Genomic DNA, 922746 nt, shown 5'->3' with positions numbered 1-922746 from the left:
AAGGTGTCTTTTTGTGCAATTACGGTTTTCGGGCAGAACATGAGGTAATCCTTACTCAAGAAAATCACACAGTTGTTCTTGCTTGCAGCTGTGGGGGAAATGGAAAAAAATTATGCGACCATCAAGCCATTGTGCTTTACCGTGTAATGGAACATGGAGATTTTCGGGTTTTTTATGATGAATCTGATCGCAGGAAACGCATTGCAGATGTGGCATTTTCTTATGGTATTTCAGATGAAAAACAATGGGACGAGTTATTTCAACTCAGTTATGAAAACAGACAGGTAAAGGTTGCTTCCAAGAATCCAGAACTTATTCGATTAAATCAAGAAAAAAAAGACGAACTCACGAAGAAATTAGCACCAGTTGCTTTCTCTCCAGAAAAACTCAATAAACACTTACCAAATCGCTATATTTCTTTCCGTGCTTTGGAGAATGAAAATCATTTTGAATTTCAATTACATGAAAGCGCCTTGACTCAAAATGGAAAAATAAAACCTCCCATCCACTCATTAAATGCACTAGAACTTGCATTGCAGGAAACAAAACCTGAAATCATTCAAGCTTATACGGCACTTGGAATGTTGGGAGCAAAACATCATTTATACCGGAATTTAGCAAATGATGAGGAAACATTTTTGAAAGTTATTAAGTCGATTACGATTGCAAAACCGCTTTTTGAGGAATTAGAAGTTGTAGAAGTTTGGGATACAAAACCGCCAAAAGACATTGATTTCGCACTTCGCATTCACGAAAAACCAATGCTTTTGCACTTGGATGTGAAACAAAACCAAGAGTTTTATGAAATAACAGGTTTCATTGAAGTTGATAATCACAAAATTGATTTTGACCAGGTGAAAATGAAAAGCGAGTTGTTTATTCGTCGCGGACAAGATTTATACCTAATCAAAAATTGGAATTACCTCCGAACATTGAGCTATTTCAGGAAAAATCACCACAAACTCATCATTCATCAATCGCAGTTTGACGAGTTTCATATACGCTTTTTGGTGCCGCTTGAAAATGTGGTTAACATCAATTATTCCTACGTTAAAAAAGCCACTCGTGCAATCATTAAACAAACCCAATTAGCAACGATTCAAGCAAAACGAATTTACCTCACAGACAGTGAAAATTACATTCACATCACTCCCATTATTGAGTATGGAAAAGTGGAAATCCCTATTCTATCGAAACGGAAATTACTAACGATTGACCAAACTGGAAACTCGTTCGAAATTCCTAGAAATGAGGATTTAGAAGTCAATTTTTTAGGCCAAATCATTCGACTTCACAAAGATTTTGAGTATCAATTGGGCGGTGATTTTTTCTACTTACACAAAAATCAATTTTTGGAAAATGATTGGTTCTTAAATGCATTTGAATCTTGGAGCGAAGCCGAATTAGAAATTCATGGATTTCAGGAATTGACAAAATTAAAACTCGTTCCAAAGAGCATGAAAGTTTCCGTTCAAATCATCAGTGGAATTGATTGGTTTGAAACGAAAGCTCATATCAAGGTTGGTGATAATCGCGTTCGGCTGAAAGAAATTCAGCGAAGCATTATTCAAAAATCGCGCTACGTGAAATTAGGAGATGGACAAATGGCATTACTTCCACAACAATGGTTGGAGCGATTCTCAGCATTTTTTCGAGAAGGCGAATTGTTCGACGACGTTATTCGCATTCCAAAAACATCTTATCAATTTATTGATGAATGGTTCGAAGCAGAAGAAATTGACAGTACGGTTCGAGAACAAATAACAGAAATTAAGGAGAAGATTACTCATTTTGAACGCATTCCTGAAATTGATCTTCCACTAAAATTTGAAACAGAATTGAGGCATTACCAGCGCGAAGGTTATCATTGGCTTCATTTCTTGAATGATTTTGGTTTCGGTGGAATTCTTGCAGACGATATGGGATTAGGGAAAACCATTCAGCTTTTGGCTTATCTTTCTAAGAAGCAGGAAGTAGAAAAAGGCACACACTTAATCATTGTTCCAACTTCCTTGGTATTTAATTGGAAAGATGAAACCGCAAAATTCACTCCACATTTGCGAATTTTAGATCTTCATGGAAGTAAACGAGTCAAAGCAACCCATCATTTCGAAGCCTACGATATTGTATTAAGCACCTACGGAACTTTGCTTTCAGATATTCGTTACTTAAAAGATTTTGTGTTTGATACCATTATTTTAGATGAAGGCCAAGCAATCAAAAATCCAGATTCAAAAAGGTACAAAACAGTTCGATTACTTCAATCAAAACAGCGATTTGTTCTTACAGGAACTCCGATTGAAAACAATACATTGGATATTTTCTCAATTCTCTCTTTTTGCAATCCAGGAATGTTTGGTTCTGTGAAACAGTTTAAAGATCATTTTGCCATGCCCATTGATAAATTTCAAGATAGCCAACGAGCGAAAGAATTGCAAAAACGCATCCATCCATTTTTATTGAGACGCACCAAAAAACAAGTTGCAACAGAACTTCCCGAGAAAACAGAAATGATTGTTTACTGTGAAATGGATCACGAACAACAACGCGTTTACGACGTTTATAAAACTGAATTGAAGGAATACTTGATGAGCGAACCAGATTTTACAGACGGTCAAAGCAGCATGCATGTTTTAGCTGGTCTCACAAAATTGCGGCAAATTTGTAATTCTCCTGCATTAATCAATGAAAATGGCGTTTCTTACGGAGAACAATCAGCCAAAATTCAAGAATTAATGGAACAAATTGAGGATAAAAAGAAACACCATAAAATTTTGGTTTTCTCTCAATTTGTGGGGATGTTGAAATTGGTGGAACGAGCGCTGGAGGAACGAAGTATTCCCTATTCATTGCTTACTGGTCAGACCAAAAAACGCAAAGAGGTTGTGAATGCTTTTCAAGAAAATGAGCATATTCGAGTTTTTCTCATTAGTTTGAAGGCTGGTGGCATGGGCTTAAATTTAACACAAGCGGATTATGTCTATTTACTAGATCCATGGTGGAACCCTGCTGTGGAAAATCAAGCTATCGATCGGGCTTATCGCATCGGTCAGGACAAAAAAGTAGTGGCTGTTCGTTTTATAACTCCAAATACTATTGAGGAGAAAATACTGGAATTGCAAAAACGCAAACAGGAACTCGTTGGAGATTTGGTTCACACAGATGTCAGTACATTGAAGCAATTGAGCCGAAAAGAGTTGGTTGACTTATTATAATTCGATATAAGATTCTATTTATCAGCGCCTTAAGTAAAATCTGTAAGTAATTTTACTAATTCACTAACAAATCGAGTGTAAAGCACTGATTTTCATTAAATTGATAAATAACTGTAAATGATTTTGCTAAATTGCTTACTACATGAATCTATAAATCAAAGGTCAATCCTTCGTCAATATGTTAAATCAAGAAAAAACACACTAATTCTATGCGTTTGTTTGTATTTTTGAGCCATGAAAAATCGCGTTTTTTTACTTGCAATTGCACTAATTTTTGTCGATTTTGCTTTTGGTCAAGGTTGTTCGCAGTGCAAACTATTGGCTCAGCAAGGAAGTGAATTAGATGCAAACTCTTTTGGTTCTTCCATCAATTCTGGAATTTTATTCTTGATTGCTATTCCTTATTTAATCTTGATGTTTTTCTTTAGAAAGCAAATTGCACGTTTCTTCAAACGTAAAAAAACAGCTTAACGGTAAAAATTCATTTCGTCGATGTACTTGCGTACAGGGTCTGTTAGTAAATAACGAACATCTTTCCCTTCTTTTATTGCATGTCTAACAAAACTCGATGAAACCTTCATTACAGGAGCATCTTCACACATCACAATATTTGAATGGTTCATAAATCCGTTTTCAGGATGATGGCCAATTTCCTGAACTTCTTCTTCCTCCTGAATTGTTAAAACACGTGGATAAACATAGAATTTATAATTCGCCAGCAAATGTTCGTGATTATACCACTTGTGAAACGTTCTCAAATTATCTTCTCCCATAATTAAAGAGAATTCATAATTCGGATATTTTTCCTTCAAATGTGCTAAAGTGGTTGCCGTATAATTGGGTTGGGGCAATTTAAACTCAACATCTGAAGCTTTCAGATTAAAATTGTCTTGAATTGCTTCATTTACAATCGCCAATCGGTGATAATCTGGCAGTAAAGAAGATTTGAGTTTCAATGGATTTTGTGGCGTTACCACCATCCAAACTTGATCTATATCGGTGTATTCAGCCATGTAATTTGCAATGACTAAATGTCCAACATGAATTGGATTAAATGTTCCGAAATATAGTCCCACTCTCATTATTCGGAAATAAATTTACGAACAACTGCTTCTGCTTCTTTGCAAGCTCGATTCAATTCATCATTCAACAAAATAAAATCAAACTCTGGAGCTCGATCCAATTCGATATGAGCTTTTGCAAGACGCATTGCAATCTTTTCTTCGCTTTCTGTGCTTCGGTGTCTCAACCTGTTTTCCAATGCTTCAAATGAAGGAGGTTGCACAAAAATGGCTAATGCATTTTTCCCAATAATTTTCTTGAGATTCAAGCCACCAACTACATCAACATCAAAAATAACGGTCTTGCCAGCTGCCCAAATTCGTTCCAATTCAGAAGTTAAGGTTCCATAGAAAGTATCCGTATACACCTCTTCCCATTCAGCAAGAGCTCCTTCTTCGATCTTCTTTTTAAATCCTTCAACACCTAAAAAGTAGTAATGTTGTCCATCTACTTCTTCACCACGAGGATCGCGACTACAAGCAGAAATAGAAAAAGCCAATTCAGGGACTTTTCCTAGCAAGTATTGAACAATGGTTGTCTTTCCAGCGCCTGAAGGAGCTGAGAATATGACACATTTACCGCCACTCGAATCAAACGCCATTTTACAGGGTATTTAAAACTTGTTCTTTGATTTTTTCTAAATGATCTTTCATTTCAACGACCAATTTTTGCATTTCCACATGGTAGGATTTGCTTCCAAGGGTATTGATTTCTCGACCAATTTCTTGTGTGATGAATCCCAATTTTTTACCACAAAGAGGAATATTCATTGTCTCAAGAAAATAATTTAAGTGATTTGAGAGTCTCATTTTCTCTTCTGAAACATCCATTTTTTCGATATAGAAAATAATTTCTTGTTCCAAACGATTCAAATCAATCGATATATTGGTGATTTTTTCCAAACCCGTTTTCATGCGCTCACGAACTGCTTCGATACGTGCTGTTTCGTATTTAGGAACATCTTGTAACAATTCACTAATGCGCCCAATGTTTCCTTCAAAATCTTTCCTTAATTGATCTCCTTCTTGTTTGCGGAACTCGTTTAAGTGATTACAAGCTTCACGCACCAAACTTTGAACAAAAGTCGATTCTTCATCAGAAAGTGCTTCTTTATCGTTTGAATAAATTTCAGGCATTCTCAAAACCAATGACAAAATATCGCTGGTAGACTCGCCTAATAACTCAGCTGTTTCCTTGATATCGTTGTAATAAGCCTTTGCTAAATCACGATTGATCGCATAGTTTTTTGTATCTCCAGAATTTTCCAAGTTAATTGACAATTCAACTTTTCCTCTATCTAACAATTCTGCTACAATTGAACGATTCTCCAGTTCTATCTCGCGGTACAAAGGAATTGCACGCATATTTAGATCTAAGCTTTTACTGTTTAAGGAACGGATTTCCACAACGATTTTCTTCCCTTGAAAGGAACCGCTTGCTTTTCCGTAGCCGGTCATTGATAATACCATTTGCTTCAGTTTGAGCAAAAGTAAGGAAATAATAGCTAGAAGGTGCTAATTTGGGGCTTTAAGAATAGTGTGCCTTTCAAAATAGTGGTTTATTCATCCAATATAAGTCCCGCAATTTCTCACGGGACTCATTGGAAACGATATGCAGTTAGTCTTGTGCTACTACCACTGCAGTGGGATTAGCTCCAAGAGCATCTTTGATTTTTGCTTCTAATTCATCCATTAATTCTGGGTTATCAGCAATCATATTTTTTACAGAATCTCTTCCTTGCCCTAAACGTGTTTCCCCATAAGAGAACCAAGATCCACTCTTTTTTAAGATATTCAATTCTACTCCAATGTCAATGATCTCACCTACTTTAGAAATTCCTTCTCCATACATGATATCAAACTCCGCTTTACGGAATGGTGGCGCTACTTTGTTTTTCACCACCTTCACCTTTATTCGGTTACCTATTACATCTTCTCCTTCTTTGATTTGGGCTGATCTGCGAATATCAATACGCATAGAAGCATAGAATTTCAAAGCATTACCACCTGTTGTTGTTTCTGGATTACCGAACATTACTCCAATTTTATCACGTAACTGATTGATAAAAATGCAACAACATTTTGCTTTACTAATCGAACCTGTCAATTTACGAAGTGCTTTCGACATCAAACGAGCTTGTAATCCCATTTGAGAATCTCCCATTTCACCTTCGATTTCCGCTTTGGGAGTCAAAGCCGCAACAGAGTCAATCACTAATAAATCAACTGCACCCGAACGAATCAAGCTATCTGCAATTTCCAATGCTTGCTCACCATTATCAGGTTGAGAGATTAATAAATTTTCAATGTCTACACCTAATTTTTGTGCATAAAACTGATCAAATGCGTGTTCTGCATCAATAAAAGCAGCTATTCCACCATTTTTCTGACATTCCGCAATTGCATGAATTGCCAAAGTTGTTTTACCAGAAGATTCTGGCCCATATATTTCAACAATTCTTCCTTTCGGATAACCGTTTACGCCTAATGCTATATCTAATGTAATTGAACCAGAAGGAATTACTTCTATCTCTTCAATTGCACTATCTCCTAATTTCATTACAGATCCTTTTCCGAAAGTCTTATCTAACTTTTCCATTGTTAGCTGAAGTGCTTTCAATTTTTCCGGGTTAACTTCTTTAACTGCCATATCGTTTAATTTATATCGTTTTGTTATCGTTTCTGCAAATGTATGTCGAGTAGGTCGTAAACTACTTACGATGTATTACTCAGAGTAAATTTAAAATCTCCTCACCGTGATTTTTGGTGTTCGGTTTCTCAATAATATGGGTAATTACGCCATTTTCATTGATTACAAACGTTGTTCGATGAATTCCATCGTATTCACGACCCATAAACTTTTTCAATCCCCAAACTTTAAATGAATCAATCATTTTACGTTCAGTATCAGCTATTAATGGAAAAGGTAAACTAAACTTTTCAATAAACCGAGTGTGCATTTTATCAGTATCCATACTTACTCCCAAAATCGAATAACCTTTCTGTTGAATTGCTTGATACGAATCTCTTAAACTGCATGCTTGATTCGTGCAAGCTGGTGTATTGTCTTTTGGATAGAAATAAATAACCACTTTTTTACCTGAAAAACTGGTATTTGTAAACTCTTTTCCATTTTGATCGATTCCCCGAAAATCAGGCATCTGATCACCTACTTTTAATCCTGTCATTTATTTGTTGGGTATTTAAACATTTAATTGACGAGTAACTAATCAAAAGTACAACAATATTTTAAACAGACAAGTTTTTGTTGTATTTTTTGTTTAGTATTTCGTCATTTTTATTTTTAGGGTTATTTATTTTCTCTGAAAAACCCTAATTATTCTGGGAAATAGACACTATGCCCTGTTTCTTGTTCTAACAAAAATTTATTGCGGATAACTTCTTGAACGGGTCGTTTTTCAATCTTACATTCCAACCAAGAAATAATATCCAAGTATAAAAACGGTCGTTTTTCATAGGGAAGCTTGGAAAGCTTGACCAATTTTCCATGTAAAATTCGGAAGGCACGCATCAAAGAACGATCATCAACAAATGGAAGTTGCCGCAAAAAATTCAATATTTCTTGTTGAACACCATGTAAATCTCCCATGTTTCGAAGGAAACGATAAACCGATTTGATTTGATAGTCCAATAAATGATCTTCTGTCCCCAATTCAAAGTGAGCAATCAGATTTAAAATGCGGGCAAAAGCTTGAATATCTTCTCTCAAAGAAACATCTTTCAATTGAATAATACGATTCAAATATTTGATCGCCATTTTGTTGTCTCCATTTCCGAAATACAAACAGGCAACCTTGTAATACAGAATCATGATTCGGTGATTGTCCAAACGATCCTCATGATCTGAAATAAACTGCTCTACTTTTGGCACAATCTCCAGTCCTACTGAAAAAGTACCACATAAATAATAATAGTTAATCTTTGCAATGAGCCAATACATGCGATGTAACAAGGCGATATTCTCATTCTCCCGGTCACCCAAATCAGCATGTTCGAGTTTCTGAATTGATTCCAACAAACGCTTGTGGTTTCTCAAATTGAATAAAGCATTTTGCAGATTATAAAGTCCTTTCAAATACATTTCGCGGTAATAATCTTTTACGTGCGAATGATCTTCGAATAATTTCACCCACAAACTAGCGTATTTGAAGCACATCTTAAATTCCTGTGTGATATAATGATACCAAACATAAGCATTGTATAAATGCATTTTTTCTTCAAAATTTAGTTCTGAAATTTGATAAGCTGGCAATCGTTTTGCGAAGAACTCTTTCACAAATCGATTATCTTTTTCATCGCGCACAAAACCTCCTTTTACATTCAAAGCATACAATTGCAAAGACAAATTCGAAAATTGGATACTTCCTTGAACATGGCGACTTAAGTTACTGCTTTCTAAAGTAAGCTCATCTGCACGTGAAGAAACACTGCGGGTAATATGCTGTGATTCAATAAATTTTTCGAAATCGAGAACTTCTAAATGCAAAACCGTTGATTGAATTTTAATCGCATGTTGCTTGGCCTTTTCTAGCAATTTCAACGCTTGATTATAGAATCCTTTTTCATACAAAATCAAGGCATGATCTATGGATTCTCGAATTTCAATTGCTGGAAGATGTGGAGCATGTTGCAATCTTAAACTTGTCAGTAATTGCTTGTATAAATGCGCTTTTATATTCGAAAGTTGACTTTTTTTGATTCCACTAATCTTTGAAATAGCCACATCGTCTGAATAATTCTCCGTTTTATCAATAAAATCAAACAATTGCAGGTATTTTATTTCCTCTTGAGAAGAAGAGTTTCTATTTGCATAGAGTTTGAAACTGCGTTTTTCTGCCTTCGATAAGGAAGAAATCAACCGAACTAAACTATCTGTAGACCCTGTGGACATTGTAATTTTTTGTTTAAAAAATTGTTTATATTCTTTTGATTTACAACTAAATAACTAAGTTCAACTACTACTTGGGTATCGTAAATATCGAAAACATTGATTTCAGATATCCCAAGTTATGATTCATCTTTGTTTTGTTCAAATGATTTTATGGTCATTTTAACCCAAAAATGTACTCTTTTGAGTAACAGGAGTAGGGGTGCTCTTGTTTTTTCGATTAATAGCAAAAAAAATCCTTTGTCAGTTGACAAAGGGTTTTTTATTCACCCAAAAATACGTTGAATTGTTGAATTAAGATTGGCATGTTGGAAAGAAAATCCAGCAGAACTAATTTTCGTGTTTGATACTTTATTTCCATAAAGAAGCATCATGGCCATTTTTCCAAATAATAAGCGAACCATAAACGCTGGAATCGCAGGCAACAATCGTTTATTCAATCGTTTGGCGATTAATTTTGTCAATTCTTTATTGGTCGTATTTCCAGCAGAAGCATGAAAGGATCCTTCTAATTGATTGATTAAAACAAATTCAAAAATACGGTACAAATCTTGGGAATAAATCCAGGGAATTGCTTGTTCACCAGAACCCAAAACTCCCCCAAATCCTTTTTTTATCGGATTCGCCAATTTTTCTAATGCTCCCCCCTTTTCACTTAACACAACTGCAATTCGAACTTTGGAAACTTTACAAATGTCTTGAAAAGAATCAGCAGCTTGTTCCCATTTTCGCGTTATTTCGGATATGATGTCTGAACCAAAAGAATCTTCCTCTGTGTATGTTTTTTCAGGGTGATCAAATCCATAAGCTACAGCTCCTGAGGCCGAAATATACTGTTTCAAGGAATTAGAATTTTTAAAACAGTCTCTCAAAAAATGAGTTGTTTGCACCCTTGAATCGAAAAGCTCTGCAATACGCGATTTTGTCCACCGTTTTGCGGCCAATTCAGCACCACATAAATTGATTAGAATGGTTGTTCCTTCAAGAGCTCTTTCATCGATCTGATTGGCCAATGGATTCCAGTTCAAAGAAAAATGAGGTAAGTCTGTTTCCTTTCGAGACAAAATCCAAACTTCGTGTCCGGCATTTCTCAACTGATTAGCTAAACCTGTTCCAATAAATCCTGAGCCTCCAGCAATAACTATCTTTTCCATAATTTCCTTGAATATGCTTCGAATTTAAATGAAAAAAGAATCTCCATTTGTTATAAACCTGTTACTTTTACAAAACTCGACATTCAGAATGAAACAAAAGCCATGAAAAAGTATATTTTCCCCTTACTACTTGTTGGATTAGTGTCATGCGGTTCAGACAATTCCGCAAAAAAAGACACGAAAGAACAAAGCACTATCGTAAAACAGTTCAAAAATGAATCAGAGATGGATGCACAAGTTTTAGCATTGAAAAAAATCACTGAAGCTTCTGGCCTAGTGGGAAATTCGCTGCATTACGACAAAATGGATGGAACATTTATTGAAGTCATTGGGCATTTAGACACGACAAATGTGATTCAAATTTTGGAGGAACAGTTTTCAGAAGGGAATGGAAAAACAAATGGTACACGTTTCTATTATCTGAATAATGGTTTGCCTTTCGTGACACAAGAATTAATTGATCAGGTGGATGGAACAAATCAAGCTTTATTTGTTGACCGCATTTCTTATTACGATGAAAAAGGAAAAGTAATCAAAACAAAAGTACGAAGTGCTTCTTTTGAAGATGATATCTATCAATTAAAATATCAAGCAGCTCCATTACATTCCGTAAGTATTGATCGCGCAATGAAGGCTTTAAATTCTAAGGGAGAATTTGCAACAACATTTCAAGGATTCGTCAATCAAGATGTGTTTAGTTATTTAATCGTTGGACCGAATGATCCTGATGGATTTACAACTGCTTTGAGACTAGATTACAAAGATCAGCTAGTAAATATCTTGTATAGCGATCCTAAAAAGTATTTGGGTGCAAAAATTCAAATCAATTTTGAAGTGCATGAAGACCGTGGATTTGAATTCCAGGTATATGCGGGCGGGAAATTTGTAGACTAACAATAATTCAAAATTATGAATGCAAAATTCAAAAAGAGTTTATTTCCAATTCCTTTTTTGCATACTAAATTTTGCGTTTTTAATTTACTTGATTTTCCCTAATTCTTCTTTCAGATAATCAATGATATCAATCTCAATTGGATCACCGTGTTTCAAATCGGATAAGTAAAGAGAAATCCAATCGATTAAATGAATCAAGTAAATACTTTTCTCAACAGGAGTTGATCCTTTTGCTTGGATTGTTTCAACTTTATCTGTTTTTGATTTCGTGCGTTCAACAGAGATATCGAAACGTATTTGATTGCGCATCGTTAAATCCCCTGTTTGAATAAACAAACATGCATATCGATTGTCTCCACCACCCCATCCAACAAGCTCATTGTGATTCATTTCCGGAATAACATGTTGCCAACACAACTCTTTGGAATTCTCATTCAATTGTTGCTTTGCACGAATGGTAATTGCTTCATATTCTGAACCAGCGTAAACGGCAATCGTTCTTTTTTGAAGTTCTTTTGCCAAGCGCATTGCTTCAGATTTAATGCTGATTTCATTGGAATCAATCAAGTTTTTCCCATTTAAAATTTCATTCAAGATTGTTTCTTGTGCAAAACCTAACTGAAGGAAAATATTGCTTAATTGTACCAAGGAAAAGGCCAAAGCGGTTCTTGGAGGATTGCCTCCAGGAACGATTACATATTGGAAATTATTTGCTTTACAGAACACTTCTAACAAGCCCCCAGAACAAATTCCTATAACTGTTGCGCCTTTTGTCTTAGCATCTTCTACAGCATGTAGCGTCTCCTCTGTGTTTCCAGAATACGAAGATCCAATAACCAAAGAATGCTTGTTTACAAATGCTGGAAGTGAATATTCTTGAACAGAAAGTACTGGAATAGAACAATACTTTTGAATCCATTGAGCAACAATTCTACCACCAATTCCAGATCCACCCATCCCACAAATCACAATATTTCTGATTTCTTGATTGGGTTTAACGAATTTAGCTTTAGCTGCTATATCTAGCGCTTCACTGATGTTGGCCGAAAATTCCTGAATGAGTTTTTCCATAATTCACTTTGAAGTTTGTAAATATAGCAAGGCTTTTCTTAACTGGATAAGTTTTAAAAATCTTCACTTGATATAAATTAACGTACTTTTACCAAAAAATAGAATATGAAGCCTAGAAATGCGTCTGAAACACTTGCTATTACTACAAAAGTTGTTTTGCCAAATGACACCAATACTCTTGGGAATTTATTTGGTGGGCAGCTCTTAGCTTGGATGGACGAGATTGCAAGCGTTTCAGCTCACAGACACTCACGCAGGGTCGTTGTAACAGCAAGTGTCAACAATGTTAGTTTCAACTCTCCCATCAATCATGCATCTATCGTTACCTTGGAATCGAAAGTTTCACGAGCATTTAATTCTTCGATGGAAGTATTTGTGGATGTTTTTGTGGAAGACCACATTACGGGAAAAAGAAGCAAATCCAATGAAGCAATCTACACTTTTGTTGCTGTTGATCAAAATGGAGGACCTATTCAAGTTCCTGAATTAATTCCCGAAACAGAAGAAGAAATTGAGCGCTTTGAAGGTGCTTTGAGAAGAAAGCAATTGGCCTTAATTTTAGCAAAGAAAATGAGTCCGAAGGATGCTACTGAATTGCGGAAGTTGTTTACGGAATAAACAAATTTAATATCTGTCTCGATACTTCCGCCTTGTCAGTTCGAGTATCCCGACATTTTCAATCGGGATGTATCGAGAACACATTGCGGAAACTCGACATGACATGCGTTTTATTTTATCAAATCTGATTTTATTTTCTCTGCATTCTGCAAATTCATACACTTGAAGTGTTTCTTAGGGCATTCTTTGTATCCAATTTTCGAACAGGGTCTGCAACTTAATCCTTCTACTTCGTGGATCGTATAAAGCGATTTATCCTGCGGAGCATAGGTATACATTCCCAAATCAGGAACTGTATTTCCCCAAACACTCACGATTTGCGTTTCAAAGCAACTCGCAATGTGCATCAAACCTGTGTCTCCCGTCAATAATTTTTTGCTGTGCTTTGTCATGAAAGCTGATTGTCTGAGAGTCAATTTTCCGCAAAGGCTGATTACTTGTTGATTGGGAAGTTCTTGTATTAATTGTTCCGAACGATCACTGTCCATTGGTCCTCCCAATAAAACAATTGGTTGCTGAATTCCTTCAAGCACTTTCTTCATTAAATCGAGCGGCATTTGTTTGGTTGCAAACTGAGCTCCCATTGCCACAGCGATGAATTTTTTAGGTTGTAATTGAAGCTCTTCCAAATTCACCGAATCTTCTTCCGTTAGAAAAAAGTCGCACGGTTTCAAATCATTTTTCACTCCCAAATGCTTCACAGCCTCAAAATAACGATCAACAACATGTACTTTTGGCATTCGATTGATCTTGAAAGTCGTCAACAATAGCTTGGAAAAATTCTTCTTGGGGAAAGCAAATGATTTCACCTTCAAGGCTCTTTTTAACCGTAAAGTACGAATGTTGTTATGCAAATCAATCACATAATCATACTGCTCTGATTTGAGTTTTTCTACTACCTCATCCACCGATTTTTCGATGGTAATGATGCGATCAATATTCGGATTATGCTCCAATACAGCTTTGAATCCCTTCTTGGTAATGAAATGAATTTCAACTTGCTCGATTTGCTCTTTCAAGCAACGCACAACTGGTGTGGTTAAAACCACATCTCCTATTGAGCTGAACCGAACAACGAGAATTTTCATGGTGCCAAAGGTATAAAAAGAAAAAGGTTGATTCAATTGAATCAAATAATCTATTTTGGAGCTTATTTTAAACAAAAAATGTGGTTTTCCGCAATGCACTTTCAGTATTTATACTGATGCTTGGTAATTTATTAAGTTGTAGTTTGGCACTCAACAAACTCATTACTACTTATGAAAACTACAAAAATCACCTCATCATTTTTATCAAAAAGCCTGCTATTACTAAGCTTTAGTGCAATTTCAGCAACTTCATTTTCTCAAACAAACACATTTCCAACTTCTGGAAATGTTGGAATTGGAACATCTGGTACACCAACCACCAAACTTCAAGTGAATGGTTCTGCTCGCATCGATTCCATGTTGGTGGTCAAAGATTCAATCATTGTCAATAAAACAGCTCATCTAAAAAGCAATTTAAAAGTTGCTGGAGAAGCCGTTTTTAAAGACAATGTAATCATTCGACAAGATCTAAAAGTAGTTGGACAATCGAATCTAGTTGGAGATGTTGTCATCAAAGAGGGTGATTTAAAAATCAAATCATTGGCCGATTCAACCTTGCCAGATGACGGTATTTTACTCATTAACGCCAACGGGAAAGTGAAAAATGGCGGAGATTTGAAGAGTTTGGTTTATCTGCCTCTTGCAGAGCAAACTCCTGCTTGTTTATCCGATTTAAATGGTGGAACAATCTATTCTGCTCCCTATTGGCAGGCGGCAGGAATGCCAAATCCAATGATGTACTTAATTAACACTCCATGTTCTCCAGACCCGCGTTTGGGTGTAGGTATTAAACCACAAGCGAAATTACATATTAAGTTGTCAAACAATAACAGTATAAATCCAATCTTAGTGCAAGATGCTAATGGATTCAAATTATTACAACTTCAATCTAATGGTACAATTCTAGGAAGGAAAATACGATTAGATATGCAGAATTGGGCAGATTTCGTTTTTGATCCAAATTATCAATTGATGGATTTGGACAGCTTGGCCTTGTACATTTCGAAGAACAAACATTTACCAGATATTCCATCGGAAGAAAACGTTATAAATCAAGGGATTGATCTGGGTGAAATGCATCGATTATTGCTTAAAAAGGTGGAAGAACTTACATTGTACTTGCTTCAAGAGAAAAAGAAAAATGACGAATTGGAAGAACGTTTGAAACGAATTGAAGAACAATTAGCTAAATAGAATAACCATGAAAACAATTACAAGCGTCGCATTGTTTATTCTGTTTTCCAGTTCATTATTTGGCCAACAAGATACCATTGCTGTTACAAAAAGAGAATTAGCAGATTCAATCTACGGATTGATTAATACTACTAATATGCCGTCTGGTAGATTGTTTAATCGCCAGTTTCGACCTACAACTGAGAGTACACTTTTCCATTTTTCGAAGGATAGTATTTCTACTCAAGACACCATTAAACCTGATTATATTTATAGCAGTTTATTGGAACTGAAAGAAATTTCAATAAATCCTGGGTTAGAAACAGATGCTTGGGATTTATTCGATTCTGTTCAAAAGTTCTGTTTAGAGGAAGAATTTGATAATAATAGAGTAATCGTACCAATTACTTTTATTGATAAAATCTACCATTATTACGATGATTCTACTGCTATTTCGAATGAAACAATCGTTTTAAATAGTGAAAATAAATTTGATGAAACAAACAATTCGATTGTTCAGGTTTTTGACGAAAAACGTATTCGTTTAGCAGGCCCTTTATATGATTTCATGAGTGCAGAAGTCTATTATTTCTATGTGAAACGTGACTGGTTAGTGGTTGACTCTATAGATAAAATAGATCACTTCAGTATTGGTCTCGGAGATTTTTGGTATGAACTTCCTTTTGATACCTACCTTCCAATAAAAGCTCCGCGTGAATTGGCCTTTAACTTCAAGATTCGGGTTCATTATAAAAATGAGCTGCAACAAAAAGATGCTATGGATTGGGTAATAGAATTTTTAGCTCAATACTCCAATTTGACTTTAATGGACCTGCCAATAAACAAAAAGATTTGTAATGAGGACAACCAAATTGCACACGGAAACAACAAATTACAATGGTGTTTGGTTCACGGTTGTACAACGGATCAGTTTGAAGCTGAAAAGCCATTCATTTTATTAACAGGATACCGCCCTCCAATTTTATCGCAATCTTTCGACAAAACGTATAGTAATTATAGTACATACCACAATGCATTGTTGGAATTGTTGCGAAATAAACATGCCTTTGATGTTTACTTGGTACGATTCAATATTCACAGTCAAACACAAACCCATGGAATCGTAGAATCAGCGAAATTATTGAAGGATTTTATTCATTATGTGAACGAACGAAAAGCAGGTGTAAGCTCCATGGGGGCCTACAATGAAAATGTGATTATGGCATCATCCATGAGTTGTGATGTGGCACGGCTTGGATTATTGATGATGGAAAAAGAACATGCTCAAGGAGCAAACCACCACCACACGCGGTTATTTATCAGTTATGATGGAAATTTTTACGGCGCAAATATCCCGTTGGCCTCTCAAGCAATGCTTTATAGTAACAAAAGTGTTCCCAAACCAATCACAGTAAATCAGGAGCTACTGATGTATATGTATAGTGCTATGAAACAAAAAACAACCAAGCAACTTTTAGCCTATCATATTGCAACAGCAAATGAGAACCCGTATGACAATCCATTCTTTGATATTTCAAAAGTTGCCAGCCCCAATCAAGAACGCATTAATTTCTTGAGTTTTCTCAACTCGTATGATAACGGTGTGCACTCAACACCCATGCCAAATAAAATAAGACAGGTAGGAATTTCATTGGGCAAAATAAGCGGCACGAATGACGAAAATGTACCAAGTGGGTTGGATTTTAATGGTGAAGGAGAAAATTGGGTAGATTTGAATAACTTACTTGAAAAATACATTCTTCGAAGTGCAAAGTACACCACCTCAGGGGAATATTTTAAGCTGTTTCATCGTGATTTGATCATCTGCCCAACCTGTTTTCTAGGAATACCTATTCCCTATTCCGTGGTGAAAGAACGCTTGCATGTAAGCCAAATGCAGGAAGTAGATAATGCAGGAGGATCTTATTTGCCTGGAGCGGGAAATATTCTGGCCATCAGTAATCTAGTTATGTTCGGTGGGTTTCAGAAAAAAATTCAGTTCTCCCACAAAAGTGTAGCAACTGCACTTGCCATAAACCCCACGCTTTGGCCAGGTGACGGAAGCTTGCGTGTAAATGTGCAGGATTTGGGATTGATGAAAACAAGAAAAAAAATTGATGGAACTTTTATTCAATCAAACTATCATGGCTATCCCCATTTAGGAAGACCTGCGGATTACCGCGATATTACTCCGTTTGATGCCATTTACATAGATAACAAAATCAACCCACATATTAACTTGCAAGATGACGATGCTGCAGATTCTGATAGTTTACGTGATTTTTTATTGAATGAAATCGAACCCGATTACCTCTTCCTTCAAAACTTTGAGTTGGGCAGCCAGGCAAGACCGGATTATACCTACCGTGCCAAACGAAGAGCCAAAGTAGCCATTTACGTGGGTGATTCTATAACACCTTCGACGCCTTATGGACCCTTTCGATTAGCTCCAAATGCAGATTTAGTGCTTGTGGCTGGAGACTATTTGGAAATTGACGGGTACTTTGAAACGGAATTTGGTTCTCAATTTACTGCGTCTACTGAATATGAATATTGTAACCCCAATAAAATGGGATCATCTGATGGATCAGCAGCTGACTATGGTGAAGGAACGATAACCGATTCAACAGATGATGAAAATCAAAGGCAGGAAGCGATGGAAAGGGATGAATTAAGCATGTATCCCAATCCTACGAATGGCCAATTTCAGTTAATTAGTAATCATCTTATAAAAACAGTAACTTGCTATTCCATGACGGGAATTCGCATATTTGAAACGGAACCCAATTCTGAGAATTGGGAGAGTGAGCAACAATTAGCTCCGGGAACTTACATCATTCGGTGTTTGATTAATAACCGTTGGCAACAACAAAAACTGGTGGTATTATGAAACTAGGTGTTTTATTCATTGGAACTTTATTTATTTTCTTGTTAAGCACCTGCACTAAGTTTGGCAAGAATGTCTATGTAGATGGGTATGTTCGTAATGCTATTACAGGAGAGCCCTATGCTAATATCTCACTCAGACTTTATAGAGGCCAAATTAGTTGGGGAGATCCAGTTGGAACGGCTTCAAAAACTCTGAAAGAAGTTACCACCGATGCCAATGGTTACTACAAAGCAGAGCATTTATCCACACCTTTTAATGCAGTCTACATACAGCTTGGTAAGGGAGTTGAAGGGGGTTACATTTTAGTAGAGGGACAAACTCCAACGGTTATCAAAAAAGGCAAAAAGAGACATGTTGATTTTGGGATAGTACCGTATGGAGCAATAAGTATCCACATTAAAAATGTTTCGTGCTTCAACACAAATGATAAAATTAGGCTTTACTTTGATGGCGCTGATTATAATTCGAACGTATTTAGTACAGGTTTAATGACAGAACTTGAAGGATGTATAGATATACAAGATTCTCCAACTAAGATCTCTATGGGAAATCAGTACTTCCATTGGGAAGTAACCAAGAATGGAATAACGACTACTTATTATGAAACCATTTTTGTGGAGGAAAATCAAACTGCTACATTGAATGTGTTTTATTGAGAGAACTTTCTTTTCAATTTTGTGCTTACTCTTATTAAGCACCTGCACTAAGTTTGGCAAGAATGTCTATGTAGACGGTCGGATCTACAATCCTATCACCGGTGAAGGAATACCAAACATTCCCATTCGGTTGTATCGGAGTAAATTAGATTCCAAAGATCCATTGGGAACGGATTCAAAAACTCTTCAAACTACCACAACAGATGCCAACGGATATTACAAAGTGGAGCATTTATCTACACCTTTTAATCAGGTCTCAATCCGACTGAATAGTTTGGATTATTATCCTATTGGTTGGGTTGATTTTGGAAATACCAACGCGGCTGGTGTGAAAAAGGGAAAACGAAATCATTTTGATTATCAAATGGTGCCATATGGGAAGATCATTATTTATATTAAAAATAATTCCTGTGTCGATTCCAATGACAATGTTAAATTATATTTTGATGGAGGGCCATATGATTCGAATGTTTTTCATAAAGGATTAATAATTAACCTAGATGGATGTATTGATTCACCCGATCCTCCAATAAAAATCTCCTCTGGATACAAGTATTTCCATTGGGAAGCAACAAAAAATAATGTAACCACAACCTATTATGACACTGTTTTTGTAAATGAAAATCAAACTACAACACTGAATGTTTTCTATTAGAATATTTAACTTTTCATGGATTCTATTCCTTTTCACTTTATGCACCTGCACCAAATTCGGCAAAAACGTCTATGTAGACGGCTATGTTAGCAATGCCATTACGGGTGAACCTGTTCCAAATGTTTCTTTGAGACTTTACCGAGGTCAAATTAGTTGGGGGGATCCTGTCGGAACTGCATCCAAAACACTGAAAACAGTTACTACCGATGCCAATGGATATTATAAAGCAGAGCATTTATCTACACCTTTTAACGCCGTTTACATACAAATTGGGAATGGAGTGGAAGGAGGTTACGTTTTAATAGACGGACAGGATTCAAAGTTGATCAAAAAGGGAAAACGAAATCATTTTGATTATCAAATGGTTCCTTATGGAAATTATAAATTAATAATAAACAACATAAATTGTCAAGGAGTAAATGATACGATCATAATAAACCAAACAAATCAAGTCGGATCCTTTTTGGGTATCGATTGGATACTAAAAGGGTGTAATGGATACATTACCGCAAATGAAAAAGCACCAATGGGAACTGTATATACTCATTATATCATAATACGGAATGGTATATCCAATGAATATGAAGTGAATTTTGAAATACTTCCTAATCAAGATAACGTTCAAACAATTAATTATTAATGCGGTTTTTTGCACCACTTTTTATTCTATTGATAGTCACTTCCTGCACCAAATTCGGTAAAAACGTCTACGTAGAGGGGCGCGTCTACAATCCTATCACTGGTGAAGGAATACCTAATATTCCCATTCGCTTGTATCGGAGTAAATTAGATTCCAAAGATCCATTGGGAACGGATTCCAAAACTCTCCAAACTACTACCACAGATGCTAACGGATATTATAAAGTGGAGCATTTGTCTACACCATTCAATCAAGTTTGGATCCGATTAAACAGTTTGGATTATTATCCTGTTGGTTGGGTCGACTTTGGAAATACCAACGTGGCTGGTGTTAAAAAGGGAAAACGAAATCATTTTGATTATCAAATGGTACCTTATGGAGAAATCAAAATAAGTATTCATAATGTGAATTGTGGAGGAGCAAATGATACCTTAATTTATAATAGAACCTATACTTCTGTAGATGGTATTTCAGTGTTTCAACCGTTTACTTTAACAGGTTGTTATGATAATGATGGTGCTTTTGCTAAAGTTCCTAGTGGAGATTACCTAGTAGAATGGACAGTTATAAGAAATGGGACCAGTAATTCTTATTCACATGTTGTGACTGTGCCAGGGAATGGGCAAATAGCATATAATATTGACTATTAGTATGCGTTTTGTCTTTAATATCATCGGAATATTTTTGGCCTTAACTTCCTGTACCAAATTAGGCAAAAACGTCTATGTAGATGGGTATGTTCGTAATGCCATTACGGGTGAACCTGTTCCAAATGTTTCTTTGAGACTTTATCGGGGTCAGGTTAGTTGGGGAGATCCAGTTGGAACGGCTTCAAAAACTCTGAAAGAAGTTACCACCGATGCCAATGGCTACTACAAAGCAGAGCATTTATCCACACCTTTTAATACAGTTTACATACAGCTTGGTAAGGGAGTTGAAGGGGGGTACATTTTAGTAGAGGGACAAACTCCAACGGTTATCAAAAAGGGCAAAAAAAAACATGTTGATTTTGGAGTAGTTCCGTATGGATATTTGAAACAAACAATAAAAAACACATCTTGTTTTAATCAATCAGACACACTTTTTTTTAATAGAAAATATCAAATATCAAATATTTCTAATATATCTGATGTTGACGTAATTTATTCGGGATGTGTTGATTTTAATTCTGGATATTACAAATTTCCAATGGGCTGGTACTATATAAGTGGATATTACAAGAAAAATAATGTAGTAACAGCATTTAGTGATAGCATATATATCACTGAAGGTGGATATCATGAATGGGTTTTTGAATATTAAGACCCTGTTTTGTACAATAATGATTCAGATTTTTCAAAGGTTTGTTAATATTGGGAAGAATGCTTGGCAGCAACAAAAACTGGTGGTAATATGAAATTAGGTGTTTTATTCATTGGAACTTTATTTATTTTCTTGTTAAGCACCTGCACTAAGTTTGGCAAGAATGTCTATGTAGACGGGCGGGTCTACAATCCTATCACCGGTGAAGGAATACCAAACATTCCCATTCGGTTGTATCGGAGTAAATTAGATTCCAAAGATCCATTGGGAACTGATTCCAAAACCCTCCAAACTACAACTACAGATGCCAACGGATATTACAAAATGGAGCATTTGTCAACACCATTCAATCATGTTTGGATTCGATTAAACAATTTGGATTATTATCCTATTGGGTGGGTCGGTTTTGGACATACGGGATCAGAATTAGTTAAAAAAGGGAAAAGAAACCATTTGGATTATGAAATGGTTCCTTATGGAAATTATAAGATAGTTGTCAACAATATTAATTGTCAAGGAGCCAATGACACGATAATAATCAGAAGAACAAATCAAGTTGGATCATTCTTGGCGATCGATTGGGTTTTGACAGGTTGTGGTGGATATAATTCTAGTTTTTCACAAGCTCCAATGGGGACTGTTTATACCCATTATACGGTGATTAGAAATGGAGTTTCAAATGAGTATGACGTTAATTTTGAAATTCTTCCAAATCAGGATAACATTCAAACAATCAATTACTGATGAGATTCTTGCTGGCACTTTTCATATTACTAAATACAGTTAATTCCTGCACCAAGTTTGGAAAAACCGACACAGCTAAAGGGCGTGTTCTAAATCCTGTTACCGGAGAGGGTATTTCTGGGATGGAACTGAAATTACTAAAATCAACGGCAGGTTTGCCAGGAGGAAATAAGGCAGTAAAAACGGTTGATATAAACTACTAACCTTCGAGAAATCGCTCAGATATAAAAAAGAAGCGTCGCCAATCTTCTGATTAACGACGCTTTCAAATGTTTGAATTCTTACTTAATTTTCTTGAGCAACCCTTGTGCTTCTTCTAATTTCGTTGCTTGAGCTCCAATTTCGCCCTCTTTCTTGGATGTTGCAGACTCGTTGTCTTTTATTTTTTGCTCCGATTCCGCGATTTTTTTCTTGTAATCTTCGATATCTTTTTTAGATCTTTCAATGTCTTTCAACAAATCTTCTTTCTCGCCATTCAATTTTTTCAATGCTTTGGCTTCAAGGTCTATTTTACCCTCTACACTTGATTTTGCGGCAGCTTGTGCAAATTTTTTCACTCTTTCCTGAATAGCCTTGTGTTGCTCGTGATGTTCGCCATGTGTCATGTATGCTCCACCCAAATCAACTGCAAAAGCAACTTTAAACTCCCCTCCACTTTCGATAATTTTGGCATATCCATCAAAGTACTTGTCTCCCATTGCTTTGATTTTCGATTGTTTGGTGGTGTACTCATCTTTTGAGCTGTTGTATTTTCCACCCCAATCTTTCATCTCAGACTTCAATTCTTTTTCAATAATGTCTTTGTTTCCATAAGGAATATTTACAACAATTGCGTCGAATGATCCGTGCGAAAAACTTATTTTCTCATTAGAAGTTTTTATCTCTTGTCCAACTACCCATGTAGTTAGTAATGTTGCTACGAAAAGTGTTAATTGTTTCATGTATTATGTAGGATTAAATCATTTCAATTTTTTGACCGTCTTTTTGCGATCTGTTATTTGCGCATTTTGTGTCTTTATTTCGGCTTGTTTTGCAGTCAATTCAGTTTGCTTTGTTTGAATCTTTTTTTCAGACTCGACAATTTTTTTCTGGTAATTTTCAACATCTTTTTTAGAACTTGCTATTTCCTTTTCGAGTTTCTTTTCTTCCTTCTCCAGCGACTTTAACGCTTTTTTATCCGTATCAAGATCTACTTGAACACTTGCTGCAGAAGCTTTGTTTCCAAAAAGTCTCACTCGTTCATAAATGTGTTTGTATTCAGTTGGATGATCCATTCTGTTCACAAATTTTCCACCCAAATCAACGGCAAATGCCACTTTAATCTCATTTACCGATTCAATAATCTTTGCATGAGTATCGTGGCGCTTATCTCCCATGGCCTTTAATCTACCTTGGATGACCACATATTCGTCGCCTGTTATACTCAACTTTCCTTTCCAGCTTTTCAACTCCGATTTCAATTGAGCTTCAACAGCTTCCCGTTTTCCAAATGGAATAGTAACTACTACTGCTTCGTGAATTCCGCTGGAAAATTGAATAACCTCATCTGTAACTTTTACTTCCTGTGCCCAAAAATGGGTTGGTAAAAAACATGTAACTGTTAGAACTAAAAAAAAGAGTGACTTCATAAAATCAAATTTGTTCCTCCAAGGTATAAACTTTGAACTGTTCTACAATATTTTTATACATTTTTTACCACTTCTTGTAGCCAGAAACTTTAACTTTATGCCGTGCAATTCAATTCAATACCTGGACAAGAAGAACTAAAATCTCATTTGATCGAAGAAGTCAAAGGAGGTAAAATTAGTCATGCTCAGTTATTTGCTGGGAAATCTGGCCACGCAACTCTTCCACTTGCACTTGCATTTATTCAGTATATTTTCTGTGAAGACAAAGGAGAAAAGGATAGCTGTGGAAAATGTGCTTCGTGTAAAAAAGTAGATGACTTACAACATCCTGATTTGCATTTTTCATTTCCAACGGTTCAAACTCTTTCAAAAATAACCAACCCACTTCTACCGCTTTGGCGAACTCAAATCAAAGAACAACCCATTTTTGACTTATATCATTGGACCAAACGAATAGATGACAAGGAGCGAAAACCTATTATCGGGACGGAAGAAAGTTTGGAGATTGTGAAAAAATTGGCCTTGAAATCTTACGAAGGCGGATACAAAGTGATGTTGATTTGGATGGCGGAAGAAATGAATCCAACTTGTGCCAATAAATTATTAAAGATCTTAGAAGAACCACCAGCAAAAACCTTGTTTTTATTGGTTACTGATGATCCAGATAAGCTATTAATCACCATTCGATCTAGAACACAAATCTTGCGGGTTTCTTCTTATCCAATGGATGTCATTCAACAGGTAGTTGAAAATAGCGGAATTACACGACAATTAGCTGAAAGTATTGCCGCACGAAGCAACGGAAATTTGATTGATGCGCAGCAAATAATGGGCGATCAAAGCGAAGCAAATTTGTTTCGGGAGTTGTTTATTCAACTGATGCGGGTTTGCTTCAAAAAAGATGTCAATGGAATGCTTGATTGGTCGGAACAGGTTTCTGCTCTTTCACGAGAAGGTCAAAAACAGTTTGTTCAATATGCTTTGCACATGGTTCGACAAAGTTTATTGAAAAATTACACGCAAGATATGCTAACTCGTGTTTCTCAGGAAGAAGCTGCTTTTTTAAATAATTTTGCGCGTTTTATTTCCAATAACAACGCACTTGATTTCATGGAAATTTTTAACGACGCTCATTACCATTTAGACAGAAATGCCTACGGAAAATTACTTTTCACTCAGGTTTGTTTTCAAGTGATGCGATTTATTCATCGCGCTTAAAAGCTAGTTTAGTATTAACATATCGTGCTTTGTGGCAAATTTTTTCTGAACCACATTCACCTTTTCACTTTCAATCTCCTGCTCCAAGTTGATTTTGCCTATCGCAGCTTCAATCTCACCAATCAAAGCTTCCTCATCCGTAAAATCAGATTTCAGGTATCGATCCTCCAAATTTAAAAAATGGGTGATTTTAGTATTTCCATTCACTTTCATGTACTGAAAGTACTGTAGTGTTTGCATCGTTAACGAGCTATCCCCATCAAATGGTTGAATATTTTTCAATTCTAAAGTCGACTTCTCGCATAACTGAGTCAATTCATCACAAGCTTTCAATGCTTCCTCAATACTTAAACTCGTATCTAATGCTTGCGTGTAAACCGCATTTACTTTCTCAATATGGTCCACAATGAAATCATTATACTCAACTACATCATTAAATGATTTTCTTTTATCGTTGTTCTGGTTACAAGAAACCATAAACAGTGCTAATGACATACTACAAAAAAGGAATACAAACTTCATAATTGGCAATTTTAAAATTGTGACCGAAAATAAATGAATAAATTGAATTTCACTAGAATCCAGCAATTTTCGTTCAGATTTCGCTATTCACAACTTACTGTTGTGAAGTACTCTTAAAAATACAAATCTCCTATTTTAATTTTCGTATTTTTACATCAAATTAGAAAACTATGGGATGTTCCTCGTGTAGTAGCGGAGGTGGTACGCCACGTGGCTGCAAAAATAACGGGACCTGTAGTTCTGGTGGATGTAATAAACTAGGTGTTTTCGATTGGTTGGCAAATATGCAACTTCCAGCTGGTCAAACGCCCTATGATATACTTGAAATTCGCTTTAAAAATAGTCGCAAGACATTTTACAGAAATGCGAAAAACCTCTCACTTCAAGTAGGTGATGTGGTAGCAGTGGAAGCTAGCCCAGGATTTGATATTGGGGTTGTTTCTGTTATAGGTGAATTAGCCAGAATTCAGGTCAAAAAGAAATCTCCCGGTTTAAAACCGATGGAGACTAAAAAGATTTTGCGTATTGCAACGCAAGAAGATATTGATAAATGGGGTCAAGCCCGTGCGTTGGAATCTGAAGTCATGTTTCAAGCACGAACTTTAGCTGTAAACATTGGCTTGGAGATGAAAATCTCGGACGTTGAATACCAAGGAGATTTATCCAAAGCAACCTTTTATTACACCGCAGAAGGACGCGTTGATTTTCGCCAGTTGATTAAAGACATGGCAGATCAATTCAAGATTCGCGTAGAAATGCGTCAAATTGGATCTAGACAAGAAGCTCAAAGATTGGGTGGAATTGGTTCTTGTGGAAGAGAATTATGTTGCTCAACTTGGTTAACAGATTTCCGTTCCGTTTCAACATCTGCAGCGCGCTATCAACAACTATCACTGAACCCGCAAAAATTAGCTGGTCAATGTGGTAAGTTAAAATGCTGTTTGAACTACGAATTGGATATGTATTTGGAATCGATTAAATCATTCCCAAGTACGGAAGTGAAATTACAAACCGAAAAAGGAACGGCTTTCCACATCAAAACAGATGTTTTTAAACGTCAGCTTTGGTACATGTATGAAGGTGAAGCTTCTCACGGTGTAGGTTTGGTTGCGCTTTCTCCAGAACGCGTTCAAGAAATCATTAAAGTCAACAAAGCTGGTAAAAAAACGGCGGATTTGAAAGATTTTGACACGCATGTAGTTACCCGCAAAGAACCCGATTACGACAATGTTGTAGGACAGGATTCCTTAAATCGTTTCGACAATACATTTGGAAGCAAAAACAAAAAACGCAAGAAGAAAAAACCAGCTGGACCACGCGCGGAAGGTGAAGCAGTAAATACGGCTCCTAGACCAGCTCAGCCGCCAAAACCAAGACCACAACAGCCAAATAAACCACAGAATAGACCCCCACAGCCACAGGCAAATAAACCTGTTGAAGCGAAAGTGGTTAATCCAGGTGAGAATACGGCCGAAGGTCAGGCAAATCCTGCTAAACGCAAAAATAATCGTCGGAGACCACCACGTAAACCAAATGGAGGAAATGAAGGCACTGAAAAATAGTTGGATATTTGTTTTATTGTTGCTTCTCTGCGCTTGTGGGGAAGCACCAGTTTACAATAAATCATATTCTTTCAAGAACAATTCTTGGGAGCAGGATGTGAAACCCGTTTTTAAGGTGAATATCCCTGACACAACTTCGTTTTACAATATTCAAATCACGATTCGTACTACGACTGACTATGCTTTCAACAATTTGTGGTTTTTCATTCGTTCCAAATCACCAAAAGGTCAAATTGGAAGAGAGCCTTTCGAGATAAAGATCGCGCATCCTGATGGTTCTTGGATTGGAGAAACATCAGGAACGATTGTAGAAAATACCGTATATTTCAAGCATCGAAAATTTCCTCAAAAAGGAGATTATATTTTCACTTTCGAGCAAGGAATTACCGAACAAAGTGCCAAAAACATCTTAGATATCAGCTATGCTGTAACCAAAGATTCAAATCAAAAATAACATGGAAATCAAAGTCATCAATCAATCAAACAATGAGTTGCCACACTATGCAACAGTAGATTCTGCTGGTTTAGATATTCGTGCTTTTTTGAGTGAATCAGTAACACTAAAACCATTAGAAAGACGCTTAATTCCAACAGGATTGTATCTGGAAATTCCAAGTGGTTTTGAGGTGCAAATTAGACCTCGAAGTGGGTTTGCATTCAAACAAGGAGTTACTGTTTTGAATTCTCCAGGAACCATTGATGCCGATTACCGCGGTGAAATTGGCGTTTTATTGATCAATCTTTCACAAGAAGATGTCCTTATTGAGACTGGTGATCGAGTAGCCCAAATGGTTGTAGCGCCTTTTATACAGGCAACATTGAATCAAACAAATGAACTTTCAGAAACTAGCCGCGGAGAAGGTGGTTTTGGAAGTACAGGAAAAAATTAAATTCAAACTATGAAAGTTATCGTTCCAATGGCGGGGCGTGGTAGCCGACTAAGACCACATACTTTAACAGTTCCCAAACCGCTTGTTCCAGTTGGTGGAAAACCAATTGTGCACCGTTTGGTAGAAGACATTGCTGCTGTTTGTAACGAACCGATTGAAGAAATTGGGTTCGTTATTGGCGATTTCGGGATTGAAATTGAAAACGAACTGATCAAAGTAGCTGAAAAATTAGGAGCAAAAGGAACCATTTTCTATCAGGATAAACCACTAGGTACTGCTCACGCAGTTTTATGTGCTGAAAAATTATTGGACGGACCTGTTGTTGTTGCTTTTGCAGATACCCTATTTCGTGCAAATTTCACCATTGACCCAAATGCCGATGGAATTCTCTGGGTAAAACAAATTGAAGATCCAAGTAATTTTGGGGTGGTCAAAATGAACGAAAATGGAGATATTATCGATTTCGTAGAAAAACCCAAAGAATTTGTTTCCGATTTAGCAATGATTGGTATATACTACTTCAAAGACGGTTTAGCATTAAGAGACGAATTAAACTATTTGGTAGAAAACGGCATCATAAAGAGTGGTGAATATCAACTTCCTGATGCTTTGCGCAGACTGACTGAAAAAGGAAAACGTTTTAAGCCAGGAGAAGTAGATGAATGGTTAGATTGTGGAAACAAAGAAGTGACTGTTATTACGAATCAACGAGTGCTGGAATATGATTATGAAAAAGGTCTCGACTTGGTAGATGATTCAGCCAAAGTCTTGAATTCAATTATTATTCCCCCTTGTTATATTGGGAAGGATGTCATTCTAGAAAACTCCGTAGTTGGTCCGCATGTGTCTCTTGGAAAAGGGTCTATGGTGACCAATTCTATTATTAAAAACAGTATTTTACAACAAAATTCAATCATTATTGATGCGAACTTGAAAGACTCCATGCTTGGTTCACATTCTAAGTATAAAGGTTTGGCTCGAGATTTGAGCTTAAGCGACTATTCAATTATTAGCTAATGAAACAACTCCTTTACTTCAGCATCCTTGTTTTTCTCCTCCCCGCTTGTGGGACAAAAAAAGTAGTGACTGAAAACACCAATTCACAAAATGACTTGGCTTATATTCAGACCTTTCACAATGCGTTGCGTTACAAGTTAAAAGGACAAACAACCAATGCAATTCAAGCTTTTGATTCTTGTTTGGTTATTCGACCAACAGATGATGCCGCAGCTTTTGGGTTGAGTCAATGCTATTTGCAAATAGACAATAAAACAAAGGCCACTCAATATACAGAGATGGCTTCTAAATTGGATCCCAACAATATTTGGTATACTCAAGAATTGGGATACATGTATTACAATCAAGGGAAGTTTGTGGAGTCGGAAAAATGCTTTGCTAAAATGGTAAAAGCACAACCCGCAAATGTAGATTGGTTATTTGCACATGCCGATTTATTGAAGCGGTTGAATCGTCAAACAGAAGCTATTAATTCGTTGGACAAAATGGAAGATCAATTGGGTGTTCTGCCTGATTTATCCATTCAGAAGTTTGAATTATACCTCTCCTTAAAACAAGATGAGAAAGCAATCGCTGAAATTGAAAAAGCACGAACAGTTTTTCCAGATGAATTGAGCTTAATTGGAACCTTGGTAGATTATTATTTTTCCAAAAGAGAAGTTTCAAAAGCGCAAAATATGTTGGTGGAATTGGTTAAAAATGATCCCAGTAATGTGAGAGCCAATATTGCTTTGGGCGATTTGTTTTACCGTCAATTAAACAAACCAGAAGCTTATAAATATTTCATTGCTGGTTTTCAAGGAACAGGAGTTGATATCGACACTAAAATGTCTATCGTGTTAGAAATGTATGAAAAACAGCCTGTTGTTGACAAAGAACTAATCGAATTAGCGGATTTAATCATTGCCAATTATCCAACTGATGCGAAAGGATATTCAGTAAAAGGTGATTTGTTATTAAAAAACAATGAGAAAGAAGCTGGTTTGGCGGCATATAAAAGTGCACTAACTTTTGAACAAAACAAATTCCCTATTTGGAATCAAGTTTTAATGTTGGAGTATGAATTGTTGAAGTTTGATGATTTATACAAAGATGCTCGAGCTTGTAGTGCTTTGTTTCCAACTATTTCGTCTGTGCAATTACTTTATACAATCGCTTGTGTACAATTAGATCATTTTCAAGAAGCAATTGATGCAGCAGATATGGGCAAAGAATTGGTTGTAAATGATCCTGCGATGGAATCTGAGTTTTTTGCACAAAAAGGAGATGCGCTTTTCGGGTTGAAGAAAAACAAAGAAGGAATTGAATCTTATGAAAAAGCAGTATCCATTGATCCTACCAATTTATTGACGAAGAACAATTATGCGATGCGATTAGCCCTTTCAAATACTGATTTAATAAAAGCAGAAAAATTAATTGACGAAGTATTGATGTCAAGTCCCAAAGTTGCTTCTTTTATTGATACGAAAGGAATAATTTTATTCAAGAAAGGGAACTTTAAAGGAGCATTGGAACAGTTTGTAATTGCAGATGAACTGGATAAAGAAAATAAAAACTACACCGAACACTTAGGCGACGCATTCTTCAAATTAGGAGATATTAGCAAAGCCTTGGAATACTGGAAAAAAGCACTTTCACTAGGATCAAAAAACAAATTACTTACTAAAAAAATACAATCAAAATCGTATGTCGATCCGGAATATTAAATGGCTTGGACTAGCAGTATTAATCGTACTTGGGTCATGTGCGAGAAGACCTGTTGCAGATAAACCCATCAAATTAGAAAAAAGGAAATTAGCAGAGCTTGTTCATGTCATGGATAGTCTTACCGTTTTGCGTCCCAATTCGTTTTATACAAAAATCAAATGTAATTTTTCAGATACAAATCGCAGAATTAGTTTTAAAACATCTGTTCGTTGTATAAAAGATAGTATTATCAACCCATTGATAACCTATCTCGGAATTCCATTCGTAAACTCCATCATTCGGTCAGATTCTCTCATCATTTCAAATCGGAAAGATAAATGTGTCATTCGTTCAAACATGAATTTCATCAAAGAATCATTCGGTGTTGATTTTGATTATAAAAACGTGGAAGAATTATTACTTGGTTTACCCGTAGCCTACGATACAGCTCAGCGTTATTTCCTAATAAACGATCCTTACAACTACATCATTTCTTCTCACCGCAAAAGAGTTATCAAAAAAGAAACGAAAATAAAATATGATAGGGATGGAATTTTACAACTCAAAAAAGATCGCAACGAAAATGACGACGAAGATAACAACGTACTCATCCGTTATTACATCGATCCTTCTTTGAAAAGCATCCAGAAATTAGTAATCGATAGCCCAGATGACACAACCCATATCGTTGTTGATTATTTCAGCCGAGATACGGTGGATACCTACTTATTGCCAAAAGAAGTTGTCATTGATATTGTAACTGCACGAAATCATATCGTTCTAACAATGGATTATGATAAAACAGAAATTAATACACCTCAGGAAATTTACTTTGTAATACCGGAAGAGTATGGTGAATGCAGTACTAAAAAATAGTCTTTTTGTTATTCTACTCTTTGTAGGAAGCACTCTTTGGGCGCAAAAGAAAAGCGATCAGTTACAAGCGGAGCAAAATAAGTTGGAAAAGAAACTTTCCACTACCAAATCGCTATTGGACAAAGTAAAGAAAGGCACTGAATCATCATTGAATGAACTTAAATTGATTGAGAATCAAGTGAAAAACCGCGAATTATTGGTTCGAAATTTTGACAATCAAATACGAAGTGCTGAATTAACTATTTCTTCTAAAGGAGAACAAATAAAGGAATTGGAAAGCAGACTAATTCGTTTAAAAGAGCAATACAAAAAACTCCTAATCTACGCTTATAAACATCGAAACAAATCAGCCAAAATGATGTTTGTTTTTTCCTCTTCGAATTATTTTGAAGCAGTGAAGCGAACTTCTTATTTAAAAAGACTATCCGAAATTCAACAAAAACAGTTTAAAGTTATCCTCCAAAACGAAAAAACGATTCACAAAGAAATTAGTACCATTAAGAAGGAAAAAGAACACAAAAAAGTGTTGTTGGATGAAAAAATTGTAGAAAAGAAAGAGATTGAAAAAGACAAAACCAACAAACAACTTGCCTTGGAGAAATTGCGAAAAGACGAAAATTCGTTATTATCGGATTTAAAAGAACAAGAGCGACAAAAATCGGAGTTGAAGCGTCGAATCAAACTTGCCATCGAAAAAGAAATTGCAGACGCAGAAGCAAAAGCGCGCAAAGAAGCGGAGAAAAAAGCAGCTTTAGCATCAAAAACTACAACCACATCTACAACGCCTTCAAAAACGACAACTACTACAGCTCCTTCAAAAGAAGTAGTATTTACAGATACGAAGGAAAACATTGCTCTGGGTAAAAGTTTCGAGTCAAATAGAGGGAAATTACCTTGGCCAGTAGCCAAAGGATCAATTACTGAGAATTACGGTAAAAATGCACATCCAACTTTGCCCAACGTTTTTACAAACAATAACGGAGTTGATATTGGTGCACCAAAAAATGCACAAGTGCGCGTAGTTTTTGATGGGGAAGTAACCAGTGTGTTAAATATTCCAGGAGCTGGTAAAGTAATTATTGTGAAACACGGAACATATCGCACCGTATATAGTAACCTGCAGGAGGTTTATGTTTCTGTAGGCGAAAAAGTGAGTTCAAAACAATCGATTGGTTCTTTGCTTGCTGATGAAGAAGGAAATTTATCGACATCCCATTTTGAAATTCATCAAGTAGTGGAGGGAAATGTACAGCGAATTAATCCTTCCTTATGGTTGGCACAATAGTCTTTTAGCAAATCGTTTTGTTTTCTCCCTCTTACAAGCTGTTAAATACTCTATCACAATACACGCATACTAACTCAACGATAGATTTAATTCATTTAACGTCTTTTATGAACCTTCAACTCAGTTATTTAATGTAGTTTTGTACCGCGTAAGATAAACCACTATTCCAGTAAGATTTATAATGTTTATTGGTATATGTACAACTTTCTCTCCTTAACTCTCCTCGTTAATTTATTTGTATTTTCTTGTTTCGGTCAAACTGGCCCAGCAGGTGTTGGTACTCCATCAACAAATGTACTCTGGTTAAAAGCTGATGCAGGAACAAGCACCATGACGAATGGCGCTCCTATTTCTAGTTGGAATGATCAATCTGGGAATGGAATCGTATTGAATCAAACTACAACAAACCAACAGCCATTATTTGTCAGTTCTTTGATGAATGGATTTCCATCTGTAGAATTCGATAATAACGGTTCAAGTGGTCAAAACGACTATCTAATCACACCCGATAATTCCATTTTTGACAACACAAGTGCATATAGCTTTTTCACTGTAACTCGAATGAAAGGATTTGGGGATGCCCAATCCATTATCAGTAAACGCAATAATGTAGGAAACGAACAAGCATTTATGCTTTTTTATTACACTGGAAACAGATTATTTGTGGATATTGACAACGATAACAACCGTTTTTCAAATAGCGTCGTCAGTACAATCAACACCAACAAAATATACGATATTTTTTATGACGGAACAGCATTAGCTGCTCAACGTTCCACTATTTTCGAGCAGGAAGTTTTGCAAACAACAAGTACTGAAAACAGTGCAAATGTTCCAGATAAAAACTCCCCCCTATTAATTGGAGCAACACACTCTGGCGATCCAAGAGCATTTAATGGCTACATTTCAGAAATCATCATGTACCGCACAAAAGTAAACGATGCACAACGAATCATCATTAACAATCACCTATCTGCCAAATACGATATTCCTCTAACATCCAATGATTTATATTTTGGAGATAATCCCGGAAATGGAAACTACGATCGTAATGTAGCAGGTATTGGACGAGATGCTACTGGTGCTACAAATTCGCAATTCGCTCCTTCTACATCAGCAGGAATGGGAATTCAATCGATATCTGGTTTAGATAATAATGATTACATCATTGCTGGACACGCCTTTTTAACGAATAGTGAAATCACTACTGACGTTGCTGGAATTAGTGGAACAAATATTTCTCGTTGGCAACGTATCTGGTACATTGATATCACCAACACTGGAGCTGTAAACACAACAAATATGACTTTCGATATGAGTGATGGCGGAATGGCTGGAGTGAATTTAGGAGTTACTTCGAATTACATTTTAATCTACCGACCAAACCAATTTGGACCGTGGACAGAAATTGCTGCTGCAAACTCAATTATCGGTGATCAGATCAATTTTATCAATCAAAGTTTGACTTTAGATGGTTATTACACGCTTGCTACCAAAGACTTTACGGTGAGTCCACTTCCAGTGGAAATCGTTTCTTTCGATGCAACCTTAATGAATCGTCAAGTGGAATTGAATTGGCAAACTGCTAGCGAATTCAATAGCAGCTATTTTGATGTACAAAGATCTGCTGACGGTGAAAATTGGACGACTATTGGAACTGTTACTGCTCAAGGAAATAGCCAAACATTGGTTGATTATAAATTGACAGATAAAATGCCACTCGTTGGGATTTCTTATTACCGATTAAAACAAGTTGATCAGAATGGAGCATTTGATTTCTCAGACATTCGCTCAATCAATAACAGCAGTAAAATGAACCAAGTGAAGATTTATCCAAACCCTACGGATAAAGGAATGGTGACTATTGCTTCAGACGAGCCAATTTCGCGGATTGCCGTTTACAACGCAGTTGGACAAGTCATTTTTGAAAAGACATTGGGGTCAGAAGATATTTACTTATTAGATACCCAATCGTTCGAATCTGGGATGTATTGGATTCACTTGAATGACGAAAATTACAAATTGATTGTTCGCTAAAAGAGTAATTATCAATTATAAGTGATTTAATTATCAAGGAAGATGCTCATTTGAATTTCTTCCTTGATAATTCATAATTGATCATTTATTTAAATTCTGATTCCAACTACACAAATATCATCCACTTGTTCCTGTTTTCCTTTCCAATTATTGTAATGAAAAATCAGCTCTGATTTCTGTTTTTCCAAATCAAAATCCGTGATTGAAGACAACAAATTTCGGAATCGTTGACGGTTAAATTTCTTCACATTTTCACCACCAAACTGATCCGTATATCCATCTGAGAACAAGTAAAATTGATCCCCTTTTTCCAATCCAAAATGAATGGTTTCATATTCTTTCGACTCTTTGGAAGTATGGCCAATAGAGTCCAATCCTTTTTTAAATTCAACCAATTGACCATTTCGAATAAGAATCATTGGTCTTCCTGCACCACAAAAAGAGCCTTTCATTTGAGACAAATTAAACTTACAAAACACCAAATCCATCCCATCTCTGGTGGTTCCTTCCGTTAAATGTTCGTTGAACAAACTCGTTAATTCTTGATCCAATAATTCAACAATTTTTGCCGGATCGGATAAGCCTTCCAATCGGATAATTTGACGCAACAATGCATTTCCAGCAATATTAACCATCGCACCAGGAACACCGTGTCCTGTGCAGTCACCTACCGCAAAATACACCTCATCGTGATGTTGGAAAATCCAATAGAAATCTCCGCTAATGATATCTTTTGGTTGAAAAATAACAAAAGCATCGGAAAATACATTTTGGAAAATGCGTTCGTTTGGCAAAATACTACGTTGCAAACTTCCTGCATAACGCATACTTTCTTGTAACGTTTTTGCTTGTTCTTCCAAATAATTAATTCGATTGGCAAATTCTGCGGATACCAGATTGGGCTCTGCTATCTGAACTACCTCATCCAAAACGAGTGTGTCCATGACTAAAAAATAAAATTGAAAAAGATTGTTTGTTGAAGAATTTTAAGAGGTTCAACAGCCTCTATATGCATTTAGACCCTACAAAAATGGGGCATAAATCGCATTCGCCACATGACGTGACCCGCAAAATTTCGATATGTAGAAGTGAAATTCACAAAACAAAACTAATCAAATTTTCAATTAATCTACTTTTTGAGTAGAATAATTGTTCTTTATATTGATATTGGCGTGGTTCTTTTTCAATTTCCTCAAATTGGCAATTCTCAATAGTACGAATCGCATATTCAAAACTAATACAAAATTTTGTTTTTCAATTAGTTGCGTTAAAATCTGGAAACTTATTTTGCTTCCAGCACCGTTTTAATCGTTTCTTCAAACTGCTCAATTGGCTGAGCTCCTGAAACCGCATATTTTCGGTCGAACACAAAGAAAGGAACACCCCGAACTCCAATTTGTTGTGCTTCTGAAATATCATTATTCACAGCACTTGCAAATAACCTTTCATCTGCCAAAACATCTTTAATATCTAGAGGGTTCAATCCAACTCCAACACACAACTCCATCAATGTATCTGCATCATTCAAATCTCTTCCATCTGTAAAATACGCTTTGAAAAACGTTTCTTCAACGGCATCACCCAAACCTTTTGTTTTAGCCAATTGAATCAATCGATGTGCTTGAAACGAGTTTGAAATAACCGCTTTTTCAAAATGATAATCGAGGCCTACTTCTGCTGCTCGAGCAACTACTCCAGCATGCATTTGTTTGGATTCTTCAACTGACATTCCTTTGCGTTCGGCCAAATATTCGTAAACGTTCTTATTGGGTTGTGGAACAATCGTTGGATCCAGCTGAAAGCTTTTCCACTCAATTTCAAATTGTTCATCTGGAAAATGACTTAATGCAGCTTCCAAATGTCTTTTACCAATATAGCAAAATGGACACATAATGTCCGACCAAACTTCAATTTTCATCCTACAAAAATAAACCAATTTACCCAGGTAAGTACACTCTTAACAATTCTTGTGCAAGCTCATCAACTGAGATTTTATCAATTGGATGCATCCAGTTTTCGATTTCTTGAAACTTTCCATTTGCTAGTAATTCCTGAACATTCTTTGTTTCCGATTTTGAGACCATTGTGTCTTCTGATCCGCGCAACAATTGAACAGGAATTTGAATGTGATGAAAATCATAGGGCCTTAAAGAAGGGTTTTTTCCAAGCCCCATCATCATTTTTGCCGTTCTTTCAAGAACCAGTTTCCAGCCAATTTCTCCATGAAGTGATTTCAAATAGGCCGCAAATTCAGGTACTTTCGCTTCTATTTTCTCGGCATTTAACATTGCTGCTTCTTTTTCAGAAGTTACTGGATTCCAGTCAAATTTTGTACCTAAGGTTACTACTTTTTCAAACGAATTAGCTTCGAAACCTTCTAGTTTTAGAGCCACATATCCACCCATGCTGTACCCGAAAATCAGTGGTTTGTGAATTTCATGGAAAGTCATAAAGTCTTTCAGATTTTGTGCGAAAAGCTCAATAGAAAAATCTCCATCAGCGTTAGATTTCGAACCATGACCGTCAAAGTCAAAAGTGTGAATATTAAAATGCGGAGTCAATTTTTGCACCAACTGTTCAAATTGAATTTTGGCTCCCAACGCTCCGTGAAGAATGATCAAGTTTTTCATACGCGAAGATAACAAGAAATCCGTCTCCCAGTCCCAATCGGGAACAGAAGACGGACTTGGGCATTGGCTTGAGTTACAGCGCCCGATTATAAGTAGAGTTGGTTATTTAATCTCTTATTCTACAGTGACGATAATTTTAGAAATATAATCTCCATCCCATGTCACTTCAATCGTTTCGTACCATTGTTCTGCAGAACAAACATACGTTCCGTCAGCTTTGATATTCGTAATTGATAGCCCAGCTGTTGCAGGATCTCCAAGAATCGCTTCTCCATTTTCAGTTGTAATGTCGTATGGATTTACTCCTTCTTTTACATAGTTTTTAGCAGCTTTCAAAATACCACTACCATCTGTAAACTCATTCAAGAATGATTTCATACGGTCACTCACTTTCACTGTTGCTTCATCTTTCAATGTTCCAACTTCCAATGAAGCAGATGCATCACCGTAAGACTTGATCTTGATTGACAGCTTTGAATTTGCTATATCCACTAAGTATAAGTCACTTTTATCAGGACTTGTTGTGATATCTAGATCTCTCACGAAAGGACCAGATACTAAGAAATCAACTTTCTCCAATTCGGTCTCACCATCCATCAACGAAGCAAAATAGTCTCCATTTGCAGCTTTCACATCTACTAATAAATAGATTTTCCCTTCTGGTGCAACAAGTGTTTGTTGTTCTTCTTCATTTACTAACACTGTGCTTGCTTTAAAATCAACTGTGATTTTTTGACCGTCAAAAGCAGATTCTTGTCCTTTTTTGATGGTTACTGGTGGCTCAGATGAACAAGATCCAACCAAAAATCCTAATGCTACAAGTGATAACGTAATTAATCTCATAATGTATGTTTTGAGACAAAAGTACAGGAAGATCAAGTAGTAATTCGCTGATTTTGGTGTCCGATTGGGACAAATTGGCAAGTGCGTTGATTTTTTAAGTAAGCGTACTTGTTGTTTCTCTATATATGAGAATTTGAGTAGTTTTTGAGCATGCAGCCCTACATTATTTTCATCAGGGAGGTAAAGCTTTAAAGGAAAGATTAGTATAACATACCTCTTTTAAACTAACCGTCTACAAATAATTTGTTGAGCATGTAAGCAATTTAGCAAAATTGCTTACATTTTAATTTTAAAACATTTATTTTCAATAAGTTAACTCGTTTTTGTTAGCAATTTTACTAATTCATTTCAAGAAACTGAATCCTAATCGAAAAGCGTAAGATAAGGAATTGAAAAAAGAACATTTGTTCCTTCATTTGGCGTTGAAACAATTTCGAATTTGAAGGCTCCTTTTCTTCTTTTATTCAGCAAATTGATTCGTTTCTCAGTGATTTGAACCGCCATTGATTCATGTTCTTTTATTTTATTTAAATCATCCGAAGTGAATCCATGACCGTTATCAGCTATTCTAATTTCTACTTCATTTTTGTTTTTTCGATAGGATATGTATAGCTCTCCTGGTTTGTCTAAATCAGAAAATCCGTGTTCAATTGCATTTTCGATGAATGGCTGAATAAGCATTGGAGGTAACAATAGATTGTCTGGCGAAATTGCCTCATCAATATCAATTGTAAAGTTGAACGAATCGCTGAACCGAAGTTGTTGTAAGCGAATGTAATCTTTCAACCAATTAAGTTCTTCCGATAAAGAAATATTATTGATGGAAGAATGCTGTAGAATAGACCGAACCAAACGAGCGAAGGATGTCAATAATTTACCCGATTCTTCCGTATCGTGTTTCAACATAGAGGTATGAATAGCATGAAGCACATTGAAAATAAAATGTGGATTCATTTGAGTTTGCAGTAAACGCTGCTCCATTTCCACGGTTGCTTTTTCTGATTTCAGACGGTTGTTTCTAAGAGCTATGACAGCAATCACACAAATCAATAAGATCAATAAAACAGATCCGTAAATAAAGTAATTGCGCTGATTGATCTGCAAATCCTTGAGTAAATTTTCTTGTTTCAAGCGCTCATTTTCCTTTTGTTTCTTTTCTGTTTCAAACTCTTCGCGTGCGCGGGAAATTGCACGTTGAATCTCTGCATCCTGATTGGCTTCAAAAAGGGCTTTGGATCCTTCCAAATATTTTAGCGCCAAATCAGTATTTCCCATCGCTTTATAAACATGATAAAACTCTCTTTGGACATTGGATTCTAAACCAAGATGTCTTGGATTTCCTTTAATTAAAGGATATCTTAATTTCAAGCCTTCAATTGCCTTATCGTACTGTTTTAAAGATCTATATGCTACAGACTTATACATGGACAACATCACCATTCGAATTGTATCCGAATACATTTCATAAACCGCATCACATTCATTTGCAAGCTGCAAGGCTTTATGAGGTCTGTTTGTTTCACTATAAATGGAAGCCAGATTCATTTTACAGGATAATATGTGTTCCTGGTCATTCAATTTCTTTTGAAACTCAAGTGCTTCCCCAATATAAGCTTCTGCTTCAGCATACTGGTCTTTCCCTGATATCTCAGCACCTAAATTGAGCAACATCCGGGAAAGTTGCATCGTATCCTTTAATTCTCTCAGCATAGCGACGGACTTTCTGAAGTATTTTTCTGCTTCAGCGCTTCGGCTAAGATCACTCAGCAAGATAGCAACTTCGCCCAGTTCTTTAGCCTGATCCTCTTTTAAGTTGTGTTTTTCATAGTACCGGAGAATTTTTAAGCTGTTCTCCAATGCTTTGTCATAATCCCCAATGAACTTGTAATAATTTGTGTAATAGGCTTGGTTTTTTATAATCAGAAAATCATTTCCACCCATTTTTTTATAAATACTATCTGATTTTTTCAGGTGATGGATCGTTTTGCCCCATTCGTTCGTAAGGGTGTAATAGAATCCATAAGCCGCATGTGTCAATGCTATTTGTCGGCTAAATTTAAGCTTTGTAGCCAATTGGAACGAACTGTCCGTATACGCTTTATACAAACGTGTATCCATTCCAAAACTATTTCTAGCAATCTCATAATACAACTTTGCCTTCACGGTATCTTCTTTTTGGTGGTACCGGAGTTTTTTCAACAACTCCTTCGGCTGCGAAAAAGATAAACCAGCGAAAAAGCAGAATACAACAAGAACAATAGAGCGGCTAACTTTCTGCAAACAGCCTAATTTTTCAAATACATTCATTCCTTCAAATTTTATACTAGTGGGAACCTTTAAAATGAGCCAAAACTTCCTCTTTTTTTCGGGTAGAAACCGGAATTTCAATTCCATTGGGCAGGATTAAAAATCCGCCGTTTCGTTTGTCGAACTGTGTTACATGGCGCATATTCACCAAATAACTTTGATGGGTGCGAATAAAATGAGTGCTATTTATGATGCCTTCAAAATGCGCCAATGTTTTGGAAACCAAAATTTCTTTGCGATCAACAAAGAAAAAGTGCGTATACGCTCCATCTGCAAGACAATACGTGATATCATCAATCGCTGCAATATGAAGTACATCAGCGGTATTTAATACAATTCGTTTTGGTTCTTCGGGTGAAAATTGCTGGCGAAAAACATCCAATTGCTCCAATATTTTATCATTCTGAATGCGCTTATGTGCTTTCAACAAAGCAGCAATCAACTCCGATGGATCAAAGGGTTTCAACAAATAATCCAACGCAGAAACCTGAAACGCTTTCAATGCAAAATCATTGTAAGCTGTAATAAAAATCGTAGGTATATAGCGCGGAGCAATTGTTTGAAGAATCTCAAACCCGCTTTTATCGTGTAGTTGAATATCTAGCAACAGCAAATCTGGATCAAAATCTGCGATTTCTTTCAGAGCACTGGCAACACTATCAGCTTCGCGGACAACGAGTTCGTTGATACCACTAAGAGATAATACCATCTGACAGTTTTCCCGGGCTATTTTTTCGTCGTCTACAATTAATATTTTCATCAATGGATGTAAAAATGGAGTACTTCAAAAATACAAAAATCCGCCCTGATTTCTCAAGACGGATTTACAATGTACATTATTAAATTCTTACTGTTTCACCACTCGCTGAACGCTATGCCCTTGCGAATTTTTAAAATCAAATAAATAAACTCCGCGTTCGAAGTTTTGAAGCGAAATGATTCCTTGATTTTGGATTTGATCTTTCAAGACGACTTTTCCTTGTAAATCGTAAACGGTCAATTCTGCATCTGAGCCAGAGAAATTGATGTGGACCTGATCGTTCGTTGGGTTGGGCATGACTGAAAATTCCTGATCTGTATAAGAACCAACACCTAAATCCATGATGGAGACACAGTCCGAGGTATCGGAGCATCCATCAACATTCACAACAATAACCGCATAAGATCCATTCTCAGAAGGGATGAACATATTACTCGATGCCTCTGGAATAAGCGAATTCGTTGTGCAATTTATCCATTGATACGTGCTGCCACCTAATGCCGACATCGTTCCATTATTAAAGAAAGCTTGCGCATTTGGTAGATTTAATACTGTCAGATTCAAATTTACAGAAGAATCACAGCCTGCTGAATTAACCAATGTTTGATCATAAGAGCCTGATGCAAAATAGGTCTGTTCATTTGTCCACGTGTATAAACCGCAAGACGTTATATTTGTAGTGGAAGAATTATTATTGAGTGTCAGGTTTAATCTTAGAATCGAATCGCACCCCATGTTATTTGGAATGATTCGAATATAACTTCCGCTCTGATTATATGTTATCCCATTCGTCCAGGTAAAATGACCACATTCGGTAACACTGGTGTCTGGCCCAAAGGTAGATTGACAAATCTCCAAACGGGATATGCTATTTCGTCCTATATCGTCGACCGCACTAAAACTACCACAAATTATGATCTTTTCATCTGGTTGGATTTCAAATGAATTAACCGTTAAATTTGGACCTGTACCAGTATTGAAGGTGTAATCTAATTCTCCGTTGGCCTGGAATCGTGCCAGATTATTTAGCTGTAGAAATCCATCCGTAGAAAAAGCCCCGCAAACCAAAATTTTTCCACTAGGAAAAACGGAAATTTCTTGAATAAATGTTGAATAAACAGTGTTACCCGTCTGAAATGAATTATCCAATGTTCCATCTTCATTGATCCTAGCAATTCCCTTATGATCCAGATTATTAACCCCATCAAAGTAACCACCTATTATCAATTTTCCATCTGGCTGTAACTTACATGCCGAAACGTATGCATTGCAAGAAATATTGTAAGTATTATCCAAATCTCCGTTGGGTAACAATCTTGCCAAATAGAAACGAAACACAGTATTTATTATTGTAAACGATCCACCTATAATTATTTTACCATCCGATTGAATCTCACTGGTAAGAATTCTTTCATTTAGTACTATTTCACTGTTAAAACTCATATCAAAAGAGCCACTTGGCAATAACCTGGCTATTTTCCTAAACTGAGAAGAGTTTGTATTATTAAAATCACCCGCTACAACTATTTTCCCATCTGACTGCAATGAAAGCGTATAAATGGTCCCAGAATAGTTTTGAAAGGGTGAAATGAATGTCGTATCAATTGCTCCGTTCGGATGAAGTCTGGCGATTTTTGGACATATAACCCCCTGATAATTATGGAAATCTCCAATAATTAGAATTTTTCCATCCGGTAATGATTTCATAATCCGGATCCACGGATAACCTATTCCAGAATCCTGGAAACTGGTATCTACTTCTCCATTTGATTCCAGACGCACTATCCCACGATAATTTTCAGTGTTTACAACCCTGAAATTACCAGCCACTACAATCTTTCCATCTGGTTGCAATATGGAGCAAGTACCTGGTCCACCCAATCCAGTTAATCTATTAAAATCCAAGTCCAATAAGCCATTCGACTCTAGACGAGCAATGTTATTTTTAAAAACACCTGAAATGTATGAAAATGACCCTCCTACAATAATTTTTCCATCTGTTTGAACTGACAAACTATATACTCTAGCTAGATTGGTTGATTCTGTAAATGTATTATCTTCAGCTCCATCCGAATTCAATCTGACAAGAGAATTGATTATATAATTAGGAAACCCCGGCATAGGCACTTCCGATTCTATTACCATCAGTATTTTATCGTCTGACTGAACAGCAACTCTGGATACGCCTACCGATGAGTCTAATAAGGCACTTAAGTCAAAGGAATTATCGACAGTCCCATCAGGCAATAATCGAAACATATTTGCATAATTAGATCCGTTAAAGGATGTAAAACTTCCGGTAACCATTATTTTACCATCACTTTGAACAGCAATATCTTTAACCTGACCTGCGATTCCCAAGTCAGTTGGAAAAGATGAATCTAAACTCCCATCGGAATCCAGTCTAGCCAAACAATATAAGGGGCTTCCATTCACTGTTGAAAAAACACCTCCCAATAGTATTTTACCATCATTCTGCAGAGCTATTGTCAAAGCTTCGTAATCAGTACCAGAAGAGATAAATGTAGTGTCCAATAAACCATTTGGAAGTATGCGAGCTATATGATTTCTCACTTGCGCCCCAGACCACAATTGAAAATTTCCAGCAATAATCATTCTTCCATCTGGTTGGATCAGAACATTACGAATTGAGCCATTCGTAAAGAAATCCAACTGAAAAGTCGAATCAACACTGCCATCCGAATTTAATCTTGAAATATTGCGGTGCCCCAATCCATATTCATCTATCACGAAGTTTCCGACTGCAATTATTTTACCATCGTTCTGTATTTTCAAGTCGTTAATAGCTGAAATACCATAAAATGGTGGGTGAAAACTAGTATCAACAGATCCATTGGTATGCAATCGGGCAATTCTTAACTGAACCAAATTCACCGAGTATAAATCTCCGCCGATAATCACTTTCCCATCTGTTTGAACAGCGGTTGCGTAAACTTCATCATCCGCACCATATCCTTGATTATATCCAATGTCCAATGGATTAAATGTTAGATCGTTCGTTACAGATTGCGAGAAACTCACAATTGAAAGGTGGAGAATAATTAGAATAGTTAGAATACGATTCATAGGGCTAAATTGATTCGACAAACATACAAAAATCGGCCCTGATTTCTCAAAACGGATTTTCAATTACTTATTTATGGCTATTCATTTACTGCTTTACAACTCTTTGAACACTAATTCCTTGCGAATTTTTAAAATCAAATAAATAAACTCCGCGTTCGAAATTCTGAAGGGAAACTATTCCGTTGTTCTGAATTTGGTCTTTCAAAACTACTTTTCCCTGAACATCGTAAACAATTAGTTCAGCATCTGAACCAGAGAAAGAGATATGGACCTGATCGTTCGTTGGGTTGGGGTAAATGGCAAACAGATCTTTTCCAATATGTGGAAACCCTGCTGTTGAAACTGAACCGTTATTAAAATAAATGGCTTCCGTCACCGTGAAGTACTCTCCAACCGATTTGAACGGGCAGAACACACTCAATTGCAACCAGTAAACTCCGTTTCCATTGTTCAGCACGTAAGTGGTGGTATCGAAATTGGAGCCGTTTGAATCCACAATATTCCAGATTACATTCACCGTGTTTCCAGTTGCCCAAATCGAATCGATGTAAGCGGTGTCTATTCCTGCGTAATAAATATCACAGTTCGTCAAAGTCACTCCCAAAGAGTCTTGTGCCAAAGAGTCGATGAACGGGTTGTTGAAGACGTAATTCGAATCGACTGGGATGACGAGGGTTGTGGAGAGTGTATCTCCGCAGTTGTCGGTTACGTGCAAATCGTGAGTTCCGGGACAAAGATTTGTCACCAAACTATATCCGCCAGAAGTGATAACTTGTGAACCATTGTCTAAATCCAGTTCGAAGTCCGGATTCCCTGAAAGATCAATTGCCGCTTCACCTAAACACGAGTTGGCATCGGAAGGCATTGAGAAGGAGTTTTCGATGGTTAATGGAAGAGATGGGATGATAGTCAGATCTAAAGTAATGATTGAATCGCAGCTGGCAGCATTTGGAATGGTATCGGTATATTGACCGGAAGCAGTATACGTTTGATTGTTGATTGGCCAAGTGAAAGAATCGCAAGCTGTTTGGGTTTCTGTACCATTCGAATTTAAAATTGTCAAATCCAATGTAATAATTGAATCACAACCACCTGCATTTGTATAAACGACGTTGTAATTTCCAGTATTGTAGTACGTTTGTCCATTTTCCAGCCATGTATAAGAATAACAAGCTGTCACTATTTGTACCGATTGTGTTTCATAACAGAGGTTAAAAATTGCGAAATTACGCATCGGTTTATTTGCAATTCCCGTAAATTGACCGACTACAAATAATTTCTGCTCAACGTTTTCTATTTCTTTTACTCCACCAACTGGATTTGGAGTCCAATTGGATAATACTCCATTATTCAAATTTACAGAAGCCATTCCGTTTCTTGGTTGTCCATTAATATATGTAAATCCACCACCCATAAAAACCATGTTTCCCTTTTTAGCAATGGTACTAAGTCCCCCATAATTGAAATTCAAATTCAACGACGTTAATAATCCATTTAAGAGGTCTACTTCTCCAAAATATTTTCTGCTAATTCCATTTATAGAATCAAATTGACCCCCTAAAAATAAAGTGCCTTGATTACCTTTGATTAATGAGAAAACCGGTGATGAAACAATTGGATTCCACGCATTTGCTAAACCTGTTGTCCTATTTATAGAAGCAAATCCAACTCTACTTTGTCCACCAATTGAATTGAAAAGACCTGAGGCATAAATTATTGAATCTACTGAGAACAGTTTATGGACTAATAAATTTGCAGAAGGGTTCCAACTTGTTGCCAAACCAGTTAATGTGTCAACAGCTCCCAAATATTGTCGGTTTTGACCACCAAGAACATAAATAGGGCCTGCAATGTATATAGATCCATTATTTGCTTCTATAGAGTAAACATTTGGATTACTTGGAGCAGGGTTCCAACTAGTAAGTTGTCCATTTGATGAAAATGCCATCAATCCATTTCTCATTTGCCCATTTATAGTTGTAAAGGTTCCCCCTACATAGAGTTTATTATGGTAGTATTTCATTGTATTTATTATTCCTCCTGAAATAATCGGATTCCAGGATGTTAACACCCCAGATGAAGCATCAATTGACGCGATGCCATCTCTTAATTGTCCACCAATAGAGTAATATGATCCTCCAACGAATAACTTGCCAAGACTGAATGTCAACGTCATAACTGTTCCCTCAGTTGAAACATCCCATGGAGTTGGTGCACCAGTAATCAAATCTATTTCAGCTAGATAATTCTTTTTTTGTCCACCCAATACTGTGAATAACCCCCCAACATAAACGGATGAATTTGTTGTGGCTAATGAATATATATTATCATTAGCATTTGGATTCCAACTTAGCACAGTTCCATTCGTTTTATTAACCGCTCCAATACGGCTTCTTATTTGAGCTCCAACATAATTAAACGCTCCTCCAACAATAATTGAATTAGCCGTTGCAGCTAAGGCAAAAACTTCATTATCCAAATTAGGATTCCAGTTTGTTATCGCGCCAGTAGATAATTTAAATGCTGCGGCACGATTTCTAGTTTGTCCTGCTATTGTGGTAAAGCGTCCACCAACATATAATATAGAATCGGATATTAGTAAGACACTAACTGTGTTACTCGGATTTGGGCTCCAGTTTGTAAGAGTTTTTGTGTATAAATTAAATGACGCTAGCCCATTTCGCGTTTGACCATTAAACGAAGAAAAATCACCTGAAACATATGCAATCGAGTCTCTTGCAACAATTGATTTCCAACTACCTGTTAAAATAGGATGCCAGGAAGTAGCCAGACCATTATTCACATTAATTTCAACTACACGCTCTCTTTCTTTTCTTCCAATTTCAGTAAATGATCCTCCTACATACATTTTTTCACCATATAAAGCCATTGTCTTAACTGAGCCATCAACATAAGATTGAAATTCTGTCATTTCTCCAGTACTTAATCTAATTCCCGCTATTCGTTTGATTGGTTCTCCATTAACAATAGAAAAGTCTCCTCCTAAAAAAAGCGTGTCTCCAGATTTAATAATTGAATTTACTAAACCATCGGTAGTAATATTTAAATTGGTAATAATCTCACCATTCAATAAACTAACAGCAGTTAAATGATCAAAATAATATTCACTTCCAATATATAAAATTGTGTCTGAAATATACAAACATCTTATTGGAGCATTATAGTTGTAATTCCAAAGTGAAAGATCTCCGGACGCACAATTCAAAGCAGCAATACCTAGCTTAGATTGCCCGTTCACAATGTTAAAATAACCAGCAAAAAAAAGTGAGTCTCCCGAAACGGCTAATTCATTGATTGTTCCATTGAGAATTGGGTTCCATGAAGTAACTAAGCCAGTTGTGATATTTATAGCTGCAATGTAATCTCGATTTACTCCCCCTATCTGATAAAAATCTCCTCCAATATAGATTACAGAGTCAGAAATACATAATGTATTTACGAAACCGCTTACATTTGGATTCCAAGATGTAAGAAAACCATTATTCAAGTTGAATGAAGCAACATTATTTCGGGTAATTCCATTAATTGTGCTAAAATTACCTCCAATATATAATATGGAGTCCTTAATTTTTAACGTCTCAATTGTTCCATTAATTATTGGTTTCCAATCGCTTAACAAGCCTGATGATGTGATGTGAGCTAGCCCGGATCTAACACTATCACCAATCTGCGAAAAATTACCACTAATATACCAGCCGCCATTATTATCGGATAACACACTGTTTACATCTGTGTTGGGGCTAAGAACAGTTAAATCAGGATAAGCGTTTTGGCTATTTAAAACAGCTCCATACTTTCCTCCCGATAACCCAAATTTTGAAAACGGTCCCGATACATATAAACTTGAATCATGCAATAAGAGCGAATTAACATAGCTTCCAGGCCCATTTCTCCCGATTTTATCTGTAACATGACCAGTTGAATCTATGTGTGCTAAATAATTCCTTATGCTATCGCCCACCATCGTAAAATCACCACCAATATACCATCCGCCATTTTCATCTGAAATGGATGTTCTAACTCGTTCATTTGGATTCGCAAAAGAAAAATCAACAATTCCATTTAATCCTATTAGGGCACCGTTTCGTTCATCTGGTCCAACATAATTAAAATTTCCTCCGATATATACAACGTTATTATTCGTGTCAGTTTCCATACAATTAACCCCTCCATTTGGTTGCCATGTACCTTCTTGAAGCACAGGAGTTTGGGCAATAGAAAATTGACTGTGAAAAATCAGAATAGTGAAAAATAGTATTTGCTTCATTTTTAGTTGGTTTTAATAACTCATCCTAATAATCTAATTACAAATGAGTTAATACAAATTCATACAGTTATATTGATGCCACAAAAATACGAAAATCCGCCCATCAATTGACGAACGGATTTTCCTTGTAAATTATTCTGTTTCTTACGCCTCCACGTGCATGTAACTCTCTACACTCGGACAAGAACACACTAAGTTTCTATCTCCATAAGCGTTGTCTACACGGCGAACCGGAACCCAGTATTTCCACTCTTTCAAGTAGGCAACTGGATAAGCTGCTTCTTGCGGAGAATACGGGTAATTCCATTCTTGATTGATGATACAATCTGCTGTGTGCGGAGCATTTTTCAACAAGTTATTTTCTTTGTCTGCTAAGCCGCTTTCAATGTCAGCAATTTCTTGACGAATCTTGATCATTGCTTCAATGAAACGATCCAATTCTTCTTTGTCTTCCGATTCTGTTGGCTCAACCATCAATGTTCCAGCTACCGGGAAAGATACCGTTGGTGCGTGGAAATTAAAGTCGATTAGGCGTTTTGCCATATCTGCAACTTCTACGTCTGCTGTTTTCTTGAATTCACGACAATCCAAGATCATTTCGTGAGCAACTGTACCGTTTTTACCGGTGTACAATACGTCATAATGACCTTTTAATTTCGCTGCAATGTAATTTGCATTCAGGATCGCTGCTTCGGTAGATTCTCTTAAACCTTCAGCTCCCAACATTTTGATGTAACCGTAAGAGATCAATAAGATCAATGCACTTCCGTAAGGTGCTGCTGAAACTGCATGGATCGGTGTGCTTCCTCCTGCTGCAATAACCGGGTTACTTGGCAAGAAAGGAGCTAAATGCGCTGCAACTCCGATTGGTCCCATTCCTGGTCCACCACCTCCGTGAGGAATTGCAAATGTTTTGTGTAAGTTCAAGTGACAAACGTCTGCTCCAATGTTTCCTGGATTTGTTAATCCAACTTGTGCATTCATGTTCGCACCGTCCATATAAACCTGTCCACCATTTTCGTGGATGATAGACGTAATCTCGCGAATTCCTTCTTCGTAAACACCGTGAGTGGATGGATAAGTCACCATCAATCCAGCCAATTCGTTTCCGATTTGGTTTGCCACAGCTTTTAATTCTTCGATATTGATATTTCCGTTTTCGTCACAACCTGTTACAACTACTTCCATTCCTGCCATTACTGCAGAAGCTGGATTTGTTCCGTGTGCCGATGAAGGAATAATCATTTTTTTACGTTGATTGTCTCCTCTACTTTCATGATATGCTTTGATAACCATCAACCCAGCGTATTCACCTTGAGCACCAGAGTTTGGTTGCAAAGACATTGCTGCAAATCCGGTGGATTCACACAAATCTTTTTCCAACTGACGGAACATCGCGTGGTAACCAGCTGCCTGAGCAACCGGAGCAAATGGGTGCATATTTGCAAACTGAGGATTCGTAATCGGAATCAATTCAGAAGCGGCATTTAATTTCATGGTACAAGATCCCAATGGAATCATCGAGTGAACCAATGACAAATCTTTATTCTCCAAACGTTTCAGGTAACGCATCATCTTGGATTCAGAATGATGTTTGTTGAACGTTGCATGAGTAAATACTCCGTCTGTACGCAAAACCGATGAAGCTAATGCAGATGATTCAGCTTTATTAGCTCCAAAGATCGACAAAATCGTTGCAACATCTTCCATCGTGTGTGGTTCACCAAAGCTAATTGTCAATTCAGATGCATTGATGATGCGGAAGTTCATTTCCTTTGCTTCAGCTGCTGCTTTGATTTTAGCTGTGTCTACTCCTTTTACCCAAACGGTATCAAAAAACGAATCGGATCCAACTTGAATTCCTGCCGCTTTCAATCCATTTGCTGTTGCAGAAGCCAACCCATTTACGTGGTTAGCAATCTCCTTCATTCCAATCGGACCGTGATATACTGCATACATAGAAGCCATAACAGCTAATAATGCTTGCGCTGTACAAATATTCGAAGTCGCTTTATCTCTTTTAATATGTTGTTCTCTCGTTTGCAAAGCCATACGCAAAGCCATATTGTCGTCAGCGTCTTTCGATACACCGATAATACGACCTGGCATAGAACGTTTGTATTCGTCTTTTGCTGCGAAGAATGCTGCGTGAGGTCCACCATAACCCATCGGAACTCCGAAACGTTGAGAAGTACCAAAAACCACATCAGCTCCTAAAGAACCTGGTGATTTCAAGACAACCAATGAAAGAATATCAGCCGCTACTGCAACGCGTAATCCTTCATTTCTTCCAATGAATCCTGCCAAATCCGTAATGTTTCCATAAACATCTGGGTATTGAACGATTGCTCCAAAGTAAGTTCCATCGTTTTTGAATGTTGTTTCATCACCTTCAACCAATTCGATTCCTAAATTCAATGCGCGACCCAAAACAACATCTTTTGTTTGAGGGAAAGCATTTTTAGAAATGAAGAACTTATTTACTCCGTCTTTTGTTTCTTGGCGAGAACGTGAATTCCAAAACAAAATCATTGCTTCAGAAGCAGCTGTTCCTTCATCCAATAAAGAAGCATTTGCAATTTCCATTCCTGACAATTCCAACACCATGGTCTGGAAATTCAACAAAGCCTCCAAACGACCTTGAGAAATTTCAGCTTGGTATGGCGTATATGCTGTGTACCATCCTGGATTCTCCAAAACGTTCCGCAAAATCACAGAAGGAACAATGGTTTCATTGTATCCTAAACCGATAAAAGATTTGTAGACTTTATTTTGAGCACCAAGTTCTGTGATGTGCTGCAAATATTCTTGCTCACTCATAGCAGCATCAATCTTCAACTCTCCGGATAATCGAATATGCGAAGGAATTGTTTTATCTACTAATTCTTGAATTGATTGAACACCAATAGCGGCTAACATCTCAGATTTCTCAGCTGAATTAGGTCCAATGTGACGGGATGAAAATGCACTCATAAAAATTTCACTAATTTTTTGACACCTACTTTTACTAGTAAGCTGGTGCAAAGATAGCGAAATTCGCGTTTTATTATTTCGATTTAGCTCGAATATTTGTTAAGTCAAATGGGAAGTTTTCAATAGCGATTCAATAATGGAATTCAAATTCGCGATACTACTGAAATTCAGCTAAAACAGATTGTGGCTTTCTACTTACAATCCGCCTTTCTTTCCATCATTTCCGGGCCACTCATCAGCTCAAATTCTTTGCATTTAGCTTTCTTCGTTTGGATGAGTTCTTTCACTTCTTTTTGACCTTTTTTAGTCAATTTTTTGGTTCGCAACTCATCGTATTTACTCGTCAATTCATCACTTGCACGAATACAATCACAAATAGAATCTTCACTACAAGAAGATATTACAAGCGAAAAAAGAGTTAGAACTGCGAAAATTTGAAGTTTCATGATTATTATTTTATGTGAATTCCTATTAAATATCCTATACTGAAAGTATCAGATAATCAAGGAATGATTTACTTTGCTAGTGCAAACAAATGTAACCCATGCAAACAAAACTTCCAAAAGTAGGAACAACCATCTTTACAACCATGAGTCAGATGGCCAATGAATATCAAGCCATTAATCTTTCTCAAGGATTTCCAAATTTTCCAATTGATCCGTTAATTGAAGAATTATTAGCGAAGAATAGTAAAGAAAATGTACATCAATATACACCCATGGCTGGCTTGCCTGCTTTGCTAGAAGGAATTGCAGCTTTGGTGAGTCGCGTTTATCAACGAAACATACATCCTGCCACTGAAATTTTGGTAACAGCTGGTGCAACACAAGGAATTTTTGCAGCACTTCAAGCATTGGTTCACCCAGGTGAAGAAGTCGTTATTTTAGATCCTGCTTATGATTGTTACGATCCTGCAGTTCATTTAGCTGGTGGAAAGCCCGTTCATATTTCAATGCGAGAAGATTTCACCATTGATTGGAAAGAAGTACGAGAAACAGTGAATCAAAAAACGCGTATTCTGATTATCAATAATCCACACAATCCATCTGGGAAAATGATGGAAGAATCTGATTTCAATTCGTTGGTACAAGTGATGGGAGATCATCCCAATTTAATTTTGATTTCAGATGAAGTGTATGAATTCATTACTTTCGAAAAAAAGCACTTTTCCGCACATAATCATGAAATTTTGCGAAACAGAAGCATCATCGTTTCTTCTTTCGGAAAAACCTTTCATCTAACAGGATGGAAAGTGGGTTATCTTATAGCCCCTGAATACATTCTCAAAGAAATAAAGAAAGTGCATCAATACTTGGTCTTTTCTGTCAATAGCGTCGCTCAAAAAACTTTAGCAGATTATATCTCCACAACAGATGTTACAACCCTTGGAACATTCTACCAAGACAAACGAGATCGCTTCAAAGAATTAATGGCTAAAAGTAAGTTTGAACTTCTTCCAAGTGAGGGAACTTATTTTCAAACAGCAAGATACAAGGCTATTTCTCAACTATCAGATGTTCAATTCTGCGAATGGATGGTCAAAGAAGTTGGTGTTGCTGCCATCCCGCTTTCTGTTTTCTACGAAGACTCAACAGATTATCGTACCATTCGCTTTTGTTTTGCGAAAACAGATGAAACACTTGTTCAAGCTGCTGAACGATTATGTAGGATATAAAAAAAGGAATCACTCTGAAAACACAGAATTGATTCCTTTTCTAAATAACTTGACTTCAGAATAAGAATCTTATTCTTTGATAATCATAACGGTTAAATTTCCTTTAATTAGATCATTCGTTCCAGCAACATTTGCATCCGCTGTTCCTCCTGCATCTCTTGCACGAACCTCAATAGTATGCGAACCAGCTGTGAGGGAGAAAACACCTGATAAAGTCCACTGTGACATGATTTGTCCTATACCCGTTGTATTTGCAGCAACAACTTGACGCTGAATACTACTTGCTGTACCATCCAAATAAATCGCGAAATTAGCAGCAGCATAAGTTGTTCCTGTTCCTGCATTCTGAAATCCACCATTCGTTGAAACATACACTTTTGCGTTTGCAGGAACTGTAATCGTTTGAGTTAACCCTGGAATCAAAGTGTAAGTCGTCACTGCAGCAGTTAAAATTAACTGACCTGTTGAAAAAACAGTATTTGCAGCTTGTCCTGTTGTTCCAGCTGGACCCGTAGCGCCAACGGCTCCTGGAGTTCCTGGAGAACCAGTTGCGCCATTTGCTCCCGCAGGACCCGTTGCACCAATTGGACCTGGAATTCCTTGAGGGCCTTGCGCTCCTGGAGTTCCATTAACTGCTGTCCCTGCTTTTTCAGCATATAGAGCATACGGAACACTCATTAATTGTTGAGTTCCTGTTAACGAATAATTAGTGCCTCCAGCTGGATCAGTTTCTGTTTTAATGAAATAAGGTCCATTTCCCCAATTGATAGAAGAAAAAGTACCGTTTTGAACAGTTCCAGCTCCAATTACCAATGACAGCAAACCATTTGCATTCGTAGAAGCATTGTGCGTTTCTGCATATACAATAGTTCCTGTTGTACTACCTTGAAGTATGGAGATTTTTGTTCCGATTGGAGAACTACTTACTAATTGATTCGAATTGTTTCGAATAACGGATTGATAAGTGAAGACTTGTGGAGCTTGTGCAAAAAGAGATCCGCTTAATAATAAAGCGCTAACGAGAGTAAGTAATTTCATTGTAGTAGAATTAATTAGTTTTTAATGATTTTGATAATTTGGAAAGAGGAATTGTCCGTTATTTTTATAGAATAAACCCCTCTAGCGTAATTTGTTAGATCGATTGTCGACGTAGTAGTATTTTTCCATTGATTGTTCCAAACCAATCGACCACTTTCGTCATAAATCTGAATGATTCCATTAAAGGATTCTGTAGCTTTCAAATAAATAATCCCTTCTGTTGGATTCGGAAACACTTCGAAAGTCATGAGTTCATCTTGTTTTTCAACAGAAAGAACATTAAAAAATTCATACGGCTGTTGAACTCCTTCATTCAGATTCGCCCCAGTTCCTATATAGTTTGTCGAAATTTGACCAACTGAAAATGAAACAGAACCTTGAGAAGATTGCACATTGCCACCTGATGCGTTAACAGACTGCTGCCCAAATGAATAAGAGCTTAATCCTGCTATTGCTAATAAATACAAATGCTTCATAGAGTAATAATAGATTTCGTTAAATATACCTTTTTTTAAATTTTGATGAAAATGATTGCCCCAAAATCCCGTTATTTAATCAACTGATAGAGAATTCTTACTTTTAGAAACAAGAATCAATTCAACAAAGAAAAAACACCATAGAACTAATAAATGAGAGACTTAAGTATTACGTTAGTACAAGCAAATCAAATTTGGGAAGACAAAGCTGCCAATTTACAGCATTATACAGAATTACTAGGATCTATCACTGAAACTGATTTAATATTGCTCCCTGAGATGTTTCAAACTGGTTTTTCAATGAATGCAGAACGTTTAGCGGAGAAGATGGAAGATAGTTTCAGCATTTCGTGGCTAAAACAGCAAGCGAAAGAGAAAAACACAGCTTTCTATACCTCATTGATTATAGAAGAGCATGGAAACTACTATAATAGAGGTGTATTTGTAGAGCCAACTGGCAATATTACTTGTTATGATAAGCGAAAATTATTTGGAATGGCAGAAGAGTCTGTTCATTTCACAGCGGGGTCGAAAGAAGTGATTGTTGAATACTTGGGTTGGAAGATCAATTTACAGATTTGTTACGATTTGCGTTTCCCAGAAAACATCCGAAATGGAGAAATAGAAGGAAAACCTCTTTACGACCTTCTTTTATATGTAGCCAATTGGCCAGAAAGAAGAATTCATCATTGGTCGACACTACTTCCAGCTAGAGCAATTGAAAATCAGTGTTATGTTGCTGGGTTGAATCGGATTGGTAGCGATCAATTGGGACATACTTATACTGGTCAAAGTAAATTAATTAATCTTTTAGGAGAAGAACTTTCCAACCTTTCGAATTCTGAAAGCATCATCACCTGTAGTATTAGTTATTTAAACCAATTTGAAATACGGGATAAATTACCCTTCCTTAGAGATAGTAATTACCGTTCATTTAAAAATTAATACCTTTTAATAAATAAATTAGTCTTTTTGTGACTAATTGATTAAATTTAGAACTTCGTAAATTAAAAAAACATGAAAAAACACATTACACTTTTAGCATCTGCTTTATTTGTTACTGGAATTTCAACAGCTCAAATTGCTAAGAGCGCTGAAATTGGTCGCAAGATGCCGATGAAAATGACAACCTCAAAAGCGGTTGTTGGAAATACTAATACTGATGAAAAAGCAGGAGGAGCTATTATTTGGCAATCTGATTTTTCAAATACTGCTGTTTGGACAACAGGAAATGTTACTCCAGGAGTACAAGGTGCCTTCCAATTTGGTCCATACCCTGTAGATTTCTCTGACTATATGACTGCTACAACTACTGGTTTAACACAACCTATGGCATTCTTTAATGGTATTCAGTACTTAATTGCTCCACCAGTTGGAATTCAGAATGCTTTTATGCAAACAGAAACAATTGATATGTCTGTAACAAATATTATTTCTGTAAGCTTCAATCAAATTTATCGTCGTTTCAACAACGATATCGTTTATGTTGAAGTAAGTACTGATAATGGAGTTACTTGGCCTGCAGCATTGTCTAAAAAAGTCAATACAGAAGCTGTTGGAAATGGTCCTACTTTAAGAAATGTTTCAACAACAGATTTCTTAATTGGTGCAGGAGTAACTCAAGGTAAAGTTCGTGTTCGTTGGGAGTCTTTAGATGCTGATGATGATTACGGAAGTGGTTATGGATGGGCAATTGACAACTTCAAAGTGCTTGAAGGATATCAAAATAACCTTAAATTGGTTAACGCTTATTCTGCATACGGAACTGAGCTTTTATCAGCAACAAAAATGCCTTTATCACAAACGGCTGGTGCAGGAAAAATGTCTTTCGCTGCTGAAATTGAAAATGTAGGAGCAGTAGCTCAACCTACAAGTTTCAGTGTTACAGGTACTGCTTACACTCAAACAAGTGCTGAAGTTAGTTTAGCTCCTTTTGCAATGGATTCACTTGAAATTCCTGCTGTTTCTGGCTATACAATTCCTACAACAGTTGGAACATATAACTTTATGCATAGAGCATTATCTGACAATACACTTGATTTTATTATTGATGATACTATTTCTAGTGGTTTCGCTGTAACAACTACTACATATGCTGTAGATACTTACAACGGACCTTCTACAGTTACAGGAAGCTTTACTGGATGGCAAAATCAAACAGGAAATCCACAAATTGGAACGATGTATCAAGTATTTGCTGCTGATGAAGTTGCAGCTGTTCAAGTAGGTATTGGAACTGTACCTGCAGCTTCTCAAACTCCTTATATTGGTCGTTCTGTTTATGCTTCTATTTACAAATATGATGCTACTACACAAACTTTCGTTTATTTTGACAGATCAGATGATCATGAAATAGTTGCTGCTGATTTCGGAAATTTAATTACATGTACTTTTGCAAATGTTCCTGAATTACCGGTAGGTCTTTATTTAGTAACAGGTGGTACTTATAATAATTTCCCAGTTCCAATCGCATTTTCTGGTAGTATTGCTGCTGGTAATACAAGAGGATTCAACGGGGCAACTGCTACTGGTTTAGCTTCTGATGGTAACAAAGTTGAAGCTCCTGTTGTTCGTTTACAATTCGTACAACCTGCAAGCCTTTCTGAATTAACTTCAGTTAGTGAGGTAAATGTATTCCCGAATCCATTTGTTGGAACAACTGAAATGAAATTTAACTTGAAAGCAGACAATAAAGTTTCTGTAGTTATTACTGATGTTGCTGGTCGTACAGTTGCAACAGTTCCTGCTACTCAAATGAATGCTGGTGAGCAAACAATTTCTATCGACGGAACAAACTTTGTAGCTGGTATTTACAACTACACATTGACTGTTGGTAACGAAACGATCACAAAACGTATCGTTAAAAAATAATCCAAATTCATTTTGGTTAAAAACCCTGACTTCTGAAAAGAACGTCAGGGTTTTTTTATTTCCTAAATTTGGCAGATGGAATACTGGAGTTTAGTAACATGTTTTGCAAGTTGTTTCTTATCCTCAACCATTATTCCTTTTCCTTCGGAAGCCTCTGTAATCTATTGCCTTTCTCAAGGACAAAATTCGCTGTTGGTGCTTTTAATAGCAACTGTTGGAAATAGCCTTGGGGGTGCCACTAATTATTTTATCGGGAAATTTGCTCGGAATCGCCTAATGAAAAAAACGGCTCCAAAGGCACAGCAGTTCGTTCTAAAATATGGAGTTTATTCTGCCTTGCTTTCTTGGTTGCCAATCATTGGTGACCCCATCATGATTGCACTTGGAATCTATGAAACAAAAAAAATCCCAACATTCATTTACATGACATTGGGGAAATTCCTTCGCTACTTAATCTTAGTAATTCTATTTCTTTACTACTGACCTTCTTCTACTTCAAGCTTTTTAGATTCAACTCTTTTGCTTGCAGCATCAATCGGTTATTTTCTGAATGATAATTTAGTGGCCAATTCCCGTGCCAAAAGATCTGTTTCCACATAATCTTCATAACTCGGATTAGAAAGAAAAGGTGTGTCTAATAGTACCCTTTCATTGATTCGAGCGATATCTAAAAACCCTATTTTTTCTTCTAAAAAAAGTTGAACAGCTATCTCATTTGCTGCATTTAATGCGCAAGCTGCTGTTCCTTTTTTATCCAAAGCTTCATAAGCTAGTTGCAAATTGCGAAAAGTTTTCTTGTCTGCTTGTTCGAAAGTCAATTGAGGATAATCCAAGAAGTTAAAGCGGGGTAAATTAGTTTGAAGTCTATCAGGATAAGTCAATGCGAACTGAATGGGAAGTTTCATGTCTGGAAGTCCCATTTGTGCTTTCATACTTCCATCTTGAAACTGAACCAAAGAATGAACAATGGATTGCGGATGAACAATCACATCAATTTGCTCACTTTTCAAGCCAAAAAGCCATTTTGCCTCAATGACCTCCAATCCTTTATTCATCATGGAAGCTGAATCAATCGTAATTTTCGCCCCCATTGACCAATTTGGATGCCTTAATGCTTGACTCAAAGTAACGGATTTCAAAGCATCTATACTCCACCCTCTAAATGGACCTCCAGAAGCCGTGAGGTAAATTTTTTCTATTGGATTGTGAAATTCTCCTACTAAACATTGGAAAATGGCAGAATGCTCTGAATCTACTGGATAGATATTGATTCCTTTTGCGCGAGCTCTTTCCGTAACAATTTCGCCTGCAACAACCAATGTTTCCTTGTTTGCCAAAGCAATGTCTTTTCCAGCTTCGATAGCAGCTAATGTTGGTTTTAATCCCGCATAACCCACTAATGCTGTTAATACAATGTCGACTTCGTTAAATTCTACTACTTGACAAAGTGCTTGAGCTCCGGCATACACATGAATATCTTCTGAAAAAAGAGCGTCTTTTACTTCTTGATATTTCGCTTCGTCTCCAATTACTACCGTATTTGGTTGAAAGAATTTGGCCTGTTCAATTAGTAATTTTGAATTAGACTGAGCGGTAATCACTTGCAAGTCGAATTTATCTGGATACTCTTGAATAACTTCTAGAGCTTGTGTACCGATTGAACCAGTAGAGCCGAGAATTGCAACACCTTTTTTCTGCATCATACAAAGTTAAAAATCATTCGTTACCATTGAATTGTCAATGAAGCATATTCCTACTTTGTTTGGTCGTTTCTTTTTAAATTTGTGCTATGAAATACCGTATCTTATCTGACGAAGAACTTCAACATTTGGAAGGCGATTTAAAAGCTTTCTTGATTATAAATGGCATTCATGGAGAAGAGTGGGGAAAAATGAATAGGGAAGAACCCGAGCAAGCTTTTGCACTTGTGGAGCTCTTTTCAGATCAAGTCTTACAAACAGTTTATGAGAAAGTAAAATTCTTAGAGCACAGAACACCAGAATCTTGCTTGGTATTTTATTTCAAGGAAAAGGAGCAAGAATTGATTGCTATTCAGCGAAAACCAAACTCCGAACTAGACCTTTCAACTATTGATAGCATTCACCAAGCACTCAGTAAACACTTAAAAGAATTGTCTGTTTTTACTAGCAAGAAGGAATATCATTTAGGACGAGAAAAAGAGATTCATCAATTGATTGAACAAGGAGCTGTTTTATCGAGTGACGAATTTTGGAATTCTTTACAAAAAATCATCTAAACGCCCTAAATACTAGGAAGGCATAAGTAATTTGCACAATCAAATTCGACAAATACACACCCAATATTTGAATAAGTACAATCTCTCCAAAAAGCTATTCATACTTTTTGGAGAAAGCTTAGTTTTACTTAAGCACACTGCTTATTTAAATTATGAAGATTCAACTTTTTTATTTGCTTTTGCTGTTTCAATTATTGGTGTTATCCTGTTCCAACTCGAACATAAATCAACGATTAGTAAAAAAATGGGTCTTAACAAAAGTGGGCGAGTTCGGTCCTGAAAAAAATAAAGTGCTTGGCATAAATCATGTCTATTTCGATTTAAAAGAAAATGAAACTTTTAGTGGGAGATGGTATGATAAAAACAACATGACTGAATTCATTGATTTAAAAGGAAAGTGGTTAACCACAGAATATGAAGACAAAATTAGATTATTGCTCTTTTACGGCCCCAACCAAAAGAAGTCTATCATTTTTGATATCGTTAAGATTGAAGAAGAGGAGATGACGATGCGCAATTCAGAAATGGAACATTTCTTTAGAGCGAAATAATATAAACCAATAACCAATGATGAGGGGCTTCGGCCCCTTTTTAGTTTTAAGTCGTTTGATTTCGTAATAAAATCTGGCCAAGGTTAGTTAATTATTGTCAGGTCGACTCTCTATTATTGCTACAAAGCATTTAAGATACACTATATTTGTTACCATGGAATTGATTCAATCATTGGAAGATCGTTTTGGAAATCATCGCGTAAAATCGATAACGAATCCTTTACACCCAGAACAGGAGTTACTTCTCTTATTTTTGGAGTTAGAGGTTCCTGTAACTGTTTTAATGACAGCTTCACTATCGACCTATCAAATGCCTGTTTTAGAACAATGGGTTGGAAGAGAATTTAATGAAATCTATTTCTGTTTACCCACTTATTGGGATTTCGAAAATTACACCAACCCAAATTCTTCGTGGATCTATGAATGGATTTACAAACTAGAGCGCTTTGTTCGTGATAAAAATACCTGGTTTGGACCTGGGCACACTATTCCTACAGCAAATCCAGAAGTTCCAATTTCTCTATTAATGAAACAAGAATACTTCATTTTCCTAGATCCGATTTTACTTCAAAAAGAACTTGCTCCGATTACCATTCAAGAAAAAACCATTCATTTCTTAAGCGTTGTTCCAATTTTTGGAGATGAATTGGATTTCAAAATGGGGAAAGGGACGCAAAAATTCATTCGCAAGTTTATTCAAAGGAAAAACGACGAAAAACTAGATGATTATCGTCACTCCATTTTGGATAGTCGACTAAAATTCTTTTAAGAATTTTATTGAATAATTACATCTGTTAGCAATTTAGTAAAATTGCTAACAGATTTTAAATAAATAATTGTTTATCAGTGTTTTATACTGAAATTATAAATGAGTTAATAAAACTATTAACAACTAGATTCTCACTTACTATTCGCAAAAAATTGCTGTGCTGCCTCCACTTCTTTCTTCGCATTTCCAATCCAAACATTTTCGTCGTAAATAACGAAAGGTCGTTTCAAGAAAGTGTATTCTTCCAACATATACCTACGGTAATCTGCTTCTGTTAAAGTCATTTCGTGAAGTCCTTGAGAGCGAAATTTCATAGCGCGTTTCGAAAACAATCCTTCGTAAGAACCTACTTTTTCCTTCAACCAATCAAGAGCTTTCGCATCAATGTTTGTTTGTTTGATATCAATCAATTCAACATCATTTGGTAAATTCAATGCTTTTAGAATCTTCTGACACGTATCGCATGAACTCAAATAATAAAACCGTTTCATAATGACTGTTTTTTTAATAATACAAAATAGTTGTTTTTACGCACAACCTTCCAATCTGGGTTTTTCAATAATTTCGAAGTCTCCTGTTCAAATTCAATTTGATTCAATGGATATGGATCCTCAACAGGAGAAACAAGAACAAATTCCGCATTTTTGATAGTCGGAAAAGTATAAATTTTATCCCTTACAGCAAGATGTGGGACAAATGTAGACTGTGCGCTAACGATGGCATCTGATGGAATTAAATTCAAAACTTCGTATGCTTCTTTGATTGGAAATTCGCTTTTATAATGCGCCGATTTGTAAATTCGGAGTCGTGCTTTGTCATAATGAGCTATGGTGTTATCCATTAATCGTATGGATGTAACTAAAGCTAAAAAAACAGCAATGTAACTTAGAATCAAGCGCTTTGATTTTGTTTTTTTGTCACCGATAAAGACAAAGGTTCCTATAGTCAAAATTGGTGCAAATTCGATACAATATTGCTGAACGACACCCCAAGTATCTGCATTATCATGAAACATTTTCTGACCGATAATTGGAATCAACATAAATAAATATACTGGGCGGAAAATACAGAAGAAACCAACCATCAAAATCATCATCCAAAATTCAAATTTCACAAAATTATAGACGGATTTTCCTGAATGATTCTGAAATAAAACGCTCAATGAATCGAGCGGATGCTTTACTAATTGTAAAATCCCTTCTGATACATTCGCCCCTAATACAGAGTAGCGAAATTGAGAAAAAACGCCAGTATTCGAGAAAGAAGGCATTACCCAGCCTATGACAACAATAAAGTAAATTAAGGAAAAACAGGCAATCCCTATCGCAATTTTAAGTTTCCACCAATCTTTTCGATTTATATAAGCCAAGCCAATAGCAATAAATAGTAACCACAAGGCCATGTTCTCTTTTCCTATAGCAATGAGTATGGTCCAAATGATAATAGAAATCCCTTTTTTCCGTTCAAAAGCTAAGAACAACCATGGTACAAACATACTAGCAACAACATTGCTATGATAATCATATGAGATTGCTGCAAATACGCCAAAAAACAATAAGAAATAGATCAACGCAAACTTTCGGGTTCCTTGATTTGGGTACAATTGTAAAAAGAAGGTATATATTCCTACTCCTCCGAATAAAATAGAAATCCATTGAACAATCAGAAGTGTGTAGCTACCAAAAACATAAATCAATGGCGAAAACAGTGGCAAATACAAATCAAAATGATCTGCTAATAAATTCTCGGATTCAGATTTAAACGCTAAACTATCATTAAATCTTAAATGAGCATAATCATACATGGCGTTTGTGTATACACCTAAATCAAGTGAATACGTGCGAAAACAATACTGATTTACAAAGGTAATCAGAGCATAAACCACTGAAGCAATAAACAAAGCAACCAACAAAAACCGATGCTCCTTTATCAAAGTCAGTTTACGCATTATCTATTCTGCATGTATTCGTCATTTCGCTTGCGGTCTTCAGGAGTTCCTGTATTACAACCATTTGATTTTTTTGTGAAATGATGAATCCATTTTACTTGTAATTGTACAGGCCAATAATTACTAGAATACCACTGAACAGTTGGTCGGGCAATGTTTGGTTCATAGATTCCAAATGTTGGTATGAAGAATCCAAAAATCAAGTAATCTCCACGGCGAATTGTTTTATCGAAGGCAATGTGTAAATGAAACTGTGCCATAAAATCTTGTTGGAATTTTAGTGGAGCGCCTGAAATTATTTTAGGTGCTTTGGGAGATGGGAGAACATTGTAATTGAAGTTAAATCCAAAACCTGTTTCCAAATGCCATCCTTCACCAATTTGCGTAAAACGGTCAGCAGTAACTCGAGCTGTCAAATACCCATTGTAAAAAGTTTGAGTGCCTTCTGTGAAAATAGTTCCTGCTGGATCTTTGATTTCGTTCTTTACATACTCACTTCCACCAATATAGTTAAACCCAATTCCCCAATCAATACGGTGAATCAAATTCGCACCAATCCATTTTACAGAACCTTTCTCACCTCTACTTTTGTAAATAGCAGCTAAAATGCGAGAAGGTTTCAAGCGGTAATGAGCAGCACCGATATCTATAAAAGCGCCTGGTCTACCAATGGGATCAATCGTTGTAGTTGTAGGTCTATTGTTTGCGTCATTCAATTCATACACCGTGTTTTTCGGATTTGTAAACGTATAATTCAACCCGAATGAAATTTGCAAGCCATCCTTTGTAAGCTGACGGTAATCACGAGCACCACCAAACATGTCTTTTCGACTTTTTCCGTTGAATTTTCGCGATTTCTGCGCAAATCCTTGATTGACAGACAACACCAACACCAACAAACAAACAATAACCTTCATTTCAATAATTTATATAAATATCCAAAGAATTCCGATTGGTTACGAGATAAGTTCCAACATTTTATCCATAACGAATGGTTCGTCCCATTTTTCATGAATGTTTTCCAATTTCAAAATCTGTTGCATCAATGCGTCTTGCTTTCTTCCGTTTTTCAACGCATCGCTGTAACGCGTATTACTAAATGTCACTTGTGAATAAAGTGGAGTCCATTTCTCTGGGTGCAATCTGGAGAATTTTCCTTCGATTTTCTTTTGCAATAAAAATTCAGGATCAGCAGTTTTATCGCGCATTTCAACGTAATTATCCAACGCTAAATCTAAAATGGCATTGGCATCTGGAACTCGCTGGTCTGAAAAACGATTCAACAAACCATTCCAATCTCCTTTACTTTCATCATACATTTCATTGAAAACCGTGCAGTCTTCAAATCCACAATTCATTCCTTGTCCGTAGAAAGGAACAATGGCATGAGCAGCATCCCCCAATAAAACAATCTTGTCTTGGTAATTCCACGGTTCACAACGAACCATAATCAATGAACTAGTGGGATTTTCGAAATAATCTTCCAGTAAAGTCGGCATCATCTCTACTGCATCTGGAAAGGTCAAATCAAAAAAGGCAGCTACTTGTTGCCGCGATTTCAACGTTTCAAAAGATGTTTCTCCTTCCATTGGAAAGAACAAAGTGCACGTAAAACTTCCATCCAAATTCGCTAAAGCAATCATCATGAATTCACCTCTTGGCCAAATATGCAAGCAGTTCTTATCCAATTTATGACTTCCATCAGCATTCGCTGGAATCACCAATTCTTTGTATCCGTGATCCAAATATTTTTGAGAATAATCAAATGTCATTGATTTTTGCATACGCATACGAACTGCAGAATAAGCTCCATCCGTTGCAAAAATTCGGTCTACTTGAACTTCTTCTTTCTGGTTGGTTTGGTCATTCAAAAAAGAAAGGGTATTCGATTTCAAATTAACGTCCAAACATTTTCGGTCGAAGAAGTATTCAATATTCGGATAATTATCCGCCAAATTCATGAGCTTTTGATTCAATCCTCCACGAGAAACAGAATAAATCGCTTCATTATTTACACCATACGGCTGATAGGTCAATGTTCCATCCAAAGCGTGCATACATCGGTTGTACATTGGAATAGCTATTTTGCGAATATCTTCAGCAATGCCAGCAATCTCCAAGGCTTTCCAGCCACGATCCGAAAGCGCCAAATTGATCGATTTTCCACCAACCAATGTTGCTTTTCTTAGGTCTGGTCTTCTTTCAAAAACTGAAACCTGATATCCCTTTTGTGCTAGTAAAATGGCTTGTAAACTTCCAACAAGTCCTGCTCCTACTACTGCTATTTTTTCCATATCCTTTTTTTAAGACTTAAGACCTAAGACAAGAGACTTAAGACTTAAGACTTTGGATTTACTCTTGTCTCGCGTCTTTTGTCTATCATCTTTCTATTGTTCTATAATAGCCTCCTCCAAATACTTCCCAAGGAAATAAACATCCTCAAAGGAATTATATAATGGAACGGGTGCCACGCGAATTACATTTGGTTCTCTCCAATCAGCAACTACTCCTTTTTCAGAAATCGCATCGAATATTTGTTTTCCTTTTCCGTGAACTAAGATTGACAACTGTGCTCCTCTACGTTTTGGTTCTCTTGGCGTAATGATTTCAAAGCGGCATTTAGACGGATGTTTCGCGGATAATCCATCCAAGATGAACTCCAAATAGGCAGTCAAAATATCACTTTTTGCCTTTAGTTGATCCATTCCAACCTCATCAAAAATTTCCAATGATGCCCAATGAGCAGCCATTCCTAAAATAGGCGCATTACTCAACTGCCAGCCTTCAGCACCTTCCATTGGAACAAAACCAGGTTCCATTTGAAAACGTGTGCTTTTATCGTATCCCCACCATCCTGCAAAACGAGGAAGTGAATTATTATTTGCATGTTTTTCGTGAACAAACATCCCTGAAACTCCTCCAGGACTTGAGTTCAAATATTTATACGAACACCAAGCGGCGAAATCAACTCCCCAATCGTGCAGTTTCACCGGAATATTTCCAGCAGCGTGCGCCAAGTCAAATCCAACCATTGCACCAACTCCTTTACCCGCTTTGGTTATTGATTCCATATCCAAAAGTTGGCCCGTATAATAATTCACTCCGCCAAACATAACTAAAGCCAAAGAATCTCCCAGCTCTAAAATTTTGGCCAAAATATCTTCATCGCGCAAAGTATGTTCTCCTGCTCGCGGACTCATTCCTACTAAATCAGTTTCTGGATTTAACCCATGAAAACGCACTTGTGATTCCAATGCATACAAATCACTTGGAAATGCTTTTGCTTCACACAGAATTTTTGTTCGTGTTCCTTTTGGTTGATAAAACGAAACCATTAGTAAGTGCAGATTCGTCGTCAAAGAATGCGTAACTACCACTTCTTTAGGCAATGCTCCTACGATTTTTGCAGAAGATTCGGTTAAGAATTCATGATACTTATACCACGGATTTGTTCCTAAAAAATGGCCCTCTACTCCCCATTTCGCCCAGTCATCCAATTCAAGGTTTACTTTTTCACGCACTGTTTTTGGCTGTAGGCCTAACGAGTTTCCTGTGAAATATCTCACAGGATTCTTAGTGAAAGTTGGAAAATGGAAGCGGTCTCTGTAAGACTTTAACGCGTCTGAAGCATCCATTTGAGCTGCAAACTCGGGAGTAAATTCGTATTTCATCTGATAAATCGATTGTTCTGTTGAGAACGGGTAAAAAATATGTGTCAAATATAACCAATCTTCGAGATTTTTTAACGCTCCACAACAACAAAGAAACCTTCGTAAAACTTCATTTTCCTAAAATTTAACCGCAAAGAATGAAAGAACGCAAAGATTTTAAATCCTCTGCGCCCCCCTTTTCTTTGCGGTTTATAATTATACCAGTATATCATTGGAAATTCTATGTCTTTTCGGTTGAGTCTGCCAATCGAATTCGTAATTTTGCATCAAATAAAATCTTCGGCTCCATGGCAACAAACAAACTCAACAGATCAAACTCAGAAGCACTTTACGAAAAAGCGAAAAATTACTTTCCAGGTGGAGTAAATTCTCCTGTAAGAGCGTTTAAATCGGTTGAGGGTTCTCCCTTATTTATCAAAAAAGGGGATGGTGCTATTATTTGGGACGAAGATGACAATGAATTCATCGATTTTTGTGGAAGTTGGGGGCCGCTGATTTTGGGTCACAACCATCCAAAAGTATACGCAGGAATCGTTGCTGCTTTGCAAAATGGAGCAAGTTTTGGTGCTCCAACTCGTTTAGAAAATGAATTGGCTGAATTGATCCTTTCGAGAAATCCGTTTATTGACAAAATCCGTTTTACAAGTTCAGGAACCGAAGCTGTAATGTCGGCAATTCGCTTAGCGAGAGGTTATACTGGCAGAAACAAAATTGTGAAATTCGAGGGCTGTTATCACGGTCACAGCGATTCCTTATTGGTGAAAGCTGGATCTGGGTTGGTGACTTTCGGAAATACTTCCAGTGCTGGAGTTCCAGAAGCATTTGCAAACGAAACCTTGGTTTTACCATTGAATGATTCAGAAGCTTTAAAGAGTTGTTTCGAGCAATTTGGAAAAGAGATTGCTTGTGTGATTATTGAACCGATTCCTGCAAATAATGGATTGCTTTTGCAAGAATTGAGTTTCTTGAAAGAATTAAGAGAAATCTGTACACAAAATGGCGCTTTGTTATTCTTCGACGAAGTGATTTCAGGATTCCGAGTAGCTTTTTCTGGTGCGGCTGAATATTACGGAATTGCACCAGATTTGGTGACATACGGAAAAATAATCGGCGGCGGTTTGCCCGTTGGCGCTTACGGAGCGAAAAAAGAAATCATGGCGTGCGTTGCACCAGACGGACCAGTTTACCAAGCGGGAACACTATCCGGAAATCCAGTTGCAATGGCCGCCGGCTTGGCTCAATTAACTGAATTAAGTAAACCCAGTTTTTACGAAGATCAGGAACGCAGAACCAAATTATTCACTGATAAAATCAATTCCCATGCGAAAGCAAAAGGGTATGTTTTCGAATTGGTAACAATCGGTTCCATTTTCTGGATTTCATTCGATAATTCAAAACATATTCACGCTGCTGAAGAAATTAATCCAGATATGACAAACTTCAAACATTTGCACCGTGCATTATTGGAAGAAGGACTTTACATGGGTCCAAGTGGCTACGAGGTTGGTTTCATTTCTGCTGTTCATACGGATGAGTTGTTACTGAAAGCTGCTCAATTGTTTATTAATGCTTTGGATCGAATTATGAGCTAACAAACTGTTAATTATTTCGTTATATTTGGTTGAAACTAAATCCTCCACCAACTAATGAAATGGATACTTCTCATCATCTTGATTTATCACAACTCACTTTTCGCGCAACAAAAGGATCCATTAAAAAGATACGAAGAGCAAGAAGAGAACGAACGGCTATCAAATGAAAAACAAACCCTTGGCGCAAGAGGATTAAATCGTCTATTTATTGATGGCGTTATTGGATTTGGTTTTCTAAAACATATTGACGGAAATTATAATTATAAGGAATACACATTTACTTCTGATTTTAGAATAGGGAATAATTTTTACATCGGACAAGGAAAAAGCCCATTCATCATTCGGGTGACCTACTTCCGATTTGGAGCAAATTTTGGTGATTTTGGTATTTTTCCTTACTTCGTCCCCCCACAATTAGGTTTAGGTAAACATTTTCGAATCAAAACCGCCTTTTCTATTGAACCGACCATTCATTTTGGTTATCTCATCACAAGCGGAGATCCATACGGCGGAGATATTACACCTTATGGTTATTTCTTCATGCCCGAGGTAAAACTTAATTTTAGTCGTTTCAGTATCGGATTTGAATTCACGATGCGCAAATTCGTTGACGATAAGTTTCCGCTAACAAAATATGATCGAAATTACTATTTTGGATTTTCGTTGGGAAGGAGAATAGGAAAAGGATTGTAATTCGAATTTATTTCTTCATAAATCCGTATCTTTCCTCTATGAAATCAGCAATAGAAATACTCCCCGTTGGAAGTTACTTTTACTTTCGTCATGATTCTCTTTATTACTTATTTCAACTATTGGAGTTTTCTCCCAATCAAATTTTAGTTCAACGCTTTTGGTCAACCACCAATGTTCCTTCCATCGACAAACTACGCCACTTCGATGTCAAGAGCGCTTGTTCGGAATTTGATGAGCCGTTTGATGAAATCATTTGCATAGGAAAACATGAAATTACAGCCGATCAACACAAAGAAATAGCACAATTTCTCAAAATTAAAGCAGGGAAAATTGCGCGTGAATCTGGATTTTTAACCCTGAAAAGAGAAGCTATTGATGCTTTTGAAAAACAGGAGTACCAAGAAGCAATTCGCTTTTTTTCATTGGCGGCGCCATATTCCAAATACGATATTGATATTTACGAAAAGCGTGGTATCTGTTATTTGAAAATGGGGCAATATATTGACGCGCTAGCCGATTTCGATTATTACCTTATCCACAATCCAGAAAATGAAATTGTTCTAGCTGCTGTTCAATCTGCTCAAAAAGAAATCTCTAAGAAAAGTAATTCGTAATTAATTTAAATCCACTCTTTCTTAACCTTCTTCGCCAATTTCTTTCTCAATTTTCGCAAGACTTTATCTCTCGAATTGATTCCGCCAATTCTCAACAAATCGGTATAAACCAACTTTCCGTCTCTGTAGAAGTGAAACTCAAAAGTTACAGAAGTAATGTCGTCCTTGTAAATTGGAAATAAGTTATCTGCTGCTAAGTCTTCTGCCAACGTGATGTTTCCAGATGAGGGTCTGAAACGGTTGTCAAATCCACGTACCGAAACGAGCATCAAGGTGTTGATTCCTTTTGCTTGTAATATTTGCGTCAAAGAGTCTGTCATTAAAACCTGTGGATCTCCACCAGCCTTCAACACATTTAAGGAAACTGTATTGTTCACCTTTGCTTGAGATAATACAACCGAAACCGCAATTTCCAATGAAAACTGATCTGCTTGCTTATCCAAATGACTCACTACAAGTGCATTATTAAGCTTCAATGGCTGATTTTTAACTTGTGTAAATCCAATGAAACAAAGGATACTAAAAAGAATACTTAAAGGTGCTTTTCTCATGATTAGAATATTTTTTCTGCTATCGTTTTAACGCTTTCAGAGGTAGACATCGTATAATAATGAATAACAGGAACTTTTGCTTTTTTAAGTTCTTGTGATTGATGAATTCCCCATTCAACTCCTACTTCAAAAACGTCTTTATTGCTTTTACATTTTATCAAGTCCTTACTTAATTCTTCTGGAAGATCAATATGAAAGACTTTTGGCAAGAATGAAATGTGATTCAATGTTGTTATCGGTTTGATTCCTGGAATAATTGGAACAGTGATTCCAATAGCTCTACAAGCATCTACAAAATCAAAATATTTTTGATTATTAAAGAACATTTGAGTAACGATGTATTCTGCTCCAGCGTCCACTTTCGATTTCAAGTAGTGTAAATCCGTACTCAAATTCATCGCTTCGAAATGCTTTTCAGGATAACCAGCCGCACCGATACAAAAATTGGTTGGAGCCAATTGAATATCGTCTACTAAATAGCTCCCACGATTCATATCTGTAATCTGATTAATCAAATCTACCGCGTGTTTATGCCCTTCTGGATCTGGCTTAAAGGTCGATTCTGTTTTAATGGAATCTCCACGCAAAGCAAGCACATTATCAATTCCTAAAAATTGTAAATCGATTAATGCATTCTCTGTTTCTTCTCGAGAAAAACCTCCACAAATTAAATGAGGAACAGCATCAATGTTGTACTTATTCATAATCGCCGCACAAATTCCAACTGTTCCTGGTCTTTTTCGGATTGCTATCTTTTCAAGAAGTCCTTTTTCGCGTTCTTTATAGATAAATTCTTCCCGATGATAGGTTACATTGATGTATTTCGGTTTGAATTCCATTAAGGGGTCAATACCATCGTAAATAGATTGAATATTCGCTCCTTTTAGCGGAGGTAGAATTTCAAATGAAAATAGCGTGTCTTTCGCTGCGTTAATGTGATCGATAACTTTCATGCCTTCAGAGAGGATATAATTAAATTCGTCGCCAAAGATACATGAAATCTTATCTTACGTGTCTTTTTGAGCAAAATTCCGGTTCTCCAAATAATGTTAAAACTGAGTTCAATATGAAACAAAATCGAAATACGTCCGTTATCTTTGTATACGCTAAGGCTAGAAACAAGTAAATACTTTGGTACGTTATTTGATTTAGTTTTAGAGGTTAGTTTTCATAAGTAGTAGTAGTTTAGGTTGGAACAAGAGAGGAGCGCCTGCTTCTCTCTTGTTGTTTTTAAGACCTTTTTGTTTTGAAAAAATCACTCTATCACTACTGTTTGTCTCTTTCCAACAGTTCCTTTTTGCCTAAGCTGCACTAAATATATTCCTGGTTTAACTGCTGTAACAACCTTTATTTGCGTAATGGGAGATTCCACCGCTTGGTTCATAACTTCCCGACCAGTATTGTCATAAATAACAAGCTCCGTGGTTTCTTTAATCAGCTGTTGCAGTTGAATGGTAAAAACTCCTTTGTTAGGGTTCGGTGAAACGGTAAAATTGTATTCTTCGGGCTCATCTATTCCCAAATCATCGATCACAAAAACAGTAACCGTATCCGTGGAATAAAACCCGTTGATGGTTTGTGAAACCACATACGTTGTGTTTACTTGCGGTGAAACGTAAACCCCAGCAGTATTCATAGCAACGGCTGTTCCATCCAGCTTCTGCCACACAGAAGGCATATTACTGATTTTTTGACCAATAAATGCAGTGTCATTGATGTAAATCGTTGTATCTGGGCCCGCATCTGCTGGAATACCACCCACTATGCTGTCTAAAGGAATGACGGAAACCATGTCAATGATAAAATAGGTTTGCCACACTATTCCATCTGTGTATTCCATACCTTGGGTGGTTTGCGCATCGGTATTGAAATTACCTAAGGTCAAGTATTTCTCCCCACCATGTGCCTGGTACAAACCACGCACCAAGGTCCAATGAGCTGAATCAGAGATTATTTCGTTGTTGAAATATTTTACCTGAGCTTCCAACAAGGGTGGATTATAGACATTAAACAAATACATATTAGCTGCATGCAAAGCTGTATCACTGAAATGTACTCCTAAATTATTAGAAGCAAAACGAGAATGCCCTTCTTTCACCCGTGCATAAAAAGACACTTCATACCAATGGGAAGCCAACAATGTATCCAGCAAGGCACAGGTGGCATAATCTCTGATATTTGATCCAACAGGATCATAAGTCGAAAGTCCTATAAATGCCTGTCCATCAGGAATTTGATAATTCAACCACGCTGGATAATCCATTGCTGTACAATAATCCGGGGTACAGGTATTGGGGTTGTACCAATCAACAATTGATGCTTCAAAAAATGCTGGTCCAAAAGGCCCTGTTATGCAATTTGTGCACTGTTCAAAACTGGGATTGGGAACCAAATTCACCTGCCCAAACACCGTGTTTGTTATCAGTACAATCCATACCATTCCCTTTTTCATCTGGTTTCTTTTTAATTTCCATTCAAACAACACATTCTTACAGGATCACAACAATGCGGTTTCGGTATTTCACTTGTCCCTCGCTATTTTTCAACACAACCACATAGGTTCCTGAACTCAAATGAGTTGCCAAATCCATTGTTTCTTCATCCTGCATCATCGTTTGCGCAAGCAATAACTTACCATCCAACTGCATGATTTGTAATTGATCACCTGCTAACAAGGATCCTTGCAACTTGAAGATCCCATTATTGGGAACAGGGAACAACTTATACTTCGATTGAAAATCTTCTTCAATACCTAAATCATCGATCACAAAAACGGTGACCGTATCCGTGGAATAAAACCCATTAATGGTTTGTGAAACTACATACGTTGTGTTTACTTGCGGGGAAACGTAAACCCCAGCAGTATTCATAGCAACTGATGTGCCATCCAGCTTCTGCCACACAGAAGGCATATTGCTTATTTTTTGACCTATAAATGCAGTGTCGTTGATGTAGATCGTTTGATCTGGGCCCGCATCTGCTGGAATACCACCCACTATGCTGTCTAAAGGAATCACCGATACCTGATCAATCAGAAAATAGGTTTGCCATACGATACCATCCGTGTATTCCATGCCTTGAGTGGTCTGCGCATCGGTATTGAAATTACCCAAGGTCAGGTATTTCTCCCCGCCATGTGCCTGATACAAACCACACACCAAAGTCCAATGCGCCGAATCAGAGATTATTTCGTTGTTGAAATATTTTACCTGAGCTTCCAACAAGGGTGGATTATAGACATTAAACAAATACATATTAGCTGCATGCAAAGCCGTATCACTGAAATGTACTCCTAAATTATTGGAGGCAAAACGAGAATGCCCTTCTTTCACACGTGCATAAAATGACACCTCATACCACTTCGAAGCCAACAATGTATCCAGCAAGGCACAGGTGGCATATTCCCGACCATTCGAACCTGCTGGATCATAAGTTCCTATCCCTATAAATGCTTGCCCATCTGGAATTTGATAATTCAACCACGCTGGATAATCCATTGCTGTACAATAATCTGGAGTACAGGTATTGGGGTTGAACCAATCAACAATTGAGGCTTGGTATGAAGCTGGGCCAAAATCAGTTGTTATACAATTCACACACTGTTCAAAGCTTGGATTGGGAACCAAATTGACTTGCCCAAACACCTGGTTTGTGATCAAAAAAATCCATATCGTCCATTTTTTCATCCGGTTTCTTTTTAATTTCCATTCAAACAACACATTCTTACTGGAGCACAACAATGCGGTTTCGGTATTTCACTTGTCCCTCGCTATTTTTCAATACAACCACATAGGTTCCTGAACTCAAATGAGTTGCCAAATCCATTGTTTCTTCATCTTGCATGATTGTTTGTGCTAGCAATAACTTACCATCCAACTGCATGATTTGTAATTGATCACCTGCTAACAAGGATCCTTGCAACTTGAAGATCCCATTATTAGGAACAGGATACAACTTATACAACACATTTTCATCATCGGGATGATCTGCACTAGCAGTTTGTTGCATGCTTTTCGCTGAACTAGTTTGACAATCTGGCGTGAAAATAGTAGCTGTGTGGTACACGTGATTATAGAGCGCTTGTGCTTGGAACACAGATCCTCCTTGTTGGGCAGGGCAACCTTGAGCCAAATCAACTAGCACCAAACTGTCCGATGTGTTAAACACCTCGTTGCGGTAATGCAAATCTGCTTCGTAGAGAAGTTGGTAACTTTCTTCCAACCTGTTTTCCGGATTCACGCTATTGTTAATTGCCGCGGCCTCTGCCAAATCGCCAACTGACAAGGATTTTTCCACTTCCCATAACGTGCCAATATTGGTTTGTGACTCTGTTTCAATTAAAGCATCCAACTCTGGTTGAGCTGAACTTAAAGTACCCGATTCCTCTTCCGATAATCGATACAATTGGTTCTTCATCACCACTTGGTGATCTGAATCTATAACCGATTCGACCAATTCTGCAGATTCTTCCAACCAACTAGCCGCAGATTCTTCTGCACTAGCCGTTTCTGATGCGATGCCTTCTTCACTGCCGTTAGTTCCAGCCATCAAGCCTTCTTCTGGTGGAAGGCTGGTCACACATGCTGTTTCAAGTGGTGGATTAGACACGTAAAATAAGGTGATTGGAGAAATGCTCGCGGTATATGACCAACTACCTAATCCTGAAGTAAATGTTGAACCATTCGGATTGCAACTGCTGCTATTCCGCACATACATTTTTGAATTATTTGTATTACTTCCGTTCAAACAGGCATTTTTAAAATTTCCATTTGTGGTTCCAGTGGGAGACCAAGTTGTACCCACCCAGGTATTATCCGTGGGTGTGGTGGTGGTTCCCTGCTGTCCTATAATTGCGCTATTATCCAACACAAAGCCGTAGCGGTGGTTTTGCATGGTTGTTTTGTAGGTTTTGGTTTGGCTGCAAGTTCCATTAAAATACAACCCGGTATGTGTGTCACGTGTTCCATTACAAGAGATATTGTTTCCCATTGATTGCGTAAACTGAATGCCTTTATAGTTTTCATAAGCCTGTGAAAACCCAATTACGTTGTTTCCATAGATCTGATTCATCCCATTTCCAGCTGTACAATTATTATACGCAATACCATAACTGGAAGCACCCACAAAAGCATTGGGGTTAATACCCAAAGTAAGGGTGTTTTCATTGGTCGTAATACTCGTTTTAAGCCAATTATTAACAGTGATTCCTCGCAGAGAACCTGTAATAGTATTGCTAATTGAGTAAATAGATCCTGCAAAAACATCAAGCGCACTATTATTTTCTAAATGAATGGCACTCGTTCCAAAAGAGCCATTATTCGTTCCTAAATTCTTTTGAAATAAATTGTTGGAAACGGCAATGCTTGCTCCAACACATGGATTAATTCCATTGTTAACACTCACAAAAACACCTGTATTGGTATTGTAAATGGTATTGTAAACAACACCCACTGTTTGAAATTGCTCCAAAGAGAGATAAAGCCCCATATTTCCATTGTAATAGCCTTGTACTGGATAATTGTTGGTACGGGTGCTGCGAATCGTATTGTAATTGAACTGAACATTCTGATAATTGACCACATGAAGTACTCTGCTCAATCCATAAAATTTATTAGGAAGCGAGGTAGTTCCTGCAACATCTACTTTACCCAAATAACCAGATGTAGCTGTGGCAAAAATTCCAGTTCCAATATTGGGCAAACTTTGGCTTGAATACATGGCAGAAGTAATGATCTGCGGGAATTGTACCGCAGTATTTTCTACTTTAACATTGGCATTCGAACAATGAAGTGCAACCTTTAAGTTATCAAATACATTGTATTCAGCCGCAACAGTAGATCCAATATTCATTGAATTAAATACTGTACCAACATTTACCAATTGAATTCCTTTATCTGAAAAGGTGCTGTTTTGAGGCACTTTCATAGTCGTTATTGGATAAGTCGTGGTAATGTAAGGATTTACGTATGGGTCTGTACTTCCGTTTAAAGCTTTCACGGTAGTTGTCAAAGGCCAAGTTGAAGCAGAAGTATTGTAGATAGTTCTGCAAGTAAACAAACTGTTCTTCACCGAGAACATGCTTGCAACGTTCGCAAACGGATAACCCTGCACTCTGATTGCTGTTGCGTTTTTGTTAAACGTTGCATTATTTACCTGCAATAAAATAACGCTTTGCTGGGTTGTAACCGGTAAAAAGTCTACCCCAATAACTGCATCTTCAATTAGGGGTGTTTTTGTAACCGTTGAAGACACGATGTATGGCTGCATATTTACCTTTCCACCAGGTTGCACAACAATTCCCTGCCACATGTTTTCACAACCGTAAAAATGTGATCCTGTAATATTTAATGTTGCCGTTGAAGCTACTGTAATTGTAACTCCAGGCTGAATTTTTACATTGTTTCCGGTAAACGTTACATTTCCGGAGATTGTAGTATTGCTTGCAACACGCAAAGTAGTATTCGCTGTTGGTGAAGTAGTTACCGTTCCAGAAATCAGTGTTCCTGTTCCACAATCCGGACATGGACTAACCGTAATTGCAGCAGTTCCGCTTTGGCTTTTAGAACATCCCATAGCACTGTTTACACTTGTTAAAGTATAGGTAAACGTTCCCGTAGCACTTGTTGGTACTAGAACCGTAGCAACATTTCCGCTCCCACTTCCAATTGATTGATTAACCCCATTTGTCGTATAATAAAACGTGTAAGGTGCAGTACCATTTAATCCTGTAAAGGTAATAGTTGGTGAAGGTGCTCCCTGACACACAGTTGGAACAGTTGAAATGGTTGCTGTTGGCAGCGGCTTTATTGTAACGGTAGCTGAACCGCTCAGAATTTGGGAACAGCCTGTTGCGCTTGTTACACTGACTAAATTATATGTGAATGTTCCAGAAGTATTGGTGGGTACAGGAATACCAATCCCATTTCCATAGGTTGTGGTGATCGTTTGGTTTGCTCCGCCGTTGATAGTATAGACAAATGTATATGGTGCAGTTCCAAATGATGCAGTTAAAGCAATACTCGGTGATCCGGAGTTTTGACAGACCGATGTAGTACCTGAAATAGTAGCGGTTGGAGGTGTAATAAAAACATGCACCAATTTCGATGCTGTACATCCTAAAGAATTTGTTCCTGTAATCGTATAGGTAGTACTTGCTGTGGGAGATGCGATGACAACAGGGCCTGTAGTTGTAGATAATCCGGTTGCAGGAGACCAGGTATAAGTATCTGCTCCACTTGCAGTTATTGACACCTGCTGACCTGAACAAATAAAATTATTAATGGCTGAAACGGTAATAATTGGTCCTACCTCAATGATGTCTGAAATCGTTTGAGAGCAACCATTATTATCCGTATAGGTATAAACAATGGTGTGCATCCCAATACCCGCAACAGCTGCATTGAAGCTGTAAACACCTCCACTGTATTGCACCCCGTTTCCGGAAAAAGATCCATTTGGAAGAGGTGCATATGGGGATAAATCAGAAATAGATTGATTGGAACACATTGCATTTGGCAAATCCATCACAATCGTGGGATTTGCTGCAACCAATGAAATATCATCCATGTAAATGTACAAACCGTAAGTATTTCCAGACGTTCCCAATAAGGAGGTATTCGCAATAAAAAAATTGGACAAATTACCAGAACCTGTATAGGTAAATGTTTGCGAATAATAGTCCCAATTATTGTTAGCGGTATTGTTTATTATTATCGGAGTACCCAATTGATATACCGAACCGGGAATAGACGGTAAAACTGAATTAGCACCGGGCCATGCAATAGTTGAAAGTGCAGCACCAAAAGTTATTTGACCATTCGTACCTAGAGGAGGCATCTGATTCATCGCATTATAAGCAACTTTTGCACGGAACGAAAGTGTATACGTTTGGTTTTGAACTAAAGGAATATTCAGTAACGATTGTGCGGCTTCAAATCCATTACTCAAACCTGCAAACCCCATGAAGTGATTGTTAGGAGAACCATTCCAGGATTCAGCTCCCGGGGAATTATAATAAGTAGCAGGAATAGAAAAATTATTATTGAAGGTGCTGGTACAATTCCTTTTAAAAAGATCTGGTGTAAGAACTGCAGGAGACCAACAATTTATCGAAATTCCGTTACTAGCAGGTACTTCCAGCTGACCGCATTGACCAGCACCTTCAAAATTGCCGTTATTCAGCATACTGCAAACTGTTGGTGTGCAATTTCCTGCTGAAACATAAATAAGTACATAGGTAATGTTTCCTCTCACCCCGGTGCCTGAAACAGGAATATACCTTAACAGGACAACTCCCGGAGTAGCTGCTGTATAGGTAAAACTGGTACTGGAAATCGCGGTCAGTGTACCATTTCCATAAATATTCTCCAAACACTCAAAGCTACTCGCATTTACATCATTTTGCAGGATAGTTGAAATGGTCAGTGATCCACCAGGACTTACAACATGTTGGTATAATCCCCCTGATGTAATTCCATCATTAACTCCGGCAATTTGCAGTCCTGGACAAACACCCACATTATAGTTGAAATAATTTAAGTTGGAAGTAATACCATAAGTTGTATTTACCTGATAACCAATATCACACAAAACAGCTCTTTCTTCTGGTTTTAAATACCTTTTCATAGAACCGCCGTTTTGTCCGTTAGACATCACATAATATTCATCATCCAGATAAGGATTCACTGTATGATGACACACGTCTTCCATGTGGCTTAAACTGCTTGGCGGTTGAAAAGTTGATGGAGAATATACCGATTTATTAACCGTTCCTGCAAATTTAATGTGCGTTGCACAATCAAATGAAGCAGGAGTCATAACCGTTGGATTCAATGCAGGATTGAAGCTGTAATTGTATAAAGAACATGCTCCGGTATTTGTTATTAAAGATTGATTTCCGGCGGTTTTCAAAAACAAATCGTAACGCGAATAATATTCATAACCCGTATTAAATTTTGAATCTCCATTCGCATCAATTAACGAAGCAAAGCCCAAAGCATGTGTAATTTCATGAAGTGCTACTGAATATAAATCAAAATAACTTGAAGAGGATGGAGCTTGATTTAACAGGATATTCCAGGGGTTTCCGATATTATCAAAATTAAATCCTACCATTCCATGATAAAACATGGCCCCATTTGGAACTGTTGAAATAAGAGGAGATGCCACTCCGGTATAGGAATCAACACCTGAATTGATTGTTTTCCAAATTTCATTGTCAATTATTCCTTTAGTAGCGGACGCATTTGAAGGGACTACGTAAAAACCCGAGGCTAAACCCAACACATTACTTATAGCTGCTGGAAAAGGATTGGTCAACGGATCATATCCTGGCAGCTCTTGATTAATATTTCGCACCAAAATATTGACATGCACGTTGGAGTTTGCAGGTACAATAAACTGAGATAAATCGGAAAAAACCTGACAAATCACATTTCTGCGGTCAATTTCAGTCTGAGAACTGCCTTCCATGCCACTTCCTTGTTCGAAGTATAAATCGAAGTAACCACTGGAACACAATAATGCGGGCGCGAGCTGTGCATTTTTAGGAATACTGCCAACTTGTAAATCACTTAATTGGTACTGCCTTCCATTCATGTCAAAAACCTTGTCAAATATACCGTTGGGAGACAGATTACTCGAGTCTTGTTGGGCGTTTAATACAAATAAGAAAAGTGAAAATAGAATAGTTAAGGTACGTTTCATAGGTAGTATTCAATTGTTTAGAGTCCAAATTATTAATAAAAAATAAATTCCTATGATTTATTTTAAAAAATAGTGATTTTAGTTTTGAAAGTACACCACTTTATGCTAAATCGATTTTGTAATAATTAAAATCTTTTTTTGAAATAAGGCATTATTTAATAGGCGTTAAAAGAAGTTAATTACAGCCTTCAGATGTACCAAAACAAAAAAACATGCGTTAAAGAATATATAAGTAGTAGTAGTTAGGTTTAGTTTAGGTAGCGTGTGAAGAGAGACTTTATTTCCAGTCTCTCTTCTTTTTTTTATTCTAATTCGGAATAGCTATCGAGAAAAATACAACCTGTTCATTTTGAACTTTTGAACCTTTTTAACAATTCTATCATTCCTTAATCAAGGCATTCGATAAATCCATCAAATACGAATTGTTGTTTCCTAAGTTTTCCCAAATCAACTTTATTTTTTTTCCCTGAAATGCATCTACTCGGTAAGAAATTCCCAAGTTTTCATAGAAATGCTGATCCAACTCTTTGAATGGAAGATTTCCAAACTTCATGTTTGATGGAACTTTATTTCCAGGCAAAACAAACAGGTAATCTCCTTCGTTCATCGTCCACTTTGCCAATGATTTTGAATGAACATACTTGGTGTAAATCAACCCATTTTTCGAATTTTGAAAAACAACCACCAAAGCCATTAAATCAGTTTCATTGTGAAACTCAACTTTGGCATTACCCCCTTTCTTCGATAACGGTTTTGTTTGAGGATAAGTAGAAGAAAATGGCTTGCTCTGAGTGAATAATTTCGTGAAGGGAACAGAATCATTGTGTGCCCAATGATTAATCAAATCTCTAAAAAGTGCGTTCGTCCAAGTGCGTTTTTCGACCAAATCTTCTCCAACAAATGGTAAGTTTGAGTCCAACCGAGCATCATCAACCAGTCGTTTTTCGCTTTTCACTTCAGTAATTAATGAATCCAACTTTTGACGCTCTTCTTTACTAAAAGCCATATAAGCCGTTTGCTCTTGCGCTAAATCATTTTCCGGATCTTCTTTCACATAAAACAAGGCAATAATTCCAACAACACAAATCAAAAGGAGTAAAATTATTCCACTTAATCTGAGCCATGAAATACGGGACGATTCCACCACAATCTTTCCTTTTTTTACATTGCTTCCGAATTCAGTTACTTGCTTGCGATGTTCGTCTGTGAGCTGCAACTGCAAGAGTCTCTGCGAAAGAAAGAGTAAAAATCGACTGGAACTTTTTGGATGAAAAGTCAAGCCCATAAAAAACTCCAATAATTGAGTTTTAATTCGGTAGTGATTCAAGTTCAACGAATCCAAGGTCAGAATCCTGTTTTCACTCAGATAAGCCGCTACCAATTTATGTAGATCGGTATCTTTCTTGGCTTTTTTTAAAGCAATGCTCAACTCCTCCTTTTGACTTAAAACCCACTCCGATATCGAATCCTGCACCAAATTTTGCTGGTATGCTGGCAATAATATCGAATAACTTGCAAAAAAGTGACTGTTTTTCTCTGAAATAGAAGAAATCTTGTTGGTATATATTGAAAATAAAAAGGGTTCTAAAAATAACTTAAACTCTTCATAAAGAGCATGTTCTTTTAGTTTTAGAGAATCTTTAAATAAGTCACTGAATTCTCCTTTTTGAAGTGTGGAAAATAAATTTGAATCCGTTTCTACCCAAGAAGCAAAAATCAACGCTTTACTCGATGAACAAACACCTACAAAATGAGTCAACTCTTTCTCCGTTGCATTTGGAAAAATGCTTTTGCACGTTTCTAAAAACTCCACTTTTTCAGCTTCAGAAAGTGGAAACTGGATGTTTGGATTTTCCTTTTTTACAGCACCTAATTGGAGATACTTCATAGGGGTTGAATTGATGGATGAAATTAGCGCTTCAAAATTTGGAGCGCCTTTTGAACTTCTTTATCCGAAGATGCCGTTACTAAGAAATAACCCTCTTCAATAAACAATTGTCGGGCAATTTCGGCTTTCATCACTTCTTTGATAAGCCCTTCACTTCTTTTGAAATCATCAGATCTATAAGGAATATCAAGATTTTCACCCGTTTTAATTAAATTTTGCAACAGGTTTTTTGGTGTTTCAAAATTGGCGTTAAAATCTTGAATGGTTTTCCAAGAAGATCTGTTTTTAGAGGCGAAATCAAATGCTACTTGTTGGAAAGCACCTGAATATCTAAGTGCCAAATAATAATACGTAGAATTGGTCGTATCAAGCGGAACAAACACATCCGGCATAATTCCCCCACCATCGTAAACGGTTCTTCCTTTTAAAGTCTTAAACTTTTTTGCGTTTTTGAAAACCGATGAATCTGGAGCAAAATATTCTCCGTTATCTCTTCTTTTGTCATTGCTGTGGTAATAATCTTCATAGCTTTCACCAAACGACTTTTGAATTGATCGACCAGAAGGAGTGTAGTACCTAGCAATCGTAAGTCGCAAATCACTTTTGTCTGATAGCGAGAAATCTTTTTGTACCAACCCTTTTCCAAAAGATCTTCTTCCAATAATTGTTCCTCGGTCATTGTCTTGAATTGCTCCAGCTAAAATTTCAGAGGCTGAAGCCGAATTTTCATTGATTAAGATAACCAATTCTGTTTGTTCCAATAAACCTCCTCCTTTTGAGTATTCCGTAGTACTTAGGTATTTTTTTCCTTTAACTGTAACGATTTTTTGCCCTTTTGGCAAGAATTCATCCGCAATTCTAACAGCTCCATCTAGCACGCCTCCTCCATTGTCACGCAAATCAAAAATCAGCTTTTTCATTCCCAATTGCTTCAAGGATTGCGCTGCAAAATAAAATTCGTCAGCACTAGAAATCGAAAAATTATCTAGGCGGATATATCCTACTTGATTGTCGAGCATTTGAGCACAAACAATTGATGGAAGTGGAATAATTCCACGAGTAATGGTTTTACTGTTCTTCTTTCTATCTCTATAAATTTGAACTTGAACCTTCGTTTCAGGATCACCTTTCAATTTACTAAGGACATCTTCGTTTTTAATTTTTTTACCCGTAATCCTTTTACCGTCAATCATTAGAATTTTATCTCCTGCTTTTACACCCGCTAGAAAAGAGGGGGAATTTGGAACCACATTGGTAACGCATAATGTATCTCGAATAATTGCAAATCGAATTCCTACACCACCAAATTTTCCTTGGATTTGTTCATTTACAGCCTTTAAATTTTCGGATGGAATATAATTTGAATGCGGATCTAACTCATGCAACATATCTGAAATGGTTTTTTCAAATAGTTTTTTGCTTTCAATAGAATCTACATATTCGCGATCTAGCAAGCCAATAATTTCTTGCATCTTGGAATAAGAACCAGAAACGATTTGAGGTTCTTTCTGATTCAAACGGGATCCAATCAATAATCCAATGACTAAAAAAATCATCAATAATGTTGGATAAATAAAGGCATATTTTCTATTCATTTAATTCGGATCTGAGATGTGAACCACTTCAACACCAGCGCTTTTTAAAAAGTCAACACCAGTAGTGTCTTTGTATTCCATCATATAAACAACACGTTTGATTCCTGCTTGTAGAACCAATTTACTGCAATCTTTACAAGGTGACAAGGTAATAAAAAGAGTCGCTCCACTGCAATCATTCGTAGACCGAGCAACTTTCAAAATGGCATTTGCCTCAGCATGCAAAACATACCACTGTGTATTTCCGTTTTGATCTTCGCAACAATTTTCAAATCCTGCAGGAGTTCCATTGTAACCATCTGAAATAATTCTTCCATCACGGACAATCAACGCTCCAACTTTTTTGCGCTCACAATGTGATAATTCAGCCCAAGTTTGAGCCATTCTCAAGTAAGCTTTGTCGTATCTTAATTTTTTCTCTTCTGTCACTTCTTTATCTAGTTCTACAAACATGCTGCAAAGATAAGATTTAATCAAGTAACGTGAATTTATATCCTACACCTCGTATTGAATGAAAGAATTGCGGATTCTTTGGGTCATCTTCAAACAACTTGCGAAAACTTAGGATATAATTGTCGATTGTTCGTCCTGTTGGAAATTGATCATTCGTCCAAAGTGTGTTCAGTATTTCATCGCGGGAAACAACCTCATCTTTTCGGGCATAAAACAATTGAATCAATTCCATCTCGCGTTTACTCAATTCTTGTTTTGCACCAGTGTTCATGCTTTCCACTTCAAACGAAGCAGGGAAAACACGGTAATTTCCAATTCTAATTTCTGAAGGAATTGTCAGTTGCTTCTTATTCGGTTGAACCAAGATAGAACAGCGTAAAAGGAACTCTTCTAAATCAAACGGTTTTGGCAAATAATCATTCGCGCCTAATTTTAGTCCAGCAATCCGATCTATCGTGTTCCCTTTGGCAGAAACAAAGATGATTGGAACAGAAGATTCTTCCCGATATGCCCGGCAAATATCCAAACCACTTACTTCTGGCAACATCACATCTAGAATAACCAAATCAAAGTTGTCCAGCTGGGTTTTGTATTTCAAAGCTTCTTTACCATTGGTAATTGTAGTAACAGAATACCCTTCCAACTCCAAATTGAATTGCATCATTTCAAGCAAACTTTGCTCATCTTCAATTACTAATACCTGTTTCATTTGACAAACTTCTTTAAAAAAAGCGTTTTCATATTGGATTCTTGTGTTAAAAGAGTGTAATTTTGAGAAAACTACAATATAAATTTAATTAAATGCTAAAAATCGTTTTCATACTCAGCACAATTCTATGCTTTGTCAATGTCTTAAAAGCCCAGGTTAGCGAAGGCGGTATTCCTATTAGCTTACAAAAAATAAATGCAACAAGCAATTCACCTTTTACATATTCTCAAGCAATTTATACACTTTCAAAACCAAATATCGTTGCTGCAAAAAATGACGATGCACTCAATGATTCAAAAGGTGCATACCGCGTTGGACTAAACCTTCCTGTATCAATCACTATGACAAATTCAGGAACTTGGTCTTTGTTGCCCGATGGAACAAAAGTTTGGAGATTAATTATATCTGGAAAAGATGCAATGGCATTGGGTCTTTATTTTTCAGAAAGCGTTCAAATTCCAGCAGGAGGAAAATTATTTGCCTACAATGAAAACGGAAAACAAATCTTAGGTTCTTATACCTCTTCAACAGACGATTTTCAGGCAATGGAAATGGTTCAAGGAGAAAAAATGTATTTGGAATACAGCGCACCATCTTGGGTACAAGAAACGCCAGTTTTCAACATTAATGAAGTTGTGTATTTTTACAGAGGAGTGGAGGAACATGTTGGAGCATTTTCAAGTAAATCATCAGCCAATCAAGAGAAAGCTGCAAATTGTCAAGTAGATGTTGCCTGTACAGAAGGAAACAACTGGGCAAATCAAATAAAATCTGTCGTTCATTATACCTTTAACGATGGAACGGGAACTTACGTTTGTAGCGCTTCTACGATCAATAATACATCCAATGATTGCAAACCCTATATTCTTACCGCTTGGCATTGTGGCGAAAGAGTTGCTGGACAATCAATTTCTACTTGGGTTTGGTATTGGAAATATCAAAAAACAACTTGTGCAACAGGTAGTCAAAACCAAAACGATCCTTCACAAGGAACAAAAACAATGACTGGCGGAACCGTTCGTGCTTCTTCAGGAAATGGCACTTTAAATAATCCTCCAGGAAATGGTAAAGTGGCTGGATCTGATTTTTATTTGGTCGAATTATCTGCTCAACCACCAGCATCTTATGAAGTCTATTATGCCGGTTGGGATAGAACCAATACGGGATCGGCAAGTGGCGTTGGAATTCATCACCCAGATGGGAGTGCCAAAAAAATATCTACTTATACTCAAGGTTTATCCAGTAGTAATTTCAATGGCGGAGCTGCAAACGCACACTGGGCTGTTTTTTGGGCAACCACTGCGAATGGACATGGTGTAACGGAAGGGGGTTCTTCAGGGTCTCCCCTTTTTAATACAAGTGGAAGAATTGTTGGACAGCTAACTGGAGGTGGTTCAGCTTGTACCGTAAATGGAGCTGGAAATGGAACAGGTCCAAATGAAGCGGATGTCTATGGAAAACTATTTACAGATTGGGATTTAAACGGAACAACTAACAATGCACGCTTAAAACCTTGGTTAGACGCAACGAATACTGGAGCAACCGCTATTAATGGAATTGCCGCTCCTTGTACTGTAACGCCGAATGCTCCCGTTGCTCAATTTGTAGCAAATCCAACTACGGTAACTTCCGGAGGAGTTTCCCAATTTACAGATCAATCTACAGGAAGTCCTACATCATGGGCTTGGATCATCACTCCTGCAACAGGTTGGGCTTATTCTGGAGGAACAAATGCTTCTTCTCAGAATCCACAAGTTACTTTTAACACAACAGGAACTTATACTGTACAATTAACCGCTACAAATACCTCAGGATCTGATGTAGAGTTAAAAACAAATTACATTGTTGTCACAAATTCTACTGGTCCTTGCACTGCTTCATCTACCTTTTGCGATGAATTTATTCAAAACGTAAGTTTAGCTACTATTAATAATCAAAGTACTTGTAACAACTACACGAGTTATAACATCGGAACAACTTTAACCAAGGGTCAACTATATAGCATTACAATTACTCCACAAATTACAGGTCAAGCTCCTGGAAGTGCTTACACGGGGGATGAAATTGCTGCTTGGATTGATTTCAATGGCGATTTTGATTTTGATGATGTGGGGGAACGAATTGCCTTTGTATCTATTACTGCTGGCGCTTCGCTTGTTTTCAACTTCACAGTTCCACAAAATGCCACAAGTGGTTCAGTAAAAATGCGCGTTCGAATTTCTTACAATGCAACACAAGGTGGTGAAGGTCCAATAAACCCATGTGGAAACACAAACTACGGTGAAGTGGAGGATTACAATATAATTCTTTCAAACCCTTTAGGTTTGGAGCAAAATTACTTGGATGTAGTTTCAATTTACCCGAATCCTGCAAATGATGAAGTTACAATTGACCTTGCTGGATTAGAAGCTGAAACAATTTCTGTAGAACTAATGGATATGACTGGCAAAATTCTTCAAACTCAAAAACAACTAACAAGTAATACAGGTGTTTTTGATTTGAGAAACTTGGCTCAAGGAAGTTATCAATTGCGGATTACGGACGGAACTATTCAACGCATCGCTCGAATTGTAAAACTATAAATTGAAAAAACAAACCGTTATTGTTAGCGTAATCAATGATTTGAATACGGATCAACGTGTTCATAAAGTATGTTCCTTTATTCAAAATCAAGGATACGATGTCTTGTTGGTTGGTCGGGCTCTCAAATCGAGTCAGGCAATGGAGTTTCGAACCTATCGTACAAAGCGCTTTCGGATGTTTTTTGAAAAAGGTGTGCTGTTTTATGCCTGGTTCAACTTTCGACTGTTTTGGTTCTTACTTTTTCATCGCTCGTCGATTCTTGTAGCCAATGATTTGGATACCCTTCTTCCAAACTATTTGGTTTCCAAACTAAAAGGAATCAATTTGGTGTACGATTCACACGAATATTTTACGGAAGTTCCTGAGTTAATTAATCGGCCAAAAGTGAAAGCTATTTGGGAACGAATTGAACGGTTTTTCTTTCCAAAGTTGAAATTTGTGAGTACTGTCAATCATTCTATCGCGGAAAAGTACCGCCAAAAATATGGCGTCGATTTGAAGGTTGTTCGCAATGTTTCACCCCGTTGGAATCCACCGAAAATTCAGTCGAAAAAAGAGCTCGGAATTCCAGAAGGAAAGCACATACTAATCATGCAAGGCGCCGGATTGAATGTAGATCGCGGAGTGGAAGAAGCAATTCGCATGATGCCTTTCTTGGAAAACACGGTTCTCCTCATTGTGGGAGATGGAGACATTATTCCCGAAATGAAAAAGCTCGTTGAACGCGAAAAATGGACTGATTTGGTGCTTTTCTTTGGAAAACGTTCGTATCTGGAATTACTCCAGTTCACGCAACAGGCAGACTTGGGTTTAAGCTTCGATCAACCTACGAATCCGAATTATTTGTTTTCGCTTCCAAATAAGATTTTCGACTATATTCAAACGTCTACTCCTATTATTTGTTCCGATTTAGTGGAGGTTTCCAAGCTGGTAAAGAGTTATGAAGTGGGCAAAATCGTAAGTGATTTCAATCCAAAAGAACTTGCCAAACAAATCCAAACGGTTCTAAACAATCCTGAATTGATGGAATCCTGGAAAAACAATTGTAAAATTGCAGCCAGTAAAGAAAATTGGGAAGTAGAAGTTCAACAACTAAACGAATTCTATCCAAAAATTCATGAATAAGCAAATCCACATTGTTTCTTTTGATGTTCCTTTTCCTCCAGATTACGGGGGTGTTTTGGATGTTTATCTAAGAGCAAAAGGATTTAAAAAATTGGGTTATTTCGTCATTCTTCATTGCTACGAATATGGCAGAGGAAGAACACATGATTTTTTGGAGATCGCCGATGAAATTCATTACTACGAGCGAAAAACTGGATTAAAATCGCTCTTGTCAAAACTCCCATACATTGTAAAAAGCAGAAATTCGGAAGCCCTTTTAAAGCGGTTGATGCAGGATGAAAATCCCATTCTATTGGAAGGTCAGCATAGCACTTTTTGGGCAAATGAACTCAGCAAAAATAATCGGAAATTGGCCATTCGGATGCACAATATTGAATGGGAATATTACGGTGATTTAGCAAAAAATGCCAAAACGTATTCGGAACGAATGTACTTTGGTTGGGAAGCTCGAAAACTGAAAAAACAGGAACTTCAACTCAAGAAAATTCCACTATTCTGCATTTCTGAAAACGATTTGGTTTATTATCAGAATTTGGGGTTTCATGCAATTTATCTTCCTGTAACTATTGATGCGGATTTAATTTTAAAACCCACAGAAGCAAAAAATCCATTTGCGCTTTATCACGGAAATTTGTCCGTTTCAGAAAATGAAGAAGCAATTGACAAACTGATAGCAGAAAATCGGCAATCGAAATTGACAATTCCAGTAGTGATTGCTGGTAAAAATCCGAGTCCGATTCTTGTAAAGAAAATCCAAAAGCAAGGATGGGAATGTATCGCAAATCCAAGTGATTCAGAATTAAATAAACTCATGAGCAGCTGTTCTTTACACTTATTAATCGGATTCAAATCTGCAGGTATTAAATTAAAAGTAATCCGCGCTTTGCTGACTGGGAAACCATGTATTGCAACCCAAGAAATGGTGGGAAATGGAACTTTGGAAAAACACTGTGAAATTTGGGATCCAGCTTTGCCATTAGCAGAAAAAATCAATCATGTTCTAGGAAGAAATCAAGAGTCAACGAATCGATTGGAAGAATTGGAGGAAGAATTTGGGATTGAGAAATTAAAGAGTGTTTTGGAGGAAATTGGGTTTTAAAATTCAATCCTAACAAGGAGATATTTTAAAACTCCCCCTTCGGAGGGGGATAAAGGGGGAGGAAATTTTTGTTGAATTTTACTAGTCTTATTGAAACACGTAAATGCTAAGAATGACAAAAAATGAGATTGTAACATCCCTTTTAGCTATAACTGCAATAATTATCTCTATTATTAGTATTTGCTTACAAGACTTAAGGGTATCAAGACTTAGCGCAATTTTAATAGGTGGTCCTAAAGTTAATATCGTTAAAATTGAATTTTCATCAAAAGAGTATTCATCAGCTTCCAATTTCGATCACATTGGGTTGTCTTTCAATTTTTTAGACCCTAAGGGAAATGGTATTTCATACTTTCACGAGATTAAAGGTATTGAGGTCAGTTCAGTTAACTCTGGTAGATAATGGAAAATGGAGTATCTGAATAACTTGAATGAAAAATCGATTCCAAATAAAGTCATTAAAGTATAATCATTTGGAAAATCCTCCCCCTTTATCCCCCTCCGAAGGGGGAGAGCGAAGAAAACCCTCTTTATTAGGTTCACATCCTAATCAAACAACGGTTGGAAAGGATCAAATCGATTCATCAAATCCAGTGATTTCAATTCTCTATTCTCTACTTTGTATACTTTCCCAGGGAATTTCTCAATCAAAGACATATCGTGGGTTGCCATGATTACTGCTGCTTTTTCTTCCTTCGCAACAGCCACAATCAAATGCATAATTTCAGTAGACGTTTCTGGATCTAGATTTCCAGTAGGTTCATCAGCAATGATCACTTTTGGGTGGTTGATTAAAGCCCGGGCAATTGCAACGCGTTGTTGTTCTCCTCCAGAAAGACGGTGTGGCTGAATATGTTCCTTTCCTTCCAAACCAACCATGGACAAAACAGTTAGAATCCGTTGATCCATTTCACGCTTATCTTTCCAGCCTGTAGCTCGCATCACAAAACGTAAATTATCCGTAATCGAACGATCAGATAACAATTGGAAATCCTGAAAAACAACACCTAGTTTTCTCCGGAGATTTGGAATCTGTTTCTTCGTGAGTTTTCGCAAATCATACTCCACCATCGACCCAGAGCCATCACTAAGCTCCAATTCTCCGTAAAGCACTTTCAATAAACTACTTTTACCTGAACCCGTTTTTCCAATTAAAAAAACCAATTCATCCGATTCCACCTCGAAATTGATGTTATCAAGAACCGTTTGACCCAATTGGTCAATTCGTCCATTTTGAATACGAATAACTTTCTCCACCTTTGTGAGTTTTTAATGTGAGATCTATCTAAGAGACAAGCGACCCCAGTTCTTGTTTTAAAATGGAGTTCAATTGTTCCAAAAGTTTAAAAGGTTCAACTTTGAACTCTTTGAACTCTTTGAACTCTTTGAACTGATTAAAACTTCAATCGATTTACAAAATCTAAATGCCGTTTTCTTCAAGACAATCTCTCAATGTAAAATTGACGATTCCGATTCGTAAAATTCCGGTGTAACAAGATTATCTCTTAACACTTATAAGTTTAAAACTTTTACACAAGCTTCCCTTATCTCCATTGGTACTACTTAATTTTAGGTTCTTAAAATAGTTGTAATGCGGATTATTGTTTTCCTTTTTTTACTTGTTGCAAGCTCTTCGGCATGGTCCCAAGTGAGCGAGAAGTACCATTCTCCTCTCAGTGGATTCTACAAAGCAGAAGATTTGTTTGAGAAAGAACAATACAGTGCCGCACGCAAAGAATTTCGGCTGTTTATAACGGATTACAAGGGTTCTAAGAATGACTCATACTATATCAAAGCCTTGTATTACGAAGGTCTTTCCGCATTAGAACTCTTCAACAATGATGCAATCGATTTATTGGAAACATTCAATCGGGAATACCCTGAAAGCATTTACCGAGACAATATTCTTTTCCAAATTGGGCGCTATTATTATCAAAAAAAGGATTACAAAAGATCGATTGTTTACTTTAATCAGCTGAATAGATCTTCTGTTGAGAAAGAAAATCAAGAGGAATATTACTTCAAATTGGGATATGCTTACTTCGATGAGAAGCAATATCCAGAATCTAAATTGGCTTTTTACGAAGTAAAAGATTCAAGCAGTCAATATGGTGCGCCAAGTTTATACTACTATTCACACATTTGTTATTTGGATAGTTCGTTCCAAACAGCATTGGAAGGATTTGAAAAATTGTTGATTGACAACCGATTCAACCGCGTTGTTCCCTATTACATTACGCAGATTTACTATATCCAACACAAATACCAAGAAGTTGTAGATTTTGCACCAAGCAAAGTAGATAGTTTGAAACCAGCGGAACAAGTAGAAATCAGCCACATTATCGGAGACAGTTACTTTCACCTTGAAAAATACGACGAAGCACTTCCTTATTTGGAATTCTACAACGCAAAATCCAACACAACCCGAGACGATGATTATGCCTTAGCATTGACTTACTCCAGAACCTCTAATTGCACAAAAGCAGTAAAATACTTCGACCGCGTTGCCCGTGAAAAGGATGTGCTTGGTCAGATTGCACTTTACCATGCGGGAGAATGTTATACCAACTTGGGAGAACTCGTTTATGCAAGAACGGCCTTTGAAGCAGCGAGTGAGTTGGACATGGACAAAATGATTCAGGAGGATGCGCTTTACAATTATGCTTTGCTTTCCTACAAATTGGACATGAATGCTTATGACGAAGCAGTTGAAGCATTCAAATTATATCTTGATAAATACCCCGATTCGAAGCGCAAACCAGTTATTTATCAGTACTTGGTAAATGTCTATACATCTACTAAAAATTACCAAAAAGCTTTAGAATCTTTGGATCAAATCAGCATCAAAGACATCAAGTTAAAGTCGGCATACCAACTAATTGCCTTTAACAGAGGGGTTGAGTTGTTCCAAAAATCAGAATATCAAAACGCAATCAAAGCATTTGAACTGGTTGATAAATATCCAATTAGCCCAGAAGTAAGCGCAAAGGCCATGTATTGGAGCGCCGATGCGGAATTCTACTTGAAAAAGTACTCAGAAGCGGTGAAAAAATATAGTCAGTTTATGGGAATGTCTGGCTCTCAATCGAGTGGTTTAAGAAGCGATGCAATGTATAATACTGGTTACGCTTATTTAGCTTTAAAAGACCCTATTAAAACCCAAGATGCCTTTAGAAATTACCTGAAAGAGTCAAATCTTACTGATTTAAACAAAAAAGCGGATGCTCACATGCGCGTAGGAGATGAATACTTTAGAAATCCAAAAGCGGATAATGGTATCAATCAATTGGCTATTGACAATTACAAAGCAGCTTATAACTTAAAAGTTGGATACGACGATCAAGCCTTGTATTACATGGCACGTACGTATGGATACATGGGTAAAAGCGATGAAAAAATCCAAAGTTTAACTGATTTAATCAATAATTACCCCAAATCCAGATACATGCAACGTTCTATTGAAGAAATTGCATTGGTGTATTATCAAAGAGAGAACTTGGATAAGGCAGAGCGCTATTACAAACAAATCATTTCCGATTATCCAACTAGTTCCAGAGTTCCAGAAGCTTATCATTATTTGGGAGATATTGCTTTCAAACGAAGTAACTTCAATCAGGCGGAAACCTTTTACTTAAAAGTTCTAAACGAATTCAATCTCAACGATACCATTTGTGAACGCGAGGTAACTTCTTTGGCAGATGTATACCGTGCGCAGCGTTTATTAAATAAAATTGAAAGCTTGGCTGGTAAATACAGTTGTGCAGATTCCATTGCAACTCAAGTGGAAGATGAATACTACCGCCAAGGATTTGATTTGTATGAAAAATCAGAGTGGAATGCTTCCATTGTTGAATTCGACAAGTATTTGAACAAGTATCCGAATGGTAAATTCTACAGAGATGCCATGAATCAAAAAGCAGATGCCTTGTACCGTTTGAAAAAAGAATCGGATGCAATTGCCATTTACAAAATTACACTTGCTGGTCCAAATGACGATTATACAGAATTAGCTTCCGTTCGAACAGCAAAATTCTTGTTCAACGGAACCCAAAAAGAAGCCGCGCTTCCTTACTACAAACGAACGGAAGAGTCTAGCTCCAATCCAGAATATTTGAACAATGCGCGAATTGGTTTAATGCGTTGTCATTTCTTGTTAGAGAACTACGCAAATGCGGTAGAGTATGCTCAAAAGGTGCTGGGTGTTCAGCAAACTACACAACTAAAATTGGAGGCTGAATACATCAAAGGGGTTTCTCTTTCCAAAGAAAAGAGAGTCGCAGAAGCAGAAATTTCGCTGGAATATGTCGTTAAAAATGCAACTACCATTTGGGCAGCAGAATCGAAATATATGCTTGCAGAAAATGCATTCTCTCAAGCAGATTATACGAAAGCAGAAGCGGTTATTCGGGAGTTGCTAAAAATGAAACCGGGTTATGATTACTGGATTGCAAAAGGGTTGATTCTACAAACAAAAGTGTTACTTCAGAAAAAAGACCTGTTCCAAGCCGAAAATACAATCAAGTCTGTTATTGATCATTACCCCATAAAAGATAATGGAATCTTACAGGAAGCTGGTGAGTTATACGATGAGATTATGCAATTGAAAACACAGCCAAAAACAATTACCAATCCAAGTGACCCAACGGTTATTGATGTGGATGTAAAAACAGGGAAATAATGAAAAGAGGTACACACATATTAACGCTTGTAAGTGCAGTATTGATTGGATCTTTTTCGAATCTGTTCGGGCAAGAAGGCAATGAAGTTATTTTAGTAACTGAAGGGAATCGCTCCATTGAAACGGCGTACCGTCAGACTTCACAGCCTAAAATTTTGGACACCGTTTTTCCAACTCCTACAACTTCTTACCCTTTGTTATCTATCAATTACGAACCAACATTTGAGATTCCAAAGATTGAGCCTGCAAAAGTAAACTTGCAGCAAAAATTACCGCAATTGTATAATGGATACGCACGCATTGGAATCGGATCAATCTTGATGCCTCTTGCAGAAGTTTACTACAACAATGGCCGCAGCAGAAAATTAAATTATGGTGGACACTTACATCATATCAGCTCTTTTGGAAAAATGAGAAATGTGGCTCCTGCTAATTTTGATCGCACCAATGTGAGGGGTTTTGTGGGAATCAATGAGAAGAAATACAGTTGGGATGTAGAATCTTATTATAGAAACCAAGGACTTCATTTCTACGGTTTTCCGAATGAAAACGCCAATAAAGACAGCATAGCACAACGTTTCAATACCTTTGGTTTAAAAGGTGGATTTCATTCACATGCCCACGACAGTTTAGGATTAAACTGGAAGCTCGGTTTAGAATATAGACATTTCAACGATAAAAAACCAAAAGCTGATTCATTGAAAGATTGGAATGCACGCGAAAATTTCTTTGCAATCCGTGCTGGTGGAGAATACAAATGGGGTCGTGAAATATTCGCGGTTGACTTAGATATTTTGCACAACTCCTACAAATACGGAGTTTTAAAAGACTCCATTCCTGGCGGGGTAAACGTTGGATTGGAAACAAAAAACACCATTATCAGCTTAAAACCAAGCATTAGTACTTATTCTAAAAACTTGAAGTTAAAAGCAAAAATTGGAGTTGATTTGACTGCTAGTTTGGGTGCAAAAAACAAGGTCTACATCTATCCAATTGCCGAAGTGAAATATTCACTCTTCAATGATATTCTGATTCCGTATGCAGGTGTAACTGGTGGACTAACACAACAGTCATTCAAAAAAATAACGGATGAAAATGAGTTCTCACTTTCAAATGTTTCCTTGCAAAATGAACATAAAGCAGCTGATGGATTTGTAGGAATCAAAGGAACATTGTCTAAACGAATTGGATTCAATGCTTTTATCAGTTTTTCACATGTGAAGAACAAAGCACTTTTCGTAACAGACACTGTTTACTCTGGAAGAAATCGCTTCAACGTGATTTATGACACCATGAATATCACTAAAATTGAGGGGTCGATTTACTATCAATTGAAAGAAAAAGTAAAAATTGATTTAATTGGAAGATACTATTCTTACAGTGCTAAAAACAACATTTTTGCATGGAATTTACCACAAGTGCAATTCATTTTAAGGGGCTCCTACAATCTATACGATAAGTTTATTCTTACAGCAGATGTAAGTTTGGAAGGAGGAAGAAGAGTACAAGTTTTCGCTGCTGGAGATGATGTATTGGAGGAAAACAATCAATATGCATTGAAAATGGGATTTTTGGCGGATGCAAATATTAGCTTGGAATACCGCTACAACAAACGTGTTTCAGCATTTTTGAACTTGAATAATGTTGCAGCACAGCGTTACAAACGTTGGTACAATTACCCAACGCAAGGTTTCCAAGCAATGATTGGAGTTACTTTCCGCTTCTAAAATACACATAGACATGTGTCTATTCAGCCAGTCGTAGCGCTAGTTTTACACTTCAAATGCCGTACCGTATGGTTTTCAAAAACGTCTATGTTCACTAATTTTAATTACTAGTGCTAAACAAATGTTTTCTATGATTTGATCCCCAAACTGCTAATTCAGCAATAATGGGCTCAAGTGTCAGACCATAAGGCGTAATTTTGTACTCTACCGTAATTGGTTTGGTGTCACAAACAGTTCGTGTAATCAATTGATTGATTTCCAATTCCTGCAATTCCTTAGACAGCATTTTTGCTCCAATTCCTGGAATGTTTCGCTTCAATTCCATAAATTTCATCGAGGTCTCGAATACCAAAGTTCCGATGATCTGAATTTTCCATTTCCCAGAAAGCAATTCTACAGTGTCTCTAATTGCCAACATTCTTCCTGCACAAGCGGCCGGTTCATGCACCATTTTCTCTTTTGTTGCCATAATAAATACAAAAATACAGCGATAACCGCCTGATTTAACAATGAGTTTCTTCAAGGAAACTAGTTTCCAAAAGGAAATATAGGCAAAAAAGATACTAATTATCATCTAGTTTTGCTCAATCATTCAATCCCAACAATAAGAGAAAGCAACGCTTTTGATGGGTCAGGATCTAAAAAACAACAAATGAAAAAAAACGCAATTATCTATTGGACAACAACTAGTTTATTCTCAGTCATGATGCTTTTTTCTGCATCTATGTATTTCACATCACCAGAAGTCCAAGCAAATTTCACAAAAATGGGATTCCACGATGCTTTTCGCATTGAATTAGGAATAGCAAAAATCATTGGGTCGCTCGTATTAATCATTCCATTATTCAAAGGCTCAATCAAAGAATGGGTTTATGCTGGTTTTGGTATCACACTGATTTCAGCAAGTATTATGCATGCAACAAGTGACGATCCGGCTTCAATGGTTGTAGCGCCAATTATTTTTCTGGGAGTTTTAGCAACTTCGTATATTTTTTGGAAAAAGCGTTTGCAAGTAGCGATTTAAAAATTGGGCCTTAGCTACGCTTGTACTGAAGCTTTAGCGTAAGCATTCTGTCACAGAATTTTTAGATTTACTAAATGAAAAAGTTGTTGAGAGAGCTGCGCTTGCGCTTCCTTCATATCGAAAGCAATGCTTTCTCTTCTCTTATTTTAGAATCCAAGGAGTAATCCCTAAGCCTTTTAACTTTGGTTCCAATTGAGAAAACTGGGAAGCATTTCCAGCAGTAACCCGAATTTTTCCGTCTTTCTCAACGATTTGAGCAGTTATTCCATTTGTTTCTAACAACTGAATTAAATCTTCTGCATTTTTTTTAGCGGCATAACTTCCCACAATGATAACACCACCTTTTGAATTGTTCGACACTGGAACAATTGCTGGTGTGGGTTTCGGAGTTTCTTTCACTACCACTTCTGGAGTTTCAGGTGTTGATGCAACTTGAACGGTTGCAACTTCTTTCTGCTGCTTATTCAATGAAACAGGAACGTAAGTATCTTCATCCATTTCATACGAAAAGGTTTCTACGTTCTTTGGTAAATTTTCAAGTTGGTTCTTACTCGGCCGCTCTTTGAAACTATACGCGTTTTCTGGAGCTTGATATGTTCCTTGCTTTACTCTATGAAAAGGATTTAAATCAGAAAGTGAAATGACTCCAGATTCCAAAACATCCGTTTTAACAGGAAGCCAGAACGAATAAAATGCAATGGGTAACAAACATGCTGCAGCAACATAACGCCAAGCAGTTGATTTCTTTTTAGCTGCAATTGCAGGATGAAGAATTGACTCTTCTCGAACAACTTCCAATACTGGAACAATTGGTTCGTGATTCAATACGAACGAAGGTTCTGAAATAGGAGCAACTATCTTTTGTTCTATTTCAACCGCTTTAACAACATTCAAAATTGTTTGATGCGATTCTTTTGCTTGCGCATCAGATGCAGAAACAAAATGAACAGCACTCAGTCCAAAAGATTCTAATAGTAAATTGTAGAATCGATCTTGCTCAAAACATAAATTACGTTCTTGGTCATAAAACAGATTCCCAACACGATCGATAGTAATTCTTCCTCCTAGTTGAAGTTTTGCCTCCCATTCTAAAATGTGGGCTTGAACTTCGTGTGAAGCATCTGTATAAGAAATCGAATTTGCTTGAGACAATGCTGCAATCAACAATCCATCGTTGTTAATCAATTGCTTGTTAAACAACACCGATTTTCTAGGAGGAATCATCACTCCTTTCACTGGATCTATCTTTGCAGACATACGCTGTGCAACGAACCCTCCAAACGAAGGAATAATCACACAATTATTCTGCAATAATAAATCTCCTATGAGTTGTTCAACTGTCAGCATTACACAAAGTTACGAAAATCAATTTTTGTATACGTAATAAATGAAAAAGAGTTGCAGGATTAATTCTAATGATTTAGCTTTGAGCAAAATTGAAACTTATGAAACACCTTTACTCGCTTGTATTAGTGATTTTTGCATTAGCAAGTTCTAACCTAATTACAGCACAAATTATTCCGAATGTTACGTATACCAATGATAATACCATGACTTGTTCTGGAACAGCTTCAGCAGCTCCAACTGGTGGCGCAGGTGGATATACTTATACCTGGAGTAATGGTTCCACAAACAGTTCCATTAGTGGATTATGTGCTGGATCTTATTTTGTCATTATTCAAGATGCAAATCAAGATAGTGTCAGCTTCAACTTTACAATTACGAATCCGTGTTCAAATCTAACTGTTAATCTATCCACAACAAATTGCACTCCCGGAAATTGCGACGGAACTATTCAATTGACCGTAACAGGCGGAAGTGCTCCATATAGCTATAACTGGTCAAACGGCGCTGGTGCAACAGTACAGAACCAAACGTTTATTTGTGCCGGAACTTACAGCGTCATTTGTACAGATGTTAATGGCTGTACGACTAGTGCAACAGCAACAATAGCTGATTCTTCCATGCTATCTATCAATGCAAATATGATTTTGGTGGATGACACTAATGGATTCTGTTATGGTTCTGCCTCTGCTTTCCCAACTGGCGGTTCTGGGACTTATTCCTATCTTTGGAGTACTGGAGAAACTACCTATAATATTTCTAATCTTTGCGGGGGGAACTATTCCGTAACAATTTGGGATGGAACTGATTCAGTTACTGTTAACTTTACCATTCAAAGTTCACAGAATCCGTGTGCCAATTTCACAGGAACTACTTCAGCTGTTTTTGCTTCAAACCCTGTTAGCTGTGACGGATCAGCTTCTGTTATACCCGTCAACGGAACTGCTCCCTACAATTATCTTTGGTCAAATGGCTTAACCACTCAATCCATAGCTAACCTTTGTACAGGAACTTACACGGTAGCACTTGAGGATTCAAATGGCTGCGGAGTTACTCTAACTGTCTTCATTTATGATTCAATCGGAACGATCAGTAATCTTTCTGCAAATTTCAACTCAACCGATGATTATTCGGGCAATTGCGATGGTTTTGCTTCTATTACACCAACGGGAGGAATAGCTCCTTATAGTGTATTATGGAGTAATGGCCAGGGCGGAGGTTCCATCTCCAACCTTTGTGCAGGAATTTACTCAGTAACTATTTGGGATTCCGGATCAGATTCCACAACGGTAGATTTCATCATTGCGGATTCTTCTACAACTTATGGTAACAATCCGTTTCCAAACGTGACAATCAACGATACGTTGTATACAGACCTAGTTACCAACTGCATCATCGATTACAGTGTCATTGATTCGGCTTCACTCTACCAGGCAGTTTATGATTCGATCAACCAAAATTTATATGTTACCTGGGCGGTTTATTCTCCAACAGATACCGTTTATATCAGCGATACACTTGGTTTGGCAGGTTTACCTCCAGGATATCACGGTCTTACAATATCTGTTTATTGTCCAAACAAATCCGGAAATGATTTCTTTAAGATTGAAAGCGTGATCTATTTTGACGGATCAACAGTTTGGATGTCCACATTGAATGTCACTGAAAATGCCCTCAATAACATATCGATTTATCCGAATCCATTTACACATTCGATTTCGGTAGATAACAAAGACGGCGTCATCAAATCGATGAAACTGGTAGATTTGAACGGACGTGTTCTTTCAGAAGTGCCTTCTGTGAATTCAGGAATGGTGAAACTGGATCAATTGGATGCCATTTCATCTGGAACCTATTTATTGATCCTTTCCGGAGAAAATTCTTCCGGGACTTATAAGGTAATTAAATAACGATCTCTAGCGAAGCCTCGTCCACAAAAGTGAACGAGGTTTTCCGCAAAAAACCACCTCTCAAAATTAAAACGATGAAGCACCTTTACCTACTAGTACTTATTGTATGGACAAATTCATACCTAAGTACGGCACAAATTTCTCTTCCTATTAACAATTGTTCAAGTCCGGGAGCATGTGACGGATCTGCTACTTTTAACAATTCTGCAAACTTCAGTACCTCCACATGGGTTTGGTATGAAGATGATACAAGCACCATAATTGCATCTGGCGGCCAGCAAATTTCAAACTTATGCGCTGGACATTATTTCTTGGAGGTTGATTCCACTGGATATTCACAACTTGTTTCTTTTACAATAATCGATACTTGTTCGAGTATGAATATGACAATGTCCACCGCTTCAGTCACAGATTGTACTCCGGGAAATTGTGATGGTGAGATTTATATTTACGCATACTTAGGAACCTCTCCTTATACATATTATTTAGAGTCCGTTCTTGCGCCCTCTCCAATCATTTCTAATCTGTGTCCTGGAACTTATAATTTTTCTTGTATCGACGCAATGGGCTGTACTGCAACCTTAGCAGTTACTCTTTCAGATACTTCTCTCAGTGTCATCAGCCCGAATTTCACGGTTGTCGATTCCTCCGCCAATTGTACGGGTTCTGCTTCCTTAGCTCCAACAGGAGGGTCAGGTTCTTACACTTATCTTTGGAGCACAGGGGAAACTACCAGTTTTGTTTATATGCTTTGCGTGGGAAATTATTGGGTAACTATTTATGATGGTACAGACTCCGTTACTTTCAATTTCGAAATCCATGATGCCTGTACTTTTGGAGTTATTGTCTCTCAAACACCTGCATCAGCTCCCGGAGTTTGTGACGGTTCGGCCACAGCTACTGTCTTTGGAACCGGTGCTCCTTTTACATTCAACTGGAATAACGGAGCCAACACACAATCCATTTCTAACTTATGTTCCGGATTTTATACCGTTACTTGCACGAATGTATATGGCTGTATGACATCCGAAGTGGTTGTAGTTAATGCAACTCCGCCGCCGTTCTCAGTGAATCTCACAACTACAGGCGATCTTACTGGTAACTGCATAGGCGAAGCTCAGGTAGCTCCTACTGGTAGTTCAGGTCCATATTCTTACCTGTGGAGTACTGGTGAAACAACCTCTACAATTGGCAATCTTTGTGTTGGAAACTACCATGTAACCGTTTGGGATAACGCGGATACGATTACGACCAATTTTACCATTACGAATCCGTGTGCAAATTTTACCGGGAGTTTCACTACTACAGGAACAATCAACGGAAATTGCACCGGGACGATAACAGTTGCTGTTTCTGGAGGATTGCCAGGTTACCAATATTCATTAGATAATGGAGTTACATTTTCACCCCTTGCCACCTTTAACTCACTTTGTCCTGGAACATATGATTTCATTGGCATGGATGCAAATGGATGCATAATCGATCAACCAATTACGATTAGTGATTCCATCATTCTAATTAATCTTTTGGCGAATCTGACTTCAACAGACGATCTGACGAATAATTGCAGCGGTTCTGCTTCTGTTTCTCCTGGTGGAGGAATTGCTCCTTATACCATTGCATGGAGCAACGGATCTAATGGTGCTTCTGTTTCAAACCTGTGTGCGGGAATTTACTCGGTGACTATCTGGGATGCTGGAACAGATTCTACAACTGTAAATTTTGTCATTACAGATTCTGCTTCCACTTACAGCAACAATTCTTATCCGAACGGAACAATCAGTGATACTTTGTATACGGATTTGGTAATGAACTGTGTTATCGATTACAACACCGTCGATTCGGCAGCTTTGTACCAGGCGGTTTACAGTTCAAGCAGTCAAAGTTTGTATGTGACCTGGGCGATTTATTCCCCAACAGATACGGTTTATATCAATGACACACTTGCCTTCACTGGTAATCCGGGTTATTACAATTTGATGATTGCCATATATTGTCCAAACAAATCCGGAAATGATTTCTTTAAGATTGAAAGCGTGATCTATTTTGACGGATCAACAGTTTGGATGTCCACATTGAATGTCACTGAAAATGCCCTCAATAACATATCGATTTATCCGAATCCATTTACACATTCGATTTCGGTAGATAACAAAGACGGCGTCATCAAATCGATGAAACTGGTAGATTTGAACGGACGTGTTCTTTCAGAAATGCCTTCTGTGAATTCAGGAATGGTGAAACTGGATCAATTGGATGCCATTTCATCTGGAACCTATTTATTGATCCTTTCCGGAGAAAATTCTTCCGGGACTTATAAGGTAATTAAGTAAATTCTTTTGTGCCAAACGAAGGATCCCCACTTGTTTCATAAGTGGGGATTTTTATTGAAGGAAAATCACTAATTTTGGGCAAAATTCAATCTATGAAACACCTTTATTTGCTTGTTTTAACACTTATCGTTCTGACGAGTTCTCACCTAAGTACAGCACAAAACGTTACTACAGCAAACGCAACCAGTCAGTCAACCTGTGATGGAACAGCCAATTTTTCAGATTATTCTAGTTTCAGCTCGAACTGGACATGGACATGGGCATGGAACGATTCAACTGTTATCTCTTCAGGAGACACCATGATCACCGGCTTGTGTAGTTCCGGTTACATGCTGATATTGGATTCAATGGGAGTACAGATTTACGAAAACTTCACCATAACTAATCCTTGTTCACCTTTTACATATACCGCTTCCGTTACAAATTGTACTCCCTCAAATTGTGATGGTGCAATTTCTTTCACGCCAATTAATGGTACTGCTCCATACACTTATCAATGGTCAAACGGGGTCACCACCCAATCTCTATCTAATCTTTGTCCTGCTCTTTACGGTGTTAAATGCACGGATGCAGCCGGCTGTATCCTTTTTTACAACCCAGCAGTAGTAGATTCCACACAATTAACACCTATTGTTCCTCATTTAACCTCAGTAAATGATCTTACCAACAACAATTGCAACGGATCGGCTTCTCTATTACCAACTGGAGGAACAGCACCATATACTTATCAATGGGATATCGGTGTAACTACAAGTTTCGCAAATAATCTTTGTGCAGGAACCCATTCTGTCACTATCTGGGATGCTCTTTATAATGACACTACCATCAATTTTGTTATCCTAGACTGTGCTGGCTTTGTTTGGGGAGTTTCTCTAATAAACTGCACACCATATCCACAAGGTTCGTGTGATGGGGGAATTAATTTTACACCAATTGGTGGGACAGCACCTTACACCTATTTGTGGTCAAACGGTGATACAACCCAGAATTTAACGAATGCATGTCCTGGGCACTATTCAGTTTGGTGTACAGATGCTATCGGCTGTGCCAATGAACTTTCAAGTGGTGTTGGTCAGGATACGCTATATGCTTTATCAGCAAATCTGAATACTGCTGATGACTACATTTCAAATTGCTCAGGTTCTGCTTCCGTTTCACCAAGCGGAGGAAATACACCTTATGCTATACTATGGAGTAATGGTCAAATCAGTAATTCAATCTCAAATCTTTGTGCTGGAATTTACTCTGTAACAGTTTGGGATAATTTAAATGACTCAACAACTGTAGATTTTATCATTGCAGATTCTTCTTCCATTTATGGAAACAATCCCTATCCGAACGGTCTTATCAATGACACTTTGTATTCAAATCTAGTCACAAACTGTATCATCGATTACAACACAATTGACTCAGCTTCATTGTATCAAGCTGTTTATGATTCAATCAACCAGAACTTGTATGTTACTTGGGCCGTTTACACCCCAACGGATACAACATATATTCTTGACACACTTGGTTTGGCTGGAAGTCCAGGATATTATGCACTAACAATCTCTGTTTTCTGCCCGAACAAATCTGGAAATGATTTCTTCAAAATAAATGGTGTTCTTTACTTTAGTGGAACAAGCATTTCAACTCCGCTCCAACTCAAAGAAAATCCATTAGAATCCATTTCTATTTATCCAAATCCATTCAGTAATTCCATTTCTGTGGATAATAAAGATGGTGTGATTCTGTCAATGAAGTTGATTGATTTAAACGGAAGAGTGCTTTCGGAAATGCCTAATTTGAATTCAGGATTGATTGAATTGAACCAATTGGAATCTGTTTCTCATGGAACGTATTTGTTAATCCTTTCGGGAGAACGTATTTCTAAGACTTATAAAGTAATTAAGTAAGAACATCTTGCAACTTTTGAAACCCTTTCAGCTTTCGTTGAAGGGGTTTTTATTTTCTACGAAGCGTTGAAAGCTTGATTCCTTCCACTGAAAAAACAAGATATATGAATACCACGATCAACATGTTATTCATGAAAAACTTAATCAGGGAATGATCTCCATAAGGAATCTTAATCGACACAAAATAGATGAGAATACTCATTCCCAAGTAGAGGAAAAATTTGCGCAGGTTGTATTTAATCGGAAAGTGTTTTTGACCCCACAAATAGGAAACCACCATTTGAAATGCATAAACAATCAGTGTAGCCCAAGCACTTGCTTTATAACCATATTTGGGAATAAACAGGTAATTGATTCCTATCGTCAGAATTGCACCCATAATGGAAATGTACGCACCATATTTGGTTTGATTCGTGAGTTTATACCAGATACTTTGGTTGAAGTAAATTCCCAAAAAGACATTTGCCAACAACAAAATTGGCACAACATCTAGCCCTGCCCTAAAAACTTTGCTGGTAATAAAGTATTGGAAAATATCCAGATTCAGTGAGACGAGTAAAAAGACCAAGCAAACAGCAGCCACAAAATAATTCATCAATTTGACATACAATTTATTGCGGTCCTGATTCTTCATTTGGTTAAAGAAAAAGGGTTCGGCTGCATAACGGTATGCTTGTAATAAAATCGTTACTAGCATGGCTAGTTTGTAGCAAGCACTATAAATACCAATTTCTGCATCCGCCATTTTTGCAGTAAAGCCATTGGCGGGATCGTAAAGCATTTGCTTCAACATGATTCGGTCAATGGTTTCATTGATTATTCCTGCAAATCCTGCAATTACAATCGGAATGGCATAAACACTCATCTTCCTGAATAATACAGCGTCAAATTTGAAGCTTATTGCTGTGAAGTCTTTGTAAAGCATCACGGGTTTGACCAAGCTTGAGAGCAGATTTGCAATCAAAATATAAATCACTCCTGAGCTTGGATCTTGCTTATCGAAGAAGCAGCTCAACAAAACAAGATTCAATAAGATATTTACGCCAATCGCCGAAAATTGGATGAGTGCAAACTTTTTGGCGTTTTCTTCCGCTCTGAGTTTTGCTAGGGGTAAGCTGGATGTTGCGTCAATTACTACAATTGCACACATCATTACGATATACTCCGGGTTTTCATGAAACAGCATCTTATCAGCTATTCCGTTATCGAAAAAACAGATTCCTATGAAAAAGAGCAGATTTAAAAGAATAACCGTCAAAAAACTATTCCGGAAAACCTGTTCCCGATTTTCACTATCCTGAATGAAACGGAAATAAGATGTTTCCATTCCAAAGGTAAGCAACACCATCAAAAAAGCTACGAAGGCATATAACTGAGAAACAACACCATATACATCCGGATTGTCTTCAAAAATCCAAACGTAGAATGGTACCAATAAGTAGTTTAGAGTTCTCCCAAGAATACTTGACAACCCATAAACAGCAGTTTGCCCTAATAGTTTTTTAAGTGGATTCAATTATGCTCTGAAGTTAGGTTTTCTTTTTTCGATAAATGCTCCCGTACCTTCTTTGAAATCAGCAGTTCCGAAACATTTGCCAAATTCCTCTACTTCCGTATCAAATCCTTTTTGTCCACCTTCCGAATACAAAGCATTTACAGCACGAATCGCAGAAGCAATAGCTGTACCTGAGTTTTTCAAAATCTTAGCTGCCAATTCGTTTGCCAAATCCATTATTTCTTCTGGCTCACAAACATGGTTTACCAATCCCCAATTTTTTGCTTCTTCTGCAGAAATCATTCCAGCTGTAAAAATTAGTTCATTCGCTTTTCCACGTCCAACCAATTGAGCCAAACGCTGCGTTCCACCATAACCAGGAATTACTCCTAAGGAAACTTCTGGAAGACCCATTTTTGCATTTGCAGAAGCGATGCGGATGTGTGATGCCATTGCTAATTCCAATCCCCCACCCAATGCAAATCCGTTTACTGCAGCGATAACTGGAGTGGTCATGTTCTCAATAAAGGAAAACAACAACTGCTGTCCTTGAGCAGCCAACTCGCGACCTTTTTCTACTGAAAAATCTGCAAACTCTTTGATGTCAGCACCAGCAACAAACGCTTTTTCACCAGAACCAGTAAGGATTACCACACCTGTTTCAGCATCTTGATTTGCTGCATTTAATGCATCATTCAGCTCGGTAATCGTTTGCTTATTCAATGCGTTTAATTGATTCGGGCGATTGATTGTAATTGTTTGGGTATGTCCGTTTTGGGACACCAAGATATTTTCGTATGTCATTTTAAAGTCTTTTTGTAAAGTTATTCACTTATTTTCGAATTGGTGCTTTTTTGATGTAATTCCGCAATATTACGTCATCGGCTGACAATTACAAAAAATCTGGGCTATTTCGATAAACAGATCTCGAGCTCTTGGATTTAGAAAATAATAGTGATCATTCGACCAATCATCATACCTTTCAAAGACTACTCCAGCATTAATAAGTTCATTCAGATGCTGACTAATTGTAGAACGTGAAAGTTTCGTCAATCGAACAAATTCCCTACATTTTCCTCGTGGATAATGATTTAGATATTCAACGATTGAAATTCGAGCTGGATGTCCTAATGCTTTAGTATAACCTGCGTAATCAAGCTGTATTCTTGTATATTGTTCCTTTTTTGTTGATCCCATGTTTTCCGTTTCTTATTTAATTTAGAAAAAAATGTGATTTATAAAAAGTGGTTTTCAACAAAAATGAAAAATATTTTTTGACGTAATTCCGCAATATTACGTCATTCAATTCTTTCGCAACTTCTTATACAGTTTAATCCCCAACATCAACGCAATCCCAACTCCAAAGAATCCAATCACTCCGCCAAGCCATCCCAAACTCGTTTTCATAATCACCAGAAAAACAATCGCAACCAAGAGCAAAGTTGCCACTTCATTCCAAATACGCAAATGACCCGAAGTCCATTTGGAAGAACCATTTTTCAAGCGATTCATGATTCCTTGAGAAATAAAATGATACACCAACAAAATTGCAACGAAGGTTAGCTTGATATGCATCCAAGGCATTTTTAATAATCCAGGATTAGCAATGAGCATCAATGTTCCAAAAACAACTGTAAGGATCATTGCGGGAGTTGTGATGATCACCCACAACCGATTTTGCATAATATTAAACTGTGCTTGCAAAATTCGCTTTTCTTCATCAGGCTTTGTGTTTGCTTCTGTATGATAAATAAATAATCTAACCATATAAAATAGTCCAGCAAACCAACTCACCACGAAAATGATGTGAAGTGCTTTCCAAACGGCATAATTTTCAAGCAAAAATTCCATTACTACAAAGTTAAAAAAGAAACGGGAACACAAATTGTGTTCCCGTTCTCAAATAAATTTATTCGTTCAAATTAAACTTTCATTCCTTTTACAACGCGGTCTTTTCGTTTTGTTTTTTGAAGTTTCTTGATACGAACTTGCAAAAACGCACTGCTTCCACCTGATGAAATAGTATATGTTTCATTTCCATATTCCATCGTTCCACCATTATTTTTCCAATCAGCTACCAAGTAGTATTTTCCACTTGTTTGAGTAACGCGAGTAGCAAACTTAATGACTTTACCCGATCCGATTTCAAAACGAACAATCACTTCATTGTTTGGTCCAATCTTTTCGAAAATACCTCTAGTATTCGTAGGAATAATAACACGGTTTTGAGTTTTAGATGAATTAACCACCAATTCTCCAGATGTTCCTGTTCCTTGGTTCCCAGAAGATTGATTTTTTTCCAAAATAATATTCGAAGAAGTATAAAACTGAACCTTCGTCATGTTTTCTGGCGTTAAATCAAAATCTTGTTTTACCTGATCCGTGTAAGGTATTTTTTGAGCACAACTTGCAACTAGGAAAGTTAAAACCGCAAAAGCAAAAATTCGTTTCATGTTTTATTATTTTATCAATCTGTGACACCAAAAATAACGCCACTTTTTTTAATTTCTATAACAAATATACTCTTTTTTAATCCTCCGCATTTCTATGTAGAGGAAACAAAAGTGGTCTGCTGGGTGTTGCATCATTGACAAAGGGAGCTGTTTGTAAATTCAACATGTATTCTCCATCCATCACTTCGTCAGCAACAAAAACAAGTTCTGTAATTGTGCGGTCAAAACGCTCTTGATTGGGAACACCCCAAAATCCATGATGAAAACCCAAGATTCCACCATCTTTTTCACGATCAACTGAAGGTGTATCAATCAACAAGTGAAGCACTCCTAATTCATCCAACAAAGGCAAAATATCTACATCACAATACGCTGGATTCGTATCAGAATAATTCAAATTCATTTTCCCCAAATCATTCGGAAGTGTACGAATAATAAGCGCTTCGACCTGAAATCCACTAACTAGTTCCGAGAGTACTTTTGCGGTAATCACTCTATCAATAGATCCATCCTCATTCATGCGAATTTCTGGTGAAACAGTAACTAACAATGATCTATACAACAACTTGTCAATAACGCCATTTACAGAATGTACATCTGGGGTAATATGTCCCAAGCACTCCGTGTGAGTTCCATGACTATGAGGATTAAATTGAATAGAGCGAAAATTCACGCTCCCGCCTTCAGCAACTGCACCCACCCAACCATTCTCGCGAACGGGTTCAATAACTGGAGCTGAAACGTACCAGGCTCGCACATTGTCTTCACTTCCTTCTAATGGAAGAGAACAATCTATTCCTTCATTAACCAATATGTAACTTCCGTCACCAAGAAATAACTGCATAAAATTTTAAGGTAATTTTGCGATAATTCGCTTGTACTCAGAAGTAAAATCATTTACTCCTTGACAAGCCATTTCAATTTTGTAATTTTTGAATGCTTCAATGCGATTTTCTGGATTTGGATGTGTGCTTAAAAATTGGGGTTGACGAGAACCTCCAGCTGCAGCAATTTTTTCAAAGAATCCTGCTCCACCATCCGCTTGATAAACTGTTGGACACAAGTAAGTCACTGAGGCTTTGTCAGCTTCTGATTCATGATTACGAGAAAATTTCAAACCAACCAATCCCGCAGTAATTTGTGCCAATTGTTGCTGATTCCCCGCAATGATTGAAAGTAGTGTCTGAACTCCGTACATCTGCGTCATTTGACGAGTAGAATGACGTAAGTCTGCATGTGCAATTTCATGTCCCAAAACTCCAGCCAATTGAGCTTCATTATCTAAATACTTCATGATTCCTGTATAAACATAGATATATCCACCAGGCGTACAAAAAGCATTCAACGTGCTGTCATCATGAATGATACGCAACCTCCAAGCAAACTCACTCTTATATTTTACCTGACCAGAATTCAAAATCGTATTTCGAATCTTGTACAAGTATTGATAAATCTCTTTATTTGATGCGGAATCTAAAAGTGGGTACTCTTTTGGATTTCCATCGATTTCTGCAGCTACTTGTGCCCCAAGCTGACGATCTTGATCTACTGGAAAAAGATTAATTTTTGAGGCCAGGTTTTTAGATCCATTACAATTTACTAAAGCAGTTGCTGAAGCAATTAAGAATACAGAAAAAACAATTATTCTCTTCATAGATTGACATTTTTACAAAAATAGACTAATTCCCAAAACTTTGGTCCCAAAGAACTTTTTTCCTTTCGATTATTTAAACAAACTAACAACTGGTGATTTTCCACTTCTTGATTAACTTTACATAGTGGATGATAAAAAAATGGATATTGGATTAAAACTGAAAACACTTCCTGAAAAACCAGGCGTGTACCAGTATTTCGATAAAAATGGAACCATTTTGTATGTTGGGAAAGCAAAAAACCTAAAAAAACGGGTTTCCTCCTATTTCAATAAAAATCACGATCACGCAAAAACGCAAATTCTTGTTCGGAAAATTGCTGATATTCAATACATCGTCGTTGATACGGAAATGGATGCTTTGTTGTTGGAAAATAACCTCATCAAGAAATACCTTCCAAAATACAATATTCAATTAAAAGACGACAAAACCTATCCCTGGATTTGTATCAAAAAAGAACCTTTTCCTCGCGTATTCTCAACGCGGTTACTTGTAAAAGACGGCTCTAAATACTTTGGTCCATATCCGAGTGGAAGAATCATGCATGCATTGCTGGATTTGATTCGAGATTTGTTTCCCTTGAGAACTTGCGCACTCGATTTAGCTACAAACAAAATTGAAAAAGGAAATTACAAAGTGTGCTTAGAGTACCACATTGGAAAATGCAAAGGTCCTTGTGAGGAGAAGCAAACGGCACAAGTTTACAATGGAATGATTGACCAAATTGAAGGAATTTTGAAAGGGAATATTTATACTGTTATTCAGAATTTAAAACAATTAATGCTACAAGCTTCCGCTGATTTCAGATTTGAAGAGGCGCACGATATAAAAACCCGGATTGAGTTACTTGAAAAGTATAAAGCGAAATCTACCGTTGTTTCCCCTACTATTCATCAGGTCGACGTTGTCTCAATGGTGGAAGATAACGACACCGTTTTTGTGAATTACTTAGTCATCAATCATGGAGCAATTATTCACGGAATAACGGTTGAAGTAAAGCGAAAATTAGACGAAACACAGCAAGACATTATCACTTTTGTGCTTCCTGAATTGCGGGAGCGATTTCAAAGCAATGCGACTGAAATTTTAGTGGAAGCAGACGTAGATTGGGAGATGGAAGGCGTTCGTTTCTTTGCCCCGCAGCGAGGAGATAAAAAAGCATTGATTGACCTATCCTTGCGAAATGCGAAGTTTTACCGATTGGAAAAAATCAAACAAGAGAAAATAAAAGATCCTGAAAAACACACCAATCGCATTTTGGAAACCATGAAAACTGATCTGCGTTTGAAAGAACTACCCGCTCACATTGAATGTTTCGATAACTCGAATATTCAAGGAACGAATCCGGTTTCTGCCTGTGTCGTTTTCAAAGACGCGAAACCGAGTAAGAAAGATTACCGCCACTTCAATGTTCAAACGGTTGAAGGCCCGGATGATTTTGCAACCATGCGTGAAGCTGTTTACAGAAGATATCGTCGGCTTTTGGAAGAAGAACAGCCTTTGCCACAATTAATCATTATTGATGGTGGCAAAGGACAATTGAGCGCAGCATTAGAAGCTTTGGAGAAATTAGATTTACGTGGGAAAATTGCCATCATCGGCATCGCAAAACGCCTGGAAGAATTATTTTATCCGGGAGATAGTTTGCCTCTGTATCTCGATAAGCGTTCTGAAACATTGAAAGTGATTCAGCATCTACGCAACGAAGCCCACCGTTTTGGAATTACCCATCACCGAAATCGTAGAAGTAAAAGCGCACTGAGCAATGAACTGGAAGAAATTCCAGGAATCGGAGAGAAAACGGTTCAGGATTTAATCAAAGCTTTCAAATCCGTGAAACGTGTGAAAGAACAAAGTGAAGAAAGTTTGGCGGCTATTGTTGGAAAAGCAAAAGCGCAAATCATTCGTTCGTTCTTCAACAGCAATAGCTAATAGAGTAAGTACGCTAGTAAAAAAAACAATCCTAAAACCCCAACAACTATTGATCCAGCAATAATCGTAAACAAGGCAAAGAATTTTGTTAATCTTCGTTTTTTATACTTTTCTGGATGTTTTTTTACTGAAACCAATGCAATAATTCCAAGGATTAATCCAATAAATGCAAACCCTCCAACTCCAAAAATGAAAAAAATATTTACCATCATTAGCCCAATACATGCAACACCAAGTGTTAATACTCCCATTATTGCCCAAGTCAAAGGGTGAATTTTTGGCTCTTCATCCTCCATATCCCATCTATCATCAGGTCTTGGATTTAGTTTATCTGCGATTTTTTCTAATTTTTTTTCAAGGAGTTTTTTTAGGATTCTCGGTTTCTCTTGCTTTTTTACTGGTTCTTGTTGCTCAATTGATTCAATAACAGGTCGGATTTCTTGAGCTGATTCATTCGAAATAACTTGAATGGTGTCTTTTTGAGATCCTGTTTCAGCGGGCGATATTTCTTCTGATGAGACTATTTTTTCTGAAGAATTTGTTTCTGCTGTTCGGTGTTTCTGATTCCATTCTATGTAATACCCTTTTCCAAAATGGCGTTTTGTAACCGTACAAGAACAAAAAACAACTGCAATGGAAAATAATAGAATGAAGAGTTTAGTTAGATCTTTCATAGCTTAAATTTTTGTAAAGGAATAAATACTCCTAAAAAGAGTTGTTGCGATATTCCGTACACGTTATTTAGAATGTATGGGTTTTAACTTTGAGCGAAGAGGAACTATTGGTCATTTTTGGGTGGAATACATGAATTTGGATGGAAAAAAGTAAAATTCGGGCTTGCATTGTAATGCTGTTTTTTCTTATATTCAAGAGTCTAAAGGTCTAAAAATTGAATTTTACAACTATTCATCATCAAATTGCACTTACTTTTTTAAGTGGCATCGGAAGTCGAAGAGCTCGGGTAATCGTCTCTCATTTCAACGATTTAGAAGCATTTTTTTCAGAGAAAAGGTTAAATCTTTCCAAAATTCCAGGGATTCCAGCTGATTTCGTGTCATTAAAATTGAGATTAAATGCTTTAATGGAAGCTGATAAAGTTCTCCACGAACTGGAACGCATTGGAGGAACAACTTTGTTTTTCACCGAAAAGGAATATCCTAGAAGGCTCAAACAATGCAGCGATGCCCCACTTTTGATTTACAGCAAAGGAAACATTGATTGGAATCCTCCAAAAATAATTTCCGTCGTAGGAACCCGCCATGCAACAGATTATGGGAAAGCCCTGACTCAAGAATTAATTGATGGTTTAGCTGCACATCATGTAACAGTTGTAAGCGGAATGGCTTATGGAATTGATGTTTTTGCACATCAAGAAGCGCTAAAAAAGGGTTTGCCAACTTGGGGGGTTTTGGGTCATGGCTTGGCGAAAATGTATCCAAGTGAACACCGGAAAATTGCAGAAAGAATGTTGGAAAACGGAGGGTTAATTAGTGAATTTATTCCCTCACAAAAACCAGAGCCCGCTCATTTTCCAATGCGCAACAGAATAGTCGCTGGATTAAGTGATGCAACAATCGTAATAGAAAGTGGTGAAAAAGGCGGATCATTGATAACAGCCAGTTTGGCTGCCGATTATAACCGAGATGTCTTTGCGTATCCTGGCGACATTCATCGTCCATTTTCTAAAGGTTGTTTGAATCTCATTCGAAAAAACCAAGCTGCATTGACGCGCAACTCGGAAGATATTATAGAAGCCATGAATTGGCACTTGAAAGAAAAAAATCCAGTTCAGCAGCGTTCATTATTCATTGAATTAAATCCAAGAGAAGAAAAAATTGTTTCCGTGATGCAAACCAAAACAGAACTAACATTGGATACCATTGGTTATTTATCATCACTAACGGTCAGCGAGGTTTCAAGCGATTTGTTGAGTTTGGAATTCAAGGGTTTAGTCCGTTCACTTCCAGGTAGACGTTTTCAACTAATAACCTGAGTTCGATTTAAAAGGAATAGCCCAGCCATTCCTTCACTGTTTTTATTAAAGTATAAGAATATACAGACATTCTAAACAAAATTTTAAATCGAACTCAGCTTAATACATTAATAAACAAGTCTAATTGCTGTTAAATTTCTATTTTAGGGCCATAAACTAGAAAAATGAGAAAACATCTTTTATTTGGAGCCTTGGCTTTAAGTACCCAAATTACATTTGCTCAAACAGTAACAAATGCCCCAGAGAGTAAATACGAATTCACGAAAGTCGTACAATTAGATGCTACACCTGTAGAAAGTCAAGGAATGACTGGAACTTGTTGGAGCTTCTCCTCTTTATCTTTCTTTGAAAGTGAATTGATTCGGTTAGGACACAAAAATCCTGCAGAATTATCTGAAATGTATATCGTTCGTAAAGCGTATGAAGCAAAGGCCGATCGTTTCATCCGTATGGATGGAAAAATCAACTTTTCTGAAGGTGGTGCATTTCACGATATTCCTTATGTGATTAAACGTTATGGAATTGTTCCAAGAAGCGTTTACACCGGATTGACGAATGGGAAAACAACTTACAACCACGAAGAATTGTTCGCTGTATTGAATAGTTTTATGCAAACAGTTCTTGCAGAAGTTCAAAAAGGAAAAGGAATTGGAACAGAATGGAAAAAAGCATTTTCTTCTCTTCTAGATGCTTATTTGGGACCAGATATTACCGAATTTACTTTAGACGGTAAAAAGTATACTCCTGTTAGCTATGCAGCATCACTAGGTTTAAAAATGAACGATTATGTATCCATCACTTCATTTAGCAATGATCCATTTTACGAATCTTGTGAAATTGCAATTCCAGACAACTGGGCTTGGGGAGATAGTTACAATGTTCCATTAGAAGATTTAGTTTCGGTAGCCGAGAATGCATTGAAAAATGGATATACTTTGGCTTGGGGAGCAGACGTTTCTGAGAAAGGATTTAACTTCCGTCAAGGAATTGCTATTTACCCAGAAGATGAGTCAACGATTCAAATTCGTGGAAAAGACAATAAATCTTTCAATGATGCTGGAGCAGCAAAAACATCGAATGCGTTTTTAGAACCTGTGAAAGAATTGGTGATTACTCAAGAGAAAAGACAAGAAGAGTACGATGGGAAAACAACAACAGATGATCATGGAATGCACATCGTTGGACTTTACAAAGATCAAAATGGAACACGTTATTTTCTAGTAAAGAACTCATGGGGAACAGACAATTTACCACAAGGATTTTTGTATGTATCTGAGAACTATTTTCGCATGAAAACCATCAATATTTACTTAGATAAAAACGGTTTAGCAAAAGAGCTAAAAAATAAACTAAAAATCTAATTAAACTTTTGGAAGTAAAATCTTTTTTTGTTAGGTTTGCAACTTACCGCAATTTAAAATAACATGGAAAGACTAACACCCGCAGAAGAAAAAGTCATGTTACGCCTTTGGAAACTCGAAAAATCAACAGTTAAAGAAATTGTTGATTTGTATCCAAATCCCAAACCAGCGTACAATACTGTTTCAACAATTGTAAGAATTTTAGAACGTAAAAAATTCATCAAACACAAGCCAATGGGAAGAGGGTACATCTACCTTCCGAAAATTAGCCGTGATCAGTACCGCGATTATTTAGCGGATTACATTTTGAAGGATTACTTTGATGGAAGCAGAAACGAAATCGTTTCATTCTACAACAGTACTGCTTCTTTGAGTGAGATTTTATAAGAATAATTGAATTAAAAAGTAACCTCGGTCCCGTATTTCGGAATCGAGGTTTTTTATTGATTTAGGATTCATGTATGAGAGTATTTTTTATTCCTTGAAGGAATGAATCAGCTACAAAGCTTCTGAATTTGGTTGCATGTTCGCGATATTGCGAACAGCCCTTTAAATTTCTACATTTCAGCGTGTTTTTGAGTTGCCTATTCAAGAATCAATCGAGTCAAAAACTTAGATCCGTTTTGCGTAACCTCTACCAAATAACATCCAGATTTCAAATCCGTGCTCAATTGTACTTCGCTTTCTGAAGAACCATCAGACAATTCTTTTTGGAAAACCAATTTTCCTTGCATGTCGCTAATCAGTAATTGAGAAGTTGAATTTGGCAAGCCAGAAATTGTGATTATTCCACCTTTTTGAGAAGGATTAGGATAAATTCCAATTCCAGACAATTCACTATCAGAAATTCCCAAAACACCATCAATTACAAAATTGTCGACATAGAAATTATTCGAATAGTTGGAAGCCACGAACTCAAACTTGAACCTTGTTTTGTTGTCTGTTGAAATTCCAGTAAAAGGAAAAGAAATCGTTCTCCATTGATTTTGAGCAGGAATAAAATTGGCGTTTTGAGGGACAAAAGCTGTAATTAATGCTGTATCTGCAATTGTTTTTTTCAAAACCCAGGTTTTTCCGCAGTCTCGTGAATAATATACTTTCAATACTTCGGTTGCCGCAGAATCAGGAATAACTGCTGAACCGTATGCATAATCGAATGAAATGGTTATTGACGTTGAATTGGATAAGTCAAAAGCTGGTGAAATAAGATTGTCCTTACTTAATTGTGTTTGAAGGATAGACGTCGAATAACAAAGATTTGTAGTATCTGGTTCATACCGATTCCCCAATAAAAAGCATCCTGAATTTTGAGTTCCATGATTTCCAATTCGTTGGAAATACCCATTGTCTTCATTGAGATTCTGACTCAACCAAAAATCTCCCGAAACATTAAAGTCTTGAACCATTGGTCCAATAAAATCAGGCCAGCTATCACTCGCATAAACTATGGAAGAATGACTCGTGGTACTTGAACCGTTGGCATTAGTTGCAGTTAAAGTTACGTCGTAAAACCCTGGGCTTCCATAATTCACTGTTGGATTTGAAAGTGTTGAACTTGCAGGTACTGCTCCTGAAAATGACCATAAATAAGTAGTTCCTGCAGGCTGCCCATTTTGAATATTAAAGGAAACATTGTTTCCAGAACAAATCAATGCCTGATAAAGTGGGACACCGCCAGAAGTATTAGTTTGAAAAGAAAAATCAGAGCTTGGAGGCACAATTGAACTTATTACAGAGCCAGGACCTGTTCCTGTAGCCACTAAATTTGAAGCCGACCATAAGTGGGCTCTGCCATAAATTGGGCTTTCAGCCACACTGCGCATTAAGGCAACTTGACCTTTCGTGAACATCCGACTGCAATAATTAGCCGCTAAAAAATTTTGCTCCATGTCTGGAACATCATATCCCCAATAGTTGAAACTTTCTGAATATAGTGAATCATTACAAGTGTTTAAATTATTAAAGCAAGAATATGCTTCTGAAGTATGCGGTGTGTCTTCAATTCCATCAGAATAACCACAATCATTGGTGCCAAAAGGAGCATTTGTGTTTTCCATCAAATGATACAACCCAAAAAAATGCCCCATTTCATGAGTCAAAAAATGAATCATTTGACTATTTCCAGTTCCTATTGACCCTAAATAACTATTCAACATCATAATTCCATCTGCGCATGGGTCTGGGCCAAGAGATAACGGATTGTGGGTTAATCCGCTAATTGGCTCTTCAAAACTTCTAACTACCCAAATATTGATGTATTTCGAAGGATCCCACCCATATATTTTAGAGTTTTCCTTTGCTCCAGTTGTTAAAGGAGTTAAAATTCGAGTTATTCCGTTTGTTGGATTTCCATTTGGATCAATCGTTGCAAGCCTAAATTCAAAATTGACTTTGCCAATAAGTGTGTCAAAAGGACTTACAACAGATATCGTATCTGCATTCAACTTTTGAAAATCTGCATTTAAGTATGTCATTGCTTCATAAATCTGTGCTTCACTGATATTCTCGGACCCATTTTGATGAAGCACATGAAACACAACCGGGAAAATTTTCAGATCCGTGGATTTCTGAGAATGTGTTAAAAGTGACTTAATCTGTTTAAGTGATTCGGTAGTTGGATTTGGGTGGTTGCAATTCAAATGGATTTCTTGTCCAAAAGCATTCATTGAAACCAATATTCCCAATGCACAAGTGAAAAGAAGTGATTTCATGTTCGCAGTGTTAAAGTTTTGGCAAGCTAGGTCAAATTTTCGAATCAATTAGTAATTATTGATTTAAGCGGGTAAATTGTTGAGGGAAGGAAATTAGTGATCCTCAATCCATCGCAAATAACAAGTTCATCAACTGAGTGTTTATATAATAGTTTGATTTACCAAGTTTATGTTTGATTAATAAACCATCCTCTGCTAGTTGATTCAAATAGCTTGAAGCCGTAACCCTGCTAATACTCAAATCGGTCATCAAGAATTCAATTTTCGTATACGGTTGTTTGAATAAGTGATTTAGTAATTCTTGACTGTAAAATTTGTAATTATCTCTTAACTGAACTTTCACTTTTTGCATTAATTCTTTAATGCTCACAATTAAGGTGATTGTATTCTTTGCCACTTGTTCTACTGAATCAATCATAAATAAAATCCATTCCTCCCAATTCTCTATTTCTCGTACTTCTTGAAGGAGTCTATAGTAATCATTTTTGTGTTTGATAATATATCTGCTGAGATATAATATCGGTAGATCAAGCAATCCATTTAAAACCAAATACAGAATGTTAATTATACGTCCTGTCCTCCCATTTCCATCATAAAATGGATGAATACTTTCAAATTGAAAATGGATTACTGCCATTTTAATAATCGGATCGATATCGGATTGCTGTTGATCATTGATATAAATCTCTAAGTTGGTCATCAAATTTTTAATAACTTCAGCATGCTGAGGCGGTTCATAAACAATTTCACCTGTTTTTTGATTTTTCAGACTTGTTCCAGGTTGTTTTCTTAAGCCGGCATTGTTTTGTTCAAGCACTTCCTGAATCTCTAGAATCGAATTAACGGTTAATAATTCTGTTTTCTTTACAATGGCAAATCCTTTTTTGAGTGCTGCAATATAGTTTTGAACCTCTTTACTTTGAGCAGAGATTGCTTCCCCAACCTCCAATGAACTTTTATATAACTCATCATGAGTGGTAACGATGTTTTCTATTTCTGAACTGTCTTTGGCTTCTTGTAATGCTAATGTATTGATCAAGATTTCCTGTTGGGGAATACTCTGAGCAATTCCTTTTAATTCAGCAAGTGCACGATGCGCGCCTGTTAACTTTTTTAATATTGCTTTTGTTTCTAAATCAATTGTGTGAGGCAAATTTGTTGGATGCCAATTTGTTATCATAATATTGAGTGTTTTATATAAAGATATCTTCATTTTCTTTACACGAAACAAAAACGTGTAAAGATTTTCCTGTTTTCTTTACATGAAACAAAAACGTGTAAAGATTTTCCTGTTTTCTTTACACGAAACAAAAACGCATATTGTTTTTCAAATTTACTATGCGCAATAGATCAATTTATGATCTCCCCCAATCGCTCAAATGCCTGATCCATATTCATTACATTGCTGTAGAGCATGCGCAAACGATCGTTCTTCTCGCTCATTTTGCAATCTTTAGGGTTTGTCTGAACGTACTTCAATACCCGTGTAAACATGGGTGAATCATAGTACTTGGATTGAGAACTTGCCACAAAATAACCAATCATTGATCCTTGTTTGATGACCAATTTTTCGAAGCCGATTTCCTGTGCCAACCAACGCAATTCAAAGGAACGCAACAATTCTTTCACCACACGCGGTAACGGACCAAAACGATCAATCAACTGTTGTTTGTATCCTTCTATTTCTTCTTTGGTGTTTAAATTGTCTAAATCTTGGTAAATACTCAAACGCTCTGAAACATTGTTGATGTAATCTTCAGTGATGCGTAACTCGAAATCTGTTTCCAAAACACAGTCTTTTACGTAGTGAGCACCCATTGATTCGGTATTTCGGTCGTCATACAAATCTTTGAATTCTTCTTCTTTCAATTCATCCATCGCTTCGTTCAAGATTTTCTGATACATCTCAAACCCAATTTCAGAGATGAATCCGCTTTGCTCACCACCCAATAAATTTCCTGCTCCGCGAATGTCTAAATCTTTCATCGCAATGTTGAATCCAGAACCCAAATCGGAGAACTGAACCAATGCTTCCAAGCGCTTGCGTGCTTCAGAAGTCAATAAACTGATGGGTTGTGAAATGAGGTAACAGAATCCTTTTTTATTGGAGCGACCCACGCGACCGCGCAATTGGTGTAAATCGCTTAAACCGAACATGTGGGAATCGTTGATGATAATCGTATTCGCATTCGAAATATCAATTCCCGATTCAATAATGGTAGTGGCTATCAAAACATCGTATTCCCCTTGAATGAAATCCATCATCACTTTTTCTAACTGCTTTCCGTCCATTTGTCCGTGACCAATTGCCACACGAACTCCTGGACACAACCGTGAAATCATTCCAGCAATCTCTTTGATGTTTGCTAGACGGTTGTTGACAAAATACACTTGTCCACCGCGACTTACCTCATACGAAATTGCATCGCGGATAGCTTCTTCATTGAAGGTGATCACTTCTGTTAGAACTGGCTGACGATTAGGTGGCGGTGTATTGATGATACTCAAATCACGTGCACCCATCAATGAAAATTGAAGTGTCCTTGGAATTGGTGTTGCCGTTAAGGTAAGTGTGTCGACAGTTGTTTTGAGGGTTTTCAATTTGTCTTTTACAGCCACCCCAAATTTTTGTTCTTCGTCGATAATGATTAAACCCAAATCTTTGAATTTCACTTTATCACTGACAATTTTGTGTGTTCCCACCAAAATATCCACCTCACCACTTTCCACTTTTTTCAACGTAGCCGTAATTTCCTTCGCCGATTTAAACCGATTGATGTAATCTACATTCGCGGGAAAATTCTTGAAACGTTCTTTGAAACTCCGCGCATGTTGATGACTTAAAATCGTTGTGGGAACCAGAACTGCAACCTGTTTGCTGTCAGCAACCGCTTTGAAAGCCGCACGCATAGCAATTTCCGTTTTTCCAAAACCAACGTCTCCACAAACCAAGCGATCCATCGGAGTCTCTTTTTCCATGTCTTCCTTTACCGCTTGTGTTGCTTTTAACTGATCTGGAGTGTCCTCGTACATGAAGGATGCTTCCAATTCGTTTTGCAAGTAAGTATCAGGAGAAAACGCAAATCCTGGTTGACTTTTGCGTTTTGCATATAATTGAATCAAATCGAAGGCCAATTCTTTGATGCGCTTTTTGGTTTTTTGCTTCAAAGTAGCCCAAGCCTGAGTTCCCAATTTATTCATCTTCGGCGCAGCGCCGTCTTTTCCTGTAAACTTCGAAATGCGGTGAAGCGAGTGAATACTCACATACAACACATCGCCATCTCGATAAACCAGACGAATAGCTTCCTGCTGTTTCCCACTTACATCAATGGTTTGCAAGCCTGAAAATTGGCCAACCCCATGATCGATATGCGTTACATAATCTCCTTTTTGGAGGTTGTAAATTTCCTTTAATGTCAGTGCTTGTTTCGCTTGGCGGAATCCTTCTTTCAGCTTAAATCGGTGATAGCGCTCAAAAATTTGATGATCTGTGTAACAAACCAACTTCAAACTTGGAATGATGAATCCTTCGTGAAGTGCACTATTCATCGGTTCAAATTCCACTTCCGCGCCAATGTCTTCAAAAATTTGGTACAAGCGTTCGATTTGTTTGGGTTGATTGGAAAAAATCATATTTGTAGCGCCTGCTTTTCTACGGGCTAGCAAATCTTCTTTCAACAAATCGAAATCTTTATTAAATGTCGGCTGATGAAGTGTTTCAAATGTAATTGTTTCGGAAGCTTTGAAAGTGTATTCAGGTCCAATTTCCACAATCGAGTGCACTGGCAATTGTTCCTTCCAATCAGAAGGATGCATATACAATTCGCTTGGCAAACTGTGTTTAATTGTATTCTTCGGCAAAGAGTCATAAACCTTTACAGCCTTTTCATAATCTTTTTCCAAAGCCGCTTTCACCAAATCATTCGAAGCCAACCAAATGGTTGTTTGTTTCCCAATGAATTCCAAAAACGTTCCATTTCCATTCAAAACCAATTGGCGTTGTACGTTCGGAACTACTGAAAAATGTGTATGCGTATTAATCGATAATTGTGAAACGGGATCAAATGTTCGAATCGAATCTACCTCGTCACCAAAAAACTCTACGCGGAAAGGTTGATCGTTAGAAAACGAGAAAATATCTACAATTCCCCCACGAATAGAAAACTGACCTGGCTCATAGACAAAATCTACACGTTCGAATCCATATTCCAACAACAACTCATTGAAAAAGTCAATCGAATAGGTTTTGCCTCGCTCCACACGCATGGTGTTTTCTGAAAGTCGTTTCTGCGTTGGAACGCGCTCAAATAGGGCTTGTGGATAGGTAACCACCCACGTATTTTTTCCAGTATTTATTTTTTCCAATACTTCAGCTCGAGCAACCACATTTGCATTATCGGTTTCCTCTAGCTGGTAAGGCGTTCGGTAAGAAGCTGGGTAAAAATAGATGTGTTTATTGTCTGGAAGCAGTTGTTCTAAATCGTTCAAAAAGTATGCGGCAGATTCCTTGTCCTCCAATACAAATAAATGATTTCCGGGAACTTGTTCACACACCGAAGCCACTGCGATTGACTTAGAAGAACCAATTAATCCTTTCCAGTGAATGCGGATTTCCGCTTGTTGCAATAAGTTTGCAGTTTCATCGAGTCCTTTGAGCTTTTTGAAAAGTTGTAAAAATTGTGTCTGTTCCATGGCATTTTTCGAATAAACAGTTTAGGGGGAACAGCGTACTGTACCCCCTTGTAAATGTTGGTGCAAAGATCGTGATTTTTCTGAAATTTCAAATTGATAAATCCAAATTCATTTTGAAAAAATTTGGGAAAACAAAAGCAAGTTAACTCACACAAAATCAATGGTTTTTGTTTTTGGCATGGCTTTTAGGGAAGGGGTGAAAACGAAATTATGAAGACTTTATTCGCAGCGGTAATCGCTTCAGCATGTTTGTTCGCTTTCTCTACTGGCTGTAAGAAGAAAGTAGGAGAAAGTAGGATGACTGTAAAGATGGTGGATGCACCAGGAGATTTCCAACAAGTCAATGTAGAAGTACTGCAAGTACAAGTTCATCATGATGATCAGGGTTGGATGGATCTTCCAACAAACGCTGGAGTGTATGATTTGTTGACTTTACAAAATGATGTTTCTGCAACCTTGGTTAACATAGGTGTTTTGCCAGCTGGTCATATCAATCAACTTCGCTTAATCCTTGGCGACGAAAACACAGTAATGGTAGATAGCTTGTATTATCCATTAGCAACCCCATCTGCGCAACAATCTGGCTTAAAAATTAATTTAAACACGGACTTCGCTCCGAATAGTGAATACGAATTAGTTCTTGATTTCGATGCAGAGAAAAGTATCGTAACACAAGGAAATGGATCTTATTCGTTAAAACCAGTTATTAAAGTTTTATCGATCAATCCTCTTTAGGTGTGGTATAATAGGTAGTAGTAGTATGTCCACAGAAAAGCCATCAGTTATTGACCGATGGCTTTCTTGTTTTGAACAAAATGCTATATCCGTCAATTATTTTCCTAAATCATTAAGGTATGCTGGCGGAAAATGCGATTGGACGAACTTTATTTTTATTTAAACCCTTCGTAAATAGAGGGGGTTTTTGTTTTTTTGAATTTTTCTATGAAAAAAATCCACTTCTCATTTGAACCTTTTGCTTTCGGCTGAGTAATCCTTTTAGAAACCCAGAAATCAAGCGCGCTGATTTTTTCATAAATTAAGAACATGAAACATTTATTAATCGGATTTACATTTTTGATCGCTTCACACACCTTTTCACAAAAAGACGGTGTCTTAATTCAAAAACTGGAAACTGTTTACAGCATTGCGAAAGAAAAAAAAGAACCTTCTTGGTACGAAACACAGGTTAAACTCTGGAAAGCTGAACTGGATAAAAACAATAAGAACGGAGAGGCCTGGATTAATTACTACAGAGCTAATCGCGCTTTAAGGAACCTAGCACCAACAGAAGAAGAGCGCACTAAATGGTACTCTCAGTGCAAATCCATTCACGAACAGGTTTGGAAAGCAATGCCAAAAAGCTTTGAAGCCTATTTCATTCAATACTCTGAAAACGGTTTCCATGACAGTTCGGAAAACGAAAACCAACTAAGAGCACAAGACCTCCTGAATGCACAAGCTTTGCGTCCGGATGATCCTTTGATTCAGGATTTACTCATGATTCATTATGAATTGCAAAATGACCCCGAAAAACGAAATTTATACGCCAAAAGATTATTCGAAATCAACGAACTGCCTGTTGGAATGCTGAACTGGGGATATAATATCCTTTCGGAACTGGATGAAAACGCCATTCTTTTCACTTATGGAGATAACGACACCTATGCTCCTTGGATTGTACAAGCTGCAAAGAATTTTAGAAAAGACGTTACCATCATAAATCTACATTTGATTAACATAGATGGCTATAGGAATGGTCTATTGAAAAAACTAGGTTATGAACCATTAATCCTCGAAGAAACCAAAACAGAAGAAGAAGCAAAAGCTGTTTCAAAAAAATTTTACGAGCATTTTTTTAAAGGGAAAAGACCTGCCTATGTTTCTGCTAGTGCAATAAATGGTTTTGAAGAGGTGTTTGGAGATAAATTATACCTCACAGGATTGGCATACAAATACAGTGAATCTAGTATTGACAATAACGCCATTATCCGCAGGAATTATGAAAAACGCTATTTACTGGATTACTTGAAAGATGTGTTTTCCTATAATATTGGAAATCTGAAAGCAGAATATTTCAATGGAATGTATCTTCCTTCCATGATTAAATTATACCAGCAATACAACGAAAGTGAGGAAACTGTAAAGAAACAGGAATTAGAAATTCTACTTCTAAAAATCGCTGAGCAAAATAACCAGCAAAAGCAGATTAATGAATTGCTTTCAACGATGAAGAGTAACTCCTCCAATCCTCAATAAGCAGCCATTGAACAAGTTACATCATAAACAACAAAGCGACGAAGAGTTGATGGTTCAGATAATGGGCCATCACTCTCCTTTTTCCGCCAAGCAAGCAGAATCTGCATTGGTGGAATTGCATGCTCGCTATAGTAAAAAATTGTTGGGGTACTTTATTAAAATGTTGAATAAAGATGTGGATTTGGCGCAGGATTTTGTGCAAGAAATTTTCCTGAAACTGTTAGAAAAAAAGCATTTGTTTGATCCAGATAAAAAGTTCTATTCCTGGATTTTTACGATTGCATCCAACATGTGTAAAACCGCTTATCGACATCATGGAAAAACAGTTTCTCTACATACAGAAACCATCCATCATTCAGTATTGGGAGAAAGTGAACTGGAAAAAAACTTGTTCTTGAAAGCTTTACAAACAAGTATTGATAATCTGGAACACCCTCACAAAACGGTTTTCGTACTTCGGTATTTGGAACATTTTTCACTGAACGAAATTGCCGAAATAACCGATTGTTCCTTGGGAACGGTGAAGTCGCGTTTGTTTTATGCGACTAAAAAGATGACCGATCAGCTGAAACCTTACGACCCCAGTTTTGAAACAACCCTCTTTAAAATGATTTAATTATGGAAGAGCTACACGAACGCTTATTTGATTTGATAGAATCCAAATCATTTAACAAACTCACGAAAGAAGAAAAAAGCTTTGTTTTAGAGCATCTTTCGGAAGAAGAATATGAGTTACAGCGAAAAATAATAAGTACTACATCAGACATGGAAGAAGAGCATGTAGAACCACTTCCACTTGTAATTCCTGTTCAGAAGAAAGGATTCTTCACCAAAAGTATTCCTTTGTATCAAGCCATCATTTCTGTCGCTGCTATGCTTGTTGTTTTTATTGCTATCTGGCCAAGGGAAAGTCAATCTTCCTTAAAACTAAATTTCGGTGAAAATCCGGTAAACATTTCAGTTGCAGGGACACCTTCAGTACAAATTATACACGATACTGTTTTTCAAAAAATTCCAATGTTCTCAACTGTTACAAAGATTGTTTACGACACAATTACACTTGTTCAAGAAGTGTTGAAACAACCCGATAATCGCCAACTGGCTGTCGGCAGAATGATTCCTCAACCGGAAATAAGCAAACAATTATTGGAAAGCAAAAGTCAGCCCTACAAAGACGATAAAGTTGCACAGTTTTTACCCAATATCTCAGTTGTAAATACGATGAAGTAATTGGGGTTATATCAAATTGATAAGATTAAAAATCCTAAGAAAAAAATAACACCCATAGCTAAAATACCCAGTGCGATGATTGCCAAAAATGTTCCTTTGTGTTTCTCTGGACGACGCTTTTTTCGAATAAATGCAACGATTGCGAATGCGATGGTTATGAATAGCGCTAGAACACCTATAAAAACAAGAGATTCAGGCAAACTAGCTGTAATTGAAAGCACTAACATCACTCCACAGAACAATGCGAACGCTAACGAATTTGCCGCAAAAAGATCTAGTTTTTGCTCTGAGTTATCTTCTTTTTTAGGTTGCTTTTTTGCTGAGAACACAGATTCTATCTTCAAACCCTTTTTTAAAATCGAAACCACCGAAAGAGTTGACATCTCCATTTTTTCAGGTTCCTTTACAAATAAAGAGTCTGCTCGTTTTTGTGTCTCGGCTAAATCTGAAAAAATTGAATCTGTATGAGACAACTCTGAAAGTTGTTCTTCCACATTCTGAACAGAGTCCTTCCCGCGGATTTCAGAAACGATCGTTTCATCATTTAGCTCTTTGGGTTTCTTTTCTTTAATCGGTTTGTTCCAAGAAACGTAGTAACCGTTTCGGAAGGTTCTTTTTTGAATCGTACAGGAAGAAACAAAGATACTTGAAGTAGCAATAAATAGCATCAGTAATCGCATAAACAGCTGATTTAGTGTTCTGCAAATTAACACTATTTTTTAGTTCAGTTTGTTGCGAAAATCCGTACTTGAAAATAGTTTCCTGAAAAACTGTTTTTTTGACTAAACGCTCTATTATTTCGCTCGTGCTTTCTCCAAGCAATCAATTGCTTTTTCCATCATTTGTTTCGATCCAGTAAAGAACCCACAACGTTGATGCAACTGTCTTGGTTGAATGTCTAAAACACGATCTGTACCATTTGTAGCCATTCCCCCTGCTTGTTCTGCAACGAAAGCCAGTGGATTACATTCATACAATAATCGCAATTTTCCTTGCGGGCTTTGATTCGTAACCGGATAAATGTAAATTCCTCCTTTGATTAAGTTTCTATGGAAATCTGCCACCAATGAACCAATGTATCTTCCTGAATATGGTCTTCCGTCTTCCTGAACTTCTTGACAAAATGCCACGTAATCTCTAATTCCTTGTTCGCATTCGTGAATATTTCCTTCATTCATCGCATAAATTCTCCCAGTTTCTGGCATGCGCATATTGGGGTGAGACAAACAAAATTCACCAATAGAAGGATCCAACGTAAATCCGTTTACTCCGTGTCCAGTTGTGTAAACCAACATGGTAGAAGATCCATACAATACATAACCAGCAGCGACTTGTTGGGTTCCTTTTTGCAACATATCTTCCAAGGTAGCAGGTGTTCCTTTTTCAGAAATTCTGCGATAAATAGAGAAGATTGTCCCGATAGAAACATTGCAATCAATATTCGATGAACCGTCCAATGGATCAAACAACACAATGTATTTTCCACTTTTAGCACGCTCAGAAGTAAAGGCTAAAAAGTCATCGTTTTCTTCCGAAGCAATTCCACAAATTTCACCACTCGATTCAAACACTTTGATGAATTGTGTGTCAGCAACCACATCTAATTTTTGTTGTTCTTCACCTTGAATGTTTACATCACCTTGAGCACCTAAAATGTGATCCACCAATCCAGCACGTCTCACATCTCTTGAAACAATTTTTGACGCAACCGAAATATCGTTCAAAATACGCGACAATTCTCCAGAAGAACCTGGAAATTCCGCTTGACGTTCCATGATAAAATCGCTGAGTGTGATGATGTGTGACATAATTGTTGTTTTTTACAAAGATAGGGTTTTAATGCAGAATTTTGAATTCTTAAATCGGGAACAAAAGGCTGCTCATTCTTTCTATTACTTGTAAGTCTTTATTTTTACTTTTACACCATGTTCCAAAAATACAAGTATCATTTGCTCATGCACCTCATCATTTTCATGTGGGGATTCACTGGGATTTTGGGCAAACTCATTCACATTGAAGCACAATATTTAGTTTGGCATCGTATTCTAATTGCTTTCATTTCCTTGCTAATTGGGTTGTACCTGTTGAAAATGCCGATGAGGATTCACAACCGAAAAGCCATGCTAAAGGTTTTTGGAACTGGAATTATCGTGGCTCTTCATTGGATTACATTTTATACTTCTATCAAACTTTCTACCGCTTCATTGGGAATCTTGTGTTTATCAACCGCAACTCTCCATGTGACTTGGATTGAGCCGCTAGTATTCAAAAAGAAGTTCTCTTGGGTCGAATTTTTATTCGGATCCTTAGTGATTTTCGGAATCTACTTTGTTTCTTCCGATTTCGACGAAAAACAATATTTCGCTTTGGCTTTAGGGTTGATTTCTGCATTATGTGCTGGGTTCTTTTCTGTCTTCAATGCTAAACTAGCTGAAGAAGTTCCTTCCTCCGCAATTACACTGCACGAAATGGGAATTGGATTGGTTTTCCTTTCAGGAATGCTACTATACAATGGAAAATTGGATAGTAATCTGTTTAAAATGTCGGGGAGCGATTTTGCGTGGTTGATTTTCTTGGGTGTTTGTTGTACTTCCTTTGCATTTATTGCGACTATTGAAGTAATGAAACGATTAGGCGCTTTTACGGTTTCACTGAGTATTAATTTGGAACCTGTTTATACGATTCTTCTGGCTATTCCGATTTTGCACGAAGATGAGTTGCTGAATGGGAATTTCTATGCTGGCTCCGCAATGATTATTTTGGTGGTAATTGCCAATGCGATTTATAAATCAAAAATGCGGGAGCGTGAATTGAAAAAAACAAACACTTAACAGGTGGCGCCACGAATTCACGAATTATTGCTCAGTTAACACGCTCGTTCATTCAATTGATAAACCACATTCATTTCTATAATACACCGAGACCAGTAGGATCACTTATAATCTGTGCAACTTGTTCCGATTCTGCGAAATCAGCGGGAAAGTAGCTTTTGAGTTTTTGGACTAAACTCCCAAGAACAATTTCCACTCTTTTGCCTGGTATTCATTCATTACACGGGGGAACTTATTTTGAGAACCTAATCTTCCTTTTTCTTCCAAGAACTTATAGAAATTATCCACATCCGTTTGATAAGCAACTGGAGATTTTAATGTGTCGTATTTTCTCACAGAAGAATAATCATCATTTCCTTCACACAAAAACTCATCAACGGTTTTCATTACTAAATCACAATCCATTGGTTTTTGAGATCCAAAACACCAATAATGTCTTTGTTCTTCCGCATTTGCATACAAACAGAATTCAGGAATGGTGATATTTAACTTCTCGCTCGTTTTTAGAATCGCCATATTGATATTATCCAATGACAAATGTTCTCCCACCAAGCTCAAATATTGTTTAATCCGTCCACTGATGCGAACTTCTCTGCGTTCTACATCAACAAACTGAACCAAATCTCCCACCAAATAACGCCACAACCCAGCATTTGTTGAAATTACTAAAGCATAATCTTCACCACCCACCACTTCATTTACTGTAAGCGCTTTTGCTTCCAGTTTAATGTTTCCGTGTTCATCGAAATTATCACGGTTAAATGGCACAAATTCAAAGAAAATACCAGATTTCAGCAACAACTGCATTCCATTACTTTCGGCTCTTCGTTGATATGCAAAATATCCTTCAGAAGCTAAATACGTATTCAAAAGGTGAACCTTCTTTCCACACACATTTTCAAAACGCTTCAAATATGGTTCGATGTAAACACCACCAAACATGTACAATTCTAGGTTTGGCCAAATATCATGAATCGATTCTACTTGGTATTTTTCAATGATTCGCTCCATGAGCATAATACACCAACTTGGAATTCCAGCAACGGTACTAATGTCCCATTCTGGAGCTTTTTCAACCATTCGGTCTAATTTTTTGTTCCAATCCTTAATTGCTGCCGTTTCTGCATCTGGTTTTGTAAGTGGCATTAACACAACCGATGTGTGTTTCTTCAAGATTCCAGATAAATCACCTTCGTAATGATTTCCTTTCTTCTCTGGCTTGGAAGAACCACCAACCGCGATGAATGATTTTTGATAAAATCCATCTGACAGGTTTAAATCAGCTGTGGCTGTAAATTGTTTAATTGTATTGCGTTGAAACGAGCGAATCATTTGCTTCGTAACAGGAATTCGTTTACTTGGAGAACCTGTCGTTCCAGAGGAAAGAGCGAAATATTTAATTTTTCCTGGCCAAATAACATCTGCTTCATCTTCCAAACAACGGTGCAACCAATCTTTATAAAATTGATCGTAATCTCGGATGGGGATTGCTTTTTGGAAATTCTCTACTCTATTTTCAGAATCTAAAATAGATTGAAAATCATAGTGCTGACCGAATTTTGTTTCTTCAGCGAAATATAGAATTTTCGAGAGTACTTTAATTTGATCTTTAAAATCAAGTCCTTTCAACGCACCTCTTCGTGCGGAAAATTCGGTAGTCTTTTTAAGTAATTTCCCGATTATCGGCATTGTTTCTAAAAATTTTAGTAACCACAAAGGTAGTTTAATCCAAGCAAAATAGAGAAAAAACAATGACTTATTGTTTTATTAACGTCTTATTTTTAATATTAAGCTTAGAAATGGATAATTGCTTTTAATGCTTTGATTACATTTGCACTACTATAAAAACCCACAATTGCTCCTTATGGAAAAAAAGACCATTATTGTTCCCCATGATTTTACGGCTGTTGCTGAAAATGCTCTGAATCATGCAATTAATACTGCCAAGACTACAGGTGCAGAAATTTTATTGCTTCACGTAGTTGCAAAAGAAAAATTGATTGGTGAAGCTGAGGAAAAACTAAACGCAGTCGTTGAACAACATAAAGAACATATAAAAATTACACCGTTCATTCGAGTAGGAAATATTTTTGATGATATTGGTGATTTTGCTTCTGAGAATCATGCAGAATTGATTTTTATGGGTACTCATGGTCAAACAGGATGGCAACATCTTACCGGAAGCTATGCTTTAAAAGTGATTACACATTCTACTGTTCCATTTATTGTAGTTCAAGAAAAAGGAATTAAAGAAAATGGGTATGATGATATTGTAGTTCCATTAGATTTAAACAAAGAGACTAAGCAAAAGTTGGCTTATGTGGCAAATATCGCTACTTACTTTAAGTCTCGTGTTCATGTTATTACACCGGATGAAACAGACGAGTTTTTACGTCATCAAGTAAAAGCAAATATTCAATTTGCGGTGAAATTTTTCCACGAAAGAGGAATTGATGTAACAACCAAAGTGGTTCCAACAGGTGGTTTCGACAAAGAAGTGGTAAAACATGCGGTTTCATTAGACGCCGATTTAATTGCTATCATGAACTTAAATCGCAATAACATGCTTGGAGCTATCACAGCAAATCACGAACAATATATTCTTACCAATGATGCTCAAATCCCTACGTTGATTGTAAATCCAGTAGTTGGAAAATACGGTGGAAGCGTCTTGTTCAGTTAAGAACAAATGCAATGATATTAAAAAACCGCATCTAAAAGTAGATGCGGTTTTTTTGTGTCTTAATCTTTATACTCATCACGGGCTAAGCGCTCTTCAACCTCTTTCAGGTTTTTCATCTTCTTGGCCTGACGACTAGCAATGGCAGTCGGCGTAAAGTACTTGTGCATATTCAAGAAAAACACCTGCATATTATCCCATTGTCGGTCACTATCTATTTTACCATGTTCTCGCAATTCTCTTCTCAGACGATCTGCAATCTCGTGGAAATCGTCTCTTCCTAAATAATCCAAATCGGCATCACAAATAATTTGCTCCAATTTGTTTTTCGGTTGATGCGGAATTTGGGTAACGAAAATAAGCTCTTTAATTTGAGCAATGTGTTGCTCTGAATACCCGTATTTCGGCAAAATTTCTTCAGCCATTCTTGCCCCTACCGGCTCATTCTTTTCATAGATTTCAACAAATCCAGCATCGTGATAGGTTGCCGCAGATTTCAATAGGAACAAGCCCTCATCGGTAACCCCTTCCAAGAGCGCATAACGTTCTACAGCACGAACTACATCTTTGGTGTGCTCAATACTATGATAATGTAGCATTGGCGACAAGCCTTTCTCCAGCACTCTCATAATGTGACGCTCTGCTTTGTAGTAATTAATACTACTGTATAAATGGAGGTTTACGATTTGTTGGAAACGATCATTGGGATATAACCCTTCTCCATTGATAGACAGTTCTGGTTTGATCCGCTCTACAGTAAACATTTCGATCAAGCCTTTGCTTTTTGTCTTTACCTTTCCTCGGTAAGTACATTCAAAATAAGGCTCAATGAGTTTGAATGTGGAACCTGAAATGGTTACTCTTCCTGGTTCTCCCATCATTTCCATTCGTTGAGCCTGATTTACAGTTGCTCCCCAAATATCATATGCCAAGCGTTCAGAACCAATTACTCCTGCTGTTACTTCACCCGTGTTGATTCCCAATCTCAGTTCCCAAAACTCAGAACCTGTTTTCAATCCTTCAGTCTTCAAATTCGTCATGTATTCCTGAATTTGAAGAGCCGCTAAAACAGCATCAATTGGATTGGTATTGTTTCGAACTGGAACACCACCTGCACACATGTATGCATCGCCAATTGTTTTGATTTTCTCTAAGTTGTTTTTTACAATGATTTCATCAAACTTTCTAAAATAAACATCCAATTTATTCACCAAATCGGTTGGTTTCATTCCTTCAGCAATTTTTGTGAAACCCACAAAATCGGTAAACAATACAGAAACTGTTTTATAAGCTCGCGCTGAAGCACGACCTTTCGTTTTCAATTCTTCGGCAGTAGATTCAGGAATCATGTTTCTCAACAAATTCTCCGTTTTATCTTTCTCTATTTGAAGCAAACGACTTTGTTCTTCTACTTTCGTCTTCTCCTTTTCTATGACCTTTTTCTGAGATTCAATCTTCATGTTTTGCGCCCGAATTTCCTTCGTTCTCTCCACAATCTTTATTTCCAAACGTACTTGATCTCTGCGCGCCAAGTTTATTCGGGATTGAATAAAAAGAAGGATTAGCATGGTTAAAACCACTAAAACAATCACCCAAAACCACCATTTCCACCAAAAAGGAGATGCGACTTCGATGTTCATTTCCGAAGTTGCTTGAATCCAATCACCATCTACTCTTCTTACATAAATTTTGAGTACATAAGAACCTGGAGACAGTGATGTGAAGTGAATCTCACTAGAAGAACCCAAAAATACAGAACCTTCATCCAAACCAACTAATTCGTATTTGAATTGCAGTAACTCGCGATTAATGATATCCGTAGGCTTGAAACGAATCGTGAAACTTCGCTCATCGTATCCCAATTTTATATCAGACAAAGACGAGAATGATTCTTTAAAAGGCGCATCAGAATCACCCGGTTTCAACCAACGGTCATCAAATCGAAACTTTAAGAAGTTTACATAGATTTTATCTCTTTGTTCTTGTAGGTTTTTGGGGTTGAAGAAATTATACCCTTCAATACCTCCAAAATACATTTCACCCGTTTTTGAAAGCAGGTAAGCACCCGTGTTGAATTCGTTACTCATTAATCCATTCACCTCTGAATAGTTCGTACAACGTTCTTCATTTGTGTTAAATCGTGCCAAACCCTTATTGGTACTCAACCATAAATTTCCACGTTCATCTGGTAAAATTCCGTACACAAAATTATTGGGCAACCCTTGCTTTCGGGTATAAGCGACAACCTTTCCTGTTTTTAAATTCAGCTTCAATAAACCAGATCCTGAGGATCCCAACCACAAAGTTGTTTCATTTTCTTGATAGATTGTTGAAATAACATCTCTACTTGCTTTTAAAATAGACTTGTTGAATTCATAAGGAACTATCTGTTCTTTTCCTTGAGAATCTAAGGTGAGCAAATTAATTCCTCCAACGCCTGTAGCAAAATAATACGTGTCGTTTAACCCTTTATAAGAAACCCTACAAACTCCTGCTCCAATGGTTGTTTTTGGCTTTTTTGGATTATTGACAAACGGAGTAAATTCGCCTGTTTTTTGATTATACAGCAAAACACCGCCCTTTGTGGCAATGAAAAATTGAGATTCTTTGTAGGGAGTTATCTTGTACAATCTTTGAAAAATCAATGGATTGTCAATTCCTTTGTAAACAACTTTGTGATAAACTCCCGTTCCATTTTTAATTTTTAAATCATATAAACCATCATTGGCTCCGATCAAAAAATGTTCATCTGTGAGATAGTGAATAGACACAATGCTATTGTCGTTAACATCTTGAGCTTTGGAGATATAATAGTGCTTAAACGTTCCTGTTTTTCGATTCAATTCAGAAACAGCAAAGTCTGTGGCAATGTAAACCTTAGATAAATCTTTCGACTCTGCAAATCCCCAAACGCTTTCTGAAGGAAGTCCGAGGCTCAAATTAGACGACGGTCCAACTCCAAAAAACGAATCATTTTTCGGGTTAAATCCACTTAAACCGCGCAGCGTTCCAACCCAAATTGTTCCATTTTCATCACAAAACAACTCATTTATCTCATTGAATAAAATTCCGTTTTTTTGGAAAATGTCTTTCTTGCTGAAAGTGATTCTGTATCCTTCATTGGTGTTATTGACACTAATCAATCCATTATTAACTGTGGCAATATAAAATTCGCTGGTCGATTTTACATAAACATCCGAAAACTCATCAATTCCGTAATCTTTTCCAATGAATTTTAAAAACGGAAATAACTTGTGGGTTTGAGAATCGAACAGCCACAAACCTTGATTGGTAGAAAAAACGTAACTGTTTTCAGAAAAAGGTTCTACATCTGAAACCAACCATGCTTTGTGACCTTTTGAAATGGATAATTGTTTCCAGATTTTCGATTCAATGTTGTAGATATACACACCAGCATCCTCGAAAGAAACAATTAGCTCTTTCTTTGTGACAAACTTGATATAGTGAATTCTTTTTGAAGGGATTGTCGCTGTTAAAAAAGAGACTTTTTTTGTCTTCCGATCGTACTTTGCCAATCCATAAGTGGATGATCCCAACCAAATATTTCCATTCGCTTCCTCCGAAACACTTTCAATGGAGAGGTTTTTATCATCTGAAGAAAGAATCGAGCGAAATGTTTCTTTTTTGGGGTTATACACCGAAACTCCATCAGCAGTTCCAAACCACAACTCGCCAAACTGGTCTTTTAAGCCACAATGAATATAGGAACTAGCAAGCCCTGGAGTATCATCAGAAGTGAAGACTTCAAACTGTTGTCCATCAAACCGATTTAATCCGTCTTGTGTTCCCAGCCAAAGCGTCCCCACATTATCTTGTACAATAGTCGTCACAGAACTCTGTGAGAGTCCATCGTTAATAGAAAAGTTTCTAAAACGATACGAGACTTGACTAATCGCGCTAGTAGTAGTAAACGCAATAACCGCTCCAATTCCTAGTAATCGAACGAGCATAAGTTTCACTTTCAATTCGTTTATTCAACGAATAAATTGCTGAAAAAGTTTCAATATTAGGGTTCTATGCCTTTTGAGCTGTGCTTGCTGCTTTTACAGCATTGGCTGCAGCAGTTTCCATATCACGATCAAACAAATAAAGACCACCTTTATCTCCGCCAATCAACCTCAATTTATCCAAGATACTGCGAGCCAAAGCCTCCTCTTCCAATTGCTCGGAAACATACCATTGCATAAAATTGTGTGTTGAATAATCCTTTTCCTGCAAACAAATATCCACGACGCCATTAATGCTTTCAGAAACACCAACTTCGTGTTCGAGCAGCAATTCAAAAACGCGCTCCAAAGAATCGTATTCTCTCGCTGGTTCAGGAACCGCAGGAACAATAGCAACTCCTCCACGTTCATTGACAAATTTGATCAGCTTCAACATGTGGAAACGCTCTTCATCTGAATGTGTGTACATAAATTTAGCTGTACCATTTAACCCTTTTGTTTCAGCCCAAGAGGCCATTGCTAGGTAATAATGAGAGGAAGATGATTCTTTCTGAATTTGATCATTTAATGCCGCTTCAATTCGCTTATTCATTGTTTTGTGTTTTTTCTGTCTTCTCAAATGTAACAATCGAACTTCGTTATTCCAAGTTCAACTACAAATACTTACCATAAAGTGTTCTTTCGTAGTTTGTAGAATAGAACAGGTGGAAAAGTCCTTTGAAAAAATGTGATGTTTTACATAAAGTCCTTTGAAAAAAGGCAACAATTTACATAAAGTCCTTTGAAAAAATGTATATTTGAAGTTAAATGAAACGAATTATTATAAATCAACTCCTTGAATGGAAGCAAAGTCCAATTCGTAAACCTCTTATATTAAGCGGTGCTCGGCAAGTTGGAAAAACCTGGGTGCTAAAAGCTTTTGGTGAAACTTATTTTGAAGATTGTGTTTACATTAATTTCGAAGCATCAGAAATTGCAAAAAATCTATTTGACCCAAATCTCGATGTTCACCGAATTATTTCAGTCTTGGAAATTATTCATGGGAAAAAAATAATTCCAGAAACAACCTTAATCATTTTTGATGAAATTCAGGTTGCAAAAAACGGAATCACTTCACTAAAATATTTCAAAGAAAACGCACCAGAATATCATGTTGTTGCCGCTGGGTCTTTATTAGGATTAAGCCTTCATTCCGAAGAATCATTTCCTGTTGGAAAAGTTGATTTTTTGGAAATTTACCCCATGAGTTTCTATGAATACTTGATCAATTGTAATCAAGAAATATTAGCTCAAACTCTTCAACAAAACAATTGGGTTTTACTCCAAACCTTTCACGAGCAATTAATTCAGCATTTGCGTACCTACTATTTTCTAGGTGGAATGCCTGAAGTTTTGTCTGTTTATTTTCAACATTCTGATTACCAATTAGCTCGCACCATACAGTTATCCATTTTAAAGGGATATGAACAAGATTTTTCAAAATATGCACCGTACTCTATTGTTCCTAAAATTCGACTAGTATGGGAAAATTTGATTGGTCAATTGTCGAAAGAAAACAAAAAATTCATTTACAATCAAGTTAAAAATGGTGCTCGAGCGAAAGAGTTTGAAGAAGCAATCAATTGGTTAGTGAACGCTGGATTAATAACAAAAGTGACGCGTGTTACAACACCGAACTTTCCGTTAAAATCCTATACCAACTTCGATGTGTTCAAGCTCTTCTTTATTGACCTTGGTTTGTTGGCAGCAATGGGAAATATTCCTGTGAGTATTTTGTTAGAAAAGAACACTATCATGACAGAATTCAAGGGAGCTTTTTCGGAACAATTTATTCTACAATCACTTCAAACAATTTCTGGTTTAGACATTGCTTATTGGACCACTGAAGTGGGAACGGCAGAAATTGATTTTATCGTTCAACGTGATAATGAGATTATTCCGATAGAAGTGAAAGCAGAAGAAAACTTGCAAGCTAAAAGTTTGAAAGAATACATTCTAAAATACAATCCAAAAACAGCTATTAGAACATCCCTGAGTAATTACCGCGAAGAAGAAAAATTCAAAAATATTCCGCTTTATGGATTAGCTTTTGCTCTTTCAGAAACTAAAGAGTGAACGCTTTTAGTAGAGTTTATACCAAAAATGAGTTGAATGATGTAAACTAGAAACAAGACGAAGTGCTTCCTCCTACTTTTGTTTTCATAACAAGTCCAAACCTCTGAAAGTCATTTCGTATTTGTATTTTTACGTAACAACACGAATTATGGGTAAAAAAGGACCAAAAAAAATCAAAGATAAATCGACCAAAAAACTAAAAACGGGTCTGTATCACATCATTCGAAAAATGTTTGAACAACATCCGGATGCACTCTTGAACTATAAACAGGTTTGCACCTTGTTGCATGTGCACGAAAGTGAATCGCGCAAATTAGTGGTTGGTTTATTACGCGAATTAGAAACAGAAGGATTCGTTCGTAAAAGCGGACATGAAACATATATTTACTCCAACCAGATTGAAACAATCGAAGGAGAATTGGAATTAACCATGCGCGGTTCTGGCTTTGTTACCATCAGCAAAAAAGAACCAGATGTATTCATTGCTCCGCATAATTTGGGGCATGCAATTCACGGAGATGTTGTTCGTGTTGCCCTCAATAAAAAAGGCGGAAGTAGACCTGAAGGAAGAGTAATAGAAGTTGTTTCACGAGAAAGAACGCAGTTTGTTGGAACGATTCAGATGTTTGACAAACATGCCTTCTTAATTCCTGATAATACCAAAACAGGAGTAAAAATCTATATTCCGTTCGAAAAATTGAATAAAGCCAAGAACAAGGATAAAGCATTGGTAAAAATCACTGTTTGGCCAAAATCGGCTGAATTTCCTTTTGGGGAAGTGATTCAAACATTGGGAGGAAATTCATTACACGACAATGAAATGATCTCCATTTTGATTGGTCAAGGAATTCCCATTGAATTTGAAGCGGATGTAATGAATGAAGCCGAACAAGTAACACTTGAGCTTGATCCTGTTGAAGTTGCGAAGAGAAGAGATTTTAGAGAGATTTTGACCTTCACGATCGACCCTGCAGATGCAAAAGATTTCGATGATGCTTTGTCGATTCGAAAATTGGAAAACGGACATTTGGAAATCGGTGTTCACATTGCTGATGTGAGTCAGTATGTAAAACCAGATTCTGCCATGGACAAAGAAGCTTTGCGTCGAGGAAATTCTGTTTACTTGGTAGATCGCGTGATTCCAATGTTGCCTGAGCAGCTTTCAAACATGGTTTGTTCCCTTCGTCCGAAAGAAGATAAATTTACTTTTTCAGCAGTTTTCGAATTGGATGAAAATGGAAAAATGTATAACGAATGGTTTGGTAAAACGGTCATCCATTCCGATCATCGTTTTGCGTATGAAGATGCACAAGAAATCTTGGAAGGAGCTGAAGGTCCATACAAAGAAGAACTCCATATTTTAGATAAAATCGCAAAAATCTATCGAAAAGAGCGATTTAAACAGGGTGCTTTGATGATTAACTCAGAAGAGATTCGTTTCAAATTGGATGAAAATAAAGAACCCATAGACGTGGTTGTGAAGGTTTCAAAAGATGCACATCAGCTCATTGAAGAATTTATGCTTTTGGCAAATAAGCGCGTTGCGATGTTTGTTGGAGCGCCTCAAAAAGGGAAAGATCCTGTTCCGTTTGTTTACCGTATTCATGATAAGCCAGATCCGGAGAAAATCGCATTATTCGGTTTATTTTTGGATAAATTCGGGTATTCATTGGAATTTACGAGTCCCGAAAAAGCAGCCCAAAGTATCAACAAATTGTTGAATGATATTCGCTTGAAAAACGAGTACAGCATCATTCAGCAAATGGCAATTCGAAGCATGGCTAAAGCAACTTACGATACAGACAATATTGGTCACTACGGTTTGGCTTTTCAGTATTACGGTCATTTCACTTCACCCATTCGTCGCTATGCCGATTTGATGGTTCACCGCATTTTATTGGAGTGTTTGGAAAACAGACCGCATAAATACAACAACGCCTTAGACGATATTTGCAAACGCATTTCACGCACGGAGCGCAAAGCCACAGAAGCAGAACGCGAATCGAACAAGTATTTCCAAGTGGTATTTGTTCACGATAAAATTGGAGAAGAATTTGATGGAATTGTCTCTGGACTAGCTGAATTCGGATTATTTGTGCGCATGACAGAAAATGCGTGTGAGGGTATGGTTGCGATGCAGGAACTTCCTGGAGATCGTTATTCATTTGATGAGAAAAAAATGACGATTGTTGGACAAAAAACAGGGAAAACCTTCCATTTTGGAGATTCTGTTCGGGTAAAGATTTCAGAGGTTCATCCTAAGAAAAGACAGATTGATTTGGAGTTGGTTTCGGTGGCAAAATAATAAGTCTTTTTTATACCGTTCTATCTTTTTACAAATTATAAAGGGTTAACCCAAAATTGAGCTAACCCTTTATATATGCTTACTAACAAGCTGAATATTATTTTTTAGGTCTTGGTGTCAAGCTTTTTATTAAAGTAACCAAATCCTGAGTTGTTTTGTCTACTTTGTTTTCAGTCAAACTAGTCCATATTAAAATATATGATTGGATTGTTCCTGCATTTTTTCTTATTAATTCGTAGGTTTGGTATCCAGTTCCTCCTTCTGGATAATAAGTTCCAGATTCTTGTAGTTTACCAGCTAAATCGCATAATTTAGCCCAATCCTTTTTCGAGATTTTTTTGCTCTCTTTACTTTTCTCCACACCAGATTCAGTATACTTTTCAGTAACAATTTCAATTGTACTCTGATTTATGGTTACTTCATAGTTGACCGGCAGCTGTATCGAAGATTCTGTAAACTTGAATGAGATTGTTTCAATTCCCCCAACAAGAGGTGTTTTTTGTGCAAATGCCGTATTCAACAGTATCGATGCAAAAAATAAAAGTCCTAATGATTTAAAGTATTTCATACGTAAGTTTTTTTCAAATTTACCAAAAGTGTGCCATTTGTGATAGCTCGTATACTATTATTATTTCTTAGCCGAAAGTTTGTCGTATTGATAACTTGAATAAGAATAATAGAACGTTTCATTGTAGAGACTTCGGGTCTGTGGCAGGATATGTTTAAACCATAAAGGACACTAAGAACACAAAAGTTTTTGTTTCCCACTTAGGAACACAGATGTTCACGGAAGAATTCAGAAGTACATGGGTTTAGGATAATTATTTATCCTAAACCTCAATGTTATTTATCCACAAATATTTATTTCAATTTTTTCGGCTTCAAAATCGGTTGTAGCCCAACACACGTTATCCTCAATTGTCTTTATCCAATAACACATATAGACCCTATCTGTATTATTAAAAATATCCTTTTTAAACAAGTTAGCTAACCATAATAATGAATTGTGATTTATCTCTTCATCTAATATTATTTTGAGATGACCTGTTTTTGAAATCACATCATAATGTTTTTCTTCTATTTTATATTCTACTGGACTCGACAGCGTTAATTTTTGTGGAACTATTTTCAAATATGCCGGATCCTCAACTGCTCTAAAAATAAGTTCTGCTTGGAATCCATAAAGATTTTTGCGCTGAACTATTTGGTAAAAATCAACCCCTCTCTCAAGAAAGCGACTTATTAACTGATCCTTTTTTGAATGTTCCATATTCAAACCAAAATAAATCCCTTTAAGTGCCTTATGATTATATACTTGTTTTCCAGATAGGTTTCTAATTATTCGCACCTCACTTTCATATTTCCATTTTTTTGATTTTGTTCCAGAGATTTTTTTAATTATCGAAAGCAGATTACCATTTATCAATTCATTCAAACCTATTTGTGGGGGAACCCTTGAATATTTTACTGGAAACGGATACAATTCTTCATTCGAAAAATTATCAATTAGTTTATCCATGTCATATTCTATGCAAAAACCCTTATGTGAATTTGCATAATGTGCCCAAAGCAATTCATCGTTAAAAGTCTTAGAAAGCGAATAAATTCCTAGTTCGTCTTTCTTGGAAATTAATTCATTATACGATTTTTTAATCCTTGCTTTCCCATTTTCTGTTTTGAGTCTGAACAATTTGGTAAATATTCCAAGTTGATAATCAAATGTGTCTATTATTAGGGTTTCACTTGGGTCGTTTAATAAATTAAAAGATGGAGCAAAAAAACAGTTTTCCTCTAATGTTTTTACATCTCTCTCAAATGTAGAATCATCTCCTGATCTGTATTTATAAACCCTTTGCGATTTCATTGTATTAATTAATATTGATAACAGTATTATACTATTTGTAATATCCCTTTCCGCTTCTCATTTCTCCACAATTTTATTCTTCACAGGAACCAATTCATGACCAAAGATGCGAAGAACCAAATTCACTTTGTCATAGTTCAAATTAGTCTTTCCTTGCTCTATTTTTCAAACAACCGCTAAAGCAACTCCAACTCTTTCTGCATTCCTTTACAAATTCTGCTAATTGTTTCATTACATTCAATTGCATATATTATTAAATAAACTCACTTCATTAACTCCATCATATTCTCTGGCTTTGACAATTCTGTAAATCCAAATTTTCGATACAATTCATGTGCATCGGCAGTTGCTAGTCGCCAAACTTTGACAGCTTTCAAGGATTCATCTGTAAGAATAAATTGCATCAACTCTTTTGAAAAACCCTTTCCTTGGTGTGCTTCATCTATGAATACATCCATAATATAGGCAAACTGCACATAATCGGTTACAACGCGCGCGTAACCGATTTGCTTTTTATTTAGATAAACTCCGAAATTCAGGGAATGATCAATACAGATTTGCATCATTTGCGATGTTCTATCTTTTGCCCAATAGGTTTTCGATATAAAGGCTGTGATGAATTCGATATCTAGTTGATTTTTATCAGAAGTGATGATTAATTTTTCCATCCACTAAAATTAATGAACTATCTGAACTGGTTTTGTAACAACTGTTCCGTCTTTGTAATAAATTGATAAATAATACATTCCCTCTGAAATAGTGGAATTTGTAACCTCAAATCCTGTAATCGTTTTTACCTTATTCAGTTGGATTTCCTTTCCAGAAACATCTCGCAATTGAATAGAAGAAACAGATTCACTTGGTACATAAATGGTAAAAGAACTTTGAGTTGGATTGGGGTAAACAGTAAACGCATCCTTTTCGAAGGTTTCAATTCCTAGTTCATCCATCATTAAATTTGCTGCAGCAAACACGTTTGGCAATGGTCCTATTTTTTCCGAAAGCGGGAAAAGCGTTCCTTCAACTTGAGGTTTTCCAGTTGTTATCAATAAGTTTCTTACATAATTCACATCAAACGGAAATCCTGCATGTTGTTTGTGTAATGATTGCAACAAAGCAACTGCTCCTGTCACAATTGGCGAAGCTCCGGATGTTCCTCCAAAACTATTGGAATATTCGCGGTTTAGTCCTTCAGCTGAATAAGCAGTTCCGTAGCCAGTAGTTACTACTTCTTCTCCATTTCCTTGAACATCAATTCTACTTCCGTAATTTGAAAACCACAATTTTGCGCGGGGTAAATCATCAACACCAACTGCTCCTGCGCCAACCATTATAGCTTCCGACCAATTTTCTTGCAAGAAAGGATGATGTCCAAAATTATCCGTGGAAAACATTGCATGATCCAAGTTTCTGTTTCCGTTTCCTGCAGCTTCTACAACGATAATTCCATTTCCAGAAATTAATTGAATAGCATCGTAAAATGGTTCATACCACTCCACTGGAGCATACCCTTCATCAGGTGTTCCATCAAAAGCCATTGTTTGTTGTTCAATCAAGACAATATCTCCTTCACCCAATTCAGTTAAGGTACTAATAAGTGCTTCTTCCAAATAATACTCAAAATTGATATATGCCCCTGCAAAATAGAAATCACTTTCGTAAGTAATTCCAGTAGTTCCTATACCATCATTTAAAGATCCTATTTCACCCAAAACGGCAGTTCCGTGATTTGGACCAAAGCCTGGGTCTTCTGGTTCAGGTCCTATTATTGTTACATTAGGTAAGTCCTCATGATCTGCATTAAACATATATTCGACATCACAAATCTTCACATTTGAACCATGATTAGCGTATGTATTCCAAAATTCCTGTACATGAATTCCAGGATCTTGATCAAACAAATAAAGTTGTGATGGCTGTAAATTAGGAGCTGCAGGTGTGCTTAATTTTGGAGGAACACTCACATATTTTAGTGCAGTTAATGTTTCTAATTTCTTTTTGACCAATTCTACATTTTCTCCAGCATTCACATGAAACTCAAAAATAGTATTCGGATCAGAAAGATTCTTTTTAAGCCGCTCTTTTGCTTTTGCATAGTAAGATTGTAATAAATCACTTGAAATGGAATAGAAAGGCTCCCAGTGTCCAAATTGAGACAAGCCAGATGTGTTTGGATAAATCTCATTGGCTAAAAATAAACTACCCGACTGAGCAGATACCTTTGTTCCATCTTTGAATTTAACATGTAAAATTTTTGGTGACTTATCTTGAGCTGAAATAAATCCAAAGGTAAATAGTGCAACAGCAAACAAAATAGTTTTCATAAGCGTATATTTTAACCAATTCTACAAAATAACTCCAACACATTTTTAAAATAAATGTATAAAGACCAAATTATTGATGGAATGGTAATTAAGAGCTTATTATCTGAAAAAATTGTGGTTTTAAAGCAGTTTAATTCTGTTTGTCAGCTCATCTCTATATGAACCTCCAATTGGAATGAGTTTACGGTCATTTTCTAATTGCAAATTCGGAAAATCGATGGATGCAATTTTATCCAAACGTACAATAAAAGAACGGTGAACACGAATAAACTGATCTGTTCCCAATTTTGTTTCAATATCCTTCATCGTAGAATGAATCGTATAGCGTGTTTCATTCGTATTGATAACTACGTAATCCTTTAAAGCTTCAATAAAATAAATGTCATTCATGTTTAATTTCACCAATTTACTATTGGATTTTACAAAAATGAATTCATTCATTGCATCTTTCTCTTTATTTTCCACCAAAGAATAAAGTATATCGCGCTCACGCTCAACTTCCTGTTCTTTTTTGTGTTTATAAAGAGCCATTTCAATAGAAGTATGTAAATCTATTTCTTTGAACGGTTTTAAAATATACCCATAAGGTTCTGTAACTTTTGCTTTTGCAAGAGTCGCTTCATCGGCATAAGCGGTTAAATAAATGACCGGAATGGAATATTGATTTCGAACAATTTCTGCCGTTTCAATTCCATTCATTTCACCTTTTAACATGATATCCATTAAGACAATATCAGGCTGATCTGATTCCAATAATTCAAGTGCTTTTTCACCTGAAGGAACCGCCCCAACTACATTATAGCCAAGCTTCTTCAAACTGGATTGGATATCCTTTGAAACTATGAATTCATTTTCTACAACTAATACATTAGCCTTCGTCATTCTTTACAGCTTTGGAGTCAAAAGTAATTAAAATTGAGATTCAATTACAATGCGTTTTAATAATTTCGTAGACGATTAACTTTCATTCGTCTATTCGAATATAAACTTTAACTATGAATTGTGCAAATAAGGTTAAAAAACAGAAGAAACCTAATAAATAGAATAAAAAGATTTTATAAAAGATATTTACTATATCTATTAGGGGTGTTAATTCGTGTAAAACTTATTAGGTAAAGATTCGTTTTTTAAACTTATGAGTAAAATAGATTGAGTTATTGACAGTGATAAAGCTTCTTTTATAGTTCGTTTACAATAGATTACATAGATATGAACAAATAGAGTGATTTTCTTAATGTGTATAATTAAGTTTATTTATCATCTGATAATATGTGTTTAACATGGGGATAAAAGGCGTATAAATACATCAAACTTTTTAGTGCTTAATTCAATAACTTGTACATATGTTTAAATAGTTTGAATTTCCTAGAAATACTTATTGAATCTTTCTAACAGATATTGACAACTTGAAATGAAATGCTGTGTAAAACTTGTTTTATTAATAGTATGTTAATCAATACTTTGACAAAAACTCTTTTTTCTTATTGTTAATTGATTGTGCCATTTGTTGATAAGGTTGTAACTTTGTCGCAAACAACAAATTATGGCTCAAATTATTCCAATCGGTGCAGATCATGCAGGGTTTCAATTGAAATCAATAATTATAAATCACTTAGAATCAAAAGGTTATGAGTTAAAAGACTTTGGATGTTACAGTGAAGAAAGTATTGATTATGCAGATTATGGTCACCCAGTTGCGGATTATGTGGAAGCAAATGGTGGTTCAAAAGGAATTGTAATTTGTGGAAGTGGAAATGGTATTAATATGACAGTTAATAAACACCAAGGAATTAGAGGAGCACTTTGTTGGAAAAAAGAAATTGCACAATTGGCTCGTGAACACAATGATGCCAATATTTTAACTTTACCTGCTCGATTTATTACGGTTGAAGAAGCAATTGAAATGGTGGATATTTTTTGGAATACTGCATTTGAAGGCGGAAGACATCAAAATAGAATTGATAAAATACCAATGTGTAAATAATTCAAGGTTCAATAGTTTAAAGAGTTCAATGGTTTAAACCTTTTTAATAATTGAACTTTTTGAACCTTTTCACTATTATAATAAGTATGAAAGGAATAATCAGTTTACTATTTTCAAGTGCTTTGTGTGTTTGTTTTTCACAGCAGGTTGATCTTGCGAAAAAATACAGTGCAACTATCAATGAAGCAGATTTAAAGAAAAATCTGTCAGTTATTGCTTCGGATGATTATTTAGGAAGAGAAACTGGAAAGCAGGGTCAGAAAATGACGGCTGATTTTTTAACTGCTTATTTTAAAAGATTAGGTTGCTCATTTGCTCCAGGGATGACAGATTTCGAGCAACATTTTGAGGTTATTGAAAGTACGCCAGGTGGTACCTTGTCTTTGAATGGCTTGTCTTTGAATTTTAAATCCGACTTTATTTATTATGGTTGCAAGTCAAAAACGACATTGGAGAATATTCCTGTATATGCTGTAGAACAATTAAAAGAAGCGGAAGAAAAACCGTGTTATGTTGTTCATGTAATGAAAAGCATGGAGGTTCGGAAAGAAGTTTCAGAATTGAAAAAACAACTTCCTAAACATGTAAAAGGAATTATTCTTGTTTCTGATAAATACGATACCCTGTATGAATATTTGGAACATTATGTAACTACTAAAACCATGTATTTGGCAGATGAAAAGAAGAAAGCGGAGTTTCCAATTTTATTTTTGAAGCAGTCTGCATTAGAAAGTTTAAAGAAAGAATCAAATGGTTTATTCATTGGAAAAGGGAAAGTTCTTAAATTTTCGAAACCAATTTTCACATTAAATGCACAGATCAATACACAGCAGGATAAGTTGAAAAGTTCGAATGTATTGGCTTATATAGAGGGAAGTGATCCTATTCTTTCGAAAGAAGTCGTAATTATCACGGCACATTACGATCACATTGGCGTAGATCATGGGGTTGTTTACAATGGAGCAGATGATGATGGAACAGGAACCGTTGCATTATTAGAATTAGCCGAAGCTTTTATGGAAGCAAAGAAAAATGGAGAAGGACCTAAACGATCCATTTTAATTATGCCTGTTTCAGGAGAGGAAAAGGGATTATTGGGTTCGGATTATTATTCTTCCCATCCGATTATTCCCTTGGAAAATACAGTTGCTGATTTGAACATTGATATGATTGGTCGAAATGATATTGCCCATGAAAAAGACACGAACTACATTTATATTATTGGATCAAATATGTTGAGCGATGATTTACATGAAATTAACGAAGCAGCGAATAAAAAGTATACAGATTTGAAACTGGATTACAAATTCAACAGTTTATCAGACCCCAATCAGTTTTATTACCGCTCGGATCATTACAATTTTGCAAAGCACAATATTCCTGTGATTTTTTATTTCAGCGGAGTTCACGAAGATTATCATCAACCCACAGACGATGTAGAAAAGATCATTTTCTCGAAAGTAGAAAAGGTAGCAAGATTGGTGTATTTCACAGCTTGGGAATTAGCAAATGCTCCAAAGCGAATTACTTTGAACCGCTAATTCCAAGCAAAGATTCTATCAAAGCATTTGTTTTTTCAACGTATTCTATGTAAACATCTCCTGTTCCTGGACCGTTGAATCCAGTGTGAATCCGTTTTACTTCACCATCTCTTCCGATGTAAATAGAAGTTGGAAAGGAAATAACTTCATTCAACATTTTAAATTGATTGGACGCAATTCCTTTAGAAGCTTTTCCACCAACGAGGAAAATAAACTCCAAGCTTTTCCGCTGTTTTAAAGTGAGAATTTTCTTTGCTTGTTCTTCAAAAGAGTCTGCGGCTTCATAGCCAATAGATATTATTTCCAATCCTTTTGAATGGTATTTGTCATACAATTCTTTGTAGTAATTGGTTTCATCCATACAATTTGGACACCAAGTTCCCATGATTTGAACGATGACTACCTTTCCTCTTGTTTCATTATTTGGGAACACATAGGTTGATCCATCAACCTTTTTGAGTTCAAATCCAAATGCCTTATCAGTTGTTTTGATTACAGTAATTGAATCTGGATTTCGTAACTCATAATTTGGATTATAGCTTGCCACGAAATTAGTGGAATAATGTTTTCCGCTATAGAAATTGCCTTGCGCTTTTTGGTCTTTTAAGGTTCCGTTTATTAAAAACGCATGTGATCCATCGAAGGCAGATAAATAGAATTTAGAGCCTTCAATAAACCCCTCTAAGAATCGATAATCACCTGTTTCTGTTCGGAAAGTACCCGTAATGTGATTTTCTTTTTGAGCAATAATACCTAGGGCGCTTTCTTCATCGGCTGTCTTAGGAGAGAAATGCGTTTCCCATTTTCCATTCAAATCACCAGAAGGCGAGGCTTTTTTCGGTGGTTTTTGATTTAAATTTGCGAAAAAAGGAACTTTATAGTTTGTTCCTTTATTGTAATTAAACCAAAATCCTCTAATTTCTTTTTTCTTATCAGTAATAAAACGCAGTTCCGAATCAAAATTTGGAAAAGGAAGAATGGTGGTATCACCTTTTCTAATCCCATTCGTCAATTCAATTCTTTCTTCTGCATTATGCACAACCAATAATAAACGCTTTTGTTTTTTCTCTACCGTTAAATGGACGGGTAATTGCGTTGTTTCATTCAACTGAAGATAAGCGGAATACGTTCCTGGAGTTAATGAAATTTTTTGAGCGTAGAAAGATGTTGCTGTTAAAATAGTTACCAACAAAGAAACAAAATGATTTTTCATGGGGTGTAAAAGTACCACTAAATTAATTTTTTATTTGGAAGAAATTAGCCCGATGCAACCTTTTTTGGTAGTTTAGAGTCTATTGATACAGCAAGTGCTATGGATGATTTAACATTGGTAACTGAATGCGCCAAAGGAAATTCAAAAGCACAGCGAGCGTTGTTTGATAAGTTTGCTCCCAAGATGCTGGCAGTTTGTCAGCGTTATCTCAGAAACTCACAAGAGGCTGAAGATGTATTACAAGATGGTTTTGTAAAGATTTTTCAGAAGATTGTGGATTTCAAAATGGATGGATCTTTGGAAGGATGGGTCAGAAGAATTATGGTAAATACTGCTTTAGACTCCATTCGGAAGAATAAGAAACTATTGGACGATGTTCAAATAGATGATGTTCAATACAAAGTATCTTTTACAGACCATCAGTTTGATGGAATGGATTTGGCACAATTACTAAAAATGATTGATGAGATGCCAGATGGATACCGTGTTGTATTTAACATGTTTGCTATTGAAGGTTATTCACACAAAGAGATAGCAGATACATTGGGAGTGACGGAGAATACCTCCAAATCTCAATACTCGCGTGCACGAGCTTTTCTGCGCACTCAATTAGAACTATTAGAACGTGATTGAAAAAGATAATATACAAGAACTGTTTTCGAAGGCATTTGAAAACCAAACCACTTCGGTAAGACCGGACTTGTGGGCTGGTGTTCAAGCTAAGATGGCTGCTGCAGGTGTTGCTTCAACGGCAACAATTGCAACAAAAGGGCTTTCTGCTTTGACGAAATGGATTATTGGCTCGGCCGCAGTGGGAACTGTGGGTGTGGTCACTACTGTTATTGCTTTGAATTCAGGTGAGGAATCTACAAATAAGATGACAGATGCTCCAAAGGAGATCTCTCAAAATATTTCTGTATCGAGTCCCGAAGAAGAAAGTAAAAAAACAGAATCCGCCACTACGGATAAAAAGCAGGATACATACACTGCTAAACAACTAGAGACGAATTCAACAGGACCGTTTGAAGATATTCCGCAAGAAATGAATCCTTTTAGTAAAGAATATAAGAAGAATGAAGAACGAGTAATTGGTTCGGATCATTCTTCTGAATCTATTATACAAGATAAGGGTAAAACGGCAGAGAAAGTAACTCCAACGGATAAGGAGAAGAATGAATTAGTGGATAAAACAGAATCGAAAAAGGCTCCTGTTGATAAGAAGGTTGTTTCAAAAGAAATAACATCTCTTGTAAAACATCCAGAGGATACGAAAGAACCTGTTTTTGTAAAGTTAGACGAATCTAAGGTTACTAAATTTCCAAACGTGTTTACTCCGAATGGAGATAGAGATAACGACACCTATTTTGTTACCGTTGAAAATATTGACGATTTTCAACTCTTGATTATTGATCAAAACAATCGTGAAATGTTCAAAACGAATAATCCGAGAGATGAATGGAACGGTATGAATATGGCAGGTGAAGTGGCTCCAAGTGGAAGTTACGCTGCAATCGTTACAGGTAAACAACAAAACGGTAAAAGTTTTAGAGAGATTCAATTGTTTGAATTAAGACGCTAATAATTACACGTAAACTGAAATAACAAAAAGAAGCATTCGTCATTTGGCGGATGCTTTTTTGTTTTATACCGTAGATAGCAACTAAAATTTGCGGAATTATGTGCACTAAGTAGCTACGCCGGATTGCAACTTTGATCAAAGTTATCCTCTTCTTTAGTAGAGGTTGCTTTCTTGTGGTTTATTTGCCACATTGAGATATCGTATTATTATTGCGGATAATCATTTTTCTACCAGATAAAAACAAAAAAGTCTCCATCATTAGATGAAGACTTTTGAGAGGTCTCGTCCGGATTCGAACCGGAGTAGACGGTTTTGCAGACCGTTGCCTAACCGCTCGGCCACGAGACCGTATTGTGGACGCAAAAATAGTAAATTTTCTTTAATCCCAATGAAAATGGTTGTTTTTGTTAACCAAATATTCATTGAAATTTCTTCAGTTTTTCGACTTTTCTAAAAGCTTCCAGTTTCAATACTAATTGCTACGTTATCTACATCTCCGTTTATCGGGGGACAAATTTTTGTAACCTTCACCCGTAAACCAATTAACCCCTTGATTTCTTTTTCAATACGTGAAACAATCCGTTGGCCAACATGCTCAATCAGCTTGGAACGAATAGCCATTTCTTGAGTAACAATCAAATTGATGTGAACATAATCAATAGTCTGACTCAATTCATCACTCATTGAAGCTTCTTGAAAGTTGGTTTTCATGTGAACATCTACTATATAGTTTCCACCAATCTTTCCTTCTTCCTCCAAACAGCCATGATACGCGTAGAGTTTTATTCCGTTTACTTCAATGATGTGATTCATCCTAGTTTTGCCAATCCGTCATTCATACGAGTAATGCATTCTTCTTTTCCAAGGTAAGAAGCAATTTCGAACATAGAAGGTCCTGTTCCTGCTCCTGTAATCAACAATCTGAATAAAGGAAGCACAGCTCCAATTCCTAAAGATTTCACTTCTAGAAACGCTTTAAATGCAGTTTCAATTGTTATTGGGTCAAATGTTGGAAGCGCTTCTAATGTGTTTTTCCATTCTGTCATTAATGCCGCAGAATCTTCTTTCCATTTTTTTGAAACGGTTTGCTCATCGTATGAAGTTGGCTTGTTGATCAAGTAAGATCCTTCACTCATCATATCTTTCACAAAAGTTGCACGTTCTTTCATCAATTTACAAAAAGCTTCCAAACGCTCTTCAGAATCTGTTAGATTGAATTCATTCTTTAATAATTGAGCTAATTCTTTTTCAGACGTGTTTTTCAAGTATTGTTGTTGGAACCATTTTGTTTTTTCTGGGTCGAATTTCGCTCCAGCCTTCCCTACTCTTTCTAGCGAAAATGCTTGAATCAATTCATCCATAGAGAAAATTTCTTGTGTGGTTCCAGGATTCCATCCTAAGAATGCTAGCATGTTGATAAATGATCCAGGGAAATATCCGTTTTCACGGTAACCAGAATATTTTTCACCATCAGCTGCAATCCAATTTGCAGGAAATACAGGGAACCCTAAACGGTCTCCATCTCTTTTAGAGAGTTTCCCATTTCCATCTGGGCGCAATAACAAAGGTAAGTGAGCAAATAAAGGTGCATCCCAACCAAATGCTTGATACAATAGTACGTGCATTGGAGCAGATGGCAACCATTCTTCACCACGAATCACATGAGATATTTTCATCAAATGATCGTCAACAATGTTCGCTAAATGGTAAGTTGGCATTCCATCACTTTTGAATAACACTTTGTCATCCAAATTGTTAGTGTTTACAACAACCCATCCTCTAACGATATCTTCAAAACGCACATCGTGATTGCGTGGCATTTTGAATCGAATAACAAATGGTTCGCCCGCATCCAAACGTCGCTTCACTTCATCAGCTGGAAGAGTTAATGAGTTTTTTAAATTGGTGCGTGTAACGCTGTTGTATTGCCAGTTCGGCATTCCCATTAGTTTTGCTTGTTCACGAACCGCTTCTAATTCTTCAGGAGTGTCGAAAGCATAGTATGCTTTGTCGTTATCTACCAAACCTATTGCATAAGGTTTGTAAAGTTCTTGGCGCTCACTTTGAACATAAGGGCCATAATTTCCACCGATTCCTGGACCTTCGTCAGGTATAATTCCACACCACTTCAATGAATCCATGATGTATTCTTGTGCTCCAGGAACGAAACGGGTTTGATCTGTATCTTCTATACGAATAATGAATGTTCCATTATTGTGTTTTGCGAAAAGGTAATTGTAAAGAGCGGTTCTAACACCTCCCATGTGTAAAGGTCCTGTTGGGGATGGTGCGAAGCGCACACGTACGTCTGACGAGCTCATGCTTATTTTTTTCAGCAAAAGTAATCATTTATTAACCTTTTTTATGGCTTAAGTGTACAGAAGACGGAATTTGTAGCAGATGTTCTCTGTGAACTTTTCTACTTTAGTAAGTTATTCCTATAAGAATTGTTTTTATGTCAGCATTTGATCGCTTAATTGAACAAATAGACGGCTTCATCCGAAAGTATTACAAGAGCGAAATACTAAAAGGTGTATTGATCGTTATTGGCTTTTTGTTGGCTTCTTGGCTAACGGTTAGCGTCCTAGAATATTTTGGTCGTTTTCCAAGCTCTGTTCGACTTATTCTCTTGATTTTGTTTTTGGGAATGAATAGTTATTTATTGATTCGTTATTTTGGGCTTCCAATTATGCGCTTGTATTCTTTTGGAAAGAGAATTAATCGCACACAAGCTGCTCGAATTATTGGTTCATTTTTCCCGAATGTTTCTGACCGTTTATTGAACACACTTCAGTTGAATGAAAATATCAATGAAAACGATCGCAGTTTCGAATTGATTCGTGCAAGCGTTTCTCAGAAATCGAATGAATTATTGACCGTTAAGTTTGAAGAAGCTGTTCGGTATGAAGAATCAAAAAAGTATTTGAAGTATGTGATTCCAGTTATTCTTCTTTTTGCAGGTGTTGCCATTTTCACTCCGAATTGGATTACTAAAGGATCTTCGAATGTGGTGAATTTTTCTCAGGCGCAAGAAGCTCCGTTCGATTTTACATTGGTGAATAAAACAGATCGCTTACGTGAGGGAAGTTCATATAATGTGGAAGTGGATATTACTGGTTTGTATGTTCCAGAACATGTGTTTTTGGTTTCTAGCCGTGGAAGGTATAAAATGAATAAAGTTCGTAAGAACCGCATGGAGTTTCCTATTGATAATTTGAAAACTGATTTGGTGTTTCATTTCGAAAGTGAAGGGTTTGAGTCGAAAGAGTTTCAAGTAAAAGTTCTTGGAAATTCTTCTTTGGGGAAAGTTGTTGCGACTTTGCATTATCCTAAATATTTGAATAAAAAGGATGAGCGTATGTTGAACATAGCTGATCTTGATATTCCGGAAGGAACGAAAGTGGATTGGAATGTGGAAGCTAGAAATGTTCGTTGGTTTAAAGTTTTTAGCAACAATTTCACAAAGCAGTTTGATGGATCAAGCGGAAACTTTCAGTCTACTTATAAAGAAGATGGCTCTATCAATTTTATTTTGAAAAATAAAGATTTGAATGTGTTGGATACGGCCAATATTCAAGTTCATGTTATAAAAGACGGATTTCCTTCTATTCTCGTTTCAGAAAGCATCGACTCTGTAAGAACTTCGGTTCGTTTGTTTGAAGGGTTAATATCTGATGACTACGGACTAACCTCTTTGTATTTTGTCTATACAATTCATAAAAAAGGTGGAGGTGAGTTGAAACGTAAAATCCTTGTAGATAAGTATTCTAGTACTAATGATAAATTTTCATTTGCGGTTGATTTTAGCCGAGACAATATTGCTGTTGAAGATAAGATTGGATATCATTTTCAGGTTTTTGATAACGATGGTGTGAATGGATCGAAGAGTACCTCTTCTCAGAATTTTGTGTATGAATTGCCAACTCTTACGAATTTGAATGAGAAACGTGATGAAGTTCAGAAAGAATTAAAGAATGCATTGACAGATGTTTTTAAGAAAACGGAACAGTTTCAAAAAGATGTGAATAAGCTTCAAAAATCCTTGATGAATAAATCAAAAAGTGATTTCAAAAATATGGAGCAAGTTCAAAGTTTGAAACAACAACAACAAACTTTACAAGAAGAATTACAGGCAATTAAAGACAAATTGGATGCGAGTAATGAAGAAAAGAATAAGTTGAGTGAGCAAGATGAAGAGCTTTTAAAGCAACAGGAATTAATTGAAGAGTTGTTGAAAGAAGTAATGGATGATGAGTTGAAAAAACTCCTTGATGACTTGGAGAAACTGATGGAGAAGAATGATCAGCAACAGATGAAAAACGAAACTGAAAAGTTGGATGCATCTAGTGACGAGATGAAGAAACAATTGGATCGTACGATGGAAATGCTGAAACGTTTGCAAGTGAACGAGAAGATTGATGATTTGGAAAAGGAGTTGGATCAACTGGCTGCTGAACAGGAAAAATTAGAGAAGGATATTAAAGACGAAAAAGTGTCGGAGAAAGATGCTTCCAAGAAACAAGAAGAGTTGAATAAAAAGTTCGATGACCTGAAAAAGGATATGCAGGAAATGCAAAAGTTGAACGAAGAATTAGATCGTCCAATGCCAATGGATTCTTTTGAGCAAGAGCAACAAGATATTTCAAATGAAATGAAGGACGCTAAAAGCAAACTGGATCAAGGTAAGAAAAGCAAGGCAGGAGAAAATCAAAAGAAAGCTTCAGAAAAAATGAAAGAGCTTTCAGATCAATTGAATAATCAGCAAGAGTCGGCTAACAAAAAACAGAATGAAGAAGACATGGGCTTGATTCGTTTGCTGCTCGAAAATTTAATGTCTTTGAGTTTTGATCAAGAGTCAGTGATGAACAAATTTGGCAAAGTGAAAGACATGGATCCTTTCTACAATAAGTTAGGAAGAAAACAGCGGAGCATTATCGATGACAATAAATTGATTGAAGATAGCTTGATGGCTCTGGCTAAAAGACAAACGAAAATCGCGCCTTTTATTGATAAAGAAGTAAAGGAGATTCGAACAAACTTTGCATTGATTACGGATGAAATTGGTGAGCATAGCAGAAAACCAATGCAACAACATCAACAGTATGTGATGACGAGTTACAACAATTTGGCGTTGATGTTGAATGAAAGTTTACAAGCAATGCAGCAGCAAGCACAGTCTGAAAAACCAGGTTCTGGTTCTTGTGACAATCCTGGCGGATCTGGAAAAAAACCTTCGGGTGGTGAAATGTCTCCTGGTGATATGAAGGAAATGTTGAAGAAACAATTAGAGCAAATGAAGAAGGGGCCAAATCCAGGAGGAAAACAACCCGGAGATAAACCGGGTCAAATGCCTGGAGAAGGAAATCAAGGAATGCCTGGTTTGGGAAACAAGGAGGTTGCAAAAATGGCGGCTCAACAAACGGCTATTCGTCAGCGATTAGAACAGTTGCGAAATGAGATGAATAATGACGGAAATGGAAAAGGAAATCAATTGAATCCGCTAATCAAAGAATTGGAACAGCAGGAGAAAGATTTGATCAATAAACAGTTTTCTCCAGATATGATCCGTCGCCAACAAGACATTTTAACACGTTTATTGGAAAGTGACAAAGCCTTGAAAGAAAGAGGCTTCGAAGAGAAACGAGAGTCTACTTCAGGAAAAAACACGAATTATGGTAACCTTATTAGATTTGATGAGTATAAGCGTAACAAGCTTGGACAAGTTGAGTTGTTGCGTGCAGTAGATCCTTTGTTAACGAAATATTACAAGGACAAAGCGAGTAAGTACTTCAACCAATTCTAGCATACGTAGAACATTAAATTTAAAGAATGGAAGAAGGGTTTACTTTAATTGATTCGTTAAGCATTCCTTCAGAATTGAATAACTTACCTGTTGTGGAGTCTATGATTGATAAAGCTTGTCAAACAGTTGGAATAGATGAAGACATGTATGGCAATGTGTTGATAGCGGTAACGGAAGCTGTGAACAATGCAATTATTCATGGAAACTTGTTGCACGAAAGTAAAGAAGTCAAATTGGAGTTTTATGAAACCGCTGATGGATTTGGTTTCCGAATTTGTGATGAAGGTAAAGGTTTTGATCATTCTTACCTCCCCGATCCGACCGCTCCTGAGAATATAGAAAAGGAAAACGGAAGAGGAATTTTCTTGATGAGAAACTTGGCAGATGAAGTGCGCTTTAATGACCAAGGAAATGAGGTGAGTGTTTTTTTTAATAAATGATGGTAGAGATTTTTTTTGAAGATATAGATGAAGTTCCGGGTGTAAATCCGGAATTTTTGTTTGCATGGTATTCGAACGTTTGTGAGGCTGAAGGAAAATCTTTGGGTGATATTTCTTTGATTTTTTGTTCAGATGAGCATTTGTTAGAAATGAATAGAGAATATTTGCAACATGATTTTTTCACGGATATTATCACATTCGATTATACTGAAGAAGATTTGGTTTCTGGTGATTTGTTTATTAGTGTTGATCGTGTTCGGGATAACGCAGATGAGTTTGATGTCTTGTTTCAAGATGAATTGCATCGTGTTTGTGTTCATGGTTTATTGCACTTGTGTGGTTATAAAGATAAGTCTGATGAGGATGAGAAGTTGATGCGACAGAAAGAAAACGATATGTTAATGTTACGTAAGTTTCACGTGGAACATTTGAAGGCTTAGTGTGATGGTAGTAATTTTGTTCCACGTGAAACATGAAATAGTATGTTGAAGAATTATGATGTCATTGTAGTGGGTGGTGGACATGCTGGTTGCGAAGCTGCGAATGCAGCTGCGAAATTGGGAAGTTCGGTGTTGTTAGTTACAATGAATATGAATACAATTGCTCAGATGAGTTGCAACCCTGCAATGGGTGGTGTGGCGAAAGGGCAAATAGTGAGAGAAATTGATGCGCTTGGAGGTGGCTCTGGAATTGTTTCAGATTTGTCTGCGATTCAATTTCGGATGTTGAATATTTCGAAAGGACCAGCAATGTGGTCTCCTCGTACTCAGAATGATCGAATGAAGTTCGCTGAAGAATGGCGTTTGTTGCTGGAGCAAAATCCGAACGTGGATTTTTGGCAAGATATGTCAAACGGATTGATTGTGGAAGGTGGAAAGGTTGTTGGGGTTCGAACCTCAATGGGTCTTTCTATTTATGGAAAATCGGTTGTTTTGACTAATGGAACGTTTTTGAATGGACTGATTCATTTGGGTGAAAAACAGTTTGGAGGTGGACGAATTGGTGAGAAAGGTTCAACTGGAATTACCGAAGATTTGATTGCTTTGGGTTTTGAGTCTGGACGAATGAAAACAGGAACTCCACCAAGAATTGATGGTAGATCTTTGGATTATTCCAAGATGGAAATTCAAGAAGGGGATAAAAATCCAAGTAAGTTTTCTTACGGAAATACCGAGGCTTTGAAAATTCAGCGCCCTTGTCACATTACTTATACCTCTACCCTAACTCATGATTTGTTGCGTGAAGGGTTTGACCGTTCGCCCATGTTTAATGGTGCTATTAAAAGTAGTGGTCCAAGATATTGTCCAAGTATTGAGGATAAGATTAACCGTTTTGCAGATAGAGATAGACATCAATTGTTTGTAGAGCCTGAAGGTTGGAAAACAGTTGAGATTTATGTGAATGGTTTCTCTACGAGTTTACCAGAAGATGTTCAGTTGCGTGCGCTTCATTCCATTGAAGGATTCGAAAATGCAAAGATGTTCAGACCGGGTTATGCGATTGAATACGATTACTTCCCTCCTACTCAGTTGAAACACACCTTGGAGACAAAGTTGATAGAGGGATTGTATTTTGCTGGACAAATTAACGGTACAACTGGATATGAAGAAGCAGCTTGTCAAGGTCTGATGGCGGGAATTAATGCGGCATTGAAAGTACAAGAAAGAGAACCGCTTATTTTAGGAAGAAGTGATGCTTATATTGGAGTTTTAATCGATGATTTGATTACTAAAGGAACCCAAGAACCGTATAGAATGTTTACTTCTAGAGCAGAGTATCGTATTTTACTTCGTCAGGATAATGCGGATATTCGTTTGGTTCCTATGGCTGTTGAATTAGGTTTACAGGATCAAGAAGCTTTGGATCGTGTGAATAGAAAAGTGAATGCAGCCAAAGAACTAATAGGTGCTTTGCGTAAGGAAGGTGTTAGCCCAGAAATTGCGAATCCTATTTTGGAAGGTGTTGGAAGCGCCCCTCTTTCACAACAAATCAAATTGTCTTCAGTTATCACTCGCCCACATGTTACCATGGAGCATGTATTAGAAATGAGTGAACATGTTCGTGGTTTGGCCGAAAGGTTACACGTGGAACATGCCGATGCTGTAGAACAAGCTGAAATTTTGTTAAAATATGAAGGTTATATTGCTCGTGAGGAAGAGGTAGCACTAAAGTTATCTCGAATGGAAACATTAGTTATTCCTGCTTCTATTGACTATAATTCTATGAAGTCTTTGTCTTTAGAGGCAAGAGATAAGTTGACGAAAATTAAGCCTGCTACCATTGGTCAGGCGTCAAGAGTTAGTGGTGTTTCCCCTAGCGATATTTCAGTTTTATTAATTCATTTAGGAAGATAGTTTCACGTGGAACATTTAAACCAATCAATTTGCCCCGCTTGTGGAGCATCATCGTTAAGTACATATTTGACTGTAACGGATCATTTTCTTTCTAAGGAAAATTTCAATTTGGATCTTTGTAGCTCATGTCATTTGCTGTTTACAAATCCGCGACCGACTATAGATCACATTAGCGATTATTACAAGTCGGAGGATTATGTTTCGCACAGTTCAACTAAGAAAGGTTTCGTAAATAAAGTTTATGGCTGGGTACGCTCTTATACTTTGAAGAAGAAAATTGCTTTATTAAAGCAATTGACGGATGGAAAACAACTCTTAGATATTGGTGCAGGAACGGGTCACTTTTTAACGAAGGCAAAACAATCAGGGTATTCGGTTTTAGGTTTAGAGCCCGATGAAGATGCTCGAAAAGTTGCTTTGTCGGAAAATGGAATTGAACTAAAAGATTTAAGTTTGCTTCATGAGTTAAATCAATCGTTTGATATTATTTCCATGTGGCACGTGTTGGAACACGTTTACAATTTACAGGCAGATTTGGATAAGATAGTTTCTTTAGTAAACCAAGGTGGTGTTTTAATTATTGCGGTTCCAAATTATACTTCTTTCGACGCACAATATTATAAAGAGTTTTGGGCAGCTTATGATGTTCCACGTCACCTCTATCATTTTTCTCCGAAGTCAATTATTCCTTTAGTTGAATCAAAAGGACTGAAATTTGAAAAAATGCTTCCAATGAAATTTGATAGCTACTATGTTTCGATGCTGAGTGAAAAATACAAAGGTGGTTCCATGTTAAAAGCGATGAGAATTGGATTTTTGTCAAATCAGAAGTCAAAGGAAGGATTGTCGAGCTCTCAAATCTATATTTTCCGCAAGAAATAGTGTTTTTAGCGTTTTTAAGGGTGTTTTTGTCTTTTTGATGTGAAAACACCTTGGGTGGGTGCTGAAACGGCAGGAAATCAAGTGAAATTTTTAACTTTTTTGCTCGTTTTTTCGAAATCTACTGCTTCGCATCATTGTCCAGACAGAAAATGTTTTTTGCTTTTTATTCCTCCTCTTTCAATGCTTCTTCCTGTTTGCGATTTATTTGTTCTAGGTATAATTTCATCAATTCTCTCAAGAGGATGTTTTCTTGTTTTAATGTATCGATGAGAACCTGAGTTTTTTCCGATTCTGATTTGAGAGAATCTAGTTGGAGCTTTAAACTATCAATTCTCAACTGAATTTTTATTAGTTCAGTGGAATCTAGTTCAATCTGTTTGTGAAGTGAATCTATCTGAGCATATCCGCTGGCAGAAGATTGTTTTCATTGCTAATTAATTTTTTATTTATTCGGCTCAATCCAATCTCCGTTGTCACGAATTAATTGAATCAATGCATCAACCGCTTCTTCTTCTGAAACATTTTTCTTTACCACTGTTTTTTCCTTGTACAAATTTATTTTCCCTGGACCAGTTCCAACATATCCGTAATCTGCATCTGCCATTTCTCCAGGACCATTTACGATGCATCCCATGATTCCGATTTTGAGTCCTTTCAAGTGAGATGTGCGTTCACGAATCTTTCCAGTTGTTTCCTGTAGATCAAATAAGGTTCTTCCACACGACGGACAAGAAATGTATTCTGTTTTGGAAATACGAGTTCTTGTGGCCTGCAGAATTCCAAAGGATAAACTATTCAAATCAACTAAAGGTCGCGGAGCTGTAATCCATATTCCGTCTGAAAAACCATCAATAAAATGTATTCCAGCATCTGAACTTGCATACAATTGAAGCATTTCCAATTCTTCTAATTCGTAATTCAGTTTCAAAATAACGGGAACGCGATTATTTAATTCCGCCAATTCATATTGAAATTTGCGGATAACCTGTGTTTTTTGGTGTTTTTTAGTTTCAGCTACATAGATGATTTGTTCGCTTGGCAACTCTGAAACTGCGGTTTCTGCATCCAGATCTACAAGTAAAAAGACAACTCCTTCTGGTTTGTTTTTGGTGTATTCTTGGAGAGTACATAAAGGATAAGCATCTGATCTTTTGTGCGTTTTCCACGCTTCGTAGTTCTGAACAATCCGCAGTGTTCCTGGAATTTCGAAGTCAATCGTCTGATCTCCAAGATAAACAAGGTCTGCTGCTTGGTCAAAAATATTCCATTTATCTAATGGTTCCGAATAAGAATATCCGAATCCGAAAAAATTAGTTGAAACTATTTTGTTTTTCTTTGATAAATCAGAAAAAACAATTGAAGTATTACTTCCACCAATATTTAATAATGAATTAGTAATCCGTTTATTATGGTTAAAATAATCGAAATTTATTTTTGACGAATAATTTAGTTTGTATTCGTTTTTTTCTTGAAATTTTTGTGCTAATTTTTGTGCCACTGGAATTTCAAATTCAGGATCTTCTGTCAATGAAACCCGAATCGTGTCTCCTAAACCATCTTCTAGTAAAGCTCCAATTCCAACTGCTGATTTAATTCTACCATCTTCTCCATCTCCAGCTTCAGTGACTCCAAGGTGCAATGGATAATTCATTCCTTGTTCTTTCATGGTTTTCACAAGTAATCGGTAGGCTTGAACCATTACAAGTGTATTACTCGCTTTCATGGAAATCACCAATTCGTGGTAATCGTTTTTCCGACAAATGTGGATGAACTCCATTGCTGATTGAACCATTCCTTCAGGTGTGTCTCCAAATCTGCTTAAGATCCGATCCGATAATGAACCGTGATTCGTTCCAATTCGCATGGCAGTTTGGTGTTCTTTGCAAAGTAACACCAGTGGTGTAAATTTCTTTTCGATGCGAATTAACTCTGCTTGATAACTTTCTTCGGTGTAATCTATTTCTTCGAATTTCTTTTTGTCAGCATAATTCCCTGGATTCACACGTACTTTTTCGATGTGTTTTGCGGCAATCTCAGCTGCGTTCGGTGTAAAATGTATGTCTGCTACTAATGGAGTGTTGTAACCGCGTTTAACGAGCTCTTTTTTGATAACTCTAAGGTTTTCTGCTTCTTTCTTCGATGGTGCTGTTAAGCGTACCAATTCGCAGCCTGCATCAATCATGCGTATAGATTGATCGATGGAACCTGCCGTATCCATAGAATCCGTTGTGGTCATGGATTGAATCCGAATGGGATTTTTTCCACCAATTGTGGTGATTCCAACTTTTACTTCGCGTGTTTCAAAGCGCTCGCGATGGAATAAATCGGTACAGAAATTGATTTGTTCGGACATCTTTAAAGAAATTGTACCAGACAAAGGTACATAATGAATTTTACTGGTTTATCTCTTGAATGAGCATTTCAATGAGAAGTCCAGCTTCTGGTTTCAAATAGTAGTTTCCCTCAAATTCTCTATAATCGGAATAAACCAAGTTTGCAAGTACTAATTCCTTGATGTGTTTTGAAATGGTTGATTTTGATAGTGTGGTTATTCTTTGAAAACTTTCGTTGGTCGCTTTATGATTTTCAAAAAGATACTTAATGATTGTAATTCTTGCAGGGTGTCCTAAAGATTTTGCAATTTGCGCTAATTGTAGTGTTTGATTAGAATAAGGATAGATTTTACTTGTTCCCATAATTTGTTGTTTCTTATTTAATTTAAGAAAAAGGTTGATTTTGCACAAGATTTTTTGTTAAAAACAATAGCTTAGAATAAGTTGTAAATCAAATTTTTTAAAAGTGCTTGGTCTTTTTATGTGTCTAAAAACCTTTATCATGGCTCGGTTCGCTATTTGGCGAATTAGCGAATTGGAAAAATAACCTTTTGAGAAAAAATGGGAGATTAGAAAGCCGCTCAGTGAGAACAAAACTGTTTTGTTAATTAAATTTCAACTTTCCTCAAATAATTTGATACCTGAAACTATAAACCGAATCAATCGTTTCATCCTTGTATTTACAAGCTTCCCATTTAAAATGATACTTAATGAGATAAGCTAGGATTTCATCATCCAACGTTCTATTTCTCGATTTTATAGCTTTTAATTAACCAATCTCTTTGCCCTCGAAATTGATAATGTTGGGTTTGGTGGATTTGTAAACGAGAAACTAATTTTCAGAACGAATCAAACTAAAATCACCTTCTTCAAACTAGATTGGTTTTTTATAATGAACGGAGCCACAACAATTTTCAAACTTCTCTCCGCTTTCACAAACACACGGATCATTTCTACCAATACTAACTTGTTTTTTAGCGAGTTTTCGGTCTGCCATGTTTTGGTTGAAGATTTTCTCCAGCAGATCATACAGTTCGGGGTGCTTCTCTTGTAGTAATTTCGGACGTTCGAAGAAATATTCGCTCACAACAGAAAAGAATTCTGCGCGATTCGTTCCGCCATAAGGATTGATATCTGACTTCCCTTCATAAATTCGATCCATTTCTTTTGTGATTAGATCTATCCAAGGAATGGCATATTGTTTTTGCATCAACACTTTCGGGATCCCATCAATTTCACCGTCTGATTTATCGATTAAATGAACGAACTCATGAATTGCCGTGTTTTCTTTGTCGGATTCATTTTTAAAACCCAAATTCAAGGCTTGTTTCGATAAAATCATAATTCCTTCCATGCTTTGATTTCCAACCATTCCTAGAATTTGACGGTTCGACTCTCCTTCAAATTGATAGTTTTCATCGAACATTGCAGGATACAATAATACCTCACGAATATTGGTGTATTTCCAAGAATCGAAACCGAAAACAGGAATTACCGCACTCGAAGCAACCAGGATTTTATCCGTTAAATTTACGGTTGTTTTCACTCCAGTAATCCGACAATTCAAGAGAAACTCTTGTACTTTGTATTCGAAACGGATTTTTTCTTCAGAATTCAAAGAGGCGTAAAATACAACTTCGCTATTCAGGATTTCTCTCCACAAAGTAGGAAAAATTTCACGAGGAACAATCCATTTGGGGTGGGCAACTTTGCGGTAGGAAATAATGCCAAAACCAAGAAGTGAGCCAATTAGAATAAAAGCGATAATAACCATGTCAATTGATATTCGTAAAATTTGAAGGGAAATCAACATTAAAAGTAAGCTTTTTACTACCTTTCCACCATGCATTTCGACGAATTAATTCATTTCTGTTTTCAGCTTCCAGGTGCAACGGAAACTTTTCCCTTTGATAAACGAACACTTGTAATCAAGGTTCAAAATAAAATGTTTGCTTTGGTGGATGTGGAAAACCCGACGGGAATTAACCTCAAATGTGATCCAGAAAGAGCAATAGAATTGCGAGAACGTTACGATGGAATTCAACCTGGATATCACATGAGTAAGAAGCATTGGAATACGGTTTCTTTGGAAGGATTAGTAGATGATTCTTTGATCAAAGAGTTAATCGTACATTCTTACGAACTAATTGTTTCCTCCTTACCAAAAAAATTGCGCGATGAGCTTGAGAATTGATAAATACGTGTGGTTTGTGCGTTTGGCGAAAACTAGAACTTTGTCTACAGAATTGGTTCAAAAGAACAGAATAAAATTGAATAATAATCCCGTGAAACCATCCAAAGAGGTGAAAATAGGAGATACGATTTCGATTATTAAAAACAATGCAACCTTCAGTTACAAAATCAAGGATTTATTGGATAGAAGAGTAGGAGCAAAGCTCGTTTCCGATTATTTGATAGATATTACAGATCCTTTGGAACTGGAAAAATTCAAAACATACCAAGAAGCACAAAGTGTGTATCGAGAATATGGAACGGGTAGGCCTTCCAGAAAAGATCGAGACAATTTTGATTCCTTTTTTGAATGGCTCGAAGACGATGATGAAGACTAATTAAAAACATATTTAAGCACTATTCATGTCAAAACCACTTTACGTTCTGGGAACAGGACTTTCACACAACGGTTCCGCAGTTTTATTAAAAGACGGTGTTGTTTGCGTTGGAATTGAAAAGGAACGCATTACCCGAATAAAGCACGATGGAGGAAATGATACCGATGCCATTCAATATTGTTTAGATGCGGAAGGAATTACCCTAGCGGATATAGATTTGGTTGTTCAAACGGCCAATTTTGAAATTCCTGATCGAGAACGATTTCAAGGAAAACGACTTTTTACTGAATCGGAAAATCCACCTTTGGTTAGCATTTCTCATCATTTAGCTCATGCATACAGTGCTGTAGGAACGTGCCACTTTGAAGAGTGTGTTGTGATGGTAATTGATGGATGCGGAAGTCCATATCAGCAATGCACAGATTCTTCCGAAGGATTTTTTTCCCCAGAAAATCTAAATCAACTTTCTCAGGATCAATTGTGGTGCGAAAAAGACAGTTTTTATCAGTTTGATGGACAAAAGCTAACTCCTCTTTTAAAAGATTTTAGTCCAGTTGAAAGAAATTTGGGTAATGGTTTGAAGCTTCCAACAACGACACATTCCATTGGTGGATTTTATGCTGCGATTAGTCATTATGTGTTTGGAAACATGGATGATGTAGGTAAACTGATGGGCTTAGCTCCTTATGGGAAAGCAGGAGTGATTGAACAGGAAGCTTTTGAGTTTACGAAAGGATCTTTATTGGTGCGAACAGATTGGCAGCAATACTTGAAAATGCCTTCTACAGGATATGTGTTTTTTAAAGAACATTTTCAATACTATGCGGATCTGGCTTTTTGGGCTCAAAAACAAGTGGAAAAAGCTGTGCGTTGGTGTTTTGAAGACCGTTTGAAGCGATTTCCTCACAAAAACGTGTGTTATGGTGGTGGAGTTGCATTAAATGCAGTAGCGAATACTTTTTTGCTCGATGAAGGAATCCTCGAGAATTTTTACATCGAACCAGCTGCGGGAGATAATGGGTTGGCTTTGGGTTGTGCCTATTACGGTTGGCTGGAAATCTTGAAGAATCAGAAAGTAAAACACACGGAGAATACCTGTTTTGGCAAAAGCTATTCGAAAGAAGAGATCGCCGCTGCTTTAGCGGGTACTCCTAAGACTTGGAGTATTCAACACATGGAAAAAGACGATTTATTGGCGTTTGTAGCTAAGAAATTAGCGCTAGGAAAAACCATTGGTTGGTTTCAAGATGAGTGTGAATTTGGACCACGTGCATTGGGTCATCGAAGTATTTTGGCGCATCCTGGAATCAGAGGATTAGGAGATCATATCAATGCGAACATCAAGTTTAGGGAAGATTTCCGTCCGTTTGCACCCGCTGTTTTACCTGAATTGGCCGCTACTTATTTTCGCTCAGGAAGAAAAAGTCCGTATATGATTTTGGTCGATCAAACCAAGGAAGAATACATGGAACAACTGCAAAATGTGACGCATGTCAATGGAACCGCTCGTGTTCAAACAGTTGATGCGCATTGGAATGAATTGTTTTACAAACTCATACAGAAATTTCACCAAGAAACGGGAATCGGGGTTTTGCTCAATACCAGCTTCAACAAGAAAGGAATGCCCATTGTGGAAACTCCCCAGCAAGCCATTGAATTATTCGAAGAATCGGCATTGGATATTTTGGTTCTAAATCACACCATGATTCAAAAAGGTTGAAGCGAAATTTACCAGCCTCCGCCACCACCGCCTCCGCCACCACCGCCAGAGAATCCACCACCACCAGAAAACGATCCTCCTGAAGAAGAACTTGGTGGAACAGAAGCAGAAGAAATTGCAGAAGAAAATGCGCCCGAGCTAAAACTGGAAAAGCCATACATTCCCAATCCAGCATACCAATATCCAGTCATTCCATATCCAGTTTGTAGTTCAACAGGATTAAACTGACCTTCCCATTCTTTGGCTAGTCCAAGTACAATTGCAAAGGGTAAAAGGCGTTCGAATGTCTCAAAATTGAGATCTGGGGGATTGTTGAATTGAATACGTTTTTTATCGGCATATTCAATAAATAAGTTCAATCCGAGAATGTGATCCATTACTTTTCTACCTTCAGCAGTTGGCTGCTCGAATAAATAACCGAATAGCAAGTTGATTGCAAATCCTACTCCAGCCATTACTCCAATAACGACATAAGATCCACCAAATAAAAACTTCAAGCCAAATGCAAGAGCAATAAAAAGGAATAAATAAAGGTATTGAACCCCGTTAATGCGTGTGTTCATTGTCCGGTATTTTTCCCCATGTCTTTCTACGATATTTGCCGCCAAATCATCCATCCCTTTTTTGAGTGTTGCATTGTAGGTAGATTCCTGAAAAGTAAAAGAGTCTTTGCCAGAGAAGAAGGCTTGATATACTTCGTTTTCAGCGGAGGTTAAGTCGTGCTTTTTCTCTTCTGAAGTTGAAAAGGTAAATTTCTTGGACTCCTGTTTAATCTTCATCCAACCTTTTGCTCCCAAGGAAGCAATTTGTCCCGTAAAGGCATTTGAACTGATAGCACCGCGATTCATAACGGCGTAAACATCTGCGGGTGAAAATCCTTCTGGAGCATCGTATTGAGGCATGATGGTTCCTGGCTTTGGATCGCGGCCGTATTTCCACCAAAGAATGGTGTTCCGAATGAGTAAGAAAAACACCATGAAGATCAGCAATACCCACAAAGCATGGCTTTTTATCCAATAGATAAAATTTTCCATGTCGGTTGGATAGGTGATTTGATTTTTCTCCCAAGATGTAGCAAATGTCAATCCTTCGTTGGAGCCAAGTGGACGAGTGGTCTTGAAAAACAGTTCATTCGGATTGATTTGTTCCACGGTGTAGTTTTTTCCACCATCACCTTGTCCTCCAGTATAGGCGGTGAATTCCTTGAATTTAATTTCCGAAGGAAGCAATACCCGAGCAGTTAATGTGTCTACTGAAAATTTCCAGCCATTTCCATTGGTATTCCAATACAATTCATCCACATCGTCTAAAAACCGAAGAACATGATTTACTTTGTAAGTGATATCGTAGGTGTATTTTCCAGGCTCAAGACTCGTCTCTTTGTTTCCAAAATAGATACGGATCCCATTAACCACAGCTTCAGTGTGATAATCTTCTTTTTTACCATCTCTTGTAATAGAAATTAGTGAAAAATCGACTACTGTTTGGCCACCTTCATAATTATAAGCCAAAGGAATCTCGCGGTAAATTCCATGATTGATGTCATACCCATCTGCATAAACAGTGATGCGTTCAGTGATCAACATCGAGCAATCTTTGTTGATTTGATAAGTTCCGTCGAAGCGAATGATGTGCGCAAAATCATCTTGAGAAAATGTTCCACAAGAAACAAAAATGAAAAGTGCAACTAAGAATTGTTTAATCATAGTGTTGGAATGCTTTGTTGTTCGTTGGTAGCTTGAACGTATTGTTTGCTGGAATGACCGAAGGTGGATCTGAAAAAACTATACGGAATTTGTGAAATCATACGGTTGTATGCTTCTACTGTTCCATTGTAAAATTGTCGGGAATACAATAAATGATCTTCTGTTTCACGAATTTGTTTCAGCAATTTTTCAAAATTTAAGTCTGCTTTCAAATCGGGATAAGCTTCCTTAATTACGTTGATTTTGCTTAAAATTTGCGGAAATTGATCATCTCCTGACCAAATAGAACTTCTTTTCTCGGCCAATTCTTCCAATAATTTTGCTTCGTGACTGGCATATCCTTGTGCAATTTGAATCAATTTTTGAATCAATTCATAGCGGTTTAAAAGTTGTGCATCAATATCGGCAAAAGATGCTTCTACTAAATTACGTGCTCCTATCATTTTGTTCCGGAGAACAATGACGAAGACAATCAAAAGCAAAACGCAACCAGCGCCTATCGCAAGGAAAATCATGATTTTTTTCTGAAAAGTAATAATTGTAATCGGATAAAGTGCTTAATCTTTCATCCCGCATTTCTCACAACCAGCTTGTTTTTTGCGTTTCGAACTCAAATAGAAACGGCGAATCAAGTAAAAACTTGCTGCTAAAACGGCTGTTATGACTAAAGCAATTTGCATTATTTGAAAATAATATATGTGATATAAGCTCCAAGATACGCTAAAACGCCCATATATCCAACTTGAACTATTGGCCATTTCCAGGATTTTGTTTCACGTTTTACAACAGCTAAAGTTGCCATACATTGCATCGCGAATACATAAAAAACTAAGAGTGAAAGTCCGCTTGCCAAGTTATAAGTCGGAGTTCCATCATCCCGCTTTTGAACTTTTAATTTATCCATCAACTGTTTTGGATCGTCATCTGTGTCGTGAACGGAATAAATGGTTGCCAATGATCCCACAAAAACTTCCCTTGCTGCGAAGGAAGCGATTAAAGAAATTCCCATTTTCCAGTCGTAGCCTAAAGGTGTGATAACAGGTTCTATGAATTTACCCATGTGACCCATGTAGGAATGTTCCAATTTCACGGAAGCAACTTGAGTTTCATAGTCGATTACTGCTTCTTCTGATTGAATGATTGGAGCTTTGACTAGCTTGGAGTATTTTTCCATGTCATTTCCTGGGCCGAAACTTGCCAATACCCACAAAATGATAGAAATGGCTAAGATTATTTTTCCAGCATCAAAGACAAAAATCTTTACTTTTTCGAATACTTCGATGCCTACATTTGCCCAGCGTGGACTCTTGTAATCAGGCATTTCTAATAGAAAAACGCTCAACTCTTTTTTTCTAAAAAATTGTTTGATCACCCAGGCAACCAGCAAGGCAGAGACGACTCCCAATAAATACAAAGCGAACAAAACCAAGCCTTGTAAGTTCAAAACTCCCAAAACGATTTTCGAAGGAATAACGAGCCCGATAAGTAAGGTGTAAACTGGTAAACGAGCGGAACAGCTTATGAGCGGAGCTACTAGAATGGTTGTTAGACGCTCTTGCCAAGAACTAATGGTTCGAGTTGCCATAATTCCAGGAATTGCGCAAGCTGCGCTAGATAGAAGTGGAACAACACTTTTTCCGTTCAATCCAAAAGGCCGCATCAATTTATCGGTAATGAAAACAACGCGAGCCATGTAGCCTGTTTCTTCCAAAATAGCAAGCATAAAGAAGAGTAGAGCAATCTGAGGAATAAAAATCAAAACTCCACCAATTCCAGGAATCACACCGTCTATTACTAAAGATGTAAAGATTCCTTCGGGCATAACGGTTCCTAGCCAAGATGCAAACGATGATGTTCCCATGTCAATCCAATCCATGGGATAAGATGCAAGGGTGAAAACGGTTTGGAAGATGACCAATAGAATGGCCAGAAAGATTAAGTAGCCAAAAAGCGGATGAATGAGCCATTTGTCTAGCTTATTAGAAAAATTTGCCTCCGTTTGTTTTCTACTTACAACTTGACTTACAATTGGTTTTATTCGTTCGAAGCGTTTATTGGTGTCTGCGATCTGACCTTGTATATCTGTCTTTGCTAATAGGCTTGATTGATTTGTTCTACGTGGTTCAGAATCGGTTCCCATCCATTCCTTCAATTCAGAAAGCCCAGTTCCAATCCGAGCATTGGTACGAATAATGGTTGCTGCTGGAAAAGCTTGTTCTAATGCAAGAATATTGATGTCGAATCCATTTCGTGAAGCAACATCTGTCATGTTTAATACAAGCGCAAGTTCTAAGCCTAAATCGTAAATCTGAGTAAATAGTAAAAGATTACGTTCTAAGTTTGTGCTATCTAAAACAACAATTGTTTTTTCAGGAAAATTGGGGTTTTTGGGATCTGAAATGACATTGTAAACTACCTCTTCATCTTTGCTTCTTGGATAAATACTGTAAGTTCCAGGGAAGTCAATGAGTTCCAACTCTTTTCCGTTGATGGTTAAGAATCCAGAATGTTTATCGACAGTTACTCCTGGAAAATTTCCTACATGTTGCCTCAGGCCAGTAAGCCGATTGAACAAGGAACTTTTTCCTGTATTGGGATTTCCAAAAAGAGCTATTTTTTTCATTTATTCGACCTCTATCAATGCTGCTTCCGATAAACGCATCGAAAGTGTGTAACCCGAAATGTCGACCGCAATCGGATCTCCAAATGGGGCTTTAAATATTACTTCAACTTCTTTTCCTGGATAAAGTCCCATTTCCAGAAGCTTTGGTTTTAGCTCACTTTCAACAATGCCAAGCACTTTTGTTTTTTGATGCATGGGAATTTGTGCAAGTGTTTTCATGGAAATGTATCTTTGTTGAAGATTTTGAGCTGTAAAATTAGTGGAAACCGACGAGCTACCCAATACCGAGTTTGTGGTAAATAGCTATTGGTCGGATTTCAGATCGTTTAAGATTTGATGCACATCGTTTTCAGTAGATGTGAGTTTGTTCTTGCAAATCTGAATCAAAGCTGCAGCGCGTTTCACTTTTTCAGAAAGCAAATCCACAGAAATCTCCCCAGATTCAATATCTGCAATGATTTGCTGTAATTCTTCGTACGCCTTTTCGTATGTTAATGCTTCTTCTTTCACTAGACGAATTTACGGAATTATTAGGGAAGTTTGGAATAATTTTATAATCCTCAAAGTTATTTCACCTTCGCATTCAACTCCTGTGCTTCCGTCACAATTTTCAATTCCTCTCCTGCTTTGGCTTGATTCTTTGCTGAAAGAACTCCTTTTTGATTGGTGACAATTGCATATCCGCGTTGCAAAATGGTAATTGGATCTAGCAGATTTAAGTGAAGTTCAGCTTGCTCCAGGTTTTTAGTTTCTGTTTCAAATCTTCTTGGAAAGAACCGAATGAGCTGATTTTGTTGATTGTTGATTGTTTGTAAACTTGAGTTAAGAATAGACTTGGAGTGGATTTGTAATAAATTGATGAGGTTTTCTCTCTTATTTTTTTGTGATTCAAAAAAGTAACCAGAAGAAGAACGTATTTGATTACGAAGTTGTGTTAAGACTTGATTAGAGTAAGTCATTTTATGTTTGACCTGAAATTCAAAATCCTTCACTATTCCATGAAAAGCATTTTTTTCAGAAAGTAAGACAGCCTGTACTTCTTGCTTAAATGTAAGAGTTAGCTGTCCAAACTGATTTTTACTTTCTTGCAATAAGTGTTGAATTTGTTTCGGTAATTTCATCAGTGCTTCATCCAATGGAGCATCTAACTCCTCAAAAATGCTCAACAGAAAATAAGCCATATCAGAAGGGGTGATTCCATTTCTAAATGCAATCATTTCGCAAACCGTGAGATTGGTTGAGTGTCCAATTCCGGTCAAAACGGGAAGAGGAAAGGTCGCAATGGCTTTTGCCAGTTCATAGTTGTTGTAGCAGTGCATTCCCACTTCACCACCGCCACCACGAATGATTACAACCGCATCGAAATGGTGTTTGATTTCTTCAATACGTTTTAATTGTCCTTTAATGGAAGCGATGGCATTGTCTCCCTGAAGAGCTGCTTCAAACAAAAAAGTGTTGAAATGATAGCGTTTTGGATGGCCGTTTAATAAGGTCACGAAGTCAGAATAACCTTTACTATCTGCCTGTGAAATGATTGCTAGTCGTTTTGGAACCAATGCCATTTCAATTTGCTGATTGGCGTTCAAAATCCCTTCTTTGTTTAACCGTTCCAAGGTTTCTTGACGTTCACGTTGTAGTGCTCCCAGTGCATAATTGGGGTCGATGTCAATAATCTCTAAACCAATGTTGTAAATTGGATGATACGTAATTTTAACTTGAAACAATAACTCCATTCCGTCGCGCAGTGGTTCTTTCACGATCTCATAGAACTTTTGTTGGATTCGTTCGAAATTCTGTTTCCAGATTGTTCCGCGCATTTCTACAACAATTAATCCATCTTCTTTCTGAACCAATTCCGGATAGCAATGTCCTTTCTTGGTAGAATTGAGCTTGTGCATTTCCGCAATTACCCAATAAGTGCGCGAATAACGTTCCGCAATGACTTTGCGAATCGAATCTGCGACTTGTTTGAGGGTAAAATATTCGGGAGTTTGCATTACCTAAAGGTACGGAAAAGCAAGAAATATAAAAAGAGGCGCGTTCTCTAAATCGTGGTTTATGGCTTTTTTAAGCGGTATTTTCCTTTCAGATTTAAAAAGTATTGTTCCAGCGTGATCCGAGAAATCCACGAAATAAGAATGGTGAAGAATAGCGCTAAGGAATAAAGCAGGAGGTTGTAAACGATTCCATTCTCGTTTTTTGGAAGATATTTCAAGAGAAGTACCAGAATGATCCAGTGATACATGTAGATACCATAAGATATTTTACCTAAAAAAACGGAAATTTTAGTGTCGATGGAAATAGTTTCATTTTGAACAATTCCTACAAGCATTATTCCGAAAAGAACGGCGAACAATTCCTCTGTAAAGAAGACGAGTTCGAATCGACTAAACCACAAACTAAAAGTCAGAATACTTACACCAATGAATACGCTGTTTTTACAGAAAACAGTTAACCAATTCTTCTTTCGTGCAAAACCATAACCAAAGAAAGCACCTACAGCAATGCAGTTGAATTTCGTGTTGTGGAAGAAATTTCCAACGAAAGAAGTCACGTTTTCATCTTGGGCTGTTCGAACATTGATATATCCAATGATGTGAGGTAATAGAGAATATACAACGAAGAAAAACACTAAAAATAACACTACTCGTTTTTCAGGAAGAAGCATTAGTAATAAGGGCCAAAACAAGTAAAATTGTTCTTCCACTCCGATGGACCAAATTTGCGGACTTGCTGTCCATTCAATGTTTAAGGCATCAGCGATGTTTGGAAAAATACTGAAGCAAAGTAGGATTGTTTTTGAAGAGTATTCCGAATCGATGAGTAGAAATGAAAGAATGAGAATGGTGTAATAAAGCGGTAGAATGCGCAAAACACGCCGCAGGATGAAGTTTTTGTAAGAAATTTTTCCAGCAATTTCTTTTTCTCCAACAAGGATGTAAGTGATTAAAAATCCGCTTAGTACAAAGAATAAAACGACCGCAATGTGACCATCCGGAAAGATTGTGAAATCGCTGTCAATCAAATTTGGAAGTGCTTCCCGCTGTTTCAATAATTCTATATGTCCCCATAAAACAACTAGAGCCGCAAGTGCTCTTAAAGTTTCTAGTCCTTTTAGTTGTTTGGTCATCGAAGCTTTAATTTATTTTCCAAGGTGGGTTTAATCTATTTTCACCTGCAAAAAACAAGATTAATTGATTTCCATCAGGATCTTTCAAATAGGCCTCTCTCCACAACCACGATTTATCATTCGGTAGCTCATCAAATGCAACTCCTTTTTGGATGAGGTCATCCACTTTTTCATCCAATTCCGCACATTCGAAATAAACAGAAATTCCAGTGCCAGTTGGCAGTTTTTCTGTTAAATGAACCGAAAAAGTACTAGTTCCATCTGGACATTCAAAACGGGCATAATGATCTGATTTCACGATTAATTTCAATCCCAATGTTTGATAAAAAGCAATGGATTTTGGAATGTCTAAGGATGGAACTGTTAGTTGGTTTAAGTTCATAATCACAAGTTTTGGATTGGCTCTTTTGTCATTTCCCAAGACCCTTTTATACTCGGAAAGATAGCGAATTTCCCTTGAAATATTCCAATACCAAATTTGAATCTCCACAATCCTTTAACGGTGTCATTTTGTATAATACCAGTATAAAAAATACTTCTGTGGGGTTTTTGTTCTTCAATAATATTTCCATTTTTATCTAGGCTTGTTTGAATAGGCATTTTTTTGATGAATCGTAGTTGATTTCCTTTTATTTTCCCCTCTATGATTCCTGTTCCACGTGTACCACCCGTTTCTAAATCATCTTCGATAGTTCCTGAAAAGTTTTTTCCATCAAATTGAGTGATTTCAATCTTGAATCGAGTTTGTTGATTTCTTCGATTTTCAGGAATTCGTTTGCTTTCATGTTGGTATATGCCAGTCCATTTTCCCGTCATTTCAATCTCTTTTAAAAATCCATTTCACTTTGGAATTATCCGTTGGTTCGCTGTCTGTGCAACTTGTACCTTCACAAAAACCGAGTTTCCATCCCGAAGAAAGCGCGATGTAATAACCCCAACCAGGTTCTTTTACTAGTGTATTTCTAGCCTTTTCTGAAATTTGAGAAAGAGTCATTCCAGCGTGGTATTTTTCAGGAGTTAAAAATAAACTGTCTGCAGTTGACAAATAAGTAGTATCATTCTCCTGAAGAACTAAATCAAATTTGTGACCTTCGATTTTCACTTCTTTACAGGTTCTGAACTGCCCAGCTGAAACCAATATTTGCTTCATCATCAAACCATCTTTGGTCTTGGTAACGTTATTCTCGTTGAGAGCCTCTGTTTTTTTTGAGGTTTCGGTTGAGCAAGCGCCAAGTAGCAGAGAAAGGAATATAATGATTCTACTATTTTTCATGACTCAATTTTTCAATCGAATTTAATGATTTTTGGTATTACCTCTAATAAGTGTTTTTCGCATTTAGATACTTTGACTAAAAATTAACAAGTTGTTGTTTGGGTCAAACAGTGAAAATTCCCGAAATCCCCAGGGTTTGGTCGCTAAATGTCCATTCGGATGAATTGCTATTTTTCGATGGAGTAATTCCTTGTAAATAGCATCGATGTTGTTTGTTCGAATATGCACTTGTTCGTGCTTCTCGCTTGAATCGAGTTCTTTTTGTTCAAAAAAATGAATTTGAAGATCCTCCTTTTCAACCATCAGGTAACCATCAAAATCGGCATGTCCGAACAAGTGAAAACCTAAGGCGTTCAAGTAAAATTGGCGTGTGGCATGTTTGTCACGCATCGGCAGTTTTTTTGGAACAGATATGGCCATATTGCATGTTTTTGGTATGTCCAATTTACAAAACTACTGTTATCAAATCAAGCGTATTTACCACAAATCTGTGTTGCGGTTTACCACATAAAAAATGTTGAATTTTATGAATTAGATCTTGATAAAATGAGTTGGTTGTATCTCACATGAGATTTGAAGGCTTCTTCATTTTTTGTCAAACAGAATCTCTCATTTATTTTCCAGCATTAATCCGTGCTGCCAATTCTTCTGCTTCTTTCACTGAAAAATTTCCGCTTATTTCTGTTGATCCACCTGCAATCGCGCCATTCACAATAGGGCAAGAAAGTACTTGGTGATCCATCGTAATGGCAATGGGACGACCAACATTGTTGCGAGTCATAACCTCCCAATCATGTGCGCCATCTTTAGTCATAGAGATAGTAATTATTGGTGTATTGGTGATTTGAGATCTAGCAAAACTTGCGATTTCAATATCTTTTCCATCAATGGGCGCTTTGTTGCCTTCAGGAACTCTTACTGCATACAAGGCATACATCTTTTTCCCATTTGGCGACTCTTCCAAACCGAATGACCACATAAATTTCAACTCTTTTGGGAAATTGTTTTTCACCTCAGAAAGAGACAAAAGCGAATCTACTCTAAAGATGTCATTTTCAGCTACGAATCCAAATTTGTTCGCGTCTGATAATTGAACAAGCGCTCCTAAACTATTTGGGTTTTCTCCTTGCTCAAGCGAGTCTTGATTATTTACCCAAGCGCAAGCAGCTTTCCACGAATCCAGAATTTCAGTAAGCGGGTAGGTCTCAAAGAACTGAATGTTTCCAGGTTTTACATTTTTCGGGGTTAAATTTTGAGATTCTGCTGAAGGCCCGCAAGAGCAGAGAAATGCTAAAAATACGAACGGAATAAGTTTCATGGTGATAAATTTTAGCGATAAAAATACGGTTTATTAGGTTTCCCACGGACGGGCACGGAGGAACATGGAAGTTTTTGATAGGAAAGCATGAGTGGGATTTAGATGAATCGAACAATTTGCTAGGGCTTGTTTACCTTTGCGTCCTCTGCTTCTTTGCGGTTCATCCATTAAATCTGAGTTATCCTTACCCTTTATGACCTTCCAAAGGGGGAGAGCTAAAAATTTTCCTAATTTTGTACCATGAATAAATCGAAATTTACTGTAACAGCTGCGCTCCCATATGCGAACGGACCCCTTCATTTAGGACACGTTGCCGGTGTTTACCTGCCTGCTGATATTTTTGTGCGCTTCCTGCGTTCGAACGGACACGATGTGGCTTTCATTTGTGGATCGGATGAACACGGTGCTGCAATTACTTTGCGTGCTAAGAAAGAGGGGATTACACCTCGTGAAATCGTAGATAAATACAACCAAATAATTGGTGATTCATTCAAACAATTCGGGATTTCTTTCGATATTTTTCACCGTACTTCTGCTCAGATTCACATTGAAACGGCACAAGATTTCTTCAAAGTATTGGAGGAAAAAGGGAAATTCATCGAGGAAACAACGGAGCAATATTACGACGAAGAATACCAGCAGTTTTTAGCTGACAGATACATAACGGGAGAGTGCCCCAATTGCCAAAACCCGAATGCCTACGGTGATCAGTGTGAAAAATGTGGTTCTGCGCTGAGCCCGACAGATTTGAAGAATCCTGTTTCTACTTTGAGTGGAAAAAGTCCTGTTTTGAGAAGTACTTCACACTGGTTTTTGCCAATGGATCGCCACGAAGAGTGGTTGCGTCCGTGGATTAAGGAAGGAATCTTGGATGGAAAACAACAACATGACCCAAAAGCTTGGAGAAATCAGGTGATTGGTCAGTGTATGTCTTGGATTGATTGTGGTTTACATCCACGTGCGATGACCCGCGATTTGGACTGGGGAGTTCCTGTTCCACTTCCAGGTGCAGACGGAAAAGTCTTGTATGTGTGGTTGGATGCTCCAATCGGATACATTTCCGCAACGAAGCAATGGGCTTTAGACAACGGAAAAGACTGGAAAGATTACTGGTGCAATGAGGATCGAAAACTGGTTCATTTCATAGGGAAAGATAATATTGTATTTCACGCAATTATCTTCCCGATTTTGTTGAAAGATCATGGTGGATTCATTTTGCCTGACAACGTACCCGCTTACGAGTTTCTTAATTTGGAAGGCGATAAATTCTCTACTTCCCGCAATTGGGCAGTTTGGCTACACGAATATTTGGAAAGGTACCCAGAGAAAATAGATGAATTGAAATACACGTTAACATGTATTGCTCCAGAAACGAAAGATGCCGAGTTTACTTGGAAAGAATACCAAGCTCGTGTAAACAATGAATTGGCGGATATCCTAGGAAACTTCATCAATCGTGCTTTGGTTCTGACCCAAAAATATTATGAAGGAAAAGTTCCAGCATGTGGTGAACTAACTGCTGAAGATAAACAAGTGTTGGTCGATATGAAGGCCATTCCTGCGCGCATTGCAGAGTTGGTGTATCAATACAAATTGCGGGATGCTCAGGCTGAAGCGATGATGTTGGCGCGCATTGGAAATAAATATTTGGCAGATAACGAACCGTGGAAATTGGTCAAAACCGATCCGAAACGCGTGGAAACAATTATGAATATCGCTTTGCAAATCACGGCGAACTTAGGCTTGGTGTTGGATCCGTTCTTACCAGAAACAGCTGCAAAAATTCGTGCATTTGTAGGAACGGAAGTACAAACGTGGGACAAGTCGGGAACGATTTTGTTGCAAGCAGGAGATCAAACGAGTACTCCAACGATTTTATTCCAAAAGATTGATGATGAATTTGTGGCAAGAGAAGTGGAGTTCTTACATGCTTCTCAACCAGTTGCTGAAACTACTTTTCCTCCTCAAAAAGAAGAAACATCCTTTGATGATTTCACAAAAATGGACATTCGTTTGGGAACAATCATCGAAGCGATTCGTGTTCCGAAAGCAGATAAATTGTTGCAATTAACTGTAAACACTGGAATTGACACAAGAACGATCGTTTCAGGAATAGCAGAACATTATTCTCCAGAAGAAGTTGTGGGAAAAACGGTTGCTGTTTTGATGAACTTGGCACCTCGTAAAATCCGCGGAGTGGAATCTCAGGGAATGATCCTGATGGCTGAAAACGAAGAAGGAAAACTGAGCTTTATGATTCCTGAAAAAGGATTTGAGGCTGGTGGAGAGATCCGATAATTACAGAAATTATTTCCCGCGGAGGGACGCAGAAGAGCGCAGAATATTTCTGTGCTTTTCTTGTTTCAGGACTATTATAAAATAACGATAATTATCTTAATAATCAATCGTTTATGAGCTTGTGTTTTTAGAATATTCACTTTAGTTTAGAGTATGAGTGAAAATGAAATAAGTTTTATAATCCGCAAAGCTATTTATGAGGTCTATGAAGAATTAGGCCCAGGTTTATTAGAATCGTCTTACGAATTTGCTTTGAAACATGAGCTTGAAAGCGCGGGACTTCGGGTAAGATCTCAGGTGGAACTTTCTTTGAAATACAAGGATTTTATTTTACAAAATGCTTATAGACTTGATTTGCTGGTAGAAGACAAAGTAATTATCGAATTAAAATCAGTAGATATACTTAATAAGGTTCATCACAAGCAATTAATAACTTATTTGAAGCTTTCAGATTTGAAATTGGGAATATTGGTGAACTTCAATACTGATTTTTTGAAAGATAATATCTTCCGAAAAGTAAATGGGTTATAAATTATTATCTGCGGACCTCTGCGCTCCTCCGCGGGAGACCTAAACGGAGATGAAAGTAACCGAAAGGTTGATAAGAGCAATTTTTCCAAGAGTTGCTGTTTTACTACTTTAGTTTAAAAATGAGTATTCAGTAATTTATTCATGTAATGAGAAACGATAAACCAATTTTTTTCACTGTATTCCTTGCTATTTTTCTATGCGCTTGTGATCCTTCAACGAAACACCGCAAAATCATTCAGAATGATTCAGATTACGATGTTGTTTTACTTCTGGAAGGTCAGGCAGCAGCAGGATATAAGTCAGACTCTATTTTGGTTGGTAGTCACAGTCAGATTACTATTTTCGAAATATCGAGTAGAGAGAGGGTTTATGAATATAAGAATTGTGACATATACCTTGATTCGATACGGACAAGAATCGTTGGTAATGACACGTTGAATATCACGATGAACTTGCGTGATGGATCCAATTGGGAGTATTTTTTGTTAAAGGAGACACGCAGAAAAGGTGGGGAATGTGATTGCCGAATCCAGATTAGGAACGAAGATATACAATAACGTCACCAATCAATCTAGTATTCTTGCTTTAATTCCGCAGAAAACGCAAAAATCTAATTAATCCGTATTTTTGCGAACATGACGGAAAGAAAAAGGGTAATTCTATACAACGATGTGAAATTGGCGGCTATTTCGATGTTAACAGCTTTATTTTGTTGTTTTTTGGCTTGGCTTTTAAAATTACTCACAGAGCTTTTTCAGCATACGTTGTTTGGTTTTGCAAGTCGTAATGGCGTTGCTTGGTTTGTTGTTTTACCAACTTGTGGAATTACAGCAATCTATTTTTTGCGCAAATATCTTTTTCAGAATCGTAAGAATAAAGGAATTACCGAAATATATAAAACGCTGGATCAACGCAAAGATCATTTGCCTTTGTTTAAAGTGCCGTCGCACTTTCTGAATGGGTTTTTAACAGTCATTTTTGGTGGTTCAACTGGAATTGAGGTTTCTACCGTTGTTGCAACTGCTACAGTTGGAAATGAAGCTTACAAACGTGATTTTTCTGCTAAAATATTCAAACGCGAATTGATAAGCGCTGGAGTTGTTGCCGGAGTGGGGGTGTTATTCGGAAGTCCGCTGGTTGGTTTGTTGTTTGCTTTAGAGGTCATTGCTCGTAAGGTAAATAAATCGCTTTTGATAAGTGGTGTAACAGCAGGATTAGTTACTTGGGGCTTTATTTTAATTTCCGCGAGTAAGCCCTTGTTTCCTTTTCGAGTAGATGATTGGTCTTGGAAAGCACTGCCGTTTTTTGTTTTATTGAGTTTGTTTGGGGCTTTACTTTCCGTGTATTTTACCATTTTGGTTATTCGCATAAAGGACTTTTTTGCCAAAATCCCCAATAATTTCCTTCGTGTAAACTTAGGCGCTTTATTGGTAGGATCGGCAATCGTTTGTCTGCCTTTTCTTTACGGAGACAGCTATCATGGACTCACAGAACTGATTCATCAGGTATTGGCAAAAGAACCAGTTTCTCTTTTGATCCTGGGCTTGTTAATCCTGCTGAAACCTTTGGTTGCTGCATTAACATTGGGTGCAGGTGGCGATGGCGGCGTTTTTGCTCCAAGTATTGTGGTTGGTGCGGTTTTAGGCTTATTCTTTTCCTTGCTTTGCAATCAGGTATTTCATACGGAACTGGTTCCTCTCAACTTTGCATTGGCTGGAGTTGCTGCTACGCTTTCCTCTGCGATCTCTGCACCTTTTACTGCAATCATTTTAGTCTGCAGCCTGGTTCCGAACGGCTACGCATTGTTCCTCCCAGTGCTGATCAGCAGTTTCCTTGCACAGCACATTGCAAAATTCATTCTTCCGTATAATGTGTATACTTATGGATTTCAGGCTGTAAAGGAATAAAAATTCAGACCTTTAAAGGGTTTTCCTGCGAAATCTCGCCTTTTATTACATATATTAGTATCTGAAAGTGAGTTTACTAACCTTAATTGACCAGACAATCATGCAAAAAATTCTTACTACTCTTTTGCTTACTCAGTTTTATTTTCTGTCTTTCGGGCAGCATGAATTCTGGGGCACTGTTAGTAACGGCGGCGATTATGGCCATGGTTATATTTTTAAAACCGATTCAGTTGGTGGAAATCTGGAGGTAATCCATCATTTTGACTCCATTCATGGAAAGAACCCATCGGAGTTACTTGTTGCGGATAACAATAAGATATATGGGACCACGGCATATGGTGGTCAACTTGCTGGCAATACCATTTATTCGGGAGGGACATTGTATGAGTATGACCTTAGTACAAATACCTTTAAGGTGCTGCAGGATTTTGGTCCGGGAAATCAAACAGTGCCTGGAACCTATCCTTTTGGTGATGGTATGCGAAGCTTAACTTTGGTTTCTAATGCACGAATTTACGGTCAGGTACGCCATGGTATTCTTGCTACCGGGAATATATTCTCTTGTGATCTTTCTACTGGGATGGTTAGCCTAGCTTTGAGCGTGCCTAGTTTTCAGGGTGAAGCAACAAACTCCACGCAGGGCAATCGTTTGAATGACGCGCTTTATAAATCAAGTGACGGGTATCTTTATGGAACCACGTTTGCTAATTCTCAATGTCCGGTTACGCATCCTTATCATGGTACGATTATCCGTATTGATCCAGTGACAAATGCTTTTTCAACCCGTTACCTAAACCCTTGTTCTGCGGTGGATGGTTATAAATACCTGAGTGGTTTTACAGAGTACAACGGCCGGCTTTATAGTGTAAGTCCTACCGGTGGATCAGCCAATATGGGGGTTATTTATGCTTTCCAAACGTCGACTAATACCTATGTGAAAAAGCATGATTTCACAGGTGGAGTTGGGGGTGGATACCCGAAGCCGATGCTTCAAGCAGCGAACGGACAATTTTACGGGCTTGCTGGTGTTGGTGGTATACCAGAGCCTAATCTTCCTTCTGGTGGAGGAATTTTATATGCGTTTGATCCTTTGACCGATCAATTTGTGAAAAAGCTTGATTTTCTTCTGCAAACTGGTTCGTATCTGGAAGTTGGTCCACATCCATTCAGTATAATTAATGGATTTGAAGGTAAACTTTATGGGGTAACCCGAAATGGTGTGTTTTCTTATGACCCGATCTCAAACTTAACACATCCTGAAAGTCGTTTCCCGGTTGGAATAGGATGGGGTGTTCCTGAGTCTCCTTCGCTTACTGCTGTTTGCCGCAAACCGGCTTATATTCCTTTTGAAGCAATGAATGAAACCCGTTGTGCCGGAACGGATTTTTCTTTTGTACTTGAATTAGGTAACAATACAGAGTCTTTTGTCTGGAAGCATAATGGAGTTGTGGATGCTGCACAAATTGGTACAACGCTCAGTTTCGAGAATCTCACTTCAAGTGATGCGGGAAGTTGGGTTGCAGAACTCACCAATTTATGTGGAACCACTGTCACACCGGTGATTACACTTGCGGTTGTTGACCATGCCCCTGCTACAATTGTACAGGAAGATGCTACTTTGTATTCCACGATTGCTGCTACTTATCAATGGATAGATTGCGATCAGGATATGGCTCCTGTTGCAGGCGCAACTTCTTCCACCTTCATACCTGCACACAATGGTCAATTTGCGGTGATTACAACAAATAACGGTTGCCAGGACACTTCTGTTTGTTTCCTGGTAGATAATCTCGGTCTGGAACAAACGGGATCAAAAGGTTCTATTTCTGTTTACCCTAATCCGGTGACAACAACATTACATATTGTATCCGATGTGCCAGTTTTATCACTTCAGGTAATGAATACGTCCGGGCAGACCATTCTGAAAGGAGAATCGGATGTGTTAAATGTATCTGAATTGCAGTCGGGGACTTATTTTCTTCTAATTAAAACAGAGTTCGGTGAATGGTATCAGTGGTTTGTGAAGTAAATATCCGAACCTTTTGAGTGCTATTTTCGAATGATTTTTTATCGTTAGAACCACCTACAGGATTGAGTTTCTCTCATATCACTATTTACTTGGGGTGGATTGGAGAAGTCCATCCTTGAATAAAAACTAAGTCAGCTTATTTAGCGAATATGGGACTGCAGGTGCGTTCTGAATTCGAGAATATCTCACAGGTTTCTTCCGCTTTTTCTTTTTTGGCTTTTGGAAAGGATTCCCCGATTGGCTCTCCAAATCCGGTGCTTTCGTAAGTTTTGCAGTAACAGGTATACGGATATCTTTTGGAGCAGGCAGTTGAAACGATTAGGAGTAATGCTGCTAAAACAAAGGGTAATTTTTTCATAGTGTGTTTTTAAAAAATCTAGTGTAAAGATTTGGAAGTAAAAAAGGGAATCATTTATCAGTGATCGTTTTTCTTCCATGGCTTTTCAAATACGCGTTTACAACTTTTATTTGAGCTTTTCGGTTGCAGAGAATCGAACGATGGTAGCTTTTTCCAGACCAGTGAACAAAAGGTTGTGCTAAACGTACAAAGAATCTCTGAATGTGCGGATATATTTGCCAGGAAGTTTTTGGTAATTGCATCGTTTGACACGAAGTTTTTCCAAGGAAGAACCAATTGTATCCCAAATGTGTTTTGTAAACCAGTTTCTTTTCCCAATTCCGAGATGGAAAAGGTCCGTCAATAGGCTCCAATGTTAGTGCTTTTGCTAATGCAATGGTATCATCATCTGCTGGAGCTTGTGTAATTGTCCAGGCATAAATTGCACGAATGGCATCCGATTCTGTTTCAGGAAAGGTTTCTGCTGGAGTTCCTAATAAAGATCCGACATATTTCCAGAAATGAAATAAGCCTTGAATTTCTTCTTCAGTTGGTTTAATCCCTAATTTTCGCAGACCATCTAAAAAGATGATAGAGAAACCCAGGTTTGTGGCAAGCATGTCCCACTGATTTAAAGGAGCTCCCCAATCTGCTTCTTGCCATTTACCTTCATCCAAAATACTCACTCGTGCATACGCATGCATCAAACGAATCTTCAAGCATTCTTTTAGGCCTATTTGAGGGTTTGTAATAGCGTTTTCACCAACAATGCTAACCCAGAACTCGGTAGTTTCTGTTAAGCGCTTAGCAGCGCCCTTTTTTAGCGCTCCTGTAAAAACAAGCGGTTTGTTGATAGCGGAAGATTCATAACCTCCCATTAAACAGTAATTGCGCAAAACCATGAGCCCGATTGAACCAGATCTTCGACACAAACACGCACCAGATTCGAGTAATTCTGCATTCAACCAAGAAGGAGTTTCTAGTGTTTGATTCACCAACTGGATTAAACTCTCTGGACATTCTGCTTGTTTATTGGCTAATAATGCTTCGATCCAAGAATCTGCTTGTTTGAATCCATGTACTTGATATACTTCTCGAATCACCTGATCTGCCAATGAATCTGTTTCAAACAACCGCGGAATAAAGGCTTCAATTTCTGTCTTTTCGGGAAGTTTTCCGATTAATTTTTCAGCAAGATTCTTCCCATTTCCTGATTTCCAATAAATTGAAAAGCCTGGTGAAGGATAATAAAACCTTGAAGGAATCATTCTTTTTCGCCTTTTGTGTGTTTTAACAATAAATCCTTCATGGTATCCAATTGAATTTTTTGCATTTCGAGTAATTCTTGCTGTTGGTGAATGATGAGGTGATCGATTTTATCGTGGAGCAAACGGATTTCAACTTCGGATTTCAGGTTGACCATGTAATCTTTCTTTGCGCGTTCCCGGTCTTTTTCTTCTTGTCTATTCTGACTCATCATGATTACAGGAGCTTGAAGTGCCGCCAAACAAGATAGAATTAGGTTCAAAAGGATAAAAGGATAGGGATCGAATCCTTTGTTGAGTAATATGAATGCATTGAAAGCTATCCAAATCAACAAAAAGGTCATAAAAGAGATGATAAAAGTCCAACTTCCTCCAAAAGTTGCTACTTTATCTGCAATTCGTTGACCAAAAGTGTCGGTTGAAATATCATCTTCTAACTGATCCGAAATGAGTTTCTTTTCACTCAATGTTGCTAAAACTGTTTTATCCAAATCGGATAATTCACCCATTTGTTCTTGCATCATTTCGGAAAGGTATTTTTCCCGATAGTTATTCAGTTCCCCTATTGATAGATGACAACTTTCATTGAAAGTGGGATTTTCTTTTTGTATGAGATCTAATACTGATCCACGAATTGTTTTTGCTGAAATTCTTTCAGAGACAGGAAACTCACTGTTTGATAGATCGCTACGAAAAGTGCTCATAGTTGAATAAAAATAGTCTTGTGAATTTAAGCAGAAGAATTTGATTTAACTAAAAATGCCTCAATTCATCCGTCAGTTAACGGGCAAATTGAGGCATTTAATTCTTTACAAAGAGTTTTATTTTATGTTTTTCAGGATATATGCTGCAAGCATTTTTGCCCCTTTCGCATAAGATTCAGACAAACGAGATCCAGGATCATAATCATAACCGCTATGCTGTGAACCAGGTACATATGGGTGAGTTAGTTTAGCCAGAGTTTTTGATTCATCATTTGCGTCCACAAATAGATACTCAAAAGTAACCACAGCATCTCTACGAACAATACCAAAGTTAAAACCAGGCTCCATAAAAATTGTTTTTACAATTAAGGTGTATTTTGCTTTCTCATTGTTTTGAGCAGCATGGATTTTTGCTTTTATTCGTTTATTTAACAACTTTTCAAACATATTTGGGAAACGTTCTTTTTTATCGCGTTCCCAAGAATTCTCCCATTGATCTCCTCTTCCAGCTTCCTTTTCATTTAATTCTTTGATTTTCTTTTGTTTATATTCCGCTTCGCTAGAGAAATCACCTATTTGAAATTCAGAAAAATCATATTTGACATTTAGTTCGGTTTGACCATTCATAAAAGAAAGGTCTCCAGATTCTGTGCTGATTTTTTGAGCGATGGACGTTAAACTGAAACCAGCAATAAACAAAAGCCCTAATTGTATTCTTTTCATACTTGTTTTTGAGTCGATTTATGTTTTTCTACAATAAATCATTCGCCAAATTTGCCAATTCAGAGCGTTCTCCTTTTTCTAATCGAACATGAGCAAATAAATTCTGCCCTTTTAATCGGTCGATGAGATAAGCCAAACCATTACTATTTTCATCTAAATAAGGAGTATCAATTTGATGAACATCACCCGTGAATACAATTTTTGTTCCTTCTCCTGCACGCGTAATGATTGTTTTTACTTCGTGTGGAGTTAAGTTCTGGGCTTCATCTACAATGAACAAAATATTGGACAAACTTCTTCCGCGAATGAAAGCCAAAGGAGTAATTAAAATGCGCCCACTTTCTTCCATCTCAACAATGTGTTTGTGGCGTTTTTCGTTTTCTCCAAATTGTGATTTGATAAATTTTAAATTGTCCCAAAGCGGTTCCATGTAAGGTCCAATTTTGTCTTTTGCATCACCAGGAAGGAAACCTATTTCTTTGTTGGAAAGAGGAACCAATGGACGAGCTAAAATGATTTGCTGAAACAATTTGTGTTGTTCCAATGCGGCAGCAAGTGCAAGTAATGTTTTACCTGTTCCAGCAACACCCTGCAAAGCCACCAGTTTTATATCATTATTCATCAACGCATTGATTGCAAAAGCTTGCTCTGCATTTTTTGGTTTAATGCCAGAAGTATATTCTTTTTCGACGCGTTGAAGAGTAGATGTGTGTGGATCAAAATAGGCTAATCCAGAACTTTTTCCGTTTTTTAGAATATAATATCCGTTGGCAATTTTTTGATTTCCAAGAATTCCATCTTCATCAATGGTTCCTTTTAAGAATAGTTGTTTGATGGTTTCCGAATCTATCCCTTCAATGGTTGAACTCGATGTTTGCTCTAGTTCGTTTGAATGTACTTTTCCCGTTTCATAGTCTTCTGCTAAAATTCCCAAAGCCTTTGCCTTGATTCGCAAGTTGATATCCTTGGTAACGAGAATAACTTCTTTTTTAGGTTCTTGCTCTTTTACTGCAAGAGTTGCGTTGATAATTTTGTGGTCATTTTTCCCAACACCATAAACGATCTCCGCATCAACGCCTTTTGGCTGTGAATCGAGTAATACTTTGAATGAACCTAAATTAGGCCCTAAAGTAATCCACTGTTGTAAACCGCCAGTTAAAGAAATACGATCAATAAAACGAATGACTTCACGCGCGGAGAAATTTTTGGTGTCATTTCCGATTTTGAACTTGTCCAATTCCTCCAAAACGGTAATTGGAATGGCAACATCATGTCTTTCAAAGTGCATGATTGCATCGTGGTCGTGTAGTAGTACAGAAGTGTCTAATACAAATAGTTTATTCTTTTTAGCCATGCTGAAGTATTTGTATTAAAGTACTCCTTTCTCCATTCTGATACACGGCTGAATATTCAAACTTATTGACAACCATTTGTGACTAAAAAAGGGAGCTTTTAACTCCCTTTTAATGTTCTCTTTATTTTTCTATCACAAACCGTTTCAGTGTTTTAGCTCCTTGCGATAAGAGTTCTAAACTGTACATTCCTCCAGCAAGTTTTCCACAATCAATTTTGGTTTGACCAGGAACAATCGTTACAATTGAAATGATTCTTCCAGCCTGATCAAGGATTTGAGCGTTAATCAATTGATTGGAAGTATTGTCTACATGTAGAATTGAATTTGTTGGATTTGGATAAATGCTAATCGCTTGGTCTATCAATTCTGAAATGGAGTTTACTTGTCCAGTTGAAAGGCGATTATCGCGATTCGATCTTGTCGTATTGAAATCCTGAGCAGCTTTCGTTGCATTGCAAATACTTGGTGCGTTAACCGTTACTACATAATACAACCCGTCTGTTGAATTTGGTTGATCTGTATAAGTAAATAAGTTGTTTGGCATGGTGGTTAATGTTGTCCAACCATCCGCATTTGTATGTCTTTTCAAAACAAAGTTAGGATAACTGAATCCTTCGTAACCATCCCAGAACAAATTGATGTCGTTTCCTAAACCATGACTGATCACTAGATGAATGGTTTTATGATTCAAGCTCATAGCTGATTCTGTTCCGCAGGCATCTACAGAAGAGATTTTGTATCTCCATGAACGAACATTTGGAGAAGCCACTAGGTCATTGTAAACAGATTCATCTGTATAATTAACAGTTCCTACTAATTGGTATAAACCAGCTTGAGAGGTTTCGCGGTAAATGTTGAAATGATCGATACTAGAAGAGATAGGTTTTTCCCAAACTACTAAGTTGGTATTTGTAACTGAATCTACAGTTACCAAGCAAAGTTCAACAGGATCTGGAAGTGTCGATCCAACTGTTCCTCCCAAAACGGTTATACATCCTGATGCTCCTGCAACTGAAACAGAATAATTACCAGGACTCAAATTTGTAATGTTTTGAGTAATAGCTCCATTTGTCCACAAATAGGCTGTTGGGTTTCCAGAAATTACTGTTAATTGAATTTGCCCATTATTTGAACAAGAAGCATCAATAATCGTATCAATTGCTAAAGTGGGACCAAAATTATTGGAAACTAAAGCAGATGTACTAAAAGTACATCCGTTTACATCCGTTAAAGTACATGTAAAAGTTCCTGCGCCAATGTTTGTAAGTGTTCCACTGTTTCCTCCAATTGCAGTTCCAACCGCATTTGTCCAAGCATATGTAAAAGGAGCTGTTCCACCATTGAATGAAGCTACTGCTTGTCCGTTTGTTGCTGAACAAGCTGGTTGAGTTACTGTCATTTGGTTGAGCATAATTTGTTGTGGTTCTTGTACAACATAAGTTGCCGTAGAAACGCATCCTGAAGCATCTGTAATAGTTAACTCGTATGGTCCACCGACACATCCGGTGATATCTTCAGTTGTTGCGCCACTTGACCAAGCATAAACAAGTGGTGCTACACCTCCAGAAACAGTCACATTAATTGCGCCATTTGTTGATCCGTAGCATGATGCTCCTGTGGTAATGCCCGTTTGAGAAAGACCATTTGATCCAACCATTGCTGTTGAAGTAGAAAGACAGCCATTAGCATCAGTCACCGAAACAAGATATTGCCCAGATGATAAATTTGACACACTTGATAGAGTTGATCCAGTACTCCAATAAATTGCGTAAGGTGAAAGTCCATTGGTTATTGCTACAGAAGCTGTTCCAGTATTTTGATTACAATTAGAAGTGTTTGTTGTGACATTTAAATCTGGTGTTTGATTGATTGTAACCTGCGTATTACCTGAACTTGTACAACCGTATTGATTGGTTTTAGAATAAGTTAATACTACAGTGGAACCAGTTGGATAAGAAGGATAAAATGTGTTATTCACCACTCCATTACCGGACCAACTTCCACCAGTTGGTGAAGCAATTGGATTTAAGTTCACGGGATTTGCATTTTCACAAATGCTTGAAGTAGTATTGTTAAAGGCAATGATAGGTTTCGGATTAACTACGATAGGAATCAATAGTGTATCTACGTTTACTCCGTTTTCAACAAGAATAAATTGTAAATCTACTGTAGTTGGACTTGTAACATCATTAGTGTTTGTTATAAAAACAGAATAGTTTAATCCTGAACCAGAAACGGATACCGCTGAGTTTGGAATCACTGAAACGTTTTGAGAGGTAACTGTCATGCCCAAGTTTGCCTGACTATAGTTGGGATCTAGTAAATAAATACTATTGCTCGCGCTGTTATTAAATGCAGTTCCTTCACACATTGCAAAATAATCATAGTCTTCAATGTTTGCAGCTTGATTATATTCTTTTACATAGAATTTTCCACCGCTAATGTATGCAATCACATGGATACCATTATATGTTTCAGCTGAATGGGATGTTGCGTCTGTAGGTGCTAAAGTTGCCCCTGAGGTTATTGTAGACAATGTTCCAGGTGTCAATCCTGCTGTAAATGAACGGAAGAAATTGGTTGTTCCATTTCTATAAAAAACATATCCGGTTGTACCATCCGTAACCAAATCATAATCTACCAGATTTGGAGAACTAGATACAATATTTAATGGTGTACCTAATGTAGAAACTCCATTGAATGCTCTGTAAGCAAGTGTTCTTTGATTATATTGGTCCGTCATGTGACTACAAGAATAGAGGGAGCTGTTCAAACCCTTTTCGAGTATGATCTTTTTAGCATCCGTACCATATTCATAAGTATCATTTGAATAAGTAGAAGTGGAAATCGTGCTTATATTGATCCCATAGTCCATATCCATATCTGCTTCAAAAAGAGAAAGCACATTGTTTCCTGTGGTTGCAACACAGGAAACAGCACTTAGATACTCACTATTTTCATCAATATTTACAGCTCCAATAATAGTGGGACTTCCAGATTTTAATGTAATTAACCCCTCGTGACTAAAAGTCTGATAATCAGGATTATAGTAGGTTAGAAAGACATCTCCCACACTATTACAACTAATATCAAAATCTTTGCTTATATAAGTAACCGCATTGATTTGAATATAATTATTAAATAATGTTGTCCAAGTAGTTCCATTGAATCGATGGCATTCAATACGATCGTAAGTGTCATCTATTTTTGCGGCAACAATTGGCGTTTCATTATATAAAATAAGCCGTATTGCTGAAGCGTTAGGACTCGAAATTCCGGCAGTACCGACTAATTGCCAGGCACCGTTATTCCATTTGCGAACTGTAATTTTATTGGAATTGCTTCCATCAATATATGCAGCGAAGAGAACTCCGCTAGTGGAAATCTCAATATCAACTTCAGAAGCAGTGGCAATTCCAGTTGAACTTCCAATAAAATTCCAGCTCTGAGAAAAGGAAAAGGTAGAAATAAAAACAACAAATAGTGTAAGTAGTTTTTTCATAAGTACTTTAATATTAGCAATTCACAAGTACCAAAGGTAACTAAATAAAGTTTGGGGGTTTGTAAGTACGCGTATGTTGTAGTTCTCTTTGAGTGTTTTAGGTCTTTCTACAAATAGTTGGTAAAAAAAGAGCCCACCAAGGTGGACTCTTTTTTTACTAAAACTATATAGTTTAGTACTTACTAATTCTTTTTACAATTCTGGAATTAGAAGAGCTAATCTCAACCAAATAAACACCTGATTGAATATCATTCAATTGAATCTCGATTTTTGAATCAGAACTTGTTGTGGTGCTAATAACTTGCCCAGAAAGTGAAGTCACTCGATAAGTGATTGTTTCAGTTCCGTTTTGAACGAAAGTTACAGCACCATAAGTAGGGTTCGGATACATCGCGATTTCATTCAAATAGTTTTCATCGACACCATTGGATGATGCTCCATCAACTCCATCACCCGCTGAGAATTGGCCACGTTCACGATTCGAACGAGTGGTATTAAAATCTTGTGCTTTCTCAGCAGTACAAGGAGAATTGGTAAGCATCTCAATGTAGTAATCTACTCCTGTTGATCCTGGAGGAGGAACATCATTGTATGCAGAGGTTCCAAGTGGAATTGTTGAACTTGCTGGCTGCCAGATTGCTTGATCTGTTTTTCTCCAAACAACATATCCTGCAACGTTTCCAGATCCTTCATAATCATCCCAAAGAACATCAAAAGATCCATTTCCTACGTTCAATATCGTATTTAGATGCAGTGTTTTGTGTTCGGTAGAAATCGGACTTTCAGTACCACACGCATTTACTGCCGACATTTTGTAGCGCCATGAACGATTCATAGGTGAAGCCACAACATCATTAAAGTAAGATAGATTATCAGCGTGTACGGTATCGATTAGCAAGTAGTTTCCAGCTAAATCAGATTCTCTGTAAATATTGTAATGACTAATTCCTGAAGTTTCTGTTTTTTCCCAAACCACCAAATTTGTGGTTGTTGCAGTGTCTACAGTTACTAAACAAATCGGTTGAGCCAATGGTGCTCTTGTTCCAATTATAACCGTTTTTTCAGAGTAACAAGGTTGGCTTATTGAACCACTTGTGGCAGTAATTGTATAACTACCAGAAGCTAAATTGAAATTACTTTGAGTGGTTGTTCCATTTGACCACGACCAAGAGTTAGCTGTAGTTCCACCATTTGGATCCAGAACAAAATTAACGGTAACTCCCCCATTCGTTTGATTACAAGTCGCGTTTAAAATGGATGTGTTGATGTTTACAGCTTGATAGTCATCTAATTGATAGGTAAATTCTTTGACACATCCGTTTCCATCCATTACTTGTAATGTGTAAAATCCGTGTCCAACATTGTTTAACGTTGGTGTTGTTTGTCCCATTCCCACCCAGTTGTAGTTTAGAGTTCCTGCACCATTTATGAATGAACCAATGCTTCCATCCGTTGCACCACAACTTGGTTCGGTTGCAAATAAACTTCCAGTGATTGCTGCTGGTTGGGTAACAATATACGACCCTGAAACCTGACATCCATTGTCATCCCATACGTTTACAGAATAATTCCCGGGTGCTAAATTCGAAATAGTAGATGTTCCATATCCATTTGACCAGACGAAATGGTATGCATTAGGATTCACAATAGCAATTGATATCGAACCATTGTTGAGCCCGTTACAAGAAACGTTGGTAATTGTTGGGGTAATCGTTATTCCCGTTGCATTTACAGATGTTGCTCCAGTAAAGTGACAGTTGTAATCGTCTGTTGCACTGTAATAGTAAGGTCCAGGCGCTAAATTAGAAATGGTAGTTGTTGTTTCACCTGTTGACCATTCTAAATTGTAATTCGCAGAAGATCCAGCGGTAAATGTTACTGTAGCAGTTCCAGTTGTTGCTCCGCAAGTACTTGGTGTTGAAACAATGGTAGCACTTCCCAAAACAGGAAAAGTAAGTGATGTAGAAGTTGTAACAATACATCCATTTATTTCGTCATTTAAGGTAATTCCTCCACTAGTAAAACCTAGAGAAACGACAGTTCCATCGATTGTAGTTCCGACTACTGGCGTTCCATTGATTGAAAAAGTACCGTGATCGTAATAATTGACATAGTTTGTCAAATCAATCAAGTTATCATTGCTACACAAATTTAAAGGGGTAGATGTAAAGTTTACAACGGGAGCAGTTGTTGTACCTACAGTTAATGATGGTAAAGAAATGTTTTTTATACTATACCCATCAAAAAGCTGAAATTGAATCAATGCATTTCCTGCAGAAGCACCAATATTTCCATAAATCGCATATTTTGTTAGGGCAGGAGATGTGGTGTTGTCGAAATAAATTAACTGGGCTGTCATTCCGGTTATTGTTCCACTTTGATCAATTAAATTCAATATTTTAAGCGGACCATCTTTGTTGTCATCGTAAAACTCCAAAGCATGGTAAATCAAATTTTGATGATTTGGACAGGTACCAGTAGTTGGGACAATAGAACTTGGATTTATTTCTGATTTGGTATTGAAAATGCTGTTGTATTCACCTCCATCATTGTGATAATTTGTAACAAGGTGTTGACCACCAGCATCCATTGATATTTTAAAAAATTTATTTGCACCAGCAGTTAGTGGTATTTGAATCCCGAGAGTATCCCAGAGTCCCGTTCCCCAATCTTTTCGAAATACAAAGGCATCTCCAAAGGTGTTATTTCCAGCTGCAGCAAAATTGGAAGTTAAAAAGGAATAACTTGCATTTTGAGTTGTTGCAGAATAGGAGCTATCAATATTGAATAGCAGTGCCTGGTCGGTTCCTGTATCTAGTTGTACGTTATTTGTTCCAGAGAGAGTTTTCTCATAAGTTGTCTGATTCGCATAGTTACGCATATAAATAAGTGGTGGGTTTTGACCGTTTCCAACCAGAAAGTAACTGCCATTTACAAAGTTTGTACCTAAGATGTTTTTTAGTCGCCCGTCATTTGCTCCACTTGGGTTGTAATAACTTAATGCTGTTGGTGTATTTAATGGAGCTACGGCAAGCCTGTTGTTTGCATTTCCAGAAACACCGTAATAAATGGAAGCGTTGGAAAAATGAATTAAATAATTGGAGGCATAAGAATTTCCAGAAGGATCTAAAATTGGGCTAATGTACGTAGATGAGTTCCAGTCTAAGGTATTGGTATTAAACGTACAAATGTTGAGACCACCATTATCATTATACATGACAATTAATTTATCCAAATCACCGTTCGTCTTAAAGATCCAGTTGTCAACTATTGAAGTGGTTCCAATAAGTGAATTATAACCAATAATTTGATTGGTAGAAATGTTGTATTGATGCATCGCTAATCCGGTATAACCCCCGGCAACCAGATACACCTTGTCGTTAATTAATTCTCCTTCAATTCTATTGAAACTAGAAATATAAGTATTTTCAACAGCTAGCCACTTCCAAGAACCAACTTCTGGGTTGTACATCGTAACACGAATGTAACTCATTGAATCACTGAAATGATAGTATTTCCCTTGATACATAATTGACTTCATTATCGAGCTAGAAGAGCCAAATGGGTTTGTCGGAATTTCGGGAGACCAATCATGTGTTTGTCCCTGCGCATTTGCAGCGCTTAGTAGCAGCGCAAATAAGAATAGTATTTTTTTCATGTCTATTTAGTTAAAATAGTGATGGGAAAAAAAATCATTGCACCAAATAGGAACAATGATTTTTTAATTGTTTGAGTAATGTGATTATAGTTTAATTACACGTTTTGTAATTTTTGTGTCGTTCATTTTCAATTCTACCAAGTAAACACCAGCGTTTAATGAACTTAAATCAAGAACAGTGTTTGTTAGGTTACTTTGATTGGTTTGCATCAATTGCCCAGATAATGAAAGGATGTTATAAGTTACTTGTTCGTTTCCTTCTTGTACAAATGTCAATTTATCAGTTGTTGGATTTGGATACAATTGGATTGAATTCAAATAGCTTTTAGTAACACTATTCGATGAGTTTCCAGTTCCTTGTCCAGTTGAAAACTGTCCTCTTTCTCTGTTTGAACGAACGGTGTTAAAATCTTGCGCTTTTTCAGCTGAACAGTAATTTGTCAGCTCAAATTCAATCATGTAATCTAATCCAGGTGTTGAGAATGGTACACCATCATTGAAAGTTAATGTTGTATTAGAAACGGTTCCTGCCTCTTCCCATCCATCTGCATCTGTAAATCTCCAAACGATGTATTCTGCAAATGTTGTTCCTTGATATGCATTCCAATTGACAGTAACATTCGTTCCATTATTGTCAATTAAATCCAAATGAATGGTTCTGTGAGCTAAGCTTAAAGGACCTTCAACATTACATCCATTCACGGCACTCAATTTATAGCTCCAAGAACGTTCAATTGGTGAGGCGATCACATCATTGAAAATAGAAATATTATCCGCATTTACGGTATCGATCAAAATGTATTCACCTTGTGTGGATGTTTCACGATAAATGTTGTAGTATGCAATTCCGACTGGCTGAACTTTTTCCCATACAACCAAATTAGTAGTTGTAATGCTGTCTACTGTTACCACACAAATATCTTGTCTCAATGGCTTTACATTTGGAATGTTCCAGCCTTTAAGCGCTTTACACCCTGTATTTGCAACGATTGCAGTACAAACGTAGTTTGCAGCAGGAACGTTCAATAAGTCTTCTGTTGTTGCTCCGTTTGACCAAGAAATAGATTGTATAGGATCTGGTCCCCATGTCCAAACATCTGTAATGATTTTTCCATCGTTTCCTCCACAACTTGCAGATATTACGTCTCCAGAAATATTAGCACCACCATTTTCACTCAAATAAACTGGTTTTGCCATGATACAATTGTTTGCATCTTTAACTGTAGCTGAATAAACCCCAAATCCTACATTGGAATTGATGTCTCCTGTTGTACCATTTGACCAAGTAGTTGTGTAAGGACTTACTCCGCCAGAAATGTTGTTAACTTCAACCCCTCCATCAGATAAACCACATGTAGGATATGTGATTATCGATGTATTGAAATCAAGTTTAGTTGGTTGTGTAACTGAGATTGTTTTTGAAATTGCACAGTTGTTAGCATCTGTTGCGTACACAGTATATGTTCCAGCAGGTAATCCTGATACTGCTGTGCCAGTGTGACCAGATGACCAAATATAACTTACAGGTGTTGTTAAACCTGTCTGAGTAATCGTAATTGCTCCATTTGCTTGGCTATGACAAACAACGTTTGTGACGGTTTCATTGATGGAAACACCAGTTGGAGTGATAGAAAAAGCCGCAGTAGTAGAACAATGATTTGTATCCACATGATAATACATGTATTGTCCAGATGCTAAATTTGAAATGTTACTGGTTCCAGTGATACCGTTAGACCAACTTTGACTTAGTGTTGGTGCTCCGCCTGAAATATTCGCTACCGCTGTTCCCGTTGCGGCTCCGCAGGATGTAGGAGTGGTTGCAATATTAATTGTTGGTGATTCAAAAATTTTGATGTACAATCCGTCAGAGGCTCCACATCCGTTTTGCTGATAAGAATAGCTTACATAGGCTTCATCACCTGGATCGTAGCCTTCTTGTTCAGGGTTGAAAAATCCGTTTTCATAGGTTATTCCATCATAGCCAAATTCTCCTCCCTGTGGAGAAACAAATTGGTTCAAATCAACAGTTCCTTCAATTGTACAAATTTTTGGATTTGATACAACTGTAATTACGGGTGTTTCATTGACTGTAACAGTTGGAAGAGTAATAAATACGATGTCTGTTCCATCCGTAACTTCAAGCGTAATGACACAAGTTCCTGAGATCGTTGTTCCAGATTGCGAATAAAGATAGCTGTTTAGTAAACCAGAAGGTCCTGACATCCCTGCATATAATGAGGCATCTGGAATAACAGATTGATTAGAAGATGTCATGCTAATGATGGTTATCTCGTCACCGTCTACATCTGTTAGTTCAAAAGGAGTAAAGAGTTGAACTTCACTATCGTCGTTTGAACAAAGAGATTGATTAAGAATTGTGTTAGCAGTATTTAAAACTGGTGGTGTGTTTACAGCCAAAGTGGTGAAACAAAGTGAAATCATGAAGGTAAGTGATAACGCTTTCATATGTAGTGAATTATTTAGAAAGTCAAAATTAACTAATCTATTGCAATAGAAGTCATTGTAATAAGTATTTTCCTAGATAGAGTGTGTGACTAACAGAATATCAGTTGTTTTATGCGAATAAAGCTTTTAAAACTTCATCAATTCGAGCACAAGGAATCAGCTCAATTTTGAAATTGGACTGTTCTATTCCTTTGTTGTACTTTGAAATGATTATTTTTTCGAATCCCAATTTTTCTGCCTCTCGAATACGTTGATCAATGCGATTTACGGGTCTGATTTCTCCAGATAGTCCAACTTCGGCAGAACAGCAAATAGAGCGATTAATAGCAATGTCTGCATTACTGGATAAAACTGCTGCTACAACAGCTAAATCGATTGCTGGATCATCCACTCTAATTCCCCCTGTTATGTTTAAAAACACATCTTTGGCTCCAAGTTTAAATCCACAGCGTTTTTCCATGACTGCTAAAAGCATGTTTAACCTGCGTAAGTCAAATCCAGTGGATGAACGTTGAGGTGTTCCATAAGCCGCAGTGCTTACAAGTGCTTGAACTTCGATTAATAAAGGTCTTAATCCTTCCAATGTAGCTGCAATGGCAACGCCACTTAATCCAGAATCACCCGTAGAAATTAATATTTCTGAAGGGTTTTCAACCATTCGAAGTCCCGTTCCATTCATCTCGTAAATCCCTAATTCATTGGTGCTCCCAAATCTGTTTTTAACTCCGCGTAAAATTCGGTAAACGTGGTGTTGATCTCCTTCAAATTGAAGAACAGCGTCCACCATGTGCTCCAAAACTTTTGGTCCAGCAAGTGAGCCTTCTTTGGTAATGTGACCAATCAGAAAAACAGGAATTTCTGTCATTTTGGAATAGCGCAATAGTTGCGCGGTACATTCCCGAATTTGTGAAATACTTCCTGGGGCGCTTTCAATTTGTGAACTAAACAGCGTTTGAATGGAGTCAACAATTAATAATTCTGGAGTCGTTTCTTCTGCTTGTTTGAAGATGTTTTGAATATTTGTTTCGGTCAGAATAAAACAAGAATCGTTTTTTTGACCAATGCGATCAGCACGCATTTTTATCTGCTGCTCGCTTTCTTCTCCAGAAACGTATAGAACCCTTAATGTAGTTTGAACCGCTAATTGAAGCAGTAAAGTAGATTTTCCAATTCCTGGCTCACCTCCAAATAAAATCAAAGATCCTGGAACCAAGCCACCGCCCAAAACCCGGTTTATTTCGCTGTCTGGGAGGATTATTCTGCGCTGCCCGTTGGAAACAATTTCTTGTAAAACCTGTGCTTTTGCTGTTCTACCAGATGAGGTTGAAAAAGCGATAACTTGAGGTAATTGCTTCTCCACTAATTCTTCAACAAATGTATTCCATTCTCCGCAAGAAGGACATTTCCCGAGCCATTTTGGTGTTTCATAGCCACAATTTTGACAGAAAAACGCAGATTTAATTTTTGCCATTCAAGAATTTTGTTTCGAATTTAAAGTAAAAAACCCTGACATTTATAGTCAGGGTTTCACTATTATTTTCTTATGAACTTTATTTAACGATGAAGCTTTTTTGAGATGTTCCTTCACCACTTGTTAATCGGATGAAGTACATTCCTTTTGCAAGGTTGCTTGCTGGAACTACCATCGTGTTCAAATCAGATTCAAATGTTTGAATAATTTGACCTGTTGCATTTGTGATTTGTACATTTTTAATTCCTTCTGTAGAAATTTCGATAGTTAGATTATCACTGGTTGGATTTGGATACATTTTCCAAGAGTTAGAATAATCTTTTAATCCTGCTGTTGTGCTCACACACACGGTGTCAATGTGTGTTGATCCAAAATTTGCGTTTGAAGCAAGAAGTTGGGTTAGAACAACGTTGTTTTGATCCGTAATCGTATAAAACCCATTCGGACATAAATTTGCGGTCATTCCATCACCAGAAGCATCAGTCATTGTAAATTTATAACACCCATTGCTCAAACAGAAGTTACCAGTTGCATTTGTTGCCACACCAGGATTATACGTATAAGGCCCGCCTGAATAAAGCGTTGTTGAGCCAGACATATTTTGAAGAATCCATGAAATTTCATCTCCGTAACAATCCATTGTTAAATTCAATGTTATTGGTGTTCCGTTTGTAATAGTTGAAAATGAAGAAGTGATGGTATTATTCGATATGTTTTGATCTGTTGATGCATTTGGATTGGATACAATTGCATTGAAAACATAATTTCCACTAGTCAATGTTATAGTAGGAAGTATAATGATACTTGATTGATATTGATTCAATGATCCAGTCCAATTATAAACAAGATTTGTAGTTCCATCAAAACCATAGTTAATCGTTGCAGATGTGAGTGTAGTCGTTCCCGTATTTACAATGGTCACTTTCGGAGATACATCAGCAGAACAAATGCTTCCCGTAACACCTTGTGGATTTGACATAGCGGCATCAAGCGCAAGATTAGGTCCGTTGGGATTATACCCATCAACAACGCTAGCGCCAATATTGTTTGGATCTAGCCACGTTTTTAGATGGTTTGTACTATTACTTCCTGCAGGATTCCAAGAATTAATTAAACGGCCATAAAAGTCAGAACCATTTAAATTAGAACAAGAAGCTCCGCCTCCCCATAATTGACCAATTATTCGGTGGTTTTGATCAAACAATGGAGATCCAGAAGAAGCTGATTCGGTAGTTGTATTTCTATCCCATTTTACGGTCCATGTAGAGTTTGATTCTGTAGAACTCATTCCTTGAGAAATGACTAATGGATTGTCATCAAATGAGATTTTTTTGATGTCTCCTCTTGGGTGATGAATAGAAACGGCAGAAGTTGGAATAGCTCCTGTATTGTCCCATCCTGAGAAATAGGCATTATAACTAGCAGGAACGGTATTGTTTACCAAACCTCCAGTAATTTCTACCAAGCAAAAATCAGAAGGGGTTCTACGAGCTCTTAAAACAGATCCAGATAGGGAATTGAAATTTGTTGGAGAACTCCCTGGATTTGCACATCCTGTAGCTTGCCAATTGAAACGAAAAATCCAGCTTGCTGTGTTGGTATTACTGTTGTAGCAATGATTTGCAGTTAAAACATAAGGCTTTCCATCGTTTAATGTGTTGTTAATCAATGAGCCAGAACAAAAACCATTGCTTCCAGATACGAGCATTACAGCTCCATTGCGTTGATCTACCCAAGCAGCGCCATCTGCGCAGTTTACATTCATGTTACAAGAGCCAGCTTGACCAAAAGCTTTTGCTTGAAATTCGCCCGATGTGCGGTAACCGTGAGTTACTGTATTTACATTCAAAGTAGCCGCTTGTCCTACATTTTTTGCGGGAATGTAGTATTCTAGTATTGCTGTGTTTCCAGGTACTAATTCTGTTCCTAGATTTCCTTCATACAAATGGTAGGCTGTGAACTTACCAAGGATAAAAGACTTGTCCGGATTGAAAACATATAATTCGTTCCCCTCAGGAATAGTAACATTATCTAAAGTTAGATTAACCGTTAGTGCATTTTCGCACGTGATAATTAATTGCCAAATTTTCGCACCATTTGGAAGTGTATTCCAGGTGCCTGAATTCGTCATGTTTAGAGATGTGGAGTTGTTAAATCCAAATCTCCACGGAGCATTTCCTGTTTTGTCTGTTACTTCATCTTCAGCTCTTAATGCGGAAATATCGGGTTCTGAAAAGAATTTTTTATCAACGTATTTCATGGAGTGAGTCGACTTCCCGCCTTTTGGAAGTCCTCCATCACCTTGCTGTGCAACTAACGATAAGGAGAGAGTTAGAAGAGCACACGTGAGTAGTTTTTTGTTCATGTGTTTATTATTTTGGAGAGTTTACTTTTTTACGCGTTTTATACTGCAGCCTCTAGGTGGTGTTGAGTTTAGTTCGATGGGTTTGTTGGCTACTTTGGACTCAATGGCAATTCTCAGATAATTTTCATCCGATTTTCTTTTGCTATCTACCTTGTTATCAATTGCTCCCGTATAGATTAACTCCATTTTTTCATTAATCAGATATACATGTGGAGTTGTTCTAGCTCCAAAAGCATCGGCCAATTCTGAATTTTTATCTAATAAATACGGCATGGTATATCCTTTTTCTTTCGCACGATTTTTCATTGCTTCGAGGGAATCGTCATTGTCTCTTTTACCCTCATTGGAGTTAATCAAAACCATTTTGAATCCATTTTCTTGAGCGAATTTGTTTAGTTCAACGTATTGCTTTTCCCATCCCTCAAAACTATCGCTTCCAACAACGAAAGGACAGGTGTTACAGGAGAAAACGACCAAAACACCATTGGTGGCCGAAACTCCTTTGAGGCTCATCATTTTTCCATCGATATTTACCAATTCTTTTTCTGTTAGCGGTACAGCTTCACCCAAAGGAAGTGATTTAACCTCTTCTTGTTGTGAAAATCCAAGGCTTGAAAATAGGAGAGATAAACCCACTAAAGAGTTTTTAAATACACAAGAGAATGTCATAATTAGCTAAAATAATTTTACATTTATCTTGCAATTTACGCTTTATTCCCAATATGAAAAAATCTTTAAGTATACTTTTTGTGCTTTTTAGCATTTATATTTCTGCACAAGAATTTCAAATTCCACCCATCAAACAGCCTTATTATGAAATCATTGAATGGAAAGGGATTGGCGCTTTAGCTTTAAGTAGAGATTTAACTCTAACTCAAAAACAGGTTGATATTACGATGGTTTCTGGTGAAGCAAAGAGTTCTTGGCAACAAGTCTATAACCCAATGGCTAAGGAAACTTATTTTATCTCAGAGGATGGTGGAAAATACGCCTATTTCTTGGAAAACCTAGAACTAAAAGACAATAAGGTTTTTATTCATCAATTGAGTGCAGCAGGGAATATTAAGGTAATGAACCTTGATTTTTTGTCCACATTAAAACGATTGGGTAGCTATAGCCCGTCTGATTTGTATTTAACGGATATTATTACAACCGAAAAAGCGCTTCTTTGGATGTTTAGACACAGAGATAAAGAGAAATTGACAACAATTGCTGTTTCGATGACACATCATAATTTCAATATGTATGCTTTTATTGTAGCGGAAAATGTCATAAGTTCTTCCAAAGTTGAAGATCAAATAGCTTGGTACATTGCTGGTGAAAAGGCGGAAAATATCTTGTTTGCTGCTCGTTTGCATGCTGGAAAAGAAGCAGGTTGGAAGGTAAAAGAATTTAATCCGAAAGGAATACAGGTATCTGAAACGGTTTTGGAACAGAAAGGAACTAATTTTGTAGCACATTCACGGGTTGGATTTGGTCGTAGAGGAAGCGCATTACTAAAAAGAAGTGAGCCGAATGAAAAAGGAACTCTTTTGTATGCAGATGGTGCTTATTATGTTGGTGGAATAGAGATGAATGGGGCGACAGCAAATTTGGTGAGTTATAAATTGGAGAACAAGGTTTGGACGAAATCCTGTGTTTCTGCTTGTACAATTTACAATGCGAAGAAGGATTTAGAAGTAGGGTGTTTTAGAATGAGTGAGGGAATAGGTTGGTATGTGAATTCTTCAAAATCAGAAGGTCATTTTCATCCTTTTGGCTTTAATCCTACTGGAATTGTTTCAGGAATAATCGATCAAGCAACTTCAAATCCAAGTCGTTTGCTTACCGCAGAATTTCCAAGTAAATTTGTGGTTGAATTAGATGTAAAATGGTTGGTTTGCGATCCCAAACAATTTCCAACCAAAACAGGATTAAACTTCGAATATAAGCAAAAATGATAATTGGTATTTGTGGAGGTAGTGGCTCTGGAAAAACAACACTTTTAAAACGATTAGCCTCTTTTTATGGTGAGCTTCACCCAACGGTGTTTTCCATGGATAATTATTACCGACCAATTGATGAACAGCATTTAGATAGTAATGGTGAAGTTAATTTTGATTTACCTTCAGCTTTAGATAAAGAACGATTAGTTTCAGATTTACAAGAATTGAAGAATGGAAATCCGATTGAAGTCAAAGAATATCATTTCAATGCCCCGCCGAATAAAAATGTCTTAATTACATTGGATCCATCTCCAATTATTATTGTTGAAGGATTGTTTTTGTTTCATTACACAGAAGTAAATCAGTTATTAGACTTTTCTGTTTTTATGGATGTTGATCCCAATGTGCAATTGGATAGAAGACTTTATAGAGATCAGGAAACAAGGGGTTATTCACGAGAAGCCATTATTTATCAATGGAATAATCATGTAACGCCATGTTATCAACAGTATTTAGAACCATATGTGCGGTTGGCAGATTTTGTGTTTAAAAATGATCAGCGATCTGATTTTGAATTTGAACGACTAATTCAATGCCTAAGCCCTAAATTGCTATGTTTAAAAGAGTAATTCAGTTTTTGGCAAGAAGAGGGTATGTGCTTATTTTGAGTGCTTGTTGCTTGCTATTAATTGGCTTGTTTTTTAAAGTTAAAGAGGATCAACCAAGAAATTTGAAGAAATTTCAGACGGTTTTTCTTTCGCAAATTCAGCTTGCTAATAAGCAGCTAAACGACCTTTCATCAGATTGGAAGTCTTTGAATAAATCAGATTTCTCGCGAAAATATACGAATTTAGACAACACCCTTTTTGTTCACGTTTATCAGAGTGATTCACTCATATATTGGAATACTAATAAGTGTCCAATTAACCGTTTTGCAGATTTACATTTTCCAGTAAATGGTGCTGTGCAGCTTCAAAATGGATGGTATTATTCCGTTTTAAGGAAGGTAAACAAAATGACGTATGTGGTTACTTTTGGAATCAAACGGGTGTTTCCTATTCAAAATGATCAATTAAAAAATTATTTTTTTCATCCTTTTCCAGCTATTTCAGGAACAATTTCTCTTGTTTCGACTGAAAATGAGTCCATATATGATGAAAATGGAGATTCTGTTTTTAGTATTACAAATGAGGATTCATTGGAAGATAATCAATCCATTTTGGGGGTTATTTTTTTGGATCTTTTAATCATTTTCTTCTTAATTGGTTACAAGATTGCTTCAGGAGTGAGGAAAAGTAAGTTTCAACTTCTTTTTATTCTGGCGGTCGTTTTTGTGCGTGTCGCTGCCTTAAAATTGGATTGGTTTTATTGGATGGAAGACACCGATTTATTTGATCCAGGTTTAATGGCATTAAATAGTTGGATTCCCAATTTGGGTGAGATGCTTGTTTGGTTTTTCTGTTTACTCCTGATTTTCCCCGTTTTATTAAAGTTTCTTTCAGAAAAATCAAGCAGTTTTTTAACGGTCGTTTTGTTGACGATGATTCCCGTTTGGATCATGATTTATCCGCAATTGATTAAATTAATTATAGTCAATTCAACCATTCCCATTCATTTAAGCGAAGTGCTAAAATTGAATGTGTTTTCAATTGTTTTTATTTTGGTGATTGCGATCAGTTCTTTGTTTCTGATTCAATTATTCCTACTAACCTTTCATAAGTGGAAAATTCAAGCACCATCAAAACTGAAACAAATTGGAATTTTGACAATCCTTTTGTCTGCTGTAATTATTGCCAATGAGTGGATTTTTAGATTGCATGGATTCTGGATAATTTGGATGTTTTTGTTCGTTTTCACGACATTTTTTATTGTTTTTTACCGAGAATCTAAGTGGAATTTTACACTTTACTTATTGGCAATCTTCTTGATTTCTTTTGGAATAACCATGAATTTGGAAATGGAGGCCAAGAAAAAAGAACGGGAAGAACGGCTCCTTTTTGCAAATCAGTTGGCAGATGATCGAGATATCAATGCGGAAGTTGATTTCACGAAAGCAAAAGCAAAATTAATTGCCGAACCCTTTCTAAAACGACTATTTGATCACACTACAAAGCCTAGCTTTTCGGAATTAAAGGAAGCCATGGAATACCAAGTTTTCAATGGATATTGGGATAGATTTGATGTCGATTGTTATTATTATCTGCAAGATAGTTCTGGTTTAAGATTGAATGGTATGTATATGCGTCAATTGAAAGAATTGATTGAAAGGCATGGTGTTCGTTCCGAAATAGATACTAGTTTGTATTACGTAAAGGATTATACGAGTCAGTTTAACTACGTTTTTTACCTGCCAATTGAACGAAATGGGGTAAAGGTGGACTTTTTTGGAACCATGAAATCCAAACGAATTCCAGAGAAAATTGGTTTCCCAAGACTGTTGATCTCAAAACAAACTGCCGTTTTTGAATCCTTGGAGCGTTATTCCATTGCGAAATATTTTAACAATCAGTTGGTTTTGAATTATGGTTCTTATAGTTATCCAACGAGCTTGCGGATTTTTGGTGATGATAAATCGAGTGGAGATCATTGGTATATAAAAAATGGATTTGAGCATTTGATTTTTAAGAAATCTAAAACAGATGCCATTATTCTGAGTAAACCAGTTACTTCTTGGTTGTCTTATCTGACAACAACGTCTATTTTGTTGGTGAGTTTTGGATCTATTTGGGCACTTATTTTGTTTGTAAGACGAATGAATCAGATTCGTGTTGCGAACGGAGTTTCAATGATTACGAAGATTCAATTGGTGCTTATTTCACTCATTGTTGTTTCGTTGGCTGGATTTAGTATTGCAAGTTCTACCATGTTGACGGGTCAATACCGTTCGTATTCTAAAGATTTAATACGTGAAAAGGTAAAATCGGTGATGAACGATATAAATTTGCGGCAACGATTCACGTCTGAAAAGTTTAGCGAAAAGAATCAGGAGGGGTTAGATTATCAATTAAGACGTTGGTCAAAAGTGTTTTTAGCAGACATCAATTTGTATCAATCAGATGGGGTTTTGGCTGGAGCTTCGCGCACAAAAATTTACAAATTGGGTCTATTGAGTGAACAGATGAATCCAGCGGCTTTGCTCGAACTGCAATTTAACAAGAAATCGGAATTTATTCACGAGGAGAATATTGGTTCCTTGGTTTATCTTTCAGGTTATGTGCCTGTTTTTGATCATGAAAATGAACTGCTTGGATACTTGAATATTCTTCATTTTGATCAACGAAATGCCTTTGAAGACCAATTAAAACAGTTTTTCGTAGCAATTTTGAATGTGTTTATGCTTTTATTGGTTTTGTCGATCTTAACGGCATTACTCGTTTCTTCTTGGTTGACAGGGCCATTAATGTTGCTCCGAAAGAGTTTTTCTGAAATTGAGTTTGGTAAAAGCAATGCGCCAATTAATTACAAAGCTCAAGATGAAATTGGTTCTCTTGTGGCTCAATACAACCATAAATTAAATGAATTGGCAGATGCGGCGGCAAGGCTCGCTCAATCTGAAAGAGAAAGTGCATGGCGAGAAATGGCTAAGCAAGTTGCGCATGAAATTAAAAATCCTTTAACACCCATGAAATTGAGTGTTCAACATTTGCAACGTGTTTTTGATCCGAATGACCCGAAAGCAGCAGAACGTATTGAACGTGTTACCAATTCATTGATTGAACAAATCGATGCTTTGACAAGTATTGCAAACGAATTTTCCAATTTCGCAAAACTTCCCCAGCCAATTATGACAGAAGTTGATATTCTTGAGCTTTTGAATGCTGTGGCGGCGTTATTTGATGGAGATGGGAAAATACATGTGCAGGTACAATTAAACACAACAGAACAGCTAATCATCCCTGCTGATAAAGAAATGATTCTTCGTGTACTTAACAATTTGGTGTCAAATGGAATTCAAGCTGCTTCAATAACTTCAGAATCACACATTGGTTTGTCCATTGATGCGAATGAGGATTTTGTTTTTATTCGGGTAAGAGATAATGGAACTGGAATAGCAGAAGATCAAATTCAGACGATATTTGAACCGTATTTTACCACTAAATCAACTGGAACAGGTTTGGGTTTAGCGATGGTGAAGCAAATTGTAGAAACGCACCACGGGTCGATTGAAATAGAGAACACTTCTCCAGAAGGAACGACTGTTCTTGTTACGCTTCCGAGAATGGAGGATTGATTGAGTTTCAGGAAATTATCAATTATCAAGGGTTCAACATGATCTCTTCTTGATAATTTCCTGAAACTTTTGAATGTTTATTTACTGGATCACAAATCGAATCACTTTAGTTTTAGACTGCAAATAATAGATTCCTGCACCTAAATCCTCAAGGTTTATTTGCTTGATTTTCCCCGCTATAATCATTTCTTTGTGAACACGATTTCCAATTGCATCAAGAATTACTAATTCTTGCGTTTCGGAAGATTCAATTGTTAAATTTCCGCTAGTTGGATTGGGATACAAGGAGATGTTTTCAATTTCATCCAATTCTTCTAATCCAACGGTTGTTATTGAAATACAGTTTGAAAGTGTTGAACAAGATCCGATCGTTGTTATTACAGCATAAATGCCATTTTGTGTTGCCTCGTAGAAAGAACTCGTTGCACCTGTGATTGGGGAGTTTCCATTTGTACAATTTACCCATTGGTATCCAGTTCCGCCAACGTCAGCAACCAAGGTTAGTCCAATTTGTTGAATTTCAGAATCAATCTCTTCTTGAAAAGTTAATTCCGTAGTGATAATACTATCACAGTTGGAAATTCCTGAAAGTGTATCAATATAGGTTCCATTTAGAGCATATGTGTGATTTCCGATAGAATAACTTTCTCCAAAACATTTGTGGATTAATTGAGTTCTGTAAACGGGAACGTTGAATATAATTTGAATCGAATCTATACTATGACATCCGTAATTATTTGTGGTTTGAACGTGGTATGTAGTGGTTATTTGCGGAGAAACAACCAACGAATCTTCTGTTGAGTTATCATCCCAAATCACATCGTAAATAGGATTAACTGTTAGTTCTGACCATTCTCCATCGCAAAGAATTGTTGAAGAGGCTTGCAAATTTGAAACAGGTAAACTTCCAACATTGATTGTTATGGAATCTATTCGGGAAAAGCCGCATGCGTCTGTAACAGTAACATGATATTCCAATGTGTCGGAAGTGTAACTAATTGGTTGAAGAATAGTATCATTTGTTAAATCGGTTCCCATCCATTGGACCTCGAATGGTGCTTGTCCTCCAAGGAGCTCTAAGTTCAACGCGGAAGAATCATTCAAACAAATAAGTTGATCGTCAGGCATTCTGGTTTTGAAATGACCGAATTCATAAGTTGGACTTGGGCTTACATTGGTTTTAGAGTAGTACCAAAAATCAGGAACGCCATAATGAATATCGTTCAAATAATTGGTTGGAAACGTATTTTGATCACAGCCGTTGCAATAACGCATATCAAGATATGTCAAGTGTTGACCAATTTGAGAGCTGGTTCCAAAATAGTATCCATCTGTACTTGTTTGGTACATTTCTAATAGGTATTGTGTTCCTTGAATTAACCAAATAGGTGATGGAATGTCTTGATATGAATATTGTCCAGCAGGTCCTGTTATTTGTCTTTGTAAGATAATCGCTTGTGTTGTATTATCAAATAGGGTGATGTAACGAGTTGTTCCAGTTGGCTCTCTTTTGCCAAAAGCAGTTACTAAAATATCTTCATTCGGGTAGAAACGAAAACCACGTTGACTATCTCCAACTCCTCCAGCACCCCCATTAGAAACACTGTCTGTTGAAGAATGAGGTCCAACGAAAGTTCCGTTAATTGCAGATAGTGCAGTTGCAGAAGCATTTCCATAGTTCAAATAAATGGTTTTGCCCCCATTTGCCGGGATGGTGTCTATTTTTACCCAAATTTGAGTAGAAGTGGTATTGATACCTGATTCAATCCAGTAATTCAAAAGATCACCTCCATTGCATTTGCTTGAAAAACGGATGTCATCTCCAGTTGCTAACATTTCTCCATTTAAAATGGGAGTTTGCGTATCGATAGTAAGCTTTAATTGATAGTTAGTGATTGTATTTCCTGAATGTTCCAAAATTGTGATTGGGTCACTGTGGTTCCAACCAGTAATTTGTGATAATCCGGTAAAGCTGATAATGAGTGTAAAAAGAATCAGTGAATATTTCATAAGTGCTATTTTTTGCGAAGTTAGTAATCAAATCGCATAGCTACTTAAAGATAGGGCATAAAAAAACCGAGGGTTAACCCTCGGTTTTCAATCAATTTTAACTTTGATTATTTAGATACAACCACATTGAAGCGGCTAGTAGTACCATTTGAATAATCTAATGTGAATACGTAACTTCCACTATTCATTCCTTCAACTGAAGTTTGGAATTCACCATTTTCAATTGTTACTGCTTGAGTAGAAACGAGACGACCAGCCATATCAACAATTTTCAATGTTGCATCACCAGCAGCTTTTACTTTTACAGTGATGACTTCTTTCGCAGGAACTGGGAATGCAGAAGCATTCACTAATTCGTTTTCATCCACACTAAGAGTAGCACCTGTTCTAATTGCTATGGAAGCCGAGATACTGAAACCTTGTGGTGTCCATGTAGTTGAGTTATTACGGAATGGGAAGCGAATTAAATTATCTGCTTTGATCGCATAATCATAATAATCTTCTGTACTGAAAGCCATATATAATTTTGGTATGTAGCTCGAGATACATAATAAATAATCTTGATTATTCAGAAAACGGTATGGTCCATTGTTAATTGGAATAAATACTGTTGCTTCTTCCAATGCATCTGCAGGCTCTGGATAGTTGTAAGTACCATTAGCCACCTCATTGATTGCACTAAATGTTCCAGATGCAATTGTTTTATTATTGTCATTCCAAGTATACAAAGACCAAGACACTTCAAAACCATCAAGTGTGATTAATGTATCTTCTGATGCAGTACCAGGAACCAATCCACCAAAATAGACACCATCCATTGCAACTCTGCTTGCATTAGGGTCTTTTAAAGTAATACACGTTTCAAATGTACCAGTAGGAGGTGTTGTAGCACGATAGAAACCGTCTTTTGCAACTACTTTACCTGGAGCTGCATCCAAACGAACCAATGACCAAAGCGAATCACTAATGCTGAAATAGTTAGTAGACGTATTGTCACCCAAAAACTCATCTGTTCCAGTTAATGCAAGTGAATACGTTAATTCGTAATTCCCTACAGCATAAGATGCACTTGAAAATGTAGGAGTTGTCATAAATACGGAATCTCCAGATATGATATCTCTGGGAGTAGATACTTCTGTATAAATAGAAGTACCGTTACGTTTAATAGTAGTAGTTAAAAGAACATTTGTTTGGTCGTTACTACCATTATTGTAAACCCATGTTCCAGGATTTAAAGAAAACTCAGAAGCATTTTGTGTTAAAGCAACTGGTTTTGAACCAAAACGAGCTCGAACACAATTGTTGTCAAATGTTGTGACGTCATCACCATAATAACCAGATTTATCGCCAATCAATACAACAACAGGTACATTATTCGTAAGTTGATTTAAAATCCCTTGTCCTGCAGCTAAATTAATCATGATTACAGGAATTGTAACTAATGATCCATCTGTTGTAGGTGTTTGTGATCCAGGGCTCATTGCTAATGTCGTTGCATCGCGATTAACAATGATTACAGCAACTGCACCTGCTTGTTGACATTTCAATGCCTTTGTACCAAATTCACACGCTCCAATTCCTGGAGTACCTCCATCACCACGGAATACTAACGCTACTTTTCCAGCTAAACTATTCGCAGGTAAAGTATTACATCCTGTTGCAGATGCAGGATTTCCTTGAGCGTTAACTCCATTTGTTGTTAAATCATCTGCTAGTTTAACGGTGTCAATGAGTAGATAACCGTTTAGGTTTGGTAGCCCCCAACCGGTTCCGGTTGTGCTAAAATCATAAAATCCTTCGATAGCGACTGGAGCTTCAACTGAGAATATCACTTGTGACATTGCAGATGAACCTACCAACCCTAACGCAAGGGAAAGTAAAAGTTTTTTCATAACATGAGTAAATTAAAGATGTGCTAATATATAGAATTATTAAGAAAAGAAAAAATATATGTTAATTAAGAGCTTGTTTAGGTGGAAATTAGTGTGGTAGTGTTAAAAATAAAACTTTTTATTTTGTGTTTTTCTCTGATTTAGTTACTCTAAATAAAAAAAGGAACTCAAATTCTGAGTTCCTTTTTTGTAAGTTGTATAGATTATTTTACTCTGCCGAAACCATTGCAACCAAATATTCGCGGTTCATGCGTGCAATGTTCTCCAAAGAAATCTCTTTCGGACATTCAACAGCACAAGCACCTGTGTTGGTACAGTTTCCGAATCCTTCTTCGTCCATTTGTTTGACCATGTTTAAAACACGTTGCTGAGCTTCAACCTGCCCTTGCGGCAACAATGCCAATTGGGATACTTTCGCAGAAACGAACAACATCGCAGAAGCGTTCTTACAGCTTGCAACACAAGCTCCACAACCAATACAAGTTGCTGCTTCAAATGCTTTGTCAGCTTCCGCTTTTCCGATTGGAATAGCATTTGCATCCATGGTACGTCCAGAAGTGTTTACAGAAACGAACCCTCCTGCTTGTTGGATACGATCAAATGCTGAACGGTCAACAACCAAATCTTTGATTACTGGGAATGCTTTTGCTCTCCAAGGTTCTACATAAATAGTTTCACCGTCTTTGAATTTACGCATGTGCAACTGACAAGTTGTAACTGCGCGGTCTGGACCATGAGCTTCTCCGTTGATGTACAATGAACACATTCCGCAGATTCCTTCACGGCAATCGTGGTCAAATGCGATTGGTTCTTGACGATCGTTCACTAATTGCTCGTTCAATTGATCCAACATTTCTAAGAATGAACTATCCGTTGAAACGTTGTCCAATTTGTATGTTTCCATACTTCCTTTTGAATTCACGTTCTTTTGACGCCAAATCTTCAGGTTTATATTTATTGTTTTTGATGCCATCTCTCAATATTTATGTTTCGATTGGGATTTGATAGGGACGCAATGCTTTGCGTCCCTATCAAACCCATCTTCAATTATTTATAATTTCTTGCAGCGATTTTGATGTACTCGTAGTTCAATACTTCTTTGTGTAACTCGGATTGATTAATGTCCATTCCGTTGTACTCCCATGCTCCAACGAAGTTGAAGTTTTCGTCGTCACGTAAAGTTTCACCTTCTGCATCTTGATATTCTTCACGGAAGTGTCCACCACAAGATTCGTTACGTTGTAGAGCGTCTCTTGCCATCAATTGACCCAATTCCATGAAGTCAGCTACGCGAAGTGCTTTCTCCAATTCCGGATTCAATTCATTTGCATCACCTGGAACGTAAACTTCTTTGTAAAACTCTTCACGCAATGCTGCAATTTCTGAAATAGCTTCTGTCAATCCTTGTACGTTTCTTCCCATACCTACTTTGTTCCACATAATGTGACCCAAACGTTTGTGGAAATGATCAACAGTTTTTGATCCGTTGTTCGTTAAGAATTTTGAAATCAAATCCTTCACGTGGTTTTCTGCTTCTTCGAATTCAGGTGAATCAGTAGAAATTTTCCCCGTACGGATATCACCAGCCAAATAATCGGAAACAGTGTATGGCAATACGAAATATCCATCTGCCAATCCTTGCATCAAAGCAGAAGCTCCTAAACGGTTTGCACCGTGATCTGAGAAATTTGCTTCACCAGCAACGAAACAACCTGGGATTGTTGATTGTAAGTTGTAATCAACCCAAACACCACCCATCGTGTAGTGAACTGCTGGATAAATTTTCATTGGAGTTTCATACGGGTTCTCATCTGTAATTTTTTCATACATCTGGAACAAGTTTCCGTATTTCTCTTCTACCCATTTTTTACCCAATTTGATAATTTCCTCTTCACTAGGATTGTGGTTTCCTGAAGTAAGAGCAGCTTGTTTTCCTTTTGCTTTAATCTCAGCTGAGAAATCCAAATAAACACCTTCCATGGTGTCGTTTGCTTCAATTCCAAATCCTGCGTCACAACGCTCTTTTGCTGCGCGTGAAGCTACATCACGTGGAACTAAGTTTCCAAATGCTGGGTAACGGCGTTCCAAGTAATAATCTCTATCTTCTTCCGCAATTTCTGTTGGTCTCATTTGTCCAGCGCGAATTGCTTCTGCATCTTCTTTTTTCTTCGGTACCCAAATACGACCAGAATTTCGCAATGACTCTGACATCAAGGTCAATTTCGATTGGTTCGTTCCGTGAACAGGAATACATGTTGGGTGAATTTGTACGTAACATGGATTAGCGAAGTAAGCTCCACGTTTGTGTGCTTTCCAAGCTGCTGTTACGTTAGATCCCATTGCATTGGTAGAAAGGAAGTAAACGTTTCCGTAACCACCCGTACAAAGAATTACAGCGTGAGCTGAATGACGTTCAATTTCACCAGTAATTAAGTTACGAGCAATGATTCCACGTGCTTTTCCGTCTACTTTCACTAAATCCAACATCTCATGGCGGTTGTACATTTGTACATTCCCTAATCCAATTTGACGTGAAATAGCGGAATACGCTCCCAACAATAATTGTTGTCCTGTTTGTCCTGCTGCGTAGAAAGTACGTTGAACTTGTGTACCACCGAATGAACGGTTATCCAACAAACCTCCATATTCGCGTGCAAATGGAACACCTTGAGCAACACATTGGTCAATGATATTTCCAGAAACCTCTGCTAAACGGTGAACGTTTGCTTCACGAGCACGGTAGTCACCACCTTTGATTGTATCGTAGAACAAACGGAAAATAGAATCTCCGTCATTTTGGTAGTTTTTTGCTGCATTGATACCACCTTGAGCTGCAATAGAATGCGCACGACGTGGAGAATCTTGGAAACAAAATGCTTTCACATTGTATCCCATTTCTCCAAGAGAGGCTGCTGCTGCTGCTCCTGCCAAACCTGTTCCAACAACAATTACGTCAATTTTCGGACGATTGTTTGGAGCAACTAAGCGCAAGTGGTCTTTGTAGTCGGTCCATTTTTGTGAAATGTGACCTTCTGGTATTTTTGAATCTAGAATAGACATAGAGTACTTTTTTGAATGTGTTATCTATTTAAATAAATGAGTACTGGAATAATCGCAAAGAGCAAAGGAACAACGATTGCGAAAGCTTTACCAGTAAACGTAATCACCCCATTGTATTTTTGATGGTTGAGCCCCAATGATTGGAAAGAAGAAGCAAATCCGTGCCACAAGTGGAACATCAATACCAACATGGAGATAACATAACCAATAACTGCCCAAAGTGCGTATTCGTTTGTTGGAAGACCTTGTTCAGAATGACCGAAGAAGTTCATCACCACGGTATGTAAATCTTTGTATCCTTGAGCAGCTTTCAAGTTTGTGGAAGTCTCGATTAAATCATCGTGCTCACCAACTTTGAAACGTTTCGCTTCAGCAAGTGTTTTAGTGACATTTGTAAGTTGACCATTTTTGATAGTAACATACGCTTTTTCTGGTTTGAAATACCCGTAATCTGCTTCGTATGTTCCATTCGTTGTCAAATAGTAAGTCACATCAAATGTTCCCATCATTGGCTGACCTGACATTGGGTCTTGGCCAATAGGCATTGTGATTGGTCTTTCAACGGTATGCAAAGCAACTGTTTCAGCTACTTTTTGCTTGTACCAAAAATTTGCCATGTGTGTACAAATAAACACCAAGATAATTGTTCCCAAAACAGCCATGTTACGAGAAGCAGTTCCTGAGTTCGTGTTTGGTTTGTTGTAAGCATAGTTTTGCGGACGCGCTTTTTTGTTTTGTACAGCTAAGTACAATCCAATAATAGCATGTGCTAAAATAGAAGCATAAGTAACATAAGCCAAAATCTTGATAAAGATGTTGTGGCCCATGAAGTAAGCGTACTCATTGAATGCACGTCTACCTTCTTCTCCTGTCTTAGTAATTAGTTGCATGTTTCCAAGCAAGTGTCCAACGAGAAAGGTTATTAGGAAAAGCCCAGTAAGTGCCATCCAATACTTCTTTGCTAATGAGGACGTAAATATTCCAGATTTACTCATAGTATTTTAAAAAATGTTTCAAACGATACAAATTTAATAGCTAGAACAACCCGAATAACCCTTTCAGCTTATTTAGATTCAATTTAGATTATTATTAGGAATTCAATGTTTATGGGTCTTAAGCAGGAAAAGACGACTCAATCGGTCGTCTTTTCAAAATAAAGGGATTTAAATTGTTGCTTTTTTTAGTGTGAAGAAGAAGATTCGTCTAGGGAAATACCTTGTTTTTTGAGCAACTTATTGACGAATATTGCAAAGAAAGTGATGTATGCAAAACAAACGGCACCAACAATAAAAGAAGGCTGAATTCCGATGATATCGGATAATTTTCCTTGAATGGGAGGAATTAATCCCCCTCCTAAGATCATCATGACTAAAAATCCAGAACCTTGAGCTTGATGTTTCCCTAATCCTGCTAGAGAAAGAGAGAAAATACACGACCACATGGTAGAACAGAAAAGCCCAGCACTTAAGAAGGAATAGATGGAAACAATTCCAGTTGTACTTAAACCGATAAGAATACAGATGAATCCGAGACTTCCGAAAAGTGCAAGTGAACGAGCAGGTTTGTCTTGAGTTAAATAGGAAGCTGCGATTTGAATCAAGACACAGATAAAGTACCAATAAAGCGCCTTCACTTCATATCCTGAAACAATAGAAACCGTTAAACTTACTCCTAAAGCGATAAGTGGAACGATAAATTTCAGAATCAATTTGGTTTGTTGAGACAAGTTGAAGGCATTGATTGAGCCAGACCAACGACCAATCATTAAACTTCCCCAATACATGGCAATAAATGGAGTGGTTTCAGAGGATTCGTATCCTCCAAAGGCAGGTTGTTTTAATAATTCACTTAGGTTACTTCCAACAGCAACCTCAACACCGACATAAACGAAAATTGCCAACATTCCCAAACTTAGCTGTGGATATTTCAATGCTCCCCAGCCACTTTCATTCTTTTTTGCAGATCGGTTAGCAAATAAAATACCGCCAAGTACACAAAGTAGTCCTGCTGAGAGCCAAACCATTCTATATTTCTCAAGGGGTTCTTGAATTTTTTTGATTCCTACCTCAATTTCCTTTTTCGTTTCAATTTGAGATGCTGTCAAATTTTTGATTGGTTTGTTGTCTTCGCCAATCGTCAATTGTTCCAAATCACCTTTTAATTCCGTTAATTGTTTTGCTTCATCAGAACGATAGCTACTAAATACGGGTGAAAAACAGGCAATTAGTAAACCAGTCATGACTAACATGGTAATCATTCCTTTCTTTGCTTTTTCGGAGGTTTCATCAATTGCTTGTTCTAATTTTCCACTAGGTAACTTTTTAGAAAAAGCAAATAATGCTGCAATTCCAAGAAATAAACAGCCAACGCAGGCGTACAATACAACTACTTTGCTTAATCCGAGAGCCTGAATTTCTTCATCACGTATTGCAGCGGTGGTGCTGAAAAGTGCGATTGAAACGATAATTGGCCCTATGTTGGTCCCTAAACTGTTGATTGCTCCTCCCAAATTAATTCGGTTGCTTCCTGTTTTTTCGTCTCCCAATGAGATCATGAATGGATTAGCCGAAGTTTGTTGCAGTGAAAAGCCCAATGCGACAATGAATAAACCAAATAACATAGCTGCAAAGACATTCAGGTACACAGAGATGATCATCATCGCAGCACCTAAAGCAGAGAAAAGTAATCCTTGAACAATACTTTTTTTATAGCCCCATGTGGAAACCAAATCTCTTCCGGTAACTGTACTGAAAACAAATAAACCAAGTGCTCCCAAATAATAAGCTCCGTAGAACGCAAAATCGATGAGTTGACTTTGAAATTGGTCTAGATTGAAATAGTGCTTACAAAATGGAATGAAAATATTGTTCCCAGCGGCTATGAATCCCCAAAAGAAGAAAACAGTGGTCAATGTGGAAAGTGCTCCGTAGTTTGTTTTTGTAGTTTGCATGGAATTGCTTTTTCGATATCTGTGACCGAAAATAAGCAGAATTCCGAAACGAATACTTGAAATTCTAAAGTTCCACCTTTGAAGTGGTGATTAATCACAATTAACACCCACTAGTATTTTTTACCGCAAATGCACAAATTATTGGCTCGGCTAATGCTTACGCTGAAGCTTCAGCATAGGCGCACCGCACTCGCTTTTGAAACGAATAAGTATAAATTTATTAATGCTTATGGATATGGAGGCGACTGGTAAGCGCCTCAAACATTTGCGCATTTGTGGTAAAATATGGGTTTTTGCGTCATTAATGTTTGTGAGGATTTGACTATTTTTCTTCCAAAAGCTTCCCGATATCCCCAATCAGTTTATCCACTTCTTTGGAACTTGTTCCATCGTAATATCCGCGAATTTGTTTCTTGGTATCCACTAAGACAAAATAGTTGGTGTGAATGAAATCGGAGCCTACATCACCCTGATTAGCTGCTTCAGCTGGTTTCAGAACAAAGAAGCTTCTGCGTGCGAGTTTATATAAGTCTTTTTTGTCTCCAGTCAGAAAATGCCATTGTTTGGGATCTGCTCCGTGTCCATCTGCATAGATTTTCATTTGTGCCACAGAATCTGTTTCTGGATCAACTGTAAAACTAAGAATTTTGAATTGTTCGTTTCTTTGATATGCTTTTTGAACCCGCATCATTTCTTGATTCATTCTTGGACAGATTGTTCCACAAGTCGTAAAGAAATATTCGGCAACATAGATTTTTCCTTTCAAATCTTTTGATCCGTAAGACTTACCTGTTTGATCTGTAAATGAAAATTCCTGAATGGTATGTCCATACCCTTTGCGAGCCAAATCCTTTTCAACCATTTCTGATTCCACATCTACAGGATTGTAGATTTTCAAGGGTTTCTCACTGGGCTGATTCAAAAAATAAGCAACCGTAATTCCAACAATAAAAATGAGGGCAACAATTAAAACACGCATCTTGTTTTTTTACAAAAATACTGCCTAATTGCTTTCAACAAACATTAATCTCCTCCTAATTTCAAGGTATATTGAAGCATGACCGTTCTTGGCTGTTCAATTTTCAACGGTCTCAAAGAATATGTTTTGTTCAAAATATTGCTTCCAATGATTGCAAAACGATGTTTGTCTTTCAACAGATAGGAAATACGTGCATCAAAGATCCAGTTACCATGACGGTTGGAATTGTAATAATCCATGTATCTAAGATCTTGAAGTTCATCAATATCTTGAGTCAATTTTTCGAAATCTTTAATAATCGCATCCATGTTCACTATTTTGGAATAGTACTTTGCACTAAATCCTATAGAAAGTTTTTTCGCAAATGTATATTCCATATCCACTTTTACATTATGTAAAAAACGGTATTTTAAAATTCTCGAAGTTGTATCTAAAGATGTTGTATTATAAGTGAATTTACGATTTAATGAATCTGTAGCATACAAATAGTCGGGAGTTAGAGTTGTAGGAACAATATACGTATATCCTGCAAGGAAGGTAAGGTCTCCTTTTTTTCCTACTGCAATTGTCCCTGCTAAAGATGCATCAATACCTTTTACTCTTGATTTACCAGTATTTAAAAACATAAATCCGGCAGATGATGAAAGCGGATTTCCTCCTCCGATTGGTTGCCAAATTCCAAACATGTATTCAATCGTGTTTTCGTATTCTTGCCAAAAACCTGCAACATCTACAAAACTCATTACTGGACCAATTTTAAATCCTTGTTTGATCCCAAATTCAGCATTCCAACTTGTTTCTGCTTTTATTTCTGGATTTGGAAAAACTCCGAAATTACCAACTCCTGTTTTAATATATCTTTCAGTAATAGTTGGAAAACGATAACCTTGGCCATAAGATGCTCTTAAAAAAGTGGCCTTATGAATTTTAAAGTTGGATCCTGCTCTAAAAATCGGCTTTAATGCAGTAATAGAATCATTTAATTGGAAATATTCCAAGCGCCCACCGACTGACAATGTTAATCGATTCCAGAATTTTTTCTCTGCTTGAGCATAAGCTGATATATTAACTAATTTATTTGTAGCGTCGTTTCCTGATGCCCTATATATTTGTGCATAGGAATAAGTGTTTTGTGCAGTTATTCCTCCAATAAACTCAACCTTTGAAATTTGTTTAATAATTGTTTTGTATTGATAGTCTGCGTAAAGTACTGTTGCTTGATTATCTTGGTCAGCCGTGATATCATTTGCTGTTCTAAACATTCTTGTTCGAAGGCTATGCTTAGAACCATTTTTTGTAGAATATAAAATATATGGATCAATATTAAATATGAGTTGTTTTTGAAGGAAGACAGCTCCAGGATACGCAGAGAAAATACCACTAGTGTCGTCTAACCAAGCAAATACCATATTAGATTCAGAAACCATGAAATTCCCATTTATACCATAAACTAATCCTTTTATTTTCGGTGCTCTTCTAGATAGATTAAAATTTATGCGTGCTCGTTTACTAACCATTTGACGGTTGGTGAAATTGGTTATTGTATCTGCAAATACCATTGAATCTCTTACCACTGGTGGTCCCATATAACCATGATCGTAGTTAAAGTTTCCTCCTAGAACAATATCCCATTGTTTGTGTTTACGAGAATGCAAAAATGTTGCACCTGCGATTAGTGGAGTGTCATCATACCATTTGGATCCTTGCATTGAAGGGGTACTATATAATCCGGAATACAAAATCACTTTGGTTAAGGGTTTTGCGGTTGGATATGCTGTGCGAATATTAATGGAGCCAGATAAAGCAGAGCTTCCGCTTAAAACAGAAGCAGCACCTTTAATCACTTCAACCTGACTGATATTTTCTACTGGAATAAATCCCCACTCTGGTCTTCCAGCATCACCAGAGAGCATGGGCATGTCGTCTACTAAAACCGCAACTTTAGAGCCTACCCCAAAGGTAAATCCACTCCCTCCACGAATTTGAGGTTCTCCATCCAAAATGTTTAGTCCAGGAGTTTGATCCAATGCAGTTTCTATGCTACGCGTGTTTTTGCTTTCAATTAAACGGGGCTTTAAGATTTCCATAGAAACTGTTTGGTCCTCTAATGGTTTGTCAAACTTTCCTACTTTTACTTCCACAACATCCAATATGGTAGAAATTTCTTCCATAGGAATGTCCAATTCAATTATTCCATTTTCAGTGACATTGATTTGAATGGTGTCTGTATTCATCCCATCCATTCTACAAATCAAATTGTAAACCCCCACAGGAAGCTCTAATACGAATTTCCCATTTTCATCTGAACTTGCTCCATAAAGTTGAGTAGTCTTAACAAAGACTGTAGCTCCTACAACAGCTTCGCCTTGAAGGTCGCGAACCTTGCCAGTAATTCGTCCAGTTTGAGAAAAAATAAACGTAGATGTTGTAAGTAATAGGATGGAAAGCAAGTACTTCATAAATGTAGCTTTAAAAAAGTGCAACCACCATTTCGTTAAAAATGGTGGTTGCACGACAAAGGTATGAAATTATTAGTTCTTAACGATGCGAATTGTTTGAAGAGCTTGTTCTTGAGTCAATTGAAGAACGTAGATTCCATTTTCGAAAGAAGAAAGATCAATAGTATTCGCTGTATTTGAAACAACTCCGTCAAGAACAACCTGTCCTGAAACAGAAACAACTTTGAAAGAAGTATTTCCAGTAACATTGGATAAAGTTAGTTTCCCATCAGTTGGGTTTGGATAAACAGAAATTGTAGCAATTTGGTTATCCTCAACTGCTAAACATGCATCAACCACGATCGTGTTTGTAGCAGTGTTTGAGCAGGTAGTTGTTGCATCTGTGTACAAGTATGTAATTGTTTTAGTACCTAATCCAGCTGTTGCAGGGTTAAATGAACCTGCGCTTACACCTGTTCCAGAATAAGTTCCTCCTGCTGGAGCACCTCCTGTTAAAGTAAAAGAAGGATTGTATTCACAGATTTGTTGGAATGTTCCTAAAGTTACATTCGGCAATGCATTGATAATTACTGTAAAGTCCTCTGTAGATGCAAGACATGATCCAACAGCAGCAATCGTATTTGTTACAATATATGATCCAGCTACACTTGCCGATAAATCAATTGCTCCAGAATTTGAGTTAATAGACATTCCAGCCAAATTTGACGAGAAAACACCACCACTTGCACCAGCACCAAATACTGGATTTGGATTGGTTCCGTTGATACAATAAGCACCTTGAGCATATGTGAATGTAGCATCTGGATTAGCGGTTAAAGTAACATTCACAGTTGAACTAGAAGGACAAGAACCAGAGCCAGGAACAGAGTATGTAATTGTATACGTTCCAGGTGTGCTGTTTGCAACATCAATAACTCCAGTGGTAGCACTTACAAAAACCAATCCTGCAGTAGAAGAGAAAGTTCCAGCTTCAGCCGTTGTTGGGGTTTGATTTCCATCAGTAATACAAATAGTATTTGAAGGATAGTTGAATGCTGAATTTGCGGCGGCATTGATCGTAATAGAAGTTGTTTTGGTATCTGGACAAGCACCTGAAGTAGTATTTGTTACAGTGTATGTTCCAGCAGTACTTGCTGCTAAGTTGATAATACCTGTTGTAGCATTGATAGATAATCCTGCAGTTGAAGAAAAAGTTCCTGCATCAACAACTGTTGGTGTTGGGTTAGCCGCGTTTGAACAATAAGTGGGCTGAGCATAACTGAAAGTTGCATCTTGTGGATTATTAACAGTTATTGTTACTGGTGTTGAATTTGTTGAACCCCATTGATTAGTTACAGTCAGTACGGCAGTATAAGTTCCTGGATTTGTATATTGATGTACTGGGTTTTGTGTTGTTGAAGCAGGTGATCCATCACCAAAATTCCATGAATATCCTGTCGGGTAGTTTGTTGAAGTACTTGTAAAAGTAACATTTCCCCCTGGACAAATAGATGTTGTTGTAGAAGTAAAGGATGCTTTTGGAACGTAAACTAATTCCATATCGTCCATTAATAATGAATCTTTGTCAGATCCTCCTCCTGGAGTTTTATTTGTAGTAAAAGTCACAATGATAAACGCTGAATTAGCTACGTTGCCAACGTAATTAAATGGAATTGAAACTCGTCTCCATCCACCATTTGTATAGTTGATGTTTTTAATTGCAGTAGCAATTGTATTAGCGTTCCCAACATCATTAGGGTCTTTAAAAGCTACATTGGTATGGATAACCGCACTAACTCTTGCTGAGTCATTTTGAGTTGTATTAGTCGGCTTGAATTTTAACCAAACAACCAATGAATCTGGTGTGTCGGTAAAGTTTTCACTAAAATTCGCATCGGATGTAACTGTGTGATTATGATTAGATAGATCGGTCACAGTTGAACTTCCCATATTTATTCTTCCACAAGTCATATTACCATTTGCAATAATGCTTGCAATTGGGTTTTTAGACCAAATTCTTGCCGAATATGTACCTGTTGATCCTGGTCTTTTTTGAGGAGATCTTCCTAAAGTCGTACTACCATAAAACAAAATGAGAGCACCATCTCCAGAAGCTGTTTTAAAACTGTTCCAGTTAGTTGGTTCTTCTGTACTTGAACCAACATTTTGCCATGCTTCAAAATTGCTATTTCCAATCTGTGTTTGGGCAGATGCTTGAAGGGTAAGTGTTAGTAAAGATAAACTAAGTAAAATTTTTCTCATAGTTTGTAAATTTTAAGATTCTTATGAATCAAGGTTTAATCAGCAAATTTACACGTTTTTTAATTACAGAGATGAAATTATAAGACTTATAAAGCTCGTATAAACGTTAAAAACCGTCTAAATGCTACTGATAATGAGCTTTTTAACTAAACATGAAGAGGGGGTGTTTTTTTAAAATGAGTGTTTCGTTGCCTATTTACCTGATTTCAACTACCAAGCGTACATAGCATTTAGAAGCCTTTAGTGTGATTTTTCACGACTATCTCTTTTTGTTAACGCAATTTTAGTTATTCTTTAAAGTGTTTATTTCTCTCATCCACATAGATTTCTATTACTTTTGAGACCAAATTAATGAACATGAATAAAAAGCTCTTAGCAGAAATATGTAAAACGCCTGGTGCTCCTGGACATGAGGATAGAGTTCGAAAATTGGTTTTACGGGAAATTGAATCACTGTGTGATGAGGTAGAGGTGGATAACATGGGAAATGTGTATGCAATTCGTAAAGGAAAATCGAACAAAAGTGTCATGGTTGGAGCCCACATGGATGAAATTGGTTTCATGGTCACTTATATTGATGACAAAGGGTTTATCCGTTTCACTACTTTGGGTGGATTTGATCCGAAAACATTGACTGCTCAGCGCGTAATTATTCATGGAAAAGAAGATGTAATCGGAGTAATGGCTTCAAAACCCATTCACGTCATGACACAAGATGAGCGAAATAAAGTCGCAAAACTCTCAGATTATTTTGTAGATACGGGCTTACCTGCTGAAAAAGTGAAAGAATTGGTTTCTATTGGAGATGTGATTACTCGAGAGAGGGAATTTATCGAGATGGGAGATTGTTTCAATTCGAAATCATTGGATAATCGATTGGCAGTTTTCATCGCTATTGAGGTGTTGAAATTGTTGAAAGGAAAAGAACTTCCCAATGACGTGTACATGGTTTTCACCGTACAAGAAGAAGTTGGAATCCGTGGTGCAAACGTGGCTAGTTTGAATATCAAGCCATTCTTCGGATTTGGATTGGATACAACGATTGCTTTTGATTTACCGGGAGCTGCTGCTCATGAACAAATCACCAAATTGGGTGAAGGAACTGCCATTAAGATTATGGATGCTTCTACGATTTGTGATCCGAGAATGGTGCGTTATATGAAAGAAGTTGCTGATAGAAATAAAATCAAATGGCAACCTGAAATTTTAACTGCTGGTGGAACAGATACGGCTGGAATTCAGCGAATGTCGCCAGGGGGATCAATCGCTGGTGCGGTTTCTATCCCAACCCGACATTTACATCAAGTGATTGAAATGGCGCACAAAGACGATATTCAGGCAAGTATTGATTTACTGGCTTCATGTTTGTTAGAGCTGAATCAATTTAATTTAGAATATTAAAAAACGAGACTTTTCGTATGAAAAAATATACTTTGTTCTTCCTCCTGATTTCTGTTTGTTCAGTTAACGGATTTGCCCAAAAGAACCCGAAAAAAGGAGCGCTTCAGTCGTTTCATCAACGAGCAATCGTTTCGTATAATGTGGAGAATTTGTTTGACACTATTGATGACAAAGGTGTTATTGATGAAGAGTTTTTACCAGACGGGAAACTAAAATGGAATTCTCAAAGATATCAGCTGAAGTTAGATCATTTGGTGGAAGCAATTACGATGAATTTGACGGAGAATCCAGTGATTATCGGATTGGTTGAAATCGAAAATGCTGGAGTCATTAAAGATTTGAAAAATACGGGTCGTTTGGCAAAAACCAAGTATGAAATTGCGCACAAAGATTCCCCAGATGCGCGTGGAATTGATTGTGGCTTGTTGTATGACAAAGAACGATTCAAATTGATCAAGATGGAAACGTTGACGGTTTCTATTGATTCTATTTCCGATTTTAAAACCCGCGATATTTTAGTTGTGAAAGGCGAATTGCAAGGCGGAAAAATTATTTATTTATTTGTCAACCACTGGCCATCTCGCAGAGGAGGAGAAGGGTCTGAAATTCGTAGAATTCAAGCAGCGAAAGTAGCTCGTGCAAAAGTGGATGAAATTTTGAAAGCTGACCCTAAGGCAAACATCATTCTAATGGGAGATTTTAATGATCATCCGAATAATATCTCGATTCAAGATGTGTTAAAAGCAAAAGATGTTTCTGACTCTTCGGCTGATTTGTTGGATTTGTTTGCAGATGACCATAAAGCGGGTAAAGGAACTCACAATTATAAAAATGAATGGGGCGTTTTGGACCATTTTATTGTTTCTAGAGCCATTTATAGTGGAAGTAATGGGGTTGCATTGTTTCCGAATGATGGAATTATCGTCTATGAAGAAAAATTGTTATTCACCCAAAAAGATGGTAGTAAAAAACCGTCAACAACTTATGGTGGACCCAATTATTATGGAGGATATTCCGATCATTTACCCATTCAATTGATATTAAAGTAAGGTAGATTTGTTCTTTATTTGTATTTTTCGATTCTACATCATCAATCGGATATGAAAACAGTATCATTTACAACGTCGCAATTTGTTACCATCGAATATGAATTGGCAAGTCCAGTTTATCGGGCAGTTGCGTCCTTTTTAGATGTTATTTTTCTGTGTATTTATTTCATGATTGCGGGCTATTTTATTAATATGAATCTGTTTGATTTAGATTCTAATAGTATGCAAAATCGGTTGTCAGTAATGACTATTTTCTTGGTGCGTTTGCCTTGGTTTTTGTATTCGCCTATTATTGAGTATTTGACCAATGGCCGCTCTCTTGGAAAACTAATCATGGGAATTCGAGTGGTGAAAAGCAGTGGAGAAACAGCAGGTTTTAGAGAATATTTCACTCGTTGGATCTTTAGAGTAGTAGATATTTGGGTGGGTGGATTTGGATTCTTGGCACTATTGGTTTCAGGTACTACTGAGAAAAGACAGCGGATTGGTGATATCATGGCTGATACGGTTGTTATCAAAGTAAAAGACACCCAAATGTATGGTTTGAAAGATGTTTTGTCTATTAAAAACTCCGACAATCATGTGCCCACTTATCCCAATGCTATTCGTTTTACGGACGAAGATATGTTGTTAATTAAGAATACTATTTTAAGAGTACAACGGTTTCCAAATCAGGTGAATAAGGATTTTGCCATTGAGTTGGCTCATGAAACTGCACATTTAATGGGATTGCCAGAAACACCACCAAAGAAAATGGAGTTTTTGAAAACAGTATTGCAAGATTACGTGGTATTAACGCGCTAAAATCAAAAGAAATAGAATGGGTGTTTTATATGTAGTTCCAACTCCAGTTGGGAATCTAGAAGATATTACTTTACGAGCAATTCGTTTGCTTAAAGAAGCAGAACTCATTTATTCGGAAGATACTCGGGTGACGAAGAAATTACTCAATCACCTTGAAATTACTGGCAAGCAAATTATTCCTTTTCACGCGCATAATGAGCACAAACAATTAGAACGTTCTGTGCAAACCGTGAAAGAAAATGAATGTACGGTTTTGGTTTCAGATGCTGGAACTCCCGCAATTTCTGATCCTGGATTTCTATTAGTTAGAGCATGTGTGGAAGCTGGTTTGGACGTAACTTGTTTACCTGGTCCAACTGCATTTGTTCCCGCTTTGGTAGGAAGTGGATTTCCATGTGATCGATTTGTCTACGAAGGATTTTTGCCACATAAAAAAGGCCGACAAACCAAATGGCTTTCTTACAAAGAAGAAGAACGAACCATTGTTCTTTACGAATCTCCACATCGAATCATCAAAGCTTTGGAAGAGTGTGTCAATTTCTTAGGTGCAGAAAGGGAAGTGTGTGTTGCACGAGAAATCAGTAAGTTTTACGAGCAATATGTGAGAGGGAAAGCCGAAGATGTCTTAAAGCACTTTCAAACTACTCCACCAAAAGGAGAAATCGTATTGCTGATAAAAGGAAACGGATAAGCTTTTGCAAACCTATCCGCTCCTATAATTTATAAGATATTAAGTCCTAAAATCTTAATATCCTGATGTCTTAATATCTTATTGTGTAATAAACCCAAACTGGGATCCCGTAGAAGTGTCTTCTCCATCCAAAGTCATTACTGGAATAGACAATTCGTTTTCGGATAAACTTTGAACCAGATTCGTGGAAAACAATGAGAACCCATCCTGATAACAAGTTGCTGCCAATAAATCTGCCTTGATTTCTTTGCAATAACCGATTAAGTTTTTCTCAAAATTGGTATTTTCCAACAAATGAATATTTGCTTCTAATCCATGGTCTTTCAAGTAACCATTGGCCACTTTTAAGTTTACTTCAATTTTTTGCATTAATCCTTCATCCGAATATTTTTGACCGACCAAGTACATTTTTGAGTTGAATGTTTTAGCAACTCGTGATGCGTATTTTACTACTTGAACACTTTCACGAGACAAGTCTACGGTCATTACAATCGTTTTGATTTTATGGAACGAAGTGTCTTGCTGTGTTAAAACAATTGGAACATTACTATTTGAAACAACGGATAAAGCTGGACTCCCGAAGATTTTTTGCCAAATAGAGGTGTTATGCGTTCCCATGATAATGAGTTGCACTCCCAATGAATCTGCAATAATTCCAATATCGCGTAAAACCTTACCAATAACTACACGCGTTGAAATAGTAACTTCCGAATTTTCATATTTCTTCGCTAAATCGTTCATGTTTCTTTCTGCAACGATTCGTTCCTTTGCATGAGAAATGATATGTAGTAAGATAATCTCACCTTTGTTATATTTCGCAGCATCTAATGCGAAAACTAATGCATTTTCAGTAACCGGAGTGAAATCGATTGGTACAAGATAGTGGAACTTAATTGCCATTTTTTCAGTTTTATGTTTGATTAAAAGTACAAATTTTTACTTATGAACGAGGTAAACGGAGATAATCCCCCGAACTTTTTAAGTTAAATTTGCAGATGAAACAATCCCAAGCATTTCAGTTAGTAAAAAAAGGTTCAGCCAACAACGCTTTTGCATTAAATAATGTCACTTTGCCAGAACTAAAGGGCAAACAAGTTTTGATTAAAGTAGAAGCTTTTGGACTCAACTATGCAGATGTTATGGCTCGCTTAGGTTTGTACCGAGAAGCTCCGCCGATGCCTTGTGTCATTGGATATGAAGTGGTAGGAATTGTTTCAGAAATCGGAAATGACGTAGATCCAGATTTATTGGGAAAACGAGTGGTTGGATTTTGCAGATTTGGAGGATATGCCAAAGATGTAATTACGGAAGAATATGCTGTTTCTGTTATTGATTCGATGGATACGGGTATTGCGTTGTCGCTTGCAACACAATTTGTGACCGCTTACTACATGGTTAATTATTCTGCCAATGTACAATCTGATGAGCGTGTTTTAATTCATGCAGCAGCAGGTGGCGTTGGAACCGCGTTGATTCAATTGTGCAAACATAAAGGAGCTCATGTCATTGCGAAAGTGAGTTCGAAGGAGAAAGAGCAGCTGGTTCTTCGCTTGGGAGCAGATGAGGTAATTAATTACAAAGAAAGTGATTACGCAACGCAAATTTCTGCGCGATTAAAAACCGAACGATTGGATGTTAGTTTTAATCCTGTTGCAGGGACAACCTTTAAAAAAGATTGGTCTTTGTTAGGTACAGGAGGAAGGATGGTGTTATTTGGCGGTTCTGAATTATCAAATGGTAAGTGGGGAATCCTTTCAACGCTTAATTTTGTTAGAAAGATGGGTTTTGTTGTACCAATTGGATTAATGATGCGTTCTAAATCCATTATTGGAATCAATATGCTCAAAGTAGCAGACTTTAAACCAAGTGTGATTACTAAGTGTTTAAATGAAGTGGTACAATTGGTAAAAGACGGGAAAATTCATCCAGTTGTAGGTGGTGTCTACAAGGAAGGAGAATTGGCTTTAGCTCATCAATTATTGGAAGAAGGAAAAACCGTTGGTAAATTAATTATTGAGTGGGATGAACAACCAAATTAAGTTTCTAGGGATTTTAGGAAGTGTTTTGTTTACATTGAATGGATGTATTGAACACCGTGCAGATGAGAAGTTTTCCCGATCAAGGACTAAGAATAATCCAGAAGAAGAGAAGTTTATTCAAGATGCCGATTATAAGACTTTTCATATTTACGAAGGAACAATTCCTTGTGAAGATTGTGATGAAATTGAACAACGTTTGGTCGTTAAAGGAGATACAGCGGGTATTTTCCGTCTAACAGAAACGTATAAAAATGCCACAGAAGATGGAGACGCAACAATTGTTTGCAGCGGGCAATGGAAGAAAATCAAAACAAACTCAAAAGAAATTCTGATTCTTTCGCAGGGAGGAATCAGTGATTCTGTGCGTAGAATGGAATATGAATTCCGCTCCAAAGAAATTGTTCAGTTATCACTGGATGAAAATCGTTTTTCAAATACAGCTGCGTACCGCCTGAAAATGGTTCGAAAATCGAAATGATTGATGTAAATATGTAGGCACGCGACGCATCACGTGCCTACATATTTCATATTTATAATTTTATTCCCAATTCTTTCAATTGCGCTTCATCGATCACAGAAGGTGCGTCAATCATCACATCTCTTCCGCTATTGTTTTTAGGGAATGCAATGTAATCACGAATGGAGTCTGATCCACCCATGGTTGCTACCAAACGGTCTAAACCAAATGCCAATCCACCATGTGGAGGAGCACCGTATTCAAATGCATTCAGTAAGAATCCAAATTGTTCTTGCGCTTGCTCAGGAGTAAATCCTAACAATTCAAACATACGAGATTGTAACGCACGGTCGTGAATTCGAATAGAACCACCACCCAATTCAACACCATTCATGGCTAAATCGTAAGCATTTGCTCTTACCTTTCCTGGCTCTGTATCAATCAAACTGAAATCTTCTGGTTTTGGCGATGTAAATGGATGATGCATTGCATGGTATCTTCCACTGTTTTCATCCCATTCCAATAAGGGGAAATCAAGAACCCATAAAGGTTTGAAATCATCTGGTTTGCGCAAACCAAGTTCTGTCCCCATGCGCAAACGCAATTCATTCATCTGTTTGCGTGTTTTATCTAATTCACCACTCAATACAAAAATTAAGTCACCAGCTTTTGCACCACTTGCTTCTGCCCAGGTTTTTAATGCTGCTTCGTCGTAAAATTTATCTACTGAACTTTTGAAAGTTCCATCAGCATTGCATTTTACGTAGATTAATCCTAAAGCTCCAATTTGAGGTCTTTTCACCCAATCAGTGATTTCATCCAATTGCTTGCGGGTATATTCACTTGCTCCTGGAACAGCGATTCCTATTACAGCTTCTGCATTATCAAAAATGGAGAAGCCTTTTCCTGCTGAAAGTGTTTTCAAATCTGTGAACTCCATTCCAAAGCGAATGTCTGGTTTGTCAGAACCGTATTTTTCCATCGCTTCAGCGTAAGTCATTCTTGGGAAATCTCCTTCAAAAGTGATTCCGCGAACTGTTTGAAATAAGTGTTTAATCAAACCTTCAAACATGTTCAAAATGTCTTCTTGCTCCACAAACGCCATTTCACAGTCAATTTGAGTAAACTCTGGCTGGCGATCCGCACGTAAATCTTCATCACGGAAACATTTCACGATTTGATAGTAACGGTCAAAACCAGAAACCATCAATAATTGCTTGAATGTTTGAGGAGATTGTGGCAATGCATAAAATTCTCCTTGATTCATTCTACTTGGAACCACGAAATCACGTGCACCTTCTGGAGTAGATTTGATCAGATAAGGGGTTTCTACATCTAAGAATCCTTTTGAATCTAAAAATTTACGTGTTTCCAATGCTACATGATTACGCAAACGCAATTTTTGTTGCACTGGATTTCTTCTTAAATCCAAATATCGATACTGAGCGCGCAATTCTTCACCGCCATCCGTATCATCTTCAATGGTAAACGGAGGTGTTTTTGCGGCGTTCAAAACAAGAAGCTCGGAAACTTTGATTTCAATTTCACCCGTTGGGATATTGTCATTTTTACTGCTTCTTTCAATAACAGTTCCTTTTACCTGAATCACAAATTCACGTCCCAATTTGGATGCGCGTGAGATCAGGGAATTTTCAACATCACTTGTTGAGTCATCTGTAAAATTCAACTGAGTGATACCGTATCGATCTCTTAAATCAACAAACAGCAGATTAGCACTAATTTTTCTGTTGGCCTGAACCCAACCTGCTAATGTTACTTCCTGCCCGATATGTGAGGCGCGTAATTCGCCGTTTGTATGTGATCTGTACATGTACTTGAAAATTGATTTGCAAAATTAACGAATGTATGAGAGCTTTCAGGTATCTCTAGTGATTTTTTTATTCTATATAAACATCACATAATCAGTGTTTTGTAATTTTTTTGATTTATTTTTTGATTTTCGTGTAACAAAATGAAGAATGAGAAGGTCATATGTTCGAAAAGCACGAAGTACTTCACAAAACACAACATAAAAAATAGAACAGATGAAAACAGGATTATTTATCACATTTATTTTCTTCTTATTTGGTTACTCATTCAGTCAAGAAGATCCTGATACCACCAGTATCAAAATCAATAAAGGAAAAATTTTAATAGTGCGCGGTGATGGAGAATCAGACACCATTGATGCAGCTCCAACGAAATGGCAATTAAAACACGTGGAGGCTCATTGGGCAGGAATTGAATTTGGACCAACGATGTTAATGAATAGCGGAATGGGTACTAGTTTCCCAGATGACAAACAATGGGAGAACGATCCTGGGAAATCATTCAGTTGGAATTTGAATTTTGCAGAATACAAATTCAAAATTCACAAGAATTATGTAGGAATTACAACAGGTTTGGGATTAAACTGGACCCAAATCGGATTAAAAAATAACTTGTTGTACGCAAATTCTGATTCTTTGTGGACTGTAAAGGATAGTGTGAATGATTACAAAAAGAACAAATTGAGAGCGATTTATTTAACAGTTCCATTACTGCTTGAGTTTTGTACAAATGAAAAATCAAACAAAGGATTCTATTTCGCAGCTGGTGTAATTGGTGCGGTCAGATTAGGGTCAAGTACTAAACAAGTGATTGAAGACGATAAAACAAAAATACGATCTAAAACAAAAGGTGTTTATGGCTTGAATGCCTTTAAAGTAGACGCTGCAGTAAAATTAGGATATAGAAATATTGGAGTGTTCGCAAATTACAACTTATTGCCACTTTTTGATACAGACAAAACAGTTGCAGTTTATCCACTTACATTCGGTTTAACAGTTAACATTTGACGTTTTCGTAACAGGTGTAACAAAGCAGGAGATGGGGGTTTTTTAAACCTCCTTTTCTTTTTTGCCGAAAATCGAGTATAAGTCGTTTTTTGCTAACTTTGAACGAGAACTTTCAGGATGCGGTTTATTATTTGTTTCTTATTTGTTGGTATTGCTGGTTTGCTTCATGCGCAATCTACTTGTTCGTGTGAACCGATGCAAGAATATATCACAAAACGCGACTTTGATAGTACAGTAATGCATAGCCCTATTAACTTATGGAAGTTAGCTAAAAGCTTAGACAGGGATAAAAATGCAAGATGTCAGGCCTTTTCATTTCAGTTAAAAGCTCAAGTACAAATCAAAAACGGGCAATTTGACGATGCTCAGAAGAGTTTGGAAAGGGAGAAATTTATTCTAGACAGTATTCATTGTAAAACGGCAAGTTATATTGAAAATTATCTTCGGATGGGCGAGTTGCTCATGCTTAAAGGGGATTATGAAACTTCGATTGACTCCTATAGAAAGACATTAAGAACGCTTCAGAAAGCGGGGAATAATGCCATGCTTTCTCGAGCTTACATTGGTTTAGCTGGAAATTATGGAAGATTGAAAGACAAAGATAAGATCAAGTATTACACGCATTTGGCTCATCCTTTAGTCATTACCTTATCTGATAATGAGTCCAAAATTGATTTACTCTCTCAACTTTCATCCCGCTACTACAAATTATTTCAACTAGAAAAAAACAAAGACTATCTAGATTCTGCTTTGAATATGGTGACTTTTGCAAATGCCTTAGCGCGAAAAGTAAATTATTCGGAAAGCTATTTGGAAATCTATAATTTATTGGAGGATCATGCTTATTACACGCGTAATTTTCGGCTGGCATTGAATTATTTAGACAGTGCTCTATTACAAACTGATTCAAAATTTCATTGGAAAGAACGTGGTGCAATCTATGGAGATATGTCTGATATTTATTTGGAACTGAAACGATACGATAAAGCATATCAATTTGCAGATTCAAATTTAGTTTATGCTCAAAAAACGGGCGATCCTTATGATGTTACCAATGCATTAGAATTGCTTTACAATTGTGCAAAATTGAGTGGTGAATATGAGCGAGCATTAGTTGTTTACGAGGATTTATCTAAAATGAAGGACAGTGTATTAAAGATTCAAAATGCGCGTGCTTTTAGTCAGTTGGAAGATAAATATCACCGAGTACGAAAGGAAAAATCGGATGCGGAATACGAACAAGACAAACGCTTGTTGCAACAACAACAGCAAATTGGCAACTTGAAATGGCGCTTGATTTTAGTAGGTAGTATCATTTTTGCGCTTTTGACAGCTTATGTGCTGATGGTATTTAGACAGAAAACAATCAAGCAAAAGCAAAAACGATTGGAGATTCAACACCGTTTAAATCGAGCACGAATAAATCCTGATTTTATCTACAACGCTTTGAATCAGCTTCAAAATGAAGGATTGAATCAAACAAGCGATTATAAAAAGCAAATTCAAGCGTTCTCAAAATTGTTGAAGCAAGTGTTGGATAGCACGCATGATGACTTCATGACTCTGGATCGTGAAATTGAGTTTCTGACTTTCTACTTAACTCTTCAAAGAGAGCGATCGAAAAATGCCTTTAATTTTTCCTTTGATATCGATGAGCAACTAGATCCGAGTAATATTTGTTTGCCAACTATGATTTTACAACCTTTTGTTGAAAGCACAGTTTTGGATGGTTTCTCCAATTTGAGCCGTATAGGAGAATTGACTATTCGCTTTAAATTGAAAGGATTAAACGAACTTGCAATCATTATTGATGACAATGGAAAGGGATTAAAGGCCATCGATTCCTCAAGAGCTTCGGAAATTATCAATGACCGCCTGTATTTGTTGAATAAACTCCACAAAAGTAGTTCTTCCTATTTAATCAGAGAGAAAACGGGCGGCGGAGTATCTGTAGAAATTTACATTCCGCTAATTACGAAAGCTTACGCTGAAGAGCTGAAGAAAGAAGGATTCTAGATGAAGTTCAAACAATGTTCAAAAGGTTCCAAATGTTCAAAGGAAATTTGAAATTTCAAATGGATTCAAAATAGATTTTTAATTGAACTATTGAACTATTGAACTATTGAACTATTGAACTATTGAACTATTGAACTATTGAACTATTGAACTATTGAACTATTGAACTATTGAACTATTGAACTATTGAACTATTGAACTATTTTTAGTGTCTAATTCTTCAATTAATTGATGATAATGACTTTGCAGCTCTTCCTGTGATCGAATAATGGCTTCATTTCCAACAGCTTCTTTGTAATTGTTCCGTTGTAATTTATCAATAATTCGCGCTTTTTCACGGTCGCTCCATTGAAGTGCAAAAATGAACTTTATTTTTTCTTGAAGTCTTTTGTCAAGAATGGGCGCACCAACTTCAATACGTTTGTCAAGGTTTCGCTCCATCCAATCTGCTGAACTAATGAAATATTGCGGTTTATTGTTGTTTCCAAAGACAAGATATCTGGTGTGTTCCAAAAAGCGATCAACAACACTTAGAATTTCGATGTTTTCGCTCAATCCTTTTATGCCAGGCACTAAGCAACAGATTCCACGAATCATTAATTTGATTTTCACACCGTATTGAGATGCCTCATACAATTTGTCAATGAGTTGTGAATCAACCAAATTGTTGATTTTTATATGAATGTATGCGGGTAAACCATTTTTCGCATTTTTTGTTTCATTGTTAATTAAATGCAGGTATTTTTTACGTGCATTAATAGGTGAAACAATCAGGTTTTTAAAGTGATAATGGTGAAGCGGATGTTCCATCATGTGAAATACATGAAGTACTTCTTCGGCTATTTTTTTATTGACCGTAATTAAACCTAAATCGGTATAAATTTGCGCAGATTGTTCGTTGAAATTTCCAGTTCCAACATAGGTGATTAACTGTTCTTTTTTATCCGAAATTCGTTTGATTTGAATGAGCTTGGAATGAATTTTTAAATGTTCTGGTCCATATAAAACTTTTGCTCCTTCTTCTTTCATTCGTTCAGACCAAAACAAATTGTTTTCTTCATCAAAACGTGCTTGAAGTTCTAAAACTACAGTTACTTCCTTTCCATTTCGTACCGCATTTACTAAGGCATTCATTACTTGTGAATTTTTAGCTACACGGTAAATGTTGATTTTGATGGAAGCAACTTTGGGATCAATGGCAGCTTCACGTAATAAATCAACTAAGTGATCAAAACGGTGATAGGGATAATGAAGCATAACATCTTTCTCCAAAATTACTTTGATAAGACTCGGTTGTTTGTAAAAATCCGGATGGTCAGCAGGTTTATTACGCCTATAAACAAAGGATGTGTTTCCAAAATCTGGAAATTTCATGAAGTCTTTGAAGTTGTGGTATTTTCCACCAGCTATCGTGTTTATTCCTGAAGTTAGATTCAAACTCTTAATGAGCATTTCCAATAAATCTTGTGGCATTCGATGATCATAAACCATTCGAACGGGTTCACCTTTTTTTCGCTGTTTAATGCTTTTCTCCATTTTTTCAATAAATGACATGGAAACATCATCATCGAGGTTTAATTCGGCATCACGTGTAAACTTAAATGTAAATGCCTCAATGGTATCGAAGGAGAAAATAGGGAAAATATCTGCAAGATTCAGTCGAATAATATCATCGATGAGTATCACTCCTTTTTCTTTTTCCGATTCTAAAATGTAAAATCGAGAAACTAAATTGGGAATTTCAATAAGTGCATAGCGTGCTTTCCGTTTCGAATCCCATTCCATGCGAACAGCTAAATAAATCGCCTTGTCTCTCAATCGGGGAAAAGGCATTTTTTTGTCTAAAAGTACAGGTACAATGTCGTGGATTACAGATGAAAAGAAATAATTTTTCAACTCTTTTTTTTGCAATTCAGTAACTGTATTTTCATTGAAGTGCTTGATTCCTTTCAGTTTCAGTTTATGAAGGATGGAAGCATAAGCGTGTTCAAACTTGCGTTGTTGTTTGATAACCACATTTCTTATTTCTTCATACAGTTCTTCAGCTGTTCCTTTATATCCATCTACTTTATATCCATCTACCTGAATCATTCGTTTGATGTTTGCCACCCGCACGCGGTAGAATTCATCCAAATTATTGGAATAGATACCTAAAAACCGCATACGTTCAACCAAAGGAACTTGATCATCTAAAGCTTCTTGCAACACACGGTCATTAAATGCGAGCCAACTTAATTCACGATTAAAGTATTTCATTGGAATGGGTTTAGAAGAAGTTTTGATTGTTGCTTGCATGTCTCAAAATAGGTTGCAAACATACCCAGCTTCAATTAGAACGAAGTTAAGAAATTTTTGATTTTGTGTTAAGGAATAAAAAAAGGCAATCTGCCTAAGACTGCCTTTACGTTGCAAGTAGTGAAAATTAAAAAATTATTCGGAATCCTTTTGTTCCTTAATAAAGATATTAGAAAAGTCTAAGTTTTCCAAAGAATTTGTTTTGAAATTTCGAATACGGGAATTTATCATCGTGATAAAGTCGTCATTCGTTAATGGAATTACAACAGCATCGTTTACTACTTGTTGATCACATTCCACCATGATATCAGTGCGCTTGTCTTCGTTTTGTTCTTTGTTTAATCTGCTATACAATTCATCAAACTTCGCGCTTCTATATTTGAACGGATTCATGAATTCAGAATCAAGATTGGCATACTTACCATAGAAAATACTTAAAAAACTTTCTCCATCTGGATAATCTGCAATCCACCCTGAAAGCCATAAACTAGCTTTTCCTGTTTTCACATAGCTGTTTCTCTTTTCAAAATCAACGAGTTCAACGCTTATTGAAATCCCTAAGTTCTCTTTTAATTGTTGAGCAACACCCTTTGCAAGAAGATGATTGTATGCATCTTTATTTCCACTAACATACAATACCGTAACTGGAAAATTTTTCCCATTCGGATAACCAGCGGTAGCAAGTAAAGATTGTGCTTTTGCAATGTTGTAATCTGGCCCTTTTACTCGATTTGCTGGAAAAAATTCAGTGTTAGGTATAAAACCATTGGTTACAGGATAACCTTCACCTTGCAGTGTTTGATTCACCAAATATTCTCTATTAATCGCATGATTAATTGCTTGTCTTACACGAAGGTCTTTAAAAACAGGGTTTTGTTGTGAAATCCCCATGAATGTAACAGAAAAAGACTGCTTAGAATCCACTTTGTGCTTTACAGTTTTTCCTTCTTGTGCTTCTTTTAAAGAGCCTAAAATGTTGTCTACTTCGTCTGTAGGAATTTCAAGAACTAAGTCAATTTTTCGCTCTCTGAATGCAATTAATTCGCTGCGCTTGTTTTTAGTATAACTTAATTCAATGCTTTCCAAGAAAGGAAGTTGGTTGCCGAATTGATCTTTTCCCCAATAATTTGGATTGCGCTTTAATTTGATGCCTTTACTTGAATATTCATCCAACATAAAGGGGCCAGTTCCCACAGGATGATTCTTTAAATCATCTTTGTAAAACTCATAAGCTTCTTTCGGAAAAACACCAAAACCACTATAAGTAAGTAATTTGTCGAAACCTGCAAAAGCCTCTACCAAATCAATTTGTACTTTGTATTTGCTTAAAACTTTGACACCTGAAACACCGCCTTCTTTGAATTGTTTTTTTGTAGCCTTGTTGAAAGCCGCTGCTCCAACAACTCGGTCATGCAACATAAAACTAATGTCATTTATCTTTAAACCACTGCACGATAAATCAAGGGTGAATTTGACATCTTCAGCTGTTAATTCTCTTTCAGAACCATCCAAACATTCATCCGGATGAAAATAGATTCCTTTTTTGATTTGTAAGGTATATGATTTTCCATTTGGCGACACTGTAAAATTTTCTGCAATGGAAGGAATTACTTTAGATCCAGATGCATCAAGACGTAAAATAGGGTCAAAAATTTGAGAAGTAATGCGTTGTCTGTAAAGTGTTGTTGCTTGTAATGGATTTAAGGTTTCAATTTTCTCGGAAGACATGAAACGAAACGTTCCGCCATATTTTGCACCGCCAATTGCCTTCAAGTTTTCAATATTTACTGAATCATCAGAGCACCCGACAAAGCCGAAGGAAAGTAAAGTAATAAGTGCAAAATGTTTTAGCATAGTAAGTAAGTTGCAGTGTATTTATACAAAAATAACATTTTAAACAAATTTCCTTCTTTTCAGGAGGAATAACCTTTAACAACCGTCTTTAAAAGGCAAAAGCCCCCAAAATAAGGAGCTTCAGCATGTTGGTTTAATAAGAGTAGTTTATGTTGGTGTAACATAAGTTGATTCAAATATAGTATATTTTGATTAAACGGTATCCTTCAATCAAAAAATAATTAGTAACCAATCTTCGTTCTTACACGTTTTAATGTTTCTTGAGCAATCAATCTTGCCTTGGAAGCCCCAATTTCTAAGGCTTTATCTATCTGATATTTATCTTCCATTAGTGCATTATATTTTTCTCTTTCAGTTGAAAATTTTCTCAAAATCAACTCCAAAAGTGCTGTCTTTGCATGGCCATATCCATAACCTCCAGCTAAATAGTTACTTCTCATCGTTTCAATTTCAGTTGCTGAAGCCAATAATTCATACAAACGGAAAATGTGACACGTTTCTGGATCTTTTGGATCCTCTAATCCTTTACTGTCTGTAAGAATAGACATCACTTGTTTCTTCAATTGCTTTTCTGGAAGAAAAATATTGATAAAGTTGTTGCGCGATTTACTCATTTTCTCCCCGTCTGTTCCAGGAATTATTTTCGTTGTTTCATCAATTCGAGCATCTGGTAAAACAAAGGTTTCTCCCATTTGATGGTTAAATCTGGAAGCAACATCACGTGCAATTTCCAAATGTTGCAACTGATCTTTGCCAACTGGAACAACTTCTGCATCATATAATAAAATATCGGCAGCCATCAGAATCGGATATGTAAATAATCCCGCATTTACATCTGCTAAATAATCCGCTTTATCTTTGAAGCTATGAGCTAAAGTTAAACGCTGAAACGGAAAATAACACAATAAATGCCACATCAATTCGGTCACTTCAGCTACATCGCTTTGTCTGTAGAACGTTGTTTTTTCAGGGTCTAATCCACAAGCTAGCCAAACGGCTGCTGTAGAATAGGTGTTTTCACGCATGGTTTCGGAATCTTTGATTTGAGTCAAAGAATGCAAATTAGCTATGAATAGAAAAGAATCATTTTTTGAATCTTTCGCTAATTCAATAGCAGGTAAAATTGCACCAAGTAAGTTCCCTAAATGAGGAGTTCCCGTGCTTTGTATACCTGTAAGAATTCGTGCCATTGAAATTGTTTTTTGCGAATTTAGGGGTTTCTTTCTGCTAAATCGAAACTATTGGATAGAAATTCGATGGAAGACTTCTTTTTTATAGTTGATTTTTGAAAGGAAGCATTATTTTTGAGATGTGAAGCAGTTCCTGGGAGTTTTAAGTTTGTGTTATAAGTGTTATGTTGGACTGATTTTTGTTGCGACACTCCTTTTCTTTTACCCTTTTATTTGTATAACACTTTCTCGAAATTCTTGGAAAAGATGGAGTTTCCCCATTAATGTCGTTTGGAGCTCAACGATGCGTATCTTCTGTGGAATCTGGATTCACCGATTAAATAGAGTACGTTTACCAAAAGGACCTTATTTAATTGTTTCAAATCATACGTCATACTTTGATATTTTTGTGATGTATTCCATTTTGCCCACACATCGGTTTTTGTTCATGGGGAAGAGTGAAATTCTAAGTTATCCTTTGATGAAGACTTTCTTCAAGCGATTGAATATTCCTGTTTACCGCAATGATCGCATGAAAGCTGCGAAATCATTCATACAGGCGAAAACAGCAATCAAAGAAGGTTGGTCGATTGTTATTTTCCCCGAAGGCGGGATTCCAGATTTTAACTTGCCAGAAATGATTCCGTTTAAGGATGGCGCATTCAAGCTTTCAAAACACGCAAAGATTCCAATTGTGCCAATTACCTTTATTGATCATTATCACATGATGTCTGACCCAGATCAGGTTTTAGGCTATGCGCACCCAGGTATTTCACGTATTTACATGCACGAAGTAATTTCTGTGGAACAACAAAATAGCATGACAGAAACAGAATTGTCAGAATTCGTTTTTAATACAGTTGCAAGTCCTTTGAGAGAAAGAGGCTTGATGAAGAATTGATTGCAGCAATTTTTGTAATTTTGCACCATGGAAAAGATTTCAGAAGAAACAATTGATCACATTGCACATTTATCGCGATTGCGTTTTGAAGGAGATGCGAAAGTAGCAATCCGTCAGGATATGGATAAAATCATCGGGTTTATGGGGAAATTGTCTGAAATTCCTACAGATGATGTAGAACCTTTGATCTTCATGAGTGATGAAGTGAACGTGCTTCGCGACGATGAGCCGGAGGTAACAATTACACAAGCTGAAGCATTAAAAAATGCACCTAAAAAGGATTCGGATTATTTCCGCATCGCAAAGGTGTTGGATAAGTAGTTTTCAATTCCCTCAAAATTAAAGAAACGCCCAACCAACCGTAATTCCTGCGTAAGGTTTAATTTTCATTTCTCCTTCACTGCCTCTGGGGACATAATATATATTTTGATATCTATACTGAACGTAAGGGTTTATAGCACAATATAAGTCTAACCCGGCGAATAGGTTGCGTGTGATCTGTTGTCTGAAATTGTACCGGAAATAAACACCCCAGCGATCAAAGGCATAGTCTTTCGGAGCATGGAACGATGGATACTCTCCGGGAATATTACTAAATGCCGGCAAAAAATAGTCTAATCCGTAAATTACTCCTAAGGAGAGCCTGTGCTGGCGTTGTAAACGAACGTCGGTGGTATCTTTCACCTTGTATTCCCGAATTTGATATTGAAATCCGAGCGTCAATGACAAGGTGTTTTTCCCTTTAATGACTTTTCGCTGACCCAAAGCGGTTGTGTCGTAGGTGTAGTATTCCAGGTTTTTGGTTTCTTGTCTGAAGTACATGATTCCAGCTTCCACTTTGAATGCATGGCACAAATGAGGTGTTTTTCGATTATGGTTTTCAGTATCGTAAAGTGATGCAGAAAAGCCAAGTTGAGCATAACTTGCCGGCGAATAGGGATCTGGTTTTAAATCCGGGGTCAAGAAATCATGCTGGAGCTGAAGTGTTTGGTTGTACCTGCCGGTCAATTGAAACCGGTTTTTAAAGGAATACTCAACACTGCCCTGAATAGAATACATGAAACCACGTGAAAAGAAAATATTGACGGGTGAAACTTCCACAACCAGCTTATCCCTGGTTTGCTGTGCGAATGAACCAGTTGAAAGTAGACTAAGTAAAATTGAAATAGCGATTTTCATCGGTTTGTATGGTGTTATTTAAAAGTATAACCCAAACTTACACCAAACCATGGAAATGCCCGGTAACCCAGGTTCATAAAGTTGTTGAAGAACGAGCTGCCGGTAGTAAGACTTCCGTTGCGAACACTGAAATCCGTATTTACAAGTGACACATGCGGTGTTAAAGTAGCTCTGAAGAAGATACCGGTTTTATATGGTTGAAAACGGTAACCGATCTTGGGAGTAAGATACGTGTAAATACGGGAAAAGCGTCTTTGATCCGATCCGAAAATGTAATCTTCACCGATTTGTGTGGTTAATCCGATTCCGAGTTCCAGGTGGCTTCTTTTGTTACCGAATAACCAATTGTAAGAAACCGGAAGCCCGATATAAGCACCGTCACCAAATCCAAATGATCTTGGAACAGCGATTATTCCAACGGTCAATGAACGTTTCCACTTTTTTTCCGAATTAAAAAGCAGGTCATAATTGAGTGACCCGGAAAATCCCTGGCCAAATACTTCCGCATAAATCGTGTGTTTGTTTTTAAGAGGAGTTGTTGTAATTGGAGTTTCCGTTTCCTGGCTGAACAAAGTTGTAATTAAAGCCAATTGGAGAATGATCAGGATTGCTTTTTTCATAATTCGGGTTTCTTTATGCGGTCTGATACCGTCAATAAATAGATTATTGACAAATCAATATTACACTATCAGATCACGAAGGAATAAATAATAGAAGATTTGGAAACACAAAATGAGCATCAGTAGACAACGACTGAAAATTTTACGCTTCCACATGAACAGGATTCAAAAAAAATCCCCGATCTGTTGAACAAACCAGGGAATTTCTTTTGTATTTTTCTGATTATGAACGAATCGCCTTTATTCCAGGCAATTCAATTCCTTCCAAATATTCTAACATCGCTCCACCACCGGTAGAAACGTAGCTTACTTTATCTGCCAATCCGAATTGATTGATAGCTGCAACAGAATCACCACCACCGATCAGTGAGAAAGCTCCTTTTTCAGTAGCGCGAACAATAGCCTGTGCTACTTCTGCGGTTCCTTTCTGGAAATTGCTCATTTCAAAAACACCCATTGGTCCGTTCCACAAGATCAGTTTCGAATCCTCAATGATTTCCGCACAAGCTTTAATGGATTCCGGACCAACATCCAATCCCATCCAACCAGTAGGAATCTCTCCAATTGGAACGAGTTGTGTACTTGCGTTATTGTCAAATTTATCTGCAACGATTGTATCTGTTGGAATGTAAAGATTCACCCCTTTTGCTTTTGCTTTTTCAAGAATTTCATTGGCAACAGTCAAGAAATCATCTTCCACCAATGAACTTCCAACTGCTCCACCTTGTGCTTTTACAAAAGTATAGGCCATTCCACCTCCAACAATTAGGTTGTCCACTTTTTCTAAAAGGCGTTCTATAATCGTAATCTTGGAAGAAACTTTTGCTCCACCAACTATGGCTGTCAATGGTTTGTCATGGCTGTTCAAAACGCGATCTACACTTTTAATTTCAGCCTCCAAAAGGAAACCGAACATTTTATCGTTTGGAAAATAGTTTGCGACAACTGTGGTTGATGCGTGGGCTCTGTGGGCTGTTCCAAAAGCGTCGTTTACATAGCAATCTCCATGTTTTGCTAGATCTGCTGCGAATGCTTCTGTTCCAGCTGTTTCTTGTTTGTAAAAACGCACGTTTTCAAGCAATAGAACTTCACCTGGTTTCAAATTTGAGCTCATTTCAACAGCACTTGCTCCAATGCAATCGGATGAAAACTTGATCGATTTTCCAAGTAACTCTTCGATTCTGTTTTTGATATGGCGCAAAGAAAATTTGTCTTCTGGTCCTTCTTTTGGTCTTCCCAAATGCGACATTAACACAACACTTCCTCCATTTTCAAGAATGTGCTTTACAGTTGGTAATGCTGCGCGAATGCGTGTATCATCAGTTACTTCAAGCGTTTCTTTGTTCAAAGGAACATTAAAATCTACACGTACTAAAGCACGTTTGTTTTGAAAATCGTAAGTTGCTATTGTTGCCATTAACGGTATCTTAATTTTGAGGCAAAGTTAGGTTAAAGATTGGAAAGAACAAATGGAAATTCACGCTACTACAAACCAAAGTCCCATCAATCCCAAAGGTAATTCCCACATGAATTCTAAGCGCAATTGATAACCTACTTTGAACGAAATAAGATGGCCAACCGCTCCGCAAAAGAGGGTAAATGGAAGCAACCAATGGAAGCCTAAGAGATTTGTTTGGAGGAGTAATGCAATAATCAAAAGACCAAATCCAACATATTTGGCCTTTTGAACCCCTATGATTTGTGGAATGGTGAATAGCAATTTTCGATCATGTGGAATATCCCGACTATCAAAAGGAATGATTTGAGCAAAAACAGCAATGAAAAGCAGCACTGGGATTTCCCAAGGGATCAAATCAAGCTGTTTTATGGAAGCGAAAGGGATGAAAACAATCAGAATCCAACTGAGAGATATTAACCCGTTTTTGGCAAAAGGAATGTTTCGAATTCCGTTTCCGATAAGAGGAACTGGAAGTGCATAAAGAGCAACAATCAACGCATTCAAACCGATTAATACACCAACTTCTTTGTTCAATGGAATGTAAAATAGACAAACCAAACAAATCAGAAAGTTTAAAATAAACCAAGTAATCTGGAAGGAATAGGTGTTTTGCATCCACAATAAACGTCGATTCGAACGCACAGAATGATTTAATTGGCGCAAACGAAACAACCGATGGAGTTGATAAGCACTTACTGTTCCAGTAAAACTCCAAAGGGCGAACAATTCGAGATGATCTAATTGAAAATAACTTCCAATACCGTAAACTAGGCTTGTAACGCACAATGCAACCCAGCTATTGGTATAGATCAATATGCTGAGGGCAGGTCTCATTCTACTTTAAAATTTCGTTCAAAACGGTTTCTACTGAGATGCTAGAAATGCAATCACATTCTTTTTTCGCCATACACTTTTCGCAATTTGAATCAAAAATAAGTGGAGTAGAATGTTTGCCAAGAGGTTTCCATCTTCCTGGGTGAATGGGAATTCTTGGTGAAAACAACCCAATTGCTTTTGTGTTCAGAAACCCAGCGATGTGCAATGGACCTGTACTGCAGGCAACCAATCCAGATGCATTTTTGATGAGCCAAATCAATTGATCAATGTTCAACTTACCAGTGGAATCATAGGAACTCGCATCGGTTGGAATTTCTTTTCGAAACAATTTTCCTTCTTGTTCTGTTCCTGTAAAAACAACTTCGTAATCTTTTACGATTAGCTGTTTTGCCAATTCAATGTATTTCTCAATCGGCCATTCTCTGGCACTTCCTTGAGATTTTGGATGGAGAATAACATATTTTTTGCCGATTAGCGAATCAAATTCGGGAGGTAATTCTTCTTTTTCACTTCCGAAAGAGGATGTGTATTTAGAGACTTCTTCTAAACTTGGGATTTGTGAAAGTCCAAAAGGGCGAATCAATTCAAAGTTCAGTTGCGATTCGTGAAGCGGGGATTTTTTACGCGTAAAATTAGGACGTATGTTACAGGTATTCAAATGAAAAAGGCGGTGAGAAGTTCCAATTCGTGTTGGAACCAATGCCTTTTTGAAGAGTTTGGCAAGTTCTTTTTTAGGAAATACGTGAACAACAGCATCTAAATTCAAACTTTCGATTGCATCAATTTGCTCTTTTTTAGGAAGTGTCAGCAAATCATCGATTTTGACAATGTCATCAACGGATTCGTAATGTTTGACAATTGGAGCCGTATAGTTTCTGCAGAAAAAAGTGATTTTACAAGTAGGGTATTTCTCCTTCAGCCAAGCTGTAATGGGGAGTGTTAAAAGGACATCACCAATACTATCTGTGCGACTAATTGCAATGTGTTTTCCGTTCCAATCTTTAGTTTCTTCCTTCACGATTCAGTCTTCTTAGTTCTTTGTACTTCAAAACGTTGGACTGAGCGCTAATCTGAGCAATTTTGAAACCCTTCCAACCATCTAGAAAGCCTAATTTAATAAAATACATCGCAACAAAACGACCAACAGCACTAATAATTGGTTTGAGAGGTCCTGCTTTTTTACCTTTTGCATTGAATTTTTGTGCTGTCAATATCGAATATTTATCTGCTCGGGCTCGGTGATCTTCGTACGAATAATAGGAATAATGTTCCAGCACACCTTTGAATATTTTGACTTCAGAAGGTGGGTGAACTAATTCTTCGTGTACATATTCGCCCGACCAGTAAGAACCTTCTTTGGGAAATAAACGAGGTTTGATATCTGGAAACCAACCACTGTGATAAATCCATTTTCCCATGTAATTGGTTAGTCGATTGACAGAATACGTTCCTTTAAATCCGTTTCCTTTTTCAGCTTTGATTTCAAGATAAAGTGCTTCACTGATCACTTCGTCAGCATCGAGTGAAAGGATGTATTTGGAAGTTGCTAAACTGTTGAGGTGATTTTTACTTGCGGCATAACCTTCCCAGGCTCTTTGTACAAATTGAACGTTGTATTGTTCACAAATTGTAGCTGTTTTATCTGTTGAAAATGCGTCTAGAACAATGATTTCGTCTGCCAAATCGCGGATAGATTTTAAGCAACGTTGGATATTCCGTTCTTCATTTAACGTAATTATGACAACAGAAAGCGATTTCACAAGCGATATTATTTAACACGTAAACGTTGCCCAGCTCGAATACGACTTGCGGATACTCCTGGATTCAAGCGTTGTAACTGAGACATCGTAAGACCGTGTCTGGATGCGATTTTAGAAAAAGTATCTCCACTTCGAATCGTATAAAATTTCTTCGCTACGTTTGTTTGAACTGGCGGAATTGGGGTTTTGATAGCGTTATCCGCATTTTGAATGCTATCTTCCACTGCTTCTGTATATTCTTCGTTTTCAACAGTGGTGCTAACCTTAGTCTGTATCTTCAGCAATTGTCCAACAGTAATACGTGCGGTTGTTAAATCATTCCAATTCATTAACTCCTGAATAGCAACACTATATTGAGCAGCAATGCTACCCAAACTTTCACCCGATTTCACCTTGTGATAGGTGTAATTAATCGTTGTGATAACTTTTGTTTTAGGAATATCAATTCGTTTGTCGATAGGAGCAGAAACAACTAATTGATCATTTTTTGTATCAATGGCAACATCTGTTGGAAGCGGATTTTTAATGCCTCCAGATCCGTAAATGCGTTGTTCCAAAGCGTAAAGAGAATCTTCTAAACTTACAAGCAATCCAATTTTTTCTAAAGGCCCTGTTACACATTGTTTGGGGAACGTTGGAGGAATATAGGATGTTTTATAAACGGGATTCAATGCTTGAATATCATCAACTGGCCATGCAACCAATTTTTCAATCGTTTGCATGTGAATTCCACGATTTAAGCACAAAGTGTCCAATTGATAGAAGTGCATTTTCGGTTCGGCAGGAAGCAAATTGTGTTCCGCATGGTAGGTCAACAAATAAGTTGCAGCAATAAAATTTGGAACATATCCTTGTGTTTCACGTGGCAAATAAGGTCTTATTTCCCAATAAGTTCTTTTCCCTCCAGAGCGACGAATTGCTTTGTTTACATTTCCTGGTCCGGCATTGTAAGCAGCAAGTGCTAAATTCCAATCTCCATAAATGTTGTATAATTTTTTCAAGTATCTACAAGCAGCATCCGTTGCTTTTAGTGGATCCATGCGTTCATCCATGTATGAGTTTTCTTTCAAGCCATATTGCTTTCCAGTTGCGTACATAAATTGCCATAAACCCAATGCTCCAGCGCGCGATTTTACTTGCGGTCTTAAACCACTTTCAATCACTGATAAGTATTTCAATTCCAAAGGAAGGCCGTATTCAGCTAATTTCTCTTCGTATAGGTCAAAGTACAAACGACCACGTCCCAAAACAACGCGTGTAAAATTTCGACGGTTTTGAGCAAAAAATTTGATAGTTGTAAGGGATACATTATTACAATCGAAGCCAAATGAAGAGGTTTCATTCATTTTTGCCAAACGTTTGCAGTAATCTTGATCGGTAAAAACGGGAATCGTTCCTGCTTCATAATCCAACGCATCTACAATGGAATCGTAATTTAAACCTTTGGCGAAATCTTCGTAATGAAGAGCTAAACTTTGATCAACAATTCGGATAAATACTTCTCCAGTTATGGTATCTTTTACTGGTGGTTTGGGCCTTCGCTGTGCAAATACATGAGATACATTTAGCAAAAGAATTAAAAGAAGTAGTGCGTGTCCGAATCGTTTCATAGGCAAATGGGGTGTTTAATTATGCATAATTTGATTTGCCAATGAGAAAATTGCTTCTTCATTGAAATCATCAGCCATAATTTGTAAACTCAATGGTAAACCATTGCTGTGCATTCCGTGAGGAATAGCAATTGCAGGATTTCCTGTTAAGTTTGCATGAACAGTAAAAATGTCTTGTAAATACATCTGAATTGGGTCATTGATTGATCCAAATTCAAATGCAGTAGATGGTGTTGTTGGTAGAATGAGTAAATCGTATTGCGTAAAAATTTCGTTGGTTTTGTTTTTCAAAACACGTCTTACTTTCATTCCTTTGGTATAATATGCATCGTAAAATCCATGAGACAATACGAATGTACCAGCCATAATGCGTCTTTTTACTTCTGTTCCAAATCCTTCAGAGCGAGAAAGGGTATATGTTTGCTCAACTCCTTTTGCATTGGGAGACTGATAACCGTAGTGAACACCATCAAAACGTGAAAGATTCGACGATGCTTCAGCTGTTGTTAATACGTAATATGTTGGAACTAAATAGTCTAAGTATGGAAAGCTGACTCCTTCAACAGTATGACCTTGAGCACGTAAGTCTGCAATGGTTTTTTCCATCATAGCACGAACTTCTGGGTCAACATTTTCATTTTCAAGGGCTTCGCTCAAATAAGCAATTTTCTTTTTTCCAATTGCTGGAATTTCTGTTGAAAAACCCAATGGTTTAGAAGAGCTTGTTGCATCGTGAGGATCTTTTCCAGCCATTATTTCTAAGACTAAAACAGTGTCTTCCAAATTGTTTGCAAAAGGACCAATTTGATCAAAAGAAGAAGCATAAGCAATTAATCCATATCTGCTTACCCGACCATAAGTTGGTTTGAAACCGATAGTTCCAGTAAATGAAGCTGGTTGACGAATAGAACCTCCCGTATCAGAACCAAGGGCAACGGTGCACATTCCTGCAGAAACTGAAACAGCAGAACCGCCTGATGAACCTCCAGGAACATGGGTTGGACGTAAATTGTTTTTCACTGGACCATAAGCTGAATTTTCATTCGAACTGCCCATTGCAAATTCATCGCAATTTAATCGACCAATGATTACAGCATCTTCGGCTAATAAACGTTCTACAACAGTTGCTGAATACAAGGATTCAAATCCACCTAAGATTTTTGAACTTGCACTAACAGCGTGACCTTTGTAACAAATATTGTCTTTTAGGCCAATTACCATTCCAGCAAGTCGACCAGCTTTTCCCGAAGTGATTTTTTGATCTACCAATCGAGCTTGATCTAATGCGCTTTCAGTAAATACTTCTAAAAAGGCATTTAAGTCTTTGTGCTTTTCGATTTGCTCAAGGTATGAATGCACAATACTCTCCACAGATTTCCCTGCGGAGAGTGCTGACTTCACTTCCGAAAATGTTTTATACATGAAGAATGGATTGACTTATTTAACTTTCTCTTCTGTAGTTGGAGTAGAACTCTCTTCGCCTTTACTAGCGTCTTTGAATTCCTTGATTCCTTTTCCTAATCCTTTCATCAATTCAGGAATTTTCTTTCCACCGAATAATAAAACAACTACAGCAAGTATTAATATAATTTCAAATGCACCAAATTTGCCCATAACACTAATTTTTTGACAAAATTAAGGAAATATCAGTTAAGTTATCTGTTAAAAATACGCGAAGCTTGGTTTTAGCTGAAAAAGTTAGGCTTTTTTAAGGGAGTGAAAACCAATTATTCTTTGGTATAAATCAATTTACGTCCATTAAACAGGGCTTTTTCAAGCTGTTCCCATTGTTCAAAAGTTGGAGCTAAAATAGCAACCGCAGAGCCGTATCGTGTGATTGTCTTTATTTGCAATATGCTTGAAAATAGTGATTGATAAGCCAAATCGCTATGAATAATAGTCATTTTTCCTCCAGTAAATATGACTAAGCTTGGTTCAAAATAAGATCCTTCGTGAAAATTAATGATGTATTTATTGGCAGTAATTTTAGTAAATGTGTTTAGAGAACCTTCACCAGCAATCATCAATTTGGATTCTATTCCATAGTAATAATTTTCACCCTCTAAAACGCAAGGAACCGAATCATTGGTCTTAATTCCGAATAAATAATCTCCACGCACTTGTAATTTCGAGGATTCACGCACTTGTTCTCTGGTTATACTTGCAATGGCTAAGGTAACGATGGATATTCCTTTTTCGTCGATTACATAGGTGACTTCTGAATCACTACTTTTGTATTTTCCAAAATGAATTTTCTCAGTAGTTAATTGAGAATTGCTTCCGAAAGGAAGAGGATCGGAAAATTGAACAGATTTTTGGGAAAAACTCAAAAAATGGTTCAAAAGAATACAAACAAGAAGAACTTTTTTCATAACTTATATTAGAAAACGGAAATTTATGCAAAAACACTGGTTTATCAAACAAGTTCCATCCGATGAAAAAATTCAAGTTGTGATCGACAACTTAAAAGTGAGTCCAATCATGGCTTCTTTGCTTGCTCAAAGGAATCTTACATCTCTTCCACAGATTCGTTCATTTTTCACACCTGAAATTAGCAGTTTGCACGATCCGTTTTTGATGTTAAATATGAATAGAGCAGTTGATCGCTTGGAAAGTGCCGTTCAAAACCAAGAGCGAATACTGATTTTTGGTGATTATGATGTGGATGGAACAACTGCTGTTGCGCTCGTTTATAGTGTTTTGAAAGAATTTACTTCTGTTGATTTTTATATTCCAGATCGCTACGAAGAAGGATATGGTCTGTCTTATCAAGGAATTGATTTGGCATTGAAAAACGGTTGTTCGTTGATGATCGCATTGGATTGTGGAATTAAGGAAATAGAGAAGGTTGCTTATGCGAGAGAAAAAGGATTGGATGTCATTATTTGTGATCACCACAATCCAGGTCCAAAAGTGCCAGATGGAATTATATTGGATCCGAAGCAAGAAGATTGCGCATATCCGTTTAAAGAGCTTTGTGGTTGTGGTGTTGGGTTTAAACTGATGCAAGCTTGGTTTTCAAAAACGGGAAAAGATGCAACAACTCTTTTTCAGTACCTGGATTTAGTGGCTATTGCCATTGGGGCAGATATTGTTCCAGTAACTGGAGAAAATCGGATTTTATGTAAGCAAGGAATTCAAATGTTGAACGAGAATCCGAGAGCTGGAATCTTGGCCTTGGTAGAACAAGCAAAACGTTCTTTTCCGCTCGATTTATCGAATGTGGTATTTACAATTGCTCCTCGAATAAATGCTGCAGGTCGATTAAAAAGTGGTTCAAGAGCAGTTGAATTATTGCTTTCAGAAACTCCGAAAGAAGCACAATTAATTGCATTAGAAATAGATGAGTATAATTCCGAAAGACGTATTTTGGATGCTCAAATAACAGAGGAAGCTTTGGATTTGATTGCGCAAGATGATTTGTTTTTAAGTCGGAAATCAACAGTAGTTTTTCAATCGGATTGGCACAAAGGAGTGGTAGGAATTGTTGCTTCACGCTTAATCGAACATCATTACCGACCTACGATTGTTCTCACAGAAAATAAAGGAGAAGCAACTGGTTCGGCACGCTCAGTTTCTGGCTTCAATGTCTATGATGCGATTACTTCTTGCGAACATTTGTTGACCCAATATGGGGGACATCAGCATGCTGCCGGACTTTCTTTGCCTTTGGAGAATGTGGCTTCTTTCAGAGAGCATTTTGATTCTTACGTTCAAAAGAACATTCAACCATTGGATGAGGTGGAAGAATTGGTCATTGATTTGGAAATTGGTTTGTCTGAATTGTTTTTGGCAGGTGAATCGGCCTTGCAAATACCGCGCTTGTATAAAATGTTGGAACAAATGGAGCCTTTTGGACCTGGAAACGACAAGCCTGTTTTTTGCGCCAAGAACATGTATGCAGATAAAACGCGGATTTTAAAAGAAGCACACTTGAAATTTGATTTAGTTGATCCTATATCTAGAATTCAACTTTCAGCAATTGGGTTCAATATGGCAGATAAAGCCGATTTAATTGCCGCTGGCTGTGCCTTTGATTGTGCCTTTACGTTGGAGAAAAATGTGTGGAACAATCGGGCTACTTTACAGCTACAAATTAGAGATGTGAGAGAAACTTTGTAAAAAGGCTGTTGTTCTTGACTGACTTTTATTGTTGTTTTAATTGTCTAAGTACATCTACTATCCAATTCACAGCAAATTGGTTTCCGTGAGAATTAATCAGTAAAAAACTCAACCCCGTTTTCTCCCAAGTATACCGTTTTTCCGGCTTTGTTTTTGACCAAGAAGATTTCAAATGAACCCAAGGATTCGTGTTCGTAGTTCTGTATGAATGAATACCCTTTTTTTGTAATGATCTTCAGGTCCTCATTCTGGAAAATTTCAACAAATCCTGCTTTCCAAACTCCTACAAACTTGTAATAAATTTCACTGAATCCATCGTATTCGAACGGTAGCAATACAGTGAGGGTTTCAGAATTGTCTTTTCCTCCCAAAACACCCCATTTGCCATTTTTCAAAACGTAAAAGGATCTGTTGTATTCCATCCAATGTTTGTGATATTTACTCAATTTGAAATTGATACTGTCATATTCAACGGGTAAAATCAAACGTTTCTTATCGTCGTAAGCACCCCATTTATCACCTTTTTTTACAGCGATAAAATCTTCATCGAATCCAAAACCCTCTACTTCTTTGTCAATAATTACCGTGTCATAAATTATTGCAACCAACGTATCGTAAGTTACCCTACCATAGTGTTTAGAGCTTTCACGAACTACTCCATACTTTCCATGAGCTGCAACAACTACTGGCAAAGGTGTTTCTTCAAACGAAGCAGCGAAATAGTTTTCAGGCTGTAGAGCATTGATTTGTTTTTCAGTCATTTTCCCACCAGATTTATTGAAGTATTTCATTGTAAGCTCATTCTTACAATGAAACACCTTTTTGGATGGATCATACATGATTGAAATATAATTGAATGGAATTACCACTTTCGGTTTTTCTGCTATGAGACCTAATACTCCAAATTTTTTAGCTTTCGAAACCACATATCGATTGTTTTCAGGGTTTTCAATTTCCATGAAATCGTAATTGCGATTTAAATTTGTAGACGGATTTGTTTCAATTCCTACTGAATATTCACTGTGATAGATTTCGTAAATACGGTGACAATCATCGTACTCAAGGGGTATAACGACTATCCCTTTTTGATTAATATATCCGTATTTCCCATTCTTTTTAACGCGTGCCAGCCGATCATCTGAAAAGAAGTCGACACTTTCATATACACATGGAATAACAACTTTACCTTCTTTCGTTGAAAAACCCCAAGTTGTCTTTTGACAAAAGGGAATTAGTTGACCGAATGCGCAATTTGTTGCAGAAATTAATGCTACAATAGCGCAGGTAATAATTTTTTGAGTTAGGGTCATGATATTAAGCGTGTATTGAAAAGAAATAGGTTCTACGATTATTAGAACCTATTTCACTTTATTATAAAGGTATATTCCCATGCTTCTTCTTCGGCAAAGTCTCCGATTTTTTCTCCAAAGATTTAAACGCCGCAATCAAGGTGCTTCTTGTTTCCTCAGGTAATATTACTGCATCAACGAATCCTCTTTCTGCTGCGCGGTAAGGATTGGCGAACATTTCTGCGTATTCTGCTTCTTTTTCTTTCCATTTTCCTTCTTTATCTTCCGCAGCTGCAATTTCTGCTTTGAAGATAATTTCTGCTGCACCCTTTGCTCCCATTACAGCAATTTCTGCTGTTGGCCAAGCATAATTTAAATCTGCACCAATATTTTTTGAGTTCATCACATCAAATGCACCACCGTAAGCTTTACGTGTAATCACCGTAATTCTTGGAACAGTCGCTTCAGAGAATGCGTACAATAATTTCGCTCCGTGCGTAATAATTCCACGCCATTCTTGATCTGTTCCAGGTAAGAAACCAGGCACATCTTCCAATACCAATAATGGAATATTGAATGAATCACAGAAACGTACAAAACGCGCACCTTTTCTTGAAGAATCGATGTCTAAAACTCCAGCCATTGAAGACGGTTGATTGGCAATAACCCCCAAAGATCTTCCATCTAAACGAGCAAATCCAACTACAATATTCGTTGCAAAATCAGCTTGTACTTCGCGGAATGTGTCGTCGTCAATCAAACAATCAATTACCTCACGAATATCGTACGGCAAATTCGAATTGTCAGGTATAATATTTTGGATGCGATTTAATTTTTCTTTGGCAAAAAGAACAGAATCAAATTGAGGAGCCAATTCCATGGCGTTTTGTGGCATATAAGTGATTAAATCACGCACTTTACGCAAACATTCCACATCATTTCCAGCAGTAAAGTGCGTCACACCTGATTTTTCGGCATGTGCTTTTGCTCCTCCTAAATCTTCCGAACTAACTTCTTCGTGTGTTACCGTTTTTACAACACTTGGTCCTGTTACGAACATGTAAGAAGTGTCTTCCACCATGAAAACGAAATCTGTCAATGCTGGCGAATATACTGCACCACCTGCACAAGGCCCCATGATTACTGAAATTTGAGGAATAGCTCCTGAAGCACGTGTGTTGCGGTAAAAAATATCCGCATAACCAGCCAAGGAAACAACTCCTTCTTGAATTCGCGCACCACCCGAATCATTTAACCCGATAACTGGAGCTCCATTTTTCATGGCTAAATCTAATACTTTGCAAATCTTTTGAGCATGTGTTTCTGAAAGAGATCCTCCAAGGACAGTGAAATCTTGAGAGAACGCGTATACAACTCTTCCGTGAATTGTTCCAAAGCCAGTAATTACTCCATCACCAGGGCTTTTTGTTTTCTCTAATCCAAAGGAAGTAGCGCGATGTTCAACCAACATTCCAATTTCTTGAAAAGAGCCCTCATCCATTAACAAAAGGATACGTTCTCTTGCGCTCAGCTTTCCTTGCGCATGTTGTTTGTCAATTCGAGCTTTTCCACCACCTAATTGAGCGGCTTCTCGTTTTTGAATAAGTTCGGAATTCTTTTCTTTCATGAAAAAAGGTTTGTGGGTCTCAAAGATACACTTTCAAGTGAAAAAAGGAGAAGGGTTCATCAAAAAGTGAGAATTGAAAAAGAAGTAAGGTAAAAGTGAAAAGCAAAAGTGTAATTTTTAATTTTTTTCCTGCTTTAGATTTTCTCGATTTGTTTATAAACATTCTAAATTAACAAACCTGACAGTTTTCTGACAATACTTCGCGATTCTAAAGGCAATTTTGTGGTTGTAGTTAGAGGAAATCAATACAAGTGATAAAAGAGTTACATACAATAGCGTTTACACATCGAAATTTGGAAGTTTCCAAAATTGGAGCTTTGCATATTGAAAAAGCCTTGCTTCAATCACGTTTTCAAGTGCTTAAAGATTCTTTGAAAATCAATGAAATCACATTTTTATCTACTTGTAACCGCGTTGAGTATTTTTTAGTGACAAATGAAGCTCTTACTGATGAGTTTTTGACGAATTTCTTTTCGATACTATATCCCGATTTTTCAGCAGAACAAGTAACTTATTTCTCTAGTAACGCATTTATTTTTTCTAAAATGGATGCTGTAAATCATGTATTACGAGTTGCTTCTTCTATTGATTCGCTAGTAATTGGCGAACGTGAAATCATTACACAGGTACGTCAAGCTTACGAAGAGTCACGCGATTTAGGTCTTTCTGGAGATACTTTGCGCATTTTGTTCCGTCACACTATTGAGACGGCAAAACGTGTTTATACAGAAACAAAAATTTCTCAAAAACCAGTATCAGTTGTTTCCATTGCTTATCATCGTTTGGTTGGAATGGATGCTCCAAGAGATGCCCGAGTTTTAGCAATTGGGGCTGGAGTTACAAATACTGCTATGCTTCGTTTTTTGAAAAAACACGGTATGACTAATTTTGTAATTTTCAATAGAACGATTGAAAAGGCCGAATTATTGGCAGAGGAATTAGGAGGGAAAGCATATTCGCTTAATGAATTAACTAGTTATACAGGTGGATTTGATGTGCTTGTTTCTTGTACAGGTTCTCAAGATGTTATTGTAGATGAAAAACTATATTCATCTTTATTGATGGATGATTTAAGACCTAAATTTACAGTTGATTTAGCGCTTCCAAGTGATATTTCAGCAGATGTTCATGCAAGATTTTCTACTAAAAACATCTCCATTGAGGTTTTACAGAAAATTTCAGAGGGTCATTTGTTAGAACGTTCTCAAGAAGTGATTCATGTGGAGCAAATCCTTGATGAGGCAAATAAGGAGTTTCGCAATATTGCAAAAATGCGTGCTATCGAAGTTGCTATGCGGCCAGTTCCTCAAATGGTTAAAGATATTCGTGCTACGGCTTTCAACGAAATATTTAAGAATGAATTGGATCAATTAGATCAACCTTCACTTGAAATTTTGGAAAAAGTAGTTGGTTACATGGAGAAAAAATACATGAGTATGCCGATGATTATGGCAAAGGAAATCATGTTTAAATCGTAACTTTACTTCATGAGAAATATTCGTATCGGCTCGCGTGGAAGTGATTTAGCACTTTGGCAAGCGAATCATGTCAAAAAACAATTAGAAGCTTTAGGTGCTGAAGTAGGCATTACAATTATCACTACTAAAGGTGATCAAATTCAAGATTTGAGTTTTGATAAACTAGAAGGGAAAGGTTTTTTCACTAAGGAAATCGAACAAGCGTTATTGGACAACAGCATTGATTTGGCCGTTCATTCTCACAAAGATTTAGAAACAAATACACCAGAAGGATTGATTATTGCTGCGGTTTCCGAAAGAGAAAATCCAGCTGATGTTTTATTGATTCATCCGAATGCCTTTGACAAAGATGAATTTTGGTCTTTGAAAAAAGGAGCTGTTGTTGGGACTTCTTCGGCGCGCAGAAAATCACAAGTGATTGCCTTTCGATCTGATATTGAAATAAAAGATTTACGTGGAAATGTTCCCACACGCCTTCAAAAATTGATTGATGGTGGATACGATGCTATTTTACTTGCTAAAGCAGGATTGGATCGTCTGCAATTGGATTTAAAAGGAATGCATGAAGTAGTTTTGGATCCTGAAGAATTCATTCCAGCTCCAGCTCAAGGAGTTTTGGCTTTGCAAATCAGAGAAAACGACAACGAATTATACAATTTCATGCAAGCCATGAATCACGAGGATATTCAATCGCAAATTGCTTTGGAGCGGAATCTTTTAAATCGTTTGCAAGGTGGTTGTCAATTGCCTTTGGGTGCATATTGCCCAGAAGAAGGACGTCTGATTGTTTCGTTTGCTCACGAATGGGAACAAGGGGCTCAATGGTATGAGTTTGAAGGACCACATGATTTGGATATGATCGATGTGGTGCTAGAAGCTTTGTTAGGTGAAGAAGAGGAAGAAGATGACGAGGATATTTCTTAGTTCGGAAAGCAATTCATCCTTACCAGTAGTTCAGTTTTGTACTGAAAACAACATTCAATTAATCCGCCGATCACTTATTTCTTTCAAAGCTATTGATTTTTCACTTCCTTCCGAATGGGATGTTGTTTTCTTCAGTTCACCCCGATCTTTTGATTTTTTTTGTAAACGAGGTCTTCATTTAGAGGAGAATCAGCAAATTGCATGTATAGGCAATGAAACTAAAAATCAAATTGAAAAAGCTGGATTTTCTGTCAGTTTTGTCGGTCAAGAAGCTGGAAAACCAAGTGAAGTAGGAATTGCATTTAAAGAATGGCTTGGAAAGAGAATAGCCTTGTTTCCTCAATCTAATAAATCCAATAAATCGGTTGAAAAATCAATATCGGAATCGTTGCGAATTCCTTTATTGGTCTACGAAACAGTCAATTCTAGTTCAAAAATTGATTGGTGTTCGGTTTATATTTTCACTAGTCCTTCTAATTTAACTAGTTTCTTACTTGAAAACAAAATTCCTAAAAATGCTATAATTATTGCTTGGGGAGAAACTACCAATGAATTGATGTTGAGTCTTGGTTATCAATCGACTTTGGTTTTAAATACCTCGAGCTATCACGAGCTTATTGAGATTCTTCCGACATTAATAGCTTAAAATAATTACATTTTTTTAACTAAAGAATGAGTTTTTGTCGTAATTTGAAATCAAATTATAGAAAAAGTTCATTAACTTTATGTGAGTTCTGCTAGAACGATAAGTGCCAAAAATTGACACATTGTTTCAATTAATAATACTTACTAATTTCTACTCACATGGAATCTGCATCTAATGAAAATTATGAATTCAGAGTTTATCCGGATGAAAAATCGCCTAAACTATTCAAGTCTCCTCTTTTAGAGGTTCTCACAAAAACCAAGCTTTGGATTATTATCTTGTTGTATAGTTCTGTAGCTACATTCTGTTTGTGGGTCTATATGTACTATTTTCATGGAACTGTGTTCAACCTGATTTTATTGTTTGTTCTTGGGTTTTTTACTTGGACTTTTGGTGAATATATATTGCATCGTTTTGTCTATCATAAGTTGAAAGATGCTTCTTATGATTCTGGAATTCAGTATGTTTTTCATGGAATTCACCATCAATATCCAACAGATGAAGACCGAATTATTCTTCCACCTGTTCCTGGATTGGCTATTGCTTGTTTGTTTTTGGGAGTCTATTACCTAATAATGGGAGGCGCAGCATTTACGTTTGGTTCTGGATTTCTAATTGGTTATCTGGTGTACATTAGCATTCACTGGATGGTTCATAGCAAGCCAGCTCCAGCGCGCTTTAATTTTTGGTGGAAACACCATAACATACATCATTATCAACAGCACGATAAGGCATTTGGAGTTTCTACGCCTATCTGGGATATTGTATTTCGAACAATGCCTGTGAAAGGAAGAAAAACAATTACAATTCTGAAGAAGTAAGAACTTTATTTTCAACGCAAAGGGGACTGATTAAGCGAAGGTTTTTGAATAATCTTTGCGGTTGCGTTTAATCAAAACCAGATTGGTAGAGGAAAATTATTTTTGAATGAGGATTAAACTATGGCGAATTGCGTCAAAATGATTGTAAATCAAGATAGTCTTGGGAGTAAATTGTGGTTCATTTTCGAAAACATGCTGAGCTTCTCCATTGAGCAGTCGAACTGCCAAGTAACTTGCAAAGGCACTCACAGTTCGGTATTCGCCAACGGCTTTCTTGTAATATACAGTAGGAATTTTGCCAAAAATTTGCTCCAATTCTACATACCAGTTGTCTGTGCGAATATCTCCACTTTTACCCAACAAAAGGCAATCAATATCACCAATCGCAAGCCTTTGTTCTTCTAAGAACTCCATTAGAAAATGAGGAAGTTCAGAAAGAGATAGGTTAGAGGACTGTTTAAATCCAGTGAATTTTGCTAAGTTGTTTGTTGGATTATTACTCAAAATGAATTGAGTAGAGCCTTCACCACAATAAGATCCGTTTGAATGGCTGGTTAGAAGTTCATTGTTGGATATCAAATCTGTTTTGAATCGATCCCCTAACCGATCAATGTTGTAGTTATAGTCTGATATTTCTTCAATTGCACCCAGTAAAATTGATTTTTCCGAAGCTGTATGTTCTTCAAAGAACAAGGATGCATCTAATAGTGCAGATTCAAAAGCTAAGGACCCATTTACATGGGTCATGTTATAAGCCATGTTCTCTGACAGCAAAGCAACTTGGCCGGCCAAGGCATTTGGTGTACTTTGAACGAAATTTGTAGGTGTTAAAGTTCCTTCATCGTATTCAACAATTTGATTCAAGAATTTAATACAATCTTCCAATCCACCATTTGCGGTTCCAAAAATGATGGCATCTGGTTTTTCATTTCTTCCCATTAAGGGTAATGAAGCACCCATTCCCATGCGGACTGCTTTTCCCATGCGTCGCAATTGTGCGTTCGGAATAAGATTTTGGTAAGATGGTTCAATTGCTCTGTACATGTAATCTGTTAAAACTTGCCAATCTCCTTTTTCGAAAGAAAGATCGTGTGTTTTTTGTGGCGAAATGGCTATCAAATCTTTTATATACATGCTGAGAAGATTAGTGATGTGCAGTTTCCACCAAATCCAAATGAATTGGAAAGTACGTTTTGAATAGTTGTTTCAGGCGTATACTTTAAGGTTGGTGCAAATGGAAAATCAGCAATTGGTTCTTCTACACGTAAACTTGGATATATTTCTTGATTTTGAATTGCAAGAATGCTATAAATAGCTTCTAAAACGCCCGCCGTTGCTAATGTGTGTCCAACGTAAGATTTAGTAGAGCTGAAGGGAGGAACAACCTCAAATAGTTTTGAAAACGCAACTGATTCCGTCAAATCGTTATTGGGAGTTCCAGTTCCATGTGCATTGATGTATTGAATATCTGCTGGTTTTAATGAAGCGCGTTTCAATGCTAATTCCATTGCCATTCTAGGACCTCTCGCGTCGTCTGAAGTAGCGGAAGGGTGGAAGGCATCATTGCAAATTCCAAATCCTGCAAACTTCGCAAGGCTTGTTTTGGAAGGTAAAAGATCTTCTTTTCTTTCTAAAACAACATAAGCCGCCGCTTCTCCTAAACTTAGACCTTCTCGGTTTGTGTCGAATGGTTTGCAAGGAACCTCACTCAAAATGCGTAAAGAGTTGAAGCCATTCACAGTAAACTTTGCCAAACAATCGCTTCCTCCAGCTATTACACGGTCTACTTTTCCCGTTTCCAATAATCTTGCTCCCAGTGCAATCGCATTTGCAGAAGATGAGCAGGCAGTGTTAATGACATCTGTAATCCCCTTCATTTCGTACAGCTTTACAATTTGTAGTGCATGATCTGATCCTTCATAGTTTCTAACATATTCAGAAGGTTCTCCAAGTAAATTTGCATCTTGGTATAAATGATCGGTATAACACATTCCTCCAACAGTGCTGGAACTTATGAAAGCAGTTCTTTTGGAAGAGATTTCTTCCGAACTAAGCCCAGCCTGTGCAATCGCTTCTCGAAATGCCTTTAATGCAATTAAAGTTGTTCGCGTAAAGCCACACTTGGATGCTAAATTTAGCTCATCAAATAATTGCTCGTCACTTCGATCAATTTCTCCAAACACCAATGAATCTGAATAATTGGATTTGAAATGCTTGGATTTTTGAATGCCCGAGATTTCCTGTTGCAAGGAATACAGATTTTCAGCAACGGTTAAACCAATTGAACTGATTGCACCCATTCCTGTTACAACAATTTCACTCATTTTTTTATTTTGTGCGATTTGCAATGATGTAATCCACAATTGTGTTTACGTCAACTAAAATCTGTCTTCCTTCAGTTGGATTCTTGATTTTAATTCCATATTCTCTATCCAATAATACGATTAGTTCCACTGAATCAATAGAATCTAAACCTAATTCATCACCAAATAGCGGAACGTCATTCTTGATTTGTTCTGGAGACAAATCCAACAAATTCAAATATTTAATTAAATGCTCTTTGAATTCAAAAACTAATTCTTCTCTGTTTTCAGTCATAACTATATATAATTTTGAATTCTCAACTTGATGAATATCAAGAGTTGACAAGTCAGGGTAAACAAAAATAAGAAAGAAATGGTACCAATTAATTCACTCCATGCACCATTTTTCAAGAAAAGCGTGTAATAACCTTCTAAACACCATTTTAGTGGAGAAATATTTCCAATTTTTTGCATGTAATCTGGCATTACGAAGTTTGGAATCCAAATACCACCAATTGCTGCGAAAATAATAATTGAAATTGCTCCAAAACCATTGGCTTGTTCCTGTGTTTTCGCATAAGTTCCTACTAATACGGCGTAGGAAATTGCAGATATCGCGGAAAGCAGAGTCACAACTAAAAAGGGTAAAAATGCATTTGGCATGGCCAACTTAGGTAAGCCGATGTGTGGAAAGATGAAGATTCCCATTAAGAAAAGAATCAACAGTTGAGATAGCGCAACAAAAAGGTAAACTAAAAACTTAGAGACCAATGTTAGTACAAATGCTTGTGGAATGGTTTGCAGACGCAAAAAACTTCCAGATAAACGTTCTTTCACAATATTTCCACCCAAAGAAATAACCATGAAGAACATGGCAAAAATGGACCATGCAGGAACATTGTGTTGGCTTGAATTTGGAATCATTTCGGCTCCTTCATTGAGGCTGGCATTTGAAGTTATTAAATTCGTTTCTCGATCAATGATTGCTTGGCGAATGTTTTTTGGTATTGAATCGTAACCCATTTCGGCAAATAGTTTTGAAACCATTTCTTCGTTTTCAATTCCGAAGGTGATAGCTTGAATTCCATTAATTACTGAAATGCGAAAATTTTCTTGTACTACTGGATCAAAATAAATCGTTATTTCCTGTTTTTTAGGGTGAATTTTGGGCGCTTTTTCAATGACACCCATCTGTACCAGCATCAATTTGGAAATGTTGTCAGCATTATCTCCAAGACGCTTGCTGAAATGCGGAGGAATATAAATCCCAAGCATTGCATCTTCGTCAATGGTGTTGCGTTTGATGGCTGATTTTGTTAAGGTGTTTTTTACTTTTATATCAAAACTACCTGAATGAGACAATGCTTTTACCAATGAATCTCCTAATGTGCCTTCATCTTGATTGGAAATCAGAACCGTTAATTGATTCTCATTGACAATTTGAAATGCACTATCTTGAACTATAGTGATAATGAATACCAGCAATAAAGGCATCAAATACATGAGAAGTAAGCCCACTTTATCGTGTACTACCAGTAGTATTTCTTTCCAGATAGATGCTCTAAGTTTTCTCATTAATCGCGGAGTATAGATCCTGTTAACAGAAGGATTAAATCTTCTAAATTTTTGACCTCAAATTTGCTTAATAGATGAGTTAAAGTATTGCAAGCGATGATTTTGCCATGATCGATTAGGATGATTTGGTTACAAAATTCTTCCGCTTCTTTTAAATGATGTGAGGTATAAATAATTGTTGTTCCTTGTTTATTGAGTTCTTGCAATAAATTCATGATAGCGATTTTGCTTTGAACATCAACACCAACTGTTGGTTCATCTAAAAAGAGGATAAGTGGGTTGTGAAGCAGTGAAATAATCAGGTTTAAACGGCGCTTCATCCCACCAGAAAAAGTAGATACTTTTTTGTTTTTTACGTGAAAAAGACCTACTTTTTGCAATAATTCATCAATTTTAGTCGATAATTCGTCTTTTTTGAGATTATAAAGACTTCCAAAATATTCTAAATTTTGGTTGGCAGTTAATTCAGGAAAGAATGAAAAATCTTGTGGTACAAAGCCAAGTTTATCACGTACTTGTCGAGGTGTTTTTTCACCATCCAAAAAATAAGTAACGGAACCAAGGGTTGGATCTAGAATACTACATAAAATGGAAATGAGTGTAGTTTTACCTGCACCATTGGGTCCAAAAATTCCAACAATTTCCCCTTTATCAATGTGAAAGTCAACTCCATCCAAACTAGGAGTTATACTTTTGTTGTAAGATTTGTAAATCTTTGAAACATGCAAAAGGGTATTCTGCATGACAATTAAAGTTTAATATTGTATAAATCTAAGAATGCATCTTTTTCAACAGCGCTAATTTCAAGTAGTAAGTCCGCACAATTGTCAAAATCTTTTTGTTCGGTGATTCGACCTTTGTAGATTCCTGACATTTGCAAAGCACTATCTCTCCATAAATCGCCAGCTTTGGTCATTTTTTCAGAAACACGCATTAATTCATCATTTTGCATAATTGCTGAAGCTTCTTCTAAGAATGCAGCATATAAGAAGCGAAATCCACCACCTCCAGTACCTATTTCTTCCTGCATACGCACAATTTGACCTAAATGTAGTCCTGCTTTTCGAGGTCCATGTTTTTCCCTCCAACCCCTAATTTTTTTAGAAGTGTAGTTAATTCCTTTTACACCAATCATGGGTACGGGAATATTCAACATGTCTTTACTGTTTCTTTTGATTCCACGTACAATAGCACTTCTTATTTGTTCTTGACTAATTTCGCCTACTTGGACAGGATAATAAATATGACCTTTTGGAGCTAAAGCACCTTTAGCAAAGCGAACTTTCTCTAATTCTTCCACACTTAAAGAAGTCGTTACTTCCATTACAGGGTCACTTACTAGATAGCGATCCCCTTCTTTTCCAAAAACAATTAGGTTATGGGCATTGAAGTGAAAACGATATTCTTTTGGAAAGTAGGGTAAATGAAAGACGCCAACCTGACATCCAACATGCATTCCTTGCGCTAGTTTTGAATCTAAGAAATCAGTAGCTTCTTTGGGGTTTTTGAATTTTTTCCGCTCCACGTGCACGTCTAAAGCTTTACACGTACGTTTAAAAATGGAACCAGGCATTGTTCGAAATGAAATTGCAGGACCATTATTAATCTCCATGAATGGAATGTGAATGTAAAACAAACCAGAACCCAACCCAAAAGCCAAAGGCTCCGTGATGAAGTCTACACCATGATGCTTTAAAAGACTCACAGTTACGCCATTTTCACAATGCGCGGTTTGATGATGCTTAAATTCTGACACTAAGCTTTAAAATTTTTGAGTTCGTGAACGGAAATATCAAATGCATTTGCATATTTTTTTAAAACGGTATCATTCAGTTTTTGAAATGAGTTTGGTTTTAAATGTCTTTTGATCCGAAATTTCCAAATGCCAGTATAACCAGCTAAAACGGTGAAGTCCATTAGTTTTTCTTCCATAAAATAGAGAATTGGGCTAGCTTCTCCGTTTTTTATTTTTTCTCGAGCTTCTGAAGTTCTTCGTTCAATTTCCTTCCATGCTTCATCAAGAGCAACTTTTTTGGCTTCCCAGCCAATGCTTAACTCAGTATCGTATTGACCAGATTCGTTCTTTACATAACAAACTTCTCTTGTAAAATTTTCAAGAGCACTTTTATCTTGGGGAACTTCTGACTTTTTCATTTAACAAACGGTTAAATAAGCAAATACGTAAGAGAAACGTGAACTTTCTGGTACAGCAAGTAAAATCGTATCACCAACTTTTAATTTACCACTATTGAACAATTCATCAACCATTAAGTAAATTGATCCTGCACCTACGTTTCCATGAGTTGCTAAATTGGAAAACCAACGGTCTTTTGGAATTTCCATTCCATTATCTGCCAATTGAGCATAAATTTTGTCTTCAAAGAAATAACTTGACATATGAGGGAGGAACCAAGTTACGTCATTATTTGTTAAATTATTCTCTTCAAACTTGGTTTTCAATTTGTTGAATCCTAGTTTGACAATATGTTCATCTAACAACTTAACGTCTTGTTTGATACTCAAAATAGATTTTTCAATCATTTCTTGAGGTTCGTAATCCATGTAACTCTTCAAAGTTCCGTCGCTCATTTTCTCGGCAGCCATGTACATACAAGACTCAATTTCATTGGCAAAGGAAATTCCTTCCACCCAATCAATCCTCAAAGATGGGCCATCCGTACTTTTTTTGTCCTCTAGCATGAAAACAGCAGCACCATCTGAAAGCATCCATCGTAAAAAATCTTTGTCGAATGACAAGTATGGATTTTCTTCTAGTTCGTTTAACTTTTGAATTTCTAATTCAAATTTGTCTGCGCTTAATACACGTGATAATCTTTCTGAACCGGATGAAATAGCTTTTGTACTCATTCCAGATTTAATGGACATGAACGCATATTTCATAGCGTGCATTCCAGAGCAACAAACGCCCGATGGTGAGACTACCTCAATGTTCCCAGATTCTGGCAGCCAACCGTGAACCATAACGCCATGAGAGGGCATCATTTGATCTGGTGAGGAGGTTCCACAACTAATTAAATCAACCGATTTTAATTCTGTTGGATTTTTTTCAAATAATTTACGAATCGCCAATGAAACCATTTCTGCATTCGTATGTGTTGCAGTTCCATCTTTTTGAATAGCATAATATCGGTTTTTAATTCCGTTATTACGCAAAACGATTCTTCTCGATTTAGATGCACGGTCGTTAATTAAACCTAAATAACCCTCCATTTCATCATTTGAAACTGGATTATTAGGTAAAAAAGCTGCCGTGCGTGTAATGTATACTTCTTTCAAACTCATTCTTATCTCAGTTGAGTGCCTCTGTAATATGCTAATTCGCGTTTAATATGTCCTCCTGAAAAGGGTCGTACAAAGATATGATATATCGTTAAAACAATTGGTGAAACGATAAATAAAGCAAAAAGTAAATAGTACTTAAAGAAGTTAATCCAAAAGTTTCGATTACCACCATTTGCTGTTTTCTTCATAATCAGGTTTGCCCATATCAGGAACAATTTTTTTGCCCTAGACTCAATAAACAAAATGGAGATAGGAATGTTCACGCCTCCTTTTGAAATAAGTTCTGTTTGAAAATTTTGAACATCATTTGCTTGGATTTTCTCCTGAAGTAATTTTCCAAAATGGGCCACATTTTCAATGTCTTGATCTGAAACTCCTGGTTTAGGGAAAATTCCCCATTTGCGTGTTTTCTGACCTGTTAGCATCCAGTGTAAAATGGTAATGACACTAATCAAATTACTCGTTTTATCAATCAATGGAACGTTTCCAATCAATTTTCCACCAGCCGAAGCGATTTGTTTTTTAACGGCTTCCTGCGAATTAATCCACATGTTTCTGCATCCCAAAATAGAAACAATATTTGTATCCTTCATCAGTTTGCGAAAACTCTCATCTTGTAGGATAGCTGAAGCAGGTAATGAAGGAGACAAAAACCAAGGTTGATAGCCAAAAATGATCAAATCGTAGTGATCTCTTTCAAATTTCAATGGTTGAATTGGAACTGGTTTTTCCAATACGGTTTCAGGCATCGCATTGAAAAAAGCGGGACCGTTCCATGGAAATGGGAATGGAGTTTCTGGGTAAACGTGAACCCATTCAATAGTGCTGTCAGTGAATGGTTTACAGAAATTTTGAAGAATTTCGGTAAGCTGTCCTGACTGAGAATATGCAATTACTAATATGTTCTGCATGACTGATAATTGGGCTTTAGTAAAAAGCTGTTTGGCTTTCGTTCTTACAAATTTAGTAAGGTTTTGTTTTTAAACTACTTTTTTGTTTCGTTTAAATGTTAGAAACCACCGCATGTGTAATTCAATTCTTGAAAACTTATAACTAATTTTGAGCTATGGAATCAAGTCAGTATTCATTAGACCAAATTGCTGGTTGTATTATTATCCCCACCTATAACAACGAACGAACCTTAAAACGGGTTATCGATGAGGTGTTGGAGTATACGCCTGCTTCTAATTTGATTATCGTAAATGATGGTTCTACTGATTCAACAGCAGAAATTTTAAAAAATTACGAAGATAAGGTCTCTATTTTAGTCAATAGTCCTAATAGAGGAAAAGGGTATTCTCTCCGAAAGGCATTCAAATTTGCGCAAGAGCAAGGATATGAGAATGCGCTAACGATTGATTCTGATGGCCAACATTTTGCGAGTGATATTCCTCTTTTAATCGAGCAGGCGGTAAAAAATCCGGGGGCTGTGGTTATGGGGTCTCGCAATATGAATCAAGAAGGAGTTCCTCAAAAAAGCTCTTTTGGAAATAAATTCTCGAATTTTTGGTTCAAAGTAGAAACCTGGATTACCTTGCCTGATACCCAAACGGGTTTTCGCATTTATCCGCTGAAACCGTTGAAAAAGATTTGGCTTTTTACCACAAAATTTGAATTGGAGATTGAAGTAATCGTAAAATTAGCTTGGCGTTTTGTGCCGTTTGTTGCTGTCCCTATTCAAGTGAAGTATGATCCGAATGAACGTGTCACACATTTCCGTCCAGGAAGAGATTTTACACGAATCAGTATTTTAAATACTTTTTTAGTCCTGATTGCATTGGCTTGGTATTATCCCCGCAAATTTTTCTCGATTCAAACGTGGAATATCATCAAACACGAAGCAGTCAAGCCAGAAGAATCGAATTTCAAAAAAGCCTTATCACTCGGTTTTGGAGTTTTTATGGGTGTTATTCCTCTTTGGGGTTTTCAGCTTTTAATTGGAATCCCATTATCGGTTTTATTCCGAATGAATAAGGTATTGTTTATCGCTGCTGCAAATATTTCCATTCCACCCATGATTCCAGTGATTATTTATTGGAGCTTTTTATTTGGACAACTCTTTCTAACAGGAACAACTGATACAAGTCAATTAACGGAGTTTAGTATGAATACGATTCAAACAAATTTCTATCAATACGTGATTGGCGCCTGCGTATTTGCAGTCCTTGCTTTCGTAAGTGTGTTTTTGGTGAGTTTTGGTTTGTTGAAATTGCTTCGAAAAGAGCCGAAGGCTTAATTTCTTTTCGAAAATTTAAAAAACTTCCTTAAGGATTTTTCAATTAAACCCTTTTTAACCTTTAGTATAAATTCCGCTAAACTTCAAACAAACAACTTCTCCAGTTATCATCTGCCCAGAAACCTTCAAGCTATCGTCTTCTTGCGTCACAACTGTCATTTTTACGTGTACTTCGGGTGTGTTTACTGGATTCAAGACGGCTAAAAATTTACTATTTGACAATGTTTTTAACTGAATTTTTTCACCAAATTGGGTGCTCAGTAATTCTTTTATCAATTCCAATTGAACAACTCCTGGAGTAACTGGGTTTCCTGGGAAATGACCTTCAAAAATGGAATGATTTGCATCAATTGTAATATTTGCTTCTAGCGCTTGCTCTTCCAACTTTAAGGAGTTGATCGTGTAAAAAGTGTCTTTTAAAATCATGATTAGAATGTTGTAAATTTTGTATCAGCAATGGATGTATTTAGTTCAGTATTTGAAAATTTGTAATCCAATTTACTGCTTTCATCTTGCTCCATTGTTAGTTGCTTGATTATTAGCTCTTTTTTGTCAAAAATCAAACTGATTTCAGCAACATACCGCTTCATTTTGTCGTTTTTAGGTGTCAACACCAATTTATAATTGGATTTGTTTTCGAAATAAACAATCTTGAAGTCTTTTTCATTTAAAAACTCACCAGTCATCATTTGTACCATGAGCTGTTGAATTTTCTTTGCAACCATTTTGGCTGAAGCATTGGTTACTTCTTTCCCTTTGTCTTTCATTTTAACGGTTTTTCCGTTGATGAGGATGATGTGACTTTCAGGACTGGTTTTCTCCCAGCGAATTTTGTCTGACTTTTTATACCACATTTTCCCCGTAGCCTTTTGAGCGCTCGTCAATAGAGCAGAAGTTGCTGTTTCAGAGAAATCTGCTTTGATGGATTCCGTTTCTTTGTGTTGCTTTTCAAGTGCTGCTTTGCATGCTTTAGAATCACTCATTTTGGTGAATTCTTGTCCATACAGCTGAGTGAAAAGCGCAAATAAAATAAATAGACTACTTATTAATTTCATGAATGAATTTTTTCAGATGATCTTGTTTTGCAAAAATGATACCATTTGCTGTTGCTCGTTTAATGTACTCTTCCAATATTTCTGCTGTTTGGACTAGGTTATCATGTAATAAAACAATGCTGCTTGGTCTGGTATATTTAACCAAACGATCGAGTAAACCTTGTTTGCTTTTAAAAGAATCGTAGGAACGAACGCTCCAAGCAATAATCTTCATGTTTCTTTTTTTCAATGCACGAGCAATTTTTGGATTGGTATATCCAATTGGTGGTCTAAAAATGGTAATTTTTTCTCCTAATAAAGGAGAGATTGATGCGTCAAATAAATCGATTTCTTCAGCAACTTTTTTGCTGTGTAAAGCGGCAAAGAAAATGGAATGATTCTGTGTATGATTTCCAACGGCATGTCCTTCTGCAATGATTCGCTGAAATATAGCTGGGTTTTCTAGTGCTTTTTGTCCAATTATGAAAAAAATCGCCTTGATGTCGTACTTTTTTAAAATATCTAATACTTTGATTGATAAAACGGGATCAGGACCATCGTCAAATGTCAAAATAACTTCTTTACCCGTATTTCGAAAGATTGTAGGGTAAAAATATTGAAACCGCAGAAATACTATTCCGAAGACAAGAACCAATAAAAAATTAGAGAATACGAAAGCAATCCAAAGCCATAAATAGGGACTATCTCGAAAAATTAGAAGTACGATTAAGAGTGTGCTAATCGCAACTGCAATGTTCAATTTATGCTTCCACTTCATTTCTGTATACGAGCATTAAGCCCCGTTTTTTAGATTCCAAATTGTTTATAATCAATATTTTATTAGCATTCGGGTTTCCTTTAAAATAATCATGTGCCATGTGAACAGCAAAAGAGGAAGCACTTTGATAATAACCAGAATAATCTAAGAAGGAAATGTGTTTCTTAGATTGAGCAGAAAAGTTTGAACGGGCTTCTAGGACTAAATCGATGTCTTTGAAACTAATCTCGTGCTTGGATAAGAATTGAGATACAGTGTCTTTCTCATTTTCAACAGCCATAAACACCTCACAGGTTTTAATAAAAGCAATGGAATTTCCTTTGTTGGGAGAAATAACTGAAAAAGTAGCTCCTGTTGTGAATGGAGAACTTGTTTCAATCAAAGAACCGCGTAGTCTTTCTAAAAATGGAATGGCTTCGTCAGTTGCTCCAACCAATACAGATTTTTTCCCCTCGTCTATGCAAAGTAAACCGTCCATCAATGCTACTTCAAACGAAAGTGCGTTTTGGGTATGCGTCATGTTGTAGGCATGATTCTTCAAATCCAAAGAGATTTGACCCGAAATGGTATTGTGTGTGCTTTGAATAAAAGCTGTTGGGGAAAGAATGTCTCCGCTAACGGTATTGATGGTTGTTAGAAATTTCTCAGTGTCTGTCAAACAACCCAAAGATGTTCCCACTGAAATGGCATCAAATTCGGTCGCTACTTTTTCTTTACAAGCTTTGGATACAGTGATTCCCATTCTTAAAATAGTACTCAATCTGCGCAATGCAGCAATCGGAATAAATGCTTTGTAATCTGGTGAAATAAGTTCACTTTCTTTATTCAAAGGTTTCAATTCATCCCATATATTGGCTTGTTGAAACGAATTTTGGTGTGTAATTGATTCAATATGTTGGATGAAATACTTCATGAAACTTTGCTTAGAATAATCGTGGAATTATTTCCCCCAAACCCAAATGAATTGGATAAAATATGGTTTATCGTATTTCCTTCAGAATAACTTTTTACAGGAATTAACTGGGTTTCTTCGATTGGATTTCTAAAGTTTAAATTGGGTAGAAGAATTCCTTTTTGAAGCGCAAGTATTGCAAAAACAGCTTCAATTCCTCCTGAAGCAGCGAGTGTGTGGCCCGTATAAGCTTTTGTTGAACTAAAAGGAGGAATAGTTGTTCCAAAAACTGCTTTTATGCCTTCAGATTCTGATAAATCATTGTTTGGTGTTGCTGTCCCGTGCGCATTGATGTAATCAATATCACTTGGATGCAAGCCTGCAATTTCCAATGCACCTTTCATGGATAAAGTAGCGCCTAAACCTTCTGGAGAAGATGCTGTTTGATGATAAGCGTCTGAAGCATTGCACCAACCTGATAAAACAGCAAGTGGTGTTTTGCCTGTTTTTTTGATCGTTTCTTCTGTTTCTAATACCAAATATCCTGCACCTTCACCCAAATTCAATCCTTTTCTGCTTTCGTCAAAAGGTCTGCACCATTCATCGTCGAAGATCATCAAAGATCGAAAACCTGATATTGTGAACTGTGAAAGCCCGTCTGTTCCTCCAACAATTACGCGATCCAACTGCCCGCTTCGAAGCATTCGTGCTCCAAGCATGATGGAATTTGCAGCTGAAGAACAAGCAGTAGAAATGGTGTTCACATATCCATTAACTCCTAATTCACCAGCAATTTGTTCGCTGGTTGTTCCACTTGGATGATTGCGATAAATGTTTAAATCGTCTTGCTCACCGTTTAAAAAATCTTTGTAAGCAAGTTCGCTGACATCCATTCCACCTACAGAAGTTCCAGAAATCAATCCAGTTCTCACTTCTGGTGAAAGTTGGTGCCCTTTGAAAGCTTCTTTTGCAGCAATCATTCCGAGGAGCGCAGTTCGTGATGCATCCTGAGTCAATTCAAATCGCTTTACCAATTCGTCATTCGTCCAGCGAATTTCACCTACTTTAAAACGTTCTGTATAGGTCTTTTCACCTTGTTTGATTCCAGTTTTTTCAGAACGCAAAGCAAGCAAAGATTCTTCTACATTTTCACCAATAGAAGAAATGACACCGTATCCAGTAACGTAAATGCGCATTTATTGATTTTTAGCGATGTAATCTGCTAAAGTATTTATTGAGTAAAAAATTTCTTTTCCTTGACTTGGATCTGCAATCTTGATTCCATAGTTCGAATCCAACAATACGATGAATTCCAATGCGTCAATCGAATCCAATCCAAGACCATCGTCTCCAAAAAGTGAAGCGTCGTCTTGAATATCAGCTGGAGTTAAGTCTTCCAGGTTTAGTTGTTCGATGATTTGTGCCTTTAAGGTTTCTTTTAAATCACTCATTTCTATATTGTTTTATTAACGTTGATAGCTCTTTTTCAATTTTATTTATTGGATCCGAAGAATCAGACAACAAAAATAGGAAACATTCTTGTTCACCAGTGGCTTTTGCTTCCACCCAACCACATAAACACAGTGAATTTCCTTTCTTCATTGCAATGTCAGTCCAAGTTGTAAATTTGGCTGGATTGAATGCTGGTTCTATAAAAAAACAGTTCTCTCCATACCATTTGTGTCGTATGCACAATTCGCCTGTAACTATATTCGGTAATGTATATACAAACAAAGAAGGACTCGGATTGTTTAATTTCTCATAACTGTCTACAAAAAATGTGTCGGTTTGCTGACTCGATGAAGTATTTGCAAAAAGCAATTGCAACTCGTTTTCCAAATCTGTATCGGCGGGGAAAAATGGAAGGATTAATTCCGTTCCAATGAAAGCCATTTTCGATAAAGTATCCATTTTATAAAACTTTGGATACTCAACTTTTAAGTGTTGATAGGCCAATTTTAGCCAATTTTCTTCGCCATCGGTCTTTAAAACCAATTTTCCGTTGAGAAAAGTTCCTTTCGGACAAATGTAGCTATGTGCTAAAATCTTCACGCTCTTTTTTGAATGATTAAACTAGCATTTCCACCACCAAAACCAGATGCTGTTTTCAAAACGGTTGTCAAATTGGCTTCGGTATTTTTCGTAATAATATTTAATGGAACAGAAGTTCCCATTTCCGAGAATCCCAAGTTGGCAAACAAGTAATTTTTTTCCATCGATACAATACTCATAATGGTTTCCAAGATTCCAGCTGCACCAAGTGTGTGACCGAAATACCCTTTCATGCTATTGAGTGGCGTTTTATCGAGCATCGTTCTACCAAATGCGATACTTTCCATTTCATCATTAAATATGGTTGCAGTTCCATGTGCCGAAATAAAATCGATATCAGAAGCGTTTAGTTGACTTCGTTTGAATGTTTTTTCGATAGATCGAACCAATCCTTCACCTGTTCGGGAAGGTCCAGAAATGTGATTAGCATCGTTTGATGAAGCCCCACCTTTGTAAACAACGGAATAATTACCTATTGGTTTTTTAGAAACAACAACAACTCCGCAGCCTTCGCCCAATGTTGTCCCATTTCTTGCTTTGTCGAAGGGTTTACACCCTTCATTACTTAGTGCATACAAGCTTTGAAAGCCGTAAGAAACAAAGTCGGAAATGGCGTCAATACCAATAACCACAATTTGATCATATTTATCCGCCAATAATAAATCAGCTGCAGTATTAATAGCAATAACACCAGAAATACATGCGTTTGAGATGATTGTGAGGGTTGTTCCAGGAAAATATTCTGCTACAATTGCTCGTGTACTTGTAAAAGTATCGTTGGGTAATAAATCCATGTTTCCTTTGGTAGAACTAACAATAACAGCTGTTCTTTCCAAGTCTTTTGCGGAAAATTGGATTGTATTTTGTTCCAGTGCTTCGCGTAAGAGGTTATCGTACCGATTTGTTGTGATTTCTTTTCTTTTTGCTAAAGGAAGCGTTGTGTCTTGATAACCGCTTTTTTCGATTAATTCAATGCCAGAACGTCCATTTTGAAAGGCATCCACATGTTGTTCAATCGAATTTCCAAGTGGAGATACGATCGCGGCATATTGTATGTAAATTGGATTATCCATCTATCCAATTTTGAGCTTCTTCCCAAATTGCATAAAATTCGGGTTTGATTAATTCCAATGTGCGATCGCTTACAAACATAAATACTTGCATGGTCATGCCTGTTGCTGCAACTTGTTTGGTTGTATTGTTAATGACTTTGTAGCGAAAAACAATCTTAGCAGATTCGTGTTTTTCGAGAGTTACATGAATCAATGCGTCTTCTCCATAGAAAATAGATGCTTTGTGTGAGATTTCAGATTTCACTATTGGGATAAAATATCCTTTTCCGTACACATCGAGGTATTCCATTCCATGCTCTTTGCCGAAACTTTCGCGAGCATCTTCAAAAAATTTGAGGTAATTGCCATGCCATACAACTCCCATTGCATCAGTTTCACTAAAGCGAACTGGAATAATAAGAGTCGATTTCAAGATTTTCATGCAAGTACAATTTTCATTTGGCAGCTCAATAAAACGGTTCCATTTGATTTTGCCGTTCCTTCAACTAAATGGATGGTGTCAAAAGTACTTAGAATTTGAACAGCCGTTTCAATCACATCGTTCAATTTTGCAGATTCGATCACTTGAACTTGTGTAACTGCCCCGATAAACCCTAGTTTTGGTTCACCACCTTCAATTAAACTATTCAAATAGCCAAATCCTGCAGCGCAAGTTTGAGCAATGTTCTCAATCAAGGAAGATTCGGATAGAATGCCATTATCTAGGAATAAATTATCTGCCGTAATTTTAAATTCGGTGTTGAAACCAGTTTCATTGGCGTCTAACAATGAATCAATCATCACGAAAGGGGCTCTTTGTGGAATGATTGAAGTAATATTTTCTTTACTAATCAACATAATATTCAAAAAAATTAAACCATTGAGTGGGACTCGCTATTACTTGTTTTTCTAAGTGTTTTACGTATTCTTCTGCTATTTTTTCAGGCGATTCAAAGTCATTTTTAGGATTTGTTGCACTTAATTCATAATGTGTGCTACCTTTCTTTACCGCATACACAAAAGTCAAAGGGACTTTAAATTTGTAGGCCATTATGAATGGCCCAGCTGGAAATTCTGCAAATCCATTCAGAAATTTTAGCCGAAAGTTCTTTTGTCCAAAAGTTGTTCTATCCGCATGGAGAGCAATTAATTCATTGCGCTTCAGAGCTTGATGAATTAAGATTAGATGAGACATATCATCCTTTATGGGGATGAGGTTGTATTGTGATTTTCCAGCAGCATCTTCAATAAAAGCTTTGATTTTTTGAACCTCCGCATCCAACATTAAAATGTTGATTTTTAAAGTAATCCGCTCTCCTAATAAATTTCCTGCATTTTCCCAATTTCCTACATGTGCTGAAAACAAAAAACCACCTTTTCCGGCAGCATTCATTTCAATTAATGCTTGTTCATTGTTGAATCTGAAACTAAAAATTCGTTTACGTTTTGTTTTTAAGGCAATCCGATCAATGAGTGTTTGTCCAAAAAGATAAAAATTTCGCACAGTTGCTCGAATGGCCTGAGGAGTGCTGTAACCAAATCCCTTTTTGTAAAAGGAAATCAATGCAAATCGCTGTTTTCTTGCAAAAAGGATGAAATACGCGGATACACCAATACAAAAAACGTAAGCAAATCGAACTCCTAGAAATTTAATAGCAAAGATGAAAAATCGATAGCCCAAAAGCGAACCCTTGGTTTTACCATCCCATTTTTGTTCCATTCACTCTTAAGCGTTCAAACGTTTCTCTACTAAATCGTAGAAATCGTTGAAAGTATTGATAGTTTTGAAATCTTCTGCGGTTGGCTTAATACCTAAATTTTCTTCAATAACCACCACTAAGTCTACGTAATCCAAACTGTCTAAATCTAGTGTTTGTTGTAAGTTGCTCTCAGCTTGAATCAACGTTTCATCAACCTCAAATTCTTCGGATAAAAACTTTTTCGTTGTAAGAATGATGTCTTCTCTTTTCATGTTATTAGTTCGTCTATTTTTTATACTTTTTAATTATTAGCGAGGAGTTTGTACCTCCAAAACCAAAGGAGTTTGACAAGAAACAGTCAATGTTTTTTTCGGTATATTCCGGAATGATGTTTATTTTTTCTGAATGCTCATCTGGGTTTTCGAAATTAATATTCGGAGCAATAAAATCGTTATTCATCATTAAAAGGGAATACACAATCTCACTTGCACCTGCCATCCAACATTCATGACCAGTCATGCTTTTAGTAGAACTTACAGGAACATCTCCGCCTAATACATTGAAAATTGCTTCTGCTTCGGTTGAATCTCCAATTGGAGTAGACGTGGCATGTGCATTTACATAATCTATATCCTTTGGAGTTAAATTCGCTTGTTTCAAAGCCATGTTTAATGATCTAAATTGACCATCAAAGTTTGGGTTTGAGATATGTTCTCCGTTGGATGAGAATCCAAATCCGACGATTTCTCCGTAAATAGGAGCGTTTCTTTTTAAAGCAGACTCCAATGATTCAATTATAACGGTTGCAGCACCTCCAGAAGGTACCAATCCGTCACGATCTCTATCGAAAGGTCTACTTGCCATAGAAGGGTGAGCATCACGCACTGAAAAAGCGCCTAATCCATCAAAACTTGCCATGGCATACACATTAATTTCCTGCGCTCCACCACAAACAACGCGGTCTTGCAATCCTTGTTTAATCAATAAATAGCCCATTCCAATAGAATGAGAACCAGAAGCACATGCTGCAGAAATGGTAATATTCATTCCTTTCAACTTATAAATCGTTGAAAGATTCATGTTTACCGTTGAATTCATGTTTTGAAAAATGTCACCACTACCAATAAGTTCAGTGTTTTTTTTCAATCGTGCTTTATCTACTGTTTCTATCACTGCTCCTGCCGTTGAATCATTTCCAAAAATAATTCCGGTTTCAGTTTTCTCTAAAAAATCAATGTCTAAACCTGAAGCTTCCATGGCTTCTTTGGTCGACATATAGGCAAAACGCGCTGGCTGGTGCATTCCAATTCGCTGTCTGCGAGAAAGGAAAGGGTTTAAATCTGGTTCAGCAACCATTCCAGTATAAGAAGAGCGGTATCCAAATTCTTTTCGCACCAAATCATCGATGATTCCACTACGCCCAAGACGCAATGATTCCAATACCGTATCTAGATTTTCGCCCAAACACGAGTAAGCACCAATTCCAGTTATTACTACACGATGTTCCATTTTACGCGTAAATTCCTCCGTTAATATTGATCACTTCGCCAGTAATATATGCAGCTTTTTCAGACGCTAAAAAACTAGCAAGATAAGCTACTTCTTCGACTTTTCCAAAGCGATTAGCAGGCACCATTCTTTTCAACTCATTCATATCTAGTTCACTAGTCATGTCTGATTCTATAAAGCCTGGTGCAATAGCATTTACCGTAATATTTCGTTTCGCAATTTCTTGCGATAAAGCTTTTGTTGCTGCAATCATTCCACCTTTTGCTGCAGAATAATTGGTTTGTCCTGGAACACCTTTTAATCCGCTTAGTGAAGCGATGTTGATAATCCGTCCTTTTCGTTGTCTTAACATCTTTTGAATAACTGCTTGTGTACAGTTATACATCCCTTTCAAAGAAGTGTTCACTACAGCATCCCAATCATCTTCTGTTACCCAAGGAAATAGATTGTCCTTTGTAATACCAGCATTGTTTACCAATACGTGTATAATTCCCTCAGGATTAGCGGTATACCAATTGTCAACTGCAGTTTTTACTGCAGCTCCGTCTTTGACATCAAAATGAAGAATTTCACCCGATCCGCCAGCATCTTGAATCAATTTTAATGTTTCTTCTGCAGCAGTTTGATTGGATGCATAATTAATGATGATATGCAGGTCTAAGTCTTGAGATAACTGGATGGCAATTGCACGTCCAATTCCTCTAGAAGCACCTGTCACTAAAGCACATTTCATAGGTCAAGAGTTGTTTTCTTAAGGGTGTTTGTTATATTTCGAATGTTTTCAAATTGAGGAACGTCTTCATTAATTGTTGAAGTGACTGCTCTAATTATAGCATAAATTTCTTTTGTTTTAGAAGATAGCTTACTTTTCTTAGTTTCGTCGAGTAAATCAATTGCCTGGCAAACAGACATCATGTGTATCGCCATAACTTGAAAGCCGTTCTCAATGACCTTTTTAGTAATAACCGCACTGTTTGTTCCCATGCTTACAATGTCTTGATTGTCATTGTTGTTGGAAATACTATGAACATACATGGAATTAGAAAGCATTTGATTTTCGGCAGTTGTTGACGTTGCCGTAAATTGCATTCCTTGAATTCCAAAATTTAATCCAAGTGTTTGTGTATTTAAGAATGGAGGAAAAACACCATTGATTTTGCTGTTTAGCAAGAAATTCAATTGTCTTTCTGCTAGCATAGTCAATTTAGTAATGACTAATTTGATTTTATCCATTTCTAAAGAAACGTAATCACCATGGAAGTTTCCACCATGAAATACATTTCCGCGATCTAGACTTACTACTGGATTGTCATTCGTAGAATTGATTTCATTCACAATGATTCCTTTGGCAAAATCCAAGGTGTCTTTTACGGGACCCAATATTTGTGGAATGCAGCGAATGGAATAATATTCTTGAATTTTTTTCTTGAATTCAACGGTGTCGCTTACTGCGGAATCTTGGAAAAGTTCTTCTCTTTTTTTGATTAAAGTGCTGTCATTCAGAAATTCACGCATGGAATTTGCGATAGCTTGTTGCCCAGCATGTAATTTTACTTCGTTTAATCCAACAGAGAAAGAATCATCGTAGGCTTCAACAATTTCATTGATAATGGTAGATGCAGCAATTGCCCAATCCAATAATCGATAAGAGTAAATCAAGTTAATAGAACCGATTCCTGACATACAAGAAGTTCCATTCATCAAACCTAAACCATCGCGCAATTGAATTTTTAATGGACTGATATTCTTTTCAGCTAAAACTTCAGCTGTTTTTCTGCGTTCGCCATTAACATACACATATCCTTCACCAATTAAATTCAAGGCAAGATGTGCTAATTGAACTAAATCTCCACTAGCCCCAACACCACCATGCTCATATATTTCAGGAATAATGTCATGATTCAAAAATTGAACTAATTTTTCAATTACACCATAGCTTACACCTGAATTTCCTTGCATGAAATTGGACAAGCGAGAAAGTACAACTGCTCTTGCAGATTCAGCATCCAATACATTTCCTGTTCCAGAAGAATGACTTCGGATAAGGTTGTATTGCAATTGATTTAATTTGTCATCATCTATTTTGAATTGAGCCATTGGTCCAAAACCAGTGTTAATTCCATAAATGATTTTATCACTTGAAAATTCTTGAAGAAAAGAGAATGATTTTTCTAATTCCTGACGAATAGAGTCAGAGATTATATATTCCTTTTTTTCAAGACTAAATGCTTCTATTTGTTTTAAATCAAGTTTGTTCATGTATTTAAAAGTGGAGAGAGTGTTATTATTTGGGCAATTTGACTTCAAGAATGGTATGAAAACGATCTTCGTGCAATCTGTGTTCTTTGACAGTTTCCAAACCAGCTTTTTCAATAATGTATTTCAACGCAGAAGAAGAATACATTTTACTATTACCGTTAGCGATGGCCGTAAAGTATAAAGATGTTGCTACCAAACTATACTCAGCAGCTTTAAAACGCTGATCATCTATGAAAGTTTCCATGATGAAAATAGTTGCATCTGGTTTCATATTTTTCTTGATCTTCAATAAAATTGCTTCGATTTCGCCTTCGCTGAAACAATCTAAAAATTGACTCATCCAGTAAACATCAGCTCCAGCAGGAATTTCTGATGCAGGATTTAACATGTCACGTTCATTGAAATCTACACGATCTTTAATTTCAGCAATAGCATCAATATTTGCTTTTGCAACCTTTAATTGAACTCCTAAATCGAAAATGCTTACACGAACAGAAGGATCATGTTTTGTGCTTGCAATAGCCCATTTACCTGTGTTTCCACCAATGTCGTAAATATGCTTTGGATTGTGTTGGAAGATGATTTTTAATGCTTCACCAAATGAATTGTCTGAATAATGATGATCAAATTCAAACCAAGATTTTCTTAATTGTTCTGGTAAAATAGATAATCCTTGATAAATGGTTTCCCAAGGGCCAATTTCTTTCAAACCTTCTGGTTTACCATGAACGATTGCATCTTTTAAATGGAATAACCCTTTGTAGCAAATGTCTTGGGTGAACATCAAATTCACTTTCGTCATCTCATCGCGTGTTAGGAAATAACCGATTTTTGACAATGAATATTTGTCGTCATTTAATTCGAGAATATCGGCACATTTTGCCATTTCAACTAAAACACGAACACCATATTCAGTCATGTTTTTGCGGGATGCAATTTCTGTAACAGTTAGCCCATCTCTCTCTTCATACAATTCATCCATTATTCCAAGCTCTAGCATGGTATAAACGGTTTGGAATACAAAAGGACTAAAGGCGATTTTTTGTGCCTCATATAAAGAATCTAAAGCTTTCATCAGTTCAGTTTAATCTATAAGCGTAAATTGGGTTTAGCAATATTTAACGGAATAGGTTCATTAAAATGTGCGCCAAAGTTAGAAAAAAAAATAGTTTTTGGAGGTTTACTTCAATTCTTAATCCTTAAAAACAGAATCCAAGAAATTTTTAACGCTCAAATTCATTAATTTTGAAGGCGAAATGAATGATGAATTTGATGTAACCATAATTGGTTCAGGTGTAAGCGGTTTATTAGCTGCTTCCTTACTATCTAGATCTGGGATGAAAGTTCTTGTATTGGAAAAACACTCCTTAATTGGCGGTTATTTGCAAGGTTTTGAACGTAAAGACTTTGTTTTTGACACCGCTATTCATTGGTTGAATCAGTACAATGAAGTAGGAACTGTAACGCGTGTTTTCAAAATGCTTGGTGAAGATTATCCAAGACCACAATTGATGGAGCGCATTCAACGACATATTGGTGAAGGCCACGATTATCTCTTAACGAATAATCCTGACGAACTGAAAGATCAATTGATTCAGGATTTTCCACATGAGAAGGCTGGAATTGAGCGTTTTTTTAAAGTTGCGCGCAAAATTGCAAAGGTTTCTTTGCGGTTTGATGAGTTTTTTCAATCTGTTGAATCGAAATCGAAATTAGAAATGCCTTTTTTCCGCATGAAACAATTGGCAATCATTTATCCAATGATTCCGTATGCGCTTGCTGGAAGTGGTGATGAAGGAGTGAAAAAAGGATTGAGTAAATTTTTCAAAGACCCCAAATTGCAAGGCTTGTTTTGTACGGAAAGAGATTTGCTTTCGTGTTTATTTCCAATTGCTTGGGCTTATAATTCCGATTATCAAAATCCACCGATTGGAGGGAGTCAAGTGATCCCTGCATGGTTGGAAAAGCAAATGAAACCAGATAATGCAGAAATTCGATTGAGCTCAAAAGTAGTTGGGTTCGATTTTGAAAATGATTTGATAAGTGGCGTTCGATATACGAACAGAGCTAAAGAATATAGCGTTAAAACTAAATATGTTATCGCAGCTTGTGATGTAGACTTTCTTTACCGTCATCTCGTTCCTCCGAAATTTGTTCCTCCGAAATTTTTCGAAACGTTAGAAGATTCAGAAATGTACAGTTCATCGGTTACTATTTCTGTTGCTTTGACTTGCACGGCTGAAAGTTTGGGGTTTGGACACGAATTAACGCTTATTTGTGATGAATCGAATGAGCGAGATGAGCACAGTTCTGGAGACCCACACAAAGGTGCAATTTCTGTTTTGGCGCCAACTGTTAGAGATCATACACTTGCGCCAGAAGGTTTGGGAACAATTACTTTGTATGTTCCGGCGTGGATGAATTACATGGATTATTGGAAAACAGAAAGAAATGCCAAAGGAGAATTTGTAAGAACAGAGGCTTATAAACAATTGAAAGAGGAGTTTGCTCAAATTATTTTTGATCGGGTGGAAGCAAAAATGGGGTTAAATTTAAGAGAGCATATTTTGTTTTATGAGGTTGCTACTCCAATTACTTATTATCGCTACACTGGAAATAAGAATGGTTCTATGATGGGTACTCGACCAGGCAAAAAGAATATGCAAAGTAAAATTGCACATTATCAAACCCCGATTAGTAACTTAGTTATCGGTGGACAATGGGCTGAATTGGGTGGTGGAGTTCCGATTGCTGTGAAAACAGGATTCAATTCTGCACTAATTATTTTGAAGAAGTGGAATAAACCTCAGTTTAAAAAATTGCTTAGTACCTATAAACAAGGAGCAAAACTGAACAAATAAGATAATTTTGGTAGCTTTGTAGCTTTATTCCCCTATTTCTGGAAACTAACATACATGATTGGTCAAATTTGCGCTAGAATCGTTGCATTTTTCCTTAGAAAACGGGTCGTTTTTTGGGGGATATTTCTTCTCGTACTTACTTTTTTAGGCGTTGGTGTTTCGAAATTGAACATCAATGAAGATTTGTATGCTATTTTCCCACAAGGCGAAGAGTTTCGGAAATTCAATGAAATCGTTCAGAAAAACAAACTCAATAAGCAAGTTGTTTTCTCTATTAAAAATCAAGGGGATGAAGAATTAACCTTTGAACAGTTAGAAGGTTTAAAAGTCGATTTGGAAAAACGATTTTCTCAGGAACTGAGTGAAATTGAAATCGTGAAATCGGTTGATCAAGCTGCTTTAATTGGTTTTCTTCAAAAAAGCTCTATCCGAACCTTGGAACCAAAAGATTATGCCCGATTGGAAGAGAAATTAAAAGGAGACTCTATTCGGAAATCGTTGAAGCGCAGTGCTGATTTATTGCATGGCCCCAATGCCTTTTTTTTAAGTAGCGTTGTTGCACAAGATCCTTTGGGATTGTTTTACGAACAGTTGAAACAACTCAATCCAAGTTCGGATTCTGGCAATTATAGCTTGAAGGATGGTGTTGTATATTCCCGCGACGAACAATATGCTTTTTTCTTTGGAACCATTGAGATTAATCAAAAAGACACCAAAAAATTAGCCGAGTTTTCAAAACGAATAGAAGCATTCAAACAAGAAAAAGCGAAGCAAAAAGGCTTGAAATTTGATTATTTTGGAACGTTCCAAGTTGCAGTTGAGAATGCGAAACAAGTGAAATTTGATGCTTTTTTAACTTCGATGATTAGTATATCGGGTATTTTATTACTCTTAATTCTATACTACCGAAGTGTTTTGGCTCCTATTTACTTTCTGTTTCCAGCATTTTTTGGAATTTTAAGTGGTGCAGGATTGGTTGGATATTTGCATCCAGAAATTTCTGCAATTTCATTAGCAACCTCTTCTGTTTTACTTGGAATTGTATTGGATTATTCTTTTCATTTCTTTACCCATCTGAAGCATTTAGGAGATGTAGTGAAAACAGTGAAGGAAATTGGTTCACCCATGTTATTGGGAAGTTTTACGACAATTGCCGCGTTAGCTTCTTTGTTATTTACGAATTCAGTTGTTTTACAAAATTTCGGATTAATTGCTTTGTGTACATTGTCTGGTTCAGTGGTTTTTACGCTCCTATTCCTGCCTGTTTTGGTGAAGCAATTCCGGATGGAAATTCGTGATAAATCAAAGCCAACAAAAGGCTTTAAATTAAGCAAGCCACTTGTTCGAGCTTCATTTCTGTTGATTACCCTACTTTCCTTGGTTTTTCTTTACAAATCTTCGGGTATGACATTTGATTCCGACATGAATCACTTGTCTTTTCACACCAAAGAATTAAAAGAAAAGGAGAAATTCTATACAGGCATTAACCCAAATACCGATAAGAAATTATTCGTCTTTTCATCTGCTCCTACCATGGAAGCTGCACGTATTCAAAACGATGCCGTTTACCAGTCGCTTGTTGCGGATAAAGAACAATACGGAATTTCAGAATTGGTTTCGTTGTCTCCTTACTTGCCCTCCAAAAATTCGTTGGAAAAATCGGAAGCCAATTGGTTGAATTTTTGGAAGAAACATTCCAATATAGAACGAGAAGTCCAGCAAATTTCACCAGAATATGGATTAAATAGCGCTGGATTTAAACCGTTCTTTCAGTGGATTGAAAAACCGAGTGTTGACAAACAGGAAGGAATTGATTTATTGAATCAATTGGGATTAAACAAATTTGTTTCGGAAGAAAAAGACCTTTATTCGTATGCTACGTCAATCACTGTAAAGAAAGACAAACAAGATTTAGTGAAGGAGGAATTATCAAAAATAGAGGGTGTTTTTATTCTTGATATTTCGGAAATGGCCAAATCCATGTTGAATGTGGTGAAAAAGGATTTTGACTATTTGTTTTTATTTTCCTCACTGTTGGTGTTCGTTTCTTTGTTGGTTATTTATGGGCGAATAGAGTTAACGCTTTTTGCGGCATTTCCAATGGTATTGGGTTGGATTTGGATTTTGGGGATTTCATCCATGTTTGATATTCCATTCAATTTCATCAATATCATCGTTGCTACTTTCATCTTTGGTTTGGGGGATGATTTCAGTATTTTTACTACCGATGGATTGATTCAACAATCAAGAACTGGAGTGAATTCGATTAAATCTTCCCAGTCTGGAATTATTTTATCTGGAATCTCAACGATTATTGGAACTGGGGTGCTCATTTTTGCGAAGCATCCTGCCATTCATTCCATTGGAGCAATCAGCGTTGTTGGAATAGGCTCAATCATGCTAATCACGTTGTTTTTGCAACCGCGAATTTTTAATTTCTTCGTTTTGAATCGTGCAAAAGCAGGTAGAGGTCCAATTACCTTCTTTTACTTCATCTATAGCATCCTGTTGTTTTTGTATTTCTTTGTTGGAAGCTTCGTCTTAAACATCTTCCTTATTTTTATTCTAATTCCTTTACCAATTAAGCGAATTAAAAAACAAAACGTGCTTAATTATTTGATTTCAAGATTAGCTAAATCAACCATTTACGCAGGATTTCATGTAAAGAAAATCGGTGTTGACGCCCATAAATTGGATTATAAAAACCCGAGTATTATTATTGCGAATCACAGTTCTTTCTTGGATATTCTGGTGGTGCTTATGCTGCATCCGAAAACCGTAATTATGGTGAAGAAATGGGTTTACAATTCACCTGTTTTCTCTCCATTTATTCGATATGGAGGTTATTTGTTTGCGGAAGAAGGTGCAGATGGTAATTTAGATGATGTTCGAAAACGAATCGATGAAGGATACTCGATTGTTATTTTCCCCGAAGGAACAAGGAGTTCGGATGGAATGATTAAGCGTTTTCACAAAGGAGCATTTTATCTTTCCATGGAAATGGGAATTCCTATTCAGCCTTTGTTGATTCTTGGAACACATGAAGTAAATCCAAAGAATGATTTCATTATTAATCAGGGACAAATACTATACAAACCTTTGGATCGAATCACTGCATTAGAAAATGAGACGTATGGTCAATTTTGCAAACGTGCTACACAACTCATGCGTGATGGAATGCAGAATTTTAGAAAAGAACATGCAACAAGTACCTTTTTCACGCGAAAAGTCATGGAAAATTACTTGTTGAAGGGTCCAATCCTAGAATGGTATATTCGAGTGAAGTGGCGTATGGAGAGAACGAATTTTGATTTTTACAACCAATTAATTGGAACTAAAAAGAGTGTTGTAGATGTTGGTTGTGGATATGGTTACCTGTCTTTGTTTTTAAACTATTATGACCCTTCTAGAAGAATCGTTGGAATGGACTACGATGAAGACAAAATCGCGGTTGCAAATAATTGCATTAAACTTTCCGACAAAATAAATTTTGAGAATGCAGATATTCGGGAATGGGAAATTCCTGCTGCTGATGTTTATTTCTTCAATGATGTGATTCATTATTTGAAACCAGAAGAGCAAATTCAGTTATTGATTGATGTGAATCGCAAAATGGATAATGAAGGAATAATCGTCATTCGTGATGGAATTATTGAATTGCAAGATCGGTTGAAGAATACGAAATTGACAGAAATTTTGTCTACTAAATGGTTTAAATTTAATAAGACGACTAATGATTTGACGTTTTTATCTGCGAAGCAAATCGAACAATTTGCTCATCAGAATGGTTTTAGTTTTGAATTGATTGAACATTCAACCAAAACATCCAATGTTTTAATGATTCTAAAAAAGTAGGAATTTGGAAGAGCCTCAGAAAATAGTTGTTATTGGTAGTGGAATGGGTGGACTCGTTACTGCTTTGATTCTTGCTAAGCATGGCTATCAGGTGAAAGTTTTGGAGAAAAATCACCAGATTGGTGGTTCTTTGCAAGTTTTCAGCAGAGATAAACGCATTTTTGATACGGGTGTGCATTACGTAGGTGGATTGGATAAGGGTGAAAACTTGTATCAAATCTTCAAGTATTTGAATATCATGGATGATTTGGATCTTCATCGAATGGATGAAAATGCGTTTGATGTTATCCGCCTTTCAAATGGTCAAGTAATCAAGCATGGGATGGGCTATGCCAATTTTGAAAAGAAGTTGAAAGAATCCTTTCCAAACAATCACCAAGATATTGAGAATATCTGCCAAGAAATAAGACTTTATTGCAGTTATTTTCCATTGTATAATTTAGAATTGGATTCTGAAATTAATTATATCGAAAATTCCGTTGTTTTGGAAGTAGGCGCTTGGGAGCGTTTAGCTGCTTTGACGGATAATGAAGATTTAATTAAAGCTGTTTTGGGATCAGGACCTTTATATGCTGGAATTAAAGGGATTACTCCTTTCTACGTAATGGCCTTGATTTTGAATAGCTTTATCAAAGGGAGTTACCGTTTTGTGAATGGTGCGTCACAAATTGCGAAGATTCTCATGAAGCGAATTTCTGAACATGGTGGCGAAGTGTTGAGAAGAAAAGAAGTAGTTTCTGTCACTTATGATGAAGCGGGTTGTATTCGCTCGGTCATTTGTGCGGACAAATCCGAGTTTGTATGTGATTCTGTTATTTCGAATTTGCATCCTACTGAAACGATTGCAATTGTGGGAGAAAGTAATTTCAAAAATCCGTTCATTAAGCGCTTGAAATCTTTACCAAATACGGTTTCTTCCTTTATGATGTATATTTCTTTTGAGGAGAATAAATTCCCCTATTTTAATTCCAATTTTTACGATTATTTTACGGATAATATCTGGGATGAAGAATTTCATTTCTCCGAAGAATGGCCCCAAATGACTTTCACTTCGGCACAAGTTTCAAAAAACACGGATGAATTTGCAGAATCTATTTCCATCATGTGTTATTTGGATATAAAAGAGTTAAAAGCTTGGGAAGATTCTGTTAGAACGGTTGTTGTTGAAGGAGAGCGCCATGTTGATTATGAGGAATTCAAAGATGTATGCGTCGAACGAATTTTGAAACGAATAGAAACCCGTTTTCCTGGAATTAGAGCACATATAAAAAATGTATACTCATCTACTCCGATTACTTACCGTGATTACATTGCGACTCCTGGAGGCTCAATGTATGGATTTCAGAAGGATTTTAATCAAATACATAAATCACAAATTAATACAAGAACACATGTTCCGAATTTATATCTAACAGGTCAGAATATTATTTTTCATGGAATTTTAGGTGCAACTATTGGTGCATTGGTAACATCCTTTAACTTTGTAGATAATAAAGAGGTAATAGAAAAAATCAAAAATTATGACTAAAGAAGTAGATGTTGTTGTTATAGGTGCTGGTCCTGCTGGTTCTGTTGCATCCTCCAAATTGATAAAAGAAGGTCTTAGTGTATTGGTTTTGGAAAAAATGGTATTCCCCCGTTTTGTAATCGGAGAAAGTTTATTGCCTCATAGTATGGATTATTTGGATGAGTTAGGTCTTCTTCCAGCGGTTGAAGCCTTGAATTTTCAAGTAAAAACAGGAGCTTGTTTTTATCACAATGGTGAGCGATGTGATTTCTTGTTCGAAAATCAGTTTTCGGAAGGATGGTCGTATACGTTTCAAGTAAAACGTGCTGATTTTGATCATGCTTTAATCAAACAAGCTGAAAAGCAAGGTGCGGTGGTTGAATTTCAAGCGGAAGTAACGGATGTGAAAACCTCTGCAACAAAGCAAATAGTTACTTACAAAGATAAGGATGGCGAACTTCATGAAGTTCATTGTCGGTTTGTAATGGATGCGAGTGGTTATGGACGTGTTTTACCTCAAATGTTTAATTTAGAGGTTCCCGTTTCAACGCCTCCTCGTGGAGCAGTTTTTGCTCACTTGGATGATACAAGAAGAACTCCTGAAGATGGAAGAAATATCTTCGTACACGCTTTCAATGATAATAAATCTTGGATTTGGTCGATTCCTTTTTCAGATGGAACGGCTTCGGTTGGAATCGTTGGAAACAAAGAGTTCATTGAAGCATGTTATGCCGATGGTGGAAAAGAATTTAAAAAACGTGTTGCCGAATTCCCAGGTTTAAATGGTCGTTATGACGGTGTTGAATTTATGTTCGAACCACGTTTGATTGTTAACTACGCGGTTTCTGTGAAACAAGTATATGGTGAAGGATTCGTGTTGTGTGGAAACAGTACGGAGTTTTTGGATCCGATTTTTAGTTCAGGAGTAACTTTGGCTATTTCATCTGGATACAAAGCGGCTACTTTGGTTGCAAAACAACTTCAGGGTGAACAAGTGGATTGGGAAAAAGACTACAGTGTTGTATTGAAGAAAGGAATTGACGTTTTCAGAACTTATGTTCTTGCTTGGTATGAAGGAACATTGGGAGATATTTTCTTCAGCGAGAAAGTAGATGAGACAATCAGACAACAAATTTGCTCTGTGCTTGCTGGATATGTTTGGGATGAAACGAATCCGTTCGTTAAAAAACACAGTACATTGGTCAATGCGGTAGCGCACATCGTAAAAATGTAAGCTATTTTAGTCTTTTAAGATTCTGGTTTCTGGTTTTTTCTTCCATTTTGGATAGAGTTCTTCGGTGATTTTCACAATGACTTCAAAGAAGGTATTTGACCAATAGTTTCTGAAATTTCCGCCCCAGCATTTACCCGCAATTCGGTCGTAAATTAAGATTGCATTGTTATCATTGAGATTGATTGCTACAAAAATGTAAGTTCCTGTTTCTTTTGTTTGATCGAGAGTTTCTGCTATGAGTAAAAATCCGATTCCATCCAATTCAAAGTTGGTTGATTCAAGAAACTCTTCGATAGTACTTTTGTCATAATTAGGACTTTCAGTATCAATCATCTCATCTGTCTTTGCTTCTGCGTTGATTTGTGTGATTTTTTCCACGTTTGTTCCCACATATCGGGATCGGAACATCTTTTGCACATCGTATTTTCGATGTTCGTCACTGATTATCTTATTCCAAGCTACAAAGTACTTTTCTTTGATTTGTTCGGGTGTTAAAGCTAATTTTTGTTTTTCTGAAATGTCTCCAATCAGTTTTACATGCGAATAATCGATCCCTAGCCAAGTGATTTTGAAGCTTGTTGCTTTGAAAAGATCCTCAGAAGTTTGTGCAATGGAGTTAAAGGAAAGAACTAGTATGGCGATTAAGTAGATGGTTTTCATAGCTTTTCGTTTACTTAAAGATAATCTTTTCCGGTTTCCGCATGTGGTTTTTAAAGACTTGACTTCTTAGATAATCGCTCTCTAAGAACACAAAATGAGGAACGACACGCAGCTTTGCCTTGCAATCCTCAATAATTTGAGTCATCACAGGTGAATGTTCTATTCTGTTTTCAAGTAAAATAGTAATCGTATCATGCCCTAAATAATCTTTCGAAACTTCTATTTTATAGCAACTCACTTCTGATCGACTATCAAAAATTTCGTAAATCGATGGAGGGAAAATGGTTGTTCCTTTGAACTTAATCATTTGGTTTTTTCGTCCAATAATTGGCCCAACACGGGGAGAAGTTCTCCCACACGGGCAAGCATCTCTATAAACACGTGCTACATCACCTGTTTTATAGCGAATAAGCGGTGTTCCTTCTGTTCCCAGTGTACTGATAACAATTTCTCCTTTTTCGCCGTTTGGAACGTCTTTTCCATCGTCGTCCAAAACTTCCAAATAAATGAGGCCTTCATTCAAATGTCCACCTTGATGTGCAGTACATTCTGTAAAAGCTGCACCCATTTCAGTAGAAGCGTAGGTGGAGAACAATTCCACATTCCAATCTGCATGAATGCGTTTTGCCAATACATTTTCAGATAAATCATCTTCTCGAATAGGCTCACCAATGCAAATTACGGAACGCACTGAGGTTTGATTGATGTCAATGTTATTTTGCTTTGCATAATCGATGAGGTTCACCAAAAAGCTTGGAACAGCAATGAGAATGGTTGGTTTGTTTTCTAGAATCGAATTCCATTGAAGTGCGGGAACTCCTGGGCCAATGCGAATCATGCCAGCATTTAATTCCTGAACACCTAAATAATAGGCCAATCCAGCCATAAACTGCTTATCTATGGTTGTCATGAGCTGAAAAACATCACCTGCTTTTGCTCCAGTCAATTCAAAAGATTCTTTTTCGTTTTTACCTAAACGAATCAAGTCATTTTTGGTCAAATAAATAGTAACTGGTTTTCCAGATGTCCCGGAAGTGGTTACATATTCAGCGATTTGATTGGTTGGAACACAGAGGAAATCCGTGTTGTTCAATGACAAATCTTCCTTCGAAGTGAAAGGTAGCGTTCGAAAACGTTCAGGTGTTAGTTCCTTAACTGTTTCTTTCGAAAAATGAGTTTGATAGAAAGGAGAATGTTTCGAAACGTATTGAATCGATTCTGCCAATTGCTGAAATACGGCTGTTGTTTTGATTATTTCCGACATTCTTCCATCAATTTTTTAAGTTCTTTCTCAATTTGAGGTGAAGCAACACGTTTCGTTAAAGCGGTTTTAAATGCTGAGTAAGCGCCCTTTTTGTTGCCTTTTTTCTGAAAATATTTTCCTAATTGTTCATATGTAACGTAGGATTCCGAATTGTTTGAAACAAATGTTTGAATGTCTTCTTCTGACAGGTTTAATTCTTTGTTAAACATCAAATAGGCGCTAATGGCTTGTTTTACTTTTTTGAAATCTTTGAATTTCTGGTATGCTGGTGTTTTTACGAATGCATCTTGTGGAATGGAGTCAACCAATTGAATGTGTTTTGTTTGGAAGGTTTTCGTCAAATCGTAACCTAAGAACGTTCCTAACTGAAAGTCATTACTTGAAACAAAATACAACCTGCTTTCTGGCTGCATCACGACGCTGTGCTGAGCTTGAAGTTGATTGATCGCTCTTGGATTCCCCATTCCGAGTGTGTCTCCATTTAAATCCGTTTGTGTTCTCAAGATACTTGCAGCATTTGCAGGATTCATCTTTGGAGTGAGTCCCAATAGTTGATTCATACGGTTGTAGCGGTATTTAGAATCGCTTTGATCAATATTTTTGACGTTTTCAGGATCTTTTTTGAAGGTGCTGGATTGGTAGTGATTTGCACAAACCAATACATCCGACTTGCTTTCATAAATGCCTAGTTTTTTAGGTGACTTTTCAATCAAAACGGCTCTTTTGTCTGCTGCAGATGCAATCATCAAGGTTTCGGAAACAAATGTGCTTCGTTTTTTAGCAATGGCAACTGCTTCGTCAATGTTTTTGGCGTATTGCAAAATTTCACGTGCCAACAAGGAAATAGGCATTTTGGAACTCGTTGGCAAATCAGATTTCGATGCATTGATTGTTACTGTGAGTCCTTTTTCGTTCATTCCAGAAGCAACACCAGTAAATCCAGCCCAAGAGTAGGAAGTAAATTTGTATCCTTTTGTTGGATTGACGAAAATAATCAGCTTGTTTCTCGAGAAATCATCACCTACATAGAAATCAAAATTTCGTCCTACCAAAAGCTGCTTGTTTTCACTTTTTTCGCCTTTCACAGTAAATGACGTACAACCAACTACGCTGTAATCATTTAAAGCATGACCAATGTCGTGAGCTGCATGGTAATTCAATATGCGTGTATAGTTGGATGCAATGTAATCGTATCGATCTGAAAATGCTTGTGAAATTCCATAGATTTCTTGTTGATTCTCCAATGGAATGTTTTCTGGCAAATCACTGTTGAAAAACCCAACCATCAATTTTATCACGTGTCTCCAAAGCTTGTTGGGTAGAAAATTATTGATTTGGCCAACGAAAATATCTTCTTGTTCTTGAACCAATTCTTTCGCAAGTTTCCCATAAATGAGACCTCTTTCGTAAGGATCTCCTTCCAAGTACATTTCCCAAATTCCAAATTTATTTTTCTTCAGATAAGAGCTTCCTAAAATGTAATGATCTTTTCCTACTTGTTTTCTTTCCGCTACATGGATGTTTGGAACTTCTGGCGGGTCAATTTGAGCGCTGAACAAAATAATCGTGAAAAGCACGAAAATAAAGGCGAAAAGTAGTTCGGTTGGAATCCAAATGAGTCGGAAAAGGTATTTTAAAATTGTTTTGATCACGTGCTAAGAATAATTGACTACAAATATACACTATTTTTGAGCGATGCACTGAATGATTTCGGGCACTTCAAGGGGTATGATTCACATTATTAACAATTCGAATTCGGTGGTTGCTTATTGGAAGCAAGCTGATTATCAGGAATTACTTAAAGGTGGTGCTGCGAAGCGTTTGTTGGAGAAAAAGGCAGTTCAATATTTGTTGGACGCGCTTGGATACGGTCATTGTGAAGTAAAATACAAAGAAACTGGCCAGCCTTATCTTCACAATGAATCCGCATTTTTATCGATTTCACATTCCAACGGTTGGTTTGCAGTTTGTGTTGGGTCTCATCCTGTTGGTGTTGATATTCAAAATCATTCGCCCCGACTTATTTTGGGTCAGGACTATTTTCGGAATGATCAGGAGGTGATATTTGCCGAAGATGAACAAGCACTTCATTTAATTTGGGGAGCGAAGGAAGCCTTTTACAAGATGAAAGAAGGCAATATTCCTGATTTGAAGGAAGAGGTGAGTGTTCTGAATATTGGTGAAGAATTGATTGTTCTTGAATTTGGATTTCAAAATTTTGAGTTGAAATACCGACTGATTAATTCTGCTTTTCTGGTTTTTATGAAGTGATTAGTTCACTTTATTTAAAACTAAAAAATAAGTTTAAAATATTTTTTATCATCAATTATGTATTTAATTTTTACTTTAAATAAAGTTTATTAAATGATTCATTTATAAATGAATATAATTTATTGATTATCTACATGAAGTATTTTTTCAGCCAAAACAGAACTAAGTTTATAGTAACTTTCATTTGTCCAACCACCAACATGAGGAGTAAGTAATATTTTGTCTGATTCAAGTAAAAAGTTTAATGCTTCATTTGATGTCTCTTCAAAGAAATTTTCAAAAGATTTTTTTTCAAATTCATTGACATCTAATCCTGCTGAAAGGGTTGATCCATTTTGAATAGATTTAATTAAAGAATTAGTTTCAACTATTCTACCTCTCGATAAATTTAATAAATAAATAGGCTTTCCTAAAGCGTCAAAAAACTCTTGATTGGCGAAATGAATGGTTTCTTCGTTTTGAGGAATGTGAAAAGAAATCACATCCGATTTTCGAAGGACAGCTTCTAGCGTTGCTTCAATCACGAAATCATCTCCAAAACCCGTTTTGTATTTGTCATAAGCAAGTAAGGTGATGTCAAATCCACGTAATTTTTTTGCAAATGCTTTTCCGTTGTTTCCAAAACCAATGATTCCAACGGTTTTTCCGTCTAATTCAACTCCTCGGTTGCCTTCTCTGTCCCAAATTCCCTTTTTCACATCTCTATTCGCTGTGTGGATCTTATTCATCATGGATAACAACATTCCCAGGGCATGCTCACCAACTGCATTCCGATTTCCTTCCGGAGCATTGTACAATTGTATTCCGCGTTTCTGGCAATACGCTTCGTCGATATTTTCCATGCCAGCTCCAGATCGAGCTATAAATTGAAGATTGGGGGTGAATTGAAGAAAAGATTCATCCATTGTAAAACGAGAACGAATCACAATGCCATCTGCATCGATCAATTGCGTTTCACATTGTTCTTTCGTCCAATCATGTGCTTCAATGCAATCGTATTCGCCACTTTGAGTAAGCCTTTCGGCAAGAATGGGATGAACGGTGTCGAGAAAGAATACTTTTTTCATGGAATGAATTTGAGTACTCCGAAGTTAGTTTTTATTCTTTTTCTTTGAACGATCGAGCAACAATCTGCATTACAATTTGAATAATTGGCTCAATGAATCCAGCGGCTCCTTCGTTGTCTTTTCCAATATAATCTTGTAATAGATTCGTTGGACGTAGACTCTGTCCTGTTTTCTTTACACCCATTTTTAATTTCTGGACATGAATTTCCCTTTCGAGTTTTAGGATTTCTAAATCCAACTCAATTTGGTCGAAAGAGGAATAATTTTTTGGTTTTGTATTCATCACTTGTTATTGAAAAATAGGTCAGAAAATTTCTCTAATACTTGTTTTTCCACAAAACGAAGTCGTAGGAAATAAAGTAAAACGATTAATACAAAATAAAATCCAGCGACGATTAGAAATCCCAATGAAGTGCTTCCAATAGCACCACCAATGGCAAACGCTGCGGCAAGTGATCCAAAAAGAAGCGCAAGCATCAGAAAGAAACCAAGCAGTAGAAAGCGAGCTATTATGAGTGTAGATTTCATAGCGAACTGAAATCCCCACAATTTATAATACTCAATACTACTTTCTATGTAAGCTTTGGTTTCTTCCTGAACCTGTTGCGTATTCTCTTTTAATTCTTCAAATGCCATCTTACTTTGCTGTTGCTGCCGCTTTTTTAGCTCCTTTTTTCAAAAGTTCTAATTTTTCTTCTAAAAGTGAAATCAACTCATCTTTTTCATGAATTCCGCTAGAAATCGCATTGTCCAAAAATTCACTGATGTTTTCACCAGCATTTTCAGCCTTGCGATGAAGCAATTGTGCCAATTCGTGGTATTTATCCATCAAATCACCTTTTGATTTATCCACGCCATCTTTCAATTTCTGACGAGTTACTGATCCTTTATCGGGAGCCAATAAAATTCCGATTCCTGCTCCGACTACGGCACCTGCTAGAAGTGCGATAATCATATTTCCTGTGTTACTAGACATGATAATTTGTTTTTATGTGTTCCTAATAAATGTAGCTAAAAAATCGAGCTTTCAAAAAGTTGTTCGAATCTTTTAACGTTAATTTTGAGTTTTGTAGAGAGGATATAGCCACGAATTCACGAATTCCAGCTCGGCTAACGCGCTCGCTAATTTTCTTGTTTTATTAGGAAGATTTGAAGGTTATAGTACAAATCGTTTGTATTTCAGGCTATCTTCATTGAAGTTTATCAAGAGCCCCAGTGGTAAGTCTGAAACAGCTAAATAATTAATGACTTGAGCATAATGGGATTTTGTAAGTTGACTGGTAGACTTTACTTCTAAGATGATAGAATCAAAAACCACGAAATCTGCATAGAAATGATGTGGCAGAATGATGTCCTTGTAATGAACCTTGAATTCCTGTTCTCGCGTGAATTGAATTTTCTCGTTCTTTAATTCATATTCTAAAGCGTCTTTATAAACGATTTCGGAAAAACCATGTCCTAAATTTCGGTGAACTTCCATACATAAACCTATTATTTCATAGGCTTCACGTTCTAATACTAATTGCTTCATTTACTTTAAGATAGATAAAAAGTTCATTTGAAACAACCTTAAATTAAAATAAATGCGGATACGTTATTCAAGCATCCCGAAAGTTGAATAACAAAATAAAAGGATGGGTTTTAAAAGAAGTGCGAGCGCGTTAGCCGAGTAAAAAAATCGTGCATTCGTGGCCTCCACCTCTTTACTTCAACTCTGACATCACGAAGCTACTATTCACTTGTCCAATATGCGGAATGCCTGCCAATTGATTCTTCAAAAAATCCTGATACATTTCCATATTCCCAACTTCGATAATAAGCATATAATCTGTAGCGCCCGCCACATGATACGCATGGCTCACTTCCGACAATTCTTTAATGGCGCTTTCAAACACATCAATTCCTTCTTTCTCATGACTTTTTAAACTCACTTGACAAACGACTTTTAGTTCCTTACCAATTGCCTTTCTGTTTATCAGCGCCGTATACCCTTGAATGACTCCAATACGCTCCAAACGTTTGATGCGTTCAAAAGTAGGAGTAACCGATAAACCAATTTTACCAGCAATCTCCTTGTTATTCATCTTTCCGTTCGATTGTAGAAGCGCAATAATTTGTTTATCAATGGAATCCAATGCATTCATAGCTTTTGTTTTTAGAAAAATATTCTGGTTTAAGCTGCTGTTGTGTTAAAAAACAGAATGTAGTAATTGTGTTTTATGAATATATGGAATAATATTCTTCTATTGATGGTTGTGACAAAATTTACTTTTACTTAGTGGGCAAATAAGCGTATAAAAATCTGAATGAGAGGTAATTCATTTGGATTTAGAGTAAAAGAACAATACGCAAAACTGTTAAAAAAATTCGGTTTTAATTGGTTGGATGATTGATAGTGAGCAAGATGATGTTTTACACGGATTTATTTCACAAGTCATCAAACAACGTTTTAAGATATTTCTCCGTCATAGATAGAGAAAGTGGGGGACAATTGATTTAGTACAAAACAAGATACTCCAAGACACACACAGTCTAAATTACTACTGCACAATCCCGGTTGACGAAACTCAATCGGGATTTTTTATTTTGAGTCATTGCCTTTTGCAATCCATTTTCCCATTTTTTCAGAGAAACGAATACTGCTTTTGTCTACCCATTTGTAGTAGAAATGAGCGCAGATAAAGGAAACCACCATACAGATTAGAAAGGAAACCAAGAAAGGAATGAAATAAGTTCCAGGTTTCCAGAGTTGCTGAAAAATGAAACAGCCCAATGTGCACATGACTGCTAAATGAAGCAAATAGAACGAGAACGAGATTTTTCCGAGGTATAAAAATGGTTTGATAGAAAATATCCGCGTTAGGGTTTTATCAAAACAGATTACGAAAAGTATACAAAATGCTCCTACAACATGGAAAAGATCGTATCCGTTTGTCCAACTCCAGTTTAATGGTTTCCAAATACTTTGATCCGTAAACAAACTTTGCGGAAAAGAGCTGAAATAGATTCCTGCAGCCAAAAGAATCCATTTTATAGAAGCACCTTTTAAGCCTTTTGGAAAAGAAAATCCGTCTATAAAAAGCTTGCTTATCAAAGATCCGAGAATAAACGCCGCGTAGAATTTTCTGTCTGTAAGGAGGATTAAAACGGCAACAATAATATGGAGTAGAATGGTTTTTTTAGTGTTAGCAGTCAATGCCAAAAAGGAAAATACCAATAAAGAACCTAGAAATTCAATGGTCATAGTCCACAATACTGGATTGTAGCGGTTGTCATTATTTAAGAATACGTCTACAAACATGTTTTTTAACACATCGCCTGGCCCCTTCATGTTGCTGAATAAACCGCCAAGCCAATCTTGTGATTTAGTAATCTCAATGGTTTCTGGGTGATGATTTGTGAAAAGACCACATAGGTGTAAAACATAGCAGATGATAATTGATCCAGCAACGGGAATAAACAATCTGAAATACCGTTTGGCGGCATAATCCGTCAAAAGCTTGCGATTTCCTGTGAGGTGAAATTTATAGCTGAGTACAAAACCACTTAAAACAAAGAAGATAGAAACTGCAAATCCTCCGTTAAAAAAAATGCTGAGTGGACTTTTTGCAATCATCAGTTCAATACTGCCGTCCCCTAGATGTATTTTTTCTGGGTTCAAGTAGTTGATGGCAGGGAAAAACCCTATTCCAAAATGGTGAAGAACAACAATCAGCATAGCCACGCCACGCACGCCATCTAGGAAATTTAGTTTGCTTTTTTGTGATTCGGTATTCATGCGACGCTAAAGTAGGAATAAAATGGTTTGGGGGATTCAGTCTTCGGAATGAGAGATAAAGGATTTATATTCAATGAACGTAAAAAATCTACGCTCATTAATGATAACTTTGTATTTGTAGTGTAATTGAGTACATTTATTTTATGAGTTCAAAGTCCAAAGTTGTTAAACCAAAATTTGTTATAGAGCCTTGTTCTATCAACGTAAAAGTTGGTTCAGAGCATGGAAATGCTGCTCTTACTCATTATCTTCATAATAAAAATGGAGTCTCTCACTTTTATAAAGATGAAGCTACAAATCAAGTTAAGAGAATGCTTGAGTATAATTATCCAGATAATGAAACAACAAATCAGGTAGCTGAAGAGGCTCTTCAATATTTTCTTTTTGATTTTAAGAAAGATGTTCCTTTTCCTGAACCCATTGCACCCAAATTTAAATTTATCGATCTTTTTGCAGGAATTGGCGGATTTAGATTGGCGTTACAAAACCTAGGTGGAAAATGTGTTTTTACCAGTGAGTGGGATGAACAAGCAAAAAAAACGTACCAAGCCAATTTTGGAGAAATTCCATTTGGTGATATTACGAAGGATTCTACGAAAGCTTTTATTCCAGATGGATTTGATGTTCTTTGTGGTGGTTTTCCTTGTCAAGCATTTTCAATAGCTGGAAAGCGTGGTGGTTTTGAGGATACAAGAGGAACGCTTTTCTTTGACGTTGCAGAAATTATTAAGCAAAAGCAACCCAAAGCATTTTTTTTAGAAAACGTTAAAGGATTATTTAATCATGATAAAGGAAAGACATTAAAAACGATTTTAAATGTTCTTCGAGAAGATTTAGGATATTATGTTCCTGATCCAAAAGTGATGAATGCCAAAAATTTTGGAGTTCCTCAAAATAGAGAACGCATTTTTATCGTTGGGTTTAGAAAGGATTTGAATATTGATTCCTTTGAATACCCGCTTCCTGTTTCTAAATCTGTTACTTTCCAAGATGTCCGAGAAGAGAAAGAAGTTTCGGTTAAATATTATTTGTCTGAAACTTATTTGAATACATTGGTAAAACACAAAGAAAGGCATGCAAGTAAAGGAAATGGTTTTGGATTTGAAATCATTCCAGATGATGGAATTGCAAATGCAGTGGTTTGTGGAGGAATGGGAAGAGAACGAAATTTAGTTGTGGATGATCGATTGACCAATTTCATTCCTGTAACTCATATTAAGGGAAATGTAAATAGAGAAGGAATCCGTAAGATGACACCACGAGAATGGGCCCGTTTGCAAGGTTTTCCTGACAATTTTGTGATTCCAGTTGCTGATGCATCAGCTTACAAGCAATTTGGAAATTCTGTGGCTGTTCCAGCTATTCAGGCAACGGCAGAAAAAATCATTCAAATAATTCAAGCAAGAAAATGAGTCAATTAAATAAATTAGGCATCACTTTAAGTAATGGTAAAGCAGATAAAATTTTTGAAGCGTTATTTGATAATTTTCTCACTATTGAATATTCAAGCCCCTCTGAATATATAAGTTCATGTTGGCAGAAATATTTAAATTTTCCAGAAACGAATAGCAACCTTAATGGAAAAATATTTGAGTACTTATTGGCAACTTTATTTGTAAGAGAAGGGATATTACCAGTTTATATTAGTGCTAAGGTCGCATTCGTGCCAAATGTTATTTATGACCTAATGTTTTATTCTTCTGAACGTGGTCCTATATGCATCTCAGCAAAGACCAGTTTAAGAGAACGTTACAAGCAAGCAGATTTAGAATCAATAGCCCTCAAATATGTTCATAGAAAAGCGTTAAGTTTTCTTGTAACTTTAGAAGAAAGAGAAGCAAAAAGTGTAAAAGCTAAAATTAAATCAGGACATGTAATTGGTTTAGATGAAGTTGTAGTAGCTACTCATGAAGAATTTGATGATTTGATAAAAGAATTAAAAAAGTTCAAATTTGAAGAGCCGCCAACTGTGAAGGTTATTGAAAGTACACAGATTGTTACAGAAGAAAAGCTAAAAACTTTAATAATTTAAATTTGTTGAGACTTTGTTTGTCTTCCCCTCTCCCAAATTCTCCCTATCTTCGTACTTCCAAATCTTTTGAATTTTACACAATGAATCCCAAACATCCCTTGTTGATTTACAACAGCCTTTCAGGTGAAAAAGAAGTGTTTAAACCCATTATCGCTGGTAAGGTGGGAATGTATGTTTGTGGACCTACGCTCTATAGCGAGCCACACATGGGGAACATGCGTACCTTCATCAATTTCGATTTGATTTATCGTTATTTGCTGCATTTGGGTTTGCAAGTGAAGTATGTGCGCAACATTACTGATGCAGGACACATTACCAACTCGGCTGGTGAAGCGGTGGATTCGATTGGAAAAGCAGCACGCGTGGAGCAAGTGCAATCCCTAGAGATTGTCTACAAATACAATGTCAAATTTCAGGATTTGCAGCGCATTTACAACTTGTTGCCTCCTTCTATTGAACCTACAGCAACTGGACATATTCAAGAGCAAATTGAAGTGATTGAGAAAATCATCGAGAACGGATTTGCTTACGTGGTAAATGGATCGGTGTATTTTGATGTACGCGCTTATGGAGAGAAATTCGAATACGGGATTTTGAGTGGACGAAAAGTAGATGAATTAGCAGAAGAAACCCGCGAATTGAATGCGCAGGAAGAAAAACGCTTCTTCGCAGATTTCGCCTTGTGGAAAAAGTCAAATCCGGACGATATGCAAATTTGGCGTTCACCTTGGGGAGATGGAAACCCAGGTTGGCACATCGAATGTACTGCAATGAGCACGAAATATTTGGGAGATCAGTTCGATATTCACGGAGGTGGATTGGATTTGAAATTTCCACATCACGAAGATGAAATTGCACAAAGTTGTGGTTCTGCTGGTGTTAGTCCGGCGAATTACTGGATGCATGCAAACATGTTGAACGTGAACGGACAAAAAATGTCCAAATCGTTGGGGAATTATTTCTTGCCAAAAGAAATAGTGGATGGAACAACGGATGTTTTCGATAAGCCATATTCTCCGCAAGTGATTCGTTTTTGCATGATGCAGGCGCATTACCGCAGCACCTTGGATTTCACTCCTGATTCCCTGAACGCGGCTGAAAAAGGATTTACACGCTTGTCTGAAGCGTATGAGAAATTGGGTTCTTTGGAAGTAAAAGAGACTTCTTCTCAAGATGTTCCCGCTTTAGTAGATTCGTTTTACAAAGCAATGAATGACGATTTCAACGCACCAATGCTCGTCGCAAGTTTGTTTGAAGCAGTGAAGTTTATCAATACCGTTTCAGAAGGAAAAGCAACGATTTCAGCAGACGATTTGGAGATATTGACCAAAGAATTTACAGGATTTGTATTCGATGTACTTGGTTTGAGTATTGAAAAATCAACAGCTGGTGCAAATGAAGCTTTGACAGCAACGATGGATTTGGTATTGGATATGCGAAAATCAGCACGTGAAAACAAAGATTGGAGCACTTCAGATAAAATTAGAGATCGTTTGGCAGAAGCTGGAATTGTTGTCAAAGACGGCAAGGATGGTGTGACGTGGACGGTGAAATAGATTGGCCGCTTCCCCCTTTGAAGGGGGACAAAGGGGGATGGCCACCCCTCTCAATCTCCCCTCGAGGGGAGAGGTAAAATCTTCAATTGATAAATGGACCAGTCGTTCGGAAAACCATACAAACTCTGTAGTCGAAAAACAATCGATAGTCTCTTTCAGGAGGGAAAGCAGTTGCGTGCGTTTCCGTTAAAATTGTACTACGCCGAAAGTGAATCCGAAGAAAAAGTTCCTTTTCAGGTGGTACTTTCTGCACCAAAACGCCAATTCAAAAGGGCACATGATCGCAATTACATCAAGCGCTTGTTGAAAGAGGTTTTGCGCAGAGAAAAACAATCGTTGGAAGATGTATTGAATGAATCTGGGAAAAAACTATCCCTTTTCATTATCTACACGAATAAAGAACTTCCAACTTACGAAGAGATTGAAAGGTGCATCCGTAAACTGATTGCAAAACTGATTGCTGAATTGAAAAGTGAAGGTTAGAAAGAATTCAGGATTCACAGTAATATCACAAAACGTAACTCTTAGGAAATAATTCTTCTTACTTACCTTATAGCTTTCGCACTAACGTTTGTCGCTATTCGTCTTCAACCGCTAAGCGGTCTCTTACCAAGGCTGAAAAAGTAAGCAAAACATCCTTTTTAGCGACATTCATAGTCATAAAGCAAAAAAGCCAACTCCTTCTTTTTCTATAAAAAAGGGCTGATTCTGAAGAATCAAAACGTAAAACGCTTTTTTGAAAAAATACGTCATTGCCTTTTTTTTAGCTTTATTCTTTGGAATGTCGCTCCAGCTTCGAACAGATAATATTCGAAAACAAATTAATCTGTCTCTTCCTCAACAATTAATTATCGGTTTAATCTGTCATTCGTCAAAAAACCTAAAAAAACGAATCCTTTTCCCAATCTTTCGGTATTTTTACCTTCTTAGACTCCATTTTGCGGAATGGTTTTTGAAAGTCATCATTCAAATTTGAACAACAATATGAAGCAGTTCTTGCATGTTTTCGCCTTGATAACCATCCTTATTGGGCTAAGTCCTTCAGTAAAAGCGCAGTCCAACGGATTTGAGGAGATTAAATCCATGGAGTTAATGGATCTCATTTTTCAGCAATTGGAAACGAATTATGTGGATGAGATTAAACCAGGAGAAATGAGCAAAACGGCTATTGATGCGATGCTGAAGCAATTGGATCCATATACCGTTTATTACCACGAATCAAACATGGAAGATTACCGCATGATGACTACTGGTCAATACGGTGGAATTGGTGCGTTGATTCGAAAAATGGGTGAGTATACCTTCATTGCTGAACCTTACGAAGGAAAACCAGCTCAATTGTCAGGAGCAATGGCTGGTGACAAAATCCTTTCAATTGATGGGAAAGACATGAAAGGAAAAGCGAGCGATGAGGTTTCAGACGGATTGCGCGGACCAAAAGGTTCTACTATTCAATTAAAGGTTGAACGCGCTGGAGAAGAAAAAACAATCTCCATTACCCGTGACGAAATCAAATTGGCGGATGTTCCTTATTTTGGAATGTTGAACAATGGGACAACTGGTTATATCAAGTTAAATAGCTTTACACAAACTGCTTCCGCAGAAGTTATTGCCGCTTACGGGAAATTGAAACAACAAGGAATGACTTCGGTCATATTAGATTTACGCGGAAATGGTGGAGGTTTATTGATGGAAGCTGTTCGAATCGTGAATATTTTTGTAAAAAAAGGACAAACAGTTGTAACAACAAAAGGACGCATTCCAGAAGAGAATAAAACGTATGCAACATCTGCCGATCCATTGGATTTAACGATTCCGTTGGTTGTTTTAGTTGACGGAGGTTCTGCTTCAGCTTCTGAAATTGTTTCTGGAAGTTTGCAAGATTTAGACCGTGCGGTTATCATTGGAGAAAACTCGTATGGAAAAGGATTGGTTCAACGTACGTTTGACTTGAAATATGGATCTAAAATTAAAGTGACGATTTCAAAATACTACACACCATCAGGGCGTTGTGTGCAGCGTTTGGAATACTACGACAAGGAATTGGGAGATAAACCAAAAGCAATCGCAGATTCACTCTTAAAATCATTCAAAACGGTAAATGGCCGAAAAGTAATTGATGGCCGAGGAATTGAGCCAGATATTTTGGTGGAGAAAGATGATTATTCTCGCTTGTTATTGATGTTGGTGAGTAACAATGTGATTTTCAATTATGCAACCGATTTCAAACGCACACATGAAAGCATTGCTCCAGCTAAAACATTCAAATTGAGTGATGACGAGTATGCTGCATTTAAAGCGTATGCGTTGAAACAAGAGTTTACCTATTCCACAGCTTCTGAAGAGCAATTGGAAAAAATGAAGAAAACGGCTGAAGACGAAGGGTATTTTGAAGATATAAAAGGAGATTACCAGCAGTTATTGTCGAAAGTAACTCCATCGAAAGAACGTGATTTGGATAAGTTCAAAACGGAAATTAATGACATTCTTTCAAGTGAAATCGTAGCGCGTTACTATTATCAAAATGGTCGTGCAGAACAAGCTTTTCAAACCGACAAAGACATCTTGAAAGCCATAGAAGTACTTAGTGATGCGAAGCAACTAAATACTATTCTCGGAAAATAAACGTTATCGGTTCATATAGCGATTACTTATGCTGGACAAACTGACCGGTAAGCCCGTTCATTATTATATTCAACTGATTGCAATGATGGGAATTGCAGCTGGATTGCCGTTCAGTAAAATTCCCTTGTCTATTGGAACAATGCTTCTAGGTCTAAATGTTATTTTGCTTTGGGATTGGAAAAATGTGCTTAAAAGTTGGTTTTCGAATAAGTGGTTGTGGCTTTTATTAGGGTATTTAGTTCTTGAAGCTATTTCTTTTTTTTGGTCAGAAAACAAGCACGAAGCTTGGGATATGTTGCGAAGAGAAATTCCACTTTATGCCATTCCATTGTGTATTGTTGCCATTCCATTAAAATCATTTAATCATTACAAATGGGTTGCAATTGCCTTTTTATCGGCAGTATTTCTGTTTAGTTTTATCAATATCGGAACCTATTTTCATTGGTGGGGGAATAAAGTGTATGACGATATTAGAAGTCTTTCTTTATTTATTTCGCACTTGCGTTTTGCGATGATGATTGTACTTTCAATTGTGTTTTGTGCGGCTTGGTGGATTCGCAAATTTCCTTATCGTTGGATTTCTCTTTTATTGGCTGCTTGGTTTCTTTTCTACATCAATGTTTCTCAAATAGGAATGGGTTTTTTAACCCTTTCTGGGGTCGTTTTTACGATGTTCTATTTTAAGGTGAAATCGATTCAATTGATTTGGTTGAAACGAGTTTTTATACTGAGTTTTGGTGGCTTGGTTTTGTTTGTCTGCGTGTTTCTGTATGTGAAACTTCAACCCATCGCTCATAAAATAGAACTCAATTCGGAGGATTACGGGTCGAGAACACCAAACGGGAACCTGTATGGTTTTGATGCTCCTAAAAATATGAATTGGGAAAATGGGTATCCCGTCTATTATTTTGTGTCAGATGAAGAACTTGACAGTGAATGGTCAAAAGTATCTAAAATAAACTATCGAGATGGAACGGATTCAAAAGGAAATCCAATCCGTAACATTTTATGGAGATACATGACATCCAAAGGATTGAGAAAGGATTCTGTTGATTTTCAAAAAATGACCAAGGAAGATATCCGAAATGTGGAACGCGGATTTGCTTCTCTTGAAATGGCAAAAGGGGGGATTTCTGCTCAGTTGTATCGCATGCGTGGCCAGTTAAATGATTCTGAAGATCCCAATGGAAAATCATTGTTAGAGAAAGTAGAATCATTAAAAGCGGGACTAACCATTATCAAAGAGCACCCAATTTGTGGAGTTGGAGTTGGTGATTTGGAAAAATCGTTTCAAGGAGCATACCAAAAGAATCAAACAAAACTAACTATTGAAAATCAGCATTTAACCCACAATCAATATTTCACAACTTGGATTTCCGCTGGAATTGGTTGTTTTATTGTGTTTATAAGTTTATGGTTTATTCAGTTTGCTACCGCATTGAAGATTAATGCATTTGAATGGACCGGATTTTTAGTAATAACGATGCTTTCATTTTTGGTGGAAGACACCTTACAAACACAAACAGGAATTGCTTTTGTAGGTTTCTTCTTTGCCTTTTTTATCACAGGAAAATCTCTGCTGTATCCTCCAAGTAGGAAGAACTAGAGAAATTTAATACTTTCTAAATATCAACAGGTTGTTTGTTGCACTTTAAACCGCTACTTTTACACTCCAAATTGAGTATTCATGCGTTTTGAGCTGACCAAAGAATTTCTAGAGCGCATCCGGCAAGCAGTTTCGTCGGAGGATACAGAGTGGATTAAACAGCACATTACAGATCTTCACTTCGCGGATATTGCTGAAATCATGGATGAATTGTCCATGGAGCAATCCAAATACTTGTACTTTCAATTAGAGGAAGAGCTCCAAGCCGATGTTTTGATGGAGTTGGAGGAAGAAGTTCGCGATCGATTCCTAGCTTCTTTATCCAGCAAGGAAATGGCCGAACAGTTGGAGAATTTGGATTCCGATGATGCCGCTGATATCCTTGGCGAACTCCCAGACGAAAAAATCCAAGAGGTCATTTCTCAAATGGAGGATGATGAGGCTGCAGATGATATCGTGGATCTTTTGAACTACGATGAAGATACTGCGGGTGGGCTCATGCAGAAAGAGTTTATTCAAGCGCGATTGGAATGGCCTGTAAACCGGGCTTTGGTTGAATTACGTAGACAAGCGGAAGACGTGGAGCAGGTTTATACCATCTATGTTGTAGATGATTTGAATAAATTGGTTGGTGTTCTATCCTTGAAAAAATTGCTGTTTGCTAGCCCTAAAACACCTATTCGCGATTTATACGAAGGCAAGAATTTAATTTTCGTTACCACAAGCGATTCTTCCGAGAAGGTAGCGAAGGTGATGGAAAAATACGATTTGGTTTCTGTTCCCGTTGTTGATTTACAAGGAAAATTAGTGGGTCGCATTACTATCGATGACGTTGTTGATGTCATTAAAGAAGAGGCAGACAAAGACTTCCAGTTGGCTTCAGGTATCTCTGAGCGTATCGAATCTACATTTAGTGTGTGGAGAATTACACGTGCCCGCATTCCATGGCTTTTGATTGCGATGTTGGGTGGAACCTTGGGAGCACAAGTGATTTCAAAATTCGAGGGTGGGATTACGCAAATTCCTGCATTGGCATTTTTTATCCCGCTAATCACGGCGATGGGTGGAAATGTGGGAGTGCAATCTTCTGCTATTGTTGTACAATCTCTTGCAAAAGGATCGGATCAATTTGGTAGTATTCTTCAAAAATTATTAAAAGAAGCCTTGGTTGCATTAGTCAACGGACTTTTATTGTCTGCATTGATTTTCGCGATAGCTTACTTCTTTTCCAATGAATGGTTAGGATTGGTTGTAAGCATTTCCTTGTTTACGGTGATTATTTTCGCTGCCATATTTGGAACTTTGATTCCCTTGGTCTTGAATCATTATAAAATTGATCCTGCCCTAGCAACAGGTCCATTTGTCACTACACTCAACGATATTGTTGGTTTGTTTATCTATTTCACTGTCGGAACATTAATCCTTCTTTAATTTTTTCCATCTTTTTTTTCAATACTATCTCATTGTTTATGAGGTAAATAACTTGTTTTGAATTATTTTTTCGATTTTTTTTCACTTTTCAAAAATCCAAATCTTTTGAAGTAGCGTAACTAGGTCAAATTTAAAATTCAAAACTTAACAATTATGAAAAAGGGATTATTATCTATCGCATTAATTGCTTCAACAGCAATTTTTTCTAACTCATTTGCTCAAGACAAAACTGTTATGGTTGGTGGAGAGTCTATGTATCCAGCAAAGAACATTGTAGAGAATGCAGTGAATTCAAAAGACCACACAACATTAGTAGCAGCTGTAAAAGCAGGTGGTTTAGTGGAGACATTACAAGGAAAAGGGCCATTCACAGTTTTTGCTCCAGTCAATGACGCATTCGAAAATCTTCCAGCTGGAACAGTAGAAACATTGTTGAAACCAGAGAATAAAGGAACATTGGTGAAAGTGTTGACTTACCACGTTGTTGCTGGTAAAATGGACTTCAATACGATTGCAGCAGCAATTAAAAAAGGAGGAGGTAAAGCTGAAATGACAACTGTTTCAGGAGGAAAATTGTGGGCTATGATGAATGGTGATCACAACATTACACTAAAAGACGAAGCAGGAAATGTTGCAAACATCTCAACGTACGATGTGTATCAATCAAACGGTGTGATTCACGTTATCGACAAAGTGTTGATGCCTAAAATGTAATTTCCACGGGAAACAGTCTTGAATTCCAAAACGACAAATTTATATGAGTTACTACAACATTTAAGACTGTGTACCAATCAATAAACTCATAGCAAGAGTTGACCCCGACTTCCAGCAATTTTGACGGAAAGTCGGGGTTTTGTTTTGTTGTTATTTCCCTTAAAACTACTCCACTACCAATTTCTCTTCTAAACTAAATTTCCCACCAGTTGTTGTTTGAAGACGAATCAGGTAAGTCCCTTTTTGGAGGTTCAACTTGCTGTAAGGAATAGCTTGTGGGCCTTTTGTTAGGTTAGTTATTTGCTGAGAGATCAATTTCCCTTCTGCTGATGCAATAGAAATGGAATAATCTCCACTTTCAGGAATAATGACGCTCAAAGTGAAATTTCCAGTACTTGGATTGGGTGAAATGGAAATTTCTTTCGAAGAACTTTTTTGATCTATGGATCGAATGTCCGATAAAGTCATTTGAGAATTAATATCCACCGAAGCTAGCTGATAGTAATTGATTCCGTTCAATGGATTTCTGTCCATGAATGAATAATTTTGTGGAGTTTCAGAATCACCTTGACTAGGCACTTGACCAATTTCTTCGAAAATTAAATCATTTCCAGCTCTTAATATCTTGAAATGTTGATTTTCTTTCTCCGAGCCAGTTGTCCAGTTAACAGCGATATCATTTCCAGAATGTGCTACTTCAAAGGACTTTAAGTTGATTGCCAAAGGACAAGTAATGATAAACGTTGCTGTTCGAACCGTTCCACAAGCATCTGTAACCTGGCAGGTATAAGTAGTTGGGCCATTCGGAACAGTAATCGTACTTGAAGAAGCTCCTGTTGACCACGCGTAGGTGTATCCAGGGACTCCATACTGTGCTGTTGGATTCAAAAGTGCTGTTCCAGATGCACAAGTTGCTGCTGCAATAGTGGAAGAACCATTTCCAGAAGCAGTATTTGCAAGTGTTTCTGCATTTCTTCCTTGAACAGTTACACTCCAGTTATTCATGAAATTACACGAATTGGTGGAAAAGTTACAGTTGTCATAGCCATAAAAATTACTGCAATATGAGCGATTACTTTGAATAGTGAAAGCCATATTTTGATTACTACAGGAAGGGGCATAACATTGAGCAAGTGAATTGGTACCAGAACTATTAAAAGGAAGTGTCGGATTCCAAGTTCCAGGGTAATCACAGCCCACACAAGTCCAGATAATTCCAGGTGCACCAATTGGAGAAATTCCTCCACAAGATGATGTAATCCACACCTGAGCTTCAGATAAATAACAGTCTATAAAGATACCGAAATCTAAATACTCATCCGTACAAAGATTAGCTTGAATATTCCAAAATGCAGATACATCCCATGGAGTTGTTCCACCAGGAAATGTTACGTTCAATGTGTTGCTACAAGATGCTGGAGCAGGAAGTGAACCCATTAAATTTGAAGCAGAAGCTATTGGGCCAACAACGGTTACTAAAGGATCTATTGTAATTGGATAGATTTTATTCGGGTCATTCAATTGTGCAGAATCACATAGTATTTCTAGATTATTTCCACTTAATGTATATGGATTAAGCCAAGAATTTCTGCTCTCAGACGCATCATGACATTTAGCACTACTGATTTTTATTTCAGCTTCTCCAGTATGAATATTTTCAAAAATAACTGGTCCGTTTTGAAGAATTTCATTGGTGTAAATAAAACCATTTAAATGAGTTGGGATTTGTAATTGATCAATAAAAATTAGTTTTTTAACATGTAAATTTTCTCGAATGATGAAATCAGATTCGATGCTGCCTTCTGCAAAAACAATCTTCATATCGATTCCAGGGAAAACATTGGTAATGTAGGTTCCTTCATTCCCAATTGAACGATGTGACCAATCTGCTTGGTGGATGGTAATTGAATTGTCGTTGTGCACTACTTTCAATGAATAATTATTGAAACTAAAAACAGCATCACCTAAAGCAATAGACGTTTTTTTATTTCCCAAATCTAATGTTGTGGGACAAGCCTGTACTCCTGATTGATAAAGCTGTGGTGATGCAGCATGAAGCGTAGGGTCTATTGCATGCCAAAGCCCATTTTTGTAAAGGTTGATTGCCTTACTTGATTTTTCAATGTAAAAGAATGTTGGATTGTCCAAATCTATGTAATACCTCGAATCGTACGTTCGTTTACTGATGTCTTCTACGACATTTTTCCCATAAGGAGCAGCAAATGACAGCTTCCCAAAGTCTGGATGCATAAAAAATGCTTCGTTATTGAATTTTTGACCAACTTCTTGTGAATATGTTCGTGGGGTTAAAAAACCAATTTGTGGTGACATTGGTTCGAAGATATTTACTTGTGCACTTAATTGCAAAGAGATAAGTAGTGCCGCAATGATAGGAAGAGCGTGTTTCATCAGTAGTAGTATTTTTTAAACCAAAATGATGTTTAGTTTAACGTATTAGCACAACAAAAATAAAACTTTTTTTAATCTTTTTTGTTAATTTATTAATGATGTAATCATTGTTGTATCAATGAGTTCAGAACTAAATTGGTTTAGTAATCTTCTTGGTGAATTGGTGTTTTGAAGTTTATTTTAGGAAAAAGCCAATTTATCAGAAAGTATTCATCTTTGAAAGCCACCAAAAATGGATTGATTACCTTTGTGAAAAATTTCCGGATGACATTTCACGACTTGAATATTAAAAAACCAATACTAACTGCTTTGGACGAGTTGGGATATACTACTCCAACAACGATTCAGTCTGCTGGATTTTCAGTCATGATGTCTGGGAAAGACGTTATTGGTTTGGCGCAAACAGGAACAGGTAAAACCTTGGCTTACTTGCTTCCAACCTTGTCTTTGTGGAAATTCTCGAAAGAACCGCATCCACAGATTTTAATCATTGTTCCCACAAGAGAGTTGGTTGTTCAGGTTGTGCGAGAAGTGGAGAAATTGACACCGCACATGAATCTAGCAGTTGGTGGTGTGTATGGTGGAGCAAATATTAATACGCAAGCATCCATGGTGTTGCAAGGATTGGATGTGTTGGTTGGAACACCTGGCCGCATTTTCGATTTGACAGCTAATGGATCACTGCAGTTAAAACATGCTAAAAAAGTGGTTATTGATGAGGTGGATGAAACCTTGAGTTTGGGTTTCCGCCCGCAATTGATGCGTATTTTTGATTTGCTTCCTGAGAAAAGACAGAATTTATTATTTTCAGCGACTCTTTCTGAAGAAGTGGAAGGATTTTTAGGAGTCTTTTTTGAAAACCCAATTCGAGTGGAGGCTGCAAGAGTTGGAACACCTTTGGAAAAAATCAAGCAGGAAGCCATTGCTGTTCCAAATTTCACTTCGAAAGTCAATCTATTGAAGCACATGCTTGAAACCAATCAAGACATGTCAAGAGTGCTCGTCTTTGTTTCTTCTCGGGTTTTTGCCGATAAATTATACGAAGAATTAGAACCAGTTTTTGGAGTTGAGTTAGGTGTTATTCACTCTAGCAAAGCCCAAAATTTCCGATTCAATGCGGTGAATCATTTTCAAAATGGAATTTACCGTGTTTTGATTGCAACAGACCTTATTGCTCGTGGTATTGATGTAACGGATGTAACTCATGTATTCAACTTCGATATTCCAGATAACCAAGAAAATTACATTCACCGAATTGGTAGAACGGGTCGACAAGACAAAGAAGGACATGCAATCAGTTTCCTTACTGAACGGGATCATGAACAGTTTGTGAAAATCGAAGAGTTTATGGATAAGAAAGTAGAAATCCAAGCTTTCCCAGAAGAAGCAGAGCTTTCGACTGTGATTTTGGAATTTGAAAAAATCCAAGTCTCCATGAAGAATACGTTGGTGAAATCTCCTTCTAAAGACGAAGCTGGACCGGCATTTCACGATAAAAAAGACAAGAACAAAAAGGTTAATGTGCGCTATAATCACAAAAAAGCGATGCAGGAGAAATACGGAAAGTCTAAGAAGAAGGGGAATAAGAAGAAGTGAAACTTCTGATTCAGAGCAAACGTTAGTGCGGCTCTCAAAGGGTTATTTCTTCGTTCACGAAAGAATTATCATTGAAAATTGATCATTAAAAAGTTAGATGATTTGTTCTTCCATTTCAATTTTTGAATTCTCCATTAAATAGATTGCGTATCTTCATAAAAAAAGTTAAGTGAATCTGTTCTTTTAACATTTCACTTACATTCGCTATTCGCTATGATTAAGATTCGAATCAATCTCGTAATTACTGCAGTATGGATTGCCATGCTGGCTCTTTTGTTGATTCAAATTTTTCAAACCTTGCAACTCTATGACCGAAAATCTGATGATTTCAAGAGCAAAGCCAATACGGCACTCGAGCGGATTGCTATTCGTTACGAAAAAGTAGAAGACGTTCGCAGGTATTCTTCTTTAATGAGCAAAGATGTTTCGGGTCAATACAAAGATGTACTCAAAGAAGAATTTCAAAATTTATTTGAGGTTAAAGAGTCGATATCAATTCGAGACACTGTTTTAACAGTGAAAGGAAAACTAGAAAACTATCTGATTGTAACAGGGAATAGTTACGATTCAATTTCTGGTTTGTATTCGAAACAAGAGGTTTTGGCTCGAGATGTACGTCAGATTCACGAATTATTTGATGGTACTCAAACCAGTTTGTTTCACAAGGATTCCATTCGTGCAGCTTATCATTTGGATCAGCGTGTGATGCACAAAATTGTTAAAAAAGCGAAGTACATCAACGAATTGATGGTGGAAACCTTTCGCGATAACATGTATTTGGATCCCGATAAACGAATCAATCTCAAATTATTGGATTCCATTATTCGAAAAGAGCTTATTGCAGATAAATTGCCAGATGATTACAAATTTGTCATTGTTGAAGAGAATAATGAACCTGTAAAGTTCCAAGAATCTTTAAGTAATTACGATTTGCACTTGGATACTGTGAAGTCGAAGGTTACGATGCTTTTTCCAAATAAGATTTTGGAAGATAAGTTGTCCTTGCATTTGAGTTTTCCGAATAGTAAATTCTTCGTATTGAAATCGATGGGAAGTTTATTGATTGTGAGTTTAATTCTCGCAATTTTAATTATCATTACTATTTCATACATGTTCCGAACCATTTTGACACAAAAGAAATTGTTCGAATTAAAGAATGATTTCATTTCAAATATGACTCACGAGTTTAAAACCCCTATTTCAACAATTTCTTTGGCTTGTGAGGCAATGCATGATCCTTCTATGATGGGTGGAGATACTGAAAATGCAGCACCCTTTGTCAAAATGATTCAAGAAGAAAACAAACGATTGGGTGTTTTAGTGGAGTCTATTTTACAAAGTGCGGTGATTGATAGAGGCGAGTTGAAAGTGAAAATGGAACAAGTTCCAGTGATAGAAGTGATTCAATCTGTTGCCAAAACTGCTTCTTTCCGAATTGCTGGGTTGGATGGGGAATTAATCCTTCAAATGCCTAAGGAAGAAGTGTTTGTTGAAGCTGATCGAATGCATTTTACGAACATGGTGAATAATCTGGTTGATAATGCGATTAAATACAGTAAGGACAAAATCCATGTGACCGTTAAACTCGAAGTTTTTGCCGATCGTCTGGAATTGTCTGTGATAGATAAAGGAATTGGAATAAAACGTGAACATATCTCGAAAATATTTGATAAATTGTACCGTGTTCCAACAGGAAATGTTCACAATGTGAAAGGTTTCGGTTTGGGATTAAGTTATGTAAAAGCACTCTCTGAACTATTTGGGTGGAGTCTCAATGTAACAAGTGTGGTGGGAGAAGGTTCAGAATTTCGTGTAACAATAAAAAGATAATTATGGCTAAGCAAAGATCAATTTTATTAGCAGAAGATGACGACAATTTGGGTCAATTATTGCAAACTTTCCTCAAAGCGAAAGGGTACCAAGTTGAACTTGCTCGCAATGGAAAACATGCATACGAAAAATATACAGATGGACATTTTGACTTCTGTATATTTGATGTCATGATGCCTGAGATGGACGGTTTTACTCTTGCAAAAGAAGTACGGTTAATCGATCCGAAAGTTCCCATTTTATTCCTTACTGCTAAGGCAATGAAGGAAGATAAACTGGAAGGCTTTGAAAGTGGTGCTGATGATTACATGACAAAACCTTTCACAATGGAAGAGTTGTTGGCACGTATCGAAGCAATCTTGAGAAGAACGGGTCCTGTAGATAATGAAGAGGGTGAAATGCAACAGATTGGGAGAATCCAATATGAACCTATTTCACGAATTCTTCATTTGAAAGAGGAAAATAAAAAATTGACCACCAAAGAAGGACAATTGCTTCATTTGTTGTGTAAAAACCGCAATGAAGTATTGGATAGACAAGCTGCTTTACGTGCTATTTGGGGAGATGATAATTACTTCAACGGTCGTTCGATGGATGTTTATATTGCGAAATTGCGTAAGCTTTTGAAAGAGGATGAGCGTATCGAAATATTAAATATTCACGGAAAAGGGTTTAAATTGATTGTTCATGAGTAAGTGAAACAAGTTCAAAAGGTTCAAAAGTTCAAGGGGGTGCAAATCTCAACATTTCAACTTTTGAACATTGGAACTTTCCGGAATAAACCTATATTCGCTTTTGTGATGCGAAATTTTTTTTACAAGACCAGTCGTGCCGATATCAATCGGAAGATTGGTCTTTTTTCGTTTATTGGTAAAACAGGTCTTACCCTAATCCTTCTCGGTTGGAGTAGCTCACTGGTTTCTGCGCAAGAAATTTTCTCCGTTTATTACCCAAGTGGTGATTATAAACTGTTGGATGATAACAAGCAAGAAATTGATAAATACATTTTTTCTCACAATTTGCGTAAAATAGATAGTTTACATGTCATTGGTTTTGCGGATTCTACAGGTAAGAAGCGATTGAATTTTCGCCTTTCTCGTAAACGTTCTGAAAAAGTGAAAGAGTATTTGGTGGGAATTTTACCTCCAAAAACACTTGTTCGAAGTCTTGCAAAGGGAGAAGAAAACGCCCTGCGAAATCCTAATGAGAATCACCGAAGAGTGGAAATTCATTTGTTTTACGAAGGAAAACGTGGGTTGCAGGATACTACAGATCAATATGAATTCTTTGGGAATACAAAAACTTGCTTTGTTCTCTCTGATACCATTATGAAAAATTGCAACATTATTCGCGTTAATGATGGAAGAACGTCGTTTGTAATCTTGGAAATGGAGCCGCATTTGTTTTCCAAAAATCAAACGTATTACACGCTCACGAAGAATTCGCAGTATGCTAAGATTGTGAAGTGGAAACTTGAAATGAGTGGAGATGGTTGGTGGCAACACGAACGGTATAGAGCTCGGGTCAAAGAAGCAGATTTTGAAGCGTATGGCATTTTAACGAAAAAGGAAATCCGGAAAGACTACAATGAATGTATTGTTTGTGCAAATGATATGAGTCATCCGCTCAAATTAGCTTCCGAATTATTGCCAGAAGTGTACATCATGCAAAACGTGCAATTGCGTAAGAAAATGTTGGAGGGCGAACATGTTTTGATTGTGCCTCAAGACTATGTTTCAGGTGATAGATCGTATTACTTTGATCAAAACTTTGACCAACCCATCGTTTGGAAAACAAAATTTGGAATTCGAAATCGGCCGTATTTTTTTGCGGTTGTTCCCAATGAGTATTTGAAAAAAAAGGAATGGAATATTTATTCAAATCGCTCTACGTGTATTCCTTCTGGTGATTCATTGAAAATAAATTATCCATTGGATACGATTTCTGCACATCAATGCTTGCCAGAATCAAGAGGCGGATTGAATGCGCTGGAATATGGATTGGAAGCTGGATACTGGAATTACGATGCGTCAAGTGCTTATTTGTTCGCTTATGCACAATATACAGGAACGCATTTTGAGTACAGTGCAACAATTGGTGTTGATTTGAAAGCCCGAATTTTGGCGGGTTTAAAAATAGATTACCTGCTTTTTTCTTATGATCCATTTAAGCAATTGGTGATTGGAAATGCGAATCGTTCATTGATTCATGATTTTCATCCAACGTTAGCTGCATACGTTGGAAGTAATTTATCGTATCTGAATGCCCGCACGAATGGAAGTTTAACTCACGCCTTGTATCTCGGAGTAGCCTACAAAAGCAATCCGTTTTCGTTTGCAATAGACCGAATTTTTGCCAATATTGGAATTTCCACGAATTATCTCAACTCAGGCAGATTGAATATTTCATTGTATTTGCAAGTAGGAGTGAGGTTTAAAATCTAGAAATCATTGAATCCATTGAGATAACTCTTTTGTTATTAGAATTGGGTCCCTTTTTTAGCACGCAGATGGATAGATTTTCGCAGATATCAGGTAGTAAACCCCAAGTATCCGCTACTGAGGAGAATAAATATTGCTACCTTTTGCGATAAAATAAAACTATTGTTCTGCGTAAATCTGTGAAATCTGCGTGAGATCATTTTAGTCGTTATTTGAAACTTTTACCTTTTCACTTTTAGCTATCTTTGCATTTGAAAAATTGAAACTATGATACGCATTCAGAATTTTATCAATGGAGAATTGGTTGCACCTGTGAAAGGGCAGTACATCGACAATTACGAACCTGCAACAGGTAAAGTATACGGTGAAATTCCAAATTCTACGGAGGAAGATGTTGAATTGGCGGTTATAGCGGCAGAAAAAGCTTTCCCTATTTGGTCGAATATGACGAATGAAGAGCGTGGAGCAATCATGATGCGGATTAGTTTAGGAATTGAAAAACGCATGGACGAATTTGTTGCTGCAGAATCACGAGATAATGGAAAACCACTTTCGTTGGCGGCTCATGTAGATATTCCTCGCGCGATTTCAAACTTTCATTTTTTTGCAACGGCTGTTGAACATTTTGCTTCCGAATCACATTACATGGAAGGAATGGGAATCAATTATACAACCCGCAAACCAATTGGTGTTGTGGGCTGTATTTCTCCTTGGAATTTGCCTTTGTATTTATTCTCTTGGAAAATTGCTCCAGCACTAGCTTCTGGAAATTGTGTCATTGCAAAACCATCTGAAATCACACCTTACACCGCTTATTTGTTGAGCGAAGTAGTAAAAGAAAGTGGAATGCCAGCAGGTGTTTTGAATATTGTTCATGGTTTGGGTCAATTTGCAGGAGATGCGATTGTGAAACATCCAAAAATTAAAGCAATTTCGTTTACGGGAGGAACAAAAACGGGTGAATATATTGCTCGAACTGCGGGACCTATGTTCAAGAAATTGTCTCTGGAGCTGGGAGGAAAAAACCCCAATATCATTTTTGCAGATTGTGAGTTTGATGAGATGGTTAAGACTACTGTTCGTTCCTCGTTTGCGAATCAAGGGCAAATTTGTTTGTGTGGCTCGCGAATATTTATCGAACGAAGCATCTACGAAAAGTTTAAAGCAGCTTTTATTGAACGCGTTGAAAAATTGACTGTTTCTAATCCTACAGATCCAAATGCAAAAATGGGCGCTGTGGTTTCCAAACCCCACATGGAGAAAGTCCTTTCGTACATTGAATTGGCAAAAGAAGAAGGAGGAACAATTTTAACTGGTGGTCATCAAGTACATTTGGAAGCTCCATATAACGAAGGATATTACATTGCTCCAACCGTTATTGAAGGACTTTCTTACGATTGTAGAACAAATCAAGAAGAGATTTTCGGTCCAGTTGTTACTTTGACCCCATTCGATACCGAAGAAGAAGTACTTATGATGGCGAATAGCACTGTTTATGGATTAAGCGCAACAATTTGGACGTCTGACTTAAAAAGAGCGCACAGAACAGCTGATAAGGTACAAGCGGGTATCATTTGGATCAATTCCTGGCTCGTGCGTGACTTGCGCACACCATTTGGTGGTGTAAAAGCTTCTGGAGTTGGTAGAGAAGGTGGCTGGGAAGCCTTGCGCTTTTTTACGGAAGCTAAGAATGTGTTTATTCCGTATTAAAGTTCAATAGTTCAATAGTTCAATAGTTCAATAGTTCAATAGTTCAATAGTTCAATAGTTCAATAGTTCAATAGTTCAATAGTTCAATAGTTCAATAGTTCAATAGTTCAATAGTTCAATAGTTCAATAGTTCAATAGTTCAATAGTTCAATATATTTTCTTAAGCAACTTTGAACCTTCGAAGCTCCTAGAGCGAAGAAGATTGAACCGCTTTAGCGTTTGAACTTTCCTTTACGGAGCAAGCTCGCAACTTCAAATTCCAACGAACCATAAATCTCTTTTTTCTTCAGAGAATCAATGTGAAAGAGAACATCTGTTCCTTTGTAGTTCCACAAACCATTACAAGAACTACCTGTTGTTACTTTGGGGGATCTGCCAGCTGTGTAAGCGGCGATGCTTTTTGGAAGAATATTCAAATTCAAAGGCGGTGAAAACAAGAAGTGATAATATTTTCCTTGTTTGGTAACGATTCCTTTTGCAAAAAGTGCAGAAACGAGTTTGTTTCCATGTTCATTGACAGAGAATAACAAGGAATAGCCAGAAACAGCTACCTTATTTGTTTTTCGAATTTCAATGGGATTAAATTCTTCGTCGTAGCTCATTTCTACTACTTCCTCATTCACAAATTGTGTTCCGCCTTCTTGAAAGCATAAATCGCCATCCCAAGCTTCAAAAAATGCTGCGGTAGGGAAACTTACTTTCTTCCCAATTTTTACAATCCATTGATAAAGCGGGTTTTTTAAATCTTTTTTGAATTCCGAAATGTCTAAATGAATTTCGAGTGCTTTAGTGGATAATTTACTTCGTTCAAAAGCAATTCCTTCTGTTTTTTCTTTGATTTTTAATGGTTTGTTTGAATGCAAATAGGTTTTTAATTTGATGTTTAAAGAATCACTATCGTGGGCAAACATCGCATAATCTAATCCAAATTTCTTCAACCTTGGTGAATTGGAATAAAGCACAATATCTTCATTTTTGAAGACTTTATTTTTTAGAAATTTTTCCCAAGAGTTTTCAATATCTCCTAAACGTGCGAAAATTGCTTTTCCTATTCGATTTTTAATTTTTGAACCTTTGTAAATAAGTAGATAGTCTTTGTCGTAAAAAATGTACAATCCTAAATCTTTTATTTTTTGCACCCGACGGTTGTAAATAATCGTATCGGAAATATGAATGTATTGTTCTAATCGATTTAACCCGTTTTGAATTCTTGAACTGTCAATGACTGAAACAAAGGTTCCCCATTCGTCTTTTCCATTGGAAAAAAAGTATCCTGTGCTTTGAATGTCAATTCCAACTCCTTTTGCCTGACCTAAGATGAAATCATACGTCATGTATTCTCTGAATGGTATTTTATTCTTGAACATCAATGAGTTGGTTTCACGGGCGATATCCAACAAATTGTAGCGACCAACAATCTCACTTTGTGGCAATCGATCTAATAAATTGGGAGGAGGATCGGGGGCAAATAAACGCGGACGGATGTATAGAAACAAAGCCAATGCTGCGCACAGCAATGCAATTAACATAACTTTATTTCCAACACCTTCTGTCTTCATTTATCTGGTTGTTGAAACTAAATAAGCAGTATTCACTAAATCCAATAAGTATTTTCCAGCATTGTCGAAGGTGCCATCAAACGTATAAGTTAAATTGTAAGTGGTTTTCTGTTTGCTTGTTTTTGTAGATACGATTTCCATTTCTCCTTTTTTTCCGCGCATGGAAGACAATACAGAGAAACGGTGATCATTTAAAAGACTTTCTGGTAAACGATTCACCATGTCTCCTAAATTCATGTAGGCATAAATAGAACCGCTTTTAGCAGCATTTTTAGCTAGCTTTCCAGTGATTGCATCTGATCCATAACCATTTGAGTGATTCTTCGCCAAATCTTCGTCATTGGTGAATATAAAGAGTCCATTTTTGTTAATCATGTACAAAGGCACTGAATTCAAAATAGCATCTTCATACACCCAGTAATCCCCCATGTTTTTGAATTGAGAAGTAATTCGAGCCATGTGTTTCAAGATTTTGTTTGGAACATCTGCACGTGCAGTTGTGAATCCCAAGGTGAAAATGGGCATTTCTTCTTCCGATTCAATTTCTTTTTCACCGTATTCAAAGGTTTCTTCGTTGTAGAAAAATTCAATGCGCTTTGTTTTCACGCGTTTGATTCCATTGAAGGTTCCAAACATACTTCCTTTATAGGTGTTGAATACTTCGTCTGTATTGATGAAATCATTCAATAATTCAATCGTTAGTACGTTTGCCGAAATACGTGCATTTTTTTCTTCACTTAAAATTGGCATAATCACTTCATACGCTTTTTCATATCCTTTCTTCAGGTCGATTTGATACGTAAAGAAGCCCGTATTGTTTTTTGGGATGTATTTCAATACATTTTTGTCGAATTTAGCACTGTTTAATTCTTGGTAAATACTTCCAAGTTTATCACCATAATTGGCTTCGACCTTTAAATCAATACTTTTCTGATTCAAAATGATGTCACCAAGCATGACGTTTCCAGTATACAACTCATTCAAATCACGGTACAACTCTGGAAACATTGCTTGCAAGTAGAAAAGGCTATTGGTGTTCTTAAAGTTTCTACTGTTGTCCAAATAGAAGATTCCATCGGAAGTATGTGTCAATTGATTCGCTAAGCGAGTGTCTACTGTTTTTAGATTGATTTTCTTTACAAATAATTCTTCTGTAATGGAAAATAAACGTTTGCGAGAATATTCAGATTCAATGCTATCACGTAATTCGTAATAGTTTTTGAATAAATCACTTGTTTCTTCCGTTGCGATGGGAGTTTCGTCTACCTCTTCTTCAATGGTTTCTTCTATTTCATCACCGTCTTCATTGAGAATAGGATCTTCATCACTCAATTCTTCTTCGTCATACCCATCCGTTCCTTCATCGTAGTACTCGTTGTCATACGACCAAGGAAGTTCTAATCCTCTTGAAGTCCAGATAGAATCTGTAATTTCTGTTAACCGTTCTTGGTCTGTATCTACACGAATCAGAAGCCCCACATTTCCCTGAATCATCAAATGATTGAAGTAATTGTTGTAGTATTCTGTTCCTGGAACTAGACTTTCAATGCGATCAAAGTCATCAAAAACAGTAAATAATTTTTCTTTATCGCTGATGCCAAAAGTGAAGCCAGATATTTCGAAGTCTGAATTTTTCCCATAAAAAATATTCATCTTCTGATTGAAATCAATTCCAGCATCTTTGAGGGTCTTTCCTTGAGTGGATCCGTCAAATAATTCAGATTGCAATTCCGTCATGAAATCATAGGAAACCAATTCGTCCATGGACACTTTTTGCAGAATAGAAATGTTATTCAAACTAAAGACAGTAACTGCATCTTTTGGAATGATATCTTCTGATTTTTGTCCCCAAGAAATGGTGCTCAAAAATGTAATCGGAATTAAGATTTTAATTTTCATAAATGAATGAATGAACGGATTCTACACGAAAGTAAAATCATTTTTTGAATTGGACGGGCTATTTCTCTTATCAACCAGTGTTTGGTTGATAACTTGTGTTAAAATGAGGGTATTTTCTAGTAATATAAGAAACTAATAGGAAACCACAATGCTGTTTTTGAGTACAGATGGATTTGTAGCAACAGAGAAAGTGCTTGATTTAATTAAAACAGCAATTTTAGTTGGTGAGATCTGTGCTTGTGGATTGTCGCATTTTAAAATTGGTTTCTCGAAACGAGAAACGGATACATATTGTCCCTTTTTCAAACTCTCCTGATCTTCCGTTTTAAGTTTGTGGATGAAGCTTTGGAAATTAGGTACAATGCGCGTCAATGTTTTTCCATCCCATGTCAACCAATTTTCATTCAATATGGGATCGTTTTTTTCTTTGCTTTCTTCTTTTATGATTTCCCTTATTCCCTCCTGAAGGTCAGAAATACTTTCGAAATCACACGAAATTTTAAAGATAAAATCATCATAATTTGCATCAATTTTCACATTGGAAATCCCTTTTTTATCGCCTAATTTAGTCCTGTAGAACTCAATTTTCTCTTTGATTTCTGGAAGCTTCGGGACGCGTCTATTATCGACACTATCGAGTGCTAAAATGGAATTAATCTTCACTTTGTTTGCACTCATGTTGATGGTGTATTTGTAAGTACCACTTCCATCTGCATGAATGGTGATGTCATCAAAAATATCAACACATGAAGAAAGTGCAAGAATTAAAAATCCAATTAAAAAAATACGCATAAGTTCATTTTCGTGTTACAAAAATACGGAACAAGCTGATTCAAAAACAGTACCAGAAAAAGAAATCTATTTATTGGAAGAAATAACTTTGTTCTTCTGTAGCAGTAAATGTGGCAATTCGACCGCAAATAAAGGCTCTGTTGTCTGAAATATGTCCTACGGGAGCGTTAAATGCAATTGGAAAAGAGCGAAATCTAGTGTGTTCTAAAACGAGTTCCTCAACGGTCCATTGAGTTGGTGTTGCTGTGTCTTTTAAATCGGTCATTCCTCCAACAATTAAACCTGCAATTCGGTCAAAAACTCCCGCAAACCGAAAAGCCCATAGCATTCGGTCTAAGTGATAAACTTGTTCGCCGATATCTTCAATGAATAAAATCGCGTTTTCGTAATTGGGCGAATAGGGTGTTCCAAGTAAGGAATAGAGAATCGAACAATTTCCACCAACTACATTTCCCGTCGCCATCCCGTGTTTATTGGATGGATGTGTATTCCAGATGTATGCGTTTTCTTCTCCTTTTAATATATTGATTACTGAATCAAGGGATTCGACAGAGTTTTCTTGGAAGTTCAAGGGCATAGTGGTGTGTGCTGTTTCAATTCCTAGTTTCAATCCCAAACAGTTGAAATTAGTAATGTCTGAAAACCCAAGAATCCATTTTGGTTCTCGCAATAGGTTTGCCCAATTTACTTCATCAAATAAACGAACAGCGCCATATCCACCACGATTACAAACAATTGCTTTTACCTCTGGGTGATCAATCGCCCACTGCATATCAGCGGCTCTTTCTTTGTCTGTTCCTGAAAAGTACCGGTATTCGTTTTTAGCGTTCGCTCCAACAAGGACTTTGAAGCCATGTTTTTCGAAATAGGCTTTTGCAAAATCAATGTGCGAAGCTTCTATAGCTTTTGCTGGGGAAATAAGCGCGATGGTATCGCCGGGAACGAGTTTCGGAGGACAAATCATGATCAAATTTAATTGAAATAAATATTATGTAGGCACGCGATGCGTCGCGTACCCTACATTAATTTTATAAAATCAATTGATTATCCATTGATTGCTCCCATCACCACCATTTTTTCCATTGTTGGAGTTGGACTACCACCCATTTTTTCTAATGTTATAGCAAAAGCAGTAATATTTTGAGCATTTACATCGAAGGGTTCAGTAATTTGATCTACTTCATCATACGTGAAAACACCTACAGAAACTGGTTTTCCGTCAGCAATAACCCACAATTGATATTGCATATTTGCTGGTGGTGGTGTTATTTTATCTGCATGCATCACCGCCTTTTTCATACCTGTGCTCCACATCACTTTTACAGTAGCGTCTGGTTCCATCGCTGTACCATTCATCGTTACTGTGCGCATGCTTTGTTCAGCCAATACTTCTTGTACGGTTTGCAAATGTTCTTTTTCTAAAGTCATTGCTTGAAGAACTTGGTCATTCTCCAATTGTTTTTTCTCCATTGAAGCCAAAGCAGAATCTAAACGTTTTGCCTCGCTTTTAGAAACAATCCAAAGTGCTCCAATTCCAAGTGTTAAAACCAAAGAAGCTGCAGCCATCAATTTCCACATGGGATTTACGCCCTTAATTTCTGCTTCAGCATTTAATGATACGATTTTTGCTTCTTGTTTTGTTTCTTTCGCCTTCTCTTGAGGGATTTCAGAAATAGCTTGTAATAAAGATGCACGAATTTTGGCATCTGGAGCCTGCGCATTTTCAAGCATCACTTCTTCACAGCGCTTTTGTACACGAACAAATTCCGCCTGAATTTCAGGATATATTTTAGATAGGCACGCTACTTCCTGCATCTCCTGTTGGGAAGCAAGACCGAGTGTTACCGACTCCAAAATTCCTGACGCTATGTATTCGTTTATATCCACAATATCAATAATGTAAACCATTTTCTCAACTCCGCCATGGCAGCACGCGAACGAGTTTTCACAGTTCCGAGTGGAATATCCAACTCATCTGCTACTTCTTGTTGCGTGTACCCTTTGAAGTATAAGTACTCAATCATTGTCTGTTGTTCTGCTGGAAGGCGATCTACCAATTGTCTTAAACCGATAGTGCTCACATTCTGCTGAACTGTTGTTGAGCTATTTACGGTAGTTTCTAGAATTTGGATTTCAGCTTTGTTTTCTTTTTTCAATTTTCGCAAAGCATCAATAGACGTATTGCGTGCTATATTGAGCATCCAGGTGAAAAAACTGCCTTTCGTATCATCGTATAATTGGATGTTTTTCCAAACCTTGATGAAGGTATCTTGAAGAACATCTTGTGCAATTTCATCGTCATTGATAAAACGGCCAATAACACTATTAATCGCACCACAGTATCGATCATAGACCTGAGCAAAAGCGTTTTGATCTCCTGCTTTTACTTCGCTGACTAAAGCACTAATTTCTATGTTATTCAATGAATCCAACGGAACGAAAATAAGGAATTTGTTTTAAAACGAAATGCATAATCTGAATATTGGTTTATATTGACTTTGTTTTTAAACAATTCAACGCTCAGAAAGTTTAAAATTTTATATGGAGAATTGAAAAGGAACCAGTTTTGAATTTTGTATTCTTCATTTTGAATTCCCCTTTAGGCTCTCGATCCTTTTTATTAAATTTGCACTCTTTTTAGAAGACTAAGAAATTATTTAATACACAGACGAATGAGTCGTAAATACAACGAATATTCAGGATTGAATTTGCCAAATGTGGCACAATCAGTTCTTGAAAAGTGGAAAAATGAGCGTGTTTTTGAAGCTTCCATTACTTCCCGTGAAGGAGCAGAACCGTTTGTTTTCTTTGAAGGGCCTCCATCAGCGAATGGATTGCCAGGAATTCACCACGTAATGGCTCGTTCGATTAAAGATATTTTTTGTCGTTACCAAACATTAAAAGGTAAGCAAGTAAAGCGTAAAGCTGGGTGGGATACCCACGGCTTGCCTGTTGAATTGGGTGTAGAAAAAGAATTGGGAATTACCAAAGAAGACATCGGGAAGAAAATCTCTGTCGATGATTATAACAAAGCATGCCGTGAAGCAGTGATGCGCTACACAGATATTTGGAACAGACTGACAGTAGAAATGGGTTACTGGGTAGATATGGAAGATCCATACATCACTTACGAACCCAAATACATGGAATCCGTTTGGTGGTTGCTGGGTCAGTTGTATGAAAAGAATTTGATGTACAAAGGTTACACCATTCAACCGTATTCGCCTATGGCCGGAACAGGACTTTCTTCTCATGAATTGAATATGCCTGGTTGCTACCGCGATGTGAAAGACACAACGGTTGTTGCACAGTTTAAAATTGCCGATGGACAAGAATTGCCGTTCCATGACAAGGTAGGCACGCAAGGCATTGCGTACCTACTTGCATGGACAACAACGCCTTGGACTTTATCTTCAAACACTGCTTTATGCGTGGGTCCAAAGATTGAATACGTGTTGGTTGAAAAGATTCATAATCAATATACAGAGGAAGTTGTTTCAGTTGTACTTGCAAAAGATCGTTTAAATGAACTTCTGTCTAAAGATCAAAAGAGACAGGTTTGTGATAATTATTTAAGGAAAAAATATCCTTTTATTGAGACGGTTTTTTTCGGAGATAAATTGGATGAAGAAAGATCATTTAATCCGAATGAAGCATTTGTTTTTACAGGGAATCAAGATAAGTTCGATTCATTGTCAAAAAATGATTCAAATCAAATTATTGAATTTTTTGAAACAACTTATAAACTTGCATGTCAAAACTTCCCTTCTTGTAAAGGTTCAGACTTGGTCGGAATTCGTTACGAACAACTGTTGCCTGGAGCTTTGCCTTACGAAAACGCAGATCAAGCTTTCCGTGTGATCTCTGGTGATTTCGTAACTACTTCAGACGGTACTGGAATTGTCCACATTGCACCGACTTTTGGTGCAGATGATGCACGTGTTGCTACGGAATCAGGCGTTCCTGCCATGTTGGTTTTGGATGATAAGGAAAACCCAGTTCCTTTAGTGGATTTGCGTGGTCGTTTCCGACCAGAAGTTTCGGATGCTGTTTTCGGTTTGGCAGGAGAATATGTGAAAGCAGATTACCTGACAGATGCTGAAACACAGGAAGAATTTGAAAAGCAGAAAAATAGCTTAAAAGCAATTATTCCAGATTTGAAAGCATATATGTCGGTTGACGAACGGATTGCTTTGAAGCTGAAAATTGAGAATAAGGCCTTTAAGATTGAAAAATACGAACACAGTTACCCGCATTGCTGGAGAACGGAAAAACCAGTATTGTATTATCCGTTGGATTCCTGGTTTATCAAGGTAACAAATGTGAAAGATCGTATGATTGCATTGAACAATACGATTAACTGGAAACCAGCTTCTACAGGAAGTGGTCGTTTTGGTGAATGGTTGAAGAATGCAAACGATTGGAACTTATCGCGTTCACGTTATTGGGGAATTCCAATCCCAATTTGGTCTAATGAAGACGGAGACGAGCGTATTTGTATTTCGTCTGTGGAACAATTGAAAGCAGAATGTGATAAAGCAGTTTCGGCAGGAGTGATGACTGAGAATCCGTTGAAGTCCTTTACACCAAATGATTTCTCAAAGGAGAATTATGCACAAATTGATTTGCATAAGAACTATATGGATGAAATCACCTTAGTTTCTCCTTCTGGCTTACCAATGAAGCGTGAAAGTGATTTGATCGATGTGTGGTTCGATTCGGGTGCTATGCCGTATGCACAATGGCATTATCCGTTTGAGAATAAAGAATTGATTGATAATCGTAAATCATATCCTGCTGATTTCATTGCAGAAGGTGTGGATCAAACGCGTGGATGGTTCTATACCTTGCATGCAATTGCTACGATGTGTTTTGATTCTGTTGCATTTAAAAATGTAATGTCGAACGGTTTGGTTCTGGATAAGAATGGACTGAAAATGTCGAAAAGTAAAGGGAATTCGGTTGATCCGTTTGAAACCTTGACGAAATACGGTCCAGATGCTACGCGTTGGTACATGATTACAAATGCGCAGCCTTGGGATAATTTGAAGTTTGATACAGATGGGATTACGGAAGTTCAGCGTAAGTTCTTTGGAACGCTTTACAATACCTATTCATTCTTTGCATTGTATGCGAATATTGATGGATTTAATTATTCAGAAGCAGAAATTGCTTTGGATCAGCGTCCAGAAATTGATCGCTGGATCTTGTCGAAATTGAATTCCTTGATTGCTCAGGTAGATGAGGCTTATGCTTCTTTCGAACCTACAAAAGCAGGACGTTTGATTCAAGATTTCGTTTCAGATCAGTTGTCGAATTGGTATGTACGACTTTGCCGCAGACGTTTTTGGAAAGGCGATTACGAAACAGATAAGATTTCAGCATATCAAACCTTGTACACGTGTTTGGAGGCTGTTGCCATTATGGGTTCACCAATTGCACCATTCTATTTGGATCAGTTATTCTCAGATTTGAACGCAATTTCAGGTCGTCATTCGGTAAATTCTGTGCATTTGGCATTGTTCCCAAAATCAAATGAGGCATTGATTGATTTGGAGTTGGAAGCACAAATGGAGATTGCTCAAAATGTTTCTTCCTTGGTTTTGGCGCTTCGTGCGAAAGAAAAAATCCGCGTTCGTCAGCCTTTGCAAAAGATCATGGTTCCTGTTCTAAACGATCAATTTGCAAAAAATATCGATCACGTAAAAGGATTGATTCTTTCAGAAGTGAATGTGAAAGAGTTGGAATTGTTAGACGCTTCGAATAACATTTTCGTGAAATCAATTAAGGCAAATTTTAAAACAATTGGTCCGAAATACGGAAAACAAATGAAATCGATTGCAGCTTGGGTTTCTCAGTTGGATCAGAATGGAATTGCTAGTGTTGAGCAAAATCAAGGTTGGACCGGAATTGTTGATGGAGATGAGGTTGTTTTAGACATGAATGATTTCGAAATCCGTGCGGAAGATATTCCAGGATGGTTAGTTGCTTCGGAAAACGGATTGACTGTGGCATTGGATAGCAGCATTACTGAAACGCTTCGCATGGAAGGTGTGGCAAGAGAATTGGTAAACCGTATTCAGAATCTACGCAAAGATTCTGGCTTGGAAGTGACGGATAAAATTTCGTTGACTTTAAAATCTTCTGCTTTCATTCAATTGGCAGCTGAAGCAAATAAGCAATTTATTTGCGATGAAGTGTTAGCAACTGATTTGAAGATTACCGCAGATTCTTTCGATGGTCTTTCAACTGATATTGAAGAAGAAGCAGATACATTGATTCGAGTGGATAAGATTTGAGAATTAAAAATGTAAAATTCAGAATTCAAAAAAATAAATGCCTGATTCGTAATAACGGATTGGGCATTTTTAGTTTCAGAGTCATTTTCCCAAAATTTAACACGATTTTCTTGGCGGGTCTTCTTACTTTAGCGCAAAGTGAGGTGAAATAAGATGCAATTGTTTAGAAAAAGAAAGAAAAAAAAGTTGGACGAGTTGTTTGATGCGTTTTATTACGAAGCAGATTATACGTCTAATAATTTGGAATTCTTGGTTGATTTAGTTGCACATTTTCGCCCTGAAAAAAAGGAAAAGAATCAACCACCAGTTAGCATTCAACCCTTGTTAGATTACTTGCAAGAAAATGCTGTGAAGCGCTATGCGATGTCGGTTTATCTCCGAAATGTATTTCAAAACCGCAAATTTACGTCTATTTTAACGGATTCGGGTATTATTAGAGATGCTTACTTCATCCGAGAAGTGAGAGAACGCTTGGCTTCGAAGATTTTGCCCGAACAACCTGAGCCCGATACTTTGCAGTTTTTGTTGAATCAAGTCTTTTATAAGCAGAAAGATTTTGAATGGATTCAGGAAATTTCTATCCTTGAAATCAATGAGTTAATTGTTTTATTGGATTTGGATACGATATATGATAACGAAGAAGATAGTTCTAACTCTGCAATTACAGAAATCGTAAGTGGGATTAGTTTGTTGATTCAACGCATTAGCGGAAGAGCTTTGGAGCAGGATGTATTGATTATGGTTCCAGAGTATGAAAATGTGCAAAGTCCTTTTGAATCTTTTGAGAAAAAATTGGATGTAATCATTACTAAAATCGTTCGTCAACGAAATTTTTCGGTTTCTGGAACAGATCCTGATTATTTGGATTTAGTTGAATTACTTAAAGGATGTCATCAAATCATCAATACCGCTTTTGATAATAGCGCAAAGTTTGGTATTTCCCTTCGGGTGAATCAAAGCTTGTTGCGGATTAGACAACAGTTATTTCGAATAGATGCGCTTTTGCCCTTGTTGGCAATTGATTCGGATGAAGACAAACGAGATAATTCCATTTATTTGACGATTAAGTTGATCAAATACAATTGCAGAAAGAACAACATTCGTCGCTTGATGTTGGATAGCACACAAACAATAGCTTACGAGGTAACTCAACATACCGCAAAAACAGGAGAACACTACATTACCGAATCGAAAAAAGAATACATGCATATGCTATTGACGGCAATGGGTGGAGGATTGATTGTTGGTTTCTTGTGTTTATTCAAAGTTGTTTTGGGTAAAGCAGGTGTCAGTGATTTTGGTCACGCTTTCTTATATAGTATGAACTATGCATTTGGATTCATTCTCATTTATCTATTAGGGTTTACTTTAGCAACGAAGCAACCTGCTATGACAGCAGCGGCAATTGTTAAATCGATTGAGGGTGGATTATCTGATTCAGTAAATGATGCAGACAGACATAGATCCTTTGCAATCTTGTTTTCACATCTTTTTCGATCTCAATTCATCGCATTTGTGGGGAATGTTTTTGTAGCATTTCCTGTTGCTTTAGTGCTCATTTGGTCCTTACAGGGAGTGGTTGGTTTCCAAATTGTGAATCAACATAAAAGTGATGTACTACTAACTGATTTAAATCCCATTGAATCTTGGGCAATTTTACATGCTGCAATTGCGGGTGTTTTCTTATTCTTATCAGGGATTATTTCTGGTTCCATTTCCAATAAGATCAAGCATAAAAAGATTTACAACCGTATCAAGGAACATCCGATTTTGAAAATTTCGTTGGGAAAAGAAGGCGCAAAGAGTTTTGCAACTTGGATTGAAGCAAAATGGGCAGGTGTAGCATCCAATTTTTGGTTTGGAGTTTTCTTAGGTTCCACAGCAAGCATCGGAATATTTCTCGGATTAAATTTGGATATCCGTCACATTACATTTGCTGCAGGAAATATGGCTCTCGGATTGTTTGGCGGAGATTTTCACTCAGGTTGGTATCCAATCTTGATGGGAATCCTTGGAATAGGTATGATAGGTTTTGTGAATTTTATTGTCAGTTTTGCTTTATCACTTTGGTTAGCTTTGCGCTCCCGAGATATTCCACTTTCTGAGGTAAAATACCTGTTTCACTCTGTTTGGTTGTATTTTAGACACAAACCAATCTCCTTCTTTTTCCCTGTAAAAAATTCTTGAGAATGTCATTTATTGGTGTATCAATTGTTATAAATGCACTTATTTTCTAGTTTAAAGTGTTAAAAATTTGAGAAGTTAGGTACTGATTTCCTATCTTAGCGCCACATTAATTTTAATAACTTACTATGAAAAAATCATTACTAGTGGTTTCTTTCGCTTTACTTTGTTGTAGTTCTGTTTTCTCTCAAGAATTAAGCACAACAAAAGTAGCAAAGGAAAAACCTGTTAAAAAGGAAAATGCCTTGAATCAGGCTAAGCCTATTTCTGCCAATACTCCATTGCAGAAGCAAAAAGAATCGAATTTAAACCCTTCAAAAAATGAGGAACAAGTTTTAGATCGAAACAGTAAAAAATTATCTAAGAAAATCACCAAATAGTAAGACCATATGAAAACAATAAATTTTCGTCAAACTGTTCTTGGTTTGTTTTCGGGTGTTTTGCTCGTTTCCGTGTCAAGTTATTTGTCTTATTCTCAGTCTTTTACAGAGGGATTTGATGATGTTAACACACTTACCGAATGGGGTGTGACTAACAATAGTGACTCACCAAGTGCAACATTGGGTTGGGGAACTGGAAACCCAGCTAGTTTTGATGCACAAGCAGGAGCTGCTACTGATTCTTATTTGAGCTGTAATTATCAATCAACCACTGCAACCGTTCCTGCAACAATCAGCAATTGGTTATTTTCACCCAACCGAGTTCTTAATAATGGAGATGTAATTACCTTTTATTCTCGTATTCCTTCAGGAACAGAGTATCCTGATCGTTTACAAGTTCGATTGAGCACAAATGGTAATAGTACAAATGTGGGTACAACATCAACTTCCGTAGGTGATTATACTACTTTATTGTTAGAAATTAATCCTACGTTGGTTACTGGAGTTTATCCAAAAGTTTGGACCCAGTACACAATTACTATTAGCGGTCTATCTGGTCCTACTTCGGGAAGAGTTGCTTTCCGCTATTTTGTAACTAATGGAGGTTCTGCTGGTACGAATTCCAATTATATTGGAATTGATACTTATTCCTACACTTCCACATTAGCTGCTCCTGCAAATAATGATTGCGCTGGTGCTACATTATTAACAGAAGGAACAAGTTGTACACCTACTTCTGGAACGATAGCTGGAGCAACAGCTTCAGTTCCGATAACAGTTTGTGAAGGAACGGCAAATGATGATGTTTGGTATCGTTTTGTTGCGACTTCTACAAATACAAAAATTACGGTTGACGGATCTACTAATTTTGATGCTGTTTTTGAAGTGTTCTCTGGTGCTTGTGGATCTCTAACATCTGTTGCTTGTCAGGATTCATCATTAAATGATGGAGTTGAATCTATGCAATTTGCAAATTTAGTAGTTGGACAAACTTATTTTATACGTGTTTTTGATTGGTATGATTACTTTCCAGCGTCATTAAATTTTACAATTTGTGTGCAAGAAATAGCTTCCTGTTCTATAACTCAACCTGGAGGCTCTATTGTTGAGACAGAAGCTTGTGGTTCAGATACAAACGGCGGATGTAATTCTCCGACTCCGGTTTATCAAGATATTACCTGTGGAGCTGTTGTTTATGGATCTGCTTGGGCAAATAATGGGTTAAGAGATCAAGATTGGTATCGTTTTACTGTAACGAGTCCTACAACGGTTAACTGGAATGTTAATGCAGAATTTCCAGCGGCTTTACTTTTTGTAAATATTTCAAATTGTGCAAGTCCAGTAGTTATGTCTAGTGTATTGGCAAGTCAGTGTACACCAACTACATTATCTTATGCATTCGCTCCAGGTACTTATGTCGCATATGTTGCGCCAGCTCAATTTTATGGATATCCGTGTGGAACAAGTAATGACTACATTGCAACATTAACAATGACAACAACTTCACCAGTAATTTCTGCGGGCGGAGCAACTACTTTTTGTACACCAGGTTCGGTAAACTTAACTTCAACTGGAACAGGAACATTTATTTGGAATAATGGTGGAACTCCAATTGGCGGAGCAATAGCTTCTGCTTATTCAGCAACAGCTGCGGGCTCATATACTGTTCAGTTAACAGACGCTAATAACTGTAAATCAAATTCGAATGCGATTGCTGTTACAGTTAACCCATTGGATAATGCAACATACGTTTATCCATCAAATTCTATTTGTGATGCTTCACCAAACCAAACGCCAACAACTTCTGTTGCTGGAATATTCTCTGCTACCCCAGCAGGATTGGTTTTTGTAAGTACTGCAACTGGAGTAATTGATGTAGCAAACAGTGCAAACGGGTCATATTCTGTGACTTATACTACTTCAGGAACTTGTCCTAATACAAGTACTCAAACAGTAGTGATCTCAGGAGCTCCTGATGCAACATTCAGCTATGCACAGCTAACCTACTGTACTAATGCAACAAACCCAAGTCCGGTATATCCTACAGGAGCTAGCGCTGGAGCATTCAGTTCTACTGCTGGTTTAGTAATTAATGTTTCTTCTGGAGCTATTGATTTAGCTTCAAGTACTGCTGGAACTTATACGGTGACGAATTCAATTGCTGCAAATGGTTCTTGTGCTGCTTCAACAGAGGAGTTTGACATAACAATTGCTGCTGCACCTACTGCAGCTGTTTCTGGTGGTGGAACACAATGTGGTCCTGGAACTTTCCCTGTTAGTATTGCATTAACTGGAGCTGGTCCTTGGAACATTACTTACACAGATGGAACAACTCCTACAACTGTAAATGCTGTTACAACTTCTCCTTATACTTTCAATGCTACAGCAAACGGAACTTTTACTGTTACAAACGTTACTATGGCTGGTTGTTCAGCTGTTGGAACAGGAACGGCTACTGTATTATTTAACACAAACCCAACAGTTGCATTTACAGCAGTTGGAAATGTGTGTGACAATGCAAGCCCTGTAACATTGGTTGGTTCGCCTGCTGGTGGATCTTTCTCTGGTTCGACAGGAGTTTCTGGAACTACTTTTGATCCGGCTGGTTTGACTCCAGGTTCTATTACTTTGACGTATACTTATATGGATGCAAATAACTGTTCAGGAACTGCAAATTCAACATTCACTTTGAATGCTGCTCCAACGGCAACTCTTGGAACATTTACAGAAGTTTGTATGCAATCAGGTTCATTTGCATTGACTAGCGGTTTACCTGCTGGAGGAACGTATTCTGGAACAGGAGTAACTGCTGGTAATTTCAATCCTGCAACAGCTGGAGCAGGTACAAAAACAATTACTTACACTGTAACTGCAAATGGATGTACAGATGCTGCTTCTCAAACTATCGTTGTTGAAGATTGCGCAGGTATTGAAGATGTAACTAATTTTGGATTGGAGATTTATCCAAATCCTGCAACTTCAGCTGTTACTATCAAAACAGGAAAAGATGTAACGTTCTCTATGATTTCTGAGGATGGTAAAATCGTTTATCCAGTAGCTTCTTTAACGATGAATACAGAAACTCAATTGCAAGTTTCTCACTTAGCAAAAGGAGTTTATTTCTTAAACTTTACGAGTGCTCAAGGAAACTTGGTACAAAAAGTGATTGTTCAATAAAATGAATTGATTCGATTGAAATGCCGCCCGTCAGCTGACGGGCGGCATTTTTTGTTTTAAACAATGAATGGGATTAAAGCTTTTTAGCTAATTTCGGAAACCATGCCAAAGAAATACGCAGCCATAGATATTGGATCGAATGCAGCTCGATTGTTAATCGGTGAAATCGCCAAGGAGAATGGACACCCTTATGTGAAGAAAATTTCCTACACGCGTCTTCCTTTGAGATTGGGAGGAGAAGTCTTCGATTCAGGTGAAATTAGTATCCAAAAAGCAGAAGACTTTATCAAAACGATGAAAGCATTTAGTCTCATTGCAGATATTTTCAATGTGTCGGCAATACGTGCTTGTGCTACGAGCGCCATGCGTGATGCTAAAAATGGACCAGAGATTATTCAACAAATCAAACGAAATACTGGAATCGAGATTGAAATCATATCAGGAGACGAAGAAGCACGTTTAATTTTCGGGACTTTTGCCTTATTAGATATTGAGCTTTCAAAGCCTTATTTGGTGATAGATGTAGGCGGAGGATCAACAGAAATTAACGTATTTGAACACGGAAAACGCGTTGCAGCAAAAAGCTTCGACATTGGAACCGTTCGTATGTTGAAGAACAAAGTTGAAAAAGATCATTGGCGCGAATTGAAACTCTGGATCAAAGAACACGTGGAAGACAATCCACACTTGGTGTATGCAACTGGAGGAAACATCAACAAGATTCACAAGATTTTGGGTTTTAAAGAGAAAGCTCCCGTTACGCTTAGAGCTATGAATAAGCTGTATAAAGAGCTCGAACCACTCAGTGTGGGGCAACGCATGGATTTGTTCCAATTAAAGCCAGACAGAGCAGATGTCATCGTTCCAGCGCTGGAAATTTTCCGCGTCTGCATGAATGCCTTGAATTGCAAAGAAATGTATGTTCCAAAAATCGGTTTATCGGATGGAATTGTATATGATTTACACAAGAAGAAGGCTTGAAACAATCCAAGACTTTCAATAATAGTGATCTGTGAGCCAATTCATGCAATAGCGGAGGAACAACTGTTTCGTTGAGTCATTAAAAATGGTGATAAATTAGCACGAGTGTGACACTCGCGCTAGCATGGGTTTCACTGACTGTTACGGCACCAGTTGGCAGTGTTTCAATTCAAGCTATGTTTGTACCAGGGAATGCTGGTTTGGTTTCTGGGAGAGTTTATGTAATTGACAACATGCGTTTTGTACGAATGACAGGTGTAAATTTTTACACCTCGACTTTTGAAATAGGAACGATTGTTGCTCAAAACACCGATGGTTGGAGTACTAGTTGGGCAACTTCGTATATGAATGTATTGACAGGATCACCGAATAAGCTGCGCGTAGCAGGAGAAATACCAGCCATTCAGCGCAATTTTGATGTTACTCCGAGCGACAATTACGAACTGACCTATACACAAACTGAAAATAATTCGGTAACTTTATTGGTAGAGCAAAGTTCTAACGGAACATCTGGCTGGAGTACACTTTTGAATACCACATCTATGAACGGAACACAAACCACGAATTTTACACCAACACAGGCATATGTGCGGGTGAAGTATAGTGGAAGTGCAGCGTTCTCCTTGGCCAATATGACGCTGGTTGGCACCGATACAGATACTTCTTATTCGTTGATAGCGAGAGGTGATTATCGTTATTCCTTCCAAGGTCAAGAGCATGATGACGAGGTGAAAGGAGCAGGAAACAGCATTAATTTTGAATATCGTATGCACGACCCTCGTATTGGTAGGTTCTTTGCGATTGATCCGTTGGCAAAAAGTTTTTCTGAACTAACACCCTATCAATTTTCAAGTAAATAGTCCAATTTTTATGATTGAACTAGAAGGTGCAGAAGGAAAAATAACTGTTGTCACAAAATATTATACAGAGGCTGGTGAATTACATCAATCTAAATTACAAGTATATACTGTTGAAGGTTTAAAAGCAGATATTATAAAAGTTGTTTGGAAATCTGTTGATGATCCTAGTGGTCCAGTAGTACAAATAGATTATTATGGAAGAATGGAGGATGGTACTAGATCAGGTTATTCATTAAAGAAAGCTACTCCAGATGCCAAACCAACTGTTGAATATTTAAATTATTTTTTCTCTGGGGATATAAATAACTCCTATAATGTAAAAATAAAGAAAAGAGAGGATGCTAAATTGGCTCAGGAAAAGTTAGATAATGAACCTTGGTATAAGGGAACTTGGGCTGATCCTGATCGCCCAGATTATTCGTATGCTCCTTTTCAATCTGGAGAGATTTCACTACAGGTTACAGTTACAATCGGAAGTACTTCTCAAACAGTAGGATTGTCATTGAAGGAAGGAGGAGGGGAAAGTACTCTTTCTACAGGTTTAAAAAATGAGACAGTAATAGATTATACAAAAGCTGAAATAGGTATTTCGGGAGGAATAGAGTTTCAGGGGAATATAAGGAATGGGGATAATAGTAAAGTAACGACTGAAGTTGGAGTAGAAGTTAGTAGAGGCCCATATTCAGGAAGTGTTCAAACTTCTAGTAGTGGTCAGCAGTCTGTAACAATAGGAATTACCCCAAGCCTCACTATTCCAATATTTAATAAAGGTAAAGGAGTTAAAGTTCAAACTAAAATTGATGAAACACAATGAAAAATAAATTTTTAATTATTCTGGCAATTGCTCAAGTTATTTTTTTTTCAAGTTGTAACTTAAAGGAGACCTCGATACTCGATAAGTCTCTTAAAACAACTATTGATGAGAATAGTTGTTTAATTGCACTAAAAAGCACAAGTGATAACAATAAGAGAAATGTAGTTCTCACTACACAATGCGAAAGTGATTCTATTTTGTTTTATGGTAAGGTATTATATGATTTTGTGTCAAATTTGAGTAAAGAGGGTGTTCATTTCGATAATTATTCAATTCAAAATATTTCGAATCAGGAGTTAGTGTCATTTGATAAAAATGAATGGATAATAATTTCGGCAAAGAGGAAGATTTTTGATAAAATTGTAGATGAGCTACAAACTAAAAATTACAAAAAAATGTATGCTTTACTAAGTACGGAAATTAAGTCTAAAATTAGCTATGAAGATATGAAATCTAATGTTAAAACATTATTGAAATCAAAATATAACAAATTCGAAGGATTGAGTTTGATGTCTGTAAATGGTGAAAAATATATCAGTTTATCAAGGACTAACGGCAAGAACAGGATATTGATTACATTTTCTTTTGAAAAGTCAAATGACAAAGTTTACGGATATTCACTAGAATAGGTAATGTATCAAATCGGGTAGTGTTCCAGTTTGTCACCTATTTCAAAACCAAATAGCTAACAAGTTGATTTTCAGATAAAAATATACATACTGAAGTTTGTTCAGATGAAAGGTTACCCTCACAAGGTAACTTTTCGTCTTTTATAGCAACCTTAAAGGTAGTATTTGCGTTGTTGGTGTATCAAAACGTCACCTAACATGCTATGCCACTTTTGTAATAATGCCTGCGTCAGAAAAGGATGGAGTAAGAATACTCAAAAATATCGTTGTAAAACGTGTTTCAAATACCAGCGCGAACAATACGTTTATTCATCCCGTCTAATCACAGACCAACAAATTATCCAACTTACAAAAGAAGGATGTGGAATCAGGAGTACCGGAAGAATATTAAATATTTCGCCCACTACCGTTATTAAAAGGATTTTGAAGATTGCTACACACCTTACAAGATCATCTCCAATTTTATTCGGGCAAACTTATCAGGTAGATGAGTTATTTACTTATATCGGAAATAAGAATAATCGAGTTTGTGTTGCCGATTCCTTAAACCCTAAAACAAGAGAAGTAATAGATATTGTGGTTGGCAGACGAAATAAAAGTAACCTCAAAAAGATCATATCTACTTTAGTCTTGTCCGATGCAAAGCAAATCACAACAGACAAACTGAATATTTACAAAGAACTTGTTCCAAAAGAACTCCATTCTACCAAGCATAGGGGAATCAATCACATTGAACGTCAGAACCTCAATTTGAGAACTCACTTAAAACGATTGAACCGAAGGACTATTTGTTTTTCAAAATCGATCAAAATGTTGGATGCGGTTTTACGAATATATTTTTGGTTTGGAGCGAAAACAATTCTGTGACTTTCGTTGCTTGTTTGCCAAATGACAGCTATCCATCTTCAACGGAGAAATACGTGTAAAACGACATGAAAGAATAGCGATAAGTGGATCCAAATCGGCATCAGATGATTTTCAGCTAAGTAATTAATTGCAAGAAATTTGAATAAAATTTACATTTTTTGTAAAGAAATTTCGTATCTTTGATTATGTACCTGACGGAGATAAAAAGTGGTAAGGACTTTGAAGTTAAAATCAAATCACTGGATGATGATGATTACAAAAAGATAAGCAAAGCTCAATACTATTTTAATTGGAAAACAGAAAAAGGAAATAATGTTTACAAACTAGTTCTCAAAGATGAAGTCTTAGGATTGTTGTCATGTGTACATTACAAAAACGAAAAGCGAATTGAAATAAGGTTATTGGCTGTTTCTAAAGAGAATCGTGGAAAAAGTAAAAAATACGAACGCATAACAGGAACTTTAATTGCATTTGCTTGTAAAGAAGCAATGAAAAAGTATGGTATTGAAGGTTGTGTTTCATTAGTACCAAAAACCATTTTAAAAGGGCACTACATGACTTGTTATGGAATGTTAGATGCTGGTAGACAGGTGTTTTTAGAGGGGCAATCATTGTTGGATATTTTAAAGGAATATGAGTTATGAAAAAAGATAAGTTGAATGATAAGTATACTAACAAGGAGTTGGCTGAATCTTTTGTTTTTAGAAATAAATTAACTGCAAATCAAAAAGTAGAATCTGATTTGCAGTTGAATGAAATGCGTAAGAACATACAGCAGTCAATTACTCCAAAACAGTTGCTTCTGTCTCGTTTGTTGCAGTTAAAATATCAAATAGAAGATTATTTGGAGAATCCTACCTATGATGCAAAACACTCTTTTGGATTCTTTTTAAGAGGGTATTTGGAGACATTAAATAAGAAGAATAAAGAGTTTGCAAAAGATATAGATATTGCCGAAACGGAATTGAGCCTAATTCTCAATAAACATCGTAAACCAAGTGAAAAAGTGATGATTCGTCTGGAAATACACTCCAATAAAATAATTCCAGCAATCACATGGTTTAGATTATTAGAAAAAGAAAAGGAACATGAAATTCTAACGAATAGTGATTTAAGAAAACAAGAAAAAAGTCATGTTCGTAATATGGTGAGTGTTTAAGTAAAGTTTAGCATTTATTCAAGGTTACTTTTTAAAGCCCAGACATTTGTTTGGGTAGTGTTCCAATTCTGCACCTGAACAATTTTTGAGAATTTAATTTACTGAAAACCTATCTATAAAAGTAGATAGGTTTTCTTTTTACTTGGGCAACTTCGTATATGAATGTATTGACAGGATCACCGAATAAGCTGCGCGTAGCAGGAGAAATACCAGCCATTCAGCGCAATTTTGGTGTTACTCCGAATGACAATTACGAGCTGACCTATACGCAAACTGAAAACAATTCTGTAACTTTCACGGTAGAACAAAGTTCTAATGGAACAACAGGCTGGAGTACACTGATGAATACCACAAGCACAAACGGAACACATACGAGAAACTTTACGCCCACACAGGCTTATTTGCGTGTGAAGTATAGTGGAAGTGCTGCTTTCTCCTTGGCCAATATGACGCTGGTTGGCACCGATACAGATACTTCTTATTCGTTGATAGCGAGAGGTGATTATCGTTATGGGTTTAACTCCATGGAAAAGGATGATGAACTGAAAGGTAGTGGCAACAGTTATGATTTTGGGGCTAGGATGTATGACAGTAGATTGGGAAGGTGGCTAACAATTGACCCATTAGCAGGTAAACAACCTAGTCAATCTCCTTATAAAGCGTTTTTGAATAATCCAAATTTATTTGTTGACCCTAATGGAGAAACAGAATACCATATAAATGTTCTTATCAATGAGAAAACTGGAAAAGCTGTCATAACAGTAACAGTTGCGTCAAGCGATGTTATGACTGATGGTGTTAAACACACAATTTGGGATAGTCAAGCAACCTCTCACCAAGAAAATTTCTATTATGATTTTGCAAAAGTAACTGTAACCACAATTTCGAAAAAAGGAAAAATAAAGGTTCAAGAATCGACACAAATAATAAAAGGGAATGGTGAGAAACGTTACATTAAAGATTATGATTATGTACTCTTTGGTGGAGATAAAAAGTACGACACTCATTCTGAATGGTATACACCAAAAGATTTGGGAGTAGAAGTTTCTTTTGGTATCAATATGGGTGGTTCAACAGGCGGTTCGGGTGCTATCGGTCAAGATTGGTCAAAAAATGCAGTTGGGTCTGTAAGCTTTGATGATTTAAGTGCTATACTAAGCAGGTCTTCTATATCAGGAGGTTATAGCCCTGGAAGTGGTTCATGGCATTCTTTAACAAAAGGTCAAGTACAAGATTTTTTAAAAACAGCGAAAGAGTCAGTTGAAACTGGAAATAAAATTGGTGAGGCATATAATGAAACTAAAAAAGCCATTATTAAAACAGATTCATGTGAAGTTTGTGGCCAGATTGGAACGGAAGATAAAATGAAATCAGAATCTTGGCATGGTTCGCTTGTTAAAAGAAAAGGGTATGAAAAGAAGCAAAAATAATTGTTTAATAGTTTTCATTTCAATTTTGTCTTTTGTATTACATTCCTGTAGCAATACTGAAAACGAAAACTCAAATTCAATGGTTTCAGAATCAGTCATGGATACTACTTTTTATTCAAGTGGAAAAATTATGGTATTAACTCAACTCAAAGCAAATGGACAAAAGCACGGATTTAAAAGACGTTATTTTGAAAATGGAAACATTGAGTATTCTCGAACTTATTTTAAAGATAAATTAGTGGGTAGCGACTATTGGTATTACAAATCAGGGGGATTGAATATGTATTCAGTAAGAAATATAGAAGATAGTGTATTCTTCTTTTTATATCTTGATAGTTTAGGCAACGTAACTGAAAAAATTGGAGCACTAATAAATAAAGAATATGAGATTGAAGGAGGAAACGACACTTTGCAACTAAACAAAACTTACCTACTACGTTTTTTATATGCAGACCCTAAAATTTATAAGTTCAATTTAGATTCGGTCATACTTGAAACGAATAAGTCAAAAAGACACTTTAAAAACTATTATTTTGAGAAGGAAAAAGCAGAAATTATTTTTGAATTCAAACCAAAACAAAGATGCAAACAAAAATTAACGCTTTATAGTTCCTTAAAAGACAAAAAAGGGAATATTAAATATAGTAATTCCTTAGATATAATGTTGTATGTGAAATAGGTAATGTTCCAATTCTGCACCTGAACAATTTTTGAGAATTTAATTTACTGAAAACCTATCTATAAAAGTAGATAGGTTTTCTTTTTACTTGGGCTACTTCGTATATGAATGTACTCACAGGTGCACCCAATAAGCTGCGCGTAGCTGGAGAAACACCAGCCATTCAGCGCAATTTTGATGTTACTCCGAGCGACAATTACGAACTGATCTATACGCAAACTGAAAACAATTCTGTAACTTTCACGGTAGAACAAAGTTCTAATGGAACAACAGGCTGGAGTACACTGATGAATACCACAAGCACAAACGGAACACATACGAGAAACTTTACGCCCACACAGGCTTATTTGCGTGTGAAGTATAGTGGAAGTGCTGCTTTCTCCTTGGCCAATATGACGCTGGTTGGCACCGATACAGATACTTCTTATTCGTTGATAGCGAGAGGTGATTATCGTTATGGCTATCAGGGAAGCGAAATGGACAACGAAGTGAAGGGTGATGGAAATAGTTATACTACTTTTTACCGAATGCTCGATCCAAGGCTTGGAAGATGGTTTAGTACAGACCCAGTTTTCCAACCATATCAAAGTCCTTATAACTCCATGGATAATAATCCAATTTTATTGAATGATAAACTTGGTGATTATACAAAAGAAGAAGCTGATAAAATGGCAGCAAGGGGTTCTGCAAATGGTTATATGACTAGAGTTGTTGAAAGTAAATTAAGACCTGGAGATTTCGGTGTTCAATATATTGCAGTAAGATCTGAAGGAAGTTACACAAAGACACAATTTTATGGGAAGTTCAAGGGTATTGGTAAAGAAGGTTTTAAAAAAGCATCAGGTTTTGAAAATCATCAGTGGTTTGCTAAGAAACAAGAAATCGAAAACAAAGTAAGAGAGTCACAGGAATCCAGCGTCAATGAAGCTTCAGTAACTGCAATACCACTAGGTACAGCCGCAACTACAACTACAGGAACAGCAATTACAGTAGAAGCTATAGCAGCAGCAGGTGTTATGGCATTGCCTCTTGCCTTAGTATCGGGCGATACAAAAAGGACACCAGAGCCTGTTTATTCATATTATTATCGTGCAATGTCAACAGAAGAATTTACAAGCACAGGTGGATATTTAGTAGATTTAAAGACATCTGGTGAAGGACCTCATATAAGACCAGAATTGTCTTATATTACAAATGCTAAATTTATTCAGAAAGGTAATTATGATGTTGTGGTTAGATATACTTCCTATATATCTAATACTGCTATGATGTCATCTACTTTTCATTACATCCCCGGAACAGGCAGTGGAAATACTGTTTTTAATTCGGCAAGGAAAATAGGTATGTGGTATGTTAAGTACGAAAAAGGAGTTTCTTTTGGCTTCCCTGGTAGTTCAACAATGATTTTTAATGCTTCTTTAATCGGAAAACCGACAGTTATAAAAAACCTAAAATGATGAAATATTATTCTCAATTGATTAATTGCTTAAAGAATTATGGTAGTCTTGACTACTATGATAAATCAATAGAAGTTCTAGACTATTTTATATCGGAATTTAAAGAGGAACACAAGGCAGATATACAAATCTTTTTGGAACAAGAAATAAAAGCTGTCGCTAAAAATAGTTTTTCTTATGATTTTACCAATAATAGTGAAATACTCGATAGAGTCAGTGTGATTGTATTTATCCTAGAGATAAAGAAAAATTTAATTTCTCATGATTTGTGGAATATACTAACGTCATTTGTCACTAATCAATCCAAGACTTTACAACAAGCTGTATACAATTTAATAATGATTATCAGTGAAGATGAATTATTAGATTTAAAATCTCAATTTGAAAAATTATTTGAAAAGCTGGATGAAAAGTTTCATGACAATACATTAGTTTTAAATGTTGATTCTTTCAGAAGTATAGCTCGGTAAGATAGTGTGGTAGTGGGTAGTGTTCCAGTTTGTCACCTATTTCAAAACCAAATAGCTAACAATTTGATTTTCAGATAAAAATATACATACTGAAGTTTATTCAGATGAAAGGTTACTCTCACAAGGTAACTTTTCGTCTTTTATAGCAACCTTAAAGGTAGTATTTGCGTTGTTGGTGTATCAAAACGTCACCTAACATGCTATGCCACTTTTGTAATAATGCCTGCGTCAGAAAAGGATGGAGTAAGAATACTCAAAAATATCGTTGTAAAACGTGTTTCAAATACCAGCGCGAACAATACGTTTATTCATCCCGTCTAATCACAGACCAACAAATTATCCAACTTACAAAAGAAGGATGTGGAATCAGGAGTACCGGAAGAATATTAAATATTTCTCCCACTACCGTTATTAAAAGGATTTTGAAGATTGCTACACACCTTACAAGATCATCTCCAATTTTATTCGGGCAAACTTATCAGGTAGATGAGTTATTTACTTATATCGGAAATAAGAATAATCGAGTTTGTGTTGCCGATTCCTTAAACCCTAAAACAAGAGAAGTAATAGATATTGTGCTTGGCAGACGAAATAAAAGTAACCTCAAAAAGATCATATCTACTTTAGTCTTGTCCGATGCAAAGCAAATCACAACAGACAAACTGAATATTTACAAAGAACTTGTTCCAAAAGAACTCCATTCTACCAAGCATAGGGGAATCAATCACATTGAACGTCAGAACCTCAATTTGAGAACTCACTTAAAACGATTGAACCGAAGGACTATTTGTTTTTCAAAATCGATCAGAATGCTGGATGCAGTTTTACGAATATATTTTTGGTTTGGAGCGAAAACAATTCTGTGACTTTCGTTGCTTGTTTGCCTAATTCGTCTGTAAAAGCTTTAGAATATTCAACTCTTTTTCTTTGGCTCGCAGCTGCAATAACAATTCAAAATCCACAAACTAATTACAGAACTTCCTGAAATTTAAACGATTTTTCAAGTTCCATTCGCATTTTTCCAATAATTTTGAAGAGTATGCGTTTATACACCAAAACATATTTCATGCGTTACTTTCTTTTACTTGTTTTAATAGGTGCTTCAGGGGCTGTTTTCTCTCAACTTGGTATGGGACAATGGCGCATGCACGTAGCAGCGTCACAAGCAATCGATGTGGCTTATGGTGATGGATTGGCAGTTGCGGCTTTAAAAAATGGAGTTATTGAATACGATGAAGCAGCTGGTGAAAGCAAAATATACAATAATCAAAATGGACTTTCAGATATTATCACCTCTTGTATCGTTTATGAACCAGGAACAAAATCCTTTTTCATTGGGTATGAAAATGGAAACATCGATCAGCTCTATTCCAATGGAAGTATTGTAAACATTCCTGCAATCAAACTTGCATCGATAACTGGTAATAAGCGAATCAATGGATTTACTGTCAGAAATGGCAGAGTTTATGCCGCAACTGGATTCGCTATTATTGTTTTAGATCCAATCAAACACGAAGTAAAGGATACATACAATCCGTTTTCATTTCCTAAAAACTATCAATCTATTTTGTTCTTGAATGATTCGATTTATGCCTTGCATAATGATGGAATGGTTAAAGCCTTTGAGAACAACCCCTTGTTGGGAAATCCAAATAACTGGGCTGTTGATGCGCGAGTAGAGGTTCCTGTTTTGGAAATTTCATACCAGAAAGCATCATTATTTAATAATGAAATATTCTTACTAGCAAAGAGAGAGGGGTATGGAGGAGATTCCATTATGAAAGTTACCTCTTCTGGATTACAAGAGTTTATTGGTCATCAATTTAGCATGGAGATTGCAAATTTTCAGGTAATCAATAACAAATTTGGGGTTAGTTACTCCGAATCTTACATTCTGTTTAATCCGGATTTGAGTGTTTTCTTATCTCTTTCAAATTATTCACTGACTTTGCCAGAAATAAAATCAGTAGTGTTTGATGGTTCAAATACGTATTGGATTGCTGATTTTATGAATGGATTGGTGAAGTTCGATTCGTATGGTAGTTCGAAAATAATTTCGAAAGAAGGTCCTCCGAAAAACGAATTTTACAGTTTGAGCGGACGGGATGGTAAACTAATAGTTACCGGGGGGTCTATTGAACGTGTAGATTTGAGTTATAGTCGGTCGGGAGCTTATGCAATGAAGGATGAGGTTTGGAATTTATACGATATGCAGAACCAACCCCTCTGGAATACGAATACTTGGGCAATTGGAGCAGCATCGATTAATCCGAAAAATTTGGAGGAAATTGCACTTGGTGGATATTGTGTCAATGCATTGAGTATTACAAATGGAAATTCAATAACTGAAGTATACAATGCCTCTAATTCAATAATTGAAAACACGAGTCTGGGCAATACTTTTGCCTGTGTTTCAGGGTTGGAATACGATGACGATGGCAATTTATGGATCGTTAATGGTTATTCTACTAATCCGTTGAAAGTCAAAACTGCTGATGGGAATTGGTATTCCATGGCTACAAATTCGAGTATTGCAAACGTTTTTGCTACAAGAATAGCCATAGATTACAACGGTAATAAATGGGTTAGTTTGTATGGAAAAGGATTGATGGGATATAAGGATAACGGAACGATTTCAAATACATCTGATGATATTATTAAAGTGCTCCAAACAGGTGAAGGGGCTGGAAACATGCCTTCTTCAAATGTAACAGCAATAGCAGTTGATTTTGACAATGAAATTTGGATTGGAACCGATCATGGATTGGCTGTTCTGTACAATAGTTCTGGCTTATTCTCCGCAGCTGGAGTTACCGATGCTTCTCAAATATTGGTCACTTATGATGGAAACGTTGAAGTACTGCTTGGAACTTCTTACATTTCGGACATAGAAATTGATGGTGGAAATCGGAAATGGATTGCAACGCAAGAATCTGGTGTGTTTTTAATTTCAGCTGATGGACAGCAAGTAATTGCCAATTATAACAAAGACAATTCGCCCATGATTTCCAATGTTGTCGTGGACATGGAGTTCAATCATTTGACAGGAGAATTATTCATTATCACTGATAATGGGATGGTTTCTTTACGCACGGATGCAACTTATGAAGATGCTGAATACTCTTCCACAACCGTTTTCCCAAATCCGGTGAAACCAGACTTTTTTGGACCAATTACCATTCAAGGGATTAAATACAACAGTGATGTAAAGATCACAGATGCCGCTGGAAATTTGGTGTATAAAACTACTTCAAATGGGGGAACTGCAACTTGGAATGGAAAACGATTGACGGGTGAAAATGTAAGTTCTGGAGTTTATTTTATTTGGACTGCACCGGTTGAAGGAAAAGGGAAGAAGGTAGGTAAAGTGGTTGTAATCCGATGAAAATTCAAGATAAAGCAATCGTTTTATCCCGCTCGCCTTATTCAGAATCCAGTTTGATAGTGAATCTATTCACCTTAGAATCTGGACTTCAAACCTTTTTATTTCAAGGAGCGAGGAAGAAGAAAGGATTGATTTTATTTCCTTTAGAAATTGCTGAAATTACCTACTACAAACGCAATGATAGTAGTTTGCTGAAATTAACCGAAATGCAAGCTCTGGAACCGTTGCATGAATTGGTCGGAAACCCCTTGAAATCGAGTATTGCTTTTTTCATTTCCGAGTTATTGCTGATTTGTTTGAGAGACAATCACCAAGATAAAAAACTCTTTCATTTTTTGAATGAAGAAATCCATTGGTTAAACACCAGTGAAGAGCTTAGCAATTACCTGATTTGGTTGTTAGCACAGGTTTCGAAATTAGAAGGGTTTCAGCCAGAAATTCAACACGAAAATCCGAAATATTTTGAACTGCAAGAAGGGAAATTTACCAACGAATTGCCTTTTTTACCAGCTTATTTAGAAGAACCTTGGTTGCACTGGTTGGTGGATAGTTTGCGACTAGATAAAATGAATTTTTTATCCGTCTCTATCCCCAAAAATGAGCGTGTACTTTTAATTGATGCTTGGTTGGAATACTACAAGTTTCATATAAGTGGCATGCGAAAAATGAAATCGTTGGAAGTGATTCGAACAGTTTTTAATTAATATTTAGGGACGCGATGCGTCACGTCCCTAAATATTAATTCAATTTCCGCTCAATTTCCTTCAAATTCTCCATTTTTTTCGTCGCCAAGAACCCATTGATATCATCGAAATGCGTTTTCACTTGTTTATTCCCAAACTCGTAAACTTTTGTTACCAATCCATCTAGAAAATCACGGTCATGCGAAACCAAAACCAATGTTCCGTCAAAAGCCTTCAAGGCATCTTTGATAATGTCTTTGGTTTTCATATCTAAATGATTCGTCGGCTCATCGAGAATCAATAAATTGACGGGTTCTAGTAACAATTTAATCAATGCCAAACGTGTTTTTTCTCCTCCTGAAAGTACTTTTACTTTTTTGGCAGAAGTCTCACCTCCAAACATAAACGCACCCAATATATCTTTTACTTTCGTACGGACATCTCCTTCGGCAATACGGTCAATCGTTTCGAAAATAGTGGACTCTTCATCCAATAGAGAAGCTTGGTTCTGGGCAAAATATCCAATTTGTGTGTTGTGACCCAATTCCAAGTTTCCATCAAAGCCAATTTCTTTCATAATTGCTTTCACCAACGTAGATTTTCCTTCACCGTTTCGTCCTACAAAAGCAATTTTTTCTCCTCGTTCTATGGTTACATTGACATCTTTAAAAACCACATGATTGTCATATTTCTTGCTCATATCCGTTATAACGACGGGATAGGAACCCGAACGTGGTGCAGGAGGGAATTTCAAACGAAGTGCAGAATTATCCACCTCGTCTACTTCAATAATATCCAATTTTTCAAGCATTTTCACCCGCGACTGAACTTGCAGTGTTTTGGAATACGTTCCTTTAAATCGTTCAATAAATTCGGTTGTTTCTGCAATAAATTTTTGTTGTTCTTCGTATTGTTTTTGTTGCTGAGTTCTTCGATCCTTGCGCAATTCGAGGTAATGAGAATACTTGGCTTTGTAATCGTAAATACGACCCATCGTTACTTCAATCGTTCTATTGGTAATTGCATCGACAAAAGCGCGGTCATGTGAAATAACGACAACTGCTTTGGCGCTATTCACTAAGAAATCTTCCAGCCACTGAATTGATTCAATATCCATGTGATTCGTTGGTTCATCCAATAGAATCAAATCGGGTTTTTGAAGTAGAATTTTAGCCAATTCGATGCGCATTCTCCATCCACCACTGAATTCGGACGTTGAACGAGTGAAATCTTCTCGTTCAAATCCCATTCCTTTCAACACTTTTTCTACTTCACCGTCGTAATTGATTTCTTCGATGGAGTAAAATTTTTCGCTTAATTCAGAAACACGTTCAATAAGTCTCATGTAATCGTCTGAATCGTAATCAGTGCGAACGGTCAGCTCTTGATTCAGTGCCTCAATTTCATCACGCATTGCAAAAATGCTAGCAAAAGCTTTGCTCGTTTCTTCAAATACGGTACAGTTGTCTTCTGTCAATAAATGTTGTGGTAAATAAGCAACGATTGCATCCTTTGGGGCGGAAACCCCTCCTTTTGTTGCTTTATTTACTCCAGCAAGAATTTTCAATAAAGTAGATTTTCCAGCACCATTTTTACCCATTAAGGCAATTTTGTCTGTATCATTAATTACAAAAGACACATCGCTAAACAATACTTTTCCGCTAAATTCTACTGTTACATTATCAACTGAGATCATACTTCCGATTTTCGAGGTGCAAAGGTACTGACAACTTTGGAATTCAAGGGATTTCGAAACACAAAAAAGGTTACTTGAATGAGTAACCTTTAAGTTCGAATAATAATCTCAATTACGTTTTATACCAGAAATAGGATTAGAACATCAACAATGAGGGTGATAATAATTGCATTCATAATCCATTTCATAGGCGCAACGGCTAAAAGTAAACTGAGTGTTGTCATTGTTGGTATAACTACAGCAATTAATGACCAAGTATGAAGTGCTGCACCATAATTCATCGTTACACCACCCAAACAACCGATGACAAGTAAGGTAATTGCAATGACACCGAAGCGGTATTGATTTGCTACCGTTTCTAATTGCATCCAAGTGCTTTGATTTATTTCTTTTGTTTTCATAACTCTCTGATTTGTATAGTACAAAGATCAGAAGGAAGTGATTCATTAAAAATGAGTCAAATCACAAAAAAACCTGATTTATGTTAGTTATTTGATCATTTTTATTTCCTCTTGCTTATATTTGATCAAATAAGAGTAAAAATGGTAGCTATGAAAAAAGTAAAAATGATCATCTTGCTGGCGGCCTTGGGGCTGTTTGCAAGTAATTCTCAAGCCCAGGGATTTGGGGGGAGCGGAAGTAAGTATCTGCAGTTAGGTTTGGGTATCAATAACCATTATTCAATCTATTCAGATTATGACAGGATGTATAACAATAACTTTGGGGCTTTCAATCTCCAAATGGAGTTTGGTATTCACAAATACGTGGGTCTCGGTTTCATGATTGGTGCTCAAGTAGGAATTGGAAACATTGGTTATTATGGACCATATGCTCCAGGATTGACTGGTTCACCGTATTGGAGTTTTGGTCTGCCTGTAGGATTTATTGGTAATTTCCACTTTTTGCAATTGATTTCTGATAAAGCTGGAAAATCATTTGCAGATAAACTGGATGTGTATGCTGGTTTGAATATCGGTAGTGGTATAGCTTTCAGAAATGTGAGAAAGAAATACAAAGACGATGTGTTTTACGATAGCAATGTTGGAGCTTTGCTTTTCTTTGGTCCACATGCGGGAATTCGTTTTTTTCCGAAAGAAAATATTGGAATTTATGCGGAAGCGGGCTACGGAAAATCGTACATTACAGGTGGAGTTGTTTTCAAGTTGTAATTTGAAGTAGATTCAAAAAAAATGGGGCGTTTATCGATCGATAAACGCCCCATTTTTATATACAATTCTTTTTTATTCGTTTACATTTTTATAAATGATTCTGAATATTTTTCTCCATTTTTAGTTTGAATCACTAAGAAATAGCGACCACTAGCCAAACCAGTTAATGGAATGGTTGCATTTTGTTTCGATGTATTTAAAACGCGCACTCCCAGTTGGGTATAAATCTCAATAGTTGATGCATCTAATAAATTGAAGTTTTCAATGGTTAAATAATCTGTTGTTGGATTCGGAAATAAACTTATTTTTTTGCCGTCAATTTCTACTAAACTTAATGGATGTGCACCTTCTACAATTGTTACTGACTGATTGATTGCTGGGTTTGTAAGTTGATCTACTTTTCCAGATGGCCATTTAATAAACAGAGAGTCAATCGTTGTTGCTGTTCCAATTCCAAAGTGAGCATTTAATGTGTTCATATATTTGAACCCATCACCACTTCTGATATCACGAATTTGTTTTCCCCAAGAACCGTAAATTTCTACACGCGCACCAATTCCGTTTGAATTACTTTGAATCCCTTGTAGGTTAATTGTAATCCAATTGTTACTGTTTTTATTATTCATGTAAATGGTGTTTCCATTTCGAACATCCAGGAATCCATCGTTGTTCATATCTCCGACAGCACCACTTGAAAATGCATAAACCATTGGGTAGAAAGTCATGTCTCCGTTTCCGAACAGGATCTTATTATCTCCACCCATTACGTCTGTGAAACCGTCGTTGTCGAAATCAAATGAAACATGTTCGATGCTTGTACTAGGATTTGTATCCCATCCTGAACCTGTTGTTACATCACTAAAAGTTCCGTCGCCATCGTTTTTCATTAAAAGATGTCCGCCGTCAGCTGATGAACTGATACCAATCAGGGCATCCATAAATCCGTCGTTATCGAAATCATTCCATGCGGAAGACCACGATTGACTCGGTTGTGCCATTCCTGCTGCTACAGAAACATCCGTGAAAACAACATTTCCGTTATTGCTGTCGTTTCTGTGTAATTCGTCGATTTTAGCTGTCGTAGCTCCACCACGACATTTCGCGATGAATAAATCCTGGTCGCCATCATTGTCGTAATCCATCCAAATCGAACCGTAATTTCCTCCTTCCGGGTGATCACCTAATCCGCTATTATGGAAGACCAAATTTCCACTTCCGTCATTCAAATAGTAAACATTCGGATCAACATCATGACAAGAGAAGGCATCCAGATTACCATCGTTATTGATATCTACAAAGTTGGTACGCTGACAAAATACATATTCAGGACCTGCAACCTGAGTAAATCCAGTTCCTGTTGAATTTGCTTTCATGAATGTTACGCCATTTCCATCTCCGTAAAGCATGTCGTTGAATCCATTCTTATCAAGATCTCCGATTGCCATACTCCATGACGGCTCGAAAGTAGCCGCAGGAGTAGGGATGTTTGTCGTGATGTAAGCCCCGCTGATTTGCTGGTAGAGGATCTGAACGCTGGAAGACGATACGGTAACAATGTCATCCAAAAAGTCTCCGTCCATATCTGTGGTGGCCAATCCATAATTTCCACTAATGGATGGAAATGTGTTTGCCGTAAAAGTTACGGGTGGAGTGGGTTGAACTATAATTGGAGCTTCTGTCAGCATAAAACTGAATCCAGCTGAAGTCCATTTGTTATCAAAACAAATGATATAGGTTGTTCCATTTGTTACGTTGAAAGTTGCTGTTGAAGTTAATCCAGAACCACTGTCATCATCTCCCGAAAAACAAGTAACAGCACCACAAGCTCCCGTGTATACATGGAAACGTGTATCGGTCCCACCACTGGCAGGAAGGTCTGTTGTCACAGTTACTGAATAATTTGCTGTTGGAGTGTAAGTGTACCATTCAGAAGCAGTTTGTGTGTTACCACCTGAGGCGCAGGCAAGAGTGGTAGCCATTCCGTCAACTCCTGTAACTGCATAAGTTCCTGCTGTAACCGGCACAGCCATTCCGCAGGAGTTTTGAGCCTGAGAAAGCACAGGAATTCCCAGTAACAGAAAAAATGTAAAGTTAATTTTCATAATTCTTGGTTTTAGTTCATAAATAGTATGTTAGTTGCAGGTTTGTTTCCAGGTAATCCATTCCTCAAGAAGCTGCAATCCTTCTTCGTGAACAATGGTTCGTCCGAGTAAAGGCATGCGTATACTTGGAACAGTAGAGCCCAGTCGAAAATGCATCATGGAGCGGTTCTTATCATTTGGCTTGATGATGTATACGTAGGCGGGATCAATATCGTCATCCGGTTCCACACACAGACCTAAATTAATAGGATCTGATGTTTCTGAAAATGCTAAACGCATTGGTCGGTAGGAACAATGTTTTCCTTCGGCATGACAATGTGCACAATTGATATCGACGTATGATCTGAAACGCTCATCAACAGTTTTCGTTTGATCCATGTAATTTACGGTAGAAACAATATTTCCAGGAAGGGTGTTCTGTAAATACCCAACAGCGATTAATTTTTCTAGTTGATTTTGGATCCCGCTTTGGTATGGATAATCAATATTTAGATTTTGTGGCTTAATTCCGATGGGAATAGGCAGGTCATTGATTTTATGACATGTTTTACACTCTGTTTCATTTGGAATTCGATAAGCGGTACTTTTTGTTTGTCCATTTTGAATCCAACTCACATTGGTCGTGCTTCCATTCAGGTCTAAATAAGCTTCAGTTTGTTGTGTATTCCAAACATAATTGGCAAAAATCCAACCACTAGATTTTCGAATCATAATACGTGTTTCAATGATGCGTGTACTTCCTGCAGGTTGAACGTTATCGTAATAAAACGTTTTGATTAAAGCAGCGCCAACTGGTAAATTCAACACATCACCATCATTAACATAGCTTGCACTCGTTCCTGTAGGCATCCAAATGAATCTTTTTTTGTGGGCATAATCAGTGAAAAGCCCTGAAGCTGGCTCATAAGGAATCACCTTTTCTGCTGGAGTTTGATTTTTTAAATCACCTTCGAAGAAACGATAATCAGATAATTTGGAATAAGGAACGGTGGTTAAATCTACAGAAACTCCAGTTTCTTCTTCAACAGGAGGAACAATTGGTTCAACAGTTGGTTTTTTCTTACATGCTGGAAAGAGAAAAAGCAAACATGTAAATGTAGCAATGGCACAAATAGGAATAAACCAGTGATTTGAACGAGTTTTTTGTTGCTTCATAAAGTAGTTGATTTTACTCAGTTTCGTAAATTAGGAATAAGGTACTATTATTTTTCAATAATTTTTTATTCTCTTAGTAATTGTTTCATAACACTATAGATGATTATGCGAGATGGATAGTTGCTTTAAAAGATAGGTTTGTGAAAATTTTGTTGATTTATTGATGATAGAGTAAATTTTTAACAATTAGTTACCGTGGTAAGTGGTGGATAAGCTTGCACTTATCCCTGAAAAGAAAAAAAGCCCTGATCCATCATAACAGACCAGGGCTTTAAATGATCTTAAAGCGAACTAAACCAAATCAACAGTTAATGTTTCATCTATTTTAGTCACTTTCAATAATCCATGTTTTGTAAGTCCTTTGATACTTGTATCCCAGGCCTTATTACTCAAGTTCACAGAGTCTTTCAATGTAAGCAATTCCATTGTTTTCTCACGCTGCATAATATCGAAAATCACTTGTTCGTTTTCATTCAAAACAACTTTAACTACTTTTTCAGGACGCATTTGAGGGAAGAACAATACCTCTTGAATAGATGGATTATTGGTTAAATACATAATCAAACGATCCATTCCAATTCCTAATCCAGATGTTGGTGGCATTCCGTATTCTAAAGCGCGTAAGAAATCTTGATCAATCATTCCAGTAGCTTCGTCATCTCCTTTTTCGGCTAAGCGAACCTGATCTTCAAAACGCTCGCGCTGATCGATCGGGTCATTTAATTCTGAATAAGCATTCGCGATTTCTTTTCCGCAAACCATTAATTCAAAACGCTCAGTCAATTCCGGATTATCACGGTGTGTTTTACACAAAGGCGACATTTCTTTTGGGTAATCAGTAATAAATGTTGGCTGAATGTAATTTCCTTCACATTTTTCACCAAAAATCTCATCAATCAATTTTCCTTTCCCCATTGTATCATCAACTGGAATTCCCATTCCTTTTGCTGCTGCTCTCAATTCATCTTCCGATTTACCAGCGATATCAAAACCAGTAAAATCAATGATTGATTGACGCATCGTAACGCGTTTGTACGGCGCTTTGAAGCTAATATTGTGTTCGTTGAATGTACATTCTGATGTTCCGTTTACAGCAATTGCGCAATGTTCCAATAAACGCTCTGTGAAATCCATCATCCAGTTGTAATCCTTGTACGAAACATAGATTTCCATTGCCGTAAATTCCGGATTATGTGTTCTATCCATTCCTTCGTTGCGGAAGTTTTTAGAAAATTCGTAAACACCATCAAACCCACCAACAATCAATCGTTTCAGATACAATTCATTGGCAATTCGCATGTATAAAGGAATATCCAACGCATTGTGGTGTGTAATGAATGGTCTTGCCGCAGCTCCACCTGGAATTGCTTGCAGAATTGGAGTTTCAACTTCCATATAACCCGCGTCGTTGAAGAAATTACGCATCGCTGAGAATAATTTTGTTCGTTTCACGAAAACCTCTCTCACCTGCGGATTTACAACCAAATCAACATAACGTTGGCGGTAACGTAATTCCGGGTTTGTAAATGCATCATGCACTTTTCCATCTGCATCAGTTCTAGGAGTCGGAAGCGGTTTCAATGATTTACTCAACAAGGTAAATTCTTTCACGTTCACGGAAACCTCACCTACTTGTGTTTTGAATACTTCTCCTTTTACTCCAATGAAATCACCTAAGTCCAACCATTTTTTGAATAAATCGTTGTACAACATTTTATCTTCTCCCGGACAAATTTCATCGCGGTTAAAGTATACTTGAATTCTTCCTTCAGAATCTTGGATTTCACCAAAAGAAGCTTTCCCCATAACCCGCTGACTCATCAATCGACCAGCCAAACAAACTTGTTTTCCTTCCTCAAACTTATTTTTGATTGAAGCCGAATAATCGGTTACGGGATAAAGTGCTGCAGGATAAGGATCAATCCCCGCATCGCGTAGATGTTGCAACGTTTGTCGTCGCTGGATTTCTTGTTCTGATAATTCTTGTGACATTTTTATTCGATATTAAGACTCTAGGATTTTAAGATATTAGGACTTGAATAACCTTTAAATCCGACGTCTATTTTTAATTAGTATTTCATTTTATTAATAGTTCAAATGTTCAAATGTTCAAATGTTCAAATGTTCAAATTGAACCCTTTAAACTCTTTGAACCTTTTGATCTTGTTTTCTACCAGTGTGGACAGCTATCACAGCCATTCTTGGTTTTAATGTAGAACATCAACCCCAAAGATACATTGTAGGTTGCTAATCCGAAGGCTTGCTTGGCACGTTGATTTCTATCATCCGATCGTGTTTTAACTCCAGGAAGATGAGCGAAAGCCAATCCACCTTCTCCTTGAATGAATACGTGTTTGAAGAATTCCAATCGAACGCTTGCATTTGCCCCAACTCCATATCCTGAAAGTGCTGTCGAACGATTACTTTGTTCGTTTGCAAATAAGAAATTCGTTGTCGTAAGCATTGGACCAAGGTTTAAACCGACATTCCCAGTAACTGCAAATTGCCGTTTGTCTCCCAATTCCCAAAGATCAAAGGAACGCATCAATTCAATGCGTAAATAATTCAATCCACCAGAATGCTCGTAATGGAAGTGATTTCTGTCAAGAGTCGCTACTTCTTGGTCGTGATTTCCTTCCCACAGAGAATCTACTCCCGTACTTACATGTCCGTCTAAAGTAACTTCACTATTCGGCTTGATCACATAATTGAAATGATCCACTCCTAGTGAAAATGCCCACTTCTGATTGAAATAATATCCAATCCGGAAGTTGTATTGTGGAATGGTCATATTTGCTGGATTCAAATAGAGATTCGCATCAAATTTTGGTTGCCTGTCGGTTGCTTTTACACCTTTTAAAGTAAAGTCGTAATCAGATCCAATAAAATGAATCTTGGATTGTGTATATGCAGTACGATTGTATCCCCAATAGAAAAAAAGTGTCCCAGCATTGGTACTTCTTTTGCGCTGATGCTTCCGAATTTGAGCATCAGCTGGGTTTGCAATAACTGCTAAAAGGAATAGGAATAACAGCTTTCTAAACATCTTTGATTATTTAGTCATTTTAAGAAAATGTACCTCTTTCTCGGTTAAATGTCTGTAATATCCTCGTGGAAGATCTTTTTTCGTCAGGCTTGCAAATTGAACACGATCTAGTTTTACTACTTCGTAACCCAATTTCTCAAACATACGACGAACGATTCTATTCTTACCAGAGTGAATTTCAACTCCTACTTCACGAGAAGATTTTCCATCTTTTACGTATTCAGCCTTATCCGCTTTAATAGTACCATCTTCCAACTCAATTCCACTCATCAACTGTTCCAAATGTTCGGATTGAACAGGTTTATCGACTTCAACATGGTATATTTTTGTTGCTTCGTAACGCGGGTGAGTCAGCTTTTTAGCCATATCTCCATCATTGGTGAACAACAACAAACCTGTTGTGTCACGGTCTAATCTCCCGACAGGATAAATACGCTCCTTACATGCTTTGATTACTAAGCCCATTACCGTTTTTCTACCTAGTGGATCATCCATCGTTGTGATAAATCCTTTTGGTTTATTCAATAATACGTAACGTTTTGTTTCAGCATTAATTGTTTCACCGTCATACTGAATTTTGTCGCCAGGCTTAATTTTATAACCCATTTCGGTAATTACTTCCCCATTGACTGAAACAACTCCTGTTTGAATCAATACATCTGCTTCTCTGCGGGAGCATACCCCAGCGTTGGACAAATACTTATTCAAACGAACCGCATCTTCATTGAAGGTTGGCAATGGATCTCCCTTGCGAACTTTTGGTTTGAAAATGTGTTTTGAAGTTTCTTCAGTGCCTTCTGGTTTTGACGAAGTACTTCTTGGTGCTTCTGGATTTTCTTTCCGAGTACGATCTGAAATTGGAGCAGGTTTACCGCCTCTTACAGCAGGTTTCTCCGTTCTCGACGTTGGTTTTTCTGTTCTGGAAGTTGGTCTCCCAGATTTAGAAGCAGGTTTTGAGCCACTTGGCTTTGCACCTCTTCCTGTTGTTGTACGGCCTTTCCCTGTACCTGTTTTTCTTGTGTTCATCACGAGCAGAATTAATGTTTACTATCGCAGTAGACGCGGCAAAGATACGTTGTTTAATTGAAAAATGATACAAACTTGGAAATCAAGTGGTTTCACTTATGCTTTTTGTTTTAACACAAAGAGAAGATTTCCAAGTTATTTAGAATCGTAATTCTTCCCATTGCTAAAATCTAATATTAAGAAATTGTTAATTCAATTTTAACTATTTTCGTTATTGAACTGCGAAAAATTATGAAGAACTCTCTTCTTTGCTTATTTCTAAGCATCTCTTATTCTGTGTTTTGTCAAACATTTACTGGCGGAAGTGGATCAATTAATGACAACGCAACAATTGATATTCCTGTTGCCGTTAATGGACTTCCAAATGCAGTTGATACCTCAAATTTTGGTTTGGAAACTGTTTGTATCAATTTGACACATACGTACGATGCTGATTTAACAGTTTGGATTGTTGCTCCCGATGGAACGACCGTTTTGCTATTTTCCAATACAGGCGGTGCCGATGACAACTTTACGAATACCTGTTTCAATGCAAATGCAGCTGCCATTTTAGCTTCAGGAACAGCACCTTATACAGGAACATTCAAACCAGTCGGACAGATTGGATTGATCAACAACGGTCAAAATCCGAATGGAACGTGGAAATTACGGGTGAATGATAATTATGGTGGAGATCAAGGAAATGTTCTTTCTTTTTCGATTGCGTTTGGAAATAACCCAGCTGGTTATTTTGCATTCTCTTCTTCCCTTTTGCCCATTGTTGAAATCAATACGAATGGAAATGTGATTCAGAATGACCCAAAGGTAATGGCAGACATGAAAATTCGGTTCAATGGACAAGGAATTCGAAATTACATGAGCGATTCTCCGAATGAATACAATGGAAAAATTGGCATCGAATACCGTGGGAACTATTCTTTATCGCTTCCACAAAAGCCTTACGCACTTGAAACATGGGATATCAACGGGAATGCAATTGATTCTTCCTTACTTGGAATGCCCGCTGAAAGTGATTGGGTGCTATTAGCAAATTACAACGACAAATCTTTTGCTCGAAATATTCTTCCCTTCCACCTATTTGATTCCATGGATCATTATGCAACGAGAATGCGTTTGGTGGACGTGGTCATGAACGGAGAATATCAGGGAATTTATTTACTAGGAGAAAAAATCAAACGCGACAATAATCGCGTAGATGTGAATAAACTGGACCCAACCGAAATTGCTGGCGTAGATCTTACTGGGGGTTATATTTTGAAAATCGATTATTGGAATAACAACGATTCGTGGCTGTTAAATCACAGTCCGATTGGATTCCCAGGATTGGATGTTCACATGGTTTACGTGTATCCAAAACCAGAAGATCTGATGCCACAGCAAACGACTTATATCCAAAACTTCATCGATGATTACGAAGATGCTTTGTACGGATCAAATTTCGCACATCCAAGTTTGGGCTACCGCGCGTTTATCGATGTTCCTTCTTTCATTGATTATTTTATTGTAAATGAAGTTTGCAGAAACGGAGATGGCTTTAAGAAAAGTCGTTTTTTCTCCAAAGACAAAGATAAAGTAGATGGAACGGTGAAAAAAATGAAAGCTGGTCCGGTTTGGGATTTCGATTGGGCTGAAAAAGACATGTGGAGCGGCTCTGAAGACGGCTCTCAATTCATGTATGGAGCATGCGATCAGGATGTGAATGCTCCTGGATGGTACATTCGTTTGTTGGAAGACACTTTGTTCGCCAATGAACTACGTTGTCGTTATGACGATATGAGGAGAAGCATTTTGAAAGAATCCTACATCTATGCAAAAATTGATTCGGTAGCCCAAGCTGTGAATGAAAGTCAGGTTTGGCATTATCAAACTTGGGGACATTTGGGCAGTGCAACCGGAACGCCAGAAGTCCAAGCGCCAAGTCAAACATACGCAGAAGAAGTTCAGCGCTTGAAATCTTGGTTTCAAAGAAGGTTGGAATGGTTAGATATAAACATGCCAGGAACATTGAATAGCTGTAGTATGCTTGGAATTCAGGATTTGGTAAATACTCATAAAATTACTGCTTATCCGAATCCTTTTTCATCTATTATTACAGTAGAATGGAGTCAAACAGATTTAGTTGGGGCACAATTAACTATCCGAGACGGTTCTGGAAGAATGATTAAAACACACGAAATAACAATGGAATCGACAACCGATAAATCGTTAACAATAACTGATTTACACGAATTGGCAAACGGGGTTTACTTCATTGAGATTACAAAAGGAGATCAGCGAGCAGTCTTGAAAATTATTAAATAATTCGGATTTTTTCAGATGCACTTGCTGATTTGAAATAATTCCTTATTTTTGCACCCGCTTACATCGGTAAGTAGCTGTCAGTCGGACAGCAAGAATATAAATGCCTCGGTGGCGGAACTGGTAGACGCGCTGGATTCAAAATCCTGTACTTTCGGGTGTGCCGGTTCGATTCCGGCCCGAGGTACCAATAAAAAAGCTGATGATTTTTTCATCGGCTTTTTTATTGCCCTCTTCTCTCACACTGTTGCTCACTCTTCTCGATTGCTCTATCCATCAGCTTTTTTACAGTGTGAGTGTGAGAACCGAGTGTGAGATTGCGCTAAATCGAAAAATTGATGTTCATAGCTGTTATTTTTTAGTGCAAGAAAAGAAATGAGGTTTATATTGAAGTTCTGTCAGAATTTATTCTTTATTTTTAGAATCAATTAATCCACCGATAATATCTAAGGGCATGAAACTCCTGAATAAATGGGATCTTAAACAGCAAATGGCGGTTGTTGCTTCAATAACCGGAATATTAATTTCCTTAACCATTTTTCTTCCTGTATGTACTTATTTTGAATTCAATGAAACGGAAAACGGGATTGTTGAAAGAGTGGTCTATGGATTTGAAACGTTGAGCGTTTTAACCCATTTTTACTGTTTCACTTGTGTGGCAGTTGCAGCATTTACTTTCAACAGGACTATTCTTCGAATAACCAATATTATGATTTGGACTTTTTTTTCAATTAAATTTTTGGCTGTTTTGCTTTTCTCTAATCCTTATGCCATTTATGGACCAATTGCTCCAAGAACCGAAGTTGGTTATATTCTAAGTTTCTTTATGGTTCTGATGTTTCTTATTACAAGCTTTTTTTGGAGACGAAAATTTGATTCAATAAAAATTAATCGAAATCAGACAATTGTTTTAGGAAGCATTACAGGTATATTAGTTTGTTCACCCATCATTTGGTTTATATCAGTTCTTTTGAGAGAGGGCTTATAACTTCTTTGAAAATAAAGTTGAACTATTGACGTAATATCTTCTCCACAAAAGTTCGATTTCTTTCCGCTTCGAGGTACCAATAAAAAAGCTGATGATTTTCATCGGCTTTTTTATTGCCCTCTTCTCTCACACTGTTGCTCGCTCTTATCATTTGTCTTCATCAGCTTTTTTTCGGATCAAGACCAAATTCTGGGGACTAAGCATAAATTTGCGTTAATCGGAATAAAAAATATTGGATATCCCTAACACCTCTAAATTGAGATCTAAATGCTTTTATTTTGGCATTAAAGGCTTCCGCTGAAGCCTTTATAAATGATCAGTCAAAAGATTTGCATTTAACGAAGGAAAAGTATTCTTCAATTAAAAATTGATGAAGAGCTGAGTCCAAAAGCAAATTTTATCAAATCGAGATTATTTAAAATTGTTGAAGGCGAAAGAAATTTAGCTAAGAAACATGTTCTTGAGGATGAGATTAATAAAATTGAAGCTCGTTTGCTGGAGTTTGAAAACGATTTTATTCAGCAGATATAGTCAATTCTTTCTTTAATGACCTTTCCATGATTGGTGGTAATAGACAAATAATAATATTGGATAACAAAAGCCCTGAGCAAACACTTAAGGGTAGCTACAAGCATATAGAGTTTTCAGGTGTCAAAGGAATTGGAAGGCCAGGATTTCCCCCTGTATAATTAACAACCATTAAGATGGATGTATCCATCATAGTATTCGAATATTGCTATTTATGATGCTTTTATCCATCACACAATGATTTTTTAAACAAAAAAATAACTATATTTGTCGTATAAAAACATCACAAAGCTTAAAAATTCAATTTTATGACGGTTAAAAGCATCATGAATATATACAGGATGAGTGATGATGCAATCATTCATACAATAGGCGATTTTGTTAAACATCATCGTTTACAACAGAACATCAAACAAAAGGACCTAGCAGAAAGAGCGGGAATAAATAGAACCACTCTTTCGGATTTGGAAATGGGAAAAAGATGTCAATTAATAACATTGATTCAAGTACTAAGAATACTCAACAAACTACATGTCTTCGAATCGTTTGAGGTGAAGAGCCAAATCAGCCCAATTCTGTTGGCAGAAATGGAAATGAAGAAACGACAAAAAGCTTCTGGTCAAAAAAAAGACTCAACAAGTAAAAAATCAGACTGGTAATGATAAATAATGCCTTTGTAAATATCTGGAACAAAAGAGTTGGAGCGATAGCTTGGGATCCAGAAACAGGTTTAGGTACTTTTCAGTACGATTCGACATTTTTAAAAACAGGCCTTGATTTATCACCGATACTAATGCCTATAAGTCAAGGAGAAAACTTGTGTCAGTTCACAGAAAACAGAGAAAACTCAACTTTTAAAGGATTACCTGGATTATTAGCAGATATTCTTCCTGATAAATATGGAAATGCTCTAATTAATACATGGTTGGCAAGGCAAGGACGACCAACAAATAGTTTAAATCCAGTTGAGACTTTATGTTTCATTGGAGAAAGGGGTATGGGAGCACTAGAATTCGAACCCGTTCAACCAAAACCAAAGAATACATCAACTAAAATTGAACTAGGTAGTCTAATTGAAATTGCAGAAGAAATACTTACAGGCAGGAAGGATTTCACAACAAACCTAACAGAGGACGAGGAAAAAGCGCTTTTTGAAATTCTAAAAATTGGCTCTTCTGCAGGTGGGGCAAGGGCAAAGGCTCTTATTGCGTATAATGAAAATAGTGGAGAAGTTAGAAGTGGTCAAGCAAGCGTACCAAAAGGATTTGAACACTGGCTAATCAAGTTCGATGGTGTGTCTGATTCTCAATTTGGTGTATCTAAAGGATATGGTCGAGTGGAAATGGCATACTACAAAATGGCCAAGGATTCTGGGATACAAATGATGGAATGTAGATTACTAGAAGAGAATGAACGAGCACACTTCATGACTAAGCGTTTTGACAGGGAACATGGAAGGGGAAAAATTCATGTTCAAACATTCTGTGCTATGAGACACTACGATTTTAATGAGGTTAACTTATATAGTTATGAAGAGCTTTTTGAAACCATGCGAATGCTCGGATTAAGTTATCCGAGTGCACAAGAACTTTTCCGCAGAATGGTTTTTAATGTTATATCAAGAAACTGTGATGACCATACAAAAAACTTTGCCTTTGTAATGGATAAATCTGGAGATTGGAAGTTATCACCTGCCTATGATGTTTGTCACGCATATAGACCAGGAAGCGATTGGGTAAGTCAACATGCGCTAAGTATAAACGGCAAAAGAAAAAACATTACACGACAAGACCTACTTGCGGTTAGTAAGAGCATGAATATTAAAAATGCTGAAGAGATAATTGATAAAGTATCGAACGTAGTATCGAACTGGAAAGATTATGCAGATGATGTAAAAGTAGATACCGAACTACGTGATTCAATCGGAATTACACATTTAATTTTATAGCTAATTTTTGTCTTCATTTTCGTTCTCAATCTCACTCTTTCTTCTGCCGTTATTTTTGAGAATGAGAAACAGAACGAGAATGAAGCTTGCAGTTATATCCTTCAAAAAGTTCGATTTCTTTTCGTTTTTAGAAACTTTTCAATTTGTGACTACCAAAGCTCCTCAACTTCATAGTTGAGTTATTAGATATTTATGCGAATTTTGTTTTTGAGTCGCTTCACACAATAATGCAATTGTCCTATTTTATTAAAGAGGAATTTTTCACAACCCCGTTAATTAAAAATAAAACAATCTAAATAAGCGTTAAAATTCATTTTGAAAAGAGTTGATCAAAAAAATTATCGTATTTTTCAAATTGAAAATTTGTGTCAATATGAAAAAAAGTTGGGGAAATATTCTTTTTGAACGCATTCTCTTTGTCATTATTGGGTTGCTTTTAATCTTCGTTTGCACAACTGGATACTGGGTTTATGATCATTTGGGACAAGTTTCCGAGAGCCCACTCCCTACAGATTTAAAGGAAACACGCCGCTTTCTTGTCCGAGATTTGAACAACAATGTTTTGAAGTCGGATAATTTAACCTACTCTTATCTGTATCAAAACAACCCCAACGCACTTTTGGATTTTGAAATTTTAGAATCTCAAACAAACCGCAAAATAGAGCTTCTTAAATCTTATAGTCCTGCTGATTCAAACTACCAAAATCAGATCAAGAAACTCGGAAATTTGGTGAATGCGCGGTTTTTCAATTTAGATACCTTGATGAGTATTAAGAATGAAAACCGGGTGAACGAGACCATGGCTATCGTTGAAAATGAGCTAGAGAATGCCGGCCAAATCGCGAAAATAAAAATGGAAATTCGGGATGAGGTCAATGCACTTCAAGTTGTTCCAGTTCCGCAACAAGAAGAGCCAACAAAAAAGAAATGGTTTCAACGAAAAAATAAACAATCTGAGCCTACTAAAGTTGTAGCTGCCCCAGGAGTAAAGTTAAAAGCCTCAGATATTGCACAAGAAAGCACCAATGAAATTGCCAAAAAGATAAAATCAGTTAAGAATGTGGCTGTTTCCAAAGAATCCCAATTGAATCTCTACAAGTTGAATTTGGAACGCGAAAATAACCTGTTGAGTAAGCATATCAGTCAAATTTTCCAAGCTATTGAGTTGTCGGATAAGAAAGAACTATTGAAAGAAACCAAACATGCGAAGCAAGTTGCCGCCGAAACCAATCAAATCATCTTATTGTTTAGTATTATTTCTATTCTTCTGATTGTAATGATTGTTCTTTTAATCATTACTCTTTTCAAAAAATCGAAAGAAACGAATTTTCAACTAGAACTGGCAAAAGATAAAAGTGATCAATTGACAGAAGCAAAATCACGCTTTTTGGCTACAATGAGTCACGAAATTAGAACTCCCTTGAATGCGATTTCTGGTTTTACGGAGCAATTGTTTTTCGAACCCTTGAATGCAAGTGCTGCTAAAAAAGTGAAGATTATTCGCAATTCTGTGAAACATCTTTCTCAAATCACCAATGAAATTTTGGATCTTTCAAAACTGGAAAAAGACCATATTCAATTGGAAAAAATTGCCTTCAATCCTGCCAATGAAATTGCAATGCTCCAGGAACAATATGAATTACAGGTACAAGAACGAAACAATCAGTTGGTGGTTGAATTAGATCAGGCTCCTTTTCCAAATGTATTGGGAGATCCATTGCGTTTTCGTCAAATCATTATTAACCTAATCAGCAACGCTAATAAATTTTCGAAAGACGGATTGATTACCATTCTCTTAAAGTTTGAAAAGGTAGATGATAAACAAATTCGCTGTTTGATTGAAGTGCAAGATCAAGGAATTGGAATGTCTACAGGACAGAAAGAACGAATCTTTGAGCCTTTCGAGCAAGCTGATTTGACGGTTACACGAAAATATGGAGGGACAGGTTTAGGTTTAAGTATCACCAAACAAATCATCGACAAGCAAAATGGCTCCATTCGGGTGAATAGTAAAGAAGGAATTGGAACTACTTTCTTCATTGAAATACCGTTTGAAATAACCGAAGATAAGATTGATGTGCCACGAGAGCCATCTCGCACCGATTTCTCTTTCCTAAAAGATAAGAGCGTATTGATTGTAGATGATGAACCATTTAATCGGACACTGCTACGAAGTCTGTTTCATGGAATAAATTTAACCTTACTCGAAGCATCTAACGGATTAGAAGCTTTGGAACAGTTGAAAAACAACGATGTGGACATTATCTTATTGGATATCCGAATGCCTGAAATGAATGGTCACGAACTCCGTCAGAAAATGGGAGAAATGGAAACCTTGAATCAAATTCCAGTAGTTGGCTTGACGGCGACTCTGGATTCTGAAAAAAGAAAACGAATGCTTGAATCTGGTTGGGCAGAAGTTCTAACAAAACCAGTAAATCCAGAGGAATTAAGAGGGATATTGTATCACATTTATAAAGATCACAACATGGGAACGGAATTAGACGAAGCAGACTTCAAAAGTCTGCAAAAATTGACCAATAACAATGAGCCTTTCTACAAAGAATTGCTTCAAACTTTTGTGAGTTCGACTGAAAAGGGGTTAATCAAAATGAAAGAATTGGCCGAAGCACAAAACTGGAGCGAAACTTCGGAATTGGCCCATCAATTAGCAGCGCCTTTCAAGCATTTTGGAGCAAATAATTGCTATACAACGTTGAAAGAAATTGAACGTATGGGAAAAGAAACCGTAATTGTTCATGAAATGCAAGACCTCATGGAAGCTTTTGAGGACCAAGCACAACACATGATTGATCAAGTAAAAGAAAAATTAAATTAAGAATAGAGTTATGGAAACCGGTATCGCACAACGCATTTTTATTGTGGAAGACAATGATTGGTATCAAAAATTATTAGTCCATACCGTCTCATTGAATCCCGATTACGAAGTTGAATCGTTTTCAACAGGGAAGGAGTTACTCGTTCGTCTAAACAGCGATGTTCCAGACTTAATTACGATGGATTATCGTTTGCCCGACATTTCAGGTGAAGAACTATTGGAAAAAATCAAGGCAACTTGTCCTGGAACGCAAGTCATTGTCATTTCAGAACAGGAGGAAATTGAAACTGCAGTTAGTTTATTGAAATTGGGGGCTTATGATTACATCGTAAAAGGAACAGATATTCGAAATCGGTTGTTGAATACACTTGCAAATGCTCAAAATCAGACCAAACTCTTGAAGAAAATCGAGAAGTTGGAGCAAGAGGTTCAAACAAAATACAATTTCAGCGATACAATTATTGGTCAAAGTAGCAAGATGCAACATATTTTCATGTTGCTTCAAAAAGCAGTTTCCAACAATATTACTGTTTCGATTACTGGCGAAACGGGAACAGGGAAAGAAGTCATAGCAAAAGCCATTCACTACAATTCCATATACAAAGACAAGCCTTTTGTTGCCATTAACGTTGCTGCAATTCCCAAAGAATTATTTGAAAGCGAATTATTTGGCCATGAAAAAGGGTCTTTTACAGGAGCAAATCAAACCCGCATTGGGAAATTTGAAGAAGCAGACGGAGGAACCTTGTTTCTAGATGAAATAGCGGAATTGGATCCTGTATTTCAAGCAAAACTACTGCGTGCATTGCAAGAACGTGAAATTACACGTGTTGGAGGAAATAAAATCTACAAATTCAATTGTCGAATCATTGTTGCAACCCATAAAAATTTACTACAAGAAGTAAAATCTGGAAGTTTTCGAGAAGATTTGTACTATCGCTTGTTCGGTCTTCCGATTGAATTACCACCACTTCGCGAACGTGAAAAAGATACTTTACTGATGAGTAAGAGCTTTGTGGAACGCTTCTGCAAAGAAAACGGAATGTCTGTAAAGAAAATTAGCCCAGCGGCTCAGAACAAGCTTTTAGCTTATCCTTGGCCAGGAAATGTCCGTGAATTGAAATCGGTCATTGAACTTGCATCTGTGATGTCGATGAACGATGTGATTGATGCAGATGATATCGTGGTAGCGAGTGCGGATGTTCTTTCAGGAATTATTGCGGAAGAAATGAGTTTGCGTGCTTACAATCGGAGAATTGTTCAGTTGTTCTTGGACAAATACAACAACAATACAAAGTTGGTTGCAGATAAATTGGATATTGGTCAAACCACCATTTATCGGATGTTAAAAGAAGAAGATGAGGATTGATGTTTTTTCATTTTGAAAATATTTTTTTCATTTTGAAAATATTCTGAAATTATGACAAAGTTAAAACCGTTGATTATCAACGGTTTTTTTGTTTTTATGGCTTTGGCACGTTCTTTAGAATAGACTATGCAAGAAATTACTTTGAAAAAACGTTTTCAAACACAGTGATTACACATTTGAAATGAAAATTTGAGTTATATAGGAAGTATTTCCGTTCGTGTGGTAAAACGGTCTCTTTTGGGGGCCAAACCGCCAAATCGAAAATACAACCAAAAAGGTCTTACAATAGTCTCGACTTAGGAATTATGGTTTTTGGGTTTGAATTACAAAATTCCTAAGACAGCTATTGTGACATTGAATCTTATTATGAAGAAAAATTATTAAAGAGTGTACTATCAATCATAACGCTATAAGTTAGGTAACAATTAGGTTAGTTTAGGTTTCAGTTTAGGTTTAATTTAGAGGTAATACATGTACAAGGTTGATAGTGAAGTACGTGTGGTAGCTACGCCCCCAGTGAAGAAATTTGCTGGGGGTTTGTATTTTATGGAAAATTTTTCTAGAACAAAAAAGTGGGGGACACGATACTTCGCGTCCCCCACAATATTTACCTTTTAATATATTATTCATGCTTCATTGCCTTCATCACCTCGTCCAAATCGACATTCAAGCCTTTTGCTACGGCAGTTCCTAAATTTGGGTTTGCACGGAAAAAGTGACACAATTGGCGATTGATAATGAGGTCTTTCTTTGGACCAGTTATTCCACTCATTGCATCCACAATATTTGAAACCAAGTTGTGACGGTCGTAATCATTCATGGCTTTGGTAAATAATAAACCAGGTTGGGTATAATGATCGTTGTCATTTTCTCCATTGCGGTCATACCAATCAGCTAATGTACTATCCAATTGAATCGGCGGCTCTTTGTATGCCTGATCGATTTCAATATCATCAAAGCTGTTAGGATTGTAATTTGGAGCATCTTCTCCGTTTCCATTTACAGCCATCAAGCCATCACGTTCGTAATTAGCGACCATATACGGGCATTGATTTACTGGAATTTGCTCAAAATTTACACCCAAACGGTAACGATGTGCATCTGGATAAGATAACAATCTTCCTTGAAGCATTTTATCGTGGGAATATCCTATTCCGTCCACTACGTGAGCTGGTGCAAACGCACTTTGTTCCACATCTGCAAAGTAGTTCTTTGGAATTTGATTCAGCTCCATCACTCCAACATCGATTAACGGAAAATCTCCATGCGGCCAAACTTTCGTTAGGTCAAACGGATTGAAGGGGAATTGTTTTGCCTGTTCATCCGTCATTACTTGAATTTTCAAGTCCCATTTTGGAAAATCCTTTCGATCAATTGCATCCACCAAATCGCGCTGAGCAAAATCCGGATCTTTCCCTTTCATTTCTCCAGCATCATCTCCAGTAAAGTTTTTGATCCCTTGCTGTGTTTCGAAATGGAATTTTACCCAAACGCGTTCATTTTTTGCGTTAATCATACTGAATGTATGTGATCCAAATCCATGCATGTGTCTGAATCCGTGAGGAGTTCCACGATCACTCATCAAAATCATCACTTGGTGCAAACTCTCCGGATTTAAACTCCAAAAATCCCACATCATCGTCGGACTTTTACAATTCGTTCTTGGATCGCGTTTTTGGGTATGAATAAAATCTGAAAACTTCTTCGGGTCTTTGATAAAGAAAACGGGTGTATTATTTCCAACCAAATCCCAATTTCCGTCTTCGGTGTAGAACTTCAGTGCAAACCCACGCGGGTCGCGCTCTGTGTCAGCGCTTCCCTTTTCTCCACCTACGGTAGAAAAGCGAGCAAACATCTTTGTTTCCTTCCCAATTTTATTGAAAATTTTGGCTTTTGTGTACTTGGAAATATCATGTGTTACCGTAAATGTTCCAAATGCACCAGAACCTTTGGCATGGACTACTCTTTCAGGGATTCGTTCCCTATTGAAATGCGCCATTTTCTCATGCAGAATAAAATCTTGCAGTAAAAGTGGTCCGCGAGCTCCAATGCTCATTGAATTCTCGTCCTCCACATAAGGCTTTCCGGAAGCAGTCGTTAGTCTTTTTTTATTTTCTTCCATAAACTTGGTTGTTTCGTTATCGATCGTAAATGCTATCTGTTATTTTTGATGGAAAAAGGTACGAATTAAGATGGAAAAATCAAAGGCAGAATTTCATGAATTAAAGAAACATGGAAACATAAGGTATTATTTAAAGTACTGATATCTTTAAAAAGAGTCTCTGATGATCTTTAGAAAATTGGTTTAAATTTGAGAAGGAGAATGGTTTGATTTTGTTTAAATAAGACAAACGAATGCAAAACCCCAATAGTCACTACATAATGTCTAAAAATCTGATGAAATACACCATGAATGACACAGAATAAAACAACACTCATATCACTCAAAGACTTTATAAAAACAGGACATTTTGGCCTTGTTAAAATAGGTATGACAAAAGATGAAGTTATTAAAGTTCTAGGACAGCCTGACTCAGATAACGATTATGGGACTGGCTCAGGAGGAATGATGTTTGCAAGGTATGAGTTTTTCTATTGGCAGAACAACTTAAAGATAAATGGTATTCAAAACGACCATTTGCAAGCAGATTGTAGTAATCATAAAGAAATGATAAATTTTAAAAATGAATTATGGACTATCGACAAGTGGTTCTTGCAGGATAACAAGAATAAAACCTTCGGAGAAGTTGTAGAACTGTTAAACCTAGAAAAAATCTCTTTTGAGATAGTTCCTTCATATAGTGGCAGTAACGAAAATGTAATCAAATGTTTAAAAAGTAATGTGACGTTTGATTTTGTGAATGAATACAGCCAAATAGAACTTAATGAAAAAGGAAAATTTAAAACTTATAAAGATTATATTGAAGAAGAGCAATCAAATTATGTTTTGAATGGAATTAGATTATTTGACTACTGAACTAACATTAGTTTGTAATATAGCCTTTGATATAATCGAAGAAGATAGGTATACCAATTAGTGGAATCTATATAGAAATAAACTGTAACTTCTAATCCCCATAAACGTCTTAGAAGTACAATTTCAAAACACATGAAAATAACTACTCTTCTTATTTCGATTCTTGCTTTTTTCGGAATAACACAATCCACTTATGGTCAGACAAAACCAATCAAATACAGTTACGAAACCAGTCTTAAAAAGCTTTCAGATGATAAATTGGCTGTTCGTTTAAAAATCACGGGCTTTTCAGAAGATACACTTACGTATTGTTTTCCGAAGATTATTCCAGGAATTTATGGCGCCATGAATTTCGGGCAATACATTTCAGCTTTCGAAGTCTTTGACAAAAAAGGCAACAAATTAAAAACCGAAAAAACAGACTTGAATTCGTGGAAGATTTATGACGCCAAACGAATATCCCGTGTTTCCTATTTGGTAGATGATGCTTGGGAAGCTTTCGATGAGAACATGAAGAATGGCTTTTACCGATCTGCAGCAAGTTCATTCAGCGATAGTTCATTTGTAATCACTCCCAATAGTCTTTTCGGTTATTTTCGAGGACATGTTAATCATCCAATTGAGTTAACGATTCAAAAAGGAATCAATTTGTATCCCGCAACCAGTTTGAGGAAAACCGTGAAACCAAATCAAGATTTTTTTGACGCTGATAACTACCACCAACTAGTTGATAATCCAATTCTATATGCTTTGCCAGATACTACGATGATTCACTTACCAGGAATTTCGGTGGAAGTAGCTTGTCATTCCACATCGGGGAAACCCATTTCCAAAGACATTGCGGAGTATATTCGACCGCTTTTAATCAATCAGGCAAAATACTTGAACAATAAATTGCCCGTAGATCACTATACCTTTCTTATTTATCACAGTTTGGCATCTAATCGCACTCATTTGATTGGAGACGGTTTGGAACACTCCAATTCAACATTGATTTTGTTGTACATGCCTTTGGATATTGAAACAATCCGGCAGAATATTTACGGGATAGCGAGTCATGAGTTTTTCCATACTTTAATGCCGCTTGGCTTACATTCTTATGAAATTGAAAACTACGATTACAACGACCCGAAATTTTCGAAACATTTGTGGTTATACGAAGGAATGACGGAATATTTCACCATGCACATGCCTGTAAAAACTGGATTACGAACCGAAAAAGAGTTTTTCAAGATTGTAGAAGAAAAAATGGCAGCCATGAAGCAATTCGATCCGAATCTTGCAATAAGTGATTTGAGTCTACATCCGATGGAACACCAAGAGGATTATTACAACGTCTATCTGAGAGGAGCTTTAATCAATTTGTGTTTGGATATCCAATTGCGCGAATTATCGGGGGGGGAATATGGCACAAAAGATTTGGTATTGGACTTAATCAAACATTACAGAGGAAAGCCCTTTGAAGACAATCAACTGTTTAAGGAAATAGTGAATCTAAGCGATTCTCCAGAACTCGAAACATTCATAGCTGATTACATAAAAGGAACGAAAGAACTTCCTTTGGAAGAATTATTGCTCAAGGCAGGATTAAAAATCCAAAATGGCAAAATAACGGAAGTGGAAAACCCTACAACTGAGCAACAAAAATTGCGCGCAGCTTGGCTTCATTGAATAAGTTTTATTTAATAATTATTCAATGAGGATTTTAAGCATCTTTCGTTTCATCCGAAAATCCCACGGATTTTGAATCAATACTTCTTCGCCTTTACGGTATTGTGAAAGATCTACTTTCTGATCTATTTCTCCGTCTCTAGTGAAATAAATGACGTTGCGTGAAGGAGATCCATTTTTCAAATAGAACTGGGCGTATGGCTTTCCATTGGGATAAAAATTCATTCGGAGATCTTCCCGTCGGTTATAAAAAGTAACATCCGAATTAAGCGGCTTCGTTAAGTGCATTGCCACAGTCATTTTACCCTTCTTATTATATCTCACATACGTTCCTTCGAAGTTGCCAATGAAGTGCTTCAATAAACTATCTTTTTTATGCACAATCATCATAGAATCAACCCCTGAAAGAAGCATAGAATCAGATAGATACATTGTATTTATATACTTGGTATCTTCAATCATAGTATAAACAGGATGAAGTAAACTTCCGTTGACGAGTGTAAAATGATAGGTCGTATTTTTATCCAAGACCTTAAAATCTCCCGAGTATCCTAGTTCTGTTTGAGACCAGGAGTAAGTTGCCGTTAGACACACTATTATAAAAGTAGCCGCTTTAACAATAATCATATAAAATGTATTAGTTTAAGTTGGTAAAGGCAATCGATTTGCCTTCACAATCTTTTTTGAATCACTTGTAGGTTGTATTTCATGACCGTGAAAGGTTGCATATTGTTTGGTAAATTCTGCTCCAAAAAACAAAATCATACACGAATAAGATACCCAAAGCATAATTAACACCACCGATCCTGCTGCTCCGTAAGCCGATGCTGGATTTGCTTTTGCAAAATAAATTCCCAGGCCAAATTTGCCCAGTATAAAAAGAAGGGTTGTGACCATTGCACCAATCCAAACATCCCGAAATTGGATTTTAGCATCGGGCAATATTTTAAAAATTAGTGCGAAAAGTACAGTAATCACAGCAAAAGAGAGTATGAAATTTGCAGTCTTAAGTACAAATGGCATAAAGTCAGGAAGATGCGTTTTAATCATCTCGCTAAATGCTTCTAACCCTGTAGTAAGCAATAAGGAAATGAGCATCAAAAACCCCAGTGACAAAACTAGCCCAAGAGAAAACAAGCGTGTTTTAATGGTTTTCAACCATTTTTTCTTGGCAACTACCTGCACTTCCCATATTTGATTCAAAGAAGTCTGTAATTCCGTAAATACTCCCGTTGAACCTACAATCAAGGTTACAAAACCAATAATAGCGGCAATAATGGATGTTTTCTCTTCAGAAACTTTTGCAATAATACTCTCGATGGACTCAGCGGTCTCTGTACCCAATGCTGATTTGATTTGACCAGAAATTTGTCCTTGAACCGCCTCTTCACCAAATACCAATCCAGCTACAGCAATGATGATCACTAAAAGTGCAGGAATCGAAAAAACAGCATAATATCCCACCACTGCACTTTGCCTGAATGGATCAGCTGCTATCCAATCCTTGGCCGTGTTTTTTGTAATTGTCCAAAGACTTCTGAAAAATGTTTTCTTTTTTGTTCTTGGCATAATACACTCTTTCTAATCGAATAGAATGTAGGTCTTTTGGTTTTAACTTCCAAAGATTTAAGCACAGACCTGTAAAAGATGTAAGTTTTTTATGGATTTCTGCAAACGAGGGCTAGTTGTTCGTCGAATTTCTTTTTTTGAACCGCCATTTTTCACTTTTGCCTACTATATTCAAGTATTCGCCATAACAGATGTTGATACTCAGTTTTAAACTAAGGCTGTGAAGTGATGAATGATAGCGCTGAGGGGAATCCATTCGGAAATAATACCCATAATTCAAGGATAGGACTCCAAATAAGCTCAAACCAATTTCAGGGAGAAAGAAATTAGACTTTTTAGCAATCAAAACAGAGCTTTGTACATTGAAACCAATGGGATAAGTTACATTCTGATAAATTGCTCGAAGAGAAAAGCCGTTGCAGTTTTGATCCATCAATGTAATCCATTTGTAGGAAGCTTCTAGCCCATAATAGTTGATTACATTATTTGTGAGTCGGCCTCGGGTTGCAAATACATTGGCTCCTAATTCAAAAGATTTGAGATCCACAAAATTCTTTTCGATGCTTATTCCTGGATAATACCTCAATTTCTCAACCGTTCTGTTTACCTGTCCAAAGAGCGAAGCTGGAAACTGCAGTAAAACGAAGAAGAAAAGGATGTAAAAAGTGTTTTTCAGGATCAATCACAAAAGTTGGGGAGGAATTTGAATAGAATTTAGAACTTTGGAAAAAAAAGCGATTGGATCCACAAATTGAACTATTGAAACTGGTACTTCCAGAGTTATTGGTTGATTTCTTTGACTTCATGAAAGTTGAAAAGCAAAATGAAACGTTGCATCTTTACTTTGAAGAATTAAATAAACCACCAACAGAGCATCTTCATAAAGAATTAATCTCTAAAGGATTCCATGATGAAATTACGATTCAGGATTTTCCACTCAGAGGTAAACATGTTTTTCTGCATGTAAAGCGCAGAAGATGGACTGATAAGAACACCAAGGAGATTGTTCAAAGAGATTGGAATATCGTTGCTAAAGGTACTCGCATGACCGATGAGTTTGCCTCTTTTTTAAAACAAATCAGTCGCTTCTAAACCGTTCAGCTGTCATACTATTGGTTCATTTTATGGTGTCAAGGGTAAGAAACTACAACGACAGCATAAGGATTGGTTAAGTGATTTTAGGAACTGGGAACAGCTTGCTCATGCCAAAGAGTATTTACTTTTTACCGATAATATTGGAACTCATTTATCCCTGGATGAAACCTCTCTATCTCAGGGTGAGCTTTACACCATCATCACCAACAAAGCAGCCAAAGGAAAACAAGGATCCATTGTCGCAATTATAACAGGAACCAACTCCGAATACATTACAACAATACTTCAAAAAATTCCACTAAAGCTTCGTAAAAAGGTAGTAGAAATAACTCTGGATATGGCTGGAAGCATGAATTTGATTGCAAAAAGAAACTTTCCAGATGCTGTGCTTGTTACAGATCGTTTCCATGTCGAAAAACTAGCTTTGGAAGCCGTTCAGGAGCTTCGCGTAAAGCATCGATGGGAAGCGCTCGATGCAGAAAATGAAGCCATTGAAAAAGCAAAGAATCAAAAGAAAGCATACCATCCTGTTATCCTTGAAAACGGAGATACCATCAGGCAATTATTAGCAAGAAGCAGATACGTACTTTATAAAAAACCTTCTAAATGGACCTTCAATCAAAAACAACGAGCGGAAATCCTATTTTATCTTTATCCAGATATCCAAATAGCTTATCAACTAGCACAACAACTGAAAGGGATTTTTGAACAAACCAAAGACAAAATTTACGCTTACACCAAATTGGCCAAATGGCATGAAAAAGTAACTAAAGCTGGTTTTAAATCTTTCAACTCCATATCTAGAACAATCCAAAATCATTACAAAACAATCCTCAATTACTTTGATAACCGAAGTACAAATGCTTCCGCTGAAGCATTTAATGCCAAAATAAAAGCATTTAGATCTCAATTTAGAGGTGTTAGGGATATCCAATATTTTTTATTCCGATTAACGCAAATTTATGCTTAGTCCCCAGAATTTGGTCTTGATCCGAATTTGGTCTTGATCCGTTTTTCATGTGATTTCTTTGAATGTCCACAGAAAGATGTGCTGATTTGTTTTTCTCACAAAAAAAAAGAGTGTGATTACTCACACTCTTTTTCATTTTTGCTCCCTCTGCTGGACTCGAACCAGCGACCCTCTGATTAACAGTCAGATGCTCTAACCAGCTGAGCTAAGAAGGAATCTGGTTTCGCGGTGCAAATATAGCTAAAGATTTGTTTTTAACACAAATTCTGCGAAAAAAAATGAAAATATTTTTAATGCAATCGAGTAGTAGACTGAGTTTCAGGACTAAAAATCGTCTTCAGTCAATGTGAAATCATCCAAACTTGCGTCACAACCTTCATCTTCGCAAGGTGATTCGTTATCATCTACCATATCAAACGGAAGATCTTCCTCGCATTTTGCTGGTCTCAAAATATTCGTTCTTGAAACATTCAAACGGATTTCAGATCTGGAAGAACCATCTTCTTGGGAAAAAGATTTCGCGAAAGGGGTTCCTACGAGTTCCACCAATGCACCTTTTTTCAAAAAGTCTAGAATGCGCATATTCGCACCTTCCTTCTTCCAAATGGTACAATTTACCCAAGTTGTCTTGGTTCTTGCTTCTCCTGTACGCTTATCACGCCAGTTTTTATTGTGCGCAACTGGAAAATTTACTGCAATAACACCGCGCTCCATTTGTTTCACGACGGCATCTTTTCCAATATTTCCAATCAAGCGTGTTTCAAAAACAGTTGCCATATCCTTTTGTTGGTAAATTAATGTGTTTCAAGTGTGTTTCTCAACAAAAGTAATACATTTCGAGCTAATTCTTTCGCTCAACGACAATTGAATCAGGGAAACCCTTTTTCTTTACTTCAGCACAATATGCTTCTGCCTCACTTTTTGAGTTGAAACTCCCCGAAAAATACTTGTAGCGGTATCCTGTTTGGGAGATTTGTGTGCGGCTTACAGTGTGTTTCAGATTTTTGAATCCACCTTTTTCAGTATCTAGCCACTCTTTTGAACTCATGATTTGAACACTGTAGCTTTTTTCGGCGGAGTTAGTTGTTTGCGTATTTTTGGAATCGGATCCTGATTTTTTCGTAAATGAAATGGTTGGATGATTTTCCTGCAGGTAAGTTCGCATTCCTCGAAACAAAGCCGATGCAATAATATCTTGCCCATCTGTTGTATTCAAATAATTTGCTTCTGAAACATTGGTCATGAAGCCACATTCTACCAAAACGCTCGTCATTTGAGTAAATTTTAATACTTGCAAGGAATGCTCCCGATCATCAGAATCTTTCACTCCGCGCGATTTTCTACCTGCTTTTCCCTTAAATTCTTCTTCAAAAGCACGTGCAAGTTTCACCGAAGGTTTTGAATTCATGGAATGAACATGTGATTCCGTTCCTTTGATATTCGTATTGGGGCTTCCATTGACATGAACCGAAATAAAATAATCAACGTTTTTGGAATTCGCCATGTTGACGCGTTCATCTAAAGTTGGGTAGCGATCGTCTGTACGTGTATAAAGAACTGTAACATTGCTCAAACGTTCTGTTAAATATGCCCCGAATTTGAGTGAAATTTTTAGCGTTAAGTCTTTTTCAGGCAATAGATTCTTATCCACCGCTTCGTGTCCAGGATCTGAACCACCATGACCTGGATCAATGAGAATAGTAATTCCCTGACCGAAGGAAATAATCGATAAACAGATAAAAACCAAACAAGTGAAAACTAACCGCATATTGCAAATTTAGAGTTCTCTTGAGTTCACTTGATGGGATCTCAAAAAGGTTACTAAATAAACAATGTTAATTTTCTATCTTTACAGCGTGAAAGCAACCCTTATTATTTCGGTTTATAAAGATGTAGAGGCACTTGAAGCCGTTTTGAGATCTGTAGAAATTCAACTTGAAAACCAGTTTGAAGTAATCGTTTCTCAAGACTGTGAAGATGCTTGTTTTGATGAGTTAATTGAAAAATACAGTCAGAAACTAAGGATCAAACACCTACAACAACCAGATAATGGATTCTTGAAGAATAAAATGCTCAACAAGGCAATTCGTGCTTCTGAGAGTGATCAATTGATTTTTATTGACGGGGATTGTGTGTTACATCCACGCTTTGTTCAGCAGCACATTCAATTGATTCAAAAAGGTAGAATATGTATTGGTCGAAGAGTTGATTTGGATGCCAAAACCGCACAAAGTATTCGGAAAGGAAAAATGATTACTCCAACTATCACACAGTTATTTAAAAATAAAAGTACTCGAATCGAAGAAGGTTTCTTTTTACCTGGTTTCATGCGTAAAAAAAATCCACATTTATTGGGTTGTAACATGGGTTGGCACAAAGACGATTTGATTTTGCTCAATGGCTTCGATGAAACATATACGAATCCAGGCTTTGGAGAAGATACGGACATTGAATACCGAGCAATAAAAGCAGGAATCAAACCCTTTTCAACACGCTTTCGAACGATTCAATATCATTTATTTCACGAGCGACCTGACCGTGAAGATTTTGTAATCATCAGTAAGAATCAATTCTTGGAAAAGAAAAGTCGGAAAGATTTCCGTTGTCAGTTCGGATTAGAAACCTTGGAAAATTAATTACGAATTCGCAATTAAAAAAAGATCAGCCGCAATTGCATCAGCTAAGAGTCTTCCTTCTTGTGTTAAAACAATGATTTCATCCGTTTGAATCAACATTTTTTGTTCTTCGTAATCAATTACGATCTTTGTCCACTTCGAATTTGGTTGAATCAATTGGAATAATTTCTCCTTAGAAACACCCCATTTTGTGCGCAAACCGATTAGTAATAATTCATTGAACTGATCAAAATGGGAAAGTGTTTCAATTGTTTCAGGCAATTTTCCTTTTTGTATTTCGAGTAAATAGGCTTTATTATTTGCCTGATTCCAATACCGTTCTTTTTGGTTATATCCATGAGCGGAAGGACCAATTCCTATATAATTCGTTCCTTTCCAGTAAGAGGTGTTGTGCTTGGAATAATGCGCGTTTCGGGCAAAATTGGAGATTTCGTATTGCTCAAATCCAGCAGTTTTCAATTTAGCAACCAATAATTCAAATTGTTCTGATTGTTGATCGATTGTTGAAACGATTATTTTCCCTTCTTTCACCCAACTAGATAAAGCTGTTTTCTCTTCAACGGTAAGACAATAAGCCGAAATGTGTTCCGGATTTAGAGCGATAATTTGATCCAGTTGAGCTGCCCACGACTCCAAACTCATATTTGGTAAGCCATAAATCAGATCCAAACTCAATTCATCGAACCCAACTTGTTTGGCATTCAAAACGGCATTTAAACTTTCAGAAGCTGTATGGCTGCGATTCATCCATTTCAATTGTTGCTCATCAAACGATTGGATTCCCATGCTCAATCTATTTACGCCCAATTTCTTCCATCCTTCTAATTGTTCCAAACTACAATCATCTGGGTTACATTCTAAGGAGATTTCTACATCGGCAGAAACAGAGTAGGTTTTTTTCACTTGCTGAATTAATTGATTCAACTGCTCATTCGTCAAAATACTCGGAGTTCCACCACCGAAATAAATAGTTTCGAAAGATTCTGCTTTCCAATCTTTAGCACGCATTTCTAGTTCCGAACAAAGAGCATCAACCATTTCCTGTTTGTATGAATGATTGGTAGAGAAATGAAAATCGCAATAGCTGCATTTTTGAGCACAAAAGGGAATATGAATATAACAGCCAGCCATCAAACAAAATTACAGATTAATCCAAAGGCGCAAACAAGCAAAGCAGATTGAATTTTTCTAAAATGTTAAAAAACACTTTAAATTTTTACGGTTAAATAAAAAGATATACTTTTCAAATATGGGATTTAAAGAACAACAGGCAGCCATTCAACGAGAGCTAGATCGTTTTATCGATTTGTTGGGAATTTTGTTGCCGCGTTATTCTAAATTGCTGAATCGCAAAGATTTAACAGAAGATGAATTACACGAATTAGGTGAGCTTGAACACTTCCTAATTGGTGTAAATGGTCGAATTTCTGAAATTAAACAAGTACTCGACCAAGATGTTTACGGACATTCTTTGGACTTGTATTACAAACTGAAAGCGAAGGCAAATTTAGGAGATGAACATGCGGCAAAAAAATTAAGTCGATTACGCGATTCGTACAATGACTCCATGATAGCTGGTCAGATTATACATTGGAACTAGAGATCATTCAAAAACATTACCCAACAAAAAACCCGTCGGCCTGAGCTAACGGGTTTTTTTGTGGTTCAAAGTGTTCAAAGAGTTTAAACTATTGAACCTTTTAACTTTTTCAACTATATTTTTACGGTTTCTCTCTTGTAAAAGCAGGGATACCTGTAACATCCATTCCAGTAATCAATAAGTGAATATCATGTGTTCCTTCATAAGTAACAACAGATTCTAAATTTGCCATGTGGCGCATCATCGAATATTCACTTGTAATTCCCATTCCACCATGTATTTGGCGTGCTTCACGAGCTATATTTAGAGCAATCTCTACGTTATTTCTCTTAATCATTGAAATCATGGAAGATGTTGCTCTTCCTTCATTTCTCAATTCTCCAACGCGCAAAGTAATGAATTGAGCTTTTGTGATTTCAGTAATCATTTCAGCCAATTTCTTTTGAGTTAATTGGAAAGCGCCAATTGGAACTCCAAATTGCGTACGTTCTTTTGAGTATCTCAAAGCTTGATCGTAGCAATCCATTGCCGCACCCAAAGCACCCCAAGCGATTCCAAAACGAGCGGAATCCAAACAACTTAAAGGAGCTCCTAATCCAGAACGACCTGGAAGCAAGTTTTCTTTTGGAACTTTTACATTCACAAAAATCAATTCACCTGTTGAAGAAGCACGAAGGGATAATTTTCCATGCATTTCAGGAGTTGAAAAACCTTCCATTCCACGTTCAACAACTAATCCATGAATACGACCAGTCTCATCTTTTGCCCAAACCACAGCGATATCTGCAAAAGGTGCATTTGAAATCCACATTTTAGCTCCATTCAATAGGTAATGATCACCCATATCTTTGAAGTTCGTAATCATACTTCCTGGATCTGAACCATGGTCAGGCTCGGTTAATCCGAAACAACCCATCATTTCACCAGTAGCTAATTTTGGCAAATATTTTTGTTTTTGCTCTTCCGTACCGTATTTCCAAATTGGGTACATCACCAAAGAACTTTGAACCGAAGCAGTTGAACGCAAACCAGAATCACAACGCTCTAATTCTTGCATAATCAAACCATAAGAAATCTGATCCAAACCTGGGCCACCATATTCTTCTGGAATATAAGGTCCAAAAGCACCAATTTCACCCAATCCTTTTAACAAGTGCATTGGAAAAGTTGCCTTCTCGTAATGTTCGTCAATGATTGGGGAAACCTCTTTCTTTACCCACGCACGAGCAGCATCACGTACCAGTTTTTGCTCATCTGTAAGCAATTCATCCATCAATAAATAATCGGGATGTGAATATAAATCAGATTTCATTCGAATTTTTTTTCTATTAATCGTTGCAAATGTAATCAAATCAATGAATGAATAAAAATTGAACTATGAATTACAAAATAGTACTTTTACAAACGAATCATATTTTATTCATGCAATTAAGCGGACAGTTATTCAGAGGTTCCACGACAGATGAGGTGATGCAGCTCACTGAGCGTAGCGCGCACAATTCTGTCGCAATTATTGCTGCATTGGGTGTTTGTTTGTTATTAATTTCTGTTGCTCGCTTACGTCAGCGTGAAGTATTCTTGATTTTGGGTCAAAGCACCTTTTTTTTTCAGAGCATTACTGAAAGATACAAAAATGGCATCCGTGAAAACCCGATGACTTCCTTGTTTCTGATTCTTCAATACTTCATAATTTGCGCGATTTGCATTTATTGGTACAACCATTTTTCTTTGGCGGATTTCAGTACGTATCAAACATCGATTCTCATAGCCTTTCCGGTTATACTCTTTCTTTATCAATTTATTATCATATCATTAACGGGTACAATTACAGGATTTAAAGAAATTATTCAGGAAATGAATCAACTCACCTTTACTTTAGCACAAAGTGCTGGTATAGTGATACTCATTGAATTTATTTTCATTTATTTTCAGCCACAATTTGTGTTAGAATCAAAACTAATCATCGGTGGAACCTTTCTGTTTTTCTTGGTTTTGCGAATTATTCGTGGATTTTATCACGCCTTCCAATTGGGTGTGTCATGGTATTATATAATTTTGTACCTTTGGACGCTCGAAATTTTACCTCTTTTGATTGTCATAAAACTGGTATTCAATGATGAAATTTCAAGTTGGTTATGGTAATAATGTTCAACGCTAAAACAAAATAAACCTTGAGTATTAAAACAATTTTGGTTTCTCAACCAAAGCCGGAAGGCGAGAAATCACCGTATTTTGATTTGGCCGAAAAGTATAAGTTGAAAATAGATTTCAGGCCGTTTATTCATGTAGAAGGTGTTTCCGTTCAGGAATTCCGAACACATAAAATAGACCTAAAAGAACATACTGCTGTCATTCTTACTTCAAAAACCGCGGTAGATCATTTTTTTCGTATTTCAGAAGAAACACGTTTCGAAGTTCCTGATACAATGAAGTATTTCTGTATTTCTGAGGCTGTAGCACTTTACTTACAGAAGTATGTAACTTATCGCAAGCGTAAAATTTTCTTTGGAAAACAAACGATTGAAGAATTAGTAGATCCAATCAAAAAACACAAAGGCGAAAAGTTTTTGCTTCCGTGTACCGATATTTTACAAGATAAAATTCCATTAACATTAGAAGATGCTAAAATTCCGTTTACTAAAGCAATGTTATACAGAACAGTAGCTTCGGATTTAAGTGATTTGGAAGATGTTTACTATGATATGTTGGTTTTCTTTAGTCCTGGAGGAATTGAAAGTTTATTCAAAAATTTCCCTGATTTCAAACAAAATAAAACATTAATTGCTGCATTTGGTCCAACTACGGCAAATGCCGTGGTGAAAAATAATTTGAGATTAGATGTTCATGCCCCAATGCCAAACGCACCAAGTATGACCGCTGCTATTGAGAATTTTATAAAAGATCATAATAAGAAGAAGTGAAACTTCTGATAACTGAACAAACGTTAGTGCAGTTCAACAAAGGGAATCTCTCCGTTTTATAGAAGTGAAACTTTTGATAACTGAACAAACGTTAGTGCAGTTCAACAAAGGGAATCTCTCCGTTTTATAGAAGTGAAACTTCTGATAACTGAACAAACGTTAGTGCAGTTCAACAAAGGGAATCTCTCCGTTTTATAGAAGTGAAACTTTTGAAAAATGATCAAGCGGTAGTGCAGTTCAACAAAGAGGATTAATTCTTCAAATAACAAATATTTACGTAGGGTTGCGATACATCGCAACCCTACTCATTTAACCCCGATCAATCCAACATTCTTTTTAGCATTTCTTTGTTAGAAAGTATCTTAAAATAGTGTTCACTATTGCTTCTGATTATCGATATTTGCTAGGCGAATCGAATTTCGCTATTTTTACCATTCAAATGAGTCGTATGGCACAGAAAAGTAAAGGACAAACGGAGTCTTTTTCACCAAAACAACACAAAAGAGCAACAATTTTCTATTGGCTTTGTGCTACTTTCCCACTTTACTTTGTTGGGGCATTGCTTTTATTTCAATCAGAGGATAATTTACCACCTGTTGCCATGTTGGATAATCCACCAGAATTATTGGCTTCTGTAATCATTGCTGATGATGGTGAAACAGAATTGGGAAGATATTGGAAAATCAATAGAACTTCTGTGGAATACCGCAAGATTAGTCCGAATGTAACAGACGCATTGATTGCAACCGAAGATGAACGTTTTCATGAGCATTCGGGAGTTGATTTCAGAGCAGTTGGACGTGCAATTATCAATGTTGGTGGAGCTGGTGGAGCTTCTACAATCACCCAACAGCTTGCAAAACAATTGTATACACTTCAGCTGCGCGAACGTCAAGAACTAGCAAGACTCAATAGCGAAAATGTGGAGGAAGCTCCTGGTAGAATTGGTCGAATGTGGGGACGATTGAATGAAAAAGTACGTGAAAACATTATCGCTACTCGTTTAGAGGCTCGTTTTACAAAAGAAGAAATCATCACTATGTATTTGAATCAGTTTGATTTTTTATACAATGCTGTCGGAATTTCAAATGCTTCTAAAGTATATTTCAACAAAAAACCAATCCAACTAAAGAAAGAAGAAGCTGCTATGTTGGTTGGAATGTGTAAAAATCCAGCACTTTACAATCCTTATACCTTCAAAATCAAGAATTACCGCCTTTCATTGGCGCGAAACAAAGAAGTGAGCCCAGAATCTATAACGGAAGCCGAAATTGCAGATGCCAGAGCAAGCGATAGTCTTCGAGCATTGACTCGTCGTAATCAAGTATTGAAGCAATGGTTGAAAAATTCGGATGAAGGGAATGAAGCATTGCGCCAAAAATTGACCCAAGAAGAATACGATATTCTCAGTAAGAAACCACTGATTACAAACTATCAAATTGTAGATCATAAACGCGGGATTGCTCCATATTTCAGAGAATCACTCCGAAATGAAGTAACAAATTTATTGAGCTCGAAAAACCCAGATGGGTCTTTAATGTACAAGCGTGAAGATGGTCTTCCTTATGATATTTACAGAGACGGTTTGCGAATTTATACTACTCTGAATGCAGACATGCAAGCACATGCAGAATATGCAATGGAAAGACATTTAAAAGAAACACTTCAGCCACAATTCGACAAAAACAATAAATCTGCTAAAAACTGGCCGTTCTCTAATTCTTTATCGGATGACGAAGTGAAAAGTATCTTAAACTCTTCCATGCGTCGGTCGGATCGTTATAGAAACTTGTCAAGTTCAGGATTATCTGACGATGAAATTAAGCTTGTTTTTAATGAGCCCGTTCAAATGCGCGTTTTTAGTTGGGACGGTGAAAAAGATACCTTAATGAGTCCGATGGATTCCATGAGATACTATAAATCATTCTTACAAGCAGGATTAATTTCTATTGAACCAAGTACTGGTTTTGTGAAAGCATGGGTTGGCGGTGCAAACATTGACCATTTTGCATATGACCATGTAAGATTAGGGAAACGACAAGTTGGATCGACTATTAAACCATTTGTTTACGCTGCTGGTGTTACTATGAACGTAATAAAACCAGGTTTGGTGATTCCTAATATTTCTTACTGTGTTGATTTATATGACCCAAGTGGAAATCCAGATGGACAATGGTGTCCTCGGAATTCAGACGGAAGTAAAGCTGGAGGAACAATTTCCATTCAAAAAGGGTTATCGATGTCTAACAACAGAGTTGCAGTATATGTCATGAAGCAAATGGGGGCACTGGCTGGACCAAAAACAGTAGCAAAACTCATGCGTGATATGGACATTGAATTACGTGATTTAGATGTGGTTCCGGCGATGTGTTTAGGATCGATGGATTTATCGCTGTACGAATTGGTAGGCGCTCAATCTACATTTGTTAATAAAGGAATCTTCAATAAGCCAACAAGTATTTTGCGCATCGAAGACAGATCAGGGCATGTCATTTACAGTGCAAAAAGCATTACAAAAGAAGCCATGAACGAGAATGTTGCCTACACAATTCTTAAAATGATGAAAGGTGTTGTGCAAGGTGGTACCGCAAGTCGATTACGTGGTGGATCAGATTATGGAAATATTCCTTATCCAACTGCAGCAAAAACAGGAACTACCCAAAATAACTCAGATGGTTGGTTCGTTGGTTTGACACCAGATTTAGCAACAGGTGTTTGGGTTGGAGCAGAAGATCGAGGTGTTCGATTTAGAAGTACAGATCAAGGTCAGGGTGCTCGAACGGCCCTTCCAATTTATGGATATTACATGAATAAAATTTACAAAGATCCGAAGATTGCTATTTCAACCACGGACTTTGAAGCTCCGAAGAATTTTGATAATTCGGTGTTTAATTTAACAGGTGAAATTATTGAAATACAGGAATCAGATTCTTTAGGTATCATTCCCCCTGAAATATCTTTTTAACTATGAATAAAGTTGTAAAAAACGTTGAAGAAGCCCTTGTTGGTATAGAAGATAACATGACCTTGATGGTTGGTGGATTTGGACTATGTGGTATTCCGGAAAACTCTATTGGACAATTGGTGAAAATGGGTACAAAAGGATTGACTTGTATTTCCAATAATGCAGGTGTTGATGATTTTGGTTTGGGTTTATTGTTGCAAAACAAGCAAGTTAAAAAAATGATATCTTCTTACGTTGGAGAAAATGAGGAGTTTGAACGTCAAATGCTTTCTGGTGAATTGGAAGTTGATTTAATTCCTCAAGGATCTTTAGCTGAACGATGCAGAGCTGGAGGAGCTGGAATCCCTATGTTTTTTACACCTGCAGGTTATGGAACAGAAGTGGCTGAAGGAAAAGAAGTGCGTGTTTTTGACGGAAAGCCGCATATTCTCGAAAGCGCATTAACTGCTGATTTTGCTATTGTAAAAGCTTGGAAAGGTGATACGGAAGGAAATTTAATTTTTAAAGCCACTGCTCGCAATTTCAATCCGATGATGGCAATGGCAGGAAAAATTACAGTAGCTGAAGTGGAAGAATTGGTTCCTGCTGGAGAATTGGATCCGAATTTCATACACACTCCCGGAATTTTTGTTCAACGCATTTTTCAAGGTGAAAAATTTGAAAAGCGCATTGAACAGCGAACAGTTCGCACAAAATAAATAATCGTGTAATTAGAAAATAAGTGGCTCATTGGCCACTTTTTCTTTTTGAACTGTTTTGAAAAAATTGAAGGAACCGAAAACTTTAGATAATTTAGTAATTCATCCCTAATTAAAGCGTTTTGAATCAAACAAATACCTCTTCTAAAATAGCTACTTGGGCATTTTTCTTAGCTCTTTTGATTTATGCCATATTGAGAGCATGGTTTGTAGAACCTATTCATGATGAAGTAGCTACCTATTTTCATTACATAGAAACGGGAGAAATTAAAGGCGGTCGTTCATTGATGGATGCTAATAATCACTTATTGAACAGTTGGCTGGGAAATTTTTCATATCGTTTATTTGGAGAACATTTTTTCCTTTTTCGTTTTCCTTCGATTCTTTGCTTTTGCCTTTACTTTTGGTCCAGTAGAAAACTCACCAGTAACCTGAATTTAGGCCTTTGGGGAGAATTATGCTTTGTAGCATTGAATACGATTCCATGGATTTTTGATTATTTCAGTTACACGAGGGGTTATGGACTTGGGATTGGATTCTTCATGGCTGGTTTGTTTCAATTATCAATGTGGTTAAAAGAAAAACATACAGGACATTTAATTCTCGTACTCTTTTTCTTCTATTTGGCGGTTCTTTCCAATCTGACCTATCTCATCACGAGTTTAATGGTCATTGGTTATATCGCATTCATGACTCTTCTTCACGCCAAAAAAATAGGTGTAAAAGCACTTGTTTTTCATGGTTTTTTACTGCTCGTTTTCTGCTTTTCCATTCTTCCCCTCATTGAATTTAGTTTTGCACTAAAAGAAGCAGGAGCTCTGTATTATGGAAGTTTAGATGGACTTTGGTGGGTCACTGGAAAAACACTTTCCAAGTATATTTTATTTTACGATGCAAATTGGCTTCGAATAGCCTATTGTTTAATTGGGCTGATTGGGGCAATTATTCTATTTATCCAATGGAAAAAAGAATCGTGGGTGCAATTCCTATCCAGCACCTCTTTTTGGGTATCGATGCTGATTGGCGGGAACATTCTAGCCATCCTCATCTTGGCAAAAATCATGAAGGTAAATTACCCAGAAGATCGTGCTGCAATGTATCTTGTTCCTCTGAGCATACTAGCCTTGACGACTCTTTTTGCTCAAAGCAAGATTTCCAAATATTTTCTAGTCGTTTTAGTCTTATTTCCTGTGAGTTTCTTGGTGAAATTGAATCTGAACACTTCTATTTTTTCACCAGACGACCGAATGAGTGAAGAATTCTATACAACTGCTATGAAAGATTTGAAGCCCAATCAAACAGTTAGCATCTATCCAATTATGCAGTTAACTTATTCTCTTTTTGAGCGAACAAATCCGAATCACGTTGAGAAACACATCGGAACCGTGCAAAAAGATTTTCTTCCGAGTAGCGATTTAATTTTGACCAAAACCACTTATTTATTTTCAAAAGACGATATCAGCATGTATGATGTTGTAGCAGAAGATCCTGCTAGTACTTACATTGCTCTAAGAAGAAAAAAGCCCTTTCAACAAGTTCAATTGTTTGATTCAATTGGAAAAACGAGGGAATCGGATGATGAATACATTTCATTCTATGGCGGACCAATACGTCCAGAATGGAGAAATAAACAGATTCAAATTAATTTGAAAGGTCATTTGAAAACCGATAAGGAATTGAATGATTTCAATATGGTAGTTGCTACCAATGATTCTACAGAACAAAATTTAAGGTATGATTATCAAAATATTCGTTGGTATGTTGGGGAGAATGTTCAACAATTTAAATTGAATTATCCGTATGCTGCTAGGAATTTTAAGAACGAAGAATCCCAATTGATTATATATATTTGGAATCCGGAAAGAAAGCATTTCAAGCTTACGAATCCATCCATTGAAATTATTGAATTAAAATAAGGCATATATGGCACTAGATAAAATCGGAATTGCAAAACGAATTGCACAAGAATTAAGAGACGGTTGGTATGTGAATTTAGGAATTGGTATTCCAACGCTTGTGGCAAATTATATTCCAGAAGGAATTGAGGTTGAATTTCAATCTGAAAATGGAATCTTAGGCATGGGTCCTTTTCCTTTTGAAGGAGAAGAAGATCCAGATCTAATCAATGCCGGAAAACAAACAATCACCGCTCGCAATGGAGCAGCATTTTTTGATTCTGCGATGTCATTTGCAATGATCAGAGGACAACATGTTCAATTAACTGTTTTGGGAGCAATGGAAGTGTCTCAAAATGGGGATATTGCCAACTGGAAAATTCCAGGTAAAATGGTGAAAGGAATGGGTGGGGCAATGGATCTAGTTGCTTCTGCAGAAAACATTATCGTTGCCATGATGCACTCCAATAAGGCAGGAGAGTCAAAAATTTTGAAAACATGTACTCTTCCTTTAACAGGAGTTGGATGTGTGAAAAAAGTAGTTACTGAATTAGCTGTTCTAGAAATTAAGGATAACAAATTTCATTTGATCGAACGTGCACCAGGAGTGAGTGTAGAGGAAATCATTTCAAAAACAGAAGGAGATTTAGTTGTTCCAGATTTTGTTCCTGAAATGAGTATCTAATATTATTTCAGTTCATTCGTTATTATTGTATATGATACAAAAACTTTCTATTCTAATTCCAGCTTATAATGAAGGGCCAACCATTCATTTAATTCTAGATAAGATTCAAAAAGTTGAGCTTGAAAACGAGGTAGAAAAAGAGATTATCATTGTAAATGATTGCTCTACAGATGATACTGTTTCTCGCATCGAAGGCTATATAATAGCCAATCCAAAAATGGATATTCGGTTGTTTTCACAATCCCATAATCAAGGAAAAGGAGCCGCAATTAATCGCGCAATACAAGAATCTACAGGTGAATACATTCTTATTCAAGATGCAGATTTGGAGTACGATCCAGAGGAATATAATCTGATGTTGAAGCCTGTTTACATGGATAATGCGGATGTTGTTTATGGTTCTCGTTTCATGGGGCATCAGCCTCACCGAATTCTATTTTATTGGCATTCAAAAGGAAATAAATTCTTAACTGGACTTTCAAACATGATGACCAACCTGAATTTAACCGACATGGAAACATGTTATAAATTGATTCGATCATCTATTGCCAAAGAACTTAAAATCAAAGAAAATCGTTTTGGGATCGAACCCGAAATTACAGCCAAACTAGGAAAAAGAAAGGGACTTCGTATTTATGAAGTAGGTATTTCTTACTACGGAAGAACGTACGAAGAAGGAAAGAAAATAGGTTGGAAAGACGGCTTTAGAGCTATTTACTGTATTATCAAGTATCGGTTTATGGATTAACTCTTTTGGATAGCTTAATAATGAATCTTCTTCGACCAACGAATTGCCTTCTTTTCGATGATTTGGTAATAGCAATATGCAAATGCAATAGCTACTACAACTGCTAATACAATCGATAACCAACTAGGCAAATTCAAGTAGTTTTCATTTTTGAAGATGAAGAGAAATAAACCTCCTGAAAAACCATGTGTTAAATAAAGAGAGTATGAAAATTTGCCAAGCCATTCTATCCAAAAACCTTTAAGCTTTATCCAAAGGATGAGCACAATGCCAATACAGACAATCACAAAATCTTCCAGTGAGAAAATACTTCCTAATAGAACCAAAACACTGATGATTAGCAGATAATTAATCAATAAGTTCTTTGATTTGTAAATTTCAGAACAGGCAATTCCTGCTACAAAAAATGGAATATTGTGAATGATATCAATCTGATGAAAAAAGAAAACAGAACAAAGTGAAAGACTTAAAACAAAAGTATAAACCCACTTATTCTTTCGCATAATTAGGATTAAAAATCCAATAATACCATAAAATAAAAATTCCACTTTCAATGTTATAAAAATGGGATTCATCCAGTTTGAATGATGAAACAAATCAACTGTAAGCGTTGCATTTTCCAAAATCTGTTTCATTGAATAGGGGTAATCTCCCTTCCAAACGAATGCGAGTAAACAAATAAGAAATAATATGCCCCAGAAAGGAGGGGAAATACGTAAAAATCGCTTCTGAAGGTATCGAAAGTAGTTGTATTTTTTTGGATCAGTATTGGTTAGTGAGTAAAAGATGACAAATCCTGAAATGAGGTAAAACAGTTCTACACCCTGTGCTCCAAATTTGGAACATTCTCGAATCCATGCATTTTCAATTAAAAATTCATCACCTCTGTTAAAAGACAGCAAATGAAAAACAAGAACCATTAATGCAGCAAGTGCCCGTAAGGCTTCAATGTGGCCCAACTGTTTTGTTTCCTGTTCGAACGTGTTCATTAATTACTGAAAATTTTCAACCTTTCCTAAAAGACAAAGCCTCGATTCCGAGTTCACGGGATCGAGGCTTTAAACGTATTATTTATAATTTTAGTACAACTCTAATTTTAAAGCAGTACGGTAATCTTTAATTTCTTCTCTGTTGATTTTGTGCTCCGCATTTTTCAACAAATTCATCAAGTACAAAAAGTTTTCTTGACCTTCAATCTCCAACGGATACTCATTGCCCTCTTCATCTTCTTCGTACTGTGCCTGAACATCAAACCCGTTTCTATCTAGCAAGAACTCGTATGATAAACGCAAAACTTTTACCACCAATGGATCTTGCTCTTTCAACGCTTGTTCACGCAATTCTTTCAAATCATCAACAAGAGCTTTATAAGCAATTCCTTCTTTTTCCACTTGGGAAATAATTGTTTCTAATTTTTTGTTGGCAATGGCCGTTCTCATACTCCTCTTATTTTCAATGTTGTAACTGTTTCTAAACAGCTTTCAAGACGTGCAAATGTAATGACTTATTGGCAGGAAAAATAACATCAGTGCTGTTTTTTTACAAAAAATCTCATTTTTTAAGCAATCCACTTTTAAGCAGATGCTTTCTTTTAGATTATCATCCTCCAAGAAAAACGAATGATTATATTTGTATAAATCGAAAAACCAATCTTTTGCTTGATATACTTTTAAAAGGAATTGTTACCGGATTTATACTTAGTATAATGATTGGACCTGTATTTTTCCTTCTTTTAGAAACAAGTATTCGCAAAGGTGTTCGCGCAGCAATTGCTTTTGATTTAGGGGTTTTGCTTTCTGATCTCATTTATATCATTATAGCACTAATCTTTTATTCAGAAGTCAGTAAAATAACCTCTGGAGAATATGCCCATATTATTCAAATTGTTGGAGGAATTGTGTTAATTGGTTTTGGACTAGTTAGTTTTTTGAAAAAACCTAAGGAAAACAAAGGGGAAGCGGAAAAACAAGTAAACAGTCAAACCAAAGATTTCATTTTACTTGGGTTGAAGGGATTCTTACTCAATTTTGCCAATCCAGGTGTTATTTTCTATTGGATTACGGTTATTGCGCTAGGTGCTGACGGTAAAAAAAGCGCCTCTAATGCAATCAATGAGAGTACTTATTGGTATATTTTAGTAATCATTCTTACCTTCTTCGCTGTTGATTTATTGAAAATTATTGGCGCTAAGAAACTTCGGCCATTCATCACAGAAAAAGTACTTGTTAGTCTCAATAGATTTGTTGCATTGGTAATAATTGGTACGGGTATCTTGTTAATCATCAAAGGATTTTTAGCTAAATAATCCTTGTAACATTTCATTGAAATTTCTATTATTAAGTCAAAACTATCATTCCAATTCCATGAAATTTGTTTGTATCCTCTTTTCTTTTCTTTCCTTCTCTTTAACTGCTCAGGTTGTTCAAAAAGAAAACCTGACTCCGAAACTCAGAAATTTTTATGATTTTGAGAGAACTAAGCTAGAGTCTACTGGTTCCTATTACAAGGACTTATTAGGTGAATCGACAGACAAACACGGTAAATGGTTGTATTACGATCGTTTTGGCGTTCAAGTGGAAGAACGAAACTATTACCGTGGAAAATTGCATGGAAGAGTGCTTTCAAACTATGCAAATGGTAAAAAAAAGCAGGAGGGATATTTTAAATTAGGCGAACAAGATAGTGTTTTCAGAGAGTGGAATGAAATCGGAAAATTGAGCGTGGAAGGATCGTATAAAAACGGAAAGGAAATTGGTATTTGGGAATCTTACTATTTGACAGGTCAAAAAAAGCAAGTAGAGGAATTTATTGATACGATTCGTTACATGCGTCAATTTTGGATGCCAGATAGCTTGCATACTCAAAAAATCTTTGATGGAACGGGTGAATACCTTACTTTCTATGACACGGGAATGGAAAGAGAATGGTACAATTACAAAAACGGTATAAAAAATGGACCTTTTGAAGAATTTTCCATTTATGGTTACTTACTCATCAATGGAAATTTTAAAAACGGAGAAAAAGATAGTACTTGGAATTTCTATTACTACACGGGGAAAAGAGAGAAAATTAGTAATTATCTGAATGGGAAACTCGACGGTGAATACAAGTATTTCTATGATAATGAACAAGTAAATGTAGAAGGGAGTTACAAAAATGGGGAGAAATCCGGTCTTTGGACTTGGTACACCAAAAAAGGAACCAAAGATCAGGAAGGTTATTTTGACAAAGGCCAACAAGACGGAAAGTGGAGTTTTTGGTATGAAACTGGAGAACTAAGAAATACAGGGAAATTCGACCATGATAAGCGAACTGGAACTTGGGAATACTTTTATAAAAACGGAAGTAAGTTCAAAAAGGGAGACTTCGCAAACGATGAAAAGAACGGCAGATGGGAAACTTGGTATGAAAACGGAATCCTTTTAATGTCGGGAGTTTATGAAATTGGAAAGGAAGAAGGCCTTTGGACAAACTATTGGGAAGATGGTATAGAAAAAAACGTTGCTTCCTTCAAGAAAGGAAAACTTCAAGGTAAATGGATTTCTTACTATCCTACTGGAAAGTTGAATGTAACTGGAAATTACAAAGAGGGTGAAAAAACGGGTGAATGGATTAATTACTTTGAAAATGGAAAACCAAAAGATTTATTCAACTACAAAGTAATTACCAAAAAATCCAAAATTGAATATGGCCCTTTGAAAGATTTCGATGTGAAGGAAAGTATTAAAGATGGTCCTGCAGTTTCATTTTCTCAAAAAGATTTCAAAAAAACAGAGGAAGGGAGCTATAAAAATGGTCAAAAACATGGAGTTTGGTACACTTACTGGCCAGGCGGAAAAATTCCGAGTAATACTACCACATACAAAGATGGAAAATTGGACGGTAAAAGCACCGAAATGGACCGCAGAGGAAATGTGATTTCTGAAACTGACTATAAAGATGGTTTGAAGGATGGAAAAATGAAACTATTCGATAAAAGAGGGAAAGTGATTAAAGAACTTGAATTCAAAGAAGGACAGCAAGTCATTAAAGGAAGCGGAGGAAATAGTATTGAGTTTAGAACCAGGTAAAAGTGGTTCAAAGGTGTTTAAGGAAATTTATTTTGAACATTTGAACATTTGAACATTTGAACATTTGAACATTTGAACATTTGAACATTCCTTGTAATAAATGTCCTTTTTTCTTATCTTAAGTAAGAAAAGGCTCATGACAGATCAAGAATTAGGTATTTTTGGAGAACAAATGGCTCAAAAACACTTGCTGAAAACTGGCTATATTATTCGCACAGTAAATTACCGCTATTTGAAGTTTGAAGTAGATATCATCGCTGAGAAAGACGAAAAAATTGTTGTTGTAGAAGTAAAAACCCGCCAAACAGCTGAAATTGGTGAACCTTGGATGGCCGTTACCAAGAAAAAACAACGGCAAATTATCATCTGTGCCGATCACTATGTACAATCCAAAGGGATTAGTAATGATACGCGTTTCGATATTATTTCCATTGTCCACAATCAATTCCGCACCAAATTGGAACATATCGAAGATGCTTTTTCGACGTGATGCAAATTAGACTTTTTGAAAAGTATTAACTAACAAATCTATGGAAATGTACCTAATTTGCAACAGCTTGAAAATTCATCGTTATTGCGTGTAGCTTGAGCGCATGAACGCAGATGGAAGGGTTTATTGTATTACCTTTGAAGCCTGAAATACACGAGTAATGTCTAAAATTCTGATTAAAAATATCCACACCCTGTATCAAGTAGGAGAAGACTTTCCAGAAATGATTTGTGGTGAAGCAATGAAGCATGTTCCAACCATTAAAAATGCGTTTTTGGCATTGGAAGATGGAGTAATCATGGCTTATGGTTCCATGGAAGATTGGGAAGGAATTACTGATTGGCGAGGAGTAGAAGTGATTGATGCTGAAGGCCAAAGTGTATTACCTGCTTTTTGTGATCCGCATACGCACACCGTTTTTGCTCGAACACGTGAAGAAGAATTTGTGGATCGAATCAATGGGCTGACTTACGAAGAAATTGCCTTGAAAGGTGGTGGAATTCTCAATTCTGCTCGCAGATTGGGTGAGCTTTCAGAAGAAGAGTTGTTTCAGGAAGCCATGAAGCGTGTAAACAATATGAAAGCCAATGGAACAGGTGCTGTGGAGATTAAGTCTGGTTACGGACTTTCTGTTGAAGCTGAATTGAAAATCCTCCGTGTAATCAAACGCTTAAAACAAGAATCGGGGATTGCAATCAAAGCTACTTTCTTGGGTGCCCATGCTTTCCCGAAGGAATTCAAAGAAAATCACCAAGCATACATCGATTTAATTGTCAATGAAATGCTTCCTTTAATTGCTAAAGAAGGATTGGCAGATTATATCGATGTGTTTTGCGAACGAAATTATTTCTCCGTCGAAGAAATGCAATACATTCTTTTAGAAGGAAAAAAAGTGGGACTGATTCCAAAAGTGCATGTGAATCAATTTTCGATTATGGGCGGAGTAAAAGCCGCTGTGGAATTGGGAGCGCTTTCTGTAGATCACCTCGAAGAATCGAATGATGAAGATATTGAAGTGTTGAAAGGAAGTAAATGTATGCCGACATTCTTGCCAGGTTGTTCTCACTTCATCAATATTCCTTATGGAAATGCCCGCAAATTTATTCAGGAAGGACTTCCTGTTGCTTTGGCTACAGATTACAATCCGGGAACGACTCCTTGTGACAATATGCAGCAAATTTTTTCCTTGGCTTGTGTGAAAATGCGCCTTACTCCAGAAGAAGCATTGAATGCGCTAACTATCAATGCTGCATACGCAATGGGATTATCTGAAACACATGGAACGATTTCACTTGGAAAGTCAACACCAATCATTTTAACTAAACCAATTGATTCACTGGCATATATTCCATACGCTTTTGGAGAAAATCATGTCGATAGACTGGTTTTTTAGTTACTTTTAGATTTGTTTAACTTACTGAAATAAAACAATTCACTGTTTTTAGCGTCTTGGTAGATATGTACAAAATTGGTTTTCTTCTGTTGCTTTTGAATTGCTCTACGCTTTTTGCTCAGGAAACTGGAAAAGAGTACCAATTATTGTGGGAAATTAAAGCTCCACGTTCCAAGAAAATCAGCTATGTATTTGGAAGTATGCACTCAAATGATCCACGGTTGTTTAATTTTCCAGATTCACTTTACTCTGCTTTTGCAAGTGTTGATGCGGTCGTTTTAGAAACGGACGTAACTCAAATCTACGATGAATACGATGTTCGTTTGAATCTCTTTAATTTCGAGTTATTTGATAAAAAACGCTCCTTCGCAAGCTCTAAAAAAGCGACTCAAACAGTTTACGGTTCGGAGGATGGCCGCCCACAATTTTTAGATGCTTATTTTCAACAAGCAGGTTATTGCGGAGGAAAAGGGTTTTATCAGCTAGAAACAGTCGAAGATCAATTAAAATTAGCCGAAAATCCGGAATTATTTAATACCAGAACGGCTATCAACGGGTTGTTTTTTACCAAAGAAGCTTTTATTCAAACGTACATTAATGGTGATATTGCCTCTCTGACAAACATGTTGAAATCGCAATTTAAAAGTACTCCAGATGCATACGATGAATTAATTACGAAGAGAAATCAAATTATGGCAAAAGGATTAGATACCTTGATTCGTAAGAGAACTGTTTTCTGTGCAATTGGTTCTGGTCATTTGTATGGAAGCGATGGTGTTTTACAGCTATTAAGACAAAAAGGATTTCAAGTTCGAGCTGTGAAAGCAACGTATGATAATACGACTTTGGCGAGTAAGAAATTAATTCAATCTTGGAAAAGTTATTCCATTACAGATGAAGAAAATTCCTTTCGAATGACTTTTGGTGGGAAGCCCATTGAGATTTCAGATGATAACAAGAAGCATTATCTCTATCAGGAATTGGGTCAAGGAAATACGTTTGAATTACTCATTCACTGCTCAGCAGATTATTTGGATGATAATCGCTACAACTTTGTTGAAAATGAATTGGCTAAAACACGTGATTTTACCTTAGATGATGGTGCAAAAGCCATTGAAGGACTAGTTCTTGATCCAATTAAAGGATATCAATGGAAACGATTTATTCAATTTGGTGACGTTTGTTATGAGTTAATCTGTTACGGAGGAAATAAATTCATGCATTCAAATCGCTCCACTTCATTCTTTCAAAAGTTTGAAATACTGACAGAAAAGGAGTAACCAACAGTTGGTTGTTTATTCATTTTTCGCAATCTTCAAATGAATTTATCGAATAAGGGTAATTTCGGTTCACTAATTGATGAATCATGATCGAAAGAACTTTGGAGCCAATATTCCGCCAAAAATGCCAAGAAAGTAAAATTGTTGTACTAAAAGGTGCGCGAAGAACTGGTCGATTAACCCTTGTTTCTCGTGTCTTTAATTTGGAAAATTCCAGTATTGGTCTTATCGATTGCTCCAATAAAAAAGAACTGCAAATATTCCGCAAGGGTGGGTTGGATTCTTTGAAAACGTTCAGTGAAGGAAAAAAAGTGATTATTATTCGCGATGCACAATTATTAGAATCCCTTCAAGACTACATTGATTTTGCGATTGAAAACGAGGTATTGGAGAATGTAGTTTTAATCTGTTCATTCGAACCAGAATTACACGAAGATTTGTGGGAAGCATTGCGCGAACAAGGTTTGGAACTCAATCTTTTTCCGCTTTCCTATTCAGAAAGTGCTAAGTTTTACGGCTTAGTTCAAGAGGATAAAGAATTAGAACAGCGATTGATTTATGGCTATTATCCAGAAGTTATTATGAATCAAGATGAATCAGAGCGAATCGTTTCAGAAATTATTGAATCGAGTATTTTCACTCAGTTAGGAGCCTCGGAAAGAATCAATAAAAAGGAAAATCTGATTAAATTGTTGAGACACTTGGCCTTTAACATAGGGAAAGTTATCAGTTTCAATGATTTGGGTAGAAAGTGCGGTTTGGACAATGAAACTGTGGAGCGTTATGTGAAGTTGTTCGCAAAGGCAAATTTGTTGGTTCTGATTTCGTCTTACAACAACGGACATCGTTACGAATTGAAAAAAAGTCATGTTGTTTATTTCTTAGACAATGGAATTCGTAATGCCCTGATTCGTGCTTTTCAACCGTTGGAATTTAGGAACGATGTGGAAGAATTGTGGCGAAATTTTGTGATTAGCGAACGTTATAAAGCCAATCAATATGCAGGTAAAACACCTGAAGTATTCTTTTGGTTAACACATACAAAACAAGAAGTAGATTATTTGGAATTGAATAATGGAGAAGCTTTTGGAGTAAAAATGAGTTGGGATGATTCAAAGAAAATCAAAATTCCAACTTCGTTTGGTGAATTGTATCCGCAAGTAAAAGTGACTGGAATCAGTAAAAAAACCTTTTGGACGTTCCTTCGAAAATAATGAACCATATAGGTCACATAGAATATATAGACTAAAAGTAGAAAAGTAATTATCTGTGGAGACCACAAATAAAGCTATGTGTGCTATGTTTCTATGTGGTTAAAAATTAGTGAGCGAAGCGAAACTCCAAATTGACCTTAGCAATATCGTTTTAGCCTCAATTTCACCAAAAAATAACATTCGATTCTCAAAAATCCTCCCTATTTTCACAAAACTCTCAAATCACAGTATGAAGACAAAATCAGAAATAGTTGAAAATTGGTTGCCGCGTTACACAGGTGAAGAATTGAAGAATTTCGGAGAATACATTCTTATTTGCAACTTTCTCAATTACGTTGAAAAGTTTGCAGATATGTATGAAGTGGAAGTCATTGGTAAAAATAAACCGATGCAATGTGCTACAGCGAACGGAATTACCATTATCAATTTCGGAATGGGAAGTGCTTCTGCCGCGACCATCATGGACCTCTTGTCTTCTATTAAACCAAAGGCAGTTTTGTTTCTGGGGAAATGTGGCGGTTTGAAAAGTAAAAGTGAAGTAGGAGATTTGATTTTGCCAATCGCTGCAATTCGCGGTGAAGGTACAAGCAACGATTATTTTCCTTCGGAAGTTCCCGCATTGCCGGCCTTCGCACTTCAAAAAGCAATTTCTACAACGATTCGTGATGCTGGATTTGATTATTGGACAGGAACATGTTATACAACTAACCGCAGAGTTTGGGAACACGATGAGAAGTTTAAAGAATATTTGAGCAGCATTCGTGCAATGGCAATCGATATGGAAACGGCTACAATATTTATGGTTGGTTTTGCAAACAAAATTCCTACTGGAGCTTTGCTGTTAGTAAGTGATCAGCCGATGACGCCTGAAGGAGTGAAAACAAGCGAAAGTGATTCAAAAGTTACTGCCGGATTTGTAGATAAACATTTGATGATTGGAATTGACTCTTTGAAACAACTCATCTATGACGGACATACTGTGAAACATTTGCGTTTCTAGATTAATCACGAAGACCACTAGGTTATTTTTCCACTGTATTGAAAATTGCTGTTCAAACATGTTAGCGTCCCTTTGCGTAAGCAAAGGACTTGTTGTTTTAATATTCCTTGTGAGCTTTGTACTCTGAGTGGTAAAAATCTGCGTACTTCTGCGCTCCTCTGTGGGAACAATTGGGTATATTCGTGAAAATCGAAGTCCATGCGTTTCTCTCTTCTAATTGTTGGAATTACCCTTTTTGTGGTTTCTGTTTCAGCCCAAAGCAAATTGAAATATGTCAATCCACTCATTGGAACTTCTAAGATGGGGCATACTTTTCCTGGTGCAACGGTGCCATTCGGAATGGTTCAATTGAGTCCTGATACAGATACTCTTTCCTATGCAATTGGCGGAAAATACAATCCAGAGATTTATAAATATTGTGCGGGTTATCAATACGAAGACCCGACAATTGTAGGATTTAGTCATACACATTTTAGTGGAACAGGACATTCTGATTTGGGAGATATTCTCATTGCGCCAACTTCTGGAAAGTTACAGTTGAATCCAGGAGTTGCTTTCAATCCGAAAAGTGGTTTCCGTTCTGCCTATAGTCATCAAAATGAAATTGCGAAACCCAATTATTATTCGGTCTTATTGGATGATCACAAAATAAAAGCGGAATTAACGACTACAACTCGAGTTGGAATCCACAAATACACATTTTCAAAACAAGATTCTTCCCACATTATTTTGGATCTCATTTCTGGGATTTATAATTACGAGGGGAAGAACGTAAATACTTACGTTCGTGTTGTAGATGAATATCACATCATTGGTTTCAGACAAACTTCTGGTTGGGCAAAGAATCGAACGGTCTATTTTGCAATCGAATTTTCTAGACCGATCAAATCGTATGGATACGATGATTTTCAATCCAAAAAAGTCTATCAGGGTTTTTGGCGAAAATTCAATTTGAAAGACAACTTTCCAGAAATGTCAGCGAATCAATTACGCGCTTTCTTTGATTTTGATTTAGATTCTTCGAAAGAATTACTTCTCAAGGTTTCTTTATCAAGTGTAAGTATGGAAGGAGCTGTGGAAAACATGAAATACGAGACCCCTGATTGGAATTTTGATCAGTACAGGAAAGCAGGGGAATCTTTGTGGGAAAAAGAATTGAATAAGTTTGATGTGCAAATGCTCAACGAAGGAGATTTAACCAATTTTTATACGGCAGTTTATCACACGTGCCTAAGTCCAACAGTTTACCAAGATCACGACGGTCAATATCGTGGCTTGGATTTTTCCAATTGGTACAATAAAGATAGATCACTGGTTAATTATACAACGTTTTCACTCTGGGATACCTATCGGGCTTTGCATCCACTGTTTAATTTGGTTCAGCGAAAGCGAAATGCGGATATGGTCAATTCAATGATTGCTCATCAAAAGCAAAGTGCTGAAAAAATGTTGCCGATTTGGTCACATCATGGGAATGAAAATTGGTGTATGATTGGATATCATGCCGTTTCTGTTATTTCGGATGCATACAATAAAGAATTGCAAGGAATTGATTACAATCAAGCTTTGGATGCTTGTATCCAGACAGCACGAACCCGCTATTTTGAGGGAATTGGTTCGTACATTGACTTGGGGTATGTTGCTGAAGATAAAAATGGGAGTTCGGTCTCTAAAACGTTGGAATATGGGTACGATGATTGGTGTATTGCTCAGATGGCTCTTGGTTTGAAGCGAATGGATATTTACGAAGAATTTTCTAAGCGAAGTGAAAATTATAAACACGTGTTTGATTCGAGTTCGGGATTTATGCGTGCACGAATGAGCTCTGGAAAATTTATTGAAAAGTTTGACCCTTTGGAAACACACCAAGCTGGTTACATTGAAGGGAATGCCTGGAATTATAGTTTGTATGTCCCTCATCAGGTAGATTCGATGATTGAATTGATGGGTGGGAAAAAACGGTTTGCGTCTCATTTGGATTCTTTGTTTACCATGCAGTTGGCGGATAAATATTTTGAACACACAGAAGACATTACCCGAGAAGGAATTATGGGTTCTTACGTACATGGGAATGAGCCTTCGCATCATGTGATTTATTTGTTTGATTGGGTTGGCCGATCAGATTTAACTCAGAAGTACATTCGTCAAGTATTGAAAACAAAGTATCTTCCAAAAATTGATGGACTAAGTGGAAACGATGATTGCGGACAAATGAGTGCTTGGTATATTTTCAGTTCCCTCGGGTTTTATCCAGTTTGTCCAGGCTCTGATGACTATGTTTTGGGAAGTCCATTAGTTCAATCCGCAAAAATTAACCTGGAGAATGGAAAAATCATTGAGATTTCAACCAAGAATCAAAGTGAAAAGAATATTTATGTAAAAGCAGTTTATCTCAATAATGTTAAAATGAAGGACTTTATATTGAGTTATCAGAGTATTAAAAACGGCGCAAAACTGGTCTTTGAGATGACTGATAAGCCTTCAAAAACATTTTAAGAATTCAATCTTAACACATAAAAGATAACCTAGGTAATAATTTAAATGCTAAATTCAGAGCTCAAATTACACTCTTATGAAAAGAAAAATACTTCTCTCCAGCGTATTTTTCCTAAGTGTATCTGTATGCTCTGTTAGTTTTTCTCAAACTACAACCCTGCAAAAAGATACTTGGAAAAAGATAGCAGAAAATGAAATTCCAGAAAGTGGAATTCGCTACATTAAACCCACAAAATATGTAACCTTTGATTTGGATGTGGAAAAAATGCGTCAGGTTTTAGCGCTTGTTAAACGCATAGATGACCCAAGTTACATTCCTGTTTTTATACAACTTCCAAGACCAGATGGAACTTTCGGGCACTATCAGGTTCATGAAAATGAAACCATGTCTTTGGGTTTAGTAGCTCAGTTCCCAGAAATTAGATCTTATGATGGAATCGCCATGGATAATTCTGGTGAGGTTGTGAAATTTGATTTAACTCCTCAAGGTTTTCATGCAATGACATTGGTTCCTGGAAAACCAACATTGTTTATCGATCCATACTCATTCAGAGGTGGTGATATCGAAAACTATGTCGTTTACTCAAAAGCAGATTTTACTGCAGACAAAGTATTTGCTTGTCATTTGGAAGAAGGAATTGGTGCTGAAATCGAAGGAGCGAATGATAATATTGTTAAAAGTTTTGGAAATTGTACCAAACGTACCTATCGCTTAGCTTTAGCAGCAACTGGAGAATACACTGTTTTCCAAGGTGGAACAGTTGCTTTAGCTCAAGCAGCTCAGGTTACAACAATGAATCGTGTAAATGGTGTTTACATGCGTGATTTAGCAGTAACAATGACCATCATTCCAAACAACAACTTGCTGATATATACGGCAGGTGGATCCGATCCTTATTCCAACGGAAATGCTGGAACAATGCTTGGTCAGAATCAATCGAATGTAACATCTGTTATTGGAGGTGGAAATTACGACATCGGCCACGTTTTCGGAACAAATTCTGGAGGTGTTGCGATGTTGGGATCTGTTTGTAGTTCTTCATTGAAAGCTCAGGGAGTGACTGGATCAGGTGCACCAGTAGGTGATCCTTTCGATATTGATTATGTTGCTCATGAGATGGGTCACCAATTTTCGGGGAACCACAGCTTCAGAAGTAATCAAGGCTCTTGTAGTGGCAATGGTAATAATGCAACTGCAATGGAACCAGGCTCTGGAAGTTCAATCATGGCGTATGCAGGAATTTGTTCACCTCATAACGTACAGCCAAATTCGGATGATCATTTTCATGGCGTAAATATGAATGAAATGCACATTTTCCTAGGTGCAGGTGGAAATGGGTGTGCTGTTTCAACGGCAATTCCAAATCAATCTTCACCAACTATTACAGGTACAGTAGGAAATGTAACTATTCCTGCAGGAACTCCTTTTGCTTTAACAGCAACTGCGACAGATCCAGATGGCGATGTTTTATCGTATTGTTGGGAGCAGATGAATAATCAAAATTCGACGCAACCACCTGTAGGAACTTCAACTAACGGACCCAATTTCCGTTCAAGACCCCCTTCTACCAGTGGTACACGTTACTTTCCTTCTATTGCAAGTTTGTTGACAAATGGCCCATTCACTTGGGAAGTTCTTCCAACTGTTAGCCGAACAATGAATTTCCGCTGTACTGTTCGTGATAATGAAGCGGGTGGAGGATGTAATGACAATGAAGATCTTGTAATTACAACAACGGCTTCTGCAGGACCGTTTGTTGTCACTTATCCTACGGCAACAGGAATTATATGGGCAGGAAATACAACACAAACAGTAACTTGGTCTGTAGCAAATACGGATGTTGCACCTGTATCTTGTGCAAATGTGGATGTAATGATTTCTTTAGATGCGGGGGTAACTTTTACTGTTTTAGCAAATGATGTCCCGAATGATGGTTCTCAGATTGTTACGGTACCAAATACTGCAACAACGAATGCAATCATCATGGTTATTTCTCAAAACGGAACGTTCTTCGATGTGTCTAATAATCGATTTACAATTACAGTAGGAGGACCTCCTTGTAATAATCCTACATTGCCAACCCTTTCTGGAAATACGGTGATTTGCCCAGGTGGAAGTACAACAATTACAGTATCGGCTGGTACATTAAATGATGCAACTGCTTGGAACTGGACTTCTAACTCTTGTGGTGGAACGAATGTTGGAAACGGAACATCGATGGTTTTATCTGCGCCAGGAACTTATTTTGTTCGTGGACAAGGAGGTTGTGTTTCGGGTGGAGCTTGTCAGTCAATTACAATTACACAAACTCCAGTAAATACGGCAACTTCTGTAAACGGAATTACAATCACTTCCGCTCAAAGCGGTGCGCAATACCAATGGTTGAATTGTTCAACAGGAAATAGCCCAATTTCAGGAGCAACTTCTCAATCATTTACTCCAAGTGCAAATGGATTGTATGCGGTTACTGTGACAGTTGGATCTTGTTCTGTTACCAGTTCTTGTGTAAACATTGCAAATCTTGGAATTGATGATTTGAATTTCGACGATGTTTCTGTTTATCCTAATCCATCTACTGGAAAAATCACGGTTTCTTTCAACAAGGAAGTAAACTTGAAATCTTTTGTGATTCGTGATGTAACTGGAAGATTGATTCGAGAAGAAAAACCACAAACAACCGATGGAATTACTTTCGACATCTCTTCTGAAGCGCAAGGAGTTTACTTCTTGAATATAGAAGTGGGTGGTGCTGTTCAGTCATTCAAGTTGATTAAGAACTAGGATGTTAAGACATCAAGATATTAGGATTAGACTCGAGTCTTGAGGGCTTAGGTTCTAAAATTATAAAAGAAGCCCCGATACTATTTTTCGGGGCTTTTTAGTGTAATGAAAACATGATATCATCATTTCGTGATATAACGAATTCATGATATTATAAAGTTATCCCTGAATCGCTACAAGAATGGTAGTCAATTTGTTTTCATCAGGAAGCAACAAAGTTTCCTGAAAAGCGGTCTCAGATTCCACAGTCACTTTCGAAGTTCCTGAAAAATGGATGGCATGGATACCTGTTGCTTTTAGTTCAGGAATGAGTTCTTCCTTTACTCCTCCACCCGCCATGATTTCAATGCGACCATTTGCGTATGTAACAAGTTCCTTTAATCGTTTTATTCCATGAGCTACACTTTGGTCTGATCCGCTGGTTAAAATGCGTTTAAAACCCATTTTAATGAGTTGATCCATGGCAGTCTTCCAATCATCAATCGAATCAAAAGCACGGTGAAAAGTAAAATCTACGTTTGGTGCCGTTCGTTTCCAAGTTTCTAATGCCTCTAAATTGAGTTTAAAATCTTTGGTCAGCGCTCCAACAATCAATCCTTTAATTCCCGCATCTTTCAATTCCAAAATTTGATCCCGCATCACCACAATTTCATCGTAGTTGTAAACAAAACCACCTGCTCTCACACGGATAAGCGCATGTTGTTCCAAATCAAAAGTGTTTTGAATCCAAGAAACCATTGCTTTTGAAGGAGTTAAACCGCCTTGTTCCAAAGCAATGCATGTTTCAATACGATCAATTGGAAGTTTACTAACGATTCTTGCGGCTTCCAATGTGCCGACACAAATTTCTACTTTCATCTGGTGATGATTAATTCATTTAAAAAGGTCCAAGGTGTGAAACCTGCTCCTGTCATTCCTTCTGGAATTTTCTCTTTGTTAATAACCGTAATTCTCAGGTGTCGGGCCTTCAGTTTTTCATGCAGGTAGAAGTTTTCCGAGAGAGTATCGTTATCAGGAACAGTTGTTTTTTTCCATTTCCGTCCATTTTTACTGACCTCAATCACACATTTTTCTGGAGCATAAATCCAGCTTCCTGGATCATTCAAATAACCAAGCTTAACATGACCAAATTTGATTTTTTTACCCAAATCCAATCGAAAACGAACCGTATCTTCAGTAAATCCCAGCCATTGATTTCCTTTCCATGGTTTCTTTCCAACTATTCCATCGGTTAATCCCAAATCTCCATTTGCATTGTATTTTTCATTGGGGGGAGTATCAAATGTGATGGGTTTTCCCAATGCAAGATGTGTGGTTATTTCATACTTGTTGACCCTCAATAGATCCCCTTTTTTTGTCACTTTTACTTCTAAATCAAAGCTTGCGGAAATTGGAAGAGGATATAGAAGGAGTTTGGAATGATTAGAAGTATCAGGATAGTCACCTATTGAAAATGTTTCAGCCTTGATTAATGGTAACTCGCAAATGAGCGCTGGATTTTCAAATATTAGCTCTATGGATGCTTTTGTATGTTCTATGTTCGAAACTGCTTCAAGCATTAATCCCTTTTCAGATTTGCTAAACAACAACTTCGGTTCCAAACAAGCTGTTGAGAAGTTGATATTCATAGAATCATAATAGGGAAACTGATATTTAATGAGTCCCTGAACAAATTCCGGATACGATTTTCGTTGATCTTCCTTGGTCCATAGAACTTCAGACATGGCAAGTAGTCTCGGAAAAAGATTGTATTGCACAGCGCTCATTGTTGGCAAGTATTCTGTCCACAAATTGGCTTGTCCGCCTAAAATATAGCGTTTGTATTCATTCTCAATTCCTTTTGTAGGGTCGAATTGATATACTTTTTCCAAAGGAAGATAACCGCCAATTGCTAAGGGTTCTGAAGGATGTCCACTTTGATAGTAATCTAAATAACAGTACGAAGTTGGAGTCATTACTACTTGATGTTTTTGCTTTGCCGCGGCGATTCCGCCTTCCATTCCCTGCCACGACATGACTTGTGCGTTGGGAGCCAAACCACCTTCCAATATTTCGTCCCACCCAATGATGGTTCGTCCTTTTGAATTTACATGTTTTTCAATATCTCGGATGAAAAAGCTTTGAAGTTCGTGAGTAGAATGCAGTTGATTTTCGTTCATTACCGCTTTACATTTCGGACAAGCTTCCCATCTGACTTTCGGACTTTCATCCCCTCCAATATGGATGACTTGTGAAGGGAAAATGGCAATTACTTCATCTAAAACATCTTTTAGAAACGTGCGGGTTTTTTCTTGACTGCAAAACACATCGTCAAAAACACCCCAAGTTCCAACTACGGGAAGTTGTTTTTCTGTACAGCTCAATTCCGGATAAGCAGCCAATGCGGCTCTTGCGTGTCCAGGCATTTCAATTTCAGGAATAATTTCAATTCCGCGAATGCGCGCATATTCTATCAATTCTTTTGCTTCTTCTTGGGTGTAAAATCCACCGTATTTTTGGTGTTCGTATTCAATGGGTTGTTTGCTGAAATGTCCAATCAATGTGCTGTCTCGCCAAGCCCCAATAGTTGTTAGTTTGGGATATTTCTTGATTTCGATTCGCCAACCTTGATCATCTGTTAAATGCCAGTGGAATTTATTGAACTTCAACCGAGCAATTTGATCAATAAAACCTTCTAGTTCTGCAATTGTAAAAAAGTGTCTGCTGCAATCCAAGTGAACTCCCCGATAGGCAAAGGCTGGTTGATCTGAAATTCGAATTCCAGCCAATTTGGTTTGATTTTGAAACAACTGATTCAAGCTTTGAAAAGCATTGCACAAACTTTGATAACTGCTGTATTGGATTTCGATCCCTGAATTTGTAACGCTTAATTGATACCCTTCTGTATAAACTAAGGTATTGACTTGTTGGAGCTGAATGTTTGCATTTTTGGCGGAACTAGCTTCTAAGTGAATAGCGTGAATCCGTCCAAAGGATTTCTGGATGTATTCAAACAATTTTTTTGGAACCTTTGTACTATCTAGAGCTAATTGGCCATTGAAAACAAATTGCTCTGTGGTATATTCCACATTTGTAGGCTGTGGAAAAATAGAGCTGTGTTGGGCGGCTAACTGACTTGCTGAAACAATCAGGATAAGTACAAAAAAGAATTTCATTTTTTTAGATTTTTATTCCAACAATGATAATATCGTCGATTTGCGAGAAATCACCTTTCCATTCATTCAATTTTTGATGCAAAATTGTTTCTTGTTCCTGTGCTGGTAATTGATTGATATCTAACAACAGTTGTTTCAAGTTTTTGGTCATGAATTTTTTGTTCTTTTCGCCACCAAATTGATCCGGATATCCATCTGAGAATAAGTAAAGTGAATCTCCTTTTTGAAGTGGAATATCGACTTCATTGAAATTATAATTCGCATAATTATTTCCGCCGATGGACATTTTATCAGGGCTGAAGGAAAGCAACTCATTGTTGCGGATAATCCAGAGAGGTCTGTTTGCACCTGAATATTTGACACTGCTCAGATCTTTTTCAAAGATACAAATCGCTGTATCCATTCCGTCTTTGCTTTTAACGGTGTCCAAATCTTGTTTCAAGGATTCAATAATGAACTTATTGACATGATTTAGAATGTGAGAAGAACTTTCGATTCGTTTTTCTAAAATGGCGTAATTCAATCCGTCAATTCCCATCATACTCATAAAAGCGCCAGGAATACCATGTCCTGTGCAATCAGCGACTGCGAAAATTTTCTTACCAGTTTCTGTCTCGGTAAACCAGTAAAAATCGCCACTCACGATATCTCTTGGAAGGTACATGACGAAAAAGCCGGGAAAACAAGATTGAATGGAATCAATATGTGGCAATCGTGCTTGTTGAATTTGGAGTGCGTATTCAATACTGTCTGAAATGTCTTTGTTTTTTATTTCAATTTCCAAATAGGCTTTTGCGATTAACTGGTTGTCCTTCTTTTTGCGCAAGAATGAACGGTAAACAAACAATCCAAAGACAAACAAGAATAAGATAACGACGATCAGGAAAATTTTGAAATTGCGCTCTCGATCTAAACTGGCTTCTGAAAGTTTTTGCTCTTGCTCCAGATTTTTAATTTGAAGTTTATTTTGTTCGTACTCTAATTTCGCACCCATTTCTTGGATGTAATTTCGGTTATTTCGAGCATTTACAGAATCTTTGGTTTCTGCATACATTTCCATATAATTATATGCCTTTCCGATGTTGTTTTGAACCGAGTAAATTTTCGATGCTAAAAGATATCCTTCGGAAAGTTCGGGCGTGTAGTTATTAGCTTTGCTAAGTTTGATCGCTTTCTCAAAAAGCGGTAGTGATTCATTCAATTTGTTTTGATCCTTCTTCACCTTTCCCAAACCCAAATAACCTAAAGTAAGGTTGTAAGACTGATTTGGAATCGTGTTTAAAATCGTTATTCCTTCTTTATATTCTTCTTCTGCATCCGATAAATGATCCAATTTATAATGCAATTGAGCTTTGGTAATGTGAATGGTTCCAATAGCACTCGTAAGATTGAATTTTTTGGCAAGTTGCAGCGACTTTTCACAAGATTCAAGCCCTTTTTCGTATTGTTTAGAGGTTAAATACAAGTTTCCGATATCATCGTAGTTGATAATAATTCGTTCCTGATTTTTGAGTTTGGTGTTTAATTGAAGTGATTTGAGTAAATATTCTTCCGACAATTCATATTTACCTTGCCCTAAATAAATCCACCCGATATTTCGGTAGCACTCTGCAATTTGTCCCTGATTATTCGTTTTTTGATAGTTCTTTAGCGCATTGATATAAAATTCCGACGCATGATTGTAATCTCCAGAGAACCAATAGAGATTTCCGATAGAATTTTGGACTTTTCCGATAAGTTCTTCATCTTTACTTGCTTCTGCTATTTCAAGTGCTTTATTCGTTAATTTGAATGCTTTCTTATAGTCAGAATGTACAATTGGTTTTGCTTCATTCAGAAGCTTTATCACAGAAATACTATCCGTAGTTGTTGATTTCTTTTCAGGGTTTATTGGTGTTTTTTCAGTTGATTCTGCTGAATTTTCCTTGTTTTCAGGTAGATCTAGAATGTTGAAAATCTCAATGACAGAGCTTGGTCTAGGACAAGTAATGTTTTTTTCACTAACATATTTAGGAATTTCAATGGCAAATGAAGAATTTGAAAATCCCCAAAGTATTACAATAAGTAGTAAAATTCCTTTTCGAAGGATCATGCGTTTTAATTATTTGAGTCACAAATTAAGTATTTATATTTAACCTTTAGTTTAAAAAAACGGTTTTCATGAAAGCTTCCATTGGATTTAGTGTTTTAGTTGCTCTGTTTTTAGGAATAAATGCATTCGGACAAAAGAAAATTTTGGGTCCTGATGTCTATAATTCCTGGAATAGAATTGGAGATGTTCAACTCTCTCAAGATGGCAAGTATGCCGCTTATTCTATTAAACCGTATCGGGGAGATGGCGTTTTATTTGTGATGAATTTGGAAACTGGAAAAAAGGATTCCATTTCAAGAGGATATGAACCGAAGTTTGATGGTACAAGTGCATTTTTACTCTTTAAAATTCATCCCGGATTTGACACTTTACGTCAGGTAGAATTGAACAAGGTAAACAAAGAAAAATGGCCGAAAGATTCTTTGGGAGTTTGGATTTTTGAAAAGGATTCCTTGATGAAGTTTGCTGATTTAAAAGAATTCAAACTCGCTGAAAATGGAAGCGTATTCGCCTACTTGTCTACTAAAAATGAATGGCCAAAGGCTTATTTATCGAAGAAAGAGGAAAAGAAAGAGAAGAAATTGGAAGCGAAAAAGGGAAAAATGAAAACGGACGGGAAGCTGTTAACCATTTTAGATCCGATTTCGAAACACAAAAAACACTTTAAAAATGTCACTCAGTTTGAGTTGAGCAAGGATGGAAATTACGTTTCTTTTGTTCAGCAAGAGAAGTTTAAAAAGGATTCCTTGCGTTTGAATATCTATGATTTTTCGAAAAAGGAACTTTGGACAGACAAGAAAAGAGTTGTTGAGTATGCTGGATTCAATTTCTCCGGTAAGAGTGTCCAATTATTAGGGATGGCAACTGTTGATACAGCTACAAACAAGCGTTGGTCTTTGTTTATGATCAACCCTGCTACGAAAGAATTCAAGCAATTGATAGATACTTCCAAGCTATTTGTAAATAATGAGGTTTTATCAAACAATTTCAAACCTTATTTGAATAATAATGATTCGGATGTGTTTTTTGGACTTGCCGATAAACCCGATAAACCATTTAAGGATAGTTTGTTAGAAAGTGAAAAATCGAAAGTGGATTTGTGGCATTGGAAAGATGACCGCATGCAACCACAGCAATTGACTGAGTTGAAACGCGACCAGACTCGCACAAATCTTGCAGTTTATCATTTGAACACAGGAGAAGCAATTTCATTAGGCAATGATTCGTTGAATTTGGTTTTTTCAAGCAAACTCAATCAAGAAGTAATGTTGGCAAGTTGTGATGATCAATACCGCTTTGAAACCTGGAACTATCCCAACCCAGAGAATTACTACTTGGTGCATGTGAAGGACGGGAAAATAGTTCCTTTGAGAGATATGTTGTCTTCACGCCCTTCTCTTTCCCAAAATGGAAAGCAATTTGTTTTTTGGAATGATGTTGCTGAAAACTATTATTTAATGAATGTGGATTCTCACGAAGAACATTGCATTACTTGTGGTTGGAAAGGTAATTTATTTGAAGATAAGAATGGAATGATTTACGATAACCTACCACAAGGGATTATTGGTTGGGGCCCAGATGATAAAAATGTGTTGATTCAATCAGATAAAGATATTTTGTCTTATGATATTCAATCAAAGTCTTTTCGGGCTATTGCAAACATTCTTCAGAAGACTGAAATTGACACGAATTATAATTATGTGTTGATTAATTTAAATTCAGATTCAGTGCGTTATTATCCAGAAAGCACCATTCTTACTCGTTTTGATAAAACAAGTAAAATGATGGATGTTTATCGCATGAAAGGCCAATTTAATACGGCGAATTTTGAATTAATTTCTGGATCGAACCATAACTATTTCAATTTTACGAAGGCAAAAAAAGGAACTAGAATTCTGTTTAACCGTTCTTCAAATTCAGATTATCCAGATTTATTTTCAACCACAAAACCAGGTGCAGAGATTGCCCAAATTTCTCATGCGAATCCACAACAAAGCCAATACAATTGGTCAACAGTGGAGTTGATAAAATGGACGAGTTATTCTGGAATTCCTTTAGAAGGATTGATTTATAAGCCCGAAAATTTTGATGTAAATCAAGAATATCCACTGTTGATTTACTACTACGAAATGTACTCGGATGATATTCACAATCACTATGCCCCTAGACCAACAGCTTCTATTGTTTTCCCAACAGAATATGCTTCAGCAGGATACATTGTTTTTATTCCGAACATTCGCTACGTAGCGGGACATCCTGCAAATAGTGCTTATGATTGTATTTTAAGTGGAACGGATGCTGTTTTGAAGGCTTATTCCAATATTGATCCAAAAAGAATGGGTTTACAAGGTCAGAGTTGGGGAGGATATCAAACGGCGCAATTGATTACTATGACCGATCGTTTTGCAGCAGCAATGGCAGGAGCTCCAGTAGGAAATATGTTCTCTGCTTATGGTGGAATTCGTTGGGGATCAGGTTACAGTCGTCAATTTCAATATGAGCATTCACAAAGTAGAATTGGTAAAACGATTTGGGAAGCTCCAGAACTTTATGTAGAGAATAGCCCATTGTTTGGTTTGCCAAAAGTGAAAACACCATTGCTTATGATGCATAATGATGAAGATGGTGCAGTTCCATGGTATCAAGGCATTGAATTGTATACCGGTTTGCGCCGACTTCAAAAACCTGTTTGGTTGCTGAATTACAATGGAGACGATCACAATTTAATGAAACCCGCAAATAGAATGGATTTGAGTATCCGAATGCGCCAATTTTTCGATTATTATTTATTGAATAAGTCGGAACCTTTGTGGTTGAAAGAGGGAATTCCAGCCCTGGATAAAGGAAAGAAATATAAATATGAATTGACTGAATAAAAAAATCCCTCCGCCACAGCAGAGGGATTTTTATGGTTTATTGGTTACAAAAACACGCGTTCTTCATTTGTCTTTTGTTGCTCCACTTTGATGATGCCGTTACCAACGGCACCACCTAAGCTCGCTTTTATTGTAAATACGGCGACACCACATTGCCCCAACTGATAGATATCGTTGTAATTGAATGTGGCCTCACCTTGATCATTGGTCGTTGTTACTTTGGGATCGTTTACCGCTCCATGACCAGTTGTTCCCGTGGAAGGTTCTCCGATTAATTGAACGGTTGCTCCAGAAACACGGTTATTATCTTGATCCAGAACAGTTACCTTTGCGATTGTATCTTTCTTTTTCACGCAAGAATCAGCAGTCAAGCTAATTGACCCAATTGCGGTTGCTAAAATGACGTGTGATAAATAACTCATAATCAATTTTGTTACTCAAATCTCGACCAATTACTTGATTACATTTTGCCTAAATGAATATACAAGTGATTTAAATGTTCTTTTTGGAATTTTCAGTGAATAAAAAACCCCGACTTCCAGTATCTGGAGTCAGGGTTTAAAAATAGGTTATATTGAATTTACTGTATAAATACAGACTCTTCGCTTTCTTTTTCTTGTTCAATTTTAATGATTCCTTGTCCAGAAAGAACATCTTTTCTTGCTTCAATGTTTAGAACGGCTACACCAGCTTGTCCTAATTGATAAACTTCATTGAAGTTGAAATAAGCTGCTCCAGAGCCATCAGTTTCAGTTGTGTCGAAAAGGATAACTGCTTGAGGAGGAGTAGTCGTTGATTCTCCTTTAATAACAACTTGCGCACCTGCTACGCGATCGTTTTGAGCATCTATCACATAGATTATAGCAGTTGTGTCCTTTTTCTTTCTACAACCCGTAGATGAAAAAAGAACCCCCATTCCAACTATCAAGACTCCGTAAAAGGCGGATTTTATTGCTGTATTCATGAGTTTAATATTATGGGTTAATTAAGATTTATTGTTATAACATTTGTGATATGCGCTCTACAACGAATGTAGCCAGAACCTTCAGATGTATCTTTCTTTACCAATACGTCAAAGTATCCAGTAGTTTCTTTTTTTCCTAAAAGGTCAAAAAATTCTTGCATATCGAACGTTGCGAAACCAGATGAATTTGATTGAACGGTATCAACATAAGCAGGGGTAGCTGGCTCAGAATCGACATCCGCAATAAGAATGACCTTAGCATTGTTAACCAATTCATTATTGGCTGAACGAACGAAAACCTTCAATATAGACGGGTCTTTTTTCTTACATGATCCCATTACTAGAAGTACTGCGATCACGCTCATGAACCCAATTTTACGTACCATTTTGTTCATAGTGTTGTTTTTTTTCGTTGTAAATATAATCTTTTTACGATTATAATTTGTTTCTCTACAATTTCGTAACTTCGTTGCTTTAAAAAGTATGTTTTTAAACATCAAAATCACCAAAAAGGTTACAAAACCAGTAATCTTTTCTGAATAGACGTTTAAAAATTCAAAAGGTTGGATTAGTCAGATGAAAGAGCAAATCGCTGCAGCGAAGGAAGCAATAGAAAATTATGCGGTAACAGATATGAATGCTGTTGAGGCATTCCGCATTCACTTTTTAGGTTCAAAAGGAGAACTGAAAAATCTTTTTGGTGAATTGAAAAATGTCCCGAATGAAGAAAAAAAGGAAGTGGGGCAACTTTTAAATGCACTCCGTCTTCAAGCAGAAGAAAAATGGATTGTTTCGAAAGATAATTTGGAAAACACAACTGCTACAGACTCGGATGTAGATGTTACAAGAACTCCAGAACCCCTTGCTTTGGGAGCAAGACATCCGCTTTCGATTGTTCGAAGTGAAATTTTGGCAATTTTTGAACGCATTGGTTATTCTGTTTCTGAAGGACCAGAAATTGAAGATGATTGGCATAACTTTTCCGCATTGAATTTTCCGCCAGAACATCCTGCAAGGGATATGCAAGACACTTTTTTTATTGAGAAAGGTGTGCGTGAAATGGCATTGAGAACGCATACGTCTTCCGTTCAAGTACGAGTAATGGAATCTTCCACGCCTCCTATTCGAACAATTTCTCCAGGAAGGGTTTATCGAAATGAGGCAATCTCTGCACGTGCACATTGTTTCTTTCACCAAGTGGAAGGATTGTACATCGATAAAAATGTGTCCTTTGCAGATTTGAAACAAACCCTCGATTATTTTGCGAAATCTTTATTTGGAGACAAGGCAAAAATTCGTCTAAGGCCTTCCTATTTTCCCTTTACAGAGCCAAGTGCTGAGGTAGATGTTTCTTGTACTATTTGTAATTCGAAAGGTTGTAACGTCTGTAAGTATACTGGCTGGTTGGAAATTTTGGGTTGTGGAATGGTAGATCCAAACGTGTTGGAAGCTTCTGGAATTGATTCTGAAACATATACTGGATTTGCATTTGGAATGGGAATCGAACGCATTGCGCAATTAAAATTCCGTGTAAACGATTTAAGACTTTATTCGGAGAATGATGTGCGTTTTTTGAAACAATTTAAAGGAGTCAATTTTTAAGATGGGATTATTTTCAAGCAAAGAGAAAGAAGTGTTTCCATGGGTGAAATTAACAAGTTCAGACCAATTGCATGAGCTGATAGAATCTTCTGAAGCGAAACCTGTTGTGTTCTTCAAACACAGCACACGTTGTAGCATTTCTTCCATGGCACTCAATCGTTTTGAAAATAAAATGAATCCACAAAATTGCACGTGTGTGTATTTGGATTTGTTAGCATACAGGGCATTGTCTGCAGAAATAGAACAACTAATGAAAGTAGAACATCAATCACCACAAGCTATTTTGATGAATCACCACCAAGTGATTTATTCGGCAACTCACAGTGAAATTGATGCTTCAGAAATAATGAATCTCATTTAATGATGAAAAAATACGGAATCATAGCGATTTTAATCCTTGTAATAGCTGCGTTTGTAATCGTTCCACTACTGAAAGAAAACGGAGGAGAAACAGAGGACACTTTAATGGCAAAATTTGATTTGCCAGGATCGTTAATTCAAGTGAAGTATGGGCAAAACACTCCCATCAAGTTCCGTATTCCTGAAGGTTTGGTTAAAGTAGAGTTGATCTACAATGATTCCATTTTTGAAACTTGGAACAATCCGAAAGAGCAGATTAGAACGGTTGCTATGCAAACTAATTATTACGGTGTTGGAACTCGACCCTTGGTATTGCGTTCTACTTTTCAAGACCAAACAGTCTTAGAAAACTCCTGTAACATTCGAGTTGTTTCAGATATTGTTCCTGAAAAATTGCTGGCTAAAATTGTGAAAGAGTATCCGCATAGTAAAGAGAATTATACACAAGGGTTTGAATTTGATGGAAATCAATTATATGAAGGAACGGGCGATCCAGGTCAGTTGGGGAAAACGTTAGTTGGGCCAGTTTCTTTGCAAACGGGTACTTTCAGCGAACCTAAGAATGGATTAGATGCGACCTACTTTGGTGAAGGAATTACTGTTTTGGGTGATTTAGTGTATCAAGTTACCTGGCAAAATAGCAGATGTTTCTTCTACGACAAGAAAACAATGCAATTGAAAGGTGATTTTAATTATGTTGGACAAGGTTGGGGGTTGTGTAACGATGGAAAATCGATTATTATGTCGGATGGTTCTGAACGCATTACTTTCCGTGATCCGAAATCATTTCAAGCGACAAAATTCATTGAAGTATATGACAATTTAGGTCCAAGAACGCAATTGAATGAATTGGAATACATTGACGGAAAAATTTATGCAAATGTTTACACAACTTCGATTGTGTTAGTAATTGAGCCTACCACAGGAAGAGTTTTAGAGGAAATTGACGCCAGCGAATTGGTTCTTCGTGGAAAGAATGGAGGAGATGTCTTGAACGGAATTGCGCACAATAAGTTAAGCAATAAAACGTACATGACCGGAAAATACTGGACTAAAACATTCGAAGTTCAATTTCAAAAATAGGCCATGATTTCTCCTTACAACGACGAGTATTTTATGCGTCAAGCATACATGGAAGCGCAAAAGGCATTTGAATTGGGAGAAGTTCCAGTTGGTGCTGTTGTTGTTGTTAATAATCAAATTATTGCACGCGCCCACAACTTAACGGAACGCCTTCACGATGTAACTGCTCATGCCGAAATGCAAGCGATTACTGCCGCATCCGAATATTTGGGGGCAAAGTATTTGAAAGATTGCACACTCTATGTGACGCTTGAACCTTGTGTGATGTGTGCAGGAGCACTTTATTGGTCGCAATTGAACAAAATTATTTTCGCTTCACGAGATGAAAAGCGTGGTGCTGGTCGTTTTCAAAATGAATTGTATCATCCAAAAACGGTTGTGAGTAAAGGCCCGATGGAGCAAGAATGCGCTCAATTGATGATTGATTTTTTTAAAGAAAAACGCTCTTAGGATAATTCCGAATACCGAGTTCCGAATACCAAATTGATAGTTTCAAGTAATTTATATTCATAATCGCTCAAGACCATTTATCCTTTTTTCTTCTTAATCTCATTTGGAGACTTTATATTTGATTCAAATTCTGAATAGATGTTGAATCAAGAAATCATTTTGGAAGTTACTAACTTGTCCAAATCATACAACAAAGTAGATGCGGTGAAGGATGTGTCTTTCGATATACGAAAAGGCAATGTTTACGGATTGTTGGGACCGAACGGAAGTGGAAAAACTACCACTCTTGCCATGTTGATGGGTATTTTACATCCAACTCAAGGATCTTTTTCTTGGTTTGACAATGGTCAAAAGGATATCAATCGCTTGCGAATTGGTTGTTTATTGGAAACCCCCAATTTTTATCCTTATTTAAATGCTTACGATAACTTACGAGTAACAGCAACGATCAAAAACTTGGCGCATGACCAAACTCGTATTCAGGAAGTTTTGGAGTATGTAGATCTGGCAGAACGTGGAAAACGGCCATTTCGCACCTATTCTTTGGGGATGAAACAACGTTTAGCAGTTGCTGCAGCGATTCTTTCAGATCCAGAGGTACTTGTTTTAGATGAACCTACCAATGGATTGGATCCGGAAGGAATTGCAGAAATGCGCGAGTTGATTTTAAACATTGCTTCACAAGGAAAAACAATTATTTTGGCATCGCATATATTGGATGAGGTTCAGAAAATTTGTTCCCATGTAGTGATGTTGAAACAAGGAGAGATGGTTTATAACGGAACCATGAAAGACCTCTTGATTCAACGAAAATCGTATAAACTGATGTCTGAAAACCCAGATCAGTTGATTCAGGTTTTAAAAAGTATTCCAGGAGTAAGTGTGCTGAATAAATTAGATGATTCCATAATGATTGAATTGGAAGAAGGGATTTCGGGCGCAAAATTGAATCAGTTAGTTGTTGAACAAGGAATTTACCTTTCTGAATTACATGCGTATCAGAAAAGTTTGGAAACAATTTTCCTAGAAAGAATGAAGTTATGAGAAAAATTATAGCACTTGAATACGCGAAACTGAGAAAGTTTCAAACCTTGAAGATTCTATTTTTAGTATACATGTTGGTGGTGCCAGCTTGGATGTATTTCATGAATTTCTTTTTTCAGATGAATCCAGGATTGAAAGCAATTTTCACCCAAGAGAGTCCGTTTGAGTTTCCTCATATCTGGAGTTTTATTACCTATAGTGCCAGTTTTTTCAATATTCTGTTGGCAGTATCTGTGGTTGTGATTACCACCAATGATATTCAGTATAAAACCATGCGTCAGAATATCATTGAAGGCTTGACAAAGCAGCAAGTTATTTTTGGTAAATTCGCTTTTGTTGTTTTTCTAAGTTTGCTTGCTACTATTTATACGTTTTTGTGTGGTTTAGTAATTGGATTAATTGAATCTACAAGTACAGATTTTTTTCAAAATATTCATCTCAATTTACTTTATTTTATTCAAACAATTGGGTATTTCAGTTTTGCTTTCTTGTTTGCGATTTTGGTAAAGAGACCTGCAATTGCCATTGTAACGTTTATCATTTATTTTCCAGTTGAAACTATTTTAGGGAATGTTATTTCTTCAAAGATGTATCAGTTTTTTCCGCTGAAAGTGTATGCGGACCTAACTCCAATGCCTTTTTTTAGGGCAATTATGGTTTCAGACGAAAAAGCAAAGGAAGCTGGAATTTTTATCCTGAGTTTGAATGAACAACTACTATTAGCTGGTGGGTATGTCTTGCTTTGTTTTGGATTGACCTATTTCATCTTGCGAAGAAGAGATCTTTAATTCTAGAGAAATAGTTCGTTTATCTCGTAAAGATTTGTAACTAAATCTGTTAACAAAGTAACAAATTTTGAATTTAGAAGTGTGTGTCTTAAATTGGAGGACATTAAACTTCTACTATGAATAAACTATTACTACTTGGCTCCCTATCAATGGGCTTATCTGCGTATTCGCAAACAACAATCTTTCAAGACGATTTTGAATCTGGCGCGGGAAATTGGACTTTAAATGGTGGAACAGGACAAAATCAATGGCTAGCCAATAATGAGTTTATTGGTTTTACAGGATTTATCGATGATACTCCTAATCAACCTGGAACATTTACTGGTGGAGTAAATTCAACTTATTTACATATAACGAATACTTCGATATGTGGATCTTTGAGTGTTTGTAATGCAAATTTTGATATAGGTTCTGCATCCAATCAAAGTGCAACCAAAACTACTCCTATTGTTACAACAGGATTTACGAATGTAACCTTGGATTTTTGGTATTTGAGTGCTGGTGCAACAGGAATTTCTTTTGGAATTGTTGAGTATTCAACTGATGGCGGAACAGTTTGGACTGCCGCAAGCGGACAATATTCTGGTGTTCTTGCTTGGACAAATACTACAATCACTTTACCTGCATTCAATAACCAAACTTCTTTGAAATTCAGATTTAGATGGCAAAATGGTGGTTCAGGAGATGATCCTGCATTTTCAATAGATGAAGTAAAAATCACAGGAACTGTTGCTACTGGCGCTTCATTAGCTACAGGAGCGATTACAACCACTACTTATTGTTCGAATGTTAGCTCAGCCCTTTCTGTACCTTTTTCGGTTACCGGGACAGTTACCGCAGGAAATGTCTATACAGCACAATTGTCTAATAGTACTGGATCATTTGCTTCTCCAACTTCAATTGGAACATTGACTTCTATAGCAACAGGTTCTTTGAGTATTGCTGCTACTGTTCCAAGTGGATTGTCAGTTGGAACTGGATATCGAATTCGTGTAGATGCTTCTGCTCCTGCAACTGTTGGAACAGATAATGGAACGAATATTTCAATCGTTGCTCCTGCCTCCATTTCTATTACTTCGGTTCCTGCAAATGGAGTTATTTGTACTGGAAGTTCTGCATCTTTAACGGCATCTGGAGGAACAAGTTATGTGTGGAGTCCTGCTGGATCTTTAAATAGCTCCACAATTCAAAATGTGACTGCAACTCCTGGTGCAACACAAATTTATACGGTTGTTGGAACAGATGTGAATAGTTGCGCAAGCAATGCTACTTTCACGGTAACTGTTCAAAGTTGCGCTGGACTGGAGGAAGAATCTTTCGGTGATTTTGAATTGTATCCAAATCCTGCAAGTCAATTTATTCAGTTGAACTTTGGAACTTTGAAAGGTCTTCAATCAATTGTTGTAATGGATTTAGCGGGAAGAAAAGTGATTACAACTTCTTCAATCACCGATTCATTGGATGTTTCAACCTTAGAAAGCGGAAAGTATTTCTTATTGATTGAACATGGAGATGGAATAGCTGCAAAATCGTTCTTGAAGCAATAAAGAAAATAGATAGAATACAAGCCGAATGGAGAGATCTGTTCGGCTTTTTTTCAAGTGTGAATCTCTGTAAACTCAATTAGTTACCCTGGTATAAGAAGGATAAGTGCACTCTTATCCCTAAAAAGACAAATCAAGTGTATAATTCGGTATTCCTAATTAAGTCTTCGTAAATTTGTACCATGATTTCTCCAAAAACCATTTGTGCCTTATCTACTGCTCCAGGAATGGGGGCTATTGCATTGATCCGTTTATCGGGTAAGGATTCGATTGATATTTTAAGTCGAGTTGCTGGAAAATCGTTTGAGAATACACCTTCTCACAGTGCTCATTTCCTGCGTTTGAAAAAAGTAGATGGTTCTGTTTTGGATGAGGTTGTGGTGACCGTTTTTCACGAAGGGCATAGTTTTACGGGGGAAAATACGGTTGAAATTGCCTGTCATGGTTCCCTGTTTATTCAGCAGGAAATAATCAATTTGTTCCTAGCGAGTGGTTGCGAATTGGCTAAACCAGGTGAATTTACGATGCGTGCCTTTTTGAATGGAAGAATGGATTTGAGCCAGGCAGAAGCAGTTTCTGATTTGATAGCTTCCGAATCGGCTCGCTCTCATGAAGTAGCCATGAATCAAATGCGTGGGTCTTTTTCCAATGAATTGAAAGACCTGCGTGAAAAGTTGATTCATTTTGCTTCGTTGGTAGAATTGGAGCTCGATTTTGCCGAAGAAGATGTAGAATTTGCTGATAGAACAGAATTACTTGCTTTGGTGACGGAGGTTTTAGCTTATGTGCGCAAACTGATTCAGTCTTTTGAATTGGGGAATGTCTTGAAAAATGGAGTTCCTGTTGCCATTGTTGGTGCTCCAAATACGGGGAAAAGTACGCTTTTGAATCAACTACTTGGCGAAGATAGAGCAATTGTGAGCAATATTGCTGGAACTACGCGTGATGTGATTGAAGAAACGTTAAATATCGATGGAATTCTTTTTCGCTTAATCGACACCGCAGGAATTCGGGAAGAAGCAGCAGAAGAAATTGAAGCTCTTGGAATTCAACGTTCGTTGGATAAAATCAAACAAGCCAAAATTGTATTGATGTTGAGCGATTTTAGTGGAGAAAACTCCCAATCGGAAGGACATCTCTCTATGGATTCCAATACTACAGGTCAGTGGGCAGATGAACAAGCAACGATTCATTCGGGTGCACATTTCTTAGTAATTGGTAACAAATACGATTTGCGGGCAGACCAAATCAATAGTCCCTGGGAATTTCAAACACCATTCTTACCCATTAGCGCCAAAAATGGAAGTGGAATTCCAGAGTTGAAAGCGTGGCTATCGCAGCAAATTTTGGGTTCTTTTAATACGCAATCGGATACAATTGTTAGTAATGCACGCCATCTAGATGCTCTTTTGAAAACACAAGATTCACTTGAAAAAGCTAAATGGGGATTGGAAACAAACATCACTGCAGATTTTGTTGCTATGGATATCCGACAAGCCATGTTTTGGTTGGGAAGTATTACGGGTCAGATTTCAGAAGACGATTTGCTGGCAAATATTTTTAGCAAGTTTTGTATCGGAAAGTAGCGAATTCGAAATAATCAATTGATTTGGTTTACGGAGAAAGCAGCTAAAGATAGAAAAGGCTTGTTTAAATCATTTTTGTACCCTGTGTGTATCTGATCTATTCCTTAAATCACTGCAATTGCAAAGTGTGTAAAATGCAAAATTCTTTCTGGTTTTGATGCATTTCCCTTCGCGAATAAACGTGTAGCGCTTGTTTAATCGAACTTTGCTAGTTGATTCTAATACCAATTCATTGTCTTCTATTGACCAAGTCCCTTCTGCCCTTATCGGTTTTGAAGTTTTGGTTAGATCAGTGTAAATGAAAGTATGATTTTCCTTTAATTGTAGGGAAGGCGCATTTTTTCCATCTCCACCATACATGCCTTTCGGTTCAATTACTTTGTTTTCATTCCAAAAATTGAAGCTGGTTAATGCTCCAATAACAACTAAATAGATTCCATTCATAATTGATTCATTAGTAATGCAATATATAAAAATTATACATTTGTTTAATTTTATTTTGCGGAATGTCATTAAAATAAAATGAGGGGATTGTTAAATTTATTGTGCGCTCATAGATTCTTTGTATCTTAATCCCCAATAACGGTTTTCGTTTAATCTACTTATGAAAAAAACAATACTACTTATTTGCAGTTCAATAGCTGTGTTTAATTCCTTTTCGCAAGGATTTCAAGTCAATTTTCAAGGTCAAAAACAGCAGGGAATGGGTCTTGCAGGAACAGCGCTTTCAGAAGATGCTTCTGCATTGTTTTTTAATCCTGGTGGGGTTGCCTTTGTCAAGAAAAGCGAAATAAATGGGGGATTCTCACCAATTTTCGCAAACACCTTGTTTGTTGATTCCGCTTCAGGAGGTGGATACAGAACAAAATCTCCTATGGGAACACCATTTTCAGCGTATGCACTTTTTAATTTTAAGAAAGCGGAAAAATTGAAAGTTGGTTTAGCAGTTTACACCCCTTTCGGAAGTACCATCGAATATGAAGATGCCTGGATTGGAAGATTTGCGCTAACTAAATTGTCTTTGAAGTCTATTTATTTTCAGCCAACGGTTTCATATAAAATTACTGAACACTTTGGTTTTGGAGCTGGATTTGTCATCTCAACGGGATCGGTGAATCTTCAAAAGGATATTCCAGTTCAATTTGCAGATGGATCATACGCACATGCTGAACTTTCTGGTAAAGCACTTGGATTTGGCTATAATTTAGGATTGAGTGCTAAAGTAAATGAGCATTTTTCGTTGGGATTAACTTATCGTTCACAGGTTTCTATGAAAGTGAAAAAAGGTGAAGCAACATTCACCGTTCCAGAATCATTGAGTGCAAATTTCCCCAATGGACCTTTTACTTCATCGCTTCCTTTACCTAGCGTGTTGACTTTGGGAGGGTCTTATGACACAGGTAAAAAATGGCAATTCGTTTTAGATATCAATTATGTTGGCTGGAAATCTTATGATACTTTGGCATTCGATTATGAAACCAATACTGCAAGTTTGGCAGATACAAAATCAGCAAGAAAGTACAAGAACATCTTTGCTTTTCGAGGAGGAGTAAATTATAAAATTACTGAAATGATTAGTATTCGACTGGGTGGAGGATACGGATTTTCACCTGTTCAAAATGGTTATTTAACACCAGAATCACCAGACAATAACCGAGTTTATGGAACAGGTGGTTTGGGCTTCAAGTTCAACGAACATTTCAATTTGGATTTGTCTTTTTATGGAACAAAAATTAAACGAACAGATCGAAATTTAGAATCAAATTTAAACGGAACTTTTACAACAATTGCGCTTTCTCCAGGAATTGGTTTAAGCTATAAATGGTAAGATCATGAAAGAAATTATAACAGGAATTTTAGCGCTAATAGTTATTGGAATCGGAACACTTGGATTGAATTCGTGCAAACCTAAATACAAAGAACCAAGTAGTTCGGCTGGCGAGATAGACGCATCACGCTTTGTGATGATTGGTGGCTCTCACACGGCTGGTTATATGGACGATGGGTTGTACTACGAAGGACAAGAAAACTCAATCGCGAATTTGATCAGCCTAAAGTTGCAAGTTGTGGGTTCGGGGGCTTTCTATCAGCCGATGATGTCTGTCAATTCTGTTGGTGTAAATGCTTCTGGGATGGCACATTTGAAATTGGGTTACAAAACAGATTGTTTGGGAGTTACTTCTCTTTCCCCTGTTCGAATTGCTGCTAGTGGAGATGTTGCTGCATTGAGCAGTAATATCTATAACGCGAGCCAGCCTTTTGGAAATTTTGGAATTCCAGGAATGACCGTAACTGCTGTCAATGTTTCTTCTTATGGATCGGCTAATTCGTTCTTTGGAAGAATGAATTCTTCGTCAAGTGCGACTGTTTTGGCGGATGCAACTGTTTCAGATCCCACTTGTTTTGCAGTCTTTTTAGGAATAGAAGATTTGCTTCCCTTTGTGCAAAAAGGTGCAAGTAATGGAAGTATGACAAGTGTTGCTAATTTTAGTTTGGCTTACGAAAATATTGTATCAACGCTAACAGCAAATGGTGCAAAAGGGATTGTCTCATTGATTCCGGATATTACCGAAATGCCTTATTTTACAACTGTTCCTTGGAACGGATTGAATTTAACTCCAGACAAAGTCACTTCATTGAACAATATTTACAATCCGATCGGAATTTCTTTTCAGGAAGGAGCGAATGGATTTATGATCGAGGATCCCGGAGCAGGAGCATTTAATGTAAGACACATGGAACCGGGAGAATTGGTGTTGCTAAGTACTCCGTTGGATTCAGTTAAATGTAATTTAATGGGTTCTGCTTTCCCTTTTAGAGATGAATTTGTTTTAACACTTGATGAATTGACAGCAATCAGAGCAAGAATTGCTGAATATAATGCGGTGATAACAAATATTGCCACTGCTCATAATTTAGCTATTGCTCGGACAAATGATTTGGTGAATACTTTGCAAAAAGGAATGGTTTACAACGGAATTACTCTAAGTGCCAAATTTGTTTCCGGTGGAGCGTATTCTTTGGATGGAATTCACTTCAATGCGAAGGGAAATGCCATTATTGCTAACGAATTTATTCGTGCTTTAAATGTGAAATACAAAGCGCAGATTCCATCCTTAAATGCTGTAAATTACTCATCAACTATATTTCCTTAATTTTTAAAAACAAAAAGTGTATGAAAATTTCTACTTTACTTTTATCATGTATCTTATCTGCTACTGCTGCATTTGGCCAAACGCCTTGTCAGACTGGAAGATATGCCTCTGATGTTTATTCTACTGTAAACGTTACTAGTGATATCCAATACGGATCGAACATCTCTTTCTCGGGTTCAACGACCTCATTGACTATGGATTTCTATGAACCAGCTGCAGATACTTCTGTGGCGAGACCTTTAATTATTTGGGTGCATGGAGGAAGCTTCCAAGGTGGTACAAAAACAGATGTCGATGTTCAGGAATTGTCTAATCGCTTTGCTAAAAAAGGATTTGCCTGTGCGTCCATTAATTACCGCTTAGGTTTTTTTCCTCTTGATTCCGTAAATGCAATCAAAGCAGTTCTTCGTGCTACGCAGGATTTGAAAGCAACTATCCGCTTTTTTTACAAGGACAGAGCAACTACGAATGCTTACAAGATCGATACCACTCGTATTTTTATCGGGGGTAGTTCTGCCGGAGCAATTACAGCATTGCATGTAGCATACCTGGACCAGGCTTGTGAAATTCAGGATTACATTGGTTCTACTGATCTGAATACTCTTGGAGGAATCGAAGGCGCTAGTGGGAATCCAGGTTATTCTACCAAAGTTGCTGGAGTAATCAATCTGTGCGGAGCATTGGGTCGTTACAGTTGGTTAGAAGCTGGAGATATTCCTCTGGTATCTCTTCATGGAACAGCAGATGCAACCGTAAAATACAATCGTGGAACTGTAACTCCTTTTGGAGTTGCGATTATGTACCTGGATGGAAGCCGCATGCTGATCGAAAGAAGTTGCGCTTTGAATCACCCGCACAAATTGTATACTTTCAGAGGGGCTCCTCATGTTCCATACGCAGGAGGGGGCGCTACACAAATTGCGTATATGGATACAACTGTAAATTTCGTGAGAGATTTCTTGGTAGAAAGACTTGGATGTACAAATATGGCACTTCAACCGGAAAATGTACCTTCACAAACAGCTAATCTTTACCCGATCAATTACTGTAACGGAAGTCCGGTAAACGAAGTATGTATCTTAGGATTAGCTGAAAATACAGCGGCAAATGAAATGATCTTGTATCCGAATCCTGCTTCAAGCCAGGTAACTATTCAATGTGATTCCGAAGGAGCGAAAACAATCTCGGTGATTGACATTTCAGGAAGAACAGTTATGAGCCAGGAAATGAATGAAAACGGTTATACATTATCTGTTCGCGATTTAAACAAAGGAACTTATTTTGTTCACGTTTTGGATCATGGTAATCAGAAAGCATTGGTGAAACAATTAGTGATTCAGTAAACTTATAAACTTCGAATAATTAAGGCTTCCTTCGGGGAGCTTTTTTTATCTTCGCAACTTGCCGGAAAGTTTGGCAACAAATTTGTAAATTGTAGAAACAAAATAAATGGTATGAAAAGCATTGGTGTAATGATGGTTTGGTTGTTTATACAATCAAGTGTTTTTGGACAAACAACTATCCGTATGACTGTCAAAGAAGAATGCGTGCCTTGCCGCAGAATGATGGCTCAAACGTGTTTTCAAGTGATGAAAGATGGCTCAAAAACTTGGGAGCTTTTTTATGACCGAATTACTGGATTTGAATATGTGGCTGGCAACAGATATGTAATCGAAGTTATAGAAACTCCGCGCCCAGAACCCGTTCCACAAGATTTATCACGGAATACCTATCGACTGGGAAAAATAATTTCTGTTACTCCGATGATTAGCAAAAGTGAGGGGGCTATTTATAAAGTGATTAAAATGAATGGAAAGGAACTCACAGATGTAGACGTTACTATGAGTTTTGATAGCACTTTTCAAAAAGTAAGTGGAAAAAGTGGTTGTAACAACTTCATGGCCTCTGTGAAATTGAATAAAAAGCAAACAAAAATTTGTGTGAAAGAAGCTGCTGGAACGAAAATGGCTTGTTCTGGATTACCTAGTGAAGTTGAAACAGCTTTTTTAGCTTCATTCTCAAACAAGAAATTCAAGATTGCTAAAAAAGAGGGATTAATGATTTGGACTGCAAAAAAGAAGGAGGTATTTGTTTTAAAGGCAATTGAAAAACCAGTATTAGATGGCGAAACTGTTCCAAGCGTAAGACCAGAGAAAACACCGTGGAATTATTTTGATCAACAAGAGTTGAGATTAATACAAATGGATGGAAATGAGGTTGTTCATTCAAAAGCTGGAATTAAAATGGATGTGGCTAATAATTCCTTTACTGGAAGTAATGGTTGTAATCGTATTTCAGGAACTATGAAAACAACCAGAAATACAGTCATGTTTTCAGATGTGTTTTCTACCAAAATGATGTGTGCAGACGAACTTGTTGCTTCAACGGAAAAGCGTTTTATGGAGATATTGAGCGGGAAGAAACTCACAGTAGATTTCGCAGAACAAGTACTCAATATCTACGACGAATCAGGGAAACTCGTATTAATGTTCGCTGTAAGCGCAAACAAATAAATTTATCCAATAATTAAATTCAGTTTTCATATATTTATACACCAAAAATTTTTTACTATGAAAAAACTAATCAAAATTTCTGCTTTTGCGACATTCTTATTTGTTGGAGCATTCGGAATTCAGTCTTTTACTTCTTCTAGCGCTAGTTCTTCGGAGAAAGTACTAAGCAATATTCAGTTTAAGGTGATTAATGACACATCTTCTGAATACAAGTACTGTGTAAACGGTGGGCATAATTACATCAGTGCGGGAGCTTCTAAAGGATTTAGTTATACTGAAGGAACGGAAGTGAAGCATTTAGAAGGTGATAATTGTGGAAGCGCTTGGTTTAAAGTAACAAGCGATATGCATGGAAAATCTTTCAAACTTTCTGAATTGAAATAAATCATTTTTTTAAATATTAAACAAGAAGCCTCTTTTTTTAAGGGGCTTTTTTGATTTTAACACCTTCAGATAGATTTCCTTTTAAATTAGGTTAAAACGATACATCAATTGAGTGAATTCGTTTAATTTCGCACTAGATTAAAGATTATGAAACGAATTCTGCTTTTAGGCGCTGGGCTCTCTGCTTCTACTCTTATTAAATACTTGTTGGATCATGCTGACGAAAACAATTGGCAACTCCGTGTTGTTGATCGATCTTTGGATTTGGTGAAACACAAGTTGGGCGGCAATCCGAATGGTGTTGCACTTTCATTTAATGCATTAGATCGTAATGAACGTTGGGAAGAATTACTGCAAGCTGATTTGGTTATTTCAATGCTTCCAGCCCGATTTCATATTGAAATTGCAAAGGATTGTTTGGAATTAAAGAAGCATTTAATTACACCTTCTTACATTTCTCCTGAAATGAGCGCCTTAAACGAGGAAGTACGTAATGCCGGTTTGATTTTTATGAATGAAATAGGTGTAGATCCAGGACTTGATCACATGAGCGCTATGCGTATTATTGATTCAATCAAGGGTCAGGGTGGAGATATTATCGGATTCAAATCATACTGTGGTGGACTAGTAGCCCCAGAAAGCGATACGAATCCATGGAATTATAAATTCACATGGAATCCCAGAAATGTGGTTCTAGCAGCACAAGGGGGAATGGCTTGCTACATTGATAGACATCAGTATAAATACATTCCTTACACTCAGGTTTTTACTCGTTTGGATACCATATCGATTGATGGATATGGTGATTTTGAAGGGTATGCGAATAGAGATTCGTTGTCTTACCGACACATCTATGGTTTGGATGATATTCCAACGATTTATCGAGGAACATTGCGCAAACCAGGTTTTAGTAAAGATTGGAATGTATTTGTTCAATTGGGTTTAACAGATGACCATTTAATTGTACAAGATTCAGAAAACCTAACACCAAGAACTTTTATCAATGCCTTTCTTCCTTTTGAAGAGGAAACGCCTGTTGAAGAGAAATGGATGAATGCTTGCTTCCCTTTAGGAATTACGGATATTTCAAAATATGAATGGTTAGGTTTATTTGATGGTTCAACGAAGTTGGGATTGAAAGACGCCACTGCCGCACAAATTTTAGAAAAGATATTATGGGATAAGTGGGTTTTAGAGCCTCATGATAAAGATATGTTGGTAATGGTCCATCAATTTACTTTTCTCTTAAATGAAGAAAAGCGATTTATCGAATCTTCTATGGTGAATTTGGGAGATGATCAAGAACATACCGCAATGTCTAAAACGGTTGGCTATCCTGTTGGTATTTGCGCAAAGCTAATTCTAAACCATCAGATTTCGGAAAGAGGTGTGTTATTGCCTATTAAACCAGAAGTTTACAATCCAATTTTAGATGAATTAGAAGAATTGGGTATTACTTTTCAAGAATTAGAGAAAGTGGTTTAAGATCAAATGGTACTTCGACTAAACAATCGGTAGGCAATTACTCCACCAACAGTTCCGAAAATTAAAACTTCTTCGGGGAATGGATAGAAATAGGATACGAGTAAAACAATCCCAAAAATGATTGTAAGGATTATTCCTTGTTTTAAAGGTTCTCTGGTGAATTGACTTACTGGATATTTTCTAAACAATTGAGGTATAAGAAATTGCTGTTTATAGGCTAAATATCCACTCAATGTCATCAATGGAATTAATAGAATTCCTTGTTGGATCCCCAGGTCACTGTATGTTAAGAATGCCCATATGCGCTCTTTCCATGAAAAAATCGAGTGTATGTTCGGCAGGGTGTAAAAAAGCGCAAGAGAGGTGCTTAAAATACATAAAAACGCAATGCTTAGACGTTTGCTCGCCAGTTTTTTTTCTGCAACAGTCTCACTGAATTGAATTCTCTTCTGAGCTTTTAGCACACTAAGTATCCAAAATAAGATCCAATCAATTAAATAGAACAAGAGGATAAAGCTTGCGTCCCATTCCCAATAAAAATAACCCAAAATAGGAATAAGTCCCTCAATAAAGGTTTGAAAAAGAATCGCTTTTTTTGGCGTCATTTTGATAGTCGTCTGATAGCATCATCGGAATCCTTAAAATCAGGATTGTATTTCAAGGCTTTTCTGTAATATTGAATTGCTTTGTATTTTTCTCCTTTCATTTCATTGATCATTCCTAAATTATGCCATGCTTCAACATATCTTGGTTCTTTTTGAAGTGTTTTATTGTAGAAAAAAACTGCGCTGTCAATATCAGATTCCATGTTTTGTTTAATCCACCCTAATTGAAATAATGGAGGAGTGAAGCTGGGGTCTTTTTTGAGCATTTCTCGATATGTCTGTTGTGCTTCGGGAATTTTGTCAAATTCTTGATAAGCATAAGCCAAATTATACAAAACTTCAATGTTATTTGGTCGGATTTGAGAGGCCGTTATAAAATACTCAATACACAATGGATCTTGTTCTGCTTGATACATTAATCCTAGTTTTACATAAGCCTCAAAGAAATCCGGATCTTGATCAATTGCTGTTTGATACGATGATTTAGCCAGTTTGGTGTTACCTAAACTTAAATAAATACTTCCTTTCAATATATAAGCATCTCTGTATTTTTTGTTAATCCGGAGTGCCTCATTGCTATAGTAAAATGCTTTTTCGTTATCTCCTTGCTGTGCATATGTTGTAGCAATAGCAACAAGAGCAGCTAAATTTTTTGGTTGTTTGTTTATCACGAATTTAAAATGCTGCTGGGCAGACATTACATCACTAGCAGTTCTTTCAGCTCTGTTATTCAACGCGTTTGCATATAAAAAACGAGCTTCCGTATTCCACGGCTGTATTCTATAAGCCTTTGCTCCATCATGTAATGATTTATCAAAATCGTACCTTTCAAACATTAAGTTTCCATGTTGAATCATGATAGGAACACTATCTGGATACTTTTTGTAAAGTTGATCAATGGTAAGCTGCTTTTCGGGTTTTTTGGAAGCATTTCCACCGCATGAAAAAATTAGAAAGAGTAAACCAATTAAAGATAGTACGCGCATATTGAATGTATTCTGAATGCCAAAAATAAGGATTTGTATCAAGCTATTGAAACTTAAACGTAGACTTCTTCTTACAGGTTGGTTTTTTTAACCTGATTCTTTTGATGAATAAACAATATTCAAAGAATGAAACGGTATGTTCGTTAATAATTCTGTTTTACTCATTTTGTGTTTAACGAATTAGTTTAAACTTTATATTTAGTTCATTGAAACTTAATATTAATGAATTACAATTTAATCCTAATTGTTTTTCTAACTCTTGCGTCTTTTTCCTTTGGTCAGGGTAATTCTACATACGATCAAAGGTTGTTGATACATTTTACAGAAGAACAACTTGCGGAGATGCCGCAACAAAAGCTAGAGGCAATCACTTATTATTATTGTGAGAGCTACTCCATTGATGATTCTCATGTGATTGGATTTGATATCAACTCATTTGATGTTTCTCAGTATGAAGACTTGCGAAGAGAATCTGTAGATTTCTCCTTTACAAATGAACAAGGTTTGATTATAAACCTACTTGCTAAAGAAAAGTATTTACCCCGGGCAACACTCAGAAAGTCATGAAAAAGCTACTAACAGGTTTGATTGTGGCATTGAATTTTGCTGCTTTCTCCCAACTTCCGTATACTTGGACTGCAGGGGTGAATCCTGGTTGGGTAGGCGCAGGCGCTCTTCAATGGCAAGCTGGTTGTAATTATGTCACAACCAATTGTGCGGGGAATTATAGTAATAACATGAATACGACTTATACTTCCCCAACAATTGATGCGAGTTGTTCGAATGCATCCACAGTCTCCATAACTTTTATGGCATTTGGAAATGCGGAATTTAGTTTCGATTTTATGTTTCTTGAGTATTCATTGAACAATGGTACTACCTGGATTAATCCCTACGGTGTAGGAACTGGCTGGACTGGAAATTTTGGAGTTGCTCCAGGAACAACCATTCCCCCATTTACGGCTCCAACTTCTCCAAATTTCCGTTTCCGTTTTAATTTTCAATCGGATGTGTCTGTCAACTCTACAGGTTATAAACTCACCGATTTTGATATTGCATGTAATGTGGTTCTTCCCGTTGAAATGGTTTCGTTTGCTGCAAAAAGAGTGGGAAGTGAAAACAAATTGGAGTGGTCTACTTTATCTGAAAAAGATAATGATTACTTTGATGTTGAATGGTCCGTAAATCCCGAAGCGGAATTGTGGACAAGTATTTCAAGGGTTTACTCTCTTGGAAATTCGGAAGTGAGGCAAAACTACCAGATCAATCACTCCGATCCAACTAATGGTAAGAAAAATTATTACCGCATTACACAAGTGGATACTGATGGAACAAGAAGAACGTATGAAAATTTAGTAGTAGTAGATAATACGATGAAAGATAGCCCTCTGAAAGAAATTATAAATTTGATGGGACAAGCGGTGGATGAAAACACTCCAGGTTTTGTCATTTATGTTTATGAAGATGGTACTAAGTTGAGTAAATATCAGTGATTAACAGATGACCCGAATGTAGTGCAAAAAGGCTGGTATATATTTTATACCAGCCTTTTTGATAATTTGATCCATTGAGCATGTCTCGAAGAATTTTATCGTACAATTGTAATATTACCAGAACAAATACCTTTGAATTTTTCGTCATTGCAGTCAAAATCATCTGATTTTAGGGTGTAAAAGTAAACACCTTCATTTAAGTCGTTTCCGTTTTTAGTACGACCGTCAAATAACGGATGATCTTTATCCATTTGATAGATTAAATTCCCCCATCTATTTACAATCGTAATTTCATATTCGAAACATTCGGTTAATGAAAGAGGCATTTCAAAATAGTCATTTATTCCATCACCATTAGGAGTAATAATGTTTGGCATCGCCAATTTTTCTATCTTGACACCTTCTTCAATTTGAATAACACCCACTGAATCATACGAACATCCAAAAATATCCGTGATAGTTAAAGTCAGTGAATAAATTCCTGGTGTACTAAAAGTGGCAGAATAAGAACTTCCAGAACCAGCAAAGATGTTCTCAATATTCCAATTGTAGGTATATCCTGGGTTTTGAGTTAATGAAACCAATGTTGCTCCCTGAAAACAAGTTGTTTCATAAACGTAATTTGGTTCAATTGGACTGGTAATTGAATAGTTTGCAGTTTCTTGATTCGAACAACCAAATTGATCTGAGTATGAATACGAAACAGTATATGTTCCTGGAATAACACCAGTAGTATTTATTCCATTTCCAATTACGTTATCTCCAGTAAATGTTCCGCCTGTTGGGGTTGGGATTACAGTTTGAAATCCAGTTTCGTAACAGTAATTTTGACTTACAGGAATTACAATGTTGGGTAGTTCGTGGACCATTAAATTTTCGGTTGCCGTTGCAATGCATCCATTTCCATCAGTTACTGTATATACGACTATATGATTTCCGATTCCTTCATTTGGTGCAATAAATTGATTGTTCGAAGCTACCCCGTCAATTTGAAAGCTTCCACCAGTTGGATTTCCAATCATACTAACAGTATCTGAATCAATACACAAATCAGAAGGGATTGTTAAACTTGGAGGAGCTGGAGCAGTTACCTGCACATTGATAGTGGTAGAATTTGAGCAACCGTTTGTGTCTTGATATGTATAAGTTAGTGTAAATGTTCCAACCCCAGCTTGTGATGGAATAAATTGATTAGTTGTAACACCAGTTCCAGTTAATTGGCCACCTGTAGGTGAAAGAACTAATCCAGCAGGAGTGTTTGAAAGACAATAAGGAGATTGATTATTTGTAATGGAAACAATTGGCAAAGGATTTACAAGAATTGCATCATTTGCTGTATTGCTACAACCAAATTCATCTTCAAAGAAATAATTGACAGTATGACTTCCAACTCCAGCCGTACCAGGGTTAAAGTTTGTTGTATTAACACCTGTTCCTGTCAAAGTTCCAGTTTGACCTGCAATTGCAACTGGACTCACGGATATCGCTATTGGATTGGCATTGATACAAATTTCAGTAGGTAAATTGACTGAAACGGTTGGAATAAAATCTTCTACCGTTGCTTGAAAAACTTGAACAAGCCCTCCGTTATCAGTTACAGTAACATTGTAAGTTCCTGCACATAGATTAATTGCCGTTTGTGTCGTTTGAATTTGAGAATCGTCCCATGCATAAGTATAAGGGGGAGTTCCACCAGAAACAGTTACGGTTGCTGTTCCCGTGCACGTTGAAGTTCCTGGCTGAATACATGTGCTGTTACATGTTGCATAGGTTGGTGCTGCTTGTGTATCCCAAGAACCTCCATCTGGAAATCTTCTTACTGAATTGTCAAGAATTAAAGATGCGGGAGTATTTAAGTAATTTTTGCGATTGGCTGCAATATTGTCATAACTTGGTAGGGAAGCTACATTGATGCAACCGGGTAAAGTTGGAACGCATGGTGAACCATTGGTATTTGCAGAAGATATCCATGAAACGGCATCTTGTGGCACTCCATTGGAGTCGTAAAACGCGAACCAGCCTCCTGCATTTGGAAACCATAAACGAGTTCCTGCTGCGCAAACTTTCCTCCATTTTGAACCAATAAATTGGCTGGAACTGCAGGTACATTTCCTCCACGAATCATGCAAAATCCAGAAGGTGGTACTATTGTTCCTGCAGGAATAACAAATCCGCCATTTCCTTCTGGTGTATTATTTCCTAGGTAGTAACAAGATATATCGATGGATTCACAGAGGTTTGGATTATATAACTCAATCCATTCTCCCCTTCCAGCAGATACTCCGCCATTTCCAGAGATAGACCCGTCATTGTCGAACGGACTAATCATTAATTCATTGATGAGAATGGTTGGTCCAGAATAATTGCAATCTGTTCCGTTGCAGTTGGTATTTAATTGTGAGCTGCTCGTTGCCGAAAGTTGAGACATAGCAGAAAAGCCGATTAGAGTAATCGCTATAGTAGTAGCTAACTTCATAAAAGTTATTATTAGTAGTATGTAGTTTAAATTCTAATAGACAGACTTGTAAATCTAACAATTAGTTGCACGACGAAATTAACTTATTATTTCTACTTGTGATTCAGGGTGTTACAAATTAATCAAATAAAAAACCCTGCGTTAAGCAACGCAGGGTTTTGGTATGAATTTGTTAGATTTTACAATCCTAGAAGTACCGCATAAGGGTCTTTTCCTCCGAAGATAATTCTTTCAGGATTTTCAATCATTTCTTTCACTTTTACTAAGAATCCTACAGATTCTTTTCCGTCGATAATTCGGTGATCGTAAGACAATGCTAAATACATCATCGGACGAATCTCCACTTTACCATCAATTGCTACAGGGCGCTCAATAATATTGTGCATTCCCAAAATAGCAGATTGTGGAGGATTGATGATTGGAGTTGACATCATTGAACCAAATACACCACCATTGGTAATCGTAAATGTTCCACCAGTCATATCTTCTGGAGTAATTTTTCCGTCACGAGCTTTAATAGCTAGACGTTTGATTTCTCGCTCAATTTCAGCCAAACTCATTTGTTCTGCATTGCGAACAACCGGAACCATTAATCCTTTTGGAGATGAAACTGCGATACCAATATCTGCGTAGTTGTGGAAAATCATCTCATTTCCATCAATTTGTGCATTCACTGATGGGAACAAATTCAATGCTTCAGTTACAGCTTTCGTGAAGAAAGACATGAATCCTAAATTCACTTCGTGGAATTTAGAGAATTGATCCTTGTACTTCGCACGTAAATCCATTATTGGTTTCATGTCAACCTCATTGAATGTAGTCAACATGGCTGTTTCGTTCTTAACAGATACCAAACGCTCAGCTATCTTGCGACGAAGCATGGACATTTTCTCGCGATTTTGATCGCGTGTTCCTCCCCATCCTTGAGTAGCATCAGCAGGAATTCCTGCTGCCATTGCTTCAACAACGTCTTGTTTCGTAATGCGACCGTCTTTTCCAGAACCATTTATTTTAGCTCCATTTACACCGTTTTCAGACATGATTTTTGCTGCTGCTGGTGAAGGCGTTCCTTTCGCATAACTATCACTTACAGGCCCTGGGTTAGGAACTGGAGCACTTGTTTTTTCTGCAACGGGAGTAGCTTCAACACTTTTCTCAGCCGCAGGTGCTTTCTCTTCTGTTTTTGGAGCTTCAGTAGGAGCTGCTGAACCAGCTGGTCTTTCAGCTGAAGTATCGATCAAACAAACAACTTGTCCAACTTTTACTAAATCGCCTTCTGCCGCTTTCAAAGTAATAATACCCGCTTGTTCTGCTGGCAATTCCAATGTTGCTTTGTCAGAATCAACTTCTGCAATAGGCTGGTCTTTTTCTACATAGTCACCATCCGTAACTAACCAAGTTGCAATTTCTACTTCAGAAATTGATTCTCCCGGGCTAGGTACTTTCATTTCAAGGATTGACATAATTGAATTGGTTTTAGTTTTCTAATATTTTTATTTTACTGGAACAGATGCATATTTAAATATATCTGCATACAATTGTTTCAAACGACGTTCGTGCAATTTTTTGGAACCTTCGGCCGCAGCCGCAGATGCTGGTCTTGTGATTCCAACAAATGGAATGTGTCTTAAATTCATTGCAATGTAAGTCCAAGCACCCATATTTTCTGGCTCTTCTTGTGCCCAAATAACATTCTTTGCGTTGTATTTTGCAACAATAGCATCGATTTGCTTTTGAGGTAAAGGATACAATTGCTCGATACGAACAAATGCCATGTTATCTGCACCCATTTCAAGAGCTTTTTCTTTCATTTCGTAATAGAATTTCCCTGAGCAGAAAACAAGTGTATCTACTTGACCAACTTTTGCGCTAGAGTCATCGATTACTTCTTGGAAGTTACCACTGGCCATTTCTTCTAAAGTTGAAGTAGCAGCTGGATAGCGCAATAATAATTTAGGAGAAAATACCACCAATGGTTTGCGGAATGGGCGAATCAATTGACGGCGAAGCAAGTGAAAATGATTTGCAGGAGTAGAAGTATTCACAACCTGAATATTATCATCTGCACATTGTTGTAACCAACGTTCTATTCTTCCGCTTGAATGCTCTGCACCTTGACCTTCATATCCATGAGGAAGAAGCATTACCAATCCACTTTGAGTAGACCATTTATCTTCACCAGCTGTAATAAATTGATCAATCATAATTTGAGCACCATTGAAGAAATCTCCAAATTGTGCTTCCCAAATCGTTAATCCTTTTGGTGCAGCTAATGAATATCCATATTCAAATCCAAGAACTGCATATTCTGACAATAATGAATTGTAAATTGTAAACGCTGCTTGTTTTTCCGAAAGCATGTTCAAGGTTTCGATTTCCTCTTCCGTATCTTCTGTTTTTACAACAGCATGACGGTGAGAAAACGTTCCGCGTTCTACATCTTGACCAGAAATACGAACAGGGGTTCCTTCGTCCAGAAGTGTAGCATAAGCCAACATTTCTGCTGTTCCCCAATCCAAATTATTCGTTTCAACAGCCGCTAAACGGTCGTCAAAAATCTTTTGAATTTTACGAAAATATTTTTTGCCTTCAGGTAAAGTTGCTAATTTTTTCCCCAACTCTAGCAAACGCTCTTTTTTAACTCCAGTCTCAGGACTTGAATCAAAATCAGCTGATTTGCTATGGCGGAAGCCTTCCCAAGTTTTACTTAAGAAATCCCAAACGACTGCTTTTTCATTCTTACGCGCTGTTTCGAACTCGCTTTCCAAATGAGCATTGTATTCGTCTTCTATTGTTTTTGCAGTTTCAGCAGAAAGTGACCCTTCAGCTAATAATTGCTTCAAATAAATATCTTTCGGATTTGGATGTTTCGCGATGATATTATATAAATTCGGTTGCGTGAATTTAGGCTCATCTCCTTCATTGTGTCCGTATTTGCGGTAACATAATAAATCTATGAATACATCTCGGTGGAATTTTTGGCGGTACTCCATGGCAATTTCCATGGTTTGAATAACTGCCTCAATATCGTCGCCATTTACATGAAAAACTGGAGTCAATGTTGTTTTTGCAACGTCCGTACAATAAGTTGATGAGCGCGCATCGTGGAAATTTGTTGTAAATCCAACTTGGTTATTAACCACTACGTGAATTGTCCCACCAGCACGATATCCATCCAACAAAGCCATTTGTATCACCTCGTAAACAATACCTTGACCAGCAACAGCAGCATCTCCATGAATCATTACCGGACAAACTTTGTTTTCGTCTTGGAAATGATTATCCAATTTTGCGCGTGCAATACCTTGAACAACTGGATCTACGGCTTCTAAGTGAGAAGGGTTTGGAGCAAGTGTTAATCCTACTTCTTTTCCAGATTCAGTTGTTACAGAACTAGTAAACCCTTGATGGTATTTTACGTCTCCGTCAAATGCACCATCGTAATCAAATTCTTTTCCTTCAAATTCGGAGAAGATATCTTGTGGTCTTTTTTGGAAGATATTTGTTAGGGTATTCAAACGACCACGATGAGCCATTCCCATTACAAAATATTCAACTCCTAAGCTAGAACCTTTTTCTACTAACGCATCTAAGGCAGGAATCAAAGCCTCGCCACCTTCAATAGAGAAACGCTTTTGACCAACGTATTTTTTCCCTAAAAAGGCTTCAAAATTGGAAGTCTGAACGAGTTTTTTATAGATATGCTTTTTACGTGCTACATCAAATTTTGGTCGATTTTTTACTTCTATGCTGTTTCTGAACCATTCCAAACGCTCTGGCTCACGCATAAACATGTATTCGATACCAATTGATTGGCAGTAACATTGCTCTAAATCTAGAATAATGTCCCGCAATGTTGCCGCACCAATACCAATTTGTTCTCCTGCTTGAAATACCGTATCCAAATCGGAAGCCTCTAAACCAAAGTTTTCAATGGCTAAAGTTGGCTCGTATTTTCGACGTTCGCGAACAGGGTTTGTTTTTGTAAATAAATGTCCGCGAGTTCGATACCCGTGAATCAAATTAATTACTTTGAATTCTTTCTGAAAATTTTCAGGAATTTCACTTCCATCTTCGAAGTTAGTTCGAGCAAAATCAAATCCTTCAAAGAATTTTTGCCAGCTAACATCTACGCTTTCAGGGTCTTTACTGTATGACTGATACAAATGCTCTATCGCATTTACATCTGCATTTCCGACGTACGTCACTTTATCCATGTTCGTGCACTATAATGGTGGGTAAAGTTATAACTTTTAGTCCATGCGTGACTCGAAAAGCCTTATAAAAAAATGCAAAATTGATATATATTGTTTTGAACCTCGAATATTGAACCGAATAATTGAATAAAGTCGCTTTTTACTTGAATTGAATTTGAAAAGAAACTTTCATTAATTCACGATGTAAAATGGCATTTGAAAGATAAAATAACCGGTTTTCATGATTGTTGGTTTGTATGACAATTAATTCTGGTATGTCTATGAGGTATAGGAGATGTTGAAGTTGGGTTTCACTGAGTTTTTGCAGAACTGTCTGAATTTTTCCATTCCAAACTTTTGGATCTGGATCGGATAGTTCAAAATCAAGAATTCCAGCTCGTTGAAAGTCTTTGTTTATTTGTGTTTGCAATTTTTCAAGTAATTTACGTTGACTCAACTGCAATTGAAGTTTTTGAACGAGTATATTTAAATCTTTTTCTTCCATCATTCAGTCATTTGAGTGAACTTAGTACTTTTGTACTATGATTAATACCTCAAAAGAAGCAATCATTTTTGATTTGGGTGGAGTTTTGTTGAATTTGGATTACGATTTAACAGAAAAGGCATTTATTTCCTTAGGAATGAAAAATTTCGGAGAATCCTATTCTCAATTGCAGCAAACGAATTTGTTTGACCGTTTTGAAAGAGGTGAAGTTTCTTCATTTCACTTCGTTAATCAACTCTTAGATCGTTTGCCATTTGGCACTACGGCGAATCAGGTGGTTCATGCTTGGGACGCTATGATTTTGGATTTTCCAACAAAACGCCTGCAACTTTTGGAAGAGCTTGCTACGAAATACCGCCTATTTTTGTTGAGTAACACCAATGATATACATATTGATGCTGTTCGAAGATCGTTAGAAAAATCAGTTGGACATAAAAATTTGGAGCAGTATTTTGAGAAAACCTATTTTTCTTCAGCGATTGGAATGCGTAAACCAGATTCAAATATATTTGAATTCGTATGCTCAGAGAATAACTTAGACCCTGTAAAAACACTTTTTATTGATGATAGTCCTCAGCATGTGGAAGGAGCAAAATCTGCAGGAATTGAGGGTCTCTTATTAGCGAAAAATCAAGAAGTTTTTGATTTACCTTTTTTCCTGACATAATTCCACCAAAACTCCATTCGAAGACTTCGGATGAATGAATGCTACTAGTTTATTATCAGCACCATTTTTTGGCTGCTCGTTCAACAATTGAAATCCTTTTGACGCCAAATCTTTCATTGATGCCTGGATGTCTGTAACATCAAATGCAATGTGATGAATTCCTTCTCCTTTTTTTTCAATGAATTTCGCAATCGGACTTGCCTCGCTGCTTGCTTCCAGTAACTCGATTTTTGAATCTCCGACTTGAAAGAAAGCGGTTTTGACGCCTTCACTTTCTACCGCTTCCGTTTTATAGCATTCGGTTCCAAGAAGTTCCGTGTAGGTTTTGATTGCCTCCTCCAGATTTCTGACGGCAATTCCAATGTGCTCGATTTTATTCATGATTCGAATATAGTAAAGTCTTTGCGTTCTCCTTTTTCTTTGCGTTAAAAAATTCTTGGATGATTTTACCGCTAAGAAGCAAACCACGCAAAGTTTGTTAAAGCAAAAACCCTGACGGTTGCCAGGGTTCATTTAAATTATGTTAATTCGGGATTAACCCTTAAAGAATTTTTCAGTCTTGTTATCGAAGTTAATATAGTAAGCCCCTTTCAATAAGTTTGAACATGGAACTGATGAACCGATTCCCTTCTTGACGATGTTTCCATACGCGTCATAGATTTCGTATTTCGTTTCAATTGGTTTTCCAGACGCTGTGAAATTGATTTCATCTTTCACCTTGACGGGATTTTTTGCTACAACTGGAATGCTTGATGTAAATTTCACATCCTTTGAATTTCTTTTTTCGCCAGAATGATCTATTTGAACAACTCTGATTGTATTCTCGCCAGAATGAGGAGTAACTAAAAATTCATAAGTATTTGTTCCTGGAGTTCCTTTTCCTTGTACCTCACCAACTTTCACCCACTTGTTCCAGCGATATTGTTCAATGATGAAAGGTAATTTACCTTGTTCATTGGTCGTTTTCCAAGAAAGATTTCCGTTATTTTGAATGCTAATATCAACTGTATTGAAAGTACTTCGAGGAAGTAAAACTTCAGGATTTAAAATTTTCGGTTTACAGCCATCATTATGTTCGATAACAATGAATACAGGCTCACCAATTTCTATGTTGAATAATGAAAAATCGATTTCAAATGCTGAAATTGCAGTTCCTCCTGGTAAGATATCTCCATTAACAGTAACTTTTGTTGCGCAAAAACCAAAACCGTCTCCGACATCTGGATTCTGAACATATAAGTTTTTACCCTGATAACTTCCTTCAATAGAAAGAACCGCTGAGCTTGAAAAGCTTAGCAGTAGAGCGAAAGAGCAAAGTAAATATGTTTTCAACTGTTTCATTTTTGTTAGTAGCTACACTAAAAACTGTGGCAAGTATAATAGCTATTTTTTACATTACCAACATTTTATGCAACGAAATTACATTTTTTTTTTCAGTTAAACCACCTAATGACTTAATTTATCATGAAATATTGTCCATTCGTCGATTATTCTGCGTTTAAAGTTACTATTTGGGATGTGATTATTTTGAATTTTTAAGTTATTTTAGTAAAAGATTTTTTCTATTCTTGTATACAAACATTCATACAACTACTATGAAATTAGTTTATTTAGCCCTTATAGCATTTTTAATAACTTCTTGCGGATCTGATAAAAAGCAATTTGAGTTCGCTGGTGGAAGTTTTAAAATGGCTCTTGATAATACCCCTTCAACTTTTATTGCCAGAGATGTGAATGATGTTTATTCGTTTGAATTACTTTCTCAAGTAATGGAAGGATTGGTTAGCTTTAATGCAGAAGATTTGTCATTACAACCACAAATTGCTGAAAAATGGACGATTAGCGGAGATGGATCGGTTTTGACATTTACAATTAGAGACGGTATTTATTTTCATGATAATCCAGTGTTTGCATCTATGGAGGATCGTAAATTGACGGTGGAAGATGTTTTGTTTACTTTTGAAAAGGCATGTAAACCAAATTCGGATGGAAATCCTTCAACAGCTTATTTGTTTTTGTTGGCTGATCAAGTGAAAGGTGCTGTAGATTATTACAAAGGAAACGCTAAATCGATTAGCGGAATTAAAATCAAAAACAAACAACTAGAAATTACGTTAATTAATCCAGATCAAACGTATATCAATAAATTGGCAAATTTGAGTGCGAGTATTGTTTCTAAAAAGGTTGTTGAAGCTGATAAAGAAACGGATGTGGTTGGAACAGGTCCGTTCTATTTTACGAAACCTGCGGATAACGAAAGCTATACTCTTTTGAAGAATCAAGATTATTACATGGTTGATCAAAAAGGAAATGCGTTGCCTTATTTAGATTCGGTTGTTTTTTATGTTCAAACTAGAAAATTGGAACAACTCGAAATGTTCGAAACGGGAAAAACGGTGTTGATTTCTGGATTGCCAACTTCTCGGATTACTGAAATGTTGGAAGGAAGAATTTCTGATTTCAATGCACAACCTCCTTTAAAAGAGCTATACAACAACCCTTTGCTTACCACACAATACTATTTCTTCAATATGAATGATCCTCGTTTTAAGGATGTGCGTGTGCGACAAGCATTTAATTATGCCATTGATCGAAAACGATTGGCAGATAATGTGCTTCGAAATCAATATTACGAATATGGAATTTACGGAATTACTCCGCCAATCAATTCTGTTTTTAAAGGCTATGATTTTTCAGAGATTAAAAAATACGGTTACGATTTAAATGTGGAATTAGCGCGTAAGTTATTAGCTGAAGCAGGATATCCAGGTGGGAAAGGATTTGGCAGTGTGGATTTGAGATTGGACATAACCGATTTGAATACTGCGGTAGCAGAAGAACTTGCTGATCAGATTTACCAAACTCTTGGAATTAATGTAAATATTGATGGATCTAATTTTGAACAAAGAAACGAAGATGGGAACATGGGAAAGGGTGATATGTTTCGTACCGCATGGGTGGCTGATTATTCTAGTCCCGAAACATTCTTGGGTAATTTCTATGGAAAATTAGTTCCAAAAGAGAAAGATTTGCCATCAAGCGGAAATCAATCACGTTACGTAAATCCTTTATTTGATAAATACTTTGAACAAGCGCGTTCGTCTGATCAAAAAAGAAGATTGGAGCTCTTTACAAAAGCGGAGATTGAATTAATGAAGGATCCTCCAATTATTCCGTTGTGGTATGCAAACGACTTCACGTTGAGTTATTCCAAAGTTCGAAATTTGAAGAATAATCCCATGGAATTTTTGGATTTGCGTCGAGTATACATTAAAGAATGGACGAAAGAGGAATATTTGAAGTCTATTCAATAAATGTATATTTACGCTGTTATACTTAATGAATGAAAACTATCCTTACCGTATTTTTTTGCGCGTTTGTATCTATACTTATTGCTCAACCTACTCAAACCGTTCGAGGTACAGTTCTAGATTCTGAATCGGACTTTCCAATTTTTGGCGCTCAGGTAATTATCACACTTTCTGATAGCTCCAAGCTAAAAACCAGCACAAATGATGACGGTGTATTTCAGTTCTTAGATGTTCCTGTTGGAAAGTACCCCTTGTTCATTAAGTCGACCATTTACGAAAATTATGGAGCTTCCGTTGAGGTGAATTCTGGGAGACAAACAGTTTTGGAAATCAAAATCAAAGAACGGATCAGTGAAGTTGAAGAAGTAGTTATTGTTGCTCAAAAACAGGGCGAAGTCAAAAATGAAATGGCAACTGTTTCTGCACAGCAATTTTCTGTGGAAGAAACAGAGAGATATGCTGGTTCACGAGGAGATCCTGCTCGTATGGCGAGTAATTTTGCGGGTGTTCAAGGTGCAGATGATTCCCGGAATGATATCGTTGTCCGAGGAAACTCACCCTTGGGAATTGTCTATAAAGTGGAAGGAATCGATATCCCAAATCCGTCGCATTTCGCTATTTCGGGAAGTTCTGGCGGACCTGTTTCCATTATCAATAACAAAAGCTTAGCCAATTCTGATTTCTTCATGTCTGCTTTCCCTGCTGAATATGGAAACTCTGTTTCGGGTATTTTTGATTTGAAATTGCGAAACGGAAACTCGAAGCAACATGAATTTACAGGTCAATTTGGATTTTTAGGGACAGAAGTTTTAGCAGAAGGTCCTTTAAGTAAAAAATCGAATGCAAGTTATTTAATCATGGGTCGTTATTCTACTTTAAGTTTGTTTCAATTCATGGGGATTCGGATCGGAACGGATGCTGTTCCAGTTTATGGGGATGGTGCTTTTAAATTCAATTTTCCACTAAAAAAAGGAGGCCAGCTTTCTCTTTGGGGAATGGGAGGAAAGAGCGATATTAAAATTTTGATTTCCGAACAAACGGAGTATGCCACCGATTTATACGGAGAAGGGGATCGCGATCAGTATTTCGGTACGGGAATGGCTGTTGGAGGAATTACGTATAAAAAATCACTTTCAGAACGCACTTTCCTAACAACCACTTTTTCTGCAAGTATTGACGATCAGCATTCGAAGCACAATTATTTGATTCGTTCATTGGATACAACTTATAACGGCGGAGATCCTAAAGTGAATATTCGCGTTGACAGTATTTATCCTATTATGGGGTATTCCTATAAAATTGCTCGTTATTCGGGTATGTTCAGCATCAATCACAAAATTGGAAAAAAACATGTAATCAAAGCTGGATTGAATGCAGACTTTTTCACCTTTAATATGACCGATAGTGTTTTGAATACCGCTGGAACGGAATTCATTAATCGCTGGGATTACAAAGGACAGGGAGGGATTTTGATCCAACCATTCTTCCAGTGGAAATACCGGATTACTGAAAAAATGGATTTTACAGCAGGATTGCATGCACAGTATTATTCTTTCAGCAATTCTTTGAGTCCTGTTGAGCCCCGTTTGGGTTGGAAATGGAATATGAAAGGCAATCAGAAATTATTTGCTGGAGCTGGATTGCATAGTCAAACACAGCCGTATTATACATATACCTATCATCAGTTCGATGCTTCTGGAAACAAAGTTTACCATAATAAGAACATGGGATTCACCAAATCAGTGCATTCTGCTTTGGGTTACGAAAAGAATTTTAAAAAAGGATTCCAGTTTAAAACAGAAATTTATTACCAATACTTGTATGAAGTTCCAGTGACAGCTCAAGCTTCATCGTTCTCCATGATTAATCAAGGAAGTGGATTTGCACGTTTCTTTCCAGATACTTTGAAAAATACAGGAACAGGGGTGAATTATGGTTTGGAATTGACCTTGCAAAAGTTCTTCGATAAAAGCTTTTATATCTTGACGACGGTTTCAATTTATGACAGTAAATACAAAGGAAGTGATGGTGTTGAGAGAAATACGAGCTACAACGGATTATATACTGCAAACATTTTGTTTGGAAAAGAATTCAAATTAGGAAAGAAACACACGATTGGGATAGGTGGAAAAGTGACCGTTGCGGGCGGAAAACGTTACGGATACATCAATCTGCCAGAAACAAGTGCCCAAAAAGAATTAATTTTTAGTGATTCACTCTTCAATACGCGTCAATTCAAAGATTACTTCCGTGCCGATTTGAAAGTTAGTTGGAAGATGAATGCGAAAAAATCGACCCACGAGATTGGGTTGGATTTGGTGAATATTCTGAATACTCGAAATGTGCTAGGCTTGGCTTACGCACCTGATTTGGGAAATCCGAGTAAGGAACCATTGGCTGAAAAAACACAATTGGGCTTCCTTCCGATTTTCTATTACCGCATTAGTTTCAAATTGGCAAGTGGGAAAAAGGAGTAATTCCGCAATATTACGTCACACTATCAAAATGAGAAAAACAAAGGGTCTCTGGATTTTTTTAATGATTTGTTCACTGATCCTTTCCTGTAATAGCCCCAAGCGGCAGAAGAAGATTAATGACGGAAAACTTTTTGAGAAACTCAAAGTTCAAAAAGGGTATTTGAATGCATTGGAACTGAAACGACTGGAGCAGGATTTTTCGTTGAAATTCTTAGACAAATATGATTTATCGGGATACGACGAAGAAGATACACTCGCTTACTTTGTGCGATCTGATTCGTATGTTTGGATTGCGAGTTGTTATTTGGGAGAAGACGATGATAGAGATAACCCATTTATTTGCTTGAAGGAAACGAATGAAAAGGGATTCAAAATGATTAAACATGGAAGTATTCCAGTTGTTTTTGGAGAATGTTCTTATGACTTAGACAAATTAATCATTCGAGCAGGAGATTATATCTTGGTTTCGCAGAAAGGTGATGGAAGTATCTACTGTGAAGATTTACCCTTGGTATTTACAACAGATGGAAAAGAAGTTCAAAAGAGTGACGATCAATTTCGCATAATAACTAGGAATGCTCCTTATGAAAATTACATTGTATTTGAACGAGATTTCAAAATTCAATCAAAAAACCTAGAAGAATTAGTGATTCATGTGAATGAAAGAAAATTAGACACTGAAATGGAGCAAGAAATTGGTTTTAGAAGATACGATTTGCGTTTTGTAATCCGAAATAATACGATCTATTTTCAGGACACAATTTTTAAATAGGAATATCATAATAGGCTGCACTGAATTTTGCCCGTATTATAAGCCGTCGCTTTTTCTCATCCGCAACCAACCCAAAATTCGTCCGTTATCAATTTCCCAATTTCCTTCATCAAAATCTAAATCGAAGACATCTCTTGGGTGATCTGGATTTCCAGCATTCTGTTGAATAATTTCTACTTCGTCGGTTGTTACCTTGGAAACGATTACGACATGTCCGTATTCGTTTGAAAAAGTGGCATCCATAATGATTAAATCTCCAACTTTTGGTTTGCTCTTACTTGGATTCGTGTATTGAATTAAATCTCTCTCTGCGTTCAATTGACCATCCACTAAGCGTTTATCAAAAAAATCGATAGCGTTCCCATAAGCATTGGGCATTTTGTGTTTGTAATGCTCGTAATAATAGCGCTTCACAAATTCTACGCATTGGTATTTCAGTCCGATATTGTATCCATCAGGAGAAGTATTTCGTCCGCTGACATTTCCCATTCCTCCATTGTAATAAACGACGACATGATTTAAGCTATCAAGAGATTCTCCAATTTCATAAACACGGCTTGGAGCCTGGCTTCTCTCATAGAAGAAGAATGTCAAAGCACCCAATGCGCTAATAATTAGGGTGATAAAGAGGTTTTTTTTCATGAATTGGGGCGTGTTTTATGTTACTTCACAATCGTACGCCAAAAACGCAGACATCATCTACTTGTTCTAGTTCCTTTTTCCAATTTTCGAATGTTACGTGCAATACCTTTGAGAGGTTATTGTTTTGCTGTTGAGTAAAAAGGAGTTCTTGAAACGGTTTGTATCTGAATTTTTTGTTTTTTGGTCCGCCAAACTGATCTGCAAATCCATCTGTGAATAGTACGAGTAAATCTCCTGGTTGATAAGAGAATTCTTGTTGGGAAAAAGCCTTTGATTCGTGGGAATAACCAACTGATTGTCGATCTGCAATTCGTTCTTCTAGTTGATCGGGAGTTAGGTGATAGATACAATTATTGGCGGCGGCGAAGGTGTATGTATTTGTTTGTCTCTCAATTCGAATAATTGAAATATCCATTCCGTCTTTGTATTCCTCACTTTTTCGGTCTTTATCAAAGGCTAAAAGAATACCGTTTCTCAATTCTTCTAGAATGACTTTGGGCTCTTGAATTTGCTTGTTCTCCACAATTTCAATCAGAAGATTAATTCCTAAAACACTCATCATGCAACCAGGAACTCCATGCCCAGTGCAATCACCAACAGCCACGAACTGATAACGTTCATTTTCAAACGCCCAATAAAAATCGCCACTTACAATGTCTTTTGGTTTGAAGAATAGAAAATAATCAGAGAATATAGATTCCAAAGAGGAAGCACTTGGGAGCATCGCATTTTGGATTCGCTGTGCATATAATAAACTATCGGTAATGTCTTTATTCTTTTCTTCGATGAGGTTTTTTTGCTCTAAAATACGTTTTTGACCAGCGATCATCTCTCCTTTGAAGAAGAGAATAAAGAGTGAAATAATCAGAAAAAGCAGTAATAAGTTTACATTTCCCATAATTGCTTCTGCTGATTCTGTTTGTTGAGGAATATAAATCAATCGGTCATAAAAATGCGACCAAATAACCACTGAAAAGAATGAAACAATACATAAAGCAATGAAGGTTCGGATAATGAGCTGACTATTGAACAAAACGACCTGAAGCATACAGACAATCAGCAAAAAGAAGTGAAGATTTACTTTTGCTCCATAAACAATGCTAGAAGCAACGAAATAAAGCATACTAGCACAGACAAGAAGAACGAACGCTGGAATCTTTTTTTTCTGATGGATCAGTATAAATGTTAGAATGCTGGAGCTAAAGTAAAGACTGTTTAATACAATGCCAGCTGGTTGTTTGTATAAGACATACATGGGAGTATAAGCAAGCATTACCACTGCTATGATTAGAGTAATTAGGTTGCTAACACGAAGTTTTCGATTGAGTGAAACAGTGTTGTTAACCGATATCCCATTGTTGAGTATGCGATGTATCATTTTCCCAAATATACAAATCTGTAGTATATGAAACTAGTATCGTGAAAGAAGATAGTATTCCCTCAGATTGTTTTTATTTCCTGTAAATAAGCGGAATAATAGTTATGATTACTGGAATGAGGATAGATTTATAGAGGCCTAACGGTGTAGTGGAGTGAAATTTTTACCGTTTTCTCATCCGATTGTTCAATATTCTCCAAATATACTGAAGATTGAGTCTTCCTGTAAGATACATAAAGACAGAATAGCTGTTCACTCAATTAAATGAATAGATTGCTCTATTTTTTGATTTTCAGTGAACATTTCAGAGTATATTGGTTCGATGAAAACCGTAGGAATTTCAGTGTTTTTTATTCTTTTGACTATAATGTCTTTTTCTCAAATTGAAAGTAGATCGGTTGATACGATAGTTTACAATCAATTTGGAAAATCAAGAACCATCTATATCAAGGAAATCGGCATTTTTGAAAATGGAAAGCTATTCAATGGTAAACGAGATATTTATAGGGATTCTACTAGTTTGAGTTATTCGATGAAGGTGATAAACGGGAAGTTTTCGGATACTACGTTTAATGGACAACTGGTTAATAAGGTTGATTCTTTGGGACGAAAGAAAGGTGGATGGATTCGCATTGGAAAACAATGTAGTTATGACGTAAAAGATTGGCAGGAGTTTGTAGATTGTGATGTGTGTAAACTTTTTCAGTATGATGCGAATGGAATTGGTGATACTACGGTAACCTTTAATCTAAAAGGAGAGCGGGTTCTGGAGCGTTATTCTTCAGCTGATTTGCAGTATTGGATGGAACGCACATTCTATCCAACTGGTTTTAGGTTGTGTGAAAAATATGAACATAAGGATCGCACTATTGTTTTTGGTGATTTTTCCATCGTCTATTCTAAGTCAGTTAGAAATCAGCCTATCATTAAACATTATGATACAGATGTGACATTGATTTATGAAAACGGAATAATTGTTCAGAAAGAAAGTCCCAGATTTGGGCATAAAATGAGTATGGAAATGCCTATCGATTTCTCCATTCCGTATACAATAGAAAAGGGAATTTTTGAAAATGAACAACTGGTCAGCGGAACAATTGAATATTATGATAAAGACGAAAATCTACTTCGAATAGAACAAGTTTCAAATCGGATAAAATAGTTCAATTTTAATTCAATGGGACTTACTGTTTTTCCTTTTTTTGAATTTCTTCAATGAAAAGTTTCACATCTGTATCAAATTGAATTTCGCTCATTTTCAAATTTGGATTGGGAATGTACCACTCAAACTTACTAAAGTATGTCGATAATTCTGAATTGGAGAAAACATAGCCCTTTTGAGCAAAGAAGGTGTTTCTGATGAATTTAAGTTCTTCTTTCGTGTAAGGAATCTTGTCCTCTAAATTCTCAACATTTAGAGAATTCACTGCAGTCATAATACGATTCAATGTTTTTGGATAAACTGCAAATTCATAACAATGCGGCTTAATTATTCCGAATTCTAAGTTTTGCTGCGGATTCCAATTAGTACAGTGAATTTGAAGGTGTCCGCTTAATATTCGTATCATCTTACAATCTACTTCATAATTGTTGTAAACTGAGGAAGTTGTTTTACCAATTCCAAGAACTGACCAATTAGCTTCTTTACCAAAAATATCACTTACATAGAAATACGAATCGTTGCCCATATCGATGTTTACCGTCAAATCCTTGATTGTTCCGCCAGCCCATTTTGCTCCTGTTTTAAGAATGTAAGGGTATAGTTGGTCAGTCATTACAGATGAACCTGACCGAAAACGATAACTGTGATCGATCGATGTGATTCCAGGTCTGAACTCAATCTCGAAAAGATAGACGAAAATTCCACTGCCTGCTTGATGCGATGAAATGGTTTGTTCCTCTTTCAACGGACAATCTTCACATTCTGCTGTTTTTAGCTGAAAGGGAAGTAACCTGCTATCCTGACTGACTTTAAAGTCAAAGATTTGCGGAAATTTTATTTCTTCCTCTTTTACATCGCCAGCCGCTTGTGGTGCTTGAAATCCGACGAGTATTTTTCGACTTACATTTTCGGGATTAAAGAATTCAAAATGAATAGTGACATAACATTGCTTGTTAATGACTTTAAAGGAGAGGATTTCTTTATCCATAGATATCTTCCCTTCCTTCAGTGGATAAAATGTGCTTCCTCCGGAATAGTATGCCCCATCATTGGCGCTTAGTTTTAAAGCTATGAGTAGAAAAATGAAAACGGAACTGAATTTAGTCATGAATATAAATCAATTTTGAGGGGTTGTTGATTCAAAAATAAGTATCTCACAAGGTATTTGTTTCGGTTTCTGCTTTAAAAATCGTGTTCAAATCCTTTTTGCTTATCCTCGCTTCTAACTTAAATGCCAAAAATATCACTAAATAACTCAATATGATTGCAAAAACTGGAATAAATACCTTGAAACCAAAAGGGTAAAATGTAAAACCAATTAAGAAAATGACACATGCTATTGAAAGCACAATTATCAAAACTATTTTTGCAAGCAATGATAATTTCATGGAAACATGGATCTCTGTTTTATCCAATTTAGAGCCAACAGTTCCAGTGATTATAGGAATGAATGAATTTCTGTAATTAATATTGCGCCAGATCTCAAAATTTTTTCCTGAAATTTCCCCATTGTAATCATAATTTGAACGCAGAATAGCCGCCTTTCTTGTAGAAAACTGAATTTTGCTTATTGTTCTTGTAATAATCTTCAAACGTTCAATGATTTCTTCCTCGGAAAGTGTTGTAACAACTCTATATTTTTCAAAAGGAAGGAAACGGGTATATTTGTTCGGCATGTATGCAAAATTAAGACAAGATAATAATTTTGAATCCAGATTGTTTCCAGATGATTTCACATTCATCGATTTTGGTTTGAGATTGATTCAATTCTCTGTAATTTTGAACCATGAAACCAGAGCGAAAAGATATCAAACCAGGAATGATTGTATTATTTATCCAAAAGAAGCATCAATCTTCTGGCGAATTGACAGAAGGAATTGTAAAGTCATTGCTTACAAGCGCTCCGTCTCATCCGCATGGAATCAAAATCATGACCGTTGATAAATTGGTGGGGAGAGTTGTAGAGATTGTGGATTCCGAGGTGGATTGATTGCGATCCACACCCATTCCTTTTTTTACCACAAATGCACAAATTTAAAGCGAGCTTACCAGTCTCGCTAAGTCTCCTAATTAACAATTGAAAAAGAAGCGACCGGTAGGCGCTTCAAAACATTTGTGGTAAATATTCACGTTTTGTATTTAAAAATGGTTTAGGTACGGAATCATACATATACCCCGATTAATCGCGCAACTTCGGAATTTTTCGAAAGCCACTTACCAAAACCCGCATCAAACTGTTAAATCCAAGAATCAGAATACTGAATAATATGGTGATCAGAAATTTGTCAAATTGCAGCATAAGAATCGTAATCACAAACCCGAAAATGAAACATATTAGAAAATGTGCAGGGAATTGAATCCAATAATTGGGATGTTTTCTTTTGGATTTAATCAATCCAAAACTCAGGAAGGTTAATGTAAACTGAATAAGAAGAGATGCTAGAAAAGATATTTTTTGGCTAAATTCATGTTGGTTTTCTACAAATTCCTCAAAAGCTATCTCTTCTGATTTATCCAGTTCGGGCAGGTCTTCAATCGTCAAATCCGACATACCAGATGGCGAATAGAAATAGACTTTCAATGAAGGTTTGTATTTGATGAATAAGCTGGGTTCGTAAAATTCACCATCTCTGTAAACTCCTACAAACAACCAAGTGAGTATGATTAAAAAGATGCCAACTAATAGATTTAGATTTACTTTCATCTTTAAAAATCAACTCACACCCGAATTCCAATGATACAAACGTCATCTACTTGTTCTAGATCTGCTTTCCAGTTTTCAAACTTTTCGTCAATTCGTTCGGCTTGTTTAGACAAAGACAATGAATCTATTTGAAGTAAGAATTCTTGGAAAGGTTTGTTTTTCAATTTTTTTCCTTTTTCTCCACCAAACTGATCTGCCATTCCATCTGTAAACAAATAATACGTTGTATTTGGTATGAAATCTAGTTGGTGTGTTGTAAAAGGAGTTGGATTTTCAGTTTTTCCAATGGGTTGCTTGTTTGGTTTGATTTCAGTGAGTTCTCCTGAATGGATATACCACAGCGGATTATTGGCTCCTGTCCAAGATATTTTACCGTTTTCCTTATTGATGCAAAGCAATGAAATATCCATTCCGTCTTTTACTTCGTCGTTGTTTTTTGCGAAGGTTTCAACAACCAATTCACGCGTTTTGTCCAAAATTTGTCCCGTTTCTGTCAACCCAAATTCTTTTACAGCACGATTCAATGCGTTGGAACAAACCACAGAAACCATCGCGCCTGGAACACCGTGGCCCGTACTATCAGCTGCTGCAATGTAAAAGCGATTATTCACTGTCTCTGACCAGTAAAAATCTCCCGCAACGATGTCTTTTGGTTTGTATAAAATGAAATTCTGAGAAAAAGCTTCGTCAATGACTGATTTGGGAGGTAAAATGGCATCTTGAAGCCGTTTGGCATAACTAATACTGTCCAAAATTTCTTTTTGCTTTTCTTCCAATAAGATGTTTTGATGCTCGACTTTTTTGTTCTGATGAGAAATAAGCTCATTTTGTTCTTGTGTCTCTTTTTCTTTTACTTCAATGATTTGTTTTTGGCGGGTTGTAACTCGGAATCGATTAAACATGAAACCACCAAAAAGTGTAACTAAAGCGAGTCCTCCGTAAAGGGTGTAGCGCATTCGTTGTTCTTCTTTAAACTTCGATGCAACGATTTTCTTCTCCTCTATAACTTGAACACTATCTGCAGCAACTTTTTTCTCGTATTCGTATTTGAATTTCATTTCGGTAGCTGCCTGTCGGTTTTCGGTAGTCGTAATACTATCGCGCATTTTGATATAGAGGTGATAGGCTTCCAGAGCTTGTATTCCTTTTCCTTGTTTTTCGTAAATCTTACTGAGTAGTTCTGCTGCAAATTGAATGTCGACTGGATAACCTATTTCCTCAGCAATGGCCATGCTTCTTTCTGCATAATCTGTTGCTTTGGTGAGATCTCCAAGTAGGTAATATACGTTTCCTATTCTGTATAAAGTATTGACAATTAATTTTTTATCTCCAATTTCTTCGTCCTGTTTCAACGCTTTTGTATAGTAATCTAAGGCTTTTGAATAATCGTTTTGTTCGGTGTAAATATTTCCAATATTGGTCAAACTATTTGCGATTAATTGTTTATCTCCAATTTCTTCTTCTAGGGATAAACTGCGTAAATAGTAGTAAAGTGCCTTTTTTCTCTCTTTGCTTCCATGATACAAAACACCAATATTATTAAGTGTTCTGGCAACTCCCACTTTATCACCTACTTTTTCAAGGGTTTTCATCCCGCGATTGTAATAGTCGAGTGCTTTCTGTTTATCGCCTTGATTGTCATAGGTAATTCCAAGATTGGTAAGACAGGTTGCAATTAATTGTTGTTCATTTGTTTTTTCCAGGATACTTAAACTTTGGTGATAACATTCAAGTGCTTTTGGAATATTGCTTTGGAATGTATAAATGGATCCCAGATTTATGAGGCATCGTGCGATTCCCAATTTGTCGTCAATTTGTTTGTTGATTTTCAAACTGCGGTTATAATATTTCAGAGCTTTGCTGATATCTCCCTGATGATTGTATATAGCTCCAACGTTATTTAGGGCTTTTGCCATCAATTCTTTGTCTCCAATTCGTGAACTAATTTTTAAGCTGCGTTCGTAATAGGTGATTGCTTTCGGAAAATCTCCTTGGTACAGGTTTACATTTCCAATGTTTAAAAGGCTCATTGCTTGTCCTTTTGCGTACTTTAATTTTACAGATAATTTATAGCCGTTTTTGGCACAATCAAGAGCGTTCGAATAATTGGCGGTGAATAAAAATTCTTTACTTAGTTGGGCTAAAGTGCTTACTTTACTTGTATCTTCTTTGTTTTTTTCGAGAACATTCTGTAAAGAATCGATTGTGTGATTTTGTGCTTGAATGTTGAAGGAAAGGAGAATAATCAAGCAAAGGAATGTGTTTTTCATATTGTGGCTTTACAAGGACGAATTTAGGGTTAATAACTGAAAATTAGGTTATTTGAATGTTATAAAACAAGAAGGGACGCCATGCGTGGCGTCCCTTCTTGTTTATTTTTATAGATTTCTTACAAATCAAATTTGATTCCTTGTGCCAATGGCAATGAATCTGTGTAGTTGATCGTGTTGGTCTGACGACGCATATATACTTTCCATGCATCAGAACCAGATTCACGGCCACCTCCAGTTTCTTTTTCACCACCGAAAGCTCCACCAATCTCAGCACCTGATGTACCGATATTTACATTTGCAATTCCACAATCAGAACCTGCTTGAGACAAGAATGCTTCTGCTTCACGCAAGTTATTCGTCATAATTGCTGAAGATAATCCTTGTGGAACTCCGTTTTGAACAGCGATTGCATTTTCTACACCACCTGAGTATTTCATCAAATACAATACAGGAGCAAATGTTTCGTGCTGAACAATTTTAAAGGTGTTTTGAGCTTCTGCAATTGCTGGTTTTACATAACATCCAGATTCATATCCTTCACCAGAAAGAACTCCTCCTTCAACCAATATTTTACCGCCTTCTTCAACAACTTGAATCAACGCGTTTTGATAAGCTTTTACTGCATCTTTATCGATAAGTGGTCCAACGTGATTGTTTTGATCCAATGGATTCCCAATTTTCAACTGTCCGTAAGCGTTTACGACCGCATCTCTTACTTTATCATAAACAGATTCGTGAATAATCAAACGACGAGTAGAAGTACAACGTTGACCTGCTGTTCCAACTGCACCAAATACAGCACCTGGTACTACAATTTTCAAGTCAGCGCTTTCTGTAATGATTACGGCGTTGTTTCCACCTAGTTCCAATAAATGACGACCCAAACGTTTTCCAACTGCTTCACCAACCAATTTACCCATGCGAGTAGAACCTGTTGCAGAAATCAATGGAATGCGTGTGTCGTTCGACATTAATTTTCCGATTTCAGCATCTCCGATTAACAAACAAGAAACTCCTTCAGGAACTCCGTTTGCTTCGAAAACTTCTTGTGTCAATTTCTGGCAAGCGATTGCTGTTAAAGGCGTTTTTTCGGATGGTTTCCAAATACAAACGTCTCCACATACCCAAGCCAAAGCTGTGTTCCAATTCCAAACCGCAACTGGGAAGTTGAATGCAGAAATAATTCCTACGATTCCTAATGGGTGGTATTGTTCGTACATTCTATGTCCAGCGCGTTCAGAGTGCATCGTTAAACCGTACAATTGCCGAGAAAGTCCAACTGCAAAGTCACAGATGTCGATCATTTCTTGAACTTCACCCAAGCCTTCTTGCAATGATTTCCCCATTTCATAAGAAACCAATTCTCCAAGAGCTTGTTTTTTCTCACGGATTTTTTCTGCCAATTGGCGAACAACTTCTCCACGCTTTGGTGCAGGAACCATTCTCCAATAGTGATATGCTTCTTGTGCTTTTAATACGATTGCTTCGTATTCTGTTTCTGTTGCGGAAGAAACAGATGCAATTATTTTTCCATCTACTGGCGAAACTGAATCGATTTGCGCTCCACGTGTGTTAAACCAATATCCTCCTGTTGAAGCTCCACGGTTTACCGCTTCGATTCCCAATGTTTTTAATGTTTCTTGTATTCCAAGATCTGTTGCTGTTGCTGACATTCTTATTCGATTAGTTTGTGCAAAATTACACAATTTTAGTGACTAGGAGTGAGTGTCAAGGAATTATCAAGCGAATAAATGTTAAGGATGATTGGATTGCCTCAATGAATGATTAAATGAGTCTTTGTCGCTTTTAATTCCGAGGATTTTTTTTGGATTTCAACGTTGAGATTTTCCGAAGACATTCCATGTGCATTTGTCGGTTTTTAGAAAATAATTTCGCTAATGTGCTGTCAAAATGCGAATAATCTGATGAGTTTAATGTGATTGTTCCTTGTGTGGTATGAAGGGTTATGAGGATTGTTGTTCGTGGGCCTTTCATCCACCATGGATCTTTATGTAATTCCACATGAAAGGAAGTCAACTCTTTTTCTAGAAGGGTAATCTTTTTTGAACCTAAAAAACGTTTCAGGTAAATTTCGTTTTCTCCTACGGATATGTTCCAGATTCGCAATTGACGGATGGCTAAGAAGAGAAATAATAAATTGCCGAGAATTAAAACCCATCTTCCTTTTTCACTAATCCAATCCGACCAAGGAATTTCTTCGGGATTTCCAAAACACATTCCTATTCCGGATAAAATAAAAAAACCAAGAAGTATGGCGATATATAACTTTCGTTCAAACATGCCTGTAAAATTAGATTTTTAAAATTAAAACCCATTGTGCTTTTTAACGATTGAAGTGAGGGCTTCTCCGTTGTGGTTTGTTCAGCGGGTGGCTTTTAGTTGATGTTGGCGGTAGTTTTTATTTCAATCGCTCAATCAATTCTTCGATATCCCCTTTCCATTTTGGGTAAAGTTCTTCGTTGTCTGTCCAAAGTTCATTTAATTCCGAATTATCACTGATAACTACTTTCAATGCTTTTACAGCATTTGGCTTTAAGTCTGTTACATCCAAATGTTTATTTTTTTCTACAAATTGGAAGAAATTCTCATCTTCTGCGTCCACTCTCGGTTTTGTTCCATTAAGAATGCTGTCAATATATGATGCTGAAACTGTTACTGCGTGACAGTCGTCATATTCCAAATATTCAGCATTCATTGCAGTTTCAAAAGCGTTTTTAAAAATTTCTTTCGGATTGTCTGAATTGTCAATTTCATCAACATAGTCATATGCTGTGTCATCGTCAAATATTCCGTGTCCCCAAGCTCCCATAAATTTGTTCTTTTTTAATTACTAGTTATTGTTTTTTTGCCAGATTAAGGTGGGTATAAATTTACCACCAACGTTTTTGGGCTTTGTGTTCGGGCGGTAAATCGAAGCACAAAAGCCGATATTATTACTAAAGTTAAATCGAAAAACTATCGCTAAAATTTTGACATCTTGTTCCAACCCTTCGGGATCAGCCCACCTATGCGCAAAACCCTTGTTGGCGGTTCGTTGTTTTTTTCGCTATCAATTTCTGTTTGTTTTGTTCAATATTTTTCTTGTCAAGTCAAAGTCGGTTGTGTTGTCGTTGTTAATTATTACGAAATATTTTGTCTGCCAACTTTGCGTTTTTCCTGCTTGTTTATTTGTTACTGTATCCCACGATGGATAAACTCTAATTCCACGTTTTCCACCTTTTCCGTTTTGTATAATAACTCCTTTGTCAGCCAAAACTGATTTTGGGAAAATAAATTGTCCAATGTTGTCACCACTTTTTGATGTAATAGCAATAAAATCAATGTCGTCTAAAATGTCAAAAGGTTCGGTTACGCCATTTTTGTCTCGTTTCCAAATAGTTACAAATTGTCCTGTCTTTGTTGGCGTAATTTTAGAAATCCTATGTTCAATTTTCTGTCCGTCAAGTTCAAATGAGCAAGCTCCATATTCAATACTTTCTGAATTCAGTTTTAGATTTGTCAACCTGAAACCACATTTGTCATAAACCAATTCTTTTACAACCTTCAGGTCAGCATAAAGAGTGTTTTCAGTTGTCATAATTTACGTCTGTTCTTTTTCGTTTCACTCTACAATCCCCGCCAACGGTCTCGCGCTTGGCGAGGTTGCGAACTTTTAAAGTAAACCCAAACTCGAAGTTAGATTATTTTCTTTTATAAAAATCGTTTTTTTGAAGCGAGATTGGAGGCATCTAGCCAAACCAGTGTTAGAGGTGTTTTTATTGATCTATAATGTTTTCGTTTTGATATTTTGAAATCCTTGTTCTTTTTATAAAAATGAATAGTGTTGAAAGGATAAGCCAAATTGCAATTTCAAATATTAATCTATTCATTCTGTATTTCCAATTACCATTTCCATAAGCAAATTCAAAATAGGAATTAAAATCTCTATACATTTCTCTCGGGTAAACGCCAAATGCTTCCATATGCACATCATTATTTGCATAGTGAATTTTGAATGAAATATACCACATCAGTTCAATGCTTATGGGAAGTATAATGAGAACAATTAGCAATAATTGAATAATCCTTCCATTCAGTTTTAAGTACAGAAGTCCAACAATAAAGGCTAATAATGCAGATAGAATGAAATTGTAATTTGGCAGATTTATGGATTCTTTAGTAAATTTCCATAGCCAAGGATTTAAAATAACAATTACGATACTTAATATTACGAATAGGTGTTTTTTCACTTCAATTCTCGGGTTTAATTATTCACCTAACGGCAGTCTGTCTAAAAACCAAAATTCACCTTCTGAGAATTGAATATATGAAAAATCTCGTTGACAGCTATCCGAATATTTAATTCTCATAAAGGGGTTTTTAGACAGTTTGACGGTTTGCAGCTTGGCGTAGGTGGCGATTTCGAAGCGATTCACTATCAGCCAAGCACAAACTTTGATAGAAGCACAAAGCTTGATTTAACCACTGAACCGCCACTTTTGGGTAGGTGCTGTTATAGGCTGGCATTTTATTTTTTTGTATTTAAAATCTCATTTCTATACTTGTCTGCATATTTTCTATACAAATTTCTCATGTTTCCGTCTGGATAACTTGAAAATTGTCTATCTAAGTCTCTCATTAAATCTTGTTCGTTTTCGCTGGCACTTTTAAAAAAACAGCTTCCATCTTTAGGTAGAATTTCAACGGCTTGTTTAATAATTTCAGACGATTTTATTGCTCCTATTTCGTTCAAGGAATTTATTACTTTGTCCGAATATTGAGGATACCATTCTTGTAAGAAAGTCAATATTGAATCTGCTTGTCCAGCGTTTTCTAAGTGCATTACAAGGAATAAATCAAGTTCTATAGGAGTTAAATTTTCAGGTGACTTTTCGTATCGATTGACCAAGATTTCATGTAAAGCAATTGAAAAATCTGAATTATCAACTAATTGAAATAATGACTCAATGTCTTGCTCTTCAACAATTTTATCTCGTTTCAATAAATTGTTTCGGATTTCTTCTGTCATCCACGATAATCCATCATATTTGTTGCTTTTTTGCATATCTACATTCTTTCCGGGTTCTCTATGCTTGCAGCTAACTTATTTATACCCGCTACAAACCTTCCTATAAACAGCCGTACGAGATGAATAGAGGCAGGTTTGTTAATCTTAGCCAAAATACTGAAAAATAGGATAAGTGATCACTTATTTCCTACTCAAGCCCCTCAATCTGCTTCAAATGTTGCTCCACTTGGTATTTGTTGAAATTATCCCAGCTTGGAGCTGCATTCATTTTCTGACCACACATAGCGTCGATGCATACATTTTTGTCTTTGTATGTATCGTGCAAAACGGCTAGAATTTTGAAGAAAAAGGTGTCAAGCATCCCGATTGTCTCAAATTCCGTTTTGTGTGATGAAAGCTGTAATAAATCGAGTATTTCTTTCTTTTCTTCTTTGGTTATCTCTGTCAAATAACCATATTTTAATGACTTGAAAACTAAATTATTCCACACAACAGAATCATGTCCCCACGTTACATTTGGAAGGTTTAAAGAGTGTTCACAAATTAGAACAATCGCATGAAGAACATCATTTAAGTAAGTTGCTGGGAATTCGTCAAAGCTTCTAAATTCAAAACCGCTTTGGTACATTTTTTCCTGATTGAAATCCAAACCAACATCCGAAAGCAATTCATAGTCCAGTTCTGATTCAACTTGATCGCGCCACCAAATGTTTTCTTCCTTGCCAAATTTCAGGAGCTTTCTGAATTCGTCCACGTTGTAGGTCAGAACCTTTCCTTTCGCCATCGCTTTGTTGAACGTACCAACTCCGGTATAGCGAGACATGGCATTTCGCATGGAGCCTGAAGCGAATTTTTCATTCAGATTGTGCTTCTTGCTAATGGTGTCCATAATATCCGGACTGCCTAGTGTTGATATGAAAAAAGGCTCAAACCATTGCAGCAAGTAGATGGCATTGGAATGTGTCTTGTCAAAACCGGGATAATCTATGATTCTGCTATTTTCTGTCAGCGTTGGCAGCGTAATGTGAAAATGGTAAGTCCCATTGTTGAACAGAACAAGGTGATCCTGATTGGACATAAACATATTCAGTCCTATGTTGTAATTGGGGAAATGTAATTTTCCGTTTAGGACAGCTGACTCATTGATTTTATCTATGAACAGCTTTTTAGTGGCTGCTAGCTCATCACACGAATCTGATATTGTTCTATTTTCAAAATATTTCGTTACAAATTCAATCGAATCGCCATCAAAATTTACAGATCCCATTGGATTGTTTTTTTGAGTGAGCATACTCTGAATGTTGTACGGTTGGGTTTCCAAAAAATTCTCTAAAATTGATTTTCCGAGGTATTCTGGGTTGTCGACCACTGGTTTTGTAGTTGCTAAAGTCTTGTGTTGGTAATTTAAATCCAGTTTATCCAGTGAATGACTATTAATCATTCGACTTACGGTATAATTTTTAGTCTTATCGAAAGCAGTTTCCAATAGATGTTCCAGACCGCCAGATTTATAGCAAGTTCTGTAATCTATACTGTAACGTTCACAGCCAATTTTTTCCTGTATGAATGCACCAGAAACAATGATTGATTCTTCGAATTGCATATAGGTTTCGTTTTCTAATCCAATTCCCCAGTAATAGTTTTGTTTCTGATTTGCTTTCATTTATTTTTCTTGGCTTAGTAATGTGTTTTATGGATATTTTACTGAAAAATGTTCGTTTAATCGTGGTAATAGAAAACATGAGAGGAATACCGCTCGTGATTCCACCAATCTTTTCTGGCTTTCGAAAAGTAGTTGTAATTCAATTTTCCTGCTTGCGATTGCAAAGGATAGATAACAACCCCATTTTCTCGGTATGCTTTTTTCGCACTAGTTTCAGGAACAATGGGAGCAATGTGTCCAGAAAGTCCGACTATTTTCCGTTTGGCGCAAATGATTCCAACTCCACCTTCTTCGTTTACTTTCCGTTGGATTTCATCCAGGTCCGTCATCCGTTTCCATCCGAAACTGGCTCCCCACATTAAAAGCCAATCATGAATCGCACTTGAGTAGATACGGGCAACGGTTTGATCAAAAATAGGCTCAACCTCTTGTCCTGCCAGTATTTTTTCAAGTGATTCCGCCGTCCACCACACAGTTGGAAGATATACTTGTGCGAAATAGCAAAAATCATACGTGTACACATTGCAATAGGTATCATCAATGGTTCGTTGGTATCTTAGATTGTGCTTCACATCCAGTTTGTCAATAATTTTCTCGATGCTTGCGCGTTTGGTTTCAGCATTCGTCAAATCGCGATAAGGAACATCTGAATCACTGATAGGATGAGGTTTCGCTAACTGGGAATCCAAACGCGATTCCGGGTCCGTTAATAAATGCGCACTTTTTATTCGCCTATCTGGTGTTGGATCCTCGACTAGCGCTATTGAATTGGTTGCTGTAGTTTCTTTTTTCATTTTGGCTATTTTGTAAGTAAGCGATGGCCTCAATGGATATAAAGTTACAATTTTCAATCATTCACTAATCACTTTTGTTCTGAAATGAAATTTAGGATGACCTTTTTTAAAAACAATAGTATCTGTTGGATATTTGGATAATACATAGAGGGAGTCTCCAGAAATGTAAAAATCCCTTGTCTTTGTTATCGAAACAAAAATTTTCTTGTCCAGTTGAAATTTGTTCTTCAACCTTCGGTAAGTTCCCCGATCATAATGCGTCCATTCTGCTTCATGATGCTTAAAAACATAGGTATTGTCTTTGTACAAAATAATTCGCTCATTATACCCATTCGTAGCAATGATTAATGGCTTTCTTTTTTTATCGATAGATTTGATAATTGCACTACCAATTGAAATACCACTAATGGTAAGAATGATAATGAAAAATGGAATTCGTTTTTCATTCTTTTTCAGTTCCGAATCCCAATAAGCCCTTATGGAGTAAATGGTGACAATAATTCCCAGAATGAAGATCAAAAAGTAACTATCTTTTCCTGCCTGACCTTCGTCTATTGGTTTCTTTAGCCAACCAACAACAACTAAAATTGAAACACCGAGTTGGATTAATCCCCATTTATGTTTACGAAAAATGCTCATAGCATGAATGATTAATTGTTGTAAGCGTTAATGCTCTTAGTGCATAAATTTGTAATTATGCACTTGTAATTCAATTCTCTTTGAGAAAGGTTTAAAGTTACAATTTCAGAGCAAAAATGTTTCTGGTTGTGAAAGAAATGTTGTCGAACTATCCTTTCCAGTTTGGAGAAATAGATAAAATAGTGTTATCTGTTTTCAAATCCCCTTTTCGCATTCTTGTTTTAAATAGACCACTAATGATTAACCACAATTTTGATCGTCGCTTTGTCTTCATGCGTTTTCAAAATGATGAAATAATTTCCTCGAGGTAAATCAGCTGTATTGAGATTGTATGTATAATCTCCTTTGGGTCGGTCTGTATTATCAATAATCTTGATTTCTTTACCAGCTGCGTCAAACAGAATAAGTAATGAGTGTGTAGATTTTGAAAGCGAGGTTTTAACTGTCAGGTTGTCGTTAACAGGGTTTGGATAACAGTTGACATGAATCGTTGTGTGATTTTGAACCAGTTTACTTTCACTAATGCTGGCAGTTCCAGTTGGATCGTACCTCCATATTCTATTAAAGCCTGATGCAAATAAAAGATTCTCATTTACTCTAAATACGCGATTCATACCAGAACAAATAAAAATGGTATCCCATGTAATTCCACCGTCATTTGTTTCAAATGAAAGAGTTCCTCCACCAGTCCATCCTTTCAAGGAATCAATGAATCCAACTCCTTGAATGTCTTGGCTTGTAGAAGTTACCTGATGAATCGTCCATGACATTCCTCCGTCCATTGATTTTAATATACTTGCTGGAACTGATGTTAAATCTTCAATAGATGCAAAATAAATATTGTTGGTTAAATGTTGAATTTTCCAGCAGAATTCATTGGGGGTCGTATTTTGAAACTTATAAGACCAAGTTACTCCTCCATCAGTGGTATAAAGAATCACAGCGTTCTGTAATGGAAGTAGCCCAGTTCCTGTTACAAATCCGGTATCTTTACTGATAAAATGCATATCAATCAATGAACTTGCATATGCAGACATATCAATAAAACTCCAGCTATCTCCTCCGTCATTTGATTTTACAATATATGCTGAATCTTGAAACCAATTACCGCAGCCGTAAATAGTATTCGGATCAGCAGCAGCTAAACCACAAATGCCTTTTTTAGCTTTAGGGTGCAATAATGACGTGAGGTCGCTCCAAGTTGTTCCTCCATCGGTTGTTCTCTGAAGAACATTTGTACCAGTAGTTGAAAATGAACCAACAAACCCTTTTTGGGTATTTACAAATTCAACTGAACGGCAATAAATAGTGGTGTCTTTATGAATTTGAATCCAGTTATCCCCACTATCAATTGTTTTGGCAATTTTTCCATCACCGCATACAGCATAGCCTGTTTGAAAATCGACCATGAAAATATCGTCAACCCTTCCATCGAAAGTTGGTGTATTACAAATAGACCAACCATTTTGTGCAAACGAATAAACAGAGGTCATTAGGATGATTAAGGTTAATTTTATTTTCATATTTTTTATTGCCAATGTAATTTGTTTTTTGATTCTTGACAAGTTTTATCACTTTGATTTAGTAAAGGTGTATAAATCGTGTTTTTAATGTAGGTAATTGATAATAAACGGATACTCTGTGAGTAATTTCGGAATTAGATATGTTGTTCTCGGTTGGGGGAATTTGGATGAAGGAGGATTACTATGATTGAGGTATTCAATATTGAGGTTTAGATAAGTCAAAGGAGTACAAATGGTCAGATTCTGCTCTAAAGAGGCGATCCATACCGTCAAACTTGATGTAGTAAGTATTCTTCGAGACATAAGCGGTATCAAAATCCATTGCAACATCTCCGTCATATAGTACCATCGTATAATCTGAATCTGGAACATAGACACTATACCCCCTTCTGGTAAAGAATCCTGATTGCGGATACAAATAATAGACATGATTAGTTCCTTCTGGTTTCAGTGTAATTTCTGGCGTAGGGGGAAGTAAGGGGAAAATTAACATCAATAATGTCAGCACCAAGATTGATAACGATGTTGCTATTATTGCAATAACCTTTAAGGCTTTATGTATTAGATAGCTACTTGTATAAATGATTAAATAGATGAATAATCCAATGGCAAGGATGTGGGCACATAAGCTATAAATAACCAATAAAGTAAGTGTTTCAGGTCGCCATTTGTACTGAAAAAATTGGAAGTCAATAACAACAACAATAACAGCGAATACTATAATAAAGAAAATCCAGATTGGATTTCGCTTTTTAATTTTCTTTGAAGTTTCTTCCATTTTTTCCGTCAGTAAGAATTAGTTACTCTAATCGTTTATTTTATAAGGCTGTTCCAACATATAAAAACCTTATTTTGTTTATGGTTTACGCACGAAAATAATTGTGAAACCAATGAAAGATTCAACTAAAAACAAGGATCCAATCATAGGGAAATTGAATTCATGTCGGAAACAGAAATACGACAAAACCGCTGCACCAAGTGAAAGAACAAGCACAACTATTTTGTAACCGATACTTCTAAATTTAAGCCCCAAAAGAATTCCAATAAGAGAAACTAACATGATCGCCAAAGCGGCAAGACCAAAATAGAAAGTTAAATTATTGAGACCATTAAAATTCATGGGCAGATGGGATTTGTTAGTACTTATCGTGTTTTATAGATTTTTAGAAAAGCTTGTGATGAAACTCACATGCTTACACCAGCTTGGAAGATGAGCTTCTATCAGCATTAATTTTTCTTTTTATGAACTTTCAACAATCCAATTTCATATAATCCTCCAGCATCAATTCTAGTGATGTCTTCAATTGCAAACATTATTCTACCTCGGTCTAATGAGCTACGGGTGCCAAATTCTTTGACAACAATAGATTCGGCATCCATTTCTCCCGCTCGCGCCAACACGGATGGTTGAGAAAGCACCAGCTAACAAGGAGCTATGTTTTATCGTATTTAAATTTTCTCCTCATGATGCTCCATTCATTTTCTTCGGTTCCTAAAAACTTTAATCCATTCTTTCTAAAGGCATTACTGAATTTGTTGAAATTTAAATAGTAGTATTCTGTTATTAGAACCTTTCTTCCATTTTTGAGATACAATAAGTAAGCTGAATATTTAAATTTTGTCCTTCCTCTATTTAAAAAGTAAGGTCTTACAATGGATGAATATCCAATTATTTCTACTGTTGGGATTTTTCTTTTAAAAAGAAAGAACGATGGTCGTAAAATAATTTCACCATTAAAAATCTCTAAAAACGTTGGCTCTTTGAATAACTTATAAATAAACCGCAACTCAAAAATAAGGATTACTCCCAGTATAATACTTTTAATGAGTATATCTGTTGGATTAGATTCGGCTAATAAAGTATTGGTAACAAATATTGTAATTAAAATAAAAAAGCTTAATTCAAGATTTTTTGCAACGATATTAGACTCTTTTGATAAAGATTTAAATGAGAATCCTGTATTAGACATTTTTTAATAGACTTTTATTTTAGCTCTTTAATTACCACGAAGCTAGTGCGAGCTGGAAGCTCGTGCTAAAACACTAAATTAACGGAAATCCTATTCCCGTCAAATTGATTTCCAAAACAGTTTGATCAGCTGCTCGCGCCAGCTTGGGGATTTTTAGCAGTAGCCAAGTTTTTCACCAAATAGTTTCAAAATATTCGCATACAATTTCCATTTCTTCGCTCGGATATTCATTGAATTCTTTCATTTCATTGGTGTAGTAATCCCAATGTGCTTTTTTCCAATAATCCAATGTTTTATCTCCTTCACCTTCAATTTGAGCGTATTCTGGTGTAATATGTTTCAATTTAACGATCTCTACTTTTACTGTCCTTATTATTGCTTTAGGTTCTCCGTCCCAATTTGTAACAATAGCAATATCTCCAATTTTTGGAAATGGTTCATTATTTTTCTGAAACCACCATACAGATGGTGAGGTAGCTTGTTTAATTTTTTGAACGACTAGGTCGGCACATTCATCAGCTTCTTTTTTATTATCACAAAAGAAAAAAGATGGAGGTTGTTCAATATTAGTATATTCACTATTGTTTTTTTGAAATTCTTTCCAATATTCTTTCATAGAATTTTTGGTTTCATAATTGTTTTTATGACTCGTAATTATTGCCTTTTTATCTTGATTACAAGATATTAAGGTTATTAAAATAAAAGGAATTATTAATTTTGACACAGTTTATTTTTTGGTTACATCCCAAGCTAGCGCGAGTTCCTGTCCCGACCCTTTGGGATCAGATCGTGTTAAAGTGCTAAATTAATCTAAATCCCGTTCTCATCAAATCGATTTCCAAAACAGGTTGATCCCCAGTATAATTTCTTGGGTTATTCTATTTCGAGCTCATTTACTTTCTTCAATTTCCAGATCCGTAATGGTAGTATAAAAAGCTTTTTTAATGGAGTCTCTGCAGAAATCTCTTAGCCCAGGAGACATGTTTTTGAGTTTAACCAGGTCAAATGAGGTAATTCTGAAATCTTTAACGTCCTTATTGACTTCTAATTTATTCGAACCATCGGAGTTTGAGCTAAAGAGATACAACGGGGTGTATATCTCTCCTGTGCTTACAAATCCTAAAATCTTTGGCACGGCACGAAAATGTATGCAATACTGGTGAAGTGAATCAGATGGAATATGAAAGCCTGTAAGAGTCAATTTATTTTGCTTAATTGTCAGATGCCCATTTGTTCTCGGGTCTTATTTGGAAATGGAATATACAATATACCATCATTAGGGGCCGATTTGATTAAGGAAATTTCGCCGTACCAATGTTTCATTTTGGGTTCCTTCGCAAACTCCAAAATAAGCGAATCGCTGAATAAAGAGTAGGTGATTACTGTATCTTGGAATGTAGACGTACTGATTAAACTATTAAAAGCTTTTATCTTTTCAGCTTTAGGATCACAGGCTAAAAAAGCTAAGCCAAACGCTAATACAGAGATAAAAATAATAGTAACACTTTTCATAGGCGGGTTAGTTACTTTTCAAATCACCCCCTTTGCCTTCAATTCCAAATACTTATTGATCGAATTGATTGACAAATCTTCGGGTTTTGAAAGAATTGTCTGAATGCCATTTTTGCGTAATTCGCGGGCTATGTTCCACTTCACGTTCGACATTTTATCGGCCACCGTTGCTTCGATGAGTTCTTTCATGGAATGAACGGGTTGCTGCGCCAATTCTTGCAATTCGTTGTTTTGGAAGAAAATGACTACCAAAACGTGTCGTTTGTTCAACCGTTGCAGCATGGGCAAAGCTCTGCGCATGGCAAATTCGCTTTCGAAATTGGTAAAAAGCAGGAGCAAAGACCGTGTTTTTACTTGCTTGCGAATCGTTTGATACAACAATTCGTAGTTCGCTTCCTTGAATAATGTTTTTTGATTGTAGAGGTTTTCCAAAATGCGTTTCAACTGCCCTTGATTCCGCTCTGCTGGAACAATGGATCCCATTTTGTCTGAGAAAGTAATTAAACCCGCTCGGTCTCCTTTTCGCAAAGCAATATTGGTGAATACCAAGGTGGAATTGATGGCATAATCCAGCATGGTCATTTTGTGAAATGCCAACTGCATGGGTCTACTTTTGTCAATGACGCAATAAACAGGTTGCGACCGCTCTTCTTGGTATTGATTGACCATCAATTCATTTTTCCGACTCGTTGCTTTCCAGTTTACCGTTCTGAAATCATCTCCTTGAACGTAGTTCCGAATTTGCTCAAACTCACTGGTGTTTCCAATCCGTCGCACTTTTTTGATTCCCTGAGAAACCGTTTGTTGATTGAAAACTTTCAATTCGTATTGCTTCATTTGCAAAACAGACGGGTAGACTTCAATCTTTTCAACCAATGGAATAATCAGTCGTCTTTGAGCAAGAAACAAAGTCGATCGAACAAAAATAACAACGTTTCTGAATTCGTATTCTCCGCGCTCAGTGGGAGTGAAGGAGTAATTGAACTCTTTGGTTTTCTTCGGAAGTAAAAGCGCATTCCAAACAGAAGCTCTTTTCTGCATGAAGACTGGATAGCCCTCGTAAATTCCAACTTGAAGGGGTTGCGGTGTTTGATTGAGAATCGAAACCGTAACCTTGTTTTCATCCCCTAAATTCATGCGCTGTTGAAATTTGCGTTGCACACGAATGGGTTCTTTATTGACATTTACAAGCAAGACATCTAAAATAACGGCAAACAATAGTACAAACAAAACTGTTTTACCAATGATGCCGAGGAAAGGAGCGAAAAATGCTCCTCCAATTAACGCGATTCCAATTCCTCCTACGAGGAAAAAGAAACGGGTGAGATGTATGCTTGCCAAGAATTTCATTAACGAGGAACTTCGATTGTTTGAACAATTTCGCGAACAACTTCTTCTACGCGAGTTCCTTCCATTTCTGCTTCTGGAGTTAAAATCAATCGGTGATTCAACACATGAATCGTTACAAACTGAATATCATCTGGAGTTACAAAGTCTCTACCGCGAATGGCTGCAAATGCTTTGGCAGATTTCAAGATCGAAAGCGAAGCACGTGGAGATCCTCCTAAATAGATTTTAGAATGATTTCTTGTTTTGTTTACGATTTGAGCAATGTATTGTATTAAGCGATCTTCGATGATAATTTTTTCTACAACCGTTTGCACTTTGCGCAATTCATCAGCAGTGAATACAGACAGGATATTTTCTAAATCTGGGGATTTAATTTGCTCTTTGTAGCGTGTCAAGATGAGCATTTCTTCTTCCAAGGTTGGATAATCCAATTTGATTTTGAATAAGAAACGGTCTAATTGAGCTTCCGGTAAATTGTATGTTCCTTCTTGCTCAACAGGGTTTTGAGTGGCAATCACTAAAAACGGAAACGACATTTCGTAACGTGTTCCATCATACGTAATTTGTCTTTCTTCCATTACCTCAAACAAGGCTGCTTGCGTTTTTGCTGGTGCACGATTAATCTCATCAATCAACACGATATTGGAGAATATTGGCCCTTTTTTGAAGTTAAAGTTACTGTCCTTCATGTTGAAAACAGAAGTACCAATCACATCCGAAGGCATTAAATCGGGTGTAAACTGAATACGCGAAAAATCAACATGCAATACTTTTGAAAGTGCTTTGGAAGAAAGTGTTTTTGCAACTCCAGGAACACCTTCCAACAAAATATGTCCGTTGGAAAAAATCCCTGCCAATAACAATTCAATCATTTCAGATTGCCCAATCACATATTTGCGCATTTCTTCACGAACGCGGTTCACTTTCTCAGCGACCCACAATAGTTCGGTTTGATCGCGTTGTACAAAAGCTTCTGGCACGGTTTCTTGCGCAGGACTTTGAGACAAAGCACTTGGTTGCTCTTTTGGAGCTACAGGATTATTAGAAGATTCGTTTGATTGATCTTCGTTACTCGGCATGTAAGCCGCTAAATCGTCATTTCCTTCTTGGATCATGATTTATGAAGTTTAATGAATTCAACAAATTGATTCAATGCAGATTTTGCCTTTTTTGTAAGCATCGTCTGTTTTATTGTAAAGGAGTTTCCATCTTCGCATTCAAATAGAATACGTGATTTCTCCACGGTGCAATGTATTGTTTGGTTCAATGAAATGACGCGTTTTCCAGCTACTAAGCCGTATATGATGATTTCATTAGCCTTGATAAGCGCAACAGGAATTCGAATGTATCGTGAAGCAAAATAAATCAGAAGTATTGCAGGAATGACGAATAACATTCCAACTCCACCGCCCATTGCCAGTAAATACAGTCCGCGGAATAAAGTAATCACTCCTATTAACAAAATAAATGCTCCAATAAGGATGAATTTATTGAGAGCAACTTCCTTGTCGGAAGCAACAAACCGTTTGCTTGGCTGCTGAATTCCGGTACTGATATAGAATTCTCGGATATTGGCGTACACTTCACCCAAGTGTTTATTGTCGACATGATTTTTCCGTGAATCTAAACTCAAAATAAGTGCTTTCACTTTTTCAGCATCGTAAGGAACTTTTTCAATCAATTTCTCTACGTTTTCCTTCAAGTTTTCTTTGCGATTTAGGTCAATGTAGAAATGCTTATTGATCGTTGCGTAGAAGTTTTTTCGCATCACTTGAAGCACACCAATTGGAGAGTTTCTAGAAATGTAAATAGAACTTAATGTTTCAACAAATGCCAAAGACATGTTTCTTTTTTCGGTATGTCCAGGTAAAATATCTTCTTTTCTCTTTGCTCGGAAAAAGACGTATACCAATATGAGTACGATGGACAGTAAAAAGGCAAGTCGTAAAATTGGATTTTTGAGAATGAATTGAATCAGTGAAGTATCTTCTTTTTCTGCTCCACCTTCGTCGTCTTCATCTGAATCAATGCTGTAATCGTCCACTTTATTAATTCCACATGTTAGGAATATAACGGGTTTATCTTTCGGGATTTTATTGAGAATGACTTGTGCATGCGCATATCCATTGGGCTGAATAACTTGGTAGTTTTCAAATAAATTTGGAATGCAATGTAAATGAACTTTCCCTTTTGCATGTTTCTCATAAAAGGCAATTGGATGCTTCATCGCAAAAAGGTATGAGCGATAGTTGGTATCTATAATGCCGTATTCGTCAAAGGAAAACCAATTTTCATTGATTGTATCATTTTGATAGATGTTGTAATAAGGCAATGAAGTATCACCGACATATGCAAAGAGAACTCTGCTATAATCCCAATAGAATGCGTTTTCGTAAAAATGCCTTTCGTAAATATTGGTGGTCATGTAATTGAAGCTTAAAAACACCGTAGCGCCACTATCTGCATAATGCATGATGGAATCGTACGAATCATTTGAGACACCAAAATCATCTCCAATAAAGAGGTATGTCGCTTCTTCATGATTGGGAATTGTATCTAAATCTCCCCAGTATTTTAGGTTGTAAATCGAATCTTTTACGTGAACCTTTAATAGATCCATGAAAAAGGAAATATTTCGCGGATTAGCATTTTTTAGTTCGTATGTTCTATCCCAATCTGAACTGTATTTTTTGTTTACCTTTTGTTCACCAGCAGCAGTTCCATCCAATAACCAAATCACCACGCCAATAAATAACGCAAATGCCAAAAATGATATGATTATTTTTCGATTCATTTAGTGTTTTCAATGGATTGGTATGCTTTTTTCAATTGTGGTTCTATTGTTTGGTAACTAGTAGCATCGATGGCATAATCACCGTACCAAACTAAGTCGTAGATAGAAACGATTTGCTCAAATTCTCGTGCAGCTGGCCTTCCTTGCACTTCAATGATGTAGTGCATGTTTGTTTTTTCCTTCTTCCAGAAAATCCACTTGCGATTGGTTAATTCCTTCATGGCAAACAAGAAGTAAATGCGCACACATTCCTTGTAATTTTCAGTAGCTGTAGCTTCTTCCAATCTCAATTCAAGCTCTGTCTTACTAATTTCCGCTGGATTCAAATCGGCAACTAAAGCTTCAAACGGAATTGCCCTTGTTCCTTGTGGGTTTCTGTTTTTAATCATGTAATAGATCAAAAATGCCAAGGCTACCAATACGAGGATTATTCCCAAATATTTCCAGAAATTTACAGAGAAACTAGTATCAGGAGCATTGATGTCTGGACCTTCTGGCGCATCAAAATCAGGGACATCTACCGGATCAGATGGTTCAATGTTTGGATCTTCTTCAATACTTCCTGTTCCATTGCCTCCATTTTTACCGCTTTTTCCTTCTTCTAAATCTTTTGCAGAATATGGAGTTCCTTGATACGGGCTTGTAGTTCCATTCGATGTACCTGAATTATTCGAAGATGATTCATTGATGGTCGAAGGACTTTGATAATCGTCTGTTTCTGGACCTTTGTATTTTTCTGATTTTTTGTATCCGTGTTCTTCTCGGATCTGTTCCCATTTCTCGCGAGGAGTTTGTTGGGTCTCCTTTTTTGCGCCACCGCCAGAGCTATTGCGCTGGACTTGCGAAAAGAGAACCAATGGAAACGTCAAAAGGAAGATATGTAGGATGAATTTAATCAAAGTCTAATGAGGTTTCTTGATAGCGTTTGCGTTTTCCAAAAGTGGAAAATTGTTTTTTCAAGCCTGTTGCAAGATTTTGTTCTTGACAGGTATAAAACTGAAAGCCCATCATGATGACAAAAAGCGGAAGGGTAAACAAAATGAAAAGAACATAGAAAATTTGACGTACAATGTTAGCTGGAACCATGAAATCCGCCATGTAATAACGAGATACATTTTTCACGAAATCTGCCAGTTTATCTAACAAATCTTCTTGAATGGGTGTGCGCATAAAGTTTACTTCTTGGTAACTCAGTACGCAAGCTATTGGTTGTGCGAAAATGAATAATACCAAAGACATCAATGAAATCCCAAGTAATACATTGCCATAATTTTTTGTTCCGTATCCAAATCCATTTTTAAATCGTTTTCCAAAGCGTTCTTCCCCCAAAACAATAGATGAAGCTTGTAGCCAAAAGAATGGAGCAATGAATAACACAAGGAACATCCAATACCAAGGGAGGTAGAAAAGAATTAAAAAGAGGAAGCTTAGTCCGAGCCAAGTAGCAGGAAGCTTTTGAAGCATGTAAGGTAGAAATGCTTTTAGACTTGCTTTTTCTTCTTGAAATTTAAAGTGATACAGAATTGAAATCGTAAAAATGGAAAGAATAATTGTCCATAAAAACGTAACGACAACATCGCTGATAGATTCCACTCCAAATCCCATAATAATACTCAACTGTGACGCCCAATCGTATTCGTATTGATGTGTAAGTTCATCATACCTTGTGAGATCTTGAAAAATGACAATCGCAATAATAATCGGAATCGTTAAAACGAGATTGTAGCGCATTATTTTGCCAATATGAACACGGTAGAATGAGAAGGAATCGGAAAAAATTTGCCCGAAATTTCGTATTTTATTTAAATCGAAAACGTTTTTATACGTTTTAATCGGCGGATTGCTTTCATGCACCAATTCTGGGAAACGTCTTGCAACAACAATGGGAAAAATGATGTAATAGAAAATGATAATTGCAAAGGAAATAGTGATGATTGCCCATTTAGACCATTCGGCTAATTCTTGGTACTTGTGTGTGACAAAACTTTCTAAGAACCCCGCTACAATTAAAAAAGGAACGAGTGACATCATGATTTTCAAGCCGCGTTTTGCTGAGAGCTGTAAACTTTGCAATCGGGTATAGGAACCAGGAAATAACAATCCGTTTCCGAGGGTAATTCCAGCTCCACCAGCAATGGCTATGGAACTAATTTCAAATGCACCGTGAATCCAAATTCCTAAGAAAGAAGCAAGTAATAATCCTTTTAAGTGAAAGAAATATTGAAATGCACCCAACATAATTGAATTGTTGAAGATTAAAATATGTGTTCCAACAGTAAAAAGAATCCCCGCGATAAAGGTGTAGAAGGAAACAGTGATATTGTTGAGGGTAATTTCCAAAAACATACTAATTTGTGATCCACTGTGATAAATACCCAATGGGTCGCCTTTTTCGATGTTTCTCAAAGTCACTTCAACATAACGATCACCCATAATCATTCGTGGGAAATCAGGATTGAAATGTGTAGAAATAGCACCAACGATAGACCAGAAAAGAAAAATAAATAGTGCAAAAAGCAAGTTTTTGCGTGATCTGTATATTTCTAGTGGAATGGAAACGCGCCAAACAGTAAACAACTTTTTGAAAGAGTCTTTTCGCTGTTTGTGAACCAAATTGTGAATTCCTTGAGCTATTTGATTCAGATAAACGCGAACGGTGCGTTTGCTATAGAACGTTTGTGCATAACTTAAGTCGTCCGTAATGTCCGAATACAAGTCGGCAATTTCTTCAGGATCACTTGTTTGATTTGAAGTTAAGGACTGGAATTTCTTCCACTTTTCTTTGTTTTGTTCTATGAAGGAGGTTTCTTTCATGCAGTTCGATAAAAATAGTTGTTTTATTGAATCTAGAAAGCATTAACGGATGAAATTTATTTATTGGTTCAAAGGTTTTTTCTAATAGACTTTTAAATTGAACCTTTTCAACTATTTGAACTTTTTCAACATTCTAATCTATGATTCGACTACTTTCTCTTCGATGACTTGTGCATGATCTCGAATTTTCCAATTTTAATAAAGAACCCTCCTTTTTCCGTTTCAGTTGCTTTCCCGGTTTTGAAATCGACAGGTGTTTTTGTGTTCTCCGAAAGAGCATTGGTAATTAGCGGAATTGGATTCTTCATGTTGGATGAATGTCCTGCATTTGAAGCCAAATCGTTGCTTGGAGCTTTCTTTACTTCTTCATTTAAAGTGGGTGAAACGGGTTGTTTGTTATCCTTTACTTCGGGCAAAATAGTTGGGTGATGGGGTTGAGGTTTGTTGTTCCCAATCAAATTTTTATCTACTTCTGGTTCAATAGGAAGGTTGCGTTCTTCGTTTTTGTTTTCCTCTTGAGTTGTATTTCTACGCTGATCCAAATTTGGAGCTAAATTGTTTTTGTCTTTTTGAGCAACAAAGCTGTTCTGTTCTTCCATTGGTTTGGTAGAAGGGACAATTTCCACTGATTTTTTGACTTCCGTTTTTGGATTTTTAATGACTGGTTGTTTTTGAGCAACCCTATTTGTTGTTGAGTTACCAGTTCCTGTTTGAATTTGAAAGAACAAAAGTAAAAGCGCAGCAACGCCTGTTATTCCCGCAATGATTTTCCACGGAATAAACACCATTTCTTTTTGTTTCAAACTTTCTTTATCGGAATAAGAAACAGTGATTGCTTCCAAACGCGTTTCTTCGAAATCACGAATCACTTTTTGAGCATTGGGATTTTGAACAAGATAAGAATCCAACTGTTTCTCTTCCGAATTCGAAAGTATAGATTCCATTTTCCCAATGGCGAAATAGTCTAAATTTTCACTCGTAACGAAACGGTCTTCTTCCTTTTTGAGCATCTCCTTTTCCAAAGCACCCAATAATTCAGGAGCATCGTCTAAAATCAGTAATTCCTCATCTACTTGCAATTCGGGATGTGCAGCTAAGAACTCCTCAAACGCAATTCGCTCTGCTTCGGAAAGAGTTCCTTCCAAATAATCCAGGTAAAAGGATTCGTAATTGTCGGTATGAATGAGTTTCTTCATGCTACTAATTCTGTTGATTTCAGGTAGTTCTTCAAAGTTTGACGCGCTCTAAAGATATACACTTTTACTTGTGATTCGTTCAGCGCTGTAATTTCTGCTATTTCATTGTAATTGTACCCTTCATAATCTCTCAATAAAATGACCGTTTTTTGAATTTCCGGCAATCTGTTTACTGCTTCTTGCAACGTTTTTTGAACATCAAACAAATGACTAAGCGGATCATCTTGCTTGATATCTTCTCCTTCAAAGCTTGTTGATCGCTTTTCTTTTTTTAGCGTATCTACCATTTGGTGGTAAGCTGTTGTAAACAAATACGACTTTGCTTTGGAAGCTTCAATTGTTTCGTGTTTTTCCCAAACTTTTGCAAATGTTTCCTGAATAACGTCTTCAGACAACATCCGATTTTGGGTGTGTTTGACTACAAACCGAAATAAATTATCAGCATACAAATCAACCGCTTCGTTGTATTCTTTTCGAGTCATGTAGTCATTTAACAATCGTAAGACCGTTTCATGTCTATAAAGTTACAGCCGAAATTCATTTTTTTTGAAAAAAGTTCTGAACGCCCTGTTTTGTAGTAGTTTAAAGCGTACTATTGTAGTGATTTAACAATTTTCCTATAAAACTAATTGTTTTTCCTGATCTATCTTGATCATTGAAGATGCTAGAAAAAAAAGAATTTATATTCAATCGGTTTTGGTTTCAGGAGGTAGTTTCACTTCTGATGAAGCTTCATCCAGTCATTTTATTTCTGTTAGGCTGGTTGGATTCGAAAGAGAGTTTTTTGGTGTTGATTTTAGGTTATTTAATTTTTGCTTTACGGATTCAAGTCGAAATGGCAATTTCGTTTGTTTACGACTACAAATTACACATTCTCCACTCAATCAACCGATCATCGTTATCGAAGGTTGGATCTGCGATTTCCTATTTAATTGGCTTCTTGTTTGTATTGTGTGTATGGCTTTTCATTTACCTCATTTTTTTCGGATTGTATTACGATTCCGTTGCACGACAATATACCTATGGAGAACCCGGTGTATTTGATGGGGAATCAGGTAGTTTACTGATTCAAACGCTTTGGATCAATGGAATTTATTTTTTGATTTTGGAAATTCTTCATCTCCGAAAAGAGGTCAAGGAAATGACACCAGCAAAACACGACTTAATGCGTGCAATGTTTTTAAATGTTCCGATGCAAAATTTGAATAAATGGGCTGCTTTCCCGATGATTTGGTTGATGATTTTTTCGGCGGGATTCATTTTCCTGTGCACTGCTAGAGCATTTCAAGGAGCAATTATTCTCTACTTCATTTTTGATGTAGGATTTACTTTTTTGAAACGACTCGAGAAAAGAAAAAACGGTTGATTAGATTTTAGAGATTCTCTTTTTAACCGTAAAATGTTCTCCAATCACTTCCAATAAGTAAGAACCCGCAGCCAATGTGGATAAATCAATCGTTTTGTTATTGCTTAATGTTTGAAACGCGACTTTTTTACCTTGCGAATTGATGAGGTTTATTTCGACGATTTCTTCGGAAGATTCAATAGCGATTAAATCAGAAGTTGGGTTCGGGTAGACTTGAATTTCGGTCTGCATTTCGTCCGCAAGACCCAAAATAGTGCTTTTGTGATAAGCAATTGTTCCACCAGCAGCTGACCAAATAAACTCAGGATCGTTATTCGAATCTAAATTACCAATAGACACCTCATTGGTAAATAAGGAATTGTTTTCATACAGAAAAGTTTGTCCGCCAAACGTTTCATTTCCATTATTGAATAACATACGTACTTTGTTTGAGTAAGCCATGTATAAATCCTGAAATCCATCCGCATCCGCATCTACAGATGCCATAGAAGTAATTGAAGGGGAATTAAAAAGCGTTCCTTCGAGCTGAAATGTTTCATCTCCGTTATTGGTATACAATTTCACATCTCCTGTTGAATGTTGAATCACTACATCTTTGAATCCGTCATTGTTTACATCAACCACATGAATCAAGCGTGCAATCAATTGTTCTGAGGTAAAAGTATATGGGGTGAAATTTCCAGCCCCATCATTGAAATAAATCACTCCGCCGAGGGTCTCTGCTGTGATGAGATCTGGCTTGCCATCGTTGTTCATGTCGGCAGTTTCCAGATACATACATTCCAAGACGTTTGGTGAAGTTGAAGTTGTGAGAATATGTTCTTTGGTAAAGGAAGCGCTTCCGTTATTTCTGTATAAGTCAATCGAATGTTGACCGATAATTACCAAATCTTGACTTCCGTTGTTGTCGAAATCTTGTATAACCAAAGCATTCAAGAAGACGTTAGCAGAATCGATTTCATGTTTCGTAAAGCCACCACTTCCATTATTGAGATAAATAACCACTTCACCATACGTTTGACCAATGGTTGCTAAATCTTGCGAGTTATCGCCATTTAAATCTCCCGAAGCCACATAAACAGGGTAGGAAAGGGTGGAATCGATAATGATTTTGCTTGAAAAAGTTCCGTTTCCATTGTTGGAATAATAGGCAACTTTATCATTAAATGCCTGAGCTACAATGATCTCATTTTTGGTGTCATTGTTTAAATCTGCAGTAATTATGCGCCGAATTCCAATAGAAGCGGATGAATTATCAATGATGTTCACTGGTCCAAATTGACAAATAGAGATGGTTGATAGGAATAAAAAGAATAAGAGCGTATAATGTTTCATAATTTGAATAGTCATCAGATAAACGAATTTGATTACAAGATACTATTTCCTCAATTAGTTGGAAATTCTGGTTAATAAATGAACCTGACACTTGAGGATTTTATTCATGAATTGTTTCTCGAAAATAGTAGTATTGTACAACAAATGAAATTTACAATGAAGCTTGTTTTTATTTTCCTTTTGTTGTTGAACACGAATGTCTTTGGTCAGGACGAAGTATTTGTTGATCCCGAAGAACCCGCTGAATTTCCAGGAGGTTCTGTAGTATTGAAAAAATTTATTGCAGATAATTTGGTTCATCCGCAGGAAGCAATTGATAACGGATACCAAGGGATTTGTCGGGTTCAATTTTTGATTGGTGAAGACGGATCTTGTAAGAATTTCATTGTTAGAAATGGAATTTCAGATTGCCCAAACTGTGATAAGGAAGTTCTGCGAGTATTGAAGTTGATGCCAAAGTGGAAACCTGGACTTCTGGATGGAAAGCCAATTCCAATGAAATATATTCTTCCAGTAAGTTTCAAACTTAAACCAAATTAGCGATCTTTGAAAAAAATAACGGTATGCTTTTCAACTTCACTAAATCATTAATCTTCTTACTAAGTTTTCTTAGCTTTCAATCGTTTGCTCAGGAAAAGGATTCCCTTCCTCCCCCTGAGGAAAAAGGAGCTGTTGTTTTTGAAACACCAGATGTTCCAGCTGAATTTCCAGGAGGATTAGATTCACTTAAACGCTTTTTATCAGCGAACATAAAGTATCCGATTGATGCCGTTAAGAAAAAACTTGAAGGGAAATGCTACATTCAATTTGGTGTTTCTGAATCAGGGGTTATTGGGTACGTAAAAATTAAAAGAGGTGTTCTCAATTGTCCTGAATGTGATGAAGAAGCAGTTCGTGTTGTCAAATTAATGCCACTATGGAAGCCAGCACAATTAAATGGTAAAAATGTGAATTGTATATTTTCACTTCCAATTTCGTTTAAATTATAACTCAAAATCAATTAGCTATGAAATTGAAAAACCTTGTATTGATATCTGCAATTCAGTTTATTTGCGGAACTGCTTTTACACAGACCACTGAGTGGGAGGCTGCACCTCCTCCAACGCAAGAAGCTGAGTCTAAAACAAAGAAGCCTACTGTTAATGAATCGGGTGAGGTGTTTTACGATATAGTAGATGAAGGTGCTGAATTTCCAGGAGGATTAGGAGCTCTGAAAAAGTACATGTCAGAAAATCTAACATATCCGCAGATTGCTTTGGAAAAAGGGATTTCTGGAAAGTGTTTTATCCAGGTCTATATATTGAAAGATGGAAGTATTTCGAATGTAGCGGTTAAAAAGGGAGTAGCTGATTGTCCGGAATGTGATGCGGAAGCTGTTCGTATGGTTAAAGGGATGCCTAAATGGATTCCCGCAAAGATAAATGGACAAGTTGTAAATTCTACTTATAATCTTCCTGTAACTTTTAAACTAAATTAGTTTAATTCCCATCACGCACACATCATCGGTTTGTTCGTGGAGTCCTTTCCAAGTTTCAAATTCTTCTTTTAAAGAGTTTTTCAGTTCAGCCCCACTTTTGTTTTTATGAGCTTGAATGAATTCTTTGAAAGTAGCGTATTTGTATTTTTTGTTTTTTGGTCCACCGAATTGATCGGCATAGCCATCCGAGAAAAGAATCACCCAATCATTTGGTTCCAATTGAATTTCATGCGTAGTAAAGGATTTGGCTCCTTCAAATTGACCAACGGGTTGCTTGTCGGGACTTGTCACTAAAATCTCTTCTCCACGGAAAATCCACAAGGGATTATTGGCTCCTGTCCATTGCAAGAGGTTCGTTTCGTGATCAAATCGCGCAAGGGAAATATCCATTCCATCTTTTACTGAACGATCTTCTTTGGAAAGTGTTGTTACAACCAAATCACGTACTTTATCCAATAATTCGCCCGTATTTGAGTGCGGATTTTCAGAAAGCGATTGAACCAGCGCATTGATACAAAGTACACTCACCATTGCTCCAGGTACGCCATGACCCGTGCAATCGGCCACGGCAAACCAACTCACCGTGTTTCGTTTCTCGAACCAAAAAAAGTCTCCAGCGATAATGTCTTTCGGTGCATAATACACAAATGCGTTTTCATCAAAACTGGCTTGGATTTCTGATTCTAAAGGCAATAAAGCTTGCTGTATGAAACGTGCGTATTGAATGCTTTCCACAATTTCGTGATTCTTTGCTTCTACAATGATTTTTTGTTCTTGCAATTCGTGTGTGCGTTCCACCACCTTTTCTTCCAAGTTTTCATACGAGTGACGTAATTTCTGCATCATCGAATTGAAGTTTTTGGAGAGTAGATCCAGCTCCAAACTTCCAGTTATTTCAATCGTCTGATCTAGGTTTTCTGTTGAAATCGTTTCGGTTTTGCGCGCTAACTCCTGAATTGGTTTGGTGAGCTTGCGTGAACGTAAATAAACAATAACCGTTAGAATGAAGATTGTAAGCAAGAAAATAATTCCAAAACGAAGGACTAAATCGTCGATGAGGTTTTGATAGGGAAGATCATTGGTATCTAATTTGAGTACATAACCCGAATAGAGTTTGGATTCTAATACGGGAAGAAAGATGTACTCTGTGAATTCTTCACCCCTTGAAGACTTGTTATCTGTGTTTATTGTTACGTTTCTTTCCAGATCTAAACATTTTAGATAGGCCTTTTGAAGTTTCGGGTCTTTGATACTGACATCAACGATTTGTTTTACACCCAAATACAATTCAACGCGGCTAATTGCTTCGAAACGTTTATCCAGACTCCGAATTTTGGAGAGTAATAATTCTTTGAAATCATCCGCAGATTTGGAATAGAAGCCCAATTCGATGATGTGTTTGCTATCAAAAGAAGTTTGATAACTGTATTTCTTGATCTTTCCTGTTTTTATTTCCAATCCAAAGCGATCTTCTTTAAAAGTTTTCGATTGAAAGATCTTATTGAAAAACGGAATGAAGGTTTGGTTGAGCTTTTTGAAATCTAGTCCAAAATCAGGTTTGAAAGTCGTATTGACAATTTTTAAATTCCGATCGATGAGGTAAATATCTTCTCGGGAGGGATCCATTCCAAGTGAATTTTGTAAGTTGACCAAATCAATTGATTTCGCATTTTGTTTTGTCAGAGCGAATTGAATTTCCTTGGAAGCATCTTGCATGCGTTGAATGAGCGATTGCTCGTGTGTACGCATCGAAAAATCGTAGTATTCAATTAAATTTCGCGTTTCTTCAACAATGTTCTTCTTTTGTTGAACAATGTCTTTTTCAACTTTGTCTAAGTTGTATTGATAAGTGAGGTAGAAAACAATGGAAAATATCAGCAACACGGGAACAAGGATGTTCACCAGTAGCTGTCGTAGGATACTTCGTTTCGTTTTCACGAAGTGAATTTATGGAAAAAGTCTAGAAGATGAAGCTTTAATTAATTGAATGAAAGTAAAATAGGGCAAATGCGGTATAAAAAGTAGGGGGTGAAAAATTTTTCACCCCCTACTTTTTTTGATTATTAATTATTTTCGTTCTCTTAAAACTCAAACGTTTCCATGAACTTCGTTGTGAAGTTTCCTTCGTTGAACTGAGGATCTTCCATCAGTTTTTGGTGGAAAGGAATTGTTGTTTTAATACCTTCGATGATGTATTCATCCAAGGCACGTTTCATTTTAAGGATTGCTTCTTCGCGTGTTTGAGCAACTACAATTAGTTTTCCAATCATCGAGTCATAGTTTGGCGGAATCGTGTATCCTGCGTACGCATGGGTATCAATTCTCACACCATGTCCACCTGGTGAATGGTAACTTGTAATTTTTCCTGGAGACGGACGGAAATCAGCATACGGATCTTCTGCATTGATACGACATTGAATCGCGTGCATTTGAGGATAGTAGTTTTTTCCAGAAATTTTTTCTCCAGCAGCAATTTTGATTTGCTCCTTGATCAGGTCGTAATTGATTACTTCCTCCGTAATAGTGTGCTCAACTTGAATACGTGTATTCATTTCCATGAAGTAGAAATCACGGTTTTTGTCGACCAAGAATTCCACTGTTCCAACACCTTCGTAATTTACAGCCTTCGCAGCTTTGATTGCCGCTTGACCCATTTTTTCACGCAATTCGTCTGTCATAAACGGAGAAGGAGTTTCTTCTACCAATTTTTGATGACGACGTTGAATCGAACAATCTCTTTCAGATAAGTGACATACATTTCCGTATTGATCACCTGCAATTTGAATTTCAATATGACGTGGCTCTTCAATGTATTTCTCCATGTAGATCCCGTCGTTTCCAAAAGCAGCACCTGCTTCTTGGCGAGCTGAATCCCAAGCTGCTTCTAAATCCTCTTCTTTCCAAACAATACGCATTCCTTTTCCACCACCACCGGCAGTTGCTTTCAGAATTACGGGATATCTAACTACAAGAGCTGTTTTACGAGCGTCTTCTACGTCAGCAAGTAATCCTTCTGATCCTGGAATACAAGGAACTCCAGCAGCAATCATTGTTGCTTTTGCAGTTGCTTTATCTCCCATTCCAGCAATTTGTTCTGGCAACGCACCGATAAATTTGATGTTGTGCTCTTGACAAACGCGCGAGAATTTTTCATTCTCAGACAAAAATCCATATCCTGGATGAATGGCATCCGCATTCGTGATTTCTGCAGCAGCAATAATATTTGCGATTGACAAATAGGATTTGTTGCTTGGGGGAGGTCCGATACAAACTGCTTCATCAGCAAATCGAACGGGTAAACTTTCTTTATCAGCAGTAGAGTACACTGCTACCGTTTTGATGCCCATTTCTTTACACGTACGAATAATACGCAAAGCAATTTCACCACGGTTGGCAATCAATATTTTTTTAAACATAAAATCGTGTTTAATGACTAACTAGTTGTGTGCGCGTTGCAATACAACTGTTTATTAAGCAGGATCTACCAAAAATAATGGTTGATCGTATTCTACTGGCGAAGCATCGTCAACCAATACTTTTACAATTTTACCAGAGAACTCAGCTTCGATTTCATTGAATAATTTCATAGCCTCAATGATACAAACGGTATCTCCTTTGTTGACCATTTGTCCAATACTTACAAAAGCATCTTTATCTGGTCCAGAAGAACGGTAGAATGTACCAATCATTGGAGATTTTACAGTAATGTATTTTGAATCTTCCGTTGAAGCAGCTGGTGCAGATTCTACAGCTGGTGCTGCTTGATTTGGTGCTGCAACTTGTTGTTGTGGTGCTGCTACCATTTGTTGAACAGCTGGAGCTGCTGCCTGCACGATAATTGGGGACTCAGATCTTTTAATTTCTGATTTAATCGTGATTTTAAAGTCTTTTTGCTCAATTTCTACTTCCGTAACACCTGATTTTGCTACAAACTTTATTAAGTCTTGGATTTCGTTCAGATTCATATCAGTATAATTTATAGTTGTTTTTTCGATTATATTAAGAATTATAAGCCCATTTCAAATAGATAGCTCCCCATGTAAATCCACCACCAAAGGCAGATAGTATGAGGTTGTCACCTTTTTTCAATTGTTTTTCCCAATCCCACAAACAAAGAGGAAGGGTTCCTGCAGTTGTGTTTCCGTAGCGTTGAATGTTGATCATTACTTTTTCTTTCGGAACACCCATTCTTTCTGCAGTTGCATCAATGATTCGCAAGTTTGCTTGATGAGGAACTAGCCAATCTACATCTTCTGCTGTAAGATTGTTTCTCTCCATGATTTCAGCTGAAACTTCAGCCATATTGGTAACAGCAAATTTAAATACTTGTTTCCCTTCCTGTTTCACAAAGTGTAAACGTTGATCGACAGTTTCATGGCTTGGAGGATTTGCAGATCCACCGCCTGGTTGATACAAATAATGTCTTCCAGATCCATCAGAGCGCAAAATAGCATCCTGAATGCCCATTCCTTCTGTATTTGGTTCCAACAAAACAGCGCCACCACCATCGCCAAAAATCACACAAGTTGTGCGGTCTTCGTAATCAAGTATTGCGCTCATTTTATCTACACCAATAACAATAATTTTTTTGTGTTTTCCCGATTCGATGAATGCAGCACCAGTTTGTAAACCATAAATGAATCCTGAACATGCAGCTATTAAATCATAGCCCCAAGCATTCTTCATTCCCAGTTTATCACAAACAACATTTGCAGTTGATGGAAAAGGATAATCAGGTGTAACGGTTGCTAAAATAACCAATTCGATATCTAAAGGATCAGTATTCGTTTTCTCCAAAAGACCTTTTACTGCAGCAGCAGCGATATCAGAGCAAGCGCCTTCACGAAGAATACGTCTTTCCTTGATTCCAGTTCTTGTGGTGATCCATTCATCCGAAGTATCAATAATTTTAGCTAAGTCGTCATTTGTTACCACTTCTTCTGGAAGATAGCCACAAATGCCTGTTATTGCTGCTGTGATTTTACTCATTTTATTGATTAAAAGCGTCGTTTATGTTTTTAGTAAGATCTGATTTAGCTACTTCGTAAGCGTGAAGCAACATGCTTTTCACAGCTTTATCATTCGAAATTCCATGACCAATGATGACATTACCTTTCACACCTAAAATGGGTGTTCCACCATAATTTTCATAATTGAACCGATCAAAGTATTCATCACTCATACCTCTTTTTCGCATAAGCATGTAAATACCTTCCGCTTGTTTCAAGACCACATTTCCTGTAAATCCATCACAAACAATCACGTCTGCTTTCCCTGTAAATAAATCGCGACCTTCGATGTTTCCAATGAAATTAATTTCATCCGATTCAGCCATTAATTTATGTGCCGCAATCGTCAGTAAATTTCCTTTGGAAGCTTCTTCTCCGATATTCAACAAACCAACTTTTGGAATTTCTATACCATAAACGCTTTTGGCGTAAAGGTTTCCTAGAACCGCAAATTGATAAAGAACATCTGGTTTGCAATCAGCATTAGCACCAACATCCAGCAAGATGGAGTTTTTTCCATTTACTGTAGGCAGTACAGATGTAATACATGGGCGAATAATGCCCGGAATGGTGTTTATCTTATAGATAGCACCAACTAGCATCGCTCCAGTATTACCTGTACTTGCAAAAACGTCAATTTCCTTTTTAGCGAGCAAATCAAAACCAACCGCAATACTGCTATTGGGTTTGTTTGGAATTGCTCGAGTAGGATGATCGTGCATGGTGATAACATCCGGGGCATGAACAATGTCATATGCATCCGAAGGTTCGTTCAACGCGTTAAGGCCACTCAAGATTTGCTCTTGGTCGCCAATCAACACGAGACGTGCATCCTGAGGAAGTTCTTTTCTAGCAAGTATTGCACCGGCTAAATTGGCCTCAGGTGCAAAATCACCGCCCAAAATATCTATTCCTATCTTCATCAGGAGGAATTCTTACTAACGCGAATTAAATCGCTACTTCTTTCTCTGCTACTACTCTTCCTTTGTAGTACAATTTACCTTCATGCCAGTGAGCATGGTGGAACAAATGTGGTTGACCTGTTGTAGGACAAGTTGCAATGTTCTTCGCAATTGCTTTGACGTGAGTTCTTCTCTTGTCACGTCGTGTTGTCGAGATTCTGCGCTTTGGATGTGCCATTTTACTTATTTATTTCAATCGTTAATTCAAATTTTTTAATACCGACCATCTTGGATCAATTGGTTTGTCGTTATCTGGTTCGTCCGAATCGTCATCCTCTTCGTCTTCATCCTTCCAATCACCTTGATCTTCGTTGTCGTCGTCTTCATCGTCCCAATCATCATCGTCTTCGTCCCATTCTTTGGTTTCTGGTTCATTTGCATTCACAATGTACTTGTTATACAAACCCATTACTTCTTCGTTGCATTCTCCTTGCGGATGAATTTTACGCGCTGGTAATGAAATAACCACCAATTCATAGATCGGTGCTGAAACATTTAGTTCAAACGTTTCTGGATGAAGAATAATTAAATTCTCGTCTTCAGAAATTTCTGTTCCAAACTTGTAAACAATGCGGTAATCTCCATGGATCTGCATATCCATCGGATCGTTACAACGATCACATGGAGTGGACACAGTTCCTGAAAGCGAAAATTCCGCTATCATCATTGTTTCCTTCTTCTCAAATACTAAATCCACTCGGACTTTTGCATCTTCAATCAGGGTTTCTTCAACACCTTCAAAGAACGATTTGTTTATGTCGAACTCATAGCTATAAGTCCCTATTTTTAATCCAACAAAGGGGATTATGAACTCATTCGTAGACTTCTTCACTACACAAAAATTGGAGGGCAAAGGTAGAAAAAATAAACGAATACATACTTATTATTGATTTAAATTCATCTAAATTTTATTTTCACCTTGTATTTTACTGTTTGCGTTGATGCTTCACCTTGTTAAAAGCAGTGCTTTTGTTTGTGTCTGCACCGACGCTTACCTCTTTCGAAAGCCATTCCTTCTCTTACTCAATTTCATGTTCGCGAGCTCCTCTTTTTCTATGGTGAGAGGACTCTTGAGCTTGTAATGGATTCAGAGCAACTTCTTTTAAAAATTTGCGTGTATTGTAGATATCCATTGCCAGATAAATTGCACTTCTCATTGATTGCGGATTTGCTTCGTTTTTCCCTGCAATGTCGAAAGCTGTTCCATGATCTGGGGACGTTCTAACTATTGGTAAACCAGCAGTATAATTTACGCCATCTTCAAATGCTAATGCTTTAAAAGCTGCCAATCCTTGGTCGTGATACATGGCCAAAACGGCATCGTATTGACCCCTATTTGGACTTCCAAAAAAGCCGTCTGCTGGGAAAGGCCCGAGGGCAAAAATATCTTCATTTCGAGCAGCATTTATTGCCGGAGTGATGATTTCTGCTTCTTCAGTTCCCATTTTTCCGTTCTCACTTGCGTGTGGATTTAATCCAAAAACTGCAATTTTAGGTCGTTGAATTCCGAAATCTTTCTTCAAACTGCTGTCTAATTCTTTTATTTTCGACAGAATTTTTTCACGCGTTAGTGAACTAGAAACATCTTTTAATGGAAGGTGAGTTGTTACCAATGCAACACGCAACGAACCACTTACCATCATCATCAATGCTTCATCCATCCCAGCCAAATGCGCTAAGTATTCGGTGTGCCCTGGAAATTGAAATCCAGCTTTTCCGATTGCTTCTTTGGAGATTGGTGCTGTAACCAGCACATCTATTTTTCCAGCTGCTAAATCTTCTGTAGCTTTTTCTAGTGAAAGAAATGCGTATTTACCGCTTGCTTCTGTACCTTTTCCTAGTTCAAATTGAACTTCTTCGTTCCACACATTCACAATGTTAATCTTGCGATTTACAGCTTCTGTTGCAGATTTACAATTTTGATAATTGAATTCTGGTTCGTTTATCGCCTTCTTGTGAAAAGAGATGGTTTTGGAAGATGCATAAATAATCGGAGTGCAATCTAAAAGCAATCGACTATCTGCTAAAGCTTTGATAACGATTTCTGGTCCAATTCCATTGATATCTCCAATAGAAATTCCTACACGAATCGGAACTGCACGGCCTTCTTCTTTGATTTTTTCTTTCTCTTTTTCCATCTTATGCTAGTTTTTTCAAGAAAGAAATCAATAAACGAATTCCTGTACCTGTTCCTCCAAAACCTCTGTAATCTTGTGGTTTGTCTAAGAAAGCAGGGCCTGCAATGTCCATGTGGATATAAGGTGATTTCACGAAGTGTTCTAAGAATTTTCCTGCTGTAATCATTCCGGCATAACCGCTTCCGATGTTGTTCAAATCTGCAATTTTGGATTTCATTTCATCGTAGTAATCATCCCAGAAAGGGAATTCAACCACGCGTTCGTAGGTTTCCATTCCTGCTTCATTCAATAGGTTGAAATATTTTTTATCTGCATTTCCCATAATGATGGAAGCTTTTGAACCAATTGCGCGAACTGCAGCTCCAGTTAGTGTTGCAGCGTCTATAACCAATTCTGGTTTGAATTTCTCTGAGTAAGCCAAAGCATCTGCTAAAATCATGCGTCCCTCAGCGTCTGTATTTAATACTTCAACCGTTGTGCCATCATACATGGTGATAATGTCTCCAGGGGCATACGCATTCAATCCTGGGCGATTATCTGTTGCGGGAATCAATCCGATTAAATGAATTGGAAGTTCCATCATTGCTGCAGCGTAAATAGTTCCAGCCATCATTGCTGCTCCAGCCATGTCTGATTTCATGGAATCCATAGAACCAGCTGTTGGTTTCAAGCTCAAACCTCCAGTATCGTAAACAACTCCTTTTCCAACTAAAACAATTGGTTTTTTGTTGCTCGCTTTTTTTGGTTTGTATTCAATGATGGTGAATGTTGGTGGATCAATTGATCCTTTATTTACAGAGAGAAGACCTCCCATTTTCAAGGCTTCAATTTTCGATTTCTCTAAAATGGTTACTGAAAATTTGGCTTCTTTTCCTTTTTCCTCAATTGATTCTGCAAGTTGCGTTGCATTCAAGCCTGAAACTGGTTCGTTCACTAAATCACGTGCCCAGAAAACGGCTTTTACTGTTGCAGTTAATTCTGCAATAACTGCTGGAGTAATTTTTGTAGAAAAATCAATTGACTCTAGTGCAAATTTTTCCTTCGTAGCTTCTTTGCGGTATCTTAAATACTGATAGTTGGAAAGTGCAAACCCTTCGGCAAGCAATAAGCTATTTGATTTTCCGCCATCAATGAAAATGCTTTTCACGGTTTTGGGTAAAGCTCCACGAAGTTTGTTTCCCATAATTCGTTGCTTCTCATCGGTTGCCTGATCCTTGATAAACACATAGTGTTTTCCTTTGATAGGCAAGTACAAGAATTGTGAATCGGCATCTTTGTGAAAAGATTCTAATTCTTCGGCAATTACTTTGGGCAATTTGGTTTGCGGTTCAATTTTCTTCCCAACAAGGACAACAAGGCCTTCTTGCTGGTCGAACACAGCGGATGTATTAAAATTCATAAAACTCGAAATTATGTGAATCGTAAAGATACGATTGGAATTGCGAATTATGAATTAAGAGTGGCGAATTAATTTGAGATTAAATGTTTTATTTTGACTTTTTTAATAATATTCATACCTAAAATAACTTCCTCCCAAATATTCTTCATTTTGAATAATTTGTTGTTTTACGATCAATCCTTTGTTGTTTCTCTCAAAAATGGTTGTTGATGTTTGTCCTTTATATAATCGGGTTTGCTTCAATAGATTGCCTTTTTTGTCATATTCGTAGTCGAATAGATAGCCTTCAAAACTCAGAGGATTTTTATGTTGATCCATTTTATTTAGGGAATAATTTAGTAAATCTCCGTTAGGGCTATACTGTTTATAAACTTTATAACCGGCAGAATCCGAGTACTCAACATAACTTAACACTTCATTTTTGGCACTGTATTGAATGCTTTTTAGAGCATCGCAACTATTTCCGTATTCAAAAACACGGTAAGAATTGCTGATGCTATCGTGAACTTTTAGCTGGCGTCCATGTTCATCATACTCATACTTTTTTTGTCTGACCACTGCACCTGACATGTAATGTTGAAAAAGGGTCAAATTGCCTTGTTGATCAAAATATTCAATAGACTCTATGTCCGATAATGAATCGCTTTCCGGAACATAGGAATAACCTATTCTTTTTTCAACTTTATTTTTCCGAATGATTACAGTTTCTTGTTCATCACCACACATAAAATCGGCGGAACAACTTACGAGCAAATAGAATGGAATAATAAAAAATAGCCTGTTCCTCATGTTTTAGTTTATTCGTTACAATCTTTCGATTTAATTAGTTCAGAGTGTTACGTTCTTTCAATTCGCTTATTTATTTTAGCTTCATTTCTTTTATAAAACGGTCAATTTCAGGCATGTCGTTTTCATTGGTGGAAGTGGTTTGTAAGAATAAAGCATACTCGTCTCCTAAATAACCAATCACATTGAAACGGATGCTTTTTCCCCCTTGAATTGTACAGTCAGCAATAAATTGATGAACTTCTTTTCCATCTACACTAGAAGTTCCGTCATAGATTACTTTTTTCAGTTCTAATCCTTTTTCAGACAATAGTAAATCTGGGATGAATTGGGCAACAATTTTTTCATTGCTCGTATTTTCGGGTCTAGATATTTGCTTGACTATAATGGACGATTCGTCCCACAAACTAACCGTTTGTTTTCCTTCTACTGTAAAAAGGAGCCTTCCATAAAAACTGCCTTCTACAAGTTTAAATTTATTATTTGCAGGAGGCACAATAACAAGGTGTTTACTCCAATTAATTTTATTGATCCTGTCAACCTTGATTGATTTAACGGAGTTCATTAATTTTTCCCCTAAATCAGGTTCTTTATTGGTGAAAAATGAAATGGTAATAATTGCGGAAAAAGTAGAATCACCATATAATATTCGATAGGATTCAGTATTCCCTCCTCTAAGTCGAACGATTTTCATAGGAAAACCATCAATGATAATTTTAGATTGTTTCACAACAGCGTATCCTTCTTTAGCATAAGTAACAGAATCTATCTGGGAACTAAAAATAGTGTGCTCGCTTGGGGGTATTTCCAGTGCACTAATTTCATAATGGTAATCTTCCCCGATAACGGGAAAATAGGTTGAAAAAGTAAATTTCTCAAATGGAGGAACTATGGTCAGTCTTGTTCCTGAAATATTCATTCTACTCTGTGAGAAAATGGACAAGGAAAGGAAAAAGGCGGCTATGGAAATAAATACTTTCATGAATCAAAAATAAAAAATAATGCATAACGTGTTAGTAATGTACCATTTATTAATAATGATGTGGATAAGGCCAAATTATAGTTAAACATTATTCCATTGAAAGAGTGTTCTGCACTTGCGAATAACGCAATCCTTTTATATGTATATTCCTTCAGTTATATACCAACGGTAAGGACTTTCAAAATCCCTCATTGTTTTTGGTTGAATAGGTTCCAGATTTTTCCATATAATGTTTTGTTTTTCAGCATTCAACTTTCCCTTGGTCAATTCCAATTTTTGGCTACTAAAATCAAGAATAAAATGCTGAGTCCATCCGGCATATAGTTCGAATCTCTTAACCTTGATTAACACTAGCTGTTCATTTTGATAACTGAAAAAATACTTGGTATTGTTTGAGAAATTACGCTCCATATTATCTGAATGGTATTCAATTTTCAAGAGACGGTTGTCTATTTGAATTTTCGAGGCCAATCCACTGATTATTGAATTACTTTGCTCTATTAAGCTGAAATTATTTCCCCCTGGTTGTTTAAGTGCAACTATTAGGATGCTTCTGGGATATTTCTCTACCTCCATTTTATGGACTCTTTGCTCACCTTCGAACTCAATAAAAGAATAGCTTGTTAAGCTGTCTTTGCTTTTAATAGCGAATGCAATATCCAATTCATTATCACCATTCAAATCGCCTTTAGTTGAGTCAACAACTGTCCAGCATTCGGGGATAAAGCTTTCCATTGTCTGACCTTCGTTTTTTATTACGGGGAATTCAATTCCAATAAGTGGTTGTCCAAGAACAAGCCCAAGTTTAAGGGTAAGTGCTAGAATTAGTAATGGTCTCATAAAGTCAAACATCATTTTGAAATGAAACAGATTCTACTTACTCGCATCTTTTCGTTTCTTCCAGTGTCTTCTTGCAAACCAAGCTATAACAGCGATGAGTAAAATTATTGGCCATTTTGAAACGGTCCACAATAGAAAGTTGATGATAGAATCCCAACCCGATGCCAAAGAATTTCCAGCGCGAGAAGAGAATGGATCTTTTGTTATTTGGACTTCTTTTACTGCATATTCTTTGAACAAAATGACGTGAAGCGTGCTCAAATCAACTTGGTCGCTGAGGTATTTCAAACGCCCTTCTTTGCTTTCAATTTCCTCCATCAATTGACGAATGTTTTCTTCAATACTTAGAATTTCATTGACGTTTTTTGCTTTGTTCAAAAGTTCGTTGTATCGTTTTAGATACTTGCGCTTGTTCTCAAGTCTTGTTTCTATGTCTAGAAATTCTTCTGTAACGTCGTTTGAGTTTATTTTCTTGAACAGAATTTCATCTTTTCCACTTTCTATTCCTTGCACCAATTGTTCGAAATTTTTGGAAGGTAGACGAATGATTAAATCGTATTGAATGCGCTCTTCGTTCTTATCTAATTCTTCGTTTTCGTAATATCCATTTAAGGATTTGATGATTTTATCAAAGTCTTTTTTGCTTTCATTAAATCGCTTGGATTTAATACGCATACTTCCATTTTTGATAATTTTTTTCTTCGTTTGAACCTTTTTCTGTGCATTTTTTACGGAAACAGCATTGGTTTCTTCTATATCAGCTGTGGTATAACTTGCAGAATTTGCTTGAACGTTATAAGTTATACTTCCTTCTGAAATATTCTCGCGGTATTCATCTTCAAAACTTGCGTCAAATGAAGCCATTTCGACTTGTGGTTCTACGAATTGCGTTGTTTGGATTTCTTGTTTGAAATCCTGGTGCTTTTCTCCAATCACTTTTGCATCATCGTTGTTACAGCTTAGAAGAAATAAACAAATGATGCTGTTTAGGTAGATTATTCGTTTCATAGGTTTCATTTTTTTGAGCGGTACAAGTAACGATTATTTTCGTTCAATGGAGTAATTATCTTACTGAACTCGAAAGACTTTCTCTGAAGTGCCATCACTATAAATATATATTAAGGTAGTATTCGGCTTGAATTCTGTTTCACGTCCCATAAGATCAACGATTTTTATAACCTCCCGATTTTGAATTTTATCTTGTTCTAGTATGCCTAGTGAAGAGTTAAATCGCGCTATGTGTGAAGTTGGACTTGAATATTGACCACCACAAAACATCATGTTGTTGTAATCTTCCAAGCAATAAACGGTTTCATTAAATTGACTTCCTAACTGATCCCAACCGTTACCATTCCATTTCATTACAGCACGATCTGTGATCCATTGGCTGCTTCCAAATAAAGTTGCAGCTATGTATAATTCACCGTTGAATTCCCAGAATTCACTTACACCCTTAATTTGTGGATCTCCCATTGCAGTGTAATTAGTTCCATCCCATCTGGCGATTCCATTCATTTCAACTCCGCCAATAGTATCCACGGTACCTATTAATAAGTCACCCTGAAAACTTTTCAACGCATATGCGCTATTAAAGACAACAGAACTATCAAAGCATTCCCAATTTGTTCCTGTCCATCTAGCAATATTTTGAACTGTTGTGTCAGCACCAGATGCGGTAAATAATCCTGTAGCATATAGTGTGTTTTGATGTATTCCGAAATTAGAAACTGTACCATTAAATCCATTTCCCATGGGGTTCCAAGTAGAACCATCCCATGCGGCAACATTATTTATCGGAACACCCCCAATAGAGCTAAATCTACCGCCCGAGACCACGATTGTATCATAAGTGATGAGCTTTTTGGTTGATGACCATGATGATTCGTCAAATATTCCACCCACTTGCTCCCAGCTACCATTTTTTAATTTATAAACTTTTGATTGGGAACCAACATAAGGGTAATCGCCGCCTGTATAAAGTGTATCATTGAGCACACTAAAAGTAAGTGGGAACGCAATACCAGTAAGGCTTAAATGGTTATATGTTGTCCAGTTCAATCCATTCCATGATTGGACCTTATACATAAATTTTCCGCCAACGAATAATTCACCGTCATACTTGATCATATCGTAGACGTTATCATCTAAACCATCGCTGACATTTTCCCAGTTTTGAGCATTTGAAATGGATGGCAAAAGAAAAAGAATGGTAATAATAAGCGAGTATTTCATAAGTGGTTGTTTTTTAAATTCTAGGTTGTTACAAAATTAGTAACCCACTGATTAAATGAGTCTTAAAATTAAATCAATTCATACCATAATTCATCTGTGAAACGGTTGAGTGACAGTTTTATTGCGTATAATGTTTCTTAACTAGGAGCCGCGGGCTTCTTGGATATAGTTGTTCAGCCCGCGGCTTTTAGTTGATGTTAGTAGCTTGATATCTTTTACCAAGCCAATTATGTAGAATAATTATCCAACAGATGATAAAGTACCCAATAACCGTTATGAATAAAATAAGATAACCAAATCCAGTTTTGGTGCCATACTCTCTATCAATATTCCATTGACTATGGATTGAAGTTCTTGTAAGGTATGTGAAACATACGATAAGTATTGATGAGAATATTAATACTATTTGTCGTTTCAGCAAGAGTACCGATATCAAAGAAACAAGCATAAATGCAATGATAATCCGTGGAAAAAGGAATTCGCTTCCATTTATTACTCTTTGTTGATTTGGGTCTCCTGCGAACAGGTTTAACTTTAATAGATATGGATAGTACAAACTTGAGATAGCGCATCCAATTGCGATTATCAGAATAATTGAATACGATATGCGTGATATTCTGCTCATGGCTGTTGTAATTGCTATAACATCTGAATATGCAACATAGTGGTACATATCTCCTTAATATATTCGTTATGATATTTCTTTGCATTCCAGTGTTTAGTATGGTTTCACCGAAAATAATGAGAAAGTCACAACTTTCAAACGGGTTTGTAATAATATTATATTTAAACGTTTAACTCAACGCCTATTTCATCACTCTCCATAATACATTTCATCTTCAAAGTAACCTTCTGGAGCTTCTCCATTGTTCATGTTGATTCCGTAGTATTTGCGTTTCAACTCTTTTCCAACTTGGTAAGTAATGACGCTCACATCCAAAAGTTTTTCCTGATAGCTTAAAATGGCTTCTAAGTTTTCCAAATTCGGATTCAAGCATATTTCGCTCATGTTTTTTACACTTCCTAAATCGCCCTTTAACCATCTGCCATCTCGTTTTCCAAGAATGTATTGCCCAACCTGATTTAAGTTTCCGTTCACATCATACATTTTCCAAACGCCAGTAGGAAGTCCATCTTTTACCCAGCCTTCGTTTTGAAGATTTCCATTGTCGTAATAGTTTTTCACATATCCGTTTTTGCGGTGTTGTGTTGTGTCTTTTTCCCAAAAACAATATAACATGCGCTCTTCGTTGTGATCTGTATGCGAACAATCGTATTTCTCAAACTTCTCGATAATCCAACTTTTACTCAAAGCGTTGTTGTCTTTGTCTAAATAGTAAAGAATTCCTTTAGATTTGAATTTAATGCTATCATTAATCGAAATGATGGTGTCGAAATATTCTACTTCCATCAACTTTTTGCCTTCGTAGTTGAAGTATTTCCAACAGCCAACTTTAACTCCTTTTGAAATTGCACCAACTCGGGCAATGGTGTCGTTGGGATAATATTTGGTGATGTAATAATCGATTCCGGATTTATTCACCAAACTCGGTCGTCCATAATACGGCTGAAAAACTCCTTGATCGGCATAGCCAGCTTGATAGATGAGTCTTTCGATACTAGAACTTTCAGTAATATCTCCAAAATTGAACGGAATGGAATCTCTCCAATCAAATTCATAGCGAACACTCAGTTCGTTTTCTTCCCAAATCTTTTCTTCGATAGGCTGACTGTATTGAAACTTCACGTATTGGTATTTAAAACCTAGTGTGTCATAAGCTTCGTAGTCATCAATAGGTTGACCAGTTAAGAAAAATCCTTTTTTGGCTAGTTTCCCATTCGAATGATAGGCAACTGATTCTCCTTGAAGCGCTCCGTTTTTAAATCCTAAATCGAAGATGAGTATGGAATCTTTCTTCGGATAAGTGAAGTACGTTTGAACATTTCCATCTAGATATCCGTTTCTATAAAAGGATTGAGAATAGAATAATTTATTGCGTTTGTATTCAATACCTTCTTTGGCTCCGTTGAAGTAGCTCACATACATTAGGGTGTCACCTTTCCAGTTCAATGTCGTGTATGGCCCATCCATTTCACCATTTTTGAAGGTGCATTTGGAATCTAGATACATCGTTTTTTTAGCAGGATATTCTGTAAATTGACTCAAAGGATCTTTATACTGACTGTATAATTCATCTTCCATGTATTTTGGTAAGGGATTTGCCACCGAATAGTCTAAATTATCTCCGTGCGCCAATCCGTTTTTGTATCCAATGGTTGATCTTACTTGTCCAAATTGATCTTTGTACGTCCAGATTCCTTCTGGTTTTCCATTTAAGTATTTTCCTTGCAGACTGGAGATAACTGATTCTGGGGTCCCTTTTTTACGCGGGTTAGGGATATCGTATTCTCCATCAGGATATTCTTCTTTTCGGTCTAGTTCGTAAGGTTGAACTTCGTAAAGTGCTTGAAGTGACCCATAAATCTGAGTAAATAATCGCGTAACCGAATGCGATAATTGGCTCGATCCGCCAAAATCTGAAACATAGCCAATTAGAAGATCAGAGCGTTTTTTTGATTTGGAATAACTCTTTAAGGCCGATTTATAAAGCTTGAGATCTGAATCGCTTTTTGGAAGTGTGAGTTGAACGGATTCTTTGCTCGCTTTCAATTTGAAACTTCCCGTTTTGTCATTTACACGAAGATCTCCTGTAAATGGTTTTCCGTCGACAAGCAATTCTTTATCACCATCAATGATATATTTGTATTCCCAATAATAGGCCATTTTTTCAATTGGAACGGTATCTGACATACTGCTTTTCCAATAATCATCGAGGGTGCCATTTTCAATCGATTTCAATGTTATATTTTTGAATGTAGTGGTTGAAGTTGCATTGACATTCAAATAGTCTTCTGAGAATATTGCTTCTTGTTGGTAAACCGTATCACCCATTAAATTCCGCCCCATGGAAATGATTGTTCGAGTAGAAGGATAGAAGTAAACTTCTTTTGCTAGTGAAGAATCAATCTTGAAAAGTTCCTGAATGAGCAGTATTCTTTCAGGCATTTGACCCCATTTAATTTCGTTGGATTCGGCATAAATGAAAGTAGGTTGTCCGTAATTGCGATCATATTTTTTCGAGTTGATAATCGCAACTGAAGCACTATTTATTTCTGGTGCACTTAAAACGTTTCCTCGCAGGTCATGCCAAGTTTCGAGGTATTTAACGCCGTTGTAATCGTAAAAGCGCTGTACATATTGGTTGGAATCAGGGATGAATACAATTTCATTGGCAATCGTTCCATTGTCCCAATAAACAGGTTCTTCTTTTAGAAGCATTCCATCTTTGACTTCAAATTTGTACTGCAGTTGACCATTGGGGTAGTAGTGTTCAACAATTCCTTCATAGATAAATAAATACCCAATGGAATCGATTAAATCGTTGTATGTGTACCGTTTTTTATTGGCGAATAAGTAATATTCATTTGGATTGTAATTCGCATTTTCTTCATTGTACATCGACTCTTCATAATCACCGTAGTAAATTTCTTCATCTAGTTCATATTCCTCTCCTTCATAACTGTTTATACTTTCTTCTGGTAATTCATAATTTGCAGTATCTTTTTTATCTAAAAGGCTGTAAAAATTACTGAAATCGGGAAACTCCATTTCGTAGCCATACTCGGAGTAATTGTTGGCTGAAGAAGAAGAGTTGTTATGAAGAATCAAGGAATCTTTTCGGCTATAATCTAAGAAGTTTGGTGGAACCACTTGATGACGAATCATGGGTGATTTCCCTCTTTTTTGATCTGCACGAAAGGCATACCGATCAATGGGCGTTTTATCCGTTGTTTTCGTAATAATGAGCTGACCTTTTTTTCCAACGGTGATCTTGTTTTTGAATTCGTAATATTCCCAAGCTCCTGATGCTTGCTCATTTGTGTAGTATCCAGAAGTCAATAAATCGGAGTTTTCATAGACGGTAAAAGAGCCGTTTTTCAATCCGTTTGTAAAAGTTGTTGTTGTAATTGTAGTATCATAAACGGCACTTTTTATTCTTTCTTCGATACTTTGATTGGGATCGTATTTGGTATTTTGATCGTATTTTTCACGGAATACGTATTCTTTCCACGCACCCGATTTTTCACTGTTTGAATAATTTCCTGTGATCACTAGTTTTCCTTCTGGATTAAACCACTCACATTTTCCTTCAATTTGGTTGTTTTTGATGAAAAATGTAGCTGCCACAAGATCGTTTTTATAGCGTATGATGCGCTTAGTGATATAGGGAATATCTCTATAAAACATCACGTAATTTCCATCAGGTAGATTTCTTAGGGCAGGAGTAGGGTCATCAGCAATTGAATTCGTTGCAGTTACCAAGAAGTAGGAATAATTCTCTAATAACGCTTCTAATTGTTTGAGGTTCTTTTTTGAAGTTTTCGGGAATTTTGGAGCGAGTTTCTTTTCTTTTTCGGAAATAGGTTGAACCTCAATAGAGACAATTTTTTCATTGCGATCATCGCGTTTAATGACTTCTTTCGAATCTGCAAAGTTCAAATAATATTCTGTCATCACACGGACTTCCTGTTGGTGAGGATAAACATAATACTGCTTATTTTTGATCGTAACTTGATCTGTTTGTGTGAAGCCAATAAAGGATTGGATGAACAAAAAAAGACTCAATGCATGTCGAGTCTTTATCAATTGTTGAGTCAGAATGCTGAATTGGGTTAGCGATTGATTCAAATTAGGGAAAAAGAAAGAATTCTTATTCATAAAAAGTATAGGTAAAAAGTTCGTGAGTTTGATACTTGTTTGCACCTTCTAAATGTTCCTTTTTGTGGATTATTTTTGAAGGCAGTCTGTTTTTATCGTAATAAATGAAAGTTTTCACCGAGGTTACAAATGTTTTATCAATGAAAGTAGAATCTAAGAAGCCATCGAAATGCCCATTTGAATAGTTGAAATATCGTTTTTTGAAGAACGGATAATCTTCATTGGTAATGAGCTTTGGATAATTCTCGGAAAAATAAGTGTATTCTGAAATAAAAGTTTCTTTTACCTTATTCTTCACTTTGTATCTTTTGACTGGTTTGATGGGTTCACCCAAAACAATCCAATCGTTTGGAAGAGGATTCGCTATGGAGTCTACCGATAAAGGCCCAAAGTATTTTTTCTTTAAAATGAAATGCAATAAATCATTGTCATTGGAAGATTCAAAAGCAGTGTAATTACTGTTTATTTTGCTTGGACTATAAGTAAATGTATTGTTCTCAACACCATATAAATTATCTTTCTGAATCACATCACAATATCCAATTTCAGTTGGTTTTTTCAGTAGGAATGATTGGTTGGAAATAACAATTCCTTCTGAAAAATCGGCTATTTGCATTTGAATGAGTCTTCCCGATTGATTGAAGTTGTAAATCAAAGTTCTTTTTGGAAACGTTTCATCCCCGTAATCGGTATCATTAGCACTAGTGTCGTTGATAACGCCTTTGAAGAAAGTAATAGTAAGTTGCTGAATTTTGTGGCTGGAAACCAAACTATCGTTGAACCAAAAAGGGAAATTAATGAGTCCAGCGACTTCGTCTTGAAAATAGAGCGGATGAATCAAATCTGCCACAATTTCTTGTTGCTTCGTTGGTTTTTTCTTACTTGAAGAACACGAATACAGGATAAATCCAGTCAAAATCAGTAAGTAAACAAGAGGTTGTTTCATTGAATTAAAGGTAATATATTTTGTTTTGATCTAAAACTTAGGTAGTTTGAAGTTTTTAGATAATAAATGTTCAAATGTTCAAATGTTCAAATGTTCAAATGTTCAAATGTTCAAATGTTCAAATGTTCAAATGTTCAAATTGATTCTCATAAATTTTTGAACTCTTTTAACTCGTTGAACCTTTTAAACTTCTTCTCTGTGCTGTTAATGTACTACAAATCCTTCATTTATAAGGCTTGAGAGACTCTTTTTCCGTAACTTTGCAAAATGGATATGGAAAGGCCTATAACGGACTGGTTGCCACTTACAAAGAAAGAGGTTGAAAAAAGAGGTTGGGATGAATTAGATGTCATTCTAATTTCTGGCGATGCTTATGTGGATCACCCAGCTTTTGGTACAGCAGTTATTGGACGGATCATTGAAAGTGAGGGTTTTAAGATTGGAGTAATCGCACAACCAAATTGGCGAGATGATTTACGCGATTTTAAAAAATTGGGGAAACCGAAATATTTCTTTGGAGTAACAGCGGGATGCATGGATTCCATGGTCAATCACTATACAGCTGGAAAGCGCTTGCGTTCAACGGATGCTTATACTCCAGGTGGGGTTTCTGGTTTTAGACCCGATTATGCAACGACTGTTTATTCCAAAATTCTGAAAGAAATTTATCCAGATGTACCTGTTTTAATTGGTGGCATTGAGGCTTCGCTTCGACGAGTAACTCACTATGATTACTGGAAAAACGAATTAATGCCCTCCATTTTGGTAGATTCAGAAGCTGATTTGTTGGTTTATGGAATGGGAGAGCAACCCTTGCGAGATGTTCTTCGCTTGTTGAAAAAAGGAGTTCCTTTTAGTTCCTTGACAACTGTGAATCAAGTGGCATTTATTCAGGATGGTGATAAGGATTTGCCTAAGAATAAGCAATGGGAGACCGTTGAATTATCGAGTCACGAAGTGTGTCAAAAAGACAAATTGGCGTATGCAGCTAATTTCAAAGTGGTAGAGGTTGAATCCAATAAATTAAAGGCAAATCGGATTACGCAAAAAATTGGTTCGAAAACCTTGGTTATCAATCCGCCTTATCGCACAATGACGGAACAGGAGATGGACCAGTCGTTTGATATGCCTTATACGCGCATGCCTCATCCGAAATATAAGAAACGTGGAGCCATTCCAGCTTACGAAATGATTAAGTTTTCCATCAATATGCACCGTGGATGTTTTGGAGGATGCAGTTTTTGTACGATTTCTGCCCACCAAGGAAAATTTATTTCTTCTCGTTCCGAAAAAAGTATTTTGAATGAAATTGATGAGGTTGTGAAATTGCCAGAATTCAAAGGATATTTATCAGATATTGGTGGGCCTTCAGCGAATATGTACCGCATGAAAGGCAAGGATGAAGCGATTTGCGAGCGTTGTTCAAGTCCTAGTTGTATTCACCCTGTGATTTGCAATAACTTGGATACTTCGCACAAAGCCATGACGGATTTATACCGTAAAATTGATGCACATCCAAAGATTAAAAAGGCTTTTGTTGGCTCTGGAATTCGCTATGATTTGTTGGTAGATGATTTCAATAAGAATAACGATGATGGAAATCACGATGAATACATTGAACAACTAATTACCCGACATGTAAGTGGACGATTGAAAGTGGCTCCAGAGCATACTTCCGATGCGACATTGCGCGTCATGCGAAAACCGTCCTTTAAATACTTTCACAAGTTCAAAGAAAAGTACGATCGTATTTCAGAAAAGAATAATATCAATCAACCCTTGATTCCTTATTTCATTTCTTCGCATCCTGGTTGTGAAGAAGCTGATATGGCAAATTTGGCAGCTGAGACGAAAGACATGGGTTTCCAATTGGAGCAAGTTCAAGATTTTACTCCAACACCTATGACCGTTTCTGAAGTAATTTATTACACAGGTGTTCATCCCTATACTTTGAAGCCAATTTATACGGCTAAAGGAGCTGACGAAAAGAAAAATCAAAATCGCTTCTTTTTTTGGTACAAGCGTGAAAATAGAGATTGGATAAAGGATCGTTTGACGAAGGCTAAAAGACCAGAGTTAATCTCCCAGTTACTAGGAGATCAACAGGGGTCATCTATGAGTAGTGGTAATAAAAATAGTGGTAAAAATTCCAACTCAGGCGGTAACGTGCCAAATTGGCTTAGTGAGCGGAGGAAAAAAAAGTAAGCAACAGGCCGCATAAACTCAGTGAAAGTGGATGTGGGTAATTTCTTAACGACCTGCTGCTATATATTTTTATAATTAATATTTAAATTCTCTCGTTGACCAAACTTGAAGAAGTGATTTGTTCATGTGTAAGTAACTTTCAATTGCACTTATTGAGGATCCAACCTTAGAAATACAATAGAGTAACTCTTTTTCTGAACATTTTAATTCACTACTCCAAAAACTAATATTCGTTTTATTGTGAATATCAACTCTTGGCTTATTTATTAGTTCATTAAACATTTCAATTATTCCTTTTTCTGAAACAAATGTATTGCTCAAATTTGAGGTGTACATCAGTATTTATACTGAAAATGCATTGCGGGAAACCACATTTTTTTAAATACGAAAATTATTAAAACACATGAAATCAGATGTTTATATTTTTTAGTGGTTTTTTCTGTTTGGATTATCGATTATTTCAAATTAATATTGATTCATAACTTAAACTAATGTATTATGTCATTTACAGGGAATGAAGGCGGAGCAATTGATATTTCAGTTGCGGCAGCTTTAACAAAAGCTTATCGCGAGGCTCACTCAGGAAAAATTCAAGGAGCTTTTATTGGGAAAGCAAATATTGAAAAACTAATTTCAGGAAACAGTAAAGGAATCCGCTTCTATTATGGATTGAAAGAAGATGGTACACCTGAATTAGTATTAGTCGGTGCTGATGAAAATGAAGATGATATCTTGAATGTGGTCATTGATCTTGCCAAGAGATGTCCTCCTTATTGTGGATCCAGAAACGTGTTGAATTCAGATTCACAGTAGAAATTTGTTTGAAATAATAGTATATTCCTATTTGGGACCTTTATTATTAGGAGGTGTTCTTTGGTTTAGAGGACACCTCCTTTTTGTTTCAAAACTGCTTATTTTATATGTATTACTAACTCTTTTATTCGAACTTACTGGATTAATACTTGCCAACAAAGGAATTAATAATTTGTGGCTTTATAGAATTTACCTGTATGTCGAACTGATGTTCCCAAGTATTTTCTTTTTCACTCAATTTTCAAAGAAAAGGTCTAAAATTTTATTGATTTTAGTATCTTCAATAGCAATCATATTGACGACTTTAACCAATTCATTTGATGATTGGCAAAATCATGCTTCAGTTCAAACTGGAATAACTTTTTGCTGCGTTACATTTGTCATTATTAGTTATTTTATTGAAATGTTTCGTACAGAAAAAGTATTCAATCCTTTCAAGGATATTTATTTTGTTGTTGGTGGAGTCTTGCTTCTTGGTCATTCATGTACATTTGTTTATAATGTACTCTATGATTACCTCATTAATGGTTATTTTGGGGCAGAAATTCATTCTATTTTGAACGGAATCAATTTGGTTCAGATTTTATTTTACAATCTGTTATATACATGCGCAATATGGCTCAGCAGGTACCGTCTAACTTAGGCTTTTTGTTAATCATTGCTTCTTTGGCGATGTTTATTCTTGCTTTGTCGATTATTGTTTTCGCAGTGCTATATCAACAAAAAATGAGGCGAAAAAAGCAAGAAATGGTTCAGTTGGAATTGAATTACAAAAATGACTTGGTTCAAGCAATTTTGGATGCAAAGGAAATTGAACAGCGCCGAATTGCAATAGAATTACACGATGATATTGGTTCTTCTCTTACTGCTTTGAAACTATCCTTTGCATCCTTGCCAATAGATGATAATGAGCGGAAATTCTTGAACGAAGGAGTACAAATATCAATTAACAAAATTAGAAGTTTATCCAATCGCTTGCTCCCAACAATTTTAGAGGAGTTGGGTCTTATTCCAGCCGTGAAGAGTTTAATAAATACATTGGCACAACAAATATCCAACGTCGATTTTTCGGTTATTGCAGTGAATGATCCAAAAAGTAATTCTCAGACAAGAGAGGTTAATTTGGCCGTTTATCGTATCTTACAAGAGTTAATTAACAATATTCTAAAGTACGCAGAAGCGACAAATATTGAAATAACTTTGGAACAAAATGAAGAGGGGATTCAGTTGAGTGTTACTGACAACGGAATTGGATTCATTCCTACAAAGGAAGACAAGTTGAAATCTCAAAGTTTGGGATTGAAAAATATTGAAAGTAGAAGTCAGCAAATTGATGCTCAAATTGAATATGAATTACTGAAACCAGGTACAAAAGTTGTTCTAAAATGGAAAGCAAAAGAAATATCAGAATAGCAATTGCAGAAGATCAATCTATTTTTAGAAATGGATTGGTGAAATTATTGAATGATATCAATGGTTTTGAAGTTGTTGTAGCTGTGGAAAATGGGCTTTTATTAATAGAATCGTTGCGCACGACTCAAGTAGATTTGGCTCTTATTGATTTCAGAATGCCCGTAATGAATGGAATCGAAGCCACAAAAGAAATTAGAGAATTTTTTCCTGATGTGAAAGTCTTGCTTCTTTCCATGTATGATGACGCTGAATTTGTTGAATTAGCGATAGAAAATGGCGCAAATGGATACTTGTCGAAAGATGATGAAGCTGAAGAGATTCAGATGGCAATTCGATCTGCTGTAGAAACGGGGTATTATTTAAGTGATCGGACTTCAAAGATGTTCATAGCAAAAATGGTTCATACGGGGAAAATTCAACCTTCGTTTAACGAGAATTCGATGGTATTATTTAACTCGAACGAATTAACTATTTTAGAAATGATTTGTGATGAAATGACTACTCAGGAAATTTCAGATAAACTATTTAAAAGTAAACGAACCATTGAAAGTGCTAGAACTTCAATGATGAACAAAGTAGGTGCAAGAAATGTCGTTGGATTGGTTATGTTTGCTATTCAAAATGGAGTTCTGCAAAAAAACAAGGGAGAGTGATTAGTGGTTGTAAATCCGTGTCAAAATTCCATAGTAAAGCTCTTTTCCACTATTCGTTTTAAGCCATAATTCAGAATTTTCAGCCTTATTTGTAGATATTCCCGATTCTTGAATGATGTGATGAATCGTTTTGAGATCTATTTTTGGAGAGTAGGTATTTAAAATCAAAACTCCTGATTTGGAAAGTAGTTGAAATGCCTCTGAAAGTAAAGTTCCTAATAAGTCTTCTAATTTCCATTTCTCGCCTTTTGTACCAAGTCCCCAAGCTGGTGGATCTAACTGCACAACATCGTATTTATTTCCTCTTTTAACTTCTCGCTGAATGAATTTCAAGGCGTCTTCGTGCACCCATTTGATTCCGTCTAATTGAGAGGATAATTGATTTTGTCTTCCCCAATCGAGCATCGGTTTTACGCTGTCGCAATGAATGACTTCTGCTCCCGTTCTTCTTCCAAAAAGGGATGCTGCTCCAGTATATGCAAAAGCATTTAAAAAACGTTTGGAGGAATCTAAATGGGCGGAAAGGAATTCCCAATTAATCTGTTGCTCAGGAAACAACCCAACATGTTTATTCGTTGTGATTCGCAAGTTGAAAATAAGCTGATTGCTTGAGAAAATCCATTCTTCAGCTGCTTGAGCCTTTAATTTTTTCCAAACTCCTTGTAGTGAACCTTCTGTTTTCGGAATAAATTCCCAATCAGCTAAATCTGTCCACTCTTTTTTAGATAATGCTGCGCCAAAATATGCTTGATGCTCTGGGCGAATGGTAGTTACTGTTCCCCAGCGTTCCAGTTTTCTTCCACCACCAGCATCAATGAGCTCATAATTTTCAGGAAAATTGGCAAATGTTTTCATCAAAAATTAACGCATTTTAGGCGTCTTCTTGCGGCCTCCCATCATTTGTGCCATGCGCATCTGATTTTTAGAAGGTGCATTCTGCATTTGACTTTGCATCATTTTGATTTGATCTTTTAACATTCCGCTATCGTCCATTTTTTTAGCTTCTGCTAATAATGTCACTGCTTCTTGTCTGCGACCTGATTGAACACAAAGTCCAGCTAAATGCATACGAGCCATTGCTTTGTCATGACCTCTTTTCAGGCCCAACTGAATGGCCTCACGCAACATCCCTTCAATTTTAACGGAAGGAAAAGCTTGTGCATTTAACAAAGCTTGCATGTAAATTACATATGCTCTTTGGCGTTTTGGCAAAAATTGAGGTGCTGTAATGCGGTTAATAGCACGTTGCGCTTTGTCTTGATTTCCAGTACGCATGTGATTCAGCGTGAAAGCCAAGTTTTCGTTGTAATTAAACGACAAAATTACAAGTGCTGTAGGGAAAATCAGAAAGATACCCCAGCCCCAGTAACCAGTATAAAAAGAATAAACAGTTAAGAATAACATTCCTGCAGCTAGTAAACTGCGAATAGCAAATCCGATCATAATTTAATTAGTCAATTGTTGCAATACACTTTAATTCGATGGCAATTGGGGTAGGAAGCGAGTTGATTTCGACTGTTGTTCTACAAGGTAAGTTGTCTTTGAAATACTCCGCATAAATACGGTTGTAAACATGAAAATCACGCTTCATATTTACCAAGAAAACGGTTACGTCAACTAACTGATCCCAGCTTGATCCAGATTCTTCCAAAATAATTCGAACATTGTCAAATACACTTCGGCATTGTGCTTCGAAATCAAACTCAATGAAATTCCCGTTTTTATCCAATTTCAGACCTGGAACCGCTGAATCAATATCATCAGAGCCTGCTACTCTTGGTCCAACTCCCGATAAAAATAGAAGATTGCCAACTTTGCGTGCATGAGGGTATAATCCTACTGGTTTCGGAGCTTTGTTTGTGGAAATACGTGAAACTTCTGCCATATTTTTTTAGCAAAGATAGTGCTTTCTGTTAGATTGCATAACGAATTATTTTCAGTCTTCGAAAGAGTCTGGTTGAATACAACGAAGAGAATTATATGTACATTTGTCGAGACTATGAATAAGCGAATGAAAACCGTTGGTGTCATTGGAGGAGGTAGCTGGGCTACTGCCCTGGTTAAAATCTTGTGTAATAATTTTGCACAGGTCAATTGGTTTGTACGTAGAGAAGATCAAGTGGCTCATATTATGAGGTATAAGCACAATCCGTCTTATTTGCAGTCGGTTGAATTTGATTTGAATCAGATTTATGTCTCAAACGATTTAGAAGCGATTATTAGTAGAAGTGATGTTTTAATTGTTGCAACACCATCTGCTTTTTTGGTCGATTTGTTTAAAGATACAACGCCCGATTTATTCAAAGGAAAGGTTGTTTTTTCGGCTGTAAAAGGAATTGTTCCCGAATACAATGCTATTCCAGCGCGCTTTTTTCATAAAACATTTGGTACTCCTTATAAAGATATTGGAATCATTTGCGGACCATGTCATGCGGAGGAAGTTGCTTTGGAGCGTCTTTCTTATTTGACTGTCGCTTGTCAGCATGAAAACATTGCTGAGGAAATGGCACGTATGCTTGCTTGTAGGTATATCAAAACTACTACTTCTGACGATTTGTTTGGAACAGAACTTTCGGCAGTTTTGAAAAATGTATATGCCTTGGCTTCCGGAATTTGCGCTGGATTGGGTTATGGAGATAACTTTCAATCGGTTCTAATTGCCAATGCTATTCAAGAGATTGAAAATTTCATAGATGAAGTTAGCCCTATTCACCGCGATGTGAAGTCATCTGCTTATTTGGGTGATTTATTAGTAACTGCATATTCGAAGTTTTCCCGAAATCGAACCTTTGGTTTTATGATCGGGAAAGGATATTCTGTGAAAACTGCTCAGTTGGAAATGGATATGATCGCGGAAGGATATTATGCCACCAAATGTGTCAAGGAAATCAACAAGAAATTCCAAGTCGATATGCCTATTTTGGAAGCCGTTTACAATATCCTGTATGAGAAAATATCTCCTGTTATTGAAATGAAAATCTTAACAGACAAACTAACTTAATCATTCAATTCCTCTCCCTGAATTGCTTCGGCGTTTCCCCTGCATGTTTCTTGAAAAATAAATGAAAGTATGGGTAGTTTTCAAATCCTAATTCATCTGCAATTTCTTGAATGCTTTTCGAATCACTGACTAATTTCCTTTTGGTTTCTAAGATTAATCGTTCAGCGATGAGTTGAGTAGTACTTTTTCCAGTACTTGATAGACAAATTCGATGTAAATGCTTAGTAGTCATTGCTAGCTTTTCAGCGTAGAATGAAGCATTTTTATTGAATATGTAGTTTGCATTTAAGAGCTCCATGAATTGATGAAAATGGTTTTGATATCGGCTATTTTTTGGAGCTGAAATGGATTCATTATTGTCATATATTCGTGCTAAATCTGAATAAATGAGCTGGCTCAAACTAGCTATTTTTAGAAAGGAATGACTGGTGTTTAATTGATACTCTTCCATCATTTCACGAAAACGGAGCAACAAAACTTCTCCAATTTTTCCGTCAATTTTTAGCGCTGGTTTTGAATCTCGTGATTGAAAAAACGGCCAATGATGCAATTCAAAGTGAGTAGAATAAAGTTTGTAAAAATCTTCCGAGTGAAATAGAATCCAACCTTCAGCTTCTTCCTCAAATTTCCAATCGTGAATTTGTTCTGGCTGAAGAAAAAACACGGTATTTGCTTCTATTGGATAAGAGTTGAAATCAATATCATGTGTCCCTTTTCCTTTTGTAAAGAAAACGGTGAGGTAAAAGTCGTGTTTGTGTGGATGATTAATGTCTGAATGATATTTTTTTAAATGTTCGGAAAAGCGATTGATATAAAAAGCTTGTAATAAGCCATTTTCATCGAATTTTTCAATGGGAAGACGCGGAAAACTCATGCTTAAAAATACAAGAAAAAACGACAGCTTTTGAAGAACAAATTAGATTGAGCGTCAGAGAGGAAATAATTTGGATATGTCTGAATAATGTAATTATTGGAGTTAATGAATAATATATGGATAGATTTAACTGAGTTACCTTTGTAAAAAAAAGCGATGTCAAAGTTTACACCAATATTGAACGGATGTTGTCCGATTTGCGGAAAAGGAAAAATTTTTGAAACGAAAGGATCTTTGCTTCGTTTGAAAGCTCCTAAAATGCACGAACGTTGTTCTGAATGTAATTATCGTTTTGATAAAGAGCCAGGTTACTTTTTTGGAGCGATGTATATTAGCTACGGACTAGCAATAGCTGAGTTGGTTCCCGTTTTCTTAATCTTCGCGTGGTTTCTCCCTTTAGCTTGGATTTTTACACTGATGTTCACTGTTTTGCTCTTTACTATGTTTTTCAACTTTCGATTTTCTAGAGTGCTATGGATCCATATTTTTCATGAGTAAAACAGGATTTGAAAAGTCCTGCTAGGTAAATTTAAATTACTAAATCCATTTTGTTTCATATTGATTTTCAAGTATGTAAAGAATTGAATATATTAGTTCAATACTACTGATTGAAAATATATGAAGAAAATCCTACTATTCACAAGCTGTTTATTCGGCTTCACAGCGCTGGCACAGACAAGTCAGGCGAATTTCGAATCTTACTGTCAGCAAACTTATGCTGCTTATCCAGGGATTCCAAAAGGAATTTTGGAAGCTGTTTCGTTCACTCAAACCCGGATGTCTTATTTGACAACCTCTGAATTAGAGTCTTGTTCTGGCCTGCCAAAGTCTCACGGCTTTTTAGGACTGATTGCCCATGGCAAGGGCTATTTCAAAGAGAATCTGAAACTCGTTTCACAAATTTCCGGAGTTCCAGTTTCTCAAATTAAGCAAGATCCTGCAGCTGAAATTTCTGCCTTTGGAAAGGTTGTTGATGTCTACATGAAAGAGCTAAAAGGAACTTCACTTCCAAATTCTCTGAAGGAGATTTTTAATAGGCTGTCCTATTTATCTGATTCTGGAAGAGTAAATGCATTTGCAAGAGATGCCGAACTCTACGAATTATTCAAATTTCTGAATAACGATGAAAATTCGGCTTTGTATCATTTCCCCAATTACAATTTTGATTTGAAAAGCCTTTTCGGGTCTCAGAACTTGTCAGTTTTAAGTGCTCAAAGGATTACTTTTTCTGAGAATGGAATTCAATCAAATTCAGGTCAGAATTACCTTCCAAAAAAAACAGAGAGCTTGGTTAAATCACTCGAGTATACGCCAGCTGTATGGAATCCTGCTCCTTCCTGTAATTTCAGTTCTCGAAGTGGTACTGCTATTTCTGCTATTACTATTCACACTATTCAGGGAACTTATGCAGGAGCAATATCCTGGTCTCAGAATTGTTCATCAAGTGTTTCTTATCATTATGTAGTTCGCTCTTCGGATGGTCAGGTTACTCAAATGGTTCTAGAAGCAAATAAAGCGTGGCATGTAGGCTCCGAAAATCCGTATACGATTGGATACGAACACGAAGGATATGTGACTCAGGCGCAATGGTACACACCTGCATTGTATAATGCTTCTGCAGGAATTACCCGCGACATTTGCCAAAGTGGATACGGAATTAGTCCGCTGAGAACATTTTCAGGTGCAGCAACAAGTGGTGCAAATGTGTTGGGTGGATGCATCAAAATCAAAGGACACCAGCATTTCCCCAATCAAACACATACCGATCCAGGAATTTATTGGAATTGGGCCTTGTATTATCAATTGGTGAACAATAATCCAACTCAGAATAATTTGAATGCGTCTAGCGGAACTTTTACGGATTCCGGAGGTAGCGGAGCGAATTACAGCAATGACCAACGTTCTTTGACACTTATCCAACCAGCAAATGCCAGTTCAATTACTTTGAACTTCTCTAGTTTTTCTATCGAAGCAAATTGGGATTACCTCTACATTTATGATGGAGCAACTACTGCTGCACCTTTAATCGGGACGTATACAGGAACCAATTCCCCAGGAACAATTACTTCTTCTAGTGGATCTTTACTGATTGAATTCAGAAGCGATTGTGCTACAACTGCTGCAGGATGGGTTGCAAATTGGACAAGTGTTGTTACGAACCCTGCTTTGGGGGATGTCATTGCTCCGATGACCACTGTAAGTGTTCCAGGAAGCTGGGTCACACAGAATTTTACTGCTACTTATATGGATACCGATAATGCAGGCGGAAGTGGTGTTGAAAAGTCTTTTTACCAGGTCACAGACCTTACGGGTAGTGATTGGCGCTCCAATGCAGCGAAAGGATTTTTTAATGACAACTTCGATCAGACTGCTATTCATTCCAGCTGGACTTCTCAGTCGGGTATGTGGGCTTTGGGTTCCGGAAACCTCGTTCATAGTGATGAGTCCAATGGGAATTCGAATATATGGGCAAACGTAACCAGTAATTTGAGTGATCGTTACCTCTATCAATGGTCTGGAGCTATGTCGGGAACAGGAACCAACCGCAGAGCTGGTTTCCATTATTTCTGCAGTGATCCTACTTTGCCCAACAGGGGGAATTCTTATTTTGTATTCTTCCGCTTGGATAATGACAAGATTCAGATTTATGAAGTAACAAATGATACGTATAGTTTGGTTGATGAAGTGGTGTATAATTTTAATGTCGATCAATGGTACGATTACAAAGTTGCCTACGACCGAACTACTGGAAAACACCAAGTGTATGTAAACAATGTACTGGCGAGAACCTGGACAGATCCGACTCCACTCACTACTGGAAATTACATCTCTTTCCGAACTGGGAATTGTGTTTATAAAGTAAATGATTTACGTGTTTATCGTTCGAGAAGTTCAAGTACTCCTATTACTGTTGGTGCGAGTGGTGATATGCGCTATGAAAGTCCTAATTCTTCTACTTCTGTAGGTCGTATTCGGTCAATTGTTCAGGACGTTGCTGGAAATTTATCTGCGGTCTCTTCTCAGGATGTGAAAATTGACTGGACAACCCCATCCGCAATTCAAACGGTCAACGATGTATTGCTTGCGGATGCTTCAACTACAACATATACTTCCATGCTGGAAGCGAACTGGACAACTTCTTTTGATGCGAATTCGGATATTGCGAATTATTGGGTGGCTATTGGTACAGAGATCGGAGCGACTGATGTGATGGAATGGAAAAATAACTATTGGAGCACGGATATAAGTGTTGGTGGTTTGAGCTTGAATGCCGGAAACAGGTATTATTTTTCTGTTAAAGCAGAAAATGGTGCGGGTGTTTTCTCCGATGTCATGTCTTCAAATGAACAAATTCCTATTTTGTCAACCATTTCTCCAGGTGCATTTCTCCAAGAAGAATTAAAATTTGTTATTTATCCAAATCCTGCTTCTGAAATCCTGGTTGTCAAATCCGACAGAGTTGGAGGGAGGATTGTTTTGATGGATAACTCGGGAAGAATTGTTCTGGAGAAAATAGTGGATAATATCATCGTGGATTTATTGATTGGGCATTTATCTGCCGGAAATTATCAATTGATCTATGAGTTGGATGGAAAAGCATTCCGTGAAATGATCATAAAACAGTAATTCTGCAGGTTTCTATGAGGTGTTTTGTTCAAAATTGACGGTTAAAAAACTGAAAACTGCTTTAGAGAAAGAAGGGCAGGTGAAAACCAAAGTTGCTAAGTAACTTTGCTTCATCCTTAGTAGGTAAAGAAATTAGAACCTACGCCTAAATCTAATAGTTAGTTATGCCATCTTCGCGTCAAAGTTAAGATGGCTTTTTTATGGTGTAGAATGAAAGAGCATAAAAAAACCTGATTTTGTATATACGAAATCAGGTTTTTTTTAAAGTTCAAATAGAATCTTATTCTTCGTCTTCATCATCAGCTTCTGCAGCTTTAGATGCTCCACGAGCCATTTTAACAGATACTACAACTGCGTTTTTAGCTTCAGAGATAGTTAAACCATCATTTTCCAAATCTTTCACACGAACAGATTGACCGATACGTAATTTTGTAATGTCAATTACGATAGCCTCTGGCAAATCTGCTGGAAGACCAACTACACGTAAACGACGGAAAACTTGCATCAAACGACCTCCCGCTAATACACCACGAGAAGCTCCTGTCAAACGAACTGGCAATGCCACTTTAACTGGTTTCTTAGCATCTAATTCTAAGAAGTCAATGTGAACCACTTTATCCGTAATAGGATTTTGTTGAATCTCTTGGATAATTGCATTCGATTTTTTACCGTCGATGTCCAATTCGATTTTAAATACATCTGGATTGAAAATTAATTTTTCAACTTTGATGTCTGGAAGAGAGAAATGTGTCTGTGTTCCTTGTCCGTAAAGAACGCATGGAACTAAGCCTGCATCTCTCAAAGCTTTAGCATCCTTCTTCCCTACGTTCGCGCGTGGCGAACCGCTCAATTGTGCTACTTTCATATTTGTTATTTATTTAATTTATTTTCCGTGGATTATTTATCGTCCACCACGGCGGACCGTTTATTGGAAGCAGTGCTTCCTCTATGAGATTATAAAATGCGTACTAATGGATTCGTTTTTAATTAATCGATCTATTACATCTGAGAATAAATCTGCTACCGTAATGACACGAATCTTGTCACTTTTTTCTTTCAACGGAATGGTATCTGTAACGATTAACTCCGTCAATTTTGAGTTGTTGATGCGCTCGAATGCTGGTCCGGATAAAACAGCATGTGTACAGAATGCACGAACACTTTTCGCTCCTTTTTCCATGAATAATTCAGCTGCTTTTGTTAAAGTACCTGCTGTATCACACATATCATCTACTAAAATGACGTCTTTTCCTTCAACATCACCAATGACAGTCATTTCTGCAACTTCGTTTGCTTTCTTACGGCTTTTGTGACAAATTGCTAAACCAGTATCTAATTTCTTCGCATACGCATTGGCACGTTTTGCACCACCTGCATCTGGAGCAGCCATAATTAAGTTGCCATTGTCCAAAGCCTTCATTTCATTGAAAAATAAAGTAGAAGCAAATAAATGATCTACCGGAACTTCAAAGAAACCTTGAATTTGATCCGCATGTAAATCCATCGTCATCACACGGTCTACACCAGCTGCCATCAACATATTTGCAATCAATTTCGCTCCAATAGCAACTCTTGGCTTGTCTTTACGGTCCTGACGAGCAAATCCGAAATAAGGAATCACTGCAATAATTTTACGAGCCGAAGCACGTCTTGCAGCATCAACCATCAACAACAACTCGAATAAATTTTCTGTTGGAGGCATGGTAGATTGAACGATAAATACGTCTTGACCACGTACTGTTTCTTCAAAAGATGGTTGAAATTCACCATCGCTGAATTCCGTAACTTTTACATCACCCAAAGTAGCTCCAAACTTGGTAGCTATTTGTTCGGCAAGCACTTTTGATGCTCTTCCTGCAAAAATTTTTACACCGTAAGACATGATTTTTACCGTTTTAAGAGCGCAAAGATAACGATATTATCTGAAAAACAAAGGCTTTTATTCACTCTGTGAATCGATTTAGTCTTTCTTTTTCTGATGCTTCGATAACCAGCGTGGAAGAATGATTGATCCAACGATTAAATAAGGGAAATACGAAATCAATCGCCATAAAACAGCCATGGTACCAAGCAGTATGATACTCGGACTATATTCGATTAATAATTGACCAAATGCCCATTCGGCAACTCCGCTTCCCCCTGGAGTCGGAGAGATGCGTAAAAACATCCACAAAACGAATTGCTTGGAAAATATTTGAATTTGTTGAAGAAAGCCCAAACTAAGAAAGGCTTGCAAAATAAAATTGATGACTAAAAAACGGGATGACCACGAGAAAACTGTTGCTCCAAAAGCTTTGAACCAAAATGAAAGAGATTCTTTTTTCATCTCAACGGCTGTTTCGCTAATATCGGTTCCAACTTTTTTTGACCCTCCTTGAAAACGTTTCAGAAGAGGGAATCTGGTGATGAAAGTGAGTATGTGATAAACCAGTTTAGGATATAAAATAATGCTTGAAAAGAGAACGAGGCACAAAATAGCAAAGACGCTGAATCCAATCCAAAACACGGTCATCATGGATTCATTTCCTGTGGCTGGAAATAATTGGGAAGATGGAATGATTAGGAATAAAATGGGAATGACAACAACGTAAAAGAGATTGTCTAAAAATGCTGTGATAATAACGATTGCAGTGGCTCTGCCCAGTGCAATTTTTTCGCGATTCAAAATGAACATTGCCACAGTTGCCCCACTTAAAACTCCTGGTGCCAAGGCAGATGCGAATTCCCATAACATGATTACATGAAAAGCTTGTTTCCAGCCTAACTGCTTTTTTGTGAGTATTCGAATTCGAAGAATATAACCAAGATCTCTACCAATCATAGCGAATAACGCCATAGCAAGCCAAAAGAACGTGTTGCTATTCCATGAAATATCTGCAAGGACTTCCCAAGCTGATTTTTCTTCAAAATTCCCGTTGGAAGATGCTGTGAATTCTTTTGAATCGCTGTAATCGATGCGCTTGTTGTGATTGGTATCTTTCCAAATAAATGAGCCTTTTCCCTTTTCAACTTCGTGAAATTCGGAACGAGTAAAACTATAAACTAAAATTCCTGTAGATATTGAAATGCTTATCAGTAAGGCGAGGTAAATCCTCCATTTACGAAAGGCATTTTCAACCGAATCACTCATTTAAATCGAGTTTAAGAACCTCTTCAATATCCCAATTGGGACGAAGTTTGGATTTTATGTCGAAGCGAACGACTTCTTCGGGTTGTGATTTTTCGATCCAATTTCCAGCATCCCATTTTCCATTACCGTTGATATCTCTTATACAGCGAATCTGATATACAACTGGAATTAGATTGTTCCATTCAACAACAGTATCTGTTTCGGATTTCTGAAAAGTGCGGATTGGGTTGTTTCCTTCCATCAGTTGAATAATCCATTTTCCTTTCAAACTTTCGATGCCTAGTTTCAAATTAGATAAATCAGAAGGGTGGAAGGTTTTGATTTCCAATTTGATAGAGTCATTCTGATTGGATATACCTTTTAAAGCTCCAGATTTAAATTGAACAATTAAATCAAACGAGATTTCAGTAGTTGGAATGAGTTTAATGAGATTTCCTTCTAACAGGTAATTGTAATTAACTTTTAGTTTTGTTTTATCTTCCAGTATGATGAGAGATGTATCGATTTTATCGATTCGCTCATTGGTTTGAAAGAGCAAGGTATCACCCAATAACCAGGAGCTTTTGTACACTTTGTTAATGATTGAAAAATTCTTATTCCGATCCTTAATCGGGAGAATTTTGGTAATGGTATCTTGTTCCACAACGAATGTGTAAATATCATTCTCTACAATTGGCAAGGCAATCAATGCGGAATCGATGGAATATTGTTTGATGAGATTAATCGATTCTCCATTCAGTTTTATAAGAGATTCTTTAATTTCTTTTCCAAATAATGTGGCCACTCCAGGATTTGCAATTTTGATTTGCATTTTTGTGGAAAGTACTTTTGGTTTTGAAGATAAAATGTGCGCATAACTACTATCAGCACTTGTTACTAAGGTGGAAGTATAAGCAATATCTTCTCCAATTGTTGGAAGTCGGTCTTTGTTGGCGTCCAAATATGCGAATAATTGAAAGTTACCTTGTTTCAGATAATTGAATTCAAAAGCTCCTTTTGCGTCACTCTTGCAAATGTACATGGGTGGGTTTTTGTATGGATCAGAATCTGCAGGATACAACCCAACTGAATAGGAACTTCCTGGTTTATTGGTAAATCCATCTGTAATCATTCCTGAAACTTTCAATGAATCAATTTGATTGCCAGTTGAAAATACGAATTGGTGAATGGTATCATTTTTTTCATTCAAATCCTTAATCGTTCCATTTAATTGAATGATGTAAGTCGTATTTGGTTGAAGTGTCCCATCCCATTTGATAGTAAGATCTCGTTTTTTAGAAGTTACTTCCAATTTTCCCGCATTTGGATTCATGACCGCAGTATTCGTTGGATCATTTAAAGTAAAGAATTCATCGAATCTAACCGTTAGTTCATTTTGGCTGACATGTAGAGCGCCTTGCTCTGGAATTTGAGAATTGCTAACAGGAAGAGCTGCGCGCGTATCAGTCGGTCCACCAGTTAAGGGAACAATCTCAGCGCAACCTGCTAAGAGAAGAATTGTTCCTAGAAACAATGAGTACCGAGCCATTCGCAAAGTTCGTTTAAGTATTTTGAATCAATTTCATCAAAGTCATTGAGAACAGCACTGTCGACATCTAGAATAGCTACGACCTGTCCATTTTTTTGAATTGGAACAACAATTTCACTTTTGCTTTCGCTGGAGCAAGCGATGTGTCCTGGAAAAGCATCTACGTCAGGAACGACTAATGTTTCATTTTGTTTCCAAGCGCTACCACAAACACCTTTCCCCCATGCAATTCGGGTACAGGCAATTGGTCCTTGAAATGGCCCCAGAACAAGCTCATTCTTTTCCACTAAATAAAATCCAACCCAGAAAAAATCAAAGGTCATTTTTAGAGCGGATGCAACATTGGCTATATTGGCAACCAAGTTTGGTTCTCCCTCACAAAGTGCTTTGGCCTGCGGAATCAAAACTTGATATTTCTCCTCTTTGGTTGTTTGTGCTATGAATAATTCTTCTGCCATGAATTACAAAAATAAGAAAAAGCGTTAGCTTTTGAAGACTGAGGCGCAACAAACGTCAGTGCGACAGTGACGAGGGATAAGCGTTAGCTTTTGAAGACTGAGTCACAACAAACGTCAGTGCGACAGTGGCGAGGGATAAGCGTTAGCTTTTGAAGACTGAGTCACAACAAACGTCAGTGCGACAGTGACGAGGGATAAGCGTTAGCTTTTGAAGACTGAGGCGCAACAAACGTCAGTGCGACAGTGACGAGGGATAAGCGTTAGCTTTTGAAGACTGAGGCACAACAAACGTCAGTGCGACAGTGACGAGGGATAAGCGTTAGCTTTTGAAGACTGAGGCGCAACAAACGTCAGTGCGACAGTGACGAGGGATAAGCGTTAGCTTTTGAAGACTGAGGCACAACAAACGTCAGTGCGACAGTGACGAGGGATAAGCGTTAGCTTTTGAAGACTGAGGCGCAACAAACGTCAGTGCGACAGTGACGAGGGATAAGCGTTAGCTTTTGAAGACTGAGGCGCAACAAACGTCAGTGCGACAGTGACGAGGGATAAGCGTTAGCTTTTGAAGACTGAGTCACAACAAACGTCAGTGCGACAGTGGCGAGGGATAAGCGTTAGCTTTTGAAGACTGAGTCACAACAAACGTCAGTGCGACAGTGACGAGGGATAAGCGTTAGTTCATTGCGATGGAAAGAATAAAAGAATTTGAGGTTAGTTCGTAAGCTTTAAAGGAATACTATTCCTTACGGGCAAAAAATGAGCCGTTTCAGAAAAAAATCAAAAAAAGAGAACAATCGAATTGATATTTTTACATAACTTAAATGGAAAACGAAAAAATATGCTTGATTTGACTCAATTGGATAAGATTCTCTTTTTAGATATAGAAACGGTTCCAGAAGTTTACAACTATTCAGATTTGGAACTAGAAACCACGAAATTATTCGACTCAAAAAATGCCCGCTATTTAACAGAAGAAAAAACCAAAGAAGATGTTTACAATGAAAAAGCTGGTATCTATGCTGAGTTTGGTAAAATTGTTTGTATTTCGGTTGGATTTGTGCATCAATCTGCAACTGGAAAATCAATTCGAATGACATCCTTTGCACATGATGACGAGGAAACCTTATTGAGACAGTTCGTTCGACTTTTAGAAAACAATTACAACACTCCGAAGCATGTTTTGTGCGGACATAATTCCAAAGAGTTTGACCTACCATTTATTTGTCGTCGTTTATTAATTAATGGAATTGCTTTGCCGAATATTCTTAACTTGGCTGGTAAGAAACCATGGGAAATTCTTCATTTGGATACTATGGAGTTGTGGAAATTTGGTGATTATAAAGCATATACAAGTTTGGCTTTATTGTGTCATATTTTTAAAATTCCAACCCCAAAAGATGATATTTCTGGAGCTGATGTTGCTCGTGTTTATTACGAAGAGCAGAATTTAGATCGCATTCGTATTTATTGTGAAAAGGATGTCGTTGCATTGATTCAACTTTTCTTGCGCATGAATGGCGAATCGTTGGTGGATGAAGGAGAAATTTATATTAAATAAGAGGAAGCACTGCTTCCGATAAATTGAGAGGCACTGCTTCCGATAAATTGAGAGGCACTGCTTCTGATAAATTGTGAGGCACTGCTTCCGATAAATAATCCACCGAAGTGAATAGAATAAATTAAACAACAAATACAACTACAATTTATGATTCTGACAAAAAAAAAACTACTAATTTTTGGCATCTGTCTAATGAGTTTAAACGGCCTAAATGCCCAAGAAGTGATTAAGTATAATGGTAAATCAATCACTATTCAAGGACCCAAATGTTTTTCGATGGAAATAAACGGAACGACCTTGGAATACCATCAAAAAATTGTAGATACTGATCTGTATTCTACGGTTGTGAGAAAAAGAAGTGACGGAGTCGTTCGAGAGGTAACAGTTCGTAAAGTATCCGTAAAAGTGATTACTGATACTGGTTTTAGAATCGACTATTTGAATACTTACGGTGAAGTGTATTCGTGTACTATTCTAACTGATATAGATAAAGTGATTTCTACGGTTTATGAAGGTTCGAAAATAGGAAATAATAGAGAAACAAACTTGACAATTTATTTTTCAGACAAACAGCAATTAACAGATTTCATCGCTGAAATAAAAAAGAAAAGAGGATTCTAAAATTAGAAACAATAGAAAAGAAAAATCCCCTGATGATTGCTCGTCAGGGGATTTTTTATTGGTTTCAGTCTAATGACTACTTCATTTAATAATAGTCATAGCTTGTTATTACTTTTTAACAAAATTCAATGTTCTTTGGCTACTTCCATCTACCATTTGGATCAAATAAGTTCCAGCAGAAAGATTTTCAGTTGCAATTAGAACTAAGTTATTTCCCTCACTTGCATTGATTACATGTTGCGTTAATCGTTTTCCTGTTAAATCAGTTACATAGAATTTGATTTCATTGTTTCCAACTTGCGAGTTAAATGAGATTTGCACTTCATTTTCAGCAGGGTTCGGGAATAAAAGAATACTTTCCAAGGTTCCAAGATCTTCTAATCCTGCAGTCACAGGTGTTTCAGATGGAGCCCCAGCATAAATATTTATATCGTCAATGTATAAGTTGTTTCCGCCTCCAGATGTCAATTGGAATTTACAACGGAAATTAGATACCCAGTATGCAGAAGTAACGTTTGTCACATGTACCGTAAGCCAGTCTGCTGCAGTTGGAGTCCAAGTTGATGTTGCTATTGCTCCACCAGACATTGTTCCAGAAGTAACTGTTTTTTTAGGGTCCCAAGTTTCTCCACAATCTTTTGAAATAAAGATGCGTAATAAATCACTATTTGCAGCAGCTTTCTTTCTGAATGCTTGTTTGAAAGAAAGTGTAGCTCCAGTCGTAGATGTAATGCTTGATAAGTCAATAGATCCCGAGATTAATTCATCTATTTGTCCCGTTGTTTGACTAAAGTTATCCAATTTCGCAGAATTAGAACCTGTTTTCCCCGCAGTATTTGTAACAGCCCAAGCAGTTCCGCCACCATTAAAAACACTCCAGTTTGGATTGCTTAATGTTAAAGACCCTTCAAAGCTTTCGAAATAAGGAAGCCCAGAGCCAGCTGGTAATACTGTAATGTAAGCAGGAACATCAGAAGTGTTATTAGTTGATCCGTCAGTTGCGACTAATTTCACGGCATACGTACCTGGAGTATTGTAGGTAATTGTAGGATTTTGCGAGGATGAAGAAGCGGGAGATCCACCAGTGAAAGTCCAAGTCCATCCTGTTGCAGCATTGTAGGACTCATCGCTATATTGAATGGATTGTCCAGCACAAATAGTTCTGTTTAGTGTGCTAAATTTAGCTTTACACAATGTAGGCGCACTATTAATTCCTGTGGCAGCATGATTGGATGCTGTAATTATTTGATTACGACCAGCGGTAGTACTTACAATTGCATTTCTCATGCGAGTTACCTGACCTTGTGTAAACATTTTAGAGCAATAAGAGTAATCCATGTAGTTTTCTACGTTGTCAATTTGATCAAATCCCCAGTATGCATTGTCTGTTGAGCAAGTGTTTGCACTTAAGTTACAACTAGTAGAACCTTGAGTTGCTGGAGTGTCTTGAACATTGTCCGTTCCATTACAACCAGCAGATCCAGGGTTATTGTTTCCTCCCCAAACATGAGCAAGATTTAACCAGTGACCAACCTCATGTGTCAACGCTCTACTAGAATTTACATTGGAAGTTCCAAATGACCCAGTGTAGGTATGTAACATGAAAATACCATTATAATACATACCTTGTGCACTTGCTCCAGAACCACCCATCGGGTTGAAGGTATACCCTGCTGCACCGTTTACTTCCGCAGCAACATAAATGTTTAAGTATTTCGTATGAGGCCAAATGCCTTGGTAGATATCATTTCCTGCAATAACTGCATTTACTTGATCTTGACCTTCACTTCCGTCATTTGCAAGTGCAGAAACGGTTCTCGTTATTCCCGCAAAGCAAGTGTTGTTTGGTGCTTTTTTAGCTAGTTCAAATTCAATTTCAACATCTGATGGCATTCCTTGAAATGGGGTTTGGACAGAGTTTGCATCTGCATTTAATTTCCTGAAATCTCTGTTCAAAATTGCAACAGCATCTAATATTTGTTCTCGTGAGATGTTTTCTGGACCATTGTTATGGATAATATGGAAAACAACAGGGATTTTATATACTGTAGCTTTTGTAGTGCTATTATCACCTTTCGACTTTGTTTGGTTTTCTGATTCTAGTTCAGCTTGGGCAATTAAAGCAGCCATTTTCGGATCTTTCTTTAATGCTTCCATTTTTTTATGGGTCACACAGTATTCAACGTGCTCACCTTCACGCATATTTTCTTTATCTAAAACACGCTGTTGTTGAGCAATACTTGTAGAAATGGAAATAAGGGAGAGACCTAAAAGAGAGTAAAATTGTTTTTTCATTTTTGTTTTTAGCTAGTTTATTACTAAGATTTAAATGAATCGGAAAAGTTGGAAAAGAGTATGAAATTAATTTTCCTGAAATTAAGAAATAATAGAATGATGTAAATGAGTAATTGCTTAAAGTGTCTTAATTGTTGATTAAACAGGATCAAAAAAAAACGGTCAGAATTTTAATTCTGACCGTTTTTCGAGTGTTTTTAGTTACCTATTTTTTCACGAAATTCAATGTTCTTTGGCTACTTCCATCTACCATTTGGATCAAATAAGTTCCAGCAGAAAGATTTTCAGTTGCAATTAGAACTAAGTTATTTCCCTCACTTGCATTGATTACATGTTGCGTTAATCGTTTTCCTGTTAAATCAGTTACATAGAATTTGATTTCATTGTTTCCAACTTGCGAGTTAAATGAGATTTGCACTTCATTTTCAGCAGGGTTCGGGAATAAAAGAATACTTTCCAAGGTTCCAAGATCTTCTAATCCTGCAGTCACAGGTGTTTCAGATGGAGCCCCAGCATAAATATTTATATCGTCAATGTATAAGTTATTTCCACCACCAGAAGTCAATTGGAATTTACAACGGAAATTAGATACCCAGTATGCAGAAGTAACGTTTGTCACATGTACCGTAAGCCAGTCTGCTGCAGTTGGAGTCCAAGTTGATGTTGCTATTGCTCCACCAGACATTGTTCCAGAAGTGATTGTTTTTTTAGGGTCCCAAGTTTCTCCACAATCTTTTGAAATAAAGATGCGTAATAAATCACTATTTGCAGCAGCTTTCTTTCTGAATGCTTGTTTGAAAGAAAGTGTAGCTCCAGTCGTAGATGTAATGCTTGATAAGTCAATAGCTCCAGAGATTAATTCATCTACTTGTCCATTTGCTTGACTAAAATTATCCAATTTCACAGAATTAGAACCTGTTTTCCCTGCAGTATTTGTAACTGCCCAAGCAGCTCCACCACCATTAAAAACACTCCAGTTTGGACTGTTCAATGTCAAAGAACTTTCAAAACTTTCGTAATAAGGAAGCCCAGAGCCAGCAGGTAATACTGTAATGTAAGCGGCAATATCGGAAGTGTTACTAGTTGATCCATCAGTTGCTACCAACTTTACGGCATAAGTACCAGGAGTATTGTATGTAATGGTTGGGTTTTGAGAAGACGAAGAAGCTGGAGATCCACCAGTAAATGTCCAAGTCCAACCTGTTGCAACGTTATAGGATTCATCCGTATATTGTATAGATTGTCCAGCACAAACAGTTGTTCTTGGTGTGCTAAATTTAGCTTTACATAATGTAGGCGCACTATTAATTCCTGTGGCAGCATGATTGGATACCGTAATTAATTGGTTACGGCCTGAAGTAGAGCTTAAAAGCGCATTTCTCATACGGTCTACTTGTCCTTGAGTGAACATTTTTGAACAGTAGGAATAATCCATGTAATTTTCGACATTATCGATTTGATCAAATCCCCAAAATGCATTGTCTGAATTACAAGTGTTAGCTGTTAAAACACATGACGTGGATCCAATACAAGCCGGTGTGTCATTGACACCATCACTCCCACAACTAACTCCTGGGTCATTTGTTCCGCCCCATACATGAGAAAGATTTAACCAATGTCCAACTTCATGTGTCAAGGCTCTACTAGAGGTTGGAGAGGACGTTCCAATTGAACCCGTATAGTTATGTAGCATGAAAATACCGTTATAAAACATTCCAGAAGGACTAGCAGTCGAACCCCCCATTCCAGGATTAAAGGTATAACCTGCTGCACCTCCAATATCAGAAGCTACATAAATATTTAAGTACTTTGTATGAGACCAAACTCCTTGGTAAACATCATTTCCTGCAATTACTGCATTTACTTGTTGTAATCCTCCAGGGTTACTCCAGCCTTGATCAGGAGGGGCAATAGTTAAAGCAGTATTAGTTCTTGTAATTCCTGTAAAACAATTCCCATTTGGATCTTTTTTAGCTAATTCAAATTCAATTTCAACATCTGTTGGCATTCCTTGAAAAGGAGCTTGAACGATATTTGCATCTGTATTTAGTTTTCTGTAATCGCGATTCAAAATTGCAACAGCGTCTAGTATTTGTTCTCTCGAAATATTTTCATTTCCACCATTTTGTAGGATATGGAAAACAATTGGAATTTTATAGACTGTTGCTTTTGTGGTGTTGTTATCACCTTTAGACTTTGTTTGGTTTTCCGCTTCTAGTTCAGCTTGCGCGATCAAAGCAGCCATTTTAGGGTCTTTCTTTAACTCCGCCATTTTTTTATGCGTAGTACAATACTCAACATGTTCACCTTCACGCATGTTTTGTTTATCTAAAACGCGTTCTTGCTTTTGTGCAAAGCTAGATGAAATAGAAAGTAGGGAGATACCTAAAAGAGAGTAAAATTGTTTTTTCATTGTTGTAGTTATAACTAGTTTCTATATAGTTTTGTGTTTTGAGTGCAACAAGTTACAACATTTGTTTAAGAAATTAAAGATTCTCCAAAAACTTAACACGACAATAAATAACAATTGATTAAAGTGGGCTTCACACGTTGATATCACGAAGTGAATATTGTACTTGATTTATTGGCATTTCATGGATTAATTGGTGTAATTTTTTTGCAACTAACTCAGGCGAATAGAGTTGGTTCGAATTTTTATATTCTTTGAATCGCTCAATTTCTGAAAAAGTCTCACTAGTTGTTGCCCGAATTGTTGCTTGCATTTCAGTATCTACAACTCCTGGAGCAACAGAAAGGCACTTAAATTCCAGACGACCTAGTTGTTCTTCTTCTAATTGAATGGTTTCACAAAACAAATCTACAGCTGCTTTGGAAGCGCAATAAGATGCCCAAGATGCAATTGGATTTTTTCCAGCTCCTGAACTGATGAAAATTGCTTTGAATGATTGCTCTTTAGGAATTTGTTTCAGTAGTTTTTGAAGAATACTTGCTCCAGCAAAGAGATTTACTTGCATGACTTCTACAAGTACATGAGCACCCAATTTTTCAAAATAATCGACTTCTCCTAGAATACCAGCATTGTGAATAAAGATGATTGGTTCCTCACCAAGATCGGTAAAAGGAATCTGATTCACTAATTCCTGATTGCTTAAGTCGCAACTGAGAGCTGTGTAGTTTGGATTAGAAATGGTGTGATTTCGACCTATTCCAATGACTTTTTCTCCAAGAGATAAATAATTCTCTGTTATTGCTCGCCCAATTCCTTTGGATGTTCCTGTGATGATAATCATGTTCAAATGTTTAAACGTTCAATAGTTCAAAAACAAAAGGGTTCAATAGCTTTAAACTTCTTGAACCCCTTATACCTTTTTAATTATATTATTTAAGCTAGCGCTTGCTGTAAATCTGCAATTAAATCATCTACATGTTCTACACCAACACTCAAGCGAAGTAAATTATCTACCACTCCTGCTTTTTCTCTTTCCGCTTTTGGAATGGAAGCATGAGTCATTGTTGCTGGATGGTTGATCAATGATTCAACACCACCTAAAGATTCTGCTAATGAGAATACTTTAAAAGAAGAAGCTACTTTATATGTGTTTTCAACACTTTTATCTTTCAACACGATAGAGATCATTCCACCAAAATCGCGCATTTGTTTTTTAGCAATTTCATGATTCGGATGCTCTGGAAAACCTGGCCAATATACTTTCTCAATTGCTGGATGATCTTTCAGGAAATGTGCAATCTGTTTCCCGTTTTCGCAATGACGCTGCATACGTAAATGCAACGTTTTAATTCCGCGCAATACCAAGAATGAATCCATCGGTCCTGGATTTGCTCCTGAACTATTCAAAATGAAATACAATTGCTCGTGAATTTTCTCGTCGTTTGTGATTAATGCTCCCATTACCACATCTGAATGTCCTCCTAAATATTTGGTAACTGAGTGCATGACGATATCCGCACCTAAATCCAATGGATTTTGCAAATAAGGTGAAGCAAATGTATTATCAGCGACCATGATAATATTGTGAGCTTTTGCAATCGTTGAAACTGCTTCAATATCGATGATTTGCATCGTTGGATTTGTTGGAGTCTCCGCCCAAATCAATTTGGTGTTTGAGTTGATATACTGTTTTACATTGTCAGCATTTGTTAAATCGATGAAATGAAACTTGATTCCGAACTTCTCATATATTTTGGTAAATAAACGGTAAGTTCCTCCATACAAATCATCGCCAGTAATCACTTCATCACCAGGGCTCAATAATTTCAAGACGGCATCTGTTGCTGCAACACCACTGCTGAAACAAACGCAATGTTTTCCATTTTCTAACGCCGCAATATTTGCTTGAAGCGCATCACGCGTTGGATTTTTCCCTCTCGCATAACCATAACCTTTATTAACTCCAGGGGATTCCTGAACGTAAGTAGACGTTTGATAAATAGGAGTCATGATTGCTCCAGTTGTTGGATCAGGTTGTACGCCAGCATGAATAGCTTTGGTACCAAATTTCATATCTTGTTCTTTCATAGAAAATGGATTCATTTTTTGGAATTACAAAGTTAATCGTTCAGGAAAGAAATAACAACTTTTACGGATTGAATTGCGCTTCTTGTTTTTCCAAACTCCAATTCCTTCAATTCCGTGAATTAGTATCTTCCTTTTAACTATTTTCGTCCTGCAAATTCAATGAGTTCTTCACCAACAAATATCGCTGATTTTATACATGCTCTTTCGGACATGCCGAAGTCTGATATGCTGGTGAATTTTACAGAATCCATCGAATCTCTCGTTCCATATTCAACTCTTCCTAAAGATAAATTCGAAGTTCAGTTGGATGGTAAATGGAAGAGTTTGTGGCAAACTGCTAATAAGTTTCGATTAGAATCGGATGTCAATTCATTGTGTTTGGTTTATGGTGTCGTTTCAGCTACAATTCGTGAGTCTGAGATTCAATCTCCGCTGTTGATTATTCCTCTTAGTTGGGAATATATCCGAATCAACAATATCCTTCAACTCGAACTCAATGAAGAATTGATAGAGGTAAATCCTTACATCAAGTTTCTATATTCTGAGTTGAGCAAAGAGTCTTTTCCTGATTTTCCAGAAGGATTTAATTTGGAAGAAAAATTAGAATGGGTGAGTGAACAATTCCAAAAATTGAGCATCGAATCGATCATTTCTCCCCAAATTTATGTGGGAAATTTTCATTATCACCGATTTCATTTATTGCGAGAATTGGAAGGAATTGAAAAATCGGAACATAAAAATTCTCTGATTCAACAATTGCTAGGTTCTGATTTTGAAGTACTCCCAGAGCTGGATTTGCTTCCTGATTTGTTAACGGCTGCTGATACCGATCAACGAGCAGTTTTTGAAACACTTCGCACACAGAATGTCTTACTTCAAGGACCTCCTGGAACAGGAAAATCGCAAGTTTTGATTAATATTCTTGGAAAATCAATGAAGAGCAAGCTGAAAACCTTGGTTGTTTCTGAGAAAAGGGTTGCTTTGGATGTTCTTGTTAAAAAACTCTCAGAAGCACAATTGGATTCTTTCGCATTTGTGGTTCATAGCCAAACAAAATCACGAGATTTACTAGCTCAATTGAAAAGTAGTTGGAAGGTATTGGAAGATTCTAATTTTCAGGAAGTCCAAAATTTAAGATTATCCGAACAGCTTCAGGCGAACTTGCAATTGTTGCTCGATCGCTTAAACACTTCCGATTATTTTGCGGGGGTTTCATACAGTCAATTACAGGAATTGCTACAAGAAACTCCAGTTCTCAATCAGCGATTTTCAAGTTTAAGCCCGAATATTGATGAATGGTTGACTAGTAAAGCGGTTATCCAGCAATTAGATGAAGCCTTGAATGGGTTTTCGAAACTAAAAGGGTTGAAAACAACTTTCTTCGAACAATGGAATGGCGATCAAGTGATTAAAAATGCACTTTCGAGTTTGAATGCTGTGCAGCAAAAATTAAGTGATTTACATACATTTGGTGATCTGGAAAAACTGATAGCAGTGTTGGGTCGTTGCCAATTGGTGGAAAATGAAAATTACAAAGCGTATAGTCAACTTCTTTCAAAACCCAAAGAGTGGAAGAAATTTCAGAAGCAGGTTCAACTACTGAAAGAGTTATCGGAAAAACTACTACTTCTTGAAAAAGAGAACCAAGTTTGGAAACAAACACCTTCTAAAAGTCAAGTGGAGTCTTGGCAACAGGCGAGTAGTTGGCTTCAACTCCGAAAACGAAAAAAATCGATTTCAAGATTAGTCAATGACTCATCGATTTTACCGGAAATTGCTCTTTCAAATTGGAAGAATTATTTGGAAGAGAAAGCGAAACTGAAAGAATTGGAAATTTATTTCAATGAGTTAGGTTTAGAAGCAAATCTACTTGCTTTGGAGATCGGAATGGGTTACGCACTTAGTTTGGAAAAGGAAAGCGGTTCGCCATTGAGTGAAATTGGAAGTTGGTCCAAATCAAAAAGGAGGACTATCCTTGAAGCTGGTTCAGAATTAAATCACTTGAAATCAACCTTGATTCGTCATTTTGAATTAAACGATTCTATTGTTTTGGTCGATTTCTTGCATCAGAAACAAAAGGATTTTGTGGAATTAAGTGTTGTAACTGAAAAATTAAAGTTGCTTCCGCGTTTCTTTTTCACATTGCTTTCAGAAGTTCATTCTTGGAAAGAAATGCAGGAGTTGATTTTGTTTAGTTCGCTCAAAAAAATAGAATCGATAACTCCTGAACTAGCTAAATTTTCGGGTCAATTTTTGGCGAATCGGTTGGATGAATTAATCGCTATGGAGAATCAAGAATTTGTTGATTTTTCTGCTTCTCTTCGTTTTCAAATTCAGAAGCAATTTGCAGAATTTGAGGAACTTTTGAGAACTCCAAGTCAGAAACTTTCACCTTCTCAAAAAGAATTGAAAGCACGTTTGAAAAAAGGAAAATCACTTTTAGTGAAAGAATTTGGAAAATCGAGAAATAACCAAACCATTCGAAATTTACTGGAGAGTGAAGCCAAAGAGTGGGTGCAATTGCTGATTCCAATTTGGTTGGCAACACCCAATCAAGTAGCAGATCATTTTCCGTTGGAAACAAATTTATTTGATTTAGTGTTGTTTGATGAAGCGAGTCAGATTCCTTTACCAAATGGCTTGGGCTCTTTGTTCCGATCTAAAAGAGCATTAGTTGCTGGTGATGAGCAGCAAATGGCACCGTCCAATTATTTTGGGAAAAATTTTGGATTCCACGATTTGTTGCATCAAGCCTCATACTATTTTGAGCGCGTTTCATTACATCATCATTATCGCTCTGAGAACAGAGAATTGATTCAATTTTCAAACAAACATTTTTACAAGAATGAGTTGATTGTCTATCCAGCACCAAATCGGAAAGAAGTACTTTTTTATCACTATGTGGAAAATGGTCTTTTTGATGAACGAAAAAATCAATTGGAAGCGAAAGCAGTTGCGTCATTTTTAGAGACGTTTTCCAATTGGGAAAATCAAACGCTTGGAATAGTTGCTTTTTCTGAAGAACAATTGAAAACTATTTGGTTCGCATGTTCACTGAGAGTTCAAGAATTAATAACGCTTGGACAAGAAGAAAACACACTGTTTTTCAAAGCATTGGAAACTGTTCAAGGAGATGAAGCAGACGTTTTGATTGTCAGTTTGGGATATGCGCGAAATTCAGAAGGTTCTTTTCACATGCGCTTCGGACCACTCAATCAAAGCAACGGATATAAGCGTTTAAATGTTTTGTTAACTCGTGCAAAACAAGAAATGCACTTCTTTACTTCTGTGAAATCAACTGATTTTGAGCTGTCAGATAATGAATCGGTGAATTTATTGAGAAGGTTTTTACAAGAATTGGAAGCCTATAAAGCTTCTGAAAAAGCATTTATTTTTCCGTATGATCTGGAAGTTGACTCGATTGAAAAAAATGTAGTTCAATTCAAGAATAGTTATGGTAAAATTCCCAGTGGAATTGATTTAGTAACCTTTCATCGGGTGATGAAGCAACGCAATTGGAACTTGAATTATTAACAGGGATTTCATCTGCATGCATAACTTATAACAGTTATTTAATAATGAAGAAGTAGTTAATTTAAATGCAGTTCTGTTCTTTGTGGCGTAAAATTTCTCCATGAAACGCTTATTACTGCTACTTTTTATTTCTTCATATTTTCTATCATTTTCTCAAACGGTTCTTTTCAGTAATGGAAGTTCGTGGAAGTACAATGATTCAGGACTTGATTTAGGTACTACTTGGAAGGAATCTAATTTCAATGATGGAACTTGGTTAAACGGCTCTTCTGAATTAGGTTATGGTGATGGAGATGAGCAAACTATTGTTTCTTACGGATCTAATTCGAATAATAAACACATCACGACGTATTTCCGAAAAACATTTTTTATTTCCAATCCTTCTCAATTTCAAGAAATATTAGGCTCAATTCGTCGGGATGATGGAGCTGTTGTTTATGTAAACGGATTAGAGGTTTTTAGAACGAATATGCCACAAGGAACTATTTCTTTTGGAACGATGGCGTCGTCAACTATTAGTTTCGGGGGTGAAAACACCTTTCACTCTTTTGCATTTAGTCCAGCGGTACTGGTAAATGGAAACAATACAATTGCAGTAGAAATTCACCAAGATGAAGCATCTAGTTCTGACATTAGTTTCAATATGTCTTTATCTGGATCGGTTAATCCGCAAGTTATTCAAGTAACCCGTGAAGCATATTTGAATTCTGGGACACCAAATTCAATGATAGTTCGTTGGCAAACAAATGTTGCTTGTGATACCAAAGTACGATATGGGTTGACACCAACAAATTTGAATTTATCAGCAACTGTTATTCCTTATTCAACGGAGCATGCTGTTACAATTACAGGTCTTCAACCAGCTACAAAATACTATTATTCGATTGGAACAAGTGGAGCAGAATTAATTCCTGCATCCAATGATCAGTATTTTAAAACCAGTCCAATCGTCGGTGATTCCAAACCTTTCCGTTTTTGGGCAATTGGCGATGCTGGAATGTCTGATGGAAATCAACGCGCGGTTCGCGATGGGTTTTTAATGTATAATGAAAATGAGCATATCGACGGGTGGATTATGTTGGGAGACAATGCTTATGGAAACGGAATCAGCGATGGAAATCAAAATTGTTACCAAACCGCTTTGTTCGATCAAATGTATGCTTCCATGATTTCGAAAACAGTTTGTTGGCCAGCTCTTGGAAATCACGATTACAACAATCACATTCCTTTTTCACCATCTCCAGCCTATTTTGACATTTTTAATCTACCTACGAACGGAGAAGCGGGAGGTGTTTCTTCAGGAACGGAGAAGTATTATTCATATAATTACGGAAATGCGCATTTCATCGTACTAGATAGTTACGACGAAAGTAGATCAGCTAATGGAGCAATGGCGACTTGGCTTATTTCGGATTTGCAGCAAACAACTGCTGAGTGGATTGTGGCATATTGGCATCATCCGCCATATACAAAAGGAAGTCACGATTCAGACAATCCCAATTTCTTGGACGGAGAATGTGTGGAGATTCGCGAAAATATTATTCCAATTTTAGAGCAATATGGAGTTGATTTGGTATTGAATGGCCACAGTCATAGCTATGAACGTAGTTTCTTAATAGATTCTCATTACGGTAGCTCAGGAACTTTGTCCCAAACCATGATCAAAGATGGCGGTTCTGGCGGAAGTAACGACGATTGCCCTTACCAAAAGGAAACAACGTATAGCAAATCGCATAAAGGAACTATTTATGCAGTTGTTGGAAGTTCTGGAAAATTGAGTTCTGTTGCTTCTAGTTGGCCGCACCCCGTTACTAGTTATGCGGACCATGATAATATGGGAAGCATGCTCATAACCTTTCATGATAATCGCTTAGATGCTGATTTTGTTACGACTACAGGCTCGATCTTAGATCATTTTTCTATTATAAAGAATGCTGGAAAAACACAAACAATAACAGCTTGTCAAAATGAAGCTGTTTCATTGGTTCCATCTTTTCCTGGAAAAGTAAATTGGTTTCCAAATAATCTACTGGCAGATTCAATTTCGGTGACAGTGAATTTCTCTACCATGTATCTAGCAAGCGATACAAACAATTGTATCATAGACACCTTTTTTGTGGAGTTGGATAATTCAATCAATTGCACGGCAGGACTAGGGTCGGCTACTGAAGAAAATCTGTCTGTTTGGATTTCGTCTTGGGAAGATGGTAATTACCTTCCAGTAAGATGGTCTGGGTTTAAAAAAGAGGAAGTTACCATAGAAGTTTTCTCTATTTTGGGTGATAAAGTTTTTTCAGAAAATTTTCCAAATCAGAAAGATAATCTAGCATTGCTACAAGCTAACAAATTACTTCGAGGAACTTATATCATTCGATTGAGTGATGGAGATCGTTCCAAGAACGTTAAATTTTTACGTTAAACTGAAATTATGAATAAACTTTTTACTCTAGTTGGGGCAGGACTTCTATTTGCTCAAAATTTATCTGCTCAATGTGATACTACTGACATAACGGGCGATTTAATTATTAATTCATCTTCTTTTCTTTCAGGCGTTTATCGCGTTACTGGAACTTTTAAAGTGAATTCTGGGACAACTGTTTTCGTGCAAACGCATGAAACGAATGGATGTGGTAAATTGGAAGTAATCGCAAGTGAAATTCTTGTTGAAGGTACAATCAATGGTGATTATGCTGGGTACTTGGGTGGAACTGGCGGAGCTCCTGGTTTAAACGCAACAAGTTTAACAGGTGATGCCACTGCAATTTCAAGTTGTTCAAATAAAGACAATACTGGAATTGTGCAATTGGAAGGCGGTAAAGCTGGAACAGCTGGGTTTGGTCCTGGTGCAGCAACTGCAGCAACTAATGGAGGTTTGAGTTCAGGTCCGAAACAACAGTGTTTGAATAATGATGATGCGGCAGGAATGATTGCTGGTTCAGGTGGTGCTGGTTCAGGGGCTGGTGCTAGTTATGGTGGCGCTGGTGGAAACGGTGGAAATGGAGGTGCTGGTTCATCCGATTACGTTGGTACAGGAATTAGTGTTTCATCTGCATACCCAGTAGCTGGAGGAACAGCTGGAACAGGAGGAACAGCTGGAAATGTTTATGGAACTCTTGGAGGTAATGACATTCAACTAGGTTCAGGTGGATCTGGTGCTGGTGGCGGTGGTCGCTCATTTGACAATGGCCTTGGTGGTGGAAATGGTGGAGCTGGAGGAGGTTTGATTATCTTGCGTGCTTCAACTTCTTTGAATATTACAGGTACAATTTCTGCAAATGGTGAAACAGGTGAAGCTGGTGGACAAGGTGGAAATGGCGGTGCAACTGGAAAATGTTGTTCAGATGGTTGTGATGACTGTGGTGAAGCTACACTTTCAACTGGTTCAGGCGGTGCTGGTGGTGCTGGCGGTGGTTCTGGTGGTGGAATCTTATTGTATTCAGATGCCGCTGCAACAATTACTGGAACGTTAAATGTAAAAGGTGGAAACGGTGGTTCAGGAGGGACGCGTGGAAATGGAACTTCTTGTGACTATTCTGCTACTTTTTGCGGATCTCAATCCTTAACTGCAAATAATGGAAATCCTGGTCAAGATGGTGGTGCTGGTGGCGGTGGACGTATTAAAGTTTTTGTTCCAATTTGTTCCAATGCTACACTTACTCCAACAACTCAATTGGGTGGTGGAACTGGATCAAATGCAGGAGCAGTAGGAACTTATTTTGTAGGATGTAGCGAGCTATCAGTGATGGAATTGGCTGCTAATTTCAAATTGGATGTTTTTCCGAATCCAGCTTCAAATTATGTGCAAATTGTTGGTAGTGAATCTATCGAAAATGCACAAGTAAATATCATTGAATTATCTGGAAGAATAGTTTATTCCAATGCGCATTCAATTGGTTCAGAGGCTCTTTCTATTGATATTTCTACTTTGTCACAAGGTACTTATCAAGTGATTGTTATTTCTCAAGGTGTTTCAGTTGTCAAAAAATTAATCAAGAACTAATGAGATCATTCATTTCCTTTTCAATTCTCTTGTTGGTTCCATTTTTAGGAATTTCGCAACATACTCCAAAAGCGGTTTCACCTTGTATGAGGCCATTTTATCACGGAGTTGCGTCTGGTGACCCCATGCCTGATCGTGTTATTCTTTGGACTCGGATTACGCCTGAAAATGGAAGTACAGCACCACAAATTGTGGAATGGAAAATCGCCAAGGATACGAATTTTACATTAAATGTTCAAAACGGTGTTGTCATTACAGATGCTACAAAAGATTTTACGGTCAAAGTGGATCCAACTGGTTTGGATCCCAACACCACTTATTATTATCAATTTAAATCAGATACACTAAAAAGTGTGATCGGTAGAACACGAACCACACCAGTTGGGGATTGTGATAGTTTGCGCTTCGCAGTCGTTTCTTGTGCCAATTACGAAGCTGGATTTTTCAATGTATTTGCAGCTTTGAAGGAACGTAACGATATTGATGCAGTTATTTGTTTGGGTGATTATATTTATGAGTATCAGTCTGGTGGATATTCACCAAATCCAACAGCAAATAGACAATGGTCACCGGTGAATGAAACGATTAGTTTGTTGGATTACCGCGCACGTTATTCAACATATCGTTTAGACGATGATTTGAGAGATATGCATCAACAATTTCCAATGATTGTTGTTTGGGATGATCATGAAACTGCAAATGACTCGTGGATGAATGGTGCAGAAAATCACCAGGCAAATGAAGGAAGTTATGCCGCTCGAAAAGCAAGTGCGAAACAAGCCTTTTTTGAATGGTTACCTATTCGAGTAACAGGAACAACAGATCCATATCAAATTTTCAGAGAAATTAAATACGGAGATTTGATTGATTTAGTGATGTTGGATACACGTTTGCATGGCAGGGACCAACAAGCGGGGACTTCTGGATCTACAGTTACGGCAACTACCAGACAATTACTCGGAACTGATCAATTTTCTTGGTTAGGTAATAGGCTTTCACAAAGTACGGCGCAATGGAAAATCATTGGCCAGCAAGTAATGATGGCGCCTTTAACGTTATTTGGAGCAGCATTGAACGGAGATCAATGGGATGGTTATCCTGCAGAGCGAAATCGGGTTTACAATCACATTTTAACTTACGGAGTTCAAGATGTTGTTGTATTAACAGGAGATATTCACTCTTCGTGGGCAAATGATTTACCAGGTAGTTCTTATTCAAGCAACGGAAATGGTTCTGTGGGAGTTGAATTTGTGGCTCCAAGTGTTACTTCTCCAGGGATGAATATTCCAGGAGGCGCATCTGCGATTCAGTTGGCAAATAGCCACATTAAGTTTGCAGAATTGTCGAGTCATGGCTTTGTGATTTTAGATGTAAATAAAGTACGAACACAGGCTGATTGGTTTTTTGTAAATACAATCGATACGGAGAATAGTGGGTATAGTTATGCGGCTTCTTACAAAACGAATCACACTTCTAGAAATTTGACAAGTGTAAATGCTGCTAGTATGCCGCGAAATGGAATTCAGGGATTTCAGCTGAAAACATGCCCGTATTATCCTCCGTCAATTAGTAATTTAGGCTTGGATGAGGATAAACCAGTGATTTTGAGTTTGTATCCAAATCCTGTTTCTAATCAGTTGTTTTTGAATCTGAGCTTGCCGTACACTGGTCAAACATCTTTTGAATTGATTGATGGATTAGGACATTTGATTCCTTTGAGAAGTGAGAACATTCAGCTTACGGGATCGAATCAATTCGCTTTTGATTTTTCAAATATTCCTGCTGGATCTTATATTTTGAGAATTAATAACAATGGTTCAATGATTCAATCTCAAGTGGTTAAATACTAGAGTTCCATAACTCGTTCATTTTCAATAATAAGTTTTACAATGTCTTTTTTTGTACATTGTGTTCTCTTTAATATACTGAAAATGAAAAAAAAACTCTCCTCGTTTTTATTCATTGTGTTTACTACTTTTTGTTTTGGACAGAATGAACTGAAAATAATTCAACCTTATTTACAAGAAAACGCAAGCAATTGGAAATTGAAACCAAGTGACTTTTCCAATTTAGAGGTGGCTTCTCATGCTTCTTCTAAAGCACCAAACACAAAACATTTTAAGATTCAACAAACCAAAAACGGAATTTCTTTGGTAGATGGTTTTGGAATCGTAACGGTGAAAGATAATCAGGTTGTACATGTAACAACCAATTTCGTGTCGATTTCGGAGCCAATAAATCGACCTGTTTTATCTGCAGAAACTGCAGTTATTTCGGCCTTGAAGTATTTGAATCTTACAAGTGCTCCATTGACTTTATTGAAAAGTGAAAAGAACAAGATGCTTTTTTCAAAAGGATCTATTTCAAAAGAAGACATTCCTGTAAAGTTGGTTCTGAGCCAAAAGAATAATCAATTGCTTTATTTGTGGGATTTGAGTATTTACCCAAAAGATTCCGAACATTGGTGGTCTTTGCGGTTGAATGCTGAAACAGGTGAAGTAGTTTTCCAGAATGACTGGATTTCTCATTGTTCAGTTAATCATTGTTCAACTGAAAATCACCTCGTATCTGAAACGATGATGACCCCACCTCCTCCACCAGGATTGGATCAATATATGGTTTATGCATTACCCAATATTAGCCCAGCTCACGGAAATAGAGTTCTGGTCGTAAATCCTTCTGATGTTGTTCAGTCTCCATTTGGATGGCATGATACAGATGGTATTGCTGGAGATGAATACACCATTACTTATGGAAACAATGTATATGCTTCTGAGGATATTGATGCCGATGATTTTCCAGGATACTCTCCTGATGGTGGAAATGCTCTGAATTTCAACTTTGCGTATGATTCTGCCGTTGGAGTGCAAGGAAATTTGGATGCTGTAATCACCAATTTGTTCTATATGAACAATATGATGCATGATATTTGGGCATATTATGGCTTTGATGAAGAAAGTGGAAATTTTCAGGAAACAAATTATGATGGCTCGGGGGTAGGGATGGATCCAGTTGTAGCCCATGCTCAGGATGGAAGCGGAACCAATAATGCAAACTTTGGAACGCCGCCAGAAGGACAAAGTCCGGTAATGCAAATGTTTTTATGGACAGAAAGTAATATTCCAGATTTATTGACAATCAATTCACCAGTTGGTATTGCAGGATCCTATACTTGTTCAACAGCAGGCTTTGGGCCTCCAGTACCGATGAGTCCGATTACAGAAGACATTATTTTGGTTATTGACGATGGAGCTAGCACCAATTTTGGTTGTGGATTAATTTCGAATGGAGCAGCTTTAGCTGGAAAAATTGCACTGGTAAGAAGAGGCGGCGGTTGTACCTTCGGTGAAAAAGTAGAGATTTGTGAAGCGATGGGAGCTGTTGCCGTAATTGTCATGAATAATACTGGAACAAGTACGCAAGCTATGGGCGGAACTTCATCTGCAACTATTCCTTCCATTATGATTTCGAAACCCGATGGAGATTTATTTGTGAATCAGATCAATTTGGGGAATACGGCAAACGGAACAATCGTAAATCCAGGTGATTTGACAGCAACTGATTCTGATTTTGACAACATGATTATAGCTCATGAATATGGGCATGGAATTTCAACTCGTTTAGTTGGTGGGGCAGATAACTCAGATTGTTTGTACAATGAAGAACAAATGGGCGAGGGTTGGTCTGATTGGTTTGGATTGATGATTACTCAAGTGGCTTCAGATCAACCAGGAGATGGAAGGGGAGTTGGAACTTACGTAACGAATGAGCCGAATAATGGAGAAGGAATTCGTCCAGCGCGTTATTCTACTGATTTTGTAGTGAACAATTATACATACGGAAACACAAACGATAATTCATTGAGTCAACCTCATGGAATTGGATTCGTTTGGGCATCTATGCTGTGGGATTTGAACTGGGCTTTGATTGATGAATACGGTTTTGATTCCAATGTTAAAACAGGAACAGGTGGAAATAATATCGCTATGAATTTGGTGATTGAAGGTCTGAAATTGACAAACTGCGGACCAGGTTTTGTAGATGGTCGAGATGGAATTTTAGCTGCAGATCAGATTATTTATGGCGGAGTAAATAAATGCTTGATTTGGGAAGTTTTTGCGCGGAGAGGATTAGGTTTTTCTGCTGACCAAGGAGACCCAGGGAATCGTTCGGATCAAGTAGAGGCATTTAATCTACCTCTTGAATGTATCTTGGGTTTAAATGAAAAGAGTGCTGCAACGAATATTCAAGTTTATCCAAATCCGAGTAATGGGGAATTGACGGTTAAAAATTCGAGTTCAGAGATTCAACGCATTGAATTGGTGGATTTGAGTGGAAAAGTAGTTTATATGAATACTTTTGTAAACGCAAATTTCGAAGTTGTTTTAGATATTAGCATACTAAATAAAGGATTGTATCTGATGAAAGTTCAAACGCGAACTGGTTTCCAAACGGTTCGTATAGAGAAATTGTAAATACATTAAAACACACATAAAAAAATTCGACTCTGGTTTTCCAGGTCGGATTTTTTTTAAAATGCTCAATTATTGATTTCCCACGGATGAAAATTATTTACAAATGTTTTCTTCAGTGTACCTCTGTGCCCATCTGTGGGATGAAATAACCAGTTTTATAGTTTAATGTGCATCCAGCCAATTATTCGCCAATTCCATTTCAACTTCCATCGGAACAACCAACTGAATGGCATTTTCCATGGCTTCTTTCACCAGTTTTTTCATCACTTCTTGTTCGTCGTTGTGCACATCAAAAACAAGCTCATCATGCACTTGCAAAATCATTTTGGATTTTACTTTCGCTTTCTTCATCGCTTTATCTACCGCAACCATTGCTAATTTCACGATATCAGCTGCCGAACCTTGAATCGGCGCATTGACTGCATTTCGCTCTGCAAAACCTCTTACAACAGCATTTGCTGAATTGATATCTGGCAAATAACGTCTGCGTTGCATAATCGTTTCTACATATCCATTTTCGCGCGCATCTTTCACCGCATTATCCATGTAAGTTTTAATGGTTGAATACTGTGCAAAATAGGAATCAATGATTTGCTTTGCCTCTGTTCGGCTGATTCCCAAGTTCTGAGAAAGTCCAAAAGCTGACTGTCCGTAAATGATTCCGAAGTTCACTGCTTTCGCAGCACTACGTTGGTCTTTTGTCACATCATCCAATTCTACATGGAATACTTTTGCGGCAGTTGCACGGTGAATATCCACTTTGTCTTTGAAGGCTTGAATCATATTTGTATCATCTGCCAAAGCAGCAATGATGCGCAATTCAATTTGGGAATAATCGGCCGACATCAATTGGAAATCTTTCGAACGTGCAATGAATGCTCTTCTGATTTCTTTTCCGCGTTCGCTTCGAATGGGAATATTCTGCAAGTTTGGATTGTTGGAACTCAAACGACCTGTTGCTGTAACCGTTTGCATATAACTAGTGTGGACTCTGCCATCAACTGGATCTTTCATCGTTGGAAGTGGATCTACATATGTTGATTTCAACTTCTTCATTTGACGATAATCCAAGATACACGGAATAATTTCGTGATCGTTTTTATGTTGTTGTAAAATATCTTCCGATGTAGCATACTGACCTGTTTTTGTCTTTTTTGCTTTGGAAGAAATTTTCATGTGCTCGAAAAGTACATCGCCCAATTGCTTTGGAGAATCCACATTGAAGTCCATTCCAGCCAATTCTTTGATGCGTTTTTCCAATCCTTCTGTTTCTTCAGCTAATTGCTTCGAATAAGCTTCCAAGTGTGGAATATCGATTGCAACTCCTTCTTCTTCCATTTCTGCCAATACAGACACCAAGGGCATTTCCATGTCGTAGAAAAGACTCTTCAAATGATCTTTTTCAATTTGTGGAGCAAAGAGTTGTTTCAATTGGAAAGTAATGTCTGCATCCTCACAAGCGTAATCACTAATTGCTTCGGGTTGTAAATCACCCATGTTTCCTTGACCTTTTCCTTTCTTTCCAATCAATGTTTCAATGCTGACCGGTGTGTAGTTCAGGTAATATTCAGCCAAGAAATCCATTCCTTGTTTGGATTCGGGTTGGATGAGGTAATGCGCAATCATCGTGTCAAATAAAGGTCCAGCAAATTGAACGCCATATCGGTGCAATACTTGAATATCATATTTCATGTTGTGAGCAATCTTCTCAATCGATTTATGCTCAAAAAATGGCTTGAATTCATCTACAATTGCTTGTATTTCTTTTTTGTCTTTTGGAACGGCAACATAATAAGCTTCACGCTCTTTGTAAGAAAAAGACATTCCAACTAAGTCGGCATGAAGGGCATTTATATCTGTTGTCTCCGTATCGAAACAAACAGATTTCTCCTTCAATAATTTAGTTAGTAAAGCTTTACGTTCTTCTGGTAGATTCACCAAATGATATGATGCTTTTTCGGTTGCAATTGTTTTTACTCCGCTAGTTGGTTGCGCTTGTTGTACGTCTACCAAACTTTGTGTTCCGAATAAATCCAACTGACCATTTTCATTCACACCAGCTGAAGTAACCACAATTTCTTCTCCAATTACTCTTTTTGCCAAGTTTCTGAACTCCAAGTCGGTGAAAATTTCCAAGATAGCATCTCGATCGACTTCCTCTGTTTTTAATTCTTCCGCGCTGAATTCAACAGGAGCATCCAATATAATGGTTGCTAAAAGTTTAGACATCAATCCTTGTTCTTTGAAATTGATGACATTTTCTTTCATCTTCCCCTTCAAATCTTCCACGTTCTCAAAAACTCCTTCCATGGAACCGTAATCCGCAATCAGTTTTTTAGCCGTTTTTTCTCCAACTCCCGGAATTCCCGGAATATTATCGGCAGCATCACCCCATAATCCCAAGATATCGATGACTTGCAACGGGTTTTCAACTTCAAATTTTTCGCACACTTCTTTTACTCCCATAATCACAGCAGGATCTCCACCGCGTCCAGGTTTGTAAATGAAAATATTTTCGCTTACCAATTGACCAAAATCTTTATCCGGAGTCATCATGTAAGTTTTGAATCCTTCTTTTTCGGCCATTTTAGCCATGGTTCCAATCAAATCATCAGCCTCATAACCTTCTGCCATATAAATCGGAATTCTAAAAGCTTTAATTACTTGCTTAATGGGTTCAATCATACTGCGAATATCTTCTGGCATTTCTTCTCGATGTGCCTTGTAATCCGCAAAATCCACATTTCTATTGGTTGCACCTCCAGGAGGATCAAAAACAACCGCAATATGTGTAGGCTTCTCTTTATTCAGGATATCAATCAACACATTGGTGAAACCAAAGGCTGCTGAAGTATTTTGTCCTTTCGAATTCACTCTTGGGTTTTTCGCAAAAGCGAAATACGCTCTATAAATCAATGCAAAAGCATCTAACAAGAACAATTTTTTATCGGATTCTGGAGTAAGCATATTTTCAAGAATTGTGAATTGCAAGTTTAATTCAATTTCGGCAAATACCATATTGTTTTTTCAATGAAATAACCGCAAAGAGTGAAAGAGCGCAAAGGGGAGATTTATACTTAGCGTTCTCTGCATCTTTGCGGTTTATATTTTTCAGGTATGCTAATTAACAGCTTGAATTGCATAACTATTCTTAGTTCCTTGCTTTTGGAGGGTACAATTCCTCGAAATTTGCAAAGTGATAAAGTGGTTTAAACTTACCGTTGTATACGGAATTGTGTTTTTGATTGGTTATTTGGGAACTGGAATCGCTTTCCACTATTTAAAACCGAACGTTCGTATTTTACCTCAATTTGTTGAGAACATCTTGGATGGAGGTGAAATTTGGAAAGTGCAGTACCCTGAAGAATCGGATGTTTCTATGTTTGAACTACGAACGTATAATTCTGATTCACATGATCCCGAAGAAGAAATTCTTTTCACAGATGATTACAATTCTAAAAATGGAATTTTTTGTTTCAGAGGAAATGCACAAAGAAACGCGCCAACTCGTGGATTCATAAATGGAAGGCCTACCAATATTCGTTTGGATTGGGAATTTATCACGGAATATGATGGTAGAACTACTGAATACGGTTCTTGGGGCGGTGGCTCTGGTTGGACAGGTCAGCCTTTAGTGGTCAATTGGCCTCAAAAAATCGCAAAAAGATTACATGGAATAGAAGATGTTTATTTGAATCAGACGAATTTTCGAGAAGTGATTGTTGGAAGTTTGTGTGGGGATATTTACTTTATTGATTGGAAGACAGGAAAGGCGACAAGGCCCCATGTTACGATTGAAAATCCTATAAAAGGAACTGTTTCGGTTGATCCCCGAATGAATGGATTGCTTTATGTTGGGCAAGGAATTAAAAACGGGGATCGTTTTGGATCTTACATTTTCAACATGTTTACGGGTCAGGAAATTTTCTTCCGAAGTGGATTGGATCCGAAAGCTCGAAGAAATTGGGGTGCTTTTGACAGTAATTCCTTGATTGATGCCAAAACAGGATATTGGTTTCATCCAGCTGAAAATGGTCAGATTTACAAAACCAAAATAGCTAATAGTACAGCAATTCCGAGTCCGTTTATTTTCAATTATCAAATTCAGAAACATCCCGATTTGGGAATTGAATCGAGTTTTGGGGCGTGGAATAATCTAGGTTGGTTTGGCGACAATGGAGGAAATGTCTTTTGCCTCAATTTGATGACGATGAAACCTGTTTGGTATCTAGACAACTATGACGATACAGATGCATCAATGGTCGTTGACTTGCAAGAAGACGATTATCCATTTTTATATGTTGGAAATGAAGTGGATAAGCAAGGAGAAACAGGTTCGGCACATATTCGTAAAATTGATGGACTTACTGGAAAAGAAATTTGGGATGTATCGCGAAAATCTACAAATACCAAACTGCATGGACGTGTAAATTCAGGAGGAGTTTTGGCTTCTGTTTTACCTGGTAAAAAGAAAGCCAGTAATTTGGTTTATGGAATTTTTTCACGAGTGAATGGAAGTTTAGCAGGAGAATTTGTAGCCATCGATAAAGTTTCTGGGAAAGAGAAATTCACTATTAAAATGGATTATTATAGTTGGGCTTCACCGATTGATTTATATGATAAAGTGGGAAACTGTTATATATTTTTCACCGATGTTTATGGAACAATTTACCTAATAGATGGAGTAAGTGGTGAAATTATCGTGAAACGAAAAACCGATTGTGTTTGGGAATCATCACCAGTAGCTTGGGGAAATCGAATCGTTGTTGGAAGTAGGGGAAAGAAGATAGTGAGCTTTGTGATAGAGTAATTGTCCTGTCAGTTCGAGTGCAAAGCGTATCGATAACAAGGACAAAAGAAATTTATTTCTGGTCTCGATACATTCCGAATTTCGTTGCCTCCATTCGGAATACTCGACATGACAAAATGTTTCTTGTTACTTTTCGAAACTTTCACATTTCCCTTTCAACGCGTGCAAAACTAAAAATGTATCTTTGTAAGACATGGAAAAATCAAATCGTCCACTCATTTTTATAACCAATGATGATAGCCTTCATGCCAAGGGAATTGCCTCTTTAGTTGAAGTTGCCAAAGAATTTGGAGACCTTGTCGTTATTGCGCCCGATAAACCGCAATCTGGTATGGGACACGCAATTACTATTTCACATCCAATTCGCTTGACTCGTTCTACGATTTTCGAAGGAATAGAAGCCTATTCGTGTAGCGGAACACCAGTAGACTGCGTGAAATTAGGAGTTTATGAAGTGCTTCACCGCAAGCCAGATTTAATTCTTTCAGGGATCAATCATGGACTGAATTCATCCACGAACGTGTTGTATTCTGGAACAATGTCTGCTGCTGTTGAAGGTGCGATGGAACACATTCCAAGTATTGGTTTTTCATACGGTGATTTTGAGGAAGATGCCGATTTTTCAGCTCCAATGGCAGTTGCAAGAGAAGTTATTCCCCAAATTTTGAAAAATGGTTTGCCTAAAGGAGTTTGTTTGAATGTCAATATTCCACAAGGTCCGGCTGAAGCATTGAAAGGAATTGAGGTTTGCCGACAAGCGTATGCTTTTTGGGAAGATCGTTTCGACAAACGATTGGATCAGTTTGGAAGACCTTACTATTGGCTAACAGGAACCTTTGATTCGAGAGAAGATGCAACAGATACGGATTTACATTTCTTAGATCAAGGATTTGCAACCATCGTTCCAACTCAATTTGATTTAACTGCACATAAAGCCATTGCTGGTTTAAAAAAGATATTTTAATGAAAAGAAAATTCACTTGGAATTCACGAGTAACTGTAGGAATGATTATCGGAATTATTTCACCATTCCTTTTCGTACCATTAATTGTTGGATTAATAGCTTGGTCGCAAAATTATCCGTATTCCGTTTTATGGAATAATTTTACGGGAAGTATTGTTGCCCAGAGTAAGTTTATTTCTTTATCGATTATTCCGAATTTAATTTGGTTTTATCTGTTTCTAAATAAAGAGCGTTATGATTTGGCTCGTGGAGTAATTGTGGGTTCTGCATTATTTCTTCCATTTATTCTTTATGTCAATCTAATTCGCTGATGGGAAGAAAACTCTACATCATTTCAGGCGAAGCCTCTGGTGATTTGCATGGTGCAAATGTCATGAAGGAATTGTTAGCTCAAGAGCCAGATTTAGATATTCGCTTTTGGGGTGGAGATAAAATGCAAGCTGTTGGTGGAACGATGGCCAAGCACATTCGCGAATTGGCTTTCATGGGATTTGTGGAGGTATTGATGAATTTACCCACAATCTTGAGAAATATCCGATTTTGCAAAAAAGATATTCAAGAATTTAAACCCGATGCGATCTTACTGATTGATTATCCAGGCTTTAACATGCGTATTGCTGAATGGGCGAAGAAAAACGAGCTTAAAGTTTACTTCTATATTTCGCCAACAGTTTGGGCTTGGAAAGAAAATCGGGTGCATAAAATTAAACGAGACGTCTACAAATTGTTTTGTATTCTTCCATTTGAAGCAGATTTTTATAAAAAGTACAACTACGATGTCGAATATGTTGGACATCCTCTTTTAGATGAGATCGAGCAATATCAACAACTTCCAAAGCAAGAATTGACGATCGCTTCTCATGAAGGAAAACCAATTATTGCAATGCTTCCTGGTTCTAGAAAACAAGAATTGCGCACGAAGTTGCCAGTCATGCTTCCTTTAGTGGATTTGTTTCCTCAGTATCATTTTGTGATTGCTGGTGCTCCCAATATGGACATAGCGATTTACAAAGAGTTGATTGGGGACAAGAAGGTCGATGTTGTTTACGGACAAACATATCCTTTATTGCAACAATCCGAAGCAGCGGTGGTTACATCTGGAACTGCAACCTTGGAAACAGGTTTGTTTGAAATTCCTGAAGTAGTCTGTTACATTGGAAACTCGATTTCGTATCAAATTGCGAAAAGATTGGTCAATGTGAAATATATTTCATTGGTGAACCTCATTTTGGATAAAGAATCGGTTGTGGAATTGATTCAAAATGAATGTACTACAGATCGTTTAGCAAAAGAATTATCTGATGTTATAGTTGGAGGAAAGAAGCGAGAACAGGTATTGGAAGATTATAAACAACTCAAAAATATGTTGGGTAAAGGAGGAGCTTCCAAGAAAGTTGCACAATCGGTGTTGAAAACTATTTGAGTTCTAGTCCTTTTCAGTTCAGTACGAAGCTAATTTTGTAAGATGTTGCGCTTATTCGTGCTCATATGGTTCATTTTTCCATTTTTTGCGTTTGCTCAACAAATGCGGATTGGTGTTTTGCGTGATTATTCTGTTCAACGCATTGTCTTTGCCTATTCAGATGGGAGCTACAATGTTTTTGGCGATACGACGCTTTATGCTACACTATTGCCTAGTGAATTCGTTGAGTTATCCATCGCGAAGGGCAATCAAATTTCTCTCAAAGTAGGCATCACTGAGGTTGCTCTGGTTTCAAAAGTAGTCTTAGTTGGAACGAAGCTTAATAATTCCTTGGTTTACTCCACAAAAACGCCTGTCATTAAAGAACGCAAGTATAAAGATGATGTGGAAATTACTGTTCAAAATGGCGCTTTAACGATTGTTAATTTGGTGGATATCAATAATTACTTAAGTGGTGTTGTTGAGTCAGAAGGTGGAAGTGGAAAGGAAATCGAATATTACAAGGTTCAAGCTTTGATGAGTAGAACTTACGCTCTGAAGTATAAAACACGTCATCAAAAGGAGGGTTTTGAATTGTGCGACAGAACGCATTGTCAGGCGTACCACAATCAATTGCGCTTAAATCCAATCATTGATTCCGCGGTGTTAAAAACAGAGGGAATGGTGATGGTTGATCCCCAAAATCAGTTAGTGGATGCTTATTTCCACGCAAATTGCGGTGGACAAACCTCTGAGCCAGATTACGTGTGGAACAACAAGATTCCATATTTGAGTACGTTTAAAGATACTTTCTGCATTTATACGAAGCAGGCAACTTGGGAAAAACGCATTCCGCAAATGGAGTGGTTGGAGTTTTTAGTGAGTACTTTTCACTATCCTGTTAATGATTCGGTTCTTGGACCTATGATTTATACCTTCAATCAACCTGATCGATGTGCGTTTTATCAGTATCCTTGGTTGGGAATTCCACTGAGAGATATTCGGGAGCATTTTAAATTGAAATCCACCTTTTTTAATTGCTACCCAGAAGGAACGGAGATTGTTTTAAGAGGAAGAGGTTATGGCCATGGAGTAGGTTTGTGTCAAGAAGGAGCAATGAAGATGGCCAAATTTGGATTCAGTTATCATCAGATTGCGCTTTATTATTTCCCCGGTGTACGGTTGGTAAATTATCAGGAACAGCAATATTTTAATCAGAAACCGAAGATTGCGGAATTGGATTAGTAGAATTACGAATTAAATTATTGATTATAAATTAGTTAATTCTGATAGACTTATCAGGTAGTCTCATGATTTAGCTCGCGCTAGATTGGCTTATTTTAAGAAATGAGATTATAATTTGTAATTCGACATTCGCAATTATTTGTAAGTGATTACAAAAATATCCTCGTTGTCTTTCTTGAATAATTTGTTTTCGCGCGCCAATTTTTCCAAGTAGGAAGGATCTTTAATTTGAGAAAGGATGTATTTTGTTTCTTGGAGTTTCAGTTTCATTTCTGATTCCGTAGAACGTAAGGCGGAGATCTTTTTATTCTGATTGAATATGGTGAAAACATCCACTTCGTCCAAAAACAAATTGTACACCAAAAAGATGGTGAGTGCCAATATATACTTGTTTTTGAATATGAGAATGAATTTCTTCATAGAACAAAGGTAGTGGGTTCCTTTTCTCTTATTGGACTTATTTCCAATAGATATCCTCTTTTGGATGTTAATAGCTGGGGTTTCTTTATGGTCTTTATTTATTATTGGTTGATTCTTAAATAATCACACAAAAAAAGACTCGTGTTAGCGAGTCTTTTTTCAAATTATCTTAGTTGACTATTTGGTCGTATTTGGCTTTGAAATCTTCGTTCTTTTCATACCATTGAGCAACTTTGCCCATAAGCGCTTTTGCTTTGTCCATTTGCTTTCCGGCAATATAACAATCTGCAGTTTGCATAATTCCCATCATCAACATATTTTTCTCTGCTTGATTCCAGTTGTCGATATCTGGAACGGCGCTCAACAACTTTTCACATTCTTTCCAAAGTGTATTTGCACCTCCTTTATCTGCGTTTCTGAATTTACAAACCCCATCCAAGTATTTTGCACCTATGCTTGTCAAGTTGATTTTGTAATATTTCATTACCCAAGTTGCCGCTTTTTTGTAATCTGGGGCTTCAATTTCATTTCGAATCATCTCAACTAAGCTGTTTCTAAACTCATCGTAGAATTCAGCATACTCTAATTGAACATCACCTGATTTATCGTATTTGATACTTTTACCAATTTCACTGATAGCTTCCTTGTAAGCATTTTGATATTTCTCATTGTCAGTTCCACTTAATGAAACTTTGTAAAGTCCACGAGCCATCCACATGTGTGGAAGAGCATCTGCCTTTGTTTTGTCGTTCATGACGTATTTTTCAGAGACACGGACTAGTTTTTCATAATCACCATCCGCAAAGACAATGCGCAAATCATCATATTCTGGCGCTTGAGCAACAAGCAATTTCGTAGTTAGTAATGCACCAATTAGAACAAACTTTTTCATACTATTTAATTTCGTTGAAGGATAAAACCAATAACTATGCCGAATGTACGAAAACTTTTATTTAAAGTTTCGTTTCGCTATTTTGAATTGATTCAATCTTCCGTTTTTCAACTATTTAAGAATTGTTTTTTAATATTTAAACGATTTATTCCACACTTTTAATGAGTAGTTCCAAAATGTTTTGAGCAGCTTTTGAAATTTTTGTTCCTGGTCCAAAAACTCCAAAAACTCCAGCATCGTATAAAAACTCATAGTCTTGAGCTGGAATAACTCCGCCTGCGACTACCATGATATCTGACCTTCCCATTTGTTTGAGTTCTTCAATTACTTGTGGAACCAAGGTTTTATGTCCAGCTGCTAAAGAAGAAACGCCTAAAACATGTACGTCATTTTCAACGGCTTGTTTTGCTGCTTCTTTGGGTGTTTGAAATAAAGGACCTATATCTACATCAAAACCGATATCTGCAAAGGAAGTAGCAATCACTTTTGCACCGCGGTCATGACCATCTTGCCCCATTTTAGCAATCATAATTCGAGGTCTTCTTCCTTCCAATTTAGCGAAGGTTTCAACCAAGGTCTTTGCTTGTTCAAAATCTTTATCATTCATACTTTCAGCTGAATATACACCACTAATAGATCGAATTGTTGCTTGATGTCTTCCAAAACTAGTTTCCATGGCTTGAGAAATTTCACCCAAAGATGCTCTTTCTCGTGCGCACTCAACGGCAATTTCTAATAGATTTCCCGTTCCGTTTTTTGCGGCGTCTGCCAGTTTTTCCAAACAGGCTTGTACCCGTTCAGGATTTCTATTGTCACGCAATACTTTTAATCGCTCTAGTTGTGAATCACGTACCTTGGTATTGTCTATTTGTAGAATATCCATCGCGGATTCTTTTTCTAATTGATAGCGATTTACGCCAACAATAATATCTTTTCCGGCATCAATTCGCGCTTGTTTACGTGCGGCAGCTTCTTCAATGCGCATTTTTGGAATTCCTGTTTCAATGGCTTTTGCCATTCCTCCCAATTCTTCTACTTCTTCGATTAATTTCCAAGCTTCATCAACTAATTCTTGGGTCAATTTTTCTACATAATAACTTCCTCCCCAAGGATCAATTAAATCAGTCATTCCTGTTTCTTCTTGCAAATAGATTTGGGTATTTCGAGCTATTCGAGCTGAGAAGTCTGTTGGTAAAGCGATCGCTTCGTCTAATGCATTTGTATGTAAAGATTGCGTTCCGCCAAAACCAGCTGCCATCGCTTCAATACATGTTCTGGCAATATTATTAAATGGATCTTGCTCGGTTAAGCTCCAACCAGAAGTTTGGCAATGCGTGCGAAGTGCCAATGACTTTTCATTTTTTGGATTGAATTGAGCAACCAATTTTGACCACAATAGACGTCCTGCACGCATTTTAGCGATTTCCATGAAGTGATTCATTCCAATGGCCCAAAAGAAGCTCAAACGTGGAGCAAATGCATCGACATCCATTCCTGCATTGATTCCCGCTCTTAGGTATTCCAATCCATCCGCTAAGGTGTATGCCAATTCAATACTTGCTGTTGCCCCAGCTTCCTGCATGTGGTAACCAGAAATTGAAATGGAATTGAATCGAGGCATTTTTTCTGCCGTGTAGGCAAAAATATCCGCGATAATGCGCATGGATGGAGCTGGAGGATAAATGTATGTATTTCGAACCATGAATTCTTTCAAAATATCATTCTGAATGGTTCCTGAAAGTTCTTCTTGTTTGACTCCTTGCTCTTCGGCGGCAACAATATAAAATGCTAAAATTGGAATTACTGCTCCATTCATAGTCATGGAAACAGACATTTCATTCAAGGGAATTTGATCGAACAAAATTTTCATATCCAAAATAGAGTCGATGGCAACACCAGCTTTTCCTACATCACCAACTACACGTTCGTGATCAGAATCATATCCTCTGTGAGTCGCTAAATCGAAGGCAACAGAAAGTCCTTTTTGTCCAGCAGCTAAATTTCTTCTGTAAAAAGCATTGGATTCTTCAGCAGTTGAAAATCCTGCATATTGACGAATCGTCCAAGGTCGAATGGCGTACATAGAGCCGTAAGGTCCTCTTAGAAAAGGCGCTCTTCCGCTAATGAATCCCAAATGACTGACCTCTTTTAAGTCATTCTGATTGTAATAACTTGAAAGAGAAATTTTTTCAGGAGTTGCAAAAACTTCCTTTTCTGCATTTCCGTTTAAAGCAGTTGTATCTAATGAAATATTTTCAAATGACTTACGAATACTCATACTACTTGCTCTAAAATTAATGGTTTCAAATTGTTCCAGCCTTTAGGTAATTCTGCCCATTGGTTATCAACTGTTTCTGGATTTGGGAAGATGTTCATTCCAATTCGCTTCTCTGTTTTGGTTTGAATTTCTTGGATGCGCATTGCTGCTTTTTCCGCAATTTCCACTTCAAGTTGTTGGATCACATCTTTGTTGGTGATTCCGCCAGTGCGCTCAATCCACTGAAAAGTACTCCAAGCACGTTCGGCAATCGTTTCTGTTAAAGCATCTAATGCATAAGAACCCCCCGCAGGATCGGCAACGATTTGCAAATAGGATTCTTCTTTCAATAAAAGTGAAATATTGGTAGCCATCCGTTGCGTAAACTCAAAATTGGGTTTGCTTGAATACCAATCGTAGGGTTGAATGTTTAAATGTTGTATTCCTGAAAGAACCGCTGACATTGCTTCGGTTGTTTGTCTCAATAGATTTGTATAAGGATCTTTTAAACTAATGTTGAGGAAACTCGTTTTAGCTGTAATTGTTGTAGCTAACGAACAAGTATGTTTTGGAGAATAGGCAGAAACAATTTGAGCCCAAGTACTCCTAAATGCTCTTATTTTACTTAATTCGAAGAAATATTTAGAGCCAATTCCAAGAGTGAAATGAATGCGGGCAGCTGCAGTATCCACATCAACTCCTTGATCCATTTGTTGCACCAAAAGGTCGTGTCCTTCTGCTAAAGCAATCCCTAATTCTTGCCAAGTTGTGCCGCCTGCTTGTTGCACTTTTGCCGCATCTACATGATAGATTTTAGCATTCGGATTTGTGAATTTAGATGACTGATTGACTAATTCTTTGTTGTTATCAAATTCAATGAGTACAGCTACATCTTTTACAAATGTTAGGAAATCAGTAATTTGCTCACTGCTTTTTGCCCGAAAAGTAGTGTGAATGAAGGAAAGTCCCACTTCGTTTAGTAATGCACCAAAATCAATGGAATTTGAATTTACTGCCTCAAGAATTAAGTGATCTGTTCCAGCCATTAATGCTGAAATGAGCTGTTTGTTCGTTTCTTTTTCGTCTAGAACTCGAAATGCAGTTGCAATTGTCCAATCGTTGTTTTTCGAATTAATTCCTCGCGTATATGGTGCTAAACCAGGGTCTGAAAACTGACTTTTTTGATCTTCGCGGTGAAAATAACTGGGAAAAGTAATTTCTTCCACGCGATTGATTTTATTCAATGTGTCTATTGATTCACCCTTTAATTCCTTTTGGAGAATGGCAATCCATTCCTCTTTGGAACTAGCTTGAAAGGATGAGAATAAGTCCGTCATGTGTTATTTTTTAAATATCTAATTGATCTTGATCCGTTGCAATAGGAGTAGCTTGTTTTTTCTCAATTAAGAGTACATAAACTGCTGTCGAAAGCATGGATATCAGCACTGGTGCAACAATAATTCCAGCTACAGGTATTTTAATAAGTAAAGTAAAAATTCCTCCTGTAATGACCATGTAGCTCAATTTCGAGAATCCCAGTCCCCAACTTTTAAAGAAGCTTAATCCGTATCGCTCCATGCTATAATCATAGAATGAAAACCCAACGAAGAAAGATGCGATTAAGAAAAACAAGGTTTCACCTATGAAATCTGGAAGGAACCAAGAAAGAATCCACCAAATACCTAAGAAAATGTATTCCATCAAAAGTGCGCTGATTACAATGAGAATCATGCGCAAGAAATCATTCATTAAACGGATAAAATCAAATTTGTATTCTTTCCCAGTAAGGTAACTATCAAATTTTTCAGAAAGAATACAGTTGACAGGAGAGAGAATAACGAGCACTACGAATTTGTAGAATTCCGAAAAAATGACATCTACAATTCCAAAAATTCCATCTGCAACCCAAGAAATTGCAGACCCAACAAGTGGAACGCCGTCTGCTAGATGAACAACTGCGGAGGCTTTTTGGAGTTGCCATTGAAAATAGAGATAGATCAATCCAACAATTGCTCCTGGAATAAAAAACCATAAAAACTTCCCTTTCACCAATGTTTTAGCTACTTGTTCTATTCCCGTCCAATGATGTTTAAAAGCTTGAACCATTCATTTGTTGTTTCGAATTCAAATATACAAAGAATGTAGAATGCTGAATGAAGAATTAAGAAGGGATTTCTCTCATTTCTCATCATTCATTATTCTGAGTTTTTTCTTTTGAACTTTCTTATATTGGCATATAAATTGTTAATCAGAATAAAAACAGAGAGTATGAAAAATTTAGTATTGATTCTATTCGTTGCTGGAGTAACACCTATTACAACTTATGCACAAGATAGAAATGAGCAAACAGAGCCAGTCAAAGTTGAAACCAAGAAAAAACCTGCAAAAATAAGTCCTGCTAAAAAGGAGGAAAAAAAGAAAGAACAACCAATTAAAAAAATAGATTAAAAATAAGCCCTGACGTTTATTTCAGGGCTTGTTTCTATAAAATTCCGAATTGGGTAAAATGGTGAGTCAAATGTTTTTTATGAAGTAAATCCCATTGTTCATAGTTAATGGGTCCGTAATACGCATGAACTGTTTTCAATTCTGGATTCTGCCCGAAAAGTTCTTGAAACTCCAAATAAACATCTACAAATTCATCGATAGCCAATTCGAGTTCTTCATGGCGTAAAGGAGTACCTTCTTTTGCAAAAGGAACAACCATGTTTTGAGCCATCGGCTTGTCTGAGTATAAAAAAGCAACCATTCGTTCCACTTTGTCTTCTGGAATGAGTAATTCTTGCGGATTTTCACCTGTTGCAATTCGAAGTGTATCTGTTAAATGTTCAACCATTCGTTGTGCAGACATTTTCCCCCAAACAGGTTTTGTATCTGGAGTTAGCTTGTTTAGATGTGTAAGTACGGTTTCTAAATCAGTTTCAATAAACATAATCCTCTGTTTTAAGTTTCAAATTTGCGAATTCTAAATATCCTTTTCCACAAAGTACCGAAAGGTTGTTTGGGATGATTTCAATATTAATTTCCTTGCGCACTTCAAATGGTTCTCCGTCATAATGTGCCAATGGAACATCTAATATGATACGAGCCTTTTGAAATGGAATAATACGAATATATCTGGAGCCTTCAATTTTTTTGAAAAAGAATCGTCCAATAACTCCCATTGTTCGCCACCACGAAAATTTGCTCAACAGAACTAATTCCATTTGCCCATCAATCACATTTGATTTGGGTGAGATACAGAATCCATTTCCAAATTCAGATGAATTGGCGATTGAACAAAGCAAGAAATTCCCTTTGATTGTTTCATTGGGCAAGATAATCTTCATTTTGGGCGGTTTGTAAGAGAAATACTCTTCATAAACCAGTTGGGTGTATCCCCAAAATCCGCGAATGTGATATTCATCAAAGCGTTTTGCAATGAAGGCATCAAATCCGTAACCGCCAACGCCCAAAAAAGGTTTGTCATTTGCCAAGCCAGTATCCATTCGGATGCTGTTCAATTGGTTGATATTTTGAATGGCTTGAGGAGTTTTTAAGGGAATTTTTAAATGTCGTGCAAGCCCATTTCCAGAACCTGTTGGAATAATTGCTAAGTGACATTTTGTTCCCGCAAGAGCTGTTCCAACTTCGTGTACAGAACCATCTCCTCCAACTGCACATACAATATCGATCCCTTCTTGTGCTGATTCTAATGCGATGGATTTTGCGTGTTGTTTGTATTGAGTAATCGCAATATCATAATCGAACAAGTCATGGTTCAAGTGCTCCTCGATCATTTGTGGAACCTTGGCCTTCTTGATGCCTCCCGAAATGGGGTTAATGATGAATCGGATTCTCTTTTTCATCGAACAATCGTCTGATTATGAATTAAATCGTGATTATATCTCTGAATAATGGCTTTTAAACGTTTCGCCATTTTTTCTGCTTCCGCTTTTTGAGCAGGTAATAGGTTGGTTGGATTTTTAGTTTTAATCGTAAAATCAAACAAATTCACAATTTTGTCATTGGAATAAACTAATAATTTATTGTTCCGAAAGTAATAGTAAGAACCTTCCAAGTAAGTGACAGCTTCACGCGGATCTTTGGAGAAAAAACTACTTCCAATACTGTAATAATTTGCTTTTACATTCACTAAATCCAGAACGGTAGGCATAATATCTATTTGCTGGAAAATGGTCTTTTCTCGTTTACGCGGTAGTTTTCCACTTGGATCGAAGAAAGCAATAGGGATTCGGTACATTTCTGTCCGTTGATTGTAAATTTCACTATTACTAGAAGGAGTGTGATCTGCAACAATCACAAAAAGGGTATTCTTGTACCAAGGTTCTTTTGCGGCTTGCTGGAAGAATTTTCGTAAGCTGATATCTCCGTAATAAATGCTTTTACAAATTGGATGAGGTCCGTTTTTGACTTTAGAACGCCATTCTTGAGGCACAAAATAAGGATGGTGAGAAGAAAGCGTAAATAAATTGGCCATGAAGGGCTTTTTCATTTGAGTCAATTTTTTAGCGGTCCAAGGATTGAAATATTCATCCAAGATTCCCCAGGTTTTATCAGAATGATCGTCGTTGTTGTATTCAAATCGCCCAAAATATTCTTCATAACCTAGCTGTGAAGCAAAACTATTGAAACGCATGGAACCGTTGGTTGCTCCATGATAAAATGCAGTGCTGTATCCTTTGTCTTTTAAGATGCTCGGTAAACTTTGCAATTGGTTGTTACTATATGCCGAAGATATATATGGATTATCCATCAAAGTTGGCATGGAAGCAGAGATTGTTGGAACTGCTTCGATCGATTTTTTTCCGTTTGAAATACCGTATTCGAAATACCAGCTTTTTTCCAGCAATGAATCTAGAAAAGGCGTGTAAGAAATACTGTTATTGAATTTTCCCACCCATTCGTTTCCGAAACTTTCGAGCATAATAACTACGACATTTGTTCCATCGGGCAATATGTTTTGTGGATTTGTTTTCCGAATTGGATTGTATAATTTCTCCCCTTCTTTTTCACTGAAATAGCGCTTTTCCACCAAATCGTCCATTCCTATGGATTTTAAAATGGTAAATGCAGTATTTAAAACCAAAGCCGAATTTTCTGGACGTGTATACAAGGAAGCTTCAACAGGAGAAATTGGTCTTAAGCCAAAACCGCCACGGCCAAATAGAATAGCAAAAGGAATGGTTAATACTAAGGCAATTAGTTCAACATGTAACTTGCTACTGCGTTGATTTTTCCAATTTCGATAGTTGGTTCTTTTGTAAAACTTCGCTAAAAGATAAATGCCGATCATGAAAATGAGGATCAGCAACCAATAGTCTTTGATGAAGCTAGTGAGGAGTTGTCCTACATCATTTCCAGCAGAGACAATAGCAAATAAATCTGCTGTGGATCGTTTTAAGGTAAAATTGTAATAGGCAGTGTCCAATAAATTGAGCGCAACAATCAATAATGCTGGAATAAAAAATGAAATAATTTGAAGAATTCTAATAACCCAATTGCTTTGCCATTTTTGAGGAAGCAGACTTAAAATTATGAAGGGGAGAAGGACCAAGCTTACAGTTGACAAGTCGAACCATATTCCTGCAAACCAATCTGTGAATTGAACATGTGCAAAGGAATCCATGTTGAAGCAATAAAAAACAATGCGTGTAATTGTCATCAACACTAAGATAAGTGCAATGCGTAGCAATAGACTTTGCAGAGTTATTGGGAGAACATTACGCAGTTTCATCAACATAGTACAAAAATAAGTAACCTTTTCGAGGTAGGTGTTGTGTTTTTGTTACTTAAAAATAGATAGAATTTCCGCTCATAAGCCATTTTCAAAACTCATGATTTTTATTTCACTGCAAATGCACGAATTTTTTAAGGCGCTTACCAGTGGGGATTATGTATTTAACACAGGTAAAATCTCTAAATCTTTGCGCTCTTTGTTTCTCTGCGGTTTATAAATAGAGTCTTATTTTAACCGCAAAGAGTGGAAGAACGCAAAGGTTTGACCCAAAAATTATCACTTTAAATTTTGCAAAACATAGCTTGAAGGCATCTACTTTTTAAGTATATAACTCCCCTTACCAGTCGCCTCTTTACCCTATGAAGGTCAATTAATTTGGGATTTAATAAAAAAGCGAGTGCGTTAGCCGAGCCAGAAATTCGTGTCCCGATAGCTATCGGGATCGTGGCGAAAATATACCCTGTTCGGGGTAGATTTCGGATTTATCTTACATAAAAATGGTTAGGAGTAGCTTTTTTGAAAGTTTCTATATTTGGCAGATGAAAACAATTTTACTAGCACTTTTGGTTTATTCGAGCTCTTATGCGCAAGATTTGGAAGCATTTCGCATTTTTGACTCAAAAGGGAAGCAAGTTTCGTTTCAAAAAATGATGAATCAGGTTTCTGCAAACCAGGTTATTTTGTTTGGTGAATTCCACGATAATCCGATTTCGCATTGGATGGAATTGAACGTTTTGATGGAATTGAATAAGAAGACGAAAAGTTCGCAACTGGCGGTAGGATTTGAAATGTTTGAACTACACCAAATCAAAGCATTGAATAATTATATCAGTAATAAATCATACAAAGCACTGAAAGATTCTACCGAATTATGGTCGAATTTCAAAACAGACTACAAACCGGTATTGGATTCTGCCATTGCATTCGGGAACACTCCTTTTGCAGCAAATGTGATGCGGAAATATGCCAGTTTGGTTTTCAAAAAGGGATTGTCTGCTTTGGATACGCTTCCAGAAGATCAAATGAAATTAATGGCACCATTGCCTTTTCCATTCGATTCAACTTTGACTCAATATGTAGAGCTTATCAATATGGGGAAAGAGATGCATGCTTCAGGAATTAATTTTGCGTATGCGCAAGCAATCAAAGATGCAACGATGGCTTATTCGATTGTGGCGCAATTAAAGAAAAGTAAGCAAGTATTTTTTCTAAATGGTGCTTTCCATTCCGATTTTCACCAAGGAATTATGTGGTATGTTCAGCACTATTTGCCTGGAGCAAAAGTGGGAACAATCACAACGGTTTCTCAAAAAGATGTCCGCAAATTGGAAAAAGAACATTTGAACCGGGCAGATTTTATCATTGTGGTGAATGAAACGATGACGAGTACACATTAGTTAATTACATTGAGGTCTTCACGGGATGGGAATCGTGGAATAGAAAATATTACATGGAGAGAAAGGAAAATAATCCACACCTTAGTTCAACGGATTCAATGATATTGTCTTGTATATCTTTGGCAGCGAAATTAATTTATGAAGAGCGGGATTTTTACCCACTTCTTTATTAATTTGATAAAGACGATAAGGTTGTGTCGTCAACCTTGGATGTTAAACTTCAATTTGATGAGTTGGATAAATTGGTGAAAACCATATCAAATAAAGGAAGCTTTGAAGATTATGTATATGTTTTTAACAATCAGAATGAAGGGAAAATTATCATATCCATTCATATGGGTGGAATTCAATACCCGAATCAAATAATTGACTGAAAATGGAATAAAATTCTCAGAAATGTATAGCCAGCAATAATGGTAATCCAATTATAGATCACTTCAAAATCTATCGAATTCAGGTTGTTTAACAAAAAAATCCCGTCTGCTTTTGGCGAACGGGATTTCCTTTTTAGTATCTCTTATTACCCCAACAGAAGCAAAACTCCGTCGGGATAAATTTGATTATGTGCAGACTAAAACAGCCTGACTATCTCATTTACTTCACAGCATCTGCTTTTTCCTTGGCTTTGACAATGATATTGTCTGCTTTGGTATTTGCTTCTTGTTCTAGCTTGGTGATACTGTTGTCTGCTTTTTTCTTTCCTTCTTTACAAGCGATTTCAGCAGCTTTCTTTTTCAGTGGATTGCTTCCAGCGGCAGTCATTGCATCATTACATTGTTTGTCTGCTTCCGCTCGAAGTTGATCTCCACCTTTTTTAGCTTCCGCTCTCACTTTGTCTGCTTCTTTTTCAGCATCGGCCATAATCTTGTTTTTCTCTGCGATAAGGTCTTTCTTTACCTCTTCCACTTTTTCTTTGACCACGGTTCTTACCGAATCTTTGGCTTTATTAACCAATTCTTTTCCTTTGTCCTGTATCGTGTTTTTTAAATTGCCTGTAGCTTTTAGCAATGCTTCTTTGAAATCTGTTTTGATGACTGGTTTCATAACCGTTCCTCCAACTAGTGCATTTACTGGAATGATATCAGGAATAGATCCAATATTTAATTTGGGTACAAGTCCGTTTACTTTTGCCAAACCTTGTTCTGCAACTTTGATGATTCCAGCTGGAATCATGGATTTTGGAACCTGCATCAGCATTTTGTAGTCAATTTCTTGGGTAAATGCAGTGGAACCAGTGATTTCCGTATCGATTCCACTCATTTTGATTTTCAACGGTTTTTTCATGGTTACTTTTCCATCTGCAAAACTGAAGAACGCTTTCACATCCTTGAATGTTTGGTTGGACAATTTATCCATGTTTAAGGATTCTCCCAATTTTTTCAATGGTTCGAACCCGCTTACTGTAACGAGGTTGGTAAATAAATCTCCATCACCTGTCAATGAATTGTAAACAGGCTCTAGCGCTTTTGTCAAATCGCCTTTCAAGTTTAAACTTGAACTGAATTTTCCTTTTGCATATTTGGCAACTGGAGCCAATTTCTCGATCGTTAGGAAATGCGTTGTAATTTCTTGAATATCGATTTCTTTCAAGTTATAACCCAAATCAATTGCTGGCTTGTTGTGGTCTTTGGAGCTATAACTTCCTCTTAAACCAACTGTTCCGCCCATCGTATTCATAGACAAGCCATTCAACGAAGCTACTTCCTCTTTCATGTTTACATTTCCTTTGATATTGTTTACATCAATACCGTTGTAATGCAATTTTTGGATGTTGGTATTCAAATCGAAATCAATGTTGTCAGGAATTAAAAGCGGTTCAGTATTTGGGTCTACTGGAGCTGGTTCTGCACTGGTAGTTGCAGCAGATGGAGCAGTAGAAGCTCCCATGAGTTGATCCAAGTCCAAGTTGTTACTATTGAAGGCAAATACACCTTTCAATAACTGATCTTCTTTCTTTTTCCCGAATAAATAACCCAAGTAGTTGTCGATTTTTCCGTTCATGGCAAAATCTGATTTACCCATCCTTGCATTCATTTTCTCCAAAGACAAGTTTTGCGGACTGAAGCGGAAAGTCAAATCTTTCACGTTTACATCTTCATTCAAGTCTTTTGATTTGTATAGGAAGTCGAACAATTCGATTAGACCTTGTGCATTGAACTTTTCGTATTGTTCGGTTTCAATAGCGCTCATTCGACCATTTAACGCAACATCGGCGTTCAATTTCCCTTTGTATGATTCACCTTCAGCCAACGGCATTACTTTTCCAAGTGTAGCTAAGTTTACTTTCGCCTTTAGTTTGGAATCAATCAATGGATCTGTCATTGGGTTTCTCAATTTCAAATTCGCGTCAATTAAGTTTCCAACGAACTCTGAATGGAATTTCGTGACATCTAATGTCATTAAATCCAAATTGGAACCTCCTGCGAACTTAGATCCTGCATCTACGATGATGTTATTGATAGAACCAGGAAGCGCAGGATAACGAATGGAGGCATTTTTTACGTTCAAACCAAAATCCCACCCTGGCATGTTTTTGTCATCCATACGGCCTTTCACTTCGCCATTCATTTTCAAATCACCTTTTGCAATCATGCTTTCATATCCGCTTTGGTAGAAACTAGGCACAAGTGACAATAAGTCTTTGAAACTGATTTCTTTGGTATTTAATTTCAAATCCATTTGAGAATGGTCTTTCAGCATTTGGTAAAAACCATCTAAAGACATGTGAAAGTTATTCAAGGCAAAGCTGTTGTCTTTCAAGGTGAATTTGGAATCGTCTTCCTTGAATTCCATCAACAAATTCACATCTGCATCTGTTTTCACTTTGGATAAATAGCTCAAACCATCCATTTCCAGTGTTACTTCGTCTATTTTAGTGCTTGTTTCAAAATCGATGATATCTGCCGTTAAATCTCCTTCACCTGTATGATTTAGGTTTTTGATGTTGGCATACATGTCAGAAGCTTGATCGTCAAACACCAATTGGATATTATTTAAAGAATATTCCTTCAAAGACATTTTAAATTTGGAAGGCCCTTGATCTGCAACTGGTTTTTCATCTTCCGGAATAACAATGTCGTAATTGGCTTTTCCTGCTGGATCCACACGTACATCAAACTTCGCATCGGATATATGCACTTCATCAATTTCGATCTCATCTCCACCGATTACATCCCATAAACCTACATGTGCCTCAATAGTTTTGATATTTGCCAACTCTACGCCTTTAAATTCCGTTCTACCTGTTACTTTTGTGTCATATAATTGAATGGTAACATTTGGGAACGTAGAAAGAAAGGTTAAATCGAAATCCTCGATAGTAACATCGGCTTTTAAAGATTTGCTTACTTCTTTCAATACCAGCTCCTTAATCTCATCTTTGAAAATTATAGGAATTAAAATGATTGCAATGATTAAGAACAAGATGGTTATTCCAGTCCATTTGAAAAGCCTTCTAATGAAGCTCTTTTTCTTTTTTGGCAATTTTTCTTTTTTCGACATTGACAGGTATTTTAAGTATTAACTAAAGATTGTATCTTTACAATTCTACCAAAAATAAGCTTTTCATGAAACAATTGACAGCCCTAGCAATTTTAATTTTTGTTCCATTTGTAAATTCCGCACAGATTTCAACGGGAAAGGTTGATGATCCTAAAAAGAAGACCGAAATAGAGAAGGAAAAGACAAAATCAGATAATAAATACGATCCGGATAAAGGAATGATGGATTTCACAGCATTTATTGGTGCGGGATATTCTATTGGATCACATCGATTAGCTGAAAATGAAGGGTTATTTGGAAGACCAGTTGGATTGAGAGCTGATGAGAAAATGGTTAATCGCTGGACTTATCAAGTGGGTATTCGAAACAGGGTACATCGTTATTTTAGTGTAGAAGCAGGAGTCTCATTGGATCGATATGGAGAATCTTATTCTTTTAAATCAACGACCACAGATAGCTCTTTTGCCTATGACCGCAAATACAATATGTTGGCAGTTCCCATTCAACTATTCTTCACTTATGGCAAGCGTGTACAATTATTGGCTGGGGTTGGAGTTCAACCATTTATTCCGATGAATACAAAAACGAAAACTACTATGAATGATTCTCTTGGAAATGAAACAGTAACAAATCTGAAAACCATTGAAGGATTGAATAATTTTGGGTTGAGTGCTTTGTTTTCTGTAGGTGTGCAATACCGTTTCTCAAAATTTGCTTCGGTTTACCTGATTCCTTCTTATTCAGTTGGATTAACGAATATCTATGGGAAACAAGAGCCGCACAAGGAATGGTTGAATGCATTGAACATCCGTTTTGGATTGGCGGTACATTTTCCAGAAATGACCAAGGAGAAGAAAGTAAAAGCGCCAAAGGATCCGAACAGGAAAAAGAAGTTTAACTGGTAATGTAGATTGAAAGTTGCAAGTTCGCGATATTGCAAACAGCCCTTTGTTTTACTGGTTCACAAGTGATTGTTAACGACAATTTTAATAACTATGCAATTCATAGGAATAGGTTTTAAAAACTCAGATGCCGTAAATCTTAATTTCATTCGCGACAAAGCTGCTAAATACGATCTGTTGGCTTCAAAAATAATCAGTGAAGGTGGTTTTATTGAAGGATTGACTGATTTTTCGTCACACTTTGAATTGGATTGTCTGCAATTAGCGGCCTTCAATGCTGATGATAGAAAAGCGAGTTCGAGACAAATTTCTGATGAACTGAGTGAATTCAATCGGGTTTCAAAAGAAAGTAGTTTCTTGAATTTTTTGAGTCATGAGAAAGATGGCTTTCCTGATGTTTACTATGTCATCTTTGCCTGTGATTGGAACCAAGCTGATCCGACGAGATTGGTACGGCTGGCAAGTAATGAGTTGAAAACGTATTTCAAGTTTAATAACAGCTGGTATTTGTGGTTGTATAATTATTCTGCGAAGCGGTATTATCCAAAATTGGATTTGCCTTTGGTACTGGAGATTAACAATAAAAACCACATAGGTTCATAAACCACATAGAGCATCATGAAGTTAGATTTTTCATGGGTTTTGTAAATCTAAAACTATGTGACCTATTGTTTCTATGTGGTTAAAAAAAAGAGAATCTGCATTGCAAACCCTCTTTCATTTATGTGTTTTAAGGGAAATTACTCCGAATCACTTGGTCCAGTTCCCGTTCCGAATGATTGAATATCTCCATCATAGAATATCATCAATTGAGCAACATCGCGTAAGAAATCAATCTTACCAATTTCAATGCGGTTGATCTTCAAACCAGTTCTTTTTTGAACGTCAGATACCATTTCTTCGTATTTCTCAGGTTGGATGAGGTCGATTCGATCGTAAACAATGATTTTACGGGTTTCATGTTTCAGTAACCACAAATATTCTAATCCAGCAACGAGTAATAACAATGCTCCGTTCATTACTCCCATTTCTGCCAATGAAATTTTATTGGAAGCCAATGCATTGATAACTGAAAGACCAATTACCAAAAAGAGGTAAGTCATCTCCTTGATTTCGATGCCTTCTGTTCGATAACGAAGAATTCCAAAGATGGCGAATAAACCTAAGCCCATTCCAGTGTCGATGTCTAATTTTTTCAATCCGAAACATAAGAAAAAGGTAATCATTCCAATCATGAAGTAAGTGAAAAGGTAGTCTTTTCTTCTTGCTTTTGTATAGTACATGAAACGAATCAAAATGACTAAAACGACTAGGTTTACGCTCATTCGGAACAACAGAGGATAGAGGTCTTCGTTGAAAAAAGAAATACCAAATAATTCAGAATCCGGTTTGTGGGAGAGCAGCATGTGATGTGTTTTTTATTAGTTTTTGTATAAGAAGTAGTTTTGCTTTGAATCGGTTTGATTTCAGACGGTTTTCGTCATATAAATCAATCATTCCAAAGCAGAATTTAGAAATGCGAAAAGGACGAATTAATTCCCGCTTCATTAATTGATAGAATGGAGAAGTTCTATCAAGCCTTGGTTGTTTCAATTCCGCAATAACAATCGATGAAAGTGTTTGATTTTTGGAATTTGTTGAGTCTAATGTTCCATTTACAATTTCAAAGTCAATGGTCAAACGTTCTTCAGCAGTTTTATTCACCAATGTAATTCTGCGATAGCTATTCACCATAACTGGCTTTAAATCGAGTTGTTTTCTGAGTCGTTCTTGTAGAAACAAAAGTTGATCTTCAGAGAATTCAGATGTAAAACCATCAATAGTAATCCGATTTTTATCTGTTCTGCCCTTTATTTTTTCTTTTACTTCCAAATACGATTTGTTGCTGTCGAGGTAAGTGCGAATCCGAACCTTAAATCGATTGGGTATTGCTTTGTGATGATCTTGAAAAAAACCGTAATTTGAGTTGTCAAAATACTGACTCGTATAATCAAAAATTACTTTGCCGTCAATATTTAGAACATCGTAATAAGGACGCATTTCATCCAAAAAATCATCCAGTTTACTGATGGGGAATGCGAATTTTTCATCCACACGATTCATCAAGGGAGCACGCGACAATTCATCCAATGAAATTCCATTGTAAGTATGTAATAAATCGGTTAATCTTCCCTTCATGTTTAATTCAAATATAGTTAATATTACATACGACGTTATTTTACAGCGAAAGTTTGTTCATTTTATTTAATTTTTGTTCAAATGTTCAAATGTTCAAATGTTCAAATGTTCAAATGTTCAAATGGTTTTCTTTAAACAACTTTTGACTCACGCTCTTTGAACTTTGTTTGAACCTTTGGAACATTTTGAACTCTTTACACTACTTTTGTGCCATGCAAAAGAAAATTTTACTTCTAGGCTCTGGTGAACTTGGAAAGGAGCTTGTAATCGCCCTTCAAAGGTTGGGTCAGACGGTTATTGCTGTGGATAGTTATGAAAATGCGCCTGCTATGCAAGTTGCAGATTCGTTTGAAGTGATTAACATGTTGGATGCAGTTTCCTTAGATGCGATTGTTGCAAAACACCAGCCAGATTTAATTGTTCCTGAAATTGAAGCAATTCGAACGGAACGGTTTTACGAGTATGAGAAGATGGGAATTCAAGTCATTCCTTCTGCAAAAGCTGCCAATTTTACGATGAATCGCAAAGCAATTCGTGATTTAGCCGCAAAAGATTTGGGTGTAAAAACCGCTAATTACTTGTATGCTAAAACAGGTGAGGAGTTTGAAAAAGCTGTTTTGGATATTGGAATTCCTTGTGTGGTAAAACCATTGATGTCGAGCTCTGGAAAAGGGCAGTCCGTTATTCGTTCTAAAGAAGAAATTTCAAAAGCATGGACTTACGCAATAGAAGGTTCACGTGGCGATTTGAAAGAAGTAATCGTGGAAGAATTTATTCCTTTTGATTATGAAATCACCTTGTTAACAGTTACTCAAAATAACGGAGAAACATTGTTCTGCGCTCCAATTGGTCACCGCCAAGAACGTGGTGATTATCAGGAAAGCTGGCAACCAATGCCCATGAATTCCGAACATTTGAAAGAAGCACAAGAAATGGCGGCAAAAGTGACCAAAGCATTGGGTGGTTCTGGTTTGTGGGGAGTGGAATTTTTTATTACGAAAGAAGGCGCTTATTTTTCCGAACTGTCTCCGCGACCACATGATACAGGAATGGTTACTTTGGCTGGAACGCAAAATTTCAGTGAGTTTGAATTACATGCCCGAGCTATTTTGGGCTTGCCAATTCCATCGATTACCGCATTGAAAAATGGAGCAAGTGCCGTTGTTTTGGCAAATAAAGAATCAGAGAACGCTCCAACTTTTTCAGGATTGGAAGATGTTTTAAAAGTAGAAGGATCGGATGTTCGTATTTTCGGTAAACCAACCACAAGACCTTATCGTAGAATGGCAGTTGTATTGTATTCTGGGGATCAAGAGGTCGAACAGATTACAGATAAAGCAAAAGAGTTAGCACGAAAAATAACGATCAATTACCGTTAATTTGAAACGAATCATAATTATTGGTGGCGGACCAGCAGGATTGATGGCTGCCACTCAATTGTTGAAAAGCGATTGCGAAATTCTACTCTTGGACCAGAAAGCCAGTGTAGGAAGAAAATTCTTGGTTGCTGGAGACGGAGGCTTTAACCTCACACATTCTGAGACCCCGAGTGAATTTCGGGAAAAGTACGATTCTGATTGGATTAAACAAGTAATCAGACAGTTTACGAACAAGGATTGGATTAAATTCCTGAAACAAATAGGAATAGAAACGAAAGTGGGTTCTTCTGGAAAGATTTTTCCTGCAGACGAAATCAAACCGATACAGGTTCTGAATGCCTGGAAGGAATTTCTTGCTCCGAAAGTGGAGTTTGTGTTGAATACGCGTTTTTTGAACTTTGATGATAAACACATTGAGGTCGAAAGAGAAGGCAAAACAGAAAAATTGGATTTTGATTACCTTGTTTTGGCACTTGGTGGAAAATCTTGGCCCGTAACTGGTTCAGATGGAGCTTGGGTTCCCATTTTCGAAAAGAAAAATATTGTCATTAATGAGCTTAAACCAAGTAATTCTGGATTGGTTTTGTATGAAAACTGGATAGAAAATCTGGATGGAAAAATTCTAAAGAATATTCAGACCACTTGCGGGAATCAAACTTGCACAGGTGATTTGACCATTACGAAGTACGGTGTGGAAGGAAAACCTGCTTATGCAATTAACGATGCTTTGCGAAAAATGGAGAAACCAGCTTTTAAAGTCGATTTGAAACCTCAAATGACGAAGGAAAAGGTGTTTGAAATTTTGAAAAAGGCCAAAAATCCATCTCAAGGATTGAAAGAACTAAAATTAGGTGAAGTAGCTATTTTTTGGATTAAGACTTTTGTTTCCAAAGAGCGTTTTTTAAATCCAAAGGAATTGACAAAGACAATCAAGGAATTTTCAATTGGAATAAAAGGTTTCAGGCCAATTGATGAGGTGATTTCATGTGCTGGAGGAGTTTCTACGGAAGAAATTTCAGAATTTGGTGAATTAAATAAATTTCCAAATGTATTTGTCGCAGGAGAAATGATTGATTGGGATGCGCCAACAGGTGGTTATTTGATTCAGGGTTCTGTTTCCACTGGATATGTTGCAGGGAAATCAATTGCAAAGCAATTGAGTGGTTCAATAGTTTAAAAAGTTCAAAAGTTCAAAAGTTCAAAAGTTTGAAATGGAATTGAACTCTTTGAACCCCTTCAACCCTTTGAACAATTTCTATTGGTCTATTCTTGGCAGATTAATCTTCTCTTTTACTACAAATCCCGTTGGGAATTGTGCAGCTGTAGCCGTTTTTACTTTTTCAGCTTCTAATTGAGTTCTGAAATCACCTACTTTCAAGAAGAAGTGTGGTGCAATAAATTCTACGTACGTGTCTACTTTTGGAAACATCGAAACAAACTTTGCACGCGATTCATCAATAAAGCTTTTATTGGAATCAAATGCTAATTGCAATCTGTAACCCGTGATTTCTTGCGTTGTTGCAGGTGGAATAATTTGACTTTGAGCTTTCACTAAATCATCAATTCTAGAATCTTTTACGATGGTTACTTGACTGTTTCCACAATAGCATATTAAAACCAATAAAGAAGAGATAATCGTTTTTTTCATCGCGCACATATTTTTACAAAAGTAATTGAATTTTTGAAGTCTCCTTTTAAACAGGGAGAGTTTGATTCTATCTGAAAATAACATGCCAAATAGGTGTCTATTTTTAGTGAAAAAATACTGTAAGTAGTAGCAAATTAGCGTATTGTTAAGAAATGTGAAAGCGGAAACTTATTTAGAATCATTTTAAATTAAAAAAACAGGCGCAGAAATTGTCACAAAACTGTCACTGAATGCCCTTATTCTTCTAAATTTGCCAACGTTAATTGCTGTGTTAACATAGTGTTGACAATGTATTGTAAAAACAAAAATATCTAATAATCAGATGTTTAGAAGTATAAAACAATGGTGTATCGGTGCTCTTTCAACAGTCTTTGTTGTTGGTGCATTTGATAGTTTCGCTGCGGACGGCGAAGCCTTATTTAAGTCAAAGTGTGCCACATGTCACGCTCCTCACAAAGATGGTACGGGCCCAAAGCTGTTTGAAGTTCGCAAGAAATGGGCTGATGGTGGAGCAAAAGAAGGTTCTATCTACGAGTGGGTAGCTAACTGGAATAATGCAGCAGCTTCAGATCCGTATGCAAAACAAGTTTCTGCGGTTAAGCCAACTGCAATGAATACCTTTCCAGACTTGGCTGGTAAAAAAGAAGATATCGATGCAATTTTTGATTACATCGATGCTCAGCCAGATCCTTCAGCAGTAGTTGCAGGTGCTTCATTAGATGGCGGTAGCGCTGTTGCAGGTGAAGTAGAAGAGGATGGTTTGTCATGGGTTTGGATTCTGATGGGAGTTGTTTTCATTGTAATCATTATGGCTGTTGGTGGTGTACGCCGTCAATTGAAAAATGTAACAAAAGAAAACGATGGCCAAGCAGTAAACGAAGATCTTTCTTTCGGTCAGGAGTTTAAAGCTTGGGCTTGGAAATACAAACGTTATGTTGGTTTGGGTGGTCTAGTTGTTACATTCGCTTTGATTGTTTCATTGTTCCTTTCTCTCTATTCAATTGGAGTTTTGGAAGATTATCAACCGTCTCAGCCAATTGAATTCCCACACGATATTCATGCTGGTAAAAACGGGATTGATTGTAAGTATTGTCACAATTCGGCTGATAACGGAAAAACTGCAGGAATTCCTACAGTGAACGTTTGTATGAATTGTCACAAACAAATCAACGGTACAACTCCAGAGCAACAAGAAAAAATCGCGAATATTTACGAAGCTGCTGGATACGATCCAACAACTCAATCTTATTCTGGAAAAACAAAAGAAATTATTTGGAACAAGGTGCATGTTTTGCCTGATCACGTTTATTTCAATCACCAACAACACGTTGTTGCTGGTCAGGTAGATTGTAAGCAATGTCATGGTGACATGACTAAGCAAAAAGAAACTGCAAAGGTTCAACCGGTAACTGAATTGAACAAGGTTCCAGATAACATTCAGTTGACTAAAGCTACATTGACAATGGGTTGGTGTATCGAATGTCACGCTGAGAAAGAAATTTCTTCAGGATCATTGGATTCAAAAGGAAGTAACTATTACAATGAAATACATAACCGTTTGTTAAAAGATAAAAAATTGTACAATAAGTACCTAGCAGACAAAAAAGTAACGGTTAAAGAATTAGGTGGTTGGGAATGTGCTAAATGTCACTATTAATCAATCTAGAACAGTAGAACAAAGATTATGGCTATGTCAAAAAAATATTGGAAAGGTCTTGATGAATTGCATGAAACACCTGCATTCGTTGAGTCAAGAGATCGTGAGTTTTCACCGTCTGTTTCTGTTGACGAATTCTTGGGTGATGATCAACTTGCTGAAACATCTACGGCACGTCGTGACTTCTTGAAATTCTTAGGATTCAGTGTTGCAGCTGCTACAGTTGCGGCTTGTGAGGCTCCTGTTACGAAAGCTATTCCTTACGTTGTGAAACCGGAGAATGTTACTCCAGGTGTTGCAACTTGGTATGCTTCCACTTATTACGATGGAAATGCGTATGCAAGCATCGTTGTTAAGACAAGAGAAGGTCGACCTATTTATATCAAAGGAAACCGTGATTTCGGATTTACGCAAGGAGCTTTAACTCCTCAAATTGTATCATCGGTTCTTTCTTTATACGATAATGCTCGTTTGAAAACAGCTCAATCTAAAGGAAAAGATATTTCTTGGAGTACTTTGGATGATTCAGTTAAGAAAGGTTTATCAGCAGTTGATAAAACAACTGGTAAAGTTGCTTTTGTAGCGAATTCAGTTATTTCACCATCTATGCAGGGTGCTATTGTAGATTTGTCTACAAGTATCTTTGGAGAAGTGAAAGATGCTGCAGGAATGCCAATCGTTCATCCGAATTTCAACTTCATTCAATACGATGCAATTTCATACAGTGGAATGCGTGAAGCGAATTTGGAGTCTTTCGGAATGCGTGCTATTCCAGATTATGACTTCACACAAGCGAAAACAATCGTAAGTATTGGTGCAGATTTCTTGAGTACTTGGTTGCTTGGAAATGCATTCTCTGCTGATTATGGAAAACGCCGTAATCCGGATGGAGAATGGATGAGCAAACACTTCCAGTTTGAATCTATCATGTCTATCACTGGTTCAAATGCGGATTACCGTGGGATGATCAAACCAAGTGAGCAAGCAAATGTACTTTCATACATCTTAGGGAAATTTGGAGTAAACACAGGAGTTGCTTCAGCTTTACCAAAAGAAGCGAAAGCTGTTGCAGATGCTGCCGTAAAAGCATTGAAAGCTTCAAAAGGAATGTCGATTGTTGTTTCTGGTTCTAATAATAAAGCGATTCAAGTTCTTACGAATAAATTGAATAGCGTATTAGGAGCTTACGGAAAAACACTTCTTTTTGACAAGCAATTGCAAATGTTCCAATCGGAAGATGCGAAAATGCAGAAATTAGTTTCTGAGGTAATCGCTGGAAAAGGCCCTGACGCCGTTTTCTTCCTTGGAGCTAATCCTGTTTATAACTTGCCAAATGGTAAGGAATTCGCAGCGGCACTTGAAAAAGTTAAATTGAGCGTTTCATTGTCTGGTTATGGAGATGAAACAGCTACAAAATGTACATATATTGCTCCTGATCACCATGCTTTAGAGTCATGGATGGATTATAATCCAAAAGCAGGACATTATTCAATTGCACAACCTACTATTCGCCCATTATTTGATACTGCACCAGCAATGGAGTCTTTATTGGTTTGGGCAGGTAAGAAACACCGTGGAGGAAAAGATTCACGAGTGGCATACGAATACATTTCAAAAAATTGGGAAGTATATGGTTTCCCATACCAAACAAAATATACAGATTTCAATACATACTTTGAAATGGCTATTCACAATAGCTGTAACGAAGATATGGTGATTCCAGCAACTCCAGCGCCAGCTTTCAACGAAGCAGCATTGGGTAAAGTTTCTGGTAAATTTCCAAAAGCAGGAGCTTTAGAAGTTGTATTGTACCAAAAAACAGGTATTGGAAATGGTGATATGGCTGGTAACCCATGGTTACAAGAGCTACCTGATCCAATTTCTAAAGTAACTTGGGATAACTACATTACAATGTCTCCAGAGACGATGAAGAAAGATGGTTATGCGACTACTTTCGATCAGGAGAATGGATTGACATTGGCAACTGTGAAAGTTGGAAATGAATCTATTACTCTTCCAGTTTATCCATCACCAGGACAAGCTGCTGGTACTATTGGTATCGCACTTGGTTACGGTCGTGGAGAAGGAAATGAAGAAATTGGAAATGCTGCTTTCGTAACGAAGGAACATGGAGGATTTGAAACAGATGCAAATGGTAATCGTGTAACAGTTGGTAAAAATGCTTTCCGTTTCTTAAATTGGGAAAATGGAACTTACCAAAACAATGTTACAGGTTCTTTGACAAAAGATGGTGGTATGTATTTAATTGCAGCTACACAAATTCATCACACGGTGATGTCACGTAACTCGATTGTGAAAGAAACTACGTTAGATATTTACCAAAACGAAGAGCCAGGAACTTACAATCACAAACACGTTTTACATACACATGAAGGTGAAGTTCCAATTTCAGAATTCGATTTGTGGGATGCACATCCTGTAGAAAATATTGGTCACCGTTGGGGAATGACTATCGACTTGAATCAATGTTTTGGTTGTGGAGTTTGTATCGTTGCTTGTCAGGCTGAAAATAATATTCCAGTAGTTGGGAAAGATGAAGTTCGTAGAGGTCGTGAAATGCACTGGTTGCGTATCGACCGTTACTTTGCTTCAAGCGAAGAAGCTGCTGTAGGAACACGTAAGGATCCAGTTTTAGGACATTTAGATTATGTTGAATCTGAAATCCCAACTGCAAACCCTGCTGTAGTTCACATGCCAATGATGTGTCAGCAATGTAACCACGCTCCGTGTGAAACGGTTTGTCCGGTTGCTGCAACAACGCACTCAAATGAAGGATTAAATCAAATGACATATAACCGTTGTATTGGTACTCGTTACTGTGCTAACAACTGTCCTTACAAGGTTCGTCGTTTCAACTGGTTTAACTATCCATCTTACAAGAAATTTACTGAAATCAATCCTGCACAAGATGATTTAGGACGTATGGTATTAAATCCAGATGTTACTGTTCGTACTCGTGGTGTAATGGAGAAATGTTCTTTCTGTGTTCAGAAGATTCAAACAGCTAAATTGGATGCGAAAGTTCAGAACAGAACTGTTCAGGATAGAGAAATAGAAACTGCTTGTTCTGATGCTTGTCCTGCTGGCGCGATAATTTTTGGTGACTGGAATGACGTCAACTCTAAAATTCGTAAGGTTTCGGCTGACAAACGTTCTTACCAAGCTTTAGAAGAAGTAGGTGTGAAACCAAATATTTGGTATCAAGTGAAAATTCGTAACAACGAAAACGCTGATCTAGATAAATTGGCAGCTGCAGAGCATCATGCTGGTCATGGCGCGCATGCTGAGAAACATGAAAGTAAGTCAAATCATTAATTGCTTAAAAATAAAGTCTAATGCATAAGGAAGCTGCAATTCGTGAACCCCTCATATTAGGTCACAAAACGTATCATCAGATTACGGAGGATGTATGTAAGCCAATTGAGGATAAAGCACCACGCATGTGGTACATTTTATTCGGGATCGCTTTAATTATCGGTTTATACGGAGTAGGATGTATCTTTTACTTGTTAGGAACAGGTATTGGAGTTTGGGGATTAAATAAAACCGTTGGATGGGCTTGGGATATTACCAATTTCGTTTGGTGGGTAGGTATTGGTCACGCTGGAACCTTGATCTCCGCAGTATTGTTATTGTTCCGTCAAAAATGGAGAATGGCGATTAACCGTTCTGCTGAGGCGATGACAATTTTCGCAGTATTCATGGCAGGTTTGTTCCCGTTAATTCACATGGGTCGTTTATGGGTTGGTTACTGGACACTTCCATTGCCAAATCACTTCGGATCATTGTGGGTAAACTTCAACTCACCATTGTTATGGGATGTATTTGCGATTTCAACGTATCTTTCTGTATCATTAGTATTCTGGTACATCGGTTTGATTCCTGATTTCGCTACAATCCGCGATAGAGTGAAAAAACCTATTCCAAAGAAAATGTACTCGATACTTTCTTTTGGTTGGTCAGGTCGCGCTAAGCACTGGAATCGTTTTGAATTAGTTTCATTGGTTTTAGCAGGTGTTGCAACTCCATTAGTATTCTCGGTTCACTCGATTGTATCATTTGACTTTGCTACATCGGTTATTCCTGGATGGCATACAACAATCTTCCCTCCTTATTTCGTAGCAGGAGCTGTATTCTCTGGTTTTGCCATGGTACAAACGCTTCTATTGGTTATGCGTAAGGCAATGAAGTTGGAGGCATACATCCACACAAGACACGTAGAGTATATGAACATCGTAATCATGGTTACAGGTTCAATAGTAGGTACTGCGTATATAACTGAGTTATTCATTTCTTGGTATTCAGGAGTTGAGTATGAGGCATATGCTTTCTTCAATAGAGCAGCTGGACCATACTGGTGGGCATACTGGTCAATGATGACTTGTAATGTTGTATCTCCACAGTTGATGTGGTTCAAGAAATTACGTAGAAGTTTATTGTTTACATTCATCATTTCGATTGTTGTAAATATCGGTATGTGGTTTGAGCGTTATGTAATTATCGTTACTTCCATCCACCGTGACTACTTACCATCTTCTTGGTCTATGCATTACCCAAGTCACATCGATTTAGGTGTCTATGTTGGAACCATTGGATTGTTCTTCGTATTCTTCTTATTGTTTGCTCGTTTCTTCCCAGTATTGGCATTGAACGAATTGAAAACAATCTTGAAATCATCTGGTGAATCTTATAAGAACGATACCGCTCCGGTTCACCCTTATTTTGCAAAAAACGGTCATAGTCACGGACATGATGACCATGATAATACTCATAATCATTAATAGAGAAACATGGCAGAGAAAGTAATTTATGCAATGTATGACGACGACGATGTGCTAAAAGATGGCGCAAAGAAGTTAGTCGCTAAAGGAGTTAAAGTAGCTGACGTGTTTTCTCCGTTCCCGATTCACGGAATTGATCCGATTATCGGTGTAAAGCAAACACGATTGGGGATTATGGCCTTTTTGTACGGTTTAACTGGTACAGCATTGGCTACCTTAGGAATGAATTATTTCATGATTCATGACTGGCCGATGAACATTGGTGGTAAACCAAACGATTCATATTTAGATAACGTATTGGCTTTTATTCCAATTACATTTGAGTTCACCGTATTGTGTGCTGCTCATGGAATGGCGATTACTTATTTATTGTTGAATAAGACTTTGCCTGGAATGCCAGCAACAAATCCAGATCCACGTACAACAGACGATAAATTCGTGATGGAATTGCGTTTGTCAGACAACAATCAATTTTCTGAAGGTGAATTGATGGCTATGTTGAATGACACTGGAGTAGTAGAAGTAGATCAAAAAGATATTCATTAATTAACTGTAGATCTTAAGTCTAACAGAGTTTAAAGACCAATACAGATGAAAGTAAAATTCAAGGCATTTGCACAGTTTTCATTAGTAGCGTTGCTAGCAGCAGCGTGTACTTCTGATCCTGATAGTGCAGGTTTAGAATACATGCCTGATATGTATCGTTCTCCTGCGATTGAACCATATGTTGATTATGGTGAAGTTCGCGGTCAGATCAATGATTCGGTAAAAATGCTTCGTTCGGCAATGATTCCGCCACGTTATGTAATTCCTTACGCAGGTACAGATTCAGCAACTGTTCATACATTGTTGCCATATCATCGTTTACCAGGTAGATTGTTTGCTGCATCACACGGATTGTATCAGTATGATTTGTCTTCGAATGAAGACGTAGATTTCGAATACAAAAATGCAGCAGCTGATGTGAATCCTCTAAAGTTAACTTCTAAAGAAGTTGCAGATAAGATTTTCGCAGACGGTAAAGCATTGTATCAAATCAACTGTAACCACTGTCATGGTGAGAAAGGTGATGGAGAAGGACCGATGGTTAAATCTGGAGCTTATACAGGTGCTGCTGTTTTGAGTGGTTTGGCAATTCAAGAAGGACAAATGTTCTATTCTATTTACTACGGTAAAGGAATGATGGGAGCTCACGCTTCATTGTTGAACAAGAAAGAGATCTGGACACTGGTTCACTACGTAAGAAAGTTCCAAGATGCAAAATATGGAACGTTTGATGCAAACGGAGCACCAGCTTGGGGTTCACTTGCACCAGTAGCAGATACATCAGCTAAGAAGTAATTTACTAAGAAAGAAAATAATAATAAAATGGAATTCAAAGTTTCATCAAAAGCAAAATCCCTTACGGTAGTCCTAATGTTGTTAGGAGTTATCGGCATCTGTTTAGGTGTTTGGGTTGAGTTCACTGAATCTCATCATCACGGAGAGCATTTTCAACAACGTTTCTTAGGGAACTTGTTAGTAGATAGCTTCTTCTTCTTCGCAATTGGTTTGGGAGCATTGTACTTCTTGGCATTGCAATATGCAACTGAAACTGGTTGGTACGCATCTGTAAAACGTGTAATCGAAGGAGTAGCAGGTTATTTACCTTATGGTATCGCTTTAATGCTAGTTACTTTGTTAACACTTTCTTTGATGAAAGGTGGAGGTATTTACGTGTGGATGGATAATGCACATGTAGAACACGATCCAATTTTAGTAAAGAAATCCGCTTATTTGAATCAAACATTCTTTTGGATTAGAACGTTGGTTTATATGGCGGTTTACTTCATTTTCTGGAGAGGTTTCAAAATGCGTTCATTGCAAGAAGATGAAATCGGTGGATCTGCCATTCACTTCAAAAACTACAAAAAGGCTGCTTTGTTCTTAGTATTCTTTGCTGTATTTTCTTCAACTTCTGCATGGGACTGGATTATGTCAATTGACGCACACTGGTTCTCAACATTGTTTGGATGGTACGTATTCGCAGGAATGTGGTGTTCTACAATGGTTGTTTTGGTAACATTGACATTGTATTTGAAAAAACAAGGATATTTAAGTAAAGTAAACGAAAACCACATCCACGATTTGGGGAAATGGACATTTGCAACTTCTTTCTTGTGGTCATACCTATGGTTCTCTCAATTCATGTTGATCTGGTATGCAAACATGCCGGAGGAGGTAACTTACCACTTAACGCGTATTGAAGATTTCAAATTATTGTACTTCGGTATGTTCTTCATCAACTTTGCATTCCCAATGTTATTATTGATGTCTCGTGATGCAAAAAGACACTCAGGTGTTTTGACTACAGTTGGAGTTATCATTTTCGCAGGTCACTGGGTAGATGCTTACTTGATGGTAATGGGAGGTTCAATGGGTAAAAATGCTTACATCGGTGCGATGGAAATTGGAATGGCTTTATTGTTCTTAGGATTCTTTATTCGAATTATCTTAACGAATTTGACTAAAGCTCCATTGATGCCTAAAAATCACCCGTTCTTGGACGAAAGTATTCATCACGAAATCTAATAAGGCACTTGTTGTTACGATAAATTAAAAAACATGACAAAGCTAATTATATTAATAGTTATCATTTTAGGAGTAATTGCTATAGCACAGTTGGTGCGTATGTATGAGCTTTCTTCTAAATTAAGAAATCGCCGTGAGGAAGATATTCCGAATCGCGATAACCGAATGAATGCAACCTTGTTGTTGGTGTTTATGTTTGCATTTTTCGCTTCCGTATTGTATTTGTTCTGTGAATACGGATATACTGGAAGAGGCGAAGCAGCAACTGTTCATGGTGCAGCAACTGATTGGTTGATGGATTTGAACATGTGGATTATTATCGGAGTATTCTTCATTACAAATGGATTATTGTTTGGATTTGCTTTCAAATATGTGCGCAAACCAGGAGTAAAAGCATATTGGTTCCCACATGATAATCGTTTGGAGTTAGCTTGGACAGTAGTTCCTGCAATTGTTCTTGCCGTAATTATCATTTTAGGGTTGAAATCGTGGAATGAACAAACTGCTGAATCTCCTAAACAAGCAATTGTTGTAGAATTGTTCTCGAAACAGTTTGACTGGACAGTTCGTATGGCTGGTGATGATAATACATTGGGTTATTTTGATTACAAATTGACGAATGAGAACAACTCATTGGCATTGATGACTACAAAAACCATTCAAGATGCAATCGATAGTATGGAGAATAGTTCAACAGGTATTCATGCTTTAGAAGCAAAATTGAATAATCCGAAGTTGATGTTTATTCCAGAAGATCATGCTTTGATGGTGAAGGATTTGGCAAGAAAGGAACGTATGGTTCGTATGTTGCATCAAATGAAAGCTCGTCATGATTCGAAATTAGATGCCCGTGCAATGGATGATATCGTATTTAATGCAAACGACACCTTGTATTTGTGTAAAGGCAAAAACTATGAGTTTAACTTCCGATCAAAAGATGTTATTCACTCTGCATATATGCCTCATTTCCGCTCTCAGATGAATACGGTACCTGGTCAAACAACTCGATTTAAATTTATTCCTACGATTACTACTAAAGAAATGCGTGGAAAGATGAATAATCCTAAATTCAATTACATCTTAATGTGTAATAAGATTTGTGGATCATCTCATTATAAAATGAAGTTGATGGTTGTTGTCTTAGATGAGCCAGCTTATAACAAATGGTATAAAAAAGTTTCTAAATTGGATCCAAAGGCAGCTGATCTTTGTAAAACCTTTAGAAATGTTTATCCAGTTGGAAAACCAAAAGCTGTTGTAGCAGATTCTACAGCAGTAGCAGCTGGAATGACTGTTGATACAGCAGCAATCGCAACGAAGTAATTATATAACAATAAAGTAAAAAAATAAAATCATGGCAGCTCACGAAGCACACGCACCTCACGACGCTCATGGACATCATCACCATGAAGAGGGTTTTATTTCTAAATATATTTTTAGTCAAGACCATAAAATGATTGGAAAGCAGTTTTTAATGACTGCTGTATTTATGGGAGTAGTAGCAATGCTATTATCTATTTTGTTCCGTATTCAATTGGCTTGGCCAGGTGAGCAATCGGATTTCCTTTCGTTTTTCTTAGGTGAAACTTGGGCTCCAGGAGGGGTTATGAAAGAAAGTATGTACTTAGGATTAGTAACAATTCACGGTACTATCATGGTATTCTTCTTGTTGACTGGTGGTTTGTCAGGTACATTCTCGAACTTACTTATTCCGTTGCAAATTGGAGCACGTGATATGGCGTCAGGGATGTTGAACATGTTGTCTTATTGGATGTTCTTAGCTTCATCGTTGATCATGTTGTTCTCTTTGTTCATTGAGACAGGACCAGCATCTTCAGGTTGGACAATTTACCCTCCATTATCTGCACTTCCTCAAGCAATTGAAGGTTCAGGTTTAGGAATGACTATGTGGTTGGTTTCAATGACTATTTTCATTGCTTCTTCTTTGTTGGGTTCTTTGAACTACATCGTTACGATTTTCAACTTGCGTACAAAAGGAATGAAAATGACTCGTTTGCCATTGACAATTTGGGCTTTCTTCATTACTGCAATCTTAGGAGTATTATCTTTCCCTGTTTTATTGTCAGCAGCGTTGTTATTGATGATGGACCGTTTGGCAGGAACTTCTTTCTACCTTTCGGATATCATTGTTGGTTCTGAGATGTTAGAAAATCATGGTGGTTCTCCATTATTGTACCAGCATTTATTCTGGTTCTTAGGTCACCCTGAAGTATACATCGTATTGTTGCCTGCATTGGGTCTGACCTCGGAGATTATTTCAACTAATTCACGTAAACCAATCTTTGGTTATCGTGCGATGATTGGTTCAATCCTTGCAATTGGTTTCTTGTCATTCATCGTTTGGGGTCACCACATGTTTATCACGGGTATGAATCCATTCATTGGTTCGGTATTCGTATTTACAACCTTGTTAATTGCAATTCCTTCAGCTGTAAAAGTGTTTAACTACATTACTACAATCTGGAGAGGTTCTAACATCTACACTCCAGCAATGTTGTTCTCTGTAGGATTGGTTTCTACGTTCATCACAGGTGGTGTAACAGGTATTATTTTGGCGGATTCTGCATTAGATATCGCAGTTCACGATACGTACTTCGTTATAGCTCACTTCCACATTGTAATGGGTATGTCTGCTGTATTCGGAATGTTTGCCGGTGTTTACCACTGGTTCCCGAAAATGTATGGTAAGATGTTGAATACACGTTTAGGGTATGCTCACTTCTGGGTAACTATCGTAGGAGCTTATGGAGTCTTCTTCCCAATGCACTTCGTTGGATTGGCAGGAGCACCAAGACGTTATTATGATTACTCAGTTTACGGGGAATTCGATACAAACGCACAAGAGATGATTATGGATTTGAATGTGATCATTACCATTTTCGCAATTATTGCAGCATTTGGTCAGTTGATTTTCTTATTCAATTTCTTCTACAGTATTTACAGAGGACCGAAGGCTGTTCAAAATCCTTGGAAATCGAATACGTTAGAATGGACAACTCCAGTAGAGCATGTTCACGGTAACTGGCCAGGAGCAATTCCTGAGGTTCACCGTTGGCCTTATGATTACTCTAAGCCAGGTGCATCAGAGGATTTTATTCCTCAAATTGTACCATTAGGTCCAGGAGAAGAAGGAGATCATTAATACTAAGATTTTAATAGATTACAAGGCGGTTCGAAAGAGTCGCCTTTTTTATTTTACTCCCGAGTGTCGCTTTTCCCCTTTCTCCTAATTCGTAATTCGGTATTGGAAATTCGTAATTAGCTATGTGGTTCAAAACTTGAGTGCTTATTTTGTATTTTTGTAGTTAATATATGGAAGACGAATCATTTGATTATAGATCCGAAGCATCAAACCCGGAAAAAGAGTATGACAAAGTACTCCGACCAAAATTGTTGGATGATTTTGCGGGTCAACCGCAGGCAGTTGAGAATCTGGAAATTTTTGTAAAAGCAGCGATTCAACGAAGTGAACCTCTGGATCACGTCTTATTGCACGGCCCTCCCGGACTTGGAAAGACGACCCTTGCACACATTATTTCCAATGAATTGAATGTTGGGTTTAAAGTAACAAGCGGTCCTGTTTTGGATAAACCAGGAGATCTTGCTGGCTTGCTGACGAACTTGGGGCATGGAGATGTTCTTTTCATTGATGAAATTCATCGTTTGAGTCCAGTTGTGGAAGAATACCTGTATTCTGCAATGGAAGATTATTGCATTGATATTTTAATTGACTCAGGAGCCAATGCTAGATCGGTTCAAATCAGTTTAAATCCATTTACACTGATTGGAGCTACAACGCGTTCAGGATTGCTTACAGCGCCTTTAAGAGCACGTTTTGGTATTAACTTGCGTTTGAATTATTACGATGTGGAAACATTGGCTTCTATTATCGAACGCTCTGCCGAATTATTAAATATCCCAATTCAAGAGCAAGCTGCTTTCGAAATTTCACGAAGAAGTAGAGGGACTCCCCGAATTGCAAATGCTATTTTGCGAAGGGTGCGCGATTTTGCACAAGTGAAAGGCGATGGAACGATTACACTTGAAATTACTAAACATGCTTTGGATGCATTAAACGTGGATAAATACGGTTTGGATGAAATGGATAACCGCATTTTGAAAACCTTGATTGATAAATTCAAGGGTGGTCCAGTTGGATTAACTACGATTGCTACTGCAATTGGTGAGAATGCCGGAACTTTGGAAGAAGTGTATGAGCCATTTTTGATTCAAGAAGGGTTTTTAATGCGAACTCCAAGAGGACGAAAAGCTACAGAGAAAGCTTTTATTCATTTAGGATTCGACATGGGCTGGCAGCAAGGGGGTTTATTTTAAGTCATGCAACAGGATCACATCAAAAGACTGATTCGAACAAAAGCGGAGAAACTGGGTTTTTTGCATGTTGGTTTCTCGAAGGCAGATTTTTTAGCCTCTGAAGAACCTCGATTGGTTAATTGGTTGAAGGCTGAAAAACATGGAAAGATGTCTTATATGGAAAATCATTTCGATTTGAGATTGGATCCTCGCTTGTTAGTTCCAGGTGCAAAAACAGTCATTTCATTAGCATACAATTACTTTCCGGAATCAACACAACGAAAAGATACCTATCAGATTTCCAAATACGCTTACGGGAAAGATTATCACGATGTCGTAAAAGCCAAATTACGCACCTTGGTTTCTGAATTACAAACCGAAATTGGAGCTGTTGAAGGAAGAGTTTTTGTGGATAGTGCCCCTATTCTTGAAAAAGCTTGGGCAGAAAAGAGTGGAGTTGGATGGCTTGGTAAAAATGGAAATCTAATTCAACCGAAAACAGGTTCTTTTTTCTTCCTAGCTGAAATCATTTGTGACTTAGAAGTCGAAGCAGATGGCCCTATTAAAGATTATTGTGGCTCATGTACCCGCTGTATTGACGCTTGTCCAACACAAGCCATTGAAGCGCCTTACATTGTAAATGGCTCTAAGTGCATTTCGTATGCGACGATTGAATTAAAGGATGCTGATTTACCTGAATTGTTTCGAGGGAATATGAACAATTGGATCTACGGATGTGATATCTGCCAGGATGTTTGTCCATGGAATCGCTTTTCGAAACCCCATTCCGAAATTGATTTCAGACCAAAAGATGAAATTCTCTCTTTTTCAAAACAAGATTGGGAAGAGTTGGATGAGCTAGCTTTTCAATCTATTTTCAAAGGAAGTGCCGTTAAAAGGACTAAGTTTTCTGGTTTAAAACGAAATGTTTCTTTTTTGAGTTCTACAGAAGATTAAGCTCCTGAAAAATAGAAATCTCTAAATCCTCAGCTATCGAATGGTTCCCATTTTTTAACCATAATTTGCTCAATTAAAAATAGTTAGATATTTTTTTTGTATTTTGTGACTAACTTTTAATGTTAATCACTATGAAAAGAATCATCAATTCAAGACAATTTCTGAAATCGGCAATCTTTCTTTTGGGTATTCTATTTCCGTTGCACTTTCATGCCCAAACTCAAAATCCAGTTAATCCTCAGATCTCAATCACCGAGTCATTCAATGGATTCACTTATTTTAAGGTAAACGGAATTTGGAAAGTTCAGGACCCGAATACGCTTCAAATGTTTAATATTGCAACGGATCGAATTTCTGTGAAATTCAAACCTACTGCTACGTAAATTCAAATCAGCGCATTTGAGAATACCAGTGGGTTAATTCGCAAAAAAAGAACCGTAATTGACTGGTATCGTTATGATTTGAGTAATGCACAAGGAAGCTTTTTCGATATTGCACGAATGTGTGCTTCGAATGCTTTGGTGGAAAAGGTTAGTGTTTCGTCTACACTCATTTACATGCAAACGTCTAATGATCCAGTTTCTTCTAACGCCTGGTACTATAACAATGTGAATGATAAGGACATTGATATGCATGAAGCATGGAATATTGAAACAGGTTTGGGTAGTCAAATACTTGTTGCTATTATAGATAGTGGGATTGACTGGGCGCATGAAGACTTAGGTATGGGAACTGATGGGTATCAAAATATTTACTTGAATCCGGGAGAAGATGCTTGGATTAATGTGGATACTCCTTCAACAGGAAACGGGATCGATGATGACAACAATGGTTATATTGATGATTGGAAAGGATGGAATTTTCATGATAACACAAATGATACGAGACTGAATGCTGGACATGGGACACACACCGCAGGTATTGTTTCTGCAAAAACCAATAATAACAAAGGGGTTGCCGGAGTTGCCGGAGGCTGGGGAGGATCCGGGTGTAAAATAATCCCTTGTGGAGCAGGACCGAATGGACAATCTATGGTTGAAGAAGCGGTAGACGGTATTCTATATGCCGTTGCATTAGGTGCAAAAGTCATCAATATGAGTTTTGGATCAGGTGCGACTGCTGAATTTGAAGATGCAATCGTGTATGCGTATGAACATGGTGTTGTTATCGTTGCCTCAGCCGGTAATGATGGGGTTCAGCCGGTAATGTATCCTGCAAATCATCCATTTGTAATCGGGGTTGGTGCTACAGAATATGCTGATCTGCGGAGACCGAACTCAAACTACGGACAACATTTGGATATGGCTGCACCGGGACTTGAGATTATCAGTACACAGGAGCTTGATAATTACGGTTCAAGTTCAGGAACTTCCTTCTCTTCACCTATGGTAGCTGGTGTTGCAGCGTTGATGCTGTCGCAAAATCCATGTCTCGGACCACGTCAGATTCAGGATATGCTAACTGCTACTTCTGAAAAAGTAGGCGGTTATTATTACAATTACACTCCCTTAATTCCCGGAAAGTCTAATGAGCTTGGTTATGGTCGCTTAAATGCACACGATGCGGTAAAAGCAGCCCAGCTTTCTACCGGACAAGGAATTGATTTGTATATGCGTGACCGTTTCAACGATACAGGAAACGATGCGGGCTATATTTTCACCTGGGATTACGACGAAAGTCCTGATATTTGGGTTCGAAACAACCCAGATGGTTTCGTAGTTGAAAACCAGGTCCATGAAGCCCAGTCTTTTGAATACGGTCCAAATGATCCGTTTTATGTCTATGTGCGAGTAGGTAATAAGGGCTGTACTCCTTCTTTAGGTACAGAAACTCTTTCGCTTTACCGTTCTGTTGCTTCTACACTTTCCGGGTGGCCGGGAGACTGGAATGGGATGGGAGGTCAACAAGGTGCGGTCATCGGTACTCAAACGATCCCTGTCTTAGAGCCCGGAGAGTCTATAATTCTGGAATTCGAATGGGCGCCAATTTACAATATTGGTCACTGCCTTTTGGCCCGAATTGAAAATTCTACCCAGGATCCCATCACTGTTTATCCGGATAATATGGCAGATGATATTTACCGCAACAACAACATTGCTATGCGCAATGTGTTCATACACGATATCTATCCGGGAGTTCAAAAGCCGGTAATCGGTGGTATTGTTTATCCTTATGGTGATTTTGTAGCTGTTGGAAACAGAAAGGATGTTAAAATGGACTATGATTTGATTTTTAAATCACCGGATGATGAACCCGGGAATCCATTGACTAAAGAAGCAGAAGTTGTATTGATTTTTGATAATGACGGTTGGGACTTGCTTTATCCGTACATGAAGGATAGAACAGATATTCGCATCTTGAGAGATCAGCGAGTACAGCTTTTAAGCAGGGAAGTGAAATTGAATAAAGTTTCTTTTCCTGCGCAACAACGTGTTTCTATCTATGTAAGCTATAGTTTCTTAACCCAGGAAGTTACCAATAAGAGTACCTTTGGTTATCATGTAATTCAAAAATACAGCGATGCAGATCCCAATGCAATTGAACGATGGACAGGTGCCGTGCATTATTACATTACAAAATATGAACGCGATCCTTTTAAGGCCAGAGCAGGCGCAGATAAGTCGATTCGCGAGGGGGATGTAGTTACTGTGACCGCTAATACAATCCAAGAAAACGCAGTGTACAATTGGTATGATGAATCTGGTGAATTGATTTACAGTGGAAGTTCGTTTACCGCTACACCTGAAATTAGTAAAAAATACAAACTAGAAGTCATCGCAGATGCAGATGGTTTCAAAGATTATGACAGCATGGAGGTCAAAGTGAATTCTTTCTACTTAAATGAATTGACTCCTAATCCTGTAAATGATCTATTAACGGTGAATTACCATGCATCCGATGCAAATCAGGCTTTTTTAATGATTGTAGGTAGTTCAAACAACTATCAATCCAGTAATTACGTTTTAAATACACAACAAAGCCAGCGGGTTATTGATGTCAGTCAATTGGCTACGGGTCACTACCAGGTTATCCTGGTTTGTAACGGACAAGTGGTTGATACCAAATCCCTGGTTGTAAATTAATAGAATGATTGACTTGCTGAGATATATCAAAGATGGATTTAGGGTTTGCAGCATCAGCTTTTGTATGCTGCTTTCCCTTTCTTTGTATTCCCAGCAAAATCAAGTTATTTCAAATGTTATTCGCGGTTCGGTAGTTGGTTTGGGCTGGGGAACAGGAGGAACAAGCGGTGGTTTTTCGGACCGCATTTATTTTGATTGCTCTACCTGCATGGATATTGGTAATGTTTATTTGATTGGACTTGAATATATTTTCTTCGACACTACCAATCTTGAAGCTTTTGAAGCGAATGCTGTGGAAATAAACGGAGAGTCTGCCTGGTTTACGACAGAAACACGGATAAGCCCCAAATTAGGCCCAAATTTCCATGGAAGTTATCCGGAAAGTTTCGCTGTTCATATAATCCCCTTTGATTTTCAATGTAATGGTACGGATTTCATTGAGTTCTACATACCACCTAAAGATTGGAAATCAGGAATGATCAATTACTATCTGGTCATTGAATGTTTGGATGCTTCCAGTGATCCGGTAGCATATTCTTTGGTGCTCAACACTGCAGACACTGACTTAAATATGGAGATTCCTTCGGGTCAGTCTTTGGAGTTGTCTCCTTATTCTCATACGGATGGTGTAGGATTTTCAATAGTTGGAGGAATAATGAATTTCATGAATGGAGATGCTTCTTCAGTTGCTTTTAATAGTAATTATTTAGGAAAAATTGCAGGTGAAGACCTCAGTTCTTTTGGTTACTATGCTTCAGGAGTGCGCGGTCATTTTCGTTATTCAAATGGCGTATTGGAAGGGCTGGATGATGATACTCCCGATTTGGTCATGGACAGCACGGATGCTCTGGCTAATGTTCAAACCATGATGAATGGCAATTCGTTTTATTTTAGCTGTATACACGAACTACCTCCTTCTATTTCAGGACACTTTACAAATCCCGTCCTTGCGGGTATTCTTACTTATACTCCGGTATGCGATACTTTCACTGTCTCTGTTCCAAAAGATACAACAATATGCTATGGTACACAATTGCCTCTGCATGTTGAGGGCGGGGTGGTTTATGAATGGTATCCGGCAACGGGTTTGAGTTGCTCGGATTGCCCGAATCCTGTTTTTTCGGCAGATTCAAGTATGTTTTATACGGTAAAGATCTATAATAACGACAGTTGTTTTGTTTCCAGGCCTTTACATGTAACGGTGTTTCCGGAAATAGATCCTGGAAATAGTGTCATTACACCATCTGTGTGCGGAACGAATACCGGTAGTGTGGTTTTTTCAGCGGCATCGAATTTCGGGTATACCTACACTTTGATTGGTGGTGAGACAAATTATCACGGACAGTTTCAGAACCTGAGTGCTGGAAACCACAGTTTTTATATTGTGGATTCTCACGGCTGTCAGAGTCCTGATACGGTGATTTTCGTTTTAGAAGTGAATCCTACAGTGGCTGATTTTGAGCTTTCACCAGCTACTGGGGTGGCACCATTAGTGATCGATATCACAAATACTTCTCAAGCCTTTACACAGTTTGAATGGTTCTTGAATGGTTCTTCAACCGGTGGGCAGCCCCATGTGGTTTTTGATTCATCGGGTGTTTATGAAATAGAATTGATAGTTTGGCAAAATGATCCTTCATGTGCCGATACCGCTTTTCACAGCGTGTTGGTTTACGATTCTTTGATTGTTGATCTCCCAAATATTTTCACTCCGAACGGAGACGGAATCAATGATTTTTTCGAGATTACGATTAATCAAGCTGTAAAAGTGGAGATTGTTATTCTCAACCGTTGGGGTAATACTGTGTTTTCTTATAGTGGGAGCTTGAAGGTCGGGGAGAATCCTTTGTGGTATCCAGACAATAGTTTTTCAGAAGGGGTTTATTTTTATACCATTTATTTTGATTCAAAGACAGAATCAAAATTAGTGGAGAAGCAAGGTTTTGTTCAGCTTGTCTGGTGAATTATTATGATAAAAAACCCCGATCTCGTATATACGGAATCGGGGTTTAATTTTTTGAATAAATTCAGACTATTGTCCTCCACCCATCATTTTAAGTTCGTCTTCTGTAACAATTTTATATCCTTCAGGAACTTTCGTACTAAACACGCTTTTTTCAACACTGCCTTCAAATTTTGAAGCTACGAAGTGAATGGTCATTCCATTAACAGATGTAGAGAATTCCAATGGAATACCTGAAATTGGGGCGTTTCCAAATTGCTGATGTCCTTTCAAATCTGCTTTTAAATCTGTAGCAATCCACATGATTGTTTCTTTTCCTTCAGCATCTCGGAGAATTGTTTTAGTACATTTAAATCCAATAATCTCTTTTGTTTCGGTAGTTACTTCTACTTTGATTTCAGGTTTCTTTTCTTCTGCTTTTACTTCTGATATTTTCGTTTGAGTTGCAGTTTTATTTCCCATCATTTCCATTAAAAGCAATCCTTTGTCTGCTTTTGCGTCCATTACCGTATTCATCTTGATGAATGTTCCCATAGACATTTCAATACGCGATTTTTTAGGCATAAAATACATTTCCATAGTAGAACCTTGCATCATGGAAATTGCCATTGCCATTTCTGGGTTGTCGCTAGAAAAATCTAATGCGTAGGAAACATGTCCTTTCGTTTGGGCAGAAGCAACTCCAATTGTTGCTAGAAATAAAATGGATGCTATTAAGTGTTTCATGTGTTTATTTTTTTTACAAAAATGGCACAAATCTTTCGACTTATGCCACCGTTCATGTATTTCGTGATTTTTAATTCGTGAATGCACCAATGAGGTCTTTTCCATTCGCATAGAGAATAAGCCCCAGTAATAAAAAGAATCCAACATATTGCGCGTATTCCATAAATTTCTGACCTGGTGTGCGTCCTGTAATTATTTCATACAAGAGGAACATCACATGCCCGCCATCCAAAGCTGGAATTGGCAATAAGTTCATGATTGCAAGCATCATCGAAAGGAAAGCAGTTAGTGTCCAGAATGCTTGCCAGTTCCATGTTGGTGGGAATAATTTTCCAATCGAACCAACTCCACCAATTGAATTAGCGCCTTTTTTAGAAAACACATACTTAAATTGAGCAAGATTCGCATACAAACTTTTGTATCCTTTGCTAATTCCTGATCCAAAGCTTTCTCCCAAAGAGTAATGTTGTGTATAGATCGCATTTGTATCAGTACTTACATTTAATAATTTCGGATAGAAGCCTAATTTACCATCCTTGGCTATTTTCACTTCTTTAGAGCGAATTGAATCTCCAGATTGAATCTCTAGCTCACATTTTTTACCTCTGTTTTTATAAATTGAAGTGGTGATTTCATCAAAAAACACAAATTTATTTCCGTTAATACCAACTATTTTATCTCCTTTTTTCAAGCCAATTCTCTCAGCTGCAGATTTAGGAATAACACTGTCAATTCCTTCATTGAAGTAGCGGAAACTAAAAGCAGCTTCGGCATTGTTTTCCCACATTTTGTTTCCAATGTCTTCAGGGAGATTAATCGTTTGAATTTTTCCGTCTTTATGTTGAACCTTGAAATGAGTCTTTCCGAATATCATGATCTCCATTCCGAGTTTATTCAACTCATCTGCCTTTTCTCCGTTAACAGATAAAACTTTATCTCCAGATTGAAACCCAAATTGCTCAAAGTATGGATGAACAGCAATACCGTTTTGCAATTTGTTGTGGTCTACTTTTTCCTCTCCCCAAACAAATATGACCATAATATAAATCAGGAAACCAACTACTACATTGACGATAATTCCACCCAACATAATAATCAATCGTTGCCAGGCAGGTTTTGAACGGAATTCCCAAGGTTGTGCTGGTTGAGCCAATTGCTCTGTATCCATGGATTCATCCACCATTCCAGCAATTTTTACATATCCACCTAATGGAATCCAACCCAATCCCCATTCTGTTTCTCCAATTTTTTTCTTAAAAACAGAGAAATAAGGATTAAAGAACAAGTAGAATTTCTCCACTCGGGTATTGAACCATTTTGCGGGCAAATAATGGCCAAATTCATGGATTACAATTAGAAAAGAAAGTGATAATATCAGCTGAGCTGCGCGAACCCAAAAATCCATAGTTTTTATTTAATGTGGAACAAATATAGTAATAAGTGATTAGGCAATAGGTATTAGTGATTAGTAGCCGGTGATTACCTCCAGAATTAACGATTCACTAGTGCCTCTTTACTATTGCCTAAACTAAGGTTGTACATTTTTGGTGGAATAGCCATGGTGCTCAAAGTACTCCAAAATAGCTTCCTTCATAAATGCTTGTTGCTCTAATTCACTCAATGGCGGAAGTTCCTTGATAAACTCAAAATGAGGCCAGTTTTCTGGATCTCTTCCCTTGAATTCGTAGTATCCATAAGGTTCCAATAGCGTGCAAATAGCAACGTGCATCAGATCCGTTTTCTCGTGTTTCTTGAAAATTTTATATCCAAGACCCAATTCTTCCACTCCAATTAAGAACAGAATAGCTTGTAAGTCTAACCCTGGACCAAATTCAGGCTCCATTTGTTTAGCAAGATTTTGGTAACGTAATTCTAATGCGTAATCCATGCCATAAAATTAGTTATTTAGGATGAAAGGACATCAGGATATTAAGACATTAGGATACTAGGGCTAGTTAATAAGTCTTAATATCTAATGAATATATCCAGCTTGCCCCTTCTGAATACGATCAAAAATCCAATCATAACTATAGATCATATGCGAGTGTACAAAGTGTTTGTTTGGCCAGTTTTCAGGTGAAAATATACGACCTACATGAGCCGATTTTTGAGCTTCAATTCCCCAAACTGCTGTTTGTGGTGCAACTCCATCTTGATAACGAAGTGCATCTGCAGTTGATAGCCCTAGGTTTGAGCCATATTGCCAAACTTCCTCAAATTTGTTCCAATCCAATCCCTTATACCCCGCATTTTCGGGTGCAATGAGATAAAACTTTCCAAGAATGATAGACTCTTTGATGGTTTCTAAAAATCCTAGGGTATAAGCGTATCCCATGCTATGACAAACGATGTCAATGGTGTCTTTTGTCAAATAACTTTTCGGAGTGTTATGCAATTCATTCAAAAAAGCCTTCCCAACCAAAATTCCTTTCGAATACCTATAATCAAATCCTTCGGGGTTGCATTTTTGGTTTAAACACAGATATTTCCGTTTGGAAGATCGTGCGTTTACTGAGCGAATATAACTCCATCCGAATTTTAGTTTAGAAGCATGATTGGAAGTTTTAACAGAAAAGCTGCCATCCAAATAAAAAGTGGTGTCGGGTTTTAGTCGCTGAATGAATCGGTCGTCAATTTTAAACCAATAGTTCGTTCGATCATTCGTGTAAACCTCATTTCTACTTTCATGACTATCGTACTTAGGACCGCGGTATCCATTCACAAAAACCAAGTAACGTTTTGCTTTTTGTTCTAAATTTTGGCTAATTTCCTCACTGATTTCTTCTCCTGTGAATGCAAAAACATGCTGAAAATAAGGGTTTTCACGTTTTCCACCTGAATTATCTGGATTAAAGTAGGAGACTACGCGATAGGTATTGTTTTGAATGGAAACGCTTTTGTTCTTTTGAAGGTAAATGGTGTTTCCAGAAGATCGGTAGAAAATTTTGTCATTTTGGGAAGATTCAAAATGTAGCACCAAGTTTGAAATAGAACTCTTCCATCGACCATCCTTTTTGATATAAACCACTACTTGTGGATTCTCTGCATAAATAGCATTGAAAACAAGCTTCCCACCATGAAGTTTTTTGCTGTACTGACTTTTATGACTAAAATTCCGCCCTATTTTTAAGATCTCTTGTCTCAAAATACTGTCAGCAATCACACATTTTTTAGATGATTTCAATGTGTCAATCAAAATAACTCTGTTCAAGCTAAAAGGAGTAAAAAGCGTAGAAGGGACAATGCTACCATCGATGTCTTCCTCCCAAAAATAATAATATACCAAACTTGTTTTTGTCTGAAAATTGGGTCTATGAAAAGATTCATTCTGACCGATTGCGGACAAAATACTCCAATTAAACAGAATGAAAAGCAGCGTTTTGAGCTTCATTTTGTAAATATATTAACTTTTTGAGAGTTTGTTCAAATGGTTTAATGATGTTCAAAAGTTCAAATCTTGATAAATCTGGTATTTTCAAAATCAAGATGGCTGAGCGGAGTCGAGGGTACCTTGATTTAGTTCAGTAGTTTTTCAGCAACTCTTTGAACTTTGTATGAACCGATTGACCTCTTTGAACATTTTAATTATTTTTGCCAGAATATAAACTATCAGAAATGGGAAGAGCATTTGAATACAGAAGAGCAGCTAAAGAAAAACGTTGGGGAAAAATGTCAAAATTGTTTCCTAAACTAGGCAAAGCTATAACAATGGCTGCAAAAGAAGGTGGACAAGATCCGGCTACGAATGCCAAACTGCGCACTGCTATTCAAAATGCAAAGGCAGAGAATATGCCGAAAGACAATATTGAAGCTGCAGTCAAAAGAGCAAATCAAAAAGATATTGCATCATTTGCACAAGTGGATTATGAAGGAAAGGGACCCCACGGCGTTTTAGTTTATGTGGAATGTGCTACCGATAATCCGACACGCACAGTTGCAAACGTAAAATCGTATTTCAATAGAGCGGGTGGAGGAGTTGTTCCAAACGGACAATTGGAATTTATGTTCGATCGGAAATCTGTTTTCGAACTAGAGAATACAGGAGCTATAGATCCAGAGGAATTAGAATTGGAATTGATTGATGCTGGTTGTGAAGAAATCGAGGCAACGGAAGATCGCATTTTTATTTATGGAGATTACACCGCTTTCGGAACACTTAGTTCTGCTTTGGAAGAAAGAGGAATTGCAGTTCTTAAATCGAATTTGGAGCGTTTCCCAACAACTCCTGTTGAATTCACGGAAGAGCAATTAGTTGACATCGAAAAAATGATGGATAAATTTGACGATGATGACGATATTCAGCAGATATTTACTAATATGGGGTAAGCGAAAGCGAAGCTTTTGATATTACTCAGTCTTAATAGTAGTTGAAACCGGTCAGAAATGATCGGTTTTTTTGTGTCTGGTACTTTGCGCCCTTGCACTCTTTGCGTTTAAAACCGTGTGAGAATTTTACCGCGAATAAGAAGAGAACGCAAAGGTTTCAAATGATATCTGCGTAAATCCATTGAATCTGCGTGAGAAAATAAGTCAAGTTGCTCAATAAACAATGGTTCGTTTGTATCTTTTATATTCATCTGAATTCTTTCATTCTGATTTTCCCAATTTTGGGACATGAATTTTTTAGACATTTTGATTCTAATTCCCATTTCTTACGGAGCCTACAAAGGTTTTAAACACGGATTCGTTATTGAGTTGTTTACCTTGTTGGCTATTCTCGTGGGAATTTATGTAGGGATTCACTTCTCCGATTACACGGCAAATTGGCTCAAATCAACATTTGATTGGAACTCTGAATACCTTCCTGTTGTTGCATTTACACTCACTTTTTTGGCTGTTGGAGCAATGATTTTTTTTGGAGGAAAAATGATCGAAAAGATGATCAAAGTAGTTCAATTATCACCATTGAATAAATTTTTGGGTGTCCTCTTTGCAACGATTAAATCGCTTTACATTGTCAGTATTTTATTAGTGCTTATTGAATCTTACGATGAGAAAAGTAATTTTTTTCCAGAGAAAACAAAAGCCAACTCTCTACTTTATGAACCCGTAAAAGATGTTTCGACGAAAACAGTCCCTGCATTGGGAGAAAGTACTATTTTCTTGAAGAATGCATTACATAGTGAAATGGATAGCACTGGACTGACCGTCGATCAAGTGTTGCGGGCTAAGGAAATTGCAGATAGTTTGGGGATAGATGCCAATGATGCCAAGCAAATTTTGGAAGTTCATCAGAAGTATGGAGATAATGAGCCAACCTTGAAACCCTGAATAGATTTATGATTGTAAAATATCTGTACCTCTTGTTTATACTGGTCAAATAGACACATGTCTATCTGTGTTTTTTGGTCGGTTTTGAACTGTGGAGATATAAGCTAGAAGTATTTACCAGCTCTCTTTTTTAACACAATCCAGCATCTAATTACCGGATTTGGAATTGATTTGATAAACAAAACAATATATTTGCCTTTTCTTAGTTAATCGTTAATCACATCAGCGCAAGATTTTTCATTCGAATGAAGAAATTACATATTTGGATTTATTTGGGAATTATTTCCTTAGTATGGGCATGTTCTACTGAGAAGAATACAATGCTTAGCAGAGCATATCACGGAACCACTGCGCATTATAATGGCTATTTCAATGCCAATGATTTGTTGGAAGGTGCTATGAAAACCTATCAGGAAAATCAAAAAGAAGATTATTACGAGGTTCTTCCTGTTCTGCAATTACCTAGTGAGGAAGAAGTGAAAAACATGTATTCCCCAATCGATACAGCCATTGCAAAGTGTACAAAAGTAATTCAACGACATGCAATGCCTTCCATGGAAAAGCCAGCTTCTAAAAAAGATGAGCACAATAGATGGATTGATGAGAATTGGATTACAATCGGAATTGCCAATTATTACAGAAGAGATTACGACGTAGCTTTTAAGAATTTTGAATACACGAAAAAATTCTTTTCTACAGATAAATCAGCATACATTGCTGAAATGTGGATGGCCAGAACTTACATGGAACAAGGTAAATTCACAGAAGCAAATTTCGCAATTACCAATCTGGAGAAAGAGGTAGAAAAGCTCAGTAGTGGAGATTCTAAGAGTGAAAAAGGATCTAAATCATCTAAATCCAGCAAGAAAAAAAGTAAAAAGAAGACTAAAAAGGAAAAAGAGAAAGAACCAGCACCTTTTCCGAAGAAGTTGAGATACGATGTTTTTATTACCAGAGCTATTTTTTGTGAAAATAAAAAAGATGTAGAGGGAGAAATAAAAGCATTGACTAAAGCATTGGAATTTGCCAAAAAATCGAAAGATAAGGCAAGAATCAATTTTATCTTGGGTCAATTATTTGAGAAAAAAGGTGATCGTCCCCAAGCGTCCTATTATTACGGACGAGTTAGAAAATACAACGCAGGGTATGAAATGAGTTTTAATGCAACTCTGAAAAATGCCTTGAATGCGGGTGGTGAGAAAGTGCGTAAGAATTTGAAAAAAATGCTACGCGATACAAAGAATGGTGAATTCAAAGATCAGATTTACTATACCTTGGCGAAAATGGATCAGCAAGATGGAATGGAAGAGAATGCAAAAGGAAATTACACGCGTTCAGCACTTTATTCTATATCAAATGCTCGTCAGAAAGGGATGGCTTATGAGAAATTGGGTGATATTACCTTCGCGAAGAAAGATTATTTGAGTGCTCAAAAATACTACGATAGTTGTGCGAAGGTTATTCCAGAAAATTATCCGAATTATGAGGGAGTTAAGAATAAAGCTTCCAAATTACAAAGCTTAGTAAATGCGCTTGAGATTGCGCAATACGAAGATAGTGTTCAACGTGTTGCTAGCTTGTCTCCGTCCGATCAACTTGCTTTCGCTGAAGGTGTTATTGCCAAAATGAAGAAAGATGATGAGGAACGTAAAAGGCAAGATGCTATTCGATTAGCTGCTCTTCAAGACGTTCAAAATAAGAAACCTTCGAATGGAAATGGAAATAAGTTTTATTGGAATAACGATAAAGCGAAAGCAGAAGGATTTGAAGAGTTTAGAAAGCAATGGGGTCAGCGCAATAATGAAGATGATTGGAGAAGATCCGAGAAAGTAGTATTTGCAAGTTTTACTGATGAAGGAGATAGTTCTTCTACGGCTAAAGTCGAAGATAATGCAAGCACGGCATTAGATTCTTTAACACCAGAAATGTTAGTTGCTAAATTACCTTTATCTGATTCTGCTTTACAAGCTTCTCGTTCTCGCATGATGAATGCTTATTTTGATGCTGGTGGTATTTATAATGAGCAATTAAATGAAGCTGCCCTTGCTGAAAAACAATACCGCACCATGTTGAGTAAGGAATTTGAAAGTGATATGAAATTGATGGCTGCATATCAAATTTATAAGTTGCACAATCCAGACGATCCAATTGCTATCGAACAAAAAGATTTTATCTTAATTAATTATCCAACCTCTGATTATGCTGGTTATTTAAGAGATCCTGATTATTTTATCAAGAAGAAAGAACGCGAGAAATTAACCCAAGAGGCATACTTGACAGATTTGGATCGCTACGAAAGAGGTTTGTTCTACCCAGTTATTCAGAAAGCGAATATCGTGATTGCAGAGGAACAGGATAATCCGTATCGAAGCAAGTATATCTTATTAAAAGCAATGGCTCAAGCCAAAATGAATGAAGATAAACGAGTTGTTTTACCAACTTTGGATACTCTGATTGCCCTTTATCCAAAAACACCTGAAGCGGATAAAGCCAAAGAGATGAAGAACATCATCTTAAATGGTTATTCAGCAAATGAAAAGGCTGATTTTGAGGATAAGAGCATTTATAAATACGTTGAAGGTGAAACGATGCTCGTTCTTGTCTTTTTAACAGATAAAATCAACAATGTAGTTGCTAAAACACGGGTTGTTGATTTCAACAAGGAGTATTACGGTAAGCTTAAGTTGAATGTCACGTCGAAAGTGTTCAAGCAAGACAATGTAATCCTCATGAAGCAATTTAAAGATGAATATGAGGCTGCATCGTATGTTGCAATGTATAAACGGACCAGAAATCATTTATTGGATATGCAAAAATTGAAAATTTTGTTCATTTCTGAGAAAAATTTGCTTACCTTATTTGAATCAGGCAAACTGGATGAGTACCAGTTGTTCTTCGATGAGAAGTATTGATTCAAATAAGATTGAAATGGACGAGAAGCCAAAAAAACAAATCAAAAACTACGTTCGATTTAGTAGTGCTGCCATTCAAATGGGAGCTATTATTGCCGCTGCTGCCTTTTTAGGTGTTTGGCTCGATAAGAAGTATAATCCCAATGGGAATATGTATACCTTGATTTGTACACTTACTGGAGTAGTTGGCGCCATGTATTTAATAATTAAGGAAGTAATCAGTATATCTAAAGAAAAAGAAGATGAATAAACGAATTGGAGCATTTTCAACATTAATAATAATTGCATTGGTTTATTTGGTACTTGTTGGTTTAAAGTGGAATTGGGAAATTCCAAAGAATCAGCTGGTAGGTATTGTTGGATTGTTAGTGATTTTCTTCTCAAGTACCGCTATCATGATGTCTGGTGCTAAGTCAACAGCTGAGTCTCAAGCACAACGATTTATTTTGGGAACGGCTATTCAAATGATTTTTGTAATGTTTTTCGTGCTTATTGTAAAATATGTTTGGAAGGAATCGTTCAAGGAATTTGTTTGGTACTTTATGAGTTTCTTCCTAGTTATGCTTTTCGCTCAAGCTACTTGGATGTTGTTGAAAGTCAGAAAATCTTAAATTTTCGGTTCAAGTTGCAAGTTTGCGATATTGCGAACAACACTTTCCTGTAAAGGGTTCTGAGTTGTCTTTTATTCCTTTTGATGCAAGCTATTTGCTTGTTTTGAAATCTGATTTGAGATACTATTAATACTAATTTTGGTTCTTCAAAGGCAGGCATGTTAAATCTAAAATTAGTTACATAACTGTGATTTTTTTTTAAATCTAGTGACTGGAATTTCACCGCTTTTTCAGGAGATTGATGGGAGATGTTTTGTATATGTTCATTTGTCTGTTGCGCATAAAACAAGCCTCTGGAAATCATTTTTTTTGCCACAGATTTTTTTTCGTGCCACGAATGTGGTAAAAATGTATTTGTTTCTGATTTTTTTCTTGGTGTTTCTGAAAGATTCACTACCTTTGCGCCAAAATTTAGGGTTTTATACTAAATAAAAATAAGCGATGTCATTAAGTTTCAGTGCAAAACGATTTTTCTCTTTCCTAGTAGGAATACTCATTTTTTCAACTTCATTTGCTTCGGAGCATGGTTCTGAAGAAAAAAAGGAGTTTAATGTTGGGGAAATGATCATGCACCACGTTTCTGATGCGCATGAATGGCATTTGTGGGGTGGTCACCATGATGCGGTTTCTGTCTATCTTCCTGTTATTTTGATTGATGGTGGATTGAAAACGTTTTCTTCCAAACATTTTTATCACGGAGAGCATAAGTCAGTTCAAGATACAAGCGCTAAAAAAGAAGTTGGTTATGTGTTGGGTGTTGGCCCAGCTGCTGGGTATGCGATGTTTGAAGAAGAGATTTACAAGTTGAATAATAGTAATGCCTTGGAAATTAATGCGGGTAAGGTCGTTAATGCTGAATTGCCATTCGATTTTTCAATAACTAAAAACGTCCTATCTTTGTTTATGGGAGCTATTTTGATTTTGTTAATCATGAGTAATGTGGCTCGCTTCTACAAAAAGAATGGTCCAGTTGCTCCAAAAGGATTGGCAAAATACTTGGAAGTTTTAATCGTAATGGTTCGTGATGATATCGCTAAAGCAAACATTGATCACCACAAATACCAAAAATATGTTCCATACTTGTTGACAATTTTCTTCTTTATTTTTATCAACAACTTACTTGGTTTGGTTCCATTCCTTCCTGGAGGAGCGAATTTGACTGGTAACATTACAGTTACATTGTTCTTGGCAGTTTGTACTTTGTTAGTGACTGTTTTTTCAGCAAACAAAAACTATTGGTTGCATATTTTTGCAATGCCAGGTGTTCCAAAGCCTTTGTTGATTATTATGATTCCAATTGAGTTAGTTGGTATTTTGACAAAACCTTTTGCCTTGATGGTTCGTTTGTTTGCAAATATGACTGCGGGTCACATCATTGTATTGGCATTGGTTTCAATTATTTTTATTAATCAGAGTGCAGCTTGGGGAGGATTGTCCGTTCCTATGGCTTTGTTTATCTCTGTTTTAGAGTTGTTGGTAGCATTCTTACAAGCATTCTTGTTTGCAATGTTGTCTGCATTGTTTATCGGTGCCGCTGTTGAAGAAGCACACCATTAATTAGTAATTTTTTAATACATATATAGCTATGATGACAGGAAGTATCGCAGCGATTGGAGCTGGTATTGCAGTTCTAGGAGCAGGACTTGGAATTGGTAAAATCGGTGGTTCAGCAATGGACGCAATCGCTCGCCAACCTGAAGCTTCAGGAAAAATTCAAACAGCTATGATTATCGCAGCAGCGTTAATCGAAGGTGTTGCTTTATTTGGAGTAGTAGTAGGTCTACTAGGTCTAGATCCTAAGTAATTGAATTTAAAAGGCTTGTTGCAACGGTTGGTTGCGACAAGCCTTTAATTTGGATTGGAAAAATAAAAAAGATAAAATGAAATTAATTACACCAGATTTAGGATTGCTTTTTTGGACGGGCTTAGTGTTCGTTTTGTTGCTTGTAATTTTAACGAAATTCATTTGGAAGCCAATTTTGACTTCTGTTAATGCGCGTGAGCAAAAAATTACAGACGCATTGGAGTTGGCTGATAGAACAAAAGCAGAAATGCTTGCTTTACAGGCTTCGAATGAAAACTTATTGAAAGAAGCTAGAGCAGAGCGTGATGCAATCGTGAAAGATGCAAAAGAAGTTGCTACTGGAATGGTTGAGAAAGCGAAAGCTGAAGCAAAATCAGAAGCAAACAAAATTGTTGAGTCCGCTCGTGCAACTATCAACACAGAGAAAGTTGCTGCAATTGCTGAATTGAAAAATCAGGTTGCTGCAATCTCTTTAGAAATCGCTGAGAAAATCATTCGTGGAGAATTATCTTCTGATGAGAAGCAAAAAGCGTTGGCTGAGAAAATGGCAGGTGATATTAACTTGAACTAATAGACAGAAATGAAGATTTCGAAATCAGCTTCCCGTTACGCACAAGCTTTGTTAGATTTAGCAATCGAACAAAACAAAGTGGATGTTATCGCGGCAGATATGAAATACATGGCAACTGTTTGTGCTGAAAATCGCGATTTAGAGCTGATGCTTGAGAGTCCGGTTGTGAAAGCAGATAAAAAGTTGGCGGTATTGAATGCAATATTTGATCAGTTCGACAAAGTAACTAGTTTATTTGTTGATTTGATCGTGAAAAATGGTCGTGAGGCATATTTGTCTCAAATAGCAAGTTCATTTGATGTACTTTTGAAGTCGCACAAAGGAATTGTTCCAGTAACATTGATTAGCGCTCAAAAATTGGATGAACAAGTAAAGAAAGAGATTGTTTCGAAAGTTCAAGCATCTACAACAGGGACTGTTGAGTTGACGGAGAAAATAGATGCGGATCTAATCGGAGGTTTTATCGTTCGTATGGGTGATACTCAAATTGATGCTTCAGTAGCATCGCAAATTAATAAGTTAAAACAACGTTTAACAAGATGAGAAAGCGTTAGCTTTCGAAGACTGAGGATAGCAATCACAATTGCGTGATCCGAAGGAATTGAGAATCTCAGAATAAAAAGAAAAACATGGCAGATGTTAAACCAGCAGAAGTTTCTGCGATTTTAAGAGAGCAATTAGCAGGTTTCCGTTCGGAAGCTGAATTGCAAGAGGTAGGTACAGTATTACAGATTGGTGATGGTATCGCTCGCGTTTACGGATTGAAAGGTGTTCAATACGGTGAATTGGTTGAGTTCGAAGGAGCTCTTCAAGGTATCGCTTTGAACTTGGAAGAAGATAACGTAGGAGTTGTATTATTGGGTCGCTCTTCTGGTGTAAAAGAAGGGGATACTGTAAAACGCTTGAATCGTATTGCTTCTGTAAATGTTGGTGAAGGAATGGTTGGTCGTGTTGTGGATACTTTGGGTAATCCAATCGACGGAAAAGGTCCTATCGCTGGTCAATTGTACGAAATGCCAATCGAGCGTAAAGCTCCAGGGGTTATCTTCCGTCAGCCGGTTACTGAGCCGCTTCAAACAGGTATCAAAGCAATTGATGCGATGATTCCAATTGGACGTGGACAACGTGAGTTAATCATTGGTGACCGTCAAACAGGAAAAACAACTGTTGCGATTGATGCGATTATCAACCAAAAAGAATTTTACGACCGTGGAGAACCTGTTTTCTGTATCTATGTTGCCATAGGACAAAAAGGATCAACGGTTGCAGGGATAGTTAAAAAATTAGAAGACGCAGGTGCAATGGCTTATACAGTGATTGTTGCTTCAAATGCTTCTGATCCGGCTCCAATGCAATTCTACGCTCCAATGACTGGTGCTGCAATTGGTGAGTTCTTCCGTGATTCAGGACGCCCTGCATTAATCGTATTTGATGATTTATCAAAACAAGCGGTAGCTTACCGTGAAGTTTCTTTGTTATTGCGTCGTCCTCCAGGTCGTGAGGCTTACCCAGGTGACGTTTTCTACCTTCACTCTCGTTTATTAGAGCGTGCGGCGAAAATTATCGCTGATGATAATATCGCTTCTCAAATGAATGATCTTCCTGAGTCTATCAAAGGATTGGTAAAAGGTGGTGGTTCATTAACAGCACTTCCAATTATCGAAACACAAGCGGGTGACGTTTCTGCGTATATCCCAACTAACGTAATTTCGATTACTGACGGTCAAATCTTCTTGGAAGGTGATTTATTTAACGCTGGTATTCGTCCTGCAATTAACGTAGGTATCTCTGTATCTCGTGTAGGTGGTAACGCGCAAATTAAATCCATGAAGAAAGTAGCAGGTACTTTAAAATTGGATCAAGCTCAATACCGTGAATTGGAAGCATTCGCTAAGTTTGGTTCAGACTTGGATGCTGCAACGAAATCAGTATTGGATAAAGGTGCTCGTAACTTGGAAATCTTGAAACAACGTGAAGGAGATCCATACCCAGTAGAAAAGCAAATTGCTATCATCTATGTTGGTACAAAAGGATTGATGCAAAACGTTCCGGTAAACAAAGTAAAAGAATTCGAAAAAGAATATTTGGATTTCTTAGAGGCTAAACATTCAGATGTTTTAGTTCGTTTGAAAGCTGGAAAATACGATGATGCTGATACAGATGTACTAGGAAAAGTGGCGAAAGAGATCGCTTCAAAATATTAATTAAGAATGTAGAATTAAGAATGAAGAGATGAGCGTGTCTGAATTGAGAATTAATTCTGTTGTTCAAGATAAATCATTTCTTTTTGCTCAGTTAATCATTCGTTTCTGTTTGAATTTAAAAGATCAGAAGCATTATGAACTGAGCAGTCAATTGATTCGAAGTGGTACAAGTGTTGGTGCAAATGTAAGAGAAGCTCAACGTGCAGAGAGTAAAAAAGACTTCAAGCATAAATTGAGAATTGCGCTTAAGGAAGCAGATGAAACAAAGTATTGGTTAGAGTTAATTCATTCTGAAATTACTACGGTTGATAAAGCAATATTTGAATTGAATGAGGAATTAGTAAAGTTATTAGTTGCGATTATAAAAAATACGCAAGATTAAATCTCTACATTCTTCATTCCTAATTCTAAATTAGAGTTATGCCAAATTTAAAGGAAATACGAAATCGAATTACTTCAGTAGGATCTACGATGCAGATTACGTCTGCAATGAAAATGGTTTCTGCTGCAAAATTGAAGCGTGCGCAAGATGCCATTACACAAATGCGTCCGTATGCTGAGAAATTGCAAGAGATCTTGGGTAATTTGACGGCTTCGTTGGATATTACAGAAAATGCACTAGCTGCTTCTCGTCCAGTGGAAAAAGTGTTGGTGATTGCGATTACTTCTAATCGTGGATTGTGCGGTGGTTTCAATAACAACGTTATCAAACGTGTAAACTTGGCGGTGAATGAAGAGTATGCAAATGCAAACGTGAGCCTACTTTGTTTTGGGAAGAAAGTGAAAGATGCATTTAAACGCTCTGACATGTATTTCGATATCGAAGGAACTGGAATTCCAACAGACATTTTTGCTGAACTTACTTTTGGGAACGTTTCTGTGATTGCTGAATTTGCCATGAAAGCTTTCTTAGACAAGAAGTACGATAAAGTAGTTGTGATTTACAATAGCTTCATCAATGCAGCTTCTCAAGAAGTGAAACAAGAGCAATTATTGCCAATTGTTGCAACGGAACAAAAAGATGATAAACAAGCTGGAGATTACATCTTCGAACCTTCGAAAGAAGAAATCGTGGAAGAATTGATCCCAAAAACATTGAAAATTCAATTATTCAAAGCATTGTTAGATTCAAATGCTTCTGAACATGGCGCTCGTATGACTGCTATGCACAAAGCAACAGATAACGCGAAAGAATTGCAGAAAAGCTTGAAATTAAGCTACAACAAAGCACGTCAGGCAGCAATTACAAACGAAATATTAGAAATCGTTGGTGGTGCAGAGGCATTGAACGGGTAATTTTTAAAGAATTATATAATTAAAGCCCCAATCTAGTAATTGCTAGATTGGGGCTTTTGTTTTCTGGATGAAATTTCAGAGTAATTTATTTAATTTCACCCGTGAAAAAACAATCAATAATGGATCAAATAACTCAGACATACCAAAAAGCTTCAGATATAACATTAATTTCATTAGCAAGAAATCCGAAAACGTTGCGAGATGATGCACAAAGCGCTCTGTTGGTAGAACTAACGAACCGCGGGATGGATGAGGAAGTGGAAAATATGAAAGAAGAGCTTGAAATAGCTCAATTACTGAAATCTGACAAGGGAATAGATGAGTTTATCAATAAACGAATAGCACAAGGATATCCGACGTCTGAAATTGGGTTTGAATTGAAGGAACGCGGAATCAACATGTTTGAAATTCAAAACAGAAAAGGCAATCAAGAAGAAGTTCTCTATAGCCGTCTGGTAGATTTGAAGAATACCAGTGGAAAAAACAAACTGACGGAAGAAAAACTGAAATCTCGTTATGAATTAACTGATGAAGAACTTGCTGAAATAAAGCGTCGGGCAGTTCGTAGAGGAAAGACAAATTTGGTGGTCGGAATTACTTTAACAAGTATTAGTGGGATTACTTTTTTAATGACATTCTTCATGGAACATCCTCGATTTGCCTTACTTTCAGGGGCTGCTCTGGGAGTTGGATTGATTATTCGAGGGAATCAGTTGAGAAAAGTATAATCTCCATCAAATCCACGTGAATTTAATCATTCCTTAACGAGACGATTCAAGAAAACTCCTTTCTTTGTGAGTCTATATATGAAAGTTTTCTTTTTCGTTTTATCTCTTGCTGCAATAAGCGTTTTATTAAGTGTTGAAAGTGGGGGTAACGCTACTACTTCAACTATTGAACCCAAAAGTCGGTATATTTTTGAGGAGTTGAATTTGCTCATCAACGAATTGAAAGATTTCCGAGAGGATATTCAAGTTTCTACCAAACGAGAAGCGCATTATTTCAAAGTGCGTGAATACTACAAACACATCGAGTTTTTTGTAGAGCACATTTCTCCCATTCAAGCAAAATATAAAATCAATGGAGCACTTGTCCCTAAGTTTTCGGAATACGAGGAAGGATTTGTCGTGGATCCTTGCGGCTTACAAAAAGTGGAAGAATTCCTTTTTTCAGGAGAAGATTTTGTTTTAGCCGATTTGGAAAAAGAACTGGTTCAATTAATTGAAGTGTTTCAAGAGTTGAAGAACGGATATGCAAATATCCACTTAGAAAATCAGATTTATTTAGAAATGCTACAATTGCAATTGGTGCGCATTGCTTCTATGAATTTGAATGGTTATGATGCGACTTTTACCAAAACAAATTTGAAGGAGATAGAATGGAATCTCGTTTCTATGAAACAAATTGTTCGCAGTTTTGAATCTGAAATCGGAAAAAACAAAGAAGCTTCAAAGGCTTTGAAATCGCTTTTAAAAAACATTCAAAGTGCACAAAAAACACTGCACAAAAACACCGATTTTGATTCCTTTGATCGCCTAGATTTTATAGCAACTAATTTGGAGAATATCAATCTTCAATTGGTTCAACTTCATCGTGCGTTAGGTTTACCTTGGTCTGATCACAAACAAGCTCTCCGCTTAAATTCGGCACGACTTTTTTCTCCTGAAACCTTAAACCCGCAATTTTTCTCTATTTATTACACCGATAAATCGGATTTGGAGAAGCAAGCTGCTTTGGGGAAGTTGCTTTTTTACGATCCAATCCTTTCTGTCAATAACCAACGAGCGTGCAGTAGTTGTCATCAACCCGATAAAGCGTTCACCGATGGATTGAAAACAAGTCAGGCGTTCAATAATGAAGGCGTTTTGCCTCGGAATGCACCAAGTTTGATTAATGTATTGTATCAAAAAGCGTATTTCTACGATGGGAAAGCGTATCAATTGGAGCAGCAAATTCGAGATGTGGTGCACAATGAAAAAGAAATGGGCAGCAAGCTAGCAGATGTTGTGCTGAAATTGCGCTTAAGTGACGAATATAAAAGCTTGTTCAAGTCCGCATTTAAAGATCAAAAAGATGCAGCTATTTCTGAATATGCGATCTCCAAAGCCATTAGCGAATACGAAAAAACATTGGTAGCAATGAACAGTCGTTTTGATCGGTATTTGGCTGGAGAAAGAACTGCTATGAATCCGCGTGAAATTAATGGGTATAGTTTGTTTGCTGGAAAAGCGCTCTGTGGTTCGTGTCATTTTTTTCCACTCTTTAATGGAACAGTTCCACCTTATTTCATGGATTCTGAATACGAGATTTTGGGAACACCCGCAACCAATGAAAATAAATCATTGGATCCAGACAAAGGACGTTATTTAGTAACAAAAGTTGAAAAACAAATGTATGCGTTTAAAACACCAACAGTAAGAAATAGCGAGTTAACAGCTCCATATATGCACAATGGAATATATACGGATTTGAAACAAGTACTCCAATTTTATCAAAAAGGCGGGGGGGAAGGATTAAAATATTCCGTTCCAAATCAAACGCTGCCTTTTGATTCATTGCAGTTATCCGATTACGAGCAGGAAAACATTATTCTTTTCATGAAATCGCTAACAGATACTGTTGGATTATTTCAAAAGCCTTTTAAATTGCCCCGATTTGAGTCAAAACCTACTTGGAATACGCGTGCTTGGGGCGGAATGTATTGAAATTCAAGATCAATTATACGAATTTCTGTTTTTTTCCGTTTTGGTTTTATGAAACAACTAATTATTATCGCCGCTATTTTAAGTTCACTGAATGTGTTTTCCCAAGAGAAAGGAATGGGAAACAGATCAAATGTAAAGTTCGATCACTATATTTTTGATAGTTTGGGATATACAGGTTTCTCAGATTATTTTTATTATTCCGACATTGACCAAAATTCAATTGGTTTTTCTGGTTCTTTTAAAATGAATTCATTAGATACAGTGTTTTATGAAATCACACTTTCAACAGGTGATTCTTTGGTTTATACTGGAGAATGGTTCTCTCCATATCCTCCTTATTTTGTTTCGTCACTTGTTAATTTGGATTCTGTGATAACTGTTTTGAGTGGAATTCAATTTCCAATAAGTACTAATAGTGGATATGATTCATACTTTAATTCTGGTTTCATGCAAAGAGGAGTGATCCATAATTCTTGTTTGTTAGAAATAAGTTCAGCACATATACCCGATGCTGATAAATATTATGTGCGAATTAATTTTGTAGACCCACCTCTCAATGTAATAGATCTGCCAATTAACTTGTCTGATATTAAAATTTATCAAAAAGATGAACTATCTCTTTTCATTGAAGTCGAAGATAATGCTCAGTTAAATGTCAAGTTTCTTGCGCTTTCTGGTCAATTGATTTCTGAAACTACCTTGGAAGGGTCTAATAATTTGAATATTTCTTCCTTTTCACAAGGTTATTACATAATTCAGGTAAAAGATTCAAATGGTGCAGAGAAACAATTGAAGTTTATTCGGTAGTTTTATTTAAATAGTTGAATTTGATTAGTTTCACTGAACGAATTGCTTGATACATTTTTACTAGATACATTCCTTTGTTAAAGCTATTCAAATCAACTTGCAACTCCTCAATTTCTTGCATATAATCTTCTTGATGAAGTAAAAGTTTATTTATCCCCAACTGAATAATGAAGAAATTAGTGATTAGAGTAGGATACAGATTTTCATAAGCGAGTTATTTACCAATTGATTAGGATTTTAAAAATGGTTGGAAACTTATCGAAATCCTTTCAATCGTAAGCCTCCAAAAATAGACGAATAAGAGACAATTTGTCAAAATATCCTAAAATTGAACAAAAATATCTGGTGTTATATACATTTACTTTATGAATGGATTCATTCAGATTGCTGCTTATAGTGAAAACCGCCATCTCCCTTAAGCTTCTTATCAGAATAGAACTTTCTATTACTTAATTGTTATACTTTATGGTACATTATTTACAAACCTATTGGTGGGTAATTGTAGTGGTACTTTGTTTGGTGCTCTACAAATTTATTTTAAGATTCTTATTCGGAATGGTGATCGTTCCAGAAGATAGAATTGGTTTAGTTACAAAGAAATTCGTTTTGTTTGGAGCAAATAGAGAGCTTCCAGATGGTCGCATTGTTGCAACAAACGGAGAAGCAGGTTTTCAAGCTAAAACACTTGCTCCTGGATTGTATTTCGGAATGTGGGTTTGGCAGTACGAGATCACAATGGAACAATTTACAGTCATTCCTGAAGGGAAAATCGGTTTGGTGCTTTCGAAAGATGGCGCTGAAATTCCAACAGGAAATATTCTTGGCAGAAAAGTGGAGTGCGATAACTTTCAGGATGCAAATATGTTCTTGATGAATAATGGACAACGTGGTCGCCAAACTAATTTCATGACTGCTGGGTCCTATCGTATCAATACAATGCTTTTTCAGATTTCGGTAACAGATATGGTGCGGATTCACGAAAGCATGGTGGGAATTGTTACCACTTTGGATGGTCAGCCAGTGGAGGCTGGTCAAATCGCTGGTCGAGTGGTGGAAGGACACAACAATTTTCAAGATTTTGATAAATTCCTAGATTTGAATGGAAATAGAGGCTTGCAACCAACCGTTATTTTGGCGGGTTCTTACAACTTAAATCCATGGGCTGTTCAAGTGGAAGAAACTCCAATGACAGAAATTCCAATTGGATACGTGGGGGTGGTTATTTCTTACATCGGTGGTGATGGAAAAGATTTGACTGGAATTGATTTCAAACATGGAAATATTGTTGAGAAAGGTAGTAAAGGTGTTTGGTCAGAACCTTTTGGTCCTGGTAAATATCCAATCAATAAATACACAATGAAAGTGGAATTGGTTCCAACAACGAATTTGGTATTGAACTGGGCACAAGCGCGCAGTGAATCGCACAATTTGGATAAGAACTTGTCTACAATCACCGTTCGTTCAAAAGATGGTTTCCCATTCAACTTAGATGTTTCGCAAATCATTCATGTACCTACAACTGAAGCTCCGAAAGTGATTGCTCGATTCGGGAATATGGTGAACCTGGTTTCCCAAGTTTTGGAACCTACCATTGGTAACTATTTCCGTAACTCAGCACAAGACAGCGACGTGATCGCATTCTTATCAACTCGAAAAGAAAGACAAGAATCTGCGAAAGAACACATCAAAAAAGTGTTGGATGAATACAACGTAAATGCGGTTGATACGTTGATTGGTGATATCGTGCCGCCAGAGTCGCTCATGAAGACTTTGACAGATAGAAAGCTAGCAGAAGAGCAAAAAATCACTTACGAGACGCAAAAACAAGCGCAAGAAACGCGTCAAGGGATGGAAAAAGAAACTGCCATTGCTGATATGCAAAAAGACATCGTAAAAGCACAACAAAGTGTGGAAATTGCAGAGCGCACCGCAAATGCAACCGTGAAAAAAGCCGAAGGAGATGCTTCTGGAGTGAAATTAGCTGTTGGAGCAGAAGCAGAAGCAACCAAAATGCGCGCATTGGCAGAAGCAGAATCTACTCGAGCTCGTGCAAAAGCCGATTCAGAAGCGGTGAAATTGAAAGCCGATGCGGAAGCTGAACGAATTTCTAAAACAGGTAATGCAGAAGCGAGTAAAATTTTGGCAATTGGTAAATCTACTGCTGAAGCTTATGAGTTAGCTGTAACTGCTTTGGGTGGAGAAAACTTTACCCGATTCAAGATTACGGAAGAGTTGTCTAAAGGAAATGTGAAATTGATTCCGGATATCCTGATTGGTGGAAATGGACAACAAGGCGGTTCAGCGATGGATGGTCTTCTAGGCCTGAAATTGATGGAAATGATGGATCCCGAGAAAAAGACAACGACTCAGGAAGTTGAACGGAAAACAAAGCCTGAAGTGAAACCTAAATCACTAGGTTCTTCAGGTAAAACGGAATAAAAAGAGAGTGGGATGCCAATTGACATCCCACTCTTTGGTTTAATGAAGGATTTACAGTTTGTAACTATTTCTTTTTGAAATACCATTCAATTCTCTTTTTCCCTACCTTTCACTTCTCAAATGGAAGTCGATTTTTCATACCAATCTCAACGCATGAATTTGCTTTTCAGTACGCTGAAATGGATGCTTGATTCTCAACAAATTGGAATCACTTTGGAAGAGTTGTCCAAACGAGTAGATTTGGGCGAATGGGAAACACAACACCTTTTTCAAGAGTATTTGGGGAAGGATCCAATTCGGTTTGTGCAAGATGCCTTTTCTCCATCCTTGGCGCAAGTGAGTAGACAAGCACAATTATCTATTTTTGATTTGTTTGATGATTCGTTAAGCGATTCGAAACCAAGTATCGATTTAGATATTCATTTGCTCGAAGAAATTCCATCTGAAATTCAGTATTCAATTTTCCCTTATTTTTTGGGATCTGTTTTTATAGCGAGTAATGAATCAGGCATTTGTCAATTGACTTTTGAAGATAGCGAGGTTGGCTCGATTCGTTTGAGAAGAACTTTTCCCAAAAGCACCATTCGAGAAGAAAAAACGGCTTTGCAAGAGTTGGCTTATCAGACATTGATGAATTATTTTGTAAAAACGGAAGATCTTCCAGTGCTTCCAATAGCTGTAAAAGCAACATCTTTTCAAGTTTCTGTTTGGAATGAATTGGCAAAACTTCCCAATGGAGAACTAACAAGTTATGGTGCCATAGCCCAAAATTTGGGAGACATCAATGCTTCAAGGGCTGTGGGAACCGCCGTTGGTGCAAATCCAATTGCGATGTTGATTCCTTGTCACCGAGTGGTACACCAAAGTGGTAAAGTTGGAAACTTCCGTTGGGGAAGCTGGAGAAAACAATTGCTGTTGGGAATTGAAAAGTAGCATCGTTGCGCATTCAATAGGTTGTTCTTAGAGATTTAATCCTGTAACAAAATAAATGAATCGTCGTTTTCCTTAAAATTGAAACTATGAAATCAACCTTACTACTCCTTTTTATCAGCTATTCGAGTTTATTTTCCTTTGCTCAAATCGATGTACAGAAAGATTCAATTGCTCTTTTGTTTGATTACAAAAGATCGGTTATCTTGAATAATTCCATCTTAGAATTGAAGTTTCGTGAAATCAGCGAACCTATTTCTAAAATTGTATTGCTTGGTTATACCGATTCATTAGGAGAAGTATCAGACAATGAACTTTTGGCTGAGAAACGAATTCAGGCAGTGAATACACTTCTTAAAAACTCAGCTTGGAAGAATGTTCTGATTGAAACGAAGAATGTAAATGAAACGGGAGGTTTTCCGCAGACTAGTTTGGAGCTCAATAGAAGAGTAGATGTACTGGTGTTTGTTTCCGCTAAACAAGAAAAACCGCTTGTCTTTGAATTGAATAAACCAGTTAATTTGAATATCAATTTTGAGAATGCAAACGCGGTTGTTAAGGCTGAATCAATTCCTAATTTGGAAAAATTAAACAGGATTCTATTGGAAGATACTTCTTTGTTTGTAAGACTGAATGGACATGTTTGCTGCACTTCCGCTCAAGAATTGTCGTTTCAAAGAGCAAATACTGTGATGACTTATTTGTTGAAACACGGAATTCCCCAGTCGAGAATCTATGCGGAAGGCTTTAGCAATACGCAACTTTTGGTTCCAGATAATTCAGAAGAAAATATGGCAATAAACAGAAGAGTAGAAGCGATTTTTTATCGGAAAGATTAACTATTATTCCTCCACATAAACCCGGTGCATCCGTTTCGATAATCCTGTCATAACTTCATACGGAATGGTTTCCATCGACTTAGCAAAAACTTCCATGGGTTGATTTTGTCCGATAATTTCCACTGAATCATTGATCTTCGCATCCACCGAACTGATATCGACCATAATCATATCCATGCATACGCGACCTACAACGGGACACTTAATTCCATGAATGAACACAGAACCCTTTCCGTTACTTAAACTACGTCTAAAACCATCTGCGTAGCCAACGGGGATGATAGCTATGGTCATATCTTCGATTGCTTGATAGGATATTCCGTAACCAATGAAATCTCCTTTTGGAACAGCTTTGATTTGTGAAATGGAACTATACCAAGAAACACTTCCTTGTAAAGAAGCTTTCAATTGGTTGTTTTCGGTGTAGCCGTACATAGAGATTCCCAAGCGAATCATATCGTAACAGCTTTCCGGATAGCGCAAAGAGCCTTCTGAATTGAGAATATGTGCCAAAAATGAATCCGAACTATTGGTTCTGAAATAGGAAACAATGCTTTCAAAAGAGGTTAATTGTTTTTGTGTGAATTCGCTGTGAATTGGATTGTCAGCATCTGCTAAATGCGAGTAAATTCCTTGAATTTTCACTTCTGGCTGTGAATTGATAATCGCCAAAATACGTTCTTTATCACTGGGTGCAAAACCCAATCGATGCATTCCTGTATCAAATTTCAAATGAATGGGATAGGCTGAAATTTGTTTGTGGATCAAAGCCGTTATAAATTCATCCAATTGCTCGAAGGAATAAATAGCGGGTTCCAACCGGTATTCAATAATCAAGTCACTGTGCTCTGGATCTGGATTCATGACTACAATTGAAGATGAAATTCCAATTCCTGCTTTCCGCAATTCCACACCTTCATCTGCAAAGGCAACTCCAAAATTTCGAATGCCGCTTTGTTGTAAAAAAGGAGCTACTTTATCTGCGCCAGAACCGTATGAAGATGCTTTTACCATCGCCAAAATTTTCACCTCTTTTGGTATTCTGGATTGGTAAAAAGAAACATTGTGTTTGATCGCACTGAGGTTAATCTCAACAATTGTTCGGTGTTTCAAGGCTTTTCCTCTTGCTACTTCGTGTTCAAATGCGCGATCTCGATGTGCTTTAACAAGAACCACTGCATTGTGAAAATTTTCCCAGGGAATCGATTTTCCTTCTGGGATAAAATGAAACTCATCTGGATTGAAGGAAGTGATTAGTTTCTCAATTTCCAATCGCTCATGCGCATGTTTTTCAGATAAACCAATGACTACAATTCGTTTTTTGGTTGGTGCCAATTGACGTTGATAAATTAAAGCTTCACTTAAAGCATCGAAATCTAAATTGTATGTGTCATTGATGATTGTATTTCCATTGACTCCTTCAAAAACTTCCATGCGTAAAGCAAGGGTTGGAAGTGAATTAATTCGCTCTAGAATTTGGTGAGATTCAAATTGCAAATAGGCCAAAAATGTTTTCAAAACACCTAACATTCCGCTATATCCAATTGGAAAATGGTGGTTTTCATAAGATTCACAAACCTGAAAATTTCCAGGTAATCTGTTTTCTAAATCAGCAAAAGTATGTGGAATAAATGCCAATTTGCATTCACGAAAAAGCGTCCATTTTTCCAGTAAATGTTCTTCATTATCTGCAAAATTTTCACGATGTGCTTTTCCAAATGCGGTGAAAATACCAAAGTCGGGCTGAATCATATCGCGGAGAATTTTCATTTCACCAGGCTTAGAAATTCCAGCTTCAATAAAAGCAATGGACGCATTCTCATGCATTTCCAACAGAGACAAAGCAACGCCAATTTGTGAGTTGAAACTTTTTGGACTTCGAACTACTTTGAATTTATCTGAAATACAATGGAAAATCCATTCTTTGAAAGTTGTTTTTCCAACACTTCCTGTGATGGCAACAACTGGATAAGTATATTGTTTCCGATGATGAGTTGCTAATTGTTGAAGAGCAGTTAAAGGTTCTTCCACTTGAAAATAAAGGGCATCTGGGTGAAATTTTGAAGAAGCATTTTTCGCAATCACAAAAAAGCGAATACCTTGTTGATAGGCATTCTCAATGAATTCATTTCCAGATCTTGAATGACCAGAAAGTGCAAAAAACAATGCTCCGTTAGCTTGTTGAATTTTGCGGGAATCAAAGTAAATATGCGTGATTGATTCTGAACTGGAACCAATTATTGTTGCTTCAAAAATGGATGCACACGCCTCAATGGAATAATTTAATCTCAATGCTCAATTTTATTGTAACAACTGCGACAAAGAGGTTCGTATTTTTCAACGGCTCCAACCAATACTTGTCCTTCGTCCTTTGTTGTTCGATGTGAGTACTGTGCTAAGTTACCACATGAAACGCAAATGGCGTGCACTTTTGTTACATATTCTGCCATGCACAAAAGGTCTGGCATTGGCCCGAAAGGTTTACCCAAATAATCCATATCCAACCCAGCAATAATTACGCGGACACCTTGTTTCGCTAAATTCGCACAAACCTGAACCAAACCAGCGTCAAAAAACTGAGCTTCATCAATAGCTACAATACGTTCTTTTTTCCAATGCTTGATAATTTCAGATGAATCCTTCACCGGAATTGCCTCCAAGGAAGATCCTTTATGGCTAACCACTTGTTCTTCGTGATAGCGATTGTCAATCGCTGGCTTGAAAAGAATTAGCTTTTGTTGGGCAAATTCGACCCGTTTCAACCGACGGATTAATTCTTCCGTTTTTCCAGAAAACATCGATCCGCAGATCACTTCAATCCATCCGTTTTGTCTTGCTTCAGAAGGAATTTGCTCTAAAAACATCATTTTTCAAGGTTATCAACAATTCACTATAAACAACTATTCGATTTTGGAACAAAAATGTGTTACTTGAATCGTAATTTTATACTGCAAAAATTGTCATTTCTTGGGGTCTAAATACACGAGAGTTTACAAGTTTTGTCAAATGTTGAAAAATTCTGAAACACAAGAAATATGGAAATGCACGCATTAATCGAAGAAATTGCTGTTTTATTACTCAAAATAAAGTCGGGAGAAGCTACTCTTGGAGAGTTGGAAGCTTTTGCCGCAGCTACCAATCAATTGAATGAGCGCGCAATTATTTTGCGTTACAAAGCATACGAATCATCAGTTTATGGGAATCCTGTTACAGCAGTTTCGAAAGAAGAGGTTGAACTTGAATCGATTGCTGAACCAGAAATTGAATTAGAGAATTCAGAAGTGCAAGAAGAGGCATCCTTTGATTTATTTGCAATGGATTTGGATGAAGAGGTAGAAGATGAAATTGCCTTTGAAATGGGAGTTGAAGAATCTGCTAAAGTCGAAAAGTTGCCAACTTCTGAAGTTGAAATAGCTGCGGAGGATGAGGTTGTACCATTTGCTCCTCCAGTAGTTGAAGAGGAAAAAGAAGAAATACGTTACGAAGCTAATATGGGTTCTCCAGTAGTTCCTGAACCAGAACCAATATTTGTTGCTTCTCCTGAAATTGGGCAAAATTTGCATTCGATTTATGGAAAGTTAAATAACAATGATGGAACCTTGGCCGCTCGATTGATGTCGGTGCGCTTGGAAACATTGAAAGGTGCTTTCGGATTCAACGAACGTTTGCAAATTATTCAAGAGTTGTTCAATGGCTCAAACGATGAATTCAATAACTTGATTGAGCAATTGGAAACAATCCCATCAAAAGAAGAGGCAAGGTCTTTGGTAAGTAGTTACGCCAATAAGTATCATTGGGATTCTGAAAGTCAATTGGCAATTGAGTTAATTCAAAAAGTAGAGCGCAAATATGCATAAGATTCTTCACCTTCTGTTCTTTCTTCCAGTACTTGGTTTTGCTCAAGTTGAGCAAGGTCGTTTGACCGCTGAAAAATTATGTTCTCCATCATTTCATGGTCGCGGATATGTGAATGGAGGTGATTCAATTGCTTCAAGTTTTATTGCTGATGAATTCGAGAAAATGGGATGTCAATTTTTTAAGAACACTCCTTTTCAACCTTTTCAATTTAAAGTCAATACATTCTCAAATAACATGGCTGTTTCCGTAAATGGAAAAGTGCTTGTCCCTGGAAAAGAGTTTGTGGTTGATCCTTCTTGTCCGATGTTTTACAAAGACAGTCTAAGAGTTTTTCGCATCACCACAGATGATTTATTCAAACCGAAAAGTTTGAAAAATAAGATTAGTCAGGCATCAATAGGTGGTTCGAAAGCAGGAGTGAGTTTTGCATTTCATTTTAGCTTGTGGAAAGGAGATACCTTAAAAAAAGCCCAAGAATTGGCAAAAAGTTTGGGTTCATCCATGCCAATTATTGAATTGACGGACACAAAATTTACGTGGAGTGTGAGTCAGGAACAGCGCCAATTTGCATTACTTCAAGTTCAGTCAAGTGCTTTAGATGCATCATTGGATGAGTGGGTTTTCAAAGTGAAAATAGATGCGAAGGTTGTGAATCACACGGCAAGAAATGTCATTGCTTATGTTCCTGCAAAGAAGAAATCGAAGAACTATTTCGTCTTCAGCGCACATTACGATCATCTCGGTCAAATGGGACAAGAAGCTTATTTCCCAGGTGGAAATGATAATGCTTCAGGAACTGCTCTCTTATTGGAAATGGCTCGTTATTACGTGAAAAATCCATCGAATGTAAACATTGTTTTCATCGCATTTGCTGGAGAAGAAGTAGGTTTGCTCGGAAGTAAATATTACACTGAGAATCCTGTTTTTCCATTAAAAGATATTCAGTTTTTGTTCAATCTCGATATTATGGGAAGTGGAGAAGAAGGTGCAACAGTTGTAAATGCGACCTTATTTCCAGAGCAGTTTGAAGTGTTGAAATCCATCAATGAAAAGCAACAATATTTGCCAAAAGTGGCTTCGAGAGGAGCAGCAGCCAATTCAGATCATTATTTCTTTACTCAAAAAGGTGTTCCAGCATTCTTCATGTATACCATGGGACCAAATAAGCATTACCACGATGTGTATGATACTTACGAAGAATTGAGTTTCAACAAGTTCAATGGAATCTATCAGTTGTTGATTGATTTCGAGAAAGTGATTTGCTGGAAGCGTTAAAAGACTTAAGACCTTAGATATAAAATAGTTGTTCTTTGGTCTGCTGTCTTCAGTCTCTCAAAAATTCCGTTACTCCCCTTACCTTCTTCCAAGTAGTCAAAAACAACCTTTTCAGGTATTTGTTTACAACAGTTCTAAAGCTACTTTTGCTCTATCAGATTACACATTATATCTGTTGTTCAAAGCAAAGTTTTACTCACAGAAGGGTTGTTTCATAATAGGTTAGTTTTAGGTAAGTTGGTTTTCGTTTCCTTCTGGAGTAATTACTTTTACGCTACATAAATTACCCATAGTCGGTTAGATAAGCAGAATATAAGGCAATTCGTTTCCTTGTATTCTGCTTTTTTATAGCTGTATATTTTTGAGTATCTTCACTCCAACTATTTATGAAAGAAATGCGAGTATTAGTGATTATTTGTTTTTTGTTAGGAACAAAATCAGTGTTTTCTCAGGTTTATATTGGAGAGAGTAAGATTCAGAAAACCATTCAAACGAAAGCAGCGAGTTGTGCTCCAGCAAGCAAGACAACCTTCATAGACTACAATAATGTGCGGGCTATGGTTCATACAGCAGGTAATTTATGGCAAGTTCCAGGTCAAAATTTCTCGCAATATGAGATTCCTAAAAATTCGAAAATCATGTGTTTTTTCACTTCAGCTCTTTGGCTTGGTGGAACAGATGTGAATGGACAATTGAAATTAGCAGCATTGCGTTACCGAACAGGACAGGATTATTGGACGGGTCCACTAGCTAATGGTACCGCAGAAATAGATGCTGATGAATGTTTGAAATACGACAATCATTTCACTTCGAGTAAAGATGTTGTGAAACAATTTGACGCTTGGTATAATGCGGGTGTTTTAGACCAACAAAACGGAACAAACTTACAGACAACAAACTTCCCCAATTATCAGGTTCCCGATTTTATTAAAAATTGGCCAGCTCATGGAGATGTTTCAAAGGGTCAAGATTACAACTTGGCACCTTTTTTTGACAGAGATAATGATGGTGAATATGAGTGGCAAGAAGGAGATTATCCTTGGTACGACATTAATGGGACGAAAAATTGTAAGACAGATAGACGAGTTTCACTATATGGTGATTTCAATATGTGGTGGGTGATGAATGATAAAGGAAATATTCATACGGAATCACAAGGTGAACCAATTGGAATGGAAATTAGAGCGCAAGCTTTTGCATTTGCTACGAATGATGATGTTAACAACATGACTTTCTACAATTATGAATTGATTAATCGTGGAACGCAAACTTTATTTGAAACTTATTTCGGGGTTTTTGTTGATGGCGCATTGGGTGATCCTTTTGATGATTATGTGGGCTGTGACGTTAGCCGTGGCCTTGGATATTTCTACAATGGAGATTCTTACGATGGCGAAAATCAAGGGTTTTATGGATATGGAGCAAATCCGCCAGCAGCTGGGGTAGATTTTTTTGAAGGTCCTTATCAAGACAATGATTCTATCGATAATAGCTATGGGATTGGTGCAGGTGAAGCACTGAACGGAATCGGTTACGGAGATGGTATTGTGGATAATGAACGTTTTGGAATGCGGCGATTTTTATACTACATAAATGCTGGTGCAGGAACGAGTCCAAATCAAACGGATCCAACTAGTGCTTTTCATTATTATTGTTTTTTAAGAGGAAGATGGAAAGATAATACGCCGTTTTATTATGGAGGTAATGGTCATATTTCTGATCCAACAGTTAATCCAAGTGTAACGTGTGATTTTATGTTCCCAGATGATACTGATCCATTGGGTTGGGGAACAGGTGGAATTCCACAGCCTGATTGGACAGAAGAAACGGCAAATAATTTACCTTACGACAGACGGTTTTTACAATCTGCAGGTCCGTTTATATTAAAGCCAGGTGCAGTTAATAACATTACGGTTGGTATGGTTTGGGCAAGATCATTAGGTGGTGGTCCATTTGAATCTGTAAATACCTTGCGAGTAGCTGATGATAAAGCTCAAGCCCTCTTTGAAAATTGCTTCCGCGTATTAGAAGGTCCGCACGCTCCTGATATGAGTGGTCAGGAATTAAAGAATGAATTAATACTTTATCTTTCGAACAATTCGGCTTCAAATAATGAACGGGAAGATTATATGGAGTTTGATCCCTTGATTGTTGCAACAGATTCAACTGCTGATAAGAATTACCGCTTTCAAGGATATCTGATTTATCAGCTATACAAATCGAATGTGAGTGTTTCTGATTTGGAAGATCAAACAAAGGCTCGATTAGTTGCTCAAGTAGATATTAAGGACGGAGTAAAACGATTAATAAATTTTGAATTTGATGAGAATTTGCTAGCTACTTTTCCAGTAGAAAAAGTAGTTGGGGCTGATTTAGGAATACGTCACTCTTTTAGAGTGACAGAGGATTTATTCGCGTCAGGAGATAGAAGACTCATTAATTTCAAGCGCTATTATTACATGGCGATATCTTATGCTCACAACAATTATAAAAGCTATGATCCCACAGATCCAAATGCTTTAGACGGACAGAAAAAACCATTTTTGGGAAGTCGAAAAGCTGCTATTGGCGAAGTAAAAGTATTGGAATTGATTCCTCATGACCCGTCACCAGAATCGATGGGAACCATGCATTTAGCTTCCTATGGAATTACGCCACGTATTACGCGTCTAGACGGAACAGGAAATGGTTCTAGATCCTTGGAATTAACAACAGCATCTGAGGATGCGATTGTAGCTAATGGCTTCAAAGATAAATTGGAGTATGACTACAATGGCGGTCCAATCAATGTGAAAGTTGTTGATCCCTTGAATGTTGTAGGCGGTTACTTTGAGTGTAAATTCCGTAATTATGTTGGTGTTTCAGGAAATGGAATTACCGAGATTAAAGGAATTGACACATCTAGTTGGGTTATTAACAGGTATGATACAGAAGGGGGTAATTTATTGGATTCCGTAACATCTGATGTAACGATTAAACAAGGGAATGAGCAGGTAGTTCCCAAATGGGGAGTTTCGATTGAGATTTTCCAAGATAAGTACTACTACCCTGTAGCACCTAATTCAGCTTTTTATTTGTACACAGATCCCTTGTCTTCGTCGATTTCGTATTCAGATTCCACAAAGCGGTGGTTGGATTTTGTAGAAGATGATGCATCCTTGACACCAAGAAACTGGTTACGAACGGGGACTTATGCCCCTGTTCAAGCAACAGATTGTGATACTTGGGGAGGCGCGAGTTATTTGAATCCATGTTGTTTCTCCGATGAGATAGGTCTTGATCCAAAGGAGAAGTACAACAAATTATTGGGTGGGGGAGTAGGTCCACACAAGTTGACAGGTTACCAATGTGATTTCATGCCATTGGCTTATCCGACAAATTATGGAGGAATACCGATTGCTCGTACTAATGCATCGATCAAATCGTTACCTAGCGTAGATATCGTTATGACTCCAGATAAGACAAAATGGACTCGTTGTGTGGTTGTAGAACTAGGTCGCGATGCGAATTTGAATCAAGGAGGAGGTTTACCAGGTCGTCCTCGGGCATCCGCATCAGTAGACAAGAATGGAAATCCTGACGGAACTCCAACTACAGGTATGGGTTGGTTCCCAGGTTATGCAATTGATTTGGAAACAGGCGCACGTTTGCACATGGCTTTTGGAGAGAATTCGTTCTTAGGAGGAGACAATGGAGCAGACATGGTTTGGAATCCATCAAGCAGACAGACAGACGGAAATGGGTTGTATGTAAATGGAGGTAACCAACCGATTTGGGTATTTGGAGTAAACATCAACAATGAGGGTTGTCCTTATTACGATGGCACGAACACGTGGGTTTACGATCAATTCCAAATAGCAACAAATACTTCCTACAAGAAATTGTATACAAGTTTGATGTGGATTGCTAACACGATTACAGCACCAGGTCATAGCGTTTTGGAGTCCACAGCACGATTGAAATTGCGAGTAAACAAGCAATATGCTGATTTTACAGCAACGGGACTTAATGGAGGTAAACCAATGTATTCTTGGTCGATGAATGATTTACAAACCACGACAGGAAGTAGAGATGCTTTGGCAAGCGCATTGGATTTAATCAATGTTGTTCCAAATCCTTACTATGCATTTTCCGAATACGAGCGGAGTAAAGTCGATAATCGCATAAAAATTATCAATCTCCCTAAAACATGTACAGTTACCATTTATACTACTTCAGGCAAGCTTGTTAATCAATTTAAGAAGGATTATGATGTTACTTTTATAGACTGGGCATTGACTAATAATATCGGTATTCCAGTTGCAAGTGGGGTTTACTTGATTCATGTGGATGTTCCAGGTGTTGGAGAACGAGTGCTTAAATCATTCATAGCAATGCGGAAGTTGGATATCGAAGGGTTTTAAGATTCTAAAAAGATCAATAGGAACATCAATCCAATGATCAGCAGGAGCAAAAACAATTTTGGATCTCTGTACAAAGGTTTTTTAGGACGTTTCGTCAAACGCTCGTATTTATGAGAAAGCGAGGTAAAATCTTTGTAACGCACCAATTGTTCCTTGGTAGGCTCTTGTGATTTTTCTTCTGATATTCTTTGAAATTTTCTCATGATTCGCGTTTCCAATTTGTATTGATTTTTTCCAATAAACGGTAAATTCTCATTTTAGCATTGGCTTCAGAAATTTGATAAATGTCTGCAATTTCCTTAAAACTGAGTTCTTGAAAAAATCGTAATTCTATTAAATCAGTTTGAACATCATCTAAGTTATTGATAATTTCAATCAGTTGATCTAAATCTTCTTGTTTGGTTGTGTTTTCTCCATTTTCTTCTAAAATGGTAAAGATTTGTTTGTCAGTTATTTCTACGGTATAATTTTTCTTTTCAGATCGAAAAAACATGTTGACTTCGTTTTGCGCAATTCGATATAGCCAAGCACTGAATGGAAGTCCTCGGTCTTCGTACTTTGTAATATTCGCCATAGCTTTCATAAAGCATTGCTGCACCAAATCTCCAGCTAGTTCTTCGTTTCCTCCAAGTCTTTTGAAGATAAATCGGAACAATTGCTCGAAATAACGTTCGTATAAAGGTCCAAAGTGCCGGTGGTCTTTTTGAGCAAGGGCTATTTGTTTGGCTTCGTTAAATGTAGTATGTGATTTCTTTTGAAACAAAGTCTTGGGTTTTGGTAGATAATGTCGGGTTTTGAAAAAGTAACAAGTTAATTACGAATTCCTAATGCCTAATTACGAATTATTGATAATTAAGTAATTAGTCAAGGTATTTACTCGCTTCCCTCAATGCCAATCCTTTAATTGGGTTGTTGGCAAGTATCTCGACTACATCTTCCGGTTTGTATTTGGATAATTGTCGGAGTGACCAGCCAATGGCTTTTTGAATAAAGAACTCTTTGTTCCCATTCATCTGCTGAATCAAGTGTTCCAAGTATAAACTATCGACTTCATCTCTGTATTTCAATTGATAAATTAAACAACTACGCTGCATCCAAAAAGATTCATCAAAACGCCATTTTTCGAAAGTTTCTCGTGCTTTTTCAGGATAAAATTTTGCCCATTTTCCTAAATAATTTGAAGCGATTGCATCCACACTGTCCCACCAAGAATGTGTGCTAAGTATCCATCTTAATTCTTCTGCATCTTCTGGAGAGAAGTAGTGTTTTGGCCAAGAATTTAAATAATCAATAGCTACATAATGGTATTCGCGCTCTTTTTTCTCAAAAAGAGCGCGAATAATTTCCCATCGTATGATACGTTCGTCAATATTTTTGAGAGAATCAACCCATTTTTTCTGAGCACTTCTTCGAACTTCTGTTTTCATTCCGATAAATGGAAACTGATCTTTTAGATAAGCCTGAGCAGTTTCTGCACGTTTGGCATTCCTAAATGGTTCAAAAATGGCTTCAAGTTGAGTGATTGTCTCTTCAATCATTGACTAAAACTGGTTAACCTGAAATACACCTTTCAAATCATTTGAATTGTTGAATGATTTTTCCAAATCACGCAATCTTCCATCTTTTAAGCTATAAACCATGGCATGAATTTCTAACTTGTTATCGTTCTGCCATTCTTCTTGAATAAATGAAATTTTAGCCATGTTTCGTGCTTGTTCGATAGCATTTAACTCCACTAAACGATCTGTACGTAAGGCTTCATCATTGATTCCGTCTAATTCATGTTGGTGTTTCATGTAAACATTCTTAATACTCACCAACCAGTTGTCTAAAAAGCCAAAACTTTTATTGCTCATTGCTGCAGCAACGCCACCACAACCATAATGCCCAACAACTAAAATGTGTTTCACTTTCAAGTATTTCACTGCATAATAAACGACACTCAATAGGTTCATGTCGGAATTAATTACTTGATTGGCAATATTACGTTGTACAAAAATACTTCCTGGAGGAAGATTTACGATTTCATTCGCAGGAACACGACTATCTGAACAACCAATCCATAAATATTCTGGTGTTTGACCTTTTGATAAATTGTCAAAAAATGTAGGGTCTTTTGCTAATGTTTCTTCGACCCATGCTTTGTTTCCTTCAAATATCTCTTTCATATTTTGATTCTTTTGGAGTTATAATTTCTATTTCTATGTTTTTATCTTGTGCTCGTATTTTAAAGTCTTCGATTGACTCAATAATGTCATTAGCGATGAATTTAGCTTTACTTTCATCAATAATCACCTTTACATTGTTGGGTATCTTAAGCAATGTTTCAATCAATGACGCTTTATTTAAAAAGGTCATGTGCTCTGTTAAACGAATGTGGTAAATGTCGTCTTCTACCGAAAGGTAGTGAGATAATTTAAAATTGTAGTAGAGAATCACTAAAAATGAAACGCCTAATCCAATTGAAATTCCAATTAACAAATCGGTCAAAAGAATACCAATGATTGTAACAATAAATGGAATGAATTGCAACCATCCTTCTTTGAACACTTTCTTGAAAAGCGTTGGTTTTGCCAGTTTAAATCCGACCATGATTAGAATTGCTGCCAATGAAGCATAAGGAACAAAACTGAAAACATGAGGGATGGAAAGTACCGCAACGGCAATCAATACACCATGAAAGATGGTTGCTAGTTTATTGGTTCCACCTGAATTTACGTTTGCAGATGTTCGAACTACCACTTGTGTTACAGGCAATCCACCAATTAATCCCGAAGCAATATTTCCAAATCCTTGAGCTAATAACTCTCTGTTTCCAGATGTGATTCGCTTCTTATTGTCCAATTTATCTGCTGCATCCAAACTTAAGAGTGTTTCCAAACTTGCTACAACAGCTAAAGTAGCAGCTGTAAGGTACAATTTGTAATTTCCCAATTGGCTAAAATCTGGGAAAGTAAAAAGCTCCCCAAATGATTTGCCGTTTATTCCCAAATCCACGCGGTGTTTTGGAATTAAATTCCATGAAGTCTCTTGCAATGAAATGGTAGCAATGATTCCAATCAATACCACAATGAGTGGTCCAGGAACAAATTTCAAGAAGGTTTTTTGAATAAATTTCTTATCCCAAAGAATGAGTACCAATACAGAAACTAAACAAATCACAACTGCTGGAATGGAGATGTAATTTAAGCTGTAAAAAAGTTCCGAAAAAGTATTGTGACCGTCAGCTTGAAAAAAGCTTTCATCTCCTTCAAAATCTTTGTCATATCCAATAGCATGAGGAATTTGCTTGAATATAATCAAAAGTCCAATTGCTGCGAGCATTCCTTTAATCACCACATTTGGAAAGTAAAAAGAAATAAAACCAGCTTTTATAATGCCAAGAATGAGTTGAAAAATTCCAGCAAAAACAACAGCCGCTAAAAAGAGTTCGAAAGAACCCAAATCAGTAATTGCTGTAGCTACAATGGCCGTCAATCCAGCTGCTGGACCAGAAACGCCGATTGCCGATCCAGAAATACTTCCTACTACTACACCTCCAATAATTCCAGCTATCAAGCCAGAAAATACAGGTGCCTCAGAGGCTAAGGCAATTCCAAGACATAGCGGAACTGCAACTAAAAAAACAACTAGGCCAGCAGGAATATCCTGCTTCCAAGTTTTAAATAAATTCTTCATGTAAAGTCGTTAACGAAATAAACTAAAAGGGATGTTAGCTAAATTCAGGAACGATTTCGGGAGGATTATCGAGTGGTGCTTTTTTGGAACCATTCGTTTTGTCGGTGATGATAGAAAAGGTAGTTCGGGAAACCAACTTGAAATCAATATCAAAAGTTGAAAGATTTGCACAATCTGCTAAATGAAGTTCTTCTTCCAAAAGATTGACACCTCTTTTGCTGCTCCCATTATTTTCTTCTGAATCTGAGTCTCGCTCTTCTGAATCGTCTTCTTCTAAAGATAAATTGATAGATTCTTTTTGTTGTATGCAAGCCCAAACAAAATTTCCAACTAGATTACTAGTCAGGGATAAAAAACAAATGATCGAAATTAAACGAAGACTTTTATACACGGCGTAAATATACTTACTTAGAAAAATTATAAAGTGCAATACACTTCTTTTTTTGTTAAATAACTTGAATTCCTTGAAATAATGATTGATTTCCTGTTTTTTTTATGATTTCCGATGCGAATTAAATTGTCACATTTTTGTCAAAATTTGAATTACCTTTCTATTTTTCAAACGAATTATTAACTTGATAGTGTGTTAATTAATGTCTTTCAACTAATTTAGTAGCGAAATTCAGGTTAAGTGGTTGAAGACCTTCCATTATTTAGTTTGGATTTTTCGCAAACAATCAACGATTATGACCAAGGCAGAGTTACGTCAGAAATACAAAGAAATGAGGTTGCAACTCTCTCCTGGAGAGTTAGAACGACTTTCTGAAACAATTGTTGAGATGACTTTAACCCATTTTCAACTTTCTGAAAAAACGATTTCTATTTTTCTTCCGATTGAGCGTCAACGTGAATTAAATACGTATCTTCTTTGGGAAAGAGCGATGGGGGTTGGAGCAACTGTTGCCATTCCAAAAACCAATTTTGAAACCTTTGAAATGCGCCATTATCTGTTTGAATCTACTGATCAATTGGAGATTAATCAAAAAGGAATTCCTGAACCAAAAAAAGGAAAAGTAATTGCTGCTGATAAGTTTGACATCGTCTTTGTACCGCTTTTGGCTGCAGATGTGAAAGGAAATAGAGTTGGCTATGGAAAAGGGTTTTACGATCGGTTTTTACGTAAATGTGCCCCGAATTGCTTGTTTGTAGGCTTGCACTACTTTGATTTGGAGCAGAATATTGATGATGTGCTACCAACAGATATCCGATTAAATGCCGTGGTGATGCCTAGTCAGGTGATTCGCTTTGATTGATTTTTAAAGTATTTGAAACAATTTTACTCGAATTAGCGTTCTAGGACTGTGAAGTCATTCATTGCACTCATATTGCTTACCGTTGTTTTTTCATTTTCGAATGAAAACCAGAGCTCTTTTAAATATGTCTTCGGTGCGCGTATTTCTACGGGTGCAAATTCACAAGTTGTTACTTTCGTAGCACAGAAATATTCGGCAGATGGAATCTTAAGAGCTTCTAGAGTCTTTACCAATAAAGATGAGTTTATAAAGGTGCTGAGTGGTTATTGGCCAAGCCCTTTTAATCCCAATAAAATCGATTACTTTCGTGAAAATCGTATTGTTGGTGGTGTTTTTGTCAATGATACGATTCGAGTGGAAATTGGCTATTGTCCCGCTATGGATAGTTTGTGGAAGATTCGCTTTTCAGATTGGCCTTATCTAGGTAAAAACGAAGCAGGGTGGAGTTTGAATAGAATGAGACCTAATTTAAAGCAAGAAGAATATTTGGCGAATCGATACAATATCAAGCAACTGGATTTTGATTATATTGTGGATACCAATTTTTGGAAGTTGATGTACGATGTCACAGATTCAACGTGGATCGAGAATTATAAATTTATTAATTAATCATTCCAATCAGATTCCTGTGAAAAATACAGAAAGCGAAATACTCCATGAACGCTTAAAAGAATTGGGGTGCTTGTATGATATTGCAAAAATCACCCTTGATTCAAGTAAATCATTTGATGAAATTATTGAGGAGATTGTTCACCGTATTCCAAAAGCATGGCAACACGATGAAGCGGCAATTTGTCACATTCAAATTCGTACGGATTGGTTTAAGTCTGCAGAAGAACCGCTCGAAAATGTGTTTCAAGAACAGATTATTCGTGTAAATGACCAAGGAATAGGTCGCATTCGTATTTATTATCCTGCATCAAGTTATAAAAAAGCCGACTTTTTAGAAGATGAATACCGGTTATTAGAGAAGTTGGCGATTGATTTGGCTCTATTTATCGAACATCAGGAAATTAAATCTCGTGAGTTGCGCTATTTGGAAAGTTTAAAACATCACGATCGCTTAAAAGTACTTGGAGAAATTACTGCCGGAATTGCACATGAACTCAATACGCCACTGGGAAGTATTCTTGGGTTTTCACAATTGATTATTGATGATTCAAAAGATTCATCCACTTTGGCAGATGCACAGAAAATTGTACATGCTGCAATTCATGCTCGAGAAGTGGTGAAAAAACTGATGTATTTCTCCTGTGAATTGCCACAAAGATTTGAATTTGTATCGCTGCAAGCAGTGGTTAATGATACTGTTTTATTGATAAAACCGTCCTTGGAGAGCAAGAAAATTGATTGGAAGATGCGCTTGGATAAAAATCCGATTTTGGTTCAGTTGGATACTGTTCAAATTACACAGGTAGTATTTAATTTGATCAACAATGCATTGCACGCATCACCAAAAGAAGGGCAAATTTTGATTGAAGTTTGCGATAAAGGAGAAAATGCGGAGCTGATTATTCAGGATTTTGGAATTGGAATGTCGGAAGAAACAGTAACCCAAATTTTTGAGCCATTCTTCACCACCAAAGAACTTGGAGAGGGAATGGGCTTGGGCTTGAGTGTCGTTCATGGAATTGTGAAATCCCACAAAGGAAGTATTTTTGTGAAATCAAAAGTAAATGAAGGCACGGTATTTCGTATTGTCTTGCCTAAAAAACAAAAATGATGAAGGGAGAAAGTGTTCTAGTTGTTGATGATTCATTGGAAATGTTGGAATTGCTTCAGCGCCAATTAAAAGGAATGCATCTCATTACCTTTCAAGCAAGCAATGTTCCTGATGCCATTGAATTACTCAAACATACTTCTGTTGATTTATTGATTACGGATTTGCAAATGCCGGAAATAAACGGAATGCAATTGGTTCATTACGTCAAAGAACATTACCCCGAATTACCAGTATTGGTTGTTACGGGTTATCCATCCATTTCAGGTGCTGTTGAAGCAGTGAAATTTGGCGTCATCGATTATTTAGTGAAACCTTTTACGCAAATAGAATTGAGTCAGTCGGTTGAAAATTGCTTGTTGAAAAACAGGAATAATCGTCGGGAATTCAAATCAAATGAAAATCTAGAAAATCCAAGTCCTTTTGCAGTTTTGGGAATGATTGGCCGCTCTGAAGCTATGAATCAGTTGGCAGATGTGATTCAATTAATCAAGAATAATTCGGCCACAGTGCTAATTGAAGGTGAAAGCGGAACAGGAAAAGAATTAGTTGCACGAGCAATTCATTACAGCGGACATCGTTCCAAAGCACCTTTTATAAGTGTCAATTGCGGAGCTATTCCTGAAAATTTATTGGAAAGTGAACTATTCGGATTTTTGAAAGGCTCTTTTACGGGTGCAATGGAAAATCGTGTTGGTTTCTTTCAAGCAGCCAATCAAGGGACGATTTTCTTGGATGAAATCGGGAATGCATCGCACAATGTACAAACTCGTTTGCTTCGCGTTTTGCAAGAAAAGGAAATCACTATGATTGGATCTTCCAAAGCAGAGAAAATAGATGTGCGAATTATTGCCGCAACGAATTCCAATTTGCAACAAATGGTTCGACAAGGATCGTTTCGAGAAGATTTGTATTACCGCTTGAATGTGGTGAATATTGAAATGCCTGCATTGCGCGATCGAAAAGACGATATTCCATTATTGGTTCATTTCTTCTTACGAAAACATGGGGCAGAATTGACTCGAAAACCGGAAATTACGGATCAAGCGGTTGAAATATTACTGCGTCATTCATGGCCTGGAAATGTGCGTGAATTGGAAAATGTCGTTCAACGCTCCCTCATTATGGGAAGAGGAATCATCGATGTCAAAGATTTATCAGATTATTTAAAGGCTCCAATGCCTGCATATTCTCCAAGTTCTTCCAGTTTTAAAACATTGAAGGATCAGGAACGAGAGTATATTCTAAAAGTACTTGAATCAGTTAACCAAAATAAAACCAAGGCAGCCGAAATTCTCGGAATTGACCGTAAAACGTTGGGACAAAAGATCAAATAATCCCGAGTAATTTTTACTCACTGCGTAATAATTACGCAGATTCTCTTTTTTCATTTTCTTTCTTTTTAATTATTTACACTCCTGTTTTTCAGTATATTGCATTTCTATTTGATTGTTTTCAAATCAGCTGATTCATCTCTGGCATGCTTTCTGAAAATGGGCTAGAAACGATTTTAGTTGAAAAGATGAGTCGAACTGGAAAAGGGATTTGTGAATCCTGTCATTTTGTAAGAAACTGCACACTTTATTCTTCGGATGAGATTACTTGGGAATGCTCCGAATACGAGCCAATGGTTATTTTTTTTCAAGCACGCAGTCACTTTTTAAATACTCAAAATCACCAAGATGTTTCAGGAACGAGGACTTCGTTATGTGGGCATTGCACACTCAAAAATGAGTGTTGCTATTACTCTCCTGAGATATTTATTTATAATTGTGAAAATGTTCAATAATAGATAATATGATGACCAAAGAACAACAAGCACCTCGCATGATCGACAGTGTTCGTCAGCAATTTGACAAAGCAGCTGATATTATGGATTTAAACCCGAATATCCGCAAAATTTTAGCACACACAAACAACGAATTAGTTGTTCACTTCCCTGTTCGTTTAGACAACGGTTCAGTTGAAGTGTTTACAGGCTACCGCGTTCAGCACAACAACGCACTAGGGCCTTACAAAGGTGGATTGCGTTATCACCCAGCAATTGAGTTGGATGATGCAAAAGCATTAGCTATTTGGATGACTTGGAAAACATCCTTGGCAGGTTTGCCTTACGGTGGTGGAAAAGGGGGGATTCAAATAGATCCGTCTAAATATTCGATGGGTGAATTAGAACGAATTACGCGTCGATTTACACACGCTTTGGGCGACAATATCGGGCCAGAATACGATATTCCAGCACCAGATGTAAATACAAATGCTCAAATCATGGCTTGGATTGCAGATACGTATATGTCTACAAAACAACCGAATGAACGCTCAAAATATTCTCATGTTGTAACTGGAAAACCAGTTAACTCTGGCGGATTGAGAGGAAGAGACCGTGCAACTGGATATGGAGTTGTGGTAACCTTGAAAGCATGGGCAAAATGGAGAAATACAACGCTTGAAGGGAAAAAATACATCGTTCAAGGATTTGGAAATGTGGGTCAATGGGCTTCTGTTTTTATGGAGGAAAATGGTGCAATTCTAACTGCCGTTCAAGATGCTTCAGGTTCGATTTATAATGCAAATGGAATTAACCCAACGGATTTATTGGTTTACATGAAAGCGAATAATGGTGTGATTGCTAATTACCCAAAAGCAGTGACATTGCCCAATGAAGATTTCTTTGCAGTGGAGTGTGATGTGTGTATTCCTGCAGCATTGGGAAATCAGATTACTGCATTGAATGCAACTTCGGTGAAAGCAAAAGTGATTGCTGAAGGCGCAAATGGCCCAACTACTCCTGAAGGAGAAGCGATTCTTCGTGAAAAAGGAGTGGATATTATTCCAGATATCCTGTGTAATTCCGGTGGAGTTATCGGTAGCTACTTCGAATGGCTTCAAAATAGAAGTGGTGAAATTTGGGAGTTTGAAGATGTTATTACTCGCTTGGAGAAAAAGATGTTGGACTCATTTAGTCGCGTAGTTGCTGCTTCCGAAGCTTTTAACACAGATTTCAGAACAGCAGCTTATATCGAAGCTATTAAGCGTATCGAATTAACGTATAACGATCGTGGGGTTTTCCCATAATTCTAATTAAAAAAATGAAACTAGGAATTCTAAAAGAACGGGAAGAGGAAACGAGAGTATCTATTGTTCCAGCTGTCGTTCAACGATTTATAAAGGAATTGTCTTTTGAAGTTTACTTTGAAAGTGGTGTTGGTCAGAAAGCGGGGTTTTCAGATGGTGATTACATGAAGGCTGGTGCGGCTTTAATGGGTCGAGATGAAATCTTGGAATTACTTGACATAATAACAATCATCAATCCATTTGACACCCCCTTTCAACCAAATTCTCCCAAAACGGTGATTTCAATTTTAAATCCGTTGTTTCGAACAGGGGAGCTGGGGAAAATGACTCACTCAAATTTGACCTTATTCAGTTTGGATATGGTTCCAAGAAGTACGAAAGCGCAAGCCATGGATGTTTTATCATCTGTGGCTTCGATTTCAGGTTACAAAGCAGTAATCAAAGCAGCTGAATTGTATGGATCTGTTTTCCCCATGTTTACAACTGCTGCAGGAACAATTCGCCCAGCAAAAGTGTTGATTATTGGAGCAGGTGTGGCTGGTTTACAGGCAATTGCTACGGCCAGACGTTTGGGTGCAATTGTTCATGTCTTTGACGTGAGAAGTTCTGCCAAAGAGGAAGTACAAAGTTTGGGTGCAAATTTTATCGAGGTAGAAGGAGCGGCTGAAAATTTGAATGCAGGAGGATATGCCATTGAGCAATCACAAGAGTTTTTGGAAAAGCAGCGTGCCTTGATTGATAAATATGTTTCAGAATCCGCTATTGTGATTACAACTGCAAATATTCCGGGAAAAAGAGCACCCCTTTTGATTGAAAAATCAAGTGTGGAAAAAATGAAACACGGATCAGTGATTATTGATTTGGCAGCAGAGCAAGGTGGAAATTGTGCATTAACAGTCGACCAACAAACAGTTACGCATCATGGAGTACGTATTGTTGGAGATTCTTATTTGTCGCGTGAGTTGGCAGAAACAACTTCTCAATTGTTGGCTACCAATTACTTCAATTTCCTAAAGCATTATGTTCAACTCGATACTATTTCACGAACAGACGATCCTATTTTGACTGCAAGTATGTTGATTCAAGATGGAGAGCTCGTCAATGAACGCATCTTATCAATCCTTAACGAAGAAGTATGTTAGATTTTATTACGGGAAATCAAGCCCCGATTTATTTTATTTTATTGTGTGTCTTTCTGGGAATCGAAATCATTTCGAACGTACCTGCAATTTTACACACACCATTGATGTCAGGAGCAAACGCTATTCATGGCGTTATTTTGGCTGGAGCAATTATTACGATGTATCACGTTCCATCAGACGATTATTTGAACCTCACACTTGGATTTCTAGCTGTTCTATTGGGAACACTGAATATCTCCGGAGGATTCTTCGTCACAGGACGTATTTTATCCATGTTTTCTAAAAAGAAAAAATAGTTGCTTTTCGATTCGTTAATCGCGAGTTCAATCTAAAAATTACTTAGTTATGACAATTTTACTAGAAGTAAGTTACTTTCTGGCGATGATCTCATTCATCATAGGGCTCAAGTTTTTGAGCTCTCCTCAACATGCAAAATTAGGAAACATCATTGCGGGTGGTGGAATGACGCTTGCAATTATCGTGACGGTTTATCATACGTTTTATGCCGGACCAGTGACGATTAACCTCATTTTAATCATTATTGCCATTCTTTTAGGTACCATTTTAGGCCGCCGAATGTCTGATAAAGCGGAGATGACCAAAATGCCCCAACTCGTTTCCTATTTCAATGCGATGGGTGGTGGTTGTGCATTACTTCTTGGAATCATCGAAGGGCAGCAATTGTATCTTGGACAAAATACCGACCGTGTTGCTGAAGTTGTTTTGATGACAGCAATGATGATTGGAGCAACCTCTTTTTCAGGAAGTGTGATTGCTTATTTGAAATTGTCGGGGAAAGTAAAGGATATACGCACACGTTTTGTTTCGATTGCTTCTCGGTTGCTGATCATTTCCATGATTGTGCTCCCATTTCTCGTTTCTTTTGAAGTATTGCATTTGAACTTAATTCAAGAAATTGCCATATTGGGTTCTTTGGCAACAATTTACGGGTTGGTTTTTGTTTTCCCGATTGGTGGAGCAGACATGCCGGTAGTTATTTCCTTGTTGAATTCATTAACGGGAGTTGCTACGGCACTAGCTGGAATCCTATTTCACAATCTATTAATGATTTCAGGAGGAATTTTTGTGGGATCGGCTGGAGTATTATTGACTTTGTTGATGTGTAAAGCCATGAATCGCTCGCTGTGGAATGTATTGGCAGGAAACTTTAAAAATTCCGGATCTTCAACTAGTTCTTCAGCGGTAGAAATGGAAATTAAGCGAACTTCCATTGGAGAATTGGCAACGAATTTGGCTTTTTCAAGCAAGGTTGCTATTATTCCTGGATATGGTTTGGCAGTTGCTCAAGCTCAACATTTGTGCACACAATTGGAGCAACTTCTTGAAACAAAAGGAGTGGAAGTAGATTATATTATTCATCCTGTTGCGGGCCGTATGCCGGGCCACATGAATGTATTGTTGGCGGAAGCAGATGTGCATTACGATAAACTGCGGGAGATGGATGAGGTAAATGATTCCATGTCTTCGTACGATGTTTCGATTGTGATAGGAGCCAATGATGTCGTCAATCCAGCAGCTGAGAACGATTCTTCGAGTCCGATATTTGGGATGCCAATTATCAAAGCTTACAATTCGAAACAAGTGGTGGTAATCAAACGTGGAATGAGTAAAGGGTATGCAGGAGTGGAGAACAGTTTGTTTGGTGAGGACAATTGTCAGTTACTTTTTGCAGACGCAAAAGATGCACTTTCTGGAGTTATCGGAGAGTTAAAAACACTGAATTTTTAAGATGAAGTATCCTCGAATAATTTTAGATAAAAAGGAATATGAACTCATTAAAGCGTTGATTCATCCCATTTCTGAATCAACCAGTTTGATGAATAGTTGTATTTCCCGCTTAAGGGAAGAATTGAAAACAGCCGAGCTTTTTACCAATGGGGCAGATTTTCCGCAAGATGTGATTCGCTTGAACAGTATTGTAGACGTAAATACTCCTTTCGGGATTATGAAAATTCAACTGGTTTTGCCCGAAAATTCAAATTCGGAACAAAAGCGCATTTCAATTTTGACCCCAATGGGGTCTGCTTTGATTGGCTATGCCGAAAAAGATAAAATCATGTGGGAATTTCCGAATGGAACCCACGAAGTGGAAATCTTAAAAGTGTCCCACTCTCAATTTTGATTAATTGTTGGAACAAAGAGAATGAGAACTCTCGCGAACTTTATGGATAGTGTTCGACCAACGATTAACAAAAACCCCGAATTGTAGCAATACAATTCGGGGTTTAATTTTTAGCTTGGTCATTGATGTTTTGACACGTGTGGTAAGCGGATTGCTCGTTTCAAGAACAAAGAGCATCTTTTCAAGATACTCTTTGTTCAAAATAATTGATTTTACTTTCAATAAGTGCTGATAATCATATTATTAAATATTAATCAATACCAAAACATTACCTTACTAAGTACCATCTTTTCCCATCTAAAAACTCGAAATCTGTTACCCGCATGTTTTGCATCGAAAATTTTTTCAATGTTCTTGAAGAATCTTCGTTATTATAATTATCAGCCATTTTTTGATATACTACTTCTTCGTTCTTTTTTAAATTAGAAAGAAAAGCAGAATCAATTTTGATAGGCATTGAACGACTCATATTAAGGCTTAGTGTGAATTTTGTGTAATCAGATTCAGGATAATACTCAAAATAAAATGACATAGTAATGATATGTGGTTTTCCTTTGTAATCTATTGATAAACTAGGATCACATGTTGGATTCGACAAGCCACTTAATCTACTTTCTTTTGAAAATTGACTAACAGTCCCATAAAGAGTAATGGTATCAACCCCATTTGAATATTTCAATGGTTTTTTATAGTATTTTAAATCAAAAGGCATTCTCTTAAGATTAAAACCTTCACATTTTTCACTCTTACAGGATGTTATCATTAAAGCAAACAAGAAATATAATACCTTTAAAATTCTCACTTTTTTATTTTGTGTCATTTGTCTTATTTAGGTTCGTTTATAATCTTATCTAATTTAAGGAAGAGCTCTTCGGAATATAGCTTGTGCTAATTTGTTTTGATTCGTTTGTAGCCAAAAAAAACCGAATTGCATTGCTACAACTCGGTTTTTTAATTTTATTATCTCAAATGTTCAAATGTTCAAATGTTCAAATGTTCAAATGTTCAAATGTTCAAATGTTCAAATGTTCAAATGTTCAAATGTTCAAATGTTCAAATTAGATCTACTTAAACAGCTTGGAACGAACTTGATAATTCCTTTGCACTTTTTTATCGTCTCAACTCTTTCAAGGAATTAAAGAATACAATTCCATAACCGATTGTCAACATCAAATGAAAAGGAACCATTCCTAAATCTCCATAAATGGCTCTGTTTACTACTGTAAATCCGAAAACGCACATCAAGATTCCTTCACCAATTGTGATTAATGAAATGCTTTTCTTATCGTATTTGTTTCCTTTGAATTCTGTTTTCTTGTTTACGTTGAATTTGGGCGTTCTAACGAATGAACTCTTAATTCCCATAAAACCTTCCAGTACTGCAATGGTATTGGCTAAGGAAAGCCCTAATGAAACAGTAAGGAATAATAGGAATCGACCAACAAAACGGAAGAAAGATGTAAATGTGTTTTCCGTTTTATCGCGGTATGCCAGCCAATAGTAATACATCAAGAAAACAGTACTCAAGATAAAGACCGAACCGTATTGAATCACATAATTCAAATCAGAGAAACTATCTTTGATTTGGAGTACAGCCAAACTCAATAGTGACATGATCAAGATGAACATGAACACTGATGAATTGAACAAATGCGACATTCCATGAACACGATCACTTAATCGTACGTTTTTATGTGTCAAAAGCGTTTTCCACATTTTCACAAATACTTCCGCACCACCTTTCATCCAACGATGTTGCTGTGCTTTCAATGCCGACATTGTAATTGGTAATTCAGCTGGAGCAACGACGTCTTCCAAGTATTTGAATTTCCATCCTTTTAATTGAGCACGGTAACTTAAATCCAAATCTTCTGTCAAGGTATCGTGTTCCCAACCACCAGCACTTTCGATACATTTTTTGCGCCATATTCCGCCAGTTCCATTAAAGTTGATGAAATGTCCGGAAGCATTACGACCTCCCTGCTCTGCAGCAAAGTGACCATTCAAACCAAATGCTTGCAATTCTGTTAATAAGGAATATGATTTATTCAAATGTCCCCAACGGGTTTGCACCACACCAATTTCATCACTTGTTTCAAAATATGGCATGGTTTGTTGCAACCAATCTTTTTCAGGAACGAAATCCGCATCAAAAATGGCGATGAATTCACCTTTTACCTTGTTCATTGCTGAATCAAGAGCTCCTGCTTTGTATCCAGTTCTATCTGTGCGGTGAATGTGTTCAATTTGAATTCCTCGTGCAGCAACTTCTGCTACTTTTTGAGCAATTAGATCTTTCGTCTCATCCGTTGAATCATCCAATACTTGAATATCGAATTTATCTCTTGGATAATCAAATGCAGCAACAGCTTCAATGATTCGGTCTGCCACATACATTTCGTTGTACATGGGTAATTGAACAGTAACAGTTAATGCCGTATCAGGATTAAAAACTGGTTTAATTTCTTGTGCTTTGCGTTTACGATTTTTAGCATAAGCAATCGATAATGAAAGTTGTAAAAGCGAATAGATAAAAACAAGGACTAGACAAAATCCGTAAACAACCAAAATTGCTTTTGCAGTAAAGTGTGACCAATAATTTTCTTTTCCATTCCAATCTCCCCAATCAAACATCCAAGTAACTTTCGTCGATGTTTTGAACGGATTTTTTTGATCCATTTTGTATTCACCAGTGTGATCAGCATCGATTTTGATCAGGAAAGTCTCTTGTTTGTATTTTTCGTTGGAAACAGACAATTCAAAAAGTGAAGTATCTGTATTTGCCTCTAAAGCAACTCCTTTGAACAAGAATTTACCATCAGAATCGGTAATGGCTTCATACTTTTTGCCAGTTTCTTTACTGACCAATTGAACAGGAACTTCTTCAGAAGGACCTTTGGTTCGATAGTCTTGGTAATAACCAGAAACATCACGTTTGATTTGTCCGGAGACACTAAGCGCAAATACTGCGCAAAATAAAACAAGTATCGACCTTGTCATAGATTCTTCTTTGTTAATTGATCACTACTAATTTGCGTATATGCAAATCAGAATTTTTAGCGCACAAAGATAGTTTTTATTCTAGATTCTTACACCGTTAACTAATTAATCCAATTTAGCAGGTATAAATTGAATCTTGTAGCGGGACTAAGGGCTCATTTTTCGGCACTATATAAGCTCAAATGGCTATATTTGATTCTTTAAATCCTTAATGATTGCTTGTGAAAATACTGTCTCGGTTATCCAAATTTTTACTGAAGTTCGTTGCTTCAATTGCGCTCTTACTTTTTGTGGTTATTGGTATTCAATATCTGAGCACAACTATTTATGATTTTAAGGAACCAGTTGCATTTACGGGAAAAAAATGGAGTAATCCATATCAATCAATCGATTCGGGTCGCGTAAAAGCAAATTTTCACGCACATTCTGCCGCCTGGAAGTCGATTACTTATGGGAAATTTAGTCCTGAAAAAACGCGCCAATCTTATTTGGAGAAGGAATATGATGTAGCTTCGATTTCGAACTATTTTTCAATTGATACTACTGGAAAAAAAGATCCTTTATACATTCCTGTTTACGAACATGGATTGAATATTTTCAAAACACATTGTTTGTCGATTAATGCCTCTAAGGTTTCTTACACCGATTATTTTTTACTTCAATCAACTTCTCATCAACAAAAAGTCATTGAATCGATAAAGGCTCAAAACGGAATAGTTGCAATTGCGCATCCCAAATTGGCAATGGGGAGAAGTATCAATGATATGAAATACCTCATGCATTATGATTTGGTAGAAGTCTTGAATCATTTTCGAATTTCTGATGAATATTGGGATGCTGCTCTTTCTGCTGGAAGATTGTCGTATTTAGTGGCAGATGATGATTCTCATAGTACGGATGCCGATGAATTTGCACGCGTTTGGACGGTAATTTTAAGTAATGGAAAAACCAAAGAACCTGTATTGAATGATTTGGTCAATGGAAAAGCATTTGGAGTTTACACGGAATACAACACCTGTGAAAATGATTTCGTGAGTTGTGAGTTAAACAGTGATTCGTTGTTTGTTGAATTTGCAATTCCTGCCGACACTATTTTATTTATTGGTCAAAATGGAGTGGTGAAACACAAGGCATTTAAGTCGGCGAAAGCGTTTTATCGATTAAAGGATTCGGACACCTACATTCGAGTGGTTGCAAAAAATTACGAGAGCTCTATCTATTTGAATCCGATTGTTCGTTACGAGAAAAAAGTGCCACTGAATTCATTGAATGTCCCCAAAGAACAAATGCTCCAAACATGGTTGTTCAGAGCATTTGTTACGGTTGTTATATATTTCTTGCTCCGTTTGATTTACCGCATGTGGAAACCAAAACGGAAGAAACTGGCTTAGTTTTTAATTACCCCCAATTCTTTTCCAACTTTGATAAATGCAGCGATGGCTTTATCTAAATCTGCAATACTATGTGCAGCGGAAATTTGGGTTCTGATTCGAGCAGCGCCTTTTGCAACTACCGGATAGAAGAAACCGATTGCATAAACGCCTTCTTCCAATAGTTTGTCTGCAAATTGCTGAGACAAAGCTGCGTCGTATAACATGATTGGAACAATTGGAGAATCTCCTGGTTTGATATCAAATCCGGCAGCGATGATTCGGTCTTTGAAGTATTTCGTGTTTGCTTCCAATTTATCGCGAAGTTCCGTTGAACTTCCCAAAATGTCAAATACGGCATTTGCAGCACCAACAATCGACGGAGCTAAGGAGTTTGAAAATAAATATGGTCGAGAGCGTTGACGAAGCATTTCAATCACTTCTTTTTTTCCAGTTGTGTAACCACCCATTGCTCCACCAAGTGCTTTACCCAAAGTTCCAGTTACGATATCAACACGATCCATACAATTGTGGTATTCTGGAACTCCACGACCCGTTTTTCCGATAAATCCAGCACTGTGACATTCGTCTGTCATTACCAATGCATCATATTTATCTGCCAAGTCGCAAATTTCATTCATTTTAGCAATGTCGCCATCCATGGAGAAAACTCCATCAGTGACAATGATTCTATGGCGTTGATCTTGCGCTTTGATTAATTGTGCTTCTAAATCAGCCATGTCGGAATGTTTGTAACGGTAACGAGCTGCTTTGCACAAACGAATTCCATCAATGATTGAAGCATGGTTTAATTCATCTGAAATAATTGCATCTTCTTCGCCAAACAGAGGTTCAAAAACTCCTCCATTTGCATCAAAAGCCGCTGCGTACAAAATGGTGTCTTCTGTTCCGTAGAATTTCGCAATTTTCGCTTCCAATTCCTTGTGAATATCTTGTGTTCCACAAATAAAACGAACCGATGACATTCCAAAACCATGTGTGTCCAAAGCATCTTTCGCAGCTTGAATAACGGAAGGATGAGAAGAAAGACCTAAGTAATTATTGGCACACATGATAACAACTTCATGTCCTGAACTCACATGAACTCGAGCTCCTTGAGGAGAAGTAATGATGCGTTCTCGTTTAAAAATCCCACCATCTTTGATAGCCGTTAATTCATTTGAAAGGTACTCTTTTATTTTTCCGTACATACTCTGCGTTATTTTTTTACAAATATAAGAAAAAGCGCAGCTTTTGAAGACTGAGTTACACCAAACGTCAGTGCGACAGTAACGAGGGAGTGGCTTAACGAATTGAGATGATGCTTGCAATCCAATAGAATTATCAATGAATTAATTATCAATTATCAAGATGAAAACAGATTTCTAATCTTGATAGTTTGTCTATTTATAATTATCCGTCCACCCAAACCTTTGCGCCTTCTGAGCAATTGGTACAAATGTCTATCGAATTCCGATCGCGGAGAACAGCGCCTCGAAATGTTCGGTATTCAGAGCTATTCCAAATACTTTCAAAAGATTGTTCTTGTAAACTTCCCAAAGCATGTTCGGCATCTTTATCGAAGCAGCAGGGAACTACGCGTCCATCCCAAGTAAGCACACTGGATGACCACATTCTCCAACAACTGTTTCCACCTTTGTACTTGAAGCGGTAGGTGCCGTCTTTTTGTTTCACATAGCGCGAATACGCCTCGTTGTCTGGAATCAATTCGTTGCCATGTTTGTAATCGTAGACTTGGGCTGTTTTGAAACGCACTTCATCAATGCCAATTTCAGTTGCCAATGCTTGCACTTCTGCAATTTGATGTTCATTCGCTTTTACGACCAAAAACTGAAAAATGAGATGAGGTGTTTCGCTTTGAACTTCCTTTTTTGCTTGAACCATTGCTTTAGAACCAGCAATTACTTTCTCCAATTGTCCATTAATACGGTACGACTCATAGGTTTCTTGAGTTAAGCCATCAATGGAAATAATGAGGCGGTCTAAACCAGAATTGACAATTTCCTTCGCTTTCTTTAAATCGATGAAATGTGCATTGGTGGAGGTTGCCGTATAAATTTTGTGTTTTTTTGCTTCCCGAATGAGCTCCAAAAATTGAGGATGTAAAAATGGTTCTCCCTGAAAATAATAATTGATGTAAAAAACCGATTTGGATACTTGCGAAAGCCAATTTTGATGATTCGATAAATCGATCTTACCCGTTGGTCTGCTGAAAGCTTTCAAACCACTTGGACAAGCCGGACATCCTAAGTTGCAGGCCGTTGTTGGTTCAATGCTCAATGCGAAAGGCTTTCCCCAATTTCTTTCAATTTTGAAGATTCGAGCTAAACTATACGATAATCGGAGTGCAACAACGTTCCAAATCCGTCGAATAGTCAACTGTTTTACAATGTTCTTTTGATCTTTAAAAGTGCTCATCTTCTTCAACGAATTTACGGAAGAACGGCGAAACTTCTTCTTTTTTTTGGAGAACTGTAACTTTTTTTGACTTAGTTTGTCTTATAAATAAGACAATTTATACTATGAAATACCTTTTACTAAGCTTACTTACCCTTCTTAGCTCATCTTTTTTATACGCTCAACAGGTTCAAATTCAGGAGTCAGCATCTCATAGTCCGATTCCATTTGTGAAGGTTTATCCCAAAGTAGGGAAACCATTTTTGGCAGATTTGGATGGTCGTTTTATGAATCCAGCGGGAAATACGCAAGTAACTTTGAAAATGACTAGTTTCCGAGATACAACGATAGAAATTACTGGAGACATGACCGTTTATATGACGGAACAAGCTAGTGAAATTGAGGAAGTGGTCATTTTGCCTGGTGTTAATCCAGCAGAGCGTATCATGGAATTGGCTATTGAGAATCGGAAGAAAAATCACCCAAAATCAGACGTGTCTTTCAAATGCGATAATTACAGCAAGGTTGTTTTTACGATTAATCAAGATGCTTTAGCACAAATTTCGGATACAACAAAAGATACTAGTTTGGTAGATTTACGTAAGTTTTTCGATCAACAACATATTTTCTTGTTAGAAAGTACTTCTACCAAGTATTTTAAGCCGCCTTTCAAAGAAAAAGAGGTCATCAGCGCGTATCGTATTTCCGGATTTTCTGATCCAATGTTTTCTGCCTTTGCTAATGAATTACAATCGTTTAATTTTTACGACAATCAGTTTGATATTTTGGGAAAATCGTATTTGAATCCCTTAGCCTTAGGTTCTATTCGTAGGTATTTGTTTATCCTCGAAGACACCACTATTACAGCTCCTGGAGATACTACATATACCATTCGTTTTCAACCACGAAGAGATAAAAATTTCGATGGGATGAAAGGGAAATTGTACATCAATACGCGCGGCTATGCAGTTGAGAAAGTAAGCGCAGAGCCAGCAATTACAAGTGAAGGAGGAGTTCAGGTTAAAATTATTCAAGAATATGAATTGCTTGAAGGAAAAAAATGGTTTCCGTACAAATTATCTACAGAAGCTGCTTTCCCTGGACTTAAGATGAGTTCAAAATTGAAAGATGCTTATATCGTCGGAAAGGGGAATACGTATATTGATAATGTGGTTTTAGATGCCGATTTGAAAGACCAACGATTTAATGCCGTTTTCGTAGAAACAGCCCGAGATGCGAATAAAAAAGATTCTACCCATTGGGACAGCAAGCGAAAGTATGATTTGGATAGTAAGGATTTAAGAACTTATAAAGTCATCGATAGTATTTCCGAAAAGGAAAATTTAGAAGGAAAATTGAAAATGCTTCAATCGTTGTTGCAAGGAAAAATTCCATTGGGGTATGTGCAAATTGACTTGCTTCGCTTGTTGAATTTTAGAGATTACGAAGGTTTTCGTTTAGGAGCGGGCTTGGAAACGAGCGAAAAATTATCCGATCGCTTTCAAGTTGGAGGTTATTTCGCTTATGGATTTAAAGATAAAATGTGGAAATATGGAGGGTACGGAAAAGTAACATTAGTCCCTAAGTATTTCTTAGATTTTGAAGCGCGTTATCAGGAAGATATCATTGAAAGAGGTGGAACAGGATTAACTTATGAACCTGTAATTTCTCGCTTGAATACGATTTATAGAGATGTATATATCCGACAAATGGATAAACAGCGGATTGGAGAAATTGCCTTTTCGGGGTACGTTTTTCCAAGAATGAGATTCCGATTGTCAGGATCTTATCAGCGTATTGCTTTTACGGAAGGGTATAGCTATCAATGGTCGAACGCCTCGATGGGAACAGTTGATCGTTACGACATTGCTGAAACTTCTTTGGAGTTGACTTGGGCTATTCGCGATAAAGTCATGTCGTTGGGAACGAAACGCATTTCTTTAGGTTCTAAATGGCCAATTTTGACATTTAAAATCACGAAGAGCATTCCAGGCGTAACTGCTGCAAAAATTGATTATGCTCGTATTACTGGAGGAGTTCAACAAATCGTTCCGATACGAGCGGTTGGTAAATTGACTTATGTGTTGATGGGAACGGTTGTAACTGGAGATTCGCCCTTGTTGTTGCAACAAGTAGGACAAGGAACAGGCGGGATGTGGAAATTATCTGCAGCCAATTCATTTGAAACAATGATTGCATCTACTTACTATTCGTCACGAATGGCGGCATTGTTTACGCGTTTTGATTTCAAAGCTATTAAAACTGGTAAAAAATGGACTCGTCCGCAATTTGCGATTCATCATGCTTTGGGTTACGGAAACGATGAGGATAAAAGTCGTCATTCAATTGTTTTTCAATCACTCAATAATGGATATGCAGAAGCAGGTTTGTTAGCGAATAGCGTTATCGTATTGAATGGAATTGGTTTTGGAATTGGAGGGTTTTATCATTATGCAGGAGGAATTATTTCTCCAAAAGTGGAAAATAATATCACGGCTAAGTTTAGTTTAACATTCCACTTCTTATCGCGTTGATCGAATTTGAAGAAAGGAGAAATAAATGGAAGTGAAATTAATAAAGCAGAAGGTGATTTTTTACTTCTTATCGGATTGCTACAATTTCCGCAATGAGTATTGTAATTCCAATAATTAATACAAAAACGCCAAATGCTTTTTTGAGTTTAGCTGCTTGAATCAGGTGGTTTAATCTCAGACCAATCATTAATCCTGCTACTGCAATTAAGGTAAATCCAAGAAGAATTTCCCAGTTTAATTGGATATTAGGCCTGAATAATTCGGCTGTAAATCCGCTAAGTGAATTAATAGCAATAATCACAATAGATGTTGCAATGGCATTTTTAATTGGAACTTTCATGAAGATGGACAGGGAAGGAATAATCATGAATCCACCTCCTGCGCCAACTAATCCGCTGATAAAACCAATGATTGCTCCAAAGATGACCAAGATAGTTGGTCGGTTTTTTTTTGCTGAAGGAAGTTCTTTTTGACCTTTAATCATAGGAATAGCAGCCAAGATCATTAAAAGTCCAAATAAGCCCATGATAAAGGTATTCAAATCGAATACAATGAAATCTCCTACATGAATAATGGGAGGAAGCTTTGGAATAACGAATAATCGGGTAAGAGAAACACTAATTACGGCAGGTATTGCAAATAACAAGGTGTTTTTTAGATTGATCAATTTGGATTTAAAATGTTGAATTGCTCCAAACAAGGAGGTAACTCCAACGATAAAAAGTGAATATACCGTTGCATCTTTGGGTTCCATTTGAAAGAACAAAACTAAAATCGGAACTGCTAAAATAGATCCACCACCGCCTAAGGTTCCTAAGACTAGTCCAACTAAAAGTGCTAAAAAATATCCTGTAATTATGAGTACCAAAGAAATGGATTTAATGTAAGGTTAAATGTGTGGCTTGAATATCATCATTCATTAATGCAGAAGCCTTTTCGCTAAAGTCTGCCGCACTTTCTGTCGTCAAGTAATTTACCTTTCCTCCCTTCGAACATTTGGCAGCCATTTCAGGATGTCGGTCCAAATAATCTGCAAGACTATTTGCTACAATTTGACCTTGTGGAAGTACTTCTATTTGTTCAGGAAGTAATCCTTTGATTTGATCCAATAAAATAGGGTAGTGCGTACAAGCCAATAAGATGGTATCGATTTTCGGATCCTTTTCCAATAGTTGAACCAAATCCTCTTGAATAAAATAAATTCCTCCTGGGCTATCGAATTTGTTGTTTTCGATGAGCGGAACCCACATGGGGCAAGCATGCTGATTCACGACTAAATCGGGTGCAAATTTGGCCAATTCTATTTGGTAACTGTTTGAGCGAATGGTTCCATCGGTTGCTAGAACTCCAACATGTTTGGTTTTGGAATGTTTATCCAATTCTTCGGTGCTGGGCCTAATGACTCCTAAAACTCGTTTATCAGGATGTAATTCGGGCAATTTGATTCGTTGAATGTTGCGCAAAGCTTTTGCAGACGCGGTGTTACATGCCAATATAACAAGCGAACAATCTCGGTCAAATAATGCTTGAACAGCTTGCCAGGTATAATCGTAAATAACTGGAAAGCTTCTTGAGCCATAAGGTGCTCTGGCATTATCGCCCAAGTACAAAAAATCGTATTCAGGGAGCTTTTCCCGAATTTCTTTCAGGACAGTTAAACCGCCATAGCCAGAATCAAAAACACCAATTGGACCAATCGAAGACATACCTCAAAAGTACACAATCGTTCTGTGTTACCCAAATCGCACAGAAGTCATATTTAAAGAACCGCCTACCAATTCGTTATTGAATAATGCAAGTTCTTCTTTTTCATCGGATAAGCCCAAGGTATAAATCAACGGAAAATAATGATCGGGAGTTGGAATAGCTAATTGAGCAAACTCTCCCATCTTTTTGTAATCAATCATTGCTCGGTGATTGCGTTCCAGAATGTACTTATTAAATGTTTCATTTGCTTCTATCGCCCAGTCGAAACCGAAATTTGGAGTGTTTAGTTTATCCCAAGCAACCATGCGTAAGTTGTGAACCATGTTTCCACTTCCAATGATCAAAACTCCTTTTTTGCGCAAGGATTTTAGCTCTTGTGCCAATGCATAATGATATTCCGCTGGTTTATTGTAATCAATGGAAAGTTGAATAACTGGAATTTCAGCAGCTGGATACATGTGTCGAACAACAGTCCATGTTCCGTGATCCAATCCCCATTCGTGATCGAGACCAATGGTTATGCTTGTTACTGCCGATTTGGTTTGTTGTGCCCATTCTGGAGAGCCAGGGGAAGGATATTGCACAGCAAATAATTCGTCGGGGAATCCACCAAAATCATGAATTGTTTGTGGCTTTTCCATCGCTGTAACGTAGGTTCCATTCGTTAACCAGTGAGCAGAAATAACCAACACCACTTTCGGATTGGGCAAGTGTTCTACTTCCTTTTTCCATTGTTGTGAAAAGTGGTTGTCTTCAATACCATTCATCGGAGAACCATGCCCAATGAAGAGAACGGGATAAGTATAATCTTCCTCATTCAATATTTTTCCGAGGGAACCAACCGAAGTCAATCCACTCAATGCAGCAAATCCTAACATACCTTTTACAAATGTTTGGCGTTTCATTTCATAAAGGTACGCTTATTTGTTTACCATGGTAATTAAATGATGTTAAAAAAGAAAGGTCGCTCAAAAAAGAACGACCTTTGGTATTTTATAAAGAGGAGTAATTATTTCTTTTCAAGCTTCAATAGCTCTACAATTACTTCGTTAGTTACGTCTACTCCGCCAGCAGAATAAAGCGTTGAACTTTCATCGATGATGTAGTTGAATTTTTTGGCAGTAGCTACAATATTTACCGCTTTTTTCACTTTGTCAAGAATTACGACATTCATTTCTTGTGTCATAGCTTGTAACTGTTGGTCAATTTGTTGCTGACGTTCTTCAATTTCTTGTTGTTTGCGTTGAAGACGTTGTTGCTCATATTGTTTTACCGTTTCCGACCACGTTTTTTCATTCTTTTGGTAGTTCAAATACATTACTTGAATCAAACTGTCCATATCACGCAATTCTTTCACGCCAGAAGCTTCAATAGCTTTAATTTCTTTAATCGCTTCTTTTCTTGAAGGCATAGTGTCCAATAAAGCTTGAGATCTAACATGCCCAATTTTAGTTGTTTGAGCCTGTGTTGTTGCGATTGCACATACTGTAAGTGCTAGGGCAAATAGGATTTTTTTCATTGTTGTTTTTTGTGTTTAATTTATTACATCCACTTTCGTGGATCATTTATCGGAAGTAGTGCTTCCTCTTGTTTTGTTATTGCGAGTTATGAGCTTAGTTTTTTAGATTCTCTTTTAATTAAATCAGCTTTTGAGCTTCTCCTTATCATTAGACTCTCTTTCAATCAGCTTGTGAGCTTCTCCTTTCATTAGACTCTCTTTCAATCAGCTTGTGAGCTTCTCCTTTCATTAGACTCTCTTTCAATCAGCTTGTGAGCTGATGGTTCGAATCGAAAGCAGTGCTTTCTCTCCTACTTCGTACTTACACCCATTTCTCTAAGAACCTCGTCACTAATATCAAATTTACTATCGGCGTATACGAGGTTACTTTGGTTCGCTTTGTCAAAGATAAAACTATAATTTCGTTTAGAGGCAACAGTTTGCATTGCTTCGTAAATTCGATCTTGAATGGGTTTGATTAATTCTTGTCTTTTCTGGAAATAATCTCCAGCTACTCCGAAGCGTGTTTGTTGCATTTGCATCGCTTCAGATTCCAAGGTTTTAATCTCTTCTTCTCGTTTGGTTTTTTCTTCGCTAGGCAGTAAACTTTCTTCTCTTAGAAAATTTTCCTTTTTCTTTTTGATCATCTCATACCTTTCCTCAATTTCTTTGGTCCAACGTTCTGCTAATTTATCCAAGCGATCTTTTGACTCTTTGTATTCAGGGATTTTGCCCAAAATAAACTCCGAGTCAATATAACCATACTTTTGTGCGGAACTGGCAAAGGTCATGCCAAACACCATTAGAAGAGTAATAAGTACTGTTTTCATGTGTGAAATCTGAAAGAACGACGAAAGTAACATTTTTATTGCAATCAGGCGCAAAAATACGGATATTTGTTGGGACGCAATGCTTTGCGCCCCAACATTATTCCCATCGTTTTATTGCTTCATCATTTTCTTTGTCGCAACGATTTGTCCATCTGCAACTAGGGTATAGGTATAAACTCCAGAACTTAAATCAGCCCCAAAAACAGTTACACTACCCAATCCTCGTTCTACTACCTCCACAGATTGCATCAATTTTCCGTGTCCATCGTAAAAATGAATTTGTGCTTTTTGTACTGATGCTGGAATAGAGAAATTAATCACTGTTTGTTCCGCAAAAGGATTTGGAACGTTCTGATCCAAAATAATTGCTTCTTTGTTGCTCAAACGAACTGAAAGTTCACTGCGAATTGCTTGCTGTGATTGAGGTGTGTTTGCTTGAATAGCACTGTTGCTCAATTGACACAAGTAAGGCAAGATTCCAGAAAGGCAGTTTTCTAGTTACAATTCACCCAAATTCATACCGATTGTGAAGGTAAATTTAGGGAAGAATCCTTTGGAGTCAATGGATTGATCGATAGACCCGCCGTAACCAGATGAGTGTTTATCCAATTTGTCGAAGCCCCAACCGTAATCCAATCCAAGCATACCGAACATCGGAAGGAAGATCCGTACACCAGCTCCTACACTTTTCTTCACATTGAATGGATTGAAGGTTTTGAAACTTGTAAAGGTATTTCCTGCTTCAGCAAATGCCAATACAAAGAATGTTGCTTGCGGGTTCAAGGAAATAGGGTAGCGCATCTCGAGCGTATATTTCGCAATGATTGGATCTCCTGCTGTAGAAGATAGGGCATTATCGTCGTAACCTCTCAAGGCAATGATCTCACGACCTCCAAATTGATTTACACCAGAAAGTCCACTACCACCCAAATTGAATCGCTCAAACGGGCTTAATCCTTTTGCAGAATTGTATGCTCCCATGTAACCAAATCCAACGCGAGGCATCAAGATCAATTTTTTATCTGGAGATAAAGGCAAATAGTATTCAAACGTAAATTTCAATTTATAATACTCCAAGTATTTGAACGTTTCTTGAGCGGACTGAGCGCTAAAGTCTTTATTTCCTTCAAACAAAGAATAAGGTAATGTTCCTTTTGCTGTAAAGGAAATTTTTGATCCTTCCGTTGGATAAATAGGAGAGTTCACCGAGTTTCTTTGCAAGGCATATTTCAAACTGATATCGTTTGAGTATCCATTACTAAAGCTAGGGAATAGGTTCGCATATTTTCGTACATCGTAATATTGGTAAGCCAATTCGTAATACGCACTGAAGTAATCATCCGGGAATTTTTTACGTCTTCCTAAACCAACACCTATTCCAGTAATTCCTACTCCAGAATAATTTGGATCCTTTTTTCTCACATCAACGCTTGCGGCAAATGACGTATGGTTCAAAAAGAAGGTAAATGAATTCGGTTTTTTACCACCTAACCACGGCTCAGTAAAAGAGAAGTTGTATCCTTGATAAATTCGTCCGTTGGTTTGTGCACGAATAGAAAGTCGTTGTCCATCTCCAGTTGGAAGTGGGCTCCAAGAATTTGGTTTGAAAATATTTTTTACCGAGAAGTTACTGAAGGTTAATCCAAGTGTACCAATAATTCGCTTCGCTCCATAACCACCAGAAAGCTCAATTTGATCGGCAGATTTTTCTTCAACCACGTATTCTATATCAACTGTTCCGTCTTGTGGATTTGGGATAGGGTTTACCTGGAATCCTTGCTCGTTGAAATATCCCAATTGAGCTAGTTCTCGTTGTGTACGAATGATATCGTTTCTGCTAAACAAATCACCTGGTTTGGTGCGAATCTCTCTACGGATTACGTGTTCATTCGTTTTGTAATTCCCTCGGATGAAAACATTTTTAACGCGTGCTTCTTTTCCTTCAATCATGCGCATTTCGTAGCTGATATGACTGTCTACTACACCTGTTTCAACTGGTTCCAAGTGGTAGAATAAATACCCTCTATCCATGTAAAGAGAAGAAATATCTCTTCCGTCTTGACTTTGTTTCAAACGTTGTTCTAGTAGCGGTTTGTCATAAACATCACCGTATTTAATTCCAAGGACCGTATCTAAAAGTCCAGAGCTAAACTTGGTGTTTCCTATCCAAACTATGTTTCCAAAATAATATTTTTCACCCTCATCTACTTTCAAATAGATTCCAAGATTTCGGTTGTTGATTTTGTAAACAGAATCTACTACGAAACGAGCATCTCTCAAACCAACACTTCTAAATTTATTAAGAACCGCTTCTTTATCTCTGATGTATGCAGTGCTATTGAATTTTGAACGTTTAATAATACGCATGATTGATCTGCGCTTTGTATCCTTCATCTCTTTACGCAATTTCCAAGGCTTCATGGATTCGTTGCCTTCAAACGTAATTGATTTGATTTTTACTTTTTTCCCTTTATCAATATCGATGAGGAAAATCTCTGAGTTGTTGATTAAAGTGTCTTGAATTTGAGTAACGTTTATTTGAACATTATTAAAGCCCTTTTCTAGGAAATAGCCTCTGATTTTGCTTTTTGTCTTGAAAACCAAATTTTCCGTGATGGTTTGTCCAGAAGATAAATCAACCTCTTCACGGATTTTGTCTACCTCTCTTTTGGAAACACCGATAAACTTGAATCGGGATAATTTGGGTCTTGGTGCGAGTTTAATAACGAGATAGATTACGCCCGCAATTTCTTTTTCAGCTTCAATGGAAATGGAGGAGAAAAGCCCTTCGTTCCACAAATTTTTGATTGCATTACTAATCTTGTCAGAAGGAATCGTAATTTCCTCTCCTTGTTTTAATCCAGCAATTAGTTTAATAGCTTGGGCGTCAAAATTATCGGCTCCTTCAATACGGATTGGACCAAGGATGTATTTTTGAGTTTTAACATAGTCAAAATCGAGACCACCACCAATCGTCGTAGAAGTTTTTGTAGAATCAATTTTATTGGTTGAGTTCGTGTTCGCTGTAGAATCTGGAGGGGTGATATCTTGTCCAAAAGATTGAAATGCGAATACAAGAAATAAAACCGATAGTATGTTTTTCATAGAAAATATTATAATTGCTCTGAGACCATTCCAAAACGTCTTTCTCTAGACTGATAGTCAAGAACGGCTTTGTAAAGATCTACTTCTCGAAAATCTGGCCAAAGGACAGGTGTGAAGTAAAACTCGCTGTAAGCAACTTGCCAAAGCAAGAAATTGCTCAAACGCTGTTCCCCACTTGTTCGAATTAGTAATTCTGGGTCTGGGATATGTTTTGTTGATAAGGTACTTGAAATAAGTTCAGGAGTGATTTCTGAAATGGTTAAATCTCCTGCTTGAATGTTTGAAGCTAATTGTTTAAAGGCTTCTGCAATTTCCCAACGTGAACTATAATTCAATGCAATTACCAAATTGACACCAGTGTTGTTTTTTGTTGATTCAATCGCGTTCTTTAATTCGTCTTGACAATCTTCTGGTAAACCAGCGGTGTCACCAATACTTAACAATTTTACATTCTGAGCATTTAGCTCATTGACTTCATTTGCGATGGTATAGACCAACAAACTCATCAGTCCTTCCACTTCATCTTGGGGTCTGTTCCAGTTTTCTGTGGAGAAGGCATACATCGTAACGAATTTCACGCCAACGTCCTTACAGGCTGTGAGTGTTGCCCTTACAGAATCTACCCCAAAAGAATGACCGTACAAGCGCTCTTGGCCTTGTTTTTTAGCCCAACGTCCATTTCCATCCATAATGATGGCGATGTGCTTTGGGATATTCGTCAAATCTATTTGTTCCAGCAGATTCATGTTTACAGAACGAAAATAATTAAAGAATCTTATGTGTTAGTGCAAAAATACGTTTTTATAACAGTCCTTAACAAAAAAAGGGATGTGATTCCACATCCCAATTAGTCGTTTAATGGGGTATTTTTATTCAGCTAAAACAATGATTTTATTGTTTTGCATTTCAACAACTCCACCTTTGATTGCAACATGTATGATTTTTCCGTTGCTTTCAGCAGTAATTGCTGGATTTGTCTTAGAGGTTACTTTAATAGCGTCTACTAAATCCACTTTAATTGTTCCTGCACTTAATCCAGAAATAATGGGAGCGTGATTATTCAAAACCTGAAAAGAACCATCTAATCCTGGAAATTGAACCGCAGTTGCTTCACCTTTGAAAATTAAAGATTCTGGAGTGATAATTTCTAATTGCATATCTTTTGGATATTAGGACTTTAGGATTTTAAGACTTTAGGACTTTAAGATTTTAGGATCTGTATGAAACAGCATCCTAAAATCTAAGTCTTAATATCTTGACGTCTTAATGTCTTATTGTCTATTTTAAGCTTCAGCTAACATTTTCTCACCTGCAATTTTCACATCCTCGATGCTTCCTTTTAGGTTAAATGCTGCTTCTGGGTATTTGTCCATTTCACCATCCAAAATCATGTTGAATCCTTTGATTGTGTCTTGGATGTCAACTAAACAACCTGGGATACCTGTAAATTGCTCAGCTACGTGGAATGGTTGAGAAAGGAAACGTTGAACACGACGAGCGCGGTGAACGATTAATTTATCTTCCTCGGACAATTCATCCATACCTAAGATTGCAATAATATCTTGAAGTTCTTTGTAACGTTGTAATGTGATTTTTACACGAGATGCCGTGTTGTAATGCTCTTCACCTAAAATTGTTGGAGTCAAGATACGAGATGTAGAATCCAATGGATCCACAGCAGGGTAGATACCTAACTCAGAAATTTTACGAGACAATACGGTTGTTGCATCTAAGTGAGCAAATGTATTTGCTGGCGCTGGATCCGTTAAGTCATCTGCAGGTACGTAAACCGCTTGTACAGATGTAATAGATCCTCTTTTTGTTGAAGTAATACGTTCTTGCATCGCACCCATTTCAGTTGCCAATGTTGGTTGGTAACCTACTGCTGAAGGCATACGTCCAAGAAGTGCAGATACTTCAGAACCAGCTTGTGTGAATCGGAAGATGTTATCTACGAAGAAAAGGATGTCTTTTCCTTGACCTTCGCCATCACCATCACGGTAATACTCTGCCATTGTTAATCCAGAAAGTGCAACACGAGCACGAGCGCCTGGAGGCTCATTCATTTGTCCGAATACGAAAGTAGCTTTCGATTCTTTCATTTCGTTCAAATCAACTTTGGATAAGTCCCATCCACCTTCTTCCATAGAATGAAGGAATCCTTCTCCGTATTTAATAATTCCTGATTCCAACATCTCACGTAGTAAGTCATTCCCTTCACGAGTACGCTCACCTACACCAGCGAATACAGATAAACCTCCGTGTCCTTTAGCGATGTTGTTAATCAATTCTTGAATCAATACTGTTTTTCCTACTCCAGCACCACCGAATAGACCAATTTTACCTCCTTTTGCGTAAGGCTCAATCAAGTCGATTACTTTGATACCTGTGAATAACACTTCAGTTGCAGTTGATAAATCCTCAAATCTTGGTGCTTCACGGTGAATAGGTAAACCATTTGAATTGTCTACAGCTCCGATTCCATCAATTGCCTCTCCAACTACGTTGAATAAACGACCTTTGATTTGATCTCCGATTGGCATTTTAATAGCGCTTCCTGTTGAAGTAACTTCCATTCCACGACGGAATCCGTCAGTAGAGTCCATAGAAATTGCACGTACAGAGTTTTCCCCAACGTGTGATTGTACTTCGAGTACTACTTTCGTTCCATCTACTTTGAACACCTCTAATGCGTCATAGATGTTTGGAAGTGACATGCCTTTGTCGAATGTTACATCGACAACCGGTCCGATAACCTGTGATATTTTTCCTTGAATTTTGGACATTTTGTTGCCTTTTAAGTGTATTCCTTAATTTGGGCGCAAAGTTACTTCTTTTATTTTTTTATGCAATTTTTATTACACAAAACTTCCTGAAAATTTAGAATGGAGGAAGTTCAATAGTTCAATAGTTCAATAGTTCAATAGTTCAATAGTTCAATAGTTCAATAGTTCAATAGTTCAATAGTTCAATATAGATTTACTTAAACACCTTTGAACCCTTTGAACCCTTTGAACCCTGAAACGAATCTTGTCCAAATAAAAAAGGCAGGCAGCCGAAGCATACCCACCTTTCCGGATTATGAAAAAGAAAGTTGTATTTTATTGAATATTAATCGGAAGTCGGTAGTAACTTCTAACTTCGCGACCATTCACTTTTCCTGGCGTCCATTTTGGCATCGCTTTTACCACTTTGATAGCTGCTTTTTCGCAAGTTTTGCAATCGTCTGTAGTTTTTGTAACGACTACTGAAGAAATCGATCCGTCTGTGTCTACTACAAATTTCAAAGATACTTTTGCACTACCATCAATGGAGTTGATATCAATATTGTCTGCAATGAATTGACGTAAAGCATCCATTCCTCCAGGGAATTTTGCAGGTTCGTCTACAACATCCACAGGCGTATCGTCTACTGGAATCTCAATTGTTCCACCAGTTTTTGGTGTGCCTTTGATTGCAATGATTGGTTTGTCCCAAAATTCATCGTCATCTCCTTTTTGGTCTATTGCTCCAACTATTTGATTTGGATCGATGATGTTTGTTGGTTCAATATCTGGTTCGTCAGTTACAACTGGCTCAACGAATTTCACAATATCTTGCAAGGTTTCTACAGCCGCAACTTGCTCAACTTCTGGCTCTGGAATTTCAGGTTCTTTTTCGTCATCCATAGTTTCATTTGGCCAAGTATACGCTGTAATCGTTGGATCTTTTTTCTTCTCCAAAGGTTTAAACATATTTGAAGCAGCCCAAATTCCACCAATCCCAACGGTCATTCCTAAAAAGATGAGTAAGATTCGTTTGTCGTAATCTCTTCGATTTTTATAAGCACCATATTCTTTGTTTCTATTTTCGAATACGGTTTCATTCCGTTCTCTGGAAGTAACCATTTGCCAAGATTTGGAAGAGAAGTAATCATACAGCGAAAATGCTACAATGATTAACATGATTGAAAGTGTAAGTACCATGATTTGGTTTTTTTAAGTTTACTATCTAGTTCATTGTAAATCCAATAGGCCTTTTTGGTTTTACGTTATATCTAAATCTACTAGTTATTTCCATTCCTTTTTTCAAAAGAATTTTATCTGTTGAAATGCCGTATTTAAATGTTGTTTGGACGGATTAAACCAAAAGAGATGCTTTAATTTGGAAGAATTTAGTTCGAGTACATCACTTGTTATCAGTTTCATTGTAGGATGTAATTGGCATGAATTTGGTATGTTTGGGAAAAATTTAAAAACAGAAACTATGCGTTTATTATTACTAGCAGGATTCCTTGGAATTATTGCGTTTTCAGGAAGAATATTTGGTCAGTACGATAAAGTGTATTATATCGACACTATGTTCGAGACTGATAATTACAAGGTTGAAATTGATAACATTGTTGCGGTTGCAAAAGAATTGAAGTTCCGCATGAATATCACCAATAAAACCAATGATTGGATTTTGTATATTCCAGAGCAAGGTAAATTTGAAGTGGATGGAAAACAATTGAACTTTAAAGAAGAAACTTTTTTGATTGCTCCTTATGATAGTAAGAAACGAATTCTTAAATCTCTTGGAGATGGATTGAACGCTGCTCGTTCATTCAGTTTTATTTGTGATGGATTTTACAAAGTTCAGTTGAAGGATCCATTGAAAGCTCCAGAATTTAAGTTACCAGCTTCATTGAATGAGTTTACGGTGGGTGATTTCAAACTTACATTGATTAACTCTTCTAAAACAAGTGCGAAAACAGAAGTGAAATATAGTGTTGTGTACAATGGAGATGGATTGGGCTTTATTTCACCAGCTAAAATTTCAACCAGAATGCCTGATGGAAATGTTTATATCACAGCTAAATCGAAAGCAGATCCATTTGCAGTGAAAAAGGGAGAAACAGAAACATTTACTGCTTCATGGAATAAAATGGAAGGTGGTTCTAAAAATGATATGCAAATGGTCGAAATGTGGGTCTTGTTTGTAGGTGTTTTTCAAGAAAGTACACAGACCAAATTAAACAAAACAATTGTTCCGCTTAGATGGAATGAAGCATTGACTTTAGGAAAGAAGTAACTATTTTAACTAGTTGATTAAGAGCCTGGACAAATGTTCGGGCTTTTTTTATATGCATTATTTTGACCACATAGATACATAGAGCACATAGTTTTGGTGAAATTGAGAATGAAATTGAAGAAGATTACAAAAGAAGGTATTAGCTCAAATTCAACTTAAATATCTGGACCTTTTCGTAGTAGATTGTCCAAAGTCATACTTCTCTGGGTGATCCTGAAATATAATTCATTCCATTGATTCTATTTTTAAGCAGATTCCTTACTTCCCAAAATAAATCGCTATGTGTCTTATGTATCTATGTGGTTTTAGAAGTTTCTTAAATTCAAGTCGCAAAAAAAATCCCTTCCTGATTAAACCAGAAAGGGATTCACTAATTATTCTTTCAGAATTTATTTACCAAAGTATTTTTTAGCTTGTGCGTCATTTGGATCAAGTTCTAGAACTTTGTTCCACATAGCATCTGCTTTTACTTTATCCTTTACAGGAGAGTTTACATAGTAATCACCTAAGTATTTAGAAGCTTCAACAATATATGCTTTGTAAGAACCTGAAGCAATGTCTTCTTCAGAAAGAGACGCTAAGAAACTTTCGTATTGAGGTTGTGCTAAATAAGCTTTCAATTTCGGGTTATTGTCCATTGCTACACGAGCACGAGCTTGCCAAAAATGTCCGCCAGGGAAGGTTGGTGAAGTTGTAACCAAACGACCGAAAATAGAATCTGCCATTTTGTAGTCTTTTGGACCGAAATAGTAAGCTCTACCGAAATCGTAGTATTCAATAGCTTGCATCTTAGCAGGATACTCATTCATTTTTTTGGTGTATACCTCAATGATTTTCGGGTAATCTTTCTTCTCCGTATATAATTTAGCGATATCTGTTAAGTAATCTGCAGCCTTAGCAGTATCAATGGAAGCCGCTAAATAATAGTTCTCAACTGTTTTATCTTCCTGTCCCAATTTATCATAGATCATCCCGCGGTATTTGTAGTCAACAGAAATGATTTTATCTTTTGGTACAATTTTGAAGAAGTTTTCGCTTTCTGTCAATGCTTGTACGTAACGTAAGCTGTCTTTCGCTTCATTACACTCGTACAATGAATAGAACAAGATACGTTTTGTATATAAGTTCACGAAACCATTTTTCTCAATTTGTTCAATTTGAGGTACTGCATCGCAATATTGTTTTGCACCAAATAAAGAACTTGCGTAACGGTAACGAGCTTCGTCTGTGTCATTCAATTTTAAGTATTTTTCCCAACATTCAATTGCTGCTTTGTATTGATCAAACAACATGTTTAACTCTGCATTTTCACGGTAAGCGGGAGCATAATTCGGATCTGCAGCTTGTGCTTTTTTGTATTCCGTATTTGCCAAAGGATAATTTTGTACTCCTTGGTAAATTTTAGCTTTACGTACAATTACTTTTGCTGAATTCGGGTCAATAGCCAAAGCATTGTTGTATTGTTCTGTTGCAGCACTCGCGTTTGAACTACTTTGAGCGAGTAATACGTCTCCAAGAAGAACGAACGCGTCCAAGTTTTTTGGATCCAAACGAACAACATCTCTCAAATAAGCTTCTGCTAATTTTAAGTTTTTCAAAGGACCTGTTGCATACGTTTCAGCAATTCGGTGAAGAACAACTGGATTTTTGCGTTTGGTTTTTTTGATGATTTCACAAAATTGCAAACCAGCAGCTGTGGTATCTCCTTGAAAATACAAAACTTTTGCAGCAGAAACCTGAGCCAATTTGTCTTCCAAATTAATGCTTCCAGCTTTTCGCCACATTCCAATTGCAGATTCTTTTTCACCCATTAAGGCATAGAAATTTCCGAAAAAGAATGCATTCTCTACACTGTTCGGATCAACCTGAACCAATTTTTCGTAATCCTTGCGAGCTAAATCGTAACGCTCGTTTTCTGTCTTTTTGTTTGCTTCTTGCAGTGTTTGAGCTTGTGCAGCTGTTCCTAAACTGATTGCAAAAATGAATAATTTTAACTTGTTCATGATCTTTTGTTTTTCAACGTATTGGTCTCTATACAATTCCTTTGCCAAATTAGTATAAACTGATTAAATAGCTTCTTTTGTTAACGATTATTTCATATTAATCGACTTGTCTGTCTTCCTGATTGATTGAAAGGAAGCCTAACTGGTTCAAAGGGTTCGAAGAGTTTCAGGATTCAAATAAAATTGAACTTTTCAACTTTTTAAACTCTTGAACTTTGTTATTCTGTAACGAAATTGATTTCTCTCGGAGTTCCTCTTCCTGGGCCTAATTCACATTTTTCCAACAATAATTGCCCTTGTCGGCCAGATAGAAAGTGAACGAACCCAGTGTTTAATCCATCTGGTGCGCCAGAGTTGATGTACCAAATTGGTCTGTAAAACGGATACTTTTCTTCGGTTATCGACGCTTTATTTGGTCTCCAGTAATCACCTTCCAAATCTTGAATCCCAACAATCCGGAATTGTTTCAATCTGTTTTGAACGGCAGGATCATCAAAGTCACTGATCAGATTATAGCCAATAACTCCCAAGGTAAAGGGATGGTCTTGAACGTATTGAATGAGTTCTTCCGTAGATTTCGTTGCGTGAACGTCTTTTCCAAATTGTTTTCCATCCAACCAGTGAAGCATGAAATTGAAATTGGAAGATTGTACACGGTCGAAAACAACTTCTAGTGGTTTTTTAGAAACGGGCCAAGTAGCATTTTTACCTGTGAGAATTTCTTTCAATTGCTTTTGAGTTAGCAAGGTGTCGTTATTTCCCAAATTCACGATAAATGTCACCGCATCGTGCGCAAAGATTTCACTTTGAACGGTAATGTTGGAAGCTCGTAAATTTTTCTTCTCTTTTGCCGTAAAGTCTCTTGAAACAAAAATGGTTCTCGTTTTTCCTTGGGCCATTGCATTCATGGCATCTGTTTCACTGGTGTATACAAAATCCAATTCAGAATCGGGGTAAATGCCTGTGAAGGTATAACTCGATGTTGCCATCAATGGTTCAAAAGATAAATCCGCATACATCGTTTTTTTTCCTCTGCGCGGAGTGTCTTTTGGTGTTGAGCTCGTATTACAAGCTGTCAAAAGAATACTGGAAGCAAGTGCTAAAAATGGAACTGTTTTTTTCATCGGTTTTCCCTTTTGTCTTTTTGAATCGTTGAGTACAAGCGGAAGCAACGGTAGAATCCATAAAGCAGCAACATGGCAATCATGATGGTTCTTTTGGTCCCGTGAATTTTTTCGATCAAGAAATCAGAGGATAGGAGAAAGTATGCGAAAATGAGACACATAACAATCATGAATCCTGCAATTACATAAGTGACGTTTTTGTACATAATAATGCGAAAAATCCCCGAATCCCGATTATTTTCGGAACACGGGGATTCAATTAAGTTTATAAATTAATTCAATTTATACGAAACTGGTAAGGAGAAAACACTATTTACTGCCTTTCCGTTGTTTTTTCCAGGAGACCATTTCGGCATACCTTTCACAACTCGAATTGCTTCAGCATCACACTCAGGGCAATCTGTTACACCTTTTTTCACTTTTACGTTAGAGATAAAACCATTCTCACTAACAACAAACTGAATGTAACATTTTCCTTGAATACCCATTTCCTGAGCAACTTGCGGATAATTGATGTTTTCACTTAAGTATTTCAAAAGCGCTGCACGACCACCAGGGAAATCAGCTGGTTCATCTACGATATCGTAAATGATTTCTTCTTTCTTCTCTACTTTCTCCTCTTTTGGTTTTGGAGGTGTAGGATCAACTTTTGCAAATGGATCAACTTCATTTTCATTCGTTTTATCCGATGCTTTTGTGTCTGCCAATTCTTCAACAGTTGGTGGTGGAGTATCTACTTCATCATCAGTTACAACCGGAGGAAGGAATTGAATAGATTTTTCCATCGGAGGAATTTCGGGCTCTAATGGCTCAATAATTTCCTCGTCTTTTGGAGCATCTACTGCAAAAGTTGTCAAATCCAATGGAGTTTCTTCAGGTTTTGCTTCAGGCAAGCTCGAAATGAACTTGTAGATAGCAAAGCTTGTTCCAATGAACAGGATTACTCCTAGCATTACGAGTAACAAGTTTCTGCTGTAATTTGTACGAATTTGATACGCTCCATATTCGTGGTTACGATCTTCAAAAACGATGTCATTACGCTCGCTAGATGTTACTTGCTGCCAAGTTTTAGAGCTGAAGTATTCATACAATGAAATACCAGCTACTAATAGAATAACGATTGCTACAACCATACTATTATTTTTCTAAGGTTTTGTCTAACAATGCTTGCTCGCTGTTCATGATATCTACCGGAGCAATAACTCCGATGGATGCAATGTACAACTCATCAATTACATCAATGAAGTTGCGAGTTTTCGCCTTCATATCTGTTTTTATCAAGACTTTCAACGCAAGTTTATCTTTTTTTGCATTAATGATTTCTTTCTTGTAGATTGAATCATTGATTTCTTTGCGTTGCAGTTTGTTGTCTAATTCGGCTTTCTTGCGAAGTACAAATTTGTTTTCATCAGCCAACAATTTACGAATTCCGTCTGGTCCAAAATTGGATTTGATCAATTCTGTTGCAGGTTTTCCTTTGGTATTTCCTTCTGGGTAAAACTCACCTTTGTAATAAAACAATTTGTCATCAGAAATAATAAAAGTAATTGCATTATTTACCTCTGCTGGCGGATTGTTTTCATCAATTATTGGATCTTTGGCAGGATAAACCAAACTCATCACCTTTGGCTTCGCAAATGTTGATGTCAAAACGAAGAATGTCAACAACAAGAAACCTAAATCCACCATGGGAGTCATATCGATGCGCGCAGAACCTTTATTAGGACGTTTTTTACCTCCTTTTTTGCCTCCGCCGTCATCTTGTGCTAATTCTGCCATCTTTCGTGTTATTTATAATGGTTTTGCCTCTTGAGAGGTTACAAAATTCAAGTTGTTTAAATCTAAGTCACGGAATACGTCAATTGCTGTTTTTACACGCACGTATTCTGCATCCATTGCTGCCTTTAATACAAACTTCGGTTTGTAATCTTCTGGTTTTAGCGGTGCTGACTTCGGTCCTAATTTGGAACTTTCATCTTCAAATGTTTTCTTTCCGTAATCGAGCATTTCGCGATTCGCAAAATTAATCCAGTCTTTCAATTGATTATTTAAGCTGTCTGAAGGAATTCCTATTTCCGTTTGGAATTTCTTTCTGCCTTCACCATCCAATGAAAGATATTGAGGTAATTCGCCCATTGAACAACCAATACTTGTAATTCGTACGAATTCTTTGATATTGTCTTGGCTCAATGGAACATGATATTTAGCAGCCATTTGGGTCACTACTTTTTCACGAACTTCTGCTCCTGTGCAAGAGAAGAAGATTCGACCTCCTTTATCTACTGTTACTAAAACCAATGTTTTCTCAGGGATATCTTGTTCCCCAATAGACGATGGTATAGAAACATCAACTGGTTCGTCTGTACGGAATGTTGCTGCAAGCATGAAGAAAGTTACCAAGAGGAAAGCCAAATCCACCATCGGCGTCATGTCGATGGATGGGGATCCTTTGGGTGTTTTAATTTCTGCCATTCCTTATTATTTTATACCGTTTAAATGAACGGATATTAGTTATTAGCATTGAAGTTTTGAACGATAGCAAATCCTGCTTCATCCATTGCATGTGTCATTTGATCAATCTTCGTGTTGAAGAAGTTGTACATAACAGTTGCCAATGTAGATGCAAAGATACCCAAGAACGTGTTGATCAAGGCCTCAGAAATACCTACTGATAATTTAGTAGTATCTGGTGTACCTTCACCCATCGCCTGGAATGATTTAATCATCCCCAATACCGTTCCGATCAAACCGATCAATGTACCAACAGATACACACGTAGAGATAACAACTAAGTTTTTAGACATCATTGGAAGCTCCAATGAAATTGCTTCTTCGATTTCAGCTTTTAAAACTTCTGATTTTTGCTCTTTATCTAGCGTTGAATCGTTTTTCACTGATTCGTATTTCTCTAGACCTGCGCGAATAACGTTCGCCAAAGACCCTTTTTGTTTGTCACACTCTTCAATAGCACCTTCTAAATCGTTAGCATCCATTAAAGACTTGATGTTCTCAACGAAATTGTTGATGTTACCACGACCTTTCGTTTTTGAAATACTGATAAAACGCTCAATCGAGAAAATAACAACGATTAAGTTAACTGCCATCAAGAATGGTACGATAATACCCCCTTTGTATACAGTTCCTAATGTGTTACCATCAATTGGATGCTCATTTACATCACCATTTACGAAGTGACTTGGATCTCCCAAGATGAAATAATAGATTAAAAATCCGATTCCTAATGCGATCGCAATAGATAATGAGGCAACTAATGATGAAAAACCTCCTCCTGTTTTTGTCTTGCTCATAATTTAGTCTTTATTGAAACTTTTTACATGTTTAAGGGTCAAACATACTAAAAAGGTTTTAATTAGTTTCTATCCTTTTAGTGAAATAGATTGCCTTTTTTATCAAAATGTTCCAAAATGAATGTTAAGTACTGTAATTATCAATTAAACGAAAGAAATGATTGATTCTGCGGAATGTTAACTTAAAATAAATAAACCATTAATTCAGAATAAACACTTTTCGTTTTCTGCTAGTACACCACAATGTGGAATAGGTTCAACGATTGCCTTGTTTTTAAAAGAAATTCACTCCTTTTGCAAAGGAGGATTTTGAACCTTATATTTGGGATGAAATTTTAGAAGCAATCAATACACGATGATACAGGTTAAGAATTATATATGCGGTCAATGGACAGCAGGTGAAGGTGAAGAACAAAAAATTTACAATGCCATTACTGGCGATCAAATTGGCGGTGTTTCAAGTGCTGGATTGGATTACGAAGCAATTTTGAACTACGGAAGAACCGTTGGTGGAAAACAATTGCGCAAAATGACTTTTCAGGAACGCGGGCGTATGTTGAAGGCTTTGGCTTTGTTTTTAATGGATCGCAAAAATGCTTATTACGAAGTTTCGTCTTGGACAGGGGCTACAAAAGTGGATTCTTGGATTGATATCGAAGGTGGAATTGGGAATTTGTTTGCGAATGCATCATTGAGAAGACAATTCCCAGATTTACCTTACTATGTTGATGGTACCGCTGCACCCATGTCTAAAAACGGAACTTTTATCGGACATCACATCATGGTTCCCAAGCAAGGAGTTGCCATTCATATCAATGCATTTAACTTTCCTGTTTGGGGAATGCTGGAAAAAATAGCGGTGAATTTGATGGCTGGAGTTCCTGCAATTGTGAAACCTTCCGAGTATACAAGTTTCCTTACAGAGGTCGTAGTGAAAGATATTATTGATTCAAAAATACTTCCAGAAGGAGCTTTGCAATTGGTCTCTGGATTTGGTAGAGGAATTATTGATCATGTGTCGAATCAAGATGTGGTGACTTTTACTGGAAGTGCTTTTACTGGTCGAAAATTAAAAGCTCATCCACAATTGTTGGAAGAATCGGTTCCTTTCAATTTGGAAGCTGATTCATTGAATGCAATGGTTTTGGGACAGAAAGCGGCTCCAGGAACTGAAGAGTTTGATATTTTCGTTAAAGAAGTAACGAAAGAAATTACAATTAAAGCAGGTCAAAAATGTACAGCAGTTCGACGTATTTTGGTTCCTGAAGATTTTATCGAAGAAGTTCAAAAAGGCGTAGCAGCTCGTTTGGCTTCTACAACAATTGGTGATCCTAAGGTAGAAGGTGTACGAATGGGATCATTGATTTCAAGATTACAAGTAGAACGCGTGCGTGAGAATGTGGAAATCTTGGCGAAATCTCAAAAAATCGTTTATGGAAACATGGATCAGTTTGATGTAGTTGGCGCGGATAAAGACAAAGGAGCGTTTTTCTCTCCAATTTTGTTCCTAAATGATTCTCCATTCGACAAACAAGATGTCCACAATGTGGAAGCTTTTGGACCAGTTTCAACGATTATGCCTTACAAAGATTTGGATCAAGCAATTGAATTAACGAAACTAGGAAAAGGTTCTTTGGTGACAACGATTGTTACTGCTGACGATAAAGAAGCACGTGAATTTGTCGTTGAAGCAGCTTGCGTCAATGGTCGTATTCTCGTTCTGAATAAAGATTGTGCAAAGGAAAGTACAGGTCACGGTTCTCCAATGCCCTTGTTAACTCATGGTGGACCAGGAAGAGCTGGGGGTGGAGAAGAAATGGGTGGAAAACGTGGAGTGATGCATTATTTGCAGCGCACAGCCATTCAAGGTCATCCAACAACAATTACTGAAATTACGCAGCAGTACCAACAAGGTGCGAAAGGTAATATCAGTTCCATTCATCCATTTAAGAAACACTACGAGGAATTAGAAGTAGGTGATCAATTGATTACTGATAGCCGCTTAATTACTTCCGAAGATATTGACGCATTTGCAGCTTTGAGTGGAGATAATTTCTATGCACATAAAAGAGAGACGAATTTTACTGGAACGATGTTCGACCAACAAGTTGCGCATGGATACTTAATCATGAGTATTTCTGCAGGTTTATTTGTAGATAGTTACGAAATCAATCCAGTTCTTTTGAACTATGGAATCGATGAATTGCGTTTTACGAAACCAGTATATCCAGGAGCAAATATTCACATCCGATTTACCTGTAAGGAGAAAATCAGTACAGATGTAACTCCAAATGAGGAAGATCCAAAAACACTGATCCAACGTGGAGTAGTAAAATGGTTGGTTGAAATGTTGGACGACACAGACGAACCATTGGTAGGAATTGCAACCATCTTGACGATGGTGAAGCGTTTGGATCAGTCGAAATGATGACAAAAAAGTTGGGACGCGATTAATCGCGCCCCAACAATAGATATTTTTATATGAAAACTCGTTTAATCATCTTAATTCTTCTAATGAATGGTGTTGCTTTCGGCCAATCTGCTAAAAAGGTGAACAAACAGCTTCGTAATCAATTAATTATTGAACGGCACAAACAAGATTCTGCGTATGCGATTTTTGTAAAAGATAAAACTCACCTCGAAAATCTAAGAAAAAGTATCAATAAGAAAATCTCTGGACAATTATTAGGTGAAGAACACAATGCGAATAGAATTGCTTATGCATTTGAGAATACATCGGAGGAATTAAAAATACTTGGAATTGATCCAGATAAATTGGTTTCTGATTCATTAATTCCTGTCAGCCCGTATGTAACAACTCGTGAGTTTCTTAGGCTGAAAGGATACGCCTTGAATGCTTTTGTAAGCTTTGATATGGAAGGACGTGACGGATCAGACTTTGATCAATACAAAATCAAAGAACAGAATTTGAGACTAAATGAATTGGTGACTAGTTATCAGTACAAGTTTACTACGCATCTAAGCAACTATCGTGTACAACGGAAATTTATCGTAGAACTTGAAACTTTCGAACCTTCAATAGATCGATTACTAGTGCTTTACAAAGAGTTGATTGTGCGTTTGAACAAGGAAAATCAGGTTTTAATTGATAAATTGAACGAATTGGAAACCAATTACATTAAAAATGGTCCTAAAAATTTTCCCGATGTTTACAAGCAGATTTTCCCGTATGCACATCTTGAACCTGTGAAAGTATCTGAACCGATTGAACTCAAACTAGTAGAAGAGGATATTCTTCTCCCTCCTGACGATTTAGTAAATGTTGTCACCGATGAACCTATAACTGATCATAATTCTTACCGTAGGTATAATCAAGAACCAGTAATTTATGATATCGTTGAAGATCCAGCTTCGTTTCCTGGAGGATTGGAAAAATTGAAAATATACCTTTTAGATCAGATTGTTTATCCATCAAAAGTGAAAGAAGAAGGAATTACGGGTAAGGTATACTTGCGTTTTGTTGTTTCAGACGAAGGAGAGATTTCCAATGTAAAAGTTTTAAGAGGAGTTTCCAATTGTTCGGAATGTGATAAGGAAGCATTGCGTGTCTTGAAGAAAATGCCAAACTGGATTCCAGCAAAGATCGGCGGTAAATACGTGCATTCTCATTTCAACTTACCAATCACATTTAAACTGTAAATAGATGAAATCATTCCTATTCTTTTTGTATTTAATTATTAGTTCACTCGTTTTCAGTCAATCAGCTAAAAAGTTGAACAAACAACTGCTTGCTGAGTTTGCTCTCGAACAACAAAAACAAGATTCTGCGTTAGCTATTTTCACCGAAACAAAGCGCGAATTTGATTCTATCAGCATACTGACAACTCAAAAGATTGATCTCTTAGCAGACAAAGAACGCATTGCTCGGTCGCCTTATTTGGAACTTTTTGAATTAACGAATCTATTGAAGCAATTGGGAACTGATCCAAATACTTTAATTCCAATAGATTCGAAAATAACGGATCTTCCAGATTACAGACGATCGTTTCTGCCCATCAAAGAACTAGTGAAAAGGGATGTGACATTCGAGAAAGTATCGAGCCGACTTTATTTGGAGATGTTCAAAAGAAAGGAACAGAATAAGATGTTAACAGAGAAATTGAATGAATACCGTATTCACACGGTTTCTAATGGAGATAAACACCGAGAATTGGAAGGTATCAACAAGAAATTGAATGCCTTTTCGCCGAGAGTAGATTCCTTAATAGACCTCTATCAACGATTGGGAGAACAATTAATCGTACAGAAATCGAAATTAGAAAATAAGTTGTATGAATTACAGGCCAATTACATCCAAAAAGGTCCCAAAGGATTTTCGGAGGCTTACCAACGAATTTTTCTAGATGGATCTCCACAGAATCAGGAAGCAACACCTTATGTAGGACACATCATAAGACAAGAAGGCGCGCAAGATGTTTTTCCAATAGATAAGCCAGATTCAGGTTCAATCAAAAGCAACCCCGTAGTACCAACTTTCTATGAATTTGTGGATGAACCTGCTCAGTTTCCAGGAGGAAATTCAGCGATGTTAAAGTATTTGGGTGAGAATATACATTACCCAGAAATAGCTTCGGAATTGGGGATTTCGGCTTCGAAACTATTTGTTCGTTTTAGGGTAAGTGATCAAGGAGTTATTTCTGATATAAAAGTGATAAAGGGAGTTGCTAATTGTCCGGAATGTGATGCAGAGTATATTCGAGTAATTAAAGCAATGCCGAATTGGATACCCGGTAAAATTGATGGAAAAGCGGTAAATTCCGTGCTCAGTTTCCCGATTCAGATTCATTTGAATTAGGGGAAATTTTTAAATCAATCATGATGAAATTTGCAGTTCTTCTTCTGTTTTTTATCCTTTCAAATCTAGTTTTTGGTCAATCGATCAAACAACAGAATAAACAATTGGAAAGAGATGTCTGGGGATGCAGGAAAAATTTCAGTAAGAATGAAAAACGATTGGACTCCAGCAAAAATAAAGGGTCAGGTCGTGCGTTGTTACTATGCATTGCTAATTGAATTTAAACGCTAATATATGAGACGGTTATTTTTATTTTTTATCCTTTTAGGAATCGGGCTTAATGGATTTGGGCAATCTGCTAAAAAACAGAATCAGAAACTTCGTTCTGACCTGCTTTTGGAACAAAAGAAACGAGATATTGATTACCAGCTTTTTTTACAAACCAGACAGAAGTTTGACTCCATTCGGAAATTGACCCGAGAAATGATGCGTGAATTATCGGGTAAAGAGAAAGTTGTTATAAAGTTCTCAGATCAATTTTCTGAAATGGTTTCACAGCTGAAAGAATTGGGAGAAGATCCGTACAGCATTATTAAACCATTGAAACAAGCCCATGTCCCACTTTCTATGGAAGCGATTAGACCAATCAAGCCAGCTTTGAGTGCTATACCAGTATTTGATAAGATACCTGAAGCACTTCTTTTGGATGGATTTGAACTGGCACAACAAAACACATTATTGCGTAAAAAAATAGAGGAGTATACTGCTTCCTCACGCGTCAATTCACAGGGCCAGGATCAGATGATTAAGAATATCAAACAGCTGGAAAAATATCCGATGACTTCGGATTCATTATCGCACGTGTATTTACTACTTGGATATGAATTTCGTTCTAAAGGTGAAGAATTAAGAGAAAGGCTGAACGATCTGGAAAGAAACTATATAGAAAAAGGACCAAATGTGTTTCCGGAAGCCTATCAAAGAGTTTTTCCTAATGCATTTACAACATCGGCTTTAGAAGTAAGACCGTTAGATTTAAAAAAAGATGATTATGCCCATTTTCCTGGAGGTTTTAAGGAGTTGAATGCCTTTATTTCTAAAAACCTGCGCTATCCGGAAAAGTTCAAAGCTGCAACAACGACAGGCAGGGTAGTTTTGAAATTTACAGTTTCTGAGCAAGGAAATATATCTGATGTTAGAGTAAGTAAAGGGATTACGGATTGTAAAGAATGTGACGATGAAGCTGTTCGTTTGGTACAATCCATGCCTGTTTGGATTCCTGTAAAGATTGATGAAACAGCTGTTGAATCGTACAATACATTGGTTATTCGATTTGAAATACAACCGAAATAATATGCAATTTACTATGCTGATTCTTGCTTTCTGTTGTCTGTCGATCTCTTTTGGTCAATCCATCAAACAACAGAATAAACAGTTAGAAGTGAAACGTGATGCTCAGAAGAAAGAGGCAGATTCCCTTTTTAGTGAAGATTCTTCCTTAAAAGAAGCTTCATTTGATCTGGAAAACGAAAACATAGCTCGAATGAAGAACGTATTGGACGAATATTATGTTACGGAAGAAACAAAGTTTGACTTCCATTCATTAATCAATGAAACCAATGATAGTTTAATTGATTGGAGTCAGTTTTATAGATACGATGAAGTTTCGCTGGAAAAATTGGAAATATTTCAGGCTAAATTGGGGGATCCGGTAGTAGTACTTAGATTAGAGTTGGGGATAGGGACTTTTTTGGCAGAGCGCAAAAGAATGACCCCAAAGCAATACAATGCTTCGTTGAGGCAGGAAATTTCTTTCTTTGAAAGAATAAGTTCTGATTTGAAATCCAATATAATTGCAGCAAAGAAAAAATTACAAGTTCATAAGGCAGACTCTTCTCAAATTGCTTATTGGTTTCAGTTGATTTCAAGAACAAGTGATTACTGTCAGAAAATGAGGAATCAGTTTCCGTCTAAAACGAAAGATGGCTGGATCTGCGGTACAAGAGATGATGATGAGGGTGTGAAGAACCTGTTTGAAGAGTCTGAAACAACAAACGAAGTGCCTTATGAGAAAATGCCTGAGTTTCCTGGAGGATGGAAAGTATTGAAACAGTATTTAACTGATGAGGTAGAAAAAGCAGGTGTCAAATCTGAAGATCCTGATCGCAAAAATGTCTATGTAAAATTCAGGATTAATGATAACGGGGAGATCATGGACGCGTTGATTAAAATAGCTCCTGATTGTTTTCAGTGTGAAACTGAAATAAAACGAATAATTCGGCACATGCCCCGCTGGATTCCTGCAACAAAAGGCGGGCATCCGGTGAGTACTCTATATCACCTGCCAATAAAAATCAATTAAATTTCTTCAAGAGACTCTTTTTCATATCCTGATTTTTCTTAAATTAAATAAGAAAAGCTATGGCTCTTCGATTTCAAAATCAGACAATGCGTGCGAGTTGGTGGGATTATTCCAATTCAGGAACCTATTTTATTACGATTTGCACGAAGAATAAAAGTCGATTCTTTGGTAAGATTCAAGAAGGTGAAATCCAATTAAGTGAAGTCGGAGTTATTGCTTTAGAAGAATGGCTTAATACAAAGGAATTAAGGCAACGAATGCGAGTAGAATTGCATCAATTTGTTGTCATGCCAGATCATTTTCATGCCTTGATAACTATTGGAGAAAGTGAGTTTAATGGAAAAAATCAGAATGTAACAGAATTAGGGAGTATTAAGAATAATGAGTTTAAGTCACAATCAAATAATTTGGCATCTGTTGTAAGAGGGTTTAAATCAGCAGTGACAACCAGATGCAAGAAGTTGGGAATAGAATTTCAATGGCAATCAAGGTACCATGACATTATTGTTAGAAATTCAGAGCAATTTGAAAGAATTGAAAAATACATTAGGGATAATCCCCAAAATTATAAATCCAAATAGACATACAGACAGGGACGCGAGGCATCGCGTCCCCACATAATGTCCCCACATAATGTTCAATAATATTTCCAAATTTCCCCACAATAGGGCAAAAAACACCAAAATTTTATTGATTTCAATTTGGATTTAAAATCCAGTATTGAAATCAAATAATCAAAACAGTGTTTATGAGTAAGGAATGCTGCTTGCAGCATTCCTTTTTTTAGTTTTATTTGGTAGGATTTACCTCAACAAAAATTCCAAAACGGCATTCATAAATTCTTCTGGTTGTTCGGCATGAACCCAATGTCCTGCATTTTCAATGGTCACAAAAGAAGAATCGGGGAATTGGTTTTCAATGTCTGAAATGTCTTCATCGATGATGTAATTGGATAGTCCGCCGCGAATGAATAGGGTTTGCACCAGCACTTCCTGTTCGGGCAATGCTTTTAGAATGTTCGGCATCTCTTTTTCAAGAACCTCCACATTCATACGCCAAGCCAATTTTCCTTTTTCGATCCAATACAGATTTTTCATGAGAAATTGTCTGGTTCCGTTTTCTGGAACAAAAGGAAGAAGGATCGCTTCAGCAGCAGAACGGGAATCCATTGCTGTTGCATTGAGTGCATCAATTCCTTTTAAAATTTGTTGGTGATGTGGTGGATAGCCTTTTAATCCCATATCTACCACAATCATCTTTTCAATGGTATCAGGATATAGCTGTGCGTAACGCATAACCGTTTTTCCACCCATAGAATGACCTAAAAGATTGACTTTTTCGAATCCTAAATCCGAGATGAGTTCTTGTAAATCTGCAGCAAGCAAATCATAGTCAAATTCTTCACTCCAATCGGTGTGACCGTGATTGCGTTGATCGACTAGAATAACTTGAAAATACTCTGAGAAACGTTTGGCGTGTGTTTGCCAATTATCAGATGAACCAAAGAGTCCGTGAAGAATAATCAGTGGCTTTCCTTCTCCAATTATACGATGTTGCAGCTTCATAATACAAAGCTACAAATAGTGATTGTTTTTAGTTGATCAAATGAGAGAAAAATGATAAAACATTTGGAATTTTCCAGGATGTTTCTGAAACGTCTACGTTAATTTTACTCGTTTTTGTTTCAGTAACAACGGTTGTTGAAGGACTGCTGGATTTAGCTGTTTCTTCGATATCCGTTGAACTCGTCTTGCCTGTTGTAAATTGTTTTTCATTAATAGTCTCGATAATGGAAATAATTTTATCGGCAGAAATTTTAGATTTATCAAAGGTAACGTAAGCCGTGTTTGTTTTTCTTCCTGTTTCAAAATCGTAAGAAACACGATCAACAGCCCCCGTTTCTTTCAAAGCCATTCGGATGGAACCTCCGCATGCATGTTCACAACTCATACCCGAAACTTCAATGGCCAATTTTCGATCAGCTTGAACGGGATCTAATTTTTTGTAAGCGACCTTTTTCTCAACTGAAATGATTTTTTTCTCTCCTGATGAACAAGATCCTAGTAAAAATAGGGAAGCTGTAATTCCTAAAAAAAGTGCGTTTTTCATGGCTTTATTTTTTGATTCGATAAATGTAAGGCATAAGGTGTAAATGGGTTCTTTAATTTTTGTTAAAATAGCTTTACAGGCATCGAAGTTTAACAACTGAGAGATTGATTCGGTCAGAATTCCGTAAATTTGTGGTATGTCTGAGATTGTCAATAAAATAGCACAAAGTGGATTAATAGCAGTTGATTTAGCTGATTATTGTCCGAAAAATTCGGAGTTTGCAGGTTTTGATTTTGAGCCTTCTTTGTGGCAAGGATTGGCGCTGAAGGAGAAAGATTTCCGTGAATACGTCAAGAATTTTGATTGGAATCAGTTTCAAAATAAGCATGTTTACTTGTTTTGCTCCGTTGAAGCGATTTTGCCTTCTTGGGCATTTATGTTGGTAAGCTCCAAGTTGGTTGGAATAGCAGATTCAGTAACTATTGGATCTCTTTCAGAAGCTAAGCAAAAAGCGTTGGAATTAACGATTAATCGATTGGATGTTGAGCAATTTTTGGATGGGAAATTGATTGTAAAAGGATGTTCTGATATCCCGAATCCAGAAGCTGTAATGTCTCAGTTTTTAGTGAAAGTTCAGCCCGTTTGTTCTAGCATTATGTATGGTGAACCTTGTTCTACCGTTCCAATTTACAAAAAGCCTAAGCAGAAATAGGCTTCGATTCAAATCCTTTTTCGTGTAATAGTTTGAATAACTGCGGAAGCAATTCACGTTGCCGTTCAGCAATTTTTGCATTGTCGTGAAGTACTAAAATATCTCCTTTTTTAATCCGAGTTGCTTCTGAAAGTATTTTCTCGTTGCTCACCGTCAAGTCATAATCGTAAGAAAGCCACGACCACATGATTATTTGGTGGGATTTTCCAATTTCTTTCGCAATACTTGGTTTTATTCGTCCATAAGGTGGTCTGAAAAGGGTCGTGGGATGATTTTGCTCAAATTCCCGAAAAGATGCTAAATAAACTTCTTTTTCTGTTTTTAGTGCATTGAAATGCTGCATGGTGTGGTTTCCAATAGCATGTCCTTCATCGGTAATTCGTTGAAATAATTCAGGGTATTTCAATGCGTTTTGACCCACACAGAAAAAGGTTGCTTTCCAATTGTATTCCTTCAATAAATCTAAAACAAAAGGAGTTATTTCTGGATTTGGTCCGTCATCAAAAGTGATGAAGATAATTGGTTCAGAAACAGAAAACCTCCACCTTAACCTTGGGAAAACCCAATCTGTTAAGCGTGGAGGTTTAAATAATTTCATATTAGAACAGTTATCGAATTAACGGTCCTGTGTATCATTTGCTTGTACACTATTCAACGGTTCTTCTGGTAACATCATTTCACTTCCTGCAGGCATTCCTGGCGAAGCAGGGTTTGCTGGAGCAGAAGGCATTTGAGTTCCAGTTAATTGATAACTGAAATCAATCGCATTCATTGTTCCTTGAAGTCGTTGCTTTTCTAAGCTGTAATCCATTTCATCATCTTCCAAAGAAAGTTGATCTAATTCTGTATAGATTCGTTTCAAATCTACATTGTAAAGACCTTCAATTCCTTTTGATGTACGAGCAAAAAGTACTCCGTTTGGATTCCCAATTCTTGGGTCTCCAGCAAATTTGTGAATGGTTGCGTAATTACCAACTGCAGCAATGTAATCAGGATAGTTATTTGCAGCGTATTTCGCGGGGCTATTTTTGAAATAACCTAGGATGCTCTCAATTTGACGTGCTACTTCTGCACCCAATTTTTCTGCTCCTTCTTTATCATTTGCACGGTATAGTAAACCAACGTAATCTTGTAATACTCCATCTTGGAATTGCGTGTATTCATTTCCATTTGCATCCGTAATTGGACCAGCAGAAGATGGTCTTTCGCCATAATCCAACACCACATTTGCAGGCATGACTTCTAATGATTTATGAATCAATTTAGACGCTCTTTTACGCAATTCAACAGCAGACATTCCCAATGCACTGTCAAAGGTGTTTTCCAATGAATCTGCAACGTTGTTTTGTCCAGAAGCACGCAAGTTTTTAATCATTGGTCCATATTGTTGCTTGCTAGTTTCCATTTGCTCTGCTTGAATCACATAATGTTCAGCCAATTGAGCAAACATTGTTCTAAACTGAACAGTTTGGCGTCTTGCATAGTAATCTGTCAATACATTTGGATCATTCATTTTTCCGAAGTGGTATGTCTCCATCAAATGTTTGTACATCAATTTTTCGTTAATTGGAGTACTTCCTTTTGCTGTAATTGGAGAAATTTCCCAAGCCATACCATTTGTACGTAAATGTCCGCTTTGATACATTGCCGTAGAAACTTCTGTGTTTCCAGGAGAAGTAAAGTACATTGGACGTTTCCAATCATTGTTCGCCAACATATCCAAAATCATGATATCTGATTTCGTAATAGCTTGAACGGATCTTGCATTGAATCGGAAACGAATTTCATCTTCACACTCATTTGCTTCTTCAGCAGTAATAATTTTAGAAGCAATTGCATTTTTCTTGTTTACTGGTAAAATAAATCCAGTACAAGGAATAACACGTAAAGATGCTGTTCCATATTTCACGATGTTTTCATCATCTTTCATGAAACTAATTACTTCTTTAATTGGAAGGAATGACCAAGAATCTTCCCAAGAGCTCATCAAAGTTTGCAATTGTTCCAAGCCTTTTACATCCGTTTCAATCATTTGATTGCGGTATGCTTCAAAGATTTCCAAGATTCCATTTTGCATTCCCTCAAGGGTTGTCAGAGTTGCTGAATCTGCTGATGTCGTAAACGCTGCACGAATTTCAGAAATTCGTGGTTCGTATGAAGGGTCTTTTGAAGTCACAGCATTTAAAACTCCTGAAGCTGTTGCAGCAAAAGAAGCATAAGCTTGGTTAAATTCTCTTGGACTTCTTTCGCGTTTCATTTTGAAGATTCTCTCCACTGTTTCGCGTTTAATCCCTTGACTCAATAACTGAGTTGTTGATTGGAAAAATGCTTGATCCGTTCCACCTGCCCATTGAAGAATTTGATCTTCTCTGAAAGTAATAGGCAATGGTTCAGAATCGTACATTTTCATTTTCATTTGATTCGTGTACCAATCTGTATCGAATAAACTGGTGTTACAAACACGCACATCTGTACTTACACCTTCTACCTCTTGCAAATACCACAATGGGAAAGTGTCGTTATCGCCAACAGAGAAAATAATTCCGTTTTTCTCACAAGATTTCAAGTAGTTATAAGCTAAATCATGAGCCGATGTTTTTTCGGAACGATCGTGATCATCCCAACCTTGAGAACCCATGATGTATGGAACAAACAATGTTAGAACGGTAAATGCAATTGCACCCACATTGTTGTTCGGGAGCACTTTCCGCAAGCCATAGGCTATTCCGAGGAGTGCTAAAGCAATAGCTGCAATGGTTATCCAAGTTGCAAAAATGTGGAATCCTCCAGGTATTGCAAAGAATAGAATGAACACCGTAAGTCCACCAAAGCCAATCAACATGTTTTTCCAGTCTACTTTCGAGAAGTTTTTATAGGCATCATAAAGCGCTAAGACACTCAATCCTATCCAGAAGGCGAAGGCGTAGAAGGAGGCAGCATACGCATAATCTCGCTCGCGTGGCTCATAAGGTTTTTGATTCAAGTAAATCACAATCGCAACTCCTGTAAAGAAGAACGTCAAGAATACAATGAACGCATCTTTTGGAGCTCGGTAAAAATGGAAGATTACTCCAATTACACCTAAAATTAAAGGCAATAACCAGAAATTATTGTGCGCTGGATTTTCCAATGTATAGTAAGGAGCATTTTCTTGGCTACCTAATCGCGCATCATCAATGTATGAGAACCCAGAAATCCAGTTTCCACGCATGGCATCACCATGTCCTTGGAAATCATTCTGACGACCTGCAAAGTTCCACATGAAATAACGCCAATACATCCAGTTCATTTGGTATCTGAACATGTATTGCATATTCTCACCAAAACGAGGAAGTCTCAATCCATCAGCTCCAAGTTCATCCGCATCTGTTACATCCGTTGCGTCATAACCTGACCAATTTTTGTAAGCTGCAATTTTCGGATCTCTTGGATCATTGGAAGTATAGTGCATCCTTGGTAAGAAGGTCGTTTGAGCGTATACTTGCTTATTGTTTTTACGAGTAGTTTCATTACTAGAGAAATATTTTTCTTTGACAGAAAATCCTCCACCTTTTGCTGTTACCCATTCATTGGCTTCTTTTTCAGTTAGAAATGCTTTTGCTTCCAATCCTGTTGAATTGTTTGTAATCACAAATCGTCTCAAGAAATAAGGGCTTCCATCTCCAAAAGTGGATGGATCAGCAAGCTCTGAATTCCAATATTGTCCGTTTAAAATTGGCCAAGATCCATATTGTTCACGTTTCAAATAGGCGTGAAGCGTCACTAAGTTTTCAGGGTCATTTTCATCCAATGGTGTATTTGCATTCGAACGAATAACAATCACAGCAAATGATCCATAACCAATCAATAAGAACAACAAACTCCAAACTGCAGTGTTCATCAAAGGTTTCATTTTTCGTTTTGCATATTTAAATGCCCAAAGAAATCCAGCGATTAACAAAAGGAAGAAGAAAATAGTTCCTGTGAAGAATGGTAAACCAAAAGAATTTACGAAAGAGACCTCAAACCAAGATGCCAAAGCAACTGTTCCTGGGATTATTCCTTCTTGAACGAATCCAAGAACTACTACTGATATTAAACCAGTTAGAATAATTCCTTTTAGATTTGTTTTCTCCCAAAGGTTGAAATAGATTACATAAGCAATGGCTGGCACTGCAAGTAGACCCAATAAATGGACACCAATTGCTAAACCGAACATGAACCAAATCAAAATCATCCAACGCATCGGAGATCGAGAGTCTTTAATTTCACCGTGTTTGATACCAATCATTTCGGCATCCCATTTCAAAATCATCCAAAAAATTGCTGCAGTAAACAACGAAGACATCGCATAAACCTCACCCTCAACAGCTGAGAACCAGAATGAATCAGAGAAAGTATATGCCAAGGCACCAATAATTCCTGCTCCAAGTGTTGCAATCTGATCACCTCTCGACCAATCTCTGTCTTTTCGTTGCATGATTTTCTTTGCAAACATGGTGATTGACCAATACAAGAACAAAATGGTAAATGAACTACACAATGCTGACAAGCGGTTAATCCAAACTGCTACCATTTCTGGCTCTGCAAAGAACGAGAATAAACGTCCAAGTAACATGAATAACGGTGCGCCCGGAGGGTGACCAACTTCTAATTTATTTGCTGCTGTAATGTATTCCCCACAATCCCAGAGTGAAACTGTGTCTTCAATGGTTAGGAAATAAACAATCGTTGCGATTAAAAAAACCAACCAGCCAGTAAGGTTATTTAGTTTGTTGTAATTCATGATTTACTTTGAAAGTTTGACTTGCGAAGTTATAAATATATTGTGACGATTCCGCACAGAAATGCTGAAAATTGCTAAATGAATGAAATTCAATGTATTTTAACTTTTTTGTCCAAAAAAATCCATTTTTTTTAAAAGATGTCTTGGAGAAAAAGAATTTAGTATTAACTTTGCCCTCGCAATTGGCCCATGGTGTAACTGGCAACACGTCGGTTTTTGGTACCGAAGAGTCTAGGTTCGAGCCCTAGTGGGCCAACAGAAAAGGGAGAAAAAAGGAGTTTAGAAATAAGCTCCTTTTTTTGTGGGTGTTTGTTTGATGGTGGAAGATCGACAAATCGACAAATTTAAGTGGGACGGGATTTGGTACAGTTATTGGAAAAATCTTATTCTTTTGCACCGCTCATCTTGGCTTGTTAACTTTAGGATTAAAAAGGGCAAATGAAAGACACTATTTACACTAACCATTCCGACACAGTAATCAACCTGAATCAATCAAGAGATTTAAAGCCAATTGTCATCCATAATAAGTATGAAAACAAATTGCTGGCGGATGAAAGTAATTTCTCAATAGCTGGTTTTTGGATATCAGTTGCAGTAGCCGTTGTTTCTTTAGGTGCTCTTTTAATTTCCTATCTAGCGATGAGAGCTACTAATAGGAGTAATAGACAGCAGATTGAACAGGCTAACAAGAATAATCGGCAACAGATTTTAGTTGGAAAGATTGAAGAGATATACGAGTGTGTAACAACTTTGAATTACTATTATCGGACTTTTCAATTCATTTATAATCAACTTAATGAATCCCATGATTCCGAAAAACATACTGCAAATGAACGTTCAGATTGGGGGAAAGAATACACGAATTCTGTAGAGCAATTTGTTAAAAGAAATAACGTTGAAGATTTGCATAAAATTACAGCAAGATTGCGGGTTCTTTCTAATACTTATTTAAGTGGAGAACTTCAATTGAAATGTTTGACTTACAATGATATGTTTGAAAAAATGATGGATGCAGTAATTTACGGGCAAAAATTTTTGCAAGGGGCATTTTATAAGGAAGGATTTCCTGAGGCATTGGTTCTACAACAATATCTTGAGGCTATACAAAACGATCTGGTGAAAATTAATGAATTGGGTTCGGAATCATTATCTCAAGAAAAGATAGGTGAATACAGAAGGACAACATTTAAAAAGGACTTGGGTCTAATCAAATAGTTTCTGAACAAAGACTGTTACTTTGCTCCGTAAAAGCTGCCAATCTCTTTGACTTCTATTGTGAGAGAATGAATAAAAGTTAGTTCATCCATTAGTCTTCCTCAATTGCTCCAGTTATTTTGGCTCGTCTTAGAAAATCGGCAAATAGAGGCACTGTAAAATCAATTTGACCGTGAGAAGGGGCATAAATGAATCCTTTTCTTATCAAAGTGGCTCTTGTTGGACTTGCAGATGTTGGTCTGACTTTCATTTTGGCTGCAACATCCGACATGGAATAAGGTCCGTCACCCAATTCAGCCATTGCTCCCATTAACTTTTTCTCTCTATTTATTGCACGATCAAACCGCACCTTGAAAAAGCTATCATCTAATTCGTTTAATGTTTCCGTTTTTGCAGCAACAACATCGTCTACCGAAATGGGAGATTTTGCAGCTTGATTCCAAGTGTGTTTACCTAGTTCTTGAATGAAGTAAGGATAGCCTTGGGTAATGGTGATTGCTTCCAGAATGGCTTTATCTGTAAATTCAACCCCCAAATCTTTAGCGGGTTGAGAAATAGCTAATTCAACTTCAGGACTTACAAGATTGCTCACAGGAATGAATTCGAATAGACGCTCTGAATATGATTTAGCATCGCCAGCCATTGCTGCAATTGACGGTAGGCCGGCGCAAATAACGACAAGCGGTAATTCAAGCTGAGAGACTTTATGACAAGAGGCAATTAATGCTGCCATGTCTGACTCTTTTAGATATTGTGTCTCATCAATTAAAATACAAACGGATTTTCCTTCCTCTTTAGCGGCATTTCCTATATGTACAAACATATCAATCAAATCGGTTTCAAAATTTCCAGAGTCGGCCTCTCCTGCTATTGCATCGATGTCAATACTTATTTCTGGTCCATCCGGTATCGTTAAAGACAGTGATTTTAACACGCGAAATGCCTTCTTTAATTTATCCTTAGCATTCTCAAATAAACTGATTTGCAGAAGTATCTTTCGAATATGGTTTGTCATTTTAACATCGAACTTGTCGTTTTCGGACATTTCTATTTGTTCTACAATATAGTCATCCTCTGTAGCCATCGTATTGAGGCGATTAAGTAATACTGTTTTACCAACCCCTCTTAAACCATAAAGCATAATTGATCTTTGAGCACGTCCCGCTTTAACCCGTTTAAACAAAATATTTGCTTTAGTTAAAATACCGTCTCTACCTGCTAAATATGAGGGGCGACTTCCTGCTCCAGGATTATAGGGATTTAGAATAGGATCCATGAAATATATTAAATTATAATGCAATATAGCTAATTATTTACAGGTATACAAGTTTGCTTTTTTTTAAGGTACGAATGGGGGCAATTATTGGTACACTTTTGCCGAAATGAACCAATTCTATGGATGATTATGGAAAGTGGCAGAGATTGGCTCTTTTGTAGTTATGGTGTTGAAGTGGGAAGTCGGTCAGAGGTAGAGTAGTCTAGGTTCGAGCCCTAGTGGGCCAACAGAAAAGGGAGAAAAAAGGAGTTTAGAAATAAGCTCCTTTTTTTGTGGGTGTAAGTTTGGTGGTGGAAGTTCGAAATTTCGACAAAATGACTAGGGACGGAATTTGGTACAGAATTACTATATTGAACCATCTAAATTTTTACAAAATGAACAGCAATATTCCTGATGTATTCAAAGATCAAGACACTATTTATCATTATACGGCTTTAAATACAGCAATAGAACATATTCTTTTTGAAAAGCAACTTCGATTTTCGCCAAGAGTTCATTCAAATGATCCGATTGAATTTTTGAAGTCAATAGGAGGGAAGGGTGGAGCATATAGGGATATTGAGCAAATGCAGGAAATTGAGATTAGAACAGCAGTTGATGCAGATACTGTTTCTTTGGAATTAAAGAGAAAGTTTGAACAAGCCAAGCAATTGTGTTTTTGCCAGAATGAATCGGTAAAAAATCAAGGACAAACTAATTTTGATGAGGAATATTATGGTTTTCTTAAACCTAGAATGTGGGATCAGTATGGAGATCGGTATAATGGAGTGTGTCTTTCATTTTCAAAGTCTAAACTATTAGAAATACATAAAGATTTAAGTCAAGAGATTGAATATTTGCCTTACCGAAGGTTGTATAAGGATGCTTCTATTAGACTTAATGAGCTGGATGAATTAGGTTATCAGCAGTATAGTGAATTGGCTTTTGAAAAGATGGTACGGGATTTATCCAAAAAGCATATTGATTATTCTGGAGAGTGTGAATTTCGCTTATACTCCTTCAGTGAGGAGCAATATGAATATCTGGATATCTCAAATGCAATCAATGGAATTATTGTGCCAAGAAGAAATTTGTCAAAGTTTGCAGAACAACAATTAACTCAATTTTCCAAGAATATGAATATTCAAATGCTTTATTTGAATTGGAGAAGTGATGGCATATCAGTAACCACATTAGAGGAAGATGAAAGAGTATATAAAATTGTAATGAAGAATTTGGAAACCTTGAAGATCAATTCTTAATTCTTTCCGAATATTGTCTAGTCGCTGATTAACTTGCCATTTTCTATTCGTAAACGATACGCTTTTCTTCCCTCCGAATCCACAGGATAGAAATCCATATCGTAGCGTTTAGAATTTTTAAATCAATTTAGAGATCAAATGCAAAAAGCGTAGCTGCGATAACACCTAACCATCCCAATATTAAACCGATGATACCCAATGGCTCGGAATCTCCATTTTTTATTGTTAGTACTAAACCATAAATGAAAAACAGTAAGCTTATAAGAGCTAAGATTGTTAATCCAAGTCCAAACGGTAAGAAGAAGAAACAACAAAAGACAAGCCAACCAAAGCCTATTAAAACACCTGAAATTGCCATTCCTCTTCCTGCGTATAAATCAGGGTGTTTACGGATGCGATGTGATTGAATCATTCCTAAAGTGATTGCGATAATTGAAATACCCAACAAACCGAGTATCAAACTACTTATCGCCATACCCTTTCTTTTTTTAGTTTCTTGTGGTTGTGAATCATCTATACTCAATCCAATCGAAGGTTTTGGAGATAGTCGCTCAATTGTTGTTGGAATAGAGACTTGCCGGAGTAAGTTGTTTGATCTGGTATCTGCTGTCTTGGATATTTCTGAATTTTGATTTTCCTCTTCTCCCATATTGGAGTTGTCAATTCTATCTATTGACTTAAATTCGGTAGAAGAAGTGGATTCAGTGATTGTGATTTCTGATTTGCGAATAGTCGCATGATACTCAATTGTATCTATGGTTCGTTCATTAACTTCGGATTTTACTCCACGTTTCCATTCAATGTGGTATCCTTTACTAAAAAGACGTTTTTCGATTGTGCAACCTGTGGTTAGTGCAATAATCAATAAGCAAAAGGATATAAAAGTTGATGTTTTCATTTGTTTTGGTTTTGTGAGTTGCAAATTTATTAATTATAACCGAACGGTCATTGTGTAGGTGCTTATAAAAAATGACTTTTCGGTCATGAATTCTGCATTAGATGATGAAAAATTGTTACGTCTCGCTGAACGTGTTAGAGAACTTCGTATATCTAAGGGATTGACACAAAATGATGCATTTGCGGATACAGGAATACATTTTGGTAGAATTGAACAAGGAAAGCGTGATATTTCGTTTACCACGCTTTGTAAGTTGGCTGATTATTTTGAAATAAACTTGGAATCATTTCGTTAATGTATTTTATCCAGTTTAACTCTTAAATTTCTGTAAAAAAACGTTGCTAGTCTTATTAGTAATGCTAATTTTGTTTGTATGATGCAAATGGTAACTCCATCGGTAACTTCTAACTCTGCGATGAATTCGTATGTGAAAGGATTTGACGCACCTAAGCAAGTTAAGGATGTAATAAAAACGGTGTACGGAGCACGAATTGAGCGCCGTAAGTTGGAAAGAAATGCTCAGGTCTTACAGAAAAATTTGGAAGGTTTTAAAGCGTTTCATGAAGGGTTTTTGGATGCTTCCAAAAAATATCATCAGATCTTGGGTAGAATTCCATATCTCGAATTAGAAAATACAGAACAACTTTCTCAACAAGCGGTTAGTACTCTCCAGTTTAGAGAAAACGCTTTAAAGAAGTTAAATGAAAAATACAAATACCCGATTATTAAGGAAATCATTTCACTTATTGAAAATTTGGTTATAGTCAATACAAACATTTATAAGGATTCAGCCACTTTTATTTCTTCTCATTCGCCTATAGGCGCTTTGGAACGAGGCTATATTTTGATTTCTGACTTAGATGATGAGACATTGACGCTTGATATCAATTTTAAAATTGATTTGGCTACAGACGATGGAGAAATTAGAGGTGAACTAGAAGAGCTAGATATTGTCGTTTACGAAAATAGTGTGACGGAGGTGACCGCAAGTGTCCGTGAGTATATTAAAGATATTTATGATGATTTGCGCAATACAAAGAATTCGCTTTTGAGCTCAGAATTAAAAATTCAAAAGGAGATATTAACCACTTTCATAATTGAAAATTAATTATGGCTTTTCAAGTTTTTAAGGAATCAGAAGTCAATAAGTCTGTGCTTAAAAAAGCTCCTCTAAAAATTAAATCTGGGAGTAAATCGAAGCATATTACTGGCTGGCTTTGTATAGGGGAGAAGAAAATTATTCATATGAGAATTCCTAATGCTCATTCCAAAGAATTTAAGGGAGGGAAAGCTGGTGAACTGGCAAGAAAATTATTTCTAAACCAACCAGAATACAAATCTTTCATTGAATGTTCGATGTCAGCCGTTGAATATGAGATTGTATTGAAAAGGGAGTATGAGAAAGAGGAAAAGTTGAAAGCAGAAGAGTTCAAAAAACTCGAAGAAGCAAAGAAAGAATCTTAAGCCACCCGACCCTTAAAGAACTCATGTTGACTTGCCAAACTCGCATGTTCTTCCTTAGTAACTTTGATGTATTTCAAGAACACTTTCTCTGTACGGTGTCCTGTTATCGCCATAATCGCTAACGTTGGAACGCCTGCTTTGTATGCATTGGTAGCGAAACTCCTTCTAGCGGTATGGGATGAAACAACATCACATTTCTCGCTAGTGGTTTTGATTTTCTTTCCTCCGCATGTTCTCGTTAAAGTTACTGAATCCGTCAAACCGACAATACGACAAACTTCTTTAATGTACTGATTGAATTTTTGGTTGGAAATCAATCGAGGTGTTCCGTTGTACTTGTCGAGTATTGATTTGGCAATAGTATGTAGCGGAATGATTACTTCCTCATCTGTCTTCTCTGTGCGTACTTTTAGCATTGTACCACCATTGATGAGACTATTCTTGTTCAACTTATCGTAATCTTGGGAACGAACACCAGTGTAGCAAGCCAAAAGAAATAAATCTCTTACATTGTCAAGGTGTTGGTTTGGCATGATGGTAGTTTTGATTAAGAACAACTCTTCTTCGTTCAGATAGATGGCTTCTGATTCTTCCGACGGCTTTTTAAAGTAGCGACTACGGTAGATGAGGTTTTGGTGTATTCCTTCTTCAAATGCAGAATGTAGAAACGTCTTTAGGTTCTTGATAATGTTTCCTATTGAATTGGTAGAAAGGTTTAAATCGGTTATGCAATGCGCTACCAAATTGTTGTAGAATGTTAGGTCGATTTTGTCGAATGTCAGTTTCACTTTCTTTGTTCGCTCGTATGCTTCTAGCTTAGTTAGTGTATTGCGCAACTGTTTTAGTGTGGCTGGTTTTCTAACTCCTAGCGAATTTTCAATGAACCTTTTAGCGTAGAAAACTAGTCTCTGGTCGTTGTCGATAGAAAAATCAGGATCGGTCAACTTCAATCTAATATCATTGATTCCATTTGACAAATTAGCGTTGGATAATTCGCCCTTCTGTTGGAGTACCCGAATGAGTGATAGTATTTCGGACTTGAAAGAGTTGATAAGAATGTTGGTTTCGATTTCACCAACTCCGTGTACGGTTTGTGTTTTCGGGTTGAACTTCCCTTCTTTGATAGAAATGCCTAATGTGCCTTTCACACGTAAGGACGAAACTGTGATGTCAGCATACAGATACTGCATACCCGACTTTTGTCTGATAGTTACTTTCATGATACTTGATTTTGTTGATTTTGTTGGGTTTGAAGTGGGGACGAATGGGGACAATTATTGGTACACTTTTGCCGAAATGAACCATTGCCATAGATGATTATAGAAAGTGGCGGAGATTGGCCCATGGTGTAACTGGCAACACGTCGGTTTTTGGTACCGAAGAGTCTAGGTTCGAGCCCTAGTGGGCCAACAGAAAAGGGAGAAAAAAGGAGTTTAGAAATAAGCTCCTTTTTTTGTGGGCATTGGTTTTCTGGCGACAGTTCCGACATTCTGACAAATTGACTAGGGACGGAATTTGGATCAAGACCAAATTCTGGGGACTAAGCATAAATTTGCGTTAATCGGAATAAAAAGAATCCAACATTCTTTGCACCACGAAACTGAGATCTGAAGGCGTTTTTTTTGTTCTCAACAACATGGCTCACATATTTAAACGCAAAGAAGAGCCAGCTTTGGCTGGTGAAGACGGAGTGTAGTCTGAAAGACGTGACACGAAGGTAGAAGAGCGCAAAGTTTTATTCTGTTTCATCAGCTAGAATTTATTGGATCTGCCTGTAATAAAACTGGATTGCAATATATTTCATGGGTGTAGAGAAATAAATCAAGTAAAACAAGTTGTATCTTTGAAACATGCAAACACAGAAAAAATTAATCAGTACTTCGTCTAGATTTGAACGCGAAATGGCTTTTTCAAGAGCGGTTGTTGTGGAAAACATGGTTTTTGTTTCTGGTTGTACGGGTTACGATTATGCTGCAGATAGTTTGCCTGAGGATGTAGTAACACAAACTGAACAAACTTTTCAAAATATAATCTACGCATTGAAAGAAGCTGGAGCTAGCTTGCAGGATGTTGTGCGTGTTACATACATCATTCCGAATCCAGCGGATATTCCTTTGTGCGCAGCAGTTATGCGAACTTATTTTCAGGATGTTTTACCCGCATGCACCTGTTACTGCGCTCCTTTGGTGAATGATGCCTTGAAAATAGAAATTGAAGTTACTGCAATCAAAAGCAAGTAAACAAAAGGGTGTTGACCCCATGTTTTATGATGATTATTCCTTTACAAACCTTACAATTCGTTTGAGAGTATCTGAATGGTAACTCAACCAATACAGAACTGCTGATAAATCTTTTATATTCAACGTTAGTAAATCTGATCGAGATTCTATTTGATTGATTTTAGCTCCTTTTTTTGTGGGCAATAGTTTGGTGGTTGAAGAGTAGAAGTAGAAAAATTGCAGTGGGGATGGGGTAAGGGACAGAATTACGAACCTCTGTGATTTTTGGAAATCGGGGTTTTCATCTTCATTAATGATTAAAAAAACAGAAATTAAATTTGTTCGTTTTCGAATGATTGTGTTTCTTTGATAAACCCCAACTGCATCAACTTTACTACCATGACAAAAATCAGAATCGCCCTTTTGCTATTCACCTTTGTTCTTACCATTCAGAACGGATCTGCCTGCACCATTTTTAGTGCAAAAGATAAAAAGGGGCAGGTGTGGGCCGGAAATAATGAAGACTATGTTTTTACATTTAAGAATTTAATCAACATTGTTCCGTCCAAAAAAGATTGTTTCGGATATGTTTATTTGAGCTATAATTATTCCGATGCATCGATGCAGGGCGGCTTCAATGAAGCTGGTTTGTTTTTCGATTTTAATTGGGTTCCTTATACTAAACGCAAAGAAAAATCAACAACGAAAGAACATTTTCCAGGTGGAGACGATAAAATGTTTGAATACATGATGGAGCATTTCACAACTGTTCAGCAGGTAATGGATTTTTATAAAAAGTATGAGGTGTGGAGTGTGGAATCTTCCCAACTTCATTTGGCAGATAAACAAGGTAATCTGGGGATTATTGTGGCTGACAGTATGTGGATTACCACGAATAATTACCTCGCTTCAACGAATTACAATTTATGTCATGCCGATCATGATGGAGACGATTGTTACAGAATGCCGATTGCTGAACGTTTATTGAAAAGCGGCGAACCTTCGCTTGATTTGTTTACTCAAATCTGTGACTCGACAAGTCAATTTGATGATACAGGAAGTGGCACCATCTATTCGAATATTCATAATTTGACAACCGGTGAGATTTGGTTTTATTTCGGACAGGATTATACCAATGCGTATAAAACTACTGTTCAGGAATTATTGAAATTGGGAAAAACTTCTATCTATATCAGTGATTTATTCAAAGACCAAACTTTGGTAAAAGCGTACACTGCTGCAAAGAACAAAAAGTATGAAGTCGCAATTGAAATCATGAATTCAATTCAGGATTCGACAAAACGTTCGAAGAAGATGCGTTTATTGGTTGCCAGTTTGCTGAATATGGAAGCGGATTTTGATAGCTATCCCATCTTTGAATATTATCTAAAAAGTATAATTTGGGAAGCAGGAGATTTTCGGGTAAATGGGATTGTTTTATACAGCAAGGGTGAAAAAGAGAAAGCCTTAGAGTCGATAGACGAAGGACTGAAAAAATTCCCAGGAAATGAAGACCTGATGAACCTGAAAGATCAACTGAGCGGAAAATTTGCTTCTGATGCCAATTACAAAATAGTATTGGAGGGATTCAAAGATGCCAAATCTGTGTTGTTGGAAGATTTTTCTTACTATAAACTGGGGAATTTGATGATAAAAGAAGGCGATAGTTGGGTATGTGGATACGCTTTAGTTCCTGATGACTTCTTTTTCAAATTTATTGTGGATGGAAAAGAAGTGTTGTCACCGCAATTCGGAACTTCTTCCTACCTTGGAATGCCCTGTAATCATGTGGTTATTAAGAAGAGTTTATTCCGAAAGTTGGCTTTTAAGATTTTCAAGTATAAATTCAGAGTCAAATAATTTCCATTGGTAGGAGCGTGATGGACAGAATAACTATTTTTTAGTAATTTCATTTTCATGCAAAAATTAATTTTACTTACTTCAGGCCTTGTCATTCTGTTTTTTACTCTTATGTGGATTGCATTTCCATTTTTGAATGATGTTTTATTGAAAGAGATTATGCGTTCAGCAAAATCAACTGGTTTTTCCAATAATTCGATTAATGGTTTACTTGCGCTTCGATTAAAAACTGCTCTGTCATTTGGGGCTATTCCCTTATTGTTATTCGGAAATCTCATGCTTATAAAACGATTAAAAAATCCAGAGTATCCAAGAAACAAATTTCGGAGAGTGTTTATACTGGTTATTGCGACTTATTTTATCGGGTTCTTTCTCAAATTTATGGTGATTAAACAGAATATAGCACTTTTCGAAAGATATAGAATCTCTGAAGCCATTGTAAATGATATTCCGTTGGATCAAATCTATTTTTATGATTTTCCATTGATATTGAATTTGATTACCTGTTTGCTTTTTTTTCTTTTTGCAAAAAGGAAAGTATCTTCTAACACTCTTTAACTTTCTTCCACTTCTTTTTTACCTACCTTACCCTGTAACGAAAAAGTGAGGAGTATGAAAAAGCAATTTTATCTGTCAAAAGAACCAAAGTTTTGCCCAGCGTGCGGAACTCCATTGCCTGAAGGACATGAACAATGTCCGAATCCCACTTGTCCTTCAAATACGCCGCCGCCAGTTCATTAATAGTTTAATTGATCAAAAGCTTCATCTTTTAGTAGGTGAAGCTTTTTTATAATCATTCCTTTACAAATTTTTGAACTCTCTTCAATGTCTCTGATTGGTAACTCAACCAATACAAGCCTGCTTTCAATTCGCTGATATCTAATGTTACAAGCTCGGAGAAGGTTTCGATTTCTTTGATTTTAGCTCCTCTCGCATCAAAAATTTGAATGGAACTAGGTTTGATCTCTGGAAGCTGAATATGGATTGTTCCATTCGAAGGATTGGGATAAATCTTAAAAGCGAGTGGTTGATTATTGGTTGTGTCAACAACCGTGTAAACGGTTATTTTGTCTGTATTTAAAGTTCCTCCACCGTTGTTGATCAGGTAGATTTTCTTGCCGTCGGGAGAAACTGCAATGTCTCGTAATCGACCATTTAATTGTTGATCTTCCGCAAAATATTTTTTCGGATTAGGGTTCTGAGATGTTGAAGGTGCAATTGTTCCTTGCGTGTTTAATTTAAATTGATAAACTTCCATATCCGTAAAATCACCATCTTTTAAAGTAACGAGAAGAATGCTATTTGTCCATGTAGGAATTGCTGTGCTCGTATAATGTGCGCCATCTGAAGGTGCAACTGTACACCAGGAGTTTCCATTGTTGGAATTCGGTATTTGTACTGCACAGATTGAATAAATAGGCTCCACTAAATGGTCATTTGAAATGAGTGGATTTGGAACATAATTGGTGACATAATTTGATTCACCAGGAAAATTATTGTCCGCATGATAACCACGAACGTCTTTCCAGCCATAGTTCATTCCTTTTTCCAATAGATTGATTTCATCATCAGTGCGATCCCCATGCTCAATGTCGTAAAGAAGATCTAAGTCTTTGTTGTAAACCAAACCCTGCGGATTGCGATGACCTCTTGTGTAGAATGAGTTTCCAGAAATTGGATTATCCGCAGGAATACTTCCGTCCATATTGAAACGGTGAATTTTTCCGTTGTCGGTGTTTGGGTCTTGAGCAAAATTATTCGGATTGTCCGTTTGTGGATTATAGCATTGCGGACTATTCGTTTCAGATGCCCCATGATCACCAATTGTGACGAATAGGTAAGGAATATTAGTTCGTTTAACAGCCAAAATTCTCCCTCCCCAATGATCATATCCATTGGAAATACCTGTTATAATATCTTGAAAACCGATTATTTGCTCGGTAGTTAAATCCCATTCCAATCTTCTGATTTTATAGCGGGTATCTGGGTTTGCTGTTGTTCCTGAATTGTAGGAATACATGAAATAAATGAAAGAGGATCCAAATGTAAGAAAGTTTGGATGGAGCGTTAAACCCAAAGTGCCCCTTCCGATGCCTAGTGATGGACAAAAAGGCGAGTTTTCTAAAGGACTTCCATCAAAATAATCTGCAGCGGAATGAACAATGGTTTTGTTTCCAGTTTGCGGATCGATTCGAGAAACTCTTCCGTTACTTTCTGTCACCCAAAGCATGGAATCGGGTCCAAAAGTAATTTCCCATGGAGCGGAAAGAGTAGTAGGGAGTTCTGATCGCGTGAAAATTTGGGCAACGCCAAAGAAAGAATTTAAGGTTAAAAGGAAAAGGGTGAATGTTTTCATATTTAGGGGTATGAATGCGATTATCTAAAAATCCAGTTGACTATTCGTTGGTTTTTTCGGGTCGTATTTAATATCAATTTCAGAATTGTTCTTATCCAATAAAAGAGTAATGATTCTTTTGTTTTTTAAACTATTCGGAATTTTGTCTATTCCTTTGTAGGTTTTTGAATTTACGTGATACTGGTAACGAACGGTGTAGAAATAGGCAACTGTTTTATTTCCGTATTCACTCATACTAATTTCTTCTATAGGTTTAATAGAAAGAATAATTCCTTTAGTTAATCCATCATAATTTTCAGCTTCTTTGTTTCTTTTCCAATCAGGGTAAAGAAATAGGAAAGCAAACAACAAGAACAAGCCTGAAAATAGAACGATCGTTCTGAAAATAGATTTCCAATCCCAAAAGAACCAATTAGAAGTTTTCTTCATAAGTTGAATCCATCTTTAATGACCGAAAGATACTGAATTCTGGAATTGAGCACATAATTTTCGGAAAGCTAATTCCATACTTCTATCTTTGTACCATATATTTTAACGAATGTCAGAAGAGAAAAGAACGGATTTGGAGTCCTTGGGTGAATTTGGAACTATTGATTTATTGACCAAAAACTTTTTGATTACAAGAGAATCAACGGCTTTTGGAATTGGAGATGATGCTGCAGTTCTGGAAAGAAATGAAGAGCAATACACCTTAGTTTCAACAGATATGTTGGTGGAAGGAGTTCACTTTAACCTGATGTACGTTCCATTTAAACATTTGGGGTATAAATCAGTTGCGGTGAATGTTTCTGATATTGCTGCTATGAATGGAACTCCAGAGCAAATTACTGTTTCAATTGCTGTTTCGAATCGGTTCCCTTTGGAAGCTTTGGAAGAATTGTATGACGGAATTCGCTTGGCATGTCAACATTATAAAGTGGATTTAGTTGGAGGAGATACAACATCATCCCGTTCAGGCTTGGTGATTTCTGTTACAGCTATCGGGGTGGTGGATAAATCGAAAGTGGTTTATCGATCTGGAGCTGGAACGAATGATTTGTTGGTTGTTTCAGGCGATTTGGGTGCTGCTTATGTGGGACTACAAGTTTTGGAACGTGAGAAAAGTGTTTTTCAAGCAAATCCGGATATTCAACCAGATTTGGATGGAAAAGATTATATCATTCAACGCCAATTGAAGCCAGAAGCTCGGATGGATGTGATTGCATATTTGAAAGAATTGGAAGTTGTTCCCACATCGATGATTGATGTTTCGGATGGTTTGGCTTCTGAGATATTACACCTGTGCAAATCGAGTAAGAAAGGAGCGATGGTTTATAATGCTAAGTTGCCAATCGATTCCTTGACTTCCACAACGGCACTTGATTTTAATCTGGATCCCGTGACTTGTGTGTTGAATGGGGGTGAAGATTACGAATTGTTATTTACAGTTTCTCAAAATGATTTTGATAAAATCAAAGGGAATCCGCACATGACTATTATTGGTTATATGACGGACGCAAGTGATGGAATTTATTTAGTAGATAAGAATGAATCATTAATTCCTTTGAGCGCTCAGGGTTGGGATCATTTTCAACAATAGGTAGGAAAAGAATAAAGCAAAAAAAATCCCGCTTTTCAATTGAAGAGCGGGATTTTTTTATCTCATATCTTTTTTGTCTTTCTTTCTCAATGGATCGGTAATGTCTCCGCCTTCAGGTGAAACATCTGGATTTGTTGAATCAATTACAGTACCTGTTCCAGTTGATAATGTATTACCACTGTTTGAACCAGCTCCATTTTTTAATTCTGGAGTAAGGCATTTCGTCGGTGACCCAACTGAATTCTCTGAAGATCGTGTATTAGGGTGGATATCAGCTTTTTGACAAGCTGCAAACACTACTAATAAGGATGCTATAATTGTTATCTTTTTCATATCGCTAAATCGCATACTGAACAAATATAAACTATTTAATCATTCATTTCCAAATTTTCATACGGAATTTTGATTAAAACGCGCGTTCCTTTGATTGAACGGTCAGAATTCATCATTTGAAAGGGTCCAATTAGTTCATAATCTTTGTTCCAAATTTCCCGAATGAGATCTATTCTCTTAGACGTTATTTCCATTCCTTGAGATTTATGATCACCTTTAAATTGGGCTTTTTTCTTCATGCTGAAGTCAATTCCAATTCCATTATCATCAATACAAATTTCCAGTTGATTTCCAATTGCCTTGATTGTAATTAGAATTTCTCCTGGTTTCGTTTCATCTGGCAAAATACCGTGGATAATACTGTTTTCAACGAATGGTTGCAACAGCATGGCCGGGACGCTTACCTGTTCTAAATCAATATCTTGATTGTCTATTCTGTAGGTGAAACGGTCTTTGAAACGCATTGCTTCAAGTGATAAATAGAGCTCAAGCCTTTCTAATTCTTGATGAAGTGTTACCACATTATCTCCTTCTGCAGCGCTATCCAAGTTTTTCCGAATTAACTTGGCAAAACTAGTTAAGTACCTGTTTGCTGAAATTTTATCCTGTGTATTGATGAAATATTGAATCGAATTCAAGGAATTGAAAATAAAATGACGATTCATACTCGCATTTAAAGACTGTTGTTCCAGGGTAAGTAGTCGGGATCTATTCTCTAAATTTATTTTGTAATTGCGATCTCTTTCTTGTTTAATTTGCAATCTGAAATAGTACCGAATGCCAAATGCGATTGCTACAAAAACAATCAAATAAAACCACCAAGTTCTCCAAAAAGGTGGAGTAATGGTAATGTTAAAGGAAAGTAAATTGGAAATTTTTTTGGTTCCTGAAATGGCTCTAATTCGAAGAATATAGTCTCCCGCATCTAAATTGGAAAGAATAATTGTTGGATTAAGGGTAGGGGGAGACCACTTGTCGGATTCTCCCTCTAGCCAATATTGAAAGGTCACAGATTCGGGATCTTCCATGGAAATTCCGTCCAAATCTATAATCAAATTGTTTTTCGAATAATAGAGATTCAAGCCTTGAAATAACTCGGAAGGATTGATCTCTCGGTAATTGACCAAAACGCGTGCAATGTTTAGTTTTGGCGGGAAATCTGTAAAGTTTGCTCTGTCAGAATGTAGGTTTATTTTTGCTAATCCATCACTGGTTCCAAACCAAAAGTTGTCATCATCGAACATGGATGAATTAATGTTGGATTCTAAATTGATCAATCCGTTATTGGTTCCAATATGTTTTACTAAATTTTGAGTGTTCTCGGAGCTTTCAAAAACATACAATCCATCATTTGTTCCGACATACATGTTTTTTTCGACCCGATGAATGAAGTTGATGAATCGCGCACCACTTTTTGCACTATACGAAACAGTTGTGTAGTTTATTCCATCAAAAATAACCAATCCGTTTTCTGTTCCAATCCAAATACGATTGTCGGCATCAATTTCAATGGAAGAAATACTGGCTTTGAAATTTTTTAGGAGAGTTTGTTTGTTTTTCGCCAAGTTTAATTCATACAACCCTTTGGAAGTTGCTACTAAAATGTTTGAAAAATAGAATGCAATATCCCGAATATTCCCGTTTTGGTTAATGTTAAATTTAAAATTAGGGTATTTATGGAGAACATTGTTTTCAATGTATCCAATGTTTTGTTCACCTGCTACAATGAGCTTGTTTTTGAACCGTTTGATAACTCGAAATGGATTCGAATAGTTGTAAAAGTTGTAGGTGGTTGGAGCAGTTTTGAAATCCCATCTAAAAACGCCAATGTCTGTTGCGAACCAAGCAATTCCATTGATGTATTCGATATCCCAAATCGTAGTTGCAGGGATCGGAACTTTTTCACAAAGGCCATTTAGGTTCATTTTGAAAGCTCCCTTGTCGTAAGAACCAAATAAATAATTGTTCGAATGAATTTTTTGACCACAGAGAATCAAATCGGAAGGCATTCCTGTTTTGGTAGAGTAAATTTGTAAATTTTGATTGGCAAAACGAATCAATCCTTTTCCATCGCTACCAAACCAAACATTCCCTTCTTTATCTTGAAAAGAACAATTGAGTGTGTTCACTGGAAGCCCTTTTGCCTCTGTAAGCACTAATTGTTTATTATTGGGAGATATTCGAATCACTCCTTCGGCTGAAAGTAGCCATAACTGGTTCGATTTGTCACTATTTATTGCACTAATGTATAGGTCTTCTGATTGAACAGGGATGGAATCAAATTTTTGTAACGAAAAGTCGGTTTTGAATAATCCTTTGAAAAAAGTAGCAATATAAACGTGATTATTAGTTCGGGCTATTCCTGAAATACTGCGATTTTTAAAAGCGTCTACTCGATTGAAATTGGTTAAGTCTTCGGTGAAATAAAGACCGTCTCTGGTTCCAATGTATAATTTATTATTGATGATCTCTAAATCCCGACATGTTGAAGCATCTTCATTTCGTAAAGTAATTTTAGAAATATGATTGTTTGAAATGATGTATAAACCACTTCCCTCAGTTGAAACCACGATTTTTCCCTGATAGAATGAAAAATCGGTAACGCTTACTGTTTTATCTTGCTCACCGAGCGAATAGGTTTTCGCTTGATTGTTTTTGATTTCCGTAATTCCTCCTTCATGACCCACCCAAATTGTTTTTTGAATGGTTTGCAAACAGGAAATACGGTTATTGAAAAGACCCTTTTCCAAGGGGAATGTGGTGAAGGTTTTTCCATTAAATTTGGCCAGTCCCCCCAATGTTCCGACCCACAAATACCCCTCTTCATCTTGTGTGATACATTGAACTTGTGATTGAGGTAAACCTTGACTGTTCGAATAGGTGATGAACGAATAATCTTGCGCCATTATACAAGAAGCAATGGCGCTAAAGATTATTGATATGATTCCTTTCATCCTTCTTTCAACATTTTAACGAAGTCTGTTACTCGGTTTCTTGCAACAGGAATACGTAAACCCGTTTTAAGAACTGCAAAATGCCCATCATCATTGACGTATTCTGCCAAATTGTTTAAATTGATGATGTGTGATTTATGAACTCGGAAGAATTTTGCTGGATTTAAGATATTCTCATAAATTTTCAATGTTCGGGTATCTAAATAACGTGTTCCATCATTGAAATAGATGGTTGTACAATTTCCACTAGCTTCCAAATGAGAGATGGTATTGTCTTCTACAATTTTCAATCCTTTTGTATGACTAATCGCAATTCTATTATTGGGTTTGTTGCGAAGTAATTGATCCGATAAATTGCGCAAACTTCTGAAATAAGTGACATAATTTTCAGGATCTTGTGCGAAAACGGTGTTTGCTTCCACTAATTTTTCTACTCCGACTCTTAAATCATCAATATCGATTGGTTTTAAGAGGTAATAAACCGCGCTTGCATTGAAAGCGCGAATTGCATAATCTTTGAATGCTGTAACAAATACTACTAAGAAATTTTTCTCTTCGACTTCTTCCAGCAATTCAAATCCTTCAGCTCCACTGGGCATACGAATATCGAGGAAAATAACATCAGGCTTACTTGCCGTAATCAATGCTTTTGCTTGATCTTTACCAGAAGCTTCACCGATGACTTCGATTTCTGGACAGAAATCATCTAGCATCATGATTAAATTTTTGCGAGCGTATTCTTCATCATCAATGACTAATGCGCGAAGTCTTTTCGGTTCCATAATGTAGTTTGTTATTTGTTCTTACCGAAATTTACATGATTTAATAAATCCAGTGTCTTTTTTGAAACAGAATACACTGGATTTCTAACCGTTAAAAAATGCGGGTAAGGATTACAATCAAAAGTTAATACCGTTAAAATTATTTATTTTTTGCAGAATATTTAGTTAAAATATGGTATTCAATAATGCAATCACCTCTTCTCGATTTTCCTCATGGGCCATGTGCCCAACATTTGGAAGGATAATGGACGAGATTTTGTTTTGTTTGCAAAAAGAATCAAGTAAGGAAACTTGGATTAATTTATCATTTTCCCCGCTGATTACAGTGAATTTCTCTGGCTTCTTTTCCATGATGTACGCCAAATCAAATCGATTTTTCATAGCCAATGCTGCCCAACCAATTGCTCTTGGATCCATTTTGTCTGCTAATTGAATGTAGTATTCAATAGCATTTTTAAAGTTAGTCGGATTGTGAAATAAGTTTGGAATAGCTTCACGGATGAAAACAGAGGCTTTTGTGAGCATCAAATTTGCTACGCGTTCACGATCTCTTTTTTTGTCTTCTGAGTCGCTCCAAGGGTGCGAATGGAAAAGAATTAAATGCTCCAAAGTTGGAACGAGTTTCATGAGCTCCATTCCGACATATCCACCCATTGAATGGCCTACAACAATAGCTTGTTGGATTTTTTTTAGAGTGATTATTTTTTCAACTTCCTTTGCCATTGATAAAATAGAAGGTGTTGAATCTAAGTCTACAGAACTTAAGCCATGTCCAGGTAAATCGATGCAAATTGCTTGGATGGAAAGATGAGGAATAACTTCATCCCACATACTCAAGTCTTCCATGAACCCATGTAAAAAAATTACAGGATTTCCATTTCCAGAAACCCTGTAATTCAATAATTCATCTCCCATTATTTTTGATTCATCAATGTTTCAATTTCATCTACTTCAATAGGGATATTTCTCATCAAATTAAACGGTTCTCCGCTTGCTTGAATGACTAAATTATCCTCGATACGAATGCCTAAACCTTCTTCTGGAATGTAAATTCCTGGTTCGCACGTAAATACCATGTTTGCCTCAATGGGAACATTCCATAAACCAACATCGTGCGTGTCAAGTCCAAGGAAATGTGATGTTCCATGCATGAAGTACTTTTTGTAAGCTGGCCAATTAGGGTCTTGATTTTTAATGTCTGTCTGATCCAACAACTTTAATCCGAGTAATTCAGATTCCATCAATCGTCCGACTTCCTTGTGATATTCCGCCATCATCGTTCCTGAAACTAGTAATTTTTCAGCTTGATTTTTGACACGTAGCACCGCGTTGTAAACGTCTTTCTGGCGTGGCGTAAATTTCCCGTTTACAGGGATACTGCGCGACATATCCGATGAGTAATTAGCATATTCAGCACCAACATCTAGAAGAATGACATCGCCATCCTGACATTGTAAATTGTTTTCAATGTAATGAAGTACACATGCGTTTTTACCCGACGCTACAATTGGAGTGTATGCCCAACCTTTCGATCGGTTTCTTAGAAATTCATGCGAGAATTCAGCTTCAATTTCGTATTCCCAAACTCCAGGCTTTACAAATCCTAAAATTCTTCTAAATCCCTTTTCAGTAATGTCACATGCGGTTTGCATTAGCTCCAATTCGATTTTTTCTTTCACCGAGCGTATCTGATGCATAATTGGCGCGCTTTTATGTGTTTGATGCGCAGGATAGTCCTTTTTTACTTCGATAATAAACCGGTCTTCACGTGTTTGAACAGTTGTATCTGCACGTAAATGCTCGTTTGTATTCAAATAAATTCCTTCTGCTTCTGCCATTAATTGCTTGAAGATTGTGGGGAATTGCTGCAACCAATAAACTGTTTTTATTCCAGCGGTTTCAAAGGCTTGTTCTTTATTTAATTTTGCTCCTTCCCAAACGGCAATGTGGTCGTTGGTTTCTTTCAGAAAAAGAACTTCACGATGTGCTTCATTGCTTGCCGTAGGAAAAAGAACTAAAATACTTTCTTCCTGATCAACTCCTGATAAATAAAAAATATCTCTATGTTGCGAGAAAGGCAAGGTTCCATCTGCACTAACTGGATAAATGTCATTCGAATTGAAAACAGCCAATGTGTTTTTTGCCATTTTTGCAGCAAATTTCTTGCGATTCTGACTAAAAAGATCTTTGTTTATTTGGAAATACTTCATGTTCTTTAAATCTATAAGGTGTTGTGAAATTACGAAAAAGAAGGTGAAAGTGAAAAGGAGGAGGTGAAAATAAAATACTACTCTCGGTCTCCGTTCCATGTCTTTTTAACTTCTTTTTTTAAATTTTCATCTGGATCGAGTAGGTCGTAAGTACTTTACGAACTACTGACTGCAAATTTGTATCATCAAAATCAATGATATGAAAACTTTATTTGACAGTGTATTAATAAACCGCATCCAATTAGAAAGCAATTCTTCCGAAGTGCAATTGACGTGTAGAATTTTCGAAAATAAGGAATCTTATGATACGGAGGTCTTTTTAAGTATGTCAGCTTTCAATCAATTATTGTGTGAATTGGAAGTTCGTGGATTTGAAATTGACATGGAGAATGACATGGATTTTATTCAGTTTGGACCAGATGATTATGTGTATACGATGGATCTTTCAAAAGAAGAGCATCCTTGTTTTTTACCCTTGCTTTCGTTACCGAAGGAGAACAAATTATTGCGCGCTTAATAGTTTTTATTTTTAGTCATTTTTATTTTCAAAAATGAATTTTTCAGTTAAAAACCAACCACCTTCATTACCCAGGTTGATGAATTGTAACAAAATGAGTTGGGGTTTAGATTCCTATTCAGACAGTTGATAATCATCAAACTATTTTTCAAATTTTTTTTATCTAGAAAATTATATTATTTTCGATTCGGGTTCTAGAGACCCATTTGGTTTGAAAAATAGTATCTATGAAAAAAATTATCGCCTTATTTGCATTTGGATCCTTGTTTTTAGCGGGTTGTCCAAAGCATGAAATTATTCCAGCGCCAACACCGAGGGTCGATTTGGAATCAAGTTTTATTGGTCTTATCAATGGAACGCAAGTAGAATTGACTCAAAATGTAGGTGGGTATTATTTAGATGTTTCTAAAAGCAAATATATTTTACCTTCTCCTACGCCTTCACGAGCAACTTATTTTGCTGATATGAAATCTCCAGAGGATTTACTTTCTATTAGAATTGGACTTGGAGCTGCATTGTTTGATGGAGGATCTTCAGGAGGAGATCCAAGCTTAAGCGTTTTTAATACTTTCTTTACTTCAACGACTACACCAACCTATTCAGATAATGGGACAAATGGATTTGACGTTACTTATAGAGATGGTAACGGGGGAGTTTGGAAATCTGATGAGACGTCTACACCTCAAGATGCTATTTTTACAGGGATTGTTCAAGAATCTGACGGATCGGGTGACTATTCGAAATTTACATGTACGTTTAATTGTATCGTATATCGAGATATACTTGATGTATCCACTCCTGATCCGAATGATTCGATAACGCTCTCATTACCGATTCAAAACGCGGTTTTTAAAGGTTGGTTCCAACGTTAATAACTCATTAAGAAAAGCCATTAGTCAACTAACTAATGGCTTTTTAGATTAAAGTTTTTATGCAACAACTGAAGATTGGAATTATTGGAGATTTTAATTTTACCTTCAATACTCATCATGCCACTAATATGGCGCTCGATCATGCAGGTCGCTTCTTAGAAGTGGAGCTTTCCTATTATTGGATTAAGATTAATGAGGTCATCAACATGAAGGCTCAGCAATTGTCTAATTATGATGGCTTTTGGTTTGCCCCTGGTCCTTATCTTAATTTGTTCTATTTGAATGGTGTTGTAGATTTATTGTTGCAACAAGATGCCCCAGTTTTTATTACTGGGGAAGGTTATAAAGCATTGATTGATGTGTTGATTCACCGCAATAATCTAAGTGCAAATGGAGAGAAGTTGATTTCTGATAACCTGGTAGACGGAAATCATTTTGAGCGTGTATTTGTTATTCCTAATTCACCTGAATTAATTCATTTGTACGAAACTAGAAATCCAGAAGAACTTACAGCAACAAGATATAGCTTATATCCTCAGTTAATTGGAAGTTTGATAGAATCAGATTTGGATATTGAGGCATACAATCAATTTGAAGAACCTGAAATAATCAGTTTAAAAAATCGAAAATTCTTTCTGGCTTGTGGTTTTTGTCCCCAAATTAGTTCAACACGAGAGTTGCCACATCCTTTGGTATATACTTTCGTGAAATCTTGTTTTCTAACGAACTAATCTTCGTGTTGTTGAACTTCTTCAAAGTAAGTATCGACAATGAGATTTTTACCCAAAGCAGCTTCAACGGCTAAAATATCACATCGTTCATTTTCGGGATGTCCATTATGGCCTCTTACCCAAATGAATTCAATCTGAAACTGCTTTTCAATCTTCAAGTAACGCATCCATAGATCTTTGTTTTTCTTTTTCGCAAAACCTTTTGATTGCCAGCTATTTACCCATCTTTTTTGGATGGAGTCGATTACATATTTTGAATCAGAATATACTTTGATAGGAATACTAGTGGTTTTAAGGCTTTCCAAGGCTATTATGACAGCAATAAGCTCCATTCGATTATTTGTAGTTAGTCGAAATCCTTGTGAAAGTTCTTTTAGGGAAGATTTGTATTTTAAAATTACTCCATAACCTCCTGGTCCAGGATTACCACGAGACGAACCATCTGTATATATTTCTATAAATGCTGACACTTTACAAAGTTATAAAAATCAGCCATTCACATAAAAGATATTTGAACACGTGAAAATTTCAATTTTAGGTACTTTTTTGTTAAAAATTTACCATGGAAAATTATTTAGGAATCCAAGAGTTTAGAAGGATAAATGTGCTTAAATAAGTCGTGAATGTATCGTTTTTGACGATAAATGGATCATTTTTAGTTTCATAATATAAGGTTAATTTTCAAGTTGGGTGTGTTTTAATCAAAATAGTATTTTGATTAACCTAATTATATGAGCATCTTTGTACACGAAAAGGAGCTGATATCTTCAGTTTCTGATTCAGTGAATAGTGGTTAGGTTAGGTTAACGAAAAGCAGTCAGCAATGACTGCTTTTTGTTTTTCACCCATTTCTACCAATTCAGCGGAAACCAGTTATCGAATTAATGTAACAAATCCTGTTTTTTGGATATTAGAATTGTCTTTTAAAATGCCATTTAATTTGTAAAAGTAAACTCCTTCGCTGCAAATTTGTCCACTCTGTGTTTTCCCATCCCAAAAGTACCCTGTGGTTTGATTTTTACCTTCGTGAACAACATTTCCCCAACGGTTTAAGATAACGATGTCAAATGACTTGAAAATGTCGTATTTGAATGAAAAATATTCATTTGTCGCATCCCCATTTGGAGTGATGATATTTGGCATTTCAAAATCTCCTACAACATTTACGGAGGAGGTGTATGTATCAAAACAACCATTCACATCTTGAACAATTAGGGTCACAGTATATGTTCCTGGAGAATAATAATTCGTTGTAACAGATGCTCCCGTATTATTAACAATTTGCGGATTTGGATTCATATTCCATGTCCATTCAACAATTCCAGAAGCTGAGGTCGATTGATCGTCGAATTCAACGGTAGTTCCTAAATCAATTATTGGAGGATACACTTCGTAATAAGCGTTTAAGCCAACGTCAGGAATTGTAATTGGATTCATTGGGTAAATCACTTCACAATTATTACTATCTGTTACTGTGAGTGTTGGATTGAAGGTGTTTACATCGTGATAGCTATACGTGAAGTTTGTTGAATCATTTACGAGTGTGCCATCTCCCGTATTCCAAACGATGGTTTCTAAGAAACTAGTTGCTCCGATATCGAATACTACAGTTTGACCGCAGCCACCTGCATTTTGTGTCCACGAAGGATTTGCAACTGGTCCGAAAATGGTTAGATAGTCAATATAAGTTGTATCAGATGTACAACCAAATTCATCCGTGATTGATAAACTCAAACTGTAGGTTCCAGGAAATACATAGGTATTGTTCGGGTTTTCTAATACAGAAGTTTTTCCGTCTCCAAATAGCCAACTGTAATTTGATATGGTTCCGTATGATAATGATTGATCGGTCAATGCAGCGAATACTGGTGGGCATAAATAGTCTCCATTTGCGTTTGTTGCTGCTCCACTAAAAGTGTAATTTGGAATTGAAACAGGAGTTGAAACCGTTAAAGTGGATGAAAGTGTGTCTTTACATCCATTTGCATCTGTTGCTATCAAAACGTATCCGTGTGTAAAATGATCTGTTGAAGCATTTAAAGGTTCATTGTATGCATGGGCATAATCGGTTCCTGTCCCTACTTGCGATCCATCAACAAACCATTGGTAAGTTACAGGCGCTAATCCAGAAGAAGCATTAACGGTACTTACATTTTCCAAATTACAAACTACAGGATCAATGGTGAAAAGTGCCGTTGGCTTTGTGATGGAAACAGAAGTAGTTGCTGGAGCAGAAATACACCCGAATTGATCTGTAGCAACCAATGTAACAGTAAATGTTCCTTCGGTATTGTAGGTGTGATTTACTGTTGTTCCAACATTTGTAGTAGATTGAGTTGTATTGTTATCATTAAATGTAAACAAGAAAGATGCTAAATTAACCCCATTGTTTTGGAGACTTGAGCCATTACTAAATGTCACTACAAAGGGTGCGCAACCTGCATTATCATTGGGTGTTACTTGTGCCATTGGAAGGGCTAATGCGGTCATTGGACTAAATACAGCATTGTCTGCACAGCCAACGCTATTCGTTGCTGTTAAAGTAATTGCAAAGGTTCCAAAACTCGGATAGGAGTAGCTTGGATTCGCACCTGTAATTGTTTGTCCATTACCCATGTTCCAAGAGTACGTTCCAAAAGGATGAGATGATGTGGAATTATCTAAAAGTGAAATGGGTGAATTTACACAAACACTATCATTAGAAATTCCTGCGATAACAGCATCCGTTCTCGAAATGTGAATGATTTGAGTAGTACTATCAGAACATCCAGTAGTGAAATTGTGAATCACTTGCTTAATGGTGTACGTTCCATAATTGGAATAATTGTGATTGGTAGATCCTAAATTTGCATCATCAAAATCAGGATCGTCAAAACTGGTAGTTGTACCATCTCCCCAACGCCATATCATCGAACAATCATCTGGGATTGCTCCAATTTTTGATTGATCATTTACAACTACATTGACAGGTAGGCTATTTGGATTACAATATAAGGTTTGAGCAGGTGAAAATAAGCTGATAGGTGCTTTGATATAAACTGCATTTGGCATGATTAACGTATCGCTACATCCTCTGAAGGTTACAATCAACCTCACGTCAAAGAATCCAGTATCTTGAGAATAGGAGTAATCCGGACTTTCTTGATCCGAAGTTCCACCATCGCCAAAATCCCAGTGATAAGTAACTTCATCAGAAGTATGAGGAGTTAAAACAACCGACTGATTTTCAAAATGGATGGATCGCTTCGCACATTCTGGCGTTTGATCGATAGTGAAATTTACTAAGTCTACTTTTCCTACTTCAATATAAGCCGGAATAGTCATTGTTCCTTGACAGCCCGTTTGAGTAGTGATTGTCAACGAAACAGTGTAAACACCCAAGTTGTAAATATGAGGTGGTGGATTTTGCCCATTAAAAGTAGTTCCATCTCCAAAAGTCCATAACCAGCTTGTAATTGGAATACTTGCTGATGAAGTATCTATAAAAGTAACGGTGAGCGGATCGCAACCTGCAGTGTCTGTGCTGGTGAAACCTGCAACCGGAGGAGTAAGCGTAACTGCATTTAAGCTAATTGAACCTGGACAGCCATTTGCTCCAGTCATTGTCAATGTTACGTTAAAAGTTCCATTGTTTTGATACGTATGAATCGGTGGGTTTTGTCCAGTGAAAGTGGAGCCATCTCCGAATGTCCATTGAAAGTTCGTTCCACTGGGACTTGTATTGGTGAAAGTAACTCCTTGTGGCGCACAACCTGTTGTTGGGTTGGCCGTGAAAGAAGGAACTGGTCTTGGCAATATCGTTATTTGTTTGGTGGTTGAGCCTGAGCATCCAAGACTTGTATTTTGAGTCGTTAAACTAATGGTGTAAGTTCCCGGAGTTGAGTACACAATCGTGTTGTTTTGGGAGGTAGAAGTAGTAGGAGAGCCACCAGGAAAAGACCAGTTCCAAGTGTTTGATCCAACCGTAGAGCTATTTGTAATTGAAACTGGTGTGTTCTGACAAGCAGTTGCAGGTGCAGTTATTCCAGCTTGAAAATTAGAAATCACAATCGGTTTTACAATTGTATCCTTACATCCAAAACTATTGGTAGCAATTAATGTTGCATTGTATGTTCCAGCAGTGGTGTAGTTAACAGCAGGAGGATTTTGTAAAGTAGAAGTTTGCGTATTTCCAAAGTTCCAAGCGTAAGAAGAGGCTCCAGTTGTTGTATTGGAGAAACTAACACTTACTGGCAAGCTACAACCATTTGGTGTTAGCGTGAAGTTTGGGGTTGGTTTTGGATTTACTTTCACATACGCAGCCTTCAATTCGAAATCGGCCTGACCATTGGAAGCTTGCACTGTTAATGTTACAGTATAAGTTCCTGGCGCGCTATAGACGTGGTTTGGATTTTGAGTAGTTGATGCATTTCCGTCTCCAAAATCCCAAGAATAGGAAGTGATTGGTGAGCTACCAGCCGTTGATTGGCTAGTGAAATGAATGTTTTCCTCCAAACAAACAATCAATGGCGATGCCGTAAATTGAGCTGTTGGTGGTGTTTGAGAAAATCCAAAAGTGGAAATGACTAGGAATAAAAGCACTAAACGCATACTTAGTATAGTTTCAAGGTTAACAACAATGTGAGATTAATGTTAGCGAAGCGTTAAGTTATTAACAATAAGCTAATTAAGTCGTTAATCTTCTATGTAAAGATGCAAATTTAATCGAGAAGGTTGCTTGAAAGCCAACGTTTCATGTGATTTATATCCATGTTTTTTCTGGTAGAAATGCTATCTACCTGATCCAGTGTTACTTTGCCAAGTCCAAAATATTTTGAATCTGGATGTGCAAAATACCAACCTGAAACAGATGCAGCTGGCCACATGGCTAAAGTTTCTGTTAATGAAACTCCGCTTAATTCTTCTGCGTTGAGTAATTTGAATAAGTTTGGTTTTTCTGTATGATCTGGACAAGCGGGATAACCAGGTGCAGGTCGAATTCCTATATATTTTTCAGCAATGAGTGCGTCGTTATCTAAGGTTTCATCATTGGCATAACCCCAAGTTTCCCGTCTTACTTTCGCATGTAAAAATTCAGCAAATGCTTCTGCGAAACGATCTGCTAACGCTTTTATCATGATGGAATTGTAATCGTCGTGATCTGCTTCGAAACGTTTTACATGTTCTTCAATTCCATGTCCAGCGGTTACAACAAAAGCTCCCAAATAATCAATCAAACCGCTTTCCTTTGGAGCAATGAAATCTGCTAAAGAAAGATTGGGTTGTCCTGCTGCTTTTTTGGTTTGCTGACGCAGTGAATGTTGAATTCCTAAAACGGAAGTACGTTGTTCGTCTGAATAAATTTCAATATCGTCGTCAATACTATTTACTGGGAAAATACCAAATGCTGCTTTGGCTGTGAGCCATTTTTCATCCACAATTTGTTTCAACATGGCTTGCGCATCGGCATAAAGTTGTGTTGCTTCTTTTCCAACTACTTCGTCTGTCAAAATACGTGGAAATTTCCCATGTAATTCCCATGTTTGGAAGAAAGGAGTCCAATCGATATATGGAACCAATAGCGCCAAATCTTGTTCTTCGATTACTTGAACACCTAATTGTTTTGGTTTTTTTATTGTTTCCCCATTGAATTCCAATACCAATTTATTTTTCAATGCATCTGCATAAGAAAGTACTTGTTTTGCCCCACGGTGTTTTTCATGGTGTTCTCGAAGACGTGCATAATCTGCTTGTATGTCTTTTACAAATTGTTCTTTTTTATAACCCAATAATTGTTCTACTACGGTTACTGAGCGTGATGCATCCAATACATGAACGGTTTGTCCTTTGGTGTAATTTTGTTCGATTTTTACTGCGGTATGTACTTTTGATGTCGTTGCTCCACCAATCAACAATGGAATGGAAAGATTGGCGCGTTCCATTTCTTTGGCCATGTGAACCATTTCATCCAATGAAGGAGTAATTAATCCGCTCAATCCAATCACATCTGCTTTTTCATCAATGGCTGCTTGAATAATTCGTTCAGCAGGAACCATCACACCAAGATCTACAATTTCGTAATTGTTGCAACTAAGTACAACCGAAACAATGTTTTTTCCAATATCGTGAACGTCTCCTTTTACAGTTGCCATAATTACTTTTCCAGCAGAACTTGATTTTCCATCTTTTGCTGCATCAATAAACGGCAAGAGATAGGCTACGGCTTTTTTCATAACACGAGCAGATTTTACAACCTGAGGCAAGAACATTTTACCGCTTCCAAATAAATCTCCCACGATGTTCATTCCATCCATCAAGGGGCCTTCAATCACTTGAATTGGTCTTTCAAATTGATGACGACATTCTTCCACATCTTCATCAATGAAATCCACAATTCCTTTTACCAATGCATGAGCAAGTCTTTCATTCACTGGAGCATTTCGCCATTCTAAGGCAACTTCTTTTTTCTTGTCTTCTCCTTTGAATGTTTCTGCAAAATCTAACAGTCGCTCTGTAGAATCATCTCTTCTATTTAAAAGAACATCTTCAACGCGTTCCAATAATTCTTTGTCAATATCCGAGTAAACTTCCAACATAGAAGGATTCACAATTCCCATATCCATTCCGTGCTTAACGGCATGAAACAAAAATGCGGAGTGCATTGCCTCACGTACAGGATTATTCCCGCGGAAAGAGAAAGAAACGTTTGAAACTCCACCTGAAACGTGCGCTCCGGGAAGGTTTTCACGGATCCATTTGGTTGCTCGGAAGAAATCTAGCGCATTGTTGTTGTGTTCTTCCATTCCCGTAGCGACAGGAAAAATATTGGGGTCAAAAATAATGTCTTCGGGTGCGAATTTTACGATGTCTACCAAAATACGGTACGAACGTTCGCAAATTTCGATACGTCTTTCGTAGCTGTCTGCCTGACCATCTTCGTCAAAAGCCATAATTACAGAAGCAGCTCCGTAACGTTTAATCAATTTTGCTTGACGGATAAAGTTTTCTTCGCCCTCTTTCAACGAAATAGAGTTCACGATTCCTTTTCCTTGAATACATTGCAAACCAGCTTCGATAATTTCCCATTTGGAACTATCTACCATGATTGGAACCTTCGAAATATCTGGTTCAGCTGCGATGAGGTTTAAGAATTTCACCATCGCCTCCTTGCCATCGATCATTCCTTCATCCATGTTGATGTCGATGATTTGTGCACCACCTTCCACTTGCTCACGAGCTACGGATAAAGCAGCTTCGTAATCGTTGTCTTTGATCATGCGCAAGAAAGCACGCGAACCAGTTACATTGGTTCGCTCACCAATATTGGTAAAGTTACTTTCAGGTGTTATGGTAATTGCTTCTAAGCCGGATAAGCGTAAATTGTTCATGCGTTTGCTGTTTCGCTAATTTTTCGTGGTGAATACTTTGAGGCAATTTCAGCCATTTTGCGAATATGTTCGGGAGTTGTTCCACAACAACCACCAATGATATTGATCAATCCTTCTTGCAAAAACTCTTCAATTTGCTCTCCCATCATTTCTGCCGTTTCATCGTACTGACCGAATTCATTGGGTAAACCAGCATTGGGGTGAGCGCTTATGGCAAACGGAGCTTGATTGGACAAAATTTGTAAATAGGGTCTCATGGCATCTGCACCCAAAGCGCAGTTTAGTCCAATGCTCAAAAGTGGCATGTGAGAAACGGAAACCAAGAATGCTTCAGTCGTTTGACCTGTTAAAGTTCGTCCACTTTGATCGGTAATGGTTCCAGAAATCATAATGGGAATTTCGATTCCGCGTTCCACACTCAATTCATCAATGGCAAACATTGCTGCTTTTGAGTTTAAGGTATCCGTTATTGTTTCTACCAATAAGAAATCGGCACCTCCGTCCATTAAACCAGTTGCTTGCTCTTTGAAAGAAACAACTAATTCGTTGAAGGTAATTGCTCTAAATCCAGGATCATTTACATCTGGAGACATGGATGCTAGTTTTGTTGTTGGTCCCATGGAACCTGCTACGAAACGTGGTTTATGGGGTTCTTTAGCTGTGAATTCATCACATACTTCACGGGCTATTTTTGCTCCGTGGTAGTTGATGTCGTAAACAGCATGCTCCAAGTGATAATCGGCTTGAGCAACAGTTGTTCCACCAAAGGTGTTGGTTTCAATAATGTCGGCCCCAGCTTCTAAATATTGCGCGTGAATTTCTTTAATGATATCTGGACGAGTCAACACCAAAAGGTCGTTATCTCCTTTTAATTTGTGGGGATGATCTTCAAACCATCCTTTTCGGAAGTCGTCTTCGTCCAAATTATAGCGTTGAATCATTGTTCCCATTGCTCCGTCGAGAATGAGGATTCGTTCTTTTAGTAATTGCTTGATGTCTTTCATAGCCTTATTGTTGCTTTGCTAACTATGAAGTTGGGGAAGTAGCCAAAAAACTACTTGATACTTATCTCTTCCTTCAGCCTCAGCTGATGAATCGGATTTGGCACCTTCTCCTTTCCAAAATAATTGGATTGGCAGGTTGCCAAGGTTTCATAGGGCCTGTCCCTCCACCTTTCTTCATAAGTTATATCAAAGATCTGGCGCAAAGATACGGAGTAGATTTGACTTTGAAAAGGAAATGACAGAAAATTGGTTGAGACACGAAACATGAAAGTAGGCATGCGAGGCATCGCGTGCCTACAATATTTATTTTTGGTACGATCAAAAATTGAATTTCATATTTCGGTCATCCAATACGGCAAAGGAAATTTTCCCTGTCCATCTCGGAGTAATGTTGTTTCCGTCGGAGAAGACACCGTACAATCCAATTCGAAGTCTTCGTTTTGAAAATTTGAAATTGCGTTCTAATCCTGCAAGAATCTCGTAATGTTTCCAATTGTATTCAGCAACGTATAAGAATCCACAACCAAAAACAATTCCAATTCCTGTTTTCTTCATAAATGGAATTTTATTCATGATGGAACCATTGTCGTGATGAATAAAATGTGCTTCGATGTAGTAATTCCTAGATGGCAATGATGAGTCTTGATTCTGAAATGAGCTAAGAGGATTGGAGAACCAAATAGGGTCACTTCTTCGCTGGTATTTAAAATCGGCATCTTTGAGATTTTTCGAACTCAGGAATTTGCCAGATTTGATGTGATAAGAGGATGTTCCGAATGTTCCCAATTGGAAATTTTGATAAATACCGAGCAATCCATATTCGTGGTCAACATCACTTCCAAATAATTTGGGAATTCCACGCTGATAATACGCGTAAACAGTTGGCCATTTTGATCCAAGCACTACTTTTCGGTGAGGTTCGCGCATGTATTTTTGTCCAGGAGTGTAACTTACCGTGACATCTGCAAGCAAAGCTTGGTAACCTTCGAATGGTTTGAAATCATCATTGGGAATAACCGCGTCAAGGAATCCCATTTTTTTGTATCCGTTGATGGATCTTCGTTCGCAGAATTCGAGGTTGAAGTCGACATATAATCCGTTGATGTATTCTTGGGTTTGCCCAATTGTAAGTTTTGTTGCTTCAATAAAATTACTTCGTTTATAGATCTGGGTAATCGCATCATAGGAAACAATGGCATCAAAATCATGGTCAAACCCTAGCAGGAGCCGCGATTGTTTAAAGGGATTGTAGAGGTAATTCCAATAGGTATTGCCTTTAATGTCATGATTGAGAAATCCATAAGAAATCTCTGCATTGACATCTAATGTTCGCTGATCTTTCCATTTCTTAAAGTAGTTGAAACCTGGTGCAACACGCGGTCCTGCAGGGTATAATGGTCTTAGAATAGCCGCAAGAGAATTGATACTCCATTGTGTTTTTTTTGCGCGATTTCGATGTTCGACTCCGAACCAAACAACTTTCAAGAAAGTAACTTTATTGAACACCTTATCGATGGAATCTAAGTATTCTTTCCGATTCAAAGCATCGTGAATACTGTCTCGAACTAAAATAAAACGCTGTTCTTCAGGTGTTAAATCAACTAAACGCTGATTTTTCCAGTAAGTGGAGTCTTTTTCGTAAGCTTCTTCTGTAGTAACGGATAACTCATTGTTGAAGTATCGAGCAGAGAAATTGGGTTGGAAGTTATAGGAATTGAATTGAGCAAATGTTTTGCAGGTAGAAGTTTCATTTTTGTATTTGACCCCATAATTCAATACTTGTTCTTTCAGGATACAAATTGAATCTCCCGGAGTGTCAAATTCTTGGTGGATTGAAAAGTAATCGTACATGAACAAGTTTCCTTTTTCCATCGTTAAGTCGAGCTTTTGAATGAGCCAAGTGGAATCGATGACATAAATGTATCCAGTGAGTGTGGATGTTGAACTCATCCGAGGAAGAATTTTGATCTTGTTTATTTTTCGTCCATTTTCCTCGTATTGCGCTTCCAATCGGTAACGGTAAGATAAAATTCCAGGCGTTGAAATTGGACTCATTACAGGAGTGCTGTGCAAATCTTCAAGATAGAGTAAGTTCTGAAAAAAATTGAAGTTGGATTTGACAGTGGTGGTGTAGTAAAGCGTTCGATCATTTCCCCGGAGTTCGTAAGCATTGCGAATTTCTTTTACCTTATTTGGCGGAGCAAAATTTCGCGTTAATTGGATTTCTGCGATATTCATATTTCCAGCTAATTGGGTCAATTTTCGCTTTTCTTCTTCAAAAGGATCAGAATTTTGTTTCTCGTTTTTAGAGTCCTTTTCCTTTCTCTCAATAGATTCTGTGGCTTTGATATAAACTTCGACAGAATGTGGGTATGCCCATGGATTTATTTGATCTCGTTTTTTGACAACCTTGAGCATGATATCTCTCCCAGGATTTCCTCTTTTTACGGAAATCTCAGCTTCTTCTAAATCATTGATTTTTTGAGGAAATAGTTGAATGTCTTTTACCGCACTTTTGTTTGATATCACTACATAGGTTTCTCTTTCGTGGTAACCTGTTGCGTTTACGATAATAAAATACTCACCATCAAATAACTGGAGAGAATATTTTCCTTCAGCATCTGTTTGAGTTCTTAAATCTGTGTTGTTTTTGATGTAAACATTGGCGAAGGGAATAGGTGTTTTTTTTTCATCCAAAACCGTTCCGCTTAAATTCCATTGGGAAAATAAATAGGAAGGGCAAACGATAAGAATGAGTAGGTAACAACCCTTCAAAAGCTTCATTTTAACCTGGAGTATATTGGTAAAACGAAAATACGGAATTTAGCGTGCTAATTGGTTGAAAATCATACGAAACCACATTATGCTTTGATGAACGGTTATTTCTGCTCCTTGCCGTTTAAAAATGCTTGGTGTTTTTCCATGCGTTTTCTCATAAAGCGTCTCATCAGATAAGTTCCAAAAGCCATGAAAGCAAACACATAATAAACTGCCCAGCTGCTGAAGTTTTCTTTCAAACACATAACAGTTACCATGATTGTGATAATGATTCCAATTGACAGCCAAAATAGCTCCATGATGCGATTGTATGTTTTCATTTCCTGTATTATTTAGTTGAAATACGGCCTTGTGGTTCCAAGAATTCATAATTGGAAAAGTCTTGTTTTGCACGTATCCCTTTTCCATAGATTAATTCAGTTGGACTCTTAATCATGACCATTTTGTCCGTAAAGATAAGACTATCTTTTTGATCCCAGTATAGAGCTTCGGTATACATAGTTTGCTTGCGAGATGGATTATGTAACTGTACGGAGTCTAGCACGCGCATGGTTCCTTTCTGTTCATTTATTTCCCCATACAAACCAGTCAAAACGGATTCTAAATTTCCAGCATCATCAAAGAATTCGATTTTTACACCTTCTCGGAATTTTGTGATGTTCTCAGGAGTTGAATAAGCTTCTGCAAGAGGTGCATATAACTTGAACTGAGGAAAACCAGCTTCCGTTTGTAAAAGATATAATTCTTCTGTTTTTTGTTCTGGGTCGGAAGATTTAAAAGTAATTTTCTTGATTTTGTCTAAATCGTTGACACAGGAATTAAACACCAATAAACATGCAAGGCATAAATAACTGAATGTTTGTTTGAATCCCATTTAATCCAATTTATACTTTTTAAACCATTTTTCGTAACTTGATGGAGCGATGATAATTCCAAGGCTAATCGAATAGAAACGCTCTTTTAAATCAGCAGCATTCCCTGTTCCGTTTGAACCATATTGGAAACTAATATTTAAAGAGGAATTCGTTTTATGCGTTAAGAATGGAAAACCAAATCCAGCTGTCACGGAAGCAGTTTTTAATTGTCTATCGTTGATTGTGTTTGGCAATAAGCCATATTGTCCTCCAATTCTGTACTTAATTTTTGAAAAATACTTGATACCTTTTGCCTTTTTCGTAAAATCAGTGGATGGAATGAATTGAATCCCTAATTTTGAAACAAAGGTGTTTGAGAAAGTTGAACTTTCATGACTGGTAAAGTTTTCCGAATAGGATTTCCATTGCATTAAATCAACTTCTGCGAATAGTCCAAGCTGATATTTCATACCGTCCCCAACCTTTGAACTTTTAGGTCCAAAAGAATAACCAGCTCCAAACGTCTGCTTACTTGGGAAAGCTATTTTTCCTTTGTTATTGGTAATGCTCATGATGGTGTCATAATAGGTATTTTCATCCGTAACATCATCAGCATAATACAATCCGTAATCAAGATGTGTGTTTATTTGAAGTTGTGGTGTGTAAACAGCAGATAAATACAATTGGTTGTTTTTCTCATAACCAAGAGTTCTTTGATAACTTGCTCCAAAAGAATAATAGAGTGATTTCATTCTAAAACTCGTTTGATCTACTCCACCAGAAGGTTTGTTTGCATCAAAAATACTTGATCGTTCGTTTGTAACTGCTCCAAACAAATACCCAAGGTTAACACCAACACTTAGAATGGATCGATCATTTCGAATGATTGCGTAAGAAACCCCAACAAATAAAAGGCTTGTTGATCCGTATCCTTTGTAGCTATACGTAGTAGAATCATCATAGACATAAGATCGTTGGCTCAAGTTATATCCCTTGCGCGTGAAAGGCTTTAATCCAAGTCCAATTCCAAATCGCTTTCCAAAAGGAATTGCCATTGAAATATCTGAAATACCAGTTGTTCTCCCATTAAAACTTCCAATACTATTTGAATAAGTAGACAGTTTTGTGCTAACACCTACTGAAAATAAGGGTTGTCCAGGAGAAAGAAGAGAATAGGTTGAAGGATTATAGGTGTTGATCAATGTAGAGTCAAATCCGATACTTGAAATACCACCCATTGCTCCAAATTGTGCAATTTGAAGTCCTCCCTCTTCGCCGATACCCGCAGTACTATATGGTGATGATGATGCTGTTTGATTCCACGCAAAATGGCATAGAATAGTACTAATTACTAGAAGAAAAAGTTGTTTGGGCATGTATGAGTGCTATTAATAATCCTTTTAAGGTTAAATTCTCGTCGGCAAATATGCCATATTTATTACCTAATTCAAAATATTGACTGTCTCCACCCGTGAGAAAAATTGTTAATTCGGGGTAAAGTCGTCTGTATTCTTCAATAAAACCAACCATTTCCAAGTGCATTCCATTTATAACACCACTTCTCATGGCATCAAGGGTGTTTTTACCCACAAATGGGCCTTGAATCCGGTCTTCTACAAGTGGTAATTTACCTGTAAATTGGTGCATGGATTTGTAACGTAATTCGATTCCGGGAGAAATAGCTCCGCCCTCATAAATTTGAGGGTAACGAATAAAATCATATTTAATACACGTTCCGATGTCAATCACTAACGCATTTTTATCAGAAATATTTGCTGCGGCTATTGCATTTGCTAAGCGATCTATTCCAAGTGTTGTTGGAGACTCGTAATTGTTTGTAAGCGGAATGGATAATTGATGATTGAATAGGAACGCATTTGGAAGTAATCCTTTGAGCCATTTGGTGTTTTTATCCGAACGCACCGAACTAATAATTCCTGAAAGATTTTTGAATTTAATCAACAGGGACTTCAGTTTATCCAGTTCGTCGTTTGAAAAAGCATGAACTTCTTGTAAATCATGTCCTTGGAACAAACCAACCTTGATACGGGTATTTCCCGCATCGACCACAATTGATTTATTTCCCTGTTCCATTCAGTACAAAGATAGGATTGATTTAGAAAAATTTTCACTTTTTTTTAGGTCGAATGAATTCTATTACTATCTTTGCACCCACAATTAAGGATGGTGATGTAGCTCAGTCGGTAGAGCAAAGGACTGAAAATCCTTGTGTCGGGGGTTCGATTCCCTCCATCACCACTTACTAAATAGGACGAAAGCCGTAGAACAATTTGTTCTGCGGCTTTTTGTTTATTGCTTAGATAAGAATTTTATTTTGATCTGTCATTATGTTGCATCTAAGATCATTTAATTTCATTGCAGCTCGGAATGGTTCGAAGCAAACATGAATAGAAATTATGCATAAGTAACTCTTATGTCTAATTATCTTAATTATATTGTGGTCACAAACACTATTCTTCTAATAAGCTTATGAATATTAATGAAATCGATATAAAGCACATTGAACACCTGACAGATATTCAACTATCTAAATTATTACACACCCTATTGCAGATTGAACTGCAAAAAAATGATATACAAGGAAGTGTTTTAGTTCCTTTTAATATTACTACTGGAGATGGTGGTGACGATGGTCGTGTTCAATGGGATGGTGGTATTGAGTCCACGAAATGGTTAAAGCAGAGATTTTGTATTTTTCAAAACAAGGCTACAACTTTAGGACCAACAGCTTGTTATGAGGAAATTTTGAAGCCAAAAATAGAAGTCGGTGGAATTGTTCAACCACGACAATTAAAGGATCGAGTAGAAGAACTTATTGACTCGGATGGTTGCTATATTTTATTCACTAATAAGAATCTAAATTCTGAATTAAAAGCTGAAAGAATTTTGAATTTTAGAAGAGCTATTGAGGATTCAGGAAAGCCAAATTTTGATACAATTCAAATTGAAGTATACGACTCTAATACGATCAAGGATTGGGTAAATGAAAATATCTCTACTGTTACACTTGTCCAAGGGTTTAATGATATTTCAAGACCAGGTTTTAGAACTTGGGATGAGTGGCAAGCTTCCTTAATTGGGTCTGAAGTCTCATTTAAAACGAATGAAAAAACAATTCAAAATATCAATGCTATTATAGATTCTGTAAAATCGAAAAAACCGATCAGGATTATAGGGCATTCTGGAATTGGAAAAACTAGATTGGTATTAGAAGCTTTTAGAAGCGAAAATGATGTTATTGAAGCTCTTCGAAAACAAACAGTTTATTTTGAAATAGGTATTAATGGAGAACTAAAAGATATAGCAAATTATATTACTTCTCACACCAGGCAAAATGGAATTTTAGTGGTCGACAGTTGTGATGAAACTGCACATACTGTTTTGTCTGGTTTAGTTAAAACAATGGGGGAGTTCAGTTTGATTACAATTGATATTGCTTCCGAAACACAGGAGAGTCAATCGTTCAAAGTTGATAGAATTAATCAGAAAGACATTGTTAGGGAGATTATTAAAGAAATGTTAGGAGAGTCCCATGGGCAAAGTGATATTGATTATTTAAATAATGTTTGTGAGGGTTATCCTTGGATGGCAGTACGGTTTTGCAAAACGATTAAAGAAACTGGTATCGACGATTTTACAAGCATTTTACCAAGAGAATTTATTGTGAAATTATTGTTTAATGGAATTGATGAAAATAGAATTGAGTATAATGTTATAAGAGCGTGTGCTGTTTTTTCTACATTCGGTTTCTTAGATGACGAATTAAGACCAATTTTGGATACGGTACAGCAAAAAAACCTTGAGGATCAATCTGAATTTATTCGAACAAATGTTTACAGTGGTCAACAAGTTACTTCTGAAGAGTTTTATGAAATATGTAAAAAATACAAGGACAAGGATATTATAGAAAAGAGAGGAACTCAATACATGGTAAAACCTACCACACTTGCTATAACACTTGCCACTGATTGGTTATCAAATACTCCTCCTGCTAAAATAGAATCGATTTTAACAACCTTAAAAGGCGCTCCACTTGCCGAGAAATTTGTCGAAAGACTAAAAGACCTAGATCAAGCCGATAAAGCACAACAAATTGTTCAAGACTTATGGGGGCCAAACAGCCCTTTTGGGACAGCGGAAGTTCTTAATACAAGTTGGGGTTCACTCCTCTTTCGCTACGTTGTAGAAGTGAATCCGATTGCTACATCGAAAGCTTTACAGAATGCTTTTGGTCAAATGAATAAGCAAGAAATTTCCCAGATTATAGAAGGTCGTCGAAATTTAGTCTGGTCTTTAGAAAAGCTTTGTTTTCGTAAAGACGCTTTTCCAATTGCAGCTAAAATTTTGATGATTTTTGCAGTGTCTGAAAATGAAACTTGGGGAAATAATGCAACTAACCAATTTATTCAACTTTTTCAATTAGCGCTATCAGGGACAGAAGCTAATTTGCAAGAACGATTAGAGGTTATAAAATATGGATTGTCTAAGAAGGATTCGGATTTTAATCGAATTATCGTTTTAGCTCTTGGTCGCAGTCTGTTTAATAATAATTATACTCGAATGGGTGGAGCTGATCAACAAGGTAGTGGCCCAAGACTGAGGGATAATGAACCTATTTGGAGTGAAGTTCTTGAATTTTGGCAACAATCTATCACAATCTTATTAGATATTGCCCTCAATGACGAATTAAACAAGAAGTTAGCAAAGGAAAAACTCGTTCAATCATTTAGAACGCTAATTCGAGATGGAGAAGTTGATCTGGTTGTTAAAATAGTTACTAAGATCCAACAAAATTCATCTGATTTATGGGGGGACGCTTTAAATGCCTTAAAAAGTACAATTCAATTTGAAAAACTTAATTTCGAAACGCTTCAAAAAGTTGAGTTAGTTATTAACTCTCTAAAATCAGAAGATATAAAGGATCAATTATTTCTTTGTGTAACGGAGCCAGAATGGTTTCAACTGGAGAAATATGACAAAGAAAGTTTAATCGATAGACCAAGAATTAATGCCGAAAAATTGGCTAACAGATTAATTAATGAAAAAGAAGAATGGTTATCATACTTACCTAATCTTCTTCAGGGAGAACAGCGGCAAGCGTTTAATTTTGGTCGGGAACTAGGTAAAATATATCCTGAATCAGAAAGGTCTGGATTTATAAATTTTGCTTTTGAGAGTTTGGATACTATTTCGGAAGAGAAAAGAAATATTGAACTTATTGGTGGATTTATAGTTGGTGCGGATAATGATAAAATTAGTTCAGAAGTATTGGAGAAGGTATTAAGTAATTTATCATTTAATAGATATGCTTTTTACTTGATGCGCTTACTTGATGCTAGTTTGAAAGATTTAAATAGATTATTTGAAATAATTGATGGCAAAGAAATTACCGTTGGTTATTTTAAGAGTTTTCAATATGGAAGGGCATTGGAGCACCTTTTAGCTGAAGAAACGATAGAGTTATGTAAAAGAATTGCTCAATTTGGAAATGAGGGAAGATGGACAGCACTTTCTTTGATTTTTATGTATTCATATAGTAATGAGGATAATTGGAAAAAATGCAAAGATTATGTTAAGGAATTGATTTCAAGTGACAACATGATAGTTAATGAAGACGGAGGTGTAGGGATGGAGTCATATCATTGGTCTAATTGTGTCGAAAAATTATTGAATGAATCTGAAGATATTATTTTCGCAGAAATTATAGCTAACCAGATTTTAGAATTTTGTTCTGTTCGCTCATATAATTATTCGATGGAAACTTACATTCGAATAGTGATAAGTATTCTTATAGAAAAATATTTTAATTCCTCCTGGCCCATTCTGGGGAAAGGGCTTATTGGAAACTCTTTGACATTTTTACATTTAAAAAACCTATTAGGTCCTCGCAATGGAAGTTGGGAACATCCAAGCAAATTATTCACAGACGAACATAACGTTCAGATACTTCAATGGATGCGTGAAAACAAGGAAACTGCTCCTAAAAGAATTGCCAATATGATGCCATTACTAGAAAAGGATGCAACTGAAGTGCAATGGCACTCATTTACAAAAAGTGTTATAGATGAATTCGGCGATCAGAAAAGTGTACTGAATGAATTATCTGCAAATATGGGTACTTTCGGAAGTGTGGGGTCTTCAGTTCCATATTATGAAAGACAAAAAAGATTACTAGAACTTTTATTGAATCATCCACTGTATGAAGTTAAAGAATGGGCTGAAAGAATGATTGAGTATACTAATAATAGTATCCTAAGAGAAAAACTTAATGACGAAGAAAATTCAATTTAATTTAGGAATTTCCTAATTTTTTGCTAAAATCGTTCCAAATGTGATTTAAATAAATTCCAATATTTAAAGGTGAATACTATGCCAACTATTGACTTATACAACACAGATATTTCTGATATTGAAAAAAATGAATACTTATTCAAAATCAAAGTCCTGCGAGAATACATGAGCAAATCTGAGAATTTGCTACCTGTTGAGATTGATTTCTTGAAAGCAAATTTCTCTCTATTAATTGCAATTGTACCATACTGGAATCAAAAGATAAACTCCTTTAAATTACCATTTGAACGTTTGGTAATTAATGAAGATGTCAGTCCTAATAATTCAAGATTACAAAGCCTTGTAAATCTTAGATATCCGCCTTTAAGTATTGCAGACAAAATAGATTATAATAGAGCAAGTTTGAAAGGAACTTGTATATTCTATGCAGGGAGTATGGGGATGCTTCCTATAACGGTTGAGGTTCAACCTAAAGCAGGGCAAATGATAACAAGTTCAAAATGGAAATTCAATGCCAAAAGAGAACTTAAATTCGTTAACATTTGCTTCTCACATCAATCTGCTATTAAAAACCATAAGGAACTTTGGGATGACTATAAAACATTCCAGGAGTGCTTAAAACAAATGCAACCCAATAATAAAGAGGTTGTTATTGAAGTTACCAAGTTTATTGAAGATGCTTTTACTAAAACTGTTTCCCCTAATAAAAGACAAGGTTATATAATGAGTGCTTTGATTGCAGATTATTTTTTCAACAACCCAGATGATCCTGTAGATGCAATTTATTATCCAAGTGTTCCAAATAGAGGTTCTGCAATGAATATAGCGATTAAGCCAGGGGTTGTAGATGAATTATTTGATATGATTGAAGCATCAGAAAGTATCGTGTTCAGTGATCCCGCAAGTGGAAAAGGTGGGTGGTTTTCTTTTGGAACGGCAAAATGTACAAGTTATGACAAAGATTCATTAAAGCTTGAATGGCAGCAATCGCAAATCCCAAAAGACCATGCTATAAATGAAATAATAAAGTCATACGATATAAAATTTGACTAATTCATAAGAGTTGGAATAAATGTTTAAGATGTTTAGTTCGTCCTCAAGTGTGCTACTAAATTAAAAACGATATCCTCGAAACAGTAGTTCTGCGGCTTTTTCATTTTAGATAAGAATTTTCAAATCTCTCACTGAATTTCATTAAAACTCATTAAACATTATCTAATGATAAATCGTTTTGAATCGCAATATTAGCAAGGGATTGATGAAATTGAATGAAATCCAATAAAACTTAAATCTAGTCCAAGTGGGACCACAAAAACAAAAGAGCATTACGAAAGTCATGCTCTTTTGTTTTATCTCCATACTCACACTCCTGTGACTCTTTCTCTTTTTGGGTAATGAGCGTGAGAACTGAGTGTGAAATCCGTGCTTTCGAAAGTCTTCTTAAAATTTAAAGAAGAAATACGCCACTGCCGCCCATTCTTTCTTAATGCCTCTGGCGTAGCCTAAAGTGCCGTGGCTGGAATTTTCAACGGTACCGTCATCTTTGATATAACCCAATGTCGAATGGCTGCTGTTCTCAACAGTTCCGTCTTTTTTCACATAGCCTACAGTAGAATGGCTTCTGTTTTCGATCGTTCCGTCACTTTTAATGTAGCCGATTGTACTGTGACTTTTATCTTCTATTGTACCATTGCTTTTGATGTAGCCGACGGTAGAATGACTACTATTTTCAATGGTTCCGTCGCTTTTAATATACCCAACGGTACTTCGGCTTCCAGACTCGATGGTTTGTGCTTTGGTGCATGCTACGCTTCCCAACACCATCATCACTGCGATTACTTTTTTCATATTGTTTGTTATTATGATTTACTATTCACACTTTCTTTTTTTTCTTCTTTTCGTACAAAAATAGATGATTAATGAGGTCTGAGGTTGAGAAAAAACAGTGTAATATATATTAGATGATTTTTGTTTTATATCTGTAGAAAGTAGGAATATATTCGTTTTTATGCGTGTTATGGATAAGACCTCAAAAAAACTCTCCAATCAAAAATTTAGAAATCGGTTGTCATTTTTACGAGAATCCGCTCATTTACCAATTCTTCACACATTTTGTGACCTATTCCATTTCTCCTTTCTGTAATTTAGAGAAATACCAACGAATAGCAGATGACAGAGGCCAAAAAAAATCAGATAATTACCGAACTTGCTGAAGCATTGCAAGATCGTGACTTTAGTAAATTCATCAGCTATTTTGAAGAAAATGCTGCTTTTGAAATCCCTTTTAGGGCAAATGGAGGAATCATTCTCAAAGGATTGCCAGAGATCAAGAAGCACTTTGAACAAGTTGCAACAGATTCTTTGACAACCCTCATACGGATCGAAGAAGTAGTCACGAAGTGTTACCACAGTGATGAAACAGTGATTGTCGAATATTTTACCAAGGGGAGAGTTCTCAGCACTGGAGAAACGTTTTATATTCAATCTTCGATTGCACTCGTCCGTTTCGGGGAATCCCAAATCACCTATTATAAAGACATTCCCAATACACTCGGGATTGCAAAAAAAGCAGGAGTGCTTGATCAGTTGGCAGCTTCGTGGAAAGAGGAATAGTGTTTTTTAGTGCAGATAAATACCAAGTTATATCCCATCTTTGTAGAACAAGGGCAAAATTCTAAAAGTCAAAAAGATGAAGCAACTACAGACAGGAGAATTTTATGGGCAGACGAATCAAACAATTCACTTGAATGGAATTACTTTAACTGACACAGAATATACGCTTGATTTTGTAGATTGGCATTACCACGAAAATGCGTATTTCACGTTTATTTTGGAGGGAAATGTAATCGAAGGCAATAAAAAGGAAGTGTACAATTGCTCGGCAGGAACTCTATTGTTTCACAACTGGCAAGAGCCACATTACAACATAAAACCTGAAGGATACACCAGAGGCTTCCAAATTGAATTAAAAAACACGTGGTTTGATCAATGGGATTTTAACATGGACAGCTTGCAAGGAAGTCTGAAAATCTCAAATGTTGATGTTAAATTGCTGATTTATAAAATAGTTAAAGAAACAAAGATTGAAGACAATACCAATTCATTGTCGATTCAATCGATGCTTTTAGAAGCTCTTTCAGTGATGTTTCGGAGCCCGAATATTCCTTTTGATAAAGATCCAATATGGGTTCGTCAAGTGAAAGAAATTTTGTTTTATGAATTTTCAGATAAACTAACACTTGACTATTTGTCTAAAACACTGGATATTCATCCAGTGCATCTTTCAAGGGATTTCTCAAAATATTTCCATTGTAATTTGGGGGAGTATATCCGGAAATTAAAAATTGAGAAATCGTACAATCTGTTATCGAACAAGCAACTTTCTTTAACTGAAATTGCTTACGAATGTGGGTTTTCAGACCAAAGCCACTTTAACCGTTGTTTCAAATCGGAAAGTGGTATAAGTCCTAATCATTTTCGGAAAATGATTGCGAGCTAATTTCAAGTATGTTAATTCCGTTCTATTTTGGCAGTTTTACAAGTCGTAATTTTGTAAACTAATTTTAAGTTGTAAAACATGAAGATAGCGGCTGTTTTAATTTGTATGCTTTTTCTTTTATCGGCAACTATTTTTGGGCAGACAACCGATTTGGTGAAGAGCGACAGTATTGTTTATCCAGTTCATAAAGCAAACATCGGTAGAATTGCTTTTATGGGAAAGACCGTTCCGATGGAAAACTTTAAGCAATCTGACTTTTTAACATCGGTTGAGTTAAAAGAGAAAACGGATCTGAATATCCGCGTTTTTTTAGGCAATTCATTAACAAATTACCTGCATTTACTTTCGCCTGAACTACCAGCTGAGGAGCTTATAAAAAATGGAAATTACCAATTCACATTTTTAGTAGACAATGAAAAGGTGTATGTTGAAAATCTCAATGTTGGGGCTGGGACTGCTGACAGTAAAAATCAAAAAAACCTGTTTAGAGTTCCTTTAATCAGTTCATCCAATGAAGATTCTTGGGGTAGGTTTCTCTGGAATCGGTTTTTTGCTAATGGCGGACAAGAAGCATTTACAACAGGAGAACATCTTCTTAAAATCGAAATCAGACCTTACTTAAAACTAACAGAAGTCCTCACTGGTTCTGTTATTGCCCAAGGAGAATTGAAAATTATCGTTCCAGAGATAAAAGTCGATGAAAAATTGGTTCAAATTCAAACCATAAAACCGCTTAAAGACTGGCAGATTTCAACGAGTAAAATCGATACGGGTAAAATCGAAGAACTCAATAGAAAAATAGCAACGCAATTTTATAAAGAAATTACAAGTGTTGTTGTACTAAAAGAGGGCAAACTATTGCTGGAAGAGTATTTTAACGGAGCGACCAGAAAGTCACTTCACGACATGCGTTCTGTTGGAAAATCATTCGCGTCAACCCTTTTAGGGATTGCAATAAAAGACGGTTACATAAAAAGCGAAGCGCAAACCTTAAACGAGTTTTACAACCTAAAATCTTTTCAAAACTATTCGTCCTCAAAAGATAGCGTTACTTTGAAAAGTTTGTTGACCATGAGCTCTACTTTTGACGGTTCCGATATGAATTCGGAATCACTTGGTAATGAGGAGAAAATGTATCCAACAAAAAATTGGGTTGACTTTACCTTAAATCTGCCCATTGACAAAACGAAAGTAGCAGACAAGCAGTGGGATTACTTTACGGCTGGTGTTGTAGTTCTTGGCGACGTAATAAATAAATCTGTCCCAGCTGGTTTAGAAAAATATGCGACTAAAAATCTGTTTCAGCCGCTTGGCATTACGAACTATAAATGGGAGTTCACACCCCAAAGAGTTGCGAATACAGCAGGCGGTTTACGATTGCGTTCCTTGGACTTTGCGAAATTTGGGCAATTATATAAAAATGAAGGAGCTTGGAATGGTCAACAAATTCTGCCAGAAGAATGGGTTGCCAAAAGTTTATCACACCAAATGAAAATTTCCGAAGGCGAATATTATGGCTATTTATTTTGGAACAAAACGTACACAGTAAATGGGGTGGGTTATGAAGTTTATTATTCAAGTGGGAATGGAGGCAATCGAATTTTTATTTTTAAAGATCAGCCGATTGTAATTGTGATTACTGCAACAGCTTATAATAAAGCATACGGCCATAAACAAGTTGAAAAGATCATGCAGGAATATTTAATACCGGCAATTACGAAAGAATAGAAAAAAGTGGCATTTCATAAGATCATTGATTTTATGAATCCAAACATTTTCTCTAAAAACCTAAATAAAGAATGTGTTATTTAGGTTTCACCTCTTTTTCTTGTTTTCTGGAATATTCAAAAAAACTGTTCGATGAAGTGGAAGCGATATTTGATTTAATGAATGATTCACAACTGCTTAATGAGCATGCAAAAAGGATGATTTAGCTTTGTAGAAATAAAAACACAAGCGAAAATCATGAAAGAGTATAAATTAAGAGTAATGACTGTTATTGATCGCACCTTTTGGTTCTGGCTAGCAATTGGTTCCATCATTATTTTTTTAAGTTTTCGGTGAGTCAAACTGTACCAGATAGAATAGTAAATTTCAAAATTGACATTATTTACCCAGTTTCCCTAGCGTCAATTCAAACATGACCCGATAGGAATATGCGCTGGTTTTTACTCCCGTACCAGGATCTCCTGTCAATCCATTTCTAGATTCATTAGGTGTTGTAAAATCGACTAAATAATCAGTTGTTTTAGGAATTGCAAATCCAAATTCAAATGCTAGAGCAATTCGCTTCCCACTTTTTAGAGTCAAATTTCCTCCGATGGATGAAATTAGCCTGTCGTATGAGGTTATTTGGATAATTTGTCTTGCAAATTCATAGTTCGAAAAGGTGTTGTAGTTGAAATCGGTTCGTCCCCCAAGCTGAATTCCTAGTTGTTCTGTAGCTTGAATGTCGATGCCTAATCCAAAGTTTGTTACAGCTTTGTATTCTTCTCCGTAGGAAAGGAACTTCTGATTTCCAAAAATGACTGTAATCAATGAATCATTGATGAAGTCTGGGTAATGTTGGGCATTGGTTGGGTCTTTATGAATCAAATAATAAGACTGTTTCAAAAAGGTTTCCGCAGTAAGGTGAACCCATAATTTTTGTCCAAGTTGAGCGCTTACTCCAAGACTAAAAGAAGTTGGATTTCGATGTTTGACTTTGCTTTTAGTGGCTCTTGAAGTAACGGTTAAATCAAAAGGAAGGACATCATCCATATTTAGAGTAGATATTTCCCTGAAAAAATTCCCTTTTCCAAGAATATTTAAGGAAGGAAGAGTCGCTACAAATCCAACCCGAAATTTCGGGTAATGAAGCAATATAGAAGGCTTGAAAATGGCCTTTACATTCCAGTAATTAAAGGAGATGGTTGAGTTAAATTGGGTTACTTCCGAAGATGAGGTGTCTGCTGGAAGTACTGAGATGGAGTAGTTGTTGTAATATTTCGTGCTTTTGTAAACTCCCATATGCGTTAATCCAAAAGACAAATGAGGTGTTGCATCGTAGGAAATTCCAATTCCAGCCCAGTATTCTCCATTGTGTATCTCTTGTGCAAAGGAAGAAACAAAGTTCTCTTCTCCGGGAAGATCAATTACATCGTATCTACCAGAATGAAACAAATCTAATTTATTGTTGAATCCATTTTTGGAGAGAACACTATAACCTAGATGCCATTTGGGAAATTTTTTGGGAGTGAAAATTCCTGTCATCATATTTGGAATGGTCGAGAAGTCTGAGCTCTCTAGGTTCTGATTGGGGCCAAGCGCGTCTTTCTGTTTGAAGGTACGGTACTGATAGGCATTGATTGAAAAAGAAAGGCTGGGATTTTTTACCAAGGTCATAGCCGCCGCATTGTAATAAACCATTGAATGATCGTCTAAACCAGATATAGCAGCTCCTCCTAATGCAGTTGCTTTAATTCCAAATTGATCGGTCCAGTAATGGTAATCTTGGCCATTGGAATAGAGGCTTAAGAAGCTCACAAACAGAAGTGTTAAGGCGTTTTTTGCTTTCATGCGTCTAAAATACAAATTAGGAATGATTGAGTTTTAAGTAATTTAAACATTTTTGAATCATTCGTAACTCGTATTCTAATAGCTTACAATTACTTCAATAGTTTCCCCAAAGTCAATTCAATCATCACACGGTACGAATATGCTTGGGTTCTCACACCTGGAGCAGAATCACCTGTTAATCCATTTCTTGCCACATTGGGAGTCGTAAAATCAATTGTGTAATTCGTTGTTTTTGGAAGCGCAAATCCGAATTCGAAAACCATAGAAGCACGTTTTCCACCCTTTAAGTCTAAGTTTCCACCTAAAGCAAACACCAAGCGGTTGTATTGAGATGATTGAATGGTCTGCCTTGTAAATGTGTAAATCGGATACTTGTTGTAATTGAAATCAGTATGTCCGCCGAATTGAATTCCAGCCCTTTCTGATAATTCAACCTCAATACCTAATCCGATATTTGTTACTGATCTAGCTCCTTCACCATAAGAAAGAAATTTTTGCCCGCCAAATAGTTCAACAATCACCGAATCACTGATGAATTCAGGATAATGTTGAGCCATGGTCGGATCATTGTGAACCAAATAATAGTTTTGTTTAAGGAATGTTTCAGCAGTAAGATGCGCCCATACCTTATCACTTATTTGTGCACTTAACCCTAAACTGAACGAAGCTGGATTTTTGTGTTGAACCTTGGTTTTTGTTGCTTTTGATGCAATTGAAATATCGAAAGGAAGAAGTCCCTCTCCATCGAGATTGAGTGTGGAAAATTCCCGAAGAAAAGTTCCTCTTCCAAGAATATTAAATATAGGGAGTGTTGCCGTAAAACCTATTCGGAACTTGGGATAATGAATCAATATGGATGGCTTAAACATGGCCTTTACATCCCAATAATTAAAGGTGATATTGGATGAAAGGCGGGTGTCTTGAGAGGAAGAAGTGTCTTGAGGAAGTACCGTAATCGAGTAATCATTGTAATACCTGACACCTTTAAAAATTCCCATATGTGTTAATCCGACGGATAAATGAGGTGTTGCATTATAGGAAATTCCAAATCCAACAGAATATTCAATGTTGCGTATTTCTTGGGCATACCTGGAAACATAGTTTTCTTCTCCAGGAAGATCAATTACATCGTATCTTCCTGAATGAAGGGAGTTTAACTTGCTGTTGTGTACATTTTTGGATAAGAGCATATAGCCAACTCGCACTTTCTTAAACTTTTTTAGCGATGTAATGCCTGCTACCATATTGGGGACCACAGAAAATTCAGTGCTTTGAAGATCTTGGGCAGGACCTAGTGAGTTTTGCTGCTTGAATTTCCGAATCTGATAGGCATTCATGGAAAAGGACAATGCTCTTTTTTCTACCAATGTCATCGCTGCCGCATTGTAATAAACCATGGAGTAATCATTTAAGCCCCCAACAGCCGCTCCGCCCAAAGCAGTAGCCTTAATTCCAAATTGATCGTTCCAATAGTGATTGTCCTGTCCAGAGGAGACAAAAGGCAATAAGCTCAAACAAATAAGTAGTGGTAAGCTGTTTTTTAACTTCATCCTTCGAAGTTACGAATTACGTCCCGATAACCATCCGGACACGAATTGCGAATGTTGAACTTTTAAATTCTTGAACCATTTCTTACAATTATAAATTCAGCTAAATGCCAATCTGTCAGGGTTTAAATTTCGGTTTGCTTTTTGACGAGCGCCATCCGTGAGAACACAAACTAAAATAAGAAGAAGTATTGCTTCTGATGGAAGTGCGGCTGAAGCATTGATTTATCCTTTGCTTTTGTTACTCCTTTGCTGGGTAATCTGGTTACTTGAAACTACTTCTGGTGGATCGAGTTTGATTGAGTGGGGAATTCGTCCAAGGCAATGGAGCAGTTGGAAGGGATTGTTTTTCATGCCATTATTACATGATCCTTCGAGTGTAAAACACATTCTCAATAATTCATTACCAACTTACTTGCTTTTAGCTGCAGTCATTTATTATTACCGTGAAATTGCTCTAAAAGTATTTCTGATTTCCTGGTTCGGAACTGGATTCATTGTTTGGTGGGTAGCCCAAGATAATGGCGCTTATCATATTGGAATGAGTGGTGTTATTTATGCGCTTTTTGGTTTTCTATTTATTTCAGGTTTTTTTAGAAGAGTGAAAGCCCTTCAAGGAATTTCTTTGGCAATTATCTTTCTCTACGGAAGTATGATTTGGGGAATTTTTCCAATGGAGCCATCGATTTCTTGGGAGGGACATTTCGGAGGATTTACTGTGGGAGTTTTATTGGCAATCTTTTACCGTAAAAAAGGACCTGTAAGTCCAAAATTTCAATACGAAATTGAACGTGAAATGGGAATAGAACCTCCAGATTTGGAAGGTATTTGGAAACGAAATCAAGAAGAAATGGAGCAACGAATCTTATTTGAGCAGATGATTCGAGAACAGCAAGAATTAAATCCAGGAGTACCGTTTCAGGTCATTTATCACATCAATCCAACTACGAAATTGGAAGAGGAAGAAAAACCGCAGGGCGATACTGAAAAGTAATCACGCCAGTTCCGCCAATTAAATATTCCCAAGAATCAAATGGAAAAGTGAACGAAATCATTTCCGAAGTCCGCAAGTGAACGAATTCTCCAGATAAATGACTTGCTAAATCTGAAATACCTTCATTATGACCAACAATTGTGACTGTTTTTTCGTCTTTTCCAACTTGCTCAATCACACTTAGAATTTCTGAATGAGAGCAGAGGTATAATTTTCGTGAAAAAGCAAAATCACACTGCTCCGAGAGGTGTTGACAGATAATGGATCGGGTTTGTTGGGTTCGCACGGCACTTGAACAAATGACCTTCCCCAAAGAAATATGATGTGTTTGAATGTAATTTCCCAAAACATTGGCTTGAGACACTCCTTTATCAAGTAGCGCACGGTCATAATCTTCACCAGTAGGGGAGACTTGATTCGTTTTTGCGTGTCTTATCAAATTTAGTGTCAACATTTTTGAGTAATTTCCAACCAATTGTAAAGATAAGACGTTATACCTAAATAACAAGTTCGAATTTTTAATATTTCGCCTTGTGAATGAACAATTTTGAACCCGGGAAATGCAAGTAACCAAACAGATATTAGTAGGGTCGGCTGAAAATGATAGACGCTCGCAAAAAGCGCTTTATGAGTATTGTTATAGGCAGTTTATTCGTCTGTGTTTACGCTATTACACCAATCATGAAGATGCGCGATTTGCATTGAATAATGGGTTTTTGAAGATTGTTACGGGATTGAAAAATGTTGATTTAGATGAATTAAATTTCCCCGCTTGGGCAAAACGAATTATAGTAAATACCTTGATTGATGAATATCGAAAAAACAAGAATCACAATCAAACAATTGTAGCTAGAGAAACAGAAGGTGAATTGGCGAATGCTGCTGAAAAAGTAGAAAATTTAGGTGCAATGGAACTGAGTTATCAAGAAATCCTAGATTTATTGAAGACAATTCCACCCATTTCAGCTCATGTTTTTACGTTGTATGTGATTGACGGGTACAACCATAAAGAAATTGGAGATTTATTAGAAATTACCGAAGGAACTTCCAAATGGCATCTTTCAACTGCTCGCAAATTACTCAGAGAGCGTATTGATTTGATGGAGAATAGACACGAAAAACGCTTTGTAGTATGAAAGATGCAAAAAGACATATTAGCGACGACGAGCTGGATCAATTGTTCCGCGATGCGCACGCTGTTGAAGGTTCTGAGCCTCTTTTCGTTCCTGAGTTTTGGTCTGAAATGGAAGCAATGTTGCCGACAGAAACTAAAAAGCGAATTTTATTGCCGTGGATTTCCCTTGCTGCAACTCTTGCATTAGGTTTGTTTTTGATTTACTATCCTTCCAATCATTCAGTTATCACAGAACTTGCTCATCAATCAACGAATGATTCTGTTTCGAATAAAAATGCGGACACTAGAATTAAAGAACAACAGCAACTCGTTTCCGTAGTTGAAAATACAGTGAAAGAAGAAACGATAACGACCATTAAAACCAAAGTTCAAAAGATTCAAGTTGCGCCAAATCTGAAAAAAGAAACCAACCTGGCTCTTCAAGATGAACTAGTGAAAACAGATTCTCCAGATTCAAATACTGAAGGTTTAGCTACAGATTCGATTCAACTAAAAGAGCAAGTTTCCAATTTGGAAGATTTAAGCTTTTCAAAGTTGGATTTCATTGAACTTAAGGGCAATACAGATGGTATCGTTATTCCAGAAGAAAGATTGAAAAAAGAGTTGCCAAGTCTAAATAATTGGTATGTGGAATTGGGGCCAACCTTAGGTCAATCGCCTTATTTGTCTAATGACACAAAAAGAAACTTGGTTGCAGGCGCAGTTTTAGGCGCAGGTTATTCCGTGAAAATGGATCAAACATCTATCACTTTTGGTTTGCAGGCTCGTATGGAAGGATTTGGAGGTTTGAACTATCAAGAGACTAATTTCTCTCCCGGAATAGTAAGAAGTGTTTCTGTAAAACAATTGTATTCGATTGATCTACCAATTAAATTTGGTTACCAATTTGGTCGTTCAGAAATTGCTTTTGGTGTTATTCCTGGGATTCAGTTGTTTATGCACGGGAAAGAACAGATAACAGAAAATCAGGTTGTAACAAGAACTGCTAGCTATACGGGGAAAGTTCAACATTCTAGTACCATGAGTATGGAATTTGGTTTCCAATATTATTACCGTTTTGCCCCAACTTACAGTATTGGAGCAAAAATAAATGCAGATGTTTTAAGACCCTTTCACACCGATTATTACTTAGGAAAAGCTGCTGGATTTCCATTGAATGGACAAATTGTTCTGAGAAAAACATTTGGGAAGTAAGTTTTTTCATTCTTACAGTAATTGAGAAATTCGAGTGTAGAAGTGTTCGATAAGTATTCATATATTTGTTGAAACTACTTTAGAATGAAACATTTGCTACTCCCTTTACTAGCTATTAGTCCCATGACTTTTGGGCAAATAACTTTAACAGATCAAAATTTTCCAGGTCCAAGTGAAACATACGTTTTCAGTACGTTAACAGATCCTACAATTGATTATTCAACAACTGGTGCAAATTATACGTGGGATTTCTCCACGATGGTTCCACAAGATCAACGCAATTTGGTTACAATTTCTCCTAGTCAATTGTCTGGCTTGTCTACGTTTTTGTTCGGGAGTTTAGCATCAATCAATTATAGAGCTACCTATTACAATTCATCAACAGATTTACCCATTGATCAAGTTTCTACGTTTTTGCCGATTTCGATTGAAGAGATGAATGGATTTACACGCAAAACAGCAACTGCGGTTACATCCGTTGGATATGAATTAGTAATAAGTGGACAAGGATTAGGCTTCCGTTCTGATACAATTGAAACACGATATGTACTTCCAATGACTTATGGTGATAGTTATGAATCTAGGGGATTTACCAAGTTGGATTTAAATCCAATATACGATGCGAAATGGAGACAGTACCGCCATCGTGTGAGCAATGTAGATGGATGGGGAACAGTGAAAACACCATTTGGTCAGTTTGATGCTTTGAGAATCCACCATGTAATTGATGAGTTAGATTCGATTTATATGACCGTGCAAGGATTTAGTTTTTGGGTTCCAATTCCAATTCCTAAAACTCATGAGTATGAATGGAGATCAACATCAGATAAAGAAGCGGTGATGAAAATTCGTACCAATGAACTGGCTGGAAATGAAACAGTAACTGCCATTGAATACCGAGATAATTTTAATGGATTGGGCTTGAAAGAGAGTGAAGCAACGGTTTCCGTTTATCCAAATCCAGTTGTGAATGAGCTCCATGTTTCAGTAGCTAAAATGCCAGTCAGTTATATCATTATTGATGCCTCTGGCCGCATTTGGAACAAAATACCTGCAACGAGTATCCATCAAACGATTGACGTTTCCGAGCTTGCAACGGGCAACTATTCGTTAGTTGTTTTGTTTGCAGATGGATATACTTCTTCTAAGTTCCTAAAATAAACTTACCTTTGTATGAAGCAAGCCGACTGTCGCCGTTCGTCTTTTGATGGAGGGAGGAAAGTCCGGGCAGCATAGAGTAACCGTGCTTCCTAACAGGAAGGATTCATCTGAGTAATTAGATGGGTACAGAAAGTGCAGCAGAAAATAGGTAGCCTTCCTTCACTCTTCGGAGTTTCGGAAGGTGATAGTGAAAAGGGGAGGTAAGAGCTCACCGTTCCGGTGGCGACATTCGGAAGCTAGGTAAACCTCACGGGCTGAAAGATCATGTAAACCAAGCGAGTAGAGCTGCTCGTTCTCTTCCCGACGATTCTGTCGGGATGCTTGGAGGGTAGATCGATAGATGCTGATGGTGACGTCAGTGCTAGATAAATGACAGTCAGTTCTGAAGTTTATTCTTTGGAATGTACAGAACCCGGCTTATGGCTTGTTTTTCTTTAATTGTTCTTTATGGGCTCTTTTGTGAGCTTTAAGAACAGTTTCAATAGTTCCACCCTGCATCGGTTTTCCGCACAAAATGGTATGGTACTCAACCCCATCAAATTTGAATTTAAGAAATGTAACGGATAAGCCAAGAACAGATAGTGATCGGGCTTTTTTGATACAGATAAATTCCAATACAAATGCTTTTTCGGATAATAGCTTTAGGATAACAACATCGCTTTTGATGTATCCCGTTGCTAAAGTAACTCGTATTATTTTCACCCAAATGGTAAAAATGATTGCTAAACCAAATGCTGTTCCTAGGGGGAAATAAATGTGATTGGTTAATTGAATCGATAAAGCGACGAATAAGACGCTGATTAACACATAGAAAACAATCAGTAATCCAAACGTTTGTTTGCGATTATCTGGGTTTAGCAGTATTCGATCCGTATTGGTAAGCACGGTTGAACTCATAGTAGTAGTGTAAGAAGTTTGACTAAAAGTAAGGTAAATTTACTTTATTATTTAATTTTTAACAAATTAATTTTAAGCTACTTAAATGATTTTACTGAATTTCAAGCTCCCGAATTAAGTAATTGGATTGAATGGTATTATAAGTTGAAAGTTGGTTTCTATTCGATGCCGCTTGGTATTGATAGCGACAGAAAAAACGGATGAATTGCTCAGATAAGATCTTATTTCGGCTGTATTTGTACAAACTAATACTGGTGAAATTTGTGAGATAACGCTGTTTTTCGACTAAGTAATAAAAGCATTTTTTTTGCGAAAAGCGCATGTCTTTATCAGAAATTTCTACGAACTCATCAAGTGGATAAATACTGTAATTCTTATTGGTTGGGAATTTAGAACTTTCTACAAGCGCAAATTTTTCAGTTTTATTTAATTTCAATAAATAAGAACTTAGGTTGGACGTAATAGATAATTTGGGTTTAATACTATCGTTTTTAAATTTGCTCCAGTTCATTGGCTCACATTTGGATGCGGAGTCCCTTGGAGTGACCATTATTAGTGGATTGTGACTAAAAGGAATCCAATAGCCATGATTGTTGTGAAATTGACGATTGATATTCTTGAAAATCGAACGGTCTTGTATTGCAGTAAATAAGCTTTTGTTGTATAAATCTTCTCTCAAACTATCTGATGAAAGTAGTAAGACATCAATTCCAGTATTGAATTTGTCCTTTTTAATTCGTTGTGCAATTTCATTCTTCGATTGAAAGATAACTTGAACAGAAATATGTTTCAATTGTTCAAATTCTTGAATAATAATACTGTCTTTGGGACAATAATTATCCGTGTAAACAATTAGTTTCTCATGGCTGATGGGTTTTGCCTCTTCAACCATACAAGAATTCGCTAAAATCAAAACTCCCGAAAAAATAATGGATTTCTTCCAATTCATAATGACCCAAAGATAGTGGTATTTTGTACTTTTGTGAAAAAATAATCAGGTGGCGAATAGTAATTTGAATAAGCAAGATAAATTAAAGGTTGGAAAGTTAATTACTGATTTGCAAAGCAAGGAGGAAGTGAAGATTGCAGGTGCTCTAAAAGCCTTTTCAGTTCATGGTCATGCATCCGTAATTGATCCAATTATTGAAACTTGGAGAAATGGACTTTCGAAAGAAAATGAAGCGTTAGTTTTTGATTTATTTCAAAGTTTGAAAGATACTTCTGCTATTGAACCTTTGATGGAAGCATTTAAGAATCCAACGAATAGCAATTTACAACGAAAATTACTGGCTACTTTTTGGAATTCGAAACTAGATTTTTCCGATTATTTGGCAGATTTCGTGTTGTTTGGAATTGAAGGAGATTTTTTGGATGCACTGGAAGCAATCACTGTGATTGAGAATTTTGAAATGATGGCACCAGAATCGGCAATCTTAGAGTCTCAATTATTGCTCACAGAATATTTTGGACAAAACCAAGGAGAAGACCAGCAAAAAGATGCAATTCTGACAGATTTAGCGCTGCTTTTAAAAGATTTTTCGGAAGCTGAAGGAACGGAAGATTTATTCTTAGAATAAACCGTTAATTTCTACATCAATCGATTGAATAATCTTTCCTAAATCTTCTTGATTAACAGTAATTATGAATACCGGAAATCGAAATATTAGGACAGATAATTAAAATCTCATAAATTTGTTTTATATTCAATAAAAAAGATAATGGCTATTGCAATTAAAAGCGTTCCAATCCTTAAGGATAAAGCTGCTGTTTCTTTTAACAGAAATGCTAAAGCCTCTGTTGCAAAAAAAGCAACAATTAAATTCACCAAGGAAATCGCGGCCTCTAGCAAAATTCTTGCTAAAGCACAATTTTAAGTTTTGATAATTGGCATTTTTAGAAGATAAATGTACGCTTCGAGTTTATAATAAAGAGGTTCTAGATAATTGTCAAGCATTCGATTGTGGCAATGCTGATTTAAATGATTTCTTTACAAATGATGTTCTAAATTATACTTCTGAATTATTAGGAAAAAGTTATTGTTTTACACTAGACGAAGATGAGAGTGTTGTAGTAGCAGCTTTCACAGTTGCTAATGATAGCATTAAAACATTTATACTTCCAAATGCTAGAAAGAAAAAGGTAATCACAAGTATTCCAAGACAAAAACAAATGAAAAGCTATCCTGCAGTTATGATAGGACGCTTAGGTGTTAATAAAGAATTCAGGAAAATTCCTTCTGAAGATAAATCTATTGGTGATCAATTAATGGACTTTATCAAATCTTGGTTTGTTGATGGCTCTAACAAAACTGGATGTAGATTTGTTGTTGTAGATTCATATAATGAGATTGCTCCATTAAAATATTATAAAAGAAATGGTTTCACTGAAATGTTTAGTTCTGAGCAACAAGAAAAAGAAGTAACAGGTCTCTTTGAAACAGCAGAATTAGCAACTAGATTATTATATTTTGATCTAATTGTGATTTCTAAATAACTAGATTTTTCGGAAGCTGAAGGAACGGAAGATTTATTCTTAGAATAAACCGTTAATTTCTGCATCAATCGATTGAATAATCTTTCCTAAATCTTCTTGATTATCTGGGAATGAGTTATTGTCTACGTCGATGATTAACAATTTACCATTGTCGTAAGTAGAAATCCAAGCTTCATAACGCTCATTTAAGCGCTTTAAATAGTCCAAACGGATACTTTCTTCGTATTCTCTTCCGCGTTGTTGAATTTGATTCACCAAAGTAGGAACAGATGCTCTTAAATAAATCAATAAATCTGGCGCCGAGACGAATGAGTCCATTAAGTTGAACAAGGAGAAGTAATTCTCAAAATCGCGCGTTGTCATCAAACCCATGGAATGTAAGTTTGGCGCGAAAATGAATGCATCTTCATAAATCGTTCTGTCTTGAATTACATGAGTAGTACTATTCTTTATTTCTTGAATCTGAGTGAAACGAGAGTTCAAATAGTAAATCTGTAGATTAAAAGACCAACGTTGCATGTCTTCGTAGAAGTCATTTAGATATGGATTGTGTTCAACGTCCTCATAATGAGTCTCCCAATTATAATGTTTTGCCAACATTTTTGTAAGCGTTGTCTTTCCAGATCCAATATTTCCTGCTACTGCAATATGCATAATTTATGAGTTTTTCGGGGAGACTAAATTACAAAATCTACCTACATAAATGGCTCTTTGTTCAAAAAAATATTCCCGCTGTGTGTTTACCCTTATTGACTTGGTGAATGACTGAAATCAGCTATTGAAAGGGTTACAAAAAGTTCAAAAAGTTCAAAAAGTTCAAAGTGTTCAATAAGTTTAATTTGAATTGTATTTGAACTATTGATCCCGATAGCTATCGGGAATTGAACTATTGAACTATTGAACTATTGATCCCGATAGCTATCGGGAATTGAACTATTGAATCACTCTAAAACAATACAGTCTTTTTTGTGTCTGCACATACAAGCGATCTCCAGAAACTTCCATCTTTCGAACGGATGAATCAAGAATGGCATCTCCTTCAAAGAAAAACGCAACGAATTCGGAATTGAGATCCACGGTTTGAATGTTTTTCCCTTCTGCAATTAGAAAATAATCTTGAATGGGGTAGATAGGTTTGTTGGGGGTGAGCGTTGCAACATCGATGAAGTTTCCAAATTGGTCAAACCACGCAACTTGATTTTGTTCATCAAACAAATACAAGCGATTATCAATTTCCTGCATGTTCACAATCGAATGTAAGTTTAAGAGACCTTTTACGTTTTGAACTTGCTGGTTTTGACCGTTTCTCAACGTAATCAAATCAATTTTGGAGTTCGGTTCGTCGTAAACCCAAATGCGATCTGTTTGAATAGATGCACTCATACTAGCTGCCAAACTGATGTTCAAATCACTCAAATAAAGACAGGTTGTTTGCAGAGCAAGGGCATTGTCCAAAAAACAAATGCTCTGTTGATCTTCTGAAAACAAGGCGATTTTAAGTGGGTTTTGAGCGTCTATTTTTTGAATATTTCCAAGCGATTTAATGCTTTCTTGGAGCATTAGTTGACCTTTCGCATCACGCTTTTGAACATTTTGATTTTGGTAAATAATGCTTTGGTGCATGGGGTCAATATCCCAAATTGCGGTTGAATCAATGTCGAGACTCCATAACTCCTTCCATTTCTGCTGAGAATAGATCGCGCTTGAAAGAGAAAAGAATAAAAGCAACGCTCCGATCTTAAACATATTGGACTGTTTTGTATGAGGTCTCTTGCAAGATTTGTTCCACTATTTCTCGGGAATTCATTAAGCGAGGAACTTTGTGTTGTCCTCCTAATTTACCTTTTTTTTGCAACCAAGCTTCAAAACTACCTGAAGATAAAACATGTAAGACGGGTTTTCCAAGTGCCAGATTTTTTGTTCTCTTGGCGTCATAGTCGGAATTGATTGCTCTCAATGACTCATCCAATAAGTACATGAAGCGATTCAAGTCATTTGGTTCGCGATCAAATTCAATCAACCATTCGTGTTTTCCCTGGGTTTTCCCATCCATGTATATTGGAGCAACTGTGTATTCGCGGATAATTGCATTGGTTTTTGAACATGCTTCTTTGATGGCAAAATCTGTATTGTTTACAATTACCTCTTCTCCAAAAGCATTGATGAAGTGTTTTGTTCTCCCTGTCAATCTAAACCGATAAGGTGTTTTAGAAGTAAATCGAATGGTATCTCCCATGATGTATCTCCAAAGTCCAGCATTGGTGGAAATGACAAGTGCATATTCGGTATCTAGTTCAACTTGATCAAGTTTAAGAACGGTTTTTGAATCGGTATCTTCAAAACGATCCATAGGAATGAATTCGTAGAAAATTCCATAATCCAACATCAAGAGCAATTCATTGGATCCGTCCACATCTTGAATTCCGAAAAACCCTTCTGAAGCATTGTATGTTTCCACATAGTGCATGTCATCAAATGGAATCAATTCTCTGAAAGCTTCTCTGTAAGGTTCAAAGCTTACTCCTCCGTGCATAAATAGCTCCAGGTTGGGCCAAACCTCGCGCAGGTTTTTCTTTCCTGTTATTTCTAAAATTTTTCGAGCCAATACCAATGTCCAACTTGGAACGCCAGCAATGATGTACACATCTTCCTCGATGGTTGAACGGGCCATTTTTTCAATTTTTTCCTCCCATTCCGTCATCAGCGCAATTTCCTTGGAAGGAGTTCGTCTCATTTCGGCCCACCAAGGCAAGTTTTTGACAATAATCGCTGATAAATCGCCTTGATACATATCGTGCGAGACGGGCAATATTTGAGCACTTCCTCCAATAATGAGGTGTTTCCCTTTGTATAATTTCCGATTTGGAAAGTTTTCGTAATAAAGAGCAAGGAGATCTTTTCCGCCTTTATAATGACAATCCTCTAACGATTCTTTGGTAACTGGAATAAATTTACTTCGATCTGAAGTCGTTCCAGAGCTTTTTGCAAACCATTTTGTGTCGTGCGACCACAGCATGTTTTGTTCGCCCTGCATCAAGCGCTCAACCCACGGTTTGAGAGTGTCGTAATTGTTTAATGGGACTGATTTGGAAAAGTCTTCGTAAGAAGTAATTTGTGAGAAGTTGTATTTTCTGCCAAATTCACTTTGACTTCCATTCTCAATCAATTTTTCGAAAAGCTCATGTTGAACATTTTCTGGGTATTTCCGGAAAAGCTCAATCTGATGCAAGCGCTTTTTGATGACCCAAGCAAAAATTGAATTGAATGGCATAGGACGAATTCAGTGAAACAAAAAAGGAGGATTTACTTTCCTCCTTATACTATGCGAATGCGTAAATCGACCCGATAATCGCTAAAAGGATGATCGTGTACACGAATCCAATTCCTACTGTAGAACTTTCAAAGAAAGTGTCATTCTTTTCGTGATGATCTGTGTGATGTTCTGAATGATGCTCTGACATAACTTGAAATTTTTCTCAAATGTAAGGTTTTGTTTGAAAAATGAAAAGAAATTAATCATCGTTTATTCCAATTAAGCGCAAAATGTAGTAAATCATCGTTACAATTGCCCCCAATGCTGCTACCACGTATGTTGTGGCTGCCAGATTTAATGCTTTTTTCGATCGTTCATATTCCACTTTTGTAGCCGTTCCAGATTTTTCAATCCACAGCAAAGCACGTTTGGATGCGTCAAACTCCACCGGTAAAGTGACAATACTGAAAAGTGCAATGGAACCATAGGCGATAACGATTGCCCAAAGCACCCATTTGATCGGAAACGATTCAAACAATACGGCTCCACCAATAAAGGTTGCCATCATGAGAATATTCAAGAATAAACCAGAAGCATGTTGAAGCGGAACTAATTTTGAGCGCCATCGAAGAGGTGCATAAGATTTGGAATGTTGGACTGCATGTCCGCATTCGTGTGCTGCAATTGCAGAGGAAGCTGCATTTGTTCCATGGTACACTTCTTCCGAAAGATTTACCGTTTTGTCTGCTGGATTGTAGTGATCGGTTAATTGTCCAGGAATACACGTTACACGGACATCAAAAATGCCGTGATCGCGAAGCATGCGTTCTGCAATTTCACGTCCACTTAATCGACTTTGAGAGGGAATTTTACTGAATTCCTGAAATTTGTTTTTTAATCGCCAGCTCACCAATAGTCCAATTCCCATAAAGACTAAACCGATGAGCATTGCCGGGCCAAAAGAAATCATTGTTTGTAAATTTTACCTTAAAGTTACGCACAAAAAAACGCGCTAAACTTCAATTTTAGCACGTTTTAAGTTAAAGAATGTTATGTGAAATATTAGTCTCTTCCTCCAAATAAACGAAGCAATGAAAGGAACAAATTGATGAATAAAACATATAAGGTGAACCCACCCAAAAGCGCCATTTTGTTTTTGTCGTCTGCTGACATTTCAGAATCATGCGCAAATTTTTTCAATTGCTGCATGTGGTAAGCAGTTAATCCAGTAAATACGATTACTCCTAAGATTGAAATTAAGTAACCTAAACCGCTACTATCTAAGAAAAAATTAACGATTGAAGCAATGAAGATTCCAATGAATGCCATGTATAAAATGGATCCCATTTTGGTTAAATCTGCTTTGGTGACATATCCCATGATTGCCATTACCCCAAAGGTTCCAGCTGTGACGCCAAAAGTAGTTACGATTGAACCCATAGAATAACGAAGGAAAATACTAGAAATTGCAAATCCAATTAAGATGCTGTAAATGGAGAAAAGTCCAAATAATAGCGGGAATGAGAGTCGATTAATCATTGTTTGGAATAACAAAGCAATCCCAATAGGTGAAAAAATCACGACATAATACAAGATTGAAAGTTTTCCTCCTTGTGGAGTTGGGGTGATGAAGTATTTCAAGAAGAATTCAGTTGTTCCGTATTGGTATGCAATTGCTCCTGAAACAATCAATGCAAAGAACATGAACCCATATACTTTTCCAAAGAATTGTCTTGCAGCGGCTTGTTTTGCAGCGGTATCGAAGCTGTAATTGTCAATTATTTCACTCATAATTTTGATTTTTGAAAGCTTAAATTTAATAAAATGTTTTAGCTAAGGGATTGTTTATTGGTAATAAGAATTTAGGATATTAGTACGATGCATTGGATTACTAGGAGTAAATAACGTCTTAAGATCTTTTGTTTTTATCCTTCTTGAATAATCCACTTTTTGGTAACGATGTTTGCCCATTCTTGAACTAATTCCAAGTATTCATTGCTTTCGGTAACATTCGAAAGAATTCGTTTTTCCAATTTGATTTCGTAGTTTATTTTTATCTTGTTTGGATCTGTTTGAATAATTTCTGTCTTCACGGAACCTGCTGAATTGGATTTCACCAAAGAGGTTACTTTATCTGCAATTTTTAGTGCGTTTGGTGATTCAATGTAGATGGAATATTTTTGTTGTTTCCCAAAAGGAATGATGCTATAATCTGCAACTGGTTCTTTGGTCTCATCGGCAAAGAAGATGAAGCTTGGAATTAATTTTTCAGCATTAAATGCATATAGATTCTCATCAAAATTCGAGAAACAGGTGTAGATTGTGTCTTCCTGCTTAAAATTAATGGGATAAGGATATACATACTTCAATTCGTGAGGTGCTAAAATGGTGTCGGAGACCTTCATGTTTTTAAAAAATCTTGCTGTAGAAGGATTTCGGAATAACACAGAATGTTGACCAGTAAATGAATCTCTTCTGTTTATCCTGATGCTTGTATCCGAAAGATGTCCTGTTTTCAAAACAATGGTTGCTGTATGTTTGTTACTGTTAAAGTCACTTTGCGGCAATAAAACAGAACTGGTAGAAACCTTATCTCGATTTCCAGTGAATAGGATTGATTGATTTCCTTCGCATGCTGCTGGAATTTCATCCAAATAATAGAATCTGCTTTTACTAGTTGGGGAGAACAGGAAATGTTCATCGCCTTCTCCCTTTTCGATAATCAGATAGCGATAGTCCAGCTGATACAAGGCGACAAATCCATGTTCAAAAACACCATCATTTATATCTCGTGTAAATCCAATGTGATATTTTAACTCATTTTCATCCAAATATTGCTGCATCAGACGATAGAAAATGACGTCATCGATTATTTCTTTGTTATAACAATCAGACGTTTTAATACTCGCAGGCATTTTTTCGTCTGTATTCCATGTGAAATCCTTTTCAAAATAACGAATAATGACATTGATGTTCTCAAAGGGACTCAAATCCGATTGATATACTCCATCTCGCTTTAGAATTTCAGTAAAGTTTTTGAATCCCGTGTTAACGTGATAACTGTCATAGTCATTCGAGTAGATCAATTCGTAAGATAAATCAGTTTGAGGATACCAAAGTGTATATGAAACTTTTGAATCATTTTGACGATGCGCCGCAAATTCATTGATGGATCTTTTTCCAACTCCTTTGATATTCCAATAGAAAATTGGTGAACTTCCTGAGTTTTGGGTCACGAAATCAGTGAGGTTTTTCGAAGGGTAAACGGTTAATTCAAACTTGCTGAAATTTCTCAACGACAAACGCGAGTTCAGAGAAATTAAATCATCTTCCAGATAGATACAATTTGAGAGTGTGTAGGATTTATAGTCAATTTGATAAACCACATCAATGATATCTCCAACCTCCAAATTCGCAAAGATGAATTGAATGCGTTTTAAATAGCTTGAGTTATATTTATTCTTGTTGTCGATAAAGGTTTCAATAATATTTTCACCCCCAAGTTCTTTAAACGAATTGTCGGGTTTGATAATTCTGGCTTTTTTCAAACTGATGTATCCGCTTTTAAATTGGAATAAATCGTGATTGATGAAGTTTTCGACTCCTTTTTTGGAAAGGATTTTAATGCGTTTGAAATAAACGATTGAGGTTTCATAATCGAGCATGAAATCAACCGTGATTCTATTTTCAAGATAAATCGCATCTTCTTTTTTGACGGAATCTGGAATTTCTGTTGGAGTGAATTCAGGCCAAATGTATTTGTCTCCTGCAAAGGAACTAAAGATAAAAGCTGTTAAAAATAGGAGGGTTAAAATGGTTATTCGTTTCATGGTAGATAAGTTGCTGGTTTTAAAATATATGTTTTCCAGTAGTTTACAAGAATTCCTTTACTTCCAGAGTTTTCTTTCGTCAAATGCAAGTCGAATTTGCTTTGAGTATTATTTATTTGAAAATCAATGTTTTTAGTGGTTTCAAAGCCCGATTTGAACTTCAAGTGGTCAAATGAGAAACTAAAATCTGCTGCAAAAAGAGCGCTGTCATTGTTGTATGCAATTGTCATTAGCTTGCTAATTTCAGGCATGAATTTTAAGTCGATGTACTGTTGGTTATTCACCACATTGTAATAAGATGCTGGAAGATTGCAGGAAATGTAAATGGATGCTTCATGATTGGATGTAAAAGCACTATCAATTTTATGAGCGCAGGGAATCAAGTACTCAATAATCTTTTTCGTTTTCTCATCCGTTGAATTGTATTGATTCATGTGTCGGAAAAGCAAGGCAAATTTTTCTTCAAAAGTTATTTTCAAACGATAAGCAGGTTGATTGTTTTCATTCATAAAAAACTGGTAATCCAAGGATAATTTGGGTTGAAAAAGCAAGGTTTCAGGTACTTTTTGATAAGGATCTTGTTTTTTGTCGATTAAGAATGCTTCTGTACCAATGATTTGAGTGCTCGGGTCTCCGAACAAACATTCTTGTTCAGTACAATCGAGGAAATAGATTTGATTATCGAGTATTAAGGAAACAATCATGTGATTTGCCATGGCGATTGATGGAAAATCGTAGGTGTCTTTTTTGATGGATGTTTTTGAAATACTCAAGTAGGATTCAAAACCAAAATGATGAAGCAACTGATTCAAAAGCATTGCCATGTCCTTACAATCGCCGTATTTGTTTTTGATAGTTTGATTGGCTTGTCTTGGAATAAATGCGTTCAATCCGTTTTCAATATCCAAATACTGAATGGTCGTTTGAACATATTCGAAACAAGCTTGTGCCAATTCTTTGGATTTTCCTTTTGCTCCAAGTATCCTTAATTTTTCAGGAAGCAAGCTAGGATCAACTCCTTCGTGATTTTCTGTTTTCCTTATGAACCAATTAGTGAAATACGTATTGGGCTCCATTCCTTTTGGATGAACGAGAAAATAGATTCGTTCTTCGTCTGTTTGAAAATCTTGATTGGTGATTACAAAATGCCCTGTTTTTTTATCGGTTCTATGTCTTAATGAGACTTCAAGATTCTCTGGAAGGGTAATGTCATAGAAAAAATCAGTAGCATCATTGTCTCCGCTTTTGTTGATTGCAGATAAGAAAATTGTTTCAGTAGCGGCCGTTTGGTATTCAAATTTAAACAAGGAATTGGGCGGCACCAAGAAACTGTAAGTTCTAACTCCATTGAATACATTTCCCCAACTGATGGTAGAAATGGTTAGATTTGACTCGAAATTAACCCGTTTTGTTTTTCCATTTACTGTGAAAGAACCTTGTTTAGATAAAAGCGTTTCTGTTTCAACAATCGAAAAGTAAAAGCGCTGTTCCGAATCTGTTTCATTTGCTCCTTCAAAATAATTGGTCGTGTGATAAGAATCAATAGAATTAACATGTATGACTATTTTCTCCAAAGAAAAAGTGAGCTTTTCTGCTCCCAATACAATCTGAGTGCACAAAAAAAAGAAAAACGAAAGGATTAAAAAAGTGGTGTTTCTAATCATGTAATTTAGGGGTGTTAGTTGTTTTGGTTTAATGCAATTTTGCTTGTACTAAATTAATAAACTCTTTTCTAGTTGAATCGTTGCTTAAAAATAAGCCAGTAAATGCACTGGAAGTCGTTACCGAATTTTGTTTCTGTACGCCGCGCATTTGCATACACATGTGCTGACATTCCAAAACAACTGCAACACCTTTTGGTTTCAATGTTTCTTGGATGCAATCGCGAATTTCAATCGTCAAACGCTCCTGAACTTGTAATCTTCTGCTAAAAGCATCCACTACTCGTGGAATTTTGCTCAATCCAACGATTGTTCCGTTTGGAATATAGGCAATGTGTGCTTTTCCAAAAAAAGGAAGCATGTGATGCTCACACATTGAATAAACTTCAATGTCTTTCACAATCACCATTTCCGAATATTCTTCGTGAAACAAAGCGCTTTTTAAAATGTCAGCTGGTTTAATGTCGTATCCTTGCGTTAAAAATTGCAATGCTTTTGCTACGCGTTCGGGAGTTTTTAGTAAGCCTTCACGCTCTGGATTTTCGCCAATTTGAGAAAGAATCGATTTGTAAATAGTTGAAATGTTTTCCGTTGTGTCGTCGTTGTAATGAAAATCGCTCATGATAGTATGTATTTTTTGCTAAATGTTCAAATGTTCAAATGTTCAAATGTTCAAATGTTCAAATGTTCAAATGTTCAAATGTTCAAATGTTCAAATTGAATCTTTTAAACTCTTTGAACCTTCAAAGCTCTTAGAGCGAAGAAGATTTGAATCTTTTGAACTTGTTTTAAAACGGTTCTTTTCCACCAAAATATTCGACGTAATTGTTTTCAGTTTCTACCAACTTGATTTTACACAATTGACCACCAGCTTCTTGAATGGGAGCATCGATAATTTTCCAAATTTCAATGGCTAAATTTTCAGTAGAAGCCAGTTTCCCTTTTAGAAACGGAACATCTAGGTTCAAATTTTTGTGATCTACTTCTTCGATGACCAATTCTTTGATGATCACACTCAAGTCTTTCAAGTTGATAACAAAACCCGTTTCCGGATTTGGTTCTCCTTTTACCGTGACGAATAATTCAAAGTTGTGTCCATGCCAGTTTTTATTGCTGCACTTACCAAAAACTTCTTCATTTTTTTCATCAGACCATTCTTCACGCCACAATTTATGGGCTGCGTTAAAATGTTCTCTTCGGGTAATGTATACTGTTTCCAAACGTAAAATATTGGATGCAAAGTTACTAATTTTTGCTGAGAATGTCCTTTTTAGAACAGGAAGCTTGTTAAAAAAGTGCAAGTTTTGACTGGAACTAATTAGCCCATTCTCTAACTGAAAATAAACGGAAAAGTACGGCATATGCTGTATTGATTGTAAGCCAAGTCTTGCCCAACTTTGCAACGATGATAAAAAAGACAGTATTTATCGCTTTTCTTTGTTTCCTTTCCTTAAAGGGAACTTCACAAGTTCGTTTGCTACTTGGTGTTGTTGGTGGGAGGTACAATTACCTCGAGAGTCAGCAAGCAATTTTGGCCACAAAGTTTAATTTGGGTTATGACTATTCGTATGATCCCAGTTCCAATACACCCAATTTTAGCGGTTCAACGGATGTTTACAATGTGACGAAAGAACTTCGCTGGAATCAACTAAATAGAGGACTTGTAATTGGTTTAGAATACGAGGCATCTGAGAAAACGAAGCACAGCCTTTATTTTGAGGGTAGAACCAATAGCGGAACGGGAAAAAGAACAAATACTACCAAAAATTTCGAAGAAACGTTTAAGCTAAAATCAAAATTTGGAGGAATTCACTACAATTTCACCTATACTCCTTTTAAACGGATTGGCTTTTTCTACGACGTTGGATTTACACGGTACCGTATTAAATTCAGCGCTAACTCTCCGCAAAGTGAAGTTTTTAAGCGTGAAACGATGGGTTACCGACTTAATTTTCTTTCTAGCAGTTACAAACCTGGTTCTAAGGAGCTCAATATTGTCAACGGAATTGGAATCGATTTTACAGTTATTCAATACGATAAACTCCAAATCTCTTTGCGACCAGAAATTGGTTTCGCAATCAATAAATTATCCGAGGTGGATCTTGGTGTGCTCTATACCGAATGGATTTTTAACCTGAATTACATCCAATGCGGTCTGATTATTAAACCAAAAATTAGCAAATGAAACCCCTTATCATACTCACAATTGTGTTGATTTCTTGCAGCAATTTCAGCTTTGGACAATTTGAATTTCAGCTTCAAGCAGGAGTAAGTGCTTCTCGGTTAAATTTTCCAGGGTTTAATACGTATCTGGAAAGTTACAATGTTCAAAACAGCGGTAGTTCTATGATTAAGCCTGTAAAATTTAATCAATTTGGTATGGGATATCATTTTGGAGGAATTTTCCGTTTGAAGTGGTTTGTTACAGGAATAAATCTGGGGAAAATTACGGGTTTTCAATCCAAGGCAATTTACGCTTATGATCAAAGTCGCTCATTCCAATTTAAAAATAGCTATTTCGATCTTCAGATTGGAGGACGAATTGGTAAAGAAAAATTTGCGTTTATTCCTTATATAACCATGAGTATCAATAGTCTGAATCTGAATACGTTTTATTCTTATGGAAAGACCAAAAGCTATGGTGGAGAAAGGGATTTGAATGGAGTTTATACGAGTTGGCGCTTGGTAAGTTTAGTAGGGGGTCGATTAGAATATCGGTTCACAAAAATGATAGGTATCTTTTTAGATATGAGTTTTATGATTAATAAATCAGAATATTTAGGAGGAGAATTCACGGAGTCCAACAGCGCAACAGATTCGAAATATTTTCAGTCAACTGCTACTCAAGATCAAATTGCAGCAACGACGGATGGATTACAAGAAGTTTATCGGATTTCAAGAGGAGTTTTCGGATTACAGTTAACATTTGGTTCAAATGAGAAAGATTAAAGTACTTATCTTATTGGGAGTTTTAGTATTCCAATTAACGGGTTGTTTTAAAGATGAACCTAAAAAAGTAATGACACGTGCTGCTGGTTCGTGGACTATTGAAAAAGTAGTTCAAGAGAATTATGATACCCTGGGAAGTTTGGCGAATACTAATGAGTGGAGTGATTTGGGAACATTGTTTCTGTTTCACGAAGATGATTTTCAATACATCGATGTTTTCCAGCTACAATACACAACAGCTCTTCAAAGCGAGGTGAATTCGTACTTTCAACAAACGTTATTCTCAGCAAATCGTTGGTGGATGAGTGTTGATGGGGAACAATTTGGTTTTGGAAATTACGATGCGAGTACTGGTTTTACAAATACAATGGGTTTATTCACACTTGAAAAATTAAACAATCGCAAAATGGAAATATTAAATGTTGAATTATTCCCTTCAGGACAAGTTCGATTAATTGAAAGGTGGTTCTTTAAACGGAAAAAATGAAGAAGCTAATGTGATTTTACTTTCGTAAATTTGTAATCAAAATTAGCATTCATGATTGTCATTACAGGAGCAGCAGGTTTTATTGGAAGTTGTATCGTTGGAACTTTAAATAGCAAAGGAATCAACAACTTAATTTTGGTGGATGATTTTTCCAAAACCGAAAAAGGTTCCAATTTAGAAGGAAAGCTCTTTGCTGCGATGATTCAGCGTAATGACTTCAACCAATGGATGAGCGAATTTGGCGATGAAGTAACTTGTGTTTTGCACATTGGCGCTAGAACCGATACCACAGAATTTGACAAATCAATCTTCGATGAGTTGAATGTGAACTATTCGAAAATGGTTTGGAATCACTGTGTGAAGTTTCAAATTCCGTTGGTGTATGCAAGTTCTGCAGCTACTTATGGTTTGGGTGAATTGGGTTATGATGACAACGAAGCAACGATGCCAGACTTGCAACCTTTGAATCCTTACGGATGGTCGAAACAATGGTTTGATATGTGGGCTTTGGAGCAAACAGAAACCCCACCACATTGGTACGGACTGAAGTTCTTCAATGTGTACGGTCCGAATGAATACCACAAAGCGCGCATGGCTTCGGTGATTTTCCATACGTTCAATCAGGTGAAAGAACACGGATCCATGAAATTATTCCGCTCACACAATCCCAATTATACAGATGGAGGTCAAATGCGCGATTTTGTTTATGTGAAAGATTTGGTTTCAGTCATCGAATTTTTAATGAAAGGAACTGCAAAATCTGGAATTTACAACTTGGGTTCTGGAAAAGCGCGCACTTTCTTGGATTTGGCAACAAACACTTTCAAGGCATTGGGGAAAGAACCTCAAATTTCATTCATCGATACGCCAGCAGATATCCGCGACAAATATCAGTATTTCACAGAAGCGAATATGCAGAAGCTGATAGATCAAGGGTATGATATTCCATTCCACACTTTAGAAGAAGGCGTGGAAGATTATGTGAAGAATTACTTGGTTGGAACAAAGTATGTTTAGAGAACATGCTAAAATCCATTCATCATATAGCTATCATCTGTTCGGATTACGAAAAGTCGAAACATTTCTACACTCAAATCCTTGGTTTTGAGATTTTAGCAGAAAATTACCGATCAGAACGCGACTCCTATAAGTTAGATCTTCTTCTAAATGGTGTTTACTTGGTCGAATTGTTTTCTTTTCCAAACCCGCCCAATCGCATTTCAAGACCAGAAGCTAGTGGTCTGCGTCATTTAGCGTTTTCAGTAGCAGACATCGAAAATTCCATGGCAGAATTGGCTCAAAAAAACGTTTCGTGCGAACCTATCCGAATCGATGACTTTACAGGCAAACGCTTCACCTTCTTCGCCGATCCAGATGGATTGCCCATTGAGTTGGTAGAGATTTAATGATCAATCGCTTATTATTATCGAATTATCAAATCCATGAAAAAACTACTGTACTTATCACTTGTATTCCTTTTAACGGCTTGTTCCTCTGAAAAAACAGACGAAGAATTGTTGGAATTGGATCGCGTAGCTTTAAACGAGAACTTAATTTCAGGAAAAGTCGTTCCCTATAAGTTTGTGAAACTGATGATTCGAGGCTACGCTTCGGAAGGCACTAAATCTCCCAAATTCAAAGTATTTAAAAAAGATTCCGATAAACTGGTGCAAAAGATGATGAAACTGAATCATGCGGATGATTTATCGGTAAAAGATTATTGGGCGATGTATCAGATTTACGATCAAATGGATGAGTTTGTGACGCAAACAGACGAAGACGAGTTTCCAGTGATCTTGGATGCGTTCAGAAAGTTCTGGGACGGAACGAAAAGTGCTAACTATTTCAAAGGCAAAGACAAAGCAGAGCAGGAAGCAAGAGAACATGCTTTTTTGACCGTTCTTGCAATGGCGAGCAGCAGTTTGGGAAGTGAAATAGCACTTTACGAATGCGCGGAAACAGATATCGAATTGCTCCCGGATTCTGAATTGAAAAGCAACCTGCGTTTTCTCAGAGGTTTCGTATTCATGCAAAAAGGCTTGTATTATTTGTCGGAAAATGAATACACGAATAACCTGGAATGGCTCAAAAAGAACACCGATATCGATTTGAGGTATACGATGAATTCCATGCAGATTGGGACCTTCGATAAAAAACAGTCTTATGTAGGGTATCGTGCAATGAACCATGTTTACCGCGGAATGGATCGACTGATGATGGAACGCGACATAGACCACGAGCGTGCTCTGGAAGATTTTGAGCAAGTATTGAAAGATTGCAAAACACTAAAGATCGATAACGAATTGGTTTGGACAATCGATGTGTATGTACAACTCGAAAAAGGAAATACAGACAAAGCAATTATCTCTCTCCATAAACTGAAGAAAAGCAAACTGCTTACCGATGATGACAAAGCGCTGATTGATGAATGCATCGAATACCTGAAAAAAGAGGATTCGGAAACTGCTTTGAAGGAAGTCTACGACAAAGTATTCATGCTGAGAATCGCAAGTTCCTTCACATACAACCGATTGAAGGATGTAAATACGAAAAAAATATTGAAGAACAGCAAAGTTCCGAATGCATCCAAAATTGCTGAGAAAACAGAAGTTCTTGAAAATGCAGTGGGTCAGATTGACAGTTTCAAGAACGGAGAAACTCTGAAAGAAGCAACCAAAAAAGCTGGAGAAGAAGGGGAAAGTCTTTTGAATGAAGCCAAAGAATTATTTGATTTTTAATAAGAATAGAACAAGATCGAATTATGGGAACCGACTGATAAGTAACAATATCGGTTCAGTACAAAGTGAAAAAGGGTAACACAGTGTAAAAATAGGAGTTGGAAGAGATTGATCGACATTCATATTAGAAAATAAAAATTAACTTTGTCCAGCTTAAATGAGCAAACGGCTCCGTAGCTCAGCTGTATAGAGCACTGGATTTCGGCTCCAGCGGTCGGGAGTTAGAATCTCTCCGGGGTCACAAAAAGAAAAAGACTGTTTAACGAAAGTTAAATGGTCTTTTTCTTTTTACACTCTTTTCTCGCTCTCACACTCACTCCAGAGTCTTTTTCTTTCAGTGTGAGAATTGAGAATGAGAGCGGAATACGTGTTCGAAGACTGAATTGAGTTTCCCCCTTTTGGAGGAGGAGAAAGCATGAAATGCTTGAAGACGAGCTGTGACAAACGGTAGTGCGAAAAGAGTGAGATAAAGGGGGAGGATAAGCCCAATCTCCCGAAACCATTGATTTTATTCTGTTTTCCAAACATTCAAAGCGGTTCGAATTCTAATGGCTTTCAGGTGAGATTTCTTTATGGAAATTTTAAAACACTTTGTTGATTTTCAGAATTATTGTGTAGTATTGAAATAATTACTATTCGCAGAGTTCCATTGAGCCGAAACCATTAAAATAAGGAAATTACCAATGAGTTTACCAAAAGAGCATACAGCCGAAACCAAAAGACTCCTAAAGAAAATACCTAAAGATAAAATTGCAAAATGGCTTTTGGAAGAAGGTTATTATCCAGAACAATATATTATTCCTCCGTGTTTTAGAGTAAAGAAATTTGACTTGAAAACGTCTCCTTATTTCGCAGTTGATAACACCATACCTGGACAGCCAAAATTTGAACCTGAAAAAGAAGACTTATTAAATATTTCTTTCCCAAAAACAACCCTGACGGATAGAACTTTTGGAATAATCGCTCCAAAAATATACCATGATATTGTCTGGTATCTTATTGATAATTGGGAAACAATTTTAAAATCCTTATTTAAGACTAATAATAAAATACACTCATATAGCTTTCCGATTCCAATAACATCTAAAAATGAAGGTGAATTAGGAAACTTAAGAGCTGGTAGAATGATCTATGAATTTTTAGAAATGGGAGAAAATGACCTCGTTTCCGAAGCATATAATTATAAGTACGTATTAAAATCAGACATTAAGAATTTTTATCCTTCAATTTACACCCACAGCATCGCTTGGGCAATTCACACAAAAGAAGTTATTAGAAAAAAAGGGAACAGGAGTAATTTCAATGATTATGTTGGTTTAATACTAGATAAGCTTTTCCAATATTCAAATGATGGATGCACAAATGGAATTGCAATTGGACCTGCTATTTCGGATTTAATTGCAGAAATTATTTTAAGTGCTGTTGATACAGAATGTTCAAAAATATTAACCGAAAAAGGAATAGATTTTATAGGTGTTCGATTCAAGGATGATTATCGGTTTTTATGTCAATCTAAGCAAGATGCAAACTTGATTATAAAAACTTTGCAGAAACAGATGTCCTTTTTCAATCTGACACTTAATGAGAGTAAGTCACAAGTACAGGAGCTGCCGGAAGGATTGTTTAGAGAATGGACAGCAGAATATCAAACATATTCATTGAGATACAAAAAGAAAATTGGTTATAAACGTTTTGAAAGTTCATTTCGCGGAACTCTAAAGGTTGATAAAAAATATGAAGGCACAGGTGTCGTTGACCGTTTCTTATCTGAATTATACACGAAAAAGCGTGAACTCAAATTTAATTTTAAGGATAAAGATTTGCTAAAAGCAATCAGTCTCTTATTAATGTTAAAAGAACGAAGAAATAAATCATTTCCACAGATTCTTGGGATTATTGAAAAGATTATTGAACAGAATAAAGGTAAGGTAAGAATTAACTCTAAAATAAGTTTAACAATCGAAAAATTGCTAACCGAAAAACTTAAAAGCATCGATGATAATCAATACGATTTATTATGGTTGATTTATTTTTTAAAGTCATTGAATTTAACCACAATTCCTTTCCCAAAAAAGATCAATTCACAATTACTAAAAAGTTTACAACGTAATAGTCTAGAGTTTTTTAAACCAATCCCAACTGATATAAAACTATTTGACACAATCAAGAAGCCTGGAAGCAATATTAATCTTTTAGAGCACTTAGCAATATTTAAAAATGAAATTGACGAATAATTAAATACTCGGAAATATGACTTTCACAATACAAGGAGAAGCAGATTACATAAAGTTTACATATAACGAGGTCTTTGGATTTCCAAATGAAACATGTCATTGGGGTGGATATGATTCCCAAGTGACTCTTGAAATCAAATCACGCAATTTCAGAGTAATTGAAAGATTCTATACTTCAACCGGAGAGCTCTATGAATTTGCTCAAAGATTGAAAATTGCAAATGAGAATATTCACGGAGTAGTGACCTTTATTTCTTATGAAGGAAATTTGGAATTCACAATGAGCTATGATAAGTTGGGACATGTAAGAATTAAAGGAGTATTCTCAGAGCAGAATGAATTTTCCAATGAATTAATCTTCGAGTTCAATTCTGATCAATCATTTGTAAATAGAGCTTTAGAAGAAATTTCTGTGATCACTGAAAAATATGGTGGAATGAATGGAATAAAGTACTAATTACTCATCTAGGGTGTTCGACTTTTGTTGCGGTAGGTTCACAAAAAGAAAAAGCGAATTACGGTAGTAGTTCGCTTTTTCTTTTTGCCCTCAATACTCACTCTCCCGCTCACACTTAGTTTGTACTTTTTTCTTTCAGGGACGAGTGTGAGTTTTGAGAGCGGTATCTGTGTTCGAAGCTTCAATCTGTCTCCTCCCTCCGAGGAAGGATTAAGGAGGGTGGCAAGCAATATCTCCCGAAACCATTGATTTTATTCAGTTTTTCAACAATTTAATGCGGTTCGAATCCTATTGGCTTTCAGGTAAAATTTCTTTCCAGTAATTTTTTAACAGTGAATTGATTTTTAGAGATATTGTGTCTTATTAGGGTAACAAAGACTATTCTCAAAAACATCTGAAATTCAGTGTAAAATCTGATTTTAACTGGTTACAAGTAGTTGGGGTTACGCATATATGCAAGTTATAGGTAATGAAAGTTTGTGTTCGCTATTTTCGAGATATGTCCATAATAGTTAGCACCCAAACAAGGTTAAATAGCAGGAATATATCTTATTAAAATGAGTGAATTGTCTTTTTTAGTGTTTGCTCCCTTTATTAATGATTATTTGATTACGAATAGCTTAAACTTTGGCAAAAGTCTAATTAATTCTGCCATAAGACCGTTTTCAATAAAGAAAACAGGTGATCCACAGCGATCAGAAGTAGTATTCACTGTTTTATAAAAAGTGTTGTTCTTATAATAAGTTACGGAACTTGAGATCGCCCATCCGATGCAGTCACTCATTGCTCTGGGAGTATTCAATTCACTTCTTTGGTGCTGTGCTTTCACTAACTCTTCATTGATAAAATGATAACTTCCTACCTCCTCCCTGATGAAATTGGAATAATTATAGCACATCATAACGACCATTGTGTCTAAAGTACTTATAGAAATTCGTGGCAGATCTATTTTCTTTTCTCTTTTTGAAAGCTCAAGATACAATTCAGAATTTCTGAAGAAAAAATCTCTAATTATAGAATCTGAAATATAAACTGTCTTAATTGATGTATAGGTAAATCGACCGTGTAAATCATTATCAATTTTAATCATTGTGGAATCTAAAGATTCTGTAGATGCTATTTGAGTATACCCGAAACTCGCCCCTAGCATTAAAACTAGAAGAATTAGATTTGATTTATTTATCATGAAAACACCTACATTTAGGTCCTAATTTAGTTCAATCTATTTGTAAAAAAGAGAGTATCCATAAAGTAGACTGAACTAAAAAATCATTGCAAGAGAGGAAAATTCCAGGATATGTTCCTGCTCTTTAAAAGAGGCGCCTATAACAGTCACTACCTTTCCCAGTGGCAAACCGTCATAAATAATTATGCTATCTCTGTAACCTTGATTAAGGCTTTTTTTGTATTTCATTCCATTTTCCAAACATTCAAAGTGGTTCGAATCCTATTGGCTTTCAGGCAAAATTTCTTACTGGGAATTTTAAAACACTTTTGCTGTTTTTCAGAATTATTGTTTAGTATTGGGGTAATAACCTAACGATAGCTATTCGCAAAATGGAATTCGTAAAATTCTTGAAAATCAGTGTGAAATTCGATTTTAATCAGTTGTGAATAGTTAACGTTGCATATATACAAGTTAGCGGTCAGCTAAAACAACATACCGGCAGACAATGAAAATAGAAAAAATAAAACCGTTTGACGGACAACATTGCGAAACAACAGCGACAGGAACTTTATTACGTCAACTTGATATTGAACTTTCCGAACCAATGTTATTTGGTTTAGGCGAAGGACTTGGATTTATCTTTTGGAATATGAAATCAATGAATTTTCCTTTCATTGGTGGACGAGTAAAACCTGACGTTTTAACTGAAAATATTGCAAGAAATCTAAACCTCGAATTAACAGTTAAAGAAACAGCATCAACTCAAAAGGCTTGGGACAACGTTAAAGAACTTATTGACAATGGACAAGTAGTTGGTTTAAAATTAGACTGTTTCCATTTGCAATATTTTTCCCGACCATTTCATTTTGCAGGACATTATACTGCAATTTATGGTTATGACAATGAAAACGCTTTTTTGGTGGATACAAAACAGCAAGGTGGAGAGGTTAAAACAACTTTGAAAAGTTTAGCGTTAGCAAGAGCAGAAAAAGGTCCAATGTCATCTAAAAATTTGTATTACACTTTGTGTAATACAGACAAAACATTTTACTTAAAGTCTGCAATAATTACTGCAATTAGAAATAATGCTACCGAACATATAAACCCTCCAATTACAAATATTGGTTATAAAGGAATTTTGAAAGCAAGCACAGAAATAATCAAATGGTTTAAGACAAGTAAAGATATTGAAAATGATTTTAAAACATCTGCAATGCTTATGGAAAAAGCAGGAACAGGTGGAGCATTATTTAGAAATTTGTACCGAGATTTTTTAAAAGAGAGTTATGACTTACTGAAACTTGACAAACTAAGAACAGGACACGAAGCATTTGTAGAAATTGCAGAACTTTGGACTTCGGTTTCACAATTATTTGAGGAAGTGAGTAAAACAAAAGACTTTAAATATATTCAACAAGCATCAGACATTTTAAAAACAATATCAGACAAAGAAAAAAAGACAATGGAAATATTGGCGACAATATAGCGGAACCGCTAACAGGGGGCAAAAAAGCGGGTTCAGTGCTAAACCGAACATTTGTGCTTCTAATTCACGTCTTCGCAAAGCCCCAAAATGTTGTTTGTAATTTTTAGCAACAATTTCTACCCGATACAAATTTACTTTTTAACACCAACCGATCTTATTTTTTATATTTAATTGATATATCAATTAAATGGTTATATTTGCTTGATATGTTAAATAAATATGAGGTTCGAAACACCAATAAAAACTGGCAGTTCGGGCTTACCTAATCCCAACTTCTGCAAATCACGGAAACACTGGTTTTAGTGATGTTTTACAAATCCACCAATAAAAAATGGATTTTTTTTAGCGATTAAAAATACAGGATAATTAATAGTAATCAAATGCAAAAGCCTGAAGATGATACATAAAACCAAAATGGCATCCGAGACAGATCTGGGACAACTAGTTCTCGAAAAAATATTTGGGATAATAAAGTCATCCGGAGCACAGTTTTTTATAATTTCGTTCTGATCTCTGTAGGCTTTTACCAAGCGATAGGGATGCTAAAGAATGATTTCAAATACCAGACTATTCACAAAATGAGATACACCCAATTAAATACGAAAAGCACCTTAAAACACCCGAACAATTAATCTGTAATTTCTTAATAACAGCAACTAGTTACTTTATCATTGGTGGAATTACCCACAGAAGCACCTTATTGACCTAACAGAAATAAAATCAGAAAGAAAAACTTAAACCGTAAAAAATGATAAAAAGAATTCTCTTGCTATCAGCTGTCTCAATTTTCACAGCGAATAGTGCTTCAGCAAAAGCAAAAATTCCATTTGGTAAAGTGGATGTAATCGAAATTGTAGCAGATTTACCTGATACCGAAAAGTATCTTGTAGAAGAAGGCTCCAAAGAATATTTGGATTTAGCCAGAATCCACCAGGAATATAATATTGCCTGGATATTTCCTGCCTGGATTACTCAAGAACCCAAATTAGTATTGGCACAAAAAGAAAGTGACAAATATTACGAACTAACAGATGACCAGCTTGACCAACTAATCAGTGATAACAAATTAAACAAAGAAAGTCTTGTAAAACTTGGGTTTTATGCAAGATATGGTGGAAAGCTCATTTTATTGTTGATTATTGGGCTAATCATTTATGGCATTTTTTCAAAAGCCAAACCTAAAAACGTAAAACCAACAAACATTTAAAAACAAATTAATAAAAACACACACTTATGAATCCATTATTTTTAATTCCAGTCGTACTAGTAATTGCAGGTGTATTTTTCATGGTTTACATGAATAAAAAACACAAGACAGCAAAATCAGAAATTGATTTAGATTTTGAGCGAACTAAATATGACCAATACAAACAGGAACTATTAACTCAGGATTTTTCAAAAATAAAACAATGGATGCAAGGTAAATCTATTGATGCATTTACTTCTGCGTCTGTGCCTCAGTCTACGGGTAATAAAGTACAGGAACTTGTAACGGATGGTCTAAAGAACGTAGCCTTATCTGCGATTGGTGTAAAACTTAAAAAAGTAGAAACGGATTGTTTTTGGGTTTTGAGTGGAAACGATTTGCATTTTTTCATTACTGATGCTGTTGGTGAATTAGACGAACACATTGTTTTTGATAATTTCAGAATAGAAGATGCCAAACTTCAATACGGCGGTATCCTGAAATCGCAACTGGGTGCTTACTCAAAATCTTCGGAAGAATATTTGCCAAAAACACATATTATCACTTTTAATATAGACGGTAGCCCATTATCACTTGAAATTCACGACAGGCTGAATTATATAACTGATCCGGCTGATCTGTTAAATTTGAAAAAGCAATTAGAATCCAGAGCAAAATACCAGGTAGTCGGAGAGAGATTTGTAGGCATTTTACAAAACAAATTCCCTAAACTGGTAATAGCATAAACTGATTATGGGATTTTTTTCAAAATTTTTAAGTGCATTTAAAAGCATCCGGTTAAACGAGAAAAATGCGTTAAATGGATATTTATTAGACCATTTACTCGTTGGGTCAATGTATGCCGAACAACAATCGGCATACTTGAATTCCTATGAAACTGGTTTAAACAAATCGGATATTCTTAAATTAGTTGAAACCTACTGGGAAATATCTGATCAAGATCAAGCGATTGAAATTCTTCAAAGTCTGCATAATAGAAATGAAGATGAAAATATGGATATCGTTTACAAAGCATTTGAAGATAAAGAAAATTATGTTGCCATTTTAAAATCAAACTTACCCGATGAAGAAGGAGTGTTTGAGTATTATTTAGACCTGTTCAGAAAGCTAAATAATATTATTCCGGAACTAATTGAACAAAAAATCATCACAACCTTCTCCCAAATAAAAAAGACAAAAGATAGCGGCTGGAACTATGGGAGAAGTGTTTTTTTAGCGCGTTGCTGTTATGAATTGGGATATCTTTCAGAAAATGAACTCAAAGAATATCTGGCAAAGTCTTATACGGATTTAAAAAAATATTGCAGTACCTGGCAAGAATACACCACGAGCTATATTGTTGGAAGAGCACTTTGGGGTGGTGCAAATAACAGTGGGATGGTGCAAATTGCAAATGACTTATTGAATAACGACAACAGTCCGCTTAAGAATAAAACATATATCTGAAAAATGCTGGTTCACAAAAAGAAAAAGCGAATTACGGGAGTAGTTCGCTTTTTCTTTTTGCCCTCAATACTCACTCTGACACTCGCTCTCAGTTTACACTCATTCGGCTTTTCTGTCTGATCCAAACTAGATTTCATTCTTCAATCACTTCGGATCAAGGTGAGACAGAGCCTCAGTCTTCACAAGCTCTGATCTCTCCCTCGGCCTTTTCGTCTTGTGAGACGAGGCCTCAGTCTTCGTCAGCCTTGGCTGACTCTTCTTTCACCGCCATTTAATCCTGCTTCAACCTAAAATCTTGCGGCTTAAGCTGCTTTTAGCTCTGTCAAACCGGAAGATTGCTTTAGAATTGTTGGATCAAATTCAACACTATGCTAGAGAAATTTAGAACCCTTTACGAAGAAAAACTAACCGTTAAATTAATAACCGTATTCCTGGTTGTTTTGGCTTCACTAGCGATACTGATTCCTATCGTTCAGCTCGCCCTACTGTTTGGAGTAGATCTGATGAATAACAACGGTGTTCGAATGAAGGTTGATTTTGGCAACGTCTTTTTCTTCTTTCTTTTTGGTGCGAGTTCCATTGGAATCATTTGGTTGGCACAGAAATATCTGCACAAAAGAACACTCGCTGATCTCGGCTTCAGAACCAAAATTTTAACCCTTTTCTTCATTGGTTTTCTGGTAGGCGTGTTGATGGTTGGATTGGAATACTTGGTGCTGGGAATGAGTGCCAGTGAGGTCAAATTCGTATCTGTAATCCCCAGCAACAGTTCCATACCTGTGTATATTGGCTATTACATCTATTTCTTTTTTGGGATGTTAATCTGGAACTCGCTCATTGAGGAATTGGGCTGTCGGGCTTATCCTATTGAAGCACTTCGGAAACACCTAAATCCCCACATCATTTTCACACTAATGGGAGTTCTTTTTACGTTGGGTCATTTTGTTGTTCGCGATTTCGACATCTCTTATGCGATAAGCTTGTTTATAACCTCCTACGCCTTGTCAGGGATTTACTATTATTCCGGTTCCATTTGGTTGGTTATTGGAGTTCATACCGGCATGAATTGGTTTGGTTTTTCCTTTGGTGGAAATGTAGACAATTGGAAATTGGGAGCATTGGTCCGAATTGAAATTCAGGATATCCCAACATGGATTTTTTACACTACAGGTCCACTCATTGGAATAGGTGTATTCTTGCTTGTGAGAGTTGCCCATAAAAAAGGTCTTTTCAAAAAAAATCTGTAAGTAGGAAAGAAACAAAATCTATCTTTACTTATCGCTAATTCAATGACAAACGCAATCAAAAATAACAGCTTTCGCATTTACCCATGGGTATTTATTCCATTAATTGGGTTATTGTACTACACTACATTATTCTTGTTTTCGATGACGAGCGATGCCGCTTATGGTTTCGATTGGTTCGGGGTAGTCGTCATTTCATTTCAATTGGGGGTTGTTTGGTGGCTTTCTCAATTTGTACTCAATAAGTTGCTAAAAAGAGGCTGGAAGATGAATCTTCGATTGTTTATTTTTGGTGTGATCGCAATTGTCCTATTAAGCGAATGTATCTTCTTGACCATAAGAACTATCTACGTTACAATCAGGTATCCGGAATTTTCATTGTTCAATTGGGTGTTGATTACAGTTACCTTGCTTGATAGTCTATTAAAAGGAATTATGGTTATGAGCTTTTTGTTCAGTCTCCAATTTTTCAAACGATGGCGGCTTGAAAACGAAGAAAATGAACGATTGAAACGAAACGAATTGGAGCTTCAGAACAGAGCATTAAAAAGTCAACTCAATCCGCATTTTCTATTCAATAATCTGAATACATTGTCCGGACTAATCCGACAGGATCCAGTGATTGCAAATGAATTTTTAAAAGAAATGTCAGACATGTACCGCTACATTTTAAAAACAGCTGAAACGGATGTTGTTCCGTTGATTGAAGAGGTGCAATTTGCCGAAAGCTACACCCATTTGCTCAAAAAACGCTTCGGTAAAAACTTCAATTACTCCATAGAAGTCAACGATTACGATTATGTCATTCCGCCCATTTCCCTGCATTTATTGTTAGAGAATGTTGTCAAACACAATCGGATTGATGCCGAATGTCCGATGCACTTTACGATTAAACAACAGGAAGGATTATTGTTTGTTGAGAATACCATCAACCGAAAAAACCACGTAGATTCTACAAAAAAAGGACTTCAGCTATTAACCGAACAATACACATTTCTTACAAACAAAACCATCGAAATCCGCGAAGACAGTAACTTGTTTTCGGTTAAACTACCTTTACTGAAATTAATAGGATGAATGTATTAATCATAGAAGATGAAGAAAGCGCTTTTGAAAACTTGAAGCGCATATTATTGGAAATTGATCCGTCGATTAACATCGTATTCTGGTTGCAGAGTGTGGAGCAATCCATCCATTGGTTCGAAACAAATGATTTTCCTGATCTCATCTTTTTAGACATTCAATTGAGTGATGATTTGAGCTTTAAAATCTTTGAATCTGTAGAAGTAACATCACCCATTGTATTTACAACTGCTTTCGATGAATACGCAATCAAAGCGTTCGAATTAAACAGTATCGATTACATTCTAAAGCCCATTTCAAAGAGCAGTATCGAAAAATCAATTACGAAGTACAAGTCGCATATAAATCGTTCTTCCATATCGTACAATAACTTACTTCAAGATTTAAAGTTCGTTTCAATCAATCCATCCTATAAAGAGCGATTTTTGGTCAACAAAGCAGATGAATTAGTAATCGTCCCAACCGCAAACATCTCCTATTTCTTTAAGGATAACGATACGTACATCGTATTAAAAAATGGCGATCGCTACGCTGTGAAATTCACGTTAGATGAGCTCATTCATTTATTAGACCCCATTCAATTCTATAGAGTCAATCGTCAACTAATTGTTAGCATACATGCCATATCTAAAATTACTTTTTGGTTCAAAGGGAAATTAAAATTGCGGCTGATTCCCGAATTTGATACTACTGTTTTTGTTAGTAGGGAAGGTGCCACAAAATTTAAAGCTTGGATGGACAAATAACATGCTGATTATTCCTCCTCCAAGGTGTTCGACTTTTGTTCCGGTAGGGGGCACAAAATGATTCATATAGAAGAATTAATTTGGCTCCAATGTGCTTTTACGGGTGAACGAGTTGAAAATATAACATTCCTATCTTCAACATAAGTAATAATATTACTCAAGTAAACTTCACCTAGCTAAAATCATGGATTAATTTCCAAATAATTTCTCCACATCGTCTAAGTTGGCGTCTGCCCATTTATAATACAACAATGCCGTGTTTGAATTCAATTCTTTGGAGTGCAGCATATCTAAAAAAACACTCTGAGCTTTTCTGCTGTCAATTGATGAGCTGTAATTGACCTCATGATGAAAGGTAGTATTGAAAAATTGATCGGCCCATTCGCTAGGATTTGATGAATTAACCATGAAATTGCTTATAAAATCGGATAGTTTTTCTTCTTGAACCATTAGTTTTTTGGCCTTGAAATAGGCAGACTTTCTTTTGGTTTCACAATGATAGTATTCTATATCTTTAGATTGTATTGTTTTGGTAGTTGGATCCCCAAAAATATCTACAAGCCCAAAGTTTTCCTGATCAGTTGCCAATTCCAGTTCAGCATCCGATTCGCCAGCAATGGCTAATGTAGTGCTTGTAGCTGCGGCACTTTCGGTTACTACATAAAGTTCTCTGAATGAAAACAAAGAATGGGTGAGTTTTATGATTAATTGTTGTTGTATATCATTCCAGTTACTCATCTTTATAGATACAGGTTCTTTAGCACGAAAGCAGAAACTCCCTTTATTCGAAAACTTCAGTATCTGTTTGCTGAATTCAAACTGTCCATCCATAGCACCTTGTCCAGTAGCTCTTCCCGAATAAGGTTTCGAGATACCATCACTGAAATTCCAGCTTGTGGCATTTAGAATGATGGCTGTGCTCAATTTCACCTCTTTTGGATCAATGATTTCTTTGCGGTATAAATTTCCCAGTAGTACTATTTCTCCATTATTAATTTGGAAATAATCTCCAGGAAATAGATTTTGATTTAATGGCTTTGTGGGTATGAATCCTCCTGTTTTTAAGTAAAAATGCTGGTAAAAATTCTTGTAAATCTGATCCATAATAGTAAAAATTGCCTAAATAAATTTCCTGTAACAGAGTATTTTAAAGTTTAAATGTAATCATATAATACTGTCTTGTTTCTACAAAGGTCAACACAGTCTATTATATGATTTGCATGGTTGATTTTCTTCTATCCTCTTTACTACAAAATACTCCTAATAGCTTCAACGCTAGTTTTGAGAGTGAGGGATTAGTCTAAAACCTGTATCGGTTATTTAGGACTAGACATCTGAGTGTTGTTCGAAGAACAGAACCAATTGCAACTGGCCAGTAATTATTGATTCTGTGGTTTTTGGTCATGTTAAACCATTGGAAGGTGAAACCCTGAAAATTATGGAGAGAGTCTTCAGGAAAGCTTGCTTTGGAATATTTAATTAGAAAATTTTTCAAATAGAATATTTTTTCTATATTACATTCTATAAATCAAACCTTAGTAAACACAGATTACCTAAAATTCAATCATGGACATCTTGTTTTTAAGTCGAATTTCTGAAAAGGGGATGCCGAAAACCTTATAGAGTAGGTCTTTTTATGTAATTTTTTATTATGAAAAAATTAAGTGATGTGTTTTCATCTTTTGAAGAAAAGGTGATTTCTACTAATTCAATTTTTGCAGGTCGTGCATCTGGTGGTGAAACTGGTGCAACTGGATGTACAACGTATGAGGCAGATACAGCTGCCGATCCTGAGTCTTGGGTTGAAACTGCCACTGAATGTCGAAAGGATTCAGACACATGTGACGGTGTAATTGCGATGAAAAAATTAACTCTCGCTTAAATTAATTCCAGTAATGAAGTATTTTGTTACTGGATTATTTTGAATTTTTATTCTTATTCTTATGTCGCGCTTATTTGCACTACTTGTTTTATTTATTTCTTTTCAAATGTTTTCTCAGAACTTGAATACAACCTATAAAAAGTATACTGAATTCATTAACAAGAAGCAATTTCCTGAGGCGATTGAAGCTCTTGAAAGAATTGAAAAAAAAGCTATAAATAAGAACTTTTACAGGATTAAGGTGCTGTTTTTTGCAAATATGATTGGTGATAGCATAACATTTATGTCAACACTTAATCGATTGGATTTATCTGATAGTGTGCAGATTAAAAAAGTGATGTTAAATAATTTCACTGTTGTTTCAGGATGGAAAGACATTATTTCGAATAAGTTAAGTCTTAGTAGACCTTCGGATAGTGTCTTTTTGAAAGATGAGATGGATGCATTATATAAGAACGAGATTATGCATCGAAGCAAAATATCACATTTCTACGAGGAAATGGGTAAAGAAAAAATTACTCCAGAGCAATTTAAACAAAAAGTAGATAGCATATTCCAGTTACAGCGTCCTATTGATAAACAAAATCATAGATGTTTTGATCGTTTAATAGACTCTTTAGGTTATATACCTGGATTGAATGAATTGAACACTAAACAAACGAGAATAATCTATCTTATTTTACAGCATTATGACAACAATTCAACTAAATTGAAGTACATCAAAATGTTAGATAAATTGACAAAAAAAGGATTGTTTCCACATATATATTTTGTTCAAATTGTTGACAGGTACAGAGCGGGAGTAGGAAAGAAACTTCGTTTCGGTGAATCTGTAAAAATTGATGAAAATGGAAAACAAGTAATTGATGGAAAATTACAGTCAACTCGGAAGGTCAATAGAAATAGAATTAAATATGGATTAGGTACAATTTGAATTATGAAAGTACTTTTGGTTTTTTCTGTTGATCATGATTGGTCAACTCATCGTGTTCTTGATTGGTGTTACTCTTTCAATATTAAACCAATAATAATTGACTCTTCAGAGTTGGATTTATTTATTACATCTGTAACTATTGACCAAGACCAAAATTCGTTTAAAATTGATTACAAAAATGAATCAATTTCAAGTGATGATCTTATTGGTTATTGGTATCGAAGATCGTCTCCATTAGAAATAGAAAAATGGAAGTTTAAAGACTTAACACCAGAATTTTTTGAATTTGTTGTTCAGGAGCTACGTTATTTTAATAGTGGATTTTTTCATCTGTTAAAAAAAATCAAAGGAATAAACAACTTGAATTCTGCCGTAATGGATAAAACGAAGGCGCTCCTATTAGCGAAAGAACACGGAATCAAAATTCCATCAACTCATTACGTTACTAATTCAAAACGCTTTGCAGAAATATTGGCTTCTGGTAAAACATACATTACTAAGCCAATTTATAATATGACTAAAATATCAACGGAAGATGTCAATTATTTGCAGTATACAGAACTTGTTGATCCCAATGAAGTCCCCAATGTGGAGGCGATATTTCCAACATTGTTGCAAGAACAGATAAATAAACAACTTGAATTAAGAGTGTTTTATTTGGATGAAAAGATTTATCCAATGGCAATTTTTTCCCAAGAAGCACAACAGACATCTTTAGATTTTAGAAGATACTTGAGTGACAGGCCTAATAGAACAGTACCCTATTATATTGACGATAATCTGAAATCAAAAATCATTAAATTAATGAACGATTTGGAACTCAATAGTGGTTCTTTGGATTTTATCTTATCTGATGAAGATGAACTTGTATTTCTGGAAGTTAATCCAGTTGGTCAATTTGGTATGGTATCAGGACCATGCAACTATTATCTTGAAAAGAAAATAGTTGAATATTTTATGAATTAATGAAGAAAAGTAAAGACTTAATAGAAGCTTTGAATGCTTGCGAAGATGCTCCATTGACTTTAAAAAAAATGAAGCAGACCAAAAATACTCTGCCAAATTATTCTACATTTAAAAAATTGTTTGAAGTAGAAAAATATGATTCGAAAGCTGTTCGACTTGTTCAGTCTTATAAACCAATCTCGAAATTATAAAACGCCACAAACACAATGACAGAAGATTATTTTGTTTTTTTTGCGTCATGTATGCCTGTTTATGGACGGAATGGCATCACAATTTGTGATACACAGTATGGCGAAATTCATTGGTTTCCCCACGATTTACAACCGTTAATTGAGTCAATAGATAAACGCATTCCGATTATTGAAATGAAAAAAAAATTCTCAGATAGTGACGATGGATTAGAGCAATTTTTGGATCATTTTTCTAATAAGAAGCTAGGTTTTTATACTAAAAATCCGAACGTTTTCCCTAAACTATCTATGGATTGGTATCACCCCAGTAAGGTGACAAATGCAATCATTGATTTTGATACATGTTCTACTCACAAAATAGAACACATTATTGACGCCTTAGACCATTTGCTTTGTCCACATATCCAAATCAGATATTTTCAGCAGGTTAATAAAGAGTCAATTATAGACCAATTAATTTCTGTTAAGGGTTCTTCAGTCAATTCTATTGATATTGTTTTGACGCATCCTGGCAATTTGTCAATCGATGATTTAAAGACAATTTATGCTTCATATAGCCAAATTAATTCGTTTACATTGTTCAATGCAGAGGATGATAGAATTGTTGACGATGTTCCATTTTTATTATCATATATGAAAAGGGAAATAACGAATGAGAAATCATGTGGATTAATTACTGAAAATCATTTTAGTTCAAACATAAAGCTATTTACAGAATCAATCGATTTTAACAATTGTTTGAATAGAAAAGTCAGTATTGACAGAACTGGAGCAATTAAAAATTGCCCTTCAATGGAAACTTCATATGGAACTGTACCCACAACAAATTTATTGGATGTAATAGATCTTGTGCTCAATAATCCAGTTACAAAAATTAAGAAAACAGAAATACAAGAATGTGATTCATGTGAATATCGAATGGTATGTACTGACTGTAGGGCTTATGTTGATAATCCAGCCGACATCTATAGTAAACCTTTGAAATGTGGGTATAATCCAGTAACGACAGAATGGGCAGATTGGAGCACAAATACATTAAAAGAAAAGGCGATTAAGTTTTATCAATTAGATAATAGTAATTAAATGCGTTTTACTTTTTATCATCAACCCGATCAAATGAATTGTGGATCATCATGTCTTCACATGATTTCAAAATTGTATGATCGATCTATTTCTCTTGAAAAGATTCAAAAACTATCTGAAACAAACCGCGTAGGAAGTAGTCTTGCGGATATTGCTTCGGTGTCAGAAAAAATTGGTTTTTAGACCCTGGGAGTGAAAGTTGATTTTTTTAAATTGAAAAATGAGGACCTTTACAATGTATTGCTTACGGGCAAAAAAACCATTTCGTTATTCTATATGAAATAAAAGACGATACTATTTATGTTGCTGATCAAGCATATGGAAAGATAAAATATAACAAGGAGGGATTCATTAAAAGATGAAGTTCATTAACAGCATTCAAGAAATCAAACTTCACAATGCTGAACAACAAAAAAGATGGAGCTGGGAATATTTACAGGCACGTCTTTTCAAAGTTGTTTTGTATTATTGAGCCGCTAACGTAATAAATACTATTCGCGAAAATCATTGAAATTCAGAGTGAAAATCGATCATAAACAGTTGTAAGTAGTTGGAGTTGCACAAATAAACGAGTTAGCGGTCATGTTGCGTAACCACTTAAAAATAGAAATAATGAACCAATACAATGAAGTAGTACTTAATTTTTTAAACAAATTATCTGTCATAGATTATAAGTACAGATTGCTTGAAAAAGACAAAGAAGAATTCAATATATTTTCTGCCTTACACAAAGAAAATGATGAAGTAAGATTGCATTCTCGTTTCCTTTCAGTTTTGTTATCCCCAGAAAGTAAGCATAACAAAAAGGACATGTTTTTAAAGTTATTTCTGAAAACATTATCAATAGACAATTTTGAAACCGAGAATATCAAAGTGTATCCTACAGAATTTAATAAATCTGAGTTTAATGAAATTGATATTTTAATAATAAATAGGATTTCAAAACAAGCTATAATAATCGAAAATAAGATTGGAGCTGGAGATTCAAATCATGAAGATAGAGGGCAACTAGAAGGGTATTATGAATTAATACATGAATTAGAGAGCATTCCAAAAGAGCGGATTTATGTTTACTATTTAACAGTTGATGGACATTTACCAACTTCAGAAAGCTTAGGTAAATATGATAGTTTGGAGAATATGAATGGGAAAACTATTGATTATGAACACGAAATTCAGAATTGGCTAACACTTTGTTTACACGAATGTATAACTCAACCATTTTTAAGAGAAAGTATAATACAATATATCAACTTAATAAAGCAAATGACTAACGATAACACAAACATTCAAGAAAGAATCGAGATAAGAAATTTAATCTCAAGCAGCGACGAGACCATGTCAAGTACAAGGCTTCTAATAGAAAATTTCAAACACATAAAGTGGCACACTACTTCGGATTTTTGGAATGAGTTATGTTCAGAACTTGAGAAGGTCGGCTTCACGATATCTTCAAAACCGACAGAAGCTAATATTACAAGTACAACACACTATGAAGTTTACAAAAGTTCATATAAAACATCCAATGATTACGGGATTAAATTTTATAATTCTTCTAATATTCAATTCTTTATTTGGAATGGAACAGGAGATGACTGGCTCTATTGGGGATTTGACAAAAAATCATTATCACCCGAACATAATCTTAATTTAACAACTTATTTGAATCAAAATCCAGGTTTTTTTAACTTTTTTGAGCAAGAAAATTATTCGAAATATTTCAATTTGGTTGATGATGAAAATATTTACTTTCCTAATTTCACACTAAAAGGGACATTTGACTTGATAAGGGAGAATCACAGAAATATGATGATTTCAAATAAATTAGTTCCAGAAATCATTGAATTCTTAAGATTTATAATTTAAAAAACACGAACCGCTAACACACGCTTAGAGAAAAAGCCGTAATTCATCATTACGAAGAACATTAAATCGTGAAACTTGGATTTATCGTTCGCAAAATCATTCACGGTGAAACTCGGCTCCTTCTCCAAGCGTGGGAACGTTCTAATCTCAAACAACATTAAATCAACTAACTGAATTTTAATAGTCTCAATGATTTAGATTTCTATTTTGCAGTTACCGCTTTTGCAATCATGGTTGTTGTTTTTATTGGGGCTTAAATTTCGAAATATAGCATACAAAATAGTAGTGATTATTCTTTCATTAGATGCAACGGTTTTATCCTATTTCTGTTTTCGACATGATCTAAGTTCCCTTATTATTGGAACCTTGTTTTTAGTTGAATCTTTTATAGGGTTTACGATTGCTTTTGTCCGCAAACGATGAGCCAACCTTAAAAATTACCCGTAATATTGCATCTTAAATATATCCAATAAAGTGACTTTTTTAAACAGGCAAATCCGTTTTATAGCATCTGTAAAGAGAAAAGTATTGGTTGGTTTGATGTTGGGTGTTTTTTTGTCCTTCATCATTATTTTTTTGGAACCTTTTGATACCGATCAATTCCATTCGGATCATAAATTATTGGTTCTTTCCATTTTTGGAATTCTGATTTTTAGTGCTTTTGTTATTTACAGTAGTCTTGAGAATTTGTGGTATTTCCGAGTTCGAAAAGTTTGGCGGGTTTCCCATGAAATCATTTCAACTATTTTGTTTTTTTTGTTTTCTGGGAGTATGATTTATCTGTACAATGGATTGTTGATTAATCAGCAAAGCTATTCTTTGGGATCTCATTTGCGCTATTTAGGCACAATCGTATTACTGATGATTCCTGTTATAGCTCCTGTAATGCTTTATTTGAGACAGCAATTTGGAGAACTAATCTTACCCCTTGCTAGTAATTCCATTCGTTTAATAGGAGAGAATAAACATGAAATTCTAACCCTCGAAAAGAAGAATTTATTATTCGTTAAAGCTTTCGAAAATTACGTGGAGATCTGTTTTGTGGATGAGAGTAACAAAGTAGTCTCCAAAACATTTCGTCAAACACTTTCCAATGTCTCTCAGCAAATTCCTTCTTTGGAAAAATGCCACCGCTCTTATCTGGTCAATCTGATTACCGTGAAAGAAATAATTGGGAATTCACAAAGCGCAAAAATTGCTTTTGTTCAGGGTGAAAAGGAAATTCCGTTATCTAAAACGTATTATAAGCAGATAAAAAATCGGATGGTTTAATTGTGGAATGCAACGAAAAGACATTCATCTTATCTAGTGGTCAAAAAAAAGAGGCATTTCATCACTTTTACTGAAATAGCAAGCGATTTAACCTTTTCTTTGAACGCTCATTTAAACGAATCAAAACATGCACGGCAACAACAAATTGAAATTCATTCTGCTGAATTTCGCGCTCATTTTATTTTTCAATTTTGGGTATAGTCAAACCAATGCGATAACCGTTCGATTTATTGGAAACTGCGGTCTTTATATGACAGATGGAACTTCGAACATCTACTTGGATTTTCCCTATAAATCAGGTGCGCACCACTACATGGAATACAATTTAGCAGAGCTAGATAGTGTAAAGAATCACCCTGTTTTTATTTATACGCATAGGCATTCAGATCATTTCTCGGGACGATTGGTCAGAAAATTGTCGAAAAAGTTAGATGGTCAAATCTTCACTCCAAAGAATGCGGAAAGTCTAAAGAAGCTCAACACTCAATTGACCGATTTCACCATTGAAACAATTCATACAAAGCATCGCTTTTCATTCAATCATTACTCGTATGTAATTACTTGGCACGGCAAGAAAATCTTTATTTCAGGGGATACCGAAAATTCAGAGATTTTGGCACCCTTAAAGGATTTTGATTGGGCATTTGTTCCTGCTTGGCTTATCAGGGATGCTGGCGAAAAAGGAATCAAATTGCAAGATGTCAGTAAGCTATTTGCTATTTATCACATTGGTCCAAGGGATAAAATAACATCTGATAATCCGAAAATAAAATTATTGGATAAGCAAGGAGAATTGATTACGATTTCCTACTAGATTTCATTGGTGTTCAGGATACCCGAGAAGATGAAGTACTCGTTCTCGTTCTTTTTCAGGATTATTGTGTATTATTGAATCAATGTACGCTAAAGTAATCCTTCATTTAGATGACTGTTCACGAACAAATCGAAGAGTATATTTCCAATCAATTGGAGCCAAAACGCAGTGAGATGCGAGAGTTACACCGAATTACACTTCAAGTGGCGCCCGATTGTAAACTCTGGTTCACAGATGGTAAAAACGACGCTGGTAAAATTGTTGCGAATCCCAATATCGGATACGGACTTTACATGATCAAATATGCTGATGGAACAAGCCGAGAGTTTTATCGAATTGGTTTGAGTGCAACAAAAACAGGGGTTTCTGTCTATATTCTCGGTCTAAAAGACAAGGGGTACTTAGCCCAAACGTATGGAGAAAAAATAGGCAAGGCGAAAGTAACGGGCTATTGCATAAATTTCAAAACATTAAAAGATATAAATGGTGATATTCTTGAGGCGGCAATACGGTATAGGCTTGAAATGCAAGAAGATTGACGAAAAATACTTAATCAGGTCTTCTTTATAGATTCCCTTGTTGTTAGCACAAGTTTCTAGCTCGTGCTAACTTGGGTTTTTAAAATAAGAATATCCGAATTAAACCTTTTCGCTGGTAATTGCTTTTACAGCATTGATAGATTCTGTAATGTGAGTTGCTGCATTGGTCAAAGAGTTGTAAACGTGGCGCACAATCCCTTCTTTGTCGATGATGTAGGTTACTCGTCCGGGAATCAACCCGAAGAGGTTTCCAGGAACACCAAAAAGTTTGCGAACGGTTTTACTCGGATCAGCTAGTAAAGTGAAACTCAAACGGTGTTTTGCTGCAAATTCCGCATGTTTTTTAGGTGAATCACTAGAGATTCCAATGACTTCACAACCTAAATCTTTGAAATCTTCGTAACTGTCTCTGAAAGAACAAGCTTCGGCCGTGCAACCAGGTGTATCGTCTTTTGGGTAGAAATAAACAACCAATACTTTTTTCCCAAGCACTGTATGAATATCGAAATCTGTATTGTTTTGATCTTTTAATGTGAATGTTGGACATTTATCTCCTACTGCTATTGCCATGATTTTTGCTTTGATGTGTCTAACAAAGATGCGAAAAGATTGGGTTGGTTGTTATCCTTTGCGGTTAGATAAATCACAGTTTCATTTTTTTACCGCGAAGAAGCAGAGGTCGCAAAGAGTTCGGATTTATTAAAACAAAAAAATCCCGTCCTGAAGCGATGATTACATCTGCTTTGGGACGGGATTTCAATATGAGTATCGGAAAAATTATTCTCCTACAACTTCAAATTTGAATACTGGTTTAACCCCTTTATGAAGGTTAGCCTCAGCTTCGAACGTTCCAACTTCTTTGATTGGTTCGTCTTTAATTTTCAATGATTTACGATCGATATCGAATCCTGCTGCTTTCAATGCCTCAGACAATTGAACAGTGTTTACAGATCCGAAGATTTTACCGTTTTCACCAACTTTTGTGCTGATTTTAACAGTAACATCAACCAATTTAGCAGCGATTGCTTCTGCCTCTGCAACGATTTTTGATTCTTTATGAGAACGTTGTTTCATCATATCTTCGTGCGCTTTTTTCGCAGAAGGTGTAGCCAAATTAGCGTACCCTTGAGGAATCAAGAAGTTACGACCATATCCTGGCTTAACAGTTACAACATCATCCTTGTAACCTAATTTATCGATGTTTTTCTTAAGAATTACTTCCATGATTTCTTGTCTTTTAAATTAATTTGGATGACTATTTCAACATATCGCCAACGTATGGCAAGATAGCCAAGTGACGAGCACGTTTAATAGCTTTATTAACTCTCTTCTGGTATTTTGCAGAAGTTCCAGTAATACGACGAGGTAAAATTTTACCTTGCTCATTTACCAAACGCAACAAGAAAGTAGCGTCTTTGAAATCGATGAATTTAATTCCGCTTTTTTTGAAACGGCAATATTTATCTTTTTTAATCTCGATGTTAATCGGAGTCAAATAGCGAATATCGTTTTGTGACATGTTCTTAAATTTTTATGGTAAATAATTAAGCTTCAACTGGAGCTCCGCTCATTTTTTTGCGACGTTTTTCAGCGTATGCAAAATGATCCTTGTCCATTTTCACAGTCAAGAAACGCATGATGCGCTCGTCACGTTTCATAATCAATTCTAGGTCAGCGATTACAGAACCTTCGCCATCAAATTGAAATAAGAAATAGAAACCAGTTGATTTCTTTTGGATTGGGTAAGCCAATTTTTTTAGGCCCCAGCTCTCAGAATGCGTTAATTTACCACCCATGGCAGCCAATTCGCTTTCGTACTTTTGCACTGCTTCCTTTGCCTGATCTTCAGACAAAACGGGAGTAAGAATGAAAACAGTTTCGTAAGAATTCATAAATAAACTTATTTGTTGTTAATACTAAAATACCACTTAGAAACACTAAGCGGGGTGCAAAGGTAGGAAATAAATCTTAAAGTCATTCAATCAGAACATAGTTTTTCAATTCAGAGCTGGTTAAACTTCAAATTGTTAGGTTCGTTTTTCGATCTGGGTAAGAGTCTGAATTCTCTATAATTGAATTACCTCCACTTTCTTCTCGGGTTTCAACATTTCATAATACGGTTTGTTGGTGAACTCTTTGTAGGTGATGAAGTATAGTTCTCCCTTCTTGTTTATGTGATAGGAAGCATTAAAAATCTTAAAACTTTCTGATGTATAATCTGCGTGGATAGGTTTGGTGGTGTTTTCTCCGGTATTGATATCGATCTCAGATTTGATGATGGTAGTTTGAATGGAAATATCATAAGTAATGACACGCTTGTCTGTTTCGAAGAAATTTTCCGGATCCAGTTTTTTGACAGCGGCATTGAAGAAGAAAATCAGTTTATCGTTTTTTATAAAAGAAAATGATGCTCGGTTTGAACTGTTTTCGTTTTCCTTCCAGATATAAGGAGCATCATGAATACTAAGAACTGCAAAATTCCAAAGATTTTCGCGTTTATCGATATCAATACATGATATAAGAATACTTTCATTAATTGCCTGTTCGATTCTTTGCATGGTGCAAATGATTTTGTTGTCAACGATTTCGGCTTTTACGAATGAATTGTAGTTGGCGGAAATATCTTTTTTTGAATTGGTTTTTTGCCTATTCAAAACACATTCTTTTAACTGAAAAGATCCTGAATTTGCGTTTTCTAAAGTGCAATAAGCGAATCCATTTAGTCCTCCTTTGTTCAGCATGGAGAATAAGTAGGGTTCTGATTCATTTTCCAAGAATACCCATTCATCGATTTTTCCGTGAAGAAGTACTTGGTCTAATCGGGGTTCACTCAATACTCCATTCTTAAAATGAAAAAGCTCATCGCGTCTTGATAGGAATAAATCCAAACCATCTTCGAGGTAGACATCGGAAACATAATTGAAGTTGATTCCACCCTGAATAGTAAACGTGGATGATTTTTGAGAAGAGAAATTAATCGAGCAGGCAACAATGTCGTGTTCAATCAGAAGGATTGCAGCTCGGTCCTTTTTATGATAGAATTTCAAGGAATAATCACCGCTTTTCAATCCTCTGATTTGGCTATTTGTCAGGGTTAGAATTTCGATGGATTCTTTTTCTTTTAGGAATTTATCGAATGTGGTCATGTAGAATTTGTCGCATTCTACAGAGGAGGTGATTGCATAAAACGCCTCGTTGTAGCAGTAGAGTTGATGGATAATGGCGTTTTGGATGACTATTTTTTCAGATTCAATGATTTCTGTATCGGTCAGTTCATAGAGTGTAACTTGGTTACTTCTTTGACTGAACATCGATTTGATGTAAAGGTCTTTATTGTCGTGTTTTCCCAAGTAATAATAAGGACGCTCTTCTTTGGATGTTTGACTTTCGGCTAGGAATCCAAATGAAAACAAAAAACAAATAAATACTACAGCTTTCATTGATGATTAATTATCGGTGAATCTCCAAATTTAGGTAAAATTGGAAGACCTTGTTTTGTGATTAAATACAGTTTCAATCCAATTTCTTCGAATCATTGAATCTCTTCACAATTTAGAACCAATCTGAATAATCTGCAACTATACTTTCTTAGCAAACTTTGTGTTTCAAATTCCATTGCTTTTGGCTAAATTCGCGCATCAAACAATTTGTTAAAAAGCTAGATTTCCGTTTATGAATACCTATCAAGAATACATCCAAGAAATTGAAGAACGCAAACTTCAGGGACTTCTTTGACTGAGCATCGATTTGATGTAGAGGTCTTTATTGTCTTATTTTCCCAAGTAATAATGCAGACGCTCTTCTTTGGATGCTTGACTTTCGGCATAGAGTCCAATTAAAAACAGAGGGAATAGCAATAAAATAAGTTTCATTTTTTTAGGGGTACTTTTTTAAGTTTCCTTTTTCCTGCTTTAGATTTTGATCTGAAACGAAAAAAGGGGGTGTTAAACTGTAATTCTCAATCCAAATCCTCCAAATCCTCCAATATCTCCACCACTCTGCCCACTTTATTCTCGTCAGTCATGATTTTGATGCCGTGCGGGTGTACTGGCGCACTGGTGAGAATACTTTTGACAATGCCTTCGGTGATTTCGCCTGAGTGTTTATGGTGCTTTTGAATAAACGCCACCAACATGCCTGGCTTGATGTCTTTTCGTTCTGGTTTTATGAAGCTAATATAAGCGTTTTTGGTAGAACTAGAAACACAAAAACCACCCCTTGAGGTGGTTCTGTAAGTGTATAAGGTCACTTATTTTTTGATGATTTTCTGAACTGAATTTGGTGTTTTCACAAAGTAAATTCCAGCTGGAAAACTAGAAACATCCACTTGATGTGTCTGTTGAGCTGCATAGTTACCCATTTTCGCCCCGGTAATGGAAACAATTTCAATTGGACTAGCAGTTACTAATTCAACCGTTAGCATATCGTTTACTGGATTTGGATAACAACGCATCTCCATTGCTGAAAGCTCATCAATTGCTAAAGGTGTACAATCGTAGAAATAGCGCAATTTGTAATCAAATTGCCACGACGAGGTATTCGCATTCCAACTTTCTGATAAGAAATAATCCAAGTTATCGTTCGCATCGTAGTAATAATTAGTTTGATACGAATTGATTAAGGTTCCAGCCAAAGAATTAAAACTCAATGATAATGAATAGGTAACCTGTGATCCATTGTAAGTGTTTTGGCTCTGACTGGTCTCAAGCCATGAATTGGAAAAATTATCCCAATAAAAATAACTGGATGCAGTTAAGTTATCGTTTGCATTGTAGGTATAAGTATATTTACCATTGTTCATCCAAACCGCTCCATTGCGCTGTTGCACGAGACACAAAAGTTGATTTCCTTGAGCATCGTAAGTATACGTGGACAAATAACTCGTATCAAAAACTAAGTTGGTGCTGTTCCAAATCAAATTAAAAGTAGAATCTATTTCGTTATTGCTTGTATACTTATTGATGAACTTCTGAATATTTCGCCAAACAGGATTTGAAGCGGTCCAACCTTCTCTTAAATTGATGATTTCATTGTTGTTCGCATCGTATGTAGAAGTTGTGCGAGAGCTATCAGTTGGTACTCCATTCGACAAATAAGCTTGCAACTGTAGAATGCGTTTATTGTTTGCATTGTAAGTGTAATTTTGCTGAAAACCGTTTCCAATCCAAGTCGAAGTGAGTGTGTCCCAATAATAATTTCGTTCGGTGAGTACATCTTCATTTGCGTTGTAAGTGAATGCTTGTTTTGAAGCATTTCTCCAGGCATTGTTCACCCACGATTGCACGACATTTTCAGATATCAACCCAGCTGTCGTGTAACTGTAATTATAGCGCATGGTGTTTTTCCATACACCATTTACAGAATCTTTGATTAACTGTTCTGTTTGCCAACCATTGTTATCATAAGTGTAGAGATTTTTAGTAATTACCTGATTGGAAGCATTGTATCTATAAGTACTGTCAACGAGACAGTTGGTTTGTGCAACCACTTCATTTGCAACAAAAAGGCAAACAAGCATGCCCATTATCTTGAATACGTGTTTTTTCATAAGTGTTTTTTAATTTTCATTCAAATTAAAGGCATCTTTCATGAACAATGGAAATGTCTTTACAAACAACAAATCTGACTTTGTAAACAACAAAAAAGAGGACTTCTTGGAGTCCTCTTCAAAAAATAGAATCACACAACTGCAATTCCATCACCTATGAAAAATCACTATTCTTTTATCAGTTTCATCGTTTGCCCTTCTGTTGTGTGAATGAAATAAATTCCTGCTGAAAAAGCTGAAAGATCTAATGCTTTCTCGTTCTCAACTATAGTGGTTATTAGTTCTGTGCCATCTACAGTTGTGACATGAATCTGTGTTGGTTTTGCAACCATAATGGTGCTTGTTCCTTTAGTTGGATTTGGGTACACTTTTATTGTTTCAGTAGAAATTTCATTAATTTCATTCGTACTCGCACAATTGAGACTGAAACTGGTCGATACATCCGATTGACTTGACCAGTTCAAAACACTGTATGCGACATCATCCACTTGAATACAAGAAAGATTCGGGTTATTCATAAAAGCGACATAAGTTATAGCTTGGTTATTGCCGTTTTGAATATTCACACTTTCATATACTCCATGATGAATCGAAACTTCTTGCAAAGCGGTGTTTTGAGTTAAATCTAAATCCAAAATGGAAGAATAAACAGCGCCAAATGAAATCAAATTTGTATTTGCACTCAAATCAATCGTTGTCATTGGATTGGAAGAAACGTCCATGCGCAGTAAATCTGTATTGTTGGAAACATCCAGATTAGTTAGTCCATTATCGCCACAGTACAAATAGCTGAGATTGGTCAACATAGACACATCTAAACTAGTGATTGGATTGGCCGCACAACGCAGATCATTCAATGAGGTGTTTTGACTAACATCAAGTGCAGTAAGGTTGTTTTCGTAACAGGTAAGTGTCACCAAGCCTAAACAAGCAGATACATCTAAGCTGGTCAAATTGTTTGTTCCGCATTGTAAATTAGTCAATGCAGTTTTGCCAGATAAATCAAGTGCAGAAATCTGATTTCCCTCACAAACCAACGCATTTAAACCATCACAATTACTGATATCCAAAGATGTTAACTGATTGCTGCCACAAGCAATTGTAGTATAAAGCGTATTGGATCCAAGGTTCAGTGAAGTCAGCTGATTAGAGGAACAAATTAAGTAGTAAAGTGCTAGATTATTGCTTAGATCTAATTGTGTCAATTGATTGGAATAACAGTTCAACCAAGTTAAATTAGTAAATGCTTCTACCCCTGTTAAATCAGTGATGTTCATGCTAGAACAATCAATTGCACCGGTAAACGAACTTGCTTCGTTGCATTGAATTTCCGCATCACTATTCAGATTAATTTGTGCATTGTTGACCAAATAATTTTTAAAATTAACATCAGGAATAGTAATATTACAGCCTGCCAAATTCACTATCGTAGGAGAAAAGGTATACGGTTGAGATGGAGGGGGTAAAAAAGTGGGGGTGCGCAATGTAATGCTGGCCATGGTTTCTGTACCGGTTAATACATACGTAGCAGCTAATTCATTATTATTTGAAAAACTAGTGAATCCGATTACCGAACCAGCACTTGTGTTTACATTGTATTCACCAGGAATACTTGTGTAAAATTCGATCACATCTCCTGCAGCATATGCAATCGTTCCTTGATTTATACTGTGTGTGATAACATAGGTTGATGCCAAACTTTTTGTTGACAGAAACAAACAGCTTAAAAGTGCTGTAAAAAGTAATTGTTTATTCATCATAGGTAAATTTTCTTTCAAAGCTAAGCCAAGCAGATTGGTGAATATCAATTGCCTTTGTAAACAACATATCTGACTTTGTAAATGGGAAAAAGAGGGCATAAAAAAGGGCGCGATTTGTCGCGCCCTTTTCTTTTCTTTAACTAGTTATTTCCCTAAAATTACTTTTTGGTATTGTTGAATATAATTGGCAAACATCCATTTATCGAGTTTTTTATTGTACTCCATTTCCATTTCGGTGGCACAGAAGTATGCATGATCGGTTTCTTTTACACTCCAAGCATCACCTTTGCTTAAAAATTCAGCAAATTGATCGTGTTGATTTGGAGAAATAACTGCCGAGATACCCGACACTCCATCCAAGTAATAGTATATCAGCAAGCGCCCATCAAAAGGGAGGATGTAAAATTTACCCCCATCGTATTTCACTTCTCCATTTGCAGCTACTGTATGCTTCACAAAAAATTTTTCCTTGTCATAAAACAAGCCGTCGGTGAAGCAATTCTGGACTGTGAAACCGGTTACTTTCCCATTAGTTTTTTCGAATTTAATGTTGATTTTTCCGTAATCAATCTTTCCGAAAGAAGCTCCATCTGTATACAATTTGTACTCCCCATCTGCAAATTCATTCAGCAAACCACTTATTTTTTTTGTTTTTGCTAACTCCAATTGTTGCTCTTGGTACTTCAATAAATAGTCATAATATTTTGGAATTCCTTTCCATTGGGTCATTGGCTTTCCTTGATGGGCATCAGTACTATAAAATTCTTTCATGTCTTCAGCTAGCATAAAAGCTGCCCAATCTCTATAAGGTGAGCCTGTAGCTTTACCTCGATAGAATGAATAAAGTGAAGCTGTAGTTTTAGGTTCCATTCGATGATACAAATTATCATAATTTGAAACAGTTACTCCAATTCGTTGGTGAATCGAGGGATCATTCTCTAAAGATCTTGCATCATCAACTATTCTCACACAAGCAATGTGATTTTCATTCAAAACTATAAAACCAATGTCCCGCATTCCAGACCGATCAGTGTCTTGAGAGTCATATCCTTTCTTTTCATCATTTTTCACTAATAAGCGGTAAAATAAGGGATAGAATTCATTATCTGGTACTAAATAAGCTTCATATTTATCACACTTAAAGTGCCATTTGAAAATTTCGTTTCCTTCAAAATCGGTTTTTCCCGTATTTTCTTTTGTCAGATTCACTTCATATTTATCATAATCATCTGCATAGCTAATCCACTTTCCTTCTTTGATGTATTTGTTGAAATTGTAATTCTGGTTGTAATTGTAGGGTTCGGTTGCCAATAGCAAGAATGTTTGGAACAAGCCAATGAGTGCTAAACTTATCTTTTTCATAGATTTTATTTTAATCAAAAATAAGTGACCCAATATTACAAGGGAATTATGACTTTGTGGACTTCAAAGCTGACTTTGTAAACAACCGTTTACTCCAAATTCAAATACTTTAAAACGGCTTGTTTGCGTTCTCTTGAAACGGGAATGACTTTCCCAGAACGCAATTCTAGATTGGCTCCATCTGATTTGATGTAAGCCGAAACCTCATCCATGTTGACACTAAAGGAGCGTAATGTACCCACACAAAATTTTCAGCGCCTTGCAAGGAGTTTTCAAAATACGTCAAGTTTTTAGCTACCAACTTGTGTTATCCATTGGTTGACCAATCAAGAACATTTCTTCCTGCAAAAGATTTTTGTGGTGACGACACAAAACAAGTGTTATAATTTCCAGTAGAAGTTTACTTCTGAACAAATGTCACCGATTGTGCGAATGATTTTCCTGCTTTATCCTTCCATGAAAATAGAATCTGGCTTTCTGAAGGTGTTGCTATTCCACTCGTGTTTTCGCTATTAGGTCGGAGAAAAATGAGTTCTCTATGCAGTAGACGGAATAATATTTTAGTGTTTTAGTTGCGTTTGGTTCCGATTTCCAAATAGAGTAAACGGAACAGGAAAGCGGGAACTCATCTTTCATGGTGAAATTCAGTGAATGGATTAAGAAGCGTCCGTATTCGTCAGTCTCTTCAATCATTTCTGGATTACTTTCCAGATTTTCTACTTTAAAGGTGTATACCTTCAACTCATCCATTCTCCCAGCAATTTCAGCTTTCAACCAAGTCGAATATTCTGTAATTGTTACTTCACCGTTTTCTTCGGACCAGTAGTATTCGACTAATTTTTCTTTGATGGACGGGTCATTAAAGTCATAAATGAAGTTCGTTCCTAATTTTGTGCCTTTGATCGTATAGCTTTTTCCATCTCGGAATGAAATAGTGTTTTGTCCAAGAACAAAGAGACTAAAAGCGCTGAAAAAAAATAGTGTAAAGTATTTCATGTTTTTTTGATGGTAAAGATGATTGAAGGTGCTAAATTATTCAGATTGGATTTATGAAATGACCTTAATTTGCGGTTGAAAAATGGCTTTTGATTTACGAATAAGAAAAATGGCTTTTTAAAAATTAGATGAAGTATTTGAAAAGAAACTAGTTTCTTGCGATTCTTTAATTTAGAACCAATCTGAATTGTTGTGGCTATACTTTCTTAGCAAACTTTCTGTTTCACATTCCATTGCTTTTGACTAATTATTCGCGCGTCGAACAAATCGAAAAACAACAACTTTCAAAAAGCAAGTCTTCTTTTATGAAAACCTAGCAAGATTATATCCAAGAAATTGAAGAAAGAAAAGCACAAGGTCTTCACCGAAGTCCATTGACAGTGCTGAATTATTAAGCGAAATTGTTGACCAGATCAAAGATACCGGAAAGATGCCCGGCGATCATACCGCATGTTCAAGCTTCGCAATAAAGGGTTTGTATCTTCTGGAAATTGGAAGCGGGTCGGGAAGCTCGTTCAGGTAAATACTCATGCTTGATTTATCGATCACACTGATTTCGGCTACATTTACAATGTAGCATCGGTGAATGCGAATGAAGCGGAAGAGCTTCAGTTTCTCTTCCAATACCTGCAATGTGGAAGTGCAGATCAACCGCTCGCCGTTTTTTAAATACACCAGGCAATAGATATTGCTCGATTGAATGTACCGGATATTCTCCAGATCTACCTGTACCAATTTTCTGCCAACTTTTAAAAACAGCATTTCACTTTGGGGTTTAGAAAAACCAAAAGAAGTAGTTTTCGACCTTACTTTTTTAAAAAAACTTGTGAAAGGCACTAAAAGCCTTGTAGATTGAATTACATTTGCCTTCGTCGAACTCAAATACCGGTTAACCCTATGATGAGAACCCTTCATCTATTCATCTGCTTATTCTTCATGCATGTATGTGCAACAAACTGTTTGGCTGGAAATACGATTCAGAAGGTGGAATGGGCACTGAAAAATCACCTTCAAAAAGATTCTATCCGTTGCGAATTGTTGAAACAGCGCATTGAGATGGAACCGGATGACCGGGTTTGGCCGAAATTCAATGATGAATTGATCTCCATCGTGTCCCGGAAGCTGAAAAGCAAACAACTTTCAAAGAAAGGCCGTTTTTTTTACCAAGAAACGTATTGCATCGCAAAAAATAATCAGGCCTACCTGCTCATGAGCCAGGGTGAAGCTAAAAAGGCTTATCCACTACTGAAAAAAACCATAAAAATTGCCGAAAAGAACCACTTGAACCAGGCTTGTGTGTACTTGTATAGTAGTTTGGCTAATTATTATGAAATAATAGGGGATTATGATGGCTTAATCAATTACGCCAAAAAAGCGCTCGAATTTGCTGAGAAAATCAATGACCCGGAACAGATTTCCACGCTTACGGCCAATCTGAGTTATTCATTAGGTCTGTTCGAACGGAATGAAGAAGCCCGTTATTATCTGTTGAAAAGCATTGCGGTGGCGAAAAAACACAAACGATACGGTGTATTGAGCCACGACTATTATTTGTTAGCCGTAGAAGAATGTGAGCATGGAAATATTTCCAAATCCATTGAATGCGGGCTGTTATCGCTGAAGTATTCAAAAAAAAGTCATTCCCGGGACAATGAACTGGCAGCATACCGGCATTTGGGGACTTTGTACAACAAGTTCGATGAGCTGGATAAAGCGGAAGAGTACTTGAAGAAGTCCTTGTATTTGGCTCGGAAAATGAATGTCAAAGAAGAAATTTCGCATTCGTATATCAACCTTTCGAATGTTTACCTGAAACAAGTGGAACGGGCCAAAACAGCTTCCGAAAAAGCAAAATTGCTGGACCGTATCGAAGCGTATTTGCTGAAAGCACTGGATATCACCAAAAGAAGTCAGCTGAAAGAGGTACACGCCTATGCACTTTACAAATATGCGATGTTTCAACTGCATCAGGCAACCCTGGCAAAAAAATCAACGAATCCGGAAAGTGCTCAAAAGTATCGGGAAGCATCCAAAAAAAACTACCTGGAGTCCCTTGTATTGTCTGAAGAACTGGATGATGAGCAGATGATTTGTGAAACACACAATCAATTGGCTGCCATTTACCTCAACGAAAACAACCTGCAGCAAGCCGTATTCCATGGAACCAAAAGTTATGCTTTACTAGGTTCAATCGAAGACCAGCCGGAAACAGTGATGAGCATCGCAACGACTTTGAAAAAAATATTTCAGGCCCAGAAAAATTTCAAACTGGCTTTTGAAATGGGGCAGTTGGAGCACCGGATGTCCAACAAGGTGTTTAACCTGGAAAATAAAACCAAGGTCGTAAAGGCCGATTTTAAAATTCAGCAGCAGGTGAGAGAGGCACAAATCGATTTGTTGAAACAAAAAAATGAGTTGGTTAGTTTACAATCTGAAAGAAAGAACTTATATCTCGTGGTCTTTGTGGTGGGATTCCTTTTTATCGGATTAGTAGCTCTTTTCCTTTTTATCCGATTCAAACAACGCAAAAAGACTGAACTTCTAGCACAAAAAATGGCGGATGCAGAGCTGATCTTTGAACAAAAGCAACGTGCTTCCGAGAGTGAGATAAAAGCCATAAAAAGTCAGATGAACCCGCATTTTTTCTACAATGCATTGAATTCGATTCAAGGATATGTTCTAACAGGTGAACAGCAAAAGGCGAGTGAATCAATCGGTTTGTTCAGTGAATTGAGCCGCTCTGTTTTGGAAAGCTCGCGCACCAACGAAATTGCATTGTACGACGAACTGGAATTACTCGAATCATACCTGAAACTGGAATGTATGCGCATGCCGAAAATCCGTTATGAGATTGAATACTCGGCGGATTTGCGGTTATATGATTTGTTTTTGCCCCCGATGATTGTTCAGCCCATCGTGGAAAATTCGGTCAAACACGGATTGGCAAACAAAGAAAACGGTGGATTGATCACGCTTCGGTTTGTTTCGGAAGAGAATACCCTGCGGATCGAAATTGAAGACGACGGGATAGGCAGAGAAGCAGCGGGTAAAATCGGTTCCATGAAACCTCGTAAAGGAAGTTCGTTCAGTACGGAAGCAAATATGACCCGAATTGAATTGTTGAATGAAAGTTACGGTCTGGCAATTACGCAGGAAATTCTCGATAAAGAAGACGAGCATGGAAATTCTTTGGGGACTTTGATTATTTTAGTCATTCCTCAGGATACTTATTAACGAAGAGCTTATGAAATATATCATCATTGAAGATGAACCTCAGGCGGTAAATGTGGTTCAAAGTTATGTGAACAAGCATTTTCCGGAATTTACTTGTCTGGCGGATTTTGATAAAATAAGTGATGCGGCGGCATTTTTGAAACAGCATGCGGTTGATTTTGTGTTTTTGGATGTGCAGCTCAACGGCGAATTGGGCATTGATATCGGAAAATACCTGAGCAAAGAAGAATTGAATTTTGAAATCATTTTCACAACTGCCTACAGTGGTTTTGCTTTGGAGGCCTTTTCGTTATGCGCCATTGATTATTTGTTAAAACCACTCAAGGAAGATCGCTTTGTAGAAGCTGTTTCGAGAGTACTGAAAAAAGGGATTGTTACTACGGAGCAATTGGAATTGTTGGAGCAAATGTCCAAAGTGGAAAAAATCGAAAAAATCATCTTACGCAATCACGAAGGTCAATATCCGGTGCTGTTGGAAGATGTGCTATACCTGAAAGCAGACAATGTATATACCGAATTTCATTTGTTGAACCGAAAGCGGATTGTTGTTTCCAAACCCTTGAAAGAATATGATTCCTTGCTTTCACAAGATCATTTCTTCAAAGCACATCGGTCTTACATCATGAATACCTTGCATATTCAACAGATCAATCAATTAGAAGCAACAATGAAGGATAAAACAATTCTGCCTATTTCAAGGGATAAGAAAAAAGATTTGGAGTTGTTCTTGCGATAAATCGTTGTTTTTAGATTATAATTTCTCCATTGGAATAGATGTTTTCCCAAGTTTTTTCAAGAGTTCTTCCATTGCCGAGTAATCTTTCAAGTAGAACAACACACTGTTTGCCCCGGAATAACCATTTGCTTTGTCTATTTTTCCAATATTGGCTCTGCAAATACCACGTCTGAATTCACCAAATGAATAGGTGTCAACTACCCCATCATTTGTTGATATGAAGCGAATTTCCACCATATTTCCCCTATCAGTAACATAATGCTCTTCAAAGTCACCTTTGTCAATAAACTCAATTGGAATACTTCGAATGGTTGTTTTTGGGATTTTAATTTCCATTTGGCTATCAAGGGTGCTGTCAATGGTTACAATCCAAAGTTTTTGATCATTGACAAAAGTAAAATCGGTATAGGTATCATTGTGAAAAGTAATGTCTTCTTTTTTTAGTGTAATTGTTTTTCCTGTTTTATGATCTAAAGTAAAAACGAATGGGTTTACATCTCCCTTATATGGATCAGTTGCTTTACCATACTTCTTGATTTTACTGATCAATTCTGCAGCCATCTCTTTGGTTTCAAAATAAAAGATCACTTTTCCATCAGCATTTTCGTACCGGCTTTCATTGGTCACCATTTCCACTTCTCCCGTTTCTGAATTTCTTTCTTTATAAGCTTTGCAAATGCGACACATATCGTTTGAATTGTATGGTTTACCATCTTCATATACATGATCACCTCCAGGAACCCAAGAGTACAATGTCAACTTGTAGTAAAGCGTTGCATCTCGATCCCATCGCCAAATAATATGTGCATCATCGGAATAAAAGTCGCGGACATCAAAATGTTTTACGTCGATGTCTTTATATCCTGTTACGTTTATATTTGGTGCTACGCCATTGGCATCACACTCTACATTCGTATAACTAAATACAGTTTCAGAACGCCAACCTAATAAATGATATTCATCCTGACGATCATAACTACCTCTGGTTGCAACATTCTGTTGTTTCATAACCACTGGATCACGGAAATTATATCGAATTGCAGAAGCATTACCTTCTTTAAAACTCACACAAGAAAATAGAATGGTTTTATTCGTGTCGTTTTTGATAAACGAGTAAGGTGTAAAAGGATCATATTCCTGACTTTTAACTAAAAAGGGAATCGTAATTAACACAAAAAATGCAAAAGTTTTAGAAGTGTTCATGATTATTTTTTTTGCAAATAGATAACTTATTTCCAACGAATAACAATTAAACCATGGAAAAGTAGGAAATACCTTGTGAGTTGATTTTTTCATGAAGAATGTGGTGTAAAGAGGTGTGTAATCAAGTAGAAATGCAGTTGACAATTTTTATTTGACAGTTCACAAGTAATTTTTGATTGCATGCTTTTTTCCGAGTATTCTTGTTTTATAAACAATACAAGAATTATGAAAAAAACAGTTTATCTTATTTTAATAGCTTTTACATCTTTATCAAGTGTTGCTTTTTCTCAAGAACAGAAAACAGCTACAACAACCAATAAAAGCACTCAGAAAGTCACCTTTCAAATCAAAAACGATACAAAGGATACACATGATTTGAATTTTGCAGGAGGTGAATACAAATACATTGGAAGTTCTTCAGATCCATATGAAATTACCGCAACTGAAGGAAAAGTTTACATGTATAGTAAATTGTTGTTTACGCTTGATGCAAGTATGCAAGGCAAAACATTGTTGATGAGCGAATTGATTGCCGTAAGAGATAGCAAAGCACCTGAATTTAAATAGTTTTTTAATCCTTAAATTTAATACACATGAAAAAAGTAGTTTACGCAATGGCATTGATCATTGCAACAGGAACAGCAATGAGTTTTACAATGTCTTCTAATGAAGCGAGTTCAAAAACGGTAAAATCAACAGGAGACGATATCAAAATTGAATTCCAAAACACAACAAGTGAGGATATTTATTTGGTATTTGATAAAAATTCTGGTTACCCAGGAACAGGTCGAATTGGTGGTAAAATGATCACATCTTACAAGTTCAATTCTGGTGCTGTTGTTAAGTACAAAGAAGGAGGTAAAGTTATAATGACAGTATCTGCTTCTGATAACAACACACGAGTGAAATTGTAAATTCATCTGTTTTTATAGTATACTGAGATTCAGAGAAACATAGAACTAACAGTAAATAAAGATAAAACGGCTATCAATTGATTTTGATAGCCGTTTTTTGTGCTCTTAAAAATCAATGAAGTCGTTACAATTTTAAACCTAGTTAGTCATACGATGATAGTCGATTTTTAATGGTTTAAAATGAACGTTGAAGCAATTAAATGTTGAAAGAGTATTCTTGCTTCGGTTGTAAAAAAGGAGTTGATTTGAAGCTTACTATTTTAGTTTTGGCAAACAATTAAAAAGCCCATTTATCTGCTGACAAATGGGCTTTTACCTACCACTATTTATTGAAAGTTTAGCGACGTGTTTTTGTGGTTAAAACGTCTTATTGTTTTGTGATTTTCTTTGTTACAACAGAACCGTTGATTGTTGTTTTCAAAAAGTAAGTGCGAGCTGCCAAAGTTTGAACATCAATGCTGTTATTACCAGTTGACAAAGTTCCATTCATAACTTCACGATTGTCTGCGCTGTAAATGCTGTACGCACTTTCGTTTTCAGCTGTTAACTCAACTTGCATAAAGTCAGCTGTTGGATTTGGATATACGTTAACCAAGTTAGCTGTCTGCTCATTTATTGAAGCTGTTCCTACTGGTGTTGGGTTTTGAGGTAAAGTATACAATGTTGTTACTTCTGCAGCAGACAATGCGCGATCATAGATGAAGATATCGTCAATGAAACCAGAGAAATTAAGATAATCACTGTATGATCCAGAATTCACCTCAATTTGTTTTGATTTTCCTAAAACCAAGTCATTGATTTGATCAACTCCTGTGTTTGGATCATTTGCAGTTACTGCAACCATTGAGGTAGCTAAAGTCATTGAAGCAGTCAGTGTACCATTGATGTACATTTTTGCATCTGTACCTTGAATTGTAACAGCAATATGTGACCATTCTGCAACATCAATTGCTTGAGGATATCCAAAATATTCATAAGTTGTTGAATTTGGACCTCCTATTCCTTGATGACATTCCATCCATACGCCAAATTGATTAGTAAGCGTTGAAGGTTCTAAATACAACAAATAATTCCCCACTTTTCCAATATTACTTGATCCATTGAAAAGATAAAGAGCGCGTGAAAAAATTGCTGGGTAATAATCATTAATATTTAAAGGATGTACCCAAAGAGAAAAACTAATATTTGCTGAATTTTGAACATTAGGAATTCTTGCGCCTGAAGAGCTTTCATAACAACTGTTTGGAGCATTGAATCTGTCTGAGAAATATCCAGGTGCTGTTGGGCTCGTCATGTCAATGTTGTTTGACGATGCATCCTCGATATTTGCATTGAATGGATAATAACCAATAAGTCCATTTGTTGGATACTGTGCAAATGTTGAACTAACACTTGTCAAAACAATTGCACTCAATAAGTAAAGTTTTCTTTTCATAGATTTTATTTTATGAAGCAAAGAAATAGGCTCTTTTTACCAACTCCAATTTTACCTTGTGAAGCAGTAACCAAAACTTGTGAATGGTGTTTTTATCAAAAAAAAACGGCTGACCCAAATCAATGGAGTCAGCCGTTTTCATAGAAATCAAAATTATTGTTTTGAAATTTTCTTAGTTACCACTGTTCCATTGATAGTTGTTCTTAAGAAATATGTTCCAGCAGCCAAATCTTGAATATTAATGGTGTTTTGACTAGCATTCAATTCGCCAGATAATACCTCGCGATTGTCAGAACTGTAAAGACTATAAGTTAAATTCGTTGCATCTTTTACTTCGATATTCAAAATTCCAGATGTAGGATTTGGATAAGTTGAAATTAAATTATTTGAATCATTCTCTTCTATTCCAACATTTGTAGCAAGTGAATTGCTGTTCATTACGGTAGTAATTTCTGTTGTAGTTAAATATCTATTGTAAATTAAAAACTCATCAATATTAAAACGACCATAATCACTTTGACCAGGTGATTGACCGATTCTGAGAGTTGCATTTGGATGATTGACGATGTTAAAAACAGCTGATGGGTTTGTTCCTATGCCTACTCCGTCAAGGAATACACTTGTGTTTCCTGCAGTATGCGCTAAGGTGATGTGATGCCAATTACTGTTATAAGCATAGTTCAAAGATGCATCAATAAATGTTCCTGTATTTATAGTCCCAATAACGAGTGAATTATTGTCAAAAGACATGTAAATCCCATCCATATCAACACCTGTTGAATTTGGCCCACCGTTTCCTGGTGTAGCACTACCTATATAGTTGAAAATACTTGCAGTAGAGTTTTCATTTAACTTCAACCAAAAACAAATGGTAAAATCAGTATTACCTGTAGGAAAATTTGAGATATTGTCATTGGTCATTAATACGTTGTCACCGCTCACTTTTGAGTAAACTTGATGACTCGAACCGTTGTAGATTTCACTTGTGTAATTGGATAGTACGCCTGCGGCAAAATCATGCTCTGCTGGACCAATTTCTGCGTCCAATGTATTGTTGAAACTGTAGTATTCAACCAAACCATTGGTTGGATACTGTGCAAAACTGTTTGTTAAGCTCATAGACGCAAGCGCCGCGATAAAGTAAAGTTTTCTTTTCATAGATTTTAATTTTATGAATCAAAGTAATAGGCTCTTTTTGCCAACTCCAATTTTACCTTGTGAAGCAGTAGCCAAAACTTGTGAATGGTAATTTTATCATAAAAAAAGGCTGACCATGCATCGATGAATCAGCCTTTTCTATAGATATTACTTATTCTTATTGTTTGATCAATCGTTGAATAGCGTTTCCTTTTTCTGTTCGAATGAGGATCATGTAAACACCGTTTTCAAGGTTTTCAATTGAAAGCGCATCACCTGATTGTACGTTAGGTGTTGTTGCAATCAATTTTCCATTGATGTCCATTAAGTCGATCGATATTGTTGACGTTCCTTCGAAAGTTACGTTCACTTTGTCGTGAGCTGGGTTAGGATATACTTGAATGGTTGAGTTTGATAATTCGTTTAAACCAATCACGTTTAATGTAAGATTCAATGTTGCAATAGAATCACAACCAGTTGCGTTTACTAAAGTTTGAGTGTATGATCCTGATGACGTATAAACTGTTCCATTGGTCCAAGTGTAGGAAGCAGCAGTTGTGTCAATTACTGTTGTTGAATAGGTGACTGATTCATCTGTAACAGTCATTGTGATTCCAGCAGTTGTAATCGATGAATTTCCTGTAATGCAAGCATAATTGGAAGTAATGATTGCTGTAAAAACATCTCCGTTATTTATACCGAAAGCAGTGTAAGTTGCCAAGCCTAATGGCATTGTCACATTTGCACCATTTTGCTGCCATTGGAAAGTAAACGGTCCGTTTCCAACAGGATTTGCTGTTAAAACAACATTGGTTCCGTTGCAAATCACGTTGTCTGCATCAGCGGAAGTGATGTACCCTGAAATGGACGTATAAGGAATGATTGAAACAGTAATTCCTGGGGATAGAACAACGGAAGAGCCATTGATACATTGTGCGTTTGAAGTTAATTCACACGTGATTACATCATTGTTTGCAAGTGTTGTCGTTGTATAAGTTATAGCTGTTTCTCCAACTAATTGAATACCATTTTTAAACCATTTGAATATTGGAGAAGAACCTTCGTTAGTTACCTGAGCAGTAAACGTTACACTTGTTCCACCTTCACAAATGATATTATCTTGATCATCAGAATATATCAATACACTAGGAGCAACCATTGAAGAAACCGCAGTTGTAATTCCTGTTGTTGCAACCAATGCAGAACCACTTAAACAAGAATAATTAGATTCCATTTCAATGTAAATCTCATCGTTGTTTACCAAAGAATTGGTGGTATAAGTTGTTGTTGTTTGCCCTGGAATTACATTTCCGTTTTTATACCAAATATAAGTTGGAGCCGAACCTGAAGCAGTTGGAGTTATTGTGAAAGTAACACTTGTTCCCGAACAAATAAAATTGTCTGCATCCGATGATGTTAAAGTTGCATTTGCAGTTAATACAGGATTTACAACCGTTGTAATACTTGATGAGGTAACCACTGATGAACCGAAAACGCAAGGTGAGTTGGAAGTTAATTCACAACTAATGACATCATTGTTTACTAATGATGAAGTAGTAAATGTTGCTGCAGTTTCTCCAGCAATTTCAACAGAATTTTTAAACCATTTATAAGTTGGCGCTGATCCTCCATTGGTTGGAGTTGCTGTAAATGTAACGCTAGTACCTTCACAAATGATATTGTCTAAATCAGATGAAGTAACTGAAATACCTGCTGGTGAAGGCGTTAATACAGTTGTTGTAATTGAATTTGAAGTCACTGTGCCAGCACAATTGGTGGCATTGGAAACGTATGTACAAGAAATGACATCGTTATTTGACAATGAACTCGTCATAAAAGTAGAACCAGACGAACCAGCAATTGGATTTCCATTCAAATTCCACGTATAAGTTGGTGTTACACCTCCGTTAACACCTGTTGCGGTAAATATTACGGTGCTACCTGGGCAAATTGTATTATCGGCATCTGAAGACGTAATTGAAACACTTGTAGTAGGGTTAACCGTAATTGAAAATGTTTTTGGATTTCCTTGACTAACTGGAGTATATGTAATTGCTACCGATCCGTTACCTGAATTGTTTACTGAAGTTATAACACTATTTGTCACACCTCCTACATAGTTTGAGCCGTTTCCGCCAGCACCGACATTTCCTATGTTGGGGTAACCAGCACCGCCACCGCCACCGTAGTAACCGCCACCGCCACCGCCGCCATAAGAAGAAGTACCACCAATTCCTAATAATCCAGGGTTTCCTCCTCCATAATTACTGCTGCCTGCCGCACCACCTGCGCTTTGCGTTCCATTTCCACCATCTTCATTAATATTGATTTTATTTTGTCCGCCTGTTCCTCCTGCTACGATAACTCTGTTTGAAAGTGCATTTCCTCCAACACGAACGTCCGAAGCTCCACCACCAAAATTCATTCCAGAGGCTCCACCGTTATATCCAATTGGAGCTATCCAACCAGCTCCTCCAGTATATATTCTTAATAATTGTCCTGGAGTAACAGCTAAATCACCTTTCACAACAGAAATAGGGGATTGTGTATTTCCAGCTCCTTGACCACCTCTGGCTTCTATGTTGACAGAATATACATTTTCTGGAACTGTCCAAACTTGCTCGGTACCTGGAATGTTAAATATTTCTGTGACAGGTGTTCCTGCAATTTTAGGTGTTACAGTAATGTTCGCTATTAATGGACTTCCTGTTGTGTTCGTTGAAGGGAATAACGGTATTGAACCTGTTCCACTTGAACCTAATCCAATTGATGGATTGTCATTGGTCCAAGTATAAAAAACTTGAGGACATGAACTTGAAAAAGTAGCAGAAGTTGAAGCTCCACTACACACTTGTGTGTTTAATGGTGTATTCATTGGAATATGCTTAAATAAAACACGTTCGCTTTCACATCCATTCGCATTGACTGTTGCTGCATAATATGTTGAACCACAAGTTAGAATGGTTGAACTTGCTAATGCGGTTCCTCCAATTGCGACATCATACCATTTTACAGTACTACTTGGAGCAGGAGTTAAATCTGCTACAGTATTCAAAACGTTTGGTTGATTACTTGGTAATATAGGTGGTGTTGAAGGTACTACTGAACCACTTGTAACAGGCGAACCCGCCAAGAAGTTTGAGTTTGAACCTACTAATGTTACTCCACTAAAAAAGCAAGTATTATTTGATGTATTGACAGAATTAATTAAACCAGTTATTGAAGAATTATTAGCCCCAGCAGTTCCTTGATTGAATTGGTAATAAGCAACTAAGCCCACTTCATTACCAGCTAATTCACAAAATCTTCTTCTAGCAATATTTGCTTCTGATTGAGCTGTGTTCCAAATTCTTACTTCATCAATTCCGCCATTAAAAGGTTCGGGAAAGGATGCGTTTGTTGATCCGATTTTAAAGTTGTTTGCATTAGGAACCGCATGAGAATTTACTGTTGGAACATTGGATCCAACTAATGCGCCGTTTATGTAGATCCTTTTTGTGCTTCCATCATAAGTAGCAGCTACGTGATACCAAACACCAGCGGTAAAAGTGTAATTAACTGATAAATCATTGACTCCGCCGCCCCACCAATAATTCGTTATTCCGGTATTCGTTACTTTCAGGGCGTTACACTGATTCGCAACACCATAGTTCCCCCAACCGATGATTCCATTGTTTGAAAGATATGTTGGATTTATCCAAGCTTCTATGGTGTAGCTTGAATTTCCAATTGGAATGTTAACTGGAGCTGTATTATAAGCATAATCATTTCCTCCATCAAATTTAAAATATTCTCCTGGTTGAGCAAATGTGATACATGCTGAAAAAATGCCAAGACATAAAAGTGCTATCCTTTTTCCAAAGGTAAGGGCTTCATTTTTCCGATTCAAATGTAAAATCGAAATAAGTTTAAGTTGTGTGATTGTATTTATCATAAATCATTAATTCATTGGTTATTATCTTAAATCAAGATCAAAGAAAGGGTGTTGTTACTAACCTAACCGAATAAACCTTGTGAACAGAAGTTGATTCCTTGATAAGCGTTAAATAACTAGTGTGAATGAAATGTGGCGGTACTGAAAACAAAAAAGGATGGTCTGTAAAACCATCCTTTTAAGCGTTTAGAAGTTGTTATAAATTCTAATTCCAAATTTGTATGTTTCAGTTTACTGTTTGATTAAGCGTTCAATAATGTTGCCTTCTGAAGATTTAACTAACATGAGGTAAACACCTTTTTCTAAGTGCTCAATCGAAATAACATCACCTGATTGAATGCCCGTATTTGTGGCAACCAATTTTCCATTGATGTCTATGAAGTCGATGGATACTGTTGATGTTCCTTCGAAAGTTATGTTCACTTTGTCGTTCACTGGATTAGGGAAAACAGTCAGCTGAATACTGTTATTTTCTTCAATTCCTTGTGTACATGCTGTTTCTGGTGAAATAACAAATGTTCCAGTTGCATTTACAGTTCCACATCCACCAGTTAGAGGAATGGAATAATTGAAAGTTCCAATAGAAGTTGGTGTACCGTTAATAGTAAGTGTATTTGCATTCCATGATGCACTCACTCCAGCAGGCAAGCCTGTTACTGCACCAATTCCTGTAGCGCCACCAGTTGTTCTTACGATTGGTGTCATAGCATTGTTAACACAATTGACAACTGCTGCTGGTTCAGCAGAAACCGTGTTTTGAGTAATGATAGTAATGGTTCCTGTTGCATTTACACTTCCACAAGATCCAGAAATTGGAATGGTATAATTGTAAGTTCCTGAAATAGTAGATGAACCACTGATTGTAATAGTATTCCCTGCGTTACTTGCAGTAATGCCTGCAGGCAAACCAGTTGCTGCTCCAACACTTCCTGTACCTGTAATGGTATGAGTTATAGGTGTGATTGTAGATCCTGTACAAACAGTTGGTGTAGCTGAAGCTGCACTTACAGAAACACTAGCTGCATTGATTATCATTGTTCCTGTCAATACTTCTGTTGTACAAGGATTGGATGTGTAAATCGTGTAATTAAAGGTTCCGCTTTGTGTTGGTGTTCCAGAAAACTCAATACCACCATTTGATAAGGGAGGATTAAATGGAAGAACAACTGCTGTAATACCTTGAGGTAAATTTATAATGGAGTCAATATTCCCTCCTCCAAATGGTTGTGTAACAGTTGTAATTGGTGTATTCACACAAACAGGAGTGAAAGTTGGTGCAGGACCAGCAAAAATAAAATCAGAATTGATTTCAATCATACCAGAAATCTGATCTGTTCCACAAGGACTTGAAGCTTCCATAATGATTAAAGTAGCTCCAGGAGCAGTAGCCGTTCCAAAAATATAGATGGTATCATTTACATAAGAGAAATTAATCCCTGCTGGTAAAGGAAATGTTGCACTTTCACTGATAGAACTTACCAATTGATTCGTTGCAATTTTAATGGTGTCAATTGGCAATCCAACACAAACTGCTGGTGGGTTCGTCATTGTGTTACTTGGAATTAATTCAGAAGCATCAACTGTGATTAAAGTTCCGAAAATGGTGTCAGGCTTGCACAGACCATTTACTGGAATCGTGTAATTATAGACACCTGGAAAAGAAGTATTTGTTCCGTTGATTGTTACCGAGTTTCCACTCAAAGTTGCAGACATACCACCAGTAAACCCAGTTGGAGTTCCAATACTTGTCGCATTCGCAACTGTAATTCCAATAGGAATAAATGAACTTAAAGCACATTGGTAATTGGTAGCTGGATCTGTAACAACAACATCCGGTCGAACAGTTATTGTACCTGTCATGATTTCACTCGCACAATTTCCTGTAACTGGTATAGAATAATTAAATACACCTGCAGTTGTTGGAGTTCCGGAAAATGTAATCACATTGCTTGAAAAGGCAACTGAAATACCTGGAGGCAAACCTGTTGGTGAACCAATTGCAGAGGCATTAAAAGTTGTTCTTGTGAATGGCGTTAATGGAACGTCAATACAACTTGCAACAGAAGCAGCAGCTGAAGAAACGAGTACATTCTGATTGACAATAATAATTCCAGTTGCGACAGCTGCTTGACATGCACTTAATGTAACGGAATAATTAAATGTCCCAGAAGTTGTTGGTGTTCCAGAAATAGACAATTGACCACCCACAACTGCTGCTGTAACACCTCCAGGAAGTCCTGTAGAAGAAATCACTTTTGTGAAAGAAGTTCCTCCTGTAATAGCATGTGTAATTGGAGTGAGTGCTGTATTGATACACAAAGTAGGCGATGAGGATGCAGTTCCAATAGAAAATCCGTCACAATATTGCATAACCGCTGCTTTTTCTCTTGCTTGTCCTCTAAAAAAAGTGAATCCACCACCTGCAGCAATTCTTCCATCAGCCAATAAACAAGTTGTTAAAACGGTATTATTCGCGGAAGGATTTGCAAAAGTTGAATTGTAGGTCAAATCAGCGTTCAAGACAGCAAATCGTATTCCGGGGTAAGTCGGAAAAAGATCAAATTGACCACCAATTGCAATAGAACCATTGCTAAGTATCGACATAGTACGAACTGTTGAATTAAAATTGTTAAACGTTCCTTCTTGAACTCCATTTGGATTTAAACGAATAAAGCGATTGGCCAATAATACGTCGTAACTGGTGAAATCACCACATAACAAAATTTTATTATCACTTTGAACTTCAATGTCAAGGACAAAATTATTTGCTCCATTTCCTAAGAAAGTAGCGTCAGAAGTTCCATCAGCATTTAAGCGAGTGATTCTGTTTTTAGCAACTCCATTGATTGTTGTAAAGTTCCCTCCAACTAAAATTTTATTATCCGATTGAACTTTTACTTTTCGAACGGTAGCGTTTGTTGCGCCTGAAAAAGTAAAGGTATTATCAACAGATCCGTTTGTTAATAAACGAGCAACTCCGTTTCGAACATTTGCTGCAGCTAATGTTGAAAAATCTCCTCCTAAGATTATTTTGCCATCCGATTGCGTATCAACAGACCAAACTGCACCATTCGGAGGGTTTAAAACCAGTGCGTCTCGAAAAGCGATATCAATTTGTCCATTTAGCGAGTTTATTCTTGCTAAATTGGGACATCCAACTCCATAATACGAAGGAAATGCACCAGATACCAGAATAGTTCCTGTACTTTCAAGTTTCAAATCCATTACTGTTGCGCCACCCGAAAAGTTTTGTGCACCTGGTACATACCCGGAAAGTAACCAATTGGGGTCAATTGTGCCATCTGGTCTTAGTTTCACTATTCCTTGACAATTTGTGCCGTTGTAACTGGTAAAATCGCCCCCAAAAACAACACCGTTGTCTGGTAAAGCCAAGCTGGTATAAACACTTCCATTAAATCCAGATCCTATTACGAACTCATTATCGTTCCAGCCATTTTGACCAAAGCTCAGAACCGCAGAAAAGAGCATCATGGCCATGACAATCAATTGTTTCATGTAATTTATTTTTTTCATAATTTTTAGTATTTCGATCAAATGTAGAGTGATTGAAAAGGCCTGGAAAATATACCTTGTAAAGCGTGATAATTACCTTGTGTGTGTTATTTCAAAAGCTTTAATTCTAATTTTTCGCTCTTGGGAGCTAATTATTGGTTTAGATTTTTTTTACTAAAAAGTCAAACAATTGAATTTGGTTCTTTAACAAGTTATTCGTTACCATTCACAAGTGTTTTTAAAAGGTTAGAAATCAAGCCGCTACTTTTAATAAAAAACACGAAAAATGAAAAGAAAAATAGTTGTCCTTGCTGTTGCAATGTTTGGATATGTAGTAACAGGTTTCGCGCAATTTGATGGCATGGAACCGAAAGGAACCTTGGTCTCTGTTGAAGAGAAAACAATGGGGTTTGTAATGAAAACGGAAAATTACATCGATGTAGAAGAAGATAAAATTGTCCATTACCTGGTTGTCGCGTTCGATGGAGAAATGTCATCCATCTTTGTGATGAATTGCCCGATTAGGGACATAAAATCAGTGAAAAGTGGAGGGAATCTTTTGTCAATAGATTTCAAAGATGAACGTGAGCTTGTTCAAAAGAAATATGGCAAAGACGAACAATCAGAAGAAATCATTAAAGGATACATAGAATTCAATTTTGATAAAGCAGATGTTTGTAAAAAAGTAACCAGTGCTATACAAAGTAAATTAACAGCCTTGGAGAGTACTTACTATGTACCAACCAGTGAAATGGAACATTCATTTGTTTATGGGTCAAAAGAAAGTTTACAAATGGTCGAGTGGAATGGAACTCCTTTTAGAACGGAGACATACGACAAGTACAAATGGGAATTTTATGCTTTTGCTAATGACGCTGAACGTAGTTTTGAACTGTATAAAGCATCTTATGAAATAGGAAAACCAGAAATCATTGGAGTTGAATTTTCAAGTACTTCTTACGATGATGTGATTAAGATCGGAACAACGGGTAAAACATGCTATGTGGTAGGTCCAGAAAATTTTGGTTTTATGATGACTTTTTACAAAGAGAGCTCAAAGACTTCAGAATACACCACTTTGTATTTCGAATTTGAAACAGAAGCAGAAGCAGAAGAATGCCGCCAAAACTTTCAAACTGTTTTGGATAATTACAAAGCAAGTAAATAGAAAAGTATACATGAATCATGAGCCCAGCAATGTTGTTGGGCTTTTTTAGTTCAGTAAATAATGAAACAAAAAAAATGAGACACTAGAAGCATCTCATTTTTTTTTTGTTCGTAGTGGAGGTGTTAAATTTCAGTGACAACTAACTTTCCGTTTTTCAAACTAATCGTTCCAATAGTTTCAGCAAAATTGGGATCATCACTACATGTTAATACCACACAGATTTTATTGTTTCTAACTTTGATATCTGGAGAAGCTGCATAGTCGCATTCACCACCTCTTGCTGTGCGATTGTCAATGATTTTCATGACCAATTCCATTGGTTCTTCATGCACAAAAATGGGGTATTCTTTTTCACCATCAATGACAATAAATCCTCCAGAGTATTGAATGTAATCATAACCGTCCATGTGCCACAATTGCAATGTTTGAACTGGGTTTTCTCCGTTAAATGCTTCTTTGAATTGGTATTTGATGATGCCTTTTTCTAGATCCTTGGAAAGGATAACACGCGGACCAACACCAATAGAAGGATCTTCTGAATCAACATCGGCGTATTTTTCATAGTAATACATCACATCTCTTTCTTCACCTTGTTCATCCACACTGTTCATCATTGTTGAATCTGCATTCTGATGAGCTGCAAGTGCATTGGCTTCTTTATTGGTGTTGCTACAAGCAAAACTTAATAGCATAATACTGGATAAAATGATTGCAGGATTTTTCATGCTTATTGTACTTTAAACGTTTCTACTATTTTTTTGATGTCAGCATCTTGTGCGTTTTCCTCAACACCTTTTTGAATCACTTGCATGCTTTTGAACTCGTTGTACCCTTTTTCTCTTGCATAGCGCATAGGAGCACCAATCAAAATTTGGGTGTACAAGGATTGAAGCGCTTTTTTATCCAACTGCGGCGAATCCGCTTTTGCTTGATCCAATAAGGATTTACAGTAATTGAAGAAATCAATCACATCGTTTTTGCTCAGTTTCGGAATTGCTGGTTTTGCCATTTCTTGATCAAACCCTTTTTTAGTGTGCCAAGTATGGTATGAATCTTCGGGTGCAACGTAGCCTTTTGCTTCTTCCAAGGTGCTGAAAATGTTATAGCAAAGCGCTACTTCAGCATTGTTTTCAGTGATGTTTCGAAATGTAATCACAGAATAGTTGCCACTGTAAATAGGAAAGTAGCGTTCAATACTACCTTCTATGATTGGTTCAGCACATTCAATTTCCATAGGAACACTATCAAACTGATCTCCGCGACCAGTTGATGTTTCCAACATTTTCTTCAATTCCGTAGAAAAGAAATAGTGTTTGACAAAATACCCATTCGTTCCTCCGACAACGGGTGTAAACCATTCTTTATCTGCAGCTTGTTGAGCGTTTAATTGCGTTCCTGCAAGGGACAGCAATCCTGCAACAATAAGTTTTCTCATAACTTCAACGATTTTCTAAGTTCTTTGATGAAAGCATTCGCTTCAGCTTCTGAAACAAAATAAACTTTCATCGACATGTTGTTGGTGCCTTTGATCAATTCACGTGATGGTGAAAAACGGTAGTTGTACTGAAAGGGAATGCATTCCGTGAATTCGTTACAACTGATGGCTACTTCATAAACAGGAACTCCAAAGGATGTAGGATCTAACATGGGTGTTTCTGGAACAAATAAAGTAGAAATGTCCGTGAAAGAAATAGTGAATGTTTCAAAATCAACTTGGTTGTCCTTGTTTTCCTCTAAGCCAAATGTTTGCAAGTTTGAAAATGTAATGCTCTTGTTCTTTTTATCAATCGCATAAAAGCTTTCGTACTCACTCGGATTGTAATCCAAGCCTTTGATTTTTCCTGCAGATTTTCCTGGTACGATCAACTCCTGTCCTTTAAATGTTACTGGCGTTTGCGAGAACGATAGGCTGATTAGAAAAGTGAAAATTCCTGTAAGTACAAATGGTACTAATTGTTGTGTTTGCTGTTTCATTGTTGTTTAGTTTAAAAGTTCTTCGTTTAAAATGCTTAAGAATTGCGTGGCAAATTCCTTGTTGGAGAATTTGATGGTAAAGCTGAAGCCTGGTTTTTCTTGTATGAATTCACTGGATGGATTAGATACAGAACAGTAACTTTTAACCACCTTGAATGCCGCGTTATCACTTGAAATGGTGACTGAATAATAGGATGTTCCATCTAAATTGTATTCTTCCATCGGTACTTCTGGAATTGCATTTAGATCAATGTCACTGATCACGATGGCTTCTTTTTGAATGTTCGTATTGTTTTCCGGTGCTTCGTTTTGAAGTACTTCAACGGTGGTTAAAACGACAGTTCGCGTTTCTTGATTGATGTCCCAAAAACATTCAAGGGTTGCCCCATCTTCATACACATTCTTGATTTTACCCGCTGTAAGTCCATGAATGGTATAAGTGGATGTTTTGAACGGAATACTGGTTTGAGCAATGCTCGTGTTTCCGAACTGAAAGGAAATCAGTAGTAGTAAAACAGTTTTTTTTATCATTATTTTAAGTTTAAAGTTGTTCGTATTGACTGAATAAAAGCAGTAGCTTCTTCTTCTTCAAGAAAGTAAAAGCGTATCCATAAAGGCGACTCAGCTAGTGTTAATTGTTCTGAACCTGTTCCGTGGATACACGCAAAATGTTCAATGGATTCGTTCAAATCATTGGCCATGAAATCCGCATAATAATGAGGTGTTTTGAACGTACCATCATCGTAAATGGGAATCTCGAATACTTCATTGAGATCAATGTCTTCAAAATGAATGGTGTATTGATCCACATCCACATTGTCGTTCGTTTCAAAATCCTCAAAGCGCTTTACAACAGTAGAGGTGAGGGTTCTTTGGGTGGTGTCAATGGCATAAAATCCTTCAATGGTAGCCGGATTTCCTGTTTTTCCCATCAATTCACCACCCGTTTTTCCGGGAATTGAAAAAATGATTCCATTCACAACGATGGATACTTGAGAAAACGCACTTGTGTGAATGAAAAGACAGATGCAGCCAATTAGCAATAAACGCATGACCATTACAGTTTGGAGATACCGATGTTATTGACTACAATGGTTTTCAATGATTTTTTCATTTCTGGCACATCACTTCTAAATTCTCCTTCACCAATGATGGCCATATTTGGTTCATTGTCTTCTTTTAACTCGAGCCAGTAACTAACTGTTCGGTTTTCTGCCGGACCTTTCAGTTTTCCTTGGTTGAAGCTGGTGATCAATCCTCCGAATTCCCATAGAAACCCATTGCAGGTTATGGGTTTTCCATTGATTTGGACCAATTCTTCGAGTGTCGTTCCAACACCGATCCCAAATTCATCCCGGAATGGGCTCTCCGGGTTTGTAGCTTCAATGGAAGTGATGCGTTCGTGTAAGCTGTCCCAGTAGATGATAAACTCATCGCGTTTGCCTTTGTTGACAATCGTTGCAGTTACTATATTTCCGCTTTCAAATTGATCCAACTCTTGGTCGATGACGTTTTCCGAACCATATTTAGCAACAACCTGTTGGTAGTTGTCGGTGAGTTTCACCAATCCGAAGGATTTTTCCGTAACGGTATAGCGCGGATCTTTGGTCTCACCGGTTTTAGCGGGTGCATTTTCCGGCAATTCCGGTGTTTGTGCCTGACACGATTGAAGAACAATCGCAAGCAATGAAAGAATACTAATAAACTTGTTCATAATTTTGGATTAATGGGGATTATTTCGTCAGGCTTAAATACCCGACTTCTTTGTGCCAATAAAGCTCAACTACTAATAAAGAACGTTTGATTTTGCAGGCGTTTTCATCGGTGTTGCTGCATGCGTAATTGAGCGAGTTGGTTCCAAAGTGGAATTTCACCGTGGTTCCGTTTCGCGGTAATTCAAAGTATTCATAAACGCCTTCTTTGTAGTTTTCAAAAATAGTTGTCGCATTTCCGTTGTAAGCTTTGTCTTCAACAGTGGTCATATCCGGTAAGACTTCTTTTGTTACCTCAACGAGTTTTTTACTTCCCTGAAAAAAGTGGATATTGCCCCCGTCTATCATTCCCTGCTCAGGATCTTCGTAAGCGAAGTAATTGACAGCGATAAATGTTTCCTTTTTAGAGTTCTTAAATAAAGCGAGTTGGAATACGAAAGTTCCGCCACCCGTTCCGGTATCTTTGAATTCCAGGAAACCATTGGCGTTGTCTACCAACACGGCACAAGGTCCGGTTCCTGCATCAGCGGTATACGACTCTCCTTTTTTGGTGATCACATATCCGTGCCGGTTTGCTTTTGGCAGCTTATTGAAGGAATCAATCAGTTTTGATTGACCACTGGCAAAACAAGTCGTAAGGGCTAAACAAAATGTGAAAAGCAGTTCTTTCATAGAGTGTTATTTAGCGTTGGATTTTTCCTTTGTTGGAGATGTTCAGGACAATTTCGTTGGTTTGTCCGGCGGCAAGTGTTTTGAAGACGATTTCGTTGTAAGAATTGACTTGCATGTTGCACACCGCATCATCTCCTTTAAAACCAGCTACTCCGTTGATTTCATCAATCAATTTTCCGGTTTTGTAATTGTAGGTCTGCACATCGATGAGGTAGAACAAGCTCTCTGCCTGACCTTTGTAGAAAAACAAGATGGCAACAGAGGATTCCTTATTCAGTAAAAATCCGATGCTGTTGCAGAAAGCTTCCTCTTCTTTGAGGTACTCATTGCTTTGCCACAAGTATTTGAAGGCTAATTTTTGATCGATCGGAACTTCCAAAGCTTGTTCCATGACATAGGAGCCGATGTTTTTGGGAGGTTTCATTTCCGGTCCCATTTGAATCAACAATTCCATGAATTCGTCGTTTACGCCCAATGCATTGTTTTGAGCGGAAAGGGACGAATAGAAAGAAAAACTGAGCAACAGGGTCGCAAGGACCGATGTGTTTTTGAGAGAAGAAATCATGTCTTTATTTTTGAATGTGAATGGTTTTAACCCGGAAAAGAAACCGTTAAGGAATGCTTTTCCGGGTTTTAGTAATCTGCTTTTTAATTTTTCACGAATGAAACGGTCTGATAAGTATCGTTTTGCTGAACGGAAAGAAAGTAGTTTCCGGATTCAAGTTCTTCGATGGAAATGCTTTCATGAGCAGCCAGCTTTCCTGTTTTCACCACAACACCGATGGTGGAGGTGATGGTGTATGCAACTTCCTGTTCTGTTGTGAGGTTTAAATGAGTTGAAGCGGGATTTGGATAAAGATTCAAATCCAGGGACTTGTTTTCTGCAAGACTTGCCGTTCCATAAAAGTTGTTGATGTTTTCGATTTCTATTCTGCTCAATGCACGTTCATAAAGTAAAACATCATCGATCCAGCCCTGGAAACTCATGTTCTGGAAATTGGTCCCAATATAAAACGAGGTGTCAGCCGCTCCGAACGTTAGGTTTGCTGCCGAAGGCATTTCCAAATGATTGGTGATAGCATTTCCAAAATAGCCGTCCAGAATTCCTCCGGATGCATTCTTGTAGTAAGTCAATGCATAGCCACGCCATTGGGTGATTTCTGCTAAAGAAGTAACCTGACCGGTAATCGTATAACCAAAAGTGCCTGATTCAGTATTATTATCTAAAACACCAAATTGAATGGTATACGGATTACTTTGATTGGTCTTTTGTACACGGATAAATTGTTGACCGTTGTACAAAATAGAATGATAGGAATTGACCGCTGCATTTGCTAAAAAAGCACTGTCAAATTTGGCTGTGCAATAAAGGGTGATTCCCTGGTTGTTGGCATTGGTTGTTTGAAGGTCATTTACCAGGTTGTTATAAACCAGGCGGGGATTTCCGTCGCCAATAAATAGTTCAAGTGCTGAATCCTGATTTCCGTCTACATCTTCACCAAGGTTGTAGTTGTAACTTTCGTTCGTATCAATGACGGCATTGATAGGCAACGCCGCATCAAAATCACCTTCAAAATGATTCTCGAAGATCAATCCGGTGGTAGGTATTTGAGCATAAGTGGTTCCTGAAACAAACAGGATGAATGCACTCAGTAAGTAATGTGTTCTTTTCATAGTATTTTGAATAAATGTTTGCTCAAAGGTGAAGGACTTCCGGCACGGAATGAAAAAATCCTTGCGAGTTGGAAGTTAAACCTTGTGAACTGCATTTCCGGTCCGATAAATCAGCGCGTTTTAGTGTCCGCTTACTCTTTCCCAAGCAGATCGATCAGTTCTTCTTCAAAAGCCAGAGCATCCGCTCGTCGGGAGAAAAAGATCTGCACATATCCGGCACCAAGCGATTCTTTGTAAGCGGGCATTTCCGGCGGATAGATCATCCATTTATGTCCGTTTTGGTAAGCCGTTTTCCCTTCAGGTGTTTTTGCTTTCACCGATACACTCCAAGTTTCGGCATGTCCTTCTTCGAAATCTGATTTTGTGGAAGTAATGACGTAGTCAAATGTTTCGTTTTTCAAACCGAAATGTTCGATGTAAACGGCTGTCATTAACGCTTGCGCATTGTTGACCTCGAATTGTTCTCGGACAATAAAAATAGAATCGCCAACGATAGCTGAATAGAAAACCGAATACGCTCCGTCTTCGTTGTAAGTTCTGTCGTAACGGGTAATGCCTTTTTCTGATGGTAACTTGTAGGTGTTGATCCCGAAAGTTCGTTTGAGTTGTCCGAAGCATGCGCTGCTGCAAGCGAATAGACATAAGAAAATTCCTGTTTTCATGTGTTGGTTTTTTGAGTTAAAAAAAGAGTCGGAATGCACCGACTCTCTACTATGAAAAAACATGCTCCACGCAAGTAACTGCACTTTTGTAAAACTGTTTCCCTTTTCAGGCTTGTTTTTAAATACCGGAATCTTTGACCCTATTGTGTGATTTTCTGTTCGTGTTCAGGCAAAGTAATTGCCTTTTAGCTGATTCCGGACAGACATCCTTGTGAAAGGAGTGAGATTTCTTGTGAAGGGAATAAACCGGTTTTTTCAACGATTGGTTTTACGTTCAGCCGATTCTCAATGGCATATAGCTAATTAGCAAAATTTATCCTGTTTTTTCATTCATTTTTCCTAAATTCGCGCGTCGAATAAATTGTCAAAAACTAACTTTCAAAAGCAAGTCTTCTTTTATGAATACCTATCAAGAATATCTTCAGGAAATTGAAGAGAGAAAAACACAGGGGCTTCACCCGAAGCCGATTGATGGCGCAGACTTATTAAGCGAAATCATCACACAGATCAAAGATGTGAATAACACCAATCGACCAGATTCGTTGAAGTTTTTCATTTACAATGTGTTGCCTGGAACTACAAGTGCAGCTATTGTGAAGGCGCGGTTTTTAAAGGAGATTATTCTTGGAGAATCCCTTGTTGCTGAAATTACACCCGCTTTTGCTTTTGAGTTATTGTCTCACATGAAGGGTGGTCCTTCTATTGAAGTGTTACTTGATTTGGCTTTAACGCATAAAGATTCTGTTGCGAAAGAAGCTGCTGCTGTACTTAAAACACAGTTTTTCTTGTATGATGCGGATACAGACCGTCTAAAGGAGGCATTTAAAAACGGAAACGAAATCGCTAGAGAGATTCTTGAGAGTTACGCGAAGGCTGAATTTTTCACGAAACTTCCTGCGATAGCTGAAGAAATTAAGGTCGTTACATTCATCGCTGGTGAAGGGGATATTTCTACGGATTTACTTTCTCCTGGAAACCAAGCTCACTCGCGTTCAGATCGCGAATTGCATGGTAAATGCATGATTACTCCTGAAGCACAAGCAGAAATTCAAGCTTTACAAGCACAACATCCAGATAAAAGTGTGATGTTGATTGCTGAAAAAGGGACGATGGGTGTAGGTTCATCCAGAATGTCGGGTGTAAATAACGTGGCACTTTGGACAGGTAAACAAGCTAGTCCGTACGTTCCATTTGTAAACTTTATGCCAATTGTTGGAGGTACAAACGGAATTTCTCCGATTTTCTTGACAACCGTTGATGTGACTGGTGGTATCGGTTTGGATTTGAAGAACTGGGTGAAAAAACTGGATGCAGATGGAAACATCGTTCGTAATGAAAATAACGAACCTGTTTTGGAACAAGCATATTCTGTTGCAACAGGAACAGTGCTTACAATTAATACAAAAACGAAAAAATTATACAACGGCGATCAAGAGTTGATCGATATTTCGAAGGCATTTACTCCTCAGAAATTGGAATTCATCAAAGCGGGTGGATCGTATGCAATTGTTTTCGGGAAAAAGATTCAAACATTCGCAGCTAAAACATTGGGTATAGATACTCCATTGGTGTTTGCTCCATCGAAAGAAATTTCGGTTGAAGGGCAAGGTTTGACTGCCGTTGAAAAAATATTCAATAGAAATGCGGTTGGAATCACTCCAGGGAAAGTATTGCATGCTGGATCTGATACGCGTGTAGAAGTAAATATTGTTGGTTCGCAAGATACAACTGGTTTGATGACTGCTCAGGAATTGGAAGCGATGGCTGCTACGGTTATTTCGCCAATTGTTGATGGTGCATACCAAAGTGGATGTCACACTGCTTCTGTTTGGGATAAAAAAGCACAGGCAAATATTCCGAAACTCATGAGTTTCATGAATAACTTCGGATTGATTACTGCTCGTGACCCGAAAGGAGTTTATCACGCTATGACAGATGTGATTCACAAAGTATTGAATGATATTACAATCGATGAATGGGCAATCATCATTGGTGGTGACTCTCATACACGAATGTCGAAAGGGGTTGCTTTTGGAGCAGATTCTGGTACAGTTGCACTTGCATTGGCTACTGGTGAAGCTTCCATGCCGATTCCTGAATCTGTAAAAGTGACTTTCAAAGGAACGATGGCAGAATATATGGATTTCCGGGATGTGGTTCATGCTACGCAAGCTCAGATGCTTCATACATTTGGTGGAGAAAACGTATTCCAAGGTCGAATCATTGAAGTTCATTTGGGAACATTGACCGCTGACCAAGCATTCACGTTTACGGATTGGTCTGCTGAAATGAAAGCAAAAGCATCTATTTGTATTTCTGAGGATGATACCTTGATCGAATCATTGGAGATTGCGAAGAGCAGAATTCAGATTATGATTGATAAAGGCATGGATAATCAGAAGCAAGTGCTTCAAGGATTGATTAATAAAGCGAACAAAAGAATCGCTGAAATCAAATCAGGAGAAAAACCTGCTCTTACTCCAGATGCAAATGCGAAGTATTACGCGGAAGTAGTTGTTGATTTGGATTTGATTGCAGAGCCAATGATTGCCGATCCAGATGTAAATAATAAAGACGTTTCAAAACGCTATACCCACGATACAATCAGACCATTGTCTTTCTATGGTGGAGATAAAAAAGTAGATCTTGGATTCATCGGTTCGTGTATGGTTCACAAAGGTGATATGAAAATACTTGCTCAAATGTTGAAAAACGTGGAAGCACAAAACGGGAAAGTTGAATTCAAAGCTCCGTTAGTAGTTGCTCCTCCAACGTATAACATCGTAGATGAATTAAAGGCTGAAGGTGACTGGGAAGTTTTACAGAAATACTCCGGTTTCGAATTCGACGACAATGCTCCGAAAGGCGCTGCTCGTACGCAATACGAAAACATGTTGTACTTGGAACGTCCAGGATGTAATTTGTGCATGGGTAACCAGGAAAAAGCAGAAAAAGGAGATACCGTTATGGCCACTTCTACACGTCTTTTCCAAGGAAGAGTTGTGGAAGATACAGATGGTAAAAAAGGAGAATCCTTGCTTTCGTCTACACCAGTTGTTGTTTTGTCAACCATTCTTGGTAGAACTCCATCCATTGAAGAATACAAGAAAGCGGTAGAAGGAATTAACTTAACGAAGTTTGCTCCATCACATAAGTTGTTGGTGAATTGATTTTTGATAAAAGATATATGAAAGCTCGGTCTAGTGAATTCTGGATCGGGCTTTTTTTGTGAGAAGTTTATTAGCAATTATCGGCTGCCCATTTGTAAAAATCTTCAATGGTAACTCCTAATGTTTGACAATTTGTTTTAATATGAAGTGCAGGTATTTCCTTGTCTGCTTTTCGAACTGTAATTGATTGCCAACAACTGCCACATTTGAATTGAGTATGTGAACCTTTTGTTCGCTTTTCAATACATTTTTTAGATGCTAAATATTTCAGGAAGCAAGTGGTTTTTACAGGTCGGTTATTTCCCATATTTTACACGTACATTTCAAACTCTTTTACTTCTTCAATTGCTTCTTCCGAAAAACCTTGAAGCTCTCCATTGGCATCTATAAATGATCTTGAATAATCCTTTGTCTTAATGGCGTCTTTTTTCCATCCCAAATTGATTAATGCTTGAATACGCTGCTTTGGTTTCAATTCACTAAAATCCATCGCGAAATTTTCCAAACTAAAAATCATCATTTCTTTAGCCTCTTTTTCATTTTTGCCATAGGCACTTATTTTTAAAGAAGGGCAGTACATGTTGAATGTGTTCGAGTCAGGTATTTTAAAAGAAAATGCCATTACACGCATTTTAGTCTTACCGTTACCCATATGAATGGAATCAGTATAGCTCATGTTTTTCTCTTTTTGTTCAGTAATGATACGTAAAAGTAATGAAATGATTCATTGGATTTTCCCAAAAGTATGTAAAAAGGTTTAGGAATCGTCTAAACCCTAGATTCTAGCGACTAAGAATTATTTGTCCACGATAACTATATTAGATTATCAGAGTTTTTTGTATTATTTCTCACTTTTTCTGCCTAGACAAAAAATAAGAAGGGTTGTGGCTTCAAATAAGTATTGAATTTCTGGTATAATTTTGTAAACTCAATTTTGATATTTCAAATCCTCAATGGTGTATTTATTCAGATCATTTTTACGACAGAAAAGTTGAAGATTTATTAGCATTATTTAAGGATTGATTTTTACTTTAAATGATTATCTTTAAAAAGAGTAAAACTGACTGAATATGGCTGTATTTGATTTAGATATGATTAAGGCAGTGTACGAGAAATATCCTTCTCGTATTGATGCTGCCCGCAAAGTGGTAAATAGACCACTGACTTTAACCGAAAAAATTCTTTATGCTCACCTTTGGGATGGAGCTGCAACTGTTACTCACGAACGTGGGAAGTCGTATGTGGATTTCGCTCCAGATCGTGTGACGATGCAAGATGCAACCGCTCAGATGGCTTTGTTGCAATTCATGCAAGCTGGAAAGCCAAAAGTTGCTGTACCTTCAACGGTGCATTGCGACCACTTGATTCAGGCAAAAGTAGGTGCTGATGCCGATTTGCAACGCTCATTGAATGAAAACAACGAGGTATTCCAATTCTTGTCGTCTATCTCGAATAAATACGGAATCGGTTTCTGGAAACCGGGAGCAGGAATCATTCATCAGGTGATGTTGGAAAATTACGCCTTCCCTGGTGGAATGATGATTGGAACAGATTCTCACACTGTAAATGGTGGAGGACTTGGTATGATCGCCATTGGAGTTGGTGGTGCCGACGCAGTTGACGTAATGGCTGGAATGGCTTGGGAGTTGAAATTCCCGAAACTAATCGGAGTTAAATTAACTGGACGTTTAAACGGATGGACTTCTGCAAAAGATGTGATTCTGAAAGTTGCTGATATTCTAACTGTAAAAGGTGGGACAGGAGCAGTTGTGGAATATTTTGGCGACGGAGCAATTTCGCTTTCTGCTACTGGAAAAGGAACCATCTGTAACATGGGTGCTGAAATTGGTGCTACAACTTCTACCTTCGGTTATGACGATTCGATGCGTCGTTACTTGACGGCTACTGGTCGTGCGGAAGTAGTTGCGTTGGCTGATACGATCGCAGAGCATTTAACCGGTGATCCCGAAGTTTACACAGATCCAACCAAATACTTCGATGAATTAATCGAAATTGATTTAAATACCTTAGAGCCACATATCAACGGACCATTTACGCCAGATCGCGGAACGCCAGTTTCTAAAATGAGATCCGAAGCGGAAGCAAATGGCTGGCCAATGAAAATAGAGTGGGGTCTTATTGGATCTTGTACCAACTCCTCCTACGAAGACATGTCTCGCGCAGCTTCCATTGTGGAGCAAGCCGTGAAACATGGAATTACACCAAAAGCAGAATTCGGAATCAATCCAGGATCGGAACAAGTTCGCTACACGATTGAGCGCGATGGAATCATTGCAACCTTTGAGAAAATGGGAACGAAAGTGTTCACCAATGCGTGCGGACCTTGTATTGGACAATGGGATCGTGACGGAGCAGACAAACAAGAGAAAAATACCATCGTTCACTCGTTCAACCGGAACTTCTCGAAAAGAGCAGACGGTAACCCCAATACACATGCATTCGTAACATCGCCTGAAATGGTTGCTGCGTTGGCAATCTCTGGTGATTTAGGATTCAATCCGCTGACAGATACGTTAACGAACGACAAAGGAGAACAAGTAAAATTGCTTCCTCCGCATGGAGACGAGCTTCCAACTAAAGGATTCGACGTAGAAGATCCAGGATACCAAGCTCCAGCTGAAGATGGTTCAGGAGTTCAGGTCATTGTAAAGATGGACTCCACGCGCTTGCAGTTATTGGAATCGTTCCCGCTTTGGGACGGACAAAATATTCATGGAGCAAAATTGCTGATCAAAGCATTCGGGAAATGTACGACCGACCACATTTCAATGGCTGGTCCGTGGTTGCGCTACCGTGGTCACTTGGATAACATTTCCAATAACATGTTGATTGGTGCTGAAAACGCATTCAACGGAAAAGCAAACGAAGTGGTGAATCAATTAACGGGTTCAACGGGTGAAGTTCCTGCTGTAGCTCGTGCATACAAAGCTGCTGGAATTCCTTCCATCGTTGTGGGAGATCACAATTACGGAGAAGGTTCTTCCCGTGAGCATGCTGCCATGGAACCACGTCATTTGGGTGTTCGTGCGGTAATCGTGAAATCATTTGCGCGTATCCACGAAACAAATCTGAAAAAACAAGGAATGCTTGGTTTGACTTTCTCCAATGAAGCAGATTACGATAAAATCAAAGAAGATGATACATTCAATTTCATTGACTTGGTTGAGTTTGCTCCTGGAAAACAATTGACTTTGGAATTGGTTCATGCAGATGGTTCTAGAGAAAATATCAAATTAAATCATACATACAATGCCCAACAAATTGATTGGTTCAAAGCAGGATCAGCCTTGAATTTGATTAAGTTGGAGAATCATAGTGGGTAGAAGAGAAAGCAAAGCTTTCGAAGACGAACAATGACAAGCGTTAGCGCGAAGATTGTGAGGATTGAAAAATACTATTTAGAAAAATCCCGATACTGAAAACAGGTCGGGATTTTTTGTTTTCGGGTAATTATCTTGAGTTTGGGGTAAGTGTTTTTGATTGGGATTTTTAACGGTTTGCTTACCGCATGTTAGCACAACTTTTAAATTATATCACCTCCCTTTTCGAGCAAAATTGAAACACTTTGTTTAATAATTTGTTTCTTGGCTTCAGTTAGAAACTCCTTTATTAACGGAATGCCTTGTTTGGCTATTTTACCCCAAATTCGAGTTAGTGATTTTAATATTGTTTTTTTTGATTGCGTCGTTAAATTTTCTTTTAAGTCTTGAATATCCTTTTTTATTTCAATAATCTGTAATTCGTTTTTATCATTGATAAATGTATCTATTCTATTAGTTATTGAATCTAAATGTTCATCTATTAAAAGTGCCTGTTTAATTGTAACAGGTTGTTCTTCATCTTCATCAATTAATTCAAATTCTGAAAAAAAATCTTCACTGTAAGATTCCACAATGGGGTCGTCAAATACTGTTTTCACTTTGTCATAACCATCAAGAAGTTCTAACCATTTGGATAAAAATTGATCTAGGGCACTTGCCGCAATCCACATTCGTTTATTTGCAACGTTCTGTTTGTCCAAAGGTTTCCAATCAATTAGAAGTTGAAAACCTTTATCAAGCCTGAATTCCTCTACATTGAAATAAAAATCAGATCCCGGATCTTTATCGATGAATCGAATCATAAATTTATCTGGATCAATGTTCAGAAAATTTTTGCCCTTTCTATCGAGAAATGGTTCGATAAATTCATGAACTAATAATGGAATCTTCTTTTTCATGTATTTGTGATTAATTGGCACTACGGCTGACGCTTGGCGCCGTTTTTCTGTGTTGCGCCTGCGGCAGAAAAATGGAGCTAAGCGTTTGTTAGTAAATAGTTTTAAATAAACAATTTGAAAATATCTCCTTGTGCTGAACCAGTGACAATCTTACAATTTGCTCCGTCACGTTGGTACATATTATCTTTAAAATATACTGGAGCATTCCCACATTCCACCTCAATCATTAAAACCGTTCTATCGTGATATGTTATTGGTGTTATAACTTTTGTAACCTTTTTCACCAAATCACTTGGCAACTCTGATTTCGAAATTTTATCAGTTATAAAAGCAATATAATCGTCTAAAGATACTCCTTTTAAAATAGCTTCGCGTTCAAGTCCAACTATGCCAAATCCTTGGTATCTAGATACATTTGTCAAATTATCCAAAGCCTCAACTTGTAAAGTATCCGCCTCTTTATCTGTTACACCAAGAAATAGAAAACCTTTTTTACCCTTTCCAAGGTTAGCCAGTGCTGCGATGTTTTTAAGAATTTTGTTTTCAAAATTTTCATCGGAAAAAGTTCTCCCATTCGGACTTAGCGAATACAATCCTTGTTTATAATCATAGGTTGCTGCTTCAACTTTTGATCTCATAAGGAAATTTTGGAAATCCAAAGTAAGCGAGGTTGTGCTTCTAAATGTTTGATCCGATAATTTAAAATGAGGTTCAAGTAATCCTTTACAAACTTGGATGTTTGCGATCCTGCCTGATGTTGTGGTGTATTTTCTATCTCTTGTTAATCTTGAATGTATATTATTTAAGGCATTTTTTATTCCTTCAACATCAAATGGTAGTTTATTTTCTTTAATTATTAAACTATGGAATGCCATGTAAATAGTATAGAAATCCTCCTTGATAGGATTACTAGCTGCACCAGGGTTAACAATTCTTTTCAAATTATCAACACCAAGATGTGTATCGCAAAAACTTACAATCTCAGAAAAAACAAGTTTTATGTCACTTGAAATATTTTCTTTACCAACAGCGTTTATTTTTATTTCAACTTCATTCGATTTATCATTATCGCCAGTCCCATAGTAATTATTAAACTCAATTTTACTAGATGGAAAAGGAGTTTCTAGAGCAATTGAAAGGAGAATATCTGCAATAAACTGTTCATCTTCACTTTCTCGTAAGTCAGTTATCCTTAAAACGCCTTGTTTACACCAAAATGTGTCCAATGCACTCACTCCATATCCAAGAGGTTCACGAGTATCAATACTAATACTTGGCATATGAGATAAAAGTAAAACGTTATTGGAAGAATCACCTCGGATTTCAGAAGCAATCTCTCTAACGATATCTGCAAATTTTGATGTGTTACCTGCTTGTCGAACTTCTTGTGCTGACAAATGCCTTCCTCCAGAATTTATACGCCTAAATGTCTCATTGATATCATCAGATTTAGTTGATTTAAATACAGTTAGTGGGAATTGATATGAAATAAATGCAGATACATTTTCTTGAGAAATATAATTTATTCCTTCGCCTTCTTTTGCAATGAATTTACCTTCATTTATTTGAGTTCTGGAAAAAGTATAGTCGTTAGTATTGAAATAACGTTCTTCACCATCTTGAAATATCGGAAATTCATTTTCAATAAATCCAAAAAAGGCATTTAGGCGTTGCATTCCATCAATAATCTCAAATCCATCATCAGTTTTGGTCAATAGTATTAATGGAACAGGGTACTTTAATAAAATTGAATCAATCAAACTTTGTTTCTCTTTTAATGACCAAACAAGTTTTCTTTGGTATCGTCTATTTACAAAAACCTGTTCTTTTCTATAATGCTCATATATCTGCATTATACTCATACCTGTTGGTGATTCTATCATTGATATTAATTATTTGTTCTGTTTAAATAGTTGCTAACTTAATTTATACACGCAACTCTACAACTGCTTGCAATCATTCGTCATCAATTTTTATTCCTGAAAAGTCAATCAGATATATTTTGAAGGTTTCAGTAAATAGTGTTTTGCGCGTTTCGCTTTTCCAATACTACTCAAAAATTTTTAATTCCAACGAGGAGGCGAATGAATTATTCGAATTTAAGTTGTATTTTTTGGAAGGTACTTTTCAAATTTCCGAATACCACCCTTGCGTTTTTACTGAAAAAAACTGTTAGTAATTTTACTAACTTGCTAACTCCTCATCCCGCTAGAATAAACGAAAAAATCCCGCTCGTTATTTTTAAATTCCAACTAGGAGGCGAATGATTTATTCGAATTCAAGTTGTATTCATTTGCTCCGTTTGGAGTCATTCATTTGGGAAGTATTATTCAAATTTCCGAATACCAGCCTTGCTTTTTTACTGGAAAAAACTGTTAGTAATTTTACTAATTTGCTAACTCCTCATCCCGCTAGAACAAACGAAAAATCCCGCTCGTTACTCACAAGCAGGATTTTCTAGTTTTATTCAATTTATAAGTAATTAGTAATTCGTAATTAGTAATTCGTAATTCGTAATTCGTAATTCGTAATTCGTAATTCGTAATTCGTAATTCGTAATTCTCTCTTAAACCGCAACGTTATGTTCTCTCAGCGCATCATTCAAACTGGTTTTCAAATCCGTAGAAGCTTTGCGTTTTCCGATAATCAATGCGCATGGCACTTGAAAATCTCCCGCTGGGAATGATTTCGTGTACGTTCCTGGAATCACCACCGAACGTTCTGGAACATATCCTTTCATTTCAACGGGTTCTGGTCCGGTAACATCAATGATTTTTGTCGACATCGTCAAACACACATTTGCTCCCAAAACAGCTTCTTTTCCAACTCGCACGCCTTCCACAACGATGCAGCGCGAGCCAATAAATGCATGGTCTTCAATAATCACGGGTGCAGCTTGCAAAGGTTCCAACACGCCGCCAATTCCAACACCACCGCTTAAGTGTACGTTTTTACCAATTTGCGCACAAGATCCTACCGTTGCCCACGTGTCAACCATTGTTCCTGAATCTACGTATGCTCCAATGTTTATGTAAGAAGGCATCATGATTACTCCTGGCGCAACAAACGCACCGTAACGCGCAATTGCATGTGGAACAACACGAACACCTAATTCAGCATAGTTTTTCTTCAAAGCCATTTTATCGTGAAACTCGAACGGACCCACTTCAATCGTTTCCATTTGGCGAATCGGGAAATACATCACAACCGCTTTCTTCACCCACTCGTTTACTTGCCAAGTTCCATCGTCGGTTGGTTCAGCAACACGCAATCTTCCTTTGTCGATATCTTCAATCACATGTTCAATTGCCTGACGAGTTTCTGCCTGATCTAACAATGCCCGGTTTTCCCAAGCAGCTTCAATAATGGAACGCATATTTTTTGATTTTCGACAAAGGTAGGAATTAAATGAAAATAAGGTTTCTCCTTCCGGAATCATCGTTATCAAATAAAAACTACATCTAAACCACAATCTTCTTACTTTTTTCCAAGGCCAAAAAAGTAAGCAAAAACGCCTTCATCCCAATTACGACTTTCGAGCAGCCTTCCATTTCTGACTGATCAAAGGAAAGACGAGGTCAGGACCTCAAATGGAAAACCCCAGCAGTTTTACAAACGCTGTGGTTTATGCCACTTTCCTAGTTCAGTAACAGAAATGAAAGGCTTTTTCTTTCAGAAGACATTTTTAGGACGGATAAAGATAATCCCTTCGAAGTTGAAATTTCTCTGTCGTGTAATTGGGATTTTGTCCGCAGATAAAATTTTCCAATCAATTAAATTTTTTTTAAACCTCCTTGATTTATAGAATGATTCTAAATCGGAAGATAATTTGGGGTTGAAAAGGGCCATTATCCTGTAACTTTCGAAAATAAGCATCTAATTTTTTATCATTAAATCTTCTTTGAAATCGAATTTTAAGATTATTCGCTACAATTTACAATGATTGTTAACTCGAAGCATCAGCGCCATTCCAGAAGTAAAGCTCGAAAAAAGTCAATGACGTATTTTTTCGAAAAAAGCGTTTACGTTTTGATTCTTCAGAATCAGCCCTTTTTTCAGAAAAAGAAGGAGTTGGCTTTTTTGCTTTGCGGCTTTGAATGGCGCTATAAGGCATTTTTGCCTACTTTTTATGCCTTGGTAAGAATCCGTAAAACGGATGAAGACGCACAGCAACAAACGTTAGTGCGAAAGCTGTAAGGTAAGTAAGAATACTAAGCATTAATAACCGTATTTTTACACCCTAATTATTAATAATAAGCTTTTGTCAAAAATCCTTGCAATCGATTTCGGTCTAAAAAGAACAGGCCTCGCACTTTCCGATGAGTCGAAAATCTTTGCGTTTGGACTCCAAACCATCGATAGTAAAACCCTCATGGACGAATTGAAAAAACTCGTTTCCAAAGAGAAAATTACCGAAATTGTAATTGGCGAACCCAAAAGATTAGACACTTCCGACTCACACATTACCCAAAATGTACGTTTATTGAAAGAAGCGGTTCAGAAAGTGTTTCCAGAAGTGTTGGTTTGTATGCTCGACGAACGATTTACTTCCAAAATGGCTTCAGCTGTAATTGCTCAAAGTGGCTTGAAGAAGAAAGATCGGGAGCAAAAAGGATTGATTGATACGGTAAGTGCCACAATTATTCTTCAAGATTACCTTCAAACCCGCTTAAACGGGAGTTTGAGATAAGAATACGGTCAGAATTCTCAAAAAAAGTTGGCTACTAGGCAAATTTGCAAGGGATAACCAGCTATCGCGCGTAAATTTAACGAAGGAGACACTTTTTTTCAGAATAGCTTTTTAGGTTGCTTTTTGAGGATTACCAACAATTTATAAAGCGTTCTGACAAAATTCTTGTTCCAAACTCACGTTAGAATAAGGAAAAGTATTTCGAAAGACTCTATTTCCTAACTTTGTAACAAGTTAAAAAGGTTCAAAGAGTTTCAATGTTCAAAAAGTTCAAATTGAACCATTGCACTTTTTCAACTTTTGAACTGACTGAAATGGTATTAAAAAGAGGAATCGTCATCCGATTCTATAGTTGAGATTAAAAAAAGATAAAATGATATTGCCAATTGTTGCTTACGGTGATCCAGTCCTTAAAAAGGAAGCGGTCGAAATTGATGCGAATTATCCAGAATTAAAAAAACTGATCGAAGACATGTTCGAGACGATGTATGAAGCATCTGGAGTTGGTTTGGCTGCTCCTCAGATCAATCGATCAATTCGTTTGTTTGTGGTGGATGGAAGTCCGTTTGCTGAAACTGACGAGGACGAAGAAGAAGATCCGAAAGCGGAAGGAATGGAAGGATTCAAACGTGTTTTCATCAATCCAATTATTGAAGAAGAAACGGGTGAATCTTGGGGTTTTCATGAAGGATGCTTGAGTATTCCAAAGATTCGAGAGGAAGTTATGCGCAAGGAAAAAATTCGCATCACCTATTACGATGAAAATTGGCAATTGCATGATGAGTGGTTCGACGGATATAAAGCGCGCATCATTCAACACGAATACGATCACATCGAAGGCGTCTTGTTTACAGACCATCTTTCTGTGCTGAAAAGAAGATTGCTTTCAAAAAGACTTCAGAATATTTCTCAGGGATTGATTTCTGTGGCATATAAAATGAAGTTTCCATCGTTTAAAAAAGGTAAATAATGAAAAATATAGGATTGGTTGGCTTTTTAGGATTTTTGGTTGCTTGTTCTTCCGGTTCAACAGATGAAAAAACAAAAGAAGTTTCAAGTCAGGTTTCAGAGAAAGGTTTGGAAGAATCCGTTAAAGCAGTGAAAGCATTTGAAGATTCATTGAAAGCGGCTTCAAAAACGGGGACTTTGGAATTTTCGCCTGAAACAGCTGTTGTGTATGCTGAAAAGTGTTTAGCCATTACTCACCGATTCCCTAAATCGGATGAAGCTCCAAGATACATGGATAAAGCACACATTATTTTTGCTTCTGCAGGTTTGAACCAACGATCAGTAATGATTGCCGATTCGTTAATTATGCGCTATTCGACCTATAAAAACAGAGCAATGGTGTTGGAGAGTTTGGCTGGTTCGTATGATGTGTTCGTGAAACCAAGACAAAAAGATAAAGTAAAGCTTTACTATGAATTGTTGTTAAAAGAGAATCCGAAAATGGATCCAGCGCAACGAAAACAAATAGAAAAACGTCTAAAATATGTTGATTTGACTTTTGAAGAGTTCATTTCAAAGGCAAATTAGTATTTTGGAATGATTTTCGTTAACTATGTGTTAAAGAAATAAATTGGTAAAACTTTATAATCTATATTTACAACAACTAAAAGAAACAAAATGAAAAAAGTATTATTTACAATGATGTTGGCTTTTGTAGCTGTGATCGGTGCAAACACTGCGGTAGCTCAAGAAGTACAAAACGGAGCTAAAATCGAGTTCGTGAAAGAAACACATGATTACGGAAATATCAAATATGGTGCTAACGGAGCTTGTACGTTTTCTTTTACAAACACTGGAAATGCTCCATTGATTATTTCAAATGCAAAAGGATCTTGTGGTTGTACGGTTCCTGAGTGGCCGAAAGAACCAATTGCTCCAGGAGCGAAAGGTGTAATTACTGTGAAGTATGACACAAAACGTTCTGGTGTAATCAACAAAATGGTTACAATCACTTCAAACGCAGTGAATGAGCCAACAAAAACAATCCGTATTAAAGGAAATGTTGCTCCACAACCAGAAGGAACAAGCCCTGTAAACAACGGAGGAGCTCCAACAAACAACTAAGAAAAATAAGATGCGTTATTTCATTATCGCATTTGTAATACTAAATTCCGCTTTCTGCATCGGTCAGAAAGCGGAATTTTCTGTTGATAAAGGCACGTTTACATTCCCTAAAACAAAAGAAGGTCCTGTCATTACACATGATTTTGTCATTACAAATACAGGAACCGATGAATTGGTTATCTCTGACTATAAAGTTTCTTGTCCGTGTACCAAAGTCATTCTTCCAGCTCCCATTCTCCCGGGTGACACTGGAATTATTCAGGTAAATTTTGAAACCAAAGGAAAATACTACGAACAAGACCGATCCATTATTTTGATTACCAACACCAAAAAGGGAACCGAAAAAGTACGCTTCAAAGTGTTCGTGATTCCCGAGGAAGATTAATGTTCTATTTATTTCTCGTCTTACTCTTCGGTAATAAAATTAGTCATCTTATCGACTAATTTATTAGCTGCGGACTCAATCCCAATTACACGACAGGGAGATTCCAACTTCGAAGAAAAAATGATTACCCGTTATTCTATCTGTAACTTGGAAGAAAAGGACTTCCGTTTCTGCTACTGGACTAGGAAAGTGGCATAAACCACAGCGTTTGTAAAACTGCTGTGGTTTTTCCATTTGAGGTCCTGACCTCGTCTTTCCTAAGATCAGTCAGAAAGGGAAGGCTGCTTGAAGGATGTAATTGGGAAAAGGCATTTTTGGTTACTACCTCGGCATTTGACTTTTTGTGAAAGTCATGCCTCGTCTTCATGAGCAGCACTCATTCTTTCAGCCTTGGAAAAAAGTAACGTATAAGAAGTTTTATCGTTTGTGGAGTGATCATTAACTTAAAAACGTTCTTCGTAGAATCACTTTTTAACACCTATTTAAGACTTGAGTTAAGATCCTGTTAATCATTCATCTTTCTCGGATTTATCTCTCTAGATTGCATTCATATTAAACAATATACTTATGAAAACAATTCTATTAAACATCGTGATGACGTGTGTTGCATTGCTAAGTTTTAATCAACTTTATGCGCAAGAGGAAGTAGCAAATGGGCCGAAAATTTCTTTCGTAAAAGAAACTCATGATTATGGGGAAATTCGTTTCCAAGGGAATACTACTTATATTTTTGAGTTTGTAAATACCGGGAATGAACCATTGGTTATTACTAGTGTCAAAGGATCTTGTTCGTGCACGGTTGCAGATTGGTCAAAGGAACCAGTTGCTCCAGGAGGAAAAGGATTTATCAAAGTGAAGTACGATTCCAATCGAGTGGGACCGATTAACAAGAGTTTTACAGTAAGCACAAATATAGAGAGTGATCCAGTAAGAATTCTGTATATCAAAGGAACTGTGCTGCCTGCAGAAGAAACGCCTATTTTGGTAGATTGAATAACTAAATAGTTACCATGGTATTGGTTCGCTATTTAGCGAATTAGCGAATTCGACAATTTGAATCTTTATTTAGATGATGGGTGATTAATTCTCAAAACTTTCTAAAAATAGGGATGAGTTATTAACAAGCGCCTGTCTTGATTTTATTCGTCCCTTTCTTTTAACTATCTTTATTGTCCCAAAAAAGGACTCATCATGTTTTTAATTTTCGATACCGAAACAACTGGTTTACCGCGAGATTGGAATGCTCCTTTGACCGATTTAGACAATTGGCCACGAGCAATTCAGATTGCTTGGCAGTTGCATGATGAACTGGGAAATTTAATCGAAGCGAAAGACTATCTCATTCGCCCAGATGGATTTGATATTCCCTACGATGCGGAACGAATTCACGGAATTTCTACCGAATTGGCTTTGGAGCAAGGTCAAGATTTGGAAGATGTTATCGCGGAATTCAATGAAGTTTTACGAAAATCACAATTTGTAGTCGGACAAAATATCGGTTTCGACTTAAATATCATGGGAGCAGAGTTTTTGCGAACTCAAGTGGCTACCAATATGCACGATCTTCCAGTGCTCGATACATGTACGGAAGTAACGGCAAATTTGTGTAAAATTCCTGGTGGACGAGGGGGGAAATTCAAGTTGCCTACTCTCACCGAATTACATAGTTTTTTATTCAATGTTCCTTTTGGAGAAGCTCACAATGCCACTGCCGATGTGGAAGCAACGACACGTTGTTTCTTTGAATTGGTTCGTCGCGAGGTTTTCACTGCTGAAGAGCTAAAGGTTGAGTTGGAGTTCTTCAATCGATTCAAGATTGCGAATCCAGATTTCATTCAACCAATTGGATTAACGCATCTGAATCTCAAAGAAGCAAGTGCGAAGCTCAAAAAGCAAGCTGTTGGAGATGATTCTGCTTCGATTGATGAATCTGCAGCAAGAGAGCGATTGAAAGATGTTCCATTCGTTCATTTGCACAATCATACACAGTTCACCATTCTTCAATCCACCATGAATGTGAAAGGATTGGTGAAGCAAGCTGTGAAGCACAATATGCCTGCTGTTGCTTTGACGGATATTGGAAACATGATGGCAGCCTTTCATTTTGAGAAAGCAATTGCTGGAATCAACAGTGAAATTGAAGCAGAACGCAAAGAAGCGGAGGAAAACGGACAGACGATTTCTAAAAAGCCATTGCTGCCAATTATTGGTTGCGAAATGTACGTTTGTCGCGATAGATTGGATAAAAGTGTAAAAGACAACGGTTCATTGGTTGTTTTCATCGCGAAGAACAAAAAAGGATACCACAACCTCATAAAACTCGCATCGATATCTCATACGGAAGGAATGTATTATGTTCCGCGTATCGATAAATCGGCAGTAGAGCAGTACCACGAAGATCTGATTGTATTGACTGGTGGTTTGAATGGAGAAATTCCTAGTTTGTTACTGAATGTGGGTGAAAAACAAGCAGAAGAAGCACTCGTTTGGTGGAAAAATCTGTTTGGTGAAGATTTGTATGTGGAGATTATGCGCCACGGACAAGAAGATGAAAATCGCGTAAATGCTTCTTTGATTAAATTGGCACAAAAACATGAGGTAAAACTGGTTGCAACAAACAATACGTTTTACGGTTCGAGGGAAGACGCCAATACACATGATATTTTGCTTTGCGTCAGAGATGGTGAGCAAGTAACTACGCCGAAAGGAAAAGGACGAAATTTCCGATTTGGATTGGAAAACGAAGAATATTATTTCAAGTCGGCTGACGAAATGAAGGAATTGTTTTTGGATTTACCAGAGGCAATTGAAAGTATCAGCGAAATATTGGGGAAAATCGAGCATTATCCTTTGGCGCGTGAAGTTCTCCTTCCAGCATTTGATATTCCAGATGAATTCAAAGATCCTCAAGATGCCATTGATGGAGGAAAAAGAGGAGAGAATGCATTTTTAAGACATTTGACTTACGAAGGAGCCGCTAAAAGATATCCTGAAATAACGGATGAAATTCGCGATCGACTCGACTTTGAGTTAGCAACAGTGGAGAAAACGGGATATCCGGGATATTTCTTGATTGTACAGGATTTTTGTCAAGCGGCTCGAGATATGGGAGTTGCTGTAGGTCCTGGTCGTGGTTCGGCAGCAGGTTCGGCAGTTGCCTATTGTACTGGAATTACGAATGTCGATCCAATTGCATACGATTTGCTCTTTGAGCGTTTCTTGAACCCCGATCGTGTTTCCATGCCCGATATCGATATCGATTTCGACGATGAAGGTCGTGGTCGAGTAATTGATTGGGTAATTGAAAAATATGGCTCTAATCAAGTAGCACAAATTATTACGTATGGAACAATGGCTGCGAAGTCTTCCATTCGTGATGCTGGTCGTGTATTGGATTTGCCTTTGATGGACACGAATTTATTGGCGAAGTTAATTCCCGATAATTTTACATTGGATGCCATTTTCAATTGGGAAGAACCCAAATTAGCTGAAAAATTGGCGAATAGTCCGCAAGATTTAGCAAATGTGCAAGAATTGCGTGCTGTTTCCAAAGGAACCGATATGCGTGCGCAAGTTTTAAGACAAGCACAGCGTATTGAAGGCTCTGTTCGAAATACCGGAATTCACGCTTGTGGAGTCATTATCACTCCAGATGATATCACCAATTTTGTTCCTGTTTCTCTTGCAAAAGATACAGGGATGTGGTGTACGCAATTTGATAACTCGGTTGCTGAAGAAGCTGGGTTGTTGAAAATGGACTTCTTGGGTCTGAAGACTTTGACTTTGATCAAAGATGCAGTCAAGAATGTCAAAAAACGCCACGATATTGATTTAGACCCAGATACTTTCCCTATAGATGACGAAAAGACGTATGAGTTATTCCAACGTGGTGAAACGGTAGGGATTTTCCAATACGAGAGTCCTGGAATGCAAAAATACATGCGTGAATTGCGTCCGTCGGTATTTGCCGATTTGATTGCCATGAATGCTTTGTATCGACCAGGTCCGCTTGAGTACATTCCTGATTTCATTAAAAGAAAGAACGGTGAACAAGAAATCAAGTACGATTTAGATGCGTGCGAAGAGTTTTTGAAGGAAACTTACGGAATTACAGTTTACCAAGAGCAAGTAATGCTTTTGTCCCAAAAATTGGCGGGATTCTCCAAAGGTGATGCCGATGTATTGCGTAAAGCTATGGGTAAAAAACAACGCTACATTCTGGATAAAATGAAACCTCAGTTTGTGGAGCAAGGACAAGAAAGAGGTCACGATCCAGTTGTATTGGAGAAAATTTGGAAAGACTGGGAAGCATTTGCATCTTACGCATTCAATAAATCGCATTCAACCTGTTATGCGTGGATTGCTTATCAAACGGCATATTTGAAAGCGAATTATCCAGCAGAATTCATGGCTTCTGTGCTTTCTAATAACTTGAACGATATTGCACAAGTGAGTTTCTTCATGGAAGAATGTCGCCGAATGGGAATCGAAGTACTTGGGCCAGATGTGAATGAATCGGCTTATGAATTTACGGTGAATCAACATGGAGCAATTCGCTTTGGGTTAGGAGGAATCAAAGGCTTGGGAAGTGGCCCGGTTGAAAATATTATTGAGAACAGACAAGAAGAAGGTTCATTCCAATCCATTTTTGAAATGACCAAACGCTTGAATTTACGTATTGTGAATAAAAAAGCGATGGAAAGTATGGCGTATGCAGGTTGTTTTGATTCATTCAAAGGAGCTCATCGCGCGCAGTATTTTGCTTTGGATGCTGGAGGAAAGACATTCATTGAGAATGCTTTGAAATATGGAAATAGCTTGCAAGACAATGAAAATTCGGCTCAAGTTTCCATGTTTGGAGAATCGGCAGATGTGAAAATGCCAGAGCCCACAATTCCGAATTCCGAAGAATGGAACTTGCTCTACAAATTGAATCGGGAGAAGGAAGTAGTTGGAATTTTTATTTCTGGCCACCCGCTGGATGATTTCAGAGTAGAAATTGAAGCGTTTTGCAATGGAAATGTGGAATTACTTTCCAATGTGAAAAATCACTTAGGTCGCGATTTTACCATTCCAGCAATTATCACAGATGCACAGCATTTAACAACCAAAACAGGAAAACCTTTCGGATTAATCCTGATCGAAGATTATTCGAATACGCACAAGCAATATATTTTCGGAGATACGTATTTGAAATTTAAACACTTATTGACGAAGGATTTGTTTGTAGCAATCAAAGGACGTGTTCAGGAAGGACCATACCCAGATAAGATTACCAAAATGAAACCCATTGAATTTAGCATCAACTCCATTGAGCAATTGCAAGATATGATGGGAACGAAATCGGCGACTTTCAATATCACGATTCCCATTAAGTCATTGGATCAAATGATGATGAATAAGTTGGAAGCGCTTTTCAGTGAAAGTGAAGAGGGGAATTGTTCGGTGAAATTTACCGTAGTAGACCATTTAGACAATCTGACGGTAACAATGCCTTCCAAACGATTACGAATCAATCCTTCACCCAAAATGCTCTCAGAGATGAAGGAAATGCAGTTGGAGGTTGGGTTTGACACGAATTAATATAAATTGAAAAAGGCACTGAGCGCAGTCCAAGTGCTTTTCAATCCGGATCATAAGGTCCACCCGTTTCTCCCCAGCCCCATTTTGGCATTGGTTCATTCGTGTCCATCGGATTTTCGGTCAGTTGGGAATTGATGACGGCAAGCCTGGTTCCCCATTCAATATAACCCACAAAAGCTGAACGAAATTCTGGGTCACTTTTAAGTCCGATCTCATCAGCGGTTTGCAATAAAAGGTGCACCCAACGTTGTCTTTTTTCTTCCGAAAGCATTTTTCCAATGTGTTGACCTATCATTTTAGAATGACTTCCATTGTTCTCAAGAGTATAGAATTGCCCTCCTCCGAAAACTTCAGCTACAAAATTGGCAACATGCTTCACATGTTCTGGCGACATGTTCTTGAAAACTTCGCTCAATAAATCGTCTTTCAGGACTTTGTCATAAAATTGGGCGAACAAGTTTTCGAAGGTTTTGATGTCACCTGCCCATTCGTATAGAGTCGGTATGTTTTTCACGTTGCTTTGTTTGGGGAAATACCGAATATACAAATTATTCCAACTCTAACTTAATGGCCGTTGAAGAACTCTAGCATGATTGTCAATGCTGTTTCGCTGTGCATCCGTTCCCCATTTTCAAGAGATTCACACGCTATGATTGCTGCTCTTTTTCGCATAGTTTTTTCGTAAGAGGAAATGGCATCCTTTAAATCGGTGTATTTGTCAGAAGTCAAACATTCACTTAATTCCAATGCATCCCACATGGCCATGTTTACACCTTCGCCAGCAAAAGGAGGCATTACGTGAGCTGCATCGCCGATTATTGTCAGGTTGGATGAGGTTTCCCAAGTTTGGTCGAAAGGGATGCAATAGATTGGTCTTGGTACAAATGGAGTTGCCGTACTTTCAAACAGTTCATACCAATGATTGCTCCATTCTGGATATTCTTCTTTGAACCATTCGAGTAATTGAACTTTATCTGAAAAATCCAGACCGCTGTTTGCTGCCCAGTTTTCGGGCGCTTTGAAACTGGCGTAGAATCCGATTTCGCCATTCCCCCTTTGCCCCATTAGCAAATCTTTCTCTTTGCCAAAAGCCATTATCTTTCCTCCATTGAGTAATTCGAAAATTTGAGAAGCCGAATTTTTAGCATCGTAAATGTTTCCTTCCAACAGGGTAATTCCTGAATAGAAAGGCTTGACGTCTGTGATGTATGGTCGGATTTTGGAGTTTGCGCCATCTGCACCAATCACGATATCAGCATAAACAGCATCCCCATTTTTGAAATGGATTACCCAACCTTCATTTTGTTTTTCCATGGAAATGAAATGGCTGTTCCAAACAACGGTTTCAAGCTGTAATGATTCCAATAAGATCTTTCTTAACGCACCACGGTCTATTTCAGGACGGAAATGCTCATGCCCAAAGTTTTCCTCTAATTTGGTGTCGTGGTCGCTATAAAATACTTCTCCTGCTTCATTCATTACTTTCAGTCTGTCAGCTCCAGGAAGAAAGTTGTTCTTGAATTCTTCCAATAGATTTGCTTTAATGAGCGCTGCTAAACCCGATTTCTCGTGTAAATCAAGAGGTGAACCCTGTACGCGGGCATTTTTATCCAAATCCCGTTCATATACTTGTACGTTTGCGCCTTGAAGCTGTAAAAGTCTTGCTAATGTTAGTCCTCCAGGACCACCGCCGATAATGGCTATTTTTTTGTTTTCTAATTTCATGTCAAAAACGATTGTTTAATGACACAAATTTATTTCGGATTCAAGGTTGAAAATTGTATAAATCGGTCGTTTTGATTTTGCTTCAATTCTTTTGGTAAAACACCTGCTAATTTTTTGACTTCCTTGATGAAATGCGATTGGTCTGTAAAATTTTGTTCAGGAAATAGCTTTCCTTCTTTGATATGATGAAACGACGCACGAAAGCGAAGAATATTGCAATACGCTTTCAGCGAAATTCCAAATTGCTGATTGAAATAACGATTAATCTGGCGACTGCTCCAGGATACTTTTTCGGAAAGTTCTTTTACCGTCATTGCCCCATTTGAAGCGTAAATCAACTCAAACAATTTTTGCTTTCGGTTGTCAATTTCTTGGGGTAGGAGGGATTGGATTTTGTGAGAAGCCTTTTTACAGAAGAGGTCAAAGTCTTTTAAATCGCTAGCATCAAAATCCCAAAAGCCAGCGGGTAAGTGCTTCGCGTAGTTCAATAGATCAGAAACAGGCTGATCGATAATATATTCGATTGCAAGCAATTTGAAACTGATGGCAAACATTAGTGTCCTTGGCGCCATGATTGCTCTGTCGGCGTGGGTTTCAATTCCTGAAAGCGTCACGTGAAAGGGTTCCGTTGTCGATAGCGAGAAAAAAAGGTCAATTCTTCCATCAGGCAAAACAATCACTTCCTTGTCGCTATCTGTTAGGTTCTCCAAGAACCAAAAACTCTCCACAAAGTCAACAAGCAACTTATCTGGTTTGCTCAATTTGAAGCCGAAGTTTTTATCCATTGTTCTCCCGTTTCATTCTTCCTCATCTTGCTGATGTGCATGTGTTGAATCAGCATACTCAAAAGTAGGTTTATACCCACGTTTTTTTATATCCTCTAAATCAACATTCCGAGTAGTTTTCACTTCCCAAGTCATTATAAAATCAGGACTTTTGATGATTTCCCCAGTTGTTTTCTCGCGATATTCTCCTTCTTTCGCCGCTTTGATGGTGTCTTTGTCGTAAGTAATTGTAAAAATGCTATTATCTTCTCTTCGTATCTTGAAGAATCCATCAACGGTTAATTTCGCAACCGTACCATGCGTTTGGTATTGTTCGATTATTTCCCCTTCTTGATCTATAAAATTCAAGCCGATAAGAAATACTTTCCCTTTAAAATGATTTCTTAATTGCCTCCAATTCATAATTTCTGGTATTGATGAATTCTCAAGATACTGTTTATTATTCTTTGAAATTACACTGTAATTGCCATAAAGTGTTAATGTTTTGGATTGATTAGAGGGTGAAAATAAGATCTGACAGTTTATTCCTCAATACAATTACATTCCTTGATTAAATGGTGATGACTTTTATAATCATCTTTAGACATATAGATCGTTAAAATGTACATTCCAATACTCATGATTAATATTTTGTATTCATTCTCCGTTAAAAAGAAATACAAACCTGCAAAAAAACCAAAGATTGAAAGAATAGCAAGAACTGTTGCATAATGTCCTGGATATGAAATAGTCCAGAAATAATTTTTTTTTCTTTTTCCAAAAAGAATCAAAGTTTTAAAAAGAATCCAATGCTTATTTATTACTTGGTTTCTCAATGAAATCATATTGTCATATTCATCGGCATAAATTGTTCCTTCTTCATCTTCAATGTCTAGTCTTCTTGTGTTTTTATTATCAAAATAAGGTTCGCGAGTTTTACTTCGTAGTTTTTGTATAAACAATAACCGAGTTTGGTTCAATTCGTATTTTTTTATGATAATTAGAGAGAGTTTCATTAAGATATTTTTCCTTCCTGTGATTTGATGATAGATAAAGTCTTATTCTAATCCCATTTTTTTTGAAAGTGCTTCACAGTATCCATCGTCCCAATATCCTTTAAAAACTTCTCCGTTTTTGAATACGTATATTCCATAGCCATTTTGGTTTCCATTTTTCCAAGGACCTTCATAATAGCTTCCATCTGCCCATTCGTACTTACCAAATCCATCCATTTCATCATGTTTCCATTCACCAACGTATTTGTTATTGGTGAATTTATCTTCTTCAGCAATGCCCCAGAACTTTGTTCCGTGACCATGCATTAAACCGTTTTTGTATTCACCGTCATAGTAACGACCTGGATATTTTGAATTTTCTCCCCATTTTCCAATTCCTTTTCCGTCTGGCTTCCCATTTTTCCAATTGCCAACATACTTTGAATCTTCACTTTTATCATAATACGTTCCAAATCCTGAATACTCATCGTCTTTAAAATTGCCTGTATAAGTATCTCCAGAAAAATTTGAAGTTGTTCCAAAAAATTGATAACCTTTTCCGTTGAGTTCGCCATTGATCCAATGTCCCTTTTCTAAACCATTGTCTTTCCAACTTCTTGTTCCTTCTCCGTTTTCACAATCTCCTTCCGTACATTCCCAATTATTTTTAGAGCTACAACTTGTGGTAAAGAGGAGCAATGCGATTATCAAATTTTTCATTTTGGACACGATTAATTCTTTCAATTTGGACTTTCTATTACCTCAACTTCATCAACAAATAAGAAAACATCATCGCACTAGCCTTTGCGCTTTGCTCATTGGTAGAAGAACCAGCGTGTCCGCCCTCCATATTTTCGTAATAATAGGTTTTGTAGCCCATGTCGTTCATTTTGGCAACCATTTTACGTGCGTGACCTGGATGAACACGGTCATCGCGTGTGGAAGTCGTAAAAAACACTTCTGGATAGTTCATTCCTTCTTTCAGGTTTTGGTACGGAGAATACTTTTGAATGTATTCCCATTCTTCTGGAATATCGGGATTTCCATATTCGCCCATCCAGCTTGCACCAGCTAATAATTTGTTGAAACGCTGCATATCAAGCAAGGGAACCTGACAAACCACCGCATTGTATAAATCTGGTCGTTGTGTAAATGCTACTCCAACTAACAAACCGCCGTTACTTCCACCCATGATTCCTAAATGTTTGGGCGAAGTCACTTTCTGAGCAATTAGGTCTTCTGAAACTGCATATAAATCATCAAATACGTTTTGACGTTTTTCTTTCATTCCATCTTGGTGCCATTTTGGTCCAAATTCACCACCGCCACGAATATTAGCTAATACAAATACTCCACCTTTGTCTAGCCAAGCGTTCCCATACGTGGACATATAAAATGGTTGATAGGAAACTTCATATCCTCCGTAAGCTACAATCAGTGTAGGATTGGTTCCGTCATTTTTCACATTTTTAGCAGCTATCATGAAATATGGAACGAGTGTGCCATCTTTTGATTTCGCTTTGAACTGCTTTACTTCATATTTGTTTGCATCAAAATAGGACGGCAGTGACTTATTGGCTTCAAAGGTGTTTTTTTCTGCGTCTGCTGCATAGAGAGTTGTTGGAGTAATGAAGTTTTCGTACTGAAAAAAATATTGATCGGAAAATTCATCAGTACTGATCAGTGAAATAGTTCCAAAATCAGGCGCTTTTACTTGTTGATTAGTCCACTTTCCATTCGTGAAAGAGTAAATATACAATTGACTTGTTACATTACTCAGCATGTTCACAAGCAGTTTGTTTTTAGTTGCAGACACTTCTGAAATACTCGAAAATTCATCAGGTTGAACTATTACTTGAATCGTTTTTTTGCCATTGAGTAATTGCGTGAAATTGAGACTTAGCAACACACCGTTTTTGTATGTTTTTGAATCTATTGTCCAATCAGATTTTAATTGAATCACCAATTCATCATTCAAAAGACCATTGATGGTGCAATCTTCAGGAATGTCTAATGTGACAATTTTGTTATCGATCCAGATTAATTTTTGAGTAGTAAAAAAACTTGAAGCTCTGGAAATGGAAACGTAGGTTTTCATTCCATCTTCCATTGTTCCTCCCCAAGTACCAACATCTGTTTGCTGACCTTCATAAATTAATTGTGCATCTTTTAATGAGGTGCCTCGTTTCCAAATTTTCACTTGGTTCGGATAACCAGAAGTAGTCATTGTTCCTTCGCCAAAATCGGTTGAAACGATTAACGTATTTTCGTCGATGTACCCAGCTGAACCTTTTGCTTCATCTATTTGAAATCCGTTTTCTAAAAATTGTTTTTTCTCTACATCAAATTCTTTGATAAATACCGCATCACTACCGCCATTTGAAAGTTGAATCAACAAACGGTTATAGGAAGGACGTAAACCACTTGAGCCTTTGTAAACCCATTTGATATTATCTTTTTTCGATAATTCATCGATATCTAAAAGTGTTTCCCAATTCGTTTTTCCATTGGTATAATCGGTTAAAAGACATCTCCTCAAAATACCCCTTTCATGGTCTTTATCTTTCCAGAAATTATAGACGTACTTTCCTCGGATACCAGGATAAACAATCTTGTTGGAAGAATTGGAAATCTCTAAACTTTTGTCGTAAATGGATTGATAGTCTTTTTCTTGACTCAGTTTTTCAAGCGTCGCTTTATTTTGAGCATGTACAAATTGCAAAGATTTTTCACTGGCAACTTCTTCTAGCCATTGGAATTTGTCTTCTTGGGCTTGAGAGATTTGATTGATTCCGATAAGTGTCATGAGGATTAATGGATATTTCATGGTAATTCTATTTTTTGTCAAAGGAATAATTTCAGTTAGATGCTGATTTTAAGCAGTTCAATATACGAAATAAAGAGGAATTCAAAATTAGGTGAAGAATGTCTTTTGAATTAGAATTTGGTGCAAATAAATCAAATGTTATAGTAACAATATCCTCAGATTTTTCGACTTTTCAATCATTTCCGGATAACGATCAGGGTTTCAATTTTCAATTAATCCAGCAAACCTCTCAGTTCCATCAACTCATTCACTTTTTCCAAATTCCCAACCTGTTGGAAGGAAGCAATTAAATTTGTAATCATTCTGCGGATAATATCTGAGTTGGAACACGGTTGAAAGTGGCTTGCTTGTGGCGCAACTTGAATACTCGATAAAAATTGCACGATGTCGTCTTTTTGCAACATACTTCCCTTTGAGAAGGCATTGATGTAGAACAAAACCCCGTATTCATTTCCATTCGAGATAAATTGATTCACACCGTTATTATCCATGTATGCGAGGATAAAGTGGTTTGGAAGATTTACTCCGTAAATCGGCAATTTGAGTTCTTGAGCAATTACACTGTAGAGAATACTCAAACTCAGAGGATTTCCTTTCTTCGTTTCAATAACGGTATTGATGAAGGAATTGAGTGGAGAATTGTAATTCTTCGAATTTCCTGAAAATCCGTATTGTCCGAAAAGTACTTTGTTAATGATGCGAATTGATTCGAAGGCAGTCATGTTGTGATTTAGCTCTAACCAACAATCTCTGCGGATTCGTTCAATGAAGGTATAGATGGCTTTTTCATCCAAACCAGGATATTGATGCTTGGCGATGATAATGGTTCCTTTCAACAAATCTTTGGAAGAACTGCTGTACCATGAACTTAATTGGCGCTTGCATTCTTCGAATTGAATCTCGTGAATCAAAACTTCAATGCGGGATTGAAAAAGCAGCCCATAATCTTTTTCTTCCCAAGAAGATTCTAATAGTTGAACAGCATCAGGTCCAATTTCTAACAACCGATCTCGCACATGCGCATAAATTTGCTCATCTGGATCATCCATGAGGGCAATTAACGCTTGTAGAGATTTCAAATCTTCCATGAAACAAAGATACCTGAAGGCAAATGCATATTTTGAGCAGAAGCGTTGAAACTATTAATACTGAAATGTGAACAACAAAGGAATTCCACTAAATCAGCGGATTTTCACTTGAGAAATTTTAACAAGTTGTGTAACTTCTCTCCAAATAATCGGTTAAAAGTGATATTTACTCATTCATCCCGAAATATCTTGGTATGTTCTTTGTAATCAACGATATTCGTCATTCAAAAACTACAACTAATGAAACGATTTTTAATTCTAGGCCTTGCCTTAGCAGCACTTTTTCAAGTAACATCTTGTAAAAAGAAATGGAAGTATGATGAAAGTTCTGCTCCAAAAACAAACGCCATTGTAGAGAATGCCTTTAGCGAAATGGCAAATATGTCTGATCAAGCAGTAAAAGGTAATTTGACGATCTACGGAATTGGTCAGCCAATTGTTCGAGTTGGAAAGTATGAATCATTTACCGAAACAGAGAAAGCAAATTGCAATGTGATTCTTACTTTAGATACTGTTGGAACGCAAGATACATTAACAATTGATTGGGGGACAAGCAACTGTACTTGTCAGGATCAAAAACAACGTCGTGGAAAGCTAATTATTTCTTACAACGGATCTTATTACAATCAAGGAACAATTATCAACTATACTCCTGTTAATTACTATGTGAATGATCATAAAGTAGAAGGAGTGATGACGATTGAGAATATGGGGCCGAACTCATTGGGACAGCCTTATTACAAAGTAGATATTGATGGAGTTGTGACTTTATCGACTGGAGAAATTGCTACATATACGTCAGATCGAATTAGAACATTTACCAATGGTTATACTACTTTGTTGAATTACTGGGATGATGAGTATGATATTACAGGAACAGCAACTGCGCAAGTAGTGAATGGCGACGGCTATACAGCAAATGTGATAAACGCATTACATGTGAAAGTTGGATGTCCATACATCACAAAAGGAACGTTGGAAATTACCCCAACAGGTAGAACAACCCGAACAATTGATTATGGAACTGGAGCTTGCGATGGAACTTTTACCATTGAAATCAACGGACATACTTATACGGTTGTAATATAAGTGACAGTATATAGGATAAAAAGTAAGGGTGGAAAATTTTCCACCCTTACTTTTTTATATAAAATCGTGTTTACGACCTCACTAACGAGTTATTCTGTTTTCAGAAAGAAACTCTTTTACGACTGCACTAACGAGTTATTCTGTTTTCAGAAAGAAACTCTTTTACGACTGCACTAACGTTTGTCTGTATCGAATCGCTAGTTAACACTAGCTCTTCATCAGTTCTGTAATGATTTTATCATTCGAATATCCTTCGGCTTCTGCGCGATAATTGCGCACAATGCGGTGTCTCAAAATTGGTAAAGCTACAGCTTTTACATCGTCAATGTCTGGAGAAAAACGACCATGTAATGCTGCATGGCATTTAGCTCCAACAATTAAATATTGTGATGCGCGTGGTCCAGCTCCCCAAGAAATAAAGTCTTTGGTAAGTTGTGGAGCCAATGGATTGTCTTTTCGAGTTTTAGCAACTAGTTTTACCGCATATTCCAGTACATTATCAGCAACAGGAATGCGGCGAATTAGTTCTTGGTATTCAGCAATTTTTTCTCCTGAAACGATTTGGTTCAATTGTATTTTGACATCAGAAGTGGTGCTTTTTACAATGGCCATTTCTTCTACAAAAGAAGGGTAATCTACCCAAATGTTGAACATGAAACGGTCCAATTGTGCTTCTGGCAAAGGATAAGTTCCTTCTTGCTCAATTGGGTTTTGTGTTGCAAGCACGAAAAAAGGGTGTGGTAATGTATAGGTTGTTCCTGCAGCAGTAACTCTTCTTTCTTGCATTGCTTCCAACAAAGCTGATTGCGTTTTTGGAGGAGTACGGTTAATCTCATCTGCCAAGATAATATTGCTAAACAAAGGTCCTTTGATGAATTTAAACTGTCTACTTTCATCCAAAATCTCAGAACCTACAATATCTGAAGGCATTAAATCTGGAGTAAATTGCACGCGGTTAAATGAAAGCCCTAAAGTATCGGCAATTGTATTTACCAATAAGGTTTTTGCCAATCCGGGAACACCAACTAACAAACAATGTCCACGTGAAAAAATAGAAATTAAAACCTGATCAACCACTTCTTCTTGTCCAACAATGACTTGATGGATTTCGTTTTTAAGAGCTTTGTAATCTTTTACTAATTGTTCAATAGCAGCTACGTCTGACATGTTTTTATCTTTTTGCTTTATGGTGCTTTCGGAATCCACTGGTTTTGAAAAACGCAGTCTTTGAATGAATCATCGATGCGAATATATGCTGTGGAAATTTTTGTTTTGGTCCAAGCTAGAATTACTTTTTGTTTTTTGTCTTCTAAGGCCATCATACGGAATAAATTGTAGTCGTCCTTTAAATTACCAACATGTGGTTTCGTTCTTTCGGCTACACGCACGATTCGAATTGCTTCTTTGCGCTCGTTGAAGTCGTAGTACAAATTTGGAGACGTCACTTGATTGATTTCTAATCCATCGGTTAATTGGAACATCATAGGATCTACTTCGTTCACTTGTTCAATACTCCACTTAATTTCTCCGGTAATTGGGTTGGTAATGAATCCTTTGTTTTCTTTTGTATTTACATCGTTAGAATAGATTCTAACAGCATCATCCCAAGTGTATTTATTTTGCTTCAAGTCCTCGTAGCATTTCTCCATACGTTTACTTGATGCATCTAAACTATCCAAGCTGAACTTAGGAGAGATTAAGATGTGACTAACAATGTAATCATCACCTTTTCGGTCGATTAGTTGCATGAAGTGAAAACCGAATTCAGTCTCAAAGACCTCGCTGATTTCTCCTACTTTTAAGCTATAAGCTGTTGCTTCAAAAGTTCTAGCCATCATCCCGCGAGTTGCTTCGTAACGTCCGCAATTTTTAGCGCTTCCAGGGTCGTCGGAGTTTGAGAAAGCTGCCGCACACATGGTCATTTTTCCTGATACAACGGATTTTCGTATTTCAACAATCTTTTTTTGAGCAATTTCCTTATCTGATTTGGTGATTTTTGGAAAAATAGCTATTTGTTGAAATGAAAGTTGTGAGTTGATATATGGTAAACTGTCTTTTGGAATACTATTGAAAAAATTTTCCACTTCCATCGGTGAAACATCTAAATCTGCTGTAATTCCGCGTTCAACCTCTTGTCCTTGCAAACGTTTTTTGATTGTTACTCTAAATTCTTCTTTAATTTGAGATTTTGTTTTTCCATAAAAAGACTCAATAGTAATTGGATTTCCTTTATCGTCTTTGACATTCTTCATCTGATTTTCAATCACACGAAGTCTATTTTCCATTTCGGCATCTACCTGCTCATCACTAATTTGAATGGAATCTAATTCAGCTTGATTTACCAATAGGAAATTATAGAGCATTTGTTCTAAGAGCACACATTGATCAATACTTTCTGGAACAGCACTGTTTTGTTTTAATGACTGCTTTTGTCCTTCTAATTCTGAATACAGCACAATGTTATCACCAACTTGGCCAATAACTTTGTCAATCATTTTGGGTTGAGCGAACACGTTGGTGAAAGCAAGAGTAAAGAGAAAACTAATTAATAGTTGATATTTCATGTTTATTTTATCAAACGTATAAGGTGCTAATTTCGTGTTCTTTTTTGAGATTCAATCAATAACGCATAGCAAATTACATTATTTTAAGAATTTGATTGTTTTTTCAAAAAGAAAAACCGGCATCTACCGGTTCTTCCATTTATTTTCCTAAGTTGTAAAGAACATTTTCATGGATGACAATAGGATGTTTTTTTCCAATTTCAGCCAACCATTCTTTTTCTAAGTAATTCTGATAATCTGAGGTTGCAGCACCTTTTGCTTCAGTCAATGTTTTTGGAGCGGGTTCTAAAATCTCATCTACCTTAACGATGTAGTATTTTCCATCAAACACATAAGCTGGATTGACGCCTTTTTTCAAGTTTTGCCCTTTTAAGTAAGGTACTGACTCTAACTCAAATTTACCCGTTCTAACTCTTAAGTTTAATTCAGAATCCTTATTGATTACGTTAATTACGGTACGGGATGAAATTGTATCGCTTTTTAACATAGTTGCAACCTTTTTAGAAATATCTTCATTCAAACATTCATAGATGTATGCATTGTAGCGTTTCCCCCAAGCGTAAGTACTATTGTTTTTTTCAAAGAATATTTTTAAGCCAGAAGTATCCTTGATTGCTTTGTTCCAAACTTTGTCAGACATAATCTCGTACAATAAAATACCATCGTGGTATTCTTGCATTAATGCTTTAAATTCAGGATATTTTGCATCCAATTTACTTTCTTCATAAGCTAAAATTTCGCTGTTTTGCCAAGCTGTGTATTGCTTTTGAACCAAGGTTTTTGAATCTAAATTTTTGAAATTTCTAGAATTCTTTTGAAGATAAGAAGCGAATTCTTTTTGAGTAAATTCTTTTTTATCCAAAGTAAACATAGCAGTATTTGTTTTCAAGGCATCTGCATTCCAAGTTCCTTTGTAATAGTTGGTGTCAATATTTTGAACGAACCATTTGCTTGATTTACTATAATTGTCTTTATACGAATAGCTTTTCTTTAATTTTTGGATAAACGAATTTTGAGTTACAATAGCACGTTCATCCTTGTTTACTTTCGATTGAATTTCCTTTTTCAATTCGTCAAATGAGCGAAGTGGTGTTAATTCTAATCGTTTAATGATGTGAAATCCAAATGCTGTTTGAACTGGTTTTGAAATGTCTCCATTTGCAGTTAGTGCAAAAGCCGCTTCTTCGAACTCAGGAACCATACGAGTTGTTGTACCTGTTCCAAAAAGTGGAAGTTCACCTCCTTTTTCTGCAGTTTGTGCATCATCAGAAAATTCACCAGCTAATTTTTCAAAAGATTCACCATTTTGTAATTTCGAATAGATTTCATCTACTTTTTTGCGTGCATCATCTAATTCTTCTTGACCTGCATCCTTTCCAGTTGCAACCATTATATGAGCTGCTTTCATGGTTCCTCTTGCTGGACGAATGTCAATCACTTTTAAGATATGGTAGCCAAATTTGGTGCGAATAGGATTGGAAATTTTTCCAACTTGTGTCATGTAAGCAGCTTCCTCAAATTGATAAACCATTTGGAATGCCGTGAAATAGCCTAAATCACCTCCGTTTCTAGCTGCTGATGGATCATCAGAACCGTTTTTTCCTTTTGCAACAGTTGCGAAATCTTCGCCATTCTCAATACGTTTTTTGATAGCAAGAATTCTGTTGTAAGCAGCTAATGTATCCTCCGGAGAAGCATTTTCAACAACTTTCACTAAAATATGAGCTGCATGAACTTCGTTTTTCATCCGTTCATAAGCTTGAGCAACTAATGCACTATTTTTTGTAGAATCAATCAAATAGGGTTGAGACAATTGTTTGCGATAACCAGCCAATTCCTTTTTTAATTTTGGAATGGTATCATATCCAAGTGCTTCTGCTTCTGCAACTTTCAATTTGAATTTTTTAAACAACCCCATATATTCATCCAATGATACTTTATCGTACTTTGGATCGTTGTTGTTTTTTAAATAAATCTGTAAAAATTCCGATTTAGTCACTTTTTTACCGTCAATTTCCATCACAACATTATCTGTTTGAGCGATGGTGTTTAGGGAAAATAAAATTCCTAAGGCTAATACTAGTTGTTTTTTCATGAATTGTTATACTTTGTTCAAACCAAGAACGCCAAAAATAACACATTGTTTTGGCTTTGAAAGTAAAATCGAAGGATTTAAGAAAAATTTAAGGTTTCAAATAGTATGTTGGGTAAAATAGATAGGGCAGAAAATTTTCTGCCCTATCTATTTTTTTAATTAATTTCTGATGATTACTTCAAGCTATAATTTGGAGCTTCTCTCGTAATCGTTACATCGTGTGGATGAGATTCACGCATCCCAGCAGATGTAATACGAACAAATTCAGCACCTTTTAGTTTTTCTATCGATCCAGCACCACAATATCCCATTCCAGCTCTCAAACCGCCAACGATTTGATAAACCACTTCGTACAAGTTACCTTTGTATGGAACACGTCCTGAAATTCCTTCTGGAACCAATTTTTTAATATCGTCTTCCGCATCTTGGAAATAACGGTCTTTTGAGCCTTTTTGCATGGCTTCCAAAGAGCCCATTCCGCGGTATGATTTGAATTTTCTTCCTTCGTAAATGATTGTTTCTCCTGGAGATTCTTCAACTCCTGCAAACATGGAACCGATCATTACGACATCTGCTCCTGCAGCAATTGCTTTTACAATATCTCCTGTATAGCGAATTCCTCCATCTGCAATTACAGGCACTCCTGTTCCTTCTAAAGCTAAAGCAACATCATTTACTGCGGTCAATTGAGGAACGCCAACACCCGCAATGATTCGGGTGGTACAAATGGAACCTGGTCCAATTCCAACTTTTACGGCGTCAGCTCCAGCTTCAACCAAGTATTTTGCTGCTGCTGCTGTTGCAATATTTCCTACGATTACATCTAATTTCGGGAATTGAGCTTTTACTTCTTTCAGTTTTATCACAACTCCTTCTGTGTGTCCGTGAGCGGTATCGATGACAATTGCATCTACTCCTGCTTCAACAAGAGCTTGTACACGTTCAATGGTGTCATGTGTAACTCCAACTGCTGCTGCAACACGCAAACGTCCATATTGATCTTTACAGGAATTAGGATGTGTTTTTACTTTGATAATATCGCGGTAAGTAATTAGGCCGATAAGGGTATTATCGCCATCAACTACTGGTAGTTTTTCAATTTTCTTTTCTTGTAATATTTCTTCTGCGGTTGCAAGACTTGTTCCATCTTTAGTGGTAATCAAGTTTTCAGTGGTCATGATTTCGCGCACAGGTCTTGAATGGTTCTTTTCAAAACGCAAATCGCGGTTGGTAATGATTCCTTTTAATTTTTTATTTTCATCAATGACTGGGATTCCTCCAATTTTAAACTCAGCCATTAAGTTTAAAGCATCACTTACAATTGCGTGTTCGGATAATGTTACAGGATCTAAAATCATCCCGCTTTCCGAACGCTTCACTTTTCGTACTTCCAAAGCTTGATCAGCAATGGTCATGTTTTTGTGAATTACACCAATTCCTCCGTGTTGAGCAAGAGCGATTGCTAAGCTTGCTTCTGTAACGGTATCCATCGCTGCTGAAACAATGGGAGTATTGACTTCAATGTTGCGTGTGATTTTACTTTTTAAACGGACGTCTCTAGGAAGAACTTGTGAAAATGCTGGGACTAAGAGTACGTCATCGTATGTGAGACCTTCTCTAACTGAATTAAGATTGGACAGTGCCATGTGTGAACCTATTTTTGAAATAAATTCTCGCAAAAGTAAGTATTTTCATTCAGAAACAAATCGTTTTAGTGAAAGTTTCTAGTAAGTTTTGGGCTTTTTCCTGATAATAATTGTTAAACGAGCTAAAACTGATAAAACATTCTACAAAATTCCGTAATCTTGTAATATGAATAATTGGTTGAAATACGTACTTGTAGGATTGGTTTTTTGCCTTTCCTTGAACTCAAATGCTCAAGATAAAGAGAAGTTGGTTCAATTGTCTGGCGTAGTGATTTCTTCAGATAGCCTGCAGGAAATGCCTTATGCTGCTCTTTATAATAAAACAGCTAGACGAGGAACAATGGCTGATATTTACGGTTTCTTCTCTGTTGTTGTTCATCCTGGAGATACGATTTTATTTCGCTATTTCGGACACAAGCCGTCTTCTTACATTGTTCCAGATACACTTTCTGAAGAACGTTATTCCATTATTCACATGATGACTGTTGATACGATTCAACTGTCTGAAGTTGTTATTTATCCGTGGCCCTCAAGAGAGGCGTTTGCTCAAGCGTTTGTGGAAATGAATCCCTATGATGATGCTATGCTTCGTGCGCAAAAAGAATTATCTGGTAAATCACTGGCACATATAGCGTCCATGGTTTCATCTGATGCTTCCTTATCTTATGGAAATGTGATGAATCAAAACAATACGCGTTTGTATACCATGGGGCAGTCTCCGGTAAACAACTTGCTGAATCCATTTGCTTGGGCGAAGTTCTTGCAAAAATGGAGGTCGGGTGAATTGCAAAGGCAGTAGATTTAATTGATTAAAGGTTTTTATGTCAATCTTTTATGATAAATTATTGTTCTCCTTTTAGTAGATTAGGATATATTTAATTCTTTTTAAAATTCAGATAATCATTTTCTACCTTCAATTACCAAAATTATGCAAAGAGTATTTTATGTATTGATAGTTTTTTTTACACTAATCGGCTGTAAGAACAAAAATAAAGAATATACTCTTGAAGGAAGGTTAATGTCATCATGTGATCTTCCTGCTTCTAATAAGGAAATGTCTCTCTATCAAGAGTCAATAACTTTGACATCTAACGGTGGATATTTGAAGGATTTTACTTGTGATGAAAACGGTTATTTTAAGGTGGTATATAAAGCAGAAAATTCCGGCAAGCTTTCAATCCGGACCAATGGTGAAATACTTAGAGGTATTCCAAGCAAGAAGAATCTAAACATTGGAAAGGTTTACAACAATCCCCCTTCAGTTAAGTTTATTGTGCGGCTGCAAGTGAATAATGCGTATACCGCCAATGATACGCTATATTATTATGATTGGAATTACCCGCAAAACGGTGCAAGCCATTGGGTGAAGAAAATTGCTGGACCGTTTCAGTCAGGTATAATAGATACAGTTCAGAATGCTGGGTATTTAAGTTTTCCGATTGAGTATCAAGGGAATCCTTTTATGCGGGTAAATTATTATGTAAACAGTTACCAGTCGAATGAGGATGCAATTGTATTCACTCCTCTTTGTTCTGGAACTTTTTCAGAAGCAGTTTTGGTAATAGATTAAAAGGGTTTAAATTTTATCTCTGATTTCTTTTTTACTCTGCTTTCAACACTTTCTTATAATTTTCTAATGTACGCTCTCTTGCCCATTTGTGTTCTACTATTGGTTGCGGATAATCTGATGTGCCAAATTCAGGAACCCATTTCTTGATGTATTCAAATTGCGGATCAAAGCGTTCTTGTTGAGTTGTTGGATTGAAAATTCGGAAATAGGGGGCTGCATCTACACCACATCCAGCTGCCCATTGCCATCCACCAACATTACTTGCTAATTCAAAATCCAATAACTTTTCGGCAAAGTAGCGTTCTCCCAATTTCCAATCATGAAATAGGTGTTTGCAAAAGAAACTAGCAACGACCATGCGTACGCGGTTGTGCATGTGTCCTGTTTCGTTCAATTCTCTCATACCTGCATCAACCAAAGGATAACCCGTTTTTCCATCACACCAAGCTTGAAACAACTTTTCATCAAATTCCCATTCAATGCGACCATATTCTTTGCGAAATGTTTCTTCAATTGTTCTTGGATAGAAAAACAAAATCATCTGATAAAAATCCCTCCAGATTAATTCATTGAAGTATTTTTCATTGGTTTTAAGAGCCTGTTTTGCTAATTCTCTGATAGAAATGGTTCCGAAACGCAAATGAATACTTAATCGTGTTGTTCCGTTAATTGCAGGAAAATCTCTAGTATTTTCATACGATTGAATAATCGTTTGGGGTATTTCAGCTGAAGGGAAATGTTGAGTTTGAATCTCTGAAAAACCAAGTTCTGAAAGAGTTGGCAATTCAACGTGATTGTTTGGGTTTAAATTGTGGATATATTTTTCTACAGGATATGGCTGAAGGTAAAAATCGTTCAGCTGTTCTTTCCATCGTTTCATGTAGGGTGTGAAAACGTGATAGGGATTTCCATCTGATTTTACAATTTCTTCTTTTTCAAAAATAACATGGTCTTTTGATCCTGAAAATTGGCAACCAATTTTTGTGAGGGCATCGTAAACGCTTTTATCTCTTTTCAAGGCATTTGGTTCATAATCTCTGTTGCAAAAAACGTGTTTTATTTCATGCTTTTGAACCAGTTGGGGAATTATTTCAGTAGGATTTCCATGAAAAATCCAAAGTGATGCGCCTAATTTTTGATATGCTTGTTGTAAATTTTGGATTGTCTGATGAATGAACAAAACACGTTGATCATTTTTGGATAAATGTGCTAAAATTTGAGAGTCAAAAATAAAGATAGCTTGTACTTTTAGTCCAGATTTCAAGGCTTTGTACAAGCCTGCATTATCCGAAATGCGTAAATCTCTTCGATGCCAAAATAGAGCCAATTGTTCCATGAAAGATGAGAATAAACTAACTCAACAAATGAGGGGAAGAAAAGTTCATTGGATTTTTGAAAGTTCAATTTTGAGTTTTAACATTTAAACAAACTTGAACCTTTTGAACTTTTCCTAATACCACGAATGGATAATTCCCATTACAGCAACAAAAACGCCTAGAATAGTTCCGATGAGTGTCATGCGTGTTCGTTTTCTCAAGTAAACCAAGGAACAGAATAAAACGGAGAAAACTCCAATAATGATGCTTAGTGTACTCATGAAGAAGAGTTGAGCTTCATATTTTTGAGTGAGCGTAAAAGTAAACTCGTTGACCCGAATTTCACTACTGCTCATTAAATCTGTCAAAAAAGGGATAACCGCAAATTGATTGTAGCAAACCAAAAGTAGACCAATGATACTGATAACGAAGCCAATTGCTGATAGAGCTCTCATAATTTTTAATGTCGAACAAAAATAAGAAGAAAAAACGAAGTTTTTGAAGACCAAATCATGACAAACGTTAGTGCGAAAATGATTTGGGATAGCTCATCGCTTTTGATATCAGCAAACGTTAGTGCTGCCATTTTTGTTTAATTAAATATTAATCTCTGTTTAAATTTTTTAGTTTCCATCATATTCCACACCATTTTTTGGTGTTTCCCATAACCGGACTTTTAATTTTAATTCTGAAGGCAGGTGTTGGCGCAAGATATTCCAGCAAACCAAAGCAATGTTTTCGGCAGATGGAATGAGGTTTTTGAATTCTGGACAGTCTAAATTCAAATTTCGGTGATCAAAACGCTCTAAAATTTCCAGTTTGATAATTTCAGATAATTTTTTCATGTCCATCACATAACCCGTTTCAGGATTGATTGGACCATCTAATTCAACTTCCAACTTGTAGTTGTGACCATGAAAGTTGGGGTTGTTGCACTTGCCAAAGATGCGATTATTGGTTTCATCATCCCAGTTAGGATTAAAAAGCCGATGTGCTGCGTTGAATTGTTCTACCCGAAATATTTTCATGAAAAGAGTTTTTCTTCGAACTGTTGTTTGTAATCAGAGACTAAAATTTGAAGCCAAGCGGTATATCGTTCTGGAAATTGATTCAAATCTTCGACCAAATCATTCCAAGAAATCCATTTGTAATCCATGACTTCTTCCGGATTTGGATAAATAGGTCCGTTATATGATCCAAAAAGAACGTAATCCAATTCATGTTCAACCAAACCTCGATCGAGTTGAGTTTTGTAAATGAAATGAAAGGATGGATTCACGGCGCAATCAATTCCCATTTCTTCTTTTAGTCTTCGATTTCCTGCATCTTCCAATGATTCGTCTGCTCGAGGATGTGAACAACAGGTGTTTGTCCATAATCCGCTTGAATGGTATTTATTCAAACTGCGTTGTTGCAATAAAATTTTACCTTCATGATGAATAAAAACGGAAAATGCTCGGTGAAGAACTCCCTTTTCATGCGCTTCCATTTTTTCCATGTAGCCCACTACTTCGTCTTGTTCGTTTACTAAAATGACTGTTTCCACTATTACAACATGTTCAAGTTATGGCGAAGATAAGAAGTAAAAAGCAAACGAACCTTTTTATTGTTGGGAATTCGGATGCGTTCTCCTAGAATGATTTCTGCCTCTGTTTTTCGGATTTTATGAAATAACTTAATGTAATATCGATAGGCAATATACACTCCAAATCGCGTGTCTTTGGGAAGTTTTTTGATTCCTTCGTAACCTGCTTGAAAGTCTAATTCGATTTCTTGTTCGATTTTTTTCTTCATGTTGCAATCAAATAAATCAAAATTCATCTCTGGAAAATAGGTTCTTCCCAGTTGATAGTAATCGGCATGAAGGTCTCTGAGGAAATTTATTTTTTGAAAGGCTGATCCTAATTTCATAGCCGAGTCTTTCAGTTGATTATAGGTTTCAGTATTTCCTCGAACAAAAACCTTTAAACACATCAATCCCACCACTTCTGCAGATCCCAATATATATTGCTCGTAAACTGTTTGTTCGTAAGTCGTTGTTTGTAGATCCATTTCCATCGATTGCAAGAAAACTTCAATCAATTCTGGATCTATTTGGTATTTGTTGACGGTCCATTGAAAGCTATTCAAAATGGGATTTAATGAAATTCCACGTTCGATTGCTTTGTATGTTTCGGCTTTAAATTCAGCGAGTAAATCTTCCTTGTTGTATTCATGGAAACTATCAACGATTTCATCTGCAAAGCGCACAAAACCATATATCGCATGAATAGGGGCTTGTAAGTCCTTACTGAGACATTGAACCCCCATTGAAAATGAGGTGCTATACCTCTTAGTGGTCATAGCACTCATATCTAAGGAAAGTGAGTCGAATAATTGTTTCATAGGATAGATTTAGTGCTGTTTATCAATGGATTTCAAGAGGTGTTTAGCCACTACTTCACCAGAAATAATGGAAGGAGGAATACCTGGGCCAGGCACTGTCAATTGACCTGTGTAAAACAAGTTTGACAACTGTTTGTTCTTAATTCGTGGTTTAAGCAAAGCGGTTTGTTTTAAGGTGTTTGCTAATCCGTAAGCATTTCCTTTAAAAGCGTTGTAGTCGTTCATAAAGTCGGCGATGCAATAGCTTCTTTTATAAACGATGTTTGGTTGGATGTCGACGCCTATTTTTTCTTGCAAACGATTCACTAACAGTTGAAAATAATGCTCTCGAGTTTCTTCATTATCAACCAAATTTGGAGCAATCGGAATCAATAGGAATAAGTTTTCACCTCCTTGTGGGGCAACTGATGGATCTGTTTTTGAAGGGCAGCTCACGTAAAAAAGGGGCTTGCTGGGCCATTTTGGATCTTTGTAAATTTCATGTGCATGTTTTTCAAAATTTTCATCGAAAAACAAATTATGATGTTGTAATTTGGGAACTTTGCAATCAAGGCCAATGTAAAATAACAGACAAGAAGGCGCCATTGTACGTTTTTCCCAATAATCGGAAGTATAGTTAGCTTTATTTTTTAGTAATTGTTCTGTGTGTTGATAATCTGCTCCCGAAATCACATAATCACAAGCGATTTCACCGTTTGAAGTCGTAATTGATTGTACTTTGCCATTGGAGGTGTTAAATCCTAGAACCCGATTGTTGAGTGAAAATGTAACTCCTTGCTCTTTTGCTATTTTTTCAAACGCTTTTACAAATTCAAACATTCCACCCATTGGATACCACGTTCCTAGTTTTATATCTGCATAATTCATTAACGAATAGAGAGCGGGAGTATCTTTTGGTGTTGCTCCTAAGAATAAAATAGGAAACTCCAAGAGGGAAATAATCTTCGGATTCTTAAAGTATTTTCGAATAAAGGAAGCATAAGAAGTGAACAAATGCATTTTGAAAAGTCCTGCAAAAATTCGTGTGTCTGCAAATTCAGTCAATTTCAAACTTGGTTTGTATACCAAATCTTTCATTCCAATTTGATACTTTTTTTCTGCATCAGCTAGAAACTCACGCAACTTTACGCTACTCCCAATTTCTAACGTTTCGAAATATTCTTCTAATTCTTTGATTGATGCTGGAATAGAATCCATGTCTTTTTCGCCCCAAATAACTTGATAGGAAGGATCTAGTCGAATGAGTTTATAGAAGTCAGAGGTTGTATAGCCAAATTGTTGGTAGAAATTCTCAAAAATGTCAGGCATCCAATACCAGCTTGGACCCATGTCGAACGTAAATCCGTTTTCAGTTTTAAATTGTCGGGCTCTTCCGCCGATACTTTCATTTTGCTCAATAATGATTACTTCATGCCCTTCCTTGGCAAGAAAAGATGCGCAAGAAAGACTTGATATTCCTGATCCGATTACGACTATTTTTTTTGAAGACATTTAGTAGTTTGCTATTGTTGTTTGTTCGAGAACAGCGCTTAATTTTTTTCTAGCAATGAATATACGACTTTTAATGGTTCCAATCGGAACATTCATTTTTTCGGCAATTTCTTGGTATTTGTAACCTGCATGATGTAATTCAAATGGAAGTTTAAATTCTTCTGATAGTGCACCGATGTGCTTTTCTAATTCTAGTTTCAGGATATGATTGTAAGGATGGTAGGAAGAGCTAGCTGGTATGTTTGAGTACGCAACCTCAAAATTTGAATCAAAAATGCTTCCTGTTTTGGATTTCCGTCTGTATTGATTGATAAATGTGTTTTTCATGATTGTAAAAACCCATGCCTTGAAATTACTTTGAGGAGTATAACTTTCTCTGTAAGTAATTGCTTTCAAGATTGTTTCTTGAGTTAAATCCTTCGCGTCTTCCTCGTTTTTTGTATATGTCATGGCGAAAGCACGTAAGTAATTTTCTAGTTGAATAAGCGCATTATTGAATTCAAGAGTAGACATCTTTCTTTGTTTTGTTTAACAAATATACGAAAAGATTAAACAAAATAATTTTCCGCATTATTTTTTAGTAAATTAAATGGGTATTCTTTTGAAGATTAAAGAAGTACTTCTAGATCAGAAGGCATTTCTATTCTTTTGACAGTTTTAGGAAGTAGCTTTTCGATTTGATCAATTTGATACCCACCGGCATACAAGTTGATTCCCTGAGTGTCTTTTTGAATGTTATGGAAGTAATCTAAAATTTCTTGTGGATCAACAGCCGTTAGCCAGCTTGAAATAATAGTTGTTGGATGAAGAACTTGAATTGTTTTTAACAAGGAGTCGTAAGGAAGAGCTTGACCTAAGTATATGCTGTTGGTTCCTTGAAATCTCAATTGATAATGATAAATGAGCAGACTGATTTCGTGCCATTCGTGTTCTGGTAAATGAAGAAGAACGACTGGTTTTTTTTGATCTGGAATCGGTAATGAATCGATGGCTGCTATTATTTTCTGTCGGATGAGGTTTGAAATAAAATGCTCTTGGGCAGGGTTGATTGTCCCAACTAACCACATGACACCAATTCGCCTCAGAAAAGGAATGATTGAATCTGAAAACACCTCTGTTAGGGGTGATTTTTGAATCAATTCCTGAAAAGTCTTCTGAAAAAGATGTTCGTCTAATTTGACAACAGCGACTATAAATTGCTCAATCGATGAGTTTACAATATCTTGACTTTGAACTTGTTTGGATGTCTGAATAATCAGACTCGAATTCATTTGTGCAATTCGAGAGATTTTGTATCCATTTTTGTTTAGCAACGAAACATTCAATAGCAGTATTAAATCGTCATCTGAATAAGTTCGTATCTGGGTTACGGTCCTTTGTGGCGCTAATATACCATACCGTTTTTCCCACATCCGAATGGTATGTGCTTTAATTCCAGTAAGAATCTCAAGGTCTTTGATTTTGTAACCTGCCATAATCGTTATATAACAATCAACAAATGAATTGGTTCAGAAATAAATAAATATTTTTGATTGAAGAAATGAAACCGTTAATTTGGGGTTCAAAATTGATAAAAAAACTATATTTGTCCTAATTACTTTTCTCACTAGAATAGTAAAAAATGGAATATAATTATTAGGTATGAAAAAAACTTCTCTATTTCTATTGCTCATGGCATTGTCTTTAGTGGCGGTGCGCTGTGGTGATTCTGATCAAGACAAAGAGTTAACAGATGAGGAATTGTATGAATTTCAAGGGTTTTCAATGAAACCTTATGACGTCCCAATTATGATTATGCTACCAGATGAAACTGCAAATATTGGTGCATCTACACAGCCAGAAATTATTCATGTGGAAGATGATTTCAAATGGGAATTAATGGTTGGGCCAAATTTCCATATGATTATTGATGATTGGGGTTCTGATCGCGAAATGGTAAGCTTTGAGAAAAAAAGACTGTCAGGCTTGAATTTCTACAAAATTAACTATCTTGTTGATGAGCCTGATTTCATTATGTATGAGCGTGAATTAAAAGTAGACGGAAAAAAAGGCGCTCCAAGTTCTGTTGGGGTTGAGCATAAAACCTATCATGTTTATGGACAAAAAGTAATTGATGACATTACATATGTCTTCAGAAGCAGGGATGATGGATTTGAAAAAATAATTATTGACCTGATGGCGAAATCGATTAAATCGGTGAAACCATTGAAAGGAAATTCATAAATGAAGGGAAGTGAGAGCTTCCCTTTTTTGTTTTTACATTAAAAAATAGATGAGGATTTACTTCTTGTAAAATGTAGCCTCAACTCGTCGATTTGCTTGCCTGTGAATTTCCGTATCATCTTCAAATAGTGGCTTTTTGTTTCCAAATCCAATTGCATTAATTCTACTACTGGAAATACTTCCTTCCATAATGAGAATTTGTTTGATTCGCTCTGCGCGCATTCCTGAAAGGTTTTTACTGTCTGTTCCGCAACAAACATGTCCAGCAAGGGTAATGAAAAGTGTTTTGTCTGCTTGAAGGGTTTCTATTAAGAAGTGAATATCGTTGTAGGAACTAGGAAGCATAGCATCTAGTCCATAAGCAAATTGAATTTCTAGTTTTATGGGTACTCCGAGTTCAAATGTTCTTCCTTTTCCCGTTGCTTTTTTCGTTGAATTGGCAGATGATATTAAAAGGTCTACCCTTCTTTTTTCAGCATCTGATTTTTGAGAAAGATCTTCACCAACAACAACTTCTGTTTGAATAGAAAATTGACCTGGATAAGATTTGTTGAGGAATCTTTTTACAGCTTCCAAGCGTGCTTCGGCTAATTTGATATTGTATTCTTTGGAACCAGTTGAATCGGTGTAGGACCGAATAACGATAGATTGATTTTTAAGGCTTGAAAGGATTGTCCTCGTTTCTGAGTTGCGGTTATTTTCAAAATTGATTTGATGACTATTCAATTTAAAATAGAAGGACAATGAGTCACTAGTTGCCTTCACTTGTGAAAATGACAAAATAGGTGTGAGGATGAAAAGTGAATATAAGAGTCCTTTCATAAGTATTGTCCTGAATAATGCAATCAGAAATGATTCGTTACAAAAAGGAAAAACAAGTAGCTACGCGATGAGTGTATACCTACTTGTTTTTCATGACCATTCGAATCGTCTGTCGCGTTCGTTGTTCTAGAAGAATGTCTTTATCAATCGTTACTCGGTTGATTGTTGCTTGATCGTAATGACGGATTGTAACCAATTCCAGGCCCTCGTTGTAGCGGGCAGAATATTGATCTTTAAATTTTTCGACCAGTTTCATTGGTTCTGTTTTCGAGCGATCAAACAAGATGGAGAAACTCAATGCTGAATTCTGCATCAAATTAATCTTTACGCCATAAAAGGCCAATTGTTGGAAAATATCGCCTAAATTTTCTTCAACAATGAAGGAGAAATCTTTCGGAGTGAAAGACATCAATACTTGATCCATTTTGAAAATGAAAGAAGGTACCAAATGATCAAATTCCAAAGATTCTTGAATCACCGTTCCTTCCGCATTCGGATTGATAAACGATTTTACGTACAAAGGAATTCCTTTGTTTTGAAGAGGTTTAATTGTTTTTGGGTGAATAACACTCGCCCCGTAATACGAAAGTTCAATGGCTTCTTTGAAGGATATTTTCTCCAATTTAATGGTGTCGTCAAACCATTTTGGATCCGCATTCAACATGCCTGGAACATCTTTCCAGATAGTAACTCCATTCGCATTGGTGCAATAAGCCAAAATCCCAGCCGTAAAGTCAGAGCCTTCTCGACCAAGAGTGGTTGTAAATCCTTCCGACGTATGACCAATAAAACCTTGTGTAATCGCAATGCGTTTTTCTTTGAATAATGGTAGTAATCGTTCATTTACCAACTCTTGGGTTTTTGCCCAGTCAACTTCACCTTCTCGGTATTCGTGATCAGTGCGAATGATTTTTCTGCAGTCAACCCAAATTGTCGAATGTCCCTCTTCTTTCATGAAAGCTTCTAGAATCATGCTTGATAAGACTTCACCAAGAGAAACTATTTGATCATATTCAAAATTGTAGTTGTCGGATATTGGAAGTTGGAAACGGTTTTTTAAGGTTTCAAACAGCTCATCCATTTGCTGATGAATGAAATAATGCTTTTCAGGAAACAATTCTGCAACAATTAATTGATGAAATTGATAGCGATCTTCTACTAATTCTAGGTAACGTTTTTCATCCTTTTTCCGCAGAGAGTCAACAATCTCTTCCATTGCATTCGTTGTTTTGCCCATTGCGGATACAACAACAATCAAATTTCCTTTCGGGAAAAGAGATAGAATGTGAGATACATTTCTAACAGCATTAGCATCTTTCACAGAAGCCCCACCAAATTTGAAAACGTTCATCTGAAAATTATTTTTTTGCAAAAATAACTCAAAAATGATTCCGTCAATTTATTAGAAATGAATTATCACATATTTTTAGATATAAAACGAATTGTGTAAAATTATTTTATTTTAGTTGGCAAGTGTGATTAATTGAGATTAAGTATTCCTCGAAAGTTGATATCACAAAAAAGCTCCATCCGATAGATATCGGATGGAGCTTTTTATAGGCTATAAATGAAATTCTTATTCTTTTGAAGCTTCAGCTTTCAAGACTAAATTCAATTCAAAATCAATGCCTGGTTTTACGTATTGATTTGGTTTTTCTTTCTCCATTTCAGGATTTGGTTTGAAACCTACAACATCCATTGAAGAGAAATCAATTGTGAATTTTCCTTTTGCAGTCAATTCTTTATCTGTTTTCTTAACTGTAACTGGCATTTTTGCAGGAACTTCCTTACCAGCGACGTTTAATGTAGCATCGATTTCTGTATCAGAAATGCTGTTTATTTTCACAGTTACATTTGGAAATTGAGCAATGTTGAAAAAATCTGGAGCACCTAAATGACCGATTAATTTGTCAGAACCAGTTTCAGGAGTCAATTCACTTTCAATTGTTTTCATATCAACAGTAAAGCTTCCTGCTTCGAAAGTTTCACCTTTGTAGTTAACTGATCCCTCAGAAATTTTCACGGTTCCATTGTGCGAATGAGAATCATCTGCATAGTTACCTTTCCATTTTAACGTCGTTGCAGTTGCGTCTAATTGGTAAGTTACTGCTGTGTCTTCTGAAGCTTCAGTAGATCCTCCGCAAGCAGTCATTCCTAGTGCAACAAATGCCAATGATGCTGTGTAAAATAATGTCTTTTTCATCGTGATTTAAATTAATGTTTGACAAATATACATCTTTTTATTTACCATGGTAATAAATTCTTAAAAAGATAACTAGTTGTTCATTTCTTCGTTAATAGCTTCTCAAATTAATAAAAAAGGTTGTGACTAAAAAGTGTAATTTTGGTTTGATGAGTAAAAGAATCGAAAAAACAGGAAAAAAGGGGCTTCGAACTAGTTACATTTCTACCGTAATTGGCATTTCGTTGGTTTTGTTTATGATCGGATTGGTTTTAGCGGGAGTGATTGGTTTAGACTCTTTGCAAAAGCAAGCAAGAGAAAATTTGCACGGCGATTTATTCTTTAAATCGGAATACAACGCTGCAGATATTAAGCAAGTAGAACAGGAATTGAAATCGTGGGATTGTTTCAAAGAGGTGGTTTTTGTTTCTCCCGAACGCGCTATTGAAGAGTTTAAAGGTGCAGATCAAAATTCGGATGAAATCTTGGCGATTTTTGAGGGAGAAAACCCGCTTCCTCCAACAATTAACTTCAGACCTGTAAGTTCTTACGTGACCAAAAAGGGAATGAAAGAAATTGAAACACGTTTGAATACGAAGTTCGGAGATATGCTTGCCGAAGTCAATTATGACAAAGCAGCATTGGAAGAAGTGAATTTGGGTTTCAAACAATTTGCATTTTTAATTTTATTGGTGGCTTCACTTTTAATTGTAATCGCAGTTGCAATGATTAATAATACGATTCGCTTGTCGCTTTACTCCAAAAGATTCACTATTAAAACCATGCAATTGGTTGGTGCAAGGAGTGGATTTATTCGAAAACCATTTTTAAAACAAGCCATTTTTCAAGGACTCGTTTCAGGAATCATTGGAATGGCCTTTTTGATGACGGTCTTTTTTGCCTTGAATAATATATTGGATGTGGTCGAAATCAATTTGAAGTTGGTGGATATTCTATTGCTTTTTGCCTCCTTGTTAATTATTGGTTGTGTTTTAACCATTGTTTCAACTTGGTTTGCGCTAAACAAATATTTACGTGCAAAATTGGATGATTTATATTAATTTAGCCCCACATTCATTTATATCATGAACAATAAATTTGACTTTCCAATTAAAAAAGAGAACCTACGAATCATTTTCATTGGTTTAGCAATCAATCTTATTGGCTATCTTTTAATGATCGGCGGTGGAGCAGACAATCCAGCTGAGTTTCATGAAAAAGAATTGTTTTCGACAGTTCGAATCACGATATCTCCTATACTAATCATCGCTGGTTTTGTAATCATGATTTACGGAATCATGAAGAAAGCTAAAAATTCCAACTCTCAAGAATAATCCATGAATTGGTTTGAAGCAATTATATTGGCTCTCATTGAGGGCCTAACTGAGTTTTTGCCTGTTTCATCAACAGCGCATATGATTTTTGCAAGTTCCGTTGCAGAAATTCAGGACAGCGCATTTATTAAGATGTTTATGGTATCGATTCAGTTTGGGGCGATACTTGCAGTTGTGGTTTTGTATTGGAAAAAGTTCTTTAAAGAAACGACCATTCAGTTTTATTTGAAATTAGCCTTTGCAGTAGTTCCTGCATTGGTGTTAGGTTTGCTTTTTGATGATTTGATCGAAAGTGTTTTGGAGAAACCCGTTCCAATTGCTGTAACATTGATTTTAGGTGGCGTTGTTTTGATATTCATCGATCGATTTTTTCAGAATCCCAAAATATTAAAAGAAGAAGATATTACTTTTCGGAAAGCAATTACGATTGGATTTTGGCAATGTTTGGCAATGATGCCAGGGACTAGTAGATCGGCAGCTTCTATTATTGGAGGTATGCAGCAAGGGTTATCACGAAAAACTGCTGCTGAGTTCAGTTTCTTTTTGGCTGTTCCGACGATGTTTGCTGTAACTTGTTATTCAATTTTCTTAAAAGATTGGGAAGTTACGCCTACGGTTGAACAAAAAGGATATGAAATGATTTTTGCTTCCAATGAGTCTTTGTGGTTCTTCTTAATTGGAAATATTGTTGCCTTTATTGTTGCAATTTTGGCAATCAAATTCTTTGTTGGAATCCTTCAAAAATATGGCTTTAAGGTTTGGGGTTGGTATCGGATTATAGCAGGAAGTTTCATATTGCTTTATTTCTTGTTTTTAAAATGATTACAGAATTTTCTCAAGGAAGCACCATTTTGGTCGATAAGCCATTGAAATGGACTTCTTTCGATGCCGTAAATAAATTGCGTTGGCATTTGCGTCAAAAACTAGGCGTCAAAAAATTGAAAGTTGGTCATGCGGGAACTTTAGATCCGTTAGCAACAGGTTTATTGGTTATTTGTATTGGAAAACACACGAAGTTGATTGAAGGATTGACTTCTGATACGAAAACATACACCGGAACTTTCCTTTTGGGGAAAACAACTCCTTCCTATGATTTAGAAACCAAGTATAATTCTGAGAAAGAACCAACTGGAATTACTTCAGAGCAATTGGAAGAAGTGCGTTTGAGTTTTTTAGGAGTTCAACAACAAGTGCCGCCTTTATTTTCTGCTAAGCAAATTGATGGAAAACGTGCTTACGATTATGCAAGAGCTGGAATTGAAAAAGAATTGAAAGCGAATGCGATTGAAATCATGGATTTCCAGATAGATAGTACTCGTTTTCCAGAAATAGATTTTGAAATTTCCTGTTCAAAAGGAACTTATATTCGATCGATAGCACACGATTTTGGACAGAAATTGGAATGTGGAGCAACATTAATAGCATTGCGAAGAACCAGATCTGGAATTTATGACATCAAAGATTCCAAGAGTGTGGAAGAATGGATATCATTCATTGAAGAACAACCTTTGTAGTTACCTCGATTTTTTATACTTTTGCGCTCTTTTGATTTAAAGCGCTAAAAATACATCTTGTATGAATAAAATGAAGCTTTCTGAATTCAGTTTCGACCTTCCGGACGAACTGATTGCTGAGTACCCAAGTGAACACCGTGATGAAGCACGTTTAATGGTAATCCATCGTGAGACCGGAAAAATTGAGCATCGCTTGTTTAAAGATATTATCAATTACTTTGGAGAAGGTGATGTGATGATTATGAACAATACACGTGTTTTCCCTGCTCGTATGTACGGAAACAAAGAGAAAACGGGGGCTAAAATTGAAGTTTTCTTATTGAGAGAATTGAACCGTGAAAGCCTTTTGTGGGACGTATTGGTTGATCCTGCTCGTAAAATTAGAATTGGAAATAAATTGTATTTCGGTGACGATGACTCATTGGTGGCTGAGGTTATTGATAATACAACTTCTCGAGGAAGAACATTGCGCTTCTTGTTTGACGGACCTTACGAAGAATTCAAAGCAAAAATTACTGAGCTTGGAGAAACTCCGCTTCCGAAATACATCAAACGTGAAGTAGAAGAGACAGACGAGGAGAGATACCAAACAATCTATGCAAAAGAAGAAGGAGCTGTTGCAGCGCCAACTGCTGGTTTGCATTTCTCTCGTGAGTTGTTGAAGCGATTGGAGTTGAAAGGAATTAATTTTGCTGAAGTTACGTTGCATGTTGGTCTGGGAACTTTCCGTTCTGTGGAAGTAGAAGATTTGACAAAACATAAAATGGATTCTGAGCAGGTTATTATCACAGATAAGGCTGCAAGAATTGTGAATGAAGCTAAGAAAAATAAGAAACGTGTTTGCGCGATTGGGACAACTTCTATGCGTGCAGTTGAAACATCTGTTTCTACAGATAACATGTTGAAAGCATTTGATGGTTGGACAAATAAATTTATTTTCCCTCCATACGATTTCAGTATTGCGGATAGTTTGGTTACAAACTTCCATACACCGCTTTCAACTTTGTTGATGATGATTTCAGCTTTCTGTGGTCATGATTTGATGATGGAAGCTTATCATGAAGCAATTAAAGAAAAATATAAATTCTACTCGTACGGTGATGCGATGTTGATTTTGTAAGAAAAGAGATAGCATAAAAAAACCGAAGTGAAAGCTTCGGTTTTTTTGTTTGGGGTAGTCAATAAGTTCCAACTGATAGCATTACTAGTGTGCACGCAATTTCAGGGTGAATCTTGGCTGCTCTCAGTTTTTCAATAAATTCTGGATTTTCTGTTCCAGGGTTGAAGATAACCCGATTCGGTTTTAAAGCCAAAATCTTGTCAATATATCCTTCCTGATTTTGCGGACCTAAATACAAAGTAACAGTTTCAATGTCCCAATTTGGATTCCATTCCGTTTCGATTTCCACATCTAGTACTGTTCCAGCTCTTTGGCCAAAAGCTATAACGGGGTGTTTGTGACTTCTCAAAGCTCGAATAGCTCTGTTTGAATAGCGATCTTCTTTGGTTGTTGCTCCGATGACTAATGTTTGTTTCATGACGTTTGTCTCTATATTTGTTTCTTGAAGTTACGAATTATTTCATAAAAAAAGACACCCTAATTGAGTGTCTTTCTTGGAAGTTTAAATCGAAATTATTTTCCGTCTAATATTTGATAAAGCTCATTCAAATTTGGAGAGATAATCACTTCAATACGTCTGTTTTTTGCTTTGTCTTTTGCATCTACAGGATGATATTCGCCTCTTCCAGCTGCCATTAATTGCATTGGATTCATTTTGCTGTTTCCAATCATTATTTCCACAACTGCTGTTGAGCGAAGTACACTCAATTCCCAATTGGATTTTGGATGCGCTGTACTCGCTAGCTTATCTGTATCAGTATGACCTTCAACAATTATTTCTAAATCTTTCTCATTTTCCAAAACTTTAGCAAGATCGACAAGCGCTTTTTTTCCTTCAGCTTCTACAGTGGTGCTTCCAGACGCAAAGAGCAATTTAGCTTCTAAAGAGACATAAATTTTACCATTCTTTTCAACGACCGTCAATCCTTTGTTCTCAAAGCCTTTCAAAGCGGCAGATACACGTGTTTTTAATTGCTTCATGGCGTCATCCTTACGTTTGATCATTTCTTCCAATTCGGTTACGCGCTCTTCTCGTTCAATTAACAACTTTTCTTTAGCGATTAACTCGCTTTCTAATGTTTTTAGGGCATCTTCTTTTCGTTGAAGTTCTTGATTTTTCGAATCAATATCCGCTTGATAATTGGCAGATTCTTTCTGTCCCTTCATCCGCATTTGGTCGAGTTTTTGTTCGTAAACTTCGTTTTGAGAAACCATTAAGTCGTATTGTGTTTGAAGAAATCGCAAATTCGAACCTAATTCCAAGGTGTCTTTCTTTAAAGAAATGATGTCTTTTCGAAACTGGTCTACCATGACTTGTAAGTCTTTGGCTTTTCCTTCGTTTTCGATACTAGAAGCTTTGTATTTATTCAGTTCTTCACTGCATACTTTTTCTCTTTCAAGAAGTTCGTTGTATTTTTTCGCAGGTACGCAGGAAGTCATTGCAGCGATTAATACGATTATAGAAAGTTGTTTTTTCATTCAAAATTGCTTTATCTCTCAAATTTCGAAAGAAATAAAGCGAATAATTCAAGCTAATGAGATACTTATAAACAGTTCCTTCTGAATAGCTCAGTGATTTAATCAAAATCTGCGCAGGTAGAGGTGCTTTCTGAACGTTGTTTACACGGAGAAAAGGAAAGTGTTATTTCATGAGAATGAAAGGTGTTCGGTCGCATCTTCGATAGGACAAAATCATACGAATAGCCGAGCTTCCACTTTTCTTTGAATCGAAACCCAACCAGTGCAATCAACGCATCGGTATTTCTAAGTCCTAAACCAAAATTAAACTTGCGTCTGAATTCTACGATTGCATGCACTTGAAGTTCGATGGGTGTATTTTTAGTGTAAGCAAAGTAAATTCCGGGGTAAAAATCAATTTTAGGGTTGATGGTGTATTTGTATCCTCCAGTTAACATAGCGTGCATTTGTGACTTGGCATTCATTCCAATCACCTTCCATTTTTGCGGAATCAATTCATACATCGAGAATCCAATAAAATAATTCTTTCCATTCCACCAAGCGCCAAATGTTGCAGTTGGGAGAATTTGCGAACCACTTCCGTTGATTGTTGGATCAGGAGTTAATGGTTTGGCTTCATTAATATCAAAGGATAATTGCCGAGCTCCAACTGCCAATCCAAGAGATAATCTGTTTGTTAATGAAAAATTGAAATGTCCTGCATAGGACAATTGAGCACGCACATCTTGAAATGGTCCAATGTTATCCAAGTAAACCATTCCTCCAAGTCCGTGGCGCGCACTTAAAAATTTTCGTCTTTTGGATTGCAATGGTGCATGAACACTTAACCAACCACTGTAAGGAGCGCCGTCTACTTTGATCCATTGCCCTCGAATGGTAGATTGTACTTCCAAACACGTTTTTATACCTGTATAAGCTGGATTTAGTGCGTATTGATGGTGCATCCACTGCGACATGTGACTCACTTGCTGTGCTTGCGAACAGAAGGTGAACAATAAAAGTATGCAGAGAAGACTATTTTTCATCAGCGGATTACAGTAATGCTTCCTTTAAGGGGTTTTGTGTCGTTGTTTTGTCTTAAATCTAAGGAATAAAAGTAAACACCATCCGATACGGGTTTTCCTTTATTGGTTCCATCCCAAGCTCTTGTAATGCTGTAGCCAGAAATTTCAGCAATCTTTTGTCCCCAGCGATCATAGATAACTACTTGTGCATCTGGATAAAAACTAATTCCGTCGATAATCCATTTATCATTTGTTCCATCTCCATTGGGAGAAAAACTTCCAGGAATCTCTAAGTTGTTTGATACAAATATGGTTACTTCATCCATTATCGAGCAATTTGCATTGAGTGCCGTTAATGTATAAACAGTTGTTTCATCGGGTGTGGCAAAAGTGGTAATCGAATAGGGTGTATTCAGTGTCTGAGTCGGGCTCCAAATAAAATCTGTTCCATTTGAGTTGCCAATAAGTTGAGTGCTGGTTCCAGCTTGAATTGTTTGATCAGGACCTGCATCTACTGTTATTGGATCTACAGTAATGGGAGGGTAAGAAAAGGTTAATGTGTCTGGACAAATAGAAAAACAACTACAGACAACTGAAACGACATCACCATCTTGTAAATCGCTGGTTAACCACAAAGAAGTTTGTGTAACAGCTGTCAGAATTCCGTTTACAAACCATCGAAAATCACTGGTGTCGGTGCAATTCGCTAAATATGTTGTAAATGCTGTTGATGTTTGAGGACAAATAGGAATTGTTGGTCCTCCAATGGAGATTGCAGGTGCTGGTCTATCAAATCCACTTCCTGATCCATTTAAGTCAAAAGTTGCTTCTGCAGGTAAGATTGCCCCACCGTTTTTTGCGCCGTTAATGACCAGATAGTAAGTAGTGTTTGCAGGTAAAGCTAAAGCGGTTAGAGTGAATCCAACTGCCGATCCAGCTACGCAATTACTCACTACTGTATAAGTTGCAGCGTCACATTGAACAGCTGCTTGAACGATTGTTGCTTGTAATTCGGTTCCGCGAGTTGCTTGTATGTTGAAAAGTAGATTTGAAAAGTTAAAATTAACATCTCCTCCAGTAATGTTGGTGGTGAATTTGTACCAAACACTATTTGTACCTGAGAAACAAAACGTGAAATCATCTTCACAACTTGGACAAGCGGTTGCTGTTGCCCCAATATTAGATCCTGAAAAGGTTTGATTTGGACAGAGACTTGTTGCAGAATTACAGGCATCATTTGTCAACTGGGAAAATCCGGAAGAAATCCCTAAAAGTGAAGTTAACAATACTTTAACAGCCAAAAAACGCATGCTTGAAATTCATGTATATGATTGTAAAACTAATACATTCAGGGATATTTTAAACCTTTTTTCGTAGTTTCGCCTCGTCAATTTTGTTAAATGGAACTGAAATTGTGTTTTTTTGGCACAATGATGGTTACGCAGCAAAATAGATTAAACACAAGACTATGAAATATTTTTACACGCTAATTGTTAGTCTCCTATTAACCACTAACTTATTTTCTCAAAAAGTAAACTACGACAATGATAGTCGTTGGTTTTGGGGATTGAATATTGGAGGGACATGGACAAAGACAGATGTTCCTCATAAACTCGACTTAGGTTATGGGTTGATGTTAGGGCGTCAATTCAACTATAATTATGGAAAAGTTTTCAGTTTTGATGTGCGTTTGCGCTATTTGACTGGACTTTGGAAAGGATACAATTCTGATTCCACGGACGTGACTGGTCAATTGCCTTATACGAATTATACTTCTCAAGCTAATCCAGTTGTTTTGAATTTTGGTACACGACTTCATGAATTGTCGTTGGAATTAGCAATTCACTTTAACAAATTGCGTGAACGTACTGGTATAGATCCATACATTTTTGGAGGTATCGGCTATACTTGGTACCGAACCAAAGGAGATTTGATTGATAAGGATGGTTTTGAATATAACTACGATTCTACAAAAATTGCTTCAGGTTCTTATACGGCAAATGAAATTCATTCCATGACGGATAAAAAATTCGAAACGGATTTGAATTCTACTAAAAGCCTTGGTCGTTTTATGCCTAGTTTGGGTATTGGTTTAGGTTACCAATTTGGAAAAGGATTTTCAATGGGTATTGAACACAAGACTACTTTTACGATGGCTGATAATTTTGATGGTCACGTTCAAAATAAAGGGAAATACGCCAATGATTGGTATCACTACACAAGTGTATATTTGAGATTCCATATTCGCAGACATTATGAGCATACAACTGTTCAAGACAGCGTAAGACAACCTGTAGTTACAAATCCTGTAGTTACAGATCCAGTTGTTGTGGAACCAGTAAGAACTCCTCCAATTGTTGATATTACAAATCCAAGTGTGACTGGAACAACGGTTAATTCAGCAAACTATGTCATCAAGGGAAGAATTAAACATGTGAATTCAAGTGCAAATGTCATTTTCAGACAAAACGGGAATTACATTTCAAACTTTACGTATAATCCATCTACACAAGATTTTCAAAGTATTGTAACTCTTGTGCCAGGACAAAACACATTTGAATTAACAGGAAATAATGAGTTTGGTTCAGATATGGATCAGACAGTTATTAATTATGTAAGAGAAACACCAACCCCGCCAGTAGTTACTTATTCGAATCCAAGTTCTAGCCCCACAACAGTTCAAAGCGCAACATTCAATCTTGTTGGAACAGTATTGAATGTTACTGGAAAAGATAAAATTACAATGACTTTGAATGGAAGTCCCGTAACTTTTGCTTACAATGTTTCTACAAGGGGAATTACGTCTACGTTGAATTTATTGACAGGTTCTAATATCGTTACAACAACAGGAACCAATCAATATGGTTCGGATAGTGAGACCGCAACAATTATCTATCAACCGCAACAAACTATTCAGCCGCCAGTTGTCTATTTTGTAAATCCAAACATCAATCCGTATACCGTAAACCAAAACACGTTTGCTTTGGTTGCTGATGTATTGAATGTAGCCGACGCTCAACATGTGAGTTTCAAACAAAATGGAACAATCAATAACAACTTTGGGTACAATCCACAAACGGATAAGTTTACGAGTAATGTCATTTTAAATGCAGGTCAAAATGTGTTTGAAGTTATTGGTACAAATGCGGCTGGTTCAGCTTCTGCAACAACAATTATTATTTATAATCGTATCGCTCCAAAACCACCAATTGTTACGATTACCAATCCAAGCGTTAATCCGTATGAAACTTCAAGCTTAGTATTCAATTTGAATGCTACTGTTTTGAATGTGACGCAAAAAAGTCAAGTAAAAGTAACTTTGAACGGTGTCAACTTGCCAAATTTCACATACAATGCAAGTACAAATGGAGTTACAGAAGCCTTGAATCTGATAGCAGGAGCGAATGTCGTAACTGTTACAGGAACAAATACTGATGGAACGGATTCGAAACAAACAACCATTATTTACAAACGTGTTGAAACGGTTCAGCCTCCAGTTGTTCAGTTTACAAATCCGAATGTAGATCCATTTTCAACGAGTAATCCAACGTATAATGTAGTCGCTTCTGTACTTCATGTTGCCAATCAAAGCGGTGTAAATGTCAATGTAAACGGAACCAATGTAACAGCGTTTACTTATTTGAATAACGCAGCTTCTTTCCCTGTAACATTGATTGAAGGAGCAAATATTATTACGGTTACTGGAACAAATACTGCTGGTACTGCAAGTAAAACGCAAACTATTTTATACAGAAAACCAGTAACAGTTCAGCCTCCAATTGTTTCATTTATTGATCCAACAGTAAACCCTGCTGCTTCCTTGAATGCATCTTATTTGGTAAAAGCACGTGTACGTTTTGTGACAGCAGCAAACCAAATAGTATTGAAAATTAACGGACAAACATCTACTAATTTCACGTATGTTGCTTCTAGTGAATTAATGGAGTTTACAACTGGTTTGGTGAATGGAGCCAATGTGATTGAAATCACAGCAACGAATACTGCTGGCTCAGATGTGGAAACTACATTAATTAATTACCGTGCACCGAACCCAACACTTCCTCCAGTTGTAACGATTACGTATCCAGCTTTAAACCCGCAGACTCTAAATATTCCTTCAAGTAATGTTACTGCAACAGTCCTAAATGTGGATAACCAGCAACAAATTCAAGTGTTGGTGAATGGAAATGCATTTACAGGATTTACTTATTCGATGGCTACCAAAGTCTTGGGAATGACGACTGCTTTGAATATTGGAACAAATAATATCACAATTTCTGCAACAAATACTGCTGGAACAGCTTCAGATGCCACACAGATTATTTACAAAAGAGAAGAAGTTATTCTACCTCCGTTTGTAACTTTTGTCAATCCGGCAAGTCCAGGTCAAACAGTTTCTACAGAAGCTTATGTGATGAAAGGACATGTAACGAATGTGACTTCGCAATCGCAAATCGTAGTTAAAGAAGATGGTCAGATTATTAATCCAAGTTTCTGGACGTTCAATCCAGCTACTTTGGAAGTTACTTTTAATCATACGCTGAATGCTGGTAATAATATCTTTGAAATTACAGGTACGAATGCTGGAGGAAGTCACACGGCTTTAACAGCTGTTATTTATAAGAAAATTGAAGTGCCTTGTAACAAAGCTGTGATTACGTTTAAAAATCCGGCAACTCAAAATTCGAGTGTTGAAAGTCCGCTTTTTGAAATGAAAGCGCTTGTTACAAATATTTCGTCAGCGAATCAAATCGAAGTTTACTTAAACGGAAGTCTTCAAAGTGCAGGCTTGTTCAATACTTCTAACTTCGAATTTGAGAAAGTTTTAACATTGATTGAAGGAGCTAATTCCATTGAGATTAAAGCAACAAATAACTGCGGAGTATCTAGTACTACAACAATCGTGGTCCTTAAACCGAAGGTAATTCCATGTGTTGCTCCAGAATTAATTCGTTTGAGACCAACAACTGAAGAATTCACAACAGAGGCTGAAGGTTTTTCTATCGTAGCAACGACAACAAATATCACTTCAGCGTCACAAATTCAATTGAAAATTGATGGAGTTGCTATTCCCTTCAATTTTGATGAAGGTTCTCATACTGTTACTGCAACCATAGCATTAACTAAAGGAGAACACACAATTGTAATTAGTGCAATGAATGAATGTGGGACAAAAGAATTGTCATGGAAAGTAACACGAATTGTTTGTCAACCTCCTGTTGTGACTATTACAGCGAGTTCTGCAGTAAATGGCTCTGCAGTTACTACTGATGGATTTAATCTTTCTGGAACTGTTTCAAATGTGGACAACCAATCTGATATTACTGTTACTCAAAATGGACAAGTCATTGGGTTTGTATTCAATCAGCAAACTGGGGTAATTACGGTAGATCGAAACTTGGTTATTGGATCAAATGTGTTTGCGATTCTAGCGAAAAATAAATGCGGGGAGAATAGTAAAACAATCAGTGTATTAAGAAATGAGGTAGTTACAGTGAAACCTCCAACGATTCTAATCACTAATCCTGTTTTTTCTCCTTTAGAAACAGATCAGTCAGCACAAACAATTCAAATTATGACAACTGGAGTTACTTCAGCATCTCAAGTTTCGGTGACTTTGAATGGAGTAGCTACCAATTTTGACTTCAAGGCATCTGGTGCTGTTCGTTTCAATGCAAGTTATGTTCTAGGAGCGAATGTGATTGTTGCTACTGCGGTTACTGCTGGTGGAACTGCTACGGATACCAAAACAGTTATTTACAACGCGCCTGAAGTTCTTCAAGCTCCGATTATACTACTAAAAAATCCAATGCGTTGCCCTGCGATATTCCAAGTTGGAAATGTAACAATCACAGGAACTGTTCAACATGTTTCAAGTGCTAGTCAAGTGAGTATTTTGTATAATGGAGAAAATGTTGAATTTACTTCAAGTCTAGAAAGCAATGTTTTGACATTCTCATTCGTTGTAAACGTAACCTTGTCTACTGTGTCGGTGCCATTGGTTATAACGGCGACAACTCCAGGCGGAACAGCAAATACATCTTGTTTAATAAGTGCGGTTAGACCAACTGGAACAGAAAACGGAACGATTGGAACTGGAAACGGAAACAATGGACACGGAAATAATACAGATGGTACAGACGAATCGAATCCAGGAAATGGCTCTGGAGGCCCAAATGGAGAAGCTGGTGGATCAACCGATGATGAAAATGGGAAGGTTGTTCCAAGAGGAACAAGACCAGGAACGGTTATAAAGCCAACAACACCAACAACCAATCCGACAACCGTTCCTAGAAGACCAGTTGTCAGACCATAGGAATAAAAAGAATAGATTCATGAAAAGTCCCCCAACAATTACGTTTGGGGGACTTTTTTTTGCTTTTAAGTCTAGTTCCGAGAATGAATAGCTACCTTTACGATGTAAAAAAAACACAATGACTAAGGAAGCAGTATTGGAAGTCTTGGGAACCGTTTTGGAGCCAGATTTGAAGAAAGATATCGTAACACTCAATTTTGTAGAAGAAGTACAAATTGAAGATTCGAAAATAACCCTTACGATTTATGTTTCTAATCCGGCATTACATGCTAGAAAAAGGATGCAGGAAGCTGTTGAGTTTAATTTAAAGCGTGTTTTTGGTGAGGATACTGAAATTACTTGCATGGTGAAGGGATTGCCTTCAGAAGCTCGTGAAACGCATCGAAAAATTCTTCCAGAAGTAAAAAATATCATTGCAATTGCATCTGGAAAAGGAGGTGTTGGAAAATCTACTGTTACAGCAAATTTAGCTGGTGGACTTGCAAAAGCAGGTTTTCGCGTTGGTATTGTAGATGCAGATATTTACGGGCCCAGTATTCCAACAATGTTTGATGTGGTAGGTGAGAGACCAACCATGATTGATGTAGAAGGAAAACCAATGATTAATCCGGTGATGAGTTACGGGATTAAGATTCTGTCTATGGGATTCTTTTCTCAGAATGATGAAGCAATTGTTTGGAGAGGCCCGATGGCTGCAAAAGCAATGACTCAATTGTTTACAGATGCATATTGGGGAGAATTGGACTATTTGTTAATTGATCTTCCTCCAGGAACAGGTGATATACATCTTTCATTGGTGCAAACAGTTCCTTTAGATGGAGTTGTGATTGTTAGTACACCACAGGAAGTTGCTCTTGCAGATGCTCGAAAAGGAGTCAATATGTTCAAATTGGACACGATTAATGTTCCAATTATTGGATTGGTTGAAAACATGGCTTGGTTTACTCCAGCTGAATTACCTGAAAACAAATACTATATATTCGGAAGAGATGGAGTAAAGAACTTGGCTGCTGGAATGAAAGAAACATTTTTAGGTCATATTCCTTTGGTGCAGGGTGTTCGTGAATCAGGTGATGTTGGTAGACCAGCTGTATTTCAGGAAAATACCCCAACCGCATTAGCTTTTGAAGAATTAGTGCGTATCTTTGTAGAAGAGGTAAACGTGATAAAAGCACGTAAAGCAATCAAAACACAAAAAGATGGTGTTAAATAAAACTGAATTGACTGATAAAATTAATCTTTCATTAAATGAATTAAGACCTCATTTAGTTGCTGATGGCGGAGATATGGAGTTGGTTGATATCACAGATGAAGGTATTGTTCAAGTAAGATTACTCGGTGCTTGCAGTGATTGCTCCATGAGTATGATGACTATTAAAGCTGGATTGGAAGAGGCCGTTAAAAGAGTTGCTCCAGAAATCATTGCTGTAGAAGCGGTTAACTAATTTTTAGTTACTTACTTAGTTTCATGTTGTGCAACTTTCTTTCAAGTTGTGGCGTCTTAGTCATGTCGAAAGAAAATACGATATACTATGAAACATGTTAAGCTACTTCTTACTATTACTCTCTTTTTCTCTTATTCCCAATTTTCTCATTCTCAATTAGTTTACTCCTCGGTTTCTAATTTGCAAGTTTTGATTACCAATATTTTTGGTGTTCAATGTCAAGGAATTTCAAATGTGGGAATTCAGGGAATCCAACCCCAAATTGCCCGTTTTGAAAATGGTGCTGCTTTGGGTGTAAATAGTGGTTTAGTTCTTTCAACAGGTCTTCCAAACATGTCGAATGCTCCTTCTGGTGTGTTTTCGAGCTATAATTTAGGAACACCTGCTGATCCAGACATTATTTTGTATGGAAATTTGACTGGACAAGGTGCTTATAGCTATGATGCAGTATCTGTTCACTTTGATTTTACACCAATCGTTTCAGATACCATTCGTTTCAATTATATTTTTGCTTCTGAGGAGTATCCAGAATACTCGATGACTTCCTACACCGATCGTTTCTTATTTCTAGTTTCCGAAAATGGTGGAACTCCTGTCAATATTGCTCAAGTACCTGGTACAAACATTCCTGTTGAAATCAATTCGATTAACCAATTCGTGAATTCGCAATATTACGTCGATAACTCTAGTGGACCGAACTCTACAAATTTCGTTTTTGATGCATATACAGTTCCATTACAAGCAAAATTTTATGCGCAAGTTGGAAATACGTATCACATTAAATTAGTAATCTCTGATGTGGAAGATGGTATTTATGACTCAGCGATTTTTCTAGATGAACAAGAATCGAATAATGATATTTCGGGTGATCTTACAGTAAATGGACAGCCCGCGGAAGGCGTTTTAGAAATATTTAATTTTGTTCAAGATACTGTAGTAGCAATTCCAGTTGAAACGGTGAATGTTACAAATGGTTCATACCTTGCAGACAGTTTACCAACAGGATTGTACCATGTGCGATTTACACCAGATCCCATTTTATTTCCAGGATCAGTTCCGTTGTATTTTGCAACTAGTTCTACTTGGACAAGTGCAGATGCAATTGGTTTACCTTGCTTCTTGAGTGATGCAAATATCAATGCAGATACTTTAGATGTATTGGATGCAACAGGAAGTGTTTCAGGAACAATAGTGGTAGATACTTCGTATTTGAAATCAATGAATGTACCTTTTGAGAGAGCATTGGTATTATTGAAAAATGCGCAAACACATGAAACAAGAGGTTTTGCTTTTACAGCATCTGATGGAACATATACAATTAATCATGTAGAAGCAGGTTCTTATTACTTATTGGTAGATGTTCCTTACATTCCTCATGCTGATACACTTTTCTTTAATGTTCCAGTGAGTGGAGAAGTTCTGGGAGCAGATTATGAAATTATCACGAATGGGATTACAGGAAATGGAACGCCATACTTGAGTTTAAATGAGTACAAAGAAGTTCAATGGAGTATTTCTCCGAATCCAGCAGATAAGATGATTGAGATTACTTCTGAAAAAGAAGTGGAAATGATTCAAATTCTTGCAATTGATGGAGCTGTTGTTGCTGAAATCAATCCGAATGGACTAAAAACAAGCTTAGATATCAACTACTTAAAACAAGGAATTTACTTGATTCGTTTGGATCAGTCGGCACCTAAAAGATTGGTTGTTACTAAGTAATAGTTCGTTCAGTAATTTATATTCAACAAAAAGCCCTGATAATAATCGTCGGGGCTTTTTATCATCTGGATTATATTCTTTATCATTATTTTTTTCCACTAAAGAAAACAAATGAGCACAGAATTCCATAATAATAAACACAGGTTGAAAAACATTCGTGTTCATTCGTGTCCGTCAGCGGGAAATAAAAAAGCCCGGACGTGACATCCAGGCTTCAATTATTTTATTTTTCAGCGACTTCCGACATATCATCAAAGCTTTGCTTTTATGACCGCGCTAACGCTTCTTCCCGCGCTTTAAGCAATTCGCTATTGCTTAGCTCAGTCTTCACAAATTGCGTTTGTTCTTATCGAAAGCTTTGCTTTTATGACCGCGCTTACGCTCGTCTTCTATCGAAAGCTTTGCTTTTATGACCGCGCTTACGCTTGTCTTCTATCGAAAGCTTTGCTTTCTCTTATTTTGCTGCTGCGAATTTCTTTGCAACGACATCCCAATTGATGACATTGAAAAATGCATTCATGTAATCTGGACGACGGTTTTGGTAATTCAAATAATAAGCATGTTCCCAAACATCCATTGCTAAGATTGGTGTTCCTTTACAACCTTCACCCATCAATGGATTATCTTGGTTTGCTGTTGAACAAACTACCAATTTTCCTCCTTCAACGCACAACCAAGCCCAACCTGATCCAAAACGGGTAGCACCTGCTTTTGAAAATTCTTCTTTGAAATGCTCGAAAGTTCCGAATGCATCGTTAATTGCTTGTGCTAATTCACCTGTTGGTGTTCCGCCAGCATTTGGAGCCATTACTTCCCAAAACAAGTTGTGATTCCAGAAACCACCACCGTTGTTGCGAACAGCTGGTTTGTCTTTGCAGTTTTGCAGGATATACTCAATAGATTTTCCTTCCATATCTGTTCCTGCGATTGCGTTATTTAAGTTTGTGGCGTATGCTTGGTGATGTTTTGTATAGTGGATTTCCATTGTACGAGCATCAATATGCGGTTCTAGCGCATCGTATGCATATCCTAATTTTGGTAATTCAAATGCCATGATAAATGTATTTTATGTTGTCTAACAAAAATAGGAAACAAAATCGACAAAGCTCAATTCAATCAGAATAAGCTTTTGTTAGGAAAGGTTAAATAGCTTCCTTATTGCAGTGACTGCATTAAAAATTAGATTTTTGATATTCGCTTTACACTAGTTGCTCCATTTTCATCATAAAAATGAATTAAATAAATTCCAGAATTCAAATTATCAATGTTTAATTCAATACCGAGCGAATTGGAAATGTCTTTTTCTAAAACAAGTTCACCAGATAGTTTATAGATTTTCAAACTAAGTATGTTTTCAGTAGATTTTATTTGAATATTTCCAGATGTTGGATTAGGGTAAATACTTACGTTGAATAACTGATTTTCTTCCATTTTTAAAGCTGGATCAGCACTTGTGTAATATCCATTTTCACCATCACCCAATGTTGATTTAATAGTTTGAAGAACTGCTAATTCATGGTGAACTCCTGCTTTAAACCAAAGATAAGAAATGGTTGTGTCTATTTGAGTGATAGAGTTAATAGTTGAGCTTTGAATACGGGTTTGTTTTAGACGAATTGCATCTGTAAAAGTTCCAATAGGTGTTATTAAAGTTCCAGAACCCGAAAATTCCTCATGAATATTTCCTAAGGTAACTTCACTACCTCCATTTGAATTGGATTCGTAGGTGTCGGTAAAATTTGATAAACTTGTAATTGGAAAATTTATAAAGGTTTGAGCGTTTGTGTAATTTTTGATTGAACCACCATTAAAATCTCCTCCGACTACCTCTATTGAGTTATTGGTAATGTTGAAATAATCGTTATAGCCGATAGACATAGCCATAACGGCGTTTGAATTTGGAAAGAGAGAGGTGTTATCACTAATTGTTACATCGATTTGCCCAAATTGATCGGTCATTGAAGATAAATCCCAAGTTACTCCTATTCCGTCAGAACCTGGATTAAGATACATCGATTGAAACATAATATAATTTTCCCCGATTTGATAACCGATATCGCTTCGGGTTAAATTTTGAGCGTTGGTAATGTTATTCACTAAAACTAGGAATAGAAAAAGGCTGCTTTTTTTCATGATTTAGATTGATTTTATGATTCTAGTAAAATTAGCATGAAAAATTGATACAGTTTACCGATATAGAAAATATAGACTAATTATGTGGGGACTCGAGGCATCGCATCTCTGGTTACTTCCCATACTTCTTCTTATACTTCTTGTACAATTCCGTTTGAAAATTCGTTGTTGGAACAAATGCTCCATCGATCAGAATCACAGAGGCCTGGTTTCCTTTCATTTCTAAGGCTGAACCATTGGAAGCGAATAAGGTTGCTCTTTTTCCAATTTCAATGCTTCCGTAGTTTTTGGAGATTCCGATAATTTCGCACGCACTGAGTGTAATAGAGCGAATAGCTTCTTCTTCTGTTAAACCATAAGACATGGCTGTCCCTGCTAAAAAAGGTAAGTTACGCGCATTCATAGCTTCCATATCTCCCTCATTCTGAAGACAGAATTGAACACCTGCTTGTTGCAATAAAAACGGCAATTTGTAAGGAAGATCGAATGGATCATCTTCACGCTGTGGCAAAGAATGTAAGCGACCAAGCATCACTGGAACCTTTTTGATTTTTAAACGATCTGCTACCAAATAACTTTCATATCCACCAACAATTACAGGGAACTTGATTTCCAATTCCGTAATTAAATCTAAGATATCGTTGATTTGCTGCACTTCATTTGCATGAAAGTAAAACCGCTTTTCGCCATTAAAGCATTCGCTTAAAGCACTGAATTGCAAGGGTGTGTTCTTGTCTTTAGTTCCTGAAGCTGCTTTTGCCGTGAGTAAGAAATGAATCAATTCGCGTTTTTGATCCTCATACGTTTCATTGGGTTTTGTAATCGGATCTCCCCAATTTCGCGTGTAAGCAGAAGGCCATTCTACATGAATTCCATCGTCTGCTTTTACCGTCCCGTCTTCCCAGTTCCAACAAGAGCTAGTCATTAAACTAGATTGACCAGAAATTCTGCCACCTCTTGGAGTCGTTTGAATCATTAAAACACCATTTGTACGAACGGTTTCTATGACCTTTGATTCACAATTGTAAGCAATTTGAGCACGAACATGTGGATTGAAAACTCCAATTTCTTCGTAATCTCTTGAAGCCCTTACAGCATCAATTTCGGTTAGACCCAATGTGGAATTTGGAGCAACAAACCCAGGATAAACATGGTGACCACTCAAATTAATAATCGTATCCCAATCTGATTTGTTATAAGTATATGCGAGTGTGTTTTTGACGAGAATAATCACCCCGTTTTCAATGCCTATACTTCCAGTTGTAATCACTTGTCCATTACCAGTGTGGACCGTTCCGCTTTCCAGTAATATTTTTGAGTATTTCTTTTGACCGTAAGTACTACTAACAAACGCAACTAAAATCAATAAGGAGTATATGAGTCTTTTCATAAGAATTGTGTTTGATTTTTTAGTGTTCGTTTGCTTCGAATGATTCTTCTTCGCCCAAGGTATTGCAATGAAAATGTCCTCTGCGCTTGCGATTGTATGGTTTTGTAGGCTCGCCTTTTTTTGCCTCTTCTGTCATTTTTGCAATGATGCGAGCTCGCTCAGCTGCAATTTCTTGCTGCATTTGAAAGTCTTTTTGAGCATCAAATAAAATTTCACCATCCACAACCGTGTAAAGCGGCTTTGCAGTGACACTTAATGGATTGTTTGTCCATAGAACCAAATCGGCATCTTTTCCAACTTGTACAGTTCCCATGCGATCATCCAAGTGCAAAATTTTTGCAGGGTTCAAAGTGACCATTTTCCAAGCTTGATCTTCGGTTGATCCTCCGTATTTAATCGTTTTTGCAGCTTCTTGGTTCAAGCGTCTTCCCATTTCTGCATCATCGGAATTAATTGCAACAGTTAATCCCATATCTGTCATTAAACTGGCGTTTTGAGGAATGGCATCCAACACTTCAAATTTATAAGCCCACCAATCTGAAAAAGTAGAAGCGGCAACGCCATGTTCTTTCATTTTATCGGCCAATTTGTAACCTTCCAAAATGTGAGTAAACGTATTTACTTTAAATCCGAATGAATCTGCCACGTGCATCAACATATTGATTTCCGATTGCACGTAACTGTGACAGGTTATTTTTCGGTCTCCCGAAACAATTTCGTAAAGGGCTTCCAATTCTAAATCTACTGCTGGTGGAGTTGCATTTTTATCTTTTTGTTTTCCTGTAGAAGTACCCTTTGATTGGTGATATGCTAAAGCCCGAGAAAAGGCATCAATATAAACTTGTTCAACTCCCATTCTTGTTTGAGGGAAACGATTACTTGACCCCCAATTGGATTGTTTCACATTTTCACCAAGAGCAAATTTGACAAACTTGGGCGCGTTTTTAATTAAAAATTCATTCGGATAATGTCCCCATTTTAATTTAATTAAAGCTGATTGTCCTCCAATTGGATTTGCTGAACCATGCAGTAATTGAGCTGCAGTAACTCCTCCAGCTAATTGATGATAAATATCAATGTCTTCTTCGTTGAGGGCATCTTCCATTCGAACTTCACAGGCAATTGCTTGTCCACCTTCATTTACGCCTCTTGTGAGTGCAATGTGTGAATGCTCATCAATAATTCCTGTGGTTAGAATTTTCCCTTTTGCATTGATTACAATCGCATCATTGGGTTTTAGGTAGGTTCCAGAGCCTCTGTGAATGGCTTTAATTTTTCCATTTTCCACGATAACTGTTCCTTCTTGGATAATACCTTCGTCGGTATTTGTCCAAATGGTTGCTTGTTCGAATATGATTACCGTTGGTTTTGGTGCCGCGGTAAATCCAAAAGCACTGTTGGGGAAACGAGGACTGGGAATAGCTAAAGTATCTAAAGTCCAAGCTTGTTTATTTTCATCTTTGATTTCATTTTTTTTGTTGCGCAGAGCACTCCATTTAATCCATTTACCTTTGCTATTTGTTCCTTCTCCTTCAAAAATATAGACACGAGGGTTTATATCTCCTTTCAAACTAAATGTTTGTTTTTCTCCATCTATCAGTTGAATAAAATGAATAGAGATATCGTTATTTAGGAGTGATATTTTGGCGTTTGTTGAAACAGTATCCGTTTTGTTTGCGAAAGTCAGAGTGTCTTGGATTGTTCGCATGAATTTTACTTTCCCCTCAGGTTGACTTGCCGTTCCGCTGATTTCCAACCAAAACTTTGAACCATCAATATTCATGCTATAAGTGCCACGAAGATCTGCAATTGGAGCATTTTGCAACGTTTTTCGCTCTCCTTTTGAGTAAACTTCGAGCACCTTAGATTGGTATAAAAATGGATTCACATCATAAACGGTAAAGTTTGCCCATTTGTCTATTTCGATTGTGCCTAATTCTTTTTGAACTCCCAAAAGAGTGGCAGGTGCAACTGTTAAGGAACGTATGACATCATTGACTGTCCAGCCGAATGCCAATGATTGATGAATATGTTTCCAGAAATCTGCTGCAGTTGTATGGCCAGCAGCTGTGGTAATGAAGGGAACTTTTTGATTCATTAAAAACGCTGGATTTCTAGGAGCCATTTCCCATGTTTTTAATTCACTGAATGGAATTTGGTGAGCCAAATACGGATCTTTCAAATCAAATGCTTCTGGGAAATTGATGGGAATAACCAATTGAACTTTGAGGGTGTCCCAAATTTTTCCTAAAAATTGCTCTTGACCAGTTCCTAATACGGTGAAATCTCTTTTAAACTCGCGCATCAACGATTTCACTCTGAAAATATCGGATTTGTTCTCCAATTGAAAGAAAGCTGGCTTTTTTAGTTGTTGAGAGATTGCGTCTAAGCTGTAATTTGCTTCCGTTCCATATTCTGAATGCCATTGTGCATCGTAAAAAGTCTGACGAAGTAAAGCTATTGAACCCACTAGAGAGCTTGGATATCCTTGTGGAGAACTTCCTTTTCTGAAGGAGTAAAAAGAAGCTGCTTTGCTGCTGTAAAGTTGATTATCTGAATTGGTGACCCCCAATTGGATGAATGCTCCATAACCTTGAGCCAATCCATCATTTCGGTGAGTTAAAACTGCCCCAAAGCCCATTTTTTGGTATTCGGTCATTAATTTCTCATCTGTTTTATACCAATCAATGGGGTCAAAATCTGCTCGAATTGCATGATTCCAATAATAGGGTCCCATTTTGTTTTCTGCTTTTTGCTCGGAAGAAATTCCCAAAGAGCTATTTACTTCAATGAAAGAAGGAACAACAACGGCATTTTTTCCGTCAATGATCATCAAATCTTTGGGAGTTGTCAAGGTAAACTTGTCTACAGCAACAATTTTTCCATTTCTGACGGTGATTGTTCCATTTTCAATGGTTTTGTCTGGAGAGACAATTATCGTGACATTCGTTAATACAAATGAGTTGAGGTTGGGTGTTTTTACTCCGTTTTCGGGCTTTTGTGCTTGACTAAAGACACTGAATGGAAGTAAGAGAGCAAGTATATAACGAATCATTATTTGGGGAATTCTAGTTTTCAGGTGCGAAAATTAATGATTCTTCACGGAAATAAGTGATTCATTCGACCAATGAGGCTCTTTTTTCGGTAATTTTGCTAAAAATTGACTTATTATGAGCGCATTGGTACATGCACATTCTGGCTTGCGTTGGTTAGCCTTAGCTTTATTGGTTTTCGCTATTGTGAATGCTGGTTTGAAATTGAAAAGCGGAAAATACGAAAAGAGCGATAAGATGCTTAATTTGTTTGCAATGGTGATGTTGCATATTCAGATTACCATTGGTACAATCGTATCTTTTATGTCAGGAAAAATTTCTTATGCTGAAGGTTGGATGAAAAACCCTCAATACCGTTTCTTCGGAATGGAGCACATATTACTAATGGTAATTGCTGTTGTTTTGGCAACTATCGGAAGGAAAAAAGCTGAAAAAGCATTGGAACCAGCTAAAAAGCATAAAACGATTTTGATTTGGTATATGCTTGTTTTGACAATTATTTTCTTAGCTATTCCTTGGCCATTTAGAGCATCATTGGGAGGGTCATGGTTTTAAGAATTGGAATTTTAATTGGGTCTTTGGCATTGATAACTTCCAGTTGTGGAGGAAATGAATCCCTAGAAGACAAAACAAAACCGATTTCAAACGAACCAATCTCTTTGGAAGATGCAAAATCAGTTTACATCTTGAATTGTGCTTCTTGTCATGGTCCGGATGGAACATTGAAAGCTTCGAATGCGAAAGATTTGTCTATTAGTACGTTGGACGAAGCCACAATAGAGAAAACAATTCGAAAAGGAAACGATAAAGGAATGATGCCTTATGAAGAGATGCTGAGTACAGCAGAAATAAAAGGTGTCGTAAAATTCGTTCAAAATTTACGGAAATAACACATGGATGAAGGTCACGTTTTAGTTGACGCAGTTGAAGAAACTTGCGTGCTTGTTGGAATCATTACATCTACTGTGACGGATGAGCAAGCACACGAATATTTGGATGAATTGGAATTCCTGGCTGAAACTGCAGGTGCAACTTCTGTCAAACGATTTACACAAAAACTTCCAATGGCTAATCCGCGCACTTTTGTGGGAACGGGTAAATTGGAAGAAATCAAAGAATATGTAAAAGAAAATGGGGTAGAGCTAGTTATTTTTGATGATGAGCTTTCACCTTCTCAATTGCGCAATATTGAACGCGAATTGGAGTGTAAAATCTTGGATCGGAACATTTTGATCTTGGATATTTTTGCTTCTCGTGCACGTACTTCACATGCGAAAACGCAGGTCGAATTGGCGCAAATGCAATACATGCTTCCGCGATTGAAACGACTTTGGACTCACTTGGAGCGTCAAAAAGGAGGAATTGGTTTACGTGGTCCAGGAGAATCTCAGATTGAAACCGATAGACGAATTATTCAAACTCGAATTGCGCTCTTGAAGGAAAAATTGAAAGAGATTGATAAACAAATGTCGGTGCAGCGAGGTAATCGTGGGCAATTGGTCCGTGTAGCTTTGGTGGGGTATACCAATGTTGGTAAGAGCACGATGATGAATATGTTGAGTAAATCGGAGGTTTTTGCAGAGAACAAATTGTTTGCAACCTTGGATACAACTGTTCGAAAAGTGGTAATCGAAAATTTGCCTTTTTTGCTCACAGACACCGTTGGGTTCATCCGAAAATTGCCGCATCAATTGGTGGAATCTTTTAAATCGACTTTGGATGAGGTGCGTGAAGCTGATCTTTTGATTCATGTGGTAGATATTTCTCATCCCAATTTTGAAGATCAGTTGAATATTGTGAATGAAACTTTGGCCGAATTGGATAACAAAGACAAACCCATGATTTTGGTTTTCAATAAGATTGATGCTTACAAACACAATCCAGGAATCGATAGCGATGGGAATTTGGAGGAAGAAAGTGCCAATATGACTTTGGAAGAATTGAAGAGAACGTGGATGAATCGACTTCCTGCAACCAAATGTGTTTTTATTTCTGCAACAGATAAAGATAACGTAGAAGAGTTGAAAGAAACCATGTATTCTGAAATTAAACGAATTTTTGCAGTTCGCTATCCCCATAATAATTTCTTGTATTAAAAATAGTTCAATAGTTCAATAGTTCAATAGTTCAATAGTTCAATAGTTCAATAGTTCAATAGTTCAATAGTTCAATAGTTCAATAGTTCAATAGTTCAATAGTTCAATAGTTCAATTTTTTTTATTAAACACCTTTGAACCCTTTGAACCCTTTGAACCCTTTGAACCACATCTATCTTAATAAGCCTTTCGGTTGATTATTTCTACTTGATTAGATTATTTTTCTGTAATTTTTTGAAATTCCTTATCTTCGACTATGCGTTTTGGAATTTTCGTATTGTCGCTATTTTTCTATTCTATCAGTTACAGTCAATCGGCATATCTGGATAGTTTAAAATCGACGTTGCAAAAGTCGGTTTCTAATGATACAATGCGTGTTTTTCAGTACAATGAAATCGCTTGGACTTACCTTGATTATTCCTTAGATTCCAGTTATTTCTATTTGCAAAAAGGACTTCTTTTAGCTCAAAAGAAAAGGTATGCGAATGGAATTATGGATGCCAAAAACACATTGGGAATTTATTACCGCTTGAATTCGCGTTATCCAGAAGCGATCAAAACCTACGAAGAGTTAATCCAATTACGAAAAAAACACAAGCAGGAAGAGAAATTAATTGGAGCTTATTCGAATTTAGGTTCTGTTTATTTCGAAAAAGGAAGTTATGCTTTAGCACTAAAAAATTACGAGAAATCTATCAATCTTGCGAAAAAGTTGAATGATTTTGACAATCAATTAATTTTATACACAAATATAGGGACCGCATATAAATCAATTGGGTTGTATGATCAAGCGGTTCAGGCTTTTCAGGAAGGTTTAACACTGAATAAGCAAATAAAGAATGAAGAGCAGGATGCACAGTTGTACGTGAATTTGGGAACAGTTTATCACGAACGACAAATGTATAATCAGGAGATAAAATACAACCTCATTGCTAAAGAGAAGGTCGAAAAATCGGGTAATTACAGATTACTAGAAACTGTTTTGTTCAATTTATCCCTTGATTATCGCTACACGAAACAATATGTGAAGGCAAAAAAGGTGTTGAATGAACTGAAAAAAGTTGCTCAAAAATTGAATGAAGAGGATGTTTGGCTTTCTTATTACCAATCAGAAGCAAATTATTTGAATGACATTAAAAAGTATTCAGAGGCATTACAAGCGGCTGAAATGGCTGAGAAAATGTCGAACAAAGAAGCTGATTTGTTGAGTTTCGCAGAAGTTCAATTAACGAAGGCTACGATTTATCATCACATGCATAAAAGGGATTTAGCCATTAAGCATGCAGAGATTGCCTTAGATGCATTTAACGATACCGAAGATGTGAATGCGCAGGTTCGGACTTACAATACTTTATCTGAAATATATAAGAAATCAGGTAATCACCAAAAAGCTTTACAGTATTATGAAACTGCTAATTCATTGAAAGAAAAGATGGATTTGGAAGCAGTTACAAATCAAATTTCAACTTTGAATTCACTCAATGAATTGGATCGAAAGGAACAGGATTTGGCACTTTCTAAGCAAAAAAATCAGCGAATTTCGGCAGAGAATGATCGAAAAAGCAACTTAATTTTAGGTTTGTTTTTAATTGGAGGATTGATTGTTATTTCTTTGGGAATCAGTTTTAAATCCAATCAACAAAAGCGAAAAGCAAACGCGCTTTTGAATCAGCAAAACGAGGAAATTGAAACCCAAAAAACGGTTATTGAAGAAAAACAAGGCGAAATTTTAGGTTCTATTCATTATGCTAAGCGTATTCAGGAGTCGTTATTGGTGAAACAGCAGTTACTCAAAGAAGAACTTCCAGCATCGTTTGTTTTCTTTCAACCCAAAGATATTGTTTCGGGAGACTTTTATTGGGCTACGAAACGAAATTCAAAATTCTATTTGGCCATTTGCGATAGCACGGGCCATGGAGTCCCTGGGGCGTTTATGAGTGCTTTGAACATTACTTTTTTAAGTGAAGCTGTGAATCAATTAGGAATTGAAGAACCAGGACAAATTTTCAATCATGTGAGAAATCGTTTGGTAGAATCCATTTCTCACGACGGGGCAAAAGACGGAATGGATGGTGTGTTATTGTGTTTCGATGAAAGTCGTTCAATTATTTCCTATGCTGCTGCTTACAATACACCTATTATTGTAAGGAATAATGAGTTAATCAAATTTTCTGCAGATAAAATGCCCGTTGGAAAGAGTGATTACACACAGGATTTTCAAACATTTTCAATCGAAAGTGAACCAGGTGATGAGTTGTTTGTTTATACAGATGGTTATGCTGATCAATTTGGCGGCGAAAGAGGGAAAAAGTTCAAAATTGCGAATCTGAATACATTCTTAATGGAGCTTTCAAATCAAAAAATAAGTGAACAGTCAACCAAACTGAAAACCCATTTTAATGCTTGGAAAGGAAATCTGGAACAAGTGGACGATGTGTGCGTGTTTGGAGTTAAATTAAGCTAAGGAATGAAATTACCAAAGAAACAAACCCTTTTATTAATCATTTTAATTATCTTCTATACCGTTGGTTTAGTTGGTCTTCATACTGATTCTAGAAATTCTTTTTTGGAGCTATCTCCTTTCAATTTAATCTTGTCATTTATTTGTCTTTATTTTTCGTTCGCGAATTATTCGGTAAAAAAGCATGTGGATATCTTGCTAATTGGAATTGTAGGATATACAATCGAATGGATTGGAGTGCATACTTCAGTCTTATTCGGACATTATGGATATGGAAATAATTTAGGGTATCGTTTAGATGGAATTCCTCTAATCATTGGTGTTAACTGGATTTTATTGACTTTTTCAGCTACTGCAATTGTCAATAAATGGAATATTCCACTTGTTTTAAAAGCTCTAATTGCGGGAGTGTTGATGACTGCTTTGGATTGGATTATTGAACCAGTTGCTATTAAATCAGATTTTTGGCATTGGAATGATGGTACAATTCCGATGTATAATTATGTGTGCTGGATTTTCTTTTCTTCCTTGTTTAGTTTTTGGGTTTTGAAAAGAAAATCGGTTGAAACAAACAAAGTAAGTGTTGGATTGTTTATTATTCTAGTGATATTTTTTGCAATTTTAAACAGATGATCGGAACAGGTTTAGGAATAGTTGTTTTAATGGGTGCTTTCTTCTTAACGGAATTGGCCGCTTGGTCTGCACACAAATTTTTGATGCATGGTGTTATGTGGTATTTCCACCGAGATCATCATCAAGGGAAAGCGGGTTTTTTCGAACGAAATGACGTCTTTTTTCTAATTTTTGCCATACCTAGTTGGTTAGGGATTATGCTCGGTTTAATGTATCATCAGCATGCTTTTGTTTGGATGGGATTTGGAATTATGGCTTACGGCTTTACTTACTTCCTGCTTCATGATGTGTTCATTCACCGTCGTTTTAAATGGATTCGTGAAATGAATACACCCTATTTTATAGCTATTCGCAGAGCGCATAAAATGCATCACAAACATATTGGAAAAGAAGAAGGAGAATGTTTTGGGTTGTTAATTGTTCCAATGAAGTATTATTTGGAAGCTAGAAAGTCATACAAACAAAATCATTCTGCTCAATGAGTCTTTATTTATGGATTATTTTGGGAACCATTGTCTTCCCTTTTCTTTTAAGTTTTGATAAAAAGATTCATTTTTATACACATTGGAAAACAGTTTTCCCATCTATTTTCATGGTTGGTTTGTTCTTTTTAGTGTGGGATAGTTATTTTACACTTCATTCGGTTTGGGGCTTTAATCCAAGATATGTACAAGGGATTTATTTGTTTCGTTTGCCACTGGAAGAAGTCTTGTTTTTTCTCGTAGTTCCTTATGCTTGCTTATTTGTTTATGAAGTAATCAGAGGATATTTACCAAATGCAAAATTGAATCTTTTAGGACGTGGATTTGCTTTTGCAATGGTACTTTCAGGCTTATTGTTAGCTATCTTTCATTTAAAAAACTGGTATACACTAACGGCTTGTTCGCTTTCGACACTCCTGATAATTGGCGTTTATTTTAGAGCAAGGGCTTCTTGGTTTAACCATTTTGCATTGGCATTTTTGATTTGTTTGGTTCCGTTTTTATTGGTCAATGGTGCTCTGACTGGATTTTTTACTCCTGAACCCGTAGTTTGGTATTCTGAGAATCACATTGTTGGTATTCGCATCGGTACTATACCGCTTGAAGATTTGTACTACAATTTAAGCATGCTTCTGCCAATTGTATTGATTCATGAAGTTATGAAAGCACACCAAACAAAAAAAGCGATCAAATGACCGCTTTCTAGTTTTTTTGATGGGTTTAGTCATCAATTTTTTCATATTTAGTGAGAGATCCATTCGGATCTTTGAGCCACATATCTTTGTTCTTAAGCCTTCTTATTTCATATTCAGTAGATGATAAACCAGGATATGTGATGCGTAAATATTCTTTATCTTTCACAAGACTCCATGTTCCTTGAATAGTTATTATACCAGTGTATAAGAAAACTTCTTCATCATCTGTAAGCTCAATTGAAGCGCCTCCATTAGGGTAAGAAGTAGTTTGTCCGTTTGAATTAGTAACTTCATAAGCCGTCCAAGTGCCTTCTAAACGAGATTTACGAGATAATAAAGTAAAATTTGGTCCATCTGGATATTTACCGCAAGAATGTAACAAGGGAAGTATAAGTCCCAAAATTACAGTGAATAGACTGATTCTAAGCATTTTCATAACTAATTTTTTCTTCGAATATAATTTTTTTTAACAATATCCACCATTGTCAAATCATTTTATAGGTTTTTTATCCTCAAATTTTAAAAATTAAACAAAGATAATAGGTTTCAAAGTTTTCTAGTAATCAGAAAATTAGCTAGTTCTCGAAGTGAGCCGAGTTCTAAACCTTTCGATTCAAGTTGATCTAAGGAATTGATTGCTTCACTATAGTAGCCATTCATCGTTTCCAAGCTTGCATTTTTGGCATCAATTTCTTCGAATAATTTTTTGGCACTAGCAATTTTGGAATCCGTTGGAGCCATTTGAAGTAAATCGCCGAAACGAGCATCTTTACTTGCTTCTGAAATGGCTTTCGCTTTTAGGAAAAGAAGTGTTTTTTTATTGGATAAAATATCTCCTCCCACTTGCTTACCGAAAAGTTCTGGATCTCCGTATAAATCTAAAATATCGTCTTGTATTTGAAATGCGATTCCTAAGGAAACACCAAAATGATAGAGATGATTTCTTGTTTCTTCCGATTGATTTCCGAGAATAGCACCAAATTCTAGAGCGCAACCAAGTAGAACGGATGTTTTTAGTCGAATCATTTCAATATATGCTTCTTCTGTAACATCGTCCCTGCTCTCAAAATCCATATCTAATTGCTGACCTTGACAAACTTCGATAGCTGTTTCGTTGAATCGTTTCAATAATATGGGAAGGCGTTTATCTGTATATTTTGCTAATTGCTGGTATCCTTCAACAAATAAGACATCTCCTGATAGAATGGCAACACTGGAGTTCCATTTAATATGAACAGTTGGTTTTCCTCGTCTAACAGGAGCTTCATCCATAATGTCATCATGAATGAGTGAGAAATTATGGAAAAGCTCAATGGTTAATGCTGCAGATAAACTTTCTTCGTTTGAAATTTGGAATAATTCTCCAGAGATAAGTGTTAATATTGGTCGCATTCGTTTTCCCCCTAATGAAAGAAAATAACGCAATGGATCATATAATTTTCTGGGTTCTTCTTCTAGATTAATACCAGCTATTTTCTCTTCAATAAAGCGCGTATATTGCTCTAAGCTTTTCATTATTTCTTGAGTAATTGCAGTAAGTAAGTTCCATATCCGCTTTTAACAAGTGGTTGAGCAATTTCTTCTAGCTGATTGGCAGAAATGAACCCATTTCGGTATGCAATCTCTTCAATACAACCAACTTTTAAACCTTGTCGTTCTTCAATAACTTGAACAAATTGTCCAGCTTGCATCAGTGAAGGAAAAGTACCTGTATCTAACCAAGCTGTTCCTCTGCTTAAAATGGCAACTTTCAATTTTCCTCTTTTCAAGTATTCCGCATTTACATCGGTGATTTCGTATTCACCACGAGCAGACGGTTTTAGGTTTTTGGCAATTTCAATAACGTCATTATCGTAAAAATACAATCCAGGAACCGCGTAATTTGATTTCGGAATAGCAGGTTTTTCTTCGATAGAAAGTACATTCATTGCATCATCAAATTCTACCACACCATACCGCTCAGGATCACTTACATGATAGGCATAAACAACTCCACCGTCAGGTGAAGCATTTTCGATTAATAATTCATCCATTCCAACACCGTAGAAGATGTTATCTCCTAAAATAAGTGCCACTGAATCAGTTCCGATGAAAGATTCACCGATTACGAAAGCTTGAGCTAAACCGTTAGGTTCTGCTTGTTCTTCGTAAGTAAATGTACATCCCAACTTACTTCCATCACCTAACAATTTTTTGAATTGAGGTAAATCATGAGGGGTTGAAATAATTAGAATTTCCCGAATACCTGCAGTCATCAAAATTGACAACGGATAGTAAATCATAGGTTTATCATAAATTGGCATCAATTGTTTACTGATTGCCAAGGTTAGTGGGTGTAGTCTTGTTCCAGATCCACCAGCTAAAATGATTCCTTTCATGATTTAATCTTCTTTTGGTTCGTTTTTATCGTCTTCTTTTTTGAGTTCTTCAGTAGATTCCAATTTTTCAATTTCTAATAAATCCCAATTAATATCTGAATCCTCGTCATAAATTTCAAACAATGGCTCTTCAAATGATTTGGTTGTTAATCTGCGTTCGTAGCTTAATAACAAACAAGGTAAAAGAATCAAGTTAGTGAAAAGTGCTACGAAATAAGTGATAGCAGATAAGTAACCTAAGGCCTGAGTTCCACCAAAGTCAGAGAATACGAAGACGATGAATCCGAAGAAAAGAATAACGGAAGTATAAATGATGCTCAAGCCTGTTTCGCGTATTGAAATGGCAACACATTCTTTGAGATCCCACTTTTTCATTTTTAGCTCGTTACGATAATGGGCTAGAAAGTGAATGGTATTATCGACCGTAATTCCTAGAGCGATAGAGAAGATTAAGAGTGTAGATGGTTTTAATGGAATTCCGAAGATCCCCATAATTCCAGCAGTTACTGCCATCGGAATTAAGTTTGGAACCATAGAAACAATTACCATTCTAAATGAATAGAATAATAAACACATTAAGGCCGCTATAGAAATCGTAGCGAACACAATACTAGAGGTCAAGTTACTTACTAAGTACTTCGTTCCTTCAGAAGCCACAACGGATGTCCCTGTTAGTGTAACATCGTAGTATTCGTTGTCAATTGCTTTTCGAAGTTGCTTTTTGAATCCTGGTTTGGATATGTATTTTTGAATCATTTCAGGATCTGAGTCAAACGCATATTGCATTTTATCATTTCCATTTGAAATCAAGGATGTTACATTGTTGTAAACACCACTAGAAATATCGAATATAGAATCAACATATCCTTTTTTGCCTTTTTCAAATTTGGTGTAAAATTTTTCCAATAAAGACTTGTCAGGATTCATGATACTATCAATGCGGTATTTGATCAAATGAACTTGATCTTCGACTTCATAAGAACCTAAATCTTTCATAGAAGTTCGAATTCGAAGAATGTGATTGGTAGTATCAACGAGCTCTTTGATGGAGAATGTTGAATTATTCGTTGTGGTTGATAAATTTTTCAAATAGGCATTCAGACGCAATTTGTCCTTGGTTGCAAATATTTTGTATTGCTCTGGATTGTTGTTGTAATAAGCCATATTTACGACCTTCACAAAATCAACAATTGAAAGACTTTTAGCAAATAAAGTGTCCTTGGAAAGCATTTCCTGAACCTGCTCTACATTTTGCATGGTACTTTTTCCAAACAAACGTCCTTTTTCTTTGTAATTGATCAAGACTTCAAATGGAACTGCACCACCAAAATTGGCTTCCATGAATTTGATATCCTTCAAGATTGGATCTCTGGCAGGTAAATCTCCAGTAATATTTCCAGTAACCTTCATGAAGAAAATTCCCACACCTGTACCAATGGTCAATGCAATAGTAATGATGTAAACAGCTCTGCGATTATTAGCAGTTATTTTCACTAAGCGCTCTAAAAATTTCACCGCAGCCTTACGATCTAGGTGTTTTAAATGACGCGTTTTTGGTTGTTTAGAGAAGGATGCGAAAATTGGAATCAAACATAATGAAACGACATAACAAAGCATGATGTTCAAAGATGAAATAACGCCAAATTCAAAGAATTTAGTAGAGTTTGTAAACAAGAAAGTCATGAACCCAATTGCCGTAGTAACATTTGTTAACCACATTGCCGTTCCTGTCTTTCGAATTACTTGAGTAAGCGCTTTGATTTTGTTTCCATGTTGCTTGAACTCATAATGGTATTTATTGAAGAGGTAAATACAATTTGGAATTCCAATCACAATCATTAGAGGCGGAATTAAAGCCATCATAATGGAAATATTGTATTCAAATAATCCAATGGTTCCCATTGCCCAAATTACAGTAATCAGTACCACCAGTACGCTAATTAAAGTAACACGTACTGATCGGAAAAAGAAATACATGATTCCAAAGGAAACAAGTAAGGAAAGAACCACGAAAATGTACATTTCAGACATGACGCGTTTTCCAATTAATACCCGCATGTGAGGCAAACCAGCAAAATGCACCTGATTGAATTGTTTTTCGTATGACTGAGCTAGTTTTTCTATTTCAATAACGACCTTCTGTTTTTCTTTATCCACCAAAAAATTCTCATCTAAGCTCACCATCATGAGGCTTACATTTGCAGAATCATTGTATAGAACCCCATTATACAAAGGGTTTCTTCGAATCTCCTTTTTGATTTGTTCGATGGATTTTTCTTTGAAAGAAACGTCCGAAAAAATGGGTTTAATAATGAATTGACTAGTCGCAGTATCATTAATTAGGTTGAAGAGTTTTGCTTCTGAAATGACAGATGTTACACCATCAATTTGTAGAATAGAATCTCCCAAATTTTTCCAAAGAAGAAATTTTTCTTTGGTGTATAAATCCTTGTCTTGAATAGCAATGACTAATGCAGAACCATCTTCTCCAAACATTTTCTTGAAGTTTAGGTAGGTAATTTGCGTTGGACTATCCTTTGGAAGCATGTTTCCATACTTATTGTCGATTTTCAAGCCTGTAATTGCGTAGTAACCGAATAAAACGGTTAGTAATGCCATTATAGCAAGAATGATAAAACGATTTCTTAGAATGATATTGGCTATTCTATTCCACATATCTATTTGTGTTTTTTATTTTTAATTGGACTGGGTTAATAAGTCCATTTTTTGTTTCACTTTCTCATGACTGCGGTAATGCTTGTCTGTTGTCATCCGCCACGGCAGGCTCTTACTTCAAATAAGTATTCAACCAGTCGTAAAATTCTCTGTTCCACAAAATACTGTTTTGTGGCTTTGTAACCCAGTGACCTTCATCTGGGAAATAAAGATATTTACTTGGTATTCCTTTTAATTGTAGTACTTGAAAGGCTTGCATCCCTTCTGATTCTGGAACGCGAAAATCTTTTCCTCCATGAATCACAAGCATCGGAGTATTCCACTTGTCGACCAATTTGTGAGGGCTGTTTTTAGCATACAATTCTTTATTTTCAGGTAACCAATATGGACCTCCTATATCCCAGTTAGCGAAGAATAATTCTTCTGTCGTACCATACCAGCTTTCCAAATTAAAGAGTCCGCAGTGTGAAATAAATGCCTTAAATCGGTTTTCGTGAATTCCAGCAAGGTAATAAACCGAATATCCTCCATAACTAGCGCCAACAGCTCCTAATTTATCTTTATTTATTGCTGGAATTTGTGCAACACAACTGTCGATCGCTGTTAAGTAATCACGCATGGCTTGTCCTCCCCAGTCTTTCGAAATAGCATCATTCCATTCTTGTCCAAACCCAGGTAAACCCCTTCTGTTTGGTGCTACAACGATATATCCTTGAGAAGCCATTAATCGGAAATTCCAACGGTAAGAGAAATATTGTGAAACAGGACTTTGCGGTCCGCCTTGACAATAAAGCAAAGTTGGGTATTTTTTTGCAGGATCATAATTTGGAGGAAAAACAACCCAAGTAAGCATTTTCTTTCCATCGGTTGTTGTGATCCATTTTTCTTGAACAGTTGGTTCAGCTATGCCGTTTAATTCTTCTTTGTTGGCGTGAGTTAACTGTTCATTCAAACCAGTTTTAGGAGTGAAAATCCAAATGTCTGTTGGATGAATCATGTCTTGTCTTTCCAAAAGTATGCGGTCTTTCATAACACTGAAACTGACATAATCACAGCGATCGGAAGTTAATTGAAGAATTTTTCCAGAAACGACATCTAAGGAATAGAGTTGTTTTGTTGCTTTTACAGTAGCAGTGAAATAAATAATCTCTTTGGAAGGATGCCAAGTAAAATCATTCACACTTAAATCGAGACTAGCTGTTAAATCTTTTTCCTGCCGGCTTGCTAAATCCATGATGCGGATTCGGTTTTTATCAGCTTCAAATCCGTCTTTCTCCATGCTTAACCAAGCAAGTGATTTTCCTGTGAAATTGATAGCAGGATTTGTGTCGTATCCTTTGTGAGCAGAAGAAAGTGTTGTTGTTATTTTATCCGAAGTATGAAATGCGTAGATTTCTGAATTGGTTGATTGTGCAAAATTTTTCCCCGCCATTTTTTTTGTCGAGTAGTAAATTGTTTGGCCATCTTTACTGAAGCAAATACTTTCAATTCCTCCAAATGGTCCCGTAACAGAAGGGAAATTCTCTCCCTGCATCACGTCGCCTTTTTTGGTAAATTTCCCTTCTGTGGAACTTTCGTACCAATACAAATGCAAAACTGTTGGTGTAGACCATTGATTCCAGTGGCGATACATCAAGTCAGTTTCGAGTCTGCCAGTTGTTTGTGGTAAATCTGGATATTTATCCTGAATGGTTTCTTTTATTTTCAGTGGTTCTAAAGTTGCAAATCGTTTTCCGTCCGAACTCAAAGTAATCCCTTCTACTTCAATAACTCCAAATTGATGAAGAGTATTGACTTCTTTCGTAGATGGATTCAACTTTTGAAGCTGAATTTCCGATCCATTTGATTGTAGAAACGTTAATTTATTGTCGCTAGTCCAAGCGAAGTTCCAAGCTCCATCAATTGCCAAAATAGTGGATTTGCCAGTTTTCAATTCCACTAAATACGTAATCGTTTTCGATTTGTTTTGGGTGTAATCTGTTTTTGAACTTTGATAGACCATCCATTCTTCGTTGGGTGAGCCTAGTGTTCCTGAAATCCGATTCAGAGACGACATTTTTTCAGGTGTAAATTCTTGTGCTGTTGCCTGAATCCGCGCGAAGGCACTTAAAAAAAGTGCAAATAAAATTGACAGTTTACCCATAGATATTCTTCAAGTTATCCAAAAATACCTAAAAAAGTCTATTTGGGGACTAATAAAATAAGGAAATCCCCGATTTATTCAGATTTCAGTCTTGCTTTTTTTCGCTGTGAGTTGTTTTGAAAGTAGACATAAGCGAAAACAAACAAAGCGACACCTCCAGTCAAGAAAAAAGTAATCAAAACAGTTTCTTCTATTGAAAAGCTTTTGGAAATACAATAAACCAATGAATTGAGTGCGCTTAATGCGATAATCAATGTTCTTTGAAATCTTTTTAATCGAATCATTAACGAGTTGGTTTTGAACGAATTTATAAAAAAGGCACGTTGGAAAGTGTTAAATTCAAAAATAGATTTGAACTTTTTCAGTCGCTTACTGTACCACCTCAAAATACATACTATGAAATCAAAATCTATTCGATATTCCATTCAAAATCCATGTGATGAAAGTTGGAACGACATGAAGCCAGAAGTAACCGGTCGTTTTTGTGGTTCATGTGAAAAGACAGTTGTTGATTTTACCAGTATGTCAGATTTTTTGATTATCCATTATATGGAGAAACACAAGGAGGAAAAAGTATGTGGGAGATTTACAAAACCGCAACTAAATCGTGTGTATCAATTAAAACAACCTGTTTTTACACCAACTTTCGATTTGCGTGCAGTAGTTCTTGGATTGGCATTAACAACTTTTTCTGCGGTTCATAGTTTTGGGCAAACGGAACCTCAAGAACCAGTTAAAGTAGACACGACTTTTCAAGTTGAACCAGTGATAGTTGGTAAAATTGCAGTACATCATTTTAATCATGAGAAGGAATCTAAAGTGAGCGGTACAATTTGGGCTTCACGGAAAGATTTTAATCAGATTTTTGTTCAATTGAAAGATGTGAATGGGGCTGTTTTGAAAACCATTCATCCTGATTCAAAAGGAAATTTCTCGATAGATTTGAATTGGAAACTGAATCCTGCTTCCTTAAATGTTTCTGGTCCAAATTATGAGAATCAGGAACTTTATTTTTCCAGTGTTCGTTCATTAAGTGGTATTCAAATTAATTTGCTTGACGAAATAGAAATGATTCGCGGCGAGATTTTGCAAGGTGATATAAACATTACTGAAGATTAGAGTTTTCTTTCAAAAAAACAGACCATGAAACCAAAGAAAATAAACTATAAAATTGTGGAGCCTTGTCATGCAGATTGGGATCAAATGAAGCCAGAAGCAAAAGGTCGTTTTTGCTCGTCATGCAGTAAAACGGTCGTTGATTTCAGTAAGATGTCAGATTTTTCCATCGTGACTTATTTGGAAGCAAAGAAGAACGAGTCTATATGCGGTCGGTTTGAAGAGAAACAGTTGGATAAGACTTATTTATGGACAAAATCGTATCATCAGACATTTAGCTTCGATTTAAAGGCTGTTGCTTTGGGGCTAGCTCTGAGTACTTTTTCTGCCTTGCCATATCAGGCACAAAATAATCAAGCAATCGAACAGCGAGATGCGACAATAAACGAACCAATCGCATTGCTTCAAGGTGAAGTGATTACGAGCTATAATCATGGTGAAGAATCACATGCGAGTGGACGGATTAAATTGAACGACAAAGACTATGAATCTGTAACTATTTCTTTGATGGATGGAAATTCAGTTGAATTAATATCAATAAAACCCAATAGAAATGGGATATTCAATATTCCGTTGGATTGGAAGAAAAATCCAACTTCAATTCGAGTAACTGCTCCTGGATATAGTTCCCACACAATTTATTTCGATAACCATAAATCCTTAAATAATCTCTCCGTTCAATTAGTAGAAAGAAGGATGATTAAAGGAAAAGTTTCTCGATAGTCAACAGTATTAATAAGTTCTACCAAGCCCCCAAATATGAAAAAGAAAAAAAGGGATTCCGTACGTACAGAATCCCTTTTTTTAAATCTTTTTTTGAATTATTCGACAGTTACTGACTTCGCCAAGTTTCTTGGTTGATCGACATTACAATCTCTCATGACTGCAATGTGGTAACTTAATAATTGGAACGGAATTGTTGCCAAAATTGGTACTAAGTGTTCATCAGTATCGGGAATTTCAATCACATGATCTGCCATTGCTTTCACATCGGTATCACCTTCAGTAACTATTGCAATGATTTTTCCTTTACGTGCTTTTACTTCCTGAATATTACTGACTACTTTCTCGTATGAAGTACCTTTCGTCGCAATCACAAAAACAGGCATCTCTTCATCTATTAAAGCGATTGGTCCGTGTTTCATCTCAGCAGCAGGATAACCTTCAGCGTGGATATATGAAATTTCTTTCAGTTTTAATGCTCCTTCTAGTGCAACAGGGAATGAACTTCCTCTTCCAAGGTAAAGTGCATTTGTAGCATCTTTGTAAATTTTTGCAATTTCCTCGATTTCAGAATTGCGTTCCAAAATGCGTTGTACTTTTTCAGGGATGATTTCTAATTCAGACAACATAGTTCTGAATTTTGTTTCACTTAAGGTTCCTTTTTTGTGAGCCAAAGAAAGAGCCATTAATGTCAAAACAGTTACCTGAGCCGTAAATGCTTTCGTAGATGCAACTCCAATTTCTGGTCCTGCATGTGTATATGATCCTGCGTCTGTAATACGCGAAATCGATGATCCTACGACATTACAAATCCCAAGAATTGTTGCTCCTTTTGATTTTGCTAATTCTAAAGCTGCTAAAGTGTCAGCAGTTTCTCCAGATTGAGAGACAGCAATCACAATATCATTTTCATTGATAATCGGATTTCTATATCTGAATTCAGAGGCATATTCAACTTCTACATTGATTCTTGCTAAGTCTTCAAATAAATATTCTCCCACTAAACATGCGTGCCATGAGGTTCCACAAGCAACCATAATAATGCGTTGTGCATTAATCATTTTCTGCTCGTAATCTTTCACACCGCCTAATGAAACCCATCCTTCCGAAGCATTTAATCGACCACGGAAACAGTCTTTAATTGAACGAGGTTGTTCGTGAATTTCTTTCAACATGAAATGCTCATATCCGCCTTTTTCAAGTGCTTCTAATTGCATTTCTAACTCCTGAACGTAAGGTGTCTTTGGTTGATTTCGCAAGTTGGTAATATTCAAACCAGTTACTAAATCTACTACAGCAACTTCTTCATCTTCTAAGTATACAACTTGGTTGGTATACTCAATAATAGGAGTTGCATCAGAAGCCAAATAGAAATCATTTTCTTTTCCAATTCCCACAACCAATGGAGAACTTTTACGAGCTGCAATTAATTGAGTCGGATTGTCTGAAGAAATCACAACGATTGCATAAGCTCCGATTACATTTTGCAAAGCAATACGAACAGCTTGAGCTAAATCAACATTTTCCTTTTTTTGAATATCATCGATTAAGTGAACCAATACTTCTGTATCCGTTTGACTTTTGAAATGATACCCACGAACAATTAATTCTTCTTTTAAACTGTTGTAATTTTCAATGATTCCATTGTGGATCAGTGCAATTTTCTCGTTGTTAGAAAAGTGAGGATGTGCGTTCACATCATTTGGTGGTCCGTGAGTTGCCCATCGTGTATGCCCAATTCCAGCATGTCCAGCAATGTTTTTACCAGCCACGAATTCTTCCAGGTTGGATACTTTCCCTTGGCGTTTGTATAGGTTTACTTTTCCTGCATCTAATAATGCAATTCCTGCACTGTCATATCCGCGATATTCTAAGCGTTTTAAGCCTTTAATTAGAATAGGATAAGCGTCGTTTTTTCCGATATATGCTACAATTCCACACATACTTATTTGAATTCAGTGTATTTAATAACTAATTTAGGCTTGGTTTTATATGCCGTTGATTGACCGTTGAAAACTATTCGATCTGCTGTACAATTATAAAAAAGTTGGTTCGGAAGAAGATAGATTCCCTTGTTCTGTTTGTTGAGGCTCACTATATCTTGAATGTATTCCCTCAAATCAAAAACATATCCCTTCTGAGTATTACTATAGCTTCCTGTTACAAAACTTGTTGCTCCCGCTGAATTAGTGCGAGTGATTAACCTTAATTTACCTTCATCATCCTTATAACAAACAGCAAGACTAGTCAAGTTCGGAGAGTATATATTTCCAGTTTGATAAGCAACTGGCAGATAGAGAAGCGCATTGTTTATCACTGTTTTTGCAGATAGATTTGATACTGAAGGGAATTCAATTTTAGGAATTGCATTGAAGTTTTGGGAGTAGAATTCTGCTTGTCCATTCAAAGGATTTGCGAGAACATTCGCTAATGGATAGCCAGTATTGTTTACTTCAACATGATTAAAGTCAGCACATTTATTGTCGATTACCAGACTAACTTCGCGTGGAGTCGTTTCTCCAAGCAGTTTAAAGTAAATGGTGATTTTTGTATCAGCATTTCCAAGTTTAAAATACAATACGGCTCCTTTTCCAACTGCTGGGCTAGGGTTTGCTACATTTATTTTTAGACCTTTAAAGTAGTTTGAATTGATGAAGTTTTCACTGTTGCTAAATGCTGAGTTTCCAGCAATGATATCATTTACGAATGATGTTCCAAAATTAGTATCAAGCCTTAATCTCAGTTGAGGTGCTCGTTTACCAACACCAACAAAGGCTGAATCAACGGTACTTGGTTTTTGGGTTGCTGATGCAGGTTCAACTAAGTTGGGTCCAGTTGTTGGGATTGATGAATTTATTCGATATGCAAAATCTGATTGAACGATATCAGCAAGTTGATATACTTCAAATGTTTGCGGATCAAACTCTCCGTAGTAACCGCCATAGTTCAGACTTAGAACAACGGAATCAATATTGGTCAATGTGGCGCCTGCTGGGAGAGATAATTGACCATTAATTGAAAATCGTGTGTATAGCGATGCGTTTACTGTTCCAAATTTTGGATCATGATATGCTCCGATTGTTCCAAATGTCTGATTGTCAGATCGGACAGTATCTAGAAGTACTGAGCTGGTTAATAATTGAAAATTATCAACTCCACCAGCAGCAATTAGGGCATCTACATCCAAGGCTTCTGTGCCTAATGTAGAGGATGTTTTCTTGCAACTTGGCAAGATGGAAAGCGCTAATACAAAACAAGCGGAAAGTATAAATGCTTTCCGCCAGTTTTTATGTAAATTATTTAATTTCATCATTGAATCAAAATACCTTCTTCTATTACTTTATCAAAGAACTCTGAAAGTCCTTTCGTTAAGTGTTCCTCTGGTAAGTAATTTAGTTTTAAACAAGAAGCTTCATCAAAAACTTGTTGCAATTCTGGTTGAATAACTTCACTACCTTGAACAACTCCATCAGAGAACGTTACTGCAGCTTTAGTTATTGCATCGATAGATGGGTTTTTAACTAAATTTGTCACTTCCTCATCAAATCCGTCAAATTTCAACTTTTCGTGGAAGCGCTCATCCCAAGAGGATTCAAAACCTTCTTTGTGGTCATAGATACTGTAAATAACTTTAGTATCAGCAAAATGAGGATCCTTATTGTAGATCTTTTTGATGTATAAAGGCATCAAGGAAGCCATCCACCCATGACAATGAATCACGTCAGGTTTCCAACCTAATTTTTTGACAGTTTCTAAAACTCCGCGACAGAAGAACATACTTCTTTCGTCATTGTCAGAGAAATCAGCTCCTTTATCATCAGCTACATTTGTTTTGCGCTTAAAAAACTCATCATTATCAATGAAGTAAACTTGCAAGCGAGCAGCTGGAATTGACGCAACTTTAATGATCAACGGGTGATCTTTGTCGTCAATAATGATATTCATTCCTGAAAGGCGAATTACTTCGTGAAGTTGATGTCTTCGTTCGTTAATAGTGCCAAAGCGAGGGGTGAAAACACGGATTTCTTTACCGTTCTCTTGCGTTCCTTGCGGAAGCTTACGCGCATTGTGAGAAATTTCTGTTTTAGCAAGAAATGGATAGATTTCTTGAGAAACAAAGAGAATTCTTTTCTTTTCCATAGAATCCGATAGGGGAATTTTTGAATATTATATGTGCAAAATTACGAAAAAAAGACGGATTCTTCAAGATATTAATATAGTTTTGACAGCTTGTTTTGAACCAAAGGGTAAAAAGGTGGATATATTGAACACAGTTGAGGAGCTAAAACAAGCTCTGAACTCAGCTCGAAATGAAGGTAAAAGCATTGGTTTTGTGCCAACTATGGGAGCACTTCATCAAGGTCATATGGACTTGGTAAGTCGCGCCAGTGTTGAGTGTGATATCGTGGTGGCGAGTGTGTTTGTGAATCCAACACAGTTCAATAATACATCTGATTTAGAATTGTATCCAAGAACCCCAGAGGCGGATTCTGAATTGTTGAAAAAATTTGGCTGTGACATCGCTTTTTTTCCTTCAGTGGCTGAAATTTATCCTGAAAATTCGATATATCCCCAGGTAGATTTAGGGTCTTTGGACCAAGTGATGGAAGGAAAATTTCGTCCAGGACATTTTAATGGAGTTGTTCAGGTTGTTTGGAGACTTTTTGATATTGTTCAGCCGCAGAAAGCATTTTTTGGATTGAAGGATTTTCAGCAAGTAGCAGTTATTCAAAGAATGGTCGAAGTGTTGGATTTACCTGTTCAAATTGTTCCTTGCGAAACGCTTCGTACGGAAAAAGGACTAGCAATGAGCAGTCGAAATAAACGATTGTCTGAAGGTCAAAAAGAAGAAGCGCTTATTATTTACAAAACACTGTCCCAGGCAAAGGAAGATGCTTTGACTCTTTCTCCTGCACAAACATTGATAAATGCACTTTCCAATTTTGAAACAGGATCATTGAAGTTAGAGTACTTGAATATTATTCATCCTAAAACCTTGGAAGACTTAACGACGGAATGGGTTCCAGGGGCAACTATGTGTATTGCTTGTTTTTGCGGAGAAGTTCGGCTAATTGATAATTTAACGCTTTTGTGATTACGAATTATTAATTCAGCATTCGTAATTATCCCAAATCACTTTCGCATTAACATTTGTCGTGATTTAGTCTTCAAAAGCTTTAGCTTTTTCTTATCTTTGCACTTCGATTTTTTCAAACATGTTGATACAAGTAGTCAAATCAAAAATTCATCGCGTTCGCGTTACTCAAGCAGAATTAAATTATGTTGGAAGTATAACTATTGACGAAGCTTTAATGGAAGCTTCTGATTTGGTTGAAGGAGAACGCGTTCAGGTGGTAAATATCAATAATGGTGAGCGTCTTGAAACCTATGTTATTAAAGGTGATAGAGGAACAGGTACCATTTGCTTGAATGGCCCAGCGGCACGAAAAGTAGCTGTTGGTGATATGATTATTGTTATCGGTTATGGGTACATGACACCAGATGAAGCAAGATCTTTTAAACCATCTTTAGTTTTTCCAAATGAATTGACTAATTTAATAGTCTGATGAAAAAAGTTGCAGGTGTACTTCTAAAAACAGTTTTTCCGCTGGTCTTAGGCGTTTATCTGATTTGGTTCCTTTTTCAATCCATGGATGAAGAGGTTAAACAATACTTTTACAAAGCTCTTCGCGAAGCAAATTACTTTTGGGTTTTCTTGTCTCTTTTATTGAGTTTTTTCGCATTGCTTTCACGTGCTTATCGCTGGAAATATTTGTTAGAACCAATGGGGTATAAAACTTCCTTTTGGAACAGATATCATGCAGTTGTAATTGGGTATATTGTGAATTTGACAATTCCTAGAGCAGGCGAAGCAACTCGAAGTGGCATGCTTTACCGATCAGACGGAGTGCCTTTTTCTAAATCTTTCGGAACAATCTTGGCAGAACGTGTGTTTGATTTAATCATGTTATTGATTATAGCAATTTCAGCCTCGTTTATCGGAGCAGGTGATTTTTGGAAAATCAAAGAATTGATCGAAGCGAGTTTTTCTTCAAGTCCTGAATCCTCATCCATAATACAACTCATAAAATGGATTGTTATAGGTCTGTTTTTACTTGGATTTGCAATTGTATTCTTGGTTAAAAAGATTCGACTGAAAATTATTGGATTCATAAAAGGATTGATTTCTGGAGTTTTATCGGTGTTTAAAACAAAAAAACCTTTCTCTTTTTTAGGGCATACCTTATTGATTTGGATTTTATATATCGTTTATTTTGGAGTTTGTTTTTTGGCGTTGCCAGAAACCTCTACGATGAATTCAACGGGTATATTGCTCGCTTTTATCGCTGGTTCACTTGGGATATCACTTACGAATGGAGGAATTGGTGTTTTTCCATTGGTTGTTGGATTGGTTGTTGAATATTATTTGAAAGACCAATATGGAAGTCAAGCGCAAGGAATTGGTTATGCCTTAGGAATGATTATTTGGAGCTCTCAGACTTTAATGATTATTCTATTGGGGCTTTTATCATTCTATTTACTGCCCAAAAACTATTCAAAAGATGGAGATATTCGAGAAAATCAAGAATAAAATCAGTTCATTGGATGAAATGTCTACCCGGATTCAGGAATGGAAAAAAGGTGGCGAAAAGGTGGTTTTTACCAATGGTTGTTTTGATATTTTGCATGAAGGACATGTGACTTATCTCGCAAAAGCAGCGAATTTTGGCACGAAAATGATTCTTGCAATTAACACAGATGCTTCGGTAAAGAGACAAGGTAAAGGCGAAGAACGACCGATTAATCCAGAATCTTCGCGTGCTTTGATTTTAGCAGCATTGGCTTTTGTAGACGGAGTAGTGTTTTTTGATGAAGATACTCCAGCTTCGGTCATTGAATTATTGAAACCGAGTGTTTTGGTAAAAGGCGCAGATTACGATGCTAATGAAACTGATCCTTTCAGCAAAAAATACATTGTTGGCAGAGAATCAGTTTTAGCCAATGGGGGAGAGGTGAAAACAGTTCCGCTTGTCGAAGGGTTTAGCACTACAAATATTGTGAAGAAGTTAAAATTGAATTCATAAAAAAGAATAGTTTTTAAATAAATAAGGGACACGATTATCGTGTCCCTTATTGCTATTCTATCAATCAGCTGAGGCTGATTTCTTATTTGATCAGATGCACAAATTTTTGTCCTTCTAGCTTTTCTCCTAAGACTCCAGTTACTTTATATTGGTAAAAGTAAACTCCTTCAGAGGCGTCTCCGCCAGGAAGTGTACCGTCCCATTTGAAATGAATATCTGTTGATTTGAACATTAAATTCCCCCAACGATTTGTAACAATAACTTCTAGAGTTGCAACATTTGAACTTTTAAATTCAAAGAAATCATTGTTTTTATCCCCATTGGGAGTGAAAATGTTTGGAAATTCAATAATCATGGGTTGAGCGGGCTCAATAACAACAATTGTTACATAAGCAGTATCCGAGCAACCATTTTGAGAAGTAGCCACTAACATTACGGTGTATTGTCCAATACTGTCATAGGTTTGAGTTTGACTATTGGTATTAGCTGTATTCAAATCTGAGCCATTTCCAAAGTTCCAATAATATGCATTTGCATTCTGACTTCCATTGGTTAACGTTACGACTAATGGAGCTGTTCCAGTGGAAGGATTTGCATCAATAATTGCTATTGGAGGAGCCACCAAACTAACAGGAGAGCTTGTTCCTGAACAACCGTTCGCATCAGTTACTGTTACTGTTATTGCAGCGTTCGTAGTTGTTTGTATCGTTTGCTGATTACCTCCTGTGCTCCAAGAATAACTTGCATATGGCCCGCCAGCATCCAAAGTAACCTGACTTCCTTCACAATACCACAGGTTCCCAGTAATTACTGGATTCGGGCTCGGATTAACAACTAGTGTTACATTGGAAATACTGTCGCACCCCCCTGTTGATGGGAATGTTTGAGTATAAACTCCTGCTGTTGTTTGTTGATTTCCATGTATTGTTGTTGTTTGACCTTGACAAATAGCAACATTTGAATTCGTTACGATTTGGGCAACTGCTGTAACATTCACAGAAGGACTCGTTCCTTGACAACCGTTATTGTCGATAACTGTAACAGTGATGCCATTTTGAGCAGTAGTATTAATTGTTTGAGTTATTGGACCAGTACTCCAAGAGTAAGAAGCATAAGGACCACCAGCACTTAAAGTGGTTTGTCCACCAGCACAATAGGTTAAATTACCAGAGATTACTGGTATTGGCAAATTATTGACAGTTACAGTGTTAGTTTGCGAGCTTGAACACGCTCCAGGTGTTGTGTACTGAACGGTATAAGTTGTTCCTCCAACACCATTTGTAATTGCACCTGTTGCCGCATTAATTGTTGCTCCATCGGTTGGAATCGGATTAAAAGCAAATGTACCACCTGCAGTTACAACACCAGTAGCGCTATTTGCAGAACCTTCGCAGAAATTAGTTACTGCGAATGATGGGTCGCCACCTCCTCCAGGAGCAGTTAGCGTTGCAAAATCAATTGCTGGGCAACTTGCTGCACTTGCTGTAATTACTTCGAGGTTATTAATTGCAACGGAAGGATCTGTTCCATTTCCATCATCATTGTTTTGCCAACGAATTGCCACACGCAAATTCGCGATATTCTCGCAAGCTGCTGGAAGTGGATTGGAATATGCTGTCCAAATTCCTTGAGGAGCACAAGCTCCTGTTCCAGAGAATAAAGCTCCTCCAAGTTGCACCCAACCAGCACCTGCGTTATACCAAACTGTTGCTTGGTCGTTTGGAATATCTCCTTGCGCAATGAAATTGAATTTTAATGTCAAGTTTGATTGTCCAACTGTATTGATCACAGGACTTTCTGCTTGTCGATTCGTTTCAGGACAGAAGAGAAATCCACAACCTCCACCAGCATCATAAGCGGCGCCTCCAGCGGGGAAGAATACACTCGTAATGTGAAGAGTTGCATCGCCATTTCCAGCAACACCACAACCTCCTGGTGCAACACCTCCTTCATCATCACTTGCTACAAAGAAATTTGGATCTGCGCCTTCAGTACCAGTTGGAACGTTTAAAGTCCAAGTAGCTGCACCACTTTCAAAATCTTCAAAAAATAGTTGATTACTTGTACCATTTGCATCTGTAACCTCAAGGGAATAAGTTCCACCACAAAGATTTGAAATGGTAGCTGAATTTGTTCCAACTGGATTATTAGAAGCATCAAACCAAGCATATGTGTAAGGAGGATTTCCTCCAGATACTGTTGCCGTAATTGATCCATTGCAACCACCTCCACAAGTAGGGTTTACAGTTGAAAGGTTATCAATAGTTGGCCCTCCAATACTTCCGACATTTTCTGTGCCTGTACTTTGACAACCTGCATTGTCAACGATTAATACAGAATAAGCTCCCGCACTTAATCCAGTGAATGATCCTGAAGCTTGCGTTGTTCCTCCATTTAAACTATAAGTAAATAAAGGTGATCCCCCATTGGGCGTAATGTTAATTTCTCCATTTGTATTTCCACATGTTTCATCTGTAATTGTAGCTGTGTAAGAAAAGCTTGTTGCTGTAACCGTATGTGTAGTTGAGCCTGGACAAGCTCCGCTTGTTGTGTACTGAACGGTATAAGTTGTTCCAGTTGTTGCATTTGAAATTGAACCTGTTGAAGCATTGATTGTTGCTCCATCAATAGGTGCAGGATTGAAACTGAATGTTCCTCCTGGAGTAGCAATTCCTGTAGCTTGATTGGTTCCTCCTGGACAGAAATTAGTTAGAGTAAATGCGGGGTTCTCAGCGGGATTGATTGTTACTACTATTTGTGCTGTCCCAAAACAAGTTGGGTCATTTGGATCTTCATATCTTACCCAATAGGTTCCGCTTGTGCCAACTATTGTTGAAATTGGACTTATATCATTTTGAGCATCTGTTTGTGTTGCATGGTAAGTCAATGTTGCAGGAGCAGATCCAGCAGCAATTGCAGCAGTTAAGTTGACTGTTCCTGGAGCACATGTGTTTAATGAGTTCACATTAACTACTGGAGGAATGCATCCTCCACACGGATCCACAATGATGTTTACATTTTCAGTATGAGTTGGACAACCCGGAGTTCCGTTGCTTAGTGTAAGAACATAGTTCGTAGTATTCGTTGGACAAGCAGTTGTGTTAACCGTATTCGTAGAAGAAAGTCCAGTTGTTGGAGACCAAGAAGCGGTTACAGGTTGATAAACAGGTGGATCATCAAATGTAATGTTCCATCCGCCAATACCTCCAAGTGGGATACAGGTTTGAGCATTTTGTCCAATGATTTTCATAGTCCATACCCCATTTGAAGTACAGCCATTTAAACCATTAATAGCTTGGAATGGGGCAAATGATCCCGTATAAGGTGAGCTTCCAGAACCAATGGTTGCACCACCTGATGAAAAGCACATATCGGTAATCGTTGTTCCACTGAGTTGCCCTGTATTTACAAGCGTGATTTCAGTTCCTCCTGGACATTCTAATACAACTCTGACATTTGCTAAGCTTGTTCCTGTACAACCAAATCCGGGCGTTACAGAAAGACTATTGATGCAAATACTTTGAATTTGTCCTGCTTGAACAGTTGGATTATTGAGTCCCGTAATATTGATGTTCATAGACGCATCAATGCTTCCTGGTGTCGCTGGAATGAAAGGAGGTAAACCAGGAATTCCTGGAGTACCTGTAATTAATCCTGTTTCATTGTTTTCATAGGTTTCAATTCCTCCTGGATCCAAGATTATTTGTCCCGTTCCAGAAATAGTTGAACAATCCCCCGTGCAAACAGTAGTTGGATTTGCAGAAACGTTTACGTCGTATATGGGAGGTATCACATTTATGGTGATGGTAGTTGTACAAACCTGACCAGTTCCAGTTGTGATTTGAGCTGTATAAGTCGTTGTCGTTGTAGGAGTAACGGCATTTGGATTGACACCTCCTGGATTCCCAATACCGTATGAATATCCATCATGAAGCCATTCAACTTCCGCATTGATATCATTTTGGAAGATTTGTACGTTGTCAATTCCCCAGTGGTCATAATCTGCTCCCGAATCAGCAGTTTGATGCCAACGAATTAAGGTGTTCCCAGTAATTGCTCCTGGAGGAAGTTCAAAACACCAGTTGTTCCAATTGGTTAACTGTGGGTCGTTTCCACCATTCGGATCGAAGTAATGAATATCAATCCACGTTGCTCCACCGTTGGTGCTGTATTGCAAGAAAACACCTTCGTCTGGTTCATCAGGACCTTCACAGGGAGATGCATCACCTTGTTCCGCAAACAATAAATCAAAACAAATGGATACACCAGCAGTTGCTGCTGTGAGATTGTATGGTGCAGAAGTTAAGGTTCTAGGAACACTTGTGTTATCATCCATCCAAGCGTGTGGTGTTCCGTTTACTCCTGCAGGAGAGCAAGGATTCGAGAAATTGGTAGAACCGGGAGTTGCTCCCCATCCTGCACCAAAACCACCCGTGTTAAATGTTTCGTTCAAAACCATTTGTCCAGTGGAAGATCCAAATGCGGATAGATTTACACTTTGACCACAAGTAATTGTTGTGGAAGTGGCAGAGGCATTAATGTCGCACTGAGCGCTTAACTTGAAATGAGGTAAAATAATGAATGGACTAAGGAAAAGTAGTTTTTTCATGTTGGGGTTTTTGGAAATAATTGGAGGAGAATTGCTGCAAACTAGGCTTGCAAAATTGACTTAATCCAATCGGCCAAAAAGAGGGAAATACAGAAAAGAACTTCTGTACTTCGCTTGGGAGAGTATTGCGAAGTGAAAAATTATTTACAACAAAATTTTGTAAATAGTTAATATAAGAAGTAGTTCCAGCTACAGTTGTAACTGGGTTTTTAGTAGTAGACTCCATCAATTAGCGTCTTATAAATAAGTACGTCAAATAAACGAAGATTATGTGTGAAAGGATGCTTATGGTTTATATTTTAACACATAGTTAAATAAAAAGCATATTATTAACAAGGTTAAAGCCCTAGCTGAACCTTCAAATCACTGTATGAAGAACGCGAAATGGGAATGCTTGTTCCGCTTTTTAAAATGGCTACATAGCTGTTTTTTTCGTAAGACTCAATTTTAGTTAATTGATTTACGTTCAGGATGTAGGATCTGTGAATCCGTACAAATTGATTTCTAGGAAGAACCTGTTCAAAATGATTCATTGTCTGTTTCTTCAAGATGTATTTTTTTCCTTGATAGATTTTTACATAATCATCGTATGCCTCAATGTAATCTACATCTTGGATTGGAATAATTTTAATTTCCGATCCATCTTTTACCACAATTCTATTTTGCTCATGAATGATTTGAAGTGGTGTTTCATTTTTTAAATTTTCATTCGTGGAAGCTTGTTTCTTTTTGGCAATTGCGGCGTCAAATCGTTCTTCAGAAAATGGTTTCAACAGATAATCTAATGCATTTACTTCAAAAGCTTTCAGCGCATATTCATCAAAAGCAGTGGTGAAAATCACTGCTGGAGTTTCTGATAAAAGTTCTAATAATTCGAAGCCATTGATTTTGGGCATTTGAATATCCAAAAATAACAAGTCGGGCTTTAACTCTGGAATTAATTTCAATGCTTCAAATCCATCGTTGGCTTCTCCAACTAAAACAATGTCATCGTATTTCAGTAAACGCTTTTTGACGATTTCGCGGGCTAATTGTTCATCGTCTACTATAAATGCCTTAATCATATCGGAATTCTAATTTTAGTAATGAATAGATTGTCTTTTTTTTCGGTAATCAAAAGGTCGTTTTGATTGAAGAGAAGTGTCAGGCGTCTTTTAATACTTGTTAAGCCAAATCCTTTTCCGGTTTTTTCTTGAATGAAATCTGAATCGAATGGATTTCGGACTTCAATGAGCAAGTTTTGATTCACACAGCTAACACTTATATAAATCGTTACTTCTCCAGTTGAGCCATAAAGACCAAATTTGATAGCGTTTTCAATAACTGGTTGCAATAAAAGAGGAGGTACAAGTGTTTCTAAGCAAGCTTCATCGATCTGAAAATCTGTTTTCAAACGATGACCGAAGCGAATTTTTTCAATTTCTAAATAGCGTTTTATCTGATCGATTTCTTCTGAAACAGGAATCAATGTTTGAATGTCTTTTCGCAAAGTTCCTCTTAAAAAGTCGCTCAGTAAAAGAATCATCCGATTCGCTTCTTGTGGATTAATTTCGGTTAGAGCTGCTATGGAATTTAAACTGTTGAATAAAAAATGGGGCTGAATTTGCTGATGTATATTGTCTAGTTCAGCTTTGGTGAGTGCGCGTTCTTGCTCAATTAATTGCTGATGAACCTGAGATTGAATTTGTTGATTTTTTTGAATCCACCAATACAAACTTACTGCAATCAAAATAAAGAAGACAATGATTGCTCGAGCCCCCTCAAAAGGAAAAATATATTGAGTCCAACGTTCATCTCCTAATATGATTTTGAATGAACTATTGATTAGGAGTTGATAGATTGCAGTTAAAACTAATATTAACCCAAAATTGAAAAAATTGACAGGTTTTTTTGCGTGATAATAGGTTTGAATGAAATAGAGAATTTGTGAGATAATTGAAATGATTAAACCTGAAAGTAAGGTATCTTTCCAAGCAATATCAATCGGAAAATGGTTGATGAGTAATAAAAAGAAAAGTACAAGACATGCAATTACTGTCCAGGCAATGAATAGGATTTGCACTCTTGTACTCGTTCTTAAAAACATATGTGTTTATTTACTGAAACTATTTACCTCAATTCCTCCAAACATGCAAGTTCCTTTCAAAATTAAAATCTTACGCGGCTCATCGTTTTCTCTTTGGTAAGGTGGACGTTTGTCTTCATATGCCCCAAAAATGCTTGCTACTTCTGAAATTACTTCCCAATTATTTGGAATGGTAAGCGTTGTTCCTCCAAAAATATTTGTTACATCTACCACAATACGGTCTTGAAAATCTGCTTGAGAAAGATTGACATCTGTCCCTCCAAAGAAAGAAACAATATCGGCTCCTTTGAAAGTTTTACTCAATACTGTTTTTGTGATTCCACCAAAGAAACTAACGCTATCAATAAAATCTTCTTCATTGTATTTGTAAGAGCTATATCCTCGTTGATGTGCTTCATGGATGTGTTTCCAATTTTCTTTTGTGAATCGCTTCTTTCTTTTATTATATCGATCAAATCGTTTGCTTTTTGAAAAGACAATGAAAAGTCCAACAATAATTAATCCAATTGGAAAGATGATTTTGTTGTTAATCAGATGTGGGTACCATTCAGATAGAAGAAATAATTTACCGATGATAATTAATAGATACCCATGAAATTTTCTGAATTTATGTTTGATTAATACGATAATTCCAACTACGATTAAAACCATTTGCCAGCTAAGCAAATAGGAGGGGACGTGGTATCCCAATTGTTTCATCAAGTAAATAATTCCAAAGAATACGATGGCTAAGCCACCTGCTATTTTTCCGCGACGATGGCTTTTTTGTGCTTTTAAAATTTCGTGTTCTATTTCCGTGCGGATGTTATCTGTTTCCATAATCTGAACCATTTATAAAACAAAGGTATAAGACTAATCAGTAGTTGAATAGTCAAAATCGGTCAATGGTGGACGAAAATCGGTTAACGTATATATTTCCAGTCTTTTGACTTTCCTTCCAGCAGGTTTTCAATCGTTTGCTGTAATCGGCGTTGTTTGGTTTCTTCTCGTTTTGCTTCCGCGATCCAATGGATATATTCCCTTTGATGAGAGGGAGGAAGAGACTCAAATACAACTTTGGCTTTGGGTTCTGATTCTAGTAATGCAATTAATTCAGCAGGAATTTCGGTAAGTGGTTTTTTAAACTTTGGATTGAGTTCGCGGGGGATAGTTCCTTGTTCTATCAAATTCATTGCCTCCAGGATGTAAGCACCCAATTGGTCATCTTTCGGTAAATCATCTGGTGAAGTGATTTTACCCAAACTTCCCATTCCGCCTTCTGCTGAACGTTTAAAGAGCCTGTGAAGGTCGCTCATTTCTGAATGCAACCAGAATCCAAAAGAACAATGGTTTTTGAAGGAAGCCATGCTGCATAGTATTTTTCCATGGTACATGAAAAAAGGCATGCTCCATTTCATTCCTTCTTCCACTTCTGGACAAAAATCGTGAACGATTTCCCGGAGCTGCGTTAAAATGGGTTGAGCGAAATCAGCTGATTTTGAAATGTAGTTTGTAATCCGCTCATCAGAGGTTTTCATCCACTTTCTTTTTTCGAATTAAGAAATAAGCAATTAATCCTAGAGGAATAAATAAGAAGAGTGAAGTAATAATCATCCATTGAGGATATCCTCTAAGAAATGAATTGATGAGTACTAAAATATTCAACACCGCTACAGATGCTAACATGGGTTGTAAAGAAGTTCTACCTGAAATAGCGGTGCTCAATATTCCAGCTAGAAATGCGGCAATGCCCCAGTTTAACACAAGGACAAATTTATACATGAATGGAAGATCGTTTGCAATAAAATCAGCAACTTTTGTTGGATCAGTTGGATAAGGGGTCTTTGGAGGAAAAAGAGCAGGTGCTAAAGTTTCACCCAAAGCAACGAATAGTCCTCCGATGATTATTCCAACTAAAATTGCAATTGTACTTTTCTTCATATCCATTATTTCTAGTAAATATAAGAAAAAGCGTCAGCTTTTGAAGACTAAATCAGGACAAACGTTAGTGCGGAACTGATTTGGGATAAGCGTCAGCTTTTGAAGACTAAATCAGGACAAACGTTAGTGCGGAACTGATTTGGGATAAGCGTCAGCTTTTGAAGACTAAATCAGGACAAACGTTAGTGCGGAACTGATTTGGGATAAGCGTCAGCTTTTGAAGACTAAATCAGGACAAACGTTAGTGCGGAACTGATTTGGGATAAGCGATTGGTCGTGGTAATTGATGTAAGGGATAAAATTCAATATAAATTGAACGTAATCTTTCTTATTTTGTACCAAGATTCATGAAATTGCGTTAGAACAAAAAACTGAAATGAATAAACACTACCTTTTTATTGTCTTAGTATTCATCGGAGCTTGTAGTTTACAAGAATCACCAAAATCGATATTGGACACAAGTGCCTCAGAGGTCTTATTGCCAGAATCTGATTATGATTCAACTAGATTGGAGTTAACATTGCTTCAACAACTGAAATCATTGAAAACCTATATCAAAAGTAAAAATGGAGCTTATTCGAATCAAAAGGCAATTCTGATTGATATGAAAATTCCTTCCAAGTATTTCAGACTTTTTGTAGTGGACTTAAAAACCGATAAAATTCTTTCGAAAGGACTGTGCTCACATGGTTCGGGGTCAGAAATTGCGGGCACAGATTCTCTTCAGTTTAGTAATACTCCCAATTCCTACATGACTTCTTTGGGAATGTATAAAGTTGGTTCGGCATACCAAGGAAGCTTTGGAAAATCGTATCGATTGATTGGGCTAGAAAAATCGAATGACAAAGCAATTGCTCGTGCTATCGTTTTACATCGATACAGTTGTGTGCCCGATGAAGAGCAATTTTATCCAATATGCAACAGTTTGGGTTGTGCTATGTTGTCTGAAAATTATTTCGAAGAGTTGATTCCGTTGATTGATTCTGAGTCGAAACCGATGATTTTGAAGATTTACTATTAAAAATTATCAATGATTTGAATGATCAATTATCAAGAACTTTTCCTGCTTGATAATTAGCTAGTGTTTTCTCATTGTTTCCTTAATCTCTTTCATGAATTCGGAAGCAAAAACAAAATCATTTATTTCTTTGTTGTCAGTTGTAATGATCGATTTACGGTCACCTTGCCACCAATTTTGACCTTTATTGATGAAAATTACATTGTCACCAATTTCGATTACTGAGTTCATATCATGCGTAATCACAATCGTTGTAATTTCATACTCATAAGTAATTTCGCGAATCAAATTATCAATCAGAATAGAAGTTTGCGGGTCTAAACCTGAATTCGGTTCATCACAAAACAAGTATTTCGGATTCATGGAGATTGCGCGAGCAATAGCAATACGTTTTTGCATTCCTCCAGAACATTCAGCTGGAAACAGTTTGTTTCTACCAGCTAAGTTCACGCGCTCTAAGCAAAAATCAACGCGTTCTTGCATTTCTTTTCTGCTCATTTTTGTGAACATTGTCAAAGGGAACATTACGTTTTGCTCAACCGTCATGGAATCAAAAAGAGCAGATCCTTGAAATAACATTCCAATCTCCTGTCTAATCTCTTTTCGCTGTAAGCGATCTAATTTCGTGAAATCTCTTCCATCATATAAAATCTGACCAGAATCTACTTCGTGAAGACCAACAATACATTTTGCAAGTACTGATTTCCCTTGACCAGATTGACCAATGATTAGATTAACCTTGCCTTTTTCAAAGTTTGTGCTGACGTCTTTTAGTACTTGATTATCACCAAAAGTTTTATTGACATGGACTACTTCAATCATTACAACAAGAACATTTGAGTTAAGAAGAAATTCGATATCAAAATCGCGACACTTGCACTTACAACGGCTTCCGTTGAAGATTTACCAACATCTAAGGCTCCACCTTTGGTGTAATAACCCTTGAAGGATGCGATCGATGTAATTAAAAATGCGAATACAACGGTTTTACCAAGAGCGTAGATAATATCACTTCCTTTAAAGAAAAAGCGAATACCATAAACATATTCTTCTGTCGAAGAAAGACCAGAAAGTTGTAAGGATAACCATCCTCCTATTAAGCTCAACCCAATTGAAAAGATGATTAAAATCGGGAAGAAAATCATTGCAGACGTTACTTTTGGAAGTACCAAATAACTTAAGGAGTTTACTCCCATTATTTCAAGGGCATCAATTTGCTCTGTTACGCGCATTGTTCCAACCTCTGATGCTATATTAGATCCTACTTTTCCAGCAAGAATCAATGAAATAATCGTTGGTGAAAATTCCAGGATAGTGGATGAACGTGTAATAAAACCAACAGTATATGCAGGTAGAAGCGGATTGTCCATGTTTGAAGCTGTTTGCAAAGCAATTACTGCTCCCATAAAGGCAGACATCAATGCAACAATTGGAATAGACTTTATTCCAATGATTTCCATTTCTTCAAAAAAACGTCTGCGGAATATTCTCCATTTTTCTGGCTTTGAAAACACGATGTACATCATCATGAAATACTTGCCAATGTTTTGTATAATTCCCATTTCGGATATAAAGTTAAAAGAATTTGTGGAATTGAAAATGTAAAGTGTAAAATTGAAAAGAAGGGAGATTCCCTTAAAAGTTGAAATGAATCAGATTTGAAATTTGTGTGTGGTTAAACGGGGTCTTATCTTCTCCATTTTCGTTCTGACCCAGTAAGTAAGGGGTCAGGACTATTTTCAAAGAAGATTATTCACCGCGCTTGATTCATAACTTGTTGGCTTCTTGGAATTTTATGTAAGAAAATGGACTTAACTTTGTATCATTGGAAGCAAAATTGACAAAAAAGGAAAGATATATTCAGCAATTGAAGGCGTATTTGCCTAATGGCTTTGAAGAGATGGTGGCGGACTTATTAATGAGTCATCCAGTACGTTTTGCAATTACAAATCCAAGATCTACCAAATTGGGTGATTATAGAGCTCCACAGAAAGGAGAAACGTTTCACCGCATTTCCATAAATGGAAACTTAAATCCCTATAATTTTTTGATTACAACGCTCCATGAATTTGCCCATTTGCGGGTTTATCTCACTTTTGGGTTTAGAATTAAGCCACATGGTGAAGAATGGAAAGGGGAGTTTCGGAAATTGTTGTGGCCAGCGATCCAAACAGGACTTCTTCCAAAAGATATAGAAATAGCTTTGATGACGAGCTTAACAAACATGAAAGCATCATCTTGCACAGACACACAATTATCCCGTGTTTTGCGTCAGTATGACAAGCGGGAAGGAGGAGATATTATACTTGAAGAAATTCCAAAAAATGCTACATTTGTTTTGCAAGGTAAAACCTTTATAAAGGGAGAATTGAGACGAACTCGTTTTTTATGCACAGAAGTGCCTTCGAAACGTCAGTTTTTAATTCATTCACTTGCGACTGTTCAACTTTTAGAAAATACACATGAAAGATAATTACTGCGTGATCATGGCTGGAGGAATCGGAAGTCGATTTTGGCCAATGTCAACTGTTCAACGCCCAAAACAATTTTTGGATGTTCTAGGGATTGGAAAATCTCTATTGAGAATGACTTTCGAGCGTTTGCTTAGTATTGCTCCAGCTGAGAATATTTATATTGTTACAAATGCAAACTATGCTTACTTGGTAAAAGAACAATTGCCAGAGTTGAATGATAGTCAGATTCTGACAGAACCGGAACGTAAAAATACAGCTCCTTGTATTACGTATGCAGCTGCAAAAATCCATGCAATAAATCCAAATGCCACCTTAGTTGTCGCTCCTTCAGATCATTTGATTTTGAAAGAACATAAATTTACAGAAATTGTAAATACAGCTATTTCAACGGCAAATAAAGAAGACCGATTAGTGACTTTGGGAATCAAACCTACGAGACCTGACACGGGATATGGTTATATCGAATTCATAGAAGATGGCGATATTCTTCCCGGACAAGTGAAGGATGTGAAACATTTTACAGAGAAGCCGAATCGTGAATTAGCTGAGATTTTTCTGAGAAGTGGAAATTATTATTGGAATTCTGGGATTTTCATTTGGAGAGCAACAACTATTTTGAATGCTCTGGAGAAATTCAAACCGGAATTATTCCACTTATTTACAGATGAATCTGAAAAATACAATACGCCTGCTGAACAAGAATATGTGAATGCTTCTTTTGCTGCTTGTGAAGATATTTCAATCGACTTTGCAGTGATGGAAACTGCCAAAAATGTAGATGTTGTTTTGGCAAATTTCGATTGGTCTGATTTGGGAACTTGGGGAAGTTTATATTCTCACCTAGAAAAAGATTACAATGGAAATGCGGTAATCGGAGAAAATGTTCACATGATTAATTCGGAGAATTGTATTGTGAATTTGCCGAGCAACAAATTGGCCTTGATTCAAGGGTTACAAAATTACATTGTGGTTGAATCAGACAATATGTTGATGATTTTGAACCAACACGATGAACAAAATTTAAAAAAATACATGGCTCCGATGCAAGAAACGAGTCCAGAGTTTTTTCCAAAATAGTAAGGATGCGAATGCTTCGCGTGCCAAAAAAAATGCTTGCAATCAATTGCAAGCATTTTTTGTAAAGGATGGTTTTATGGTCTATTATTGTAATCTCTTAGCAAGTCGAAGTAACTCAAGGTTTCCATCACAACTACTCCGCCAGTTGTATCACCGTATTTCGCTGGGATTGCACCTGAGTAAACCATGATGTATCCCAAAGCAGCACTTGGTACATTTTGAACATCCGTCATTTTTACTCCATCAATGTAATTGACTAAATCTCCTTTTCGAGCACCTCTAAAAATCAACTGACCATCATCACTCAAGCGTACATCTGTTGTCATTGTTGAAATCATCTGTTTCGCATCGAATTTTGTAGGCATGTGTTTGATGTCTTTTTGTGACAGTTTGATTTCTGGAGTAACCCCCAATCGTAAACTAGTTGGTTTTGCTGTAATTACTACAATACCTATTTCATTGATTTTTCGTTGGGGTACGATACCAAGGTTTCCATATCCGTCAGGTGCAACTTCTACTGATCCAGGAGCAAAAGTGGTATCTCCATCTAATGTTACGAAATACACGTTATAAGATCCTGCGGGAACTGCTGAAATTCGGAATCGACCATCTTCATTGGTAACAGCTTTGAATACTTGATCTCCTCGAGATGTAATTGCATACGCTCCAAAAACACCTTCTTTCATGTCGCTGTCCATGAATGTTCCAAGGATGTCTCCAAAAGTGTTTTGAGCGAAAGTTATTCCACTTAGGAATAAGGTTGCGATAAATGTGATTGTTTTCATGATCTAATTTTTAATTGATTTCTATAGAGATGTCAGCCAAATAGAAATTCCATAAATGATCTTGAAAAAAAATGAAATGAATCAAAAAAGTTGGTAAAAAAGAAAGGGTCGCGATACTTCGCGACCCCACTGGACCATTTTTTATATTCAATAACTCTTACAACGATTCTGCAACTACCTCTTTTACATCGGGTAAATGTTGCTTCAATAAATTTTCGATTCCGCCTTTTAATGTAGCTGTACTTGATGGACAACCTGAACAAGCTCCACGAAGTGCAACGGTTACTGTTCCTTCTTCAAATCCTACGAAATCAATTGCACCGCCATCTCCTTCAACTGCTGGACGAACATATTCGTCCAACAAAGAACGAATTGCATCGTCGTATTCTGATGGAGCATATTCTTTTGCTGGCTTTGAATCGTCACCGCTTGCTGCTTTTGGTTTTGCAACAGGCATTTGAATTAAAATATCTTTTCCGTCAACAATCCAACTTTTAATAAATTCGCGCAATTCCATCGTTACGAAATCCCAAGAAATGGAATCGTTTTTGGCAACGGTCACAAAATTTGCAGTAATAAAAACGGTTTTCACAAATGGGAAATTGAATAATTCTTCAGCGAGTGGAGAATATCCTTTCGCTTCTGAACCTGAATGAAATTCCACTGACTCTCCGTTGATCAACAAATATTTGTTTGCAACGAATTTCATCGTGTTTGGATTGGGAGTCATTTCGACGTATACTGTAACTGGAACTGATGTCATGATGTTTGTCTGTTTATTTGTACAAAGGTAGTGACAAAGTTCAATAGTTCAATAGTTCAATAGTTCAATAGTTCAATAGTTCAATAGTTCAATAGTTCAATAGTTCAATAGTTCAATAGTTCAATGTTGAACCTTTAAACCCTTTGAACATTTTTGAACTTCTTTATTCCGCTGGTTCCACATGCACCAATACATCTTCAATTTCTGGAAGTTCTTCCATCAAATGTTTTTTTAAGTTGTGAGCGATTGTATGTCCTTCATGTACACTTAGGTTTCCATCTACATGAATGTGTAAGTCTACCCAATAGCGCATACCAGATTTTCGAACCAAACATTTTTCTGTATCGTGAATTCCTGCAACGTGTTTTGATTTTTCGCGAATAATCAAAATGAATTCATCGTGAACATGCTCGTCCATGATTTCGCCAAGTGCTGGTCGGAATATTTTGTATGCGTTGTATAAAATGATCAGTGAAGCAACTAATGCTGCCCAATCATCAGCTTGCGCCCAAGAATCACCCATGTAAACAGCAATTGCAATTCCGACAAAAGCGCAGGCAGAAGTAATCGCATCGCTTCGATGATGCCAAGCATCAGCTTCTAGTGACGAACTTCCAACTTCTTTACTTGATTTTGAAACGAAACGAAAAAACAGCTCCTTGGTAATAATAATTCCACCAATAAACCAAAGTGTATAGGAGGCTGGGGCTTTATGCGGAGTTTGAATGTTGTAAATACTTTCGATGATAATCAAGGTAGCTGAAGCCACAAGGAATCCAACAACAACGAAGGTGATTAATGGTTCGACTTTTCCATGACCGTAAGGATGATTTTCATCCGGTGGTCGCTTCGCATAGCGAAACCCAACGATAACTAAAGCAGAAGCAAAAACATCCCCCGTAGATTCTATCGCATCAGCAATTAATGCGTAAGAATTTCCAAAATAACCAACTAATCCTTTCACAATGGCCATCAAAAAATTGCCAATTAGACTGAACCAAGCCGTTTTTTCTGCTTTTTCGTGATTGACACTCATTTTTCAGGATCTTGACAGTTTTTGCAAATCCCAGAAATTGTGAAAAAAGCTTCCTCAGCTTGAAAACCTACAGGAAGTGAAAAGGAAGGAATAACCTGATCCAAACAAGTTAATTCACTGCAAATTCGACAACTGAAATGAATGTGCTCGTGGTCGTGTGAATGATTGTGAGTACAAGAATTACACGCTGCATAGTTCACAACGCCATTTACGTTAACAATTTTGTGAATCAAGCCATCATCTAGTAAGCGATCTAAAACCCTGTAAATTGTTACACGATCACACAGACCATTCAACTTGTGTTGAATAGCAGGTTGAGACAACGCAATCTTTGAGTCGTTTATGAGTTCCAAAATCGCGCTTCTGGCTGCTGTGTTTCTTGTTGTCTTCATGGTAATTTCCCCAGTAGCAAAAGTACGAAGTTTAATTCGTTGGCATTTCAAGTTAATCGTTTTTTATGAATTTATCAGAACTTCTTTTTTCGTACTTTTGATTTCGATGAAACGAATGCTTCAAATAGGGATGATTGTTTTGGTACTGATGGGAACTATCGGTATTCCATTCTATCAGCATACTTGTTTGCATGAAAACAGAGTTTTAAAATCTGTTTTTCTTCCTTCAAACGAATGTTCGGAGGAGCATTTGAAAGAGGAGCAGCCAGCTTGTTGTGCAACTTCGCAAGTAAGTGAATCTAATGAAACTGCAATTTCTGACGATTGTTGCTTGGATGAGGTTTCCAATTGGCAGTTTTCTTTTTTCTTTTTTCAAGATGTACATCCGGTGTTTTCGGAAGTATTGGAAGAAGTATCGATTCTTTCATTCTTTTCCCATTTTGAAATTATTTGGGTAAACAAAGATCAACAACTTTTCTCAGGGTCTGATCCCCCCAATTTACTAACATCTCTCGAAAGATTAACTCATTTGTGTATTTGGCGTCTGTGATTCCCTTCATTTTTGTACTAAAAAGTGAAGTCGAATTAAACGTTAAAAACAATGAAATATATCGTATTCGGTTTTTTCCTGTTTTTTCTTTCAACCAGTCAAGCCCAACTTCAAGGGATTGTATTTGGAATAAAGAATGGAGGAAAAATCCCGCTTAAACAAGCAAAAATAATACTCAAAAAAGCTCAAACTCAAGTTTACTCAGAAGAGAACGGGAGGTTTGAGATGATACTACCGAAAGATTTACCAGATGTTTTGGTTATTTCTGCACCAGGATACGAAAGTGATTCTGTTACTGTAACAAAAGACGATCGATTTTCAGGATTGGAGATCATCCTGTTCGAAGTCGATGAATTGGAAGAAGTTGTGGTCGAATTTAAACGAGATTCTAAGAATTTTTCCCGATTAAAACCGCTCCAAGTAGAACATTTGGGTGAAGGAGAATTGAAAAAAGCAGCTTGCTGTAATTTGTCGGAATCTTTTGAAACGAATGCCACTGTTGATGTGAATTTTACCGATGCAGTTTCTGGGGCGAAGAAAATTCAATTACTTGGTTTAGATGGTGTTTATACCCAGCTTCAAATGGAGAATATTCCGTTTTTAACAGGTTTGGAAAGCAGTTTCGGCTTGAATTCTGTTCCTGGAACTTGGGTGGAATCTATTCAGATTACGAAAGGAACTGGATCTGTAGTCAATGGTTATGAATCAATGGCTGGGTTGATAAATGTCGAATTTCGTAAGCCAACAACGATGCAACGCGTTTTCGTAAATGGATACGCCTCTAGTTTGGGAAGAGCAGAATTAAATGTTCACGGAGGACAAGTCATCAATGATAAATGGAGTACGGGAACTTTCGCACACGTTTCAACCTTGCAAAGTGAGTGGGACATGAACAAAGATGGTTTTCGCGATGCACCTTTGAGTAAATCTGGAGCATTCATGAATCGCTGGGATTATATGGGTAAAAAGTTTGAAACTAAATTTGGAGTGAATGCCTACTACGATCAACGATTGGGAGGACAGCTTTACGGAAGTGCGAGCAGATACAAAGCGGAAACAACCAATCAACATGCTGAGTTTTTTGCGAAAACGGGATTCTTGTTCCCAAAGAAGCCCTATCAAAGTTTTGGAATAGTATATCAATTCAAATACCACCAATCGGATGGTTTATACGGATTGAGAAACTTTGGAGGACGTGAATTACGTGGTTACATAAACGCCATTTATGACGGAATTATTGGTACAACTACTCACAAGTATAAAGTGGGGATTTCAGCGGTTGGTCAGGATTTACAGCAACATATTGATTCTGTAAAATTCAATCGAAATGTGATTACACCAGGAGTTTTTGCTGAATATACGTATACTGGAACACGCTTGGTAGTTGTTGCTGGAATGCGTGCAGATGTTCAAACCGCTTTTAGCAATCAAAAAGAGAAATTTCAATTTTCACCAAGAGTTCATGCCAAATATACCTTGGATGAGTTTACGGATATCCGTATTACGACTGGAAAAGCATGGAGATTGCCGACAGTCGTGATGGATAATTCGTCCTTATTGGCAACTTCTAAAGCTTGGGTTGTGACTAGTAGTAATGAACAGGAAGAAGTTTGGAATTCTGGAATTTCTGTGATTCGTACGATGAAATGGTGGAATCGCGCGGCAAGTATTTCTGCCGATTTTTACCACGCGCGTTTCACAAAGCAATTTATTATCGACCGGGAGCAATCAACGGATTCTATCTTCTTTGGTTTTCAACGAAATGTTTCCCGAAGCAGTACCTTTCAAACGGAATTGAGCTTTATGCCATGGAAAACAATTACATTTCGTGTAGCGTATAAATATCTGGAAGTAAAGGCCGATTACGCTGGAAGTTTGAGACAACAAGTGATGATTCCGCAACACAGAGGATTGTTCAATGTTGCTTTTGCGAGTCGAAATAAAAAATGGGAAGTTGATGGTACGATTTCTGTATACAGTCCTATGCGATTGCCAGATGTTACTTTACCAGACGGAACGCGTTTAATGAATGAGAAAAGTTCTGTAGTTCCAGTTGGATTGGCACAAATTACACGTCATTTCAAACAATGGGATATATATGTTGGAGGGGAAAACTTGTTTAACTTCAAGCAGAAGAATCCGATCATTAGCGCGAATAACCCGTATGATCCAACGTTTGATGCAACCCGTGTTTGGGCGCCCGTTATGGGAACGGTAGTTTACGCAGGATTTAGATATGAGATAAAACGAAAAGTAGAAAAAAAATAAAACCGATAAATCATGAAAAATAGTTTGTTATTAGTAGTTCTTTTAGTTGTAAGTAATTTTGGATTTGGACAGAAAACTACAGCTAAAACAGAAACAGTTGTCATTCAAACAAGTGCTGAATGTGATGAATGTAAAGAGCGGATTGAAGGTTCATTGAATTACACGAAAGGAGTGAAATTCGCAGAATTAGATGTACCCTCGCGAAAATTGACTGTGAAATTCAAATCTGATGTTATTTCATTAGAAGAAATTAAGAAGCAAATTTCCTCATTGGGTTATAATGCAGATGAGGTTCTTGCAGATCCAACGGCATTCGAAAAACTACCAGCTTGTTGCAAACCAAATGGAATGGAAAAGCATGAAGAACACGGCGGTCATTGATTGACTAATTGATTCTTTTAAAATTTAATCCTCGTGTCCTTCGTGATCTTATTGGTTTATTTATCAAAAGTCACATGAAGAGCACGAGGTTTTTTATATTCGTAAAAAACAGCTTGTCTCATGACCGATCATTTGTTATTTAGAAACTACGCTTTATCCTTGCCAGAAGCTACGGAAGAACCGCATTTCGAGAAAAATTCCTACCGAGTGAAGAAGAAAATTTTCGCAACAGTCAGTTCGAATGAAGTTTTTTTTGTAGTGAAACTAACTGATGTACAGCAATCGCTATTTTGCAAATGGGATGAAAGTGCATGCCACCCTGTTCCCAACAAATGGGGATTACATGGTTGGACGCGCGTTTATTTCGAAAAGGTAGGTTTGGACTTTTTGAAAGATATTGTGAAGACTTCGTATTCGAATGTGGCACCGAAGAAGTTGGTGGAATTATTACACGATGAAAAGTAAATCACAGCTGTTTAAGAATATTTAGTGGAGTATCAAATTCACTGATTTGTTTCAGGTATTCTTTCTCTTTATCATTCAATTCCCTCGTTCCCAAAGCTGTTATTTCCTTTACTTCTCCGTTTTTATTTTTTCGGATAAATTCGATTTCTTCAATTTGAATTTGCTTTGGAATTCCAATAGGAGTTAAGTCTAGAAATTGACCATATGAGAGTTTTCCAGATACAATTTCTCCACAGAGAAAGAATGATCGGTTTGTCAGTTGAAAACAAATTTCGAGTTTGAATTGAGCAACAATATTAGCGTTCATGAAGTTGTATTATTCTTCTGCTTTCTTAAACATTCCACCAACTTCTTTCGATAGACGCTGAATGGTTTCAACACCTGCAGCAAGTGGACTTCCACTCATATCGTCGTAAGCTGCATACGATAAATCTGCTGAACTTTGTGAAGGATAGACAAATATGTAGTCCAGTTTTGAGTTTTCTTTTTCGATGCGTTGTGGCAATGATTCCATTCCTGTGAATGCCGACACTGAACCTGAACGTGCAAAAACAGATACAAATAATTGATTTTCGCCAAAACTCGGAAGTTTTTCAACAATTTCTTCTGGTGATTCAATGGGGAAATGAGTTAAATCGGCACTGAATTTTCGGTAGGTTCTGTATGCTTTGAATTTCTCAAATGTTTCGCGGGTACTATACACATCAATGTCCAAATTCAATTCTTTGGAAATCCGCATAACTCGTTCTAGCCATTGATTGCAATCTTGTTCCAATTCTGCATAAACTGGACATACCACCGATATTTTTCGGTAACTCGAAAACGAATGATTGAAGTGGCAGAAGAAAACTGTTTTCTCACAAACATTCAACAAATGCTCACGGTCATCACCAATTAATCTTTTGAGAAAGTTGATTTTTGAATTGTCATTGATTAATACAATATCGGCCACTAATTCTTTCGAGACACGTGAAATTCCACTCGATAGATTGTGATCAATCGTAGCCATTGCATGCACGTTGATTTCTCCGCTATTGTAATGCGTGATGAAATCGTCTATGTGTTTTCTGGATCTTCGAATCCGCATTTCAGCTTCTTCATCATTTTCTAAAACACTGACCACCGAAATGGGATTCATCACTGTTTTATCAGTAATCAGAACCGAAAAATCGAGTAATTGTTCGTTTCCTTTCAGTTCATTAGCAGCAACCAAAACATGTTGACTTCGCATAGAAGGCCCTTCCAACGGTTCATTTTTGGTTTGCGCAATGAGTAGTTTTTTTCCAGCATTTTCCGTTACGAATGAAGCCGTCATACTCGTAATCAAAATGAGAATAACCGTTCCGTTGACAATTTCAATGTCTAAAATCCCCATCGTGTAACCCACGTTGATAACCGCTAAAGTTGCAGCAGCATGCGCGGTACTTAAACCAAAAATCAATTGTCTTTCGGGAGCTTTTAGTTTGAAAATGAGTTGAGTAATTAGAGCTGCGAGGAACTTGCTGAAGATGGCAAAAGTGCTTAAAATTCCTGCAATTGCCCAAGCCCAAGGTTCTTTGGCCAAAGCATTTAAATCCACAACCATCCCGATTGTAATCAAAAAGAAGGGAATAAATAACGCATTTCCCATAAATTCAACGCGATTCATCAATGTGGACGAATGTGGAATCAAACGATTCATCACCAATCCGGCAACGAAAGCGCCAATAATCCCTTCAATTCCTGCTACTTCAGCCAAAAATGCAGAGAAGAAGAGGATGGATAGTACATAGATGAATTGAGAAGACTTTTCGGATTCTAGTTTTCGAAAGAACCACCGTGAAATTTTTGGAACTCCCCAAAACATGATTAAACTAAAGATAGAAAGTGTGATTGCTAAATGCACTAAAATACTCGTGTTTATCACACCATTGTCGGAGCCGGAAATAACTGCTAGAATAATTAAAACGGCAGTATCTGTAAGAATTGTTCCACCAACTGCGATGGCAACCGCTTCCATTTTAGAAATACCAAACTTGGAAACGATAGGGTAGGCAACTAGCGTATGTGTAGCAAACATACTTGCAGTTAACAAACTTGCAATTTCATTCAATCCAAGAATATATCTACAAGTTGGATACCCTAAAAGAAGTGGAATGAAAAAAGTAAGAGCCCCAAAAACCAATGATTTGTTTCTGTAGCGTTTGAAATCTTGCATGTCGAGCTCCAATCCAGCCATAAACATGATGTACAACAAACCAATTTTGGAAAACATATTGACAAATCCTGTTTCCATATTGGCTTTCGAAATCAATTGAAAACCATTTGGACCTATGATTACTCCAGAAATAATGAGTCCAATCAATGCGGGTATTTTCACCTTTCTGAGAAGAATAGGAGAGAAAAGAATGATTAAAAGAAGAATGGAAAAGGTTAGAATCGGATTTTCCAAAGGCAATTTAAACTCGCCAATTAAGTTTTGGAACTCTTTAGAAAACTGTGCAAATAACCCGTTCATCTATCAGGAATAATTGCTACAAAAGTAATCGCATTTTTCAGGAATTTATCCGTTTAGTTAATATGAATGAATAAAACCTTTTTTTAGTATTTTTCAGCAATTCAAGAATTTACTTTTTTGAATCTCAAAATGCTTACTACTTTTGCGCTTGTTGTAGATGAAGGAAATGCCATTTAGACATCCTGAAAAAACAGGTTTTGGCATCGTTTTTGTCTTCAGCTTCAAAAATTTAATATCATTGCTATGAAACAATTCTTTACTCTTTTTATTTTATTAGTTCTCTCACAGTTGTCAACCGCGCAACAGAATACAAATCTGGTTTTCTTTTCGGAACAAGGGCAACAATTTTACATTGTATTAAATGGAGTTCAGCAAAACGTGAATCCTGAAACAAATGTGCGAGTTACGAATCTTATTCAACCGTATTACAAAGTAAAAGTGAAATTTACGGATGGAATGACACCAGATATTGATAAGACAATTAATTTTAATCCAGGAACTGAAACAACTTATACTATTCGAAATTCAAACAAAGGAGAAGTTGTTTTAAGATGGATGAGCGAGGTTCCTATTCAACAGGCTCCTCAACCAATGCCAAATCAACAAGTGATAATTTATCACAGTACTCCGCCGGTAACGACAGTCACTCAAACAACTGTAATTTCCAGTACAACAACCAATCCGTCTAATTCTGAGCAGATTAATATGGGAGTGAATGTGAATGATCCTATGAACGGTGGGACTAATATTAATATCAATGTGAATGGAACTGGAATGAATAACCAAACACAAAGTACTACAACTACCTATTCTACTACCACAACTACTTCAGGAAATGTAGGAACCGTGCAGCAATCACAATCTGCTTACGTGATGCCTGGTTATAACGGAAATGTTGGTTGTAACGGATATCCAATGAGTGAGACTCGTTTTAATGAAGTGGTTCAATCGATTAAATCCAAGAGTTTTGATGACTCTAAATTGACGATGGCAAAACAAGTGATCAATACCAACTGTATGACCAGCGGCCAGGTTAAGCGTTTGATGTTGTTGTTCAGTTTTGAAGATACGAGATTAGACCTTGCTAAGTATGCTTACGGTTATACTTACGATATCGGGAATTATTACCAGTTGAACGATGCATTTACATTTGAATCAAGTATTGATGAATTGAATGCATATACCAGTGGATTTAGAAGATAAGAATCACAGAGAAATAAATTTAAAAACCCCATTTGTCAGATGACAAATGGGGTTTTTCATGAATGATAACTTAGAGTTTTAAAATAGAAGATAAATACCCCATAGACCTATTCGATTGATTTTTCAAAAAAATTCGTACTCTAATATTCGTCGTTTTAGATCAATAATTACGGTTTTAAAATAAGTACTGATGGAGTATTTGTGAGCCATAAGCTTTGCGTTTCAACTGCTTTTCTCCAACTGTCGTGGCTAATCAGCATTAAATCTTGTTCGCTCATAAATTCTTTATCTAATCGCGGTTCTGTTTGCAATGAAATGTGATTTGGAGCAACTTGTTCAATCATACGAATAGATTCTTTCAATTCTGGATGAGTTTTCACTATACCCGACGAATCAATAATTGTTACACGTGCATTACTGTGATGAATCAATTTTTGTGCATAAACCAATAAGAAACTATCGTGGATTGAGAAAATAGGCAAGAAGACATTTTCTACTTTTTCTAAGTTTTTATCAATTACAATTCCAATGGGTAATTTGGCATTTTTGATTAATTGACGCGTTCTTTCATCAAAAACAGTGTTTTCAAATAGGGGTTCTTTCCCTGTAATGGTTTCGTATAAACGTTCTGGATTGATAAGTTTGGTTGTAAATCCTAAAATTCGACCGAGAAGAGACCCTTCAAAAACAGAACTTCCAATTCCGATTAAGAGTAAATCGAAATTTCCTGCATTCGAAGTGTCTGTAATTTCTTTGTCAATGTCTACTGTAGGTTTGAATAACGTAACAACAGGCATGTGCAATTTTTGCGATTCTTCCGAAATAGGAGCAAAACTGCTTCTTTCGTACTCTTCGGCGTTGAATTGATTCAAATCATTACTCAATGAAACATGTAATGCCGTAATATTGGCATTTTCGGGAGATTTTCGAATAAAACTATTGGCTAATCTCAGTAATGTTCGACCTCTTTCTGGACTTCCGAATGAAAGTAAAATTGAGTATTTTGTCGAAAGAACTGCTTTTCCGGCCTGTTGTTCAGCTGATTTCTTTTCAGGAACCAACCAATTGATTAAATCCAAAATAGGTCCAGTCATAAATGTTGTGATAAGTGCCATTAAAACAAGCATTGCAAAAATTTCATCGGATAAAACACCTAAATCATACCCAATATTTAAAACGATGAGTTCCATCAAACCGCGGGTGTTCATCAGTGCTCCTATAATCAAACTATCTCTCCAAGACTGTCCAACGAATTTGGCAGCAAGGGCAGACCCCAAGAATTTCCCAATTATTGCAACAGCGATTATAATGAAAGCGATTAACCATAAATGCCAATCATTCAATAAACCTATTTGAGTTCTTAGTCCAGTGAATACAAAGAATAATGGAAGCAACAATAGAACGGCTACATCTTCAATTTTTTCAATGAAAATAGTGCGGAAATTCATGTTTGCAGGCATAATAACTCCAGCCAAAAATGCCCCAAATAATGCATGAATTCCAATCACTTCAGTAGCAAATGATGAAATTAATAGGGTGATGAAGAAAATGGCAACCACTGGCTTACTCAAGCTTTCTTTGTTGGAATGTTTGTCTCCTAATCGTTTTAAGAATGGCTGAACAATTTTCAACATTAGAAATACGTACCCAATTGCCATGAAAATAATGTAGATGGCGCTTAAAACAGACCCGGCTTTCACAATTGCAATAACAGCAGCCAAAATACACCAAGCAGTAATATCGTCTGCTGCTGCACACGTAATCACAATGGAACCCAATTTGGTTTTACTCAAACCTCTTTCTTGAACTATTCGAGCCAAGACGGGAAAGGCTGTAATACTCATTGAAATTCCAATGAACAATGCGAAGGAAAGGAAGTTGATATTTGCAGGAGCGAATTCAGAGTAAATAAAATAAGCTAATCCGACACCTAGGGTAAAAGGGAAGATAATACTTGCATGACTGATTACAACCGCATCGTTTGCTTTGTTCTTCAATGTTTTTAGTTCCAATTCCATTCCAACAACAAACATGAAGAGAATCAAGCCAATTTGACTTAAAAATTTCAGATTGTCCATCGATTTATCAGGGAAAACAAAGTGCGAGAACTCTGGAAAGTACATTCCAATGAAAGAAGGCCCTAGAAAAATACCTGCTATGATTTCACCAATCACCGAAGGTTGCCCAATTTTTTTACAGAAAAAACCAAAAATGCGCGCTACAACAATAATGGTAACGATTTGCAACAAGAGAATCGCTAATGGATGGGTCAGGTTGTGATAATACGTTTCTGTGAATTGTTGCCAAGTAGATGCAGTAGCTACGGGTTTGAATGTTGTTACTTTTCCAGTTTCTAGCGATTTTCCGGAAAGGATAACCCCAAAAATCAATGCGGAAAATCCACCAATTGTAAGAATGTAAAATAAGAGATTTCTGAGATTACGCATAACATGAAATTTTAAGCAAAAGTAAGCGTGTAATTCAGGAAAGAAAACACTCTGTTTTAAGAATGTACTGAAACCCGTTTTTATTGTACCGACAGCAGATCAGTTGTGGCTGATCGCTGCGGTACAAGTACAGAAGATTATTGATTGAAAGCTTCAAGGAATGTCTTTCGATAATTTTCACTCAAACTAAATTCGATGTATTTCCCATCCTTCATTCGGATTTTACTCAAGACTACATCTCCTTGGTATCCTTGAATAAACTCTTTTGAAACCAATTCAGATTTGGAAATTCGAATGAATGAAATGGAGTCTAATTCTTGCAGCAATTGATCGAAGGATTTGTTTTTTACTACCAATTCATCTCCCTTTTCCAAGAGTAATAATTTGTCTCTTCGGTCATACGTATCTGTGGAAAAACGAACAATGGCAGAAAGTTGAATGGTGAATTTTCCTTTGTTGGTGTTTACAGTCCAAGTTGCCTGATTTTTTGATTGTTCTATGCGGATTCTCACTTTCTCAATAGCGCGTTCCAAGCGTTCTCGTTGAACTGGTTTTCTCAAATAATCAATCGCTTCAATATCAAATGCATCTGCAGCATATTCGTTGTGTGCAGTAGTGAAAATAATGGGTTTCGAATCGAGTTTTTCAGCAACTTGTAATCCGCTGAGATTGGGCATAACAATGTCTGAAATGCAAAAGTCGAATGAAAGATTGGGAACCTCCGATAAGAAAACGAGTGGATTGTCAAATGCTTTTACAACTTCTATATCCGAAATGCCTTCACAGAGCGTTCTCAGGTAGGAGAGGGCGAGTAATTCATCGTCCAACAAAACAACTCGAAGTAGCGGTTTATCCATTTAGTTTCAGTTTGAGACGCGCATGAAAAACGGGCGATTCGTTTTTTAAGGTTAATTCATAAGCATTGGGATACCCAATTTTCAACCGTTCTTCTAAGTTTTTGAGTCCCAAACCACTGCGTTCTTTTTTCATGGGAGTACTTTCCGAAATGCGATTGCTCACTTCCAACAAAAAGACGTCGTCCACAATCTCTAAATGAATCGAAATAAACGATTCGTTTTTTTGGAAATCGGTATGTTTGAAAGCATTTTCGATTAAATCGACAGTTATGAGTGGCAATATTTTCAGATTGCTGATCCGCTCGTCTTTCAAATTAATCGTGTTGCGGATCCGTAAGTCGAACAAAGGACTAAGCTTAAGCCGATTGATCTCAATAAAATTCGCTGCAAAATCCATTTCTTCCTGTAAACTTACAAGCGGTTGGTCACTTTCATACAAAATGTAATCCAATACTCCAGAAAGTTTATCCATTGAGTAATAGGTTTGATACGCATGTGATTGAATCGAATTTAAGGCGTTTTTAAACAAGTGTGGATTCAATTTGTAGCGAATCACACTCAATTCATTGGAATGTGCCAAAGCGTTCAATTCGTGATTTCTCGTTGAAAGATCTTTGTTGTTTTTTTGCGCCTCTTTTAATTTCAAAGACAGGATTCTGCAATAGACAATCAATGCCAATGCAACAACGGAAGTAGAAAAAAATGCAACTAGAATCATAATGATGTGTCGAAGATACAGTTTTTGGTGATTGAAACTGTCGTTTTAGCCGTTTGGCCTTCTACTGTTTATTTTTTCCAGAATTGCCAGCTCTTCTTAGTCCTTCTTGATTTCCACTTTTCAAATTCCTTGGTGATTTTAGTAGTGATTAAATCGTAATTCTCCCAAGTATTGGGGATTTCGTAAAGAGAATCGTATTTTCCTTTTAATAATTCGTCGTAATCGTACATGTACGTTCCCAAACGTTTATAATAACGGGTGGTAAATTCCAATCCTTCTTCATTTAAAAAATATTCCAGGAGTTTTTCATCA

General features: G+C 36.9%; 792 protein-coding genes, 7 tRNA genes, 1 other RNA gene and 1 riboswitch (2 of these 801 cut by a window edge). Of the genes, 367 read left to right on the top strand and 433 right to left on the bottom strand.

The window, feature by feature from the left end:
- Positions 1-3215: the 3' portion of a DEAD/DEAH box helicase gene (locus FLUTA_RS08340; RefSeq protein ID WP_052301362.1), read on the top strand. It extends 178 nt beyond the left edge of the window; only the last 3215 of its 3393 coding nucleotides appear in the window; its start codon lies beyond the left edge, outside the window; its stop codon occupies positions 3213-3215.
- A gap of 234 nt (positions 3216-3449) precedes the next feature.
- Positions 3450-3686 carry a hypothetical protein gene (locus FLUTA_RS08335; protein WP_013686425.1) on the top strand — a complete coding sequence of 79 codons (237 nt, stop codon included), beginning with the start codon at positions 3450-3452 and terminating at the stop codon, positions 3684-3686.
- Here the strand turns inward: FLUTA_RS08335 and nadD are convergent.
- From nadD to FLUTA_RS08300, 7 genes are all read right to left on the bottom strand, one after another.
- A complete protein-coding gene (gene nadD, locus FLUTA_RS08330) occupies positions 3683-4297 on the bottom strand; it encodes a nicotinate (nicotinamide) nucleotide adenylyltransferase (RefSeq protein WP_013686424.1) in 615 nt (204 codons plus the stop codon). The two genes, FLUTA_RS08335 and nadD, sit on opposite strands and share 4 nt — an antisense overlap.
- Positions 4297-4878, bottom strand: coding sequence for a guanylate kinase (gene gmk, locus FLUTA_RS08325; RefSeq protein WP_013686423.1), 582 nt, complete (start codon positions 4876-4878; stop codon positions 4297-4299). The genes nadD and gmk overlap by 1 nt, the downstream gene beginning before the upstream one ends.
- Position 4879: 1 nt before the next feature.
- A complete protein-coding gene (locus tag FLUTA_RS08320) occupies positions 4880-5746 on the bottom strand; it encodes a YicC/YloC family endoribonuclease (RefSeq protein WP_043023724.1) in 867 nt (288 codons plus the stop codon).
- A gap of 148 nt (positions 5747-5894) precedes the next feature.
- Entirely contained in the window at positions 5895-6926 is a 1032-nt protein-coding gene (gene recA / locus FLUTA_RS08315; RefSeq protein WP_013686421.1) for a recombinase RecA, read from the bottom strand.
- A 79-nt stretch (positions 6927-7005) separates the two neighbouring features.
- Positions 7006-7464, bottom strand: coding sequence for a thioredoxin-dependent thiol peroxidase (gene bcp, locus FLUTA_RS08310; protein ID WP_013686420.1), 459 nt, complete (start codon positions 7462-7464; stop codon positions 7006-7008).
- 149 nt (positions 7465-7613) lie between these two features.
- Positions 7614-9188 (bottom strand): hypothetical protein, encoded by a 1575-nt coding sequence (locus tag FLUTA_RS08305; RefSeq protein WP_013686419.1) that lies wholly within the window; start codon positions 9186-9188, stop codon positions 7614-7616.
- A gap of 263 nt (positions 9189-9451) precedes the next feature.
- Entirely contained in the window at positions 9452-10339 is an 888-nt protein-coding gene (locus FLUTA_RS08300) for a TIGR01777 family oxidoreductase (protein WP_013686418.1), read from the bottom strand.
- 102 nt (positions 10340-10441) lie between these two features.
- Here FLUTA_RS08300 and FLUTA_RS08295 point away from each other — a divergent pair, with 102 nt between their 5' ends.
- Positions 10442-11233 (top strand): hypothetical protein, encoded by a 792-nt coding sequence (locus FLUTA_RS08295; protein ID WP_013686417.1) that lies wholly within the window; start codon positions 10442-10444, stop codon positions 11231-11233.
- Between the two features lie 84 nt (positions 11234-11317).
- Here the strand turns inward: FLUTA_RS08295 and FLUTA_RS08290 are convergent, their stop codons facing one another.
- Complete coding sequence (locus FLUTA_RS08290; RefSeq protein WP_013686416.1) at positions 11318-12304, bottom strand: bifunctional phosphoglucose/phosphomannose isomerase; 987 nt, start codon at positions 12302-12304, stop codon at positions 11318-11320.
- 105 nt (positions 12305-12409) lie between these two features.
- On the opposite strand from FLUTA_RS08290, the gene FLUTA_RS08285 reads away from it, so the two are divergent.
- Positions 12410-12922 (top strand): acyl-CoA thioesterase, encoded by a 513-nt coding sequence (locus FLUTA_RS08285; protein ID WP_013686415.1) that lies wholly within the window; start codon positions 12410-12412, stop codon positions 12920-12922.
- 110 nt (positions 12923-13032) lie between these two features.
- Here the strand turns inward: FLUTA_RS08285 and FLUTA_RS08280 are convergent, their stop codons facing one another.
- Entirely contained in the window at positions 13033-14010 is a 978-nt protein-coding gene (locus FLUTA_RS08280; protein ID WP_043024186.1) for a glycosyltransferase family 9 protein, read from the bottom strand.
- Between the two features lie 171 nt (positions 14011-14181).
- On the opposite strand from FLUTA_RS08280, the gene FLUTA_RS20690 reads away from it, so the two are divergent.
- The 9 genes from FLUTA_RS20690 to FLUTA_RS08235 all read left to right on the top strand — a co-directional run bounded on the left by FLUTA_RS20690 (position 14182) and on the right by FLUTA_RS08235 (position 22273).
- A complete protein-coding gene (locus FLUTA_RS20690; RefSeq protein WP_013686413.1) occupies positions 14182-15204 on the top strand; it encodes a hypothetical protein in 1023 nt (340 codons plus the stop codon).
- 7 nt (positions 15205-15211) lie between these two features.
- Positions 15212-18073, top strand: a complete 2862-nt coding sequence (locus FLUTA_RS08270) for a T9SS type A sorting domain-containing protein (protein ID WP_013686412.1) — start codon at positions 15212-15214, stop codon at positions 18071-18073.
- Positions 18070-18729 (top strand): hypothetical protein, encoded by a 660-nt coding sequence (locus FLUTA_RS08265; protein ID WP_013686411.1) that lies wholly within the window; start codon positions 18070-18072, stop codon positions 18727-18729. Before FLUTA_RS08270 ends, FLUTA_RS08265 begins: the two co-directional genes overlap by 4 nt.
- Positions 18716-19384, top strand: coding sequence for a hypothetical protein (locus tag FLUTA_RS08260; protein WP_013686410.1), 669 nt, complete (start codon positions 18716-18718; stop codon positions 19382-19384). The genes FLUTA_RS08265 and FLUTA_RS08260 overlap by 14 nt, the downstream gene beginning before the upstream one ends.
- The gene (locus FLUTA_RS08255) at positions 19371-20024 is read left to right on the top strand and encodes a hypothetical protein (RefSeq protein WP_013686409.1); all 654 of its coding nucleotides are present in this window, start codon (positions 19371-19373) and stop codon (positions 20022-20024) included. The genes FLUTA_RS08260 and FLUTA_RS08255 overlap by 14 nt, the downstream gene beginning before the upstream one ends.
- Positions 20024-20674, top strand: coding sequence for a hypothetical protein (locus tag FLUTA_RS08250; protein WP_013686408.1), 651 nt, complete (start codon positions 20024-20026; stop codon positions 20672-20674). The genes FLUTA_RS08255 and FLUTA_RS08250 overlap by 1 nt, the downstream gene beginning before the upstream one ends.
- Position 20675: 1 nt before the next feature.
- Positions 20676-21326 (top strand): hypothetical protein, encoded by a 651-nt coding sequence (locus FLUTA_RS08245; RefSeq protein ID WP_013686407.1) that lies wholly within the window; start codon positions 20676-20678, stop codon positions 21324-21326.
- 90 nt (positions 21327-21416) lie between these two features.
- On the top strand, positions 21417-22070 hold the full coding sequence (locus tag FLUTA_RS08240) for a hypothetical protein (RefSeq protein WP_013686406.1): 654 nt from the start codon (positions 21417-21419) through the stop codon (positions 22068-22070).
- The gene (locus tag FLUTA_RS08235; RefSeq protein ID WP_013686405.1) at positions 22070-22273 is read left to right on the top strand and encodes a hypothetical protein; all 204 of its coding nucleotides are present in this window, start codon (positions 22070-22072) and stop codon (positions 22271-22273) included. The genes FLUTA_RS08240 and FLUTA_RS08235 overlap by 1 nt, the downstream gene beginning before the upstream one ends.
- Before the next feature lie 78 nt (positions 22274-22351).
- On the opposite strand, the gene FLUTA_RS08230 is transcribed toward FLUTA_RS08235, so the two are convergent.
- On the bottom strand, positions 22352-23011 hold the full coding sequence (locus FLUTA_RS08230) for a hypothetical protein (protein WP_013686404.1): 660 nt from the start codon (positions 23009-23011) through the stop codon (positions 22352-22354).
- Positions 23012-23029: 18 nt separating this feature from the next.
- A complete protein-coding gene (locus tag FLUTA_RS08225) occupies positions 23030-23698 on the bottom strand; it encodes a hypothetical protein (RefSeq protein ID WP_013686403.1) in 669 nt (222 codons plus the stop codon).
- Between the two features lie 102 nt (positions 23699-23800).
- Here FLUTA_RS08225 and FLUTA_RS08220 point away from each other — a divergent pair, with 102 nt between their 5' ends.
- Positions 23801-24916, top strand: a complete 1116-nt coding sequence (locus tag FLUTA_RS08220; RefSeq protein ID WP_013686402.1) for a DNA polymerase III subunit — start codon at positions 23801-23803, stop codon at positions 24914-24916.
- Between the two features lie 3 nt (positions 24917-24919).
- Here the strand turns inward: FLUTA_RS08220 and FLUTA_RS08215 are convergent, their stop codons facing one another.
- On the bottom strand, positions 24920-25438 hold the full coding sequence (locus tag FLUTA_RS08215) for an LIC11966 family surface protein (protein WP_013686401.1): 519 nt from the start codon (positions 25436-25438) through the stop codon (positions 24920-24922).
- A 170-nt stretch (positions 25439-25608) separates the two neighbouring features.
- Here FLUTA_RS08215 and FLUTA_RS08210 point away from each other — a divergent pair, with 170 nt between their 5' ends.
- From FLUTA_RS08210 to FLUTA_RS08175, 8 genes are all read left to right on the top strand, one after another.
- Entirely contained in the window at positions 25609-27000 is a 1392-nt protein-coding gene (locus FLUTA_RS08210) for a PSP1 domain-containing protein (RefSeq protein ID WP_013686400.1), read from the top strand.
- The gene (locus FLUTA_RS08205) at positions 26981-27454 is read left to right on the top strand and encodes a gliding motility lipoprotein GldH (RefSeq protein ID WP_169312070.1); all 474 of its coding nucleotides are present in this window, start codon (positions 26981-26983) and stop codon (positions 27452-27454) included. The genes FLUTA_RS08210 and FLUTA_RS08205 overlap by 20 nt, the downstream gene beginning before the upstream one ends.
- 1 nt (position 27455) lies before the next feature.
- Positions 27456-27890: a dUTP diphosphatase gene (gene dut / locus FLUTA_RS08200; protein WP_013686398.1), complete on the top strand. Its 435-nt coding sequence runs from the start codon at positions 27456-27458 to the stop codon at positions 27888-27890.
- A 9-nt stretch (positions 27891-27899) separates the two neighbouring features.
- Positions 27900-28907, top strand: coding sequence for a sugar phosphate nucleotidyltransferase (locus FLUTA_RS08195; protein ID WP_013686397.1), 1008 nt, complete (start codon positions 27900-27902; stop codon positions 28905-28907).
- Positions 28907-30613 (top strand): tetratricopeptide repeat protein, encoded by a 1707-nt coding sequence (locus tag FLUTA_RS08190; RefSeq protein ID WP_013686396.1) that lies wholly within the window; start codon positions 28907-28909, stop codon positions 30611-30613. The genes FLUTA_RS08195 and FLUTA_RS08190 overlap by 1 nt, the downstream gene beginning before the upstream one ends.
- Complete coding sequence (gene lolB1 / locus FLUTA_RS08185) at positions 30594-31469, top strand: lipoprotein insertase outer membrane protein LolB1 (protein ID WP_013686395.1); 876 nt, start codon at positions 30594-30596, stop codon at positions 31467-31469. The genes FLUTA_RS08190 and lolB1 overlap by 20 nt, the downstream gene beginning before the upstream one ends.
- On the top strand, positions 31444-32754 hold the full coding sequence (locus tag FLUTA_RS20685; protein ID WP_013686394.1) for a murein hydrolase activator EnvC family protein: 1311 nt from the start codon (positions 31444-31446) through the stop codon (positions 32752-32754). Before lolB1 ends, FLUTA_RS20685 begins: the two co-directional genes overlap by 26 nt.
- A 195-nt stretch (positions 32755-32949) precedes the next feature.
- Positions 32950-34791 carry a T9SS type A sorting domain-containing protein gene (locus FLUTA_RS08175; RefSeq protein WP_013686393.1) on the top strand — a complete coding sequence of 614 codons (1842 nt, stop codon included), beginning with the start codon at positions 32950-32952 and terminating at the stop codon, positions 34789-34791.
- 89 nt (positions 34792-34880) lie between these two features.
- Here the strand turns inward: FLUTA_RS08175 and FLUTA_RS08170 are convergent, their stop codons facing one another.
- The 10 genes from FLUTA_RS08170 to FLUTA_RS08125 all read right to left on the bottom strand — a co-directional run bounded on the left by FLUTA_RS08170 (position 34881) and on the right by FLUTA_RS08125 (position 52125).
- Entirely contained in the window at positions 34881-35735 is an 855-nt protein-coding gene (locus FLUTA_RS08170; RefSeq protein WP_013686392.1) for a PP2C family protein-serine/threonine phosphatase, read from the bottom strand.
- A gap of 338 nt (positions 35736-36073) precedes the next feature.
- Entirely contained in the window at positions 36074-36709 is a 636-nt protein-coding gene (locus FLUTA_RS08165) for a DsbA family oxidoreductase (protein WP_013686391.1), read from the bottom strand.
- A 19-nt stretch (positions 36710-36728) separates the two neighbouring features.
- On the bottom strand, positions 36729-37421 hold the full coding sequence (locus FLUTA_RS08160) for an alpha/beta fold hydrolase (protein ID WP_013686390.1): 693 nt from the start codon (positions 37419-37421) through the stop codon (positions 36729-36731).
- A 114-nt stretch (positions 37422-37535) separates the two neighbouring features.
- Complete coding sequence (locus tag FLUTA_RS08155) at positions 37536-38264, bottom strand: hypothetical protein (protein ID WP_013686389.1); 729 nt, start codon at positions 38262-38264, stop codon at positions 37536-37538.
- Between the two features lie 363 nt (positions 38265-38627).
- A complete protein-coding gene (locus FLUTA_RS08150) occupies positions 38628-40571 on the bottom strand; it encodes a tetratricopeptide repeat-containing sensor histidine kinase (RefSeq protein WP_013686388.1) in 1944 nt (647 codons plus the stop codon).
- A 16-nt stretch (positions 40572-40587) separates the two neighbouring features.
- Positions 40588-41331: a LytR/AlgR family response regulator transcription factor gene (locus FLUTA_RS08145; RefSeq protein ID WP_013686387.1), complete on the bottom strand. Its 744-nt coding sequence runs from the start codon at positions 41329-41331 to the stop codon at positions 40588-40590.
- A gap of 87 nt (positions 41332-41418) precedes the next feature.
- Positions 41419-44418 (bottom strand): T9SS type A sorting domain-containing protein, encoded by a 3000-nt coding sequence (locus FLUTA_RS08140; protein WP_043023720.1) that lies wholly within the window; start codon positions 44416-44418, stop codon positions 41419-41421.
- Between the two features lie 85 nt (positions 44419-44503).
- Positions 44504-48706 (bottom strand): T9SS type A sorting domain-containing protein, encoded by a 4203-nt coding sequence (locus tag FLUTA_RS08135; protein WP_013686385.1) that lies wholly within the window; start codon positions 48704-48706, stop codon positions 44504-44506.
- 144 nt (positions 48707-48850) lie between these two features.
- Entirely contained in the window at positions 48851-51679 is a 2829-nt protein-coding gene (gcvP, locus tag FLUTA_RS08130; protein WP_013686384.1) for an aminomethyl-transferring glycine dehydrogenase, read from the bottom strand.
- Between the two features lie 191 nt (positions 51680-51870).
- Positions 51871-52125 carry a hypothetical protein gene (locus tag FLUTA_RS08125; RefSeq protein WP_013686383.1) on the bottom strand — a complete coding sequence of 85 codons (255 nt, stop codon included), beginning with the start codon at positions 52123-52125 and terminating at the stop codon, positions 51871-51873.
- 98 nt (positions 52126-52223) lie between these two features.
- On the opposite strand from FLUTA_RS08125, the gene FLUTA_RS08120 reads away from it, so the two are divergent.
- A complete protein-coding gene (locus tag FLUTA_RS08120) occupies positions 52224-53354 on the top strand; it encodes a methionine aminotransferase (RefSeq protein ID WP_013686382.1) in 1131 nt (376 codons plus the stop codon).
- Positions 53355-53423: 69 nt separating this feature from the next.
- Here the strand turns inward: FLUTA_RS08120 and FLUTA_RS21940 are convergent, their stop codons facing one another.
- Both FLUTA_RS21940 and FLUTA_RS08110 read right to left on the bottom strand, forming a co-directional pair.
- Positions 53424-54392 carry a collagen-like triple helix repeat-containing protein gene (locus FLUTA_RS21940; protein WP_013686381.1) on the bottom strand — a complete coding sequence of 323 codons (969 nt, stop codon included), beginning with the start codon at positions 54390-54392 and terminating at the stop codon, positions 53424-53426.
- A 14-nt stretch (positions 54393-54406) separates the two neighbouring features.
- A complete protein-coding gene (locus tag FLUTA_RS08110; protein WP_013686380.1) occupies positions 54407-54868 on the bottom strand; it encodes a T9SS type A sorting domain-containing protein in 462 nt (153 codons plus the stop codon).
- Between the two features lie 153 nt (positions 54869-55021).
- On the opposite strand from FLUTA_RS08110, the gene FLUTA_RS08105 reads away from it, so the two are divergent.
- The 3 genes from FLUTA_RS08105 (at position 55022) to FLUTA_RS08095 (ending at position 58222) form a co-directional block, all read left to right on the top strand.
- On the top strand, positions 55022-55813 hold the full coding sequence (locus tag FLUTA_RS08105; protein ID WP_013686379.1) for a nitrilase-related carbon-nitrogen hydrolase: 792 nt from the start codon (positions 55022-55024) through the stop codon (positions 55811-55813).
- 72 nt (positions 55814-55885) lie between these two features.
- Positions 55886-57739, top strand: coding sequence for a T9SS type A sorting domain-containing protein (locus tag FLUTA_RS08100; protein ID WP_013686378.1), 1854 nt, complete (start codon positions 55886-55888; stop codon positions 57737-57739).
- 75 nt (positions 57740-57814) lie between these two features.
- Complete coding sequence (locus tag FLUTA_RS08095) at positions 57815-58222, top strand: YqaA family protein (protein WP_013686377.1); 408 nt, start codon at positions 57815-57817, stop codon at positions 58220-58222.
- Positions 58223-58278: 56 nt separating this feature from the next.
- Here FLUTA_RS08095 and FLUTA_RS08090 read toward each other — a convergent pair whose 3' ends face one another.
- A complete protein-coding gene (locus FLUTA_RS08090) occupies positions 58279-59442 on the bottom strand; it encodes a 1-deoxy-D-xylulose-5-phosphate reductoisomerase (RefSeq protein ID WP_013686376.1) in 1164 nt (387 codons plus the stop codon).
- An 86-nt stretch (positions 59443-59528) separates the two neighbouring features.
- Here FLUTA_RS08090 and FLUTA_RS08085 point away from each other — a divergent pair, with 86 nt between their 5' ends.
- From FLUTA_RS08085 to FLUTA_RS08075, 3 genes are all read left to right on the top strand, one after another.
- Positions 59529-59996, top strand: a complete 468-nt coding sequence (locus tag FLUTA_RS08085) for a DUF6495 family protein (protein WP_013686375.1) — start codon at positions 59529-59531, stop codon at positions 59994-59996.
- Positions 59997-60148: 152 nt separating this feature from the next.
- Positions 60149-60547, top strand: coding sequence for a hypothetical protein (locus FLUTA_RS08080; protein ID WP_013686374.1), 399 nt, complete (start codon positions 60149-60151; stop codon positions 60545-60547).
- Positions 60548-60701: 154 nt separating this feature from the next.
- Positions 60702-61316 carry a suppressor of fused domain protein gene (locus FLUTA_RS08075; protein WP_013686373.1) on the top strand — a complete coding sequence of 205 codons (615 nt, stop codon included), beginning with the start codon at positions 60702-60704 and terminating at the stop codon, positions 61314-61316.
- A 131-nt stretch (positions 61317-61447) separates the two neighbouring features.
- Here the strand turns inward: FLUTA_RS08075 and FLUTA_RS08070 are convergent, their stop codons facing one another.
- From FLUTA_RS08070 to kynU, 5 genes are all read right to left on the bottom strand, one after another.
- Positions 61448-61807, bottom strand: a complete 360-nt coding sequence (locus FLUTA_RS08070; RefSeq protein WP_013686372.1) for an arsenate reductase family protein — start codon at positions 61805-61807, stop codon at positions 61448-61450.
- Positions 61804-63264 (bottom strand): DUF2079 domain-containing protein, encoded by a 1461-nt coding sequence (locus FLUTA_RS08065; protein WP_013686371.1) that lies wholly within the window; start codon positions 63262-63264, stop codon positions 61804-61806. Before FLUTA_RS08065 ends, FLUTA_RS08070 begins: the two co-directional genes overlap by 4 nt.
- Complete coding sequence (locus FLUTA_RS08060) at positions 63264-64181, bottom strand: hypothetical protein (RefSeq protein ID WP_013686370.1); 918 nt, start codon at positions 64179-64181, stop codon at positions 63264-63266. The genes FLUTA_RS08065 and FLUTA_RS08060 overlap by 1 nt, the downstream gene beginning before the upstream one ends.
- A gap of 39 nt (positions 64182-64220) precedes the next feature.
- A complete protein-coding gene (locus FLUTA_RS08055) occupies positions 64221-65558 on the bottom strand; it encodes an FAD-dependent oxidoreductase (RefSeq protein ID WP_013686369.1) in 1338 nt (445 codons plus the stop codon).
- 93 nt (positions 65559-65651) lie between these two features.
- The gene (kynU, locus tag FLUTA_RS08050; protein ID WP_013686368.1) at positions 65652-66935 is read right to left on the bottom strand and encodes a kynureninase; all 1284 of its coding nucleotides are present in this window, start codon (positions 66933-66935) and stop codon (positions 65652-65654) included.
- Between the two features lie 287 nt (positions 66936-67222).
- Between kynU and hemL the strand changes: the two genes are divergently transcribed.
- From hemL to FLUTA_RS08035, 3 genes are read left to right on the top strand one after another with little or no spacing between them, the layout of a single operon-like run.
- On the top strand, positions 67223-68527 hold the full coding sequence (gene hemL / locus FLUTA_RS08045) for a glutamate-1-semialdehyde 2,1-aminomutase (RefSeq protein WP_043024179.1): 1305 nt from the start codon (positions 67223-67225) through the stop codon (positions 68525-68527).
- Positions 68528-68581: 54 nt separating this feature from the next.
- Complete coding sequence (locus FLUTA_RS08040; protein ID WP_013686366.1) at positions 68582-69220, top strand: hypothetical protein; 639 nt, start codon at positions 68582-68584, stop codon at positions 69218-69220.
- A 38-nt stretch (positions 69221-69258) separates the two neighbouring features.
- Positions 69259-69834 (top strand): tetratricopeptide repeat protein, encoded by a 576-nt coding sequence (locus tag FLUTA_RS08035; RefSeq protein ID WP_013686365.1) that lies wholly within the window; start codon positions 69259-69261, stop codon positions 69832-69834.
- A 5-nt stretch (positions 69835-69839) separates the two neighbouring features.
- Here FLUTA_RS08035 and FLUTA_RS08030 read toward each other — a convergent pair whose 3' ends face one another.
- The 9 genes from FLUTA_RS08030 to FLUTA_RS07990 form a co-directional block, all read right to left on the bottom strand.
- Positions 69840-70385: a hypothetical protein gene (locus FLUTA_RS08030; protein ID WP_013686364.1), complete on the bottom strand. Its 546-nt coding sequence runs from the start codon at positions 70383-70385 to the stop codon at positions 69840-69842.
- 2 nt (positions 70386-70387) lie between these two features.
- Positions 70388-71338 carry a methylenetetrahydrofolate reductase [NAD(P)H] gene (gene metF, locus FLUTA_RS08025; protein WP_013686363.1) on the bottom strand — a complete coding sequence of 317 codons (951 nt, stop codon included), beginning with the start codon at positions 71336-71338 and terminating at the stop codon, positions 70388-70390.
- A 302-nt stretch (positions 71339-71640) separates the two neighbouring features.
- Positions 71641-72837 (bottom strand): T9SS type A sorting domain-containing protein, encoded by a 1197-nt coding sequence (locus FLUTA_RS08020; RefSeq protein WP_013686362.1) that lies wholly within the window; start codon positions 72835-72837, stop codon positions 71641-71643.
- Positions 72838-72874: 37 nt separating this feature from the next.
- A complete protein-coding gene (locus FLUTA_RS08015; protein ID WP_013686361.1) occupies positions 72875-74071 on the bottom strand; it encodes a T9SS type A sorting domain-containing protein in 1197 nt (398 codons plus the stop codon).
- 37 nt (positions 74072-74108) lie between these two features.
- Positions 74109-80090: a peptidase M10A and M12B matrixin and adamalysin gene (locus FLUTA_RS08010; RefSeq protein ID WP_013686360.1), complete on the bottom strand. Its 5982-nt coding sequence runs from the start codon at positions 80088-80090 to the stop codon at positions 74109-74111.
- Positions 80091-80469: 379 nt separating this feature from the next.
- A complete protein-coding gene (locus FLUTA_RS08005) occupies positions 80470-81978 on the bottom strand; it encodes a hypothetical protein (RefSeq protein WP_013686359.1) in 1509 nt (502 codons plus the stop codon).
- Between the two features lie 23 nt (positions 81979-82001).
- Positions 82002-83573, bottom strand: coding sequence for a S41 family peptidase (locus FLUTA_RS08000; RefSeq protein WP_013686358.1), 1572 nt, complete (start codon positions 83571-83573; stop codon positions 82002-82004).
- A complete protein-coding gene (locus FLUTA_RS07995) occupies positions 83574-84026 on the bottom strand; it encodes a deoxycytidylate deaminase (RefSeq protein WP_013686357.1) in 453 nt (150 codons plus the stop codon).
- A 16-nt stretch (positions 84027-84042) separates the two neighbouring features.
- Positions 84043-84735, bottom strand: a complete 693-nt coding sequence (locus FLUTA_RS07990) for a response regulator transcription factor (protein ID WP_013686356.1) — start codon at positions 84733-84735, stop codon at positions 84043-84045.
- Positions 84736-84827: 92 nt separating this feature from the next.
- Here FLUTA_RS07990 and FLUTA_RS07985 point away from each other — a divergent pair, with 92 nt between their 5' ends.
- The 4 genes from FLUTA_RS07985 (at position 84828) to FLUTA_RS07970 (ending at position 89945) form a co-directional block, all read left to right on the top strand.
- Complete coding sequence (locus tag FLUTA_RS07985; RefSeq protein WP_013686355.1) at positions 84828-87317, top strand: GEVED domain-containing protein; 2490 nt, start codon at positions 84828-84830, stop codon at positions 87315-87317.
- A gap of 1 nt (position 87318) precedes the next feature.
- Entirely contained in the window at positions 87319-88443 is a 1125-nt protein-coding gene (locus tag FLUTA_RS07980) for a glycosyltransferase (RefSeq protein WP_013686354.1), read from the top strand.
- On the top strand, positions 88436-89542 hold the full coding sequence (locus FLUTA_RS07975; RefSeq protein ID WP_013686353.1) for a glycosyltransferase family protein: 1107 nt from the start codon (positions 88436-88438) through the stop codon (positions 89540-89542). The genes FLUTA_RS07980 and FLUTA_RS07975 overlap by 8 nt, the downstream gene beginning before the upstream one ends.
- Before the next feature lie 112 nt (positions 89543-89654).
- The gene (locus tag FLUTA_RS07970; protein WP_013686352.1) at positions 89655-89945 is read left to right on the top strand and encodes a hypothetical protein; all 291 of its coding nucleotides are present in this window, start codon (positions 89655-89657) and stop codon (positions 89943-89945) included.
- Positions 89946-90088: 143 nt separating this feature from the next.
- Here FLUTA_RS07970 and FLUTA_RS07965 read toward each other — a convergent pair whose 3' ends face one another.
- Complete coding sequence (locus FLUTA_RS07965) at positions 90089-90799, bottom strand: cell division ATP-binding protein FtsE (RefSeq protein ID WP_013686351.1); 711 nt, start codon at positions 90797-90799, stop codon at positions 90089-90091.
- 334 nt (positions 90800-91133) lie between these two features.
- Here FLUTA_RS07965 and FLUTA_RS07960 point away from each other — a divergent pair, with 334 nt between their 5' ends.
- Together FLUTA_RS07960 and FLUTA_RS07955 are read left to right on the top strand one after the other, a co-directional pair.
- Complete coding sequence (locus FLUTA_RS07960) at positions 91134-94220, top strand: tetratricopeptide repeat protein (RefSeq protein ID WP_013686350.1); 3087 nt, start codon at positions 91134-91136, stop codon at positions 94218-94220.
- Entirely contained in the window at positions 94220-95947 is a 1728-nt protein-coding gene (locus FLUTA_RS07955) for a TonB-dependent receptor (protein WP_013686349.1), read from the top strand. Before FLUTA_RS07960 ends, FLUTA_RS07955 begins: the two co-directional genes overlap by 1 nt.
- Before the next feature lie 100 nt (positions 95948-96047).
- Here FLUTA_RS07955 and FLUTA_RS07950 read toward each other — a convergent pair whose 3' ends face one another.
- Positions 96048-96470 (bottom strand): winged helix-turn-helix transcriptional regulator, encoded by a 423-nt coding sequence (locus FLUTA_RS07950; RefSeq protein ID WP_342630456.1) that lies wholly within the window; start codon positions 96468-96470, stop codon positions 96048-96050.
- A 129-nt stretch (positions 96471-96599) separates the two neighbouring features.
- Between FLUTA_RS07950 and FLUTA_RS07945 the strand changes: the two genes are divergently transcribed.
- Positions 96600-96971, top strand: a complete 372-nt coding sequence (locus FLUTA_RS07945) for a DoxX family protein (RefSeq protein ID WP_013686347.1) — start codon at positions 96600-96602, stop codon at positions 96969-96971.
- Positions 96972-97112: 141 nt separating this feature from the next.
- On the opposite strand, the gene FLUTA_RS07940 is transcribed toward FLUTA_RS07945, so the two are convergent.
- Complete coding sequence (locus FLUTA_RS07940) at positions 97113-98318, bottom strand: HU domain-containing protein (protein ID WP_013686346.1); 1206 nt, start codon at positions 98316-98318, stop codon at positions 97113-97115.
- Between the two features lie 98 nt (positions 98319-98416).
- Here FLUTA_RS07940 and FLUTA_RS07935 point away from each other — a divergent pair, with 98 nt between their 5' ends.
- The 3 genes from FLUTA_RS07935 (at position 98417) to FLUTA_RS07925 (ending at position 104456) form a co-directional block, all read left to right on the top strand.
- Entirely contained in the window at positions 98417-100225 is a 1809-nt protein-coding gene (locus FLUTA_RS07935) for a T9SS type A sorting domain-containing protein (protein ID WP_013686345.1), read from the top strand.
- A gap of 74 nt (positions 100226-100299) precedes the next feature.
- Positions 100300-102558, top strand: coding sequence for a T9SS type A sorting domain-containing protein (locus FLUTA_RS07930; protein ID WP_013686344.1), 2259 nt, complete (start codon positions 100300-100302; stop codon positions 102556-102558).
- A gap of 92 nt (positions 102559-102650) precedes the next feature.
- Positions 102651-104456 (top strand): T9SS type A sorting domain-containing protein, encoded by a 1806-nt coding sequence (locus tag FLUTA_RS07925; protein WP_013686343.1) that lies wholly within the window; start codon positions 102651-102653, stop codon positions 104454-104456.
- A gap of 49 nt (positions 104457-104505) precedes the next feature.
- On the opposite strand, the gene FLUTA_RS07920 is transcribed toward FLUTA_RS07925, so the two are convergent.
- The 7 genes from FLUTA_RS07920 to FLUTA_RS07890 all read right to left on the bottom strand — a co-directional run bounded on the left by FLUTA_RS07920 (position 104506) and on the right by FLUTA_RS07890 (position 110058).
- A complete protein-coding gene (locus FLUTA_RS07920) occupies positions 104506-105972 on the bottom strand; it encodes an oligosaccharide flippase family protein (protein ID WP_013686342.1) in 1467 nt (488 codons plus the stop codon).
- On the bottom strand, positions 105973-106755 hold the full coding sequence (locus FLUTA_RS07915) for an enoyl-CoA hydratase/isomerase family protein (RefSeq protein WP_013686341.1): 783 nt from the start codon (positions 106753-106755) through the stop codon (positions 105973-105975).
- A 69-nt stretch (positions 106756-106824) separates the two neighbouring features.
- Entirely contained in the window at positions 106825-107148 is a 324-nt protein-coding gene (locus FLUTA_RS20675; RefSeq protein WP_013686340.1) for an ArsR/SmtB family transcription factor, read from the bottom strand.
- A gap of 105 nt (positions 107149-107253) precedes the next feature.
- Positions 107254-107802 carry a protoporphyrinogen oxidase HemJ gene (hemJ, locus tag FLUTA_RS07905; protein ID WP_013686339.1) on the bottom strand — a complete coding sequence of 183 codons (549 nt, stop codon included), beginning with the start codon at positions 107800-107802 and terminating at the stop codon, positions 107254-107256.
- Between the two features lie 71 nt (positions 107803-107873).
- The gene (locus tag FLUTA_RS07900) at positions 107874-108404 is read right to left on the bottom strand and encodes a hypothetical protein (RefSeq protein ID WP_013686338.1); all 531 of its coding nucleotides are present in this window, start codon (positions 108402-108404) and stop codon (positions 107874-107876) included.
- Positions 108405-108480: 76 nt separating this feature from the next.
- Positions 108481-109248, bottom strand: a complete 768-nt coding sequence (locus tag FLUTA_RS07895) for a cyclase family protein (protein ID WP_013686337.1) — start codon at positions 109246-109248, stop codon at positions 108481-108483.
- 6 nt (positions 109249-109254) lie between these two features.
- Positions 109255-110058: a M48 family metalloprotease gene (locus FLUTA_RS07890; RefSeq protein WP_013686336.1), complete on the bottom strand. Its 804-nt coding sequence runs from the start codon at positions 110056-110058 to the stop codon at positions 109255-109257.
- Positions 110059-110197: 139 nt separating this feature from the next.
- Here FLUTA_RS07890 and uvrC point away from each other — a divergent pair, with 139 nt between their 5' ends.
- The gene (gene uvrC / locus FLUTA_RS07885) at positions 110198-111988 is read left to right on the top strand and encodes an excinuclease ABC subunit UvrC (protein WP_013686335.1); all 1791 of its coding nucleotides are present in this window, start codon (positions 110198-110200) and stop codon (positions 111986-111988) included.
- Here the strand turns inward: uvrC and FLUTA_RS07880 are convergent.
- A complete protein-coding gene (locus tag FLUTA_RS07880; protein ID WP_013686334.1) occupies positions 111985-112662 on the bottom strand; it encodes a DUF4190 domain-containing protein in 678 nt (225 codons plus the stop codon). The genes uvrC and FLUTA_RS07880 overlap by 4 nt on opposite strands.
- A 215-nt stretch (positions 112663-112877) precedes the next feature.
- Between FLUTA_RS07880 and dprA the strand changes: the two genes are divergently transcribed.
- The 3 genes from dprA to FLUTA_RS07865 all read left to right on the top strand — a co-directional run bounded on the left by dprA (position 112878) and on the right by FLUTA_RS07865 (position 115729).
- Positions 112878-113981 carry a DNA-processing protein DprA gene (gene dprA / locus FLUTA_RS07875; RefSeq protein WP_013686333.1) on the top strand — a complete coding sequence of 368 codons (1104 nt, stop codon included), beginning with the start codon at positions 112878-112880 and terminating at the stop codon, positions 113979-113981.
- Positions 113982-114145: 164 nt separating this feature from the next.
- The gene (locus tag FLUTA_RS07870) at positions 114146-115342 is read left to right on the top strand and encodes a C1 family peptidase (RefSeq protein WP_013686332.1); all 1197 of its coding nucleotides are present in this window, start codon (positions 114146-114148) and stop codon (positions 115340-115342) included.
- 63 nt (positions 115343-115405) lie between these two features.
- A complete protein-coding gene (locus FLUTA_RS07865) occupies positions 115406-115729 on the top strand; it encodes a BlaI/MecI/CopY family transcriptional regulator (protein WP_013686331.1) in 324 nt (107 codons plus the stop codon).
- Positions 115730-115926: 197 nt separating this feature from the next.
- On the opposite strand, the gene FLUTA_RS07860 is transcribed toward FLUTA_RS07865, so the two are convergent.
- From FLUTA_RS07860 to mfd, 3 genes are all read right to left on the bottom strand, one after another.
- Positions 115927-118053, bottom strand: a complete 2127-nt coding sequence (locus tag FLUTA_RS07860; protein WP_013686330.1) for a M43 family zinc metalloprotease — start codon at positions 118051-118053, stop codon at positions 115927-115929.
- Between the two features lie 103 nt (positions 118054-118156).
- On the bottom strand, positions 118157-119233 hold the full coding sequence (locus tag FLUTA_RS07855) for a Fic family protein (RefSeq protein ID WP_013686329.1): 1077 nt from the start codon (positions 119231-119233) through the stop codon (positions 118157-118159).
- Positions 119234-119403: 170 nt separating this feature from the next.
- A complete protein-coding gene (gene mfd, locus FLUTA_RS07850; RefSeq protein ID WP_013686328.1) occupies positions 119404-122745 on the bottom strand; it encodes a transcription-repair coupling factor in 3342 nt (1113 codons plus the stop codon).
- Between the two features lie 210 nt (positions 122746-122955).
- On the opposite strand from mfd, the gene FLUTA_RS07845 reads away from it, so the two are divergent.
- From FLUTA_RS07845 to FLUTA_RS07830, 4 genes are all read left to right on the top strand, one after another.
- On the top strand, positions 122956-123480 hold the full coding sequence (locus FLUTA_RS07845; RefSeq protein ID WP_013686327.1) for a DUF4382 domain-containing protein: 525 nt from the start codon (positions 122956-122958) through the stop codon (positions 123478-123480).
- Between the two features lie 309 nt (positions 123481-123789).
- Positions 123790-125001: a hypothetical protein gene (locus tag FLUTA_RS07840; RefSeq protein ID WP_013686326.1), complete on the top strand. Its 1212-nt coding sequence runs from the start codon at positions 123790-123792 to the stop codon at positions 124999-125001.
- A 7-nt stretch (positions 125002-125008) separates the two neighbouring features.
- Complete coding sequence (locus FLUTA_RS07835; protein WP_148235409.1) at positions 125009-125617, top strand: RNA polymerase sigma factor; 609 nt, start codon at positions 125009-125011, stop codon at positions 125615-125617.
- Positions 125618-125619: 2 nt separating this feature from the next.
- On the top strand, positions 125620-126231 hold the full coding sequence (locus FLUTA_RS07830; RefSeq protein WP_013686324.1) for a hypothetical protein: 612 nt from the start codon (positions 125620-125622) through the stop codon (positions 126229-126231).
- Between the two features lie 11 nt (positions 126232-126242).
- Here FLUTA_RS07830 and FLUTA_RS07825 read toward each other — a convergent pair whose 3' ends face one another.
- Both FLUTA_RS07825 and fbp read right to left on the bottom strand, forming a co-directional pair.
- Entirely contained in the window at positions 126243-126911 is a 669-nt protein-coding gene (locus FLUTA_RS07825) for a hypothetical protein (protein ID WP_013686323.1), read from the bottom strand.
- A gap of 114 nt (positions 126912-127025) precedes the next feature.
- Entirely contained in the window at positions 127026-128039 is a 1014-nt protein-coding gene (gene fbp, locus FLUTA_RS07820) for a class 1 fructose-bisphosphatase (protein ID WP_013686322.1), read from the bottom strand.
- Positions 128040-128156: 117 nt separating this feature from the next.
- On the opposite strand from fbp, the gene FLUTA_RS07815 reads away from it, so the two are divergent.
- Positions 128157-129062 (top strand): DMT family transporter, encoded by a 906-nt coding sequence (locus FLUTA_RS07815; RefSeq protein ID WP_013686321.1) that lies wholly within the window; start codon positions 128157-128159, stop codon positions 129060-129062.
- Positions 129063-129233: 171 nt separating this feature from the next.
- On the opposite strand, the gene FLUTA_RS07810 is transcribed toward FLUTA_RS07815, so the two are convergent.
- The gene (locus FLUTA_RS07810; protein ID WP_043023714.1) at positions 129234-130751 is read right to left on the bottom strand and encodes a GH3 family acyl-acid amido synthetase; all 1518 of its coding nucleotides are present in this window, start codon (positions 130749-130751) and stop codon (positions 129234-129236) included.
- Between the two features lie 175 nt (positions 130752-130926).
- Here FLUTA_RS07810 and FLUTA_RS07805 point away from each other — a divergent pair, with 175 nt between their 5' ends.
- Positions 130927-131745, top strand: coding sequence for a universal stress protein (locus tag FLUTA_RS07805; RefSeq protein ID WP_013686319.1), 819 nt, complete (start codon positions 130927-130929; stop codon positions 131743-131745).
- 59 nt (positions 131746-131804) lie between these two features.
- Here the strand turns inward: FLUTA_RS07805 and FLUTA_RS20670 are convergent, their stop codons facing one another.
- The gene (locus tag FLUTA_RS20670) at positions 131805-135713 is read right to left on the bottom strand and encodes an adenylate/guanylate cyclase domain-containing protein (protein ID WP_013686318.1); all 3909 of its coding nucleotides are present in this window, start codon (positions 135711-135713) and stop codon (positions 131805-131807) included.
- 64 nt (positions 135714-135777) lie between these two features.
- A complete protein-coding gene (locus FLUTA_RS07795; RefSeq protein WP_013686317.1) occupies positions 135778-136302 on the bottom strand; it encodes a ferritin in 525 nt (174 codons plus the stop codon).
- Positions 136303-136517: 215 nt separating this feature from the next.
- On the opposite strand from FLUTA_RS07795, the gene FLUTA_RS07790 reads away from it, so the two are divergent.
- Complete coding sequence (locus tag FLUTA_RS07790) at positions 136518-137825, top strand: ATP-binding protein (RefSeq protein WP_013686316.1); 1308 nt, start codon at positions 136518-136520, stop codon at positions 137823-137825.
- Positions 137826-137973: 148 nt separating this feature from the next.
- Complete coding sequence (gene rnr / locus FLUTA_RS07785) at positions 137974-140130, top strand: ribonuclease R (RefSeq protein WP_013686315.1); 2157 nt, start codon at positions 137974-137976, stop codon at positions 140128-140130.
- Positions 140131-140227: 97 nt separating this feature from the next.
- Here the strand turns inward: rnr and FLUTA_RS07780 are convergent, their stop codons facing one another.
- From FLUTA_RS07780 to FLUTA_RS07760, 5 genes are all read right to left on the bottom strand, one after another.
- The gene (locus FLUTA_RS07780; protein WP_013686314.1) at positions 140228-140698 is read right to left on the bottom strand and encodes a hypothetical protein; all 471 of its coding nucleotides are present in this window, start codon (positions 140696-140698) and stop codon (positions 140228-140230) included.
- 279 nt (positions 140699-140977) lie between these two features.
- A complete protein-coding gene (locus FLUTA_RS07775; protein WP_013686313.1) occupies positions 140978-141994 on the bottom strand; it encodes a DUF2971 domain-containing protein in 1017 nt (338 codons plus the stop codon).
- A 263-nt stretch (positions 141995-142257) separates the two neighbouring features.
- Complete coding sequence (locus FLUTA_RS07770; protein WP_013686312.1) at positions 142258-142662, bottom strand: GNAT family N-acetyltransferase; 405 nt, start codon at positions 142660-142662, stop codon at positions 142258-142260.
- Positions 142663-142671: 9 nt separating this feature from the next.
- Positions 142672-144318, bottom strand: a complete 1647-nt coding sequence (locus tag FLUTA_RS07765) for a S8 family peptidase (protein ID WP_013686311.1) — start codon at positions 144316-144318, stop codon at positions 142672-142674.
- Positions 144319-144438: 120 nt separating this feature from the next.
- Complete coding sequence (locus FLUTA_RS07760) at positions 144439-145200, bottom strand: response regulator (protein WP_013686310.1); 762 nt, start codon at positions 145198-145200, stop codon at positions 144439-144441.
- A gap of 661 nt (positions 145201-145861) precedes the next feature.
- On the opposite strand from FLUTA_RS07760, the gene rpiB reads away from it, so the two are divergent.
- Positions 145862-146302: a ribose 5-phosphate isomerase B gene (gene rpiB / locus FLUTA_RS07755; protein WP_013686309.1), complete on the top strand. Its 441-nt coding sequence runs from the start codon at positions 145862-145864 to the stop codon at positions 146300-146302.
- 86 nt (positions 146303-146388) lie between these two features.
- Positions 146389-147843: a M28 family peptidase gene (locus FLUTA_RS07750; RefSeq protein WP_013686308.1), complete on the top strand. Its 1455-nt coding sequence runs from the start codon at positions 146389-146391 to the stop codon at positions 147841-147843.
- Here the strand turns inward: FLUTA_RS07750 and FLUTA_RS07745 are convergent.
- Complete coding sequence (locus FLUTA_RS07745; RefSeq protein WP_043023713.1) at positions 147827-149056, bottom strand: peroxiredoxin family protein; 1230 nt, start codon at positions 149054-149056, stop codon at positions 147827-147829. The genes FLUTA_RS07750 and FLUTA_RS07745 overlap by 17 nt on opposite strands.
- Before the next feature lie 99 nt (positions 149057-149155).
- Here FLUTA_RS07745 and FLUTA_RS07740 point away from each other — a divergent pair, with 99 nt between their 5' ends.
- Positions 149156-149689, top strand: coding sequence for an RNA polymerase sigma factor (locus FLUTA_RS07740; protein ID WP_013686306.1), 534 nt, complete (start codon positions 149156-149158; stop codon positions 149687-149689).
- Positions 149682-150635 (top strand): T9SS type B sorting domain-containing protein, encoded by a 954-nt coding sequence (locus FLUTA_RS07735; RefSeq protein WP_013686305.1) that lies wholly within the window; start codon positions 149682-149684, stop codon positions 150633-150635. The genes FLUTA_RS07740 and FLUTA_RS07735 overlap by 8 nt, the downstream gene beginning before the upstream one ends.
- 277 nt (positions 150636-150912) lie before the next feature.
- Here FLUTA_RS07735 and FLUTA_RS07730 read toward each other — a convergent pair.
- The 3 genes from FLUTA_RS07730 to gltX all read right to left on the bottom strand — a co-directional run bounded on the left by FLUTA_RS07730 (position 150913) and on the right by gltX (position 152956).
- Positions 150913-150983, bottom strand: a tRNA-Cys gene (locus FLUTA_RS07730).
- Between the two features lie 102 nt (positions 150984-151085).
- The gene (gene folB / locus FLUTA_RS07725; protein ID WP_013686304.1) at positions 151086-151448 is read right to left on the bottom strand and encodes a dihydroneopterin aldolase; all 363 of its coding nucleotides are present in this window, start codon (positions 151446-151448) and stop codon (positions 151086-151088) included.
- Positions 151445-152956 (bottom strand): glutamate--tRNA ligase, encoded by a 1512-nt coding sequence (gene gltX / locus FLUTA_RS07720; protein ID WP_013686303.1) that lies wholly within the window; start codon positions 152954-152956, stop codon positions 151445-151447. The genes folB and gltX overlap by 4 nt, the downstream gene beginning before the upstream one ends.
- Before the next feature lie 134 nt (positions 152957-153090).
- Here gltX and FLUTA_RS07715 point away from each other — a divergent pair, with 134 nt between their 5' ends.
- From FLUTA_RS07715 to FLUTA_RS07695, 5 genes are read left to right on the top strand one after another with little or no spacing between them, the layout of a single operon-like run.
- Positions 153091-156438, top strand: coding sequence for a hypothetical protein (locus FLUTA_RS07715; RefSeq protein ID WP_013686302.1), 3348 nt, complete (start codon positions 153091-153093; stop codon positions 156436-156438).
- Between the two features lie 26 nt (positions 156439-156464).
- Positions 156465-156878, top strand: coding sequence for an ATP-binding protein (locus tag FLUTA_RS07710; protein WP_013686301.1), 414 nt, complete (start codon positions 156465-156467; stop codon positions 156876-156878).
- A complete protein-coding gene (gene ybeY, locus FLUTA_RS07705) occupies positions 156878-157318 on the top strand; it encodes an rRNA maturation RNase YbeY (protein ID WP_013686300.1) in 441 nt (146 codons plus the stop codon). The genes FLUTA_RS07710 and ybeY overlap by 1 nt, the downstream gene beginning before the upstream one ends.
- 42 nt (positions 157319-157360) lie before the next feature.
- Positions 157361-159232 carry a tRNA uridine-5-carboxymethylaminomethyl(34) synthesis enzyme MnmG gene (gene mnmG / locus FLUTA_RS07700; RefSeq protein ID WP_013686299.1) on the top strand — a complete coding sequence of 624 codons (1872 nt, stop codon included), beginning with the start codon at positions 157361-157363 and terminating at the stop codon, positions 159230-159232.
- A 6-nt stretch (positions 159233-159238) separates the two neighbouring features.
- Positions 159239-160114, top strand: coding sequence for a class I SAM-dependent methyltransferase (locus FLUTA_RS07695; protein ID WP_013686298.1), 876 nt, complete (start codon positions 159239-159241; stop codon positions 160112-160114).
- A 163-nt stretch (positions 160115-160277) separates the two neighbouring features.
- Here the strand turns inward: FLUTA_RS07695 and FLUTA_RS21560 are convergent, their stop codons facing one another.
- The 4 genes from FLUTA_RS21560 to FLUTA_RS07675 all read right to left on the bottom strand — a co-directional run bounded on the left by FLUTA_RS21560 (position 160278) and on the right by FLUTA_RS07675 (position 164296).
- Positions 160278-160451 carry a hypothetical protein gene (locus FLUTA_RS21560; RefSeq protein WP_169312069.1) on the bottom strand — a complete coding sequence of 58 codons (174 nt, stop codon included), beginning with the start codon at positions 160449-160451 and terminating at the stop codon, positions 160278-160280.
- Between the two features lie 105 nt (positions 160452-160556).
- Positions 160557-162467 carry a (E)-4-hydroxy-3-methylbut-2-enyl-diphosphate synthase gene (ispG, locus tag FLUTA_RS07685; protein WP_052301359.1) on the bottom strand — a complete coding sequence of 637 codons (1911 nt, stop codon included), beginning with the start codon at positions 162465-162467 and terminating at the stop codon, positions 160557-160559.
- Positions 162468-162507: 40 nt separating this feature from the next.
- The gene (locus FLUTA_RS07680) at positions 162508-162810 is read right to left on the bottom strand and encodes an ArsR/SmtB family transcription factor (protein ID WP_013686296.1); all 303 of its coding nucleotides are present in this window, start codon (positions 162808-162810) and stop codon (positions 162508-162510) included.
- Between the two features lie 511 nt (positions 162811-163321).
- Entirely contained in the window at positions 163322-164296 is a 975-nt protein-coding gene (locus FLUTA_RS07675) for a zinc-dependent peptidase (protein ID WP_071841678.1), read from the bottom strand.
- Here FLUTA_RS07675 and FLUTA_RS07670 point away from each other — a divergent pair.
- The 3 genes from FLUTA_RS07670 to FLUTA_RS07660 are packed head-to-tail and all read left to right on the top strand — an operon-like array spanning position 164291 to position 166737.
- A complete protein-coding gene (locus FLUTA_RS07670; RefSeq protein ID WP_013686294.1) occupies positions 164291-164641 on the top strand; it encodes an MmcQ/YjbR family DNA-binding protein in 351 nt (116 codons plus the stop codon). The genes FLUTA_RS07675 and FLUTA_RS07670 overlap by 6 nt on opposite strands.
- The gene (locus FLUTA_RS07665; RefSeq protein WP_013686293.1) at positions 164625-165017 is read left to right on the top strand and encodes an RNA-binding S4 domain-containing protein; all 393 of its coding nucleotides are present in this window, start codon (positions 164625-164627) and stop codon (positions 165015-165017) included. Before FLUTA_RS07670 ends, FLUTA_RS07665 begins: the two co-directional genes overlap by 17 nt.
- A 25-nt stretch (positions 165018-165042) precedes the next feature.
- Positions 165043-166737, top strand: a complete 1695-nt coding sequence (locus tag FLUTA_RS07660; RefSeq protein ID WP_013686292.1) for a carbamoyltransferase family protein — start codon at positions 165043-165045, stop codon at positions 166735-166737.
- Positions 166738-166745: 8 nt separating this feature from the next.
- On the opposite strand, the gene FLUTA_RS07655 is transcribed toward FLUTA_RS07660, so the two are convergent.
- The 13 genes from FLUTA_RS07655 to FLUTA_RS07600 all read right to left on the bottom strand — a co-directional run bounded on the left by FLUTA_RS07655 (position 166746) and on the right by FLUTA_RS07600 (position 176787).
- Entirely contained in the window at positions 166746-168443 is a 1698-nt protein-coding gene (locus FLUTA_RS07655) for a DUF2207 domain-containing protein (RefSeq protein WP_013686291.1), read from the bottom strand.
- Positions 168440-168958 (bottom strand): LemA family protein, encoded by a 519-nt coding sequence (locus FLUTA_RS07650; RefSeq protein ID WP_013686290.1) that lies wholly within the window; start codon positions 168956-168958, stop codon positions 168440-168442. Before FLUTA_RS07650 ends, FLUTA_RS07655 begins: the two co-directional genes overlap by 4 nt.
- A 42-nt stretch (positions 168959-169000) precedes the next feature.
- Complete coding sequence (locus tag FLUTA_RS21935; RefSeq protein WP_013686289.1) at positions 169001-169123, bottom strand: hypothetical protein; 123 nt, start codon at positions 169121-169123, stop codon at positions 169001-169003.
- Positions 169123-171066: a ferrous iron transporter B gene (feoB, locus tag FLUTA_RS07645; protein WP_013686288.1), complete on the bottom strand. Its 1944-nt coding sequence runs from the start codon at positions 171064-171066 to the stop codon at positions 169123-169125. Before feoB ends, FLUTA_RS21935 begins: the two co-directional genes overlap by 1 nt.
- Positions 171067-171285, bottom strand: coding sequence for a FeoA family protein (locus FLUTA_RS07640; RefSeq protein ID WP_013686287.1), 219 nt, complete (start codon positions 171283-171285; stop codon positions 171067-171069).
- A gap of 84 nt (positions 171286-171369) precedes the next feature.
- Positions 171370-171576: an exodeoxyribonuclease VII small subunit gene (gene xseB / locus FLUTA_RS07635; protein ID WP_013686286.1), complete on the bottom strand. Its 207-nt coding sequence runs from the start codon at positions 171574-171576 to the stop codon at positions 171370-171372.
- Positions 171577-171632: 56 nt separating this feature from the next.
- On the bottom strand, positions 171633-173063 hold the full coding sequence (xseA, locus tag FLUTA_RS07630) for an exodeoxyribonuclease VII large subunit (protein ID WP_013686285.1): 1431 nt from the start codon (positions 173061-173063) through the stop codon (positions 171633-171635).
- Between the two features lie 59 nt (positions 173064-173122).
- Positions 173123-174196 (bottom strand): acyltransferase family protein, encoded by a 1074-nt coding sequence (locus FLUTA_RS07625; protein ID WP_013686284.1) that lies wholly within the window; start codon positions 174194-174196, stop codon positions 173123-173125.
- A 7-nt stretch (positions 174197-174203) separates the two neighbouring features.
- On the bottom strand, positions 174204-174578 hold the full coding sequence (locus FLUTA_RS07620; RefSeq protein ID WP_013686283.1) for a VOC family protein: 375 nt from the start codon (positions 174576-174578) through the stop codon (positions 174204-174206).
- 2 nt (positions 174579-174580) lie between these two features.
- A complete protein-coding gene (locus FLUTA_RS07615) occupies positions 174581-175012 on the bottom strand; it encodes a hypothetical protein (RefSeq protein ID WP_013686282.1) in 432 nt (143 codons plus the stop codon).
- Between the two features lies 1 nt (position 175013).
- The gene (locus FLUTA_RS07610) at positions 175014-175469 is read right to left on the bottom strand and encodes a hypothetical protein (RefSeq protein ID WP_013686281.1); all 456 of its coding nucleotides are present in this window, start codon (positions 175467-175469) and stop codon (positions 175014-175016) included.
- Positions 175470-175532: 63 nt separating this feature from the next.
- A complete protein-coding gene (locus FLUTA_RS07605) occupies positions 175533-175889 on the bottom strand; it encodes a bleomycin resistance protein (protein ID WP_013686280.1) in 357 nt (118 codons plus the stop codon).
- A gap of 193 nt (positions 175890-176082) precedes the next feature.
- A complete protein-coding gene (locus tag FLUTA_RS07600) occupies positions 176083-176787 on the bottom strand; it encodes a SecDF P1 head subdomain-containing protein (RefSeq protein ID WP_043023710.1) in 705 nt (234 codons plus the stop codon).
- A 240-nt stretch (positions 176788-177027) separates the two neighbouring features.
- Between FLUTA_RS07600 and metG the strand changes: the two genes are divergently transcribed.
- The 5 genes from metG (at position 177028) to FLUTA_RS07575 (ending at position 183552) form a co-directional block, all read left to right on the top strand.
- Positions 177028-179085, top strand: coding sequence for a methionine--tRNA ligase (gene metG, locus FLUTA_RS07595; RefSeq protein WP_013686279.1), 2058 nt, complete (start codon positions 177028-177030; stop codon positions 179083-179085).
- A 153-nt stretch (positions 179086-179238) separates the two neighbouring features.
- Positions 179239-179616: a GxxExxY protein gene (locus tag FLUTA_RS07590; protein WP_013686278.1), complete on the top strand. Its 378-nt coding sequence runs from the start codon at positions 179239-179241 to the stop codon at positions 179614-179616.
- Positions 179617-179762: 146 nt separating this feature from the next.
- Positions 179763-180173 carry a hypothetical protein gene (locus FLUTA_RS07585; protein WP_013686277.1) on the top strand — a complete coding sequence of 137 codons (411 nt, stop codon included), beginning with the start codon at positions 179763-179765 and terminating at the stop codon, positions 180171-180173.
- 78 nt (positions 180174-180251) lie between these two features.
- Positions 180252-181523 carry a chloride channel protein gene (locus FLUTA_RS07580; protein WP_013686276.1) on the top strand — a complete coding sequence of 424 codons (1272 nt, stop codon included), beginning with the start codon at positions 180252-180254 and terminating at the stop codon, positions 181521-181523.
- A gap of 67 nt (positions 181524-181590) precedes the next feature.
- A complete protein-coding gene (locus FLUTA_RS07575; RefSeq protein WP_169312068.1) occupies positions 181591-183552 on the top strand; it encodes a choice-of-anchor tandem repeat GloVer-containing protein in 1962 nt (653 codons plus the stop codon).
- Positions 183553-183688: 136 nt separating this feature from the next.
- On the opposite strand, the gene FLUTA_RS07570 is transcribed toward FLUTA_RS07575, so the two are convergent.
- The 11 genes from FLUTA_RS07570 to FLUTA_RS07520 all read right to left on the bottom strand — a co-directional run bounded on the left by FLUTA_RS07570 (position 183689) and on the right by FLUTA_RS07520 (position 202033).
- The gene (locus FLUTA_RS07570) at positions 183689-183910 is read right to left on the bottom strand and encodes a hypothetical protein (protein WP_013686274.1); all 222 of its coding nucleotides are present in this window, start codon (positions 183908-183910) and stop codon (positions 183689-183691) included.
- A gap of 50 nt (positions 183911-183960) precedes the next feature.
- Positions 183961-185157, bottom strand: a complete 1197-nt coding sequence (locus tag FLUTA_RS07565) for an oxygenase MpaB family protein (RefSeq protein ID WP_013686273.1) — start codon at positions 185155-185157, stop codon at positions 183961-183963.
- Positions 185154-185678: a DUF1003 domain-containing protein gene (locus FLUTA_RS07560; protein ID WP_342630455.1), complete on the bottom strand. Its 525-nt coding sequence runs from the start codon at positions 185676-185678 to the stop codon at positions 185154-185156. The genes FLUTA_RS07565 and FLUTA_RS07560 overlap by 4 nt, the downstream gene beginning before the upstream one ends.
- Positions 185679-185975: 297 nt before the next feature.
- Positions 185976-186581, bottom strand: a complete 606-nt coding sequence (locus tag FLUTA_RS07555; protein ID WP_013686271.1) for a hypothetical protein — start codon at positions 186579-186581, stop codon at positions 185976-185978.
- Between the two features lie 28 nt (positions 186582-186609).
- Positions 186610-187935 carry a PhoH family protein gene (locus tag FLUTA_RS07550; RefSeq protein ID WP_013686270.1) on the bottom strand — a complete coding sequence of 442 codons (1326 nt, stop codon included), beginning with the start codon at positions 187933-187935 and terminating at the stop codon, positions 186610-186612.
- A gap of 121 nt (positions 187936-188056) precedes the next feature.
- Positions 188057-191437, bottom strand: a complete 3381-nt coding sequence (locus FLUTA_RS07545) for a T9SS type A sorting domain-containing protein (protein ID WP_013686269.1) — start codon at positions 191435-191437, stop codon at positions 188057-188059.
- Between the two features lie 172 nt (positions 191438-191609).
- On the bottom strand, positions 191610-195095 hold the full coding sequence (locus FLUTA_RS07540) for a T9SS type A sorting domain-containing protein (RefSeq protein ID WP_013686268.1): 3486 nt from the start codon (positions 195093-195095) through the stop codon (positions 191610-191612).
- Between the two features lie 84 nt (positions 195096-195179).
- Positions 195180-197561, bottom strand: coding sequence for a T9SS type A sorting domain-containing protein (locus FLUTA_RS07535; RefSeq protein WP_013686267.1), 2382 nt, complete (start codon positions 197559-197561; stop codon positions 195180-195182).
- Between the two features lie 109 nt (positions 197562-197670).
- A complete protein-coding gene (radA, locus tag FLUTA_RS07530; protein ID WP_013686266.1) occupies positions 197671-199032 on the bottom strand; it encodes a DNA repair protein RadA in 1362 nt (453 codons plus the stop codon).
- Between the two features lie 79 nt (positions 199033-199111).
- Entirely contained in the window at positions 199112-201397 is a 2286-nt protein-coding gene (locus FLUTA_RS07525) for a T9SS type A sorting domain-containing protein (RefSeq protein ID WP_013686265.1), read from the bottom strand.
- A 21-nt stretch (positions 201398-201418) separates the two neighbouring features.
- Positions 201419-202033: a thioredoxin family protein gene (locus tag FLUTA_RS07520; RefSeq protein WP_169312067.1), complete on the bottom strand. Its 615-nt coding sequence runs from the start codon at positions 202031-202033 to the stop codon at positions 201419-201421.
- An 86-nt stretch (positions 202034-202119) separates the two neighbouring features.
- Between FLUTA_RS07520 and FLUTA_RS07515 the strand changes: the two genes are divergently transcribed.
- The 3 genes from FLUTA_RS07515 to FLUTA_RS07505 are packed head-to-tail and all read left to right on the top strand — an operon-like array spanning position 202120 to position 207553.
- Complete coding sequence (locus tag FLUTA_RS07515) at positions 202120-203337, top strand: hypothetical protein (RefSeq protein ID WP_013686263.1); 1218 nt, start codon at positions 202120-202122, stop codon at positions 203335-203337.
- Positions 203334-203951, top strand: coding sequence for a uridine kinase family protein (locus FLUTA_RS07510; protein ID WP_013686262.1), 618 nt, complete (start codon positions 203334-203336; stop codon positions 203949-203951). Before FLUTA_RS07515 ends, FLUTA_RS07510 begins: the two co-directional genes overlap by 4 nt.
- Positions 203936-207553: a sensor histidine kinase gene (locus FLUTA_RS07505; RefSeq protein ID WP_013686261.1), complete on the top strand. Its 3618-nt coding sequence runs from the start codon at positions 203936-203938 to the stop codon at positions 207551-207553. The genes FLUTA_RS07510 and FLUTA_RS07505 overlap by 16 nt, the downstream gene beginning before the upstream one ends.
- Positions 207554-207634: 81 nt before the next feature.
- Here FLUTA_RS07505 and FLUTA_RS07500 read toward each other — a convergent pair whose 3' ends face one another.
- The 9 genes from FLUTA_RS07500 to FLUTA_RS07460 all read right to left on the bottom strand — a co-directional run bounded on the left by FLUTA_RS07500 (position 207635) and on the right by FLUTA_RS07460 (position 223144).
- Positions 207635-209563, bottom strand: a complete 1929-nt coding sequence (locus FLUTA_RS07500) for a DUF2341 domain-containing protein (RefSeq protein ID WP_013686260.1) — start codon at positions 209561-209563, stop codon at positions 207635-207637.
- A gap of 107 nt (positions 209564-209670) precedes the next feature.
- The gene (locus FLUTA_RS07495; RefSeq protein ID WP_013686259.1) at positions 209671-211455 is read right to left on the bottom strand and encodes a PA domain-containing protein; all 1785 of its coding nucleotides are present in this window, start codon (positions 211453-211455) and stop codon (positions 209671-209673) included.
- Between the two features lie 208 nt (positions 211456-211663).
- Entirely contained in the window at positions 211664-212428 is a 765-nt protein-coding gene (locus FLUTA_RS07490) for a succinate dehydrogenase/fumarate reductase iron-sulfur subunit (RefSeq protein WP_013686258.1), read from the bottom strand.
- A gap of 74 nt (positions 212429-212502) precedes the next feature.
- Positions 212503-214515 carry a fumarate reductase/succinate dehydrogenase flavoprotein subunit gene (locus tag FLUTA_RS07485; RefSeq protein ID WP_013686257.1) on the bottom strand — a complete coding sequence of 671 codons (2013 nt, stop codon included), beginning with the start codon at positions 214513-214515 and terminating at the stop codon, positions 212503-212505.
- A 20-nt stretch (positions 214516-214535) separates the two neighbouring features.
- Positions 214536-215510 (bottom strand): succinate dehydrogenase cytochrome b subunit, encoded by a 975-nt coding sequence (locus FLUTA_RS07480; RefSeq protein WP_013686256.1) that lies wholly within the window; start codon positions 215508-215510, stop codon positions 214536-214538.
- 185 nt (positions 215511-215695) lie between these two features.
- Positions 215696-217465: an MFS transporter gene (locus FLUTA_RS07475; RefSeq protein ID WP_013686255.1), complete on the bottom strand. Its 1770-nt coding sequence runs from the start codon at positions 217463-217465 to the stop codon at positions 215696-215698.
- A gap of 322 nt (positions 217466-217787) precedes the next feature.
- Positions 217788-218444 (bottom strand): SCO family protein, encoded by a 657-nt coding sequence (locus FLUTA_RS07470; protein WP_013686254.1) that lies wholly within the window; start codon positions 218442-218444, stop codon positions 217788-217790.
- A 44-nt stretch (positions 218445-218488) separates the two neighbouring features.
- Positions 218489-220903 carry a TonB-dependent receptor gene (locus FLUTA_RS07465; RefSeq protein WP_013686253.1) on the bottom strand — a complete coding sequence of 805 codons (2415 nt, stop codon included), beginning with the start codon at positions 220901-220903 and terminating at the stop codon, positions 218489-218491.
- A 72-nt stretch (positions 220904-220975) separates the two neighbouring features.
- On the bottom strand, positions 220976-223144 hold the full coding sequence (locus FLUTA_RS07460; RefSeq protein ID WP_013686252.1) for a PKD domain-containing protein: 2169 nt from the start codon (positions 223142-223144) through the stop codon (positions 220976-220978).
- A 357-nt stretch (positions 223145-223501) separates the two neighbouring features.
- Between FLUTA_RS07460 and FLUTA_RS07455 the strand changes: the two genes are divergently transcribed.
- From FLUTA_RS07455 to rsmI, 4 genes are read left to right on the top strand one after another with little or no spacing between them, the layout of a single operon-like run.
- Positions 223502-224545 (top strand): M42 family metallopeptidase, encoded by a 1044-nt coding sequence (locus FLUTA_RS07455; RefSeq protein WP_013686251.1) that lies wholly within the window; start codon positions 223502-223504, stop codon positions 224543-224545.
- Positions 224546-224562: 17 nt separating this feature from the next.
- Positions 224563-225594 carry an endonuclease/exonuclease/phosphatase family protein gene (locus FLUTA_RS07450; protein WP_013686250.1) on the top strand — a complete coding sequence of 344 codons (1032 nt, stop codon included), beginning with the start codon at positions 224563-224565 and terminating at the stop codon, positions 225592-225594.
- 51 nt (positions 225595-225645) lie between these two features.
- On the top strand, positions 225646-226398 hold the full coding sequence (locus tag FLUTA_RS07445; RefSeq protein ID WP_013686249.1) for an RDD family protein: 753 nt from the start codon (positions 225646-225648) through the stop codon (positions 226396-226398).
- Positions 226399-226414: 16 nt separating this feature from the next.
- Positions 226415-227089, top strand: coding sequence for a 16S rRNA (cytidine(1402)-2'-O)-methyltransferase (gene rsmI / locus FLUTA_RS07440; RefSeq protein ID WP_013686248.1), 675 nt, complete (start codon positions 226415-226417; stop codon positions 227087-227089).
- A gap of 78 nt (positions 227090-227167) precedes the next feature.
- Here the strand turns inward: rsmI and FLUTA_RS07435 are convergent, their stop codons facing one another.
- Positions 227168-227989 (bottom strand): universal stress protein, encoded by an 822-nt coding sequence (locus tag FLUTA_RS07435; RefSeq protein WP_013686247.1) that lies wholly within the window; start codon positions 227987-227989, stop codon positions 227168-227170.
- A 95-nt stretch (positions 227990-228084) separates the two neighbouring features.
- Between FLUTA_RS07435 and FLUTA_RS07430 the strand changes: the two genes are divergently transcribed.
- Both FLUTA_RS07430 and FLUTA_RS07425 read left to right on the top strand, forming a co-directional pair.
- Positions 228085-229128 (top strand): quinone oxidoreductase family protein, encoded by a 1044-nt coding sequence (locus FLUTA_RS07430; RefSeq protein ID WP_013686246.1) that lies wholly within the window; start codon positions 228085-228087, stop codon positions 229126-229128.
- Positions 229112-229606 carry a copper resistance protein NlpE N-terminal domain-containing protein gene (locus FLUTA_RS07425; protein WP_013686245.1) on the top strand — a complete coding sequence of 165 codons (495 nt, stop codon included), beginning with the start codon at positions 229112-229114 and terminating at the stop codon, positions 229604-229606. Before FLUTA_RS07430 ends, FLUTA_RS07425 begins: the two co-directional genes overlap by 17 nt.
- Positions 229607-229658: 52 nt before the next feature.
- Here FLUTA_RS07425 and aspS read toward each other — a convergent pair whose 3' ends face one another.
- Positions 229659-231416, bottom strand: coding sequence for an aspartate--tRNA ligase (gene aspS / locus FLUTA_RS07420; protein ID WP_013686244.1), 1758 nt, complete (start codon positions 231414-231416; stop codon positions 229659-229661).
- A gap of 214 nt (positions 231417-231630) precedes the next feature.
- Between aspS and FLUTA_RS07415 the strand changes: the two genes are divergently transcribed.
- Positions 231631-232422 carry an outer membrane beta-barrel protein gene (locus FLUTA_RS07415; RefSeq protein ID WP_013686243.1) on the top strand — a complete coding sequence of 264 codons (792 nt, stop codon included), beginning with the start codon at positions 231631-231633 and terminating at the stop codon, positions 232420-232422.
- Between the two features lie 117 nt (positions 232423-232539).
- Positions 232540-234438: a tetratricopeptide repeat-containing sensor histidine kinase gene (locus FLUTA_RS07410; RefSeq protein WP_013686242.1), complete on the top strand. Its 1899-nt coding sequence runs from the start codon at positions 232540-232542 to the stop codon at positions 234436-234438.
- Between the two features lie 183 nt (positions 234439-234621).
- On the opposite strand, the gene ppk1 is transcribed toward FLUTA_RS07410, so the two are convergent.
- The 3 genes from ppk1 to trpS form a co-directional block, all read right to left on the bottom strand.
- Positions 234622-236694: a polyphosphate kinase 1 gene (ppk1, locus tag FLUTA_RS07405; protein ID WP_013686241.1), complete on the bottom strand. Its 2073-nt coding sequence runs from the start codon at positions 236692-236694 to the stop codon at positions 234622-234624.
- Between the two features lie 174 nt (positions 236695-236868).
- A complete protein-coding gene (locus tag FLUTA_RS07400; RefSeq protein WP_013686240.1) occupies positions 236869-238587 on the bottom strand; it encodes an ABC transporter substrate-binding protein in 1719 nt (572 codons plus the stop codon).
- 221 nt (positions 238588-238808) lie between these two features.
- Entirely contained in the window at positions 238809-239777 is a 969-nt protein-coding gene (trpS, locus tag FLUTA_RS07395; protein WP_013686239.1) for a tryptophan--tRNA ligase, read from the bottom strand.
- 121 nt (positions 239778-239898) lie between these two features.
- Here trpS and FLUTA_RS07390 point away from each other — a divergent pair, with 121 nt between their 5' ends.
- Both FLUTA_RS07390 and gatC read left to right on the top strand, forming a co-directional pair.
- Positions 239899-240657: a lysophospholipid acyltransferase family protein gene (locus FLUTA_RS07390; RefSeq protein WP_148235408.1), complete on the top strand. Its 759-nt coding sequence runs from the start codon at positions 239899-239901 to the stop codon at positions 240655-240657.
- A 27-nt stretch (positions 240658-240684) separates the two neighbouring features.
- Positions 240685-240978, top strand: coding sequence for an Asp-tRNA(Asn)/Glu-tRNA(Gln) amidotransferase subunit GatC (gene gatC / locus FLUTA_RS07385; protein WP_013686237.1), 294 nt, complete (start codon positions 240685-240687; stop codon positions 240976-240978).
- Between the two features lie 18 nt (positions 240979-240996).
- On the opposite strand, the gene FLUTA_RS07380 is transcribed toward gatC, so the two are convergent.
- From FLUTA_RS07380 to FLUTA_RS07335, 10 genes are all read right to left on the bottom strand, one after another.
- A complete protein-coding gene (locus FLUTA_RS07380) occupies positions 240997-241836 on the bottom strand; it encodes a hypothetical protein (protein WP_013686236.1) in 840 nt (279 codons plus the stop codon).
- Positions 241837-241850: 14 nt separating this feature from the next.
- On the bottom strand, positions 241851-242456 hold the full coding sequence (locus FLUTA_RS07375; RefSeq protein WP_013686235.1) for a hypothetical protein: 606 nt from the start codon (positions 242454-242456) through the stop codon (positions 241851-241853).
- Positions 242457-242679: 223 nt separating this feature from the next.
- A complete protein-coding gene (locus FLUTA_RS07370; protein ID WP_013686234.1) occupies positions 242680-243873 on the bottom strand; it encodes a phosphoglycerate kinase in 1194 nt (397 codons plus the stop codon).
- 60 nt (positions 243874-243933) lie between these two features.
- The gene (locus tag FLUTA_RS07365) at positions 243934-244749 is read right to left on the bottom strand and encodes a UbiA prenyltransferase family protein (protein ID WP_013686233.1); all 816 of its coding nucleotides are present in this window, start codon (positions 244747-244749) and stop codon (positions 243934-243936) included.
- A 1-nt stretch (position 244750) separates the two neighbouring features.
- Positions 244751-245770 carry a glycosyltransferase family 9 protein gene (locus tag FLUTA_RS07360; RefSeq protein ID WP_013686232.1) on the bottom strand — a complete coding sequence of 340 codons (1020 nt, stop codon included), beginning with the start codon at positions 245768-245770 and terminating at the stop codon, positions 244751-244753.
- A complete protein-coding gene (locus FLUTA_RS07355) occupies positions 245754-246512 on the bottom strand; it encodes a glycosyltransferase family 2 protein (protein ID WP_013686231.1) in 759 nt (252 codons plus the stop codon). The genes FLUTA_RS07360 and FLUTA_RS07355 overlap by 17 nt, the downstream gene beginning before the upstream one ends.
- A gap of 8 nt (positions 246513-246520) precedes the next feature.
- Positions 246521-248122 (bottom strand): lytic transglycosylase domain-containing protein, encoded by a 1602-nt coding sequence (locus FLUTA_RS20665; protein ID WP_013686230.1) that lies wholly within the window; start codon positions 248120-248122, stop codon positions 246521-246523.
- A gap of 15 nt (positions 248123-248137) precedes the next feature.
- Positions 248138-249544, bottom strand: coding sequence for an Asp-tRNA(Asn)/Glu-tRNA(Gln) amidotransferase subunit GatA (gene gatA / locus FLUTA_RS07345; RefSeq protein WP_013686229.1), 1407 nt, complete (start codon positions 249542-249544; stop codon positions 248138-248140).
- 15 nt (positions 249545-249559) lie between these two features.
- Entirely contained in the window at positions 249560-249736 is a 177-nt protein-coding gene (locus FLUTA_RS07340) for a Sec-independent protein translocase subunit TatA/TatB (RefSeq protein ID WP_013686228.1), read from the bottom strand.
- 113 nt (positions 249737-249849) lie between these two features.
- The gene (locus FLUTA_RS07335; RefSeq protein ID WP_013686227.1) at positions 249850-250494 is read right to left on the bottom strand and encodes a hypothetical protein; all 645 of its coding nucleotides are present in this window, start codon (positions 250492-250494) and stop codon (positions 249850-249852) included.
- Between the two features lie 25 nt (positions 250495-250519).
- Here FLUTA_RS07335 and recJ point away from each other — a divergent pair, with 25 nt between their 5' ends.
- Positions 250520-252244 carry a single-stranded-DNA-specific exonuclease RecJ gene (recJ, locus tag FLUTA_RS07330; RefSeq protein ID WP_013686226.1) on the top strand — a complete coding sequence of 575 codons (1725 nt, stop codon included), beginning with the start codon at positions 250520-250522 and terminating at the stop codon, positions 252242-252244.
- Between the two features lie 92 nt (positions 252245-252336).
- On the opposite strand, the gene FLUTA_RS07325 is transcribed toward recJ, so the two are convergent.
- Together FLUTA_RS07325 and FLUTA_RS07320 are read right to left on the bottom strand one after the other, a co-directional pair.
- Complete coding sequence (locus FLUTA_RS07325) at positions 252337-253554, bottom strand: WG repeat-containing protein (protein WP_013686225.1); 1218 nt, start codon at positions 253552-253554, stop codon at positions 252337-252339.
- A 61-nt stretch (positions 253555-253615) separates the two neighbouring features.
- Entirely contained in the window at positions 253616-255160 is a 1545-nt protein-coding gene (locus tag FLUTA_RS07320; protein ID WP_013686224.1) for an acyl-CoA carboxylase subunit beta, read from the bottom strand.
- Positions 255161-255411: 251 nt separating this feature from the next.
- Between FLUTA_RS07320 and hemA the strand changes: the two genes are divergently transcribed.
- The 4 genes from hemA (at position 255412) to FLUTA_RS07300 (ending at position 259029) form a co-directional block, all read left to right on the top strand.
- Positions 255412-256638 carry a glutamyl-tRNA reductase gene (gene hemA, locus FLUTA_RS07315; RefSeq protein ID WP_013686223.1) on the top strand — a complete coding sequence of 409 codons (1227 nt, stop codon included), beginning with the start codon at positions 255412-255414 and terminating at the stop codon, positions 256636-256638.
- Positions 256639-256647: 9 nt separating this feature from the next.
- Positions 256648-257562 carry a hydroxymethylbilane synthase gene (hemC, locus tag FLUTA_RS07310; RefSeq protein ID WP_013686222.1) on the top strand — a complete coding sequence of 305 codons (915 nt, stop codon included), beginning with the start codon at positions 256648-256650 and terminating at the stop codon, positions 257560-257562.
- Complete coding sequence (locus FLUTA_RS07305) at positions 257543-258208, top strand: uroporphyrinogen-III synthase (RefSeq protein WP_013686221.1); 666 nt, start codon at positions 257543-257545, stop codon at positions 258206-258208. Before hemC ends, FLUTA_RS07305 begins: the two co-directional genes overlap by 20 nt.
- A 158-nt stretch (positions 258209-258366) precedes the next feature.
- A complete protein-coding gene (locus tag FLUTA_RS07300) occupies positions 258367-259029 on the top strand; it encodes a sterol desaturase family protein (protein WP_013686220.1) in 663 nt (220 codons plus the stop codon).
- A gap of 96 nt (positions 259030-259125) precedes the next feature.
- On the opposite strand, the gene FLUTA_RS07295 is transcribed toward FLUTA_RS07300, so the two are convergent.
- From FLUTA_RS07295 to FLUTA_RS07255, 9 genes are read right to left on the bottom strand one after another with little or no spacing between them, the layout of a single operon-like run.
- Entirely contained in the window at positions 259126-260163 is a 1038-nt protein-coding gene (locus FLUTA_RS07295; protein WP_013686219.1) for a beta-ketoacyl synthase chain length factor, read from the bottom strand.
- The gene (locus FLUTA_RS07290) at positions 260154-261353 is read right to left on the bottom strand and encodes a beta-ketoacyl-[acyl-carrier-protein] synthase family protein (RefSeq protein ID WP_013686218.1); all 1200 of its coding nucleotides are present in this window, start codon (positions 261351-261353) and stop codon (positions 260154-260156) included. Before FLUTA_RS07290 ends, FLUTA_RS07295 begins: the two co-directional genes overlap by 10 nt.
- Before the next feature lie 4 nt (positions 261354-261357).
- Positions 261358-261627 carry a phosphopantetheine-binding protein gene (locus FLUTA_RS07285; protein WP_013686217.1) on the bottom strand — a complete coding sequence of 90 codons (270 nt, stop codon included), beginning with the start codon at positions 261625-261627 and terminating at the stop codon, positions 261358-261360.
- Between the two features lie 2 nt (positions 261628-261629).
- Positions 261630-262907, bottom strand: a complete 1278-nt coding sequence (locus FLUTA_RS07280) for an ABC transporter permease (RefSeq protein WP_013686216.1) — start codon at positions 262905-262907, stop codon at positions 261630-261632.
- Positions 262907-263650, bottom strand: coding sequence for an ABC transporter ATP-binding protein (locus tag FLUTA_RS07275; protein WP_013686215.1), 744 nt, complete (start codon positions 263648-263650; stop codon positions 262907-262909). The genes FLUTA_RS07280 and FLUTA_RS07275 overlap by 1 nt, the downstream gene beginning before the upstream one ends.
- Before the next feature lie 5 nt (positions 263651-263655).
- Positions 263656-264663 (bottom strand): BtrH-related acyltransferase DarH, encoded by a 1008-nt coding sequence (gene darH / locus FLUTA_RS07270; protein WP_013686214.1) that lies wholly within the window; start codon positions 264661-264663, stop codon positions 263656-263658.
- Complete coding sequence (DarG, locus tag FLUTA_RS07265) at positions 264663-265061, bottom strand: flexirubin biosynthesis protein DarG (protein WP_013686213.1); 399 nt, start codon at positions 265059-265061, stop codon at positions 264663-264665. Before DarG ends, darH begins: the two co-directional genes overlap by 1 nt.
- On the bottom strand, positions 265062-266210 hold the full coding sequence (darB, locus tag FLUTA_RS07260) for a dialkylresorcinol biosynthesis protein DarB (RefSeq protein ID WP_013686212.1): 1149 nt from the start codon (positions 266208-266210) through the stop codon (positions 265062-265064).
- Positions 266211-266212: 2 nt separating this feature from the next.
- Positions 266213-267121, bottom strand: coding sequence for a hypothetical protein (locus tag FLUTA_RS07255; protein WP_013686211.1), 909 nt, complete (start codon positions 267119-267121; stop codon positions 266213-266215).
- A gap of 155 nt (positions 267122-267276) precedes the next feature.
- Here FLUTA_RS07255 and FLUTA_RS07250 point away from each other — a divergent pair, with 155 nt between their 5' ends.
- Positions 267277-268446, top strand: a complete 1170-nt coding sequence (locus FLUTA_RS07250) for a DUF2062 domain-containing protein (RefSeq protein WP_013686210.1) — start codon at positions 267277-267279, stop codon at positions 268444-268446.
- A gap of 54 nt (positions 268447-268500) precedes the next feature.
- On the opposite strand, the gene FLUTA_RS07245 is transcribed toward FLUTA_RS07250, so the two are convergent.
- From FLUTA_RS07245 to FLUTA_RS07170, 16 genes are read right to left on the bottom strand one after another with little or no spacing between them, the layout of a single operon-like run.
- Positions 268501-268872 (bottom strand): ApeI family dehydratase, encoded by a 372-nt coding sequence (locus tag FLUTA_RS07245; protein WP_013686209.1) that lies wholly within the window; start codon positions 268870-268872, stop codon positions 268501-268503.
- Between the two features lie 2 nt (positions 268873-268874).
- Positions 268875-269501, bottom strand: a complete 627-nt coding sequence (lolA2, locus tag FLUTA_RS07240) for a flexirubin biosynthesis/transport protein LolA2 (protein ID WP_013686208.1) — start codon at positions 269499-269501, stop codon at positions 268875-268877.
- On the bottom strand, positions 269485-270258 hold the full coding sequence (locus FLUTA_RS07235; RefSeq protein ID WP_013686207.1) for a polysaccharide deacetylase family protein: 774 nt from the start codon (positions 270256-270258) through the stop codon (positions 269485-269487). The genes lolA2 and FLUTA_RS07235 overlap by 17 nt, the downstream gene beginning before the upstream one ends.
- Entirely contained in the window at positions 270242-271171 is a 930-nt protein-coding gene (locus tag FLUTA_RS07230) for a beta-ketoacyl synthase chain length factor (RefSeq protein WP_013686206.1), read from the bottom strand. Before FLUTA_RS07230 ends, FLUTA_RS07235 begins: the two co-directional genes overlap by 17 nt.
- The gene (locus FLUTA_RS07225; protein WP_013686205.1) at positions 271168-272346 is read right to left on the bottom strand and encodes a beta-ketoacyl-[acyl-carrier-protein] synthase family protein; all 1179 of its coding nucleotides are present in this window, start codon (positions 272344-272346) and stop codon (positions 271168-271170) included. Before FLUTA_RS07225 ends, FLUTA_RS07230 begins: the two co-directional genes overlap by 4 nt.
- Complete coding sequence (locus FLUTA_RS07220) at positions 272347-272601, bottom strand: phosphopantetheine-binding protein (protein WP_013686204.1); 255 nt, start codon at positions 272599-272601, stop codon at positions 272347-272349.
- Entirely contained in the window at positions 272594-273202 is a 609-nt protein-coding gene (locus tag FLUTA_RS07215; RefSeq protein ID WP_013686203.1) for a hypothetical protein, read from the bottom strand. The genes FLUTA_RS07220 and FLUTA_RS07215 overlap by 8 nt, the downstream gene beginning before the upstream one ends.
- Positions 273199-274275 (bottom strand): beta-ketoacyl synthase N-terminal-like domain-containing protein, encoded by a 1077-nt coding sequence (locus FLUTA_RS07210; RefSeq protein WP_013686202.1) that lies wholly within the window; start codon positions 274273-274275, stop codon positions 273199-273201. The genes FLUTA_RS07215 and FLUTA_RS07210 overlap by 4 nt, the downstream gene beginning before the upstream one ends.
- Positions 274268-274696, bottom strand: coding sequence for an acyl-CoA thioesterase (locus FLUTA_RS07205; protein ID WP_013686201.1), 429 nt, complete (start codon positions 274694-274696; stop codon positions 274268-274270). Before FLUTA_RS07205 ends, FLUTA_RS07210 begins: the two co-directional genes overlap by 8 nt.
- Positions 274693-275112, bottom strand: a complete 420-nt coding sequence (locus tag FLUTA_RS07200) for a hotdog family protein (protein ID WP_013686200.1) — start codon at positions 275110-275112, stop codon at positions 274693-274695. The genes FLUTA_RS07205 and FLUTA_RS07200 overlap by 4 nt, the downstream gene beginning before the upstream one ends.
- The gene (locus FLUTA_RS07195; protein ID WP_013686199.1) at positions 275102-275974 is read right to left on the bottom strand and encodes a lysophospholipid acyltransferase family protein; all 873 of its coding nucleotides are present in this window, start codon (positions 275972-275974) and stop codon (positions 275102-275104) included. Before FLUTA_RS07195 ends, FLUTA_RS07200 begins: the two co-directional genes overlap by 11 nt.
- Positions 275975-275980: 6 nt before the next feature.
- On the bottom strand, positions 275981-276226 hold the full coding sequence (locus FLUTA_RS07190) for a phosphopantetheine-binding protein (protein ID WP_013686198.1): 246 nt from the start codon (positions 276224-276226) through the stop codon (positions 275981-275983).
- 13 nt (positions 276227-276239) lie between these two features.
- The gene (locus FLUTA_RS07185; RefSeq protein WP_013686197.1) at positions 276240-277463 is read right to left on the bottom strand and encodes a beta-ketoacyl-[acyl-carrier-protein] synthase family protein; all 1224 of its coding nucleotides are present in this window, start codon (positions 277461-277463) and stop codon (positions 276240-276242) included.
- Position 277464: 1 nt separating this feature from the next.
- Positions 277465-278196 carry a flexirubin biosynthesis SDR family reductase FlxB gene (gene flxB, locus FLUTA_RS07180; RefSeq protein ID WP_013686196.1) on the bottom strand — a complete coding sequence of 244 codons (732 nt, stop codon included), beginning with the start codon at positions 278194-278196 and terminating at the stop codon, positions 277465-277467.
- The gene (flxA, locus tag FLUTA_RS07175) at positions 278193-279722 is read right to left on the bottom strand and encodes a flexirubin biosynthesis tyrosine ammonia-lyase FlxA (protein ID WP_013686195.1); all 1530 of its coding nucleotides are present in this window, start codon (positions 279720-279722) and stop codon (positions 278193-278195) included. The genes flxB and flxA overlap by 4 nt, the downstream gene beginning before the upstream one ends.
- A 25-nt stretch (positions 279723-279747) precedes the next feature.
- The gene (locus FLUTA_RS07170; protein ID WP_013686194.1) at positions 279748-280797 is read right to left on the bottom strand and encodes a methyltransferase; all 1050 of its coding nucleotides are present in this window, start codon (positions 280795-280797) and stop codon (positions 279748-279750) included.
- 181 nt (positions 280798-280978) lie between these two features.
- Here FLUTA_RS07170 and FLUTA_RS07165 point away from each other — a divergent pair, with 181 nt between their 5' ends.
- The 4 genes from FLUTA_RS07165 to FLUTA_RS07150 are packed head-to-tail and all read left to right on the top strand — an operon-like array spanning position 280979 to position 289179.
- Positions 280979-282583 (top strand): phytoene desaturase family protein, encoded by a 1605-nt coding sequence (locus FLUTA_RS07165; protein WP_013686193.1) that lies wholly within the window; start codon positions 280979-280981, stop codon positions 282581-282583.
- A 54-nt stretch (positions 282584-282637) separates the two neighbouring features.
- Positions 282638-286438, top strand: coding sequence for a trifunctional MMPL family transporter/lysophospholipid acyltransferase/class I SAM-dependent methyltransferase (locus FLUTA_RS07160; protein WP_013686192.1), 3801 nt, complete (start codon positions 282638-282640; stop codon positions 286436-286438).
- Positions 286439-286442: 4 nt separating this feature from the next.
- Positions 286443-287966, top strand: coding sequence for a phytoene desaturase family protein (locus FLUTA_RS07155; protein ID WP_013686191.1), 1524 nt, complete (start codon positions 286443-286445; stop codon positions 287964-287966).
- A complete protein-coding gene (locus FLUTA_RS07150; RefSeq protein WP_013686190.1) occupies positions 287959-289179 on the top strand; it encodes an NAD(P)/FAD-dependent oxidoreductase in 1221 nt (406 codons plus the stop codon). The genes FLUTA_RS07155 and FLUTA_RS07150 overlap by 8 nt, the downstream gene beginning before the upstream one ends.
- A 6-nt stretch (positions 289180-289185) precedes the next feature.
- On the opposite strand, the gene FLUTA_RS07145 is transcribed toward FLUTA_RS07150, so the two are convergent.
- Genes FLUTA_RS07145 through FLUTA_RS07135 form a run of 3 tightly spaced genes read right to left on the bottom strand, consistent with a single transcriptional unit; the run spans position 289186 to position 292755 of the window.
- Positions 289186-289839, bottom strand: coding sequence for a hypothetical protein (locus FLUTA_RS07145; RefSeq protein WP_013686189.1), 654 nt, complete (start codon positions 289837-289839; stop codon positions 289186-289188).
- 10 nt (positions 289840-289849) lie between these two features.
- Positions 289850-291103 (bottom strand): flexirubin biosynthesis putative acyl-CoA ligase FlxY, encoded by a 1254-nt coding sequence (gene flxY, locus FLUTA_RS07140; RefSeq protein ID WP_013686188.1) that lies wholly within the window; start codon positions 291101-291103, stop codon positions 289850-289852.
- Positions 291091-292755: a C45 family autoproteolytic acyltransferase/hydrolase gene (locus FLUTA_RS07135; RefSeq protein ID WP_013686187.1), complete on the bottom strand. Its 1665-nt coding sequence runs from the start codon at positions 292753-292755 to the stop codon at positions 291091-291093. Before FLUTA_RS07135 ends, flxY begins: the two co-directional genes overlap by 13 nt.
- A gap of 76 nt (positions 292756-292831) precedes the next feature.
- Between FLUTA_RS07135 and FLUTA_RS07130 the strand changes: the two genes are divergently transcribed.
- Entirely contained in the window at positions 292832-293374 is a 543-nt protein-coding gene (locus FLUTA_RS07130) for a 4'-phosphopantetheinyl transferase family protein (protein WP_148235407.1), read from the top strand.
- A 119-nt stretch (positions 293375-293493) separates the two neighbouring features.
- On the opposite strand, the gene FLUTA_RS07125 is transcribed toward FLUTA_RS07130, so the two are convergent.
- The 7 genes from FLUTA_RS07125 to FLUTA_RS07095 all read right to left on the bottom strand — a co-directional run bounded on the left by FLUTA_RS07125 (position 293494) and on the right by FLUTA_RS07095 (position 298219).
- Positions 293494-294441: an NAD(P)-dependent oxidoreductase gene (locus FLUTA_RS07125; RefSeq protein ID WP_013686185.1), complete on the bottom strand. Its 948-nt coding sequence runs from the start codon at positions 294439-294441 to the stop codon at positions 293494-293496.
- Between the two features lie 31 nt (positions 294442-294472).
- Positions 294473-294724 (bottom strand): DUF6327 family protein, encoded by a 252-nt coding sequence (locus tag FLUTA_RS07120; protein WP_013686184.1) that lies wholly within the window; start codon positions 294722-294724, stop codon positions 294473-294475.
- A complete protein-coding gene (locus tag FLUTA_RS07115) occupies positions 294724-295077 on the bottom strand; it encodes a phage holin family protein (RefSeq protein WP_013686183.1) in 354 nt (117 codons plus the stop codon). The genes FLUTA_RS07120 and FLUTA_RS07115 overlap by 1 nt, the downstream gene beginning before the upstream one ends.
- A 1-nt stretch (position 295078) precedes the next feature.
- Positions 295079-295417, bottom strand: a complete 339-nt coding sequence (locus FLUTA_RS07110; protein WP_013686182.1) for a YtxH domain-containing protein — start codon at positions 295415-295417, stop codon at positions 295079-295081.
- A gap of 180 nt (positions 295418-295597) precedes the next feature.
- Positions 295598-295972 (bottom strand): GxxExxY protein, encoded by a 375-nt coding sequence (locus tag FLUTA_RS07105; RefSeq protein WP_013686181.1) that lies wholly within the window; start codon positions 295970-295972, stop codon positions 295598-295600.
- Between the two features lie 172 nt (positions 295973-296144).
- Positions 296145-296585, bottom strand: coding sequence for an Lrp/AsnC family transcriptional regulator (locus FLUTA_RS07100; protein ID WP_013686180.1), 441 nt, complete (start codon positions 296583-296585; stop codon positions 296145-296147).
- 437 nt (positions 296586-297022) lie between these two features.
- The gene (locus FLUTA_RS07095; RefSeq protein WP_013686179.1) at positions 297023-298219 is read right to left on the bottom strand and encodes an acyltransferase family protein; all 1197 of its coding nucleotides are present in this window, start codon (positions 298217-298219) and stop codon (positions 297023-297025) included.
- A gap of 143 nt (positions 298220-298362) precedes the next feature.
- Here FLUTA_RS07095 and FLUTA_RS07090 point away from each other — a divergent pair, with 143 nt between their 5' ends.
- The 8 genes from FLUTA_RS07090 to FLUTA_RS07055 all read left to right on the top strand — a co-directional run bounded on the left by FLUTA_RS07090 (position 298363) and on the right by FLUTA_RS07055 (position 308183).
- Entirely contained in the window at positions 298363-299631 is a 1269-nt protein-coding gene (locus FLUTA_RS07090; protein ID WP_013686178.1) for a DNA cytosine methyltransferase, read from the top strand.
- Positions 299628-300251, top strand: coding sequence for a hypothetical protein (locus FLUTA_RS07085; protein ID WP_013686177.1), 624 nt, complete (start codon positions 299628-299630; stop codon positions 300249-300251). Before FLUTA_RS07090 ends, FLUTA_RS07085 begins: the two co-directional genes overlap by 4 nt.
- Before the next feature lie 80 nt (positions 300252-300331).
- The gene (gene cysS / locus FLUTA_RS07080) at positions 300332-301807 is read left to right on the top strand and encodes a cysteine--tRNA ligase (RefSeq protein WP_043023706.1); all 1476 of its coding nucleotides are present in this window, start codon (positions 300332-300334) and stop codon (positions 301805-301807) included.
- 93 nt (positions 301808-301900) lie between these two features.
- Positions 301901-302290 (top strand): ribonuclease P protein component, encoded by a 390-nt coding sequence (rnpA, locus tag FLUTA_RS07075; RefSeq protein WP_013686175.1) that lies wholly within the window; start codon positions 301901-301903, stop codon positions 302288-302290.
- A gap of 501 nt (positions 302291-302791) precedes the next feature.
- Positions 302792-304432, top strand: a complete 1641-nt coding sequence (locus FLUTA_RS07070) for a S41 family peptidase (RefSeq protein WP_043024150.1) — start codon at positions 302792-302794, stop codon at positions 304430-304432.
- Between the two features lie 28 nt (positions 304433-304460).
- Positions 304461-306038 carry an O-antigen ligase family protein gene (locus FLUTA_RS07065; RefSeq protein ID WP_013686173.1) on the top strand — a complete coding sequence of 526 codons (1578 nt, stop codon included), beginning with the start codon at positions 304461-304463 and terminating at the stop codon, positions 306036-306038.
- 81 nt (positions 306039-306119) lie between these two features.
- The gene (gene mgtE / locus FLUTA_RS07060) at positions 306120-307469 is read left to right on the top strand and encodes a magnesium transporter (RefSeq protein WP_013686172.1); all 1350 of its coding nucleotides are present in this window, start codon (positions 306120-306122) and stop codon (positions 307467-307469) included.
- A 153-nt stretch (positions 307470-307622) separates the two neighbouring features.
- A complete protein-coding gene (locus tag FLUTA_RS07055) occupies positions 307623-308183 on the top strand; it encodes a fasciclin domain-containing protein (protein ID WP_013686171.1) in 561 nt (186 codons plus the stop codon).
- Between the two features lie 165 nt (positions 308184-308348).
- Here FLUTA_RS07055 and FLUTA_RS07050 read toward each other — a convergent pair whose 3' ends face one another.
- Complete coding sequence (locus FLUTA_RS07050; protein WP_013686170.1) at positions 308349-310592, bottom strand: T9SS type A sorting domain-containing protein; 2244 nt, start codon at positions 310590-310592, stop codon at positions 308349-308351.
- A 264-nt stretch (positions 310593-310856) separates the two neighbouring features.
- On the opposite strand from FLUTA_RS07050, the gene FLUTA_RS07045 reads away from it, so the two are divergent.
- From FLUTA_RS07045 to FLUTA_RS07025, 5 genes are all read left to right on the top strand, one after another.
- Positions 310857-312188, top strand: a complete 1332-nt coding sequence (locus FLUTA_RS07045; protein ID WP_013686169.1) for a DEAD/DEAH box helicase — start codon at positions 310857-310859, stop codon at positions 312186-312188.
- Between the two features lie 213 nt (positions 312189-312401).
- Positions 312402-314018 carry a sensor histidine kinase gene (locus FLUTA_RS20660; RefSeq protein ID WP_013686168.1) on the top strand — a complete coding sequence of 539 codons (1617 nt, stop codon included), beginning with the start codon at positions 312402-312404 and terminating at the stop codon, positions 314016-314018.
- A 2-nt stretch (positions 314019-314020) separates the two neighbouring features.
- Complete coding sequence (locus FLUTA_RS07035) at positions 314021-314713, top strand: response regulator transcription factor (RefSeq protein ID WP_013686167.1); 693 nt, start codon at positions 314021-314023, stop codon at positions 314711-314713.
- A gap of 105 nt (positions 314714-314818) precedes the next feature.
- Positions 314819-316462 carry an OmpA family protein gene (locus FLUTA_RS07030; RefSeq protein ID WP_013686166.1) on the top strand — a complete coding sequence of 548 codons (1644 nt, stop codon included), beginning with the start codon at positions 314819-314821 and terminating at the stop codon, positions 316460-316462.
- A 264-nt stretch (positions 316463-316726) separates the two neighbouring features.
- Positions 316727-318169, top strand: coding sequence for an aldehyde dehydrogenase (locus tag FLUTA_RS07025; RefSeq protein WP_013686165.1), 1443 nt, complete (start codon positions 316727-316729; stop codon positions 318167-318169).
- Positions 318170-318381: 212 nt separating this feature from the next.
- Here FLUTA_RS07025 and FLUTA_RS07020 read toward each other — a convergent pair whose 3' ends face one another.
- The 6 genes from FLUTA_RS07020 to FLUTA_RS06995 form a co-directional block, all read right to left on the bottom strand.
- Positions 318382-319728, bottom strand: coding sequence for a hypothetical protein (locus FLUTA_RS07020; RefSeq protein WP_013686164.1), 1347 nt, complete (start codon positions 319726-319728; stop codon positions 318382-318384).
- Entirely contained in the window at positions 319729-321627 is a 1899-nt protein-coding gene (locus FLUTA_RS07015) for a hypothetical protein (protein ID WP_013686163.1), read from the bottom strand.
- Positions 321628-321759: 132 nt separating this feature from the next.
- Positions 321760-322419, bottom strand: a complete 660-nt coding sequence (locus FLUTA_RS07010) for a hypothetical protein (RefSeq protein WP_013686162.1) — start codon at positions 322417-322419, stop codon at positions 321760-321762.
- A gap of 70 nt (positions 322420-322489) precedes the next feature.
- Positions 322490-323383, bottom strand: coding sequence for a S66 peptidase family protein (locus FLUTA_RS07005; protein ID WP_013686161.1), 894 nt, complete (start codon positions 323381-323383; stop codon positions 322490-322492).
- Between the two features lie 80 nt (positions 323384-323463).
- Complete coding sequence (locus FLUTA_RS07000) at positions 323464-324327, bottom strand: anti-sigma factor (RefSeq protein ID WP_013686160.1); 864 nt, start codon at positions 324325-324327, stop codon at positions 323464-323466.
- The gene (locus FLUTA_RS06995) at positions 324297-324851 is read right to left on the bottom strand and encodes an RNA polymerase sigma factor (protein WP_013686159.1); all 555 of its coding nucleotides are present in this window, start codon (positions 324849-324851) and stop codon (positions 324297-324299) included. The genes FLUTA_RS07000 and FLUTA_RS06995 overlap by 31 nt, the downstream gene beginning before the upstream one ends.
- Positions 324852-325091: 240 nt before the next feature.
- Here FLUTA_RS06995 and ileS point away from each other — a divergent pair, with 240 nt between their 5' ends.
- From ileS to recO, 18 genes are all read left to right on the top strand, one after another.
- Complete coding sequence (gene ileS / locus FLUTA_RS06990; protein ID WP_013686158.1) at positions 325092-328718, top strand: isoleucine--tRNA ligase; 3627 nt, start codon at positions 325092-325094, stop codon at positions 328716-328718.
- Positions 328719-328871: 153 nt separating this feature from the next.
- Positions 328872-330905, top strand: coding sequence for a site-specific recombinase (locus FLUTA_RS06985; protein ID WP_013686157.1), 2034 nt, complete (start codon positions 328872-328874; stop codon positions 330903-330905).
- Between the two features lie 125 nt (positions 330906-331030).
- The gene (locus tag FLUTA_RS06980) at positions 331031-331282 is read left to right on the top strand and encodes a hypothetical protein (RefSeq protein WP_013686156.1); all 252 of its coding nucleotides are present in this window, start codon (positions 331031-331033) and stop codon (positions 331280-331282) included.
- A gap of 9 nt (positions 331283-331291) precedes the next feature.
- Positions 331292-334459 (top strand): T9SS-dependent choice-of-anchor J family protein, encoded by a 3168-nt coding sequence (locus FLUTA_RS20655; RefSeq protein WP_013686155.1) that lies wholly within the window; start codon positions 331292-331294, stop codon positions 334457-334459.
- 102 nt (positions 334460-334561) lie between these two features.
- On the top strand, positions 334562-335440 hold the full coding sequence (locus FLUTA_RS06970) for a Ppx/GppA phosphatase family protein (protein WP_013686154.1): 879 nt from the start codon (positions 334562-334564) through the stop codon (positions 335438-335440).
- 107 nt (positions 335441-335547) lie between these two features.
- Positions 335548-336300 (top strand): RHS repeat-associated core domain-containing protein, encoded by a 753-nt coding sequence (locus FLUTA_RS06965; protein WP_013686153.1) that lies wholly within the window; start codon positions 335548-335550, stop codon positions 336298-336300.
- Positions 336301-336310: 10 nt separating this feature from the next.
- Positions 336311-337114, top strand: a complete 804-nt coding sequence (locus tag FLUTA_RS06960) for a hypothetical protein (RefSeq protein WP_013686152.1) — start codon at positions 336311-336313, stop codon at positions 337112-337114.
- The gene (locus FLUTA_RS06955; RefSeq protein WP_013686151.1) at positions 337111-337743 is read left to right on the top strand and encodes a hypothetical protein; all 633 of its coding nucleotides are present in this window, start codon (positions 337111-337113) and stop codon (positions 337741-337743) included. The genes FLUTA_RS06960 and FLUTA_RS06955 overlap by 4 nt, the downstream gene beginning before the upstream one ends.
- A gap of 198 nt (positions 337744-337941) precedes the next feature.
- On the top strand, positions 337942-338610 hold the full coding sequence (locus FLUTA_RS06950) for an IS1 family transposase (RefSeq protein ID WP_052301354.1): 669 nt from the start codon (positions 337942-337944) through the stop codon (positions 338608-338610).
- A gap of 185 nt (positions 338611-338795) precedes the next feature.
- A complete protein-coding gene (locus FLUTA_RS06945; protein ID WP_013686149.1) occupies positions 338796-339254 on the top strand; it encodes a hypothetical protein in 459 nt (152 codons plus the stop codon).
- Positions 339251-339769 (top strand): hypothetical protein, encoded by a 519-nt coding sequence (locus FLUTA_RS06940; protein ID WP_013686148.1) that lies wholly within the window; start codon positions 339251-339253, stop codon positions 339767-339769. The genes FLUTA_RS06945 and FLUTA_RS06940 overlap by 4 nt, the downstream gene beginning before the upstream one ends.
- A 158-nt stretch (positions 339770-339927) precedes the next feature.
- A complete protein-coding gene (locus FLUTA_RS06935; RefSeq protein WP_013686147.1) occupies positions 339928-341199 on the top strand; it encodes an RHS repeat-associated core domain-containing protein in 1272 nt (423 codons plus the stop codon).
- Positions 341180-341878 (top strand): toxin-antitoxin system YwqK family antitoxin, encoded by a 699-nt coding sequence (locus tag FLUTA_RS06930; RefSeq protein WP_043023704.1) that lies wholly within the window; start codon positions 341180-341182, stop codon positions 341876-341878. The genes FLUTA_RS06935 and FLUTA_RS06930 overlap by 20 nt, the downstream gene beginning before the upstream one ends.
- A gap of 104 nt (positions 341879-341982) precedes the next feature.
- Positions 341983-343335 carry an RHS repeat-associated core domain-containing protein gene (locus tag FLUTA_RS06925; protein WP_013686145.1) on the top strand — a complete coding sequence of 451 codons (1353 nt, stop codon included), beginning with the start codon at positions 341983-341985 and terminating at the stop codon, positions 343333-343335.
- A complete protein-coding gene (locus tag FLUTA_RS06920; RefSeq protein WP_013686144.1) occupies positions 343332-343805 on the top strand; it encodes a hypothetical protein in 474 nt (157 codons plus the stop codon). Before FLUTA_RS06925 ends, FLUTA_RS06920 begins: the two co-directional genes overlap by 4 nt.
- Positions 343806-344002: 197 nt before the next feature.
- A complete protein-coding gene (locus tag FLUTA_RS06915; RefSeq protein ID WP_052301353.1) occupies positions 344003-344671 on the top strand; it encodes an IS1 family transposase in 669 nt (222 codons plus the stop codon).
- A gap of 200 nt (positions 344672-344871) precedes the next feature.
- The gene (porZ, locus tag FLUTA_RS06910; protein ID WP_169312066.1) at positions 344872-347190 is read left to right on the top strand and encodes a type IX secretion system anionic LPS delivery protein PorZ; all 2319 of its coding nucleotides are present in this window, start codon (positions 344872-344874) and stop codon (positions 347188-347190) included.
- Positions 347187-347894 (top strand): DNA repair protein RecO, encoded by a 708-nt coding sequence (gene recO / locus FLUTA_RS06905; protein WP_013686141.1) that lies wholly within the window; start codon positions 347187-347189, stop codon positions 347892-347894. The genes porZ and recO overlap by 4 nt, the downstream gene beginning before the upstream one ends.
- A gap of 34 nt (positions 347895-347928) precedes the next feature.
- Here recO and FLUTA_RS06900 read toward each other — a convergent pair whose 3' ends face one another.
- Both FLUTA_RS06900 and FLUTA_RS06895 read right to left on the bottom strand, forming a co-directional pair.
- A complete protein-coding gene (locus FLUTA_RS06900; protein WP_013686140.1) occupies positions 347929-349569 on the bottom strand; it encodes an ABC-F family ATP-binding cassette domain-containing protein in 1641 nt (546 codons plus the stop codon).
- A gap of 119 nt (positions 349570-349688) precedes the next feature.
- Entirely contained in the window at positions 349689-349970 is a 282-nt protein-coding gene (locus FLUTA_RS06895) for a hypothetical protein (protein ID WP_013686139.1), read from the bottom strand.
- A gap of 150 nt (positions 349971-350120) precedes the next feature.
- On the opposite strand from FLUTA_RS06895, the gene FLUTA_RS06890 reads away from it, so the two are divergent.
- Positions 350121-350738, top strand: a complete 618-nt coding sequence (locus tag FLUTA_RS06890; RefSeq protein ID WP_013686138.1) for a hypothetical protein — start codon at positions 350121-350123, stop codon at positions 350736-350738.
- A gap of 80 nt (positions 350739-350818) precedes the next feature.
- Here FLUTA_RS06890 and FLUTA_RS06885 read toward each other — a convergent pair whose 3' ends face one another.
- The 5 genes from FLUTA_RS06885 to FLUTA_RS06865 all read right to left on the bottom strand — a co-directional run bounded on the left by FLUTA_RS06885 (position 350819) and on the right by FLUTA_RS06865 (position 358067).
- Entirely contained in the window at positions 350819-352840 is a 2022-nt protein-coding gene (locus FLUTA_RS06885) for an FG-GAP-like repeat-containing protein (protein WP_013686137.1), read from the bottom strand.
- Positions 352841-352870: 30 nt separating this feature from the next.
- Positions 352871-353995: a hypothetical protein gene (locus tag FLUTA_RS06880; RefSeq protein WP_013686136.1), complete on the bottom strand. Its 1125-nt coding sequence runs from the start codon at positions 353993-353995 to the stop codon at positions 352871-352873.
- A gap of 291 nt (positions 353996-354286) precedes the next feature.
- On the bottom strand, positions 354287-355987 hold the full coding sequence (gene lysS, locus FLUTA_RS06875) for a lysine--tRNA ligase (protein ID WP_013686135.1): 1701 nt from the start codon (positions 355985-355987) through the stop codon (positions 354287-354289).
- Positions 355988-356165: 178 nt separating this feature from the next.
- Positions 356166-357041 (bottom strand): hypothetical protein, encoded by an 876-nt coding sequence (locus FLUTA_RS06870; RefSeq protein WP_013686134.1) that lies wholly within the window; start codon positions 357039-357041, stop codon positions 356166-356168.
- Positions 357042-357047: 6 nt separating this feature from the next.
- Positions 357048-358067, bottom strand: a complete 1020-nt coding sequence (locus FLUTA_RS06865; protein ID WP_013686133.1) for a pseudouridine synthase — start codon at positions 358065-358067, stop codon at positions 357048-357050.
- Between the two features lie 231 nt (positions 358068-358298).
- Between FLUTA_RS06865 and FLUTA_RS06860 the strand changes: the two genes are divergently transcribed.
- The 7 genes from FLUTA_RS06860 to FLUTA_RS06830 all read left to right on the top strand — a co-directional run bounded on the left by FLUTA_RS06860 (position 358299) and on the right by FLUTA_RS06830 (position 368037).
- The gene (locus tag FLUTA_RS06860) at positions 358299-360368 is read left to right on the top strand and encodes a CotH kinase family protein (protein WP_013686132.1); all 2070 of its coding nucleotides are present in this window, start codon (positions 358299-358301) and stop codon (positions 360366-360368) included.
- Positions 360369-360470: 102 nt separating this feature from the next.
- Positions 360471-360555, top strand: a tRNA-Leu gene (locus tag FLUTA_RS06855).
- Positions 360556-360819: 264 nt separating this feature from the next.
- Positions 360820-361353, top strand: a complete 534-nt coding sequence (locus FLUTA_RS06850; RefSeq protein WP_013686131.1) for a hypothetical protein — start codon at positions 360820-360822, stop codon at positions 361351-361353.
- 836 nt (positions 361354-362189) lie between these two features.
- Positions 362190-362540: a helix-turn-helix domain-containing protein gene (locus FLUTA_RS06845; RefSeq protein WP_013686129.1), complete on the top strand. Its 351-nt coding sequence runs from the start codon at positions 362190-362192 to the stop codon at positions 362538-362540.
- Positions 362540-363829, top strand: coding sequence for a type II toxin-antitoxin system HipA family toxin (locus FLUTA_RS06840; RefSeq protein ID WP_013686128.1), 1290 nt, complete (start codon positions 362540-362542; stop codon positions 363827-363829). The genes FLUTA_RS06845 and FLUTA_RS06840 overlap by 1 nt, the downstream gene beginning before the upstream one ends.
- 373 nt (positions 363830-364202) lie before the next feature.
- Positions 364203-366668: a hybrid sensor histidine kinase/response regulator gene (locus FLUTA_RS06835; protein WP_013686127.1), complete on the top strand. Its 2466-nt coding sequence runs from the start codon at positions 364203-364205 to the stop codon at positions 366666-366668.
- Between the two features lie 10 nt (positions 366669-366678).
- The gene (locus tag FLUTA_RS06830; RefSeq protein WP_013686126.1) at positions 366679-368037 is read left to right on the top strand and encodes a sigma-54-dependent transcriptional regulator; all 1359 of its coding nucleotides are present in this window, start codon (positions 366679-366681) and stop codon (positions 368035-368037) included.
- A gap of 622 nt (positions 368038-368659) precedes the next feature.
- On the opposite strand, the gene FLUTA_RS06825 is transcribed toward FLUTA_RS06830, so the two are convergent.
- Complete coding sequence (locus FLUTA_RS06825) at positions 368660-370159, bottom strand: catalase (protein ID WP_013686124.1); 1500 nt, start codon at positions 370157-370159, stop codon at positions 368660-368662.
- 291 nt (positions 370160-370450) lie between these two features.
- Between FLUTA_RS06825 and FLUTA_RS06820 the strand changes: the two genes are divergently transcribed.
- Together FLUTA_RS06820 and FLUTA_RS06815 are read left to right on the top strand one after the other, a co-directional pair.
- A complete protein-coding gene (locus FLUTA_RS06820; RefSeq protein WP_013686123.1) occupies positions 370451-371014 on the top strand; it encodes a hypothetical protein in 564 nt (187 codons plus the stop codon).
- Between the two features lie 132 nt (positions 371015-371146).
- On the top strand, positions 371147-372685 hold the full coding sequence (locus FLUTA_RS06815) for a M61 family metallopeptidase (RefSeq protein WP_013686122.1): 1539 nt from the start codon (positions 371147-371149) through the stop codon (positions 372683-372685).
- A gap of 18 nt (positions 372686-372703) precedes the next feature.
- Here the strand turns inward: FLUTA_RS06815 and FLUTA_RS06810 are convergent, their stop codons facing one another.
- The 3 genes from FLUTA_RS06810 to FLUTA_RS06800 all read right to left on the bottom strand — a co-directional run bounded on the left by FLUTA_RS06810 (position 372704) and on the right by FLUTA_RS06800 (position 374936).
- The gene (locus FLUTA_RS06810) at positions 372704-373312 is read right to left on the bottom strand and encodes a hypothetical protein (RefSeq protein ID WP_013686121.1); all 609 of its coding nucleotides are present in this window, start codon (positions 373310-373312) and stop codon (positions 372704-372706) included.
- 15 nt (positions 373313-373327) lie between these two features.
- Positions 373328-374254, bottom strand: coding sequence for a YihY/virulence factor BrkB family protein (locus FLUTA_RS06805; protein WP_013686120.1), 927 nt, complete (start codon positions 374252-374254; stop codon positions 373328-373330).
- A gap of 112 nt (positions 374255-374366) precedes the next feature.
- Positions 374367-374936, bottom strand: coding sequence for a hypothetical protein (locus FLUTA_RS06800; RefSeq protein ID WP_043023700.1), 570 nt, complete (start codon positions 374934-374936; stop codon positions 374367-374369).
- A 56-nt stretch (positions 374937-374992) separates the two neighbouring features.
- Between FLUTA_RS06800 and FLUTA_RS21710 the strand changes: the two genes are divergently transcribed.
- The gene (locus FLUTA_RS21710; protein ID WP_043023560.1) at positions 374993-375346 is read left to right on the top strand and encodes an ISAon1 family transposase N-terminal region protein; all 354 of its coding nucleotides are present in this window, start codon (positions 374993-374995) and stop codon (positions 375344-375346) included.
- Between the two features lie 19 nt (positions 375347-375365).
- The gene (locus FLUTA_RS06790) at positions 375366-376319 is read left to right on the top strand and encodes an ISAon1 family transposase (protein ID WP_043023561.1); all 954 of its coding nucleotides are present in this window, start codon (positions 375366-375368) and stop codon (positions 376317-376319) included.
- A gap of 141 nt (positions 376320-376460) precedes the next feature.
- Here FLUTA_RS06790 and FLUTA_RS06785 read toward each other — a convergent pair.
- From FLUTA_RS06785 to FLUTA_RS06775, 3 genes are all read right to left on the bottom strand, one after another.
- Positions 376461-376534: transfer RNA gene (locus FLUTA_RS06785), tRNA-Asn, on the bottom strand.
- A 109-nt stretch (positions 376535-376643) separates the two neighbouring features.
- Positions 376644-377096, bottom strand: coding sequence for a single-stranded DNA-binding protein (locus FLUTA_RS06780; protein ID WP_013686118.1), 453 nt, complete (start codon positions 377094-377096; stop codon positions 376644-376646).
- Positions 377097-377160: 64 nt separating this feature from the next.
- The gene (locus FLUTA_RS06775) at positions 377161-378087 is read right to left on the bottom strand and encodes an N-acetylmuramoyl-L-alanine amidase (protein ID WP_013686117.1); all 927 of its coding nucleotides are present in this window, start codon (positions 378085-378087) and stop codon (positions 377161-377163) included.
- A gap of 88 nt (positions 378088-378175) precedes the next feature.
- Between FLUTA_RS06775 and FLUTA_RS06770 the strand changes: the two genes are divergently transcribed.
- Positions 378176-378955: a glycosyltransferase gene (locus FLUTA_RS06770; protein WP_169312065.1), complete on the top strand. Its 780-nt coding sequence runs from the start codon at positions 378176-378178 to the stop codon at positions 378953-378955.
- Here the strand turns inward: FLUTA_RS06770 and hemW are convergent, their stop codons facing one another.
- Positions 378956-380086 carry a radical SAM family heme chaperone HemW gene (gene hemW / locus FLUTA_RS06765; RefSeq protein WP_013686115.1) on the bottom strand — a complete coding sequence of 377 codons (1131 nt, stop codon included), beginning with the start codon at positions 380084-380086 and terminating at the stop codon, positions 378956-378958. It lies immediately after the preceding gene.
- A gap of 118 nt (positions 380087-380204) precedes the next feature.
- On the opposite strand from hemW, the gene FLUTA_RS06760 reads away from it, so the two are divergent.
- A complete protein-coding gene (locus FLUTA_RS06760) occupies positions 380205-380555 on the top strand; it encodes a hypothetical protein (RefSeq protein ID WP_013686114.1) in 351 nt (116 codons plus the stop codon).
- A 121-nt stretch (positions 380556-380676) separates the two neighbouring features.
- On the opposite strand, the gene FLUTA_RS06755 is transcribed toward FLUTA_RS06760, so the two are convergent.
- Positions 380677-381867, bottom strand: coding sequence for an acyl-CoA dehydrogenase family protein (locus tag FLUTA_RS06755; protein WP_013686113.1), 1191 nt, complete (start codon positions 381865-381867; stop codon positions 380677-380679).
- Between the two features lie 65 nt (positions 381868-381932).
- On the opposite strand from FLUTA_RS06755, the gene FLUTA_RS06750 reads away from it, so the two are divergent.
- The 7 genes from FLUTA_RS06750 to FLUTA_RS06720 all read left to right on the top strand — a co-directional run bounded on the left by FLUTA_RS06750 (position 381933) and on the right by FLUTA_RS06720 (position 390467).
- Positions 381933-382697: a DUF4271 domain-containing protein gene (locus tag FLUTA_RS06750; protein ID WP_013686112.1), complete on the top strand. Its 765-nt coding sequence runs from the start codon at positions 381933-381935 to the stop codon at positions 382695-382697.
- Positions 382698-382726: 29 nt separating this feature from the next.
- Complete coding sequence (locus tag FLUTA_RS06745) at positions 382727-383476, top strand: uroporphyrinogen-III synthase (protein WP_013686111.1); 750 nt, start codon at positions 382727-382729, stop codon at positions 383474-383476.
- 448 nt (positions 383477-383924) lie between these two features.
- Positions 383925-386441 (top strand): transglycosylase domain-containing protein, encoded by a 2517-nt coding sequence (locus FLUTA_RS06740; RefSeq protein WP_043024143.1) that lies wholly within the window; start codon positions 383925-383927, stop codon positions 386439-386441.
- Between the two features lie 2 nt (positions 386442-386443).
- Entirely contained in the window at positions 386444-387139 is a 696-nt protein-coding gene (locus FLUTA_RS06735) for a CoA transferase subunit A (protein WP_013686109.1), read from the top strand.
- Between the two features lie 122 nt (positions 387140-387261).
- On the top strand, positions 387262-389055 hold the full coding sequence (locus FLUTA_RS06730; RefSeq protein WP_013686108.1) for an ArnT family glycosyltransferase: 1794 nt from the start codon (positions 387262-387264) through the stop codon (positions 389053-389055).
- A 7-nt stretch (positions 389056-389062) separates the two neighbouring features.
- On the top strand, positions 389063-389719 hold the full coding sequence (locus FLUTA_RS06725) for a CoA transferase subunit B (RefSeq protein WP_013686107.1): 657 nt from the start codon (positions 389063-389065) through the stop codon (positions 389717-389719).
- Positions 389720-389750: 31 nt separating this feature from the next.
- Positions 389751-390467 carry a glycosyltransferase family 2 protein gene (locus FLUTA_RS06720; RefSeq protein WP_013686106.1) on the top strand — a complete coding sequence of 239 codons (717 nt, stop codon included), beginning with the start codon at positions 389751-389753 and terminating at the stop codon, positions 390465-390467.
- Positions 390468-390481: 14 nt separating this feature from the next.
- Here FLUTA_RS06720 and FLUTA_RS06715 read toward each other — a convergent pair whose 3' ends face one another.
- The gene (locus FLUTA_RS06715) at positions 390482-391456 is read right to left on the bottom strand and encodes an acyltransferase family protein (RefSeq protein ID WP_013686105.1); all 975 of its coding nucleotides are present in this window, start codon (positions 391454-391456) and stop codon (positions 390482-390484) included.
- 90 nt (positions 391457-391546) lie between these two features.
- Positions 391547-391906: a hypothetical protein gene (locus FLUTA_RS06710; protein WP_013686104.1), complete on the bottom strand. Its 360-nt coding sequence runs from the start codon at positions 391904-391906 to the stop codon at positions 391547-391549.
- A gap of 215 nt (positions 391907-392121) precedes the next feature.
- Between FLUTA_RS06710 and FLUTA_RS06705 the strand changes: the two genes are divergently transcribed.
- From FLUTA_RS06705 to FLUTA_RS06665, 9 genes are all read left to right on the top strand, one after another.
- Complete coding sequence (locus FLUTA_RS06705) at positions 392122-392772, top strand: LysE family translocator (RefSeq protein WP_043024142.1); 651 nt, start codon at positions 392122-392124, stop codon at positions 392770-392772.
- Between the two features lie 58 nt (positions 392773-392830).
- The gene (locus FLUTA_RS06700; protein WP_013686102.1) at positions 392831-394537 is read left to right on the top strand and encodes a toxin-antitoxin system YwqK family antitoxin; all 1707 of its coding nucleotides are present in this window, start codon (positions 392831-392833) and stop codon (positions 394535-394537) included.
- 136 nt (positions 394538-394673) lie between these two features.
- A complete protein-coding gene (locus FLUTA_RS06695) occupies positions 394674-395027 on the top strand; it encodes a YraN family protein (RefSeq protein WP_013686101.1) in 354 nt (117 codons plus the stop codon).
- A gap of 160 nt (positions 395028-395187) precedes the next feature.
- On the top strand, positions 395188-396420 hold the full coding sequence (hutI, locus tag FLUTA_RS06690; protein WP_013686100.1) for an imidazolonepropionase: 1233 nt from the start codon (positions 395188-395190) through the stop codon (positions 396418-396420).
- 65 nt (positions 396421-396485) lie between these two features.
- Positions 396486-397700 (top strand): TraB/GumN family protein, encoded by a 1215-nt coding sequence (locus FLUTA_RS06685; protein WP_013686099.1) that lies wholly within the window; start codon positions 396486-396488, stop codon positions 397698-397700.
- A gap of 86 nt (positions 397701-397786) precedes the next feature.
- On the top strand, positions 397787-398914 hold the full coding sequence (locus FLUTA_RS06680; protein ID WP_013686098.1) for an ATP-binding protein: 1128 nt from the start codon (positions 397787-397789) through the stop codon (positions 398912-398914).
- A 229-nt stretch (positions 398915-399143) separates the two neighbouring features.
- Positions 399144-399914: an AMP nucleosidase gene (locus FLUTA_RS06675; RefSeq protein ID WP_043023699.1), complete on the top strand. Its 771-nt coding sequence runs from the start codon at positions 399144-399146 to the stop codon at positions 399912-399914.
- A 198-nt stretch (positions 399915-400112) separates the two neighbouring features.
- Positions 400113-402410 carry a GH92 family glycosyl hydrolase gene (locus FLUTA_RS06670; RefSeq protein WP_013686096.1) on the top strand — a complete coding sequence of 766 codons (2298 nt, stop codon included), beginning with the start codon at positions 400113-400115 and terminating at the stop codon, positions 402408-402410.
- A 76-nt stretch (positions 402411-402486) separates the two neighbouring features.
- Positions 402487-405192, top strand: coding sequence for a reprolysin-like metallopeptidase (locus FLUTA_RS06665; protein WP_013686095.1), 2706 nt, complete (start codon positions 402487-402489; stop codon positions 405190-405192).
- Positions 405193-405351: 159 nt separating this feature from the next.
- Here the strand turns inward: FLUTA_RS06665 and FLUTA_RS06660 are convergent, their stop codons facing one another.
- From FLUTA_RS06660 to FLUTA_RS06650, 3 genes are read right to left on the bottom strand one after another with little or no spacing between them, the layout of a single operon-like run.
- The gene (locus FLUTA_RS06660; protein WP_013686094.1) at positions 405352-406050 is read right to left on the bottom strand and encodes a copper homeostasis protein CutC; all 699 of its coding nucleotides are present in this window, start codon (positions 406048-406050) and stop codon (positions 405352-405354) included.
- A complete protein-coding gene (locus FLUTA_RS06655) occupies positions 406047-408347 on the bottom strand; it encodes a glycoside hydrolase family 20 protein (RefSeq protein WP_013686093.1) in 2301 nt (766 codons plus the stop codon). The genes FLUTA_RS06660 and FLUTA_RS06655 overlap by 4 nt, the downstream gene beginning before the upstream one ends.
- A 4-nt stretch (positions 408348-408351) precedes the next feature.
- Positions 408352-410439: a tetratricopeptide repeat protein gene (locus FLUTA_RS06650; protein ID WP_013686092.1), complete on the bottom strand. Its 2088-nt coding sequence runs from the start codon at positions 410437-410439 to the stop codon at positions 408352-408354.
- A gap of 68 nt (positions 410440-410507) precedes the next feature.
- Between FLUTA_RS06650 and FLUTA_RS06645 the strand changes: the two genes are divergently transcribed.
- Positions 410508-413315 (top strand): alpha/beta hydrolase family protein, encoded by a 2808-nt coding sequence (locus tag FLUTA_RS06645; protein ID WP_013686091.1) that lies wholly within the window; start codon positions 410508-410510, stop codon positions 413313-413315.
- A gap of 44 nt (positions 413316-413359) precedes the next feature.
- Here FLUTA_RS06645 and FLUTA_RS06640 read toward each other — a convergent pair whose 3' ends face one another.
- The 3 genes from FLUTA_RS06640 to FLUTA_RS06630 all read right to left on the bottom strand — a co-directional run bounded on the left by FLUTA_RS06640 (position 413360) and on the right by FLUTA_RS06630 (position 414644).
- On the bottom strand, positions 413360-413737 hold the full coding sequence (locus FLUTA_RS06640) for a hypothetical protein (RefSeq protein ID WP_013686090.1): 378 nt from the start codon (positions 413735-413737) through the stop codon (positions 413360-413362).
- Between the two features lie 158 nt (positions 413738-413895).
- Positions 413896-414279 (bottom strand): hypothetical protein, encoded by a 384-nt coding sequence (locus tag FLUTA_RS06635; RefSeq protein WP_013686089.1) that lies wholly within the window; start codon positions 414277-414279, stop codon positions 413896-413898.
- Between the two features lie 17 nt (positions 414280-414296).
- Positions 414297-414644, bottom strand: a complete 348-nt coding sequence (locus tag FLUTA_RS06630; protein WP_148235404.1) for a hypothetical protein — start codon at positions 414642-414644, stop codon at positions 414297-414299.
- A 211-nt stretch (positions 414645-414855) separates the two neighbouring features.
- Here FLUTA_RS06630 and pheS point away from each other — a divergent pair, with 211 nt between their 5' ends.
- The 8 genes from pheS (at position 414856) to mnmE (ending at position 422736) form a co-directional block, all read left to right on the top strand.
- On the top strand, positions 414856-415881 hold the full coding sequence (gene pheS, locus FLUTA_RS06625) for a phenylalanine--tRNA ligase subunit alpha (RefSeq protein WP_013686087.1): 1026 nt from the start codon (positions 414856-414858) through the stop codon (positions 415879-415881).
- Position 415882: 1 nt separating this feature from the next.
- Complete coding sequence (gene ytxJ, locus FLUTA_RS06620) at positions 415883-416242, top strand: bacillithiol system redox-active protein YtxJ (RefSeq protein WP_013686086.1); 360 nt, start codon at positions 415883-415885, stop codon at positions 416240-416242.
- A complete protein-coding gene (locus FLUTA_RS06615) occupies positions 416242-417324 on the top strand; it encodes a glutaminyl-peptide cyclotransferase (RefSeq protein ID WP_013686085.1) in 1083 nt (360 codons plus the stop codon). Before ytxJ ends, FLUTA_RS06615 begins: the two co-directional genes overlap by 1 nt.
- 3 nt (positions 417325-417327) lie before the next feature.
- On the top strand, positions 417328-417774 hold the full coding sequence (locus FLUTA_RS06610) for a nucleoside deaminase (RefSeq protein ID WP_013686084.1): 447 nt from the start codon (positions 417328-417330) through the stop codon (positions 417772-417774).
- A 138-nt stretch (positions 417775-417912) separates the two neighbouring features.
- Positions 417913-418818, top strand: a complete 906-nt coding sequence (locus FLUTA_RS06605; RefSeq protein ID WP_013686083.1) for an ABC transporter ATP-binding protein — start codon at positions 417913-417915, stop codon at positions 418816-418818.
- Positions 418815-419606: an ABC transporter permease gene (locus FLUTA_RS06600; protein WP_013686082.1), complete on the top strand. Its 792-nt coding sequence runs from the start codon at positions 418815-418817 to the stop codon at positions 419604-419606. Before FLUTA_RS06605 ends, FLUTA_RS06600 begins: the two co-directional genes overlap by 4 nt.
- Before the next feature lie 116 nt (positions 419607-419722).
- Positions 419723-421153 carry a T9SS type A sorting domain-containing protein gene (locus FLUTA_RS06595; RefSeq protein ID WP_013686081.1) on the top strand — a complete coding sequence of 477 codons (1431 nt, stop codon included), beginning with the start codon at positions 419723-419725 and terminating at the stop codon, positions 421151-421153.
- Between the two features lie 179 nt (positions 421154-421332).
- Entirely contained in the window at positions 421333-422736 is a 1404-nt protein-coding gene (gene mnmE / locus FLUTA_RS06590; protein ID WP_013686080.1) for a tRNA uridine-5-carboxymethylaminomethyl(34) synthesis GTPase MnmE, read from the top strand.
- A gap of 69 nt (positions 422737-422805) precedes the next feature.
- Here the strand turns inward: mnmE and FLUTA_RS06585 are convergent, their stop codons facing one another.
- Positions 422806-423180, bottom strand: a complete 375-nt coding sequence (locus FLUTA_RS06585; protein ID WP_013686079.1) for a hypothetical protein — start codon at positions 423178-423180, stop codon at positions 422806-422808.
- A 160-nt stretch (positions 423181-423340) separates the two neighbouring features.
- Between FLUTA_RS06585 and FLUTA_RS06580 the strand changes: the two genes are divergently transcribed.
- The 6 genes from FLUTA_RS06580 to FLUTA_RS06555 all read left to right on the top strand — a co-directional run bounded on the left by FLUTA_RS06580 (position 423341) and on the right by FLUTA_RS06555 (position 430273).
- Entirely contained in the window at positions 423341-424564 is a 1224-nt protein-coding gene (locus tag FLUTA_RS06580) for an OmpP1/FadL family transporter (protein ID WP_013686078.1), read from the top strand.
- A 4-nt stretch (positions 424565-424568) separates the two neighbouring features.
- The gene (locus tag FLUTA_RS06575) at positions 424569-425891 is read left to right on the top strand and encodes an SGNH/GDSL hydrolase family protein (protein WP_013686077.1); all 1323 of its coding nucleotides are present in this window, start codon (positions 424569-424571) and stop codon (positions 425889-425891) included.
- A 20-nt stretch (positions 425892-425911) separates the two neighbouring features.
- On the top strand, positions 425912-427234 hold the full coding sequence (locus tag FLUTA_RS20650) for a T9SS type A sorting domain-containing protein (RefSeq protein ID WP_013686076.1): 1323 nt from the start codon (positions 425912-425914) through the stop codon (positions 427232-427234).
- 111 nt (positions 427235-427345) lie between these two features.
- Positions 427346-428404, top strand: a complete 1059-nt coding sequence (locus FLUTA_RS06565; RefSeq protein ID WP_013686075.1) for an META domain-containing protein — start codon at positions 427346-427348, stop codon at positions 428402-428404.
- A gap of 57 nt (positions 428405-428461) precedes the next feature.
- Positions 428462-428788, top strand: a complete 327-nt coding sequence (locus FLUTA_RS06560; RefSeq protein ID WP_013686074.1) for a hypothetical protein — start codon at positions 428462-428464, stop codon at positions 428786-428788.
- 147 nt (positions 428789-428935) lie between these two features.
- Positions 428936-430273, top strand: coding sequence for a saccharopine dehydrogenase family protein (locus FLUTA_RS06555; RefSeq protein WP_013686073.1), 1338 nt, complete (start codon positions 428936-428938; stop codon positions 430271-430273).
- Between the two features lie 2 nt (positions 430274-430275).
- Here FLUTA_RS06555 and FLUTA_RS06550 read toward each other — a convergent pair whose 3' ends face one another.
- Positions 430276-430878 carry a hypothetical protein gene (locus FLUTA_RS06550; RefSeq protein ID WP_013686072.1) on the bottom strand — a complete coding sequence of 201 codons (603 nt, stop codon included), beginning with the start codon at positions 430876-430878 and terminating at the stop codon, positions 430276-430278.
- Positions 430875-431864, bottom strand: coding sequence for a tetratricopeptide repeat protein (locus FLUTA_RS06545; RefSeq protein ID WP_013686071.1), 990 nt, complete (start codon positions 431862-431864; stop codon positions 430875-430877). The genes FLUTA_RS06550 and FLUTA_RS06545 overlap by 4 nt, the downstream gene beginning before the upstream one ends.
- Before the next feature lie 222 nt (positions 431865-432086).
- On the opposite strand from FLUTA_RS06545, the gene FLUTA_RS06540 reads away from it, so the two are divergent.
- Positions 432087-432431, top strand: coding sequence for a hypothetical protein (locus FLUTA_RS06540; protein WP_013686070.1), 345 nt, complete (start codon positions 432087-432089; stop codon positions 432429-432431).
- The gene (locus tag FLUTA_RS06535; RefSeq protein ID WP_013686069.1) at positions 432428-433357 is read left to right on the top strand and encodes a hypothetical protein; all 930 of its coding nucleotides are present in this window, start codon (positions 432428-432430) and stop codon (positions 433355-433357) included. The genes FLUTA_RS06540 and FLUTA_RS06535 overlap by 4 nt, the downstream gene beginning before the upstream one ends.
- Before the next feature lie 95 nt (positions 433358-433452).
- On the opposite strand, the gene FLUTA_RS06530 is transcribed toward FLUTA_RS06535, so the two are convergent.
- The 5 genes from FLUTA_RS06530 to FLUTA_RS06510 all read right to left on the bottom strand — a co-directional run bounded on the left by FLUTA_RS06530 (position 433453) and on the right by FLUTA_RS06510 (position 440537).
- A complete protein-coding gene (locus FLUTA_RS06530; RefSeq protein WP_013686068.1) occupies positions 433453-435348 on the bottom strand; it encodes a T9SS C-terminal target domain-containing protein in 1896 nt (631 codons plus the stop codon).
- Positions 435261-435833 (bottom strand): lamin tail domain-containing protein, encoded by a 573-nt coding sequence (locus FLUTA_RS21380; RefSeq protein ID WP_148235403.1) that lies wholly within the window; start codon positions 435831-435833, stop codon positions 435261-435263. Before FLUTA_RS21380 ends, FLUTA_RS06530 begins: the two co-directional genes overlap by 88 nt.
- 179 nt (positions 435834-436012) lie before the next feature.
- A complete protein-coding gene (odhB, locus tag FLUTA_RS06520; protein WP_013686067.1) occupies positions 436013-437296 on the bottom strand; it encodes a 2-oxoglutarate dehydrogenase complex dihydrolipoyllysine-residue succinyltransferase in 1284 nt (427 codons plus the stop codon).
- 30 nt (positions 437297-437326) lie between these two features.
- Complete coding sequence (locus tag FLUTA_RS06515; protein ID WP_013686066.1) at positions 437327-440050, bottom strand: 2-oxoglutarate dehydrogenase E1 component; 2724 nt, start codon at positions 440048-440050, stop codon at positions 437327-437329.
- A 139-nt stretch (positions 440051-440189) separates the two neighbouring features.
- Positions 440190-440537 carry a hypothetical protein gene (locus FLUTA_RS06510; protein WP_013686065.1) on the bottom strand — a complete coding sequence of 116 codons (348 nt, stop codon included), beginning with the start codon at positions 440535-440537 and terminating at the stop codon, positions 440190-440192.
- A 34-nt stretch (positions 440538-440571) separates the two neighbouring features.
- Between FLUTA_RS06510 and FLUTA_RS06505 the strand changes: the two genes are divergently transcribed.
- The gene (locus tag FLUTA_RS06505) at positions 440572-441201 is read left to right on the top strand and encodes an HAD family hydrolase (protein ID WP_013686064.1); all 630 of its coding nucleotides are present in this window, start codon (positions 440572-440574) and stop codon (positions 441199-441201) included.
- On the opposite strand, the gene mce is transcribed toward FLUTA_RS06505, so the two are convergent.
- Both mce and FLUTA_RS06495 read right to left on the bottom strand, forming a co-directional pair.
- Positions 441181-441582, bottom strand: a complete 402-nt coding sequence (gene mce, locus FLUTA_RS06500; RefSeq protein ID WP_043023694.1) for a methylmalonyl-CoA epimerase — start codon at positions 441580-441582, stop codon at positions 441181-441183. The genes FLUTA_RS06505 and mce overlap by 21 nt on opposite strands.
- 153 nt (positions 441583-441735) lie before the next feature.
- Positions 441736-442542, bottom strand: coding sequence for a hypothetical protein (locus FLUTA_RS06495; protein WP_013686062.1), 807 nt, complete (start codon positions 442540-442542; stop codon positions 441736-441738).
- A 254-nt stretch (positions 442543-442796) separates the two neighbouring features.
- Between FLUTA_RS06495 and FLUTA_RS06490 the strand changes: the two genes are divergently transcribed.
- Genes FLUTA_RS06490 through FLUTA_RS06480 form a run of 3 tightly spaced genes read left to right on the top strand, consistent with a single transcriptional unit; the run spans position 442797 to position 447761 of the window.
- Positions 442797-444515, top strand: coding sequence for an ABC transporter substrate-binding protein (locus tag FLUTA_RS06490; protein ID WP_043023693.1), 1719 nt, complete (start codon positions 442797-442799; stop codon positions 444513-444515).
- 29 nt (positions 444516-444544) lie between these two features.
- The gene (locus tag FLUTA_RS06485; protein ID WP_013686060.1) at positions 444545-446989 is read left to right on the top strand and encodes a carboxypeptidase regulatory-like domain-containing protein; all 2445 of its coding nucleotides are present in this window, start codon (positions 444545-444547) and stop codon (positions 446987-446989) included.
- Between the two features lie 28 nt (positions 446990-447017).
- Positions 447018-447761 carry a hypothetical protein gene (locus FLUTA_RS06480; protein WP_013686059.1) on the top strand — a complete coding sequence of 248 codons (744 nt, stop codon included), beginning with the start codon at positions 447018-447020 and terminating at the stop codon, positions 447759-447761.
- A 36-nt stretch (positions 447762-447797) separates the two neighbouring features.
- On the opposite strand, the gene FLUTA_RS06475 is transcribed toward FLUTA_RS06480, so the two are convergent.
- Both FLUTA_RS06475 and FLUTA_RS06470 read right to left on the bottom strand, forming a co-directional pair.
- On the bottom strand, positions 447798-448403 hold the full coding sequence (locus FLUTA_RS06475) for a CHAP domain-containing protein (RefSeq protein ID WP_013686058.1): 606 nt from the start codon (positions 448401-448403) through the stop codon (positions 447798-447800).
- Positions 448404-448428: 25 nt separating this feature from the next.
- Positions 448429-449781, bottom strand: a complete 1353-nt coding sequence (locus tag FLUTA_RS06470) for a PP2C family protein-serine/threonine phosphatase (RefSeq protein ID WP_083800535.1) — start codon at positions 449779-449781, stop codon at positions 448429-448431.
- Positions 449782-450103: 322 nt separating this feature from the next.
- On the opposite strand from FLUTA_RS06470, the gene FLUTA_RS06465 reads away from it, so the two are divergent.
- Positions 450104-450943, top strand: a complete 840-nt coding sequence (locus FLUTA_RS06465; protein WP_013686056.1) for a hypothetical protein — start codon at positions 450104-450106, stop codon at positions 450941-450943.
- Positions 450944-450965: 22 nt separating this feature from the next.
- Here the strand turns inward: FLUTA_RS06465 and FLUTA_RS06460 are convergent, their stop codons facing one another.
- Both FLUTA_RS06460 and FLUTA_RS06455 read right to left on the bottom strand, forming a co-directional pair.
- Positions 450966-452051 carry a YARHG domain-containing protein gene (locus FLUTA_RS06460; protein ID WP_013686055.1) on the bottom strand — a complete coding sequence of 362 codons (1086 nt, stop codon included), beginning with the start codon at positions 452049-452051 and terminating at the stop codon, positions 450966-450968.
- A gap of 46 nt (positions 452052-452097) precedes the next feature.
- On the bottom strand, positions 452098-452685 hold the full coding sequence (locus tag FLUTA_RS06455) for a hypothetical protein (RefSeq protein ID WP_148235402.1): 588 nt from the start codon (positions 452683-452685) through the stop codon (positions 452098-452100).
- A 44-nt stretch (positions 452686-452729) separates the two neighbouring features.
- On the opposite strand from FLUTA_RS06455, the gene FLUTA_RS06450 reads away from it, so the two are divergent.
- Complete coding sequence (locus tag FLUTA_RS06450; RefSeq protein WP_013686053.1) at positions 452730-452933, top strand: YwbE family protein; 204 nt, start codon at positions 452730-452732, stop codon at positions 452931-452933.
- 189 nt (positions 452934-453122) lie between these two features.
- On the opposite strand, the gene FLUTA_RS06445 is transcribed toward FLUTA_RS06450, so the two are convergent.
- From FLUTA_RS06445 to FLUTA_RS06320, 24 genes are all read right to left on the bottom strand, one after another.
- On the bottom strand, positions 453123-453647 hold the full coding sequence (locus FLUTA_RS06445; RefSeq protein WP_013686052.1) for a hypothetical protein: 525 nt from the start codon (positions 453645-453647) through the stop codon (positions 453123-453125).
- A 14-nt stretch (positions 453648-453661) separates the two neighbouring features.
- Positions 453662-455917, bottom strand: coding sequence for a tetratricopeptide repeat protein (locus FLUTA_RS06440; RefSeq protein ID WP_013686051.1), 2256 nt, complete (start codon positions 455915-455917; stop codon positions 453662-453664).
- 119 nt (positions 455918-456036) lie between these two features.
- A complete protein-coding gene (gene amaB / locus FLUTA_RS06435) occupies positions 456037-457593 on the bottom strand; it encodes an L-piperidine-6-carboxylate dehydrogenase (protein WP_013686050.1) in 1557 nt (518 codons plus the stop codon).
- Positions 457594-457726: 133 nt separating this feature from the next.
- Positions 457727-458221, bottom strand: coding sequence for a hypothetical protein (locus FLUTA_RS06430; protein ID WP_013686049.1), 495 nt, complete (start codon positions 458219-458221; stop codon positions 457727-457729).
- A 118-nt stretch (positions 458222-458339) separates the two neighbouring features.
- A complete protein-coding gene (locus FLUTA_RS06425; RefSeq protein WP_013686048.1) occupies positions 458340-458750 on the bottom strand; it encodes a DUF4259 domain-containing protein in 411 nt (136 codons plus the stop codon).
- A gap of 240 nt (positions 458751-458990) precedes the next feature.
- Positions 458991-459518 (bottom strand): MepB family protein, encoded by a 528-nt coding sequence (locus tag FLUTA_RS06420; RefSeq protein ID WP_013686047.1) that lies wholly within the window; start codon positions 459516-459518, stop codon positions 458991-458993.
- 178 nt (positions 459519-459696) lie between these two features.
- Positions 459697-460170, bottom strand: coding sequence for a hypothetical protein (locus FLUTA_RS06415; protein ID WP_043023689.1), 474 nt, complete (start codon positions 460168-460170; stop codon positions 459697-459699).
- Positions 460171-460448: 278 nt separating this feature from the next.
- The gene (locus FLUTA_RS06410) at positions 460449-460985 is read right to left on the bottom strand and encodes a DMP19 family protein (RefSeq protein ID WP_013686044.1); all 537 of its coding nucleotides are present in this window, start codon (positions 460983-460985) and stop codon (positions 460449-460451) included.
- Positions 460986-461136: 151 nt separating this feature from the next.
- Positions 461137-462612: a hypothetical protein gene (locus FLUTA_RS06405; RefSeq protein WP_013686043.1), complete on the bottom strand. Its 1476-nt coding sequence runs from the start codon at positions 462610-462612 to the stop codon at positions 461137-461139.
- Positions 462613-462668: 56 nt separating this feature from the next.
- A complete protein-coding gene (locus FLUTA_RS06400; protein WP_013686042.1) occupies positions 462669-463406 on the bottom strand; it encodes a hypothetical protein in 738 nt (245 codons plus the stop codon).
- 57 nt (positions 463407-463463) lie between these two features.
- Positions 463464-464045: a hypothetical protein gene (locus FLUTA_RS06395; RefSeq protein WP_013686041.1), complete on the bottom strand. Its 582-nt coding sequence runs from the start codon at positions 464043-464045 to the stop codon at positions 463464-463466.
- 233 nt (positions 464046-464278) lie between these two features.
- On the bottom strand, positions 464279-465568 hold the full coding sequence (locus tag FLUTA_RS06390) for a T9SS type A sorting domain-containing protein (RefSeq protein ID WP_013686040.1): 1290 nt from the start codon (positions 465566-465568) through the stop codon (positions 464279-464281).
- 196 nt (positions 465569-465764) lie between these two features.
- Complete coding sequence (locus FLUTA_RS06385) at positions 465765-466346, bottom strand: hypothetical protein (protein ID WP_013686039.1); 582 nt, start codon at positions 466344-466346, stop codon at positions 465765-465767.
- Between the two features lie 78 nt (positions 466347-466424).
- On the bottom strand, positions 466425-466688 hold the full coding sequence (locus FLUTA_RS06380) for a hypothetical protein (protein WP_013686038.1): 264 nt from the start codon (positions 466686-466688) through the stop codon (positions 466425-466427).
- A 313-nt stretch (positions 466689-467001) separates the two neighbouring features.
- Complete coding sequence (locus tag FLUTA_RS06370; RefSeq protein ID WP_013686037.1) at positions 467002-467538, bottom strand: hypothetical protein; 537 nt, start codon at positions 467536-467538, stop codon at positions 467002-467004.
- A 172-nt stretch (positions 467539-467710) separates the two neighbouring features.
- Positions 467711-468262 carry an ASCH domain-containing protein gene (locus FLUTA_RS06365; protein WP_013686036.1) on the bottom strand — a complete coding sequence of 184 codons (552 nt, stop codon included), beginning with the start codon at positions 468260-468262 and terminating at the stop codon, positions 467711-467713.
- Positions 468263-468756: 494 nt separating this feature from the next.
- Entirely contained in the window at positions 468757-469050 is a 294-nt protein-coding gene (locus tag FLUTA_RS06355) for a hypothetical protein (RefSeq protein ID WP_013686034.1), read from the bottom strand.
- A gap of 18 nt (positions 469051-469068) precedes the next feature.
- Positions 469069-470400 carry a DUF58 domain-containing protein gene (locus tag FLUTA_RS06350; RefSeq protein WP_013686033.1) on the bottom strand — a complete coding sequence of 444 codons (1332 nt, stop codon included), beginning with the start codon at positions 470398-470400 and terminating at the stop codon, positions 469069-469071.
- Positions 470400-471515, bottom strand: coding sequence for an AAA family ATPase (locus FLUTA_RS06345; protein WP_013686032.1), 1116 nt, complete (start codon positions 471513-471515; stop codon positions 470400-470402). Before FLUTA_RS06345 ends, FLUTA_RS06350 begins: the two co-directional genes overlap by 1 nt.
- The gene (locus FLUTA_RS06340; protein ID WP_043023683.1) at positions 471512-473194 is read right to left on the bottom strand and encodes a hypothetical protein; all 1683 of its coding nucleotides are present in this window, start codon (positions 473192-473194) and stop codon (positions 471512-471514) included. Before FLUTA_RS06340 ends, FLUTA_RS06345 begins: the two co-directional genes overlap by 4 nt.
- Complete coding sequence (locus FLUTA_RS06335; protein WP_013686030.1) at positions 473191-474093, bottom strand: hypothetical protein; 903 nt, start codon at positions 474091-474093, stop codon at positions 473191-473193. Before FLUTA_RS06335 ends, FLUTA_RS06340 begins: the two co-directional genes overlap by 4 nt.
- Complete coding sequence (locus tag FLUTA_RS20645) at positions 474086-476008, bottom strand: stage II sporulation protein M (RefSeq protein ID WP_013686029.1); 1923 nt, start codon at positions 476006-476008, stop codon at positions 474086-474088. The genes FLUTA_RS06335 and FLUTA_RS20645 overlap by 8 nt, the downstream gene beginning before the upstream one ends.
- Positions 476009-476157: 149 nt before the next feature.
- On the bottom strand, positions 476158-477204 hold the full coding sequence (locus FLUTA_RS06325) for an anti-sigma factor (RefSeq protein WP_013686028.1): 1047 nt from the start codon (positions 477202-477204) through the stop codon (positions 476158-476160).
- Positions 477201-477686: an RNA polymerase sigma factor gene (locus FLUTA_RS06320; RefSeq protein ID WP_013686027.1), complete on the bottom strand. Its 486-nt coding sequence runs from the start codon at positions 477684-477686 to the stop codon at positions 477201-477203. Before FLUTA_RS06320 ends, FLUTA_RS06325 begins: the two co-directional genes overlap by 4 nt.
- 179 nt (positions 477687-477865) lie before the next feature.
- On the opposite strand from FLUTA_RS06320, the gene FLUTA_RS06315 reads away from it, so the two are divergent.
- Complete coding sequence (locus FLUTA_RS06315; protein WP_013686026.1) at positions 477866-478570, top strand: hypothetical protein; 705 nt, start codon at positions 477866-477868, stop codon at positions 478568-478570.
- On the opposite strand, the gene FLUTA_RS06310 is transcribed toward FLUTA_RS06315, so the two are convergent.
- The gene (locus FLUTA_RS06310) at positions 478571-479905 is read right to left on the bottom strand and encodes a T9SS type A sorting domain-containing protein (protein ID WP_169312064.1); all 1335 of its coding nucleotides are present in this window, start codon (positions 479903-479905) and stop codon (positions 478571-478573) included.
- 78 nt (positions 479906-479983) lie between these two features.
- Here FLUTA_RS06310 and FLUTA_RS06305 point away from each other — a divergent pair, with 78 nt between their 5' ends.
- Genes FLUTA_RS06305 through FLUTA_RS06295 form a run of 3 tightly spaced genes read left to right on the top strand, consistent with a single transcriptional unit; the run spans position 479984 to position 481382 of the window.
- Entirely contained in the window at positions 479984-480445 is a 462-nt protein-coding gene (locus FLUTA_RS06305) for an energy transducer TonB (RefSeq protein ID WP_013686024.1), read from the top strand.
- Positions 480446-480468: 23 nt separating this feature from the next.
- Positions 480469-480894: an energy transducer TonB gene (locus FLUTA_RS06300; protein WP_013686023.1), complete on the top strand. Its 426-nt coding sequence runs from the start codon at positions 480469-480471 to the stop codon at positions 480892-480894.
- Positions 480895-480911: 17 nt separating this feature from the next.
- On the top strand, positions 480912-481382 hold the full coding sequence (locus FLUTA_RS06295; protein ID WP_013686022.1) for an energy transducer TonB: 471 nt from the start codon (positions 480912-480914) through the stop codon (positions 481380-481382).
- On the opposite strand, the gene FLUTA_RS06290 is transcribed toward FLUTA_RS06295, so the two are convergent.
- The 16 genes from FLUTA_RS06290 to FLUTA_RS06215 all read right to left on the bottom strand — a co-directional run bounded on the left by FLUTA_RS06290 (position 481374) and on the right by FLUTA_RS06215 (position 501456).
- A complete protein-coding gene (locus FLUTA_RS06290; RefSeq protein ID WP_148235401.1) occupies positions 481374-483266 on the bottom strand; it encodes a PP2C family protein-serine/threonine phosphatase in 1893 nt (630 codons plus the stop codon). The genes FLUTA_RS06295 and FLUTA_RS06290 overlap by 9 nt on opposite strands.
- 197 nt (positions 483267-483463) lie before the next feature.
- The gene (gene accC, locus FLUTA_RS06285; RefSeq protein WP_013686020.1) at positions 483464-484798 is read right to left on the bottom strand and encodes an acetyl-CoA carboxylase biotin carboxylase subunit; all 1335 of its coding nucleotides are present in this window, start codon (positions 484796-484798) and stop codon (positions 483464-483466) included.
- A 54-nt stretch (positions 484799-484852) separates the two neighbouring features.
- Positions 484853-485347 carry an acetyl-CoA carboxylase biotin carboxyl carrier protein gene (accB, locus tag FLUTA_RS06280; protein WP_013686019.1) on the bottom strand — a complete coding sequence of 165 codons (495 nt, stop codon included), beginning with the start codon at positions 485345-485347 and terminating at the stop codon, positions 484853-484855.
- A gap of 34 nt (positions 485348-485381) precedes the next feature.
- Complete coding sequence (locus FLUTA_RS06275) at positions 485382-486371, bottom strand: beta-ketoacyl-ACP synthase III (protein ID WP_013686018.1); 990 nt, start codon at positions 486369-486371, stop codon at positions 485382-485384.
- Position 486372: 1 nt separating this feature from the next.
- Complete coding sequence (gene plsX, locus FLUTA_RS06270; RefSeq protein ID WP_013686017.1) at positions 486373-487314, bottom strand: phosphate acyltransferase PlsX; 942 nt, start codon at positions 487312-487314, stop codon at positions 486373-486375.
- 25 nt (positions 487315-487339) lie between these two features.
- Entirely contained in the window at positions 487340-487531 is a 192-nt protein-coding gene (gene rpmF, locus FLUTA_RS06265) for a 50S ribosomal protein L32 (RefSeq protein WP_013686016.1), read from the bottom strand.
- A 21-nt stretch (positions 487532-487552) separates the two neighbouring features.
- Positions 487553-488185 carry a YceD family protein gene (locus FLUTA_RS20640; RefSeq protein WP_013686015.1) on the bottom strand — a complete coding sequence of 211 codons (633 nt, stop codon included), beginning with the start codon at positions 488183-488185 and terminating at the stop codon, positions 487553-487555.
- 187 nt (positions 488186-488372) lie between these two features.
- Positions 488373-489491: a 4-hydroxythreonine-4-phosphate dehydrogenase PdxA gene (gene pdxA / locus FLUTA_RS06255; protein WP_013686014.1), complete on the bottom strand. Its 1119-nt coding sequence runs from the start codon at positions 489489-489491 to the stop codon at positions 488373-488375.
- 1 nt (position 489492) lies between these two features.
- A complete protein-coding gene (locus FLUTA_RS06250) occupies positions 489493-490890 on the bottom strand; it encodes a leucyl aminopeptidase family protein (RefSeq protein ID WP_013686013.1) in 1398 nt (465 codons plus the stop codon).
- A gap of 102 nt (positions 490891-490992) precedes the next feature.
- Complete coding sequence (locus FLUTA_RS06245; RefSeq protein WP_013686012.1) at positions 490993-491679, bottom strand: hypothetical protein; 687 nt, start codon at positions 491677-491679, stop codon at positions 490993-490995.
- A gap of 70 nt (positions 491680-491749) precedes the next feature.
- Entirely contained in the window at positions 491750-492658 is a 909-nt protein-coding gene (locus FLUTA_RS06240; protein ID WP_013686011.1) for a hypothetical protein, read from the bottom strand.
- A 135-nt stretch (positions 492659-492793) separates the two neighbouring features.
- Positions 492794-493498 carry a hypothetical protein gene (locus tag FLUTA_RS06235; RefSeq protein ID WP_148235400.1) on the bottom strand — a complete coding sequence of 235 codons (705 nt, stop codon included), beginning with the start codon at positions 493496-493498 and terminating at the stop codon, positions 492794-492796.
- 33 nt (positions 493499-493531) lie between these two features.
- Positions 493532-494506 carry a DUF4349 domain-containing protein gene (locus FLUTA_RS20635; RefSeq protein WP_013686009.1) on the bottom strand — a complete coding sequence of 325 codons (975 nt, stop codon included), beginning with the start codon at positions 494504-494506 and terminating at the stop codon, positions 493532-493534.
- A gap of 60 nt (positions 494507-494566) precedes the next feature.
- Positions 494567-495730: a hypothetical protein gene (locus tag FLUTA_RS06225; RefSeq protein WP_013686008.1), complete on the bottom strand. Its 1164-nt coding sequence runs from the start codon at positions 495728-495730 to the stop codon at positions 494567-494569.
- A gap of 814 nt (positions 495731-496544) precedes the next feature.
- The gene (locus tag FLUTA_RS06220; RefSeq protein ID WP_013686006.1) at positions 496545-500510 is read right to left on the bottom strand and encodes a toxin-antitoxin system YwqK family antitoxin; all 3966 of its coding nucleotides are present in this window, start codon (positions 500508-500510) and stop codon (positions 496545-496547) included.
- Entirely contained in the window at positions 500503-501456 is a 954-nt protein-coding gene (locus tag FLUTA_RS06215; protein ID WP_013686005.1) for a hypothetical protein, read from the bottom strand. The genes FLUTA_RS06220 and FLUTA_RS06215 overlap by 8 nt, the downstream gene beginning before the upstream one ends.
- 267 nt (positions 501457-501723) lie before the next feature.
- On the opposite strand from FLUTA_RS06215, the gene FLUTA_RS06210 reads away from it, so the two are divergent.
- A complete protein-coding gene (locus tag FLUTA_RS06210; RefSeq protein WP_013686004.1) occupies positions 501724-503661 on the top strand; it encodes a YgiQ family radical SAM protein in 1938 nt (645 codons plus the stop codon).
- A gap of 75 nt (positions 503662-503736) precedes the next feature.
- On the opposite strand, the gene FLUTA_RS22030 is transcribed toward FLUTA_RS06210, so the two are convergent.
- The gene (locus FLUTA_RS22030) at positions 503737-503943 is read right to left on the bottom strand and encodes a DUF3606 domain-containing protein (RefSeq protein ID WP_425357331.1); all 207 of its coding nucleotides are present in this window, start codon (positions 503941-503943) and stop codon (positions 503737-503739) included.
- Between the two features lie 216 nt (positions 503944-504159).
- Between FLUTA_RS22030 and FLUTA_RS06200 the strand changes: the two genes are divergently transcribed.
- From FLUTA_RS06200 to FLUTA_RS06185, 4 genes are read left to right on the top strand one after another with little or no spacing between them, the layout of a single operon-like run.
- Complete coding sequence (locus FLUTA_RS06200) at positions 504160-504474, top strand: hypothetical protein (protein ID WP_013686002.1); 315 nt, start codon at positions 504160-504162, stop codon at positions 504472-504474.
- A 4-nt stretch (positions 504475-504478) separates the two neighbouring features.
- Complete coding sequence (locus FLUTA_RS06195; RefSeq protein ID WP_148235398.1) at positions 504479-505117, top strand: hypothetical protein; 639 nt, start codon at positions 504479-504481, stop codon at positions 505115-505117.
- Positions 505090-505887 (top strand): sensor histidine kinase, encoded by a 798-nt coding sequence (locus FLUTA_RS06190; protein WP_169312062.1) that lies wholly within the window; start codon positions 505090-505092, stop codon positions 505885-505887. The genes FLUTA_RS06195 and FLUTA_RS06190 overlap by 28 nt, the downstream gene beginning before the upstream one ends.
- A complete protein-coding gene (locus FLUTA_RS06185; protein WP_013685999.1) occupies positions 505860-506540 on the top strand; it encodes a response regulator transcription factor in 681 nt (226 codons plus the stop codon). The genes FLUTA_RS06190 and FLUTA_RS06185 overlap by 28 nt, the downstream gene beginning before the upstream one ends.
- On the opposite strand, the gene FLUTA_RS06180 is transcribed toward FLUTA_RS06185, so the two are convergent.
- Genes FLUTA_RS06180 through FLUTA_RS06170 form a run of 3 tightly spaced genes read right to left on the bottom strand, consistent with a single transcriptional unit; the run spans position 506541 to position 508425 of the window.
- Positions 506541-507395, bottom strand: a complete 855-nt coding sequence (locus FLUTA_RS06180) for a class I SAM-dependent methyltransferase (protein WP_013685998.1) — start codon at positions 507393-507395, stop codon at positions 506541-506543.
- Between the two features lie 6 nt (positions 507396-507401).
- A complete protein-coding gene (locus tag FLUTA_RS06175) occupies positions 507402-507983 on the bottom strand; it encodes a tetratricopeptide repeat protein (RefSeq protein WP_013685997.1) in 582 nt (193 codons plus the stop codon).
- 7 nt (positions 507984-507990) lie between these two features.
- The gene (locus FLUTA_RS06170) at positions 507991-508425 is read right to left on the bottom strand and encodes a RidA family protein (RefSeq protein WP_013685996.1); all 435 of its coding nucleotides are present in this window, start codon (positions 508423-508425) and stop codon (positions 507991-507993) included.
- 114 nt (positions 508426-508539) lie between these two features.
- On the opposite strand from FLUTA_RS06170, the gene FLUTA_RS06165 reads away from it, so the two are divergent.
- Positions 508540-509541 (top strand): NAD(P)H-dependent glycerol-3-phosphate dehydrogenase, encoded by a 1002-nt coding sequence (locus FLUTA_RS06165; RefSeq protein WP_148235397.1) that lies wholly within the window; start codon positions 508540-508542, stop codon positions 509539-509541.
- Positions 509542-509545: 4 nt separating this feature from the next.
- On the opposite strand, the gene FLUTA_RS06160 is transcribed toward FLUTA_RS06165, so the two are convergent.
- Positions 509546-510415, bottom strand: coding sequence for an AraC family transcriptional regulator (locus tag FLUTA_RS06160; protein WP_013685994.1), 870 nt, complete (start codon positions 510413-510415; stop codon positions 509546-509548).
- Positions 510416-510571: 156 nt separating this feature from the next.
- Here FLUTA_RS06160 and FLUTA_RS06155 point away from each other — a divergent pair, with 156 nt between their 5' ends.
- Positions 510572-510913: a DUF983 domain-containing protein gene (locus FLUTA_RS06155; RefSeq protein WP_013685993.1), complete on the top strand. Its 342-nt coding sequence runs from the start codon at positions 510572-510574 to the stop codon at positions 510911-510913.
- 120 nt (positions 510914-511033) lie between these two features.
- Positions 511034-514042, top strand: coding sequence for an N-acetylmuramoyl-L-alanine amidase (locus FLUTA_RS20630; RefSeq protein ID WP_013685992.1), 3009 nt, complete (start codon positions 511034-511036; stop codon positions 514040-514042).
- A gap of 280 nt (positions 514043-514322) precedes the next feature.
- Here FLUTA_RS20630 and FLUTA_RS06145 read toward each other — a convergent pair whose 3' ends face one another.
- The 5 genes from FLUTA_RS06145 to FLUTA_RS06125 form a co-directional block, all read right to left on the bottom strand.
- A complete protein-coding gene (locus FLUTA_RS06145) occupies positions 514323-514907 on the bottom strand; it encodes a 50S ribosomal protein L25/general stress protein Ctc (protein WP_013685991.1) in 585 nt (194 codons plus the stop codon).
- 81 nt (positions 514908-514988) lie between these two features.
- Positions 514989-515924, bottom strand: a complete 936-nt coding sequence (locus FLUTA_RS06140; protein ID WP_013685990.1) for a ribose-phosphate pyrophosphokinase — start codon at positions 515922-515924, stop codon at positions 514989-514991.
- Between the two features lie 78 nt (positions 515925-516002).
- Complete coding sequence (locus tag FLUTA_RS06135) at positions 516003-517172, bottom strand: lysylphosphatidylglycerol synthase transmembrane domain-containing protein (RefSeq protein ID WP_013685989.1); 1170 nt, start codon at positions 517170-517172, stop codon at positions 516003-516005.
- Positions 517165-518700 carry an Ig-like domain-containing domain gene (locus FLUTA_RS06130; protein ID WP_013685988.1) on the bottom strand — a complete coding sequence of 512 codons (1536 nt, stop codon included), beginning with the start codon at positions 518698-518700 and terminating at the stop codon, positions 517165-517167. The genes FLUTA_RS06135 and FLUTA_RS06130 overlap by 8 nt, the downstream gene beginning before the upstream one ends.
- Positions 518676-519158, bottom strand: a complete 483-nt coding sequence (locus tag FLUTA_RS06125; protein ID WP_013685987.1) for a GAF domain-containing protein — start codon at positions 519156-519158, stop codon at positions 518676-518678. The genes FLUTA_RS06130 and FLUTA_RS06125 overlap by 25 nt, the downstream gene beginning before the upstream one ends.
- Positions 519159-519996: 838 nt before the next feature.
- Here FLUTA_RS06125 and FLUTA_RS06120 point away from each other — a divergent pair.
- Both FLUTA_RS06120 and FLUTA_RS06115 read left to right on the top strand, forming a co-directional pair.
- Positions 519997-520716 (top strand): 3'-5' exonuclease, encoded by a 720-nt coding sequence (locus FLUTA_RS06120; RefSeq protein WP_013685986.1) that lies wholly within the window; start codon positions 519997-519999, stop codon positions 520714-520716.
- A gap of 192 nt (positions 520717-520908) precedes the next feature.
- Positions 520909-521337 carry a hypothetical protein gene (locus FLUTA_RS06115; protein WP_043023676.1) on the top strand — a complete coding sequence of 143 codons (429 nt, stop codon included), beginning with the start codon at positions 520909-520911 and terminating at the stop codon, positions 521335-521337.
- Between the two features lie 108 nt (positions 521338-521445).
- On the opposite strand, the gene FLUTA_RS06110 is transcribed toward FLUTA_RS06115, so the two are convergent.
- From FLUTA_RS06110 to FLUTA_RS06095, 4 genes are all read right to left on the bottom strand, one after another.
- Positions 521446-523632, bottom strand: coding sequence for a M43 family zinc metalloprotease (locus tag FLUTA_RS06110; RefSeq protein ID WP_013685984.1), 2187 nt, complete (start codon positions 523630-523632; stop codon positions 521446-521448).
- Between the two features lie 205 nt (positions 523633-523837).
- Positions 523838-526045, bottom strand: a complete 2208-nt coding sequence (locus FLUTA_RS06105) for a M43 family zinc metalloprotease (RefSeq protein WP_013685983.1) — start codon at positions 526043-526045, stop codon at positions 523838-523840.
- A 130-nt stretch (positions 526046-526175) separates the two neighbouring features.
- The gene (locus FLUTA_RS06100; protein ID WP_013685982.1) at positions 526176-526883 is read right to left on the bottom strand and encodes an SDR family NAD(P)-dependent oxidoreductase; all 708 of its coding nucleotides are present in this window, start codon (positions 526881-526883) and stop codon (positions 526176-526178) included.
- A gap of 92 nt (positions 526884-526975) precedes the next feature.
- The gene (locus tag FLUTA_RS06095; protein ID WP_013685981.1) at positions 526976-528145 is read right to left on the bottom strand and encodes a cystathionine gamma-synthase; all 1170 of its coding nucleotides are present in this window, start codon (positions 528143-528145) and stop codon (positions 526976-526978) included.
- Between the two features lie 144 nt (positions 528146-528289).
- On the opposite strand from FLUTA_RS06095, the gene FLUTA_RS06090 reads away from it, so the two are divergent.
- The 5 genes from FLUTA_RS06090 to FLUTA_RS06070 all read left to right on the top strand — a co-directional run bounded on the left by FLUTA_RS06090 (position 528290) and on the right by FLUTA_RS06070 (position 540139).
- Positions 528290-531664, top strand: coding sequence for a DEAD/DEAH box helicase (locus tag FLUTA_RS06090; protein ID WP_013685980.1), 3375 nt, complete (start codon positions 528290-528292; stop codon positions 531662-531664).
- 100 nt (positions 531665-531764) lie between these two features.
- The gene (locus FLUTA_RS20625) at positions 531765-534083 is read left to right on the top strand and encodes a metallophosphoesterase (RefSeq protein WP_013685979.1); all 2319 of its coding nucleotides are present in this window, start codon (positions 531765-531767) and stop codon (positions 534081-534083) included.
- 9 nt (positions 534084-534092) lie between these two features.
- Complete coding sequence (locus FLUTA_RS21930) at positions 534093-535664, top strand: T9SS type A sorting domain-containing protein (protein ID WP_013685978.1); 1572 nt, start codon at positions 534093-534095, stop codon at positions 535662-535664.
- Positions 535664-537514, top strand: a complete 1851-nt coding sequence (locus tag FLUTA_RS06075; RefSeq protein ID WP_013685977.1) for a T9SS type A sorting domain-containing protein — start codon at positions 535664-535666, stop codon at positions 537512-537514. The genes FLUTA_RS21930 and FLUTA_RS06075 overlap by 1 nt, the downstream gene beginning before the upstream one ends.
- 81 nt (positions 537515-537595) lie before the next feature.
- A complete protein-coding gene (locus FLUTA_RS06070; protein ID WP_043023674.1) occupies positions 537596-540139 on the top strand; it encodes a T9SS-dependent M36 family metallopeptidase in 2544 nt (847 codons plus the stop codon).
- A gap of 162 nt (positions 540140-540301) precedes the next feature.
- Here the strand turns inward: FLUTA_RS06070 and polA are convergent, their stop codons facing one another.
- Positions 540302-543106 (bottom strand): DNA polymerase I, encoded by a 2805-nt coding sequence (gene polA, locus FLUTA_RS06065; RefSeq protein ID WP_043024120.1) that lies wholly within the window; start codon positions 543104-543106, stop codon positions 540302-540304.
- Between the two features lie 229 nt (positions 543107-543335).
- On the opposite strand from polA, the gene FLUTA_RS06060 reads away from it, so the two are divergent.
- From FLUTA_RS06060 to FLUTA_RS06040, 5 genes are all read left to right on the top strand, one after another.
- Positions 543336-544949 (top strand): PQQ-binding-like beta-propeller repeat protein, encoded by a 1614-nt coding sequence (locus FLUTA_RS06060; protein WP_013685974.1) that lies wholly within the window; start codon positions 543336-543338, stop codon positions 544947-544949.
- A gap of 193 nt (positions 544950-545142) precedes the next feature.
- Positions 545143-545913, top strand: a complete 771-nt coding sequence (surE, locus tag FLUTA_RS06055; protein ID WP_013685973.1) for a 5'/3'-nucleotidase SurE — start codon at positions 545143-545145, stop codon at positions 545911-545913.
- The gene (locus tag FLUTA_RS06050) at positions 545913-546224 is read left to right on the top strand and encodes a hypothetical protein (protein ID WP_013685972.1); all 312 of its coding nucleotides are present in this window, start codon (positions 545913-545915) and stop codon (positions 546222-546224) included. Before surE ends, FLUTA_RS06050 begins: the two co-directional genes overlap by 1 nt.
- The gene (lpxB, locus tag FLUTA_RS06045) at positions 546224-547336 is read left to right on the top strand and encodes a lipid-A-disaccharide synthase (RefSeq protein ID WP_013685971.1); all 1113 of its coding nucleotides are present in this window, start codon (positions 546224-546226) and stop codon (positions 547334-547336) included. Before FLUTA_RS06050 ends, lpxB begins: the two co-directional genes overlap by 1 nt.
- 42 nt (positions 547337-547378) lie before the next feature.
- Positions 547379-548560: a SpoIID/LytB domain-containing protein gene (locus tag FLUTA_RS06040; protein ID WP_013685970.1), complete on the top strand. Its 1182-nt coding sequence runs from the start codon at positions 547379-547381 to the stop codon at positions 548558-548560.
- Between the two features lie 135 nt (positions 548561-548695).
- Here the strand turns inward: FLUTA_RS06040 and FLUTA_RS06035 are convergent, their stop codons facing one another.
- The 5 genes from FLUTA_RS06035 to FLUTA_RS06015 form a co-directional block, all read right to left on the bottom strand.
- Complete coding sequence (locus FLUTA_RS06035; RefSeq protein ID WP_013685969.1) at positions 548696-548980, bottom strand: FtsB family cell division protein; 285 nt, start codon at positions 548978-548980, stop codon at positions 548696-548698.
- A gap of 169 nt (positions 548981-549149) precedes the next feature.
- Complete coding sequence (locus FLUTA_RS06030) at positions 549150-549872, bottom strand: hypothetical protein (protein WP_013685968.1); 723 nt, start codon at positions 549870-549872, stop codon at positions 549150-549152.
- 145 nt (positions 549873-550017) lie between these two features.
- The gene (gene scpA / locus FLUTA_RS06025; RefSeq protein ID WP_013685967.1) at positions 550018-552150 is read right to left on the bottom strand and encodes a methylmalonyl-CoA mutase; all 2133 of its coding nucleotides are present in this window, start codon (positions 552148-552150) and stop codon (positions 550018-550020) included.
- A complete protein-coding gene (locus FLUTA_RS20620; RefSeq protein ID WP_013685966.1) occupies positions 552147-553466 on the bottom strand; it encodes a methylmalonyl-CoA mutase family protein in 1320 nt (439 codons plus the stop codon). Before FLUTA_RS20620 ends, scpA begins: the two co-directional genes overlap by 4 nt.
- Positions 553467-553476: 10 nt before the next feature.
- Entirely contained in the window at positions 553477-554235 is a 759-nt protein-coding gene (locus FLUTA_RS06015; protein WP_013685965.1) for a hypothetical protein, read from the bottom strand.
- A 162-nt stretch (positions 554236-554397) separates the two neighbouring features.
- On the opposite strand from FLUTA_RS06015, the gene FLUTA_RS06010 reads away from it, so the two are divergent.
- On the top strand, positions 554398-554577 hold the full coding sequence (locus FLUTA_RS06010) for a hypothetical protein (protein WP_013685964.1): 180 nt from the start codon (positions 554398-554400) through the stop codon (positions 554575-554577).
- Between the two features lie 34 nt (positions 554578-554611).
- On the opposite strand, the gene FLUTA_RS06005 is transcribed toward FLUTA_RS06010, so the two are convergent.
- Genes FLUTA_RS06005 through FLUTA_RS05995 form a run of 3 tightly spaced genes read right to left on the bottom strand, consistent with a single transcriptional unit; the run spans position 554612 to position 557872 of the window.
- Positions 554612-555061: a DUF1569 domain-containing protein gene (locus tag FLUTA_RS06005; RefSeq protein WP_013685963.1), complete on the bottom strand. Its 450-nt coding sequence runs from the start codon at positions 555059-555061 to the stop codon at positions 554612-554614.
- Positions 555051-555977 (bottom strand): diacylglycerol/lipid kinase family protein, encoded by a 927-nt coding sequence (locus FLUTA_RS06000; RefSeq protein WP_013685962.1) that lies wholly within the window; start codon positions 555975-555977, stop codon positions 555051-555053. Before FLUTA_RS06000 ends, FLUTA_RS06005 begins: the two co-directional genes overlap by 11 nt.
- Positions 555974-557872 carry an LTA synthase family protein gene (locus FLUTA_RS05995; protein WP_013685961.1) on the bottom strand — a complete coding sequence of 633 codons (1899 nt, stop codon included), beginning with the start codon at positions 557870-557872 and terminating at the stop codon, positions 555974-555976. Before FLUTA_RS05995 ends, FLUTA_RS06000 begins: the two co-directional genes overlap by 4 nt.
- Before the next feature lie 536 nt (positions 557873-558408).
- On the opposite strand from FLUTA_RS05995, the gene FLUTA_RS05990 reads away from it, so the two are divergent.
- Both FLUTA_RS05990 and FLUTA_RS21555 read left to right on the top strand, forming a co-directional pair.
- Entirely contained in the window at positions 558409-559266 is an 858-nt protein-coding gene (locus FLUTA_RS05990) for a ChaN family lipoprotein (protein WP_013685960.1), read from the top strand.
- Positions 559267-559472: 206 nt separating this feature from the next.
- Positions 559473-559640 (top strand): hypothetical protein, encoded by a 168-nt coding sequence (locus FLUTA_RS21555; protein ID WP_169312061.1) that lies wholly within the window; start codon positions 559473-559475, stop codon positions 559638-559640.
- A 220-nt stretch (positions 559641-559860) separates the two neighbouring features.
- Here the strand turns inward: FLUTA_RS21555 and FLUTA_RS05980 are convergent, their stop codons facing one another.
- The gene (locus FLUTA_RS05980; protein WP_013685959.1) at positions 559861-562767 is read right to left on the bottom strand and encodes an AsmA-like C-terminal region-containing protein; all 2907 of its coding nucleotides are present in this window, start codon (positions 562765-562767) and stop codon (positions 559861-559863) included.
- Positions 562768-562832: 65 nt separating this feature from the next.
- Here FLUTA_RS05980 and FLUTA_RS05975 point away from each other — a divergent pair, with 65 nt between their 5' ends.
- The gene (locus tag FLUTA_RS05975) at positions 562833-563672 is read left to right on the top strand and encodes a hypothetical protein (RefSeq protein WP_013685958.1); all 840 of its coding nucleotides are present in this window, start codon (positions 562833-562835) and stop codon (positions 563670-563672) included.
- Positions 563673-563762: 90 nt separating this feature from the next.
- On the top strand, positions 563763-564272 hold the full coding sequence (locus FLUTA_RS05970) for a hypothetical protein (RefSeq protein ID WP_013685957.1): 510 nt from the start codon (positions 563763-563765) through the stop codon (positions 564270-564272).
- A 137-nt stretch (positions 564273-564409) separates the two neighbouring features.
- Here FLUTA_RS05970 and FLUTA_RS05965 read toward each other — a convergent pair whose 3' ends face one another.
- Both FLUTA_RS05965 and FLUTA_RS05960 read right to left on the bottom strand, forming a co-directional pair.
- Positions 564410-565075, bottom strand: a complete 666-nt coding sequence (locus FLUTA_RS05965; protein WP_013685956.1) for a DUF4956 domain-containing protein — start codon at positions 565073-565075, stop codon at positions 564410-564412.
- The gene (locus FLUTA_RS05960) at positions 565047-565847 is read right to left on the bottom strand and encodes a polyphosphate polymerase domain-containing protein (protein WP_013685955.1); all 801 of its coding nucleotides are present in this window, start codon (positions 565845-565847) and stop codon (positions 565047-565049) included. Before FLUTA_RS05960 ends, FLUTA_RS05965 begins: the two co-directional genes overlap by 29 nt.
- A 212-nt stretch (positions 565848-566059) precedes the next feature.
- Between FLUTA_RS05960 and purT the strand changes: the two genes are divergently transcribed.
- Both purT and FLUTA_RS05950 read left to right on the top strand, forming a co-directional pair.
- Positions 566060-567226, top strand: a complete 1167-nt coding sequence (gene purT, locus FLUTA_RS05955; RefSeq protein WP_013685954.1) for a formate-dependent phosphoribosylglycinamide formyltransferase — start codon at positions 566060-566062, stop codon at positions 567224-567226.
- Position 567227: 1 nt separating this feature from the next.
- Positions 567228-568403, top strand: a complete 1176-nt coding sequence (locus FLUTA_RS05950) for a BaiN/RdsA family NAD(P)/FAD-dependent oxidoreductase (RefSeq protein WP_013685953.1) — start codon at positions 567228-567230, stop codon at positions 568401-568403.
- A gap of 78 nt (positions 568404-568481) precedes the next feature.
- Here the strand turns inward: FLUTA_RS05950 and FLUTA_RS05945 are convergent, their stop codons facing one another.
- Positions 568482-568874, bottom strand: coding sequence for a hypothetical protein (locus tag FLUTA_RS05945; protein ID WP_013685952.1), 393 nt, complete (start codon positions 568872-568874; stop codon positions 568482-568484).
- Between the two features lie 322 nt (positions 568875-569196).
- Between FLUTA_RS05945 and FLUTA_RS05940 the strand changes: the two genes are divergently transcribed.
- From FLUTA_RS05940 to FLUTA_RS05880, 13 genes are all read left to right on the top strand, one after another.
- Positions 569197-570531 carry a c-type cytochrome gene (locus FLUTA_RS05940; protein ID WP_013685951.1) on the top strand — a complete coding sequence of 445 codons (1335 nt, stop codon included), beginning with the start codon at positions 569197-569199 and terminating at the stop codon, positions 570529-570531.
- A 33-nt stretch (positions 570532-570564) separates the two neighbouring features.
- Entirely contained in the window at positions 570565-573867 is a 3303-nt protein-coding gene (locus FLUTA_RS05935; protein ID WP_052301349.1) for a TAT-variant-translocated molybdopterin oxidoreductase, read from the top strand.
- 20 nt (positions 573868-573887) lie between these two features.
- Positions 573888-575333 (top strand): NrfD/PsrC family molybdoenzyme membrane anchor subunit, encoded by a 1446-nt coding sequence (gene nrfD / locus FLUTA_RS05930; protein ID WP_013685949.1) that lies wholly within the window; start codon positions 573888-573890, stop codon positions 575331-575333.
- Positions 575334-575342: 9 nt separating this feature from the next.
- A complete protein-coding gene (locus tag FLUTA_RS05925) occupies positions 575343-575879 on the top strand; it encodes a DUF3341 domain-containing protein (protein WP_013685948.1) in 537 nt (178 codons plus the stop codon).
- Positions 575880-575924: 45 nt separating this feature from the next.
- Positions 575925-576674: a c-type cytochrome gene (locus FLUTA_RS20615; protein WP_013685947.1), complete on the top strand. Its 750-nt coding sequence runs from the start codon at positions 575925-575927 to the stop codon at positions 576672-576674.
- A 27-nt stretch (positions 576675-576701) separates the two neighbouring features.
- Positions 576702-577904, top strand: a complete 1203-nt coding sequence (locus FLUTA_RS05915) for a hypothetical protein (RefSeq protein WP_013685946.1) — start codon at positions 576702-576704, stop codon at positions 577902-577904.
- Between the two features lie 33 nt (positions 577905-577937).
- Entirely contained in the window at positions 577938-579227 is a 1290-nt protein-coding gene (locus FLUTA_RS20610) for a cytochrome c oxidase subunit II (RefSeq protein WP_013685945.1), read from the top strand.
- 31 nt (positions 579228-579258) lie between these two features.
- Complete coding sequence (locus tag FLUTA_RS05905) at positions 579259-581067, top strand: cytochrome c oxidase subunit I (protein WP_013685944.1); 1809 nt, start codon at positions 579259-579261, stop codon at positions 581065-581067.
- A gap of 170 nt (positions 581068-581237) precedes the next feature.
- Positions 581238-582260, top strand: coding sequence for a Holliday junction branch migration DNA helicase RuvB (gene ruvB / locus FLUTA_RS05900; protein ID WP_013685943.1), 1023 nt, complete (start codon positions 581238-581240; stop codon positions 582258-582260).
- A gap of 3 nt (positions 582261-582263) precedes the next feature.
- Complete coding sequence (gene queG / locus FLUTA_RS05895) at positions 582264-583196, top strand: tRNA epoxyqueuosine(34) reductase QueG (protein WP_013685942.1); 933 nt, start codon at positions 582264-582266, stop codon at positions 583194-583196.
- 131 nt (positions 583197-583327) lie between these two features.
- The gene (locus tag FLUTA_RS05890) at positions 583328-583579 is read left to right on the top strand and encodes a hypothetical protein (protein WP_013685941.1); all 252 of its coding nucleotides are present in this window, start codon (positions 583328-583330) and stop codon (positions 583577-583579) included.
- A gap of 78 nt (positions 583580-583657) precedes the next feature.
- Positions 583658-586279: a S8 family serine peptidase gene (locus FLUTA_RS20605; RefSeq protein WP_013685940.1), complete on the top strand. Its 2622-nt coding sequence runs from the start codon at positions 583658-583660 to the stop codon at positions 586277-586279.
- Between the two features lie 4 nt (positions 586280-586283).
- A complete protein-coding gene (locus FLUTA_RS05880) occupies positions 586284-588242 on the top strand; it encodes a T9SS type B sorting domain-containing protein (protein ID WP_013685939.1) in 1959 nt (652 codons plus the stop codon).
- Between the two features lie 69 nt (positions 588243-588311).
- Here the strand turns inward: FLUTA_RS05880 and FLUTA_RS05875 are convergent, their stop codons facing one another.
- The 4 genes from FLUTA_RS05875 to FLUTA_RS05860 form a co-directional block, all read right to left on the bottom strand.
- Positions 588312-588968: a hypothetical protein gene (locus FLUTA_RS05875; protein ID WP_013685938.1), complete on the bottom strand. Its 657-nt coding sequence runs from the start codon at positions 588966-588968 to the stop codon at positions 588312-588314.
- Positions 588969-589038: 70 nt separating this feature from the next.
- Positions 589039-590373, bottom strand: a complete 1335-nt coding sequence (gene rseP / locus FLUTA_RS05870; protein WP_013685937.1) for an RIP metalloprotease RseP — start codon at positions 590371-590373, stop codon at positions 589039-589041.
- Between the two features lie 123 nt (positions 590374-590496).
- Positions 590497-590856 carry a hypothetical protein gene (locus FLUTA_RS05865; protein WP_013685936.1) on the bottom strand — a complete coding sequence of 120 codons (360 nt, stop codon included), beginning with the start codon at positions 590854-590856 and terminating at the stop codon, positions 590497-590499.
- Between the two features lie 84 nt (positions 590857-590940).
- A complete protein-coding gene (locus tag FLUTA_RS05860; protein ID WP_013685935.1) occupies positions 590941-592359 on the bottom strand; it encodes a hypothetical protein in 1419 nt (472 codons plus the stop codon).
- A 224-nt stretch (positions 592360-592583) separates the two neighbouring features.
- Here FLUTA_RS05860 and FLUTA_RS05855 point away from each other — a divergent pair, with 224 nt between their 5' ends.
- The 18 genes from FLUTA_RS05855 (at position 592584) to FLUTA_RS05760 (ending at position 611357) form a co-directional block, all read left to right on the top strand.
- On the top strand, positions 592584-593294 hold the full coding sequence (locus tag FLUTA_RS05855; protein ID WP_013685934.1) for a YebC/PmpR family DNA-binding transcriptional regulator: 711 nt from the start codon (positions 592584-592586) through the stop codon (positions 593292-593294).
- A 288-nt stretch (positions 593295-593582) separates the two neighbouring features.
- A complete protein-coding gene (locus tag FLUTA_RS05845) occupies positions 593583-594239 on the top strand; it encodes a CvpA family protein (RefSeq protein ID WP_013685933.1) in 657 nt (218 codons plus the stop codon).
- Positions 594240-594484: 245 nt separating this feature from the next.
- Entirely contained in the window at positions 594485-597151 is a 2667-nt protein-coding gene (gene porW, locus FLUTA_RS05840) for a type IX secretion system periplasmic lipoprotein PorW/SprE (protein WP_013685932.1), read from the top strand.
- A gap of 16 nt (positions 597152-597167) precedes the next feature.
- Positions 597168-597401 (top strand): AtpZ/AtpI family protein, encoded by a 234-nt coding sequence (locus FLUTA_RS05835; protein WP_013685931.1) that lies wholly within the window; start codon positions 597168-597170, stop codon positions 597399-597401.
- On the top strand, positions 597394-597762 hold the full coding sequence (locus FLUTA_RS05830; protein ID WP_013685930.1) for a hypothetical protein: 369 nt from the start codon (positions 597394-597396) through the stop codon (positions 597760-597762). The genes FLUTA_RS05835 and FLUTA_RS05830 overlap by 8 nt, the downstream gene beginning before the upstream one ends.
- A gap of 441 nt (positions 597763-598203) precedes the next feature.
- The gene (gene atpB, locus FLUTA_RS05820) at positions 598204-599319 is read left to right on the top strand and encodes a F0F1 ATP synthase subunit A (RefSeq protein WP_013685929.1); all 1116 of its coding nucleotides are present in this window, start codon (positions 598204-598206) and stop codon (positions 599317-599319) included.
- A gap of 31 nt (positions 599320-599350) precedes the next feature.
- Positions 599351-599566 carry an ATP synthase F0 subunit C gene (gene atpE, locus FLUTA_RS05815; RefSeq protein ID WP_043023667.1) on the top strand — a complete coding sequence of 72 codons (216 nt, stop codon included), beginning with the start codon at positions 599351-599353 and terminating at the stop codon, positions 599564-599566.
- A gap of 76 nt (positions 599567-599642) precedes the next feature.
- Positions 599643-600137 (top strand): F0F1 ATP synthase subunit B, encoded by a 495-nt coding sequence (locus tag FLUTA_RS05810; protein ID WP_013685927.1) that lies wholly within the window; start codon positions 599643-599645, stop codon positions 600135-600137.
- Between the two features lie 9 nt (positions 600138-600146).
- Positions 600147-600680, top strand: a complete 534-nt coding sequence (gene atpH, locus FLUTA_RS05805; RefSeq protein WP_013685926.1) for an ATP synthase F1 subunit delta — start codon at positions 600147-600149, stop codon at positions 600678-600680.
- A gap of 86 nt (positions 600681-600766) precedes the next feature.
- The gene (atpA, locus tag FLUTA_RS05800; RefSeq protein ID WP_013685925.1) at positions 600767-602341 is read left to right on the top strand and encodes a F0F1 ATP synthase subunit alpha; all 1575 of its coding nucleotides are present in this window, start codon (positions 600767-600769) and stop codon (positions 602339-602341) included.
- Positions 602342-602369: 28 nt separating this feature from the next.
- A complete protein-coding gene (locus tag FLUTA_RS05795; RefSeq protein WP_013685924.1) occupies positions 602370-602723 on the top strand; it encodes a four helix bundle protein in 354 nt (117 codons plus the stop codon).
- A gap of 38 nt (positions 602724-602761) precedes the next feature.
- Complete coding sequence (gene atpG / locus FLUTA_RS05790) at positions 602762-603637, top strand: ATP synthase F1 subunit gamma (RefSeq protein WP_013685923.1); 876 nt, start codon at positions 602762-602764, stop codon at positions 603635-603637.
- A gap of 119 nt (positions 603638-603756) precedes the next feature.
- Positions 603757-604365 carry a hypothetical protein gene (locus FLUTA_RS05785; RefSeq protein ID WP_013685922.1) on the top strand — a complete coding sequence of 203 codons (609 nt, stop codon included), beginning with the start codon at positions 603757-603759 and terminating at the stop codon, positions 604363-604365.
- 78 nt (positions 604366-604443) lie between these two features.
- A complete protein-coding gene (locus FLUTA_RS05780; protein WP_013685921.1) occupies positions 604444-606342 on the top strand; it encodes a cytochrome-c peroxidase in 1899 nt (632 codons plus the stop codon).
- 48 nt (positions 606343-606390) lie between these two features.
- The gene (locus tag FLUTA_RS05775) at positions 606391-607149 is read left to right on the top strand and encodes a T9SS type A sorting domain-containing protein (protein ID WP_043023666.1); all 759 of its coding nucleotides are present in this window, start codon (positions 606391-606393) and stop codon (positions 607147-607149) included.
- 465 nt (positions 607150-607614) lie between these two features.
- Entirely contained in the window at positions 607615-609588 is a 1974-nt protein-coding gene (locus FLUTA_RS05770; protein WP_013685920.1) for an SPFH domain-containing protein, read from the top strand.
- Positions 609589-609741: 153 nt separating this feature from the next.
- Positions 609742-610521 (top strand): methylated-DNA--[protein]-cysteine S-methyltransferase, encoded by a 780-nt coding sequence (locus FLUTA_RS20600; RefSeq protein ID WP_169312060.1) that lies wholly within the window; start codon positions 609742-609744, stop codon positions 610519-610521.
- A gap of 86 nt (positions 610522-610607) precedes the next feature.
- On the top strand, positions 610608-611357 hold the full coding sequence (locus FLUTA_RS05760; RefSeq protein WP_013685918.1) for an OmpA family protein: 750 nt from the start codon (positions 610608-610610) through the stop codon (positions 611355-611357).
- Positions 611358-611360: 3 nt separating this feature from the next.
- Here FLUTA_RS05760 and alr read toward each other — a convergent pair whose 3' ends face one another.
- Together alr and FLUTA_RS05750 are read right to left on the bottom strand one after the other, a co-directional pair.
- Positions 611361-613649: an alanine racemase gene (gene alr, locus FLUTA_RS05755; RefSeq protein ID WP_013685917.1), complete on the bottom strand. Its 2289-nt coding sequence runs from the start codon at positions 613647-613649 to the stop codon at positions 611361-611363.
- Positions 613646-614224 carry a thymidine kinase gene (locus tag FLUTA_RS05750; protein ID WP_342630454.1) on the bottom strand — a complete coding sequence of 193 codons (579 nt, stop codon included), beginning with the start codon at positions 614222-614224 and terminating at the stop codon, positions 613646-613648. The genes alr and FLUTA_RS05750 overlap by 4 nt, the downstream gene beginning before the upstream one ends.
- Positions 614225-614392: 168 nt before the next feature.
- Here FLUTA_RS05750 and FLUTA_RS05745 point away from each other — a divergent pair, with 168 nt between their 5' ends.
- The 3 genes from FLUTA_RS05745 (at position 614393) to FLUTA_RS05735 (ending at position 620893) form a co-directional block, all read left to right on the top strand.
- Positions 614393-615214, top strand: coding sequence for a hypothetical protein (locus FLUTA_RS05745; RefSeq protein WP_013685915.1), 822 nt, complete (start codon positions 614393-614395; stop codon positions 615212-615214).
- Complete coding sequence (locus FLUTA_RS05740; protein WP_013685914.1) at positions 615207-616490, top strand: M28 family metallopeptidase; 1284 nt, start codon at positions 615207-615209, stop codon at positions 616488-616490. Before FLUTA_RS05745 ends, FLUTA_RS05740 begins: the two co-directional genes overlap by 8 nt.
- A gap of 386 nt (positions 616491-616876) precedes the next feature.
- Positions 616877-620893, top strand: coding sequence for a T9SS type A sorting domain-containing protein (locus FLUTA_RS05735; protein WP_013685913.1), 4017 nt, complete (start codon positions 616877-616879; stop codon positions 620891-620893).
- On the opposite strand, the gene FLUTA_RS05730 is transcribed toward FLUTA_RS05735, so the two are convergent.
- From FLUTA_RS05730 to FLUTA_RS05705, 6 genes are all read right to left on the bottom strand, one after another.
- Positions 620890-621096: a hypothetical protein gene (locus FLUTA_RS05730; protein ID WP_013685912.1), complete on the bottom strand. Its 207-nt coding sequence runs from the start codon at positions 621094-621096 to the stop codon at positions 620890-620892. The two genes, FLUTA_RS05735 and FLUTA_RS05730, sit on opposite strands and share 4 nt — an antisense overlap.
- Entirely contained in the window at positions 621093-621656 is a 564-nt protein-coding gene (locus tag FLUTA_RS05725) for an RNA polymerase sigma factor (RefSeq protein WP_013685911.1), read from the bottom strand. Before FLUTA_RS05725 ends, FLUTA_RS05730 begins: the two co-directional genes overlap by 4 nt.
- Before the next feature lie 97 nt (positions 621657-621753).
- Positions 621754-622431, bottom strand: a complete 678-nt coding sequence (locus tag FLUTA_RS05720) for a DNA alkylation repair protein (protein WP_013685910.1) — start codon at positions 622429-622431, stop codon at positions 621754-621756.
- A gap of 3 nt (positions 622432-622434) precedes the next feature.
- Positions 622435-623061, bottom strand: a complete 627-nt coding sequence (locus FLUTA_RS05715; RefSeq protein WP_013685909.1) for a carbonic anhydrase — start codon at positions 623059-623061, stop codon at positions 622435-622437.
- Positions 623045-624571, bottom strand: coding sequence for a SulP family inorganic anion transporter (locus FLUTA_RS05710; protein WP_013685908.1), 1527 nt, complete (start codon positions 624569-624571; stop codon positions 623045-623047). The genes FLUTA_RS05715 and FLUTA_RS05710 overlap by 17 nt, the downstream gene beginning before the upstream one ends.
- Positions 624572-624605: 34 nt before the next feature.
- A complete protein-coding gene (locus FLUTA_RS05705) occupies positions 624606-624962 on the bottom strand; it encodes a hypothetical protein (RefSeq protein WP_043023665.1) in 357 nt (118 codons plus the stop codon).
- A 295-nt stretch (positions 624963-625257) separates the two neighbouring features.
- Here FLUTA_RS05705 and FLUTA_RS05700 point away from each other — a divergent pair, with 295 nt between their 5' ends.
- From FLUTA_RS05700 to FLUTA_RS05655, 9 genes are all read left to right on the top strand, one after another.
- Positions 625258-625824: a 5-formyltetrahydrofolate cyclo-ligase gene (locus FLUTA_RS05700; RefSeq protein WP_013685906.1), complete on the top strand. Its 567-nt coding sequence runs from the start codon at positions 625258-625260 to the stop codon at positions 625822-625824.
- Between the two features lie 48 nt (positions 625825-625872).
- Positions 625873-626433: a hypothetical protein gene (locus FLUTA_RS05695; protein WP_013685905.1), complete on the top strand. Its 561-nt coding sequence runs from the start codon at positions 625873-625875 to the stop codon at positions 626431-626433.
- 19 nt (positions 626434-626452) lie between these two features.
- Entirely contained in the window at positions 626453-627547 is a 1095-nt protein-coding gene (locus FLUTA_RS05690) for a sensor histidine kinase (RefSeq protein WP_043024108.1), read from the top strand.
- Entirely contained in the window at positions 627544-628881 is a 1338-nt protein-coding gene (locus FLUTA_RS05685; RefSeq protein WP_013685903.1) for a sigma-54-dependent transcriptional regulator, read from the top strand. The genes FLUTA_RS05690 and FLUTA_RS05685 overlap by 4 nt, the downstream gene beginning before the upstream one ends.
- 463 nt (positions 628882-629344) lie before the next feature.
- On the top strand, positions 629345-630619 hold the full coding sequence (locus FLUTA_RS05675) for a Glu/Leu/Phe/Val family dehydrogenase (RefSeq protein ID WP_013685902.1): 1275 nt from the start codon (positions 629345-629347) through the stop codon (positions 630617-630619).
- Positions 630620-630633: 14 nt separating this feature from the next.
- Positions 630634-631761, top strand: coding sequence for an NAD(P) transhydrogenase subunit alpha (locus FLUTA_RS05670; RefSeq protein ID WP_013685901.1), 1128 nt, complete (start codon positions 630634-630636; stop codon positions 631759-631761).
- On the top strand, positions 631755-632057 hold the full coding sequence (locus FLUTA_RS05665; RefSeq protein ID WP_013685900.1) for an NAD(P) transhydrogenase subunit alpha part 2: 303 nt from the start codon (positions 631755-631757) through the stop codon (positions 632055-632057). Before FLUTA_RS05670 ends, FLUTA_RS05665 begins: the two co-directional genes overlap by 7 nt.
- Before the next feature lie 49 nt (positions 632058-632106).
- Positions 632107-633510, top strand: coding sequence for an NAD(P)(+) transhydrogenase (Re/Si-specific) subunit beta (locus FLUTA_RS05660; RefSeq protein ID WP_013685899.1), 1404 nt, complete (start codon positions 632107-632109; stop codon positions 633508-633510).
- A 1-nt stretch (position 633511) separates the two neighbouring features.
- Entirely contained in the window at positions 633512-633904 is a 393-nt protein-coding gene (locus tag FLUTA_RS05655; RefSeq protein WP_013685898.1) for a GreA/GreB family elongation factor, read from the top strand.
- Positions 633905-634172: 268 nt separating this feature from the next.
- Here FLUTA_RS05655 and FLUTA_RS05650 read toward each other — a convergent pair whose 3' ends face one another.
- Both FLUTA_RS05650 and FLUTA_RS05645 read right to left on the bottom strand, forming a co-directional pair.
- A complete protein-coding gene (locus FLUTA_RS05650) occupies positions 634173-634724 on the bottom strand; it encodes a hypothetical protein (RefSeq protein ID WP_013685897.1) in 552 nt (183 codons plus the stop codon).
- Between the two features lie 290 nt (positions 634725-635014).
- Positions 635015-636904 (bottom strand): cellulose synthase family protein, encoded by a 1890-nt coding sequence (locus FLUTA_RS05645; RefSeq protein WP_013685896.1) that lies wholly within the window; start codon positions 636902-636904, stop codon positions 635015-635017.
- Between the two features lie 221 nt (positions 636905-637125).
- Between FLUTA_RS05645 and FLUTA_RS05640 the strand changes: the two genes are divergently transcribed.
- On the top strand, positions 637126-638295 hold the full coding sequence (locus tag FLUTA_RS05640) for a CehA/McbA family metallohydrolase domain-containing protein (RefSeq protein ID WP_013685895.1): 1170 nt from the start codon (positions 637126-637128) through the stop codon (positions 638293-638295).
- Here FLUTA_RS05640 and kbl read toward each other — a convergent pair.
- Entirely contained in the window at positions 638292-639485 is a 1194-nt protein-coding gene (gene kbl / locus FLUTA_RS05635) for a glycine C-acetyltransferase (RefSeq protein ID WP_013685894.1), read from the bottom strand. The genes FLUTA_RS05640 and kbl overlap by 4 nt on opposite strands.
- Before the next feature lie 202 nt (positions 639486-639687).
- Positions 639688-640713 carry a radical SAM/SPASM domain-containing protein gene (locus FLUTA_RS05630; protein WP_013685893.1) on the bottom strand — a complete coding sequence of 342 codons (1026 nt, stop codon included), beginning with the start codon at positions 640711-640713 and terminating at the stop codon, positions 639688-639690.
- 104 nt (positions 640714-640817) lie between these two features.
- Here FLUTA_RS05630 and FLUTA_RS05625 point away from each other — a divergent pair, with 104 nt between their 5' ends.
- Positions 640818-643226 carry a DUF5686 family protein gene (locus FLUTA_RS05625; RefSeq protein WP_013685892.1) on the top strand — a complete coding sequence of 803 codons (2409 nt, stop codon included), beginning with the start codon at positions 640818-640820 and terminating at the stop codon, positions 643224-643226.
- Between the two features lie 67 nt (positions 643227-643293).
- Here FLUTA_RS05625 and FLUTA_RS05620 read toward each other — a convergent pair whose 3' ends face one another.
- The 11 genes from FLUTA_RS05620 to FLUTA_RS05570 all read right to left on the bottom strand — a co-directional run bounded on the left by FLUTA_RS05620 (position 643294) and on the right by FLUTA_RS05570 (position 654331).
- Positions 643294-644094 (bottom strand): sulfite exporter TauE/SafE family protein, encoded by an 801-nt coding sequence (locus FLUTA_RS05620; protein WP_013685891.1) that lies wholly within the window; start codon positions 644092-644094, stop codon positions 643294-643296.
- Between the two features lie 10 nt (positions 644095-644104).
- Entirely contained in the window at positions 644105-644932 is an 828-nt protein-coding gene (murI, locus tag FLUTA_RS05615; RefSeq protein WP_013685890.1) for a glutamate racemase, read from the bottom strand.
- Between the two features lie 27 nt (positions 644933-644959).
- On the bottom strand, positions 644960-645838 hold the full coding sequence (gene ygiD / locus FLUTA_RS05610) for a 4,5-DOPA-extradiol-dioxygenase (protein WP_013685889.1): 879 nt from the start codon (positions 645836-645838) through the stop codon (positions 644960-644962).
- Between the two features lie 104 nt (positions 645839-645942).
- Entirely contained in the window at positions 645943-646452 is a 510-nt protein-coding gene (locus FLUTA_RS05605) for an OmpH/Skp family outer membrane protein (protein ID WP_013685888.1), read from the bottom strand.
- A gap of 290 nt (positions 646453-646742) precedes the next feature.
- Positions 646743-647261: an OmpH/Skp family outer membrane protein gene (locus FLUTA_RS05600; protein ID WP_013685887.1), complete on the bottom strand. Its 519-nt coding sequence runs from the start codon at positions 647259-647261 to the stop codon at positions 646743-646745.
- A 111-nt stretch (positions 647262-647372) separates the two neighbouring features.
- The gene (locus tag FLUTA_RS05595; protein ID WP_169312059.1) at positions 647373-647717 is read right to left on the bottom strand and encodes a T9SS type A sorting domain-containing protein; all 345 of its coding nucleotides are present in this window, start codon (positions 647715-647717) and stop codon (positions 647373-647375) included.
- 42 nt (positions 647718-647759) lie between these two features.
- Positions 647760-650366 carry an outer membrane protein assembly factor BamA gene (bamA, locus tag FLUTA_RS05590; protein ID WP_013685886.1) on the bottom strand — a complete coding sequence of 869 codons (2607 nt, stop codon included), beginning with the start codon at positions 650364-650366 and terminating at the stop codon, positions 647760-647762.
- Between the two features lie 8 nt (positions 650367-650374).
- Entirely contained in the window at positions 650375-651112 is a 738-nt protein-coding gene (locus tag FLUTA_RS05585) for an undecaprenyl pyrophosphate synthase (protein ID WP_013685885.1), read from the bottom strand.
- 123 nt (positions 651113-651235) lie between these two features.
- The gene (locus FLUTA_RS05580) at positions 651236-651523 is read right to left on the bottom strand and encodes a FoF1 ATP synthase subunit delta/epsilon (protein ID WP_013685884.1); all 288 of its coding nucleotides are present in this window, start codon (positions 651521-651523) and stop codon (positions 651236-651238) included.
- Between the two features lie 126 nt (positions 651524-651649).
- Complete coding sequence (gene atpD, locus FLUTA_RS05575) at positions 651650-653152, bottom strand: F0F1 ATP synthase subunit beta (RefSeq protein ID WP_013685883.1); 1503 nt, start codon at positions 653150-653152, stop codon at positions 651650-651652.
- A 315-nt stretch (positions 653153-653467) separates the two neighbouring features.
- Complete coding sequence (locus FLUTA_RS05570; protein WP_013685882.1) at positions 653468-654331, bottom strand: energy transducer TonB; 864 nt, start codon at positions 654329-654331, stop codon at positions 653468-653470.
- 280 nt (positions 654332-654611) lie between these two features.
- On the opposite strand from FLUTA_RS05570, the gene FLUTA_RS05565 reads away from it, so the two are divergent.
- Positions 654612-655418 (top strand): hypothetical protein, encoded by an 807-nt coding sequence (locus FLUTA_RS05565; RefSeq protein WP_013685881.1) that lies wholly within the window; start codon positions 654612-654614, stop codon positions 655416-655418.
- A gap of 389 nt (positions 655419-655807) precedes the next feature.
- On the opposite strand, the gene FLUTA_RS05560 is transcribed toward FLUTA_RS05565, so the two are convergent.
- The 6 genes from FLUTA_RS05560 to FLUTA_RS05530 form a co-directional block, all read right to left on the bottom strand.
- The gene (locus FLUTA_RS05560; protein WP_013685880.1) at positions 655808-657421 is read right to left on the bottom strand and encodes a tetratricopeptide repeat protein; all 1614 of its coding nucleotides are present in this window, start codon (positions 657419-657421) and stop codon (positions 655808-655810) included.
- Between the two features lie 218 nt (positions 657422-657639).
- Positions 657640-658545 carry a PstS family phosphate ABC transporter substrate-binding protein gene (locus FLUTA_RS05555; protein WP_013685879.1) on the bottom strand — a complete coding sequence of 302 codons (906 nt, stop codon included), beginning with the start codon at positions 658543-658545 and terminating at the stop codon, positions 657640-657642.
- A 272-nt stretch (positions 658546-658817) separates the two neighbouring features.
- Positions 658818-659678: an energy transducer TonB gene (locus tag FLUTA_RS21810; RefSeq protein ID WP_013685878.1), complete on the bottom strand. Its 861-nt coding sequence runs from the start codon at positions 659676-659678 to the stop codon at positions 658818-658820.
- Between the two features lie 4 nt (positions 659679-659682).
- Positions 659683-660324: an ExbD/TolR family protein gene (locus tag FLUTA_RS05540; RefSeq protein ID WP_013685877.1), complete on the bottom strand. Its 642-nt coding sequence runs from the start codon at positions 660322-660324 to the stop codon at positions 659683-659685.
- A 12-nt stretch (positions 660325-660336) separates the two neighbouring features.
- A complete protein-coding gene (locus FLUTA_RS05535; RefSeq protein ID WP_013685876.1) occupies positions 660337-661017 on the bottom strand; it encodes an ExbD/TolR family protein in 681 nt (226 codons plus the stop codon).
- A 35-nt stretch (positions 661018-661052) separates the two neighbouring features.
- A complete protein-coding gene (locus FLUTA_RS05530; RefSeq protein ID WP_013685875.1) occupies positions 661053-661853 on the bottom strand; it encodes a MotA/TolQ/ExbB proton channel family protein in 801 nt (266 codons plus the stop codon).
- A 355-nt stretch (positions 661854-662208) separates the two neighbouring features.
- Here FLUTA_RS05530 and paaZ point away from each other — a divergent pair, with 355 nt between their 5' ends.
- The 6 genes from paaZ (at position 662209) to FLUTA_RS05495 (ending at position 669552) form a co-directional block, all read left to right on the top strand.
- Positions 662209-664281, top strand: a complete 2073-nt coding sequence (paaZ, locus tag FLUTA_RS05525) for a phenylacetic acid degradation bifunctional protein PaaZ (protein ID WP_013685874.1) — start codon at positions 662209-662211, stop codon at positions 664279-664281.
- Between the two features lie 53 nt (positions 664282-664334).
- Positions 664335-665513, top strand: a complete 1179-nt coding sequence (locus tag FLUTA_RS20595; RefSeq protein ID WP_052301344.1) for an energy transducer TonB — start codon at positions 664335-664337, stop codon at positions 665511-665513.
- Positions 665514-665517: 4 nt separating this feature from the next.
- On the top strand, positions 665518-666669 hold the full coding sequence (locus tag FLUTA_RS20590; protein WP_013685872.1) for an energy transducer TonB: 1152 nt from the start codon (positions 665518-665520) through the stop codon (positions 666667-666669).
- A gap of 234 nt (positions 666670-666903) precedes the next feature.
- Positions 666904-667962: an energy transducer TonB gene (locus tag FLUTA_RS20585; protein ID WP_013685870.1), complete on the top strand. Its 1059-nt coding sequence runs from the start codon at positions 666904-666906 to the stop codon at positions 667960-667962.
- 1 nt (position 667963) lies between these two features.
- Positions 667964-668971 (top strand): energy transducer TonB, encoded by a 1008-nt coding sequence (locus tag FLUTA_RS05500; protein ID WP_043023656.1) that lies wholly within the window; start codon positions 667964-667966, stop codon positions 668969-668971.
- 59 nt (positions 668972-669030) lie between these two features.
- Positions 669031-669552, top strand: a complete 522-nt coding sequence (locus FLUTA_RS05495; RefSeq protein ID WP_013685868.1) for a transposase — start codon at positions 669031-669033, stop codon at positions 669550-669552.
- 222 nt (positions 669553-669774) lie between these two features.
- Here the strand turns inward: FLUTA_RS05495 and FLUTA_RS05490 are convergent, their stop codons facing one another.
- Together FLUTA_RS05490 and FLUTA_RS05485 are read right to left on the bottom strand one after the other, a co-directional pair.
- On the bottom strand, positions 669775-670536 hold the full coding sequence (locus FLUTA_RS05490; RefSeq protein ID WP_013685867.1) for an alpha/beta fold hydrolase: 762 nt from the start codon (positions 670534-670536) through the stop codon (positions 669775-669777).
- A 28-nt stretch (positions 670537-670564) separates the two neighbouring features.
- Positions 670565-671080 (bottom strand): heavy-metal-associated domain-containing protein, encoded by a 516-nt coding sequence (locus FLUTA_RS05485; protein WP_013685866.1) that lies wholly within the window; start codon positions 671078-671080, stop codon positions 670565-670567.
- Between the two features lie 136 nt (positions 671081-671216).
- On the opposite strand from FLUTA_RS05485, the gene FLUTA_RS05480 reads away from it, so the two are divergent.
- Positions 671217-671732: a DUF2480 family protein gene (locus FLUTA_RS05480; protein WP_013685865.1), complete on the top strand. Its 516-nt coding sequence runs from the start codon at positions 671217-671219 to the stop codon at positions 671730-671732.
- On the opposite strand, the gene FLUTA_RS05475 is transcribed toward FLUTA_RS05480, so the two are convergent.
- Complete coding sequence (locus tag FLUTA_RS05475) at positions 671719-672330, bottom strand: polysaccharide deacetylase family protein (protein WP_013685864.1); 612 nt, start codon at positions 672328-672330, stop codon at positions 671719-671721. The genes FLUTA_RS05480 and FLUTA_RS05475 overlap by 14 nt on opposite strands.
- Before the next feature lie 18 nt (positions 672331-672348).
- The gene (locus tag FLUTA_RS20580; protein WP_013685863.1) at positions 672349-676497 is read right to left on the bottom strand and encodes a glycosyltransferase family 117 protein; all 4149 of its coding nucleotides are present in this window, start codon (positions 676495-676497) and stop codon (positions 672349-672351) included.
- A gap of 183 nt (positions 676498-676680) precedes the next feature.
- Here FLUTA_RS20580 and FLUTA_RS05460 point away from each other — a divergent pair.
- Both FLUTA_RS05460 and FLUTA_RS05455 read left to right on the top strand, forming a co-directional pair.
- Positions 676681-676753, top strand: a tRNA-Gln gene (locus tag FLUTA_RS05460).
- 182 nt (positions 676754-676935) lie between these two features.
- Positions 676936-677712 carry a hypothetical protein gene (locus tag FLUTA_RS05455; protein WP_013685862.1) on the top strand — a complete coding sequence of 259 codons (777 nt, stop codon included), beginning with the start codon at positions 676936-676938 and terminating at the stop codon, positions 677710-677712.
- 91 nt (positions 677713-677803) lie between these two features.
- Here the strand turns inward: FLUTA_RS05455 and FLUTA_RS05450 are convergent, their stop codons facing one another.
- Positions 677804-678988, bottom strand: coding sequence for an ATP-binding protein (locus tag FLUTA_RS05450; protein ID WP_013685861.1), 1185 nt, complete (start codon positions 678986-678988; stop codon positions 677804-677806).
- A 374-nt stretch (positions 678989-679362) separates the two neighbouring features.
- On the opposite strand from FLUTA_RS05450, the gene FLUTA_RS05445 reads away from it, so the two are divergent.
- The gene (locus FLUTA_RS05445; RefSeq protein ID WP_013685860.1) at positions 679363-680229 is read left to right on the top strand and encodes a DUF2971 domain-containing protein; all 867 of its coding nucleotides are present in this window, start codon (positions 679363-679365) and stop codon (positions 680227-680229) included.
- A gap of 127 nt (positions 680230-680356) precedes the next feature.
- Here the strand turns inward: FLUTA_RS05445 and FLUTA_RS05440 are convergent, their stop codons facing one another.
- Positions 680357-681127, bottom strand: coding sequence for a DUF4190 domain-containing protein (locus tag FLUTA_RS05440; protein WP_013685859.1), 771 nt, complete (start codon positions 681125-681127; stop codon positions 680357-680359).
- A gap of 85 nt (positions 681128-681212) precedes the next feature.
- Between FLUTA_RS05440 and FLUTA_RS05435 the strand changes: the two genes are divergently transcribed.
- The 3 genes from FLUTA_RS05435 to FLUTA_RS05425 all read left to right on the top strand — a co-directional run bounded on the left by FLUTA_RS05435 (position 681213) and on the right by FLUTA_RS05425 (position 682591).
- Positions 681213-681422: a helix-turn-helix domain-containing protein gene (locus FLUTA_RS05435; RefSeq protein WP_013685858.1), complete on the top strand. Its 210-nt coding sequence runs from the start codon at positions 681213-681215 to the stop codon at positions 681420-681422.
- Between the two features lie 78 nt (positions 681423-681500).
- Positions 681501-682235 (top strand): hypothetical protein, encoded by a 735-nt coding sequence (locus FLUTA_RS05430; RefSeq protein ID WP_013685857.1) that lies wholly within the window; start codon positions 681501-681503, stop codon positions 682233-682235.
- Positions 682236-682237: 2 nt separating this feature from the next.
- Positions 682238-682591, top strand: a complete 354-nt coding sequence (locus tag FLUTA_RS05425; RefSeq protein ID WP_013685856.1) for a hypothetical protein — start codon at positions 682238-682240, stop codon at positions 682589-682591.
- Here the strand turns inward: FLUTA_RS05425 and FLUTA_RS20575 are convergent.
- Positions 682588-683811 (bottom strand): site-specific integrase, encoded by a 1224-nt coding sequence (locus FLUTA_RS20575; protein WP_013685855.1) that lies wholly within the window; start codon positions 683809-683811, stop codon positions 682588-682590. The genes FLUTA_RS05425 and FLUTA_RS20575 overlap by 4 nt on opposite strands.
- Before the next feature lie 117 nt (positions 683812-683928).
- On the opposite strand from FLUTA_RS20575, the gene FLUTA_RS05415 reads away from it, so the two are divergent.
- The 5 genes from FLUTA_RS05415 (at position 683929) to FLUTA_RS21925 (ending at position 687411) form a co-directional block, all read left to right on the top strand.
- Positions 683929-684001, top strand: a tRNA-Gln gene (locus FLUTA_RS05415).
- Positions 684002-684441: 440 nt separating this feature from the next.
- Positions 684442-684831, top strand: coding sequence for a RidA family protein (locus FLUTA_RS05410; protein ID WP_013685854.1), 390 nt, complete (start codon positions 684442-684444; stop codon positions 684829-684831).
- A 378-nt stretch (positions 684832-685209) separates the two neighbouring features.
- Positions 685210-686670: an Ntn hydrolase family protein gene (locus tag FLUTA_RS05405; protein WP_013685853.1), complete on the top strand. Its 1461-nt coding sequence runs from the start codon at positions 685210-685212 to the stop codon at positions 686668-686670.
- Between the two features lie 57 nt (positions 686671-686727).
- Positions 686728-687228, top strand: coding sequence for a hypothetical protein (locus tag FLUTA_RS05400; RefSeq protein ID WP_013685852.1), 501 nt, complete (start codon positions 686728-686730; stop codon positions 687226-687228).
- A gap of 54 nt (positions 687229-687282) precedes the next feature.
- On the top strand, positions 687283-687411 hold the full coding sequence (locus FLUTA_RS21925; RefSeq protein ID WP_280985161.1) for a hypothetical protein: 129 nt from the start codon (positions 687283-687285) through the stop codon (positions 687409-687411).
- Positions 687412-687463: 52 nt separating this feature from the next.
- On the opposite strand, the gene FLUTA_RS05395 is transcribed toward FLUTA_RS21925, so the two are convergent.
- The gene (locus FLUTA_RS05395) at positions 687464-689026 is read right to left on the bottom strand and encodes a PQQ-dependent sugar dehydrogenase (protein ID WP_013685851.1); all 1563 of its coding nucleotides are present in this window, start codon (positions 689024-689026) and stop codon (positions 687464-687466) included.
- A 24-nt stretch (positions 689027-689050) separates the two neighbouring features.
- A complete protein-coding gene (locus FLUTA_RS05390) occupies positions 689051-689455 on the bottom strand; it encodes a DUF3592 domain-containing protein (RefSeq protein WP_013685850.1) in 405 nt (134 codons plus the stop codon).
- Between the two features lie 109 nt (positions 689456-689564).
- On the opposite strand from FLUTA_RS05390, the gene thiL reads away from it, so the two are divergent.
- On the top strand, positions 689565-690605 hold the full coding sequence (gene thiL, locus FLUTA_RS05385; protein ID WP_013685849.1) for a thiamine-phosphate kinase: 1041 nt from the start codon (positions 689565-689567) through the stop codon (positions 690603-690605).
- Positions 690606-690662: 57 nt separating this feature from the next.
- Here thiL and FLUTA_RS05380 read toward each other — a convergent pair whose 3' ends face one another.
- The 5 genes from FLUTA_RS05380 to FLUTA_RS05360 all read right to left on the bottom strand — a co-directional run bounded on the left by FLUTA_RS05380 (position 690663) and on the right by FLUTA_RS05360 (position 696884).
- A complete protein-coding gene (locus tag FLUTA_RS05380; RefSeq protein ID WP_148235393.1) occupies positions 690663-690938 on the bottom strand; it encodes a hypothetical protein in 276 nt (91 codons plus the stop codon).
- Between the two features lie 35 nt (positions 690939-690973).
- Positions 690974-693892, bottom strand: a complete 2919-nt coding sequence (locus FLUTA_RS05375; RefSeq protein WP_013685847.1) for a sensor histidine kinase — start codon at positions 693890-693892, stop codon at positions 690974-690976.
- Complete coding sequence (locus FLUTA_RS05370) at positions 693889-694674, bottom strand: LytR/AlgR family response regulator transcription factor (protein ID WP_013685846.1); 786 nt, start codon at positions 694672-694674, stop codon at positions 693889-693891. The genes FLUTA_RS05375 and FLUTA_RS05370 overlap by 4 nt, the downstream gene beginning before the upstream one ends.
- A gap of 165 nt (positions 694675-694839) precedes the next feature.
- Positions 694840-695589: an alpha/beta fold hydrolase gene (locus tag FLUTA_RS05365; protein WP_013685845.1), complete on the bottom strand. Its 750-nt coding sequence runs from the start codon at positions 695587-695589 to the stop codon at positions 694840-694842.
- On the bottom strand, positions 695589-696884 hold the full coding sequence (locus tag FLUTA_RS05360) for an aminopeptidase P N-terminal domain-containing protein (protein ID WP_043023650.1): 1296 nt from the start codon (positions 696882-696884) through the stop codon (positions 695589-695591). Before FLUTA_RS05360 ends, FLUTA_RS05365 begins: the two co-directional genes overlap by 1 nt.
- A gap of 199 nt (positions 696885-697083) precedes the next feature.
- On the opposite strand from FLUTA_RS05360, the gene FLUTA_RS05355 reads away from it, so the two are divergent.
- The 3 genes from FLUTA_RS05355 to FLUTA_RS05345 all read left to right on the top strand — a co-directional run bounded on the left by FLUTA_RS05355 (position 697084) and on the right by FLUTA_RS05345 (position 699004).
- The gene (locus FLUTA_RS05355) at positions 697084-697401 is read left to right on the top strand and encodes a hypothetical protein (RefSeq protein WP_013685843.1); all 318 of its coding nucleotides are present in this window, start codon (positions 697084-697086) and stop codon (positions 697399-697401) included.
- A gap of 227 nt (positions 697402-697628) precedes the next feature.
- Positions 697629-698273, top strand: coding sequence for a hypothetical protein (locus tag FLUTA_RS05350; protein WP_013685842.1), 645 nt, complete (start codon positions 697629-697631; stop codon positions 698271-698273).
- Positions 698274-698332: 59 nt separating this feature from the next.
- Complete coding sequence (locus FLUTA_RS05345; protein ID WP_013685841.1) at positions 698333-699004, top strand: CTP synthase; 672 nt, start codon at positions 698333-698335, stop codon at positions 699002-699004.
- Here the strand turns inward: FLUTA_RS05345 and rnhA are convergent.
- The 9 genes from rnhA to FLUTA_RS05300 form a co-directional block, all read right to left on the bottom strand.
- Positions 699001-699474, bottom strand: a complete 474-nt coding sequence (gene rnhA, locus FLUTA_RS05340; protein ID WP_013685840.1) for a ribonuclease HI — start codon at positions 699472-699474, stop codon at positions 699001-699003. The genes FLUTA_RS05345 and rnhA overlap by 4 nt on opposite strands.
- A gap of 403 nt (positions 699475-699877) precedes the next feature.
- On the bottom strand, positions 699878-703594 hold the full coding sequence (locus tag FLUTA_RS05335; RefSeq protein WP_013685839.1) for a PKD domain-containing protein: 3717 nt from the start codon (positions 703592-703594) through the stop codon (positions 699878-699880).
- A 110-nt stretch (positions 703595-703704) separates the two neighbouring features.
- Positions 703705-706371, bottom strand: a complete 2667-nt coding sequence (gene metH, locus FLUTA_RS05330) for a methionine synthase (RefSeq protein ID WP_013685838.1) — start codon at positions 706369-706371, stop codon at positions 703705-703707.
- Positions 706368-707375: a homocysteine S-methyltransferase family protein gene (locus tag FLUTA_RS05325; protein WP_013685837.1), complete on the bottom strand. Its 1008-nt coding sequence runs from the start codon at positions 707373-707375 to the stop codon at positions 706368-706370. Before FLUTA_RS05325 ends, metH begins: the two co-directional genes overlap by 4 nt.
- A gap of 58 nt (positions 707376-707433) precedes the next feature.
- A riboswitch (SAM riboswitch) is annotated at positions 707434-707558 on the bottom strand.
- Positions 707559-707693: 135 nt separating this feature from the next.
- A complete protein-coding gene (locus FLUTA_RS05320; RefSeq protein WP_013685836.1) occupies positions 707694-710159 on the bottom strand; it encodes a DUF5686 and carboxypeptidase regulatory-like domain-containing protein in 2466 nt (821 codons plus the stop codon).
- Positions 710160-710254: 95 nt separating this feature from the next.
- The gene (locus tag FLUTA_RS05315) at positions 710255-710473 is read right to left on the bottom strand and encodes a hypothetical protein (RefSeq protein ID WP_013685835.1); all 219 of its coding nucleotides are present in this window, start codon (positions 710471-710473) and stop codon (positions 710255-710257) included.
- 8 nt (positions 710474-710481) lie between these two features.
- Positions 710482-711027, bottom strand: coding sequence for an LPS export ABC transporter periplasmic protein LptC (gene lptC, locus FLUTA_RS05310; RefSeq protein ID WP_013685834.1), 546 nt, complete (start codon positions 711025-711027; stop codon positions 710482-710484).
- On the bottom strand, positions 711028-712383 hold the full coding sequence (locus tag FLUTA_RS05305; RefSeq protein ID WP_013685833.1) for a porin family protein: 1356 nt from the start codon (positions 712381-712383) through the stop codon (positions 711028-711030).
- The gene (locus FLUTA_RS05300) at positions 712352-713101 is read right to left on the bottom strand and encodes a type III pantothenate kinase (RefSeq protein WP_013685832.1); all 750 of its coding nucleotides are present in this window, start codon (positions 713099-713101) and stop codon (positions 712352-712354) included. Before FLUTA_RS05300 ends, FLUTA_RS05305 begins: the two co-directional genes overlap by 32 nt.
- Before the next feature lie 92 nt (positions 713102-713193).
- Here FLUTA_RS05300 and FLUTA_RS05295 point away from each other — a divergent pair.
- The 3 genes from FLUTA_RS05295 (at position 713194) to FLUTA_RS05285 (ending at position 718372) form a co-directional block, all read left to right on the top strand.
- Positions 713194-713266: transfer RNA gene (locus FLUTA_RS05295), tRNA-Phe, on the top strand.
- Positions 713267-713497: 231 nt separating this feature from the next.
- The gene (locus tag FLUTA_RS05290) at positions 713498-717319 is read left to right on the top strand and encodes a hypothetical protein (RefSeq protein ID WP_013685831.1); all 3822 of its coding nucleotides are present in this window, start codon (positions 713498-713500) and stop codon (positions 717317-717319) included.
- A 78-nt stretch (positions 717320-717397) separates the two neighbouring features.
- A complete protein-coding gene (locus tag FLUTA_RS05285; protein ID WP_013685830.1) occupies positions 717398-718372 on the top strand; it encodes a hypothetical protein in 975 nt (324 codons plus the stop codon).
- A 387-nt stretch (positions 718373-718759) separates the two neighbouring features.
- Here the strand turns inward: FLUTA_RS05285 and FLUTA_RS05280 are convergent, their stop codons facing one another.
- Positions 718760-719167 carry a 5-fold beta-flower protein gene (locus FLUTA_RS05280; protein WP_013685829.1) on the bottom strand — a complete coding sequence of 136 codons (408 nt, stop codon included), beginning with the start codon at positions 719165-719167 and terminating at the stop codon, positions 718760-718762.
- Between the two features lie 321 nt (positions 719168-719488).
- Here FLUTA_RS05280 and FLUTA_RS05275 point away from each other — a divergent pair, with 321 nt between their 5' ends.
- The 3 genes from FLUTA_RS05275 to FLUTA_RS05265 all read left to right on the top strand — a co-directional run bounded on the left by FLUTA_RS05275 (position 719489) and on the right by FLUTA_RS05265 (position 722546).
- Positions 719489-719932 carry a nuclear transport factor 2 family protein gene (locus FLUTA_RS05275; RefSeq protein WP_013685828.1) on the top strand — a complete coding sequence of 148 codons (444 nt, stop codon included), beginning with the start codon at positions 719489-719491 and terminating at the stop codon, positions 719930-719932.
- Between the two features lie 76 nt (positions 719933-720008).
- Positions 720009-720818, top strand: a complete 810-nt coding sequence (locus FLUTA_RS05270; RefSeq protein WP_013685827.1) for a helix-turn-helix domain-containing protein — start codon at positions 720009-720011, stop codon at positions 720816-720818.
- Between the two features lie 78 nt (positions 720819-720896).
- A complete protein-coding gene (locus FLUTA_RS05265; RefSeq protein ID WP_013685826.1) occupies positions 720897-722546 on the top strand; it encodes a serine hydrolase domain-containing protein in 1650 nt (549 codons plus the stop codon).
- 378 nt (positions 722547-722924) lie between these two features.
- Here the strand turns inward: FLUTA_RS05265 and FLUTA_RS05260 are convergent, their stop codons facing one another.
- Both FLUTA_RS05260 and FLUTA_RS05255 read right to left on the bottom strand, forming a co-directional pair.
- Complete coding sequence (locus FLUTA_RS05260) at positions 722925-724376, bottom strand: hypothetical protein (protein WP_013685824.1); 1452 nt, start codon at positions 724374-724376, stop codon at positions 722925-722927.
- Positions 724377-724465: 89 nt separating this feature from the next.
- On the bottom strand, positions 724466-725926 hold the full coding sequence (locus FLUTA_RS05255) for a hypothetical protein (RefSeq protein ID WP_013685823.1): 1461 nt from the start codon (positions 725924-725926) through the stop codon (positions 724466-724468).
- 157 nt (positions 725927-726083) lie between these two features.
- Between FLUTA_RS05255 and FLUTA_RS05250 the strand changes: the two genes are divergently transcribed.
- Positions 726084-726917: a rhomboid family intramembrane serine protease gene (locus FLUTA_RS05250; RefSeq protein ID WP_013685822.1), complete on the top strand. Its 834-nt coding sequence runs from the start codon at positions 726084-726086 to the stop codon at positions 726915-726917.
- Here the strand turns inward: FLUTA_RS05250 and FLUTA_RS05245 are convergent.
- Entirely contained in the window at positions 726868-727371 is a 504-nt protein-coding gene (locus tag FLUTA_RS05245; protein ID WP_013685821.1) for a SixA phosphatase family protein, read from the bottom strand. The two genes, FLUTA_RS05250 and FLUTA_RS05245, sit on opposite strands and share 50 nt — an antisense overlap.
- Positions 727372-727477: 106 nt before the next feature.
- Here FLUTA_RS05245 and FLUTA_RS05240 point away from each other — a divergent pair, with 106 nt between their 5' ends.
- The 4 genes from FLUTA_RS05240 (at position 727478) to rnpB (ending at position 730842) form a co-directional block, all read left to right on the top strand.
- Positions 727478-728053: an RNA polymerase sigma factor gene (locus tag FLUTA_RS05240; protein ID WP_013685820.1), complete on the top strand. Its 576-nt coding sequence runs from the start codon at positions 727478-727480 to the stop codon at positions 728051-728053.
- The gene (locus FLUTA_RS05235; RefSeq protein ID WP_013685819.1) at positions 728050-729246 is read left to right on the top strand and encodes a hypothetical protein; all 1197 of its coding nucleotides are present in this window, start codon (positions 728050-728052) and stop codon (positions 729244-729246) included. The genes FLUTA_RS05240 and FLUTA_RS05235 overlap by 4 nt, the downstream gene beginning before the upstream one ends.
- A gap of 84 nt (positions 729247-729330) precedes the next feature.
- Positions 729331-730407 (top strand): T9SS type A sorting domain-containing protein, encoded by a 1077-nt coding sequence (locus tag FLUTA_RS05230; RefSeq protein ID WP_013685818.1) that lies wholly within the window; start codon positions 729331-729333, stop codon positions 730405-730407.
- Positions 730408-730421: 14 nt separating this feature from the next.
- Positions 730422-730842: RNase P RNA component class A (rnpB, locus tag FLUTA_RS21080), an RNA gene on the top strand.
- Positions 730843-731395: 553 nt separating this feature from the next.
- On the opposite strand, the gene FLUTA_RS05220 is transcribed toward rnpB, so the two are convergent.
- Positions 731396-732253, bottom strand: a complete 858-nt coding sequence (locus FLUTA_RS05220) for a type 2 periplasmic-binding domain-containing protein (RefSeq protein WP_013685816.1) — start codon at positions 732251-732253, stop codon at positions 731396-731398.
- Between the two features lie 49 nt (positions 732254-732302).
- Between FLUTA_RS05220 and FLUTA_RS05215 the strand changes: the two genes are divergently transcribed.
- The 3 genes from FLUTA_RS05215 to FLUTA_RS05210 all read left to right on the top strand — a co-directional run bounded on the left by FLUTA_RS05215 (position 732303) and on the right by FLUTA_RS05210 (position 733797).
- Complete coding sequence (locus tag FLUTA_RS05215) at positions 732303-732881, top strand: hypothetical protein (protein ID WP_013685815.1); 579 nt, start codon at positions 732303-732305, stop codon at positions 732879-732881.
- A 141-nt stretch (positions 732882-733022) separates the two neighbouring features.
- A complete protein-coding gene (locus FLUTA_RS21550) occupies positions 733023-733178 on the top strand; it encodes a hypothetical protein (RefSeq protein ID WP_013685814.1) in 156 nt (51 codons plus the stop codon).
- A 10-nt stretch (positions 733179-733188) separates the two neighbouring features.
- Positions 733189-733797: a GNAT family N-acetyltransferase gene (locus tag FLUTA_RS05210; protein ID WP_013685813.1), complete on the top strand. Its 609-nt coding sequence runs from the start codon at positions 733189-733191 to the stop codon at positions 733795-733797.
- A 39-nt stretch (positions 733798-733836) separates the two neighbouring features.
- Here FLUTA_RS05210 and FLUTA_RS05205 read toward each other — a convergent pair whose 3' ends face one another.
- From FLUTA_RS05205 to FLUTA_RS05165, 10 genes are all read right to left on the bottom strand, one after another.
- Positions 733837-734451 carry a deoxynucleoside kinase gene (locus FLUTA_RS05205; protein ID WP_013685812.1) on the bottom strand — a complete coding sequence of 205 codons (615 nt, stop codon included), beginning with the start codon at positions 734449-734451 and terminating at the stop codon, positions 733837-733839.
- A gap of 279 nt (positions 734452-734730) precedes the next feature.
- Positions 734731-735543 carry a hypothetical protein gene (locus FLUTA_RS05200; protein ID WP_013685811.1) on the bottom strand — a complete coding sequence of 271 codons (813 nt, stop codon included), beginning with the start codon at positions 735541-735543 and terminating at the stop codon, positions 734731-734733.
- Positions 735536-737068, bottom strand: a complete 1533-nt coding sequence (locus FLUTA_RS05195) for a GH3 auxin-responsive promoter family protein (RefSeq protein WP_013685810.1) — start codon at positions 737066-737068, stop codon at positions 735536-735538. The genes FLUTA_RS05200 and FLUTA_RS05195 overlap by 8 nt, the downstream gene beginning before the upstream one ends.
- A gap of 49 nt (positions 737069-737117) precedes the next feature.
- Positions 737118-737258 (bottom strand): hypothetical protein, encoded by a 141-nt coding sequence (locus FLUTA_RS21545; protein WP_013685809.1) that lies wholly within the window; start codon positions 737256-737258, stop codon positions 737118-737120.
- Positions 737259-737309: 51 nt separating this feature from the next.
- Complete coding sequence (locus tag FLUTA_RS05190) at positions 737310-738020, bottom strand: zinc metallopeptidase (RefSeq protein WP_013685808.1); 711 nt, start codon at positions 738018-738020, stop codon at positions 737310-737312.
- 92 nt (positions 738021-738112) lie between these two features.
- The gene (locus FLUTA_RS05185) at positions 738113-738841 is read right to left on the bottom strand and encodes a Bax inhibitor-1/YccA family protein (protein ID WP_013685807.1); all 729 of its coding nucleotides are present in this window, start codon (positions 738839-738841) and stop codon (positions 738113-738115) included.
- 134 nt (positions 738842-738975) lie between these two features.
- Positions 738976-740880 (bottom strand): DUF3857 domain-containing protein, encoded by a 1905-nt coding sequence (locus FLUTA_RS05180; RefSeq protein ID WP_013685806.1) that lies wholly within the window; start codon positions 740878-740880, stop codon positions 738976-738978.
- On the bottom strand, positions 740877-742544 hold the full coding sequence (locus FLUTA_RS05175) for a transglutaminase-like domain-containing protein (protein ID WP_013685805.1): 1668 nt from the start codon (positions 742542-742544) through the stop codon (positions 740877-740879). The genes FLUTA_RS05180 and FLUTA_RS05175 overlap by 4 nt, the downstream gene beginning before the upstream one ends.
- Before the next feature lie 28 nt (positions 742545-742572).
- On the bottom strand, positions 742573-743163 hold the full coding sequence (gene folE / locus FLUTA_RS05170; RefSeq protein ID WP_013685804.1) for a GTP cyclohydrolase I FolE: 591 nt from the start codon (positions 743161-743163) through the stop codon (positions 742573-742575).
- A 166-nt stretch (positions 743164-743329) separates the two neighbouring features.
- Entirely contained in the window at positions 743330-743761 is a 432-nt protein-coding gene (locus FLUTA_RS05165) for a 6-pyruvoyl trahydropterin synthase family protein (protein ID WP_043024094.1), read from the bottom strand.
- A gap of 185 nt (positions 743762-743946) precedes the next feature.
- Between FLUTA_RS05165 and FLUTA_RS05160 the strand changes: the two genes are divergently transcribed.
- The 9 genes from FLUTA_RS05160 to FLUTA_RS05120 all read left to right on the top strand — a co-directional run bounded on the left by FLUTA_RS05160 (position 743947) and on the right by FLUTA_RS05120 (position 751406).
- On the top strand, positions 743947-744726 hold the full coding sequence (locus FLUTA_RS05160) for a hypothetical protein (RefSeq protein WP_043023648.1): 780 nt from the start codon (positions 743947-743949) through the stop codon (positions 744724-744726).
- Positions 744723-745490, top strand: a complete 768-nt coding sequence (locus FLUTA_RS05155) for a hypothetical protein (RefSeq protein ID WP_013685801.1) — start codon at positions 744723-744725, stop codon at positions 745488-745490. Before FLUTA_RS05160 ends, FLUTA_RS05155 begins: the two co-directional genes overlap by 4 nt.
- Positions 745477-745977, top strand: coding sequence for a hypothetical protein (locus FLUTA_RS05150; RefSeq protein ID WP_013685800.1), 501 nt, complete (start codon positions 745477-745479; stop codon positions 745975-745977). The genes FLUTA_RS05155 and FLUTA_RS05150 overlap by 14 nt, the downstream gene beginning before the upstream one ends.
- A 51-nt stretch (positions 745978-746028) precedes the next feature.
- Complete coding sequence (gene rfaD / locus FLUTA_RS05145) at positions 746029-746994, top strand: ADP-glyceromanno-heptose 6-epimerase (protein WP_013685799.1); 966 nt, start codon at positions 746029-746031, stop codon at positions 746992-746994.
- A 5-nt stretch (positions 746995-746999) separates the two neighbouring features.
- Positions 747000-747383, top strand: coding sequence for an SMU1112c/YaeR family gloxylase I-like metalloprotein (gene gloA2, locus FLUTA_RS05140; RefSeq protein ID WP_013685798.1), 384 nt, complete (start codon positions 747000-747002; stop codon positions 747381-747383).
- A 36-nt stretch (positions 747384-747419) separates the two neighbouring features.
- Entirely contained in the window at positions 747420-748715 is a 1296-nt protein-coding gene (locus tag FLUTA_RS05135) for a hypothetical protein (RefSeq protein WP_013685797.1), read from the top strand.
- A gap of 167 nt (positions 748716-748882) precedes the next feature.
- Positions 748883-748956, top strand: a tRNA-Arg gene (locus tag FLUTA_RS05130).
- Positions 748957-749398: 442 nt separating this feature from the next.
- Complete coding sequence (locus tag FLUTA_RS05125; protein WP_013685796.1) at positions 749399-750949, top strand: RNA-directed DNA polymerase; 1551 nt, start codon at positions 749399-749401, stop codon at positions 750947-750949.
- 16 nt (positions 750950-750965) lie between these two features.
- Positions 750966-751406, top strand: coding sequence for a WapI family immunity protein (locus FLUTA_RS05120; RefSeq protein ID WP_013685795.1), 441 nt, complete (start codon positions 750966-750968; stop codon positions 751404-751406).
- A gap of 601 nt (positions 751407-752007) precedes the next feature.
- On the opposite strand, the gene FLUTA_RS05115 is transcribed toward FLUTA_RS05120, so the two are convergent.
- Positions 752008-752592 (bottom strand): hypothetical protein, encoded by a 585-nt coding sequence (locus FLUTA_RS05115; protein ID WP_013685794.1) that lies wholly within the window; start codon positions 752590-752592, stop codon positions 752008-752010.
- Between the two features lie 487 nt (positions 752593-753079).
- Between FLUTA_RS05115 and FLUTA_RS05110 the strand changes: the two genes are divergently transcribed.
- The 7 genes from FLUTA_RS05110 to FLUTA_RS05080 all read left to right on the top strand — a co-directional run bounded on the left by FLUTA_RS05110 (position 753080) and on the right by FLUTA_RS05080 (position 759786).
- Positions 753080-754060 carry a BtrH N-terminal domain-containing protein gene (locus FLUTA_RS05110; protein WP_013685793.1) on the top strand — a complete coding sequence of 327 codons (981 nt, stop codon included), beginning with the start codon at positions 753080-753082 and terminating at the stop codon, positions 754058-754060.
- 748 nt (positions 754061-754808) lie between these two features.
- Positions 754809-755267: a hypothetical protein gene (locus FLUTA_RS05105; RefSeq protein ID WP_013685792.1), complete on the top strand. Its 459-nt coding sequence runs from the start codon at positions 754809-754811 to the stop codon at positions 755265-755267.
- A gap of 26 nt (positions 755268-755293) precedes the next feature.
- A complete protein-coding gene (locus FLUTA_RS05100) occupies positions 755294-755992 on the top strand; it encodes a Z-ring associated ZapG family protein (protein ID WP_013685791.1) in 699 nt (232 codons plus the stop codon).
- 7 nt (positions 755993-755999) lie between these two features.
- Positions 756000-756713: a DUF1266 domain-containing protein gene (locus FLUTA_RS05095; RefSeq protein ID WP_013685790.1), complete on the top strand. Its 714-nt coding sequence runs from the start codon at positions 756000-756002 to the stop codon at positions 756711-756713.
- A 368-nt stretch (positions 756714-757081) separates the two neighbouring features.
- Complete coding sequence (locus FLUTA_RS05090) at positions 757082-757960, top strand: CPBP family intramembrane glutamic endopeptidase (protein WP_013685789.1); 879 nt, start codon at positions 757082-757084, stop codon at positions 757958-757960.
- Positions 757961-758002: 42 nt separating this feature from the next.
- Positions 758003-759034 (top strand): sensor histidine kinase, encoded by a 1032-nt coding sequence (locus tag FLUTA_RS20570; RefSeq protein WP_013685788.1) that lies wholly within the window; start codon positions 758003-758005, stop codon positions 759032-759034.
- The gene (locus FLUTA_RS05080; protein WP_013685787.1) at positions 759031-759786 is read left to right on the top strand and encodes a LytR/AlgR family response regulator transcription factor; all 756 of its coding nucleotides are present in this window, start codon (positions 759031-759033) and stop codon (positions 759784-759786) included. Before FLUTA_RS20570 ends, FLUTA_RS05080 begins: the two co-directional genes overlap by 4 nt.
- A gap of 189 nt (positions 759787-759975) precedes the next feature.
- On the opposite strand, the gene FLUTA_RS05075 is transcribed toward FLUTA_RS05080, so the two are convergent.
- On the bottom strand, positions 759976-760890 hold the full coding sequence (locus FLUTA_RS05075) for a hypothetical protein (protein ID WP_013685786.1): 915 nt from the start codon (positions 760888-760890) through the stop codon (positions 759976-759978).
- 547 nt (positions 760891-761437) lie between these two features.
- Here FLUTA_RS05075 and FLUTA_RS05070 point away from each other — a divergent pair.
- From FLUTA_RS05070 to FLUTA_RS05025, 11 genes are all read left to right on the top strand, one after another.
- Positions 761438-761668 carry a hypothetical protein gene (locus FLUTA_RS05070; protein WP_013685785.1) on the top strand — a complete coding sequence of 77 codons (231 nt, stop codon included), beginning with the start codon at positions 761438-761440 and terminating at the stop codon, positions 761666-761668.
- A 61-nt stretch (positions 761669-761729) separates the two neighbouring features.
- Complete coding sequence (locus FLUTA_RS05065; RefSeq protein WP_013685784.1) at positions 761730-762602, top strand: hypothetical protein; 873 nt, start codon at positions 761730-761732, stop codon at positions 762600-762602.
- A gap of 3 nt (positions 762603-762605) precedes the next feature.
- Positions 762606-763568 carry a grasp-with-spasm system ATP-grasp peptide maturase gene (gene gwsG / locus FLUTA_RS20565; RefSeq protein ID WP_013685783.1) on the top strand — a complete coding sequence of 321 codons (963 nt, stop codon included), beginning with the start codon at positions 762606-762608 and terminating at the stop codon, positions 763566-763568.
- Positions 763568-763759, top strand: a complete 192-nt coding sequence (locus tag FLUTA_RS05055) for a hypothetical protein (protein WP_013685782.1) — start codon at positions 763568-763570, stop codon at positions 763757-763759. Before gwsG ends, FLUTA_RS05055 begins: the two co-directional genes overlap by 1 nt.
- A 15-nt stretch (positions 763760-763774) precedes the next feature.
- Positions 763775-764842 carry a grasp-with-spasm system SPASM domain peptide maturase gene (gene gwsS / locus FLUTA_RS20560; protein ID WP_013685781.1) on the top strand — a complete coding sequence of 356 codons (1068 nt, stop codon included), beginning with the start codon at positions 763775-763777 and terminating at the stop codon, positions 764840-764842.
- Positions 764843-765025: a cysteine peptidase family C39 domain-containing protein gene (locus tag FLUTA_RS22025; protein ID WP_052301342.1), complete on the top strand. Its 183-nt coding sequence runs from the start codon at positions 764843-764845 to the stop codon at positions 765023-765025.
- A gap of 56 nt (positions 765026-765081) precedes the next feature.
- Complete coding sequence (locus tag FLUTA_RS22020; RefSeq protein ID WP_083800590.1) at positions 765082-765204, top strand: cysteine peptidase family C39 domain-containing protein; 123 nt, start codon at positions 765082-765084, stop codon at positions 765202-765204.
- Positions 765205-765454: 250 nt separating this feature from the next.
- On the top strand, positions 765455-766708 hold the full coding sequence (locus FLUTA_RS05040; protein ID WP_013685780.1) for a PDDEXK-like family protein: 1254 nt from the start codon (positions 765455-765457) through the stop codon (positions 766706-766708).
- Between the two features lie 474 nt (positions 766709-767182).
- Entirely contained in the window at positions 767183-767980 is a 798-nt protein-coding gene (locus FLUTA_RS05035; protein ID WP_013685779.1) for a LytTR family DNA-binding domain-containing protein, read from the top strand.
- A gap of 127 nt (positions 767981-768107) precedes the next feature.
- A complete protein-coding gene (locus FLUTA_RS05030) occupies positions 768108-768794 on the top strand; it encodes an MBL fold metallo-hydrolase (protein WP_013685778.1) in 687 nt (228 codons plus the stop codon).
- 110 nt (positions 768795-768904) lie between these two features.
- Positions 768905-769333 carry a DUF1801 domain-containing protein gene (locus FLUTA_RS05025; protein ID WP_013685777.1) on the top strand — a complete coding sequence of 143 codons (429 nt, stop codon included), beginning with the start codon at positions 768905-768907 and terminating at the stop codon, positions 769331-769333.
- Positions 769334-769432: 99 nt separating this feature from the next.
- Here the strand turns inward: FLUTA_RS05025 and FLUTA_RS05020 are convergent, their stop codons facing one another.
- The 12 genes from FLUTA_RS05020 to FLUTA_RS04970 all read right to left on the bottom strand — a co-directional run bounded on the left by FLUTA_RS05020 (position 769433) and on the right by FLUTA_RS04970 (position 779761).
- Positions 769433-769903, bottom strand: a complete 471-nt coding sequence (locus tag FLUTA_RS05020; protein WP_013685776.1) for a peroxiredoxin — start codon at positions 769901-769903, stop codon at positions 769433-769435.
- Positions 769904-770110: 207 nt separating this feature from the next.
- Complete coding sequence (gene rplI, locus FLUTA_RS05015; RefSeq protein WP_013685775.1) at positions 770111-770557, bottom strand: 50S ribosomal protein L9; 447 nt, start codon at positions 770555-770557, stop codon at positions 770111-770113.
- 31 nt (positions 770558-770588) lie between these two features.
- Positions 770589-770852 carry a 30S ribosomal protein S18 gene (rpsR, locus tag FLUTA_RS05010; protein ID WP_013685774.1) on the bottom strand — a complete coding sequence of 88 codons (264 nt, stop codon included), beginning with the start codon at positions 770850-770852 and terminating at the stop codon, positions 770589-770591.
- A gap of 25 nt (positions 770853-770877) precedes the next feature.
- Positions 770878-771225: a 30S ribosomal protein S6 gene (gene rpsF / locus FLUTA_RS05005; RefSeq protein ID WP_013685773.1), complete on the bottom strand. Its 348-nt coding sequence runs from the start codon at positions 771223-771225 to the stop codon at positions 770878-770880.
- Positions 771226-771399: 174 nt separating this feature from the next.
- Positions 771400-772773 (bottom strand): hypothetical protein, encoded by a 1374-nt coding sequence (locus FLUTA_RS05000; protein WP_013685772.1) that lies wholly within the window; start codon positions 772771-772773, stop codon positions 771400-771402.
- Between the two features lie 518 nt (positions 772774-773291).
- Positions 773292-773582 (bottom strand): YwbE family protein, encoded by a 291-nt coding sequence (locus FLUTA_RS21140; protein WP_013685770.1) that lies wholly within the window; start codon positions 773580-773582, stop codon positions 773292-773294.
- A complete protein-coding gene (locus FLUTA_RS04990) occupies positions 773583-774881 on the bottom strand; it encodes a T9SS type A sorting domain-containing protein (protein WP_013685769.1) in 1299 nt (432 codons plus the stop codon).
- Positions 774882-775048: 167 nt separating this feature from the next.
- A complete protein-coding gene (locus FLUTA_RS20550; RefSeq protein WP_013685768.1) occupies positions 775049-776641 on the bottom strand; it encodes a T9SS type A sorting domain-containing protein in 1593 nt (530 codons plus the stop codon).
- A gap of 144 nt (positions 776642-776785) precedes the next feature.
- On the bottom strand, positions 776786-778003 hold the full coding sequence (locus tag FLUTA_RS04980; protein ID WP_013685767.1) for a hypothetical protein: 1218 nt from the start codon (positions 778001-778003) through the stop codon (positions 776786-776788).
- Positions 778004-778092: 89 nt separating this feature from the next.
- Entirely contained in the window at positions 778093-778245 is a 153-nt protein-coding gene (locus FLUTA_RS21540; protein WP_169312058.1) for a hypothetical protein, read from the bottom strand.
- A gap of 247 nt (positions 778246-778492) precedes the next feature.
- On the bottom strand, positions 778493-778999 hold the full coding sequence (locus tag FLUTA_RS04975) for a hypothetical protein (protein ID WP_013685766.1): 507 nt from the start codon (positions 778997-778999) through the stop codon (positions 778493-778495).
- A gap of 441 nt (positions 779000-779440) precedes the next feature.
- The gene (locus FLUTA_RS04970; protein WP_043023645.1) at positions 779441-779761 is read right to left on the bottom strand and encodes a LytR/AlgR family response regulator transcription factor; all 321 of its coding nucleotides are present in this window, start codon (positions 779759-779761) and stop codon (positions 779441-779443) included.
- A gap of 135 nt (positions 779762-779896) precedes the next feature.
- On the opposite strand from FLUTA_RS04970, the gene FLUTA_RS04965 reads away from it, so the two are divergent.
- Both FLUTA_RS04965 and FLUTA_RS04960 read left to right on the top strand, forming a co-directional pair.
- Positions 779897-782233 (top strand): tetratricopeptide repeat-containing sensor histidine kinase, encoded by a 2337-nt coding sequence (locus FLUTA_RS04965; RefSeq protein WP_043023644.1) that lies wholly within the window; start codon positions 779897-779899, stop codon positions 782231-782233.
- A gap of 10 nt (positions 782234-782243) precedes the next feature.
- The gene (locus tag FLUTA_RS04960; RefSeq protein ID WP_013685764.1) at positions 782244-782969 is read left to right on the top strand and encodes a LytR/AlgR family response regulator transcription factor; all 726 of its coding nucleotides are present in this window, start codon (positions 782244-782246) and stop codon (positions 782967-782969) included.
- 15 nt (positions 782970-782984) lie between these two features.
- Here FLUTA_RS04960 and FLUTA_RS04955 read toward each other — a convergent pair whose 3' ends face one another.
- Positions 782985-784172 (bottom strand): hypothetical protein, encoded by a 1188-nt coding sequence (locus FLUTA_RS04955; RefSeq protein ID WP_013685763.1) that lies wholly within the window; start codon positions 784170-784172, stop codon positions 782985-782987.
- Positions 784173-784397: 225 nt separating this feature from the next.
- On the opposite strand from FLUTA_RS04955, the gene FLUTA_RS04950 reads away from it, so the two are divergent.
- Together FLUTA_RS04950 and FLUTA_RS04945 are read left to right on the top strand one after the other, a co-directional pair.
- Complete coding sequence (locus FLUTA_RS04950; protein WP_013685762.1) at positions 784398-784739, top strand: hypothetical protein; 342 nt, start codon at positions 784398-784400, stop codon at positions 784737-784739.
- A 26-nt stretch (positions 784740-784765) separates the two neighbouring features.
- Positions 784766-785086 (top strand): hypothetical protein, encoded by a 321-nt coding sequence (locus FLUTA_RS04945; RefSeq protein ID WP_013685761.1) that lies wholly within the window; start codon positions 784766-784768, stop codon positions 785084-785086.
- Between the two features lie 367 nt (positions 785087-785453).
- Here the strand turns inward: FLUTA_RS04945 and FLUTA_RS04940 are convergent, their stop codons facing one another.
- The 5 genes from FLUTA_RS04940 to FLUTA_RS04925 all read right to left on the bottom strand — a co-directional run bounded on the left by FLUTA_RS04940 (position 785454) and on the right by FLUTA_RS04925 (position 795126).
- Positions 785454-786521 carry a LamG-like jellyroll fold domain-containing protein gene (locus FLUTA_RS04940; RefSeq protein ID WP_013685760.1) on the bottom strand — a complete coding sequence of 356 codons (1068 nt, stop codon included), beginning with the start codon at positions 786519-786521 and terminating at the stop codon, positions 785454-785456.
- Between the two features lie 10 nt (positions 786522-786531).
- A complete protein-coding gene (locus FLUTA_RS21920) occupies positions 786532-786663 on the bottom strand; it encodes a hypothetical protein (RefSeq protein WP_013685759.1) in 132 nt (43 codons plus the stop codon).
- 11 nt (positions 786664-786674) lie between these two features.
- Positions 786675-787679, bottom strand: coding sequence for a LamG-like jellyroll fold domain-containing protein (locus tag FLUTA_RS04935; RefSeq protein WP_013685758.1), 1005 nt, complete (start codon positions 787677-787679; stop codon positions 786675-786677).
- A 157-nt stretch (positions 787680-787836) separates the two neighbouring features.
- Positions 787837-791592 carry a LamG-like jellyroll fold domain-containing protein gene (locus FLUTA_RS20545; protein ID WP_013685757.1) on the bottom strand — a complete coding sequence of 1252 codons (3756 nt, stop codon included), beginning with the start codon at positions 791590-791592 and terminating at the stop codon, positions 787837-787839.
- 231 nt (positions 791593-791823) lie between these two features.
- Positions 791824-795126, bottom strand: coding sequence for a T9SS type A sorting domain-containing protein (locus tag FLUTA_RS04925; protein ID WP_043023641.1), 3303 nt, complete (start codon positions 795124-795126; stop codon positions 791824-791826).
- Between the two features lie 265 nt (positions 795127-795391).
- Between FLUTA_RS04925 and FLUTA_RS04920 the strand changes: the two genes are divergently transcribed.
- Positions 795392-796273, top strand: coding sequence for a hypothetical protein (locus tag FLUTA_RS04920; protein ID WP_013685755.1), 882 nt, complete (start codon positions 795392-795394; stop codon positions 796271-796273).
- Between the two features lie 122 nt (positions 796274-796395).
- Here FLUTA_RS04920 and FLUTA_RS04915 read toward each other — a convergent pair whose 3' ends face one another.
- From FLUTA_RS04915 to FLUTA_RS04870, 10 genes are all read right to left on the bottom strand, one after another.
- Positions 796396-796998, bottom strand: coding sequence for a hypothetical protein (locus FLUTA_RS04915; RefSeq protein ID WP_013685754.1), 603 nt, complete (start codon positions 796996-796998; stop codon positions 796396-796398).
- Between the two features lie 2 nt (positions 796999-797000).
- The gene (locus tag FLUTA_RS04910; protein WP_013685753.1) at positions 797001-797708 is read right to left on the bottom strand and encodes a hypothetical protein; all 708 of its coding nucleotides are present in this window, start codon (positions 797706-797708) and stop codon (positions 797001-797003) included.
- Positions 797705-798247, bottom strand: a complete 543-nt coding sequence (locus FLUTA_RS04905) for a hypothetical protein (protein WP_013685752.1) — start codon at positions 798245-798247, stop codon at positions 797705-797707. Before FLUTA_RS04905 ends, FLUTA_RS04910 begins: the two co-directional genes overlap by 4 nt.
- A 6-nt stretch (positions 798248-798253) precedes the next feature.
- Positions 798254-798778: a hypothetical protein gene (locus FLUTA_RS04900; protein WP_013685751.1), complete on the bottom strand. Its 525-nt coding sequence runs from the start codon at positions 798776-798778 to the stop codon at positions 798254-798256.
- Positions 798778-799299, bottom strand: a complete 522-nt coding sequence (locus tag FLUTA_RS04895) for a hypothetical protein (protein ID WP_013685750.1) — start codon at positions 799297-799299, stop codon at positions 798778-798780. The genes FLUTA_RS04900 and FLUTA_RS04895 overlap by 1 nt, the downstream gene beginning before the upstream one ends.
- A 5-nt stretch (positions 799300-799304) precedes the next feature.
- A complete protein-coding gene (locus tag FLUTA_RS04890; protein ID WP_013685749.1) occupies positions 799305-799961 on the bottom strand; it encodes a hypothetical protein in 657 nt (218 codons plus the stop codon).
- Between the two features lie 19 nt (positions 799962-799980).
- Positions 799981-800631, bottom strand: coding sequence for a hypothetical protein (locus tag FLUTA_RS04885; protein ID WP_013685748.1), 651 nt, complete (start codon positions 800629-800631; stop codon positions 799981-799983).
- A gap of 10 nt (positions 800632-800641) precedes the next feature.
- On the bottom strand, positions 800642-801196 hold the full coding sequence (locus FLUTA_RS04880) for a hypothetical protein (RefSeq protein ID WP_013685747.1): 555 nt from the start codon (positions 801194-801196) through the stop codon (positions 800642-800644).
- A gap of 83 nt (positions 801197-801279) precedes the next feature.
- On the bottom strand, positions 801280-802305 hold the full coding sequence (locus FLUTA_RS04875; protein ID WP_013685746.1) for a T9SS type A sorting domain-containing protein: 1026 nt from the start codon (positions 802303-802305) through the stop codon (positions 801280-801282).
- Between the two features lie 131 nt (positions 802306-802436).
- Entirely contained in the window at positions 802437-802967 is a 531-nt protein-coding gene (locus tag FLUTA_RS04870; protein ID WP_013685745.1) for a hypothetical protein, read from the bottom strand.
- Between the two features lie 398 nt (positions 802968-803365).
- Here FLUTA_RS04870 and FLUTA_RS04865 point away from each other — a divergent pair, with 398 nt between their 5' ends.
- Positions 803366-806137 (top strand): bifunctional aconitate hydratase 2/2-methylisocitrate dehydratase, encoded by a 2772-nt coding sequence (locus FLUTA_RS04865; protein WP_013685744.1) that lies wholly within the window; start codon positions 803366-803368, stop codon positions 806135-806137.
- Between the two features lie 70 nt (positions 806138-806207).
- On the opposite strand, the gene FLUTA_RS04860 is transcribed toward FLUTA_RS04865, so the two are convergent.
- Together FLUTA_RS04860 and FLUTA_RS04855 are read right to left on the bottom strand one after the other, a co-directional pair.
- On the bottom strand, positions 806208-806444 hold the full coding sequence (locus tag FLUTA_RS04860) for a type II toxin-antitoxin system HicA family toxin (protein ID WP_013685743.1): 237 nt from the start codon (positions 806442-806444) through the stop codon (positions 806208-806210).
- Positions 806445-806447: 3 nt separating this feature from the next.
- The gene (locus tag FLUTA_RS04855) at positions 806448-806813 is read right to left on the bottom strand and encodes a hypothetical protein (RefSeq protein WP_013685742.1); all 366 of its coding nucleotides are present in this window, start codon (positions 806811-806813) and stop codon (positions 806448-806450) included.
- Positions 806814-807207: 394 nt separating this feature from the next.
- On the opposite strand from FLUTA_RS04855, the gene FLUTA_RS04850 reads away from it, so the two are divergent.
- Positions 807208-809481 carry an aconitate hydratase gene (locus FLUTA_RS04850; protein ID WP_013685741.1) on the top strand — a complete coding sequence of 758 codons (2274 nt, stop codon included), beginning with the start codon at positions 807208-807210 and terminating at the stop codon, positions 809479-809481.
- 200 nt (positions 809482-809681) lie between these two features.
- On the opposite strand, the gene FLUTA_RS04845 is transcribed toward FLUTA_RS04850, so the two are convergent.
- The 3 genes from FLUTA_RS04845 to FLUTA_RS04825 all read right to left on the bottom strand — a co-directional run bounded on the left by FLUTA_RS04845 (position 809682) and on the right by FLUTA_RS04825 (position 813753).
- On the bottom strand, positions 809682-810377 hold the full coding sequence (locus FLUTA_RS04845; RefSeq protein ID WP_013685740.1) for a hypothetical protein: 696 nt from the start codon (positions 810375-810377) through the stop codon (positions 809682-809684).
- A 101-nt stretch (positions 810378-810478) separates the two neighbouring features.
- Entirely contained in the window at positions 810479-812260 is a 1782-nt protein-coding gene (locus FLUTA_RS04840; RefSeq protein ID WP_013685739.1) for a GmrSD restriction endonuclease domain-containing protein, read from the bottom strand.
- A gap of 683 nt (positions 812261-812943) precedes the next feature.
- On the bottom strand, positions 812944-813753 hold the full coding sequence (locus FLUTA_RS04825) for a 2,3,4,5-tetrahydropyridine-2,6-dicarboxylate N-succinyltransferase (protein ID WP_013685738.1): 810 nt from the start codon (positions 813751-813753) through the stop codon (positions 812944-812946).
- Between the two features lie 885 nt (positions 813754-814638).
- Here FLUTA_RS04825 and ruvX point away from each other — a divergent pair.
- The 7 genes from ruvX to dnaE all read left to right on the top strand — a co-directional run bounded on the left by ruvX (position 814639) and on the right by dnaE (position 823108).
- Positions 814639-815067 carry a Holliday junction resolvase RuvX gene (gene ruvX, locus FLUTA_RS04820; RefSeq protein ID WP_013685735.1) on the top strand — a complete coding sequence of 143 codons (429 nt, stop codon included), beginning with the start codon at positions 814639-814641 and terminating at the stop codon, positions 815065-815067.
- Positions 815068-815440: 373 nt separating this feature from the next.
- On the top strand, positions 815441-816037 hold the full coding sequence (gene def, locus FLUTA_RS04815) for a peptide deformylase (protein ID WP_013685734.1): 597 nt from the start codon (positions 815441-815443) through the stop codon (positions 816035-816037).
- Positions 816037-816603 (top strand): hypothetical protein, encoded by a 567-nt coding sequence (locus FLUTA_RS04810; RefSeq protein WP_013685733.1) that lies wholly within the window; start codon positions 816037-816039, stop codon positions 816601-816603. The genes def and FLUTA_RS04810 overlap by 1 nt, the downstream gene beginning before the upstream one ends.
- Positions 816604-816693: 90 nt before the next feature.
- Complete coding sequence (locus FLUTA_RS04805; protein ID WP_013685732.1) at positions 816694-817140, top strand: DUF1573 domain-containing protein; 447 nt, start codon at positions 816694-816696, stop codon at positions 817138-817140.
- A gap of 10 nt (positions 817141-817150) precedes the next feature.
- Complete coding sequence (locus FLUTA_RS04800) at positions 817151-817525, top strand: DUF1573 domain-containing protein (protein ID WP_013685731.1); 375 nt, start codon at positions 817151-817153, stop codon at positions 817523-817525.
- A gap of 567 nt (positions 817526-818092) precedes the next feature.
- A complete protein-coding gene (locus FLUTA_RS04795) occupies positions 818093-818518 on the top strand; it encodes a DUF1573 domain-containing protein (protein WP_013685730.1) in 426 nt (141 codons plus the stop codon).
- 198 nt (positions 818519-818716) lie between these two features.
- Positions 818717-823108: a DNA polymerase III subunit alpha gene (dnaE, locus tag FLUTA_RS04790; protein WP_013685729.1), complete on the top strand. Its 4392-nt coding sequence runs from the start codon at positions 818717-818719 to the stop codon at positions 823106-823108.
- 40 nt (positions 823109-823148) lie between these two features.
- Here the strand turns inward: dnaE and FLUTA_RS04785 are convergent, their stop codons facing one another.
- From FLUTA_RS04785 to FLUTA_RS04750, 8 genes are all read right to left on the bottom strand, one after another.
- Complete coding sequence (locus tag FLUTA_RS04785; RefSeq protein WP_013685728.1) at positions 823149-823622, bottom strand: group II truncated hemoglobin; 474 nt, start codon at positions 823620-823622, stop codon at positions 823149-823151.
- A gap of 50 nt (positions 823623-823672) precedes the next feature.
- Positions 823673-824833, bottom strand: a complete 1161-nt coding sequence (locus FLUTA_RS04780) for an FAD-dependent oxidoreductase (protein ID WP_013685727.1) — start codon at positions 824831-824833, stop codon at positions 823673-823675.
- Between the two features lie 29 nt (positions 824834-824862).
- Positions 824863-825618, bottom strand: a complete 756-nt coding sequence (locus tag FLUTA_RS04775) for a helix-turn-helix domain-containing protein (RefSeq protein WP_013685726.1) — start codon at positions 825616-825618, stop codon at positions 824863-824865.
- 12 nt (positions 825619-825630) lie between these two features.
- Positions 825631-826020 (bottom strand): hypothetical protein, encoded by a 390-nt coding sequence (locus FLUTA_RS04770; protein ID WP_013685725.1) that lies wholly within the window; start codon positions 826018-826020, stop codon positions 825631-825633.
- Positions 826021-826139: 119 nt separating this feature from the next.
- Positions 826140-826613 (bottom strand): hypothetical protein, encoded by a 474-nt coding sequence (locus FLUTA_RS04765; protein WP_013685724.1) that lies wholly within the window; start codon positions 826611-826613, stop codon positions 826140-826142.
- A gap of 42 nt (positions 826614-826655) precedes the next feature.
- Positions 826656-827312 (bottom strand): MORN repeat-containing protein, encoded by a 657-nt coding sequence (locus FLUTA_RS04760; protein ID WP_013685723.1) that lies wholly within the window; start codon positions 827310-827312, stop codon positions 826656-826658.
- Positions 827313-827349: 37 nt separating this feature from the next.
- Positions 827350-829419 (bottom strand): prolyl oligopeptidase family serine peptidase, encoded by a 2070-nt coding sequence (locus FLUTA_RS04755; protein ID WP_013685722.1) that lies wholly within the window; start codon positions 829417-829419, stop codon positions 827350-827352.
- A gap of 212 nt (positions 829420-829631) precedes the next feature.
- Entirely contained in the window at positions 829632-830507 is an 876-nt protein-coding gene (locus FLUTA_RS04750; protein ID WP_043023637.1) for a transglutaminase-like domain-containing protein, read from the bottom strand.
- 240 nt (positions 830508-830747) lie between these two features.
- On the opposite strand from FLUTA_RS04750, the gene FLUTA_RS04745 reads away from it, so the two are divergent.
- Positions 830748-831596, top strand: coding sequence for a hypothetical protein (locus tag FLUTA_RS04745; RefSeq protein ID WP_013685720.1), 849 nt, complete (start codon positions 830748-830750; stop codon positions 831594-831596).
- Between the two features lie 207 nt (positions 831597-831803).
- Here FLUTA_RS04745 and FLUTA_RS04740 read toward each other — a convergent pair whose 3' ends face one another.
- The 4 genes from FLUTA_RS04740 to guaB all read right to left on the bottom strand — a co-directional run bounded on the left by FLUTA_RS04740 (position 831804) and on the right by guaB (position 837901).
- Complete coding sequence (locus tag FLUTA_RS04740) at positions 831804-832763, bottom strand: AAA family ATPase (protein ID WP_013685719.1); 960 nt, start codon at positions 832761-832763, stop codon at positions 831804-831806.
- A 17-nt stretch (positions 832764-832780) separates the two neighbouring features.
- Positions 832781-834160 carry a peptidylprolyl isomerase gene (locus FLUTA_RS04735; protein ID WP_013685718.1) on the bottom strand — a complete coding sequence of 460 codons (1380 nt, stop codon included), beginning with the start codon at positions 834158-834160 and terminating at the stop codon, positions 832781-832783.
- Between the two features lie 139 nt (positions 834161-834299).
- A complete protein-coding gene (locus FLUTA_RS04730; protein ID WP_013685717.1) occupies positions 834300-836255 on the bottom strand; it encodes a peptidylprolyl isomerase in 1956 nt (651 codons plus the stop codon).
- Positions 836256-836428: 173 nt separating this feature from the next.
- Positions 836429-837901, bottom strand: a complete 1473-nt coding sequence (gene guaB, locus FLUTA_RS04725) for an IMP dehydrogenase (protein ID WP_013685716.1) — start codon at positions 837899-837901, stop codon at positions 836429-836431.
- 166 nt (positions 837902-838067) lie between these two features.
- Between guaB and FLUTA_RS04720 the strand changes: the two genes are divergently transcribed.
- Together FLUTA_RS04720 and FLUTA_RS04715 are read left to right on the top strand one after the other, a co-directional pair.
- Positions 838068-838700, top strand: coding sequence for a peptidase associated/transthyretin-like domain-containing protein (locus FLUTA_RS04720; protein ID WP_013685715.1), 633 nt, complete (start codon positions 838068-838070; stop codon positions 838698-838700).
- A 129-nt stretch (positions 838701-838829) separates the two neighbouring features.
- Positions 838830-839471 (top strand): hypothetical protein, encoded by a 642-nt coding sequence (locus FLUTA_RS04715; protein WP_013685714.1) that lies wholly within the window; start codon positions 838830-838832, stop codon positions 839469-839471.
- Between the two features lie 31 nt (positions 839472-839502).
- Here FLUTA_RS04715 and FLUTA_RS04710 read toward each other — a convergent pair whose 3' ends face one another.
- The 8 genes from FLUTA_RS04710 to FLUTA_RS04675 form a co-directional block, all read right to left on the bottom strand.
- Positions 839503-840807, bottom strand: a complete 1305-nt coding sequence (locus tag FLUTA_RS04710; RefSeq protein WP_013685713.1) for a cryptochrome/photolyase family protein — start codon at positions 840805-840807, stop codon at positions 839503-839505.
- A gap of 114 nt (positions 840808-840921) precedes the next feature.
- Positions 840922-841242: a hypothetical protein gene (locus FLUTA_RS04705; protein WP_013685712.1), complete on the bottom strand. Its 321-nt coding sequence runs from the start codon at positions 841240-841242 to the stop codon at positions 840922-840924.
- Positions 841243-841410: 168 nt separating this feature from the next.
- Positions 841411-841815, bottom strand: a complete 405-nt coding sequence (locus FLUTA_RS04700) for a 6-pyruvoyl trahydropterin synthase family protein (RefSeq protein ID WP_013685710.1) — start codon at positions 841813-841815, stop codon at positions 841411-841413.
- Positions 841812-842333 carry an isopentenyl-diphosphate Delta-isomerase gene (idi, locus tag FLUTA_RS04695; protein WP_013685709.1) on the bottom strand — a complete coding sequence of 174 codons (522 nt, stop codon included), beginning with the start codon at positions 842331-842333 and terminating at the stop codon, positions 841812-841814. The genes FLUTA_RS04700 and idi overlap by 4 nt, the downstream gene beginning before the upstream one ends.
- A 2-nt stretch (positions 842334-842335) precedes the next feature.
- Positions 842336-843172, bottom strand: a complete 837-nt coding sequence (locus tag FLUTA_RS04690) for a phytoene/squalene synthase family protein (RefSeq protein WP_013685708.1) — start codon at positions 843170-843172, stop codon at positions 842336-842338.
- A 9-nt stretch (positions 843173-843181) separates the two neighbouring features.
- Positions 843182-844663, bottom strand: a complete 1482-nt coding sequence (locus FLUTA_RS04685; protein ID WP_013685707.1) for a phytoene desaturase family protein — start codon at positions 844661-844663, stop codon at positions 843182-843184.
- Positions 844664-845176, bottom strand: a complete 513-nt coding sequence (locus FLUTA_RS04680; RefSeq protein ID WP_013685706.1) for an RNA polymerase sigma factor — start codon at positions 845174-845176, stop codon at positions 844664-844666.
- 95 nt (positions 845177-845271) lie between these two features.
- On the bottom strand, positions 845272-846138 hold the full coding sequence (locus FLUTA_RS04675; protein WP_013685705.1) for a MerR family transcriptional regulator: 867 nt from the start codon (positions 846136-846138) through the stop codon (positions 845272-845274).
- 166 nt (positions 846139-846304) lie between these two features.
- On the opposite strand from FLUTA_RS04675, the gene FLUTA_RS04670 reads away from it, so the two are divergent.
- A complete protein-coding gene (locus FLUTA_RS04670; RefSeq protein WP_013685704.1) occupies positions 846305-846886 on the top strand; it encodes a hypothetical protein in 582 nt (193 codons plus the stop codon).
- Positions 846887-846943: 57 nt separating this feature from the next.
- Here the strand turns inward: FLUTA_RS04670 and FLUTA_RS04665 are convergent, their stop codons facing one another.
- From FLUTA_RS04665 to FLUTA_RS20540, 3 genes are all read right to left on the bottom strand, one after another.
- Positions 846944-847708 (bottom strand): OmpA family protein, encoded by a 765-nt coding sequence (locus FLUTA_RS04665; RefSeq protein WP_013685703.1) that lies wholly within the window; start codon positions 847706-847708, stop codon positions 846944-846946.
- Positions 847709-847787: 79 nt separating this feature from the next.
- On the bottom strand, positions 847788-849059 hold the full coding sequence (locus FLUTA_RS04660; protein ID WP_013685702.1) for an aspartate kinase: 1272 nt from the start codon (positions 849057-849059) through the stop codon (positions 847788-847790).
- 225 nt (positions 849060-849284) lie between these two features.
- Positions 849285-849911, bottom strand: a complete 627-nt coding sequence (locus FLUTA_RS20540; protein ID WP_013685701.1) for a YceI family protein — start codon at positions 849909-849911, stop codon at positions 849285-849287.
- A 149-nt stretch (positions 849912-850060) separates the two neighbouring features.
- Between FLUTA_RS20540 and FLUTA_RS04650 the strand changes: the two genes are divergently transcribed.
- From FLUTA_RS04650 to queA, 5 genes are all read left to right on the top strand, one after another.
- Positions 850061-850951 carry a cell division protein FtsX gene (locus tag FLUTA_RS04650; RefSeq protein ID WP_043023635.1) on the top strand — a complete coding sequence of 297 codons (891 nt, stop codon included), beginning with the start codon at positions 850061-850063 and terminating at the stop codon, positions 850949-850951.
- 24 nt (positions 850952-850975) lie between these two features.
- A complete protein-coding gene (locus FLUTA_RS04645) occupies positions 850976-851224 on the top strand; it encodes a DUF3098 domain-containing protein (protein WP_013685699.1) in 249 nt (82 codons plus the stop codon).
- A gap of 3 nt (positions 851225-851227) precedes the next feature.
- The gene (locus FLUTA_RS04640; protein WP_013685698.1) at positions 851228-852046 is read left to right on the top strand and encodes an undecaprenyl-diphosphate phosphatase; all 819 of its coding nucleotides are present in this window, start codon (positions 851228-851230) and stop codon (positions 852044-852046) included.
- Positions 852043-852738 carry a tRNA pseudouridine(55) synthase TruB gene (gene truB / locus FLUTA_RS04635; protein ID WP_013685697.1) on the top strand — a complete coding sequence of 232 codons (696 nt, stop codon included), beginning with the start codon at positions 852043-852045 and terminating at the stop codon, positions 852736-852738. The genes FLUTA_RS04640 and truB overlap by 4 nt, the downstream gene beginning before the upstream one ends.
- 70 nt (positions 852739-852808) lie before the next feature.
- On the top strand, positions 852809-853858 hold the full coding sequence (gene queA, locus FLUTA_RS04630) for a tRNA preQ1(34) S-adenosylmethionine ribosyltransferase-isomerase QueA (RefSeq protein ID WP_043024081.1): 1050 nt from the start codon (positions 852809-852811) through the stop codon (positions 853856-853858).
- A 58-nt stretch (positions 853859-853916) separates the two neighbouring features.
- On the opposite strand, the gene FLUTA_RS04625 is transcribed toward queA, so the two are convergent.
- The 4 genes from FLUTA_RS04625 to FLUTA_RS04610 form a co-directional block, all read right to left on the bottom strand.
- Positions 853917-854276: a CoA-binding protein gene (locus FLUTA_RS04625; protein WP_013685695.1), complete on the bottom strand. Its 360-nt coding sequence runs from the start codon at positions 854274-854276 to the stop codon at positions 853917-853919.
- A gap of 95 nt (positions 854277-854371) precedes the next feature.
- Positions 854372-855337, bottom strand: a complete 966-nt coding sequence (locus FLUTA_RS04620) for an OmpA/MotB family protein (RefSeq protein WP_013685694.1) — start codon at positions 855335-855337, stop codon at positions 854372-854374.
- A 98-nt stretch (positions 855338-855435) separates the two neighbouring features.
- On the bottom strand, positions 855436-856362 hold the full coding sequence (locus FLUTA_RS04615; protein ID WP_013685693.1) for a PorP/SprF family type IX secretion system membrane protein: 927 nt from the start codon (positions 856360-856362) through the stop codon (positions 855436-855438).
- Positions 856362-857651 (bottom strand): T9SS type B sorting domain-containing protein, encoded by a 1290-nt coding sequence (locus tag FLUTA_RS04610; RefSeq protein ID WP_013685692.1) that lies wholly within the window; start codon positions 857649-857651, stop codon positions 856362-856364. Before FLUTA_RS04610 ends, FLUTA_RS04615 begins: the two co-directional genes overlap by 1 nt.
- Positions 857652-857809: 158 nt before the next feature.
- On the opposite strand from FLUTA_RS04610, the gene FLUTA_RS04605 reads away from it, so the two are divergent.
- The 4 genes from FLUTA_RS04605 (at position 857810) to FLUTA_RS20535 (ending at position 865824) form a co-directional block, all read left to right on the top strand.
- Positions 857810-862657, top strand: a complete 4848-nt coding sequence (locus tag FLUTA_RS04605; RefSeq protein ID WP_013685691.1) for a hypothetical protein — start codon at positions 857810-857812, stop codon at positions 862655-862657.
- 118 nt (positions 862658-862775) lie between these two features.
- A complete protein-coding gene (locus FLUTA_RS04600; RefSeq protein ID WP_013685690.1) occupies positions 862776-863870 on the top strand; it encodes an Mrp/NBP35 family ATP-binding protein in 1095 nt (364 codons plus the stop codon).
- Positions 863857-864102 (top strand): NifU family protein, encoded by a 246-nt coding sequence (locus FLUTA_RS04595; protein ID WP_013685689.1) that lies wholly within the window; start codon positions 863857-863859, stop codon positions 864100-864102. The genes FLUTA_RS04600 and FLUTA_RS04595 overlap by 14 nt, the downstream gene beginning before the upstream one ends.
- Positions 864103-864189: 87 nt before the next feature.
- Positions 864190-865824 (top strand): choice-of-anchor L domain-containing protein, encoded by a 1635-nt coding sequence (locus FLUTA_RS20535; RefSeq protein WP_013685688.1) that lies wholly within the window; start codon positions 864190-864192, stop codon positions 865822-865824.
- 454 nt (positions 865825-866278) lie between these two features.
- Here the strand turns inward: FLUTA_RS20535 and FLUTA_RS04585 are convergent, their stop codons facing one another.
- From FLUTA_RS04585 to FLUTA_RS04570, 4 genes are all read right to left on the bottom strand, one after another.
- Positions 866279-866878: a superoxide dismutase gene (locus tag FLUTA_RS04585; protein ID WP_013685687.1), complete on the bottom strand. Its 600-nt coding sequence runs from the start codon at positions 866876-866878 to the stop codon at positions 866279-866281.
- A 125-nt stretch (positions 866879-867003) separates the two neighbouring features.
- Positions 867004-867957 carry a T9SS type A sorting domain-containing protein gene (locus FLUTA_RS04580; protein ID WP_013685686.1) on the bottom strand — a complete coding sequence of 318 codons (954 nt, stop codon included), beginning with the start codon at positions 867955-867957 and terminating at the stop codon, positions 867004-867006.
- A gap of 112 nt (positions 867958-868069) precedes the next feature.
- The gene (locus FLUTA_RS04575; RefSeq protein WP_013685685.1) at positions 868070-869347 is read right to left on the bottom strand and encodes an amidohydrolase family protein; all 1278 of its coding nucleotides are present in this window, start codon (positions 869345-869347) and stop codon (positions 868070-868072) included.
- Between the two features lie 19 nt (positions 869348-869366).
- A complete protein-coding gene (locus FLUTA_RS04570; RefSeq protein WP_013685684.1) occupies positions 869367-872402 on the bottom strand; it encodes an amidohydrolase family protein in 3036 nt (1011 codons plus the stop codon).
- 115 nt (positions 872403-872517) lie between these two features.
- Here FLUTA_RS04570 and FLUTA_RS04565 point away from each other — a divergent pair, with 115 nt between their 5' ends.
- The 7 genes from FLUTA_RS04565 to FLUTA_RS04535 all read left to right on the top strand — a co-directional run bounded on the left by FLUTA_RS04565 (position 872518) and on the right by FLUTA_RS04535 (position 878767).
- The gene (locus FLUTA_RS04565) at positions 872518-872955 is read left to right on the top strand and encodes a hypothetical protein (protein WP_013685683.1); all 438 of its coding nucleotides are present in this window, start codon (positions 872518-872520) and stop codon (positions 872953-872955) included.
- Complete coding sequence (locus FLUTA_RS04560) at positions 872946-873290, top strand: c-type cytochrome (protein ID WP_013685682.1); 345 nt, start codon at positions 872946-872948, stop codon at positions 873288-873290. The genes FLUTA_RS04565 and FLUTA_RS04560 overlap by 10 nt, the downstream gene beginning before the upstream one ends.
- Positions 873291-873293: 3 nt before the next feature.
- Entirely contained in the window at positions 873294-874496 is a 1203-nt protein-coding gene (hflX, locus tag FLUTA_RS04555) for a GTPase HflX (RefSeq protein WP_013685681.1), read from the top strand.
- Between the two features lie 256 nt (positions 874497-874752).
- A complete protein-coding gene (locus FLUTA_RS04550; protein ID WP_013685680.1) occupies positions 874753-876960 on the top strand; it encodes a tetratricopeptide repeat protein in 2208 nt (735 codons plus the stop codon).
- 3 nt (positions 876961-876963) lie between these two features.
- Positions 876964-877590: a carotenoid biosynthesis protein gene (locus tag FLUTA_RS04545; RefSeq protein WP_013685679.1), complete on the top strand. Its 627-nt coding sequence runs from the start codon at positions 876964-876966 to the stop codon at positions 877588-877590.
- Positions 877587-878072 (top strand): sterol desaturase family protein, encoded by a 486-nt coding sequence (locus FLUTA_RS04540; RefSeq protein WP_013685678.1) that lies wholly within the window; start codon positions 877587-877589, stop codon positions 878070-878072. The genes FLUTA_RS04545 and FLUTA_RS04540 overlap by 4 nt, the downstream gene beginning before the upstream one ends.
- Positions 878069-878767: a lycopene cyclase domain-containing protein gene (locus FLUTA_RS04535; protein ID WP_013685677.1), complete on the top strand. Its 699-nt coding sequence runs from the start codon at positions 878069-878071 to the stop codon at positions 878765-878767. The genes FLUTA_RS04540 and FLUTA_RS04535 overlap by 4 nt, the downstream gene beginning before the upstream one ends.
- A 25-nt stretch (positions 878768-878792) precedes the next feature.
- On the opposite strand, the gene FLUTA_RS04530 is transcribed toward FLUTA_RS04535, so the two are convergent.
- From FLUTA_RS04530 to FLUTA_RS04505, 6 genes are all read right to left on the bottom strand, one after another.
- Positions 878793-879203 carry a hypothetical protein gene (locus FLUTA_RS04530; protein ID WP_013685676.1) on the bottom strand — a complete coding sequence of 137 codons (411 nt, stop codon included), beginning with the start codon at positions 879201-879203 and terminating at the stop codon, positions 878793-878795.
- 110 nt (positions 879204-879313) lie between these two features.
- Positions 879314-880282, bottom strand: a complete 969-nt coding sequence (locus tag FLUTA_RS04525) for a polyprenyl synthetase family protein (protein WP_013685675.1) — start codon at positions 880280-880282, stop codon at positions 879314-879316.
- The gene (rfbA, locus tag FLUTA_RS04520) at positions 880282-881145 is read right to left on the bottom strand and encodes a glucose-1-phosphate thymidylyltransferase RfbA (protein WP_013685674.1); all 864 of its coding nucleotides are present in this window, start codon (positions 881143-881145) and stop codon (positions 880282-880284) included. The genes FLUTA_RS04525 and rfbA overlap by 1 nt, the downstream gene beginning before the upstream one ends.
- A gap of 3 nt (positions 881146-881148) precedes the next feature.
- Positions 881149-883821 (bottom strand): efflux RND transporter permease subunit, encoded by a 2673-nt coding sequence (locus tag FLUTA_RS04515; RefSeq protein ID WP_013685673.1) that lies wholly within the window; start codon positions 883819-883821, stop codon positions 881149-881151.
- A gap of 112 nt (positions 883822-883933) precedes the next feature.
- Positions 883934-885964 carry a S9 family peptidase gene (locus FLUTA_RS04510; protein WP_013685672.1) on the bottom strand — a complete coding sequence of 677 codons (2031 nt, stop codon included), beginning with the start codon at positions 885962-885964 and terminating at the stop codon, positions 883934-883936.
- A 74-nt stretch (positions 885965-886038) separates the two neighbouring features.
- Positions 886039-886248 carry a hypothetical protein gene (locus tag FLUTA_RS04505; protein ID WP_013685671.1) on the bottom strand — a complete coding sequence of 70 codons (210 nt, stop codon included), beginning with the start codon at positions 886246-886248 and terminating at the stop codon, positions 886039-886041.
- A gap of 112 nt (positions 886249-886360) precedes the next feature.
- Between FLUTA_RS04505 and FLUTA_RS20530 the strand changes: the two genes are divergently transcribed.
- Both FLUTA_RS20530 and FLUTA_RS20525 read left to right on the top strand, forming a co-directional pair.
- A complete protein-coding gene (locus FLUTA_RS20530; RefSeq protein WP_013685670.1) occupies positions 886361-887083 on the top strand; it encodes a hypothetical protein in 723 nt (240 codons plus the stop codon).
- A gap of 24 nt (positions 887084-887107) precedes the next feature.
- On the top strand, positions 887108-887803 hold the full coding sequence (locus FLUTA_RS20525) for a hypothetical protein (protein WP_013685669.1): 696 nt from the start codon (positions 887108-887110) through the stop codon (positions 887801-887803).
- A 98-nt stretch (positions 887804-887901) separates the two neighbouring features.
- On the opposite strand, the gene glmS is transcribed toward FLUTA_RS20525, so the two are convergent.
- From glmS to FLUTA_RS04480, 3 genes are read right to left on the bottom strand one after another with little or no spacing between them, the layout of a single operon-like run.
- The gene (gene glmS, locus FLUTA_RS04490; RefSeq protein ID WP_013685668.1) at positions 887902-889746 is read right to left on the bottom strand and encodes a glutamine--fructose-6-phosphate transaminase (isomerizing); all 1845 of its coding nucleotides are present in this window, start codon (positions 889744-889746) and stop codon (positions 887902-887904) included.
- Positions 889747-889748: 2 nt separating this feature from the next.
- Positions 889749-891116 (bottom strand): DUF4270 family protein, encoded by a 1368-nt coding sequence (locus FLUTA_RS04485; RefSeq protein ID WP_013685667.1) that lies wholly within the window; start codon positions 891114-891116, stop codon positions 889749-889751.
- Positions 891113-891943 carry a glycogen/starch synthase gene (locus tag FLUTA_RS04480; protein WP_013685666.1) on the bottom strand — a complete coding sequence of 277 codons (831 nt, stop codon included), beginning with the start codon at positions 891941-891943 and terminating at the stop codon, positions 891113-891115. Before FLUTA_RS04480 ends, FLUTA_RS04485 begins: the two co-directional genes overlap by 4 nt.
- A 115-nt stretch (positions 891944-892058) precedes the next feature.
- On the opposite strand from FLUTA_RS04480, the gene panC reads away from it, so the two are divergent.
- The 4 genes from panC (at position 892059) to FLUTA_RS04460 (ending at position 894888) form a co-directional block, all read left to right on the top strand.
- A complete protein-coding gene (panC, locus tag FLUTA_RS04475) occupies positions 892059-892898 on the top strand; it encodes a pantoate--beta-alanine ligase (RefSeq protein ID WP_013685665.1) in 840 nt (279 codons plus the stop codon).
- A 121-nt stretch (positions 892899-893019) separates the two neighbouring features.
- Positions 893020-893370, top strand: a complete 351-nt coding sequence (panD, locus tag FLUTA_RS04470) for an aspartate 1-decarboxylase (RefSeq protein ID WP_013685664.1) — start codon at positions 893020-893022, stop codon at positions 893368-893370.
- A complete protein-coding gene (locus FLUTA_RS04465; RefSeq protein WP_013685663.1) occupies positions 893370-894395 on the top strand; it encodes a lysylphosphatidylglycerol synthase transmembrane domain-containing protein in 1026 nt (341 codons plus the stop codon). The genes panD and FLUTA_RS04465 overlap by 1 nt, the downstream gene beginning before the upstream one ends.
- Positions 894367-894888, top strand: coding sequence for an adenylyltransferase/cytidyltransferase family protein (locus FLUTA_RS04460; protein WP_013685662.1), 522 nt, complete (start codon positions 894367-894369; stop codon positions 894886-894888). Before FLUTA_RS04465 ends, FLUTA_RS04460 begins: the two co-directional genes overlap by 29 nt.
- 82 nt (positions 894889-894970) lie before the next feature.
- Here FLUTA_RS04460 and FLUTA_RS04455 read toward each other — a convergent pair whose 3' ends face one another.
- From FLUTA_RS04455 to FLUTA_RS04425, 6 genes are all read right to left on the bottom strand, one after another.
- Positions 894971-899497, bottom strand: coding sequence for a T9SS type B sorting domain-containing protein (locus tag FLUTA_RS04455; protein WP_013685661.1), 4527 nt, complete (start codon positions 899495-899497; stop codon positions 894971-894973).
- 338 nt (positions 899498-899835) lie between these two features.
- Positions 899836-900561 carry a LytR/AlgR family response regulator transcription factor gene (locus FLUTA_RS04445; RefSeq protein WP_013685659.1) on the bottom strand — a complete coding sequence of 242 codons (726 nt, stop codon included), beginning with the start codon at positions 900559-900561 and terminating at the stop codon, positions 899836-899838.
- Positions 900558-901583: a sensor histidine kinase gene (locus FLUTA_RS04440; protein WP_013685658.1), complete on the bottom strand. Its 1026-nt coding sequence runs from the start codon at positions 901581-901583 to the stop codon at positions 900558-900560. Before FLUTA_RS04440 ends, FLUTA_RS04445 begins: the two co-directional genes overlap by 4 nt.
- 6 nt (positions 901584-901589) lie before the next feature.
- Entirely contained in the window at positions 901590-902402 is an 813-nt protein-coding gene (locus FLUTA_RS04435) for a LiaF transmembrane domain-containing protein (protein WP_013685657.1), read from the bottom strand.
- An 83-nt stretch (positions 902403-902485) separates the two neighbouring features.
- Positions 902486-903100, bottom strand: coding sequence for a YdeI/OmpD-associated family protein (locus tag FLUTA_RS04430; RefSeq protein ID WP_013685656.1), 615 nt, complete (start codon positions 903098-903100; stop codon positions 902486-902488).
- Positions 903087-903503: a hypothetical protein gene (locus FLUTA_RS04425; RefSeq protein WP_013685655.1), complete on the bottom strand. Its 417-nt coding sequence runs from the start codon at positions 903501-903503 to the stop codon at positions 903087-903089. The genes FLUTA_RS04430 and FLUTA_RS04425 overlap by 14 nt, the downstream gene beginning before the upstream one ends.
- Before the next feature lie 376 nt (positions 903504-903879).
- Here FLUTA_RS04425 and FLUTA_RS04420 point away from each other — a divergent pair, with 376 nt between their 5' ends.
- Positions 903880-904524: a murein L,D-transpeptidase catalytic domain family protein gene (locus FLUTA_RS04420; RefSeq protein ID WP_013685654.1), complete on the top strand. Its 645-nt coding sequence runs from the start codon at positions 903880-903882 to the stop codon at positions 904522-904524.
- 57 nt (positions 904525-904581) lie between these two features.
- On the opposite strand, the gene FLUTA_RS04415 is transcribed toward FLUTA_RS04420, so the two are convergent.
- Both FLUTA_RS04415 and FLUTA_RS04410 read right to left on the bottom strand, forming a co-directional pair.
- Positions 904582-905343 (bottom strand): ABC transporter ATP-binding protein, encoded by a 762-nt coding sequence (locus FLUTA_RS04415; protein WP_013685653.1) that lies wholly within the window; start codon positions 905341-905343, stop codon positions 904582-904584.
- Positions 905343-906083 (bottom strand): MlaE family ABC transporter permease, encoded by a 741-nt coding sequence (locus tag FLUTA_RS04410; RefSeq protein ID WP_013685652.1) that lies wholly within the window; start codon positions 906081-906083, stop codon positions 905343-905345. The genes FLUTA_RS04415 and FLUTA_RS04410 overlap by 1 nt, the downstream gene beginning before the upstream one ends.
- Before the next feature lie 263 nt (positions 906084-906346).
- Between FLUTA_RS04410 and FLUTA_RS04405 the strand changes: the two genes are divergently transcribed.
- Together FLUTA_RS04405 and FLUTA_RS04400 are read left to right on the top strand one after the other, a co-directional pair.
- Positions 906347-906994, top strand: a complete 648-nt coding sequence (locus FLUTA_RS04405) for a SprT family zinc-dependent metalloprotease (RefSeq protein WP_013685651.1) — start codon at positions 906347-906349, stop codon at positions 906992-906994.
- Positions 906984-908072, top strand: a complete 1089-nt coding sequence (locus FLUTA_RS04400) for a mannose-1-phosphate guanylyltransferase (RefSeq protein ID WP_013685650.1) — start codon at positions 906984-906986, stop codon at positions 908070-908072. The genes FLUTA_RS04405 and FLUTA_RS04400 overlap by 11 nt, the downstream gene beginning before the upstream one ends.
- A 74-nt stretch (positions 908073-908146) precedes the next feature.
- Here the strand turns inward: FLUTA_RS04400 and FLUTA_RS04395 are convergent, their stop codons facing one another.
- The 4 genes from FLUTA_RS04395 to FLUTA_RS04380 form a co-directional block, all read right to left on the bottom strand.
- On the bottom strand, positions 908147-908857 hold the full coding sequence (locus FLUTA_RS04395) for a carboxypeptidase-like regulatory domain-containing protein (protein ID WP_013685649.1): 711 nt from the start codon (positions 908855-908857) through the stop codon (positions 908147-908149).
- A gap of 157 nt (positions 908858-909014) precedes the next feature.
- The gene (locus tag FLUTA_RS04390) at positions 909015-909620 is read right to left on the bottom strand and encodes a NifU family protein (protein WP_013685648.1); all 606 of its coding nucleotides are present in this window, start codon (positions 909618-909620) and stop codon (positions 909015-909017) included.
- Positions 909621-909783: 163 nt separating this feature from the next.
- Complete coding sequence (locus tag FLUTA_RS04385; RefSeq protein WP_013685647.1) at positions 909784-910656, bottom strand: cation diffusion facilitator family transporter; 873 nt, start codon at positions 910654-910656, stop codon at positions 909784-909786.
- A complete protein-coding gene (locus FLUTA_RS04380; protein ID WP_043023631.1) occupies positions 910653-911048 on the bottom strand; it encodes a Fur family transcriptional regulator in 396 nt (131 codons plus the stop codon). The genes FLUTA_RS04385 and FLUTA_RS04380 overlap by 4 nt, the downstream gene beginning before the upstream one ends.
- 106 nt (positions 911049-911154) lie before the next feature.
- On the opposite strand from FLUTA_RS04380, the gene FLUTA_RS04375 reads away from it, so the two are divergent.
- The 4 genes from FLUTA_RS04375 to FLUTA_RS04360 all read left to right on the top strand — a co-directional run bounded on the left by FLUTA_RS04375 (position 911155) and on the right by FLUTA_RS04360 (position 914712).
- The gene (locus FLUTA_RS04375) at positions 911155-911598 is read left to right on the top strand and encodes a hypothetical protein (RefSeq protein WP_013685645.1); all 444 of its coding nucleotides are present in this window, start codon (positions 911155-911157) and stop codon (positions 911596-911598) included.
- 51 nt (positions 911599-911649) lie between these two features.
- Complete coding sequence (locus FLUTA_RS04370; protein ID WP_013685644.1) at positions 911650-913866, top strand: TonB-dependent receptor; 2217 nt, start codon at positions 911650-911652, stop codon at positions 913864-913866.
- A 12-nt stretch (positions 913867-913878) separates the two neighbouring features.
- A complete protein-coding gene (locus FLUTA_RS04365) occupies positions 913879-914247 on the top strand; it encodes a heavy-metal-associated domain-containing protein (RefSeq protein WP_013685643.1) in 369 nt (122 codons plus the stop codon).
- A gap of 120 nt (positions 914248-914367) precedes the next feature.
- Positions 914368-914712: an MmcQ/YjbR family DNA-binding protein gene (locus FLUTA_RS04360; RefSeq protein ID WP_013685642.1), complete on the top strand. Its 345-nt coding sequence runs from the start codon at positions 914368-914370 to the stop codon at positions 914710-914712.
- A 1-nt stretch (position 914713) separates the two neighbouring features.
- Here FLUTA_RS04360 and FLUTA_RS04355 read toward each other — a convergent pair whose 3' ends face one another.
- On the bottom strand, positions 914714-915019 hold the full coding sequence (locus FLUTA_RS04355; protein WP_013685641.1) for a hypothetical protein: 306 nt from the start codon (positions 915017-915019) through the stop codon (positions 914714-914716).
- 9 nt (positions 915020-915028) lie between these two features.
- Entirely contained in the window at positions 915029-917209 is a 2181-nt protein-coding gene (locus FLUTA_RS04350; protein WP_013685640.1) for a cation:proton antiporter, read from the bottom strand.
- A 243-nt stretch (positions 917210-917452) separates the two neighbouring features.
- On the opposite strand from FLUTA_RS04350, the gene FLUTA_RS04345 reads away from it, so the two are divergent.
- Entirely contained in the window at positions 917453-918412 is a 960-nt protein-coding gene (locus FLUTA_RS04345) for a proline and serine-rich protein 1 family protein (protein ID WP_013685639.1), read from the top strand.
- A 167-nt stretch (positions 918413-918579) separates the two neighbouring features.
- On the opposite strand, the gene FLUTA_RS04340 is transcribed toward FLUTA_RS04345, so the two are convergent.
- From FLUTA_RS04340 to FLUTA_RS04325, 4 genes are all read right to left on the bottom strand, one after another.
- Positions 918580-920859, bottom strand: coding sequence for a cation:proton antiporter (locus FLUTA_RS04340; RefSeq protein ID WP_013685638.1), 2280 nt, complete (start codon positions 920857-920859; stop codon positions 918580-918582).
- Between the two features lie 137 nt (positions 920860-920996).
- Entirely contained in the window at positions 920997-921716 is a 720-nt protein-coding gene (locus tag FLUTA_RS04335) for a LytR/AlgR family response regulator transcription factor (RefSeq protein ID WP_013685637.1), read from the bottom strand.
- Positions 921709-922434: a sensor histidine kinase gene (locus tag FLUTA_RS04330; protein ID WP_013685636.1), complete on the bottom strand. Its 726-nt coding sequence runs from the start codon at positions 922432-922434 to the stop codon at positions 921709-921711. The genes FLUTA_RS04335 and FLUTA_RS04330 overlap by 8 nt, the downstream gene beginning before the upstream one ends.
- A 68-nt stretch (positions 922435-922502) precedes the next feature.
- Positions 922503-922746 carry the 3' portion of a DUF7832 domain-containing protein gene (locus FLUTA_RS04325; RefSeq protein ID WP_013685635.1) on the bottom strand. 212 nt of this gene lie beyond the right edge of the window, so only the last 244 of its 456 coding nucleotides appear in the window; its start codon lies beyond the right edge, outside the window — the gene reads right to left on this strand; its stop codon occupies positions 922503-922505.

The organism is Fluviicola taffensis DSM 16823 (genome assembly GCF_000194605.1).
GTDB lineage: Bacteria > Bacteroidota > Bacteroidia > Flavobacteriales_D > Crocinitomicaceae > Fluviicola > Fluviicola taffensis.
The sequence above is the reverse complement of the archived record's forward strand: the minus strand, read 5'-3'. Positions and strand labels throughout refer to the sequence as shown.

Coding starts and splice junctions, on each gene's coding strand:
- FLUTA_RS04385 (WP_013685647.1), bottom strand. CDS start 910,656: ATGAGTGTCAATCACGAAAAAGCAGAAAAAACGGCTTGGTTCAGTCTA.
- FLUTA_RS06755 (WP_013686113.1), bottom strand. CDS start 381,867: ATGAAATCTGATTTATATTCACATCCCGATTATTTATTGATGGATGAA.
- FLUTA_RS04920 (WP_013685755.1), top strand. CDS start 795,392: ATGAAAAGAAAAATAGTTGTCCTTGCTGTTGCAATGTTTGGATATGTA.
- FLUTA_RS06940 (WP_013686148.1), top strand. CDS start 339,251: ATGAAAAAAGATAAGTTGAATGATAAGTATACTAACAAGGAGTTGGCT.
- FLUTA_RS08320 (WP_043023724.1), bottom strand. CDS start 5,746: ATGGTATTATCAATGACCGGCTACGGAAAAGCAAGCGGTTCCTTTCAA.
- FLUTA_RS06710 (WP_013686104.1), bottom strand. CDS start 391,906: ATGAGAACGGCCATTGCCAACAAAAAATTAGAAACAATTATTTCCCAA.
- FLUTA_RS06305 (WP_013686024.1), top strand. CDS start 479,984: ATGAACCTGACACTTGAGGATTTTATTCATGAATTGTTTCTCGAAAAT.
- accB (WP_013686019.1), bottom strand. CDS start 485,347: ATGAATCTGAACGAAATCCAAGACTTAATAAAGTTTGTAGCAAAATCA.
- mnmE (WP_013686080.1), top strand. CDS start 421,333: ATGATTTCTCCAAAAACCATTTGTGCCTTATCTACTGCTCCAGGAATG.
- FLUTA_RS04410 (WP_013685652.1), bottom strand. CDS start 906,083: ATGGGAATTATACAAAACATTGGCAAGTATTTCATGATGATGTACATC.
- rplI (WP_013685775.1), bottom strand. CDS start 770,557: ATGGAAGTAATTCTTAAGAAAAACATCGATAAATTAGGTTACAAGGAT.
- FLUTA_RS06605 (WP_013686083.1), top strand. CDS start 417,913: ATGTTGAATCAAGAAATCATTTTGGAAGTTACTAACTTGTCCAAATCA.
- FLUTA_RS05390 (WP_013685850.1), bottom strand. CDS start 689,455: ATGAAGAAAACTTCTAATTGGTTCTTTTGGGATTGGAAATCTATTTTC.
- paaZ (WP_013685874.1), top strand. CDS start 662,209: ATGATACAGGTTAAGAATTATATATGCGGTCAATGGACAGCAGGTGAA.
- FLUTA_RS06760 (WP_013686114.1), top strand. CDS start 380,205: ATGGGATTTAAAGAACAACAGGCAGCCATTCAACGAGAGCTAGATCGT.
- FLUTA_RS08190 (WP_013686396.1), top strand. CDS start 28,907: ATGAAACAACTCCTTTACTTCAGCATCCTTGTTTTTCTCCTCCCCGCT.
- FLUTA_RS04395 (WP_013685649.1), bottom strand. CDS start 908,857: ATGAAAACAATCACATTTATCGCAACCTTATTCCTAAGTGGAATAACT.
- FLUTA_RS05965 (WP_013685956.1), bottom strand. CDS start 565,075: ATGCTGCTCTCCCACAAACCGGATTCTGAATTATTTGGTATTTCTTTT.
- FLUTA_RS06105 (WP_013685983.1), bottom strand. CDS start 526,045: ATGAAAAAACAATTTTACTCTCTTTTAGGTATCTCCCTACTTTCTATT.
- FLUTA_RS06035 (WP_013685969.1), bottom strand. CDS start 548,980: ATGAAGAAATTCATTCTCATATTCAAAAACAAGTATATATTGGCACTC.
- FLUTA_RS04675 (WP_013685705.1), bottom strand. CDS start 846,138: ATGGCAGGTTACAAAATCAAAGACCTTGAGATTCTTACTGGAATTAAA.
- queA (WP_043024081.1), top strand. CDS start 852,809: ATGAAGCTTTCTGAATTCAGTTTCGACCTTCCGGACGAACTGATTGCT.
- FLUTA_RS04560 (WP_013685682.1), top strand. CDS start 872,946: ATGGTTTTAAGAATTGGAATTTTAATTGGGTCTTTGGCATTGATAACT.
- FLUTA_RS07555 (WP_013686271.1), bottom strand. CDS start 186,581: ATGAAAAGAATACAATTAGGGCTTTTGTTTATTGCTGGTTTCAGTTTA.
- FLUTA_RS06985 (WP_013686157.1), top strand. CDS start 328,872: ATGCAATTGTTTAGAAAAAGAAAGAAAAAAAAGTTGGACGAGTTGTTT.
- FLUTA_RS20655 (WP_013686155.1), top strand. CDS start 331,292: ATGAAAACAATAAATTTTCGTCAAACTGTTCTTGGTTTGTTTTCGGGT.
- FLUTA_RS05305 (WP_013685833.1), bottom strand. CDS start 712,383: ATGCCCAAACAACTTTTTCTTCTAGTAATTAGTACTATTCTATGCCAT.
- FLUTA_RS05375 (WP_013685847.1), bottom strand. CDS start 693,892: ATGAAAGGAATCATATCAATAATCTTTAGCGCCATTGCTTCTTGTATA.
- FLUTA_RS07825 (WP_013686323.1), bottom strand. CDS start 126,911: ATGCGATTACTGATGCTATTTATTGCTACTTCAAGTATCTTTGTTTCT.
- FLUTA_RS07165 (WP_013686193.1), top strand. CDS start 280,979: ATGAATGATGAATTTGATGTAACCATAATTGGTTCAGGTGTAAGCGGT.
- atpD (WP_013685883.1), bottom strand. CDS start 653,152: ATGTCCAAAATTCAAGGAAAAATATCACAGGTTATCGGACCGGTTGTC.
- FLUTA_RS06615 (WP_013686085.1), top strand. CDS start 416,242: ATGATGAAAAAATACGGAATCATAGCGATTTTAATCCTTGTAATAGCT.
- FLUTA_RS04775 (WP_013685726.1), bottom strand. CDS start 825,618: ATGGATAAAAACTTCGGCTTCAAATTGAGCAAACCAGATAAGTTGCTT.
- nrfD (WP_013685949.1), top strand. CDS start 573,888: ATGCATAAGGAAGCTGCAATTCGTGAACCCCTCATATTAGGTCACAAA.
- FLUTA_RS06720 (WP_013686106.1), top strand. CDS start 389,751: ATGATACAAAAACTTTCTATTCTAATTCCAGCTTATAATGAAGGGCCA.
- FLUTA_RS04870 (WP_013685745.1), bottom strand. CDS start 802,967: ATGAAAACAGGAATTTTCTTATGTCTATTCGCTTGCAGCAGCGCATGC.
- rfaD (WP_013685799.1), top strand. CDS start 746,029: ATGATTGTCATTACAGGAGCAGCAGGTTTTATTGGAAGTTGTATCGTT.
- FLUTA_RS06595 (WP_013686081.1), top strand. CDS start 419,723: ATGAATAAACTATTACTACTTGGCTCCCTATCAATGGGCTTATCTGCG.
- FLUTA_RS04735 (WP_013685718.1), bottom strand. CDS start 834,160: ATGAAATATCAACTATTAATTAGTTTTCTCTTTACTCTTGCTTTCACC.
- FLUTA_RS07305 (WP_013686221.1), top strand. CDS start 257,543: ATGACGAGGATATTTCTTAGTTCGGAAAGCAATTCATCCTTACCAGTA.
- FLUTA_RS06355 (WP_013686034.1), bottom strand. CDS start 469,050: ATGAAAAGTGTTACTATTATTTTTATCTCTGTATTAGCGTTTGGCTTA.
- FLUTA_RS06235 (WP_148235400.1), bottom strand. CDS start 493,498: ATGAGACCATTACTAATTCTAGCACTTACCCTTAAACTTGGGCTTGTT.
- FLUTA_RS05940 (WP_013685951.1), top strand. CDS start 569,197: ATGTTTAGAAGTATAAAACAATGGTGTATCGGTGCTCTTTCAACAGTC.
- FLUTA_RS07295 (WP_013686219.1), bottom strand. CDS start 260,163: ATGTATATAAAAGATTTGATAGCCATTTCGCCACAAAAAACACACGAT.
- FLUTA_RS07400 (WP_013686240.1), bottom strand. CDS start 238,587: ATGCTAAAACATTTTGCACTTATTACTTTACTTTCCTTCGGCTTTGTC.
- FLUTA_RS07025 (WP_013686165.1), top strand. CDS start 316,727: ATGATACGCATTCAGAATTTTATCAATGGAGAATTGGTTGCACCTGTG.
- FLUTA_RS05425 (WP_013685856.1), top strand. CDS start 682,238: ATGGCTTTTCAAGTTTTTAAGGAATCAGAAGTCAATAAGTCTGTGCTT.
- FLUTA_RS07505 (WP_013686261.1), top strand. CDS start 203,936: ATGTTTAAAAGAGTAATTCAGTTTTTGGCAAGAAGAGGGTATGTGCTT.
- FLUTA_RS06425 (WP_013686048.1), bottom strand. CDS start 458,750: ATGGGAGCTTGGGGACACGGAATATTTGACGATGACACAGCATATGAC.
- FLUTA_RS06660 (WP_013686094.1), bottom strand. CDS start 406,050: ATGAAAGTAGAAATTTGTGTCGGCACATTGGAAGCCGCAAGAATCGTT.
- FLUTA_RS06930 (WP_043023704.1), top strand. CDS start 341,180: ATGAAAAGAAGCAAAAATAATTGTTTAATAGTTTTCATTTCAATTTTG.
- FLUTA_RS06460 (WP_013686055.1), bottom strand. CDS start 452,051: ATGACTAAATTCAGTTCCGTTTTCATTTTTCTACTCATAGCTTTAAAA.
- FLUTA_RS08155 (WP_013686389.1), bottom strand. CDS start 38,264: ATGAGATTAATTACGTTATCACTTGTAGCATTAGGATTTTTGGTTGGA.
- FLUTA_RS05430 (WP_013685857.1), top strand. CDS start 681,501: ATGATGCAAATGGTAACTCCATCGGTAACTTCTAACTCTGCGATGAAT.
- FLUTA_RS04960 (WP_013685764.1), top strand. CDS start 782,244: ATGAAATATATCATCATTGAAGATGAACCTCAGGCGGTAAATGTGGTT.
- FLUTA_RS06300 (WP_013686023.1), top strand. CDS start 480,469: ATGCTTTTCAACTTCACTAAATCATTAATCTTCTTACTAAGTTTTCTT.
- FLUTA_RS07995 (WP_013686357.1), bottom strand. CDS start 84,026: ATGTTTGTAGAACTAGATAAAGAAGTGACAGAAGAGAAAAAATTAAGA.
- FLUTA_RS07935 (WP_013686345.1), top strand. CDS start 98,417: ATGAAACACCTTTACTCGCTTGTATTAGTGATTTTTGCATTAGCAAGT.
- gatC (WP_013686237.1), top strand. CDS start 240,685: ATGGAAAAGATTTCAGAAGAAACAATTGATCACATTGCACATTTATCG.
- FLUTA_RS06880 (WP_013686136.1), bottom strand. CDS start 353,995: ATGAAGCAACAAAAAACTCGTTCAAATCACTGGTTTATTCCTATTTGT.
- FLUTA_RS06835 (WP_013686127.1), top strand. CDS start 364,203: ATGAAAAAAAGTTGGGGAAATATTCTTTTTGAACGCATTCTCTTTGTC.
- FLUTA_RS06070 (WP_043023674.1), top strand. CDS start 537,596: ATGAAAAAAAAACTCTCCTCGTTTTTATTCATTGTGTTTACTACTTTT.
- FLUTA_RS05570 (WP_013685882.1), bottom strand. CDS start 654,331: ATGGTACTTACACTTTCAATCATGTTAATCATTGTAGCATTTTCGCTG.
- FLUTA_RS07130 (WP_148235407.1), top strand. CDS start 292,832: ATGATTCACATTATTAACAATTCGAATTCGGTGGTTGCTTATTGGAAG.
- FLUTA_RS05150 (WP_013685800.1), top strand. CDS start 745,477: ATGAGAAAGATTAAAGTACTTATCTTATTGGGAGTTTTAGTATTCCAA.
- FLUTA_RS06955 (WP_013686151.1), top strand. CDS start 337,111: ATGAAAAATAAATTTTTAATTATTCTGGCAATTGCTCAAGTTATTTTT.
- FLUTA_RS07085 (WP_013686177.1), top strand. CDS start 299,628: ATGAGTCAATTAAATAAATTAGGCATCACTTTAAGTAATGGTAAAGCA.
- ileS (WP_013686158.1), top strand. CDS start 325,092: ATGAGTCGTAAATACAACGAATATTCAGGATTGAATTTGCCAAATGTG.
- FLUTA_RS07815 (WP_013686321.1), top strand. CDS start 128,157: ATGTTCCAAAAATACAAGTATCATTTGCTCATGCACCTCATCATTTTC.
- FLUTA_RS05365 (WP_013685845.1), bottom strand. CDS start 695,589: ATGGGAGATGAATTATTGAATTACAGGGTTTCTGGAAATGGAAATCCT.
- hemJ (WP_013686339.1), bottom strand. CDS start 107,802: ATGGAATTTTTGCTTGAAAATTATGCCGTTTGGAAAGCACTTCACATC.
- FLUTA_RS07185 (WP_013686197.1), bottom strand. CDS start 277,463: ATGGAACATCGTGTAGTAATAACTGGAATTGGTGCTTACTCGTGTTTG.
- FLUTA_RS06680 (WP_013686098.1), top strand. CDS start 397,787: ATGATCGAAAGAACTTTGGAGCCAATATTCCGCCAAAAATGCCAAGAA.
- FLUTA_RS05160 (WP_043023648.1), top strand. CDS start 743,947: ATGATAAAAAAGACAGTATTTATCGCTTTTCTTTGTTTCCTTTCCTTA.
- FLUTA_RS20630 (WP_013685992.1), top strand. CDS start 511,034: ATGAAGAAAATCCTACTATTCACAAGCTGTTTATTCGGCTTCACAGCG.
- FLUTA_RS08240 (WP_013686406.1), top strand. CDS start 21,417: ATGAAATTAGGTGTTTTATTCATTGGAACTTTATTTATTTTCTTGTTA.
- FLUTA_RS05960 (WP_013685955.1), bottom strand. CDS start 565,847: ATGAAGGGAAGATTAACCGATTTATTACATACTTACAATGGAATTTCA.
- FLUTA_RS04970 (WP_043023645.1), bottom strand. CDS start 779,761: ATGCTGTTTTTAAAAGTTGGCAGAAAATTGGTACAGGTAGATCTGGAG.
- FLUTA_RS04715 (WP_013685714.1), top strand. CDS start 838,830: ATGCAAAGAGTATTTTATGTATTGATAGTTTTTTTTACACTAATCGGC.
- flxY (WP_013686188.1), bottom strand. CDS start 291,103: ATGTCGGAAATAATCAAAACAACAGCCGTATTTCAGCAATTGGCAGAA.
- FLUTA_RS07245 (WP_013686209.1), bottom strand. CDS start 268,872: ATGATTTTAAAAGACACTTTTTACACGATCAACTCCTTAAAGTTGGAA.
- FLUTA_RS07655 (WP_013686291.1), bottom strand. CDS start 168,443: ATGATTAAACAATTCTTAGTTGCACTTTTCATTTTTGTTTCTTGTGGA.
- FLUTA_RS06950 (WP_052301354.1), top strand. CDS start 337,942: ATGCTATGCCACTTTTGTAATAATGCCTGCGTCAGAAAAGGATGGAGT.
- FLUTA_RS04605 (WP_013685691.1), top strand. CDS start 857,810: ATGAAATATTTTTACACGCTAATTGTTAGTCTCCTATTAACCACTAAC.
- purT (WP_013685954.1), top strand. CDS start 566,060: ATGCAAAAGAAAATTTTACTTCTAGGCTCTGGTGAACTTGGAAAGGAG.
- FLUTA_RS06640 (WP_013686090.1), bottom strand. CDS start 413,737: ATGAGTTATTTATCACACGTCATTTTAGCAACCGCAATTGGGTCAATT.
- FLUTA_RS05185 (WP_013685807.1), bottom strand. CDS start 738,841: ATGAGTGAAATAATTGACAATTACAGCTTCGATACCGCTGCAAAACAA.
- FLUTA_RS20690 (WP_013686413.1), top strand. CDS start 14,182: ATGAAAACTACAAAAATCACCTCATCATTTTTATCAAAAAGCCTGCTA.
- FLUTA_RS04620 (WP_013685694.1), bottom strand. CDS start 855,337: ATGAAAAAACAACTTTCTATAATCGTATTAATCGCTGCAATGACTTCC.
- FLUTA_RS06490 (WP_043023693.1), top strand. CDS start 442,797: ATGAAATTAGTTTATTTAGCCCTTATAGCATTTTTAATAACTTCTTGC.
- FLUTA_RS06895 (WP_013686139.1), bottom strand. CDS start 349,970: ATGAAAACAAAAGAAATAAATCAAAGCACTTGGATGCAATTAGAAACG.
- FLUTA_RS21545 (WP_013685809.1), bottom strand. CDS start 737,258: ATGTCAGAGCATCATTCAGAACATCACACAGATCATCACGAAAAGAAT.
- FLUTA_RS04865 (WP_013685744.1), top strand. CDS start 803,366: ATGAATACCTATCAAGAATATCTTCAGGAAATTGAAGAGAGAAAAACA.
- FLUTA_RS07970 (WP_013686352.1), top strand. CDS start 89,655: ATGACAAAAAATGAGATTGTAACATCCCTTTTAGCTATAACTGCAATA.
- plsX (WP_013686017.1), bottom strand. CDS start 487,314: ATGAAGATAGGAATAGATATTTTGGGCGGTGATTTTGCACCTGAGGCC.
- FLUTA_RS05055 (WP_013685782.1), top strand. CDS start 763,568: ATGAAGAAAAGTAAAGACTTAATAGAAGCTTTGAATGCTTGCGAAGAT.
- FLUTA_RS07045 (WP_013686169.1), top strand. CDS start 310,857: ATGACATTTCACGACTTGAATATTAAAAAACCAATACTAACTGCTTTG.
- FLUTA_RS07145 (WP_013686189.1), bottom strand. CDS start 289,839: ATGAAAACCATCTACTTAATCGCCATACTAGTTCTTTCCTTTAACTCC.
- FLUTA_RS07540 (WP_013686268.1), bottom strand. CDS start 195,095: ATGAAAAAAATACTATTCTTATTTGCGCTGCTACTAAGCGCTGCAAAT.
- FLUTA_RS05875 (WP_013685938.1), bottom strand. CDS start 588,968: ATGAAACACTTAATAGCATCCATTTTATTTCTAGCAACAATTGGAGTT.
- FLUTA_RS06870 (WP_013686134.1), bottom strand. CDS start 357,041: ATGTTTAGAAAGCTGTTATTCCTATTCCTTTTAGCAGTTATTGCAAAC.
- gcvP (WP_013686384.1), bottom strand. CDS start 51,679: ATGAGTGCATTTTCATCCCGTCACATTGGACCTAATTCAGCTGAGAAA.
- rpsF (WP_013685773.1), bottom strand. CDS start 771,225: ATGAATTCTTACGAAACTGTTTTCATTCTTACTCCCGTTTTGTCTGAA.
- FLUTA_RS05370 (WP_013685846.1), bottom strand. CDS start 694,674: ATGGAACCGAAAAGACTTCGCGCATTAGTCATTGATGATGAAGAATAC.
- FLUTA_RS07160 (WP_013686192.1), top strand. CDS start 282,638: ATGATTGGTCAAATTTGCGCTAGAATCGTTGCATTTTTCCTTAGAAAA.
- FLUTA_RS08145 (WP_013686387.1), bottom strand. CDS start 41,331: ATGAAAATATTAATTGTAGACGACGAAAAAATAGCCCGGGAAAACTGT.
- FLUTA_RS04855 (WP_013685742.1), bottom strand. CDS start 806,813: ATGAGCTATACTGATTCCATTCATATGGGTAACGGTAAGACTAAAATG.
- FLUTA_RS20580 (WP_013685863.1), bottom strand. CDS start 676,497: ATGAATTACAACAAACTAAATAACCTTACTGGCTGGTTGGTTTTTTTA.
- pheS (WP_013686087.1), top strand. CDS start 414,856: ATGAAAGAGCAAATCGCTGCAGCGAAGGAAGCAATAGAAAATTATGCG.
- FLUTA_RS05350 (WP_013685842.1), top strand. CDS start 697,629: ATGAAAAAAATTATCGCCTTATTTGCATTTGGATCCTTGTTTTTAGCG.
- FLUTA_RS05530 (WP_013685875.1), bottom strand. CDS start 661,853: ATGAGCAAGACAAAAACAGGAGGAGGTTTTTCATCATTAGTTGCCTCA.
- rpsR (WP_013685774.1), bottom strand. CDS start 770,852: ATGTCACAAAACGATATTCGCTATTTGACTCCGATTAACATCGAGATT.
- FLUTA_RS05535 (WP_013685876.1), bottom strand. CDS start 661,017: ATGGCAGAAATTAAAACACCCAAAGGATCCCCATCCATCGACATGACG.
- fbp (WP_013686322.1), bottom strand. CDS start 128,039: ATGTCACACATCATCACACTCAGCGATTTTATCATGGAACGTCAAGCG.
- FLUTA_RS05300 (WP_013685832.1), bottom strand. CDS start 713,101: ATGGAACAGGGAAATAAATCAATTGTGGTCGATGCGGGAAATACCCGT.
- FLUTA_RS05855 (WP_013685934.1), top strand. CDS start 592,584: ATGGGAAGAGCATTTGAATACAGAAGAGCAGCTAAAGAAAAACGTTGG.
- FLUTA_RS04440 (WP_013685658.1), bottom strand. CDS start 901,583: ATGTTTTTAAGAACGAGTACAAGAGTGCAAATCCTATTCATTGCCTGG.
- FLUTA_RS07485 (WP_013686257.1), bottom strand. CDS start 214,515: ATGTCTATTCTAGATTCAAAAATACCAGAAGGTCACATTTCACAAAAA.
- FLUTA_RS07415 (WP_013686243.1), top strand. CDS start 231,631: ATGAAAACAGGATTATTTATCACATTTATTTTCTTCTTATTTGGTTAC.
- FLUTA_RS07650 (WP_013686290.1), bottom strand. CDS start 168,958: ATGATTTTCCTTGCGATAGGCGCTGGTTGCGTTTTGCTTTTGATTGTC.
- FLUTA_RS04905 (WP_013685752.1), bottom strand. CDS start 798,247: ATGAAACAGCAAACACAACAATTAGTACCATTTGTACTTACAGGAATT.
- FLUTA_RS04765 (WP_013685724.1), bottom strand. CDS start 826,613: ATGAAACTCTCTCTAATTATCATAAAAAAATACGAATTGAACCAAACT.
- FLUTA_RS05745 (WP_013685915.1), top strand. CDS start 614,393: ATGGAAATGCACGCATTAATCGAAGAAATTGCTGTTTTATTACTCAAA.
- FLUTA_RS08250 (WP_013686408.1), top strand. CDS start 20,024: ATGCGGTTTTTTGCACCACTTTTTATTCTATTGATAGTCACTTCCTGC.
- FLUTA_RS20625 (WP_013685979.1), top strand. CDS start 531,765: ATGAAACGCTTATTACTGCTACTTTTTATTTCTTCATATTTTCTATCA.
- FLUTA_RS06805 (WP_013686120.1), bottom strand. CDS start 374,254: ATGCCAAGAACAAAAAAGAAAACATTTTTCAGAAGTCTTTGGACAATT.
- FLUTA_RS04795 (WP_013685730.1), top strand. CDS start 818,093: ATGAAAACAATTCTATTAAACATCGTGATGACGTGTGTTGCATTGCTA.
- FLUTA_RS06715 (WP_013686105.1), bottom strand. CDS start 391,456: ATGAACACGTTCGAACAGGAAACAAAACAGTTGGGCCACATTGAAGCC.
- FLUTA_RS07050 (WP_013686170.1), bottom strand. CDS start 310,592: ATGAAACACGCTCTTCCTATCATTGCGGCACTACTTATCTCTTTGCAA.
- FLUTA_RS20590 (WP_013685872.1), top strand. CDS start 665,518: ATGAAATCATTCCTATTCTTTTTGTATTTAATTATTAGTTCACTCGTT.
- FLUTA_RS04525 (WP_013685675.1), bottom strand. CDS start 880,282: ATGAAAAGCTTAGAGCAATATACGCGCTTTATTGAAGAGAAAATAGCT.
- rpiB (WP_013686309.1), top strand. CDS start 145,862: ATGGCTCAAATTATTCCAATCGGTGCAGATCATGCAGGGTTTCAATTG.
- FLUTA_RS05030 (WP_013685778.1), top strand. CDS start 768,108: ATGCACGGCAACAACAAATTGAAATTCATTCTGCTGAATTTCGCGCTC.
- FLUTA_RS05065 (WP_013685784.1), top strand. CDS start 761,730: ATGTCGCGCTTATTTGCACTACTTGTTTTATTTATTTCTTTTCAAATG.
- FLUTA_RS05925 (WP_013685948.1), top strand. CDS start 575,343: ATGGCAGAGAAAGTAATTTATGCAATGTATGACGACGACGATGTGCTA.
- FLUTA_RS06630 (WP_148235404.1), bottom strand. CDS start 414,644: ATGAGCGTGATCGCAGTACTTCTAGTAATGGGATCATGTAAGAAAAAA.
- guaB (WP_013685716.1), bottom strand. CDS start 837,901: ATGGCACTGTCCAATCTTAATTCAGTTAGAGAAGGTCTCACATACGAT.
- FLUTA_RS07620 (WP_013686283.1), bottom strand. CDS start 174,578: ATGAACTTAAACCAACTAACAGTTCCATCCTTAGACATTCCAAAATCC.
- FLUTA_RS04365 (WP_013685643.1), top strand. CDS start 913,879: ATGAAAAATAGTTTGTTATTAGTAGTTCTTTTAGTTGTAAGTAATTTT.
- xseA (WP_013686285.1), bottom strand. CDS start 173,063: ATGCAAACTCCCGAATATTTTACCCTCAAACAAGTCGCAGATTCGATT.
- FLUTA_RS06400 (WP_013686042.1), bottom strand. CDS start 463,406: ATGAAAAAAGAAACTACAGCAACCAATTCAATAGCGCTAGTCGAGGAT.
- FLUTA_RS08245 (WP_013686407.1), top strand. CDS start 20,676: ATGCGTTTTGTCTTTAATATCATCGGAATATTTTTGGCCTTAACTTCC.
- FLUTA_RS05865 (WP_013685936.1), bottom strand. CDS start 590,856: ATGGATTACGCATTAGAATTACGTTACCAAAATCTTGCTAAACAAATG.
- FLUTA_RS05490 (WP_013685867.1), bottom strand. CDS start 670,536: ATGAAGCTGCAACATCGTATAATTGGAGAAGGAAAGCCACTGATTATT.
- FLUTA_RS06685 (WP_013686099.1), top strand. CDS start 396,486: ATGTACAAAATTGGTTTTCTTCTGTTGCTTTTGAATTGCTCTACGCTT.
- murI (WP_013685890.1), bottom strand. CDS start 644,932: ATGTCTTCGATTGGTCCAATTGGTGTTTTTGATTCTGGCTATGGCGGT.
- FLUTA_RS05155 (WP_013685801.1), top strand. CDS start 744,723: ATGAAACCCCTTATCATACTCACAATTGTGTTGATTTCTTGCAGCAAT.
- lpxB (WP_013685971.1), top strand. CDS start 546,224: ATGGGAAGAAAACTCTACATCATTTCAGGCGAAGCCTCTGGTGATTTG.
- FLUTA_RS07765 (WP_013686311.1), bottom strand. CDS start 144,318: ATGAAAACTATTTTGTTTGCTGTTGCACTATTTACCTTTGGATTTATT.
- FLUTA_RS05655 (WP_013685898.1), top strand. CDS start 633,512: ATGAAGTATCCTCGAATAATTTTAGATAAAAAGGAATATGAACTCATT.
- FLUTA_RS05345 (WP_013685841.1), top strand. CDS start 698,333: ATGCAACAACTGAAGATTGGAATTATTGGAGATTTTAATTTTACCTTC.
- nadD (WP_013686424.1), bottom strand. CDS start 4,297: ATGAGAGTGGGACTATATTTCGGAACATTTAATCCAATTCATGTTGGA.
- FLUTA_RS05565 (WP_013685881.1), top strand. CDS start 654,612: ATGCGTTTATTATTACTAGCAGGATTCCTTGGAATTATTGCGTTTTCA.
- FLUTA_RS08195 (WP_013686397.1), top strand. CDS start 27,900: ATGAAAGTTATCGTTCCAATGGCGGGGCGTGGTAGCCGACTAAGACCA.
- metH (WP_013685838.1), bottom strand. CDS start 706,371: ATGAACAATTTACGCTTATCCGGCTTAGAAGCAATTACCATAACACCT.
- FLUTA_RS05785 (WP_013685922.1), top strand. CDS start 603,757: ATGGATCAAATAACTCAGACATACCAAAAAGCTTCAGATATAACATTA.
- FLUTA_RS06405 (WP_013686043.1), bottom strand. CDS start 462,612: ATGAAAGCAAATCAGAAACAAAACTATTACTGGGGAATTGGATTAGAA.
- FLUTA_RS05880 (WP_013685939.1), top strand. CDS start 586,284: ATGATTGACTTGCTGAGATATATCAAAGATGGATTTAGGGTTTGCAGC.
- FLUTA_RS04935 (WP_013685758.1), bottom strand. CDS start 787,679: ATGAAAAGAAAACTTTACTTTATCGCGGCGCTTGCGTCTATGAGCTTA.
- FLUTA_RS06145 (WP_013685991.1), bottom strand. CDS start 514,907: ATGAAAGTAGCACAATTGAGCGGTTCGCCACGCGCGAACGTAGGGAAG.
- FLUTA_RS07195 (WP_013686199.1), bottom strand. CDS start 275,974: ATGGAACAAAAATGGGATGGTAAAACCAAGGGTTCGCTTTTGGGCTAT.
- FLUTA_RS06215 (WP_013686005.1), bottom strand. CDS start 501,456: ATGAAACAACCTCTTGTTTACTTACTGATTTTGACTGGATTTATCCTG.
- FLUTA_RS06865 (WP_013686133.1), bottom strand. CDS start 358,067: ATGAACACAAGAAAAACAGGTACAGGGAAAGGCCGTACAACAACAGGA.
- FLUTA_RS06470 (WP_083800535.1), bottom strand. CDS start 449,781: ATGATACATCGCATACTCAACAATGGGATATCGGTTAACAACACTGTT.
- FLUTA_RS04545 (WP_013685679.1), top strand. CDS start 876,964: ATGAAATTACCAAAGAAACAAACCCTTTTATTAATCATTTTAATTATC.
- FLUTA_RS05200 (WP_013685811.1), bottom strand. CDS start 735,543: ATGTTTAAGATCGGAGCGTTGCTTTTATTCTTTTCTCTTTCAAGCGCG.
- FLUTA_RS07055 (WP_013686171.1), top strand. CDS start 307,623: ATGAAAAAGGGATTATTATCTATCGCATTAATTGCTTCAACAGCAATT.
- hflX (WP_013685681.1), top strand. CDS start 873,294: ATGGATGAAGGTCACGTTTTAGTTGACGCAGTTGAAGAAACTTGCGTG.
- FLUTA_RS06810 (WP_013686121.1), bottom strand. CDS start 373,312: ATGATTATTGTTAAAGCGGCTACTTTTATAATAGTGTGTCTAACGGCA.
- darB (WP_013686212.1), bottom strand. CDS start 266,210: ATGAGTTTGAAAGAAGTATACATTACACGCACGGCAGCTTTTTTACCT.
- hutI (WP_013686100.1), top strand. CDS start 395,188: ATGTCTAAAATTCTGATTAAAAATATCCACACCCTGTATCAAGTAGGA.
- FLUTA_RS06960 (WP_013686152.1), top strand. CDS start 336,311: ATGATTGAACTAGAAGGTGCAGAAGGAAAAATAACTGTTGTCACAAAA.
- rnr (WP_013686315.1), top strand. CDS start 137,974: ATGGGTAAAAAAGGACCAAAAAAAATCAAAGATAAATCGACCAAAAAA.
- FLUTA_RS04730 (WP_013685717.1), bottom strand. CDS start 836,255: ATGAAAAAACAACTAGTATTAGCCTTAGGAATTTTATTTTCCCTAAAC.
- FLUTA_RS07890 (WP_013686336.1), bottom strand. CDS start 110,058: ATGAAGAGAATAATTGTTTTTTCTGTATTCTTAATTGCTTCAGCAACT.
- FLUTA_RS06740 (WP_043024143.1), top strand. CDS start 383,925: ATGGCACAGAAAAGTAAAGGACAAACGGAGTCTTTTTCACCAAAACAA.
- ispG (WP_052301359.1), bottom strand. CDS start 162,467: ATGTCCGAACAAATCAATTTCTGTACCGATTTATTCCATCGCGAGCGC.
- FLUTA_RS07035 (WP_013686167.1), top strand. CDS start 314,021: ATGGCTAAGCAAAGATCAATTTTATTAGCAGAAGATGACGACAATTTG.
- FLUTA_RS06920 (WP_013686144.1), top strand. CDS start 343,332: ATGATGAAATATTATTCTCAATTGATTAATTGCTTAAAGAATTATGGT.
- glmS (WP_013685668.1), bottom strand. CDS start 889,746: ATGTGTGGAATTGTAGCATATATCGGAAAAAACGACGCTTATCCTATT.
- FLUTA_RS07320 (WP_013686224.1), bottom strand. CDS start 255,160: ATGAAAGAAAAGAATTCCGAACTTATTCAAAAACGAGAAGCCGCTCAA.
- FLUTA_RS20670 (WP_013686318.1), bottom strand. CDS start 135,713: ATGCTCGTTCGATTACTAGGAATTGGAGCGGTTATTGCGTTTACTACT.
- FLUTA_RS07255 (WP_013686211.1), bottom strand. CDS start 267,121: ATGCAGAACATATTAGTAATTGCATATTCTCAGTCAGGACAGCTTACC.
- FLUTA_RS08175 (WP_013686393.1), top strand. CDS start 32,950: ATGTACAACTTTCTCTCCTTAACTCTCCTCGTTAATTTATTTGTATTT.
- FLUTA_RS05105 (WP_013685792.1), top strand. CDS start 754,809: ATGATAAAAAGAATTCTCTTGCTATCAGCTGTCTCAATTTTCACAGCG.
- FLUTA_RS06675 (WP_043023699.1), top strand. CDS start 399,144: ATGAAGACAAAATCAGAAATAGTTGAAAATTGGTTGCCGCGTTACACA.
- FLUTA_RS06385 (WP_013686039.1), bottom strand. CDS start 466,346: ATGGAAGAAACTTCAAAGAAAATTAAAAAGCGAAATCCAATCTGGATT.
- FLUTA_RS05260 (WP_013685824.1), bottom strand. CDS start 724,376: ATGAAAGCAAAAAACGCCTTAACACTTCTGTTTGTGAGCTTCTTAAGC.
- FLUTA_RS06220 (WP_013686006.1), bottom strand. CDS start 500,510: ATGAATAAGAATTCTTTCTTTTTCCCTAATTTGAATCAATCGCTAACC.
- FLUTA_RS06120 (WP_013685986.1), top strand. CDS start 519,997: ATGCTTGATTTGACTCAATTGGATAAGATTCTCTTTTTAGATATAGAA.
- FLUTA_RS05970 (WP_013685957.1), top strand. CDS start 563,763: ATGCAATTCATAGGAATAGGTTTTAAAAACTCAGATGCCGTAAATCTT.
- gltX (WP_013686303.1), bottom strand. CDS start 152,956: ATGAGCTCGTCAGACGTACGTGTGCGCTTCGCACCATCCCCAACAGGA.
- FLUTA_RS04975 (WP_013685766.1), bottom strand. CDS start 778,999: ATGAAATACTTTACACTATTTTTTTTCAGCGCTTTTAGTCTCTTTGTT.
- FLUTA_RS08230 (WP_013686404.1), bottom strand. CDS start 23,011: ATGAAACAATTAACACTTTTCGTAGCAACATTACTAACTACATGGGTA.
- mgtE (WP_013686172.1), top strand. CDS start 306,120: ATGCGTTTTGAGCTGACCAAAGAATTTCTAGAGCGCATCCGGCAAGCA.
- FLUTA_RS05120 (WP_013685795.1), top strand. CDS start 750,966: ATGACTTTCACAATACAAGGAGAAGCAGATTACATAAAGTTTACATAT.
- FLUTA_RS06610 (WP_013686084.1), top strand. CDS start 417,328: ATGATTTCTCCTTACAACGACGAGTATTTTATGCGTCAAGCATACATG.
- FLUTA_RS07475 (WP_013686255.1), bottom strand. CDS start 217,465: ATGCAAACTACAAAAACAAACTACGGAGCACTTTCCACATTGACCACT.
- FLUTA_RS08270 (WP_013686412.1), top strand. CDS start 15,212: ATGAAAACAATTACAAGCGTCGCATTGTTTATTCTGTTTTCCAGTTCA.
- FLUTA_RS07515 (WP_013686263.1), top strand. CDS start 202,120: ATGAAAAAATCTTTAAGTATACTTTTTGTGCTTTTTAGCATTTATATT.
- FLUTA_RS05025 (WP_013685777.1), top strand. CDS start 768,905: ATGACTGTTCACGAACAAATCGAAGAGTATATTTCCAATCAATTGGAG.
- FLUTA_RS06320 (WP_013686027.1), bottom strand. CDS start 477,686: ATGACTCGAAAAGAATACAACGAAGCGGTTGATTTGTATGCTGATAAT.
- FLUTA_RS07100 (WP_013686180.1), bottom strand. CDS start 296,585: ATGAATGCATTGGATTCCATTGATAAACAAATTATTGCGCTTCTACAA.
- FLUTA_RS06775 (WP_013686117.1), bottom strand. CDS start 378,087: ATGCGGTTAGTTTTCACTTGTTTGGTTTTTATCTGTTTATCGATTATT.
- FLUTA_RS04615 (WP_013685693.1), bottom strand. CDS start 856,362: ATGAAAAATAGTCTTCTCTGCATACTTTTATTGTTCACCTTCTGTTCG.
- FLUTA_RS08160 (WP_013686390.1), bottom strand. CDS start 37,421: ATGAAAAACTTGATCATTCTTCACGGAGCGTTGGGAGCCAAAATTCAA.
- aspS (WP_013686244.1), bottom strand. CDS start 231,416: ATGTACAGATCACATACAAACGGCGAATTACGCGCCTCACATATCGGG.
- FLUTA_RS06545 (WP_013686071.1), bottom strand. CDS start 431,864: ATGCGCGTACTATCTTTAATTGGTTTACTCTTTCTAATTTTTTCATGC.
- FLUTA_RS06095 (WP_013685981.1), bottom strand. CDS start 528,145: ATGAATCCATTTTCTATGAAAGAACAAGATATGAAATTTGGTACCAAA.
- gwsS (WP_013685781.1), top strand. CDS start 763,775: ATGACAGAAGATTATTTTGTTTTTTTTGCGTCATGTATGCCTGTTTAT.
- FLUTA_RS08260 (WP_013686410.1), top strand. CDS start 18,716: ATGTGTTTTATTGAGAGAACTTTCTTTTCAATTTTGTGCTTACTCTTA.
- metF (WP_013686363.1), bottom strand. CDS start 71,338: ATGAAAGTTATCGATCACATTAACGCAGCGAAAGACACGCTATTTTCA.
- flxA (WP_013686195.1), bottom strand. CDS start 279,722: ATGAACAAACTTGATTTAAAACAAATAGAAGCATTTAGTCTTGAAAAA.
- FLUTA_RS04825 (WP_013685738.1), bottom strand. CDS start 813,753: ATGCGTTCCATTATTGAAGCTGCTTGGGAAAACCGGGCATTGTTAGAT.
- FLUTA_RS07015 (WP_013686163.1), bottom strand. CDS start 321,627: ATGAAAATTAAAATCTTAATTCCGATTACATTTTTGAGCACCATTTCT.
- FLUTA_RS04360 (WP_013685642.1), top strand. CDS start 914,368: ATGACCGATCATTTGTTATTTAGAAACTACGCTTTATCCTTGCCAGAA.
- FLUTA_RS06750 (WP_013686112.1), top strand. CDS start 381,933: ATGAATTACAAAATAGTACTTTTACAAACGAATCATATTTTATTCATG.
- FLUTA_RS05445 (WP_013685860.1), top strand. CDS start 679,363: ATGAACAGCAATATTCCTGATGTATTCAAAGATCAAGACACTATTTAT.
- FLUTA_RS06550 (WP_013686072.1), bottom strand. CDS start 430,878: ATGACGCCAAAAAAAGCGATTCTTTTTCAAACCTTTATTGAGGGACTT.
- FLUTA_RS06250 (WP_013686013.1), bottom strand. CDS start 490,890: ATGAATTTTAATACATCCGCTGTGTTCGACCAGCAAGAAGGCCTTGTT.
- FLUTA_RS04875 (WP_013685746.1), bottom strand. CDS start 802,305: ATGAAAAGAACACATTACTTACTGAGTGCATTCATCCTGTTTGTTTCA.
- FLUTA_RS06050 (WP_013685972.1), top strand. CDS start 545,913: ATGAAAAGAAAATTCACTTGGAATTCACGAGTAACTGTAGGAATGATT.
- FLUTA_RS07020 (WP_013686164.1), bottom strand. CDS start 319,728: ATGAAGACAGAAGGTGTTGGAAATAAAGTTATGTTAATTGCATTGCTG.
- FLUTA_RS06175 (WP_013685997.1), bottom strand. CDS start 507,983: ATGATCGGATTTGCTATTCGCAGTTTACTAGCTGCAGGAATGTTATTC.
- FLUTA_RS05580 (WP_013685884.1), bottom strand. CDS start 651,523: ATGCAATTAGAAATTATCACTCCAGAATCTTTAATTTTCAAAGGTGAA.
- FLUTA_RS04400 (WP_013685650.1), top strand. CDS start 906,984: ATGAAAGATAATTACTGCGTGATCATGGCTGGAGGAATCGGAAGTCGA.
- FLUTA_RS05195 (WP_013685810.1), bottom strand. CDS start 737,068: ATGCCATTCAATTCAATTTTTGCTTGGGTCATCAAAAAGCGCTTGCAT.
- FLUTA_RS07805 (WP_013686319.1), top strand. CDS start 130,927: ATGGAAAAAAAGACCATTATTGTTCCCCATGATTTTACGGCTGTTGCT.
- FLUTA_RS20535 (WP_013685688.1), top strand. CDS start 864,190: ATGAAACATGTTAAGCTACTTCTTACTATTACTCTCTTTTTCTCTTAT.
- FLUTA_RS07830 (WP_013686324.1), top strand. CDS start 125,620: ATGGAAGAGCTACACGAACGCTTATTTGATTTGATAGAATCCAAATCA.
- FLUTA_RS06370 (WP_013686037.1), bottom strand. CDS start 467,538: ATGTCTAATACAGGATTCTCATTTAAATCTTTATCAAAAGAGTCTAAT.
- FLUTA_RS06170 (WP_013685996.1), bottom strand. CDS start 508,425: ATGGCAGAAGTTTCACGTATTTCCACAAACAAAGCTCCGAAACCAGTA.
- FLUTA_RS06505 (WP_013686064.1), top strand. CDS start 440,572: ATGATTAATACCTCAAAAGAAGCAATCATTTTTGATTTGGGTGGAGTT.
- FLUTA_RS06090 (WP_013685980.1), top strand. CDS start 528,290: ATGAGTTCTTCACCAACAAATATCGCTGATTTTATACATGCTCTTTCG.
- FLUTA_RS05730 (WP_013685912.1), bottom strand. CDS start 621,096: ATGAGAAAATTTCAAAGAATATCAGAAGAAAAATCACAAGAGCCTACC.
- FLUTA_RS04340 (WP_013685638.1), bottom strand. CDS start 920,859: ATGCGTAATCTCAGAAATCTCTTATTTTACATTCTTACAATTGGTGGA.
- FLUTA_RS05560 (WP_013685880.1), bottom strand. CDS start 657,421: ATGAACAAGTTAAAATTATTCATTTTTGCAATCAGTTTAGGAACAGCT.
- FLUTA_RS21930 (WP_013685978.1), top strand. CDS start 534,093: ATGAATAAACTTTTTACTCTAGTTGGGGCAGGACTTCTATTTGCTCAA.
- FLUTA_RS07030 (WP_013686166.1), top strand. CDS start 314,819: ATGCGAAATTTTTTTTACAAGACCAGTCGTGCCGATATCAATCGGAAG.
- FLUTA_RS08015 (WP_013686361.1), bottom strand. CDS start 74,071: ATGAAAAAATGGACGATATGGATTTTTTTGATCACAAACCAGGTGTTT.
- FLUTA_RS06275 (WP_013686018.1), bottom strand. CDS start 486,371: ATGAGTAAAATCACAGCAGCAATAACAGGCATTTGTGGCTATCTTCCA.
- FLUTA_RS07090 (WP_013686178.1), top strand. CDS start 298,363: ATGAGTTCAAAGTCCAAAGTTGTTAAACCAAAATTTGTTATAGAGCCT.
- FLUTA_RS06395 (WP_013686041.1), bottom strand. CDS start 464,045: ATGAGCATTTTTCGTAAACATAAATGGGGATTAATCCAACTCGGTGTT.
- FLUTA_RS08055 (WP_013686369.1), bottom strand. CDS start 65,558: ATGGAAAAAATAGCAGTAGTAGGAGCAGGACTTGTTGGAAGTTTACAA.
- FLUTA_RS04880 (WP_013685747.1), bottom strand. CDS start 801,196: ATGATTTCTTCTCTCAAAAACACATCGGTCCTTGCGACCCTGTTGCTC.
- FLUTA_RS05275 (WP_013685828.1), top strand. CDS start 719,489: ATGACAGAGGCCAAAAAAAATCAGATAATTACCGAACTTGCTGAAGCA.
- FLUTA_RS04595 (WP_013685689.1), top strand. CDS start 863,857: ATGGTGTTAAATAAAACTGAATTGACTGATAAAATTAATCTTTCATTA.
- FLUTA_RS05020 (WP_013685776.1), bottom strand. CDS start 769,903: ATGGCAATAGCAGTAGGAGATAAATGTCCAACATTCACATTAAAAGAT.
- FLUTA_RS04565 (WP_013685683.1), top strand. CDS start 872,518: ATGAGCGCATTGGTACATGCACATTCTGGCTTGCGTTGGTTAGCCTTA.
- FLUTA_RS07780 (WP_013686314.1), bottom strand. CDS start 140,698: ATGAAATACTTTAAATCATTAGGACTTTTATTTTTTGCATCGATACTG.
- FLUTA_RS06890 (WP_013686138.1), top strand. CDS start 350,121: ATGAAAAAAGTAAAAATGATCATCTTGCTGGCGGCCTTGGGGCTGTTT.
- FLUTA_RS05070 (WP_013685785.1), top strand. CDS start 761,438: ATGAAAAAATTAAGTGATGTGTTTTCATCTTTTGAAGAAAAGGTGATT.
- lolA2 (WP_013686208.1), bottom strand. CDS start 269,501: ATGAAATTAATAAGTAGTCTATTTATTTTATTTGCGCTTTTCACTCAG.
- FLUTA_RS06655 (WP_013686093.1), bottom strand. CDS start 408,347: ATGAAATTCTTTTTTGTACTTATCCTGATTGTTTCAGCAAGTCAGTTA.
- FLUTA_RS07455 (WP_013686251.1), top strand. CDS start 223,502: ATGAATAAAAAGCTCTTAGCAGAAATATGTAAAACGCCTGGTGCTCCT.
- FLUTA_RS05135 (WP_013685797.1), top strand. CDS start 747,420: ATGAAAAAACTACTGTACTTATCACTTGTATTCCTTTTAACGGCTTGT.
- ygiD (WP_013685889.1), bottom strand. CDS start 645,838: ATGAAACGCCAAACATTTGTAAAAGGTATGTTAGGATTTGCTGCATTG.
- feoB (WP_013686288.1), bottom strand. CDS start 171,066: ATGAAAAAAATAGCTCTTTTTGGAAATCCCAATACAGGAAAAAGTTCC.
- FLUTA_RS07525 (WP_013686265.1), bottom strand. CDS start 201,397: ATGAACAAAAAACTACTCACGTGTGCTCTTCTAACTCTCTCCTTATCG.
- FLUTA_RS04660 (WP_013685702.1), bottom strand. CDS start 849,059: ATGAACGTTTTCAAATTTGGTGGGGCTTCTGTGAAAGATGCTAATGCT.
- pdxA (WP_013686014.1), bottom strand. CDS start 489,491: ATGGAAAAAGAGAAAGAAAAAATCAAAGAAGAAGGCCGTGCAGTTCCG.
- FLUTA_RS05795 (WP_013685924.1), top strand. CDS start 602,370: ATGAGCGTGTCTGAATTGAGAATTAATTCTGTTGTTCAAGATAAATCA.
- FLUTA_RS07095 (WP_013686179.1), bottom strand. CDS start 298,219: ATGAATACCGAATCACAAAAAAGCAAACTAAATTTCCTAGATGGCGTG.
- FLUTA_RS06480 (WP_013686059.1), top strand. CDS start 447,018: ATGAGAAAAACAAAGGGTCTCTGGATTTTTTTAATGATTTGTTCACTG.
- FLUTA_RS06075 (WP_013685977.1), top strand. CDS start 535,664: ATGAGATCATTCATTTCCTTTTCAATTCTCTTGTTGGTTCCATTTTTA.
- FLUTA_RS07425 (WP_013686245.1), top strand. CDS start 229,112: ATGAACAACCAAATTAAGTTTCTAGGGATTTTAGGAAGTGTTTTGTTT.
- FLUTA_RS05290 (WP_013685831.1), top strand. CDS start 713,498: ATGAATATTAATGAAATCGATATAAAGCACATTGAACACCTGACAGAT.
- FLUTA_RS08170 (WP_013686392.1), bottom strand. CDS start 35,735: ATGGACACACTCGTTTTGGATGAGGTAGTTCAGATAGCAGAGCCCAAT.
- FLUTA_RS05115 (WP_013685794.1), bottom strand. CDS start 752,592: ATGATAAATAAATCAAATCTAATTCTTCTAGTTTTAATGCTAGGGGCG.
- FLUTA_RS06165 (WP_148235397.1), top strand. CDS start 508,540: ATGAATAAGCGAATGAAAACCGTTGGTGTCATTGGAGGAGGTAGCTGG.
- FLUTA_RS05980 (WP_013685959.1), bottom strand. CDS start 562,767: ATGTCGAAAAAAGAAAAATTGCCAAAAAAGAAAAAGAGCTTCATTAGA.
- FLUTA_RS07235 (WP_013686207.1), bottom strand. CDS start 270,258: ATGAAGTGGAAGCATAAATTGAACATTGCAGTTGCGATTAGCACACTC.
- FLUTA_RS07410 (WP_013686242.1), top strand. CDS start 232,540: ATGCGGTTTATTATTTGTTTCTTATTTGTTGGTATTGCTGGTTTGCTT.
- FLUTA_RS07430 (WP_013686246.1), top strand. CDS start 228,085: ATGAAACAATCCCAAGCATTTCAGTTAGTAAAAAAAGGTTCAGCCAAC.
- truB (WP_013685697.1), top strand. CDS start 852,043: ATGATTACAGAATTTTCTCAAGGAAGCACCATTTTGGTCGATAAGCCA.
- FLUTA_RS06845 (WP_013686129.1), top strand. CDS start 362,190: ATGACGGTTAAAAGCATCATGAATATATACAGGATGAGTGATGATGCA.
- scpA (WP_013685967.1), bottom strand. CDS start 552,150: ATGAGTATTCGTAAGTCATTTGAAAATATTTCATTAGATACAACTGCT.
- FLUTA_RS04945 (WP_013685761.1), top strand. CDS start 784,766: ATGAAAAAAGTAGTTTACGCAATGGCATTGATCATTGCAACAGGAACA.
- FLUTA_RS07760 (WP_013686310.1), bottom strand. CDS start 145,200: ATGACGAAGGCTAATGTATTAGTTGTAGAAAATGAATTCATAGTTTCA.
- FLUTA_RS04600 (WP_013685690.1), top strand. CDS start 862,776: ATGACTAAGGAAGCAGTATTGGAAGTCTTGGGAACCGTTTTGGAGCCA.
- FLUTA_RS05835 (WP_013685931.1), top strand. CDS start 597,168: ATGGACGAGAAGCCAAAAAAACAAATCAAAAACTACGTTCGATTTAGT.
- FLUTA_RS07945 (WP_013686347.1), top strand. CDS start 96,600: ATGAAAAAAAACGCAATTATCTATTGGACAACAACTAGTTTATTCTCA.
- FLUTA_RS05995 (WP_013685961.1), bottom strand. CDS start 557,872: ATGTTGATGAAACTGCGTAATGTTCTCCCAATAACTCTGCAAAGTCTA.
- FLUTA_RS07750 (WP_013686308.1), top strand. CDS start 146,389: ATGAAAGGAATAATCAGTTTACTATTTTCAAGTGCTTTGTGTGTTTGT.
- FLUTA_RS05255 (WP_013685823.1), bottom strand. CDS start 725,926: ATGAAGTTAAAAAACAGCTTACCACTACTTATTTGTTTGAGCTTATTG.
- FLUTA_RS04915 (WP_013685754.1), bottom strand. CDS start 796,998: ATGAAAAATCCTGCAATCATTTTATCCAGTATTATGCTATTAAGTTTT.
- FLUTA_RS07625 (WP_013686284.1), bottom strand. CDS start 174,196: ATGACCAAACAACTAAAAGGACTAGAAACTTTAAGAGCACTTGCGGCT.
- odhB (WP_013686067.1), bottom strand. CDS start 437,296: ATGTCAATCCTTGAAATGAAAGTACCTAGCCCGGGAGAATCAATTTCT.
- FLUTA_RS07985 (WP_013686355.1), top strand. CDS start 84,828: ATGCTAAAAATCGTTTTCATACTCAGCACAATTCTATGCTTTGTCAAT.
- FLUTA_RS06860 (WP_013686132.1), top strand. CDS start 358,299: ATGAAGAACTCTCTTCTTTGCTTATTTCTAAGCATCTCTTATTCTGTG.
- FLUTA_RS20540 (WP_013685701.1), bottom strand. CDS start 849,911: ATGAAAAAGACATTATTTTACACAGCATCATTGGCATTTGTTGCACTA.
- gwsG (WP_013685783.1), top strand. CDS start 762,606: ATGAAAGTACTTTTGGTTTTTTCTGTTGATCATGATTGGTCAACTCAT.
- FLUTA_RS07370 (WP_013686234.1), bottom strand. CDS start 243,873: ATGGCAACAATAGCAACTTACGATTTTCAAAACAAACGTGCTTTAGTA.
- FLUTA_RS21925 (WP_280985161.1), top strand. CDS start 687,283: ATGAAAAAGCAATTTTATCTGTCAAAAGAACCAAAGTTTTGCCCAGCG.
- FLUTA_RS07535 (WP_013686267.1), bottom strand. CDS start 197,561: ATGAAAGCGTTATCACTTACCTTCATGATTTCACTTTGTTTCACCACT.
- FLUTA_RS05000 (WP_013685772.1), bottom strand. CDS start 772,773: ATGAAAGCTGTAGTATTTATTTGTTTTTTGTTTTCATTTGGATTCCTA.
- surE (WP_013685973.1), top strand. CDS start 545,143: ATGGAAAAATCAAATCGTCCACTCATTTTTATAACCAATGATGATAGC.
- FLUTA_RS04950 (WP_013685762.1), top strand. CDS start 784,398: ATGAAAAAAACAGTTTATCTTATTTTAATAGCTTTTACATCTTTATCA.
- rpmF (WP_013686016.1), bottom strand. CDS start 487,531: ATGGCACATCCAAAGCGCAGAATCTCGACAACACGACGTGACAAGAGA.
- rnpA (WP_013686175.1), top strand. CDS start 301,901: ATGGACCAGTCGTTCGGAAAACCATACAAACTCTGTAGTCGAAAAACA.
- FLUTA_RS04505 (WP_013685671.1), bottom strand. CDS start 886,248: ATGATTCGATTAAAAAGATTTCAAAGAACATTGATTATCGCATTAAGC.
- FLUTA_RS05110 (WP_013685793.1), top strand. CDS start 753,080: ATGAAAATAGAAAAAATAAAACCGTTTGACGGACAACATTGCGAAACA.
- FLUTA_RS06130 (WP_013685988.1), bottom strand. CDS start 518,700: ATGGCTCGGTACTCATTGTTTCTAGGAACAATTCTTCTCTTAGCAGGT.
- FLUTA_RS04650 (WP_043023635.1), top strand. CDS start 850,061: ATGAGTAAAAGAATCGAAAAAACAGGAAAAAAGGGGCTTCGAACTAGT.
- FLUTA_RS06475 (WP_013686058.1), bottom strand. CDS start 448,403: ATGAAAAAAAACCTCTTTATCACCCTAATTATTAGCGCATTGGGTGCT.
- FLUTA_RS08030 (WP_013686364.1), bottom strand. CDS start 70,385: ATGAGAAAAGCACCTTTAAGTATTCTTTTTAGTATCCTTTGTTTCATT.
- folE (WP_013685804.1), bottom strand. CDS start 743,163: ATGAGCGATTTTCATTACAACGACGACACAACGGAAAACATTTCAACT.
- FLUTA_RS06160 (WP_013685994.1), bottom strand. CDS start 510,415: ATGAGTTTTCCGCGTCTTCCCATTGAAAAATTCGATGAAAATGGCTTA.
- def (WP_013685734.1), top strand. CDS start 815,441: ATGATATTGCCAATTGTTGCTTACGGTGATCCAGTCCTTAAAAAGGAA.
- FLUTA_RS20650 (WP_013686076.1), top strand. CDS start 425,912: ATGAAAATTTCTACTTTACTTTTATCATGTATCTTATCTGCTACTGCT.
- FLUTA_RS07435 (WP_013686247.1), bottom strand. CDS start 227,989: ATGGCAATTAAGTTCCACTATCTTGTACCAATCGATTTCACTCCGGTT.
- FLUTA_RS04890 (WP_013685749.1), bottom strand. CDS start 799,961: ATGAACAAGTTTATTAGTATTCTTTCATTGCTTGCGATTGTTCTTCAA.
- FLUTA_RS07600 (WP_043023710.1), bottom strand. CDS start 176,787: ATGAAACTTATTCCGTTCGTATTTTTAGCATTTCTCTGCTCTTGCGGG.
- FLUTA_RS06110 (WP_013685984.1), bottom strand. CDS start 523,632: ATGAAAAAACAATTTTACTCTCTTTTAGGTCTCTCCCTTATTTCCATT.
- FLUTA_RS04430 (WP_013685656.1), bottom strand. CDS start 903,100: ATGAAAACCTCTGATGAGCGGATTACAAACTACATTTCAAAATCAGCT.
- FLUTA_RS07110 (WP_013686182.1), bottom strand. CDS start 295,417: ATGTCTAGTAACACAGGAAATATGATTATCGCACTTCTAGCAGGTGCC.
- FLUTA_RS05270 (WP_013685827.1), top strand. CDS start 720,009: ATGAAGCAACTACAGACAGGAGAATTTTATGGGCAGACGAATCAAACA.
- FLUTA_RS07930 (WP_013686344.1), top strand. CDS start 100,300: ATGAAGCACCTTTACCTACTAGTACTTATTGTATGGACAAATTCATAC.
- FLUTA_RS08120 (WP_013686382.1), top strand. CDS start 52,224: ATGCAAACAAAACTTCCAAAAGTAGGAACAACCATCTTTACAACCATG.
- FLUTA_RS07585 (WP_013686277.1), top strand. CDS start 179,763: ATGAGAAACGATAAACCAATTTTTTTCACTGTATTCCTTGCTATTTTT.
- FLUTA_RS06465 (WP_013686056.1), top strand. CDS start 450,104: ATGAAAACCGTAGGAATTTCAGTGTTTTTTATTCTTTTGACTATAATG.
- FLUTA_RS04570 (WP_013685684.1), bottom strand. CDS start 872,402: ATGATTCGTTATATACTTGCTCTCTTACTTCCATTCAGTGTCTTTAGT.
- ruvB (WP_013685943.1), top strand. CDS start 581,238: ATGGAAGACGAATCATTTGATTATAGATCCGAAGCATCAAACCCGGAA.
- FLUTA_RS07460 (WP_013686252.1), bottom strand. CDS start 223,144: ATGAGAAAAATTTTACTTAGTTTATCTTTACTAACACTTACCCTTCAA.
- FLUTA_RS20530 (WP_013685670.1), top strand. CDS start 886,361: ATGAAATCAAAATCTATTCGATATTCCATTCAAAATCCATGTGATGAA.
- FLUTA_RS08010 (WP_013686360.1), bottom strand. CDS start 80,090: ATGAAACGTACCTTAACTATTCTATTTTCACTTTTCTTATTTGTATTA.
- FLUTA_RS07290 (WP_013686218.1), bottom strand. CDS start 261,353: ATGAGTGAAATTGTTGTAACAGGAATGGGTGCAATCAGTTCAATTGGT.
- FLUTA_RS05750 (WP_342630454.1), bottom strand. CDS start 614,224: ATGATGTTTTTAGAGCAAATTCCTTCTGAAGCAAGACAAAACGGATGG.
- FLUTA_RS05280 (WP_013685829.1), bottom strand. CDS start 719,167: ATGAAAAAAGTAATCGCAGTGATGATGGTGTTGGGAAGCGTAGCATGC.
- FLUTA_RS07115 (WP_013686183.1), bottom strand. CDS start 295,077: ATGGCATTTGAAGAATTAAAAGAGAATACGCAACAGGTTCAGGAAGAA.
- FLUTA_RS06245 (WP_013686012.1), bottom strand. CDS start 491,679: ATGAGGAACAGGCTATTTTTTATTATTCCATTCTATTTGCTCGTAAGT.
- FLUTA_RS04580 (WP_013685686.1), bottom strand. CDS start 867,957: ATGAAAAAAAGCAGCCTTTTTCTATTCCTAGTTTTAGTGAATAACATT.
- FLUTA_RS07810 (WP_043023714.1), bottom strand. CDS start 130,751: ATGCCGATAATCGGGAAATTACTTAAAAAGACTACCGAATTTTCCGCA.
- FLUTA_RS06310 (WP_169312064.1), bottom strand. CDS start 479,905: ATGAAACATTATACGCTCTTATTCTTTTTATTCCTATCAACCATCTCT.
- FLUTA_RS04380 (WP_043023631.1), bottom strand. CDS start 911,048: ATGAAGACAACAAGAAACACAGCAGCCAGAAGCGCGATTTTGGAACTC.
- FLUTA_RS07775 (WP_013686313.1), bottom strand. CDS start 141,994: ATGAAATCGCAAAGGGTTTATAAATACAGATCAGGAGATGATTCTACA.
- FLUTA_RS05335 (WP_013685839.1), bottom strand. CDS start 703,594: ATGCGTTTAGTGCTTTTATTCCTAGTCATTTCCACTTTTGGATTTTCT.
- FLUTA_RS08080 (WP_013686374.1), top strand. CDS start 60,149: ATGAAGATTCAACTTTTTTATTTGCTTTTGCTGTTTCAATTATTGGTG.
- FLUTA_RS07665 (WP_013686293.1), top strand. CDS start 164,625: ATGAGCTTGAGAATTGATAAATACGTGTGGTTTGTGCGTTTGGCGAAA.
- FLUTA_RS04965 (WP_043023644.1), top strand. CDS start 779,897: ATGATGAGAACCCTTCATCTATTCATCTGCTTATTCTTCATGCATGTA.
- FLUTA_RS06210 (WP_013686004.1), top strand. CDS start 501,724: ATGGATATGGAAAGGCCTATAACGGACTGGTTGCCACTTACAAAGAAA.
- FLUTA_RS07375 (WP_013686235.1), bottom strand. CDS start 242,456: ATGAAAAAAGCAATCCTGATCATTCTCCAATTGGCTTTAATTACAACT.
- FLUTA_RS04575 (WP_013685685.1), bottom strand. CDS start 869,347: ATGAAAAGACTCATATACTCCTTATTGATTTTAGTTGCGTTTGTTAGT.
- FLUTA_RS04895 (WP_013685750.1), bottom strand. CDS start 799,299: ATGCGTTTATTGCTAATTGGCTGCATCTGTCTTTTCATTCACACAAGT.
- hemL (WP_043024179.1), top strand. CDS start 67,223: ATGGCAACAAACAAACTCAACAGATCAAACTCAGAAGCACTTTACGAA.
- FLUTA_RS04460 (WP_013685662.1), top strand. CDS start 894,367: ATGGAGATATTCGAGAAAATCAAGAATAAAATCAGTTCATTGGATGAA.
- FLUTA_RS06885 (WP_013686137.1), bottom strand. CDS start 352,840: ATGAAAATTAACTTTACATTTTTTCTGTTACTGGGAATTCCTGTGCTT.
- FLUTA_RS06645 (WP_013686091.1), top strand. CDS start 410,508: ATGAAAGCTTCCATTGGATTTAGTGTTTTAGTTGCTCTGTTTTTAGGA.
- FLUTA_RS04700 (WP_013685710.1), bottom strand. CDS start 841,815: ATGAAAATATTTCGGGTAGAACAATTCAACGCAGCACATCGGCTTTTT.
- FLUTA_RS06825 (WP_013686124.1), bottom strand. CDS start 370,159: ATGGAAGAAAATAAAAAAAGACTAACGACTGCTTCCGGAAAGCCTTAT.
- FLUTA_RS08035 (WP_013686365.1), top strand. CDS start 69,259: ATGAAATCAGCAATAGAAATACTCCCCGTTGGAAGTTACTTTTACTTT.
- FLUTA_RS20675 (WP_013686340.1), bottom strand. CDS start 107,148: ATGGGATCAACAAAAAAGGAACAATATACAAGAATACAGCTTGATTAC.
- FLUTA_RS06565 (WP_013686075.1), top strand. CDS start 427,346: ATGAAAAGCATTGGTGTAATGATGGTTTGGTTGTTTATACAATCAAGT.
- FLUTA_RS05485 (WP_013685866.1), bottom strand. CDS start 671,080: ATGAAAAACGCACTTTTTTTAGGAATTACAGCTTCCCTATTTTTACTA.
- porW (WP_013685932.1), top strand. CDS start 594,485: ATGAAGAAATTACATATTTGGATTTATTTGGGAATTATTTCCTTAGTA.
- FLUTA_RS08215 (WP_013686401.1), bottom strand. CDS start 25,438: ATGAAGTTTGTATTCCTTTTTTGTAGTATGTCATTAGCACTGTTTATG.
- FLUTA_RS07550 (WP_013686270.1), bottom strand. CDS start 187,935: ATGGCTAAAAAGAATAAACTATTTGTATTAGACACTTCTGTACTACTA.
- FLUTA_RS06010 (WP_013685964.1), top strand. CDS start 554,398: ATGAAAAATTTAGTATTGATTCTATTCGTTGCTGGAGTAACACCTATT.
- FLUTA_RS08265 (WP_013686411.1), top strand. CDS start 18,070: ATGAAACTAGGTGTTTTATTCATTGGAACTTTATTTATTTTCTTGTTA.
- FLUTA_RS08210 (WP_013686400.1), top strand. CDS start 25,609: ATGGGATGTTCCTCGTGTAGTAGCGGAGGTGGTACGCCACGTGGCTGC.
- FLUTA_RS04840 (WP_013685739.1), bottom strand. CDS start 812,260: ATGATAGAATCACCAACAGGTATGAGTATAATGCAGATATATGAGCAT.
- mce (WP_043023694.1), bottom strand. CDS start 441,582: ATGAATAAAATCGAGCACATTGGAATTGCCGTCAGAAATCTGGAGGAG.
- hemC (WP_013686222.1), top strand. CDS start 256,648: ATGAGAAATATTCGTATCGGCTCGCGTGGAAGTGATTTAGCACTTTGG.
- FLUTA_RS04710 (WP_013685713.1), bottom strand. CDS start 840,807: ATGGAACAATTGGCTCTATTTTGGCATCGAAGAGATTTACGCATTTCG.
- FLUTA_RS21550 (WP_013685814.1), top strand. CDS start 733,023: ATGGCTATTGCAATTAAAAGCGTTCCAATCCTTAAGGATAAAGCTGCT.
- FLUTA_RS05480 (WP_013685865.1), top strand. CDS start 671,217: ATGTCTGAGATTGTCAATAAAATAGCACAAAGTGGATTAATAGCAGTT.
- FLUTA_RS05650 (WP_013685897.1), bottom strand. CDS start 634,724: ATGACACAAAATAAAAAAGTGAGAATTTTAAAGGTATTATATTTCTTG.
- FLUTA_RS07220 (WP_013686204.1), bottom strand. CDS start 272,601: ATGAGTGATTTAAAAGAAACCTTAAAGGCACAAATCATCGAACAACTA.
- FLUTA_RS06325 (WP_013686028.1), bottom strand. CDS start 477,204: ATGAAGAAACTCATTCATACCGACAATTACGAATCCTTTTACCTGGAT.
- amaB (WP_013686050.1), bottom strand. CDS start 457,593: ATGTCAGCAACAGCAACAGATCTTGGAATACAAGAAACATTAAAAACA.
- FLUTA_RS05435 (WP_013685858.1), top strand. CDS start 681,213: ATGAATTCTGCATTAGATGATGAAAAATTGTTACGTCTCGCTGAACGT.
- FLUTA_RS06780 (WP_013686118.1), bottom strand. CDS start 377,096: ATGGCAACTGTTTTTGAAACACGCTTGATTGGAAATATTGGAAAAGAT.
- FLUTA_RS05205 (WP_013685812.1), bottom strand. CDS start 734,451: ATGCATATTGCAGTAGCAGGAAATATTGGATCTGGAAAGACAACGCTT.
- FLUTA_RS08335 (WP_013686425.1), top strand. CDS start 3,450: ATGAAAAATCGCGTTTTTTTACTTGCAATTGCACTAATTTTTGTCGAT.
- FLUTA_RS07740 (WP_013686306.1), top strand. CDS start 149,156: ATGGATGATTTAACATTGGTAACTGAATGCGCCAAAGGAAATTCAAAA.
- FLUTA_RS05945 (WP_013685952.1), bottom strand. CDS start 568,874: ATGAAAAAAACGATTATCTCTTCTTTATTGGTTTTAATATGCTATTGT.
- FLUTA_RS05400 (WP_013685852.1), top strand. CDS start 686,728: ATGCAAAAATTAATTTTACTTACTTCAGGCCTTGTCATTCTGTTTTTT.
- FLUTA_RS07860 (WP_013686330.1), bottom strand. CDS start 118,053: ATGAAATCACTTCTTTTCACTTGTGCATTGGGAATATTGGTTTCAATG.
- FLUTA_RS06495 (WP_013686062.1), bottom strand. CDS start 442,542: ATGAAACAGTTGAAAACATATTTACTTTGCTCTTTCGCTCTACTGCTA.
- FLUTA_RS08140 (WP_043023720.1), bottom strand. CDS start 44,418: ATGAATCGTATTCTAACTATTCTAATTATTCTCCACCTTTCAATTGTG.
- FLUTA_RS06450 (WP_013686053.1), top strand. CDS start 452,730: ATGAAACCAGAGCGAAAAGATATCAAACCAGGAATGATTGTATTATTT.
- FLUTA_RS07955 (WP_013686349.1), top strand. CDS start 94,220: ATGAAAAGAGGTACACACATATTAACGCTTGTAAGTGCAGTATTGATT.
- FLUTA_RS08110 (WP_013686380.1), bottom strand. CDS start 54,868: ATGAAGCATTTGTATTTATTAGCAATAGCAGGATTAAGCTCTTATTCA.
- FLUTA_RS07480 (WP_013686256.1), bottom strand. CDS start 215,510: ATGAGTAAATCTGGAATATTTACGTCCTCATTAGCAAAGAAGTATTGG.
- FLUTA_RS07340 (WP_013686228.1), bottom strand. CDS start 249,736: ATGGGCAAATTTGGTGCATTTGAAATTATATTAATACTTGCTGTAGTT.
- queG (WP_013685942.1), top strand. CDS start 582,264: ATGCAACAGGATCACATCAAAAGACTGATTCGAACAAAAGCGGAGAAA.
- FLUTA_RS06830 (WP_013686126.1), top strand. CDS start 366,679: ATGGAAACCGGTATCGCACAACGCATTTTTATTGTGGAAGACAATGAT.
- FLUTA_RS05890 (WP_013685941.1), top strand. CDS start 583,328: ATGAAAAGAATCATCAATTCAAGACAATTTCTGAAATCGGCAATCTTT.
- FLUTA_RS06820 (WP_013686123.1), top strand. CDS start 370,451: ATGACACAGAATAAAACAACACTCATATCACTCAAAGACTTTATAAAA.
- FLUTA_RS05585 (WP_013685885.1), bottom strand. CDS start 651,112: ATGAATCTGCTGGAACAAATAGATTTGACGAATATCCCAAAGCACATC.
- FLUTA_RS06485 (WP_013686060.1), top strand. CDS start 444,545: ATGAAAACTATCCTTACCGTATTTTTTTGCGCGTTTGTATCTATACTT.
- FLUTA_RS06510 (WP_013686065.1), bottom strand. CDS start 440,537: ATGATGGAAGAAAAAGATTTAAATATACTCGTTCAAAAACTTCAATTG.
- FLUTA_RS04770 (WP_013685725.1), bottom strand. CDS start 826,020: ATGAATTGGAGGCAATTAAGAAATCATTTTAAAGGGAAAGTATTTCTT.
- FLUTA_RS07605 (WP_013686280.1), bottom strand. CDS start 175,889: ATGGCCATATCTGTTCCAAAAAAACTGCCGATGCGTGACAAACATGCC.
- recJ (WP_013686226.1), top strand. CDS start 250,520: ATGCAAAAACACTGGTTTATCAAACAAGTTCCATCCGATGAAAAAATT.
- ybeY (WP_013686300.1), top strand. CDS start 156,878: ATGGTAGAGATTTTTTTTGAAGATATAGATGAAGTTCCGGGTGTAAAT.
- FLUTA_RS06600 (WP_013686082.1), top strand. CDS start 418,815: ATGAGAAAAATTATAGCACTTGAATACGCGAAACTGAGAAAGTTTCAA.
- ppk1 (WP_013686241.1), bottom strand. CDS start 236,694: ATGAAATACTTTAATCGTGAATTAAGTTGGCTCGCATTTAATGACCGT.
- FLUTA_RS04370 (WP_013685644.1), top strand. CDS start 911,650: ATGAAATATATCGTATTCGGTTTTTTCCTGTTTTTTCTTTCAACCAGT.
- FLUTA_RS05405 (WP_013685853.1), top strand. CDS start 685,210: ATGACAAAAATCAGAATCGCCCTTTTGCTATTCACCTTTGTTCTTACC.
- FLUTA_RS07675 (WP_071841678.1), bottom strand. CDS start 164,296: ATGCATGGTGGAAAGGTAGTAAAAAGCTTACTTTTAATGTTGATTTCC.
- FLUTA_RS05075 (WP_013685786.1), bottom strand. CDS start 760,890: ATGGATCAGATTTACAAGAATTTTTACCAGCATTTTTACTTAAAAACA.
- FLUTA_RS06190 (WP_169312062.1), top strand. CDS start 505,090: ATGGCTCAGCAGGTACCGTCTAACTTAGGCTTTTTGTTAATCATTGCT.
- FLUTA_RS20550 (WP_013685768.1), bottom strand. CDS start 776,641: ATGATGAATAAACAATTACTTTTTACAGCACTTTTAAGCTGTTTGTTT.
- FLUTA_RS06670 (WP_013686096.1), top strand. CDS start 400,113: ATGCGTTTCTCTCTTCTAATTGTTGGAATTACCCTTTTTGTGGTTTCT.
- FLUTA_RS06135 (WP_013685989.1), bottom strand. CDS start 517,172: ATGAGTGATTCGGTTGAAAATGCCTTTCGTAAATGGAGGATTTACCTC.
- rsmI (WP_013686248.1), top strand. CDS start 226,415: ATGGGTGTTTTATATGTAGTTCCAACTCCAGTTGGGAATCTAGAAGAT.
- FLUTA_RS21940 (WP_013686381.1), bottom strand. CDS start 54,392: ATGAAATTACTTACTCTCGTTAGCGCTTTATTATTAAGCGGATCTCTT.
- FLUTA_RS05990 (WP_013685960.1), top strand. CDS start 558,409: ATGAAAACAATTTTACTAGCACTTTTGGTTTATTCGAGCTCTTATGCG.
- FLUTA_RS05320 (WP_013685836.1), bottom strand. CDS start 710,159: ATGAAGCTTTTGAAGGGTTGTTACCTACTCATTCTTATCGTTTGCCCT.
- FLUTA_RS04740 (WP_013685719.1), bottom strand. CDS start 832,763: ATGTCAGACGTAGCTGCTATTGAACAATTAGTAAAAGATTACAAAGCT.
- FLUTA_RS05780 (WP_013685921.1), top strand. CDS start 604,444: ATGAAAGTTTTCTTTTTCGTTTTATCTCTTGCTGCAATAAGCGTTTTA.
- lysS (WP_013686135.1), bottom strand. CDS start 355,987: ATGTCACAAGAATTATCAGAACAAGAAATCCAGCGACGACAAACGTTG.
- FLUTA_RS04910 (WP_013685753.1), bottom strand. CDS start 797,708: ATGAGAAAACTTATTGTTGCAGGATTGCTGTCCCTTGCAGGAACGCAA.
- FLUTA_RS04780 (WP_013685727.1), bottom strand. CDS start 824,833: ATGAAATTAGAAAACAAAAAAATAGCCATTATCGGCGGTGGTCCTGGA.
- cysS (WP_043023706.1), top strand. CDS start 300,332: ATGAATCCCAAACATCCCTTGTTGATTTACAACAGCCTTTCAGGTGAA.
- FLUTA_RS07285 (WP_013686217.1), bottom strand. CDS start 261,627: ATGACTGAAAACAGAGAAGAATTAGTTTTTGAATTCAAAGAGCATTTA.
- FLUTA_RS07770 (WP_013686312.1), bottom strand. CDS start 142,662: ATGGAAAAATTAATCATCACTTCTGATAAAAATCAACTAGATATCGAA.
- FLUTA_RS04860 (WP_013685743.1), bottom strand. CDS start 806,444: ATGGGAAATAACCGACCTGTAAAAACCACTTGCTTCCTGAAATATTTA.
- FLUTA_RS08020 (WP_013686362.1), bottom strand. CDS start 72,837: ATGAAAAAGGGAATGGTATGGATTGTACTGATAACAAACACGGTGTTT.
- FLUTA_RS05770 (WP_013685920.1), top strand. CDS start 607,615: ATGGTACATTATTTACAAACCTATTGGTGGGTAATTGTAGTGGTACTT.
- FLUTA_RS22030 (WP_425357331.1), bottom strand. CDS start 503,943: ATGTTTAATGAACTAATAAATAAGCCAAGAGTTGATATTCACAATAAA.
- FLUTA_RS07870 (WP_013686332.1), top strand. CDS start 114,146: ATGAGAAAACATCTTTTATTTGGAGCCTTGGCTTTAAGTACCCAAATT.
- FLUTA_RS05665 (WP_013685900.1), top strand. CDS start 631,755: ATGTTAGATTTTATTACGGGAAATCAAGCCCCGATTTATTTTATTTTA.
- FLUTA_RS05095 (WP_013685790.1), top strand. CDS start 756,000: ATGGGATTTTTTTCAAAATTTTTAAGTGCATTTAAAAGCATCCGGTTA.
- FLUTA_RS20685 (WP_013686394.1), top strand. CDS start 31,444: ATGGTGAATGCAGTACTAAAAAATAGTCTTTTTGTTATTCTACTCTTT.
- FLUTA_RS08085 (WP_013686375.1), top strand. CDS start 59,529: ATGAAATACCGTATCTTATCTGACGAAGAACTTCAACATTTGGAAGGC.
- dut (WP_013686398.1), top strand. CDS start 27,456: ATGGAAATCAAAGTCATCAATCAATCAAACAATGAGTTGCCACACTAT.
- FLUTA_RS06030 (WP_013685968.1), bottom strand. CDS start 549,872: ATGAAAAAGTTTGTTCTAATTGGTGCATTACTAACTACGAAATTGCTT.
- FLUTA_RS04625 (WP_013685695.1), bottom strand. CDS start 854,276: ATGAAACAAACATTAGTCATCGGAGCAACAACCAAAGAAGATCGCTAT.
- FLUTA_RS05220 (WP_013685816.1), bottom strand. CDS start 732,253: ATGAATTGGAAGAAATCCATTATTTTTTCGGGAGTTTTGATTTTAGCG.
- FLUTA_RS05230 (WP_013685818.1), top strand. CDS start 729,331: ATGAAACATTTGCTACTCCCTTTACTAGCTATTAGTCCCATGACTTTT.
- FLUTA_RS07445 (WP_013686249.1), top strand. CDS start 225,646: ATGAAAACAGTATCATTTACAACGTCGCAATTTGTTACCATCGAATAT.
- FLUTA_RS05100 (WP_013685791.1), top strand. CDS start 755,294: ATGAATCCATTATTTTTAATTCCAGTCGTACTAGTAATTGCAGGTGTA.
- FLUTA_RS05645 (WP_013685896.1), bottom strand. CDS start 636,904: ATGACAAGGTCGATACTTGTTTTATTTTGCGCAGTATTTGCGCTTAGT.
- atpH (WP_013685926.1), top strand. CDS start 600,147: ATGAAGATTTCGAAATCAGCTTCCCGTTACGCACAAGCTTTGTTAGAT.
- trpS (WP_013686239.1), bottom strand. CDS start 239,777: ATGGCACGAATTCTTACAGGTATACAAAGCACGGGAACTCCTCATTTA.
- atpA (WP_013685925.1), top strand. CDS start 600,767: ATGGCAGATGTTAAACCAGCAGAAGTTTCTGCGATTTTAAGAGAGCAA.
- uvrC (WP_013686335.1), top strand. CDS start 110,198: ATGGATATTGGATTAAAACTGAAAACACTTCCTGAAAAACCAGGCGTG.
- FLUTA_RS07010 (WP_013686162.1), bottom strand. CDS start 322,419: ATGCGTATTTTTTTAATTGGATTTTTAATTCTTGCACTTTCTTCATGT.
- FLUTA_RS05285 (WP_013685830.1), top strand. CDS start 717,398: ATGCCAACTATTGACTTATACAACACAGATATTTCTGATATTGAAAAA.
- FLUTA_RS07200 (WP_013686200.1), bottom strand. CDS start 275,112: ATGTTGATTAGTAAAGAAAATATTACTTCAATCATTCCACAAAGAGCC.
- FLUTA_RS06380 (WP_013686038.1), bottom strand. CDS start 466,688: ATGAATTTTAATGGTCTCAATAATTTAACTTTCTATTTTGGTCTTGCC.
- FLUTA_RS04355 (WP_013685641.1), bottom strand. CDS start 915,019: ATGAACGCTAATATTGTTGCTCAATTCAAACTCGAAATTTGTTTTCAA.
- rfbA (WP_013685674.1), bottom strand. CDS start 881,145: ATGAAAGGAATCATTTTAGCTGGTGGATCTGGAACAAGACTACACCCA.
- FLUTA_RS04690 (WP_013685708.1), bottom strand. CDS start 843,172: ATGAAACAATTATTCGACTCACTTTCCTTAGATATGAGTGCTATGACC.
- FLUTA_RS04760 (WP_013685723.1), bottom strand. CDS start 827,312: ATGAAAAATTTGATAATCGCATTGCTCCTCTTTACCACAAGTTGTAGC.
- FLUTA_RS05600 (WP_013685887.1), bottom strand. CDS start 647,261: ATGAAAACAGTACTTATTACTCTTCTAATGGTGTTTGGCATGACCTTT.
- FLUTA_RS04670 (WP_013685704.1), top strand. CDS start 846,305: ATGAAAAAAACTTCTCTATTTCTATTGCTCATGGCATTGTCTTTAGTG.
- FLUTA_RS05540 (WP_013685877.1), bottom strand. CDS start 660,324: ATGGCAGAATTAGCACAAGATGACGGCGGAGGCAAAAAAGGAGGTAAA.
- FLUTA_RS05265 (WP_013685826.1), top strand. CDS start 720,897: ATGAAGATAGCGGCTGTTTTAATTTGTATGCTTTTTCTTTTATCGGCA.
- FLUTA_RS05180 (WP_013685806.1), bottom strand. CDS start 740,880: ATGAAACGAATAACCATTTTAACCCTCCTATTTTTAACAGCTTTTATC.
- lolB1 (WP_013686395.1), top strand. CDS start 30,594: ATGTCGATCCGGAATATTAAATGGCTTGGACTAGCAGTATTAATCGTA.
- FLUTA_RS08295 (WP_013686417.1), top strand. CDS start 10,442: ATGAAAAAGTATATTTTCCCCTTACTACTTGTTGGATTAGTGTCATGC.
- FLUTA_RS20645 (WP_013686029.1), bottom strand. CDS start 476,008: ATGAAAGAAACCTCCTTCATAGAACAAAACAAAGAAAAGTGGAAGAAA.
- FLUTA_RS06125 (WP_013685987.1), bottom strand. CDS start 519,158: ATGGCAGAAGAATTATTCATAGCACAAACAACCAAAGAGGAGAAATAT.
- atpG (WP_013685923.1), top strand. CDS start 602,762: ATGCCAAATTTAAAGGAAATACGAAATCGAATTACTTCAGTAGGATCT.
- FLUTA_RS07500 (WP_013686260.1), bottom strand. CDS start 209,563: ATGAAATATTCACTGATTCTTTTTACACTCATTATCAGCTTTACCGGA.
- FLUTA_RS07490 (WP_013686258.1), bottom strand. CDS start 212,428: ATGGCATCAAAAACAATAAATATAAACCTGAAGATTTGGCGTCAAAAG.
- FLUTA_RS07795 (WP_013686317.1), bottom strand. CDS start 136,302: ATGAATAAGCGAATTGAAGCGGCATTAAATGATCAAATTCAGAAAGAA.
- FLUTA_RS20585 (WP_013685870.1), top strand. CDS start 666,904: ATGAGACGGTTATTTTTATTTTTTATCCTTTTAGGAATCGGGCTTAAT.
- FLUTA_RS21935 (WP_013686289.1), bottom strand. CDS start 169,123: ATGCAAATTGCTTTAGTCATAACAGCCGTTTTAGCAGCAAGTTTTTAC.
- FLUTA_RS05625 (WP_013685892.1), top strand. CDS start 640,818: ATGAAATACCTTTTACTAAGCTTACTTACCCTTCTTAGCTCATCTTTT.
- FLUTA_RS04685 (WP_013685707.1), bottom strand. CDS start 844,663: ATGTCTTCAAAAAAAATAGTCGTAATCGGATCAGGAATATCAAGTCTT.
- FLUTA_RS07745 (WP_043023713.1), bottom strand. CDS start 149,056: ATGAAAAATCATTTTGTTTCTTTGTTGGTAACTATTTTAACAGCAACA.
- FLUTA_RS05685 (WP_013685903.1), top strand. CDS start 627,544: ATGATGAAGGGAGAAAGTGTTCTAGTTGTTGATGATTCATTGGAAATG.
- FLUTA_RS07990 (WP_013686356.1), bottom strand. CDS start 84,735: ATGAAACAGGTATTAGTAATTGAAGATGAGCAAAGTTTGCTTGAAATG.
- FLUTA_RS07940 (WP_013686346.1), bottom strand. CDS start 98,318: ATGCTGACAGTTGAACAACTCATAGGAGATTTATTATTGCAGAATAAT.
- radA (WP_013686266.1), bottom strand. CDS start 199,032: ATGGCAAAAATTAAATCTGCGTTTTTCTGTCAAAATTGTGGCTATGAA.
- gmk (WP_013686423.1), bottom strand. CDS start 4,878: ATGGCGTTTGATTCGAGTGGCGGTAAATGTGTCATATTCTCAGCTCCT.
- FLUTA_RS05315 (WP_013685835.1), bottom strand. CDS start 710,473: ATGAAAACATACAATCGCATCATGGAGCTATTTTGGCTGTCAATTGGA.
- dnaE (WP_013685729.1), top strand. CDS start 818,717: ATGTTTTTAATTTTCGATACCGAAACAACTGGTTTACCGCGAGATTGG.
- FLUTA_RS04940 (WP_013685760.1), bottom strand. CDS start 786,521: ATGAAAAGAAAACTTTACTTATTGAGTGCAATTGTTTTGACAAGTGTT.
- FLUTA_RS05355 (WP_013685843.1), top strand. CDS start 697,084: ATGAAAACTTTATTTGACAGTGTATTAATAAACCGCATCCAATTAGAA.
- FLUTA_RS05325 (WP_013685837.1), bottom strand. CDS start 707,375: ATGAAAGACATCAAGCAATTACTAAAAGAACGAATCCTCATTCTCGAC.
- FLUTA_RS07670 (WP_013686294.1), top strand. CDS start 164,291: ATGCATTTCGACGAATTAATTCATTTCTGTTTTCAGCTTCCAGGTGCA.
- recA (WP_013686421.1), bottom strand. CDS start 6,926: ATGGCAGTTAAAGAAGTTAACCCGGAAAAATTGAAAGCACTTCAGCTA.
- FLUTA_RS05410 (WP_013685854.1), top strand. CDS start 684,442: ATGCAAACACAGAAAAAATTAATCAGTACTTCGTCTAGATTTGAACGC.
- FLUTA_RS08105 (WP_013686379.1), top strand. CDS start 55,022: ATGAGAGACTTAAGTATTACGTTAGTACAAGCAAATCAAATTTGGGAA.
- FLUTA_RS05905 (WP_013685944.1), top strand. CDS start 579,259: ATGGCAGCTCACGAAGCACACGCACCTCACGACGCTCATGGACATCAT.
- FLUTA_RS05440 (WP_013685859.1), bottom strand. CDS start 681,127: ATGAAAACATCAACTTTTATATCCTTTTGCTTATTGATTATTGCACTA.
- FLUTA_RS07510 (WP_013686262.1), top strand. CDS start 203,334: ATGATAATTGGTATTTGTGGAGGTAGTGGCTCTGGAAAAACAACACTT.
- FLUTA_RS07925 (WP_013686343.1), top strand. CDS start 102,651: ATGAAACACCTTTATTTGCTTGTTTTAACACTTATCGTTCTGACGAGT.
- FLUTA_RS07000 (WP_013686160.1), bottom strand. CDS start 324,327: ATGGTTTACATTATTGATATTGTGGATATAAACGAATACATAGCGTCA.
- FLUTA_RS07325 (WP_013686225.1), bottom strand. CDS start 253,554: ATGACCCTAACTCAAAAAATTATTACCTGCGCTATTGTAGCATTAATT.
- FLUTA_RS20615 (WP_013685947.1), top strand. CDS start 575,925: ATGAAAGTAAAATTCAAGGCATTTGCACAGTTTTCATTAGTAGCGTTG.
- metG (WP_013686279.1), top strand. CDS start 177,028: ATGAATAAATCGAAATTTACTGTAACAGCTGCGCTCCCATATGCGAAC.
- FLUTA_RS07880 (WP_013686334.1), bottom strand. CDS start 112,662: ATGAAAGATCTAACTAAACTCTTCATTCTATTATTTTCCATTGCAGTT.
- FLUTA_RS20635 (WP_013686009.1), bottom strand. CDS start 494,506: ATGAAACGAATAATCTACCTAAACAGCATCATTTGTTTATTTCTTCTA.
- FLUTA_RS08305 (WP_013686419.1), bottom strand. CDS start 9,188: ATGTCCACAGGGTCTACAGATAGTTTAGTTCGGTTGATTTCTTCCTTA.
- FLUTA_RS06225 (WP_013686008.1), bottom strand. CDS start 495,730: ATGAAATACTCGCTTATTATTACCATTCTTTTTCTTTTGCCATCCATT.
- FLUTA_RS06935 (WP_013686147.1), top strand. CDS start 339,928: ATGAATGTATTGACAGGATCACCGAATAAGCTGCGCGTAGCAGGAGAA.
- FLUTA_RS08065 (WP_013686371.1), bottom strand. CDS start 63,264: ATGCGTAAACTGACTTTGATAAAGGAGCATCGGTTTTTGTTGGTTGCT.
- FLUTA_RS06410 (WP_013686044.1), bottom strand. CDS start 460,985: ATGCAAAAAAGCAACAAATATGATGGATTATCGTGGATGACAGAAGAA.
- FLUTA_RS06735 (WP_013686109.1), top strand. CDS start 386,444: ATGAATAAAGTTGTAAAAAACGTTGAAGAAGCCCTTGTTGGTATAGAA.
- FLUTA_RS05450 (WP_013685861.1), bottom strand. CDS start 678,988: ATGGATCCTATTCTAAATCCCTATAATCCTGGAGCAGGAAGTCGCCCC.
- FLUTA_RS05360 (WP_043023650.1), bottom strand. CDS start 696,884: ATGAAGTATTTCCAAATAAACAAAGATCTTTTTAGTCAGAATCGCAAG.
- FLUTA_RS08150 (WP_013686388.1), bottom strand. CDS start 40,571: ATGAATGTATTTGAAAAATTAGGCTGTTTGCAGAAAGTTAGCCGCTCT.
- FLUTA_RS04810 (WP_013685733.1), top strand. CDS start 816,037: ATGAAAAATATAGGATTGGTTGGCTTTTTAGGATTTTTGGTTGCTTGT.
- FLUTA_RS07565 (WP_013686273.1), bottom strand. CDS start 185,157: ATGATTCCTTCAAGGTTTTATTATCCTTCACCAGGCTTTTCAATTTAT.
- FLUTA_RS20575 (WP_013685855.1), bottom strand. CDS start 683,811: ATGAAAGTAACTATCAGACAAAAGTCGGGTATGCAGTATCTGTATGCT.
- FLUTA_RS06180 (WP_013685998.1), bottom strand. CDS start 507,395: ATGAAAACATTTGCCAATTTTCCTGAAAATTATGAGCTCATTGATGCT.
- FLUTA_RS07105 (WP_013686181.1), bottom strand. CDS start 295,972: ATGAAGCAATTAGTATTAGAACGTGAAGCCTATGAAATAATAGGTTTA.
- FLUTA_RS05735 (WP_013685913.1), top strand. CDS start 616,877: ATGAAAGAAATGCGAGTATTAGTGATTATTTGTTTTTTGTTAGGAACA.
- FLUTA_RS05700 (WP_013685906.1), top strand. CDS start 625,258: ATGACCAAGGCAGAGTTACGTCAGAAATACAAAGAAATGAGGTTGCAA.
- FLUTA_RS05715 (WP_013685909.1), bottom strand. CDS start 623,061: ATGAAAGAGATATTTGAAGGAAACAAAGCATGGGTCGAAGAAACATTA.
- kbl (WP_013685894.1), bottom strand. CDS start 639,485: ATGTACGGAAAAATAAAAGAGTACCTTTCAAATGAATTAACGGCTATC.
- FLUTA_RS05860 (WP_013685935.1), bottom strand. CDS start 592,359: ATGAAGCTCAAAACGCTGCTTTTCATTCTGTTTAATTGGAGTATTTTG.
- FLUTA_RS08135 (WP_013686385.1), bottom strand. CDS start 48,706: ATGAAGCAAATACTATTTTTCACTATTCTGATTTTTCACAGTCAATTT.
- FLUTA_RS05495 (WP_013685868.1), top strand. CDS start 669,031: ATGGCTCTTCGATTTCAAAATCAGACAATGCGTGCGAGTTGGTGGGAT.
- FLUTA_RS05660 (WP_013685899.1), top strand. CDS start 632,107: ATGACAATTTTACTAGAAGTAAGTTACTTTCTGGCGATGATCTCATTC.
- FLUTA_RS20570 (WP_013685788.1), top strand. CDS start 758,003: ATGACAAACGCAATCAAAAATAACAGCTTTCGCATTTACCCATGGGTA.
- FLUTA_RS04515 (WP_013685673.1), bottom strand. CDS start 883,821: ATGTGGAATAGAATAGCCAATATCATTCTAAGAAATCGTTTTATCATT.
- FLUTA_RS07365 (WP_013686233.1), bottom strand. CDS start 244,749: ATGAGACCTGCCCTCAGCATATTGATCTATACCAATAGCTGGGTTGCA.
- FLUTA_RS04375 (WP_013685645.1), top strand. CDS start 911,155: ATGAAACGAATGCTTCAAATAGGGATGATTGTTTTGGTACTGATGGGA.
- gatA (WP_013686229.1), bottom strand. CDS start 249,544: ATGTATAAAACATTTTCGGAAGTGAAGTCAGCACTCTCCGCAGGGAAA.
- FLUTA_RS05475 (WP_013685864.1), bottom strand. CDS start 672,330: ATGAAATTATTTAAACCTCCACGCTTAACAGATTGGGTTTTCCCAAGG.
- FLUTA_RS07895 (WP_013686337.1), bottom strand. CDS start 109,248: ATGCAGTTATTTCTTGGTGACGGAAGTTACATATTGGTTAATGAAGGA.
- FLUTA_RS05125 (WP_013685796.1), top strand. CDS start 749,399: ATGAGTTTACCAAAAGAGCATACAGCCGAAACCAAAAGACTCCTAAAG.
- FLUTA_RS05710 (WP_013685908.1), bottom strand. CDS start 624,571: ATGAAGAATTTATTTAAAACTTGGAAGCAGGATATTCCTGCTGGCCTA.
- FLUTA_RS06015 (WP_013685965.1), bottom strand. CDS start 554,235: ATGGTTCAAGCTTTTAAACATCATTGGACGGGAATAGAACAAGTAGCT.
- FLUTA_RS05915 (WP_013685946.1), top strand. CDS start 576,702: ATGGAATTCAAAGTTTCATCAAAAGCAAAATCCCTTACGGTAGTCCTA.
- FLUTA_RS06350 (WP_013686033.1), bottom strand. CDS start 470,400: ATGAAATTCTTGGCAAGCATACATCTCACCCGTTTCTTTTTCCTCGTA.
- FLUTA_RS21810 (WP_013685878.1), bottom strand. CDS start 659,678: ATGGTTGTAGCAATCGTTATTCTATTAGTAGCTGGTATTTCATTGTAT.
- FLUTA_RS07660 (WP_013686292.1), top strand. CDS start 165,043: ATGTCAAAACCACTTTACGTTCTGGGAACAGGACTTTCACACAACGGT.
- FLUTA_RS07590 (WP_013686278.1), top strand. CDS start 179,239: ATGAGTGAAAATGAAATAAGTTTTATAATCCGCAAAGCTATTTATGAG.
- FLUTA_RS07580 (WP_013686276.1), top strand. CDS start 180,252: ATGACGGAAAGAAAAAGGGTAATTCTATACAACGATGTGAAATTGGCG.
- FLUTA_RS06650 (WP_013686092.1), bottom strand. CDS start 410,439: ATGATCCTTCGAAAAGGAATTTTACTACTTATTGTAATACTTTGGGGA.
- FLUTA_RS20660 (WP_013686168.1), top strand. CDS start 312,402: ATGATTAAGATTCGAATCAATCTCGTAATTACTGCAGTATGGATTGCC.
- FLUTA_RS05670 (WP_013685901.1), top strand. CDS start 630,634: ATGAAACTAGGAATTCTAAAAGAACGGGAAGAGGAAACGAGAGTATCT.
- FLUTA_RS07250 (WP_013686210.1), top strand. CDS start 267,277: ATGGAATCAAGTCAGTATTCATTAGACCAAATTGCTGGTTGTATTATT.
- FLUTA_RS04925 (WP_043023641.1), bottom strand. CDS start 795,126: ATGAAAAAAATAAATTACATGAAACAATTGATTGTCATGGCCATGATG.
- FLUTA_RS05040 (WP_013685780.1), top strand. CDS start 765,455: ATGAACCAATACAATGAAGTAGTACTTAATTTTTTAAACAAATTATCT.
- FLUTA_RS05630 (WP_013685893.1), bottom strand. CDS start 640,713: ATGAGCACTTTTAAAGATCAAAAGAACATTGTAAAACAGTTGACTATT.
- FLUTA_RS20610 (WP_013685945.1), top strand. CDS start 577,938: ATGACAAAGCTAATTATATTAATAGTTATCATTTTAGGAGTAATTGCT.
- FLUTA_RS05675 (WP_013685902.1), top strand. CDS start 629,345: ATGACCAAAGAACAACAAGCACCTCGCATGATCGACAGTGTTCGTCAG.
- FLUTA_RS05190 (WP_013685808.1), bottom strand. CDS start 738,020: ATGATTTCTTTTGGCCCGGCAATGCTCATCGGTTTAGTCTTTATGGGA.
- flxB (WP_013686196.1), bottom strand. CDS start 278,196: ATGAAATGTGCTTTAGTGACAGGTGCTTCTAGAGGAATTGGACGTGCA.
- FLUTA_RS07840 (WP_013686326.1), top strand. CDS start 123,790: ATGAAACATTTATTAATCGGATTTACATTTTTGATCGCTTCACACACC.
- FLUTA_RS07640 (WP_013686287.1), bottom strand. CDS start 171,285: ATGAAAACACTTGCACAAATTCCCATGCATCAAAAAACAAAAGTGCTT.
- FLUTA_RS05740 (WP_013685914.1), top strand. CDS start 615,207: ATGCATAAGATTCTTCACCTTCTGTTCTTTCTTCCAGTACTTGGTTTT.
- FLUTA_RS08060 (WP_013686370.1), bottom strand. CDS start 64,181: ATGAAGGTTATTGTTTGTTTGTTGGTGTTGGTGTTGTCTGTCAATCAA.
- FLUTA_RS06000 (WP_013685962.1), bottom strand. CDS start 555,977: ATGAAAAAGAGAATCCGATTCATCATTAACCCCATTTCGGGAGGCATC.
- FLUTA_RS06155 (WP_013685993.1), top strand. CDS start 510,572: ATGTCAAAGTTTACACCAATATTGAACGGATGTTGTCCGATTTGCGGA.
- panD (WP_013685664.1), top strand. CDS start 893,020: ATGTTGATACAAGTAGTCAAATCAAAAATTCATCGCGTTCGCGTTACT.
- FLUTA_RS05845 (WP_013685933.1), top strand. CDS start 593,583: ATGAATTTTTTAGACATTTTGATTCTAATTCCCATTTCTTACGGAGCC.
- FLUTA_RS07975 (WP_013686353.1), top strand. CDS start 88,436: ATGAATAAGCAAATCCACATTGTTTCTTTTGATGTTCCTTTTCCTCCA.
- FLUTA_RS04390 (WP_013685648.1), bottom strand. CDS start 909,620: ATGACATCAGTTCCAGTTACAGTATACGTCGAAATGACTCCCAATCCA.
- FLUTA_RS04750 (WP_043023637.1), bottom strand. CDS start 830,507: ATGGAAGATTTGAAATCTCTACAAGCGTTAATTGCCCTCATGGATGAT.
- FLUTA_RS08075 (WP_013686373.1), top strand. CDS start 60,702: ATGGAATTGATTCAATCATTGGAAGATCGTTTTGGAAATCATCGCGTA.
- lptC (WP_013685834.1), bottom strand. CDS start 711,027: ATGGGATTCAAACAAACATTCAGTTATTTATGCCTTGCATGTTTATTG.
- FLUTA_RS04485 (WP_013685667.1), bottom strand. CDS start 891,116: ATGATGAAATTAAATAATTTACATAAAAACTGGCGGAAAGCATTTATA.
- FLUTA_RS20665 (WP_013686230.1), bottom strand. CDS start 248,122: ATGAAACGATTCGGACACGCACTACTTCTTTTAATTCTTTTGCTAAAT.
- FLUTA_RS06515 (WP_013686066.1), bottom strand. CDS start 440,050: ATGGATAAAGTGACGTACGTCGGAAATGCAGATGTAAATGCGATAGAG.
- DarG (WP_013686213.1), bottom strand. CDS start 265,061: ATGAAAAAGTCAGAAGTTCCCCAAGATAAAAGTGCTCTTGAAAATTTT.
- FLUTA_RS08070 (WP_013686372.1), bottom strand. CDS start 61,807: ATGAAACGGTTTTATTATTTGAGTTCATGCGATACGTGTCAGAAGATT.
- FLUTA_RS05240 (WP_013685820.1), top strand. CDS start 727,478: ATGCAAGTAACCAAACAGATATTAGTAGGGTCGGCTGAAAATGATAGA.
- FLUTA_RS06040 (WP_013685970.1), top strand. CDS start 547,379: ATGTTGCGCTTATTCGTGCTCATATGGTTCATTTTTCCATTTTTTGCG.
- FLUTA_RS04435 (WP_013685657.1), bottom strand. CDS start 902,402: ATGGAAACAGATAACATCCGCACGGAAATAGAACACGAAATTTTAAAA.
- rseP (WP_013685937.1), bottom strand. CDS start 590,373: ATGGATTTTTGGGTTCGCGCAGCTCAGCTGATATTATCACTTTCTTTT.
- FLUTA_RS05090 (WP_013685789.1), top strand. CDS start 757,082: ATGCTAGAGAAATTTAGAACCCTTTACGAAGAAAAACTAACCGTTAAA.
- FLUTA_RS05175 (WP_013685805.1), bottom strand. CDS start 742,544: ATGATTAGAAACACCACTTTTTTAATCCTTTCGTTTTTCTTTTTTTTG.
- FLUTA_RS07450 (WP_013686250.1), top strand. CDS start 224,563: ATGAAAAAATATACTTTGTTCTTCCTCCTGATTTCTGTTTGTTCAGTT.
- FLUTA_RS04425 (WP_013685655.1), bottom strand. CDS start 903,503: ATGAAGAAAAGTACAATTGCAATTTTAGTTGGAATAATCATCGGAGGA.
- FLUTA_RS07275 (WP_013686215.1), bottom strand. CDS start 263,650: ATGCAGAATACCCTTTTGCATGTTTCAAAGATTTACAAATCTTACAAC.
- FLUTA_RS05605 (WP_013685888.1), bottom strand. CDS start 646,452: ATGAAAAAAATCCTATTTGCCCTAGCACTTACAGTATGTGCAATCGCA.
- FLUTA_RS20595 (WP_052301344.1), top strand. CDS start 664,335: ATGAAAACTCGTTTAATCATCTTAATTCTTCTAATGAATGGTGTTGCT.
- FLUTA_RS08040 (WP_013686366.1), top strand. CDS start 68,582: ATGAAATGGATACTTCTCATCATCTTGATTTATCACAACTCACTTTTC.
- FLUTA_RS04480 (WP_013685666.1), bottom strand. CDS start 891,943: ATGGAAAAGAAAAGAATTCTCTTTGTTTCTCAAGAAATCTATCCATTT.
- FLUTA_RS07335 (WP_013686227.1), bottom strand. CDS start 250,494: ATGAAAAAAGTTCTTCTTGTTTGTATTCTTTTGAACCATTTTTTGAGT.
- FLUTA_RS04510 (WP_013685672.1), bottom strand. CDS start 885,964: ATGGGTAAACTGTCAATTTTATTTGCACTTTTTTTAAGTGCCTTCGCG.
- hemW (WP_013686115.1), bottom strand. CDS start 380,086: ATGGCTGGCTGTTATATTCATATTCCCTTTTGTGCTCAAAAATGCAGC.
- FLUTA_RS04665 (WP_013685703.1), bottom strand. CDS start 847,708: ATGAAAGGACTCTTATATTCACTTTTCATCCTCACACCTATTTTGTCA.
- FLUTA_RS04990 (WP_013685769.1), bottom strand. CDS start 774,881: ATGAAAAAACACGTATTCAAGATAATGGGCATGCTTGTTTGCCTTTTT.
- FLUTA_RS04980 (WP_013685767.1), bottom strand. CDS start 778,003: ATGAAAAAGATAAGTTTAGCACTCATTGGCTTGTTCCAAACATTCTTG.
- FLUTA_RS07005 (WP_013686161.1), bottom strand. CDS start 323,383: ATGATTTGTCCTCCGAAACTCGTTCCCGGCGATACCATCGCGCTTATT.
- FLUTA_RS07710 (WP_013686301.1), top strand. CDS start 156,465: ATGGAAGAAGGGTTTACTTTAATTGATTCGTTAAGCATTCCTTCAGAA.
- atpE (WP_043023667.1), top strand. CDS start 599,351: ATGACAGGAAGTATCGCAGCGATTGGAGCTGGTATTGCAGTTCTAGGA.
- FLUTA_RS07280 (WP_013686216.1), bottom strand. CDS start 262,907: ATGAGAAAACTTAGAGCATCTATCTGGAAAGAAATACTACTGGTAGTA.
- FLUTA_RS04800 (WP_013685731.1), top strand. CDS start 817,151: ATGCGTTATTTCATTATCGCATTTGTAATACTAAATTCCGCTTTCTGC.
- FLUTA_RS07900 (WP_013686338.1), bottom strand. CDS start 108,404: ATGAAACGAATTTTTGCTTTTGCGGTTTTAACTTTCCTAGTTGCAAGT.
- FLUTA_RS05555 (WP_013685879.1), bottom strand. CDS start 658,545: ATGAAAAAAACAGTTCCATTTTTAGCACTTGCTTCCAGTATTCTTTTG.
- FLUTA_RS06185 (WP_013685999.1), top strand. CDS start 505,860: ATGGAAAGCAAAAGAAATATCAGAATAGCAATTGCAGAAGATCAATCT.
- FLUTA_RS06430 (WP_013686049.1), bottom strand. CDS start 458,221: ATGTTTGAACGAAAGTTATATATCGCCATACTTCTTGGTTTTTTTATT.
- FLUTA_RS06315 (WP_013686026.1), top strand. CDS start 477,866: ATGCTAGAAAAAAAAGAATTTATATTCAATCGGTTTTGGTTTCAGGAG.
- FLUTA_RS04640 (WP_013685698.1), top strand. CDS start 851,228: ATGAATTGGTTTGAAGCAATTATATTGGCTCTCATTGAGGGCCTAACT.
- mnmG (WP_013686299.1), top strand. CDS start 157,361: ATGTTGAAGAATTATGATGTCATTGTAGTGGGTGGTGGACATGCTGGT.
- FLUTA_RS04720 (WP_013685715.1), top strand. CDS start 838,068: ATGAATAATTGGTTGAAATACGTACTTGTAGGATTGGTTTTTTGCCTT.
- FLUTA_RS04455 (WP_013685661.1), bottom strand. CDS start 899,497: ATGAAAAAACTACTTTTCCTTAGTCCATTCATTATTTTACCTCATTTC.
- FLUTA_RS07225 (WP_013686205.1), bottom strand. CDS start 272,346: ATGCGCATTTACGTTACTGGATACGGTGTCATTTCTTCTATTGGTGAA.
- FLUTA_RS07845 (WP_013686327.1), top strand. CDS start 122,956: ATGAAGACTTTATTCGCAGCGGTAATCGCTTCAGCATGTTTGTTCGCT.
- FLUTA_RS04900 (WP_013685751.1), bottom strand. CDS start 798,778: ATGATAAAAAAAACTGTTTTACTACTACTGATTTCCTTTCAGTTCGGA.
- FLUTA_RS08285 (WP_013686415.1), top strand. CDS start 12,410: ATGAAGCCTAGAAATGCGTCTGAAACACTTGCTATTACTACAAAAGTT.
- FLUTA_RS06540 (WP_013686070.1), top strand. CDS start 432,087: ATGAATTACAATTTAATCCTAATTGTTTTTCTAACTCTTGCGTCTTTT.
- FLUTA_RS04610 (WP_013685692.1), bottom strand. CDS start 857,651: ATGCGTTTTTTGGCTGTTAAAGTATTGTTAACTTCACTTTTAGGGATT.
- FLUTA_RS06925 (WP_013686145.1), top strand. CDS start 341,983: ATGAATGTACTCACAGGTGCACCCAATAAGCTGCGCGTAGCTGGAGAA.
- FLUTA_RS08005 (WP_013686359.1), bottom strand. CDS start 81,978: ATGAAGTATCTCCAATTAGGTGCTGTAAAAAAGGAAAATCCAAACATC.
- FLUTA_RS07865 (WP_013686331.1), top strand. CDS start 115,406: ATGGAAAGACTAACACCCGCAGAAGAAAAAGTCATGTTACGCCTTTGG.
- FLUTA_RS08090 (WP_013686376.1), bottom strand. CDS start 59,442: ATGATGCAGAAAAAAGGTGTTGCAATTCTCGGCTCTACTGGTTCAATC.
- FLUTA_RS06900 (WP_013686140.1), bottom strand. CDS start 349,569: ATGATCTCAGTTGATAATGTAACAGTAGAATTTAGCGGAAAAGTATTG.
- FLUTA_RS04535 (WP_013685677.1), top strand. CDS start 878,069: ATGAGTCTTTATTTATGGATTATTTTGGGAACCATTGTCTTCCCTTTT.
- recO (WP_013686141.1), top strand. CDS start 347,187: ATGAAAATTCAAGATAAAGCAATCGTTTTATCCCGCTCGCCTTATTCA.
- FLUTA_RS06585 (WP_013686079.1), bottom strand. CDS start 423,180: ATGAATGGAATCTATTTAGTTGTTATTGGAGCATTAACCAGCTTCAAT.
- FLUTA_RS04345 (WP_013685639.1), top strand. CDS start 917,453: ATGAAACAATTCTTTACTCTTTTTATTTTATTAGTTCTCTCACAGTTG.
- FLUTA_RS07560 (WP_342630455.1), bottom strand. CDS start 185,678: ATGATGCAAGAACAAATGGGTGAATTATCCGATTTGGATAAAACAGTT.
- FLUTA_RS07125 (WP_013686185.1), bottom strand. CDS start 294,441: ATGAAAAAAGTATTCTTTCTCGACACCGTTCATCCCATTCTTGCCGAA.
- FLUTA_RS04350 (WP_013685640.1), bottom strand. CDS start 917,209: ATGAACGGGTTATTTGCACAGTTTTCTAAAGAGTTCCAAAACTTAATT.
- FLUTA_RS06240 (WP_013686011.1), bottom strand. CDS start 492,658: ATGAAAGTATTTATTTCCATAGCCGCCTTTTTCCTTTCCTTGTCCATT.
- FLUTA_RS08300 (WP_013686418.1), bottom strand. CDS start 10,339: ATGGAAAAGATAGTTATTGCTGGAGGCTCAGGATTTATTGGAACAGGT.
- FLUTA_RS08165 (WP_013686391.1), bottom strand. CDS start 36,709: ATGAAAATTGAAGTTTGGTCGGACATTATGTGTCCATTTTGCTATATT.
- FLUTA_RS05810 (WP_013685927.1), top strand. CDS start 599,643: ATGAAATTAATTACACCAGATTTAGGATTGCTTTTTTGGACGGGCTTA.
- FLUTA_RS07150 (WP_013686190.1), top strand. CDS start 287,959: ATGACTAAAGAAGTAGATGTTGTTGTTATAGGTGCTGGTCCTGCTGGT.
- FLUTA_RS04415 (WP_013685653.1), bottom strand. CDS start 905,343: ATGATTGAAGTAGTCCATGTCAATAAAACTTTTGGTGATAATCAAGTA.
- ytxJ (WP_013686086.1), top strand. CDS start 415,883: ATGGGATTATTTTCAAGCAAAGAGAAAGAAGTGTTTCCATGGGTGAAA.
- FLUTA_RS08125 (WP_013686383.1), bottom strand. CDS start 52,125: ATGAAACTTCAAATTTTCGCAGTTCTAACTCTTTTTTCGCTTGTAATA.
- FLUTA_RS05380 (WP_148235393.1), bottom strand. CDS start 690,938: ATGAAAAAGATAACAATTATAGCATCCTTATTAGTAGTGTTTGCAGCT.
- FLUTA_RS06445 (WP_013686052.1), bottom strand. CDS start 453,647: ATGAAAGTAAATCTAAATCTATTAGTTGGCATCTTTTTAATCATACTC.
- FLUTA_RS07570 (WP_013686274.1), bottom strand. CDS start 183,910: ATGAAAAAATTACCCTTTGTTTTAGCAGCATTACTCCTAATCGTTTCA.
- FLUTA_RS06440 (WP_013686051.1), bottom strand. CDS start 455,917: ATGAAAAACACATTCCTTTGCTTGATTATTCTCCTTTCCTTCAACATT.
- FLUTA_RS21920 (WP_013685759.1), bottom strand. CDS start 786,663: ATGAAAACGGCTGACTCCATTGATTTGGGTCAGCCGTTTTTTTTTGAT.
- FLUTA_RS08095 (WP_013686377.1), top strand. CDS start 57,815: ATGGAATACTGGAGTTTAGTAACATGTTTTGCAAGTTGTTTCTTATCC.
- FLUTA_RS06725 (WP_013686107.1), top strand. CDS start 389,063: ATGGCACTAGATAAAATCGGAATTGCAAAACGAATTGCACAAGAATTA.
- FLUTA_RS05245 (WP_013685821.1), bottom strand. CDS start 727,371: ATGTTGACACTAAATTTGATAAGACACGCAAAAACGAATCAAGTCTCC.
- FLUTA_RS04845 (WP_013685740.1), bottom strand. CDS start 810,377: ATGAAAAAGAAGATTCCATTATTAGTTCATGAATTTATCGAACCATTT.
- FLUTA_RS04850 (WP_013685741.1), top strand. CDS start 807,208: ATGGCTGTATTTGATTTAGATATGATTAAGGCAGTGTACGAGAAATAT.
- FLUTA_RS05500 (WP_043023656.1), top strand. CDS start 667,964: ATGCAATTTACTATGCTGATTCTTGCTTTCTGTTGTCTGTCGATCTCT.
- gloA2 (WP_013685798.1), top strand. CDS start 747,000: ATGCTAAAATCCATTCATCATATAGCTATCATCTGTTCGGATTACGAA.
- FLUTA_RS06695 (WP_013686101.1), top strand. CDS start 394,674: ATGACAGATCAAGAATTAGGTATTTTTGGAGAACAAATGGCTCAAAAA.
- mfd (WP_013686328.1), bottom strand. CDS start 122,745: ATGGAACAGACACAATTTTTACAACTTTTCAAAAAGCTCAAAGGACTC.
- FLUTA_RS04420 (WP_013685654.1), top strand. CDS start 903,880: ATGAATAAACACTACCTTTTTATTGTCTTAGTATTCATCGGAGCTTGT.
- FLUTA_RS05830 (WP_013685930.1), top strand. CDS start 597,394: ATGAATAAACGAATTGGAGCATTTTCAACATTAATAATAATTGCATTG.
- FLUTA_RS06815 (WP_013686122.1), top strand. CDS start 371,147: ATGAAAATAACTACTCTTCTTATTTCGATTCTTGCTTTTTTCGGAATA.
- FLUTA_RS21380 (WP_148235403.1), bottom strand. CDS start 435,833: ATGAAGTTAGCTACTACTATAGCGATTACTCTAATCGGCTTTTCTGCT.
- kynU (WP_013686368.1), bottom strand. CDS start 66,935: ATGAAATACGAATTTACTCCCGAGTTTGCAGCTCAAATGGATGCTTCA.
- FLUTA_RS08235 (WP_013686405.1), top strand. CDS start 22,070: ATGAGATTCTTGCTGGCACTTTTCATATTACTAAATACAGTTAATTCC.
- FLUTA_RS22025 (WP_052301342.1), top strand. CDS start 764,843: ATGCGTTTTACTTTTTATCATCAACCCGATCAAATGAATTGTGGATCA.
- FLUTA_RS20525 (WP_013685669.1), top strand. CDS start 887,108: ATGAAACCAAAGAAAATAAACTATAAAATTGTGGAGCCTTGTCATGCA.
- FLUTA_RS04585 (WP_013685687.1), bottom strand. CDS start 866,878: ATGGCATTTGAATTACCAAAATTAGGATATGCATACGATGCGCTAGAA.
- FLUTA_RS06535 (WP_013686069.1), top strand. CDS start 432,428: ATGAAAAAGCTACTAACAGGTTTGATTGTGGCATTGAATTTTGCTGCT.
- FLUTA_RS05760 (WP_013685918.1), top strand. CDS start 610,608: ATGAAATCAACCTTACTACTCCTTTTTATCAGCTATTCGAGTTTATTT.
- FLUTA_RS04540 (WP_013685678.1), top strand. CDS start 877,587: ATGATCGGAACAGGTTTAGGAATAGTTGTTTTAATGGGTGCTTTCTTC.
- FLUTA_RS04885 (WP_013685748.1), bottom strand. CDS start 800,631: ATGAAAGAACTGCTTTTCACATTTTGTTTAGCCCTTACGACTTGTTTT.
- thiL (WP_013685849.1), top strand. CDS start 689,565: ATGTCAGAAGAGAAAAGAACGGATTTGGAGTCCTTGGGTGAATTTGGA.
- accC (WP_013686020.1), bottom strand. CDS start 484,798: ATGTTTAAAAAAATATTGATTGCCAACCGTGGTGAAATTGCTTTGCGT.
- FLUTA_RS06700 (WP_013686102.1), top strand. CDS start 392,831: ATGAAATTTGTTTGTATCCTCTTTTCTTTTCTTTCCTTCTCTTTAACT.
- FLUTA_RS04680 (WP_013685706.1), bottom strand. CDS start 845,176: ATGTCTACTCTTGAATTCAATAATGCGCTTATTCAACTAGAAAATTAC.
- FLUTA_RS07170 (WP_013686194.1), bottom strand. CDS start 280,797: ATGAAAGCTTTAGATTCTTTATATGAGGCACAAAAAATCGCCTTTAGT.
- FLUTA_RS08280 (WP_043024186.1), bottom strand. CDS start 14,010: ATGAAAATTCTCGTTGTTCGGTTCAGCTCAATAGGAGATGTGGTTTTA.
- FLUTA_RS06580 (WP_013686078.1), top strand. CDS start 423,341: ATGAAAAAAACAATACTACTTATTTGCAGTTCAATAGCTGTGTTTAAT.
- FLUTA_RS05775 (WP_043023666.1), top strand. CDS start 606,391: ATGAAACAACTAATTATTATCGCCGCTATTTTAAGTTCACTGAATGTG.
- FLUTA_RS05720 (WP_013685910.1), bottom strand. CDS start 622,431: ATGATTGAAGAGACAATCACTCAACTTGAAGCCATTTTTGAACCATTT.
- FLUTA_RS04335 (WP_013685637.1), bottom strand. CDS start 921,716: ATGGATAAACCGCTACTTCGAGTTGTTTTGTTGGACGATGAATTACTC.
- FLUTA_RS20600 (WP_169312060.1), top strand. CDS start 609,742: ATGAATTTGCTTTTCAGTACGCTGAAATGGATGCTTGATTCTCAACAA.
- FLUTA_RS06340 (WP_043023683.1), bottom strand. CDS start 473,194: ATGAATCGAAAAATAATCATATCATTTTTGGCATTTGCGTTATTTATT.
- FLUTA_RS04530 (WP_013685676.1), bottom strand. CDS start 879,203: ATGAAAATGCTTAGAATCAGTCTATTCACTGTAATTTTGGGACTTATA.
- FLUTA_RS04805 (WP_013685732.1), top strand. CDS start 816,694: ATGAAAAAAGTATTATTTACAATGATGTTGGCTTTTGTAGCTGTGATC.
- FLUTA_RS06850 (WP_013686131.1), top strand. CDS start 360,820: ATGAAACTCCTGAATAAATGGGATCTTAAACAGCAAATGGCGGTTGTT.
- FLUTA_RS07070 (WP_043024150.1), top strand. CDS start 302,792: ATGAAGCAGTTCTTGCATGTTTTCGCCTTGATAACCATCCTTATTGGG.
- FLUTA_RS07855 (WP_013686329.1), bottom strand. CDS start 119,233: ATGATAACAAATTGGCATCCAACAAATTTGCCTCACACAATTGATTTA.
- FLUTA_RS04705 (WP_013685712.1), bottom strand. CDS start 841,242: ATGAGAGCTCTATCAGCAATTGGCTTCGTTATCAGTATCATTGGTCTA.
- FLUTA_RS04330 (WP_013685636.1), bottom strand. CDS start 922,434: ATGATTCTAGTTGCATTTTTTTCTACTTCCGTTGTTGCATTGGCATTG.
- FLUTA_RS07120 (WP_013686184.1), bottom strand. CDS start 294,724: ATGAATACAAAACCAAAAAATTATTCCTCTTTCGACCAAATTGAGTTG.
- FLUTA_RS08000 (WP_013686358.1), bottom strand. CDS start 83,573: ATGAATAGAAAATATGCCTTTATTTATCCAACATTATTGATGATTTTT.
- FLUTA_RS04745 (WP_013685720.1), top strand. CDS start 830,748: ATGAAACGATTTTTAATTCTAGGCCTTGCCTTAGCAGCACTTTTTCAA.
- FLUTA_RS06665 (WP_013686095.1), top strand. CDS start 402,487: ATGAAAAGAAAAATACTTCTCTCCAGCGTATTTTTCCTAAGTGTATCT.
- FLUTA_RS07230 (WP_013686206.1), bottom strand. CDS start 271,171: ATGAAGTATTTCATCCAACATATTGAATCAATTACACACCAAAATTCG.
- FLUTA_RS07205 (WP_013686201.1), bottom strand. CDS start 274,696: ATGAAAATCTTGAAATCGACTCTTATTATTCCAGTTCGCTTTAGTGAA.
- atpB (WP_013685929.1), top strand. CDS start 598,204: ATGTCATTAAGTTTCAGTGCAAAACGATTTTTCTCTTTCCTAGTAGGA.
- FLUTA_RS07300 (WP_013686220.1), top strand. CDS start 258,367: ATGGAATCTGCATCTAATGAAAATTATGAATTCAGAGTTTATCCGGAT.
- FLUTA_RS06970 (WP_013686154.1), top strand. CDS start 334,562: ATGCCAAAGAAATACGCAGCCATAGATATTGGATCGAATGCAGCTCGA.
- FLUTA_RS06575 (WP_013686077.1), top strand. CDS start 424,569: ATGAAAGAAATTATAACAGGAATTTTAGCGCTAATAGTTATTGGAATC.
- FLUTA_RS05935 (WP_052301349.1), top strand. CDS start 570,565: ATGTCAAAAAAATATTGGAAAGGTCTTGATGAATTGCATGAAACACCT.
- FLUTA_RS06555 (WP_013686073.1), top strand. CDS start 428,936: ATGAAACGAATTCTGCTTTTAGGCGCTGGGCTCTCTGCTTCTACTCTT.
- FLUTA_RS07210 (WP_013686202.1), bottom strand. CDS start 274,275: ATGGATAATCCAATTTACATACAATATGCCGCGATCGTATCTCCACTT.
- FLUTA_RS07190 (WP_013686198.1), bottom strand. CDS start 276,226: ATGAAAAGAGAAGACATCATTCTTACAACGAAAAAGTTTTTATCCGAA.
- FLUTA_RS07610 (WP_013686281.1), bottom strand. CDS start 175,469: ATGAAAAATAGTAGAATCATTATATTCCTTTCTCTGCTACTTGGCGCT.
- FLUTA_RS06295 (WP_013686022.1), top strand. CDS start 480,912: ATGAAATTGAAAAACCTTGTATTGATATCTGCAATTCAGTTTATTTGC.
- FLUTA_RS07790 (WP_013686316.1), top strand. CDS start 136,518: ATGAAACGAATTATTATAAATCAACTCCTTGAATGGAAGCAAAGTCCA.
- FLUTA_RS06840 (WP_013686128.1), top strand. CDS start 362,540: ATGATAAATAATGCCTTTGTAAATATCTGGAACAAAAGAGTTGGAGCG.
- FLUTA_RS06345 (WP_013686032.1), bottom strand. CDS start 471,515: ATGATCCAAGAAGGAAATGACGATTTAGCGGCTTACATGCCGAGTAAC.
- FLUTA_RS06005 (WP_013685963.1), bottom strand. CDS start 555,061: ATGTTTATTGAAACTGATTTAGAAACCGTACTTACACATCTAAACAAG.
- FLUTA_RS04550 (WP_013685680.1), top strand. CDS start 874,753: ATGCGTTTTGGAATTTTCGTATTGTCGCTATTTTTCTATTCTATCAGT.
- FLUTA_RS20545 (WP_013685757.1), bottom strand. CDS start 791,592: ATGATAAATACAATCACACAACTTAAACTTATTTCGATTTTACATTTG.
- FLUTA_RS07915 (WP_013686341.1), bottom strand. CDS start 106,755: ATGACATACGAAAATATCTTGGTGTCCCAAAACGGACATACCCAAACA.
- FLUTA_RS06915 (WP_052301353.1), top strand. CDS start 344,003: ATGCTATGCCACTTTTGTAATAATGCCTGCGTCAGAAAAGGATGGAGT.
- FLUTA_RS06980 (WP_013686156.1), top strand. CDS start 331,031: ATGAAAAAATCATTACTAGTGGTTTCTTTCGCTTTACTTTGTTGTAGT.
- FLUTA_RS06420 (WP_013686047.1), bottom strand. CDS start 459,518: ATGACAACTGAAAACACTCTTTATGCTGACCTGAAGGTTGTAAAAGAA.
- FLUTA_RS07680 (WP_013686296.1), bottom strand. CDS start 162,810: ATGGGAACAAGTAAAATCTATCCTTATTCTAATCAAACACTACAATTA.
- FLUTA_RS20620 (WP_013685966.1), bottom strand. CDS start 553,466: ATGACGGACTTATTCTCATCCTTTCAAGCTAGTTCCAAAGAGGAATGG.
- FLUTA_RS04755 (WP_013685722.1), bottom strand. CDS start 829,419: ATGAAATATCCATTAATCCTCATGACACTTATCGGAATCAATCAAATC.
- FLUTA_RS06635 (WP_013686089.1), bottom strand. CDS start 414,279: ATGAATACAGCAATAAAATCCGCCTTTTACGGAGTCTTGATAGTTGGA.
- FLUTA_RS05395 (WP_013685851.1), bottom strand. CDS start 689,026: ATGAAAACATTCACCCTTTTCCTTTTAACCTTAAATTCTTTCTTTGGC.
- FLUTA_RS05975 (WP_013685958.1), top strand. CDS start 562,833: ATGAAACAATTGACAGCCCTAGCAATTTTAATTTTTGTTCCATTTGTA.
- FLUTA_RS06390 (WP_013686040.1), bottom strand. CDS start 465,568: ATGAAAATAAAATTAACCTTAATCATCCTAATGACCTCTGTTTATTCG.
- FLUTA_RS07065 (WP_013686173.1), top strand. CDS start 304,461: ATGCTGGACAAACTGACCGGTAAGCCCGTTCATTATTATATTCAACTG.
- FLUTA_RS06115 (WP_043023676.1), top strand. CDS start 520,909: ATGAGTTTAAACGGCCTAAATGCCCAAGAAGTGATTAAGTATAATGGT.
- FLUTA_RS07960 (WP_013686350.1), top strand. CDS start 91,134: ATGCGGATTATTGTTTTCCTTTTTTTACTTGTTGCAAGCTCTTCGGCA.
- FLUTA_RS06455 (WP_148235402.1), bottom strand. CDS start 452,685: ATGAATGTGAAATCATCTGGAAACAATCTGGATTCAAAATTATTATCT.
- FLUTA_RS06560 (WP_013686074.1), top strand. CDS start 428,462: ATGAAAAAACTAATCAAAATTTCTGCTTTTGCGACATTCTTATTTGTT.
- FLUTA_RS07615 (WP_013686282.1), bottom strand. CDS start 175,012: ATGACGGGAAAATGGACTGGCATATACCAACATGAAAGCAAACGAATT.
- FLUTA_RS08205 (WP_169312070.1), top strand. CDS start 26,981: ATGAAGGCACTGAAAAATAGTTGGATATTTGTTTTATTGTTGCTTCTC.
- FLUTA_RS04955 (WP_013685763.1), bottom strand. CDS start 784,172: ATGAACACTTCTAAAACTTTTGCATTTTTTGTGTTAATTACGATTCCC.
- FLUTA_RS04645 (WP_013685699.1), top strand. CDS start 850,976: ATGAACAATAAATTTGACTTTCCAATTAAAAAAGAGAACCTACGAATC.
- FLUTA_RS04445 (WP_013685659.1), bottom strand. CDS start 900,561: ATGATTAAGGCATTTATAGTAGACGATGAACAATTAGCCCGCGAAATC.
- FLUTA_RS04465 (WP_013685663.1), top strand. CDS start 893,370: ATGAAAAAAGTTGCAGGTGTACTTCTAAAAACAGTTTTTCCGCTGGTC.
- FLUTA_RS06945 (WP_013686149.1), top strand. CDS start 338,796: ATGTACCTGACGGAGATAAAAAGTGGTAAGGACTTTGAAGTTAAAATC.
- FLUTA_RS07465 (WP_013686253.1), bottom strand. CDS start 220,903: ATGAAGTACTTGCTTTCCATCCTATTACTTACAACATCTACGTTTATT.
- FLUTA_RS08100 (WP_013686378.1), top strand. CDS start 55,886: ATGAAAAAACACATTACACTTTTAGCATCTGCTTTATTTGTTACTGGA.
- FLUTA_RS08255 (WP_013686409.1), top strand. CDS start 19,371: ATGTTTTCTATTAGAATATTTAACTTTTCATGGATTCTATTCCTTTTC.
- folB (WP_013686304.1), bottom strand. CDS start 151,448: ATGAATCACATCATTGAAGTAAACGGAATAAAACTCTACGCGTATCAT.
- FLUTA_RS05080 (WP_013685787.1), top strand. CDS start 759,031: ATGAATGTATTAATCATAGAAGATGAAGAAAGCGCTTTTGAAAACTTG.
- FLUTA_RS07380 (WP_013686236.1), bottom strand. CDS start 241,836: ATGAAAATCGCTATTTCAATTTTACTTAGTCTACTTTCAACTGGTTCA.
- FLUTA_RS06200 (WP_013686002.1), top strand. CDS start 504,160: ATGTCATTTACAGGGAATGAAGGCGGAGCAATTGATATTTCAGTTGCG.
- FLUTA_RS08290 (WP_013686416.1), bottom strand. CDS start 12,304: ATGGAAAAACTCATTCAGGAATTTTCGGCCAACATCAGTGAAGCGCTA.
- FLUTA_RS07545 (WP_013686269.1), bottom strand. CDS start 191,437: ATGAAAAAACTACTTACACTATTTGTTGTTTTTATTTCTACCTTTTCC.
- FLUTA_RS06140 (WP_013685990.1), bottom strand. CDS start 515,924: ATGTCTTACGGTGTAAAAATTTTTGCAGGAAGAGCATCAAAAGTGCTT.
- FLUTA_RS07715 (WP_013686302.1), top strand. CDS start 153,091: ATGTCAGCATTTGATCGCTTAATTGAACAAATAGACGGCTTCATCCGA.
- FLUTA_RS08225 (WP_013686403.1), bottom strand. CDS start 23,698: ATGAAGTCACTCTTTTTTTTAGTTCTAACAGTTACATGTTTTTTACCA.
- bcp (WP_013686420.1), bottom strand. CDS start 7,464: ATGACAGGATTAAAAGTAGGTGATCAGATGCCTGATTTTCGGGGAATC.
- FLUTA_RS07470 (WP_013686254.1), bottom strand. CDS start 218,444: ATGCGTGTTTTAATTGTTGCCCTCATTTTTATTGTTGGAATTACGGTT.
- FLUTA_RS05235 (WP_013685819.1), top strand. CDS start 728,050: ATGAAAGATGCAAAAAGACATATTAGCGACGACGAGCTGGATCAATTG.
- FLUTA_RS07495 (WP_013686259.1), bottom strand. CDS start 211,455: ATGAAAAAACTTTTACTTTCCCTTGCGTTAGGGTTGGTAGGTTCATCT.
- bamA (WP_013685886.1), bottom strand. CDS start 650,366: ATGAAAAACATACTATCGGTTTTATTTCTTGTATTCGCATTTCAATCT.
- polA (WP_043024120.1), bottom strand. CDS start 543,106: ATGCTTACTCCAGAATCCGATAAAAAATTGTTCTTGTTAGATGCTTTT.
- porZ (WP_169312066.1), top strand. CDS start 344,872: ATGCGTTACTTTCTTTTACTTGTTTTAATAGGTGCTTCAGGGGCTGTT.
- FLUTA_RS06100 (WP_013685982.1), bottom strand. CDS start 526,883: ATGATTATCATCACAGGAACATCCAAAGGAATTGGGCGAGCAATAACA.
- FLUTA_RS05455 (WP_013685862.1), top strand. CDS start 676,936: ATGAAAGACACTATTTACACTAACCATTCCGACACAGTAATCAACCTG.